Origin of the sequence: Symbiopectobacterium purcellii, assembly GCF_052050035.1 — a bacterium.
In the GTDB taxonomy this organism is placed as follows: Bacteria; Pseudomonadota; Gammaproteobacteria; order Enterobacterales; family Enterobacteriaceae; genus Symbiopectobacterium; species Symbiopectobacterium purcellii_A.
The window spans coordinates 339,126-1,235,694 of sequence record NZ_CP189882.1 but is presented as its reverse complement, the minus strand read 5'-3'; the positions used below and the strand labels follow the sequence as shown (position 1 = coordinate 1,235,694).

Sequence of the window (896,569 nt, the reverse complement as noted above, 5' to 3'; positions counted from 1 at the left end):
AACACCACGCTCAATGCTCAACAAGATGTGGGGGTAGATATGACACTAAAATCACACACCAGACCAGAACACAAGGACACATGGCGAACCCCGCCCGAGGTCTTCCAGGCGCTGGATGCGGAGTTTGGCTTCTACCTCGATGCCGCCGCTGACCACGACAATACCCTGTGCCGTCTGTATCTGACGCAAGAGGATGATGCCCTTTCCTGTGATTGGAGTAGCAACGGAGCCATCTTCTGCAATCCCCCGTACAGCACTATCCTCCCCTGGGTTGATAAAGCTGCTGAGCAGAGCCGCAAGCAGAATAAAACGGTCGTTATGCTGCTGCCTGCTGATACCTCGACGGGATGGTTCGCACAGGCACGGAAAACGGTTGATGAGGTGCGTTTCATCACCGAAGGACGATTGTCGTTTATTAGCGCCGAAACGGGCAAAAAAGGCAAGGCGGGTAACAGCAAGGGCAGCGTGTTGTTCATCTGGCGACCGTGGCGTGCAACCCCAAAAGGGATGACCACGGTAAAGCAAACACGCGCTGATTAACAGGATGTGGGGGTGATATGGCGAATCTTAGAAAAGAGGCGAGAGGTCGAGAGTGTCAGGTGAGGCTCTCGGGTATCTGTAACGGCAACGCGGAAACTGTGGTACTGGCCCATTACCGAATGTCCGGCATTTGCGGCATCGGCATGAAGCCTGACGACCTTTTTGGCGCATGGGCCTGTTCTGCCTGTCACGACGAAATAGACCGCCGCACGCGTATCACCGATGCCGACTATGCGCGGCTGCATCATCTGGAAGGCGTCATCCGCACACAGGGGATTTTACTGGCGCAGGGGAAGATAAAGCGATGACCGAATATCACCTGAAACTGCCGTGGCCGCCGAGCCTCAATACCTACTGGCGACACGCACGACATCGGCACTACATCAGCGAGAAAGGCAAAGAATACCGTCAAAGCATCATCCAGATAATCCAGCAGCAACACCTCGATATCAACACTCCCGCAAGACTGAAAATCGCCATCATCGCTAATTCTCCGGACAAACGACGCCGTGACCTCGACAACCTGCAAAAGGCGGTTTTCGATTCACTCACGCATGCGGGCTTCATGCTGGACGACGAACAGATAGACGATTTCAGGGTAAAACGCGGGCAGCAAGAGCGCGGAGGCAGTCTGGATATCGTCATCAGCGAATTGGGGGAAGCATTAGACAGCGAGGGCGACTTACTGCGAGCGATATCCCGCTTATCCGAGCGCTGCTGGCCTCCGGTATGCCGGTGGCTGAGGTGGCGAGGAAATTCGAGACCAGCAAGCAGCATATCTACAGCATCAGGAATGGCAAAAACTGGGGGGCGGTGAAATGAGAGATATTCGATACCTGTTAACGGCATGGGGAAACTGGAGCGGCTCACGTATTGGCACCGAGTACAAGGCAGCATGGCCCCTCGTTACGGCCAGTAGCGATATCCTGCCCATGCTGTCCGATGAGGACGGTGAGATAGTTGACCGGGCGGTAGGGCGGCTCAAGCACTTCGACCCGCTGGGCTACGATATCGTGGTGGCGTATTACAAAGGGAAGGTATCGTGCAGGGCGATAGCCAGAAAGCTTGAAAATCGTCCAGATTACGTTACAGCATGCCTTGCTCGCGCTGAGGCCTACGTAGCAGGTCGTGTGGCTGAACTTTTGGAGGCGGCTTGACAACGCGCTCGGCTATCGAGATACTGAATGCACTAGAATTTCTGTGCGGCAGCCCGCACCCGATAGCTTTGCGGCTTTTTTATGCCTGCGATTTGGCATAACTACATCCAGACAAAGATCGGGTGGAGAGGCGTAATACAACACCCGCGAGGGGAATATGCCCGGAGCCTCACAGAAGCTCTAGTTGACACCCGATCACCAGCAACTAACTGGCGATTTTAACTTAAATTCTGTGGAGGCCATATGGCTACTCAAATTTGTGTAGAAACAATTTCACCGATCACATACAAAAATATTGCTGTTGTTACAACAGAACTCCTTGCTGATTTATACGGTACGATCGCACACTCTATCACTAAAAATCATCGAGCAAACGCGAGCAGATTTGCCGAAGGGAAGCATTACTTCAAAATCCAAGATGATGAATTAAGAGCATTTAAGTGGCTTTGTTGAATAATTTAACCGTTTGATTTACATCTTCTTTAGTTAGAATGCATTTACAGAGAATGTATTTTGTTAGAACGACAAATCAAATAGTTAGCACAATAAAAAGCATTCCGAGAGGAAAAATTAGTCGTTGAAATTTTATAATGCTTATATAAATCAGTATCTTAAATTATTCAACAAAGCCCATTTAAGTGCAAGGTCACTGATAGTGACTTTGTGAAAATAGCACCGAATGTTCGTCATCTCATCCTCTGGACAGAACGCGGAGCCGCAAGACATGCCAAGATGCTCGAAACTGATCAGGCATGGGAAGTATTCGAGCAACTGGAAGATTGTTACTTCAATCTGAAAGAATCGAAACATCTAACGTGCAAAACAAAATCATTACCGGGCAAATTAACCATCGAACGGCTTTGTTGAATAATTTAACCGTTTGATTTACATCTTCTTTAGGTAGAATGCATGTACAGAGACTGTATTTTGTTAGAACGACAAATCAAGTAGTTAGCACAATAAAAAGCATTACGGCTGGAAAACTTAGTTGTTGAAGTGTTATAATAATTATGTAAATCAGTATGTTAAATTATTCAACAAAGCCCCATCGAACAGCAAGAAGCCATCAAACAGTTAGTGATTACTCGTGGTCGAAGCGTTCCGCAAGAGCATCAGGCAAAAGCAACCATCACGCTGTGGTCAGCACTAAAAAGCCACTTTGGTTGCAGCTATAAAGAAATTCGCGAAGATAATTTTACCGAGGCGTTATCTCTCGCCGCTCGTGTACCGATTGAGGGTGAATTTATCGACAGAGCATCTTCACAAAACAGCTTGCCCGCTATCTCTGGCAGAATTGTTCTTGACTATGAAGATGGCACTTTGACACGGACAGAAGTGGTCGCCTCTAATTGTTTTATAGGGAATGTTGAAACACTATTCCAATACTTGGAAAAGCGTGGTGTCGTTGTGCTTACCAACGAAGATGGACGCCGAAAATTCGTCAAAGAGAATTTGATGAGGCTGATTAACTGATCAAAAGATCAGCTAAAATCCTTGACTGTCCGGACGTCCGGACACATAATACTCCTATGGTGCGGCAAACAGCGCGCAGGAAATGAAGCCTCAACTCCCTCAGGTGATTGGGGCTTTTTACGTATTACTATCGATGGATATTTCATAATAATAAACACGAATATTAACTATATTGGTATATTGATATGAATGTTAATTTAAATGGTAATTTAAATGGTAATTTAAATGGTAATTTAAATGGTAATTTAAATGGTAATTTAAATGGTAATCTCTCCTCTGTGTCATCGATGCAGTTACCATTAAGAAGCGAGAGAAGTACTTCATGTGTGGGCGGAAATATTACAAATTACAAACATCAGTAATAAATCTGTAAGATTCGATGAGAAAGTAACCTATTATATGGTTGGAAAAGGTCTTCGTAGTGCAGAGAAAATGTCTATTTATAAAAAAGAATATAGACGTGCTGTAGATAAGCAGGCGAAAGAATATGGATTAAGATGTCCATTTGGACATGACGAACCAAATAAAGATCCATATCCCTATAATCATAGGGTTGCATTAGATAATATGATCAAGTATTCAAATAATCCTTGATTCAGTTTGTAGCGTACTCTATTTGAATATACTGATGGTACACTGACAAATCTCTTTTCAAGGCTGCGATGATAAAAGCGACTACTGCGTCATGATACTTATCGAATTCAAGCCCTAGCCTAACCGCTGGGGCTTTTTGCTATCTGGTACCCCCATGGGACTTGTAAGACCTGTACAGCAGGCCACGCTCAGGATGGGCGTGTTGTCGAATACTCTCAAGGCTACGCTCCGGCGTGGCTTTTTTTATTCCCTAAAATCACACACAGCGCCCACTTAGCGTGTGAGGCTATGACACGAATGAGCACTCTCTACAGCAGGCTTTCATATGGAACCGGGACGGGCTTAATGGGCCTTGGTGCATCAGCTAGAGCCTACGCCGCATCGACTAAAGAGAGCGTCCTGCTGCTTGCAGATAAGGTTGCCGGGTTAAGCCTTGGCGACTGGGCGATTATTGTCGGTATGGTCTGCACAATCGGCACTTTTGCTATCAACTGGTATAGCCAAGCGACTTAATTTTGATTACACCATATGGACTGAGAACAAACTCTCTGTATCGCAACCCATCTCTCTTTTTTTGCTTTTTGCTTGTGCCCATTTATGCTCAATTGGGTTAAGATCTGGCGAATATGTAGGCAAATACTCCACCATATACCCTGCATCGATGATGACTTGTTGAATATTATGTTTTTTGTGAAAAGTGGCATTGTCCATCATGATTACACTGTTTTTAGGGAGTACTGGGATAAGGACTTGTGTGACCCAGGCATAGAAAACATCGCTGTTAATATTGATATCAAATAATCCGATAGCAAACAGCGTTGTGCCTAATAAAGCGCCGATAACATTTGTTCTTCCCCTAGCTCCCCAGTTCTTCAGGCCAAAACACCGTTGACCTTTTGGGGAATAGCCGTGAGTCCGTGGGGCATCGTGTGAAAAACCACTTTCATCAATAAAAACAATAGGTTTACCTTCTTTTTCATACTGTTGTTTTTTTTGTTGAAATCCCTGCCGGGCGTTTTCGTCGGCTTTCGGATGACGTAGAGTTTTTTTTATAGGTCAATCCCAGCTTTTTAAGCGCTTGCCAAATGGCCTTCTGACAAACGCCAAAACGCTCTGCACGTTCTTTTTGGTAAGCATCTGGATATTGTTCAACATCTTTTATCAACTCGGATTTATCGATCTTTCGCTGACGCGTGGTCGATGCTTTTGACTCTATTTGATTAATCCAACGCGATACAGAGGCAGGGCCAATCCGAAATTGCTTCGCTGTTTCTCGGATACTCAACCCTTCGTTTTTCCGTGTAGATATCACTTTACGTCTAAAATCAATTGAATAGCTCATTTAAATAATGTAATCAAAATTAAGTCGTTTAGCTATATCGAGCAAAGCTCAGCCTCCATGCGGTTAAACTCCGCGATGTAAGCTTCCTTGAATGCTGCTGCTTTTTTGCCGGTGAAACCCATGACGAGGAAGACGAAGCCGTCTTTGGTCATCTCGAACATCGGGCGTTTTTCGCCTTTTGCATCGGTATAACCAACCTCCGCAAAATTGCGGGCGTTGAATTCCGCAGAACAGTCGAGAGTGCGTAACTTCTTCAACACATCGTCGTGGCGCTTATTGAAGTATTCGGCGACAGCCTGCGACGTAGTCACGGCTTTACCATCGTGGATGAATACACTTGGAGTAGTGGCGTTGATCGCCAATGCTGGGATGGTCATTTTTACGTCCTCTGAGATTTATAGAACCCTAGTTTCAGTAGGGCGGTCGGGTACTTGAAACCCGCTCAGAGACGGCCAGCAGTTTTCCCCATCAGGCGTGGGTGTTGTATGTTCTGCTCGCTACCCGACCATAATCTATGGACGTAAAAAAACCGCAAGACTGTCGGGTGCGGATATCCGCTCTGAGAAGGTGGTTTCAAGCACCTGCGAGCGACTATAGCGCATGGGTTCTCCTTGCGTCAATACGTTGGTTTATGCCGCTACACCGTTCATCATGACGCCTAAGAGCAGCGGAAATAGGCTGTCGTAGAAATGTGGCTGCGTCTGGCGAGGATTAGCTGGGTCAGTGAGATTCTTGCCAAACTGCAAGCCTTTTTCTGTTAGCGACCAGAACAGTTTCTCTTTGTCGGGATGCTTGCTGCTGGGACGTGACTTGCGCTCAGCGAGTCCGAGCAATTGCAGGCGCTTGAAACCTGACTGTGCGGTGTAGGGCTTTCCGTGCAGCATTAGCAGTTCAGTCAAGGAATGCGTTACTTCACTTGAGCCGGTGGTGCTGCCCTCTGGGGCATCTACGGCGTAGGCTGGTAGGATATCCGGCATACCGAGAGAAGATTGCAGCTTTTTCATTGCGCCCAGCATTGCGGAAGGCGCTATGCGCAGCTCTTGCTTGTAGAAAGCGAGCAAGGCTAATCCCGCTTGGACTTTTTCTACCAGTACGCCATTGCTCTGCTTCACTGAGTCACGGAATTGCTCATACACTTGCACCTCAAAATCTGGCTCAATCCATGCAGCATAGCGGATAGCAATAATTTCAACTGCCCAGCTTCCCGATTCAAGCCCACCTTTGATGATATTGACCGAAGCTATTTTTGTAGCTTCGCTTGTTTTTTGTACAAAGCCACTTACTCCCTCTGATTTAAGAAAGTTAGAAGGTCTCTGTGATTCTGTCGCTTTACCTTGTGCAACGGCAGCGCGGTGCAGGTCATTCAGGCAGTAACGCCCGAAAGCGTCTTGACGAACAATGGTATTTTCAATGACAACTAATTTAGACATAACAATTTCTCCATAGTTAAACGGCTGTGGTTAGAAGGGGCTAACGGGTAAAATTTTGCAGATTGGCGGTCAGATCGCTTACACTTGGCTTAACACAGGAGGATTTCCCATGGGCCAAGTCGCATTTGATACATTGCAGGCATCAGAAGAGCTTGAGACTGCTGGTATTTCCAGAGAACAGGCCAAGGCGATTTCGCTCGTCGTACGCAAGTCTCATGAGGTGGCTGATGTCGCTACCAAGCGTGACCTTGAGGACGTGCGTAAAGAGATGCAAGCCCGCTTCGAGAAGACCGACGCGCAGATAGCCAATGTCCGCAAGGACCTGTCCGCAGAGATAGCCGATGTCCGCAAGGACTTATCCGCAGAGATAGCCGATGTCCGTAAGGATATGACTGCCGGTTTTGATAAACTTGGCATGCAGATGACCATCCGGCTTGGTCTAATGGTCGCCGCTGCCGTGAGCATCATTGCTGCCATTCTCAAAATGTGATGCCACTACGGATTGTTAGCTCAGTTGGTACAGCTCTGGACTCTTAATCCATAGGTCGCAGGTTCGAATCCTGCACAACCCACCATGCTACCCCTTGCGTCAGGCTGAACCTGATTGCACGGCCGCCCGACGACGTGCATGCACTCATGCGGCTACCCTGGATAATTTCCTGATATAGCCAACCGACTTAAAAATGATTACATCCTATGCCCTGATATGCGGCAAAGAAGCATAGCTGGCTGTTATCAAAATAATGTCGCTTGGCTATATTGCGGTACCAGATATCAAAGACATGGTGGGCTTCATAGTCGTTTGTGCCAATCAGGTAGCCGTTGATCGGGATGTGGTTACACAGCAGCGTGTAGGCGACCATGCCTTTACCGCTGCCGAAGTATTTACGCGAATGTCGGGCCTTTACTGTTGATCGCTCGACGCCAAACTTCTGTCCGTCAACGGCACCATAAAGCGTTTCCGGATCAAACGAATAGTGCGGAAAAATCGGCAGTGCCTCTATGGCATCGGTGATGCCGTCGTTGGCCGTGACCAGTGACGCCAGGCGGAGGTACTCTTCGTATGTGGTTTCCAGCACATGGAACGGTATAGCCAACCGACTTAAAAATGATTACATCCTATGCCCTGATATGCGGCAAAGAAGCATAGCTGGCTGTTATCAAAATAATGTCGCTTGGCTATAGCCTCAAGTTCATTTTCAAGCTCAGCCAGAAACTGCCTTAACGCCTCCTGTATTTCAGTAACCCGTTTATCGTCCTGATGAATTCTCAACTGGTAATAGGCAAGGTCTGGCGGTAGCCTGTCGTCATAGCTGACAAAATCACACCATTTTCGGCCCGTACACATCATTTGGGCGTGCATCTGTAGGAGGTATTGGTTTTTCGGCTTACCGGTCTTAATGGTCTCTAAATGCGTCCATGTATTGGGGCACTTGATTTCAATCAGACCATCATCCCCCACAAGACCATCAGGCGATGCGCCAAATCCTGCGATATCGGGGTGAAGAATAAACCCGACTTCCGTCACTTCCGCATCGAACTGGTTAAGCAGGTACATTTCCCGCGCCACCGGTTCAAGTTCAGTACCCCGCTGCATGGCGGCGCTGGCATAACCTCCTTCGAGTTTTCCGGTCAGGCGCTGGCAGATAAGCTCTGCCATGTAGTTCTGGCGGCAGGCGGAATAGCCCGATTTGGTTTTTGCCATTACGTCAGACAGGCGACTGGCGGTGACGTTTCCGCACCGGGCGGCAAACCATTCATCACTGCGCTGTTGCATGATTTACCTCGCTGTATTCTGCGTCGACGGGAATGCTTTCCTTGATGCGCTCCTTCTCTGCATTGCCGATAATCTGGCGCTCTTCCTGAGAGAGGCGCTTCCACGTTTCAGCGAAGACTTCCATGCTCAGTTGCGCCGCCTCTTCGCATCTGGCGATCAGGGCGGGGCGACGTTCGTCGGTTTCCTTTCCGACGAGAACACTTGCTGGCGTGCTTTCAATAATCCGCTCTGCCTCGTCGCTGTCGTAAATTCCAGCAAACCCAAATGCCATTCGAGCGCACTGAATAAGTGACTTGTGGCGTAGCATACGGGTGGGGTGTGACTGCCACGGCTGGGTATTACGCTTACACTCGCCCATGTATTCGGTAACGACAGTGGGGTGTTTGCGATCTTTGCGGTAAATCTTGCAGGTGCAGGCGCCTTCCTCTTTGTCGTAGCTGAATTCCATGCCATCGAATTGCGGATGTTCGTTAATGATCCGCGCCCATCCATCGACACCCACAACCGGAACAATACCGCCCTTGTCAGGAAAGGCATAAATCTCTTTCGTCCACGGGTTGAGTCCGTACTGGTTGGCAACAATGAGCAGGGCGGTAAATTGCTCGTCCGTTACGCTCCCCCCCTTGAAGGCCGTATTCTTCAGCGTGCTCATTAATTCGGTGCCTGGTGCCATGCCAAGGCGTTCAGCCAGTTTTCCAGCCATGGTTGCTAATGCCGTGCTCATGCTGCATCCTCCGCGCTGTTCTGCCTGTTATAAATCCAAAACGCCCGCTCAACTTTCACCCGGTGGAATATGGCGTCAAATATAGCCAAGCGACTTAATTTTGATTACACCATATGGACTGAGAACAAACTCTCTGTATCGCAACCCATCTCTCTTTTTTTGCTTTTTGCTTGTGCCCATTTATGCTCAATTGGGTTAAGATCTGGCGAATATGTAGGCAAATACTCCACCATATACCCTGCATCGATGATGACTTGTTGAATATTATGTTTTTTGTGAAAAGTGGCATTGTCCATCATGATTACACTGTTTTTAGGGAGTACTGGGATAAGGACTTGTGTGACCCAGGCATAGAAAACATCGCTGTTAATATTGATATCAAATAATCCGATAGCAAACAGCGTTGTGCCTAATAAAGCGCCGATAACATTTGTTCTTCCCCTAGCTCCCCAGTTCTTCAGGCCAAAACACCGTTGACCTTTTGGGGAATAGCCGTGAGTCCGTGGGGCATCGTGTGAAAAACCACTTTCATCAATAAAAACAATAGGTTTACCTTCTTTTTCATACTGTTGTTTTTTTTGTTGAAATCCCTGCCGGGCGTTTTCGTCGGCTTTCGGATGACGTAGAGTTTTTTTTATAGGTCAATCCCAGCTTTTTAAGCGCTTGCCAAATGGCCTTCTGACAAACGCCAAAACGCTCTGCACGTTCTTTTTGGTAAGCATCTGGATATTGTTCAACATCTTTTATCAACTCGGATTTATCGATCTTTCGCTGACGCGTGGTCGATGCTTTTGACTCTATTTGATTAATCCAACGCGATACAGAGGCAGGGCCAATCCGAAATTGCTTCGCTGTTTCTCGGATACTCAACCCTTCGTTTTTCCGTGTAGATATCACTTTACGTCTAAAATCAATTGAATAGCTCATTTAAATAATGTAATCAAAATTAAGTCGTTTAGCTATATCTGTGATGACAGAACTGAAAAATCGTGGGCTAAAGGACATCTTCGTCGCCTGCTGCGATGGCCTGAAAGGCTTTCCTGGTGCCATTGAAGCTGTTTACCCGCATACGCGGGTACAGCTCTGCATTGTGCATCAGGTGCGGAACTCGCTGCGCTACGTCGGCTGGAAAGAGCGTAAGGCCGTTGCTGCTGACCTGCGCACCATCTATAGTTCCGCAACGCTAGAGGGCGCTGAAGAGGCCCTGGATGCCTTCGCGGCCAAATGGGATGAGCAGTTCCCGACGATCAGCCCGTCGTGGAGAAATAATTGGGGAACGTCTCATCGTCATTTTTGACTTTCCGCCGGAGATCCGCAAGGTTATCTACACCACCAACGCGATAGAGTCGTTAAATGCTTCATTGCGCAAGATAACGAAAACGCGACGAATATTTCCAACGGATGACTCGGTGATAAAATTACTCTATCTAGCCTTGCATAATATCTCTGCTAAATGGACCTTGCCAATCAGAGACTGTAAACCTGCTATGAGCCAATTCATGTTGATGTATGGAGAACGAATCTCCGGTTAAGCAATGGAGCCATTTACACAAAATTCTTTACAGACTCACGAGATTATTTTATTTTCTTGTTTTTGTTCAGGCGATAAAGGTCTTTTTCGAGTTCCTTTTTTTGGGATTTGTGTATTAGGATGCTGTTTATCTATACCTTGAAAACCGGTATCTGCCCAGATGGTTACCTCAGGAGGAATATGGCGAATTATATCGACTTTATCGAGTAAGCGTTTATCGTGACGGCGCCCATTTTTGCTCATGGGGATAAATCCAATTTGCCTTGTTTCGTCAGTCATAATAAGCCCTTTTCGAGTGGTCTGTCTTTTCTTTCCCGAATACATTTTTTTTCGCCGACGCAGATTCTTAGGCTTTTGGACAGGTCGCTCTGTCCCATCAATAAAGACGTCTTTAACTCCAGGAAAGGCGCGAAAAAATTCCTCAGCAGAGCGAATTTGACGAGCGGGCAAAACACATTCTCGCCCCAAGGTCATCTCTAAAACCGGCAATAATATTTTTACCCAGCGACATACCCGTGTTCTATCTAAACCAAAAAGGAGTCCTTGCAAATCATAGGTCGGATAACATTTTAAAGGCTTTGTTGAATAATTTAACCGTTTGATTTACATCTTCTTTAGTTAGAATGCATTTACAGAGAATGTATTTTGTTAGAACGACAAATCAAATAGTTAGCACAATAAAAAGCATTCCGAGAGGAAAAATTAGTCGTTGAAATTTTATAATGCTTATATAAATCAGTATCTTAAATTATTCAACAAAGCCCATTTTAAATACAATAAAATAAAAAGCAGTTTATCTAATGGGGTTGGGATAAATCCTTTCTGCCCTGCACCCATCTGCCGCTCGTGATCTTTTCGATTCTTTTTCCGATAAATCAAATAACAAGCTGAAAATTCAGCGGCTAAATTTTTCAATTCTTCGACTGATAATCCAATGATTGCTTTACATAAACGATTATCTCGTAACAACCGCTCTTTGTTGATCATTTCAAACCTTTATTCTCTAAGTTAAACCGGCTTTGTTGAATAATTTAAGATACTGATTTATATAAGCATTATAAAATTTCAACGACTAATTTTTCCTCTCGGAATGCTTTTTATTGTGCTAACTATTTGATTTGTCGTTCTAACAAAATACATTCTCTGTAAATGCATTCTAACTAAAGAAGATGTAAATCAAACGGTTAAATTATTCAACAAAGCCAGTTAAACCTCTTTTTATTCTCAATAGCCTGACAAAAAATGCAAGTCTCTATTCAGCAACTAGTTTACGTGCGATGGTGCCATTGATACCACCACCGCATCGGGTGAACTGGTGCTTAACATTTTTTCGTCCCTGGCCCAGTTTGAGAGACGCCTCCTCCAGGAGCGAACCAGGGCAGGCCTCGCGGCTGCACGCGCCCGGGGGCGAAAAGGGGGACGCAGGGCGGTCAGCAAAAGCGCACCAAAAGTGATGATGAGCTGGCGTATGTATCAGGATAAATCTTTAAGTATCAATGAGATTTGTGAAACGTTAAAAATTTCCCGGGCGACATTCTTCAGGTACGTATCTTTAGCAAAAGATGCAGTCTAATGGTTATATAAAATATTTAGATATAACTTTTAGGCTTATTGCCAGAAATTAACGAATCCTTACGGTCACCCTACCGTGAACGCGCCAGGCTGCTTAAGGCCGACCCTAATGAAATCATATCCTCCGGGGATGTGCGGTTAATCGCAATCAGGGTTGAAAACTGGACGCGCAAGGCCGCAGCCGGATTAGCCAGGATGAAAGCGAGGCGTGACGCAGCTCGCCAGCGCAAACAGGAATACTACTCACCAACCTTTGCCTGACCTCCACAAACTACCGCCTTAGCTGGCGGGGATTCTGCTCGTCTGCAATAAACCTCAGTACAAAAAACAGCCTAAACGTACAATAATTTTCGAGATCCAACCCATCCTCCCTGTCTGAATGACGGATTTTTCGGCGGTTCCGGCGTAGACCTTCTACAACTGCTGTATAGCTTGTGGGTAAGTCACAATGAAGTGCAAACCATATGCCGCAATTACTCTTTTGGTTTATCTTTTAATTACTTACGTATTAAAAGATAAACCAAAAAAAAGAAAAACATTACGGTTATCCCCTTTGAAAAGTGGATAACCGAACAGCATCGGCGCAAGCGCCCCAAAAGTAGCTCCCCACGCTAAAGCGCGGGGCATTCAGATCGGAATCGTGAGAGGGCTAACAGCTTGCCTGTTAGCGGGGTCTGAAGCCCAACCGTACGAAAACGTACGCTAAGTTCATTTCTTGAACACACAGGGTGGTTTACACCCCCATTGGTTGTTGTGAAAATCACTCATCAGCGATTTTTTTCTGTAAGCAGAGTTATAGGAGAGTATGTAGCGGCCCGCAATCCATTTCACCGGGCTCACAATAACTGCCACTCAGCATCATCCTGGTTGTAGGTAACCCTTGTTATCGTTCAGTAAGCATTTGCCACAAGAACTCTTCGGTCATCGCATGGTAAAATGCGACCTGGCTATTCTCTGGCGCGCTACCGTGGCCTGCCTCGGTTTCTTCATACAGCCAGACATTGTTATGGCCCTGCTGCTGCATCAGGGCCACCATTTTCCGCGCATGTGCAGGACTGACACGGTCGTCCTGCGTACCTGTGGTAAACAACACTGGCGGGTAGCATTCACCGGAAGATACTTTGTCGAATGGTGAATAGCTTTGCAGCCATTGTCTTTCTTCAACAACATCCGGATCTCCATATTCAGCAATCCATGAGGGGCCCGCCAGCCAGCGATGATAGTTGGTCATATCCAGAAGCGGAACTTCACATACCAGAGCGCCAAACTGTGTGGGGTAGTCTGTCAGCATGTTGCCAATCAGCAATCCACCGTTGCTCCCCCCCTGTGCTGCCAATCTGGCTGCACAGGTCACCCCGCGTCTAATCAAATCATTAGCCACTGCCGCAAAATCTTCATAGGCGCGATATCGATACTGTTTAAGTGCCGCCTGGTGCCACTCCGGACCATATTCACCGCCACCGCGAATATTGGCCATCACGTAGATCCCCCCTTTTTGCAACCAGGTGATCCCTTTAGTGCCCAGATATTCGGGGGTTAAAGAGACTTCGAAACCTCCGTAGCCATACAGCAGAGTAGGATGCAGCCCAGTGGGCGCAATCTCTTTAGTGGCTATCTGAAAATAGGGGATACGGGTGCCATCCAGTGATTGGGTAAAATGCTGGGTAACCTGAAAATCCGTCTTATCAAAACATTCCGGGCCCTGCTTTACCACACGGAGCGTTTTGTCATCCAGATCGCCATAACTCAGACTACAGGATTGCAAAAATCCATAACTCACCAGCTGATAACGGTTGCTCTCCATATCAATACCTGAAGCCGAAATCGTCGTGAAGTCAGGTAATGCCAGTGTCTGAACGCAGCTCCACTGCTCGTTCTCTGTTTTTAAAACGTCAACTCTTCCGACCACATCCCGGGTCAGGTTGAGGAGAAGATAATCACGGGTCGAACTGTAACCCTGTAATGTAGTCTGCATATCCGGCGTGAACAGGGCGGTGAAGTTGCGCTGGCCCTGTTGAAAAGCAATGAAATCTGTCGCCAGCAAAGCCCCGGCCGGATAAGTTTTATCCGCTATTTGCCATGGGGTGGTGAGTGTGACAAGCAACCAGTCATTAAAAAAACCGGAGGATGCATCCTCCGGGATATCGATGGGTTCCAGCCTGCCCTGTACAGTGAGCTGGTATGTGCAGCTGCGATAAAAATCCCGGCTGCAATGTACCAGGGTTTTTTCGAAACCCGGAGTATGATCATGCCAGGCCGAAACCATCATATCGGTAGTTTCGCCAACGTAAATCAGAGCGGCATCCAAGGGGGAAGTGCCACGCAGCCATCGACGAACACAACGCGGATAACCTGATGTGGTGAGGGTATCTCCCCCTGCATCCAGTGCCAGTAACAAGGTACTTTCGTCGAGCCAGGCAACCGAACTTTTGCTCTCCGGGAGAAAAAAACCGTCGCTGATAAAGCTCTTGCTGAGCAGATCGAACTCGCGGATTTCGCAGGCATCGCCACCGCTCGATAAAAAAACCAGCGCCCGCGAGAAATCAGGATAAAGCAGATCGGCCCCACTGAAACTCCAGTTTGCGTCTTCATCTTCATTCAGGCGATCAATATCCAGCACAATTTCCCATTCTGGCTCCGCGGTCAAATACAATGCTTCATGAGTGCGCCGCCAGATGCCGCGAGGATGATGGTCATCCTGCCAGAAGTTATAAACGATATTGTGATAATGGTCACCCCAGGGAATGTTCGCCTGATCATTTAACGACGTCAGGATGACCTGCTGCATCTGTTGAAAACGCCCGCTCCGGGCAAATTGCGCCATAGTTCTGTGGTTTTGTTCGGTAACCCAGCGTAGTGCTGCATCGTCCTGTGGTAGCTCAAGTTTACTGAGCAAATCCTGAAAATGTCTTTGCGCCATCACGAGTCCTTTTGTTGATAATTCAGGCCTGTTAGTTATTAAAAGGCTTCTCACTTAAACATATCTCTGTTGAGTGCCTTCTGTCATCGAATATTCCATAGTGTGTTTCTTAGGTATACCCGCCCCATTCCCACTCGAAACGCAACAAAACGGTAGAGGCTTATGCTACCAGTAAGTGCGTTAAAAATACCTCATTGGGGGAACGATAGCCCAGCGATTTTCTGCCCCTTGTATTGAGTATGTGTTCGAGTTCGGCAATCTTACGATGACTGACCTGACTGAAGTCTGTTCCCTTTGGGTAAAAACGTCGTATCAGCCCGTTGGTGTGCTCATTCAAGCCCCTCTCCCAGGAATGATAAGGATGGGCAAAGTAGACCTGCGCCCCTGTGATTTGAGTAATTTGCTCGTGCAGAGCGAATTCAGGGCCGTTATCAGCTGTTAGGGTCTTAAACTTGCAAAAGGTATTAGCTTCAATGTCCCTGAAAGCAGCAACCACAGTCTCCGCACGCTTATTAGGCAGTTTGCGAATAATGACGGTTTTCAATGCTTTATCTACGATAGTTAACAAGAATGACTTCTGGTCTTTGCCAAAAATAGTGTCAATTTCGAAGTGGCCAGGCTCCTGTTTAAGCTCGGCTTGAGCTGGGCGATACTCAATACCAACACGGTTGGGAATAGGGCCTGATTTGAGGTTTTCGGCATTGTACCGGCTTTGTTGAATAAATCGAACTTTCAGGGGATCGCCGGATCAAAGCACTATCATCGCTCCCGATAGCAGCTCCCCATGGCAAAGCAAAAGTTTAAAATCACCAACTGGCCCACCTACAACAAAGCACTCAGACAACGCGGCTCCCTGACGGTCTGGCTTGATGAGTCCGCCATCGCTGCATGGACTGACAGTTCTTCGCCTGAAGGTCGTGGTCGGCCGCTTTACTACACCGATATGGCTGTTACCACGGTTTTGATGATAAAGCGCGTGTTTAACCTGTCGCTCCGGGCATTACAGGGCTTTGTCGACTCGGTTTTTACACTGATGAGCCTGCCACTGCGCTGCCCGGACTACTCTCTGGTCAGTCGGCGGGCAAAAACCGTCAGTATCAGCATAAAAACGCCAACGCGTGGTGAAATCTCGCATCTGGTCATCGACAGTACCGGTCTGAAGGTCTTTGGCGAAGGTGAATGGAAAGTCAGGCAGCATGGGGCTGACAGACGAAGAGTGTGGCGCAAGCTTCATCTGGCAGCAGACAGTGCGACGCATGAGATTATCTGTGCCGACTTATCGCTCAGCGGAACGACAGATGCGCAGGCACTGCCGGGCCTGATTAACCAAACCCACCGAAAAATCAGGGAAGTGTCAGCAGACGGTGCTTATGACGCCCGTTACTGCCACGATGCGTTGCTAAGAAAGAAAATCAGGCCCCTTATCCCGCCGCGAAGCGGAGCCAAATACTGGCCGGACAAGTACCATGAACGTAACCATGCGGTGGCGAATCAGCGTCTGAGCGGGAGTAATGATATGTGGAAAAAGAAAGTGGGTTATCACCGGCGTTCAGTGGCAGAAACAGCGATGTTCCGCATAAAAACTTTGCTGGGTGGCCATCTGAGCCTGCGTGACTATGAGGCTCAAGTAGGTGAAGCCATAGCGATGGTCAAAGCGCTGAACCGTATGACGTTGTTGGGTATGCCACACAGCGTCAGGATAGGATAACAGGTGTAGCAGAGGGAGTCATCCTGTCGGCTAATTCTGATTTATTCAACAAAGCCCACATCCGTTTAATTATGGAGAAATTGTTATGTCTAAATTAGTTGTCATTGAAAATACCGTCGTCCGTCAAGATGCTTTCGGGCGTTACTGCCTGAATGATTTACATCGCGCAGCCGTTGCACAAGGTAGAGCGACTAAATCACAGAGACCTTCGGCTTTTTTCAAAAGCAAGGGGACTCGTAAGATAGCAAAATCGTTAGGTAATATAGCCAACCGACTTAAAAATGATTACATCCTATGCCCTGATATGCGGCAAAGAAGCATAGCTGGCTGTTATCAAAATAATGTCGCTTGGCTATAACGCATTAAAGACAATGCATGGCGGCGTTGAATCAGGCATTTGGGTTGTACCTGCATTAGCTATTCGCTATGTCTATTGGCTTAAAAAAGAAACAATGATAGATAAAAATAGAGCCACAACAGCCTGCAGCTTTGCCGTCATGCTGAACGAAGCACCACTGACTCAACTCTCCGGGGAGATGATTTATGCATGAGTTCACCCCTCAGCCGCCTTTCGAGGGGGAATTGGGCATCAAGCCAGACTGTCAATGAACCGCGCTGCCTGAGAGCATTGTTGTAGACGGACCAGTTGGTGATTTTAAACGTTTGCTTTGCCATGGGAACCCTATGCTGAAATGACTGTAGTGATCAGATCCGCCAGTCACCTAAAAGTTCGATTTATTCAGCAAAGCCTATATTCAGTTGATTACCGGATTGTCTGTTGATTCGTTACACCAATATACTCAACGTACTTCTGAGATGCTCGGCAAGGCCACCAGGTAAGCTTACTTCACCTGCCTTCTGCTGAATATGCAGATGCATATTGAATTATGACCGGTATATATTGTAATGCCTGAAGTTCATAATAATGTGGTCTTCAGCAGAAAAATATTCAACAACTGCCAGTACAGTGAAATGCTCAGTTCCATGCTGGCGGTAGTAGAGAATTTATGACACTAGGAAATTTAGCTTGTGCATGTTCTATCATCATATTTGATAAGATTGAGGTGCAAGAGAACACATCCCCTCTGGCAATAAGTCTATTATTCCAGTCTACGAATTGGTCTACGTTGTCTCTACCCCCAATAAAAACTACTGAACTGAGTTCATGAGCCTTACGCATAATTGCTGAGCTATAATACCGTAGTGCCAATGGGGAATCGAGTTCTGTACCAAATACCTCGCTAGATGAATAACGACTAAAAATAGCGCTAAGGGATAAAAGCTTTTTTGCTTTTTCTTGTTCGCTATCACTGGTCAAATGATACACTCCCAATATTTGATTATAATACTCCTCTTTTAAAAAAGGACTGCCGTTTTCATCAAAATCAAGTTTTTCATTAAAAATCTCGCTTAATTGATTTTGTTTTACAATACTAACCATTTTATCATTAACATTAGTGATGATACGCTGATTTAGTGCTAATAAAAACTTTTGATTAAGCGCTTCGCCGAGCTCCAGTGAGTCCAGTAAGTTTCTAAAATTTACACTCCGCAAAGAATAAGAGTAAGGCCCCGAAAAAAGCGGAAATTGTAATTTAAACACATTTTCAAAATTCAAGTCATCTATTGGAAAACTATTGCCATTATCAAATAGATAGAAATTACTCCAACTTATGATTTCCTTTGGGTTACGCATTTTAGCGAGATTACTAGATGACAACATCATTGACCTTTGATTATTTACTGGAGATAGCAAAACATAATTATTACTATCAATGTCTGACCAGTTAGGTTGACCTGAATAATTTCCAAAGAATAATTTTAAATCTGTTTCTCTTGTTAATAACTGCCTTATCGGGGTTTGGGAAAGATATCCATCATACAATTCAGTCGCTTTTTCTTTCATTTCAGGAATATCGATTGCTTCTTGAATGCACTGTATAAAAGAAGCATTAAATTCACTAGAGGTCGACAAAGATAAATCGCGATTGAAAAAGTTAATTGCAGCATTAAGAATAGATTCTTTTGGCTCGAGTAAGATATTCATATTATACCTAGAAAAATATCCATGACATACTTCTTGAATGAAATTGGAAATGTTTTCATCCGTCTGGTATACTTCTCTAGATAAAACATCAATAAGTGGCTCGGCAACTGATGTAATATTGGCATTTGCTTTTCGGAGTGAATCAATTAAATCATTCGCTAAGTTTATCTTTAGATTAAAATACTCATTTCCAATGCTATCTAATGTAGTTAGAATGCTACCAGTATCATCATTGGTTATATGATTTATATATATATCAAGGGTCTCATCATTCCATTCATCGGGTAATTCAAAAGATATAGAAGTATCATCCAGTGTTGCGCCAGAAAATGAAGCCCCAACTAAATACGCATCATTTATCTTAGCATTGCTCAATGCAGTACCATCGAAGCTTGCATTCTTTAGCCTGCAAAAACTTAAATCAGCCCCTTCCAAATTCGCTTCAGTGAAATTGGCATAATCTAAATCGGAGCTTGATAAAATAGCATCCTCTAGATTAGCATACTCTAAATTTGCATTAGACATAGACGCATCTTGAATATTAGCTTTTTCTAAGTTTGCATCTTCAAAATCAGCAAATTCCAGAACAGCTTCGTATAAATCAGCCTTTTCTAAATTAGCGCGCTTTAAATTAGCGTAGCTTAATACAGCTTTTTTAAGATTAGCACTTTTTAAAATGGATTCAGTCAAATCTGCATCCTCAAGAATAGCCTCCTTAAAATTAACGCCTATCAAGTTAGCTTTTTGAAATTTTACATTCCTTAATATGGAATGTTTGAATTCAGAATGACTAAAATTAGCGTTTTGGAAATCAGAGTTAATTGCATTAATATTATTCAAATAGGAATGAATAATTTCAGTTTGAGGTAGCTGCATGTCCTTCATGTTAACACCTTCAAGGTTAATCAATGCAGCTGAAAACTCTTTTAAATCCCCATGCTTCAATGCAATCAATCGGTTAAGAAGAACTTGGCGTTCTTCTATAGAAAGTTCGGAACGTAATTTCTCTACAATGTCATTTTCTTCAAATGCATCTATTGGGGCCAGTGCGCCTCTTCCGCTCAAATCTTCTATTCTCATTTTATACAAACGCTCTCTCAACTTAAAAGGTACGGTAATGCCTTAAAATAGTTGGCTTTTGTGATATTCTGCCGCCATTTGAGGTTTCCAAGTGGTTACAGTTTCTGTTCATTGTCCTCGCTGCCATTCAGATGAAATTTATCGACATGGCCTTAGTCCAACTAAGCGTGAACGCTTCCGGTGTCAGTGCTGTCGCCGTGTATTCGGCTTTGTTGAATAATTTAACCGTTTGATTTACATCTTCTTTAGTTAGAATGCATTTACAGAGAATGTATTTTGTTAGAACGACAAATCAAATAGTTAGCACAATAAAAAGCATTCCGAGAGGAAAAATTAGTCGCTGAAATTTTATAATGCTTATATAAATCAGTATCTTAAATTATTCAACAAAGCCCGTGTATTCCAGCTTACCTGCCGCTATGAAGCGCGAAAGCCGGGAGTTAAAGAGCAGATCGCTGATATGACCTTCAACGGTGCCGGTGTTCGCAATACTGCCAGAACGTTGAAAATCAGCATCAATACGATCATCAGGGCTTTAAAAAGCTCTCGCCCCGCCGGATAACGTCTTCTCCCGTTGCTCACGCCGACGTCGCCCTTATCTGTGAACTTGATGAGTAATGGAGCTTCGTTATGTGTTAATTAGCATTGGAGCAACCTACAGTCACATTAATTAATATTGGCTTTGTTGAATAATAGGGAGTCATGCTGTTTTGATATGCCTGTTTTGGTCAAACATGCTTGTCACCTTTGCGTGCTCCTTCCAATTCTGACTTTAACCTACTGATTTTAGATTAGGTGAGTTCAACGTCTGTGTAGGTTCGCAGCATAATCTCTATTTATTCAACAGCACCATTAATATATTAAACTTTTTTTACATTTACATCAAAAATCGGATTTTAACCTGATAAATTTGGGGTCTGTTTGGCTTTGTTGAATAAATCGAAGTTTTATAGCCAAGCGACTTAATTTTGATTACACCATATGGACTGAGAACAAACTCTCTGTATCGCAACCCATCTCTCTTTTTTTGCTTTTTGCTTTTTGCTTTTTGCTTTTTGCTTGTGCCCATTTATGCTCAATTGGGTTAAGATCTGGCGAATATGTAGGCAAATACTCCACCATATACCCTGCATCGATGATGACTTGTTGAATATTATGTTTTTTGTGAAAAGTGGCATTGTCCATCATGATTACACTGTTTTTAGGGAGTACTGGGATAAGGACTTGTGTGACCCAGGCATAGAAAACATCGCTGTTAATATTGATATCAAATAATCCGATAGCAAACAGCGTTGTGCCTAATAAAGCGCCGATAACATTTGTTCTTCCCCTAGCTCCCCAGTTCTTCAGGCCAAAACACCGTTGACCTTTTGGGGAATAGCCGTGAGTCCGTGGGGCATCGTGTGAAAAACCACTTTCATCAATAAAAACAATAGGTTTACCTTCTTTTTCATACTGTTGTTTTTTTTGTTGAAATCCCTGCCGGGCGTTTTCGTCGGCTTTCGGATGACGTAGAGTTTTTTTTATAGGTCAATCCCAGCTTTTTAAGCGCTTGCCAAATGGCCTTCTGACAAACGCCAAAACGCTCTGCACGTTCTTTTTGGTAAGCATCTGGATATTGTTCAACATCTTTTATCAACTCGGATTTATCGATCTTTCGCTGACGCGTGGTCGATGCTTTTGACTCTATTTGATTAATCCAACGCGATACAGAGGCAGGGCCAATCCGAAATTGCTTCGCTGTTTCTCGGATACTCAACCCTTCGTTTTTCCGTGTAGATATCACTTTACGTCTAAAATCAATTGAATAGCTCATTTAAATAATGTAATCAAAATTAAGTCGTTTAGCTATATCTTGCTGCTCGATGAACCCCTCTCCAATCTGGATACCCGCATTCGTTTGCAACTGCGCGACGAGATTCGTGCCTTGCAGCAACGTCTGGGCCTTACGGCCATTCACGTAACCCACGATCGCGAAGAAGCCATGGTGATGGCGGATCGCATCGTCATCCTGCATCAAGGGCGCGTGATGCAGGCGGGCAGCCCGCAACAGGTTTACCACCACCCAGCCAGTGCCTTTGTCGCGGCGTTTATGGGGGCTGAAAACCAACTGATGCTGGAGGCCTATTATGACGGCGATAGGTTGACGCTGCGTGGCGACGAGCAGGGGGCGGCGCTGGTGCCTCGGAATGCGACATTGCAACCCGGCACGGTAGAGGCGCGCTTTCGTGCCGACGCAGCCCAGCTCTAGCCCCATTCCCAGTCGAAACGCAACAAAACGGTAGGGCATTATGCCGCCTGTAAGTGCGTTAAAAATACCTCATTTGGAGAACGATAACCCAGCGATTTTCTGCCTCGCGTATTGAGCAGGTGTTCGAGTGCTGCAACCTTGCGATGGGTGACATAATTGAAGTCCGTTCCCTTCGGGTAAAAACGCCGTATCAGCCCGTTGGTATGCTCATTCAACCCGCGTTCCCAGGAATGATATGGCCGGGCAAAGTAGACCGGTGCCCCCGTGACTTTTGTAATTTCCCCGTGCTGGGAAAATTCAGAACCGTTGTCAGCAGTCAGGGTTTTAAACTCGCAGAAGGTATTGGCAACGATGTCCCTGAAGGCCGCTACCACTGTCTCTGCTCGCTTGTTGGGCAGTTTGCGAATGATGACCAGCTTGACGGCTTTATCGACCACCGTCAGCAGGAATGATTTCTGATCTTTGCCAAAGATGGTGTCAATCTCGAAATGCCCGGGTTCCTGCTTGAGGTCAGCAACGGCCGGCCGCTGCTCAATGCCAACACGGTTGGGAATAGGACCGCGTTTGTTCTCATCGGTCTGATAGTTATACCGTTTACCCCGATGAGGGAGCTGCTGATACAGCTCACCGCCGGCCCGGCGCTCCTGCTGGATATAGCGATAGAGCGAGTTCTTGCTGACGGACAGGCCAAATTCCAGGACCAGGCGCCCACTGATGACCTCAGGTGAGGTGTGGGTAGACAGCGCCGTTCTGATAAAGTCCTGAATGTGCGGTTCAAGCTGGTTAATCACGCTGTCCGGCCGTGTTTTCTGCCGCCGCCCTCTGGCCAACGTTTCGGCCCTTCTGCAGGAATAGACCCCGTTGAAAGCGGCGTCGGTATTGCGTCTGAGTTCCCTGCTGATGGTAGAACGAGGAAGCTCCAGTTCCCGGGCGATGGTGGCCTGGTTAACCCCATCACCACGCCGCTTTTCGATGTAGAACCGTTCTTTGTGAGTCAGATGTTTTCCCTGCATGCAACGGGATCTCCAGTAGGGCCAGAACGGTGATTTTATCCGACTCTGGCCAGTGGGTCACTTTGTTGCATTTCGACTGGGAATGGGGCGCAGAGCGTTTTGGCGTTTGTCAGAAGGCCATTTGGCAAGCGCTTAAAAAGCTGGGATTGACCTATAAAAAAAACTCTACGTCATCCGAAAGCCGACGAAAACGCCCGGCAGGGATTTCAACAAAAAAAACAACAGTATGAAAAAGAAGGTAAACCTATTGTTTTTATTGATGAAAGTGGTTTTTCACACGATGCCCCACGGACTCACGGCTATTCCCCAAAAGGTCAACGGTGTTTTGGCCTGAAGAACTGGGGAGCTAGGGGAAGAACAAATGTTATCGGCGCTTTATTAGGCACAACGCTGTTTGCTATCGGATTATTTGATATCAATATTAACAGCGATGTTTTCTATGCCTGGGTCACACAAGTCCTTATCCCAGTACTCCCTAAAAACAGTGTAATCATGATGGACAATGCCACTTTTCACAAAAAACATAATATTCAACAAGTCATCATCGATGCAGGGTATATGGTGGAGTATTTGCCTACATATTCGCCAGATCTTAACCCAATTGAGCATAAATGGGCACAAGCAAAAAGCAAAAAAAGAGAGATGGGTTGCGATACAGAGAGTTTGTTCTCAGTCCATATGGTGTAATCATTTTTAAGTCGCTTGGCTATATAGCCAACCGACTTAAAAATGATTACATCCTATGCCCTGATATGCGGCAAAGAATCATAGCTGGCTGTTATCAAAATAATGTCGTTTGGCTATAATGTGCGGCGTTAACGCAGCGGAAGACGACGTTCTATTTTGCACACCTGTGCACCCAAACAAACCTTTCGATGAAGCCGATTGTCCGGGGTAATGATGTCAACGACGTGTTAACGCCATGACATTTCAGTGACAGGGTGAAGTGGAATAGCGGTGGTCAAAAACCACCGCTAGCAAGAGAAGAGGCCTTACAGCAGCTGAGCCAATCGGTTGAGATCCGACTGAATCGCCCCAGCCGTTACATCGCGTCCGGCGCCCGGTCCGCGAATCACCAACGGGTTGTCGCGATACCAGCGGCTTTCGATCGCGAACACATTGTCACACGGCAGCAGAGAAGCCAGCGGATGGTCCGGTCGCACCGCTTCCACGCCCACGCGCGCTTTGCCGCTGACATCGAAACGGGCTACGTGACGCAGCACCAATCCCATCTCCTGTGCCGCTTCCAGACGCTGTACCATCTGCTCGTTCAGCGAATCGCCATTTTCGAAAAACTGATCGATAGAACCCGCTTCACAGCCCGAAGGCACCAGTGATTCCACCCGCACCTGATTGGGTTCGATGTCATAACCCGCTTCGCGCGCCAAAATCACCAATTTGCGCATCACATCCTGCCCGGAAAGATCGACGCGCGGATCCGGCTCCGTCAGCCCCTGCTGCCAGGCCTGATCCACCAGTTCGGTGAACGGTACGCTACCATCAAATTGCAGGAACAGCCACGACAAGGTGCCGGAGAAGATACCGCTGATGGCCAAAATACTGTCACCGCTGTCACGCAGATCGTGCACCGCATAGTTCACCGGTAGCCCTGCCCCCACCGTGGCGTTATACAGCCAGTGGCGGCCCGTTTTGGCAAAGGCATCGCGGATCTGGCGATAGCGATCGCCGCTGGATGCGCCCGCAATATTGTTGGCGCTGATCACGTGAAAACCGTAGCTGGCGAAATCAAGATAGAGATCCCACACCGCTTCACTGGCTGTCACATCCAACACCACCAGGTCATCGTAGGGGTGAGCACGCATCCACAGGAACAGGTCTTCACCATCGCGCTCCTGCGCTTCATCATCAAAGAAGGCCAGCACGCGACTGGCTTCCAGACCGTCGTAGTTCAGCAGGCTACGCGTGCTGTCTACCACGCCCGCCAGCACAAACTCAAAGCCGGTACGTGCCGAAATCAGCGCCTGCTCGCGGGCAAACAGCTCCAACCAGCGGGAACCAATATTGCCCTTGCCAAACAGCACCAACCCGATCCGCTTTTCCGCGCGGAACAATGAGTGGTGCAAACCGCGAATCAAATGCTCCGTCGGTCCCACGCGCAGCACCGCCACCAGGCTGATGCCATCGTCGGACTGCCAGACAAACTCGATGGGCTGATCTTTTAACTGCTGATAAAAACGGTGGCTGTGCAGCGGGTTACGGCACACGCCAGCCCCGACCATGGCCACCAGTGCTAATCCTTCACGCAACGCGAACGTCACGGGCAATCCGGCCTGTTCCAATGCATGCCAGGCGCTATCCACCACTTCCGAGGTGTAACACAGCTGCACCAGATTGCGATCGGCATGCACGCCAATCGCCAGCGGACGCACTTGCGCACGGCTGACGTATTGTTCGATCTCTTTGTGTACGCGCGCAAAATCATGCTGTGTAGGAATCTGTACGTCGATCAGGCACACGTCATCGTGGCTGGTGACAATCTTTGCCCCCGTGCCCGACGCTAACACACGCTCGATACGCGTAGAGCCTTGCTCCGGGCTGTAACTGCAACGCAGTTGCAGATCGATATCGCTCGCAGACACCGGCTGCAAGGTGCGCGCATGCAGCACCGGTGCCGCCAGACGCGCCAGCTCGCTGGCCTCATCAAGGCGCAGCAGAGGCAGCAGACAGGCATCTTTCACCTTACGCGGGTCGGCACTGTAAACCCCAGCCACATCGCTCCAAATGGTCACGCGTTCCACACCCGCCAGCGCACCGATCTGCGTAGCCGAATAGTCACTGCCGTTGCGCCCCAACAATACCGTTTCACCGGCCTCGTTACGGCTGATAAAACCGGTCACCACCAGCCGTTGCCCCGCATGCTGCGTTAACAGCTGTTGCAGCAGTGGCCAGGAACGCCCTTCTTCCACCTGCGGTTGTGCAGCTCGTTCAGAGAGTAAGAAATCGCGCGCATCCAACCAGCTGGCATCGATGTTGCTCAAGTTCAACACCGCCGCCATCAGGCGTGCGGACCAAATTTCGCCGTGCCCCACCACTTCGGCATAAACTGCATCGGTCACGCCGCCATCCAGCAGCGCCGCCAGACGCTCTAGATCGCGGATAAAAAGGGTGGTCAGCCGCTCTGCGGCATCCGCAGGCAGCAAACCGGCAATCAAATCGCTTTGGTAACGCCGCAGCGCCTGCTGCACCTGATGGGCAGAAAGGCGATCGCTCTGGCTCAGCTTCAGCCAGCTAATCAGCTGATTGGTGGTACCGCCCGCAGCTGACACCACCATCAAATCGCCGGGGCGGCTGTATTCTGCCATAATCCCCGCGACGCGTTGATAACACTTCACATCTGCCAGACTGCTACCGCCAAATTTATGCAGTTGGCGGCCAGACACTGCCGCTGATACGCCTAACGCACTCATGCTGCTCCCTCAGTTGCCACCCGGAATGCCCGATCCAGATCGGCCACCAGATCGTCACCGTCTTCAATGCCGACCGAAATACGCAGCAGGGTTTCGGAGATGCCTGCTGCCGCACGCGCTTCCGGTGCCATGCCTGCGTGGGTCATGGTGGCCGCATGAGAAATCAGGCTTTCCACGCCGCCCAGCGATTCTGCCAGCGTAAACAGTTCCAGCTCTCCCAGGAAACGGCGCAGTGTGTCTTCATCGCCGTCCAGTTCAAAACTCAACATGGCACCGAAGCCGGACTGCTGACGACGCGCAATCTCATGGCCGGGGTTGTTCGGCAGCGAAGGATGATAAAGTTTTTTTACCAGCGGCTGTGTTTGCAGGTAATCAATCAGTTGCAGCGCATTTTTTTGCGCAGCGGCCATACGAGGGCCAAGGGTACGCAACCCACGCAGCAGCAGATAGCTGTCAAACGCCGCCCCCGTCACACCGATATTGTTCGCCCACCAGGCCAGCTCCGTCACCAGCGCCGGATCTTTGGCAATCACCGTGCCTGCCACCACATCGGAGTGTCCATTGAGATACTTGGTGCAGGAGTGCACCACCAAATCGGCCCCCAATGCCAGCGGACGCTGCAACGCCGGGCTCAGGAAGGTGTTATCCACCACGCTGACCGCACCAGCTTCACGCGCAGCCTGACAAATGGCGGCGATATCCACCACGCGCAGCAGCGGATTGCTGGGGCTTTCCACCAGCACCAGTTTCGGTTTCTCTTCCAGTGCCGCCGCCAACGCAGCCGCATCGCCCTGATCGACAAATTTTACGCGAAATGCGCCGCGCTTGTTCAAGCTGTCAAACAAACGGTAACTGCCGCCATAGCAATCATGAGGCGCAACCAGCAAATCACCCGGACGCAGAAAAACGGTGCACACCAACAAAATGGCTGACATGCCACTGCTGGTCATCACCGACCCAGCACCGCCTTCCAACTCCGCCAACGCACGCTGTACCACATCACGCGTCGGGTTACCGCGACGCGAGTAGTCATGGGCTCTGGGCTGGTTGAAACCGGTGAAGTTGTAGGTGCTGGAGAGATGAATCGGCGGAACCACACAGCCGTATTGTTCATCATCATTAAGTCCGCTACGAACGGCAATCGTTGCTTGTTTACGCGTCATGTTCATTTTCCTAACTGGCGGCAGGGTATAGGCTGTCAAGAGTAATCCCAAGCTCAACGGACGTCAATACATCTAGACTTCTAAACTTCTTTGCGTATAGATTGAGCATTGACGGAAATCCCGTTAGAATTACCCTCATATCATGACGGTTTTATCTTCCTGACGACTATATTTTTAAGGTATCCCATGGCTGAGTGGAACGGCGAGTATGTCAGCCCTTACGCTGAACACGGTAAAAAGAGCGAGCAAGTTAAAAAGATCACTGTCTCGATTCCGCTTAAAGTGCTGAAAATCCTGACTGATGAGCGCACCCGACGTCAGGTCAATAACCTGCGCCATGCAACCAACAGTGAATTATTGTGCGAAGCGTTTCTGCACGCATTTACCGGCCAGCCACTACCGGATGACCACGATTTGCGTAAAGAGCGCAGCGATGAAATCCCTGAGGTGGCCAAGGCGATCATGCGTGAGATGGGGATTGACCCGGATACGTGGGAATATTGATCTGTTGATCGGACGATCTACGGCTCTGGCGATAGAAACAATAAAGGCACCCTTGGGTGCCTTTATTGTTTATGCTCGGACGCTTATTTTTTGCTGCCCGGCACGCTGAAACGCTTGTTGAAGCGCTCAACACGACCACCGGTGTCAACAACACGTTGTTTACCGGTATAGAACGGGTGGCATTCGCCACAAACGTCCAGGTTCAGATCGTGACCCACGGTAGAATGGGTTTTGATAACGTTACCGCAAGAACATGTTGCAGTAATCGCTACATAATTCGGGTGAATACCTTTTTTCATGGCAAACCTCTGTTAAGGCCGTGTCGCTATCCAACCCTGTTTCGCCAGACACCACACGAAGTTAAGCACTGTAAGCACAGCACTGTACATTGACGCTCTACGGATCAGTATACGCTTCACCACCGCGCCGGCCATTACACCACGCATAGCAAAGTCGTATAAAGGCGGCGAATCATACAGAAATTAGCCAGCCGATGCAATCAGGTAACACATTTTAGCCTGCAACCTGTACACTGGCGGCGCAAGCCCCCCATGACGTGCACTGAGCGGTAACATATCGTACCGTCGGACTGCGCTGTGCAGGGAAAACCATCTAGCGCCAGAGTTATCAGCCGGAGAAAGCATGTCCATCGTTCAGGTCGCATTGCCCGTGCCGCTGGCACGCACATTCGATTACCTGCTGCCCGCAGGCATGACGCCATCGCCGGGCGTACGCGTCAGCGTGCCTTTTGGCAACCGCAAGGCGATTGGTATTGTCGTTGCGTGCAGCGATCGCAGCGAACTTCCGGTAGAACAGCTCAAATCCATTCACGATGTGCTTGATGCGCAGCCTCTTTTCCCTGACAGCCTGTGGCGTATTCTGCTCTGGGCCGTGGGCTACTATCACTACCCGATTGGCGAGGTGTTGTTCCACGCCTTGCCGATTTTGCTGCGACAGGGTAAACCAGCCCATCGCGCGCCGCTCTGGCAGTGGTTCGCCACCGAACAGGGCAAATCCACACCGCTCGCCACGTTGGCGCGTGCGCGCAAACAGCAACAGGCACTGGCGGCCCTGATACAAGGTGCGCTGTACCGCCATCAGGTGAATGAATCCGGTCTGACAGAGACCGCATTGCAGGCACTGCGCACCAAAGGGTTGTGCGATCTCAAGGCCATCGATGCGGAAGTGCAGGACTGGCGTCACCAGCCCATCACTCATGATGAACGACTGCGCCTCAATACCGAGCAGGCGACCGCCGTGGGTGCCATCCGCAGCGAAGACAACCATTTTGCCACCTGGTTGCTGGCAGGGATCACCGGCTCCGGCAAAACCGAGGTGTACCTGAGTGCGCTGGAAAACGTGTTATCACAAGGCAAGCAGGCGCTGGTGCTGGTGCCCGAGATCGGCCTGACGCCGCAAACCATTGCCCGTTTTCGCGCACGTTTCATCGCGCCAGTGGATGTGCTGCACTCGGGACTGAACGACAGCGAACGTTTGGCCGTGTGGCTACGCGCACGCAGCGGAGAATCCGCGATTGTCATTGGCACCCGGTCCGCGCTGTTTACCCCGTTTGCCCGTCTGGGGATGATCATCATCGATGAAGAGCACGACGGCTCATACAAACAACACGAAGGATGGCGCTATCACGCACGTGATTTGGCCGTGTTCCGCGCCAGAGAGGAAAATATTCCCATCGTGCTGGGCTCCGCCACACCCGCGCTGGAAACGCTCTACAACGTACAAAACGGTAAATACCGGCAACTCACGCTGCGCAAACGCGCGGGTAACGCGCAACCTGCACGCCAGCATATCCTTGATGTCAAAGGATTACCGCTCACCAGCGGGTTGTCACAACCGCTGATTACCCGCATTCGCCACCATTTGGAACACAATAACCAGGTCATCCTGTTCCTTAATCGTCGGGGTTTTTCACCGGTGGTGATATGTCACGAATGCGGTTGGATCGCGGAATGCCAGCGCTGCGAGCACTATTACACCTATCACCAGCAGCAGCGTCAGCTCCGCTGCCACCATTGTGACAGCCAACGCCCGGTGCCACAGCAGTGCCCCCACTGCGGTTCAACACATTTGGTGCCGGTTGGCCTGGGCACCGAGCAGTTGGAGGAATCGCTGACCTCGCTGTTCACTGATGTACCCATTACCCGTATCGATCGCGATACCACCAGCCGCAAAGGCATGCTGGAACAGCAACTGGCGCAAGTGCGTCAAGGAGACGCACGCATTCTTATCGGCACGCAGATGCTGGCAAAAGGGCACCATTTCCCTGATGTCACGCTGGTAGCACTGCTGGATGTCGACAGCTCGCTGTTTTCTGCCGATTTTCGTGCCACGGAACGTTTTGCCCAGTTGTATACGCAAGTTTCCGGACGCGCCGGACGCGCCGGGAAGAGCGGCGAAGTGGTGCTGCAAACTCACCACCCCGACCACCCGTTACTGCAATTGCTGCTACAAAAGGGCTACGACGCCTTCGCCAGTCAGACGCTGAAAGAGCGCCAGAGCGTATTCCTACCGCCCTACACCAGCCACATTCTGTTCCGCGCCGACGATCACGATAACCAGCATGCGCCGCTTTTCCTCCAGCAACTGCGCAACCTGCTGGAAAGCAGCCCACTCAAGGATGATGCGCTCTGGCTGCTCGGCCCGGTTCCTGCATTGCAACCCAAACGCGCCGGGCGCTTCCGCTGGCAATTGCTGTTGCAGCACCCTTCCCGCGCCACGCTTCAGCGTGTCGTTAAGGCCTCACTGCCGCTCATCCCGCTACTGCCCGAAGCGCGAAAAATGAAATGGGTGTTGGATGTCGACCCTACCGATAACTGATCGCCGTCGTTAACACACCACGAAAAAATGCGAACGGTGCCGAAATAACGACATTCGTCACATCTTTTATGCAATCTGAGCAGCAAAACTTGCGCGCCATCTGTTAAGCGTAGGCAGAGAAACAGTATCCTTAGCAAAATGGGTGGTATAAGCCTGTCGGGCAAAAAAATCGGGCGGTGTGCGTGCCGCCGTCCTGTTCGACAATCGCATACGATGCAAGGAGAACCGCGTTGGACTATAAAAATGACACCACGCCGGCGACGATGAAATACGTTGCAGAGGTCGCAGGTGTGTCGACGGCCACGGTCTCCAGAACGCTGATGAATCCGGAGAAGGTCTCGAGCCAAACGCGTAAGCGGGTTGAACAAGCCGTGCTCACCGTGGGTTACGCGCCGCATGCGCTTGCCCGTCACGTAAAACGCAGCGAGTCACGCACGCTGCTCGCGATTGTGCCGGATATTTGCGATCCCTTCTTTACCGATGTCCTGCGCGGTATCGAAGAAACCGCTGCAAAACAAGGCTATCTGGTACTGATTGGTGATTGCGCCCACCAGCATCACAAAGAAAAATCTTTCGTCGATTTAATTATCACCAAGCAGATTGATGGCATGTTGCTGCTCGGGGCCAATCTGCCGTTTAGCGCCAGCAAAGAGGAGCGGCGCAACCTGCCGCCGATGGTGATGGTCAACGAATTCTCGCCCGACCTGGAATTGCCGACGGTGCACATCGATAACCTCACCGCCGCCTTTGATGCCGTTTATTATCTGCACCGACTCGGACACCGCCGGATTGCCTGTATCGCGGGTCCCGAAAACATTCATCTGAGCGAATACCGCTTGCAAGGGTATATTCAGGCGCTGCGCCGCAGCGGCATTCAAGTGTATAATCAGTATATCTATCGCGGCAATTTCAGTTATGAAACCGGCGTGAACGGACTGATAATGCTGATGAAGCACCCGGCACCGCCCAGCGCCATATTTTGCCACAGCGACATAATGGCAATGGGCGTGCTCTCTCAAGAGAAAAAAATGAAGTTGGATGTTCCAAAAGACCTGTCGCTGGTGGGTTTTGATGATATCGAGCAGGCGCAATACTGTTTTCCACCGCTCACTACCGTCGCGCAACCCCGCTATGAATTAGGGTGTGAATCCATGCACTTGCTATTAGAACAGTTGCAGGGTCATACGGTGCCCAGCGGGTCACGGCTACTCAACAGCAAGCTGGTTATTCGTGACAGCACGGCCACGCCAAATTACGCTCGTTATCGGGTTTAAGAATTCCGGTGCTGGTCAAAGTTTTTAGGGTTCAGTAACATGCTCCCTAAATCTTTCATTTCATTTGTAGCGAAACGACAGTGGCACAACGAGATTACGTCAGCCGTGGGCGCTCAGGCGCGCGACGAAAAAAGACAACCAGTCGAAGAGGAGGTTCTTCGTCGGGCGTCTCTAAGTTCATGATAATGCTGGCCGTTGCCGTGCTGGTGACCTTTGCGAGTGGGCTCTATTTTATTGCCAACAACAAGCCTGCCGAGTCGCCCGTGCTACCGCGCAGCGCCACCAACAACGGCAATGGTCTGCCACCGAAGCCGGAAGAGCGCTGGCGTTATATTAAAGAGCTGGAGAACCGTCAGTTGGGTGTTCCTGAGCCGACGGCCCCCAATTCCGGTGGAGAAATCAAATCACCGGTCCAACTCACGCAAGAACAGCGCCAACTGCTCGAGCAGATGCAGGCAGATATGCGCCGTGCGCCGACGCAGTTGTCAGAAGTGCCTTATAACGATCAAACGCCGGTGCCACGCTCTCAGGTTACCATCACTACGCCCAAAATCGTGGTGATACCGCCGGTAGCAACCACGCCGACCGTGACACCGCCGCCCGTGAGTACGCGTGCGCCCGTCGCCGCTCCCGTGACACAGCCCGCCACGCCGAGGCAGGAAACGCCAAAACCGGTGGAAACCGCGAAACAGCCAGAAACGCCCAAACCAGAAAAAGCACAGCGCTGGATGGTGCAGTGTGGTTCGTTTAAAACGCTGGAGCCGGCAGAATCGGTGCGCGCGCAGCTGGCTTTTGCCGGTATTGAAAGCCGCATCGCCAGCAGTGGCGGTTGGAATCGCATCACCTTAGGGCCGTATAAAGATCGCGCTACCGCCGACAAAATGCTATCGCGCCTGAAAGACGCTGGCGTAGCAAACTGCATTCCTCTCGCTGCCGGGGGTTGAAAACTCCTAAGCGGTCCCCCATCTACAACATCAATATGCCCCACAGCACTGTGGGGTTCTTTTTCCTTATCTAGCGGGGATGGACACGTGACAACTATAGTAAGTGTACGTCGCAACGGCCACGTGGTGATTGGCGGCGACGGCCAAGCCACATTGGGAAACACGGTCATGAAGGGCAACGTGCGTAAAGTACGTCGTCTGTACAACGACAATGTTATCGCAGGCTTTGCGGGCGGCACCGCTGACGCCTTTACGCTGTTCGAGCTGTTTGAACGCAAGCTGGAATTGCATCAAGGCCATCTGGTCAAGGCCGCTGTGGAATTGGCAAAAGACTGGCGCACCGACCGCATGCTGCGCCGTCTGGAAGCGCTGCTGGCCGTCGCAGACGAAAACGCGTCGCTTATCATCACCGGTAACGGCGATGTAATTCAACCGGAAAACGATTTGATTGCTATCGGTTCTGGCGGCCCGTATGCGCAAGCCGCAGCCAGAGCGCTGCTGGAGAACACCGAGCTCAGCGCGCGCGAGATTGTTGAAAAGTCGCTGGGTATCGCAGGCGATATCTGCATCTACACCAATCAGTTCCACACGATTGAAGAATTAGCCTCCAAGGCGTAAGGAATGACATCATGTCTGAAATGACCCCGCGCGAAATCGTTAGCGAGCTCGACAGCTACATCATCGGTCAGCACAAGGCCAAACGTGCGGTGGCAATCGCATTGCGTAACCGCTGGCGCCGTATGCAACTTTCCGACGCGTTACGCCATGAAGTGACACCCAAGAATATCCTGATGATCGGCCCGACGGGCGTCGGTAAAACAGAAATTGCCCGTCGTCTGGCCAAACTGGCCAATGCTCCATTTATCAAAGTGGAAGCCACTAAATTCACCGAAGTCGGCTATGTTGGTAAAGAAGTGGACTCCATCATCCGCGATCTGACGGATGCGGCCATCAAGATGATGCGCCAGCAATCGCTGGAAAAAAACCGCTTCCGCGCTGAAGAAATGGCCGAAGAACGCATTTTGGATGCGCTGATTCCCCCGGCAAAAAATAACTGGGGCCAGCCGGAAGAGCCGCAAGAACCTTCCGCTGCACGTCAGGCCTTCCGCAAAAAACTGCGTGAAGGGCAGCTCGATGACAAAGCAATTGAAATCAATCTGGCGGCTACCCCGATGGGCGTTGAAATCATTGCCCCTCCCGGTATGGAAGAAATGACCAATCAGTTGCAGTCCATGTTCCAGAATCTGGCAGGTCAAAAGCAGAAAGCGCATAAGATGAAAATCAAAGACGCCTTCAAGCTGCTTATCGAAGAAGAGGCTGCCAAACTGGTGAACCCGGAAGAGCTGAAACAGCAGGCTATCGAGTCCGTAGAGCAACACGGTATCGTGTTTATCGATGAGATCGATAAAATCTGCAAACGCGGGGAAACCTCCGGCCCGGACGTCTCTCGTGAAGGGGTACAACGCGATCTGCTGCCGCTGGTGGAAGGCTGTACAGTCACGACCAAACACGGGATGGTGAAAACCGATCACATCCTGTTTATCGCCTCCGGTGCATTCCAGGTCTCCAGCCCGTCGGATCTGATCCCCGAGCTGCAAGGGCGTTTACCTATCCGCGTTGAGCTGCAAGCGCTGACCACGGAAGACTTCGAACGCATCCTGACGGAGCCGAGCGCATCACTGACGGAGCAGTACAAAGCGTTGCTGGCAACCGAAGGTGTGGATATCGTCTTCACCACGGACGGCATTCGCCGTATTGCCGAAGCGGCCTGGCAGGTCAACGAGCGTACCGAGAACATCGGCGCACGTCGTCTGCATACTGTTTTGGAGCGTTTAATCGAAGAGGTCTCTTACGATGCGAGCGAAATGGGCTGCCAAACTGTTACCGTGGACGCAGAATACGTGCGTAGTCATCTTGACGAGCTCGTAGCAGATGAAGATCTGAGCCGTTTTATCTTATAATCCCTACAATTCGGATTGTCCTGTTGCGAAAACGCTCTGTTTGGCAAATGATGGGAGGCTGATGCCTCCCATCAACCACCAATAATACATTGATTTTAAAGTATTTATCTTATTTATTTACCACAAAATGACCACGCATCAACGCGGAATTTCACTTTCATGCAATCCTTTTATTTACGCGTCAAAAGCCACCTCGTTATATAGCCAAGCGACATTATTTTGATAACAGCCAGCTATGCTTCTTTGCCGCATATCAGGGCATAGGATGTAATCATTTTTAAGTCGGTTGGCTATACCAGAGTTGAATGATGAATTAACAAGATAGCGCATCAGGTTGTCGCTAAAACAATAACCCCCGCAAATACGCTGTTGCGGGGGTTAAATGTCAAAGCGCTAAATTTAACTGATCGCGCCCATAGTGCGACGCCGGAAAAGCATCCTGCGGGATGAAGTCAGGCGGTAACGGCGCTGTACCTGCACGCTTGGTTACCTCCCTTTCCACGCTGTTTAGTGTGGTGAATGACCGGCTACATTCCAGATTTTGGCACTGGTGATATTGCCGGATTGTCATATCTGTGATTTTACGACTGGTACGGGTGCGGGCCATAGCGCCGCAAAATGGACATCTGAACATAATATGCTCCCCTGCGGGAGTTGAACTCACGGTTATTCTATTCACTTTCTGCAATCCAGTCAGATATTTTCGCTTCCAGCTCCAGACGCGTGGTAAAACCGCTGCCGTCAATCACATGCTCCGCGCGTGAAATAATCCATTCCTGATTATCAATCTCTGCTTTAAAGCCGGTGACGGTGCCGTGCATTTCCGGGTACAGGTCAGCGCGGCCACGCGCCAGGGTAATAGAGAACTCGGCGGCTCCCCGTTGAAGCTGTTGCCATTTTGCCGCCGCTGCGCGTTTGGCGGCGGTTTCATTTTGATAGGTTTTACGCAGCACATACACGTTGCCGTCGGCCCCTTCCATGTATTCGCCCTCACGGCTGCTGCTTTTCTCCTTTTTCGGTTTGGCCTGGGTTGTGCGCCGTTTTACACTGACTTTCTTTTTTTTGCCAAAGTTAAGATCCAGCCAGTAGGCGCGCACGCCGGTGTAAGCATCACGATCCGCAATGCGAAAGCGGTGCCCGTCACCGCTGCTGCGGGTAATACTGAATGATGGCAGCGCTTTACCGGATGCCGTTACCCCGCCGCCAGGCAGAATAAATAACAGCGCCCCATTTTTAACCGTGGCAATCGCGCCTAACATTTCGGCCATGCGGGTTAAAAACGACATATCGCTTTCTTGTGTCTGATCGGCGTGGTCAATCTCAATGCTCATCAGCATGTCGCTGATTTGCGCTTTCAGCCCGTAACGGTGCGCGATAGCAGACACCACACGCTCAACGGTCACATCGTGCCAGGACACCTCACGCTTAACGTTAAATTCATCACGAAAATCGGCGCTGCGTGCCGTGATGTTAAGTACATCCGGTGGGCCTTCATGGGCTATCTCATCAACGGTATACAGCCCCTTGTAAATCAACGGTTCACCCATCCAGCCAATGGACAGCGCAATCTCTGCCCCACGTGAGGGCAGACCAAGCAGACCGTCGGTGTCATCGAGTGAGATCGTCACCTGGTCAGCATCAAACCCGCGATTATCGGTAAGAGAGAGCGACATTAGACGGTCGCTTAATGCTGTAAGCGATTTTCCGCCCAGCATCACGTTAAACGCCGGGACTTTTACCGCATCGGTAAGGGTGTTGTTGAAATCCGTGACCTTGCTGGTCAACGTGTCTGCCAATCCTGAAAGTGCCATATCGCCCCCGTGTTTTGTCGCATGATTTCACGCGCGCGAGCGGGGAAAAATGGCTTTTTGTTGTCGCCCGCTTGTCAGACCGCAAACGGCGTGAGTCGCCGCCAAACATGGGGGATTATCACCGCGAACTCAACAACGTAATGGTGGTTAACATGTCCGAGACACGTTTCCACGGTGCCCGCGTTCGCGAAAATACCGACCTCGTTACCGCAATCAATGACATTGATTCCAGTGTGGTTGGCGTGGTGTGTGTGGCGGATGATGCAGACCCGGATACCTTTCCCCTGAATACCCCCGTGCTACTGACACGGGTTAATGCGGTACTTGGTAAGGCGGGTAAAACCGGCTCCCTGTACAAAACGCTGAAAGCCATTTCTGACCAGACCAGCCCCAAAGTCATTGTGGTGCGTGTCGCGGCAGCAACGGAAGACGGCGAAAAGACGCAATCGCAATTGATTATCGGCGGCACGCTGGCTGACGGCAGCTACACCGGTATGTATGCCTTGCTGACAGCTGAGGCAAAAGTGGACTACCGCCCGCGCGTGCTGGCCGTTCCCGACTATGACGCTGAGGAAGTGACCGCAGCACTGTGCGGCATTGCGCAGAACCTGCGGGCCTTTGTTTATGCCGGGTGCCATGGCTGCACCACAATGGCGGAGGCTATCGCCTATCGTGCGAAATTTGCCTATCGCGAGTTAATGCTGATTTGGCCGGACTTTATCGCCTATAACCCGCTGACCGGTGAGAATGAAACCTTTCCGGCCCCGGCGTATGCCTGCGGTTTGCGTTCGGCCATCGACAACGATCAGGGCTGGCATAAGTCACTGTCCAACGTGCCGGTGAATAACGTGCTGGGCATTTCCCGTGATGTGTTCTGGTCATTGCAGGCAGAAGATAGCGACGCCAACGCGCTGAACAGCAAAGAGGTCACTACGCTTATCAAGCGCAACGGTTTTCGGTTTTGGGGCAACCGCACCACGGACACCAGTAAATACCGCTTTGAAGTGTATACCCGCACGGCGCAAATTCTCGCGGACAGTGTTGCGGAAGCGCAGTTTGAAAGCGTGGATGAACCCCTTACCCCGGCTAACGTAAAAGACGTGGTCAGCGGTATTTCAGGCAAACTCCGTTCATTGGTGACAAAAGGGCAACTGATCGGCGCGGCTTGCTGGTTTGACATTGAGGACAACCCCACAACGGGGTTGCGTCAGGGTCAAGTCCGCGTGCGCTATAAATACACGCCCGTGCCGCCGCTGGAAGATTTGACGCTGTACCAGACCTTCACGGATGACTACTTTGCCCGCGCGTTTTCATCGCTGGGAGGTGAATAATGGCAATCCCGCATAAATTGCGCCTGTTCACCGTCTTTGTGAACGGCAATAACCAAATCGGTAAAGTGACGTCTGTCACGCTGCCCAAACTGACCCGCAAGACGGAAGATTTTCAGGGCGGCGGCATGATTGGATCGGCGGCCGTCGATCTCGGTCTGGAGGGTGGCGCGCTGGATGCATCAATGGTGGTTGGCGGTATGGTCAAGACGCTGTTGCAGGAATACGGCGGCGGTATTGATGAAACCCGTTTGCGCTTTGCCGGTGAATATTACACCGACGGGGAAAGCCTGTTAGTGGAAGTGGAAATGCGCGGGCGTGTGACTGAAATTGACAGCGGAGAAGCCAAACAAGGTGATGACACCGCTGTCACCTACGCGCTGAAGAACACCTACTACAAACTGTCGATTGACGATCAACCGATTATCGAAATTGATTTGCTGAACTTTATCTACAAGAAAGACGGCAAAAACATTTACCCGGATCGCATTACCTCTGCGCTGGGCCTCGGTAGCTGATTAACCGCACTGATGGCGGTCACTCTGGCCGCCTGGAGAACAGAACGATGAGTAAGAAAAACGATAACGCCGTAACACTGCTCACCCCGATTGTACGGGATGCCGATAAAATCACCCGCGTCGCCATTACCGACGAGATCAAACAGGCCGGTTCACTGCGTGGCCTGCGTCTGGTCAATGTGCTGAATATGGATGCGGATTCAGTCACCACGCTGTTAACCCGTGTCACGTCTCCCAGGCTGAAGCTGGCAGAAATCAACGCCATGGATACCCGCGATTTTTTCCAACTGGCGGAGACGTTGACGCCTTTTTTGGTACCGCCGGTGCCTGGCGAAGCGAGCGAGGCGGAGACGGAGACAGCATAACCCTGCTGCTGTTTGACCAGATTGACGATCTGGTCGCCGATATTGCCGTTGTTTTTAACTGGCCGCCCTCTGAACTCTTCAGCATGGATCTGGGCGAGGTGATAGCCTGGCGCGAACGGGCGGCTATCCGCAGTGGAGCCAGTGACGATGAAAAGCCTTGATATCCGCGTTGCGTTCAGCGCGATAGACCGTTTAACCCGCCCGGTCAATGCCGCCCGCCAGAGTGCGGGCGGTCTGACTGAATCCCTCAAGAAAACCCAGTCCGCCATTAACGATCTGGACAAGCAGTCAAAAACCTTTAACCGCCTGCGCGACAGCGTGCAAAAAACCTCGCGTCAGATTGATGAGGCGGGCCGTTCTCTGGACGGACTCAACAAGGCCCAACGCAACGGCACCGTACTGACAGACAAACAGCGCGAACAGATGGCCGCCCTGGCGGCGAAAATGGAACGCCTTAATGCGACGCGCGATCAGGAAATGGTTAAATTGCGTGCCAGCGCGCAGGCGTTGCGCGGTCATGGCGTATCGCTGACAGGAAGCACGGCCACCATTCAAAGCGCCATCCGGCGCACTGAACAATACAATAAAACGTTAGAGCGAGAGCGGCGGCAACTGGCCGCGGTAACGCAGGCGCGCGCACGCTATGACCGCATGCAGCAGACCGCGCAAAAGAGGCGTAATGGCGGCACCATGGCGGTAGCGGGTGCAACGGCGGGCGGTTATATGGGCGGGCAGTTCCTAGCGCCTGCGGTGGGCTTTGATGAGGAAATGTCACGCGTCCAGGCGCTCACGCGGCTGGATAAGAACGATCGGCAACTGTCAGCCTTGCGGGCCCAGGCGAAAAAACTCGGTGCAGAAACGGCCTTTACCACCCGCGACGCGGCCAGCGGCCAGGCGTTCCTTGCCATGTCCGGTTTTACCCCACAGGCTATCCAGGCGGCCTTGCCTGGCGTGCTCAATATGGCGCTGGCCGGCGGTATGGGTTTAGGCGAGTCCGCCGATATTAGCTCAAATATTCTTTCTCAGTTCCGCCTTGATCCTAAAGAAATGGATCGCGTCAGTGACGTGCTAACCGGCGCTTTCACTCGTACCAATACCGACTTACGGAATATCGGTGAGGCGATGAAATACGCCGGTACGGGTCTTTCTAATCTTGGCGTCAGCGTAGAACAGACCACAGCCATGATCGGCGTTATGGCTAATGTGGGCCTGCGCGGAAGTCTTGCCGGTACGGGCTTACAGACTACTTTTTCACGTCTTGCTGCACCCACTGGCAAGGCAAAAAATGCACTTAAAGAGTTGGGAGTAGAAGTCGCTGACACAGCAGGAAAAATGCGACCTGCCGAAGTGGTTCTTACTGACCTATACAAAAAAATCAGTCAGTACGGCGATACCGATAAACTCTCCTTCTTTAAAGATATTGCCGGTGAAGAAGCCGCAAAATCATTTCAGGCGTTGGTGATGTCAGCCGGAAAGGGTGAATTACAGAAATTGCTGGAAGAACTGAAAAACGCCAGCGGTGAAGCAAAAAAAGCCGCCAAGGTGATGGCTGATAACCTGGGTGGCGATCTAAAAGAACTGGATAGCGCCTGGGAAGGGTTTCGCATTCAAATAGCAGAGACGATTGATGGGCCATTGCGCCAACTCTCCCAAGGCCTGAGTGAAGTTATTAACCGCATGATGCTATGGGCCAAAGAAAACCCCAAGCTGACACAGACACTGCTGATTGTTGGCGGCAGTGCTTTAGCCTTGACGGCGGCTATTGGGGCCACCTCGCTCGCTACGGGTTTATTGCTGGGGCCGCTGGCAAAGCTGCAATTAGGTTTTACGTTATTGACCGGTGGGCGCGGCATTGGCGGCGCGATCACGATGTTTCAAACGCTGGGCGGCGTGGCGGGCGGTTCAATGGCGCGCGTTGGCGACTGGTCGCAGATAATGAAAACGCTATCGGGCGGCTTTTCCCGGTTGCCTGCGCTGTTGGCACCGGTGCGCGGCATGCTGTTTTCTGTATTCACCTCACCGCTTTCGGCGTTGGCGTCGCTGGGTAAAGGCATTGGCGGTCTGTTGTTGCGGCTCACCGGTTTGCCTGCGATAGGGGGCATTATCACCGGTGCGGTGTCCCTGCTGGGTGGTGCGCTGTCGGCGCTGTTAAGCCCGATAGGGCTGATTGGTGCCGCGTTCGTCGGTGTCGGTGTGCTTATCTGGCGTAACTGGGAGCCTATCAAAGCCTTTTTCAGCGGTATGTTCAGCGGCATCATGCAGCAGCTTGCGCCGTTCCGCGATGCGTTTTTTACCCTGACGCTGGTTTTCGGTGCCATTGGTGATGCGGTTAGCCGAGTGTGGGACGGGTTTATGAAACTGTTCACACCGGTGGATAGCAGCCGTCAGGCATTGGAAAAATGCACGTCAGCCGGTGAAACCTTTGGCCGGGTGTTAGGTGCCGCACTCACTGTGTTGTTGTGGCCGTTGCAAAAACTGATGGAGGGGATCGGCTGGGTACTGGAAAAACTCGACCTTATCCCGTCCGGTTTGGAAGCGGCGCGCATCAAGGCGGAAAGCCTGAAGAAGGATCCCGTTATGTGGGAATGGGATCCGCAGCAGAAAAAAATGGTGCAAAAGGGCTGGAACGGGTCACCCAAACCAGACGGAAATAGTCCGTTTGTTGGGCCCCCTCTCCCCCCCGGATACAAACCGCCGCTAACCGGTGATAACGGCACAATGCGGCGGTTGCAGAATATTGACAGCAACACCAAAGCGACAGCTGACAACACGAAGAAGATCGGCCCCGGCGATATCATCTTTAAAAACCTGCCGCGCGCACTGGCGGTGCGGGGTGAGTGGCAGGGATCCCGGCTTGCCAGCCTGCCAACGGTTAAAACCGGTGCCAGCCCCGCCACATTGGCAATGCAACCTAATGCTGATATTGCGGCGATCGCCTCGCGCCCCGTGGTGGTTGCCGCATCGCAACCCGTGCTTCAGGCAGCGCTTCCCCCGGTGGCCCCCGTCAACCGCGCACCGGCGTTACCTTCCGCAGTGGGCGCGCTCCCGCCTGAAATCCATGTCCATCTGCACGGCGCAGAGCGGCAGGACGCGCGCGAAATCGGGCGCATTGTCAGTGAAAAACTTAACGCTGAATTGGCGCGCTTTGAGCGGATGAAGCGCGGCAGTTTCAGAGACGCGGATTAACTGGAGAAAGTCACCATGATGATGGTTTACGGGCTGTTTGTGTTTGAACTGAAAACCTTGCCACACCAGCAGCTACGCCAGTCAAAGCAATGGCGGCACGTTAAAAATGAGCGTATTAACCGCTCGGCAAAGTGGCAGTACATCGGCGCGGGGGAAGATCAGATCACGCTGGACGGCGTTCTGTACCCGGAAATCACCGGCGGCGAGCTGTCATTAACCGCTCTGAATACCCAGGCGTACAGCGGCCGCCCCTGGCCGTTGATTGAGGGCACCGGGCAGATTTATGGCATGTATGTGCTCACCGGCATGCAGACAACGCGCACCGAACTTGACCGCTATGGCAAGGCGAAAAAGATAGCGTTTTCGCTGAGCTTTCAGCGCTGTGATGAAGATTTGCGCGAGCGGCTGCAATCCTCGTCATTCAGCGATCTGATGGACAATGCACGCAGTAGCGCTAACGATGCGGTGAACGCGGTGAAAGGGTTATTTTGATGGCCAGCACAGTCGGTATTGACCGTGCTGAAGCATAGATAAAAATAACTGTACTCGATAAACAGAGCCCGCCGAGTGTGGCGGGCTTTTACGTGCGGAATATTACTTCTGTGGCACAGGCGGCCAGTCAATATCAGGCGCAGTACTGACATCAATACGGTTCAACATCACCCGGTAGGTTTTCCATTTCGTTAACGCTGCTTTCTCTTCGTCAGTTGCCATATCCAGATCCAGCGCATCACTCAATGTCAGAATACGCGCATTCGCCACGGCAAGGCGTGAGGTTAACGCTTGTTGCGCTGCCTGCTGCGCAGCGTGTGATTCTGCCGCTTGCTGGGCTTGCGTGTCTGTCACCCACTTTTTACCGTCCCACGTATCAAACTCACTTTCTGGCTTCAGCGGCGTGACATTATCCGGCAGTTCGCCGAATTGAGTAACCGTCTGCTCCTGTCGCATTTCCGTGCTGTAAACCGTTTGTCCGCGATAATCTGGCAAGAACTCCCACGACTTGCCATCCACCGTGCGACGTAGAGCTTGCCCAGCAGGCGGTAACTCTGGCTTATCGGGGTAACTGTGTGCGGGAAGGCCTACACCGAGCATGAGGTATTCCATGCTCGCGCTTTGGTATTCACCAGTGTATTGATTGACATGATAGACAGTGATCCAGCCAGCTTTTTTGCTGAGTCCGTTTTCGCCTAATTCGGCAGTCTCAATATCAGTGGAATAGTTGCTCATTATGCTGCTCTCACAATGTAGTTAAAGGCAATATTGCGTGGGCGATTTTCTGCTGCCGTAGGGACAACCTTTGATGCGTCAAAAGTCAGGCTACCCCATTGGCAAAAACCGGATCCCTTAGCGAGTTGGGTTTCATGTTTAAATACTGTTGAGAATGCCCCCATGTCTTCGCCGTCGGACCATTCCGCAACGCCGTTCCTGGTGGCTGTGATGTTTCTAATCGCATCGCCCTGAGATGACAGCAACGCTCGTCCGGTATCAACCTTGCGCCCATCATCCCAGCCACGAATAAATTCGCCGCGCAGGTCAGGTAAATGACCGGATGGGTAGAGCTCCGCGAGAATCGGATAGGTTGTTTTATCAAACGCCTGTCCGTTGCATTTCAGAAAACCCGATGGAGCAACAGCCCCAGGGAACGGGAGCGGAATACCTGCAAACTCCGATGCTGATATAGGGTTTGGTAGGTTTTGGTTTGTCCACAATTCTTGGCTGATGGTTGCAGTACCAAGAACGTTCCCGGAGGTAACAACAATTCCGCCTGAGTCCCCAGAGACGGCATACCCAATAGACATTGCAGCCCATGTGTCACCGGATCTAATTATGAATGAAGGAGAATACCTTTTGCTGTACGGGTTCGCGCCTGATTCATTTCTAAAAACACGGCTTCCTGTGCTGGCGCTTCTAAACCAAGCTAACAATGTGGCTTCATTATAATTAACGGCTTGACCATTACCGCCCCAGCCCCACGCGCCGTTAAGCATCACAGAACCCGTTGTTCCGTCAAATGCGCTTGATTGCTTAACAAGATTTGCGCTTGTCCACAGCGTAGACCATGCACTTGCAACGCCGTTATTTATCTGGCGCAGCCTGAAATCCATGCCACCACCATCACGCCCGAGCAAATCCCAACCGTAGGTTGTGGACTCCTGCACATGAATCCCCGATGCTCCCGTGCCACCAAAGGGATTATCGGCGTTGTTAGCTTGATAGCTAAAGAACCCGCAACCCGCAGCGCCGCCAGTTGCACCAGCAGCACGAGGGCGAGCATTTGCACCAAGTCCATGCCCACCATTGATAACCAATGCGCCCGCTGTTGTGTCATCTTGCGACTTCTGCAACTGAGTGGTATCTACCTTCTTCTCTAATTCGGTGTTGGTTTCCGCCTTGGAGTATGCCCCGACATCGCCAGCAGCCAGCGTGATATCTGCGTTCAGCGCCTTGCCGTTCACCTTGCGCCGTGCGGGTACACGGCTATCAGCGTTATCGTTGGCACTGGCAGCAGCCGTCGCGGCATTATTGGCCGCATCAGTAGCCGCATTGACTTTCGTGTCGGTTTCCGCCTTGGTATACGCCCCAACATCAGCAGCGCCCAGCGCAATATCTGCCGACAGCGCTTTACCATTTACCGTGCGTCCAGACGGTACGCGCCCATTGGCATTATCGTTCGCCGCTTTCACGGCTTTGGGCGTGGCGGCCAGCGTTTCGCTGGCGCTATCGGTGGCACTGCTCAGTTGCACCAGACCTTTTTCTTTCAACGTGGCATCCGGGTGTTTACGGCTTTTTTCATGGGTAGCGATGGCCTCATCCACATAGCCACGCGTTGCCAGCACTACCGCCGGATCAATCTTGAGTGATACCGTTTCTGTGCTGGAGACAATCAAAATCATGCGCACGGTCTGAATGCGTCCGCTGCCTTCCTGCAACTGCGGCTTATAGGTTTCGGCACAGTTGGCAACCGCAATCAGATTTCCCTCGGCATCAAACAGACCGAGTTCACGGATCCAGAAACCCCCTTCGTTTTCCGGGATCACCTGCTCGGCAATAATCTGATTGGCGTTGTCGGGATCGACGCGCAGGCTATTGATGGCCGCACGGCGTTTCTCGTTAATCAGCGTGGTCTGTGCCGGGTTTGGCGTCGGTAATACGCCGCCGCCGTCACCGACGGCCATATGGGTGATATCCAGACGTGATCCGATCGCTGTCGCGTTTGCCAGCCTGGCCGCGCCAATGTTGGTTAACAGGGCAAAAAATTTTGTACTCATACGGTTACGCTCATCGTATCAATCACGTGAATGCCTGCACCGATGCAGTCCGGTGAAAACACGGTGATGGTTTCAGGGAAATAGGGGTATACGGTCAAATCATTGCCGTCGTAAACGCTGGCCGCGACATAGGCCGCACCTTGCGTATCCAACGTGATATTGAGTCCCAGCAAGTGACGGCTAAGCGGCTTGGCGTCAGCAATCAGCCGCTCAATCTCTAAAAAGGTTTCTTCAGTAATACCGCTGTCTTGCACACCGATATCAAGGTGAAAGGTTCCCGGCACGCCGCCGGTTTGCCACCATTCGATCACGCGCAGCAAGTAACCAAACGGCTCGACCACCCGGCGCAGCGCGGCAATGGTGCCTTTCTGGCGGTGTATCAACCAGGCAGACTTAATCACTTGTCGCTTGGTTTGCTCTGACCAGCGTTTATCCCAGCGGTCAACAGACAACGCCCAGGCCAGAAAGGGCAGCAGATCTAGCGGGCATTTCTCCGCATCCCACAAGGTATTCAGATCGACCGCCATTTCCGTCAGGATGTGGCTGGCCGCTGCGGCATGGCGCATAAAGGCACTGGCAGAGGGGGGCAACAGATCGTTATTCATCCGTGCCCCCTTCCAGCAGGGTGAAACCCGTGCAATACGCCGCCTGAGTGTCACCGATCACCATGTCCTGTGCAGGCGTGATGATTTCAACGCGCTGAACACCTTGCACATGCAAGGCGGCCATTATCGCGGAGCGGGCCACATCACGCCCAATCTTGCCCTGGTTACTCACCCAGTCACGCAGTGAATCCTGTGCGGCATGGGTGATGGGCTCCGAGCCCGAGCCGGGGTAGAGGTAGAGCCGCGCGTTTATCGCGTAGCTGATGATCTCTGCGCTCTGTACCGTCAGCCGATCAGCCACCGGGCGTTTATCTTCCGCAGAGAGCGCCGCGTTAACCTGTGTCAGCAACCCGTCTGACGCACTGCCATCCCCTTGCGTCGAGAGAACGGATACCACTACCGTGGCCGGTGACGGGCTGATTGCTTTAGCGTCGGCCACCTGGCCGCTCACACTCTTGGCAAAAAATTCATAGGCACCGGTCGGGCCCGCCACGCTTAACCCTTCAAAGGCAGATTGCGCGCGCAGACGGAATGCGCTGTCGCTTTCCATCACCGCATCAGCAGTATCAGTGGCTTCGGTGATGGTCAGGCGTTGGGTGTCAAGATTCACCGCCAGATTATCCAGATCCGAGGACACCGCGTGGCTGAGCATGCACGCCGCCGCCCCTTCGTTAATCCGCTGGCGCAACATCATTTCACGGTAGGCGATGACCTGCGCGATCACGTTTAACGGCTCGGATTCCCGTTCAAGCGCGGCCGCCACTGAGGCGCGTTGCTCCACCGGAAACGCCGCAATCATCACCGCGTTAACCTCCTGAAGGATCACTTCAAAATCTAGCGTTTCAATGATCTGCGGTTGGGGCAGTTGCGACAGGTCAACGGTTGCCATTGGATGCCCCCTTGAGCGGCACTGTGGTGCGCACGGTTTGCATGCTTTCGGTGATCAGGCCGGACAGTTCCACCTCTGTTGCGCCCGTGGGTGAAAACCGGATATCGACTGCATTCAGCGCGATCCGCGACTCCCAGCGCGCCAGGGCAATCACGCACGCGCTCATCAATTGCAGTCGTGTTGTGGCGTTCTGCGGCGCATCCAGCAAATCAGGCACCAGACTGCCGTATTCACGGCGCATGATGCGAGACGCCAGCGGCGTGGTGAGAATGTCGCGCACGGAATGCCATAGCTGATCGGTATCCGTCAGCACGCCAACGCCGTCGGGGTTCATGCCGGTATAACGCGCGCTCATTGGGTGCCCTCCGTCCAACTGCCACCGCGCTGCACTGCGCCATGCCCGTGATTGTCAATCTGCACGCCGTTGGAGGTAAACGCACCGCCGCTGTGTGCAATGCTGCCGCGCATTTCTCCGCCTTTTTGTACTTCCAGCGTGCCGGTCGTCAGCTTGTTGGTGCAAATCACTTCCGGCGTATCCAGGGTAATACGGGTTGCTGCGCTCACCCGTGCGGTTTTCATGCCGACGGCTTCCAGTGCACCGGCGGCAGCGTCATAGCGAAAGCGGGCACCGTCCGGCGCGGTAATGACAATCTCTTGCAGACTGCTACCCGGCGCGGGGTTCTCGTCGCTGTACAGGCTGCCGATAATGACGGCGGTTTCCGGGTTACCGCCGAGACACCCTAACCAGACCTGCTCGCCAATCGACGGCGGGATCCAGACCTTGAACGCACCGGCGCGTTGGGTATTCCAGCGTAACCAGTCGGTGAGCAACTCGCCGCTTTTGACACGCACGCGCCAGGTTTCCGGGTTCACTTCCGCTACCACGCCAACACGTAAGATATTCGCCAGCAGGCGCATTAATTCGGCACTCATCGGGCGGCATTCCCTAGGCTGTTGATCGCGGCGTGTTCAATCACCTGTCGGTCGGCGGGTGACAGGCCCAGCAATTCACGCACCGGGTATTTGGCAAAGGTGCCGGGGCCAATCTGATCGTGCTGGCCGAACTGGTGTACCCGTGCGATACGGGCGGCAACGCCGTCAAAGCCGACGCGCACCCCGTTGCTATCCGCGCGCATCTTCAGAAAGCGATAACCGCGCAGGCGCTGAAACATAGGGGCTTTTTGGGTGGTTGTGCGCCGTACCGCCTGGGTGTTGATGTCGATATAACGCTCAATGTCACTGCGGTAGAAGGTGCGAATATCGTTGCGCTCAGTATCAAAACCGGTCAGGGTGCGGCCATACTTGCCGCGCGCGCCGTGCCAGTTTTTCAGGTGGCGCACCTGGCCTTGCCAGACAAACGAGATCCCTTGCTGGGCACGCAATACCTTGCGGCGGCGAGTCGGATAGGCGGATCCGTCGGGGTTTTGCTGTGCTTTGATGCGTTGTTGCTGGCTACGGCGCAGCGCCTGGCCTATCTGGCGCGCTGTTTTCTGGCGGCCAGCGGCAGATACCCCGGAAAGCATGTCATCAAAGACGGCATCCAGTGCGTGAAAGCGGTTATCTGTCATACCGGATCGCTCCGTTTCACATCCTGAAGTACCGCATCCCATTCGCTACTACCTCGTCTCGGACGGGGTTCCGGTAAGTGCTCAGCGTTCAAGGTGCCATCATCGGCACGCACGACTTTTACCCGTTCCCGTACCGGGATTTCAAAGAGCACATCGGCGCTGTCGTCGTTGTTGATAAGCGTAGTGAATTTCACATCACGGTTTTTTTCCGGGTTAAGCAGCAAATCAGGCTGGTTTTGCCATAGCCAGGCCATCAGCGGCAAAACAACATCGTCAATGTCGCCGGTGAAATTCATCACAAACAGCACCAGTGAATAGCGATAGACAAAGGACGGTGTTTCACCCGTGGTTTCAATGCCGCCCTCTTCAACAAAGACGGTAAACCCTTCAGGATTGGCACGGCACCAGGTGTTAGCCGTGGTCAGCGCATCGCGCAATGAATCAATTTTCAGCATGGTGTTCTCCTAGTGGGCGCTTTGCGCTGCGGCATTGATACGCTGTAACCGGCGCAGATACAGATCGCCGATAGCGGCTTTGTCGTCGTTGCAGGTGTCCAGCGCGTCACGCAACTGATCACTCCACAGTGCGATCCCGCCCCAGGTCACCGGCGTGCGCAGTGCGGGTGTCGGCGTCGGGTTGGTCAGGCTTTCCAGTATCGGCTCCGCCACGATGCTTCCCGCGGTGGAGTGCGGCACGTTGTTGCAGGCTGTCGCTGACAGCAGCAGGCACAACAGTGTTAGCGCACGTATCGGCTTGCATAGCAGAGCCCATCTGTTCACGGCGTTCTTCCCCTTGTGCATTGCGTTGTTGGTCACGGGCGCGTATCTCGGCCAGCCTCTTTTGCGTGTCGGTACTCAGCGCCCGCACTTCTGCCAGGACTGCCCTCTGCCGGTTAGCGCGGGTCATCAACGCCTCACGGGTGGCGCTATCAATGCCGCGCTGGTAGGTCTGCCACAGCAAACCGGCAACGGCCAATGCCAGCAACACGCCAAGCTCGGCAACCCGCTTCATGGCGTGGTACTCACATCGCGCAGGCACCAGGCTTTGAAGTCGGTACGGCGATCCACCAGACCCGTGGAGCGCTGGCCGCCGCTGTTAACAAAGTCGGTTAACCGGCCGCACATCGCGACCCACTCATGCGCCTGCGCATGTTTCCACATCGTGGTGCGCTGCTTGCTGCCCTGCGCGTTGGTAAACCACATCAGGCCGGTACACCCGACGTTGAACGCCGCATCGGTCATTGCATCAAAGGGCGATTGCGGCATGGCTTGCCCCTCAAAACTGCTGTTGATGCAGTTTTCTGCCCGCTGCATATCGTTCACCCAGCGTCGTGCAATCTCTTCGTTGCTGTACTCGCGTTTTTGCACCTTGCCGGTAGCGCCAATCCCCACCGTCAGCACACCCGCCGGGCAGTAATAGGCCGACTGGCGGCAATCTTCCCAACGGGCGGTTTTTTGCTGCGCTTCCGGCGAGGTGCGCAAAGCGCCAGGGGTGAGCGTGACGCCGAGTGCAACAATCAGGGCGATAGAGCAACGTTTAACAATGGCTTTCATCGTCAACGTCTCCCTGATGCAAAATGGCAACGGCACGGCGTTCTGACTCTGTCATGCTGCGGTGTTCAGCCTGGCGTAATATCTGCTCAATCAAATCATTACGGCGGCGTTGTGCCTGCTCGATACGACGCCGGAACAGCCAGGCGCGCCAGGCGGTGATCACACCGACAATCAGGCCAGCGAGCGCCACTTTTTCACTGACGGTCATCACGCCTATACCGGTGACCATGGCTGACATGGCGAAGGTCACCCAGTCATTCAGGCGTTGCAAATCACTTAATCCCATAACTGCACCGTTTCCTGTTCTGCTTTGCGGGTAATGTCCGGCAACTCCACCGCCTGACCGGCGTTAAGGAAAATCTGACGGCTCAGGCCCGGATTGGCGGCAATCACCTGCTCGGTAACCCCTTGCGACGTGCCGTAATGGCGGTAACACAGCAGATCCACCGTGTCACCCTGAAGCGCGTTAACCCTCATCAGCACAACTCGGCAAACAGTCGTTGCGCATCGCGAATATCGGCAATGCTCCAGCGCGCATCACGCCACAGATCGTCAACCTGCTTTTCGAAGGTGTCCGTTTCCTTGTCACCTTTTGGCGTGGTATCCACATCGCGATGACGCTCTAACAATGCCGCACGACTGAGGGCGTAAACCGCATTCTTGTAGCGGTATACCTTCACGTTTTCGCTATTGACCTCACGCGCTGGTACGGCCTGCAACGTGGGATAACCGGCGGATACCTGCACGTGCTGCCAGTCAGCCAGTTGATCGGTAACGTGGATCACCGCTTCTGTAGCAACATGCATCAGGCGCGTGGTGGTAATACCGCCCGTGATACGCACCGCAAGACGCAATTCACGCAGCAGGATAGGCGGCCAGAAATCACCGGCGCTCACGCTGGCCTCGCCATCGTCAATGTCTGGCACGTCACTGTCCGCAGGGGTAACGCGTTTTTGTGCTACCAGGCTCATGATCACATCTCCCAAAAGTCAGGCGGTGGGCGCGCGGTCAAAAGACCGTAACGGGCAGGAAACCGCGCGCGCCGCCTGTCGGACGGGGCCGAAGTCGTTAATGCTGTTTGGTGGTTTTACCTGGCCGGGGTGTTTTCCCCGTTGCCGTTTTGCGCGTACCTTTACGCACCGTGGTGCGTTTGGCCGCCGCCGTGTTTTCACTGGCTGCCGTTGGCGCGATGCGGGAGGCATCAACGGTATCGGTTACCGTGGCGTCCTCCTGGCCTGCGTCATCCGTAGCCGTTTGATCACCGGCGGGCATCAGCGTCTTAAGCTCACGTGCCAGCCCGGCGATCTCTTTTTTCACCCCGGCGTTAGGGTTGAGGCTGATAGCCTCACGGAACAACTTCAGCACTTCGCCCTTGGTTTCGGCATCGCGGGTTGCGCGACGCGAGAACGCACGGGCTTTGCACAGCTTGGCGCGCACTTCATCGGGCATATCTTTGCCGGTGACAATTTCCGCGACCTCATCCAGCGGCGCGGTATAGCCGCTCAGGTCGGCCTCTGCGTCGGTGGTTGCCAGTGCCAGCACCGGGTTACTCATTTCCTCAACCAATACGGTGACCGCATCGCGGCGGAACCGGTCGGCAGGCAAAGACAGGCCATGCCTCACCACATAGCGCCCCAGCTTCAGCGCCAGTGCGTTGTCCTGACAGTCAACCGCCCATACCATCAAGGTGGCGATCACTTCATCCTGACGCCCACTGTCACCCTCGATCGTGCCGTCAATCCAGCCCGCATAGGCGGGCAGCATGGCTTTCTTCATGTCGGCTTTGGTGACGTCCGACTGCACCCGGCTCAGTGACGCCATATCAAGGCGCAGGCGGTGCAATATCTCTTCATGGGCCGTGCGTGCGATGTCCGATTGCTCATCAACCTGCCCGCGCCGTTCGGCCATTACTCGCTGAAAATGTCGCTGCGCTGGTGTCAGCATCGCGTTATCTCCCGTTAGGGCCGGGTTTCCCCCGCCTGGCTGTTACTCACCGCCGTTTTGTGACTGCGCCTGCGCAAACTTAATGCCGTCGATAAAGGCTACGTTGCCGTAATCTTCGATCACAAAGTCATCATTGGATGATTGGTACGTTGCGATGCGGTTGTATTCCGGCTCTTCCTTAATCGTTCGGCGCAGGCCACCACGCTGGTAGTAAACTGACAGGTTCTTGAATGGTGTGATCAGCACACCATTTACCGGGAAGTAAGGCGCGATGAAGGTCGGCATATTGCCTACACGCTCCTGTGCAACAATCAGCTGACCGGCCAACATTTCGGTATTTGGGTTTGTCTGACTCATGGCATTGACTGCCGGGAAGTTGTTGGTAGTCAGCAAATCGCCCGCAAGGATCACGACGTTATCCGGGTTACGCTTATGCCATTCATCCATCAGGCTGTTTTTGGCGTCATACACAGCAGCCGTCAGGTTGCCGTAGGTGCCTTTGGCGATAATTTTGTTATCTTCATCACGTGCGGTGACCGTCACACCGGAAATGACGCGGTGCGGGGCTTCGGCGCGAATTTTTTGCAGCCAACCGATACCGCAGTCCTGCAAAAGAGGGTTAGCTACACGGTCAGAAGGATCGCTGTATTTAGTACCGTTAAAACCAATCATGATGCGGTCAAGTGACATCTGTCGGGCCATTGCCTGACTAATCAGCGGCTGGAAGTTCGGCATATGCGCCCACGCATCCAATTGCTCATAGCCAATCCCGTAGTCGTAGTTAACCTTTCGACATGTATAGTCGAATGGCTCCATTGAATGATTTGAGCCAGGGTTACGACGATGGGTAGTGCTGTTGTTAACGCCAGCCATCGGGCCTTTACTACCAATAAGTATTTTCTGTCCGATCTGCTGATTAACGGGGAAAACGTTAATTTTGCTCAGGAAAGAATCACTCTCCTGCGCTTTCGTTTCCAGGCGCTGTTGGCTGGCTGGATCTACTGCAAATTTTGCGGCAATGGCAGCAGTGGATACGCCGTTCAGTTGTGCCTGCCGTGCGATGTACTGATCAAACAGTTGGCGGGTATTATTTTCCATGTTCTCTGTTCTCGTTGTGAGTATCAGTAATCAGCCAGTTGCGCGCTTTCGCCGCCGCTAGCCGGTTGCCGTTGACTGAAATTGGCATCGGTGTTGCCCAGCGTTTTCCGCAAATCGGCGAGGTCACTGGTCAGTTTTTGGATTGTCTGGCCGTCCTGCTGGCGCTGCGTCGTCAGATCGTTGAATTTATCCAGCAGGTCAGCATGGGATTGCGCGACGTTCTCCACCACTTCACGTACCTGGGTGAAGTGTTCGCTGTCAGATTTACGGCCCTTGCCAATGATCTGCATCATGCGGGAAAACCACTGCTTCCCCTCATCGCTGTGCTGGCTGGCAAGTTCAACGATGTCCGCCTCGAGGGCGTCAGAAAACAGCGGCGCTTCACCTTGCTGCTGGTTGAATGCCTGGATTTGGGCGCGTTGCTGGGTGGCAAATTTGAGGCGCTCAGTGCCAAGGCTGGCCGGGGTGTCGGTCATGGCAAGCCCCACAACATACGCCTTGCCGTTGAGCGCAAACTGAGGATGTAACTCAATACTGGAGTAAACCTTTTTGCCTTCATCGGTCAGTTGCTTCATGCGCGCTGAAGGTTCGATTTCCGCATAGAGTGCGGTGCGTCCGGCAAGCGGCCCCTCACTAATATCTTCCGTGCTTAACGCGGTCACATCCCCCATCGCGCCAAAGTCACTATTAGGTAGCATCGAAAGGTAGTGCTCTACGTTGACGCGTGCGCCATACACATCAGTGCGGTAACTGGCGGCGGCGTCGCGCAAGTGTTCGGGGCTGATTTCGCGGCCGTCAACGGTCGAGCCGGAGACAGCGACCCGGAATTTTTTACGGGCGGGTTTGGTTGTTGCGCTCATGCCTGTTTGTCCTGTCATGTGGTGTCAGTGGCATCATGATGGCAGAGCGTAACTTGCTGTCTCAACGCGGTTTTGTTGTCGCAGACGCGCCAGACCCGAAAGGCAGCGCAGACAGGATCGCGCGCGCGGTAATCTTTCCCGGCAAAGGGGGAAAGCGCATGATCCAGGACGCTTTTGTAAGGCTAAGAGCAAAACAACTTTACTGGCAGGGTTACCCACCGGCGGAAATCTCGCGCCTGATGGGTATCAATCAAAACACGGTGTATGCCTGGAAGAAACGCGACGAATGGGACGAAACGCCGACCATCCAGCGTGTTAGCCAATCCATCGATACACGCCTGTGCCAGCTTGCGCAAAAGCCGAATAAGACCGGCGGCGACCTGAAAGAAATGGACGCCCTAACGCGGCAGTTGAAAACGCTGAGCGACGGCCAGCCAGCAGAAGCCGCAGGCGGCAAGAAACCGCGCCAGCGCAAGGCCAAGAACCATTTTTCAGAAGCGCAGATCGCCGCATTGCGTGAAAAGATATTGGGTTCGCTGGCCTGGCATCAAACGGGGTGGTACGCAGAACGCGCACGCCGTAACCGGATGATCCTGAAGTCGCGCCAGATTGGCGCAACCTGGTATTTTGCCCGTGAAGCCCTGTTGCAAGCGCTGCGTGATGATGTGAAATACGGCTATCAGCGCAACCAAATCTTTTTGTCGGCGTCTCGCCGCCAGGCGCTTCAGTTCCGGGGCTTTATTCAACAGGCGGCGCAAGAGGTCGATGTTGAATTAAAAGGCGGCGATAAAATTGTATTGAGTAACGGTGCGGAGTTGCATTTTCTCGGCACCGCTGCTGCTAGCGCACAGTCTTATACCGGCAACCTGTTCTTTGATGAATTCTTCTGGACAAGCAACTTTGCCAACCTGAGCAGTGTCGCCGGGGCCATGGCAACCCTGAAAGGACTCACCCGCACCTATTTTTCTACCCCCTCCAGTGAAACCCATGAGGCCTACCCGCTCTGGACCGGCGCACGCTGGAATGAAAAACGCAGCAAAGCACAAAAAGCTGAATTTGATGTGTCCTGGAAAGCACTTAACAGCGGCTTGCTGTGCCCCGATAAAACCTGGCGGCAGATTGTTACCTTGCAAGACGTTATCGATCACGGCTGGGAATACACCGATATTGAAGAAATCAAGGATGAGAAGAGCCCGGACGAATATCAGAATCTGTATTGCTGTGACTTCGTGCGTGATGGGGAGAGCGCCTTTAACCTTAACCTGCTGTTCAGTTGCGGCGCAGACGGTTACGACGAGTGGCCGGACTGGAAGTCGTTTGCTTCCCGCCCCATGGCCGATCGCGGGGTGTGGATTGGTTATGACGCCAACGGCGGCAGCGGTAACGGTGACAGCGGTGGCATTACTGTGACCGTGCCGCCACTGGTAGCCGGGGGAAAATTCCGCACCATCGAAACCCAGCAGATACGCGGGCTTGAGTTTGAAGAACAAGCCAAAGTGATCGAGGCGCTGACCTTCAAATACAACGTACAGCACATTGCCATTGACGGCACCGGCATCGGGGAAGCGGTCTGGCAGTTGGTGAAAAAGTTCTTTCCGGCGGCTGTCTGTTATCTGATGTCGGTGTCGTCAAAACGCGCGTTGGTGTTGAAGATGTTGCAGGTGATCCGCGCGGGGCGCTGGGAGTATGACCGCAGCGAACAAGCCCTTATCAAAGCCTTTAACACTGTGCGCCGCATCACCACCCCCGGCGGCATTATTACCTATGACTCTGACCGCACGCGCGGTTCAAATCACGGCGATCTGGCCTGGTCAACCATGCTATCAATCATCAATGAACCGCTCGGCCAGGAATTCGGCGGCGGTTTTGCTATGGAGTTCTGATGGGCAAGAAACAGCACTACACACGGACGGCCAGCACAGCCATTTCCGACACGGCCACGCAACCGGACGTTGCTACCGCACTGAAAAGCGAACCCGGTTTAAGCGCGTTCACGTTCGACGGCCCTTATCCGGTGCGTGACAGCTATGACCTGCTGGACAACATGTATTGCGCGGATAACGGGCGTTATTACGAAACCCCGATTGACTGGTACGGGCTGGCGCGTTCATTCGGTAGCGCGTCCTGGCATCAGTCAGCGCTTTATTTCAAACGCAATGCGCTGACCGGGTGTTTTATTCCGCACCCGTTGTTATCGCGGCAGGCGTTCTCCGCCTTTGTGCTGGACTGGTTCGTGTTTGGCAATGGCTACCTTGAGCGCAGGATCAACCGCCTCGGCGGTGTGCTGTCATTGCGCCATGTCCCGGCCAAGTACACCCGGCGTGGCAGTGACCTGGAAACCTATTGGTTTATCCGTCAGTGGAAAGACGAACATCAGTTTGATACCGGCAGCGTGTGCCATGTGATCAACCCGGATATTCATCAGGAAATCTACGGCATGCCGGAGTACATCGGGGCCATGCTGTCGGCCAGCTTGTCACACTCCGCCGACATGTTCCGCAAACTCTACTACGACAATGGATCGCACGCCGGGTGCATCATCTACATCGGTGCATCGCAGGTTGATGACAAGAGCATGGATAACGTGAAAAAGACGCTGACCGACGCGCGCGGCAAAGGGGCTTTTAAAAACCTGCTATTGCACGCGCCTGGCGGGGGAGAGAAGGGGGTACAAATCATCCCGTTCAGTCAGATATCGGCCAAGGATGAATTCCTGAATATCAAATCGGTTACCCGCGATGACATCCTTGCCGCGCACCGTGTGCCGCCGCAACTGATGGGGGCCATGCCGGAGGGCAACGGCTCATTCGGTGACGTTGAAAAAGCGGCGCGGGTGTTTGCCATCAACGAACTGATGCCGGTCATGGAAGCGTTGAAGCATGTGAATGACTGGCTGGGTATGGAAGTGATCCGCTTCAACCCTTACGCCTTGCTGAAGGCTGAATAATCACCCACTTCACCGCCGCGCCCTGTGGCGGTTTTTCCTTCAAAAGTATTGACGCCAGCGATATAGCCAAGCGACTTAATTTTGATTACACCATATGGACTGAGAACAAACTCTCTGTATCGCAACCCATCTCTCTTTTTTTGCTTTTTGCTTGTGCCCATTTATGCTCAATTGGGTTAAGATCTGGCGAATATGTAGGCAAATACTCCACCATATACCCTGCATCGATGATGACTTGTTGAATATTATGTTTTTTGTGAAAAGTGGCATTGTCCATCATGATTACACTGTTTTTAGGGAGTACTGGGATAAGGACTTGTGTGACCCAGGCATAGAAAACATCGCTGTTAATATTGATATCAAATAATCCGATAGCAAACAGCGTTGTGCCTAATAAAGCGCCGATAACATTTGTTCTTCCCCTAGCTCCCCAGTTCTTCAGGCCAAAACACCGTTGACCTTTTGGGGAATAGCCGTGAGTCCGTGGGGCATCGTGTGAAAAACCACTTTCATCAATAAAAACAATAGGTTTACCTTCTTTTTCATACTGTTGTTTTTTTTGTTGAAATCCCTGCCGGGCGTTTTCGTCGGCTTTCGGATGACGTAGAGTTTTTTTTATAGGTCAATCCCAGCTTTTTAAGCGCTTGCCAAATGGCCTTCTGACAAACGCCAAAACGCTCTGCACGTTCTTTTTGGTAAGCATCTGGATATTGTTCAACATCTTTTATCAACTCGGATTTATCGATCTTTCGCTGACGCGTGGTCGATGCTTTTGACTCTATTTGATTAATCCAACGCGATACAGAGGCAGGGCCAATCCGAAATTGCTTCGCTGTTTCTCGGATACTCAACCCTTCGTTTTTCCGTGTAGATATCACTTTACGTCTAAAATCAATTGAATAGCTCATTTAAATAATGTAATCAAAATTAAGTCGTTTAGCTATAGCGCAAGCCCGCTGAAGTACCCGCATTTCCCCTATAAAACACCCACGCACAAATGCGCCTCAACGCCACGCTGTGAGGCGATGGTGTGAGTCTGCGCGCGGTCTCTCCAAACGCGAAACAATCACGCAGCATGGCGGAAATCCATCAGCATATTGAGGGATCAAGCCGACCCTACCCACCCCCTTTCGCGGGGGCTCTTCCCCCGTCACCTGCGCGCAGCAAACCTGCGTGTTTTTGTGCACGTGCAGATCTCAGCCCAAACCGCGCCGACACAGGGCGAAAAGGGTCAAAATAGCATCAAAAAATTTGTGCGAAATTGTGCGGCATTGTGCAGTGAGAATTGTCATATCGAGAAGCAAAAAAAAAACGCCAGTAACATTATCCATCTACTTCATTGAGCGCAGTCATGATCGCCAGCCGTTCCACCGTATGTCATCAGGCTAATCGTGCTGCAAGTTAAGCAAGCCCGCTTTCAGTTTTTCCGGTGATTTTCGCCCGGTATAGGTTGCCGGCGTTCTCCCCGAACCTCCTGCTTTTGTCATTATTCCGGCGTTGACCAGGGACTCAAGGGCAACCTGAGCGGTGCTTCTGGCAACGCCGTATTTTTCGGTCACGCTTTTTATTGTGTGTTCACGTTCAGGGAAGTAGATCACCGAGGTGACGATACTCATCTGTAAATCGCTCAGGTGCGTCAACAGCCCCGTGTCTGCCATCCACGTGCGCAGCTCCTGAAGCCGGAACGCTGAAGTTTCAACATGAGCGACAAGGTCGTTAACGGCCCGCGCGATAATCCTGGTCTGATATTCAATGAAGTAGGTCAGATCCATATCATCGGTTTCAGTTCTCAGGTATGCCCGCGCGTATTCTTTTGGGGCCTCTTTCAACAGTTTTGAGATGGATATATAGCGGAAAGCGGAATAACCCGTTCTGAACAGCATCCAGTAACACAGCGCGCGTGCAACCCTGCCGTTACCGTAGTAGAACGGGTGTATGTATCCAATATAAAAATGAAGGATGATCGCCTTGGTCATGGGGTGCATGTAGCTTTTCCATGCCGTCTCTTTTTCGTGTGGCATATTCGCCCACAATAGCAACGAACGGAGAGCTTCCATGACTTCAGCGGCTTCCGGTGGGCGATGGATAACATTTCCCATATCATCCCCGACCCATACATCATCAGTCGTGCGGAGTTCTCCCGGGTGATAGTTTTTATCATCAACGCCCGTGGTTGCTTCCCGGTGAAAATCAAGTAGCAGATCGAGTGACATGTCTTCATGTCTGTGTGACCAGGCCATATTCATCAGGCGACGATTGCATATAATCATCTGTTCGCCTTCTGTGCGTGGCTTTCTGCCATCCCTCAGCATTTTTTTTGCGATCACGCGGGTTGTTGCCGCCCCTTCCAACTGACTGGAGGCAATACTTTCCTCATCAGCAAAATCCAGAATGCTGTCATCGGTTACCCTGTAGGTGGCAATAAGCGCATTCAGCCCTGGGGTTGTGCAGCGTTGATCCACCAGTGAGGCGATGCGGGTGAGGTTGGGCGTTGCAATGTAACTGACACCATAGCCGAAAGCTGGCGCAAAAAAGGGTTTACGGGCTATTTTGATAATTGACCATTTTGCCAGGGCTATGTCGTATTCCTGGTGCCTGTTTTTTATGTCATCCCAGTGAAGGTAACGCCCTTTGTGGTCGAGTATGGCATCGTCTGTCAGTCCGCGAATATTATAAGCCGCGAGACCATCCCTGAACTCGGGATCAAGAATGTTCAGGCACTGATTCAGGTCATGTATCAGTTCACTGCGCTTTGGCGGGATGTGTATCAGGCTTTTCATGTGAGTACCCTTTTTTGTATTTTGTTGCTCATTTTCATCGTAAATCATACAACAAAATCACCTAGCTGCCGATTTTATAGTGATTTCGACAGCAAAATAGATAAAACACCCGTTTATTATCCATCTACTTCATTGAGCGCAGTCATGATCGCCAGCCGTTCCGCCGGGGGCAACGCGGCATATTTGGATTTCCACCGTTCCGCCTTGCGCTTGATGCGTTGCCGATCGATATAGTCTTTTCCCGCAAAAGCCGCACTGTACGCCGCACCGTCAGGGTAGTTCATCCATAATTGTTCCGTGCGCGGCCCGCCGCGCGTCATGACCTGAAATTCCATACTGCGCCAGCCTGTTAACGTCTCGTCGTAAAACGGTGATGGATAACCAGACAGAATTACGCTGACGTTTTCCGGCAGACCCATAAGGCAGGCCAACAAGCGCCCATGATCGGCAACGGTATATTCATAACGGTAGCGGGCGCGACTGGTGCGAGTCTCAGGCATATAAGGCGGATCGCAATAGACCAGCACCCTCCCCAGTTTGGTAAAAGCTGGCACACCAGTTATCGACCCGTTCTGTTTCAGGCTTTCCAGAAAATAGGCTGCATCACCGTGAAAAAAATCAAGGCTAGGCGGCTTAATTCCACGGTCTTTCCAACGCTGCAACGTCTGTGTACGCGCGGTTTCATCCAAATCTGCGCCATAGTTCCGCAATGCTTGCGGTTTATGGAACATCACTGCGCCACTGCCCAGATGAGTTTCAATGTAAGTATCATGCGGCGGCATATTGGCAATGATTTTCTGATACGCGCCAGATGCTGCCTTGCTTCCCAGATAGCTCATTTATCCCCCTGTGGTACCACATAGATGTTTTTAACTGTGCTTCAGCGACGTCATTTCTGACTGTGCTCGATGCGTTGGCCAGAACAGACATTTCTGTCTGTGCATTCCGGCTGGTTTGAGGCTGACGAACACGGTATTTAGCGGGCATAAGGGCCGCTCCAAACAATCGGATCATCAGGTGTTTCTTCTTCCGGCAGGCAATGACGGTCAATTAGGCGCTTGAGTACCTTTTGCCGTCCGAACTGTTCCTTCAGGCGCTGGAAGAGCGCGCCCTCTTGTTTGTTCGGTTTTTCAGGCGTGCCGACGATATAAAGCACACCATCTTTTCTGGCCCGATAGCGCGTGCCCTCAACCAGCAGAACCGCCCCCGCCGTCAACGCTTTTAGTTGTGTTTCGGTAACAGACAGGCCGATTGATGAGGCAAACGTATCTAGCTGGTATTCCAGCGGTGTCAGACCGCGTGACAACATGGCCTCTCCCGGTGTTTCTTTACGGGTAATTGATCGCTGCTCTCGCTCCCACTGCGTAGCGACTTCACGGTAGATGCGGGCGGTAGCCTCTCGCGCTGCTGCCACTTTGCCAGCCCAGGCTTTTTCAAGTTCTCCCGGCGATCTGTTATCCCCTTGCGATCTCAAAAACATCATCCGCTCCGCTGAGGTGTTCGCTCGCACTTTCGGCCAGGCGTCATCCTTCAGCGGGGTAGTAAGCGCCAACGCAGCTTGTAACAGGGGATTTTTCACTTTTTCACGAGGTGCAGTGCGCAATCGCAGGCGTAGGTGGTGCCGTTCTTTATGATCAAGACGGTCAAAATCATCGATCACGGCGTTATTGTCGGGTGGCACTGATTTGTTAATTTTTTGTTGCACCGTACAGTTATTGACAGTACTCCGAGAGGGCGCAGAGACGCCCCCAACGTCAAGAGCCACGTCAACGGCTAAACCCGATGGCGTAACACCATCGTCGCCGGTGCGCTTTTTGGGGACGATTTTGTATTCATTTATGTGAGTGACGATGGGGCAAGCCTCGCCTATCTCGGGCATGTAAATGCCACGTATGCGCTTGACGATCTCGCCGTAGTCGTTGGGCTTTTCTCGCGCTTCATACCAGGGGCGCACGGTAAGATCGGCGCGTCTAACGAAAGGGCCACCCTGAGCCATAACATAAGCAGCCCAGTCGGGTGCATTGGCGGCATCGTGCACGACGGCACACTCGGCACTCAGCCCCATCGCCGTATCATGATCATTGAGTTTGCGAAATTCCCGCCAGGGGCTGACCGGGACGCTTCCCAAAAACTGGAACTGTTTTATGCCCCACAGGGAAGCCCATGCCCCGATTGCGCGGGCGCTTTCTGTCATAGGTTGGTGCGTTTCGTCATCCAGCAGGCCGTCCAGGGCATAACCATCAATATTCTTTGCGATGTATTTGGCGATATAGCCAGTGGCAGAGCCTTTTTTCTTGTCGATAACTTCGCAGTAAAAACGCGCTTTACGCGCTTTGGCATTGATCAGCTCGTGATCATCTTCCTCGCAGGCGTAGTCATCAAAAATGCTAACTATCAGGCCTCGGTGTTCCGGCTGGATAAAAAGCAGCATATGCCAGTGGGGCGTGCCGTCATGATGGGCTTCCGCGACACGGACACCAAAATAAGGCAGTTTTTTGCGCCCCAGTTTGGCGCGGATTTTCCCCCACAGCAGGGAAAAATAGCGCTGTGTCTCATTGGGCAGTGCGCCACGCCATTTGGGGTTAAAGTGCCCGTGCCGGGTAGTGGCGTGATACTTAGACGGTGCAGTCAGTGTCAGGAATACCCCTTCGTAACCCAACTGATCAGCCACATCGTTATAGCCGCGAACGCGCACCATCAGTTCATGACGGCGGATTGTTGGATTGGCAACACTGGCGTACACCTTGTCAATCAGTGAAGCGCGTTCGCCGTTTTCATCCTCCAGTTCCATTTCTTTAAGGAATTCATGATTACGGCGTTTTTGTTCGCGGTGGTTACATCTGGCGTCATGACTGGCGTATGCGGCTTTACCTTTTTTCTTACTGACTTCACCCAGGGCGATAAACAACGCCTCGCGCCAGCGTTTGGCGTGAATAGTCAGTTGGCTAAGCCACCATTTTTCACTGCACATGCGAAAGATATCGCCAATCAATTTATCCAGAATGTCGCCAATGCTTTCATCATGGATATCGGCTTTATCAAAAACAGCCTGGCCCGGTGGCGTACGGCGAAAACGCTGGGTGATGACCGCTGCGCGGCGGTAGGCATCAAGTAGCTGTTGCGCATAAAGGCTGTCGGGTATTGCATCGTTGCTGGTAAGGTTGAAATCGTCGTCACCGATAATCAGCCTGACCTCGGCTTGAATAAAATCAACAATCGCGCGGGCCAGTGTATTTATGCTTCTGCGCCCACTGCCCGGCAGGCAGTTAAAGTCTATTGCCAGCGGAGCGGTATCACTGACGTGCACGGATACCGCCATGCGGCCATTTATCTGATCCAGGCGTGGCATTACCCTCTTGATGAAGGTATTCATCAAAAAGTTATTAGCTCGCCGAATCCCTTCGGGTTTGGTCTTCGCTCCGCGCTCGATCCAGTCCATCTTTTCGCGTATCCGGCGCTGTACAAAACCGGGCTGACGATTAAGTGTTTCCTGAGCGCGGGCTAATTGCTCTGCTAACTGGAGCCTGAGACGTTGATTGTCGCGGATAAGTCCTGGTGGCGGTTCAATGGCGGCGCGGGGGGCATTCCATGAATAAACCCCGGTGAACGCCTCAGCGTTTCCGGGGTAAGGCAGTGGGGGGGATGGAGCGTGACGGCCACGGGTTGCCGTGGTCATTCTGTGCCTTCCAGATATTCAGTGCTGTTAAACGCCTCGCTATGGGTATCACTGGTTTGGGGCTTGTCGATCTGCATGCTGATAATCCCTTTCCCGGTAAATATGATTCGTTGTTTGTTTTCAAGAAATAAGCGAAGGCGGCGTGAGCCGCCTTTCACTACCGTGCTTTGGCAAGGTATTTTTTCACGTAATTTTCCGCGCCTTTCTGCCGTAGCAATTTCATAAGCAGCCTGTCGTTTTTGAATTGATACTTCTCTGTATATAAAGTCATTTCATTGATTCCTTTTGGTTTTACATCACTGTGATAATCATCTAGCTGTATGTCGTATCGCCCATGACCAAGCCGCAGTCAGGCCGTGTTAGCCCTTCAGGCATTTTTGTAGGGGCTTTACGCATAGCGAAACCTCCGCACATTCAGCACACCGATCACTTCCCCGGCCTTTTTCCTCGATGCAACGGCAGCGCCCAGCGAACGGCTTACGCTGACTTCATGGAATTGGTAATGCTGGTAAATTTCACGCGTTGCGGGGGTGTCGCTATTTGAGATAACCACTGCTGCGTCAGTTTCATAACGCACACACTTTAAGTATTTAGCCAGTTGGCGGTGATGTTCACGCGTAAAGGCAGAATGATGATATTGCGTGAAATTGGCGGTATCACTGGCAGGCAGGTATGGCGGATCGCAATAGATAGCGCTGTTTTTGTTTATCGCTGTGCTTGTCAGAGTTTTGCGGAAATCTGCCACGACAAAAGCAGCTTTAGTGTCGTTGGCTTTTTCCGCAAACTGTCTGATTTCCTGTTCAGGAAAATAGGGATTTTTGTATTTCCCGTATGGGATATTAAAATCCCCATTATTGTTATAGCGGCACATACCGTTATAGCCGTGCCTGTTCAGATACAAAAACAATGCGGCAAGCTCTATGTTTGTACCGTATCCCGCATTGCGCTGATAGTTAAAACTGCGACGGCGTGCCGTATATTCATCTTTGCTGTTGCTATGCTGAAATAAAGTTTTTGCCACTGAAATTAACGCTTCCGTTTCAGTAGTCGCAACACGATAACAATTAATCAAATCAGCATTGATATCAGCCAGTACATAGCGGGGATAATCCGTATTCAGGAATGCAGACGCACCGCCAACGAATGGCTCTATAAGGCAATCACCTTTCGGCAAATGCTGGAGTAACTCAGGCAGGACGCGGGTTTTACCCCCCGCCCATTTGAGGAACGGGCGGATCATAATTCACCGCCTTGATTCTGAGCCAACCGAAACACGATAGCAGAAACCAATACAGCCTGATTGATAGCATCATATATGGCGTTATGCGGTATGCCGAAATATGATCGAACATCCACCCCCAACGCGAAGCCAACTTCTTTAATTGTCCTTACGTCCCGCTCATTCCGATAATTCCATGGAATATCTGTATCTGTACGCTCAAATGCTGATTTCAAAATGATGCAATCAAATGAAGGGCTATTTGCCCATACCTGCAATGTGTCAAGACTTTCAGCGTTCTCTGTCAGCCAGTCGCTAAACTTACTGACCGCGGCCCAAATCGGGCACATATCGTCTCTGATTAATTCTGCGCGTGCCTCAGCGGATTGACGCAGCCACCATTTTATAGTGTCGCCATCTGGCGCTGCGCCGTTCTTCATGTCGCTTTCAAAATCGACGTGGCAATAGAATTGTTCGCCCAATCCACCGGTGTTCGGATCGAAGAACACAGCGCCAATGGAAGCAATTGGCGCGTTAGGATTTGTCCCCAACGTTTCAAGGTCAATCATTACGTGGTTCATGCGATGATCTCCCGTGCCGAGTTTTCGAAGCGTTCAGACTCTTTGCGCAGCAGTTCAATGATTTCTACGGAGGAATACTCTTTTTTCTGTGCATGAATAGACAGGGTGGCAAGGCGAACTGAAAAGGCTAAATGCTGGTCTTTTTTTTCTTCCAGACGCGCTTTGGTTAGCAGGCCAACGAGCGCATTGTTATCTGCTACTCGCATTGGTTTAACTTCTGCATTTCTCATGGTGATTTCCTTTTTTCAGGTAATAGAAGTCCTGGCGGGTTTACGCCTTAAAACGCCGGATTTATTACAGTGGTAAAATTAGATTCTTGGGGAATAAACTCACAACTGCCTTGAGCTTATTCATTGCTTTAATCAGCCTTTCTTTCTCGTCAGTTGTCAGTTCATTAAATTTCAAACGCTGCCGTTCCTTATCAATATCAGCCAAATCAAACAGAGCTGACAGAACGCGAATGTTATCTTGATAACCCGGCTCGTATTTATCGCGCATATCATCGATAAAGCGACACATATCCCTTTCACCACTTGCCGGGAAGAACTTACCCCGTAACGCTGCAATATGGTTTAGCCCCTCAACCCTGGCGCTTATGCCAATCTCAATGGCGCGGGCGGATTCTGTGTTAGCCATGGCGCTACGCCTTAATACCTATCAGATGCGCAAACCAACTGCGGCGCTTGCGTTCCGGTATGTAAGGTTTGTTGCTTTGTGGATGAAAATAAACTTGCTGTGGTTTAGGTGAGCAACGACGCCCGTTAGAATGTTCAAACCACCCAGCATTACGGCATGTTGCGTAAACGCCATGCTTAGGTGCGGGTGACTGATATTTGAGAAAAGGCGCAACGCTAATTACGGGTTCATTTTGCATGATTAAGAATCTCATCAATTATTCTACGAGCTTCGAGTGAAGAAAAAGCCAACCCTAAATAATCGCTTCCGCGTGTTATTTGATAACGTCTAACCTTATAAGGTTTTTTTCGCGGTAATTTCCAAATCGTGAATCCGCGATGGAATGAAATATGCTCATTTAGCTGTATTAATTCCATTTCTACCCTCGCGATATTTTATTGATTTATTACTTCTTGCCCTTCTTATGAGTCCCCTTGATTCAGATTTTCTTTACCACATCAATATTCGCTTTGGTTCTGGCCCTCTGTCATGCCCTGACCGGTGTAAAACAGCCGGATAACACTATCAATCTGCTTGGCACTGGCTATATCTCCGGTGGTATAGGCATCGTCTAATGCATCTTCCAGATCAATACTCAGACGGTAGGCGTAGTCGTTAATTAACCACTGGCGTAGCTCAAGGGCTATAGCCGTCGCAGCACGGAGATTTGCCAACTTGGCTTGATAGCCCTGCATTAGTTCGTTTATCAATGTGGCGTAGATCGGCTGCATTGTCTTTCCTCTACAAACGTCGGCGAGCCTGGCGCTCTACGTCTGCTTTGCGCGCCCGATAAGCTTTGCGCATGGCTTCGGCACGTTTCTGCCGGATCCTGTCTATCTCTCTGTCGAAGAATGCATAGAGTATGAAGCCAACAGGGATCATGCTGAGTAGCACGAGGGTGAAATCACTCATTGGCGGCAAGCTCCCCTCCTTCTTTCTCCAAAGGTTGAGCTTTTATCAAGATGGTTAAACCCATCCAGATACATAAGAGCGTAATAAGCCACCATGTTTACTTGAAGTAATTCTCTTCTGTTGGGAATCATTCGTGGTGCCATTGGCAGATACCCTCCCTCAACATCGTCTTGAACCCGCTTCAAGGTCGTTTCGTAAAAGTCAGCAAACTCTTTAAGCTTCATTTTAGGCTTGATTTTTTTTTCAATCAGATGGGTAAGAGCAAGCTCCATAGCCTCACGCTCGCGAGCGCCGCAGACCGGCAATCTCACCACATTTCTGGCATTTGATGTCGCTGCCCTAACGGGGGTGCTTTTATGTGTTGCCGTCATACGCTATCCTCTTAGATCGGTTTAGATTGGCTTAAACAACCTCCGATATAGGAGGTTAAATAATCCTAACTCCTATATAGGCGGACTGTCAATGACTCTAAGTGAAAAAATGAAGGCGATTAGAAAAGCTGAAGGTTTAACCATGGCAGAGTTTTGCCAACTTATTGAAATATCAACAAGTACCATGGAAAAATATGAAATGGGGAAATTTGAACCCGGCGGAACAGCCTTAACGAAGATAACCCACCACTCACGATTCATGAAATACACGCTGTGGTTAATGTCTGATCAAATAGCTCCAGAATCCGGACAAATATCTCCATCTCTCTCCCCTGATGGGTACAGCAAAACATCCAACAACCAAAGAATCAAAAAGGCTGGCTGATCGCCTTGAAGATCATGAAGAAATGGTCTATCGGCGGCATATGCAGCGAAAAAACACATTGGTTAGATAATGACTAATGATCAATAACAAGATGAAAAGAAACTTTTTTTAAAAGCAGGAAGCATGAGCATTAAATCACTAGGAACCGACGGCTGGCTGGTTGATGTTCGCCCCCAAGGACGTACTGGGAAGCGTATTCGCAAAAAATTTTCTACGAAGTCAGAGGCTCAACAATATGAACGTTGGGCCATTGCAACACTGAATAACAAGGATTGGCTAGATAAACCCACAGATCGTCGGCCATTGTCAGTGTTAATTGAATTATGGTGGAAGCACAAAGGGCAGTTACTCAGAGATGGCCCTCGACTGCATCGAAAACTTATTGCGCTGGATCAAAGAATGAAGCACACCACGGCAGATAAGATTAGCCCTGCTACTTTCTCTGACTATAGAGCACTGAGGCTAGAGCAAGGGATAAAGCCAAAAACGATTAACATAGAGCAAGAGTTTCTTGGCAATGTTTTCTCAACCCTCATTACCCTGGGGCATTACCACTGTGAGAATCCACTGGCTGGAATGAAAAAAATCAAGCTAGTTAAAAAAAGAAATGGGATTTTTGCACCTAAGTGAAAGAGACTGTAAAATAATCTGTGTAAATGGCATTTTGAGGAAAACCTTCAAAGGATAACAAAATGCCTATCAGCAACGAACTTATTGACCAACTGCTTCAAGATTGTCACTCCCCTCAGGATCTGCTGGGTGAATCAGGCCTACTCAAGGTGCTGACTAAAAGACTGGCGGAACGGGTTCTTGAAGCTGAGATGGAGATGCACCTTGGGTATGCTAAGCATGACCCGGCTGGTAATCATTCAGGCAACTCACGCAATGGCAAGATATCCAAGAGCGTACGTAGCCAAAATGGGGAGATCGAGCTCGATATTCCGCGCGACCGCAACAGTACCTTCGAGCCGACACTGATCGGTAAGCACGAAAAACAGCTTAACGGCTTCGATGACCGCATTATTTCTCTCTATTCCAGAGGGTTATCAACCCGTGATATTCAGGCACACTTTAAAGAAGTCTACGGGGTCGATGTTTCCGCTGGCTTCATTTCTCAAGTGACCAATGCTGTGATGGATGAAGTTAAGCGCTGGCAGCAACGGCCGCTGGATGCGCTTTATCCCATTGTTTACCTTGACTGTATTGTTGTCAAAAGCCAGGACGGCGGAGCCGTGGCCAACAAGTCTGTTTATCTGGCCCTCGGCGTCAACGGCCAGGGCGAAAAAGAGCTGCTGGGGCTATGGATAGCCAAAACTGAGGGGGCCAAGTTCTGGTTATCTGTGATGACAGAACTGAAAAATCGTGGGCTAAAGGACATCTTCGTCGCCTGCTGCGATGGCCTGAAAGGCTTTCCTGATGCCATTGAAGCTGTTTACCCGCATACGCGGGTACAGCTCTGCATTGTGCATCAGGTGCGGAACTCGCTGCGCTACGTCGGCTGGAAAGAGCGTAAGGCCGTTGCTGCTGACCTGCGCACCATCTATAGTTCCGCAACGCTAGAGGGCGCTGAAGAGGCCCTGGATGCCTTCGCGGCCAAATGGGATGAACAGTTCCCGACGATCAGCCCGTCGTGGAGAAATAATTGGGAACGTCTCATCGTCATTTTTGACTTTCCGCCGGAGATCCGCAAGGTTATCTACACCACCAACGCGATAGAGTCGTTAAATGCTTCATTGCGCAAGATAACGAAAACGCGACGAATATTTCCAACGGATGACTCGGTGATAAAATTACTCTATCTAGCCTTGCATAATATCTCTGCTAAATGGACCTTGCCAATCAGAGACTGGAAACCTGCTATGAGCCAATTCATGTTGATGTATGGAGAACGAATCTCCGGTTAAGCAATGGAGCCATTTACACAAAATTCTTTACAGACTCAAGTGAAATTGCAGATCTGTTATCTCGTCTTGAAGGAGATAATCAACGGGTCACAAAGCTATGCCTAGCTACGGGGGCACGCTGGAGCGAGTCCGCGTCAATGACCGCAGATCGTGTAATTCACGAAAAAGTTACATTCATCCGCACTAAGAATGGAACTAATCGCACCGTACCAATATCTCCAGAAATGGCAAAAGAAATTACAAAAGACCGCAGACATGTCCTGTTCCCAAACGCAAACTACCAAGAAGTACGCAGAACTATAAAAAATGTTGCCCCGCATCTGCCTGATGGCCAAGGGACTCACGTACTTCGACATACATTCGCCAGTCACTTTATGATGAACGGAGGTAATATCCTAGCGCTACAGAAAATCCTAGGTCACAGCCAAATAGAACAAACCATGGTATATGCTCATTTTGCCCCTGATTATCTAAACGACGCAGTAAAATTTAACCCACTGATGAAAATAACGTGATAACAAACTACAATAAAAATAGCCGTGGTGAGCGTAAAAAAAACGTCCACAAAATGGCCCAAACACATCGGTTTTGTTGGATTTAGATTGCCTTCAATTACAGAGCAATGTATTGTAATAAAATCAATTTACTGATTTTAAACATAATCATCGAGAGGCTGATGCCTCCCATCTGCGTTTCTGGCCAGCGCTCATGGACTGGAATTTTCATTCACACATTCATGCGACAGACATTGCATTGAAAAAACGACACGTATCATGACCTTATCAACCCAAAGCAGCAAAACCAAAGCCTGGCTGGACAGCTTGCGTCCGAAAACGCTTCCATTATAGCCAAGCGACTTAATTTTGATTACACCATATGGACTGAGAACAAACTCTCTGTATCGCAACCCATCTCTCTTTTTTTGCTTTTTGCTTGTGCCCATTTATGCTCAATTGGGTTAAGATCTGGCGAATATGTAGGCAAATACTCCACCATATACCCTGCATCGATGATGACTTGTTGAATATTATGTTTTTTGTGAAAAGTGGCATTGTCCATCATGATTACACTGTTTTTAGGGAGTACTGGGATAAGGACTTGTGTGACCCAGGCATAGAAAACATCGCTGTTAATATTGATATCAAATAATCCGATAGCAAACAGCGTTGTGCCTAATAAAGCGCCGATAACATTTGTTCTTCCCCTAGCTCCCCAGTTCTTCAGGCCAAAACACCGTTGACCTTTTGGGGAATAGCCGTGAGTCCGTGGGGCATCGTGTGAAAAACCACTTTCATCAATAAAAACAATAGGTTTACCTTCTTTTTCATACTGTTGTTTTTTTTGTTGAAATCCCTGCCGGGCGTTTTCGTCGGCTTTCGGATGACGTAGAGTTTTTTTTATAGGTCAATCCCAGCTTTTTAAGCGCTTGCCAAATGGCCTTCTGACAAACGCCAAAACGCTCTGCACGTTCTTTTTGGTAAGCATCTGGATATTGTTCAACATCTTTTATCAACTCGGATTTATCGATCTTTCGCTGACGCGTGGTCGATGCTTTTGACTCTATAGCTAAACGACTTAATTTTGATTACATTATTTAAATGAGCTATTCAATTGATTTTAGACGTAAAGTGATATCTACACGGAAAAACGAAGGGTTGAGTATCCGAGAAACAGCGAAGCAATTTCGGATTGGCCCTGCCTCTGTATCGCGTTGGATTAATCAAATAGAGTCAAAAGCATCGACCACGCGTCAGCGAAAGATCGATAAATCCGAGTTGATAAAAGATGTTGAACAATATCCAGATGCTTACCAAAAAGAACGTGCAGAGCGTTTTGGCGTTTGTCAGAAGGCCATTTGGCAAGCGCTTAAAAAGCTGGGATTGACCTATAAAAAAAACTCTACGTCATCCGAAAGCCGACGAAAACGCCCGGCAGGGATTTCAACAAAAAAAACAACAGTATGAAAAAGAAGGTAAACCTATTGTTTTTATTGATGAAAGTGGTTTTTCACACGATGCCCCACGGACTCACGGCTATTCCCCAAAAGGTCAACGGTGTTTTGGCCTGAAGAACTGGGGAGCTAGGGGAAGAACAAATGTTATCGGCGCTTTATTAGGCACAACGCTGTTTGCTATCGGATTATTTGATATCAATATTAACAGCGATGTTTTCTATGCCTGGGTCACACAAGTCCTTATCCCAGTACTCCCTAAAAACAGTGTAATCATGATGGACAATGCCACTTTTCACAAAAAACATAATATTCAACAAGTCATCATCGATGCAGGGTATATGGTGGAGTATTTGCCTACATATTCGCCAGATCTTAACCCAATTGAGCATAAATGGGCACAAGCAAAAAGCAAAAAAAGAGAGATGGGTTGCGATACAGAGAGTTTGTTCTCAGTCCATATGGTGTAATCAAAATTAAGTCGCTTGGCTATATTTGATTAATCCAACGCGATACAGAGGCAGGGCCAATCCGAAATTGCTTCGCTGTTTCTCGGATACTCAACCCTTCGTTTTTCCGTGTAGATATCACTTTACGTCTAAAATCAATTGAATAGCTCATTTAAATAATGTAATCAAAATTAAGTCGTTTAGCTATACTGATACGCATCAAGTTAACATTTGATGATTTTGCCAACACTTGCCTTTAAGGGATATACTCAGGATCCCGGCGGCAAACTGACGTTAATCCGATGAAATACGATACTTCCGAGCTGTGCGATATCTATCACGAAGAGGTGAACGTTGTTGAACCTCTGTTTTCCAACTTTGGAGGACGCACTTCCTTTGGTGGCAAAATCACCACGGTGAAATGCTTTGAGGATAACGGCATCCTCTACGATGTGCTGGAAGAGAGCGGCGTAGGCCGTGTACTTCTGGTGGATGGCGGCGGTTCTTTGCGTCGTGCCTTGATCGATGCCGAATTGGCCCGTCTGGCAACACAAAGCGCCTGGGAAGGCATTGTCGTCTACGGTGCGGTGCGCCAGGTGGACGATCTGGAAGAGTTGGATATCGGCATTCAGGCCATGGCCGCCATTCCAGTGGGTGCCGCCAGTGAAGGGGTTGGCGAAAGCGATATTCGCGTCAATTTCGGCGGCGTGACCTTCTTCTCCGGCGATCATCTGTATGCCGATAATACCGGCATTATCCTGTCGGAAGATCCGCTGGATATCGAATAGTTCGGCAAGCGCGTATTAATAAAAAAGGGCGCAATGCGCCCTTTTTTGACTTTTGCGTTTCTCGCTTAGACTTCTTCCATCTTGCCCAGCAGCGCGCGCAGGCGTTCCTGCCAGACAACCTGTTCTTCTTTCAAGTGTTCGTTTTCACGCACCAGGGTTTCACGGGATTCAGCGGCCTGCTGTACTTCCTGGCTCAACTGACCGTTCTTTTCTTTCAGCTCTTCGATTTCCATTTGCAATAATGTAATGGTATCAATCGCCTGCTGAACTTTGGCTTCCAGTTTCTCAAACACTTCAAATGACATTCTTTAACCCCTTTTAATCGCAAGGCACCAATGAGGCGTACTATCTCCCCTTCCCATGCCAATCCCGTTTCACATACGCTCGCTATCACGCTTGCGTTAAGGATGGCACTCCACCAGCACGTCTCTTTCGTTCAGTGTATCGGTAAATTGTATGGGGCTGTCAGGGCGCTGTCTAGCAGGCATCCACTCTGATGGGAGTCTTGATCGTTTTTTTGCCACCACAATCAGTGCAAACTGAAATTACGTGCTTGCTTGTATCATAATTTGCACGCTACCTTTCTGCCCACCCGCGCTCATGTTAACAACGTTAACGCCGTCATTAACATGAAACGGGCGTAAGTAACCGTACAGTGGCGCTTTGATAGGCGAATACGCTCATTTTTATGACGAACAACACACATTTTGATTTCGATATTTCTCGTTTTCTAACATTAACGATAAATTCACATCGTCCACACATTTATACAGGGTCGCTCTATGTCAGCGGCCTGAACATTACTCTGTAGCCCCGTAAACAGGAAACCATTATGAGTCAATCAAGAGTGCCAACCTTAAAAGGCCAATGTATCGCCGAGTTTCTCGGCACCGGTCTGCTAATCTTCTTTGGAGTGGGTTGCGTGGCAGCGTTAAAACTTGCCGGTGCCAGCTTTGGTCAATGGGAAATCAGCGCCGTCTGGGGTTTAGGCGTCGCCATGGCGGTCTACCTGACCGCGGCTATTTCCGGTGCCCACCTCAACCCGGCGGTCACTATCGCCCTGTGGCTGTTCGCCTGCTTTGACGGACGCAAAGTGGTTCCTTACATCATTGCACAGGTGGCGGGTGCCTTCTGCTCTGCCGCGTTGGTGTATGGCCTTTATCACAATTTGTTCGCAGATTTTGAACAGACTCACAACATCGTGCGCGGTAGTGTGGAAAGTTTAAATCTGGCGGGCACGTTCTCAACCTATCCGCATCCGCAGATTTCCGTATTCCAGGCCTTCGTGGTGGAAATGGTTATCACCGCCGTACTGATGTGTTTGATCCTGGCGCTCACCGACGATGGCAACGGCGTGCCACGCGGTCCGTTAGCGCCGCTGCTGATCGGTATCCTGATCGCAGTAATCGGTGCCTCTATGGGGCCGTTGACCGGGTTTGCGTTAAACCCAGCACGCGACTTCGGTCCAAAACTGTTCGCCTATCTGGCAGGCTGGGGACAAGTGGCCTTCACCGGCGCGCGTGATATTCCTTATTTCCTCGTGCCGATTTTCGGACCGATCGTTGGGGCATGTTTGGGTGCCTTCGGCTACCGCGCTCTGATCGGCCGTAACTTGCCTTGCGATGTCTGCGAAGTAGAAGACAAAGAAACGCAGCGCACTGAAGCACGCTAAGCGACGCCCACGGCATACGCTTTTTTACCCGCTACACAACAGGATTAGAACCTATGACACCGGAAAAAAAATACATTGTCGCGCTGGATCAGGGTACTACCAGCTCCCGCGCCGTCATACTCGATCATGATGCCAACATCATCGCCATCTCCCAGCGCGAATTCACCCAGATTTACCCCAAAGCGGGCTGGGTTGAACACGACCCGATGGAAATCTGGGCAACGCAAAGCGCTACCCTGGTTGAAGTGCTGGCCAAAGCCGATATCAGCTCCGATGAAGTCGCCGGTATTGGTATCACCAACCAGCGTGAAACCACGGTGGTGTGGGAAAAAGAGACAGGCAAACCGATTTACAACGCTATCGTATGGCAATGCCGTCGTACCGCTGATATTTGTGAAACCCTGAAAAAACAAGGCCTGGAAGATTATATCCGTACCAACACGGGCCTGGTGGTTGACCCTTACTTCTCCGGCACCAAGGTGAAGTGGATTCTTGACAACGTGGAAGGGGCACGCGAGCGCGCCAAACGTGGCGAACTGCTGTTCGGCACCATTGATACCTGGCTGATTTGGAAAATGACCCAGGGTCGCGTACACGTGACCGATTACACCAACGCCTCACGTACCATGCTGTTCAACATCAAGACGTTGGACTGGGACGACCGCATGCTGGAAGCGCTGGATATCCCGCGTATTATGCTGCCGCAAGTGCGTCCTTCTTCCGAAGTCTATGGTCAAACCAACATTGGCGGTAAAGGCGGCACGCGTATTCCTATCGCAGGTATCGCCGGTGACCAGCAAGCTGCACTGTACGGCCAGCTTTGCGTTCAGCCGGGCATGGCGAAAAATACCTACGGTACAGGCTGCTTCCTGCTGATGAACACGGGCAAAGAGCCGGTGAAATCCCAGCATGGCCTGCTGACCACCATCGCTTGCGGCCCGCGTGGCGAAGTGAACTACGCGCTGGAAGGTTCTGTATTCGTGGGCGGTGCCTCTATCCAATGGCTGCGTGATGAGCTGAAACTGATCGGTGAATCCATGGACTCCGAATATTTCGCCACCAAGGTGAAAGATTCTAACGGTGTCTACGTTGTCCCGGCCTTTACCGGACTGGGCGCACCTTATTGGGACCCTTATGCCCGTGGTGCCATCTTCGGTCTGACGCGCGGCGTGAATTCCAACCACATCATCCGTGCTACGTTGGAATCCATTGCTTATCAAACGCGTGACGTGCTGGATGCGATGCAGGCGGATTCAGGCACACGTCTGCAATCACTGCGCGTTGATGGCGGTGCCGTTGCTAACAACTTCCTGATGCAGTTCCAGTCCGATATCCTCGGCACCCGCGTAGAACGCCCTGAAATGCGCGAATCTACCGCACTGGGTGCCGCGTTCCTGGCAGGTCTGGCTACTGGCTTCTGGAATGATTTGGATGAAGTGAAGAGCAAGGCAACGATTGAACGTGAATTCCGCCCCAGCATTGAAACCGTGGAGCGTAACTATCGTTACAGCGGCTGGAAGAAAGCCGTGGCGCGTGCTCAAGCGTGGGAACATCACGAATAATTCCCGTAGGGAAAACAAAAAGGGCGCAGCGGTAGCTGCGCCCTTTTTTATTAACCGGCAACGGGTAATCGCTCAGGCGTCAGCGCATTGATGCAGCGCTGTACCACGCCGTCGACGGGTGGGGCAATATCGACCGCTACCACATCCGTTTCGTCCGCCAGTGGCGTTTCCAGCGCCATAAACTGGCTTTTGAGCAAACTTTCCTGCATGAAATGGACTTCGCGCTGCTGCATACGTGCTAGCACCAGCGCGTAATCGCCTGTCAGCCAAAGAAAGGTGATGCCGTGATTATCCTTTCTAAGCCGATCGCGGTAGCGCTTTTTCAGCGATGAGCAGACCAAAATACCTGTCTCATTCTTTTGTTGCAGGCTAAAGATCACATCGTTTAACCGCTCGAGCCAAGGCTCACGGTCATCATCATTCAGCGCCTGCCCTTGCGACATCTTGAGTATATTGTGACGCGGATGCAAATCGTCACCATCGATGAACTTGGCCCCTAACCGCTGTGCCAAACGCGCACCCACGCTCGATTTTCCCGTGCTGGATACGCCCATGATCACCACGCATTGTCCTGCCATAACGGCTCCTTGTTACATTGCGTGTTTAAACGGCAACCAGCATGCCGCCATCCACAAACAACAAATGTCCGTTAACAAAATCAGAGGCGCGTGAAGAGAGATAAACCGCCGCGCCGATCAGCTCTTCCGGATTACCCCAGCGCGCCGCGGGGGTACGTTTACACAGCCATTGGGTAAAGGCTTCATCCTCGACCAGCGCTTTGGTCATGTCGGTTTTGAAATAACCCGGCGCAATGCCATTGACCTGAATGTTATAACGCGCAAGCTCAACGCACATCCCGCGCGTCAGCATTTTTACCGCCCCTTTTGAGGCAGCGTAAGGCGTAATAGTGTCTCGCCCAAGCTCACTCTGCATTGAACAGATATTAATAATTTTGCCGCGTTGCCGTTTCACCATAAAGCGAGATACAGCCTGAGACACCAGAAACACGGATTTCTGATTGACGTCGATCACCGCATCCCACTCATTTTCAGGAAACTCAGTGAAAGGGTGACGGCGTTGGATACCCGCATTATTAATCAGCACGTCGATTGCGCCAATATTTTCTTCAATATCAGCAATGGCGTTATTAACTGCCTGACCGTTGGTCACATCAAAAGCACAGGCATAGGCCACAAATCCGGCATCACGTAATTGGCTGGCAGCATGTTCAGCACGATCGTCGGTAATATAGCCAAGCGACTTAATTTTGATTACACCATATGGATTGAGAACAAACTCTCTGTATCGCAACCCATCTCTCTTTTTTTGCTTTTTGCTTGTGCCCATTTATGCTCAATTGGGTTAAGATCTGGCGAATATGTAGGCAAATACTCCACCATATACCCTGCATCGATGATGACTTGTTGAATATTATGTTTTTTGTGAAAAGTGGCATTGTCCATCATGATTACACTGTTTTTAGGGAGTACTGGGATAAGGACTTGTGTGACCCAGGCATAGAAAACATCGCTGTTAATATTGATATCAAATAATCCGATAGCAAACAGCGTTGTGCCTAATAAAGCGCCGATAACATTTGTTCTTCCCCTAGCTCCCCAGTTCTTCAGGCCAAAACACCGTTGACCTTTTGGGGAATAGCCGTGAGTCCGTGGGGCATCGTGTGAAAAACCACTTTCATCAATAAAAACAATAGGTTTACCTTCTTTTTCATACTGTTGTTTTTTTTGTTGAAATCCCTGCCGGGCGTTTTCGTCGGCTTTCGGATGACGTAGAGTTTTTTTTATAGGTCAATCCCAGCTTTTTAAGCGCTTGCCAAATGGCCTTCTGACAAACGCCAAAACGCTCTGCACGTTCTTTTTGGTAAGCATCTGGATATTGTTCAACATCTTTTATCAACTCGGATTTATCGATCTTTCGCTGACGCGTGGTCGATGCTTTTGACTCTATTTGATTAATCCAACGCGATACAGAGGCAGGGCCAATCCGAAATTGCTTCGCTGTTTCTCGGATACTCAACCCTTCGTTTTTCCGTGTAGATATCACTTTACGTCTAAAATCAATTGAATAGCTCATTTAAATAATGTAATCAAAATTAAGTCGTTTAGCTATATCATTGATAATAATATCGGTACCTTGCTCGGCTAACCCTTTGGCCAACAGAAAACCAATACCTTGTGCTGAGCCGGTAATAAGGACTTTTTTATTCGTTAACGAAAAAAGATCTTTCATTATGCTTTCCCGATAAATAATAGAACGGCATGTCCTATTGATAGCGATAAGGAACTCAAAACCCACTGAGAAGAGGGCTCAATAAGTGATAATGTGGAGCACCGCTGTCATGAAAAATAACAGCGGCACAAATAACATCGCCAATGCCAGACGCCTTATTATCAAACCGGTTTATTGCCAGCAAAACTGTGAGGAAGATCACTCAACATCATGTTACGAAAGGAGGTTACTCTTTACGTGATCCGCTGCGCGTATTTCCACTGGAATATCGGCTACCGTTTGTTTCCCACAGGCTAACACACGAAAAACACTTATTATTTTCGCTCTCATCGCCATGTTACGAGAGGTATTCCAGTAACACGCTTTCCTTTTTCCAGAGCGGCAGTGCATAATCCTCGTTTTGAATCAGGCGACATTCGGGCTTTCCTGCATGAAGAACCAACGCGTTACGTTACAGGACATCGCACAATTATCAGGCGTCACCAAGATGACCGTCAGTCGTTATCTGCGTACGCCGGATAAAGTCTCGCCTGAAACCGCCCAGCGCATCGCCCAGGTGATGGCAGAAGTGAATTACACCCACGATGAGCGCAAAGAGGCAACACAAGCGCCCGCACCGCGCATCGGCATTCTGGTGCCCTCTTTTAATAACCAGATTTTCTCCGATCTGTTGGCCGGGATTGAATCGGTTACCGCGCTAAGCAGCTACCAAACGTTGGTGGTCAATTACAACTACGACAAGACACGGGAAGAACAGCAGATCGTTAACCTGCTGTCTTGTAACATCGCCGGCTTAATTCTCACCGACTCCGAGCACACGCTGTGCGCCAACAAATACCTCGATTCCACCAATATCCCCGTCGCTCAGGTGATGGATCTGGAGCCGCTGCCAGGCCGCATTGTGGTCGGGTTCAACAATACGCAGGCCGCCTATGATATGACGGTAGCAATTCTGGCTAGCGGTAAACGCCACGTGCTCTACTTTGGTTCCATGTCCGATGTGCGCGACCGTAAGCGCTATCAGGGCTATAGCCGCGCCATGCAGGAAGCGGGATTAGAACCGATGCAAATTTCGCCCAACAAGGTCTCATCGGTATCCATTGGCGCTGATATGCTGGCACTGATACGTCAGATGTATCCACAGGTTGATGCCATCTTCTGTACCAACGACGATATCGCCGTTGGGGTACTGCAAGAGTGCCTGCGCCTGTCGCTTAACATACCGGGTCACATCGCGATTTCCGGTTTCCACGGTTTAGATATTGGGCAAGCCACCACACCGTCTATTGCCAGCGTTGTCACGCCCCGTTTTGAAATGGGTAAAGTGGCAACAGAAATATTAATCAAAAAAATCAATAAGCTGCCAACGATAGAATACGTTGATTTGCATTATCGCCTGTCTCTGGGCGGCACGCTATAGCCGCCCGCCAACAACTTAATAGCCACCAACATGCGGCGTGACTCGCCGCCAAATATCAGGCCGATCACGTTGCCGGTAACATCTTTTTTTAACATGATTTACAGTTATAGCCAACCGACTTAAAAATGATTACATCCTATGCCCTGATATGCGGCAAAGAAGCATAGCTGGCTGTTATCAAAATAATGTCGCTTGGCTATATGTATGTCACAAAAATAAAATCGGAAAAAGGTTCTCATATTTACAACGTCAACAAGGCCTGATGACAGTAACGTTTATAATAAGAACCTATCCCAATAGGATTTTATTCCAGACAATGATGCTGCAGGTAAAATGCAGCATCGCCTCATAATTTTCGACTTTCTTCTCCCAGCGAGTCAGAACCCGACGAAAGCGATTCATCCAGCTGTGCGTTCTCCCCCCATGTCAGGGTAGTTGTCGCCTCTGAGTGAAAAAAATCTAGGGGGCTGGAGAAGCTGTTCATGGGAAGGGCTTTGTTGAATAAATCAGAATTAGCCGACAGGATGACTCCCTCTGCTACACCTGTTATCCTATCCTATCCTATCCTATCCTATCCTATCCTATCCTATCCTATCCTATCCTATCCTATCCTATCCTATCCTGACGCTGTGTGGCATAGGCTTTGTTGAATAATTTAACGTTTTGATTTACAACTTCTTTAGGTGGGATGCATGTACAGAAAATGTATTTTGTTAGAGCGATAAATCAAATAGTTAGCACAATAAAAAGCATTACGGTAGTAAAATTTAGTCGTTAAAATTTTATAATACCCATTTAAATCAGTATTTTAAATTATTCAACAAAGCCTGTGGCATACCCAACAACGTCATACGGTTCAGCGCTTTGACCATCGCTATGGCTTCACCTACTTGAGCCTCATAGTCACGCAGGCTCAGATGGCCACCCAGCAAAGTTTTTATGCGGAACATCGCTGTTTCTGCCACTGAACGCCGGTGATAACCCACTTTCTTTTTCCACATATCATTACTCCCGCTCAGACGCTGATTCGCCACCGCATGGTTACGTTCATGGTACTTGTCCGGCCAGTATTTGGCTCCGCTTCGCGGCGGGATAAGGGGCCTGATTTTCTTTCTTAGCAACGCATCGTGGCAGTAACGGGCGTCATAAGCACCGTCTGCTGACACTTCCCTGATTTTTCGGTGGGTTTGGCTAATCAGGCCCGGCAGTGCCTGCGCATCTGTCGTTCCGCTGAGCGATAAGTCGGCACAGATAATCTCATGCGTCGCACTGTCTGCTGCCAGATGAAGCTTGCGCCACACTCTTCGTCTGTCAGACCCATGCTGCCTGACTTTCCATTCACCTTCGCCAAAGACCTTCAGACCGGTACTGTCGATGACCAGATGCGAGATTTCACCACGCGTTGGCGTTTTTATGCTGATACTGACGGTTTTTGCCCGCCGACTGACCAGAGAGTAGTCCGGGCAGCGCAGTGGCAGGCTCATCAGTGTAAAAACCGAGTCGACAAAGCCCTGTAATGCCCGGAGCGACAGGTTAAACACGCGCTTTATCATCAAAACCGTGTTAACAGCCATATCGGTGTAGTAAAGCGGCCGACCACGACCTTCAGGCGAAGCACTGTCAGTCCATGCAGCGATGGCCGACTCATCAAGCCAGACCGTCAGGGAGCCGCGTTGTCTGAGTGCTTTGTTGTAGGTGGGCCAGTTGGTGATTTTAAACTTTTGCTTTGCCATGGGGAGCTGCTATCGGGAGCGATGATAGTGCTTTGATCCGGCGATCCCCTGAAAGTTCGATTTATTCAACAAATCCCATGGGAAGCTATTCGCCAGAACGTAAAGCGGCTGTGATCGCCAGAATGTTGCCGCCGCATAGTCAGTCTATTTACCAGATATCCCGCCTGGAAGGCATTCCCGCCAATACGCTTTATGGCTGGCGGTCTCAGGCTGGAATTCCGACTCAGTCGGCAGCCAGTGAGAGTAAACTCCACCTGGAGTGGTCTCAGGATGCGCGCTTCGCCGTTATCGTTGAAACCGCGCCGCTTTCTGCTCATGCTGTGGCTGAATACTGTCGCCGTAAAGGCCTCTATCCTGAACAGATTCAGCAGGGCTTTGTTGAATAAATCGAACTTTCAGGGGATCGCCGGATCAAAGCACTATCATCGCTCCCGATAGCAGCTCCCCATGGCAAAGCAAAAGTTTAAAATCACCAACTGGCCCACCTACAACAAAGCACTCAGACAACGCGGCTCCCTGACGGTCTGGCTTGATGAGTCGGCCATCGCTGCATGGACTGACAGTGCTTCGCCTGAAGGTCGTGGTCGGCCGCTTTACTACACCGATATGGCTGTTACCACGGTTTTGATGATAAAGCGCGTGTTTAACCTGTCGCTCCGGGCATTACAGGGCTTTGCCGACTCGGTTTTTACACTGATGAGCCTGCCACTGCGCTGCCCGGACTACTCTCTGGTCAGTCGGCGGGCAAAAACCGTCAGTATCAGCATAAAAACGCCAACGCGTGGTGAAATCTCGCATCTGGTCATCGACAGTACCGGTCTGAAGGTCTTTGGCGAAGGTGAATGGAAAGTCAGGCAGCATGGGGCTGACAGACGAAGAGTGTGGCGCAAGCTTCATCTGGCAGCAGACAGTGCGACGCATGAGATTATCTGTGCCGACTTATCGCTCAGCGGAACGACAGATGCGCAGGCACTGCCGGGCCTGATTAACCAAACCCACCGAAAAATCAGGGAAGTGTCAGCAGACGGTGCTTATGACGCCCGTTACTGCCACGATGCGTTGCTAAGAAAGAAAATCAGGCCCCTTATCCCGCCGCGAAGCGGAGCCAAATACTGGCCGGACAAGTACCATGAACGTAACCATGCGGTGGCGAATCAGCGTCTGAGCGGGAGTAATGATATGTGGAAAAAGAAAGTGGGTTATCACCGGCGTTCAGTGGCAGAAACAGCGATGTTCCGCATAAAAACTTTGCTGGGTGGCCATCTGAGCCTGCGTGACTATGAGGCTCAAGTAGGTGAAGCCATAGCGATGGTCAAAGCGCTGAACCGTATGACGTTGTTGGGTATGCCACACAGCGTCAGGATAGGATAACAGGTGTAGCAGAGGGAGTCATCCTGTCGGCTAATTCTGATTTATTCAACAAAGCCCAGGTAACCATGATGACGACTAAAAAATTAGCTGTTCAGCGTTGGTGGTATTTAATGCCCATCATTTTTATTACCTACAGCCTCGCCTATCTCGATCGCGCCAATTATGGTTTCGCGGCCGCGTCAGGTATCGAGGTGGATTTGGGCATCAGCAAGGGAACGTCTTCACTGATTGGCGCGCTGTTCTTTCTCGGTTATTTCTTCTTTCAGGTACCGGGCTCCATTTACGCGGTTAAACGCAGCGTGCGCAAACTGATTTTTGTCAGCCTGATCTTGTGGGGGTTGTGTGCCGCCACCACCGGATTGGTCAATAATATCCCGATGCTGATGGTGATCCGTTTCATCCTCGGCGTGGTAGAAGCCGCGGTGATGCCCTCCATGCTGATCTACATCAGCACCTGGTTCACCAAAGAGGAACGCTCACGCGCCAACACCTTCCTGGTATTGGGCAATCCGGTCACCGTGCTGTGGATGTCCATCGTTTCCGGCTACCTGATCAATGCGTTCGGCTGGCTTGAAATGTTCATTATCGAAGGTGCGCCGGCGATTATCTGGGCGTTTATCTGGTGGTTCCTGGTGCGCGATAAGCCGTCCGAAGTCACCTGGATGAGTGCGCAGGAAAAAGCGGACTTCCAGGCGGTGATGGATGCGGAACAAAAGAACATCAAACCGGTACGCAACTACGGTGAGGCCTTGCGTTCACGCAACGTGATTATTCTGTGTGCTGTACATGCCTTCTGGAGCATCGGGGTTTACGGCGTTATGATGTGGATGCCGTCGATCCTCAAATCTGCGGCCTCACTGGATATCGTCTCCGTCGGCTGGCTCTCGGCACTGCCTTACTTCGCCGCCATTGTGCTGATGCTGACGGTCTCCTGGCTGTCGTACAAAATGCAAAACCGTAAGCTCTATATCTGGCCTCTGCTGTTGATCGCGTCGTTAGCCTTCTTCACTTCTTACGCCATCGGTGCGCAACATTTCTGGGTGTCTTATGCGCTGTTAGTGGTTGCGGCCGCCTGCATGTATGCTCCCTATGGCCCGTTCTTCGCGCTGATTCCTGAACTGCTGCCTAAAAACGTTTCTGGGGTATCGATTGGTTTGATCAACAGCTTTGGCGCGCTGTGCGCATTCCTCGGCGCCTGGCTGGTTGGTTACCTCAAAGGCATTACCGGCAACCCGAGCATGTCCTATAGCTTTATGGCCGTTGCCTTGCTGCTCTCGGTACTATAGCTAAACGACTTAATTTTGATTACATTATTTAAATGAGCTATTCAATTGATTTTAGACGTAAAGTGATATCTACACGGAAAAACGAAGGGTTGAGTGGCTTTGTTGAATAATTTAACGTTTTGATTTACAACTTCTTTAGGTGGGATGCATGTACAGAAAATGTATTTTGTTAGAGCGATAAATCAAATAGTTAGCACAATAAAAAGCATTACGGTAGTAAAATTTAGTCGTTAAAATGGCTTTGTTGAATAATTTAAGATACTGATTTATATAAGCATTATAAAATTTCAACGACTAATTTTTCCTCTCGGAATGCTTTTTATTGTGCTAACTATTTGATTTGTCGTTCTAACAAAATACATTCTCTGTAAATGCATTCTAACTAAAGAAGATGTAAATCAAACGGTTAAATTATTCAACAAAGCCCGTTAAAATTTTATAATACCCATTTAAATCAGTATTTTAAATTATTCAACAAAGCCGGGTTGAGTATCCGAGAAACAGCGAAGCAATTTCGGATTGGCCCTGCCTCTGTATCGCGTTGGATTAATCAAATAGAGTCAAAAGCATCGACCACGCGTCAGCGAAAGATCGATAAATCCGAGTTGATAAAAGATGTTGAACAATATCCAGATGCTTACCAAAAAGAACGTGCAGAGCGTTTTGGCGTTTGTCAGAAGGCCATTTGGCAAGCGCTTAAAAAGCTGGGATTGACCTATAAAAAAAACTCTACGTCATCCGAAAGCCGACGAAAACGCCCGGCAGGGATTTCAACAAAAAAAACAACAGTATGAAAAAGAAGGTAAACCTATTGTTTTTATTGATGAAAGTGGTTTTTCACACGATGCCCCACGGACTCACGGCTATTCCCCAAAAGGTCAACGGTGTTTTGGCCTGAAGAACTGGGGAGCTAGGGGAAGAACAAATGTTATCGGCGCTTTATTAGGCACAACGCTGTTTGCTATCGGATTATTTGATATCAATATTAACAGCGATGTTTTCTATGCCTGGGTCACACAAGTCCTTATCCCAGTACTCCCTAAAAACAGTGTAATCATGATGGACAATGCCACTTTTCACAAAAAACATAATATTCAACAAGTCATCATCGATGCAGGGTATATGGTGGAGTATTTGCCTACATATTCGCCAGATCTTAACCCAATTGAGCATAAATGGGCACAAGCAAAAAGCAAAAAAAGAGAGATGGGTTGCGATACAGAGAGTTTGTTCTCAGTCCATATGGTGTAATCAAAATTAAGTCGCTTGGCTATATTAACCATTACGGTGAAAGCACCGGGCAGTGAGAAAAAAGCGCAATTCGCCACGTCACACCGTTAATACGAATGACGCCGCTCAGCAGAGCGGTGTCAACGGTCACGGCCCACCCCCCTTTTATGCATGTCCGTGTGTCCCCGGCGAATCACAACGAGGGGCACGTCGGCGGCTCACGCTGCGACGACCTCATCGCCGCGCATTCGCTGCTCCCTTGATATCATCCTACTGCCGCCCGCAGCGAGTGTGGTAAAATCGCGCTCAATTCCCCCTTTTCCTATTACACAACAGACAGGTATCCATGAAACGTGAATTGGCGATTGAGTTTTCCCGCGTGACAGAAGCTGCTGCGCTGGCAGGCTACAAATGGCTTGGCCGTGGCGATAAAAATGCCGCCGATGGCGTGGCGGTGCAGGCCATGCGCATCATGCTCAATCAGGTTGATATCAACGGGCAAATCGTGATCGGTGAAGGCGAGATCGACGAAGCTCCCATGCTTTACATCGGTGAGCAGGTAGGCACCGGCGTTGGCGATGCCGTGGATATCGCCGTCGATCCAATTGAATGCACACGAATGACTGCGATGGGACAAGCCAATGCGCTCGCCGTACTGGCCGTCGGCGAGAAAGATACCTTTCTGCACGCGCCCGACATGTACATGGAAAAGCTGATCCTCGGTCCTCAGGCAAAAGGGGCTATCAACCTGGCGCTGCCACTGGCGGATAACCTGCGCAATATTGCTATTAAAATTGGCAAGCCGTTACAGCAGCTTACAGTGATCACATTGGCAAAACCGCGTCACGATGGCGTGATTGCCGAAATGCAGCAACTGGGCGTGAAAGTGTTTGCCATTCCCGACGGTGATGTCGCCGCCTCGATTCTGACCTGTATGCCTGACAGCGAAGTCGATGTGCTGTATGGCATCGGCGGTGCCCCAGAAGGGGTGATTTCCGCTGCGGTGATCCGCGCACTGGATGGCGATATGCAAGGTCGACTGCTGGCACGCCATCAGGTTAAAGGGGACAACGAGGAAAACCGTCGTTTAGGCGAGCGTGAGCTGGAACGCTGTGCAGAAATGGGGATTGAAGCCGGACGCGTACTCACGTTGAGCGATATGGCGCGTAATGACAACGTGATCTTCTCGGCGACCGGTATCACCAAAGGCGACCTGTTGGAAGGGATTGCCCGTCGGGGTAACATCGCCACCACCGAAACGCTGCTGATTCGCGGCAAATCACGCACTATCCGGCGTATTCGTTCAACACACTATCTCGATCGCAAAGATCCCGCGTTGCATGACTTCCTGCTCTAATCGCATGACGTCACAACGTCTATTGCATTGATTGTTTCACTGTTGTTAAAAAATCGCGTATCGTAAAGGCCCTCTCCCCTAGCGCACTGTTTCGTAAGGGGGATGGCCTGAATGGCCGAAAAACATCAGGAGCAGAGCACTATGGCAGAGTGGGTAACCGGTAACGTTATTCAGGTAACAAATTGGACGGACAGCCTTTTCAGCATTCAGGTTCAGGCGCCGATTGCCGCGTTTACGGCGGGTCAGTACGCCAAGCTGGGGTTGGAAATTGACGGCGAGCGCATTCAGCGCGGCTATTCTTACGTGAATGCCCCCAGTAATCCCACTCTTGAGTTTTATCTGGTCACGGTGCAGGATGGCAAGCTCAGCCCTCATTTGCACGCTCTGCAACCCGGAATGCCACTGGAAATCACCAAAGATGCAGCGGGTTTCTTTGTGCTGGAAGAAGTTCCTGACTGCGACACGCTGTGGATGCTCGCGACCGGCACCGCCATCGGCCCTTATTTGTCGATTTTAGAGGAAGGGAAGGATCTGGAGCGTTTCCAGCACATCGTATTAGTGCACGCAGCGCGCTTTGCCAATGACCTTAGCTACTTACCCAAGATGCAGCAGCTACAGCAGCGCTACGGCGACAAACTGCGGATACAAACGGTCATCAGCCGGGAAACGCAGGTCGGCTCCCTGACAGGGCGCGTTCCGGCGCTTATCAGCAGCGGGGCGTTGGAGAATGCGGTCGGATTGCCCCTCAATGCGCAAACCAGCCATGTGATGCTGTGCGGTAACCCACAAATGGTACGTGATACCCAGCAATGCCTGAAAGAGCAACGGGAAATGACCAAGCACCTGCGTCGCCGTCCGGGGCATATTACCAGTGAGCATTATTGGTAAGAGGATTTGGTGTGGCTGGCTTACCACTGCCTGGCCGGTTAGGCCACGCGGTGCTTTTTACGCGCTACTGAAACGTTATTTTTCAGAAAAATAGCTAAGCCAGTCATACACATCATCAAACAGCTGATGATGGACAATAATCGTTTTATTTTCCCGACATATCAGCCCTTCACTTTGCCACAGTGCCAGTATTCTGGAGATGGTGACGCGAGTCACGTTGATGATTTGACCGTACTCCTCATGGGTCAACGTCAGCGGCACAGTATACCAGCCTGCTTTAGGCTCAATCCCACCGTCTAATAACATGCTTTTCAGGGCTTTGTTGAATAATTTAAGATACTGATTTATAGCTAAACGACTTAATTTTGATTACATTATTTAAATGAGCTATTCAATTGATTTTAGACGTAAAGTGATATCTACACGGGGCTTTGTTGAATAATTTAAGATACTGATTTATATAAGCATTATAAAATTTCAACGACTAATTTTTCCTCTCGGAATGCTTTTTATTGTGCTAACTATTTGATTTGTCGTTCTAACAAAATACATTCTCTGTAAATGCATTCTAACTAAAGAAGATGTAAATCAAACGGTTAAATTATTCAACAAAGCCTCTACACGGAAAAACGAAGGGTTGAGTATCCGAGAAACAGCGAAGCAATTTCGGATTGGCCCTGCCTCTGTATCGCGTTGGATTAATCAAATAGAGTCAAAAGCATCGACCACGCGTCAGCGAAAGATCGATAAATCCGAGTTGATAAAAGATGTTGAACAATATCCAGATGCTTACCAAAAAGAACGTGCAGAGCGTTTTGGCGTTTGTCAGAAGGCCATTTGGCAAGCGCTTAAAAAGCTGGGATTGACCTATAAAAAAAACTCTACGTCATCCGAAAGCCGACGAAAACGCCCGGCAGGGATTTCAACAAAAAAAACAACAGTATGAAAAAGAAGGTAAACCTATTGTTTTTATTGATGAAAGTGGTTTTTCACACGATGCCCCACGGACTCACGGCTATTCCCCAAAAGGTCAACGGTGTTTTGGCCTGAAGAACTGGGGAGCTAGGGGAAGAACAAATGTTATCGGCGCTTTATTAGGCACAACGCTGTTTGCTATCGGATTATTTGATATCAATATTAACAGCGATGTTTTCTATGCCTGGGTCACACAAGTCCTTATCCCAGTACTCCCTAAAAACAGTGTAATCATGATGGACAATGCCACTTTTCACAAAAAACATAATATTCAACAAGTCATCATCGATGCAGGGTATATGGTGGAGTATTTGCCTACATATTCGCCAGATCTTAACCCAATTGAGCATAAATGGGCACAAGCAAAAAGCAAAAAGCAAAAAAAGAGAGATGGGTTGCGATACAGAGAGTTTGTTCTCAGTCTATATGGTGTAATCAAAATTAAGTCGCTTGGCTATACTGTTGCGGTCGCGCGGAATATCGAGCTCGAGCGCCCCATTTTGGCTACGTACGCTCTTGGATGTCTTGCCATTGCGGGAGTTGCCTGAATTATTACCAGCCGGGTCATGCTTAGCATACCCAAGGTGTATCTCCATCTCAGCTTGAAGAACCCGTTCCGCCAGTCTTTTAGTCAGCACCTTGAGTAGGCCTGATTCACCCAGAAGCTCCTGAGGGGAGTGGCAATCCTGAAGCAGTTGGTCAATAAGTTCGTTGCTGATAGGCATTTTTTGTCCTCTGAAGGTTTTCCTCAAAATGCCATTTACACAGATCTTTTTACACTCTCGCTGAATCAACCTGTAGTGGCATACTGAATTTGGCCACCTAAGTAGAGGTGATATGCTTACCTCATAATTTTTATAGGTGCCAAAATGAGTAAAATAATTACTGCTGAATTTAAATGTGAAACCGCCAAATTAGTCCTTGACCAAAATTATACCTACCAGGAAGCCGCGAAAGCCATTAACGTCAGTCTTTCAGCGATTAGCCGGTGGGTAAGAGCCCTTCGTTTAGAACGTCAAGGGAAAACATCGCCTGGTCTGCCATTAACACCTGAACAAATTGAGTTCAGAGAAATGAAGAAAAAAATCCACCGACTGGAAATGGAGAATGCCATCTTAAAAAAGGCTACTGCGCTCTTAATGTCCGACTCACTGAAAAATTCTCGGTAGTTGAAAAGCTAAGAGCGCTTTATCCAGTGAAAGCGTTGTGTCGTATTTTTAATGTTCACCGAAGCAGTTATCGCTATTGGTGTCGACCTAAGGAGCCAGATATTGAGCGGACGATAAAACGTAGCCTGGTCAGCGAAGCGTGGAACGTTAGTGGCGGGTCTGCGGGCGCAAGGACTATCGCCACGATGGTTACCAATACACACGACGTGAAACTTGGGCGGTGGTTAGCGGGTAAGTTGATGAAAGAATTAACCCTCGTTAGTTGCCAAACAAGAAAACATCAATACAACCGCGGTGGAAATGAACGTATTGATATTCCAAATCTGCTCAATAGGCAGTTCGCTGTTACCAAGCCTGACCAGGTTTGGTGCGGCGATGTAACCTATATTTGGACAGGCGACCGATGGGCGTATCTGGCGGTGGTATTAGATTTATTTGCGGCTTTGTTGAATAATTTAACCGTTTGATTTACATCTTCTTTAGTTAGAATGCATTTACAGAGAATGTATTTTGTTAGAACGACAAATCAAATAGTTAGCACAATAAAAAGCATTCCGAGAGGAAAAATTAGTCGTTGAAATTTTATAATGCTTATATAAATCAGTATCTTAAATTATTCAACAAAGCCTTTATTTGCCCGAAAACCCGTGGGTTGGGCAATGTCGTTTTCGCCAGATTCAGAATTAACAGCCAAAGCACTACAAATGGCTTGGGAACTGCGTGGGCATCCCAAACAAGTCATGTTTCATAGTGACCAAGGAAGCCATTACACCAGTCGTCAGTATAGGCAGGCATTGTGGCGTTATCAGATGACCCAAAGTATGAGTCGCAGAGGAAATTGTTGGGATAATAGTCCGATGGAGCGATTCTTCCGTAGTCTGAAGACTGAATGGGTGCCAACGACTGGCTACCAAAGCTTTAGTACTGCTCAATCATCCATTATTCGCTACATAACCCATTATTATAGCGATGTCAGACCTCACTGGTATAACGGTGGGTTAACACCAAATGAATCAGAACGGCTGTTCCATCAACAGTCAGGTAGGGTGGCCAAATTTAGTTGACCACTACACGGGCTATTTCACGATTAAGCTGCTGAATTTCTTTTTGCTGTTTCTTTATTAAGGCTCTTTCTGCACGCTGACCTGGCTGCATAAACTCGTCCTTCCACTGCTGAATCTGTTCAGGATAGAGGCCTTTACGGCGACAGTATTCAGCCACAGCATGAGCAGAAAGCGGCGCGGTTTCAACGATAACGGCGAAGCGCGCATCCTGAGACCACTCCAGGTGGAGTTTACTCTCACTGGCTGCCGACTGAGTCGGAATTCCAGCCTGAGACCGCCAGCCATAAAGCGTATTGGCGGGATATCTGGTAAATAGACTGACTATGCGGCGGCAACATTCTGGCGATCACAGCCGCTTTACGTTCTGGCGAATAGCTTCCCATGAACAGCTTCTCCAGCCCCCTAGATTTTTTTCACTCAGAGGCGACAACTACCCTGACATGGGGGGGAAGGTTATTTTCGTTGGAGGCATCGATTGCGCCTCAGATATTTCGCTTAACATCAGCATTCACCAGACAGATGCTGAAGGGCACAAACCGCTACAAGAGCTGCTCACCCTGCCGGGAACCTAAATGATGATATAGCCAACCGACTTAAAAATGATTACATCCTATGCCCTGATATGCGGCAAAGAAGCATAGCTGGCTGTTATCAAAATAATGTCGCTTGGCTATAGCGGGGGCTCTGGGCTTAAAGGTTCATCCCAGTGGCGAGGTGGTGTTCGATGTGGCGGGTAGTCGAGGTGAACTCAACCAACAGGAATGCGATTCAATATTACGCGGTGAGCTATAGCACCGTGCTAGGGATGTTCCCTGCCACGCCATGTGACAGGGATACCATGCAACTAATAAAGCCCGACGGCTTTCCACCACAGTAAGCCCGCGGTCATAAATACCGCCTGATTCACCAGACTGATAATGAACCCGGAGCTCCACCACACGGCGGTAGGCACATAACCTGCGCCGAACAGTATCGGACCACGCGCGTGGGTATATTGTGTCAGAGAGCAGTACAGGCTGCTGGTGAATGCCAGCATCAACGCCATCGGCACGGGCGGAATACCGAGATTAATCCCCACGCTGAGAAATACGGCATAGAGCGCGGCAATCTGCGCATCGCCGCTGGCAAAGAAATAGTGGGTATAAAAGTAGGCAGCGTTTAGCAACAGTAATACCAGAACCCAACTGGTTCCGGCCATCAAATGACCGACGCTGCCGCCAATCAGATCGCCAAACCAGGTGGTGAAGCCCAACTTTTTAAGCTGGTTGGCCATCATCAGCAGTGCTGCGAACCAGATCAACGTATCCCAGGCCCCTTTTTCGCTTTTGATGTCTTCCCAGCGCAGCACACCGCTCAACAGCAGGAAAGAGAGGCCCACAAAGGACGCCGTGGTCGCGTCTACGCCCAGTGTATCGCCAAAAATCCACAGTACCAACAGCAGCAGCACGGTAAAGGCCATCAGCCACTCACCACGCGCCATCGGTCCCATTTTTTCCAGTTCGCTTATCGCAAGTTTAGGCGCATCAGGCATGTGGCGGATTTCCGGTTTGGTCAGCCACAGCACCAGAGGTGGAACAATCATCAGGGAGATCATGCACGGCACCACGGCGGCCAGAAACCAACTGCCCCAGGTAATAAACTAGTTGCTGAATAGAGACTTGCATTTTTTGTCAGGCTATTGAGAATAAAAAGAGGTTTAACTTAGAGAATAAAGGTTTGAAATGATCAACAAAGAGCGGTTGTTACGAGATAATCGTTTATGTAAAGCAATCATTGGATTATCAGTCGAAGAATTGAAAAATTTAGCCGCTGAATTTTCAGCTTGTTATTTGATTTATCGGAAAAAGAATCGAAAAGATCACGAGCGGCAGATGGGTGCAGGGCAGAAAGGATTTATCCCAACCCCATTAGATAAACTGCTTTTTATTTTATTGTATTTAAAATGTTATCCGACCTATGATTTGCAAGGACTTCTTTTTGGTTTAGATGGCTTTGTTGAATAATTTAAGATACTGATTTATATAAGCATTATAAAATTTCAACGACTAATTTTTCCTCTCGGAATGCTTTTTATTGTGCTAACTATTTGATTTGTCGTTCTAACAAAATACATTCTCTGTAAATGCATTCGGCTTTGTTGAATAATTTAACCGTTTGATTTACATCTTCTTTAGGTAGAATGCATGTACAGAGACTGTATTTTGTTAGAACGACAAATCAAGTAGTTAGCACAATAAAAAGCATTACGGCTGGAAAACTTAGTTGTTGAAGTGTTATAATAATTATGTAAATCAGCATGTTAAATTATTCAACAAAGCCAATGCATTCTAACTAAAGAAGATGTAAATCAAACGGTTAAATTATTCAACAAAGCCGGTTTAGATAGAACACGGGTATGTCGCTGGGTAAAAATATTATTGCCGGTTTTAGAGATGACCTTGGGGCGAGAATGTGTTTTGCCCGCTCGTCAAATTCGCTCTGCTGAGGAATTTTTTCGCGCCTTTCCTGGAGTTAAAGACGTCTTTATTGATGGGACAGAGCGACCTGTCCAAAAGCCTAAGAATCTGCGTCGGCGAAAAAAAATGTATTCGGGAAAGAAAAGACAGACCACTCGAAAAGGGCTTATTATGACTGACGAAACAAGGCAAATTGGATTTATCCCCATGAGCAAAAATGGGCGCCGTCACGATAAACGCTTACTCGATAAAGTCGATATAATTCGCCATATTCCTCCTGAGGTAACCATCTGGGCAGATACCGGTTTTCAAGGTATAGATAAACAGCATCCTAATACACAAATCCCAAAAAAAGGAACTCGAAAAAGACCTTTATCGCCTGAACAAAAACAAGAAAATAAAATAATCTCGGGCATCCGTATTACAGTTGAACACGCCATCGCGGGTATCAAGCGCCTCGGTTGCATGACCCAAATTTTACGGAATCGTAGACCCTTTATTGATGATACCTTCTTACTCCTTAGCGCCGGTCTTTGGAATTTCCATCTCAGAACAGCGTAAAATTTACTTCAATCACCGAAACACCCTTATTTCACTATTAAGCAAAACGCTTAATGTGCACGCCGGCATTGGCAGCCAGTTTTACGGCCAGCAGGTTGCCGGTATAGGCGGTCATAAACAGCGCGGCGGTAATATCGTTGACGTTGCCGATGCAGACCACCAGAAATGTCCCGATCTTACTGCGCGAGGCATCTTCCGGCTTGGAATCGAAACTGCGCGCCAGTGAGTCAGCAATCGGGTAGATCACACCGCCGCAGCGTGCCGTATTGCTTGGCATTGAGGGGGATAACACCAGATCGGCAAAGGCCAGGCCGTAGGCCAGCCCCAGCGTTCTCTTTCCCAGCAGGCGAATCATCTGCAATGCGATGCGTCGGCACAGCCCGGTTTTGATAAAGCCGCGCGCGATCATAAATGCCACGACGATCAGCCAAATCAGGGAGCTGTTCAGATCGCTCAATGCCGTTTGGATAGCACCGCTGGCGCTGGTATCGCCTGCGGCGGCCGTCAGTGCAAACAGCGTCATGCTGATGATGCCGATGGCACCAATGGGCAGCACGTTAGCCACAATGGAGACGATGGTGGCGACAAAAATCACGGCGGAGTGCCAGGCGGGGGCGCTGGCCCCATTCCCAGTCGAAACGCAACAAAACGGTAGGGCATTATGCTCCCCATTCCCACTCGAAACGCAACAAAACGGTAGAGGCTTATGCCACCAGTAAGTGCGTTAAAAATACCTCATTGGGGGAACGATAGCCCAGCGATTGTCTGCCCCTTGTATTGAGTATGTGTTCGAGTTCGGCAATCTTACGATGACTGACCTGACTGAAGTCTGTTCCCTTTGGGTAAAAACGTCGTATCAGCCCGTTGGTGTGCTCATTCAAGCCCCTCTCCCAGGAATGATAAGGATGGGCAAAGTAGACCTGCACCCCTGTGATTTGAGTAATTTGCTCGTGCAGAGCGAATTCAGGGCCGTTATCAGCTGTTAGGGTCTTAAACTTGCAAAAGGTATTAGCTTCAATGTCCCTGAAAGCAGCAACCACAGTCTCCGCACGCTTATTAGGCAGTTTGCGAATAATGGCGGTTTTCAATGCTTTATCTACGATAGTTAACAAGAATGACTTCTGGTCTTTGCCAAAAATAGTGTCAATTTCGAAGTGGCCAGGCTCCTGTTTAAGCTCGGCTTGAGCTGGGCGATACTCAATACCAACACGGTTGGGAATAGGGCCTGATTTGAGGTTTGCGGCATTGTACCTGTAACGTTTTCCCCGATGAGGAAGTTGCTGATATAGCTCCCCGCCAGCCTGTCTCTCCTGCAGGATATAGCGATATAGCGATATAGCGATATAGCGTATTCTTGCTGACAGATATACCGAATTCCAGGTGCAAACGGCCACTGATGATTTCAGGTGAAGAGTGAGTGGAAAGCGCCTGCCTGATGAAGTTCTGAATGTGTGGCTCCAACGGGTAAAAAGCATTGTTTGGCAGAGGCTTATGACGGCGTTCCCGGGCCAGAGTGTCCGCCCTTCTACAGCAGTAGACACCATTGAAAGTAGGGTCGGTATTGCGTCTGAGTTCCCTGCTGATGGTCGAGCGAGGCAGAGCAAGCTCTCTGGCGATGGTAGCTTGGTTGACACCTTCACCACGCCGCTTTTCGATGTAGAACCGTTCTTTCTGAGTCAGATGTTTTCCCTGCATGCAACAGGCTCTCCAGTAGGGCCAGAACGGTGATTTTATCCGACTCTGGCAAGTGGGTCACTTTGTTGCGTTTCGAGTGGGAATGGGGCTTTTGACTCAATGGTGATGTGAGGGAACGCTTCATCATATAATGCCACACAATCCAGTTGCAAAATGAAACCGATTGAATGCTAGGTTATCTGGTTTTAAAATGCAACTTGATTGCAGTTCCACACCAAACGGCCAGGAAATGCCATGCCAAACCGTGAAACCATAAACAACGAACCTTGTCCCGTTGCACGTTGCGTCGATGTGGTTGGCGATCGCTGGTCGCTGCTCATTGTGCGTGATGCCTTTGATGGCGTGCGCCGTTTCGGTGATTTTCAACGCAGCCTGGGCGTGGCGCGCAACATCCTGTCCGATCGTCTGCGCAAGCTGGTTAATGCAAGCATTCTAGAGATGCGGGACGCCTCAGACGGTACGGCTTATCAGGAGTACGTACTGACGTCTGAGGGAGAAACGCTGTTTCCGGTGATAGTGGCGCTACGACAGTGGGGTGAACAGCATCGGTTCAAGCCCGGTGAGCGGCACTCAGATCTGATTGATACGCGCACGGGCAACCCGATTCCCTACATGGTGCCGCATGCAGAGGATGGTTCTGTGTTAATGCCAGCAACGGCGGTAGTGAGGAAATTAACCTAAGGTCAGTCATGGCTGGTTACACCAGCCAGCCATAGCGATAGGGTAAATGCAGCAACAATTATCCCAGAATTTTATCTTTGAACATGAAAAACACCGCGCCCAACAAGCAGAGACCGGCCCAGATGAAATCGGTACGGAACGGCTCTTTCAGAATGATCATTGAAAACGGAATAAACACCGTCAGGCTGATCACTTCCTGCAAAATCTTCAGTTGCCCCGCAGAGGCTACCTGATAGCCGATGCGGTTGGCCGGCACCTGCAACAGGTATTCAAACAACGCGATTCCCCAACTGACCAGCGCTGCAATCAGCCAGGTACGTCCACTGAAATAACGCAAATGACCATACCAGGCGAACGTCATAAACACATTGCTCAGGGTCAGCATGCCTACAGTAATAAACAACGGCGACATCGTACTTCTCCATCCATTCCGCTACGCAAAATACCCGCTTTCTGCCGCCCACCAGAGTGGCGTGCAGAAAGATCACGGATATATCACTGCGGCGGGCAGGTGTCTATAGGATGACGCCGATCAGCGTCCTTTCATCACCCTGTAGTGCAATGTTCGGACCCTTTACTACTGCGCACTGCGTTGAATGGCTTTCCCACCCGCTTCGACATCCTGACCAATACCACGGGTGGTATTGCACGCGGTCAACGCGGAGAGCATCAACAATGAGGCAAGAATAAGCACGCTTTTCTTGAACATGGTTATTTTCCTTCTCAAGGGAGAGGTAAAAGGGAAAGTAATACTATCAAGGCGATCGCCATCGCCTTCAGTAAGCGTAGTCAATCCTGCCGCGATAAGCGTTTTTTGTTCCGGTGTCACCGAAAATAGGCGGCACACTGGCACTTACGCTTATCAGGAGAATGAGATGAACGCATCCCACACATTTGAGAGCAGCGAAGGGTTCGGCAGGTAAGGTGTGGATCCTCGCAGACTTACGGCATCATTGTGCCCAACACGGGATGCATAAAGCTCCCTGATAACTGGAGGATCCACGACATGAAATATACCCCTGTTGGCGTCGATATCGCAAAACATCTGATGCAGGTTCATTTCATTAATGAACATATAGCCAAGCGACATTATTTTGATAACAGCCAGCTATGCTTCTTTGCCGCATATCAGGGCATAGGATGTAATCATTTTTAAGTCGGTTGGCTATACCGGTGAAGTCATCGATAAACAGATAAAGCGCGACGCGCTGCTGGAATATAGCTAAAAGACTTAATTTTGATTACATTATTTAAATGAGCTATTCAATTGATTTTAGACGTAAAGTGATATCTACACGGAAAAACGAAGGGTTGAGTATCCGAGAAACAGCGAAGCAATTTCGGATTGGCCCTGCCTCTGTATCGCGTTGGATTAATCAAATAGAGTCAAAAGCATCGACCACGCGTCAGCGAAAGATCGATAAATCCGAGTTGATAAAAGATGTTGAACAATATCCAGATGCTTACCAAAAAGAACGTGCAGAGCGTTTTGGCGTTTGTCAGAAGGCCATTTGGCAAGCGCTTAAAAAGCTGGGATTGACCTATAAAAAAAACTCTACGTCATCCGAAAGCCGACGAAAACGCCCGGCAGGGATTTCAACAAAAAAAACAACAGTATGAAAAAGAAGGTAAACCTATTGTTTTTATTGATGAAAGTGGTTTTTCACACGATGCCCCACGGACTCACGGCTATTCCCCAAAAGGTCAACGGTGTTTTGGCCTGAAGAACTGGGGAGCTAGGGGAAGAACAAATGTTATCGGCGCTTTATTAGGCACAACGCTGTTTGCTATCGGATTATTTGATATCAATATTAACAGCGATGTTTTCTATGCCTGGGTCACACAAGTCCTTATCCCAGTACTCCCTAAAAACAGTGTAATCATGATGGACAATGCCACTTTTCACAAAAAACATAATATTCAACAAGTCATCATCGATGCAGGGTATATGGTGGAGTATTTGCCTACATATTCGCCAGATCTTAACCCAATTGAGCATAAATGGGCACAAGCAAAAAGCAAAAAAAGAGAGATGGGTTGCGATACAGAGAGTTTGTTCTCAGGCCCCATTCCCAGTCGAAACGCAACAAAACGGTAGGGCATTATGCCGCCTGTAAGTGCGTTAAAAATACCTCATTTGGAGAACGATAACCCAGCGATTTTCTGCCTCGCGTATTGAGCAGGTGTTCGAGTGCTGCAACCTTGCGATGGGTGACATAATTGAAGTCCGTTCCCTTCGCGTAAAAACGCCGTATCAGCCCGTTGGTATGCTCATTCAACCCGCGTTCCCAGGAATGATATGGCCGGGCAAAGTAGACCGGTGCCCCCGTGACTTTTGTAATTTCCCCGTGCTGGGAAAATTCAGAACCGTTGTCAGCAGTCAGGGTTTTAAACTCGCAGAAGGTATTGGCAACGATGTCCCTGAAGGCCGCTACCACTGTCTCTGCTCGCTTGTTGGGCAGTTTGCGAATGATGACCAGCTTGACGGCTTTATCGACCACCGTCAGCAGGAATGATTTCTGATCTTTGCCAAAGATGGTGTCAATCTCGAAATGCCCGGGTTCCTGCTTGAGGTCAGCAACGGCCGGCCGCTGCTCAATGCCAACACGGTTGGGAATAGGACCGCGTTTGTTCTCATCGGTCTGATAGTTATACCGTTTACCCCGATGAGGGAGCTGCTGATACAGCTCACCGCCGGCCCGGCGCTCCTGCTGGATATAGCGATAGAGCGAGTTCTTGCTGACGGACAGGCCAAATTCCAGGACCAGGCGCCCACTGATGACCTCAGGTGAGGTGTGGGTAGACAGCGCCGTTCTGATAACGTCCTGAATGTGCGGTTCAAGCTGGTTAATCACGCTGTCCGGCCGTGTTTTCTGCCGCCGCCCTCTGGCCAACGTTTCGGCCCTTCTGCAGGAATAGACCCCGTTGAAAGCGGCGTCGGTATTGCGTCTGAGTTCCCTGCTGATGGTAGAACGAGGAAGCTCCAGTTCCCGGGCGATGGTGGCCTGGTTAACCCCATCACCACGCCGCTTTTCGATGTAGAACCGTTCTTTGTGAGTCAGATGTTTTCCCTGCATGCAACGGGATCTCCAGTAGGGCCAGAACGGTGATTTTATCCGACTCTGGCCAGTGTGTCACTTTGTTGCGTTTCGAGTGGGAATGGGGCCTCTTCCTGCATGAGTTTCCTCACCCGCCAGCGGCTGATTATGATGCCTTCTCCACGAAGCCTTTTGACCAGCGTCCGGCTTCCTGCTCCCTGCCTGCTGGCGGCGAACAGCGCCTTTAACCTGACCCGGACCTCCACGTCTTTTTGCAGCGGTTCGGCGGGCTTTTTTCGCCATGCATACCAGGCAGAGGCCGCCACACGCATGACCCGACAGAGTGTACAAGCGTGTTGCTTAATAGTGAAATAAGGGTGTTTCGGTGATTGAAGTAAATTTTACGCTGTTCTGAGATGGAAATTCCAAAGACCGGCGCTAAGGAGTAAGAAGGTATCATCAATAAAGGGTCTACGATTCCGTAAAATTTGGGTCATGCAACCGAGGCGCTTGATACCCGCGATGGCGTGTTCAACTGTAATACGGATGCCCGAGATTATTTTATTTTCTTGTTTTTGTTCAGGCGATAAAGGTCTTTTTCGAGTTCCTTTTTTTGGGATTTGTGTATTAGGATGCTGTTTATCTATACCTTGAAAACCGGTATCTGCCCAGATGGTTACCTCAGGAGGAATATGGCGAATTATATCGACTTTATCGAGTAAGCGTTTATCGTGACGGCGCCCATTTTTGCTCATGGGGATAAATCCAATTTGCCTTGTTTCGTCAGTCATAATAAGCGCTTTTCGAGTGGTCTGTCTTTTCTTTCCCGAATACATTTTTTTTCGCCGACGCAGATTCTTAGGCTTTTGGACAGGTCGCTCTGTCCCATCAATAAAGACGTCTTTAACTCCAGGAAAGGCGCGAAAAAATTCCTCAGTAGAGCGAATTTGACGAGCGGGCAAAACACATTCTCGCCCCAAGGTCATCTCTAAAACCGGCAATAATATTTTTACCCAGCGACATACCCGTGTTCTATCTAAACCAAAAAGAAGTCCTTGCAAATCATAGGTCGGATAACATTTTAAATACAATAAAATAAAAAGCAGTTTATCTAATGGGGTTGGGATAAATCCTTTCTGCCCTGCACCCATCTGCCGCTCGTGATCTTTTCGATTCTTTTTCCGATAAATCAAATAACAAGCTGAAAATTCAGCGGCTAAATTTTTCAATTCTTCGACTGATAATCCAATGATTGCTTTACATAAACGATTATCTCGTAACAACCGCTCTTTGTTGATCATTTCAAACCTTTATTCTCTAAGTTAAACCTCTTTTTATTCTCAATAGCCTGACAAAAAATGCAAGTCTCTATTCAGCAACTAGTTTTACGAACGCTGAAGTCAGTGGCATTGTCGAGAATGAACCGGTATCTCACGACATATGTTTCGCGAAGAAGGCACTCGCCTTTTTTAGTATCTCCTTCTCTGTACGTAACTCTTTGTTTTCCTTTTGTAACCGTTTTAACTCTGCACGTTCATCATCGCTGAGTACGCCGTTGCTCTGCTCGCGTGCCAGCGAGACCCATGTATGCAGGGTTTTGTTGCTTATGCCCAGCGATGCTGCTGCCCTGGCTATCGTATAGCCCTGCTCTGTTACCAGGGCAACGGCTTCCTTTTTAAACTCAGGGGTAAATTGTCGTTTATGGTTCACTAAACACCTCCGTTTTGGATGTAAGTTTAGTGTCCTGATTATTCAACCAGTACAGTGGCAAAGGGTTGACCACCGTGGATATGATCCCTCACGGTCCCGCCCGTTTGCCGGTAAAGCTGGGGCAGGAGAAGCGTTTTACGCTGCGTGACGACGAGTTCTATCCCAGCCATCAGGCGATCGATTTTTATCATCGCGGCTTTGTTGAATAATTTAACCGTTTGATTTACATCTTCTTTAGTTAGAATGCATTTACAGAGAATGTATTTTGTTAGAACGACAAATCAAATAGTTAGCACAATAAAAAGCATTCCGAGAGGAAAAATTAGTCGTTGAAATTTTATAATGCTTATATAAATCAGTATCTTAAATTATTCAACAAAGCCTATCATCGCTACAAAGAAGACATCGCGTTGATGGCAGAGATGGGATTTATAGCCAAGCGACTTAATTTTGATTACACCATATGGACTGAGAACAAACTCTCTGTATCGCAACCCATCTCTCTTTTTTTGCTTTTTGCTTGTGCCCATTTATGCTCAATTGGGTTAAGATCTGGCGAATATGTAGGCAAATACTCCACCATATACCCTGCATCGATGATGACTTGTTGAATATTATGTTTTTTGTGAAAAGTGGCATTGTCCATCATGATTACACTGTTTTTAGGGAGTACTGGGATAAGGACTTGTGTGACCCAGGCATAGAAAACATCGCTGTTAATATTGATATCAAATAATCCGATAGCAAACAGCGTTGTGCCTAATAAAGCGCCGATAACATTTGTTCTTCCCCTAGCTCCCCAGTTCTTCAGGCCAAAACACCGTTGACCTTTTGGGGAATAGCCGTGAGTCCGTGGGGCATCGTGTGAAAAACCACTTTCATCAATAAAAACAATAGGTTTACCTTCTTTTTCATACTGTTGTTTTTTTTGTTGAAATCCCTGCCGGGCGTTTTCGTCGGCTTTCGGATGACGTAGAGTTTTTTTTATAGGTCAATCCCAGCTTTTTAAGCGCTTGCCAAATGGCCTTCTGACAAACGCCAAAACGCTCTGCACGTTCTTTTTGGTAAGCATCTGGATATTGTTCAACATCTTTTATCAACTCGGATTTATCGATCTTTCGCTGACGCGTGGTCGATGCTTTTGACTCTATTTGATTAATCCAACGCGATACAGAGGCAGGGCCAATCCGAAATTGCTTCGCTGTTTCTCGGATACTCAACCCTTCGTTTTTCCGTGTAGATATCACTTTACGTCTAAAATCAATTGAATAGCTCATTTAAATAATGTAATCAAAATTAAGTCGTTTAGCTATACCGTGTTCCGCACCTCTATCGCTTGGAGCCGTCTCTATCCGAAGGGCGATGAGATGACGCCGAATCCGGAAGGTATCGCCTTTTACCATGCGGTGTTCAGCGAATGCCGCAAATACGGTATTGAACCGCTGGTGACGCTGTGCCATTTCGATGTACCGATGCATCTGGTTACCGAGTATGGCTCATGGCGCAACCGCAAGATGGTGGAGTTTTTCACCCGCTATGCGCGCACCTGCTTTGAAGCGTTCGACGGGCTGGTGAAATACTGGCTGACGTTCAACGAGATCAATATCCTGCTGCACAGCCCGTTCTCAGGTGCCGGTCTGGTGTTCGAACCGGGTGAAAATCAGGATCAGGTGAAGTATCAGGCTACGCACCATGAGTTGATTGCCAGTGCGTTGGCGACCCAAATTGCGCACGAGGTCAATCCTGAAAATCAGGTGGGCTGCATGCTAGCGGGAGGCAACTTTTATCCATGGTCCTGTAAGCCAGAAGATGTGTGGGCGGCACTGGAAAAAGATCGGGAAAACCTGTTCTTTATCGATGTGCAGGCGCGCGGTGCTTACCCGTCCTATTCCGCGCGGGTGTTCCGTGAGAAAGGTGTCCATATTGAGATGCAGGATGGCGATGCGGAAATTCTGAAAAACACCGTCGATTTTGTCTCTTTCAGTTACTACGCCTCACGCTGTGCCTCGGCGGAGATGAATGAGCACAACAGCAGTGCAGCCAATATCGTTAAATCCCTTACCAATCCGCACATTACCCTAAGTGAATGGGGCTGGGGCATCGATCCGCTCGGCCTGCGCATCACCATGAATATGATGTACGACCGTTACCAGAAGCCACTGTTTCTGGTGGAAAACGGTCTGGGTGCGCGCGATGAAATAAATGCCAACGGTGAGATCGAAGACGATTACCGTATCAGCTATTTACGTGAACACATCTGCGCCATGGGCGATGCGATCGATGACGGTATCCCAGTCATCGGCTACACCACGTGGGGTTGCATCGATCTGGTCGCGGCGTCGACCGGGGAAATGAGCAAACGCTACGGTTTTGTGTATGTCGATCGTGACGATCTTGGCAACGGCACGTTGGAACGGCGCAAGAAAAAATCTTTTGTCTGGTACCAGAAAGTGATCGCCAGCAACGGCCAGGATCTGGATTAACCGAGAAACGCTATCATTGGTGTATCGCATCAGATTCTGTAAAAAGGCCGATCCCGACGTTAACCGTTTCGGGATTGGCTTTTTAATAAACCAATCATAAAAAAAGCTGGGATTGTGTTACTTCCTGAAAGATGATTGCATAACGGTTTAGTCAACAGCTGATAGAGATAGGGGTCTGTTTCCGAATCAACATTGTTATCTCTTATGGCACTTGCAACCTTTGATGAAATATCATCCCCGATGAGCCGCTGGCAGTTACTGAGCCATCTGCTGCGCGGGGATATTCACCCTGATGAGAAGAGCGTTTGGCTAAAGCCCGCCTACCGTCTTAAATTTCTGGCGCGCTCGCTCCTTCACCCTGTTTTGACGCTGAACTGGCTGCACTACATTGCCAGTCACCCGCAGCGGGCGCAGATGTTGTATGCCCAAATGGCGCTGCCCGATAAACTTCAACGGCCGTACCTCTCCAGCCACTTTTCTGCGCGCGACGCCTTGGCTGCACTTTGTTATCACTATGATGCCGTGGCTTGCGCCAACCCAAGGTTACGTCGCCTGATGTTGACACCTGGCGGTATACCGATCGTCAATTTTCAGGGCAAAAGTGGTGCGGCTTATGCGTTGCTATTGGGGTCCCACTCCTCACTGGGTAAAGAGGGCGAGATAACGCTTCAGTTCTGTTCTGAGGGGATGCCGCTGGCGCGAATGACCATGACCGTAGTGCAGTTCGAAGGACAAAGAGCGTTATTTATCGGCGGATTACAAGGGCCGACGCGGCACTTGCAACAGCAGAAGGCGCGCATCTCGCAGGTGACGCGTGATTGCCATGGATTGTTTCCTAAACGGCTGGTGCTGGAAACGGCCTGTGTACTGGGCGAATTGTTAGGGATTGAGCGCATGATAGCAGTGGGAAATCATACCCATGTTTATCAGAATTGGCGCTACTGGCGTAAAAAGAAAACCAGTTTTCATGCCGATTATGAAAGCTTTTGGCTCTCCGTCGGGGGGCAATTGCGACCCGATGGCGTGTGTCAGTTGCCGCTGCGTATTGTACGCAAAAGTCTCGACGACGTTTCTAGTAAAAAACGGGCAGAGTATCAACGTGCCAACGGCGTGTTGGCGGAGATCCATCAACAGCTGCACGCCTTGAAGTGAGATCTTGATGCCTGCCCGGCATGAGAATAGCGCGGTTGAGTACGGTGATCATTGCGGCCGGTGACCTGTTTGTATTACTTGAATTTCAATATATGAATAGGTATTGATATATTGAAATTATCTAAAGGCAGGAGAGGTACGATGTCCCATTCTCACCACGATCATGCTCACGACCATGCGCCGACGGTAACGCGATCGAATGAGCGTAAGGTTCTGATCGCTTTTGTGATTACTTTTACCTTTATGTTGGTAGAAGTCGTGGGCGGTGTGCTCTCCGGTTCGCTGGCGCTGCTGGCGGATGCGGGACATATGCTGACGGATGCCGCTGCGCTGGCGTTGTCCTATGCCGCCTTTCGTTTTGGCCGTCGTCATGCTGATACCAAGCGCACTTTTGGCTATTTGCGTTTCGAAGTCATTGCCGGGTTTATCAATGCGCTGACGCTGTTTGCTATTGTCATTTGGATAGCCTACGAAGCGTGGTTGCGTTTTCGCCAGCCGCACGAGGTGTTGGCGGGGCCGATGCTGGTTGTGGCAGCGATCGGGCTGCTGGTGAATATTGTGGTGTTCTGGATATTGACGCGCGGCGACAGCGAGCATGTCAATATCAAAGGCGCTGCACTGCATGTGATGGGCGATCTGCTCGGTTCCATCGGTGCTATCGCGGCGGCTATTGTGGTCTATTTTACCGGCTGGACCCCCATCGATCCTATCCTGTCGCTGGTGGTGTCCGTGCTGATTTTGCGCAGCGCGTGGGCGTTATTGAAAAAATCGCTGCACATACTCTTGGAAGGGGCACCCGCCAATGCCATGCCGCAAGAGATTGAACGCTATCTTAAAGGCAGCGTAGCGGGAGTGGCAGACATCCACCATGTGCACGTGTGGATGATCACGTCGGGGCGCACCCTGGCCACATTGCATGTACGCGCCAACGAGTGGGCGGACGTGCGTCAGGTGGTTCGGCAGGTAGAGCGTGAGCTTTATGACCGTTTTCACGTAGAACACGCAACGGTTGCCATTGACTGGGGTGATGAAGATGAGGCGGCCTGTAGGTGCAGCCTGTCACCTTTGAAGGAAATACATCAACATCATGACGATCATTCTCATCATGATACGGACATATCTGTTACGCGAGGGCACGCACATTGAGTCGTCATGCCATGCTTTCTCTGCATGAAACTACCATCCTGTCAGAAACGTTTCGTCTGATGGGCGATCCTACCCGTTTGCGCATTTTGCATTTCTGCCTGACGGGGCCACATGCTGTCGGTGACATTGCGCAAAACCTGGCGCTTTCACCGTCACTGGTGAGCCATCATTTACGTCTGCTACGCGGTGCGCGTTTGGTGAAGCGGGAGCGCCGATCACGGCAGGTTTTTTATACCGTGGCGGATCACCACGTCACCACCATGTTGCTGGACATGGTTAACCACATTGGCGAATCACAAGAAGAAGAAGAGTGGCCTCTGTTAGAAAACGGTCCTGCATGCTGAAAGGGTTGCCACAGGCTTCTCGCTACGAGTAGGGTAGTTGTGGTTTTTTTACGGCTACCGTTGATAACGCGAGGGGGAGACATGGGGGCGATTCTTTTATTGGAATCTCGGGCAGAGGAACTGCGTGCGCTGTTAAGCACGAAAGCATCGGGGTTGGCCTATTGCCTTCCTGATGACGGATATGACGCCGTCGCGCGCTGTGATATTTGGCTTGGTGAGCCGGACCGGGCGGTTTCGTTGCTGGCTGCTGGGCATCGCCCGGCATGGCTGCAATCTACCTGGGCTGGTTTCAAGCCGCTGCTTGCAGCGGGTCTCCCGCAAGATTACCGTTTGAGTCGCGCCGTAGGGGGGGTGGCCAGCCGATTGCACAATATATCCTGGCGCATCTGTTGGCGCACGAGCAGCGTTTATTCGCATTGCAGGCACAGCAGCAACGTCAGGAATGGGATCGCCAGCTGTCCGGGCTGTTGACGGGCAAAACTTTATTGATCGTTGGTGCGGGCGATATTGGCGCCGAGGTGGCCGCCATGTTGCGGTCCTTTGGCGTAACGCTACAGGGGATCGTCAATACACCGCGGGCGTTGCCCGGTTTTGCACGCGTGTCGGGAATTGACGCGCTGGCGCACGACGCGGCGCAGGCCGACTATGTAGTGAACCTGCTGCCGGATACTCCGAAAACGCAGAATCTGTATAACGCAGATTTGTTTGCATGCATGAAGCCCTCCACGGTATTTATCAACGTGGGGCGCGGCACGTCTGTGGTGGATGACGATCTGGCGGCGTTGCGTGAAGGAAAACTGGCGAGAGCGGTGCTGGATGTTTTTCGTCAGGAGCCGCTGCCGCCGGAACACCCTTTTTGGCTAACGCCTCAACTGACCTTGACGCCGCATATCGCCGGTCCAATGGTGCCCGCGCTGATCGGCTGATCTGTTCTTGGATAACTTGCAACGTTACTCTCAGGGTGCGGCGTTGCGCGGCGAGGTTGATTTTTCGCGCGAGTACTGAGTTCGCAAGGTATTGAGCACCAGCGCGCAGGGAATGACCACTTGCGCGCATTTTCACTGAAAAGGGCTTGCCAGCCTGAAATGATTGGTACATAATGCTCACCGCTAACACAAAGTATTAAATAATTTTAATATATTCAATATGTTACCGTTGGTTGAAATACACTTCCTAAGCGGGAATAGCTCAGTTGGTAGAGCACGACCTTGCCAAGGTCGGGGTCGCGAGTTCGAGTCTCGTTTCCCGCTCCAAAATGCGATGTGTGGAATGCTCAATGATTCTGCAACGCATTAAAAAATAGACCGAAAGGTCTTTTTTTTTGCCTGTAATCCTGACATGAGCCCTCCACTGGCATAATGTGATTATTGCTGCTGCTCACTCTCCACAGCTTCACACCCTAAACTTTTACGCATGTGTGCTTTGAGCGGTTCTGCCACTTCTGGGCGTAAGCGTGCGTGTATTTTTTCCACGTTTTCACAGCCTTTAGGCTGATGTGGGGGCAGCGGTTCCGTTCTCGTTAATACCCCCCACAGGACATAAAGAAGGACCCGACGAGTACCGGAAATCCACACCAAAAACCGATGAGGGCGAGGCGTATTTCGAACGGTACGGGACGTGGTGATGCATTAAGGAGGAGCGTCGGGGCGGGGGGCTCACTGTCTGGCGCAGCGCACTGGCTGGCATACGGGACGAAGTATTTCGATACTGATTCAATACCGAACTGCTGCTCAACGTATTGCCATGCACTGACGGGAATCAACAAAAAAGACAGCGTGTCGCTCATCAGGCTTTCGGTATGCACGCGCAAGTCATATCCGCAGGTAAGTAGTAGATGTTCAATGCGCGCCTGCTCCGCATCATACTCCTCTGATCCCAGCGAATAATGGTGAAATACATGCTGAACGCCAGCAACGTTGGCCGTAGCGGTTTCAACGTCGCTGTCGTAGTCAAATTCAGTAGAAAACGCCGCGTCTCCCAGTCCGTGCGAGATCCCTTCCAGCAGGCTGAAAATCCCCTCCCGCCAGTCGATATGGATGCCGTAGACGCTCATAAAGGTTGACTGATAGTCATCTCGTGAGGACGCTGCTTGCGCGGTATCTTCATGGTTGTTGAAAAATGCATGACGTCTGGCGCAGGCCCCTTCATCATCCTCAGCAGCAAAAAAATCAGAAAACGCATCCCTGTCAGGTAATTGCACTGTGGTTCCTTCCCCTGTTTAGCGCATTTTTTTTACGCAGTCCTATGCATTCTTTGCGTGCTGTATGCGGTCACTTTCATACAACTGCAAAATGCGTTCTGCGAAGTCATCATCGACGGTATAAAAATAGCTTTCCGGTACGCCGAGTACACGAGCAAAGGCGCACATCATCTCAAATGTGGGGCGATAGGTGCCGCTTTCATACTGTGAGACACGCGATCGCGCGGTCGCTTCTTCGATGCCCGCGAGCACTCCCAGTTTTTCCTGAGTCAACTTGGCATGCAGGCGGGCGGATTTAAGGCGAGCAGGTAGCATCATGGCACCATCGATAATCGATATTGACTTAGTGTTTAGCATTACTTAACATCGCCGTTGTTTAGATATGCTGAACATTTGCACATATAGCCAAGCGACATTATTTTGATAACAGCCAGCTATGCTTCTTTGCCGCATATCAGGGCATAGGATGTAATCATTTTTAAGTCGGTTGGCTATAATAACAGCGGGGTATGGTAATGGACGGTAAGGACTGGCACCCGGCAGATATCGTAGCGGGTTTGAAAAAGCGTGGCACGACGCTGTCAGCGCTTTCCCGAGAAGCGGGATTGGCGTCATCAACACTGGCAAATGCGTTGGTGCGACGCTGGCCCAAAGGCGAGCGGCTGATTGCCAAGGCGTTGAGCAAACGGCCAGAAGAGATTTGGCCTTCGCGCTATTAGCCCACAAAGAGTGGCATATACCCTGACTCTCTATAAACTAGTTGCTGAATAGAGACTTGCATTTTTTGTCAGGCTATTGAGAATAAAAAGAGGTTTAACTTAGAGAATAAAGGTTTGAAATGATCAACAAAGAGCGGTTGTTACGAGATAATCGTTTATGCAAAGCAATCATTGGATTATCAGTCGAAGAATTGAAAAATTTAGCCGCTGAATTTTCAGCTTGTTATTTGATTTATCGGAAAAAGAATCGAAAAGATCACGAGCGGCAGATGGGTGCAGGGCAGAAAGGATTTATCCCAACCCCATTAGATAAACTGCTTTTTATTTTATTGTATTTAAAATGTTATCCGACCTATGATTTGCAAGGACTTCTTTTTGGTTTAGATAGAACACGGGTATGTCGCTGGGTAAAAATATTATTGCCGGTTTTAGAGATGACCTTGGGGCGAGAATGTGTTTTGCCCGCTCGTCAAATTCGCTCTGCTGAGGAATTTTTTCGCGCCTTTCCTGGAGTTAAAGACGTCTTTATTGATGGGACAGAGCGACCTGTCCAAAAGCCTAAGAATCTGCGTCGGCGAAAAAAAATGTATTCGGGAAAGAAAAGACAGACCACTCGAAAAGGGCTTATTATGACTGACGAAACAAGGCAAATTGGATTTATCCCCATGAGCAAAAATGGGCGCCGTCACGATAAACGCTTACTCGATAAAGTCGATATAATTCGCCATATTCCTCCTGAGGTAACCATCTGGGCAGATACCGGTTTTCAAGGTATAGATAAACAGCATCCTAATACACAAATCCCAAAAAAAGGGCTTTGTTGAATAATTTAAAATACTGATTTAAATGGGTATTATAAAATTTTAACGACTAAATTTTACTACCGTAATGCTTTTTATGGCTTTGTTGAATAATTTAAGATACTGATTTATATAAGCATTATAAAATTTCAACGACTAATTTTTCCTCTCGGAATGCTTTTTATTGTGCTAACTATTTGATTTGTCGTTCTAACAAAATACATTCTCTGTAAATGCATTCTAACTAAAGAAGATGTAAATCAAACGGTTAAATTATTCAACAAAGCCGCTTTTTATTGTGCTAACTATTTGATTTATCGCTCTAACAAAATACATTTTCTGTACATGCATCCCACCTAAAGAAGTTGTAAATCAAAACGTTAAATTATTCAACAAAGCCCAAAAAAAGGAACTCGAAAAAGACCTTTATCGCCTGAACAAAAACAAGAAAATAAAATAATCTCGGGCATCCGTATTACAGTTGAACACGCCATCGCGGGTATCAAGCGCCTCGGTTGCATGACCCAAATTTTACGGAATCGTAGACCCTTTATTGATGATACCTTCTTACTCCTTAGCGCCGGTCTTTGGAATTTCCATCTCAGAACAGCGTAAAATTTACTTCAATCACCGAAACACCCTTATTTTACTATTAAGCAACACGCTTTATCAAAAAATCGCTTCATCCCTCTCCTGTCGAGGAGTAGCCTTGCGTTATCCCTTACGTAATATAGCCAAGCGACATTATTTTGATAACAGCCAGCTATGCTTCTTTGCCGCATATCAGGGCATAGGATGTAATCATTTTTAAGTCGGTTGGCTATACATGGAATTTACAATGAGAGTGGTTTATGTGGTGGTACTGACCTATGTGCAGCCGCTTGAAGCGATTGATCAACAGATTCCTGCCCATGTTGAATGGTTAAAACAGGGCTATGCCGACGGTATTTTTCTCGCTTCAGGCCGCCGTATTCCGCGCACTGGCGGCATCATTTTGGAGAAAAGTGACAGCCTCGAACAGTTGCAGGCGCGCCTTAGTCAGGATCCGTTTCAGAAACTGGGGCTGGCCAACGCAGACATCATTCCGTTTGATGCCAGTATGACGGCCCCTGCGCTGCAAGGCCTGCTGTGACCCCTTCGTGTTAACCAGGCCTGCTCATCGATGCTGATTGAGCTGGTTATGCCCTCGGCATTTTTATACCTTTTTTACACCCCCGCCTGCGATATTAACGACATTTTTACGCCCTGATTCTTACACTCGAACCACATTCAATAAACGCGGGGAGATAAACCGTGAATGTGGGACTGATGACCGGCATCGTGCTGGTATTTCTATTATTGGGCTACCTGTTTTACGCCCTGTTTCGGGCGGAGGAATTCTGATGGCGGCCAATGCGTTTTTACTTCTGGCCAGCTTTCTGGCCGTATTATTGGTGCTGGCCCAGCCGTTAGGTCGGTTGATGACGTGCATGGTGCTCGATCGTGCTTTACCCGGCGTGGCGGCGTTCGAACATGGGGTTTGGCGCGTGTGCGGCGTGTCAGACAGCGAGATGAACTGGCGTCAGTATCTGTGCGCCATTCTGCTGTTTAACACCCTTGGGCTGTTTTTTCTGGTGGTACTGTTGATGGCGCAGGGGAGCTTGCCCTATAACCCCCAGCAGTTGCCCGGCTTGTCCTGACATTTGGCGCTGAACACCGCCATCAGCTTTGTCAGTAACACTAACTGGCAATCCTACGCCGGAGAATCCACGCTGAGCTATTTCAGCCAGATGGTGGGGCTTGCGGTACAGAATTTCTTATCGGCTGCCACAGGGATCGCGGTGCTGTTTGCCCTGATGCGTGGCTTTTCCCGTCAGAGCACTGACGCACTTGGCAACGTCTGGCAAGATCTGACGCGCATCACACTGTTTGTGTTGTTGCCGCTGTCGCTGCTGATGGCGCTGTTTCTGGTCAGTCAGGGGGTGATTCAGTGTAGTGGTCAACTAAATTTGGCCACCCTACCTGACTGTTGATGGAACAGCCGTTCTGATTCATTTGGTGTTAACCCACCGTTATACCAGTGAGGTCTGACATCGCTATAATAATGGGTTATGTAGCGAATAATGGATGATTGAGCAGTACTAAAGCTTTGGTAGCCAGTCGTTGGCACCCATTCAGTCTTCAGACTACGGAAGAATCGCTCCATCGGACTATTATCCCAACAATTTCCTCTGCGACTCATACTTTGGGTCATCTGATAACGCCACAATGCCTGCCTATACTGACGACTGGTGTAATGGCTTCCTTGGTCACTATGAAACATGACTTGTTTGGGATGCCCACGCAGTTCCCAAGCCATTTGTAGTGCTTTAAGCGTGTTGCTTAATAGTGAAATAAGGGTGTTTCGGTGATTGAAGTAAATTTTACGCTGTTCTGAGATGGAAATTCCAGGCTTTGTTGAATAATTTAACCGTTTGATTTACATCTTCTTTAGTTAGAATGCATTTACAGAGAATGTATTTTGTTAGAACGACAAATCAAATAGTTAGCACAATAAAAAGCATTCCGAGAGGAAAAATTAGTCGTTGAAATTTTATAATGCTTATATAAATCAGTATCTTAAGTTATTCAACAAAGCCGAAATTCCAAAGACCGGCGCTAAGGAGTAAGAAGGTATCATCAATAAAGGGTCTACGATTCCGTAAAATTTGGGTCATGCAACCGAGGCGCTTGATACCCGCGATGGCGTGTTCAACTGTAATACGGATGCCCGAGATTATTTTATTTTCTTGTTTTTGTTCAGGCGATAAAGGTCTTTTTCGAGTTCCTTTTTTTGGGATTTGTGTATTAGGATGCTGTTTATCTATACCTTGAAAACCGGTATCTGCCCAGATGGTTACCTCAGGAGGAATATGGCGAATTATATCGACTTTATCGAGTAAGCGTTTATCGTGACGGCGCCCATTTTTGCTCATGGGGATAAATCCAATTTGCCTTGTTTCGTCAGTCATAATAAGCCCTTTTCGAGTGGTCTGTCTTTTCTTTCCCGAATACATTTTTTTTCGCCGACGCAGATTCTTAGGCTTTTGGACAGGTCGCTCTGTCCCATCAATAAAGACGTCTTTAACTCCAGGAAAGGCGCGAAAAAATTCCTCAGCAGAGCGAATTTGACGAGCGGGCAAAACACATTCTCGCCCCAAGGTCATCTCTAAAACCGGCAATAATATTTTTACCCAGCGACATACCCGTGTTCTATCTAAACCAAAAAGAAGTCCTTGCAAATCATAGGTCGGATAACATTTTAAATACAACAAAATAAAAAGCAGTTTATCTAATGGGGTTGGGATAAATCCTTTCTGCCCTGCACCCATCTGCCGCTCGTGATCTTTTCGATTCTTTTTCCGATAAATCAAATAACAAGCTGAAAATTCAGCGGCTAAATTTTTCAATTCTTCGACTGATAATCCAATGATTGCTTTACATAAACGATTATCTCGTAACAACCGCTCTTTGGTGATCATTTCAAACCTTTATTCTCTAAGTTAAACCTCTTTTTATTCTCAATAGCCTGACAAAAAATGCAAGTCTCTATTCAGCAACTAGTTTGATGGTGAAATCAACCTGCATCTGTACGCCGGGTTCGGTCTCAAAGCGCGTGACCGCCTCAGTAACGGGCTGCTTCATGGGGTGTAGAAATGCGGTAAGCATGCTATAGCCGCCATCATATCCCCGTTGGCCTATCTCGCGCAGCAGCACACTGGCCGGTATCCACTGTGGTCTTGCAGCAGCAACGCGCTCGAGAACATACGGCTTGAACGGGTCAAGCTTGCATGTTCTAGGCATACGCGGCTTGTAACGCATGTCAGCCACCGGTAGTGGACTACGGATATATCGTCGAACGGTCTCGCGGGAGCATGAAAGCTGCCGCGCGATGGCGCGGATGGACATGCCTTGACGGTGTAAAACGTGAATCTCCACTCTGGTCTCCAATGTCATCATTGGCAGTGCCTTAAAACTGCCATTTTTACCCTAGGTGGGTCAGATTTACATCGGCAGGTGGGCCAGTTTTACATCGGTAGCGACACTTAGTCTTGGCTTTGCCGATCAGGCGCACTTCACCAAAACCTTCAACCGCTTTAATGCCACATCGCATAATCGCTTTCATACTGGCGCAGCACCAGACAGTTATGCCCGGCGCCCCATTCCCAGTCGATGAGCAACAAAAATACGGGTTATTGGCAGACGACTAATAGAGCGCGTGATTTTTTGTTCGTTATCGATATCGAGATCGCTTGTTGCCTCATCAAGCAGCAAAATCCCGGGTTGTCTATACAGCGCCCTGGCGATAGAAATACGTTGACGCTGTCCTCCTGAAAGGGTGCTACCAATATCGCCAATCATAGAGTCATATCCCAGCGGGAATGACCTCGGTTACTCTGGCCGGGTTCAGCAATTGTTGTGGCATAGAGCCTTTACGGTGTGACTTTTTGACGTTCAGACAGAATAATTTTGGAGAGTAATTCAAGAAAACATCGAATTACCCTACAGGTAATCCTTGGTTAAAGCTGAGCAAAAATCAATCATTCGTCTCTACGAGATGTGTAAATAACGTTAAGGATGGAGCAATAAAAAAAGCCGTTCTCACGGCTTTTTTTAATTTACGATGGCTATCAGTACATAGCGCCCGGCTGAACATCTTTGTGGGCAAGAACATAAGCAGCCAGGATTCTTTTCAGGAATTTACGCACGATTTTTGGCCTTTTTAACGTTACCGATAATGAAGTTGCAGGTGATGTTGTCTTCTGTTGACAGAGTGTACGCTCGTCATAATCCACACGCAAGTTTTTGTGACGCACATCACAAAATTTTTTTGTATACGCAACACGGCGTTCAGAAACTGGCTATATTCACACGTGCAAATAGCTCATCTCGGCGTTCGTTATGTTATCGTATTAAAATATGATGAACTTTTAATCACCTAGTGTGATAGTTTCCCGGCTGTCGCCGTGAAGGCAAGTTCGCTCAACGGCCGATATCGCCGTTTTACCCGTAACGCTGCCGCGCTGCGACGGCATGCAGGACGCCATGGAAACCTGGAAACTCAACTTATACGCCGCCTGGGTAGGATGCTTTTTTACTGGCCTTGCCATGAGCCAGATACTGCCGTTCCTGCCGCTCTATATTGAACAGCTCGGCGTCACCGACCACGCATCACTGAGTTTGTGGTCCGGGCTGATTTTCAGCTCTTCGTTTCTGGTCTCGGCCATCGTCGCGCCGCTGTGGGGTAGTCTGGCGGATCGCAAAGGGCGCAAGCTGATGCTGCTGCGCGCTGCGCTCGGCATGGCGATCGTCATGGCGCTACAGGGCATGGCCAGCAACGTCTGGCACCTGTTTATTCTGCGAACCCTGATGGGGCTGACCTCTGGCTATATTCCCAATGCCATGGCTTTGATCGCCTCGCAAGTCCCGCGTGAAAAAAGCGGCTGGGCGTTGGGTACGCTTTCCACCGGTCAGGTGGCTGGCGTGATTATCGGCCCGCTGATCGGCGGCTTTCTCGCCGACCACGTCGGGCTGCGCGTGGTGTTCTTTATCACAGCCACCTTGCTGTTCATGTGCTTTTTGATCACCTTGTTCTCCATCAAAGAAGGCGTTACCAAGGTCACCAAAGCGAATCGTCTTAGTGGCAAAGCCGTGTTTTCTTCCCTACCCTACCCGGCGTTGATTGTCAGCCTGTTCATCACCACCATGATGATTCAGCTCGCTAACGGCTCCATCAGCCCAATACTGACGCTGTTTATTCGCGAACTTACGCCAGACACCAATAATCTCGCGTTTCTCAGCGGCGTGATCGCTGCCGTTCCCGGCGTTTCAGCGCTGCTGTCAGCACCGCGGTTGGGCCGTCTGGGCGACAAAATCGGCGCACATCGCATCCTGATCGCCGCACTGGGAGCCTGCGTGCTGCTGTTTTGTTTGATGTCCACCATCAGTGATTCGCTACAGTTGGGGATATTGCGTTTCCTGCTAGGCTTCGCCGATGGCGCACTGATGCCAGCCACACAGGCGCTGCTGCTGAAATACAGCAGCCAGCAGGTGACCGGGCGGATTTTTGGTTACAACCAATCCTTTATGTATCTGGGTAATGTCGCAGGTCCGTTACTCGGCTCCGGCGTGTCCGCCATAATAGGATTTCGCTGGGTGTTCATCATCACCGCGTTGCTGGTGTTGGTGAACACGCTGCATATCGCCTGGCGCTTTCGACAAATCCCCGCCAAACCCTGATCGCTCCGCCGTTATCTCCTGGCGTTATTTACCTCAGGAAATAACGCCAGGATTTATATACGGATTATGCATAAACCCCCCTTTACCTTGGCGATGGCCGCCGTTCGGCAGTAGGATCGATAGCGGTTTTTTGTGGTCAACGAAGGAGGTTATTATGTACACAGCGTATGACAGATACAGAAACCCACTTGAAACGGGCTGTCGTGTAATGCAAAACGGTTCTCGTCTGGTGGGTACCATTGCCGCCATTCATGCAGATAAGCTGAAACGAGAAGACGTTCGTAAAGCCAAATGCGTGCAACTCAACGGGGTCAGCGAATACTTTTCCCCTGATGAGCTGATGCGTTTGGGCCGCGCCTAACAAGGCTTTCGTCTCCCTTCGGGCGTGTTAGCACGCCCGATGCACGAATACGCTCTTTATCTCCCCGTTAAGGGTGATCGAACCAATCGCGGTTTTGCTCGGCTATCGGCGTGATCGAATAGATCATCTCTTGCAGATGCTCGCCGATTGCTGCTTCTGCCGCATCAGGATCGTGTGCTTTCAGGCTATTAAAAATCAGGTAGTGTTGCTTGATCAGATTCAGCGGTGGAGAAACCTGACTCAAACTGAGAAAGCGTAACCGGTCCATGGTTGCTTTGATTGATTCGATGGTTTCCCACGCCAATGGACAGCGCGCCACCTGCGTCAGCAGTTGGTGAAAATCGTCATCCAGGCTGAGAAACTCACGAATCTGCTCATTCTGCGCGGCCAATTCCTGCCGGTGTAGATTATGCTCCAGCACCAGCAATTGCTCATCGGTCACAAACTCTGCGGCCCGACGCGCAATGGCGCACTCTAACGCCTGGCGAATAAAACGCGCGTCTGCCACCCGTTGTTCCGAAATTTTCATCACGAAAGTACCGCGCTGCGGCAATATAGCCAAGCGACATTATTTTGATAACAGCCAGCTATGATTCTTTGCCGCATATCAGGGCATAGGATGTAATCATTTTTAAGTCGGTTGGCTATACCTGCACCAGTCCCGCTTCCGCCAGTTTGATAAACGCCTCACGCACCGGCTGGCGCGAAACGGAAAAACGGGTTGATATCTCTTTTTCTGACAGTAACTTACCCGGCGGAATCGCGCACTCCACGATATCCTTACGCAAGATACGATAGATTTGCTAATTGACCGGCTCATTGCTGTTGATCTGAAAGGAAGTTTCCATACATCGCTTTTAACTATTCGAAAGTATTACCCGTCATGATATAGCCAACCGACTTAAAAATGATTACATCCTATGCCCTGATATGCGGCAAAGAAGCATAGCTGGCTGTTATCAAAATAATGTCGCTTGGCTATACATGCTAATGCTTTGCCTACCCCCCTTTTCCATCATATTTTTCTCGGCGCTAAACGTAAAAACGTTATCCGCCGTGCGGATAACGTTGGAGGTTGCTAACAAATTGCCCTAATCCCACGGTCATTCCCGTGAAGGCGTGAAGTGACTTTGTCATCAGTCCGAAAGCAGGGATCACCAAACCAGCGTGCGCAGCGTCTGTTTCACCCCATGCTGAAGCAGTGACTGATAGTAGCGGGTCACTGTCGCGACAAACTCGCGCTGCTGCGGCAAGTCTTGTCCAAAGATATAGCCAACCGACTTAAAAATGATTACATCCTATGCCCTGATATGCGGCAAAGAAGCATAGCTGGCTGTTATCAAAATAATGTCGCTTGGCTATAGCCTCCATCCCCAGCAAGGCCGGTACGCGGGCTTCTCCTTGAGCACTGTTACGCACCACATCAGCCAGCAGATCACGTAACGGATCGCTGATATCAATCGCGTTCCCTTGCTCGTCCACGCCGCCAACATAGCGCATCCACCCAGCCACACCGAGCGCCAGCATGTCAAAACGGCTGCCGTGTGCCAGATGCCAGCGAATCGAATCCAGCATGCGCTGTGGCAATTTCTGAGAGCCGTCCATGGCAATTTGCCAGGTACGGTGTTTCAGCGCACGGTTACGGTAACGCTGCAACAGTGCGTCGGCATAAGCCGCCAGATAACCGAGGTACGCCAGGAAAGAGTGACTGCCATTCAACATGCGCAATTTCATCTCTTCATACGGCAGTACGTCCTGTACCAGTTCTGCTCCCGCCTTTTCCCATGAGGGACGCCCGTTGACGAAGTTGTCTTCAATCACCCACTGAAAGAACGGCTCGCAAGCAATGCCCGCCGGGTCGTTCACGCCCAGCAGTTCGGTGACCTGCTCCAGCGTTTCCGGCGTCATCGCCGGTACGATCCACCATGGTGGAAGGGAACGTCACATGTTGTGCGACCCACAGCGCCAGTTGGGTTATCACGTTGCGTGTCACATGGCCATTTTCCGGCATGTTGTCGCACGACATCACGCTAAATGGCGACACACCACGCGCTATACGGCGTTTGATCGCAGCCAGAATGACACCCGGCAAAGAGCGCGGTTGATCCGGATGCTGGAGATCGTGCGCAATCAGCGGATGCTCTGCGTTAAGCTACCCGGTCGCCGGATGGTGGCAGTAGCCTTTTTCTGTCACCGTGATGGATACGATAGCAATATCCGGTGCGCTTAATGCCTCCAGCACCACCTCGATGCCGTCCAACTCCGCGTGCAAAGCGGTTTTGGCAACACCGACAATGCGGCTGGTCCAGCCGTCGTCCGCCATTTGGCTTTGTTGAATAATTTAACATGCTGATTTACATAATTATTATAACACTTCAACAACTAAGTTTTCCAGCCGTAATGCTTTTTATTGTGCTAACTACTTGATTTGTCGTTCTAACAAAATACAGTCTCTGTACATGCATTCTACCTAAAGAAGATGTAAATCAAACGGTTAAATTATTCAACAAAGCCCCGCCATTTCAGATACCGACCACAGCAGATCCTGCTGGCGAATATCCTGAATCTGTTGTTCACCGCCAATCAGATTGATTTCGCAATAGCCCCAATCGCTGCCGAACTGTGCGGCCAGTTTGTCGGCACACACCGCCTGGTGGGCGCGGTGAAATGCGCCGAAACCAATATGGGCAATACGTGCAACCAGTTTGCTGCGGTCATATTCAGGCACCGCGGCTTTTGCCTGTAAAAGAGAGCTTGTCATAACAGTTTTTCCCAACGTAGACGCTTGCGCATCCGATTACATTTACTCACCCACCGGCGAAGCTGTCCGTGAGCCTTTCACCGATGACGCATCCTTTTGATGCCACAGCGTGTCATATAGCCAACCGACTTAAAAATGATTACATCCTATGCCCTGATATGCGGCAAAGAAGCATAGCTGGCTGTTATCAAAATAATGTCGCTTGGCTATAAGGATGGCCGGTTAAATCCTCGACGATACGGCGTGTTTCTGGTGTCACATCCTCTTTTCTGCCATCGGCTTTCAAGCGTTCCACTTCGTCCACAAACACCTTGTGCGTGGGTTTATTCAGATGGAAGGTCAGTGCCTGCCACAGCGCTATCAGCAATAGACTGGTGGTGCCAATAAACATCAACGCGGCAATGGTTTGAATCGCTTCCTGCGGTTGTTCTTGGCTGCCTTTCATAAAACCGCCCCACTGCAACAGCAGGCCGACAATAAAGGTGGCAATCGCGACCGTGGTTTTACGTGAGAAGGTCATTACCGCAGCAAACAGCCCTTCACGAAGCTGATGGGTGATCATTTCATCAATAAACTAGTTGCTGAATAGAGACTTGCATTTTTTGTCAGGCTATTGAGAATAAAAAGAGGTTTAACTTAGAGAATAAAGGTTTGAAATGATCAACAAAGAGCGGTTGTTACGAGATAATCGTTTATGTAAAGCAATCATTGGATTATGAGTCGAAGAATTGAAAAATTTAGCCGCTGAATTTTCAGCTTGTTATTTGATTTATCGGAAAAAGAATCGAAAAGATCACGAGCGGCAGATGGGTGCAGGGCAGAAAGGATTTATCCCAACCCCATTAGATAAACTGCTTTTTATTTTATTGTATTTAAAATGTTATCCGACCTATGATTTGCAAGGACTTCTTTTTGGTTTAGATAGAACACGGGTATGTCGCTGGGTAAAAATATTATTGCCGGTTTTAGAGATGACCTTGGGGCGAGAATGTGTTTTGCCCGCTCGTCAAATTCGCTCTGCTGAGGAATTTTTTCGCGCCTTTCCTGGAGTTAAAGACGTCTTTATTGATGGGACAGAGCGACCTGTCCAAAAGCCTAAGAATCTGCGTCGGCGAAAAAAAATGTATTCGGGAAAGAAAAGACAGACCACTCGAAAAGCGCTTATTATGACTGACGAAACAAGGCAAATTGGATTTATCCCCATGAGCAAAAATGGGCGCCGTCACGATAAACGCTTACTCGATAAAGTCGATATAATTCGCCATATTCCTCCTGAGGTAACCATCTGGGCAGATACCGGTTTTCAAGGTATAGATAAACAGCATCCTAATACACAAATCCCAAAAAAAGGAACTCGAAAAAGACCTTTATCGCCTGAACAAAAACAAGAAAATAAAATAATCTCGGGCATCCGTATTACAGTTGAACACGCCATCGCGGGTATCAAGCGCCTCGGTTGCATGACCCAAATTTTACGGAATCGTAGACCCTTTATTGATGATACCGGCTTTGTTGAATAAATCGAACTTTCAGGGGATCGCCGGATCAAAGCACTATCATCGCTCCCGATAGCAGCTCCCCATGGCAAAGCAAAAGTTTAAAATCACCAACTGGCCCACCTACAACAAAGCACTCAGACAACGCGGCTCCCTGACGGTCTGGCTTGATGAGTCGGCCATCGCTGCATGGACTGACAGTTCTTCGCCTGAAGGTCGTGGTCGGCCGCTTTACTACACCGATATGGCTGTTACCACGGTTTTGATGATAAAGCGCGTGTTTAACCTTTCGCTCCGGGCATTACAGGGCTTTGTCGACTCGGTTTTTACACTGATGAGCCTGCCACTGCGCTGCCCGGACTACTCTCTGGTCAGTCGGCGGGCAAAAACCGTCAGTATCAGCATAAAAACGCCAACGCGTGGTGAAATCTCGCATCTGGTCATCGACAGTACCGGTCTGAAGGTCTTTGGCGAAGGTGAATGGAAAGTCAGGCAGCATGGGGCTGACAGACGAAGAGTGTGGCGCAAGCTTCATCTGGCAGCAGACAGTGCGACGCATGAGATTATCTGTGCCGACTTATCGCTCAGCGGAACGACAGATGCGCAGGCACTGCCGGGCCTGATTAACCAAACCCACCGAAAAATCAGGGAAGTGTCAGCAGACGGTGCTTATGACGCCCGTTACTGCCACGATGCGTTGCTAAGAAAGAAAATCAGGCCCCTTATCCCGCCGCGAAGCGGAGCCAAATACTGGCCGGACAAGTACCATGAACGTAACCATGCGGTGGCGAATCAGCGTCTGAGCGGGAGTAATGATATGTGGAAAAAGAAAGTGGGTTATCACCGGCGTTCAGTGGCAGAAACAGCGATGTTCCGCATAAAAACTTTGCTGGGTGGCCATCTGAGCCTGCGTGACTATGAGGCTCAAGTAGGTGAAGCCATAGCGATGGTCAAAGCGCTGAACCGTATGACGTTGTTGGGTATGCCACACAGCGTCAGGATAGGATAACAGGTGTAGCAGAGGGAGTCATCCTGTCGGCTAATTCTGATTTATTCAACAAAGCCGATGATACCTTCTTACTCCTTAGCGCCGGTCTTTGGAATTTCCATCTCAGAACAGCGTAAAATTTACTTCAATCACCGAAACACCCTTATTTCACTATTAAGCAACACGCTTAATATCAGGAATGAACGGGAACACGTTCCACTGAGTGAACTCCAGCACGCAGCGACCTACCTGATAGAAACCGGCCAGCGCAACCAGCATCACCATCTTGTTTTCTACCGGGAAACGGTAGACATAGAAGAACCCGGCCAGACACAGCATCATCAGCGTGTAGGCAAAGATATACAGGCGCGATGGGCCATATTTAATGATCGCCAACCCGGACAGCAACGTCACTGGCAGCCCGACAATACTCATCGAGAGCGGGCTTCCGGCAAACGCCGAGGAGACGATCAGGCAGTTGACACAGAAGAACACAAACACGGTGTTGTAGGCTTTGTTGAATAATTTAAGATACTGATTTATATAAGCATTATAAAATTTCAACGACTAATTTTTCCTCTCGGAATGCTTTTTATTGTGCTAACTATTTGATTTGTCGTTCTAACAAAATACATTCTCTGTAAATGCATTCTAACTAAAGAAGATGTAAATCAAACGGTTAAATTATTCAACAAAGCCGGTGTTGTAGACATATTTAGCCGTGAAGGAGAACAAATAAATAACCAGGTGTTTTCTAAAGGCACGCACACGCAGTGTTGAAGCATAATCCTTAAACAACCCGCCCAGCATACGCAGTTTTTCACTCAGGATGAGTCTGTAAAGAATTTCGTGTAAATGGCTCCATCGCTTAACCGGAAATTCGATCTCCATACATCAACATGAATTGGCTCATAGCCGGTTTCCAGTCTCTGATTGGTAGGGTCCATTTAGCCGAGATATTATGCAAGGCTAGATAGAATAATTTTAGCACCGAGTGGCTTTGTTGAATAAATCAGAATTAGCCGACAGGATGACTCCCTCTGCTACACCTGTTATCCTATCCTGACGCTGTGTGGCATACCCAACAACGTCATACGGTTCAGCGCTTTGACCATCGCTATGGCTTCACCTACTTGAGCCTCATAGTCACGCAGGCTCAGATGGCCACCCAGCAAAGTTTTTATGCGGAACATCGCTGTTTCTGCCACTGAACGCCGGTGATAACCCACTTTCTTTTTCCACATATCATTACTCCCGCTCAGACGCTGATTCGCCACCGCATGGTTACGTTCATGGTACTTGTCCGGCCAGTATTTGGCTCCGCTTCGCGGCGGGATAAGGGGCCTGATTTTCTTTCTTAGCAACGCATCGTGGCAGTAACGGGCGTCATAAGCACCGTCTGCTGACACTTCCCTGATTTTTCGGTGGGTTTGGTTAATCAGGCACGGCAGTGCCTGCGCATCTGTCGTTCCGCTGAGCGATAAGTCGGCACAGATAATCTCATGCGTCGCACTGTCTGCTGCCAGATGAAGCTTGCGCCACACTCTTCGTCTGTCAGCCCCATGCTGCCTGACTTTCCATTCACCTTCGCCAAAGACCTTCAGACCGGTACTGTCGATGACCAGATGCGAGATTTCACCACGCGTTGGCGTTTTTATGCTGATACTGACGGTTTTTGCCCGCCGACTGACCAGAGAGTAGTCCGGGCAGCGCAGTGGCAGGCTCATCAGTGTAAAAACCGAGTCGACAAAGCCCTGTAATGCCCGGAGCGAAAGGTTAAACACGCGCTTTATCATCAAAACCGTGGTAACAGCCATATCGGTGTAGTAAAGCGGCCGACCACGACCTTCAGGCGAAGAACTGTCAGTCCATGCAGCGATGGCCGACTCATCAAGCCAGACCGTCAGGGAGCCGCGTTGTCTGAGTGCTTTGTTGTAGGTGGGCCAGTTGGTGATTTTAAACTTTTGCTTTGCCATGGGGAGCTGCTATCGGGAGCGATGATAGTGCTTTGATCCGGCGATCCCCTGAAAGTTCGATTTATTCAACAAAGCCGCACCGAGTCATCCGTTGGAAATATTCGTCGCGTTTTCGTTATAGCCAACCGACTTAAAAATGATTACATCCTATGCCCTGATATGCGGCAAAGAAGCATAGCTGGCTGTTATCAAAATAATGTCGCTTGGCTATATAGCTAAACGACTTAATTTTGATTACATTATTTAAATGAGCTATTCAATTGATTTTAGACGTAAAGTGATATCTACACGGAAAAACGAAGGGTTGAGTATCCGAGAAACAGCGAAGCAATTTCGGATTGGCCCTGCCTCTGTATCGCGTTGGATTAATCAAATAGAGTCAAAAGCATCGACCACGCGTCAGCGAAAGATCGATAAATCCGAGTTGATAAAAGATGTTGAACAATATCCAGATGCTTACCAAAAAGAACGTGCAGAGCGTTTTGGCGTTTGTCAGAAGGCCATTTGGCAAGCGCTTAAAAAGCTGGGATTGACCTATAAAAAAAACTCTACGTCATCCGAAAGCCGACGAAAACGCCCGGCAGGGATTTCAACAAAAAAAACAACAGTATGAAAAAGAAGGTAAACCTATTGTTTTTATTGATGAAAGTGGTTTTTCACACGATGCCCCACGGACTCACGGCTATTCCCCAAAAGGTCAACGGTGTTTTGGCCTGAAGAACTGGGGAGCTAGGGGAAGAACAAATGTTATCGGCGCTTTATTAGGCACAACGCTGTTTGCTATCGGATTATTTGATATCAATATTAACAGCGATGTTTTCTATGCCTGGGTCACACAAGTCCTTATCCCAGTACTCCCTAAAAACAGTGTAATCATGATGGACAATGCCACTTTTCACAAAAAACATAATATTCAACAAGTCATCATCGATGCAGGGTATATGGTGGAGTATTTGCCTACATATTCGCCAGATCTTAACCCAATTGAGCATAAATGGGCACAAGCAAAAAGCAAAAAAAGAGAGATGGGTTGCGATACAGAGAGTTTGTTCTCAGTCCATATGGTGTAATCAAAATTAAGTCGCTTGGCTATAACCTTGCGGATCTCCGGCGGAAAATCAAAAATGACGATGAGACGTTCCCAATTATTTCTCCACGATGGGCTGATCGTCGGGAACTGCTCATCCCATTTGGCCGCGAAGGCATCCAGGGCCTCTTCAGCGCCCTCTAGCGTTGCGGAACTATAGATAGTGCGGAGGTCAGCAGCAACGGCTTTACGCTCTTTCCAGCCGACGTAGCGCAGCGAGTTCCGCACCTGATGCACGATGCAGAGCTGTACCCGCGTATGCGGGTAAACAGCTTCAATGGCATCAGGAAAGCCCTTCAGGCCATCGCAGCAGGCGATGAAGATGTCCTGTAGCCCACGATTTTTCAGTTCTGTCATTACAGATAACCAGAACTTGGCCCCCTCGGTTTTGGCTATCCATAGCCCCAGCAGCTCTTTTTCGCCCTGGCCGTTGATGCCTAGAGCCAAGTAAACAGACTTGTTGGTCACGGCTCCGCCGTCCTTGCTTTTGACCACAATACAGTCAAGGTAAACAATGGGATAAAACGCATCCAGCGGCCGTTGCTGCCAGCGCTTAACGTCATCCATCACGGCATTGGTCACTTGAGAAATGAAGCCAGCGGAAACATCGACCCCGTAGACTTCTTTAAAGTGAGCCTGAATATCACGGGTTGATAGCCCTCTGGAATAGAGAGAAATAATGCGGTCATCGAAGCCGTTAAGCTGCTTTTCGTGCTTACCGATCAGTGTCGGCTCGAAGGTACTGTTGCGGTCGCGCGGAATATCGAGCTCGAGCGCCCCATTTTGGCTACGTACGCTCTTGGATGTCTTGCCATTGCGGGAGTTGCCTGAATTATTACCAGCCGGGTCATGCTTAGCATACCCAAGGTGTATCTCCATCTCAGCTTGAAGAACCCGTTCCGCCAGTCTTTTAGTCAGCACCTTGAGTAGGCCTGATTCACCCAGAAGCTCCTGAGGGGAGTGGCAATCCTGAAGCAGTTGGTCAATAAGTTCGTTGCTGATAGGCATTTTTTGTCCTCTGAAGGTTTTCCTCAAAATGCCATTTACACAGATCTTTTTACACTCTCGCCCATCTTCATCAAGATATAGCCAAGCGACATTATTTTGATAACAGCCAGCTATGCTTCTTTGCCGCATATCAGGGCATAGGATGGCTTTGTTGAATAATTTAACCGTTTGATTTACATCTTCTTTAGTTAGAATGCATTTACAGAGAATGTATTTTGTTAGAACGACAAATCAAATAGTTAGCACAATAAAAAGCATTCCGAGAGGAAAAATTAGTCGTTGAAATTTTATAATGCTTATATAAATCAGTATCTTAAATTATTCAACAAAGCCGCATAGGATGTAATCATTTTTAAGTCGGTTGGCTATAACTGAGCAGGCCGGTATCTTTATCCAACGCCGGCTTGTTTTTTTGTCAGCAACATCTGCCCCTCTTTGGTCGCAATCACATAGTTGCTGCTAAACCCACTCGCCAACAAGGCAAAAAAGCATAACGCGATGGCTTTGTGTCGAATCGTCATCAGGTAATCCACTCAAATAGTAAAAAAATGGGCGATGGTTCTTTTTAGGACCTAATCTCTATCAAAAAACATGAATATACAAGATGAACTCTAGCAAAGCGGGAAAAAGAAGAATGTAGGAATAATGGAAATAATCAGTGATTCACCCGAGAAGGGGGGAGCGGGCAGCCAAGGCTACCCGCTGGGGAATTACTCTGCGTTTGTCGCTTTTTTGCTGCGCATCAGATTCAGCGCTTCAACCGACATTGAGAAGAACATCGCGAAATAGATATAGCCTTTGGGAACGTGAACATCGACGCTTTCCAGAATCAGCGTAAATCCCACCAGAATCAGGAAAGAGAGTGCCAGCATTTTCACCGATGGATGACGATCGACAAACTCACCGATGGCGCGGGCTGAAAACATCATCACCCCTACGGCAATCACCACGGCGGCCATCATGATAAACAGATGGTCGGAAAGGCCGACGGCGGTAATGACGGAGTCGAGGCTGAAGATGATGTCTAACAGCATGATCTGCACAATAGCCCCGAAAAAGGAATGCACCTGGCTGGCATGTGCCTCTGAACCGCCTTCGATCGTCTCATGAACTTCGCGGCTGGATTTCCAGATCAGGAACAAGCCGCCGAAAAACAGGATCAGATCGCGCACGGAAATTTCATTATCCATCAGCGTAAACAGCGGGTTGGTCAGACGAATCACCCAGGCGATCGAGGCGAACAGGCCAAGGCGCATCAACATGGCACCCAGAAGGCCGATACGGCGCGCTTTATTTTGTTGGGCTTTGGGTAACTTGGCGACAACGAGAGAAAGGAAGATGATGTTGTCGATACCTAGTACGATCTCCAAAATGGTCAGCGTGCCGAGCGCCAGCCATGCATTCGGATCAACAATCCAATCAAACATTATATCAATCAAACCTAAACGAAATGCAAACGTAGATTATACGCTTCACATTCGGTTTTCTGGCAAGAAAAAACGATACGCATTATCTCTGGCATTTAAAGATGAAAATGGCGCGCTAACAGCGGGCCGGTAAAGGTCTTCTTCAAATAGAAACCGCGCGGCAAGGTCATGATGGGCCGACCAAACTCGCCGATGGCTTGCGTCAGCGCCTTGCTGTTGGCCCCTTTGGGGCGTAATTGTAGTACCTCGCCGTGACGCGCGGTGATGCTCTCCACTTTGCCGAGCACAATCAGGTCCATCAGTTCTTCCCAATCCCGCCGCAGCAGTTCCTCCTCCTCGGGAGAGGGGCTCCAGATAAGCGGCGTGCCGATATGGCGTTCGCCGAGAGGAATTTCACGTAATCCTTCCACCGGGATCCACAGTACCCGTGCCAACTTATGCCGCACATGGCTGCTCTCCCATGTCACACCGCTGTTGCCGGTTAGCGGTGCCACTGACACGAAGGTGGTTTCGAGCGGCCTGCCCCGATCATCAATCGGAATGGTTTTTAGCTCTACGCCAATATCTGGAAAATCCTGTTCCGGTTTGCTGCCTGCGCTGGCACCGAGAAAGCGCTCAAGCAACACGCCTATCCACCCCTTGTCGCGTTTGAGGTTGGCTGGCAGCGGCAGGTTTGCCCGTGCGACAAGTTCCGCCAGCGTATAACCGGCAAGCGCTTGCGCGCGTTCAAGTAGGGTATGCTCATCGGCAGGTGGCGTTGCAATCGGGTTGGGCATATTCACCTATGAAAACAGGTTGTCAGATTGACTAAAAAAAAGTACAGCATTCATCAGGTTTTTCAACAGGGCGGTGCCGTGCTAAAAAGAAAACAATAATAGCATGATTCATAGCGTGTTTTTTTATTTATTCCACCAAGGTATCACGTCGGTTTTATCGTTGTTCAAGGATAGACAGGCTTTGTTGAATAATTTAAGATACTGATTTATATAAGCATTATAAAATTTCAACGACTAATTTTTCCTCTCGGAATGCTTTTTATTGTGCTAACTATTTGATTTGTCGTTCTAACAAAATACATTCTCTGTAAATGCATTCTAACTAAAGAAGATGTAAATCAAACTGTTAAATTATTCAACAAAGCCGGATAGACACCGACAATAAACAGGATCTTACACCAGGTTATCCACAGATTTTTGGGATAACCGGGGTAAGTCCTCACTACTGGTTTGATTTACAGCCTTGACGTCACGATTTTTTGCGATTTTTGTTATTTTATTATCCGATTTTTGCGTCGTGGTTGTGGATAAAACCGTCGTGGAGCAATCTTTCACCACTCTGCCGTGCACCGGTTTTCTGCGCCGTGTAATGGCGGTGAATATGTCGTGGGTTAAATCGGTATTTTTTTGAAAATAAAGGAAGATTTTTTTTGTGGTGCGATGTGGTTTCAAAAATGGAGAAAATATTTTCCGCATGCTTTCATTTGGTTCTGCACAGTGATATCCACAAAAATAGTGAATAAAAGCGCGATGCTTGACGCATGCTGTTTATAACTCTTCCCCTTTCTGTGGGTTAGCGGCAGGTTATTCGTAGAATCAATGCTGTTAAGCAGGAGTTTACCGGGTGGCGGGAGTGTGAAACAATCAGGTCATCTTTGCATTGAAAGTTTTCGAGGTAGTCCGGTGATCGATGATGATGGCTACCGCCCTAACGTTGGTATTGTAATTTGCAATCTGCTTGGTGAAGTGCTCTGGGCGCGTCGTTATGGTCAGCACTCCTGGCAGTTCCCGCAAGGGGGCATCAACCCGGGGGAAAGCCCTGAACAGGCCATGTATCGCGAACTGTTTGAAGAAGTGGGACTCAGGAAAAAGGATGTCCGTATTCTGGCTTCAACCCGTAGCTGGTTACGTTACAAATTACCAAAACGTTTGGTGCGTTGGGATACAAAACCGGTTTGTATCGGTCAAAAGCAGAAGTGGTTTCTGCTACAGTTAATGTGCAACGAATCTGATATCAATATGCAAAGCAGCGGCACGCCGGAGTTTGACGGCTGGCGCTGGGTGAGTTACTGGTATCCTGTGCGTCAGGTGGTGTCGTTTAAACGCGACGTTTACCGTCGTGTGATGAAGGAATTTATCAGCCCGGTTATACAACTGCAAGAGAACGCCGCGGCGAGGGCGCCTTCGGTGCCTCGGCGCAAAAGAGGATAAGTCGCGCTCATCATGCTCACGCGTTTGCTAGAAATAGTTGAGAAAGTGGCGGAGGCATCGCGCTTAAATGATGCGCTGGATCTGTTTGTCAATGAGACCTGCCAGGCGATGGATACGGAAGTCTGTTCTATCTATCTGGCCGATCACGATCGCCAATGTTACTACCTGATGGCGACACGCGGTTTGAAAAAGCCGCGTGGACGTCTTATCACGCTGGCTTTTGGTCAAGGAATTGTCGGATTGGTGGGGCAGCGTGCTGAACCCATCAACCTGGCCGATGCGCAAGCCCACCCCAGTTTTAAATTTATCCCTTCCGTTAAAGAGCAGCACTTTCGTTCTTTCCTTGGTGTGCCCATTATTCATCGTCGACAACTGCTGGGTGTGTTGGTGGTGCAACAGCGCGAACATCGCCAGTTTGATAAGAATGAAGAGTCTTTCATGGTCACGCTGGCGACGCAAATGGCCGCAATTCTCTCTCTGACGCAAATCAAGGCGCTGTTTGGTCAATATCGGCAAACACGGCTCAAAGCGCTGGTGGCATCGAGCGGCGTGGCGATTGCGCCAGGCTGGATGGACAGCAGCCAGCCTTCACTGGAATTGGTTTTCCCTGCTTCAAGCCTGGACAGCGAACGCGAGCGCTCGCGTTTGACGCAGGCGCTGGAAGAGGCCAATGCCGAATTCCGCCGTTTCAGTAAACGCTTCAGTGCCAGCGCGCAAAAAGAGAGTGCAGCGATTTTCGATCTTTATTCCCATTTGCTGAGCGATGCACGCCTCAAGCGCGAACTGTTTCAGGAAGTGGATGACGGGAATGTCGCCGAGTGGGCGGTAAAACTGGTAATCGAGCGTTTTGCTGCGCAGTTTGCTGTGCTTCAGGATGCCTATTTGCGTGAACGCGCCGGGGATTTCCGCGCGTTGGGCCAGCGTCTGTTGTTTCATCTTGATGATAGTGTGACCAGCAGCGATCGCTGGCCGCCCCATTTTATTCTGGTGGCTGATGAACTGACGGCAACGCTGCTGGCGGATGTGCCGCAAGACCGACTGGCTGGTGTGGTCGTACACGACGGTGCCGCCAACTCACATGCGGCGATCATGGTGCGGGCGATGGGGATCCCCACCCTGATGGGCGCGGATATTCAGCCGGAGTTATTGCACCAGCGCACCTTGATCCTTGATGGTTATCGGGGTGAACTGCTGGTGGATCCCGAGCCGACGCTGTTGCAAGAATATCAACGCCTGTTGAGTGAAGATAATGCGCTGACGCGCCTGGCCGAAGACGATATGCAACGGCCTGCGGTGCTGAAAAGCGGAGAGAGCATGCAAGTGATGCTCAATGCCGGGCTCAGCGCCGAACATGAGCAGCGTTTTATCAACCTGGTTGATGGCGTGGGGCTGTACCGTACCGAAGTGCCTTTCATGCTACAGAGCGGCTTTCCGTCTGAAGATGAACAGATGGAGCAGTACCGGGGCATGTTGCAGCTTTATCCTTCCCGCCCGGTGGTGTTGCGCACGTTGGATATCGGTGCCGATAAACAGCTTCCCTATTTGCCGATCAGAGAAGAAAACCCCTGCTTGGGGTGGCGCGGTCTTCGCGTTACGCTCGATCAACCGGAGATCTTCTTGATCCAGGTGCGCGCGATGCTGCGCGCGAATGCTGAAACCGGCAACCTGCGCATTTTGTTACCGATGGTCAGCAGCCTGGAAGAAGTGGACGAAGCGTGTCGGCTTATCGCTCAGGCCGCCGCTGAGGTACGGGAACTGGTGGGACATGCCTTGCCGGAACCGCGCATCGGGGTGATGATCGAAGTCCCGTCTATGCTGTTTTTGCTGCCGCATCTGGCCTCTCGTATCGATTTTGTCTCGGTAGGCACTAACGATCTGACCCAATATTTGCTGGCAGTGGATCGCAACAACCCGCACGTCGCATCACTTTATGACAGCCTGCACCCGTCCATGTTGCAGGCGTTGGCCGGTATTGCACGTGAATGCCAACGTCTTGATCTTGAAGTCTCTGTCTGTGGTGAAATGGCCGGCGAGGCGATGGGATCGCTGGTATTAACCGGGCTGGGCTATCGCACGTTCAGTATGAATGGTCGTAGCGTAGCGCGGGTAAAATACCTGCTGCGCCAATTGGTACTGACAGAGGTGCAAACGCTGACTCAACGCCTTTTGGCGGCGCGCAGCGCCAGCGAAGTGCGTCAGTGGATTGCGCTTTTCCTCGAAGAACGCGGCTTGGGCGGATTAGTCCGCGGTGGTCGCTGACAAAGTGTGTCAACGGTAACATCCTGTTTACATAACTTTTCCTGAGCTTGCACGCTGCGTAGCGGCTGCTGTGTGCTATCATGCGCAACCGCCGCCAGTGCGTAAGGCGTTAATGCCGAGAGTGCGCTGGCAAACAAGGTTTCCCCTTTTCCGACTTCCCATACCGTGGGATAAACAACGTCGTGAGATAAAACAAACAAGCATGTGGTGATCGATGACAACGAGTTACTTGGCGTTTCCTCAATTTGATCCGGTGATTTTCTCCCTTGGTCCCGTCTCTCTCCATTGGTATGGATTGATGTACTTGGTGGGATTTGTGTTTGCCATGTGGTTGGCTGTGCGCCGGGCGAATAAACCGGGCAGCGGCTTGACCAAAGAAGAAGTGGAAAACCTGCTCTACCTCGGATTCCTCGGGGTGTTCGTGGGCGGCCGTCTGGGGTATGTCCTGTTCTATGCCTTTCGCTCGTTCATCAGTAACCCGCTTTACCTGTTCAAAGTGTGGGATGGCGGTATGTCATTCCACGGCGGTCTGGTTGGGGTGATTTGCGTCATGCTGTGGTTTGCCCATCGCACCAAGCGCCACTTCTTTCAGGTTGCCGATTTTATCGCACCGCTGATTCCTTTCGGGCTGGGTGCAGGGCGCTTGGGTAACTTTATCAACGGGGAACTGTGGGGTCGCGTCACTACCGATACGCCATGGGCAATGCTGTTCCCCGGCGCACGCAACGAAGATTTGATGCTGGCGGTCACCAACCCACAATGGCAGACAATTTTTAATCAGTACGGCATGTTGCCGCGCCACCCGTCGCAGCTTTATCAGATGACGCTGGAAGGCATTGCGCTGTTTATCTTGTTAAACCTGTTTATTCGTAAACCGCGCCCGATGGGCAGCGTTTCCGGCTTGTTTTTGATTGGCTACGGTGTGTTCCGCATTATCACCGAATTTTTCCGCCAACCGGACGCTCAGCTTGGCCTGTTCGGTAATTTCATCAGTATGGGGCAGATTCTGTCGCTGCCGATGGTGTTTGCCGGTATTCTGATGATGGTCTGGGCCTATCGCCGCAAGGCGTAAAAACAGCAATTGCTTGCCGTGAGCGGTCTCCTAGCTGACATCAGCGGGAGGCCACGCGGTAAATTTTTTAATCGTGTAGTGAGGGTGAAATGAAACAGTATCTGGAATTGATGCAGAAAGTGCTTGATGAGGGAACGCCGAAGGGAGACAGAACCGGCACCGGAACCTTATCGATTTTTGGCCATCAGATGCGTTTCAACCTGCAAGACGGCTTTCCGCTGGTGACCACCAAGCGCTGTCATCTGCGGTTCATCATCCATGAGCTGCTATGGTTCCTCAACGGTGACACCAACGTTAGCTATCTGCATGACAATAAAGTTAGCATTTGGGATGAATGGGCTGATGAAAACGGCGATCTTGGGCCAGTATACGGCAAGCAGTGGCGCGCCTGGGGTGCGGCAGATGGTCGCGAGATTGACCAACTGCAAACCGTGCTGCAACAGTTAAAACAGGACCCGAATTCACGCCGTATCATCGTTTCTGCCTGGAACGTGGGTGAGTTAGAACAAATGGCGTTGGCACCCTGCCACGCATTTTTCCAGTTCTACGTGGCGGATGGCAAACTTTCCTGCCAGCTTTACCAACGCTCGTGTGATGTGTTCCTCGGCCTGCCGTTCAATATTGCCAGCTATGCACTGCTGGTGCATATGATGGCGCAGCAGTGCGACCTTGAAGTCGGTGACTTTGTCTGGACCGGTGGTGATACCCATCTGTACAACAACCATATGGAGCAGACGCATCTGCAACTGAGCCGTGAGCCAAAAGTGCTGCCGAAGTTGATCATTAAGCGTCGTCCTGCTTCGCTGTTTGACTACCAGTTCGACGATTTTGAAATTGAAGGCTACGATCCGCATCCTGCCATTAAGGCACCGGTGGCTATTTAATCGGCGATTCTGCCTTTCTGCTATCAAGGCTGCTTCTGCGGCCTTTTTTACCGGTTATGTTCACCTATAGTTGTTCAACCCGCATTTCTTCAACCCGCATTGTATCTGCCTTGTAACGCCGTCCTACCAAGCCCGTTTTGTTGCGAACAGGCAGGCATTCCCACTTTTTTTTGCCAGGTCGCTGCCCGATTCTGGCTACACTGCCGTCATGGATAAAAGCACCTTTAAACTAGTTGCTGAATAGAGACTTGCATTTTTTGTCAGGCTATTGAGAATAAAAAGAGGTTTAACTTAGAGAATAAAGGTTTGAAATGATCAACACAGAGCGGTTGTTACGAGATAATCGTTTATGTATAGCCAAGCGACATTATTTTGATAACAGCCAGCTATGCTTCTTTGCCGCATATCAGGGCATAGGATGTAATCATTTTTAAGTCGGTTGGCTATAAAGCAATCATTGGATTATCAGTCGAAGAATTGAAAAATTTAGCCGCTGAATTTTCAGCTTGTTATTTGATTTATCGGAAAAAGAATCGAAAAGATCTCGAGCGGCAGATGGGTGCAGGGCAGAAAGGATTTATCCCAACCCCATTAGATAAACTGCTTTTTATTTTATTGTATTTAAAATGTTATCCGATCTATGATTTGCAAGGACTTCTTTTTGGTTTATATAGAACACGGGTATGTTGCTGGGTAAAAATATTATTGCCGGTTTTAGAGATGACCTTGGGGCGAGAATGTGTTTTGCCCGCTCGTCAAATTCGCTCTGCTGAGGAATTTTTTCGCGCCTTTCCTGGAGTTAAAGACGTCTTTATTGATGGGACAGAGCGACCTGTCCAAAAGCCTAAGAATCTGCGTCGGCGAAAAAAAATGTATTCGGGAAAGAAAAGACAGACCACTCGAAAAGGGCTTATTATTACTGACGAAACAAGGCAAATTGGATTTATCCCCATGAGCAAAAATGGGCGCCGTCACGATAAACGCTTACTCGATAAAGTCGATATAATTCGCCATATTCCTCCTGAGGTAACCATCTGGGCAGATACCGGTTTTCAAGGTATAGATAAACAGCATCCTAATACACAAATCCCAAAAAAAGGAACTCGAAAAAGACCTTTATCGCCTGAACAAAAACAAGAAAATAAAATAATCTCGGGCATCCGTATTACAGTTGAACACGCCATCGCGGGTATCAAGCGCCTCGGTTGCATGACCCAAATTTTACGGAATCGTAGACCCTTTATTGATGATACCTTCTTACTCCTTAGCGCCGGTCTTTGGAATTTCCATCTCAGAACAGCGTAAAATTTACTTCAATCACCGAAACACCCTTATTTCACTATTAAGCAACACGCTTTTTGTTGATGCGGGTTTTACCCTGCCGGAATTGCTGATTGCACTGACGCTTATCGCCTTGTTATCCTCAGGCGGAATTCAGGGCTGGACCGCCTATCAACAGGCTGTGCGTCTCGAGCAACAGACGCAGTTGGTGATGTTGTTTCTGCAACGCGTGCAGGCCAATGTCTACCGGTATAACGACGCACGCACGGTGAGTGTAATACAAGCCGATGGGACGTGGTGTTTGCGCGAAGGTACAGGCGAGGCGTTGAGCTGTCATGAGGGCACTGGCGGGCGTTTATTGCCCTCTGCTCGCGATGTACGCATTGCCGCAATGGCGCGGCGGACGGTCATCTTTTATGGTCTGCGCAATACGGCGCAGGCAGGACACCTGGTGTTGGAGAATGATGCCGGTCGTCTGCGTATCGTGATATCGATCTGGGGGAGGATACGGTTATGCAGCGATACGCCGCCAGTTTTAGGAATTCCGCGTTGTTAAGCCGCAGAATCGGCGGGTTTAGCCTGATGGAGGTGCTGCTGGCAATGCTGGTTGGCTGCGTGATGGTCATCGGCTCTATGCAGATTTACCCTACGCTGCGCAGGCATAGTCAGAATACGCTACGCCATTTCTGGTTAGAACAGCGTATTCATCAGGCACTGTTTGCGTTGGAAAAAGATCTGCGCAGCGCGGGTTTTTGCACCAGTCACTGTCACGATAATGTCGTAACCTTAGGGCAATTTCCCGGTGAGGTGGCGAACAGTTGCGCAATTGTTGCCTATGATTTTAATCGACGTGGCGGTGCGCCGCAGCGTCGGTAAACGTTTGGATACCGGTTGCGTGCAGGAGCATGGGAAACACAAGTCAGCATTGCCGATTGTGGAGGCGGCGGATGGGAGCGACGGCTTGATCCGCAGGAAGTGACGGTAACGCGTTTTGAAGTGATTGCATGGCGTAATGTGACAGGACTGACGCTTTATGAAGTGCATCTGGCGGGACACTGGTTTCGCCGCCCTGATATCGCACGCCATACGGTGCGCTGGATTGCAGGGCATAACGCATGAAACGCTGGTGCCAGCAGGGCAATGGTGCACTCTTAATGGTGATGTTGTTGGCAGTCTCGGGGTTGCTGTTAATGACGGGGATGCAACGGCAGTTGGACAGTGTGCTCTCTCTTGCCCATGATGAGCGCCGCTATTGGCGAACGCGGGTGTTGGCCGAATCGTCGTTACAATGGGGTCTTGGGCAAGTGTGGCTCATGGGCAATCGTTCCGACGAGCAATGTCTCGGCTATGCCGCAGAAGGACTGCAAGTCTGTTTACGCCAGGTACCCGGTGAGCACTATATGTTGCTGCGCGGTGAGGGACATCTTCCTCGTTCTTCATCAGTGATGGTGCTCTATCAGCGTGTGGTAGCCGTTGAGCCAGACGGCGAAACCAGCCCGTTGAAGCCAATCTCAGGAGGTTGGCTGGATTTTTGCCCCGAAAGGCACGAGGCCATTTGTGGCGGATAGCCGGAGAATGCCGTGTGGAAGGTGCCGACAAAGGCAGCATCAACAAGGGTTTGGGTTGGTGGAAACCGCCATTGCCGCGCTGTTTTTTGCTGTATCGGTGTTAGGATTACTGCAATATCATCAGAGGTTGCAACAGGCCTTTGTACATCAATGTCAGCAAAGGCAGGCATGGCATCTGGCATATCAACAGTTTGCCATTTATGCTGCCGGTCGGGGAGGGGAGGCATTAACGTTGCTTTAACGCGATCTTCCTCCTGGATGGCAGTTAGCGTTGACAGAGCAGTACCAGACGGCAGCGTGCCTGCGCGTCTCCTCGACGGTGACAACGCCGCAGCACTATCAGGCGTGCTTGTACCGTTGGTTTTGTTTTACTGATACAAATCGGCGAACCGTGCCTGAGGGCAATTGACGGTGAGCGGGGTTTGCGGGCACCGAAACGGGAATCATCATGTTCAGGGTTTATCACTCAAATCAGTTAGATATTTTGAAAACGCTGATGGTGACGCTGATAGCGCGCCAACCGTTACAGGACCCGTTTCAGCCTGAAACGATCCTGGTTCAAAGCCCTGGTATGGCGCAATGGTTGCAGATCGAACTTGCCACTCACTTTGGTATTGCTGCCAATTTGCATTTTCCTTTGCCCGGTGTTTTTTTGTGGGACATGTGTCGGCGCGTGTTACCGGATATTCCGGCGGAAAACACCTTTAGCAAAGAAGCGATGACTTGGAAGTTAATGCATATTCTGCCTCAGCAGCAGGATAATCCGTCATTCTTGCCGTTGAGTCACTATTTGCAAGATGACGCCGATAAACGCAAGCGGCATCAACTCGCTGGGCGAGTTGCGGATCTGTTCGATCAATACCTGATTTATCGGCCTGAGTGGATCAAACAGTGGCAAGCCGGTGCGCTGGTGGACGGTTTGGGGGAGGCGCAGGTGTGGCAAGCCGAGCTGTGGCGTGCACTTTTGCAATACAGCGCGCAACTTGAACAGAAAGAGTGGCACCACGCTCGCCTCTATCAGCGCTTTACCGAGGTACTGGAGCAGGCCACTACCTGCCCACAAGGGTTACCGCCACGCGTGTTTATCTGCGGTATTTCAGCGCTACCGCCGGTTTATTTGCACGCGCTGCGTGCATTGGCAAAGCATATTGATGTGCATCTGCTGTTTACTAACCCATGCCGGGATTACTGGAGTGATATTCAGGATCGCCATTTTTTAGCAAAGCTGAAAAGTCGTCAGCGTCGCTTGCACAGCAACAGCCACAGCGCCGAGGAACACTATCGTCCGCTGTTTCGCGATCCTGCCAATGTTGATGGGTTATTCAACGATGAGGGCGAACAGCGCATTGTGAATCCGCTGCTGGCAAGCTGGGGAGAACTGGGGCGTGACCATCTCTATCAGTTGGCGCAGATCGACGAGGTCGATGATATTGAAGCCTTTGTCGAGCTTGATGGTACAACGCTATTGCAACAAGTGCAGCGCGATATTCTGGAGCTTGATGACGGCAGCGTGATTGCCGATAGCGCACAAGCGCAGGCCAGCAGTGAACGTAAGCGCCTGCTTGCGCCGCAGGATGCTTCTCTCACCTTTCACTCCTGCCACAGTCCGCAGCGTGAGGTCGAAGTATTGCACGACCAACTGCTGGCGATGATGGCGGAGGATGAAACACTCACGCCGCGTGATGTTATCGTTATGATGGCGGACATTGATAGTTATACGCCTTTCATTCAGGCGGTGTTTGGTAATGCGCCGACAGCGCGCTATTTGCCTTTCGCCATCTCCGACCAGCGAGCCCGCCACGCGCACCCGGTTTTGCCTGCATTTCTCAGCCTGCTGGAGTTGCCACACAGTCGTTTTACCGCCGAGCAGGTGCTGTCGCTGCTTGAAGTCCCTACGCTTTCTGCCCGTTTTGGTATCGACGAAGAAGGGCTGCGTCGTTTGCAGCTGTGGGTGATGGAATCTGGTGTGCGCTGGGGGCTTGATGATGACAACGTGCGCGATCTTGATTTGCCAGTCACCGGTCAGCATACCTGGCGTTTTGGTTTGACACGCATGCTGTTGGGCTATGCGATGAACAGCAGTTCGGGGGCCTGGCAGGGCGTGTTGCCCTACGATGAATCGAGTGGGCTGATTGCCCAACTGGTGGGGCAATTGGCTGAGTTATTGGCGCAACTCACCCAATGGCGTCAGCGTTTACGGGTAGCGCGCACGCCAGCGCAATGGTTGCCGCTGTGTCGGCAACTGTTGGACGATCTTTTCATTGCGGATAGCGACAGCGATGCCGCGCTGTCGTTGATTGAGCAGCAATGGCAAGCGATGCTGGGGGCGGCAGTCGCCAATGCGTTTGAGGAAGCGATCCCGGTGGCATTGTTGCGTGACGACTTGTCCCAACGCTTGGATCGGGAAAAACTGAGTCAACGCTTTCTCGCCGGTGCCATTAACTTCTGTACGCTGATGCCGATGTGTTCGATACCCTTCAAAGTGGTCTGTCTGCTGGGGATGAACGATGGGGTGTATCCGCGCACGCTGCCCCGGTTGGGGTTTGATCTGATGGCGCAGAAGGGGCAGCGCGGTGACCGCAGCCGTCGTGATGATGACCGCTATTTGTTTCTGGAAGCGCTAATCTCGGCGCAACAGCGCCTCTATATCAGTTACATCGGTCGCGCCATTCAGGATAACACGCAGCGCTATCCATCCGTGTTGGTGAGCGAACTGATGGAGTATTTGGCGCAAAGTTACCATTTGCCAGGGGATGAGGCGCAGGATCTGGATACCAGCGCGGCACACGTATGTGCGCATCTGTGCTGCGAACATACCCGTATGCCGTTTGACAAGGATAACTTCCTTGAACACGCTCAACCGTGCAGCTTCGCCAGTGAATGGCTGGCCGCGGCTGGGCGAGCTGGATTGCCGCAGCCGCAGTTTGATACGCCACTGGAGCCTATCACTTACCCTGATATTACGCTGGATGCGTTGAAACGTTTTTATCGTCACACTGTCAAAACCTTTTTCCAAGCGCGTTTGGGCGTGAACTTTGTCGTGCAGAACGATGAACTGCTCGATAAGGAGCCATTCGCTTTGGATAACCTCAGTCGCTATCAGTTGAATGCGCAATTACTGAATGTGCTGATTGCGCAAGAGGATGCGGATGAACTGCTACACCGCGCCCGCGCGGCGGGCGAGCTTCCCTATGGCGCTTTCGGTGAGTTGTATTGGCAAAAACAGCGCCAGGAGATGCAAGCACTGGCTTACAGCGTCAGCGCGGAGCGTGATGCGGCGGGAATGACCAGCCTGGAAGTGGACATGACGCTAGACGGTGTACGTCTGAGTGGCTGGGTGATGCAGGTTCAGCGCGATGGTCTGTTGCGCTGGCGCCCAGCGCGTTTAGGCATGAAAGATGGCGTGGCCTTGTGGTTAGATCATCTGGCTTACTGCCTGGCGGGAGGTTCGGGAGAGAGCCGCATGTATGGCCGTGAAGAGACGGTCTGGCGCTTTGCTGCGATTTCTGTGGAGGAAGCACAACGCCAGATGGCGCATATGATTGAAGGATATCAACAAGGCATGAATGCCCCACTATTATTACTGCACCAGAGCGGAGGGGCTTGGCTGCAAGCATGCTACGATGCATCAAGTGGCACGTTGAACGATGCCCCCGATGTGGTGCAGAAAGCGTTGAACAAGCTGCAACAAAGCTGGGCTGGCAACATGATGTTGCCCGGTGAGGGCGACGACTTCTATTTGCAGCGTATCGTGCCGGAACTGGATGAAGTCCGCATTGAAGCGATTGTTACAGCGGCAAAAACCTGGCTGTTGCCGATCCTGCGCGCCAATCAGGCATAAGCGAACGGATGTGATGGCAGTGAATCAAGAACGGCGAGATTGACGTGAGAGAAAGGACGGTAATGAAGAGAGAATGGCGTAAACAGTTTGCCTGTTGTATCGGCATGATGATGTTGCTGCTGAGCGGTGTGTCCTCAGCGTGGGCGCAAACCGCAGGGTGGCGTCCTTTGGAGCAGGTTATTCGCAAGGGAGAAAACGATCCGCGTAATTATCAGGCGATAACGTTGGATAACGGCATGACGGTATTGCTGGTGTCCGATCCTCAGGCAACCCGTTCGTTGGCATCGCTGGCGCTGCCTATCGGTTCACTCGACGATCCCAACAGTCAATTGGGATTGGCCCACTATCTGGAACACATGGTCCTGATGGGGTCCAAACGCTATCCGCAGGCGGATGCGTTGGCTGAATTCCTGAAAAAACACGGTGGCAGCCATAATGCGAGTACTGCACCGTACCGCACTGCGTATTATCTTGAAGTAGAAAATGCGGCATTACAGCCCGCACTCGATCGCCTGGCAGATGCCATTGCCGAGCCGCTGCTTGATCCGGTTAATGCGGATCGCGAACGCAATGCAGTCAATGCGGAATTGACCATGGCGCGCTCGCGCGACGGGCATCGCATGGTGCAGGTGGGCGCGGAAATCTTAAATCCAGCGCACCCGGCGTCACGTTTTTCTGGCGGGAATCTGGAAACCCTGAAGGACAAGCCCGGCAGCAAGTTGCATGACGAACTGTTGGCGTTCTATCAGCGTTACTACTCGGCTAACCTGATGAAAGGGGTGATTTACAGCAATCAACCCTTGACGGAATTGGCGAAAATGGCGGTAGAGACCTTCGGGCGTATTGCTAACTGTCAGGCCAAGGTGCCCGCTATCACTGCGCCGTCAGTGACGGACGATCAGCGCGGTATCATGATTCATTACGTGCCAGCGCAGCCGCGCAAGCAATTGCGTATTGAGTTTCGCGGTGATGTCATGGAACAGACCGACCCTACCAGTCAGGCATTCCGCAGCCAAACCAACACCTATATCAGCTATTTGATTGGCAATCGCAGCCAAAATACGCTGTCGGACTGGCTGCAAAAGCAAGGGTTGATAGAGTCTTTGGGCGCAGGTGCTGATCCCATTGTGGATCGTAACGGTGGCCTGTTTGCTATCTATGTTACCCTGACAGATAAAGGCCTTGAGCGGTATGACGTGGTAGTGGCTGCCATTTTCCACTATCTGCAACTGTTGCAGCAAGAAGGCATCCAGCAGCGCTATTTTGATGAAATCTCTCGCGTGATGGCGCTCGATTTCCGCTATCAGTCCGTTAAGCGTGACATGGGCTATATCGAATGGCTGGTGGATACCATGATGCGCGTGCCGGTGGAACATACGCTGGATGCCGCCTATCTGGCCGATCGCTTTGATCCCGATGCGATTAAGCAACGTTTGGCCAGCATGACGCCGGAGCGTGCGCGTATCTGGCTGATAAGCCCTGATGCACCGCACAACAAAGAAGCTTATTTTGTTAATGCGCCGTATCAGGTCGACAAAATAGCCCCGGCTCAGTTTACCCGCTGGCAAACGCTGGGCGAAAAAATGGCGCTCACGCTGCCGACGCCTAACCCGTATATCCCGACTGATTTCTCGCTGATCAAGCGCGGTGAAGCGCAGAACTACCCGAAAATGGTGTTACAGCAACCAGGGTTGCGTGTGCTCTATATGCCGAGTCGCTATTTTGCCGATGAACCGAAGGCGAATGTCACAGTGTTGCTGCGTAACCCGATGGCGCAGGATACGGCTCGTCATCAGGTGATGTTCCTGCTGAATGACTATCTGGCGGGGTTAGCGCTGGATGAGTTGAGCTATCAAGCTTCGGTAGGTGGGATCAGCTTCTCCACCCGTGGGAATGATGGGCTAACCATCAATGCCAATGGCTATACGCAGCATTTGCCTAAACTCATGCTGGCGCTCGTTGAAGGGTACGCAAGCTATACGGCAACCCCTGCACAGTTTGAGCAAGCCAAATCCTGGTATATCCAGCAGTTGGATGCCGCTGAAAATGCCAAAGCGTATGAGCAGGCACTGGAGCCTGTTCAGGCGATCTCTTCGCTGCCTTATACCGAGCGAGAAGAGCGACGCGCCCTGCTTAAAGATATTTCGCTGGACGATGTGATGGCCTTCCGTGATGCTCTGTTGCGTGATGCTGCACCGGAAATGCTGGCAGTCGGTAACCTCACCGAAAGTCAGGTAACGAAACTGGCACAGGATATCAAAGCGCGTCTGGCGTGTTCAGGGCAAGTCTGGTGGCGTTCCCCGAGCGTGGACGTGGCGCGTACTCAGCTTGCCAACCTGCAACGTGCAGGAAGCAGCACCGATTCGGCGTTGGCTGCGGTGTATATCCCGACCGGTTACGGTGAAGTGCAGGGCATGGCGTACAGTTCGCTGCTCAATCAGATTATTCAGCCTTGGTTCTATAACAAGCTGAGAACGGAAGAGCAACTCGGCTATGCGGTGTTCTCCTTCCCGACCATTGTTGGCCGTCAGTTCGGTATTGGGTTCTTGCTGCAAAGTAACAGCCAGCAGCCTGCTTACCTGTACCAACGTTATCTGGATTTCTTCCAGAAAGCCAAGCCGCGCCTGCGTGCCATCAAAGCCGATGAGTTTGAGCAGTACAAACAGGCGTTGATTACCGAATTGAGTGAGCGTCCACAAACGATGAACGAAGAAGTTGGGCGGTTGCGTAACGATCTCGATCGTGAAAACTTTGCCTTCAACACCCGTGAGAAACTGATTGAAGCGCTAAAACCGCTGACGGTCGAGCAACTTGCGCGCTTCTTCGAACAGGCTCTGGCACCGCAAGGGCTGGCGGTGTTGTCGCAAATTTCGGGCAGCCATCACGGTAAGGCTGATTACGCTGCACCGAAAGGTTGGACGCTTTATCCCAATGCGTCAACGCTGCAACAGACGCTGCCAGTGAAACAGCGCGTGATTGAAAAACCACGCAGCGGCGTGTTGTCTGCTGAAAAAGTCTCGGCGGTTGAGAAAAAAAACGTGGTTGAGAAGGTTGTTCCATGAGTCAGGATACGCCGCGTACGCTTGATGTGCTTACGCTTCCCCTGTTTGGGGAGCGGTTGATTGAAGCGTCTGCCGGTACGGGTAAAACCTATACGCTGGCCGGGCTCTATCTGCGCCTGTTACTAGGGCTGGGCGGCGAGGCGGCGTATCCTAAACCTCTGTTGGTGGAAGAAATCCTGGTGGTGACCTTTACCGAGGCGGCGACTGAGGAACTGCGCGAACGTATTCGTTCCAATATTCATGCGTTGCGCCTGGCTTGCCTGTGTGGCGAAAGTGAAAATCCGCTTTTCTCGGCACTGCTGGCGCAGCTTCCCGATAAGCCGTCTGCAGCACAACTGTTGCTCGATGCTGAGCGACAAATGGATGAAGCCGCCATCTACACCATCCATGGTTTTTGTCAACGCATGCTAGGAAGCCATGCCTTTGAGTCCGGTTCGTTGTTCGATCAGGAATTGATCGAAGATGAACAGCTTCTTACTCGGCAGGCCTGTGCCGATTTCTGGCGGCGTTACTGTTACCCCTTGCCCTTCGATGTGGTTAGCGTCATTGATCAACTTTGGCGGGGGCCGGATGCGTTACAGCGCGAACTTGCCCCCTATTTACACGGCGAAGCGCCACAATTGCATAACCCTCCTGCTCCGGACGAGACGCTGTTACAGCGTCATCAGCAGATTCTGGCACGCATTGATGATATCAAGCAGCAGTGGCGGCAGGTGGCGGCGCAGGTGGAGACGTGCATTCTCGAATCGGATGTAGATAAGCGCAGCTACAGTAACCGTTATCTACCGGGCTGGGTAGAAGGCGTTAGCCTTTGGGCCGAAGCGCAAACCACCGATTATACCTTGCCAAAAGCGCTGGAACGGTTCGCTCAATCGGCGCTAAACGAGAAAACCAAAAAGGGTGCATCCCCTGTGCTTCCGGTGTTTTCGGCGATTGAAATGCTGCTTACCACGCCGTTGTCACTGCGCGATATTGTTATCGACCGGGCGTTACATGATATTCGCGCCACGGTGCGCAGCGAAAAATTGCGTCGCGCAGCCTTGGGGTTTGACGACCTGCTGAGCCGTCTGGATGAGGCACTGCGCCAGCCGCTGGGTGAGCAATTGGCGGCCTCGATACGTCAGCGCCATCCGGTGGCGATGATCGATGAGTTTCAGGATACCGATCCGCAGCAGTATCGTATTTTCCGCGCTATCTATGGTGAACAGCCCGACAGCGGTATGCTATTAATCGGCGATCCGAAACAAGCTATCTATGCCTTTCGCGGCGCGGATATTTTCACTTATATGCGGGCGCGTGCCGATGTTAAGGCGCACTACACGCTAGAAACCAACTGGCGCTCTTCCCATGACATGGTTAGCGGTGTCAATCGCCTGTTTCAATGCATCGATAATCCATTTATTTTTTCGGCGATCCCTTTTTTGCCGGTTAAGCCTGCACCGAGTAAACAGGGACTGCGTTTTGAGCTGGACGGCGTGTCGCAGCCTGCACTGCAATTTTGTCTATCGGGCTCGTCGGCATTGGGGACAGGCGAGTATCAACAACTGATGGCGCAGCAGTGTGCCATGCAAATTCGCGACTGGTTGCAAGCGGGTCAACGGCGTACTGCCTGGCTGGATAATGGTTGCCAGCGCTCTCCCGTGCAGGCATCCGATATTTGTGTTTTGGTACGCAGCCGCCATGAAGCGGCGTTGGTGCGTGATGCGCTGCGCCGCCTTGCTATTCCCTCCGTTTATCTCTCCAACCGTGACAGCGTTTTTACTACACCGGAAGCGCGTGAGGTGCTGTGGTTGTTGCAGGCGGTGCTGGCACCAGAACAAGAACGCACGTTGCGCAGCGCGCTGGCGACCTCCTTACTGGGATTCAGCGCGCAGCAGATTGATGCGCTAAACCAGAGTGAGGCGGATTGGGATGCACAGGTCGATACCTTCGCCGAATTTCGTGATCTTTGGCAGCGGCGTGGCGTGCTCCCGATGCTGCGCTCGCTCATGTCGCATTATCATTTGGCGGAAAACCTACTGGCTAGCCGTGAAGGTGAACGCCGGTTAACCGATTTTTTTCACCTGGGCGAGCTGTTGCAACACGCCGGGGCTACGCTCGACAGTGAGCATGCATTGGTGCGTTGGTTGTCGCAGCAGATTTTGCAGCCCAATCCTCAAGCAGAAAACCAGCAACTGCGGTTAGAGAGCGATCGCCATCTGGTGCAAATTGTCACTATCCACAAATCTAAAGGGCTGGAGTATCCGCTGGTCTGGTTGCCCTTTATTTGTCACTTTCGACCTCAGCCTGATGGCGTCTACCATGACAGACGCACCTTTCAGGCGCTGCTCGACGTCAATAGTGGGGAAGAAAGCCAGCAGTTGGCTGAGGAAGAGCGGCTGGCGGAAGATCTACGGCTGCTGTACGTGGCGCTGACGCGGTCGATTTACCACTGTAGCGTGGGGGTGGCACCGCTACAGCGCACCAGACGCAAGAGTGAAACGACTGACATGCACCTTAATGCGCTCGGCTATTTGCTGCAACGCTGCAAGGAGGCGGATGCGGAGACTTTGGTCGCTGCACTGCATGCGTTGGAAGGCGATGGCGTTGCGGTAAGCGCTGTGCGTGAATGGGATGGCATTCCCTGGCAAGACAGCGTAGAGAAGCCAGCGGTACTGCGCGCCAGTGAATGTAAGCGCCTGCTTACCAATAATTGGCGAGTGACCAGCTATTCCGGTTTACAACAGCATGGTGCTCAACAACATCCTCTACAGCTGGGAGGGGCGATGGCGCAAGAGCTGTTTCCCCGCCTGGATGTTGATGCCGCGTTGGACCCCCGCAACCTTGCCCCTGAAGAGAGTGAGCAAGCGCTCACCCCGCATACTTTCCCCAAAGGTGCAGTGCTGGGAACCTTCTTGCATAGTCTGTTTGAGACATTGGATTTTACCCAACCCGTCAGCGTTGAATGGCTGGAAGATCAGTTGACCGCTCATGGCATGGCAAGCGGTTGGGCACCCACCTTGCAGGTGTGGTTTTCGGCTTTGCTGCATGCGCCGCTGAATGCGGATATGGCCGCTTCTGATGCCCCATTGACGTTGGCAAGCGTACCCGCACAGCATCGGATTGCTGAGCTCGCCTTTTATCTGCCAATCGATGCCCCGCTACAGGCAACCGCGCTGGATGCTCTGGCAAAACGTTATGATCCGCTGTCAGCGAATTGCCCACCACTCTCCTTTCAGCAGGTGCAGGGGATGTTGAAAGGCTTTATCGACCTGGTGTTTTGCTGGCAGGGACGTTATTACCTGCTGGATTATAAGTCGAACTGGTTGGGCGAAAGCGCCAGTGCCTACACGCAGCCTGCTATGCAAGCGGCAATGATGGCGCACCGCTATGATTTGCAGTATCAGCTTTATACGTTGGCTCTGCATCGCTATCTGCGCCATCGGATGCCGGATTATGATTATGACCGCCACATTGGTGGCGCTATCTACCTGTTTTTACGCGGTGTCGAACCAGTTCTTCCCACGAATGGTATTTTCACCCAGCGCCTCCCGCGAGCCTTTGTTGAACACCTCGATCGCTTGTTCAGCGGTGAAGTGGCACTGTCAGGAGAACGCCTATGATGGACTTGCTGGCGACGGCGATGGAGCGCCAACTGCTGCGCCCGCTGGATGTACAGTTCGCGGGTATGCTGACCGATGGACAACCCGCACCGGTGCAACTGGCTGCGGCGTTGGTAAGCGCGGCGGCGGGCGCGGGCAACGTCTGTTTACCGTTAACGGAATTGCACCCTGATTTCCTGTTTGATGGTCGCGATCCTGCATTGGCGCATGCGCTGTGGGAGCTCGCTGGGCTGTCGGATAGTGCGGCGTGGCAGCAACACCTGCTGGCTTCGCCCGTCGTGAGCGATGGTCGTGAGACCACGCCGCTGGTGTTGCAGCACCAACGGCTTTATTTGCAACGCAATTGGCTGAGTGAAGTACAGGTGGCGGCCTTTTTTACCGAGAATCATGTCGTTGATATTTATACCGATCCCCGTGCCATACGCCGCGTGTTAGACCGCTTGTTTTCACCGCTTGATGCCGAGGTTGACTGGCAAAAGGTGGCTGCTGCCGTAGCGCTGACGCGCCGGGTCTCGGTGATTTCCGGCGGGCCAGGCACGGGAAAAACCACGACGGTGGCTAAACTGCTGGCCGCCATGCTGTTGCTGCATGAAGGGGATAGGCCGTTGCGCATACAACTGGCGGCCCCGACAGGAAAAGCTGCCGCGCGGTTGACGGAATCGCTGCGCAGTGCGTTAAGCAAACTTCCGCTTGAAGAGGCACAGCAGCGTCATTTGCCGCGGGAAGCGACTACGCTGCACCGTCTGTTGGGCGCGGTGCCGGACAGCCAACGCTTGCGCTATCATCAGGGCAATCCGCTCCATCTTGATGTGCTGGTGGTGGATGAAGCCTCGATGGTGGATCTGCCGATGATGGCAAACCTGGTATTGGCACTGCCTGCGACAGCACGGGTGATTTTCCTTGGCGATCGCGATCAGTTGGCCTCCGTTGAGGCTGGGGCGGTATTGGGCGATATCTGCCGTTTTGCCGCGCGTGGCTATAGTGCGCAACGCGTTGAGGCGCTCGAAAAGCTGACGGGCTACCGGTTGGTAGCGTCATCCGATGTGAGTCCTGTGGTGGCAGACAGTTTGTGCCTGCTGAAAAAGAGCTACCGATTCGATCAACACTCCGGCATTGGCATCATCGCGCGCGCGGTAAACGGTGGCGATGAACGTCAGGTTCGGCAGGTGTTGCAGAATAAACATGACGATTTGCACTGCATGCCGCTGGCGCAGGAAGAGGATTACCAGCAGATGGTGGCGCAGTGTGTAGCGGGGTATAGCGACTATTTGCAGGCGGTAGCACAGGAGCACGACGCCGCACAGGTGCTGGCGGCATTTAACCGTTTTCGTTTGTTATGCGCGCTGCGTGACGGCCCGTTTGGCGTCGCCGGTTTAAATGCGCGTATTGAGCAGGCGCTGCAACAGGCCGGGTTGATTCATCGCGGTCGTAATCCGACGAATCCCTGGTATTCTGGCCGACCGGTCATGATTGCACGTAATGATGCGCTGCTTGGCGTGTTTAACGGCGATATTGGGATCGCCATGCCGAATGAGGCGGGGGAGCTGCGCGTTTATTTCCAACTGCCGGATGGTCAAATGAAACCGGTCAGCCCGAGCCGCTTGCCACCGCATGAAACCGCCTACGCCATGACCGTGCACAAATCTCAAGGTTCGGAATTCGATCATACCGCACTGGTATTGCCGAACGGCTTTTTAACGGTGTTGACGCGCGAATTGGTGTACACCGCGGTTACACGCGCGCGCGCGCAACTGTCGCTCTACGCAGAGATAAGCATCTTATGTCGCGCGGTGAGAACACCGACGCGTCGCTTTAGCGGGCTGGAAACACGCATACTTTCCGGTACTTGAAACGTTAGAAATCCAGCTCTACCGGAATCGGGGGGCTGTGAAGCATCAGCTTGCTCTGTTTTGTTATGCGAAACGTAGCGGAATAGCGCATTTTGGCGCTGCCAGCGATCAGGTTATCCATTTCGCTAAACGCAAAACGCAGCGAGGCATTGCTGGCCCAAGGTGCTAGTTGGGTTAAGCGGTAGGTGAAATAGACCGCATTCATCCCCTGTGCCACTGGCTCAATCGTGAGGATGTGGTCAAGTTCCATGCGCCCAAAGCAGAGATCGCCTGCGGTACGCCACGCTTGCTCGGCTTGCGGCGTTAACTGATAGACAATGTTCTCTCCCTGACGTGTCTCCCGCGCCAATCCGGCATCTACCAGTGCCTGCATGCGCCCGGTGATCCAGGGCGCATCCTGGGCGTGGCTATATACCGGCCATTGTTTTACGCCGAGGCAATGCGCAGGCTCTCCGGCAAAATAGTCACGTAATGCCCGCTGATAGTCAGCGTTTGTAGGCTGTGCCCAAAGGCTGCCTGGGAACAATGCAGCCCAGGATAATAAAAGGAGCAGCGCGTATTTAAGGTTCATACCGTGTCCTTACTAAGCGAAAACCGATATCTGACATCATAAAACCCGGCGTGTGTGCATCACACCCGCTGCGCAGGTTGCCTTGTGCCATATAGCTCACGCCACAAAACAGGTAGAGCGTTTTACCGCCTTCAACCGCAACGGTATCGTTAAGCCACTGAGACACATTGCCGCTCATGTCATACAGACCAAGAGCATTAGGCTGTTTTGATGCAACGAGGCGAGTACCGAACGTGGTGGCCTCTTCAGAGGCGAAATGGGCAACGTTCTCTGGCGTGTTACTGCCAGCATAATAGAAGCCATAGCTTCTGTTCGCCAAACCGGGCGCGCCGCCTCTGGCCGCCACCTCCCATTCATTGCGTGATGGCAAACGATAGCCTGAGGCATGAGGAGCAGTGCGAAGGGTTTGCTCTGCGTCTGGCTCAGGCTGCTGTTTAAGCGGTTGCCCATCGCCGGCCAGATAGTAGGGCGTTAATCCCTGTCGAGCACTCAACGCATTGGCAAAAATAATGGCATCCCACCAGGAGACATTGGTGACAGGATGTTGGCCATCGTCTTGTTCTGGCGCAAGGCAGTCTTCGAAGTGTGCGCCGTTGCATCCACCTTCAATCGTGTAGCCTTGCTCTGTCGCCCATGCCAGCAGATCGTGATAAAAGCGATAGGTGACTGCGGTGGTCATGATGTTATAAGCAGTAAGTGAGGTGTTGGCGTGCTCGGCGTAGGCCTGCTGGCCAAAAACCGGACCAACGTAATAGTGGCCTGTTTTGACCGTGATTTCGTCAATGTGCAGCGGCGTGGCGCAAGCGGCCTGAAACATCAGCCCCATGCCGAGCAGCATAAAGAGTGCTTTGATCATGGTATTCCTGTACCGGTGTTGCTGTCCTGTATGGCCGCTGTGAGGGCTGGGCCGTGACGTGACGTGCATAACGTGAACATTCTACGCGCTGAGGCGCGATAAGTCTCTGCGCGATTGATCGGGGGGAGATAATGGCAATGCCGGTATACGGGGTTGCATACCGGCGTGATACGCGAGGACTACAGGTCAATCACCAGGATCTTGGAACGACGCTGGTAGTTATACAGCGGCGGAGAAATATCAGCATTTTTATTCAATGGGTTACAAGCAATCGATCGAATTACTCGAGTCTGTAAAGAATTTTGTGTAAATGGCTCCATTGCTTAACCGGAGATTCGTTCTCCATACATCAACATGAATTGGCTCATAGCAGGTTTCCAGTCTCTGATTGGCAAGGTCCATTTAGCAGAGATATTATGCAAGGCTAGATAGAGTAATTTTATCACCGAGTCATCCGTTGGAAATATTCGTCGCGTTTTCGTTATCTTGCGCAATGAAGCATTTAACGACTCTATCGCGTTGGTGGTGTAGATAACCTTGCGGATCTCCGGCGGAAAGTCAAAAATGACGATGAGACGTTCCCAATTATTTCTCCACGACGGGCTGAACGTCGGGAACTGCTCATCCCATTTGGCCGCGAAGGCATCCAGGGCCTCTTCAGAGCCCTCTAGCGTTGCGGAACTATAGATGGTGCGCAGGTCAGCAGCAACGGCCTTACGCTCTTTCCAGCCGACGTAGCGCAGCGAGTTCCGCACCTGATGCACAATGCAGAGCTGTACCCGCGTATGCGGGTAAACAGCTTCAATGGCATCAGGAAAGCCTTTCAGGCCATCGCAGCAGGCGACGAAGATGTCCTTTAGCCCACGACTTTTCAGTTCTGTCATCACAGATAACCAGAACTTGGCCCCCTCAGTTTTGGCTATCCATAGCCCCAGCAGCTCTTTTTCGCCCTGGCCGTTGACGCCGAGGGCCAGATAAACAGACTTGTTGGCCACGGCTCCGCCGTCCTGGCTTTTGACAACAATACAGTCAAGGTAAACAATGGGATAAAGCGCATCCAGCGGCCGTTGCTGCCAGCGCTTAACTTCATCCATCACAGCATTGGTCACTTGAGAAATGAAGCCAGCGGAAACATCGACCCCGTAGACTTCTTTAAAGTGTGCCTGAATATCACGGGTTGATAACCCTCTGGAATAGAGAGAAATAATGCGGTCATCGCCCCATTCCCACTCGAAACGCAACAAAACGGTAGAGGCTTATGCCACCAGTAAGTGCGTTAAAAATACCTCATTGGGAGAACGATAGCCCAGCGATTTTCTGCCCCTTGTATTGAGTATGTGTTCGAGTTCGGCAATCTTACGATGACTGACCTGACTGAAGTCTGTTCCCTTTGGGTAAAAACGTCGTATCAGCCCGTTGGTGTGCTCATTCAAGCCCCTCTCCCAGGAATGATAAGGATGGGCAAAGTAGACCTGCGCCCCTGTGATTTGAGTAATTTGCTCGTGCAGAGCGAATTCAGGGCCGTTATCAGCTGTTAGGGTCTTAAACTTGCAAAAGGTATTAGCTTCAATGTCCCTGAAAGCAGCAACCACAGTCTCCGCACGCTTATTAGGTAGTTTGCGAATAATGACGGTTTTCAATGCGTTATCTACGATGGTTAACAAGAATGACTTCTGGTCTTTGCCAAAAATAGTGTCAATTTCGAAGTGGCCAGGCTCCTGTTTAAGCTCGGCTTGAGCTGGGCGATACTCAATACCAACACGGTTGGGAATAGGGCCTGATTTGAGGTTTTCGGCATTGTACCTGTAACGTTTTCCCCGATGAGGAAGTTGCTGATATAGCTCCCCGCCAGCCTGTCTCTCCTGCAGGATATAGCGATAGAGCGTATTCTTGCTGACAGATATACCGAATTCCAGGTGCAAACGGCCACTGATGATTTCAGGTGAAGAGTGAGTGGAAAGCGCCTGCCTGATGAAGTTCTGAATGTGTGGCTCCAACGGGTAAAAAGCATTGTTTGGCAGAGGCTTATGACGGCGTTCCCGGGCCAGAGTGTCCGCCCTTCTACAGCAGTAGACACCATTGAAAGTAGGGTCGGTATTGCGTCTGAGTTCCCTGCTGATGGTCGAGCGAGGCAGAGCACGCTCTCTGGCGATGGTAGCTTGGTTGACACCTTCACCACGCCGCTTTTCGATGTAGAACCGTTCTTTCTGAGTCAGATGTTTTCCCTGCATGCAACAGGCTCTCCAGTATGGCCAGAACGGTGATTTTATCCGACTCTGGCAAGTGGGTCACTTTGTTGCGTTTCGAGTGGGAATGGGGCATCGAAGCCGTTAAGCTGTTTTTCGTTCTTACCGATCAGTGTCGGCTCGAAGGTATAGCTAAGCGACATTATTTTGATAACAGCCAGCTATGCTTCTTTGCCACATATCAGGGCATCGGCTGTAATCATTTTTAAGTCGGTTGGCTATACTGTTGCGGTCGCGCGGAATATCGAGCTCGATCTCCCCATTTTGGCTACGTACGCTTTTGGATGTCTTGCCATTGCGGGAGTTGCCTGAATGATTACCTGCCGGGTCATGCTTAGCATACCCAAGGTGCATCTCCATCTCAGCTTCCAGAACCCGTTCCGCCAGTCTTTTAGTCAGCACCTTGAGTAGGCCTGATTCACCCAGCAGATCCTGAGGGGAGTGACAATCTTGAAGCAGTTGGTCAATAAGTTCGTTGCTGATAGGCATTTTGTTATCCTTTGAAGGTTTTCCTCAAAATGCCATTTACACAGATCTTTTTACACTCTCCTCCTTGAACAGACTTTTGAGGTCGTGAATTTCTGCTTCTTGTTCTTTGTTGACCAGTACCAGTGCAGCTTCACTCTTTTTCGATTCCAGCAGTGCTTCCAGCGCAGAGATGTAGTTTTCCGGCAAGGCAGGTGTAGCCGCCAGTTTTTCGAGGTCATGCCAGCGTTTGATAACGCGCATACGGTGAACAGCGCTATAGCCGGTAAGCAGGCATTCGGTGTGGTCGCGGTCGAGTAGGTACTCAGTCTGCTGGCGATTCATGGAGTCCAGATAGATGTGCGCAAATTTGCTCACATCTCCCTGTAGGTCAAAAATCATTCGTTCAATGTCTCGTTTTACATCTGGATGGCGCTTTTCTGTCAGTTCAGCAATCTCACGGCTGGACATGGTTAATGTTTGTGCAATGGTCAAATTTTGCATACAGGTATACCTCGTTGGTTAAAACGATAATGGAACCCGGCACGATACCGGGGCGGGATGATTAGCTACCGAGTTTTTTAATTAGATCGTCTTTGTGTATGACGAGATAGTCAGCTCGACGCGCAATCTCGAACAATGTATCGAGACTGGCAACGTATTCGTCATTAGCGATTGGCCGGGAGCTGATGACTTTATTATCTTGAAGGGTAAGTAGTATTTCGTTGGTTACGCCACTGACGGCAACTGCTCCATGAAGCCGCTCTTCCATGCGGTTAAACTCCGCGATGTAAGCTTCCTTAAACGCTGCTGCCTTTTTGCCGGTAAAGCCCATGACGAGGAAGACGAAGCCGTCCTTGGTCATGGTATACATCGGTAGTTTGCGGCCTCTGCTGTCGGTGTATTCACTCGACACAAAATTGTGTTCAGTAAACTAGTTGCTGAATAGAGACTTGCATTTTTTGTCAGGCTATTGAGAATAAAAAGAGGTTTAACTTAGAGAATAAAGGTTTGAAATGATCAACAAAGAGCGGTTGTTACGAGATAATCGTTTATGTAAAGCAATCATTGGATTATCAGTCGAAGAATTGAAAAATTTAGCCGCTGAATTTTCAGCTTGTTATTTGATTTATCGGAAAAAGAATCGAAAAGATCACGAGCGGCAGATGGGTGCAGGGCAGAAAGGATTTATCCCAACCCCATTAGATAAACTGCTTTTTATTTTATTGTATTTAAAATGTTATCCGACCTGGCTTTGTTGAATAATTTAACCGTTTGATTTACATCTTCTTTAGTTAGAATGCATTTACAGAGAATGTATTTTGTTAGAACGACAAATCAAATAGTTAGCACAATAAAAAGCATTCCGAGAGGAAAAATTAGTCGTTGAAATTTTATAATGCTTATATAAATCAGTATCTTAAATTATTCAACAAAGGGCTTTGTTGAATAATTTAACGTTTTGATTTACAACTTCTTTAGGTGGGATGCATGTACAGAAAATGTATTTTGTTAGAGCGATAAATCAAATAGTTAGCACAATAAAAAGCATTACGGTAGTAAAATTTAGTCGTTAAAATTTTATAATACCCATTTAAATCAGTATTTTAAATTATTCAACAAAGCCTCAACAAAGCCATCCGACCTATGATTTGCAAGGACTTCTTTTTGGTTTAGATAGAACACGGGTATGTCGCTGGGTAAAAATATTATTGCCGGTTTTAGAGATGACCTTGGGGCGAGAATGTGTTTTGCCCGCTCGTCAAATTCGCTCTGCTGAGGAATTTTTTCGCGCCTTTCCTGGAGTTAAAGACGTCTTTATTGATGGGACAGAGCGACCTGTCCAAAAGCCTAAGAATCTGCGTCGGCGAAAAAAAATGTATTCGGGAAAGAAAAGACAGACCACTCGAAAAGGGCTTATTATGACTGACGAAACAAGGCAAATTGGATTTATCCCCATGAGCAAAAATGGGCGCGGTCACGATAAACGCTTACTCGATAAAGTCGATATAATTCGCCATATTCCTCCTGAGGTAACCATCTGGGCAGATACCGGTTTTCAAGGTATAGATAAACAGCATCCTAATACACAAATCCCAAAAAAAGGAACTCGAAAAAGACCTTTATCGCCTGAACAAAAACAAGAAAATAAAATAATCTCGGGCATCCGTATTACAGTTGAACACGCCATCGCGGGTATCAAGCGCCTCGGTTGCATGACCCAAATTTTACGGAATCGTAGACCCTTTATTGATGATACCTTCTTACTCCTTAGCGCCGGTCTTTGGAATTTCCATCTCAGAACAGCGTAAAATTTACTTCAATCACCGAAACACCCTTATTTCACTATTAAGCAACACGCTTAGTGAATTTTGGCGAACAATCTAAGTTACGAATTTTATCCAGAACACGCTCATGGCGCTTGCCAAAGTAATCAGCAACGTTTTTAGATGTGGTTAGGGCTTTACCATTGTTGATAAATACGCGAGGTTCTTCAGTGTGCAGGTTTTCTGCTAATGCTGGAAGGGCCATAGTAGCCTCCGATGGTTGTATTTAAACTATCCACCACCGAAGCTGCGAAACTTACTGGTGGTGAACTGAACAGGGTTCGCAGTACCGGATACAACCAACCGGCGAGCCTTTCAGCTCCCCTATCCAGTCCACCATTGAGATGCGGCTAAATTGCGACATAAAAAAACACGCTCGCGGCGTGCCATTCTGTCGCGGTTGTATCTGGCGGGCTGCGAAACCCGGCACCTGAATTTGCAGATGCAGAGCGACTATAGCGCATGGGTTCTCCTTGCGTCAACTAAATAACTGTTAACTGTTCCGAATAGTGCTACACTTTGGGCTTGCCCTTAGTAAGGCAACGAATTACAGCACTTTACACCGTAAAGCTGTATTACATCTGGCTTGCGATGTATATTGACTTAACCTCGGCTGTCACCTGCGGCTTTGTTGAATAATTTAATCGTTTGATTTACATCTTCTTTAGTTAGAATGCATTTACAGAGAATGTATTTTGTTAGAACGACAAATCAAATAGTTAGCACAATAAAAAGCATTCCGAGAGGAAAAATTAGTCGTTGAAATTTTATAATGCTTATATAAATCAGTATCTTAAATTATTCAACAAAGCCGTCACCTGCCATAAAACCTCAGGTGTAGTGGTATTAAAAACAGTTAATTAGCAGTATGAAACGGGCTTTGTTGAATCAACAGATTTTATGCTGCCTCTTCAGTGAAACTGCTGATCCTAGTAACGTAAAATCATGTAGTTAGCTCGTGTAAGAAAGCGAGTACACATAAGGTAACAAGCATTTTTTGCCGAAAAATAATGTAAAACAGCACAATTACCTGTGATTCAACAAAGCCTATGAAACGGTACATGTTACAATTTTTTATATGGAGATTATTTTTAATTTTTGAGGAGATAATCATGAGCCACTTAACACCCTTATCTTTCCCTTTTACAGCTTTTTGTAGTGAGATGCCAATGAATGATTATTCAGCTCCAGATATGAAATGTGGTGATCTTACAGAAATTCAATTGAAAAATGATTTTAAATTATCATTTGTTTCTTTTAGAGTAGACCCTTACAAGAATGAAAGGAAATGTATTTTTGCTAAAAGTAAGAGTATTTCCGACGAACAGCTTATTACAGAGTTATTTGATGAATTCCGATTTTATGCTAGAGTATTATCGTTTGGTCCTTATTCAGGCATAATACAAAAGATGATACTAAATTTTAGAAACAATAAGGGTGATTCATTTTCTTCTCCACTTCTTGATAAGGCATTGAATGAATTAATACTCAATGACAAAAGAAATGATAGTATTTTTAATAAAATTAAATCTACAATTAATGAACATATCGATTGGGATCAGGGTTTTTTTCCGGATAATAAAAAAGAATATATAACTAAAAGTATTGCGGCAGCTAAATCACTAGAATTTACTAGACTAAAAGATACTTTCAATGGGCTTGGCCTTGCGGTCCACGGAATAAGTTCACTTATTATTACAGTTCAATCAATTTTTGTTAAAGAGGATAAATATTATGCTACAATTAATTTTCAGGCACAAGATCATTTTGGGTTAGATGATAGTGATATCCTAGATGTCAGGTTTCATAATTTTATGATATTTCGTATTTGGTTCATACTTCAGCGTTGGAATAAGTTTAGCTTTAAACCTTTCATGACTAATATGCAAGCAACTGTTGTTATTTCAGAGGGAAAAAGCAATTATATTTAATAAATTTCAATAGGTGGATTCCTTAAGTTCAATTTCATGTGCCATAAGGTGCGAGCAGTATAACATACTGATTTCTTTGGTACTGTTATCCATCGAAAACTCTTCCTTCCGTTGATGCGGTGGATACGCTACACTTGCCCTAAACAGGAGGATCCCCCATGGGCCAGGTTGCATTTGATACGTTGCAGGCGTCAGAAGAGCTTCAAACCGCCGGGCTTACCAGTGAGCAAGCCAAGGCGATTTCGCTCGTCGTTCGTAAATCTCATGAGGTGGCGGATGTGACTACCAAGCTTGACCTTGAGGACGTGCGTAAAGAGATGCAAGCCCGCTTCGAGAAGACCGACGCGCAGATAGCCGATGTCCGTAAGGACTTATCCGCAGAGATAGCCGATGTCCGTAAGGATATGACTGCCGGTTTCGATAAAATTAACGATAAATTTGAGACGCTTGGCATGCAGATGACCATCCGGCTTGGGCTAATGGTTGCCGCTGCCGTGAGCATCATTGCTGCCATTCTCAAAATGTGACGGTACACTATATCCCTTGGGTCAGGCGGAACGTGATTGTGTAGCCGCCCAACGACGTGCAGGTACTCATGCCGCCACCTTGGCTAAATTTCTAATAACCTCAAGCTCTCTTTCAAGTTCAGCCAGGAACTGCGTTAACGCCTCCTCTATTTCGGCAACCCGTTTATCGTCCTGATGAATTCTCAACTGGTAATAGGCAAGGTCTGGCGGTAGCCTGTCGTCATAGCTGACAAAATCACACCATTTCCTGCCCGTACACATCATTTGGGCGTGCATCTGTAGGATGTACTGCTGTTTTGGTTTGCCTGTCTTAATGGTCTCTAAATGCGTCCATGTGTTTGGGCATTTTATTTCGATCAGTCCATCATTACCTACAAGGCCGTCAGGTGATGCGCCAAAACCAACTATTTCAGGGTGTAGAATAAATCCAACCTCTGTGACTTCTGCGTCGAACTGGTTAAGCAGGTACATCTCCCGCGCTACCGGTTCAAGTTCAGTGCCGCGCTGCATGGCAGCGTTTGAGTAACTTTCTTCCACCTTTCCGGTTAGGCGCTGGCATATAAGCTCTGCCATGTAGTTCTGGCGGCAGGCGGAATAGCCCGATTTGGTTTTTGCCATCACGTCAGACAGGCGACTGGCGGTCACGTTGCCGCACCGGGCGGCAAACCATTCATCACTGCGCTGTTGCATGATCCACCTCGCTGTATTCTGCGTCGACGGGAATGCTTTCCTTGATGCGCTCCTTCTCTGCATTGCCGATAATCTGGCGCTCTTCCTGAGAGAGGCGCTTCCACGTTTCAGCGAAGACTTCCATGCTCAGTTGCGCCGCCTCTTCGCATCTGGCGATCAGGGCGGGGCGACGTTCGTCGGTTTCCTTTCCGACGAGAACACTTGCTGGCGTGCTTTCAATAATCCGCTCTGCCTCGTCGCTGTCGTAAATTCCAGCAAACCCAAATGCCATTCGAGCGCACTAAGCGTGTTGCTTAATAGTGAAATAAGGGTGTTTCGGTGATTGAAGTAAATTTTATGCTGTTCTGAGATGGAAATTCCAAAGACCGGCGCTAAGGAGTAAGAAGGTATCATCAATAAAGGGTCTACGATTCCGTAAAATTTGGGTCATGCAACCGAGGCGCTTGATACCCGCGATGGCGTGTTCAACTGTAATACGGATGCCCGAGATTATTTTATTTTCTTGTTTTTGTTCAGGCGATAAAGGTCTTTTTCGAGTTCCTTTTTTTGGGATTTGTGTATTAGGATGCTGTTTATCTATACCTTGAAAACCGGTATCTGCCCAGATGGTTACCTCAGGAGGAATATGGCGAATTATATCGACTTTATCGAGTAAGCGTTTATCGTGACGGCGCACATTTTTGCTCATGGGGATAAATCCAATTTGCCTTGTTTCGTCAGTCATAATAAGCCCTTTTCGAGTGGTCTGTCTTTTCTTTCCCGAATACATTTTTTTTCGCCGACGCAGATTCTTAGGCTTTTGGACAGGTCGCTCTGTCCCATCAATAAAGACGTCTTTAACTCCAGGAAAGGCGCGAAAAAATTCCTCAGCAGAGCGAATTTGACGAGCGGGCAAAACACATTCTCGCCCCAAGGTCATCTCTAAAACCGGCAATAATATTTTTACCCAGCGACATACCCGTGTTCTATCTAAACCAAAAAGAAGTCCTTGCAAATCATAGGTCGGATAACATTTTAAATACAATAAAATAAAAAGCAGTTTATCTAATGGGGTTGGGATAAATCCTTTCTGCCCTGCACCCATCTGCCGCTCGTGATCTTTTCGATTCTTTTTCCGATAAATCAAATAACAAGCTGAAAATTCAGCGGCTAAATTTTTCAATTCTTCGACTGATAATCCAATGATTGCTTTACATAAACGATTATCTCGTAACAACCGCTCTTTGTTGATCATTTCAAACCTTTATTCTCTAAGTTAAACCTCTTTTTATTCTCAATAGCCTGACAAAAAATGCAAGTCTCTATTCAGCAACTAGTTTACTGAATAAGTGACTTGTGGCGTAGCATAAGGGTCGGGTGTGACTGCCACGGCTGGGTATTACGCTTACACTCGCCCATGTATTCGGTAACGACAGTGGGGTGTGTGCGATCTTTGCGGTAAATCTTGCAGGTGCAAGCGCCTTCCTCTTTGTCGTAGCTGAATTCCATGCCATCGAATTGCGGATGTTCGTTAATGATCCGCGCCCATCCATCGACACCCACAACCGGAACAATACCTCCCTTGTCAGGAAAGGCATAAATCTCTTTCGTCCACGGGTTGAGTCCGTACTGGTTGGCAACAATGAGCAGGGCGGTAAATTGCTCGTCCGTTACGCTCCCCCCCTTGAAGGCCGTATTCTTCAGCGTGCTCATTACTTCGGTGCCTGGTGCCATGCCAAGGCGTTCAGCCAGTTTTCCAGCCATTGTTGCTAATGCTGTGCTCATGCTGCATCCTCCCCATCGCTCATTCTCAGCCACAACTCGGTGGCGTATTCGTATTTTGCAAGCAGCTGAATAAATTTATCCGTGAATGTCTCAAGGGCTATTTGCTGGTCAGGGTCATTCGCAGAATGTCAACCACGCTTTCGTCAATGCCGGTCATTCGGCGAATAGCAGTAAAAATTTCATCTTGCTTTACCCGTTTATCCGCAAACGCGTAATACGTATTAACGGCTTTGTTGAATAATTTAACATGCTGATTTACATAATTATTATAACACTTCAACAACTAAGTTTTCCAGCCGTAATGCTTTTTATTGTGCTAACTACTTGATTTGTCGTTCTAACAAAATACAGTCTCTGTACATGCATTCTACCTAAAGAAGATCTAAATCAAACGGTTAAATTATTCAACAAAGCCCGTATTAACCACATCTAAATCGGCATCTGAGAGGCTTTGTTGAATAAATCAGAATTAGCCGACAGGATGACTCCCTCTGCTACACCTGTTATCCTATCCTGACGCTGTGTGGCATACCCAACAACGTCATACGGTTCAGCGCTTTGACCATCGCTATGGCTTCACCTACTTGAGCCTCATAGTCACGCAGGCTCAGATGGCCACCCAGCAAAGTTTTTATGCGGAACATCGCTGTTTCTGCCACTGAACGCCGGTGATAACCCACTTTCTTTTTCCACATATCATTACTCCCGCTCAGACGCTGATTCGCCACCGCATGGTTACGTTCATGGTACTTGTCCGGCCAGTATTTGGCTCCGCTTCGCGGCGGGATAAGGGGCCTGATTTTCTTTCTTAGCAACGCATCGTGGCAGTAACGGGCGTCATAAGCACCGTCTGCTGACACTTCCCTGATTTTTCGGTGGGTTTGGTTAATCAGGCCCGGCAGTGCCTGCGCATCTGTCGTTCCGCTGAGCGATAAGTCGGCACAGATAATCTCATGCGTCGCACTGTCTGCTGCCAGATGAAGCTTGCGCCACACTCTTCGTCTGTCAGCCCCATGCTGCCTGACTTTCCATTCACCTTCGCCAAAGACCTTCAGACCGGTACTGTCGATGACCAGATGCGAGATTTCACCACGCGTTGGCGTTTTTATGCTGATACTGACGGTTTTTGCCCGCCGACTGACCAGAGAGTAGTCCGGGCAGCGCAGTGGCAGGCTCATCAGTGTAAAAACCGAGTCGACAAAGCCCTGTAATGCCCGGAGCGACAGGTTAAACACGCGCTTTATCATCAAAACCGTGGTAACAGCCATATCGGTGTAGTAAAGCGGCCGACCACGACCTTCATGCGAAGAACTGTCAGTCCATGCAGCGATGGCCGACTCATCAAGCCAGACCGTCAGGGAGCCGCGTTGTCTGAGTGCTTTGTTGTAGGTGGGCCAGTTGGTGATTTTAAACTTTTGCTTTGCCATGGGGAGCTGCTATCGGGAGCGATGATAGTGCTTTGATCCGGCGATCCCCTGAAAGTTCGATTTATTCAACAAAGCCTCGGTGAACATTAAAAATACGACACAACGCTTTCACTGGATAAAGCGCTCTTAGCTTTTCAACTACCGAGAATTTTTCAGTGAGTCGGACATTAAGAGCGCAGTAGCCTTTTTTAAGATGGCATTCTCCATTTCCAGTCGGTGGATTTTTTTCTTCATTTCTCTGAACTCAATTTGTTCAGGTGTTAATGGCAGACCAGGCGATGTTTTCCCTTGACGTTCTAAACGAAGGGCTCTTACCCACCGGCTAATCGCTGAAAGACTGACGTTAATGGCTTTCGCGGCTTCCTGGTAGGTATAATTTTGGTCAAGGACTAATTTGGCGGTTTCACATTTAAATTCAGCAGTAATTATTTTACTCATTTTGGCACCTATAAAAATTATGAGGTAAGCATATCACCTCTACTTAGGTGGCCAAATTCAGTATGCCACTACAGACAAGTAAACAGTCTTCATAGTCCAATTCCTTAATTGTTTTTGGATACCACTTTGTTTTGAGAAAAATGTTGTGATGCAAGGCAGTCGCACCGGGAAGATTTTCAAAGGGAGTGGCATATTTATTCCGATGATGCTGAAGAATTAATTCCAGCATCAGAATTAGATAAGCATGCGTTCTTGCAGTGGCTACATCTGCAATATCGTACTGACTTTCATCGAAAAGGATGATTCAGAAATATTGTATCGTTCACAAATATCGCTGCTAATTTCGTTCCATAAACAACTGATATCGCTCATTTGGATCCCTTTCTTGGTTGCGTGAGAGCTCCCAAGATACCACTGCCGCCTGAGGTGGAGAAGTAAACCAGGCATTAAACCAAAGCAGATTAATGAGTCTACTGGCTTTGTTGAATAATTTAAGATACTGATTTATATAAGCATTATAAAATTTCAACGACTAATTTTTCCTCTCGGAATGCTTTTTATTGTGCTAACTATTTGATTTGTCGTTCTAACAAAATACATTCTCTGTAAATGCATTCTAACTAAAGAAGATGTAAATCAAACGGTTAAATTATTCAACAAAGCCGAGTCTGCTCTGTTTTAACCGCTCTTTTTACAACGAGCCTCGCGCTCTACGGAAGGCACCGACAACGTGCCGAACCTTTGCCCAGATGTTTTTGGGGTGTGGTGGGCTGAATAAAAATTATAGCCAACACAAGGGCAACTACTGGCTCACCACACCACCAAAACCATCTATTGGAGGGGAGCATGGCTACTATCATTTACCGTAAATCCGTTAATCCTGTTAGCAAAACAAACGCCGCTATTCGCCGTCATACCAGACGCAAGGCAGAGGCCATCCGGCGTGAACTGGTGTCATCCCGTATCGATAAAGCTTTAGGTCAGAAGCCAGAAAGACGCAAAGCGCTTAACCGAATTGAATTGGCCTTCAAGCGCAAACGTGCGCCAAGGATTAATTTCAATTTACTAGCTAAGTTCAGAGAGAAAATTAATCGTTTCGCCGAAATGTACGACATGGTTAAGCGTCTTAACCATCGCATCTGGTACAGCAAGCCGAAAACGGAATATGGCATTACCGCCAGAGCAAAGCAGACGTATACATCACACTGATAATATATACTCAATAAACTTCAAGATGCTCGGCAAGGCCTCAAGATAGGCTTACTGCACCTGCCTTCTGCTGAATGTGCGGATGCATCTTGAAGTACGTTGAATATAGATAACACTGAACTGCCTCTTTATACCTTCGCCGATATCCCTCGGCATCATTAATACATCAATACAAATAGTTAAACGGAGAACGCCATGCAATATGCCTTTGCAGGGTGGCCTATTGCTGGCCGCTCGGAAACACAATTTGACCCTATTCGGTCAATCGAACATCACCGCTCAAATATCGTCACGAGCCAGAGCTTCAAAAACAAAAGCTGGCTGCAACGGTTATTCGAGCAGCTTATTGCAACGGTTAACCAAAAGGGGAACCCGATATGAAAATCAGCGAATCAGGACAACGAGAGATAGAAAAAATCATCTCGACATTCTCAGATGGGCTGGCTTTGTTGAATAATTTAAGATACTGATTTATATAAGCATTATAAAATTTCAACGACTAATTTTTCCTCTCGGAATGCTTTTTATTGTGCTAACTATTTGATTTGTCGTTCTAACAAAATACATTCTCTGTAAATGCATTCTAACTAAAGAAGATGTAAATCAAACGGTTAAATTATTCAACAAAGCCAGATGGGCTTTGTTGAATAAATCGAACTTTCAGGGGATCGCCGGATCAAAGCACTATCATCGCTCCCGATAGCAGCTCCCCATGGCAAAGCAAAAGTTTAAAATCACCAACTGGCCCACCTACAACAAAGCACTCAGACAACGCGGCTCCCTGACGGTCTGGCTTGATGAGTCGGCCATCGCTGCATGGACTGACAGTTCTTCGCATGAAGGTCGTGGTCGGCCGCTTTACTACACCGATATGGCTGTTACCACGGTTTTGATGATAAAGCGCGTGTTTAACCTGTCGCTCCGGGCATTACAGGGCTTTGTCGACTCGGTTTTTACACTGATGAGCCTGCCACTGCGCTGCCCGGACTACTCTCTGGTCAGTCGGCGGGCAAAAACCGTCAGTATCAGCATAAAAACGCCAACGCGTGGTGAAATCTCGCATCTGGTCATCGACAGTACCGGTCTGAAGGTCTTTGGCGAAGGTGAATGGAAAGTCAGGCAGCATGGGGCTGACAGACGAAGAGTGTGGCGCAAGCTTCATCTGGCAGCAGACAGTGCGACGCATGAGATTATCTGTGCCGACTTATCGCTCAGCGGAACGACAGATGCGCAGGCACTGCCGGGCCTGATTAACCAAACCCACCGAAAAATCAGGGAAGTGTCAGCAGACGGTGCTTATGACGCCCGTTACTGCCACGATGCGTTGCTAAGAAAGAAAATCAGGCCCCTTATCCCGCCGCGAAGCGGAGCCAAATACTGGCCGGACAAGTACCATGAACGTAACCATGCGGTGGCGAATCAGCGTCTGAGCGGGAGTAATGATATGTGGAAAAAGAAAGTGGGTTATCACCGGCGTTCAGTGGCAGAAACAGCGATGTTCCGCATAAAAACTTTGCTGGGTGGCCATCTGAGCCTGCGTGACTATGAGGCTCAAGTAGGTGAAGCCATAGCGATGGTCAAAGCGCTGAACCGTATGACGTTGTTGGGTATGCCACACAGCGTCAGGATAGGATAACAGGTGTAGCAGAGGGAGTCATCCTGTCGGCTAATTCTGATTTATTCAACAAAGCCGTTCACCGAAGCAGTTATCGCTATTGGTGTCGACCTAAGGAGCCAGATATTGAGCGGACGATAAAACGTAGCCTGGTCAGCGAAGCGTGGAACGTTAGTGGCGGGTCTGCGGGCGCAAGGACTATCGCCACGGTGGTTACCAATACACACGACGTGAAACTTGGGCGGTGGTTAGCGGGTAAGTTTATGAAAGAATTAACCCTCGTTAGTTGCCAAACAAGAAAACATCAATACAACCGCGGTGGAAATGAACGTATTGATATTCCAAATCTGCTCAATAAGCAGTTCGCTGTTACCAAGCCTGACCAGGTTTGGTGCGGCGATGTAACCTATATTTGGACAGGCGACCGATGGGCGTATCTGGCGGTGGTATTAGATTTATTTGCCCGAAAACCCGTGGGTTGGGCAATGTCGTTTTCGCCAGATTCAGAATTAACAGCCAAAGCACTACAAATGGCTTGGGAACTGCGTGGGCATCCCAAACAAGTCATGTTTCATAGTGACCAAGGAAGCCATTACACCAGTCTTCAGTATAGGCAGGCATTGTGGCGTTATCAGATGACCCAAAGTATGGGTCGCAGAGGAAATTGTTGGGATAATAGTCCGATGGAGCGATTCTTCCGTAGTCTGAAGACTGAATGGGTGCCAACGACTGGCTACCAAAGCTTTAGTACTGCTCAATCATCCATTATTCGCTACATAACCCATTATTATAGCGATGTCAGACCTCACTGGTATAACGGTGGGTTAACACCAAATGAATCAGAACGGCTGTTCCATCAACAGTCAGGTAGGGTGGCCAAATTTAGTTGACCACTACAATGCAGCGATGGCCGACTCATCAAGCCAGACCGTCAGGGAGCCGCGTTGTCTGAGTGCTTTGTTGTATGTGGGCCAGTTGGTGATTTTAAACTTTTGCTTTGCCATGGGGAGCTGCTATCGGGAGCGATGATAGTGCTCTGATCCGGCGATCCCCTGAAAGTTCGATTTATTCAACAAAGCCACTTAGAGAATAAAGGTTTGAAATGATCAACAAAGAGCGGTTGTTACGAGATAATCGTTTATGTAAAGCAATCATTGGATTATCAGTCGAAGAATTGAAAAATTTAGCCGCTGAATTTTCAGCTTGTTATTTGATTTATCGGAAAAAGAATCGAAAAGATCACGAGCGGCAGATGGGTGCAGGGCAGAAAGGATTTATCCCAACCCCATTAGATAAACTGCTTTTTATTTTATTGTATTTAAAATGTTATCCGACCTATGATTTGCAAGGACTTCTTTTTGGTTTAGATAGAACACGGGTATGTCGCTGGGGCTTTGTTGAATAATTTAAGATACTGATTTATATAAGCATTATAAAGTTTCAACGACTAATTTTTCCTCTCGGAATGCTTTTTATTGTGCTAACTATTTGATTTGTCGTTCTAACAAAATATAGCCAAGCGACTTAATTTTGATTACACCATATGGACTGAGAACAAACTCTCTGTATCGCAACCCATCTCTCTTTTTTTGCTTTTTGCTTGTGCCCATTTATGCTCAATTGGGTTAAGATCTGGCGAATATGTAGGCAAATACTCCACCATATACCCTGCATCGATGATGACTTGTTGAATATTATGTTTTTTGTGAAAAGTGGCATTGTCCATCATGATTACACTGTTTTTAGGGAGTACTGGGATAAGGACTTGTGTGACCCAGGCATAGAAAACATCGCTGTTAATATTGATATCAAATAATCCGATAGCAAACAGCGTTGTGCCTAATAAAGCGCCGATAACATTTGTTCTTCCCCTAGCTCCCCAGTTCTTCAGGCCAAAACACCGTTGACCTTTTGGGGAATAGCCGTGAGTCCGTGGGGCATCGTGTGAAAAACCACTTTCATCAATAAAAACAATAGGTTTACCTTCTTTTTCATACTGTTGTTTTTTTTGTTGAAATCCCTGCCGGGCGTTTTCGTCGGCTTTCGGATGACGTAGAGTTTTTTTTATAGGTCAATCCCAGCTTTTTAAGCGCTTGCCAAATGGCCTTCTGACAAACGCCAAAACGCTCTGCACGTTCTTTTTGGTAAGCATCTGGATATTGTTCAACATCTTTTATCAACTCGGATTTATCGATCTTTCGCTGACGCGTGGTCGATGCTTTTGACTCTATTTGATTAATCCAACGCGATACAGAGGCAGGGCCAATCCGAAATTGCTTCGCTGTTTCTCGGATACTCAACCCTTCGTTTTTCCGTGTAGATATCACTTTACGTCTAAAATCAATTGAATAGCTCATTTAAATAATGTAATCAAAATTAAGTCGTTTAGCTATACATTCTCTGTAAATGCATTCTAACTAAAGAAGATGTAAATCAAACGGTTAAATTATTCAACAAAGCCTGTCGCTGGGTAAAAATATTATTGCCGGTTTTAGAGATGACCTTGGGGCGAGAATGTGTTTTGCCCGCTCGTCAAATTCGCTCTGCTGAGGAATTTTTTCGCGCCTTTCCTGGAGTTAAAGACGTCTTTATTGATGGGACAGAGCGACCTGTCCAAAAGCCTAAGAATCTGCGTCGGCGAAAAAAAATGTATTCGGGAAAGAAAAGACAGACCACTCGAAAAGGGCTTATTATGACTGACGAAACAAGGCAAATTGGATTTATCCCCATGAGCAAAAATGGGCGCGGTCACGATAAACGCTTACTCGATAAAGTCGATATAATTCGCCATATTCCTCCTGAGGTAACCATCTGGGCAGATACCGGTTTTCAAGGTATAGATAAACAGCATCCTAATACACAAATCCCAAAAAAAGGAACTCGAAAAAGACCTTTATCGCCTGAACAAAAACAAGAAAATAAAATAATCTCGGGCATCCGTATTACAGTTGAACACGCCATCGCGGGTATCAAGCGCCTCGGTTGCATGACCCAAATTTTACGGAATCGTAGACCCTTTATTGATGATACCTTCTTACTCCTTAGCGCCGGTCTTTGGAATTTCCATCTCAGAACAGCGTAAAATTTACTTCAATCACCGAAACACCCTTATAGCTAAACGACTTAATTTTGATTACATTATTTAAATGAGCTATTCAATTGATTTTAGACGTAAAGTGATATCTACACGGAAAAACGAAGGGTTGAGTATCCGAGAAACAGCGAAGCAATTTCGGATTGGCCCTGCCTCTGTATCGCGTTGGATTAATCAAATAGAGTCAAAAGCATCGACCACGCGTCAGCGAAAGATCGATAAATCCGAGTTGATAAAAGATGTTGAACAATATCCAGATGCTTACCAAAAAGAACGTGCAGAGCGTTTTGGCGTTTGTCAGAAGGCCATTTGGCAAGCGCTTAAAAAGCTGGGATTGACCTATAAAAAAAACTCTACGTCATCCGAAAGCCGACGAAAACGCCCGGCAGGGATTTCAACAAAAAAAACAACAGTATGAAAAAGAAGGTAAACCTATTGTTTTTATTGATGAAAGTGGTTTTTCACACGATACCCCACGGACTCACGGCTATTCCCCAAAAGGTCAACGGTGTTTTGGCCTGAAGAACTGGGGAGCTAGGGGAAGAACAAATGTTATCGGCGCTTTATTAGGCACAACGCTGTTTGCTATCGGATTATTTGATATCAATATTAACAGCGATGGCTTTGTTGAATAATTTAACCGTTTGATTTACATCTTCTTTAGTTAGAATGCATTTACAGAGAATGTATTTTGTTAGAACGACAAATCAAATAGTTAGCACAATAAAAAGCATTCCGAGAGGAAAAATTAGTCGTTGAAATTTTATAATGCTTATATAAATCAGTATCTTAAATTATTCAACAAAGCCAACAGCGATGTTTTCTATGCCTGGGTCACACAAGTCCTTATCCCAGTACTCCCTAAAAACAGTGTAATCATGATGGACAATGCCACTTTTCACAAAAAACATAATATTCAACAAGTCATCATCGATGCAGGGTATATGGTGGAGTATTTGCCTACATATTCGCCAGATCTTAACCCAATTGAGCATAAATGGGCACAAGCAAAAAGCAAAAAAAGAGAGATGGGTTGCGATACAGAGAGTTTGTTCTCAGTCCATATGGTGTAATCAAAATTAAGTCGCTTGGCTATATCATCAATAAAGGGTCTACGATTCCGTAAAATTTGGGTCATGCAACCGAGGCGCTTGATACCCGCGATGGCGTGTTCAACTGTAATACGGATGCCCGAGATTATTTTATTTTCTTGTTTTTGTTCAGGCGATAAAGGTCTTTTTCGAGTTCCTTTTTTTGGGATTTGTGTATTAGGATGCTGTTTATCTATACCTTGAAAACCGGTATCTGCCCAGATGGTTACCTCAGGAGGAATATGGCGAATTATATCGACTTTATCGAGTAAGCGTTTATCGTGACCGCGCCCATTTTTGCTCATGGGGATAAATCCAATTTGCCTTGTTTCGTCAGTCATAATAAGCCCTTTTCGAGTGGTCTGTCTTTTCTTTCCCGAATACATTTTTTTTCGCCGACGCAGATTCTTAGGCTTTTGGACAGGTCGCTCTGTCCCATCAATAAAGACGTCTTTAACTCCAGGAAAGGCGCGAAAAAATTCCTCAGCAGAGCGAATTTGACGAGCGGGCAAAACACATTCTCGCCCCAAGGTCATCTCTAAAACCGGCAATAATATTTTTACCCAGCGACATACCCGTGTTCTATCTAAACCAAAAAGAAGTCCTTGCAAATCATAGGTCGGATAACATTTTAAATACAATAAAATAAAAAGCAGTTTATCTAATGGGGTTGGGATAAATCCTTTCTGCCCTGCACCCATCTGCCGCTCGTGATCTTTTCGATTCTTTTTCCGATAAATCAAATAACAAGCTGAAAATTCAGCGGCTAAATTTTTCAATTCTTCGACTGATAATCCAATGATTGCTTTACATAAACGATTATCTCGTAACAACCGCTCTTTGTTGATCATTTCAAACCTTTATTCTCTAAGTTAAACCTCTTTTTATTCTCAATAGCCTGACAAAAAATGCAAGTCTCTATTCAGCAACTAGTTTACTGCATGCGCTGCAGCTTCGCGACCAGCGCCTTCAGCCGGTTGATTTCGCTGGCGTACGCCGCCACCCGCTGCGAGAGCAGGCGGTTATACTCCGCCATTTTGCGGATGGTGGTCTGCTGCTCCAGCAGCTGCGCGCTGAGACGGGCATTTTCATCGGTGTATGAGGTGTCCATAACCCCACTTTACAGCAGGTTATATTCTCAGACCAGGGCGTTCCGTCCGCTGCGGATGTTTCCAGTTAATGCCTTCCAGCAGCATGGACAGCTGTGCCGGCGTCAGATGAACCTTACCGTCACGCGTCACCGGCCACACGAAGCGCCCCCGCTCCAGGCGTTTGATGAACAGGCACAGACCGTCCCGGTCCGCCCACAGCACTTTTATCATGTCACCGCGCCGGCCGCGGAAGATAAACAGGTGGCCGCTGAACGGGTCATCCCGTAACGTGTTCTGCACCCTGGAAGCAAGGCCATTGAAGCCGTTCCGCATGTCCGTGACGCCGGCAACCAGCCAGATGCGGGCTCCCGCAGGGAGTGATATCACCGGCATCCTCCCTGCATTTCCCGGATGAGCGTCTGCAGCATCTCCGGCGTCAGCTTTCCACTGATACGAAGCGTCCCTGCGGGCAGAACCAGCTCGCAACAGGATCTCCGGTCTGAACGGCAGGGCGCAAAGGGTGACAGCCACCTTCTGCAGTGAGCGTGACCGGCAGCATCGCCGGAGCGCCTGATGGTGCAGCGAGCAGCCCCTGCTGATAAAGACGCCGCCAGTTGAACAGCAGGTTGTCATTGATGTTATTTTCGCGGGCCAGCTGTGCCACGCTGACGCCGGGCTGCATCGACTGCTACGCCCCATTCCCACTCGAAACGCAACAAAACGGTAGAGGCTTATGCCACCAGTAAGTGCGTTAAAAATACCTCATTGGGGGAACGATAGCCCAGCGATTTTCTGCCCCTTGTATTGAGTATGTGTTCGAGTTCGGCAATCTTACGATGACTGACCTGACTGAAGTCTGTTCCCTTTGGGTAAAAACGTCGTATCAGCCCGTTGGTGTGCTCATTCAAGCCCCTCTCCCAGGAATGATAAGGATGGGCAAAGTAGACCTGCGCCCCTGTGATTTGAGTAATTTGCTCGTGCAGAGCGAATTCAGGGCCGTTATCAGCTGTTAGGGTCTTAAACTTGCAAAAGGTATTAGCTTCAATGTCCCTGAAAGCAGCAACCACAGTCTCCGCACGCTTATTAGGCAGTTTGCGAATGATGACGGTTTTCAATGCTTTATCTACGATGGTTAACAAGAATGACTTCTGGTCTTTGCCAAAAATAGTGTCAATTTCGAAGTGGCCAGGCTCCTGTTTAAGCTCGGCTTGAGCTGGGCGATACTCAATACCAACACGGTTGGGAATAGGGCCTGATTTGAGGTTTTCGGCATTGTACCTGTAACGTTTTCCCCGATGAGGAAGTTGCTGATATAGCTCCCCGCCAGCCTGTCTCTCCTGCAGGATATAGCGATATAGCGTATTCTTGCTGACAGATATACCGAATTCCAGGTGCAAACGGCCACTGATGATTTCAGGTGAAGAGTGAGTGGAAAGCGCCTGCCTGATGAAGTTCTGAATGTGTGGCTCCAACGGGTAAAAAGCATTGTTTGGCAGAGGCTTATGACGGCGTTCCCGGGCCAGAGTGTCCGCCCTTCTACAGCAGTAGACACCATTGAAAGTAGGGTCGGTATTGCGTCTGAGTTCCCTGGTGATGGTCGAGCGAGGCAGAGCAAGCTCTCTGGCAATGGTAGCTTGGTTGACACCTTCACCACGCCGCTTTTCGATGTAGAACCGTTCTTTCTGAGTCAGAGGTTTTCCCTGCATGCAACAGGCTCTCCAGTATGGCCAGAACGGTGATTTTATCCGACTCTGGCAAGTGGGTCACTTTGTTGCGTTTCGAGTGGGAATGGTGCTCCACCAGGGAGATTTTGAAGTCACGGGGGAAGTTGGGGCGACGTGGCCGCCTGCGGGGTGCGGGTGTCTCAGCCGGCTCCGGTGCTGCGGGCAGAACGGCGGCTTTACGTGATGCCGGCCGGTAAAGACGCTTCTCCAGACTCCGGGCGCTGATCCTGGCCGGCAGGGGCCAGGGCAGCCCGGCCTTACTGAAGCGAGCGAACAGCTCACATACTGTGGTTTTGGGAATGCCGAGCCGTCTGCCTGCCTCAATACGCGGCAGCTTTTCATCAAAATGGAGTCGGAGTGCTTCAAGGATCCATGTCCGGTGTTTCATGGGATAGTGTCCATTAAAAAATGATGGACACTATTTTCCCGGAACGGACGGTCACAGGACAGACGGTTCAGATGAGACGCTTACTTATTAGATTGCTTTAACAATAAAAATATTTCTTTTTAAATGCATAACCCTGCGATTCAACGCATGGGAAGATGAATGAACATTACTTTATATATTTGTTTATAAATAACAGAAACTACTCTAGACGGGTACATTAAATAATGCCACGCACAATAAAGCAGCTCTTGCACGGGCAAGGATGGCAGATAAAAGAGAGGAATAATGCAGCCGAGCGGATAAACCCGCCCGGCTTACAGATTACGGATGAGCCACGAAGCCTACCGCGTCGTACACTTTTTTCAGCGTCGCAGTGGCTTTGAGACGCGCTTTTTCAGCACCGTCAAGCATCACCTGCTGCAAGAAAGCTTCATCGTTGCGGAAATGATGATAGCGCGCCTGCAACTCGGTCAGCATGCCGGAAACGGCGTCAGCGACCACGCCCTTAAGGTGACCATACATCTGGCCTTCAAAGGCTTTTTCCAGTTCAGGAATCGGTTTTCCCGTCACCCCGGACAGAATATCCAGCAGGTTGGATACCCCCGCTTTATTGGCAATGTCATAACGCACCACTGGCGGCTCATCAGAATCCGTCACCGCACGTTTGATCTTTTTCACTACTGCTTTCGGATCTTCCAGCAATCCAATCACGTTGTTGCGGTTGTCATCTGACTTGGACATTTTTTTTGTAGGGTCCAACAGTGACATCACGCGCGCGCCGGATTTAGGAATAAACGGTTCTGGTACTTTGAAAACGTCACCGTAGAGCGCATTGAAGCGCTGAGCAATATCGCGGCTCAATTCCAGGTGCTGTTTCTGATCTTCACCCACCGGCACCTGATGGGTTTGATACAGCAGGATATCGGCTGCCATCAGCACCGGATAGTCAAACAAACCGGCAGTGATGTTGTCCGAATAGCGCGCTGATTTATCTTTGAACTGCGTCATGCGGCTCAGTTCGCCGAAGTAGGAGTAGCAGTTTAGCACCCAGCTCAGCTGCGTGTGCTCTGGCACATGAGACTGAACGAAGATGGTGCTTTTCTGCGGATCAATACCGCAGGCCAGATAAAGTGCCAGCGTATCCAGCGTTGCTTTACGCAACTGCTGGGGATCCTGACGCACGGTGATGGCATGCAGGTCAACGATGCAATATATGCAATCGTAATCATCCTGCATGTTCACCCACTGACGTAATGCACCCATGTAGTTACCAATGGTAAGTTCACCAGACGGCTGTGCGCCGCTAAAAACGATGGGCTTATTCATGCTGACGCTTCCTGATTTTTTGACATAAGTGGCCCCACCAGGGGCAAAAGTTGTGAGAAACGCTCAAGCACCACGTCAGGTTGACTCAGCGCAATGGCTTCTCCGTAGTTATAGCCGTAAGTCATGCCCACGTTCGGACACCCTGCGGCCTGTGCCGCCTGAATATCGTTGCGCGAATCGCCGACAAACAGCAATTCTGATGCCAGCAGTCCCTGTTGAGCCAATACCAGATAGAGCGGCGCAAGATGCGGCTTTTTCATTTTTACATCATCACCGCCGACAATCTGGCTAAACAACCCGGCAATACCCAGCGTCTCGAGCAGCGGCGCGACAAAAGGCGTCGGCTTATTGGTGACCAGCGCCAATGGGTAGCCCCAGCCAGCCAGTTGGGTCAGTGTGGCATGCACCTCAGGAAACAACGTGCTGCCGCTGTCCACCGTTTGCGCATAGTAGTGATCAAACAGCTCGCGCGCCGTGCGGGTATCTTGCGCCGTGGGCGTCATTCCCGCCCAGCGCAACGCCCGCTCTACCAGCACATCAGCACCGTTGCCGATCCAGGTAGCAACGCGCGCTTTACCCGCCGCAGGCAGATTCAGCGCTTGCAGCGCCATATCAACGGCGTCCGCCAACCCCGGCGCGCTGTCGACCAGCGTACCATCCAGATCGAACGCCAACCCGCGAACCGTACTGATGTTAGCCATGAGATACCTTACTCAATTCACTGCGCATGTTATCAATGACAGCGCGGTAATCGGGGTGACCGAAAATGGCAGAACCCGCCACGAACATATCTGCGCCGGCTTGCGCAATCTGGGCAATGTTGTCGACTTTCACACCGCCATCCACTTCCAGCCGAATGTCATAGCCGCTCTCATCGATGCGTTGACGCACCTGACGCAGCTTATCTAAGGTGCCGGGAATAAAAGATTGCCCACCAAAGCCAGGGTTGACCGACATCAGCAGAATGATATCCAGCTTATCCATCACGTAATCAAGGCAACTGAGCGGCGTTGCCGGGTTCAGCACCAGCCCGGCTTTACAGCCGTGATCATTGATCAGTTGAAGCGAACGATCGACATGCTCGGAAGCTTCCGGATGGAAGGTGATAAAGCTGGCACCGGCTTCGGCAAAATCAGGAATAAGACGGTCTACCGGTTTCACCATCAGGTGAACATCGATAGGGGCCGTAATGCCGTAGTTGCGCAGTGCTTTAAGCACCAGCGGCCCGATGGTCAGGTTGGGAACATAGTGGTTATCCATGACATCGAAGTGAACCACATCGGCTCCGGCTGCCAGCACACTGGCGGTGTCTTCCCCCAACCGGGCAAAGTCGGCCGATAAGATGGACGGAGCGATCAAGAAAGGCTTCATTCGTATCTCCAAACAGTTTGTAGGATAACCAGCGCGATACGCGCGCATCAGGTATTAACGCAACGGCGCACCGTAGAGCGCCAACAGCTCATTAACCTTGCTCCGCCCCATGATATTGCGGCTGATGGTGCGTCTCGCCCTCACCACATACAGCGCCGCATCCTGATACCAGGCTCGAGTCAGCTCGGTATCATGGTTGGATATCAGCACGGGAATGGCACTCTCCATCGACAACCGATACGCCAGCGTCGCCAGGCTCTGTTGATCGATGTTGTTGAAATTATTCGTGTGATACGCCGTAAAATTCGCCGTTGCGGAAAGCGGAGCGTAAGGAGGATCGCAATAGACCACTGCACCTTGCGTCGCTTTGAGTAACGTCTGCTGATAATGCTCACAAACAAAAGTGGCATTGCGCGCTTTGAGCGCGAACCAGCGTAACTCTTCTTCGGGAAAATACGGCTTTTTGTAACGGCCAAAGGGCACGTTGAATTCGCCCCGCATGTTATAGCGGCATAATCCGTTATAACAGTGGCGATTCAGATACAAAAACAGTACCGCACGACGATAGGGCACCGCACAAAGATTAAATTCATCACGCAGCTGATAAAACACTTCAGCCACGTTGTATTCGCCAGTGAACAGTTCACGCGCGTCACGAATGAAATCGTCGGTTTGCGTCTTAACGATATCGTAGAGATTGATGAGGTCACTGTTAATGTCGGCCAGGATGTAACGGTCGTATTCCGTATTCAAAAACACCGAACCGGCCCCGACAAACGGCTCAATCAAACAGTCTCCTTCTGGTAGATAGCGGCGAATCTCTTCTACCAGCGGGTACTTCCCACCAGCCCATTTTAAAAAAGCGCGGTTCTTCTTCATGCCGTCGTTAGTTACTCATTACATTTCAGAGCCGCGGATTGTACTCTGTGTCAGACAGCACATCAGTGCTAAAATTGGTGTTACTTATTCAAGTCCTGCTTCACCTGACGGATCGGCTTAACCCATGGTTTTTGTGCCTGCACGGCCGCAGGAAGCGATGACGCCGCCTGCTTCGCTTCTGCGGAAGAAGCGTAAACACCGTTCACCAATACATACCAGGGCTTACCGTCTCGCTTAGTTTCATAAACCCAAGCGTTGGGTAGGTTGTGCTGTGTGGCGTAAGCTTTCAGCGTATCTGAACGTGATGCACTGCTTAATTGCAGTGTGAAATGGCTGGCGGGCGCATTCTGAATCGATCCCCTCTGCCCTGAAACCGTCGCCTTGTCCCCAGAGGATGTCGGCTTGCCTGATGTCATCGGCACTTTTTGCGCTGGCGTTAGGGTTGATTTGCTCTGTGCGGCCTTATCTTGAACGTTTTTAGCATGTGCAGCTTTCTCCTGCGCCGTCTTCTCTGAGACGTGCTGTGGATTTTTCGCTGAAGGAGCCACCGTAGCAGGCGCAATCGGCAATGTGGTTACCGGCGCGGAGCCCGATGTCGCCCCTTGCGAGAAGGCGTTAACCTTTTCTTGCTGCGTCGAAAGCGCATCTGTCATGTTACCCGGCAGTTCAACACGCTGCTGCCCAGCAGGCTGAGGCGTGACTTGCGCTTGTGTCGGTGAACTTGCAACCGGCGGCGCATTCAAGGTTTGAGGTTGCACTGGCGCGGTAGCATTTACTGATGCGGCGTCTCCCTGAGCGGAAGTCCCCTGCGTCATCGAGGAAGAAGAGGATAAATCGATACTCTTCTCACCATTACCCGATGCAGCCGTTGGCACAGCTTCCGTCGATTTAGACGGTGATTGCAAGGCGGAACCCACACCAATGATCAACAACACCAGCACCACGATCCCGATGCCAATCATCAAATGTTGACGAGAGAGCGCTAACTGCGGCGCAGAAAGACGGGGACTGCGTTGCTGACGTTGTGTCCGCCGATCGCTGGTATCCGGTTTTAACGCATCTTCTGGTTTAAATTCGTCCATTTAAACCCCTCCAACTATAAAAAACACATACCCGCTGCGCAGTAAGCGAAGCGAATTGTTGAATTATAAGACATTATTTTCTATTAACCATAAACCATCAGCGTGAATATGTCTGCAAATACCCGAAAAACTGCTCTCACGCCCTGCAATCGGCGATCGACGCCAACACAATATCGTGTGATACGCCGCCACGTACTTCCGAGCGCCCAATCGCAGTGGGTAAAACCAGTCGCAGCTGGCCTGCATGTACCTTTTTATCACGCATCATATGAGGAAGATAAGATTCTGGTGACATCGCATCCGGGCCCTGAACCGGCAACCCTGCACGCGCCAGTAATGCGCGAATACGATCGATGTCCGACACGCTGAACTGACCGAGCCTTCTCGCCGCATGTGCGGCCATCATCATACCTGCCGCCACCGCTTCACCGTGTAACCAGTTGCCATACCCCATTTCAGCTTCGATAGCATGACCATAAGTATGACCTAGGTTAAGCAGCGCACGCACCCCGCTTTCGCGTTCATCCGCAGCCACTAACTCGGCTTTCAGTTCACAACAGCGGCGAATGCAGTAAGAGAGCGCCGCAGGCTCCAGCGCACGGACAGCGTCAAGATTATTCTCCAACCAAACGAAGAACTCGCCATCAAGAATAATCCCATATTTGATCACCTCGGCCAGGCCGGAGGAGAACTCCCGGGCCGGTAAGGTGCGAAGACAATCCAAATCGATAATCACACAAGCGGGTTGATAGAACGCGCCAATCATGTTTTTACCGAACGGATGATTGACCGCCGTCTTACCGCCGACAGAAGAGTCAACCTGCGATAGCAGCGTTGTGGGTACCTGAATAAAGCGCACGCCACGCTGATAGCTGGCGGCAGCAAAGCCCGCCAGATCGCCAATTACACCACCACCCAGAGCAACGATCGTCGTGTCTCGGCCATGGGGTTTTTGCAGCAATGCGGTAAAGACGTCGTCCAATACCGTTAGCGATTTATACTGCTCGCCGTCTGGCAATATGACATGGTCGACTTTTACGCCAGCCTGCTCCAGCACACGGCTCACCGCTTCAAGATAGAGCGGGGCCAACGTCTGGTTGGTCACTAACATCACCTGTTCGCCCGCGGTCAGCGGCATAAAAGAAGCCGGGTCAGCAAACAACCCAGCGGCTATCGTAATGGGATAGCTACGTTCCCCTAATGTTACGGTAATACTTTCCATGCGCGTGGTTCATCCGCTTGGCCCCGGAGCTCAGGGCGATGTTGTTACTCAGTTGCCATCCAACATACTGATAATCTGGTTGGCAAGCACCTTGGCGCTCTGCTCATCCGTACGAATGGTGACATCAGCAATTTCTTCGTACAGCGGGTTACGCTCTCTTGCTAACGCCTCCAACACTTCGCGCGGCGGATCCTCTACCTGAAGCAAAGGACGCTTTTTATCACGCTGCGTGCGCGCCAACTGTTTTTCAATGGTGGTTTCCAAATAGACCACAACGCCGCGCGCAGACAGGCGATTGCGCGTCTCGCGTGATTTTACTGAGCCACCTCCGGTAGCCAGTACGATACCCTGTTTTTCGGTCAATTCGTTGATGACTTTTTCTTCGCGTTCGCGAAAACCTTCTTCGCCTTCGAGATCAAAAACCCAGCCCACATCAGCCCCGGTGCGTCGCTCAATTTCTTGATCGGAGTCGAAAAACTCCATATTGAGTTGCTGAGCTAACTGACGGCCAATAGTGCTTTTGCCGGCACCCATAGGCCCAACCAGAAAGATATTGCGTTTCTCTGCCATGTTTTTTTGGTGTTACTAAGACTATTCGTTAATGATAACCCGCCCCGCCAATCAACCCAGCGGCGGGACCTAAACTGAAACCTCATGAGCGATAGTTCGAGAATCAGACAGAAAATTATCTCAATACTCAGGGGCATTTGGCAACCGAATAAAATGTCTCGCCCCGCGTCAAACAGCAAAAAGCGTATAAATTAGGCATCTTCCGGTAAGATAATTCCGCTTCGACAGACCGCAGCGCTCAATGGGCTAACCTTGTATGCTAAATCCAGCGCAGCGTCAAACTGAGAAAGCGGAAACGGTTAAAACTTGGATCGCCGAGCACACCGTTATAGGCCTCTTACGACGAGGCGGAGACTAAGGTTGGCGTGATAAAAATCACCAGTTCACGCCGCTTACGCTCCGTTCTTTGGTGTTGAAACAGTGAACCCAATAGCGGCACATCCCCCAGCAGCGGCACTTTTCGTTCCCCTCGATTTTTTTGTTGTTGAAAAATCCCGCCCAACACAATTGTCTCACCATCAGACACCGTAACCTGGGTTTGAATTTCTTGTTTATCGATCGCGAGTGTTTCGCCATTGTCGCGCTGTTTAATCACCAGCCCTGGCATGTTTTGGCTGATTTTTAAATTAAGCGTAATTTTGCCCTCACGCAGCACCGTAGGCGTCACCTCCATCCCCAATACGGCTTCTTTGAACTGAATGGCGGTCGCACCGCGGGTACCGCTGGATACCTGATAGGGAATTTCTGTGCCCTGCTTGATGCTGGCCATCTGCTTGTGTGCGGTGAAAAGACGTGGACTGGCGATGATCTCAACTTGGTTCTCATGCTCAAGCGCTGACAATTCTAAATCGAGCAGTCGGCCATTTAAGCGGGCCAGATTGAACCCAACGTTGCCCGCAGGCGACTCCACCGGCAGGTTAACGTTGAAGTCATTGAGGTGCAGCGTTCGACACGGTTGCGTCGGTTCGCCCATGCCCCAACTCACCCCTAATTCCCGTAAACTGTCGCTGCTGATGGTGACAATGTGTGCGGCTAATTGCACTTGAGCAACAGGCCTATCTCCATGTCTGTAGCGGCTGCACTATCGCCGGGACGTCGCGTACCAAGAGGGTATTGGTACGCGTATCCGCACTCACGCTCCCCTGTTCCGATAACAACGTACTGCGCTGCGCCAGCACGCTGGTGGCAACCTCTTGCGCATCGGCGTATTGCAGGGTAAAAAAGCGATTTTCCAACGCCGTTTGGCGAGTGTCGGTCACCGGTGACGACACCAGTAACACATCGCCTTTACGCTCAATCTACAGCGCGCCCTGACGCGCAACAATGTCTAACGCCTGTTGCCAAGGAACCTGGTGCAAACGCAGGCTCATTACACCGCTAACCTCCGGCGCAATCACCACATTCAACCGTTGGTGCTCAGCGAGCGCCTGCACGATTTTCTGCACGGGCGCATCGTCAAACGCTAATGATATAGCTAAACGACTTAATTTTGATTACATTATTTAAATGAGCTATTCAATTGATTTTAGACGTAAAGTGATATCTACACGGAAAAACGAAGGGTTGAGTATCCGAGAAACAGCGAAGCAATTTCGGATTGGCCCTGCCTCTGTATCGCGTTGGATTAATCAAATAGAGTCAAAAGCATCGACCACGCGTCAGCGAAAGATCGATAAATCCGAGTTGATAAAAGATGTTGAACAATATCCAGATGCTTACCAAAAAGAACGTGCAGAGCGTTTTGGCGTTTGTCAGAAGGCCATTTGGCAAGCGCTTAAAAAGCTGGGATTGACCTATAAAAAAAACTCTACGTCATCCGAAAGCCGACGAAAACGCCCGGCAGGGATTTCAACAAAAAAAACAACAGTATGAAAAAGAAGGTAAACCTATTGTTTTTATTGATGAAAGTGGTTTTTCACACGATGCCCCACGGACTCACGGCTATTCCCCAAAAGGTCAACGGTGTTTTGGCCTGAAGAACTGGGGAGCTAGGGGAAGAACAAATGTTATCGGCGCTTTATTAGGCACAACGCTGTTTGCTATCGGATTATTTGATATCAATATTAACAGCGATGTTTTCTATGCCTGGGTCACACAAGTCCTTATCCCAGTACTCCCTAAAAACAGTGTAATCATGATGGACAATGCCACTTTTCACAAAAAACATAATATTCAACAAGTCATCATCGATGCAGGGTATATGGTGGAGTATTTGCCTACATATTCGCCAGATCTTAACCCAATTGAGCATAAATGGGCACAAGCAAAAAGCAAAAAAAGAGAGATGGGTTGCGATACAGAGAGTTTGTTCTCAGTCCATATGGTGTAATCAAAATTAAGTCGCTTGGCTATATGGTCGACATCGGCACCTTGGCAAATACAGTATGCCCACCCAGCAAGGCACACAGTAACACCCCGGCCCCGTTCAGCTTCCCTGGCCTTATCATCTTGCTTTCCTCCGTGTGTAGCGCGGCAAAACTCAGCGTATCGCGCCACTGTGCGATGCCCGCGTCGCAGGCAGCATCCTCACACAGCGGCGCGCTTGTCCCGTTGCATCCACTACCGATTTTTCCACCTGAACACCGTGCTCGTCGATGGCGCTAACCGTCCACCCCGAAGAGACCAGTGCATCGCCCACTCTCACCATGAGCCAACGTTCCCCCGGCACAGAAAGCCAGCCAGACCACCCTGCGCTATCCCCAATCACACCTTCTAGTCGCCATCGCGTAATGTCATCCCCACCGGCTGCGTGCCTGGCGGCTGGCTGAAAGGGATCGCGCCCTGCGCATGCACTATCGCTGAGTGCTACCGGTGAGTACAGCGCCAGCACCAGCATCCAGCCATGAGTCGTTTTCACCGCTGCGCCTCCTTACCCGAGTCAGGAACGGCAAGCTGCATTTCCAAATGCAATACCTCGTGGTGCACATCAATCGAGAGTGCGTGAATATGCAGTGGCTGCATAGACGCAGTGAGGTGTTGAATGAGCGTCAACGCACCAGAAAAGTCAGTGCTCACTATCATTTTCCACGTTTGTAGGTGGGAAGGAATCGGTGGTTGCAATGCCATTAACGCGGCATTCGACGCAGAGAGCGGCAACAGCAGGCGCTCTGTCAGTGCCACCGCCGTGTGATGAACCGGTTTATCCGGCATGGTGTTCCACTCTTGTTGCAACGTTGCCAGCGCCGGGAAATCCTCTAAACGCTGTACTAGCGCCGCGTGTGCCTCGCTCGAGTACACAAGGTGTTGTCGCAAGCGCTCCACGGCGGCCCGTTCCGGTTGCAGCACGGTGGTATATCCCAACGCGGCGAGCATCCCCATCACCAGACCTTGCACTAACCACTGCACCCAGCGCGAGGTCGCCATAAACGTCAGCCACAGGGAACGCACACTACTCATCATTGGGAACGTCCTGCAAAGAGAACCGCTCAACGCGCCAATCCGCCTGAAGGAGAAACGTCAACACCGGCACGTCCCCCTCCGGTGACGCCATGATTTCCTGCCGTGTTTGCATCAGGCGTACTGATGTCAGCGCCGTTTCAGTTTCGAGCCGGGAACTGAAGTGCACGATGTCGGCGTAATCATGGCTTCTGCCCGTGAGATGGACCTTGCCATCCTGCACCTTGATAGCGGTAAGCCACAGCCCATCAGGCACCCACTGCGCCAGTTGCTTTAACAACTGTTCATAACCCCGGTTGTGCGTTCGCGTGTTATTGTCTGCCTGCTGCTGGGCTTGCCATTGTTGCAGGGCGTCCATCAACCGTTGAACCTCGCGCAATTGTGTGCTGTCAGCGAGGTGCCTTTGTTGCAATGTGTGCAGCGTCTCCTCCATCTCACCACGTTGTTGGTCAAGCCTCCCACGGCACACTCCCAGCGCGATCAACAAACCCACCGAGAAAAACAACAGCCACAGCCACCAACGGCGAGTATCTCGAACCCATCGCCGTTGACGCCATGGCAATAGATTGACGTGAAAGGTGTGCATTAATCGTCCGCCCGCAGGGCCAAACCGCCCGCCACCACAAACTGGGACGGATTAAGCGGCAGCGGCGGATAGGCTTGATGCAAAATGTCAAACGGCGACCACGATGCCAACGGATGCACAGAGCGCGGGATGTCCTCGCCGCATTCACCACTGTAATACGTTATTTCACCGCGTTGACCCGGGTAGTGATTGCTCACACAGGTAACGATATCGCCACACTATGTCACCACCTCTTGCGACATAACACCAAACGACAGCGGCTGGGATAACGGTGAAACCCACAGCCAGTGATCGGTATCAAGGCGATGCAGCAGCAGAGAACCGAAAGCTACCCCCGCCAGTTGGCCCATGGTACGCAACGCGCAAGGCACGATATCCAGCACATCAGGCGTTAGCCCAGCACGATGCAGGCAGCGCTGCCACTGCGCCACCTCTTCACGTTTGGCCGCGGTGATCAGCAAGGACGCCGGAGACTGAGGCTCACTGCGATAGTCGAGCACCAACGATTCGCGGCCAATGGGAAACTGGCGCGCCGCTTGATGGTCAATATACCAGTTGCGATCCGGCTCCCGCAGACGGCTGTCAGGGGCCGCCATAATCTGCTGCAACACCCGCTGGGCCGGAAAGCCAACGCGCAGCGATATTCGGCGCGGTAGCACCCGTCGCCATTGCGTCAGGACATCGCACAATGCGTCGGAATGCTGTAAACTCCCCTCCCTTAATGTGTACGCAGGCAGTGGGATTTGCCACCACTGACGCAGTTGCCAGCCACGGCGGCGGCGCTGTACGGCCAGGGCACGCAGACATCCGTTTTGTATATCTAATCCTACCTGCCAATGGTGATAAGCCATGTTCAATGCGACCTCTCCCTCGTCGTTAAGAAGAGCACGCGTTGCTGAAAACGTGTGCTGAATAAAAGAACGTATCCACAGTGCAGGCTTACCTTTATACTAGCGGGCAATTGTTTAGAAACTGTCCACACGCTACTGAATGGAAAATTCCCGGTGAAGTTCGTAAAGTATTTATTCATCCTTGCAGTGACTTGCATTCTGCTTGGAGCCGCATCGATATATGGGCTATATCGTTATATCGAGCCTCAGTTGCCCGATGTCGCAACGTTGAAAGATGTCCGTTTACAAACGCCGATTCAGGTGCTCAGCGCCGACGGTGAGCTGATTGCCCAGTTCGGTGAGAAACACCGCATTCCGCTAAAGTTGGGCCAGATTTCGCCTGAAATGGTCCACGCGTTTATCGCGACTGAAGACAGCCGCTTCTACGAGCACCACGGCGTCGATCCGATAGGGATTGTGCGTGCCGCAACTATCGCGTTGACCTCTGGACATGCATCGCAAGGGGCGAGCACCATCACGCAGCAGTTGGCGCGTAACTTCTTTTTAAGCCCGGAACGCACGCTGATCCGTAAGATCAAAGAAGTGTTTCTGGCGATCCGTATCGAGCAGTTGCTGACCAAAGACGAGATCCTTGAGCTTTATCTCAACAAGATTTATCTCGGGTATCGCGCCTATGGCGTGGGGGCTGCCGCGCACGTCTACTTTGGCCGCTCAGTTGAACAACTGACGCTAAGCCAAATGGCCACCATCGCCGGTTTACCTAAAGCACCGTCCACCTTTAACCCGCTCTACTCCTACGATCGCGCCGTGGCGCGCCGCAATGCGGTGCTGGCTCGTATGCGCGATGAAAATTACATCACGCAGGCCCAGTACGATCAGGCGCGTAACGAGAAGCTGGTGGCCGACTACCACGCACCGGAGATTGCCTTCTCCGCGTCATATCTGGCCGAAATGGTGCGTCAGGAGATGGTGAAACGCTACGGTGAAGACGCTTATAACGATGGCTACAAGGTCTACACCACAATCACCAAGAAACGTCAGCTCGCCGCGGAAGAGGCGCTGCGCAATAACGTCATGGCCTATGATATGCGCCATGGCTACCGCGGCCCGGAAAAAGTGCTGTGGAAAGTGGGTGAAAGCGCCTGGGACCAAACGCGCATCACCAATGAACTGAAAAACACGCCCAATTACGGCCCGCTAAACCCTGCCGTTATCACCCAAAGCGATGCCGACAAGGCCACCGCGTTGATGGCCGATGGCAGCAGCGTTGTGCTGCCGCTGGCGGGTATGAAATGGGCGCGTCCGTTTAAATCCGACGTACTGCAAGGGGCGATGCCGCGCCGCGTCACCGATGTGGTGAAAACCGGCCAGCAGGTATGGGTGCGTAAGGTAGGTAACGACTGGTGGCTGGGACAAGCGCCGGACGTCAACTCCGCGCTGGTGTCCATGAACCCAACCAACGGTGCCATTGAAGCGCTGGTGGGCGGCTTTGATTTCAATCAGAGCAAGTTCAACCGTGCCACGCAGGCGCTGCGCCAGATTGGTTCCAATATCAAACCTTTCCTGTATACCGCCGCCATGGATAAGGGACTGACGCTGGCCACTATCCTTAACGACGTGCCGATCACACGCTGGGATGCCGGTGCAGGCTCAGACTGGAGTCCGAAGAACTCTCCGGCAACCTACGACGGTCCGATTCGCTTACGTCAAGGGCTGGGTCAGTCTAAAAACGTGGTGATGGTGCGTGCGATGCGCGCGATGGGCGTTGATTATGCGGCTGATTACCTACAGCGTTTCGGTTTCCCTCAGCAAAACATTGTGCGCACCGAATCGCTGGCGCTGGGCGCAGCGTCCTTCACGCCGCTCCAAGTGGTCAGAGGCTATGCGGTGATGGCCAACGGGGGCTACCTGGTTGACCCTTACTTCATTTCCCGTATCGAGAATGACACGGGCAACACGCTTTTTAACGCAACGCCGAAAACAGTGTGCGACACCTGCAATCTGCCGCTGGTTTATGGTGAAACACCGCGTTCTGCCTTGCTCTCAACGGACAACATGGAAAACGTCGCCACTCCGCTAGAGCAGCAAGGTACGGTGCCTCAGCCACAGATTGATGCCGTCACGCCGACTGAAGCGCAGGTGAGTACGCTACCGTATGCACCGCATGTCATCAGTACGCCGTTGTCATTTCTGATGAAAAGTGCGCTTAACAGTAACGTCTTTGGCGAACCTGGCTGGATGGGAACAGGCTGGCGTGCCGGTAAAGATTTGCAACGCCATGACATCGGCGGTAAAACCGGCACCACCAACAGTTACAAAGATGCCTGGTTCTCCGGCTACGGGCCCAACCTTGTCACCTCGGTGTGGATTGGCTTTGATGACCATCGTCGCGATCTGGGGCGCAGCACGGTTTCTGGTGCGATTAAGGATCAGATCTCGGGTTATGAGGGAGGGGCAAAAAGCGCCCAACCCGCGTGGGATGACTATATGAAAGTCGCCCTGCAAGGCGTAGCAGAACAGCCGCTGACGCCGCCGCCGGGCGTTGTGACCGTCACCATCGATCGCTACACCGGTAAACTCTCCAGCGGCGGCAGCAACAGCCGTTCGGAATATTTTATCGATGGCACGCAGCCTACGGAATTCGAAGTCCATGAGGCAGGCACCACCTTGATGGAAAACGGTCAGAGCGAAGAACTGTTCTAACGCGTCGCCACGAACGAGCACCTTCCCGTCATTCCCGCGCAGGCGGGAATCGCTTACAGACGAAACGTGTTATTTCTGCAAGACATCCCCGGCCTACGCCGGGGACGCCGGAGGTGTCTGTCCGGCCAGCCACTCGCGCGTTAAAAACAGTGCACTAACGTTACGCGCTTCGCGAAAATCCGGTTCCTGCAACAGGCCCAGCAGATTATCCAACGGCCAGCGCACCGGAATCAGCGGCTCAGGTTCATCCCCTTCTCGCGTCTGCGGATAAAGGTCACGCGCGACAACAATATTCATGCGGCTGGAGAAATAGGACGGCGCCAACGTCAGCGTCGCCAGCAGCGACATCTGGTGTGCGCCGAATCCCGCTTCTTCCATCAATTCGCGATTCGCTGCTTCAAAAACGCTTTCCCCCGGATCGATGAGCCCTTTGGGGAATCCCAATTCATACTGCTCGATACCGACGGCGTATTCACGCACCAACACCAGCTGATTGTCGATAATCGGCACAATCATCACCGCTTCTCGCCCTGAGGGGCGCATCCGTTCGTACACCCGGCGCACGCCGTTGCTGAACTCAAGATCAACCGATTCCACGTTAAACAGGCGCGAGCGGGCCACCGTCTCCACGTTCAAAATTTTCGGTTTTTTCAGATTATTATTCATAACTCTATTCGCCCTACGAGGCATTCCTGTAGCAACAAAAAAAATCTGAGACCCGTCAAAGAAAAGCGATGAGGAACGCAAAGAGCTGACACCACTTTTCCGTAACGGGAACGCCGCAGAATGCAAAAAAAACGTTAATTTTCTTTTTTGATATTGCTCACATTGTGCGTTAACAGGCTATCTTACCGCAACTCCGATACGACTCAATTTACGCAATCGCAACAAATAACAAACATTACGGTTTTTCCCCGATAAAAATAAAAGTCAACACATCACAATAAATTCAGATTTTCCCCATGTTTTCTTATGATTTTTTCTTGGTAAGATTGACAAAATATTGGAAAAATTTATTGCGTTAATAAGTGATTCAAGCTGATTAACAATGACATACGGATTATCACTCTCGGGATAAGTTTGCTAGTATCCGAATTATCAGCGTTGGAATGAGGATGGCATGAGCACAATAGTTATTCTTTTATCCCTATTGTTTGCCTGTCTTATCTTCATCGGAAGTTACACTGGATACCGTATGCGTCGCCATTTGCCCTTTACAAAATCGTCCTTCGCCGTCATGCACGCGCGAGAACGTACATTAACGCACGATGAGCGTGCCGCCCTTGAGCGCTATTTGACACTCGCCAATCTGCAACTGTCAGCATTCAGCGCATTGCCCGTGTTACAACGGGCACGACAGGATCCGCGCGTCTATGTGCTCACCCACAGCATTACGCGTTATGGCCTCAATACCAGCGCCGCGAATAAATGGCGTTATTTCATTGATACACAAGAGATACACCTGCCTGCTGACTGGGAACAGTACATCACCGAAAACAACCATATTGAGCTGATTAGCACCCGCTCAATTCCGCTGGTCGTTGCGCTCAACGGACATTCCCTGAGTGAATGCGTTGAGCACAGCGATCAGAGTATTTTACCGCCGCCGTTAATACCTGAGCGTAATGCCTCGATTCGCGAAGAGGGGAATGAACGCGCCGAGCTGGTTGCCGTTCGTAAGGAGACGCGAGAAGAGTACGCGGTGCATCACGCTTCGGGCATTCGGGAAGCGCTGTTGATTTCACTGGCTTTTCTGCTGCTGTTTATCAGCCTGATGACGTCGTTGACGGTGATGCCCTGGCTTGCCGCCGCCGCTTTGCTGCTGGCGGCCTGGAGCGGCTGGCAGCTGTTTCGCGCGCCCTCTGAGCGTGAACTGCAAGAAGTACATTGTCTTAATGGTACGCCACAGTGCCTCGGACTGTTCGGTGAATCGAACCAGGAGCAGATTGGCAATATTTCGCTGGGCAATATCGATCTTATCTATCCGCCCCATTGGCAACCTTATATCGCCTACGATCTGGCGCAGAAGACTCAGGTCGATATCTATCTGAATCGTCAGGTGGTTCGTCAGGGCGAATTTCTCTCGCTCCACGAGGAAGTTAGTCGCTTCCCGCTCCAGAGCTTTGGAAAAAACCTGATTCTCTCTGCGGGTGCGCTACTTCCGCTTATCCTGCTGCTCAGTTTCTTACCGTTGGAATTACCGCTCAACCTGAGCATGAGCTGGCTGCAAGGCGCGCAGAATATCAAAGTGGTGCAGGTTGACGAATTGCAAAACGCTCACCTGAAAATCGGCGATAAATTGGATATTCAGAGCACCGGCATGTGCGATGTGCCTGCGGGCAACCGCTATCCGGGCAACGTAAAGCCTTATGCCTTTACCCCGTTTGATTGCTCTGCCATCTACTGGAACAAGGCCGGGTCGTTACCGCTACCTGAATCGGACGTAATCGAAAAAGCCTCAGCGCTACTGTCCGTGGTGAACGCACAGTTGCATCCCGTGACCAACGATGAAGGCAAAGTCAGCACGCAGCTCGCGTCCGCCATTCAGAAATCAGGCATGGTACTGCTCAACAATTTCTCTGATATTGTGCTGAAAACCCAGGAGCTGTGCACCCGTGAAGAGGATTGTACTCGGCTGAAAAATGCGCTGGTCAATCTGGGCAATGTGAAAACCTGGGATGCCTTGGTCAGACGCGCAAAATCAGGATCGCTTAAGGGGATGAACGTACTGCTGCGCTCGGTTAATGCTGAATCCCTGGAAACGCTGGTGGTCAGCGCCACGGAGTCTTTTTTCTATCAAAAGATTAACGCCGCCACCGATTTGCTAAATAGCCCGCCACCCAGCGGCTTTCTTATCCGCAGTGACGAAGGCCGCCAGCTCGTAAACTACCCGCTGCCGCCCAAACCGTTTAATGAATATCATGCAACAGAGCAATGGCAAGAGTTGCAGCGGCTTTCCGCCATGCTGCTGCACACCCCATTTAGCGCTAAAGGGGTCATCACGCAACTATCCACCGATGCCAACGGAACGCAGCACATCAATTTACGCAGCGATCCTGACGCCATCACGCTGTGGCGCTACTTCGGCACCTGTTTATTGATGCTGGTGCTCTCGGTAGTACTGGTTGCCAATTTGGCGCTGATGCTGATAAAAATGCGCAAAAGCCAGCAGCGCGAACGCGATATCAAGCAGTACTACGATACGTGCTTTTCAACCCGACTCGCTACGCCTATCTTGATTGAAGGCCGCGCCTACCGGATGAATGACTAGGCGCGTCTAAACACGACCCGTTGCTGACGACCGCAGAGAACATGCCACCGACTCCATGCGATGCGTTGTTTTCTTGCACCATGCCCACCGCCCTACCGATGCCGCAAAATCTCAATTGGAATGATATCGATACCGTTATACTGGACATGGATGGCACCCTGCTGGACCTGGCTTTTGACAGCTACTTCTGGCTGCAACGGGTGCCAGAACAACTCAGCGTTGAGAGAAATATTTCCCTGAGTGAAGCAAAAAAAGTGATAGAGAAAGTGTATCACGCCGTCCAACACACATTGAACTGGTACTGCTTTGATTACTGGAGTGAACGCCTCGGTCTTGATATCTATCAAATGACCAGTGAGATAGGCGCACGCGCCCGTTTGCGAGCCGATACCGAGCCGTTTCTCACCGCATTGGCCGCCAGTGGCAAACAGCGCGTATTGCTCACCAACGCCCATCCGCACGGCCTGGCGGTAAAAATGGCGCATACCGGGCTCGACAGACACCTTGATTTATTACTTTCCACCCATACGTATGGGTATCCGAAGGAGCATCAGCAACTGTGGCAACAGGTGCACGCGCAGGTGGGGTTTGATCCAGAACGCACGTTATTTATCGATGACAGCGAACCGATTCTGTATGCGGCCAAAGCGTTTGGCCTGCGTTACTGTCTTGGGGTCACCAACCCGGACTCAGGCCAGCAGGAGAAATCTTTTGATCGCCATCCGGCCATGAATGATTATCTGGCGTTCCTGCCCGCCTTACACATGGCGCAACGCGCGTCCTGATAATGTGTCTATGTTCAAGGCGTTTATGAGCAAGAGGTTAATATGAAAGAGAAGACCGAGTCAGATGACAGTATTCGCCTGGACAAATGGCTCTGGGCCGCTCGATTCTACAAAACCCGTGCTGTCGCGCGCGAAGCCATCGATGGCGGCAAGGTGCATTACAATGGGCAACGAGCCAAGCCGAGCAAGCTGGTAGAACTGGATGCTGAAATCAAACTGCGTCAGGGCAACGACGAACGAACCGTGCTGGTCTGTGCCCTCAGTTCACAACGTCGTTCGGCACCTGAAGCGCAATTGCTGTATCGAGAGACCGAGCAAAGCGTCGAAAAACGCGAAAAGGTCGCCTTGGCACGCAAGATGAACGCCCTGACGATGCCGCACCCGGATCGTCGTCCTGATAAAAAAGAACGGCGCGATCTGATAAAATTTAAATACACGCCCTAAATAATTAGAGTTGCAGGAAGGCGGCAAGCGCTGACCCGAAGGGTGAATCTCAGGGATGAGAGTCACTAATCCCGATGAGCGTCCTCGGGTAAATGATTTGGGTGAACGCATGCAGCCACGTGAAATATGACGGTCGCAGCAATTCAGAGTAGTTCCTGACCATAAAGAGAGAAACCATGTCTAACCATGACCAACTGCACCGTTATCTGTTTGAAAATCATGCCGTTCGCGGCGAGTTGGTGACGGTCAGTAATACCTACCAACAAATTTTGGACAACCACGACTACCCGGCGCCTGTGCGCCTGATTCTGGGTGATATGCTTGCCGCCACCAGCCTGTTGACGGCGACGTTGAAGTTCAATGGCGATATCACCGTACAGCTTCAGGGCGACGGTCCGCTGAAACTCGCCGTCATTAACGGTAATAACCAGCAGCAAATGCGAGGTGTTGCCCGCTTGCAGGGTGAGATTACACCCGACGCAACGCTGCGTGACATGGTCGGCAATGGTTATCTGGTGATCACCATTACCCCCGAGGAAGGTGAGCGTTACCAAGGGGTGGTCGGTCTGGAGGGGGATTCGGTTGCCATTTGTCTGGAGAACTATTTCCTACAATCCGAGCAGTTGCCTACCCGACTGTTTATTCGCAGCGGGGAGCATGAAGGCCGCCCGGTTGCCGCAGGCATCCTGCTGCAAGTGCTGCCGGCGCAGCACGTCGGCCACGACGATTTTGATCATCTGGTGCAATTGACAATCACCATCAAAAACGAAGAGCTGTTTACCCTGCCTGCGAACGAGGTGTTGTACCGCCTTTACCATCAGGAATCGGTGACGCTTTACGAGCCGCAGGCCGTATCGTTTCACTGTCACTGCTCGCGTGAACGTTGCGCAGATGCATTAATGACGCTGTCGGATGCCGATCTGCATGAGATGCTGGAACAGGAACAAGAAATCGATATGCATTGCGATTACTGCGGTACTCACTACCTGTTTAGCGCCAGCGAAATCAGTGATATTCGTCACGGCAGCCCAGATGCTACAAGGCATTGATCGCATAAGACATTGACAGCATGTTACTGACTAAACGGGCACTTCGGTGCCCGTTTTCATTTTTCGCCCTCACAGGAGAAGAATCGTTTCACTTAACGAAAATTAAACAAACCCATGTCTTAAATTATTTAATTTTATGATTGTTATCCCAGCTAAAATAGGCTTACTCCGTACAATGATTATTAGTATGACTATAACTATTGAGGAGTAGCGATATGCAGATCAAAGGTATTGCACCACAAGCCCTCGCCGCTTATGGAATCCGCGATGTCAGCGAGATTGTCTACAATCCGAGTTATGAAGTACTTTTCCAGGAGGAGGTTGCTCCCGACCTGAAGGGATATGAACGCGGTCGAGAAACTAAACTGGGCGCTATCGCCGTCGACACCGGGGTTTTTACCGGTCGTTCGCCCAAAGATAAATATATCGTTCGTGATGACACCTCACGTGAACACGTGTGGTGGTCGGATCAAGGCAAAGGCAAGAACGATAACCACCCCATGACGCAAGAAGTCTGGAGTCACCTGAAACAGTTGGTGACCGAGCAACTGTCTGGCAAACGTCTGTTTGTCATCGATGCCTTCTGCGGTGCCAACCCCGATACCCGCCTGAAAGTGCGTTTTATCACTGAGGTTGCCTGGCAGGCCCACTTCGTCAAAAGCATGTTTATTCGCCCACAAGAGGATGAACTCACGCAGTTTGAGCCCGATTTCATCGTGATGAATGGGGCGAAATGTACCAATCCGCAATGGCAGGAGCAGGGGCTAAACTCAGAGAACTTTGTCGCTTTCAACCTGACGGAGCGGATCAAACTGATCGGCGGCACCTGGTACGGCGGCGAAATGAAAAAAGGGATGTTCTCTATCATGAACTACCTGCTGCCGCTCAAGGGCATCGCCTCCATGCACTGCTCCGCCAACGTCGGTAAAAAAGGGGATGTGGCCATCTTCTTCGGCCTGTCCGGCACCGGAAAAACCACGCTGTCCACCGATCCGAAACGTCAGTTGATTGGCGACGACGAGCACGGCTGGGATGATGACGGCGTGTTCAACTTTGAAGGTGGCTGCTACGCAAAAACCATCAAGCTGTCGAAAGAAGCGGAACCGGATATTTACGGTGCCATCAAACGCGATGCACTGCTGGAGAATGTCACGGTACGGGAAGATGGCAGCGTGGATTTCAACGATGGCAGTAAAACGGAGAACACCCGCGTCTCCTACCCCATTTACCACATTCATAACATCGTCAAACCGGTTTCCAAAGCGGGACACGCCCGTAAGGTGATTTTCCTGACGGCCGATGCCTTCGGCGTGCTGCCGCCGGTATCACGCCTTACGCCCGACCAGACACAGTATCATTTCCTGTCCGGCTTCACCGCCAAACTGGCAGGCACAGAGCGCGGGATCACCGAGCCTACCCCGACATTTTCCGCCTGCTTTGGTGCGGCGTTTCTGTCGCTCCATCCCACACGTTATGCCGAAGTGCTGGTAAAACGTATGAAAGCCGCGGGTGCACAGGCCTATCTGGTCAACACTGGCTGGAACGGTTCGGGAAAACGCATCTCGATTAAAGACACCCGTGCCATCATTGATGCCATTCTGAATGGCAGCATTGATGATGCCGAAATGCATACGTTGCCGATCTTCAATCTGGATATCCCGCGCTCGCTGCCTGGCGTCGATGTTCAGATTTTGGATCCACGCAACACTTACGCCAGCCGGGCGAAGTGGCAAGAAAAAGCCGAAGATTTGGCGCAGCGTTTCTGCACCAACTTCGACAAATATACCGATACCCCTGCCGGTCAGGCGCTGGTGAGCGCCGGGCCAGAAATTGGGGCGGAAATCACGCCATAAAACGCAAAAGCGCGGGCTTGTCCGCGCTTTTTTCTTCTGCGTTAACCGCCCTGCTTCACCCTTCTGACGTCTCTTTTTCAACCGTTGACGGCCCTTCTTTGGCCTGCTCGTAGGGTAAAGGCAAATAAGCGCGCACGCACAGCCCACCACGCTCGCTGGTGCCCACGTCTAACGCCCCGTCATGCGCATCAATGATACGCTGCACGATTGCCAGCCCTAATCCTGTACCGCTGGTAGTACGCGCGCTGTCGCCGCGCACAAACGGTTGGAATATATGCGCCAACTGAGCAGGATCGATACCCGGACCATCATCCTCCACCTGGAACCAGACGCGTTGCAGTTCTCGTCCGCTGCTCACCTTGATCCAACCATTACCATAGAGCGTCGAATTGACCACCAGATTCAGCGCCGCGCGTTTGATGGAGAGCGGGCTGATACGCACCATCAGTTCACCGTCGGAGAAATCGCTGTCAATCTGGCGCTCATAGCCGCTCTCAGCCGCCACGACTTCGCCCAGAATACTGTTGAGATCCGCCGCTTCCATCTGCATCTCCTGGCCCGTACGCAGATAGTCGATAAACTGTTCGATGATGGCATTACACTCTTCAATATCCTTGTTGATGGACTCAGCCAGATAGTCATCATCCTTGCTCATCATCTCGGTCGCCAGCCGGATACGTGTTAACGGCGTCCGTAAATCGTGGCTGACGCCCGCCATCAAGAGCGTACGATCGTCGGCCAGCAGTTTGACTCCCGACGCCATCTGGTTAAAAGCGCGCGTTACCGAGCGCACCTCGGAAGCACCATATTCACGCAACGCGGGCGGAATAATGCCTTTCCCCACTTGCAGCGCAGCATACTCCAGCTCCACCAGCGGCCGGTTTTGCAAACGTATAAACAGCCACGCCCCGCCGATAACGAGCAGCATAATCGCCAGCGTGTACCTGAATAGCGGAGAAAAATCGCCCTGATGAATTTCCGTCAGGGGCACCCTTACCCAGATATCGGGTGAAAGCCAGGTCTTCAACCACACCACGGGGGTATTTTTGCTGACTTCAACGCGTACATCCGTCGGGCCGCCAAGCTGTTGTGCCATTTGCTGGCTCAAAAACTTGTAGTGCTGCGCCCAACGCAGGCCACTTTCCTCCGCCGCGGCATTGGTATACAGGGAAATCCCCAGCTCGCGATAGATTTCACGCCGGAACGCCGGTGGCACTTCCAGCGAAGAGCCATCCTCCAGTTGCAGCCTGTCGGTCATCAGCATACGCACTTCGTAGGCCAAGACTTTGTTGAACTGCTGCAAGCTTGGCAAAATGGCGAAGTTGAGCACCACCAGATAGGTGGTGACCAGGCTGACAAACAACAGGGTAACAATCAGCAACAGCGTCCGGGCAAACGAACTGCGCGGAGAAAAGCGCCATCGTCTCATGCTTTACTGCCGTCCGGCACAAAGACGTATCCCAGGCCCCAGACGGTTTGGATATAGCGCGGATGCGCCGGATCTTCCTCTACCATGCGACGCAGCCGCGAGATTTGCACGTCGATGGAACGTTCCATGGCGCTGTATTCACGACCACGCGCCAGGTTCATCAGTTTATCGCGAGATAAGGGTTCACGCGGGTGGCTGACCAACGCTTTCAACACCGCAAACTCCCCGCTGGTTAACGGCATCGGCTCGTCATCGCGAAACATTTCGCGCGTGCCAAGGTTAAGCTTGAACTTGCCAAAGGCGATCAACGCCTCTTCCTGTGACGGCGCCCCCGGCAACTCGTTCGCCTGACGGCGCAGAACAGCACGGATGCGCGCCAGCAGCTCACGCGGGTTAAACGGTTTAGGAATGTAGTCATCGGCGCCAATTTCCAGGCCAACGATACGATCCACCTCTTCCCCTTTCGCCGTCACCATAATGATGGGCATCGGGTTGCTTTGGCTGCGCAGGCGGCGGCAAATCGAGAGGCCATCTTCGCCCGGCAACATCAGGTCCAGCACCATCAGGTGAAAGGACTCACGCGTCAGTAAACGATCCATCTGTTCAGCATTGGCTATGCTACGTACTTGAAAACCTTGCTCCATCAGGTAACGCTCCAGCAGTGCGCGCAGGCGCATATCATCATCTACTACCAGAATTTTATAATTCTCTTGCATTTTCATTCTCCAAAAGCGTAATCGCTGCCGATGCCCGTATTGTTCAAAAACCCATGAATTACTGACAGTCGTTTCTGGTATATATTGCAGGCAAAATTGTTACAAAGCATAATAAAATAGTGATTAATCAATCATTTCCTTCATTTTACAAGCGCAATCGCCTTAGGATGTAGCAACGCCTATACTGCTCACGTTGTATCAACGCCGCGCTATGCGTACTCGTAATAACCGATGATGGCAGCAAACGATGACAACCGATCTTATCACCCGTGAAGGTTACTACATGCTCTACAAAGAGCTTAACTATCTTTGGAAAGAACGTCGTCCAGAAATTACAGAAAAAGTGGCTTGGGCGGCAAGTTTAGGCGATCGCAGTGAAAATGCCGACTACCAATATAACAAGCGGCTGTTGCGGGAAATAGACCGCCGGGTATGCTACTTACGCAAACGTCTGGAAATCGTTCGTGTCGTCGATTACTCCCCTCAGCAAGAAGGCAAAGTGTTCTTCGGTGCCTGGGTTGAAGTAGAAAACGAGCAAGGCGACCAGATGCGCTTTCGCATCGTTGGCCCTGATGAGATCTATGGGCGTAAAGACTATATTTCAATCGACGCCCCCATGGCGCGGGCATTGCTGAAAAAAGAACGCGACGAAGAGGTGAAAGTAACAACACCTTCGGGCGAAAAAACGTGGTACGTAAACCAGATAACCTATAATGCGCCCGCCGAGTGATCGCCTGGCCGCGTATTTACCCACACCGTCACCACGGTGTTGCGGGCTGCAGGGGTGACATCAACGGATATTGCAGGCCAATTTTGACCACGCGGTGCTGATAAGGTAGACATCACGCGTCAGCATTTCGAACTCCAGAATATCATTTTCTCCGATCATCGAGAAAGCATCATCGGGTGCATTGTCCTCCGGATTTTTATCCAGTGCGACATTCTTGACCAACAGGCGATTTTCATTCCAGACAGAGTCAAAACTGAACGTGCGCTGTATGGTCCGGGGAATATCATCTTCACCAATAAACACACCATCAATAAAAATTAATGCACGATTTTTATCGCTTAAATAAACATTGACATCATATTCTTTCCTTATTTTATATTTTTCATTCCCCTCACTGACCCTCACCTCGCCACAACAAATCACCGGTTTGTGAAAAGACTGACGTTTAAAATAATAGGGCCCCACTAATAGAACCACCACCAATAATAACAGGCTAAACCATACCATTTTATTGCCAAGATTATTTTTCAACATAGGTCGTACATCCTTTTCCGCGTTTGCTACATGCAATGATGATGCGATTTTTTTTCATTCCTAAACTGTGCAACGGTATCGTTTTTGATGAAATAAACAAAACATGATCCTCACAGAGTTCCTGATAATCCGCGATCGAGTCGCGGTTGACCTCATCCTGTAATGCAAAAACATCACATTTATTAATCATATTGACTCTGACAAAAGGGCGATAAGGGAAATGACCAGAAAATGACACCATAATCAAAATAAATAACAGAATCATACCGATGATAAAAATAATCTTGGTCGTATAGCCTATCTGGAACCGATGAGACGTATTTTCTGGCGCAGCCAATCGGGGATTTACACCACGGGCCGGCTCGTTCATCGATGTCTCCACCGTCTTCTCTGTCGTGCGAACATCTGTTTGTTGTTTGACATAGGCTTCAATGCTGTCGACATGAAAAACAATACCTGATTTCGGGACAGTGACAATAGATTCCGCTAAGCCAAAATTACGTAATACCTTTCTAAGCAATGAGATATAATTATTGAGATTACTAATAGAAGGAGAAAGTGAATACTTTTCTAGTGCCTCTCGCAGCAACAACTCACGGCTTAATGTAACCCCCGGATTATCAATCAGAGTAGCGAGTATGCGTGCAATAGGCGCGCTCAATGAAATAGCTTCACCTTCACGATCGCGCCAAGATAAAGTTCCCTGTCCATCATTGAAAATGATGGTTTGATTAATCAAGTAGGCCATAAAAACCTCTGGGATAAGCAAGTATTATTTTAAAGATAACCTAACCCTATTGATGATATGTTTATTTACACGAAGCATAGGAAATGGAAATCCTGCGATATATATCTTAGATCGCTCATTAACACCCATGAGAATATTGGTTTAAACAATACCTTTACGCCATACCTTTACACGACGACATAAAAAGAGTTGAGCCGTAGCATAAAAATTTGCTCGTTTATTGTCAAAGATTATTTAAAGCTGTTTTAGATTGTTATTTCCCATAAAAAACACAAGCACGTTTTTTGAAAGAAAATACGATTAACCCTATGCCAATCGAAGATAAACAAAAAAAATAAAAAAACACTAACCTCTTGAACATAGTGAACATCGAAAATGAATAGGGCCACGCTCTTCGCTGTAAGGCGATACATTAAACCTATTAAAACGATATCAATTCAAGCTTTAGCCTATAAACAATAAAAAACAAATTTTACGATTTGAAAAAAGAGGTTACCTGTAAATACCGCGATGAACAATAACACAGGTAAACTATAACCCAGAAACTTAGAGCCTATCCCAATAGGATTTTATTCCAGACAATGATGCCGCAGGTAAAATGCAGCATCGCCTAATAATTTTCGACTTTCTTCTCCCAGCGAGTCAGAACCCGACGAAAGCGATTCATCCAGCTGTGCGTTCTCTCCACTACCGGCTTTGTTGAATAATTTAACCGTTTGATTTACATCTTCTTTAGTTAGAATGCATTTACAGAGAATGTATTTTGTTAGAACGACAAATCAAATAGTTAGCACAATAAAAAGCATTCCGAGAGGAAAAATTAGTCGTTGAAATTTTATAATGCTTATATAAATCAGTATCTTAAATTATTCAACAAAGCCTCCACTACCCAGCGGTGAGCTTTAAAATCCGTGTTTTTGATGGCTTCCGACTCCTCTTTCCTTGACTGGATATGAGGTTCGTAACGACGACTTTTCAGACAGGCCTCCAGCCATCCGGCTTCATAGCCTTTGTCCAGACAGAGGCGGAGCTTTCTGCCGGGTCTGCCCGTCTGAAGGGCGTCGAGAGTATCAGCAACCAGCTTTATGTCGTGGGTATTTGCCCCTGAGACAACCAGAGAGAGGGGAAGCCCTGTAGTGGTTGAATAATCAGGACACTAAACTTACATCCAAAACGGAGGTGTTTAGTGAACCATAAACGACAATTTACCCCTGAGTTTAAAAAGGAAGCCGTTGCCCTGGTAACAGAGCAGGGCTATACGATAGCCAGGGCAGCAGCATCGCTGGGCATAAGCAACAAAACCCTGCATACATGGGTCTCGCTGGCACGCGAGCAGAGCAACGGCGTACTCAGCGATGATGAACGTGCAGAGTTAAAACGGTTACAAAAGGAAAACAAAGAGTTACGTACAGAGAAGGAGATACTAAAAAAGGCGAGTGCCTTCTTCGCGAAACATATGTCGTGAGATATAGCCAAGCGACATTATTTTGATAACAGCCAGCTATGCTTCTTTGCCGCATATCAGGGCATAGGATGTAATCATTTTTAAGTCGGTTGGCTATACCGGTTCATTCTCGACAATGCCACTGACTTCAGCGTTCGTACACTCTGTCGGGTCATGCGTGTGACGGCCTCTGCCTGGTATGCATGGCGAAAAAAGCCCGCCGAACCGCTGCAAAAAGACGTGGAGGTCCGGGTCAGGTTAAAGGCGCTGTTCGCCGCCAGCAGGCAGGGAGCAGGAAGCCGGACCCTGGTCAAAAGGCTTCGTGGAGAAGGCATCATAATCAGCCGCTGGCGGGTGAGGAAACTCATGCAGGAAGAGGGGCTGGTCTGCCGACAGCGCCGGACTTATAAGGTCACGACAAAACCCCGCCCGGGTGCAGAGGTGGCACCAAACCTGCTGAACCAGAATTTTAACCCGCCGGGGCCAAATCAGGTATGGGCGAGTGACATCACGTATCTGAAGACCGGTGAAGGCTGGCTGTATCTGGCGGCTATTTGTAGTGGTCAACTAAATTTGGCCACCCTACCTGACTGTTGATGGAACAGCCGTTCTGATTCATTTGGTGTTAACCCACCGTTATACCAGTGAGGTCTGACATCGCTATAATAATGGGTTATGTAGCGAATAATGGATGATTGAGCAGTACTAAAGCTTTGGTAGCCAGTCGTTGGCACCCATTCAGTCTTCAGACTACGGAAGAATCGCTCCATCGGACTATTATCCCAACAATTTCCTCTGCGACTCATACTTTGGGTCATCTGATATAGCCAACCGACTTAAAAATGATTACATCCTATGCCCTGATATGCGGCAAAGAAGCATAGCTGGCTGTTATCAAAATAATGTCGCTTGGCTATAACGCCACAATGCCTGCCTATACTGACGACTGGTGTAATGGCCTCCTTGGTCACTATGAAACATGACTTGTTTGGGATGCCCACGCAGTTCCCAAGCCATTTGTAGTGCTTTGGCTGTTAATTCTGAATCTGGCGAAAACGACATTGCCCAACCCACGGGTTTTCGGGCAAATAAATCTAATACCACCGCCAGATACGCCCATCGGTCGCCTGTCCAAATATAGGTTACATCGCCGCACCAAACCTGGTCAGGCTTGGTAACAGGAAACTGCCTATTGAGCAGATTTGGAATATCAATACGTTCATTTCCACCGCGGTTGTATTGATGTTTTCTTGTTTGGCAACTAACGAGGGTTAATTCTTTCATCAACTTACCCGCTAACCACCGCCCAAGTTTCACGTCGTGTGTATTGGTAACCATCGTGGCGATAGTCCTTGCGCCCGCAGACCGGCTTTGTTGAATAATTTAAGATACTGATTTATATAAGCATTATAAAATTCCAACGACTAATTTTTCCTCTCGGAATGCTTTTTATTGTGCTAACTATTTGATTTGTCGTTCTAACAAAATACATTCTCTGTAAATGCATTCTAACTAAAGAAGATGTAAATCAAACGGTTAAATTATTCAACAAAGCCTCTATTTGATTAATCCAACGCGATACAGAGGCAGGGCCAATCCGAAATTGCTTCGCTGTTTCTCGGATACTCAACCCTTCGTTTTTCCGTGTAGATATCACTTTACGTCTAAAATCAATTGAATAGCTCATTTAAATAATGTAATCAAAATTAAGTCGTTTAGCTATATAATTTTGGTCAAGGACTAATTTGGCGGTTTCACATTTAAATTCAGCAGTAATTATTTTACTCATTTTGGCACCTATAAAAATTATGAGGTAAGCATATCACCTCTACTTAGGTGGCCAAATTCAGTATGCCACTACATTGTTTTCTGGCGCACGATTCTTGCTCAGTACGCCTGCCTTACGTTTCTCTCTTAGCCGGTAGCTCTCCCCCTTGATATTCAGCGTCGTTGAGTGATGCAGCAACCTGTCCAGGATCGCCGTTGCCAGCACGTTAAGCGTGTTGCTTAATAGTGAAATAAGGGTGTTTCGGTGATTGAAGTAAATTTTACGCTGTTCTGAGATGGAAATTCCAAAGACCGGCGCTAAGGAGTAAGAAGGTATCATCAATAAAGGGTCTACGATTCCGTAAAATTTGGGTCATGCAACCGAGGCGCTTGATACCCGCGATGGCGTGTTCAACTGTAATACGGATGCCCGAGATTATTTTATTTTCTTGTTTTTGTTCAGGCGATAAAGGTCTTTTTCGAGTTCCTTTTTTTGGGATTTGTGTATTAGGATGCTGTTTATCTATACCTTGAAAACCGGTATCTGCCCAGATGGTTACCTCAGGAGGAATATGGCGAATTATATCGACTTTATCGAGTAAGCGTTTATCGTGACCGCGCCCATTTTTGCTCATGGGGATAAATCCAATTTGCCTTGTTTCGTCAGTCATAATAAGCCCTTTTCGAGTGGTCTGTCTTTTCTTTCCCGAATACATTTTTTTTCGCCGACGCAGATTCTTAGGCTTTTGGACAGGTCGCTCTGTCCCATCAATAAAGACGTCTTTAACTCCAGGAAAGGCGCGAAAAAATTCCTCAGCAGAGCGAATTTGACGAGCGGGCAAAACACATTCTCGCCCCAAGGTCATCTCTAAAACCGGCAATAATATTTTTACCCAGCGACATACCCGTGTTCTATCTAAACCAAAAAGAAGTCCTTGCAAATCATAGGTCGGATAACATTTTAAATACAATAAAATAAAAAGCAGTTTATCTAATGGGGTTGGGATAAATCCTTTCTGCCCTGCACCCATCTGCCGCTCGTGATCTTTTCGATTCTTTTTCCGATAAATCAAATAACAAGCTGAAAATTCAGCGGCTAAATTTTTCAATTCTTCGACTGATAATCCAATGATTGCTTTACATAAACGATTATCTCGTAACAACCGCTCTTTGTTGATCATTTCAAACCTTTATTCTCTAAGTTAAACCTCTTTTTATTCTCAATAGCCTGACAAAAAATGCAAGTCTCTATTCAGCAACTAGTTTAATTTCAACTGTGAAATGGTGGAGGGGGATTTAGAAAACATCCCTAGCCAGGGGCCGGTGGTGCTGGTCGCCAACCACCCGATCGGCTCACTGGATGGTCTGGCACTGCTGCGCGCGGTGGCGAGCGTTCGCCCTGACGTGCGTATTCTAGCCAGCCAAGTGCTCTCCTAAATTACCCCATTAAAAGGGGTGCTGCTCGCCGTCGATAACGTTAACAACCGCACCAAGCGTTCACAAATCAATGCGATACAGCAGCACCTTAGTCAGGAGGGTGCCATCATTCTGTTTCCGGCAGGCGAAGTGTCACGCATTAGCCTACAAGGGATTCGCGATGGGCATTGGCACAGCGGTTTTATAGCTAAACGACTTAATTTTGATTACATTATTTAAATGAGCTATTCAATTGATTTTAGACGTAAAGTGATATCTACACGGAAAAACGAAGGGTTGAGTATCCGAGAAACAGCGAAGCAATTTCGGATTGGCCCTGCCTCTGTATCGCGTTGGATTAATCAAATAGAGTCAAAAGCATCGACCACGCGTCAGCGAAAGATCGATAAATCCGAGTTGATAAAAGATGTTGAACAATATCCAGATGCTTACCAAAAAGAACGTGCAGAGCGTTTTGGCGTTTGTCAGAAGGCCATTTGGCAAGCGCTTAAAAAGCTGGGATTGACCTATAAAAAAAACTCTACGTCATCCGAAAGCCGACGAAAACGCCCGGCAGGGATTTCAACAAAAAAAACAACAGTATGAAAAAGAAGGTAAACCTATTGTTTTTATTGATGAAAGTGGTTTTTCACACGATACCCCACGGACTCACGGCTATTCCCCAAAAGGTCAACGGTGTTTTGGCCTGAAGAACTGGGGAGCTAGGGGAAGAACAAATGTTATCGGCGCTTTATTAGGCACAACGCTGTTTGCTATCGGATTATTTGATATCAATATTAACAGCGATGTTTTCTATGCCTGGGTCACACAAGTCCTTATCCCAGTACTCCCTAAAAACAGTGTAATCATGATGGACAATGCCACTTTTCACAAAAAACATAATATTCAACAAGTCATCATCGATGCAGGGTATATGGTGGAGTATTTGCCTACATATTCGCCAGATCTTAACCCAATTGAGCATAAATGGGCACAAGCAAAAAGCAAAAAAAGAGAGATGGGTTGCGATACAGAGAGTTTGTTCTCAGTCCATATGGTGTAATCAAAATTAAGTCGCTTGGCTATATTCGCATGGCAAGCAAAGCCCGTGCGCCCGTCGTTCCGATTCACATCAGCGGGCGCAACAGCAGCTTGTTCTACCTCTCTTCTTTACTCTACCGGCCGCTCTCAACGCTGCTGTTGGTCCGAGAAATGTTTCAACAACGCAGCCAGAAGCTCAAAATCCGTATTGGCGCCCGCATTCCCTATGCTATAGCCAAGCGACATTATTTTGATAACAGCCAGCTATGCTTCTTTGCCGCATATCAGGGCATAGGATGTAATCATTTTTAAGTCGGTTGGCTATACCTGGAGCCACGGAGAGTGGAATGCCAACGATGTTGCAGCCCGTTTCCGCCGCCATGTCTATCGACTGGGCTTGGGTAAACCCGGCACTTTTCTGGGAGAAAAACCGATTGCTCTGGCGGAAGATCGCGCCGCGCTGAAGCACGCGCTAGCCGTGTGTGAAACCTTAGGCACCACCCCTGACGGTAAGGTCGTTTACCTCTATCGACGCGGTGAAGAGGGATATGTGCCGATTCTGCGCGAGCTGGGACGGTTGCGCGAAATCGCGTTCCGCGCCGTCGGAGAAGGCTCAGGCAAGCGGCGCGATCTGGACAGCTATGACGACGACTACCTGCATCTGATTTTATGGGATGAAAAGGAGTTGGAAATTGTCGGAGCCTACCGCGCAGCAAATTGCCCACAAAGGCCTTAACGGTCTGTATAGCCACAGCCTGTTTCAGTATGGGGCAGAGATGGATCCGATTCTGGCGCAGGGCATTGAATTAGGGCGCAGCTTTATTCAGCACAAATATTGGGGAAAACGTGGGCTCGACTATCTGTGGCTGGGGATCGGCGCGTATCTGGCCCGTTACCCGCAATATCGCTATTTGTTCGGTCCGGTGTCGCTTTCCGGCACCCTGCCACCGCACGCGCGGGATCTGCTGGTTGCCTTTTATCGCCTGTACTTCTCACCGAGTCAGCCAATGGCTACCTCACGTCGGCCTTATCCGGCCTCGTTGCCCGATGTGTTAAAACAGTTTGAAGGCACCGACTATCAACAAGATCTGACGCGGCTAAAAAGCATGCTCAACAACATGGGATGCGCGATTCCCACACTGTACAAGCAATATTCTGAGGTTTGTGAAACCGGCGGTGTACAGTTTATCGATTTCGGTATCGACCCTGATTTTAACAATTGCATCGATGGCCTGGTGCTGGTGGATATGACACAGCTCAAACCGTCTCGCTACCAGCGCTATGTGGCTCCCCTCCTACCGGAGCCACAGCCGACTCCGCAAGAGCACGCGTAGCCATCGCCCTTCTTTGTTATTGCCATCCTCCGTTTTCACGGAGGATGGCGGACGCATTATTTCAACTGTGATGCGTAGTCCCGACGTGGTTGCCCGATATAAATCTGGCAGGGACGATAGATTTTGGGTTCCTGAGTATGCAGTTCCTTCCAGTGGGCAATCCAGCCGATAGTGAGGCCTACCGCAGAAATAACCGGGAACATGGAGGGCGGCAGGCCCATGGCTTTCAGGATCACCGCCGTGTAGAAATCCACGCTCGGATAGAGCCGGTGCTCAAGGAAATAGGGATCGGTCATGGCGATATGTTCCAGTTCCATCGCCACCTGCATCAGATTATCTTTCGGCCCCATATCATTGAGCACTTCATGGCAGGTTTTTCGCAGCACGGCCGCACGCGGGTCAAAATGGTGATACACCGAGTTACCAAAGCCCAGCAAACGGAACGAATCGCGGCGATCTTTGGCCCGGCGTACAAAATCGGGAACACGCTCAACGGTATTGATCTCTTCCAGCATGCGCATACAGGCTTCATTAGCACCGCCATGGTTGGTTCCCCACATGGTTGCCAGCCCGGCGGCAATGCACGCAAAGGGGTTGGCGCCGGAGGAACCGGATGCTTGCACTGGTCAAGTAAATCAGGACACTTTTTTCTCAGCCATTTGTTCATAACGCACCGGAGACAGATCCCCGTTAGCGGCATGATGCCTGTGTAGGTTGTAGTAGCGGATATACGTCGCCACATCCTGCTCCATGTAAGCCCGTGTTGGCTGGGGTACCAGCAGCAACCATTCATGTTTCAGACTGCCCCAGAAGCGCTCCATCACCGCATTATCCCAGCAGGCACCCACGTCTCCCATACTGCTCCTCAGCCTGTAGCTGCTCAGCAGCGCCTGAAAGCGTTGTCCCGTGTACTGCGCCCCCCTGTCCGTATGCACCACCAGGCCCGGCGGGGGAGTTCGCAGGTTATATGCCTTCATCAGGGCCCCGCAGACCAGCGATGAGGTCATCCGTCTGTCCACCTGCCAGCCCACTATCTGCCGGGAGTACAAATCCATAATAGCCGCCAGATACAGCCAGCCTTCACCGGTCTTCAGATACGTGATGTCACGCGCCCACACCTGATTTGGCCCCGGCGGGTTAAAATTCTGGTTCAGCAGGTTTGGGGCCACCTCTGCACCCGGGCGGTGTTTTGTCGTGACCTTATAAGTCCGGCGCTGTCGGCAGACCAGCCCCTCTTCCTGCATGAGTTTCCTCACCCGCCAGCGGCTGATTATGATGCCTTCTCCACGAAGCCTTTTGACCAGCGTCCGGCTTCCTGCTCCCTGTATGCTGGCGGCGAACAGCGCCTTTAACCTGATCCGGACCTTCACGTCTTTTTGGGCTTTGTTGAATAAATCAGAATTAGCCGACAGGATGACTCCCTCTGCTACACCTGTTATCCTATCCTGACGCTGTGTGGCATACCCAACAACGTCATACGGTTCAGTGACCATCGCCATGGCTTCACCTACTTGAGCCTCATAGTCACGCAGGCTCAGATGGCCACCCAGCAAAGTTTTTATGCGGAACATCGCTGTTTCTGCCACTGAACGCCGGTGATAACCCACTTTCTTTTTCCACATATCATTACTCCCGCTCAGACGCTGATTCGCCACCGCATGGTTACGTTCATGGTACTTGTCCGGCCAGTATTTGGCTCCGCTTCGCGGCGGGATAAGGGGCCTGATTTTCTTTCTTAGCAACGCATCGTGGCAGTAACGGGCGTCATAAGCACCGTCTGCTGACACTTCCCTGATTTTTCGGTGGGTTTGGTTAATCAGGCCCGGCAGTGCCTGCGCATCTGTCGTTCCGCTGAGCGATAAGTCGGCACAGATAATCTCATGCGTCGCACTGTCTGCTGCCAGATGAAGCTTGCGCCACACTCTTCGTCTGTCAGCCCCATGCTGCCTGACTTTCCATTCACCTTCGCCAAAGACCTTCAGACCGGTACTGTCGATGACCAGATGCGAGATTTCACCACGCGTTGGCGTTTTTATGCTGATACTGACGGTTTTTGCCCGCCGACTGACCAGAGAGTAGTCCGGGCAGCGCAGTGGCAGGCTCATCAGTGTAAAAACCGAGTCGACAAAGCCCTGTAATGCCCGGAGCGACAGATTAAACACGCGCTTTATCATCAAAACCGTGGTAACAGCCATATCGGTGTAGTAAAGCGGCCGACCACGACCTTCATGCGAAGAACTGTCAGTCCATGCAGCGATGGCCGACTCATCAAGCCAGACCGTCAGGGAGCCGCGTTGTCTGAGTGCTTTGTTGTAGGTGGGCCAGTTGGTGATTTTAAACTTTTGCTTTGCCATGGGGAGCTGCTATCGTGAGCGATGATAGTGCTTTGATCCGGCGATCCCCTGAAAGTTCGATTTATTCAACAAAGCCGTCTTTTTGCAGCGGTTCGGCGGGCTTTTTTCGCCATGCATACCAGGCAGAGGCCGTCACACGCATGACCCGACAGAGTGTACGAACGCTGAAGTCAGTGGCATTGTCGAGAATGAACCGGTATCTCACCACATATGTTTCGCGAAGAAGGCACTCGCCTTTTTTAGTATCTCCTTCTCTGTACGTAACTCTTTGTTTTCCTTTTGTAACCGTTTTAACTCTGCACGTTCATCATCGCTGAGTACGCCGTTGCTCTGCTCGCGTGCCAGCGAGACCCATGTATGCAGGGTTTTGTTGCTTATGCCCAGCGATGCTGCTGCCCTGGCTATCGTATAGCCCTGCTCTGTTACCAGGGCAACGGCTTCCTTTTTAAACTCAGGGGTAAATTGTCGTTTATGGTTCACTAAACACCTCCGTTTTGGATGTAAGTTTAGTGTCCTGATTATTCAACCACTACAGCTCTCACTGCGGTGGTAGAGGGACATTGGCCGTGATCGGCGTGCAGAATCAGCACCCGGTTCATTGCACGTTCCAGCACCGGGTTGACTTCATACTTTTCCGCCGGAACGGAAAACAGCATATGCAGGAAACTGCCAGTATATGAGAGGCTGTTGCGCGGATAAGCCGCCGGTTGCTCAATGGAAAATTTGTAGCTCATGGCGGCCAGCGTCGGCATCTTCGACAACAGGCGCAGCGCCGCCAGCTCGCGGTGCTCTTCGTTGTGAATATCCAGCACGTCGTGATAAAACGCCGCCAGCGCCCCGACCACTGCGCACATCAGCGCCATCGGGTGCGAGTCGCGACGAAACCCGCTGACCATACGCGAGATTTGCTCATGAATCATGGTATTCCGTGTGATGCTGTTGACAAACTGATCGTACTCTTCACGATTCGGCGCATCACCGTGCAGCATGATGTAAAACACTTCGGTAAAATCACACTTCTCAGCCAGTTGCTCCACCGGAAACCCGCGATGCAGCAGCACGCTATTGGCAGCGTCAATGTAGGTGATGGCGGATTCACACCCGGCTGTGTTATTGAACCCCGGATCGTAGCTGCACAGCCCCTGCGCACATAACGGACGAATGTCTACGGCCTCTTTGCCTAACACGCCCGCGCGCACGTTGAGCGCAATGTTCTTTTTTTCTTCCATCGTCAGGATGGATTTCTTGACTGTCATTATTCTTTCTCCCGTCCGAATGCGCCTTTCACCAACATGACACCCCATAACGCGAATCTGCGCCGCATTACCGTAACACAGCCAGAGCACACTCCGTACCGCACCTTTCCTTAATACGCGAAAAAAGGCTTTAAATTCGAACAATTCGCTGAAAAATTGACATAGGTAAATTTTCTGAGAGGCCATAATGCCGACTGGCATTTTTGCTACGCAATCCGTATAACTGTCCCCGATTAGTTAACTCACCCCTTGATGATGATTGAATTCCGATTATGAATGATGCATTGAGCCAGATTATCGCCAGCGAATTGCAGGCGCGAAAGGAGCAGGTTGACGCCGCCGTCCGACTGCTGGACGAAGGGAACACCGTACCGTTCATCGCTCGTTACCGTAAGGAAGTGACTGGCGGGTTGGATGATACCCAACTGCGCCAGTTGGAAACCCGCCTCGGTTACTTGCGCGAACTGGAAGAACGGCGTCAGACCATTCTGAAATCGATCGAAGAGCAGGGAAAATTAACACCACCGCTGGCTTTGGCGATTAATGGCACCCTGAGTAAGACTGAACTGGAAGATCTCTATCTGCCGTACAAACCTAAACGCCGTACTCGTGGACAAATTGCCATCGAAGCGGGGTTCGAGCCGCTCGCAGACAGCCTGTGGCAAGAGCCGAGCCAGGTGCCCGAAGAGGCGGCGTTGGCCTATGTCGCCGAAGACAAAGGCGTTGCCGATGTCAAAGCCGCGCTGGACGGTGCACGCTACATTCTGATGGAGCGTTTCGCCGAAGATGCCGTCTTGCTGGCCAAGGTGCGTGACTACTTGTGGAAAAATGCTCATTTGGTGGCACGCGTGGTCGAAGGTAAAGAAGATGAAGGCGCGAAGTTCCGCGACTACTTTGCCCACCAAGAACCGATCGCCAGCGTGCCCTCGCACCGTGCATTGGCGATGTTTCGCGGCCGCAACGAAGGGGTGCTGCAACTCGCCCTGAACGCCGACCCACAGTTTGACGAGCCACCGCGCGAAAGCCACGGTGAACAGATCATCCTTTCACACCTGAATTTGCGGCTAAACAACGCCCCTGCCGACAACTGGCGCCGTGCGGTGATCAACTGGACCTGGCGTATCAAGGTGCTGTTGCATTTGGAAACCGAGCTGATGGGTACCGTGCGTGAAAAGTCCGAAGAAGAAGCCATCAATGTGTTTGCGCGCAACCTGCACGATCTGCTGATGGCAGCACCGGCCGGAATGCGAGCCACCATGGGGCTCGATCCAGGCCTGCGCACCGGCGTGAAAGTTGCGGTGGTGGATGCAACCGGAAAACTGGTTGCCACGGATACGATTTATCCGCATACCGGGCAGGCCGCTAAGGCTGCGCCGACCATTGCGGCGCTGTGCGTCAAACATCAGGTAGAACTCGTGGCGATCGGCAATGGCACCGCATCACGTGAAACCGAACGTTTCTTCCTTGATACGCAAAAACGGTTCCCGGCAATTAAGGCTCAGAAAGTGATTGTCAGTGAAGCGGGTGCTTCAGTGTATTCAGCCTCCGAGCTGGCGGCGCTGGAATTCCCCAGTCTGGATGTTTCCCTGCGCGGTGCGGTTTCTATTGCCCGTCGCTTGCAAGATCCACTGGCAGAGCTGGTGAAGATCGATCCCAAATCCATTGGTGTCGGCCAATACCAACACGATGTGAGCCAGATGCAACTGGCGAAAAAGCTCGATGCGGTGGTAGAAGACTGCGTTAACGCCGTGGGTGTCGATCTGAATACTGCCTCGGTGGCGCTGCTAACGCGTGTTGCCGGCCTCAGTAAAATGATGGCCCAGAATATCGTCAACTGGCGTGATGAGAACGGGCGCTTTGACAACCGTCAGCAGTTGCTCAAGGTCAGTCGCCTGGGGCCAAAAGCGTTCGAACAGTGCGCCGGATTCCTGCGTATCAACCAGGGTGATAACCCACTGGATGCCTCAACGGTTCACCCTGAGGCCTACCCGGTGGTCGAACGCATTCTGGAAGCCACACGCCAGACGCTGCGCGATCTGATGGGTGATACGACCGAGCTGCGCAAACTCAAGGCCGTGGATTTCACCGACGCACGCTTCGGTTTACCCACGGTGACGGACATCGTGAAAGAGCTGGAAAAACCTGGGCGCGATCCGCGACCGGAGTTTAAAACCGCTGCGTTCGCCGAAGGGGTGGAAACGCTCAACGATCTGTTACCGGGCATGGTGTTAGAAGGTGCAGTCACCAACGTCACCAACTTTGGCGCTTTCGTGGATATCGGCGTACACCAGGATGGTTTGGTACACATCTCGTCGCTGTCCGATCGCTATGTCGACGATCCGCACAAGGTGGTGAAAGCCGGGGATATCGTGAAGGTCAAAGTGTTGGAGGTCGATCTGCAACGTAAGCGCATCGCGCTGACCCTACGTCTCGATGAACAGCCGGGTGACACCACGTCACGCCGTAGCGCCAGCGGTGCTCAACGCAACACCGGATCTCGCCCTGCTAATCATACACCGCGTGCAAAACAGCCGCAGAGCTCAACAGGCAATAGCGCCATGAGCGATGCACTGGCCGCCGCATTTAAAAAACGTTAGTTTTTTGGATACCCTAAATACTTCGAGTTACAGGAAGGCGGTAAGCGAGGGACAAATTTGTCTGGAGCGAATTTGAACAGCGCTTGCGTTGGCCCGAAGGGTGAATCTCAGGGATGAGATTCATTCACCCCGATGCGCTGACTCAAGTCAGTAAACTAGTTGCTGAATAGAGACTTGCATTTTTTGTCAGGCTATTGAGAATAAAAAGAGGTTTAACTTAGAGAATAAAGGTTTGAAATGATCAACAAAGAGCGGTTGTTACGAGATAATCGTTTATGTAAAGCAATCATTGGATTATCAGTCGAAGAATTGAAAGATTTAGCCGCTGAATTTTCAGCTTGTTATTTGATTTATCGGAAAAAGAATCGAAAAGATCACGAGCGGCAGATGGGTGCAGAGCAGAAAGAGTCTGTAAAGAATTTTGTGTAAATGGCTCCATTGCTTAACCGGAGATTCGTTCTCCATACATCAACATGAATTGGCTCATAGCAGGTTTCCAGTCTCTGATTGGCAAGGTCCATTTAGCAGAGATATTATGCAAGGCTAGATAGAGTAATTTTATCACCGAGTCATCCGTTGGAAATATTCGTCGCGTTTTCGTTATCTTGCGCAATGAAGCATTTAACGACTCTATCGCGTTGGTGGTGTAGATAACCTTGCGGATCTCCGGCGGAAAGTCAAAAATGACGATGAGACGTTCCCAATTATTTCTCCACGACGGGCTGATCGTCGTGAACTGCTCATCCCATTTGGCCGCGAAGGCATCCAGGGCCTCTTCAGCGCCCTCTAGCGTTGCGGAACTATAGATGGTGCGCAGGTCAGCAGCAACGGCCTTACGCTCTTTCCAGCCGACGTAGCGCAGCGAGTTCCGTACCTGATGCACAATGCAGAGCTGTACCCGCGTATGCGGGTAAACAGCTTCAATGGCATCAGGAAAGCCTTTCAGGCCATCGCAGCAGGCGACGAAGATGTCCTTTAGCCCACGATTTTTCAGTTCTGTCATCACAGATAACCAGAACTTGGCCCCCTCAGTTTTGGCTATCCATAGCCCCAGCAGCTCTTTTTCGCCCTGGCCGTTGACGCCGAGGGCCAGATAAACAGACTTGTTGGCCACGGCTCCGCCGTCCTGGCTTTTGACCACAATACAGTCAAGGTATAGCCAAGCGACTTAATTTTGATTACACCATATGGACTGAGAACAAACTCTCTGTATCGCAACCCATCTCTCTTTTTTTGCTTTTTGCTTGTGCCCATTTATGCTCAATTGGGTTAAGATCTGGCGAATATGTAGGCAAATACTCCACCATATACCCTGCATCGATGATGACTTGTTGAATATTATGTTTTTTGTGAAAAGTGGCATTGTCCATCATGATTACACTGTTTTTAGGGAGTACTGGGATAAGGACTTGTGTGACCCAGGCATAGAAAACATCGCTGTTAATATTGATATCAAATAATCCGATAGCAAACAGCGTTGTGCCTAATAAAGCGCCGATAACATTTGTTCTTCCCCTAGTTCCCCAGTTCTTCAGGCCAAAACACCGTTGACCTTTTGGGGAATAGCCGTGAGTCCGTGGGGCATCGTGTGAAAAACCACTTTCATCAATAAAAACAATAGGTTTACCTTCTTTTTCATACTGTTGTTTTTTTTGTTGAAATCCCTGCCGGGCGTTTTCGTCGGCTTTCGGATGACGTAGAGTTTTTTTTATAGGTCAATCCCAGCTTTTTAAGCGCTTGCCAAATGGCCTTCTGACAAACGCCAAAACGCTCTGCACGTTCTTTTTGGTAAGCATCTGGATATTGTTCAACATCTTTTATCAACTCGGATTTATCGATCTTTCGCTGACGCGTGGTCGATGCTTTTGACTCTATTTGATTAATCCAACGCGATATAGCCAACCGACTTAAAAATGATTACATCCTATGCCCTGATATGCGGCAAAGAAGCATAGCTGGCTGTTATCAAAATAATGTCGCTTGGCTATACAGAGGCAGGGCCAATCCGAAATTGCTTCGCTGTTTCTCGGATACTCAACCCTTCGTTTTTCCGTGTAGATATCACTTTACGTCTAAAATCAATTGAATAGCTCATTTAAATAATGTAATCAAAATTAAGTCGTTTAGCTATAAACAATGGGATAAAGCGCATCCAGCGGGGCTTTGTTGAATAATTTAACGTTTTGATTTACAACTTCTTTAGGTGGGATGCATGTACAGAAAATGTATTTTGTTAGAGCGATAAATCAAATAGTTAGCACAATAAAAAGCATTACGGTAGTAAAATTTAGTCGTTAAAATTTTATAATACTCATTTAAATCAGTATTTTAAATTATTCAACAAAGCCAATTTCCATCTCAGAACAGCGTAAAATTTACTTCAATCACCGAAACACCCTTATTTCACTATTAAGCAACACGCTTAGTGATAAAGCGCGCGCCTTCCCCTCTCAGTTATCCGGTGGGCAGCAACAGCGTGTCGGTATTGCGCGTGCGTTGGCGGCAAAGCCGAAGTATTTGCTGTGCGACGAGGCGACCAGCGCGCTCGATCCTGAAACCACGGAATCGGTGCTGGCGCTGCTGGCAGACACTAACCGTCAGTTAGGTGTGACGATCGTGTTGATCACGCACGAACTGGCGGTGGTAAAAGCCATTTGCGATCACGCGGCGCTGATGGAGCAAGGCAAGATTGTGGAAAGCGGGGCGCTGTCGACGCTGCTTGCGACGCCTGATTCCCAACTGCGTAGAGCGTTGCTGCCCGATTATGCGGCAGAACAGGCGTTTCTTCGCCGTCACGGCATCATTGAGGGGAGTGCCTTATGCAAGGTCGCCTGAGCTGGGATGAGTTTATTGCGTTGATGTGGAATGCCACATTATAGACGGGCTACATGGTGGGGCTGGCAGCGCTGTTTACCGTGCTGATTGGCCTGCCGTTGGGCGTGGTGTTGTTTATCACGCGATCTGACGGGGTTGCGCCCTTGCCTTGGTTAAATCGGGGGCTGGGCGCGGTGATCAACGTTGGTCGCTCGTTACCGTTTGTGGCGTTGTTGATTGCGCTGATCCCGTTAACCCGTCTGATCGTGGGCACCACGTTGGGAAGTACGGCGGCGATCGTACCGATCACCATCGGGGCTTTTCCCTTTTTTGCCCGCGTAGTGGAAAATGCGTTGGATGAGGTGGAGCGCGGGCGTATTGAGGCGATCCAGTCAATGGGGGGATCGCTCTGGCACGTGATCGGCAAAGTGTTGCTGCCAGAAGCGCTGCCAACCATTCTGGCTGGTGTGACCCTAACGGTAGTGTTGTTGATCGGGTTCTCTTACATGGCGGGCGTGATCGGCGGCGGTGGGTTGGGTGATTTGGCGATCCGCTATGGCTATCAGCGTTTTAACGATCAGGTGATGGCGGGTACGGTGGTGGTTCTGGTGATTTTAGTTCAGGGTGTGCAATCGATCGGCGATCGTTTGGTGCGCGCGTTATCCCATCGACGATGATCGATCGTTGCTGTGGCGCAAGATCGGTTCTGTGATTATATTTTAAGCGTTCAATCGCAGATGAAAGATAAATTACTTGTGCTCCGAGACTAACCAGTCCACAATTGCGTCCCGCTCGCGTAATAGGCTATTTTTTGTTCAGCGAGTTTGCAGGTGTCGAAGTGTTTACTCCTCTCTTTTGCGTTTCATGTAATATAAAATCTCATAATTTTCTTAACAGACTTATCTACAGGCTTCTCTTGGCCTGCATAAAATGAACTGTGGCAGGATTGTCAAAACTATATTTGTATCTTGCTGATATTTATTGATAAAAATAACTTATCAAAATGTTAAGACGATCACTTGCACTTTCTTCACGGATTGATTGGCAAGGAGTTTTATATTTATGCACAGGGCGGGCCAGGATGATATGGCAGGCTGGAAACACTTCAGGCATCGCGCGGTAATCCTTTTTCAATAGCACGAATAAGCCGTTTTTTCTGTGGCAACTGCACGTCGATAGCGTGAGCGGCGCGGCGTGCCAATTGCTGTTCAATCGCCCAGTGAATATGCTCATCGATCAGCGCGCTCTGCCCGAGTCGCGCTTGTAAAGCTGGAACAACATTTTCCTCATAGGGGGCATTCCCCAGCGCCACGGCGATATTACGCAGCCAGCGCTGGTGACCGATGCGGCGAATGGCTGAACCTTCCGTGATGCGCAGGAATTTCGCTTCATCCCACTGAAACAGGTCCAGCAGCGAAGGCGTATGCAGCGCGGCGCGCGGGCTAAAATCATCTTCATCGGTCAACTGTGAAAAGCGGTTCCAAGGGCAAATCAGTTGGCAATCATCACAGCCGTAAATACGGTTACCCATCAGTGGACGTAACGCTTCGGGAATGGCACCTTCCAGCTCAATGGTCAGGTAGGAGATGCAGCGCCGGGCATCCACGGTGTACGGTGCCACGATAGCCCCCGTTGGGCAGGTTGTCATGCAGGCGACACAGCGTCCGCACTGTTCTTCCAGCGGTTGATCGACCGGTAACGGCAGGTCGATAAGCAGTTCCCCGAGGAAAAACCAGGAGCCCGCTTCCCGATTGAGGATCAGCGAGTGTTTACCCACCCAACCTAACCCAGCCTTGGCCGCCAGTGGGCGCTCCATAATCGGTGCGGAATCGACGAAAGGGCGGAATTGCAGGCTGTCGCAATGTTCCTGTATCCGGTCACCCAACTTTTTCAGCCGCTGACGCAACAGTTTGTGGTAATCACGCCCCAGCGCGTAGCGGCTGACATAACCGAGCGTCGGGTTATTCAGGGTCTTGGCAAAGGCCTCTTTGGCGGGCAGATAGTTCATGCGCACGCTGATAACGCGTAGCGTGCCGGGCAACAGTTCATGTGGGCGCGCGCGTAGCATACCGTGGCGCGCCATCCACGCCATTTCACCGTGATACTGCTTATCCAGCCATGCCTGAAGCAGCGGTTCTTCATGGGAAAGATCGGTATCGCAGATCCCTACCTGCTGAAAGCCCAATTCACGTCCCCACTGTTTGATGAGGTGGGCGAGTTGGTTAAGGTCGTAGGGATAAGTCATGAGAAACCATTTGGTAAAGATAAACACGGCTATTTTATCACATCGACTGACGGACGTCTGTGCGCTGAAGATCACCGATGCCATGCGACATTTACCCTACAGGTTTCTGGCGACCGGTATCAGACCTTGCTAAGTTGAGACATATAGCCAAGCGACATTATTTTGATAACAGCCAGCTATGCTTCTTTGCCGCATATCAGGGCATAGGATGTAATCATTTTTAAGTCGGTTGGCTATAAAGATAACCATGCGTTATCCGTTTTTGCTACAAGCGCTTATGTTGCCCGGGAGGAACTCATGCCCCATACCGTACCTGCTCATCAGCGAAGGCTACCAGACCGCGTTTATCCACCCGACTGGCTGCGCCGTGAAGAGCCTGATGCCGCGCAGCAAGCGGGGATCACGCTCTATGCGTTGATGCAACGTGCCGGCGAAGTCGCTTACCAGCATGCCCGTCGCTGCTACCCGAATGCGCGCCGTTGGCTAGTGCTGTGCGGACAGGGTAACAACGGCGGCGATGGCTATGTGGTGGCTACGCTGGCTCGCGCCGCAGGGATTGACACCACCGTGGTCGCGTGCCGGTCTGCACGGCCTCTGCCAGAGGAAGCGCAGTGTGCCTACGCGGCATGGCAGAAGGCGGGGGATGTGGCATTAACGCCCGACGCCCCCTGGCCTGACGGAATCGATTTGATTATCGACGGCCTGCTGGGGACTGGGTTATCCTCCGCGCCGCGTGCCCCGTATGAGGCGTTGATCGCACTCGCTAATGCTCACGCTGCGCCGGTACTGGCGCTGGATATTCCCTCCGGCTTGAATGCGCAAACTGGCGCCTGTGCCGGAGAGGCGATCGTCGCTGCCTGCACCGTTACCTTTATTGCGCTAAAACCCGGGCTGTTAACGGGCAGGGCGCGTGCTTGTGTCGGTGCGTTACACTGTACGGATTTGGGCCTGTCCACCTGGTTGCAGCAGCACCCCGCGCCGATGCGACGTTTATCCCGTGAACACTTACCGGGCTGGCTAACGCCGCGTTCGCCGCTCGCGCACAAAGGCGAACACGGTCGATTGCTGCTGGTGGGGGCAATGCCGGGATGGGCGGGGCTATTGCGATAGCGGGAGAAGCGGCATTGCGCAGCGGTGCGGGATTGGTGCGAGTACTCACTCACACACAATACGCCGCGGCGCTGTTAATGGCGCGCCCGGAACTGATGGTGCAAGCGCTGAGTGATACCACCCTGCGTGAAGGGCTTGACTGGGCCGACGTGGTGGTGATTGGGCCGGGACTGGGGCAAGATAGCTGGGCGAAAAGCGCCCTGCGCGCCGTGGAAAATTGTAACAAACCCATGCTGTGGGACGCGGATGCGCTAAACCTGCTGGCAATGAGCCCTTTTAAACGTCAAAATCGTATTTTAACCCCACATCCGGGGGAAGCGGCCCGCCTGCTGAATTGTCGAGTGGCGGAGATTGAAAGTGATCGCTTACTTGCTGCCCAGAAACTGGTACAACGCTATGGCGGTACGGTCGTGCTAAAAGGGGCGGGTACCGTGATTGCCGATGAATCTGATGCGCTGGCGCTGGCTGACGTCGGCAATCCTGGCATGGCGAGCGGCGGTATGGGCGACGTATTGTCTGGTATTATTGGCGCATTGCTTGGACAAAAATTGTCACGCTATGCGGCAGCTTGCGCTGGCTGTGTGGTGCACTGTGCAGCGGCCGATGCGCTGGCTGAGCAGCACGGCACGCGAGGGATGTTGGCAACCGATTTGATGCCAGTATTTTCCCGCTATGTTAATCCTGAGTGGATACCCTTAGAAAAGACAGAATGAAAAAAGTAGATTTTCCGCTGCCGGATGAGGCAGCTACCATCGCATTAGGGGCATCGTTGGCGCAGGCCTGTGACAGCGCATGCAGTATTTATCTTTTTGGCGATCTGGGTGCCGGTAAAACCACGTTCAGTCGTGGTTTCCTTCAGGCACGCGGTCACCAGGGCAATGTGAAAAGCCCCACGTATACGCTGGTAGAGCCGTACGCGCTGTCACCGTTGGCGGTGTATCATTTTGACCTTTACCGCCTGGCAGATCCTGAAGAGCTAGAGTTTATGGGGATCCGCGACTACGTGACGCAGGATGCCATCTGCCTGATTGAGTGGCCGCAGCAGGGAGACGGTATTCTCCCCAGTGCCGATCTTGAAGTGCATCTGAACTATGAAGCGCAAGGGCGGCATGCGCAGCTGATCGCCATATCGGCGCTGGGTGAGCGTATTCTGGCGCAGATTCCTTCTCTGCCGGAGAGTGAAACGCCATGATGAAACGCGTGCTCGCTCTGGTGATGTGGCCTGGGCTGCTGCTGGCCAGTACGGGTTGGGCCGCCAACCTTTCTGATATCAAGGTTGAAAACGGTGATAATCAGGCAACGGTCAGCCTGAATTTCAGCGGACAGCCGATCTATGCCTTTTTCCCGCTAAATAACCCGGATCGGGTGGTGATCGACATCCGGCAGACGGGTGTGGTTCAAGGGTTGCCGCTGGAGTTCAGTGGGCAAAACATTATCAAACGCATTCGTACCAGTCAGGCGAAGGATGCACAGAGCCTGCGACTGGTGCTGGATTTGACCCAACCGGCCAAAACGCGCGCTTCGACACAGAAAGCTGGCGCGGGCTTTAACGTGGTGTTTACCGTTGCCGGGCAGCAGAAAGCGAAGGTGGCTAAAGCGCCGACAGCGGCTCCCGTGACGCGTGAAACCCGCAACACGGCACCGGTTGAATCGGGTGGCAATCCGTTTAACAACAAACCTACCGTGGTGGTGAACAGCAATGCCTCAGCGCGTGCAGCAGCGCCGCGTTCTGGCAGTGCCAGCGAACCGGTGATCGTCGCCATTGATGCCGGACACGGTGGACAGGACCCCGGTGCCATTGGGCCTTCTGGCTTGCGCGAGAAAAACGTGACGCTGGCGATTGGGCGCAAATTGCACACCCTGCTGAATAGCGATCCTAATTTTAAAGGCGTAATGACGCGTGACGGCGATTACTTTATCTCTGTCATGGGACGCTCCGATGTGGCGCGCAAGCAAGGTGCCAACCTGCTGGTCTCCATTCACGCGGATGCCGCGCCAAACAGTGGGGCTTCCGGTGCTTCCGTATGGGTGCTCTCCAACCGGCGTGCTAACAGTGAGATGGCCAACTGGCTGGAACAACACGAGAAGCAGTCTGAACTGCTGGGTGGCGCAGGGGATCTGCTGGCAAACAACAGTGCCGATCCTTACCTGAGTCAGGCAGTACTGGATTTGCAGTTCGGTAACTCTCAGCGCGTCGGTTATGATGTGGCGGTCAAAGTGTTGCAGGAAATGCAGCGCGTCGGGTCGTTGCACAAACGCCGCCCGGAACACGCCAGCCTGGGTGTACTGCGCTCGCCGGATATTCCCTCATTGCTGGTGGAAACGGGCTTTATCAGCAACCTGACCGAGGAGCGTCTGCTGGGAAGCAGCGATTATCAGGATAAAATCGCCACGGCGATCTACCGGGGGTTGCGCAGCTATTTCCAGGCGCATCCAGTACAATCCGTCCCAAAGCAGGAAAACCGACCGGTCGTACAGCCGGTCAACCGTAAGGCAGCGACGCCCATAACCTCGGCATCGAGTAGTACCGCGGTTACGAACCATTCTGTGGCGCGCGGTGAGTCTCTTTCGGGTATTGCAGCGCGTTACGGCGTCAGTATGGCGGCATTGCGTAGTGAGAATAATCTGAAAAAAGACGGCATCTGGGTGGGGCAGAAATTGCGTATCCCTGCGGGGGCTCGCACATCGACGGCCCCGGCGCCGCGTACCGCCGTTCCTGTCAAACATAAAGTGGTAAAAGGAGATAGCCTGAGTGCCATCGCCATGCGATATGGTGTAAGTATGAAGGAGATCCAACGTGCCAATTACATGACGTCCGGCACGGTACAACTTGGGCAGACGCTGATTATCCCGTCAGCCTGATGCCGTTCGCGACGCGCGTGCGTCAATAACAGAGGAACTTGCATGCCGATTCAGGTTTTGCCTCCCCAACTGGCTAACCAGATTGCCGCCGGAGAAGTGGTGGAACGCCCTGCTTCTGTGGTGAAGGAACTGGTGGAGAACAGTCTCGATGCCGGGGCGACCCGAATTGATATCGATATTGATCGCGGCGGGGTAAAACGTATTCGGATTCGTGATAACGGCACAGGAATTGGCAAAGACGACCTGGCCTTAGCGCTGGCACGTCATGCGACCAGCAAAATTGCCACGCTGGACGATCTCGAAGCGATTATCAGCTTGGGTTTTCGCGGCGAGGCGCTGGCGAGTATCAGTTCGGTTTCACGCTTAACGCTGACGTCCCGCACGGCGGATCAGAATGAAGCGTGGCAGGCCTATGCGGAAGGCCGTGATATGGCGGTGACGGTAAAACCGGCGGCACACCCGGTGGGTACTACGCTGGAAGTGCTCGATCTGTTCTACAACACCCCCGCGCGGCGCAAATTCATGCGCACAGAAAAGACAGAATTCGCACATATCGATGAAGTGGTGCGCCGCATCGCGCTGGCGCGCTTCGATGTGGCGATCACCCTCAACCATAATGGTAAAACGATCCGCCAATACCGTGCCGCGACGGACGCCTCACAGCATGAGCGCCGCGTCGGCAGCGTTTGTGGGCCGCTGTTTTTGCAACACGCGCTGCGTATTTCCTGGCATCACGGCGATTTATCCATTCACGGGTGGGTGGTCGATCCCGAGGGCGCAAAGCAACTGACCGACATGCAGTATTGCTATGTCAATCAACGCATGATGCGCGATCGGCTAATCAATCACGCTATCCGTCAGGCTTACCAGGACAGTTTGCACGGTGAACAGCAGCCCGCCTACCTGCTGTTTCTTGAAGTGGATCCGCATCAGGTTGACGTCAATGTGCATCCGGCTAAGCACGAAGTGCGTTTCCATGAGTCGCGTCTGGTGCACGATTTTATCTATCAGGCGGTGGTGAGTGTATTACAGCAGGCGTCTGAGCTGCCGTTGGCGACGGTGACCTCTGACGCGGCAACCGAAGCCATCGCGTGGCAGCCGGAAACTCGCATCGCCGCAGGAGAAAACCAGTTTGCGCAGCTCGCACGACCGGTGGAGCATGCACCGCCGCAAGCAGTAAGCGTTCCTGCACGCCAGATGAAGGAGAGTGCCCCGGCCTATCAGTCACGCGGTGCTCAAACACAAGGGCGGGGACCAGTGCCCACTGCTGGCGCGCCCTATCAGAAAAAGCAGGGTGAGCTTTACCAGACACTCTTGAAACCCGCGTCGGTTGCGGAGGCGGTTCAAGAACCCAGCAACCCCGCCGTGGCAGCATCTGTGCCGGATTTTGAACTGGCCAGCGTGACTCAAGGCTTTGGTCGTCTGTTAACTGTGTTTCCGCCCAGCTTCGCGCTGGTGGAATATCAGCACGGGTTGGCGATGGTGTCACTGACGCACGCCGAGCGTTACCTCAAGCGCGCGCAGCTGTTACCGCCGGAACAAGGGTTGCGTCCCCAGCCATTATTGATTCCACAGCGTTTGACCGTGGAAAAAAATGAACGCGAAGCGCTGCGGCATCATCAGGCGTTATTGGCTCAGTTTGGTATCGATATCACGCTGGAGTCTCAGAGAGCGCTACTGCGCGCTGTACCTTTACCATTGCGCCAACAAAATTTACAAAACTTGATCTCTGAACTGTTAGGCTATCTTGCGCTGCAACCTGCGTGCACGCCTGAGCAACTGGCGACCTGGTTGTCGGAACAACTGCACAGCGACCACGAGCGTTGGAGCCAGGCGCAGGCGATACAACTGTTGACGGAAATAGAGCGGCTTTGTCCGGGGCTGGCGAAACAGTCGCCCGCATCGCTGTTGCAGCCGGTTAGCGTGGAAGATGCCATTAAGGCTTTGAAAGTATGACTGAATTATCGAGCGCGCCCCTTCCCCCGGCGATTTTTATCATGGGGCCTACGGCGTCAGGAAAAACCGCGCTGGCGATGGCGTTGCGACAATCGTTGCCCGTTGAGTTGATTAGTGTGGACTCCGCCCTTATCTATAAAGGAATGGATATCGGCAGTGCCAAACCCAGCGCTGATGAGCTGGCGCAGGCGCCGCACCGTTTGATCAATATTCTTGATCCGACGCAGGCTTATTCCGCCGCGTATTTTCGCCGCGATGCGTTGTGGGAGATGTCGGAAATTACCGCTGCCGGGCGCATTCCCCTGTTGGTGGGGGGAACCATGCTGTACTTCAAGGCGCTGCTGGAGGGGTTTTCACCGCTGCCGTCAGCCGACATGGCCGTGCGCCAGCGCATCGAAGCGCTGGCGCGTGAGCAAGGGTGGGAAGCACTTCACCGCCAATTGTGTGAGATTGATCCCGTTGCAGCGGCTCGGATTCATCCAAATGATCCGCAGAGACTGTGCCGGGCACTGGAAGTTTTTTTCGTTTCAGGTAACACTTTAACAGAGCTGACAAAAACAGCGGGTGAGGCGTTGCCTTACCGTGTGCATCAGTTTGCCATTGCACCGGTGACGCGCGAGCTGTTGCACGAACGCATTGCGCTGCGCTTTCAGCAGATGCTGGCGGCAGGATTTGAGACGGAAGTCCGTTCGCTCTTTGCCCGGGGCGATTTACATCAGGATTTGCCGTCTGTTCGTTGCGTTGGTTATCGCCAGATGTGGTCATATTTATCCGGCGAGTGTGATTACGATGACATGGTGTTCCGTGGTATCTGTGCAACACGTCAGTTGGCGAAACGTCAAATGACCTGGCTGCGCGGTTGGGACGGAGTTCATTGGTTGGATAGTGAAAAACCGCAGGATGCGTTTGAACGTGTGATGGCGGTGGTACAGGCACCTTGATGTGCGGGTTTATTATACGCGCATAGTTAGTGCATAGGGTGGCCGATTGTGTACAATTGGCGAGTCTCAGCGCACAATTTTTTTACATCATTATTTTAGAGCCTTGGGGTTCTTTGTTACAAACAACAAGCAAATAAGGAAAATATAGAATGGCTAAGGGGCAATCTTTGCAAGACCCGTTCCTGAACGCGCTGCGTCGCGAACGTGTTCCGGTTTCTATTTATTTGGTGAATGGTATCAAGTTGCAGGGCCAGATCGAGTCTTTCGATCAGTTCGTTATCTTGTTGAAAAACACGGTTAGCCAGATGGTGTATAAGCACGCTATCTCCACCGTGGTGCCGTCTCGTCCGGTTTCTCATCACAGCAATAACCCTGGCACCAGCAACTACCATGGTGGTTCGTCTGCAAATCAGCAGTCGTCGGCGCAGGATAGTGATGACGCGGAATAACGCGTATTGCGCTTTCACCCCGGTTGGGAGTTTGTACACATCGCTAGCGCTTGCCACCAGGGTGTTTTTCGTTTGTTTGAGAGGTCGCACGTTTGTTTGACCGTTATGAAGCCGGTGAACGGGCCGTATTGGTTCATATTTATTTTTCGCAAGACAGAGATACGGACGATTTGCTGGAGTTTGAATCTCTGGTTTCCTCCGCCGGTATCGAGTCATTGCAGGTGATCACCGGTAGCCGCAAGGCACCGCACTCCAAATATTTTGTGGGTGAAGGCAAGGCGGAAGAAATTGCACAGGCGGTGAAAGCCACCGATGCCTTTGTCGTGCTGTTCAATCATGCGCTGACGCCTGCTCAGGAGCGTAACCTTGAGCGTTTGTGCGAATGCCGTGTTATCAACAGAACCGGATTGATTCTGGATATTTTTGCCCAGCGTGCGCGTACGCACGAGGGGAAATTGCAGGTTGAACTGGCGCAGTTGCGTCACCTTGCCACGCGTTTGGTGAGGGGATGGACGCACCTTGAGCGTCAGAAAGGGGGGATTGGCCTGCGTGGGCCGGGTGAAACCCAGCTCGAAACTGACCGTCGCTTGTTGCGTAACCGTATCAGCCAGATCCTCTCTCGCCTTGAGCGCGTGCAGAAGCAGCGTGAACAAGGGCGTCGTGCCAGAACGCGTGCGGATGTGCCTACGGTTGCGCTGGTTGGCTATACCAACGCCGGAAAATCCACCCTGTTTAACGAAATGACAGCAGCAGGCGTTTATGCTGCCGATCAGCTGTTTGCCACCCTGGATCCTACGCTGCGACGGATTAATGTTGTGGATGTCGGGGACACGGTGTTTGCCGATACCGTAGGGTTTATTCGTCACTTGCCGCACGATTTGGTGGCGGCGTTTAAAGCGACATTGCAGGAGACGCGTCAGGCGTCGTTGTTGCTGCACTTAGTGGATGCTGCCGATCCTCGTATCGACGAGAATATTGCAGCGGTAAACGAGGTGTTGGCAGAAATCGAGGCTGATGAGATTCCTGTGCTGCTCGTGATGAACAAAATCGACATGCTGGACGGTTTCGTTCCGCGTATCGATCGCAACGAAGAGAATGTGCCGGTCAGGGTGTGGCTTTCTGCTCAGACAGGTGACGGAATTTCGTTGTTATTTCAGGCATTGACGGAGTGGCTATCAGGGGACATCGCACATTATTCTCTGAGCCTTCCTCCGCAGGCAGGACGCCTTCGTAGTCGTTTTTACCAGCTTCAGGCAATAGAAAAAGAATGGATTGAGGAAGACGGCCGCATGCGGCTTATCGTGCGTATGCCGATGGTGGACTGGCGTCGTCTTTGCAAACAAGAGCAAGAACTCGCGGATTATGTGGTTTGAGACTGACCTCTTGGTCAATCTCGGCACTGTTCTGCGGACTCTGGGATATTGAACCTGAAGAACACCAATCATAAAAGAATGGAGCTAAAACATGGCGTGGAATCAGCCCGGTAATAACGGACAGGACCGCGACCCGTGGGGGAGCAGCAATAATCAAGGCGGCAACTCTGGCGGAAACAATAATAAAGGCGGCCGTGATCAAGGTCCTCCCGATCTGTATGATATCTTCCGCAAGCTGAGCAAGAAGCTGGGCGAACTGGGCGGAAGCAGGAATTCAGGTAACGGCGGCGTCACCTCTGGCAGCGGCCTGGGTGGTCGGGTCGTGGGTATTGTCGCGGTAGCGGCCGTGGTGATTTGGGCTGCGAGCGGCTTTTACACCATCCGAGAAGCCGAGCGCGGCGTAGTGACACGCTTTGGCAAGTTCAGCCACCTGGTAGGGCCGGGTCTGAACTGGAAACCGACATTTATCGATTCGGTTCGTGCGGTAAACGTGGAATCGGTGCGTGAATTGGCCACCTCTGGCGTGATGTTGACGTCGGATGAAAACGTGGTGCGCGTGGAGATGAACGTTCAGTATCGTGTCACGGAGCCTGAGCGCTATCTGTTTAGCGTTACCAATGCCGACTACAGTCTGAGTCAGGCCACTGACAGCGCCCTGCGCGGCGTTATCGGTAAATACACCATGGACAAAATCCTCACTGAGGGGCGTTCCATCGTGCGTACTGACACGCAACGCGTATTGGAAGAAACCATTCGTCCGTACAACATGGGGTTAACCCTGTTGGACGTTAACTTCCAGGCGGCGCGTCCGCCGGAGGAAGTGAAAGCCGCGTTTGATGACGCTATCGCGGCACGCGAGAACGAACAGCAATACATTCGTGAAGCAGAAGCCTACGCCAACGAAGTGCAGCCGCGTGCGAACGGTCAGGCACAGCGTGTGCTGGAAGAGGCCCGTGCTTATCGCGCGCGCATCACGCTTGAAGCTCAGGGTGAAGTGGCTCGTTTTGCCAAGATTCTGCCGGAATACAAAGCCGCGCCAGAAATTACCCGCGAACGTCTCTATATCGAAAGCATGGAGCGCGTACTGGGGCATACCCGGAAAGTGTTGGTTAATGACAAAGGCAACAGCCTGATGGTGCTGCCGTTGGATCAACTGATGCGCGGTCAGACAGGCAATGCCAGCGGTAACGCGACCAGTAACACTACGGCTGCGCCGATGCGTCTGCCCTCTGCACCGAACAACAACGGAGCAACCACCGGACAAACCCGTACCAGCACGCGTGGAACCGTCATGGACCAGCGTCGCGCAAATGCGCAGCGTGATTTTGGGAGAGAATAATAATGCGTAAGTCTATCGTTTTTATCCTCGTCCTGGTGCTGATGGCGCTGTATGCCTCAGTGTTTGTGGTGCAGGAAGGCCAGCGCGGCATTGTGATGCGCTTTGGCAAAGTATTGCGCGATGATGAGAACAAGCCTGTTATCTATGCGCCAGGTTTGCAGTTTAAAGTACCGTTTATTGATACCGTGAAGATGCTGGATGCGCGCATTCAGACCATGGAAAACCAGGCCGATCGCTTCATCACTTCGGAGCAGAAAGACCTGATCGTGGATTCTTACATCAAATGGCGTATCAGTGATTTCAGCCGCTACTACCTGACAACGGGCGGTGGTGATATTTCTCAGGCAGAAGTGCTGCTCAAACGTAAGTTCAGTGACCGCTTGCGTTCTGAAATCGGTCGTTTGGACGTGCGTGGTATTGTGACCGATTCCCGCGGTCGACTGATGTTGGACGTGCGTGATGCGCTGAATACCGGTACCGGTGAAACCACCGAAGCGGATAGCGCCATTGCCTCTGCTGCCGCACGCGTGGAGCAAGAGACCAAGGGTGCTCAGCCTCATATCAACCCGAACAGTATGGCGGCTCTCGGTATCGAAGTGATGGATGTGCGTATCAAGCAGATCAACCTGCCGACGGAAGTGTCGAATGCGATCTTCGCCCGTATGCGTGCAGAACGTGAAGCGGTTGCCCGTCGTCACCGTTCTCAAGGTCAGGAACAGGCTGAGAAACTCAAAGCGGCGGCAGATTATTTGGTGACGCGTACCTTGGCCGAAGCGGAACGTGAAGCGCTGATCATGCGCGGTGAAGGGGATGCGGAAGCGGCCCGGTTGTTTGCCAACGCGTTTGGCGAAGATCCGAACTTCTATGCCTTTATCCGTAGTCTGCGTGCCTATGAAGCCAGCTTCAACGACAATCAGGACGTAATGGTGCTGAGCCCGGATAGCGATTTCTTCCGCTATATGCGTTCACCCGCGACCTCGCTTGCACGCTGATTAGTCTTACCGTTTTTCATCAAAAGCCCGTATGGTTATACGGGCTTTTTTAATGGCAAATTTTTCCATTGGAGTGGGTATGAGTATCACCATTTGGCTGGCACTGGGCCTGGTCTTGATTGTTGAAGGGCTGGGTCCGCTGCTGTTTCCCCGTATTTGGCGGCGCATGATTCTGGCAATGGCTCAGCAGCCAGACACGATTTTACGTCGTTTTGGCGGTGGATTAGTGGTTGCCGGCATTGTGATCTACTACATGTTGCGTCATCGCGCGGGAAGCTAAATGGTCTCAAAAAATGTGCGCAAACGTATGCTAAAAGTACTGAAAGCAACCAAGTGAGATGATAGAATCCATTTTTAAGCAACCTGGTGATTCTTGAAATGGGTAAGAACGTCGTCGTACTGGGCACCCAATGGGGTGACGAAGGTAAAGGCAAGGTCGTTGACCTGCTGACTGAACGGGCTAAGTATGTTGTGCGCTACCAGGGGGGTCACAATGCTGGTCACACTCTGGTTATCAACGGTGAGAAAACCGTCCTCCACTTAATCCCCTCTGGCATCCTGCGTGAAAACGTGGTTAGCATCATCGGTAACGGTGTTGTGCTGGCCCCTGATGCATTGATGAAAGAGATGACCGCATTGGAAGCGCGCGGTGTTCCGGTACGCGAACGTCTGCTGCTTTCTGAAGCTTGTCCGCTGATTCTTCCTTATCACGTTGCGTTGGATAACGCGCGCGAAAAAGCACGTGGCGAGAAAGCTATCGGTACTACTGGTCGTGGTATCGGCCCGGCGTATGAAGATAAAGTGGCACGCCGTGGTTTGCGTGTGGGCGATCTGTTCGACAAGCAGACGTTTGCTGTCAAACTGAAAGAGATCGTCGAGTATCACAACTTCCAGTTGGTTAACTATTACAAAGTGGAAGCCGTGGACTACCAGAAAGTGCTGGATGACGTGCTGGCGATTGCCGATATTCTCACTGCAATGGTGGTAGATGTCTCCGATCTGCTGTTCAAAGCGCATCAACGTGGCGATCTGGTGATGTTCGAAGGCGCGCAAGGCACGCTGCTGGACATTGACCACGGTACCTATCCGTACGTCACCTCCTCTAACACCACGGCGGGCGGCGTTGCTACCGGTTCTGGCCTGGGTCCGCGTTACGTGTATTACGTGCTGGGTATCGTCAAAGCTTACTCTACCCGCGTGGGCGCTGGCCCATTCCCTACTGAACTGTTTGATGATGTTGGTGAACATCTATCGCAGAAAGGCAACGAGTTTGGTGCAACCACTGGACGTCGTCGCCGTACCGGTTGGCTGGATGCGGTTGCTGTGCGCCGTGCGGTACAGATCAACTCCCTGTCCGGTTTCTGCATGACCAAACTGGATGTGCTGGATGGTCTGAAAGAAGTGAAGATCTGCGTTGGCTATCGTATGCCGAACGGCGACGAAGTGGATGTGACGCCGCTGGCGGCTGAAGGTTGGGAAGGCATCGAGCCTATCTATGAAACCCTGCCGGGCTGGACGGAAAGCACCTTTGGTGTGCAAGATCACAGCAAACTGCCGCAGGCTGCGCTGGACTACATCAAGCGCGTGGAAGAAGTCACCGGTGTGCCGGTTGATATTATCTCCACCGGTCCTGACCGTAGAGAAACCATGATCCTGCGCGATCCGTTTGATGCGTAAGTAACACTACGCGCATAAACGAAAAAAGGACGGGGAGCCCCATTCCCACTCGAAACGCAACAAAGTGACCCACCTGCCAGAGTCGGATAAAATCACCGTTCTGGCCATACTGGAGAGCCTGTTGCATGCAGGGAAAACATCTGACTCAGAAAGAACGGTTCTACATCGAAAAGCGGCGTGGTGAAGGTGTCAACCAAGCTACCATCGCCAGAGAGCTTGCTCTGCCTCGCTCGACCATCAGCAGGGAACTCAGACGCAATACCGACCCTACTTTCAATGGTGTCTACTGCTGTAGAAGGGCGGACACTCTGGTCCGGGAACGCCGTCATAAGCCTCTGCCAAACAATGCTTTTTACCCGTTGGAGCCACACATTCAGAACTTCATCAGTCAGGCGCTTTCCACTCACTCTTCACCTGAAATCATCAGTGGCCGTTTGCACCTGGAATTCGGTATATCTGTCAGCAAGAATACGCTATATCGCTATATCCTGCAGGAGAGACAGGCTGGCGGGGAGCTATATCAGCAACTTCCTCATCGGGGAAAACGTTACAGGTACAATGCCGCAAACCTCAAATCAGGCCCTATTCCCAACCGTGTTGGTATTGAGTATCGCCCAGCTCAAGCCGAGCTTAAACAGGAGCCTGGCCACTTCGAAATTGACACTATTTTTGGCAAAGACCAGAAGTCATTCTTGTTAACTATCGTAGATAAAGCATTGAAAACCGCCATTATTCGCAAACTGCCTAATAAGCGTGCGGAGACTGTGGTTGCTGCTTTCAGGGACATTGAAGCTAATACCTTTTGCAAGTTTAAGACCCTAACAGCTGATAACGGCCCTGAATTCGCTCTGCACGAGCAAATTACTCAAATCACAGGGGCGCAGGTCTACTTTGCCCATCCTTATCATTCCTGGGAGAGGGGCTTGAATGAGCACACCAACGGGCTGATACGACGTTTTTACCCAAAGGGAACAGACTTCAGTCAGGTCAGTCATCGTAAGATTGCCGAACTCGAACACATACTCAATACAAGGGGCAGAAAATCGCTGGGCTATCGTTCCCCCAATGAGGTATTTTTAACGCACTTACTGGTGGCATAAGCCTCTACCGTTTTGTTGCGTTTCGAGTGGGAATGGGGCGGAAACCGTCCTTTTTTGTTATATTTTACAGCGCGTCGCTTTCTCCCTGAGCAGATGCTGCTTTCTTCTCCAACGCTGCCAACAGTGTGTTGTGAATATTCCCGAACCCACCGTTACTCATCACCAGAATATGGTCGCCCGGTTGAGCGGTTTTGGCGATCATCTCTACCAGCGTGTCGATATCCGCGCTCCAGTGTGCCGGCTGCACACAGGCATCAGCCACTTCAACCACTTGCCACGGAATATGCTGCGGCTGGAACAGGAATACCGCATCAGCACGGCCTAATGACGGCGCCAGCTCATTCTTGATAACCCCCATTTTCATGGTGTTTGAGCGCGGCTCCAGCACGGCCAGAATGCGTGCCGTTCCACCCACTTTACTGCGTAATGCCGCCAGCGTGGCGAGGATCGCCGTCGGGTGGTGCGCAAAATCGTCATAGACGCTGATATTGTTGACGGTACCGCGCAGTTCCAGGCGGCGGCGGGCGTTAATAAATCCACCCAGAGCACGGCAGGCTTCGGACGCGGGTACGCCGACATGGCGCGCCGCCGCGATGGCCATCAGCGCGTTGTGCATGTTGTGCTCGCCCACCAGCTTCCAGCGCACTTCGCCGACCCACTCATCATTCAGATAAACCTGAAATTCACTGGCATCGGTCGTGACCTTCTTCGCGTTCCACACACCGTCGTCGCCCACCAGTTCCTGCTCGCTCCAACAGCCCATGCCCATCACCTGCTTAAGCTGTAAGTCATTGTCAGGTAATATTATTTTTCCGGTTCCCGGCACCAGGCGAACCAGATGGTGGAACTGTTTCTGAATGGCTTTCAGATCGTCAAAGATATCGGCATGATCGAATTCCAGGTTGTTCAGAATCAGCGTGCGCGGCGCGTAGTGCACGAATTTTGAACGTTTGTCGAAGAACGCACAGTCATATTCGTCGGCTTCCACTACCATAAAGGTGCCGCAGCCCAGACGGGCAGACACGGTGAAGTTGCCGGGTACCCCACCGATGACGAATCCGGGCTGGTAGCCGCAGGCTTCCAGAATCCAGGTTACCATTCCGGCAGTGGTGGTTTTACCGTGTGTGCCCGCAACGGCAATCACCCAGCGTTCACGCAGCACGGCGTCATGCAGCCACTGCGGCCCGGAAACGTAGGGAATGTTTTTTTCCAGCACCGCTTCAACGCAGGGGTTGCCGCGGCTCATGGCGTTGCCGATGATCACCAAATCTGGCGCAGGGTCTAGCTGTGCGGGATCATATCCCTGAATGAGGCTGATGCCTTGTTCTTCCAGCAACGTGCTCATCGGAGGATAGACGTTGGCATCCGAACCGGTAACCTCATGTCCCAGTGAACGTGCGAGCAGTGCCAAACCGCCCATAAAGGTGCCGCAGATGCCCAAAATATGAATACGCATACATTTTCCATCAGTTCCTGAAAGTCTTCGCGTATTCTAGCGCCTGGATTACGCATAAGAAATGGATTTGACTAGGTGCGGCTTTCTGTTTGGGCTACACTGCATGCGCAAACATGAGCGGTGAAAATTGAAACCGCTTTTCATTCGTAGATTCTGGAATAGTGTTATGAAAACGTTAGGCGAATTTATCGTCGAAAAACAGCACGATTTCTCTCACGCAACCGGTGAACTGACCGCGCTGTTGTCCGCACTCAAACTTGGCGCCAAAATTATTCACCGTGATATCAACAAAGCTGGATTGGTTGATATCCTGGGAACCAGCGGCGTGTCGAACGTTCAGGGCGAAGTGCAGATGAAGCTGGATCTGTATGCCAATGAAAAACTGAAAGCGGCACTGAAAGCGCGTGGTGAAGTAGCGGGGATTGCCTCCGAAGAAGAAGATGAGATCGTCGTTTTTGAAGGCGACCGTGGTCTAAACGCCAAATATGTGGTGTTAATGGATCCGCTGGATGGTTCTTCCAACATTGATGTTAACGTATCTGTTGGCACCATCTTCTCCATTTATCGTCGTATTACCCCATTGGGTACGCCGGTTACGGAAGCTGATTTCCTGCAACCGGGTAACAAACAAGTGGCAGCAGGGTATATCGTGTACGGTTCCTCGACCATGCTGGTGTATACCACCGGTCACGGCGTGCATGCCTTTACCTATGATCCTTCCCTGGGCGTTTTCTGCCTGTCGCACGAGCGTGTGCATTTCCCGGAAAAAGGGAACATGTACTCGATTAACGAAGGGAACTACATCAAATTCCCGCAGGGCGTGAAGAAATACATCAAGTATTGCCAGGAGCAGGATGAAGCAACGCAGCGTCCTTACACCTCGCGCTATATCGGCTCACTGGTGGCGGATTTTCACCGTAACCTGCTGAAAGGCGGCATCTACTTGTATCCGAGCACCGCAAGCTATCCGAAAGGAAAACTACGCTTACTGTACGAATGCAACCCGATGGCATTCCTGGCAGAACAGGCGGGCGGTAAAGCCAGCGATGGCGCACGCCGTATTCTTGATATTGTGCCGGAGAAATTGCACCAGCGCTGCCCGTTCTTTGTCGGCACCGAATCCATGGTGAACGACGTGGAACATTTTATCGCTGAGTTCCCGGACGAATAGCTACGGTTTGCACGAACGCCGCTGAGAGGTATTGCCATACCCTAGCGGCTTCGCGTGGCCAATATCCTTGCTGCGTGAAACTGACTGGGTATCGCTTTACTGCCCCGGCGTTTGACGACTGAACCAGCTTTCCAGAATAATGACGGCCGAGGTGGCATCCACCTGGCCTTTATTCAATGCGCGAAACCCGCCGCGTTCAAACAGGTCTGCCCGTGCTTCTACGGTGCTCAGACGTTCATCCTGTAGTTCGACCGGTTTGCCGAAACGACCGTGTAAGCGGTTGGCGAACTTGCGCGCTCTTGCTGTCAGCTCCTGCTCGCTGCCATCCATGTTCAGCGGTAATCCCACCACCAGCAAATCAGGCTGCCACTCGTTGATCACTTTTTCTACATGGTTCCAGTCAGGCACGCCATCCTGCGCCTTGAACGCGGTAAGCGGTCGCGCGGTGCCGGTGACCTCTTGGCCGATGGCTACGCCGATGCTTTTGGTGCCAAAATCGAAGGCCATCAGGGTTCGGTTGGTCATCAGGCATGCCCCGCATCGGCGACGATATTGTGGATATCGATACCGATCCTTTTGGCCGCCATGCGCCAACGCTCGGCTATCGGGGTATGGAACAGGATATCGGCTTCTGCCGGGGCGGTGAGCCACACGTTCTCCAGCACATCTTTTGACGTGGTAACCATCACATCGCTCGAAATACTGATGCTGGAGCCAAAACCCGACTGCGGCGTGTGCAGAATAAAACCACGATCGTCCGCCAGTGGACCACCGGAGAACACCGGTTTATCCAGACGAATATCGGGATCGCGCGGTGTTGGTTCGATATGCAGCTTGCTCAGGATATCTTCAACCGAAAATTGGTCCATCGGTTTGTTGACGATAAGCCCCATTGCGCCGTCTTCGTTGTGCTCGAAAATATAGATCAGGGCGCATTTGAACACCGGGTCCTGAACGGCTGGCATGGTGATAAGAAAATGATGCTGTAAATTCATTGTGCGTGGTTATTCGCTCTTGTCAGGGAGAAGGGGAAGCCCGTGTTTCCACGGGCTGGTATCGGTGGGTATCCCTCATGCTGGGCACCGCAATTCAAGATACCTTAACGCGAAGTGCCTTAACGTAGAGCACATTACTGCCAAGAACCTTAACGTTCAGAACATTAACGCTGGCGATCGGCCAGTCGGTGCTCAATGGCATCCATCAGCATACCGGTGATGGAAACATCAGGAAATGCCGCTTCGATTTCCCGCACGCAGGTAGGGCTGGTCACGTTGATTTCGGTCAGTCGATCGCCAATGACATCAAGACCGACAAAAATCAGCCCTTTCTGTTTCAACGTAGGAACTACCGCGCGAGCGATTTGCCAATCGCTTTCCGTCAGCGGACGTGCTTCACCGCGTCCGCCTGCGGCCAGATTACCGCGCGTTTCACCGCTTTTCGGGATACGCGCCAGGCAATAGGGCACAGGTTCGCCGTCCACCACCAGAATGCGTTTGTCACCGTCTTTGATGGCCGGCAGGTAGTTTTGCGCCATGCAATAGCGCTGGCCGTGTTCTGTCAGGGTTTCGATGATAACCGAAACGTTAGCGTCATCCTGTTTCAACCGGAAAATTGACGCGCCGCCCATACCATCCAGCGGTTTGAGGATCACATCATCATGCTGCTGGTGGAACTGACGCAGTTTGTCGGCGCGGCGCGTGACCAGCGTATCCGGCGTCAGGTGTGGGAACCAGGCGGTAAACAGCTTCTCGTTACAGTCACGCAGGCTTTGCGGTTTGTTGACGATCAGCGTGCCTTTTTCTTCTGCCCGTTCCAGAATATAGGTGGCATAGATGAATTCGGTATCGAACGGCGGATCCTTACGCATCAGGACCGCATCCAGTTCGTGCAGGGCAATATCCTGCTCACCGTGAAAATCGTACCAGCCGTCATAGTCGTACTGTACGCTGAGGCGACGCGTGGTGGCACGGGCTTCACCGGCATGAAGATAGAGGTCGTTCATCTCCATGTAATGCAGCTCATAACCGCGGCGTTGCGCTTCTAACAGCATGGCAAAGCTAGTGTCTTTCTTGATGTTGATGGAATCGATAGGATCCATCACGATGCCGAGCTTGATCATGGTTTTTCTCCTTTACCCCACATCGCCGAAACGCACCTGTAAGGCGGTAATGGCGGTAAGTGCAGTCGTTTCAGTACGTAAAACGCGCGGCCCCAACAGAATGTCAGTGAAGTGGTGCTGGGCCGTCATAGCGATCTCATCGGCAGACAGGCCCCCTTCGGGACCAATGAGTTACCGAACGCGCGAGAGCGGTGCAGGCAGCGTATTAATTCTGTGCGTCGCGCGCGGGTGTAAATTCAATTTCAGCGCTTCATCGTGCTCGGTACACCACGCTTCGAGGGACATGGCGGGCCGGATTTCAGGGATCTGGTTTCGGCCACACTGTTCACAGGCGGCGATGGCGATTTTTTGCCACTGCGCGATTTTTTTCTCCAGTCGCTCACCGTCCAGCTTCACGCCGCAACGTTCAGAAAACAGCGGTGTGATGACATTAACCCCGAGCTCAATGGATTTTTGCACGGTGAACTCCATCTTCTCGCCGCGCGACATCACCTGATCCAGATGCAGATGGAGCGGTGACTCTTTGTCCTGCCAAACGCCAGGCTGCGTGCGGACGATAACCTGTTTTTTACTGACCGATAGGATCTCGGCGGCAAAAACATGGTTGCTGCCGTCAAAAAGTTGCACTGCTTCGCCCGGATTCATGCGCAGCACGCGGCCCACATGATTGGCGGCATCGTCGCTTAATTCGATGTCATCCCCCGTGAGCGGCACGGTCGCGGGGTGAAAAATACGCGGTATTCGCATAGGTCTATCTTGGCCTTCGGTGAGGCTTTGTTGAATAATTTAAAATACTGATTTAAATGGGTATTATAAAATTTTAACGACTAAATTTTACTACCGTAATGCTTTTTATTGTGCTAACTATTTGATTTATCGCTCTAACAAAATACATTTTCTGTACATGCATCCCACCTAAAGAATTTGTAAATCAAAACGTTAAATTATTCAACAAAGCCCTTCGGTGATTCACAAGCGCGTGTCTGGCGGCGATGTTGCTACGTTATCGCCGCCGCAAATGTCATGGTCAGCGGCGTTGGTTGAACGCTCTATAGTAGGTAGTGGAACTAGCGCTGGCAAGCCTGCTGAACGTAAGGATTATGATTCCCCTGCTGCTCGGCAATACGCTGGTCACGGGTGCATTCCCAGGGGGTGACCGGATAGCGCTTGTCCCACGCGGTAAACAACTGAGTTTGCTGACTGGAAAGCAGCAGTTGGTAGCGATCGCGCATATAAAAATAGGTCCGGGCGATGGCTCCGCGTGCCCGCTCGGGCGGTTCTGCCAGCTTGTTTTTGAAATCAATCTTCATCGCGCATTGGCCGTATTGGCCTTCGCCACCGTTCCATTGGCCATACATAAAGTTACCGCGATCGCCATTCATCTCACCAACACTGGGTTGTAGGTTGCGCAGGTCGGTTTCCATGTCGCGATACACCTCATCGCGGGTACAGTTCTTTCTACCACCTTCTTGCCAGCATTGACGTTGATGGCCGAACTGCCAGGCAGGCACCACGTGTTCCCACTCGATACGCTGGGCACGATCGGCATTTTTGCGCACGGCATAACCGCAGGAGGCGAGGTCAGGGGTACCTTTTTTGCCGTCCCAAGCGATGCGACAACCGCAATAGAAGGAGCCGGGGGCGTCCTGATGAATTTGCGCGGCAACGGCTTTGGCCTGAGTGAAGTTGTTGATGGTTTGAGCTGCGGCAAACGCCGAAAACAGTGCACCACTCAGTGTGGAAATAACAAGAATGTTGCGAAGCATGTTCCAAATCTACTCATTGGCGTAAAACGCGCAGAGTAGCGAACGTCGACCTCTCGCGCAAATGGATACTGTAAGCGTGTTGCTTAATAGTGAAATAAGGGTGTTTCGGTGATTGAAGTAAATTTTACGCTGTTCTGAGATGGAAATTCCAAAGACCGGCGCTAAGGAGTAAGAAGGTATCATCAATAAAGGGTCTACGATTCCGTAAAATTTGGGTCATGCAACCGAGGCGCTTGATACCCGCGATGGCGTGTTCAACTGTAATACGGATGCCCGAGATTATTTTATTTTCTTGTTTTTGTTCAGGCGATAAAGGTCTTTTTCGAGTTCCTTTTTTTGGGATTTGTGTATTAGGATGCTGTTTATCTATACCTTGAAAACCGGTATCTGCCGAGACTGTAAAATAATCTGTGTAAATGGCATTTTGAGGAAAACCTTCAAAGGATAACAAAATGCCTATCAGCAACGAACTTATTGACCAACTGCTTCAAGATTGTCACTCCCCTCAGGATCTGCTGGGTGAATCAGGCCTACTCAAGGTGCTGACTAAAAGACTGGCGGAACGGGTTCTTGAAGCTGAGATGGAGATGCACCTTGGGTATGCTAAGCATGACCCGGCTGGTAATCATTCAGGCAACTCACGCAATGGCAAGACATCCAAGAGCGTACGTAGCCAAAATGGGGAGATCGAGCTCGATATTCCGCGCGACCGCAACAGTACCTTCGAGCCGACACTGATCGGTAAGCACGAAAAACAGCTTAACGGCTTCGATGACCGCATTATTTCTCTCTATTCCAGAGGGTTATCAACCCGTGATATTCAGGCACACTTTAAAGAAGTCTACGGGGTCGATGTTTCCGCTGGCTTCATTTCTCAAGTGACCAATGCTGTGATGGATGAAGTTAAGCGCTGGCAGCAACGGCCGCTGGATGCGCTTTATCCCATTGTTTACCTTGACTGTATTGTTGTCAAAAGCCAGGACGGCGGAGCCGTGGCCAACAAGTCTGTTTATCTGGCCCTCGGCGTCAACGGCCAGGGCGAAAAAGAGCTGCTGGGGCTATGGATAGCCAAAACTGAGGGGGCCAAGTTCTGGTTATCTGTGATGACAGAACTGAAAAATCGTGGGCTAAAGGACATCTTCGTCGCCTGCTGCGATGGCCTGAAAGGCTTTCCTGATGCCATTGAAGCTGTTTACCCGCATACGCGGGTACAGCTCTGCATTGTGCATCAGGTGCGGAACTCGCTGCGCTACGTCGGCTGGAAAGAGCGTAAGGCCGTTGCTGCTGACCTGCGCACCATCTATAGTTCCGCAACGCTAGAGGGCGCTGAAGAGGCCCTGGATGCCTTCGCGGCCAAATGGGATGAACAGTTCCCGACGATCAGCCCGTCGTGGAGAAATAATTGGGAACGTCTCATCGTCATTTTTGACTTTCCGCCGGAGATCCGCAAGGTTATCTACACCACCAACGCGATAGAGTCGTTAAATGCTTCATTGCGCAAGATAACGAAAACGCGACGAATATTTCCAACGGATGACTCGGTGATAAAATTACTCTATCTAGCCTTGCATAATATCTCTGCTAAATGGACCTTGCCAATCAGAGACTGGAAACCTGCTATGAGCCAATTCATGTTGATGTATGGAGAACGAATCTCCGGTTAAGCAATGGAGCCATTTACACAAAATTCTTTACAGACTCTATCTGCCCAGATGGTTACCTCAGGAGGAATATGGCGAATTATATCGACTTTATCGAGTAAGCGTTTATCGTGACGGCGCCCATTTTTGCTCATGGGGATAAATCCAATTTGCCTTGTTTCGTCAGTCATAATAAGCCCTTTTCGAGTGGTCTGTCTTTTCTTTCCCGAATACATTTTTTTCGCCGACGCAGATTCTTAGGCTTTTGGACAGGTCGCTCTGTCCCATCAATAAAGACGTCTTTAACTCCAGGAAAGGCGCGAAAAAATTCCTCAGCAGAGCGAATTTGACGAGCGGGCAAAACACATTCTCGCCCCAAGGTCATCTCTAAAACCGGCAATAATATTTTTACCCAGCGACATACCCGTGTTCTATCTAAACCAAAAAGAAGTCCTTGCAAATCATAGGTCGGATAACATTTTAAATACAATAAAATAAAAAGCAGTTTATCTAATGGGGTTGGGATAAATCCTTTCTGCCCTGCACCCATCTGCCGCTCGTGATCTTTTCGATTCTTTTTCCGATAAATCAAATAACAAGCTGAAAATTCAGCGGCTAAATTTTTCAATTCTTCGACTGATAATCCAATGATTGCTTTACATAAACGATTATCTCGTAACAACCGCTCTTTGTTGATCATTTCAAACCTTTATTCTCTAAGTTAAACCTCTTTTTATTCTCAATAGCCTGACAAAAAATGCAAGTCTCTATTCAGCAACTAGTTTTGTGCGTTTTGTTGCGCCGTGAGGGGCTTTGTTGAATAATTTAACGTTTTGATTTACAACTTCTTTAGGTGGGATGCATGTACAGAAAATGTATTTTGTTAGAGCGATAAATCAAATAGTTAGCACAGGCTTTGTTGAATAAATCGAACTTTCAGGGGATCGCCGGATCAAAGCACTATCATCGCTCCCGATAGCAGCTCCCCATGGCAAAGCAAAAGTTTAAAATCACCAACTGGCCCACCTACAACAACGCACTCAGACAACGCGGCTCCCTGACGGTCTGGCTTGATGAGTCCGCCATCGCTGCATGGACTGACAGTGCTTCGCCTGAAGGTCGTGGTCGGCCGCTTTACTACACCGATATGGCTGTTACCACGGTTTTGATGATAAAGCGCGTGTTTAACCTGTCGCTCCGGGCATTACAGGGCTTTGTCGACTCGGTTTTTACACTGATGAGCCTGCCACTGCGCTGCCCGGACTACTCTCTGGTCAGTCGGCGGGCAAAAACCGTCAGTATCAGCATAAAAACGCCAACGCGTGGTGAAATATCGCATCTGGTCATCGACAGTACCGGTCTGAAGGTCTTTGGCGAAGGTGAATGGAAAGTCAGGCAGCATGGGGCTGACAGACGAAGAGTGTGGCGCAAGCTTCATCTGGCAGCAGACAGTGCGACGCATGAGATTATCTGTGCCGACTTATCGCTCAGCGGAACGACAGATGCGCAGGCACTGCCGGGCCTGATTAACCAAACCCACCGAAAAATCAGGGAAGTGTCAGCAGACGGTGCTTATGACGCCCGTTACTGCCACGATGCGTTGCTAAGAAAGAAAATCAGGCCCCTTATCCCGCCGCGAAGCGGAGCCAAATACTGGCCGGACAAGTACCATGAACGTAACCATGCGGTAGCGAATCAGCGTCTGAGCGGGAGTAATGATATGTGGAAAAAGAAAGTGGGTTATCACCGGCGTTCAGTGGCAGAAACAGCGATGTTCCGCATAAAAACTTTGCTGGGTGGCCATCTGAGCCTGCGTGACTATGAGGCTCAAGTAGGTGAAGCCATAGCGATGGTCAAAGCGCTGAACCGTATGACGTTGTTGGGTATGCCACACATCGTCAGGATAGGATAACAGGTGTAGCAGAGGGAGTCATCCTGTCGGCTAATTCTGATTTATTCAACAAAGCCGTTAGCACAATAAAAAGCATTACGGTAGTAAAATTTAGTCGTTAAAATTTTATAATACTCATTTAAATCAGTATTTTAAATTATTCAACAAAGCCGCCGTGAGGGCGAAAAGCTCAGGTCTGTGGCACGGCATCAAACTGGAGTGGTTTACCGCACTTCAGGCAGCGATAGGTGGCATCGCCACGTTGGGCACGGTAATGACGACGTACGCTTAGCTGATGCTGCTGACAGGCGCAACGATAAGGGTAGGTTTTGCCCTGTACTGAGGCCGTGGCGAATCGGTGTGTGCGTTTCGCCGGGGTTTGCAGAATCTGTTCCATCATCCAGCGCCATTCTTTGCCATAAGGCGCTACGCGACCGAATCGGGCATACACCAGCAGATGAGCCAGTTCGTGGGGGACGACCTCATCGATGAAAGCCTGCTGGTTTTCCAGCAACAGCACCGGGTTCAGACGGATTTCCCATTGTTGTAGCCAGGCGGTTCCGGCGGTTGCGCCGCGCTGCTGATAGCTGACGCTGGGCTCCGAATACTGGCTGCCTAAGGCTTGATTGGCGAATTACAGGCGTTCACGCAGACAGTGCATGACAGCGTGGTGGAGCGCGATAGGAATGCCTTGCGGTGGTTACAGACCGGCAGAAGCGCGCAGTTGTGCAGCCTTGTCGGTTTTCTCCCACGGGAAGTGTTCGCGGCCGAAGTGACCGTAAGCGGCAGTTTCCTGATAAATCGGGTGCAGCAGATCGAGCATCTGGATCAACCCGTAAGGACGCAGATCGAATAATTCGCGTACTAACTGAGTGAGGCGCTCTGCCGGGATTTTTTCTGTGCCAAAGGTTTCGATCATGATCGAGGTCGGTTCGGCAACACCGATGGCGTAGGAAACCTGAATCTCACAGCGATCGGCCAAACCTGCAGCAACGATGTTCTTCGCCACGTAACGCGCGGCATAGGCCGCAGAGCGGTCCACCTTAGATGGATCCTTACCGGAAAACGCACCGCCGCCGTGACGCGCGGCACCGCCGTAGGTATCCACGATAATTTTGCGACCGGTCAAACCGCAGTCACCCATCGGGCCACCAATAACAAAACGGCCTGTTGGGTTGATAAAGAATTTGGTGCTGGCAGAGAGCCATTCAGACGGCAGAACCGGCTTGATGATCTCTTCCATCACCGCTTCATGCAAATCGCTTTGCGCAATGTCTTCTGCGTGCTGTGTTGACAGGACTACCGCGTCAATACCGACAATTTTTCCGTCATCATATTGGAAGGTAACCTGGCTTTTTGCATCCGGGCGCAGCCACGGCAGCGTGCCGTTCTTGCGTACTTCAGCCTGACGCTGTACTAAACGGTGAGCGTAGGTGATAGGCGCTGGCATCAGTACATCGGTTTCATTGGTTGCATAACCGAACATCAGACCCTGATCGCCCGCACCTTGTTCCAGCGGATTGCTGCGATCGACGCCCTGATTGATATCCGGCGATTGTTTGCCGATGGCGCTTAACACGGCGCAGGAGTTGGCATCAAACCCCATCTCTGAGTTGACGTAACCAATCTCACGTACCGTACGACGCGTGATCTCTTCAATATCCACCCAGGCGCTGGTGGTGATCTCACCGCCCACTAACACCATACCGGTTTTCACGTAAGTCTCACAGGCGACGCGCGCCTTGGGGTCTTGTTCCAAAATGGCGTCAAGAACCGCATCAGAGATCTGGTCTGCAATCTTGTCCGGATGCCCTTCAGAAACGGATTCCGACGTAAAAAGGTGTTTAGCCATGCGTTTTTATACCTTCAAAGCAAATGCTGTAGTAGTCGCGATGTGTCAGTAAAACAGTATAGATGGATTAACATCTGGATGGCTATTCTAGGTCACTTGGCGGACGGATTACCAGCGGTTTTTTGTTTCAGGGCAGCTATAGCCAAGCGACTTAATTTTGATTACACCATATGGACTGAGAACAAACTCTCTGTATCGCAACCCATCTCTCTTTTTTTGCTTTTTGCTTGTGCCCATTTATGCTCAATTGGGTTAAGATCTGGCGAATATGTAGGCAAATACTCCACCATATACCGGCTTTGTTGAATAATTTAACATGCTGATTTACATAATTATTATAACACTTCAACAACTAAGTTTTCCAGCCGTAATGCTTTTTATTGTGCTAACTACTTGATTTGTCGTTCTAACAAAATACAGTCTCTGTACATGCATTCTACCTAAAGAAGATTTAAATCAAACGGTTAAATTATTCAACAAAGCCCCATATACCCTGCATCGATGATGACTTGTTGAATATTATGTTTTTTGTGAAAAGTGGCATTGTCCATCATGATTACACTGTTTTTAGGGAGTACTGGGATAAGGACTTGTGTGACCCAGGCATAGAAAACATCGCTGTTAATATTGATATCAAATAATCCGATAGCAAACAGCGTTGTGCCTAATAAAGCGCCGATAACATTTGTTCTTCCCCTAGCTCCCCTAGCTCCCCAGTTCTTCAGGCCAAAACACCGTTGACCTTTTGGGGAATAGCCGTGAGTCCGTGGGGCATCGTGTGAAAAACCACTTTCATCAATAAAAACAATAGGTTTACCTTCTTTTTCATACTGTTGTTTTTTTTGTTGAAATCCCTGCCGGGCGTTTTCGTCGGCTTTCGGATGACGTAGAGTTTTTTTTATAGGTCAATCCCAGCTTTTTAAGCGCTTGCCAAATGGCCTTCTGACAAACGCCAAAACGCTCTGCACGTTCTTTTTGGTAAGCATCTGGATATTGTTCAACATCTTTTATCAACTCGGATTTATCGATCTTTCGCTGACGCGTGGTCGATGCTTTTGACTCTATTTGATTAATCCAACGCGATACAGAGGCAGGGCCAATCCGAAATTGCTTCGCTGTTTCTCGGATACTCAACCCTTCGTTTTTCCGTGTAGATATCACTTTACGTCTAAAATCAATTGAATAGCTCATTTAAATAATGTAATCAAAATTAAGTCGTTTAGCTATAGCTCATTTAAATAATGTAATCAAAATTAAGTCGTTTAGCTATATCATCGAAATTGCACTGGTCAAGTAAATCAGGACACTTTTTTCTCAGCCATTTGTTCATAACGCACCGGAGACAGATCCCCGTTAGCGGCATGATGCCTGTCTAGGTTGTAGTAGCGGACATACGTCGCCACATCCTGCTCCATGTAAGCCCGTGTTGGCTGGGGTACCAGCAGCAACCATTCATGTTTCAGACTGCCCCAGAAGCGCTCCATCACCGCATTATCCCAGCAGGCACCCACGTCTTCCATACTGCTCCTCAGCCTGTAGCTGCTCAGCAGCGCCTGAAAGCGTTGTCCCGTGTACTGCGCCCCCCTGTCCGTATGCACCACCAGGCCCGGCGGGGGAGTTCGCAGGTTATATGCGGCTTTGTTGAATAATTTAACCGTTTGATTTACATCTTCTTTAGGTAGAATGCATGTACAGAGACTGTATTTTGTTAGAACGACAAATCAAGTAGTTAGCACAATAAAAAGCATTACGGCTGGAAAACTTAGTTGTTGAAGTGTTATAATAATTATGTAAATCAGCATGTTAAATTATTCAACAAAGCCGTTATATGCCTTCATCAGGGCCCCGCAGACCAGCGATGAGTGTAGTGGCATACTGAATTTGGCCACCTAAGTAGAGGTGATATGCTTACCTCATAATTTTTATAGGTGCCAAAATGAGTAAAATAATTACTGCTGAATTTAAATGTGAAACCGTCAAATTAGTCCTTGACCAAAATTATACCTACCAGGAAGCCGCGAAAGCCATGAACGTCAGTCTTTCAGCGATTAGCCGGTGGGTAAGAGCCCTTCGTTTAGAACGTCAAGGGAAAACATCGCCTGGTCTGCCATTAACACCTGAACAAATTGAGTTCAGAGAAATGAAGAAAAAAATCCACCGACTGGAAATGGAGAATGCCATCTTAAAAAAGGCTACTGCGCTCTTAATGTCCGACTCACTGAAAAATTCTCGGTAGTTGAAAAGCTAAGAGCGCTTTATCCAGTGAAAGCGTTGTGTCGTATTTTTAATGTTCACCGAAGCAGTTATCGCTATTGGTGTCGACCTAAGGAGCCAGATATTGAGCGGACGATAAAACGTAGCCTGGTCAGCGAAGCGTGGAACGTTAGTGGCGGGTCTGCGGGCGCAAGGACTATCGCCACGATGGTTACCTGTCAATACCGATTGAATTCTGACCCACCCTGCCAAAGTACAACTGACCCACCCCCTTTGAATTACTCGAGCGTAGCTGCTTTAGTTTTCTTCTGGATCTGACCGCTTTTCAGCTTATCTTTCAGTCGATAGCTTTGACCGCTGATTTGCGCGATATGCGCATGGTGAAGCAGCCGATCCAGCATCGCCGCCGTCAGCGTTTCATCATCTCCGAATGTCCCCGACCACTGGGTAAACGGCAGGTTGCTGGTCAGGACCACGCTGCCTGACTCATACCGTTTAGCGATAACCTGGAAGAACAGATTGGCTTCCATTTTACCGAAGGGAAGGTAGCCAACCTCATCTATGATCAACAACTTAGGCTTACCCACAACGCGATTAAGATAGCTTTTTAACTCACCCTGACGATGTGATGCGAGCAGCTGTAGCATCAGATCTGCGGCTGTGACGAACCGAATACTCATTCCGGCCATCGCGGCTCTGTAGCCGAGTGCTGTCGCCAGGTGCGTTTTACCTACCCCGGACGTACCCAGCAAGACCAGGTTCTCCTGACGCTCGATAAACGCCAGCCCGGCCAACTCCTAGATCTGACTGCGAGGTACGCCACTCGCAAAGGCGAAATCAAACTGCTCCAGCGTCTTGATCACCGGTAGGCCTGATAAACGCAAAATAGTCTGCCGGCGCCGTTCGTTCAGCCCATCATGCTGAAGCTGTAAAGCAGCTTCAAGGAAGTCGGCATGAGTGCCGTTGCTGTCGATCGTCGTCTGAGCAACGGCGGGCCACTCAGCCGGTAATCTATCGAGCTTAAGCTGCTCGCAGAGCGCTGCGATACGATCATGCTGGAGGTTCATGCTTCTACCTCCAGTAGCGCCTGATACGTAGCCAACGGGTGCTGGAGACTCTCTGTGGGTATGGGGCGCGAGCAACTCGCCGGTATGTAGTGGTCAACTAAATTTGGCCACCCTACCTGACTGTTGATGGAACAGCCGTTCTGATTCATTTGGTGTTAACCCACCGTTATACCAGTGAGGTCTGACATCGCTATAATAATGGGTTATGTAGCGAATAATGGATGATTGAGCAGTACTAAAGCTTTGGTAGCCAGTCGTTGGCACCCATTCAGTCTTCAGACTACGGAAGAATCGCTCCATCGGACTATTATCCCAACAATTTCCTCTGCGACTCATACTTTGGGTCATCTGATAACGCCACAATGCCTGCCTATACTGAAGACTGGTGTAATGGCTTCCTTGGTCACTATGAAACATGACTTGTTTGGGATGCCCACGCAGTTCCCAATCCATTTGTAGTGCTTTGGCTGTTAATTCTGAATCTGGCGAAAACGACATTGCCCAACCCACGGGTTTTCGGGCAAATAAATCTAATACCACCGCCAGATACGCCCATCGGTCGCCTGTCCAAATATAGGTTACATCGCCGCACCAAACCTGGTCAGGCTTGGTAACAGCGAACTGCCTATTGAGCAGATTTGGAATATCAATACGTTCATTTCCACCGCTGTTGTATTGATGTTTTCTTGTTTGGCAACTAACGAGGGTTAATTCTTTCATCAACTTACCCGCTAACCACCGCCCAAGTTTCACGTCGTGTGTATTGGTAACCATCGTAGCGATAGTCCTTGCGCCCGCAGACCCGCCACTAACGTTCCACGCTTCGCTGACCAGGCTACGTTTTATCGTCCGCTCAATATCTGGCTCCTTAGGTCGACACCAATAGCGATAACTGCTTCGGTGAACATTAAAAATACGACACAACGCTTTCACTGGATAAAGCGCTCTTAGCTTTTCAACTACCGAGAATTTTTCAGTGAGTCGGACATTAAGAGCGCAGTAGCCTTTTTTAAGATGGCATTCTCCATTTCCAGTCGGTGGATTTTTTTCTTCATTTCTCTGAACTCAATTTGTTCAGGTGTTAATGGCAGACCAGGCGATGTTTTCCCTTGACGTTCTAAACGAAGGGCTCTTACCCACCGGCTAATCGCTGAAAGACTGACGTTCATGGCTTTCGCGGCTTCCTGGTAGGTATAATTTTGGTCAAGGACTAATTTGGCGGTTTCACATTTAAATTCAGCAGTAATTATTTTACTCATTTTGGCACCTATAAAAATTATGAGGTAAGCATATCACCTCTACTTAGGTGGCCAAATTCAGTATGCCACTACAGTACCGGTGGAGGCAATGCCAGTGTTATCTTCGGCAATGGCAACAACGCAGCCCGCTCACGCGGCATGCGTTGTTCAGGCGGAATACCGGTGGTGCCATGTTTACGGGTGTTGGCAACGGTGATCAACCACTCACCAATGCGTGCATTAGCCGCGGGGACGTCCAGTATCAGCCCAGCCTGGCGAAACGTGGCGGCAAGCGGCACAACAAAGCTGTTCTTGAGGTAATGGTTGAAGCGTTCGACCTTGCCCTTAGTCTTGGCGCGGTAGGGACGGCAAACTTTAGGCGTAAAGGCATACTTCTCAGCCAGTTGCATCAACTGTGGGTTCCAGCGATGCTTGCCGGGCCGGCTTTGTTGAATAATTTAACCGTTTGATTTACATCTTCTTTAGTTAGAATGCATTTACAGAGAATGTATTTTGTTAGAACGACAAATCAAATAGTTAGCACAATAAAAAGCATTCCGAGAGGAAAAATTAGTCGTTGAAATTTTATAATGCTTATATAAATCAGTATCTTAAATTATTCAACAAAGCCTGCCGGGCCCGTAGACATCACGCTCAATCCGTAGACATCACGCTCAATAATGATGGCCTTGGCGTTGTCGAACAGCAACTGATGCGGAGTTCCGCCAAAGAACTTAAGTGCAGACTCAATAAACTAGTTGCTGAATAGAGACTTGCATTTTTTGTCAGGCTATTGAGAATAAAAAGAGGTTTAACTTAGAGAATAAAGGTTTGAAATGATCAACAAAGAGCGGTTGTTACGAGATAATCGTTTATGTAAAGCAATCATTGGATTATCAGTCGAAGAATTGAAAAATTTAGCCGCTGAATTTTCAGCTTGTTATTTGATTTATCGGAAAAAGAATCGAAAAGATCACGAGCGGCAGATGGGTGCAGGGCAGAAAGGATTTATCCCAACCCCATTAGATAAACTGCTTTTTATTTTATTGTATTTAAAATGTTATCCGACCTATGATTTGCAAGGACTTCTTTTTGGTTTAGATAGAACACGGGTATGTCGCTGGGTAAAAATATTATTGCCGGTTTTAGAGATGACCTTGGGGCGAGAATGTGTTTTGCCCGCTCGTCAAATTCGCTCTGCTGAGGAATTTTTTCGCGCCTTTCCTGGAGTTAAAGACGTCTTTATTGATGGGACAGAGCGACCTGTCCAAAAGCCTAAGAATCTGCGTCGGCGAAAAAAAATGTATTCGGGAAAGAAAAGACAGACCACTCGAAAAGGGCTTATTATGACTGACGAAACAAGGCAAATTGGATTTATCCCCATGAGCAAAAATGGGCGCCGTCACGGGCTTTGTTGAATAATTTAAGATACTGATTTATATAAGCATTATAAAATTTCAACGACTAATTTTTCCTCTCGGAATGGGCTTTGTTGAATAATTTAAAATACTGATTTAAATGGGTATTATAAAATTTTAACGGGCTTTGTTGAATAATTTAACCGTTTGATTTACATCTTCTTTAGTTAGAATGCATTTACAGAGAATGTATTTTGTTAGAACGACAAATCAAATAGTTAGCACAATAAAAAGGGCTTTGTTGAATAATTTAACGTTTTGATTTACAACTTCTTTAGGTGGGATGCATGTACAGAAAATGTATTTTGTTAGAGCGATAAATCAAATAGTGAGCACAATAAAAAGGGCTTTGTTGAATAATTTAACGTTTTGATTTACAACTTCTTTAGGTGGGATGCATGTACAGAAAATGTATTTTGTTAGAGCGATATAGCCAACCGACTTAAAAATGATTACATCCTATGCGGCTTTGTTGAATAATTTAAAATACTGATTTAAATGGGTATTATAAAATTTTAACGACTAAATTTGAGTCTGTAAAGAATTTTGTGTAAATGGCTCCATTGCTTAACCGGAGATTCGTTCTCCATACATCAACATGAATTGGCTCATAGCAGGTTTCCAGTCTCTGATTGGCAAGGTCCATTTAGCAGAGATATTATGCAAGGCTAGATAGAGTAATTTTATCACCGAGTCATCCGTTGGAAATATTCGTCGCGTTTTCGTTATCTTGCGCAATGAAGCATTTAACGACTCTATCGCGTTGGTGGTGTAGATAACCTTGCGGATCTCCGGCGGAAAGTCAAAAATGACGATGAGACGTTCCCAATTATTTCTCCACGACGGGCTGATCGTCGGGAACTGTTCATCCCATTTGGCCGCGAAGGCATCCAGGGCCTCTTCAGCGCCCTCTAGCGTTGCGGAACTATAGATGGTGCGCAGGTCAGCAGCAACGGCCTTACGCTCTTTCCAGCCGACGTAGCGCAGCGAGTTCCGCACCTGATGCACAATGCAGAGCTGTACCCGGGTATGCGGGTAAACAGCTTCAATGGCATCAGGAAAGCCTTTCAGGCCATCGCAGCAGGCGACGAAGATGTCCTTTAGCCCACGATTTTTCAGTTCTGTCATCACAGATAACCAGAACTTGGCCCCCTCAGTTTTGGCTATCCATAGCCCCAGCAGCTCTTTTTCGCCCTGGCCGTTGACGCCGAGGGCCAGATAAACAGACTTGTTGGCCACGGCTCCGCCGTCCTGGCTTTTGACAACAATACAGTCAAGGTAAACAATGGGATAAAGCGCATCCAGCGGCCGTTGCTGCCAGCGCTTAACTTCATCCATCACAGCATTGGTCACTTGAGAAATGAAGCCAGCGGAAACATCGACCCCGTAGACTTCTTTAAAGTGTGCCTGAATATCACGGGTTGATAACCCTCTGGAATAGAGAGAAATAATGCGGTCATCGAAGCCGTTAAGCTGTTTTTCGTGCTTACCGATCAGTGTCGGCTCGAAGGTACTGTTGCGGTCGCGCGGAATATCGAGCTCGATCTCCCCATTTTGGCTACGTACGCTCTTGGATGTCTTGCCATTGCGTGAGTTGCCTGAATGATTACCAGCCGGGTCATGCTTAGCATACCCAAGGTGCATCTCCATCTCAGCTTCAAGAACCCGTTCCGCCAGTCTTTTAGTCAGCACCTTGAGTAGGCCTGATTCACCCAGCAGATCCTGAGGGGAGTGACAATCTTGAAGCAGTTGGTCAATAAGTTCGTTGCTGATAGGCATTTTGTTATCCTTTGAAGGTTTTCCTCAAAATGCCATTTACACAGATTATTTTACAGTCTCCTAAATTTTACTACCGTAATGCTTTTTATTGTGCTAACTATTTGATTTATCGCTCTAACAAAATACATTTTCTGTACATGCATCCCACCTAAAGAAGTTGTAAATCAAAACGTTAAATTATTCAACAAAGCCGGGTTGGGATAAATCCTTTCTGCCCTGCACCCATCTGCCGCTCGTGATCTTTTCGATTCTTTTTCCGATAAATCAAATAACAAGCTGAAAATTCAGCGGCTAAATTTTTCAATTCTTCGACTGATAATCCAATGATTGCTTTACATAAACGATTATCTCGTAACAACCGCTCTTTGTTGATCATTTCAAACCTTTATTGGCTTTGTTGAATAATTTAAGATACTGATTTATATAAGCATTATAAAATTTCAACGACTAGTTTTTCCTCTCGGAATGCTTTTTATTGTGCTAACTATTTGATTTGTCGTTCTAACAAAATACATTCTCTGTAAATGCATTCTAACTAAAGAAGATGTAAATCAAACGGTTAAATTATTCAACAAAGCCACCTTTATTCTCTAAGTTAAAGGCTTTGTTGAATAATTTAAAATACTGATTTAAATGGGTATTATAAAATTTTAACGACTAAATTTTACTACCGTAATGCTTTTTATTGTGCTAACTATTTGATTTATCGCTCTAACAAAATACATTTTCTGTACATGCATCCCACCTAAAGAAGGTGTAAATCAAAACGTTAAATTATTCAACAAAGCCTAAGTTAAACCTCTTTTTATTCTCAATAGCCTGACAAAAAATGCAAGTCTCTATTCAGCAACTAGTTTACTGAGTCCCACCCATTCCAGCAACGCACTGACTCGCGCGTTACGCTCGTGACGCGCAACCCCGGCTATCTCAAGCGGAACAGGCCCCATTCCCACTCGAAACGCAACAAAGTGACCCACTTGCCAGAGTCGGATAAAATCACCGTTCTGGCCATACTGGAGAGCCTGTTGCATGCAGGGAAAACCTCTGACTCAGAAAGAACGGTTCTACATCGAAAAGCGGCGTGGTGAAGGTGTCAACCAAGCTACCATTGCCAGAGAGCTTGCTCTGCCTCGCTCGACCATCACCAGGGAACTCAGACGCAATACCGACCCTACTTTCAATGGTGTCTACTGCTGTAGAAGGGCGGACACTCTGGCCCGGGAACGCCGTCATAAGCCTCTGCCAAACAATGCTTTTTACCCGTTGGAGCCACACATTCAGAACTTCATCAGGCAGGCGCTTTCCACTCACTCTTCACCTGAAATCATCAGTGGCCGTTTGCACCTGGAATTCGGTATATCTGTCAGCAAGAATACGCTATATCGCTATATCCTGCAGGAGAGACAGGCTGGCGGGGAGCTATATCAGCAACTTCCTCATCGGGGAAAACGTTACAGGTACAATGCCGAAAACCTCAAATCAGGCCCTATTCCCAACCGTGTTGGTATTGAGTATCGCCCAGCTCAAGCCGAGCTTAAACAGGAACCTGGCCACTTCGAAATTGACACTATTTTTGGCAAAGACCAGAAGTCATTCTTGTTAACTATCGTAGATAAAGCATTGAAAACCGCCATTATTCGCAAACTGCCTAATAAGCGTGCGGAGACTGTGGTTGCTGCTTTCAGGGACATTGAAGCTAATACCTTTTGCAAGTTTAAGACCCTAACAGCTGATAACGGCCCTGAATTCGCTCTGCACGAGCAAATTACTCAAATCACAGGGGTGCAGGTCTACTTTGCCCATCCTTATCATTCCTGGGAGAGGGGCTTGAATGAGCACACCAACGGGCTGATACGACGTTTTTACCCAAAGGGAACAGACTTCAGTCAGGTCAGTCATCGTAAGATTGCCGAACTCGAACACATACTCAATACAAGGGGCAGAAAATCGCTGGGCTATCGTTCCCCCAATGAGGTATTTTTAACGCACTTACTGGTGGCATAAGCCTCTACCGTTTTGTTGCGTTTCGAGTGGGAATGGGGCCCTCCGCCTCCGTGGCATCGGTGTAGAGCACGGGGGCCGTTTTCTTGATAGCCCCTTGCAGCAGCAAGGCGGCAAAACGTTGTGCGCGCGGTGAGCGTTCCCCAATGACAATGCGTGATGGGTAGAGATTGTCATGCAGTGCTTTTCCCTCGCGCAGAAACTCGGGGGAGAAAATAATGTTATCCGTGGCAAAGGTGCGCCGCAGTTGCTGGGTGTATCCCACGGGAACCGTTGATTTTATGACGATTAAGCGCATCGGGATTGATGGACAACACATCCTGCACCACGGATTCAATCGACTGGGTATCGAACGCATTGGTGATTGGATCGTAGTTGTTCGGCGTGGCGATAATCACGATATCCGCATCCTGATAGGCCACCTGTTTATCCGTTGTTGCCACCAGATTGAGCGGTTTTTCTTTGAGATAATGGTCAATATCTTTATCAACGATCGGCGGCAGGTTCTGGTTCAAAAGTGCCACCCTGTGTTCGACAACGTCGATAGCCACCACCTGATTATGCTGGGCCAATAGCACAGCGTTCGACAACCCGACGTAACCGGTGCCCGCGATAGTACATTTCATCATGTTAAATTCGCCTGAAAAAATCCGGGGACAGTATAGAGAGCGTGCGTGCGTGAATTTTAAACATTGCCCAAACGATGCGGTGCTCGTTGCTTTATTTCAGATTCGCCGTAAGGGGGTTTGCTAGCAATAGGGTAAATAGCTGATGTTTGCTATCAGAAAACGCCACGCGGGGTTGTTGGTGGCGTTACAGAAGAAGGTCGTTATTGGTGAGTGCGATGGTTCGGTGTGGGCTAATATAGCCAAGCGACTTAATTTTGATTACACCATATGGACTGAGAACAAACTCTCTGTATCGCAACCCATCTCTCTTTTTTTGCTTTTTGCTTGTGCCCATTTATGCTCAATTGGGTTAAGATCTGGCGAATATGTAGGCAAATACTCCACCATATACCCTGCATCGATGATGACTTGTTGAATATTATGTTTTTTGTGAAAAGTGGCATTGTCCATCATGATTACACTGTTTTTAGGGAGTACTGGGATAAGGACTTGTGTGACCCAGGCATAGAAAACATCGCTGTTAATATTGATATCAAATAATCCGATAGCAAACAGCGTTGTGCCTAATAAAGCGGCGATAACACTTGTTCTTCCCCTAGCTCCCCAGTTCTTCAGGCCAAAACACCGTTGACCTTTTGGGGAATAGCCGTGAGTCCGTGGGGCATCGTGTGAAAAACCACTTTCATCAATAAAAACAATAGGTTTACCTTCTTTTTCATACTGTTGTTTTTTTTGTTGAAATCCCTGCCGGGCGTTTTCGTCGGCTTTCGGATGACGTAGAGTTTTTTTTATAGGTCAATCCCAGCTTTTTAAGCGCTTGCCAAATGGCCTTCTGACAAACGCCAAAACGCTCTGCACGTTCTTTTTGGTAAGCATCTGGATATTGTTCAACATCTTTTATCAACTCGGATTTATCGATCTTTCGCTGACGCGTGGTCGATGCTTTTGACTCTATTTGATTAATCCAACGCGATACAGAGGCAGGGCCAATCCGAAATTGCTTCGCTGTTTCTCGGATACTCAACCCTTCGTTTTTCCGTGTAGATATAGCCAAGCGACATTATTTTGATAACAGCCAGCTATGCTTCTTTGCCGCATATCAGGGCATAGGATGTAATCATTTTTAAGTCGGTTGGCTATAGAAGGTTTTCTGACCGGTGAAATGCCACACCCATCCTGTCGGATTGGTGAAAATACGGATGGCGGTGAAGTCCGGCTGTGCACCGCAGTCAAACCAGTGTCGGGTGTTGGCCGGAACACGCAGCAGGTCAGCCGCTTCGCAGGTTAAACGGAACACCTTATCGCCCAGCGGAACGAAGAACGTGCCCCTACCCGTGACAAAAAAACGTACCTCATCTTCGCTGTGAGTATGTTCTTGTAAAAACTTTTCACGCAGCGCCTGTTTGTCGGGGTGATCGGGCGTAATGCGAATCACATCGGCGGCGGTGTAACCCTCTTGCTGTTTAAGGCGTTCAATATCCTGCTGAAAATGACTGAGCAGGCTGTCGCTGTCCGCCGTTGCGGGCAGCGAGCCAATCTCCCAGCGTTCGAGCTGGATTCCGGCCCCCGCCAGCAGCTCGGCGATATCGCCAAAGGCGGCGAGTTGCTCTGCGGGCTGTGTCGTGTGCGGCAGTTGGAATATGGATAATGTGGTCATGGATATTCTCCGCAAAAGAGGTAGACCATAACCATTTGCTTTACAGGGATAAATCGCAAGACGAATTCTTTATATCTTATGCTGTCAGGTTGTTTAGTATTATGATTTTGTTAATTTTATTTCACTTTGGTTAACCGTGGGATAAACGTTAGCACGATGGCTAACGTCGCCAGCGTAAGGATCACGCTACCGTATACATAGGTGGTGTCGATCAGCCCTAAATGCTGCGTCAGATAGCCTGCGATGATCACGGGCACGCTGTTGGCCAAATAGCTTTCGATGTAGAACACGGCGGTGAGGCCCGCGCGTTCGTGCGGTTTTGCCAGCGGAAGTACGCTGCGTAGCGCGCCGAGGAATGCCATGCCAAACCCCAGCCCGGTAATACATGCCCCCGCCAGCAGCCAACCGGTGCTGGCGAGATGGACCGCGAACAGCATCAGCGTCATGCCTACGATCAGGCAGAGTGCGCCCGCGCGCAGTGTCGGTGTCGCGGCAGTGCGCCGTGCCAGCAGAATCGCCACGGCACCGCTTAGCGTCAGGGCTGCGACGGATATGCCACTTAGCCAGCGGGAAACCGTCGGCGTATTTTGCGCCAGCAACGAGGGCATCAGCGATAGATAGAAACCGCCCACCATCCACACTGCAACGTTACCCGGCATCACACGCCAAAAAGCCGTTCTGGCCTGTGGCGGTACGGCAACGCTGGGTTGCAGGCTGGCCCAGGCTCCGATGCGGCGCAGGCCGGTTTCCGGCGTACATGCCAGACCTGCCAACAGCAGCACAAAGACGCAGATCAGCAACAGATAGCCGCTGTGGAGCGGTGCCAGTTGATACGCTAGCAGGGCGCAGCTCAACATCGCACCGGCGGCCATACCGGTCAGTGGCGCAATGCTGTTGACCAACGATCCGCGTTCGGGATGCACATCCAGCAGAGCGGCACCCACCGCAGCGGTTGCAAGCCCGGTCGCAAAGCCTTGCACGATGCGCGCCGCGACAAGCCCATAAGGATGCGATGCAAAGAGAAAACAGAGCATGGCGGCGATGTTAAGTAGTAACGCCACCGCAATCACCGGACGTCGCCCCACGTGGTCAGAAAGTCGGCCAGCGATCAGCAGGGCGCACAGTAGGGCAAAAGCATAGGCGGCGAAGATGACAGTGAGCAGCGTCGCGGAAAATCCCCACTCGTGCTGGTATAGCCGATAGAGCGGCGTCGGCACGCTGGAGGCTGCCATAAAGGCTATCAGCGTGAGGCTATGTAATGCGAGTGTGAGTGCATCGCGCCGGGGTGTGGTGCGTATCACGGTATTGCTGATAACCGTCATGGTGTGTCCTGTGGTATAAAAGCTAAGATTATGCGTTAACAACGCTACAGCGATTTTTTCACTAAAGCAAATATTTTGCTTTAGTTGTATAAATAAACGTTTTTGGTTCGAGCAGGGAGTATCAGATGGCGATCACACAAGGTGTGCGACCGGGGGGGCGCAGCGCGTGCGTGCAGGCGGCGATTCACCGGGCGGTCCGCGAATTGGAACAGGAGATGGGGCGTCAGGCGCTCACCATTCCCGCCATTGCGACACGCGCGGGCGTGACGCCGTCTACGCTTTACCGGCGTTGGGGGGATTTGCCCCAACTGCTGGCCGATGTGGCTGTAGAAAAGCTGCGTCCGGATGCGGAGCCACAGGATACCGGTTCTTTCACCGGCGATCTTGAGATCTGGCTGAATACCTACATCGAAGAGATGGCCTCGGCGCCGGGCCGTGCGATGCTGCGCGATGTGTTGGGCACGCCGGGGCATGAAAGCTCGGGCAAGTGTGCCGGTTTCATCGCGCAGCAGTTGGAGGTTATCCGCGAGCGTGCACTGGCGCGGCAGGAAACGCCTGCCAGTGCGCAACAGATCATTGAGCGCATTATTGCCCCGCTGATGTACCGCATTTTATTCACCTGTGAGACGCCTACGCCGCAGGATATCCAGAGATTGTTGAAGGCGCTAGCTAAGCCGTAGGAACAGGTGTAGCCCTATACGAGACCGGGCGTTGTCTCCCGACAATGCCTGGTGACATGTGGTTATCACACTCTCCACCATGGCAAAGTTGGTCGCATAGCTAAAGCGCAGCTTAACTTTGCCACTCTTTGTATTTTACCCGTCGCTGTAATTCAGGGTTAATAGCATCAGATGTCGAAAAACATCGGTTACTTTACCTTGTGATGATTGGGGCGTTGCGCTGGTACAGATGAACGCTTTCAAATCACTCCGCTTCCTGATGAGGTGAACCATGACGGGCTATCGTTGTTGTTGCGGCTCCTGCATTTATTTTCCGGTTGAGCATGGAATAATTGATGGAGTACGCAATGAGTACCATAAACAGATTACCTCTCCTTGATTTATCACACCTGCACGGCAACCCCGAGCAGCGGCGGGCGTTTTTAACGGCTTTGTTGAATAAATCAGAATTAGCCGACAGGATGACTCCCTCTGCTACACCTGTTATCCTATCCTGACGCTGTGTGGCATACCCAACAACGTCATACGGTTCAGCGCTTTGACCATCGCTATGGCTTCACCTACTTGAGCCTCATAGTCACGCAGGCTCAGATGGCCACCCAGCAAAGTTTTTATGCGGAACATCGCTGTTTCTGCCACTGAACGCCGGTGATAACCCACTTTCTTTTTCCACATATCATTACTCCCGCTCAGACGCTGATTCGCCACCGCATGGTTACGTTCATGGTACTTGTCCGGCCAGTATTTGGCTCCGCTTCGCGGCGGGATAAGGGGCCTGATTTTCTTTCTTAGCAACGCATCGTGGCAGTAACGGGCGTCATAAGCACCGTCTGCTGACACTTCCCTGATTTTTCGGTGGGTTTGGTTAATCAGGCCCGGCAGTGCCTGCGCATCTGTCGTTCCGCTGAGCGATAAGTCGGCACAGATAATCTCATGCGTCGCACTGTCTGCTGCCAGATGAAGCTTGCGCCACACTCTTCGTCTGTCAGCCCCATGCTGCCTGACTTTCCATTCACCTTCGCCAAAGACCTTCAGACCGGTACTGTCGATGACCAGATGCGAGATTTCACCACGCGTTGGCGTTTTTATGCTGATACTGACGGTTTTTGCCCGCCGACTGACCAGAGAGTAGTCCGGGCAGCGCAGTGGCAGGCTCATCAGTGTAAAAACCGAGTCGACAAAGCCCTGTAATGCCCGGAGCGACAGGTTAAACACGCGCTTTATCATCAAAACCGTGGTAACAGCCATATCGGTGTAGTAAAGCGGCCGACCACGACCTTCAGGCGAAGCACTGTCAGTCCATGCAGCGATGGCGGACTCATCAAGCCAGACCGTCAGGGAGCCGCGTTGTCTGAGTGCTTTGTTGTAGGTGGGCCAGTTGGTGATTTTAAACTTTTGCTTTGCCATGGGGAGCTGCTATCGGGAGCGATGATAGTGCTTTGATCCGGCGATCCCCTGAAAGTTCGATTTATTCAACAAAGCCGTTTTTAACCTCACTCAATGAGGCCGCGCGCGATGTCGGTTTCTTTTATCTCACTCACCACGGTATTCCCGAAACGCTACAGCAGCAGTTGCAGCAGCAGGCTCTCGCTTTCTTTGCCTTGCCTGATGAGGAAAAACAGCGCGTAGCCATGATCCATTCTCCCCATTTTCGCGGCTACAACCGTGCCGGGGCCGAATTGACGCGCAACCAGCCCGGCTGGCGCGAGCAGTTTGACATTGGCGCTGAACGCGCCGCCCTGCAATTGACACCACAGGATCCGCGTTGGTGGCAGTTACAAGGCCCCAATTTGTGGCCGGACGCGCAGCCTACACTGAAAACCACGCTGCTGACCTGGCAACAAGCGATGACTGCCATGTCCCAGCAACTGCTGCGTGCTTTTGCTGAAGCGCTGGCGTTAGCGCCACATACCTTTGATGCGTTGTACGGTAAACTAGTTGCTGAATAGAGACTTGCATTTTTTGTCAGGCTATTGAGAATAAAAAGAGGTTTAACTTAGAGAATAAAGGTTTGAAATGATCAACAAAGAGCGGTTGTTACGAGATAATCGTTTATGTAAAGCAATCATTGGATTATCAGTCGAAGAATTGAAAAATTTAGCCGCTGAATTTTCAGCTTGTTATTTGATTTATCGGAAAAAGAATCGAAAAGATCACGAGCGGCAGATGGGTGCAGGGCAGAAAGGATTTATCCCAACCCCATTAGAGAGAGTGTAAAAAGATCTGTGTAAATGGCATTTTGAGGAAAACCTTCAGAGGACAAAAAATGCCTATCAGCAACGAACTTATTGACCAACTGCTTCAGGATTGCCACTCCCCTCAGGAGCTTCTGGGTGAATCAGGCCTACTCAAGGAACTGACTAAAAGACTGGCGGAACGGGTTCTTGAAGCTGAGATGGAGATACACCTTGGGTATGCTAAGCATGACCCGGCTGGTAATAATTCAGGCAACTCCCGCAATGGCAAGACATCCAAGAGCGTACGTAGCCAAAATGGGGCGCTCGAGCTCGATATTCCGCGCGACCGCAACAGTACCTTCGAGCCGACACTGATCGGTAAGCACGAAAAGCAGCTTAACGGCTTCGATGACCGCATTATTTTTCTCTATTCCAGAGGGCTATCAACCCGTGATATTCAGGCTCACTTTAAAGAAGTCTACGGGGTCGATGTTTCCGCTGGCTTCATTTCTCAAGTGACCAATGCCGTGATGGATGACGTTAAGCGCTGGCAGCAACGGCCGCTGGATGCGTTTTATCTCATTGTTTACCTTGACTGTATTGTGGTCAAAAGCCAGGACGGCGGAGCCGTGACCAACAAGTCTGTTTACTTGGCTCTAGGCATCAACGGCCAGGGCGAAAAAGAGCTGCTGGGGCTATGGATAGCCAAAACTGAGGAGGCCAAGTTCTGGTTATCTGTAATGACAGAACTGAAAAATCGTGGGCTACAGGACATCTTCATCGCCTGCTGCGATGGCCTGAAGGGCTTTCCTGATGCCATTGAAGTTGTTTACCCGCATACGCGGGTACAGCTCTGCATCGTGCATCAGGTGCGGAACTCGCTGCGCTACGTCGGCTGGAAAGAGCGTAAAGCCGTTGCTGCTGACCTCCGCACTATCTATAGTTCCGCAACGCTAGAGGGCGCTGAAGAGGCCCTGGATGCCTTCGCGGACAAATGGGATGAGCAGTTCCCGACGATCAGCCCATCGTGGAGAAATAATTGGGAACGTCTCATCGTCATTTTTGATTTTCCGCCGGAGATTCGCAAGGTTATCTACACCACCAACGCGATAGAGTCGTTAAATGCTTCATTGCGCAAGATAACGAAAACGCGACGAATATTTCCAACGGATGACTCGGTGCTAAAATTATTCTATCTAGCCTTGCATAATATCTCGGCTAAATGGACCCTACCAATCAGAGACTGGAAACCGGCTATGAGCCAATTCATGTTGATGTATGGAGATCGGATTTCCGGTTAAGCGATGGAGCCATTTACACGAAATTCTTTACAGACTCCCATTAGATAAACTGCTTTTTATTTTATTGTATTTAAAATGTTATCCGACCTATGATTTGCAAGGACTTCTTTTTGGTTTAGATAGAACACGGGTATGTCGCTGGGTAAAAATATTATTGCCGGTTTTAGAGATGACCTTGGGGCGAGAATGTGTTTTGCCCGCTCGTCAAATTCGCTCTGCTGAGGAATTTTTTCGCGCCTTTCCTGGAGTTAAAGACGTCTTTATTGATGGGACAGAGCGACCTGTCCAAAAGCCTAAGAATCTGCGTCGGCGAAAAAAAATGTATTCGGGAAAGAAAAGACAGACCACTCGAAAAGGGCTTATTATGACTGACGAAACAAGGCAAATTGGATTTATCCCCATGAGCAAAAATGGGCGCCGTCACGATAAACGCTTACTCGATAAAGTCGATATAATTCGCCATATTCCTCCTGAGGTAACCATCTGGGCAGATACCGGTTTTCAAGGTATAGATAAACAGCATCCTAATACACAAATCCCAAAAAAAGGAACTCGAAAAAGACCTTTATCGCCTGAACAAAAACAAGAAAATAAAATAATCTCGGGCATCCGTATTACAGTTGAACACGCCATCGCGGGTATCAAGCGCCTCGGTTGCATGACCCAAATTTTACGGAATCGTAGACCCTTTATTGATGATACCTCCTTACTCCTTAGCGCAGGTCTTTGGAATTTCCATCTCAGAACAGCGTAAAATTTACTTCAATCACCGAAACACCCTTATTTCACTATTAAGCAACACGCTTGGTGAAAAGCCTAACGAACATATCAAGCTGATTCGCTATCCGGGGCAATCGGCGCAGGGTAGCCAGCAAGGCGTGGGCGGGCACAAGGACTCTGGCTTTCTGAGTTTCCTGTTGCAGGATGAGCAGGCCGGTTTACAGGTCGAGGTGGCCCCCGATCGCTGGATTGATGCGCCGCCGCTGCCGGGATCCTTTGTTGTGAATATCGGTGAATTGCTGGAACTGGCGACCAATGGCTATTTGCGTGCCACGGTACACCGTGTGGTTTCACCGCCTGCCGGGCAAGAGCGTCTCTCTATCGCCTTTTTCCTCGGTGCACAGCTGGATGCGGTGGTACCGGTTTATCAATTGCCTCCGCAGGTGGCGCGTCTGGCGCAGGGGCCTACCAGCGATCCGCACAATCCGTTGTTGCGTGATGTGGGTTGGAACTACCTGAAAGGGCGACTGCGTTCGCATCCTGATGTTGCACAGCGTTATTACGCCGATGTGGTAGCGAAAGCGGAACACGCCGCTCACTGACGCTTTTCCGTCTCTGCCTTTGCGGCAGGCATAAACCCCAATACCTAAAACGAAGCGATAAAAGGAAGCCCGTATGAATAAGCGTGTCGCATTTTTTGTTAGCAGTGTTGCATTGGCCGTTAGCGTGACCTTCTCTGCCTCCGCGTCGCAGGCGCTGCGCGTGGCTGCTGATCCCGTACCCCACAGTGAGATCCTGGCGCAGGTGCAGAAAATTGATCCACAGAACACCATGAAAGTGATCGAACTGACCAGTTGCGTAAACGCCAATGAACTGCTGGCGCATGGCGATGTGGATGCCAACTATTTCCAACACGTTCCCTATCTGCGCGATCAGGAAAAAGCGTTGGGGAAACAGTTTGTGGTCGCTGCTACCGTGCATGTGGAACCGTTGGGTATTTACTCACGTAAGCACAAAAGCTTTAGCGAGGTGCCGGAAGGCGGCACGGTGGCCGTGCCAAACAATGTCACCAACCTCAGTCGCGCGCTGTATTTATTACAAAGTCAGGGTCTGGTGAAACTGAAACCGGGCTACAGCGATCCAGCCAAGGATCAGGCAACGCCGAAAGATATCGCGGAAAACCCGAAGAAACTGAAGATCAAGGCCCCATTCCCACTCGAAACGCAACAAAACGGTAGAGGCTTATGCCACCAGTAAGTGCGTTAAAAATACCTCATTGGGGGAACGATAGCCCAGCGATTTTCTGCCCCTTGTATTGAGTATGTGTTCGAGTTCGGCAATCTTACGATGACTGACCTGACTGAAGTCTGTTCCCTTTGGGTAAAAACGTCGTATCAGCCCGTTGGTGTGCTCATTCAAGCCCCTCTCCCAGGAATGATAAGGATGGGCAAAGTAGACCTGCGCCCCTGTGATTTGAGTAATTTGCTCGTGCAGAGCGAATTCAGGGCCGTTATCAGCTGTTAGGGTCTTAAACTTGCAAAAGGTATTAGCTTCAATGGGCTTTGTTGAATAATTTAAAATACTGATTTAAATGGGTATTATAAAGAGTCTGTAAAGAATTTTGTGTAAATGGCTCCATTGCTTAACCGGAGATTCGTTCTCCATACATCAACATGAATTGGCTCATAGCAGGTTTCCAGTCTCTGATTGGCAAGGTCCATTTAGCAGAGATATTATGCAAGGCTAGATAGAGTAATTTTATCACCGAGTCATCCGTTGGAAATATTCGTCGCGTTTTCGTTATCTTGCGCAATGAAGCATTTAACGACTCTATTGCGTTGGTGGTGTAGATAACCTTGCGGATCTCCGGCGGAAAGTCAAAAATGACGATGAGACGTTCCCAATTATTTCTCCACGACGGGCTGATCGTCGGGAACTGCTCATCCCATTTGGCCGCGAAGGCATCCAGGGCCTCTTCAGCGCCCTCTATCGTTGCGGAACTATAGATGGTGCGCAGGTCAGCAGCAACGGCCTTACGCTCTTTCCAGCCGACGTAGCGCAGCGAGTTCCGCACCTGATGCACAATGCAGAGCTGTACCCGCGTATGCGGGTAAACAGCTTCAATGGCATCAGGAAAGCCTTTCAGGCCATCGCAGCAGGCGACGAAGATGTCCTTTAGCCCACGATTTTTCAGTTCTGTCATCACAGATAACCAGAACTTGGCCCCCTCAGTTTTGGCTATCCATAGCCCCAGCAGCTCTTTTTCGCCCTGGCCGTTGACGCCGAGGGCCAGATAAACAGACTTGTTGGCCACGGCTCCGCCGTCCTGGCTTTTGACAACAATACAGTCAAGGTAAACAATGGGATAAAGCGCATCCAGCGGCCGTTGCTGCCAGCGCTTAACTTCATCCATCACAGCATTGGTCACTTGAGAAATGAAGCCAGCGGAAACATCGACCCCGTAGACTTCTTTAAAGTGTGCCTGAATATCACGGGTTGATAACCCTCTGGAATAGAGAGAAATAATGCGGTCATCGAAGCCGTTAAGCTGTTTTTCGTGCTTACCGATCAGTGTCGGCTCGAAGGTACTGTTGCGGTCGCGCGGAATATCGAGCTCGATCTCCCCATTTTGGCTACGTACGCTCTTGGATGTCTTGCCATTGCGTGAGTTGCCTGAATGATTACCAGCCGGGTCATGCTTAGCATACCCAAGGTGCATCTCCATCTCAGCTTCAAGAACCCGTTCCGCCAGTCTTTTAGTCAGCACCTTGAGTAGGCCTGATTCACCCAGCAGATCCTGAGGGGAGTGACAATCTTGAAGCAGTTGGTCAATAAGTTCGTTGCTGATAGGCATTTTGTTATCCTTTGAAGGTTTTCCTCAAAATGCCATTTACACAGATTATTTTACAGTCTCATTATAAAATTTTAACGACTAAATTTTACTACCGTAATGCTTTTTATTGTGCTAACTATTTGATTTGTCGTTCTAACAAAATACATTCTCTGTAAATGCATTCTAACTAAAGAAGATGTAAATCAAACGGTTAAATTATTCAACAAAGCCCATTGTACCTGTAACGTTTTCCCAGATGAGGAAGTTGCTGATATAGCTCCCCGCCAGCCTGTCTCTCCTGCAGGATATAGCGATATAGCTAAGCGACATTATTTTGATAACAGCCAGCTATGCTTCTTTGCCACATATCAGGGCATCGGCTGTAATCATTTTTAAGTCGGTTGGCTATATAGCGTATTCTTGCTGACAGATATACCGAATTCCAGGTGCAAACGGCCACTGATGATTTCAGGTGAAGAGTGAGTGGAAAGCGCCTGCCTGATGAAGTTCTGAATGTGTGGCTCCAACGGGTAAAAAGCATTGTTTGGCAGAGGCTTATGACGGCGTTCCCGGGCCAGAGTGTCCGCCCTTCTACAGCAGTAGACACCATTGAAAGTAGGGTCGGTATTGCGTCTGAGTTCCCTGCTGATGGTCGAGCGAGGCAGAGCACGCTCTCTGGCGATGGTAGCTTGGTTGACACCTTCACCACGCCGCTTTTCGATGTAGAACCGTTCTTTCTAAGTCAGATGTTTTCCCTGCATGCAACAGGCTCTCCAGTATGGCCAGAACGGTGATTTTATCCGACTCTGGCAAGTGGGTCACTTTGTTGCGTTTCGAGTGGGAATGGGGCACCACATCGCCGTTCCTCCGCACGCGAAGGAACGGTGTGTTTGGTAATTACGAACGCCCGACGGTAAAGGCCATCACCTCACCAATGGTTTCTGCTTTTAACGCCAACATAATCAAACGATCCACCCCTAACGCGACGCCAGAACAGGCAGGCATTCCCTGTTTCAACGCCGCGAGCAGATATTCATCAATCGGCTGCTGAGAAAGCCCGTTTGCGGCACGTTTGCGGTTATCCTGCTCAAAACGCTGACGCTGCTCATCGCTGTCCGTCAATTCGCGAAAACCGTTTGCCAGCTCGATACCTTTGAAATAAGCCTCAAAGCGCTCTGCCACCCGGTGATCCTCAGAGCTGATTTCCGCAAGCGAAGCCTGTGACGCTGGGAAGTGATACACAAAGGCCGGTTTATCATGCCCGATGTGCGGTTCCACCCCAAAGGTGAACAGCATTTGCAGCAACGTGTCGCGATCCTCTTCACGGCTGGCAAGATCGCCCATGCCGAGCTTATCCGCCGCGTCTCGCAGTTGCGCCTTATCCGCAGAAAGCGGGTCCACGTCCAGATGACGCTGAAAAGCCTGCTGGTACGAGAGACGCTCTGCGCTTTCACACTCCAGTACTTGCTGTAATAAATCGTCCACTTCGTCCATCAAACGATACATATCGTAGTGGGGGCGATACCACTCGAGCATGGTGAATTCAGGATTGTGGTATCGTCCAGACTCTTCATTACGGAAACTACGGCACAGTTGAAAGACAGGTCCGCTGCCTGCGGCAAGCAAGCGCTTCATATGGTATTCAGGGCTGGTCATCAGGTAGAGTGTCATCCCTTCCGATACGCCAGGTCCGACAAAACGCGTTTGGAACGGTACCATATGTACATCGGTCACCGTTGCCTGACTCATGGCCGGTGTTTCCACTTCCAATACGCCGCGATCGGAGAAGAATCGCCGAATTTCAGAGACGATGGCTGCACGCTTCAATAAGTTTTCAATGGTGGCGGTGGGCTGCCAGAGTGCGCCTTCGCACATGTTTCTTTACTCCTAACGCAAACAGGGGATGCAGTCTACCCGCATATTCGCCTGCAAACAATTCAACGCCGCTACAATCACGCACGGTCTCTCCCGCCGCTTCTCATTCCCAGGGTTGCCCCTGCACGGACCCTTTGATACCGAGATTCAGAACATTATGTGCAATTACCGTGAGCCAGTTCCTTATTAAAGAAATAAAAGTGTTATTTATCCGGCAATAGCGTTAACCATCATGCTGTTATTGCCAAAACCAAAACACAATAAAAAAAACAAAATTCTGGATCACATCAAATTTCACCTACTCATAATTCGGTATAATCATTTCCACACAAAAAATATAGGTTTAGCTATTCTTAATATGTGTCCGCGAATTGCTTTAAATATCGATGAATTACAGAAAGCGTTCGGTGGGAAATAGAGATTAACGAATCGAATATATTATTTTTAATTTAACTTAATTAACTTTAGTAACTGGAGGAGTGCAGTGGCTTTGTTGAATAAATCGAACTTTCAGGGGATCGCCGGATCAAAGCACTATCATCGCTCCCGATAGCAGCTCCCCATGGCAAAGCAAAAGTTTAAAATCACCAACTGGCCCACCTACAACAAAGCACTCAGACAACGCGGCTCCCTGACGGTCTGGCTTGATGAGTCGGCCATCGCTGCATGGACTGACAGTGCTTCGCCTGAAGGTCGTGGTCGGCTGCTTTACTACACCGATATGGCTGTTACCACGGTTTTGATGATAAAGCGCGTGTTTAACGGCTTTGTTGAATAATTTAAGATACTGATTTATATAAGTATTATAAAATTTCAACGACTAATTTTTCCTCTCGGAATGCTTTTTATTGTGCTATAGCTAAACGACTTAATTTTGATTACATTATTTAAATGAGCTATTCAATTGATTTTAGACGTAAAGTGATATCTACACGGAAAAACGAAGGGTTGAGTATCCGAGAAACAGCGAAGCAATTTCGGATTGGCCCTGCCTCTGTATCGCGTTGGATTAATCAAATAGAGTCAAAAGCATCGACCACGCGTCAGCGAAAGATCGATAAATCCGAGTTGATAAAAGATGTTGAACAATATCCAGATGCTTACCAAAAAGAACGTGCAGAGCGTTTTGGCGTTTGTCAGAAGGCCATTTGGCAAGCGCTTAAAAAGCTGGGATTGACCTATAAAAAAAACTCTACGTCATCCGAAAGCCGACGAAAACGCCCGGCAGGGATTTCAACAAAAAAAACAACAGTATGAAAAAGAAGGTAAACCTATTGTTTTTATTGATGAAAGTGGTTTTTCACACGATGCCCCACGGACTCACGGCTATTCCCCAAAAGGTCAACGGTGTTTTGGCCTGAAGAACTGGGGAGCTAGGGGAAGAACAAATGTTATCGGCGCTTTATTAGGCACAACGCTGTTTGCTATCGGATTATTTGATATCAATATTAACAGCGATGTTTTCTATGCCTGGGTCACACAAGTCCTTATCCCAGTACTCCCTAAAAACAGTAAACTAGTTGCTGAATAGAGACTTGCATTTTTTGTCAGGCTATTGAGAATAAAAAGAGGTTTAACTTAGAGAATAAAGGTTTGAAATGATCAACAAAGAGCGGTTGTTACGAGATAATCGTTTATGTAAAGCAATCATTGGATTATCAGTCGAAGAATTGAAAAATTTAGCCGCTGAATTTTCAGCTTGTTATTTGATTTATCGGAAAAAGAATCGAAAAGATCACGAGCGGCAGATGGGTGCAGGGCAGAAAGGATTTATCCCAACCCCATTAGATAAACTGCTTTTTATTTTATTGTATTTAAAATGTTATCCGACCTATGATTTGCAAGGACTTCTTTTTGGTTTAGATAGAACACGGGTATGTCGCTGGGTAAAAATATTATTGCCGGTTTTAGAGATGACCTTGGGGCGAGAATGTGTTTTGCCCGCTCGTCAAATTCGCTCTGCTGAGGAATTTTTTCGCGCCTTTCCTGGAGTTAAAGACGTCTTTATTGATGGGACAGAGCGACCTGTCCAAAAGCCTAAGAATCTGCGTCGGCGAAAAAAAATGTATTCGGGAAAGAAAAGACAGACCACTCGAAAAGGGCTTATTATGACTGACGAAACAAGGCAAATTGGATTTATCCCCATGAGCAAAAATGGGCGCGGTCACGATAAACGCTTACTCGATAAAGTCGATATAATTCGCCATATTCCTCCTGAGGTAACCATCTGGGCAGATACCGGTTTTCAAGGTATAGATAAACAGCATCCTAATACACAAATTCCAAAAAAAGGAACTCGAAAAAGACCTTTATCGCCTGAACAAAAACAAGAAAATAAAATAATCTCGGGCATCCGTATTACAGTTGAACACGCCATCGCGGGTATCAAGCGCCTCGGTTGCATGACCCAAATTTTACGGAATCGTAGACCCTTTATTGATGATACCTTCTTACTCCTTAGCGCCGGTCTTTGGAATTTCCATCTCAGAACAGCGTAAAATTTACTTCAATCACCGAAACACCCTTATTTCACTATTAAGCAACACGCTTAGTGTAATCATGATGGACAATGCCACTTTTCACAAAAAACATAATATTCAACAAGTCATCATCGATGCAGGGTATATGGTGGAGTATTTGCCTACATATTCGCCAGATCTTAACCCAATTGAGCATAAATGGGCACAAGCAAAAAGCAAAAAAAGAGAGATGGGTTGCGATACAGAGAGTTTGTTCTCAGTCCATATGGTGTAATCAAAATTAAGTCGCTTGGCTATAACTATTTGATTTGTCGTTCTAACAAAATACATTCTCTGTAAATGCATTCTAACTAAAGAAGATGTAAATCAAACGGTTAAATTAGAGACTGTAAAATAATCTGTGTAAATGGCATTTTGAGGAAAACCTTCAAAGGATAACAAAATGCCTATCAGCAACGAACTTATTGACCAACTGCTTCAAGATTGTCACTCCCCTCAGGATCTGCTGGGTGAATCAGGCCTACTCAAGGTGCTGACTAAAAGACTGGCGGAACGGGTTCTTGAAGCTGAGATGGAGATGCACCTTGGGTATGCTAAGCATGACCCGGCTGGTAATCATTCAGGCAACTCACGCAATGGCAAGACATCCAAGAGCGTACGTAGCCAAAATGGGGAGATCGAGCTCGATATTCCGCGCGACCGCAACAGTACCTTCGAGCCGACACTGATCGGTAAGCACGAAAAACAGCTTAACGGCTTCGATGACCGCATTATTTCTCTCTATTCCAGAGGGTTATCAACCCGTGATATTCAGGCACACTTTAAAGAAGTCTACGGGGTCGATGTTTCCGCTGGCTTCATTTCTCAAGTGACCAATGCTGTGATGGATGAAGTTAAGCGCTGGCAGCAACGGCCGCTGGATGCGCTTTATCCCATTGTTTACCTTGACTGTATTGTTGTCAAAAGCCAGGACGGCGGAGCCGTGGCCAACAAGTCTGTTTATCTGGCCCTCGGCGTCAACGGCCAGGGCGAAAAAGAGCTGCTGGGGCTATGGATAGCCAAAACTGAGGGGGCCAAGTTCTGGTTATCTGTGATGACAGAACTGAAAAATCGTGGGCTAAAGGACATCTTCGTCGCCTGCTGCGATGGCCTGAAAGGCTTTCCTGATGCCATTGAAGCTGTTTACCCGCATACGCGGGTACAGCTCTGCATTGTGCATCAGGTGCGGAACTCGCTGCGCTACGTCGGCTGGAAAGAGCGTAAGGCCGTTGCTGCTGACCTGCGCACCATCTATAGTTCCGCAACGCTAGAGGGCGCTGAAGAGGCCCTGGATGCCTTCGCGGCCAAATGGGATGAACAGTTCCCGACGATCAGCCCGTCGTGGAGAAATAATTGGGAACGTCTCATCGTCATTTTTGACTTTCCGCCGGAGATCCGCAAGGTTATCTACACCACCAACGCGATAGAGTCGTTAAATGCTTCATTGCGCAAGATAACGAAAACGCGACGAATATTTCCAACGGATGACTCGGTGATAAAATTACTCTATCTAGCCTTGCATAATATCTCTGCTAAATGGACCTTGCCAATCAGAGACTGGAAACCTGCTATGAGCCAATTCATGTTGATGTATGGAGAACGAATCTCCGGTTAAGCAATGGAGCCATTTACACAAAATTCTTTACAGACTCTTAAATTATTCAACAAAGCCGTGTTTAACCTGTCGCTCCGGGCATTACAGGGCTTTGTCGACTCGGTTTTTACACTGATGAGCCTGCCACTGCGCTGCCCGGACTACTCTCTGGTCAGTCGGCGGGCAAAAACCGTCAGTATAGCCAAGCGACTTAATTTTGATTACACCATATGGACTGAGAACAAACTCTCTGTATCGCAACCCATCTCTCTTTTTTTGCTTTTTGCTTGTGCCCATTTATGCTCAATTGGGTTAAGATCTGGCGAATATGTAGGCAAATACTCCACCATATACCCTGCATCGATGATGACTTGTTGAATATTATGTTTTTTGTGAAAAGTGGCATTGTCCATCATGATTACACTGTTTTTAGGGAGTACTGGGATAAGGACTTGTGTGACCCAGGCATAGAAAACATCGCTGTTAATATTGATATCAAATAATCCGATAGCAAACAGCGTTGTGCCTAATAAAGCGCCGATAACATTTGTTCTTCCCCTAGCTCCCCAGTTCTTCAGGCCAAAACACCGTTGACCTTTTGGGGAATAGCCGTGAGTCCGTGGGGTATCGTGTGAAAAACCACTTTCATCAATAAAAACAATAGGTTTACCTTCTTTTTCATACTGTTGTTTTTTTTGTTGAAATCCCTGCCGGGCGTTTTCGTCGGCTTTCGGATGACGTAGAGTTTTTTTTATAGGTCAATCCCAGCTTTTTAAGCGCTTGCCAAATGGCCTTCTGACAAACGCCAAAACGCTCTGCACGTTCTTTTTGGTAAGCATCTGGATATTGTTCAACATCTTTTATCAACTCGGATTTATCGATCTTTCGCTGACGCGTGGTCGATGCTTTTGACTCTATTTGATTAATCCAACGCGATACAGAGGCAGGGCCAATCCGAAATTGCTTCGCTGTTTCTCGGATACTCAACCCTTCGTTTTTCCGTGTAGATATCACTTTACGTCTAAAATCAATTGAATAGCTCATTTAAATAATGTAATCAAAATTAAGTCGTTTAGCTATAGCGTATTCTTGCTGACAGATATACCGAATTCCAGGTGCAAACGGCCACTGATAATTTCAGGTGAAGAGTGGCTTTGTTGAATAATTTAACCGTTTGATTTACATCTTCTTTAGTTAGAATGCATTTACAGAGAATGTATTTTGTTAGAACGACAAATCAAATAGTTAGCACAATAAAAAGCATTCCGAGAGGAAAAATTAGTCGTTGAAATTTTATAATGCTTATATAAATCAGTATCTTAAATTATTCAACAAAGCCGTGAAGAGTGAGTGGAAAGCGCCTGCCTGATGAAGTTCTGAATGTGTGGCTCCAACTGGTAAAAAGCATTAAGCGTGTTGCTTAATAGTGAAATAAGGGTGTTTCGGTGATTGAAGTAAATTTTACGCTGTTCTGAGATGGAAATTCCAAAGACCGGCGCTAAGGAGTAAGAAGGTATCATCAATAAAGGGTCTACGATTCCGTAAAATTTGGGTCATGCAACCGAGGCGCTTGATACCCGCGATGGCGTGTTCAACTGTAATACGGATGCCCGAGATTATTTTATTTTCTTGTTTTTGTTCAGGCGATAAAGGTCTTTTTCGAGTTCCTTTTTTTGGGATTTGTGTATTAGGATGCTGTTTATCTATATAGCTAAGCGACATTATTTTGATAACAGCCAGCTATGCTTCTTTGCCATATATCAGGGCATCGGCTGTAATCATTTTTAAGTCGGTTGGCTATACCTTCTTACTCCTTAGCGCCGGTCTTTGGAATTTCCATCTCAGAACAGCGTAAAATTTACTTCAATCACCGAAACACCCTTATTTCACTATTAAGCAACACGCTTATTTTCTGGTCTGCGGTCATTTTCATGCTGATCACCGCCGCTATCACGCTGGTGCAGGAAATGCGGGCCAGCAAGCGTCGCGCCGCCGCCGCCGTCTGACCACTAAAAAAAACCGCCGCGTAGCTCAGGCTGCGCGGCGGTTGTTTGTTTCACTACACCCTATTCGATATCCATCATCAGATATCAATGTTAGCTGCTTTCAACGCGTTCTCTTCGATAAAGGCACGGCGCGGCTCAACCGCATCACCCATCAGCGTAGTAAACAGCTCATCCGCCGCCATGGCGTCTTTAACTGTCACGCGCAGCATGCGACGACTTTCCGGATCCATGGTGGTTTCCCACAACTGTTCCGGGTTCATTTCGCCCAGACCTTTGTAACGCTGGATGTTCAAACCACGGCGTGACTCTTTCACCAGCCACTCCAGCGCTTGTTCAAAGCTGCTAATCGGCTGTTTGCGCTCACCGCGTTCGATGTACGCCCCCTCTTCGAACAGGCCACGCAGCTTCTCACCCAGCAGTACGATTTTGCGGTATTCGCTGCCACGCACAAAGTTGGCATCCAGCACATAATCGGTATCTACCCCATGAGTACGCACGCGCAGTACCGGTTCGGCAAACTCTGGGTTATCGCTCAACGTTCCGCTGTAGCTGCTGCCGTGCACATCATCTTCATTGAGGGTTTTTACCAACGTCGCCAGCCAGCTTTCTACTTTGGCACGGTCTTGTAGGTGGTCTTCTGTCAGCGTGTCCTGGTAAATCAAGGCATTCAACAACGCACGCGGATAACGACGTTCCATACGATCGATCAACCGCTGTACGCCGTGGTGATCTTTCACCAGCAGTTCCACTTGCTCGCTTTGCAACGCAGGTGCCTGAGCATTGATGTGCAGCGCCGATCCATCCAGTGCCAGTGCAATCTGATACTGGTCCATCGCTTCATCATCTTTAATATACTGTTCTTGCTTGCCTTTCTTCACTTTGTACAACGGTGGTTGAGCAATAAAAACATGGCCACGTTCGATGATTTCCGGCATCTGACGGTAGAAGAAGGTCAGCAGCAACGTACGGATGTGCGCACCATCGACGTCGGCATCGGTCATGATGATGATATTGTGGTAACGCAGCTTGTCCGGATTATATTCATCGCGGCCAATGCCACAGCCCAGCGCGGTGATCAGCGTGCCCACTTCCTGAGAAGAGAGCATCTTGTCAAAGCGCGCTTTCTCCACGTTAAGGATTTTACCTTTCAGAGGCAGAATGGCCTGATTCTTACGGTTACGCCCCTGCTTGGCAGAGCCGCCCGCCGAGTCCCCTTCCACCAGGTAGAGTTCAGACAGCGCCGGATCGCGTTCCTGACAATCCGCCAACTTGCCCGGCAAGCCAGCCAGATCGAGCGCCCCTTTGCGTCGTGTCATTTCACGAGCCTTGCGTGCCGCTTCGCGCGCGCGCGCTGCATCAATAATTTTGCCGACCACGATTTTGGCATCACCCGGATTTTCCATCAGGTAATCGACCAGACGCTCGTTCATCAGCGATTCCACCGCGGTTTTCACCTCGGAAGAGACCAGTTTATCTTTGGTCTGAGAAGAGAATTTCGGGTCCGGTACTTTCACCGACACCACGGCAATCAGCCCCTCACGCGCATCGTCACCGGTAGCGCTGACTTTGGCCTTTTTGCTGTAGCCTTCTTTTTCCATGTAGCTGTTCAGCGTACGCGTCATCGCGCCACGGAAACCGGCCAGGTGTGTTCCACCATCGCGCTGCGGAATGTTGTTGGTAAAGCAGTAGATATTTTCCTGGAACCCGTCGTTCCACTGCATGGCAATTTCGACGCCGATATCGTCTTTTTCTGCGCTGAAATAGAACACCTGCGAATGAATCGGCGTCTTGTTGCGGTTCAGGTAGTCAACAAACGCCTTGATGCCGCCTTCATAGTGGAAGTGATCGGCCTTACCCTGCTCACGCTCGTCACTGAGACGGATGGAAACGCCCGAGTTCAGGAACGACAGTTCACGCAGGCGCTTGGCCAGAATTTCGTATTCGAAATCGGTCACGTTGCTGAAGGTTTCCATGCTCGGCCAGAAACGCACGGTGGTACCGGTGCGTTCAGTGTCACCGACGACGGCCAGCGGCGCCTGTGGCTCACCGTGGCGATAAATTTGGTGGTGAGTCTTACCCTCACGATAAATGGTCAGTTCCAGCTTTTCAGACAGGGCGTTGACCACGGAAACCCCTACGCCGTGCAGACCGCCGGACACTTTATAGGAGTTATCGTCAAACTTACCGCCTGCATGCAGCACGGTCATGATCACTTCGGCCGCAGAGACACCCTCTTCTTCATGAATACCGGTAGGAATGCCACGGCCATCATCCTGCACCGAAACCGAGTTATCTTTATGAATGGTAATAACAATGTCTTTGCAGAAGCCTGCGAGCGCCTCGTCGATAGCGTTGTCCACAACCTCGAATACCATGTGATGCAGGCCTGTGCCGTCATCCGTATCACCGATGTACATACCCGGGCGTTTACGTACCGCATCCAGCCCTTTCAATACTTTGATACTTGAGGAGTCATAAGAATTCGACATCAACGTTTCTCGCTCATTTTAGTCCTGTAATTGAACCGTTATTTTACCCTGTTCCACGCGGAACATCTTGCCCTTTTCACCAATCATGTCATCTATCTGTTCAGCGCTGATCGCGCTGACAAATACCTGAGCCTCGGTAGCTTTTAACCGTTCAGCCAACAAACGGCGGCGTGTACTGTCCAGTTCGGAAGCAAAATCATCTATCAGATAAATACACTTGGCACCGCTATGGCGAGTGAGGAACTCCCCCTGCGCCAATCGCAACGCACACATCAATAACTTCAACTGTCCACGCGACAGCATATCCTCCACCGCCACGCCGCCTGCACGGATACGAAAATCCGCTTTGTGCGGCCCCAGCGCGGTATAGCCTAACTGCCGGTCGCGCTCAAACTGCCTTTCCAGCAATTCGGCATAGTCGCTCTCTTTGTCCCAGCCGCGCTGGAAAGAGAATCTCAACGAAAACTCCGGCAAAAACTGTGCGCAGGTCGCGGTAATGTCTGCGGTAATCGCAGCGGTGTACTCCGCCCGCCAGGCGCTGATGCGCTCGGCCAGCGGAATAAGTTCCTGATCCCAGGCACGCAGTTGACGATACTGCCCCATCTGACGCAGCGCGGCATTACGCTGGCGCAATAACCGTTTCAGGTTGCTCCAGGCCGCGAAAAAGCCGGGCTCATGATGAAAACAGCCCCAATCGAGAAAGGCACGGCGGTATTTTGGCCCACCGTTGAGCAGCGTGAAACCCTCCGGCGTGATGAGCTGAATCGGCAGTAACTGCGCCAGATCCGCCACCTTGTGACCATCACTGCCATCAATACGCACGGTACTGTCGCCCAGCCGGTTTTTACTCAGACCTATCGAGCGTTCGCGCTCCATACCCTCCAACCGACCGTGCAGAATAAATTCGGGCTGTTCATGCCGAATCACGCGCGCCGCCTGGATAGAGCGAAACGCGCGACCGTGCCCCAACGTGTAGATGGCCTCCAGCACGCTGGTTTTTCCGCTGCCATTATCCCCCACCAAAAAATTGAATCCGGGGATGAGCGCCAAATCGGCAGAGGCGATATTACGGAAATCTTTAATCAGAAGGCGGGTGAGTGCCATGGACAACCAGATCCTGTACGCGACAACCTGCACAAATGCCGACGGCAAGCGTCGGCATTCACGCAAAAAAGAGGGCAGACCACGCGCGTCCTACTACAGACGCATCGGCATGACAACGTATGCCGCCGCCTTGCTGGCACCGTCTTCAATCTGCACGCTAGAGACAGAATCGGTCAGCAGCAAACGAACATCTTCGCACTTCAGCGCATTCAACACATCCAGCACGTAGCTGACGTTAAAGCCGATTTCCATTTCCGTGCCGTTGTACTGCACGTCCAGAATCTCTTCCGCTTCTTCCTGCTCCGGGTTATTCGCGGTAATTTTCAACTGATTTTCAATCAGGTGCAGGCGCACGCCGCGAAACTTCTCGTTTGACAGGATCGCCGCACGCGCAAATGCCTGTTTCAACAAATCGCAGCTTGCTTCCAGCGCCTTGTCCGGGTTTTTCGGCAATACGCGGCGGTAGTCAGGAAAACGCCCATCGACCAGCTTGGACGTAAAGATGAAATCCCCGACGTGGGCGCGAATGTTGTTGGTGCCGATCTGTAACTGCAATGGCGTATCACCACCGTCCAGCAGTCGCAGCAGCTCAATCACCCCTTTACGCGGCACGATCACCGAGTGGGACGGCAGCGACTGACCAATCGGCATGGCGCATACCGCAAGACGGTGGCCATCGGTCGCGACGGTGCGCAGCTCTTCCCCTTCGGTTTCAAACAACATGCCGTTGAGGTAATAGCGCACATCTTGATGCGCCATGGAAAACTGCGTGGCTTCAATCAGACGTTTCAGCGTCGCCTGCGGCAACGAGAATGCTACTTCGCTCTGCCAGTCATCCAGGTTCGGGAAATCAGACGCCGGGAGCGTGGAAAGCGAGAAACGGCTACGGCCGGAACGCACCAGCATCCGGTCGCCTTCCAGCGTGATGGTAATTTCTGCACCGTCCGGCAAGCCACGGCATATATCAAACAGTTTACGCGCTGGCACCGTGGTCGCACCGGGTTCATGGGCCTGAGACAGGGGGATCTTCGCCACCATCTCCATTTCCAGATCGGTGCCGGTCAGCGACAATGCGCCGTCCGTCACTTGCAACAACAGATTGCCCAGAATAGGCAATGTGGGACGGCCACCTAACGGGCCACTCACTTGTTGTAACGGTTTTAGCAGATGCTCGCGTTCAATAATGAATTTCATAATATTATGAAGATAATGTTCTGATTAAATTAGAGAAATCTTCCTTGATGTCGTGGCTTTCCTCACGCAGCTGCTCAATCTTGCGGCACGCATGCAGCACGGTGGTATGGTCACGACCGCCAAACGCATCACCAATTTCCGGTAAGCTGTGGTTTGTCAGCTCTTTTGCCAGCGCCATCGCCATCTGGCGCGGGCGTGCCACCGATCGGGATCGCCGTTTGGACAGCAGATCGGCGACTTTGATCTTGTAGTACTCCGCGACCGTCTTTTGAATATTGTCGATGGTCACCAACTTTTCCTGCAACGCCAACAGATCGCGCAACGCTTCGCGCACGAAATCAATGGTAATGGCGCGGCCGGTAAAATTGGCGTTAGCGATCACACGGTTCAGCGCACCTTCCAGCTCACGCACGTTAGAGCGCAGCCGCTTGGCAATAAAAAAGGCCACTTCACCCGGCAGACGAATATCATTTTCATCCGCTTTTTTCATCAGGATCGCCACGCGCGTTTCCAGTTCCGGCGGTTCGATCGCGACCGTCAATCCCCAGCCAAAGCGTGATTTCAGACGATCCTCTACCCCATTGATCTCTTTTGGATAACGATCGGAGGTCAGGATGATTTGCTGATTGCCTTCCAGCAACGCATTGAAGGTGTGGAAAAACTCCTCCTGGGAGCGCTCTTTGTTGGCAAAAAACTGAATATCATCGATCAACAAGGCATCGACGGAGCGGTAATAGCGCTTAAATTCTTCAATCGCATTGTTCTGTAAGGCTTTGACCATATCCTGTACAAAGCGTTCAGAATGCATATAGACCACTTTGGCATTATTGCGCGCAATAATGCCATTACCCACCGCGTGCAGCAGGTGGGTTTTCCCCAAACCGGTGCCACCGTAAAGAAACAGGGGATTATAGGCTCCGCCAGGGTTGTCAGCGACCTGACGCGCCGCCGCGCGCGCCAGTTGGTTAGACTTACCTTCAACGAAGTTGTCGAACGAATGCTTCGGATTGACGTTGGAACGGTAGGTATGCTCCGTTTGCGTCGCCGGTGTGTCCCAGCTGGGGCGCACGGGTGCCTGCCTGACCGGCTGCACCGCCGCCTGCGGGCTGGCAGGCTGGCTGACCGCCACCGCCGCCTGCGGGCTGGCAGGCTGGCTGACCGCCACCGCAGCCAGCGGCTTGCTGCCCACTTCAAAACGCAGCAAAGGCGCATCCATACCGCAGAAATCGTTCAGCAGGCCATTAATGTTATTGAGGTACTTGTCTCTTACCCAATCCAGCACAAAACGGTTCGGCGCGTAGAGCGCCAACGTGTTGTCGTTCAGTTCCGCCTGCAACGGACGTATCCACATGCTGAATTCTGTGGCAGGTAACTCATCCTGCAAACGGGCAAGACACTGCTGCCAAAGCGAAAGTGACACGGCGGACTCCACTCGAACAAGATTAAAATAGAAAAGAATAAGATACGTTATTTAGTGTAATTCATGATTATGACCCGGAAGCTGCAATGGCAGTCCCCTGGGTGCACCGCGCATCTGATGATGTCCATGCGGTTGCCGAGACGATCCCGAAGAAGGATCGTTCACGGGACGGCGAATCATAACCTAATCCTCGGCAGAGATCTTCCCTTTCTGCACAGTTTCGATCCTTTTTATCCACAGGCTATTCTTATCATTCATGGCCGCCACGTGCCGCACAACGATGTCGCAGGCTTGTATCATGCGGACACCTAGCATAACTGAATCAACATTCACGCTGGAGTGACAGCGATCATGATCCTGCATTAAGAATCGTGTCAGGATCCTTGCGATTTAATGCAGAGTACGTATAATCATCAGCCCGACGCGTTGATGCTCTTCTGTGCTATTTCAGACAGAAAATTCCCCAAATTTATTGCGGAAAGGGCTCCATAGGCGTGTGATGTCAATTGACTCGGGACTGTACAATTATTACAATCCCGCCTCTTTATCTTTGATGTATGCGATTGAGGCGTCGGTCAGTGTTCACGCCGGAGCGCCAAACGCGTTTACTGTGAAGTCAATTATCCAAGTTTAGGTAGAAATCGCCATGAAACGCACTTTCCAACCGTCCGTATTGAAGCGTAACCGTAGCCACGGTTTCCGTGCTCGTATGGCCACTAAAAATGGTCGTCAGGTTCTGGCCCGCCGTCGTGCAAAAGGCCGTACTCGTCTGACTGTTTGTAAGTAATAAAAGCTAACCCTCCTAGTGGTTAATCTCGCTTTTCCCAGGGAGTTACGTTTGTTAACTCCCAGCCATTTCACTTTCGTCTTCCAGCAGCCGCATCGGGCTGGCACGCCGCAAATCACCATCCTCGGCCGCCTGAATTCGCTGGGGCATCCTCGCATCGGTCTTACTGTCGCTAAAAAGCATGTCAAACGGGCGCATGAACGCAATCGGATTAAACGTCTGACGCGGGAAAGCTTTCGTTTACATCAACATACCCTACCTGCGATGGATTTTGTGGTGATCGCCAAAAAAGGGGTAGCCGACCTGGATAATCGCGCGTTGACGGAAGCATTGGAAAATTTATGGCAACGGCACTGTCGCTTGGCTCGCGCCTCCTGATCGGGCTGATACGCGGTTATCAGCTCGTTATAAGTCCGTTGTTAGGGCCTCATTGCCGTTTTCGCCCAACCTGTTCACAATACGGCATTGAGGCGATACGCAGGTTCGGCATGATAAAAGGCAGTTTGTTGACGCTTAAACGCGTATTAAAATGCCACCCTTTGAACCCTGGTGGTGATCATCCCGTACCGCCAAAACCCGACAATAACAGAGAACATTAACGATGGATTCGCAACGCAATCTTCTTCTCATCGCTCTGCTATTCGTAAGCTTTCTGATCTGGCAGACGTGGGAGACGGACAAAAATCCGCCTGCCGCTTCAACGCAAGCCATCCAGCAAGCGACGAACGCAGTCAACGGTGATAACGCCAGCCAGGGCGTGCCTAACAGCGGTCAGGGTAAACTGATCAAGGTGAAAACCGACGTACTGTCGTTGACTATCAATACGCGCGGCGGCGATATCGAACAAGCCAATCTGCTGGCGTTCCCTGACAAACTGCACTCTGCTACGCCATTCCTGCTGCTGGAAACCACGCCGGAATTTGTGTATCAGGCACAGAGTGGATTGAAGGGTAAACACGGTCCGGATAACCCGTCGAACGGCGCACGTCCGCTGTTTACTGCTGCACAGGATCACTTTGAACTGGCTGACGGACAGGACGCACTGACCATTCCGTTGACCTACACCAACGCTGACGGCGTGACCTTCACCAAAACGTTCGTGCTTAAACGTGGCAACTATGCGCTGAACGTAAACTACAACGTGAACAACACCAGCGAGAAGCCGTTGGAGTTGACGCTGTTTGGTCAGTTGAAACAGTCTATTGACCTGCCGAAACACCGCGACACTGGCAGCAATAACTTTGCACTTCATACCTATCGTGGCGCCGCGTTCTCCTCCAGCGACGATAAGTACAAGAAATACAGCTTCAGCGACATGAAAGAAAACCTGAACGTCACCACTGAGGGTGGCTGGGTTGCCATGTTGCAGCAGTATTTTGCTACCGCATGGATTCCGACCACCGCGGGTGCCAACACCTTCTATACCTCACAGTTGGGTAACGGTTTGGCCGCCATTGCCTTTAAAGCCACGCCGGTAACGGTTGACGCTGGCGCCCAGAAAGACATCAGCGCAGTACTGTGGGTTGGTCCGGAAATTCAGGACAAGATGGCGGCGATTGCACCGCATCTGGACCTGTCAGTGGATTACGGTTGGTTATGGTTTATCTCCCAGCCGCTGTTCAAACTGCTGAAATTCCTGCACGGCTTCATCGGTAACTGGGGCTTCTCCATCATTGCCATCACCTTTATCGTGCGCGGTATCATGTACCCGCTGACTAAGGCACAGTACACCTCGATGGCGAAAATGCGTATGCTGCAACCGAAAATGCAAGCCATGCGCGAGCGTATCGGTGATGACAAGCAGCGCATGAGCCAAGAGATGATGGAGCTGTACAAAGCGGAGAAAGTGAACCCGCTGGGCGGCTGCTTCCCGCTGCTGATCCAGATGCCTATCTTCCTGGCGTTGTACTACATGCTGATGAGCTCGGTTGAGCTGCGCCATGCGCCGTTCATCCTGTGGATCACTGACCTCTCTGCACAAGACCCGTTCTACATTCTGCCGATCCTGATGGGTATCACGATGTTCTTCATTCAGAAGATGTCGCCAACCACCGTGACCGACCCGATGCAGCAGAAGATCATGACCTACATGCCGGTTATCTTTACCGTGTTCTTCCTGTGGTTCCCGTCAGGTCTGGTGCTGTACTATATCGTCAGCAACCTGGTCACCATTATCCAGCAGCAGTTGATTTACCGTGGGCTGGAGAAGAAAGGCCTGCACAGCCGCGACAAGAAAGAGAAGAAATAAGCGGACTGCACTAGGCTGTGTCCCTTAATTGCACGATAGATGAAAAATCGTACAAAGCAGGCTGTTTTTGACAGTAAAAAAAACCAAAATCAGTCCAAAAAACGAACAGATTCGATGTGTTTTTCTCATTTCCAATCAGTGAAAATTAATTAAGGGACACAGCCTAGTCTGAGAATAAGGCGGCTATGGGCCGCCTTATTTTTTTGTTTAATTGCCACAGAGAAGCCATCATGAGCCATACCGATACCATCGTAGCCCAAGCCACACCCCCCGGACGCGGCGGCGTAGGTATTTTGCGCGTGTCCGGCAAGCAGGCTGCCGAAGTGGCGCGCGCCGTGCTGGGTAAATTACCCAAACCGCGCCATGCGGATTATCTGCCGTTTCGCGATGCCGACGGTAGCGCGCTGGATCAGGGTATTGCCATCTGGTTTCCTGGCCCCAACTCATTCACCGGCGAGGACGTGCTGGAACTGCAAGGGCACGGTGGCCCGGTTATCCTTGATTTGCTGATGCAGCGCATTCTGGCACTGCCCGGCCTGCGCATTGCACGCCCCGGCGAGTTCTCCGAGCGCGCGTTTCTCAATGACAAGCTCGATCTGGCGCAGGCCGAAGCTATCGCAGACCTGATCGATGCCAGCTCCGAGCAAGCGGCACGATCTGCGCTGAACTCCTTGCAAGGCGCCTTCTCTACCCGCATTCACCGTCTGGTGGAAGCGCTGATTCACCTGCGCATCTATGTTGAGGCGGCCATTGATTTTCCTGATGAAGAGATCGATTTCCTTTCTGACGGCAAGATTGAAGCGGAACTCAACGGCGTGATGGCCGATCTGGCGGATGTTCAGGCCGAAGCGCATCAAGGCAGTCTGCTGCGTGAAGGCATGAAGGTAGTGATTGCAGGTCGCCCCAATGCGGGAAAATCAAGCCTGCTCAACGCACTGGCCGGGCGTGAGGCGGCAATCGTGACCGCTATCGCGGGCACCACACGCGACGTACTGCGCGAGCATATTCATATCGACGGCATGCCGCTGCATATCATCGACACCGCCGGGCTGCGCGATGCCAGCGACGAAGTGGAGCGCATCGGCATTGAACGCGCCTGGCAAGAGATTGAACAGGCGGATCGCGTACTGTTTATGGTCGATAGCACCACCACCGATGCCACATCGCCTGCCGAAATCTGGCCAGAGTTTATGGCGCGCTTGCCCACCACACTGCCGATTACCGTCGTGCGCAATAAAGCCGATATTACGGGCGAGCAACAAGGCATTGAAGAGGTAAACACTTACTCACTGATTCGCCTGTCCGCCAAAACCGGTGATGGTGTCGATATCCTGCGTAACCATCTAAAACAGAGCATGGGCTTTACCAGCAACACCGAAGGGGGCTTCCTGGCACGCCGCCGCCACCTGCAAGCGCTGGAAACCGCCGCACAGCATCTGGAACAGGGCAAAGAACAGTTAGTGAGCGCTTACGCAGGTGAACTGCTGGCAGAAGAGCTGCGGCTGGCGCAGCAGGCACTGAGTGAGATCACCGGGGAATTTACTTCCGATGACTTGTTGGGACGGATTTTCTCGAGTTTTTGTATTGGGAAGTAGTCGGCCTAGACGCGCAAAAGGCCCCCAATCGGGTGCCTATTCCCACCCGGTCATTAATCGCCTTGCTCTCGCCTGCATGCTTTCGAGAATCGCATCACGAATTAATGCAGGAAAATCAGCAGACAGTTGGTTTCTGGCTTTCGCCACAACCGCATCCATCGATTGTGCAAATTCCGTCAGAATGTTTTCCATCGATTCTCTGGCAAAGCCTACGGCCTGCGCCGTTTGGAAAAAGTGCCGTGGAAAGATGTGCTCAATGGCGTATTTTTTGCCTTTTGAGCCAGCCAACCCCATCGCCAGTGTAGCCTCGCTGCGATCAATTCCCCGCTCCCCCATCGCCGGGTACATAAAACTAGTTGCTGAATAGAGACTTGCATTTTTTGTCAGGCTATTGAGAATAAAAAGAGGTTTAACTTAGAGAATAAAGGTTTGAAATGATCAACAAAGAGCGGTTGTTACGAGATAATCGTTTATGTAAAGCAATCATTGGATTATCAGTCGAAGAATTGAAAAATTTAGCCGCTGAATTTTCAGCTTGTTATTTGATTTATCGGAAAAAGAATCGAAAAGATCACGAGCGGCAGATGGGTGCAGGGCAGAAAGGATTTATCCCAACCCCATTAGATAAACTGCTTTTTATTTTATTGTATTTAAAATGTTATCCGACCTATGATTTGCAAGGACTTCTTTTTGGTTTAGATAGAACACGGGTATGTCGCTGGGTAAAAATATTATTGCCGGTTTTAGAGATGACCTTGGGGCGAGAATGTGTTTTGCCCGCTCGTCAAATTCGCTCTGCTGAGGAATTTTTTCGCGCCTTTCCTGGAGTTAAAGACGTCTTTATTGATGGGACAGAGCGACCTGTCCAAAAGCCTAAGAATCTGCGTCGGCGAAAAAAAATGTATTCGGGAAAGAAAAGACAGACCACTCGAAAAGGGCTTATTATGACTGACGAAACAAGGCAAATTGGATTTATCCCCATGAGCAAAAATGGGCGCCGTCACGATAAACGCTTACTCGATAAAGTCGATATAATTCGCCATATTCCTCCTGAGGTAACCATCTGGGCAGATACCGGTTTTCAAGGTATAGATAAACAGCATCCTAATACACAAATTCCAAAAAAAGGAACTCGAAAAAGACCTTTATCGCCTGAACAAAAACAAGAAAATAAAATAATCTCGGGCATCCGTATTACAGTTGAACACGCCATCGCGGGTATCAAGCGCCTCGGTTGCATGACCCAAATTTTACGGAATCGTAGACCCTTTATTGATGATACCTTCTTACTCCTTAGCGCCGGTCTTTGGAATTTCCATCTCAGAACAGCGTAAAATTTACTTCAATCACCGAAACACCCTTATTTCACTATTAAGCAACACGCTTATAGAAAGAATGTCATAGAAAGGCGTGAGGCGATAGCGCCCCTCAGATTCAATAAACAGGGAAAAGTTTTTCGCATGCCCATCCGTGGCCGCCAATAGCCAAAACAGCACCTGGGTCTTCATAAAGCGATAGCGATCCTGTGCTGGATCGACCGAACCCAACAGATACGCCATAATGGCGGAAATGCCCGGCCCACCATGATTTTCGTATTTCCGTGCGGAAGGCACGTTTAATACCTGGCAAAAATCCTCCTGAGGCAACCGCATAATCCAACGGCCATCCGAGGCATATTTACGATCAAAACGTTCTACCGCCAGCGCTTTTATCTTGCCAGTTTTTATCATAAAACAGTGCGGTACCGGCAGCCCAAACGCCTTGGCAATGAGCATGCACAGATATTCATTCTCAACGCTGTCAGACATATCGATTGAGTAAGAGTGACTCTCGATTTTACCAATCGGTAACTTGATGATGTGGGTAGTGGGTGTGGTATTAAAGGGCAGGCACCAGCTATCACCCCGATAGAGCAGTGCCGTCTTTTCCTGTGCGCCTGCGATAGAGATGCGAAAATCATCTTCTGCGTCAATCATTCCTAGCGGGGCATCAGACAGATATCGCTCCAGTATGTTTTCAAGCTGTTGCTCGGATAAGGTTTTGTATTCTATCTGTTTTATTTTGCCAGCCGCAGTACCCTGCGGCATCAATTGCAATGCCCCGACGCTGTCCTTCCCTACTTTAGCCAGCAGATCAAACGGCTGGGTGGAATCCGCCCGGTGCCTGGCAATAATGCGTCTTCTGATATCCTGGTTGTCTGGCAACAAATTGTCGAAGAAGTTATAAACTTCATCACCTTGGTAAGGCTGATGGCGTAGCGGCATCGAGAGCGAGATGGGGCGACTGCCCGGCAACCCAAGCCAGTCCGCATCATAGGAAAAATGATGGGCGCCGCTACAGGTTTTGGTCAGTATCCCCACTCGATAGCTGTTCATGTAAACATCGAGCGCCGCCATTACCATTCTTCCTTCCACGATGGTGTTACAACAGGGTCTTCGTTATTGGCAGCCGTTGCGTTTCTAGGCGTCACAGTCAGTTCTAAATTCAATGCCGACAGGATTTTAAAGAAGGTTTCCAGCTTGGTAGAATCAGGGTGTTGTTCAAAGCTGGATACCGTGTCCTGACGAATCCCCACTTTGTTGGCTACTTTCCCTTGTGATAGCTTCTGCATAATACGAACATCTTTTAGATAGCTGCTAAGCTGCTTGCTGTTGGTGACCTTCATTATCTTATCCTACCGGTTGTAGACGGTAAGATAATTATTACACGCTTTGGCAGGTAAAACAAGAATTACACGCTATAGGCGTTAAATACAAATTTATCGGTCATAGCGTGTAAAGAAGAGATAAGTAACATAAGGTCAGTGCCACAATGAACGATCCCCACCGCAGCCCCAAAACCGAGAACCTACATGCTAAAAGATTTTATCAAGCCAGAGGCGATTGAAACCGTCCTCCCGCTGTATCGTGAGCTGGTTGAGGCCACCAAGAAAGAGCAGCTGGGCATTGCCTACGATTTGTATGTCGACGAGAAAGACATCGGGCACTTCATCTTCATCGAGGAGTGGCCAGATCGTTTGGCACTCGATGCACATTGTGCTAGGCTGTGTCCCTTAATTACGTAACCGGGCGTAAAACAAGCGGATGCAGCCCAGTTTCACCATTGCTAGATAGTTTCTTGCCGTTTTTTCATAACGTGTGGCAATCCGTCTATATTCCTTTAAACGGCCAAAACATCTTTCTACAACGTTGCGACGGCGATAAGCATCACGATAAAGTTGTGAGCGTCCATCTGAAGCCAGTTTTTCATTTGATTTTCGGGGAATAACCGCTCTTATCCCTTTTCTTTTCAACTCGTTACGGAGTGCATTGCCAGAGTAGGCTTTGTCAGCCAGTACCGCATGACCACGACGCTTCATGCTACCGTTCTGCCGTTGCACGCAAATGCCGTCCAGGAGTCGTAACGCGAACAGGCTTTCGTGAGCCTGCACAGCACTCAGTACGATATTTAGCGGGATGCCGCTTGCGTCAGTCGCCATGTGGATTTTGGTGCCATAACCACCTCGTGAGCGACCCAGGCTGTTATCGTTGGTAATATCGGGGGCTTTGTTGAATAAATCAGAATTAGCCGACAGGATGACTCCCTCTGCTACACCTGTTATCCGATCCTGACGCTGTGTGGCATACCCAACAACGTCATACGGTTCAGCGCTTTGACCATCGCTATGGCTTCACCTACTTGAGCCTCATAGTCACGCAGGCTCAGATGGCCACCCAGCAAAGTTTTTATGCGGAACATCGCTGTTTCTGCCACTGAACGCCGGTGATAACCCACTTTCTTTTTCCACATATCATTACTCCCGCTCAGACGCTGATTCGCCACCGCATGGTTACGTTCATGGTACTTGTCCGGCCAGTATTTGGCTCCGCTTCGCGGCGGGATAAGGGGCCTGATTTTCTTTCTCAGCAACGCATCGTGGCAGTATAGCCAACCGACTTAAAAATGATTACAGCCGATGCCCTGATATGTGGCAAAGAAGCATAGCTGGCTGTTATCAAAATAATGTCGCTTAGCTATAACGGGCGTCATAAGCACCGTCTGCTGACACTTCCCTGATTTTCCGGTGGGTTTGGTTAATCAGGCCCGGCAGTGCCTGCGCATCTGTCGTTCCGCTGAGCGATAAGTCGGCACAGATAATCTCATGCGTCGCACTGTCTGCTGCCAGATGAAGCTTGCGCCACACTCTTCGTCTGTCAGCCCCATGCTGCCTGACTTTCCATTCACCTTCGCCAAAGACCTTCAGACCGGTACTGTCGATGACCAGATGCGAGATTTCACCACGCGTTGGCGTTTTTATGCTGATACTGACGGTTTTTGCCCGCCGACTGACCAGAGAGTAGTCCGGGCAGCGCAGTGGCAGGCTCATCAGGGCTTTGTTGAATAATTTAACCGTTTGATTTACATCTTCTTTAGTTAGAATGCATTTACAGAGAATGTATTTTGTTAGAACGACAAATCAAATAGTTAGCACAATAAAAAGCATTCCGAGAGGAAAAATTAGTCGTTGAAATTTTATAATGCTTATATAAATCAGTATCTTAAATTATTCAACAAAGCCGCTCATCAGTGTAAAAACCGAGTCGACAAAGCCCTGTAATGCCCGGAGCGACAGGTTAAACACGCGCTTTATCATCAAAACCGTGGTAACAGCCATATCGGTGTAGTAAAGCGGCCGACCGCGACCTTCAGGCGAAGCACTAAGCGTGTTGCTTAATAGTGAAATAAGGGTGTTTCGGTGATTGAAGTAAATTTTACGCTGTTCTGAGATGGAAATTCCAAAGACCGGCGCTAAGGAGTAAGAAGGTATAGCCAAGCGACATTATTTTGATAACAGCCAGCTATGCTTCTTTGCCGCATATCAGGGCATAGGATGTAATCATTTTTAAGTCGGTTGGCTATATCATCAATAAAGGGTCTACGATTCCGTAAAATTTGGGTCATGCAACCGAGGCGCTTGATACCCGCGATGGCGTGTTCAACTGTAATACGGATGCCCGAGATTATTTTATTTTCTTGTTTTTGTTCAGGCGATAAAGGTCTTTTTCGAGTTCCTTTTTTTGGGATTTGTGTATTAGGATGCTGTTTATCTATACCTTGAAAACCGGTATCTGCCCAGATGGTTACCTCAGGAGGAATATGGCGAATTATATCGACTTTATCGAGTAAGCGTTTATCGTGACGGCGCCCATTTTTGCTCATGGGGATAAATCCAATTTGCCTTGTTTCGTCAGTCATAATAAGCCCTTTTCGAGTGGTCTGTCTTTTCTTTCCCGAATACATTTTTTTTCGCCGACGCAGATTCTTAGGCTTTTGGACAGGTCGCTCTGTCCCATCAATAAAGACGTCTTTAACTCCAGGAAAGGCGCGAAAAAATTCCTCAGTAGAGCGAATTTGACGAGCGGGCAAAACACATTCTCGCCCCAAGGTCATCTCTAAAACCGGCAATAATATTTTTACCCAGCGACATACCCGTGTTCTATCTAAACCAAAAAGAAGTCCTTGCAAATCATAGGTCGGATAACATTTTAAATACAATAAAATAAAAAGCAGTTTATCTAATGGGGTTGGGATAAATCCTTTCTGCCCTGCACCCATCTGCCGCTCGTGATCTTTTCGATTCTTTTTCCGATAAATCAAATAACAAGCTGAAAATTCAGCGGCTAAATTTTTCAATTCTTCGACTGATAATCCAATGATTGCTTTACATAAACGATGGCTTTGTTGAATAATTTAACCGTTTGATTTACATCTTCTTTAGTTAGAATGCATTTACAGAGAATGTATTTTGTTAGAACGACAAATCAAATAGTTAGCACAATAAAAAGCATTCCGAGAGGAAAAATTAGTCGTTGAAATTTTATAATGCTTATATAAATCAGTATCTTAAATTATTCAACAAAGCCATAAACGATTATCTCGTAACAACCGCTCTTTGTTGATCATTTCAAACCTTTATTCTCTAAGTTAAACCTCTTTTTATTCTCAATAGCCTGACAAAAAATGCAAGTCTCTATTCAGCAACTAGTTTACTGTCAGTCCATGCAGCGATGGCGGACTCATCAAGCCAGACCGTCAGGGAGCCGCGTTGTCTGAGTGCTTTGTTGTAGGTGGGCCAGTTGGTGATTTTAAACTTTTGCTTTGCCATGGGGAGCTTGCTATCGGGAGCGATGATAGTGCTCTGATCCGGCGATCCCCTGAAAGTTCGATTTATTCAACAAAGCCAATATCGGGATGTTTTTTTGAGCGCCAGCCGCACATTTGAGCGCAAGGATATTGCTGCCATCCAGCGCAGTGGCTGACCAGTCAACAGGCCCATTCCCACTCGAAACTCAACAAAGTGACCCACTTGCCAGAGTCGGATAAAATCACCGTTCTGGCCATACTGGAGAGCCTGTTGCATGCAGGGAAAACATCTGACTCAGAAAGAACGGTTCTACATCGAAAAGCGGCGTGGTGAAGGTGTCAACCAAGCTACCATCGCCAGAGAGCTTGCTCTGCCTCGCTCGACCATCAGCAGGGAACTCAGACGCAATACCGACCCTACTTTCAATGGTGTCTACTGCTGTAGAAGGGCGGACACTCTGGCCCGGGAACGCCGTCATAAGCCTCTGCCAAACAATGCTTTTTACCCGTTGGAGCCACACATTCAGAACTTCATCAGTCAGGCGCTTTCCACTCACTCTTCACCTGAAATCATCAGTGGCCGTTTGCACCTGGAATTCGGTATATCTGTCAGCAAGAATACGCTATATAGCCAAGCGACATTATTTTGATAACAGCCAGCTATGCTTCTTTGCCGCATATCAGGGCATAGGATGTAATCATTTTTAAGTCGGTTGGCTATATCGCTATATCCTGCAGGAGAGACAGGCTGGCGGGGAGCTATATCAGCAACTTCCTCATCGGGGAAAACGTTACAGGTACAATGCCGAAAACCTCAAATCAGGCCCTATTCCCAACCGTGTTGGTATTGAGTATCGCCCAGCTCAAGCCGAGCTTAAACAGGAGCCTGGCCACTTCGAAATTGACACTATTTTTGGCAAAGACCAGAAGTCATTCTTGTTAACCATCGTAGATAACGCATTGAAAACCGTCATCATTCGCAAACTGCCTAATAAGCGCGCGGAGACTGTGGTTGCTGCTTTCAGGGACATTGAAGCTAATACCTTTTGCAAGTTTAAGACCCTAACAGCTGATAACGGCCCTGAATTCGCTCTGCACGAGCAAATTACTCAAATCACAGGGGCGCAGGTCTACTTTGCCCATCCTTATCATTCCTGGGAGAGGGGCTTGAATGAGCACACCAACGGGCTGATACGACGTTTTTACCCAAAGGGAACAGACTTCAGTCAGGTCAGTCATCGTAAGATTGCCGAACTCGAACACATACTCAATACAAGGGGCAGAAAATCGCTGGGCTATCGTTCCCCCAATGAGGTATTTTTAACGCACTTACTGGTGGCATAAGCCTCTACCGTTTTGTTGCGTTTCGAGTGGGAATGGGGCCTCCACTCGCGCCATCGATGATAAAAATGCATTTTTTTCTTCCCTGGGGTATCAATGTAAATCGGTTTGCGGACTTTACATGCAGCGTAGAAACACGTGAAAAAATTTCACGTAAGCCGACAAGCGTAAAGTTGCATTTGCTAAAAATTCTCACATCCATGGTGTTTTGACTTTATGAGTTTATTTAAAAAAAACATATCTCAAATATTGTTGTCAATATTGCGCTCGTCGGGTTAGTCATCCAAAAATCACTGTGAAATAATCTGAAATATTTATCTGTTTTACGGATCCACTATCTCAAAAATAGGACTAAAGAAAATAATCATCCTATCTCAATGATAAAATTGACAAATTTCTACAACTCTCGCGAGGCTATCATATCAAATTTAGGGAATTTTCCTATTAAAAAATATAATGCATTGAAAATACAGCGTGTTACGCTATTGAATTAATAGGTATTGGCGAAAATATTAATTGGTATAATTGATTGAATTTTGGTGATTAATTACTTTTATTTATTTGAATAATGGTGGGATATTGATGAAGGTGAACATCTTTTATTTCTTATACCGTCAGAAGGGGCAGCATCGTTATTATGAATTATCCCTATCAGTTAAATGGTCTCTCTGTTAAGGATAAAACAATCACGTAGGCGCAATCCCTTCAGCATATAATTGCAGCGACGTACTGAGGTGATACCTCGCTGCGGTGAGTGTATCGATTAGGTTACTTGCCTGCGGCGATACGATCGCGAATATGTTGCGCGCGTTCTTCGGCGGCAGGGTGTGAATCAAACATACTGCTTTGTCGGCCCGCATCCAGTTTGGCCAATTTCTCAAAGCTACTGGCTAACCCTTGTTGGTCGATGTTACGCCGTTTTAGTAAGTCGAAAGAGTAGTCGTCGGCCTGACGCTCTTGCGTTTGAGAAAACTGAGCATTCACCAACTGTTCTCCCATATCAGCCAACTGGGATTGTGATAACGATGTTGCCACGCCGCCTGCCGAGGCGACAGCAGTGCGGGCCGCGCAGGTGGCATAGGCCACCTGCATCGCCTTACGGCTATGACCCAAGGCCACATGCCCCATTTCATGCCCCAGCACACCTTCGACTTCATTGTCCGTCATGATATCCATCAATCCGCTGTAGACGCGAATGCAGCCATTGGCCATTGCCCAGGCATTCACGTCTTTGGTCAGGTACACCTTATAGTTGGCGGGAGTGCCATTGATGTCGTGCCCGAGCGCATCGGCGATGTTGTTCAGTCGTTTCGTATAGCTGCTATCGGCGGGGGCGATGTTGGCCTCTTTATCCATTTGTGCACAAGACTGTTCGCTGAGCGTTTTGACTTGCGCATCGTTCAGCGTTGCCGCCTGAAACGCTTGCAACCCAGATTGCATCAGCGTGTTGTTATCCAGATTTTGACAGCCGCTCAGCAGGCTGGTGATAGTCAGAGCTAACAGCGGTGTTCTGATCCTCATACCCTTATTTTCCTCACTGGTTTCTAGACACATGCAGGTTCTGCTGACGGTAGGGCAGAAACGATGTTCTTTTTAATCGGCCACTATGATGAAACTCGGTTTCAAAATAGAGGAAAGCGAATGGTCTTAATATCAGAAAACGGCGAATTCACTCGTACTTTCAGCAGGCTTTGTTGCATGTATGATAGTTAAAATCCTGTTTGGCGCAAAATAGCCATGAAATCCTGTTATTTCGCCAATGGTTCCATGTGCAATCGCCTGCATTTTCATGTACATTTATAGCTATCTCTCTTAGGTCTTTCTGGCTAACGTATTGATTATTAAACGTATGTTTGGTGAGACATCTGTTCAATTCGATCCGGAGTAAAGCATGTCCTCTCGTAAAGAACTTGCCAACGCAATCCGTGCACTCAGCATGGATTGCGTGCAAAAAGCCAAATCCGGTCACCCGGGCGCACCCATGGGTATGGCAGATATCGCCGAAGTCGTGTGGCGCGATTACCTTAATCACAACCCGGCTAACCCGCACTGGGCCAACCGCGACCGTTTCGTTCTCTCCAACGGTCACGCTTCCATGCTCATCTACAGCCTGCTGCACCTCACCGGCTACAACCTGCCGATTGAAGAGCTCAAGAATTTCCGCCAACTGCATTCCAAAACCCCGGGGCACCCGGAGTACGGTTACACCGACGGCGTGGAAACCACCACCGGCCCACTCGGGCAGGGTATCGCCAACGCGGTCGGCATGGCCCTGGCGGAACGCACGCTGGCGGCGCAGTTCAACCGCCCGGGTCACGATATCGTTGACCACTTCACCTACGTGTTCATGGGTGATGGCTGCATGATGGAAGGCATCTCCCACGAGGTGTGCTCGCTGGCCGGAACCCTGAAGCTGGGCAAGCTGGTGGCGTTCTATGATGACAACGGCATCTCCATTGACGGTCATGTGGAAGGCTGGTTTACCGATGACACCGCAGCACGCTTTGAAGCGTACGGCTGGCACGTGGTGCGCGGCGTCGACGGCCATGACGCCGATGCCATCACCCGCGCTGTCGAACAAGCACGCGCTGTAACGGACAAACCGTCCCTGCTGATGTGCAAAACCGTGATTGGTTTTGGTTCACCGAACAAGGCCGGTACTCACGATTCCCACGGTGCGCCGCTGGGTGACGCTGAAGTGGCCGCTTCACGCGAACAACTGGGCTGGAAATACCCGCCGTTTGAAATCCCTGCTGAAATCTATGCCGCCTGGGATGCCAAGGCCGCTGGCGCGCAGAAAGAAAGCGCCTGGAGCGAGACGTTTGCCGCCTATGCCAAGGCCTATCCGGAACTGGCTGCCGAATTCAAACGCCGCACCGTTGGCGACCTGCCGACCAACTGGCAGGCTGATGCTCAGAAATTCATTGAAGAACTGCAAGCCAACCCGGCAAAAATTGCCAGCCGCAAAGCCTCGCAGAACGCGCTGGAAGCCTACGGCAAGCTGCTGCCGGAATTCCTCGGTGGCTCTGCCGACCTGGCACCGAGCAACCTGACCATCTGGTCCGGCTCGGTCTCGCTGGATAAAGACCCGGCAGGCAACTACATCCACTACGGGGTGCGCGAGTTCGGCATGACCGCCATCGCCAACGGTCTGGCGCTGTACGGCGGCTTCCTGCCGTATACCGCGACCTTCCTGATGTTTGTGGAATATGCCCGTAACGCGCTGCGCATGGCCGCGCTGATGAAAATCCGCAGCATCTACGTCTATACCCATGACTCCATCGGTCTGGGTGAAGACGGCCCGACGCACCAGCCGGTAGAGCAAATGGCAAGCTTGCGTGTGACGCCAAACATGAGCACCTGGCGTCCGGCGGATCAGGTAGAAACCGCGGTGGCATGGAAATACGCCATCGAGCGTAAGGATGGCCCGACGGCGCTGATCCTGTCGCGTCAAAACCTGGCCCAACAGGCACGCACCGCGCAGCAACTGGCGGACGTGGCGAAAGGAGCTTACGTACTGAAAGACAGCGACGGCCAACCGGACCTGATCCTGATTGCTACCGGTTCAGAAGTGGAGCTTGCAGTGGCGGCCTACGACGTGCTGAGCGCGCAGGGCCACAAGGTACGCGTGGTCTCCATGCCGTCTACCGATGCATTCGACAAGCAGGATGCGGCCTACCGTGAAGCAGTGCTGCCGAAAGCGGTGAGCGCTCGCGTGGCGATCGAAGCAGGCATTGCAGACTACTGGTACAAATATGTCGGCCTGAACGGCGCGATTGTGGGCATGACCAGCTTCGGCGAATCGGCTCCGGCGGAAAAACTGTTCGAGGTGTTTGGCTTTACGGTGGATAACGTGGTGGCAAAAGCCAGCGCGTTGCTGAAGTAAGCCTTATACCCTAAGTTGCGGGAAGGCGGCAAGGAAGAGACAAATCTGTCTGGAACCGATTTGAACAGCGTATACACTGGCCCGAAGGGCGAATCTCAGGGATGAGATGCATTAATCCCGAAGAGCTTACCCAGGTATAGCCAAGCGACATTATTTTGATAACAGCCAGCTATGCTTCTTTGCCGCATATCAGGGCATAGGATGTAATCATTTTTAAGTCGGTTGGCTATACTGCCACGATGCGTTGCTAAGAAAGAAAATCAGGCCCCTTATCCCGCCGCGAAGCGGAGCCAAATACTGGCCGGACAAGTACCATGAACGTAACCATGCGGTGGCGAATCAGCGTCTGAGCGGGAGTAATGATATGTGGAAAAAGAAAGTGGGTTATCACCGGCGTTCAGTGGCAGAAACAGCGATGTTCCGCATAAAAACTTTGCTGGGTGGCCATCTGAGCCTGCGTGACTATGAGGCTCAAGTAGGTGAAGCCATAGCGATGGTCAAAGCGCTGAACCGTATGACGTTGTTGGGTATGCCACACAGCGTCAGGATCGGATAACAGGTGTAGCAGAGGGAGTCATCCTGTCGGCTAATTCTGATTTATTCAACAAAGCCGTCGGGTTCTGACTGGCTGGGAGAAGAAAGTCGAAAATTATGAGGCGATGCTGCATTTTACCTGCGGCATCATTGTCTGGAATAAAATCCTATTGGGATAGGTTCTTAGTCCCAGATCCAATAAAGGACGCTCAACCTGATTAGGCTGTGTCCCTTAATTGCTTGAGCTATAGTATCCATCTGTTTCTAAGACACTTTGGATTATGGCTCGCTACGATCTTTCTGATGAAGCATGGGCAATCATTGAGCACTTGTTACCAACCGTTTTGACATCTCCGCAGGCAGGCCGGCCATGGGCAGAACATCGCAAAATCGTCAACGGCATGTTCTGGATACTGTGTTCAGGTGCCCCATGGCGTGATTTACCTGAACGTTACGGCCCATGGAAAACCGTTTATAACCGTTTCAATAGATGGTCAAAGTCTGGAGTTATTAACATTATTTTTAATAAGTTACTTTCATTTCTTGATGCTCATGGACTTGTTCTGGTCAGCCACTGCGCTGGATGGCAGCAATATCCGTGCGCTCAAATGTGCGGCTGGCGCTCAAAAAAACATCCCGATATTACCAACGATAACAGCCTAGGTCGCTCAGAACGAAGCAGCCTGGCGGCTGCAAATCGAAGTGTGGCAGAATAGCGATATTCTGAAACCCGCCAGCCGAAGATTATCCCGTGTCACATTCCCCTGAGCATCAGCGCGTTCATACAAAAATGGTTAAGCAGATTTTCAAAACGGTGGCCCGACAGGGCAACCTCCCTTACCAGCAATTCCGCCTTTTCGTTGACAACGATCCTGACTGCACAGAGTGGTTCTGGACCACCTTCTACAGTGAATTCCCTGATTCTCCGTACCACTACGTTGCCTTCTGCCATACCTGTCGCCGGTTTGACCTGTACGAAACCGAAGCGGAGATGCTCTCCGATGACCCGCACGGATGATTCCGGCATACAGCCCCGCCCCATGAAGACGCTGTTTCAGCGCAACAGGGCATGGGCTGACATCATGGAGGCATACCCGCTCCGGCCTGTAGAGATTGAGGTTGTCACAAAGATGCTGGCCTGCGGCACCCCACTGACGGGCAGCCGGGAATTTCGCTGCAGCAACCCCGACTGCACTCACCACCGTTACATCCATCAGAGCTGCCACGGACGCGGATGTCCGACCTGCGGCAAAAAGGCCACCGACCTGTGGATTGCCACCATGATGGCCCGCCTGCCGGATACGCCGTGCCAGCACGGCACATTCACGATGCCGGATACCCTGTGGCCATTGTTTGAAGCCAACCGCTGGCTGCTGAATGGCCTCTTTGCGCTGGCGGCGGACAACCTGCTGTACGCTGCGGAGCAGCGGGGCCTGACCACCGGTATTTTCGGCGCTCTTCACACGTATGGTCGCCAGCTTAACTGGAACTGCCATATTCACCTGTCGTGGACCTCCGGCGGCATAAATGAGCACGGTGCCTGGAAAAAACTGTCGTTTGCCCTGCCGAAGGTCAGGGCGCGCTGGGTATGGAATAAACTAGTTGCTGAATAGAGACTTGCATTTTTTGTCAGGCTATTGAGAATAAAAAGAGGTTTAACTTAGAGAATAAAGGTTTGAAATGATCAACAAAGAGCGGTTGTTACGAGATAATCGTTTATGTAAAGCAATCATTGGATTATCAGTCGAAGAATTGAAAAATTTAGCCGCTGAATTTTCAGCTTGTTATAGCCAACCGACTTAAAAATGATTACAGCCGATGCCCTGATATGTGGCAAAGAAGCATAGCTGGCTGTTATCAAAATAATGTCGCTTAGCTATATAGCTAAACGACTTAATTTTGATTACATTATTTAAATGAGCTATTCAATTGATTTTAGACGTAAAGTGATATCTACACGGAAAAACGAAGGGTTGAGTATCCGAGAAACAGCGAAGCAATTTCGGATTGGCCCTGCCTCTGTATCGCGTTGGATTAATCAAATAGAGTCAAAAGCATCGACCACGCGTCAGCGAAAGATCGATAAATCCGAGTTGATAAAAGATGTTGAACAATATCCAGATGCTTACCAAAAAGAACGTGCAGAGCGTTTTGGCGTTTGTCAGAAGGCCATTTGGCAAGCGCTTAAAAAGCTGGGATTGACCTATAAAAAAAACTCTACGTCATCCGAAAGCCGACGAAAACGCCCGGCAGGGATTTCAACAAAAAAAACAACAGTATGAAAAAGAAGGTAAACCTATTGTTTTTATTGATGAAAGTGGTTTTTCACACGATGCCCACGGACTCACGGCTATTCCCCAAAAGGTCAACGGTGTTTTGGCCTGAAGAACTGGGGAGCTAGGGGAAGAACAAATGTTATCGGCGCTTTATTAGGCACAACGCTGTTTGCTATCGGATTATTTGATATCAATATTAACAGCGATGTTTTCTATGCCTGGGTCACACAAGTCCTTATCCCAGTACTCCCTAAAAACAGTGTAATCATGATGGACAATGCCACTTTTCACAAAAAACATAATATTCAACAAGTCATCATCGATGCAGGGTATATGGTGGAGTATTTGCCTACATATTCGCCAGATCTTAACCCAATTGAGCATAAATGGGCACAAGCAAAAAGCAAAAAAAGAGAGATGGGTTGCGATACAGAGAGTTTGTTCTCAGTCCATATGGTGTAATCAAAAGAGTCTGTAAAGAATTTTGTGTAAATGGCTCCATTGCTTAACCGGAGATTCGTTCTCCATACATCAACATGAATTGGCTCATAGCAGGTTTCCAGTCTCTGATTGGCAAGGTCCATTTAGCAGAGATATTATGCAAGGCTAGATAGAGTAATTTTATCACCGAGTCATCCGTTGGAAATATTCGTCGCGTTTTCGTTATCTTGCGCAATGAAGCATTTAACGACTCTATTGCGTTGGTGGTGTAGATAACCTTGCGGATCTCCGGCGGAAAGTCAAAAATGACGATGAGACGTTCCCAATTATTTCTCCACGACGGGCTGATCGTCGGGAACTGCTCATCCCATTTGGCCGCGAAGGCATCCAGGGCCTCTTCAGCGCCCTCTATCGTTGCGGAACTATAGATGGTGCGCAGGTCAGCAGCAACGGCCTTACGCTCTTTCCAGCCGACGTAGCGCAGCGAGTTCCGCACCTGATGCACAATGCAGAGCTGTACCCGCGTATGCGGGTAAACAGCTTCAATGGCATCAGGAAAGCCTTTCAGGCCATCGCAGCAGGCGACGAAGATGTCCTTTAGCCCACGATTTTTCAGTTCTGTCATCACAGATAACCAGAACTTGGCCCCCTCAGTTTTGGCTATCCATAGCCCCAGCAGCTCTTTTTCGCCCTGGCCGTTGACGCCGAGGGCCAGATAAACAGACTTGTTGGCCACGGCTCCGCCGTCCTGGCTTTTGACAACAATACAGTCAAGGTAAACAATGGGATAAAGCGCATCCAGCGGCCGTTGCTGCCAGCGCTTAACTTCATCCATCACAGCATTGGTCACTTGAGAAATGAAGCCAGCGGAAACATCGACCCCGTAGACTTCTTTAAAGTGTGCCTGAATATCACGGGTTGATAACCCTCTGGAATAGAGAGAAATAATGCGGTCATCGAAGCCGTTAAGCTGTTTTTCGTTCTTACCGATCAGTGTCGGCTCGAAGGTACTGTTGCGGTCGCGCGGAATATCGAGCTCGATCTCCCCATTTTGGCTACGTACGCTCTTGGATGTCTTGCCATTGCGGGAGTTGCCTGAATGATTACCAGCCGGGTCATGCTTAGCATACCCAAGGTGCATCTCCATCTCAGCTTCAAGAACCCGTTCCGCCAGTCTTTTAGTCAGCACCTTGAGTAGGCCTGATTCACCCAGCAGATCCTGAGGGGAGTGACAATCTTGAAGCAGTTGGTCAATAAGTTCGTTGCTGATAGGCATTTTGTTATCCTTTGAAGGTTTTCCTCAAAATGCCATTTACACAGATTATTTTACAGTCTCAATCAAAATTAAGTCGCTTGGCTATAACACTCGGTGTATCCAATTTGGTAACGTTTTTTATTCCCGATTTGGTAACAATGTTATCTATTTGGGAACACTCCGGGATCTCCCATTCTGATATGTTTTTGTTTGGGCCAATTTTGCTTCCGTCTTTCACCAGAACTTTCATGGCGATAAGCTCATTTTTGGCAATGCTGGCCTTTGGTCTGCTGATTCTGCAAAGCTCGGCTAATTGACTGTCAGCAATGCGATCCATTTTCTTCTTGAAGCCGTATGTCTTTCGGCATACAGCGTGTGCCACCTTGGCTTGATTGCGTGTCAAATTAGCGCCGATAAGTTCTTCGTAAAGCTCCATCGCCAGCATGATGAAGCCATCATCAGTGTCAGCCACGCGATGCTCCTGTTGCCCCTGCTCGGGGTCGGGGAATTGATATATCTCAGCAGTGTTCATGCGGCGCTCCCCACTGCTTTCAGAAGACCCGCATCAAGCATCTTCCGCGTCAGCCATTGCTGGCCCTTGCCGGTGATCTTCGTCGTGAATGAGATTTGAATGCCGTGATTGGTGTCTACAGGCGTCTCACGGACAGTGAAATAACCTCTATCCATGTACTCGGCTTTGTTGAATAATTTAACCGTTTGATTTACATCTTCTTTAGTTAGAATGCATTTACAGAGAATGTATTTTGTTAGAACGACAAATCAAATAGTTAGCACAATAAAAAGCATTCCGAGAGGAAAAATTAGTCGTTGAAATTTTATAATGCTTATATAAATCAGTATCTTAAATTATTCAACAAAGCCCATGTACTCCTGCATCGGGACGTTGCGGCGAGCGCCAGAGGCGATCAGCACCCGGTTATCGCGCAGCCACGCAAAGAGCTTGTTGGGGCCGAGTCCTACGGTTTTCGCGTAGTTGCCGATGAGCACGCCAGCAGCCTCACCAACACGATCAGCAAACTCGACCTTTGGCGCGGCGATAGCTATAGCTAAACGACTTAATTTTGATTACATTATTTAAATGAGCTATTCAATTGATTTTAGACGTAAAGTGATATCTACACGGAAAAACGAAGGGTTGAGTATCCGAGAAACAGCGAAGCAATTTCGGATTTGCCCTGCCTCTGTATCGCGTTGGATTAATCAAATAGAGTCAAAAGCATCGACCACGCGTCAGCGAAAGATCGATAAATCCGAGTTGATAAAAGATGTTGAACAATATCCAGATGCTTACCAAAAAGAACGTGCAGAGCGTTTTGGCGTTTGTCAGAAGGCCATTTGGCAAGCGCTTAAAAAGCTGGGATTGACCTATAAAAAAAACTCTACGTCATCCGAAAGGGCTTTGTTGAATAATTTAAGATACTGATTTATATAAGCATTATAAAATTTCAACGACTAATTTTTCCTCTCGGAATGCTTTTTATTGTGCTAACTATTTGATTTGTCGTTCTAACAAAATACATTCTCTGTAAATGCATTCTAACTAAAGAAGATGTAAATCAAACGGTTAAATTATTCCACAAAGCCATCCGAAAGCCGACGAAAACGCCCGGCAGGGATTTCAACAAAAAAAACAACAGTATGAAAAAGAAGGTAAATCTATTGTTTTTATTGATGAAAGTGGTTTTTCACACGATGCCCCACGGACTCACGGCTATTCCCCAAAAGGTCAACGGTGTTTTGGCCTGAAGAACTGGGGAGCTAGGGGAAGAACAAATGTTATCGGCGCTTTATTAGGCACAACGCTGTTTGCTATAGGATTATTTGATATCAATATTAACAGCGATGTTTTCTATGCCTGGGTCACACAAGTCCTTATCCCAGTACTCCCTAAAAACAGTGTAATCATGATGGACAATGCCACTTTTCACAAAAAACATAATATTCAACAAGTCATCATCGATGCAGGGTATATGGTGGAGTATTTGCCTACATATTCGCCAGATCTTAACCCAATTGAGCATAAATGGGCACAAGCAAAAAGCAAAAAAAGAGAGATGGGTTGCGATACAGAGAGTTTGTTCTCAGTCCATATGGTGTAATCAAAATTAAGTCGCTTGGCTATATTTGATTTATCGGAAAAAGAATCGAAAAGATCACGAGCGGCAGATGGGTGCAGGGCAGAAAGGATTTATCCCAACCCCATTAGATAAACTGCTTTTTATTTTATTGTATTTAAAATGTTATCCGACCTATGATTTGCAAGGACTTCTTTTTGGTTTAGATAGAACACGGGTATGTCGCTGGGTAAAAATATTATTGCCGGTTTTAGAGATGACCTTGGGGCGAGAATGTGTTTTGCCCGCTCGTCAAATTCGCTCTGCTGAGGAATTTTTTCGCGCCTTTCCTGGAGTTAAAGACGTCTTTATTGATGGGACAGAGCGACCTGTCCAAAAGCCTAAGAATCTGCGTCGGCGAAAAAAATGTATTCGGGAAAGAAAAGACAGACCACTCGAAAAGGGCTTATTATGACTGACGAAACAAGGCAAATTGGATTTATCCCCATGAGCAAAAATGGGCGCCGTCACGATAAACGCTTACTCGATAAAGTCGATATAATTCGCCATATTCCTCCTGAGGTAACCATCTGGGCAGATACCGGTTTTCAAGGTATAGATAAACAGCATCCTAATACACAAATCCCAAAAAAAGGAACTCGAAAAAGACCTTTATCGCCTGAACAAAAACAAGAAAATAAAATAATCTCGGGCATCCGTATTACAGTTGAACACGCCATCGCGGGTATCAAGCGCCTCGGTTGCATGACCCAAATTTTACGGAATCGTAGACCCTTTATTGATGATACCTTCTTACTCCTTAGCGCCGGTCTTTGGAATTTCCATCTCAGAACAGCGTAAAATTTACTTCAATCACCGAAACACCCTTATTTCACTATTAAGCAACACGCTTATTGAAAGTAGGGTCGGTATTGCGTCTGAGTTCCCTGCTGATGGTCGAGCGAGGCAGAGCAAGCTCTCTGGCGATGGTAGCTTGGTTGACACCTTCACCACGCCGCTTTTCGATGTAGAACCGTTCTTTCTGAGTCAGATGTTTTCCCTGCATGCAACAGGCTCTCCAGTATGGCCAGAACGGTGATTTTATCCGACTCTGGCAAGTGGGTCACTTTGTTGCGTTTCGAGTGGGAATGGGGCGAATACATGAGCACGGAAATCAACGCAGAACAAAACACGCAACAAGACGATAAGAAATAACGTGACAGTAAACACTAACCATTGTATAAAATACTTAATAACGATATCTCATCACAACGGCTTATTACCCGCGTCTGTTTTGCGAACTGACATTACGATGCAATGTTGAATAGGACGGAGGTCATGATTGGCTATCAGTACTAATAATAGAGTACTTGAGATGCAATTTATTACTCCGTTAATCATTAATAAGAATGGGTATTTTATTGTATTTATTCTGTGAGCTATCTCTTAGAAAAACAAATAACCATTTATTTTTATGGGTATTGATTATTATTCTTATTTACATTATATCAGACATATATTTTATCCATCGCTTTCCTTCTTGTGGTAAATATATTCCCTGATTTTAAATTCCATTAACATAATAAATAACATTGTGCGCAATGTTTATTATCATTCGTTTATTATTTACTGTTACTGGCCCGGTTTATTTTCTTGGGATGACGCTGCTTTGACTTGCGTCTGTGAGAGCAGATTAGCGTGAAGAGGGAAAAAATGATTAACCACACTTTTTTAGTGGGTAATGGGCGTTGTATTCCGCGAAATGTTAACGTTTCTTTCGTGTAAAAAACGAACAGGTTACCTTTAGGCAACCTGTTGTGGTGGGAGCGGTCTGGCAGGAAAATTACTGTGCGGTAACCTTGGATTGGCGATAGGCACTTAACCAGTCAGCGACGCGTTGTTTTTGATCATCATTCAGCCACATGCCCAGCTTGGTACGACGCCAGATGGCATCCTCCACGCTGACAACCCACTCTTTGTCGGCCAGATAGCGCAATTCCGCTTCGTAGAGGTCGTGTCCGAAGTTTTCGCCGATATCGTGAATGCCTGTGGCGTTCGTCAGGATCAGTTCGCTGTGGGAACCGTAGGTGCGGGCATAGCGACGCGCCAGCGATTCCGGCAGGTTAAAACGGCGGCGCAGCGCAGCGGCGTATTCGTCGCGCGTACCGGCCAAATCGCCGCCGGGCAGCACCGCGTTTTGCGTCCAGGCCTGACCGCTGTGCGGATAGTATTTTGCCAGTTTCTCCATCGCATGCTCTGCCAGCTTGCGGTAGGTGGTCAGCTTGCCGCCAAACACCGACAGCAGAGGCGCTTTACCGTGCTCGTCCGCCACCGATAGCGTGTAATCACGGGTAATGGCCTGCGGAGAATCCGACTCATCATCGCACAGCGGGCGCACGCCGGAATAGGTCCATACGATATCGTCGCGTGTCAGCGTCTTTTTGAAGTGATCGTTGTAGACGTCCAGCAAGTAGGCCGTTTCTTTGTCGTCGATCTTCACGTCATGCGGGTCGCCGTGGTATTCCACATCGGTGGTGCCGATGATCGAGAACTCATCCTGCCACGGGATCACAAACACAATGCGATTATCTTTGTTTTGCAGAATGTAGGACTGTGGTTCGTCGTGTACGCGAGGCACAACGATGTGGCTGCCTTTGATCAGACGAATGCCATAAGGGGATTTTAGCTCCAGCCCGTGATCGAAGAACTCTTTCACCCAAGGGCCCGTGGCGTTGACCAGTCCTTTCGCCTGCCAGGTATGGGTTTCTCCGGTAACGCTGTCAACGGCATCGATGATCCACAGATCGCCTTCGCGACGCGCCCGCGTCACTTTGGTGCGGGTGCGCACTTCGCCGCCGCGTTTCACCACTTCCTGCGCGTTCAATACCACCAGACGCGCATCGTCTACCCAGCAGTCGGAATATTCGAAACCGCGCGTTAATTCGGGTTTCAGCACCGAGTCCTTGCCGAATTTCAGGCCGTGGCTGGCGGGCAGGCTGACGCGTTTGCCCAGATTGTCATACATAAATAGCCCGATACGAATCATCCAGGCCGGGCGCAGGTGCGGCTTATGGGGCAAACGGAAGCGCATTGGGAAGATGATGTGCGGTGCCATCTTCAGCAATTTTTCACGCTCGGAGAGCGCTTCGCTCACCAAACGAAACTCGTAATGTTCCAGGTAGCGTAGGCCGCCGTGGATCAATTTTGAACTGGCAGAGGAGGTAGCGCTGGCAAGATCCTGTGCTTCTAACAGTAGCACCGACAATCCACGGCCCGCTGCATCGGCTGCAATCCCAGCGCCGTTGATGCCCCCACCGATCACGATAAGGTCTTTGGTTTCCACGCGTTCTCCTCCGTGTCCAAAAAAAGGTCAAAATGTTCGTTTTCGAGCATTATCATAATCGAAAACAAACACCACAGCCAAGGATTAACCAAATAAAAATATTTAGGCGTGATGCAGGTAACATATTGTTGAAGGTTGTCACATAAAGTATAGGGGATTTGTGCGAAGAAGGGCGCGTAATTGGCAGAGAATACGGTCATTTCTCGCGTTGGCGAGGAATGACCGTCGGGGCGTTATTTTTGCCCGTAGTAGGCGTTCGGGCCGTGTTTGCGATTAAAATGCTTGTGCTGCAATGCGCTGTCGAGCGCGCGCAGATGAGGGTTCAGTGTGCAGGCGAGCCAGGCCATGCGCGCCACTTCTTCCAGCACCACCGCATTGTGTACCGCTTCTTCCGCATCTTTGCCCCAGCAGAACGGCCCATGCTGGTAGGCAATCATGCCGGGGGTGTGCAGTGGATTGCGATCTCCCAGCGTCTGGGCAATGACCACACCGGTATTTTTTTCGTACTCATGCTCCACTTCGTGCGCCGTCAGCGGACGGGTGCAGGGAATGTCGCCAAAAAAATAGTCGGCGTGCGTTGTGCCGAGCGCAGGAATATCTAACCCGGCCTGTGCCCAGGCGGTGGCGTGGGTGGAGTGAGTGTGCACAATCCCGCCCATTTGCGGATAGCGGCGATACAGCTCCAGATGCGTGGGGGTATCCGAGGAAGGGCGATAATGTCCTTCAACCAGATTGCCCTGTACATCGACCACCACCATATCCTCGGCCCGCATCACTTCATAGGCGACGCCGCTGGGTTTGATAACCACCAGACCGCGTTCGCGTTCGACAGCACTCACATTCCCCCAGGTGTACGTCACCAGACCGTGCTGAGGCAGGGCCATATTGGCTTCAAAGACGCGTTGTTTCAGTTGCGCTATCATGCGGCTTCCTCCACGTGCAAACCGGCGCGTTCCATGCGCTGTTTCACCCAGTCGCGCGCTGCGAGCACTTCTTTGATGGGATCGGGGGCATTCTCGCTCCACATCTCAATCAGATAAGGACCACGGTAGCCGCTCTCTTTCAGCGTGGTAAAACAGCGTTCGAAATCCACGACGCCCGTGCCGAAGGGCACGTTTTTGAAGACGCCGGGGCGGGTATCTTTCACGTGCACCGCGACAATGTGGCCTTGGCCTGCGCGCAACTCCATCTGCACATCATTATCCCAGGCCGAGAGGTTACCGATATCGGGATAGAGCTGGAACCACGGGTTGTTGAGGTAGTTGGCATAGCCTAGCGCTTTGCTGATGGAGTTCATCAGGGGGTAATCCATGATCTCCATCGCCAGTGTGACCTGTGCGCGGCTCGCCATTTCTACCGCGTGTTGCAGGCCGTCGCGAAAACGCTCACGTGTTATCTCATTGGCCTCCTGATAATAGACATCGTAACCGGCCAACTGAATCACACGAATCCCCACATCCTGCGCCAGCGCAATAGCTTTATGCATGATGGTGAGCCCCTGATCGCGAATAGCGTCATCCTGTGAGCCCAGTGGGAAGCGGCGGTGCGCGCTCAGGCACATGGAAGGCACCCGAATACCGGTAGCCGCGATGGCATTGACTAACGCCAGACGCTGTTCCCGATCCCAATCCAGCCGGGCTAAGCGCTCATCGGTTTCATCCACCGACATTTCGACGAAATCAAAGCCCAACTCATGGACCAGTTGTAAGCGTGCCAGCCAATCCTCGCCGGGAGGTAACGCTTTTTCGTAGATGCCCAGCGGCACCGCTTTTGTCAGCATGTTACTTCCCTTAGCCCCACAGTTGGGCAATACGGCGTTTAAACTCACGGGCAGCATCGACCGGGCTTGCCGCATCGCGGATACTGCGTCCGGCGATAAAGACGTGAATCGGGATGCCCTGAAACAGCTGCAGATCGTCCAGCGCCAGACCGCCGGTGACAGTGACTTTAAAGCCCATTTCAGCCAGGCGCTTGATGGCGCTGATGTCGGTTTCGCTCCAGGCGACGCCAGCGGCCTGTGCATCCCGGCTGCGGTGATACACCACTTGCTGAATCCCTGCCGCACGCCAGGCTTCCGCCTGTTCCCAGGTCCAGAAGCCGGTAAGTTCGATCTGCACATCGCCGTCGAATTCGCGCGCTACCGCCAGGGCGCCCGCTGCGGTGTTGATGTCCGCGCAGCAGATCACCGTGACCCAGTCGGCATTGGCTTCAAAACACATGCGTGACAGGATTTTCCCCGCGTCGGCGATCTTGGCATCGGCCAGCACGATCTTGTGCGGATAGAGTGCTTTCAGATCGCGCACGGCACGCACCCCTTCGCCCACGCATAAAATGGTGCCGACTTCGATAATGTCCACCTCTTCTGCGATCAGTCGGGTGGTGTTGTAGGCATCGGACAGCGTCTGGTTATCCAGCGCAACTTGTAACATCGGTAACTGTGGCATCGGGGACTCCTTATTCCGTCGCGGCCAGCGTGGCGCGATCAATCAGATCTAAAACATCCTGCTCCGTGCGGCAGGCGCGCAGGCGATCGAAATTCGCCTCATCCTCAAACAGATTAACGATCTGCATAATGCCCACCTCTTGGTGTGCAGTAGCATCTTCGGCGGCCAGCGTGATCAGCAGATCCACCGGATCGTTATCTTCATGGTTGAACGGCAGTGGGGTTTTTAGTGTTACCAGCGCGAAGCCGGTTTTTTTCACCCCTTCCTCCGGGCGGCCATGGGGCATGGCAAGCCCGGGAGCTATCACAAAGTAGGGGCCAAAACGTTCTACGCCATCGAGAATCGCCTGGTAGTAGCGCGGCTCGACCACATCAGCGGCTACCAACAGATCGACACCGATTTTGACCGCTTCTTGCCAGGTGCTGGCCTCCGCTTGCAGGCGGATTGACCGGTTTTCCAGCAGAGAATCGCGCAGCTTCATGGACACTCCTTACGCTTTAGCATTCTTAGGAAAGTGGGCATTGATCACCTCCATCAGCTTGGGACCAAACTCAGCGGCAGAGAGCATATTGCGCACGCCGACGACATATTTGTTGCCGCTTACGGTTATCTCATCCGCCACGTGGGTCGAGGCGATAATGATGTCCGCGCCGCTCAGCTCTGCTTTATATTCTCCGACGGCACAACTGTTGACGGTGTGTACCACCCCTTGTTGGGTCAGGAACTGATCCACCTTCATCTTCATGATCATGGAACTGCCTTGCCCACAGCCGCATACGGCCAGAATCCGAACTGTCATGGTGCTTTCTCCAGCGTCATTGCGCGGTGGTTTGCGCGAGTTGTTTTTCTGCATCTTCTTCAGCCCGCAAGGTGCGGCTGGCAAAGTACATGTAGGCCACCGCGATAAGGATCACCACGCCCATAAACCACAGGCCCAGCGTCATGCCTTGCATCAGCGGCGGTGCCAGAATTGACCAGTCCGCCATGCCCATCCAAGCCGACAGTCCGGTGAGTTTTACCGCCCATACGCAGCCAAAAATCTCAATCATCCCCATCACCAGACAGATTTTCAGCGCCGCGCGCCAGCCGCCAAAGTGGTTGGCAAACACGCCGATGGTGGCGTTGGAGAAGAACATCGGGATAAAGCCGGGGATGATCATGATGGGCGAGCCGATCCCAATCAAAATGCCAACGGCGATCAGTTGGCCGATAGTGCCCCACATAAAGCCCCATACCACTGCATTCGGGGCGAAGCTGTAGATGGCAGCGCAGTCGATAGCCAGCACGGCACCAGGGATCAGACGTTGAGAGATGCCGTTGAAGGCTTCGGACAGTTCGGCAACGAACATGCGCACGCCCTGCACGATGATGAAAATGGCAACGGCGAACTGGAAACCGGTTTGCAGGATATAGACAGTCCAGTGGGTTTTGCCTGCCATCTTCTGCACCGTATCGATACCGAATGACAGAAGGATTGCGCCAAAGAACACGGTCATCACGATGGCGGTAGAGACGATGTTGTCATGGAAGATATTCAGCCAGTCGGGCAGCTTCAGATCTTCGACGCTCTCTTCTTTTTTACCCAGATAGGGGGCGAGTTTGTAGGCCAACCATGAGGCGAACTGCTGCTGGTGGCCGATGGAGAAACCACAGCCGTCGGTCACTTCCTGCGTCGGCTTGTACATCATGTTGGAGGTGATCCCCCAATAGAGCGACACCAGCACGGCGCTGCACAGGATGGTGGTCCACATCGGGTAACCGAGAATATAGAAGAACATCGCCAGCAAACCCGCCTGCTGAAACATGATATGGCCGGTGAGCATAATGGTGCGAATGCCGGTAATACGGCGCAGCAGGACATACACAATGTTCAGTGCCAGCGCCAGCAGCACCGCATAGCCGACCCAACTGTAGGCGTCTCCCATGCGTTCGATAGTGGCCATCATCGAGGCGTAGGTGTCAGAGATAGCACCATTAATCTGATACACCTCGGACATCTTGGCGACCACGGGTTTGAAGGTGCCGGTCAGGATGCCGGAGCCCGCCTGCAATAGCATAAAGCCGATGATCGTCTTGATGGTGCCTTTGATGATCACCGTGGCGCTTTTGCGCAACAGCAGGTAGCCGAGAAAGGTCACAATGCCCAGCAGCAAGGGGGCATTAGTCATGACCTGATCAAAGAAAATGGTGAAGATGTTGTAGAGAGTTTCCATGGAACACTCCAATCGATTTTTTATTGTTACCGTTTTACTGATCTTTCCTGCCATCACGGCTGCTTACGGGGAGCAACGTTGTGGCTGACATAACCGGGCGTAGGGACTTCAGTAATCATTAGTAATTGTATTGAGATTTTTGTTGATTGTTTGTGATTAAACTCGCAATTCTCATGGCACTTAAGATGAGTCTGTAAAGAATTTCGTGTAAATGGCTCCATCGCTTAACCGGAAATCCGATCTCCATACATCAACATGAATTGGCTCATAGCCGGTTTCCGGTCTCTGATTGGTAGGGTCCATTGCCCCATTCCCACTCGAAACGCAACAAAACGGTAGAGGCTTATGCCACCAGTAAGTGCGTTAAAAATACCTCATTGGGGGAACGATAGCCCAGCGATTTTCTGCCCCTTGTATTGAGTATGTGTTCGAGTTCGGCAATCTTACGATGACTGACCTGACTGAAGTCTGTTCCCTTTGGGTAAAAACGTCGTATCAGCCCGTTGGTGTGCTCATTCAAGCCCCTCTCCCAGGAATGATAAGGATGGGCAAAGTAGACCTGCGCCCCTGTGATTTGAGTAATTTGCTCGTGCAGAGCGAATTCAGGGCCGTTATCAGCTGTTAGGGTCTTAAACTTGCAAAAGGTATTAGCTTCAATGTCCCTGAAAGCAGCAACCACAGTCTCCGCACGCTTATTAGGCAGTTTGCGAATGATGACGGTTTTCAATGCTTTATCTACGATGGTTAACAAGAATGACTTCTGGTCTTTGCCAAAAATAGTGTCAATTTCGAAGTGGCCAGGCTCCTGTTTAAGCTCGGCTTGAGCTGGGCGATACTCAATACCAACACGGTTGGGAATAGGGCCTGATTTGAGGTTTTCGGCATTGTATAGCTAAACGACTTAATTTTGATTACATTATTTAAATGAGCTATTCAATTGATTTTAGACGTAAAGTGATATAGCCAAGCGACATTATTTTGATAACAGCCAGCTATGCTTCTTTGCCGCATATCAGGGCATAGGATGTAATCATTTTTAAGTCGGTTGGCTATACAACCTCAATCTCTACAGGCCGGAGCGGGTATGCCTCCATGATGTCAGCCCATGCCCTGTTGCGCTGAAACAGCGTCTTCATGGGGCGGGGCTGTATGCCGGTATCATCCGTGCGGGTCATCGGAGAGCATCTCCGCTTCGGTTTCGTACAGGTTGTAGTGGCATACTGAATTTGGCCACCTAAGTAGAGGTGATATGCTTACCTCATAATTTTTATAGGTGCCAAAATGAGTAAAATAATTACTGCTGAATTTAAATGTGAAACCGCCAAATTAGTCCTTGACCAAAATTATACCTACCAGGAAGCCGCGAAAGCCATGAACGTCAGTCTTTCAGCGATTAGCCGGTGGGTAAGAGCCCTTCGTTTAGAACGTCAAGGGAAAACATCGCCTGGTCTGCCATTAACACCTGAACAAATTGAGTTCAGAGAAATGAAGAAAAAAATCCACCGACTGGAAATGGAGAATGCCATCTTAAAAAAGGCTACTGCGCTCTTAATGTCCGACTCACTGAAAAATTCTCGGTATAGCCAAGCGACATTATTTTGATAACAGCCAGCTATGCTTCTTTGCCGCATATCAGGGCATAGGATGTAATCATTTTTAAGTCGGTTGGCTATAGTTGAAAAGCTAAGAGCGCTTTATCCAGTGAAATCGTTGTGTCGTATTTTTAATGTTCACCGAAGCAGTTATCGCTATTGGGGGTTCTAAGCCGGAAACGCCGAAATTTCCGTTATAGCCAAGCGACTTAATTTTGATTACACCATATGGACTGAGAACAAACTCTCTGTATCGCAACCCATCTCTCTTTTTTTGCTTTTTGCTTGTGCCCATTTATGCTCAATTGGGTTAAGATCTGGCGAATATGTAGGCAAATACTCCACCATATACCCTGCATCGATGATGACTTGTTGAATATTATGTTTTTTGTGAAAAGTGGCATTGTCCATCATGATTACACTGTTTTTAGGGAGTACTGGGATAAGGACTTGTGTGACCCAGGCATAGAAAACATCGCTGTTAATATTGATATCAAATAATCCGATAGCAAACAGCGTTGTGCCTAATAAAGCGCCGATAACATTTGTTCTTCCCCTAGCTCCCCAGTTCTTCAGGCCAAAACACCGTTGACCTTTTGGGGAATAGCCGTGAGTCCGTGGGGCATCGTGTGAAAAACCACTTTCATCAATAAAAACAATAGGTTTACCTTCTTTTTCATACTGTTGTTTTTTTTGTTGAAATCCCTGCCGGGAGTTTTCGTCGGCTTTCGGATGACGTAGAGTTTTTTTTATAGGTCAATCCCAGCTTTTTAAGCGCTTGCCAAATGGCCTTCTGACAAACGCCAAAACGCTCTGCACGTTCTTTTTGGTAAGCATCTGGATATTGTTCAACATCTTTTATCAACTCGGATTTATCGATCTTTCGCTGACGCGTGGTCGATGCTTTTGACTCTATTTGATTAATCCAACGCGATACAGAGGCAGGGCCAATCCGAAATTGCTTCGCTGTTTCTCGGATACTCAACCCTTCGTTTTTCCGTGTAGATATCACTTTACGTCTAAAATCAATTGAATAGCTCATTTAAATAATGTAATCAAAATTAAGTCGTTTAGCTATACCCCAGCTTCAGCCCGGCAACCAGCGTATCCAGGTCAATAATCTCATCGCTTCTCTGGAAGGTATAATGTCCGTTCAGCAAAATGTGTTGCCAGGCCACCGGTGATACCCGGGTCAGAGCCTCAATGCTCCTGGCATTATAGCTAAGCGACATTATTTTGATAACAGCCAGCTATGCTTCTTTGCCACATATCAGGGCATCGGCTGTAATCATTTTTAAGTCGGTTGGCTATACCTTCCGCTTCCAGCCGCTCCAGCAATCGCGACAGGATCGCCGAGTTGTAATACACGATCGCGTTGGAAATCAGCCGCCCGCACTGGTTACTGATATCTGTTTCAATAAACTAGTTGCTGAATAGAGACTTGCATTTTTTGTCAGGCTATTGAGAATAAAAAGAGGTTTAACTTAGAGAATAAAGGTTTGAAATGATCAACAAAGAGCGGTTGTTACGAGATAATCGTTTATGTAAAGCAATCATTGGATTATCAGTCGAAGAATTGAAAAATTTAGCCGCTGAATTTTCAGCTTGTTATTTGATTTATCGGAAAAAGAATCGAAAAGATCACGAGCGGCAGATGGGTGCATGGCAGAAAGGATTTATCCCAACCCCATTAGATAAACTGCTTTTTATTTTATTGTATTTAAAATGTTATCCGACCTATGATTTGCAAGGACTTCTTTTTGGTTTAGATAGAACACGGGTATGTCGCTGGGTAAAAATATTATTGCCGGTTTTAGAGATGACCTTGGGGCGAGAATGTGTTTTGCCCGCTCGTCAAATTCGCTCTGCTGAGGAATTTTTTCGCGCCTTTCCTGGAGTTAAAGACGTCTTTATTGATGGGACAGAGCGACCTGTCCAAAAGCCTAAGAATCTGCGTCGGCGAAAAAAAATGTATTCGGGAAAGAAAAGACAGACCACTCGAAAAGGGCTTATTATGACTGACGAAACAAGGCAAATTGGATTTATCCCCATGAGCAAAAATGGGCGCCGTCACGATAAACGCTTACTCGATAAAGTCGATATAATTCGCCATATTCCTCCTGGGGTAACCATCTGGGCAGATACCGGTTTTCAAGGTATAGATAAACAGCAGAGACTGTAAAATAATCTGTGTAAATGGCATTTTGAGGAAAACCTTCAAAGGATAACAAAATGCCTATCAGCAACGAACTTATTGACCAACTGCTTCAAGATTGTCACTCCCCTCAGGATCTGCTGGGTGAATCAGGCCTACTCAAGGTGCTGACTAAAAGACTGGCGGAACGGGTTCTTGAAGCTGAGATGGAGATGCACCTTGGGTATGCTAAGCATGACCCGGCTGGTAATCATTCAGGCAACTCACGCAATGGCAAGACATCCAAGAGCGTACGTAGCCAAAATGGGGAGATCGAGCTCGATATTCCGCGCGACCGCAACAGTACCTTCGAGCCGACACTGATCGGTAAGCACGAAAAACAGCTTAACGGCTTCGATGACCGCATTATTTCTCTCTATTCCAGAGGGTTATCAACCCGTGATATTCAGGCACACTTTAAAGAAGTCTACGGGGTCGATGTTTCCGCTGGCTTCATTTCTCAAGTGACCAATGCTGTGATGGATGAAGTTAAGCGCTGGCAGCAACGGCCGCTGGATGCGCTTTATCCCATTGTTTACCTTGACTGTATTGTTGTCAAAAGCCAGGACGGCGGAGCCGTGGCCAACAAGTCTGTTTATCTGGCCCTCGGCGTCAACGGCCAGGGCGAAAAAGAGCTGCTGGGGCTATGGATAGCCAAAACTGAGGGGGCCAAGTTCTGGTTATCTGTGATGACAGAACTGAAAAATCGTGGGCTAAAGGACATCTTCGTCGCCTGCTGCGATGGCCTGAAAGGCTTTCCTGATGCCATTGAAGCTGTTTACCCGCATACGCGGGTACAGCTCTGCATTGTGCATCAGGTGCGGAACTCGCTGCGCTACGTCGGCTGGAAAGAGCGTAAGGCCGTTGCTGCTGACCTGCGCACCATCTATAGTTCCGCAACGCTAGAGGGCGCTGAAGAGGCCCTGGATGCCTTCGCGGCCAAATGGGATGAACAGTTCCCGACGATCAGCCCATCGTGGAGAAATAATTGGGAACGTCTCATCGTCATTTTTGACTTTCCGCCGGAGATCCGCAAGGTTATCTACACCACCAACGCGATAGAGTCGTTAAATGCTTCATTGCGCAAGATAACGAAAACGCGACGAATATTTCCAACGGATGACTCGGTGATAAAATTACTCTATCTAGCCTTGCATAATATCTCTGCTAAATGGACCTTGCCAATCAGAGACTGGAAACCTGCTATGAGCCAATTCATGTTGATGTATGGAGAACGAATCTCCGGTTAAGCAATGGAGCCATTTACACAAAATTCTTTACAGACTCGTATCTCACGACATATGTTTCGCGAAGAAGGCACTCGCCTTTTTTAGTATCTCCTTCTCTGTACGTAACTCTTTGTTTTCCTTTTGTAACCGTTTTAACTCTGCACGTTCATCATCGCTGAGTACGCCGTTGCTCTGCTCGCGTGCCAGCGAGACCCATGTATGCAGGGTTTTGTTGCTTATGCCCAGCGATGCTGCTGCCCTGGCTATCGTATAGCCCTGCTCTGTTACCAGGGCAACGGCTTCCTTTTTAAACTCAGGGGTAAATTGTCGTTTATGGTTCACTAAACACCTCCGTTTTGGATGTAAGTTTAGTGTCCTGATTATTCAACCACTACACTCATCGGGATGAATGAACCTCATCCGGCTTTGTTGAATAATTTAAGATACTGATTTATATAAGCATTATAAAATTTCAACGACTAATTTTTCCTCTCGGAATGCTTTTTATTGTGCTAACTATTTGATTTGTCGTTCTAACAAAATACATTCTCTGTAAATGCATTCTAACTAAAGAAGATGTAAATCAAACGGTTAAATTATTCAACAAAGCCACCTCATCCCTGAGGTTCACACTACGGGCCAGCGCAGGCGCTGTTCAAATTTGTTCCTTACTTGCTGCCTTCCGGCAACTCGAATTATTTAGGGTACAAAAGGTTGAAAAGTGATTTTCATTTTGCTTTTCCCCCCACATATCGGTATAAACGGCGAGCGGTCGCAGTGCGCCGTAATGCGTAGCGGAAAGGGTGTACGCTCCCTGTTTTTACCCATAGCCTGACCGCAATCGTTGCGGCGGCACGGAGGTGATAGGTTTAATGATCCACGGTTTGCCGAGTCCGTTGCAATCGCAACAGGTTTCTTTTGACGTATCGGCGTCAAATACTCAGCCTTTCTTTTTTTCTTCTCACTCTGCTGTTTCCCGAAGTCGCGTGTCCATGAGATTAACGCAGGACTCCCGGGCAGGCTGATACGCCTATGTTCAGGGTTTTTGCCGCGTTTTCGTGCGTTGTCTTTCTCGTTTTTTAGGTGTGTAACCCAACGCGTGTGCTGCTGCCTTAGTCGCGCAGGCACGGATTGTTACGTTTTCTCTCGCGGGTGCGACGGAGTCTGCAAGCGTGTTTTACTACACTAATAAAGGTCACATAACGGCGGCATACTGCATGCAGCCAGTTTTTTCACTGCTGTTGCCATCAACGTGGATGGACGTAAGACAGCGTTTTGGGACAGGTCGTAATGTGATTAGTGGAATGAATAAAGAGGTTCGTTATGTCTGACGATATGCTTCAAAATGGCTCGTCAGCGACGGGTAAACGTGAATATTTGCGCTCTATGCAAGAGGTGGCCATGAATGACCGCAATGCCAGCGAGATGCTACGGACGTACAACATTGCCTGGTGGGGCAACAACTATTACGACGTGAACGAGTTGGGACATATCAGCGTTTGCCCGGATCCTGACGTGCCGGAAGCCCGCGTCGATTTGGCGCGGCTGGTGAAAGAGATGCAGCAGGACAATCAGCGTTTGCCTGCGCTGTTCTGTTTTCCGCAAATTCTGCAACACCGTTTGCGTTCGATTAACGCCGCGTTTCGTCGTGCGCGTGAGTCCTTCGGCTATGAAGGCGGCTATTTCCTGGTGTATCCCATCAAGGTTAACCAGCATCGGCGTGTGATTGAATCGCTGGTGAATTCAGGTGAACCGCTGGGGCTGGAAGCGGGCTCAAAAGCTGAATTGATGGCAGTGTTGGGACATGCGGGTATGACGCGCACGGTGATCGTGTGTAACGGTTATAAAGATCGCGAATACATCCGTCTGGCGCTGATCGGCGAGAAATTGGGGCACAAAGTGTATCTGGTCATCGAGAAGATGTCCGAGATTAAACTGGTGCTGGAAGAGGCCGAGCAACTCAACGTAGTGCCACGCCTTGGCGTGCGTGCGCGTCTGGCCTCGCAAGGTTCGGGCAAGTGGCAATCCAGCGGCGGCGAGAAATCCAAATTTGGTCTGGCCGCCGTGCAGGTTCTGCAACTGGTCGAGATGCTGCGCGAAGCAGGGCGTTTGGACAGCCTGCAACTGTTGCACTTCCATCTCGGCTCTCAGTTGGCCAATATTCGCGATATCGCCACGGGCGTGCGTGAATCCGCCCGTTTCTATGTGGAGCTGCACAAGCTGGGCGTCAACATTCAGTGTTTCGACGTCGGTGGTGGATTGGGTGTGGATTATGAGGGCACCCGTTCTCAGTCCGACTGCTCGGTAAACTATGGCCTGAACGAATACGCCAATAACGTGATTTGGGGCATTGGCGATGCCTGTAACGAGCACGGCCTGCCGCACCCGATGGTGATCACTGAATCCGGGCGTGCGGTGACTGCACACCACACGGTGCTGGTGTCCAATATCATTGGGGTAGAGCGCAACGAATTCAGCGAGCCGACGCCGCCGGAAGAGGACGATCCTCGTGCGTTGGAAAGCCTGTGGTCAACCTGGCAGGAGATCAAAATGCCGGGAACGCGGCGTTCCTTGCGTGAATGGTTGCACGATAGCCAGATGGATTTGCATGATGTGCATACTCAATATACGCACGGAATGTTAACTCTGACGCAGCGGGCAAAAGCGGAGCAACTTTATCTCAGCATCTGCCAGCAGATTCAGCAACAGCTTGATCCCAGCAACCGTGCGCACCGTCCGATCATTGACGAATTGCAGGAGCGCATGGCGGATAAATTGTATGTGAATTTTTCGCTGTTCCAGTCGATGCCGGATGCGTGGGGGATCGATCAACTGTTCCCGGTGCTGCCGCTAGAAGGTCTGGACAAACTGCCTGAGCGCCGCGCTGTACTGCTGGATATTACCTGTGACTCGGATGGGACGATCGATCATTACATCGATGGTGATGGTATCGCGACCACCATGCCGATGCCGCCTTATGATCCGGAAAACCCGCCGCTGCTGGGCTTCTTTATTATTGGTGCCTATCAGGAAATCCTGGGCAACATGCATAATCTGTTTGGCGATACGGCGACGGTGGATGTTTACGTGTTCCAAGACGGCTCCATTGAACTGGAAGAGTCTGATGAAGGGAATACGGTGGCAGACATGCTGGAATACGTCCAGTTGGATCCCGAAGTCCTGATGGCCCGTTTCCGCGATCAGGTGAAGGAAACCAATCTGCCTGCCGACATTCAGTCGCAGTTCCTGGATGAGTTCGAAAGCGGGCTGTATGGCTACACTTACCTTGAAGATGCCTAATCTGAAGGCATAAGAAAGAAAAGGAGGCGTTTGCCTCCTTTTTTATTGCGGTTTACGGCATCCGACGAGTCTGTAAAGAATTTCGTGTAAATGGCTCCATCGCTTAACCGGAAATCCGATCTCCATACATCAACATGAATTGGCTCATAGCCGGTTTCCAGTCTCTAAACTAGTTGCTGAATAGAGACTTGCATTTTTTGTCAGGCTATTGAGAATAAAAAGAGGTTTAACTTAGAGAATAAAGGTTTGAAATGAAAGAGCGGTTGTTACGAGATAATCGTTTATGTAAAGCAATCATTGGATTATCAGTCGAAGAATTGAAAAATTTAGCCGCTGAATTTTCAGCTTGTTATTTGATTTATCGGAAAAAGAATCGAAAAGATCACGAGCGGCAGATGGGTGCAGGGCAGAAAGGATTTATCCCAACTCCATTAGGGCTTTGTTGAATAAATCGAACTTTCAGGGGATCGCCGGATCAAAGCACTATCATCGCTCCCGATAGCAGCTCCCCATGGCAAAGCAAAAGTTTAAAATCACCAACTGGCCCACCTACAACAACGCACTCAGACAACGCGGCTCCCTGACGGTCTGGCTTGATGAGTCCGCCATCGCTGCATGGACTGACAGTGCTTCGCCTGAAGGTCGTGGTCGGCCGCTTTACTACACCGATATGGCTGTTATAGCCAACCGACTTAAAAATGATTACATCCTATGCCCTGATATGCGGCAAAGAAGCATAGCTGGCTGTTATCAAAATAATGTCGCTTGGCTATACCACGGTTTTGATGATAAAGCGCGTGTTTAACCTGTCGCTCCGGGCATTACAGGGCTTTGTCGACTCGGTTTTTACACTGATGAGCCTGCCACTGCGCTGCCCGGACTACTCTCTGGTCAGTCGGCGGGCAAAAACCGTCAGTATCAGCATAAAAACGCCAACGCGTGGTGAAATATCGCATCTGGTCATCGACAGTACCGGTCTGAAGGTCTTTGGCGAAGGTGAATGGAAAGTCAGGCAGCATGGGGCTGACAGACGAAGAGTGTGGCGCAAGCTTCATCTGGCAGCAGACAGTGCGACGCATGAGATTATCTGTGCCGACTTATCGCTCAGCGGAACGACAGATGCGCAGGCACTGCCGGGCCTGATTAACCAAACCCACCGAAAAATCAGGGAAGTGTCAGCAGACGGTGCTTATGACGCCCGTTACTGCCACGATGCGTTGCTAAGAAAGAAAATCAGGCCCCTTATCCCGCCGCGAAGCGGAGCCAAATACTGGCCGGACAAGTACCATGAACGTAACCATGCGGTGGCGAATCAGCGTCTGAGCGGGAGTAATGATATGTGGAAAAAGAAAGTGGGTTATCACCGGCGTTCAGTGGCAGAAACAGCGATGTTCCGCATAAAAACTTTGCTGGGTGGCCATCTGAGCCTGCGTGACTATGAGGCTCAAGTAGGTGAAGCCATAGCGATGGTCAAAGCGCTGAACCGTATGACGTTGTTGGGTATGCCACACAGCGTCAGGATAGGATAACAGGTGTAGCAGAGGGAGTCATCCTGTCGGCTAATTCTGATTTATTCAACAAAGCCCCTCAAAATGCCATTTACACGAGTCTGTAAAGAATTTTGTGTAAATGGCTCCATTGCTTAACCGGAGATTCGTTCTCCATACATCAACATGAATTGGCTCATAGCAGGTTTCCAGTCTCTGATTGGCAAGGTCCATTTAGCAGAGATATTATGCAAGGCTAGATAGAGTAATTTTATCACCGAGTCATCCGTTGGAAATATTCGTCGCGTTTTCGTTATCTTGCGCAATGAAGCATTTAACGAGGCTTTGTTGAATAATTTAAGATACTGATTTATATAAGCATTATAAAATTTCAACGACTAATTTTTCCTCTCGGAATGCTTTTTATTGTGCTAACTATTTGATTTGTCGTTCTAACAAAATACATTCTCTGTAAATGCATTCTAACTAAAGAAGATGTAAATCAAACGGTTAAATTATTCAACAAAGCCATTTAACGACTCTATCGCGTTGGTGGTGTAGATAACCTTGCGGATCTCCGGCGGAAAGTCAAAAATGACGATGAGACGTTCCCAATTATTTCTCCACGACGGGCTGATCGTCGGGAACTGTTCATCCCATTTGGCCGCGAAGGCATCCAGGGCCTCTTCAGCGCCCTCTAGCGTTGCGGAACTATAGATGGTGCGCAGGTCAGCAGCAACGGCCTTACGCTCTTTCCAGCCGACGTAGCGCAGCGAGTTCCGCACCTGATGCACAATGCAGAGCTGTACCCGCGTATGCGGGTAAACAGCTTCAATGGCATCAGGAAAGCCTTTCAGGCCATCGCAGCAGGCGACGAAGATGTCCTTTAGCCCACGATTTTTCAGTTCTGTCATCACAGATAACCAGAACTTGGCCCCCTCAGTTTTGGCTATCCATAGCCCCAGCAGCTCTTTTTCGCCCTGGCCGTTGACGCCGAGGGCCAGATAAACAGACTTGTTGGCCACGGCTCCGCCGTCCTGGCTTTTGACAACAATACAGTCAAGGTAAACAATGGGATAAAGCGCATCCAGCGGCCGTTGCTGCCAGCGCTTAACTTCATCCATCACAGCATTGGTCACTTGAGAAATGAAGCCAGCGGAAACATCGACCCCGTAGACTTCTTTAAAGTGTGCCTGAATATCACGGGTTGATAACCCTCTGGAATAGAGAGAAATAATGCGGTCATCGAAGCCGTTAAGCTGTTTTTCGTTCTTACCGATCAGTGTCGGCTCGAAGGTACTGTTGCGGTCGCGCGGAATATCGAGCTCGATCTCCCCATTTTGGCTACGTACGCTCTTGGATGTCTTGCCATTGCGGGAGTTGCCTGAATGATTACCTGCCGGGTCATGCTTAGCATACCCAAGGTGCATCTCCATCTCAGCTTGAAGAACCCGTTCCGCCAGTCTTTTAGTCAGCACCTTGAGTAGGCCTGATTCACCCAGCAGATCCTGAGGGGAGTGACAATCTTGAAGCAGTTGGTCAATAAGTTCGTTGCTGATAGGCATTTTGTTATCCTTTGAAGGTTTTCCTCAAAATGCCATTTACACAGATTATTTTACAGTCTCATTTACACAGATTATTTTACAGTCTCGGGATAAATCCTTTCTGCCCTGCACCCATCTGCCGCTCGTGATCTTTTCGATTCTTTTTCCGATAAATCAAATAACAAGCTGAAAATTCAGCGGCTAAATTTTTCAATTCTTCGACTGATAATCCAATGATTGCTTTACATAAACGATTATCTCGTAACAACCGCTCTTTGTTGATCATTTCAAACCTTTATTCTCTAAGTTAAACCTCTTTTTATTCTCAATAGCCTGACAAAAAATGCAAGTCTCTATTCAGCAACTAGTTTATTGTTTGGCAGAGGCTTATGACGGCGTTCCCGGGCCAGAGTGTCCGCCCTTCTACAGCAGTAGACACCATTGAAAGTAGGGTCGGTATTGCGTCTGAGTTCCCTGCTGATGGTCGAGCGAGGCAGAGCAAGCTCTCTGGCGATGGTAGCTTGGTTGACACCTTCACCACGCCGCTTTTCGATGTAGAACCGTTCTTTCTGAGTCAGATGTTTTCCCTGCATGCAACAGGCTCTCCAGTATGGCCAGAACGGTGATTTTATCCGACTCTGGCAAGTGGGTCACTTTGTTGCGTTTCGAGTGGGAATGGGGCTCCAGTCTCTGATTGGTAGGGTCCATTTAGCCGAGATATTATGCAAGGCTAGATAGAATAATTTTAGCACCGAGTCATCCGTTGGAAATATTCGTCGCGTTTTCGTTATCTTGCGCAATGAAGCATTTAACGACTCTATCGCGTTGGTGGTGTAGATAACCTTGCGGATCTCCGGCGGAAAATCAAAAATGACGATGAGACGTTCCCAATTATTTCTCCACGATGGGCTGATCGTCGGGAACTGCTCATCCCATTTGGCCGCGAAGGCATCCAGGGCCTCTTCAGCGCCCTCTAGCGTTGCGGAACTATAGATAGTGCGGAGGTCAGCAGCAACGGCTTTACGCTCTTTCCAGCCGACGTATAGCCAAGCGACTTAATTTTGATTACACCATATGGACTGAGAACAAACTCTCTGTATCGCAACCCATCTCTCTTTTTTTGCTTTTTGCTTGTGCCCATTTATGCTCAATTGGGTTAAGATCTGGCGAATATGTAGGCAAATACTCCACCATATACCCTGCATCGATGATGACTTGTTGAATATTATGTTTTTTGTGAAAAGTGGCATTGTCCATCATGATTACACTGTTTTTAGGGAGTACTGGGATAAGGACTTGTGTGACCCAGGCATAGAAAACATCGCTGTTAATATTGATATCAAATAATCCGATAGCAAACAGCGTTGTGCCTAATAAAGCGCCGATAACATTTGTTCTTCCCCTAGCTCCCCAGTTCTTCAGGCCAAAACACCGTTGACCTTTTGGGGAATAGCCGTGAGTCCGTGGGGAATAGCCGTGAGTCCGTGGGGTATCGTGTGAAAAACCACTTTCATCAATAAAAACAATAGGTTTACCTTCTTTTTTCATACTGTTGTTTTTTTTGTTGAAATCCCTGCCGGGCGTTTTCGTCGGCTTTCGGATGACGTAGAGTTTTTTTTATAGGTCAATCCCAGCTTTTTAAGCGCTTGCCAAATGGCCTTCTGACAAACGCCAAAACGCTCTGCACGTTCTTTTTGGTAAGCATCTGGATATTGTTCAACATCTTTTATCAACTCGGATTTATCGATCTTTCGCTGACGCGTGGTCGATGCTTTTGACTCTATTTGATTAATCCAACGCGATACAGAGGCAGGGCCAATCCGAAATTGCTTCGCTGTTTCTCGGATACTCAACCCTTCGTTTTTCCGTGTAGATATCACTTTACGTCTAAAATCAATTGAATAGCTCATTTAAATAATGTAATCAAAATTAAGTCGTTTAGCTATAGCGCAGCGAGTTCCGCACCTGATGCACGATGCAAAGCTGTACCCGCGTATGCGGGTAAACAGCTTCAATGGCATCAGGAAAGCCCTTCAGGCCATCGCAGCAGGCGATGAAGATGTCCTGTAGCCCACGATTTTTCAGTTCTGTCATTACAGATAACCAGAACTTGGCCCCCTCGGTTTTGGCTATCCATAGCCCCAGCAGCTCTTTTTCGCCCTGGCCGTTGATGCCTAGAGCCAAGTAAACAGACTTGTTGGTCACGGCTCCGCCGTCCTGGCTTTTGACCACAATACAGTCAAGGTAAACAATGGGATAAAACGCATCCAGCGGCCGTTGCTGCCAGCGCTTAACGTCATCCATCACGGCATTGGTCACTTGAGAAATGAAGCCAGCGGAAACATCGACCCCGTAGACTTCTTTAAAGTGAGCCTGAATATCACGGGTTGATAGCCCTCTGGAATAGAGAGAAATAATGCGGTCATCGAAGCCGTTAAGCTGCTTTTCGTGCTTACCGATCAGTGTCGGCTCGAAGGTACTGTTGCGGTCGCGCGGAATATCGAGCTCGAGCGCCCCATTTTGGCTACGTACGCTCTTGGATGTCTTGCCATTGCGGGAGTTGCCTGAATTATTACCAGCCGGGTCATGCTTAGCATATCCAAGGTGTATCTCCATCTCAGCTTGAAGAACCCGTTCCGCCAGTCTTTTAGTCAGCTCCTTGAGTAGGCCTGATTCACCCAAAAGCTCCTGAGGGGAGTGGCAATCCTGAAGCAGTTGGTCAATAAGTTCGTTGCTGATAGGCATTTTTTGTCCTCTGAAGGTTTTCCTCAAAATGCCATTTACACAGATCTTTTTACACTCTCCATCATGGCTCTTTTTTTCGCATAACGAAAAATATTTTATTACAGAAATGTGACGATTGACTTACCTTACTGAAACAGTAGCATCTCTCTCACATTGGCGTGCGCTGTGCCGTAATGCCTTTTTCCTTTGTCCCGAGGTGGTATTTGTATGGAACAGTTTGAGTGTCTCAGCATTGAGCAAGCCCATGAGCGCTGGCAGAAACACGGCGTGATGGTGGATATCCGCGATGCGCAAAGTTACGCCACCGGGCATGTGCCGCAGGCGCTGCACCTGACGAATGAAACGCTGTCTGATTTTGTGCGTGACGCCGAATTCGATCAGCCGGTGATGGTGATGTGTTATCACGGCATTAGCAGCCGCAATGCGGCACAGTATCTGTTGAGCCTGGGATTTGAGGCGGTATACAGCGTGGATGGCGGCTATGACGCCTGGCAGCGCGATTTTCCGCAAGATGTGGCATCAGCGTCGGACAACGCGTGAAGCGGGACATCCCGACGCCATGACGCGTCGGGATAGGGCAAGGTTATTCCACAGCCTGAATCGGCTTTTTCACAAAGAAGCCGTAGCTGATAGCCCCCAGCATGAGCAGGAAGGCACCAAACAGGAAGGCGTTGGTGAAGGTGCCCGTTGTATCAAGAATAATCCCCGTGACGATCGGGGCGCTGGCCGCGCCGAGGAATCCGCCGAAGTTCTGGATAGCACCCAGTGAAGCCACCTGCGATTTCGGTGCAATATCCGTCGCCAGCGTCCAGATAACACCTGACGGCATCTGAGAACAGAAATAGCCCAGCGACAGCAGCGCGGCGATACACAAGGTGGTGTCGTGTACGAAGGGGATCGGTGCCACAAAGCAGGCGGCCAGTGCAGCACCGCACACAATCGGGATGTTACGTGCGGTAATGGTGTTGGTACCGCGACGAATCAACCGGTCGGAAATCACGCCCCCCACCAACACCCCCATAATCCCGGCAAAGAACGGAATGGACGCCACCCAGCCGGTTTTCATCAGGCTGAAGCCGAGCGATCTCTCCAGATAACTTGGCAACCAGGTCAGGTACACCGAAATGGTGAACATGATGGAGAAGTTCCCCAGAATCATGAACCAGGTGGTTTTGTGTTTAAACAGAAAACTAGTTGCTGAATAGAGACTTGCATTTTTTGTCAGGCTATTGAGAATAAAAAGAGGTTTAACTTAGAGAATAAAGGTTTGAAATGATCAACAAAGAGCGGTTGTTACGAGATAATCGTTTATGTAAAGCAATCATTGGATTATCAGTCGAAGAATTGAAAAATTTAGCCGCTGAATTTTCAGCTTGTTATTTGATTTATCGGAAAAAGAATCGAAAAGATCACGAGCGGCAGATGGGTGCAGGGCAGAAAGGATTTATCCCAACCCCATTAGATAAACTGCTTTTTATTTTATTGTATTTAAAATGTTATCCGACCTATGATTTGCAAGGACTTCTTTTTGGTTTAGATAGAACACGGGTATGTCGCTGGGTAAAAATATTATTGCCGGTTTTAGAGATGACCTTGGGGCGAGAATGTGTTTTGCCCGCTCGTCAAATTCGCTCTGCTGAGGAATTTTTTCGCGCCTTTCCTGGAGTTAAAGACGTCTTTATTGATGGGACAGAGCGACCTGTCCAAAAGCCTAAGAATCTGCGTCGGCGAAAAAAAATGTATTCGGGAAAGAAAAGACAGACCACTCGAAAAGGGCTTATTATGACTGACGAAACAAGGCAAATTGGATTTATCCCCATGAGCAAAAATGGGCGCGGTCACGATAAACGCTTACTCGATAAAGTCGATATAATTCGCCATATTCCTCCTGAGGTAACCATCTGGGCAGATACCGGTTTTCAAGGTATAGCCAACCGACTTAAAAATGATTACATCCTATGCCCTGATATGCGGCAAAGAAGCATAGCTGGCTGTTATCAAAATAATGTCGCTTGGCTATATGACCGGAGGGCGTAATCATGACGATTAAAACGCTCGATGGTGGACGATACAAAGTAGATGTAAGACCCCGTGGTCGGGATGGCCGCCGGATCCAGAAGATATTCAAGAAAAAAGCGGATGCAGTTGCCTACGAGCGCTATGTTGTTAGCAACATGCACGATAAAGAATGGCTTGAAAAGCCAGCCGATCAACGGCGGTTATCTGAGTTAATGGAGTTGTGGTGGCAGATTGAAGGTCGCAGTCTTAAGTATGCAGAAAAGCGCAAAGTCGCTTTACTAGGAATCATAAGAAGCATGCATAACCCAAGGGCAAGCAGCTTGAACCAACGCTTCATAAAAGAATGGCGTACTCAGCGGCTTCAAGATGGTGTCAAAGCATCTACCGTCAATCGTGACGAAACGATCTTGAGCGGTATGTTTCGCGTACTTATCGATGCGGGTGAATATCATGCCGATAACCCGATACGAGCACTTTCAGCGCTCAAAGAAAAAACGCCTGAAATGTCTTATCTTACGAGCGAGGAAATAGCACGCTTGCTAGAACTAACAGAGGGCGATGCAAAGCGGCTAACAATCTTATGCCTCAGCACTGGCTCAAGATGGGGTGAGGCTACGAGCCTAAAAGCTGAGCACATCCAGCATAATAGGGTTACTTTTACTGAAACCAAAAACGGCAAGGTGCGCGCTGTTCCCATCTCTGATGAAGTGGTTCACGCCGTAAAAATCAAGGCATCGGGGATATTGTTTAATGTGAATTATAACGAGTACAGACAAACGCTACGTCAGGCCAAACCCGACTTGCCTAAAGGCCAGGCCGTACATGTACTACGTCATACATTTGCTGCGCACTTTATGATTAACGGGGGCAATATTCTGACGTTGCAGAAGATAATGGGACACGCAAATATTCAGCAGACCATGACCTATGCACATCTTGCACCGGACTATCTGCAAGACGCCATAGCACTCAATCCACTGAGGGGGAACATCCACATTTCATCCACATCCTTGGGTGATTAGCGTTAATCAGGAGGCCCCAATCAGTGATTAACTCATTGTAATTAATCCAAGTAAAGCCAGTGATTAAAAACCCCGCTTCTGCGGGGTTTTGCATGTTAACCATACTCCGTGTCACAGCAGCTTGGCTGAGCGCTTTTCTTTGTATTTGCTGTACAATATTCACGCTAAAATAGGCTCGTTCACCGACGGCAGGTTGCGATCGGTCAATAACCCCTATCTTCGCGTGGAGGTGTAATGAGCGTAACCTTAGGCAGCATTACTCTTGGTATGCTAAATACTCAGGCTTCGTCAAACGGAAGTACGGTAGAGCAAAGTATTCAACATTTACAAAAACAGATCGTTAAGCTAACCAAATCGCTGAAAGCGTTGAACGGGAAAGCGGCTAATGCGGGATCGGTTAAAGAATCTGATATGTTGAAAAAACAAAGAGCGCTTATTCAACAGCAAATCCAGGCGCTTTACGCGGAGATTGCTCGATTACATGTCAATACCGATTGAATTCTGACCCACCCTGCCAAAGTAAAACTGACCCACCCCCTTTGAATTACTCGAGCGTAGCTGCTTTAGTTTTCTTCTGGATCTGACCGCTTTTCAGCTTATCTTTCAGTCGATAGCTTTGACCGCTGATTTGCGCGATATGCGCATGGTGAAGCAGCCGATCCAGCATCGCCGCCGTCAGCGTTTCATCATCTCCGAATGTCCCCGACCACTGGGTAAACGGCAGGTTGCTGGTCAGGACCACGCTGCCTGATTCATACCGTTTAGCGATAACCTGGAAGAACAGATTGGCTTCCATTTTACCGAAGGGAAGGTAGCCAACCTCATCTATGATCAACAACTTAGGCTTACCCACAACGCGATTAAGATAGCTTTTTAACTCCCCCTGACGATGTGATGCGAGCAGCTGTAGCATCAGATCTGCGGCTGTGACGAACCGAATACTCATTCCGGCCATCGCGGCTCTGTAGCCGAGTGCTGTCGCCAGGTGCGTTTTACCTACCCCGGACGGACCCAGCAAGACCAGGTTCTCCTGACGCTCGATAAACGCCAGCCCGGCCAACTCCTGGATCTGACTGCGAGGTACGCCACTCGCAAAGGCGAAATCAAACTGCTCCAGCGTCTTGATCACCGGTAGGCCTGATAAACGCAAAATATAGCTAAACGACTTAATTTTGATTACATTATTTAAATGAGCTATTCAATTGATTTTAGACGTAAAGTGATATCTACACGGAAAAACGAAGGGTTGAGTATCCGAGAAACAGCGAAGCAATTTCGGATTGGCCCTGCCTCTGTATCGCGTTGGATTAATCAAATAGAGTCAAAAGCATCGACCACGCGTCAGCGAAAGATCGATAAATCCGAGTTGATAAAAGATGTTGAACAATATCCAGATGCTTACCAAAAAGAACGTGCAGAGCGTTTTGGCGTTTGTCAGAAGGCCATTTGGCAAGCGCTTAAAAAGCTGGGATTGACCTATAAAAAAAACTCTACGTCATCCGAAAGCCGACGAAAACGCCCGGCAGGGATTTCAACAAAAAAAACAACAGTATGAAAAAGAAGGTAAACCTATTGTTTTTATTGATGAAAGTGGTTTTTCACACGATGCCCCACGGACTCACGGCTATTCCCCAAAAGGTCAACGGTGTTTTGGCCTGAAGAACTGGGGAGCTAGGGGAAGAACAAATGTTATCGGCGCTTTATTAGGCACAACGCTGTTTGCTATCGGATTATTTGATATCAATATTAACAGCGATGTTTTCTATGCCTGGGTCACACAAGTCCTTATCCCAGTACTCCCTAAAAACAGTGTAATCATGATGGACAATGCCACTTTTCACAAAAAACATAATATTCAACAAGTCATCATCGATGCAGGGTATATGGTGGAGTATTTGCCTACATATTCGCCAGATCTTAACCCAATTGAGCATAAATGGGCACAAGCAAAAAGCAAAAAAAGAGAGATGGGTTGCGATACAGAGAGTTTGTTCTCAGTCCATATGGTGTAATCAAAATTAAGTCGCTTGGCTATAGTTTGCCGGCGCCGTTCGTTCAGCCCATCATGCTGAAGCTGTAAAGCAGCTTCAAGGAAGTCGGCATGAGTGCCGTTGCTGTCTCGTCGTCTGAGCAACGGCGGGCCACTCAGCCGGTAATCTATCGAGCTTAAGCTGCTCGCAGAGCGCTGCGATACGATCATGCTGGAGGTTCATGCTTCTACCTCCAGTAGCGCCTGATACGTAGTCAACGGGTGCTGGAGACTCTCTGTGGGTATGGGGCGCGAGCAACTCGCCGGTACCGGTCCGGTGGAGGCAATGCCAGTGTTATCTTCGGCAATGGCAACAACGCAGCCCGCTCACGCGGCATGCGTTGTTCAGGCGGAATACCGGTGGTGCCATGTTTACGGGTGTTGGCAACGGTGATCAACCACTCACCAATGCGTGCATTAGCCGCGGGGACGTCCAGTATCAGCCCAGCCTGGCGAAACGTGGCGGCAAGCGGCACAACAAAGCTGTTCTTGAGGTAATGGTTGAAGCGTTCGACCTTGCCCTTAGTCTTGGCGCGGTAGGGACGGCAAACTTTAGGCGTAAAGTCATACTTCTCAGCCAGTTGCATAAGCTGTGGGTTCCAGCGATGCTTGCCGGGCCCGTAGACATCACGCTCAATAATGATGGCCTTGGCGTTGTCGAACAGCAACTGATGCGGAGTTCCGCCAAAGAACTTAAGTGCAGACTCAATGCCGTCACACCAGGCTGCGGACTCCTGGTTGCTGTAGAACTTGACGAAAGTCGCCCGGCTCCAGCCCAGCGTAGCGACGAAGGCCAGCAACGGGTTATGGCCCTGCCTGACGATGGTGAAATCAACCTGCATCTGTACGCCGGGTTCGGTCTCAAAGCGCGTGACCGCCTCAGTAACGGGCTGCTTCATGGGGTGTAGAAATGCGGTAAGCATGCTATAGCCGCCATCATATCCCCGTTGGCCTATCTCGCGCAGCAGCACACTGGCCGGTATCCACTGTGGTCTGGCAGCAGCAACGCGCTCGAGAACATACGGCTTGAACGGGTCAAGCTTGCATGTTGTAGGCATACGCGGCTTGTAACGCATGTCAGCCACCGGTAGTGGACTACGGATATATCGTCGAACGGTCTCGCGGGAGCATGAAAGCTGCCGCGCGATGGCGCGGATGGACATGCCTTGACGGTGTAAAACGTGAATCTCCACTCTGGTCTCCAATGTCATCATTGGCAGTGCCTTAAAACTGCCATTTTTACCCTAGGTGGGTCAGATTTACATCGGCAGGTGGGCCAGTTTTACATCGGTAGCGACAATTACAAAGGCAGAAGGCTGAAAAGAACAGCATGGTCTCTCCCGCTACCACGACGCGTCAGGATGGTTCATCGCAAAAACGGATGAGCAACAGCGGTCACAAGATTAATGTTTATGCTTAGTTTTTCTTAAAGCGTGTTGCTTAATAGTGAAATAAGGGTGTTTCGGTGATTGAAGTAAATTTTATGCTGTTCTGAGATGGAAATTCCAAAGACCGGCGCTAAGGAGTAAGAAGGTATCATCAATAAAGGGTCTACGATTCCGTAAAATTTGGGTCATGCAACCGAGGCGCTGAGTCTGTAAAGAATTTTGTGTAAATGGCTCCATTGCTTAACCGGAGATTCGTTCTCCATACATCAACATGAATTGGCTCATAGCAGGTTTCCAGTCTCTGATTGGCAAGGTCCATTTAGCAGAGATATTATGCAAGGCTAGATAGAGTAATTTTATCACCGAGTCATCCGTTGGAAATATTCGTCGCGTTTTCGTTATCTTGCGCAATGAAGCATTTAACGACTCTATCGCGTTGGTGGTGTAGATAACCTTGCGGATCTCCGGCGGAAAGTCAAAAATGACGATGAGACGTTCCCAATTATTTCTCCACGACGGGCTGATCGTCGGGAACTGTTCATCCCATTTGGCCGCGAAGGCATCCAGGGCCTCTTCAGCGCCCTCTAGCGTTGCGGAACTATAGATGGTGCGCAGGTCAGCAGCAACGGCCTTACGCTCTTTCCAGCCGACGTAGCGCAGCGAGTTCCGCACCTGATGCACAATGCAGAGCTGTACCCGCGTATGCGGGTAAACAGCTTCAATGGCATCAGGAAAGCCTTTCAGGCCATCGCAGCAGGCGACGAAGATGTCCTTTAGCCCACGATTTTTCAGTTCTGTCATCACAGATAACCAGAACTTGGCCCCCTCAGTTTTGGCTATCCATAGCCCCAGCAGCTCTTTTTCGCCCTGGCCGTTGACGCCGAGGGCCAGATAAACAGACTTGTTGGCCACGGCTCCGCCGTCCTGGCTTTTGACAACAATACAGTCAAGGTAAACAATGGGATAAAGCGCATCCAGCGGCCGTTGCTGCCAGCGCTTAACTTCATCCATCACAGCATTGGTCACTTGAGAAATGAAGCCAGCGGAAACATCGACCCCGTAGACTTCTTTAAAGTGTGCCTGAATATCACGGGTTGATAACCCTCTGGAATAGAGAGAAATAATGCGGTCATCGAAGCCGTTAAGCTGTTTTTCGTGCTTACCGATCAGTGTCGGCTCGAAGGTACTGTTGCGGTCGCGCGGAATATCGAGCTCGATCTCCCCATTTTGGCTACGTACGCTCTTGGATGTCTTGCCATTGCGTGAGTTGCCTGAATGATTACCAGCCGGGTCATGCTTAGCATACCCAAGGTGCATCTCCATCTCAGCTTCAAGAACCCGTTCCGCCAGTCTTTTAGTCAGCACCTTGAGTAGGCCTGATTCACCCAGCAGATCCTGAGGGGAGTTACAATCTTGAAGCAGTTGGTCAATAAGTTCGTTGCTGATAGGCATTTTGTTATCCTTTGAAGGTTTTCCTCAAAATGCCATTTACACAGATTATTTTACAGTCTCGAGGCGCTTGATACCCGCGATGGCGTGTTCAACTGTAATACGGATGCCCGAGATTATTTTATTTTCTTGTTTTTGTTCAGGCGATAAAGGTCTTTTTCGAGTTCCTTTTTTTGGGATTTGTGTATTAGGATGCTGTTTATCTATACCTTGAAAACCGGTATCTGCCCAGATGGTTACCTCAGGAGGAATATGGCGAATTATATCGACTTTATCGAGTAAGCGTTTATCGTGACGGCGCCCATTTTTGCTCATGGGGATAAATCCAATTTGCCTTGTTTCGTCAGTCATAATAAGCCCTTTTCGAGTGGTCTGTCTTTTCTTTCCCGAATACATTTTTTTTCGCCGACGCAGATTCTTAGGCTTTTGGACAGGTCGCTCTGTCCCATCAATAAAGACGTCTTTAACTCCAGGAAAGGCGCGAAAAAATTCCTCAGCAGAGCGAATTTGACGAGCGGGCAAAACACATTCTCGCCCCAAGGTCATCTCTAAAACCGGCAATAATATTTTTACCCAGCGACATACCCGTGTTCTATCTAAACCAAAAAGAAGTCCTTGCAAATCATAGGTCGGATAACATTTTAAATACAATAAAATAAAAAGCAGTTTATCTAATGGGGTTGGGATAAATCCTTTCTGCCCTGCACCCATCTGCCGCTCGTGATCTTTTCGATTCTTTTTCCGATAAATCAAATAACAAGCTGAAAATTCAGCGGCTAAATTTTTCAATTCTTCGACTGATAATCCAATGATTGCTTTACATAAACGATTATCTCGTAACAACCGCTCTTTGTTGATCATTTCAAACCTTTATTCTCTAAGTTAAACCTCTTTTTATTCTCAATAGCCTGACAAAAAATGCAAGTCTCTATTCAGCAACTAGTTTTTAGTGTCAGCAGCTCTGCTGGCCTGAATTACACCATCCCTGCTCACACCAATACACGGCATTTTTATATCAGGTTCTTAAACGGGATAAAAATTAACCTTGAGTCAGGGCTTGGGGTCCCGTTAACCTTTACTGCGACGAACTTCTCGTCCCAACGGAGCACACACGGAAAATGAACAAACACGACTGATGAATTCGGATCCTTGCTAACGCGAATGCGTTATCGGGGATGGTTATTGATTTCATTCAGGAGTGCTTATGGCTAATTGTGCGCAATCCCCTGCTTTTCTTTTGCATCAGGTCACCTGTCAATTTGCGACCGGCTTGACGCTTTTCGGTCCACTTAATCTTTCGCTTGATCCCTCATTGTCTGGCTTGGTCGGGCGTAACGGCTGCGGAAAAACGTCGCTGCTGCGTTTGCTGGCAGGGCTCGAGGTTCCCGCTTTCGGTCATATTGAGCGTGCGGGCTCTCTGGCTTATGTTGCTCAGCTGCATAAAATTTTATCAACGACAACGCTGGCTGATTTGCTGGGTTACCAGGCCATTTTTGCCGCGCGTCAGCGCGTCGAATCAGGTGACTATCAGTTGGAAGATCTCGAACTTCTGGAGGGGGCCTGGGATTTACAAGAACGCTTGGCGGCGGCGTTTGCCGAAGCCCGCTTGCCGGCATTTGTTCCTGATAAACGTGCTGCTGAACTGAGCGGTGGTGAACGCGTGCGGGCACTGCTGTGCGCGGCATTTATGGCTGATGCTGACTATTTACTGCTTGATGAGCCGACGAACCACCTCGATCGACAGGCGAGAGCGTGGTTTTACGACAAGCTTTCCCAGCGACGTGGCGGCGCATTGGTGGCAACGCACGATCGTGAACTCTTGGTGATGATGCCGCGCATTTTGGAACTGACCCCGACGGGGTTGCGCAACTATGGCGGCAATTATGATGACTATCAGCGGCAGCGTCAGGCCGAGCAGCAGGCTGCTCAGGCGGCATTGGAACATGCTACAACCGAGCGTCGGCGCACCCGAATGCGTTTGCAAAAAGCGCATGATGCCAGCCAGCGACGCTCGGCACAGACCTTACGTACCGTTGATTCACTGAATATCGCGTCGTTTGAGCGGGTGCAATACAAAGCGGCGGCAAAAGCGCGTTTAGGCACGCTGCGTAAACAGCACCGTGAGCAAAACGATGTGCTTAATGCTGCTGTCTGTGAGATGCGGGGAAAAGTCGATGAAGATAGCCCGATATTATTTACGCTGCCAGGTAGCCATGTCGCCCCCAATAAACCGGTGTTGGTGATGGATAATCTGGTTTTGCCCCACATCGTGAAGGTTCCTTTCAACTGGAGGATAGATGGCCCGATGCGGGTAGCGCTGCGTGGGCCAAATGGCTGTGGCAAATCGACCCTGCTCAAAGTGATGATGGGAGACGAAACGCCGGTGTCGGGTGACTGTCGTGTTTCAGTCACCACCGCTTATCTCGACCAGCATTTGTCGCGGTTGGATCTCTCCTTGTCGGTACTGGCGCATCTTAATGCCGACGATACGCCGCTGGAAGAAGGCGTATTGCGTACCCGGCTGGCGCAACTGCAACTGGATGCGAATAAAATTACTCTACCTCTGGCGGCATTGAGCGGCGGGGAGCGTCTGAAGGCGGCTCTGGCTTGCGTGCTTTGGCGTCGCGATGCCGCACAATTGCTGTTGCTGGATGAACCCACCAACCATCTCGATCTGACATCAACACAGGCGATTGAGGCTGCGTTATCTACGTTTCCGGGGGCAATGATTGTTGTATCACACGATGAAGCTTTTCTTTCTGGTTTGAGGCTTACGCACAGCCTCGAATGGCGGGAAACGGGGTGGCATTATGAATGAGGGGAGCGAAGTGCTGGCTTTAAGGTGGCGGGCATGCAACGTGATGATTCAAATTTATTGATGTTCTTCATCACGCGCCGGTGACTTTCTCCCGATGAAAAAGGGCGTAGAGTAATCCTATCGAGTGCACTGGCACATCAATATGGCTCACTAAGGATACTTCTATGAACACTTCCCGGATGCCCGCACTGTTTCTCGGCCATGGTAGCCCGATGAACGTGTTGGAAGAAAATGAATATACGCGTGCATTGCGTCAGTTAGGTGAAACCCTGGCGCGTCCGAAAGGCATTATCGCGGTCTCGGCACACTGGTATACCCGTGGTACGGCGGTGACAGCGATGGAGAAACCGCGCACCATCCACGATTTCGGCGGTTTCCCGCAGGCGCTGTTTGATACGCAGTATCCGGCACCGGGATCGCCTGAATTGGCGGAGCGCATTCAACAGGCTCTGGCACCGCTGCCGGTGATTGCTGACCACGAGCAATGGGGGTTTGACCATGGTTCTTGGGGCGTGTTGATTAAAATGTACCCGGATGCGGATATTTCTGTGGTGCAACTGAGCGTGGACGGTACGCAATCGGCAGAGTATCACTACCAGTTAGGGACCAAACTGGCAGCGCTGCGTGATGAAGGCTACATGATTGTCGCCAGCGGCAACGTGGTGCATAACCTGCGCATGGTGAAATGGGATGGCGATGCCACGCCTTATGACTGGGCGGTTTCCTTCAATCAGTTTGTCAAAGACAACATGAACTATCAGGGAGATAACCACCCGCTGGTGGACTTTATGCAACATAAAGGAGCGGCGTTGTCGAACCCGACGCCCGACCACTTTTTACCGCTGCTCTATGTGCTGGGCAGTTGGGATGGCAAAGAGTCCATCACGGTGCCATCGGCGAGCAGGCTGGCCAGCGCCATTTGCGCGACGGGTAAATTAGCATCAGCCGCTTTGGTCAGGTACGTCTGCCCCTGCTGTGGATCGTGTGGAATTCTTTTCGGTTTTGCCTACCGCAAACTGCGATGGCACATGTCCATCATCTGCTGCGCGTTTTAGCCACACAAACCCTTCTTTCCAGGCGCTGTCTGAACCGCTGGTGGTCAGGTTGTACGCCAGGCGGTTCTGTGCTTCCAGAGCCCCATTCCCACTCGAAACGCAACAAAACGGTAGAGGCTTATGCCACCAGTAAGTGCGTTAAAAATACCTCATTGGGGGAACGATAGCCCAGCGATTTTCTGCCCCTTGTATTGAGTATGTGTTCGAGTTCGGCAATCTTACGATGACTGACCTGACTGAAGTCTGTTCCCTTTGGGTAAAAACGTCGTATCAGCCCGTTGGTGTGCTCATTCAAGCCCCTCTCCCAGGAATGATAAGGATGGGCAAAGTAGACCTGCGCCCCTGTGATTTGAGTAATTTGCTCGTGCAGAGCGAATTCAGGGCCGTTATCAGCTGTTAGGGTCTTAAACTTGCAAAAGGTATTAGCTTCAATGTCCCTGAAAGCAGCAACCACAGTCTCCGCACGCTTATTAGGCAGCTTGCGAATGATGACGGTTTTCAATGCGTTATCTACGATGGTTAACAAGAATGACTTCTGGTCTTTGCCAAAAATAGTGTCAATTTCGAAGTGGCCAGGCTCCTGTTTAAGCTCGGCTTGAGCTGGGCGATACTCAATACCAACACGGTTGGGAATAGGGCCTGATTTGAGGTTTTCGGCATTGTACCTGTAACGTTTTCCCCGATGAGGAAGTTGCTGATATAGCTCCCCGCCAGCCTGTCTCTCCTGCAGGATATAGCGATATAGCGTATTCTTGCTGACAGATATACCGAATTCCAGGTGCAAACGGCCACTGATGATTTCAGGTGAAGAGTGAGTGGAAAGCGCCTGCCTGATGAAGTTCTGAATGTGTGGCTCCAACGGGTAAAAAGCATTGTTTGGCAGAGTGTTATGACGGCGTTCCCGGGCCAGAGTGTCCGCCCTGCTACAGCAGTAGACACCATTGAAAGTAGGGTCGATATTGCGTCTGAGTTCCCTGCTGATGGTCGAGCGAGGCAGAGCAAGCTCTCTGGCGATGGTAGCTTGGTTGACACCTTCACCACGCCGCTTTTCGATGTAGAACCGTTCTTTCTGAGTCAGATGTTTTCCCTGCATGCAACAGGCTCTCCAGTATGGCCAGAACGGTGATTTTATCCGACTCTGGCAAGTGGGTCACTTTGTTGCGTTTCGAGTGGGAATGGGGCGATCGCCTTGTTCTGCTCGTTTTACCAGATCGGTATCTTCATCGTAGATGGCTTTAACATCGGGAGGCAGAGAGGCGGTGTCGGCGGCATGGACGGTAAACAGGGTGCTGACGGCGCAAAGCAGCAACGCAGACAGAAGTCGCTTTTTCATAAAAGTCCTTTTTCCATGAGGTAAATAACGTTGTTAAATATCGGCGAACAGAGTCTGTTCTTTAATATTTTCAGGAATTAACTCAATTACATCATGGTATTAGTGCAGTAATGCTAATAAAAAAGCCACTGGGTTTAGTGGCTTTTCCTGGCAACGAGAATCAGTCCAGAATGATTTGCGGGTAAAAGCGTGACAGATCCTGAGTGATCAGTTCGCGATCTTCGCGCAGACCAATCCCGCACGGCTGATCGTTGACCAACCAACTGCCGATCACTGTATGACTGTCGCCAAAGGTTGGCAGCGGGTGATATTGCTGAACGATCTTGCCTTCTTCGCCGTAAGGGCCGTCAACAGCAGCGATCTGCTGGCCATTTTTCACGATCTGAATATTGGCACCTTCACGTGAGAACAGCGGTTTGACCATGTAGCTGTCAAGTGGTGGATGGTCGTCATCGGCAAAATAGGCCGGTAGCAGGTTGGGGTGGTTGGGGAACATTTCCCACAGCATTGGCAGCAGCGCTTTGTTGGAGATAATGCTTTTCCAGGCCGGCTCTAACCAACGTACTCCCGCATCTTCCAACTTGGTGGAAAATATTTCGCGCAGCATGAATTCCCACGGGTAGAGCTTGAACAGGTTGCCGATCACCTGATTTTGCATATCGGTGAACTGGCCTTTTTCACCCAGCCCAATCTCTTCCATAAAGAGAAATTCTGTGGGCAGGCCCGCTTCCAACGCGCAATCCTGAAGGTATTGCACCGTGCCGCGATCTTCTTCGGTGTCCTGACAGCACGCCATATGCAGCAGACCGAAGCCATGATTGAGGCGCAGTTCTTCAAACCGGGCGATCAGTGCTTCCTGAATGCTGTTGTACTGATCGGCATTCTGCGGCAGCTTACCAGCCTCTTTCTGATCTTCCAGCCACAACCATTGAAAAAAGGCCGCTTCATACAGCGATGTCGGCGTATCGGCATTGTTTTCCAACAGCTTGGCCGGGCCTTTTCCGTCATAGGCCAGATCGAGGCGTGAGTAGAGCGAGGGCTGCTGGCTGCGCCAGGAGCTTCTGACAAATTCCCAGGTATGCTTGGGAATGCAGAATTTGGTCAGCAACGCATCGCTGCTGACTACCTTTTCGACCACTTGCAGACACATCTGGTGCAGTTCGGCGGTTGCTGCTTCCAACTCCTCGATCTGCGCCAACGTGAACTGATAGTAAGCATTTTCACACCAGTAGGGCTCGCCGTACATGGTGTGAAAGTTGAAACCAAACTCTGTCGCCTTTTCACGCCAATCCGGGCGTTCGGCAATATCAACGCGCTTCATGCTTATGTCCCTTAGCCGCCCATACTGCGAGCAGAGGAGCTGGAACCGGTGCTGGCGCTGCTACGTTGCATCGTGGTCTGCTTGGCGACACTTTCGCCAAAACCACCGCGGGTGATGGTGTTAGTGGTGGCGGGTTTAGGAGCCAGCGCTGTTTTGGGAACCGTGACGCTACGACCGGAGGTGGCAGCCCCGTAGCTTTTACCGCTGGCGTCAACGAACTGGCCGTTAGCCGGGCTTGCCGGAGAGCGGGAGGAGAACAGCGGCTGCTGGGCAAAGCCTGCGCCACCGCTCATCATACGGCCCATCATGTAACCGGCCATCAGCGGCATCCAGGAACTGCTGGTTTGTGTTGGCTGAGCGGCGGTGCCTGCCTGCGCAGGGACTGGCGTACATTGCGCTTCGCCAAATTCTGCGACGCAGTCTTCTTTGCTGGCATATTTCGGTGCAGTTTTTTCGGCTTCTTTTAGCGCGTTATTGTACGCCGTAGTGCACTGCGCGCTCATGGATGGGTTCGCTGCTGAGCAGTCATCCGCATTTTGATACATCGACACGGTTTCGTCAGTCTGCTCGCAACCGGCCAGAATAAACGCGGCGCTGATCGCCAGTGCGACCGGTGCCAGACTATAAGTGCGCCACCCTTTTCGGAAAGCGTCCTTCTGTATGTTTTCTGTACGTTTCATGTGATTATCCCAGAGGGTAATGCGTCAATGCCAAAGGTATGCCAAGTGTGCATTAGCATAGGGGATGGCTGGCTGAATTTAAAGCATTACGCCTGTCAGAACGCCTGCTCTTTACGTTGCTATACATTTTATTGCGTGCCTGGACGGCTTGGAATAAATCAGAGCCAAACAAAAAGGAGATACGCTGGGTATCTCCTTAAGGTCATTAACTGCCTGACGGGGACGACGTCATTAGCTGCGCGGTGCTTTCGGCTCCGGCGCGCTGTTGTCAGTAAAGACCGGTGACGTGGAAACGTCCTGGCCTAACGTGCCGTTCAGCGCCTGCAAGTCGTTTTCATTCAAGGTGCCCAACGCTGACTTGATGTTCAACTGGTTGATCAGGTAGTCGTAACGCGCGTTAGACAGCTGCTGCTTGGCGTTAAACAACGTGGTGGTGGCATCCAACACGTCGACAATGGTACGTGTACCGACCTGATAGCCCGCTTCCATCGCATCCAGAGAGCTTTGCGCTGATACTTCGGCCTGCTTATAAGCGTTGATGCTGCTGATCGAGGCAGAAATATTGTTAAACGAGGAACGCACGGTCTGCACCACGGAACGGTGTGCGCTTTCCAGTAGCTCGCTGGAACTGACGAAGCTGTGTTGCGCCTGTTTCACGCGTGAACTGGTGTCACCACCACTGTAGAGCGGCACGGTTAATGACAGGCCGATTTTGTTTTGGCCTGCATCGACCTCTGCCGCTGTCTTATTTGCACCAGAATTGCGCGTATTGCTGACACCGGAGGAAGCCGTCAGATCCAACGTTGGCATATGGCCGGTTTCCGCTGAGCGGATCTGCTCACGCGCCAGATCCTGGCTGAGTCGCGCGGACAACAGGCTCAGGTTATGGCTTTCCGCATCTTTCAGTAAGGTGGCGATCGCTCCCGGTTTCTCAGTAGAGAAACGGGTGATGTTCAACTCTGCCAGTTGCGGGTAGAAGTTGCCGCTGACCTGACGCAGATTTTCCAGCGCGTTATCCAACGTGTTGCGCGCAGACACTTCGTTGGCCAATACGCTGTCGTATTGGGCACGGGCGTTTTGTACGTCAGTGATAGCCACCAAGCCGACATTAAAGCGCTGGGTGGTTTGATCGAGCTGGCGGTAAATGGCCTGTTTCTGGGCGTTAACGTAGGAGAGCGCATCAATGGCGCGCAGCACGTTAAAATAAGCGGTAGCCGTATCCAGAATCAACGACTGTTGGGCCGTCTGGTAGGTCACATCTTGAATGCCCGCCTGCTTTTCTTGCAGCGTTAGGGCGCGCCATTTCGACATATCAAACAAGGTCTGGGTCAACTGCAAGGAACCGCTGGTAGCATTGCTGTTGACGCCGTCTTGAGAGCCGCGAAAGTTGTTGGTGTAACCGTAGTCAGCACCGAGTCCGAGTTGTGGCAACAGGGGGCTGCGCGCCTCGTTGATTTTCTCGAAAGCCGCATCACGGGTGGCTGCCGAGCTGCGCAAATCCGGGTTGGTGGTTTTTGCTTGTTGATAGACCTGTAACAGATTTTCCGCGTGACCCACGGCGCTAAAGCCGCTCAGGCTTAGACCAATAAGAAGAGGGAGCAATTTCTTCATGTGCATTCCTTGTTGTGCAGCTAAGGCAACGATGTAGCGGAGATAGCGTTGTCAAAAAACGAATCCGGCAGATTCTATCAGAATGTGCCAATAGGATAAGTTGGCTGAACGTGCCATCTTCCCCCTGACAGACCCCATTAGAGGGTTTAATTTGCTCTCAGACCCTAACGTTTGGTCAAATAGGTGTTCTATACCCGTCATACTTCAAGTTGCCTGTGTGTTGGCTGCGCGCGTTCACCCGAATCACTTACCTGAGTAAGCGCATCGGGATTAATGAATCTCATCCCTGAGATTCACCCTACGGGCCAGCGCAAGCGCTGTTCAAATTTGTTCCAGACAAATTTGTCACTCCCTTGCCGCCTTCATGCAACTCGAATTATTTAGGGTATATTAATCCAATTTATCACAAAGCATCGCAAGTATGATGTCCATCTTGATACATGAGACACGTCCAGGTACCTGCTGTTGCTCGCAAGGAGTTAAGGTATGGCTGTGTCTGTGTCCCATCCGGCGACTTTCCATAAAGACGATGTAGAAATTATTGCACGAGAGTCGCTGTACGAGGGTTTTTTTTCGCTGGAGCGCTACCGTTTTCGTCATCGGTTGTTTAACGGTGAGATGAGCGGCGAAGTCAGCAGGGAAATTTTGGAGCGTGGTCATGCAGTTGTGTTGCTGCCCTACGATCCGGTACGGGACGAGGTGGTGCTGATTGAACAGATCCGCATTGCCGCTTATGACACCAGCCCGAGTCCGTGGCTGTTTGAACTGGTGGCGGGCATGATTGAGCCGGGTGAGTCTCTGGAAGCGGTGGCGCGACGGGAAGCGCAGGAGGAAGCCGGTCTTAACGTCGGGCGCTGTAAACCGATTATCAACTATCTGGCGAGCCCGGGAGGCACCAGTGAGCGTCTGGCGGTAATGGTGGGCGAAGTGGATGCCCGTGCCGCACAGGGCATTCACGGTCTAGCCGAAGAGAATGAAGACATTCGGGTGCATGTTGTCAGCCGCGAACAGAGCTATGCCTGGGTGGAAAGTGGAATTATTGATAACGCGGCATCTGTCATTGCGCTGCAATGGTTGGCGTTGCACCATACGCAATTGAGACAGGCGTGGACGGAGTAAGCTGATGAAACGCTACACCCCGGATTTTCCGGCCATGATGCGGCTGTGCGAAATGAATTTCGCACAATTACGCCGTTTATTGCCGCGAAAGGATGAAGTCGGAGAAAGTGCGGTTTATCATGTAAATAATGCAAGCTATCGCTTAACGATAGTGGAATCCACGCGTTATACCTCATTGGTTGAAATCCAGCAGATTGCGCCTGCCGTCAGCTATTGGAGCCTGCCAACGTTGAGCGTGCGGCTTTACCACGACGCGCTGGTTGCGGAAGTGTGTGCCAGTCAGCAGATCTACCGTTTTAAAGCACGTTATGATTACCCGAATAAAAAATTACATCAACGTGATGAAAAGCATCAAATTAATCAGTTTCTTGCTGATTGGCTAAGGTACTGCCTGGCGTATGGTTTTACATCGGCACCGTTAAATTCCTATTCCAGTTTGTTAGACAGATTTCAGTAACCAAGGATACTATTTTTTGGAAAGTCTGCTGAAAGTTCCTGTGGCGAGTGGGGCCAGAATCAGGATTTTACAAATAACCGATACCCACTTGTTTGCTGGCGAGCACGAGACACTGCTCGGCGTGAACACATACCGTAGTTACCATGCCGTGCTGTCTGCTATTCAGGCGCAGGGGCAGGATGTTGACCTTATTGTGGCAACGGGAGATCTTGCTCAGGACCATTCGCAGGAGGCCTACCATCACTTCACGCGCGGCATTGCGCAGTTACCCGCGCCTTGCGTGTGGCTGCCGGGAAACCATGATTTCCAGCCTGCGATGGTGGATGTGCTGGCACAGGCTGGCATTGCGCCTTCCAAGCACGTGCTGTTGGGCGATGCCTGGCAGATTATTTTGTTAGACAGCCAGGTATTTGGCGTGCCCCACGGTGAGTTGAGTGAATATCAGCTCGAATGGCTGGAGCGCAGCCTGCTACGTTTTCCAGAGCGTCATACGCTGTTGCTGTTACATCACCATCCGCTGGCTTCAGGTTGTACCTGGCTCGATCAGCACAGCCTGAGTAACGCGCACCATCTGGACGCGGTGCTGGCGCGTTATTCGCAGGTGAAAAATGTGCTGTGTGGACATATTCATCAGGAGCTGGATCTTGACTGGAACGGACGCAGACTGATGGCGACGCCTTCCACCTGTGTGCAGTTCAAACCGCACTGCACCAATTTTACCATTGACGATGTCGGGCCCGGCTGGCGTTATTTGGATCTGTTATCGGACGGTTCGCTGGAGACGCGCGTTTACCGCCTGAACGGCAGTGAATTTTTGCCTGATATGGATTCGGACGGCTATTAATGCCTACGCTACTCTACCTTCACGGATTCAACAGCACGCCGAAATCGGCCAAAGCGACGGCGCTGGCCGCATGGTTGGCGCAGCATCACCCCCAGATAGAGATGCTGGTGCCGCAACTGCCGCCTTATCCGGCGGAGGCGGCCGAACTGTTGGAGTCGCTGGTGATGGAGCGCGCGGGGCATCCGATCGGCTTGGTGGGCTCATCGCTGGGCGGCTATTATGCCACATGGCTGTCGCAATGCTTTACCTTGCCCGCCGTCGTCGTCAATCCGGCGGTGAAACCCTTCGAACTGTTGCTGGGACATCTCGGCGAATATCGTAACCCCTATACAGGTGAAGAATATGTGCTAGAGTCTCGGCATATTTACGACCTGAAAGTGATGCAGATTGAATCACTCGAGGCGCCGGATTTACTGTGGTGTCTGCTCCAGACAGGGGATGAAGTGCTGGATTATCGGCAGGCTGTGGCGTATTACACGGCGTGTCGCCAGACGGTGGAATCGGGCGGGAACCACAGTTTTGTTGGGTTTGAACACCATTTTGACCCTATTGTGCGTTTCCTGGGATTGAGCGACGATTGATCCGTTCTGTACTGCACTGTCCTTACTGACACGGGCAACGACAACGCGCCGTCCGCGGACAGTGTATCCTCTCAGCGCCATTCCGTTTTACACATTTAAACAACGACTAACGCGAATATGAGTCAATCAAGTTATAACGCTGACGCCATTGAGGTGCTCAGCGGCTTAGAACCGGTGCGCCGCCGTCCGGGGATGTACACCGATACCACTCGCCCTAACCATTTGGGGCAGGAAGTGATTGATAACAGCGTCGATGAAGCGCTGGCGGGCCATGCGCGCCGTGTCGACGTGATCCTGCATGAAGATCAGTCACTTGAAGTGATTGACGATGGCCGTGGCATGCCCGTGGATATCCACCCGGAAGAAGGGGTGCCTGCTGTTGAGCTGATTCTGTGTCGCCTGCACGCTGGCGGGAAATTCTCCAACAAGAACTACCAGTTCTCCGGCGGTTTGCACGGCGTGGGCATCTCGGTGGTGAACGCGTTATCTTCACGCGTGGAAGTGACCGTGCGCCGCGATGGGCAGGTTTATGATATTGCCTTTGAAAACGGCGAAAAGGTGCAGGCGCTAACGGTGAGCGGAACCTGCGGACGACGCAACACCGGCACCCGTGTGCATTTCTGGCCGGATGCCAGCTTTTTTGACAGCCCGCGTTTTTCTGTCTCTCGCCTGACGCATTTATTGAAAGCTAAAGCGGTGCTGTGCCCCGGCGTGGAAATCACGTTTAAAGACAAGGTCAACAATACCGAACAGCGTTGGTGCTATCAGGATGGTCTGAACGACTACCTGTGCGAAGCGGTTAACGGTCTGCAGACGCTGCCGGAAAAACCGTTTATCGGCGCTATTGCTGGCGATACCGAGGCGGTGGACTGGGCGCTGCTGTGGCTGCCGGAAGGGGGCGAACTGCTGACGGAAAGTTACGTCAACCTGATCCCGACGGTGCAAGGCGGGACGCACGTTAACGGCCTGCGTCAGGGTTTACTCGATGCCATGCGTGAGTTTTGCGAATTCCGCAATATTCTGCCGCGCGGCGTGAAGCTCAGCGCGGAAGATATCTGGGAACGCTGTGCCTATGTGCTGTCGGTGAAGATGCAAGACCCGCAGTTTGCCGGGCAGACCAAAGAGCGCCTTTCTTCACGTCAGTGCGCCGCGTTTGTGTCTAGCGTGGTGAAGGATGCGTTTAGCCTGTGGCTGAACCAGAACGTGCAAGCGGCTGAAATGCTGGCCGAATTGGCAATTTCCAGCGCCCAACGCCGCATGCGCGCGGCTAAAAAAGTGGTGCGCAAAAAATTGACCAGCGGCCCGGCGTTACCGGGGAAACTGGCAGACTGCACCTCACAGGATTTGAATAAAACCGAACTGTTTCTGGTGGAAGGGGATTCTGCGGGCGGCTCGGCCAAGCAGGCGCGTGAGCGTGAGTTTCAGGCCATCATGCCGCTCAAGGGCAAGATCCTCAATACGTGGGAAGTCTCGTCTGATGAAGTGTTGGCGTCGCAGGAAGTGCATGACATCTCTGTCGCGATCGGAATGGATCCAGACAGCGACGATCTCAGCCAGTTGCGCTACGGTAAGATCTGTATTCTGGCGGATGCCGACTCGGACGGTTTGCACATCGCCACGCTGTTGTGTGCGCTATTTGTGCGCCATTTCCGCCCGTTGGTCGCGGGCGGCCATGTGTATGTCGCCATGCCGCCGCTCTACCGCATCGATCTGGGTAAAGAGGTGTTCTACGCGCTGGATGAAGAAGAAAAAGCCGGCGTACTGGAGCAACTGAAGCGCAAGAAGGGCATGCCTAACGTTCAGCGCTTTAAAGGGCTGGGAGAGATGAACCCGCTACAACTGCGCGAAACCACGCTTGATCCCAATACGCGCCGTCTGGTGCAGCTCACCATCAGTGAAGATAATGTGACCGAAACGCTGGCGATGATGGATATGCTGCTGGCGAAGAAACGCTCGGAAGATCGCCGCAACTGGCTGCAAGAGAAGGGCGATCGGGCGGATATTGAGGTGTGATGCGGCTATCGCGCGATCTTGTATAAACAGAACCGCTCCAGCGCATGACCCGCCGGTATTTTGGGATAAGTAAAGTCTTCACCGGTATTGGTCATGCCTGCCTTTATCATCACGCGCTGTGAAGCCATATGTTGCAGTGGGGTATAGGCGTAGACCTCTGGGGCGTCGAGATCTTCAAAGGCATAGCGAATGGCGCGTTTTGCCCCTTCCGTGGCATAGCCGTTTCCCCAATGCTGGGCCTGCAAGCGCCAGCCCGCTTCGATAAGCGGCGCATGAGGAATTCCGCTCTCCTCTGGCTGTTTATGCAAACCAATAAAGCCGATAAATTCGCCGCTTGATTTCAGTTCCGCGGCCCAGAAGCCCCAGCCCTTGTTGGCAATATGTCTGCTGATACGGCCGGCCTGCGCATCGCTTTGTTCTTGTGTCATCAGTTCAGGGAAATAACGCATCACCGTCGGGTCGGCATTCAATTGTGCAAAAATGGGGTAATATTGATCGCGCCATTGGCGCAGGATCAATCTTTCCGTCTCGATCATAGCGATTTTTCTCCTTATTCACGCTAAAGACTAACAAATCAATCTGAAAGACGCTGACAGGCTTCATGGCTTCACAGTAGAGTAAGTGTGCATCTTAATCCTTGACGACTGTGTAAGATTATGAAAAACAATCACGAAAAAGACTCGGCTGGCACAGAAAAACTTGACGGCGGTGCGCGCCGTGTACGGCTGGAAGATATCGCCGCGCGCTGTGGTACGTCGTTAAGCACTGTGTCTCGTGCGCTGAGCGGTGAAAAAGGGGTGAGTCAGGCTCTGCGCGCGCAGATACTGGAAGTGGCGCGGGCGGTGCGCTACAGCCCCGCCGTGGAAATGGGGGGCTCCCGTATCGTGCTGGCCGTCTCGCAGGTCGCGATGCTGGATTATCACCGTTATCAATTCAGTTGGTATGTGCTGCAAGGGCTGAAAGAGCGCGCCAAAGTGCTGGGACTGGATTTGGTGACCCACCCGCTGTCCGACAAGGGCACACAGGCGCTGACCGATCTGCTTAACCAGGAGGATATCGGCGGCATGCTGGCACTCACCGTCGACGATCCGGCGATTTTAGACGTTGTGGTAAACCTGAAAAAACCTGCGGTGCTGGTAAACAGCGAAGATCCACTGATGCGACTCTCCAGCGTGATGCCGTGTAACCGCTCGGCAACCCGGATGGCGGCTGACTATCTGGTGTCGCATGGGCATCGCGATATCCTGTTTTTGACCCATCCCGGCCGACGCACCATTGAACAACGGCATGAGGGCTGGCAGGAGTCGATGCGTTATTTTCAGCTGCCCTGCTCCGAACAGCAGGTGATCAGCGTGGCCGATTGGCTTCCCGAACTGGCTGAGCAGGCGGTGGTATCGTGGTTTCGCGAAAAAAAACGTACCTGTACCGCGATCCTGTGTGCCAATGACTCTTTGGAATTAGGGGCCATTAACGGGTTACAGCGCTTAGGTCTGGAGGTGCCAGGGGATATCTCGGTGGTGGGGATGAACGATTTGCCACAGGCCGAATTTGCATCGCCGCCGCTGACTACCGTGCATTTGCCAGTGCAGGAAATCGGTGTTATTGCGCTGGAACTGTTGCAGGACATTATTGCTGGCAACGTGACGATCCCCCGGCGTATCGAGTTGGCGTGTGCCATGGTCGAGCGTCAGTCAGTGGGCGTGTTAAACGCATCATGAGGGCATTTGCCCTCATGATGCGGTATCGCACTTGTTACGCGGTTATTTGAATTTCGCCCGTTCCATTGTAGGGATCAGCAGCAGGTAGATCACGCCCCAGGCGACCAGATAGGCCACAGAACTGATGGCGAACAGCGCCCAATAATTGCCTGATGCTTCGAGTACAGCACCGATCACCGTGGAGAAGATCACGCTGCCGATCATGCAAAAGGTGCTGCCGATGCCGACGACCGAACCCACCGCCGCGTTGGGGAACAGATCGGACACTGATGTCAGCAGGTTTGCAGACCAGCCCTGGTGTGCAGCAGCAGCCAACCCGACGAGGGCAACGGCCACCCACAGGCTTTCCACCTGCGTTGCGGCAAAAATCGGGATGACCGCACAGGCGCAAATCAACATGGTGGTTTTTCGCGCTTTCGCCGCGCTGAATCCCATATTCATCAGCTTGCCGGGCAACCAGCCTGCGCCCAGACTGCCGCCGATGGCAAACAGATAGATCATGATCAATGGCACACCCAATCCGGCCATATTGATATCACGGGTTTCGTTCAGCCATTTTGGCAGCCAGAACAGGAAGAACCACCAGATGGTGGTCGGTCAGCATCTTGCCCAGTGCAAAGGCCCAGAGTTGACGGTAGCGCAGCAGGTGCGTCCATTTGATGGATTCCACGCTGACGTGCTCTTCTTTGTCCTGACGGATCCAGGCCAGCTCTTCGGCAGAGGCTTTATCTTGCGGTTTGCCAAACAGGAAAAACCACGGGATAAGCCAGACAAAGCCCACCGCGCCAAGAATCAGAAACGCCCCGTGCCAGCCGTAATGAATGGCGATAAACGGAATCAAGGCGGGAGAGACCACCACGCCAAGGTTAACGGCGACGCCAAGAATCCCCGTAGCCAGCGTGCGCTCTTTCTTGGGGTGCCAGTCGGCGATGACTTTCATCGCTGCCGGGAAGTTGGCCGATTCCCCCAGTCCAAGGATGACGCGCACAATAGCAAAACCGACCACGGTGCCGACCGCAGCGTGCAACATGGCAGCGGCGCTCCAGATGTAGTGGTCAACTAAATTTGGCCACCCTACCTGACTGTTGATGGAACAGCCGTTCTGATTCATTTGGTGTTAACCCACCGTTATACCAGTGAGGTCTGACATCGCTATAATAATGGGTTATGTAGCGAATAATGGATGATTGAGCAGTACTAAAGCTTTGGTAGCCAGTCGTTGGCACCCATTCAGTCTTCAGACTACGGAAGAATCGCTCCATCGGACTATTATCCCAACAATTTCCTCTGCGACTCATACTTTGGGTCATCTGATAACGCCACAATGGCTGCCTATACTGACGACTGGTGTAATGGCTTCCTTGGTCACTATAAGCGTGTTGCTTAATAGTGAAATAAGGGTGTTTCGGTGATTGAAGTAAATTTTACGCTGTTCTGAGATGGAAATTCCAAAGACCGGCGCTAAGGAGTAAGAAGGTATCATCAATAAAGGGTCTACGATTCCGTAAAATTTGGGTCATGCAACCGAGGCGCTTGATACCCGCGATGGCGTGTTCAACTGTAATACGGATGCCCGAGATTATTTTATTTTCTTGTTTTTGTTCAGGCGATAAAGGGCTTTGTTGAATAAATCGAACTTTCAGGGGATCGCCGGATCAAAGCACTATCATCGCTCCCGATAGCAGCTCCCCATGGCAAAGCAAAAGTTTAAAATCACCAACTGGCCCACCTACAACAAAGCACTCAGACAACGCGGCTCCCTGACGGTCTGGCTTGATGAGTCGGCCATCGCTGCATGGACTGACAGTGCTTCGCCTGAAGGTCGTGGTCGGCCGCTTTACTACACCGATATGGCTGTTACCACGGTTTTGATGATAAAGCGCGTGTTTAACCTGTCGCTCCGGGCATTACAGGGCTTTGTCGACTCGGTTTTTACACTGATGAGCCTGCCACTGCGCTGCCCGGACTACTCTCTGGTCAGTCGGCGGGCAAAAACCGTCAGTATAGCCAAGCGACTTAATTTTGATTACACCATATGGACTGAGAACAAACTCTCTGTATCGCAACCCATCTCTCTTTTTTTGCTTTTTGCTTGTGCCCATTTATGCTCAATTGGGTTAAGATCTGGCGAATATGTAGGCAAATACTCCACCATATACCCTGCATCGATGATGACTTGTTGAATATTATGTTTTTTGTGAAAAGTGGCATTGTCCATCATGATTACACTGTTTTTAGGGAGTACTGGGATAAGGACTTGTGTGACCCAGGCATAGAAAACATCGCTGTTAATATTGATATCAAATAATCCGATAGCAAACAGCGTTGTGCCTAATAAAGCGCCGATAACATTTGTTCTTCCCCTAGCTCCCCAGTTCTTCAGGCCAAAACACCGTTGACCTTTTGGGGAATAGCCGTGAGTCCGTGGGGCATCGTGTGAAAAACCACTTTCATCAATAAAAACAATAGGTTTACCTTCTTTTTCATACTGTTGTTTTTTTTGTTGAAATCCCTGCCGGGCGTTTTCGTCGGCTTTCGGATGACGTAGAGTTTTTTTTATAGGTCAATCCCAGCTTTTTAAGCGCTTGCCAAATGGCCTTCTGACAAACGCCAAAACGCTCTGCACGTTCTTTTTGGTAAGCATCTGGATATTGTTCAACATCTTTTATCAACTCGGATTTATCGATCTTTCGCTGACGCGTGGTCGATGCTTTTGACTCTATTTGATTAATCCAACGCGATACAGAGGCAGGGCCAATCCGAAATTGCTTCGCTGTTTCTCGGATACTCAACCCTTCGTTTTTCCGTGTAGATATCACTTTACGTCTAAAATCAATTGAATAGCTCATTTAAATAATGTAATCAAAATTAAGTCGTTTAGCTATATCAGCATAAAAACGCCAACGCGTGGTGAAATCTCGCATCTGGTCATCGACAGTACCGGTCTGAAGGTCTTTGGCGAAGGTGAATGGAAAGTCAGGCAGCATGGGGCTGACAGACGAAGAGTGTGGCGCAAGCTTCATCTGGCAGCAGACAGTGCGACGCATGAGATTATCTGTGCCGACTTATCGCTCAGCGGAACGACAGATGCGCAGGCACTGCCGGGCCTGATTAGCCAAACCCACCGAAAAATCAGGGAAGTGTCAGCAGACGGTGCTTATGACGCCCGTTACTGCCACGATGCGTTGCTAAGAAAGAAAATCAGGCCCCTTATCCCGCCGCGAAGCGGAGCCAAATACTGGCCGGACAAGTACCATGAACGTAACCATGCGGTGGCGAATCAGCGTCTGAGCGGGAGTAATGATATGTGGAAAAAGAAAGTGGGTTATCACCGGCGTTCAGTGGCAGAAACAGCGATGTTCCGCATAAAAACTTTGCTGGGTGGCCATCTGAGCCTGCGTGACTATGAGGCTCAAGTAGGTGAAGCCATAGCGATGGTCAAAGCGCTGAACCGTATGACGTTGTTGGGTATGCCACACAGCGTCAGGATAGGATAACAGGTGTAGCAGAGGGAGTCATCCTGTCGGCTAATTCTGATTTATTCAACAAAGCCGCGATAAAGGTCTTTTTCGAGTTCCTTTTTTTGGGATTTGTGTATTAGGATGCTGTTTATCTATACCTTGAAAACCGGTATCTGCCCAGATGGTTACCTCAGGAGGAATATGGCGAATTATATCGACTTTATCGAGTAAGCGTTTATCGTGACGGCGCCCATTTTTGCTCATGGGGATAAATCCAATTTGCCTTGTTTCGTCAGTCATAATAAGCCCTTTTCGAGTGGTCTGTCTTTTCTTTCCCGAATACATTTTTTTTCGCCGACGCAGATTCTTAGGCTTTTGGACAGGTCGCTCTGTCCCATCAATAAAGACGTCTTTAACTCCAGGAAAGGCGCGAAAAAATTCCTCAGCAGAGCGAATTTGACGAGCGGGCAAAACACATTCTCGCCCCAAGGTCATCTCTAAAACCGGCAATAATATTTTTACCCAGCGACATACCCGTGTTCTATCTAAACCAAAAAGAAGTCCTTGCAAATCATAGGTCGGATAACATTTTAAATACAATAAAATGGCTTTGTTGAATAAATCGAACTTTCAGGGGATCGCCGGATCAAAGCACTATCATCGCTCCCGATAGCAGCTCCCCATGGCAAAGCAAAAGTTTAAAATCACCAACTGGCCCACCTACAACAAAGCACTCAGACAACGCGGCTCCCTGACGGTCTGGCTTGATGAGTCGGCCATCGCTGCATGGACTGACAGTTCTTCGCCTCAAGGTCGTGGTCGGCCGCTTTACTACACCGATATGGCTGTTACCACGGTTTTGATGATAAAGCGCGTGTTTAACCTGTCGCTCCGGGCATTACAGGGCTTTGTCGACTCGGTTTTTACACTGATGAGCCTGCCACTGCGCTGCCCGGACTACTCTCTGGTCAGTAGGCGGGCAAAAACCGTCAGTATCAGCATAAAAACGCCAACGCGTGGTGAAATCTCGCATCTGGTCATCGACAGTACCGGTCTGAAGGTCTTTGGCGAAGGTGAATGGAAAGTCAGGCAGCATGGGGCTGACAGACGAAGAGTGTGGCGCAAGCTTCATCTGGCAGCAGACAGTGCGACGCATGAGATTATCTGTGCCGACTTATCGCTCAGCGGAACGACAGATGCGCAGGCACTGCCGGGCCTGATTAACCAAACCCACCGAAAAATCAGGCAAGTGTCAGCAGACGGTGCTTATGACGCCCGTTACTGCCACGATGCGTTGCTAAGAAAGAAAATCAGGCCCCTTATCCCGCCGCGAAGCGGAGCCAAATACTGGCCGGACAAGTACCATGAACGTAACCATGCGGTGGCGAATCAGCGTCTGAGCGGGAGTAATGATATGTGGAAAAAGAAAGTGGGTTATCACCGGCGTTCAGTGGCAGAAACAGCGATGTTCCGCATAAAAACTTTGCTGGGTGGCCATCTGAGCCTGCGTGACTATGAGGCTCAAGTAGGTGAAGCCATAGCGATGGTCAAAGCGCTGAACCGTATGACGTTGTTGGGTATGCCACACAGCGTCAGGATAGGATAACAGGTGTAGCAGAGGGAGTCATCCTGTCGGCTAATTCTGATTTATTCAACAAAGCCCAATAAAATAAAAAGCAGTGTATCTAATGGGGTTGGGATAAAGAGACTGTAAAATAATCTGTGTAAATGGCATTTTGAGGAAAACCTTCAAAGGATAACAAAATGCCTATCAGCAACGAACTTATTGACCAACTGCTTCAAGATTGTCACTCCCCTCAGGATCTGCTGGGTGAATCAGGCCTACTCAAGGTGCTGACTAAAAGACTGGCGGAACGGGTTCTTGAAGCTGAGATGGAGATGCACCTTGGGTATGCTAAGCATGACCCGGCTGGTAATCATTCAGGCAACTCACGCAATGGCAAGACATCCAAGAGCGTACGTAGCCAAAATGGGGAGATCGAGCTCGATATTCCGCGCGACCGCAACAGTACCTTCGAGCCGACACTGATCGGTAAGCACGAAAAACAGCTTAACGGCTTCGATGACCGCATTATTTCTCTCTATTCCAGAGGGTTATCAACCCGTGATATTCAGGCACACTTTAAAGAAGTCTACGGGGTCGATGTTTCCGCTGGCTTCATTTCTCAAGTGACCAATGCTGTGATGGATGAAGTTAAGCGCTGGCAGCAACGGCCGCTGGATGCGCTTTATCCCATTGTTTACCTTGACTGTATTGTTGTCAAAAGCCAGGACGGCGGAGCCGTGGCCAACAAGTCTGTTTATCTGGCCCTCGGCGTCAACGGCCAGGGCGAAAAAGAGCTGCTGGGGCTATGGATAGCCAAAACTGAGGGGGCCAAGTTCTGGTTATCTGTGATGACAGAACTGAAAAATCGTGGGCTAAAGGACATCTTCGTCGCCTGCTGCGATGGCCTGAAAGGCTTTCCTGATGCCATTGAAGCTGTTTACCCGCATACGCGGGTACAGCTCTGCATTGTGCATCAGGTGCGGAACTCGCTGCGCTACGTCGGCTGGAAAGAGCGTAAGGCCGTTGCTGCTGACCTGCGCACCATCTATAGTTCCGCAACGCTAGAGGGCGCTGAAGAGGCCCTGGATGCCTTCGCGGCCAAATGGGATGAACAGTTCCCGACGATCAGCCCGTCGTGGAGAAATAATTGGGAACGTCTCATCGTCATTTTTGACTTTCCGCCGGAGATCCGCAAGGTTATCTACACCACCAACGCGATAGAGTCGTTAAATGCTTCATTAAACTAGTTGCTGAATAGAGACTTGCATTTTTTGTCAGGCTATTGAGAATAAAAAGAGGTTTAACTTAGAGAATAAAGGTTTGAAATGATCAACAAAGAGCGGTTGTTACGAGATAATCGTTTATGTAAAGCAATCATTGGATTATCAGTCGAAGAATTGAAAAATTTAGCCGCTGAATTTTCAGCTTGTTATTTGATTTATCGGAAAAAGAATCGAAAAGATCACGAGCGGCAGATGGGTGCAGGGCAGAAAGGATTTATCCCAACCCCATTAGATAAACTGCTTTTTATTTTATTGTATTTAAAATGTTATCCGACCTATGATTTGCAAGGACTTCTTTTTGGTTTAGATAGAACACGGGTATGTCGCTGGGTAAAAATATTATTGCCGGTTTTAGAGATGACCTTGGGGCGAGAATGTGTTTTGCCCGCTCGTCAAATTCGCTCTGCTGAGGAATTTTTTCGCGCCTTTCCTGGAGTTAAAGACGTCTTTATTGATGGGACAGAGCGACCTGTCCAAAAGCCTAAGAATCTGCGTCGGCGAAAAAAAATGTATTCGGGAAAGAAAAGACAGACCACTCGAAAAGGGCTTATTATGACTGACGAAACAAGGCAAATTGGATTTATCCCCATGAGCAAAAATGGGCGCCGTCACGATAAACGCTTACTCGATAAAGTCGATATAATTCGCCATATTCCTCCTGAGGTAACCATCTGGGCAGATACCGGTTTTCAAGGTATAGATAAACAGCATCCTAATACACAAATCCCAAAAAAAGGAACTCGAAAAAGACCTTTATCGCCTGAACAAAAACAAGAAAATAAAATAATCTCGGGCATCCGTATTACAGTTGAACACGCCATCGCGGGTATCAAGCGCCTCGGTTGCATGACCCAAATTTTACGGAATCGTAGACCCTTTATTGATGATACCTTCTTACTCCTTAGCGCCGGTCTTTGGAATTTCCATCTCAGAACAGCATAAAATTTACTTCAATCACCGAAACACCCTTATTTCACTATTAAGCAACACGCTTATTGCGCAAGATAAGAGTCTGTAAAGAATTTTGTGTAAATGGCTCCATTGCTTAACCGGAGATTCGTTCTCCATACATCAACATGAATTGGCTCATAGCAGGTTTCCAGTCTCTGATTGGCAAGGTCCATTTAGCAGAGATATTATGCAAGGCTAGATAGAGTAATTTTATCACCGAGTCATCCGTTGGAAATATTCGTCGCGTTTTCGTTATCTTGCGCAATGAAGCATTTAACGACTCTATCGCGTTGGTGGTGTAGATAACCTTGCGGATCTCCGGCGGAAAGTCAAAAATGACGATGAGACGTTCCCAATTATTTCTCCACGACGGGCTGATCGTCGGGAACTGTTCATCCCATTTGGCCGCGAAGGCATCCAGGGCCTCTTCAGCGCCCTCTAGCGTTGCGGAACTATAGATGGTGCGCAGGTCAGCAGCAACGGCCTTACGCTCTTTCCAGCCGACGTAGCGCAGCGAGTTCCGCACCTGATGCACAATGCAGAGCTGTACCCGCGTATGCGGGTAAACAGCTTCAATGGCATCAGGAAAGCCTTTCAGGCCATCGCAGCAGGCGACGAAGATGTCCTTTAGCCCACGATTTTTCAGTTCTGTCATCACAGATAACCAGAACTTGGCCCCCTCAGTTTTGGCTATCCATAGCCCCAGCAGCTCTTTTTCGCCCTGGCCGTTGACGCCGAGGGCCAGATAAACAGACTTGTTGGCCACGGCTCCGCCGTCCTGGCTTTTGACAACAATACAGTCAAGGTAAACAATGGGATAAAGCGCATCCAGCGGCCGTTGCTGCCAGCGCTTAACTTCATCCATCACAGCATTGGTCACTTGAGAAATGAAGCCAGCGGAAACATCGACCCCGTAGACTTCTTTAAAGTGTGCCTGAATATCACGGGTTGATAACCCTCTGGAATAGAGAGAAATAATGCGGTCATCGAAGCCGTTAAGCTGTTTTTCGTGCTTACCGATCAGTGTCGGCTCGAAGGTACTGTTGCGGTCGCGCGGAATATCGAGCTCGATCTCCCCATTTTGGCTACGTACGCTCTTGGATGTCTTGCCATTGCGTGAGTTGCCTGAATGATTACCAGCCGGGTCATGCTTAGCATACCCAAGGTGCATCTCCATCTCAGCTTCAAGAACCCGTTCCGCCAGTCTTTTAGTCAGCACCTTGAGTAGGCCTGATTCACCCAGCAGATCCTGAGGGGAGTGACAATCTTGAAGCAGTTGGTCAATAAGTTCGTTGCTGATAGGCATTTTGTTATCCTTTGAAGGTTTTCCTCAAAATGCCATTTACACAGATTATTTTACAGTCTCTATTTTATTGTATTTAAAATGTTATCCGACCTATGATTTGCAAGGACTTCTTTTTGGTTTAGATAGAACACGGGTATGTCGCTGGGGGCTTTGTTGAATAATTTAACCGTTTGATTTACATCTTCTTTAGTTAGAATGCATTTACAGAGAATGTATTTTGTTAGAACGACAAATCAAATAGTTAGCACAATAAAAAGCATTCCGAGAGGAAAAATTAGTCGTTGAAATTTTATAATGCTTATATAAATCAGTATCTTAAATTATTCAACAAAGCCGTCGCTGGGTAAAAATATTATTGCCGGTTTTAGAGATGACCTTGGGGCGAGAATGTGTTTTGCCCGCTCGTCAAATTCGCTCTGCTGAGGAATTTTTTCGCGCCTTTCCTGGAGTTAAAGACGTCTTTATTGATGGGACAGAGCGACCTGTCCAAAAGCCTAAGAATCTGCGTCGGCGAAAAAAAATGTATTCGGGAAAGAAAAGACAGACCACTCGAAAAGGGCTTATTATGACTGACGAAACAAGGCAAATTGGATTTATCCCCATGAGCAAAAATGGGCGCCGTCACGATAAACGCTTACTCGATAAAGTCGATATAATTCGCCATATTCCTCCTGAGGTAACCATCTGGGCAGATACCGGTTTTCAAGGTATAGATAAACAGCATCCTAATACACAAATCCCAAAAAAAGGAACTCGAAAAAGACCTTTATCGCCTGAACAAAAACAAGAAAATAAAATAATCTCGGGCATCCGTATTACAGTTGAACACGCCATCGCGGGTATCAAGCGCCTCGGTTGCATGACCCAAATTTTACGGAATCGTAGACCCTTTATTGATGATACCTTCTTACTCCTTAGCGCCGGTCTTTGGAATTTCCATCTCAGAACAGCGTAAAATTTACTTCAATCACCGAAACACCCTTATTTCACTATTAAGCAACACGCTTTACGTATCAGGCGCTACTGGAGGTAGAAGCATGAACCTCCAGCATGATCGTATCGCAGCGCTCTGCGAGCAGCTTAAGCTCGATAGATTACCGGCTGAGTGGCCCGCCGTTGCTCAGACGACGATCGACAGCAACGGCACTCATGCCGACTTCCTTGAAGCTGCTTTACAGCTTCAGCATGATGGGCTGAACGAACGGCGCCGGCAGACTATTTTGCGTTTATCAGGCCTACCGGTGATCAAGACGCTGGAGCAGTTTGATTTCGCCTTTGCGAGTGGCGTACCTCGCAGTCATATCCAGGAGTTGGCCGGGCTGGCGTTTATCGAGCGTCAGGAGAACCTGGTCTTGCTGGGTCCGTCCGGGGTAGGTAAAACGCACCTGGCGACAGCACTCGGCTACAGAGCCGCGATGGCCGGAATGAGTATTCGGTTCGTCACAGCCGCAGATCTGATGCTACAGCTGCTCGCATCACATCGTCAGGGGGAGTTAAAAAGCTATCTTAATCGCGTTGTGGGTAAGCCTAAGTTGTTGATCATAGATGAGGTTGGCTACCTTCCCTTCGGTAAAATGGAAGCCAATCTGTTCTTCCAGGTTATCGCTAAACGGTATGAGTCAGGCAGCGTGGTCCTGACCAGCAACCTGCCGTTTACCCAGTGGTCGGGGACATTCGGAGATGATGAAACGCTGACGGCGGCGATGCTGGATCGGCTGCTTCACCATGCGCATATCGCGCAAATCAGCGGTCAAAGCTATCGACTGAAAGATAAGCTGAAAAGCGGTCAGATCCAGAAGAAAACTAAAGCAGCTACGCTCGAGTAATTCAAAGGGGGTGGGTCAGTTTTACTTTGGCAGGGTGGTTCAGAATTCAATCGGTATTGACAACCCAGCCTGGTAGGCTTCTGGTCGAGATATCGTTTGTCAACCGAGTAGCACTCGCGAGAAAGTGCTGTCTCAATCTCCGGAATAACGCTTTCATCATATTTCGACGAGCTTGCGATCAGGAATACCGTTCCCTTTTGAACGGAACAACCTTTTCGTTTATGTGTTTCAGTCGGAGGAGATGTTTTCTTCATAATGGTCTGTGGGATGGGCGCACATCCGGACAGAAAAAGCACGGGGATTGTGATTTCTTTCGATACCCTGTTTTTCATCCGAATCATTTTTTTCCTTTTTAACAATAGGGTTAATCCTGTTTAAATTACGTTGACATCTGCTGAGCGGTGGACGGTCATATAAGGGGCTCTGCTTTAATTATCTGACAAAGGAGCGACCATTATGCTTACGCTCTTTTCAACACCGGGTAACAAGCGATCTATTTACCGTCACTGCCAGCGTTTTTTGGAACAGGGATATTTTTCAGTTTGAAGGATAGCTTATGGAGCCATGAATATTTTTATCAAACTGATAAGTAATGGCTTTTTGTGGGTCAGGTTAAATGGAAAGGTCTGTAGGAAAGGATTTTCTTTTCAGTGAATGAGAGAGAAAGCTATTTAGGCAGATGGTTTAATACAGACAAAGTGCTGAAATTCTCGGCTGGCTGCAAGTGGGCTTTTTGGGGAGACAAAAAGGAGACACTAGCCACAAGCAACAAAAAAGCCACCTCGCAAGAAGTGGCTTAATCATCTGATTTATCAGCTAAATTTTGGTGGCCCCTGTTGGGTTTGAACCAACGACCAAGCGATTATGAGTCGCCTGCTCTAACCACTGAGCTAAGGGGCCATGTGGGCGTGAATTATACGGTAACATGGCGGGGCAGGTCTAGAGCAACGTTGCCCATGTGCTGGTTTTGTATGCAGTCTAGTCCATTGTTATCGTTATAATTACCATAAAAAAACCCTCAATGTTGAGGGCTTTTTCCTATTTCCATTTAGATGCTGTTAATCATCCAGGAAGCTGCGCAACACTTCGGAGCGGCTTGGGTGACGCAGCTTGCGTAGCGCCTTGGCTTCAATCTGACGAATACGTTCACGTGTAACGTCAAACTGTTTGCCCACCTCTTCCAGCGTGTGGTCGGTGTTCATGTCGATACCAAAACGCATACGCAGTACTTTGGCTTCGCGCGCGGTCAGGCCAGCCAGCACATCGTGGGTGGCTGAACGCAGGCTCTCTGACGTTGCAGAGTCCAGCGGCAGCTCCAGCGTGGTATCTTCGATGAAGTCGCCCAGATGTGAATCTTCATCATCACCGATCGGCGTTTCCATGGAGATCGGCTCTTTAGCGATCTTCAGCACCTTGCGGATCTTGTCTTCCGGCATCAGCATGCGTTCGGCAAGTTCCTCTGGCGTCGGCTCACGGCCCATTTCCTGCAACATCTGACGCGAAATGCGGTTCAGCTTGTTAATCGTTTCGATCATGTGGACGGGAATACGGATAGTCCGCGCCTGATCGGCGATAGAGCGGGTGATCGCCTGACGGATCCACCAGGTGGCATAAGTAGAAAACTTATAGCCACGACGGTATTCAAACTTGTCTACCGCTTTCATCAGACCGATGTTACCTTCCTGAATCAGATCCAGGAATTGCAGACCGCGGTTGGTGTACTTCTTGGCGATAGAAATGACCAGACGCAGGTTCGCCTCGACCATCTCTTTCTTGGCGCGGCGTGCCTTGGCTTCACCGATCGACATGCGACGGTTGATGTCTTTCACCTGCTCGATAGTCAAGCCGGTTTCTTCTTCGATCTGATGCAGTTTCTGCAAGCTGCGCTGCAAGTCTTCTTCCACTTCAACCAGCTTCTCGCTCCAGGGCTTGTTCATGGCCTTGGCGGCGGAGAACCAGGTGTCATTGGTTTCGTTACCGGTGAACAGCGTGACGAAGTTTTTCTTCGGCATTTTGCACTGTTCAACGCACAGTTTCATGATCAAACGCTCTTGCGTGCGAACGCGATCCATCATGGTGCGCATGCTGTTGACCAGGAAATCGAACTGTTTCGGCACCAAACGGAACTGCTTGAAAATGTCAGAGAGCTTCAGGATCTCTTCCGCGGCCTTAGCGTGGTTACGGCCATGGGCTTTGATCGTTTGACGCGTGACTTCGTACTGTTCACGCAGCTCGGTAAATTTCTGACGTGCCAGCTCTGCATCGATGCTGTTGTCTTCTTCCGCATCGTCGTCGTCTTCGCTCTCTTCGTCATCATCATCGTCCATCTCTTCGCTGGACAATTCAGAGCCGACGTGGGTTGCGGTAGGCGCAAGATCTTCTTCGGCGTTGGGATCGACAAACCCGGTGATCAGATCGGAGAGGCGGCTTTCTTCGGCCTCGACGCGATCGTATTGTTCCAACAGATAAGTGATCGCTTCAGGATATTCGGCAACAGAGCACTGAACCTGGTTGATACCGTCTTCGATCCGCTTGGCGATGTCGATTTCACCTTCGCGGGTGAGCAGCTCAACGGTGCCCATTTCACGCATGTACATGCGCACCGGGTCGGTAGTACGCCCAATTTCGGACTCTACGCTTGAGAGCACCTGAGCAGCGGCTTCTGCGGCATCTTCATCGGTGTCAGATGTTGTTTCTGCCAACAGCAGGTCATCCGCATCCGGTGCTTCTTCCATCACCTGGATGCCCATGTCATTAATCATCTGGATGATGTCTTCGATCTGATCGGAATCGATGATATCTTCCGGCAGATGGTCATTGACCTCAGCATAGGTCAGGTAGCCTTGCTCCTTACCACGGGTGACAAGTAGCTTCAGCTGTGACTGCGGGTTTTGCTCCATAAGACGGTATCCACACTTCAGAGTATTAGGTTGGTGTCGGTCGGCATAATTATACCGGTCATCTTTCACGATGCAGGTGCCTTTCGCTCGCCTGGTCGTTGAAAGCTATTGGGTATAGCCAACAATAACATTCGGGGTATTTCTTCTTCTCGCCGCAGCCCCTTCTAGCGGCTTTGGCAGGGCTTCACCCTGCTGGTTATCGGCAATTAAGCCTCTGTAATCAGTTCTTTCTTGTAAGCGCCTGGTTCAGCATGTGCACTTCGTTACGTTCTTCTGCGGTCAATCCCCGCAAACGTGACTGCGCTATCAATGCTTCCAGTCGCTCCTCTAACATATGGTTATATAGGGTAGTCAAGGTATCGATAAACGTCTCTTCTACCTTGTCCTCAACGATCATGTGGTTCCAGGTTGCCATGGTTTCAAGCTGTGGGCCTGATTTATTCTCCCGGTAAAACTCCAGAAGCTGCCCTGCGGTCAGACCGGGTTGCGCCTGACAGGTTTTCACCAGCTCAATAAACAGCTGCACGCCAGCCATCTTTGATGATGCCAGCCCATCAGGTGCCGTCACCAATGCTGCCAACTGCGGATTTTGTACCAACAACCCTATTAGTATACGTATGGTTGTGCGTTTTAGTTGGGGCGGCTGGTAGGGCTGCGCCTGTTCTGCCGTTTTTGGCAGCAGTTTATCCAGTTGGCGATCGTCAAGAATCCCCAGTTTGTTGCCGAGCTGTTGACGTAGATACAGACGCAGGGTTTCTCCCGGCACCTGACCAATCAACGGCAATGCATCTCTTCCGAGCTTGGTTCTGCCCTCTGGAGAGCTCATATCCACTTGCTGTTGCAGGGTATCAAACAAGAACGTGGAGAGCGGCAGCGCCTGCTCCATTCTCTGTTCAAACGCTTGTTTACCCTCTTTACGCACCAGAGTATCCGGATCCTCCCCGTAAGGGAGAAACATAAAGCGCAACTGACGACCATCATTCAAATAGGGTAGCGCCGTTTCCAAGGCGCGCCAGGCGGCATCTCGGCCTGCGCGGTCACCGTCATAGCAGCAAATCACCTGATCGGTAACGCGGAACATCATTTGAATATGGTCTGCCGTCGTGGCAGTGCCCAGTGACGCGACGGCATAATCAATACCGAATTGCGCCAGCGCCACCACGTCCATATAACCTTCAACCACAAGAAGGCGTTTTAGTTCCGTGTTATTTTGTTGCGCTTCGTAAAGGCCATACAATTGGCGGCCTTTATGAAAAATTTCAGTTTCCGGCGAGTTCAGGTATTTGGGCAATCCGTCTCCCAGCACGCGTCCGCCAAAGGCGATAACACGGCCGCGTTTATCGCGGATCGGGAACATGACGCGCTCACGGAAGCGGTCATAGGTACGCCCTTGCTCATTTTTAACCAGCATTCCCGCATCGCTCAGGGTTTCACGATCTTCATCGTGACGACCAAAGCGCTTTAACACGTTGTCCCAGCCCGCCGGGGCGAAGCCAATAGCAAAATGGCTAATCACTTCCGCACTCAGGCCGCGTTGTGTCAGATAACCTTGGGCGGCGGCGGCCGTTGGCTGGTTTAACGCCTGCTGATAAAACTCGCTCAGTTGTCCCATCAGTTCATACAGGCTTTGACGCTGATGGCGCTCAAGCGCTGTGGTGCCAGTGCCGGATTCATAAGGCACTTCCAGACTGTGCATGGATGCCAATTCTTCGATACTTTCAACGAACTCCAGGCGATCGTAGTTCATTAAAAAATCGATGGCATTGCCGTGCGCGCCACAACCGAAACAATGGTAAAACTGCTTATCACCGTTTACGGTGAAAGACGGGGTTTTCTCATGGTGAAACGGACAGCACGCGTGGAAGTTCTTGCCCTGCTTCTTGAGCTTCACGCGCGCGTCGATCAAATCGACGATATCAGTGCGTGCCAGCAGGTCATTGATAAAGACGCGTGGGATTCGTCCAGCCATAAGCCCCTATTTTTAATACAAATAAACGATAGCTTATAAACGACAGCAGGCCGCGCTTCCTTTCGGAAAGCACGGCCTTCGTATGCAACTGCTAAGTCTGCGGATTAATCACGCGGTGGAGGCCAGGCCTCCAGAAATTAATAAAGACGAGTGCGGCGTGCGTTTTCTCGAGCCAGTTTCTTCGCGTGACGTTTCACCGCAGAAGCTTTAGCGCGTTTACGTTCGGTTGTCGGTTTTTCATAGAACTCACGACGACGAACTTCAGCCAGAACACCCGCTTTTTCACAGGAACGTTTGAAGCGACGCAGCGCTACATCGAACGGCTCGTTTTCACGTACTTTAATTACCGGCATGTGCCTCTCACCTTAATAATTCGGTATGTGCTGGCCTTGTGCCAGCCTTTTCAAAATGGTGCCAAATTCTACTGCAAACGTGATGCGCTTGTAAAGCATTGCGGCGATCATAAAACACCCAACGCGCACGCAGAGCAGAAAATCCAAACAGTTAATGGTAGACTATCTGTTGTATGAAGCAAGTGGCAAGTGGATGTCGGCTTGCGTGGCAACGAACGTTAGGTAGAACGATGCGCATATTGGGTATTGAAACCTCCTGTGATGAAACCGGGGTGGCGATTTATGACACGGATGCCGGGTTATTGGCTAACCAACTGTATAGCCAAGTAAAATTACATGCTGATTATGGTGGTGTCGTGCCGGAACTGGCCTCGCGCGATCACGTGCGTAAAACTGTTCCCCTGATTCAGGCTGCACTAAAAGAGGCAACGCTGTCCGCATCGGACATCGATGGTGTGGCCTACACCGCCGGCCCTGGGCTGGTGGGCGCACTGCTGGTCGGTGCGACGGTTGGGCGCGCGTTGGCGTTTGCCTGGGGCGTGCCGGCGATTCCGGTTCACCACATGGAAGGGCATTTGCTGGCCCCAATGCTGGAGGATAATCCGCCGGAATTTCCCTTTGTGGCGCTCTTGGTCTCTGGCGGTCACACGCAGTTAATCAGCGTCACTGGTATCGGTGAGTACCGCTTGCTGGGAGAGTCTGTTGACGATGCAGCCGGTGAAGCCTTTGATAAAACGGCAAAGCTGCTGGGACTGGACTACCCAGGAGGCCCGATGTTGTCCAAACTGGCACAGGGTGGAGATGCCTCACGTTTTACCTTTCCTCGCCCAATGACCGACAGACAAGGGTTGGATTTTAGCTTTTCCGGTTTGAAAACCTTTGCCGCCAATACCATTCGTGCCAATGGCAACGATGATCAAACCCGTGCTGATATTGCGCGCGCGTTCGAAGATGCGGTGGTTGATACGTTAGCGATAAAATGTCGCCGAGCGTTGGATGATACTGGCTTTAAACGTCTGGTGATGGCCGGTGGAGTCAGTGCTAACCGCACACTGCGCGCTCGCCTGACAGAGATTATGGCCAAACGGGGTGGGGCGGTGTTTTATGCGCGGCCTGAGTTTTGTACCGATAATGGCGCGATGATTGCGTATGCGGGCAGTGTGAGGCTGTTGCACAACGAAACTCAGGAGCTAGGCGTGAGCGTGCGTCCACGTTGGCCATTGGCGGAGTTGCCTGCCGTTTGATCCAGTCCCACGCCAGATACCCTTATCTGGCGTGCGTCACTGCATCTGCACCCTTCGCGGGTCACTACAGTTCTTGTTCGAACAGCGCTAAAATAGCGTCGAACAGCTGTTTAACGCTAAAGCCGCGCGCTGGCGTGGTGAAAATGGTGTCATCCCCGGCAATAGTGCCCAGAATCCCCTCCGATTTCCCCAGTGAATCCAGCAAACGGGCAATCAACTGCGCAGCGCCCGGGCTGGTGTGAATAACCACAACCGCATCGTTATAATCGACATCCAGCACCAGATTTTTCAGCGGACTGGTGGTGGTGGGCACCCCCAGTTCTGCTGGCAGGCAATAGACCATCTCCATTTTGGCATTGCGCGTGCGCACCGCACCAAACTTGGTCAGCATACGTGATACTTTCGATTGGTTTATATTTTCAAAACCGTCGTCTTGTAACGCCAATACGATCTCGCTTTGAGAACTAAACTTCTCTTCCTTTAACAGCGCCTTGAACGCCTTGACCAAATCTTCCTGTTTCGTGGAGTTACGCATTCTGCACCGTTTGTTGTGATCGTTGATGCGTGCATTATGCAGTTGGGTGAATTTTTATGCAATATGGGCGCTTAAAGAAGTGGCTAGACATGTTTCAGTACGATAACCGCACTAAAATGTTTAAATGGCGTGGTTGATGAAAAAAAAACGTGTGTTTAGTCACATAAAAGTAAATCAAATGTTATCAGAATGAGGTTGTTTACTGGCTGCGGTTCGGTGTAATGTAGCCGCCATCGTACTCAACGTGATGAGCGCTGCATTATTTACTCACTTACTTATAACTTTACTTACCTTACAAATCACCCGACAGATTTTGATTTATTATTAATTACATAGTTTTTTCTTTTTCATGACCTGATATCGAGGTCTCGGCATGGCCGGCATCCGCGCCGTAAGCCGTTTAAACCTCCTGATTTTACGCATGTCTGGTGGTTTATTGCACAAATTCACGGCATTTTTACTTTTACGATAATAAGGAGTTTAGGATGAAAGTTGCAGTTCTCGGAGCAGCAGGCGGTATCGGTCAGGCTCTCGCGCTCCTGCTCAAAACCCAGCTTCCTTCAGGTTCAGAATTATCTCTTTATGACATTGCTCCGGTGACGCCGGGCGTCGCCGTTGATCTGAGCCATATCCCTACAGCAGTATCTATCAAAGGCTTTTGCGGCGAAGACGCCACCCCAGCGCTGGTCGGCGCGGACATCGTCCTGATCTCGGCCGGTGTCGCTCGCAAGCCGGGCATGGACCGTTCTGACCTGTTCAACGTGAATGCGGGGATTGTGCGCAATCTGGTAGAACAGATTGCCCGCACCAGCCCGAAAGCCTGCATTGGTATTATTACTAACCCGGTTAACACGACGGTAGCGATCGCCGCGGACGTACTGAAAAAAGCCGGTGTGTACGACAAGAACAAGCTGTTTGGCGTAACCACGCTGGATATTATCCGCTCCAACACCTTTGTGGCGGAACTGAAGGGTAAGCTGCCGCAACAGGTTGAAGTCCCTGTGATTGGCGGTCACTCTGGTGTCACGATCCTACCCCTGCTGTCGCAAATTCCTGGCGTAACGTTCAGCGAGCAGGAAGTGGCGGATCTTACCAAGCGTATCCAGAATGCGGGTACGGAAGTGGTGGAAGCCAAGGCCGGTGGCGGATCGGCAACCCTCTCCATGGGGCAGGCGGCGGCGCGTTTTGGGCTCTCTCTGGTACGCGCTCTGCAAGGCGACGAAGGGGTCGTGGAATGCGCCTATGTGGAAGGTGACGGCGAGCATGCCCGCTTCTTCGCACAGCCGCTGTTGTTGGGCAAATCCGGCATCGTTGAACGTAAAGCGATTGGCGCACTGAGCCCGTTTGAAAAACAGGCCCTGGAGAACATGCTGGGCACCCTGAGACAGGATATCGAATTGGGCGAATCCTTTGTGAGTGGCTCAGTACGCGGTTAATCGGTGTTTAAACGCCAGATCGTAATAAGCCGGAGAGAAGGTGCTCCGGCTTTTTTATATCAGGATTTTGGGTGAGGATCGTCAGGTCTGATCAATTTTCTCCTGTCAATCAGCATGTTATAGCCAAGCGACTTAATTTTGATTACACCATATGGACTGAGAACAAACTCTCTGTATCGCAACCCATCTCTCTTTTTTTGCTTTTTGCTTGTGCCCATTTATGCTCAATTGGGTTAAGATCTGGCGAATATGTAGGCAAATACTCCACCATATACCCTGCATCGATGATGACTTGTTGAATATTATGTTTTTTGTGAAAAGTGGCATTGTCCATCATGATTACACTGTTTTTAGGGAGTACTGGGATAAGGACTTGTGTGACCCAGGCATAGAAAACATCGCTGTTAATATTGATATCAAATAATCCGATAGCAAACAGCGTTGTGCCTAATAAAGCGCCGATAACATTTGTTCTTCCCCTAGCTCCCCAGTTCTTCAGGCCAAAACACCGTTGACCTTTTGGGGAATAGCCGTGAGTCCGTGGGGCATCGTGTGAAAAACCACTTTCATCAATAAAAACAATAGGTTTACCTTCTTTTTCATACTGTTGTTTTTTTTGTTGAAATCCCTGCCGGGCGTTTTCGTCGGCTTTCGGATGACGTAGAGTTTTTTTTATAGGTCAATCCCAGCTTTTTAAGCGCTTGCCAAATGGCCTTCTGACAAACGCCAAAACGCTCTGCACGTTCTTTTTGGTAAGCATCTGGATATTGTTCAACATCTTTTATCAACTCGGATTTATCGATCTTTCGCTGACGCGTGGTCGATGCTTTTGACTCTATTTGATTAATCCAACGCGATACAGAGGCAGGGCCAATCCGAAATTGCTTCGCTGTTTCTCGGATACTCAACCCTTCGTTTTTCCGTGTAGATATAGCCAAGCGACATTATTTTGATAACAGCCAGCTATGCTTCTTTGCCGCATATCAGGGCATAGGATGTAATCATTTTTAAGTCGGTTGGCTATATCACTTTACGTCTAAAATCAATTGAATAGCTCATTTAAATAATGTAATCAAAATTAAGTCGTTTAGCTATACTTTTCGGATCGTAGTAACGGCTGGGCCAGATTTCAGCGGGATGAATGCTGATTGCCTTGGCGATAAGCCATTCACCCTTGGGCCAGGGGCGTGATATCGCATTGGCCAGGGTGGAGGAGCCAATCCCGCTTCTCGTGAGACTGCCGCCAGTGTGGTGCCTTTTTTACGGAGTGCGGCAATGATATCCGCAGGGTGCCAGTCGTGTTTCCTTGCGCTCATAATCTTTCCTTCTTGCTACAAGATAATGGTCCATTGGTGGTATAAATAACGCTTGTCAGTTAAACGCATGGAATGCGTTAACGGAATTAGGAAAAAATATACCATGATATTTCCAATAATTTTCCTAACGACGCTCCTAATAAATTAAATTTTGTAATGCATCGCACTATCAGGATGAAAGGCTATGAAAAAAGAGTGGTTCACCACTGCTGAATTGCTGGGGATGGCGGGATTGCCTAAAACACGGCAAGGCGTAAATAAACGTGCTCGGGAAGACGGGTGGGAAAAGCGCCGTCATAAAGGGGTTCAAGGGCGCTGCGTTGAATACTCCCTCTATAGTCTGCCAGCGCAGGTGCAGCATTCGCTTTCACTGCAAGAAACCCCTTCATCCTACGCGGTACGTCAGGCCGATATGCTGGCCGTCTGGATTCAGATCTATCAACAGTGTTCTGAGCATGAAAGAGAGGCGCTGGTCGCGCATATCTTGCGTTATGGTATGGCCTCTGTGTTGTCTCAGTTGCGGATTTCATCGTCAGATGACGCCGTACCTGATGACCCATCCGCTGCCTGAATCTGTGCTGATGTCCTCTTTTGCGGATGGTGTACACTCCGCTTGCCTGTCATTTTTTTTCCCTTCTTTGTTCAGTTCCCGTTTCAACGTCAGCGTGCGTTTTAGTCCAATATATAACACCTAATCGCTAATTTAATCGGTAACCGTTATGTGTTATTAGGAAGTTTATTGTTGTTTTTTTATTTTCATTATTGGAAACCGAGGCGGCGGTGTGGAACATCGATCGTCACCTTGGCGTGCGTTAATGCCGTTTATGGAGGATGTTGCGAATGGAAAAAGCATGGTTGACGCCCCAGGAGCTACTGGGCATAGCAGGTTTGCCAAAATCGAGACAAGGCCTTAACAAACGCGCCAGAGAAGAAGGCTGGGAAAAACGTAAACGAAAAGGGGTGCAGGGGCGAGCCGTTGAATATGCGCGAGAGAGTTTACCTCAGGAGGTGCGCAAGCGGCTCCAGATTCGGGAGATGACTGAAATATCACCACCGGCCTATACGACGCTTGTCAAGCCGCTGTTGGCTTCCTGGATTCAGATATTTGAAAAACTCTCTATCAGTGAGCAGGAAGCGTTGATCGATTTTGTGCTACGCGAAGGCGCGATTGCCATGTTGTCACGCCTTGAGATCGCAAGCGTTCCCAACGCATCGACAACATAGCGCACGGACGCCTTAATAATCGCGTTGCACGGCAATATGAGCCAGGCCTTCCAGTGCCTCACGGAACGGGGTCGGTGGCAGCGCTTGAAGCGCGGAAATGGCTTTATCCGCCTCTTGCTCTGCACGCTGCCGGGTGTATTCCAGCGAGCCGCACTGCTGCATGGCAGCAAGCACCGGTTCCAAAAGATGGCGACCATTGCCCTCTTCGATAGCCTTGCGGATCATTGCACATTGCTCACTATTGCCGTTACGCATGGCGTGTAGCAGCGGCAGCGTGGGTTTGCCTTCGTTCAGGTCGTCACCGGTATTTTTGCCTAAGGTTTTACCGTCGGCGCTGTAATCCAGCAAATCGTCAATCAGTTGGAATGCCGTGCCGAGATAACGCCCATATTCCTGTAACGCTTTTTCTTGCTCATCGGTAGCACCCGCCAGGATCCCAGAGGCTTGTGCTGCCGCTTCGAACAGGCGCGCCGTCTTACTGTAGATGACGCGCATATAACTTTCTTCGGTGATATCCGGATCGTTACAGTTCATCAGTTGCAGTACTTCGCCTTCAGCGATGACGTTGACCGCTTCAGACATCAGCGCCAGTACGCGCAGCGAGCCCAGGCTGGTCATCATCTGGAACGCGCGCGTATAGATGAAATCGCCAACCAGTACACTGGCTGCATTGCCGAAAGCGGCATTGGCCGTTTCCTTGCCACGACGCATATCGGATTCATCCACTACATCGTCATGCAGCAGCGTGGCGGTGTGGATAAACTCAATCAATGCGGCGACTGTCACATGTTTATCACCTTCATATGCCAGCGCGCGGGCGGCCAGTACGGCTATCATGGGCCGAATACGCTTACCGCCACCACCGATAATGTAATTGCCAATCTGGTTGATAAGTACAACATCTGAATTAAGTTTTGCCAGAATAACGCCATTGACGTCATTCATATCATGGGCCGCTAATGCTGTGATCTGTTCTAGATTCATATCTGTGCCAGTGCTTTTTCTGTACGCCGTGGTTAGGGTCGGTTCCATACCGGCTTCAATGGTTATTGTGGACTGATTGTACTTGAAAAATGGCACAGATAAATGGTCGTGTAGAACCTGTACTCTTTTTCTTCAATTCTCTCGAATCTGCACTTGTCATCGGTAGGTTTTTTGCGTAGAATTCGCGCCCTATTGTGAATATTTATAGCGTGCTCGAATACTCAATATGAGTACGCGGAAAGCGGAGTTTTATATGTACGCAGTTTTCCAAAGTGGTGGCAAACAACACCGAGTAAGCGAAGGTCAAACCGTTCGCTTGGAAAAGCTGGACATCGCAACTGGTGAAGTTGTTGAATTTGACCAGGTTCTGATGGTTGCAGATGGTGAAGAAATCAAAATCGGCGTTCCTTTCGTCGATGGTGGCAAGATCAAGGCAGAAGTTGTTGCCCATGGTCGCGGTGAGAAAGTAACGATTGTTAAATTCCGTCGCCGTAAACAATACCGTAAGCAAGCGGGCCACCGTCAGTGGTTCACTGACGTGAAAATTACTGGCATCAGCGCTTAAGACTTAGGAGAGCGGATTAAATGGCACACAAAAAAGCTGGCGGCTCGACTCGTAACGGCCGCGACTCCAACGCACAACGTCTGGGCGTAAAACGTTTCGGCGGTGAAAGCGTTCTGGCTGGCAACATCATCGTTCGTCAACGTGGTACTAAATTCCAAGCGGGCACCAACGTAGGTTGCGGTAAAGACCACACTCTGTTTGCTTTGGCTGACGGTAAAGTCCAGTTCGAAGTTAAAGGCCCGAAAAACCGTAAATACATCAGCATCGTAGCTGAGTAATTTTCGAGCTAGGTCTTACAGATATAAAGCCCCGCAATTCGTTGCGGGGCTTTTTACATTTCCATATCCCTTCACCACCCGCAATAAACTGAGAGAACCATGCAGACGAAACAGCAGGCTGGCATCGGGCTGAGCCTGGCCTTGACGGCGGCAGTATGCTGGGGCGCGCTGCCCATCGCCATGAAGCAGGTGCTTGTTGTCATGGAGCCCTATACCGTGGTGTGGTATCGGTTTTTTATGGCCTCGATTGGGCTTGGGATCATTCTTTTCTCTCGTCGTCAGTTGCCGCCGCTGCGTCTTTTTCGCCATCGGCGCTGGTGGGTGCTGTTGTTGATTGCCACGGGTGGGCTGCTGGGTAACTTTGTGCTGTTCAGTTCCTCACTCAAGTTTTTAAGCCCCACCACATCGCAAGTGATTGGACAACTTTCCCTGGTGGGAATGATGTTCGCCAGCGTGCTTATTCTGAAAGAGAAAATGCGTGGCACGCAGATTATCGGAGCCATGATGTTGCTGTGCGGTATGCTGTTGTTTTTCAACGCCAGTCTGATTGAAATTTTTACCCGACTGACGGATTACACCCTGGGTGTGTTGTTGGGAATGGGCGCCGCTACGGTGTGGGTGAGTTACGGCGTGGCGCAAAAAGTATTACTGCGCCGCCTGTCGTCACAACAGACTTTGCTGCTGCTGTACGTCCTGTGTGTATTGTGTATTACGCCGTGGGCGCACCCCGAGACCATTTTTCAACTGACCCGCTGGCAGTTGATTTGTTTGCTTTTCTGCGGTGTGAATACATTGGTTGGCTATGGCGCATTGGCTGAGGCGATGGCGCGCTGGCAGGCGGCCCAGGTGAGTGCCATTATTACCTTGACGCCGCTGTTTACGTTGTTGTTCTCTGACCTGTTGGCAATCCTGTGGCCGCTCTATTTTGCCACCCCGGCGTTAAATCTTGTTGGTTATATAGGGGCGTTTGTCGTGGTCTCCGGGGCGATGTTTTCCTCGATTGGGCACCGTTTTTTTCCGGGAAGAAAACGCGATAATGTCATACCTGTGCCAAAGTAATGCACGCTAGCCTGAGGCTATCGATGGTGGTGTGTACTGTTTATTTTTAATACAGATGAAATCAGTGCGGGAAGCGGGTACAATGCCGCTCCCTTGCGAGGCTGGTTCTGTTACGTTCCGTTTTTTGCATGATGCGCGGCGGTTATTTACGCGTCATGCCATGAAAGCATCACGCCAAAGAGAACCGACAATGTCCTGATGCATGGCGTCTGATGATAGGTAATCTCTAAAGGTTGTTGCGGAGAGAGTGAATGAAGTTTGTAGATGAAGCGACCATTCTGGTGGTGGCTGGTGATGGCGGTAATGGCTGTGTTAGCTTCCGCCGTGAAAAATATATCCCCAATGGTGGTCCGGACGGCGGTGATGGTGGCGACGGCGGTGACGTTTATCTGTTGGCGGATGAAAGCCTGAATACGTTGATCGATTTTCGCTTTGAAAAATCGTATCGCGCCGAGCGCGGCCAGAACGGGCAAAGCCGTGATTGTACCGGCAAGCGCGGTAAAGATATTACCATCAAGGTGCCGATTGGTACGCGCGTGCTGGACGAAAGCACCGGAGAGGTGCTGGGTGATATGACGCGCCACGAGCAGCGTTTGATGGTGGCGAAAGGCGGCTGGCACGGACTGGGTAATACCCGTTTCAAATCGTCGGTTAACCGTGCACCGCGTCAGAAAACCAGTGGTACAGCAGGCGAAGAACGTTCTCTGATGCTGGAATTGTTGCTGCTGGCAGATGTCGGGATGCTGGGGTTGCCGAATGCCGGTAAATCGACGTTTATTCGCGCGGTGTCTGCCGCTAAGCCCAAGGTGGCGGATTATCCTTTCACCACACTGGTGCCTAGCCTGGGCGTGGTGCGCATGGACAGCGAGAAAAGCTTCGTCGTGGCCGATATTCCTGGGCTGATCGAAGGCGCTTCCGAAGGTGCAGGTCTGGGGATTCGTTTTCTCAAACACCTGGAACGCTGTCGCGTACTGCTGCACCTGATCGACCTTGCGCCGATCGACGAATCAGATCCGGTAGAAAATGCCAAAGTGATCGTCAATGAGTTGCAGCAATACCGTGCTTCTCTGGCAGAAAAACCGCGTTGGTTGGTGTTCAACAAGGTCGATCTGATCGAGAAAGAGGAAGCAGAGCAGCGCGCTAAAGCGATTGCCGACGCATTAGGTTGGGAAGGTAAATACTACCTGATCTCTGCGGCTAACCGTTCTGGCGTCAACGCACTGTGCTGGGATGTGATTAACTTCTTGGAAACACAGCCGAAAGCCATGGCTATCGAAGAGAAAGGGCCTGAAAAAGTCGAGTTCATGTGGGATGACTACCACCGTGAGCAGCTGGCCGCCGTCGAAAATGAAGCCGAAGAAGAGTGGGATGACGACTGGGACGAGGATGACGACGAAGGCGTCGAGATCATTTACCAGAAGTAATGCTCAGGCGAAGATCCTCCGCTGACGGAGGATCTTGATTACGCGACCCTTGGCACGATCCCTTTTTTGGGATCGTACTTTTTTATGTTAGTTGCTCTGATAAAGATCTTTGTAAAGACGACTTTCAAAGCGCGCCAGCGGCACACGTCGTGCGCGCTGATCTTCAGGGGGGACCGCATAGCCCGACAGGAATTGCACGAAAGCCATGCGCTGGCCGCTGGCCGTAGTGATAAAGCCTGCAAGGTTATACACCCCTTGCAGCGCACCGGTTTTGGCGGAAACCTTGCCGTCAACGCCGGCTTCATGCAGTCCGGCACGGTACTGTAAGGTACCGTTGTAACCAGCCAGCGGCAGCATATCAATGAATTTCAATTCGTTATCGTGCTGAGCGATGTATTGCAGCGCCTGCATCATGGTGGCGGGCGAAATCAGGTTGTGGCGCGACAGGCCAGAGCCGTCAACAACAATGCTGTTATCCAGATTGACGCCCGCTTTGTGTCGTAGTACCTGACGCACCGCATCGGCTCCAGCACGCCAGGTGCCTGGCACGCTGAAGCGTTCATGTCCGATGGTACGAAAAACCGTATCTGCAATCATGTTATCTGATTTTTTCAGCATGATGGTGAGCAGGTCATGCAGCGGTGCGGATTGCGTCTGAACCAGCACGGTGCCCGCAGGGCTTGACAGCGTTTGGCGACGTAAGCTGCCCGTGATACGGATATCCGCCTGTAACATCTCATCTTTAACGATGGCGCCGGCGTAGCTGGCACCATCCTGAATAGCGAAAGCCAACGGTAACGGTTCGGCGCGTTGCATCAGACAGCCGGTCAGTGTGAAACGGTTCAATTCGCCCGGTACCACGTCCAGTTCGCAATATTGCGCGTCAGACGAGCCTTTGGCTAGCGTGCGCACTTCGCTGAACATCTGGACCGGGTAGTAGGAGGCAACGCGAATAAACGCGTTGTCACCCGCTTTAGGCGCACTGTAGAGGGAGACGGAAAAGCAGTTGCGATCGACAATGGCAGCGCCCGGCGGTGCGCTAAAGCACTGTGTCATATCGTTCCATGGCCAGCCCGGTGCTTTGTCATGGCTGGCGAACACCGAGGTATCGATGATCACATCACCAGCGATACTTTGTACGCCGCGTTTTTTCAATTCGGCGACCATATTACGGATCTGCTGGCGCTTCAGTGTCGGGTCGCCGCTGAAGCGTACCACCAAATTACCGTTCAATTTTCCAGCATTCACTGCACCATGGCTTTCCAGCGTGGTGACGAAACGGTAATCTGGACCTAGCTGTAGCAAAGCGGCTAAAGCCGTCAACACTTTCTGGGTACTGGCGGGTAATGCCATTTGTTCACTGTTGTAAGCCACTGCGGGACTACTGGCGCCTATTTTTTGTGCCAAAAACGCCAAATTAGCGCCATCCGGCAGGTATTGAATGTGATCGTTAATGCTTGCTGCGTGAGCCGGTAACACAGAGCTCTGTAGCACAACCGCGCAGGCAAGTCCGGAAAAAGTCGATAAAAAACGCATAATCTCAGCTTACAACAGGGTAACGTGGGGTCATACTACGGCGCAATGCGGTCTAAAGTAAACGGTGACCCTTATGGAACTCTGGGTTAAAATACGTATCAAAATGCAAAATCGCTCCTGACCTGAAACCTTGTTCCGGGTCAGGTTACTTTTGTTTATTGCCAGGGAGCGCTGGCATACCGACCGTCTGTCGCATTGTTCGTTGAAGCGTCAGGATGACGATAATGAACGTCTTACAAGTTTCTTAGAGGTTTGAAGATATGAAACAATTTCCGATGACATTGCGTGGTGCAGAAAAACTACGTGAAGAGCTAGAATTCTTGAAAGGCACTCGCCGTCCGGAAATCATTGCGGCGATTGCTGATGCTCGTGAACACGGTGATTTAAAAGAGAATGCTGAATACCATGCGGCGCGCGAGCAGCAGGGCTTTTGCGAAGGCCGCATTCAGGAAATCGAAGCCAAGTTGTCCAATGCACAAGTGATTGATGTGACAAAAATGCCAGCCAATGGGCGCGTTATTTTTGGTGCAACCGTGTCCGTGATGAACCTGGACACGGAAGAAGAACAAACCTATCGCATCGTGGGCGATGATGAAGCGGATTTCAAACAAAACCTGATTTCTGTGAATTCGCCTATTGCCCGTGGGTTGATTGGCAAAGAGCAGGATGATGTCGTGACCATCAGGACGCCCGGTGGTCTGGTCGAATATGAGATCCTGAAAGTCGCCTATCTGTAATTTCGCCGATTAAATCGGCAAATTGTGTAAAGAAAAGCAAAAGGCCGCATGCGGCCTTTTCTCTAACGAACAGGCGTGGCACCGTTTCGTTAAATGTGAAACACGGTGATATAATTGGTTACTTGGTTAACACAATTTTACGTTCTTTCGACGGGCGATACAGAACCAGCGTATGGCCGATAACCTGAACGTTGCAGGTACCGGTTTCGCGGATAATGGCTTCAACAATCAATGACTTAGCATCCCGATCTTCAGTTGCAATTTTAACTTTGATCAGCTCATGATGTTCTAGCGATTGTTCAATTTCAGCCAGAACACCTTCGGTAAGGCCATTATTACCCAGCATAACCACCGGTTTTAGCGGGTGAGCCAAGCCTTTGAGGTGCTGTTTTTGTTTGTTGCTTAGATTCATGTGTCTTTTTTACTTAGGTTGGGATTGAAAACGGGTCATTCTACCGCCATCTCACCATTATAACCAATTTGGTGACGTTGATGGGCCGATCTTTAGCGGCGTCGGTGTTAAGCAATACCCGTTGTAAATGACAAGTTGATGGTTAATGGCAAGTTGGTTGTTGTACATAACAAAGAGTTGGAAAGCCGATGGCAAATAAAAAGCGTTCTGCAAGCTCCAGTCGCTGGTTGCAGGAACACTTTAGCGATAAATATGTACAGCAGGCGCAGAAAAAGGGGCTACGCTCTCGCGCTTGGTTTAAACTGGATGAAATACAGCGCACTGACAAACTGTTTAAACCGGGCATGACTGTAGTAGATCTGGGCGCTGCGCCTGGTGGATGGTCTCAATACGTGGTGACGCAGATCGGCAATGCGGGCAGGATCATCGCGTGCGATATTTTACCAATGGATCCCATCGTTGGTGTCGATTTCCTTCAAGGCGATTTTCGTGATGAATTAGTGCTTGGCGCCTTGATGGAGCGGGTAGGGGATAATAAAGTTCAGGTTGTGATGTCAGACATGGCACCCAACATGAGCGGGACCCCAGCCGTGGATATTCCAAGAGCCATGTATCTGGTTGAGTTGGCGTTTGAAATGTGTCGGAATGTTCTGACACCGGGCGGAAGTTTTCTGGTGAAGGTCTTTCAGGGAGATGGCTTTGATGAATATCTGCGACAAATTCGCTCCCTGTTCACAACAGTGAAGATTCGTAAGCCTGATGCTTCGCGTGCTCGTTCTCGTGAAGTGTACATTGTAGCGACAGGGAGTAAACTGTAGTACCCTAACGCTGTTTTTTAACACAGTTGTAATATGAGGTTAATCCATTGAGTGACATGGCTAAAAACCTGATTCTCTGGCTCGTCATCGCAGTGGTGCTGATGTCCGTATTCCAGAGCTTTGGGCCCAGCGAGTCAAATGGCAGCCGGGTGGACTATTCTACCTTCTTGACTGAGGTGAATCAGGAGCAGGTCCGTGAAACACGTATTAACGGGCGTGAGATTAACGTTACAAGAAAAGATGGCAACCGCTACACCACCTTTATTCCTGTTAACGATCCCAAGCTGCTGGATAACCTGCTGACCAAGAATGTGAAAGTGGTTGGTGAACCGCCGGAAGAGCCGAGCTTGCTGGCATCGATCTTCATCTCCTGGTTCCCGATGCTGTTGCTGATTGGCGTCTGGATTTTCTTCATGCGTCAGATGCAAGGCGGTGGCGGTAAAGGCGCCATGTCCTTTGGCAAAAGCAAAGCGCGCATGCTGACCGAAGATCAAATTAAAACCACGTTTGCTGACGTCGCTGGCTGTGATGAAGCCAAAGAAGAAGTGAGCGAACTGGTGGAATACCTGCGCGAGCCCAGCCGCTTCCAGAAACTGGGCGGTAAAATTCCGAAAGGCATCCTGATGGTAGGGCCGCCGGGAACGGGTAAGACCCTGCTTGCCAAGGCAATTGCCGGCGAAGCGAAGGTACCATTCTTCACCATTTCCGGTTCTGACTTTGTTGAAATGTTCGTGGGTGTCGGTGCATCTCGTGTGCGTGACATGTTCGAGCAGGCGAAAAAAGCAGCGCCTTGTATCATCTTCATCGATGAGATCGATGCCGTAGGCCGCCAACGTGGTGCGGGTCTGGGCGGTGGTCATGATGAACGCGAACAAACCCTGAACCAGATGCTGGTTGAGATGGATGGTTTTGAAGGCACCGAAGGTATTATCGTGATTGCCGCAACCAACCGTCCTGACGTACTTGACCCTGCATTGCTGCGTCCGGGCCGTTTTGACCGTCAGGTGGTGGTTGGCCTGCCGGACGTTCGTGGTCGTGAGCAGATCCTGAAAGTGCACATGCGTCGCGTTCCCTTGGTGACGGATATGGATGCCTCGGTGATTGCGCGCGGTACGCCGGGCTTCTCCGGTGCCGATTTGGCAAACCTGGTGAACGAGGCGGCGCTGTTCGCTGCACGCGGTAACAAACGCGTGGTCTCCATGGTGGAGTTTGAGAAAGCCAAAGACAAGATCATGATGGGGGCTGAACGCCGCTCTATGGTCATGACGGAAGCGCAGAAAGAATCTACCGCTTATCATGAAGCGGGCCATGCGATTATTGGCCGTCTGGTGCCGGAGCACGATCCGGTGCACAAAGTCACCATTATTCCGCGCGGTCGTGCACTGGGTGTGACCTTCTTCTTGCCGGAAGGCGACGCGATCAGCGCCAGCCGTCAGAAGCTGGAGAGCCAAATTTCCACGCTGTACGGCGGTCGTCTGGCGGAAGAGATTATCTATGGCGCAGAAAAAGTATCCACCGGCGCGTCGAACGACATCAAAGTGGCAACGTCTATTGCGCGTAACATGGTAACGCAGTGGGGCTTCTCAGAAAAACTGGGGCCGTTGCTGTACGCAGAAGAAGATGGCGAAGTGTTCCTAGGCCGTTCAGTTGCCAAGGCAAAACACATGTCTGACGAAACGGCGCGCATTATCGATCAGGAAGTTAAATCACTGGTTGAGCGTAACTACGTGCGGGCGCGTGAGCTGTTGATGGCGAATATGGATGTGCTGCATTCGATGAAGGATGCGCTGATGAAGTACGAAACTATCGATGCGCCGCAAATTGATGATTTGATGTCACGCAGTGACGTGCGTCCGCCTGCGGGATGGGAAAGTGCACCGGCCAGCAACAATGAACCGGGCAACGGTGGCGGTACGCCGACCGCAGCACAGCCAAGCTGATAAGCGAGAAGTGCAGACTACCGCGTGCACGGTTATAGCAGCGTTATGTGATAGTGTTATCCGGTCATAGCGCTGCTGACCTCCTCTTTTAAAACCCCGGCGTACCGGGGTTTTTCTTTATTCATAACCCGGTTGTTAAAGGAAGAAGGTGATGAAACTAGTTGCCCATGATGCCATTTTGGATCTCACTCATCCTCAGGTGATGGGGATTCTCAACGTTACGCCCGATTCATTTTCCGACGGTGGCAAATACACCGCTCTCGATGAAGCTATCCGCCATGCGCAAGAGATAGTCAACGCAGGGGCTACGCTGATTGATATCGGCGGCGAGTCCACGCGCCCCGGCGCGGCGGATGTCAGCGTGCAGGAAGAGCTGGATCGTGTTATCCCGGTGGTTGAAGCGTTGGCGGCGCGCTTTGATGCCTGGCTCTCGGTTGACACGTCCAAACCCGAGGTGATTAGCGCAGCGGCGCAGGCCGGTGCCCATCTGATTAACGATATTCGTTCATTGCAAGAACCGGGCGCACTGGAAGCCGCAGCGGCAACCGTGCTACCGATTTGCCTGATGCATATGCAAGGCCAGCCGAAAACCATGCAGCATAACCCGCATTATGACGATGTGGTGGCCGAGGTAAACGCCTACTTCCAACAGCAGATCGTACGGTGTATCGAGGCTGGCATTGAAAAAGAGCGCCTGCTGCTGGATCCCGGGTTCGGTTTCGGTAAGAATTTGTCGCATAATTACCGCCTCCTGGCGCATTTGCCGGAGTTGCATCATTTTGGTTTACCGCTGCTGGTCGGGATGTCGAGAAAATCCATGGTGGGACAACTGCTCAATGTTCCTCCGCTCCAGCGCGTACATGGTAGCGTCGCCTGTGCAGTCATTGCTGCCATGCAGGGCGCGCATATTATTCGCGTACACGATGTAAAAGCGACGGTTGACGCGATGCGAGTTGTTGAAGCCACGTTGGCAGAGAAGGAATAATAACTAATGAGTAACCGCAAATATTTTGGTACGGATGGTGTGCGAGGCAAAGTGGGCGAGACGCCCATCACCCCGGATTTTGTGTTAAAACTCGGTTGGGCTGCCGGTAAAGTGCTGGCGAGCCACGGATCGCGCAAAATCATTATCGGTAAAGACACGCGTATTTCTGGCTATATGCTGGAGTCTGCGTTGGAAGCTGGGCTTGCCGCCGCCGGGCTATCGGCGTCATTTACTGGCCCGATGCCGACACCTGCCGTGGCGTATCTCACGCGTACTTTCCGTGCTGAAGCGGGCATTGTTATCTCTGCATCACACAACCCCTACTACGACAATGGCATCAAGTTTTTCTCTATCGATGGCACAAAACTGCCGGATGAGGTCGAAGAAGCCATCGAAGCTGAGCTGGATAAACCGCTGACCTGCGTGGAATCGGCTGAATTAGGCAAAGCGAATCGCATTGTGGATGCTGCCGGGCGCTACATTGAGTTTTGTAAAAGCACGTTCCCGAACGAACTGAGCTTGAGTGGGTTAAAAATCGTGGTGGATTGTGCCAATGGTGCGACCTACCACATTGCTCCAAGCGTGTTGCGCGAGCTGGGCGCAAAAGTGATTGCCATTGGCTGTGAACCAGACGGCATGAATATCAACGAATCCTGCGGTGCAACAGATGTGCGTCAGCTTCAATCCCGCGTGTTGGCGGAAAAGGCGGACGTTGGTCTGGCGTTTGATGGCGACGGCGATCGGTTGATCATGGTGGATCACGAAGGTAATAAGGTTGATGGCGATCAGATCCTCTATATCATTGCTCGGGAAGGGTTGCGTCAAGGGCAACTGCGCGGCGGCGCTGTGGGTACATTGATGAGCAACATGGGCCTGGAACTGGCATTGAAACAACTGGGGATTCCGTTTGCTCGTGCCAAAGTGGGCGATCGCTATGTGCTGGAAAAAATGCAGGAGAAAGGCTGGCGTATTGGCGCAGAGAACTCTGGGCATGTCATTTTGCTGGATAAAACCACTACAGGCGACGGCATTATTGCCGGTCTTCAAGTGCTGACGGCGATGGTACGCAACCATATGTCGCTGCACGATCTCTGTAGCGGCATGAAGTTATTTCCGCAGGTGTTGGTTAACGTGCGCTTCACCGGCAGTAGCGATCCGCTGGAAAGCGACGCCGTGAAAAACGTGGTGTCAGAGGTGGAGAAAACGCTGGTGGGACGTGGTCGCGTACTGCTGCGTAAGTCAGGTACAGAGCCTTTGATTCGCGTGATGGTGGAAGGGGAAGATGAAGCACTGGTTATCAGCCTTGCTAATCAGATTGCGGATGTCGTGAAGGCTGCGCATTAATTTCTTGGGTGACGGGTTGCCTTTGCAGAGCCTTGTGAAGACAACCTCAGCACCCGTTGATGGCTTTAGCCGTTTTTTTCCGCAATCGCATTGATCTTTCTAAAATACACTTGCGTCGCACAGTGGGTTTGGTTAGTATTCAGACCCGCCCTACAAGGGACAAACGCTGTCCGTTGAGCGAGATGTGTGCGGTTTTCCGCGAGAATTTAGCCTCCTAATCTGATGATGGGAAAACAGTTACGGGTACTATGATGTACGAAGCTCTTTTAGTCATTTTCCTGTTGATCGCATTAGGCCTGGTAGGTCTTATCATGCTGCAACAAGGTAAAGGTGCTGATATGGGTGCCTCGTTCGGAGCTGGAGCATCGGCAACGTTGTTCGGTTCGAGCGGTTCCGGTAACTTTATGACACGCATGACCGTAGTACTGGCGACGTTGTTTTTTGTCCTCAGTCTGGTTTTAGGGAACATTAGTTCACATCAGAGCAAGAGCGGCAGTAAGTGGTATAATCTGGGTCAACCTGCTCAGGTTGAACAGCCTGCTACGCCAGCAGCACCGGCTGCACCTGCGAGTGACATTCCCAAGTAATTGAAAGATTTCGGATGCCGAGGTGGTGGAATTGGTAGACACGCTACCTTGAGGTGGTAGTGCCCGATTGGGCTTACGGGTTCAAGTCCCGTCCTCGGTACCAACATTTAAAAAAAGACGTCAATCGACGTCTTTTTTTATTTTAACCTTTTTATCGCTGTAACTGCTATCAAGCCGATTTTTCTGCTCTCCACAACCCCTCCTGATCCTGCATTCCGATACAGACTGCTGCATGCATTAACGGGCTTTGTTTACTCTCTGTTGCTCAAAGGCGTTCCCTTAAAATTTCATTGTGCTGGTTATGAAATAATCATCGTCACACAGGTTGTCGCTGTCTGGGCAACCTGCATAGCTGTAAGTCGTGAAATGATGAGTAATTAACGAAGGGTATAAGCGTAATGATGATAAAAAATGTTGGAGTCCCTCTATCACCGCAAGTGAATGGAACAAGTACCACCCGCATCGGGGACGGTGATATGAATACCGCTACTGAGCCAAAAAAATCGGTACCAAAAGGCAAACTGCAACGGCTCTTATCGGGCATAAGCAACTGTTCTTGCACCTTGTCTACTACGGTAAAAAAGGTATTTGTCGGTTTCGGTGATGTATTCAAGGCCATCACGGCGAAATGGGGAAGGGATGCGTCCACCCCCTCGCGTATGCCGACGCAAAAGGCTTCCGCTGCTGAGGTGAAGGCCCTGTACAATAAGTTTCTGTTAGCGTTGGTCTCTGACGAGAGTGAGAACACGGTGACGCCAAAAAACATCTTGAGTCCGCTGCTTAACGATGGAAAGCCAGTTCCTAGTGATAAGAATAGCGATAGTGACAGCGATAAAGATAAAAAGATGATTTTTGATTATCTCCTTAAAAACCCAACAAGCCATTTGTTTAGCAGCGATAATATCCGTTGCCAGGGTGATTATATTTTTTTCAACAAACCTATTTCGTTGGTTCGGCAGGGTAACGATCTCTTATTTATCACCAATCCTATGGAAGGACGGGCGATCTCCAAGGTGAAGATTGATACGCGTGGTGGAAGCAATGGGGAGTTCCGTGGTGAAACCGCCATGAAGGTTTTGCGAGACGAAACGCTGACATTCACAAGCCTGTCCGATCTGTGCCAAAAAATGACCGCGAACCCGCAACGCAATATCAGCGCGATGCGCACCGGCAACACGCTCGCCAAGGCGTTTAATGCGAATAAACAAGAGGCCGCATTTTTACTGTATGGACAACATAGTGATCGTTTTAACGCATTCGTTACGGTGACGGGGGCAGGGGATTTCGTTTCTCAGTTCGACTATGCCACGTTGGCGCAGCCGACTCAATGGTATAGCGCTGAGGCGAGCAGCGAAAATGTGCTTTCTCGAGCGAATGTTGTGCCAGACAATGTGTCACCCAGAGTGTCTGACAAGACTTTGTTGGCTATGCGCCGCACTATCAGCACTGGGCCGGGACATGTATTGGCAATGGCTAAGCGTTTTGATGCGCAGCCGTCGACGACTGACAATGCTTCGGTTCAGCACGATGCACCAAACCGCAAGCAGGTGATATCTCCTGCGATTAAGGCTCTGCAAGATAAATTGGCTGCGAATGTTAACCAGAATAAACCGCTAGGTGGCACTATTCGCCAACGCTAGCGGTAAGTGGTAAGCGAAAACGCCGTATCAGATGGAGGATAGGGTTATTGCGTCGATCAGAAGAAGGTTAATACGCGCAGATTGACACTGTCGTCATCGGGTTCGCCGCTTTGTTTACCTCGGGCATATTCAACGGAGACCATGGCGCTGTTAGGGCTGGCTATCTGGCTGGTGCTCAGACGTAAGCCCACCCCGTAAGCGCTGCCGTGCACTTCTTTTTGTTCTAACGCTGTCGGTTTCGAGAGCCCAACGGTGCCCAGTGAACCAAAAGCGTAAGGCATCAGCGCATTACCAAAGGCCGGTGCCCAGGAAAAGGCACCTAATGGCTATGGAATCCCCACTTCCGCACGCCCTATTAGGGAACTGTCACCGCTCATTGTGCCGGAGTCAAAAGCGGAGACCCAACTTGAACCGCCCATAGACACCTGCTCGGAAGAGGGCAATACGTTATTGAATGCCGTCTGTGCCAATCCCGCCAGTGAGAGCTGTACCTTGCCGTCAGCCAACCCCTGGCTGTAGTTCATGGTCAACTCTACCTTTTGAAAATCGGGTGTGGCGCCGTCTTTACTCATGGGGAGGTTAACGCTTCCCTTTCTGGCTCCGAGCCCATTGTAGTGGCATACTGAATTTGGCCACCTAAGTAGAGGTGATATGCTTACCTCATAATTTTTATAGGTGCCAAAATGAGTAAAATAATTACTTCTGAATTTAAATGTGAAACCGCCAAATTAGTCCTTGACCAAAATTATACCTACCAGGAAGCCGCGAAAGCCATGAACGTCAGTCTTTCAGCGATTAGCCGGTGGGTAAGAGCCCTTCGTTTAGAACGTCAAGGGAAAACATCGCCTGGTCTGCCATTAACACCTGAACAAATTGAGTTCAGAGAAATGAAGAAAAAAATCCACCGACTGGAAATGGAGAATGCCATCTTAAAAAAGGCTACTGCGCTCTTAATGTCCGACTCACTGAAAAATTCTCGGTAGTTGAAAAGCTAAGAGCGCTTTATCCAGTGAAAGCGTTGTGTCGTATTTTTAATGTTCACCGAAGCAGTTATCGCTATTGGTGTCGACCTAAGGAGCCAGATATTGAGCGGACGATAAAACGTAGCCTGGTCAGCGAAGCGTGGAACGTTAGTGGCGGGTCTGCGGGCGCAAGGACTATCGCCACGATGGTTACCAATACACACGACGTGAAACTTGGGCGGTGGTTAGCGGGTAAGTTGATGAAAGAATTAACCCTCGTTAGTTGCCAAACAAGAAAACATCAATACAACCGCGGTGGAAATGAACGTATTGATATTCCAAATCTGCTCAATAGGCAGTTCGCTGTTACCAAGCCTGACCAGGTTTGGTGCGGCGATGTAACCTATATTTGGACAGGCGACCGATGGGCGTATCTGGCGGTGGTATTAGATTTATTTGCCCGAAAACCCGTGGGTTGGGCAATGTCGTTTTCGCCAGATTCAGAATTAACAGCCAAAGCACTACAAATGCCTTGGGAACTGCGTGGGCATCCCAAACAAGTCATGTTTCATAGTGACCAAGGAAGCCATTACACCAGTCTTCAGTATAGGCAGGCATTGTGGCGTCATCAGATGACCCAAAGTATGAGTCGCAGAGGAAATTGTTGGGATAATAGTCCGATGGAGCGATTCTTCCGTAGTCTGAATACTGAATGGGTGCCAACGACTGGCTACCAAAGCTTTAGTACTGCTCAATCATCCATTATTCGCTACATAACCTATTATTATAGCGATGTCAGACCTCACTGGTATAACGGTGGGTTAACACCAAATGAATCAGAACGGCTGTTCCATCAACAGTCAGGTAGGGTGGCCAAATTTAGTTGACCACTACACTCCAGCAGATAAAGACGTACGCCGTTATCGATAGGAGCAATCTCCAGCAGATCGAGAATTCCAACGGTGATCCACGCGTTGCCACGCGCCCAGCGGGCTTGCGCAAAATTGTTTTTTTTGCGCAAAGCTCCAACCGTGGTACCACAGCCCGGTTTTCGGGTCATTGAGGTAGCGTGCGTGCAGCAAGAACGCCCCATTCCCAGTCGAAACGCAACAAAACGGTAGGGCATTATGCCGCCTGTAAGTGCGTTAAAAATACCTCATTTGGAGAACGATAACCCAGCGATTTTCGGCCTCGCGTAGGCTTTGTTGAATAATTTAAGATACTGATTTATATAAGCATTATAAAATTCCAACGACTAATTTTTCCTCTCGGAATGCTTTTTATTGTGCTAACTATTTGATTTGTCGTTCTAACAAAATACATTCTCTGTAAATGCATTCTAACTATAGCCAAGCGACATTATTTTGATAACAGCCAGCTATGCTTCTTTGCCGCATATCAGGGCATAGGATGTAATCATTTTTAAGTCGGTTGGCTATAAAGAAGATGTAAATCAAACGGTTAAATTATTCAACAAAGCCCCTCGCGTATTGAGCAGGTGTTCGAGTGCTGCAACCTTGCGATGGGTGACATAATTGAAGTCCGTTCCCTTCGGGTAAAAACGCCGTATCAGCCCGTTGGTATGCTCATTCAACCCGCGTTCCCAGGAATGATATGGCCGGGCAAAGTAGACCGGTGCCCCCGTGACTTTTGTAATTTCCCCGTGCTGGGAAAATTCAGAACCGTTGTCAGCAGTCAGGGTTTTAAACTCGCAGAAGGTATTGGCAACGATGTCCCTGAAGGCCGCTATAGCCAACCGACTTAAAAATGATTACATCCTATGCCCTGATATGCGGCAAAGAAGCATAGCTGGCTGTTATCAAAATAATGTCGCTTGGCTATACCACTGTCTCTGCTCGCTTGTTGGGCAGTTTGCGAATGATGACCAGCTTGACGGCTTTATCGACCACCGTCAGCAGGAATGATTTCTGATCTTTGCCAAAGATGGTGTCAATCTCGAAATGCCCGGGTTCCTGCTTGAGGTCAGCAACGGCCGGCCGCTGCTCAATGCCAACACGGTTGGGAATAGGACCGCGTTTGTTCTCATCGGTCTGATAGTTATACCGTTTACCCCGATGAGGGAGCTGCTGATACAGCTCACCGCCGGCCCGGCGCTCCTGCTGGATATAGCGATAGAGCGAGTTCTTGCTGACGGACAGGCCAAATTCCAGGACCAGGCGCCCACTGATGACCTCAGGTGAGGTGTGGGTAGACAGCGCCGTTCTGATAAAGTCCTGAATGTGCGGTTCAAGCTGGTTAATCACGCTGTCCGGCCGAGTTTTCTGCCGCCGCCCTCTTGCCAACGTTTCGGCCCTTCTGCAGGAATAGACTCCGTTGAAAGCGGCGTCGGTATTGCGTCTGAGTTCCCTGCTGATGGTAGAACGAGGAAGCTCCAGTTCCCGGGCGATGGTGGCCTGGTTAACCCCATCACCACGCCGTTTTTCGATGTAGAACCGCTCTTTGTGAGTCAGATGTTTTCCCTGCATGCAACGGGATCTCCAGTAGGGCCAGAACGGTGATTTTATCCGGGTCTGGCCAGTGGGTCACTTTGTTGCATTTCGACTGGGAATGGGGCGAACTGACGTACCGCTTCGTCGACCAGTTCCTGACGGCCTGAAACCGTACCGTAATGCGCAAGGAACAACACCACCATAAACAGTGTGTCGTCCCATATCTCCATCTGGTTCACACCGTCAGACACCACATGCTGGAAGCCCTGTTCCGGCGTGCGTGGCAGTTTGGTCATCACATCGTTCGCCCAACTGTCCAACACGCGCGCGTAATCATCATTACGGGTGTGTTGCCACAGCAGCGACAGCGGTAGCATCGGGGCGGTAGTGTTCACGTTGAGCGGCGGTAAACCCTGTGCTATCTGCCGGTCAAACCAGGTGGTGAGAGTGGCAAGCAGATCTTCTCGACGGGTGAATTCCCACAGGCGGAACAGCCCGTACAGGACCACGCCCTGCGGCCATTCCCAACTGTTGAAAGAGATATAATCTCCCGGCGTACCATCCAGGTTGGGCTCGTGAAAACGGCCTTCGTCTTTCAGGCCGATAGTGCCTGTTATCAGGGCATCTAACTGTGCGTTCAGTGTGGTGTTGCTGCTCATTGCGTCGGTTTTCCCTTGGTAAAAGAGTGCGTCTGCAAATGGTGTAGCATTTGCGCAAAAAAATGCGCAATACGAAAATTTTTTTGCGTTAATGTTTTGTGATTTTGATTAACTTTTTGCCGAGGTGCGTACCGATCAGGTTTTTTTTATTTATTAAAATAACCGGTTATGATGACGTTATCTGAGGCAGAGAAACGGCAGCGAGAAGCGATGAAAGTCACGCTGGAAGAGTTGCAAGCGTTTGTCGTGGTCATCGACAGCGGATCGATTACAGCAGCGGCAGAGCAGTTGGGGCAGACCGCCTCCGGTATCAGTCGTGCGCTGCGCCGACTGGAAACCAAGTTGGATACCACGCTGTTGCACCGTACTACACGCCGTCTGGCGTTATCACAGGAGGGCGAGCTGTTTTTGACGCAGGCGCGTGAAGTGATCGCGTCGGTCGAACAGGCAGAAGAGTCGATGGCCGTCGGGCGTGAGCAGCCCTGTGGCACGTTGCGCGTCAATGCCGCATTTTCGTTTATGCAACATGCTATTGTGCCCATTATCCCTGAATTTCGGCGCATTTATCCGCATATTCAGCTACAACTGAACACCGATGACGTCTTTATTGATTTACTGGAGCAGCATACTGACATTGCGATCCGCATTGGCACTCTGCGGGATTCCAGCATCCATGCCCGCCTGCTTGGCAGCACGCGTACGCGGATCTTAGCCAGTCCTGATTATTTGCAACGCCACGGCGTGCCGCAGACCGTAGAAGCGCTGGATAATCACGTATTATTCGGTTTCACCCATGTGGATGTGCTCAATATCTGGCCAGTACGTAAAGCTAACGGTGAGTTGTATCGCATCAAACCGGCGCTGGTGGCCTCGAGCGGTGAAACGCTGCGTCAATTGGCGCTACGGGGAGAGGGGATCGTCCGCTTGTCTGATTTTATGACGCAGGACGATCAGAAAAGCGGTCGATTAGTGCCCGTGTTGGCGCAACAGACGGTCGAAACGCGCATGCCAGCAAACGCGGTTTACTACCGCAACACCAAGCTGACAGCGCGTATCAGCTGTTTTCTCGATTTTCTCAGCGAGAAGATGGCGCAACAGCTGCTGTAGGCCGTATTCAGGCGAATACGCGGGTCAAATGTTCACGGTATTCAGCCAGATAGCGATCCACCTCTGGCTGCTTGATCACGTCATTGCAGATAAAAGTCGGCAGCGGCGACAGGCCGATAAACTGGTTAGCTTTGTGGAACGGCAGGTAAACGCCATCAACACCGACACCGTGAAAGAACTGGTCGGGATCTGTAAAGGCTTCCAACGGCGCGTTCCAGGTGAGGGACAGCATATAATTCCGTCCTTGCAGCAGACCGCCGGAGCCGTATTTTTTGCTGGCATCTGAGCGGGTGCGGCCATCGCTGGCATACAGCGAGCCGTGACCGTGAGTAAACACTTCATCGACGTATTTCTTCAGGGTCCACGGCATATCCATCCACCATCCCGGCATTTGATAAATGACGGTGTCTGCCCACAAAAAGCGCTGTACCTCTTCGTCCAGGTTGTAGCCCTGATCGACGTTAGTCACCTGTACGTTATGGCCCTGTTCGCTGAGCAAGGTGGCGGCAAAATCCACGAGCGTGTTGTTCAATTGGCCCTTGGAGTGACCAAAGGATTTGCTGGCGTTGATCAGCAGAATGTTTTGCATGGTGACGATGATCCTGATTGCTTAATGAAAGTAAGGCAGTGTAGTGCGCAGGCTTAGGATGAAAAACGGGTGTAATCGCACAACACTTTTGACTGTCAGTCAATAAATTAGGGGTTTTGTGTCCCGAGAGTCAGGCAATCGTTAAATAAAAAGGGCAGGAAAACCAACGTATTGGTTTTCCTGCCCTGTTGAGGACACGTTTTGCGTTTATTTCACTTCACGCAATAAACGCGCTGATTAGAAATCGACGCTCATACCCAGTTGGAAGGTGCGTCCCGGTGCAATTGACAACTGTTGATCGTAATAGCGTGAGTTATTGGGGTCGGTATTGGTCGGTGCCTCAATGTTGCGGCTGTTCTGGTAATCCCAATATTTACGGTCAGTCAGGTTGTAGATACCGCCGTTGACGCGCACGTTTTTGGTAATGCGGTAGTACGCGGTCAAATCCACCAAACCATAGCCCGGTACGCGCATAAAGGTGACATTGTCTGTGCCAAGCACGTTACGGTCGCCCACGCGTTTACGGCCTGCGGCGTAATCAGCGGTCTTCCCTTTGGTAAAGGTGGTGATCAGCGCAGCGCCATAGGTGTTGCTCGGATCGTCATAGGCCAGCCCAACCACGGCTTTTTGTGGCGTGACGGTATCGAGATTGACGTAGCGGTCACCGGAGGCGCTGGATTTTGCTGCACCCTGGGTATAGCCGTAAGCTAGACGGGCGCTAAACCCTTTGGCCTGTTCAAACCAGGTACCCAGTTCGAAACGCGCACTCAACTCGCCACCGTAGATATAGGCTTTATCGCGGTTTTCGGTGAGATACAGGATGCTGATATTGGCGGGTAGGGTGGCAAACAGGTCGGGGTTTGACCCGCGACGATAGTAACCGTTGGCGATAAAGTTTTTGTAATCGTTATAGAACGCGGCAGCGCTGATCGTTACCCCGTCTACAATACGGCCTTTCAGCCCCAGCTCATAGTTATCGCTGGTTTCGGTTTTCAGATTAGGATCGCCGATGGTGGCATAAGGGCTGGAGCCACCGAAGTAACCCAGCGCCCATGAACCATAAAGCTGTCCGGCATTGGGGAACTGCGCACCGCGTTTGTACTGTACATAGGCCAGCAGTTCGGGTTTCAGATTGTACTGGAAGGTCAGTGCAGGCAGGATCTGGCCATCGGCGTTGGTGCCGTACATTTTGGCGGTGTCACTGGCCGTTACGTTACCGTTGGTGTTGGTAAACAGGTTGTCGGTATTTTCCGGTTTGGCATGCTGCCAAGCGAAACGCACCGCAGGGATAATGGAGAAATCACGACCCGCTACGTCCCAGGTCATCTTATCCTGCACAAAAGCCCCGGCATTGATGATTTTGCTGTCAGCCTGAGGGCGACCCAGGTTTACGGTGCCAGCCAGTATATTTTTGGCAACCAGTGGGCGCTCAGACTCTGATTGGCGCAGGTTAACCCCGTAACTGAAGCGGTGGTTGCGCCACTCTTTGGTCGCTTTGCTTTCGAGCCCAACGGTGTTGGCATCGTAGCCGCTCCATACCTGAGACGGCAGTGCGGCATTGCTGATGGTGTAATCGTGGGCTTCGGTTTTGCTAAAGAACAGTTTGCTGTTCAGGCTGTCAAACAGCAGCCCGTCAGTTGGCGTATACAGATCGGCAACGCTCACGCCCCAACGGCGCGTTTTGCTGTCCTGAAATGAGGTGCTGCCATCACGGGTGGAGCTGCCGGAGGCACCCACGTTCCAGGTGGGGAAATTGCTGTGGTTAAACTTCTCGTAATAGTCCACGGTGCCGGTCAGCTGGTGCAGGTCGGTTGCCTGCCATATTCCGGAGGCCAGCACGGCGTTGGAGTGCCAGTTGGCCGGGTTGCTGTCGATGGTGGCATCGCGGTGGTTTTCGGTTTCATTACCGTCACGGCGGCTGTAGACCACCACGCCGCGCAGGATGTCGTCACCGCCAGCGGCAGTAATTCCGTTGTGGAAACTGCGATCGGCGGAGTCATACCCAGCCTGATAACCAAAATAGCTGTGTTTATCGCTGCTGAGGAAGTTATCTGGCGATTTGGGCACAAAAGAGACGGAACCGCCCAGCGCGTTATTGCTGTTAGACACGTCGGTAGCACCGGAGGCGATGTCTACTGAGCCGTACAGGTAGGGATCGAGGTAATCGCCGCGGCCGATGCCGGTGCTGCCTGCCTGAACGCGACCGCTTGGCGTGGAAGTGCCGCGATCGGTCCCTGCGGGAAGTTCAACTCCATCGATATCGATAGAGACGCGATTGTTTTCCAGTCCGCGAATGTTGTAGCCGCTATAGCCACCGCGATCGTAGCTGCTTTTGCCTGCGGTAGCCCCGGCGCTGACGCCCGGTGCGCTTACCAGCGGCTGATAGCGCATGATATTGCCGAAGGTGTTACCGCCTTCTTTCAAGAGGTCGTTGGCCGTCAGGGTGGTTTTCGTGCCCGCTTCTCGCTCCACGCGGGGAGAAAGTACCGTCATGGTGTCCTGGGACTCTTTCTGGGCAGTATCCGATTTGCCCTGCGCGCTTTGCGCCGCATTGGCACCAAATGCCAAGCCGGACAGGACGCCGGTCAGCAAAATGTTATTCATATTCTTATGATTTAACATGATAGAGCTCTTGGGTTCGCGATGGTTTGTGTTCGTAAAAGTGGAGGTGCCGATATTGTCATCGGTGCGGTATGGCGCTGCGTATAGTTAAATGATAATCATTAGTATATAGCAAATATAATCATTATCACCACGATTGCGGCGTTAAGATTTCTTAATGAAGGAACTCAACGGCGATTGATGAAGTGTTAAGGGAGGAAGACACCGGAGGTTTGTGACAGTGGCTGGCAAGATGCGGTACTATCTGCGCAGACATTACCGCGTGCGTTGCGGGAAGGCGGCAAGCGAACGAATCCCGATGAGATTACTCAGGTAAGTGATTCGGGTGAGTGAACGCAGCCAACGCGCCTGCAACGTGAAGTATGACGGGTATAGATGACCTGTTTTGGCATGATCATTGAGTCACCGCGTAAGGATTATCGATGAGTGAGATAACTCATGACGGCGCAGAACGTCTTGCGCTGCATACGTTTACAGAAAATGCGTACCTGAACTACTCCATGTACGTCATCATGGACAGGGCGCTGCCTTTTATTGGTGACGGACTTAAGCCGGTGCAACGCCGCATCGTGTATGCGATGTCGGAACTGGGATTGAGCACCAGCGCCAAGTTTAAGAAATCCGCTCGTACCGTGGGTGACGTGCTGGGGAAATACCATCCGCACGGTGACAGCGCCTGCTATGAAGCCATGGTGCTGATGGCGCAGCCTTTCTCTTACCGTTATCCGCTGGTGGACGGTCAAGGCAACTGGGGGGCACCGGACGATCCGAAATCCTTTGCGGCGATGCGTTACACCGAATCGCGCCTCTCCAAATACGCCGAAGTGCTGCTGGGCGAGTTGGGGCAAGGCACCGTTGAGTATCAGCCCAACTTTGACGGCACCTTGCAGGAGCCGAAAATGTTGCCGGCGCGTCTGCCCAACATTTTACTCAATGGTACCACCGGCATTGCCGTCGGGATGGCGACGGATATCCCACCGCATAACGTGCGCGAAGTGGCGGCCGCAGCCGTTGCACTGCTGGAAAAACCAGAATCCTCGCTCGACGATCTGTTGCAGTTCGTTCAGGGGCCGGATTTCCCCACCGAAGCTGAAATCATCACGCCGCGTGATGAGCTGCGCCGTGTCTATGAGCAGGGGCGTGGTTCCGTGCGGATGCGTGCCCTGTGGAAGAAAGAAGACGGAGAAGTGGTGATCACCGCGCTGCCGCATCAGGTCTCGGGGGCGAAAGTATTGGAGCAGATCGCCAGCCAAATGCGGGCGAAAAAGCTGCCGATGATCGACGATTTACGCGATGAATCGGATCATGAAAATTCGACGCGTTTGGTGCTGGTGCCGCGATCTAACCGGATCGATCTCGATCAGGTCATGAATCATCTGTTTGCCACCACAGATTTGGAAAAAAGCTACCGCATCAACATGAACATGATCGGTCTGGATAACCGTCCCGCCGTGAAAGGGCTGGTGGAGATCCTGAGCGAATGGCTGGTGTTCCGCCGTGATACGGTGCGCCGCCGCCTTAACTACCGTCTGGAAAAAGTGCTCAAGCGTTTGCACATTCTTGAAGGTTTGTTGATTGCGTTCCTGAACATTGATGACGTTATTCATATCATCCGCACCGAGGATGAGCCCAAAGCGGAACTGATGCGCCGCTATGGCCTGAGTGATACCCAGGCTGAAGCCATTCTTGAATTAAAATTGCGGCATTTGGCGCGCCTGGAAGAGATGAAAATCCGTGGCGAGCAACATGATTTGGAAAAAGAGCGCGATCAGCTTCAGGCGCTGCTGGCATCAGAACGCAAGCTCAACAATCTGCTGAAAAAAGAGATTCAGTCGGATGCGGAGATGTATGGCGATCATCGCCGTTCGCCGTTGCATGAGCGTGCGGAAGCCAAAGCCATGAGCGAGCACGATTTTGTGCCGTCTGAGCCCGTCACGATTGTGCTGTCAGAAATGGGCTGGGTGCGTAGCGCGAAAGGGCACGATATCGATCCTTCCGGGCTGAGCTTTAAAGCGGGCGATAGCTACCGAGCGGCCGCGCGCGGCAAGAGCAACCAGCCGGTGGTGTTTATCGACTCCACCGGGCGTAGCTATGCGCTCGATCCTATCACGCTGCCGTCGGCGCGCGGCCAGGGTGAACCACTGACGGGCAAACTGACGCCGCCGCCGGGTGCCACCATTGAGCATGTGCTGATGGCGGCGGATGAACAGCGTCTGTTGATGGCGTCCGATGCCGGCTACGGGTTTGTTTGCACGTTCAACGATCTGGTGGCGCGCAACCGTGCCGGTAAAGCGATGATCACGCTGCCGGACAATGCCAAAGCGCTGGCACCGATCGTGATAGAACGTGACGACGATCTGCTGATGGCGGTCACTGCTGCGGGTCGCGTACTGGTGTTCCCGGTGTCCGATCTGCCTCAGTTGTCGAAAGGCAAAGGCAACAAGATCATCTCCATCTCTTCGGCGGACTTTACTGAAGGCAAGGATCGTCTGGCTCTCCTGCTGGTGCTGTGGCCGCAGGCGACGGTGAAACTGTATTCCGGCAAGCGCAAAATTGTGGTGCGTGCGAGCGAACATCACGGTGAACGGGGTCGCAAAGGCACCCTGCTACGCGGGCTGCAACACATTGACCGCATTGAGGTTGATGCGCCGCCAGCGTCGAAGGATGACAGCGAGGAGTAATTCGTTGCCTGATACCACCGATGGCGGTATCAGGCATCCCCCTCTTTGTTACCGGGCCGATGGCGCGGGTGCCACGGCAAAGGATTACCCGTGTGTTTTATGCCGAAGTCGCTATACTAGCGGCGGCGGTTGGCTTATGAGGTTGTTATGTTATTCATTATCCGTTTTGTGGTAGTTGTGATTTTTTCCATTCTGATTTGCCTGTTCGGTACGATTTACTGCCTGTTTAGCCCGAAGAATCCGCGCCACGTGGCGACCTTTGGTCATGCGTTTGGGCGGCTTTCGACCCTGTTTGGCCTAAAAGTAGAAGTCAGAGTGCCTGCGGATGCGGGAAACTATGGCAACTGCATTTACATCGGCAACCATCAGAACAACTACGATATGGTGACGGCGGCAAATGCGGTACAGCCGGGTACGGTAACGGTCGGTAAAAAAAGTCTGGTGTGGATCCCTTTCTTTGGGCCGCTCTATTGGCTGGCAGGTAACTTGCTGATTGACAGAGAAAACCGCGCCAAGGCGCACGGCACCATTGCGCAAGTTGTTCATCACATTAAAGAGCGCAATATTTCTGTCTGGATGTTTCCAGAAGGCACGCGTAGCTGTGGTCGTGGATTGATGCCGTTCAAAACCGGCGCTTTCCATGCGGCGATCAGCGCCGGCGTGCCAATTGTGCCGATTTGTGTGACCGACACGCACAATAAAGTCAAACTGAACCGGTGGAATAATGGCCATGTGATCGTTGAAATACTGCCACCGATTGATACTTCTGCATACTGTAAAGAGCAGGTGCGTGAGCTGGCCGCACACTGTCATGATGTGATGGCGGCGCGTTTGGTTGAACTGAATGCTGAAGTCGTTGATCGGGAGAAAGCAGCGAAGCGTTAACGTTTTTTTACGCCCTCTACGTTGGTGGTGGATATATACCCTAAATAATTCGCGTTGCAGGACAACACGTTTACGTTTTGGACAGCGCTTGCGCTGGCTCTTTAGGGCGAGGCTCATTGATGAGTCTCGTAATGCGGCAAGTGAGGGAGTCCCGATGCGCTTACTCAGGTAAGTGATTCGGGTGAACGAACGTAGCCAACGCCCCTGTAATGCGAAATATGACGGGCATATACGGTTAGCAAGATTACGGAGTTTTTATGTCACTTAGCCGCCGTCAGTTTATTCAGGCATCGGGGCTTATGGTGTGTGCGAGCGGGTTACCTGCGACGGCGCAGGCAAAGGGCAAGCAAAATGCGCTACCCATCCCGCCGCTGTTGGAGTCTCGTCGCGGGCAACCGCTTTTTTTGACTATGCAGCGCGCACACTGGGCGTTCTCCGGTGACCGTAAGACGTCGGTGTGGGGCGTTAACGGACGTTATCTCGGTCCTACGGTAAAAGTGTTCAGCGGCGATGATGTCAAACTGATCTACGGCAACCGTCTGAATGAGCCGGTCTCGATGACCGTCAGTGGCTTGCAGGTGCCAGGCCCGTTGATGGGCGGAGCCGGACGTATGATCTCTCCGGGGACTGACTGGGCCCCAGTGTTGCCCATTCGACAGGCGGCGGCTACCTGCTGGTATCATGCCAATACGCCGAACCGCATGGCGCCGCATGTGTATCAGGGACTGGCTGGACTTTGGCTGGTAGAAGACAGCGTCAGCAAGAGTTTGCCTATTCCGAATCACTACGGCGTGGATGATTTTCCGCTGATTATTCAGGATAAGCGCTTGGATAACTTTGGCGTTCCGGTCTACAACCCGCCCAGTAGAGGAGGCTTTGTCGGTGATACGCTGTTGGTGAACGGCGTACAAGAACCGTTTGTCGAAGTCTCACGCGGTTGGGTGCGCCTGCGCTTGCTGAATGCATCAAATGCGCGTCGTTATGTGATGCGTCTGAGCGACGGTCGCCCGATGTACCTTATCGCCAGCGATTTGGGTTTTTTACCGCTGCCGCTGGCGCTGAATCAGATTTCCCTGGCGCCGGGTGAACGCCGTGAGATTCTGATTGATATGTCTCAGGGCGGTGAAGTGACCTTGGCGGCGGGGGATGCGGCAACGTTGATGGAGCGACTGCGTGGCTTGTTTGAGCCCTCCAGCATCCTGGTGTCAACGCAGATACTGAAGTTAAAACCCACCGGTTTGCTGCCACTGGTGACGAACAATCTTCCCGCCCTCTTGCTGACGGATATTGTGCTGCCCGCCAATATCAGCCGGACGCGGGAGTTCCGTCTGGGCGATAGCCTGCCGGGAATTAACGGTGCGATGTGGGATATGACGCGCACGGATGTGCAGACGCAGGAAGGACGCTGTGGACGCTGGATCATTCACGCCGATTCACCGCAACCGTTCCACATTCAGGGGGCGATGTTTCTGGTGCGCAGCATCAACGGCGCGGCTCCTGCTGCCGATCAGAGTGGCTGGAAAGACACAGTGTGGGTGGATGGCGACGCCGAACTGTTGGTCTATTTCACCCAATCGTCATCGGCCTCATTCCCGTTCCTCTACTACAGCCACACGCTGGAGATGGCGGATCGTGGTTCCACCGGACAGTTGGTGGTGCAGTAAAACGGCACGATAAGGGGGCGTATTGCCCCCTTTGTTTTGCATTACCGTTTTGTATTACCGCTGTGTATTACAAATTGGCGTTTGGATTCTGTGGCGCCGCCGCTACGGGTTGCGTTGCAGAAACTTTCAGCGTTAGTGTAAACCACGCCACCACGCGATGAATCAGCGGCTCTTGATACCACGGTAAATCGCCGTGATTCGCCCCTTCCAGCAACACATACTCTGCCGGATTTTCGCCCTGTTTTAAGGCCTTAAACAACTGAGCACTTTGTACCGGGGAAACCAGCGTATCCGCGCTGCCGTGCATGATCAGGAACGGCGGTTTTTTACCGTTGATGTGCCCCATAGGGCTGGCATTAAGGGCTTTCTTCTCATCTTTGCCGATATAGCTAAACGACTTAATTTTGATTACATTATTTAAATGAGCTATTCAATTGATTTTAGACGTAAAGTGATATCTACACGGAAAAACGAAGGGTTGAGTATCCGAGAAACAGCGAAGCAATTTCGGATTGGCCCTGCCTCTGTATCGCGTTGGATTAATCAAATAGAGTCAAAAGCATCGACCACGCGTCAGCGAAAGATCGATAAATCCGAGTTGATAAAAGATGTTGAACAATATCCAGATGCTTACCAAAAAGAACGTGCAGAGCGTTTTGGCGTTTGTCAGAAGGCCATTTGGCAAGCGCTTAAAAAGCTGGGATTGACCTATAAAAAAAACTCTACGTCATCCGAAAGCCGACGAAAACGCCCGGCAGGGATTTCAACAAAAAAAACAACAGTATGAAAAAGAAGGCAAACCTATTGTTTTTATTGATGAAAGTGGTTTTTCACACGATGCCCCACGGACTCACGGCTATTCCCCAAAAGGTCAACGGTGTTTTGGCCTGAAGAACTGGGGAGCTAGGGGAAGAACAAATGTTATCGGCGCTTTATTAGGCACAACGCTGTTTGCTATCGGATTATTTGATATCAATATTAACAGCGATGTTTTCTATGCCTGGGTCACACAAGTCCTTATCCCAGTACTCCCTAAAAACAGTGTAATCATGATGGACAATGCCACTTTTCACAAAAAACATAATATTCAACAAGTCATCATCGATGCAGGGTATATGGTGGAGTATTTGCCTACATATTCGCCAGATCTTAACCCAATTGAGCATAAATGGGCACAAGCAAAAAGCAAAAAAAGAGAGATGGGTTGCGATACAGAGAGTTTGTTCTCAGTCCATATGGTGTAATCAAAATTAAGTCGCTTGGCTATACCTTCGAGCCGACACTGATCGGTAAGCACGAAAAGCAGCTTAAGGGCTTCGATGACCGCATTATTTCTCTCTATTCCAGAGGGCTATCAACCCGTGATATTCAGGCTCACTTTAAAGAAGTCTACGGGGTCGATGTTTCCGCTGGCTTCATTTCTCAAGTGACCAATGCCGTGATGGATGACGTTAAGCGCTGGCAGCAACGGCCGCTGGATGCGTTTTATCCCATTGTTTACCTTGACTGTATTGTGGTCAAAAGCCAGGACGGCGGAGCCGTGGCCAACAAGTCTGTTTACTTGGCTCTAGGCATCAACGGCCAGGGCGAAAAAGAGCTGCTGGGGCTATGGATAGCCAAAACCGAGGGGGCCAAGTTCTGGTTATAGCCAACCGACTTAAAAATGATTACATCCTATGCCCTGATATGCGGCAAAGAAGCATAGCTGGCTGTTATCAAAATAATGTCGCTTGGCTATATCTGTAATGACAGAACTGAAAAATCGTGGGCTACAGGACATCTTCATCGCCTGCTGCGATGGCCTGAAGGGCTTTCCTGATGCCATTGAAGCTGTTTACCCGCATACGCGGGTACAGCTCTGCATCGTGCATCAGGTGCGGAACTCGCTGCGCTACGTCGGCTGGAAAGAGCGTAAAGCCGTTGCTGCTGACCTCCGCACTATCTATAGTTCCGCAACGCTAGAGGGCGCTGAAGAGGCCCTGGATGCCTTCGCGGCCAAATGGGATGAGCAGTTCCCGACGATCAGCCCATCGTGGAGAAATAATTGGGAACGTCTCATCGTCATTTTTGATTTTCCGCCGGAGATTCGCAAGGTTATCTACACCACCAACGCGATAGAGTCGTTAAATGCTTCATTGCGCAAGATAACGAAAACGCGACGAATATTTCCAACGGATGACTCGGTGCTAAAATTATTCTATCTAGCCTTGCATAATATCTCGGCTAAATGGACCCTACCAATCAGAGACTGGAAACCGGCTATGAGCCAATTCATGTTGATGTATGGAGATCGGATTTCCGGTTAAGCGATGGAGCCATTTACACGAAATTCTTTACAGACTCGTTGAACACGCCATCGCGGGTATCAAGCGCCTCGGTTGCATGACCCAAATTTTACGGAATCGTAGACCCTTTATTGATGATATCTTCTTACTCCTTAGCGCCGGTCTTTGGAATTTCCATCTCAGAACAGCGTAAAATTTACTTCAATCACCGAAACACCCTTATTTCACTATTAAGCAACACGCTTATTGCCTCCTCCGGTACCGGCGAGTTGCTCGCGCCCCATACCCACAGAGAGTCTCCAGCACCCGTTGGCTACGTATCAGGCGCTACTGGAGGTAGAAGCATGAACCTCCAGCATGATCGTATCGCAGCGCTCTGCGAGCAGCTTAAGCTCGATAGATTACCGGCTGAGTGGCCCGCCGTTGCTCAGACGACGATCGACAGCAACGGCACTCATGCCGACTTCCTTGAAGCTGCTTTACAGCTTCAGCATGATGGGCTGAACGAACGGCGCCGGCAGACTATTTTGCGTTTATCAGGCCTACCGGTGATCAAGACGCTGGAGCAGTTTGATTTCGCCTTTGCGAGTGGCGTACCTCGCAGTCAGATCCAGGAGTTGGCCGGGCTGGCGTTTATCGAGCGTCAGGAGAACCTGGTCTTGCTGGGTCCGTCCGGGGTAGGTAAAACGCACCTGGCGACAGCACTCGGCTACAGAGCCGCGATGGCCGGAATGAGTATTCGGTTCGTCACAGCCGCAGATCTGATGCTACAGCTGCTCGCATCACATCGTCAGGGGGAGTTAAAAAGCTATCTTAATCGCGTTGTGGGTAAGCCTAAGTTGTTGATCATAGATGAGGTTGGCTACCTTCCCTTCGGTAAAATGGAAGCCAATCTGTTCTTCCAGGTTATCGCTAAACGGTATGAGTCAGGCAGCGTGGTCCTGACCAGCAACCTGCCGTTTACCCAGTGGTCGGGGACATTCGGAGATGATGAAACGCTGACGGCGGCGATGCTGGATCGGCTGCTTCACCATGCGCATATCGCGCAAATCAGCGGTCAAAGCTATCGACTGAAAGATAAGCTGAAAAGCGGTCAGATCCAGAAGAAAACTAAAGCAGCTACGCTCGAGTAATTCAAAGGGGGTGGGTCAGTTTTACTTTGGCAGGGTGGGTCAGAATTCAATCGGTATTGACAAATTACTGCGCTTCAAACGGAGTATTCTCTCTGGACGCGCGATGTGGAAGCGGAGATCCTCCCGGCGTGCCGCCGGTTGGGGATTGGTTTTGTCCCCTATAGCCCGCTCGGGCGTGGCTTTTTAAGCGGTACGTTACGCAGCCCGGAGGATTTGGCTCCGGATGATTTCCGCCGTACCAATCCGCGCTTTATGGGGAATAACTTTGCCAAAAACCTGGCGCTGGTTGAGCAAGTAGAAAAACTGGCGCAGGCAAAAGGCGTCACCCCTTCGCAGTTGTCGCTGGCATGGGTATTGGCGCAGGGTGACGATATCGTGCCAATTCCGGGCACCAAACGCCGTCGCTACCTGGAAGAGAATATCGCCGCACTGGATGTTCAACTGGCACCAGAGGAACTGGCCGCGATTGAAGCCATCTTCCCCTTCGCCGCAGCCGCGGGCGATCGTTACGGCACGGAGAGCATGGCCACCATTAATAGTCTCCGCTAACAGCGCGTGACACTCAATACGAGCCTTAACATTGCGGGCCTCGGTGTATCACCAAGGCCCGTACACGGTTAGCGAGCAGCCGGTTTGGCATGCTTGCTGGCACGCGTTAATGTGGCCTGATACACCTTAAAGCGCCCGGTTTGCGCCAGCACTTCGTGGTTACCAAAAGTGGCATCCAGCAATGCCGGATAAGGCAGGAAGGCGTTAGCGACGATGCGTAACTGCCCGCCGATATTCAGGTGCTTGGGCGCTTCACGAATCAGACGATCGGCCGCACTCAGGCTGGTTTGCAAGCCATCGTGAAACGGTGGATTGGAGACGATCAGGTCAAAACGCCCGGCGATATCAGAATAGACGTCGCTGGCAATCACATCGCCTTCCACTTCGTTTAATGTCAGCGTTGCACTGCTGGTCAGCAACGCTGCCGCGCTGACATCGCTCAACGTCAAACGCAGCTTAGGCGACTGTTTTGCCAACACCGCTGCCACTACGCCACTGCCGCTGGCAATATCCAGCACCTTACCTTTCATGTGCGGCGCAAAGGTGGATAACAGCAGCGCGCTGCCGACATCAAGACCATCGCGGCTAAAGACGCCCGGCAACGTCGCGACCGGCACATCCTCGAGGTAATAACTGTCTTTCCAGTCATCAAGGTTAAATTCAGCACAAGCCTCTAATTGACCATGGTAAAGTCCACAGCGCCGCGCGCTGTCAATCTTGGTCAAGGTAGCAAAGCCTTCGAGAATACCTTCCGCGCTGCGCACACCGCTGCGGTTCTCACCCACGACAAAAATCTCGCTGCCAACGGCAAGATGCGATAACAGGTCGGCGAGCTGGAACTGTGCTTCCTGTTTGCTCTTCGGCCAGTAGTAAATCAGGGTATCGCAAGCGGCAACCTGCTCAGCATTCACCAGCAAGCCGAACTGCGCGTTATCGCCCATGGCTTTGTTCAGCGGTAACCAATGGTGATATTGCGTGAGATGCGCGTGCACCTCCGCCGCGTCAAACTGCGCTGGTAACGTGTCTTGAATGTCGCCGGCAAACAGCACACGGCGTGAAATAAATTCGTCACTGTGGCGCAGTATCACTTCACTGGCGGGGGTTAATGCTGACATCAGGTGTTCGCTCCTCAAAAATAGAACGGCGATTATACCCTAAATTTTCCCGGTTGCAGGGGCGCATAACAGCAAGAACGCAAACACAACGCAGTTGCCAGCCTTGGCGATGACGCGCAGGTACACGAGATGGCTATCTATTAAGCCTGCGTTTATCAACGCGTTTGGCTGACACGATGCCCCATTCCCAGTCGAAACGCAACAAAACGGTAGGGCATTATGCCGCCTGTAAGTGCGTTAAAAATACCTCATTTGGAGAACGATAACCCAGCGATTTTCGGCCTCGCGTATTGAGCAGGTGTTCGAGTGCTGCAACCTTGCGATGGGTGACATAATTGAAGTCCGTTCCCTTCGGGTAAAAACGCCGTATCAGCCCGTTGGTATGCTCATTCAACCCGCGTTCCCAGGAATGATATGGCCGGGCAAAGTAGACCGGTGCCCCCGTGACTTTTGTAATTTCCCCGTGCTGGGAAAATTCAGAACCGTTGTCAGCAGTCAGGGTTTTAAACTCGCAGAAGGTATTGGCAACGATGTCCCTGAAGGCCGCTACCACTGTCTCTGCTCGCTTGTTGGGCAGTTTGCGAATGATGACCAGCTTGGCGGCTTTATCGACCACCGTCAGCAGGAATGATTTCTGATCTTTGCCAAAGATGGTGTCAATCTCGAAATGCCCGGGTTCCTGCTTGAGGTCAGCAACGGCCGGCCGCTGCTCAATGCCAACACGGTTGGGAATAGGACCGCGTTTGTTCTCATCGGTCTGATAGTTATACCGTTTACCCCGATGAGGGAGCTGCTGATACAGCTCACCGCCGGCCCGGCGCTCCTGCTGGATATAGCGATAGAGCGAGTTCTTGCTGACGGACAGGCCAAATTCCAGGACCAGGCGCCCACTGATGACCTCAGGTGAGGTGTGGGTAGACAGCGCCGTTATGATAAAGTCCTGAATGTGCGGTTCAAGCTGGTTAATCACGCTGTCCGGCCGTGTTTTCTGCCGCCGCCCTCTGGCCAACGTTTCGGCCCTTCTGCAGGAATAGACCCCGTTGAAAGCGGCGTCGGTATTGCGTCTGAGTTCCCTGCTGATGGTAGAACGAGGAAGCTCCAGTTCCCGGGCGATGGTGGCCTGGTTAACCCCATCACCACGCCGCTTTTCGATGTAGAACCGTTCTTTGTGAGTCAGATGTTTTCCCTGCATGCAACGGGATCTCCAGTAGGGCCAGAACGGTGATTTTATCCGACTCTGGCCAGTGGGTCACTTTGTTGCGTTTCGAGTGGGAATGGGGCTATTATTCCCCATCGATGGAATTTACATCGAAGGCATATATCCCCCTAACAGCAAAAGGTGACGTTAAATGTTTAGTAAAGTGTCAGCAAGGTCGCTACTTTTAGCCGGACTGTTTTTTTCCGAAACGGCATTAGCCTCCCCGGCTGATTGCGGCGATCTGGCCTCATTGATTAACCAGCGGTTGTCTTACATGAAGGATGTGGCAGGGTATAAAGCGGAAAAACACCTTGCTATTGAAGACGTCCCTCAGGAAGGCAATGTGCTGACCAACTCAGTCGCGGTGGCAGAAAAGCTCGGGTTGCGCGGCGAGTCGGTAAAACCGTTTATCCAGGCACAGATGGATGCCGCTAAAGCCATCCAATATCGTTACCGCGCTGACTGGCTGTCTGTTGCAGAAAGTGGCTGGCGGCCAGACCCACTGCCTCAGGTAAGATCAAAAATAAGCGTGTTGAACACCGACATTCTCTCTTGCATTACTGCAACCTTGACTCAAGGCGAGCAGTTCACCGACAAGGTCACCTTTCTCCATATTCTTGACCAGGCTAACTTAAAAGACAGCGACAAAGAGCGCATATGGTACTCATTGCAGCAAATCACATTGAAGCGTCATTAACGTGAATATTTTACTTTCCGCTGAGAACGGTGTGAAAAAATACGGCACTGGTCATTATCAGGCGTAAAGGGGAACGCGCTGCTGCGATTCACTTTATTGGCGCATCCGTATCAGGTTTGTTAGCATAGCGCAGCTATCATGGCGAACCGAGCACGGGATATCATGGCACCAAGACGCGATTGGCTTTTACAACAGATGGGGATCACGCAGTGGACGTTACGTCGCCCCACGGTGTTGCAGGGCGAGATTGCCGTTACTCTGCACTCTCAAACGCGTCTGGTGATCGTTGCCACTCCGCTCCCCGCCGCCCATGACCCTCTGATTGGCGATGTGCTGCACAGTTTGTCGCTGCGCCCTGAACAGGTGTATCCCCTTACACCGGAACAGATTGCCATGCTACCCGCCTCGACGCATTGCCATAGCTGGTGCATGGGGGTTGCTGTGCCGCCCACCTGGACGGGTATGCAATTGAGCAGTCCGACGCTGGACGCGCTTTACGCCAATCCCAGTGCCAAACGCGCTCTGTGGCAACAAATCAGTAAACATCTTCCCTTGCTGGCAGCCTCAGAGGCCCATTAATTCAGGTTGTTTATCATGCACGTTATTTCGCCCCTCACGTCCCACGATTTGCACGCTGCCTTTGCCATCGAAAAGGCAAGCCACGCTTTTCCGTGGACTGAAAGCACCTTTAACAGTAATCAGGGCGAACGCTATCTGAACCTGAAATTAACGCTCGACGATGCGCTAGTGGCGTTTGCCATTACCCAGGTGGTGCTGGATGAAGCGACGTTGTTTAATATTGCTGTGCATCCCACCCACCAACGGCAAGGCTTCGGTCGGCATCTGCTGGAACAACTGATTGAAACGCTGGAGGCGCGCGGCATTACCACGCTGTGGCTGGAAGTTCGCGCATCCAACGCTAATGCCATCGCCTTGTATGAGCAATTGGGGTTTAACGAAGTGTCGCTGCGGCGTAACTATTACCCGGCGGCCAATGGGCGCGAAGATGCGGTGATCATGGCGTTGCCGCTGTAAATCATAACGCGCCTGCGCCACTAGATCATGGCAACAGGCGCGGGCAGTATTAGAAATCCACGGATACCGAGAGTTTCAGAGAGCGTGGATCGCCCTGTGTCACGTACGTTCCGCTATCATCCACCGATGCCCAATATTTTTCGTTGGTTACGTTCTCGACATTAGCATGCCACACCAGCGTATGATCGTTCATTGGCGTACTGTAGCGCACGCCCAGATCCGAGAGTGTAAAAAGATCTGTGTAAATGGCATTTTGAGGAAAACCTTCAGAGGACAAAAAATGCCTATCAGCAACGAACTTATTGACCAACTGCTTCAGGATTGCCACTCCCCTCAAGAGCTTCTGGGTGAATCAGGCCTACTCAAGGAGCTGACTAAAAGACTGGCGGAACGGGTTCTTCAAGCTGAGATGGAGATACACCTTGGCCCCATTCCCACTCGAAACGCAACAAAACGGTAGAGGCTTATGCCACCAGTAAGTGCGTTAAAAATACCTCATTGGGGGAACGATAGCCCAGCGATTTTCTGCCCCTTGTATTGAGTATAGCCAACCGACTTAAAAATGATTACATCCTATGCCCTGATATGCGGCAAAGAAGCATAGCTGGCTGTTATCAAAATAATGTCGCTTGGCTATATCTACACGGAAAAACGAAGGGTTGAGTATCCGAGAAACAGCGAAGCAATTTCGGATTGGCCCTGCCTCTGTATCGCGTTGGATTAATCAAATAGAGTCAAAAGCATCGACCACGCGTCAGCGAAAGATCGATAAATCCGAGTTGATAAAAGATGTTGAACAATATCCAGATGCTTACCAAAAAGAACGTGCAGAGCGTTTTGGCGTTTGTCAGAAGGCCATTTGGCAAGCGCTTAAAAAGCTGGGATTGACCTATAAAAAAAACTCTACGTCATCCGAAAGCCGACGAAAACGCCCGGCAGGGATTTCAACAAAAAAAACAACAGTATGAAAAAGAAGGTAAACCTATTGTTTTTATTGATGAAAGTGGTTTTTCACACGATGCCCCACGGACTCACGGCTATTCCCCAAAAGGTCAACGGTGTTTTGGCCTGAAGAACTGGGGAGCTAGGGGAAGAACAAATGTTATCGGCGCTTTATTAGGCACAACGCTGTTTGCTATCGGATTATTTGATATCAATATTAACAGCGATGTTTTCTATGCCTGGGTCACACAAGTCCTTATCCCAGTACTCCCTAAAAACAGTGTAATCATGATGGACAATGCCACTTTTCACAAAAAACATAATATTCAACAAGTCATCATCGATGCAGGGTATATGGTGGAGTATTTGCCTACATATTCGCCAGATCTTAACCCAATTGAGCATAAATGGGCACAAGCAAAAAGCAAAAAAAGAGAGATGGGTTGTGATACAGAGAGTTTGTTCTCAGTCCATATGGTGTAATCAAAATTAAGTCGCTTGGCTATATGTGTTCGAGTTCGGCAATCTTACGATGACTGACCTGACTGAAGTCTGTTCCCTTTGGGTAAAAACGTCGTATCAGCCCGTTGGTGTGCTCATTCAAGCCCCTCTCCCAGGAATGATAAGGATGGGCAAAGTAGACCTGCGCCCCTGTGATTTGAGTAATTTGCTCGTGCAGAGCGAATTCAGGGCCGTTATCAGCTGTTAGGGTCTTAAACTTGCAAAAGGTATTAGCTTCAATGTCCCTGAAAGCAGCAACCACAGTCTCCGCACGCTTATTAGGCAGTTTGCGAATGATGACGGTTTTCAATGCTTTATCTACGATGGTTAACAAGAATGACTTCTGGTCTTTGCCAAAAATAGTGTCAATTTCGAAGTGGCCAGGCTCCTGTTTAAGCTCGGCTTGAGCTGGGCGATACTCAATACCAACACGGTTGGGAATAGGGCCTGATTTGAGGTTTTCGGCATTGTACCTGTAACGTTTTCCCCGATGAGGAAGTTGCTGATATAGCTCCCCGCCAGCCTGTCTCTCCTGCCGGATATAGCGATATAGCGTATTCTTGCTGACAGATATAGCCAACCGACTTAAAAATGATTACATCCTATGCCCTGATATGCGGCAAAGAATCATAGCTGGCTGTTATCAAAATAATGTCGTTTGGCTATATACCGAATTCCAGGTGCAAACGGCCACTGATGATTTCAGGTGAAGAGTGAGTGGAAAGCGCCTGCCTGATGAAGTTCTGAATGTGTGGCTCCAACGGGTAAAAAGCATTGTTTGGCAGAGGCTTATGACGGCGTTCCCGGGCCAGAGTGTCCGCCCTTCTACAGCAGTAGACACCATTGAAAGTAGGGTCGGTATTGCGTCTGAGTTCCCTGCTGATGGTCGAGCGAGGCAGAGCACGCTCTCTGGCGATGGTAGCTTGGTTGACACCTTCACCACGCCGCTTTTCGATGTAGAACCGTTCTTTCTGAGTCAGATGTTTTCCCTGCATGCAACAGGCTCTCCAGTATGGCCAGAACGGTGATTTTATCCGACTCTGGCAAGTGGGTCACTTTGTTGCGTTTCGAGTGGGAATGGGGCTTGGGTATGCTAAGCATGACCCGGCTGGTAATAATTCAGGCAACTCCCGCAATGGCAAGACATCCAAGAGCGTACGTAGCCAAAATGGGGAGATCGAGCTCGATATTCCGCGCGACCGCAACAGTACCTTCGAGCCGACACTGATCGGTAAGCACGAAAAGCAGCTTAACGGCTTCGATGACCGCATTATTTCTCTCTATTCCAGAGGGCTATCAACCCGTGATATTCAGGCTCACTTTAAAGAAGTCTACGGGGTCGATGTTTCCGCTGGCTTCATTTCTCAAGTGACCAATGCCGTGATGGATGACGTTAAGCGCTGGCAGCAACGGCCGCTGGATGCGTTTTATCCCATTGTTTACCTTGACTGTATTGTGGTCAAAAGCCAGGACGGCGGAGCCGTGACCAACAAGTCTGTTTACTTGGCTCTAGGCATCAACGGCCAGGGCGAAAAAGAGCTGCTGGGGCTATGGATAGCCAAAACCGAGGGGGCCAAGTTCTGGTTATCTGTAATGACAGAACTGAAAAATCGTGGGCTACAGGACATCTTCATCGCCTGCTGCGATGGCCTGAAGGGCTTTCATGATGCCATTGAAGCTGTTTACCCGCATACGCGGGTACAGCTCTGCATCGTGCATCAGGTGCGGAACTCGCTGCGCTACGTCGGCTGGAAAGAGCGTAAAGCCGTTGCTGCTGACCTCCGCACTATAGCCAAGCGACTTAATTTTGATTACACCATATGGACTGAGAACAAACTCTCTGTATCGCAACCCATCTCTCTTTTTTTGCTTTTTGCTTGTGCCCATTTATGCTCAATTGGGTTAAGATCTGGCGAATATGTAGGCAAATACTCCACCATATACCCTGCATCGATGATGACTTGTTGAATATTATGTTTTTTGTGAAAAGTGGCATTGTCCATCATGATTACACTGTTTTTAGGGAGTACTGGGATAAGGACTTGTGTGACCCAGGCATAGAAAACATCGCTGTTAATATTGATATCAAATAATCCGATAGCAAACAGCGTTGTGCCTAATAAAGCGCCGATAACATTTGTTCTTCCCCTAGCTCCCCAGTTCTTCAGGCCAAAACACCGTTGACCTTTTGGGGAATAGCCGTGAGTCCGTGGGGCATCGTGTGAAAAACCACTTTCATCAATAAAAACAATAGGTTTACCTTCTTTTTCATACTGTTGTTTTTTTTGTTGAAATCCCTGCCGGGCGTTTTCGTCGGCTTTCGGATGACGTAGAGTTTTTTTTATAGGTCAATCCCAGCTTTTTAAGCGCTTGCCAAATGGCCTTCTGACAAACGCCAAAACGCTCTGCACGTTCTTTTTGGTAAGCATCTGGATATTGTTCAACATCTTTTATCAACTCGGATTTATCGATCTTTCGCTGACGCGTGGTCGATGCTTTTGACTCTATTTGATTAATCCAACGCGATACAGAGGCAGGGCCAATCCGAAATTGCTTCGCTGTTTCTCGGATACTCAACCCTTCGTTTTTCCGTGTAGATATCACTTTACGTCTAAAATCAATTGAATAGCTCATTTAAATAATGTAATCAAAATTAAGTCTTTTAGCTATACAGTTGAACACGCCATCGCGGGTATCAAGCGCCTCGGTTGCATGACCCAAATTTTACGGAATCGTAGACCCTTTATTGATGATACCTTCTTACTCCTTAGCGCCGGTCTTTGGAATTTCCATCTCAGAACAGCGTAAAATTTACTTCAATCACCGAAACACCCTTATTTCACTATTAAGCAACACGCTTCTAGACAGGCATCATGCCGCTAACGGGGATCTGTCTCCGGTGCGTTATGAACAAATGGGGCTTTGTTGAATAAATCGAACTTTCAGGGGATCGCCGGATCAAAGCACTATCATCGCTCCCGATAGCAGCTCCCCATGGCAAAGCAAAAGTTTAAAATCACCAACTGGCCCACCTACAACAAAGCACTCAGACAACGCGGCTCCCTGACGGTCTGGCTTGATGAGTCGGCCATCGCTGCATGGACTGACAGTTCTTCGCATGAAGGTCGTGGTCGGCCGCTTTACTACACCGATATGGCTGTTACCACGGTTTTGATGATAAAGCGCGTGTTTAACCTGTCGCTCCGGGCATTACAGGGCTTTGTCGACTCGGTTTTTACACTGATGAGCCTGCCACTGCGCTGCCCGGACTACTCTCTGGTCAGTCGGCGGGCAAAAACCGTCAGTATCAGCATAAAAACGCCAACGCGTGGTGAAGTCTCGCATCTGGTCATCGACAGTACCGGTCTGAAGGTCTTTGGCGAAGGTGAATGGAAAGTCAGGCAGCATGGGGCTGAAAGACGAAGAGTGTGGCGCAAGCTTCATCTGGCAGCAGACAGTGCGACGCATGAGATTATCTGTGCCGACTTATCGCTCAGCGGAACGACAGATGCGCAGGCACTGCCGGGCCTGATTAACCAAACCCACCGAAAAATCAGGGAAGTGTCAGCAGACGGTGCTTATGACGCCCGTTACTGCCACGATGCGTTGCTAAGAAAGAAAATCAGGCCCCTTATCCCGCCGCGAAGCGGAGCCAAATACTGGCCGGACAAGTACCATGAACGTAACCATGCGGTGGCGAATCAGCGTCTGAGCGGGAGTAATGATATGTGGAAAAAGAAAGTGGGTTATCACCGGCGTTCAGTGGCAGAAACAGCGATGTTCCGCATAAAAACTTTGCTGGGTGGCCATCTGAGCCTGCGTGACTATGAGGCTCAAGTAGGTGAAGCCATAGCGATGGTAAAAGCGCTGAACCGTATGACGTTGTTGGGTATGCCACACAGCGTCAGGATAGGATAACAGGTGTAGCAGAGGGAGTCATCCTGTCGGCTAATTCTGATTTATTCAACAAAGCCAACAAATGGCTGAGAAAAAAGTGTCCTGATTTACTTGACCAGTGCAATTTTGTCGTGACCTTATAAGTCCGGCGCTGAGACTGTAAAATAATCTGTGTAAATGGCATTTTGAGGAAAACCTTCAAAGGATAACAAAATGCCTATCAGCAACGAACTTATTGACCAACTGCTTCAAGATTGTCACTCCCCTCAGGATCTGCTGGGTGAATCAGGCCTACTCAAGGTGCTGACTAAAAGACTGGCGGAACGGGTTCTTGAAGCTGAGATGGAGATGCACCTTGGGTATGCTAAGCATGACCCGGCTGGTAATCATTCAGGCAACTCACGCAATGGCAAGACATCCAAGAGCGTACGTAGCCAAAATGGGGAGATCGAGCTCGATATTCCGCGCGACCGCAACAGTACCTTCGAGCCGACACTGATCGGTAAGCACGAAAAACAGCTTAACGGCTTCGATGACCGCATTATTTCTCTCTATTCCAGAGGGTTATCAACCCGTGATATTCAGGCACACTTTAAAGAAGTCTACGGGGTCGATGTTTCCGCTGGCTTCATTTCTCAAGTGACCAATGCTGTGATGGATGAAGTTAAGCGCTGGCAGCAACGGCCGCTGGATGCGCTTTATCCCATTGTTTACCTTGACTGTATTGTTGTCAAAAGCCAGGACGGCGGAGCCGTGGCCAACAAGTCTGTTTATCTGGCCCTCGGCGTCAACGGCCAGGGCGAAAAAGAGCTGCTGGGGCTATGGATAGCCAAAACTGAGGGGGCCAAGTTCTGGTTATCTGTGATGACAGAACTGAAAAATCGTGGGCTAAAGGACATCTTCGTCGCCTGCTGCGATGGCCTGAAAGGCTTTCCTGATGCCATTGAAGCTGTTTACCCGCATACGCGGGTACAGCTCTGCATTGTGCATCAGGTGCGGAACTCGCTGCGCTACGTCGGCTGGAAAGAGCGTAAGGCCGTTGCTGCTGACCTGCGCACCATCTATAGTTCCGCAACGCTAGAGGGCGCTGAAGAGGCCCTGGATGCCTTCGCGGCCAAATGGGATGAACAGTTCCCGACGATCAGCCCGTCGTGGAGAAATAATTGGGAACGTCTCATCGTCATTTTTGACTTTCCGCCGGAGATCCGCAAGGTTATCTACACCACCAACGCGATAGAGTCGTTAAATGCTTCATTGCGCAAGATAACGAAAACGCGACGAATATTTCCAACGGATGACTCGGTGATAAAATTACTCTATCTAGCCTTGCATAATATCTCTGCTAAATGGACCTTGCCAATCAGAGACTGGAAACCTGCTATGAGCCAATTCATGTTGATGTATGGAGAACGAATCTCCGGTTAAGCAATGGAGCCATTTACACAAAATTCTTTACAGACTCCCGGCGCTGTCGGCAGACCAGCCCCTCTTCCTGCATGAGTTTCCTCACCCGCCAGCGGCTGATTATGATGCCTTCTCCACGAAGCCTTTTGACCAGCGTCCGGCTTCCTGCTCCCTGCCTGCTGGCGGCGAACAGCGCCTTTAACCTGACCCGGACCTCCACGTCTTTTTGCAGCGGTTCGGCGGGCTTTTTTCGCCATGCATACCAGGCAGAGGCCGTCACACGCATGACCCGACAGAGTGTACGAACGCTGAAGTCAGTGGTATTGTCGAGAATGAACCGGTATCTCACGACATATGTTTCGCGAAGAAGGCACTCGCCTTTTTTAGTATCTCCTTCTCTGTACGTAACTCTTTGTTTTCCTTTTGTAACCGTTTTAACTCTGCACGTTCATCATCGCTGAGTACGCCGTTGCTCTGCTCGCGTGCCAGCGAGACCCATGTATGCAGGGTTTTGTTGCTTATGCCCAGCGATGCTGCTGCCCTGGCTATCGTATAGCCCTGCTCTGTTACCAGGGCAACGGCTTCCTTTTTAAACTCAGGGGTAAATTGTCGTTTATGGTTCACTAAACACCTCCGTTTTGGATGTAAGTTTAGTGTCCTGATTATTCAACCACTACATCGATACGGCAGAAACGGTCACACAGGTTTTCGCTCGGCGTACTGTAAAGGCTGAAACCGTAGCCGGTTTCTTCTTTCCACTGGTCGGTCGCGGCTTTCAGGCGTGCGACGATGGCGACCGCTTTTTCACGCAGTTGCTCATTGTCGAACACGTGTGTCTGGTTGCCGAATAGCGCGTTAATGGTTTCATGAACCCCGATATAGCCCAATGAGATCGATGCCCGGCCGTTTTTGAAGATCTCAGCGACGTTGTCGTCCGCTTTCAGGCGTACACCACAGGCACCTTCCATGTACAGGATCGGCGCAACGCGGGCTTTGACGTTTTCCAAGGCTTTGTTGAATAATTTAAGATACTAATTTATATAAGCATTATAAAATTTCAACGACTAATTTTTCCTCTCGGAATGCTTTTTATTGTGCTAACTATTTGATTTGTCGTTCTAACAAAATACATTCTCTGTAAATGCATTCTAACTAAAGAAGATGTAAATCAAACGGTTAAATTATTCAACAAAGCCGTTTTCCAAACGCGCGATGCGCGTCATCAGCGCCTTTTTCGCCAGTTGCAGACGATTATCCAGCAGGTTCCAGAAACGCTCTTCGTTGTGTTCCGCTTCCAGCGCAATGCGTGGCAGGTTGAGGCTGATTACCCCGAGATTGTTGCGGCCATAGTGGATCTGCTTGCCCTCTTCCTCATACACGCCAAGGAAGCTGCGGCAGCCCATGGGGGTTTTAAACGAACCGGTAACCTTAACCACCTGATCGTAGTTGAGGATATCCGGGTACATCCGCTTGCTAGCGCAATCCAGTGCCAGTTGCTTGATGTCATAGTTCGGATCGGCAGCCTTGTGATTGACACCGTCGCGGATAGCGAACACCAGTTTGGGGAACACTGCGGTTTTTACCCAGACCGGCAATGCGGTTGCGCAGGATGGATTGCTGAATCAGGCGCGATTCCCAGCGGGTGCCAATGCCGAAACCAAAGGTGACAAACGGCGTCTGACCATTGGCGGTGTGCAGCGAATTGACTTCATATTCCAGCGACTGGAAGGCGTCGTAGCACTCTTTTTCGGTACGGGACAGCGCATAGGCGTCCGCATCGGGAATGTGCCACTCATCAGCGGTTTCCCGGTGCTTTTTATGGCTGGCGGTGACGAACGGTGCCAGAATTTCATCGATACGGTTAATGGTGGTGCCGCCGTAGATGTTGCTTGCCACCTGCGCGATGATTTGGGCCGTCACCGCTGTCGCGGTTGAGATGGATTTCGGCGGCTCAATCTCCGCATTGCCCATCTTGAACCCTTTGGTCAACATGCCTTCAAGATCGATCAGCATACAGTTGAACATCGGGAAGAACGGGGAGTAATCCAGATCGTGGTAGTGAATTTCACCACGTTCATGGGCAAGCACCACGTCGCGCGGCAGGATATGTTGCTTGGGATAGTGCTTGGCAACGATACCGGCCAGCAGGTCGCGCTGGGTGGGGATCACTTTACTGGCTTTGTTGGCGTTCTCGTTAAGCAGAGCCATGTTGCTCTGTTCAACCAGACCACGAATTTCCTGATTCAAGCGGCCGCGCTGTTCGCGGGCGACATCACGATCGTGACGGTACTCAATGTATGTACGTGCAAGCTGCTTATACTGGCCAGACATCAGCAGGTTTTCAACGGCGTTCTGGATATCGCGGATATCCACACGTGCTTTCCCTTGTATTTGTTGAGCGACCGCACAGGCCACAGTTGCACAGTAATCTGTATCATCAACTCCTGCTGCATGCGCAGCACGTTCGACCGCCTGCTTGATGAGCATCTCATCAAAAGGCACCTGGCAACCGTCCCGTTTAATCACTACTGGTTTCAACGTTCGTTCCTCAAAGTTGTCCACAAGCGGAATCCGCAGCGGACAAGGGCTGCGGGGGGTTGTGGATGACATTGTGGATAAGCACTACATGTAGTTTCTGTATTTATGATAGACACTATAGCCAACCGACTTAAAAATGATTACATCCTATGCCCTGATATGCGGCAAAGAAGCATAGCTGGCTGTTATCAAAATAATGTCGCTTGGCTATATATGTAGTTTTGGGTGAAAAGAAATTCGCGATTTATTGACCTGGAACAAAGAATTTCGAGCAGCGTAGAAAGGGTGTGCAATGGCGTTGAGCGAAATAAAAATAATATATTGATTTGATTAGTAGTTTTTTATCTCTTCGCCATAAGGAAAATCACGAACAAAAAAGCATAATAAACGTAGGGAAATAACAATAAGCAGGGCAATAATATCGCGGGGTATGTCCGTGTTTCCCGGTGAATCACGACGAGGGGCGCGCCGACGGCTCGCCGCACTTTACCTGACAACGCGCGTTGTCATCAGTCTGACGGGGCGACGGTCTCGCCCCGAGCTGCACCAATCGATGCTTAGCGGCGTACGGCGATGGCTTCGATTTCGATCTTCACATCTTTCGGCAGACGCGCCACTTCCACACAGGAGCGCGCCGGAAACGGTGCCTGATGTTGAGTGAAGAAGGCTTCGTAAGTGGCGTTAACGGTGGCGAAGTCTTGCAGGTCTTTCACAAATACCGTGGTTTTCACGATATCGGCGACTTTCAGGCCTGCCGCTTCCACAATGGCCTGCACGTTTTCAAGAGACTGACGCGTTTGGGCAACGATGTCCTCGGCAATCAGGCCGCTTTTCGGGTTTACCGGGATCTGACCGGAAGTGATGATCATGCTGCCCAGATCGACACCTTGTACATAAGGGCCGATAGCGGCTGGGGCGTGTTCCGTGCTGATGCTACGTGACATGGCTTCTCCTGAATTTCGACGTGACGGTTTTCGAAGGGACAATTCCCGCCGGGCCTGCGCCGTGCGGGATACAGCTTACCATTATTCAGAAAAGCGCGACGCAGGCAATGGCGTTGATTAACCTGCGTGCACCGCACGGTGGCTTAGCGGTCATCCAGCACGGCCTGACGTTCAAACTCTTTCTCGCAGTATTTGCACTTGAGGTGCGCATCGCCATCGCGTTGTTTGACGCTGAACGATGAGGTGACTGGCTCACTGCGGCTGATACAGTTGCTGTTCGGGCAGGTCAGCACGCCAGCAATACGTTCTGGCAGGCTGGGAACCAGCTTACGTACCACTGCGTAGTCGTCAATCTGGTTTACGGTCGCCTGCGGTGCGTAGATCGCCAACTGGTTAGCCTGCTGCTCTGTCAGGAAGATATTTTCTATCTTGATCAGATCCTTACGCCCCAGATGATTGGAAGGCAGGTTCAGCCCGATGGTGATGCGCTGGTCGGTGGCGGTCAGCTTGAACAGCGTCAGCAGCTTGAAGCCAACCTGCGCTGGGATATGGTCGATAACGGTGCCGCGTTTGATGGCTTCAACCTGTAATTTTTTATCCTGAGTCATGATGCTTTCCCCTCTCACAGAACCAGTTCGCGATTTAATACCAGCGCCAGCAGCGCCTGACGTGCAAAGATGCCGTTGCCTGCCTGTTGGAAGTAATAGGCATAAGGCGTGCTGTCGACATCCGTCGTTATCTCATCCACGCGCGGCAGTGGATGCAGCACTTTCAGGTTGTCGCGGGCACTCTCCAGATCGGCGGCGCGCAGTACAAACTGCGATTTGATATTGATGTATTCGGACGGGTCCAGCCGCTCTTTCTGTACGCGCGTCATGTACAGAATATCCAGTTCTGACACCACCTCTTCAATGCTGGTGTGCAGGCTATAGGTGATGTTCTTCTCTTCCAGCATCGCCAGAATGTAATCCGGCATCGCCAGTGCGTCGGGGGCGATAAAGTAGAAGCGATTACCGTCGAATTTCGCCAATGCCTGCGTCAGAGAGTGCACCGTCCGACCATATTTCAGGTCACCGACCATGGCGATATTGATGTGATTCAAACGGCCCTGGGTTTCCTGAATGGTGAACAGGTCGAGCAGAGTTTGCGTCGGGTGCTGGTTAGCACCGTCTCCGGCGTTGAGCACCGGAATACCGTTGGAGAACTCAGTGGCAAGACGCGCCGCGCCTTCCTGCGGGTGGCGCATCACAATGGCATCTACATAGTGGCCGATAACTGAGATGGTATCCGCCAGCGTCTCGCCCTTCTTGCCGAGCGATGTGTTGTTACTGTCAGCAAAACCGACCACAGAAGCGCCCAGACGGTGCATCGCAGTTTCAAAAGAGAGCCGGGTACGCGTCGAGGCCTCAAAGAAACAGCTGGCGATCACTTTATGTTTTAGCAACTCCGGCTGCGGCTTAGCTTTCAGGCTGGCGGCCACCTGCAACGCCAGTTCCAAATCTTCACGGGTGAGGTCGTTAATCGAGATGATGTGTTTTTGATAAAGCGGATTGACCATGTTTGCTTTTCTCCTAACGGTTAGCCCTGAAACATTTTTTTTCGTCCAGCCGCTGTCGGTCGACGAGGTTCGCCCGGTATAACAGGCAAAAAAAAGCCCCTTCAACGAGGGGCTTTTTTTAAACGATCGGTGATTGCCGGAAAAGAGGCGGCGCGCTGACGAAAAAAGGGGTCAGCAGCGTGATAAATACAGCATGTGGTGATGCAAGCGCACATGGTTCCTCCTGGCAAATTGTGGCGCATTATACGCGCGAGATTCGCTATTTCAAGCGCTAATTTATGCGCAATAATCGCATTTTTAGGTATTGGCAATCGGTTGCTTATGGAAAACCTTACGCGTTCGACCCATGAAAATAAAGGGGATAGGTAGCACTTTTGCCACTGTAGACTAGCGGGAATGCCTATGGCGGAGTATAAAGTTCGCTAAAACGACGCTTTACTTTTCACGAGAGGACTTACTATGATCACCGGGAATATCCACCAGCTTGAATTGGTTCCTTATCTGCCTGCCAAACTGCGCGGAGCGATCGAGTACGTAAAAGCCAACATTACGGCCGATACCCCGCTGGGCAAGCACGATGTCGATGGCAACAACGTGTTTGTGCTGATCTCCAATGACAGCACTGAAGCGTTTGAACAGCGTCGCGCTGAATACCATGCCAAATACCTGGATATTCAGATTGTGCTCAACGGCGTTGAAGGCATGACCTTCAGCAACCTGCCTGCGGGTACGCCTGACACGGATTGGTTGGCGGATAAAGACATCGCGTTTTTGTCTGCCGGTGAGCAGGAAAAAACCTTTGTCATGCAACCGGGTGATTTTGTTGTCTTCTTCCCAGGCGAAGTGCACAAGCCGTTGTGTGCTGTCGGTGAACCTGCACGCGTGCGCAAAGCCGTCGTGAAGATCGACGCGTCATTGGGATAATTGATCCCCCTTCATGTATTCATCCATAATCATCTGCGTATACCCTATATAATTCGAGTTGCAGGAAGGCGGCAAGCGAATGAACCCCGACGAGCTTACTCAAGTAAGTGATTCAGGTGAATGAGTGCTGTCAACGCACATGCCGCTTGAAGGATGACAGGTATAAATATTGTCCCGTTTAGTGATGCAGCGGTTTATGCTCATCGCATAATGATGGGAAGTGGGGCTGTGCCGTCTACTCGCTGACCGTTTATGATGGCCTCGCCGTGGCTGCGCGCGCCCTAAGGAAGAAGTTATAGCCAACCGACTTAAAAATGATTACATCCTATGCCCTGATATGCGGCAAAGAAGCATAGCTGGCTGTTATCAAAATAATGTCGCTTGGCTATAACATGGTTACGATACAGGATGTGGCGAAAAAGGCGGGCGTATCCAAAGCGACGGTGTCCCGCGTGCTCAACGGTAAAAACGTGGTGCGTGAAGATATGCGGCAGCGCGTGTTTCGCGCCATTGAGGAAACCGGATTCAATCCAAACCTGCTGGCCCGTCAGCTAGCCACCCGCAAAACCAACTCGATGGGTTTGGTGATCACCAACTCTCTGTATCAGGTGCCATTTTTTTCAGAAATGACGTATCAGGCGACGTCATGCACTGAAAAGCATCAGCGCCAACTGATTCTGGCGGATGGCAAAAACAGCGCGCAGGATGAGCGCAATGCCATCGTTATGCTGCTGGCGCTGCGCTGTGAAGCCATTATTGTCTATCCTAAATTCCTATCGGCAGAGGCATTGGAAACGCTGATCGAGCAGCATGAGACGCCGATCATCGTGATTAACCGTAAGCTGCCCCATCATCAGAATCACGCGGTCTATATCGAGCATTACCACAACAGCCAACTGATGACGCACTATAGCCAACCGACTTAAAAATGATTACATCCTATGCCCTGATATGCGGCAAAGAAGCATAGCTGGCTGTTATCAAAATAATGTCGCTTGGCTATATCTGCTTGAACAAGGACATAGGCGCATCGCCTTTATTGCCGGGCTGCCCGGTTCTCCGTCTGGCGAACAGCGGCTTGCCGGATTCCTTGATACGCTGAAAGCGGCGGGTATCGAACATGATGAGGCGTTACGTTTGGAAGGGGACTGGACGCCAGAGAGCGGCTATCGCGCCGCTCAAACGCTGCTGGCGCGTAATCTGGACGTCACCTGTGTGCTGGCAGCCAATGATGATATTGGCGATTGGCGCGGCGAAGGTGTTTCTTGATGCCGGAATGCGGGTGCCGCAAGATATGTCGTTGGCGGGATTCGATGACATGCTGATTGGGCGCTACTTTTCTCCCGCCTTAACGACGGTGCATGTGCCGATTGCTGCCATGATTCAGGATGCCATTGGCCGTCTGGTGGTGGCGTCACAAGGCGATGCCATGCCGACAGCGCCTTGTCACCATCAAGGACGTTTGGTCATCCGAGAGTCCGTCGCCAGGCGTTAAGCATGGCGCGCCGCGCGACCTTTACTCTTGGCCGAGCGTGGCGACCATCACCGCTTTGATGGTGTGCATGCGGTTTTCTGCCTGATCGAACACAATGCTGTGCGCTGATTCAAACACCTCGTCGGTCACTTCCATGCCGCCGTGCAAACCATACTGCTCGGCCATCTGCTTGCAGATGGTGGTCTGATCGTCATGGAACGCGGGCAGGCAGTGCAAGAATTTCACCTGCGGGTTACCGGTGGCGGCGAGCATCGCCATATTGACCTGATAGGGTTTTAGCAGCGCAATCCGCTCCTGCCACAGCTCTTTGGCCTCTCCCATGGAAACCCACACGTCGGTGTAGATGAAATCAGCACCGGCCACGCCTGCGGCGATATCTTCTGTCAGTGTGATTTTTCCGCCAGTCAGCTCGGCAGCCGCACGGCACTCGGCCACCAGATTGGCATCGGGCCAGCAGGCTTTGGGCGCGACCAAACGCAGATCCAAACCGGTCAACGCAGCGGCTTCCAGCATGGTATTACCCATGTTGTTACGCGCATCGCCTGCGTAGACCAGCGTCATGTCGCTGAAAGCGCGCTCAGGCAGATGCTCTTGCATGGTCAGTAAATCCGCCAGCAGCTGCGTGGGGTGAAACTCGTTGGTCAGCCCGTTCCATACCGGTACACCGGCGTACTCCGCCAGCGTTTCCACCAGTGCCTGACCGTAACCACGGTATTGAATACCATCATAAATTCTACCCAGTACGCGGGCGGTATCCTTCATCGACTCTTTATGGCCGATCTGGCTGCCGCTGGGGCCGAGATACGTGACGCGCGCGCCCTGATCGTATGCAGCAACTTCGAAAGAGCAACGAGTACGGGTCGAATCTTTTTCGAAGATGAGTGCGATGTTTTTATTTTGCAGGTAGAGTTTTTCTGTGCCGTTCTTTTTGCCGGCTTTCAGTTGGGCAGATAAGGTTAACAGTGCGCCGATCTCAGCGGGGGAAAAATCCATTAATCTTAAGAAGTGACGCTGGTGAAACGAGTTCATTGTAGTTATCTCCATGAGGCTCAACGCTGTTGGTTGAATTAAAATTCACTTTATATGTCTAATTATTCAATTTCAAGGGGCGGCGTCAAACTTTATGGTGGAGAGGGCGTCGGGGGTGTGGGAGAATACGGTAATAACGTAGAGATTAACGGGGGACAGACTCATGGCAAACCGCGATTTACTGGACGAACAACGGGAAGAAACACGCCTGATCATCGAAGAACTGCTGGATGATGGTAGCGATCCGGACGCACTGTACACTATCGAACACCACTTTTCGGCAGAAAACTTCGACGCGTTGGAAAAGGTTGCTGTTGATGCCTTTAAAATGGGCTACGAAGTGACGGACGCGGAAGAGTTGGAAGTGGAAGAGGGCAAACTGCTGATGTGCTGTGATGCCATTAGCGAAGTGGCACTCAATGCTGAGCTTATCGATGAGCAGGTAGAACAGTTAATCGAACTTGCTGCACGTCACAACGTCAATTACGACGGGTGGGGTACCTACTTCGAAGATCCGGATGGTGAAGACGGCGAAGAGGGTGAAGAAGGCGAAGACGACGATTTTTATGATGAGGACGATGACGGCAAGCGTCATTAATGTCTCGCGGGCATGCCGAAGTGACCTTCGGCATGCTGTTTTAGAGTTGCTTGAGCATGGTGACTTCGCAGTCACCGTGACCGGTGTTGCCCATCGCGTGCGGAATGTGTTCAAACCCCAATTTTCGATACAGCGCAATAGCCTGTGTCAATGTGCTGGTGGTTTCCAGATAGCAGCGTCGGAATCCCTTCTGACGAGCGAAATCGAGTGCTTGCAGCGCCAATTGGCGCGCCAACCCTTTACCACGCAAGACCGGCAAAAAGTACATCTTTTGCAGTTCACACACGTCTGCTTCCCCCTCCTGTAAAGGGGCGACACCGCCGCCGCCGACCACTTCACCGTCGTATTCAATGACCCAATAAGCGCTATTTGGCTGATTGTACAACTGAAACAGGTTATCCAGGTTGGGGTCAGAAACGGTATATCCCTTATCTGCCGTTAGGCCAAATTCCGCAGAAACACGGCGGATCACTGCCGCAATGGCGGCATTGTCCTGTACGGTAATGGGGCGCATACGCAAAGAAAGGGAAAGGGCGATTGTCATGGTGCTTACTCTTACTGATAGGGGCTAATTACATTTTCTTACGCTGTAATAGCATTGAACGGGGTTTTTGTGCAATATTGGATTAATAAGCGTTGGCCATGAGCCGTCTCACTACGATCTAATTCCTTATGTTGATTTTTTGTCCGCTCATTTTTTCTTGTCTAATGGATTAGGCGCACTTATTGTACGGATATGGCCGTTTTGCACGTTGTTTAATCATAACATAATGATTATTAGTCAATTGTGTAGGATGCGCCAGAAATTTACCTTATGGCAATATATTATTGTTATTTAATGGTTAGCCTGCAATCCATATTGAGATGTGACCTAGGACACATTATTATTGAAATCCATTTACCCCTATGGATGACGAGTAGTATGGCCCATCGCATGTTGTCAGGCTGGATTAGCCTGTTTTTACTGTTTTTATCCCCCCTCCCTTACGCACAACCCTTATAGCCTCAGGAAGGCGACTGGCGGCCTGCCGAGTTCCGTTTTCATACCGGTGAAACGCGTAACGACCTCCGCCTGCACTATTACACGTTGGGTGACCGCAGTAAGAACCTATCCCAAAAGGATTTTATTCCAGACAATGATGCCGCAGGTAAAATGCAGCATCGCCTCATAATTTTCGACTTTCTTCTCCCAGCGAGTCAGAACCCGACTCCCCATTCCCACTCGAAACGCAACAAAGTGACCCACTTGCCAGAGTCGGATAAAATCACCGTTCTGGCCATACTGGAGAGCCTGTTGCATGCAGGGAAAACATCTGACTCAGAAAGAACGGTTCTACATCGAAAAGCGGCGTGGTGAAGGTGTCAACCAAGCTACCATCGCCAGAGAGCTTGCTCTGCCTCGCTCGACCATCAGCAGGGAACTCAGACGCAATATCGACCCTACTTTCAATGGTGTCTACTGCTGTAGAAGGGCGGACACTCTGGCCCGGGAACGCCGTCATAACACTCTGCCAAACAATGCTTTTTACCCGTTGGAGCCACACATTCAGAACTTCATCAGGCAGGCGCTTTCCACTCACTCTTCACCTGAAATCATCAGTGGCCGTTTGCACCTGGAATTCGGTATATCTGTCAGCAAGAATACGCTCTATCGCTATATCCTGCAGGAGAGACAGGCTGGCGGGGAGCTATATCAGCAACTTCCTCATCGGGGAAAACGTTACAGGTACAATGCCGAAAACCTCAAATCAGGCCCTATTCCCAACCGTGTTGGTATTGAGTATCGCCCAGCTCAAGCCGAGCTTAAACAGGAGCCTGGCCACTTCGAAATTGACACTATTTTTGGCAAAGACCAGAAGTCATTCTTGTTAACCATCGTAGATAAAGCATTGAAAACCTTCATCATTCGCAAGCTGCCTAATAAGCGTGCGGAGACTGTGGTTGCTGCTTTCAGGGACATTGAAGCTAATACCTTTTGCAAGTTTAAGACCCTAACAGCTGATAACGGCCCTGAATTCGCTCTGTACGAGCAAATTACTCAAATCACAGGGGCGCAGGTCTACTTTGCCCATCCTTATCATTCCTGGGAGAGGGGCTTGAATGAGCACACCAACGGGCTGATACGACGTTTTTACCCAAAGGGAACAGACTTCAGTCAGGTCAGTCATCGTAAGATTGCCGAACTCGAACACATACTCAATACAAGGGGCAGAAAATCGCTGGGCTATCGTTCCCCCAATGAGGTATTTTTAACGCACTTACTGGTGGCATAAGCCTCTACCGTTTTGTTGCGTTTCGAGTGGGAATGGGGCAATCACGCCATGGGGCACCTGAACACAGTATCCAGAACATGCCGTTGACGATTTTGTGATGTTCTGCCCATGGCCGGCCTGCCTGCGGAGATGTCAAAACGATTGGTAACAAGGGCTCAATGATTGCCCATGCTTCATCAGAAAGATCGTAGCGAGCCATAATCCAAAGTGTCTTAGAAACAGATGGATACTATAGCTCAAGCAATTAAGGGACACAGCCTAGTAATAATAGAATCTATCGAGATTAAAATTAATTCTACTGATACTTTTTGGATTCTATCGAAATAAATACGCACTTAAAAACTACGTTAAAATTATCTGAATGTGACATGGGATAATGCATATAAAATTAATTTTTATATAAATCAAACAATTAAATATTAACTACATGAGTTTAATATTGAAATTTGAGACTGTAAAATAATCTGTGTAAATGGCATTTTGAGGAAAACCTTCAAAGGATAACAAAATGCCTATCAGCAACGAACTTATTGACCAACTGCTTCAAGATTGTCACTCCCCTCAGGATCTGCTGGGTGAATCAGGCCTACTCAAGGTGCTGACTAAAAGACTGGCGGAACGGGTTTTTGAAGCTGAGATGGAGATGCACCTTGGGTATGCTAAGCATGACCCGGCAGGTAATCATTCAGGCAACTCCCGCAATGGCAAGACATCCAAGAGCGTACGTAGCCAAAATGGGGAGATCGAGCTCGATATTCCGCGCGACCGCAACAGTACCTTCGAGCCGACACTGATCGGTAAGAACGAAAAACAGCTTAACGGCTTCGATGACCGCATTATTTCTCTCTATTCCAGAGGGTTATCAACCCGTGATATTCAGGCACACTTTAAAGAAGTCTACGGGGTCGATGTTTCCGCTGGCTTCATTTCTCAAGTGACCAATGCTGTGATGGATGAAGTTAAGCGCTGGCAGCAACGGCCGCTGGATGCGCTTTATCCCATTGTTTACCTTGACTGTATTGTTGTCAAAAGCCAGGACGGCGGAGCCGTGGCCAACAAGTCTGTTTATCTGGCCCTCGGCGTCAACGGCCAGGGCGAAAAAGAGCTGCTGGGGCTATGGATAGCCAAAACTGAGGGGGCCAAGTTCTGGTTATCTGTGATGACAGAACTGAAAAATCGTGGGCTAAAGGACATCTTCGTCGCCTGCTGCGATGGCCTGAAAGGCTTTCCTGATGCCATTGAAGCTGTTTACCCGCATACGCGGGTACAGCTCTGCATTGTGCATCAGGTGCGGAACTCGCTGCGCTACGTCGGCTGGAAAGAGCGTAAGGCCGTTGCTGCTGACCTGCGCACCATCTATAGTTCCGCAACGCTAGAGGGCGCTGAAGAGGCCCTGGATGCCTTCGCGGCCAAATGGGATGAGCAGTTCCCGACGATCAGCCCGTCGTGGAGAAATAATTGGGAACGTCTCATCGTCATTTTTGACTTTCCGCCGGAGATCCGCAAGGTTATCTAGGCTTTGTTGAATAAATCGAACTTTCAGGGGATCGCCGGATCAAAGCACTATCATCGCTCCCGATAGCAGCTCCCCATGGCAAAGCAAAAGTTTAAAATCACCAACTGGCCCACCTACAACAAAGCACTCAGACAACGCGGCTCCCTGACGGTCTGGCTTGATGAGTCGGCCATCGCTGCATGGACTGACAGTTCTTCGCCTGAAGGTCGTGGTCGGCCGCTTTACTACACCGATATGGCTGTTACCACGGTTTTGATGATAAAGCGCGTGTTTAACCTGTCGCTCCGGGCATTACAGGGCTTTGTCGACTCGGTTTTTACACTGATGAGCCTGCCACTGCGCTGCCCGGACTACTCTCTGGTCAGTAGGCGGGCAAAAACCGTCAGTATCAGCATAAAAACGCCAACGCGTGGTGAAATCTCGCATCTGGTCATCGACAGTACCGGTCTGAAGGTCTTTGGCGAAGGTGAATGGAAAGTCAGGCAGCATGGGGCTGACAGACGAAGAGTGTGGCGCAAGCTTCATCTGGCAGCAGACAGTGCGACGCATGAGATTATCTGTGCCGACTTATCGCTCAGCGGAACGACAGATGCGCAGGCACTGCCGGGCCTGATTAACCAAACCCACCGAAAAATCAGGGAAGTGTCAGCAGACGGTGCTTATGACGCCCGTTACTGCCACGATGCGTTGCTAAGAAAGAAAATCAGGCCCCTTATCCCGCCGCGAAGCGGAGCCAAATACTGGCCGGACAAGTACCATGAACGTAACCATGCGGTGGCGAATCAGCGTCTGAGCGGGAGTAATGATATGTGGAAAAAGAAAGTGGGTTATCACCGGCGTTCAGTGGCAGAAACAGCGATGTTCCGCATAAAAACTTTGCTGGGTGGCCATCTGAGCCTGCGTGACTATGAGGCTCAAGTAGGTGAAGCCATGGCGATGGTCACTGAACCGTATGACGTTGTTGGGTATGCCACACAGCGTCAGGATAGGATAACAGGTGTAGCAGAGGGAGTCATCCTGTCGGCTAATTCTGATTTATTCAGCAAAGCCGGTTATCTACACCACCAACGCGATAGAGTCGTTAAATGCTTCATTGCGCAAGATAACGAAAACGCGACGAATATTTCCAACGGATGACTCGGTGATAAAATTACTCTATCTAGCCTTGCATAATATCTCTGCTAAATGGACCTTGCCAATCAGAGACTGGAAACCTGCTATGAGCCAATTCATGTTGATGTATGGAGAACGAATCTCCGGTTAAGCAATGGAGCCATTTACACAAAATTCTTTACAGACTCCGCAATAATCACCCTTGACGACTATCACGATTTATTTACTTTATTAATTACCTATCTTCATTGAGTGATCGAAACTATGCTTTTGGGATTCTATACAATATATCATCACTCCAGCGGAGGCAGATATGGTCAATCGTTCTGCAACTGTTGCCTGTGGTGATACATTTTGTGGTAACACCATCGTGATAATAACTCGCATTTATTGGCACGATTATTTGTTAACACGCTTTTTTGTTAACGCCAAGATGGTTAGCAAAACGCGTTCTCATCAAGTTGCAGGATTCAAGAGAAGGCTCTCATGTCAGACAACATCCGTATTGAAGAAGACCTGTTAGGTACCCGTGAAGTTCCCGCTGATGCCTACTATGGCATTCATACCCTGCGGGCAATTGAAAATTTCTACATCAGCAACCACAAAATCAGCGATATCCCCGAATTCGTGCGTGGCATGGTGATGGTCAAAAAGGCTGCTGCCCTGGCAAACCGCGAGTTGAAAACCATTCCACGCCCGATTGCCGATAACATTATCCGTGCCTGCGATGAAGTGTTGAACAACGGCAAATGCATGGACCAGTTCCCGGTTGATGTGTATCAGGGTGGCGCGGGTACTTCGGTAAACATGAACACCAACGAAGTGCTGGCTAATATTGGCCTGGAGTTGATGGGCCATAACAAAGGCGAATACCAGTACCTCAACCCTAACGATCATCTGAACAAGTGCCAGTCTACCAACGATGCCTACCCTACGGGCTTTCGTATTGCGGTCTACAGCGCTATCCTGACGCTGATAGAGGCCATCACCCAGTTGGCTGACGGCTTCGAGCGCAAAGCCAAAGCATTTGAAACCATCCTGAAGATGGGCCGTACCCAGTTGCAGGATGCCGTGCCGATGACGCTGGGCCAGGAATTCCACGCGTTCTATGTGTTGCTGAAAGAAGAGAACAAAAACCTGCTGCGCACCGGTGAATTGCTGCTGGAAGTGAATCTGGGCGCAACGGCCATTGGCACACGCTTAAACACACCGGACGGTTACCAACAGTTAGCCGTGCAGCGTCTGGCAGAAGTGAGTGGACTGCCGTGCGTGCCGGCCGAGGATTTGATTGAAGCGACCTCTGACTGCGGCGCTTACGTGATGGTGCACGGTGCGCTGAAACGTCTGGCAGTGAAGATGTCGAAAATCTGTAATGACCTTAGGCTGCTCTCTTCCGGTCCGCGCGCTGGCCTCAATGAAATCAACCTGCCGGAATTGCAGGCGGGTTCTTCCATTATGCCCGCCAAAGTCAATCCGGTGGTGCCGGAAGTGGTCAACCAGGTGTGCTTCAAGGTGATCGGCAACGACACTTGCGTCACCATGGCCTCTGAAGCGGGTCAGTTGCAGCTTAACGTGATGGAGCCGGTCATCGGTCAGGCGATGTTCGAGTCTATCCACATCCTCACCAACGCCTGCCACAACCTGCTGGAAAAATGCGTTAACGGCATCACCGCCAACAAAGCGGTATGCGAAGCCTATGTTTTCAACTCCATCGGCATTGTGACTTACCTCAACCCGTTTATTGGCCACCACAATGGCGATATTGTTGGCAAGATTTGTGCTGAAACCGGTAAGAGCGTGCGTGAAGTGTTGCTGGAGCGCGGTCTTTTGACCGAAAGTGAGCTGGATGACATTTTCTCGGTACAAAACCTGATGCACCCAGCCTACAAGGCCAAACGTTACACGGATGATAACGACGCGTCTTAAGCGTCCGATCGACTAACTCAGCGCGCCTCGCCATCGGGCGCGCTCGCGTTACTCCTGACAGGCACGTCGGCATTTTGCGGGCGTGCCTTTTTTATGGCCTCAGGTTTGCTGTAGTGGTCAACTAAATTTGGCCACCCTACCTGACTGTTGATGGAACAGCCGTTCTGATTCATTTGGTGTTAACCCACAGTTATACCAGTGAGGTCTGACATCGCTATAATAATGGGTTATGTAGCGAATAATGGATGATTGAGCAGTACTAGGCTGTGTCCCTTAATTAATTTTCACTGATTGGAAATGAGAAAAACACATCGAACCTGTTCGTTTTTTGGACTGATTTTGGTTTTTTTTACTGTCAAAAACAGCCTGCTTTGTACGATTTTTCATCTATCGTGCAATTAAGGGACACAGCCTAAAGCTTTGGTAGCCAGTCGTTGGCACCCATTCAGTCTTCAGACTACGGAAGAATCGCTCCATCGGACTATTATCCCAACAATTTCCTCTGCGACTCATACTTTGGGTCATCTGATAACGCCACAATGCCTGCCTATACTGACGACTGGTGTAATGGCTTCCTTGGTCACTATGAAACATGGAGTCTGTAAAGAATTTCGTGTAAATGGCTCCATCGCTTAACCGGAAATCCGATCTCCATACATCAACATGAATTGGCTCATAGCCGGTTTCCAGTCTCTGATTGGTAGGGTCCATTTAGCCGAGATATTATGCAAGGCTAGATAGAATAATTTTAGCACCGAGTCATCCGTTGGAAATATTCGTCGCGTTTTCGTTATCTTGCGCAATGAAGCATTTAACGACTCTATCGCGTTGGTGGTGCAGATAACCTTGCGGATCTCCGGCGGAAAATCAAAAATGACGATGAGACGTTCCCAATTATTTCTCCACGACGGGCTGATCGTCGGGAACTGTTCATCCCATTTGGCCGCGAAGGCATCCAGGGCCTCTTCAGCGCCCTCTAGCGTTGCGGAACTATAGATAGTGCGCAGGTCAGCAGCAACGGCTTTACGCTCTTTCCAGCCGACGTAGCGCAGCGAGTTCCGCACCTGATGCACGATGCAGAGCTGTACCCGCGTATGCGGGTAAACAGCTTCAATGGCATCAGGAAAGCCCTTCAGGCCATCGCAGCAGGCGATGAAGATGTCCTGTAGCCCACGATTTTTCAGTTCTGTCATTACAGATAACCAGAACTTGGCCCCCTCGGTTTTGGCTATCCATAGCCCCAGCAGCTCTTTTTCGCCCTGGCCGTTGATGCCTAGAGCCAAGTAAACAGACTTGTTGGTCACGGCTCCGCCGTCCTGGCTTTTGACCACAATACAGTCAAGGTAAACAATGGGATAAAACGCATCCAGCGGCCGTTGCTGCCAGCGCTTAACGTCATCCATCACGGCATTGGTCACTTGAGAAATGAAGCCAGCGGAAACATCGACCCCGTAGACTTCTTTAAAGTGAGCCTGAATATCACGGGTTGATAACCCTCTGGAATAGAGAGAAATAATGCGGTCATCGAAGCCGTTAAGCTGCTTTTCGTGCTCACCGATCAGTAAGCGTGTTGCTTAATGTCGTTTTCGCCAGATTCAGAATTAACAGCCAAAGCACTACAAATGGCTTGGGAACTGCGTGGGCATCCCAAACAAGTCATGTTTCATAGTGACCAAGGAAGCCATTACACCAGTCGTCAGTATAGGCATGCATTGTGGCGTTATCAGATGACCCAAAGTATGAGTCGCAGAGGAAATTGTTGGGATAATAGTCCGATGGAGCGATTCTTCCGTAGTCTGAAGACTGAATGGGTGCCAACGACTGGCTACAAAAGCTTTAGTACTGCTCAATCATCCATTATTCGCTACATAACCCATTATAGCTAAACGACTTAATTTTGATTACATTATTTAAATGAGCTATTCAATTGATTTTAGACGTAAAGTGATATCTACACGGAAAAACGAAGGGTTGAGTATCCGAGAAACAGCGAAGCAATTTCGGATTGGCCCTGCCTCTGTATCGCGTTGGATTAATCAAATAGAGTCAAAAGCATCGACCACGCGTCAGCGAAAGATCGATAAATCCGAGTTGATAAAAGATGTTGAACAATATCCAGATGCTTACCAAAAAGAACGTGCAGAGCGTTTTGGCGTTTGTCAGAAGGCCATTTGGCAAGCGCTTAAAAAGCTGGGATTGACCTATAAAAAAAACTCTACGTCATCCGAAAGCCGACGAAAACGCCCGGCAGGGATTTCAACAAAAAAAACAACAGTATGAAAAAGAAGGTAAACCTATTGTTTTTATTGATGAAAGTGGTTTTTCACACGATGCCCCACGGACTCACGGCTATTCCCCAAAAGGTCAACGGTGTTTTGGCCTGAAGAACTGGGGAGCTAGGGGAAGAACAAATGTTATCGGCGCTTTATTAGGCACAACGCTGTTTGCTATCGGATTATTTGATATCAATATTAACAGCGATGTTTTCTATGCCTGGGTCACACAAGTCCTTATCCCAGTACTCCCTAAAAACAGTGTAATCATGATGGACAATGCCACTTTTCACAAAAAACATAATATTCAACAAGTCATCATCGATGCAGGGTATATGGTGGAGTATTTGCCTACATATTCGCCAGATCTTAACCCAATTGAGCATAAATGGGCACAAGCAAAAAGCAAAAAAAGAGAGATGGGTTGCGATACAGAGAGTTTGTTCTCAGTCCATATGGTGTAATCAAAATTAAGTCGCTTGGCTATAGCTGCACCAGGGAAATCGCGGAAGGCTGCACCGTTATAGCCAAGCGACATTATTTTGATAACAGCCAGCTATGCTTCTTTGCCGCATATCAGGGCATAGGATGTAATCATTTTTAAGTCGGTTGGCTATAACCAACAGCGCTTCGGTTGACGCCGGTGAGCGGTGTACATCCTGAATATTCTCTGGGAAGCCAGCACCGATGTTGAGCAGATTGGAGAGCCCATAGAGGGTCACCACGGCCTGAACATCCGAGGATTGATTGAGATAATCCCCTTTATCGAAGGTTTTTTCACCGTTGGTGACACCCAGCATTTGTGCCAGATATCCACCCGCAGAATCACCCAATACGCCGATACGCTGCGGATCAATGCCATATTCTGCGGCGTGTTCGCGCAGGTATAGACAACCGACTTAAAAATGATTACATCCTATGCCCTGATATGCGGCAAAGAAGCATAGCTGGCTGTTATCAAAATAATGTCGCTTGGCTATATCGCTAAACGGTATGAGTCAGGCAGCGTGGTCCTGACCAGCAACCTGCCGTTTACCCAGTGGTCGGGGACATTCGGAGATGATGAAACGCTGACGGCGGCGATGCTGGATCGGCTGCTTCACCATGCGCATATCGCGCAAATCAGCGGTCAAAGCTATCGACTGAAAGATAAGCTGAAAAGCGGTCAGATCCAGAAGAAAACTAAAGCAGCTACGCTCGAGTAATTCAAAGGGGGTGGGTCAGTTTTACTTTGGCAGGGTGGGTCAGAATTCAATCGGTATTGACAGATTACAAGCCTTACAGAGGTTGAGAAAAGGTTAAAAATGGCAAAAATTGGCTATATGAGGGTGTCAAAAAATGACCAAAACACCGATTTACAGCAAAAATTCTTGATTTGCGCAAATTGTGACCATATTTTTGAGGATAAAATCAGTGGAAAAACAGACCAGAGACCTGGATTAAAACGCGCGTTAAACTGCCTGAAATCGGGGGATACTCTGGTGGTCTGAGTCTGTAAAGAATTTCGTGTAAATGGCTCCATCGCTTAACCGGAAATCCGATCTCCATACATCAACATGAATTGGCTCATAGCCGGTTTCCAGTCTCTGATTGGTAGGGTCCATTTAGCCGAGATATTATGCAAGGCTAGATAGAATAATTTTAGCACCGAGTCATCCGTTGGAAATATTCGTCGCGTTTTCGTTATCTTGCGCAATGAAGCATTTAACGACTCTATCGCGTTGGTGGTGTAGATAACCTTGCGGATCTCCGGCGGAAAGTCAAAAATGACGATGAGACGTTCCCAATTATTTCTCCACGACGGGCTGATCGTCGGGAACTGCTCATCCCATTTGGCCGCGAAGGCATCCAGGGCCTCTTCAGCGCCCTCTAGCGTTGCGGAACTATAGATGGTGCGCAGGTCAGCAGCAACGGCCTTACGCTCTTTCCAGCCGACGTAGCGCAGCGAGTTCCGCACCTGATGCACAATGCAGAGCTGTACCCGCGTATGCGGGTAAACAGCTTCAATGGCATCAGGAAAGCCTTTCAGGCCATCGCAGCAGGCGACGAAGATGTCCTTTAGCCCACGATTTTTCAGTTCTGTCATCACAGATAACCAGAACTTGGCCCCCTCAGTTTTGGCTATCCATAGCCCCAGCAGCTCTTTTTCGCCCTGGCCGTTGACGCCGAGGGCCAGATAAACAGACTTGATGGCCACGGCTCCGCCGTCCTGGCTTTTGACAACAATACAGTCAAGGTAAACAATGGGATAAAGCGCATCCAGCGGCCGTTGCTGCCAGCGCTTAACGTCATCCATCACAGCATTGGTCACTTGAGAAATGAAGCCAGCGGAAACATCGACCCCGTAGACTTCTTTAAAGTGTGCCTGAATATCACGGGTTGATAACCCTCTGGAATAGAGAGAAATAATGCGGTCATCGAAGCCGTTAAGCTGTTTTTCGTTCTTACCGATCAGTGTCGGCTCGAAGGTACTGTTGCGGTCGCGCGGAATATCGAGCTCGATCTCCCGATTTTGGCTACGTACGCTCTTGGATGTCTTGCCATTGCGGGAGTTGCCTGAATGATTACCTGCCGGGTCATGCTTAGCATACCCAATGTGCATCTCCATCTCAGCTTCAAGAACCCGTTCCGCCAGTCTTTTAGTCAGCACCTTGAGTAGGCCTGATTCACCCAGCAGATCCTGAGGGGAGTGACAATCTTGAAGCAGTTGGTCAATAAGTTCGTTGCTGATAGGCATTTTGTTATCCTTTGAAGGTTTTCCTCAAAATGCCATTTACACAGATTATTTTACAGTCTCCATTTGGTGTTAACCCACCGTTATACCAGTGAGGTCTGACATCGCTATAATATAGCCAAGCGACTTAATTTTGATTACACCATATGGACTGAGAACAAACTCTCTGTATCGCAACCCATCTCTCTTTTTTTGCTTTTTGCTTGTGCCCATTTATGCTCAATTGGGTTAAGATCTGGCGAATATGTAGGCAAATACTCCACCATATACCCTGCATCGATGATGACTTGTTGAATATTATGTTTTTTGTGAAAAGTGGCATTGTCCATCATGATTACACTGTTTTTAGGGAGTACTGGGATAAGGACTTGTGTGACCCAGGCATAGAAAACATCGCTGTTAATATTGATATCAAATAATCCGATAGCAAACAGCGTTGTGCCTAATAAAGCGCCGATAACATTTGTTCTTCCCCTAGCTCCCCAGTTCTTCAGGCCAAAACACCGTTGACCTTTTGGGGAATAGCCGTGAGTCCGTGGGGCATCGTGTGAAAAACCACTTTCATCAATAAAAACAATAGGTTTACCTTCTTTTTCATACTGTTGTTTTTTTTGTTGAAATCCCTGCCGGGCGTTTTCGTCGGCTTTCGGATGACGTAGAGTTTTTTTTATAGGTCAATCCCAGCTTTTTAAGCGCTTGCCAAATGGCCTTCTGACAAACGCCAAAACGCTCTGCACGTTCTTTTTGGTAAGCATCTGGATATTGTTCAACATCTTTTATCAACTCGGATTTATCGATCTTTCGCTGACGCGTGGTCGATGCTTTTGACTCTATTTGATTAATCCAACGCGATACAGAGGCAGGGCCAATCCGAAATTGCTTCGCTGTTTCTCGGATACTCAACCCTTCGTTTTTCCGTGTAGATATCACTTTACGTCTAAAATCAATTGAATAGCTCATTTAAATAATGTAATCAAAATTAAGTCGTTTAGCTATACTGTTGCGGTCGCGCGGAATATCGAGCTCGAGCGCCCCATTTTGGCTACGTACGCTCTTGGATGTCTTGCCATTGCGGGAGTTGCCTGAATGATTACCAGCCGGGTCATGCTTAGCATACCCAAGGTGTATCTCCATCTCAGCTTGAAGAACCCGTTCCGCCAGTCTTTTAGTCAGCTCCTTGAGTAGGCCTGATTCACCCAGAAGCTCCTGAGGGGAGTGGCAATCCTGAAGCAGTTGGTCAATAAGTTCGTTGCTGATAGGCATTTTTTGTCCTCTGAAGGTTTTCCTCAAAATGCCATTTACACAGATCTTTTTACACTCTCTGTTCAACTGTAATACGGATGCCCGAGATTATTTTATTTTCTTGTTTTTGTTCAGGCGATAAAGGTCTTTTTCGAGTTCCTTTTTTTGGGATTTGTGTATTAGGATGCTGTTTATCTATACCTTGAAAACCGGTATCTGCCCAGATGGTTACCTCAGGAGGAATATGGCGAATTATATCGACTTTATCGAGTAAGCGTTTATCGTGACGGCGCCCATTTTTGCTCATGGGGATAAATCCAATTTGCCTTGTTTCGTCAGTCATAATAAGCCCTTTTCGAGTGGTCTGTCTTTTCTTTCCCGAATACATTTTTTTTCGCCGACGCAGATTCTTAGGCTTTTGGACAGGTCGCTCTGTCCCATCAATAAAGACGTCTTTAACTCCAGGAAAGGCGCGAAAAAATTCCTCAGCAGAGCGAATTTGACGAGCGGGCAAAACACATTCTCGCCCCAAGGTCATCTCTAAAACCGGCAATAATATTTTTACCCAGCGACATACCCGTGTTCTATCTAAACCAAAAAGAAGTCCTTGCAAATCATAGGTCGGATAACATTTTAAATACAATAAAATAAAAAGCAGTTTATCTAATGGGGTTGGGATAAATCCTTTCTGCCCTGCACCCATCTGTCGCTCGTGATCTTTTCGATTCTTTTTCCGATAAATCAAATAACAAGCTGAAAATTCAGCGGCTAAATTTTTCAATTCTTCGACTGATAATCCAATGATTGCTTTACATAAACGATTATCTCGTGGCTTTGTTGAATAATTTAACATACTGATTTAAATGAGTATTATAAAATTTTAACGACTAAATTTTACTACCGTAATGCTTTTTATTGTGCTAACTATTTGATTTATCGCTCTAACAAAATACATTTTCTGTACATGCATCCCACCTAAAGAAGTTGTAAATCAAAACGTTAAATTATTCAACAAAGCCTTATAGCCAACCGACTTAAAAATGATTACATCCTATGCCCTGATATGCGGCAAAGAAGCATAGCTGGCTGTTATCAAAATAATGTCGCTTGGCTATATCTCGTAACAACCGCTCTTTGTTGATCATTTCAAACCTTTATTCTCTAAGTTAAACCTCTTTTTATTCTCAATAGCCTGACAAAAAATGCAAGTCTCTATTCAGCAACTAGTTTGATGGTGAAATCAACCTGCATCTGTACGCCGGGTTCGGTCTCAAAGCGCGTGACCGCCTCAGTAACGGGCTGCTTCATGGGGTGTAGAAATGCGGTAAGCATGCTATAGCCGCCATCATATCCCCGTTGGCCTATCTCGCGCAGCAGCACACTGGCCGGTATCCACTGTGGTCTGGCAGCAGCAACGCGCTCGAGAACATACGGCTTGAACGGGTCAAGCTTGCATGTTGTAGGCATACGCGGCTTGTAACGCATGTCAGCCACCGGTAGTGGACTACGGATATATCGTCGAACGGTCTCGCGGGAGCATGAAAGCTGCCGCGCGATGGCGCGGATGGACATGCCTTGACGGTGTAAAACGTGAATCTCCACTCTGGTCTCCAATGTCATCATTGGCAGTGCCTTATAGCTAAGCGACATTATTTTGATAACAGCCAGCTATGCTTCTTTGCCACATATCAGGGCATCGGCTGTAATCATTTTTAAGTCGGTTGGCTATACAGTTGAACACGCCATCGCGGGTATCAAGCGCCTCGGTTGCATGACCCAAATTTTACGGAATCGTAAACCCTTTATTGATGATACCTTCTTACTCCTTAGCGCCGGTCTTTGGAATTTCCATCTCAGAACAGCGTAAAATTTACTTCAATCACCGAAACACCCTTATTTCACTATTAAGCAACACGCTTATAGAGCAGCAAACGATCGTCAAAGTTTCCCAAATCCAGCCCAGTCAGTTCGGAAATCCGGTTCAGGCGATATTCAAGCGTATTACGATGGATGAACAGCGCCTTAGCCGTAGCACCCGGCTGAACGTTATAGCCAAGCGACATTATTTTGATAACAGCCAGCTATGCTTCTTTGCCGCATATCAGGGCATAGGATGTAATCATTTTTAAGTCGGTTGGCTATAAAACTGCCATTTTTACCCTAGGTGGGTCAGATGTACATCGGCAGGTGGGCCAGTTTTACATCGGTAGCGACAGTAATTGGGTGTTCGCGGTGTGCGCGTTCCAGCAATGAAACCGGCGCTTCACTTAATCCGATATAGCGGATCTTGCCGGCGGTCACCAAATCGCTCAATGCGCCGACGGTCTCTTCAATCGGTACGCTCGGATCGACGCGGTGCTGGTAGTAAAGATCAATCTCATCGACACCGAGGCGTTTCAGGCTGCCTTCGACTGCCTGGCGTACATAATCCGGACGACCACAGACACCACGTGCATTCGGGTTGCTCGGATCGCGCATGATCCCAAACTTGGTGGCTAGCACCACCTGTTGGCGTTTGCCTTTGATGGCGCGTCCGACCAAGGCTTCATTGGCGTGTGGGCCATACATATCGGCGGTATCCAGTAGCGTAACGCCCAGTTCCAGTGCGCGGTGCAGTGTGGCGATCGCCTCTTTTTCATCCTGCGCGGTCGAATAAAAGTCGCTCATGCCCATGCAGCCAAGCCCGATGCTGGAAACCAGCGGTCCCGTTTTGCCAAGTTGACGTTGTTGCATTGTGTATTCTCCCTCGCTCGTAAGATGGAAACAGTGTGATTGTTCAGGGAATAAAGATAAATGGCGGATAACGTGCAACACTGTTCAAAAATCACCAACAATTGGGGTGTCGATGGAGCATATTCAGGCGATGCGCACCTTTGTGCGGATTATCGAACTGGGTAATTTCAGTCGGGCAGCCGAAAAGCTGAATTTACCGCGTGCCACCGTCAGCCATACGATCAAGCGGCTCGAAGCGCGTCTTGGCGTCCGGTTGTTGTTGCGCACTACGCGTCAGGTACAGGTGACGGCTGAATGACAGATTTACTACCAGCGCTGCCTGCAATTGCTGGCGGAGATAGACGAAACGGATACGCTGTTCTCACGCCAGAAATTGCGCCCCTCCGGGCGCATTCGCGTCGATATGCCACACTCGCTGGCGCGTGAGATTGTGATTCCAGCGCTGCCGCAGTTTTATCAGCGCTACCCAGAGATTACGCTGTGCCTGAGCGCCAATGATGCATCGATTGATGTGCTGCGCGAGGGGGTAGACTGTGTACTGCGCGCCTGGCAGGTGGAAGATGAGTCGTTAATTGCGCGCCATCTTCCCGCGTTGGAGCAGGTAACCTGCGCGTCGGCAGAGTACATTGAGCTTTATGGTATACCTAACACGCTGGATGATTTAGCCACACATCAGGCGGTGGGCTATTTCTCTCAGCGCACGACCCGCCACTATCCGCTGGATTTTATGTCGCAGGGGGGGGGCGAGCAGCGTATCCTAACCAGCCAGATCGATGTCAGCGGGGCGGATGTCTACGTGGCGGCGTGTCGTGCCGGATTGGGGCTGATCCAGTCTCCGCGTTATGGTGTGCGGCACTGGCTGGAAAGCGGTGAACTGGTGGAGGTTCTGCCTGAGATGCCGCCACCGGATATGCCGTTATATATAGCCAAGCGACTTAATTTTGATTACACCATATGGACTGAGAACAAACTCTCTGTATCGCAACCCATCTCTCTTTTTTTGCTTTTTGCTTGTGCCCATTTATGCTCAATTGGGTTAAGATCTGGCGAATATGTAGGCAAATACTCCACCATATACCCTGCATCGATGATGACTTGTTGAATATTATAGCCAAGCGACATTATTTTGATAACAGCCAGCTATGCTTCTTTGCCGCATATCAGGGCATAGGATGTAATCATTTTTAAGTCGGTTGGCTATATCATGTACCCTGCCGGGCATTTCCTGGCGCCGCGCGTCAACGTGTTTATCGATTGGTTGCGGGAGTGCTTCGCGCGTCCGTTATAAGGTCAATATGACGATTTTTGCAGCAAACCCAGCGCCCAAGCGGAAATAATCATTGACGTTGTTGAGAAAATCTCTAGAATTAGCCCCCGTGGTGGCACGATGCGATGCAGATCGTGTGACGGCGTTGCGAAGGTGGCGGAATTGGTAGACGCGCTAGCTTCAGGTGTTAGTGTCCTTCGGACGTGAGGGTTCAAGTCCCTCTCTTCGCACCATTTCTTAATGTTTTTCCCTTCTTTTTTATTTCTTTGTATCGATCAAACATTTTTTCTGGTACTGCGGGACATATTGCCCGTTACGGCCACGTCGTTCGAAATGCGACCACTAACGCGCTCAATCCGCCCGCCAGTGCAATGCAGGAAGGTAGCAGCAGATAATGGCGCAAGCGGGGATGGAACAGCATGACAGCGGTCGCCAGCAGCGCAATTGCCACGATCAGCTTCCAACTGTTTAGTTGAAGATCGAGCAGCGCAAGCAACGGCATCAGTGCGGCGGGTAGCAGAATACCCCAGGCACTGCTAAGGCGTTTACCCAGACACCAACTGGCGCCCCATAATCCGCATGCGGTAATCATTGCCGTTAGCATGGCTACGTTCCTCTATGGATGATGAAACTCATGAATGATAATGATAACCAATATCATATGTGAATTTATATCATTTACAGACAAGCGTAAACCCCGGCAAGCGATGCCTGGGGAGTAGAAATAGTGAAGGGAAAGCTGTGAGGGGGGTATCAGTAGATTGACTGATATAGCGCCTTGATGTGTTCGAGTGTCACATCACGCGGGTTGCCGCCAGTGCAAACATCGTCAAAGGCGGCCTGCGCCAACGCCGGAATATCCTCTTCCTTCATGCCCACTTGGCGAAGACGTGCTGGGATATCCACATCCTGAGAAAGTTGCTTCACGGCGGCAATGGCCGCTTCCCGCGCTTGTGCGATCGGCATCTGTTGTGCGTCCGTGACGCCCATTGCTACCGCGATTTGCCGGAACTTGTCGCCGGTATAATCCGCATTGAACGCCATGATATGAGGCAGCAGGATGGCGTTTGCCACGCCGTGCGGGGTGTCATAGAACGCACCGCCCCATTCCCAGTCGAAACGCAACAAAACGGTAGGGCATTATGCCGCCTGTAAGTGCGTTAAAAATACCTCATTTGGAGAACGATAACCCAGCGATTTTCGGCCTCGCGTATTGAGCAGGTGTTCGAGTGCTGCAACCTTGCGATGGGTGACATAATTGAAGTCCGTTCCCTTCGGGTAAAAACGCCGTATCAGCCCGTTGGTATGCTCATTCAACCCGCGTTCCCAGGAATGATATGGCCGGGCAAAGTAGACCGGTGCCCCCGTGACTTTTGTAATTTCCCCGTGCTGGGAAAATTCAGAACCGTTGTCAGCAGTCAGGGTTTTAAACTCGCAGAAGGTATTGGCAACGATGTCCCTGAAGGCCGCTATAGCTAAACGACTTAATTTTGATTACATTATTTAAATGAGCTATTCAATTGATTTTAGACGTAAAGTGATATCTACACGGAAAAACGAAGGGTTGAGTATCCGAGAAACAGCGAAGCAATTTCGGATTGGCCCTGCCTCTGTATCGCGTTGGATTAATCAAATAGAGTCAAAAGCATCGACCACGCGTCAGCGAAAGATCGATAAATCCGAGTTGATAAAAGATGTTGAACAATATCCAGATGCTTACCAAAAAGAACGTGCAGAGCGTTTTGGCGTTTGTCAGAAGGCCATTTGGCAAGCGCTTAAAAAGCTGGGATTGACCTATAAAAAAAACTCTACGTCATCCGAAAGCCGACGAAAACGCCCGGCAGGGATTTCAACAAAAAAAACAACAGTATGAAAAAGAAGGTAAACCTATTGTTTTTATTGATGAAAGTGGTTTTTCACACGATGCCCCACGGACTCACGGCTATTCCCCAAAAGGTCAACGGTGTTTTGGCCTGAAGAACTGGGGAGCTAGGGGAAGAACAAATGTTATCGGCGCTTTATTAGGCACAACGCTGTTTGCTATCGGATTATTTGATATCAATATTAACAGAGATGTTTTCTATGCCTGGGTCACACAAGTCCTTATCCCAGTACTCCCTAAAAACAGTGTAATCATGATGGACAATGCCACTTTTCACAAAAAACATAATATTCAACAAGTCATCATCGATGCAGGGTATATGGTGGAGTATTTGCCTACATATTCGCCAGATCTTAACCCAATTGAGCATAAATGGGCACAAGCAAAAAGCAAAAAAAGAGAGATGGGTTGCGATACAGAGAGTTTGTTCTCAGTCCATATGGTGTAATCAAAATTAAGTCGCTTGGCTATACCACTGTCTCTGCTCGCTTGTTGGGCAGTTTGCGAATGATGACCAGCTTGACGGCTTTATCGACCACCGTCAGCAGGAATGATTTCTGATCTTTGCCAAAGATGGTGTCAATCTCGAAATGCCCGGGTTCCTGCTTGAGGTCAGCAACGGCCGGCCGCTGCTCAATGCCAACACGGTTGGGAATAGGACCGCGTTTGTTCTCATCGGTCTGATAGTTATACCGTTTACCCCGATGAGGGAGCTGCTGATACAGCTCACCGCCGGCCCGGCGCTCCTGCTGGATATAGCGATAGAGCGAGTTCTTGCTGACGGACAGGCCAAATTCCAGGACCAGGCGCCCACTGATGACCTCAGGTGAGGTGTGGGTAGACAGCGCCGTTCTGATAAAGTCCTGAATGTGCGGTTCAAGCTGGTTAATCACGCTGTCCGGCCGTGTTTTCTGCCGCCGCCCTCTGGCCAACGTTTCGGCCCTTCTGCAGGAATAGACCCCGTTGAAAGCGGCGTCGGTATTGCGTCTGAGTTCCCTGCTGATGGTAGAACGAGGAAGCTCCAGTTCCCGGGCGATGGTGGCCTGGTTAACACCATCACCACGCCGTTTTTCGATGTAGAACCGCTCTTTGTGAGTCAGATGTTTTCCCTGCATGCAACGGGATCTCCAGTAGGGCCAGAACGGTGATTTTATCCGGGTCTGGCCAGTGGGTCACTTTGTTGCATTTAGACTGGGAATGGGGCACCCAGCGGGTGTGCCATACCGTGAACCAGTCCCAGGCCCACGTTGGAGAAGCCCATGCCAGCGACGTACTGTCCCAACGCCATGGCTTCCACGCCGGCGGCATGGCCCGCCACGGAATCGCGCAGCGAACGGCTGATGATTTCGATGGCCTTCAGATGCAGCATGTCGGTCAGTTCCCACGCGCCTTTGGTCGTAAAGCCTTCAATCGCGTGCGTCAAGGCATCCAGACCGGTTGCCGCCTTGAGTGAAGCGGGCATGCTGGCCATCATGTTGGCGTCGATAAATGAGACGATAGGAATGTCATGCAGATCGACGCAGACAAACTTGCGCCGTTTTTCTTCATCAGTGATCACGTAGGGCTTTGTTGAATAATTTAACCGTTTGATTTACATCTTCTTTAGTTAGAATGCATTTACAGAGAATGTATTTTGTTAGAACGACAAATCAAATAGTTAGCACAATAAAAAGCATTCCGAGAGGAAAAATTAGTCGTTGAAATGGCTTTGTTGAATAATTTAAGATACTGATTTATATAAGCATTATAAAATTTCAACGACTAATTTTTCCTCTCGGAATGCTTTTTATTGTGCTAACTATTTGATTTGTCGTTCTAACAAAATACATTCTCTGTAAATGCATTCTAACTAAAGAAGATGTAAATCAAACGGTTAAATTATTCAACAAAGCCCATCCGTATTACAGTTGAACACGCCATCGCGGGTATCAAGCGCCTCGGTTGCATGACCCAAATTTTACGGAATCGTAGACCCTTTATTGATGATATAGCCAACCGACTTAAAAATGATTACATCCTATGCCCTGATATGCGGCAAAGAAGCATAGCTGGCTGTTATCAAAATAATGTCGCTTGGCTATACCTTCTTACTCCTTAGCGCCGGTCTTTGGAATTTCCATCTCAGAACAGCGTAAAATTTACTTCAATCACCGAAACCCCCTTATTTCACTATTAAGCAACACGCTTATCGTAAACCTCGTAGGGCAGGCCCGCCTGCTCGAGCAGTGAGATGACTTTACTCACCACACCGTATTTCACCAGGTCTTTGTCGGTAACCACCAGTGCCTTGTGGAAACCACGCCGTGTTATCTCTTCCACGATATGGTTAACCGACCCCGCACCAAAATACGAGGTTTCGTTAAGGATCATTCTTTGGGTCATCGTGGCTTTGTTGAATAATTTAAGATACTGATTTATATAAGCATTATAAAATTTCAACGACTAATTTTTTCTCTCGGAATGCTTTTTATTGTGCTAACTATTTGATTTGTCGTTCTAACAAAATACATTCTCTGTAAATGCATTCTAACTAAAGAAGATGTAAATCAAACGGTTAAATTATTCAACAAAGCCGGTCATCGTCGTAATCTCCATAACATTTATGATGTTAAAGGGGTGCTGGAAAGGGTCGGGTTGCGCTAGCGATCGGGGCGGGAAACGCCCTCAAGGCGCGAAATGTTAATCCTCATAGCGTTAGCTTCTATGCTATCAATAACGGAAAGACCGTGATGGATCGCTGATAAATGGATATTACCCTTAAGTCAGTATGTATATGCGGCTGAGAAATTGCCTTCCTCTCGTTGCCATCGGTGGTGGCGTGGTGGCAGTGAGCGCAAGGTGGGTGTGATCGTCGTCATCTTTAGCGTTTTTGGTATCACGACGTAATCGCGGCCTTTGGTTGAAATAATCTAATTTCAGCCATTTTTTTGCATTATAAAAACTAATCCATTGTAAATGTCGTTGTGGCGATCATTCTCTAGTGATGTGAATATTTGTGTCACTATTTTTGTTTTAATCCTAAGTTATTGGTGTTTTATCCTAATTAATGACTTTAATTTGGCGCGTTTCGTTGCCTTGTGCTCTGGCACTCTTTTTGTCTTCTACGGCTGATATATAGTTTAACTTATAACACAGGGTGTGGTAGCCCTGTGGAAGAGGTGGTAAGTTCAACGCAAAGAAAGCGTTTGCGTGGCGTGATTCGCGCCGTTCGCAAGGAGAGGTTCGGGAAAAAATGACACAGCAAACTCCGTTGTATCAGCAGCATGTCGCCGATGGCGCGAAGATGGTCGACTTTCACGGTTGGATGATGCCGCTGCACTGCGGCTCACAGTTGGATGAACATCACAGCGTGAGGCGTCATGCGGGCATGTTCGATGTGTCGCACATGACCATTGTGGATTTACAGGGCGCACGCGTGCGCGAATTCCTGCGTTATCTGCTGGCGAATGACGTTGCCAAACTTACGCAACCGGGTAAGGCGCTTTATACCGGGATGCTAAACGCCTCGGGGGGCGTCATTGACGATCTCATCGTCTACTTTTTGACTGAAACGCATTTCCGGCTGGTGGTGAACTCCGCCACGCGGGAGAAAGATCTGGCCTGGATCGCCGAACATGCCAACGCGTTCAACGTGGCGTGGCAGGAACGCGACGAACTGGGGCTGATTGCTGTGCAAGGGCCGTTGGCGCAGGAGAAAGTGCAGGCGTTACTCAGTGCGGAACAACGCGCGGCAACGGCGGGCATGAAACCCTTTTTCGGCGTGCAAACCGGCGGCTATTTCATTGCTACCACCGGATATACCGGTGAGCCGGGCTATGAAATCGCCCTGCCCGCAGAGCAGGCAGTGACGTTCTGGCAACAACTGCTGGCGGCCGGTGTACAACCCTGTGGCCTCGGTGCGCGCGATACGTTGCGCCTTGAAGCGGGCATGAATCTGTACGGACAGGACATGGACGAAGGCGTTTCACCGCTTGCTGCCAATATGGGCTGGACCATCGCCTGGCAGCCGGAGGACAGGGATTTTATTGGTCGGGACGCGCTAACCCACCAACGCCGCGAAGGCACTGAGCAGTTGGTCGGGCTGGTGCTGCGTGAAAAAGGGGTGCTGCGCCATGAAATGCCTGTGCGCTTTACCGATGCGAGTGGCACGGTACAAGAAGGCATGATAACCAGCGGTACCTTTTCTCCTACGCTGGGTTTCAGTATTGCACTGGCTCGCGTACCGCAAGGTATTGGTGACACGGCGGTGGTGCAAATTCGCCAGCGCGAAGTGCCCGTAGAGGTGACCAAACCGGTATTTATTCGTGGCGGAAAGGCACTGGTTTGACGCCGTCCCCGATCTGACCATGATTATTGATTAACGTTAGCGCGATATATGCCGCAACACCTTGGTGTTGCACGAAGGCGGGTATCGCGCGATTCGATACGACGAAGCGATTTTTAAGGAGAGCAGGCAATGAGCAGCACAATCCCAACCGCGTTGAAATACACCTCATCCCATGAGTGGGTCCAGGCCGAAGGCGAGGGTGTCTATCGTGTCGGTATCACCGAACATGCCCAGGAACTGTTGGGGGACATGGTTTTTGTCGATTTGCCTGACGTTGGCACGCAGGTTGCGATGGGCGACGACTGCGCTGTCGCGGAGTCGGTCAAGGCCGCCTCAGATATCTATGCGCCTTTGAGCGGTGAGATCCTGGCAGTAAACGATGCGCTGGAAGGGCAACCGGAGCTGGTCAACAGCGCGCCCTATGTCGACGGTTGGCTGTTTAGTATCAAAGCGTCTGATGAAAACGAACTTAACGATCTGTTGGATGCCACAGCTTATCAGGCGCTGTTAGAAGAAGACGAATAACCTTGTCACCCTGTGACGGTTTTATCGCGCATCACGGGGTAAATCGATTTGTCAGAATGTAAGACAGCGAGCGCCCTCAACCGCGTTCGCACTTGTTGTTTGCCATGAACGTTCTAACAATTGCTTGAAGCAGGAAATACCCCTAATGACTCAGACTCTCAGCCAACTCGAACATGACGCCGCTTTCGTGGAACGTCACATCGGCCTTACGCCCGCGCAGCAGGCTCACATGCTGGAAACGCTCGGCGCGGATTCCTTGTCGGCGTTGATTCGACAGATTGTGCCGGCAGATATCCAGTTGCCCAATCCGCCAGCGGTGGGCAATGCGCTGCCCGAGCATCAGGCGTTGGCGGAGCTTAAGTCGATTGCCGGGCGCAATCAGCGCTACAAAAGCTATATCGGCATGGGGTACACCGCTGTGCATATGCCACCGGTTATCTTGCGTAATCTGCTGGAAAATCCCGGCTGGTACACTGCCTATACGCCTTATCAGCCTGAAGTCTCTCAAGGGCGGTTAGAAGCCTTGCTGAATTTTCAACAGATGACGCAAGACTTGACCGGGCTGGAGCTGGCCTCTGCCTCTCTGCTGGATGAAGCGACGGCAGCAGCGGAAGCGATGGCAATGGCCAAACGCGTCAGCAAGCTGAAACAGGCTAACCGCTTCTTTGTGGCGGAGCATGTGCATCCGCAAACGCTGGATGTGGTGCGCACCCGTGCCGAGACCTTTGGTTTTGAAGTGGTGGTCGGCGATGCCGCCGCCGCATTGGAAACGGAAGGTGTGTTTGGCGTGTTGTTGCAGCAGGTGAATACCTATGGTGAAGTGCATGATTACCGCGAGTTGCTCGCGCAGCTGAATGCGCGCAAGATCATCGTCAGCGTCGCCGCTGATATCATGGCTCTGGTACTGCTGGCAGCACCGGGCAAACAGGGCGCTGATATTGTGTTTGGCTCCGCCCAGCGTTTTGGGGTGCCGATGGGCTACGGTGGTCCGCATGCGGCTTTCTTCGCCTGTAAGGATGAATATAAACGTGCCATTCCGGGGCGTATTATCGGCGTTTCGCGTGATGCAGCGGGTAACACGGCGCTGCGTATGGCGATGCAGACGCGTGAGCAACATATCCGCCGCGAAAAAGCCAACTCAAACATCTGCACCTCTCAGGTGCTGCTGGCGAATATCGCCGGTTTCTATGCGGTGTATCATGGGCCGCAGGGGCTCAAGCGTATCGCTGAACGCATTCATCGCTTAACGGATATTCTGGCCGCCGGGTTGCAGCAGGGTGGCTTGAAACTGTGGCACACCACCTGGTTTGATACGCTGGCGGTTGAGGTTAGCGACAAGAACGCCGTCATCGCACGCGCGTTGCATGCCGGGATCAACCTGCGTACCGATCTCTATCACGGAGTCGGTATCACGCTGGATGAAACCACCACTCGAGAGGATGTCGCTACGCTGTTTGACGTGCTACTGGGCGAGGGACAAGGTCTGTCGATTGCTGCGCTGGATGCCGCATTCAGCGGTGGCTCGTCGTCCATTCCCGCTGCGTTATTGCGCACGGATGCCATTCTGACCCACCCGGTGTTCAACCGTTATCACAGTGAAACCGAGATGATGCGTTATCTGCATCGCTTGGCCCATAAAGATCTGGCGCTGAACCGTGCCATGATCCCGCTGGGGTCTTGCACCATGAAGCTGAACGCGGCGGCGGAAATGCTGCCAATCACCTGGCCGGAGTTTGCTGAACTGCATCCGTTCTGTCCGCCGGAACAGGCGCAAGGTTATCGTTTGATGATCGAACAGCTTTCCGGTTGGTTGGTGCAACTCACTGGCTATGATGCCATGTGTATGCAGCCCAACTCGGGAGCGCAGGGCGAGTATGCCGGTTTGCTGGCTATTCGCCGCTACCATAAGAGCAGAGGCGATGCTCAGCGCACGCTGTGTCTGATCCCAAGCTCTGCGCACGGCACTAACCCGGCATCAGCACAGATGGCCGGGATGGCGGTAGACGTGGTGGCGTGTGACAAACAGGGGAATATTGATCTGCACGATCTGCGGGAGAAAGCCGCGCAGGCGGGCGATCGCCTCTCCTGCATCATGGTGACCTATCCCTCCACGCACGGTGTTTATGAAGAGACCATTCGTGAAGTGTGTCAGATTGTGCATCAACACGGCGGACAAGTGTATCTGGACGGCGCAAACATGAACGCGCAGGTCGGTATTACCACGCCGGGATACATTGGCGCGGATGTGTCGCACCTGAATCTGCATAAAACGTTCTGCATTCCGCACGGCGGTGGTGGACCGGGTATGGGACCGATTGGGGTGAAAGCCCATCTTGCACCGTTCGTACCGGGGCATCAGGTGGTGCAGATTGATGGCTTGCTGACTACGCAGGGCGCGGTATCTGCTGCACCTTTTGGCAGCGCGTCCATCCTGCCTATCAGTTGGATGTATATCCGTATGATGGGGGCTGAAGGACTGAAGAACGCCAGTCAGGTGGCGATCCTCAATGCCAACTATATTGCAACGCGTTTGAAGGACGCTTATCCGGTGCTTTACACCGGTCGTGATGGCCGTGTGGCGCACGAGTGCATTCTGGATATTCGTCCGCTGAAAGAGAGCACTGGCATCAGCGAAATGGATATTGCCAAGCGTTTGATCGACTATGGTTTCCACGCGCCGACCATGTCGTTCCCGGTGGCGGGAACGCTGATGGTAGAGCCGACGGAATCAGAAAGTCAGGTCGAGCTGGATCGCTTTATTGATGCAATGCTGGCGATCCGTGCAGAAATTCAGCGTGTGGCGCAAGGTGAATGGCCGCTGGAGGACAACCCGTTGGTGAATGCGCCGCATACCCAGCAGGAGATCGTCAGTGAGTGGTCGCATCCCTACAGTCGCGAACTGGCCGTATTCCCGGCGGGGGTTGAGCATAAATACTGGCCGAGCGTGAAACGCCTCGATGACGTGTACGGCGATCGCAACCTGTTCTGCTCTTGCGTACCGATTGGCGATTACGTGTAATTCAGGTCATAAAAAATGAAAACCCGCCGTATGGCGGGTTTTTTTCGGGCTGTTTGTATCGGACAGGCCGCGATTACCCGCCCCATTCCCACTCGAAACGCAACAAAACGGTAGAGGCTTATGCCACCAGTAAGTGCGTTAAAAAATATAGCTAAACGACTTAATTTTGATTACATTATTTAAATGAGCTATTCAATTGATTTTAGACGTAAAGTGATATCTACACGGAAAAACGAAGGGTTGAGTATCCGAGAAACAGCGAAGCAATTTCGGATTGGCCCTGCCTCTGTATCGCGTTGGATTAATCAAATAGAGTCAAAAGCATCGACCACGCGTCAGCGAAAGATCGATAAATCCGAGTTGATAAAAGATGTTGAACAATATCCAGATGCTTACCAAAAAGAACGTGCAGAGCGTTTTGGCGTTTGTCAGAAGGCCATTTGGCAAGCGCTTAAAAAGCTGGGATTGACCTATAAAAAAAACTCTACGTCATCCGAAAGCCGACGAAAACGCCCGGCAGGGATTTCAACAAAAAAAACAACAGTATGAAAAAGAAGGTAAACCTATTGTTTTTATTGATGAAAGTGGTTTTTCACACGATGCCCCACGGACTCACGGCTATTCCCCAAAAGGTCAACGGTGTTTTGGCCTGAAGAACTGGGGAGCTAGGGGAAGAACAAATGTTATCGGCGCTTTATTAGGCACAACGCTGTTTGCTATCGGATTATTTGATATCAATATTAACAGCGATGTTTTCTATGCCTGGGTCACACAAGTCCTTATCCCAGTACTCCCTAAAAACAGTGTAATCATGATGGACAATGCCACTTTTCACAAAAAACATAATATTCAACAAGTCATCATCGATGCAGGGTATATGGTGGAGTATTTGCCTACATATTCGCCAGATCTTAACCCAATTGAGCATAAATGGGCACAAGCAAAAAGCAAAAAAAGAGAGATGGGTTGCGATACAGAGAGTTTGTTCTCAGTCCATATGGTGTAATCAAAATTAAGTCGCTTGGCTATAGCCTGACAAAAAATGCAAGTCTCTATTCAGCAACTAGTTTTTTGTCGCTATCGGTCTGCGTATTCCGGCACACGGCACCGTGCTCGGTGCATTGACCAAAGTCCGTTGGGAAGATTGGCTGGCGGCCACGCGTTTAGCGGTGCGCGAAGCCGCGCATTTTGTGACGCCCACGAACGGGGGAGAACGCTTACCGCTGCATATCGTTGGTTTTTCTAACGGCGGGGCGCTAACGTTGAAATATGCGCTTGATACGATTAGCGATCCCTCGTTGCCCAAGCTCGACCAGTTGGTCTTGATCTCTCCGATGATTGGCATTACGGCTTACGCGCGTTTCGCCGGTTTGGCCGGGTTACCCGCGATTTTCCCGCCGTTTGCCAAAGCGGCCTGGCTCGGTATTGTGCCGGAATTTAATCCGTTCAAATACAACTCCTTCCCAGTGAACGGGGCGCGTCAGTCTTATCTGCTCACCAGCGTGTTGCAGTCACAGCTTGAGCAGGAAGCACGGCAGCGCAGGCTGTCAGAACTACCGCCGATTTTAACCTTCCAGTCAGTGATGGATTTTACCGTCAGCACGAGAGCCGTGATCAGCGCGTTCTATAACCTGTTGCCGCAAAACGACAATGATTTGGTGCTGTTTGATGTCAATCGCACCATCAATTTCGGTCTGTTACTGCGGGATGCGTCAGCGGCGGCGATTGGGCAATGGTTGCCGCCTACCCCCCGTTTGTACGGCACCACCGTCATCACCAATGCATCGGTACACAGTGCAAACGCGGTCGCCTTTGACACCAAATCGGGCAGTATGGAAGTCACGCGCCGCGATCTTGGGATGGATTACCCCGAAGATGTCTATTCGCTATCGCACGTAGCGCTGCCGTTTTCTGACAGCGATTCGCTTTATGGCCGTTTCTCCACGCCGCCGTATGAGTTTGGTATTCCACTCGGACGCATTGCCGCGCGCGGTGAACGTGGGGTACTGATTCTCGATTTGGATACGTTGCTGCGCCTTTCCTCCAACCCCTTCTATGACTACATGATGCAGCGCATCGATGAGGTTATTCCTGGCCAAAGGGAGCCGGGGCCAATGCCGGGTTCGGTTCAAGCTCAGTAGGGTGCCGGGTTGATAAATAGCTTCAGCGTACGCTTGTACTCTGAAACTATTCTCGATTACACTCTGCTCGATGAGATTGCGCGAAGTTTGTACTGCCAATCGTACCGGGAGCAAAAACGGAATATGGTGAAATCAGAGAGTAATGCGGGTTATACCTTGGCGGAGGAGATAGCCAACAGTATCAGCCATGGCGCTGGCGTGGTGTTGGGGATTGTCGGGTTGGTGCTGCTGCTGGTACAAGCGGTGGACAATGGCGCGACGAGCATGGCTATCGCCAGCTACAGTTTGTATGGCGGTACCATTATCCTGCTGTTCCTGGCCTCCACGATCTACCATGCGATTCCCAGTCCGCGAGCTAAACCCTGGCTCAAACGGTTCGATCACTGCGCCATCTATCTGCTGATAGCGGGTACTTACACGCCGTTTCTGTTGGTGGGGCTGGATTCGCCATTGGCCAGTGGCTTGATGATTGTGATTTGGAGCATGGCGCTGGTCGGGGTGTTATTTAAACTGGCCTTCGCGCATCGTTTTGAAGTGCTGTCGCTGGTGACCTATCTGGTGATGGGATGGCTGTCACTGATTGTGATTTATCAGTTGGTGCAGGTGTTGGCACCGGCTGGTGTCACCTTATTGGCGGTGGGTGGCGCGGTGTATACGTTAGGCGTGATTTTTTACGTCTGTAAACGTATCCCCTATAACCACGCCATCTGGCATGGCTTTGTGCTGGGTGGCAGCCTGTGCCATTTTCTGGCGATCTACCTTTACGTTTAGCCGCAAAATTTCCCTTTGACGCTGTTTCCGGTAGAAACAGAAACGGCGCTCAGTGACGACATTATTCAGACAATGAGTAAGGCAGCGGTTGCAGGCTCAGTTGGCTCTCTGCTGCATCGCGCACGCGCAATACGCTATCCACTTCCAGATCGTTATTCAGTACCGCTTGCACCCACAGTGTGCCATCGCTTAACGAGCAGGCGGCGAGTATCGTACCGGTGCGACGCCAGTTTTCACCCATTTTCAGTTCCAGATCTTCGCCCGCTTCTGGTACGCGCGGTGAGGTGCCCGCCAGCCAATAAAGCGCCCGCTTATTGGCTCCGCGAAATTTTGCCCGCGCCACCATCTCCTGCCCGGTGTAGCAGCCTTTATTAAAACTGATGCCGTTAAGTGCCTGTATATTCGTTGCTTGCGGGATGAACTGCGCGCTGTTTACGTTGTCAATAATCGGCAGTGCGGATTCAATATCCAGTGCCAGCCACTGTTGGCTGTTGGCCCATTGCACGCTGTCTGCCAGTGCGGCGCTTAACGCGGCGGTGCCTTCTTGGTTCAGTACCAGAAGGAAGCGCTCAGCAGGAAGGGAAAAATAGAGCAGCGTACCGAAGGGGTGACTGACGACGGGGTGTTCACTGTCCGGCAGCGCAGAGAAGACCTCGGCTAAACGTTCGCGTATAGTGCTTCCCGCAGCACCGATAAGCTGTAGATTGTCCTCAGCGGCGATAGTGGTTTTGGCGAATACGGCGTATTTTTTTAACTCATTTAACTGCGTATCACGCAGATTGCGACGTACCAGATAAGCGAAGCCATCGTTGTGGGCAAACAGACGCAGTGCGCTCCACATTTTGCCCTTGGCATCACAGTGGCCGCAAAGTACATGTTGATCGGGGGCTAACGCGTTAACATCGGCCGTCACCTGGCCTTGCAGGTAAGTGCGCGTGTCCGGGCCGGTCAGCGTCACCAGCACCCAGTCATCAAGTGCTATCAGCGTAGCGGGAAGCTGCGCCGAGGCCATGATGGTGTTTGATTTAACGGTTTGTGCAGCAAAGGGAAATGGGGTTGCCATGGAACCATCCTCGCGAAGGTTTGCGTTTGGCCTAATGGTAAAAGAGCTTGCAGGGTTTGCAAGCAGTTATTCGTGCCATTGCCCCCATGATTTTCAGTTAGCATATTTGAAAGCGTTACTGAGTGCGCGCGATTGATGTCCTTCTGCGCGATACGCTGATATGCGCTAAAATATGTCAAAATGTTACATTTGGTTGAGTGTTTATCTAGACATCCGAGTTACACTACACGTTGGCGTCGATAAAAAGTAGGAAAAGCAATGGATATCGATAATAAGGCGCGAATTCACTGGGCGTGCCGCCGAGGAATGCGAGAATTGGATATCGCCATCCTGCCCTTTTTTGAACATGAGTATGATGTGCTAAACGATGATGACAAAAGCGCTTTTGTGCGTTTATTGCAGTGCGATGACCCTGACCTGTTCAACTGGTTGATGAACCACGGAGAACCGGAAGATGGGGAATTGAAACGCATGATCTCTCTTATTCAGACGCGAAATAAAGATCGTGGCCCTGTGGCGCTGTGATTTACGCGTCTCCTGGCGCATGCAGGTATTTTCTTTGCTGGTGCACGGGCTGTTGCTGCTGTTGATTCTGCTGGCACCGTGGCCGGACGGTTATGCGGTGCTCTGGCTCTCGCTGATGACGCTGGTGGTGTTCGGGTTTATCCGCAGCCAGCGTAATATCAAATCGCGCCACGGAGAAATCGTGTTGCAGGCTGAAGCAAACCTTGAGTGGCAGCATCATCGCTGGCGCATTATCCGCCGTCCATGGATGCTGAAAAACGGTATCTTACTGTCGCTGCGGCGCAGTGACGGCAAGCGGCGGCAGCGGCTCTGGCTGGCATCAGATAACATGGATAAGCAGGAGTGGCGGCACTTTCGCCAGCTGTTGCTGGAGAATAAGGCGTGGGCGGGAGAAAACCCGGACGCACAGTAGTTTCAGGTTCAGCCGGCAGCACGCTGTCGGCTGATGCCTTTCCGGCGATTACATCTGCTCAGCCATTTCCTGTAAAATCTGCTCACACCACTGCTGTAAGCGCTCATCGCTCAGGTCATACTGATTCACTTCATCAAGTGCCAGCCCGACAAAGCGTTTCCCATCCGGCGTGAGCGGTTTGGTGGTGGTGAACTCATAGCCTTCGGTGGGCCAATAGCCAATAAAGATTGCACCGCTCGCGGCCAACTGCTGATGCAACATGCCGAGCGCATCAAGGAACCATTCACCGTAGCCTAGCTGGTCACCCATGCCATACAGCGCAACTATTCTCCCTTGCAGATTCAACGAGGATAGCTGTCCCAAAATGGCTTCCCAATCTTCCTGAATCTCACCGAAATCCCACGTTGGGATACCCAGAATCAGGAATTCGTACTCTTCCATCTTCTGCGGATCGACATCTTTCACGTTGTGCAGGTCGACCAGCGATTCGCCCAAAATATCGCGAATTTTTTCCGCTGCCATCTCGGTGTAGCAGGTGCTGGAGCCGTAGAATAAACCAATTTTCATATGCAATTGCAGCGTATTAAACAAACTTGCCATTAGCCTAACCGAATCTTACAGCGAGGTATATATCCGTCATACTTCAAGTTGCATGTGCGTTGGCTGCGTTCGTTATTCGGCCCATCCCCGGGCCTCACCTCTTACGAGGCCGCCGCACGCGGCGTTCAAATCTGCTCCCGGCAGATTTGTCACCCGAATCACTTACCCGAGTAAGCTCATCGGGATTCCTTCACTTGCCGCGTTACAAGGCTCATAAATGCGCCTCGCCCTAAAGGACCAGCGCAAGCGCTGTTCAAAACGTAAACGTGTTGTCCTGCAACGCGAATTATTTAGGATATAGTGGGCTTTGTTGAATAATTTAACCGTTTGATTTACATCTTCTTTAGTTAGAATGCATTTACAGAGAATGTATTTTGTTAGAACGACAAATCAAATAGTTAGCACAATAAAAAGCATTCCGAGAGGAAAAATTAGTCGTTGAAATTTTATAATGCTTATATAAATCAGTATCTTAAATTATTCAACAAAGCCGATATAGTGTGGCTGTGGGGTGCGCGTACTGTGAGAAAACACGGTGGGAAAAAAAGGGTGAAGATTATCTTCACCCCGCTTCACGTTTGCCTGTAAGGCTTATTCGAGTGCCTGATGACGCGTTTCTTTGGTCAGCAATAAGGCGATAAGCGTTAAGGACGCCATAGCGAACAGGTAAACACCCACGTAGAACAGACCGTAGTTGGCGGTCAGCCAGGCGGCAATATACGGTGCAACCGATGCGCCCAGAATCGACGAAACGTTATAGGAGAACGACGCGCCGGTATAACGCACTTCGGTGGGGAACAGTTCAGGCAGCAATGCGCCCATTGGACCGAAGGTTAAGCCCATCAGACCCAGGCACAGCACCAGAAATAGCATTACCAGCGGTTGGCTGCCAGATCCTAACAGGGACGGGTACAGCATCGAGAACACTAGCATGCCGCAGGTAACGACAATCATGGTCTTACGGCGGCCATAGGCATCTGCCAGCAGTCCGGCAACAGGGATCAGCAGACCAAAGGCGATAACCGCTACCATCAGCATCCACAGGAAGCTGTTACGCGAGAAGCCCAGCCCTTTGGGGATTGGCGAGGTGCCAAAGGTCATGGAATAGACCGTCATGATGTAGAACAGCGTATAGGTAGCAAGCATTATGAACGTTCCAAGAATGGTTGCTTTCAGATGCTTGTTCAGCAGCGTTCCAAGCGGAATACGGACTTTCTTGCCAGCTTCGATTGCTTTGGTAAACACGGGCGCTTCGTGCAGAGAGACACGCACATAAAGGCCGATCAATACCAATACCGCCGAGGCAACGAAAGGCACGCGCCATCCCCAGGTCATGAACTGCTCTTCGCTTAATAACCAAGAGAGCAGCAGGAACGTGCCGTTGGCGAAGAAGAAGCCGATCGGTGCGCCCAACTGCGGGAATGAGCCATACAGTGCGCGCTTGTGGGCTGGTGCGTTTTCGGTAGCCAGCAATGCTGCTCCGCACCATTCACCGCCCAGACCCAGCCCTTGACCAAAACGCGCCAATGCCAGCAGCAACGGTGCGAAAATGCCAATGCTCGCGTAGGTTGGTAGCAAGCCGATCAGTACGGTAGAGATCCCCATGGTCAGCAGGGAAGCAACCAGCGTCACCTTACGACCGACGCGGTCACCGAAGTGGCCAAACAGCGCAGAACCAATCGGGCGAGCCACAAAGGCAATGGCAAAGGTTGCGAGCGACTGTAGCGTTGCAGCGGTCGGATCGCCCTGCGGGAAGAAGATATGCGAAAAAATCAGCACAGCGGCAGTGGCATAGATATAAAAATCGAAAAATTCGATCGCGGTTCCGATCAATGAAGCGACAACAACCTTACTGCGGGAGTTAACCGGGGCTGCGTCCGCCTCTGCATCGAGAGTGGGCGTGATGGTGGCTTGCATAGGACTCTATTATCTTTTTTTATCGACAGAACTGTCATTCTAGTCACAGAAAAAAAAGCATTTCAATGCTAGACTGTGTCCCTTAATTGCTTGAGCTATAGTATCCATCTGTTTCTAAGACACTTTGGATTATGGCTCGCTACGATCTTTCTGATGAAGCATGGGCAATCATTGAGCCCTTGTTACCAACCGTTTTGACATCTCCGCAGGCAGGCCGGCCATGGGCAGAACATCGCAAAATCGTCAACAGCATGTTCTGGATACTGTGTTCAGGTGCACCATGGCGTGATTTACCTGAACGTTACGGCCCATGGAAAACCGTTTATAACCGTTTCAATAGATGGTCAAAGTCTGGAGTTATTAACATTATTTTTAATAAGTTACTTTCATTTCTTGATGCTCATGGACTTGTTGACTGGTCAGCCACTGCGCTGGATGGCAGCAATATCCGTGCGCTCAAATGTGCGGCTGGCGCTCAAAAAAACATCTCGATATTATCAACGATATAGCCAACCGACTTAAAAATGATTACAGCCGATGCCCTGATATATGGCAAAGAAGCATAGCTGGCTGTTATCAAAATAATGTCGCTTAGCTATAACAGCCTGGGTCGCTCACGAGGTGGTTATGGCAGCAAAATCCACATGGCGACTGACGGAAGCGGCATCCCGCTAAATATCGTACTGAGTGCTGGGCAGGCTCACGAAAGCCTGTTCGCGTTACGACTCCTGGACGGCATTGGCGTGCAACGGCAGAACGGTAGCATGAAGCGTCGTGGTCATGCGGTACTGGCTGACAAAGCCTACTCTGGCAATGCACTCCGTAACGAGTTGAAAAGAAAAGGGATAAGAGCGGTTATTCCCCGAAAATCAAATGAAAAACTGGCTTCAGATGGACGCTCACAACTTTATCGTGATGCTTATCGCCGTCGCAACGTTGTAGAAAGATGTTTTGGCCGTTTAAAGGAATATAGACGGACTGCCACACGTTATGAAAAAACGGCAAGAAACTATCTAGCAATGGTGAAACTGGGCTGCATCCGCTTGTTTTACGCCCGGTTACGTAATTAAGGGACACAGCCTAGCCCAAAAAGTGAAAAAGCGGCTACAGAGCCTGCTTTGGCGAGTTGCGCGATTGTAAATACTTCCTGTGATATAAGTTATGCTTTACCCTATTTTGTAGCGTCTGGCGCCGAATAATGCAGCATAAAATAAATTTGCATGAAAAATCAGCGGCGCGAATTCAGGTGATGTTCCTGCCCCTTTTACCGTCACTTCGGGCATAATAACCACAGGGTTTTACCCTGCACGCCGTACAGCGAGGAGAAGCGTATGCAAGCACAGGATCGGGCACATATCGAACAGTTTCTTGAAGCTATGTGGCTGGAGCGAAACCTGGCAGACAACACGCTGACCTCCTACCGGCGAGATTTAACTGCACTGGCCGATTGGCTGGAGCATGCTGACAATGATTTATTGCAGGTGCAGGCGCTGGATCTGCAAGCTTATCTCGCCGAACGCGTGGAAGGGGGATACAAAGCGACCAGTTCGGCGCGTTTGTTGAGTGCCATGCGTCGCTTTTTTCAGTATTTATACCGGGAAAAACGTCGTAGTGACGATCCCAGCGCGGTATTGTCTTCTCCTAAGTTGCCCCAGCGTTTGCCCAAAGATCTCAGTGAGGCGCAGGTGAATGCGTTGCTGCAAGCGCCCTGTGTCGATGAGCCACTCGAACTGCGCGATAAAGCCATGCTTGAGGTGCTTTATGCCACCGGGCTGCGCGTCTCGGAGCTGGTGGGACTGACCATCGCAGATGTCAGTTTACGCCAGGGGGTCGTGCGGGTGATTGGTAAAGGCAATAAAGAACGGCTGGTGCCGCTCGGGGAAGAGGCCATTTATTGGCTGGAGCGCTACCTTGAGCACGTTAGGCCTTGGTTGCTGAACGGACAAACGCTGGATGTGCTGTTTCCAAGCTCCAGGGCGCAGCAGATGACGCGCCAAACCTTTTGGCACCGTATCAAACACTATGCCGTGCTGGCATCCATTGACAGTGAGAAGCTTTCACCGCATGTTTTACGCCATGCTTTCGCTACGCACTTGCTGAACCACGGGGCTGATTTGCGTGTCGTACAAATGTTGTTGGGGCATAGCGATCTTTCAACAACGCAAATTTACACGCACGTTGCCACTGAACGGCTGAAGCAATTGCATCAACAGCATCATCCGCGCGCCTGATATTGCAGGCGAAACAAGGGGTAGACGGCTGAACGCGCCCTTTACCGGCGGAATACACCATGAACGGGACTGAATACGATGAAAAAAGGGCTAATGGCGCTTTCCTTACTGCTCGCGGCGACGAGCAGCGCAGTACATGCCGACGACGCGGTGATTAAGCAGACGCTGACCAAACTGGGCATTGAAAAAATGGAGATCCAGCCTGCGCCGGTCGCTGGCCTTAAAACGGTGCTGACGGAAAGCGGGGTGCTCTATGTAACGGAAGATGGCAAACACCTGCTACAAGGGCCGCTCTACGCATTGGATGGCGGCACGCCGGTGAACGTGACCAACCAGATTCTGAAGGGCAAACTGGATGCCTTGCAGGATCAAATGATCGTCTACAAAGCGGCGCAGGAAAAACATGTGATTACCGTTTTCACCGATATCACCTGTGGTTACTGTCATAAACTGCATGAGCAGATGAAAGACTACAACGATCTGGGCATTACCATTCGCTACCTGGCTTTCCCGCGTCAGGGGCTGAATTCGCCGACGGAAAAAGACATGCAGTCGATTTGGTGCACCGCTAACCGTAACAAGGCGTATGACGCCGCGTCGCGCGGTGAGGCTATCTCCCCGGCAACCTGCAAGACTAATATCGGTGCGCATTATGAACTGGGCATTCAGTTCGGTGTACAAGGCACGCCAGCGATCGTGCTGGAAGACGGCACCGTGGTTCCGGGTTATCAGGCACCGAAAGAGATGTTAGCCATGCTCAATGCGCATCGAGCTGCGGCCAAACCGGGCGCGTAAATTGTCGTCAGGTTGCTCCATTAAAAACGATAACGTGTAATGCACGCCGTCACGCAGTGGAATTGAAAATACAGTGGAATTAAAAACCATACTCCGCCGGCGTCCGCTGGCGGAAGGCAGTGGGCTTCCCGCAACGCTTCCTCCGTTACTACGTCGTCTGTACGCGCAGCGCGGTGTCACCGAAGGCCAGGAATTGGATCGCAGCCTGCGCGGTCTGCTTGATTATCGCCTGCTTGATGGCATTGATGACGCGGTGGCGTTGCTGCAACAGGCGCTGGCAGAACAACGGCGCATCGTCGTGGTCGGTGATTTTGATGCCGACGGCGCGACCAGCACCGCGCTGGCCGTGTTGGCGCTGCGCAGCATGGGCGGTAGCCAGGTGACCTATCTGGTGCCGAACCGCTTTGAAGATGGCTATGGCCTGAGTCCGGAAGTGGTGGTGCAGGCAGAGAAGCTAGGCGCAGAGCTGATCCTGACGGTGGATAACGGCATTTCATCCCATGCCGGCGTGGATGATGCCCATCAGCGCGGCATTCAGGTGCTGGTGACTGACCATCACTTGCCGGGGGAAACGTTACCTGCCGCCGATGCGATGATTAACCCCAATTTGCGCGACTGTGCTTTTCCCTCCAAATCGCTGGCCGGTGTCGGCGTAGCATTTTATCTGATGATGGCGCTGTTTGTGCGTCTGCGCGACAGCGGCTGGTTTAGCCAGCAACGGTTGGCGGAACCGAAGCTGGCCGAACTGCTCGATTTGGTGGCGCTTGGCACCGTGGCCGATGTGGTGCCACTCGATGTCAATAACCGTATTCTGGTATCGCAAGGGCTGAATCGCATTCGTGCCGGTAAGTGTCGCCCTGGTATTCGCGCCTTGCTGGAAATCGCTAATCGCGATGCCAGCCAACTGGTGGCCAGCGATCTGGGTTTTGCGATTGGGCCACGTCTCAATGCGGCAGGACGTTTGGATGATATGTCGATTGGCGTGGCACTGCTGCTGTGCGATGACATCGTCGAAGCGCGGATGCAGGCCAGCGATCTGGATGCGCTCAATCTGGCGCGGCGTGAAATTGAACAAGAGATGCATGCGGAAGCCATGCAACTGTGCGAAAAGCTGGAGCACGGCCTCGATCAACTGCCCATGGGTATCGCCATGTACCACCCCGAATGGCATCAGGGAGTGGTCGGTATTCTGGCATCGCGGCTTAAAGAGCGTTTCCATCGCCCGGTGATTGCGTTTGCACCGGCGGGTGAGGGGGTGCTCAAGGGATCGGGGCGTTCGATTCCCGGTCTGCACTTGCGCGATGCGCTGGAACGCCTGGATACCTGCTATCCGGGGCTGATGGTTAAATTTGGCGGTCACGCGATGGCGGCGGGGCTATCGCTGGAAGAACATCAGTTTGATGCCTTCCGTGCGCGCTTTGGTGAACTGGTCGGCGAGTGGCTGGATGAATCGCATTTGGAAGGTGTTATCTGGTCGGACGGTGAACTGATACAAACCGAACTGAATCTGGTGACGGCAGAGATTCTGCGCGATGCCGGGCCGTGGGGACAAGCGTTTCCTGAGCCCACGTTTGACGGGCGTTTTCGTATCTTGCAGCAGAAGCTGTTGAAAGAGCGTCACCTGAAGCTGATGTTAGAGCCGGTTAACGGTGGTCCGCTGCTGGACGGTATCGCGTTTAACGTGGATACCCGTTGCTGGCCCGACAGCAGCATTCGTGAAGCTGAGCTGGCTTACCGCCTTGAGGTTAACGAATTTCGCGGTAAACGCAGCGTGCAATTGTTGATACAGCATTTATGGCCGCTGTAGTGAGTCATCGCACGCATGGGTAAAATTGCGCAAGACGGCTGTAAACCTGGCGTGTATTCCGCTAGAATAGCCGGTTTATATCCATTTTTCTCCGTCGTTTGACGGCTAACGTAAGACGCTAATCATGTTTGAAATTAATCCGGTAAAAAACCGCATTCAGGACCTGTCTGACCGGACAGCTGTTCTGAGGGGGTATCTTTGACTACGATGCCAAGAAAGAACGCCTGGAAGAAGTAAACGCCGAGCTGGAACAGCACGACGTCTGGAATGAACCTGAGCGCGCACAAGCGCTGGGTAAAGAGCGCTCCTCGCTGGAAGCGATCGTCGACACCATCGATCAGATGACACAGGGACTGGAAGACGTTTCCGGCCTGCTTGAACTGGCAGTGGAAGAGGACGACGAAGAGACGTTCAACGATACCATCACCGAAGTGGATGGGCTGGAAGCCAAGCTGGCACAGCTTGAATTCCGCCGCATGTTCTCCGGCGAATACGACAGCGCCGACTGCTACCTCGATATTCAATCTGGCTCCGGCGGCACGGAAGCGCAGGATTGGGCCAGCATGCTGCTGCGCATGTACCTGCGTTGGGCCGAGAGCAAAGGCTTCAAGACCGAAGTGATTGAAGAGTCTGAAGGGGAAGTCGCGGGTCTCAAATCGGCTACCATCAAGATTATCGGTGACTATGCGTTTGGCTGGCTGCGCACCGAGACGGGCGTGCACCGTTTAGTGCGTAAGAGCCCGTTTGACTCCGGTGGTCGCCGCCATACCTCATTCAGTTCCGCGTTTGTCTACCCGGAAGTGGATGATGATATTGATATCGAAATCAATCCAGCAGATCTGCGTATTGACGTATATCGCGCCTCCGGTGCCGGTGGACAGCACGTTAACCGTACCGAATCTGCGGTGCGTATTACCCACTTGCCCACCAACATTGTTACCCAGTGTCAGAATGACCGTTCCCAGCACAAGAACAAAGATCAAGCGATGAAGCAGCTGAAAGCGAAGCTGTATGAGTTTGAGATGCAAAAGAAAAACGCTGAGAAGCAGGTGCTGGAAGACAACAAGTCCGATATCGGTTGGGGCAGCCAGATTCGTTCCTACGTACTGGATGATTCCCGAATCAAAGACCTGCGCACCGGGGTGGAAACGCGTAATACCCAGGCTGTGTTGGATGGCGATCTGGACCGATTTATTGAAGCAAGTTTAAAAGCGGGGTTATAACAAGTCACATGGCTGAGTCACAATCACAGAGTGCCGATCAGGCGCTGGATCTGAACAACGAATTGAAAGCGCGCCGCGAAAAGCTGTCGGCGCTGCGTGAACACGGTATCGCTTTTCCTAATGATTTCCGCCGTGATTCCACTTCTGATGCGCTGCATGCGGCTTACGACGATAAAGAAAACGAAGAGCTTGAAGCGCTGGGCATCGAAGTGGTCGTGGCGGGTCGTATGATGACGCGCCGCATCATGGGTAAAGCCTCGTTCGTGACGTTACAAGATGTGGGTGGCCGCATTCAGCTGTACGTGGCGCGTGACGACCTGGCTGAAGGCATCTATAACGAACAGTTCAAAAAGTGGGATCTGGGCGATATCCTGGGCGCGCGCGGCAAGGTGTTCAAAACCAAGACCGGTGAGCTTTCCATCCATTGTACTGAACTGCGTTTGCTGACCAAGGCGCTGCGTCCGCTGCCGGACAAATTCCACGGTCTGGCGGATCAGGAAACCCGCTATCGCCAGCGCTATCTGGATCTGATTGCCAACGACGAATCGCGCAACACCTTCCGCGTGCGTTCGCAGATCATGTCCGGTATCCGCCGTTTCATGGTGGAGCGTGGGTTTATGGAAGTTGAAACCCCGATGATGCAGGTGATCCCCGGCGGTGCTTCCGCGCGTCCTTTTGTGACTCACCATAATGCGCTGGATATTGACATGTATCTGCGTATTGCGCCGGAACTGTACCTGAAGCGTCTGGTGGTTGGTGGTTTTGAACGCGTGTTCGAAATCAACCGTAACTTCCGTAACGAAGGGGTTTCGCCGCGTCACAACCCGGAATTCACCATGATGGAACTTTATATGGCCTATGCCGATTATAACGATCTCATCGAGTTGACCGAGAGCCTGTTCCGCACCCTGACGCAAGACGTGCTGGGCAGCACCAAGGTGCCTTACTGCGATCAGACGTTTGATTTTGGTAAACCGTTTGAGAAGCTGACCATGCGCGAGGCGATCTGCAAATATCGTCCGGAAACCAACGTGACGGATCTGGACGATTTCGATAAAGCATCGGCGATTGCAACGTCTCTCGGGATCAAGATCGAAAAAGGCTGGGGTCTGGGCCATATCGTGACCGAGATCTTCGAAGAAACCGCAGAAGCGAATCTGATCCAACCGACCTTTATCACCGAATATCCGGCGGCAGTTTCCCCGTTGGCGCGTCGTAATGATGACAACCCGGAAATCACCGATCGTTTCGAATTCTTCATCGGTGGGCGTGAAATCGGTAACGGCTTCTCCGAGTTGAACGACGCAGAAGATCAGGCGGAGCGTTTTGCCGATCAGGTACGCGCAAAGGATGCCGGTGACGACGAAGCCATGTTCTACGATGAAGACTACGTTACCGCGTTGGAACACGGTCTGCCGCCAACCGCGGGACTGGGCATCGGTATCGACCGTATGGTGATGCTGTTTACCAACAGCCACACCATTCGCGACGTGATCCTGTTCCCGGCGATGCGTCCGCAGAAGTAAGTTTCTTCGAACGACGGATGCGTAATAAACCCCATGCTTGCATGGAGTTTTTTTATCCCTAGTCATCCCGCGAGCCATGCTGGTAAACCCACAGAGAAAAATGCTACCGTCACTCTTCTGTTTCGGGGGGAAGTGGATCCATGATCACCTATCGTGATGGCTGGTTTGAACTGGCGTTGTTAGAAAATACCGGCGGATTTCCACGCCATACTCATGATGAATATGTGATTAGCGCCAATCTTAACGGCGTGGAGCATGTCTGGCTGGATGGCAACACCTTTGATGTCGATCCCCTGATGGTGACCACCTACAATCCGCATCAGCTACAAAGCGGTGATAACAGCGATGGGCGCTGGCAATGTGGCTCGCTCTACGTTCAACCCGGTGCGTTTCAGCATTTCTTTGGTCGTGCCTTTCAGTTTGCACAAGGCGTGCAACAGACTCCCGTTCTGGCGCAACAGTTGAAACTATTGGCAAGCCCCAGCGATGAGCCGGGCGATGGCGCGATGTATCAGGAGCGGCTGGTGCTGCTACTGGCCGCATTGATGGACAACGACATGGGCAGCTCTGCGCCGTTAAAGATGGTCAGCGAGGGTGGCAGAGTCAAACGCATCAAGGCGCGTTTACTCGATTGCCTGGCAGAACCGCCCAATCTGGATGCGTTGGCGCGTGATGAACACATTACCGTGGCGCATCTGGTGCACAGTTTTCATCAGGAAGCCGGTATGCCGCCGCTGGCATGGCTGATGCAGCGCCGTATCGGCAAAGCGCGTGAGCTGCTGCGTCAGGGCATGAGTATCAGTGAGGTTGCTCTTAGTTGTCAATACCGATTGAATTCTGACCCACCCCCTTTGAATTACTCGAGCGTAGCTGCTTTAGTTTTCTTCTGGATCTGACCGCTTTTCAGCTTATCTTTCAGTCGATAGCTTTGACCGCTGATTTGCGCGATATGCGCATGGTGAAGCAGCCGATCCAGCATCGCCGCCGTCAGCGTTTCATCATCTCCGAATGTCCCCGACCACTGGGTAAACGGCAGGTTGCTGGTCAGGACTACGCTGCCTGACTCATACCGTTTAGCGATAACCTGGAAGAACAGATTGGCTTCCATTTTACCGAAGGGAAGGTAGCCAACCTCATCTATGATCAACAACTTAGGCTTACCCACAACGCGATTAAGATAGCTTTTTAACTCCCCCTGACGATGTGATGCGAGCAGCTGTAGCATCAGATCTGCGGCTGTGACGAACCGAATACTCATTCCGGCCATCGCGGCTCTGTAGCCGAGTGCTGTCGCCAGGTGCGTTTTACCTACCCCGGACGGACCCAGCAAGACCAGGTTCTCCTGACGCTCGATAAACGCCAGCCCGGCCAACTCCTGGATATGACTGCGAGGTACGCCACTCGCAAAGGCGAAATCAAACTGCTCCAGCGTCTTGATCACCGGTAGGCCTGATAAACGCAAAATAGTCTGCCGGCGCCGTTCGTTCAGCCCATCATGCTGAAGCTGTAAAGCAGCTTCAAGGAAGTCGGCATGAGTGCCGTTGCTGTCGATCGTCGTCTGAGCAACGGCGGGCCACTCAGCCGGTAATCTATCGAGCTTAAGCTGCTCGCAGAGCGCTGCGATACGATCATGCTGGAGGTTCATGCTTCTACCTCCAGTAGCGCTTGATACGTAGCCAACGGGTGCTGGAGACTCTCTGTGGGTATGGGGCGCGAGCAACTCGCCGGTACCGGTGGAGGCAATGCCAGTGTTATCTTCGGCAATGGCAACAACGCAGCCCGCTCACGCGGCATGCGTTGTTCAGGCGGAATAGCGGTGGTGCCATGTTTACGGGTCTTGGCAACGGTGATCAACCACTCACCAATGCGTGCATTAGCCGCGGGGACGTCCAGTATCAGCCCAGCCTGGCGAAACGTGGCGGCAAGCGGCACAACAAAGCTGTTCTTGAGGTAATGGTTGAAGCGTTCGACCGGCTTTGTTGAATAATTTAACCGTTTGATTTACATCTTCTTTAGTTAGAATGCATTTACAGAGAATGTATTTTGTTAGAACGACAAATCAAATAGTTAGCACAATAAAAAGCATTCCGAGAGGAAAAATTAGTCGTTGAAATTTTATAATGCTTATATAAATCAGTATCTTAAATTATTCAACAAAGCCCGTTCGACCTTACCCTTAGTCTTGGCGCGGTAGGGACGGCAAACTTTAGGCGTAAAGTCATACTTCTCAGCCAGTTGCATAAGCTGTGGGTTCCAGCGATGCTTGCCGGGCCCGTAGACATCACGCTCAATAATGATGGCCTTGGCGTTGTCGAACAGCAACTGATGCGGAGTTCCGCCAAAGAACTTAAGTGCAGACTCAATGCCGTCACACCAGGCTGCGGACTCCTGGTTGCTGTAGAACTTGACGAAAGTCGCCCGGCTCCAGCCCAGCGTAGCGACGAAGGCCAGCAACGGGTTATGGCCCTGCCTGACGATGGTGAAATCAACCTGCATCTGTACGCCGGGTTCGGTCTCAAAGCGCGTGACCGCCTCAGTAACGGGCTGCTTCATGGGGTGTAGAAATGCGGTAAGCATGCTATAGCCGCCATCATATCCCCGTTGGCCTATCTCGCGCAGCAGCACACTGGCCGGTATCCACTGTGGTCTGGCAGCAGCAACGCGCTCGAGAACATACGGCTTGAACGGGTCAAGCTTGCATGTTGTAGGCATACGCGGCTTGTAACGCATGTCAGCCACCGGTAGTGGACTACGGATATATCGTTGAACGGTCTCGCGGGAGCATGAAAGCTGCCGCGCGATGGCGCGGATGGACATGCCTTGACGGTGTAAAACGTGAATCTCCACTCTGGTCTCCAATGTCATCATTGGCAGTGCCTTAAAACTGCCATTTTTACCCTAGGTGGGTCAGATTTACATCGGCAGGTGGGCCAGTTTTACATCGGTAGCGACAACTGTTCAGATTTATGAAATTGAGTCTGTGCAATCCGATTCACAATTAACGCTGGTATCGGCGTTCAATGGTACAACGGGAACGGGTAAAGCCTATGCCATTCCCACTTCACCAGCTGTTTCGGTTGAGCAATTTGCCCATGAGTTTGCATCAACGCTGGCTTATTATAGCTAAGCGACATTATTTTGATAACAGCCAGCTATGCTTCTTTGCCACATATCAGGGCATCGGCTGTAATCATTTTTAAGTCGGTTGGCTATACCAGCAGCAGCTATCAGGTTGGCAGCATATATTAACCGGAACAGGGAACGTTACTCTCACCACGCCAGATGGGCAGACCGTCACCGTTCGCTCGCAAAAGGCATGGGATGAAGCGCTGACCGGAAGGGCTGATTTAACGTCAACCTACCGAAAACGTGGCGGTTTAGGCACGGTTGATTTAAATACAATTACTGGGGAGCAGGACGGGGTTTGGTATCAAAACTCTACTGGGAATGCAAAAGCCGCTAGAAATTATCCAGTTTTAGTAGCTGGCTCACTTCTGGTTGTTGCGAATAATGCAAATGGGTTAACTGCTGCTCATCAAATGTATTTCCCGTATAATTCGCCCCGTGTTTATATCAGATATTTTCTTGCCGGTGGCGCTTGGGGTGTATGCTCTGAAATTTGGAATAGCGCCAGTCTTGTGCCGACACGAGACGACCAAGCAACTTTATCTATGACCACCGCTGCTTCTGTACACGCGTGGGCGCTAGCAAATTCATCCCGTTCATTTAGAAATGATGGGATAAACACTGACGCTTCAACTATTCGATTTGGTTCGGGCGCGTTTACAAAAGTTAACGGGACTTACTCACTATTGACCGCAGGCCCGTCAGTTTCGACAAGTGGGGTGAAAATTCAAGCTGGTGATGCAAACGGCTATGTGAGTTATAACATTTGGACAGATCGAAACCTAACGCCAGCAGACATGTACGGCGCTCGCGGAACATTGGGGACCGCTGACCTCGATACGATATTCGGGCAAGCCTACCGTGGCGTATGGGATCAAGGGGCAACTGCTAACGCTACCTTAGCCCGACACTACCCAATAGTGAGCGCGGGCAGCCTTGAGGTTATTTACAATGCGGCTAATGGTGTTGGTGTTGGTGTTGGTGTTGGTGTTGGTGTTGGTGTTATTCAACGTTATACAACCCACGCCAGCAATAGAGTATTTATCCGATATAAAGCCTCAAATACCGATGCATGGTCGGCATGGGGTGAATATTGGACAAGCGGTAATCTTGTAAAACAAACGCAAAATTCAGCTGCAAATGGCGATGTCTTAGTAGCTGGCTTAGCTGGCGGTATTGGGCGCGATTACTCACAAGTGTTGCCCGACGCAACCCTTGCTTCTGATTTTCGCGTGAATGGCGTTTGGTACGCCCGAACGGCTCAGCAATCGGACGTGCCAAACAGCGGTTATCTGCAAAACTTGTTTGGTAATCCAGCCAGCACCTACGGTGCTCAAATTTGGGTTGATGTAAGAAACAGCGCGCCGTCGTTTCGCTACAGGACAATAGAGAATAACGCCGTTGGTACATGGTGCGAATTCGCAACTTTAAATACCGCACAAACCTTTACCGGAACAAAAAACTTTACAGGTGCCCTTAATACTACAAATCTAACCATACGCCCAACATCTGGAAATACCGGCGTAGAAATTGGTCGTACAGATGCCGCTAGTTCATCGTTTATCGATTTCCAAACCAGCGGCAACGATTCCGATTATGACGTGCGCATGATTACCTCTGGCGGCTCAGCGACAATCGGCCAAGGGACTATGAATATCGTTGCCGCTTCGCTCCAATGGGGCGGCTACACGGTAATGACTACAGGCATGGACCAAACGATCGGCGGTAAGAAAATCTTTAATAGAAGTTCTGAGGCTTTACAAATAAAGGCGCTTGATGACAGTGTAAGCTGTTTTATTCGCGGTTAAAAAGCCAATGACACGGCGCATTGGTACATTGTCAAGGGAGATTCAACATATGACGTCACTTTCGCAAATCAGCATTCAACATCAGGAAGCGGCCTGGTTTTAGCGGAAGATGGCTTTGTTGAATAAATCGAACTTTCAGGGGATCGCCGGATCAGAGCACTATCATCGCTCCCGATAGCAGCTCCCCATGGCAAAGCAAAAGTTTAAAATCACCAACTGGCCCACCTACAACAAAGCACTCAGACAACGCGGCTCCCTGACGGTCTGGCTTGATGAGTCCGCCATCGCTGCATGGACTGACAGTGCTTCGCCTGAAGGTCGTGGTCGGCCGCTTTACTACACCGATATGGCTGTTACCACGGTTTTGATGATAAAGCGCGTGTTTAACCTGTCGCTCCGGGCATTACAGGGCTTTGTCGACTCGGTTTTTACACTGATGAGCCTGCCACTGCGCTGCCCGGACTACTCTCTGGTCAGTCGGCGGGCAAAAACCGTCAGTATCAGCATAAAAACGCCAACGCGTGGTGAAATCTCGCATCTGGTCATCGACAGTACCGGTCTGAAGGTCTTTGGCGAAGGTGAATGGAAAGTCAGGCAGCATGGGGCTGACAGACGAAGAGTGTGGCGCAAGCTTCATCTGGCAGCAGACAGTGCGACGCATGAGATTATCTGTGCCGACTTATCGCTCAGCGGAACGACAGATGCGCAGGCACTGCCGGGCCTGATTAACCAAACCCACCGAAAAATCAGGGAAGTGTCAGCAGACGGTGCTTATGACGCCCGTTACTGCCACGATGCGTTGCTGAGAAAGAAAATCAGGCCCCTTATCCCGCCGCGAAGCGGAGCGAAATACTGGCCGGACAAGTACTATGAACGTAACCATGCGGTGGCGAATCAGCGTCTGAGCGGGAGTAATGATATGTGGAAAAAGAAAGTGGGTTATCACCGGCGTTCAGTGGCAGAAACAGCGATGTTCCGCATAAAAACTTTGCTGGGTGGCCACCTGAGCCTGCGTAACTATAGCTAAACGACTTAATTTTGATTACATTATTTAAATGAGCTATTCAATTGATTTTAGACGTAAAGTGATATCTACACGGAAAAACGAAGGGTTGAGTATCCGAGAAACAGCGAAGCAATTTCGGATTGGCCCTGCCTCTGTATCGCGTTGGATTAATCAAATAGAGTCAAAAGCATCGACCACGCGTCAGCGAAAGATCGATAAATCCGAGTTGATAAAAGATGTTGAACAATATCCAGATGCTTACCAAAAAGAACGTGCAGAGCGTTTTGGCGTTTGTCAGAAGGCCATTTGGCAAGCGCTTAAAAAGCTGGGATTGACCTATAAAAAAAACTCTACGTCATCCGAAAGCCGACGAAAACGCCCGGCAGGGATTTCAACAAAAAAAACAACAGTATGAAAAAGAAGGTAAACCTATTGTTTTTATTGATGAAAGTGGTTTTTCACACGATGCCCCACGGACTCACGGCTATTCCCCAAAAGGTCAACGGTGTTTTGGCCTGAAGAACTGGGGAGCTAGGGGAAGAACAAATGTTATCGGCGCTTTATTAGGCACAACGCTGTTTGCTATCGGATTATTTGATATCAATATTAACAGCGATGTTTTCTATGCCTGGGTCACACAAGTCCTTATCCCAGTACTCCCTAAAAACAGTGTAATCATGATGGACAATGCCACTTTTCACAAAAAACATAATATTCAACAAGTCATCATCGATGCAGGGTATATGGTGGAGTATTTGCCTACATATTCGCCAGATCTTAACCCAATTGAGCATAAATGGGCACAAGCAAAAAGCAAAAAAAGAGAGATGGGTTGCGATACAGAGAGTTTGTTCTCAGTCCATATGGTGTAATCAAAATTAAGTCGCTTGGCTATACGATGCTCAGGTGGGTGAAGCCATGGCGATGGTCAAAGCGCTGAATCGTATGACGTTGTTGGGTATGCCACACAGCGTCAGGATCGGATAACAGGTGTAGCAGAGGGAGTCATCCTGTCGGCTAATTCTGATTTATTCAACAAAGCCGCGGAAGATGGTAGCGCAAGGATAACTATCGCCGCTGGCAGACTTGCATATGTTAGGCGAGATGGCGTCAACCGACCTATTTTGGCAAGAGGCCTTAACGCCGTAGCCGACGCCAACGGCTTCTGGAAAACAGCAAGCCCGGTAGTGAAGCTATTTGCCGATGGCACCAGCGAACTCACCAGCGAAGCCGAAGGCATCACCACCGAACGCCTGAGCGAAGGCGTGTACCGCATTTTCGGCTGTTTGGGCCTGAATGCCGATCGCGCCTGGGGCGGTGATGAGGGCGGTATCGATGTGCCGATGTGCCGCAACAAGTTACCGCGCCTGTGGGTGGACTATGGCGGCGATGAGGGCAGGTCGCAGATAAACCCGGATGGCTCTATCGTCATTCGAACCTATCATCGGCCACACCCGGATGCGCCGGTGGTCGCACGTAACGAGATTGAAGGCTACGCCAACGGCGACCCGATCGATATTCCGCACGACACCTTTATCTCGGTACGGGTACAAATGCCGGAGGTTGAAGTACAGAAGGCGGTAGTTGAAACGGTGCCCAATGAGGTTGAAAGCGACGTTATTTTGGAAACCTCAGCGCCAGTGTGAATGACCCCCAGGTCGGTCAGAGATGGCCGACCTGACTGGGTTTGGCGCATAATCCCTCAACCTGAAATTTTTTCTCGCAGCGGTGATATCCTCGCTGTGTGAGCCTAAATATATTTTTATAATCCCATCAAAATCAATCGATAAGCATTAAGTTGCGCGTCCTGCCCCGCTGTTATTCCATTACGGAACTTATCATTCCAATTCGGCATTTCATAACCCTTCCTACAGCACCGTATAGTCTACTTATCCAATTTTTAACTTTGTTAAGGCGATTGTGAACTATCTCCCTTTGTTCGCTGACGTGAAGCAGCGCGTAGTGTTGGTGGTCGGCGGTGGTGAGGTAGCAACGCGCAAGATTGATTTGCTGTTGCGTGCGGGTGCCGACGTGCATGTGGTGGCCAAATCCCTGGCAGAGCCGCTATTGGCAAAGCACAACGCCGGTCAGTTGCACTGGCTGGCTCAGGCGTTTTCCCCAGAACAGGTAGATAAGGCCTTCCTGGTGATCGCCGCCACCGATGACGTGGCGTTGAACGCGGCGGTGTCTCAAGCGGCGCAGCAGCGCTATCGCCTGGTTAACGTGGTGGATGACCAGCCCAAATGCTCGTTTATTTTTCCGTCTATTGTCGATCGTTCGCCGTTAGTGGTGGCGATTTCGTCGGGCGGACAAGCGCCGGTTTTGGCGCGTTTACTGCGCGAGAAGCTGGAAGCATTGCTGCCTGCCAGTTTGGGCGATATGGCCCGAGTGGCAGGGGAATGGCGCGATCGCGTCAAAGAGCGGTTTCATTCGATGCGTGCGCGCCGTCAGTTTTGGGAGCGGCTGTTTAATAGCCCTTTTGCTGACCAGATAGCCGCCGGGCAACAGGCGGTGGCTGAGGAAACCCTGCGCCAGCAGTTGGATCAACCGCAGCAGGTGCCGGGGGATGTAGCGCTTGTGGGCGCCGGGCCGGGAGACGCCGGTTTGTTGACCTTGCGTGGTTTACAACTTATCCAATTGGCGGATGTGGTGCTCTATGACCATCTGGTGAGCCCGGAAGTTCTGGAGTTGGTGCGCCGTGATGCGGAGAAAATCTGCGTCGGCAAGCGCGCCTCCGCACACTCATTGCCGCAGGGGGAGATCAACCGTCTGCTGTTTACGTTGGCATCGAGCGGTAAACGCGTGGTGCGACTGAAAGGCGGCGATCCGTTTATCTTTGGACGCGGCGGTGAGGAAGTGCAATACCTGGCAAAAGCCGGGATTCCCTTCCAAATCGTACCGGGAATCACGGCGGCGGCTGGCGTTACCGCTTATGCCGGTATCCCGCTCACCCACCGTGATTACGCACAAAGCGTACTGTTTATTACCGGGCACTGTCGTCCCGACGGGGAAGCGCTCGATTGGTCCACGCTGGCGCGGGGGCGTCAGACGCTCGCTATCTATATGGGCACGGTGAAAGCGGCGGAAATCAGCCAGCAATTGATCGCCCATGGGCGTGCACCGGATACGCCAGTGGCGGTGATTAGCCGTGGTACGCGAGCGGATCAGTCCGTGAACATCGGCACGCTGGCACAGTTGGAGGCCTTGGCGCATCAGGCGCCGACGCCGGCATTATTGGTGATTGGCGAGGTGGTTGCACTGCACCATCAGCTCGACTGGTTTGGTCTACAGGCGCAGGAGACCGGGCAAACCGGACGTTCTGCGCTCGTGAATTTGGCTTGAGGAAGGGTTATGGACGAGAAACGACTGACGCATCTGCGACAGCTTGAAGCGGAAAGCATACATATCATCCGCGAAGTGGCGGCAGAATTCAGTAATCCGGTGATGATGTACTCCATTGGTAAAGATTCTTCCGTCATGCTGCATCTGGCGCGCAAGGCATTCTACCCCGGCACGTTGCCGTTTCCGCTGCTGCATGTGGATACCGGGTGGAAGTTTCGTGAGATGTATAACTTCCGCGATCGCACCGCGAAAGCCTATGGTTGCGAACTGCTGGTGCACCGTAACCCCCAAGGCGAAGCGTTAGGGATTAACCCGTTTGTACACGGCAGTGCCAAACACACCGATATCATGAAAACCGAAGCGTTGAAGCAGGCGCTGGATAAATACGGCTTTGATGCCGCGTTCGGTGGGGCACGACGTGATGAAGAGAAATCTCGCGCCAAAGAGCGTATTTACTCCTTCCGTGACCGGTTTCATCGCTGGGACCCGAAAAATCAGCGCCCAGAGCTGTGGCATAACTACAACGGCCAGATTAACAAAGGGGAAAGCATTCGCGTGTTTCCGCTCTCCAACTGGACGGAACTGGATATCTGGCAATACATTTATCTGGAAAATATTGACATTGTGCCGCTCTATCTGGCCGCCCCGCGTCCGGTGCTGGAGCGTGATGGCATGTTGCTGATGGTGGATGACGATCGTATCGATCTGCAACCGGGCGAGGTTATCGAACAGCGTATGGTGCGCTTCCGTACCCTCGGCTGCTGGCCGCTGACCGGCGCGGTGGAATCACACGCGCAGACGCTGCCGGAAATTATTGAAGAGATGCTGATCTCGACCACCAGCGAACGGCAAGGGCGCGTCATTGACCGGGATCAGGCCGGATCGATGGAACTGAAAAAGCGTCAAGGGTATTTCTAAGGAATCGTCAAATGAACCAAAGCATTGCACAACAGATTGCCGATCAGGGTGGCGTCGAAGCCTATTTGCACGCGCAGCAGCACAAAAGTTTACTGCGTTTTCTGACCTGCGGCAGCGTGGATGACGGCAAAAGTACCTTGATTGGCCGTTTGCTGCATGACACGCGTCAGATATACGAAGATCAGCTTTCCACGTTACACAACGACAGCAAGCGGTTAGGCACACAAGGGGAGAAGCTGGATCTGGCGTTGCTGGTGGACGGTTTGCAGGCCGAGCGTGAGCAAGGCATTACCATCGATGTCGCTTACCGCTATTTCTCCACGGAAAGACGCAAATTCATTATTGCCGATACCCCCGGTCATGAGCAGTACACCCGTAATATGGCGACCGGGGCCTCGACCTGCGATCTGGCGATCCTGTTGATCGACGCGCGCAAAGGTGTACTGGATCAAACCTGCCGCCATAGCTTTATTGCCACGTTGCTTGGCATCCGCCATCTGGTGGTCGCAGTGAACAAAATGGATCTGGTGGACTACCAGCAAACGGTATTTGAGCAGTTCAAGCAGGATTATCTCGATTTTGCCCAGCAGCTTCCGTCATCGTTGCAGGTGACCTTTGTGCCTATTTCTGCGCTGGATGGCGATAACGTTGCGACGCCGAGCACCACCATGCCGTGGTACAGCGGCCCGACGCTGCTGGACGTACTGGAAACGGTGGATATCACGCGCCAGAGCGATACGCAGCCGATGCGTTTCCCGGTGCAGTATGTGAATCGGCCTAACCTGGATTTTCGCGGTTATGCCGGAACGCTGGCCTCCGGCGTGGTGCAGGTCGGGCAGCGCGTGAGGGCGCTGCCGTCGGGTGTGACCTCCTCTGTGGCACGCATCGTGACCTTTGATGGCGACTTGCAACAGGCGCATTCGGGGGAGGCGATCACGCTGGTGCTGGCCGATGAAGTGGACATCAGCCGTGGCGATCTGTTGGTGCCGGAAACGGATAATCTGCGTGCGGTGCAGCATGCGCAGGTCGATGTGGTGTGGATGGCGGAGCAACCCTTGGTGCCGGGACACAGCTATGACATCAAGGTTGCAGGCAAAAAAAACCGCGCGCGAGTGGACAATATTCAGTATCAGGTTGAGATCAATTCGCTGACGCAGCGTGTGACAGAGAGTTTGCCGTTGAACGGCATTGGTCTGGTGGATTTGACCTTTGATGAGCCGCTGCTGCTGGAGCCCTATCAGCAAAATGCCACCATGGGAGGTATGATTTTTATCGACAGACTGAGCAACGTGACTGTTGGTGCCGGCCTGGTGCGCGAGGCGATTGCTCAGGTGGCGCAGGATGCGTCTGCCTACAGTGCATTTGAGCTAGAGCTGAATGCGTTGGTGCGCCGCCACTTCCCGCATTGGGGTGCGAGCGACCTGCTGGGAGGGAAGTAGCATGGCGTTGCCTCCCGAAGAGAAGTATCACGCCGTTGATGGTAATCGTGATGACAACACTCAAGATGACAACATTGTCTGGCACGATCACCCGGTGGCACGCCGCGATCGGGAGCGGTTGCACCGCCACCAAGGGGCGGTTATCTGGTTTACAGGTCTGTCAGGGTCGGGAAAGTCCACGCTGGCAGGGCAACTGGAACAGCGCTTACACCAACTCGGCGTCAGCACCTATTTGCTTGATGGCGACAATGTGCGCCACGGGTTGTGCCGCGATCTGGGCTTCTCCGATGCCGATCGGCGCGAGAATATCCGACGTGTGGGCGAAGTGGCCAGCCTGATGGTGGATGCCGGACTGGTGGTGCTGACGGCGTTTATTTCGCCTCATCGCGCGGAGCGCCAGATGGTGCGCGAATCGTTGCCGGAAGGAAAGTTTATCGAAGTGTTTGTCGATACCCCGTTGGCCGTGTGCGAAGCGCGCGATCCTAAAGGATTGTATAAGAAAGCACGCGCCGGCACGCTGACCAATTTTACCGGTATCGATGCCGTCTATGAGCCGCCACACGCGCCCGAACTGCGCTTGGAGGGCGAACAATTGGTAACAAATTTGACCGATCAGTTATTAGATCTGCTGCACAGTCGAGCTATTATCAAAGTCTGATTTGCTCTGTCAGGTGTCACTGCCTTTCGCAGTGGGGCGGAGTGTTACAGGGTAGACTATGCAGAACGTAACGCAGTTATCGGTGTGTAAAAAGCGTGTGGTGCGTGAAGATGAACGTATCTACCCGTCAATGGGTGCTATCGCCGGTTTTTCTTTCTACTGGCTGGCCTTTGTGGTGCCGATTTGGGTCTATGGCTCGAATACTACGCTGTTTTTTATGCTCTACACCTGGCCGTTTTTTTTGGCACTGATGCCGCCCTCCGTGCTGATCGGCGTGTTTTTCAGTGTGATTTTCAAAGGCAATATGACGCTGATGGTGTTGTGCAGCGGCGCAGTGATTGTCTGTCTGTTCTGGTTGGTGTTTTCACTGATCACCGGGTGGTGAGGTGCGGCGTAAATCGCCGCTATTTGTTACAGACGTTTAACAAATGTGACTGGTATCTCCTCGCGCGCACCGTTCCTCGTGTTTCTTCTCTCGCTCTGCAACAACGCTTTTATGGCTCGGGTTACCCGCTTTACACCAAATGAACCGTACTCAGGTGCGTTAATCCGCCCTGATAATATGGAGTCGAAGGCAAAGTTATGGGATGATTAGGCGGTTTTTCAGGGGGCGGGATGGGAAAGCTAACGCTGTTATTATTGATTTTGCTCGGTTGGCTGCAATATTCGCTGTGGCTGGGTAAAAATGGCATTCATGACTATGTTCGGGTTAAAGACGACGTGGCTGTCCAACAGGGCAACAACGGCAAGCTCAAAGCCCGGAACGAACAGCTGTTTGCGGAAATCGACGATCTTAACGGTGGGCAAGAGGCCATTGAAGAGCGTGCGCGCAATGAACTGGGCATGATCAAACCGGGTGAGAGCTTCTATCGTCTGGTGCCGGATCAATCCGGTCGTCGTGCGGCGACGGCGCCTTCCTCTGCGAATTCTGGCGCATCTAACGCCCTGTAATCTTCTAACCCTATGACGTCACGTTAACCCATGTCTGAACCGCTGGTCTCCTTACCTGAGGTTGTCGCCGTTCTGCCCGCCGCCGGAAACGGCAGCAGAATGGAGTGCGACTGTCCAAAGCAATATCTCACCCTCCATGGAAAAACGCTGCTGGAACACACGTTGGCTGCGTTGTTTCAGCATCCACACATTCAGCGTGCCGTGGTGGTTATCAGCCCTGACGACTGGCGCTTTAGCGCCTTGCCGTTGGCACAAGACCCGCGCATCAGCGTGGTGTTCGGCGGCAAACAGCGGGCTGATTCGGTGCTGGCCGGCTTGCGCGCGGTCAGCGATGCGCCCTGGGTGTTGGTGCATGACGCCGCCCGCCCGTGTTTACATCTTCAGGATCTGGATCGCTTGTTACAGCTTATCCGGCACTGCGACGTGGGCGGTATTCTTGCTGCACCGGTGCGAGATACCATGAAACGTAGCCAGGGTGAGGCGATTGAGCACACGGTTGATCGCCGCGATTTATGGCATGCTTTGACGCCGCAACTGTTTCCACGGTTATTATTACAAGATTGCCTGGAGTGCGCGTTACAACAAGGTGCTGTCGTGACCGATGAAGCGTCTGCGCTGGAGTTTTGCGGCTATCATCCACAGATTGTTGCAGGGCGCGCTAATAATATTAAAGTAACGGGTCCAGAGGATTTGGCGCTGGCCGAGTTCTACCTGGCGCGATTGGCACCGCCAAGCGTGTGAATCCCGATAGGCTTACAGAGGTAAGTGATTCGCGGGAATGAGCGTAGCCAACACACTGGCAACTTGAAGTATCACGGGTATAGATCTCATGTTTCATAACCATTCGATAATCAAGGAGAATAACCCCATGCGTATTGGTCACGGTTTTGATGTCCACAAACTGGGCGGCGAAGGCCCATTGGTGATCGGCGGGGTTCGTATTCCTTACCCTCAGGGATTGTTGGCGCATTCTGATGGGGATGTGTTGCTGCATGCGGTAACTGATGCGCTGCTCGGTGCGGCGGCGCTCGGCGATATCGGTAAACTGTTTCCCGACACCGATCCCGCCTACAAAGGCGCGGATAGCCGCGAACTGCTGCGCCAGGCGTGGCAGCGGATACAAGAAAAAGGCTATCGACTGGGCAATCTGGATGTCACTATCATTGCGCAAGCGCCGAAAATGGCCCCGCACATTCCGCAAATGCGGGTGAATCTGGCTGAAGATCTTCACTGCCATATGGATGATGTCAACGTAAAAGCCACCACCACTGAGCAGCTCGGATTTACCGGGCGTGGCGAAGGAATTGCCTGTGAAGCGGTTGCGCTGTTGGTGAAAGATGAACGGAGCGCAGTGGTCGCATGGTAATGCAGCAAGAACCCGCTACGCTCAACATGGAAAGCCTGTTCTGGCTGCATGGTGAACCGCAGGCGACAGGGATGCTCAAAGCAACCGCCGATGATTTCCGCGTAGTGGAAGAGCTGGGTTTTGCGCCGGACGGCGATGGCGAACATGTGCTGGTTCAGGTACGTAAACGTGGCTGCAACACCTAGTTTGTGGCGGAAGCGTTGGCGAAATTCGCCCGTATTCCCGCGCGTGCCGTGAGTTATGCTGGCTTGAAAGACCGGCATGCGGTGACGGAGCAGTGGTTTTGCGTGCATGTGCCGGGCAAAGCGTTACTAGATTTCTCCGCGTTTGCGCTTGAAGGGTGTGAAATCCTTAACAGTGCCCGTCATCGGCGCAAACTGCGTATCGGTGCGTTGCGCGGAAATCAGTTTACGCTGACGCTGCGCAATATTAGCGACCGTGCTGCCGTCGAGGCACGGCTAGCCGCGATTGTCGAACAGGGCGTGCCGAACTATTTTGGCAGTCAGCGCTTCGGTCGCGGTGGCAACAACCTGATTCAGGCGGCACGTTGGGCCAGAGAAGAGATTCGCGTCAGTGAGCGCAGCAAGCGTAGCTTCTATCTGTCGGCCAGTCGTAGCGCGCTGTTCAATCTCATTGTGAGCCAACGTTTGAGTCAGGGGTTGGCAACGCAGGTGCTGGAAGGTGATGCGCTGCAACTCGCCGGGCGTGGCAGTTGGTTTGTGGCAAATGGAGATGAAGTGACGATACTGCAAACGCGCGTTGATCAGCGTGAGCTGTGCGTGACGGCTCCGCTGCCCGGCGATGGCGATCCTGGCACTCAGGGTGACGCGTTGGCGTTTGAACAGCGTTGCTTGGCGGGGCACGAGACGCTGCTTGGATTGCTGCGTCGCGAACGGGTCGAGGTTGCGCGTCGTGCCGCGCTGCTGTATCCGCAGCAGATGTGCTGGTCTTGGCTGGATGAAACGTCGGTCACGCTGGATTTCTGGCTACCGGCGGGCAGCTTTGCCACCAGCGTTGTGCGCGAACTCATCACGCCGCTGGAGCAGATGGATATCGCTGATTGAGATGCTGTAATTTGATGTAGTACTGATGTAGTACCTATGCAACAAGGATGCGAGCTCACGGCAAGGCATTGCTGTTATTGAGTAAAGTGATGAAGACGTTAATCACGACTGAGGCTGACGGGATAGGGTGAACAAGCGCATGCAAACGATGCTGACATTGTTGCGTCAGCAGGGCATTCATGACGAGCGATTGCTTAAGGCTATCGAGGCTGTGCCGCGTGAGCGTTTTGTCGACGAAGCCTTTGAGCATAAGGCTTATGAAAATACCGCGCTGCCGATAGGCTCCGGTCAAACCATCTCTCAGCCTTATATGGTTGCTCGCATGACGGACCTGTTGCAATTGACGCCCGCGTCTCGCGTGCTTGAAATTGGCACCGGGTCCGGCTACCAAACGGCGGTTTTGGCGCATTTGGTAAAGCAGGTTTTTTCCGTTGAGCGTATCAAAGGGTTGCAGTGGCAGGCTAAACGACGGTTGAAGCAGCTGGATCTGCATAATGTTTCCACCCGGCACGGTGATGGCTGGCAAGGCTGGCCGTCACGCGGCCCGTTTGATGCCATTATTGTGACGGCGGCGGCGCCTGAAATTCCGAATGCGCTGATAGCGCAATTGGATGAAGGGGGCATTATGGTGCTCCCGGTGGGAGAACAGTCGCAAACGTTACAACGCATACAACGCCACGGAGGCGAATTTGTGGTTAATACCATTGAAACGGTTAAATTTGTTCCACTGGTCAAAGGCGAACTAGCCTGATACCTTTGCAAGCACGTTTTGGGTATCAGTCATTTACGATTTATTTCAATAGAACGTAGTTCAATAAAACCCTGTCATAGTGAGAACATGTTGATATTGTTAGCATTGAGTGGGTGCTAATGCGGTGATGACAGGGTGGACCCTGAGTGGTCTCATTAAGGTATTGAATTAGTGTTACGGTTATAGGGGAGCAAGGCGCATGGGAAGCCAAACGAGAACACTGCGTCAGATGGCGGCATGCACGGCAATTATTCTGGGGTTGGCGGGATGTTCCAATAACGACAGCAAACCCGCTCCAATCAGCAGCGTGGGCGGTCAGGGCAATAGCAGCAGCCGCGGTGGAATGCTCGCGACTGCGCCTTCTAATATATCATCTTCCGGCGATGCGCCGATCACCACGCGCGATGGCCGTATTGTCTACAACCGTAGCTATAACGCCATTCCCAAAGGCAGCTACGGCGGCAGCACTTATACGGTAAAACGCGGTGATACGTTGTTCTACATCGCCTGGATAACCGGCAGTGATTATCGCGAGCTGGCCCAGCGCAATAATGTCGCTGAGCCCTATAGCTTGAATGTCGGACAGGTACTTCAGGTGAGTGACGGTTCTTCCGCGCCTGTGAGCAGCGGAACGACCGGAGGCGGAGGCATGCTGGCAGGCAGCGCGGGCAGCAGCAGCGGTGGTATGCTGGCACCTTCCGATGCCACGCGTGGCGGCGTACCTCAGCCGCCATCAATGACGCAAATTCAAACAACGCAGGTTGATTCTCAGTCAACTAATGCGTATTCTGGAAATTCGGGTAAACAGAATGTAGGTAAGATGTTGCCTTCCACTGTAGCTGCCGTGACGGCTCCTGTGAGCGCCCCAGCGGCTGTTGAAAGCAGTGCTCCTGCTGTCGGCAGCTGGCGTTGGCCTACTGAGGGGAAAGTCATAGATAGTTTCTCCGCGTCGGAGGGGGGAAACAAAGGGATTGATATCGCTGGCACTCGTGGGCAACCGATCATGGCGACCGTTTCAGGGCGCGTCGTGTATGCGGGCAACGCTTTGCGCGGGTACGGTAATCTGATCATCATCAAACACGACGATGATTACCTGAGCGCCTATGCCCATAATGACACTATGCTGGTCCGGGAACAACAAGAGGTCAAGGCGGGTCAACAGATCGCTACCATGGGTAGCACCGGAACCAGTTCAGTACGCTTGCATTTTGAAATTCGTTACAAGGGGAAATCCGTAAACCCGCTGCGTTACCTTCCGCAGCGATAAATCGGGCAGAGTATTTCGGTATTCTGCCAAGGGATCACGGGTAGGAGCCACTTATGAGCCAAAGCACGCTGAAAGTTAACGAGTTACATGATGATCCCGAGTTCGAGGAAAATGGACTTGATGTTTTTGACGAAAAGGCGTTAGCGGAGGATGAAGCGGGGGATAATGAGGCATCCGACGATGAGTTGTTATCCCAAAGTGCAGCCCAGCGCGTGCTGGATGCTACCCAACTCTATTTAGGAGAGATCGGTTACTCTCCGCTTCTGACCGCTGAAGAAGAAGTCTTTTTTGCCCGTAGAGCGCTGCGCGGTGATGTTTCATCGCGACGCAGTATGATTGAAAGCAACCTGCGGCTGGTGGTTAAAATCGCCCGTCGCTACAACAATCGCGGTCTGGCGCTGTTGGATCTCATCGAAGAAGGTAATCTTGGTTTGATCCGTGCGGTTGAGAAGTTCGATCCTGAAAGGGGTTTCCGCTTTTCAACCTATGCCACATGGTGGATTCGCCAGACGATTGAACGGGCTATCATGAACCAAACCCGTACCATACGTCTGCCTATCCATATCGTAAAAGAATTGAACGTTTATCTGCGTACCGCGCGTGAACTTTCGCATAAGCTGGATCACGAGCCCAGTGCGGAAGAGATTGCCGAGCAGCTCGACAAACCCGTTGATGACGTAAATCGCATGTTACGCTTGAATGAGCGTATCACATCGGTCGATACGCCATTGGGCGGGGACTCTGATAAAGTGCTGCTGGATATTCTGGCGGATGAAAAAAACAACGGACCAGAAGACACCACGCAAGACAACGATATGAAACAGAATATCGTTAAATGGTTGTTTGAACTGAACGCTAAACAGCGTGAAGTGCTGGCCCGTCGTTTTGGGCTGCTGGGATATGAAGCAGCAACGCTTGAAGACGTTGGTCGTGAAATTGGCTTAACCCGTGAACGCGTGCGCCAAATCCAAGTGGAAGCTCTGCGCCGTCTGCGTGAAATTTTGCAAGTACAGGGCTGGATATTGGAGAGCTGTTCCGTGAATAACGAAGCAGAAACGATTGCCGTATTTGCACGTTGAGGTCAAATAAAAGAGGTGGGGAAAACCCCACCTCTTTTCTATGCGTTATTACTGCGTATTAACGAACGGTATTGGCCGACAAGAAATCAACGATCTCGCCTACCTTGATCATCTTTTTCTCACCGTCACGACGATATTTATATTCAATCTCGTCGTTATCCAGATTGCGATCGCCAATGACGATAGTGTGCGGCACGCCGATCAATTCCATATCCGCAAACATCACACCCGGGCGCTCTTTACGATCGTCGAGTAGCACATCGATGCCCTTGGCGCGCAGCTGCTGATAAATGTCTTCAGCCAGCTCTTTTACGCGGAACGATTTGTGCATGTTCATCGGCAGGATCGCCACCTGGAAAGGCGCGATGGCGTCATGCCAGATAATGCCGCGATCGTCGTGATTCTGTTCGATGGCGGCCGCGACCACGCGCGTCACTCCGATACCGTAGCAGCCCATGGTCAGAATCTGGTTACGACCATCTTCACCTTGTACGCTGGCTTGCAGTGCCTGAGAGTATTTGGTGCCCAGTTGGAAGATATGACCCACTTCAATGCCGCGTTTGATTAACAGCGTGCCTTTCCCGTCCGGGCTGGCATCGCCTTCAACCACGTTGCGGATATCAGCCACTTGCGGCAGTGCAACGTCACGCTCCCAGTTAACACCGAAGAAGTGTTTGCCGTCCTGGTTTGCCCCAGCGCCAAAATCGCTCATTGCCGCGACGGTGCGATCGATAATCACCGGTATCGGCATATTAACCGGGCCTAGTGAGCCCGGACCCGCACCAACGATGTTGCGAATCTCAGCCTCGGTTGCGAAGGTCAGCGGGCTGTCGACCTGCTCCAGTTTTTCCGCTTTCACTTCATTCAGCTCGTGATCGCCACGCACCAGCAGAGCAATCAGCGTGTGGCCGCTCTCTTGTGTCGCTTTCACCAGCAGCGTTTTGACCGTTTTTTCGATCGGCAGGTTAAATTGCTCAACCAGCTCGGCGATGGTTTTGGCGTTAAGGGTATCAACCAGACGCATCTCTTCTTTCGCTTCGGCACGTCCCAGTGTGGGGGCAACGGCTTCAGCAAATTCGATATTGGCAGCGTACTCGGAGTCGGTAGAGAACACGATGTCATCTTCGCCGCTCTGCGCCAGCACCTGGAATTCGTGTGATGCGCTGCCACCGATGGAGCCGGTGTCCGCCTGAACCGCGCGGAAGTTCAACCCCATGCGGCTAAATGCACGGCTATAGGCGTCGTACATCGCGTCATAGGTGACCTGCAACGATTCCTGCGAGGTGTGGAACGAGTAAGCATCTTTCATGATGAATTCGCGAGAACGCATCACCCCGAAACGTGGGCGCACTTCATCGCGGAATTTGGTCTGGATCTGGAACAGATTCAGCGGCAGCTGCTTATAAGAGCTCAGTTCGTTGCGCACCAGCTCGGTAATCACTTCTTCATGCGTTGGGCCGAGAACAAACGGGCGGTCACCGCGATCGACAAAGCGCAGCAATTCCGGGCCATACTGTTCCCAGCGGCCACTCTCCTGCCACAGATCGGCGGGTTGTACCACGGGCATGGAAATCTCGATAGCACCGGCGTTGTTCATCTCTTCACGCACGATGTTTTCGACTTTCTTCAAAACCCGGTAGCCGGTCGGCAACCAGGTGTATAACCCGGAGGCCAGCTTGCGGATCATCCCGGCGCGCAGCATAAACTGATGGCTGATGACTTCCGCGTCGGCAGGCGTCTCCTTCAGGGTGGAGAGCAGATATTGGCTAGTACGCATGGTGTTTTAGTTCCGTCAGAACGCAAAGTAATGGGCACCGATGTGCCCCAAAACGAGATGCAAAGGGCGGTATGGGCCCTTAAACACGGTAAAGTGGCTTAGTGTAACAGTGACTTTCCTTCGTCAAAAGTGTGCGGCGTGAATTTTATGGCGCGCAGGTCATGGATAACGATTCAATGTGCGCTTAGCGCGGTGCTGGCTCAAGGCTAAGCACTTCTGTCTGCATGGCTGTTACGCGCCAGCGCACGTTGAATTCGAGCAGCAGGGCGGCGTAATCGCGCGAGACTTCCCCTTTGCGGTACGCCGGGCGCGGATCCTGATTCAATACCTGGGTGATAAAACGGCGCAGGTGCGGGTAAGTGGATTGATGTTGCGCCAGTTGTTGCTCTGCCAGTGCAGAAAAATGCACGGGCATCGCGGTGTCTGGTGCCTGTTGCGCGAAGCCGCCAATGGCATCAGGCACGCTCTCCGCAAAGGGCAAATAGGGTTTGATATCAACCACTGGCGTACCATCGACCAGATCGAGGCTGCCCAGCTGTAAGATAACGCTGTCGCCTGTGGTTTTTATCCCTTTCAGTCTGACCAGCGACATACCGATGGGATTCGGGCGAAACGTGGAACGTGTGGCGAAAACCCCCATACGCACATTCCCGCCCAAACGGGGAGGGCGCACCGTTGGGCGCCAGCCCTGTTCCATGGTGTGGTGAAAAACAAACAGCACCCAAATATGGCTGAACGCGTCCAGCCCACGCACCGCGTCTGGCTGGTGGTAGGGCGGCAGAAGATGCAGTTCTCCGTCGCCATCTTCAATCAGGCCGGGTTGCCGTGGCACGGCGAATTTTTCTTTATAAGGCGAACGGATAACGCCAATCTGATCGAAATGATAGGTGGTCATTGCCCGGCTTTATTGAGAAGAAATTTTCAGTGCAGTGCCTTCACAAATGGCCTGTCGATAGCAGCCTGCAACACCTCTGACTACCTGGCAGTTGTGCACCAGAACCGCATTGGCGCGCATCGCTGTTGCACGCGTTTGCATACGGCGGAGGGCATTTGCAACCGTCGCCATCGTATCTTGCATGCTTGCCTGACATACAGAGCCGGACACTTCGCCCATATCGTGGAACGGTTTACCCACCAGCTCTTCCGCACTGTTATACAGCACGGCGGTTGCCGGACGCGGAGCCGGTTTTGCTTTCGCCGGGGCTTCGACAGCCGGCTCGACAGCCGGCTCGATAACCGGTTGCGGTGCGGGTGCCGTTTTGGGTTGCAGCAGGGAACATCCTGTTAGTGACAGCGCTAAAAACACGAGCGGTATAGCACGCATAGCATTTCCTCTTTACTCTTCATCTTTTGAAGTGCGCTTATTGAAGCAAGCTACGACACAAATAACAAGACGGGCACCGAGGCCCGCCTTGAAATAATTGTCACTCGCGTATTGGATGATATTACCAGCCTTTCACCGCGCCGCCGTTGAAAATTTTGTTGGCCGCTTCATAAACTTCGTCTGACTGGTAGGCCTGAACGAATTTCTTCACGTTAGCCGCGTCTTTGTTGTCTTCACGCGACACAATCAGGTTGACGTACGGAGAGTCTTTCTCTTCCACGAACAGACCGTCTTTGGTCGGTGTCAGGTTAATCTGGCTGGCATAGGTGGTGTTGATGATAGCCAGTGCGATTTGATCGTCATCCAGAGAGCGCGGCAGTTGCGGTGCTTCCAGCTCGACCAGTTTCAGGTTTTTCGGGTTTTCAACCACGTCCAGCACGGTCGGCAGCAGGCCAACGTTATCTTTCAGTTTGATCAAACCCTGTTTTTGCAGCAGCAGCAGAGAGCGACCCAGGTTGGTCGGATCGTTAGGCAGTGCGATTTGCGCCCCGTTTTGCAGCTCGTCTAATGATTTGATTTTTTTGGAATAGCCAGCGATCGGGTAGACAAAGCTATTGCCAACAGCAACCAGTTTGTAACCACGGTCTTTGATCTGTTGATCCAGATAAGGCTTGTGCTGGAAGGCATTCAGGTCAATATCCCCTTTGCTCAGCGCTTCGTTCGGCAGCACGTAATCGTTAAAGGATACCAGTTCCACGGTCAGGCCATATTTGTCTTTAGCCACTTTTTGTGCAACTTCAGCAACTTGCTGCTCAGCACCCACGATAACACCGACTTTGATGTGGTTCGGGTCTTTTTCTTCTTGTCCGCAGCCTGTCAGCGCCAGCGCACCCAGTAACGCACCCAGTGCGGCGACGGTTTTAAATTTGATTGTCATTTCCTTAACCTCTGCATATTTAACGTTTTGCGGCCTGCCGTCAGCGGCATAGTCCGACGTGTAGTAAAACTTATTTATGAGTAACTGCCCGTACCGTGCGATCGCCTACGAATTGGATCAGGTAGACCAGAACAACCAGTAATATTAATACCGTATTCATGACTGCCGCGTTATAACCAATGTATCCATACTGATAACCAATTTGACCTAACCCACCGGCACCGACTGCACCCCCCATAGCAGAATAGCCTACCAAGGTGATAAGTGTGATGGTGGCGGCATTGATAAGACCGGGAAGTGCTTCTGGCAGCAGAATCTTACGAATGATCTGTAACGGTGTTGCGCCCATAGCGCGCGCCGCTTCGATCAATCCGCTGGAGATTTCCAGCAGGGCGTTTTCTACCATACGCGCGATAAACGGCGCCGCACCAACGGTCAATGGCACAATGGCGGCCTTCAGCCCGATAGAGGTACCGACGATGGCGCGGGTGAACGGAATCATCCACACCAGCAAAATAATGAACGGAATAGAACGGAAAATATTCACCAACGCTGACAGCGTGCGATACAGCGGCGGATTGGCAACGATCTGACCCGGGCGGGTAATATAAAGCATCACGCCAACCGGCAATCCCAGCACAAAGCCAAAGAAGCCGGATACAAATGTCATCACGACGGTTTCCCAAACGCCTTTCGCCATCAACCACATCATTGCTTCAGACATAGCCCAGCACCTCAACTTTCACATGGTGTTCCTGTAAAAACGCGATGGCGGCCACCGTGTCCTGTTCTTCGCCGTGCATTTCGGCCAACATGATGCCGAATTTAACGCCGCCTGCGTAATCCATCTGCGCACTGATGATATTGTTATTGATGTTAAAGCGGCGCGCGATAGTCGAGAGTAACGGCGCATCGACGGATTGACCGGTAAACTCCAGCAGTAGCAGCGGGGTGTTCTGGTCGTTGTGCGGTGCGGCTATAAGCCGGGACTGGTAATCCTCGGGGATGTCCAGATGCAACGTAGACTGAATAAAGGTTTGTGCCAAGGGCGTTTTAGGGTGAGAGAACACTTCGCTGACCGTGTCCTGCTCAATCAATTGACCGCCACTGATAACGGCTACCTGATCGCAGATGCGTTTTACTACATTCATTTCATGAGTGATCAACAGGATGGTTATCCCTAAACGGCGATTAATGTCTTTGAGCAGTTCGAGAATGGAACGAGTTGTGGCCGGATCGAGCGCACTGGTGGCCTCGTCACACAGCAGCACCTTGGGGTTGCTGGCCAGCGCGCGAGCAATCGCAACACGCTGCTTTTGTCCGCCGGACAGATTTGCTGGGTAAGCATCGTGCTTGTCCGATAAACCCACCAGTTCGAGCAACTCGTTGACGCGGCGGGTAATTTCGCTTTTCGGCGTGGTGTCCAACTCAAGAGGCAGTGCCACGTTACCAAACACGGTGCGTGACGCCAAAAGGTTAAAGTGCTGGAAGATCATGCCAATCTGGCGGCGTGCCTTAGTCAACTGCGCTTCGGACAGTGCCATCAAATCCTGGTCACCGACCAATACCTCGCCGTGTGTCGGGCGCTCCAGCAGATTGACGCAGCGGATCAACGTACTTTTACCTGCACCGGATGCACCGATAACCCCATAGATTTGCCCCGCAGGGACATTCAGACTGACATTGTCCAGTGCTGTGATGGTCCGGCCTTTCTGCTGGAAAATTTTTGTAATGTTAGAAAGTTTAATCATCTTTATTTATCGTAAGTACCTATCGTGGGATAGATCAACGTCTGCCGTATGCAGAATATTGTACGTATGTTAGGGCGTCTAGACGTCTAAGTCAATTTACTTTGTCGTTATGACGCATTCTCGCCAAGGACAAAAAAATGCGATACTAACCTGCAAATAACGCCATCAGGAGCACATAGCAGTGGCACAACCCATTCCAGCCGTTTTTCTCGATCGCGACGGCACGATTAATGTCGATCACGGTTACGTTCATGAGATCGATCAGTTTGAGTTTATTGATGGCGTTATCGACGCGATGAGTGAACTAAAGAAGAAAGGATTTGCACTGGTGCTGGTGACTAACCAGTCCGGTATTGCGCGTGGCATGTTCAGTGAAGATGATTTCATGCACCTCACCGAGTGGATGGATTGGTCGCTGGCCGATCGCGGGGTCGATTTGGATGGCATCTATTTCTGTCCTCATCACGCAGAACAGGGGCAAGGGGAATATCGTCAGGAGTGTGACTGCCGTAAACCCAAGCAAGGCATGTTCCTCTCAGCGCAGAGCTTCCTCAACATCGATATGGCCGCTTCTTATATGGTAGGTGATAAGGAAGAAGATATGCAGGCTGCCATTGCGGCGGGTGTCGGAACAAAAGTGCTGGTGCGTACCGGCAAGCCGATTACCGAGCAAGGCGAAGCGCTGGCTGATGTTGTGATTGATAGTCTGGCCGATTTGCCGCGCATTATCGAACAGCGTAAATGAGTAAAATCGGGCTTATCGGGCGGAATTTGAACAAACGGAAAAAAAGATGAAAAAAGGGGTTGTGTAAATTATTGGGATCCCTATAATGCGCCTCCGTTGACACGACACGAAGCGATTCAAAGCGAGGTCAGCAAGAGAAAAACGATTCACTTTCAAATGAAAATAATCGTTGACTCTGAAAGAGGAAAACGTAGTATACGCCACCTCGCGACAGCAGGCTGTAAGCCGCGTCGCAACGCTCTTTAACAATTAATCAGACAATCTGTGTGGGCACTCACAGGACTTTATCGTAAAACCTACGGGCTTAAAAAATAAAAGTCTTGAAGAGTGAACAACAGTTAATTCATTACGAACTAACAGTAATAATTCTTTGAGCATCGCTTCTCTTGCAGAAGCAAATCAAACTTTAAATTGAAGAGTTTGATCATGGCTCAGATTGAACGCTGGCGGCAGGCCTAACACATGCAAGTCGAGCGGTAGCACAGGAGAGCTTGCTCTTTGGGTGACGAGCGGCGGACGGGTGAGTAATGTCTGGGAAACTGCCTGATGGAGGGGGATAACTACTGGAAACGGTAGCTAATACCGCATAACGTCGCAAGACCAAAGTGGGGGACCTTCGGGCCTCACGCCATCAGATGTACCCAGATGGGATTAGCTAGTAGGTGGGGTAATGGCTCACCTAGGCGACGATCCCTAGCTGGTCTGAGAGGATGACCAGCCACACTGGAACTGAGACACGGTCCAGACTCCTACGGGAGGCAGCAGTGGGGAATATTGCACAATGGGCGCAAGCCTGATGCAGCCATGCCGCGTGTGTGAAGAAGGCCTTCGGGTTGTAAAGCACTTTCAGCGAGGAGGAAGGCAGTAAGGTTAATAACCTTGCTGATTGACGTTACTCGCAGAAGAAGCACCGGCTAACTCCGTGCCAGCAGCCGCGGTAATACGGAGGGTGCAAGCGTTAATCGGAATGACTGGGCGTAAAGCGCACGCAGGCGGTTTGTTAAGTTGGATGTGAAATCCCCGGGCTTAACCTGGGAACTGCATTCAAAACTGGCAAGCTAGAGTCTCGTAGAGGGGGGTAGAATTCCAGGTGTAGCGGTGAAATGCGTAGAGATCTGGAGGAATACCGGTGGCGAAGGCGGCCCCCTGGACGAAGACTGACGCTCAGGTGCGAAAGCGTGGGGAGCAAACAGGATTAGATACCCTGGTAGTCCACGCTGTAAACGATGTCGATTTGGAGGTTGTGCCCTTGAGGCGTGGCTTCCGGAGCTAACGCGTTAAATCGACCGCCTGGGGAGTACGGCCGCAAGGTTAAAACTCAAATGAATTGACGGGGGCCCGCACAAGCGGTGGAGCATGTGGTTTAATTCGATGCAACGCGAAGAACCTTACCTACTCTTGACATCCAGAGAACTTGGCAGAGATGCCTTGGTGCCTTCGGGAACTCTGAGACAGGTGCTGCATGGCTGTCGTCAGCTCGTGTTGTGAAATGTTGGGTTAAGTCCCGCAACGAGCGCAACCCTTATCCTTTGTTGCCAGCGGTTCGGCCGGGAACTCAAAGGAGACTGCCAGTGATAAACTGGAGGAAGGTGGGGATGACGTCAAGTCATCATGGCCCTTACGAGTAGGGCTACACACGTGCTACAATGGCGTATACAAAGAGAAGCGACCTCGCGAGAGCAAGCGAACCTCATAAAGTACGTCGTAGTCCGGATTGGAGTCTGCAACTCGACTCCATGAAGTCGGAATCGCTAGTAATCGTAGATCAGAATGCTACGGTGAATACGTTCCCGGGCCTTGTACACACCGCCCGTCACACCATGGGAGTGGGTTGCAAAAGAAGTAGGTAGCTTAACCTTCGGGAGGGCGCTTACCACTTTGTGATTCATGACTGGGGTGAAGTCGTAACAAGGTAACCGTAGGGGAACCTGCGGTTGGATCACCTCCTTACCTAATGATACTGATTCTGTGAAGTGTTCACACAGATTGTCTGATGAAAGAAATCGAGCGGTTAGAAGACCTTATAGGCTTGTAGCTCAGGTGGTTAGAGCGCACCCCTGATAAGGGTGAGGTCGGTGGTTCAAGTCCACTCAGGCCTACCAAAATCGTTCTTGTGCTGCGTTGTGAAACAACTCGCATACTGGTGTATGCGTCGTCATTCCACGCCTTGCTCAAAAACGACTTGGCAAAGGTCTAACATTCGATGGGGCTATAGCTCAGCTGGGAGAGCGCCTGCTTTGCACGCAGGAGGTCTGCGGTTCGATCCCGCATAGCTCCACCATTTACCGTCTCGATACCCAATACTTCAGAGTGTACTGTTTGACAGTATGCTGACAAGTATCTTGCTCTTTAACAATCTGGAACAAGCTGAAAATTAAAACGAGCAATATTGGCTCACTACCAATATTGTGATTCTCTCAAGCTTTCACACCCGAAACATTTTCGGGTTGTGAGGTTAAGTGAATAAGCGTACACGGTGGATGCCTAGGCAGTCAGAGGCGATGAAGGGCGTGCTAATCTGCGAAAAGCGTCGGTAAGCTGATATGAAGCGTTACAACCGACGATACCCGAATGGGGAAACCCAGTGCAATTCGTTGCACTATCATGTCATGAATACATAGTGGCATGAGGCGAACCGGGGGAACTGAAACATCTCAGTACCCCGAGGAAAAGAAATCAACCGAGATTCCCCCAGTAGCGGCGAGCGAACGGGGAAAAGCCCAGAGTCTGAATCAGCTTGTGTGTCAGTGGAAGCGTCTGGAAAGTCGCACAGTAAAGGGTGATAGTCCCGTACACGAAGATGCACAGGTTGTGAGCTCGATAAGTAGGGCGGGACACGTGACATCCTGTCTGAATATGGGGGGCCCATCCTCCAAGGCTAAATACTCCTGACTGACCGATAGTGAACCAGTACCGTGAGGGAAAGGCGAAAAGAACCCCGGCGAGGGGAGTGAAATAGAACCTGAAACCGTGTACGTACAAGCAGTGGGAGCACTCTTTATGGGTGTGACTGCGTACCTTTTGTATAATGGGTCAGCGACTTATATTCTGTAGCAAGGTTAACCGTATAGGGGAGCCGTAGGGAAACCGAGTCTTAACTGGGCGTTAAGTTGCAGGGTATAGACCCGAAACCCGGTGATCTAGCCATGGGCAGGTTGAAGGTTGGGTAACACTAACTGGAGGACCGAACCGACTAATGTTGAAAAATTAGCGGATGACTTGTGGCTGGGGGTGAAAGGCCAATCAAACCGGGAGATAGCTGGTTCTCCCCGAAAGCTATTTAGGTAGCGCCTCGTGAATTCATCTTCGGGGGTAGAGCACTGTTTCGGCTAGGGGGTCATCCCGACTTACCAACCCGATGCAAACTACAAATACCGAAGAATGTTATCACGGGAGACACACGGCGGGTGCTAACGTTCGTCGTGAAGAGGGAAACAACCCAGACCGCCAGCTAAGGTCCCAAAGTCATGGTTAAGTGGGAAACGATGTGGGAAGGCATAGACAGCCAGGATGTTGGCTTAGAAGCAGCCATCATTTAAAGAAAGCGTAATAGCTCACTGGTCGAGTCGGCCTGCGCGGAAGATGTAACGGGGCTAAACCATGCACCGAAGCTGCGGCAGCGACGCTTAGGCGTTGTTGGGTAGGGGAGCGTTCTGTAAGCCGTTGAAGGTGAACTGTGAGGTTTGCTGGAGGTATCAGAAGTGCGAATGCTGACATAAGTAACGATAAAGCGGGTGAAAAGCCCGCTCGCCGGAAGACCAAGGGTTCCTGTCCAACGTTAATCGGGGCAGGGTGAGTCGACCCCTAAGGCGAGGCCGAAAGGCGTAGTCGATGGGAAACAGGTTAATATTCCTGTACTTGGTGTTACTGCGAAGGGGGGACGGAGAAGGCTATGTCATCCGGGCGACGGTTGTCCCGGTTTAAGCGTGTAGGTGGGTGACTTTGGTAAATCCGGGTCGCTATTAACACTGAGGCGTGATGACGAGGTACTACGGTACTGAAGTGACAGATGCCCAGCTTCCAGGAAAAGCCTCTAAGCATCAGGTAACATTGAATCGTACCCCAAACCGACACAGGTGGTCAGGTAGAGAATACCAAGGCGCTTGAGAGAACTCGGGTGAAGGAACTAGGCAAAATGGTGCCGTAACTTCGGGAGAAGGCACGCTGTGCGAGGTGAAGAGACTTGCTCTCCGAGCTTTGCGCAGTCGCAGATACCAGCTGGCTGCAACTGTTTAATAAAAACACAGCACTGTGCAAACACGAAAGTGGACGTATACGGTGTGACGCCTGCCCGGTGCTGGAAGGTTAATTGATGGGGTTATCCGTAAGGAGAAGCTCTTGATCGAAGCCCCAGTAAACGGCGGCCGTAACTATAACGGTCCTAAGGTAGCGAAATTCCTTGTCGGGTAAGTTCCGACCTGCACGAATGGCGTAATGATGGCCAGGCTGTCTCCACCCGAGACTCAGTGAAATTGAACTCGCTGTGAAGATGCAGTGTACCCGCGGCAAGACGGAAAGACCCCGTGAACCTTTACTATAGCTTGACACTGAACCTTGAGCCTTGATGTGTAGGATAGGTGGGAGGCTTTGAAGTGTGGACGCCAGTCTGCATGGAGCCAACCTTGAAATACCACCCTTTAATGTTTGATGTTCTAACCTGGGCCCATAATCTGGGCTGGGGACAGTGTCTGGTGGGTAGTTTGACTGGGGCGGTCTCCTCCCAAAGAGTAACGGAGGAGCACGAAGGTTAGCTAATCCTGGTCGGACATCAGGAGGTTAGTGCAAAGGCATAAGCTAGCTTGACTGCGAGAGTGACGGCTCGAGCAGGTACGAAAGTAGGTCTTAGTGATCCGGTGGTTCTGAATGGAAGGGCCATCGCTCAACGGATAAAAGGTACTCCGGGGATAACAGGCTGATACCGCCCAAGAGTTCATATCGACGGCGGTGTTTGGCACCTCGATGTCGGCTCATCACATCCTGGGGCTGAAGTAGGTCCCAAGGGTATGGCTGTTCGCCATTTAAAGTGGTACGCGAGCTGGGTTTAGAACGTCGTGAGACAGTTCGGTCCCTATCTGCCGTGGGCGTTGGAGAATTGAGGGGGGTTGCTCCTAGTACGAGAGGACCGGAGTGAACGCACCACTGGTGTTCGGGTTGTCATGCCAATGGCATTGCCCGGTAGCTACGTGCGGAAGAGATAAGTGCTGAAAGCATCTAAGCACGAAACTTGCCCCGAGATGAGTTCTCCCTTGTCCCTAGAGGACGCTGAAAGGCCGTTGAAGACGACGACGTAGATAGGCTGGGTGTGTAAGTGCAGCGATGCATTGAGCTAACCAGTACTAATGACCTGTGAGGCTTAACCTTACAACGCCGAAGATGTTTTGGTGTTGGTGTAGAGAATCAGAACTCGTGAAGTTCAGCTTGTTGACAGATTGGTCTTGCTGGCTCGAAAGGGCGGGTGAGATGAAACAGAATATGCCTGGCGGCGATAGCGCGGTGGTCCCACCTGACCCCATGCCGAACTCAGAAGTGAAACGCCGTAGCGCCGATGGTAGTGTGGGGCTTCCCCATGTGAGAGTAGGGAACTGCCAGGCTTTTAATTTTTACCGGTGCGCTGATATGGCTCAGTTGGTAGAGCGCACCCTTGGTAAGGGTGAGGTCCCCAGTTCGACTCTGGGTATCAGCACCACGTATTTGGGTTAAAGTTCGGCTTAAAAAAAGATTTACCTGGCGGCGATAGCGCGGTGGTCCCACCTGCCCCCATGCCGAACTCAGAAGTGAAACGCCGTAGCGCCGATGGTAGTGTGGGGCTTCCCCATGTGAGAGTAGGGAACTGCAAGGTTTTTATATCAGTTATCAGACGACGTCTGATGATGAGAAGTAGTGAAGGGTCTGTCCGAAAGGACAACCATTTTTGCTATGCGTGGAATATAGACTGTTATTCCAAGCCCTTCATTTCGTCATCCCCAGCGAAAGCCAGAGACCTCAGACAGGGAGACGGCATTTTGTCTGCGAGAGTTCTTCGCATGCGCACCGCCCCATGCCCCATTCCCACTCGAAACGCAACAAAACGGTAGAGGCTTATGCCACCAGTAAGTGCGTTAAAAATACCTCATTGGGGGAACGATAGCCCAGCGATTTTCTGCCCCTTGTATTGAGTATGTGTTCGAGTTCGGCAATCTTACGATGACTGACCTGACTGAAGTCTGTTCCCTTTGGGTAAAAACGTCGTATCAGCCCGTTGGTGTGCTCATTCAAGCCCCTCTCCCAGGAATGATAAGGATGGGCAAAGTAGACCTGCGCCCCTGTGATTTGAGTAATTTGCTCGTGCAGAGCGAATTCAGGGCCGTTATAGCCAAGCGACATTATTTTGATAACAGCCAGCTATGCTTCTTTGCCGCATATCAGGGCATAGGATGTAATCATTTTTAAGTCGGTTGGCTATATCAGCTGTTAGGGTCTTAAACTTGCAAAAGGTATTAGCTTCAATGTCCCTGAAAGCAGCAACCACAGTCTCCGCACGCTTATTAGGCAGTTTGCGAATGATGACGGTTTTCAATGCGTTATCTACGATGGTTAACAAGAATGACTTCTGGTCTTTGCCAAAAATAGTGTCAATTTCGAAGTGGCCAGGCTCCTGTTTAAGCTCGGCTTGAGCTGGGCGATACTCAATACCAACACGGTTGGGAATAGGGCCTGATTTGAGGTTTTCGGCATTGTACCTGTAACGTTTTCCCCGATGAGGAAGTTGCTGATATAGCTCCCCGCCAGCCTGTCTCTCCTGCCGGATATAGCGATATAGCGTATTCTTGCTGACAGATATAGCCAACCGACTTAAAAATGATTACATCCTATGCCCTGATATGCGGCAAAGAATCATAGCTGGCTGTTATCAAAATAATGTCGTTTGGCTATATACCGAATTCCAGGTGCAAACGGCCACTGATGATTTCAGGTGAAGAGTGAGTGGAAAGCGCCTGCCTGATGAAGTTCTGAATGTGTGGCTCCAACGGGTAAAAAGCATTGTTTGGCAGAGGCTTATGACGGCGTTCCCGGGCCAGAGTGTCCGCCCTTCTACAGCAGTAGACACCATTGAAAGTAGGGTCGGTATTGCGTCTGAGTTCCCTGCTGATGGTCGAGCGAGGCAGAGCAAGCTCTCTGGCGATGGTAGCTTGGTTGACACCTTCACCACGCCGCTTTTCGATGTAGAACCGTTCTTTCTGAGTCAGATGTTTTCCCTGCATGCAACAGGCTCTCCAGTATGGCCAGAACGGTGATTTTATCCGACTCTGGCAAGTGGGTCACTTTGTTGCGTTTCGAGTGGGAATGGGGCCCCTCATCGGGGTAAACGGTATAACTATCAGACCGATGAGAACAAACGCGGTCCTATTCCCAACCGTGTTGGCATTGAGCAGCGGCCGGCCGTTGCGGACCTCAAGCAGGAACCCGGGCATTTCGAGATTGACACCATCTTTGGCAAAGATCAGAAATCATTCCTGCTGACGGTGGTCGATAAAGCCGTCAAGCTGGTCATCATTCGCAAACTGCCCAACAAGCGAGCAGAGACAGTGGTAGCGGCCTTCAGGGACATCGTTGCCAATACCTTCTGCGAGTTTAAAACCCTGACTGCTGACAACGGTTCTGAATTTTCCCAGCACGGGGAAATGGCTTTGTTGAATAATTTAACCGTTTGATTTACATCTTCTTTAGTTAGAATGCATTTACAGAGAATGTATTTTGTTAGAACGACAAATCAAATAGTTAGCACAATAAAAAGCATTCCGAGAGGAAAAATTAGTCGTTGAAATTTTATAATGCTTATATAAATCAGTATCTTAAATTATTCAACAAAGCCCGGGGAAATTACAAAAGTCACGGGGGTACCGGTCTACTTTGCCCGGCCATATCATTCCTGGGAACGCGGGTTGAATGAGCATACCAACGGGCTGATACGGCGTTTTTACCCGAAGGGAACGGACTTCAATTATGTCACCCATCGCAAGGTTGCAGCACTCGAACACCTGCTCAATACGCGAGGCCGAAAATCGCTGGGTTATCGTTCTCCAAATGAGGTATTTTTAACGCACTTACAGGCGGCATAATGCCCTACCGTTTTGTTGCGTTTCGACTGGGAATGGGGCATGCACTCCGTAACAAGTTGAAAAGAAAAGGGATAAAAACGGTTATTCCCCGAAAATCAAATGAAAAGCTGGCTTCAGATGGACGCTCACACTTTATCGTGATGCTTATCGCCGTCGCAACGTTGTAGAAAGATGTTTTGGCCGTTTAAAGGAATATAGACGGATTGCCACACGTTATAGCTAAACGACTTAATTTTGATTACATTATTTAAATGAGCTATTCAATTGATTTTAGACGTAAAGTGATATCTACACGGAAAAACGAAGGGTTGAGTATCCGAGAAACAGCGAAGCAATTTCGGATTGGCCCTGCCTCTGTATCGCGTTGGATTAATCAAATAGAGTCAAAAGCATCGACCACGCGTCAGCGAAAGATCGATAAATCCGAGTTGATAAAAGATGTTGAACAATATCCAGATGCTTACCAAAAAGAACGTGCAGAGCGTTTTGGCGTTTGTCAGAAGGCCATTTGGCAAGCGCTTAAAAAGCTGGGATTGACCTATAAAAAAAACTCTACGTCATCCGAAAGCCGACGAAAACGCCCGGCAGGGATTTCAACAAAAAAAACAACAGTATGAAAAAGAAGGTAAACCTATTGTTTTTATTGATGAAAGTGGTTTTTCACACGATGCCCCACGGACTCACGGCTATTCCCCAAAAGGTCAACGGTGTTTTGGCCTGAAGAACTGGGGAGCTAGGGGAAGAACAAATGTTATCGGCGCTTTATTAGGCACAACGCTGTTTGCTATCGGATTATTTGATATCAATATTAACAGCGATGTTTTCTATGCCTGGGTCACACAAGTCCTTATCCCAGTACTCCCTAAAAACAGTGTAATCATGATGGACAATGCCACTTTTCACAAAAAACATAATATTCAACAAGTCATCATCGATGCAGGGTATATGGTGGAGTAATTGCCTACATATTCGCCAGATCTTAACCCAATTGAGCATAAATGGGCACAAGCAAAAAGCAAAAAGCAAAAAAAGAGAGATGGGTTGCGATACAGAGAGTTTGTTCTCAGTCCATATGGTGTAATCAAAATTAAGTCGCTTGGCTATATGAAAAAACGGCAAGAAACTATCTAGCAATGGTGAAACTGGGCTGCATCCGCTTGTTTTACGCCCGGTTACGTAATTAAGGGACACAGCCTAGATGCAGATCACAAAACGAGCGCTGTAGTGTTGATTATTTCAATATAAATGGAACGTGGTTTCATTAGGAAAACGGAAAAGGCAGTTTTATGACAGTTTTACGCCGAGAAGGGGGATAAACAGGGAGAACGTGTGTGCAGATAATAAAAAACCCCTCGAATGGGGCTTTACGGTGTGGAATTACAGAATCCGGCTAATCAACCTGTCGATCCTGATACGGCGCAAGCGGCGTATTAATTTGCGCACTTTTACCGGGTACTGTGCGATACCTTGCAAGTCGGTATAACTCTGAAGCGGCGTGGTGTATGCGCGAATCTGCTCCAACTCGTGCAATCGCTGTTCCAGCAGTACTTTTTCGGGATCGTGGATCAGGATGGCGTTTTCCAAATCCAAACGCCACGCGCGAGGATTCAGGTTATTGCCAGTCAGCAACTGCCAGGTATCGTCGGACCACAGTCCTTTGAGGTGGAAGCTGTTATCCCCATCCTTCCACAACCGCACGGTTAACTGCTGATTGTCGATATAACGCTGCAAGCGGCTGACGAAACGGCGCAGGTTTATCTCATACAGGTAGGGCAACGCGCCGATGATCTTGAACGGCTGATCTTCAGGAATAAAGAAGTCGTTCGCTGTCTTGTCACCGATGATGATCTCCACCTGCTTGCCCTCTTTGAGCAGGCGCACCACGTTTTTGATCAGCAATGCGGGCAGGTTGAAATAGGGGGTGCACATGACCAGTCGACGTTCGGTACAAAACATCAGGTGATGGATGGTGTTATTCAGCGGGCTTTGTTTGCCCAACCCGACCAACGGTGTGACCGTCAGTTCCCCATTTACGCCCTCGCTGCCGGGCGTCTTATAGCCCAGGGTGCGAAGCGTTTGGCGAAATTGACGAATATCCGCTTTAATTTCCAGATTTTTGGGCCGTGAACGGCTGTCCAGACGTTGTACCGCCGGATCGTTTAGCAGTGTAGTGATGTAGCCCCACATCGTGTCGGCCAGCGCCGCATTACGGATAAGCTGATAGCGATCGTAGCGATACTTATCATGCTGATGCAGATAGACATCGTTCAGGCTGGCACCGCTATACAGTACGCAGTCATCAGCGATGAAGCCCTTCAGGTGCAAGACGCCGAGCGCTTCGCGCGTATTGACGGGAATACCATAGATGGGAAACTTCACGTCAGCGTGTTTTTCAGCCATATCGCAATACCAATCCGCATTGGTACTCGCTGATTTGTCACCAATACGCCCGCGCTGAGCACGGTGCCAATCAACCAACACACGCACGTCGAGATCGGGGTTGCTGCGCTTGGCGTTGTAAAGCGCAGAGAGTATGCCCTGTCCGCCGTCATCCTGCTCCAGATAGAGTGCGACCAGATAGACTCGCGTCTTGGCCTGTTGGATCAGGTTAATAAGCGCAGCGCGGAACTGTTCAGGGGAGTGTAACGTCTGAATGCCGTCCGCTGCTTGAGGAAGTTTGGGCAGTTGTGCAAGGTGTTGTTGGTATTTATTGCGTTTAAATGTAGACAACATTACAGTGCGTTTCTTCTCTTATTAGTCGGCTCAAGGCCGTCATGAATGATGTCAGGGGAATGCCGAATCGGGCGATGATACCACTACTTTTCGGACGTAGTGAGTAAGTTTTACCGTTCATTACCAGATTGACCGCCAAAATAAACGCTCTGTCACACAACATCTTGTACGTTCAACGGCAGCACCAGCGTGACAATCCCGTCCTCCAATTGCACGTCTACCGTGAAACCGAGTTTCTTCGCCAACGCTATCATGCCCTGGTTATGTAGCATGGTGATGCCGTTCAATTGCTTTAATCCGTGGCGGCGGGTGTAATCAATCAACTTGTTGAGCAGGCGCTTGCCAAGCCCCATTCCTTTACAGTCCGAGCGCACCAACACCGCAAATTCAGCGGCAATATTATCGGGATCGGAAATGGCGCGCGTCACGCCAATGATCTCATCACCGACCGCCGTTGAGCGCACCGCCACAAAAGCCATCTCCCGATCGTAGTCGATCTGCGTCATGTACGCCAAATTTCCATGGTTGAATTCGTTGATTTCACTGAAATAACGGTAGTAGAGATCTTCTTTGGTGACGTTAGCGATAAAGCGTTCGAGCAGCGGTTCGTCCTCGGGCAGGATGGGGCGAAACAGGCAATGTTCCTGATTATTGAGCAGTACCTGTTCTTCCAGCTCTTGCGGATAAGGACGGATGGCCAACCGGGATTGGGGATCGCCAGAGAAAGGCGCGAGATGGAGCGTGACATCCAGCAGGGTGAATTCACTGCCCGATGCCAGCAGCGGATGAATATCGAGGCGATGTACTTCCGGGCAGTCAAGGATCAGGTTGGAAACCTGGACCAGCAACCGACTGAGCCCGGCGATATCCAATGGATGCAGGGCGCTGCGCCCGCGTATTTTTCCGCTTTTCAGCGCTTGCATTATCAGGTAGCGCGCCAGCGTCATATTGAGCGGCGGCAAGGCTACCGCCGCCTGTGAATCCTTGTTCCACTCCACGCTGCCATCGCCCAATAAAATCAGCGGACCGAAGATAGGGTCCTGTTCCACCGCGATACGCAGCTCTTGTGCACCAGCGCGATTCGCCATGCCTTGTACTAACAGCCCGTGAATACGCGCCTGCGGATAGGCGCGTTTGACACGATCGATAATCGCATCGGCGGCTTGCTGGACTTCATGGGCGGTGCGCAGATAGAGCATCACCCCTTGCACTTCGGATTTATGCGGGATATCCGGCGAACGTAGCTTGATGGCGACCGGGTAACCAATCTGTTCGGCAATATGTACCGCTTCTGCGCTGTCACTGGCAATCCATGTCGGCAAGGTGTGCAGCCCGTAGGCGTGTAAAATGGGCTGAACTTCATGGGTATCCAACTGTGTTACCCCATCCGTCAACGCCTGATGAATCAGTTGGTGCGCCTGAGCTGCGTTGATACCGAGATCGTGCGGCAGGGCTGGCGTTTCCATCAGTTGCTTCTGGTTACGCCGGTATTCCACGATATGCATAAAGGCAGTGACCGCGCCTTCGGGCGTGCGGTAGGTGGGAATACCCGCCTCATTGAACAGACGGCGTGCCTCCTGAGAGGAATATTCGCCACACCAGTTGGTCAGTAAGGTGATACGTTTGCCGCGTGGATGTGCCTTACAGCAGGCAATCAGTTTCTGTGCGCTTTCGGTGCCGGGCGCGGCGGCACTCGGCGCGTGGATGATCAGCAGGGCATCGTAGTCATCGCTGTCCAGCAGCACTGAAAGCGTGCTGAGATAGCGCGCAGCGGTAGCGTCGTCGCGCAGATCGAGCGGGTTTCCGATGTGGACTTCCTCGGGCAATATGTCGCGCAATGTCTGCCGGGTCTGTTCCGTTAAGGTAGCCAGTTTGCCTTGTCGGCTAAGCAGTTGATCGAGCGCTTGTGCGGCGGGCGATGCGCCGTTACTGACGATCAGTAAGCGCTCACCGCGCAGCGGACGCAGGTGGCTCAGCGTTTCCACTGCGGAGAACAGTTCGTGGGTGTGGCGTACACGCAGCAGACCAGCACGTTGAATGGCTGCATCGTAGGCAGCATCCAGCCCGAGTTGGTGTCCGTGCAGTAACTGCTGAGCAAGCTGCGTTCTGCCGCTCTTGATAACCAGAATGGGCTTGTTTCTGGCAGCGCTACGCGCGGCAGAGAGAAAACGCCGCGCATCTTTAAGCTGTTCCAAATGCAATAGAATGGCGCTGGTTTTACCATCACGCGCCAGAAAATCGAGGACATCATCCACATCGATATCCAGGCTGTCACCCAGTGCGATGAAGTAGGAAAAACCGATGCCGCGCTGCTGCGCCCAATCGAGAATAGTATTGGACACCGCAGCGGACTGAGAAATAAACGCCAGCTTGCCTTTGACGATCTGCACGGGAGAGAAGCTGGCGTTGAAACCTTGCCACGGTGCCAGTATCCCCAGACTGTTTGGACCCAGCAGACGCATAGCATAGCGGTTGGCGCAGGCTTTAAGCGCTTCCGCCTGTGCGGGCGGGGACGAAAGAATAATCGCGGTTTTACACCCGCGCTGACCCAACGCGTCTAGCAGCAGTAAATTGGGACTGGCATGGGTACAGAGAACCGCCAGGTCGGGGGTGATGGGCAAATGTGCCACATCGGGATAAGCCAGTACGCCACAGACGGCACGGTATTTGGGCGTGACGGGCAGGATCGGACAGGTGAAGTGACCGCCAAGCAGGTTTTGCATCATGAGAAAACCGGCGCGCCCCGGTTTCTCCGATGCACCCAGCACGGCGATCGATTTTGGTCTTAATATAGCTAAACGACTTAATTTTGATTACATTATTTAAATGAGCTATTCAATTGATTTTAGACGTAAAGTGATATCTACACGGAAAAACGAAGGGTTGAGTATCCGAGAAACAGCGAAGCAATTTCGGATTGGCCCTGCCTCTGTATCGCGTTGGATTAATCAAATAGAGTCAAAAGCATCGACCACGCGTCAGCGAAAGATCGATAAATCCGAGTTGATAAAAGATGTTGAACAATATCCAGATGCTTACCAAAAAGAACGTGCAGAGCGTTTTGGCGTTTGTCAGAAGGCCATTTGGCAAGCGCTTAAAAAGCTGGGATTGACCTATAAAAAAAACGCTACGTCATCCGAAAGCCGACGAAAACGCCCGGCAGGGATTTCAACAAAAAAAACAACAGTATGAAAAAGAAGGTAAACCTATTGTTTTTATTGATGAAAGTGGTTTTTCACACGATGCCCCACGGACTCACGGCTATTCCCCAAAAGGTCAACGGTGTTTTGGCCTGAAGAACTGGGGAGCTAGGGGAAGAACAAATGTTATCGGCGCTTTATTAGGCACAACGCTGTTTGCTATCGGATTATTTGATATCAATATTAACAGCGATGTTTTCTATGCCTGGGTCACACAAGTCCTTATCCCAGTACTCCCTAAAAACAGTGTAATCATGATGGACAATGCCACTTTTCACAAAAAACATAATATTCAACAAGTCATCATCGATGCAGGGTATATGGTGGAGTATTTGCCTACATATTCGCCAGATCTTAACCCAATTGAGCATAAATGGGCACAAGCAAAAAGCAAAAAAAGAGAGATGGGTTGCGATACAGAGAGTTTGTTCTCAGTCCATATGGTGTAATCAAAATTAAGTCGCTTGGCTATAACGCTTCTAACCCGCGCTGACTCATGGCTCGCTCCCGACAGGACAGAGAGCTGAATCATAGCGGTTTTTATGCCTTTATGCTGTGACAGTCGATGAAATTTCCTGCACAGGGCGATGTGCTTTACCGGCCAGATAACGCTGACGGAAGCTGTCGAAGTGATTGAGCAGGCCCTGACTGGCATCCTTATCACCTGCTTGTTGCAACAGTGCGGCAGCAATTTCCGCCGTGCAATGTTGCTCCGCGCCACTGGCTTCGCGCAGTTGGTAGCGTGAGAGTGATTCAACCGCAAGCGACAAAATGGGCAGTGCATCCAGATAAGGACTTTTGCGAAACATTTTGCGTGCTTCCGGCCAAGTACCGTCTAGCAGCACAAACAGCGGCGGCTTGGCATTATCCGGCAAACGGTGCAATACCTGACGCGACGGCTCGGCTTCATCCGCAAGAAAAACCAGATAGGGCTGATAGTCCGGGGTTTGCAGTGCTGCCAGCAACGCTGGGTCAGGCTCTGTGCGTGATCAGAGAAAGGCTTGGGTGTCGGGCAGGATATCGGCAATCAGGCGGCCGGTGTTGCTGGGATTTAATGGCTCGGTATCGAACATGATCAAACAGAAACGGCTGCGTGCCGAATGCGGGGTGATGGTGTCGCACACGTAGTTGGTCACCGGCAGCAGGCAGTGTTGACAACGTACCACACGGCAACCTCGGGCCCGAAAAGGGCGGGTGGAGCGTTCCAGCCGGTGCTGGCGCAAACGAAGAACAGCGTTATCGCGCATAGGGAGTCGCTAAAAAGTGCTATTCTACTTGACGCACTGGAGGACAGAAAGCCCCAGTGCGGTTTTTATTCGATGGCGCAACCGCTCAAATCGTTTCATCTAACCAGTTTTCAAACGGCGTTTTCGGCAGCGCACCGCTCATGATATCTACCGGTTTACCCTGCTTAAACACCATCAGCGTCGGAATGCTGCGAATGCGAAAACGGGCACTTAATTCCGGCTCAGCTTCGGTATTCACCTTGATAAAGCGAACGTTACCCGCGCGCTCTTGCGCCACCGCCGTAAAGATCGGGGCAAAGGCGACGCAGGGGCCACACCAGGGCGCCCAAAAGTCGACGATCACTGGCAAATCGTCTTGCAACAGTTTGTCGAATGTGGCGCTGGTGGCATTGATCACCTCACCGGAAAACAGCTCATTGCCGCAGCGGCCACAGGTCGGGTTGTCGTGAAGGCGTTCTTCTGGCAAACGGTTCGTGCTGTGGCAGGATTCGCATACCGTGTTCATAGGCGACCTCAAATCATAAAACGGCTAAAATAGATCTGCTGTGGTCAACGCTGTGCCATAACCAAGGGGCAGGGTTAAAAACCACAGCATGTTACATAAGTGTAAACGTATTATGGTGATCGCTTACAGGGGAAACAACGTGGTTTCCTCAATGATTACAATAGCCATCACAGTTGTGATTCAGGTTTCGGTGTCATCGTTTGCCGAGGTGTCACGGAAACTCCGCTTTTATGCCCGAAGTCGGTAGCGTCGCGGGTGTACATCAGGTAATCTTCGCGCCAGCGCGTTGGTGGAGAAAATAATGAGCGATTCAGAGCGTAGTAAGAGCGGAAAGGTCCGCGTGATGTACGTCCGTAATGAGGACGAAAAGAAAAATTCGCGTACCGGAGACGGCGCGCGCGATCGCCGTAATGATAACGAAAAAACCGGGCGGCGCGACAACCGGGACAAAGATGGGCGCAGCAAAGGGCCCTATGAATCCCGTGACAACCGGGACAAAGATGGGCGCAGCAAAGGGCCCTATGAATCCCGTGACAACCGGGATAAAGAGGGGCGCAGCAAAGGGCCCTACGAGTCTCGTGACAACCGGGATAAAGAGGGGCGCAGTAAAGGACCCTATGAGTCTCGCGACAACCGGGATAAAGACGGGCGCAGTAAAGGGCCGTATGCGTCTCGCGATAGCCGTGACAAAGACGGGCGTGGCAAGCCACGTGATAATCGCGATAACCGCGATAAAGATGGCCGCATCAAGCCGCGCGATCCGCGCGACATGAACCCGCGTTATGTGCGTGAAAATCCGCACCGCAACAATGACAACGCTGGGCGAGATGATCGTGCTGATTACGGTCGCGGCAGTGATTCGCCGTGGAAAACCGTGTCGCGCGCACCGGATGCCGCCGAGACACCCGATCACGGCGTAATTGTGGGTAAGAGTCACCTCGATCCCGAGCAGATTCGCCGTCAGCGTCAGGAAGAGACGCGTGTTTATGGTGACAATGCCTGTCAGGCGTTGTTTAACAACCGTCCTGACGCCATTGTGCGTGCCTGGTTCCTGCAAGAGGTGACACCGCGGTTCCGTGAAGCGTTACGCTGGATGGCGGCAAACCGTAAAGCCTACCATGTGGTGGATGATGAAGAACTCACCAAGGCGTCTGGCACCGATCATCACGGCGGCGTGTGCTTCCTGATCAAAAAACGCCAACGCTCTGATGTGAATGACTATCTGGCACAGGCGAAGGAAACAGACTGCGTGCTGGCGCTGGAGGATGTGGGTAACCCGCATAATCTGGGCGGTATCGTGCGTTCCTGCGCGCACTTTGGTGTTGAAGGGGTGCTGATTCACGATCCTTCGTTGCTGGAATCCGGCGCAGCAGTGCGCACGGCAGAAGGTGGCGCAGAGCATGTGAATGCCATTCAAACCGACAGTTTTCCTTCGGCATTGGATGCGTTCCGCGCCGCGGGCTATACCATCGCGACGACTTCCAGCCACAAAGGGCAGCCGCTGGCACAAACCGCATTGCCGAAGAAAGTGGTATTGGTGGTAGGGCATGAGGGTGATGGCCTGACGGACAGTACCTGGCAGCAGGGTGATTTGCCGCTGTCTATCGGTGGTACGGGTAAAGTGGAAAGCCTGAATATCTCCGTTGCGACGGGTATTTTGCTGGCGGAATGGTGGCGGCAGCATCACTGAGAATAGCTACGCTACCTCCCATTCATAAGGCTGCGACGTTAATCTCTCGCAGCCTTATTTATATGAGCCAGGGCGTTAGAGTTCGTGCGTGAAACGCTTTGTGCCTATTTGCCACTCGCCTAGGCTGTGTCCCTTAATTACGTAACCGGGCGTAAAACAAGCGGATGCAGCCCAGTTTCACCATTGCTAGGGCTTTGTTGAATAATTTAAGATACTGATTTATATAAGCATTATAAAATTTCAACGACTAATTTTTCCTCTCGGAATGCTTTTTATTGTGCTAACTATTTGATTTGTCGTTCTAACAAAATACATTCTCTGTAAATGCATTCTAACTAAAGAAGATGTAAATCAAACGGTTAAATTATTCAACAAAGCCCATTGCGAGATAGTTTCTTGCCGTTTTTTCATAACGTGTAGCAATCCGTCTATATTCCTTTAAACGGCCAAAACATCTTTCTACAACGTTGCGACGGCGATAAGCATCACGATAAAGTTGTGAGCGTCCATCTGAAGCGAGTCTGTAAAGAATTTCGTGTAAATGGCTCCATCGCTTAACCGGAAATCCGATCTCCATACATCAACATGAATTGGCTCATAGCCGGTTTCCAGTCTCTGATTGGTAGGGTCCATTTAGCCGAGATATTATGCAAGGCTAGATAGAATAATTTTAGCACCGAGTCATCCGTTGGAAATATTCGTCGCGTTTTCGTTATCTTGCGCAATGAAGCATTTAACGACTCTATCGCGTTGGTGGTGTAGATAACCTTGTAGTGGCATACTGAATTTGGCCACCTAAGTAGAGGTGATATGCTTACCTCATAATTTTTATAGGTGCCAAAATGAGTAAAATAATTACTGCTGAATTTAAATGTGAAACCGCCAAATTAGTCCTTGACCAAAATTATACCTACCAGGAAGCCGCGAAAGCCATGAACGTCAGTCTTTCAGCGATTAGCCGGTGGGTAAGAGCCCTTCGTTTAGAACGTCAAGGGAAAACATCGCCTGGTCTGCCATTAACACCTGAACAAATTGAGTTCAGAGAAATGAAGAAAAAAATCCACCGACTGGAAATGGAGAATGCCATCTTAAAAAAGGCTACTGCGCTCTTAATGTCCGACTCACTGAAAAATTCTCGGTAGTTGAAAAGCTAAGAGCGCTTTATCCAGTGAAAGCGTTGTGTCGTATTTTTAATGTTCACCGAGGCTTTGTTGAATAAATCAGAATTAGCCGACAGGATGACTCCCTCTGCTACACCTGTTATCCTATCCTGACGCTGTGTGGCATACCCAACAACGTCATACGGTTCAGCGCTTTGACCATCGCTATGGCTTCACCTACTTGAGCCTCATAGTCACGCAGGCTCAGATGGCCACCCAGCAAAGTTTTTATGCGGAACATCGCTGTTTCTGCCACTGAACGCCGGTGATAACCCACTTTCTTTTTCCACATATCATTACTCCCGCTCAGACGCTGATTCGCCACCGCATGGTTACGTTCATGGTACTTGTCCGGCCAGTATTTGGCTCCGCTTCGCGGCGGGATAAGGGGCCTGATTTTCTTTCTTAGCAACGCATCGTGGCAGTAACGGGCGTCATAAGCACCGTCTGCTGACACTTCCCTGATTTTTCGGTGGGTTTGGTTAATCAGGCCCGGCAGTGCCTGCGCATCTGTCGTTCCGCTGAGCGATAAGTCGGCACAGATAATCTCATGCGTCGCACTGTCTGCTGCCAGATGAAGCTTGCGCCACACTCTTCGTCTGTCAGCCCCATGCTGCCTGACTTTCCATTCACCTTCGCCAAAGACCTTCAGACCGGTACTGTCGATGACCAGATGCGAGATTTCACCACGCGTTGGCGTTTTTATGCTGATACTGACGGTTTTTGCCCGCCGACTGACCAGAGAGTAGTCCGGGCAGCGCAGTGGCAGGCTCATCAGTGTAAAAACCGAGTCGACAAAGCCCTGTAATGCCCGGAGCGACAGGTTAAACACGCGCTTTATCATCAAAACCGTGGTAACAGCCATATCGGTGTAGTAAAGCGGCCGACCACGACCTTGAGGCGAAGCACTGTCAGTCCATGCAGCGATGGCCGACTCATCAAGCCAGACCGTCAGGGAGCCGCGTTGTCTGAGTGCTTTGTTGTAGGTGGGCCAGTTGGTGATTTTAAACTTTTGCTTTGCCATGGGGAGCTGCTATCGGGAGCGATGATATAGCCAAGCGACTTAATTTTGATTACACCATATGGACTGAGAACAAACTCTCTGTATAGCCAAGCGACATTATTTTGATAACAGCCAGCTATGCTTCTTTGCCGCATATCAGGGCATAGGATGTAATCATTTTTAAGTCGGTTGGCTATATCGCAACCCATCTCTCTTTTTTTGCTTTTTGCTTTTTGCTTTTTGCTTGTGCCCATTTATGCTCAATTGGGTTAAGATCTGGCGAATATGTAGGCAAATACTCCACCATATACCCTGCATCGATGATGACTTGTTGAATATTATGTTTTTTGTGAAAAGTGGCATTGTCCATCATGATTACACTGTTTTTAGGGAGTACTGGGATAAGGACTTGTGTGACCCAGGCATAGAAAACATCGCTGTTAATATTGATATCAAATAATCCGATAGCAAACAGCGTTGTGCCTAATAAAGCGCCGATAACATTTGTTCTTCCCCTAGCTCCCCAGTTCTTCAGGCCAAAACACCGTTGACCTTTTGGGGAATAGCCGTGAGTCCGTGGTGCATCGTGTGAAAAACCACTTTCATCAATAAAAACAATAGGTTTACCTTCTTTTTCATACTGTTGTTTTTTTTGTTGAAATCCCTGCCGGGCGTTTTCGTCGGCTTTCGGATGACGTAGAGTTTTTTTTATAGGTCAATCCCAGCTTTTTAAGCGCTTGCCAAATGGCCTTCTGACAAACGCCAAAACGCTCTGCACGTTCTTTTTGGTAAGCATCTGGATATTGTTCAACATCTTTTATCAACTCGGATTTATCGATCTTTCGCTGACGCGTGGTCGATGCTTTTGACTCTATTTGATTAATCCAACGCGATACAGAGGCAGGGCCAATCCGAAATTGCTTCGCTGTTTCTCGGATACTCAACCCTTCGTTTTTCCGTGTAGATATCACTTTACGTCTAAAATCAATTGAATAGCTCATTTAAATAATGTAATCAAAATTAAGTCGTTTAGCTATAGTGCTTTGATCCGGCGATCCCCTGAAAGTTCGATTTATTCAACAAAGCCAATTTCCATCTCAGAACAGCGTAAAATTTACTTCAATCACCGAAACACCCTTATTTCACTATTAAGCAACACGCTTAATGCCGAAAACCTCAAATCAGGCCCTATTCCCAACCGTGTTGGTATTGAGTATCGCCCAGCTCAAGCCGAGCTTAAACAGGAGCCTGGCCACTTCGAAATTGACACTATTTTTGGCAAAGACCAGAAGTCATTCTTGTTAACCATCGTAGATAACGCATTGAAAACCGTCATCATTCGCAAACTGCCTAATAAGCGTGCGGAGACTGTGGTTGCTGCTTTCAGGGACATTGAAGCTAATACCTTTTGCAAGTTTAAGACCCTAACAGCTGATAACGGCCCTGAATTCGCTCTGCACGAGCAAATTACTCAAATCACAGGGGCGCAGGTCTACTTTGCCCATCCTTATCATTCCTGGGAGAGGGGCTTGAATGAGCACACCAACGGGCTGATACGACGTTTTTACCCAAAGGGAACAGACTTCAGTCAGGTCAGTCATCGTAAGATTGCCGAACTCGAACACATACTCAATACAAGGGGCAGAAAATCGCTGGGCTATCGTTCCCCCAATGAGGTATTTTTAACGCACTTACTGGTGGCATAAGCCTCTACCGTTTTGTTGCGTTTCGAGTGGGAATGGGGCCGATGGCTTCACGAAAAAGCAGATAAGCACGCTCTCTTTTTCTAAGCTGAATGTTGATAACCGTTTGTTTTCTATGATGATTTTGAATCAAGAGATCAACGAACCTGCTCCTGCCATTAACCTCGTCTCTTAGGTAAATAAAGCAAGGACGCTCGAAACCAATAATATTACGAAATTATTGCGCCTCTGTGGGGCTTTGTTGAATAAATCAGAATTAGCCGACAGGATGACTCCCTCTGCTACACCTGTTATCCTATCCTGACGCTGTGTGGCATACCCAACAACGTCATACGGTTCAGCGCTTTGACCATCGCCATGGCTTCACCTACTTGAGCCTCATAGTCACGCAGGCTCAGATGGCCACCCAGCAAAGTTTTTATGCGGAACATCGCTGTTTCTGCCACTGAACGCCGGTGATAACCCACTTTCTTTTTCCACATATCATTACTCCCGCTCAGACGCTGATTCGCCACCGCATGGGCTTTGTTGAATAATTTAACCGTTTGATTTACATCTTCTTTAGTTAGAATGCATTTACAGAGAATGTATTTTGTTAGAACGACAAATCAAATAGTTAGCACAATAAAAAGCATTCCGAGAGGAAAAATTAGTCGTTGAAATTTTATAATGCTTATATAAATCAGTATCTTAAATTATTCAACAAAGCCCACCGCATGGTTACGTTCATGGTACTTGTCCGGCCAGTATTTGGCTCCGCTTCGCGGCGGGATAAGGGGCCTGATTTTCTTTCTTAGCAACGCATCGTGGCAGTAACGGGCGTCATAAGCACCGTCTGCTGACACTTCCCTGATTTTTCGGTGGGTTTGGTTAATCAGGCCCGGCAGTGCCTGCGCATCTGTCGTTCCGCTGAGCGATAAGTCGGCACAGATAATCTCATGCGTCGCACTGTCTGCTGCCAGATGAAGCTTGCGCCACACTCTTCGTCTGTCAGCCCCATGCTGCCTGACTTTCCATTCACCTTCGCCAAAGACCTTCAGACCGGTACTGTCGATGACCAGATGCGAGATTTCACCACGCGTTGGCGTTTTTATGCTGATACTGACGGTTTTTGCCCGCCGACTGACCAGAGAGTAGTCCGGGCAGCGCAGTGGCAGGCTCATCAGTGTAAAAACCGAGTCGACAAAGCCCTGTAATGCCCGGAGCGACAGGTTAAACACGCGCTTTATCATCAAAACCGTGGTAACAGCCATATCGGTGTAGTAAAGCGGCCGACCACGACCTTCAGGCGAAGCACTGTCAGTCCATGCAGCGATGGCGGACTCATCAAGCCAGACCGTCAGGGAGCCGCGTTGTCTGAGTGCTTTGTTGTAGGTGGGCCAGTTGGTGATTTTAAACTTTTGCTTTGCCATGGGGAGCTGCTATCGGGAGCGATGATAGTGCTTTGATCCGGCGATCCCCTGAAAGTTCGATTTATTCAACAAAGCCCATGGGAAGCTATTCGCCAGAACGTAAAGCGGCTGTGATCGCCAGAATGTTGCCGCCGCATAGTCAGTCTATTTACCAGATATCCCGCCTGGAAGGCATTCCCGCCAATACGCTTTATGGCTGGCGGTCTCAGGCTGGAATTCCGACTCAGTCGGCAGCCAGTGAGAGTAAACTCCACCTGGAGTGGTCTCAGGATGCGCGCTTCGCCGTTATCGTTGAAACCGCGCCGCTTTCTGCTCATGCTCTGGCTGAATACTGTCGCCGTAAAGGCCTCTATCCTGAACAGATTCAGCAGGGCTTTGTTGAATAAATCGAACTTTCAGGGGATCGCCGGATCAAAGCACTATCATCGCTCCCGATAGCAGCTCCCCATGGCAAAGCAAAAGTTTAAAATCACCAACTGGCCCACCTACAAGGCTTTGTTGAATAATTTAAGATACTGATTTATATAAGCATTATAAAATTTCAACGACTAATTTTTCCTCTCGGAATGCTTTTTATTGTGCTAACTATTTGATTTGTCGTTCTAACAAAATACATTCTCTGTAAATGCATTCTAACTAAAGAAGATGTAAATCAAACGGTTAAATTATTCAACAAAGCCCACCTACAACAAAGCACTCAGACAACGCGGCTCCCTGACGGTCTGGCTTGATGAGTCCGCCATCGCTGCATGGACTGACAGTGCTTCGCCTGAAGGTCGTGGTCGGCCGCTTTACTACACCGATATGGCTGTTACCACGGTTTTGATGATAAAGCGCGTGTTTAACCTGTCGCTCCGGGCATTACAGGGCTTTGCCGACTCGGTTTTTACACTGATGAGCCTGCCACTGCGCTGCCCTGACTACTCTCTGGTCAGTCGGCGGGCAAAAACCGTCAGTATCAGCATAAAAACGCCAACGCGTGGTGAAATCTCGCATCTGGTCATCGACAGTACCGGTCTGAAGGTCTTTGGCGAAGGTGAATGGAAAGTCAGGCAGCATGGGGCTGACAGACGAAGAGTGTGGCGCAAGCTTCATCTGGCAGCAGACAGTGCGACGCATGAGATTATCTGTGCCGACTTATCGCTCAGCGGAACGACAGATGCGCAGGCACTGCCGGGCCTGATTAACCAAACCCACCGAAAAATCAGGCAAGTGTCAGCAGACGGTGCTTATGACGCCCGTTACTGCCACGATGCGTTGCTAAGAAAGAAAATCAGGCCCCTTATCCCGCCGCGAAGCGGAGCCAAATACTGGCCGGACAAGTACCATGAACGTAACCATGCGGTGGCGAATCAGCGTCTGAGCGGGAGTAATGATATGTGGAAAAAGAAAGTGGGTTATCACCGGCGTTCAGTGGCAGAAACAGCGATGTTCCGCATAAAAACTTTGCTGGGTGGCCATCTGAGCCTGCGTGACTATGAGGCTCAAGTAGGTGAAGCCATAGCGATGGTCAAAGCGCTGAACCGTATGACGTTGTTGGGTATGCCACACAGCGTCAGGATAGGATAACAGGTGTAGCAGAGGGAGTCATCCTGTCGGCTAATTCTGATTTATTCAACAAAGCCTTTATCCCCATGAGCAAAAATGGGCGCCGTCACGATAAACGCTTACTCGATAAAGTCGATATAATTCGCCATATTCCTCCTGAGGTAACCATCTGGGCAGATACCGGTTTTCAAGGTATAGCCAAGCGACATTATTTTGATAACAGCCAGCTATGCTTCTTTGCCGCATATCAGGGCATAGGATGTAATCATTTTTAAGTCGGTTGGCTATATAGATAAACAGCATCCTAATACACAAATCCCAAAAAAAGGAACTCGAAAAAGACCTTTATCGCCTGAACAAAAACAAGAAAATAAAATAATCTCGGGCATCCGTATTACAGTTGAACACGCCATCGCGGGTATCAAGCGCCTCGGTTGCATGACCCAAATTTTACGGAATCGTAGACCCTTTATTGATGATACCTTCTTACTCCTTAGCGCCGGTCTTTGGAATTTCCATCTCAGAACAGCGTAAAATTTACTTCAATCACCGAAACACCCTTATTTCACTATTAAGCAACACGCTTATTGCCCAACCCACGGGTTTTCGTGCAAATAAATCTAATACCACCGCCAGATACGCCCATCGGTCGCCTGTCCAAATATAGGTTACATCGCCGCACCAAACCTGGTCAGGCTTGGTAACAGCAAACTGCCTATTGAGCAGATTTGGAATATCAATACGTTCATTTCCACCGCGGTTGTATTGATGTTTTCTTGTTTGGCAAGGCTTTGTTGAATAATTTAACCGTTTGATTTACATCTTCTTTAGTTAGAATGCATTTACAGAGAATGTATTTTGTTAGAACGACAAATCAAATAGTTAGCACAATAAAAAGGGCTTTGTTGAATAATTTAACCGTTTGATTTACATCTTCTTTAGGTAGAATGCATGTACAGAGACTGTATTTTGTTAGAACGACAAATCAAGTAGTTAGCACAATAAAAAGCATTACGGCTGGAAAACTTAGTTGTTGAAGTGTTATAATAATTATGTAAATCAGCATGTTAAATTATTCAACAAAGCCAATAAAAAGCATTCCGAGAGGAAAAATTAGTCGTTGAAATTTTATAATGCTTATATAAATCAGTATCTTAAATTATTCAACAAGAGACTGTAAAATAATCTGTGTAAATGGCATTTTGAGGAAAACCTTCAAAGGATAACAAAATGCCTATCAGCAACGAACTTATTGACCAACTGCTTCAAGATTGTCACTCCCCTCAGGATCTGCTGGGTGAATCAGGCCTACTCAAGGTGCTGACTAAAAGACTGGCGGAACGGGTTCTTGAAGCTGAGATGGAGATGCACCTTGGGTATGCTAAGCATGACCCGGCTGGTAATCATTCAGGCAACTCACGCAATGGCAAGACATCCAAGAGCGTACGTAGCCAAAATGGGGAGATCGAGCTCGATATTCCGCGCGACCGCAACAGTACCTTCGAGCCGACACTGATCGGTAAGCACGAAAAACAGCTTAACGGCTTCGATGACCGCATTATTTCTCTCTATTCCAGAGGGTTATCAACCCGTGATATTCAGGCACACTTTAAAGAAGTCTACGGGGTCGATGTTTCCGCTGGCTTCATTTCTCAAGTGACCAATGCTGTGATGGATGAAGTTAAGCGCTGGCAGCAACGGCCGCTGGATGCGCTTTATCCCATTGTTTACCTTGACTGTATTGTTGTCAAAAGCCAGGACGGCGGAGCCGTGGCCAACAAGTCTGTTTATCTGGCCCTCGGCGTCAACGGCCAGGGCGAAAAAGAGCTGCTGGGGCTATGGATAGCCAAAACTGAGGGGGCCAAGTTCTGGTTATCTGTGATGACAGAACTGAAAAATCGTGGGCTAAAGGACATCTTCGTCGCCTGCTGCGATGGCCTGAAAGGCTTTCCTGATGCCATTGAAGCTGTTTACCCGCATACGCGGGTACAGCTCTGCATTGTGCATCAGGTGCGGAACTCGCTGCGCTACGTCGGCTGGAAAGAGCGTAAGGCCGTTGCTGCTGACCTGCGCACCATCTATAGTTCCGCAACGCTAGAGGGCGCTGAAGAGGCCCTGGATGCCTTCGCGGCCAAATGGGATGAACAGTTCCCGACGATCAGCCCGTCGTGGAGAAATAATTGGGAACGTCTCATCGTCATTTTTGACTTTCCGCCGGAGATCCGCAAGGTTATCTACACCACCAACGCGATAGAGTCGTTAAATGCTTCATTGCGCAAGATAACGAAAACGCGACGAATATTTCCAACGGATGACTCGGTGATAAAATTACTCTATCTAGCCTTGCATAATATCTCTGCTAAATGGACCTTGCCAATCAGAGACTGGAAACCTGCTATGAGCCAATTCATGTTGATGTATGGAGAACGAATCTCCGGTTAAGCAATGGAGCCATTTACACAAAATTCTTTACAGACTCTTCAACAAAGCCCCGAGGCGCTTGATACCCGCGATGGCGTGTTCAACTGTAATACGGATGCCCGAGATTATTTTATTTTCTTGTTTTTGTTCAGGCGATAAAGGTCTTTTTCGAGTTCCTTTTTTTGGGGTTTGTGTATTAGGATGCTGTTTATCTATACCTTGAAAACCGGTATCTGCCCAGATGGTTACCTCAGGAGGAATATGGCGAATTATATCGACTTTATCGAGGCTTTGTTGAATAATTTAACCGTTTGATTTACATCTTCTTTAGTTAGAATGCATTTACAGAGAATGTATTTTGTTAGAACGACAAATCAAATAGTTAGCACAATAAAAAGCATTCCGAGAGGAAAAATTAGTCGCTGAAATTTTATAATGCTTATATAAATCAGTATCTTAAATTATTCAACAAAGCCCTTTATCGAGTAAGCGTTTATCGTGACGGCGCCCATTTTTGCTCATGGGGATAAATCCAATTTGCCTTGTTTCGTCAGTCATAATAAGCCCTTTTCGAGTGGTCTGTCTTTTCTTTCCCGAATACATTTTTTTTCGCCGACGCAGATTCTTAGGCTTTTGGACAGGTCGCTCTGTCCCATCAATAAAGACGTCTTTAACTCCAGGAAAGGCGCGAAAAAATTCCTCAGCAGAGCGAATTTGACGAGCGGGCAAAACACATTCTCGCCCCAAGGTCATCTCTAAAACCGGCAATAATATTTTTACCCAGCGACATACCCGTGTTCTATCTAAACCAAAAAGAAGTCCTTGCAAATCATAGGTCGGATAACATTTTAAATACAATAAAATAAAAAGCAGTTTATCTAATGGGAGTCTGTAAAGAATTTTGTGTAAATGGCTCCATTGCTTAACCGGAGATTCGTTCTCCATACATCAACATGAATTGGCTCATAGCAGGTTTCCAGTCTCTGATTGGCAAGGTCCATTTAGCAGAGATATTATGCAAGGCTAGATAGAGTAATTTTATCACCGAGTCATCCGTTGGAAATATTCGTCGCGTTTTCGTTATCTTGCGCAATGAAGCATTTAACGACTCTATCGCGTTGGTGGTGTAGATAACCTTGCGGATCTCCGGCGGAAAGTCAAAAATGACGATGAGACGTTCCCAATTATTTCTCCACGACGGGCTGATCGTCGGGAACTGTTCATCCCATTTGGCCGCGAAGGCATCCAGGGCCTCTTCAGCGCCCTCTAGCGTTGCGGAACTATAGATGGTGCGCAGGTCAGCAGCAACGGCCTTACGCTCTTTCCAGCCGACGTAGCGCAGCGAGTTCCGCACCTGATGCACAATGCAGAGCTGTACCCGCGTATGCGGGTAAACAGCTTCAATGGCATCAGGAAAGCCTTTCAGGCCATCGCAGCAGGCGACGAAGATGTCCTTTAGCCCACGATTTTTCAGTTCTGTCATCACAGATAACCAGAACTTGGCCCCCTCAGTTTTGGCTATCCATAGCCCCAGCAGCTCTTTTTCGCCCTGGCCGTTGACGCCGAGGGCCAGATAAACAGACTTGTTGGCCACGGCTCCGCCGTCCTGGCTTTTGACAACAATACAGTCAAGGTAAACAATGGGATAAAGCGCATCCAGCGGCCGTTGCTGCCAGCGCTTAACTTCATCCATCACAGCATTGGTCACTTGAGAAATGAAGCCAGCGGAAACATCGACCCCGTAGACTTCTTTAAAGTGTGCCTGAATATCACGGGTTGATAACCCTCTGGAATAGAGAGAAATAATGCGGTCATCGAAGCCGTTAAGCTGTTTTTCGTGCTTACCGATCAGTGTCGGCTCGAAGGTACTGTTGCGGTCGCGCGGAATATCGAGCTCGATCTCCCCATTTTGGCTACGTACGCTCTTGGATGTCTTGCCATTGCGTGAGTTGCCTGAATGATTACCAGCCGGGTCATGCTTAGCATACCCAAGGTGCATCTCCATCTCAGCTTCAAGAACCCGTTCCGCCAGTCTTTTAGTCAGCACCTTGAGTAGGCCTGATTCACCCAGCAGATCCTGAGGGGAGTGACAATCTTGAAGCAGTTGGTCAATAAGTTCGTTGCTGATAGGCATTTTGTTATCCTTTGAAGGTTTTCCTCAAAATGCCATTTACACAGATTATTTTACAGTCTCTCTAATGGGTTGGGATAAATCCTTTCTGCCCTGCACCCATCTGCCGCTCGTGATCTTTTCGATTCTTTTTCCGATAAATCAAATAACAAGCTGAAAATTCAGCGGCTAAATTTTTCAATTCTTCGACTGATAATCCAATGATTGCTTTACATAAACGATTATCTCGTAACAACCGCTCTTTGTTGATCATTTCAAACCTTTATTCTCTAAGTTAAACCTCTTTTTATTCTCAATAGCCTGACAAAAAATGCAAGTCTCTATTCAGCAACTAGTTTATTATTGCAGAACGACGTTTTTCCTGGTGGATAACTCTGCGCGCTCGCTAATCCCTTCTGGTTTTTCATGCTAAAAACGCTAAGAATAGGACGGAGAAAAAGCAGATTCATTACCGGGATTGTTTCGTGTGGCCTTTCTCATGCGTCTTTTCTTGTGCGCAGAGAATAGTGCGATAAACCGAGTGCTATTCTTGGTGTCGTAAGTACGTGTACAGGCCCGATCATTACGCATACAGGATGTCGTCATGCAGTTATTGAATTTAAAACAGGCCAGATGGCTGAGCCTGGGTTTCATGTTTGGGGGATTGCTGCTGCTGTTGTCACTACGGCTGTTAACGTGTTTCGTTGCCGGATTTTTGGTGTATGAAATCGTCAATTTGCTGACGCCCCATTTCCAAAAAATTATCAGTGGGAAACGCGCGCGCTGGGCGGTGGTGGCAATCATCAGTACGCTGGTGGTGAGTCTGCTCAGTCTGCTGTTTGGCAGCCTGACGGGGATTGTCATGCAAGAAATGCGTGACACCTCGGCCTTCAATGCTCGTATCGGCTTGATTCTCAATGACGTCCAACGGCACATCATGGTCTATTTACCGGGTTACTTGCCGGTGAGTGTCGAAGAGCTGCAACACGAATTTATGCGCTGGGTGCAGGAACATATCGTGATGTTGCAAACCATGGGCAAAGATTTTCTGCACGGTTTTGTCACCATGTTGATTGGTATGGTGCTGGGGGCGATCGTTTCGCTGTACAACGTGCAAGAGGATACGGAAAAACCGTTGCTTAAATCGGAACTGATGCGGCGCGTTTCGCTATTGTCGATGTCCTTTCGCAATATCGTGTTCGCCCAGGTGAAAATCTCCTCGGTTAACACCATCCTCTCTGCGGTGTTTATTCTCGGCGTACTGCCCTGTTTTGGCGTGCACCTGCCGTTTGCCAAAACGCTGGTGGTGCTGACCTTCATCTTTGGTCTGATACCGGTCATTGGCAACCTGATATCCAATTCCATCGTGTTTATTTCTGGTTTGTCGATCTCCCTGCCGGTGGCACTGGCGGCGCTGGTCTATCTGATGTTGATTCACAAACTGGAATACTTCCTCAATGCGCAGATTGTCGGCACCCGCATCAAGGCGCACGCGTGGGAAATTTTGCTGGCGATGTTGGTGTTTGAAGCGGCGTTTGGTATTCCGGGCGTGATTGCTGCGCCGATTTATTATGCTTATCTGAAAAGTGAATTGAAGGAAGCGGCACTCATTTGAGGTGGGGAAATAAGTCAGCCCGCGTAGGCGGGCTGACAGTAAGCTAAGGATTAGGCTGTGTCCCTTAATTACGTAACCGGGCGTAAAACAAGCGGATGCAGCCCAGTTTCACCATTGCTAGATAGTTTCTTGCCGTTTTTTCATAACGTGTGGCAATCCGTCTATATTCCTTTAAACGGCCAAAACATCTTTCTACAACGTTGCGACGGCGATAAGCATCACGATAAAGGAGACTGTAAAATAATCTGTGTAAATGGCATTTTGAGGAAAACCTTCAAAGGATAACAAAATGCCTATCAGCAACGAACTTATTGACCAACTGCTTCAAGATTGTCACTCCCCTCAGGATCTGCTGGGTGAATCAGGCCTACTCAAGGTGCTGACTAAAAGACTGGCGGAACGGGTTCTTGAAGCTGAGATGGAGATGCACCTTGGGTATGCTAAGCATGACCCGGCTGGTAATCATTCAGGCAACTCACGCAATGGCAAGACATCCAAGAGCGTACGTAGCCAAAATGGGGAGATCGAGCTCGATATTCCGCGCGACCGCAACAGTACCTTCGAGCCGACACTGATCGGTAAGCACGAAAAACAGCTTAACGGCTTCGATGACCGCATTATTTCTCTCTATTCCAGAGGGTTATCAACCCGTGATATTCAGGCACACTTTAAAGAAGTCTACGGGGTCGATGTTTCCGCTGGCTTCATTTCTCAAGTGACCAATGCTGTGATGGATGAAGTTAAGCGCTGGCAGCAACGGCCGCTGGATGCGCTTTATCCCATTGTTTACCTTGACTGTATTGTTGTCAAAAGCCAGGACGGCGGAGCCGTGGCCAACAAGTCTGTTTATCTGGCCCTCGGCGTCAACGGCCAGGGCGAAAAAGAGCTGCTGGGGCTATGGATAGCCAAAACTGAGGGGGCCAAGTTCTGGTTATCTGTGATGACAGAACTGAAAAATCGTGGGCTAAAGGACATCTTCGTCGCCTGCTGCGATGGCCTGAAAGGCTTTCCTGATGCCATTGAAGCTGTTTACCCGCATACGCGGGTACAGCTCTGCATTGTGCATCAGGTGCGGAACTCGCTGCGCTACGTCGGCTGGAAAGAGCGTAAGGCCGTTGCTGCTGACCTGCGCACCATCTATAGTTCCGCAACGCTAGAGGGCGCTGAAGAGGCCCTGGATGCCTTCGCGGCCAAATGGGATGAACAGTTCCCGACGATCAGCCCGTCGTGGAGAAATAATTGGGAACGTCTCATCGTCATTTTTGACTTTCCGCCGGAGATCCGCAAGGTTATCTACACCACCAACGCGATAGAGTCGTTAAATGCTTCATTGCGCAAGATAACGAAAACGCGACGAATATTTCCAACGGATGACTCGGTGATAAAATTACTCTATCTAGCCTTGCATAATATCTCTGCTAAATGGACCTTGCCAATCAGAGACTGGAAACCTGCTATGAGCCAATTCATGTTGATGTATGGAGAACGAATCTCCGGTTAAGCAATGGAGCCATTTACACAAAATTCTTTACAGACTCCGATAAGTTGTGAGCGTCCATCTGAAGCCAGTTTTTCATTTGATTTTCGGGGAATAACCGTTTTATCCCTTTTCTTTTCAACTTGTTACGGAGTGTATTGCCAGAGTAGGCTTTGTCAGCCAGTACCGCATGACCACGACGCTTCATGCTACCGTTCTGCCGTTGCACGCCAATGCCGTCCAGGAGTCGTAACGCGAACAGGCTTTCGTGAGCCTGCCCAGCACTCAGTACGATATTTAGCGGGATGCCGCTTCCGTCAGTCGCCATGTGGATTTTGGTGTCATAACCACCTCGTGAGCGACCCAGGCTGTTATCGTTGGTAATATTGGGATGTTTTTTTGAGCGCCAGCCGCACATTTGAGCGCACGGATATTGCTGCCATCCAGCGCAATGGCTGACCAGTCAACAAGTCCATGAGCATCAAGAAATGAAAGTAACTTATTAAAAATAATGTTAATAACTCCAGACTTTGACCATCTATTGAAACGGTTATAAACGGTTTTCCATGGGCCGTAACGTTCAGGTAAATCACGCCATGGGGCACCTGAACACAGTATCCAGAACATGCCGTTGACGATTTTGCGATGTTCTGCCCATGGCCGGCCGGCCTGCGGAGATGTCAAAACGGTTGGTAACAAGTGCTCAATGATTGCCCATGCTTCATCAGAAAGATCGTAGCGAGCCATAATCCAAAGTGTCTTAGAAACAGATGGATACTATAGCTCAAGCAATTAAGGGACACAGCCTAGCGTTCGGAAGTGGCAACCTGAGGTTCAGTGGCCTGCGGCTGCACGCCCAGTGGGTTATAGCTAAACGACTTAATTTTGATTACATTATTTAAATGAGCTATTCAATTGATTTTAGACGTAAAGTGATATCTACACGGAAAAACGAAGGGTTGAGTATCCGAGAAACAGCGAAGCAATTTCGGATTGGCCCTGCCTCTGTATCGCGTTGGATTAATCAAATAGAGTCAAAAGCATCGACCACGCGTCAGCGAAAGATCGATAAATCCGAGTTGATAAAAGATGTTGAACAATATCCAGATGCTTACCAAAAAGAACGTGCAGAGCGTTTTGGCGTTTGTCAGAAGGCCATTTGGCAAGCGCTTAAAAAGCTGGGATTGACCTATAAAAAAAACTCTACGTCATCCGAAAGCCGACGAAAACGCCCGGCAGGGATTTCAACAAAAAAAACAACAGTATGAAAAAGAAGGTAAACCTATTGTTTTTATTGATGAAAGTGGTTTTTCACACGATGCCCCACGGACTCACGGCTATTCCCCAAAAGGTCAACGGTGTTTTGGCCTGAAGAACTGGGGAGCTAGGGGAAGAACAAATGTTATCGGCGCTTTATTAGGCACAACGCTGTTTGCTATCGGATTATTTGATATCAATATTAACAGCGATGTTTTCTATGCCTGGGTCACACAAGTCCTTATCCCAGTACTCCCTAAAAACAGTGTAATCATGATGGACAATGCCACTTTTCACAAAAAACATAATATTCAACAAGTCATCATCGATGCAGGGTATATGGTGGAGTATTTGCCTACATATAGCCAACCGACTTAAAAATGATTACAGCCGATGCCCTGATATGTGGCAAAGAAGCATAGCTGGCTGTTATCAAAATAATGTCGCTTAGCTATATTCGCCAGATCTTAACCCAATTGAGCATAAATGGGCACAAGCAAAAAGCAAAAAAAGAGAGATGGGTTGCGATACAGAGAGTTTGTTCTCAGTCCATATGGTGTAATCAAAATTAAGTCGCTTGGCTATATTACCCCAGCACTGCTCGTACTTCCAGCCGGTCAACTCTTCTGCGACCGCTCTGGCGTGTGCCGGCACATCGCCGATAGCGCCACCGGCTTTGATACGCTCAATCTCTTCCAGCAGGATGGCGTGATTTTCACGATCTAGCTTCATTTGCGTGGTGTAGTAGATGGCGACCAGTGCCAGCCCGATAACCCCCAGTGAGAACACGCCAACAATTGCCAGCACGGCGCTTTCAGGCTGTGCGGCATGGCCTGAAATAAACCCGAACTGTGTCAGCGTCCATCCCATGGCGAACACGATAACCGAGCGCACCATTTTGCCTGCGAAAGGGCTTTGTTGAATAATTTAACCGTTTGATTTACATCTTCTTTAGTTAGAATGCATTTACAGAGAATGTATTTTGTTAGAACGACAAATCAAATATAGCCAAGCGACATTATTTTGATAACAGCCAGCTATGCTTCTTTGCCGCATATCAGGGCATAGGATGTAATCATTTTTAAGTCGGTTGGCTATAGTTAGCACAATAAAAAGCATTCCGAGAGGAAAAATTAGTCGTTGAAATTTTATAATGCTTATATAAATCAGTATCTTAAATTATTCAACAAAGCCGCTTTAACCCGAAGACGATGAAATAGGTGAAAGCAGATGCGAATAACCATTCAGCGCCAAAACCGAACAGGTACATTCCCAAGTGCTTGCGGAAAATACGCAAACGGAAGGTGGAAAGCATGTCCACGCTCAGTTTTTTCAGCGTTTGCCACAGATTGGCCGTTTTTTCATGCACCAGTTCATTCAGTGGGCGTTCCCAAGAGGTGGTGTACAGTGCAATCATTGCCGCGCACATGATGAACCCGTAGGTCAGGCCGGTGTAAAAGAACGGCGTGGCGGAGTCTTTACCGTAGATGGCGATAAACTGGCCGGGGATAAAGGCGGCCAGAAAGTTAGCCAACTTACCGAAAATGGCTTTAGAACCGGTCAGCTTGGAGCGGATCTTGAAGTCGTGCGTCATTTCGGTCGCCAACGTTTAGTATGGCACCATAATGAAGGTGTAAATCAGCTCAAACAGCACGTAGGTCGCCATGTAGTACCAGAAGCCAAAGCCACTGACCCACAGCAACGGGTAGACCAACACCAGCGGTACACCCAGCAGAATAAAGAAGCGTCGACGCCCAAACAGGCGGCCTAGCCGGGTATTGTGAAAGTTATCACTGACATACCCCATCACCGGATTACTGATGGCATCGATGATACTGGCAACGGAGAAAATGGACGCCGCTTCAACCAGCGTAAGTCCACAAAAGGTGGTATAGAAATACATCAGCCATGCGCCGCTGATCGCCAATGCGCCGCTGCCGAGCAGGTTTGCGCTGCCGTAGCAGAACGTGTGCTTAAAGGTGATAGGTTTAATCATAATCAATTTTACTGAATTTTTAAAACAATATTTTATTTTATATGAGCCGATATTCCTATCATTTGCTCTATTCCTGTGAAAGTAAACTGACGATCACGCTTTTAGGGCGATTTAATGGCAATTTGTCAACTTGATCATGAAATTACATTTTCTAACTTGACCGATTGTTTTTTATATAAAGGCTTATTTATAATCACGCAATGCGATAATTTATTATCGCAACACAATAAAATTTACTTTTATCTCATCCTGAATGAAGAACCTATGGCGCTATTAACTGCTGAAAAAAGGTGATCTTAATCATAAAAACAGATGAATGCGAATAAGTGACATTTCATGCGCGAGAGCCGCCTTCAGCCTGTGCGGTCATGCGAAGGGGGTGGGTTGGGCGCGGCAGGAGGAGGCGGTGGGAAAAATGCATTTGTCGCAAATGCTACCGGTGTCGCAGTTGCTACCAGGATCGCAATCGTTTTTACTTACAAACTGATACCATCAGAGGGCAGAATTCGTTGCTGTCTGGGAGCAGCGGAAATAACACAGCCAATTAATTCAATTAAAAACCTCTATGCCAATAATAATAAATCTGGATGTGGTGCTGGCTCAAAAGAAGATGCGATAGCGTGAGCTGGCCCAACGTATCGGCATTACCGAACAAAATTTGTCGCTATTAAAATCAGGTAAGGGCCCCATTCCCACTCGAAACGCAACAAAGTGACCCACTTGCCAGAGTCGGATAAAATCACCGTTCTGGCCATACTGGAGAGCCTGTTGCATGCAGGGAAAACATCTGACTCAGAAAGAACGGTTCTACATCGAAAAGCGGCGTGGTGAAGGTGTCAACCAAGCTACCATCGCCAGAGAGCTTGCTCTGCCTCGCTCGACCATCAGCAGGGAACTCAGACGCAATACCGACCCTACTTTCAATGGTGTCTACTGCTGTAGAAGGGCGGACACTCTGGCCCGGGAACGCCGTCATAAGCCTCTGCCAAACAATGCTTTTTACCCGTTGGAGCCACACATTCAGAACTTCATCAGGCAGGCGCTTTCCACTCACTCTTCACCTGAAATCATCAGTGGCCGTTTGCACCTGGAATTCGGTATATCTGTCAGCAAGAATACGCTCTATCGCTATATCCTGCAGGAGAGACAGGCTGGCGGGGAGCTATATCAGCAACTTCCTCATCGGGGAAAACGTTACAGGTACAATGCCGAAAACCTCAAATCAGGCCCTATTCCCAACCGTGTTGGTATTGAGTATCGCCCAGCTCAAGCCGAGCTTAAACAGGAGCCTGGCCACTTCGAAATTGACACTATTTTTGGCAAAGACCAGAAGTCATTCTTGTTAACCATCGTAGATAAAGCATTGAAAACCTTCATCATTCGCAAGCTGCCTAATAAGCGTGCGGAGACTGTGGTTGCTGCTTTCAGGGACATTGAAGCTAATACCTTTTGCAAGTTTAAGACCCTAACAGCTAATAACGGCCCTGAATTCGCTCTGTACGAGCAAATTACTCAAATCACAGGGGCGCAGGTCTACTTTGCCCATCCTTATCATTCCTGGGAGAGGGGCTTGAATGAGCACACCAACGGGCTGATACGACGTTTTTACCCAAAGGGAACAGACTTCAGTCAGGTCAGTCATCGTAAGATTGCCGAACTCGAACACATACTCAATACAAGGGGCAGAAAATCGCTGGGCTATCGTTCCCCCAATGAGGTATTTTTAACGCACTTACTGGTGGCATAAGCCTCTACCGTTTTGTTGCGTTTCGAATGGGAATGGGGCAGGTGAAAAGCATTCGCTTTGCTACGTTGGAAAAAATCTGTGAGGTACTGGAGTGCCAGCCCGGCGACATTCTTGCCTGTCGCCGGGAAGGGTAGCGATGCGGTGTGGCGATTGCCTGTGGTAATCGCGTGTGGAATTAGTCGGGCAGGCTTTGGGCCAGCGCGGTGACAGCGGCCAAGGCACCTTGGTCACGTAGGCGCAAGTAGGCGTCGGTCAACGCCTGCACCAACGGCGGGTCGGTGCGCAGGTCATCACCAAATACTGCCGGCAGCGCCAGCAAGCCCTGTACGCGAGCCTCATCGTCCGGGGTGGATGCCACTATGCTCTGTAAGGTGCTCTTCAGCGGATCGCGAATATCGATCGCCTCGCCAATATAGCGCATCCAGCCGGCCACGCCGAGGATCAGCGCTTCGCAACGACTGCCATTGCGTCGATGCCAGCGCAATCCGTCGAGCAGGCGCTGCGGTAACTTTTGCGAACCGTCCATGGCTATCTGCCAGGTGCGGTGGTGCAGTGCGGGGTTGGCAAAGCGCGTGAGCAGGCGTTCGGCATAGTCTGTCAGGTCAACGCCGGTGATGGTTAACGTCGGCGCTTGCTCTACCAGCATCAGGTGGCGCACGGCGCTGCGAAAGTGCGCGTCGCCATGCAGTCACTGATATGGGCGTAACCCGCAAGGTAGCCAAGATAGGCCAGAAACGAGTGGCTGCCGTTCAGCATCCTGAGCTTCATGGTTTCATAAGGTGCAACATCTTCGACCAGTTGCACCCCAGCCGCCTCCCAATGCGGCCTGCCCTGCGTAAAATGATCCTCCACAACCCACTGAATATAGGGCTCGCAGGCGATAGCGCAGGGATCGTCAACGCCGATAGCCTCCGCCACGTCGTGCAGCGTTTGCGCCGTCGCGGCAGGTACGATGCGATCCACCATGATGGAAGGGAAAGCCACTTCACGTTCGATCCATGCTGCCAGCGTGGGTGCAATCAGGCGGGCAAAATCAAGTACCGCGCGTTGGGCGGCTTTGCCGTTTTCTGGCATGTTATCGCAGGAGAGCACGGGCTTTGTTGAATAATTTAACCGTTTGATTTACATCTTCTTTAGTTAGAATGCATTTACAGAGAATGTATTTTGTTAGAACGACAAATCAAATAGTTAGCACAATAAAAAGCATTCCGAGAGGAAAAATTAGTCGTTGAAATTTTATAATGCTTATATAAATCAGTATCTTAAATTATTCAACAAAGCCGAGAGCACGCTAAAAGGGGGAATGCCCTGCGCGTGGCGGCGACGCAACGCTTCGGTAATGATGCCCGGCACCGACAGCGGCTCGCGCGGATAACGTAAATCATGCTGAATATGGGCATTATTGGTGTCCAGATTGCCGTGTGCCCCCGCCAGACAATACCCTTTTTCCGTAATGGTCAGGGAGACAATCTCCGTTTGAGCATCGGCAAGCTGCGCCAAAATGGCCTCTTTGCCTTCAACGGCGGCGTGCAGCGAGGCGCACACCGCGCCCACTACGATGGCCTGATTGCCACTTTCCCCCTTTTCCAGCACGGTAAACAGATGCTGCTGTTCACGCAGCGCTGAAATCAGGCTGTCATCGCTGAACAACACCACTTCGCACAGCCCCCAATCGCCGCCTTCCTGATTAAGAACGCGGTGCGTCAGCAATGCGGCTTTGTTGAATAATTTAAGATACTGATTTATATAAGCATTATAAAATTTCAACGACTAATTTTTCCTCTCGGAATGCTTTTTATTGTGCTAACTATTTGATTTGTCGTTCTAACAAAATACATTCTCTGTAAATACATTCTCTGTAAATGCATTCTAACTAAAGAAGATGTAAATCAAACGGTTAAATTATTCAACAAAGCCCAGCAATGCCTGATGCGCACGGTGAAAAGCACCAAACCCGATATGCACCATACGCGGGCGTAAGGCACGGCGATCGTAGCGCGGTACATCGACATTACCCGGCAGGGTTACAGTGGCGATATTTTGCTTTTTATCAGTCATTTATTTGTTTTTTTGCAGGTAATCATGAGCTAAAGGTAGCTGTGATTTTGCACTGGCGCAACTGGCACACTCAGGAGGAGAAAACTTATGCTCCTTTCTCCTAACTTATCGCGTTTTCTTCTAGCTGTGGCTCAGTCGCGGCGATTTTTGTCTGCTATTTTAGGAAGATACCCACCATCCACACGCATAGAAAGGTCTGCGCGATGAAACTGGAATCCCTCGTGTTACACCATGGCTACACCTCGGAAGCAACCACCAAATCTGCTGCCGTGCCGATTTACCAGACAACCTCTTACACGTTTGATGATACGCAGCATGGTGCTGACCTGTTCGACCTCAAGGTGGCTTGCAATATCTACAGTCGCATCATGAACCCCACTAACGCGGTGCTGGAAGCGCGTTTGGCAGAGATTGAAGGCGGGATTGGCGCATTGGCACTCGCTTCGGGCATGGCGGCGATTACTTATGCGCTGCAAGCGCTGACGCAGGTCGGTGACAATATAGCCAAGCGACTTAATTTTGATTACACCATATGGACTGAGAACAAACTCTCTGTATCGCAACCCATCTCTCTTTTTTTGCTTTTTGCTTGTGCCCATTTATGCTCAATTGGGTTAAGATCTGGCGAATATGTAGGCAAATACTCCACCATATACCCTGCATCGATGATGACTTGTTGAATATTATGTTTTTTGTGAAAAGTGGCATTGTCCATCATGATTACACTGTTTTTAGGGAGTACTGGGATAAGGACTTGTGTGACCCAGGCATAGAAAACATCGCTGTTAATATTGATATCAAATAATCCGATAGCAAACAGCGTTGTGCCTAATAAAGCGCCGATAACATTTGTTCTTCCCCTAGCTCCCCAGTTCTTCAGGCCAAAACACCGTTGACCTTTTGGGGAATAGCCGTGAGTCCGTGGGGCATCGTGTGAAAAACCACTTTCATCAATAAAAACAATAGGTTTACCTTCTTTTTCATACTGTTGTTTTTTTTGTTGAAATCCCTGCCGGGCGTTTTCGTCGGCTTTCGGATGACGTAGAGTTTTTTTTATAGGTCAATCCCAGCTTTTTAAGCGCTTGCCAAATGGCCTTCTGACAAACGCCAAAACGCTCTGCACGTTCTTTTTGGTAAGCATCTGGATATTGTTCAACATCTTTTATCAACTCGGATTTATCGATCTTTCGCTGACGCGTGGTCGATGCTTTTGACTCTATTTGATTAATCCAACGCGATACAGAGGCAGGGCCAATCCGAAATTGCTTCGCTGTTTCTCGGATACTCAACCCTTCGTTTTTCCGTGTAGATATCACTTTACGTCTAAAATCAATTGAATAGCTCATTTAAATAATGTAATCAAAATTAAGTCGTTTAGCTATATTGTTAGCACCAGTAAATTGTACGGTGGCACCTATAACCTGTTTGCGCATACGTCGCCGCGTCAGGGGATTGATGTGCGTATGTTTTCTGCCGATGATTTCGCCTCGCTTGACGCGTTGATTGACGAGCGCACTAAGGCGGTCTTCTGTGAATCCATCGGCAATCCGGCGGGCAACGTGGTGGATATCGCTCAGATTGCCGCTATTGCCCATCGCCACGGCGTGCCGGTGATTAAACTAGTTGCTGAATAGAGACTTGCATTTTTTGTCAGGCTATTGAGAATAAAAAGAGGTTTAACTTAGAGAATAAAGGTTTGAAATGATCAACAAAGAGCGGTTGTTACGAGATAATCGTTTATGTAAAGCAATCATTGGATTATCAGTCGAAGAATTGAAAAATTTAGCCGCTGAATTTTCAGCTTGTTATTTGATTTATCGGAAAAAGAATCGAAAAGATCACGAGCGGCAGATGGGTGCAGGGCAGAAAGGATTTATCCCAACCCCATTAGATAAACTGCTTTTTATTTTATTGTATTTAAAATGTTATCCGACCTATGATTTGCAAGGACTTCTTTTTGGTTTAGATAGAACACGGGTATGTCGCTGGGTAAAAATATTATTGCCGGTTTTAGAGATGACCTTGGGGCGAGAATGTGTTTTGCCCGCTCGTCAAATTCGCTCTGCTGAGGAATTTTTTCGCGCCTTTCCTGGAGTTAAAGACGTCTTTATTGATGGGACAGAGCGACCTGTCCAAAAGCCTAAGAATCTGCGTCGGCGAAAAAAAATGTATTCGGGAAAGAAAAGACAGACCACTCGAAAAGGGCTTATTATGACTGACGAAACAAGGCAAATTGGATTTATCCCCATGAGCAAAAATGGGCGCGGTCACGATAAACGCTTACTCGATAAAGTCGATATAATTCGCCATATTCCTCCTGAGGTAACCATCTGGGCAGATACCGGTTTTCAAGGTATAGATAAACAGCATCCTAATACACAAATCCCAAAAAAAGGAACTCGAAAAAGACCTTTATCGCCTGAACAAAAACAAGAAAATAAAATAATCTCGGGCATCCGTATTACAGTTGAACACGCCATCGCGGGTATCAAGCGCCTCGGTTGCATGACCCAAATTTTACGGAATCGTAGACCCTTTATTGATGATACCTTCTTACTCCTTAGCGCCGGTCTTTGGAATTTCCATCTCAGAACAGCGTAAAATTTACTTCAATCACCGAAACACCCTTATTTCACTATTAAGCAACACGCTTATTGTCGATAACACGGTGGCAACGCCGGTGCTGTGCCGCCCGTTCGAACACGGGGCTGATATCGTGGTACATTCCCTGACCAAATATATCGGTGGGCACGGCTCCACGATTGGTGGTGCCATTATCGATAGCGGAAAATTTGACTGGGTTGCCAACAAGGCGCGCTTCCCACTGCTCAGCGAGCCAGATCCCTCCTACCACGGCGTGGTGTACACCGAGGCCTTCGGCACGGCGGCGTATATTGGCCGCTGCCGCGTCGTCCCGTTGCGCAATACTGGCGCGGCTTTGTCGCCTCACAGCGCCTTTTGGTTATTGCAAGGCCTGGAAACGCTCAGTCTGCGCATTGAGCGGCATTGCAGCAATGCCGAAGCATTGGCGGGTTATCTCTCGTCTCATCCGCTGGTCACTTGGGTGAACTACGCGGCCTTACCGGACAGCCCGTATAAACCGACGTGCGACAAAATTTCTGGCGGCAAAGCCTCTGGGATTATCAGTTTTGGTATCACGGGCGGCAAAGCGGCTGGCGGACATTTTATCGATGCGTTGCAGATGATCCTGCGATTGGTGAACATTGGCGATGCCAAATCACTGGCGTGCCATCCAGCCACGACCACGCACCGTCAGCTTAATGCGCAAGAGCTGGCACGCGCCGGTGTGAGTGAATATTTGGTGCGCATCTCCGTCGGGATTGAGCACATTGACGATATTGTTGCGGATGTGTCGCAGGCGCTTGAAGCGTAACAGGGCGTTGCAGACAGCGTAGGGCGAAAAGGGATGCTCGATAAATTCCCCGGCGGATGCCGGGGAATGCAGGAAGGCAACAGCGCCAATCAGGAGTGGTTGGCATCCGTTTGCGGTGCAGCCGTCTCAACTGGCTGCTGAACTTCATCCGGTACGGCAACCGGTGCATCTTGCGGCGCCAGCGTTTCCAACTGTTGTGCCGGTTCCAGCGCGCCGTTGATCTTGGTCGGCATGCCGGAACGCGTTCTGATGGCGCTATCGACATCGCTGGTGTTCACGCTCACGTCAGCAATCACTTTGCTGACTTTGGCAGTGATGCTGATCGGGGCCGGAGAGTCGGAGTGGAACTCTTCTACGGTACGAGACAGCGGATCGTGTACTTCAACGTAGCGTGAACCATCTGGCTCCACGGTAGCTTTCACCGGCTCATTGATAAACTGAACGCGGGTGCCAACCGGCACATTGTTGAACAGGAATTTGATGTCGTCAGCGCGCAGACGCACGCAACCGTGGCTCACACGCAGACCGATACCGAAGTTGGCGTTGGTGCCGTGAATTGCATACAGATTGCCGATGTAGAGCGCATACAGTCCCATCGGGTTATCCGGACCTGCCGGATAGACTTTTGGCAGATACTCACCGCGTGCTGCATATTCCGCGTGCATTTTGGCGGTTGGCGTCCAGGTTGGACCCGCTTTTTTACGCTGTACGCTGGTGGTCCAGTTGACCGGCGTATCTTTACCCAGTTCACCGATGCCGATAGGCAATACGATGACGGTTTTGCTGCCTTTCGGATAGTAGTACAGGCGCATTTCGGCGCTATTGATAACGATGCCTTCGCGCGGCCCATCTGGCAGGATCAACTGCTGCGGAATAATCATCTTGCTGCCCGGCTGCGGCAGGTAGACATCCGCATTGTGGTTCGCTTCCATCAGGTTGCTCAGGCCCATTTGGTACTGGGCAGCAAAGGCTTCCAACGGCAGCGTGCTGTCCGCCGGTACGGTAATTTCCAGGTTTTCCCCGATAAGACTGCTGTTGGCCGACGGCAGCGGATAAACAACGGCGAATGCTGATTGGCTGAAAGCAGCAGCAGCCAGAAGGGTGGTTACGATCGCGCGAATACTCATCTTCATATCTTTATTGAGTGTGTGATGCCCGAAGGGCTGTGATGTCGTTTGTTGTTAGCGGTTGAACCGCCCGGATGCGCATTATATGGTCAGAACGGCCTCGGAGGGAAATAGCATGTGCAATGAATCACATTTTTTGCCTCCGGCATGAAGAAAAGAGGGGGCTCGCGGTCATTTTGGCCTTCATTATGTGATTCCCGCGCAGGCGAAACGCGTTTCTTCTGTCAGGGAGCCCCGGCTTGCGCCGAGGATGACAGGCATTAGATAAAACGACTCAGGAAGGCTTGGGTACGCGGGTGCTGTGGGGTGACCAACACATCGTCCGGGCGGCCTTGCTCTACCACCGCGCCTTCATCCATAAAGATCACTCGGTCAGCGGCTTCGCGAGCAAAACTGATTTCATGGGTGACGACGATCATGGTCAAGCCTTGCTCGGCCAGAGAACGCATGGTGGCCAGCACTTCACCGACCAACTCGGGATCGAGTGCTGAAGTGGGTTCGTCAAACAGCATCACCGTCGGGCGAATAGCCAGTGCACGCGCAATGGCGACGCGCTGCTGCTGCCCGCCGGACAGGTGGCGCGGGTAGGCATCCGCTTTATGCTCCAGCCCAACGCGCTTTAACAGCGCCATGGCATACGCCTGTGCTTCCTGGCGGTCCTGTTTATGTACACCGACCGGCGCTTCAATGATGTTTTGCAACACAGTCATCCAAATTTTACGGAATCGTAGACCCTTTATTGATGATACCTTCTTACTCCTTAGCGCCGGTCTTTGGAATTTCCATCTCAGAACAGCGTAAAATTTACTTCAATCACCGAAACACCCTTATTTCACTATTAAGCAACACGCTTAGTGTAAAAACCGAGTCGACAAAGCCCTGTAATGCCCGGAGCGACAGGTTAAACACGCGCTTTATCATCAAAACCGTGGTAACAGCCATATCGGTGTAGTAAAGCGGCCGACCACGACCTTCAGGCGAAGAACTGTCAGTCCATGCAGCGATGGCGGACTCATCAAGCCAGACCGTCAGGGAGCCGCGTTGTCTGAGTGCTTTGTTGTAGGTGGGCCAGTTGGTGATTTTAAACTTTTGCTTTGCCATGGGGAGCTGCTATCGGGAGCGATGATATAGCCAAGCGACTTAATTTTGATTACACCATATGGACTGAGAACAAACTCTCTGTATCGCAACCCATCTCTCTTTTTTTGCTTTTTGCTTGTGCCCATTTATGCTCAATTGGGTTAAGATCTGGCGAATATGTAGGCAAATACTCCACCATATACCCTGCATCGATGATGACTTGTTGAATATTATGTTTTTTGTGAAAAGTGGCATTGTCCATCATGATTACACTGTTTTTAGGGAGTACTGGGATAAGGACTTGTGTGACCCAGGCATAGAAAACATCGCTGTTAATATTGATATCAAATAATCCGATAGCAAACAGCGTTGTGCCTAATAAAGCGCCGATAACATTTGTTCTTCCCCTAGCTCCCCAGTTCTTCAGGCCAAAACACCGTTGACCTTTTGGGGAATAGCCGTGAGTCCGTGGGGCATCGTGTGAAAAACCACTTTCATCAATAAAAACAATAGGTTTACCTTCTTTTTCATACTGTTGTTTTTTTTGTTGAAATCCCTGCCGGGCGTTTTCGTCGGCTTTCGGATGACGTAGAGTTTTTTTTATAGGTCAATCCCAGCTTTTTAAGCGCTTGCCAAATGGCCTTCTGACAAACGCCAAAACGCTCTGCACGTTCTTTTTGGTAAGCATCTGGATATTGTTCAACATCTTTTATCAACTCGGATTTATCGATCTTTCGCTGACGCGTGGTCGATGCTTTTGACTCTATTTGATTAATCCAACGCGATACAGAGGCAGGGCCAATCCGAAATTGCTTCGCTGTTTCTCGGATACTCAACCCTTCGTTTTTCCGTGTAGATATCACTTTACGTCTAAAATCAATTGAATAGCTCATTTAAATAATGTAATCAAAATTAAGTCGTTTAGCTATACTTTGGGTCATCTGATAACGCCACAATGCCTGCCTATACTGACGACTGGTGTAATGGTTTCCTTGACGCCTAGGAATTTCAAACTTTTTGGGGCCACTGATTTCGGGGGCTGGCAACGATGAAAACCGGCTTTTTTATCGTGAATGCCTCTGTGTTTGGGTGATTTTTGAAAACATTGCGCGTTTTTTGATTACATCGCCGAATTCCAGGCAGAGTTTCCCCGCATTATCCAACGTAACGCATTCGCGCTATCTCCCCGGCGTTCGCGATTAGCTTCTCCAGGGCCGTTGCCGGCAGCGCCCGGCTGAACGCCATTTTTGCCCCGCACAGCAGGCAGGCAAACGGGTCTGTATTCAGTAATCCCTGACTCAGCGTTGTGTATGTCACTGGCGCTGCTTTTTTCACATTATCCTGCCCCAGGGCTTTTCTCACCAGAGGCAACAGTTTTCCCACTACGCGGTTAGCCAGAAAACCAAAGTAACGCACCATCCGGAAATGCTTCTCCGGTATATGCTTTATCAGCCGCAGTATCAGCTCACGCTGACTGAGCGCCAGGTCTTCATGCCTCCCCGTCCGGTGATCCAGAAAACGCAGGGTGATGCGGCTTCCCCCGTCGTAGTGTGCCAGTCGCGCACCCGACACAGGCAGTTTTTTCAGGTACCGGCCCAGGTACTTTGCTGTCTGCCGGGGATGTTTCGTCGGCTTCGCAAAATACACGTGCCAGTAAATCTCTCCCTGCTCATTTTTCCCCTGGCTGAGGATAAAGCGCTTCCATTCATCATAATCCCGGATGTGAGCCAGCTGCGGCGGCAGAACAAGAGACTCCCATGCAGACAGCAGATACTGGCGTACATTCCATACCCAGCGCGCCCTGACCTTCGGCAGGGCAAACGACCGTTTTTTCCAGGCACCGTGCTCATTTATGCCGCCGGTGGTCCACGACAGGTGAATATGGCAGTTCCAGTTAAGCTGGCGACCATACGTGTGAAGAGCGCCGAAAATACCGGTGGTCAGGCCCCGCTGCTCCGCAGCGTACAGCAGGTTGTCCGCCGCCAGCGCAAAGAGGCCATTCAGCAGCCAGCGGTTGGCTTCAAACAATGGCCACAGGGTATCCGGCATCGTGAATGTGCCGTGCTGGCACGGCGTATCCGGCAGGCGGGCCATCATGATGGCAATCCACAGGTCGGTGGCCTTTTTGCCGCAGGTCGGACATCCGCGTCCGTGGCAGCTCTGATGGATGTAACGGTGGTGAGTGCAGTCGGGGTTGCTGCAGCGAAATTCCCGGCTGCACGTCAGTGGGGTGCCGCAGGCCAGCATCTTTGTGACAACCTTAATCTCTACAGGCCGGAGCGGGTATGCCTCCATGATGTCAGCCCATGCCCTGTTGCGCTGAAACAGCGTCTTCATGGGGCGGGGCTGTATGCCGGTATCATCCGTGCGGGTCATCGGAGAGCATCTCCGCTTCGGTTTCGTACAGGTCAAACCGGCGACAGGTATGGCAGAAGGCAACGTAGTGGTACGGAGAATCAGGGAATTCACTGTAGAAGGTGGTCCAGAACCACTCTGTGCAGTCAGGATCGTTGTCAACGAAAAGGCGGAATTGCTGGTAAGGGAGGTTGCCCTGTCGGACCACCGTTTTGAAAATCTGCTTAACCATTTTTGTATGAACGCGCTGATGCTCAGGGGAATGTGACACGGGATAACCTTCGGCTGGCGGGTTTCAGAATATCGCTATTCTGCCACACTTCGATTTGCAGCCGCCAGGCTGCTTCGTTCGTCACTATGAAACATGACTTGTTTGGGATGCCCACGCAGTTCCCAAGCCATTTGTAGTGCTTTGGCTGTTAATTCTGAATCTGGCGAAAACGACATTGCCCAACCCACGGGTTTTCGGGCAAATAAATCTAATACCACCGCCAGATACGCCCATCGGTCGCCTGTCCAAAGGCTTTGTTGAATAATTTAACCGTTTGATTTACATCTTCTTTAGGTAGAATGCATGTACAGAGACTGTATTTTGTTAGAACGACAAATCAAGTAGTTAGCACAATAAAAAGCATTACGGCTGGAAAACTTAGTTGTTGAAGTGTTATAATAATTATGTAAATCAGCATGTTAAATTATTCAACAAAGCCCTGTCCAAATATAGGTTACATCGCCGCACCAAACCTGGTCAGGCTTGGTATAGCCAAGCGACTTAATTTTGATTACACCATATGGACTGAGAACAAACTCTCTGTATCGCAACCCATCTCTCTTTTTTTGCTTTTTGCTTTTTGCTTTTTGCTTGTGCCCATTTATGCTCAATTGGGTTAAGATCTGGCGAATATGTAGGCAAATACTCCACCATATACCCTGCATCGATGATGACTTGTTGAATATTATGTTTTTTGTGAAAAGTGGCATTGTCCATCATGATTACACTGTTTTTAGGGAGTACTGGGATAAGGACTTGTGTGACCCAGGCATAGAAAACATCGCTGTTAATATTGATATCAAATAATCCGATAGCAAACAGCGTTGTGCCTAATAAAGCGCCGATAACATTTGTTCTTCCCCTAGCTCCCCAGTTCTTCAGGCCAAAACACCGTTGACCTTTTGGGGAATAGCCGTGAGTCCGTGGGGTATCGTGTGAAAAACCACTTTCATCAATAAAAACAATAGGTTTACCTTCTTTTTCATACTGTTGTTTTTTTTGTTGAAATCCCTGCCGGGCGTTTTCGTCGGCTTTCGGATGACGTAGAGTTTTTTTTATAGGTCAATCCCAGCTTTTTAAGCGCTTGCCAAATGGCCTTCTGACAAACGCCAAAACGCTCTGCACGTTCTTTTTGGTAAGCATCTGGATATTGTTCAACATCTTTTATCAACTCGGATTTATCGATCTTTCGCTGACGCGTGGTCGATGCTTTTGACTCTATTTGATTAATCCAACGCGATGCAGAGGCAGGGCCAATCCGAAATTGCTTCGCTGTTTCTCGGATACTCAACCCTTCGTTTTTCCGTGTAGATATCACTTTACGTCTAAAATCAATTGAATAGCTCATTTAAATAATGTAATCAAAATTAAGTCGTTTAGCTATACGTTCTGGCGAATAGCTTCCCATGAACAGCTTCTCCAGCCCCCTAGATTTTTTTCACTCAGAGGCGACAACTACCCTGACATGGGGGCGCGTGCCGGGTACTCGCCGATGAGCAACGAAATCGTGCTTTCGTCGCTGTTTGGCGCGTTCGGAGGTCTAGGGGCGCTGGGCTTGCTGCTTAATCGCGGCGCACAACGCCTGTTCCGCGCGCTGACCTGGATTGCTGCGGTGGTGGGGGTGCTGTTCTTGTTGGCTATCCCGCGCATTTATCAGTTGCCGACCGTGGCGACCTGGAACACCAGCTACACGCTGTTGATGATGCTGCTAACGCCGATGATTGGGGGCGGTGCGCTGGCGGCGGTATTGGGGGCGCGCCGCATTGGGCTGGCCGTTAGCGTATTGGCGAAGCTGGCGAGCTTCTGCCTGCGTCCGGGCTACATGGCAACCTTGATGAGCGCAGACAGTGCGTTGACCAGTGCTCAGCTTGCCTGGTTCAGTGCGCAGGCCATCCTGCTCGCAGTGGGCGTTGTGGGGGCGATAGTGCATGTCCGTTATAACACCGGACGCTCACTGTTGGCGGCCAGTGCACTGGTTGTGATTGTTGCTGAGCTGGCGGGCCGTGTCGCGTTCTATAACCTGTGGACGTTGCCGATGTAATGCCGTGCCGCCCTGCGAGCGATTGCTCGGGGCGGCATCCTAAGGGGAGAGCCCGATGTCATCTATAGCCGTGTTGCCACGTTTTCTGGGCACACTCTTTTACTACCCGCCGACACACCCCGATGTGCAGGCTATTGTTGCGAACTTATCTGCGCTGCCCACGCTGTGCCCTTGGGCAGAGCGCACCGAAATGGAAACATTGTGCCAGCATTGGCCGGTGCCTTATGCAGACGCGTTTATCTGGCAGTACTCGGTGCTATTTGAAGGGCAGGGGGATATGTTTGCGCCGCCCTGGGCGTCGGTCTATCTGGAAAACGACAACCTGCTCATGGGGGAAAGTACGGCTCGCTATCGCGCTTTTCTGCATCAGCACGGGCTGTCGTTTACTGGCGCGCAGCAGGAGCCGGAGGATCAGTTTGGGTTGGTGCTGCTGGCGCTCGCTGCACTGTTGGAACGAGAGGAAGCGCAGGCCGCACACACGCTGCTGGAAACGTATTTGCTGCCCTGGAGCGATCGCTATCTGGAACTCTTACAGCAAAACCCCCACAGCCCGTTCTATGCTCAACTTGCCGTCGTGACCCGCTTGCTGCTACAGGGAATGCAGCGTCATTATGGGTTGCAGCCCGAAACGCCCCGGATGTTTTTCTGATGGAAAAGGATGAGCGCTACTATCGTGGATATTTGTCTCATCGCTACGTCAGTCGGCGCGGGTTATTCCGCGCCTTTCTAAATGCCTCGCACCAGCCTGAGCCACTGCCCGATAGCGCTCAACTGCGTGCGCCACGTCCTCCTGGTGCGTTGCCTGCACCGCAGTTTTATCAACAGTGTAACCGTTGCCAGCGGTGCGTTAATGCTTGCCCAATGGGCGTGTTGATCGTCAATGAAGAAGGTTATCCGCAGTTGGCCATTGAATACGCCAGTTGCGATGGCTGTCAGACATGCATCGCGCATTGCCCCTCGGGGGCGCTATTGCCGCAGGCACACTTTGATACCGGATTACGTCCGGCGATCGGCGCTACCTGCTTCAGTCAGCAACGCCACTGCCGCAGTTACATCGATACCTGCCCGAGTCAGGCACTTTCCCTCAGTGAGCGCGGATTGCCTGATGTCGACAACGCGCGGTGTTATGGCTGTGGAGAATGCTTGATTCAGTGTGAAATCCAGGCAATTTCATTGACCCCGTTCGCTTAAATAACGCTTCAATATCTCCCCCGTCATGCCGTCATTTTCGCAGTGACACTGTGATTTTTATTTTTAAACACCATGTTATTGTGACGGCAATGACTATTATTGATTTTAAATAAAACCTCAATGAATATATATAGCCAAGCGACATTATTTTGATAACAGCCAGCTATGCTTCTTTGCCGCATATCAGGGCATAGGATGTAATCATTTTTAAGTCGGTTGGCTATAAAGTAAGAGGGGTTGGTTGAACTTTTTAATTGAGTGATTTAATTAAATGTATTTTAAACACAATTCGGATGGGGCGTGTTTAGGGTGTTCATCTGAGTTATTTTAGTAATGCAGACTTGTATCGTTATTTGTAATGGTTAAAAAACGGGACTCGACTATATTTATCAGCCAGCTTTTTTCTTATTCCCTTTGGCGAGGGAATATAAATTAAGGTTGTGAAACTATGACGTCTTTTACGTTTGTTATTTTATCACCAGGATAATGTCATGCTTGATTTTTTACCTTTTTCCCGCCCTTCTTTGGGAGAGGAAGAGATTGCTGCCGTGAATACGGTCATGTTATCCGGGTGGATCACCTCAGGGCCAAAAAATCAGCAACTGGAAGCTGCTTTTTGTACATTGACCGGCAACAAACACGCCATTGCGGTCAGTTCTGCGACGGGCGGGATGCACGTCACCTTGATGGCGCTGGATACCTCCCCTGGCGATGAAGTTATTACCCCCTCGCTGACCTGGGTCTCAACCCTCAACATGATTGTCCTGCTTGGCGCTGTGCCGGTGATGGTGGACGTCGATCGCGATACGTTGATGGTCACTCCTGAGGCTATTGCTGCGGCTATCACGCCGCGCACGCGCGCCATTATTCCCGTGCATTACGCTGGTGCACCCGCCGATATGGACGCGATTCGCGCCATCGGGCATCGTCACGGTATCCCCGTTATTGAAGATGCTGCTCATGCCGTCGGGGCTGAGTATCGCGGCGCCCCTGTCGGGGCGACAGGCACTGCGATTTTCTCCTTTCATGCCATCAAAAATATGACCTGCGCCGAGGGCGGACTGGTGGTCACCGATAATGACCAGCTTGCCGAACGTATCCGCAGCCTTAAATTTCACGGCCTGGGTGTGAATGCCTATGACAGACTCGCACAGGGACGAGCACCACAGGCAGAAGTAATAACACCGGGGTACAAATACAATCTCAGTGATATCCATGCCGCGATTGCGTTAGTGCAATTTGGCAAGCTGGCGCATGTTAACCAGCGGCGTCAGGAGATTGCGCAACGCTATTTATCAACGCTTGCCGATACGCCACTGCTGCCGCTACGTCAGCCTGAATGGCCTCATCACCACGCCTGGCACCTGTTTATTTTGCGTGTTGATGCAGAACGCTGCGGTATTTCACGCGATGCGTTAATGGCTGCACTGCAAGCGCAAGGGATTGGCACTGGTCTGCATTTTCGCGCCGTCCATACCCAGAAATTTTACCGTGAACGTTTTCCCGCACTTGAACTTCCTCATACGGAATGGAACAGCGAACGCCTGTTATCCATTCCCTTGTTTCCGGATATGACTTATGACGACACATCACGCGTTATCGATGCGCTGCGCAAACTTGCCTGCGGTTGATATGTTTACCTTTCCTCCGATAAAAAAAGTCTCCGTTGTCATCCCGGTATTCAACGAGCAAGAGAGCCTGCCTGCTCTGATTCAGCGCACGGTGGCGACCTGTGAAACGTTGGATAGGGCCTATGAGATTGTACTGGTTGATGATGGCAGCAATGACAATTCGGCGCGACTTATGGTGCAATCCAGTGAAATGCCAGATAGCCACGTGATAGCCGTATTGCTTAACCGGAATTACGGTCAGCATGCCGCGATCATGGCGGGATTTAGCCATACCTCGGGCGATTTGATCATTACGCTGGATGCCGATCTCCAGAATCCACCGGAAGAGATCCCGCGTTTGGTGGCAAAGGCCGATGAAGGCTATGACGTGGTCGGCACGGTGCGTCAAAACCGTCAGGATAGCCTGTTTCGCAAAATATCATCGCGCCTGATAAACCGTTTTATTCAGCGTACTACCGGCAAGTTCATGGGCGATTATGGCTGTATGCTGCGCGCTTATCGACGCCATATCGTCGATGCCATGTTGACCTGCCACGAACGCAGCACCTTTATCCCCGTCCTTGCCAATATCTTTGCGCGTAAGGCGACGGAGATTCCTGTCAAGCACGCTGAGCGCCAGCACGGCGATTCCAAATACAGCATGATCGGGTTGATCAGCCTGATGTATAACCTGGTGACTTGCCTGACCACGACCCCTTTGCGTCTGCTTAGCGTGATAGGTAGTGCCATCGCGCTGTCAGGGTTCTTGCTGACCTTTGTGCTGGTGGCGTTGCGTTTGGTACTTGGGCCCGAGTGGGCGGCCGAGGGAGTTTTCATGCTGTTCGCCTTTCTGTTCAGCTTTATCGGCGCCCAGTTCGTGGGGATGGGGATACTCGGTGAATATATTGGCCGGATTTACAACGATGTGCGTGCTCGCCCTCGTTATTTTGTGCAACGCGTCGTCAAGGGTGAGACCCGCAAAGACGAGACTCGCCAAGAGAGTAATGTGAAATGAATACCGTTGTTTTTGCTTACCATGATATGGGATGCGTTGGCATCAATGCCTTGTTAGCCTCTGGCTATCGCATCAGTGCTATTTTCACCCATGCGGATACACCCGGTGAAAATCCTTTTTTTGGCTCAGTGGCACGTATTGCCGCCAGAACGGGTATTCCTGTCTATACACCGGAAGACGTGAATCATCCGCTGTGGCGTGAACGCATTCGCGCGCTCGCGCCGCAGGTCATTTTTTCTTTCTATTACCGCCGCGTGCTGAGTGACGCGATTTTGCAGTGCGCCCCCTTAGGGGCGTTTAACCTACATGGCTCGCTATTGCCGCAATACCGTGGTCGCGCACCGTTGAACTGGGTATTGGTCAACGGAGAGACGCAAACGGGCGTCACGCTGCACCGCATGACGTCAGAACCCGATGCAGGCCCGATTGTCGCACAACAGCGGGTCGATATCGCACCGGATGACGATGCGCCTGGTTTGCACCATAAACTGTGCGAATCCGCAGACCGTCTGTTACGCGATATCCTGCCAGCGATCAAATCCGGTAACTATCCGCAACAGGAACAGGATCACGCACAGGCCAGCTATGTCACCCGGCGAACCCCGGAGGCGGGGCGGATGGACTGGTCGCGGCCCGCGCATGAATTGCACAACCTGGTGCGGGCGGTCACGGACCCGTGGCCGGGCGCCTTTTGTTATGCCGGTGCAACTCGCTTGACGGTGTGGTCTTCCCGTCTGCGGCAGGATTTCCCTAGCGCACCGAGTGGAACGGTATTGTCGGTGTCACCGCTGGTGGTTGCCTGCGGCAGCGATGCGCTGGAGATAGTGACCGGGCAGAGTGACAACAGCGTGTTTATGGCGGGTGAGCAACTGGCACAAACCGTGGGCATGGTGGAAGGGGCCAGGCTGAATGCCTGCTTGCCGTGTCAGCCAAAGCGCGTGCGGGTATTGATCCTCGGGGTGAACGGTTTTATCGGCAACCACCTGACGGAACGGTTGCTGCAAGATGAAAAATACGAAGTCTACGGTTTGGATATCGGTTCCGATGCCATTGCCCGTTTCCTGCTTAACCCGCGTTTTCACTTTGTTGAAGGCGACATCACCATTCACTCGGAGTGGATCGAGTATCACATCAAAAAATGCGATGTGATTTTGCCGCTGGTTGCTATTGCCACGCCGATTGAATACACGCGCAATCCGCTGCGGGTGTTCGAACTGGATTTCGAAGAGAACCTGAAAATCGTGCGTAGCTGTGTCAAACATCACAAGCGCATCATCTTCCCTTCTACGTCTGAAGTGTACGGGATGTGCAGCGATAAGGTGTTCGATGAAGATTGCTCATCGCTGGTTGTTGGGCCGATTAACAAACAGCGTTGGATCTATTCGGTATCGAAGCAACTGCTGGATCGGGTGATCTGGGCATACGGCGAGAAGCAGGGGCTGCGTTTCACGCTGTTCCGCCCCTTCAACTGGATGGGGCCACGGCTTGATAGTCTGGATGCCGCCCGAATCGGCAGTTCGCGTGCCATTACGCAGTTGATCCTGAATCTGGTGGAAGGATCGCCCATCAAGCTGATTGATGGCGGTGAACAGAAGCGCTGTTTTACCGATATCAATGATGGCATTGAGGCGTTATTCCGCATCATTGAAAATCGTGATAACGCCTGTGACGGGCGAATCATCAATATCGGTAACCCGAAAAATGAGGCCAGTATCCGCGAACTAGCGCAGATGTTGCTCGAAAGCTTTGAACGTCATCCGCTTCGGCATATCTATCCGCCCTTTGCTGGCATGTGCGTGGTGGAGAGCGGCAGTTACTACGGCAAGGGCTATCAGGATGTGGAACACCGTAAACCGAGCATCGCCAATGCCCGCCGCCTGTTGGGATGGGAACCACAGGTCGAGATCCGTCAGACGATTGACGAAACGCTGGACTTTTTCCTGCGCGCTAACGCTTCACCGGATTCTACCCCATGAAGCGTGTCGGGCTGCGTATTGATGTCGACACCTGGCGTGGTACGCGAGAGGGTATGCCGCGCCTGCTGGAGACGTTAGAGCAACATGGGGTTCAGGCAAGCGTCTTTTTCAGCGTTGGGCCAGATAATATGGGACGACACCTTTGGCGTCTGGCCAAACCGGCCTTTTTACGCAAGATGCTGCGTTCCAAGGCCGTGTCGTTGTATGGCTGGGATATCCTGTTGGCGGGCACGGCCTGGCCGGGCCGCTTGATTGGGCGTGGTAATGCGGACGTCATGCGACAAACGGCGCTTACCCACGAGGTGGGGCTCCATGCCTGGGATCACTTTGCCTGGCAAACCTGGGCGGGCATTTGGAATCCGGCACAGTTAAATCACCATATTGCGCTGGGTAAGACCGCGCTGGAAGATCTACTGGGTCAGGCCGTCACCTGTTCCGCCGTGGCTGGATGGCGGGCGGATCAGCGCGTCATTGAGGCTAAGCAGTGCTTTGGTTTCCGCTACAACAGCGATTGTCGCGGAAGTACGCCATTTCAGCCGCGTCTGGCAGACGGTACGCTAGGTACCGTTCAGATTCCGGTTTCACTGCCTACCTGGGATGAGGTTATCGGCTCCACCGTGCAACCGCAACAGTTCAACCGCTATCTGCTCAACGCCATGCACAGCGCGCGAGGGACGCCGGTGTATACCGTGCACGCTGAGGTAGAGGGCATCGCCTTCCAGCGGGAATTTTCAGCGTTGCTCGCTATGGCGCATCTCGAGGGACTTCAGTTCTGTCCCCTGGGGGCGTTGCTTCCAGAATCTGAGGCCGATTTGCCCGTTGGGCACGTTGTGCGCCACTCGATTGATGGGCGTGAAGGATGGCTAGGCTGTCAACAGTGGCTGAATAATCAACAATATCAGGTCGGTCAGCCATGAAAGCAGTCACCTACACGCTCGCATTGGTCGCCTTGTGGGCGCTCTACTACATTATCCCTATTGAGTACCGCTTGCTCTGGCAGCCGGATGAAACCCGCTATGCCGAAATCAGCCGCAGCTTGCTGGCCTCAGGGGATTGGGCTGTGCCGCGATTTTTAGGTATTCGCTACTTTGAAAAACCGATCGCCGGCTACTGGATCAACAACCTCGGTCAATGGCTTTTTGGTCACTCCAACTTTGCGGTGCGTGCGGGGGCAATATTCTCCTCTTCGCTGACCGCTTGTCTGGTCGCGTGGCTCTCCTGGCAGATCTGGCGGGACAAACGTACTGCACTGCTGGCGGCGGTAATCTACCTTTCCTGCTTGCTGGTCTACGGCGTCGGGACTTATGCCGTGCTCGATCCCATGCTCTCGCTGTGGCTTTCACTCGCCATGTGCAGTTTCTGGTATGCAGCACAATCCGAGTCCGTAGGTAAAAAAACTATCGGGTACCTGGTGTTGGGCATAGCTTGCGGCATGGGGGTGATGACCAAAGGCTTTTTGGCGCTGGCGGTACCTGTTATTAGCGTGCTGCCGTGGGTGGCAGAAAAGAAACAGTGGAAATCGCTGTTGATGTATGGACCGTTGGCCGTGTTAAGTGCGACGGCGGTGACATTGCCTTGGGCGCTAACCATTGCCGCGTGTGAGCCGACGTTCTGGCATTATTTTTTCTGGGTAGAGCATATCCAGCGTTTTGCCCAGGAAGGCGCGCAGCACCGGGCACCGTTTTGGTATTACCTGCCGCTCTTCCTGCTGGGGACGTTACCCTGGTTGGGCTTTCTGCCCGGCGCACTGCGTCAGGGCTGGCGAGACCGGAAAATCAACAGTGGCCTGATCTATTTGCTGGGTTGGACGCTCATGCCGCTGCTGTTTTTCAGCCTTGCGAAAGGAAAGTTGCTGACCTATATACTGCCCTGTTACGCGCCGTTGGCGGCGTTGCTGGCGCATCATGTGCTGGGCGCGGCTCGCGAGGGTGCCAAGGCGCTGCGCGCTAACGCCCTCATCAACATACTGTTTGGTGTTATGGGGCTGCTGGCGGTGGTGCTGGTCTTGGCCCCTCATCGGTTGGCTATCTATCCGCTCTATACACCGCAGGAATATGGCAAGATGCTGGCGGCCGCGGTGATCTTTCTCTCCTGGGCGTTGATTGGGAGTCTGTCGCTTGTGCAACCGCGTAATCGCTGGGCCTGCGCGGCACTGTGTCCGCTGGGATTGGCGCTGTTGGTGGGTGCTGCCATTCCCGACCGCGTGGAGAATGCCAAACAGCCGCAGGCCATGATTGAGCCAGCTCACGCGCAACTGCAAGCGAGCCGCTATGTGCTGTCCAACAGCGTAGGGGTCGCTTCGGCTATTGCCTGGGAGTTGCAGCGTGACGATATTTTTCTCTATAGCCGACGTGGGGAACTGGCTTGGGGGTTGGCGTTTGAGGACAGCGCAGAACGGTTTGTCTCTGAAGAGGCCTTCCCCGCTTGGCTCGCGGCTCACCGTCAACAAGGCAATATTACGCTGATGCTGCTGCTTGACGATGATGACAGAACGACGATTCATGCGTTGCCAACGCCGGACTGTGTCTATCAGCAAGGACGTTTCGCCGTTGTCGAGTATCACGTGCAGTGAGCGCATGGTTATGGGTTTTGCTGGTCAGCATGCTGAGCTGCATGGGGCAGATATCCCAAAAACAGGCGGCTGACGCGGTTCATCCTGCTCATGCAGCGCGATGGCTGTGCGTTGCTCTGCTGCTGCTGGCGCTTGCGCTATTGCTATGGCTGGTCGTGCTGCAACAGCTTCCGGTTGGCATTGCCTATCCGATGTTGAGCTTGAATCTGGTCTGGATCACGCTGGCCGCACGTTGGATTTGGCAGGAGCCTATGGGGTGGCGGCATATCCTCGGCATTCTGTTTATCATCTTGGGCGTCGTTTTGCTCGGTGTTACGGCTTAACGTGGAGGCGATAGCATGGGATATCTAGCGGCGTGCCTCAGCGTCATGTTGGTCAGCATCGCGCAGTTGGCGATTAAATATGCCCTGTCCGGATTGCCGCCGGTATGGTCGATACGCACGCTGTGGGACGGCGCAGCGTGCCCGTGGCTGTTGCTGACCGCTGGTCTGGGGTGTTACCTGCTGTCGCTGATCGTCTGGCAATTTGCGTTACAGCGTCTGGCGCTGGGAAAAGCCTATGCGTTTTTGAGCCTAAGCTATGTGCTGGTGTGGTTTGGCTCGCTTCTCCTACCCGACTATTCAGAGCATTTTTCATGGCTGGCGTGCATCGGCGTGTTCGCCATTATGGTGGGCGTATTGTTGGTTTGCTGGCCGTCACGTGAAGAGGAAACCTCGACCTCGTCATAGCGCAAGAGTCGATCGGGTTCAAACAAAACAAACATTTTCAGGTGTAATTTCTTGCCATTCTTATCGTAATAGCACCGTGTGAGATAGGTCATAGCATCCATACCCCGGATCGTAAATAATACGAAACCGTTATCAATAGGAACTGAAGGGTTATTCCTACGGCGGCGGAGGGGCGAAAACGGATTCTCAGACACGGTGTCTGACTGACAGAAAAGAGCATGATGAACAACAAATACCCATTGCAAGAAATCCTTGACGTTGAACGGCTGCAAACGTTGCAGGATAACTTCAGCAAATCCATGATGATTGCATTGGTGGTTGTTGATGAAAAAGGCGTTCCGGTTACTAAACCCAGCGGATTTTCTGATTTTTGCGCCCGTTCGCGGCGTAACCCTGCATTAGCGCAACACTGCTACGACTGTGATGACGCCGGAGGAAGGGCCGCTATGGCAGCCTGCCGCCCGGTGGTGTATCGCTGCTATTGCGGATTCGTTGAGTTCGCGGTGCCCATCATGATAGATAACCACTATCTCGGTGCGTTTATCTCCGGTCAGGTCAAAGTCGAAACCTCAAAAGAGACTGAGATCCCTTACATTCTGGCGGAAAATGGCGTGTGGGAATGGGGCGACGGCCTATACGCTACTGCATGTCGCGTCTTATCTGGTGGAACAGGCTTATGCCAACAATATCCAGCGCGAGTTGCATCAAAAAGATCTGGCGCTGACCAATGAACTGCGCAAACGCGTAGACATTGAGCGCTCTCTGCATGAGGCGGAGTTTAAAGCGCTTTCCTATCAGATAAACCCCCATTTCCTGTTTAACGTACTCAATACCATCGGCCGTTTAGCCTTTTTGGAGAACGCCCAGCGCACCGAAAACATGGTGCATGATTTTTCCGACATGATGCGCTATCTACTACGTAAAAGTAATAATGGGCTGATCACGCTGCGTAATGAAATCAATTACGTCAACAGCTACATGTCGATTCAGAAAGTCCGCATGAGCGACCGCTTTGATTATATGTCCAGTATTCCGGATAAATATCTGGATGTGATTTGTCCTTTTCTTATTTTGCAGGGCTTTGTTGAATAAATCAGAATTAGCCGACAGGATGACTCCCTCTGCTACACCTGTTATCCTATCCTGACGCTGTGTGGCATACCCAACACCCAACAACGTCATACGGTTCAGCGCTTTGACCATCGCTATGGCTTCACCTACTTGAGCCTCATAGTCACGCAGGCTCAGATGGCCACCCAGCAAAGTTTTTATGCGGAACATCGCTGTTTCTGCCACTGAACGCCGGTGATAACCCACTTTCTTTTTCCACATATCATTACTCCCGCTCAGACGCTGATTCGCCACCGCATGGTTACGTTCATGGTACTTGTCCGGCCAGTATTTGGCTCCGCTTCGCGGCGGGATAAGGGGCCTGATTTTCTTTCTTAGCAACGCATCGTGGCAGTAACGGGCGTCATAAGCACCGTCTGCTGACACTTCCCTGATTTTTCGGTGGGTTTGGTTAATCAGGCCCGGCAGTGCCTGCGCATCTGTCGTTCCGCTGAGCGATAAGTCGGCACAGATAATCTCATGCGTCGCACTGTCTGCTGCCAGATGAAGCTTGCGCCACACTCTTCGTCTGTCAGCCCCATGCTGCCTGACTTTCCATTCACCTTCGCCAAAGACCTTCAGACCGGTACTGTCGATGACCAGATGCGAGATTTCACCACGCGTTGGCGTTTTTATGCTGATACTGACGGTTTTTGCCCGCCGACTGACCAGAGAGTAGTCCGGGCAGCGCAGTGGCAGGCTCATCAGTGTAAAAACCGAGTCGACAAAGCCCTGTAATGCCCGGAGCGACAGGTTAAACACGCGCTTTATCATCAAAACCGTGGTAACAGCCATATCGGTGTAGTAAAGCGGCCGACCACGACCTTCAGGCGAAGCACTGTCAGTCCATGCAGCGATGGCCGACTCATCAAGCCAGACCGTCAGGGAGCCGCGTTGTCTGAGTGCTTTGTTGTAGGTGGGCCAGTTGGTGATTTTAAACTTTTGCTTTGCCATGGGGAGCTGCTATCGGGAGCGATGATAGTGCTTTGATCCGGCGATCCCCTGAAAGTTCGATTTATTCAACAAAGCCATTTTGCAGCCGCTGGTGGAGAACTTCTTTAACTACGTGGTTGAGCCACGAGAAATAAAAAGTCACATTCACATTAAAGCCACCGACTATGGTCGCGATGTGATTATTGAAGTGACGGATAATGCCGATGGTATTTCGCCACAGGATATCGAGCATATTCTCTCCGGTAATGGCTTTGTTGAATAATTTAAGATACTGATTTATATAAGCATTATAAAATTTCAACGACTAATTTTTCCTCTCGGAATGCTTTTTATTGTGCTAACTATTTGATTTGTCGTTCTAACAAAATACATTCTCTGTAAATGCATTCTAACTAAAGAAGATGTAAATCAAACGGTTAAATTATTCAACAAAGCCTCCGGTAATGAGAATCGCCAAAAAGGCGGCATCGGTATAGCTAAACGACTTAATTTTGATTACATTATTTAAATGAGCTATTCAATTGATTTTAGACGTAAAGTGATATCTACACGGAAAAACGAAGGGTTGAGTATCCGAGAAACAGCGAAGCAATTTCGGATTGGCCCTGCCTCTGTATCGCGTTGGATTAATCAAATAGAGTCAAAAGCATCGACCACGCGTCAGCGAAAGATCGATAAATCCGAGTTGATAAAAGATGTTGAACAATATCCAGATGCTTACCAAAAAGAACGTGCAGAGCGTTTTGGCGTTTGTCAGAAGGCCATTTGGCAAGCGCTTAAAAAGCTGGGATTGACCTATAAAAAAAACGCTACGTCATCCGAAAGCCGACGAAAACGCCCGGCAGGGATTTCAACAAAAAAAACAACAGTATGAAAAAGAAGGTAAACCTATTGTTTTTATTGATGAAAGTGGTTTTTCACACGATGCCCCACGGACTCACGGCTATTCCCCAAAAGGTCAACGGTGTTTTGGCCTGAAGAACTGGGGAGCTAGGGGAAGAACAAATGTTATCGGCGCTTTATTAGGCACAACGCTGTTTGCTATCGGATTATTTGATATCAATATTAACAGCGATGTTTTCTATGCCTGGGTCACACAAGTCCTTATCCCAGTACTCCCTAAAAACAGTGTAATCATGATGGACAATGCCACTTTTCACAAAAAACATAATATTCAACAAGTCATCATCGATGCAGGGTATATGGTGGAGTATTTGCCTACATATTCGCCAGATCTTAACCCAATTGAGCATAAATGGGCACAAGCAAAAAGCAAAAAAAGAGAGATGGGTTGCGATACAGAGAGTTTGTTCTCAGTCCATATGGTGTAATCAAAATTAAGTCGCTTGGCTATATCAACAACATTCAAAATCGACTTCAGTTGTTGTTCGGCGAACGTTATGGGTTGGAGATTGCCAGTCCACACAAACCGAAGCTGGGAACCTCTATCAAACTGCGTTTCCCGATGCAGGAAGTCCATTAATCCGGGGAGAAGTACAATGTACAATTTTGTGATTGTGGAAGATGAACACATTGAATCCGAATCTCTGCGCCGCATGATTTCGGAGCACATCGAAAATGCCACCATTCATGAAGCATCGACCGGACGCAAAGCCATTCAACTGATCGATCAACTGAATCATATCGACATGATCCTGGTGGATATCAATAAGCGTGTTGCTTAATAGTGAAATAAGGGTGTTTCGGTGATTGAAGTAAATTTTATGCTGTTCTGAGATGGAAATTCCAAAGACCGGCGCTAAGGAGTAAGAAGGTATCATCAATAAAGGGTCTACGATTCCGTAAAATTTGGGTCATGCAACCGAGGCGCTTGATACCCGCGATGGAGACTGTAAAATAATCTGTGTAAATGGCATTTTGAGGAAAACCTTCAAAGGATAACAAAATGCCTATCAGCAACGAACTTATTGACCAACTGCTTCAAGATTGTCACTCCCCTCAGGATCTGCTGGGTGAATCAGGCCTACTCAAGGTGCTGACTAAAAGACTGGCGGAACGGGTTCTTGAAGCTGAGATGGAGATGCACCTTGGGTATGCTAAGCATGACCCGGCTGGTAATCATTCAGGCAACTCACGCAATGGCAAGACATCCAAGAGCGTACGTAGCCAAAATGGGGAGATCGAGCTCGATATTCCGCGCGACCGCAACAGTACCTTCGAGCCGACACTGATCGGTAAGCACGAAAAACAGCTTAACGGCTTCGATGACCGCATTATTTCTCTCTATTCCAGAGGGTTATCAACCCGTGATATTCAGGCACACTTTAAAGAAGTCTACGGGGTCGATGTTTCCGCTGGCTTCATTTCTCAAGTGACCAATGCTGTGATGGATGAAGTTAAGCGCTGGCAGCAACGGCCGCTGGATGCGCTTTATCCCATTGTTTACCTTGACTGTATTGTTGTCAAAAGCCAGGACGGCGGAGCCGTGGCCAACAAGTCTGTTTATCTGGCCCTCGGCGTCAACGGCCAGGGCGAAAAAGAGCTGCTGGGGCTATGGATAGCCAAAACTGAGGGGGCCAAGTTCTGGTTATCTGTGATGACAGAACTGAAAAATCGTGGGCTAAAGGACATCTTCGTCGCCTGCTGCGATGGCCTGAAAGGCTTTCCTGATGCCATTGAAGCTGTTTACCCGCATACGCGGGTACAGCTCTGCATTGTGCATCAGGTGCGGAACTCGCTGCGCTACGTCGGCTGGAAAGAGCGTAAGGCCGTTGCTGCTGACCTGCGCACCATCTATAGTTCCGCAACGCTAGAGGGCGCTGAAGAGGCCCTGGATGCCTTCGCGGCCAAATGGGATGAACAGTTCCCGACGATCAGCCCGTCGTGGAGAAATAATTGGGAACGTCTCATCGTCATTTTTGACTTTCCGCCGGAGATCCGCAAGGTTATCTACACCACCAACGCGATAGAGTCGTTAAATGCTTCATTGCGCAAGATAACGAAAACGCGACGAATATTTCCAACGGATGACTCGGTGATAAAATTACTCTATCTAGCCTTGCATAATATCTCTGCTAAATGGACCTTGCCAATCAGAGACTGGAAACCTGCTATGAGCCAATTCATGTTGATGTATGGAGAACGAATCTCCGGTTAAGCAATGGAGCCATTTACACAAAATTCTTTACAGACTCCCGCGATGGCGTGTTCAACTGTAATACGGATGCCCGAGATTATTTTATTTTCTTGTTTTTGTTCAGGCGATAAAGGTCTTTTTCGAGTTCCTTTTTTTGGAATTTGTGTATTAGGATGCTGTTTATCTATACCTTGAAAACCGGTATCTGCCCAGATGGTTACCTCAGGAGGAATATGGCGAATTATATCGACTTTATCGAGTAAGCGTTTATCGTGACGGCGCCCATTTTTGCTCATGGGGATAAATCCAATTTGCCTTGTTTCGTCAGTCATAATAAGCCCTTTTCGAGTGGTCTGTCTTTTCTTTCCCGAATACATTTTTTTTCGCCGACGCAGATTCTTAGGCTTTTGGACAGGTCGCTCTGTCCCATCAATAAAGACGTCTTTAACTCCAGGAAAGGCGCGAAAAAATTCCTCAGCAGAGCGAATTTGACGAGCGGGCAAAACACATTCTCGCCCCAAGGTCATCTCTAAAACCGGCAATAATATTTTTACCCAGCGACATACCCGTGTTCTATCTAAACCAAAAAGAAGTCCTTGCAAATCATAGGTCGGATAACATTTTAAATACAATAAAATAAAAAGCAGTTTATCTAATGGGGTTGGGATAAATCCTTTCTGCCCTGCACCCATCTGCCGCTCGTGATCTTTTCGATTCTTTTTCCGATAAATCAAATAACAAGCTGAAAATTCAGCGGCTAAATTTTTCAATTCTTCGACTGATAATCCAATGATTGCTTTACATAAACGATTATCTCGTAACAACCGCTCTTTGTTGATCATTTCAAACCTTTATTCTCTAAGTTAAACCTCTTTTTATTCTCAATAGCCTGACAAAAAATGCAAGTCTCTATTCAGCAACTAGTTTAATATCCCGCTGCCAAATGGGAGAGAGGTGATCGAGTACCTGCGCCGTAAAAACGATCAGACCAAAGTGATCGTCACTACCGCCAATGACGATTTTGATATAGCCAAGCGACATTATTTTGATAACAGCCAGCTATGCTTCTTTGCCGCATATCAGGGCATAGGATGTAATCATTTTTAAGTCGGTTGGCTATATTGTGCGCAGTATGCTCAGCCTGAAAGTGGATGATTACCTGCTCAAACCGGTCAAACAGAGCATCATGACCGATGTGATCAAAAGGGTGCTGCATTACGATGAGCAGGATAATCAGGTATAGCCAAGCGACTTAATTTTGATTACACCATATGGACTGAGAACAAACTCTCTGTATCGCAACCCATCTCTCTTTTTTTGCTTTTTGCTTGTGCCCATTTATGCTCAATTGGGTTAAGATCTGGCGAATATGTAGGCAAATACTCCACCATATACCCTGCATCGATGATGACTTGTTGAATATTATGTTTTTTGTGAAAAGTGGCATTGTCCATCATGATTACACTGTTTTTAGGGAGTACTGGGATAAGGACTTGTGTGACCCAGGCATAGAAAACATCGCTGTTAATATTGATATCAAATAATCCGATAGCAAACAGCGTTGTGCCTAATAAAGCGCCGATAACATTTGTTCTTCCCCTAGCTCCCCAGTTCTTCAGGCCAAAACACCGTTGACCTTTTGGGGAATAGCCGTGAGTCCGTGGGGCATCGTGTGAAAAACCACTTTCATCAATAAAAACAATAGGTTTACCTTCTTTTTCATACTGTTGTTTTTTTTGTTGAAATCCCTGCCGGGAGTTTTCGTCGGCTTTCGGATGACGTAGAGTTTTTTTTATAGGTCAATCCCAGCTTTTTAAGCGCTTGCCAAATGGCCTTCTGACAAACGCCAAAACGCTCTGCACGTTCTTTTTGGTAAGCATCTGGATATTGTTCAACATCTTTTATCAACTCGGATTTATCGATCTTTCGCTGACGCGTGGTCGATGCTTTTGACTCTATTTGATTAATCCAACGCGATACAGAGGCAGGGCCAATCCGAAATTGCTTCGCTGTTTCTCGGATACTCAACCCTTCGTTTTTCCGTGTAGATATCACTTTACGTCTAAAATCAATTGAATAGCTCATTTAAATAATGTAATCAAAATTAAGTCGTTTAGCTATATGCGGCAAAGAAGCATAGCTGGCTGTTATCAAAATAATGTCGCTTGGCTATAACGAAAACGCGACGAATATTTCCAACGGATGACTCGGTGATAAAATTACTCTATCTAGCCTTGCATAATATCTCTGCTAAATGGACCTTGCCAATCAGAGACTGGAAACCTGCTATGAGCCAATTCATGTTGATGTATGGAGAACGAATCTCCGGTTAAGCAATGGAGCCATTTACACAAAATTCTTTACAGACTCTTTATTGATTATAACTTCTTACTCCTTAGCGCCGGTCTTTGGAATTTCCATCTCAGAACAGCGTAAAATTTACTTCAATCACCGAAACACCCTTATTTCACTATTAAGCAACACGCTTAATGCTGGAACTGATTACCGCCGTCAAACCGGCCTGATGCGCTTCACGCACCAATTGCTCGCAACGTGCCAGACTGCCCACCAGCGTCGGTTTGATGATGATCGCGCTTACGCCAGGTTCCGCCTGCACGCGAAAATCGGCCTCACGCACGCTCTCATCCCAGGCGATAGCAATACCGGTGTCACGCGCAAAAGCGCGGGATTCTTCACGGGTTTTGCACGGTTCTTCAAGAAACGCAATGCGTGAACGCAGTTCTGGTGCCACATATAGCCAACCGACTTAAAAATGATTACATCCTATGCCCTGATATGCGGCAAAGAAGCATAGCTGGCTGTTATCAAAATAATGTCGCTTGGCTATAGCGCGCAAAGCCATCGGCTTTGACGCGCGTCCAACTGCGGTTGGCATCCAGACACAGCGTCAAATCCGGCAGCGCTTCCAGCAGCACATTGACTATCATGCCGTCACGCACCGCTTCGTATAGCCCAACCTTGATTTTCGCCACTTTATCGGCCCATTCCCACTCGAAACGCAACAAAGTGACCCACTTGCCAGAGTCGGATAAAATCACCGTTCTGGCCATATAGCCAAGCGACTTAATTTTGATTACACCATATGGACTGAGAACAAACTCTCTGTATCGCAACCCATCTCTCTTTTTTTGCTTTTTGCTTGTGCCCATTTATGCTCAATTGGGTTAAGATCTGGCGAATATGTAGGCAAATACTCCACCATATACCCTGCATCGATGATGACTTGTTGAATATTATGTTTTTTGTGAAAAGTGGCATTGTCCATCATGATTACACTGTTTTTAGGGAGTACTGGGATAAGGACTTGTGTGACCCAGGCATAGAAAACATCGCTGTTAATATTGATATCAAATAATCCGATAGCAAACAGCGTTGTGCCTAATAAAGCGCCGATAACATTTGTTCTTCCCCTAGCTCCCCAGTTCTTCAGGCCAAAACACCGTTGACCTTTTGGGGAATAGCCGTGAGTCCGTGGGGCATCGTGTGAAAAACCACTTTCATCAATAAAAACAATAGGTTTACCTTCTTTTTCATACTGTTGTTTTTTTTGTTGAAATCCCTGCCGGGAGTTTTCGTCGGCTTTCGGATGACGTAGAGTTTTTTTTATAGGTCAATCCCAGCTTTTTAAGCGCTTGCCAAATGGCCTTCTGACAAACGCCAAAACGCTCTGCACGTTCTTTTTGGTAAGCATCTGGATATTGTTCAACATCTTTTATCAACTCGGATTTATCGATCTTTCGCTGACGCGTGGTCGATGCTTTTGACTCTATTTGATTAATCCAACGCGATACAGAGGCAGGGCCAATCCGAAATTGCTTCGCTGTTTCTCGGATACTCAACCCTTCGTTTTTCCGTGTAGATATAGCCAACCGACTTAAAAATGATTACATCCTATGCCCTGATATGCGGCAAAGAAGCATAGCTGGCTGTTATCAAAATAATGTCGCTTGGCTATATCACTTTACGTCTAAAATCAATTGAATAGCTCATTTAAATAATGTAATCAAAATTAAGTCGTTTAGCTATAACACGTGAACTAAAACAAAAAGTGTTTGCCCTGATCGACGACGGCGATTATCCCGCCTGGCATGAGCTGGTGTTTCAGACCATCGACGGTGCCTACTGGGATAAGTCTGGCGATCGCCGTCAGACGGTCGTGGATTTTCTTGCGCTGCTTGACCAATACGTGACGGCGCAAGGCGACAAGTTCGCCGCTTCTCATTCTGCGGCGCTGAAAGGGGTGATGCGCGACGTTGCCAGCCGTGGGCTGACGGAAGGGCTTTACTACCGTATTTTGCGCGGTGTTTTTACGCTAAGCGAAGCCCTGTTTGAGCGGGCGTTTAAAAGCGCTGCACCGCAGGGGGATTTTATCGAACGCGCGCGCTATCACATCGAGAAGAATATTTTCAGTAACATCACCCTGGATGATATCGCCGAACGCGCTTTTGTCAGCGCCTGTTATCTGAGCCGTGCCTTTAAGAAGGCTACCGGCACCGGTTTTTCTACCTATGTGGCAAATAGAAAAATTAAAATTGCCAAATCTCTGCTGCAATTCAGTGAGTTAAAGGTCAATACCATTGCGCTGGAATTGGCGTATCAGGATGCGAATTATTTCTGCCGCATCTTCAAGAGAGAGACCAATATGTCACCTTCCGACTACCGCAAACTGATGGTGTTTAACCCGCAGGTGACCCCACCGGAAGCGGGTAGCAGCGTAGTGCTACCCGCGCGGTGATAACGCAAAATAGTCCAATCTGACAGCAAGAAAGTTCACCAGAGCCGATCGCCCCACCGCGTAAAATAGCGGGATACTCTCAGTGGGGCGAGGCGTGTGTGGACGAGTACCTGTTTACTTCCGAATCGGTGGCGGAAGGCCATCCGGACAAAATCGCCGATCAGATTTCCGACGCGATTTTGGATGCGGTGTTGCTACAAGATCCCTGGGGCCGCGTGGCGTTCGAATGCCTGGTGAAGACCGGCGTCGCCATTGTGGCTGGAGAGATCACCACTACCGCATCGATTGATGTGGAAAGCGTGGTGCGCCACGCCATCAAACAGATCGGTTATAACCACTCTTCGCTCGGCTACGACGGCAATACCTGCGGCGTGCTCAACCTGATCGGGCGGCAGTCGCCGGATATTGCCAGCGGCATTCAGGGGGCGGCGTTAACTGAGCTGGGCGCTGGCGATCATGGCATTACCTTTGGCTACGCCACGGATGAAACGCCGGAATTGATGCCTGCCACCCTGGTCTATGCACATCAATTGATGGCGCGTCAGGCCCAATTGCGTAAATCCGATCGCCTGCCCTTTTTACGTCCAGATGCTAAAAGTCAGGTGACGCTGCGCTACCGCGATCGTCAGGTGATTGCGGCGGACACCATCGTCATTTCCACACAGCACGCACCCGACGTCTCGCTTGAAACACTGCGCGAAGTGGTGATCGAAGAGATCGTCAAACCCGTACTTCCCACACGCTGGCTGACGCCACACACCCGCATTCTGGTCAATCCGGCCGGGGCGTTTGTCACGGGGGCTGGTGGATGACTGCGGACTGACCGGGCGCAAGATTATCGTTGATACCTATGGCGGCGCTGCGTGCCACGGTGGCGGTGCATTTTCGGGGAAAGACCCTTCCAAAGTCGATCGCTCAGCGGCCTATGCGGCACGCTACGTGGCCAAGAACATCGTAGCCGCCGGATTAGCGGCGCGCTGTGAAGTGCAGTTGGCCTGGGCTATCGGCGTCGCGCGTCCGGTAGCGGTGCGCATCAACACGTTTGGTACCGTGCGGGTGAGTAGCGCCCGGTTGCAGCAACTGGTGGACGCGCATTTCGATCTCAGCGTTTACGGCATGATTACGTCGCTTGATTTACTGGCGCCGCGTTATCGCCACACAGCATGTTACGGGCATTTCGGGCGATCCGATTTTCCCTGGGAATTCACCGATAAAGCCGCGTTGTTACAGAGCGCGGCTTCATTGATATAACGATAAACAGGAATCGCTTATGGGTAAGCAAAGTTTGGGTCTGATAGAAACCGTGGGGCTTGCCGCGGCCGTTGAGGCAGCGGATGCGGCGGTGAAATCTGCTAATGTCAATCTGGTTGGCTATGAGCTGACAAAAGGCGACGGCATGGTCACCGTGAAGCTGGAAGGGGAAGTGGGGGCCGTCAATGCCGCGATTGCAGCGGCCAAAGTGGGGCAGGTCTACGCCCATAAGGTGACTGCGCGCACCGCTGAAGGGATTGAAGCCATCACGCATTCAGCAGACACGGTTGGCGTTGCCAAACCGCAGCCACGGGCACCGGAAGTGGTTATCACGCCGCCTGCTGCACCTGAGCCAGAAGCGAAAGAAACCACGATTCCTGTGGTGATACTCGAGCCAAGCGATAATGGCGCGTCATGCGGGGATATAGCCAAGCGACATTATTTTGATAACAGCCAGCTATGCTTCTTTGCCGCATATCAGGGCATAGGATGTAATCATTTTTAAGTCGGTTGGCTATATCACCCTTGCGCGGGGCGTTTTTGCCTGCCGGGCGTGGCGTCGGTTTTTTCGCGGGCTGCTCAGGCTCCGTCTTTGGTGCAGCGTCCGGCACAACAGGCGCTTGTGCAACCGGTTGTGGCACAGGCACTGGCGGCTCGAAGATATAGCCAACCGACTTAAAAATGATTACATCCTATGCCCTGATATGCGGCAAAGAAGCATAGCTGGCTGTTATCAAAATAATGTCGCTTGGCTATAAATAGTCACAACGTGATTTCTCTTCCTACTATCCCTGGCAACCGCCGGGGATTTTTTTGTTCTTATTCTTGGTTTTGCTGTTGGCCTACCCGCGTCACATGGCGCTGAGGAAACGGGGGACGCCAGGATGAGCGGCAGGGATGCCGCGAAAGTGTTCGCCGCGTCTGGAACGCGTAGAGCGCGGTCCGTCCGGCGGCACCCATTTCCTAAGGTATCGCGCAGCGACGCGCTTTTCGCAAAAAGCGCGGGGTCACGGGGTGTGGGCGACTGCACACCCCGTGTCGGGCGCGTGCCACGCGAATGGCAGAGAAACACAGCAGTTTTCGCGCACGAAACCTTACGCAATACCAACAGAAATTCTGGGGCTAATGCCCCAACATCAAAACAGCGGTACCGCCGCAAAAAAACCAATGGTTGCCAGCAGGTTGACCAACGTCGTCATTATCGCAATGGTGAACGCCGGTGGGTCAATATGGGTGTCGCCATGAACCAAAAACAGGCGGGAAATCAGTTCACCCAGCAGTGCACACAGAACGCCAATCACCGCCGCCCAGATCAGGCTACCGGAGGCCGCCGCTGCCAGCGCCGCTGGCAGGGCGATGTGGTGGGAAACCGGCACCTGGGTATTAAAATGCAGGAATACCAACGAGAACGCTGAAATCCCAAAGGCCAGCAACGCGCCGCTGCCTCCGAACGAGTGCCCCAGATAGCCAGCCATCAATCCAATACCGATGCCCAAGACCGATAGCTGAGGAATACGGCTGTGATAGGGCATCCAGCACTGATCCTGCGGTGGGTAGCAGCGACGCACCCCGCTTTGTGGTTTGCCCAGCAGACCGGTAGTCCCGAACATCACCCGCACGATCATGCCAGAGATCACCACGGTTAATGCCACTGTATCAGTCCATGCCAATCCCGAAGAGAAGGCGGGCACTTGATTGAACAGCCAGACGATCACAAAACCGATAGCACCAAACGCACCGCCGACCAGCAGCACATCGGGAGCTCCTAGGCTGTGTCCCTTAATTACGTAACCGGGCGTAAAACAAGCGGATGCAGCCCAGTTTCACCATTGCTAGATAGTTTCTTGCCGTTTTTTCATAACGTGTGGCAATCCGTCTATATTCCTTTAAACGGCCAAAACATCTTTCTACAACGTAGCGACGGCTATAAGCATCACGATAAAGTTGTGAACGTCCATCTGAAGCCAGTTTTTTATTTGATTTTCGGGGAATAACCGCTCTTATCCCTTTTCTTTTCAACTCGTTACGGAGTGCATTGCCAGAGTAAGCTTTGTCAGACAGTACCGCATGACCACGACGCTTCATGCTACCGTTCTGCCGTTGCACGCCAATGCCGTCCAGGAGTCGTAACGCGAACAGGCTTTCGTGAGCCTGCCCAGCACTCAGTACGATATTTAGCGGGATGCCGCTTCCGTCAGTCGCCATGTGGATTTTGTTGCCATAACCACCTCGTGAGCGACCCAGGCTGTTATCGTTGGTAATATCGGGATGTTTTTTTGAGCGCCAGCCGCACATTTGAGCGCACGGATATTGCTGCCATCCAGCGCAGTGTCTGACCAGTCAACAAGTCCATGAGCATCAAGAAATGAAAGTAACTTATTAAAAATAATGTTAATAACTCCAGACTTTGACCATCTATTGAAACGGTTATAAACGGTTTTCCATGGGCCGTAACGTTCAGGTAAATCACGCCATGGGTCACCTGAACACAGTATCCAGAACATGCCGTTGACGATTTTGCGATGTTCTGCCCATGGCCGGCCTGCCTGCGGAGATGTCAAAACGGTTGGTAACAAGGGCTCAATGATTGCCCATGCTTCATCAGAAAGATCGTAGCGAGCCATAATCCAAAGTGTCTTAGAAACAGATGGATACTATAGCTCAAGCAATTAAGGGACACAGCCTAGCTACGACGTGCGCAACCGCATATGTGCTTTAATCGCGAACGATTAACGGAAGATAGCGTAGGGAGCCAGACCGCGATAGGTTTTGCCCAACGCTTTTATTACTTTATTGATATTACGGAAAATACTCATCTTCTTATTGGCTTTGTTGAATAATTTAAGATACTGATTTATATAAGCATTATAAAATTTCAACGACTAATTTTTCCTCTCGGAATGCTTTTTATTGTGCGAACTATTTGATTTGTCGTTCTAACAAAATACATTCTCTGTAAATGCATTCTAACTAAAGAAGATGTAAATCAAACGGTTAAATTATTCAACAAAGCCCTTCTTATTCCTACGCTTTCTTGAATCTTAGTGGTTGGTGAACATGTTGAAGTTAACGCTAACGTTTTCGAACATGGCAACGATTTTTTTGATCAGTTTCATTTGTCTTTCTCCGAGTGATTGTTCATTTTTATGTGATGCTCTTCACGTTTTTAAAGATACGCCGGTTGGCAGCGCTGGTCAACTTTTTGTTAAGCTAATCACAAAAAAATGGTTCCAAGGTTTTCTGTGCATGAAACGCCGTTCTGTTTTGCCGAGTGATAGACAAATTGTCTGGATTATCAGTTGAAATACACGGCCCAGAAGCAGGATAATCCCCCGTTTCTCCTCCGACCTGCCAGATACACCTGTGATGCGCCTCGCAAGCTAATCGTTTGCGTGCCCCAGCGCGGTGTGAAATGTGTTCGGAGGCGTCAGATATTTGCGCTGCGGTGCGGAAGCGCCGCTGTTGTGGGTGCGTGCAGCGATGGGAGATCGTCATGGCAGGCAAGGCCATATGCACCCTCCGGTTTTACTTTTACAAATAATGACATCTCAGGGGATATCACCATGTTAAATAGCTCTCGTCAGGCTGGCAATGCGGCGCGTCCGCAAAGCTCACTTGATGCATTTTTTCACATCACACAGCGCGGCAGTAATGTAAGACAGGAAGTGCTGGCCGGGTTAACCACGTTTTTGGCGATGGTGTATTCGGTCATTGTTGTGCCTGGCATGCTGAGCAAGGCGGGTTTTCCGCATACGCCGGTGTTTGTGGCAACCTGTCTGGTTGCAGGGCTGGGTTCCTTGCTGATGGGACTGTGGGCCAATGTGCCTATGGCAATCGGCTGTGCTATTTCGCTTACCGCATTTACCGCGTTTAGCCTGGTGCTGGGGCAACAAATCAGCGTCCCGGTAGCGTTAGGGGCTATTTTCCTGATGGGTCTGTTGTTTACCGTGATCTCGGTGACCGGCATCCGTTCCTGGATCCTGCGCAACCTGCCGTTGGGCGTGGCGCAGGGCACCGGCATCGGTATTGGCCTGTTCTTGTTGATCATCGCCGCCAATGGCGTGGGTCTGGTGATCAAAAATCCGATCGATGGGCTGCCTGTTGCTCTGGGTAACTTCACGTCGTTCCCGGTGATCACGTCTTTACTGGGGCTGGCGGCTACCATCGGTCTGGAAAAACGTCGCGTGCCGGGCGGCATCTTATTGGTGATTGTGGCGATTTCCATTATCGGCCTGATTTTTGATCCGAACGTGAAATTCCAGGGCTGGTTCAGCTTGCCAAGCCTGACCGATGAAAACGGTCATTCGCTGATGTTTAGCATGGATATCATTGGGGCGCTGCAACTTGCGGTGCTGCCAAGCGTGCTGGCGCTGGTGATGACGGCGGTGTTTGATGCCACCGGTACCATCCGCGCGGTTGCCGGGCAGGCAAACCTACTGGATAAAGACGTGCAAATCGTTAACGGTGGTAAAGCGCTGACAGCGGATTCCGTGAGCAGCATGTTGTCCAGCCTGGTCGGGACGTCTCCGGCGGCGGTCTACATTGAATCTGCGGCCGGTACGGCAGCAGGGGGTAAAACAGGGTTGACGGCGACAGTGGTCGGCGTGTTGTTCCTGTGCCTGCTGTTCCTTTCCCCGCTGTCTTATCTGGTGCCGGGATACGCGACTGCGCCAGCATTGATGTATGTGGGCCTGCTGATGCTGAGCAATGTTGCCAAGCTGAATTTTGATGACATCGTTGATGCCATGTCGGGTCTGGTGTGTGCGGTGTTTATCGTACTGACCTGCAATATTGTTACCGGGATTATGCTGGGCTTTGGCGCACTGGTACTGGGGCGTATTTTCTCCGGTGAATGGCGCAAACTGAATATTGGCACCGTGATTATCGCTATCGCGCTGGTGGTGTTCTACGCCGGTGGCTGGGCGCTCTGATTATTGTGTGAGTGAGTCATTAAGGGGAGCCTGGCTCCCCTTTCTTATGCCTGCGGTTTCGCTTGCGCTTGTGGTCATGAAGTGTGTTCTCCATAACGCACGCATCGTTTTTCCTCTTCCTCCCATGTTTTCCCTGAAGTGTCTCGTCTCAGTGATTTTTTGATGCAATTATTTGCAGGGTAATCATGCAAAAATATGCGTTTTACCCTGAAATTTTGCCCCGCTGAGCGATATTTTCATGTAAAAATAATGGGGCACTATCTCATAACGTACAAAGGGCAGCTCAGCACGCAGTTAGGTCATTATTGGAAATCTCCTAAGGAAAGCATGGAAATCTTTTTTACCATTCTGATTTTAACCCTGGTGGTATCACTATCAGGGGTTGTTACACGTATTTTACCCTTCCAAGTTCCGCTGCCCTTAATGCAAATCGCCCTCGGTGCTATTTTGGCATGGCCCCAGTTTGGTTTGCATGTCGATTTCAATCCTGAACTGTTTATGGTGCTGTTCATCCCGCCGCTGCTGTTTGCCGATGGCTGGAAAACGCCAACGCGCGAATTTATCAAACACAGCCGTGAGGTGATTGGGCTGGCGCTGGTGCTGGTGTTGATCACTGTCGCCGGGGTGGGTTACCTGATTTACTGGATGATCCCAGGGATGCCGCTGGTGGCGGCTTTTGCGCTGGCAGCTGTGCTATCGCCGACGGATGCGGTAGCGCTGTCGGGGATTGTGGGCGAAGATCGTATTCCGAAGAAACTGATGAGTATCTTGCAGGGCGAAGCGTTGATGAATGATGCTTCGGGTCTGGTATCGCTTAAATTTGCCGTCGCGGTGGCGATGGGAACCATGGTGTTTACCGTGTCCGGCGCGACGCTGGAGTTTGTTCAGGTAGCGGTTGGCGGCTTGCTGGCTGGCGTAGGCGTCACCTGGCTTTACAGTAAATCATTGCGCATCATTAACCGTTGGAGCGGTGATGATGCGGCCACACAGATTGTGCTGCTGATGCTGTTGCCGTTCGCCTCCTACATGATTGCGGAACACATTGGTGTGTCGGGCATTTTGGCGTCGGTGGCCGCAGGGATGACCATCAGCCACTCTAACGTGATCAGTAACGCCCCGCTGGCGATGCGATTACGCGCCAACAGCGTTTGGTCGATGCTGGAGTTCGTGTTTAACGGCATGGTGTTTATTATGCTGGGACTGCAATTGCCCGACATTTTGGAAACGTCGGTGACGCAGGCGGAGCTGGATCCCACCGTTGAAACCTGGATGCTGTTTACCGATATCGCCATTATTTACGGCGCGCTGCTGCTGCTGCGTTTCTGCTGGCTGTGGTTTATGAAATATTACAGCCGTCTGTTTCAGAAGAAACGCCCGATGCTGTTCGCTCAGTACACCACGCGTGAAATCTGGATCGCTTCATTTGCCGGGGTGCGCGGAGCGATTACCTTGGCCGGTGTGCTGTCCATTCCGCTGTTATTAAACGATGGCACCGCGTTTCCTTCCCGCTATCAGCTGGTGTTTATTGCCACCGGCGTCATCCTGTTTTCCTTGCTGTGCGGGGTGTTGACGCTGCCGTTACTGCTGCGCGGGGTGACGGTGGTGGACAAATCGCTCTATAAGAAAGAAGAGCGGATGGCGCGCATGGCGATTGCTGAAGTAGCGATCCGCAGTTTGCAGAAAATGGAAGAGCGTCTGGCGGCGGATCGGGAAGAAAATATCGATGAGCAGGTGGTGCGTGAAGTCAGTGCGCGTGTCATTGGTAATCTGCGGCGTCGCGTCGTCGGCGAGAGCGATTTGGAACACAGCCTGGAGATTGAAAATCTGGAGCGCCGTTTCCGCTTGACTGCCGTCACCGCTGAACGCGGTGAACTTTACCACCTGCGCGCCACGCAGCAGATCAGTAATGAAACCCTGAAAAAGATGCTGCACGATCTCGATCTGCTTGAAGCCGTGCTGAGTGAGAAAGTGTAGCCAGGTTTTTGCCTCGCCATGATTTTGTTTAGCCAATGCAGGCTCACTTAGGCTGAGCCTGCATCGGAATCTTGTTAATGCCCTCTATCTCCCGTCATACGTTAAGTTGCAGGTGTGTTGGCTGCGCTCACTACCTGAGTCAGCGCATCGGGATTCCTTCTCTTGCTGCGTTACGAGACTCATCAATCAGCCTCGCCCTAAAGGGCCAGCGCAAGCGCTGTTCAAAACGTAAACATTTTGTCGTGTCACTCGAGTGATTTAGGGGATAGCGTATTCCGAAGCCTGTCAGATACCGTCTCTGAATGAGGAATGCACGAAAACCCCACGATCGCGGAAAAACCCTACAAATTCTGGCTAATTTTCAGCATTGTAAACTACTTGTCATTATATGATAATGATTGTTATTATCATATAACGCGTTGACGCATAAGAAGCTGCCAGACCGGTTATTGCCGATGTCAGAGTGGCTCAGATCCTGTTTTTGTGGATCGGTAGCACGTCAGTACGCGTGTTGTGGTGTAAGCAACCATCACTTTGACAGAGGGAAAACTATAGCCAAGCGACATTATTTTGATAACAGCCAGCTATGCTTCTTTGCCGCATATCAGGGCATAGGATGTAATCATTTTTAAGTCGGTTGGCTATATGCGCGTTTTAGTGGTTGATGACGACTCGGTGTTGTGCCATTGGCTGGGTGCAAAGCTGCACGCCCCATTCCCACTCGAAACGCAACAAAGTGACCCACTTGCCAGAGTCGGATAAAATCACCGTTCTGGCCCTACTGGAGAGCCTGTTGCATGCAGGGAAAACATCTGACTCAGAAAGAACGGTTCTACATCGAAAAGCGGCGTGGTGAAGGTGTCAACCAAGCTACCATCGCCAGAGAGCTTGCTCTGCCTCGCTCGACCATCAGCAGGGAACTCAGACGCAATACCGACCCTACTTTCAATGGTGTCTACTGCTGTAGAAGGGCGGACACTCTGGTCCGGGAACGCCGTCATAAGCCTCTGCCAAACAATGCTTTTTACCCGTTGGAGCCACACATTCAGAACTTCATCAGGCAGGCGCTTTCCACTCACTCTTCACCTGAAATCATCAGTGGCCGTTTGCACCTGGAATTCGGTATATCTGTCAGCAAGAATACGCTATATCGCTATATCCTGCAGGAGAGACAGGCTGGCGGGGAGCTATATCAGCAACTTCCTCATCGGGGAAAACGTTACAGGTACAATGCCGAAAACCTCAAATCAGGCCCTATTCCCAACCGTGTTGGTATTGAGTATCGCCCAGCTCAAGCCGAGCTTAAACAGGAGCCTGGCCACTTCGAAATTGACACTATTTTTGGCAAAGACCAGAAGTCATTCTTGTTAACCATCGTAGATAAAGCATTGAAAACCGTCATCATTCGCAAACTGCCTAATAAGCGTGCGGAGACTGTGGTTGCTGCTTTCAGGGACATTGAAGCTAATACCTTTTGCAAGTTTAAGACCCTAACAGCTGATAACGGCCCTGAATTCGCTCTGCACGAGCAAATTACTCAAATCACAGGGGCGCAGGTCTACTTTGCCCATCCTTATCATTCCTGGGAGAGGGGCTTGAATGAGCACACCAACGGGCTGATACGACGTTTTTACCCAAAGGGAACAGACTTCAGTCATCGTAAGATTGCCGAACTCGAACACATACTCAATACAAGGGGCAGAAAATCGCTGGGCTATCGTTCCCCCAATGAGGTATTTTTAACGCACTTACTGGTGGCATAAGCCTCTACCGTTTTGTTGCGTTTCGAGTGGGAATGGGGCCATCGCGGTTGACCGACACTTCTACGCTGATCGCCCAGCTCAAACGTGATATAGCCAAGCGACATTATTTTGATAACAGCCAGCTATGCTTCTTTGCCGCATATCAGGGCATAGGATGTAATCATTTTTAAGTCTGTTGGCTATAAGTCGGTTGGCTATATGTAGCGAATAATGGATGATTGAGCAGTACTAAAGCTTTGGTAGCCAGTCGTTGGCACCCATTCAGTCTTCAGACTACGGAAGAATCGCTCCATCGGACTATTATCCCAACAATTTCCTCTGCGACTCATACTTTGGGTCATCTGATATAGCCAAGCGACTTAATTTTGATTACACCATATGGACTGAGAACAAACTCTCTGTATCGCAACCCATCTCTCTTTTTTTGCTTTTTGCTTGTGCCCATTTATGCTCAATTGGGTTAAGATCTGGCGAATATGTAGGCAAATACTCCACCATATACCCTGCATCGATGATGACTTGTTGAATATTATGTTTTTTGTGAAAAGTGGCATTGTCCATCATGATTACACTGTTTTTAGGGAGTACTGGGATAAGGACTTGTGTGACCCAGGCATAGAAAACATCGCTGTTAATATTGATATCAAATAATCCGATAGCAAACAGCGTTGTGCCTAATATAGCCAACCGACTTAAAAATGATTACATCCTATGCCCTGATATGCGGCAAAGAAGCATAGCTGGCTGTTATCAAAATAATGTCGCTTGGCTATAAAGCGCCGATAACATTTGTTCTTCCCCTAGCTCCCCAGTTCTTCAGGCCAAAACACCGTTGACCTTTTGGGGAATAGCCGTGAGTCCGTGGGGCATCGTGTGAAAAACCACTTTCATCAATAAAAACAATAGGTTTACCTTCTTTTTCATACTGTTGTTTTTTTTGTTGAAATCCCTGCCGGGCGTTTTCGTCGGCTTTCGGATGACGTAGAGTTTTTTTTATAGGTCAATCCCAGCTTTTTAAGCGCTTGCCAAATGGCCTTCTGACAAACGCCAAAACGCTCTGCACGTTCTTTTTGGTAAGCATCTGGATATTGTTCAACATCTTTTATCAACTCGGATTTATCGATCTTTCGCTGACGCGTGGTCGATGCTTTTGACTCTATTTGATTAATCCAACGCGATACAGAGGCAGGGCCAATCCGAAATTGCTTCGCTGTTTCTCGGATACTCAACCCTTCGTTTTTCCGTGTAGATATCACTTTACGTCTAAAATCAATTGAATAGCTCATTTAAATAATGTAATCAAAATTAAGTCGTTTAGCTATAGCGCCACAATGCCTGCCTATACTGACGACTGGTGTAATGGCTTCCTTGGTCACTATGAAACATGACTTGTTTGGGATGCCCACGCAGTTCCCAAGCCATTTGTAGTGCTTTGGCTGTTAATTCTGAATCTGGCGAAAACGACATTAAGCGTGTTGCTTAATAGTGAAATAAGGGTGTTTCGGTGATTGAAATAAATTTTACGCTGTTCTGAGATGGAAATTCCAAAGACCGGCGCTAAGGAGTAAGAAGGTATCATCAATAAAGGGTCTACGATTCCGTAAAATTTGGGTCATGCAACCGAGGCGCTTGATACCCGCGATGGCGTGTTCAACTGTAATACGGATGCCCGAGATTATTTTATTTTCTTGTTTTTGTTCAGGCGATAAAGGTCTTTTTCGAGTTCCTTTTTTTGGGATTTGTGTATTAGGATGCTGTTTATCTATACCTTGAAAACCGGTATCTGCCCAGATGGTTACCTCAGGAGGAATATGGCGAATTATAGCCAAGCGACATTATTTTGATAACAGCCAGCTATGCTTCTTTGCCGCATATCAGGGCATAGGATGTAATCATTTTTAAGTCGGTTGGCTATATATCGACTTTATCGAGTAAGCGTTTATCGTGACGGCGCCCATTTTTGCTCATGGGGATAAATCCAATTTGCCTTGTTTCGTCAGTCATAATAAGCCCTTTTCGAGTGGTCTGTCTTTTCTTTCCCGAATACATTTTTTTTCGCCGACGCAGATTCTTAGGCTTTTGGACAGGTCGCTCTGCACTGGTCAAGTAAATCAGGACACTTTTTTCTCAGCCATTTGTTCATAACGCACCGGAGACAGATCCCCGTTAGCGACATGATGCCTGTGTAGGTTGTAGTAGCGGATATACGTCGCCACATCCTGCTCCATGTAAGCCCGTGTTGGCTGGGGTACCAGCAGCAACCATTCATGTTTCAGACTGCCCCAGAAGCGCTCCATCACCGCATTATCCCAGCAGGCACCCACGTCTCCCATACTGCTCCTCAGCCTGTAGCTGCTCAGCAGCGCCTGAAAGCGTTGTCCCGTGTACTGCGCCCCCCTGTCCGTATGCACCACCAGGCCCGGCGGGGGAGTTCGCAGGTTATATGCCTTCATCAGGGCCCCGCAGACCAGCGATGAGGTCATCCGTCTGTCCACCTGCCAGCCCACTATCTGCCGGGAGTACAAATCCATAATAGCCGCCAGATATAGCTAAACGACTTAATTTTGATTACATTATTTAAATGAGCTATTCAATTGATTTTAGACGTAAAGTGATATCTACACGGAAAAACGAAGGGTTGAGTATCCGAGAAACAGCGAAGCAATTTCGGATTGGCCCTGCCTCTGTATCGCGTTGGATTAATCAAATAGAGTCAAAAGCATCGACCACGCGTCAGCGAAAGATCGATAAATCCGAGTTGATAAAAGATGTTGAACAATATCCAGATGCTTACCAAAAAGAACGTGCAGAGCGTTTTGGCGTTTGTCAGAAGGCCATTTGGCAAGCGCTTAAAAAGCTGGGATTGACCTATAAAAAAAACTCTACGTCATCCGAAAGCCGACGAAAACGCCCGGCAGGGATTTCAACAAAAAAAACAACAGTATGAAAAAGAAGGTAAACCTATTGTTTTTATTGATGAAAGTGGTTTTTCACACGATGCCCCACGGACTCACGGCTATTCCCCAAAAGGTCAACGGTGTTTTGGCCTGAAGAACTGGGGAGCTAGGGGAAGAACAAATGTTATCGGCGCTTTATTAGGCACAACGCTGTTTGCTATCGGATTATTTGATATCAATATTAACAGCGATGTTTTCTATGCCTGGGTCACACAAGTCCTTATCCCAGTACTCCCTAAAAACAGTGTAATCATGATGGACAATGCCACTTTTCACAAAAAACATAATATTCAACAAGTCATCATCGATGCAGGGTATATGGTGGAGTATTTGCCTACATATTCGCCAGATCTTAACCCAATTGAGCATAAATGGGCACAAGCAAAAAGCAAAAAAAGAGAGATGGGTTGCGATACAGAGAGTTTGTTCTCAGTCCATATGGTGTAATCAAAATTAAGTCGCTTGGCTATAATCAGGCCAAAACCGATGAATTGCCGCTGTTTCTGGTAATGAGCAAACAGGGCGAGATTCTCTACCACAATGCGGGCTGGATGCTGCCTGGGCCAAATCATACCGCGTGCAAAATGGATGTTCCTTGCCTGAAGGCGCTACTGGTTGAAAAGGGGGCGCTGAATGCCAGCGACCAGCGCCGAAGCGCGCCTGAGAGCAACCTGGTCGGCATGTCGGTGGCGTTGGATGACGGTGGGGTGCTGTTCACCGCCTATAATCTGCGTCCGATGCTGGAACGTATTCGCACTATTCCACTGGTGGCTGGGGCTGGGCTGTTTGTCGTGCTGTTGTTTTCGCTGGTTGTCAGCCGACATTTCAGTTTACGTAGCCTGCGCAGCGTAGAGCGGATCCGCACCGCGTTGCACCGCTACAGCGCCGGCGAGCAGTACGTTCGCATGCCGCTCTCAACGCGTGATGACGATTTCCACAGCCTGAGCCACGACATTATAGCCAACCGACTTAAAAATGATTACATCCTATGCCCTGATATGCGGCAAAGAAGCATAGCTGGCTGTTATCAAAATAATGTCGCTTGGCTATAACCAGAATCTGGAACGCATTGAACGCCTGATGGAACAGATGCGAAGCACCTCAAGCCATATCGCCCATGAATTACGCACGCCGCTGACGCACTTGCAAAACCGCTTGTATAACCTGACTGAGCGTCAGGGGCTTGAGCATGAGATGCGCGAGGAGTTGCATCAGGCGGTGGAAGAGGTGCACAAGATTTTGGGGCTGTTTCGCACCGTCATGCGTATCGGCGAGATTGAAAGCGGGCGCTGTGTTCATCAGTTTGCCCGCTTTGAGGTGCGCCCATTATTAGAAGAGGTGTCGGAATATTATCAACCGTTAGCCGATGCACACCATTGCCAATTGCTGATTGATGCACCTGCCGGGACGCCGCTTTTTGGCGATCGGGCGTTGCTGTTTCAGGCACTGGCGAACCTGATCGAAAACGCGCTGCGTGTTTCCGATCGCGGCCCCGGCATTCCCGACAACCTGCACGCCACGGCGTTGGAACGATTTCAACGCCTTGAAGGGTCGCAGCAGCAGCCCGGTTTCGGGCTTGGCCTGTCGCTGGTGAAAGCCATCGCCGAACTGCACGGTGGCCAACTCTGCATGGCATCGGCCAATCCCGGTTTACACGTTTATCTGTGCTTACAACCTACCTGACATCGCACGGCGTGAGACTACTGAGCCTAACGGTAAGGGATCGCGCTGGCACCCTGTTCCGCAGCGGTAATGTTCTCGCGCAACGCGGTAAACAGTTCGCGCCCCATCCCCACATGGGAAGCGGATAAGTCCGGCTGCTCAGGATGACGCAGTGCCAGCGTTGCGTCATCCACCTGCAGGCTGATCTCACCGGTGATGCCGTCAACGCGAATCATGTCGCCATCCTGAATTTTTGCCAGCAGGCCACCGACGTAGGCTTCCGGCGTGACGTGGATAGCGGCAGGTACTTTGCCGGATGCGCCTGACAGACGACCATCAGTCACCAATGCCACGTTGATACCCCGGTCCATCAACACACCGAGTGGCGGCATCAGTTTGTGCAGTTCTGGCATGCCTATCGCTCTGGGTCCCTGATAACGCACGACCACCACGCAATCTTTGTCCAAACGGCCTGATTTAAAGGCGGCATCGACGTCGTTCTGATCGTTGAATACGATGGCTGGTGCAACAATCGTTTGTCGTTCTTGCGGTACGGCGGAGGTCTTCATTACCGCGCGTCCCAGATTGCCCGAAAGCACTTTGGTGCCCCCGTGTTTAGCAAGCGGTGTTTCCAGCGGTGCGATCACCTCGGCATCCAGCGATACCTGCGGACCGTCGCGATAGACCAGTTTACCGTCTTCCAGGAAGGGTTCCTGGGTGTAGCGATGCAGGCCAAAGCCTGCCACGGTGTGGACATCCTCGTGCAGTAAGCCGCCGCGCAACAATTCTCGCACCAGCAGCGACACGCCGCCTGCTGCCTGAAAATAGTTAATATCGCCAGGTCCGTTGGGGTAGATGCGACACAACAACGGCACCACCTCTGACAGTTCAGAGAAATCGTCCCAGGTGACGGTAAAGCCAGCGGCTTTCGCCATGGCCACCAGGTGCATGGTGTGGTTGGTTGAGCCGCCGGTCGCCAGCAGGGCGACAATACCGTTGACGATCACTTTTTCGTCCACCAGTTGCCCGACGGGCAGATAATCGCCCGCATTTTCCGTCATTCGAGTGACCTGACGCGCAGCGGCTTCTGTTAGCGCATCGCGCAGCGGAATGTCGGGGTAGACAAACGAGGAGCCGGGCAAATGCAGCCCCATGATCTCCATTACCATCTGGTTCGAGTTGGCGGTGCCGTAAAAGGTACAGGTGCCCGCGCCGTGGTAAGCACTGGCCTCGGATTCCAGCAGCGCGTCGCGGCCGACTTTGCCTTCAGCATACAGTTGGCGGATGCGCACTTTCTCTTTGTTGGAGATACCGGTGCGCATCGGGCCTGCGGGCACGAAAACGGTAGGCAGGTGACCAAATGAGAGGGCAGCAATAAACAGCCCCGGGACAATTTTGTCACATACACCCAAAAAGAGCGCGCCATCAAACATGTTGTGTGACAAACCGATCGCCGCCGACATTGCAATCAAATCGCGGCTAAGCAGGGAGAGTTCCATGCCGTCTTGCCCTTGCGTCACGCCGTCGCACATAGCAGGGACGCCGCCAGCGACCTGGCCGACAGCGCCGACGTCGTTCAGCGCCTTCTTAATCAGATCAGGGTAGCGTTCATAGGGTTGGTGGGCAGAGAGCATGTCGTTGTAAGAGGTAATGATGCCGATGTTGCTTTTGATCATGTTCTTCAAATCGGCTTTGTCTTCAGGCGAACAGGCGGCGAAGCCGTGTGCCAGATTACCGCAGGCCAGCTCAGATCGGTGTACGGTTTTGCTTTTGGCGGCGGCGATCCGAGCCAGATAACGGCTACGCTCGGTGTGAGAACGAGACAGGATGTTGTGGGTAACGCGTGCAACAATAGGATTCATGCTATGCCCCAAGTGTTTAACATTGATGCTTTGCTTAATTAAAATCAAATGCCAATGACGTCGATCGAAATAATTGGGCTACTGTGGCTAGCGGGTGTTTTAATTATTTTTAAGATGATAAAAATGCTCGTGCAAATAAACGCACGATACCAGATCGTCAATAATTTTCGTGCCCGTTAATACGGTGAGTTACCGTAAAGGGTATGGGCGCATTAAGGGATGCAGATGGGGTTCATCGCAGCCTCATGTGATCCAGACGTTCATCTTTGCCGCTAGCGTATCTCTCCAATAGGCTCTACATCAGGACGCCCTGACGGTGATGAGACCACTATATACTCAAATGATACCGGTAACAATGGGTTTTACGGTCATGCTTTACTCGATTCAGCCAGGGTGAAAATTATTTTGTGATGAAGATCACGTTATTGTCTGTGCGGGGAGGCGTGGTAGAAAAATAGCGATATCGGCGCTGCGGTAACGGGCGAAGATATCTAAAATAATAATGGAAAAAATAAAAATTAGTTTGGGTTAATATTGTTAGCTGTATATAAATATTATTTTTAAACAAATAAGTGAAACAGGGCGGTATTAACCACGGGCCGTGACGTACTTTTTATCAGTGGGCATGCTTGATTATTTTTAGTGGCGTTTTTTTAACGGGAAATAAGGAAAACGTAGCGTTGTTTCATCATTATTTGTTATTGGATTGCTATGTTGGCTCGGGCATTGTACTGGTGACTCTCCTATCACCGCCACACATACAGCGCAGGTTTTCTTTGTTACACTAGAGGACCGGCCGACAATATTTCAATCGATTGAAAATGAAGAAGAAAAGACCAGTTTTGCAAGATGTGGCCAATCGTGTTGGCGTCACTAAAATGACCATTAGCCGCTACCTGCGCGATCCGCAGAAGGTTTCGGCGGCACTGCGCGGCAGCATCGCCGCTGCGCTGGATGAGTTGGGGTACATTCCCAACCGGGCGCCGGAGATTTTATCGAATGCCACCAGTCGGGCGATTGGCGTTCTGCTTCCTTCATTGACCAATCAGGTGTTTGCCGAAGTATTGCGCGGCATTGAACGCGTGACGGATGCGCACGGTTACCAGACGATGCTGGCACACTATGGTTACAACGCCGAGCGTGAAGAGATGCGTCTGATGTCTCTGCTTTCCTACAATATTGACGGTCTGATCCTCTCTGAACGTTCCCACACGGAGCGCACGCGCAAGATGATTGAAGTGGCGGGCATCCCGGTGGTTGAAATCATGGACAGCGAGTCGCCCTGTATCGATCTGGCGGTGGGGTTTAACAACTTTGAAGCAGCCTACCAGATGACCCAGGTGCTGTTGGCCCGTGGGCACCGTTTTCCGGTCTATCTCGGCTCGCGCCTGGATGAACGTACCTTGATCAAGATGCAAGGGTACGAACAAGCGATGCGTGATGCCGGGTTGACGCCGCGAGATGTCAGTACCGATCGTCCCTCGTCGTACAGCCTGGGCGGTGAACTGATGAGAGAAGCGCGTGAGCGCTACCCGGAGACCGACAGCCTGTTTTGCACCAATGATGATATTGCGATCGGTGCGGCCTTTGAGTGTCAGCGGCAAGGATTGCGCATCCCCGATCAAATGGCGATCGCCGGTTTTCACGGGCACGATATTGGCCAGTCGATGGAACCTAAACTGGCCAGTGTGCTGACGCCACGTGAACGCATGGGGCAGGTGGCCGCGGAGCGATTGCTGGCCCGACTGCGCGGAGAGGTTGTTACCCCACCGCGGCTGGATTTGGGCTTCACGATCCTGCATGGCGACAGTATTTAAGCCGTTAGCGACGAGAAACGACACCCGCGTTGCTCAATGCCGCCAGACCTCGAGCGACAACCTCATCAAAGGTGCCATCGATGTCGATACTCAACACGTCAGTTTCATCTGCGGCTGGCTCTTCCAGCGCATCGAACTGGCTTTTGAGCAGATCGGTGGGCATGAAATGCCCGGCGCGCGCTTTCAGGCGTTCCAGAATAACGTCAAAGCTGCCCTTCATATAAAGGAACAACATATCAGGATTGTCCTGACGCAGACGATCGCGATAACGGCGTTTTAAGGATGAGCAGACGATCAACCCCACTTCATTTTTGTGGCGCAGGCTGTAGGCCGCATCGTTAAGACGTTCAAGCCACGGCGCGCGGTCGTTATCGTCTAAAGGCTGACCGCTTGCCATTTTCTGAATGTTGGCGCGCGGGTGCAGGTCGTCGCCATCAATGAATTTAGCGCCCAGTGCATTGGCAATAGCCGCCCCAGAACTGGATTTACCACAACCAGATACGCCCATGATGATGATGCTTTGTCCCGGCATAGTTTGATCTCTATCTCAAAATGAATATTTAAGCCCATATGATAGTTTCGCATTTTACCACGTTACCGGTATCATGATACCGGTAACAAGCAGGGGTGTGACAAAAATCACAGATTACCGATGAGGCTGACGAGGGCGTAAATCGCTACTCCGATGCGTCAGGCTTTGGCCCCCAAAGCTCGGCAGCTTTCGCTTCCAGGTAACAAAAAGAACGCTATCTTGATGTAAAAGTAGCATTTATAGATCTGACTGTATTCGTTGACAGCATCTGTACGATTCCTATATCGGAGAATTATTATGCCATTAATCATTGTAGCAATCGGGGTTGCCCTGCTGCTGCTATTGATGATCCGTTGCAAATTGAACGGGTTCATTTCATTGATTCTGGTGTCGCTGGCCGTGGGTTTGGCATTGGGCTACACCTCCCAGGGTGGGTTTAACGTCAATGGCGTTATCACCTCCATCAAAAATGGGGTAGGTGGCACGCTGGGAAGTCTGGCCCTGATCATGGGCTTTGGTGCCATGTTGGGTAAACTGCTGGCGGACTGCGGCGGTGCGCAGCGCATTGCGACAACGCTTATCGATAAATTCGGTAAGGGACGCATTCAGTGGGCGGTGGTATTAACCGGTTTCACCGTTGGTTTTGCGCTGTTTTATGAAGTGGGCTTTGTGTTGTTACTGCCGTTGGTGTTCACCATCGCTGCCGCTGCGCGCATCCCTTTACTGTTCATCGGCGTGCCGATGGCCGCAGCATTGTCTGTAACCCATGCACTGTTGCCTCCGCATCCGGGCCCGACGGCTATCGCTATTCTGTTCAAAGCCAATATGGGCAAGACCCTGCTGTACGGTACGTTGATTGCGATTCCAACCGTGATTTTGTCGGGACCGGTCTATGCGCGTTTCCTGAAAAGCATCGATAAACCAACTCCTGCTGGATTGCATAACCCGAAAGTGTTTGCCGATCATGAGATGCCGGGCTTTGGTATCAGCGTATTCACTACCCTGATTCCGGTTATCCTGATGACTGGCCGCGCAGTAGCAGAAATGACGCTGCAAAAAGGCCATCCGGTGCTGGGTTATGCTGAGTTCCTGGGCGATCCGGTGATGGCAACGCTGATTTCCGTGGTCGTAGCGATCTTTACCTTCGGGCTTAATCGCAGTCGCAGCATGGATCAGGTGATGGATAACATCAACGATTCCATCAAGATTATCGCGATGATGCTGATGGTGATCGGTGGCGGCGGTGCGTTCAAACAAATCCTGGTGGACGGTGGCGTTGCGAAGTACATCGAAACGCTGATGGCGGGCAGTACGCTGTCTCCGTTACTGATGGGATGGGCGATTGCCGCTGCGCTGCGTCTGGCGCTGGGGTCAGCGACCGTTGCGGCCATGACGGCAGGCGGTATTGTTGCGCCGTTGCTCACCATTACCGGGGTGAGCCCTGAGCTGATGGTGCTTGCCGTCGGTTCCGGTAGCGTGATTTTCTCCCACGTAAACGATCCGGGGTTCTGGCTGTTCAAAGAGTATTTCAACCTGACCATTGGTGAAACCATGAAGTCGTGGTCGGCGTTGGAAACCATTATTGCGGTGTGTGGCCTGATTGGGTGCTTGCTGCTGAGTATGGTTATCTAAACGGTCGGTTGGGTTGCCTCCGTTTCGGAGGCAACCGAATCACTTAATGAGACACACTGCGTGATGCGCCTACGCCAGTTTGTGAGCGAACAAACTGGGCATAGAAGCGATCGCGTTCCTGCTTGCCTTCCTCAGAATTATCGGTAATCGAGAAGAACCAGATCCCGATAAACGCCACCAGCATCGAGAACAACGCCGGGTATTCATAAGGATAAATAGGTGTGGCGTGACCAAGAATTTTCACCCAAATGGTGGGGCCGAGGATCATCAGCACGATGGCCGTCCGCAAACCAGCCCAACCGCCCAACATTGCCCCACGCGTGGTCAGCTTAGACCAGTACATTGAGATGATGATGATGGGGAAGTTACAGCTCGCCGCTATAGAGAAGGCCAGCCCCTGTAGTGGCATACTAAGCGTGTTGCTTAATAGTGAAATAAGGGTGTTTCGGTGATTGAAGTAAATTTTATGCTGTTCTGAGATGGAAATTCCAAAGACCGGCGCTAAGGAGTAAGAAGGTATCATCAATAAAGGGTCTACGATTCCGTAAAATTTGGGTCATGCAACCGAGGCGCTTGATACCCGCGATGGCGTGTTCAACTGTAATACGGATGCCCGAGATTATTTTATTTTCTTGTTTTTGTTCAGGCGATAAAGGTCTTTTTCGAGTTCCTTTTTTTGGGATTTGTGTATTAGGATGCTGTTTATCTATACCTTGAAAACCGGTATCTGCCCAGATGGTTACCTCAGGAGGAATATGGCGAATTATATCGACTTTATCGAGTAAGCGTTTATCGTGACGGCGCCCATTTTTGCTCATGGGGATAAATCCAATTTGCCTTGTTTCGTCAGTCATAATAAGCCCTTTTCGAGTGGTCTGTCTTTTCTTTCCCGAATACATTTTTTTTCGCCGACGCAGATTCTTAGGCTTTTGGACAGGTCGCTCTGTCCCATCAATAAAGACGTCTTTAACTCCAGGAAAGGCGCGAAAAAATTCCTCAGCAGAGCGAATTTGACGAGCGGGCAAAACACATTCTCGCCCCAAGGTCATCTCTAAAACCGGCAATAATATTTTTACCCAGCGACATACCCGTGTTCTATCTAAACCAAAAAGAAGTCCTTGCAAATCATAGGTCGGATAACATTTTAAATACAATAAAATAAAAAGCAGTTTATCTAATGGGGTTGGGATAAATCCTTTCTGCCCTGCACCCATCTGCCGCTCGTGATCTTTTCGATTCTTTTTCCGATAAATCAAATAACAAGCTGAAAATTCAGCGGCTAAATTTTTCAATTCTTCGACTGATAATCCAATGATTGCTTTACATAAACGATTATCTCGTAACAACCGCTCTTTGTTGATCATTTCAAACCTTTATTCTCTAAGTTAAACCTCTTTTTATTCTCAATAGCCTGACAAAAAATGCAAGTCTCTATTCAGCAACTAGTTTACTCTCTCTGAAGCCAGTTTTTCATTTGATTTTCGGGGAATAACCGCTCTTATCCCTTTTCTTTTCAACTCGTTACGGAGTGCATTGCCAGAGTAGGCTTTGTCAGCCAGTACCGCATGACCACGACGCTTCATGCTACCGTTCTGCCGTTGCACGCCAATGCCGTCCAGGAGTCGTAACGCGAACAGGCTTTCGTGAGCGTGCCCAGCACCCAGTACGATATTTAGCGGGATGCCGCTTCCGTCAGTCGCCATGTGGATTTTGGTGCCATAACCACCTCGTGAGCGACCCAGGCTGTTATCGTTGGTAATATAGGGATGTTTTTTTGAGCGCCAGCCGCACATTTGAGCGCACGGATATTGCTGCCATCCAGCGCAGTGGCTGACCAGTCAACAAGTCCATGAGCATCAAGAAATGAAAGTAACTTATTAAAAATAATGTTAATAACTCCAGACTTTGACCATCTATTGAAACGGTTATAAACGGTTTTCCATGGGCCGTAACGTTCAGGTAAATCACGCCATGGGGCACCTGAACACAGTATCCAGAACATGCCGTTGACGATTTTGCGATGTTCTGCCCATGGCCGGCCTGCCTGCGGAGATGTCAAAACGGTTGGTAACAAGGGCTCAATGATTGCCCATGCTTCATCAGAAAGATCGTAGCGAGCCATAATCCAAAGTGTCTTAGAAACAGATGGATACTATAGCTCAAGCAATTAAGGGACACAGCCTAGCACGCGATCGACGAGGGGGGTAATCGCTCACCCCCCTCGACCCTGCGCTTTTGGCGTAAAGCGGATACTTATGGTATGAGTGAGCGCCGCCCCCGCCCCCGGTAGTAAACGGTGGACGCGCAAACCATACCAATATCATCAGCACCAGAAAGACTGCCGCCGCTGCCCAAAAGATCTCATTGGCTGAAATGATCAACCCTTGATTGGTGATCTGTTGGGCGATATAGGCGGAAGCCTGCTTCTCACTCATCCCCATCTCCATCAACTGCTGATAGGCTCCCTGCGCTATGGGGTTATAAGGCGTCACCGATTCGGTGAGATGCGCGTGGTGCAGTGATTCGCGCTGTGTCCACAGTGTCGTAGTGATCGAGGTACCGATGGAGCCAGCCAGCGTACGCGCAAAGTTCGAAAGACTCGATGCCGCCGCCAGTCGCTCTGGGGGTAACCCGGAGAGGGTAATGGTCGTGAGCGGCATAAAGAAGCAGGCGACGGCGAACCCTTGCACAAATTGCGGCCAGGCCGACGCGCCGAAACCCATCCCCGGTTCAAAAGTATACGCACGCCAATAAAAGCACACAGCATACATGATGAAGCTTAATGTCACCAGCTTGCGCATATCCAAACGTGGTGCAAAGCGCCCAATGATCGGGGAGAGCAGCACGGGCATCAAACCGACTGGCGCTGAGGCAAACCCTGCCCAGGTTGCGGTGTAGCCATAGACTGTTTGCAAGAGCTGCGGTAACAGCACGATGGAGCCGAAATAGAACATGTAGGCCAGACTGATATAGCCAAGCGACATTATTTTGATAACAGCCAGCTATGCTTCTTTGCCGCATATCAGGGCATAGGATGTAATCATTTTTAAGTCGGTTGGCTATACATAAGCAGCCAATGGTGAAGTTGCGTGATTTAAACAGCGATAAATCCACCACCGGATGGTCGTCGGTCAGCTCCCAGACAATCAGGAAGGCAATGGCGACCACCGCCACCACGGTAAAGATGATAATCTCGTTGGAACTGAACCAGTCCAGCTCTTTACCTCGGTCCAGCATCATTTGTAGGCTACCGATCCCAACAATCAACAGCGCCAGACCGATGGTATAGCCAACCGACTTAAAAATGATTACATCCTATGCCCTGATATGCGGCAAAGAATCATAGCTGGCTGTTATCAAAATAATGTCGTTTGGCTATAGCGCTGCTGGCAGAAAATGGCATGCCAGTAACCGCTCTCGAGCAAGCATTGGAAACAATGCGTGCCGCGCGCCCAACCGCCGTGAATCTGATGAACAATCTGGATCGTATGAAACGGACACTGGCGCAGCCTCAACATGTTCCCGCTCTGGTGCAGGAAGCATTACTTCTGATCGAGGAGGGTCGTGCCCTGTGTGAACAGATTGCTCAGCATGGAGCGACATTGGTCAAACCCGGCAGCCGCCTGCTGACCCACTGCAATACCGGAGGATTAGCCACCGCGGGCGTCGGCACCGCTATCGGGGTGATTCACCATGCGCACCGCCAAGGGCATGTGGAGCGGGTCTGGGTGGATGAAACGCGCCCCTTATTACAAGGGGGGGCCTGGGAGTTGGGGGAATTAAACATTCCCTATCGTTTGATTTGTGATTCGATGGCCGCCACCCTGATGGCACAGGGTCAAGTCGATGCCGTCGCCCCATTCCCAGTCGAAATGCAACAAAGTGACCCACTGGCCAGACCCGGATAAAATCACCGTTCTGGCCCTACTGGAGATCCCGTTGCATGCAGGGAAAACATCTGACTCACAAAGAGCGGTTCTACATCGAAAAACGGCGTGGTGATGGGGTTAACCAGGCCACCATCGCCCGGGAACTGGAGCTTCCTCGTTCTACCATCAGCAGGGAACTCAGACGCAATACCGACGCCGCTTTCAACGGGGTCTATTCCTGCAGAAGGGCCGAAACGTTGGCCAGAGGGCGGCGGCAGAAAACTCGGCCGGACAGCGTGATTAACCAGCTTGAACCGCACATTCAGGACTTTATCAGAACGGCGCTGTCTACCCACACCTCACCTGAGGTCATTAGTGGGCGCCTGGTCCTGGAATTTGGCCTGTCCGTCAGCAAGAACTCGCTCTATCGCTATATCCAGCAGGAGCGCCGGGCCGGCGGTGAGCTGTATCAGCAGCTCCCTCATCGGGGTAAACGGTATAACTATCAGACCGATGAGAACAAACGCGGTCCTATTCCCAACCGTGTTGGCATTGAGCAGCGGCCGGCCGTTGCTGACCTCAAGCAGGAACCCGGTCATTTCGAGATTGACACCATCTTTGGCAAAGATCAGAAATCATTCCTGCTGACGGTGGTCGATAAAGCCGTCAAGCTGGTCATCATTCGCAAACTGCCCAACAAGCGAGCAGAGACAGTGGTAGCGGCCTTCAGGGACATCGTTGCCAATACCTTCTGCGAGTTTAAAACCCTGACTGCTGACAACGGTTCTGAATTTTCCCAGCACGGGGAAATTACAAAAGTCACGGGGGCACCGGTCTACTTTGCCCGGCCATATCATTCCTGGGAACGCGGGTTGAATGAGCATACCAACGGGCTGATACGGCGTTTTTACCCGAAGGGAACGGACTTCAATTATGTCACCCATCGCAAGGTTGCAGCACTCGAACACCTGCTCAATACGCGAGGCAGAAAATCGCTGGGTTATCGTTCTCCAAATGAGGTATTTTTAACGCACTTACAGGCGGCATAATGCCCTACCGTTTTGTTGCGTTTCGACTGGGAATGGGGCTCTTTTATTAGTGCAATCCGTGCTGGAAAATGACCCATGATGTTGTCAACCGCCGTACAGCCAAGCGCCAGCAGTTAACGCCAGTAACGGCAGAGTAAGTAAATAATTCATCTGATTTGTGTAACTTTACATTGCAGCCTTTGTTATAAATCATTGCGAATTTGTATTTAAAAAAATTTATTTTTGGTGATAGGGTGTTAGGTAACCCGAGTTTATGCTTAACGATGTGCGGAAAGAAAAAAGAGAGAGAACCCACATGGTAGAAATTTCGCCAGATACCCTCAACGGGATTGATGTCCTGCATGCAACGCCGAGCGGTAAGCAGGCGTTTCCGTTACCGACGATATTCTTTTTTCATGGCTATACCTCGTCCAAGGAAGTATACGCCTATTTTGGCTATGCGTTAGCACAAGTGGGGTTTCGTGTTATTTTGCCTGATGCCGCGATGCACGGTGCGCGTTATGACGGTGATGAGGCCCGCCGATTACGCCATTTCTGGGATATTCTGCAATTTAACGTGCAGGAATTGCCGGGTCTGGTGGATGCCACGCGTCAGCTCGGGTGGATTGCGGATGAGAAAATTGGCGTTGCGGGGGCGTCGCTCGGAGGCATGACCGCGTTGGCCAGCATGGCGCGCTACCCGTGGATCTCAGCCGTCGCGGCGTTTATGGGGTCCGGGTATTTTTCAGCGCTATCGCGCTCGCTTTTCCCTCCGGTTCCCGTAGGCAGTCCGGGATCTGACGATCTGCTGCGCCAGTTGGCGCAAACGCTGGTCAACTATGATGTTACCGACCGGCTGTCTGCGTTAGCAAATCGCCCACTATTACTGTGGCATGGTGATGCTGATGACGTGGTGCCCGCCGCCGATAGTGCACGCTTGTATGCAGCACTCAAAGCGGATAATCAACATCATAACGTCACCTACCTGACTGAACGTGATGTGGCGCACCGTATCACCCCGTTGGCACTGACGGCGGGCAGCCGCTTCTTTACCCGACAGTTTGCCGCTGAGCCATTGCCTGAGGCGCCGCTAGCCGGGACTGTCTGACGTACCCCGTTAACGCGCTGTGGTTAAGGCTCAGGATAGATGGATGCCATCTGCCAGTGGGTAAAGGTCTGGCAGTATGCCTCCCCATTCTCGGCATAAAGCGCGATGCCGCGTCCTTCTGTTGGCGGATAAATACGGCTGGTAAGACAGTGCACTGGTCAAGTAAATCAGGACACTTTTTTCTCAGCCATTTGTTCATAACGCACCGGAGACAGATCCCCGTTAGCGGCATGATGCCTGTCTAGGTTGTAGTAGCGGATATACGTCGCCACATCCTGCTCCATGTAAGCCCGTGTTGGCTGGGGTACCAGCAGCAACCATTCATGTTTCAGACTGCCCCAGAAGCGCTCCATCACCGCATTATCCCAGCAGGCACCCACGTCTCCCATACTGCTTCTCAGCCTGTAGCTGCTCAGCAGCGCCTGAAAGCGTTGTCCCGTGTACTGCGCCCCCCTGTCCGTATGCACCACCAGGCCCGGCGGGGGAGTTCGCAGGTTATAGCCAAGCGACTTAATTTTGATTACACCATATGGACTGAGAACAAACTCTCTGTATCGCAACACATCTCTCTTTTTTTGCTTTTTGCTTGTGCCCATTTATGCTCAATTGGGTTAAGATCTGGCGAATATGTAGGCAAATACTCCACCATATACCCTGCATCGATGATGACTTGTTGAATATTATGTTTTTTGTGAAAAGTGGCATTGTCCATCATGATTACACTGTTTTTAGGGAGTACTGGGATAAGGACTTGTGTGACCCAGGCATAGAAAACATCGCTGTTAATATTGATATCAAATAATCCGATAGCAAACAGCGTTGTGCCTAATAAAGCGCCGATAACATTTGTTCTTCCCCTAGCTCCCCAGTTCTTCAGGCCAAAACACCGTTGACCTTTTGGGGAATAGCCGTGAGTCCGTGGGGCATCGTGTGAAAAACCACTTTCATCAATAAAAACAATAGGTTTACCTTCTTTTTCATACTGTTGTTTTTTTTGTTGAAATCCCTGCCGGGCGTTTTCGTCGGCTTTCGGATGACGTAGAGTTTTTTTTATAGGTCAATCCCAGCTTTTTAAGCGCTTGCCAAATGGCCTTCTGACAAACGCCAAAACGCTCTGCACGTTCTTTTTGGTAAGCATCTGGATATTGTTCAACATCTTTTATCAACTCGGATTTATCGATCTTTCGCTGACGCGTGGTCGATGCTTTTGACTCTATTTGATTAATCCAACGCGATACAGAGGCAGGGCCAATCCGAAATTGCTTCGCTGTTTCTCGGATACTCAACCCTTCGTTTTTCCGTGTAGATATCACTTTACGTCTAAAATCAATTGAATAGCTCATTTAAATAATGTAATCAAAATTAAGTCGTTTAGCTATATATGCCTTCATCAGGGCCCCGCAGACCAGCGATGAGGTCATCCGTCGGTCCACCTGCCAGCCCACTATCTGCCGGGAGTACAAATCCATAATAGCCGCCAGATACAGCCAGCCTTCACCGGTCTTCAGATACGTGATGTCACTCGCCCACACCTGATTTGGCCCCGGCGGGTTAAAATTCTGGTTCAGCAGGTTTGGGGCCACCTCTGCACCCGGGCGGGGTTTTGTCGTGACCTTATAAGTCCGGCGCTGTCGGCAGACCAGCCCCTCTTCCTGCATGAGTTTCCTCACCCGCCAGCGGCTGATTATGATGCCTTCTCCACGAAGCCTTTTGACCAGCGTCCGGCTTCCTGCTCCCTGCCTGCTGGCGGCGAACAGCGCCTTTAACCTGACCCGGACCTCCACGTCTTTTTGCAGCGGTTCGGCGGGCTTTTTTCGCCATGCATACCAGGCAGAGGCCGTCACACGCATGACCCGACAGAGTGTATGAACGCTGAAGTCAGTGGCATTAAACTAGTTGCTGAATAGAGACTTGCATTTTTTGTCAGGCTATTGAGAATAAAAAGAGGTTTAACTTAGAGAATAAAGGTTTGAAATGATCAACAAAGAGCGGTTGTTACGAGATAATCGTTTATGTAAAGCAATCATTGGATTATGAGTCGAAGAATTGAAAAATTTAGCCGCTGAATTTTCAGCTTGTTATTTGATTTATCGGAAAAAGAATCGAAAAGATCACGAGCGGCAGATGGGTGCAGGGCAGAAAGGATTTATCCCAACCCCATTAGATAAACTGCTTTTTATTTTATTGTATTTAAAATGTTATCCGACCTATGATTTGCAAGGACTTCTTTTTGGTTTAGATAGAACACGGGTATGTCGCTGGGTAAAAATATTATTGCCGGTTTTAGAGATGACCTTGGGGCGAGAATGTGTTTTGCCCGCTCGTCAAATTCGCTCTGCTGAGGAATTTTTTCGCGCCTTTCCTGGAGTTAAAGACGTCTTTATTGATGGGACAGAGCGACCTGTCCAAAAGCCTAAGAATCTGCGTCGGCGAAAAAAAATGTATTCGGGAAAGAAAAGACAGACCACTCGAAAAGGGCTTATTATGACTGACGAAACAAGGCAAATTGGATTTATCCCCATGAGCAAAAATGGTCGCCGTCACGATAAACGCTTACTCGATAAAGTCGATATAATTCGCCATATTCCTCCTGAGGTAACCATCTGGGCAGATACCGGTTTTCAAGGTATAGATAAACAGCATCCTAATACACAAATCCCAAAAAAAGGAACTCGAAAAAGACCTTTATCGCCTGAACAAAAACAAGAAAATAAAATAATCTCGGGCATCCGTATTACAGTTGAACACGCCATCGCGGGTATCAAGCGCCTCGGTTGCATGACCCAAATTTTACGGAATCGTAGACCCTTTATTGATGATACCTTCTTACTCCTTAGCGCCGGTCTTTGGAATTTCCATCTCAGAACAGCGTAAAATTTACTTCAATCACCGAAACACCCTTATTTCACTATTAAGCAACACGCTTATTGTCGAGAATGAACCGGTATCTCACGTGTAGTGGTCAACTAAATTTGGCCACCCTACCTGACTGTTGATGGAACAGCCGTTCTGATTCATTTGGTGTTAACCCACCGTTATACCAGTGAGGTCTGACATCGCTATAATAATGGGTTATGTAGCGAATAATGGATGATTGAGCAGTACTAAAGCTTTGGTAGCCAGTCGTTGGCACCCATTCAGTCTTCAGACGGCTTTGTTGAATAATTTAAGATACTGATTTATATAAGCATTATAAAATTTCAACGACTAATTTTTCCTCTCGGAATGCTTTTTATTGTGCTAACTATTTGATTTGTCGTTCTAACAAAATACATTCTCTGTAAATGCATTCTAACTAAAGAAGATGTAAATCAAACGGTTAAATTATTCAACAAAGCCCTGGTGAGAATGAAGCCCTGACGGCATCTGCTGCTGTTTTACCGCATCAATCAGTTGGGTGATATGGCGCGAATCGGTGCTGAACAAGACCTGATGTTGTGCGTTAGTGATGATAATGGCGCGTACAATGTCGGAATGACGCCGATGCAGCATATTGATCAGCGGCTGAATCATCTCCTGCTGGTTCGATACCATCGAAAAGGCGGAAACGGCGCAAAGCGGCTCAATAATACTGGCCCCCGCGCTGGCAAGCTGGTCTTGCAACTGATTGCTGCGGTGAATAACGAAGAACGTACTGAGCAGCAATACGATAATCAATGTCGGAGCCAGAATCAGTATCATCATGCGAGCACGCAGACTGCATTTGGTCATGAGGTTCCAATGTGGGAGAATTAGGCCCAGACGTTCAGCTTAAAGGCACAATAGCAAACTATGGCGCAATTCTACTCTCCAAACCGGCGTGTGACGACCCGGCAAACCATTAACGTGAGCGTGACCGATCTCGATCCCTTCGGACAGGGTGTCGCGCGTCACCAAGGCAAAACCGTTTTCGTGCCCGGTGTGCTGCCGGAGGAGCAGGCGGAAGCCCGACTGACCGAGGATAAACGCCAGTATGCGCGTGCTGAACTCAAACGGCTGCTGACGCGCAGTGCGCAGCGTGTCGAACCGCGCTGTCCGCACTTTGGCGTGTGCGGCGGTTGCCAGCAGCAGCATGCCGATGTTGCATTGCAACAGCGCAGTAAATCGGCCGCGCTGCAAAAGCTGATGACGCGAGAAACAGGACAAACGCTGACGGATATCGGGCTAATTGCGGGACCGGCCTATGGTTACCGTCGGCGTGCGCGTCTTGCGTTATACTTTTTGACGGGAGACAAACCTGCCTCGGTGGGCGGGAAGGCCCCAGCCCTTGCTAAATCAGGGCCTCAACCTGCGCCGGGTTTACGCATGGGATACCGCCAGGGGCAATCGCATGATGTGGTAGATATCGCGACCTGCCCGGTGTTGGTGCCGGAACTGGATGCCCTGTTAGCGCCGTTGCGTCACTGCCTAAGCCAGTTGCAAGGGGAAAAACGGCTTGGTCATGTGGAACTGGTGCTGGCGGATAACGGTCCGCTGTTGGTGTTGCGCCATCTTGATGCCCTGAGTGCTGCGGACACCGATGCTTTGCGTGCGTTTTCCGTCGCGCAGCAGGTAGCTATCTATCTGGCACCGGATGCCGATGTTGTCACCTCCCTGACGGGCGATACGCCGGTTTATCGCGTGAGCGACATGACGCTTGCCTTCAGCCCGCGCGACTTTATTCAGGTCAATGACGCGGTAAATCAGCAGATGGTGGCACAGGCGCTGGCGTGGCTGGATGTGCAGCCGCAAGATCGCATTCTCGATCTGTTTTGCGGCATGGGCAATTTCACGCTGCCGCTGGCAACGCGTGCGGCAGAGGTGGTCGGCGTTGAGGGTGTGCCGGCGTTGGTGGAGAAGGGGCGAGAGAATGCGCGCCGTAACGGCTTGTCTAACGTCACATTTTCTCACCAAAATCTCGACGAGGATGTTGCGCAACAGTCCTGGAGCGCCCAGGGATTTGATAAGATACTGCTAGACCCGGCACGCGCCGGGGCGGCGGAAGTGATGCCGCAAATTGTTAAACTTGCACCACTGCGTGTGGTCTATGTTTCGTGTAACCCCACTACGTTGGCGCGGGACAGTAAAGTGCTATTGGCCGCAGGTTACACGTTGGCGCAGGTCGCCATGTTGGATATGTTTCCTCACACCGGCCACCTTGAATCGATGGCACTGTTTTTGCAGCGTTCTGGTAAGGCGGCACGCTCTGGCAAAGCGGCATTGTAGGGAGAATTTATGGTTGCGGTAAGACGTGCGCATTTGAATACGGACGGCGAGTTTGTGCCAGATGCCTGGATTGCATCGTTGGGCATCAATAATCAGCAGTCGTGTGAACGCTTAGCCGAGACCTGGCGCTATTGTGAACAGCATGCGCAGGGCCATCCCGATGCGATGTTGCTGTTATGGCGCGGTATTGAAATGGTGGAGATCCTCTCCACCCTCAGCATGGATAACGACAGCATGCGCGCGGCGATGCTGTTCCCGCTTGCAGACTCCGGTGTGGTGGATGAAGACACGCTGCGCGAAGCCTTTGGCAAGAATATCGTCGATTTGGTGCACGGCGTGCGCGATATGGATGCGATTCGTCAACTGAAGGCGACGCAACACGATTCTGTCGCCTCCGAGCAGGTGGACAATATTCGCCGTATGCTGTTGGCGATGGTGGAAGATTTCCGCTGCGTGGTGATCAAACTGGCAGAGCGCATTGCGCACCTGCGTGAAGTGAAAGACGCGCCGGAAGAAGAGCGCGTGCTGGCGGCCAAAGAGTGTACCAATATCTACGCGCCGTTGGCGAACCGCCTCGGCATCGGCCAGCTCAAATGGGAGCAGGAAGATTTCTGCTTCCGGTATCTGCACCCGGATGAATACAAAAAAATCGCCAAACTGTTGCACGAGCGCCGTATTGACCGTGAACAGTACATTGACGATTTTGTCAAAACGCTGCGCACCGCGATGGCGGGCGAGGGCGTTAAAGCCGATATCTATGGCCGGCCCAAGCATATCTACAGCATCTGGCGCAAGATGCAGAAAAAATCCCTGTCGTTCGATGAGCTGTTTGATGTGCGCGCCGTGCGCATCGTGGTTGAACGCTTGCAGGATTGCTATGCGGCGCTCGGTATCGTTCACACCCACTATCGTCATCTGCCTGACGAGTTCGACGACTACGTGGCGAACCCCAAACCCAACGGCTATCAGTCCATCCACACGGTGGTGTTGGGGCCGAGGGGCAAAACCCTTGAAATCCAGATTCGCACCAAACAGATGCATGAAGATGCCGAACTGGGTGTGGCAGCGCACTGGAAATACAAGGAAGGTGCTGTCGCAGGGAGGCGTTCCGGTTACGAAGGGCGCATTGCCTGGCTGCGTAAGTTGCTCACCTGGCAAGAGGAAATGGCCGATTCAGACGAAATGCTGGACGAAGTGCGCAGCCAGGTCTTCGACGATCGCGTCTATGTGTTTACGCCAAAAGGCGACGTGGTCGATCTGCCGACCGGCTCCACGCCGCTCGATTTTGCCTACCACATTCACAGTGATATCGGGCATCGTTGCATCGGGGCCAAAATTGGCGGGCGCATTGTGCCCTTTACCTACCAGTTGCAGATGGGCGATCAGATTGAAATCATCACCCAGAAGCAGCCGAACCCGAGTCGTGATTGGCTGAACCCGAACCTGGGCTATATCACCACCAGCCGTGGCCGCTCCAAGATCCATAACTGGTTCCGCAAGCAAGATCGTGACAAGAATATTCTGGCCGGGCGTCAGATTCTGGATAACGAGCTCGAACATTTGGGGATCAGCCTCAAAGCCGCAGAGAAGCTGCTGCTGCCGCGCTATAACATCAACTCGCTTGATGAACTGCTGGCCGGTATTGGCGGCGGGGATATTCGCCTTAACCAGATGGTGAACTTCCTTCAGGCCCAGCTCAATCAGCCTAGTGCTGAAGAGCAGGATCGCGAAGCACTGCGTCAGCTCACCCAGCAGAAAGCGCCGCCGCAGAACAGCCGCAAAGACAGCGGCCGCATTGTGGTAGAAGGGGTTGGCAATCTGATGCATCATATCGCGCGGTGCTGCCAGCCGATCCCGGGCGATGAGATTATCGGTTTCATCACGCGCGGACGCGGTATCTCTATCCATCGCGCCGACTGTGAGCAGTTGGACGATCTGCGCAGCCATGCGCCGGAACGGATTGTCGATGCTGTCTGGGGCGAAAGCTATTCCAGTGGCTACTCGCTGACGGTGCGCGTAACCGCCAACGATCGCAGTGGGTTGCTGCGCGATATCACCACCATTCTGGCGAACGAAAAGGTGAACGTGCTGGGCGTGTCCAGCCGCAGTGATACCAAGCAGCAGATCGCGGTGATCGACATGGAGATCGAGATCTACAACCTTCAGGTATTAGGACGGATGCTGGCGAAGCTTAACCAACTGCCGGATGTCATTGACGCACGTCGCCAGCAAGGGGCGTAATCGTGAAAAAGGCGTCGTTTCCGGCCAACGCCGGGAGCGGCGCTTTTTTATCATCTACTTTAGGAATCAGGCATGCAGGAATCAGGCATGACAGCAGCGGCTATTGAACGTCTTCTTTCCATTATGAACACACTGCGCGATCCGGAAAACGGTTGCCCGTGGGATCGCAAGCAAACCTTTGACACCATCGCGCCCTACACGTTGGAAGAGACCTACGAAGTGCTGGATGTGATTGCACGCCAGGATTTCGACGATCTGCGCAGCGAATTGGGCGATCTGCTGTTTCAGGTGGTGTTTTACGCCCAGATGGCGCAAGAGCAGGGATTGTTTGATTTTTCTGCGGTGTGCGATGCGATAAGCGACAAGCTTGAGCGGCGACATCCGCATATCTTTGGCGATGCAACGCTCACCGACAGTGACGCGGTGCTTGCCAACTGGGAGCAAACCAAAGCCCAGGAGCGCGCTGAAAAAGCCCGTTATTCGGCGTTGGATGATATCCCTGATGCCTTGCCCGCCTTAATTAAAGCGCACAAAATCCAGCAGCGCTGCGCGTCGGTAGGTTTCGACTGGAACAGCCTGGGACCTGTCGTTGATAAAGTGTATGAAGAGATTGATGAAGTGATGCACGAAGCGCGACAGGCGGTGGTGGATGAAGAGAAGCTGGCCGAAGAAGTGGGCGATTTATTGTTCGCTACGGTCAATCTTTCGCGCCACCTTGGTCAGAAAGCCGAAAACGCGCTTCAGGCAGCAAACCGCAAATTCAGCCGCCGTTTCCGTCAGGTAGAACAGATTGTTATCGCCTCGGGAAAAACAGTCGAACAGGCGACGCTTGAGGAAATGGATGCGGCCTGGGAACAAGTAAAACGTCAAGAAAAGAACGGTTAAGCGATTTTAATCATACTGCTGCACTTTTCTGTCTGTTTCGTTATTTATCTTTATGATTTTTAATCCGATGTTTCATGTCGTTTGTGCGTGATACATCGGTTTAGTCGCGACCTTACGATCGCCACAATGATGAAAAGCAACATTTGTAGCCTTCATCAGGTTCAGGTATACTACTTTCCCGTCTTGGTACTCCATCGTTATAAACCTAAACTCTCAGGTTCAGCATGACAACTAATTATATTTTTGTGACCGGCGGGGTCGTATCCTCTCTGGGTAAAGGCATTGCCGCAGCCTCTCTGGCGGCTATTCTCGAAGCCCGTGGCCTCAACGTTACCATCATGAAACTGGACCCGTACATCAACGTGGATCCGGGCACGATGAGCCCGACGCAGCACGGTGAAGTGTTTGTCACCGAAGACGGCGCGGAAACCGATCTCGACTTAGGCCACTACGAGCGCTTTATTCGCACCAAAATGACGCGCCGCAACAACTTCACCACTGGCCGTATCTACTCCGATGTGCTGCGCAAAGAGCGTCGCGGCGACTATCTGGGGGCGACCATTCAGGTGATTCCGCACATCACCAATGCCATCAAAGAACGCATCATTGAAGGCGGCGAAGGCCATGACGTGGTGTTGGTGGAAATCGGCGGCACTGTTGGTGATATCGAATCTCTGCCGTTCCTTGAAGCGATTCGGCAGATGGCGGTGCAAGTCGGCCGTGAACATACCCTGTTTATGCACCTGACGCTGGTGCCATACCTGGCGGCAGCGGGCGAAGTGAAAACCAAGCCGACTCAGCACTCGGTAAAAGAGCTGCTTTCTATCGGTATTCAGCCGGACGTGCTGATTTGCCGTTCTGACCGCACCGTACCTGCCAACGAGCGTGCGAAGATTGCTTTATTCTGTAATGTGCCGGAAAAAGCAGTAATCTCCTTAAAAGATATTGATTCGATTTATAAAATCCCGGCGCTCTTGAAATCGCAGGGACTAGACGATTATATTTGTAAACGATTCAGCTTGAATTGCGCCGAGGCAGACCTGTCCGAATGGGAACAGGTTGTCTATCAGGAAGCCAATCCGGGTGGCGAAGTTACCATCGGCATGGTGGGTAAATATGTCGCACTGCCAGATGCCTACAAATCGGTGATCGAAGCCCTGAAGCACGGCGGGTTGAAAAATCGCCTGACCGTCAACATCAAGCTGATCGATTCGCAGGATGTAGAAACGCGCGGCGTTGAAGTTCTCAAAGATCTTGATGCTATCTTGATCCCAGGGGGGTTCGGCTACCGGGGTGTTGAGGGTAAAATCATGGCGGCGCGTTATGCCCGTGAGAATAACATCCCTTATCTGGGCATTTGCCTGGGAATGCAGGTCGCATTGATGGAATTTGCCCGTAACGTTGTGGGCATGGAAGCGGCAAACTCAACGGAATTTGTGCCAGACTGTAAGTACCCGGTCGTTGCGCTGATCACCGAATGGCGTGATGAAGAGGGTAACCTCGAAGTGCGTAGCGAAGAGAGCGATCTGGGTGGCTCCATGCGCGTGGGCGGGCAACCGTGCCACCTGGCGGAAGGCAGCCTGGTGCGCGGGATGTACGGTGAAGCGACCATTCTTGAACGTCACCGTCACCGCTATGAAGTGAACAACATGCTGTTGAAACAAATTGAAGCGGCGGGATTGCGTGTTGCTGGTCTCTCCGCCGACCGCAAGCTGGTGGAGATTGTTGAACTCCCTGAGCATCCGTGGTTCGTGGCCTGTCAGTTCCATCCGGAATTTACATCGACACCGCGGGATGGGCATCCCCTGTTTGCCGGTTTCGTTAAAGCCGCTGGCGCTTATCAAAAGCGTCAGGTGAAGTAAGGGTTTTTCAGCAACGCGCGGTCCAGTACCGCGCGTTGTTCGTCTAAGGTTTTAGTTTAACTTGTACTGAGGAAAATCTAATGTCCAAAATCGTTAAAGTCATCGGCCGTGAAATCATCGACTCACGCGGAAACCCGACCGTTGAAGCAGAAGTTCACCTGGAAGGGGGCTTTGTAGGTCTGGCCGCTGCACCGTCAGGCGCATCTACTGGTTCTCGCGAAGCGCTGGAACTGCGTGATGGCGACAAATCCCGCTTCCTGGGCAAAGGCGTGACCAAGGCTGTTGGCGCGGTGAACGGCCCGCTGGCGCAGGCTATTCTGGGCAAAGATGCCAAAGATCAGGCTGCCATCGACCAGATCATGATCGACCTGGACGGTACTGACAACAAATCCAACTTTGGTGCTAACGCCATTCTGGCAGTGTCTCTGGCTAACGCCAAAGCAGCAGCTGCATCCAAAGGCCAACCGCTGTACGAACACATTGCTGAACTGAACGGCACCCCGGGCAAATTCTCTATGCCTTTGCCGATGATGAACATCATCAACGGTGGCGAACACGCTGACAACAACGTTGATATTCAAGAGTTCATGATTCAGCCGGTTGGCGCGAAAACTGTGAAAGAAGCGATCCGTATCGGTTCTGAAGTGTTCCATCACCTGGCGAAAGTGCTGAAAGGCAAAGGCCTGAACACTGCCGTTGGCGACGAAGGCGGCTACGCGCCGAACCTGGGTTCCAACGCAGAAGCATTGGCTGTTATCGCTGAATCGGTAAAAAATGCCGGTTATGTGCTGGGCAAAGACGTTACGCTGGCGATGGACTGTGCGGCTTCTGAGTTCTACAACAAAGAAACTGGAAACTACGAACTGAAAGGCGAAGGCAAAACCTTCACTTCTCAAGAGTTCACCCACTATCTGGAAGGCCTGACCAAAGAATACCCGATCGTTTCTATCGAAGACGGTCTGGATGAATCTGATTGGGACGGTTTTGCTTACCAGACCAAAGTGCTGGGCGACAAAATCCAGCTGGTGGGCGACGACCTGTTCGTTACCAACACCAAGATCCTGAAAGAAGGCATTGAGAAAGGCATCGCTAACTCCATCCTGATCAAATTCAACCAGATCGGCTCTCTGTCCGAAACCCTGGCTGCTATCAAGATGGCGAAAGATGCGGGCTACACTGCCGTTATCTCTCACCGTTCTGGCGAAACCGAAGACGCTACTATCGCCGATCTGGCGGTAGGTACTGCTGCTGGTCAGATCAAAACCGGTTCCATGAGCCGTTCTGACCGTGTTGCCAAGTACAACCAACTGATCCGTATCGAAGAAGCACTGGCTGGCCGCGCTGCATTCAACGGTCTGAAAGAAGTGAAAGGCCAGGCGTAATCGCCTGTCTGCTGCCGGGCCTTTTCGCCCTGCTATCGAAGCCCGGAAACGCGTAAGCGTCTCCGGGTTTTTTATTTTTGTTCCCTGATTATCCCTTTCACGTCCGTATCCCCCTCCACTCCTGTGCTTACCACCCTGCGATCGCTATAAACGAACCACCGGTTCCATTGGTTTAAAATGGCTTTTTATAAAAGCCTTGAGGTCGATCGTCGCGTTCTTCCCTGGGATGCCAATCCCGTTCGGGGCGTGGCAACGGTGCAAAGGTTTTCCCAACGTCCCGGCAGTAGTTTAGCTATCACGGCAGTAAAGGGTTTGTACCCTGCCGCATTATAGCTAAACGACTTAATTTTGATTACATTATTTAAATGAGCTATTCAATTGATTTTAGACGTAAAGTGATATCTACACGGAAAAACGAAGGGTTGAGTATCCGAGAAACAGCGAAGCAATTTCGGATTGGCCCTGCCTCTGTATCGCGTTGGATTAATCAAATAGAGTCAAAAGCATCGACCACGCGTCAGCGAAAGATCGATAAATCCGAGTTGATAAAAGATGTTGAACAATATCCAGATGCTTACCAAAAAGAACGTGCAGCCCCATTCCCAGTCGAAATGCAACAAAGTGACCCACTGGCCAGAGTCGGATAAAATCACCGTTCTGGCCCTACTGGAGATCCCGTTGCATGCAGGGAAAACATCTGACTCACAAAGAACGGTTCTACATCGAAAAGCGGCGTGGTGATGGGGTTAACCAGGCCACCATCGCCCGGGAACTGGAGCTTCCTCGTTCTACCATCAGCAGGGAACTCAGACGCAATACCGACGCCGCTTTCAACGGGGTCTATTCCTGCAGAAGGGCCGAAACGTTGGCCAGAGGGCGGCGGCAGAAAACACGGCCGGACAGCGTGATTAACCAGCTTGAACCGCACATTCAGGACTTTATCAGAACGGCGCTGTCTACCCACACCTCACCTGAGGTCATCAGTGGGCGCCTGGTCCTGGAATTTGGCCTGTCCGTCAGCAAGAACTCGCTCTATCGCTATATCCAGCAGGAGCGCCGGGCCGGCGGTGAGCTGTATCAGCAGCTCCCTCATCGGGGTAAACGGTATAACTATCAGACCGATGAGAACAAACGCGGTCCTATTCCCAACCGTGTTGGCATTGAGCAGCGGCCGGCCGTTGCTGACCTCAAGCAGGAACCCGGGCATTTCGAGATTGACACCATCTTTGGCAAAGATCAGAAATCATTCCTGCTGACGGTGGTCGATAAAGCCGTCAAGCTGGTCATCATTCGCAAACTGCCCAACAAGCGAGCAGAGACAGTGGTAGCGGCCTTCAGGGACATCGTTGCCAATACCTTCTGCGAGTTTAAAACCCTGACTGCTGACAACGGTTCTGAATTTTCCCAGCACGGGGAAATTACAAAAGTCACGGGGGCACCGGTCTACTTTGCCCGGCCATATCATTCCTGGGAACGCGGGTTGAATGAGCATACCAACGGGCTGATACGGCGTTTTTACCCGAAGGGAACGGACTTCAATTATGTCACCCATCGCAAGGTTGCAGCACTCGAACACCTGCTCAATACGCGAGGCAGAAAATCGCTGGGTTATCGTTCTCCAAATGAGGTATTTTTAACGCACTTACAGGCGGCATAATGCCCTACCGTTTTGTTGCGTTTCGACTGGGAATGGGGCGCAGAGCGTTTTGGCGTTTGTCAGAAGGCCATTTGGCAAGCGCTTAAAAAGCTGGGATTGACCTATAAAAAAAACTCTACGTCATCCGAAAGCCGACGAAAACGCCCGGCAGGGATTTCAACAAAAAAAACAACAGTATGAAAAAGAAGGTAAACCTATTGTTTTTATTGATGAAAGTGGTTTTTCACACGATGCCCCACGGACTCACGGCTATTCCCCAAAAGGTCAACGGTGTTTTGGCCTGAAGAACTGGGGAGCTAGGGGAAGAACAAATGTTATCGGCGCTTTATTAGGCACAACGCTGTTTGCTATCGGATTATTTGATATCAATATTAACAGAGATGTTTTCTATGCCTGGGTCACACAAGTCCTTATCCCAGTACTCCCTAAAAACAGTGTAATCATGATGGACAATGCCACTTTTCACAAAAAACATAATATTCAACAAGTCATCATCGATGCAGGGTATATGGTGGAGTATTTGCCTACATATTCGCCAGATCTTAACCCAATTGAGCATAAATGGGCACAAGCAAAAAGCAAAAAAAGAGAGATGGGTTGCGATACAGAGAGTTTGTTCTCAGTCCATATGGTGTAATCAAAATTAAGTCGCTTGGCTATATTCAGGCACACTTTAAAGAAGTCTACGGGGTCGATGTTTCCGCTGGCTTCATTTCTCAAGTGACCAATGCTGTGATGGATGAAGTTAAGCGCTGGCAGCAACGGCCGCTGGATGCGCTTTATCCCATTGTTTACCTTGACTGTATTGTTGTCAAAAGCCAGGACGGCGGAGCCGTGGCCAACAAGTCTGTTTATCTGGCCCTCGGCGTCAACGGCCAGGGCGAAAAAGAGCTGCTGGGGCTATGGATAGCCAAAACTGAGGGGGCCAAGTTCTGGTTATCTGTGATGACAGAACTGAAAAATCGTGGGCTAAAGGACATCTTCGTCGCCTGCTGCGATGGCCTGAAAGGCTTTCCTGATGCCATTGAAGCTGTTTACCCGCATACGCGGGTACAGCTCTGCATTGTGCATCAGGTGCGGAACTCGCTGCGCTACGTCGGCTGGAAAGAGAGTAAGGCCGTTGCTGCTGACCTGCGCACCATCTATAGTTCCGCAACGCTAGAGGGCGCTGAAGAGGCCCTGGATGCCTTCGCGGCCAAATGGGATGAGCAGTTCCCGACGATCAGCCCGTCGTGGAGAAATAATTGGGAACGTCTCATCGTCATTTTTGACTTTCCGCCGGAGATCCGCAAGGTTATCTACACCACCAACGCGATAGAGTCGTTAAATGCTTCATTGCGCAAGATAACGAAAACGCGACGAATATTTCCAACGGATGACTCGGTGATAAAATTACTCTATCTAGCCTTGCATAATATCTCTGCTAAATGGACCTTGCCAATCAGAGACTGGAAACCGGCTATGAGCCAATTCATGTTGATGTATGGAGAACGAATCTCCGGTTAAGCAATGGAGCCATTTACACAAAATTCTTTACAGACTCCAATGTGGGGTTTGGCGCACCGCAGGCAATCTGCGATAATGGGGGGTTACCAGCCTGACCGGGCTGGCACCCGATAGTTAAGTGATAGGATGTTATGCTGTACCCGGTAAATGAGATGTTTCAAACCCTGCAAGGCGAAGGTTTTTTTACCGGCGTCCCGGCGATTTTTGTACGCCTGCAAGGGTGTCCGGTAGGTTGCAGTTGGTGCGATACCAAACACACCTGGGATAAATTTGCTGAGCGTGAAACCACTCTGGAGCATATTCTGGTAAAGACGCAGGAGAGCGATGCCTGGGCACCCGCCAGCCCGGAAGCGATTCTGGCGCGCATCCAGCAAGAGGGGTATAGCGCCAAGCATATTGTTATCACGGGGGGAGAGCCTTGTATCCACGATTTGACATCGCTGACCGCCTATCTCGAGCAAAATGGCTATCGCTGCCAGATAGAAACCAGCGGCACCCATGAGGTGCGCTGTTCGCCGCAAACTTGGGTCACGGTCTCACCCAAAGTGAATATGCGTGGTGGCATGGTGGTGCTCGCTCAGGCATTAGTACGCGCTGATGAAATCAAGCATCCGGTGGCGCGAGAGAAAGACATTGAGGCGTTGGATGCCCTGCTGGCACGCTTACACGATGACAAAGCACGGATTATCGCTTTGCAGCCCATCAGCCAGAAAGATGCGGCGACCAAACTCTGCATCGAAACCTGCATCGCACGTAACTGGCGTCTGTCGATGCAGACGCACAAATATCTGAATATCGCCTGATAGCAGGTTGATCCTTTTACTCCCCGCGATAAACGCAGCCCGCCGTGCAGGTTTCTTTCACCATGACGGCGCTCAGCAGAGGCAATGCGGGTTTTAACTGCTGCCAGATCCAGTGTGCCAGCACCTCGCTGGTGGGGTTTTCCAAGCCGGGGATTTCATTGAGGTAGTGGTGATCCAACTGCTGCCAGACCGGATTGAATACCGCTTTCAAGTCTGCGAAATCCATCACCCAGCCGGTATGCGGGTCGACTTCACCGGTGATCTCCAGTCTCACCATAAAGGAATGCCCGTGCAAACGGCCACATTTATGCCCTTCCGGCACGTGCGGCAGGTGGTGGGCGGCTTCAAACTGAAAATCTTTAAATAGGGTAGTGACCATAACAACGTTCCTTAAGGGATAACCGAGCGTAAACAAAAGCCGTCGCATACTACCGGAAAGTCTTCCTTGAAGCACGTTTGGTCGAAGAATAATCTGATTGTTCGGGGGAGGACCCGATCGGGCGACCTATATAGCTAAACGACTTAATTTTGATTACATTATTTAAATGAGCTATTCAATTGATTTTAGACGTAAAGTGATATCTACACGGAAAAACGAAGGGTTGAGTATCCGAGAAACAGCGAAGCAATTTCGGATTGGCCCTGCCTCTGTATCGCGTTGGATTAATCAAATAGAGTCAAAAGCATCGACCACGCGTCAGCGAAAGATCGATAAATCCGAGTTGATAAAAGATGTTGAACAATATCCAGATGCTTACCAAAAAGAACGTGCAGAGCGTTTTGGCGTTTGTCAGAAGGCCATTTGGCAAGCGCTTAAAAAGCTGGGATTGACCTATAAAAAAACTCTACGTCATCCGAAAGCCGACGAAAACGCCCGGCAGGGATTTCAACAAAAAAAACAACAGTATGAAAAAGAAGGTAAACCTATTGTTTTTATTGATGAAAGTGGTTTTTCACACGATGCCCCACGGACTCACGGCTATTCCCCAAAAGGTCAACGGTGTTTTGGCCTGAAGAACTGGGGAGCTAGGGGAAGAACAAATGTTATCGGCGCTTTATTAGGCACAACGCTGTTTGCTATCGGATTATTTGATATCAATATTAACAGCGATGTTTTCTATGCCTGGGTCACACAAGTCCTTATCCCAGTACTCCCTAAAAACAGTGTAATCATGATGGACAATGCCACTTTTCACAAAAAACATAATATTCAACAAGTCATCATCGATGCAGGGTATATGGGGCTTTGTTGAATAATTTAAGATACTGATTTATATAAGCATTATAAAATTTCAACGACTAATTTTTCCTCTCGGAATGCTTTTTATTGTGCTAACTATTTGATTTGTCGTTCTAACAAAATACATTCTCTGTAAATGCATTCTAACTAAAGAAGATGTAAATCAAACGGTTAAATTATTCAACAAAGCCGGTATATGGTGGAGTATTTGCCTACATATTCGCCAGATCTTAACCCAATTGAGCATAAATGGGCACAAGCAAAAAGCAAAAAAAGAGAGATGGGTTGCGATACAGAGAGTTTGTTCTCAGTCCATATGGTGTAATCAAAATTAAGTCGCTTGGCTATAGCGTTTTAAGCGTTAAGGATTATCAGAAAAACCATTTAGGCATTTTGGTTATTAAATATTGCCATCGCGTCTTTAATTGTTGCGCGTTGGATAGGTAACCTTATATTCCATACAACTTTGTATTACAGAAATATCGCTATACCCTAAATAATTCGAGTTGCAGGAAGGCGGCAAGGGAGAAAATCCCGATGAGCTTACATAAGTAAGTGATTCGGGTGAACGAGTGCAGCCAACGCACCAGCAACTTGAAGTATGACGGGTATATATGGCGGGACGACTTACAAGGACACTGAAATCACGATGACCACTCCGGTTTCGTTGCTGCCGCTTAGTGCTGAGCAGCTCGCGCGTTTGCAAAGCGCCACGGGGGATTTCTCTCCAGCGCAGTTGGCCTGGCTGTCAGGCTATTTTTGGGGCGTCGCGCAGGGCAATGAGGCTCAGAGCGGTGCCGTGTCGCTCCCGGCCAGTGTCGCTGCGCCAGCCCAAAGCATTACCCTTATCTCCGCATCGCAAACGGGCAATGCCCGCCGTGTGGCGGAACAATTGCGTGACGATTTGCTGGCTGCCAAGCTCGCAGTGACGTTGTTGAATGCAGGCGATTATAAATTTAAGCAAATCGCGCAGGAAACGCTGCTGCTGGTGGTGACCTCTACGCAAGGGGAGGGGGAACCGCCAGAAGAGGCCGTGGCGCTGCATAAATTCCTGTTCTCTAAAAAGGTCCCCGCGCTAAAAACCACGTCGTTTGCAGTGTTCGGATTGGGTGATACCTCTTACGAATTCTTCTGTAAAGCGGGTAAAGATGTTGATGGCCGATTGGCTGAACTGGGGGCAGAGCGCCTGCTCGACCGCGTGGATGCTGATGTTGACTATCAGGCGGCCGCTGAGCAGTGGCGTCGCCAGATTGTTGATATCCTTCAGGCGCGCGTACCGGCACAAGGCGCGGCGACGGTTCAGGCGAGCGCCAGCGGAACCCGGGATGAGATTTCCAGCAGTCCGTACAGTAAAACCGCCCCTTACACGGCAAGTTTCGCCGTGAATCAGAAAATTACGGGGCGTTCATCCGATAAAGATGTGCGTCACATCGAGATCGACCTCGGGGATTCCGGTCTACGCTATCAGCCGGGTGATGCGCTCGGCGTGTGGTATCAAAACGATCCGGCGCTGGTGCAAGAGTTGCTGGAACTGCTGTGGCTGAAAGGGGATGAGCCTGTGACCGTGGCGGGTGATACACAGCCGTTGTCACAGGCGCTGCAACGCCATTTCGAACTGACGCAAAACACGGCGCCGCTGGTGGAGAAGTACGCCGCGTTATCACGTAACGAGACATTGTTGGGTTTGGTGGCCGAAAAACCTGCGCTGCAACAGTTTGCCCAGCGTACGCCGCTGGTGGATATGGTGCGTCAGGCACCGACGGAACTGACGCCAGAGCAACTGATTGGCTGGTTACGCCCGTTGACGCCGCGCCTCTATTCCATTGCCTCTTCTCAGGCTGACGCCGAAAGCGAAGTGCATATTACCGTTGGTGTGGTGCGCTACGACTATGAGGGGCGTGCGCGAACCGGTGGTGCATCAGGTTATTTGGCGGATCGTTTGAGTGAAGACGATGAGATTCGGGTCTTTATTGAACATAACGATCACTTCCGCCTGCCTGCCGATCCCTCTACGCCCGTCATCATGATTGGGCCTGGCACCGGTATCGCTCCGTTCCGTGCCTTTATGCAACAGCGTGAAGCGGACGGTGCTGCAGGTAAAAATTGGCTGTTTTTCGGCAACCCGCACTTTACCGAAGATTTTCTCTATCAGGTGGAATGGCAGCGCTACGTGAAAGACGGGCTGCTGACGCATATCGATCTGGCCTGGTCGCGCGATCAGGCACACAAAATCTATGTGCAGGACAAACTGCGCGAGAAAGGTGAACACGTGTGGCGCTGGATCCAGGATGGCGCACATCTTTACGTGTGTGGCGATGCCAACCGCATGGCAAAAGATGTGGAGCAGGCGCTGTTGGATATTATCGTTACCCACGGCGGTCTGGATGCAGAACAGGCCGATGAATTTTTAAGCGAACTGCGCCTTGAGCGGCGTTATCAGCGCGATGTGTACTAGCGAGATCACTATCCATGAGCGAAAAATTACCAATCGATGAACGCTATCCCGGCCCGTTAGTGGTAGAAGGGAAACTCGCTGATGCGGAGCGCCTAAAGCGGGAGAGTAACTACCTGCGCGGCACCATTGCTGAAGATTTGCAGGAAGGGCTGACGGGCGGTTTTAACGGCGACAACTTTTTGCTGATCCGTTTTCACGGCATGTATCAGCAGTATGACCGCGATATTAGCGCTGAGCGTGCCGAGCAAAAGCTGGAGCCACGTCATGCCATGATGCTGCGCTGCCGCTTGCCCGGCGGCGTGATGACGCCGGAGCAGTGGTTAGGGATCGATAAATTTGCTGCTGAGAGCACGCTCTATGGCAGCATCCGTATTACCAACCGCCAAACCTTCCAGTTTCACGGTATCCTCAAGCCGAACGTGAAACCGGCGCACCAGTTGCTGAACCATCTGGGGCTGGATGCGCTGGCGACCGCCAACGATGTGAACCGTAACGTGCTTTGTACGTCTAACCCGGTGGAATCCGAGTTACATCAGCAAGCCTATGACTGGGCGAAGAAGATCTCCGAGCACCTGCTGCCGCGTACTCGCGCCTATGCCGAGATCTGGCTGGATCAGGAGAAAGTCGTTACGACCGATGAAGAGCCGATCCTCGGGGCGACCTATCTCCCGCGCAAGTTCAAAACTACGGTGGTGATCCCGCCGCAAAACGATGTGGATCTGCACGCCAACGATCTTAATTTTATTGCCATTGCTGATAATGGCCGTCTGGTCGGCTTCAACGTGCTGGTAGGCGGGGGGCTTTCTATCGCCCACGGCGATAAGGCAACCTATCCGCGCACGGCCAGTGAGCTGGGCTATATTCCGATTGAGCATACGCTGGCTGTGGCCGAAGCGGTGGTGACTACGCAACGTGATTGGGGTAACCGCACCAACCGCAAAAATGCCAAAACCAAATATACGCTGGAACGCGTTGGCGTTGACACTTTCAAACGCGAAGTGGAAAAGCGCGCAGGTGTGACTTTTGAATCGGTGCGCCCGTATGAATTCACTGGCCGTGGCGATCGCATTGGCTGGGTGAAAGGCATCGATAGCAAATGGCACCTGACGCTGTTTATCGAAAATGGTCGTATTCTCGATTACCCAGGACGTCCTCTGAAAACCGGGTTGGCCGAAATCGCCAAAATCCACAAAGGGGATTTCCGCCTGACGGCGAACCAAAACCTGATTGTGGCAGGCGTGAGTACACGCAATAAAGCGAAGATTGACGCGCTGGCACGCGAGCACGGTTTGATTGACGACAGTGTCAGCGAGCAGCGTAAAAACTCAATGGCTTGCGTATCCTTCCCAACCTGTCCGCTGGCGATGGCCGAAGCCGAGCGTTTTCTGCCGGAGTTTGTTACCGAGGTGGAAGGCATTATGCAGCGCCACGGTGTGTGCGACGAGCATATCGTTCTGCGGGTAACCGGCTGTCCGAACGGCTGTGGGCGCGCCATGCTGGCGGAAATTGGTCTGGTCGGCAAAGCCATTGGGCGCTATAACCTGCATCTGGGCGGTAACCGTGAAGGCACGCGCATTCCGCGCATGTACCGCGAAAATATCACGCAGGCGGAGATCCTGAGCGAACTGGATAGTTTGATTGGTCGTTGGGCGCTGGAACGCCAGCAGAGTGAAGGGTTCGGTGACTTCGCCATCCGTAGCGGCATTATCAAGCCGGTACTCGATCCGGCGCGCGATTTTTACGATTAACCGGGAGGCATGATGTCGGTATTCTCTCTTGAAGCGCTCAATGCGCTACCCAAACCGGAGCAGGCGCAAGCACTGGCTGAAACGAACGCCCAGTTGGAAACGCTCTCCGCCGAGGCGCGCGTAGCCTGGGCGCTGGAGCACTTGCCGGGAGAGTATGTGCTCTCTTCAAGTTTTGGCATTCAGGCGGCGGTAAGCCTGCATCTGGTCACGCAACTGCGCCCTGATATTCCGGTGATCCTGACCGATACCGGCTACCTGTTCCCAGAAACCTACCAGTTTATCGATGCGCTGGCCGAGCAGTTGAAACTTAATCTCAAGGTGTATCGCGCCGAGCACTCCCCGGCCTGGCAGGAGGCACGCTATGGCAAGCTGTGGGAACAGGGTGTTGAAGGCATTGAGTATTACAACCAGCTAAATAAAGTGGAACCGATGAACCGTGGGCTGAGTGAGCTTCGGGCGCAGACCTGGTTTGCCGGATTACGGCGCGAGCAGTCGGGCAGCCGTGGACATCTGCCGGTACTGGCTATCCAACGCGGCGTCTTCAAAGTGTTGCCGATCATTGATTGGTATAACAAGCAGGTGTATCAATACCTCAAGCAGCACGGCTTGTCTTATAATCCGCTGTGGGAGCAGGGTTACCTGTCCGTAGGGGATACGCATACCACGCGTAAATGGGAACCGGGAATGAGCGAAGAAGAAACGCGCTTCTTCGGTTTAAAACGGGAATGTGGGTTGCACGAGGGGTGAGTGACATCGTGCTGAAAGGGAAAAGGCCGTTGGTAAACGGCCTTTTTTTGCACCGCGCAGGCTCAGTAATCAGTAGTCCAGCACTGCCCACCAGAACACGCGGCCAATAATATCGCCGTCGCTGAGCGATTTCTCTTCGACAGGGTGTTTTGCACTGTTATATCTGCGGATGCTTACCGTGTTCGGTCCAACCTGATACTGTAGTGGCATACTGAATTTGGCCACCTAAGTAGAGGTGATATGCTTACCTCATAATTTTTATAGGTGCCAAAATGAGTAAAATAATTACTGCTGAATTTAAATGTGAAACCGCCAAATTAGAATCTATCCCAATAGGATTTTATTCCAGACAATGATGCCGCAGGTAAAATGCAGCATCGCCTCATAATTTTCGACTTTCTTCTCCCAGCGAGTCAGAACCCGACGAAAGCGATTCATCCAGCTGTGCGTTCTCTCCACTACCCAGCGGTGAGCTTTAAAATCCGTGTTTTTGATGGCTTCCGACTCCTCTTTCCTTGACTGGATATGAGGTTCGTAACGACGACTTTTCAGACAGGCCTCCAGCCATCCGGCTTCATAGCCTTTGTGCAGACAGAGGCGGAGCTTTCTGCCGGGTCTGCCCGTCTGAAGGGCGTCGAGAGTATCAGCAACCAGCTTTATGTCGTGGGTATTTGCCCCTGAGACAACCAGAGAGAGGGGAAGCCCGTTCGCATCGGTCATCAGGCTACGCTTTACACCCTGTTTCCCCCGGTCTGTGGGATTCCGTCCTGTTTTTTTGAGCCTGCCAGCGGTGACTTCGTCATACAACCATCCATCGACAGCCATGACCAGTCGATAGCATCCAGCTGCTCGCAGGCCAGCAACCCGTTCTGCCAGAACCGTTCAAAAACTCCTGCATCCCGCCACTCCTGGAAGCGGCGGTGAGCGGAGCTTGACGAGCATATCCCGGTGGCATTCAGGGCATTCCACTGGCAACCCGTTCTGAGCACAAAGAGAATGGCGTTCATTGCGGCACGATTATCAACCCGCCTGCGATGCGTACCCAGCGGATGGTGGGTTTTGTGTTCCGGGAGCAACGGAACCATTTTCCCCCAGAGTTCATCGCTGATCTGCCACTTATTGCTTGCCATACTGCCCTCAGAAATTGCCATTACTTATTAACTGACAATTCCTTTTGGGATAGGTTCTTAGTCCTTGACCAAAATTATACCTACCAGGAAGCCGCGAAAGCCATGAACGTCAGTCTTTCAGCGATTAGCCGGTGGGTAAGAGCCCTTCGTTTAGAACGTCAAGGGAAAACATCGCCTGGTCTGCCATTAACACCTGAACAAATTGAGTTCAGAGAAATGAAGAAAAAAAATCCACCGACTGGAAATGGAGAATGCCATCTTAAAAAAGGCTACTGCGCTCTTAATGTCCGACTCACTGAAAAATTCTCGGTAGTTGAAAAGCTAAGAGCGCTTTATCCAGTGAAAGCGTTGTGTCGTATTTTTAATGTTCACCGAAGCAGTTATCGCTATTGGTGTCGACCTAAGGAGCCAGATATTGAGCGGACGATAAAACGTAGCCTGGTCAGCGAAGCGTGGAACGTTAGTGGCGGGTCTGCGGGCGCAAGGACTATCGCCACGATGGTTATAGCCAAGCGACATTATTTTGATAACAGCCAGCTATGCTTCTTTGCCGCATATCAGGGCATAGGATGTAATCATTTTTAAGTCGGTTGGCTATACCAATACACACGACGTGAAACTTGGGCGGTGGTTAGCGGGTAAGTTGATGAAAGAATTAACCCTCGTTAGTTGCCAAACAAGAAAACATCAATACAACCGCTGTGGAAATGAACGTATTGATATTCCAAATCTGCTCAATAGGCAGTTCGCTGTTACCAAGCCTGACCAGGTTTGGTGCGGCGATGTAACCTATATTTGGACAGGCGACCGATGGGCGTATCTGGCGGTGGTATTAGATTTATTTGCCCGAAAACCCGTGGGTTGGGCAATGTCGTTTTCGCCAGATTCAGAATTAACAGCCAAAGCACTACAAATGGCTTGGGAACTGCGTGGGCATCCCAAACAAGTCATGTTTCATAGTGACCAAGGAAGCCATTACACCAGTCGTCAGTATAGGCAGGCATTGTGGCGTTATCAGATGAACCAAAGTATGAGTCGCAGAGGAAATTGTTGGGATAATAGTCCGATGGAGCGATTCTTCCGTAGTCTGAAGACTGAATGGGTGCCAACGACTGGCTACCAAAGCTTTAGTACTGCTCAATCATCCATTATTCGCTACATAACCCATTATTATAGCGATGTCAGACCTCACTGGTATAACGGTGGGTTAACACCAAATGAATCAGAACGGCTGTTCCATCAACAGTCAGGTAGGGTGGCCAAATTTAGTTGACCACTACACCCACACGTCAACCGTTCCCCACTGGGATTCCGGCGGAATGTTGGAGCGAGAATCGTAAGGTGCTACCGCAGGCGCACGCATGGGTTCATCACCATTTACGCCTAGGAATTTCAAACTTTTTGGGGCCCCTGATTTCGGGGGCTGGCAACGATGAAAACCGGCTTTTTTATCGTGAATGCCTCTGTGTTTGGGTGATTTTTGAACACATTGCGCGTTTTTTGATTACATCGCCGAATTCCAGGCAGAGTTTCCCCGCATTATCCAACGTAACGCATTCGCGCTATCTCCCCGGCGTTCGCGATTAGCTTCTCCAGGGCCGTTGCCGGCAGCGCCCGGCTGAACGCCATTTTTGCCCCGCACAGCAGGCAGGCAAACGGGTCTGTATTCAGTAATCCCTGACTCAGCGTTGTGTATGTCACTGGCGCTGCTTTTTTCACATTATCCTGCCCCAGGGCTTTTCTCACCAGAGGCAACAGTTTTCCCACTACGCGGTTAGCCAGAAAACCAAAGTAACGCACCATCCGGAAATGCTTCTCCGGTATATGCTTTATCAGCCGCAGTATCAGCTCACGCTGACCGAGCGCCAGGTCTTCATGCCTCCCCGTCCGGTGATCCAGAAAACGCAGGGTGATGCGGCTTCCCCCGTCGTAGTGTGCCAGTCGCGCACCCGACACAGGCAGTTTTTTCAGGTACCGGCCCAGGTACTTTGCTGTCTGCCGGGGATGTTTCGTCGGCTTCGCAAAATACACGTGCCAGTAAATCTCTCCCTGCTCATTTTTCCCCTTGCTGAGGATAAAGCGCTTCCATTCATCATAATCCCGGATGTGAGCCAGCTGCGGCGGCAGAACAAGAGACTCCCATGCAGACAGCAGATACTGGCGTACATTCCATACCCAGCGCGCCCTGACCTTCGGCAGGGCAAACGACAGTTTTTTCCAGGCACCGTGCTCATTTATGCCGCCGGAGGTCCACGACAGGTGAATATGGCAGTTCCAGTTAAGCTGGCGACCATACGTGTGAAGAGCGCCGAAAATACCGGTGGTCAGGCCCCGCTGCTCCGCAGCGTACAGCAGGTTGTACGCTGCGGAGCAGCGGGGCCATTCAGCAGCCAGCGGTTGGCTTCAAACAATGGCCACAGGGTATCCGGCATCGTGTGCCGTGCTGGCACGGCGTATCCGGCAGGCGGGCCATCATGGTGGCAATCCACAGGTCGGTGGCCTTTTTGCCGCAGGTCGGACATCCGCGTCCGTGGCAGCTCTGATGGATGTAACGGTGGTGAGTGCAGTCGGGGTTGCTGCAGCGAAATTCCCGGCTGCCCGTCAGTGGGGTGCCGCAGGCCAGCATCTTTGTGACAACCTCAATCTCTACAGGCCGGAGCGGGTATGTCTCCATGATGTCAGCCCATGCCCTGTTGCGCTGAAACAGCGTCTTCATGGGGCGGGTCTGTATGCCGGTATCATCCGTGCGGGTCATCGGAGAGCATCTCCGCTTCGGTTTCGTACAGGTCAAACCGGCGACAGGTATGGCAGAAGGCAACGTAGTGGTACGGAGAATCAGGGAATTCACTAAGCGTGTTGCTTAATAGTGAAATAAGGGTGTTTCGGTGATTGAAGTAAATTTTACGCTGTTCTGAGATGGAAATTCCAAAGACCGGCGCTAAGGAGTAAGAAGGTATCATCAATAAAGGGTCTACGATTCCGTAAAATTTGGGTCATGCAACCGAGGCGCTTGATACCCGCGATGGCGTGTTCAACTGTAATACGGATGCCCGAGATTATTTTATTGAGTCTGTAAAGAATTTTGTGTAAATGGCTCCATTGCTTAACCGGAGATTCGTTCTCCATACATCAACATGAATTGGCTCATAGCAGGTTTCCAGTCTCTGATTGGCAAGGTCCATTTAGCAGAGATATTATGCAAGGCTAGATAGAGTAATTTTATCACCGAGTCATCCGTTGGAAATATTCGTCGCGTTTTCGTTATCTTGCGCAATGAAGCATTTAACGACTCTATCGCGTTGGTGGGGCTTTGTTGAATAATTTAACCGTTTGATTTACATCTTCTTTAGTTAGAATGCATTTACAGAGAATGTATTTTGTTAGAACGACAAATCAAATAGTTAGCACAATAAAAAGCATTCCGAGAGGAAAAATTAGTCGTTGAAATTTTATAATGCTTATATAAATCAGTATCTTAAATTATTCAACAAAGCCCGTTGGTGGTGTAGATAACCTTGCGGATCTCCGGCGGAAAGTCAAAAATGACGATGAGACGTTCCCAATTATTTCTCCACGACGGGCTGATCGTCGGGAACTGCTCGTCCCATTTGTCCGCGAAGGCATCCAGGGCCTCTTCAGCGCCCTCTAGCGTTGCGGAACTATAGATGTGCGCAGGTCAGCAGCAACGGCCTTACGCTCTTTCCAGCCGACGTAGCGCAGCGAGTTCCGCACCTGATGCACAATGCAGAGCTGTACCCGCGTATGCGGGTAAACAGCTTCAATGGCATCAGGAAAGCCTTTCAGGCCATCGCAGCAGGCGACGAAGATGTCCTTTAGCCCACGATTTTTCAGTTCTGTCATCACAGATAACCAGAACTTGGCCCCCTCAGTTTTGGCTATCCATAGCCCCAGCAGCTCTTTTTCGCCCTGGCCGTTGACGCCGAGGGCCAGATAAACAGACTTGTTGGCCAAGGCTCCGCCGTCCTGGCTTTTGACAACAATAGAGTCAAGGTAAACAATGGGATAAAGCGCATCCAGCGGCCGTTGCTGCCAGCGCTTAACGTCATCCATCACAGCATTGGTCACTTGAGAAATGAAGCCAGCGGAAACATCGACCCCGTAGACTTCTTTAAAGTGTGCCTGAATATCACGGGTTGATAACCCTCTGGAATATAGAGAAATAATGCGGTCATCGAAGCCGTTAAGCTGTTTTTCGTGCTTACCGATCAGTGTCGGCTCGAAGGTACTGTTGCGGTCGCGCGGAATATCGAGCTCGATCTCCCCATTTTGGCTACGTACGCTCTTGGATGTCTTGCCATTGCGGGAGTTGCCTGAATGATTACCTGCCGGGTCATGCTTAGCATACCCAAGGTGCATCTCCATCTCAGCTTCAAGAACCCGTTCCGCCAGTCTTTTATAGCTAAGCGACATTATTTTGATAACAGCCAGCTATGCTTCTTTGCCACATATCAGGGCATCGGTTGTAATCATTTTTAAGTCGGTTGGCTATAGTCAGCACCTTGAGTAGGCCTGATTCACCCAGCAGATCCTGAGGGGAGTGACAATCTTGAAGCAGTTGGTCAATAAGTTCGTTGTAGTGGTTGAATAATCAGGAAACTAAACTTACATCCAAAACGGAGGTGTTTAGTGAACCATAAACGACAATTTACCCCTGAGTTTAAAAAGGAAGCCGTTGCCCTGGTAACAGAGCAGGGCTATACGATAGCCAGGGCAGCAGCATCGCTGGGCATAAGCAACAAAACCCTGCATACATGGGTCTCGCTGGCACGCGAGCAGAGCAACGGCGTACTCAGCGATGATGAACGTGCAGAGTTAAAACGGTTACAAAAGGAAAACAAAGAGTTACGTACAGAGAAGGAGATACTAAAAAAGGCGAGTGCCTTCTTCGCGAAACATATGTGGTGAGATACCGGTTCATTCTCGACAATGCCACTGACTTCAGCGTTCGTACACTCTGTCGGGTCATGCGTGTGACGGCCTCTGCCTGGTATGCATGGCGAAAAAAGCCCGCCGAACCGCTGCAAAAAGACGTGGAGGTCCGGGTCAGGTTAAAGGCGCTGTTCGCCGCCAGCAGGCAGGGAGCAGGAAGCCGGACGCTGGTCAAAAGGCTTCGTGGAGAAGGCATCATAATCAGCCGCTGGCGGGTGAGGAAACTCATGCAGGAAGAGGGGCTGGTCTGCCGACAGCGCCGGACTTATGATCTGGCCCAGACTTGGTGGACACGCCCTTAAGAGAGGACTTGTCGTTCAAATACCATCGGGCTGACATAGCCCAGCGTGCTATGCCGCCGTTTCTGATTGTAATCCACCTCAATGTAGTTAAACACCTCAGATTTCATGGTTTCCCGGTCAGGAAAGTGTTCGCCGTGGATCAGCTCCACCTTCAAACTGTGAAAAAAACTTTCAGCACACGCGTTATCATAACAGTTGCCTTTTCCACTCATGCTACATGTTAATTTACTGATTTTAATTAACTTCTGATAATCATCAGAACAGTACTGACTGCCACGATCCGAGTGGACGATGACGCCCTCTCGGGAACCCCGTCGGCTCAGGGCCATCTGCAGGGCATCGCAAACCAGGCCCGACTTCATCCTTACCGACATTGACCATCCCACAACGGCTCGTGAAAATAAATCAATTATTACAGCCAGATAAACCCAACCCGCTTCCGTCCATAAGTAAGTGATGTCACCGACCCATTTCTGGTTCGGGGCTGATGCTGTGAAATCCTGCTGTAGCAGATTCGGCGCCACCGGACGATTATGCTTCGAATCTGTTGTCACCCTGAATTTTTTTGCCGCTTTCGCGGCTTTGTTGAATAATTTAAGATACTGATTTATATAAGCATTATAAAATTTCAACGACTAATTTTTCCTCTCGGAATGCTTTTTATTGTGCTAACTATTTGATTTGTCGTTCTAACAAAATACATTCTCTGTAAATGCATTCTAACTAAAGAAGATGTAAATCAAACGGTTAAATTATTCAACAAAGCCCGCTTTCGCCTTCAGCCCCTGCCGGCGCAGGCTGGCAGCGATGGTTTTGCGATTGTAATGATAACCGGCATCCTGCAGGTCCAGGCGCAGCCTGCGGGCAACGTTGCGTCCTTTCTGTTCCGTAAAGGCGCTGGCTACCCGGGTATCGCAAAGCTCCCGTCGCTGCTGTGAAACCGTTTTCTGCCCACATCGTCGGCTCCAGGCATAAAATCCGCTGCGGCTGACGACCAGAACACGCGCCATAGACTTAACCCGAAACTCAGCCTGATATTGTTGCATAAAGACGTACCTCACTTCAGGCGTCTGGCGAAGTACGTCGCGGCCTTTTGGAGGATGGCTAACTCCTCAGCCTGATCAGCCAGTTGACGTTTAAGCCTGACAATTTCAACAGATTGCTGCTGTTCACGTTCGGAGCAGGATAGCGCCATTTGCTGTTTTTTACGCCAGGCATAAAGCTGCGATTCGTGAAGATTCAACTCACTGGCTGCTTTGGCTACGCCAATCCGCTGAGCAAGTATAGCCAAGCGACTTAATTTTGATTACACCATATGGACTGAGAACAAACTCTCTGTATCGCAACCCATCTCTCTTTTTTTGCTTTTTGCTTGTGCCCATTTATGCTCAATTGGGTTAAGATCTGGCGAATATGTAGGCAAATACTCCACCATATACCCTGCATCGATGATGACTTGTTGAATATTATGTTTTTTGTGAAAAGTGGCATTGTCCATCATGATTACACTGTTTTTAGGGAGTACTGGGATAAGGACTTGTGTGACCCAGGCATAGAAAACATCGCTGTTAATATTGATATCAAATAATCCGATAGCAAACAGCGTTGTGCCTAATAAAGCGCCGATAACATTTGTTCTTCCCCTAGCTCCCCAGTTCTTCAGGCCAAAACACCGTTGACCTTTTGGGGAATAGCCGTGAGTCCGTGGGGCATCGTGTGAAAAACCACTTTCATCAATAAAAACAATAGGTTTACCTTCTTTTTCATACTGTTGTTTTTTTTGTTGAAATCCCTGCCGGGCGTTTTCGTCGGCTTTCGGATGACGTAGAGTTTTTTTTATAGGTCAATCCCAGCTTTTTAAGCGCTTGCCAAATGGCCTTCTGACAAACGCCAAAACGCTCTGCACGTTCTTTTTGGTAAGCATCTGGATATTGTTCAACATCTTTTATCAACTCGGATTTATCGATCTTTCGCTGACGCGTGGTCGATGCTTTTGACTCTATTTGATTAATCCAACGCGATACAGAGGCAGGGCCAATCCGAAATTGCTTCGCTGTTTCTCGGATACTCAACCCTTCGTTTTTCCGTGTAGATATCACTTTACGTCTAAAATCAATTGAATAGCTCATTTAAATAATGTAATCAAAATTAAGTCGTTTAGCTATAGTGCTTTGATCCGGCGATCCCCTGAAAGTTCGATTTATTCAACAAAGCCTTGATCATTTCAAACCTTTATTCTCTAAGTTAAACCTCTTTTTATTCTCAATAGCCTGACAAAAAATGCAAGTCTCTATTCAGCAACTAGTTTACTGTAGAAGGTGGTCCAGAACCACTCTGTGCAGTCAGGATCGTTGTCAACGAATAAGGCGGAATTGCTGGTAAGGGAGGTTGCCCTGTCGGGCCACCGTTTTGAAAATCTGCTTAACCATTTTTGTATGAACGCGCTGATGCTCATGGGAATGTGACACGGGATAACCTTCGGCTGGCGGGTTTCAGAATATCGCTATTCTGCCACACTTCGATTTGCAGCCGCCAGGCTGCTTCGTTCGGACAAAATGGGGGACTGATTATGCGTATGTTGTTGATACCGGATTGTCAGAGAATATTGCCGTTGGCTTTTCTTCATATAGAAGTTTCACTGTAGCTTCATATAGCGGCGGGGCAAATGCTAATGGAATATGGGGGTGGATGCTTAGGGAATGTGCGTGGTCAGTGGGTGGCACGGTGTACGTAAGCAATAATATGTCTACTGCTGATTATACGTCTTGGGATGGATATGTACCAACATTAAACCCTTATCAGTATGGTTCTAATTTATATGTTATTGATACGTGAATTCTTCCAATTAACTACAGGTGATAGATCAACGTTATAAACGTGTTGACCTTTTTTGGAGATACTATGTCCTGGTACAAATCTGGAACACTCACTGTCACTAACGGCAGCAAAATCATTACGGGTACAGGAGCACAATTCACTAATCCATTAAACGGTGTATCAGCAGGGCGAATGTTATTACCCACTGCTGGCACTGTGTCAATACCGATTGAATTCTGACCCACCCTGCCAAAGTAAAACTGACCCACCCCCTTTGAATTACTCGAGCGTAGCTGCTTTAGTTTTCTTCTGGATCTGACCGCTTTTCAGCTTATCTTTCAGTCGATAGCTTTGACCGCTGATTTGCGCGATATGCGCATGGTGAAGCAGCCGATCCAGCATCGCCGCCGTCAGAGTTTCATCATCTCCGAATGTCCCCGACCACTGGGTAAACGGCAGGTTGCTGGTCAGGACCACGCTGCCTGACTCATACCGTTTAGCGATATAGCTAAACGACTTAATTTTGATTACATTATTTAAATGAGCTATTCAATTGATTTTAGACGTAAAGTGATATCTACACGGGGCTTTGTTGAATAATTTAAGATACTGATTTATATAAGCATTATAAAATTTCAACGACTAATTTTTCCTCTCGGAATGCTTTTTATTGTGCTAACTATTTGATTTGTCGTTCTAACAAAATACATTCTCTGTAAATGCATTCTAACTAAAGAAGATGTAAATCAAACGGTTAAATTATTCAACAAAGCCTCTACACGGAAAAACGAAGGGTTGAGTATCCGAGAAACAGCGAAGCAATTTCGGATTGGCCCTGCCTCTGTATCGCGTTGGATTAATCAAATAGAGTCAAAAGCATCGACCACGCGTCAGCGAAAGATCGATAAATCCGAGTTGATAAAAGATGTTGAACAATATCCAGATGCTTACCAAAAAGAACGTGCAGAGCGTTTTGGCGTTTGTCAGAAGGCCATTTGGCAAGCGCTTAAAAAGCTGGGATTGACCTATAAAAAAAACTCTACGTCATCCGAAAGCCGACGAAAACGCCCGGCAGGGATTTCAACAAAAAAAACAACAGTATGAAAAAGAAGGTAAACCTATTGTTTTTATTGATGAAAGTGGTTTTTCACACGATGCCCCACGGACTCACGGCTATTCCCCAAAAGGTCAACGGTGTTTTGGCCTGAAGAACTGGGGAGCTAGGGGAAGAACAAATGTTATCGGCGCTTTATTAGGCACAACGCTGTTTGCTATCGGATTATTTGATATCAATATTAACAGCGATGTTTTCTATGCCTGGGTCACACAAGTCCTTATCCCAGTACTCCCTAAAAACAGTGTAATCATGATGGACAATGCCACTTTTCACAAAAAACATAATATTCAACAAGTCATCATCGATGCAGGGTATATGGTGGAGTATTTGCCTACATATTCGCCAGATCTTAACCCAATTGAGCATAAATGGGCACAAGCAAAAAGCAAAAAAAGAGAGATGGGTTGCGATACAGAGAGTTTGTTCTCAGTCCATATGGTGTAATCAAAATTAAGTCGCTTGGCTATAACCTGGAAGAACAGATTGGCTTCCATTTTACCGAAGGGAAGGTAGCCAACCTCATCTATGATCAACAACTTAGGCTTACCCACAACGCGATTAAGATAGCTTTTTAACTCCCCCTGACGATGTGATGCGAGCAGCTGTAGCATCAGATCTGCGGCTGTGACGAACCGAATACTCATTCCGGCCATCGCGGCTCTGTAGCCGAGTGCTGTCGCCAGGTGCGTTTTACCTACCCCGGACGGACCCAGCAAGACCAGGTTCTCCTGACGCTCGATAAACGCCAGCCCGGCCAACTCCTGGATCTGACTGCGAGGTACGCCACTCGCAAAGGCGAAATCAAACTGCTCCAGCGTCTTGATCACCGGTAGGCCTGATAAACGCAAAATAGTCTGCCGGCGCCGTTCGTTCAGCCCATCATGCTGAAGCTGTAAAGCAGCTTCAAGGAAGTCGGCATGAGTGCCGTTGCTGTCGATCGTCGTCTGAGCAACGGCGGGCCACTCAGCCGGTAATCTATCGAGCTTAAGCTGCTCGCAGAGCGCTGCGATACGATCATGCTGGAGGTTCATGCTTCTACCTCCAGTAGCGCCTGATACATAGCCAACGGGTGCTGGAGACTCTCTGTGGGTATGGGGCGCGAGCAACTCGGCGGTACCGGAGGAGGCAATGCCAGTGTTATCTTCGGCAATGGCAACAACAAACTAGTTGCTGAATAGAGACTTGCATTTTTTGTCAGGCTATTGAGAATAAAAAGAGGTTTAACTTAGAGAATAAAGGTTTGAAATGATCAACAAAGAGCGGTTGTTACGAGATAATCGTTTATGTAAAGCAATCATTGGATTATCAGTCGAAGAATTGAAAAATTTAGCCGCTGAATTTTCAGCTTGTTATTTGATTTATCGGAAAAAGAATCGAAAAGATCACGAGCGGCAGATGGGTGCGGGGCAGAAAGGATTTATCCCAACCCCATTAGATAAACTGCTTTTTATTTTATTGTATTTAAAATGTTATCCGACCTATGATTTGCAAGGACTTCTTTTTGGTTTAGATAGAACACGGGTATGTCGCTGGGTAAAAATATTATTGCCGGTTTTAGAGATGACCTTGGGGCGAGAATGTGTTTTGCACGCTCGTCAAATTCGCTCTGCTGAGGAATTTTTTCGCGCCTTTCCTGGAGTTAAAGACGTCTTTATTGATGGGACAGAGCGACCTGTCCAAAAGCCTAAGAATCTGCGTCGGCGAAAAAAAATGTATTCGGGAAAGAAAAGACAGACCACTCGAAAAGGGCTTATTATGACTGACGAAACAAGGCAAATTGGATTTATCCCCATGAGCAAAAATGGGCGCCGTCACGATAAACGCTTACTCGATAAAGTCGATATAATTCGCCATATTCCTCCTGAGGTAACCATCTGGGCAGATACCGGTTTTCAAGGTATAGATAAACAGCATCCTAATACACAAATCCCAAAAAAAGGAACTCGAAAAAGACCTTTATCGCCTGAACAAAAACAAGAAAATAAAATAATCTCGGGCATCCGTATTACAGTTGAACACGCCATCGCGGGTATCAAGCGCCTCGAGACTGTAAAATAATCTGTGTAAATGGCATTTTGAGGAAAACCTTCAAAGGATAACAAAATGCCTATCAGCAACGAACTTATTGACCAACTGCTTCAAGATTGTCACTCCCCTCAGGATCTGCTGGGTGAATCAGGCCTACTCAAGGTGCTGACTAAAAGACTGGCGGAACGGGTTCTTGAAGCTGAGATGGAGATGCACCTTGGGTATGCTAAGCATGACCCGGCTGGTAATCATTCAGGCAACTCACGCAATGGCAAGACATCCAAGAGCGTACGTAGCCAAAATGGGGAGATCGAGCTCGATATTCCGCGCGACCGCAACAGTACCTTCGAGCCGACACTGATCGGTAAGCACGAAAAACAGCTTAACGGCTTCGATGACCGCATTATTTCTCTCTATTCCAGAGGGTTATCAACCCGTGATATTCAGGCACACTTTAAAGAAGTCTACGGGGTCGATGTTTCCGCTGGCTTCATTTCTCAAGTGACCAATGCTGTGATGGATGAAGTTAAGCGCTGGCAGCAACGGCCGCTGGATGCGCTTTATCCCATTGTTTACCTTGACTGTATTGTTGTCAAAAGCCAGGACGGCGGAGCCGTGGCCAACAAGTCTGTTTATCTGGCCCTCGGCGTCAACGGCCAGGGCGAAAAAGAGCTGCTGGGGCTATGGATAGCCAAAACTGAGGGGGCCAAGTTCTGGTTATCTGTGATGACAGAACTGAAAAATCGTGGGCTAAAGGACATCTTCGTCGCCTGCTGCGATGGCCTGAAAGGCTTTCCTGATGCCATTGAAGCTGTTTACCCGCATACGCGGGTACAGCTCTGCATTGTGCATCAGGTGCGGAACTCGCTGCGCTACGTCGGCTGGAAAGAGCGTAAGGCCGTTGCTGCTGACCTGCGCACCATCTATAGTTCCGCAACGCTAGAGGGCGCTGAAGAGGCCCTGGATGCCTTCGCGGCCAAATGGGATGAGCAGTTCCCGACGATCAGCCCGTCGTGGAGAAATAATTGGGAACGTCTCATCGTCATTTTTGACTTTCCGCCGGAGATCCGCAAGGTTATCTACACCACCAACGCAATAGAGTCGTTAAATGCTTCATTGCGCAAGATAACGAAAACGCGACGAATATTTCCAACGGATGACTCGGTGATAAAATTACTCTATCTAGCCTTGCATAATATCTCTGCTAAATGGACCTTGCCAATCAGAGACTGGAAACCTGCTATGAGCCAATTCATGTTGATGTATGGAGAACGAATCTCCGGTTAAGCAATGGAGCCATTTACACAAAATTCTTTACAGACTCAGCGCCTCGGTTGCATGACCCAAATTTTACGGAATCGTAGACCCTTTATTGATGATACCTTCTTACTCCTTAGCGCCGGTCTTTGGAATTTCCATCTCAGAACAGCGTAAAATTTACTTCAATCACCGAAACACCCTTATTTCACTATTAAGCAACACGCTTATCGTTTCCAGCGTCCCTGAGATTCAACAGCATACTAACAAGTTGTTGCCCACACTCATCGGTTGCCTGACTCTCACGCTCTGTTTCTACCGGACACGCAGCATTGTCATCTCCACATTGTTGGGCGCGTTTTGTTACGGTATTGCTTGGCTTTGTTGAATAATTTAACCGTTTGATTTACATCTTCTTTAGTTAGAATGCATTTACAGAGAATGTATTTTGTTAGAACGACAAATCAAATAGTTAGCACAATAAAAAGCATTCCGAGAGGAAAAATTAGTCGTTGAAATTTTATAATGCTTATATAAATCAGTATCTTAAATTATTCAACAAAGCCGTATTGCTTTTAAATACCTTTCATTGGGAATTATTTAATATCATTGTGTTAGCAGTGCGTTATTAGTGGTTCACGTTAGCTAACACAAGGTCACTTACGTTCTGTCACAAAGTCGACGACACAATGCGACTAAATATCGTTTAGCCGATTAGTAACTTTAGATCGTGATTAATGAGGTTCACATAAAAAATGGATAGTCCATCTGTACATAAGCGCGGGCTCACTGAAAGTGGCGCGCGTGACAAAAAACCTGAGTTCGATAAAAACAGTTCCTTCTCCCCCATCGAACAAATGATCAATCTGCGCGCATCGAGCAATCCAGAGTTTCCTCAACAGGAAATCTTGCTGGTGCGTCTGTGCATGCATATGCAGAACAAGATTCTGGAGCACCGCAACAAGATTTTGCGGGAACAGGGCATCAACGAAACGTTGTTTATGGCACTGATTACGCTGGAATCTCAGGAATCACGTAGCATTCAACCATCAGAATTGAGCGCCGCACTGGGCTCTTCGCGGACCAATGCCACCCGCATTGCCGATGAGTTAGAAAAGCGCGGTTGGATTGAACGCCGTGAAAGCGATAGCGATCGTCGCTGCTTACACCTGCATATGACCGATGAAGGCAAAGCGTTTCTCGATCGTCTGTTGCCACCGCAGCACCAGAGTTTGCATTTCCTCTGGTCAGCATTGGAAAAAGATGAGCAGAAGCAGTTGGAAGTACTGATGCGTAAATTGCTGGTGCGACTGGACGAGATGGACAAGATCGATAATCCATGATCTCGTCAGACCGATAATAACAATACTGTCTTACCTTAAATACATCTTCACACGCGCTGGCGTGTTTGCCAGATGCCTGGTGTTTTTAGATCAATACCCGTTATAGCCAAGCGACATTATTTTGATAACAGCCAGCTATGCTTCTTTGCCGCATATCAGGGCATAGGATGTAATCATTTTTAAGTCGGTTGGCTATAGTATCATGACCGTTCATTAAACGGACCACGTTCCGCTGCCTCACGGCAGCCGGAGCGATAAGTTGCATCATGGGTAAAGGCTGCATTGGCCGCTTCTCTGCCTCGCAGTGCATGTGTAAGAATCGGCCATCGTTATCCGCCGTATTCCTATAAAAAATAACGAAAAAATGACATTTGAAGCAGAGGAGAATGAGATGAACGCATCCCACACATTTGAGAACAGCGAAGGGTTCGGCAGGTAAGGTGTGGATCCTCGCAGACTTACGGCATCATTGTGCCCAACACGGGATGCATAAAGCTCCCTGATAACTGGAGGATCCACGACATGAAATATACCCCTGTTGGCGTCGATATCGCAAAACATCTGATGCAGGTTCACTTCATTAATGAACATACCGATGAAGTCATCGATAAACAGATAAAGCGCGACGCGCTGCTGGAATACTTCAGCAATCGGGAGCCTTGCCTGATTGGCATGGAAGCTTGCGGCGGTTCCCAGTACTGGGCGCGGGAGCTGGAAAAACTGGGGCATAAGGTCAGACTACTCCAGGGCAAATTCGTCAAGGCCTTCGTGATGGGCAATAAAAATGACGTGATGGATGCCCGTGCTATCTGGATGGCGGTCCAGCAGCCAGCTAAAGCCGTTGCCGTCAAAACTGAGGAACAGCAGGCAGTACTGTCGCTGCACAAAATGCGCCGCCAGTTAGTGAAGTTCCGCACCGCGCAAATCAACGCGCTGCACGTATTGCTGTTGGAGTTCGGCGAAACTGTGCGTAAAGGCCGGGCGTCACTGGACAAGGCGATGCCAGAGGTGCTTGAGCGACTTAAGGAAAAACTGCCACCGTTCCTGATCTACCAGTTTGAAGACCAGCATCGGCGCCTCAATGACCTGGATATGCAGATAGAGGGTATCGAAAAACAGCTTGCCACTTGGGCGAAACAGAATGAGGTCTGTCGGCGGATTATGGACATTCCAGGTGTTGGCCCACTGGTTGCCACCGCAGCAGTTACCATCATGGGAGATGCGGGAGCCTTCCGATCAGGACGGGAGTTCGCAGCCTACATCGGCTTGGTGCCAAAGCAAACAGGCACCGGCGGCAAAGTGAGGCTTCTGGGCATCAGTAAACGCGGCGATGCTTATCTGCGGACGCTGTTTATCCACGGAGCCAGGGCTGCGACGCTGCTGGCGAAAGAGCCGAACCCGTGGGTTACGGAGCTGCTGAAAAGACGGACAACCAGCGTTGCGGTGGTGGGGATGGCTAACAAGATAGCGCGCACGGTGTGGGCCCTGGTGGCATATAGCCGAACTTACGACAAAAAACACGTCAGTGTCAGGCCGTTCTGAACGACAGATACTGGCAAAACATTAACTCTTTTAATAGAAGGGTGAATGCTGAAAGGTTGCTAGGGCAGCCGTAGTGATGACAACGACAGGTAAGACCGTGACTCACTAAACCTGAATGGTGTGTTGAGCTTAAAGCTCGCCAGGAGAATGAGGTGTGAGTCAGCGAATCTCATCGAGGCCCGCAGCAGCGGCTGCAACAAGGCCGAATATAGAGCTGCAACCTACCGTCAATGTCAACACCACGAATGCTTTGCAAACGGGATGCGTTCATATAAACACCATGAGTTCAAGCGTGGAAAACCCAACGCCGTAGGCTCCTACTAAGAATAAAAAATACCATCGCAAACGGGTACTTACCCTGTTGACCATACTGTTTTTACTGGCTGGCTGCATCTGGTTCGTTTACTGGTATCAGGTGCTCAGGCACCATCAGGAAACTGACGATGATTATGTGGCAGGCAATCAGGTGCAATTGATGTCCCAGGTGAGCGGCAGCGTCACCCGCGTTAACGTGGACAACACCGATTTCGTCAAGCAGGGGGCGGTTCTGGTCGAACTGGATGCGACCGATGCGCAACTGGCTTTCGAACGTGCGCAGACCGCGCTGGCCAACAGCGTGCGCCAGACGCACCAGTTGATGATCAACAGCAAACAATATCAGGCCAACATCGATCTGTATCAAACGGAGCTCAATAAAGCCACGGGCGACCTTGCGCGCCGTGAAGCGTTGGGCAATGTAAATGCCATCGGCCGTGAAGATGTGCAACACTCCCGTGATGCCGTCGCCAGCGCGCGTGCCTCACTGGAAGTCGCCAAGCAGCAATATCTGGCCAATCGCGCCATGATCCTCGACACGCCGCTTGAGCAACAACCCGGCGTGCAACAGGCCGCGACCGATCTGCGTGATGCTTGGTTAGCACTGCAAAGAACCCGTATTGTCAGTCCGGTGGATGGCTATATTTCTCGTCGCAGCGTACAGGTGGGTGCACGTATCACCCCCGCTTCTGCGCTGATGGCCGTGGTACCCGCCCACCATTTGTGGGTGGATGCCAACTTTAAGGAAACGCAGCTTGCCAATATGCGTATCGGCCAACCCGTCACGGTAGTCAGCGATATCTACGGTGACGATGTGGTGTACCAGGGCAAGGTCGTCGGCCTCGACATGGGGACAGGCAGCGCGTTCTCCCTGTTAGCGGCGCAGAATGCTACCGGTAACTGGATCAAGGTCGTGCAGCGTTTACCCGTGCGTGTTGAGCTGGATGCGCAGCAATTGGCGGAACACCCGTTGCGTATTGGCCTTTCCACGCTGGTGAAAGTCGATACGGCCAATGTAGACGGAAAAGTGCTTTCCGATGCACCGCGCAGCGCACCGGCATACCAAAGCGATGCGTTAACGCTGGATCTGGCCCCGGTCAATACCCTGATCGACACCATCATTCGAGCTAATGCGGAATAACCTCGCGGGAGATGAGCGTGCAGAGAAAACCGCTTGAAGGCTCGGCCCTGGCCTGGATGACCGTCGCGCTGTCATTGGCGACCTTTATGCAGGTGCTGGATTCTACCATCGCCAACGTGGCCATCCCCACCATTGCCGGTAACCTGGGAGCCTCAAACTCTCAGGGCACTTGGGTTATCACGTCATTCGGGGTAGCCAATGCGATTTCCATTCCGATTACCGGTTGGCTTGCCAAACGTATTGGTGAGGTGCGCCTGTTTTTATGGTCAACGGGATTGTTTGCTTTCACCTCATGGCTGTGCGGCGTGTCCACCAGCCTGGAAATGCTGATTTTCGCCCGTGTGCTTCAGGGGATCGTGGCAGGTCCGTTGATCCCCCTGTCGCAAAGCTTGTTACTTAGCAACTACACGCCCGACGCAGTATTGCACTCGCGCTATGGTCGATGACAGTGGTAGTGGCACCCATTTGTGGTCCGATTCTCGGCGGCTGGATCAGTGATAATTATCACTGGGGTTGGATCTTCTTTATCAACGTGCCGTTAGGCATTTTGGTGGTGGTCATCGCGATGCAAACCCTGAAGGGGCGAGAAACCAAAACCGAAATCCGACCCATTGATATAGCCAACCGACTTAAAAATGATTACATCCTATGCCCTGATATGCGGCAAAGAAGCATAGCTGGCTGTTATCAAAATAATGTCGCTTGGCTATAACAGCACGCTGGCGGAAAGCCCGATCAGCGGTGCACCGCGCACCCGCAGAGTACGAATATGCTCAATCAGCGCCGCCACATCCGGGCTGGGGTGCCACACCGTTTCCTGGGGTAAAGCCTGTTGGTCGAGGATCCAAAGTTGGTTATTCGTCACCTTAAGACTCAGTGTGTTAAAGCTCTGCATGGGTCGTTAAATTCCTGTTGCGTATTGCGTTGATTTTCTTATTCTGCCAATATGGAAAACAGAAGTATAGACGTCCAAACGCTTTTATGTCTAAAACCGGACGACGGATAGCGAATTAATTGATAGTCGAGTCATAAGAAGAGGTGGTGATGTCCCTGTATCGTACCTTTAGCGCGGCAGATGCCGTTGAATATGCCCGTCAATTTGGTGCGGTGCCGGATCCGCAGACGCTGGTGGCCGCCGATGAAATTGGTGATGGCAACCTCAATCTGGTGTTTAAAATCCGCGATACGCAGGGCGTGAGCCGTGTCATTGTGAAACAGGCGTTGCCTTATGTGCGCTGCGTTGGGTAATCCTGGCCGTTAACCCTCGACAGAGCGCGCATTGAAGCGGAAACCCTGCTGGTGCATGCACAATATTGTCCGCAGCACACGGTCAAGGTGCTGCATCATGATGCGGCGTTGGCGGTGATGGTGCAGGAGGATCTTTCTCATCTGCATATCTGGCGGCGCGAACTGGTTGATGGCCAGACCTATCCGCAGGCGGCAGCGCAGGTAGGGGAGTATCTGGCGCAGGCGCTGTTCCACACTTCTGATTTTTATCAGCATCCCCATGAGAAAAAAGCGGCGGTTTCACGTTTTATCAACCCTGAATTGTGCCAAATCACCGAAGATCTGTTTTTTACCGATCCCTACCGCGACCATGAGCGTAACCGCTTTGATACTGAGTTGCGCCCAACGGTGGAAGCGCTGTGGCGTGACGCTGCACTGAAGTGCGCCGTGGCGGCGCTCAAGCACCGTTTTCTGGCGAACGCAGAGGCACTGTTGCACGGGGACATTCACAGCGGTTCGATTTTTGTCGGGCCAACGACGCTGAAAGTGATTGATGCAGAATTCGGTTTCTATGGGCCCATCGGGTTTGATATCGGAACCGTGCTGGGTAACCTGCTACTGAATTTCTGTGGTCTGCCTGGGCTGCTGGCCCCTCGAGACGCCGCCGCTGCGCGCGATAACCGTTTACAGGATATCACCGCGTTGTGGCACGCCTTTTTCGTACGTTTTAGCGCGTTGATTGAGGTGTACGGCCGCGATCCGGCGCTGGTGGAATCAGGGTACGCGGAGCAGTTCCTCAAACACGTGTGGCAGGACACCCTTGGCTACGCCGGTACGGAGTTGATTCGGCGCGCGATAGGCTTCTCGCACGTTGCCGATTTGGCAAACATCGCGGAGCCGCAGGCGCGCCACGCCTGCCAGCGTCACGCCATTGAGTTGGGTAAAACGTTGATTCTGACCGCGAGTGATATTCCTGATGTCGCTGCGCTGTTGGCGCGGGTGCTGCAGAACGGGGCATAACGCACATGCACAGGCGGTAAACCGACGCAAAGACTGCCGCCGGTTTACCGCTGCGTTATCCCTGATGTGACAACATAAAATCAGTCAAGACGTTCAATGGCCAGAGCCACGCCCTGGCCGCCACCGATGCACAGCGTTGCTAACCCCAGCGTTTTATCACGCGCCCGCAGCGCATGTAGCAGCGTCACCAGAATGCGCGCACCGCTGGCTCCGATCGGGTGGCCGAGCGCCATCGCTCCGCCGTTGACGTTAACTTTTTCCCGATCGAATTTCAGCGTGTTGCCGACCGCCAGGAATTGGGCAGCAAAGGCTTCGTTGGCTTCGATCAGATCAAAATCGTCAATCTGCAATCCTGTCTGTTGCAGGACTTTTTGCGTGGCGGGTACGGGTCCCATGCCCATCAGCGCGGGGGCTACGCCGCCGCTGGCAAACCGCGGATACGCACCAGTGGGGTCAACCCAGCAGCCCGCGCGGCGTCTTCTTCCATTATCACCAGCGCGGCGGCACCGTCGTTGATGCCTGAGGCATTCCCGGCGGTCACAGTGCCCGCTTTGTCAAAGGCCGGACGCAGTGCTGCCAGCCCTTCCAGCGTAGAGTCCGCTTTGGGAAACTCATCGGTTTGGAACACAACCTCTTTTTTGCGCAGCTTGACGGTGAGGGGGATGATTTCGGCATCGAATGCGCCGGACTGAATCGCCGCCGCCCTTTGTTGGGAGATGAGTGCCGCTTCATCCTGCATGGCGCGGCTGATGTCATAGGCTTTAAGCGTGTTGCTTAATAGTGAAATAAGGGTGTTTCGGTGATTGAAGTAAATTTTACGCTGTTCTGAGATGGAAATTCCAAAGACCGGCGCTAAGGAGTAAGAAGGTATCATCAATAAAGGGTCTACGATTCCGTAAAATTTGGGTCATGCAACCGAGGCGCTTGATACCCGCGATGGCGTGTTCAACTGTAATACGGATGCCCGAGATTATTTTATTTTCTTGTTTTTGTTCAGGCGATAAAGGTCTTTTTCGAGTTCCTTTTTTTGGGATTTGTGTATTAGGATGCTGTTTATCTATACCTTGAAAACCGGTATCTGCCCAGATGGTTACCTCAGGAGGAATATGGCGAATTATATCGACTTTATCGAGTAAGCGTTTATCGTGACGGCGCCCATTTTTGCTCATGGGGATAAATCCAATTTGCCTTGTTTCGTCAGTCATAATAAGCCCTTTTCGAGTGGTCTGTCTTTTCTTTCCCGAATACATTTTCTTTCGCCGACGCAGATTCTTAGGCTTTTGGACAGGTCGCTCTGTCCCATCAATAAAGACGTCTTTAACTCCAGGAAAGGCGCGAAAAAATTCCTCAGCAGAGCGAATTTGACGAGCGGGCAAAACACATTCTCGCCCCAAGGTCATCTCTAAAATCGGCAATAATATTTTTACCCAGCGACATACCCGTGTTCTATCTAAACCAAAAAGAAGTCCTTGCAAATCATAGGTCGGATAACATTTTAAATACAATAAAATAAAAAGCAGTTTATCTAATGGGGTTGGGATAAATCCTTTCTGCCCTGCACCCATCTGCCGCTCGTGATCTTTTCGATTCTTTTTCCGATAAATCAAATAACAAGCTGAAAATTCAGCGGCTAAATTTTTCAATTCTTCGACTGATAATCCAATGATTGCTTTACATAAACGATTATCTCGTAACAACCGCTCTTTGTTGATCATTTCAAACCTTTATTCTCTAAGTTAAACCTCTTTTTATTCTCAATAGCCTGACAAAAAATGCAAGTCTCTATTCAGCAACTAGTTTTTTGGCGACGTTTTCTGCGGTAATGCCCATATGATATAGCTAAACGACTTAATTTTGATTACATTATTTAAATGAGCTATTCAATTGATTTTAGACGTAAAGTGATATCTACACGGAAAAACGAAGGGTTGAGTATCCGAGAAACAGCGAAGCAATTTCGGATTGGCCCTGCCTCTGTATCGCGTTGGATTAATCAAATAGAGTCAAAAGCATCGACCACGCGTCAGCGAAAGATCGATAAATCCGAGTTGATAAAAGATGTTGAACAATATCCAGATGCTTACCAAAAAGAACGTGCAGAGCGTTTTGGCGTTTGTCAGAAGGCCATTTGGCAAGCGCTTAAAAAGCTGGGATTGACCTATAAAAAAAACTCTACGTCATCCGAAAGCCGACGAAAACGCCCGGCAGGGATTTCAACAAAAAAAACAACAGTATGAAAAAGAAGGTAAACCTATTGTTTTTATTGATGAAAGTGGTTTTTCACACGATGCCCCACGGACTCACGGCTATTCCCCAAAAGGTCAACGGTGTTTTGGCCTGAAGAACTGGGGAGCTAGGGGAAGAACAAATGTTATCGGCGCTTTATTAGGCACAACGCTGTTTGCTATCGGATTATTTGATATCAATATTAACAGCGATGTTTTCTATGCCTGGGTCACACAAGTCCTTATCCCAGTACTCCCTAAAAACAGTGTAATCATGATGGACAATGCCACTTTTCACAAAAAACATAATATTCAACAAGTCATCATCGATGCAGGGTATATGGTGGAGTATTTGCCTACATATTCGCCAGATCTTAACCCAATTGAGCATAAATGGGCACAAGCAAAAAGCAAAAAAAGAGAGATGGGTTGCGATACAGAGAGTTTGTTCTCAGTCCATATGGTGTAATCAAAATTAAGTCGCTTGGCTATATCGGGAGCGATGATAGTGCTTTGATCCCGCGATCCCCTGAAAGTTCGATTTATTCAACAAAGCCGCGCTGCGTCTTACCTCCATCAACAGCATGAGAGCAATAATGAAAACTACACCGAATCACCATCAGCACGTCGTTGAACAATTTGGCGCACAGGCGCAGCACTATTTAAACAGCGCGGTACACGCACAAGGCAAAGATCTCACCTGGTTGGCAGAGCGCCTTGCCGCGTTTCCCGATGCGCACATCATCGATGTGGGGTGTGGCGCAGGCCATGCCAGCTTTGTTGCCGCGCAGCACGTCGCCCGCGTAACGGCTTACGATCTCTCAACGGAGATGCTCGGCGTCGTGGCGCAGACAGCCCAGCAGAGGGGGCTGAACAAAATCCACACGGCTTTGTTGAATAATTTAACCGTTTGATTTACATCTTCTTTAGTTAGAATGCATTTACAGAGAATGTATTTTATTAGAACGACAAATCAAATAGTTAGCACAATAAAAAGCATTCCGAGAGGAAAAATTAGTCGTTGAAATTTTATAATGCTTATATAAATCAGTATCTTAAATTATTCAACAAAGCCAATCCACACCCAAAATGCTCCTGCGGAGTCTCTGCCCTTTGCCAACGCCAGCGCCGACGTGATCATTAGCCGCTATTCGGCACATCACTGGCACGACGTCGGGCGGGCATTACGTGAAATCCAGCGCGTGTTAAAGCCGGGAGGCACGGTGATTCTGATGGATGTGGTTTCGCCAGGCCATCCGGTGCTGGATATCTACCTGCAAACGGTGGAAATGCTGCGCGACACTTCACATGTGCGTAACTACGCACCGGGTGAGTAGATGACGCTGCTGACCGAGTCCGGTTTTGCCATACGTCAGCTTCAGGCAGACAAGCTACCGCTGGAGTTCAGCAGCTGGATTGCCCGTATGCGTACACCGCCACATTTCTCCACCGCCATTCTGGCGCTGCAAAAAACCTTGTCCGCAGAGGTCATCGACTATTTTGCGATTCAGGCCGATGGCTCATTCAGTACGGATATCATGACCATTGAAGCGCAACTCTCATAAATAGGGCTGACATCAGGTGACAATGTTTTTTCCTGTCAATACGCTTGTAGAAACGCAGAGAAAAAGCAGTGTCACCGTTTTCTTAACGTAAAAATGCCGTTTTGCTGCTTTTCTCGCTTGATAAAAATAAACGCAATGATAATGTGGCTGCGCCTGTCTCATAAAAGATGAGCAGGGCAGCGGCTATCGTTTGTCACACAGCTTTTACCATCAGGATTAATAATGCAAAAAATCGCGCTGTCTATTGCGATGTTGTTTTTTTTGCCATCCGTCGTTGTTACCAGTGTCGCCAGTGAACCGGCTCCCATAGCTAAAGAATTAAAACAACAATTATTAGGTTCACCGATCTATATTCAGATCTTCAAAGAAGAGCGGATACTGGAACTGTACGCCAAGGTAGGAAATGAATATCGCCTGCTGGACCACTACCCCATCTGCAAATATTCCGGCGGATTAGGGCCCAAACGTGTCGAGGGCGATCTGAAAAGTCCGGAAGGCTTTTATCAGGTTGATCTGCGGCAGTTAAAACCCGATAGCCACTACTACAAAGCGATCAACATTGGTTTTCCTAATGAATACGACCGGGCGCAGGGTTATTCTGGTCGCTATTTGATGATTCACGGTGAATGCGTCTCTGTTGGCTGTTATGCCATGACCAACAACTATATCGACGAAATTTACCGTTATGCCGAAGCAGCGTTGCGTAATGGGCAAACCAAAATTGATTTGGCGATATATCCTTTCCGTATGACGGAAACCAACATGCAGCGCCACCGTAATTCCACGTATAACAGTTTCTGGCGTCAACTTCAGCCGGGCTATGCGTATTTCAACCAGAATTATCAACCACCGTTAATCACGGTAAATAACGAACAGTATGTGGTTAACCCATCCGTTATCAGCAGTGAAAAACCATCACGCTATGCGTTCACCCAAACAAAATAACACGAACTCACCTGGCATAATTTGATGCCAGGTTTCATTCCCCGTCAGCGGCTGCGTCGCCAGCACGGTCACCACATCGTTGGGTGTCGTTTGCTGCTGAAAATCGATTTCCACATCCTGATCCAATAACGTTGCCTTGCCAAATGGCGCACGCCGCGTGATCCAGTACAGCTTGGTGGAGCAGTACCCCATCACAAAGCGTCCGTCAGAAAGCAGCATGTTGAACACGCCTTTACTTCTCAGCACGTCAGCTTGCGATGCGATAAAACGGAACACCGCAGGCCAACGGGTGGGCGAGCGTGGATAACGTTGCGCCAGTTGATTGAGCAGCCAACAGAAAGCGTACTCGCTGTCCGTTTGTCCCACGGGGCGAAAATGGCCGGTTTTCAAACCACGATATCCCTTCAACTGACCGTTATGCGCGAACGTCCAGTTACGCCCCCACAGTTCGCGGGTAAACGGGTGGGTGTTTTCCAGCGTGACCGCACCGCGATTCGCCTGACGAATGTGCGACACCACGGCGCAGGATTTAATCGGATACTCCTGCACCAAGTGGGCGATAGGAGAGTTGAAACTCGGCAACGGATCTTTAAACGTGCGACAACCATTGCCTTCATAGAAGGTAATGCCCCAGCCATCTTTGTGTGGCCCGGTGCCGCCGCCGCGCTGTATAAGCCCGGTAAAGCTAAAACAGATATACGTCGGAACGTTTGCGCTCATCCCAAGCAGTTCACACATGCCCCCTCCTACCCCCTACTGCTAGCAACCTGGCGAGGTTACTGCCCTTTTGCCATTTCTTTTTCAACTAACTGGATCAGGATATGAATCGCTTTGATGTGCACTTCCTGAATACGGTCAGCGTAACCGAAGTGCGGTACACGAATTTCAACATCCGCCGTGTCTGCCATTTTGCCGCCGTCTTTGCCGGTCAGGGTGATAACCTTCATCCCTTTGGCACGCGCGGCATCAATAGCCTTGATAATATTACCGGAATTGCCCGAAGTGGAAATCCCGAGCAGCACATCCCCTTCACGACCCAGCGATTCTACGTAGCGAGAAAACACGAAATCGTAGCCAAAGTCATTGCTCACGCAGGAGAGATGGCTGGGATCGGAGATAGCAATCGCCGGGTAACCAGGGCGGTTCTCACGATAACGACCGGTCAATTCTTCGGCAAAATGCATCGCATCGCAGTGTGAACCGCCATTGCCGCAGGAAATCACTTTGCCGCCCGCCTTGAACGCATCAGCCAGCAGCACCGCCGCATTCTGGATCGACTGAATGTTCGCGTCGTCACTCAGAAAAGCGTCCAGCGTAGCCGCAGCCTCTTTCAGTTCACTACGGATTAAGTCCTGATACATAGGATCCTCTCGTTTTGTTCGGTAACAGGCGATAACTCTTCATCGCACCGAAGGTGCGCGCAGAGGGAATGCTGGCAGTGTAACGGATCGTGGAAACCGCGAGAAGTATGCTATGCCCCAATCAAGACAATTGCTGATATTTATCACTGGCGGGGTAAAAACGCACCAGTTTGTGAGTTAAGTTGTAATTGCGTTGTAAATGAATTGATAAAAAATACGCTATGCACTACACACTATACACATACAGGTCAGACCTCTTAGCAGATGTTTGCCGTAATGATAACAGGATTGAGTGGGATGCGCGCAGGCGCACGTGAACGGATCGGATTAACGGCCGATGACAACTCTGGAGACGAACTATGGTCTCAGTCAGTATTCTTGTTTTGCTGATAATGGTGGGAGCCCTGTTTTATCACTGGGTGAATCTGCCGCTCAGCGCCTCGTTGCTCGTGGCCTACTTCGCATTGATGGGTGCTGGTGGACTGTGGTCCTACTGGTTGTTGTTGCCACTGCTGGTGCTGTTGGCACCATTGGTGGTGACCGCGCTGCGCCAAAAGGCACTGTCGGCTCCGGCCCTGCGGGTGTTTAAGAAGGTGATGCCCGCCATGTCAAACACCGAGAAAGAGGCCATCAACGCCGGAACCACCTGGTGGGAAGGCGAACTGTTTCGCGGTGCACCGGACTGGAAGATGCTGCATAACTACCCGCAGCCGACATTGACAGAAGAAAAGCAGGCATTTCTCAATGGCCCAGTGGAAGAAGCATGCCGCATGGCAAATGATTTCCAGATAACCCACGAATTGGCCGATCTGCCGCCGGAGCTGTGGGCGTTCCTCAAGCAGCACCGCTTCTTCGCCATGATCATCAAAAAGCACTATGGCGGGCTGGAGTTCTCTGCCTATGCGCAGTCTCAGGTACTGCAAAAACTGGCGGGCGTCTCCAGCATTCTGGCGATTACCGTCGGTGTACCTAATTCGCTCGGCCCTGGCGAACTGCTGCAACATTACGGTACTGAAGGGCTTTGTTGAATAATTTAAGATACTGATTTATATAAGCATTATAAAATTTCAACGACTAATTTTTCCTCTCGGAATGCTTTTTATTGTGCTAACTATTTGATTTGTCGTTCTAACAAAATACATTCTCTGTAAATGCATTCTAACTAAAGAAGATGTAAATCAAACGGTTAAATTATTCAACAAAGCCGTACTGAAGATCAGAAAGATCACTATCTGCCACGTCTGGCGCGCGGTCAGGAGATTCCCTGCTTCGCACTCACCAGCCCGGAAGCTGGCTCCGATGCGGGATCGATCCCAGATACCGGCATTGTGTGCTACGGCGAATGGCAAGGCGAGCAGGTGCTGGGTATGCGTTTAACCTGGAACAAACGCTACATCACGCTGGCACCGATTGCGACCGTGCTTGGGTTAGCGTTTAAGCTGCACGATCCCGATCACCTGCTGGGTGACGAAGACGATATCGGTATTACCTGTGCATTGATCCCGACCAGCACGCCCGGCGTCCAGATTGGTCGTCGTCACTTCCCGCTTAACGTGCCGTTCCAAAATGGCCCGACGCAAGTGGAAAACATTTTCGTACCGCTCGATTACATTATCGGCGGATCGAAAATGGCCGGTCAGGGCTGGCGCATGCTGATGGAATGTCTGTCGGTGGGGCGCGATATTACGCTGCCGTCCAACTCGACAGGGGGCATGAAGTCCATTGCACTGGCAACTGGGGCTTATGCCCACCTGCGCCGCCAGTTCAAAATCTCCATCGGCAAAATGGAAGAGATTGAGGAGCCGCTGGCGCGTATCGCAGGCAATACCTACGTTATGGATACTGCTGCGACGCTGGTGACCGTCGGCATTATGCAAGGTGCCAAACCGGCGGTGCTCTCCGCTATCGTGAAATATCATTGCACCCATCGAGCCCAACGCGCCGCGCTGGATGCCATGGAAATCACCGGCGGTAAAGGTATCTGTCTTGGCCCTTCCAACTTCGTGGCGCGCAGCTATCAAGGCTCCCCCATCGCGATTACCGTGGAAGGGGCTAACATCCTGACGCGTAGCATGATTATCTTCGGCCAGGGTGCGATTCGCTGCCATCCCTACGTCCTCAAAGAGATGGCGGCAGCACAGGACGATAACCTGAACAGCTTCGATCGTGCACTGTTTGGTCATATCGGGCATGTCGGAAGCAATCTGGCTCGTAGCCTGTGGCTGGGGCTCAGCAATGGGCATTTGAGTCATGCACCGACCAAAGATGCCACCCGTCACTACTATCAGCGGATGAATAGCCTCAGTGCCAACCTGGCTTTGCTGGCGGATGTGTCGATGGCAGTGCTGGGCGGCGACTTGAAACGTCGGGAACGTGTAGTGGTTGAATAATCAGGACACTAAACTTACATCCAAAACGGAGGTGTTTAGTGAACCATAAACGACAATTTACCCCTGAGTTTAAAAAGGAAGCCGTTGCCCTGGTAACAGAGCAGGGCTATACGGGCTTTGTTGAATAATTTAACCGTTTGATTTACATCTTCTTTAGGTAGAATGCATGTACAGAGACTGTATTTTGTTAGAACGACAAATCAAGTAGTTAGCACAATAAAAAGCATTACGGCTGGAAAACTTAGTTGTTGAAGTGTTATAATAATTATGTAAATCAGCATGTTAAATTATTCAACAAAGCCGGCTATACGATAGCCAGGGCAGCAGCATCGCTGGGCATAAGCAACAAAACCCTGCATACATGGGTATCGCTGGCACGCGAGCAAAGCAACGGCGTACTCAGCGATGATGAACGTGCAGAGTTAAAACGGTTACAAAAGGAAAACAAAGAGTTACGTACAGAGAAGGAGATACTAAAAAAGGCGAGTGCCTTCTTCGCGAAACATATGTGGTGAGATACCGGTTCATTCTCGACAATGCCACTGACTTCAGCGTTCGTACACTCTGTCGGGTCATGCGTGTGACGGCCTCTGCCTGGTATGCATGGCGAAAAAAGCCCGCCGAACCGCTGCAAAAAGACGTGGAGGTCCGGGTCAGGTTAAAGGCGCTGTTCGCCGCCAGCAGGCAGGGAGCAGGAAGCCGGACGCTGGTCAAAAGGCTTCGTGGAGAAGGCATCATAATCAGCCGCTGGCGGGTGAGGAAACTCATGCAGGAAGAGGGGCTGGTCTGCCGACAGCGCCGGACTTATAAGGTCACGACAAAACCCCGCCCGGGTGCAGAGGTGGCCCCAAACCTGCTGAACCAGAATTTTAACCCGCCGGGGCCAAATCAGGTGTGGGCGAGTGACATCACGTATCTGAAGACCGGTGAAGGCTGGCTGTATCTGGCGGCTATTATGGATTTGTACTCCCGGCAGATAGTGGGCTGGCAGGTGGACCGACGGATGACCTCATCGCTGGTCTGCGGGGCCCTGATGAAGGCATATAACCTGCGAACTCCCCCGCCGGGCCTGGTGGTGCATACGGACAGGGGGGCGCAGTACACGGGACAACGCTTTCAGGCGCTGCTGAGCAGCTACAGGCTGAGGAGCAATATGGGAGACGTGGGTGCCTGCTGGGATAATGCGGTGATGGAGCGCTTCTGGGGCAGTCTGAAACATGAATGGTTGCTGCTGGTACCCCAGCCAACACGGGCTTACATGGAGCATGATGTGGCGACGTATATCCGCTACTACAACCTACACAGGCATCATGCCGCTAACGGGGATCTGTCTCCAGTGCGTTATGAACAAATGGCTGAGAAAAAAGTGTCCTGATTTACTTGACCAGTGCAACGTATCTCCGCTCGACTGGGCGATGTGTTGAGCCAACTTTATATCGCCTCGGCAACGCTGAAACGCTTTGACGAAGAAGCGCGCCAGCAGGCCGATCTGCCGCTGGTGCACTGTGGCGTGCAAGATAGTCTGCATCAGGCCGAAGTGGCCTTAAACGATCTGCTGCGCAACTTCCCGAACCGTGCGGTGGCGGCAATCATGCGCATCGCGCTATTCCCGCTGGGTCAGGTCAGTCCGGCTCCGATCGATCGTCTGGATCATCAAGTCGCCAAGCTGCTGCAAACGCCAAGCGCCACGCGCAGCCGGTTAGGACGCGGTCAATACCTGACGGCCAGCGAACACAATCCGGTGGGTCTGCTGGAACAGTCGTTGCTGGATGTGATGGCCGCCAAACCAATCCACCAGCGGCTGTCGAAAGCGTTGGGTAAATCCCTGCCGTTCATGCGACTCGAACAGTTGGCAGAGCAAGCCTTGGCAGAAGGCGATATCACAGCGGAAGAGGCGCAGATCTTGATCCGAGCCGAAGCGAGCCGATTGCGAGCCATCAATGTGGATGATTTTGCACCTGAGGCACTGGCAGCTCAGACACCACAGGTTAAACCCACAACCAAAAAATCCGTGGCTGTCGCCTGATAACCCGCCGGGCTGCTCTCGCAGTCGGGCGTTTTCCATTCGTCGCCCTCGACCTGAATTACCTCACTGAACGTATCATTATCCTGCTCAGTATCTGCGCGGAGTTTGAAGCGCTTCCGAGAAACCCAAGGCCATTGCCCGGATAATTCCTCTTTTAGCTGAGAGGAAAGGATCGATGAGCACTCGTTTCAGTGGGCTACGTAAAGGCCTCAGCTGTATGTACCCACGCCGTCTACGCAACCAGCTCATTATGATTGCGGTGTTCATGGTCACGATCCCCACCCTCACCATTGGCTACGTGGTAGAAACCGAGGGCAGGGCGGCACTGCTGCAAGAGAAAGAGAAAAAACTCTCTGCCATTACCCACCTGTTGGATGAAGCATTGGGGGATAGGTTCACGCATTTTGCCACCCTCCCCCATGCCGAGCGTATTCAAGAGCTCAATCAGGAGTTAGCCCCGATCACCGAGAGGATCACCCGCGCCTTTAACGGCGTCGGCGCTGGCTATTATAGCCAAGCGACTTAATTTTGATTACACCATATGGACTGAGAACAAACTCTCTGTATCGCAACCCATCTCTCTTTTTTTGCTTTTTGCTTGTGCCCATTTATGCTCAATTGGGTTAAGATCTGGCGAATATGTAGGCAAATACTCCACCATATACCCTGCATCGATGATGACTTGTTGAATATTATGTTTTTTGTGAAAAGTGGCATTGTCCATCATGATTACACTGTTTTTAGGGAGTACTGGGATAAGGACTTGTGTGACCCAGGCATAGAAAACATCGCTGTTAATATTGATATCAAATAATCCGATAGCAAACAGCGTTGTGCCTAATAAAGCGCCGATAACATTTGTTCTTCCCCTAGCTCCCCAGTTCTTCAGGCCAAAACACCGTTGACCTTTTGGGGAATAGCCGTGAGTCCGTGGGGCATCGTGTGAAAAACCACTTTCATCAATAAAAACAATAGGTTTACCTTCTTTTTCATACTGTTGTTTTTTTTTGTTGAAATCCCTGCCGGGCGTTTTCGTCGGCTTTCGGATGACGTAGAGTTTTTTTTATAGGTCAATCCCAGCTTTTTAAGCGCTTGCCAAATGGCCTTCTGACAAACGCCAAAACGCTCTGCACGTTCTTTTTGGTAAGCATCTGGATATTGTTCAACATCTTTTATCAACTCGGATTTATCGATCTTTCGCTGACGCGTGGTCGATACTTTTGACTCTATTTGATTAATCCAACGCGATACAGAGGCAGGGCCAATCCGAAATTGCTTCGCTGTTTCTCGGATACTCAACCCTTCGTTTTTCCGTGTAGATATCACTTTACGTCTAAAATCAATTGAATAGCTCATTTAAATAATGTAATCAAAATTAAGTCGTTTAGCTATAGAATGCATTTACAGAGAATGTATTCTAACTAAAGAAGATGTAAATCAAACGGTTAAATTATTCAACAAAGCCTCAACAAAGCCGTGCGGAACTCGCTGCGCTACGTCGGCTGGAAAGAGCGTAAAGCCGTTGCTGCTGACCTCCGCACTATCTATAGTTCCGCAACGCTAGAGGGCGCTGAAGAGGCCCTGGATGCCTTCGCGGCCAAATGGGATGAGCAGTTCCCGACGATCAGCCCATCGTGGAGAAATAATTGGGAACGTCTCATCGTCATTTTTGATTTTCCGCCGGAGATCCGCAAGGTTATCTACACCACCAACGCGATAGAGTCGTTAAATGCTTCATTGCGCAAGATATAGCCAAGCGACATTATTTTGATAACAGCCAGCTATGCTTCTTTGCCGCATATCAGGGCATAGGATGTAATCATTTTTAAGTCGGTTGTCTATACCTGCGCGAACACGCCGCAGAATATGGCATTGATCCGCAGCGTATCGGCGTATTGGGTGATTCTGCGGGTGGATATCTGGCACAAATGCTGGGTGTCACCAACGGTGAAAAAACCTTCGATAAAGGGGATTATCTCAATCAATCCTCGGATGTTCAGGCCGTGGTGACCCTCTATGGGCTCTCCAATCTGCTCAACATCGGTGCTGGCTTCCCAGAGAATATTCAGGATGTACACCGCTCACCGGCGTCAACCGAAGCGCTGTTGGTTATAGCCAACCGACTTAAAAATGATTACATCCTATGCCCTGATATGCGGCAAAGAAGCATAGCTGGCTGTTATCAAAATAATGTCGCTTGGCTATAACGAAAACGCGACGAATATTTCCAACGGATGACTCGGTGCTAAAATTATTCTATCTAGCCTTGCATAATATCTCGGCTAAATGGACCCTACCAATCAGAGACTGGAAACCGGCTATGAGCCAATTCATGTTGATGTATGGAGATCGGATTTCCGGTTAAGCGATGGAGCCATTTACACGAAATTCTTTACAGACTCTGTTCAACTGTAATACGGATGCCCGAGATTATTTTATTTTCTTGTTTTTGTTCAGGCGATAAAGGTCTTTTTCGAGTTCCTTTTTTTGGGATTTGTGTATTAGGATGCTGTTTATCTATACCTTGAAAACCGGTATCTGCCCAGATGGTTACCTCAGGAGGAATATGGCGAATTATATCGACTTTATCGAGTAAGCGTTTATCGTGACGGCGCCCATTTTTGCTCATGGGGATAAATCCAATTTGCCTTGTTTCGTCAGTCATAATAAGCCCTTTTCGAGTGGTCTGTCTTTTCTTTCCCGAATACATTTTCTTTCGCCGACGCAGATTCTTAGGCTTTTGGACAGGTCGCTCTGTCCCATCAATAAAGACGTCTTTAACTCCAGGAAAGGCGCGAAAAAATTCCTCAGCAGAGTGAATTTGACGAGCGGGCAAAACACGGCTTTGTTGAATAAATCGAACTTTCAGGGGATCGCCGGATCAGAGCACTATCATCGCTCCCGATAGCAGCTCCCCATGGCAAAGCAAAAGTTTAAAATCACCAACTGGCCCACCTACAACAAAGCACTCAGACAACGCGGCTCCCTTACGGTCTGGCTTGATGAGTCCGCCATCGCTGCATGGACTGACAGTGCTTCGCCTGAAGGTCGTGGTCGGCCGCTTTACTACACCGATATGGCTGTTACCACGGTTTTGATGATAAAGCGCGTGTTTAACCTGTCGCTCCGGGCATTACAGGGCTTTGTCGACTCGGTTTTTACACTGATGAGCCTGCCACTGCGCTGCCCGGACTACTCTCTGGTCAGTCGGCGCGCAAAAACCGTCAGTATCAGCATAAAAACGCCAACGCGTGGTGAAATCTCGCATCTGGTCATCGACAGTACCGGTCTGAAGGTCTTTGGCGAAGGTGAATGGAAAGTCAGGCAGCATGGGGCTGCCAGACGAAGAGTGTGGCGCAAGCTTCATCTGGCAGCAGACAGTGCGACGCATGAGATTATCTGTGCCGACTTATCGCTCAGCGGAACGACAGATGCGCAGGCACTGCCGGGCCTGATTAACCAAACCCACCGGAAAATCAGGGAAGTGTCAGCAGACGGTGCTTATGACGCCCGTTACTGCCACGATGCGTTGCTGAGAAAGAAAATCAGGCCCCTTATCCCGCCGCGAAGCGGAGCGAAATACTGGCCGGACAAGTACTATGAACGTAACCATGCGGTGGCGAATCAGCGTCTGAGCGGGAGTAATGATATGTGGAAAAAGAAAGTGGGTTATCACCGGCGTTCAGTGGCAGAAACAGCGATGTTCCGCATAAAAACTTTGCTGGGTGGCCACCTGAGGCTGCGTGACTACGATGCTCAGGTGGGTGAAGCCATGGCGATGGTCAAAGCGCTGAATCGTATGACGTTGTTGGGTATGCCACACAGCGTCAGGATCGGATAACAGGTGTAGCAGAGGGAGTCATCCTGTCGGCTAATTCTGATTTATTCAACAAAGCCACGCAGCGCTACGTCGACCTGAATGACCCGAGTTATTGTTACTATAGAGAGCTCCTAATACGGGTAAAATATGAATATTTATACTGGTATAGAATAGTGCTGGTTTGATTAACACGATTCGCGTTAACCAACATAGTGCTCACTAACATAGTGCTCACCAACACGGTCAAGAGAACATGAGTAATGGCTCACTGAGTGGTCCAAAGGCATTGGGCGCTTTTTTGCGTGCACAGCGTGAAATGCTTGCTCCGGAGAAAGTCGGGCTACCCGCAGCGGGACGGCGACGTACCAGCGGTTTGCGCCGTGAAGAGTTAGCGCAGCTGAGCAGTATCAGCACCACCTGGTACACCTGGATAGAACAGGGGCGTGAGGTCTCCGTCTCTCCTGCCGCGCTGTCGCGGTTGGCACAAGCGCTACAGCTTGCACCCGCCGCACGCGATTATCTGTTTAACCTGGCGAATGTTAAAGATCCGGACAAACAGTCTGAGCCCTTGCCTTTGGACACACAGGTGACGGCGGCGTTACGGTATAGCTAAACGACTTAATTTTGATTACATTATTTAAATGAGCTATTCAATTGATTTTAGACGTAAAGTGATATCTACACGGAAAAACGAAGGGTTGAGTATCCGAGAAACAGCGAAGCAATTTCGGATTGGCCCTGCCTCTGTATCGCGTTGGATTAATCAAATAGAGTCAAAAGCATCGACCACGCGTCAGCGAAAGATCGATAAATCCGAGTTGATAAAAGATGTTGAACAATATCCAGATGCTTACCAAAAAGAACGTGCAGAGCGTTTTGGCGTTTGTCAGAAGGCCATTTGGCAAGCGCTTAAAAAGCTGGGATTGACCTATAAAAAAAACTCTACGTCATCCGAAAGCCGACGAAAACGCCCGGCAGGGATTTCAACAAAAAAACAACAGTATGAAAAAAGAAGGTAAACCTATTGTTTTTATTGATGAAAGTGGTTTTTCACACGATACCCCACGGACTCACGGCTATTCCCCAAAAGGTCAACGGTGTTTTGGCCTGAAGAACTGGGGAGCTAGGGGAAGAACAAATGTTATCGGCGCTTTATTAGGCACAACGCTGTTTGCTATCGGATTATTTGATATCAATATTAACAGCGATGTTTTCTATGCCTGGGTCACACAAGTCCTTATCCCAGTACTCCCTAAAAACAGTGTAATCATGATGGACAATGCCACTTTTCACAAAAAACATAATATTCAACAAGTCATCATCGATGCAGGGTATATGGTGGAGTATTTGCCTACATATTCGCCAGATCTTAACCCAATTGAGCATAAATGGGCACAAGCAAAAAGCAAAAAAAGAGAGATGGGTTGCGATACAGAGAGTTTGTTCTCAGTCCATATGGTGTAATCAAAATTAAGTCGCTTGGCTATATATGGATTGTCCGGCTTATCTGCTGGACGGCATGTGGAATGTGCTGGATTGGAATGGGCAGGCACAGGCGGGCTGGTTAGGTGAGGATCCTCAACCTAACCTGCTGCGTTTCATGTTTGTTCATCCGCTGGCAAAGCAACTGGTGGTGGACTGGCCCGAGCGTGCTCGCCGTGTGGTGGCGGAATTTCGTGCCGAATCGAGCCATTATTCCCATGAGCTGATGCGTGAATTAATCATGCAATTGTGTCAGGATAGCCGTGAGTTCGAACGCTGCTGGACGCAACAAGCGGTGATGGCGCGTGAAGGTGGCGAGCGGCGTTTTCATCACGCCACCACAGGCCAGGAGATCGCTTATCAGCAGCAAACTTTTCATCCGGCGTTGCATGAGGAATTCAAACTGGTGATGTTGATTCCTGCTGATTCAGGAGATGGGCTCACGCCAGATTAATGTCGCTTGCATACCGTTTTTTGTTACTGTATTTTTGTACAGTAATTGGAGGATGTATGCGTAAAATTATTCATGTCGATATGGATTGCTTCTATGCCGCCATTGAAATGCGTGATAATCCGCGCCTGCGCGACATTCCTCTGGCGATTGGCGGCAGTGCGGATCGACGGGGCGTGATCAGCACCGCCAACTATCCCGCCCGCCGCTATGGCGTACACAGCGCCATGGCGACGGCGACGGCGTTGCGTTTGTGCCCTCAGCTTAAGCTCCTGCCGGGGCGTATGGAGGTGTACAAAGCCACCTCGCGCCTGATTCGCGATATCTTTTCCCGCTATACCACGCTGATCGAACCCTTTTCGCTGGATGAAGCCTACCTGGATGTGACGGACTGCCCGTTATGTAACGGTTCTGCGACACTGATTGCTCAGGACATTCGCCAGACAATTGCGAATGCATTACAGCTCACGGCATCCGCGGGCGTGGCTCCCATCAAGTTCCTCGCCAAGGTGGCATCGGAACAGAATAAACCTAACGGCCAGTTTGTGATTACTCCCAACAACATGGACGCTTTTCTGCTGGCGCTGCCGCTGGAAAAAATCCCCGGCGTGGGTAAGGTGACCGCAAAACGGTTGGAAGAGAAGGGGTTGCACTCGTGCGCAGACGTGAGGCAGTACGATTTGGCCGAATTGCTGCGCCAGTTTGGCAAATTTGGCCGTGTGTTATGGGAGCGTTGCCATGGCATTGACGAACGTGCAGTGTCTCCCGATCGTTTGCGTAAATCTGTAGGCGTGGAAAAGACGCTGGCGGCCGATATCCACCATTGGCATGAGTGCGAGGGGCTGGTTGAACAACTCTATCAGGAACTGGAATTGCGCCTGCGGCGCGTGAAACCGGATCTGCATATCGCTCGTCAGGGCGTAAAACTGAAGTTTGATGATTTTTGTCAGACCACGCAGGAGCACGTGTGGCCTGAACTGAATAAGCAGGATCTGCTGCGGTTGGCACGGCAAACCTGGGAAGAACGGCGTCAGACGCGAGGCGTTAGGCTGGTTGGGTTGCACGTTACTTTGCTTGATCCGCAAATGGAACGGCAACTGCTGCTGAATTTGGAGTAACGGGACGTGAAGTAAAAAACGCGCCGGTGGCAGTAAATGCCCCGACGCGCCTTGATTACGCTTTTTCTGGGATAGCTGCCAGCAGCGCTGTCAGCAGTTGCCAGTAACGGCCTACGCTTGCGATATGCACCTGTTCATCAGGTGAATGCGGTCCGGTGATGGTGGGCCCAATAGAAACCATGTCCATGTTCGGGTAGGGCTTTTTAAATAACCCACACTCAAGCCCGGCGTGGATAACCATGACGTTCGGCGTGGTGTCGAACAGTTTCTGGTAAGTTTCACGCACCAGTTGCATCACCGGTGAATGGGCATCCGGTTTCCAGCCCGGGTAGCCGCCTTTCGGTGCGGTGTGAGCGCCCGCTAACTGACCTAAAGCCGTCAACGTTCCGACCACAGCATCTTTGCCGCTGTCAATCAGCGAACGGATCAAGCAGACGATTTCTGCCTGTTCTGCATTCATGGTGACCACGCCCAGGTTGAGCGACGTTTCCACCACGCCTTTGACTTCATCACTCATTCGAATGACGCCGTTCGGGGTGGAATTCAGTAAGGCTAACAGGCGATCGCGGGATTCGGCGGTGAGCGGCAGGGCATCGCTGCTGGTTTCTTCCAAGGTCAGCGTCAGGTTTTTCTCCACGGCTGCCAGTTCGTGTTGCAGCGTCGCCAGATACTGTTCTGCCAGCGTTTTCAGCGTGGCGACGTTGCCCGCTGGAACGGCCAGCGTGGCGAAGGCCTCACGCGGAATGGCGTTACGCAGGGTGCCGCCGTTTAAATCCAATACACGAATATCTGTTTTCGCAGCATGCTGGAAAAGAAAACGTGCCAGCAGCTTATTGGCGTTACCCAGACCCAAATGAATATCGCAGCCGGAGTGGCCGCCTTTTAGCCCTTTCAACGTCAGTGTGAACGTGGAAAGACCGGCAGGCAGCGCTTCGCGCGTCAGCGGCAGACGGGTGATAAAATCGATCCCGCCGGCACAGCCCATATACACTTCACCTTCTTCTTCTGAATCGGTGTTGATCAGAATGTCGCCCTGTAACCAGTTGGGCTGCAAGCCGAAAGCGCCATCCATACCGGATTCTTCTGTCATGGTCAGCAGCACTTCCAGCGGACCATGTTTCACGCGATCGTCTGCCAGCACCGCCAGCGCAGAGGCCATACCAATACCGTTATCGGCGCCTAGCGTGGTACCGCGCGCTTTGATCCAATCGCCGTCCACATAAGGTTGGATAGGATCAGTGGTAAAATCGTGTACGGTGTCATTGTTTTTCTGCGGCACCATATCCAGGTGCGCCTGCAATACCACCGCTTTGCGGTTTTCCAGCCCCGGCGTTGCGGCTTTGCGCAGCAGGATGTTACCCACGGCATCGCGCTCGGCGTGAATATTACGCCCTTTGGCCCAGGCTAAAATGTGCTGCGCCAACGCCTCTTCATGGTAAGAAGGATGGGGAATGGAACAGATGGTGGCAAAAATATCCCACAAAGGCTGGGGAGCAAGTTGAGACAGTTCAGACACGATTAGCGTCTCCTCGTTAGCAGACCCGTCTGCGCATCAGGTGCGTAAGGACTGCAAGTTAAACGTTTCGGGGTGTGCCGCCGCAATCGGCATGTCAGTGACAGAATATCACTTTCCTTATCTTTTGATGCATCTTCAATTTGTATTACCGATGCTCATGGTGTTTTATGCTTTTAAAAATGAAAAAATCAGCGTATTGCATCGATACTTTGCGCTAAGTAACCAGTATGGTCGTTATTTTCCGCTTTGTGCTAGGGTGTCTTTACGCGGCAATTTGAGGGCGAAAGCAAGAGGTATGCAGCGATTACGTGTATAAATACTGGTTTTTATGCTGGCGGCTATCTATAATCACGCGCAACCTTTTTCCCCCTCAGACTCGAATTAAGCCAATTTAACGTTGGTCAGGATAGATTTTTATGAGCGAAAAGTACGTCGTCACCTGGGATATGTTGCAAATTCATGCCCGTAAACTGGCGCAGCGTTTGCTGCCTGCCGAACAATGGAAAGGCATTATTGCCGTTAGCAGTGGCGGGTTGGTTCCCGGTGCGCTGCTGGCGCGTGAATTAGGCATCCGTCATGTGGATACCGTGTGTATCTCCAGCTATGACCACGACAACCAGCGTGAGCTGACTGTCCTGAAACGTGCCGAGGGAGACGGTGAAGGCTTTATCGTGATCGACGATCTGGTGGATACCGGGGGAACGGCGAAAGCGATTCGCGATATGTATCCGAAAGCGCATTTCATCACCATCTTCGCCAAGCCAGCCGGACGTCCGCTGGTTGATGACTATGTGGTTGATATTCCGAAGGACACTTGGATTGAACAACCGTGGGACATGGGCGTGGTGTTTATACCGCCCTTGGTTGGACGGTAATTGCGTTCCGGCATAGCGTGCAGACGCTTACTAATGTTATGTTAATTGCCCGGCTTCGTGCCGGGCAATTTTTTTAAAGGCTCCAAGAAGCCTGTGCAGCTCTTTTATTCCGATACGTATCTACCGTGCGTATTCGTGTTCTCAATCATGCCGTATCTAGGAGACTGCCGTGGTTAAAGCCAATCTCTCTGAGACACTGTTTAAACCCTCGTTCAAACATCAAGAGACATCTCGCCACCATGAAGACGTTGAGTGCCATTCCGCGCTGGAGGGGCACTATTCCAAGCACTGGTACCGTACGCTGAATCGCCTGATGTGGATCTGGCGCGGTGTCGATCCACGTGAAATTGAAGAAGTGCTGGCACGGATTACGGTCAGCACGGCGCAACGCAGCAATGAACGTTTTCTGGATACCGTGGTGGGCTATCGCAGCGGCAACTGGATTTATGAGTGGGCCAAGCAGGGTGCCGCCTGGCAAACCAAAGCGATGGAAAGCGAAGAGACCCAGCACGATGGCCACTATTGGCTGAATGCGGCCAACCTCTACAGCATTGCGGCTTATCCCTATATCAAAGGGGACGAACTGGCAGAGCAGGCACAAACGCTGGCTAACCGCGCCTATGAAGAAGCGGCTAACTACCTGCCGTATCAACTGAAAGCGCTGGATTTTCCCATCGAGGGTGGCGGCAACCTGCGCGGCTTTTTGCATTTGCCTGAGCAGGGCGCTGCACCGTTCCCGACGGTGCTGATGTGTGGCACGCTGGATATGTTGCAAAGCGACTATTATCGCCTGTTTCGTGACTATCTGGCACCGGCAGGCATGGCCATGCTGACCATTGATGTGCCGTCGGTAGGCTTTTCATCGCGCTGGAAGTTAAGCGAAGACAGCAGTTTCCTGCACCGACAGGTGCTGCGCGCACTGCCTGATATTCCTTGGGTTGATCACTGCCGCGTTGGTGCCTTTGGTTTTCGTTTCGGTGCCAATATCGCAGTGCGACTGGCCTATCTGGATCCGGGCCGTTTGCGCGGTGTCGCTACGCTTGGCCCCATTGTGCACCATTTGCTGTGTGATACGCAGCGCCAGCATCAGGTGCCGGATATGTATATGGACGTGCTGGCCAGCCGACTTGGCATGGCGAATGCCACCGATGCGGCGCTGAAAACGGAGCTGGGCCGCTACTCGCTCAAAACGCAGGGGCTGCTGGGCCACCGTTGCCCGACGCCGATGCTGGCAGGCTATTGGGATAATGACCTGCTGTGCCCGAAAGAAGAAGCGAGCCTGATCGTCAATTCGTCCACCAACGGTAAATTGTTGCCCATCAAGGCGGCGCCGATATACCGTAATTTTCATCAGGCATTGGGTCATATTAGCGATTGGTTAAAGGGCGCGCTGAACGCCTAAGCATCGGACTCACAAAGCAAGAATAACCTGAAGCGTAGCGGTTTAATTTATTGTTGCCATCTGTTAAAAAGAGAAGCTTCAACCTGAGGAGTAAACCGATGACATTACCGAGTGGACACCCGAAAGCCCGGCTCATGAAAAGTTTTGCCTCATTGGGGCCCTATCTACGCGAGAATCAGTGCGACAACGAACGTTTTTTCTTTGATTGCCTGGCGGTATGCGTTAGTGTGAAACCTGTGCCGGAAAAACGGGAATTCTGGGGATGGTGGCTTCAGTTGGAAGCCCAGGAACAGACGCTCGTTTATTCCTACCATACTGGCTTGTACGATAAAACGGGCCGTTGGCAAGAAGAGAAAATTAAGGATACTGAAGTGCTGACCAAAGTGCAGGAGACGCAACAGCAGTTTCATACGCGTCTGGCAAAGTTATTACACTCTTTAGAACCCGCCTTGACGCTCACCGAGCGACCGTGAAGCCTCTCTTTTGAGTCTGCGCAGCGTTACCGTTTGCGGGAGCGTGGCATATTCGCGTAATCTCTGTTGCCATTATGAACGTGCTCTGTGGCAACGTTTTCACTATTTCGTGTTTTGACCAACATTAACGGCAGATTAATCATGAGTGGCAGCCAGACTTTGGTTGTGAAATTGGGTACCAGCGTGTTGACCGGCGGATCGCGCCGCTTGAACCGTGCCCATATTGTTGAATTGGTTCGCCAGTGTGCGCAGCAGCACGCAGCCGGACACCGTATTGTGATTGTGACGTCTGGGGCAATTGCCGCTGGGCGCGAACATTTGGGCTATCCGGAATTGCCTGCCACCATCGCCACCAAACAGCTGTTGGCAGCGGTCGGACAGAGCCGGTTGATTCAGTTGTGGGAACAACTGTTTTCTATTTATGGCATCCATATTGGTCAAATGTTGCTGACGCGCGCTGATCTGGAAGACAGAGAGCGTTTCCTCAACGCCCGAGACACGCTGCGTGCCTTGCTGGATAACCGTATTGTTCCGGTCATTAATGAGAACGATGCGGTAGCCACCGCAGAAATCAAGGTTGGCGATAACGACAACCTGTCGGCGCTCGCGGCGATATTGGCGGATGCGGACAAGCTGCTGTTGCTGACCGATCAGGCTGGCCTGTTTACCGCCGATCCGCGTTCCAACCCGGAGGCCGAATTGATCCGGGAAGTGGAAGGCATTACCGACGAATTGCGCCTGATTGCCGGTGGCAGCGTTTCTGGCCTGGGCACGGGCGGTATGTCGACCAAATTGCAGGCGGCCGACGTGGCCTGCCGTGCTGGGATTTATGTGATCATTGCCGCAGGCAACCGCGCCGATGTGATTGGCGATGTGATTGGCAATGTGTCGGTCGGCACCCGTTTTCACGCCGTGGAAGCACCGTTGGAAAGCCGCAAACACTGGATCTTCGGTGCACCACCGGCGGGTGAAATTACCATTGATGACGGTGCGCTTTCCGCGATCGTTGAGCGTGGTAGTTCACTGTTGCCAAAAGGCATTCGCGAGGTGAAGGGCAACTTTTCTCGCGGTGAGGTCATCCGTGTTTGTACGCTTTCCGGACGTGATTTGGCGCATGCGGTAACCCGTTATAACAGTGATGCGCTACGCATGATCGCTGGGCATCACTCACAGCAGATTGCCGATATTCTGGGGTATGAATATGGCCAGGTGGCCGTTCATCGCGACGACATGATTATCAATTAAGGAGCACGCCATGCTGGAAAAAATGGGCAAAGCGGCTAAACAAGCCTCCTATCACCTGTCGGTGCTGAGTACGGTGCAGAAGAACCAGGCGCTGAACGTGATTGCTGACCTGCTGGAGGCAGAAAGCGCAGAGATTCTGGCCGCTAACGCACTGGATCTGGTCGATGCACGGCAAAATGGCATGAGCGCCGCGTTACAAGACCGATTGCTGCTCACACCGCAGCGGCTGAGCGCTATTGCTGACGATGTGCGCCAGGTCTGCAGCCTGAATGATCCGGTGGGTGAAGTGATAGATGGCCGCCTGCTGGATAATGGATTGAAGCTGGAACGCCGTCGCGTGCCATTGGGCGTAGTGGGCGTTATCTATGAAGCGCGCCCGAATGTGACGGTGGACGTCGCCAGCCTGTGCCTGAAAACCGGTAACGCGGTGATTCTGCGCGGCGGCAAAGAGACTTATCGCACCAATGCAGCCACCGTGAGCGTGATTCAACGCGCATTGGCACAAAGCGGGCTGCCTGCTGCTGCGGTTCAGGCGATTGAAAGCCCAGACAGAGAGCTGGTTAATCAACTGCTTAAACTGGATCGTTACGTGGATATGCTGATCCCGCGCGGCGGTGCCGGACTGCATAAACTGTGCCGTGAGCAATCGACTATTCCGGTGATCACGGGCGGAATTGGCGTGTGCCATATTTTTGCCGATGAGAGCATTGATTTTGCCAAAGCGCTGACCGTGATTGAAAGCGCCAAGGTACAACGCCCGAGCGCATGCAACAGCCTGGAAACGCTGCTGATTCACCGCGCCATTGCCGCGCAGTTCCTGCCTGCACTGAGCGAGAAAATGGCACAAGCAGGGGTGACGCTGCACGCCAGCCCGGAAGCCTTGAGCACGCTGCAAAGCGGGCCTGCCAACGTGGTTGCGGTGGAAGCCAAGGGCTACGATGACGAATGGCTTTCTAACGACCTCAACGTGGCGCTGGTGGACGATATGGATGCGGCCATTGCCCATATCCGTGAACACGGCACGCAGCACTCCGATGCTATTTTGACGCGCTCCATCAGCAATGCGGAACGCTTTGTGCGCGAGGTGGATTCCTCGGCGGTGTACGTCAATGCCAGCACCCGCTTTACCGATGGCGGCCAGTTTGGCTTGGGTGCCGAAGTGGCGGTAAGCACGCAGAAATTGCATGCGCGTGGCCCGATGGGGCTGGAAGCCTTGACCACCTATAAATGGATTGGTTACGGCGAAGACTTAATTCGCGCCTGACACTCGCCTTAAGCCTGAAAGTTATAGGATTCTCCGTTATTAGCAGTGAAAATAATGAGAGAATCCTGTTATTCCTCCGGTCGTTTACAAAACCAGCAAACGGACGGCAAAACTATTGACTTGCTGCGGTGATTTCACTACTTTGTCACCCCGTAGTCCACCGTCAGTGCTCACTGACGTGTCTCAGGGCCGATATAGCTCAGTTGGTAGAGCAGCGCATTCGTAATGCGAAGGTCGTAGGTTCAAATCCTATTATCGGCACCACTAACCACGCGGGTTCACGCGATATTAACCAGTTTAGCAAAAGCGCTTTGTGCCATATTTGTGCCATTACCCGCCAGGAATGAGTCGATTTGCATGGCATGCTGCGTCAGGTGATTCGGTGCCAGATGCGCATAACGCTGCACCATCTCGATACTTTCCCATCCGCCCATTTCCTGTAGCGCACTGAGTGGCACGCCGGACTGTATAGCCAAGCGACATTATTTTGATAACAGCCAGCTATGCTTCTTTGCCGCATATCAGGGCATAGGATGTAATCATTTTTAAGTCGGTTGGCTATAACGCGAACAGGCTTTCGTGAGCCTGTGTCAATACCGATTGAATTCTGACCCACCCTGCCAAAGTAAAACTGACCCACCCCCTTTGAATTACTCGAGCGTAGCTGCTTTAGTTTTCTTCTGGATCTGACCGCTTTTCAGCTTATCTTTCAGTCGATAGCTTTGACCGCTGATTTGCGCGATATGCGCATGGTGAAGCAGCCGATCCAGCATCGCCGCCGTCAGCGTTTCATCATCTCCGAATATCCCCGACCACTGGGTAAACGGCAGGTTGCTGGTCAGGACCACGCTGCCTGACTCATACCGTTTAGCGATAACCTGGAAGAACAGATTGGCTTCCATTTTACCGAAGGGAAGGTAGCCAACCTCATCTATGATCAACAACTTAGGCTTACCCACAACGCGATTAAGATAGCTTTTTAACTCCCCCTGACGATGTGATGCGAGCAGCTGTAGCATCAGATCTGCGGCTGTGACGAACCGAATACTCATTCCGGCCATCGCGGCTCTGTAGCCGAGTGCTGTCGCCAGGTGCGTTTTACCTACCCCGGACGGACCCAGCAAGACCAGGTTCTCCTGACGCTCGATAAACGCCAGCCCGGCCAACTCCTGGATCTGACTGCGAGGTACGCCACTCGCAAAGGCGAAATCAAACTGCTCCAGCGTCTTGATCACCGGTAGGCCTGATAAACGCAAAATAGTCTGCCGGCGCCGTTCGTTCAGCCCATCATGCTGAAGCTGTAAAGCAGCTTCAAGGAAGTCGGCATGAGTGCCGTTGCTGTCGATCGTCGTCTGAGCAACGGCGGGCCACTCAGCCGGTAATCTATCGAGCTTAAGCTGCTCGCAGAGCGCTGCGATACGATCATGCTGGAGGTTCATGCTTCTACCTCCAGTAGCGCCTGATACGTAGCCAACGGGTGCTGGAGACTCTCTGTGGGTATGGGGCGCGAGCAACTCGCCGGTACCGGTAGAGGCAATGCCAGTGTTATCTTCGGCAATGGCAACAACGCAGCCCGCTCACGCGGCATGCGTTGTTCAGGCGGAATACCGGTGGTGCCATGTTTACGGGTGTTGGCAACGGTGATCAACCACTCACCAATGCGTGCATTAGCCGCGGGGACGTCCAGTATCAGCCCAGCCTGGCGAAACGTGGCGGCAAGCGGCACAACAAAGCTGCTCTTGAGGTAATGGTTGAAGCGTTCGACCTTGCCCTTAGTCTTGGCGCGGTAGGGACGGCAAACTTTAGGCGTAAAGGCATACTTCTCAGCCAGTTGCATCAACTGTGGGTTCCAGCGATGCTTGCCGGGCCCGTAGACATCACGCTCAATAATGATGGCCTTGGCGTTGTCGAACAGCAACTGATGCGGAGTTCCGCCAAAGAACTTAAGTGCAGACTCAATGCCGTCACACCAGGCTGCGGACTCCTGGTTGCTGTAGAACTTGACGAAAGTCGCCCGGCTCCAGCCCAGCGTAGCGACGAAGGCCAGCAACGGGTTATGGCCCTGCCTGACGATGGTGAAATCAACCTGCATCTGTACGCCGGGTTCGGTCTCAAAGCGCGTGACCGCCTCAGTAAAGGGCTGCTTCATGGGGTGTAGAAATGCGGTAAGCATGCTATAGCCGCCATCATATCCCCATTGGCCTATCTCGCGCAGCAGCACACTGGCCGGTATCCACTGTGGTCTGGCAGCAGCAACGCGCTCGAGAACATACGGCTTGAACGGGTCAAGCTTGCATGTTCTAGGCATACGCGGCTTGTAACGCATGTCAGCCACCGGTAGTGGACTACGGATATATCGTCGAACGGTCTCGCGGGAGCATGAAAGCTGCCGCGCGATGGCGCGGATGGACATGCCTTGACGGTGTAAAACGTGAATCTCCACTCTGGTCTCCAATGTCATCATTGGCAGTGCCTTAAAACTGCCATTTTTACCCTAGGTGGGTCAGATTTACATCGGTAGCGACACCTGCCCAGCACTCAGTACGATATTTAGCGGGATGCCGCTTCCGTCAGTCGCCATGTGGATTTTGGTGCCATAACCACCTCGTGAGCGACCCAGGCTGTTATCGTTGGTAATATCGGGATGTTTTTTTGAGCGCCAGCCGCACATTTGAGCGCACGGATATTGCTGCCACCCAGCGCAGTGGCTGACCAGTCAACAAGTCCATGAGCATCAAGAGATGAAAGTAACCTATTAAAAATAATGTTAATAACTCCAGACTTTGACCATCTATTGAAACGGTTATAAACGGTTTTCCATGGGCCGTAACGTTCAGGTAAATCACGCCATGGGGCACCTGAACACAGTATCCAGAACATGCCGTTGACGATTTTGCGATGTTCTGCCCATGGCCGGCCTGCCTGCGGAGATGTCAAAACGGTTGGTAACAAGGGCTCAATGATTGCCCATGCTTCATCAGAAAGATCGTAGCGAGCCATAATCCAAAGTGTCTTAGAAACAGATGGATACTATAGCTCAAGCAATTAAGGGACACAGCCTAGCCTCTTTTAAAAAGCGGCAAAGTGGAGTCGTGGTGTGCGCGCTGGGTGGTGCCCTGCTTGGCTTACTGCTGTTCTCCATTCCGGCCGCGATTTTAGTCGGCATCGGCAGCGGCTGCGCCGCCGCACTGTTTCTTGCACCGCCCGTCATGGCTCAACAGGGGGAGAAATCCTCATGAGTACCCAAATTTTACTGATTGGTGTGCTGGTTGGCATGGTGAACTTTTTATTCCGCTACCTGCCACTCCGTCTCGGCGCCAGCCGAGCCTCCGGATCACTCAAGCGCGGCAAAGTAGGCGCGGTACTCGACAGCATTGGCATCGCGTCTATCTGCGCCCCGCTGATCAAACTAGTTGCTGAATAGAGACTTGCATTTTTTGTCAGGCTATTGAGAATAAAAAGAGGTTTAACTTAGAGAATAAAGGTTTGAAATGATCAACAAAGAGCGGTTGTTACGAGATAATCGTTTATGTAAAGCAATCATTGGATTATCAGTCGAAGAATTGAAAAATTTAGCCGCTGAATTTTCAGCTTGTTATTTGATTTATCGGAAAAAGAATCGAAAAGATCACGAGCGGCAGATGGGTGCAGGGCAGAAAGGATTTATCCCAACCCCATTAGATAAACTGCTTTTTATTTTATTGTATTTAAAATGTTATCCGACCTATGATTTGCAAGGACTTCTTTTTGGTTTAGATAGAACACGGGTATGTCGCTGGGTAAAAATATTATTGCCGGTTTTAGAGATGACCTTGGGGCGAGAATGTGTTTTGCCCGCTCGTCAAATTCGCTCTGCTGAGGAATTTTTTCGCGCCTTTCCTGGAGTTAAAGACGTCTTTATTGATGGGACAGAGCGACCTGTCCAAAAGCCTAAGAATCTGCGTCGGCGAAAAAAAATGTATTCGGGAAAGAAAAGACAGACCACTCGAAAAGGGCTTATTATGACTGACGAAACAAGGCAAATTGGATTTATCCCCATGAGCAAAAATGGGCGCCGTCACGATAAACGCTTACTCGATAAAGTCGATATAATTCGCCATATTCCTCCTGAGGTAACCATCTGGGCAGATACCGGTTTTCAAGGTATAGATAAACAGCATCCTAATACACAAATCCCAAAAAAAGGAACTCGAAAAAGACCTTTATCGCCTGAACAAAAACAAGAAAATAAAATAATCTCGGGCATCCGTATTACAGTTGAACACGCCATCGCGGGTATCAAGCGCCTCGGTTGCATGACCCAAATTTTACGGAATCGTAGACCCTTTATTGATGATACCTTCTTACTCCTTAGCGCCGGTCTTTGGAATTTCCATCTCAGAACAGCGTAAAATTTACTTCAATCACCGAAACACCGGCTTTGTTGAATAATTTAAGATACTGATTTATATAAGCATTATAAAATTTCAACGACTAATTTTTCCTCTCGGAATGCTTTTTATTGTGCTAACTATTTGATTTGTCGTTCTAACAAAATACATTCTCTGTAAATGCATTCTAACTAAAGAAGATGTAAATCAAACGGTTAAATTATTCAACAAAGCCCCGGTGGTGCCATGTTTACGGGTGTTGGCAACGGTGATCAATGATCTGGCCCAGACTTGGTGGACACGCCCTTAAGAGAGGACTTGTCGTTCAAATACCATCGGGCTGACATAGCCCAGCGTGCTATGCCGCCGTTTCTGATTGTAATCCACCTCAATGTAGTTAAACACCTCAGATTTCATGGTTTCCCGGTCAGGAAAGTGTTCGCCGTGGATCAGCTCCACCTTCAAACTGTGAAAAAAACTTTCAGCACACGCGTTATCATAACAGTTGCCTTTTCCACTCATGCCACATGTTAATTTACTGATTTTAATTAACTTCTGATAATCATCAGAACAGTACTGACTGCCACGATCCGAGTGGACGATGACGCCCTCTGGGGAACCCCGTCGGCTCAGGGCCATCTGCAGGGCATCGCAGACCAGGCCCGACTTCATCCTTACCGACATTGACCATCCCACAACGGCTCGTGAAAATAAATCAATTATTACAGCCAGATAAACCCAACCCGCTTCCGTCCATAAGTAAGTGATGTCACCGACCCATTTCTGGTTCGGGGCTGATGCTGTGAAATCCTGCTGTAGCAGATTCGGCGCCACCGGACGATTATGCTTCGAATCTGTTGTCACCCTGAATTTTTTTGCCGCTTTCGCCTTCAGCCCCTGCCGGCGCAGGCTGGCAGCGATGGTTTTGCGATTGTAATGATAACCGGCATCCTGCAGGTCCAGGCGCAGCCTGCGGGCACCGTTGCGTCCTTTCTGTTCCGTAAAGGCGCTGGCTACCCGGGTATCGCAAAGCTCCCGTCGCTGCTGTGAAACCGTTTTCTGCCCACATCGTCGGCTCCAGGCATAAAATCCGCTGCGGCTGACGACCAGAACACGCGCCATAGACTTAACCCGAAACTCAGCCTGATATTGTTGCATAAAGACGTACCTCACTTCAGGCGTCTGGCGAAGTACGTCGCGGCCTTTTGGAGGATGGCTAACTCATCAGCCTGATCAGCCAGTTGACGTTTAAGCCTTACAATTTCAACAGATTGCTGCTGTTCACGTTCGGAGCAGGATAGCGCCATTTGCTGTTTTTTACGCCAGGCATAAAGCTGCGATTCGTGAAGATTCAACTCACTGGCTGCTTTGGCTACGCCAATCCGCTGAGCAAGTAGCAGAGCATTCTCCCGAAACTCGTCCGGATAGCGATTGTTGCTCATTTTACGACCGTTCGATTGAGTCATTTTCCACCTCTGTCAGCAATTTTACTCACTTAACAGCGTGTCCACGATCTCTGGGCCGGATCAACTCCTTAGCGCCGGTCTTTGGAATTTCCATCTCAGAACAGCGTAAAATTTACTTCAATCACCGAAACACCCTTATTTCACTATTAAGCAACACGCTTATTGAAAAATGTTGTTCGGTGAAAGGGATGAGATGAAGTTTGTTGCTGGGTAAATTGCTATTGAGAACGGAGGCTGACATTTTCATAAAAAATCTATCAACCAAAGTATTAACACGATACGAAGAAATATATTACCGAAAGGAGATTCAATACAACGTTTTATTTTATCGTTTGACCTAATTGCGCTACCAACGTTTTGGCTCTTTTGATACTCACTAAGACATCGCGGCCAAACCAATAAGAGATCAGCGGCAGCCGCTCACGCATTTCTGAAATGGTTTGTTTCTGTTGGAGCGTGAATCTGACACGGACTCATGTTGAGATGACCCCGGGTATGAACGGCAACACAGGTAAGATAAGTGCTGCTACAACAACTGTGACCATCTTATTAGGATTGCAATTATAGCCAAGCGACTTAATTTTGATTACACCATATGGACTGAGAACAAACTCTCTGTATCGCAACCCATCTCTCTTTTTTTGCTTTTTGCTTGTGCCCATTTATGCTCAATTGGGTTAAGATCTGGCGAATATGTAGGCAAATACTCCACCATATACCCTGCATCGATGATGACTTGTTGAATATTATGTTTTTTGTGAAAAGTGGCATTGTCCATCATGATTACACTGTTTTTAGGGAGTACTGGGATAAGGACTTGTGTGACCCAGGCATAGAAAACATCGCTGTTAATATTGATATCAAATAATCCGATAGCAAACAGCGTTGTGCCTAATAAAGCGCCGATAACATTTGTTCTTCCCCTAGCTCCCCAGTTCTTCAGGCCAAAACAGGCTTTGTTGAATAATTTAAGATACTGATTTATATAAGCATTATAAAATTTCAACGACTAATTTTTCCTCTCGGAATGCTTTTTATTGTGCTAACTATTTGATTTGTCGTTCTAACAAAATACATTCTCTGTAAATGCATTCTAACTAAAGAAGATGTAAATCAAACGGTTAAATTATTCAACAAAGCCGCCAAAACACCGTTGACCTTTTGGGGAATAGCCGTGAGTCCGTGGGGCATCGTGTGAAAAACCACTTTCATCAATAAAAACAATAGGTTTACCTTCTTTTTCATACTGTTGTTTTTTTTGTTGAAATCCCTGCCGGGCGTTTTCGTCGGCTTTCGGATGACGTAGAGTTTTTTTTATAGGTCAATCCCAGCTTTTTAAGCGCTTGCCAAATGGCCTTCTGACAAACGCCAAAACGCTCTGCACGTTCTTTTTGGTAAGCATCTGGATATTGTTCAACATCTTTTATCAACTCGGATTTATCGCTCTTTCGCTGACGCGTGGTCGATGCTTTTGACTCTATTTGATTAATCCAACGCGATACAGAGGCAGGGCCAATCCGAAATTGCTTCGCTGTTTCTCGGATACTCAACCCTTCGTTTTTCCGTGTAGATATCACTTTACGTCTAAAATCAATTGAATAGCTCATTTAAATAATGTAATCAAAATTAAGTCGTTTAGCTATAAAGTCGATAAAATCAATGTGATACAGAATGGTGCCGATAATAGGAGTCGAACCTACGACCTTCGCATTACGAATTAGTAGAGTTACATTTAACTAGTTGTTTTACATGCATATTTCCGCATTCACACTGAACAACTTAACGGCACATAATGTAAGGAAGAGGATGGCGATTTACCGTGTATGACACAAATCTGGCACACTCGATATGCGTAAAATTCATCGGCACTCCGATGAGTCATTGGCGTTGGTTGGGTAGGATAGCCATCCTTGGCATTCACACGTCACAACCTAGCAAAGTACGACACGCCAGCGTCACTCCTTTTCTTTACTTTTGGAAGATGGCGAAGCGGTGCCGGAAGCGACCAGCGTGGAAAACTGGTTGGCCGACCCCGATTATGCGGGGGTAGTGTGGGCACTGGTTGATGTGGACGTAACCCGATTGATGGGTAAAGCGGAAAAAATTAACGTCACGCTGCCTTCGTTGTTGATCCGCCGTATCGATCAGTTTGTCGCAGCCCACCCTGAGTACGGTAGCCGTTCAGGCTTCCTGTCCCGCGTGGCAGCTGATAAAGTGATCGGGCGAGAAAAACGGTAAGCCTTGAGAGGGGAAAGGGATAAGCACGGTTCTTCTTTAACAATGAAGATATTGTGCTTAAAATCCAGCTTTTGATAGGCTTTGTTGAATAATAGTGAGTCATGCTGTTTTGACATGCCTGTTTTGGTAGAAAATGCTTGTCACCTCAGGTTTACAGTGGCTTTGTTGAATAATTTAAGATACTGATTTATATAAGCATTATAAAATTTCAACGACTAATTTTTCCTCTCGGAATGCTTTTTATTGTGCTAACTATTTGATTTGTCGTTCTAACAAAATACATTCTCTGTAAATGCATTCTAACTAAAGAAGATGTAAATCAAACGGTTAAATTATTCAACAAAGCCGTTTACAGTTTTCTCATGAGGCCTAACTCATATTGTTATACACATCTTTTGACTATTTTTTGAGCAGCATGCTCAGGACCCCGTGCATTAGGGCATTCCAGCCATTCCATTGGCTTTTTGAGGTTCAAAATGTCACGCGGAGAACGGCCTGTAACTCATTGATTAAAAAATAAGTAGGAAAGATGTGTATAACGATATGAGCAGAAGGCACGAGTAGTAAGCCCCTCGAGCGCTATTTCCGTGCATTTTGAAGTACGTTGAGTATATGTATACTCAACGTACTTCAAAATGCATCAGCACATTCAGCAAAAGGCAGGTGCAGTAAGCCTATCTGGTGGCCTTTCCGAGCATCTTGAGGTTTATTGAGTATATATCGTAAAAGTATCAATCATAGTGAATAAATATGTTTATAAATGAAAAAACGTCGACAACCTTACTAAATTATTTACCCACTACTGTAACAGGAGCAGATAACGCAATAAAAGAAATCTTACCACCCAAAAACATATCTAAACACTCAATTAATTGTTCTAATTCTGCCGTCAGAATGCAAACCAATGAAAAACTTTACAAACATATTGATAACTCGGATAAAAAAATTTTTAGTGGTTTTATAAAAGGAATAAATAAAAGTGTCTCCGTAGTAAAAATTGCGGAAGATAAAAACGAAAGAGATATCTGGATGAGATACAACCCCGTAACAGAAAAGGTATTCGGTAGACGGTATTATCGGACTGACAATGGTTCAGATCTACTTGAGCTAGTCCCTCTTCGTTTGAGTGAACGCTTGAACAAGATTCGTACCGAAGGTCTGGGTGGTAAAGGTTCAAAAGAAATAAGTAGAAATATGGCGGCAGAGAATCCAGAACCTACAAGGCGTTCGGAGAGTAGTCAAAGCATAGAGAGATCATACCCCCCCACAATTCGCAGTGAAAATCTGGTAAGAGTTGTGGATATGAGTTCATTAGAAAAATATAACCCAGTTAGATTTGGCATATTAAAAACAGTTTTTAATAATGCACTAAAAATGTGTACTGAAGCTAATAACATAGTTAAAAGTTTAAATGATAGTAGCTTAATAGAAGAGCTTAAAAACACATTCGGGGAACTAAACTTTTCCGTTGAAACAATTAATGCATTTCGAGTAAACATTGAAAAATTACAAGGAGAGTTCAATCATTATAATGATTACTTTCACGATTTTTTTCGCGTCATCTCAATTAAAAACTTAGGAGAAGCATTTAGTACAAAAGTAAATCCACCTCTGGCGTCTAATAATCTTGACAATGGAGTTATACTAATAAGTGATACTTTTTTTTATATGGGCGGTGGCATAACCGAACTTTGCATAATTCATGAAATGACTCATAATAAAACGATAATGGCGGGAGATTATTTTTATAATCTTTCAGGTGATGATCTTTTGGTGCCAAACAAGTCAATTAATGATCTAATCCCACTTCATCTATTAAAAACTAAAATTCCTGATAAATTGAGACACATAAATTATCTGCTATTGCAACATTTTGAAAATGAAGAATTGGCTTTAAAAACAATTAAGCCAGGTCCTCATTTAGTATCACTGGTTTTTGGTAAAGAAGATGCATTAAACCATCAGCCTGAAGAGGCTCTTTTGAAAATATTAAAAGATAAAGATTTGTTGACAAAAAACCTTCCATTTAATGCAGATAGCTTGACACAATTAGTGTTACATTTACTCATAAAAAACAGCTCGGTAATAGATAATGAAGTCATAATTAAAAATGTTGATATAGTGGAGACAATTAATTTGCTAGACGACGAGAATTGGCTAGCGCCGCTCCGTTATATCAAAGAAAATGGGGAACTCGCTAGCTCTTCTGAAGAGAGTTTATACTCATCTGAAGAGAGTTTATACTCAATAAACGGCTTTGTTGAATAAATCGAACTTTCAGGGGATCGCCGGATCAGAGCACTATCATCGCTCCCGATATCAGCTCCCCATGGCAAAGCAAAAGTTTAAAATCACCAACTGGCCCACATACAACAAAAAACTCAGACAGCGCGGCTCCCTGACGGTCTGGCTTGATGAGTCGGCCATTGCTGCATGGACTGACAGTTCTTCGCCTGAAGGTCGTGGTCGGCCGCTTTACTACACCGATATGGCTGTTACCACGGTTTTGATGATAAAGCACGTGTTTAACCTGTCGCTCCGGGCATTACAGGGCTTTGTCGACTCGGTTTTTACACTGATGAGCCTGCCACTGCGCTGCCCGGACTACTCTCTGGTCAGTCGGCGGGCAAAAACCGTCAGTATCAGCATAAAAACGCCGACCCGGGGCGAAATATCGCACCTGGTCATAGACAGTAGCGGTCTGAAGGTCTTCGGAGAAGGCGAATGGAAAGTCCGGCAGCATGGTGCCGACAGACGCAGGGTGTGGCGTAAGCTGCACCTGGCAGTAGACAGTGTGACGCATGAGATTATCTGTGCGGATTTGTCGCTCAGTGGTACGACTGATGCCCAAGCGCTACCTGCGCTGATAAACCAGACCCACCGGAAAATCAGAGAGGCATCAGCTGACGGCGCTTACGATACAGTTTACTGCCATGATGCTCTGCTGAGGAAGAAAATAAGGCCGCTTATCCCTCCACGAAGGGGGGCGCAATATTGGCCAGATCGCTACCACGAGCGTAACCACGCTGTTGCAAATCAGCGCATTAGCGGTAGTAACGATATCTGGAAAAAGAAAGTGGGCTATCACCGGCGCTCAGTGGCTGAAACGGCCATGTTCCGTTTCAAAAGGCTTCTGGGTGGTCATCTAAGTCTGCGAGACTACGATGCTCAAGTGGGTGAAGCCATGGCCATGGTCAAAGCGCTTAACCGGATCACGCTATTAGGAATGCCGAACAGTATTCGCATCACGTAACAATCGACCCGTATGGGGCGCAGTCGTTACAAGTTCTGATTTATTCAACAAAGCCGGTGTTTTTCTGCATAGCGAACCAGTATCGAGTTTTTCCCTGTTCCGGCAAATGCATTCACAACAAGTTGCTGGCCCTGCCAGTCAATGACGGCTTGTTGCTTTTGGGTCGGGATTGACATAGTATATCTTTTTATAATTGGTACTAGAAAACTAGCGCATAAACCACAATGGGTAAAATACCATAAACCTCAGTGAGGTGAGTAAATAAAAACAGAATATAAAAAATACATATCCAGGACTTTACAATTCGCCTTAAATATTTTACTAATGATGATGGGTATCATCTTACTCGCCTGCATCGCAAAAGAAATCTACGCGATGATTAATTTTTTGTTGTTAAAATCTCATAAGACGTTATCTTTTGGCGTTATTGCAACCTTAATCGATTACTTTTTATACTTCGAGTTTGTGGCGCTCATCATTAAATATTTTGAATCAGATAACTTCTTTCCCTTGCAGTATTTCATTTGCATTGGCATCACGGCCATGCTTCGTTTGGTTATTGTAAACCATGAGGATGCACTGAGTACGCTATGGTATTCTTCCGCCATACTGGTTCAGGTTATTGCGCTATACATAACGAAAAAAGGAAATATAAAATAACCCACAAGAAAATCACTCAGTGCATACAACCATGAAGTCATGTCAACAATAAAACAAAAAGGGCCGGTCATTTATCACTACTTGCCGCCCTTAATAATATTCAGGTTATTCGATTCAGAATCAGTTAGACCGGTAATCTGCTTGATAAGCGTTTGGCTGGTTCCAGAATCGGTGGTGTAAATAACCTTACGGGTCTCCGGTGGAAAGTCAAAAAATGACGATAAGCCGTTCCCAATTGGGCACCTCGAAAAATCTAGACGCCTTCATTTTTTTAAAACGCTCGTTTATTGCTCGATTTGGGGGGGTGAGCACATCAAGTACAAAAAAACAACCTCTTTTGGTTCCGCTCTAATTTATCGCCGAGATATCCCTAGCATGAGGTTTTTCGAGGAGCCCTTATGTAAAAGTCGATTTCAAATCAATTTTTACGTACCCAATACCATATATTATGTATAAAATCAATAACCAATAATTTATTCATTATTAATATATCGAAGGGATACAGGGAAGCACACGCCAGTACGAATGCACAAAATACCCGCTCCCACAGAGGATATTTACTGGGGCTCAATATTGGAATACAAAAACGCCAACGACATGGCCATAGCAACGGTACTCCTGCTGGTGTTAACATATCGGCTACCACATGGCTAATATATCCGACGACCATTCCATGGACGAAGTCTATCGGTATTGGAATGATAATTCGTGACAAAAAGCCTGAAAAAAGAAATGTGCAGCACCCTGCAATAGCCAAAAAACTGTGGGTAATACCTCTATGACCGAACACCTTGGCAATAGGTATAGAAAGCCATTTTAATCGCTGACCTAACAAAGATTTAGGGTGATCAATGTCTGGCAGCAGGCAGGTCAATATTCCACCAATAATAATATACCCCCAGCTCCCTTGAGCTAAGGCTGGTGATAACTCCAATTTCTTCGCAAAAATAGCGCTTGCTAAAGCAAAGATGAAATGCCCGCCAGCAGTCATAGTAACCACACATAGTTATATTTGAATATAATTATTTATTTGTATGCATTATGCAGATAAAACAATTAAATAATCAATAGGTTACTCAATAAGAAAGTTCCGACCACGCTAGATAGCTGTTGGTGACATCCGTGAAAAGCGATCCGGCTTATTTGAGCTTCAGTAGTTTCAATGGTAGGTCATCCTCTTAACGCAGTATACTACACCCATGACAAAATCCTTTCTCTCAAAACATGATTCGCTGTTCAAAAAGTTCCTCGGCGATATCGCTGTAGCACGGGACTTTCTGGAAATCCATTTGCCGCCTTATCTGCGGGATCGCTGCGATTTCAGCACACTTGCGATGGAGTCAGGTAGCTTTATCGAAGACGACCTGCGCACCCAGTGTTCGGATATGCTCTATTCCGTGCAGACGAATGCGGGGAAAGGCTACATTTACACGCTTATCGAGCACCAGAGCAGGCCAGAAAAGCTCATGGCATTCAGGTTGCTACGGTACAGTGTGGCAGCCATGCAGCGGCACCTTGAGCAAGGTAACGAGACCTTACCCGTGGTCATCCCGCTCCTGTTCTACCACGGCACCACGTCGCCCTACCCCTACAGCACCCAATGGCTCGATTGCTTTGCTGACCCTGAACTGGCAGAATCAGTCTATACGCAGGCATTCCCGCTCGTTGATATCACCGCTATGCCGGATGATGAAATACTGTCCCATCGGCGGGTAGCCCTGCTGGAATTGGTGCAGAAGCACATCCGTACACGGGACATGCTGGAACTGGCAGGAGATATCGCCCGCCTGCTCAATCTATGGTCTATACCTAAAGAGCAGTTCCGTAGCCTGATGTACTATATTGTGGGTCGAGGCGAAACCTCAGACACCAGACAGTTTTTGCATACAATCGCCACACAGACACAGGATTATCAGGAGGATGTCATGACTATTGCAGAACAGCTACGGCATGAAGGCGAGCAAAGGGGCATCCTGAAAGGACGCCAAGAAGGCGAGCATAGCGCCTCGCTCAAAATTGCAAGGCAACTTCTCGCCAATGGCGTTGAACGCACCCTCGTCAAAATATCGACCGGCTTGTCTGACGACGAACTGGCGAGCCTCAACGACCGACGCTAATTCCCCGTTTTTTCACCTTCTGGCGCTTCCGGCCAGATGATATCCGGCGCTTTGCTGATATCCACACGACTCAACAGCACCGCGTATTTTTGCCATTCAGCCAGCGTCGCTTTTTCTTCATCCGTCGCCATATCGAGATTAACTGCATACGTCAGTTCATTGATGCGTGACGCAGCGGTTGCTTTACGTGAGGAAAGCTCTTGCTGCGCAATATCGTGCGCGGCGGCCGCTTTCGCCTCTTTGTCGAGAACCCACTTCTTACCGTTCCACACATCAAATTCGGTTTGTGGTTTCAGTAACGTGAGGTTATCCGGCAGTTCGCCGAATTGGGAAACAATCATTTCCTGTCGTGTTTCCGTGCTGTAAACCGTTTGTCCACGATAATCTGGTGAGAACTCCCATGACTTGCCATCTGCCGAACGATGTAGCGTTTGCCCTGCTGGCGGTAGTTCTGGCTCATCGGGGTAACAATAGGCAGGAAGGCCAACGCCAAGCATGAGGTATTCCATGCTGGCGCTTTGGTATTCACCCGTGGACTGGTTGACGTGATAGACGGTGATCCACCCCGCCTTTTTGGTGAGTCCGTTTTCGCCTAATTCGGCATTTTCAATATCAGTTGAATAGGTGCTCATTATGCTGCTCTCACGATGTAGTTAAAGGCAATGTTGCGTGGGCGGGTTTCGTTCGCGGTTCGCGTTTGGCGTGATGAATCAAAAACAGCACGGGCACCCGTATTCGTGCGACTTGATGTCGCGTCGTATAGCCAAGCGACTTAATTTTGATTACACCATATGGACTGAGAACAAACTCTCTGTATCGCAACCCATCTCTCTTTTTTTGCTTTTTGCTTGTGCCCATTTATGCTCAATTGGGTTAAGATCTGGCGAATATGTAGGCAAATACTCCACCATATACCCTGCATCGATGATGACTTGTTGAATATTATGTTTTTTGTGAAAAGTGGCATTGTCCATCATGATTACACTGTTTTTAGGGAGTACTGGGATAAGGACTTGTGTGACCCAGGCATAGAAAACATCGCTGTTAATATTGATATCAAATAATCCGATAGCAAACAGCGTTGTGCCTAATAAAGCGCCGATAACATTTGTTCTTCCCCTAGCTCCCCAGTTCTTCAGGCCAAAACACCGTTGACCTTTTGGGGAATAGCCGTGAGTCCGTGGGGCATCGTGTGAAAAACCACTTTCATCAATAAAAACAATAGGTTTACCTTCTTTTTCATACTGTTGTTTTTTTTGTTGAAATCCCTGCCGGGCGTTTTCGTCGGCTTTCGGATGACGTAGCGTTTTTTTTATAGGTCAATCCCAGCTTTTTAAGCGCTTGCCAAATGGCCTTCTGACAAACGCCAAAACGCTCTGCACGTTCTTTTTGGTAAGCATCTGGATATTGTTCAACATCTTTTATCAACTCGGATTTATCGATCTTTCGCTGACGCGTGGTCGATGCTTTTGACTCTATTTGATTAATCCAACGCGATACAGAGGCAGGGCCAATCCGAAATTGCTTCGCTGTTTCTCGGATACTCAACCCTTCGTTTTTCCGTGTAGATATCACTTTACGTCTAAAATCAATTGAATAGCTCATTTAAATAATGTAATCAAAATTAAGTCGTTTAGCTATATAGCCAACCGACTTAAAAATGATTACATCCTATGCCCTGATATGCGGCAAAGAAGCATAGCTGGCTGTTATCAAAATAATGTCGCTTGGCTATAAGTGACATATCTGCGGGCACGGGGGCAGGGTCGGGAAGCAAAGCCTGTTCCAGTGGTTGTTGCGCGTGCAGTGCTTTTTTCAGCGAATCGATAGAAACGACGCCGATAAATTTTTTCCCTTTTTCCAGCACGTAGCCATATTCACGGTCATCATCCTGTAGGATCGTGAGCGCCGAGCGCGGCCCAACGCCGGGCGTTTTGCGGATCAACGTGACGGGACGGCGACGCGCAATATCTTTGGCGCTGAACACGTGGCTGATATCCACGCCGCGGAAGAAGGTACGCACATAGTCATTAGCCGGGTTGTTGAGAATTTCATCCGGCGTGCCTACCTGGATCACTTCACCACCGTGCATAATGGCGATGCGATCGCCGATGCGCATGGCTTCGTCCAGATCGTGGGAAATAAATACGATGGTGCGCTGGTGGCGCGATTGCAGTTTCACCAACTCATCTTGCATTTCAGTGCGGATCAGCGGATCGAGCGCTGAAAACGCTTCGTCCATCAGCAGTATAGCCAAGCGACATTATTTTGATAACAGCCAGCTATGCTTCTTTGCCGCATATCAGGGCATAGGATGTAATCATTTTTAAGTCGGTTGGCTATATATCGGGATCGTTTGCCAGTGCACGCGCCAGACCGACGCGTTTACGCATCCCGCCGGAAAGCTCATCCGGGTACTTGTTGGCATAGGCTTCAAGACCCACCTGTTGCAGAGCTTCAAGCGATTTCTGTTCGCGCTGTGCTTTATCGACGCCCGCCAACTCCATGCCAAACGCCGTGTTAGCCAACACGCTCAGGTGCGGCATCAAGGCGAATTACTGTAACACCATGCTGATTTTTTTGCGGCGCAGGGCACGCAGTTCCGTGTCTGATACCTCGGCGATGTTTTCGCCGTCGATCAGCACCTCACCTCGCGTCGGTTCAATCAGACGATTGAGAAGGCGTACCAGTGTGGATTTACCCGAGCCGGATAATCCCATGATGACGAATATCTCGCCTTCTTCAATGGCCAGATTGGCGTCTTTCACGCCGACAGTGAGCCCGGTTTTTTCAAAGATCTGATCTTTGTTTAGCCCTTTGTCTATCAGTTTGAATGCCCTGTCAGGGTGCTCGCCAAATATTTTATAGAGATGCTTTACTTCGAGTTTTATTGCCATGAAATGATAAAATTCCTCTGTGATTTATCGTTCTATATTTTGTCCTGATGAAGGTGAAAACACGCCATACCCTACCATGCTCAGATTCTGAGGCAACCCTTGAAGCCGAGAATGGTGCTATGAGGATATTCATTTTCATGTCGTATGATAGGCCATTATCCTTTATTTTTTACTGTCTGATTTTTATATTATTTGTTGGTGTTTTGCATTAATTTTTCTTTTTATATCAATTAATTGTGTGTTTTAAATGGTTTTTATGTTTTGTTATGTTGTTGGTAATATAGCCAAGCGACATTATTTTGATAACAGCCAGCTATGCTTCTTTGCCGCATATCAGGGCATAGGATGTAATCATTTTTAAGTCGGTTGGCTATAATGGGGTTGAATGAGGTTGTGATTTTTTTTTGAAATTACTTATGCCATTACAGTGATAAAGGTGATTTATATCGCTATTTGGCGGTGGTTATTTTCGGATTGCACTGAAAATGATGGCTTCATCGAAAGGGGGGGGATGCCACTGTCAATACTTTATATTTCCCCGTTACCTGCATTGAAATAGAGGATGCCCACAGGCACCCCCCGATAATACTATTTCACCTTCTTTACTGGCAGGAAATGGCGCTGACCACGCCGTATTGTTCCAGTGCCCAGGCTGCACGCAGGCAGATATCTTCTCGCCAGGGGGCGGCAATAAGTTGCACGCCAATCGGCAGCCCTTTTTTGGTCATCAACGGCACGGTGACGACGGGAAGCCCGACAAACGAAATAGGCTGAGTCAACATGCCCATACTGGCGCGTACGGGCAGATCGGTGTGGTTGATTCGCATCCTTTCCTGCCCGATAAGGGTAGCGCAGCACGGTGTCGCCGGGGCAATAAGCAGGTCCACGTGTTCAAACAGCGGTAATACCTGACGGCGAAAGACGTCACGAAAGCGCTGAGCCTGTAGATACCAGGCAGAAGGCAGCATGGCGCCTGCCGTCAGTCGTTCACGGGAGTGCGGCTCAAATTTTTCAGGCGCGTGGCGCAGGGCGGAGAGATAACGGTTACCTCCTTCGCTGGCCGAGAGAATAAAGGCGGCGGTGCGAGCCAGTTCGGCCTGGGCGATGGTCCTTTCTTCATTGGCCGCAAGCGCGTGTGCAACACGTTGCACGGCATCGCGCGCATCATCATCACTGGCCTCATGAAAATAACCGGAAAGCACGGTACTGCGCAGGCCGTGAGCGCCCTCCTGCAAGCGGGATACGCTAGAAAGGAGCGGCTGTGGACGCTGAAAACGATCTTCACTATCAATGCCTTGTAAGGCATCGAATACCTGGGCCAAATCCTCCGTGCGGCGTGCCATTGGGCCGATATGATCGAGGCTGGCGACAAACGGGTGGCTACCTTCACGAGATAACCGGCCAAACGTCGGCTTCAGACCAAAAATGCCGCACAGCGACGCGGGCACCCGAATCGATCCATTGGTATCGCTGCCCAGTGAAAAGTGCACCAGTCCCGCGCCGACCGCGGCGGCGGAACCACCTGAGGACCCCCCCGCGATGCGGGTTGGATCGAGTGGGTGGCGAGTCGGGCCGTAGTGGCTGTTTTCGGTGGTGAAGCCGTAGGCGTAAGCATCCATATTCAGCATGCCGGAAAGCAGAGCACCGCTCGCGCTTAACTGGCGCAGCGCAAAGGCGTCGCGCTTGGCGGGGGGATGGTCGGCAAACAGCTGTGCACCTGCCAGTGTGGTTTCTCCGGCAACGTCAAACAGGTTCTTTACCGCATAAGGTACACCCGCCAACGCTGGCAAAACGTGGCCGCGCAGGCGCCTTGCATCCAGCGCATCGGCCTCTTGTTGCATACGTTGGCCTGTTACCCGGGTATAGGCATTTAACGTTGGGTGCCGCTGCGCGATGGCATCCAGAGTAATGTCAGCGATCTCACGGGCGGCAAGTTCTCCACGTTGCAGATGTTGTTGCAGTTGGGTGATGGATAACTCGGTGAGTTCCGCCATCGACAACGGGAGGGTCATAATTGATACACCCCCGCGATCTCTTCATGCATCTCCAGCGGATAGTCCATCAGCGGCTGTGCCATCTCTGCGATGCGCTGTAACTGGAGCAGCACCGCGTCATGGCGCTCTGGGGGGAGTGGCAGATTCAGCAGGGTTTCCATCTGTTGCAGATAAACGCTTAGGGTTTCAGGGGTATGAGAGGTCATCGATTCTCCTGTTATTTCACGATGCAGAGGCGTTAGCGTGAAACGTGTGTTGCAAGAGTTGTTCCAGAATGGTTTCGACCCCCGAGCGGGCAGACGTTTTTTCCTATTGTATGTCAGTGATGGGCTTGTGTTAGTGTGATTGCAACGAAAGTTGCAGTAATACAGAGAAAACGGAATCACCATGACACAAATTGATGAGCGGCTACGCAGTCGTTACAGCACTCTCTCTGGACAGGAACAGCGCATTGCCGATTTTATCTTTACCCATTTCGACGACGTGATTGGCTATAACAGCGCCGAACTGGCACGACTGAGCGGCGTGTCAAAAGCGACAGTCAGTCGCTTGTTCAAACGGTTGGGGTATGCCAGCTACCGTGATGTGCGTGAAGAACTAAGAACCCTGCGCCAAAGCGGGATGCCGCTGGCCGAGAGTCGTGATGCTGTTCAGGGCAATACGCTGCTGGCACGCCACTATAAACAGGAAATGGCGAATCTGGCGCAGTGGATCAACCGTATCGACCCCGCGCAGTTTGGTGCCATTATTGATGCATTGCTGCGGGCGAAACAGGTCTCAATCGTCGGTCTGCGCAATAGTTATCCGGTGGCGCTTCATCTGCGGCAGCAATTGATGCAGGTGCGTGCGCAGGTGGCGCTACTGGCCCAACCGGGGCAGACGCTGTCTGAGGAGATTGCCGACCTGGGGCCGCAGGATGTTGCGGTGATCGTGGCGTTTCGTCGCCGTCCGCGCGTTATCCAACCGTTACTGGCGCAGTTGCAGGCGCGTCAGGTGCCCGTTGTATTGATCTTTGAACCGCAGGCCAACAGCTTATTTCCATTTGCTACCTGGTCATTATGTCTGCCATTGGACAGTGTTTCTGCCTTTGATAGCTACAGCGCTGCCATGAGTCTGGCCGGGTTGCTCAGCAATGCGTTACTGCATGAAATGTTGCAACAGGGCCGTCAACGTATTCATCAGATCGCCGATCTTTATACCCACCTGGATGAATTAGAGCAGCGCTAATCGAGCGCCAAAAGAGTGCTTATGCACTTTTTTGGTGCATTTTCTGTGCTGTATTTTTGCGCACCTCAATCTCTGCTCACTCAACTACCCCCTTGCTAAGCCTTATTAACACACTTTTTAAGAGTGGCATGCCCTTTGCGTAGTGAATGAAACTATAGTTTCAATTATCGTTTACCAAGAACTTTTGGTTTCATCTGACTCTCAACCAGGAGATACGCAATGGGCATCAAAAAACACCTGATCGCGCTGGCTGGCGCATTGCTGTTAGTGACACAAGCGGGCAACGCGGTTGCCGATCAGCTTCAGGACATTGAACAGCGTGACGTGTTACGCGTTGCAGTACCGCAAGACTTCCCGCCGTTTGGTTCAGTCGGCACTGATCTGCAACCGCAAGGGTATGACATCGACGTCGCTCGCTATCTGGCGCAAGAGATGAAACTAAAGTTGCAACTGGTACCAGTGACCAGCGCTAACCGCGTGCCTTATCTGCAAACCAATAAAGTGGATCTGGTGATCTCCAGTCTGGGTAAAAACGCAGAACGTGAGAACGTGATCGATTTCAGCCGCGCTTATGCGCCGTTCTTTCTCGGCGTGTTTGGTCCGCAGGGCGGTACGGTGAGCGATGCGCAGCAACTGGCAGACAAAAGCGTCGGCGTAACGCGCGGTGCCGTAGAAGATATGGTGCTGAGTGAAATCGCCCCGAAAGCGGCGCAGATAAAACGCTATGAGGATAACAACACCACGCTGTCGGCGTATCTGTCCGGGCAGGTGGAGTATATCGCTACCGGTAACCTGGTGGTGGCAGCCATTGCGGCGCAAAACCCTGCCAAGGCACCGGTTGCCAAATTTATGCTGAAAGACTCACCGTGCTATATCGGCATCAAGAAAGGGGAAGCGGCGCTGCAAGCTAAAGTGGATACGCTGATTGCTCAGGCGTTGGCGGATAACACCCTGAATTCGCTCTCTGAAAAGTGGTTGAAAGCGCCATTACCCGCCAGCCTGCTGACTGAATAACCGGGTGCTTAAGGGAGAATGAGATGAACGCATCCCACACATTTGAGAGCAGCGAAGGGTTCGGCAGGTAAGGTGTGGATCCTCGCAGACTTACGGCATCATTGTGCCCAACACGGGATGCATAAAGCTCCCTGATAACTGGAGGATCCACGACATGAAATATACCCCTGTTGGCGTCGATATCGCAAAACATCTGATGCAGGTTCATTTCATTAATGAACATACCGGTGAAGTCATCGATAAACAGATAAAGCGCGACGCGCTGCTGGAATACTTCAGCAATCGTGAGCCTTGCCTGATTGGCATGGAAGCTTGCGGCGGTTCCCAGTACTGGGCGCGGGAGCTGGAAAAACTGGGGCATAAGGTCAGACTACTCCAGGGCAAATTCGTCAAGGCCTTCGTGATGGGCAATAAAAATGACGTGATGGATGTCCGTGCTATCTGGATGGCGGTCCAGCAGCCAGCTAAAGCCGTTGCCGTCAAAACTGAGGAACAGCAGGCAGTACTGTCGCTGCACAAAATGCGCCGCCAGTTAGTGAAGTTCCGCACCGCGCAAATCAACTCGCTGCACGGATTGCTGTTGGAGTTCGGCGAAACTGTGCGTAAAGGCCGGGCGTCACTGGACAAGGCGATGCCAGAGGTGCTTGAGCGACTTAAGGAAAAGCTGCCACCGTTCCTGAACTACCAGTTTGAAGACCAGCATCGGCGCCTCAATGACCTGGATATGCAGATAGAGGTTATCGAAAAACAGCTTGCCACTTGGGCGAAACAGAATGAGGCCTGTCGGCGGATTATGGACATTCCAGGTGTTGGCCCACTGGTTGCCACCGCAGCAATTACCATCATGGGAGATGCGGGAGCCTTCCGATCAGGACGGGAGTTCGCAGCCGACATCGGCTTGCTGCCAAAGCAAACAGGCACCGGCGGCAAAGTGCGGCTTCTGGGCATCAGTAAACGCGGCGATGCTTATCTGCGGACGCTGTTTATCCACGGAGCCAGGGCTGCGACGCTGCTGGCGAAAGAGCCGAACCCGTGGGTTACGGAGCTGCTGAAAAGACGGACAACCAGCGTTGCGGTGGTGGGAATTGCTAACAAGATAGCGCGCACGGTGTGGGCCCTGGTGGCACATAGCCGAACTTACGACAAAAAACACGTCAGCGTCAGGCCGTTCTGAACGACAGATGCTGGCAAAACATTAACTCTTTTAATAGAAGGGTGAATGCTGAAAGGTTGCTAGGGCAGCCGTAGTGATGACAACGACAGGTAAGACCGTGACTCACTAAACCTGAATGGTGTGTTGAGCTTAAAGCTCGCCAGGAGAATGAGGTGTGAGTCAGCGAATCTCATCGAGGCCCGCAGCAGCGGCTGCAACAAGGCCGAATATAGAGCTGCAACCTACCGTCAATGTCAACACCACGAATGCTTTGCAAACGGGATGCGTTCATATAGACATGCCATGACCTATCAACTGAATTTTGCCGCGCTGTGGCCTTATTGGCCCGAACTGCTCGCGGGGCTGTGGGTGACGGTCCAGTTGACGGCCATGGCGACCTTTGGCGGTATTGCCATCGGCATCTGTGGCGCGGCATTACGCAGTGGCCGCCCCTCGCTGCCAAGCCGCCTGTGGGGGCTATACGTTGAACTGATCCGCAATACGCCGTTTGTTGTGCAGCTGTTTTTCATTGTTTTTGGCCTGCCAACGCTCGGCTGGAAACTGACGGCCTGTGAAGCCGCGCTGCTGGCGATGCTGATTAACCTCGGGGCCTACAGCACGGAAATTATCCGCGCGGGCATTCAGGTTACACCGAAAGGGCAGTGGGAAGCCGCGCGCGTGCTGGGGCTGACACGCATGCAAACCTTTGTGCGCGTTATCTTGACACCGGCCATGCAGCGCATTTATCCGGCGCTGGTCAGCCAGTGCATTATCGTGATGCTCGGCTCATCCGTGGTGTCGCAGGTCTCTTATGAAGAGCTAACCTTTGCCGCCAACCTGATTCAATCGCGCACCTTTCTCAGCTTTGAGGTGTATCTGGTCACCACGCTGTTTTATCTGGTGCTGTCGTTGTTGATGCGACAACTGCTGATGATGGCGGGCCGTCGTTTACTCGGGAGAACGCACGGGTGATGAACTTTACCGATTGGGATATCGTGCGCAACCTGCTGCTGGCGGCGCGTTGGACACTACTGCTCTCGCTGACGGCCTTTTTCGGCGGTGCGTTAGTGACATTGCCGCTGCTGTTGGTGCGGCTAAGCCAGCGCCGTTGGGCGGTACGTTTTACGCATTTCTATGCCGGTGTCTTTCAGGGAACGCCGCTGTTGATGCAGCTGTTCCTGGCCTTTTTCGGCCTTGGCCTGTTTGGCATTGATGTCAGTCCCTGGACCGCTGCGGCACTGGCGCTGACGCTGTTTACCAGCGCATTTCTGGTGGATATCTGGCACGGCAGCATCGTGGCATTGCCAAAAGGGCAGTGGGAAGCGTCGCGCTGTCTCGGGCTGAGCTTTGGTCAAACGCTGTGTCGGGTGGTTGCGCCGCAGGCCATGCGAATCGCTATCGCACCCACGGTGGGTTTTTCAGTGCAGGTGATTAAAGGGACGGCGCTGGCATCGATCATCGGTTTTATCGAATTGACCAAATCCGGCACCATGCTGAACAACGTCACTTATCAACCTTTCAAGGTCTTTAGCATGGTCGCACTGGGCTACTTCCTGATGTGTTATCCGCTGTCCTACTACAGCCGCTATCTGGAGAAGAAATTCAATGCCGCTCATCACCATTAATCAGGTGCAGAAATACTACGGCCAGAACCACGTTCTGAAAGGCGTCGATCTGGATATCGATATGGGCGAGGTCGTTTCCATTATCGGGCGCAGCGGCTCGGGAAAAAGCACGCTGTTGCGCTGCATTAACGGGCTGGAAGGCTATCAGGAAGGCAGCATTAAACTCGGTGGCGTAACCGTGACCAATCGCGATTCACAAGCGCGTGAAATCAGCCGTTCAGTGGGTATGGTGTTTCAGAACTTTAACCTGTTCCCGCACATGAGCGCGCTGGAAAACGTGATGCTGGCACCCCGTTTAGTGCTGAAAAAAAGCGAAGCGGAGTGCCGCGCTTTGGGGGAGCAGATGCTGGCGAAAGTCGGGTTGAGTGAACGCCTGCACTACTCACCGGCCAACCTGTCTGGCGGTCAGCAGCAGCGCGTGGCAATTGCCCGTGCATTGGCGATGAACCCCAAAGTGCTGCTGTGCGATGAAATCACCTCGGCGCTCGATCCTGAACTGGTGGGGGAAGTGCTGAAAGTGCTGGAGCAACTGGCGGCAGAAGGCATGACGCTGATTTTGGTCACACACGAAATGAATTTTGCCCGGGAAGTGGGCGATCGAGTGGTGTTTATGCATGAAGGAACCGTGTGGGAACAAGGCGACAGCCGCGCGCTGTTTGCTAACCCACAGACCCCCGAGCTCAAACAGTTTATTGCGTCGGTGCGTGGTTTGACGGAGGCCTGAGCCCCGTTGCTTGCAGCGAACGTTTCTGCTTTTTTTGGAGTTGTGCATGATGAATAACGAATTATACGCGCAGATCAATCCGCCTCACCGTTTACTGATGGGCCCCGGTCCGATCAATGCGGATCCCCGTATACTGCGTGCCATGGCATGTCAGTTGATTGGTCAATACGATCCGGCCATGACGGAATACATGAACCAGACCATGGCGCTTTATCGTCAACTGTTCCGTACAGAAAACCGCTGGACCATGCTGGTAGATGGCACATCGCGCGCGGGTATCGAGGCTATTTTGCTCTCAGCGATCCGCCCTGGCGATCGGGTTTTGGTGCCGGTGTTTGGGCGTTTCGGTCACCTGTTGTGTGAAATTGCGCGCCGCTGTCGCGCTGACGTTCACACTATCGAAGTCCCCTGGGGGGAAGTCTTTACCCCGGATAAGATTGAATATGCTATCCAACGGTTACGCCCTCGAGCTCTGCTGACGGTGCAAGGCGATACCTCCACCACCATGTTGCAGCCGCTGGCCGAACTCGGGGATATCTGCCGTCGCCATGATGTGCTGTTTTATACCGATGCGACCGCCTCTTTCGGTGGCCACGCGCTGGAGACGGACGCTTGGGGATTGGATGCCGTTTCTGCCGGTTTGCAGAAGTGTCTGGGCGGCCCTTCAGGCAGCGCGCCGATCACCCTCAGTCCGAAGATGGAAGCGGCCATACGCCGTCGTCGCTGCGTGGAGCAGGGGATTCGTACGGCGGAACATCGCGACGGTGAAGAGGAGATGATCTACTCCAACTATTTCGATCTCGGCATGGTGATGGACTATTGGGGCCCCGAGCGCCTGAACCACCATACCGAAGCCACCAGCATGCTGTTCGCCGCACGGGAGTGTGCCCGAGTGATGCTCGAAGAGGGATTGGATCAAGGCATCGCGCGTCATGCGTTGCACGGTGAGGCGCTGGTCGCCGGTCTGGAAGGCATGGGGTTGCGCATTTACGGTGACAAGCAACACAAAATGAATAACGTGACCGGTGTGGTTATCCCTGAGGGCATACAGGGTGAGCAAATTCGCCAGTGCTTGCTGAATGATTTTGCCATTGAAATCGGCACCTCATTTGGTCCGCTACAGGGGGAAATCTGGCGCATCGGTACCATGGGGTATAACGCCCGCAAAGACTGTGTGATGCAAACCCTGAGCGCGCTGGAAGCGGTGCTCAACCGCCACGGTTTCCGCACGGTGCAGGGCGCGGCATTACAGGCGGCATGGGACCGCTATGATGCCAGCGCTGGAGTTGCGCGATGAGTTCGCCGTGGTTATCGCACTTTACGGCGCAATCGGCTGCCGAGCGGGTCATGTGGCGCTGCGATACCTTGGCAGAGATCAGCGAAGATACCGATCGGCTAACGCGGGTTTATCTGTCGCCGCAGCATTTGCGCGCCAATAGCTGCGTGGGTGAATGGATGCGGGAAGCTGGAATGCAGGTATGGCAGGATGCGGTCGGCAATATCTGTGGCCGCTACGAAGGCAATCTACCCGATGCGCCTGCGGTAGTGTTAGGTTCGCACCTTGATACGGTGCGCAACGCCGGGCGCTACGATGGCATGCTGGGCGTTTTGGCGTCCATTGAAGTGGTGCGCTTTCTGCATCAGCAACAGATTCGCCTGCCAGTGGCGCTGGAAATTGTAGGGTTTGGTGACGAAGAGGGCACGCGGTTTGGTATTACGCTGCTGGGCAGCCGAGGGTTGACCGGCACCTGGCCTGAAAGCTGGTTATCCTGTCAGGATGCGCAAGGTATAAGCGTGTCACAAGCGTTGTCGCAGGCAGGATTATGCCCGGAAGGGATCGGACGTGCGGCGCGTATGACACAAAGTATTGCTGCCTATCTGGAAATGCATATTGAGCAAGGACCCTGTCTGGAACTCGATGACGCCGCATTGGGCGTGGTGACAGCGATCAACGGTGCACGCCGGTTAAACTGCGTTTTTCAGGGAACGGCGGGTCACGCCGGTACGGTGCCTATGACGCAACGTCAGGATGCGTTGGCGGCAGCGGCACATTGGATGGTTGCGGTTGAACAACTGACACGAGAGCAGGGTGCCTGTTTGGTGGCAACCATCGGCACGTTGCAGTGTGCTCCGGGGGCGGCGAATGTGATACCGGGCGAGGTGCGTTTAACGTTGGACGTGCGCGGACCGGAGGAGAAGGCGCTGGCCACGTTGCTGGCGAACTTATTGTCTCATGGTGAGCAGATTGCACAGGCGCGCGGCTGCCGCTTTGAGGCTGAAGAGTATTACCGCATTGCGCCAACCCGCTGTGATGATGGACTACAGCGGGTGCTGCGTGACGCGGTTACTCAGGTGCAAGGTCGTGCTCCCGCTTTGCCGAGCGGTGCCGGACACGATGCGATTGCGATAGCAGAACGTTGGCCGGTCGGTATGCTGTTTGTGCGCTGCAAAGGGGGGATTAGCCACCACCCGGATGAGTCGATCATCACGGCGGATGTGGCGCAGGCGCTTCGCGCATGGTTGGCGGTGGTGCTTAGTTTTGGTGAGGAATAACGTTTTTACTGCTATATCGGCGAGGCACTTTTGTTCAATTTTGTTTGGCGCTGATTTTGGGTGTTCTCCCGCGTCGAATACTGCTGAGGAAAGGGGAGATGCCAGGATGAGCAGCATGGATGCTGCGAAAGCGCTCGCCGCGTCGGGAACGCGTCGAGCGCGGTCCGTCAGGCGGCGACCGTTTCCGAAGGCACCGCGCAGCGGCGGCATTCCGCAAAAAGCCCGGGGTCACGGGGTGGGGGCGACTGCACACCCCGTGTCGGGTGCGTGCCACGCGGGTGGCAGAGATACAGTGACGCTTTCGCGCACGAAACCTAACGCGGACATGGCATACATGTGATGCCTCGTTTCATCTAAACAGCATGACGGCCTGTGCCGTCTCACCTACTACAGTGTAAATCTATCTGCATCACGCCATGCTGGAAATGCTTCACGGTAGCTTTGCAGTGCTTCCAAAGACAACTCTGCGCTGATTTGCGCGGGCTGGTTCTCTGGCGCCCGTGCGACGATCTCGCCCAGCGGGTTGATTATCTGACTGTCACCCTGATAGCTGTGATCGTTGCCATCCGCGCCGACACGGTTGCATCCAGCCACATAGGCCTGATTTTCAATGGCGCGTGCCGCGAGCAGCGTACGCCAATGGTGTGCGCGCGGGGCAGGCCAGTTCGCCACGTACAGCGCCAGATCGTAGTCCTGGCGGTTGCGTGACCACACCGGAAAACGCAGGTCATAGCAAATTTGCGGCAATATCCGCCAGCCACGCCATTCGATATAGCCAAGCGACATTATTTTGATAACAGGCAGCTATGCTTCTTTGCCGCATATCAGGGCATAGGATGTAATCATTTTTAAGTCGGTTGGCTATAATCAGGCGCTCATGTCCGGCTTCAAAATGGTGATGCTCGTTGGCCATGCGAAACAGGTGGCGTTTGTCATAGTGATAAACGTCGCCCAGCGGTGAAACCAGCACAAAGCGGTTTACCGCGCCCTTGGGCGTGGAAACAGCAATAAGCGTGTTGCTTAATAGTGAAATAAGGGTGTTTCGGTGATTGAAGTAAATTTTACGCTGTTCTGAGATGGAAATTCCAAAGACCGGCGCTAAGGAGTAAGAAGGTATCATCAATAAAGGGTCTACGATTCCGTAAAATTTGGGTCATGCAACCGAGGCGCTTGATACCCGCGATGGCGTGTTCAACTGTAATACGGATGCCCGAGATTATTTTATTTTCTTGTTTTTGTTCAGGCGATAAAGGTCTTTTTCGAGTTCCTTTTTTTGGGATTTGTGTATTAGGATGCTGTTTCTCTATACCTTGAAAACCGGTATCTGCCCAGATGGTTACCTCAGGAGGAATATGGCGAATTATATCGACTTTATCGAGTAAGCGTTTATCGTGACGGCGCCCATTTTTGCTCATGGGGATAAATCCAATTTGCCTTGTTTCGTCAGTCATAATAAGCCCTTTTCGAGTGGTCTGTCTTTTCTTTCCCGAATACATTTTTTTTCGCCGACGCAGATTCTTAGGCTTTTGGACAGGTCGCTCTGTCCCATCAATAAAGACGTCTTTAACTCCAGGAAAGGCGCGAAAAAATTCCTCAGCAGAGCGAATTTGACGAGCGGGCAAAACACATTCTCGCCCCAAGGTCATCTCTAAAACCGGCAATAATATTTTTACCCAGCGACATACCCGTGTTCTATCTAAGAGCCTATCCCAATAGGATTTTATTCCAGACAATGATGCCGCAGGTAAAATGCAGCATCGCCTCATAATTTTCGACTTTCTTCTCCCAGCGAGTCAGAACCCGACGAAAGCGATTCATCCAGCTGTGCGTTCTCTCCACTACCCAGCGGTGAGCTTTAAAATCCGTGTTTTTGATGGCTTCCGACTCCTCTTTCCTTGACTGGATATGAGGTTCGTAACGACGACTTTTCAGACAGGCCTCCTGCCATCCGGCTTCATAGCCTTTGTCCAGACAGAGGCGGAGCTTTCTGCCGGGTCTGCCCGTCTGAAGGGCGTCGAGAGTATCAGCAACCAGCTTTATGTCGTGGGTATTTGCCCCTGAGACAACCAGAGAGAGGGGAAGCCCGTTCGCATCGGTCATCAGGCTACGCTTTACACCCTGTTTCCCCCGGTCTGTGGGATTCCGTCCTGTTTTTTTGAGCCTGCCAGCGGTGACTTCGTCATACAACCATCCATCGACAGCCATGACCAGTCGATAGCATCCAGCTGCTCGCAGGCCAGCAACCCGTTCTGCCAGAACCGTTCAAAAACTCCTGCATCCCGCCACTCCTGGAAGCGGCGGTGAGCGGAGCTTGACGAGCATATCCCGGTGGCATTCAGGGCATTCCACTGGCAACCCGTTCTGAGCACAAAGAGAATGGCGTTCATTGCGGCACGATTATCAACCCGCCTGCGATGCGTACCCAGCGGATGGTGGGTTTTGTGTTCCGGGAGCAACGGAACCATTTCCCCCAAGAGTTCATCGCTGATCTGCCACTTATTGATTGCCATACTTCCCTCAGAAATTGCCATTACTTATTAACTGACAATTCCTTTTGGGATAGGTTCTAAACCAAAAAGAAGTCCTTGCAAATCATAGGTCGGATAACATTTTAAATACAATAAAATAAAAAGCAGTTTATCTAATGGGGTTGGGATAAATCCTTTCTGCCCTGCACCCATCTGCCGCTCGTGATCTTTTCGATTCTTTTTCCGATAAATCAAATAACAAGCTGAAAATTCAGCGGCTAAATTTTTCAATTCTTCGACTGATAATCCAATGATTGCTTTACATAAACGATTATCTCGTAACAACCGCTCTTTGTTGATCATTTCAAACCTTTATTCTCTAAGTTAAACCTCTTTTTATTCTCAATAGCCTGACAAAAAATGCAAGTCTCTATTCAGCAACTAGTTTTATGTGCTGGCATGGTATCAACGCCGCCTGGCAGAAGGATTACCGGAGAAAAACATCAATCGCATGGCACCAATGCTGACGCTCACCACCATGGGGATCGCCCAGGAGACACGCGAGCATCAGGCGCTGATCGAAGAATACGCCCACTGGATTGAGCACGAACTGCTACGCACCCAGGAGAATGGGTTCACCCACTGCACCAGCGATCACCTTAATGAAGAGCAGCTCTGGGTCGATACGCTGTTTATGAGCGGCTTGTTCTACGCGCGCGCCAGTGCCTATCTCAATCGCCCAAGCTACCGGGATGAAGTCAGCTATCAGTTCCTGTTGCACATCAAGTACCTGATCGACAGGGATACCGGACTGTGGATGCACGGCTGGAACTTCACCGGTAACGGCAACTACGGCAAAGCACTGTGGGGGCGCGGTAACGGTTGGGCAGCCATCAGCACCGTTGATTTTCTTGAGATGCTGGATCAGCAAGATGCCAGCTACCAGATGATCCTCAACACCCTCCGCCGTCAGGCGGATGCAGACGTGCGCTATCAGGATGTTATAGCCAAGCGACTTAATTTTGATTACACCATATGGACTGAGAACAAACTCTCTGTATCGCAACCCATCTCTCTTTTTTTGCTTTTTGCTTGTGCCCATTTATGCTCAATTGGGTTAAGATCTGGCGAATATGTAGGCAAATACTCCACCATATACCCTGCATCGATGATGACTTGTTGAATATTATGTTTTTTGTGAAAAGTGGCATTGTCCATCATGATTACACTGTTTTTAGGGAGTACTGGGATAAGGACTTGTGTGACCCAGGCATAGAAAACATCGCTGTTAATATTGATATCAAATAATCCGATAGCAAACAGCGTTGTGCCTAATAAAGCGCCGATAACATTTGTTCTTCCCCTAGCTCCCCAGTTCTTCAGGCCAAAACACCGTTGACCTTTTGGGGAATAGCCGTGAGTCCGTGGGGCATCGTGTGAAAAACCACTTTCATCAATAAAAACAATAGGTTTACCTTCTTTTTCATACTGTTGTTTTTTTTGTTGAAATCCCTGCCGGGCGTTTTCGTCGGCTTTCGGATGACGTAGAGTTTTTTTTATAGGTCAATCCCAGCTTTTTAAGCGCTTGCCAAATGGCCTTCTGACAAACGCCAAAACGCTCTGCACGTTCTTTTTGGTAAGCATCTGGATATTGTTCAACATCTTTTATCAACTCGGATTTATCGATCTTTCGCTGACGCGTGGTCGATGCTTTTGACTCTATTTGATTAATCCAACGCGATACAGAGGCAGGGCCAATCCGAAATTGCTTCGCTGTTTCTCGGATACTCAACCCGGCTTTGTTGAATAATTTAACATACTGATTTAAATGGGTATTATAAAATTTTAACGACTAAATTTTACTACCGTAATGCTTTTTATTGTGCTAACTATTTGATTTATCGCTCTAACAAAATACATTTTCTGTACATGCATCCCACCTAAAGAAGTTGTGAATCAAAACGTTAAATTATTCAACAAAGCCACTCAACCCTTCGTTTTTCCGTGTAGATATCACTTTACGTCTAAAATCAATTGAATAGCTCATTTAAATAATGTAATCAAAATTAAGTCGTTTAGCTATACATTCTCTGTAAATGCATTCTAACTAAAGAAGATGTAAATCAAACGGTTAAATTATTCAACAAAGTCGCGCACAGTTGGCAGCAGTGCTGGAAAGCCGGATTGCTACCACCGGATGCGGAACCGGCGTTCGTGCCATAAGCCGCACGCTAAACTTGGATGAAAAAAGCCCCGTGGCGGCCCGATACGCCCCGGGGCTGCCAGAGTTACTTCAGCCCGGCTAATGCCTCTGTCAACGCCAGCATGGTAAGCGACTGACCATACGCGCGCTGTTTGATGGCAATATTGGCTTTGTTGAATAATTTAACCGTTTGATTTACATCTTCTTTAGTTAGAATGCATTTACAGAGAATGTATTTTGTTAGAACGACAAATCAAATAGTTAGCACAATAAAAAGCATTCCGAGAGGAAAAATTAGTCGTTGAAATTTTATAATGCTTATATAAATCAGTATCTTAAATTATTCAACAAAGCCACTGTGCGCAAAAGTTTGCATCCCGCGCTGACCGCCCATCTGCAACAGACCCGGCAGTTGATGGCTTTTGCCCTCACGAATCAGGTTAGCCACCGCCGTATTCGCGAGCAACACTTCATACAGCGCGATGCGACCGCCACCGCGTCGTCGCACCAGCTGCTGCGCCACCACGCCTTGCAGACACATCGCCAGTTGGCTGCGCACGAAATCTTTCTCCTGTGCGGGAAACACATCCTGCAGGCGTTCTACCGCCTGGGCCGCGCCGCGCGTATGCAGCGTCGCCAGCACCAAATGCCCGGTTTCTGCCGCCGTTAACGCCAACCGAATGGTTTCACCGTCGCGTAATTCCCCCCAGCAGGATGACATCCGGATCTTCACGCCGCGCGCCGCGTAAGCCGTGGGCAAACGACGGGCAGTGCACGCCGATTTCACGCTGTTGAATCAGGCCGCGATCTGCCGAAGGCTCGGAGGCGTAGACAAACTCAATAGGATCTTCCAACGTAATCAAATGGCAAGCTTGCTGCTGCCTGAGCGCATTCACCATCGCCACCAATGTGGTGGATTTTCCACTGCCCGTTGCACCTGTCACCAAAATCAACCCAGCAGGGCGCGTGATTAACGAAGACAGAATCGGTGGCGCATGCAGTGTTTCCAACGCGTGCGCCGTCGTAGCAATGGTGCGTAGCGCAACGGCAATCCCGGCATGCTGACGAAACAGATGTGCGCGCAGCCGAATGCCACCGGGTGTGGTCAACGCGCCATCGACCTGCCCCTCGCGGTGTAATTGCTGGTGCTGAAAGTCTGTCAGCCAACTGTCTGCGCAGCGTTGCAACAAGCGTTGATTTGTAACGGCTGTAACTCGCCATCAATACGCCACATCGGCGGATATCCGCTACACAGGTGCAGATCGGAGGCATTCTGTTTTACACTACAGGTTATCCACTCATTGATATCCATAGATCCCATCTTTAGCATGACCATGAACCCGATTGAGCAGAACCTACAGAACGTCAGAGAGAAGATCGCTACCGCCGCCACGGCATGTGGACGCGACCCGCACGCGGTGACCCTGCTTGCCGTCAGTAAAACCAAACCTGTGGCGGCTATCGAAGAAGCAATTGCCGGTGGGCAGCGAGGCTTTGGGGAAAATTATGTACAGGAAGGCGTGGACAAGGTGCTTTATTTCCGTGAGGCCATGCCTCAGGTGGCATTACAATGGCACTTTATCGGACTGCTGCAATCCAACAAGAGCCGCCTGGTTGCCGAACATTTTGACTGGTGTCACACCGTCGATCGCCCTAAAATCGCCCAACGTCTGAGCGAACAACGTCCGGCGGCAATAGCGCCGTTGAACGTGTTGTTGCAGGTGAATATCAGCGGTGAAGCCAGCAAATCGGGGATCGCACCGGCCGATCTTCCCGCCCTGGCAGCCACCGTCGCGGCACTGCCGCACCTGACGCTGCGGGGCCTGATGGCAATTCCAGCACCGGAAAGTGACTACGTACGGCAATTAGCCGTATTTCAATCGATGAATGACCTGTTTGCGCAGTTAAAATTGCATTATCCTCAGGTGGATACCCTCTCCATGGGGATGACGGATGATATGGGCGCCGCCATTGCGGCAGGCAGTACGCTGGTACGCATCGGCACCGCCATTTTCGGGGCGCGTGACTATCCTCAGCATGTATAGGCCTCAGCATGGAAAGCCTATACAGGGATAATTCTCGCCATGGATAATCCCCTTCGGGGCTGAACGCTGCTACTGGCCGGTTGACGAACACGAGAGAACATAACGATGCAACACCGCAAACTCACCTTTATTGGTGCCGGAAACATGGCACAGGCCATAATTGCAGGGCTGGTTAACGGCGGTTATCCTGCCGATCGTATCCGCGTCTGCGCACCAAGCGCCACACGACGGGATGCGCTGGCACAGCGCTATGGCGTAATCAGCAGCGACGACAACCTCGCGGGCGCGCAGGACGCTGATGTCGTGGTGCTGGCGGTGAAACCGCAGTTGATGGCAAGCGTATGCGAGCCGTTACGCAACATGCTGAACGTACCGGGCAAGCTGGTGCTGTCTATTGCCGCTGGCGTCAGCGTAGCGCGTTTTCAAGCACTGTTAGGGGAGCCGCTAACGCTGGTGCGCATTATGCCCAACACCCCGTCGTTGGTGGGCAAAGGCATGAGCGGCCTTTACGCCCCCGCTAACGTATCGGCGGAAGATCGGGCCTTTAGCGCCGAACTGATGCAGAGCGTGGGTAAAGTATGCTGGGTTGAGCAAGAGAGCGGCATCAACGGCGTTATCGCCGCCGCAGGCAGTGCACCGGCCTACTTTTTCCTGTTTATGGAAGCGATGCAGCAAGAAGCCATTCGCCAGGGATTCACACCGGAAAGTGCCCGTCAGTTGGTGCAGCAGGCCGCACTCGGTGCAGCCGCACTGGTAGAAGCCAGTCCCGATACGCCGCTTGCAACGCTGCGTGAGAATGTGACGTCCAAAGGCGGCACCACCGCAGAGGCGCTGCGCGTGTTTAACGAACGCAAACTGACACAAATCGTCGCCGATGCCATGCAGGCTGCCGTGCATCGCGCGCAGGAAATAGAAAAACTGTTTTAACGCACCGTTATTCTCCCTATATCTGATAAGGAATTGATGTTTCTATGCTAACCCTGACGTTTCTGGTCAAGACACTGGTCGACCTGTATGTAATGGTGCTGCTGTTACGCATTTGGATGCAATGGTCACGCAGTGACTTTTATAACCCGCTGTCGCAATTCGTGGTGAAAATCACGCAGCCTATCGTCAGGCCGCTGCGCCGTATTCTGCCCGCACTCGGCCCCATCGATAGCGCATCGCTGCTGTTGGCGTTTCTGCTTACCACGTTGAAATACCCGCTGCTGATGCTGATTCAGGTAGGCGCTTTCGCGATAAGCCCGGTGAACTTGCTGGTGGGTTTGTTGGCACTGTTAAAATCCGCAGGCTATCTGGTGTTCTGGGTGGTGATCATCCGAGCGTTGATGAGTTGGGTGAGCCAGGGTCGCAGCCCAGTGGACTACCTGCTGTTCCAACTCACCGAGCCATTTATGGCGCCGATTCGCCGTATTATTCCAGCCATGGGCGGCATCGATTTCTCCGCCATGGCGGTAATTTTGATCCTGTATCTCTTTAACTACCTCGGCATGGACCTGTTCCCGGAATTTTGGTTCCTGCTGTGAGTGCCATAGCACTGCTGCCCTACGGGTTGGTCATTCGGCTCTATATTCAGCCGAAGGCCAGCCGTGACCAGATAGTCGGCCTGCACGGTGATGAGCTGAAACTCGCTATCACCGCGCCGCCGGTCGATGGTCAGGCCAACGCGCATTTAGTCAAATTCCTTGCCAAGCAGTTCCGGGTGGCAAAAGGCGCGGTGAACATTGAAAAAGGCGAGCTGGGCCGCCATAAACAGATTAGAATTGTTAATCCGCAGCACATTCCTACGGAAATCGCCGCATTGATCTCGCAGTAACCCACCGCAGGGAACTGAGCATCGCAACAGATAACTCCCCGCCATTCCCGACGATGGCATTAACATAATGCAGGACACACGCATGGATACCTCGAGGCAAAACGTCGTTTTAGCCACCGGCAACCCCGGAAAAGTTCGCGAACTCGCCGATCTACTGGCAGATTTTGGCATGAATATCGTCGCACAAACCGAACTGGGCGTTGATTCTGCCGAAGAGACCGGACTGACCTTTATCGAGAATGCACTGCTCAAAGCACGCCACGCGGCGCACATCACCGGGTTACCTGCGGTGGCTGATGACTCGGGTCTGGCGGTGGATGCGTTGGACGGCGCACCGGGCATCTACTCTGCACGCTACGCCGGGGTGGATGCCAGCGATCAAGCCAATCTGGACAAACTGCTTGATGCCATCAAGGATGTGCCTGACGAACAACGCGGAGCCAGCTTCCACTGCGTACTGGTCTACTTGCGCCGCGCCGATGCCCCGACGCCGCTGGTCTGCCACGGCCGCTGGCAGGGCGTGCTGACGCGAGCGGCGGTTGGCGAAGGCGGCTTCGGCTATGATCCTATCTTTTACGTGCCGAGCGCAGGCAAAACCGCCGCAGAAATGACGCGCGATGAGAAAAATGCGCTATCGCACCGTGGTCAGGCACTGCGTTTGCTGCTGGATGCGTTGCGTCATGCATAAACTGCCGCCGCTCAGCCTTTACATTCACATTCCGTGGTGTGTGCAAAAGTGCCCGTACTGCGATTTTAACTCCCACGCCCTCAAAGGCGAGGTGCCGCATCAGGAATATGTGGATCACTTATTGGCCGATCTGGATGCGGATCTGCCGCTGAGCGGCAACCGGGCTCTTAGTTCAATCTTTATCGGCGGCGGCACGCCAAGCATGCTAAGCGCAGAAGGTATGCAGGCGCTGCTCGATGGCGTGCGCGCCCGCTTGCCCCTCAGCGCGAATGCCGAAATCACCATGGAAGCCAACCCCGGCACGGTAGAGGCCGATCGCTTTAGCGGCTACCAGCGCGCAGGAATTAATCGAATCTCCATTGGCGTGCAAAGTTTCAGCCCGGAAAAATTAACGCGTCTCGGACGCATTCATGGCCCAGAAGAAGCTAAGCGTGCCGCGCATCTGGCGGCTGGACTTGGGCTGCGCAGCTTCAATCTGGACCTGATGCACGGCCTGCCGGATCAGACGCTGGAAGAAGCGCTGGACGATTTGCGTCAGGCGATTGCGCTCAATCCGCCGCATCTGTCGTGGTATCAATTGACGATTGAGCCGAATACCCTGTTCGGTTCGCGCCCACCGGTGCTGCCCGATGACGATGCGCTGTGGGATATCTTCGCGCAGGGCCATGCGTTGCTCACTGCCGCAGGCTACCAGCAATATGAAACGTCCGCCTACGCCAAACCGGGCTATCAGTGTCAACACAACCTCAACTATTGGCGTTTTGGCGATTATCTGGGGATTGGGTGTGGTGCACATGGCAAAATTACGCGTGATGACGGATCTATCTTGAACACCGTAAAAACCCGCCATCCGCGCGGTTATATGCGCGGCACTTACCTGGACCAGCGCAATGAGGTGCAAGCAGAAGACCTGCCGTTCGAATTCTTTATGAACCGCTTTCGGCTGCTGGAACCCGCGCCGCGTAGCGAATTCATTGCCTACACCGGCTTGGCCGAAAGCACTGTGCGCCCGCAAATAGACTGGGTGTTGGCGCAAGGCTATCTGACAGAAACCGAGACCCACTGGCAGGTTACCGAACACGGTAAGCTGTTTCTGAACTCCTTGCTGGAAGGGTTTCTGGCGGAATGATTGCAACCAGAAAAAGAAAAAACAGGTGAACGGTTAGATAATGCTGACCGTCACTTGTCCTCTGAATATTAATAACGCCTGTTTTTTGATTGTTGGCAAACCTGCGAGGTTATAATTTCACGCCCCTTGACGAACTCGAAGGACATTATCAATGATAATAAAAATATATTCCCCACCTACAATGCATACCGCTCTCAGCGTTCAAAATACAAACAGCACGGCGCACAAAAAAAATCTCTCTCGGTGTATCAGTTTTACCGAAAATTCAAGCAATGACATCAAAACAAAAGCAAAAGAAATATCATTAAAATATGACCTACTAGTCGATGATATTTTATATGACACACCTGGCGTTCTGAGAAATCAGCGGGAACGCCTGCACACTCTCGGACTTGCCGTCACGGCATTAGAGCTGCGCACAAAAACAGATTCGTCAAATGCGGGGAAAAACCAATACTTGATGTTGCTATTACCGAAAAGATAAAATATATATGCGATGCACTTCCTGTCAATGGAAAAAGAAACTTCACACACGATAATGCTTATCTGTTACGTGGAAATAATTTTATTTCTGAATTTCTTTCATCAAAGGAAACGTCCGTCGATAAGATAAGCTATGCGCAGTTGTTGAGTATCGGGGAAGAAATGAGAAAAAACTGTGCTGATCCCGCCGCCGTTGATCAAGTGGCAATAAAAAAATTCTCAACCGTTTGGGATCTGCGTACTACGTTAGCGGAATAGTAGTATTTAGTATTTTTGTTCGACGCGAGAATAACGTTAATCGCTGAAAACAGAGGATAAGGAGGCGTTGCCAACGCCTCCTCTTTACCTTAATGGGCTGCTTTTGCGCCACCACTGTCCCGCGTGAAATATTGCAACACGGCGGCCAACAATGCCGCCACCGAGCCGACAATAAAACCTGCAAGGTAGCCTTGCGCATTGCCCCAGCCACCAAAGTGGTCAATCATCCACCCGGCAAGCGGCGACGCGGGCAACGTGCCTAAAAATGTCAGCATCAGCAGCAGGCCCATTGCAGAACCGGATGCTTTCGGCGCATGGTCCGCCAGCATGGCGTAGTACACCGGGAATACCGCATTCAACCCCAGCCCCCACATTAACAGCACCACCCATAGCATGCTTATACCTGATACGAAAATCAGCGAGAACACGCATACCGCATACCAGGCTGACAGGAAAATCAATGTCCTGCGACGACCGATATGATCGGAGATATAGCCGAAGAACAGTTGACCGAACCAACCGGTGATGTACGGTACCACGCCGATGATGGCACCCAATGTATCCTGCTGGTTCATGGTAAAGACCACATAGGGTGCCAGGAACCACAGCCCCACCGTTTGTGAAAAGTTAATCAGACCCGCACCGATCACCGTCAGCAAAATATTGCGATTCGCCAGGACTTGTTTGGTTTCTGCAAACTGTTCTTTGAACGTCAGCACCTCGGCTTTGTTGAATAATTTAACCGTTTGATTTACATCTTCTTTAGGTAGAATGCATGTACAGAGACTGTATTTTGTTAGAACGACAAATCAAGTAGTTAGCACAATAAAAAGCATTACGGCTGGAAAACTTAGTTGTTGAAGTGTTATAATAATTATGTAAATCAGCATGTTAAATTATTCAACAAAGCCCAGCACCTCTTCCGGTTCGTCAGACGGCGCGGTCAACCCATGCGCATAGTCATTCACTTCCTGATAGCTTTTCGGCGTGGCAAACATCCATAGCATCACAGCCAGTACGTAACCAATGATCGGCGTCAACAGGAACACCAAACGCCAGTTCTCGCTGCCAAAGGTCGCCAAAATCCAGCTTGCCGCTAAACCGCCCAGTAACGCACCTACCGGGTACCCGGTGTGGTGCAAACCCAATGCAAAGCCACGGTGTTCTTTGGGCCAATATTCAGAACATTGAGCAATATTGGTGACTTCAGCCCCACCGGCAGCTCCCATGCCTAGCACGCGCCACAGTATGAATTGCCATAAGTTCAAACAGGTCGCTTTAATACCAATCAGGATCGAAAATGTGGTGAAAAACACCATATACCAGTAAGCGTCACATATAGACCGTATTGACGCCTATACAGATTTAAGATCGGTTTTCCACGGCAGAAGATCCCGGATCCGGTTCACCGGCCAGTCCTGGATATGCCCCAGCACATAGCGCAACCACGCTTCCGGTTCCACACCGTTCAGCCGGCAGGTGCCGATCAGCGAGTACAGCACGGCAGCACGTTCACCGCCCGCGTCTGAACCGGCGAACAGCCAGTTTTTCCGGCCCAGGGCAACACCGCGCAGTGCGTTCTCCGCGATGTTGTTGTCGATTTCCGCCCAGCCGTTGCTGCAGTACAGGTTCAGCGCATCCCACTGCTTAAGCAGGTACGCGAACGCCTTCGCCGTATCCGAGTGGCGCGACAGCACCTTCATCTGCCCCTGTATCCAGTCGTACAGCGATTGCATCAGCGACACGGTTTTCTCTTTCCGCACCGCCAGCCTTTCGTCTGCCGGACTACCGCGTATCTCCGCCTCGATGGCATACAGCTCACCGATGCGTCTCAGCGCTTCGGTTGTGATGTCAGTCGGAGTACGGACGTGAACGTCGTGGATTTTCCGCCGGGCGTGCGCCATGCAGGCCGCTTCCGCTAAGCGGCCGTCTTCGTACAGGGCATTGTAGCCACCGTAAGCGTCTGCCTGCAGGATGCCGCCGTATCCTGCAAGGTGCCGTTGCGGATGTACGCCCTTCCGGTCCGGCGAGTACGCGAACCAGACCGCCGGTGGAAGCTGTGAGCCCGCGTTGCGGTCGTCCCGCACGTACACCCACAGCCGGGCCGTGCGCGTTTTGCCGCTGCCCGGCTCCTGCACCGGTACAGGGATATCGTCGGTATGCACCTTGCCCGGCATCAGTACGTACCGGCGCAGCAGGTCGTTCAGTGGCTCCAGCAGTTCGCTGACCGCGCCGGACCAGCGACCCAGCGTGGCGCGACTCAGCTCCACGCCCTGACGACGGTATATAGCCAAGCGACTTAATTTTGATTACACCATATGGACTGAGAACAAACTCTCTGTATCGCAACCCATCTCTCTTTTTTTGCTTTTTGCTTGTGCCCATTTATGCTCAATTGGGTTAAGATCTGGCGAATATGTAGGCAAATACTCCACCATATACCCTGCATCGATGATGACTTGTTGAATATTATGTTTTTTGTGAAAAGTGGCATTGTCCATCATGATTACACTGTTTTTAGGGAGTACTGGGATAAGGACTTGTGTGACCCAGGCATAGAAAACATCGCTGTTAATATTGATATCAAATAATCCGATAGCAAACAGCGTTGTGCCTAATAAAGCGCCGATAACATTTGTTCTTCCCCTAGCTCCCCAGTTCTTCAGGCCAAAACACCGTTGACCTTTTGGGGAATAGCCGTGAGTCCGTGGGGCATCGTGTGAAAAACCACTTTCATCAATAAAAACAATAGGTTTACCTTCTTTTTCATACTGTTGTTTTTTTTGTTGAAATCCCTGCCGGGCGTTTTCGTCGGCTTTCGGATGACGTAGAGTTTTTTTTATAGGTCAATCCCAGCTTTTTAAGCGCTTGCCAAATGGCCTTCTGACAAACGCCAAAACGCTCTGCACGTTCTTTTTGGTAAGCATCTGGATATTGTTCAACATCTTTTATCAACTCGGATTTATCGATCTTTCGCTGACGCGTGGTCGATGCTTTTGACTCTATTTGATTAATCCAACGCGATACAGAGGCAGGGCCAATCCGAAATTGCTTCGCTGTTTCTCGGATACTCAACCCTTCGTTTTTCCGTGTAGATATCACTTTACGTCTAAAATCAATTGAATAGCTCATTTAAATAATGTAATCAAAATTAAGTCGTTTAGCTATATGTACGTAACTCTTCGTTTTCCTTTTGCAACCGCTTTAACTCTGCACGTTCATCATCGCTGAGTACGCCGTTGCTCTGCTCGCGTACCAGCGAGACCCATGTATGCAGGGTTTTGTTGCTTATGCCCAGCGACGCTGCTGCCCTGGCTATCGTATAGCCCTGCTCTGTTACCAGGGCAACGGCTTCCTTTTTAAACTCAGGGGTAAATTGTCGTTTATGGTTCACTAAACACCTCCGTTTTGGATGTAAGTTTAGTGTCCTGATTATTCAACCACTACACAGGTCTCCCCTTGATTGACAAAGACTTCCACAGAGGAGCGGTCGATAAAAATCCGCAGATCAAGCGTGTCACCGTCGGGCAGTGTCACACTGCGATAGCCGCCGACGCCCAGTCCGGATTGACTGCGATCCAACACCAACCTACGAGACTGTGTATCGACATAAAACCGGGTGACGTAGCGCCGATCATCGCTGACGGCAATCTCGATGCCGAAGCGTTCTGCTTGGCTTTTTTCAATATCCCACGCCATGTGAATTTCTGCCTGAAGTGCGCTGATCCCCAGCCTGCGCCGTTGGTTTTTCAGCGAAAAAGCGGGCAGGGTATGCGCTTCCCGGCGTAGTGCTTGCAGTTCCCGCGCTGGCATCATTCTGACGCGCCCTTGCGCATCCAGCGACAGTTCGGGCGGAAGCGTGAGGCATCCGGCCCAGCCGTCGGCCTGAGTGGGTCTCTCGGACTCCCACATAGGCTTTGTTGAATAATTTAACCGTTTGATTTACATCTTCTTTAGTTAGAATGCATTTACAGAGAATGTATTTTGTTAGAACCACAAATCAAATAGTTAGCACAATAAAAAGCATTCCGAGAGGAAAAATTAGTCGTTGAAATTTTATAATGCTTATATAAATCAGTATCTTAAATTATTCAACAAAGCCTCCCACATATCCATCCAACCGAACAGCAAACGGCGTCCATCGGCGGTGACGAAAGATTGTGGCGCATAGAAATAGTGACCGGAATCCAACTCCTGAAAATGCTGCTCAAGCGTAAAAGGGTGATCCGGTTGCCAGCGTCCCAAAATATAGTCGCTCTGAAAGCGATTACGATAGCGATAGCCTTCGGGCGTCATACCCTGTGGTGAAAACATCAGCAGGTATTTATCCCCAAGCGGGAAGAAATCCGGGCACTCCCACATGTAGCCCAACCAGCGATCGGCTTTAGCCAGCACCCCTTCCAGACGCCATTGGAACAGAGAGGTGCCGCTGTAGAGCAATACCTGACCCCGATCATTGGCATCACGCGCGCCCACCACCATAAACCAGCGGCCATTCTGCTTCCAGACCTTGGGATCGCGGAAATGCATGATGCCGTCGGGTGGGGTGACTATCACGCCATGCTTGGTGAAATGGAGGCCATCTTCGCTGGTGGCAATGCATTGTACCTGGCGGATTGCGCCGTCATTACCAACACCCTGTAACCACACGTGACCGGTATAGATAAGCGTAAGCACACCATTGTCATTCACGGCGCAACCGGAAAAACAACCGTCCCTGTCGAAAGCGTCCCCGGGTGCCAACGCAATGGGTTGATGCTGCCAGTGCACCAGATCGTGTCTTGTCATGTGTCCCCAATGCATGGGCCCCCAGTGTTCATCATAAGGATGGTGTTGATAAAACACATGATATAGCCAAACGACATTATTTTGATAACAGCCAGCTATGATTCTTTGCCGCATATCAGGGCATAGGATGTAATCATTTTTAAGTCGGTTGGCTATATCGCGTTGGATTAATCAAATAGAGTCAAAAGCATCGACCACGCGTCAGCGAAAGATCGATAAATCCGAGTTGATAAAAGATGTTGAACAATATCCAGATGCTTACCAAAAAGAACGTGCAGAGCGTTTTGGCGTTTGTCAGAAGGCCATTTGGCAAGCGCTTAAAAAGCTGGGATTGACCTATAAAAAAAACTCTACGTCATCCGAAAGCCGACGAAAACGCCCGGCAGGGATTTCAACAAAAAAAACAACAGTATGAAAAAGAAGGCAAACCTATTGTTTTTATTGATGAAAGTGGTTTTTCACACGATGCCCCACGGACTCACGGCTATTCCCCAAAAGGTCAACGGTGTTTTGGCCTGAAGAACTCGGGAGCTAGGGGAAGAACAAATGTTATCGGCGCTTTATTAGGCACAACGCTGTTTGCTATCGGATTATTTGATATCAATATTAACAGCGATGTTTTCTATGCCTGGGTCACACAAGTCCTTATCCCAGTACTCCCTAAAAACAGTGTAATCATGATGGACAATGCCACTTTTCACAAAAAACATAATATTCAACAAGTCATCATCGATGCAGGGTATATGGTGGAGTATAGCTAAACGACTTAATTTTGATTACATTATTTAAATGAGCTATTCAATTGATTTTAGACGTAAAGTGATATCTACACGGAAAAACGAAGGGTTGAGTATCCGAGAAACAGCGAAGCAATTTCGGATTGGCCCTGCCTCTGTATCGCGTTGGATTAATCAAATAGAGTCAAAAGCATCGACCACGCGTCAGCGAAAGATCGATAAATCCGAGTTGATAAAAGATGTTGAACAATATCCAGATGCTTACCAAAAAGAGCGTGCAGAGCGTTTTGGCGTTTGTCAGAAGGCCATTTGGCAAGCGCTTAAAAAGCTGGGATTGACCTATAAAAAAAACTCTACGTCATCCGAAAGCCGACGAAAACGCCCGGCAGGGATTTCAACAAAAAAAACAACAGTATGAAAAAGAAGGTAAACCTATTGTTTTTATTGATGAAAGTGGTTTTTCACACGATGCCCCACGGACTCACGGCTATTCCCCAAAAGGTCAACGGTGTTTTGGCCTGAAGAACTGGGGAGCTAGGGGAAGAACAAATGTTATCGGCGCTTTATTAGGCACAACGCTGTTTGCTATCGGATTATTTGATATCAATATTAACAGCGATGTTTTCTATGCCTGGGTCACACAAGTCCTTATCCCAGTACTCCCTAAAAACAGTGTAATCATGATGGACAATGCCACTTTTCACAAAAAACATAATATTCAACAAGTCATCATCGATGCAGGGTATATGGTGGAGTATTTGCCTACATATTCGCCAGATCTTAACCCAATTGAGCATAAATGGGCACAAGCAAAAAGCAAAAAAAGAGAGATGGGTTGCGATACAGAGAGTTTGTTCTCAGTCCATATGGTGTAATCAAAATTAAGTCGCTTGGCTATAACGGCCATCACAGTACGCCAACCCGTTCGGATCGTTCATCCAGCCCGTGGGGGGCTCGAGATGGAAAGCAGGGTAAAAACGCGCTTTTCGCTGCTTTTCCAGCAGGCGTTGGGCCTGACTCGCATAGTGAAGAGTTTGGTTTTTTATCATGGCATGTCATCGTTGCTGAACAACGGTTCCGCTGGAGAGAGCCGCCCGGATTGGATGATAAAAATTGTCGACGTTGACGCTGATACTGGCAAACAGTCGTGTCGGGTAACTGAGAGATATATCACGATTATTGGCGCTAACTCGTTAATAATACGTTATTTGTATTGTTTTTTGTAAGTTTGGTTTCCCAAAAGCGGCACAGACGCTCATGACAAAACGGTGAGAGAACGCCTTGCGCTTATTAACAGGGGTAAGTATACTGACGCGTCATTTTTTCAGCCGCATACACACACGTTCCTTGCTTCCATGGGCCGCGGCTGACCCTGACAGGAGGCTGAAAAATCCGTAAGGAGCTATTCGATGCGTCATTACGAAATCGTATTTATGGTCCATCCTGACCAAAGCGAACAGGTTCCGGGCATGATCGAGCGCTACACTGGTGCTATCACTGGTGCAGAAGGCAAGATCCACCGTCTGGAAGACTGGGGCCGCCGTCAGCTGGCTTACCCCATCAACAAACTGCACAAGGCTCACTACGTTCTGCTGAACGTTGAAGCACCGCAGGAAGTGATCGATGAGCTGGAAACTAACTTCCGCTTCAACGATGCCGTTATCCGCAGCATGGTTATGCGTACCAAACACGCTGTAACTGAAGCGTCTCCGATGGTGAAAGCGAAAGACGAACGCCGTGAGCGTCGTGATGAATACGCTGAAGCCGGTGATGATGCTGAAGCTGGGGATTCTGAAGAGTAATTGCCGTGGCGACCGCTAATCGTCTGGAACTGTCTGGCATGATATGCAAGGCACCGGTACGAAAGGTCAGCCCGTCGGGCATTCCCCACTGCCAGTTTGTGCTTGAGCACCGCTCGGTACAGGAGGAAGCCGGACTTCGTCGGCAAGCATTGTGCCGTATGCCCGTGATTGTCAGCGGACGTGAGTCGCAAGCAATTACCCACAGTATAACGGTCGGTATGCACATCAGGGTTCAGGGCTTTATTTGCAGCCATCAAGGGCGCAATGGGCTGAACAAACTGGTGTTACATGCCGAGCAGATTGAATTGATAGATTCTGGAGACTAGCCAAATGGCACGTTATTTCCGTCGTCGCAAGTTCTGCCGTTTCACCGCGGAAGGCGTTCAAGAGATCGACTATAAAGATATCGCAACGCTGAAAAACTACATCACTGAAAGTGGTAAAATTGTCCCGAGCCGTATCACCGGTACTCGTGCCAAGTATCAGCGTCAACTGGCCCGTGCTATCAAGCGCGCGCGCTACCTGTCTTTGTTGCCGTACACTGATCGTCATCAGTAATCGGCCACAGTCCACTAACGAGACTTTGAGAGGATAAGGTAATGCAAGTTATTCTGCTTGATAAAGTAGCAAACCTGGGCAGCCTGGGTGATCAGGTAAACGTTAAAGCGGGCTATGCTCGTAACTTCCTGGTTCCGCAGGGCAAAGCTGTGCCGGCAACCAAGAAAAACGTTGAGTTCTTCGAAGCGCGTCGCGCAGAACTGGAAGCCAAACTGGCTGACGTTCTGGCTGCTGCTCAAGCGCGTGCTGCGCAACTGACTGAACTGGGTACCGTTACCCTGGCGTCCAAAGCGGGCGACGAAGGTAAACTGTTCGGTTCTATAGGTACGCGTGACATCGCTGATGCTGTCACTGCTGCTGGCGTTGCTATCGCAAAAAGCGAAGTTCGGCTGCCGAACGGCGTACTGCGTACGCTGGGCGACCACGAAGTTAACTTCCAGGTTCACAGCGATGTGTTCGCTACGCTGAACGTGCTGGTTGTTGCTGAATAAGCAATGCCACGGTGCCTTCGGGCGCTGAGCGTTATGCGTGAAACGCCGACCTTCGGGTCGGTGTTTTGCGTTTTAGGGGCGATCAGTCAGCACTGCAAAGGGAATTGGGCGTATGCTAACCCGGTTTATGACGGGAGGTTCTCGCTATGTCCACAGCCATTGATGTACCGCGTATTCACTTACAGCGGGTTTATGATGTGCACTCACCTTTTGCTCACCCCGCGTTTCTGGTGGATCGGCTTTGGCAACGCGGTGTTCGAAAAGCGCGACCGGAAGGCGCTCAGTGGCTTAAAGAGGTTGCGCCCAGCACGGCACTGCGTCAGGCATTCCACGCAGCGCCAGACGCGTGGGACACTTTTGTTACGCAGTATTGCGCCGAACTGGCACAACAACGCCATTGGCAAGTCATTACGTCGGTGTTAGCGTGCTCGGGTGAAGTCACATTGCTCTATGCCAGCAAAGAGCCGCAGCGCAATCATGCGCAGGTACTGCGCGATTTTCTGCTCGCGCAGTGTAGCGCCTGAAGCAACCTTAACGCGTGCGAAGAAATACGCCATCGGATTGGCGGGTGAAATGCACCTGCTGGCCATCCGCGGTTTCAATCTCCAGTTCAGACACCATTCCCTGTGGATTGAGCCGCAGTTTGACCTGTTGCCCGGCACGCAGGTTGCTCAGCGGCTTGTCCCTTCCTTCCACCTGAGCCATTGCAAAAACATCGTTGACGGGTAGGTTATTATCCCTGAACAACTGCGCCAGCGTTTGTCCTGCGGCAATCGGATAGGTCTGCCAGGCCGGCGCAGTGTGCTCTACCGGCGCGGACGTGTTATCAGCGAGGTTGGCGTGCATCGGGGCTGATTCACTCAGGGTGATGGGGGTCGCTGATGGCGGAGTGCGCGATGTTGACGGCGAATAGGGCCACAGCAGTGCGATCAGCAGCAGTGCGAAGGCAATCAGAATCGCACGGCGGTGGAAGGCAGGCAGCGGATCCATCCAGTGGTAGCTATCAGGGTGATGCCACAGCCCTCTCAAGGCGTCACGCACGCGCTCACGCAGTGCTGACAGGGGGAGAGAGGACGCATTACGCTGTTTTTCAGCCCGAGCCAAAGGCAAACGCGGAAGAACGCGTAGAACGCTGCGAATCAGCGCTTGATAATCCCTTGCGAGGGCTACTCGTTTCCTGGGCGCGATTCTGCCCATGGTGACCTCTCTTGCAACGATAGCAACCTGTAAAGCTGCCCAGTATATAGGTAACGCGCCAACGAAAGTAATACAAGAGTCATAATCGCTAACGTGTTGATGCTTAAGGTAACAAATTTGAAAGAAAGTGGAACCCTTAGTATAGAATAGGGCATGGTATTCGCTCGCCTTTCATACTGACAGCGCCGATTTTTTTGGCTGTGCTCCGATTTTCGCAGTCCTGCGCCCTGCCAACGCCTCTGCAACGTGCAAGTATGACGGGTATAACGATCGCACAGAAGATTTTACCCTGCCGTCCAGCGCTGTTATGCTGCGTTTTCATTTTTTTACACAATGAGGAACATCCATGAGCACCCCTTCTTATGAGAGCGTTGAGGCGCAGGCCAGTTACGGTATTGGTTTGCAGGTTGGCCAACAGTTGCAAGAATCTGGCCTGGAAGGGCTGATCCCTGAAGCCCTGGTGGCAGGTCTGCGTGATGCACTGGCAGGTAATGCGCCCGCCGTTCCTGTGGATGTTGTACATCGCGCGCTGCGTGAAATTCATGAACGTGCTGATGCGGTGCGCCGTGAAAACCAGCAAGCGTTGGCTGTTGAAGGGCAAAATTTCCTGGCAGACAACGCCGGTAAAGACGGCGTTAACCAGACGGAGTCCGGTTTGCAATTCCGCGTGCTGACCCAAGGTGAAGGGGCTATCCCCGCACGTCAAGATCGTGTGCGTGTACACTATACGGGTCGCCTGATCGATGGCAGCGTGTTCGATAGCTCCGTGCAGCGTGGACAGCCGGCAGAGTTTCCGGTGAGCGGCGTTATTCCTGGCTGGATTGAAGCGCTGACGCTTATGCCGGTCGGTTCCAAATGGGAACTTTATATTCCGCATAACCTGGCGTATGGCGAACGTGGTGCAGGTGCATCCATTCCGCCGTTCAGCGCGCTGATTTTTGAAGTTGAACTGCTGGAAATCCTCTAATGCAGGCGCAGGGGGCGTTGAATGATGCTCCCTGCAAATCCTGATAAAGACGGTTCAAACGGGCGGGTTCAACGCCCACTGTGACGCTATATCGCTTACGGCTTCGTCAACGGTGCTTTCATTCATGATATGGATGACAGGGCAGGGGATCTTCTCCAACCATTAAACTAGTTGCTGAATAGAGACTTGCATTTTTTGTCAGGCTATTGAGAATAAAAAGAGGTTTAACTTAGAGAATAAAGGTTTGAAATGATCAACAAAGAGCGGTTGTTACGAGATAATCGTTTATGTAAAGCAATCATTGGATTATCAGTCGAAGAATTGAAAAATTTAGCCGCTGAATTTTCAGCTTGTTATTTGATTTATCGGAAAAAGAATCGAAAAGATCACGAGCGGCAGATGGGTGCAGGGCAGAAAGGATTTATCCCAACCCCATTAGATAAACTGCTTTTTATTTTATTGTATTTAAAATGTTATCCGACCTATGATTTGCAAGGACTTCTTTTTGGTTTAGATAGAACACGGGTATGTCGCTGGGTAAAAATATTATTGCCGGTTTTAGAGATGACCTTGGGGCGAGAATGTGTTTTGCCCGCTCGTCAAATTCGCTCTGCTGAGGAATTTTTTCGCGCCTTTCCTGGAGTTAAAGACGTCTTTATTGATGGGACAGAGCGACCTGTCCAAAAGCCTAAGAATCTGCGTCGGCGAAAAAAAATGTATTCGGGAAAGAAAAGACAGACCACTCGAAAAGGGCTTATTATGACTGGCGAAACAAGGCAAATTGGATTTATCCCCATGAGCAAAAATGGGCGCCGTCACGATAAACGCTTACTCGATAAAGTCGATATAATTCGCCATATTCCTCCTGAGGTAACCATCTGGGCAGATACCGGTTTTCAAGGTATAGATAAACAGCATCCTAATACACAAATCCCAAAAAAAGGAACTCGAAAAAGACCTTTATCGCCTGAACAAAAGAGTCTGTAAAGAATTTTGTGTAAATGGCTCCATTGCTTAACCGGAGATTCGTTCTCCATACATCAACATGAATTGGCTCATAGCAGGTTTCCAGTCTCTGATTGGCAAGGTCCATTTAGCAGAGATATTATGCAAGGCTAGATAGAGTAATTTTATCACCGAGTCATCCGTTGGAAATATTCGTCGCGTTTTCGTTATCTTGCGCAATGAAGCATTTAACGACTCTATCGCGTTGGTGGTGTAGATAACCTTGCGGATCTCCGGCGGAAAGTCAAAAATGACGATGAGACGTTCCCAATTATTTCTCCACGACGGGCTGATCGTCGGGAACTGCTCATCCCATTTGGCCGCGAAGGCATCCAGGGCCTCTTCAGCGCCCTCTAGCGTTGCGGAACTATAGATGGTGCGCAGGTCAGCAGCAACGGCCTTACGCTCTTTCCAGCCGACGTAGCGCAGCGAGTTCCGCACCTGATGCACAATGCAGAGCTGTACCCGCGTATGCGGGTAAACAGCTTCAATGGCATCAGGAAAGCCTTTCAGGCCATCGCAGCAGGCGACGAAGATGTCCTTTAGCCCACGATTTTTCAGTTCTGTCATCACAGATAACCAGAACTTGGCCCCCTCAGTTTTGGCTATCCATAGCCCCAGCAGCTCTTTTTCGCCCTGGCCGTTGACGCCGAGGGCCAGATAAACAGACTTGTTGGCCACGGCTCCGCCGTCCTGGCTTTTGACAACAATACAGTCAAGGTAAACAATGGGATAAAGCGCATCCAGCGGCCGTTGCTGCCAGCGCTTAACTTCATCCATCACAGCATTGGTCACTTGAGAAATGAAGCCAGCGGAAACATCGACCCCGTAGACTTCTTTAAAGTGTGCCTGAATATCACGGGTTGATAACCCTCTGGAATAGAGAGAAATAATGCGGTCATCGAAGCCGTTAAGCTGTTTTTCGTTCTTACCGATCAGTGTCGGCTCGAAGGTACTGTTGCGGTCGCGCGGAATATCGAGCTCGATCTCCCCATTTTGGCTACGTACGCTCTTGGATGTCTTGCCATTGCGGGAGTTGCCTGAATGATTACCTGCCGGGTCATGCTTAGCATACCCAAGGTGCATCTCCATCTCAGCTTGAAGAACCCGTTCCGCCAGTCTTTTAGTCAGCACCTTGAGTAGGCCTGATTCACCCAGCAGATCCTGAGGGGAGTGACAATCTTGAAGCAGTTGGTCAATAAGTTCGTTGCTGATAGGCATTTTGTTATCCTTTGAAGGTTTTCCTCAAAATGCCATTTACACAGATTATTTTACAGTCTCTTGAACACGCCATCGCGGGTATCAAGCGCCTCGGTTGCATGACCCAAATTTTACGGAATCGTAGACCCTTTATTGATGATACCTTCTTACTCCTTAGCGCCGGTCTTTGGAATTTCCATCTCAGAACAGCGTAAAATTTACTTCAATCACCGAAACACCCTTATTTCACTATTAAGCAACACGCTTGTTGTCGTTCTCCGTCTGCGCGGCTTCCAGCAGGCGATCGACTTCGGGGTTAACGTAGTGCGAGGTGTTTGAGAACGGTAAGCCGACGCGGTAGTTCTTCGACCAGTAGAGACGCTGTACGCCTGCGGTTGGATCGTACAAGTTGGCAAACATGTTTAACGCCAGCGCAAAGTCGCGATCGTTGTACACTCGTTTGGTGTGCGATGAAATGTCCGATGAACGCAGCGTTACTGCAACCCCAATTTTTGCCAATGCTGCCCGGCTTTGTTGAATAATTTAAGATACTGATTTATATAAGCATTATAAAATTTCAACGACTAATTTTTCCTCTCGGAATGCTTTTTATTGTGCTAACTATTTGATTTGTCGTTCTAACAAAATACATTCTCTGTAAATGCATTCTAACTAAAGAAGATGTAAATCAAACGGTTAAATTATTCAACAAAGCCATGCTGCCCGTGTGAAATCGGCGATACGACGGAAAGCATCGTCATAGGTGTTGTAGTCCAGCGTGATGCTAAAGCGAGTGCCGTCTGCGCCGCGCGGGTATCCGGCTTCATCCAGCAGGCGGTTGGCGGCCGCCAGATCGAAGGGGTACGGGGTCGGCGACGGATCGTGGAAGGTTTTCAAACCGGGGGCAACGGGAGATGCCGTGGGCGTCGCCAGACCGAAGTAGGCAATGCGCACCAGTGCATCCCTGTCAATGGCGTGAGAAAACGCCTGGCGCACACGCAGGTCTTTGAAAATATTGTCATCCAGATTGAATTGCAGCGATGCGACGCTGTAGGAGTAATTGTTCCCTTTAGTGTCAAAGCCCAGCTTACCCTCTTTCTTCAAACGGGCAATTTCACTCAGTGCAACAGGCGTTCGGTAAGCGATGTCCGCATCACCGGTTTCCAGCGCCAGCGTGCGCACCACGGCATCCGGCGAGAACTTGACGATCAACTGGTCCAGATAGGGTTTTGGGGGATCCCAGTAGTTGGGATTGCGTTTATAGACAATGTGGCTGCCGCGTACCCATTCGCTGAAAATATACGGACCGGTGCCTACTGGCGCATTGTTATTGTCATTCTTCAGCGGATCGCTACCCGGCACGTCATAAATGTGTTTTGGCAGAATCGGCGTTTCGCCGGCGGCAAACGCGCGCAGCAAATAAGGGGCCGGGTGTGATAACTCAAAGACGGCAGTCAGCGCATCGGGGGTTTTAATAAACTAGTTGCTGAATAGAGACTTGCATTTTTTGTCAGGCTATTGAGAATAAAAAGAGGTTTAACTTAGAGAATAAAGGTTTGAAATGATCAACAAAGAGCGGTTGTTACGAGATAATCGTTTATGTAAAGCAATCATTGGATTATCAGTCGAAGAATTGAAAAATTTAGCCGCTGAATTTTCAGCTTGTTATTTGATTTATCGGAAAAAGAATCGAAAAGATCACGAGCGGCAGATGGGTGCAGGGCAGAAAGGATTTATCCCAACCCCATTAGATAAACTGCTTTTTATTTTATTGTATTTAAAATGTTATCCGACCTATGATTTGCAAGCACTTCTTTTTGGTTTAGATAGAACACGGGTATGTCGCTGGGTAAAAATATTATTGCCGGTTTTAGAGATGACCTTGGGGCGAGAATGTGTTTTGCCCGCTCGTCAAATTCGCTCTGCTGAGGAATTTTTTCGCGCCTTTCCTGGAGTTAAAGACGTCTTTATTGATGGGACAGAGCGACCTGTCCAAAAGCCTAAGAATCTGCGTCGGCGAAAAAAAATGTATTCGGGAAAGAAAAGACAGACCACTCGAAAAGGGCTTATTATGACTGACGAAACAAGGCAAATTGGATTTATCCCCATGAGCAAAAATGGTCGCCGTCACGATAAACGCTTACTCGATAAAGTCGATATAATTCGCCATATTCCTCCTGAGGTAACCATCTGGGCAGATACCGGTTTTCAAGGTATAGATAAACAGCATCCTAATGGCTTTGTTGAATAATTTAACGTTTTGATTTACAACTTCTTTAGGTGGGATGCATGTACAGAAAATGTATTTTGTTAGAGCGATAAATCAAATAGTTAGCACAATAAAAAGCATTACGGTAGTAAAATTTAGTCGTTAAAATTTTATAATACCCATTTAAATCAGTATTTTAAATTATTCAACAAAGCCCATCCTAATACACAAATCCCAAAAAAAGGAACTCGAAAAAGACCTTTATCGCCTGAACAAAAACAAGAAAATAAAATAATCTCGGGCATCCGTATTACAGTTGAACACGCCATCGCGGGTATCAAGCGCCTCGGTTGCATGACCCAAATTTTACGGAATCGTAGACCCTTTATTGATGATACCTTCTTACTCCTTAGCGCCGGTCTTTGGAATTTCCATCTCAGAACAGCGTAAAATTTACTTCAATCACCGAAACACCCTTATTTCACTATTAAGCAACACGCTTAATGTCGTTAACGTTAGCAAAGGTGCTTCTGGCTCGTGGGTGGATTTGTTTTAGCAACTGAATGGAATAGGCCACGTCAGCGGAAGTAAAAGGCTGGCCGTCGTGCCATTTCACTCCCTGACGCAAATGAAAAGTATAGGTTTTGCCATCGGGGCTGATATCCCAGGATGTTGCCAGCTGCGGCTGTGGATTAAGGTCGTAATCGTAGGTCAGCAGCCCTTCCGTGACTTTGCCACTGACCGCAATCGCTTGTTGAGCGACGGTCGCGAGTGAAACCAATGTGGATGGCTCACTGGACAGTATAGCCAAGCGACATTATTTTGATAACAGCCAGCTATGCTTCTTTGCCGCATATCAGGGCATAGGATGTAATCATTTTTAAGTCGGTTGGCTATATCAGCGTCAGTGCACCGCCGCGCTGCGGCGTGGTGGCAGCGTGTGCGCTGGCAGCCAGCCACCCTGAAAGCAGCAGGGCGTTGCCTCCCCAGCGAGACAAACGGGTAAACCATGACATAAAACCCCCTGGTTGAAGATCAAAAAAACAAAAATGAGCGAATGAAATTCAACCTAACAAATATATATTTTATATTGTATAAACTTTATGGGATAACCAATTGCGTAAACTGGAAATGCACGCCACACGGCCTGTCAATGCCTACCATTAACCGTCTCACAGCGCTTTTTCTTCCTCCCCGAGCACAATCATTTTCTGAGGAGCATGGAGCCATATGCTTTTTACACGCGTCGGTTTGCGAAAAGCCACCGTACCCGCGGGGGGCATCGGCATACGCTCGCAACGTGTCAATTCAATACCGTCATTATCTATTTGATCAAGTTGGCTCAGGCGGTGAGATTTTTGAAGCGCGTGGGGTATAAATTCCCCTGTACTGACGTGAAACAAGCGGGAAAGACTGTCTAGCTTCATCAACTTCACATCCATAGACGCTCAGGTGGCAACACGCCCCCGAAATAACGGCGCTATTATGCTGATAAATAAAGGTATGTCTGTCAAAAATCGGTCTGTTTAATAGACCGTATGGCAAACAGGCTACGGATGCGCAGTGCTGGATTGCACGGCACTTGCGGGGATGATGGGGAGTGCTTCATCGTGGTGGATGCGTGCGCGTAACGAATCGTCCGGCTTTTCTTTGCCGGAGCGCGAATAGTCATAAGGCAACAGCAAGGTATCCATAAAGGCAGAAAACGGCATATCGAGGATCACCAGTGGCGTCATGGCCCAACTGGCATCTTCACTGTGCAGGGCGTCCATATTCGCACGCGTACCAGAGTAGTACCCCTGATGGGGACCGGTGTGCGTCATCACACTGGAACAGCCGCCGGTAACTGCCAGCCCGCTTCCTGCTATCAATAAAGAGAGTGCAGTACGTCTCAGTACTTTCATATCGCTGTCCATTGAGAAATGGTCGGCTCACGCCAAGCCTTGCCACGGTATAACAGGCTATAAGTAAGATGTCATGTTTTGTGCTGTGGTGGTAGTACTTCATTTTCCGATAAATTTTTCGGAAAAGGAAAAATTGCTTCGATCGCGGCCTTGAAAGTTTGAGCCCGGTCCCCATCTTTATGGTAGCCCCAGACTCTGACGCTATGCCGAGAGGGTAGCCGATGGGGTATAGGGCCTGTCTATCAAAGAAGGCTCATATCAATCCTCGCTGAATGTTTAGGAGGCTGTAATGCGCAATTTCGATTTTTCTCCCCTGTATCGTTCCGCCATCGGTTTCGATCGTCTGTTTAATCTGCTGGAAGCCGGACAAAGTCAGGGTAACGGTGGGTATCCTCCCTACAATGTTGAACTGGTGGATGACAACCATTACCGCATTGCCATCGCTGTCGCGGGTTTTGCCGAGCATGAGTTGGAGATTACCGCTCATGACAATCTGCTGATTGTGAAAGGCGCACACGGCGGTGAGCCGGTAACACGTAACTATCTCTATCAGGGTATTGCTGAGCGCAATTTTGAGCGCAAATTCCAGTTGGCTGAGCACATTCAAATTACCGGTGCCAATCTGGAACATGGCTTGTTGTATATCGACCTGGCGCGCGTGGTGCCGGAAACGATGAAGCCGCGCCGTATTGATATCAAGTAAGACGACGTTAACCTTTAACACCCAGTTTTAACGCCCGCCCGCCGTTAGGGGGCGAATTCGGTGGAGCCTGTCTGCTCCTCTGAAGGCACATTATCGCTTCAAAGAAGGAGTCACATTATGCGTAACTATGATTTATCACCGCTGCTGCGTCAGTGGATCGGTTTTGACAAATTGGCCAGCTCAATGCAGGGCAGTCAGGAGGCCGTTGAGTTTCCTCCCTACAACATTGAGAAAAAAGACGACAACCACTATCGCATCACGCTGGCCCTGGCCGGGTTTCAGCAAAGCGAACTCGCGATCGAAGTGGAAGGGCCACGTCTGACGGTTAGCGGTACGCTGACGCTGCCGGAGAAGAAAGTGGAATATCTGCATCAGGGACTGGCGTTTAAACCGTTCACCCTGAGCTTTACGCTGGCGGAGCACCTGTCTGTCTCCGAGGCGAAATTTGAACTCGGTTTGCTGCATATTGATCTGGTGCGTGAAGTACCGGCAGAACTGCAACCGCAGCGTATCGCCATTGGCGGCAACCGCCCTGAGTTGAGGCACGCTCCTGAATCGGCCAGCGATGCTTAATCCGTAAAATAACGCGCAAAGTTTGTTACCTATCCCCGGTTTTGCCGGGGATTTTTATTTCCCTATCACCCATAAGGATTTGTGCTGGAAGGCACGGATTCTCGCTTCCCCTTCTGCCAGACTGCCTGTCAGTGGCGCTTTTGTCGCGTAGGTCTAGGCTGTGTCCCTTAATTAATTTTCACTGATTGGAAATGAGAAAAACACATCGAATCTGTTCGTTTTTTGGACTGATTTTGGTTTTTTTTACTGTCAAAAACAGCCTGCTTTGTACGATTTTTCATCTATCGTGCAATTAAGGGACACAGCCTAGACTGATTTTCAAGCGAAAGACGGCTGCACAAGGATACGGCTATGAGTGATATAGCCAACCGACTTAAAAATGATTACATCCTATGCCCTGATATGCGGCAAAGAAGCATAGCTGGCTGTTATCAAAATAATGTCGCTTGGCTATATCGCACTGACCGTGAGTATGCTGGCGTTAGTAGCAGTATTGGGGTTGTGGATAGGCAATTGGCGCATCTACGGCGTTGGCTTGGGCATTGGTGGCGTGCTGTTTGGCGGCATTGTGGTCGGGCATTTTGCCCAATATTTCCAGTTCACCCTCAACAACGACATGCTGCACTTCATTCAGGAGTTTGGGCTTATCCTGTTTGTCTACACCATCGGCATTCAGGTGGGCCCCGGCTTCTTCTCTTCTTTACGCGTTTCTGGCCTGCGGCTAAACGGCTTCGCGTTACTGACGGTGCTGTTGGGCTGTATCGTCACCATCATTATAGCTAAACGACTTAATTTTGATTACATTATTTAAATGAGCTATTCAATTGATTTTAGACGTAAAGTGATATCTACACGGAAAAACGAAGGGTTGAGTATCCGAGAAACAGCGAAGCAATTTCGGATTGGCCCTGCCTCTGTATCGCGTTGGATTAATCAAATAGAGTCAAAAGCATCGACCACGCGTCAGCGAAAGATCGATAAATCCGAGTTGATAAAAGATGTTGAACAATATCCAGATGCTTACCAAAAAGAACGTGCAGAGCGTTTTGGCGTTTGTCAGAAGGCCATTTGGCAAGCGCTTAAAAAGCTGGGATTGACCTATAAAAAAACTCTACGTCATCCGAAAGCCGACGAAAACGCCCGGCAGGGATTTCAACAAAAAAAACAACAGTATGAAAAAGAAGGTAAACCTATTGTTTTTATTGATGAAAGTGGTTTTTCACACGATGCCCCACGGACTCACGGCTATTCCCCAAAAGGTCAACGGTGTTTTGGCCTGAAGAACTGGGGAGCTAGGGGAAGAACAAATGTTATCGGCGCTTTATTAGGAACAACGCTGTTTGCTATCGGATTATTTGATATCAATATTAACAGCGATGTTTTCTATGCCTGGGTCACACAAGTCCTTATCCCAGTACTCCCTAAAAACAGTGTAATCATGATGGACAATGCCACTTTTCACAAAAAACATGATATTCAACAAGTCATCATCGATGCAGGGTATATGGTGGAGTATTTGCCTACATATTCGCCAGATCTTAACCCAATTGAGCATAAATGGGCACAAGCAAAAAGCAAAAAAAGAGAGATGGGTTGCGATACAGAGAGTTTGTTCTCAGTCCATATGGTGTAATCAAAATTAAGTCGCTTGGCTATATCCACAAACTGTTCGCCGTGCCGTTGCCGATTATTCTGGGGATTTTCTCCGGTGCGGTGACCAATACGCCGTCTCTCGGTGCTGGGCAGCAGATCCTGACCGACTTAGGCTCTAATCCGGCACAGGTCACCCTGATGGGAACTGGGTATGCAATGGCTTATCCGCTAGGCATCTGCGGCATCTTGCTGGTGATGTGGCTGCTGCGCGTGGGGTTTCGCATCATGGTTGAGGCGGAAGCCAGGCAGTTTGATATAGCCAACCGACTTAAAAATGATTACATCCTATGCCCTGATATGCGGCAAAGAAGCATAGCTGGCTGTTATCAAAATAATGTCGCTTGGCTATAACAGCAACGGTCATCACCATGGGCAGTTGCAAACAATAAGCGTGTTGCTTAATAGTGAAATAAGGGTGTTTCGGTGATTGAAGTAAATTTTACGCTGTTCTGAGATGGAAATTCCAAAGACCGGCGCTAAGGAGTAAGAAGGTATCATCAATAAAGGGTCTACGATTCCGTAAAATTTGGGTCATGCAACCGAGGCGCTTGATACCCGCGATGGCGTGTTCAACTGTAATACGGATGCCCGAGATTATTTTATTTTCTTGTTTTTGTTCAGGCGATAAAGGTCTTTTTCGAGTTCCTTTTTTGGGGATTTGTGTATTAGGATGCTGTTTATCTATACCTTGAAAACCGGTATCTGCCCAGATGGTTACCTCAGGAGGAATATGGCGAATTATATCGACTTTATCGAGTAAGCGTTTATCGTGACGGCGCCCATTTTTGCTCATGGGGATAAATCCAATTTGCCTTGTTTCGTCAGTCATAATAAGCCCTTTTCGAGTGGTCTGTCTTTTCTTTCCCGAATACATTTTTTTTCGCCGACGCAGATTCTTAGGCTTTTGGACAGGTCGCTCTGTCCCATCAATAAAGACGTCTTTAACTCCAGGAAAGGCGCGAAAAAATTCCTCAGCAGAGCGAATTTGACGAGCGGGCAAAACACATTCTCGCCCCAAGGTCATCTCTAAAACCGGCAATAATATTTTTACCCAGCGAGGCTTTGTTGAATAATTTAACGTTTTGATTTACAACTTCTTTAGGTGGGATGCATGGGCTTTGTTGAATAATTTAAGATACTGATTTATATAAGCATTATAAAATTTCAACGACTAATTTTTCCTCTCGGAATGCTTTTTATTGTGCTAACTATTTGATTTATCGCTCTAACAAAATACATTCTCTGTAAATGCATTCTAACTAAAGAAGATGTAAATCAAACGGTTAAATTATTCAACAAAGCCGGATGCATGTACAGAAAATGTATTTTGTTAGAGCGATAAATCAAATAGTTAGCACAATAAAAAGCATTACGGTAGTAAAATTTAGTCGTTAAAATTTTATAATACCCATTTAAATCAGTATTTTAAATTATTCAACAAAGCCACCCAGCGACATACCCGTGTTCTATCTAAACCAAAAAGAAGTCCTTGCAAATCATAGGTCGGATAACATTTTAAATACAATAAAATAAAAAGCAGTTTATCTAATGGGGTTGGGATAAATCCTTTCTGCCCTGCACCCATCTGCCGCTCGTGATCTTTTCGATTCTTTTTCCGATAAATCAAATAACAAGCTGAAAATTCAGCGGCTAAATTTTTCAATTCTTCGACTGATAATCCAATGATTGCTTTACATAAACGATTATCTCGTAACAACCGCTCTTTGTTGATCATTTCAAACCTTTATTCTCTAAGTTAAACCTCTTTTTATTCTCAATAGCCTGACAAAAAATGCAAGTCTCTATTCAGCAACTAGTTTAATACAAGGGGCAGAAAATCGCTGGGCTATCGTTCCCCCAATGAGGTATTTTTAACGCACTTACTGGTGGCATAAGCCTCTACCGTTTTGTTGCGTTTCGAGTGGGAATGGGGCCTGAGAACAAACTCTCTGTATCGCAACCCATCTCTCTTTTTTTGCTTTTTGCTTGTGCCCATTTATGCTCAATTGGGTTAAGATCTGGCGAATATGTAGGCAAATACTCCACCATATACCCTGCATCGATGATGACTTGTTGAATATTATGTTTTTTGTGAAAAGTGGCATTGTCCATCATGATTACACTGTTTTTAGGGAGTACTGGGATAAGGACTTGTGTGACCCAGGCATAGAAAACATCGCTGTTAATATTGATATCAAATAATCCGATAGCAAACAGCGTTGTGCCTAATAAAGCGCCGATAACATTTGTTCTTCCCCTAGCTCCCCAGTTCTTCAGGCCAAAACACCGTTGACCTTTTGGGGAATAGCCGTGAGTCCGTGGGGCATCGTGTGAAAAACCACTTTCATCAATAAAAACAATAGGTTTACCTTCTTTTTCATACTGTTGTTTTTTTTGTTGAAATCCCTGCCGGGCGTTTTCGTCGGCTTTCGGATGACGTAGCGTTTTTTTTATAGGTCAATCCCAGCTTTTTAAGCGCTTGCCAAATGGCCTTCTGACAAACGCCAAAACGCTCTGCACGTTCTTTTTGGTAAGCATCTGGATATTGTTCAACATCTTTTATCAACTCGGATTTATCGATCTTTCGCTGACGCGTGGTCGATGCTTTTGACTCTATTTGATTAATCCAACGCGATACAGAGGCAGGGCCAATCCGAAATTGCTTCGCTGTTTCTCGGATACTCAACCCTTCGTTTTTCCGTGTAGATATCACTTTACGTCTAAAATCAATTGAATAGCTCATTTAAATAATGTAATCAAAATTAAGTCGTTTAGCTATATCAGCATAAAAACGCCAACGCGTGGTGAAATCTCGCATCTGGTCATCGACAGTACCGGTCTGAAGGTCTTTGGCGAAGGTGAATGGAAAGTCAGGCAGCATGGGGCTGACAGACGAAGAGTGTGGCGCAAGCTTCATCTGGCAGCAGACAGTGCGACGCATGAGATTATCTGTGCCGACTTATCGCTCAGCGGAACGACAGATGCGCAGGCACTGCCGGGCCTGATTAACCAAACCCACCGGAAAATCAGGGAAGTGTCAGCAGACGGTGCTTATGACGCCCGTTACTGCCACGATGCGTTGCTGAGAAAGAAAATCAGGCCCCTTATCCCGCCGCGAAGCGGAGCGAAATACTGGCCGGACAAGTACTATGAACGTAACCATGCGGTGGCGAATCAGCGTCTGAGCGGGAGTAATGATATGTGGAAAAAGAAAGTGGGTTATCACCGGCGTTCAGTGGCAGAAACAGCGATGTTCCGCATAAAAACTTTGCTGGGTGGCCACCTGAGCCTGCGTGACTACGATGCTCAGGTGGGTGAAGCCATGGCGATGGTCAAAGCGCTGAATCGTATGACGTTGTTGGGTATGCCACACAGCGTCAGGATCGGATAACAGGTGTAGCAGAGGGAGTCATCCTGTCGGCTAATTCTGATTTATTCAACAAAGCCTAGTGGTCAACTAAATTTGGCCACCCTACCTGACTGTTGATGGAACAGCCGTTCTGATTCATTTGGTGTTAACCCACCGTTATATAGCCAACCGACTTAAAAATGATTACATCCTATGCCCTGATATGCGGCAAAGAAGCATAGCTGGCTGTTATCAAAATAATGTCGCTTGGCTATACCAGTGAGGTCTGACATCGCTATAATAATGGGTTATGTAGCGAATAATGGATGATTGAGCAGTACTAAAGCTTTGGTAGCCAGTCGTTGGCACCCATTCAGTCTTCAGACTACGGAAGAATCGCTCCATCGGACTATTAGAGACTGTAAAATAATCTGTGTAAATGGCATTTTGAGGAAAACCTTCAAAGGATAACAAAATGCCTATCAGCAACGAACTTATTGACCAACTGCTTCAAGATTGTCACTCCCCTCAGGATCTGCTGGGTGAATCAGGCCTACTCAAGGTGCTGACTAAAAGACTGGCGGAACGGGTTCTTGAAGCTGAGATGGAGATGCACCTTGGGTATGCTAAGCATGACCCGGCTGGTAATCATTCAGGCAACTCACGCAATGGCAAGACATCCAAGAGCGTACGTAGCCAAAATGGGGAGATCGAGCTCGATATTCCGCGCGACCGCAACAGTACCTTCGAGCCGACACTGATCGGTAAGCACGAAAAACAGCTTAACGGCTTCGATGACCGCATTATTTCTCTCTATTCCAGAGGGTTATCAACCCGTGATATTCAGGCACACTTTAAAGAAGTCTACGGGGTCGATGTTTCCGCTGGCTTCATTTCTCAAGTGACCAATGCTGTGATGGATGAAGTTAAGCGCTGGCAGCAACGGCCGCTGGATGCGCTTTATCCCATTGTTTACCTTGACTGTATTGTTGTCAAAAGCCAGGACGGCGGAGCCGTGGCCAACAAGTCTGTTTATCTGGCCCTCGGCGTCAACGGCCAGGGCGAAAAAGAGCTGCTGGGGCTATGGATAGCCAAAACTGAGGGGGCCAAGTTCTGGTTATCTGTGATGACAGAACTGAAAAATCGTGGGCTAAAGGACATCTTCGTCGCCTGCTGCGATGGCCTGAAAGGCTTTCCTGATGCCATTGAAGCTGTTTACCCGCATACGCGGGTACAGCTCTGCATTGTGCATCAGGTGCGGAACTCGCTGCGCTACGTCGGCTGGAAAGAGCGTAAGGCCGTTGCTGCTGACCTGCGCACCATCTATAGTTCCGCAACGCTAGAGGGCGCTGAAGAGGCCCTGGATGCCTTCGCGGCCAAATGGGATGAACAGTTCCCGACGATCAGCCCGTCGTGGAGAAATAATTGGGAACGTCTCATCGTCATTTTTGACTTTCCGCCGGAGATCCGCAAGGTTATCTACACCACCAACGCGATAGAGTCGTTAAATGCTTCATTGCGCAAGATAACGAAAACGCGACGAATATTTCCAACGGATGACTCGGTGATAAAATTACTCTATCTAGCCTTGCATAATATCTCTGCTAAATGGACCTTGCCAATCAGAGACTGGAAACCTGCTATGAGCCAATTCATGTTGATGTATGGAGAACGAATCTCCGGTTAAGCAATGGAGCCATTTACACAAAATTCTTTACAGACTCGACTATTATCCCAACAATTTCCTCTGCGACTCATACTTTGGGTCATCTGATAACGCCACAATGCCTGCCTATACTGACGACTGGTGTAATGGCTTCCTTGGTCACTATGAGACATGACTTGTTTGGGATGCCCACGCAGTTCCCAAGCCATTTGTAGTGCTTTGGCTGTTAATTCTGAATCTGGCGAAAACGACATTGCCCAACCCACGGGTTTTCGGGCAAATAAATCTAATACCACCGCCAGATACGCCCATCGGTCGCCTGTCCAAATATAGGTTACATCGCCGCACCAAACCTGGTCAGGCTTGGTAACAGCGAACTGCCTATTGAGCAGATTTGGAATATCAATACGTTCATTTCCACCGCTGTTGTATTGATGTTTTCTTGTTTGGCAACTAACGAGGGTTAATTCTTTCATCAACTTACCCGCTAACCACCGCCCAAGTTTCACGTCGTGTGTATTGGTAACCATCGTGGCGATAGTCCTTGCGCCCGCAGACCCGCCACTAACGTTCCACGCTTCGCTGACCAGGCTACGTTTTATCGTCCGCTCAATATCTGGCTCCTTAGGTCGACACCAATAGCGATAACTGCTTCGGTGAACATTAAAAATACGACACAACGCTTTCACTGGATAAAGCGCTCTTAGCTTTTCAACTACCGAGAATTTTTCAGTGAGTCGGACATTAAGAGCGCAGTAGCCTTTTTTAAGATGGCATTCTCCATTTCCAGTCGGTGGATTTTTTTCTTCATTTCTCTGAACTCAATTTGTTCAGGTGTTAATGGCAGACCAGGCGATGTTTTCCCTTGACGTTCTAAACGAAGGGCTCTTACCCACCGGCTAATCGCTGAAAGACTGACGTTCATGGCTTTCGCGGCTTCCTGGTAGGTATAATTTTGGTCAAGGACTAATTTGGCGGTTTCACATTTAAATTCAGCAGTAATTATTTTACTCATTTTGGCACCTATAAAAATTATGAGGTAAGCATATCACCTCTACTTAGGTGGCCAAATTCAGTATGCCACTACACTTATCGTGCGCTTTTATAGCTAAACGACTTAATTTTGATTACATTATTTAAATGAGCTATTCAATTGATTTTAGACGTAAAGTGATATCCACACGGAAAAACGAAGGGTTGAGTATCCGAGAAACAGCGAAGCAATTTCGGATTGGCCCTGCCTCTGTATCGCGTTGGATTAATCAAATAGAGTCAAAAGCATCGACCACGCGTCAGCGAAAGATCGATAAATCCGAGTTGATAAAAGATGTTGAACAATATCCAGATGCTTACCAAAAAGAACGTGCAGAGCGTTTTGGCGTTTGTCAGAAGGCCATTTGGCAAGCGCTTAAAAAGCTGGGATTGACCTATAAAAAAAACTCTACGTCATCCGAAAGCCGACGAAAACGCCCGGCAGGGATTTCAACAAAAAAAACAACAGTATGAAAAAGAAGGTAAACCTATTGTTTTTATTGATGAAAGTGGTTTTTCACACGATGCCCCACGGACTCACGGCTATTCCCCAAAAGGTCAACGGTGTTTTGGCCTGAAGAACTGGGGAGCTAGGGGAAGAACAAATGTTATCGGCGCTTTATTAGGCACAACGCTGTTTGCTATCGGATTATTTGATATCAATATTAACAGCGATGTTTTCTATGCCTGGGTCACACAAGTCCTTATCCCAGTACTCCCTAAAAACAGTGTAATCATGATGGACAATGCCACTTTTCACAAAAAACATAATATTCAACAAGTCATCATCGATGCAGGGTATATGGTGGAGTATTTGCCTACATATTCGCCAGATCTTAACCCAATTGAGCATAAATGGGCACAAGCAAAAAGCAAAAAAAGAGAGATGGGTTGCGATACAGAGAGTTTGTTCTCAGTCCATATGGTGTAATCAAAATTAAGTCGCTTGGCTATACCACAAGCTGACGCCGCAAAAGATTGGCCGCTATGGCTTTATCATCTGCACCCTTTCGCTGCTGTGGCTCGCCTTTGTCGTGCGTAACAACTGGAGTGAGTTCGCGGTACTGTTTGGTCTGGTGGCGTTCGGTATTGGTCAGAGCTCGTTGGTCACCCTGCTGTTTAACGTGCTGGTGAGTGCTTCACCGAAAGAGTTGGCGGGCGATGTCGGCTCACTGCGCGGCACCACCAACAATCTGGCGAATGCAATTGGTACCGCCGTGGCCGGTGCGCTGTTGGTCGGGCTGCTCAGTTCCAGCGTGATGCGCAACATTGTGCAAACCCCGATGCTAACCCCAGAAATTCAGGCACTGGTGAATCTGGATAATATTAACTTTATCAGCAATGATCGCCTGCTCACCGTGCTGTCACAAACCACGGCAACGCCGGAGCAAGTGGCGGAAGCGGTGCGCGTTATAGCCAAGCGACTTAATTTTGATTACACCATATGGACTGAGAACAAACTCTCTGTATCGCAACCCATCTCTCTTTTTTTGCTTTTTGCTTGTGCCCATTTATGCTCAATTGGGTTAAGATCTGGCGAATATGTAGGCAAATACTCCACCATATACCCTGCATCGATGATGACTTGTTGGATATTATGTTTTTTGTGAAAAGTGGCATTGTCCATCATGATTACACTGTTTTTAGGGAGTACTGGGATAAGGACTTGTGTGACCCAGGCATAGAAAACATCGCTGTTAATATTGATATCAAATAATCCGATAGCAAACAGCGTTGTGCCTAATAAAGCGCCGATAACATTTGTTCTTCCCCTAGCTCCCCAGTTCTTCAGGCCAAAACACCGTTGACCTTTTGGGGAATAGCCGTGAGTCCGTGGGGCATCGTGTGAAAAACCACTTTCATCAATAAAAACAATAGGTTTACCTTCTTTTTCATACTGTTGTTTTTTTTGTTGAAATCCCTGCCGGGCGTTTTCGTCGGCTTTCGGATGACGTAGAGTTTTTTTTATAGGTCAATCCCAGCTTTTTAAGCGCTTGCCAAATGGCCTTCTGACAAACGCCAAAACGCTCTGCACGTTCTTTTTGGTAAGCATCTGGATATTGTTCAACATCTTTTATCAACTCGGATTTATCGATCTTTCGCTGACGCGTGGTCGATGCTTTTGACTCTATTTGATTAATCCAACGCGATACAGAGGCAGGGCCAATCCGAAATTGCTTCGCTGTTTCTCGGATACTCAACCCTTCGTTTTTCCGTGTAGATATCACTTTACGTCTAAAATCAATTGAATAGCTCATTTAAATAATGTAATCAAAATTAAGTCGTTTAGCTATAACGAGGAATCACGCCTGAAAGCGCTGAAGTTCGGTCTGCTGATCATGGCCTTTCTGTCCATGATGGCGATCATCCCGGCAGGTCGACTGCCCGGCTATCTGCCCGTTGAACTGCCTGCGGATAATCTGGATAAAGAGCCGACCAAATAGGTCACTCTCAGATAAGAAAAAGGCTCCGGTAACAACCGGAGCCTTTTTGATGATAGAAAAACCTGCTTAACGAACTGACGGGATCTGCTGAGTAATGCAGTGAATGTTGCCACCGCCTAACAGAATTTCGCGCGCCGGCACGCCCACAATGGCGTAACCCGGGAACATCTGTTGCAGCAGGTCACGCGCCGTATAATCGGTACGCGCATCCAACAACGGGAAGATGATTTGCTGATTGCTGATCAGAAAATTTACGTAAGAACCCGCCAGACGCGAACCGGCTAAACGTTCAATCGCATCACCCGATGCGACACCCGCCGCTTCCTCTTCCGTCGCGTAGAGCGGACCCGGAGCAGGCAGCTTCCAGATCTTCAGCGCACGCCCTTGCGCATCCCGAGCTTGGGATAAGACCTGATACGCTGCGACAGAGCGCGCATACTGCGGATCGTTTTCGTCATCCGTCCAGTGCAGCGCCACTTCACCGGGGCGCACAAAGCAGCACATGTTATCGATATGGCCGTCGGTTTCGTCGTTATACACCCCGTCTTCCAACCAGATAATGGTGGAAATATTGAGGTAGTCACGCATCAACTGCTCAATCTCAGCCTTGCTCAGATGAGGATTGCGATTCGGGTTCAACAAGCATTCTGCCGTGGTCAGCAGCGTGCCTTCTCCATCAACGTGAATAGAGCCGCCTTCCAGAATCAGCGGTGCCGCATAGCGTACGTCGCCGTGGTGCGCCAGCACCTGCTGTGCGACCTGTTCATCCTGTAGCCAGTCGTCATACAACCCGCCCAACTCACCGCCCCAGGCGTTAAACTGCCAGTCGATACCCCGGCGCTCACCGTTACCGTTTAGCACCACCGTCGGTCCGGTATCACGCATCCAGGCGTCATCGCTTTCCAGCGCAACCAGCGTCACCGTTGCAGGCATCAGGCTACGCGCCTGCGCTATCTGCTGCGTTGGCACCCCCATGATCACCGGTGTCTTCTGACCAATCGCCTGTGCTACAGCGGCGAACGTCTGCTGTGCAGGCAAGGCGTTGTTGCGCCAATTATCCAGCCGATAGGGCCAGATCATCCACACCGCATCATGAGGTGCCCATTCGGCAGGCATAAAAAAGCCATCCTGGCGCGGCGTGGAAGTGAGAGTCGAAGGTGACATCGATTATCTCCGGGTCTTGCCATCAGAGGTCGCGAGCGCCGTGTACATCTCCGGGCGACGATCGCGGAACAGCCCCCAACTGGCGCGTTGAGCAGCAATTGCGTCCAGATCGAAGGTGTGCACCAGCACGGTTTCATCCGTTTTGTTTGCCTGTGCCAACAGCGCACCGGTTTGATCGGCAATGAAGGAGGAACCGTAGAAGGTCATTTCCAGCCCATCAATATATTTGCTTGCTTCAGTCCCAATACGGTTAGAGGTAATCACCGGCACCAGATTGGCGGCCGCGTGGCCCTGCTGCACCCGCGTCCAATGCGGCTGGCTGTCGATATCCGGGTAAGCCGGTTCAGAACCGATAGCGGTCGGGTAGAAAATCAGCTCTGCGCCCTGCAACGCCAGGCTGCGCGCGGTTTCCGGGAACCACTGATCCCAGCAGATGCCCACACCCACCTTGGCGTAACGGGTCTGCCACACCTTGAAGCCGGTATCGCCAGGGATAAAGAACTGTTTTTCCTGATACGCTAGGCCATTGGGGATGTGAGTTTTACGATACACATCCAGCACGCTACCGTCGGCGTCAATCATGACCAGCGAGTTGTAGTAGGCGTTATTGGCTCGTTCAAACAAGCTCAGTGGCAATACCACCTCAAGCTCAGCAGCCAGTGCGGAGAAATGTTTGATAAGCGGGCTGGTCTCCAGCGTTTGCGCCAGAGCATAGTGCTCAGGACTCTGATCGATACAGAAGTAAGGCGCGGCGAACAGTTCCTGAATCAGAATTATTTGAGCACCCTTGGCGTGCGCCTGTCGCACCAGTTTTTCGGCATTCTCAATATTCTTGGGCAGATCCCAGGAACACGCCATCTGCGTTGCGGCAACGGTCACTTTTGTCATGCGAAGACCTCTATTATCTCTCTATTACGCTGGCTCAACGCCAGCCCTAACCGTTTAAGTGTACGACCTATTATGGCTTACGCAGCACCCGCTGTACACGCGCCTGCTCCCAGCGCTGCCAACGATCGCGCAACCAAAATACCTTCACCGCCTCCAGCAACAGAAAAATGCCCCAGATCAGCAGTAGCCAAAGGAACCAGTGGGAACCCGGCGATGTCATTCGGTTCACCACAAACAGCACCAGATTGACCACGGTATAAACCACAAGCGAACGCCAGAAACTGCTCTCTTGCCGCACCTGACGTTTTGCTGCCTGCACGCGCCGTTCAAGCGATTGACCGCTCAGGGTTTGCTCGCTCTCTTCCGTCATCAACTCGGTAACATTCACGCCAAACGCTGCGGCGATGGCACCGAGCGTATCCAGACTGGCACGCTCACCGTTCTCGATACGCTGAACGGTTCTGACACTCAAGGAGGAGAGTTACGCCAGTTGCTCCTGGGACCAGGCGCGGGCAAGGCGTAGTGTTTTAATCGGATTGGTATTCATGGTTGTTTTCCTCATGGCTGTTTTTTCAAAGAACGAAACACAGCCCCAACCTACGCCCACGCATCTGCCGCGAACACGACAGCGACCTGACAGCAACCTGACACGCTCCCGACAGGCTACCGCATCAAGAAAAAAACCACCCTGTCGTCCTGCGGCGGGATGGCTTTTAATGCGAAAGAACACAGACACCAGATTTAGAACAGCTTTCTTGCCGTCTCCAGCCAATCGAGTTTAAACGGACGCTTCATATTTTCGATGGCATCAATGATATCGTGGTGCACCATTTTTTCGTTCTGAATACCTACGCAGCGACCGCCATAGCCTTGCAGCAACAACTCAATGGCGTACGCCCCCATACGTGACGCCAGAATACGGTCATAGGCTACCGGGGAGCCGCCGCGCTGAATGTGACCCAATACGGTGGAACGGGTTTCACGCCCGGTTTCTCTTTCAATATAGCGCGCCAGTTCATCGATATCGCAGATGTGCTCAGTAATGGCGACGATGGCGTGTTTTTTCCCTTTAGCGATACCCGCTTTGATTTCACACACCAGATCTTCCGGTTTGAACGCTTCTTCCGGCAAGACAATGAACTCGCAGCCCCCGGCAATCGCCGCAGCCAGCGTCAAGTCACCGCAGTGGCGCCCCATCACTTCCACGATGGAAATACGTTGGTGAGAAGAAGAGGTATCGCGTAAGCGGTCGATGGCTTCCAGTACGGTTTCCAGTGCGGTGAAATACCCAATGGTGTAGTCGGTCCCTGCCACGTCGTTATCAATGGTGCCCGGTAGGCCGATACACGGGAAGCCCATTTCAGTCAGGCGCTTGGCACCCATATAAGAACCGTCACCGCCGATCACCACCAGCGCATCCAGACCACGGTTTTTCATGTTCTGCACCGCGACTTCACGCACATGATCGTCGCGAAACTCGGGGAAACGCGCCGACCCTAAAAAGGTGCCGCCGCGATTGATAACATCAGACACGCTGTAGCGGTCCAACTGCTCCATGCGATCCTGGTACAAGCCCTGATAGCCATCATAGATACCGTAGACTTCCAAACCTTCCGTCAGCGCCGCGCGTACTACGCCGCGAATCGCCGCATTCATGCCTGGCGCATCGCCACCGCTCGTCAATACTCCGATTTTCTTGATCATGACAACCTCTGGACTTGTAGATGTAGTTTTGCAGGATGTTTCTATCTGACGGGCCGCCGTGGCGAACCGTCGCTCACCTTTTTAGGCATATTATAACAAATGCCCTGAGCTGAATTGATTCAGGTCAGGCAAAATAATGCCGCACAATCCATTTTTTATCACATTTCTCAAACAAATACAGGCTGGATCACACCTCGATACGCCCACGCTGTTCTTCCGGTACGGCAGAATAAGGGTCTTGATGGATCAGAATATCGGCACCGGGAAAACGCTCACGTAGCGCCTGTTCCAAACTGTCCGCCACCTCATGTGCCCGAACCAGCGGCAGCGCATCATCCATTTCCAGATGCAGTTGAATAAAACGGGTGGGCCCTGAACGCCGGGTACGCAGTTGATGTGCGCCATGAATGCCCGGCCAGCCACGAATCAGCGCAACAATGGCCTCCTGCTCTTCTTCTGGCAGCGCGCGATCCAGCAGCGATTGCACCGCGTCATAACCGATGCGCAGCGCGCTGTAGAGAATATAAACCCCGATCCCCAACGCAAAAAGGGCGTCGGCGTAAGTGATACCGCGCCAGCTCAACACCAGCGCCACCAGAATGGCTCCGTTCATAAACACATCGGACTGATAGTGCAATGAATCGGTGCGTATCGCCTGGCTCTGGGTTTTGCGTACCACCCAGCGTTGAAACGTCACCAGCAGCAGCGTTGACAACAGAGCAATCACCGTGATGACAATCCCCACCTCTGGCGCATACAGCGGCTGCGGCGCACCGAGCCGTTGGAACCCGGTCAGGATAAGGAACAGCGCGGAACCGGCAATGAACATACCCTGGGCAATGGCAGCCAGTGACTCTGCTTTGCCATGACCGAAAGCATGCTCATCGTCAGCGGGTTGGAGGGCATAACGCACGGCCAGCAGGTTCACCAGCGACGCGCTGATATCCACCAGTGAATCCACCAACGAGGCCAGTAAACTGACCGAACCGGTGTACCACCAGGCGAAGACTTTAATGATAAATAACAGCAGCGCCACGGTTGTCGCAACCACTGCGGCGCGCGTTACCCAATGCGCATACTGCGAATCCATCACGCACCTCGCCTCAACAAAACCGATTATCCCATCATGACATTACTTCATGACAGCATGGCTAAACACCAGCGCATAGCGCCGAAAGATGAACAGGCCCCACAGCAGCGCAATGCCCCCCAGCGCGGCCCCGACAAAACCAATCTCGTTCATGCCGACATGCGTGATGATCTGGTTACCCAACAGCGCACCGCCGCCGATACCCACATTATAGATGCCGGAGAACAATACCATAGCAACATCCGTGGCATCGGAGGCCAGCGTCAGGACTTTCACCTGCATACCAAGGCTCAGCGCCATGATAACGATGCCCCACAGCACGCAGACAATGGACAATCCCAATGGATTTTTTGCCATTGGCAGCAACAGCGCCATGCACAACGGCAACGCCGCGATGCTCGCCATCAGAAAACCCATCGGATAGCGGTTGCTGTAGCGGCTGAAGAGCATGCTGCCGATGATACCGGCACCGCCAAAAATCAGCAGCAATACGGTGGTGAAGTTTTCGCCTAATCCAGCGACCCGCTGCACAAAAGGTTCGATATAGCTGTAAGCGGTAAAATGGGCGGTCACCACCAGCACCGTCAGCGCATAAATGCACAGCAACGCCGGGCGTTTGAGCAGCAATGGCAGACTTTTCAGCGAACCGGAATGGCTGCTGGGTAGCGGAGGCAACAGCTTCATTAACACTAGGCTGTGTCCCTTAATTACGTAACCGGGCGTAAAACAAGCTGATGCAGCCCAGTTTCACCATTGCTAGATAGTTTCTTGCCGTTTTTTCATAACGTGTGGCAATCCGTCTATATTCCTTTAAACGGCCAAAACATCTTTCTACAACGTTGCGACGGCGATAAGCATCACGATAAAGTTGTGAGCGTCCATCTGAAGCCAGTTTTTCATTTGATTTTCGGGGAATAACCGTTTTTATCCCTTTTCTTTTCAAATTTTTACGGAGTACATTGCCAGAGTAGGCTTTGTCAGCCAGTACCGCATGACCACGACGCTTCATGCTACCGTTCTGCCGTTGCACGCCAATGCCGTCCAGGAGTCGTAACGCGAACAGGCTTTCGTGAGCCTGCCCAGCACTCAGTACGATATTTAGCAGGATGCCGCTTCCGTCAGTCGCCATGTGGATTTTGGTGCCATAACCACCTCGTGAGCGACCCAGGCTGTTATCGTTGGTAATATCGGGATGTTTTTTTGAGCGCCAGCCGCACATTTGAGCGCACGGATATTGCTGCCATCCAGCGCAGTGGCTGACCAGTCAACAAGTCCATGAGCATCAAGAAATGAAAGTAACCAATTAAAAATAATGTTAATAACTCCAGACTTTGACCATCTATTGAAACGGTTATAAACGGTTTTCCATGGGCCGTAACGTTCAGGTAAATCACGCCATGGGGCACCTGAACACAGTATCCAGAACGAAGCAGCCTGGCGGCTGCAAATCGAAGTGTGGCAGAATAGCGATATTCTGAAACCCGCCAGCCGAAGGTTATCCCGTGTCACATTCCCCTGAGCATCAGCGCGTTCATACAAAAATGGTTAAGCAGATTTTCAAAACGGTGGTCCGACAGGGCAACCTCCCTTACCAGCAATTCCGCCTTTTCGTTGACAACGATCCTGACTGCACAGAGTGGTTCTGGACCACCTTCTACAGTGAATTCCCTGATTCTCCGTACCACTACGTTGCCTTCTGCCATACCTGTCGCCGGTTTGACCTGTACGAAACCGAAGCGGAGATGCTCTCCGATGACCCGCACGGATGATACCGGCATACAGCCCCGCCCCATGAAGACGCTGTTTCAGCGCAACAGGGCATGGGCTGACATCATGTAGGCATACCCGCTCCTGCCTGTAGAGATTGAGGTTGTCACAAAGATGCTGGCCTGCGGCACCCCACTGACGGGCAGCCGGGAATTTCGCTGCAGCAACCCCGACTGCACTCACCACCGTTACATCCATCAGAGCTGCCACGGACGCGGATGTCCGACCTGCGGCAAAAAGGCCACCGACCTGTGGATTGCCACCATGATGGCCCGCCTGCCGGATACGCCGTGCCAGCACGGCACATTCACGATGCCGGATACCCTGTGGCCATTGTTTGAAGCCAACCGCTGGCTGCTGAATGGCCTCTTTGCGCTGGCGGCGGACAACCTGCTGTACGCTGCGGAGCAGCGGGGCCTGACCACCGGTATTTTCGGCGCTCTTCACACGTATGGTCGCCAGCTTAACTGGAACTGCCATATTCACCTGTCGTGGACCACCGGCGGCATAAATGAGCACGGTGCCTGGAAAAAACGGTCGTTTGCCCTGCCGAAGGTCAGGGCGCGCTGGGTATGGAATGTACGCCAGTATAGCCAAGCGACTTAATTTTGATTACACCATATGGACTGAGAACAAACTCTCTGTATCGCAACCCATCTCTCTTTTTTTGCTTTTTGCTTGTGCCCATTTATGCTCAATTGGGTTAAGATCTGGCGAATATGTAGGCAAATACTCCACCATATACCCTGCATCGATGATGACTTGTTGAATATTATGTTTTTTGTGAAAAGTGGCATTGTCCATCATGATTACACTGTTTTTAGGGAGTACTGGGATAAGGACTTGTGTGACCCAGGCATAGAAAACATCGCTGTTAATATTGATATCAAATAATCCGATAGCAAACAGCGTTGTGCCTAATAAAGCGCCGATAACATTTGTTCTTCCCCTAGCTCCCCAGTTCTTCAGGCCAAAACACCGTTGACCTTTTGGGGAATAGCCGTGAGTCCGTGGGGTATCGTGTGAAAAACCACTTTCATCAATAAAAACAATAGGTTTACCTTCTTTTTCATACTGTTGTTTTTTTTGTTGAAATCCCTGCCGGGCGTTTTCGTCGGCTTTCGGATGACGTAGAGTTTTTTTTATAGGTCAATCCCAGCTTTTTAAGCGCTTGCCAAATGGCCTTCTGACAAACGCCAAAACGCTCTGCACGTTCTTTTTGGTAAGCATCTGGATATTGTTCAACATCTTTTATCAACTCGGATTTATCGATCTTTCGCTGACGCGTGGTCGATGCTTTTGACTCTATTTGATTAATCCAACGCGATACAGAGGCAGGGCCAATCCGAAATTGCTTCGCTGTTTCTCGGATACTCAACCCTTCGTTTTTCCGTGTAGATATCACTTTACGTCTAAAATCAATTGAATAGCTCATTTAAATAATGTAATCAAAATTAAGTCGTTTAGCTATATCTGCTGTCTGCATGGGAGTCTCTTGTTCTGCCGCCGCAGCTGGCTCACATCCGGGATTATGATGAATGGAAGCGCTTTATCCTCAGCCAGGGGAAAAATGAGCAGGGAGAGATTTACTGGCACGTGTATTTTGCGAAGCCGACGAAACATCCCCGGCAGACAGCAAAGTACCTGGGCCGGTACCTGAAAAAACTGCCTGTGTCGGGTGCGCGACTGGCACACTACGACGGGGGAAGCCGCATCACCCTGCGTTTTCTGGATCACCGGACGGGGAGGCATGAAGACCTGGCGCTCAGTCAGCGTGAGCTGATACTGCGGCTGATAAAGCATATACCGGAGAAGCATTTCCGGATGGTGCGTTACTTTGGTTTTCTGGCTAACCGCGTAGTGGGAAAACTGTTGCCTCTGGTGAGAAAAGCCCTGGGGCAGGATAATGTGAAAAAAGCAGCGCCAGTGACATACACAACGCTGAGTCAGGGATTACTGAATACAGACCCGTTTGCCTGCCTGCTGTGCGGGGCAAAAATGGCGTTCAGCCGGGCGCTGCCGGCAACGGCCCTGGAGAAGCTAATCGCGAACGCCGGGGAGATAGCGCGAATGCGTTATAGCCAACCGACTTAAAAATGATTACATCCTATGCCCTGATATGCGGCAAAGAAGCATAGCTGGCTGTTATCAAAATAATGTCGCTTGGCTATACGTTGGATAATGCGGGGAAACTCTGCCTGGAATTCGGCGATGTAATCAAAAAAACGCGCAATGTGTTCAAAAATCACCCAAACACAGAGGCATTCACGATAAAAAAGCCGGTTTTCATCGTTGCCAGCCCCCGAAATCAGGGGCCCCAAAAAGTTTGAAATTCCTAGGCTTGAACATGCCGTTGACGATTTTGCGATGTTCTGCCCATGGCCGGCCTGCCTGCGGAGATGTCAAAACGGTTGGTAACAAGGGCTCAATGATTGCCCATGCTTCATCAGAAAGATCGTAGCGAGCCATAATCCAAAGTGTCTTAGAAACAGATGGATACTATAGCTCAAGCAATTAAGGGACACAGCCTAGTACGCTCAGCAGCACATAGCTGCCTGCCGAAGCAGCAATCCCCACCAGTGGCGCAATCCACGGCGATAAATAAGCCAGAACAGCACCGATGGCATAGGCACTGAGGCCGATGTAGTTGAAGCGCGGCAGCGTGGTGGATTGCAGGGAAGGGTACTGGCCGCGATAGCGGAAAACATAGTCCGCCATGATGACCCCACCAATCGGCGGAATGATCGATCCCAGCAGGATCAGGAACGGAATCAGCATTTCATACATGCCGCCAATGGCGAGCACGATACCAATGGCAGCGCCAATCAGCGTCAGGGTACGACGTCGCTCGCTGCGTAGCAGGTGGCAGGCTGCGGCGGAAACGTTGTAGATAGTCGGTCCTTGAATGGTCCACAGGTTCAGACACAGCATTATTACCGCAGCGATTGAGAGCCCCTGCAACATCATTACGGCTACGATATCGGCCTGCTTGTAGACGATGGCACAGTAAGCCCCGGAAATAATCATCAGCCCGTTACCGCCGAGGAAACTGATAAAGCTGGCACTGACGGCGATACGGCCGCTACGCGCCAGGCGTGTCCAGTTGGTGGCCTGCGTGGGAGAGTGTAAAAAGATCTGTGTAAATGGCATTTTGAGGAAAACCTTCAGAGGACAAAAAATGCCTATCAGCAACGAACTTATTGACCAACTGCTTCAGGATTGCCACTCCCCTCAGGAGCTTCTGGGTGAATCAGGCCTACTCAAGGAGCTGACTAAAAGACTGGCGGAACGGGTTCTTCAAGCTGAGATGGAGATACACCTTGGGTATGCTAAGCATGACCCGGCTGGTGGCTTTGTTGAATAATTTAACCGTTTGATTTACATCTTCTTTAGTTAGAATGCATTTACAGAGAATGTATTTACAGAGAATGTATTTTGTTAGAACGACAAATCAAATAGTTAGCACAATAAAAAGCATTCCGAGAGGAAAAATTAGTCGTTGAAATTTTATAATGCTTATATAAATCAGTATCTTAAATTATTCAACAAAGCCCCGGCTGGTAATAATTCAGGCAACTCCCGCAATGGCAAGACATCCAAGAGCGTACGTAGCCAAAATGGGGCGCTCGAGCTCGATATTCCGCGCGACCGCAACAGTACCTTCGAGCCGACACTGATCGGTAAGCACGAAAAGCAGCTTAACGGCTTCGATGACCGCATTATTTCTCTCTATTCCAGAGGGCTATCAACCCGTGATATTCAGGCTCACTTTAAAGAAGTCTACGGGGTCGATGTTTCCGCTGGCTTCATTTCTCAAGTGACCAATGCCGTGATGGATGACGTTAAGCGCTGGCAGCAACGGCCGCTGGATGCGTTTTATCCCATTGTTTACCTTGACTGTATTGTTGTCAAAAGCCAGGACGGCGGAGCCGTGACCAACAAGTCTGTTTACTTGGCTCTAGGCATCAACGGCCAGGGCGAAAAAGAGCTGCTGGGGCTATGGATAGCCAAAACCGAGGGGGCCAAGTTCTGGTTATCTGTAATGACAGAACTGAAAAATCGTGGGCTACAGGACATCTTCATCGCCTGCTGCGATGGCCTGAAGGGCTTTCCTGATGCCATTGAAGCTGTTTACCCGCGTATGCGGGTAAACAGCTTCAATGGCATCAGGTGCGGAACTCGCTGCGCTACGTCGGCTGGAAAGAGCGTAAAGCCGTTGCTGCTGACCTCCGCACTATAGCCAACCGACTTAAAAATGATTACATCCTATGCCCTGATATGCGGCAAAGAAGCATAGCTGGCTGTTATCAAAATAATGTCGCTTGGCTATATCTATAGTTCCGCAACGCTAGAGGGCGCTGAAGAGGCCCTGGATTCCTTCGCGGCCAAATGGGATGAGCAGTTCCCGACGATCAGCCCATCGTGGAGAAATAATTGGGAACGTCTCATCGTCATTTTTGATTTTCCGCCGGAGATCCGCAAGGTTATCTACACCACCAACGCGATAGAGTCGTTAAATGCTTCATTGCGCAAGATAACGAAAACGCGACGAATATTTCCAACGGATGACTCGGTGCTAAAATTATTCTATCTAGCCTTGCATAATATCTCGGCTAAATGGACCCTACCAATCAGAGACTGGAAACCGGCTATGAGCCAATTCATGTTGATGTATGGAGATCGGATTTCCGGTTAAGCGATGGAGCCATTTACACGAAATTCTTTACAGACTCCTGCGTGGCGCCACTGTCGAAGGTGCCGAACACCATAGTGATGGCGGCGGAAAAACTCATGGTTTGGTCCGGCACCCTTTTTGCCAACCCTTGCCAACCGCCGACATCATGCGTGGCAATCCACATGGAGACAATCAGCATTACAAGCATCAGTGGTACGGAGATGCGTGACAGCGCATCCAGCCCTTTGTAGCCGACGATGGCGGTCAGGCAGAAGCCGAGGCCAAACAGCACCATCAACAGCGACGTGACGCTCTCCGGCAGAGCCAACAGTTTGACCAGTGCAATCGCTACCGTGGCCGTTCGCCAGGCGTACCAGCCCAGTTCGGCAAAGCCGAGCAGAAAATCAGAGAGTTTACTGCCGTGTTCACCAAAGCAAAAACGTCCCATCAGTACTGAGTTCAGGCCGCTGCGTGCGGCGATCAGGGCCAGCGCGGCAGCATACGTGGCCAGCAAAACATTATCGATGATCGCTAGCCACAACATATCAACGATATTGAAAGCGACGCCGATTTTTCCGCCAGCAAACATGGTGCCGGTAAAAAAGGTAAAGCTGAAGAGCACCATGGAGATAGAGAGTAATCCCTTGCGCCCCTCTTTGGGTGCTTCGCTAAGGGGGAATTCGTTTTGAGCCGACATCATTGCGTTCCTCTGGTATGCCCACAGTAGGGCTGATAAAAACGTGGGAAATACAGCAATATCCGTGCCCGTTTTACGGCATAAAAAGATGGATAAACAGAATAAGATTATATGTGCATAATGCACATTTTTGGCTGTTTTATATTATGTATATGCCCTGCGGCTGTGCAAGGTGGTGTGCATTGCACAAAAATGGGGGCGTCTTTTTTCAGAAAAAAAAACAGAACCCATGTTGAAACGCGGGGAATATGCTAAATAATTCGCCGGATCATTTGCGACTGGTTTATTATTGCTAGTAAATCTGGTTCTTATGTTGTTTTTCGTTCATGTTGGTGGTGTATTTTCTTTCTGTGGCCTTGCCAACATGAGTTTTAATGATGTGATGAACGTTGCTGCTATGAACATTGTTGCGCTGAGCATTGTTGCGATGAACATGGATGCGACGTTCCTACCGATACTCAAGGGTATCCGAGGTTTCTGTGCAGTTAACCAGTTTTACGGATTATGGATTACGCGCGCTGATCTACATGGCATCACTGCCTGAAGGGAAGATGACGAATATTACTGAAGTGACGCAAGTGTATGGCGTCTCTCGTAATCATATGGTCAAAATTATCAATCAACTTAGTCGGGCTGGCTTTGTGATGGCCGTGCGCGGTAAAAATGGCGGCATCCGTTTGGGCAAGCCTGCACAAACCATTCGCATTGGCGATGTGGTGCGCGCGCTGGAGCCACTGTCTCTGGTCAACTGTAACCATGATTTTTGCCACATCACGCCAGCATGCCGCTTAAAAGGGGTACTGCAACAGGGCGTTCAGCGCTTTCTCTTCGAACTGGACCAACATACGTTGGCCGACATGGTGAAAGAGAACCCGCCGCTTTATAAATTATTGTTGGTTGAATGAAGTCCGTTCAGCCTTCTGCTGAAGACAACGGAGGAACCGCAATGTCCCAAGATCCATTCCTGGAACGTGAAGCAGAAAAATACGAATCACCCATCCCCAGCCGCGAATACATTCTGGCCCACATCGAAAAACGCAATACGCCTATCAGCCGCGATGACCTGGCAGCCGATTTGGAACTCACTACGGAAGAGCAGCAAGAAGCGCTGCGCCGTCGTTTGCGCGCGATGGAGCGTGACGGTCAACTGGTGTTTACTCGCCGTCAATGCTATGCGCTGCCGGAAAAACTGGATTTGCTGCGCGGCACGGTGATCGGCCACCGCGACGGCTTTGGTTTCCTGCGCGTAGAAGGGCGTAAAGACGACCTGTACCTGTCAGCGGAAGAGATGAAACGCACCATGCACGGCGATGTGGTGCTGGCACAACCGCTGGGTGCCGATCGCAAAGGGCGGCGTGAGGGCCGTATCGTGCGGGTGCTGGAGCCGCGCACCGGGCAGATCGTTGGCCGTTACTTCCTCGATGCCGGTATGGGGTTTGTGGTGCCGGATGACAGTCGTCTGAGCTTCGATATTCTTATCCCGCAAGAAAACATCAACGGCGCTCGCATGGGCTACATGGTGGTGGTGGAGTTAACCCAACGCCCCACGCGTCGCACTAAAGCCATCGGGAAGATTGTTGAGATTCTGGGCGATAAAATGGGTACCGGCATGGCGGTGGATATCGCGCTGCGTACCCACGATATCCCGCATACCTGGTCGAAACAGGTCGAAGAGCAGATTAAAGATTTCAACGAACAGGTGCCGGAAAGCGCGAAAAAAGGGCGTGTTGATTTGCTCTCGTTGCCGCTGGTGACGATTGACGGTGAAGACGCGCGCGATTTTGACGATGCGGTTTACTGCGAGAAAAAACGCGGTGGTGGCTGGCGTCTGTGGGTGGCCATTGCCGATGTCAGCTATTACGTGCGCCCTAACACGCCGCTGGATCATGAAGCGCGGGCGCGCGGCACCTCGGTCTATTTTCCTTCGCAAGTGGTGCCAATGCTGCCGGAAGTGCTGTCGAACGGCCTGTGTTCGTTGAACCCGGACGTGGATCGGCTGTGTATGGTGTGCGAGATGACCATCTCTGCGACGGGTAAACTGTCGACGTACAAATTCTACGAAGCCGTGATGCGCTCCCATGCGCGCCTGACCTACACCAAGGTGTGGCATATGCTGCAAGGTGATGAGGAGCTGCGCGCGCATTACCAGCCGCTGGTAGGCGGATTGGAAGAGCTGCACAGCATGTATCAGGTGCTGGAAACAGCGCGCGAAGAGCGCGGCGGCATCGCTTTTGAAACCGAAGAAGCGAAGTTTATCTTCAACGCGGAACGCCGTATCGAACGCGTGGAATCCATGGTGCGTAACGATGCGCATAAACTGATTGAAGAGTGCATGATCCTGGCCAATATCTCGGCGGCCAGATTCGTTGAGAAAAATCAGGAGCCTGCGCTGTTCCGGGTGCACGATCGCCCGAGTGAAGACCATGTGCTGGCATTGCGCAGCGTACTGGGTGAGCTTGGTTTGACGCTGAAAGGCGGGATGAAGCCGGAACCGAAAGATTATGCGGAATTGATGACGCTGGTGGCTGATCGTCCCGATCATGAAATGCTGCAAACCATGATGCTGCGCTCCATGAAACAGGCGATTTACGATCCGGAAAATCGCGGACACTTTGGCCTGGCGCTGACCTCATACGGTCACTTTACCTCTCCGATTCGCCGCTATCCCGATCTGTCACTGCACCGTGGCATCAAGTATTTGCTCAGCGATCGTCGTGAGCGTTGGACGCCGACCGGCGGCTGGCACAGCGATCTCAATGAGATGCTGCAACTGGGCATGCACTGTTCGTTGACCGAGCGGCGTGCGGACGAAGCAACACGCGATGTTGCTGACTGGCTGAAGTGTGACTTTATGCAGGACCACGTAGGTGAATCTTTTACCGGGATTATTGCCAGCGTCACCGGCTTTGGCTTCTTCGTGCGCCTCAACGATCTGTTTATCGACGGTCTGGTGCATGTCTCCACGCTGGATAACGACTACTATCGTTATGACAATGTGGGCCAACGTTTGATCGGTGAATCGAGCGGACAGGTTTATCGTCTGGGTGATGAGGTCGAAATTCGCGTGGAAGCGGTCAATATGGACGAACGCAATATCGATTTCTCTCTGCTCTCCAGCACGCGCAAAGTGCGTGGTGAAGGTAAAACCGCACGCGACAAGGCGAAAAAACCGATCCGCCGTGAAGCAAGACCTGCACGGCGCGGCGGTAAAAAACCGGCTAATTTTGAACCTGATAGCGCGTTCCGCAAGGACGATAACGCAGGGAAAAAGGCTGCGCCTGATAAGGTGAAAGCAAAGGCAAAAGCGAAGAAAAAGACCGACAAGACGCAGAAAAACGCCGAAAAAACGCGTAAGATCGCCGCCGCCACCAATGCGAAACGCGCCAGTAAAAAGAACGCGGCACAGTAAATGCCCACAGCGAACGGCGGAGTTTGCGCCGTTCGTTAACACATCACGTTTGAAGAGTATCAATGAGCGAAATTATTTACGGTATCCACGCAGTCAATGCCCTGTTAGAACGCGACCCGCAGCGTTTTCTGGAAGTCGTTATCCTTAAAGGGCGTGAAGATCGCCGCTTGCAACCGGTGATCGCGGCCCTAGAAGCTAATGGCATTGTGATTCAGGTAGCGAATCGTCAATGGTTGGATAGCAAGGTCGAAGGGGCAGTGCATCAGGGGATCGTGGCGCGTGTCAAAGAGGGGCGTCAGTATCAGGAAAGCGATCTGCCGGATCTGCTGGCAAGTGTGGCGCAGCCGTTTTTATTGATATTGGATGGCGTCACCGATCCTCACAACCTCGGCGCGTGCTTACGTAACGCCGATGCCGCCGGGGTGCATGCGATCATTGTGCCGCGCGATCGCTCTGCGCAACTCAATGCTACCGCGAAAAAAGTGGCCTGCGGGGCGGCGGAAAATGTTCCTTTGATTCGCGTGACCAATCTGGCGCGCACGCTGCGCCTGTTGCAGGAAAATCAGGTATGGATCGTCGGGACCGCAGGTGAGGCTGACCATACGCTCTATCAAAGTAAGCTGACCGGTCCGCTGGCGCTGGTCATGGGCGCGGAAGGGGAAGGGATGCGCCGCTTGACGCGTGAACACTGCGATGAGTTGATCAGTATCCCAATGGCCGGTAGCGTTTCGTCGCTTAACGTTTCAGTCGCGACTGGCGTTTGTTTGTTTGAAGCGGTCAGACAGCGTCTGGCGTAACCACGCCTGTTTTGTGCATCAACGCGTCGGTTTAGCGGTACAGCACGGCGCGTGATGTCCACGTGTTGGTCAATGCATGCTCTTGCTTCAATGTGATGGTGTAATAGCGTGCGCCGTAAGCGTCCGCGCGTTGTTGAATGGCGCGATCGGCGTCATCGGTACTGCCGCGCACATTGACCGATATCGATCCCATTTTCTCTAAGGTGCCGGTTTGGGCATAGACGATAATCTGCGCCTGCGGTGTTGGCGGTGGCAACGGCATTGGCTTGCCTTGAAAAGTACTACAGGCGTACAGCAGCGTCGTGAGGGAAAAGGTGATGAACCGCGTGAGCGCAGTCATAAGTTCCTTGCAACAGTGGCTTTGTTGAATAATTTAACCGTTTGATTTACATCTTCTTTAGTTAGAATGCATTTACAGAGAATGTATTTTGTTAGAACGACAAATCAAATAGTTAGCACAATAAAAAGCATTCCGAGAGGAAAAATTAGTCGTTGAAATTTTATAATGCTTATATAAATCAGTATCTTAAATTATTCAACAAAGCCTGCAACAGCAAAAAGGGGGCGTGGTGTACCGCAGTGTAGCGCGGCTTACCCTGCGTGAACAGGGGCGTTAAGCCCCTCTGCGGTGACGCGCTATTTCACCAGATGTACTGATTTAACGTCGATCTCTACGCTATTCCAATCTTTATCTACTTCGCCTTCGATACGAATTTTGTCATTGGGGGTGATCGTTTGCCCTGCCCAGCGCTTGTCGTCGATATCAACATTGACGGTGCCTGAACTGTCGCGAAACTCGTACAGTTCATGCCCTAACTGCCGGAAATACCACCCACGCATCGTCCCTGAGCGTTTTAGCCTGTTCTACGGTGGTCAAACCGGGCACCGGGCCTTTAAATCCTCCCGATGTAGTGCCTGCGCTGTTCGGTGCCCCATTCCCACTCGAAACGCAACAAAACGGTAGAGGCTTATGCCACCAGTAAGTGCGTTAAAAATACCTCATTGGGGGAACGATAGCCCAGCGATTTTCTGCCCTGGCCGTTGACGCCGAGGGCCAGATAAACAGACTTGTTGGCCACGGCTCCGCCGTCCTGGCTTTTGACAACAATACAGTCAAGGTAAACAATGGGATAAAGCGCATCCAGCGGCCGTTGCTGCCAGCGCTTAACGTCATCCATCACAGCATTGGTCACTTGAGAAATGAAGCCAGCGGAAACATCGACCCCGTAGACTTCTTTAAAGTGTGCCTGAATATCACGGGTTGATAACCCTCTGGAATAGAGAGAAATAATGCGGTCATCGAAGCCGTTAAGCTGTTTTTCGTTCTTACCGATCAGTGTCGGCTCGAAGGTACTGTTGCGGTCGCGCGGAATATCGAGCTCGATCTCCCCATTTTGGCTACGTACGCTCTTGGATGTCTTGCCATTGCGGGAGTTGCCTGAATGATTACCTGCCGGGTCATGCTTAGCGTACCCAAGGTGCATCTCCATCTCAGCTTCAAGAACCCGTTCCGCCAGTCTTTTAGTCAGCACCTTGAGTAGGCCTGATTCACCCAGCAGATCCTGAGGGGAGTGACAATCTTGAAGCAGTTGGTCAATAAGTTCGTTGCTGATAGGCATTTTGTTATCCTTTGAAGGTTTTCCTCAAAATGCCATTTACACAGATTATTTTACAGTCTCCAGAAAGGATTTATCCCAACCCCATTAGATAAACTGCTTTTTATTTTATTGTATTTAAAATGTTATCCGACCTATGATTTGCAAGGACTTCTTTTTGGTTTAGATAGAACACGGGTATGTCGCTGGGTAAAAATATTATTGCCGGTTTTAGAGATGACCTTGGGGCGAGAATGTGTTTTGCCCGCTCGTCAAATTCGCTCTACTGAGGAATTTTTTCGCGCCTTTCCTGGAGTTAAAGACGTCTTTATTGATGGGACAGAGCGACCTGTCCAAAAGCCTAAGAATCTGCGTCGGCGAAAAAAAATGTATTCGGGAAAGAAAAGACAGACCACTCGAAAAGGGCTTATTATGACTGACGAAACAAGGCAAATTGGATTTATCCCCATGAGCAAAAATGGGCGCCGTCACGATAAACGCTTACTCGATAAAGTCGATATAATTCGCCATATTCCTCCTGAGGTAACCATCTGGGCAGATACCGGTTTTCAAGGTATAGATAAACAGCATCCTAATACACAAATCCCAAAAAAAGGAACTCGAAAAAGACCTTTATCGCCTGAACAAAAACAAGAAAATAAAATAATCTCGGGCATCCGTATTACAGTTGAACACGCCATCGCGGGTATCAAGCGCCTCGGTTGCATGACCCAAATTTTACGGAATAGTAGACCCTTTATTGATGATACCTTCTTACTCCTTAGCGCCGGTCTTTGGAATTTCCATCTCAGAACAGCGTAAAATTTACTTCAATCACCGAAACACCGTTATTTCACTATTAAGCAACACGCTTATTGAAAGTAGGGTCGGTATTGCGTCTGAGTTCCCTGCTGATGGTCGAGCGAGGCAGGGCTTTGTTGAATAATTTAACCGTTTGATTTACATCTTCTTTAGTTAGAATGCATTTACAGAGAATGTATTTTGTTAGAACGACAAATCAAATAGTTAGCACAATAAAAAGCATTCCGAGAGGAAAAATTAGTCGTTGAAATTTTATAATGCTTATATAAATCAGTATCTTAAATTATTCAACAAAGTCGCGAGGCAGAGCAAGCTCTCTGGCGATGGTAGCTTGGTTGACACCTTCACCACGCCGCTTTTCGATGTAGAACCGTTCTTTCTGAGTCAGATGTTTTCCCTGCATGCAACAGGCTCTCCAGTATGGCCAGAACGGTGATTTTATCCGACTCTGGCAAGTGGGTCACTTTGTTGCGTTTCGAGTGGGAATGGGGCGGGGAGATATCTTTATCCCGAGCTTTGAACTCGTTATCTATGTCTATGTTAAGAATGAAAAACGCCTTGAACGGCTCAAGCAAAGAGAACGAATGCGATTTGGGGACGATATTTTGCCCGGAGGCAGTCAGCATGAGCGATATCAGGCGTTTATTAAATGGGCGGCGGGTTACGAAACCACGATGGACGTCAGTCGAAACGCATTCCGGCACAAACAATAAGCGTGTTGCTTAATAGTGAAATAAGGGTGTTTCGGTGATTGAAGTAAATTTTACGCTGTTCTGAGATGGAAATTCCAAAGACCGGCGCTAAGGAGTAAGAAGGTATAGCCAAGCGACTTAATTTTGATTACACCATATGGACTGAGAACAAACTCTCTGTATCGCAACCCATCTCTCTTTTTTTGCTTTTTGCTTGTGCCCATTTATGCTCAATTGGGTTAAGATCTGGCGAATATGTAGGCAAATACTCCACCATATACCCTGCATCGATGATGACTTGTTGAATATTATGTTTTTTGTGAAAAGTGGCATTGCCCATCATGATTACACTGTTTTTAGGGAGTACTGGGATAAGGACTTGTGTGACCCAGGCATAGAAAACATCGCTGTTAATATTGATATCAAATAATCCGATAGCAAACAGCGTTGTGCCTAATAAAGGAGACTGTAAAATAATCTGTGTAAATGGCATTTTGAGGAAAACCTTCAAAGGATAACAAAATGCCTATCAGCAACGAACTTATTGACCAACTGCTTCAAGATTGTCACTCCCCTCAGGATCTGCTGGGTGAATCAGGCCTACTCAAGGTGCTGACTAAAAGACTGGCGGAACGGGTTCTTGAAGCTGAGATGGAGATGCACCTTGGGTATGCTAAGCATGACCCGGCTGGTAATCATTCAGGCAACTCACGCAATGGCAAGACATCCAAGAGCGTACGTAGCCAAAATGGGGAGATCGAGCTCGATATTCCGCGCGACCGCAACAGTACCTTCGAGCCGACACTGATCGGTAAGCACGAAAAACAGCTTAACGGCTTCGATGACCGCATTATTTCTCTCTATTCCAGAGGGTTATCAACCCGTGATATTCAGGCACACTTTAAAGAAGTCTACGGGGTCGATGTTTCCGCTGGCTTCATTTCTCAAGTGACCAATGCTGTGATGGATGAAGTTAAGCGCTGGCAGCAACGGCCGCTGGATGCGCTTTATCCCATTGTTTACCTTGACTGTATTGTTGTCAAAAGCCAGGACGGCGGAGCCGTGGCCAACAAGTCTGTTTATCTGGCCCTCGGCGTCAACGGCCAGGGCGAAAAAGAGCTGCTGGGGCTATGGATAGCCAAAACTGAGGGGGCCAAGTTCTGGTTATCTGTGATGACAGAACTGAAAAATCGTGGGCTAAAGGACATCTTCGTCGCCTGCTGCGATGGCCTGAAAGGCTTTCCTGATGCCATTGAAGCTGTTTACCCGCATACGCGCGTACAGCTCTGCATTGTGCATCAGGTGCGGAACTCGCTGCGCTACGTCGGCTGGAAAGAGCGTAAGGCCGTTGCTGCTGACCTGCGCACCATCTATAGTTCCGCAACGCTAGAGGGCGCTGAAGAGGCCCTGGATGCCTTCGCGGCCAAATGGGATGAACAGTTCCCGACGATCAGCCCGTCGTGGAGAAATAATTGGGAACGTCTCATCGTCATTTTTGACTTTCCGCCGGAGATCCGCAAGGTTATCTACACCACCAACGCGATAGAGTCGTTAAATGCTTCATTGCGCAAGATAACGAAAACGCGACGAATATTTCCAACGGATGACTCGGTGATAAAATTACTCTATCTAGCCTTGCATAATATCTCTGCTAAATGGACCTTGCCAATCAGAGACTGGAAACCTGCTATGAGCCAATTCATGTTGATGTATGGAGAACGAATCTCCGGTTAAGCAATGGAGCCATTTACACAAAATTCTTTACAGACTCGTGTTCAACTGTAATACGGATGCCCGAGATTATTTTATTTTCTTGTTTTTGTTCAGGCGATAAAGGTCTTTTTCGAGTTCCTTTTTTTGGGATTTGTGTATTAGGATGCTGTTTATCTATACCTTGAAAACCGGTATCTGCCCAGATGGTTACCTCAGGAGGAATATGGCGAATTATATCGACTTTATCGAGTAAGCGTTTATCGTGACGGCGCCCATTTTTGCTCATGGGGATAAATCCAATTTGCCTTGTTTCGTCAGTCATATAGCCAACCGACTTAAAAATGATTACATCCTATGCCCTGATATGCGGCAAAGAAGCATAGCTGGCTGTTATCAAAATAATGTCGCTTGGCTATAATAAGCCCTTTTCGAGTGGTCTGTCTTTTCTTTCCCGAATACATTTTTTTTCGCCGACGCAGATTCTTAGGCTTTTGGACAGGTCGCTCTGTCCCATCAATAAAGACGTCTTTAACTCCAGGAAAGGCGCGAAAAAATTCCTCAGCAGAGCGAATTTGACGAGCGGGCAAAACACATTCTCGCCCCAAGGTCATCTCTAAAACCGGCAATAATATTTTTACCCAGCGACATACCCGTGTTCTATCTAAACCAAAAAGAAGTCCTTGCAAATCATAGGTCGGATAACATTTTAAATACAATAAAATAAAAAGCAGTTTATCTAATGGGGTTGGGATAAATCCTTTCTGCCCTGCACCCATCTGCCGCTCGTGATCTTTTCGATTCTTTTGCCGATAAATCAAATAACAAGCTGAAAATTCAGCGGCTAAATTTTTCAATTCTTCGACTGATAATCCAATGATTGCTTTACATAAACGATTATCTCGTAACAACCGCTCTTTGTTGATCATTTCAAACCTTTATTCTCTAAGTTAAACCTCTTTTTATTCTCAATAGCCTGACAAAAAATGCAAGTCTCTATTCAGCAACTAGTTTAACGGCAAACGCATCGCGCAGTTCCGTCAATTCCAGCACATCGTGATGCATGACGCGCCGGACATTAACCTGCTGTCGCCGCAGTTCATCACCATTTACAACCCGCGCGTTCACGACCATTCGCCAACGGCAGATGGTGTTGAAGGGAATCTGGCAGGGTTATGGGTAGAACCTAAACCCTGAGATGCTCCCCGCAGTATCCGCGGGGAGGCTAACCGGATCAGTCCGCGTGCAGGGAGGCACGCGCACCGTTCAGGTGACGAGCCAGCAGTTCCGCGCACAGATCACCGTTGCGCGTCTCGATGGCGCGCAGAATTTTACTGTGCTCTTCAGCCACACGCTGCCAGTCGCCACTGCGCGCATTCCACTGATTTCCTTTGAAACGCGTGCGATAGAGACGGGCATTGAGATTATTGTGCAGCTCAATCAGTGTCGCATTGTGCGAGGCGTGCACCAATGCCTGATGAAAGGCTTGGTTGGCATGAAAATAGCGCAGTGATTCTCCTGCGTGAAACGCCGCCATCAGCGCCTGTTCCTGCTGCTGTAGCGCGTGCAGATCGTCCGGTGTCGCTTGCAATGCCGCCAGTCGACCCGCCAGTTTTTACATTTCGGTATACACCACCAGCATGTCTTCGATTTCATTCGCCGCCAGAGACGCCACCACCACGCGCTTATTGGGGCGCAAATCCACCAACCCCTGGGCCGCCAGCATTTTCAGCGCTTCACACAGCGGGGTTTGCGAGATTTGCAGGGTGCTGCAAATGCTTTGCACATTGATGGGATCGCCGGGTTGCAGGATGTCCTGCACGATCAGATCGCGCACATAGTCCGCCACGCGGTCGGTCAGTGGCCGCCGGTCAACCACCACGACGGGAAGGGGGGCCGGGCTGGCCCGGTTTGCTGCGTCAGTCTGATCCATAGCGCACTCATTGCTGATTTATCGGCCAGGATAACCACTCTGCCATATGCGTTAAATGGCAATGCATAGCTGATAAAGTTTATACAATATAAAATATATATTTGTTAATTTGACCGCAACTTAGCCAACCATGATTGGCTTGTCAACGGCAAATAAAACAGAAGGAATCCTCATGCATCTGCCCATTGATACGTCGGTTTCCTGGGGCTTTGTTGAATAATTTAACCGTTTGATTTACATCTTCTTTAGTTAGAATGCATTTACAGAGAATGTATTTTGTTAGAGCGACAAATCAAATAGTTAGCACAATAAAAAGCATTCCGAGAGGAAAAATTAGTCGTTGGAATTTTATAATGCTTATATAAATCAGTATCTTAAATTATTCAACAAAGCCGTTTCCTGGCTGAAAATGCCCTTGCCGAAACGCATCCCGCAGGTGGTATAACATGAGTACACATTACGATGCCGGTATCGCGCAACAGATTACCGAGCAATACACGCTGCCGCTGGAAACGCTGCGCCGTCGCCAAAGCATGAAGTGGCAGTATCACGCGCTGGAGATTCTCCCCGCCTGGGTGGCGGAGATGGATTTCGCCCCAGCGCCTACCGTTGCTGACGTATTACGTCACTGGTATCTGGCTCAGGATACCGGCTACCCTTACCGGCAACGCGACCGGGCCGAGCATTTGCTGGCGCGCGCCTTCAGTCGCTATACCGCACGCGAGTTTGACTGGGAAACCGACCCTGCCAACGTATTGGCGCTCAACGAATTGGTGCAGGCAGTCTATTTGCTGATTCTGGCATTCAGTGAGCCAGGCGACGGTATTGTGCTACAAACCCCCAGCTATCCGCCCTTTTATGATGCCATCAATGACACCGGCCGTCGCTTACAGGCCAGCCCCCAGGTAGACAACGGTCAGGGCTATGACATCGATTTCGATCATCTTGCCCACCAGATTGACGCCAACACGCGCATCCTGCTGCTGTGCAACCCACACAACCCCACCGGTCGCGCACTGCGGCGTGATGAGCTGGCGGCACTGGCCGAAGCCCATGATTTGATCGTGATTGCCAATGAGATTCATGCCGATCTGGTGTATCCCGGGCAGGAACATATTCCGTTTGCTACAGTGGCACCGGGACTTGCGGCACGCACCATCACCCTGAACTCAGCCAGTAAGAGTTTCAATATCGCCGGGCTGCGCTGTGCACTGATGTACTTCGGTGACGGCGCGCTAAAACAGCTCTTTACCCAACGTCTGCCCGCCCGGATCTTAGGCTACCCCTCCGGTATCGGCATTGATGCTACCGTGGCCGCCTGGGATCGCGGCCACAAGTTGGTTGGAAGGTGCACGCCATTATCTGCTGGAGCGGCGTGAGCAAGTGATCACCACGGTGCGCACCACACTGCCGGAGGTTCGCGTCCACACCCCCGAGGCAACCTAATTCGCCTGGCTGGATTTTAGCGATCTGCACTTACCTAGCGCCGCAGGCGCGTATTATCTGGAGCATGCCAAAGTGGCGCTCAGCGCGGGTGAAACTTTCAACCCCGGCGCAGAAGCCTTCGCGCGCCTCAACTTCGCCACGTCAAAGGTACTGCTGCAACAAATTCTGGACGCAGTGATTGCCGCCTCTCGGCGCTCTTAACGGAACCCTAACCATGTCAGACATTCACGCGGGCTTAGCCACACCACAGGCCACACTCGGTATTTTGATGGTAAAAACCCATTTTCGCCGCTATCTGGGCGATATTGGTAACCCCGGCACCTGGCCGTTTCCGGTACGCTATCGGGTGGTGGAAGAGTCCATCCCACAACGGATGGGGCACCTCGATCAACACGATTTGCTGGAACCGTTCAAACGTGCGGCGCAGGCCCTCATCGACGAGGGCGTTGATGGACTGACCACCAGTTGCGGCTTCCTCTCCTACTATAGCTAAACGACTTAATTTTGATTACATTATTTAAATGAGCTATTCAATTGATTTTAGACGTAAAGTGATATCTACACGGAAAAACGAAGGGTTGAGTATCCGAGAAACAGCGAAGCAATTTCGGATTGGCCCTGCCTCTGTATCGCGTTGGATTAATCAAATAGAGTCAAAAGCATCGACCACGCGTCAGCGAAAGATCGATAAATCCGAGTTGATAAAAGATGTTGAACAATATCCAGATGCTTACCAAAAAGAACGTGCAGAGCGTTTTGGCGTTTGTCAGAAGGCCATTTGGCAAGCGCTTAAAAAGCTGGGATTGACCTATAAAAAAAACTCTACGTCATCCGAAAGCCGACGAAAACGCCCGGCAGGGATTTCAACAAAAAAAACAACAGTATGAAAAAGAAGGTAAACCTATTGTTTTTATTGATGAAAGTGGTTTTTCACACGATGCCCCACGGACTCACGGCTATTCCCCAAAAGGGGCTTTGTTGAATAATTTAAGATACTGATTTATATAAGCATTATAAAATTTCAACGACTAATTTTTCCTCTCGGAATGCTTTTTATTGTGCTAACTATTTGATTTGTCGTTCTAACAAAATACATTCTCTGTAAATGCATTCTAACTAAAGAAGATGTAAATCAAACGGTTAAATTATTCAACAAAGCCCCCAAAAGGTCAACGGTGTTTTGGCCTGAAGAACTGGGGAGCTAGGGGAAGAACAAATGTTATCGGCGCTTTATTAGGCACAACGCTGTTTGCTATCGGATTATTTGATATCAATATTAACAGCGATGTTTTCTATGCCTGGGTCACACAAGTCCTTATCCCAGTACTCCCTAAAAACAGTGTAATCATGATGGACAATGCCACTTTTCACAAAAAACATAATATTCAACAAGTCATCATCGATGCAGGGTATATGGTGGAGTATTTGCCTACATATTCGCCAGATCTTAACCCAATTGAGCATAAATGGGCACAAGCAAAAAGCAAAAAAAGAGAGATGGGTTGCGATACAGAGAGTTTGTTCTCAGTCCATATGGTGTAATCAAAATTAAGTCGCTTGGCTATAACGAAAACGCGACGAATATTTCCAACGGATGACTCGGTGCTAAAATTATTCTATCTAGCCTTGCATAATATCTCGGCTAAATGGACCCTACCAATCAGAGACTGGAAACCGGCTATGAGCCAATTCATGTTGATGTATGGAGATCGGATTTCCGGTTAAGCGATGGAGCCATTTACACGAAATTCTTTACAGACTCTAATCTGGGCATCCGTATTACAGTTGAACACGCCATCGCGGGTATCAAGCGCCTCGGTTGCATGACCCAAATTTTACGGAATCGTAGACCCTTTATTGATGATACCTTCTTACTCCTTAGCGCCGGTCTTTGGAATTTCCATCTCAGAACAGCGTAAAATTTACTTCAATCACCGAAACACCCTTATTTCACTATTAAGCAACACGCTTATTGAGTGTGGCACTGCGTGTCTGACTCTGCATGTTCCCCAACCGCTTAGCGTGTAATTCTAACCGCTTAATACGCTATGCCACCGTCGATACAAATTGGTTCCGCGCGCTCGCTCGCATTCCCGTATCGTCGCGCCATCACCACACCCCACACAGTCAACGATTCCTGCCTTGTCCAACATGGACGCCAACGGCGTAGTGGATGCTCGATATTGTTCGATAAAGATTAAAAAACAGACCATTAAGACTTAATTTGCCTGAAGGATGTCTTATGAAAAGCAGTACCATACTCAAACACATTCCCTGGATGATGCTTGCCGTCATCGGGGCATCTTGCCTTGGCGTGGTTGCACTACGCCGTGGCGAACACGTGAGCGCACTGTGGATTATCGTCGCTTCCGTGTCCGTCTATCTGGTGGCCTATCGCTACTACAGTCTCTATATTGCACAGAAAGTCATGCAGTTGGACCCAACCCGCGCAACGCCTGCGGTGGTGAACAACGATGGCCTGAACTATGTGCCGACCAACCGCAACGTTCTGTTCGGTCACCACTTTGCGGCTATCGCAGGCGCAGGCCCGTTGGTAGGGCCGGTATTGGCGGCGCAAGTGGGCTACCTGCCGGGCACGCTGTGGCTGCTGGCGGGTGTGGTGCTGGCCGGTGCCGTGCAGGATTTCATGGTGCTGTTCCTTTCCGTTCGTCGTAACGGCGCGTCACTGGGTGAAATCGTCAAGAAAGAGCTGGGTCCGGTTCCGGGCACCATCGCGCTGTTTGGCTGCTTCCTGATCATGATCATCATCCTGGCAGTATTGGCGTTGATCGTGGTGAAAGCGCTGGCAGAAAGCCCGTGGGGCGTGTTCACTGTATGTTCTACGGTGCCGATCGCGCTGTTTATGGGCATCTACCTGCGCTACCTGCGCCCAGGCCGCGTAGCGGAAGTGTCCGTTATCGGTATCGTGCTGCTGGTCATGGCTATCTGGTTTGGCGGCGTGGTTGCTCACGACCCGTACTGGGGCCCGGCGTTAACCTTTAAAGACACCACCATTACCTTTACGCTGGTGGGTTATGCCTTTGTTTCTGCTCTGCTGCCGGTCTGGTTGATTCTTGCACCGCGCGACTACCTGGCGACTTTCCTGAAAATCGGCGTTATCGTTGGCCTGGCTATCGGTATCGTGATCCTCAATCCGGATCTGAAAATGCCTGCGGTAACGCAGTTCGTTGACGGCACCGGTCCGGTATGGAAAGGCACCCTGTTCCCGTTCCTGTTTATCACCATCGCATGCGGTGCCGTGTCTGGTTTCCATGCCCTGATTGCTTCCGGTACTACCCCGAAACTGCTGGCGAATGAAAACGACGCGCGCTTTATCGGTTACGGCGCAATGCTGATGGAATCCTTCGTTGCCGTTATGGCGCTGGTGGCCGCGTCCATCATTGAACCGGGCCTCTACTTTGCCATTAATACCCCGCCGGCGGAGTTGGGCATCACCATGCCTAACCTGCACCAGTTGGGTACGGCCGATGCGCCGATGATCATGGCGCAGTTGCAAGATGTCTCTGCGCACGCCGCGGCGACCGTTAGCTCCTGGGGCTTCGTTATCTCACCTGAGCAGATCATGCAAACGGCGAAAGATATCGGTGAGCCTTCTATTCTGAACCGCGCAGGCGGTGCACCGACGCTGGCAGTGGGTATTGCTCACGTGTTCCACCAGATTATTCCTGGTGCCAAAATGGGCTTCTGGTATCACTTCGGTATCCTGTTCGAAGCGCTGTTTATCCTGACGGCACTGGATGCCGGAACCCGCTCTGGCCGCTTCATGCTGCAAGATCTGTTGGGTAACTTCGTACCGTTCCTGAAGAAAACCGATTCACTGGTGGCCGGTATCATCGGTACGGCGGGCTGCGTCGGTCTGTGGGGCTACCTACTGTATCAAGGCGTGGTCGATCCGTTGGGCGGCGTGAAGAGTCTGTGGCCGCTGTTCGGTATATCCAACCAGATGCTGGCCGCTGTGGCGCTGGTGCTGGGTACGGTAGTTCTGATCAAGATGAAACGCGCGCAGTACATTTGGGTCACCGTGGTGCCTGCTGTGTGGCTGCTGATCTGCACCACTTGGGCGCTGGGCCTGAAACTGTTCAGCGACAACCCGCAACTGGAAGGCTTCTTCTACATGGCGCACATGTTTAAACAGAAGATTGCCGAGGGCGGTGCTGACCTGAGTGCACAGCAGATTGCCAACATGAACCACATCGTTATCAATAACTACACCAACGCGGGCCTGAGCATCCTGTTCCTGTTCGTGGTGTACAGCATCATTGCCTACGGTGTGAAAGTGGCGATTGAAGCGCGTCAGGACGATAAACGTACCGATGGCGAAACCGATTATGTACCGGTTCCGGCAGGCGGCGTGAAGATCTCTAACGGTCACTGATACGCGAATACCCACATCGTTACCGCCGCAGCATGCGGCGGTAACGATAACGAGTCGCCATATCCCGTATATACCCGTCATACTTCACATTGCAGATGCGTTGGCTGCACTAATCCACCCGAATCACCTACTTGAGTAAGCTCATCGGGGTTCATTCCTTTGCTGCCTTCCTGCAATTCGAATTATTTAGGGTATGATATATACAGGGTGATTTTTTAGGAGACCAGCTATGTTTGGCAACCTTGGCAAAGCGGGAAAGTATCTGGGACAGGCAGCGCGCATGCTGATTGGAATTCCGGACTATGAAACCTATGTTCAGCACATGCAGACCAACCATCCCGATCAACCACCGATGACTTACGAAGAGTTCTTCCGTGAGCGGCAACAGGCCCGCTACGGTGGCGATGGCAAAGGCGGCATGCGCTGCTGTTAACCTCGTCCCGCACAGGAAGAAAACGCATTATTATCAGGAGCCGCGATGACGCAGCCAATTCATGTCACCATTCTGTCCGGGTTTCTTGGGGCAGGCAAAACCACACTACTCCGGCATATTCTCAATGCCGACCATGGTTATAAAATTGCCGTCATTGAGAATGAGTTCGGCGAAGTGCCGATTGATGATGTGCTGATTGGCGAACGTGCCAGCACCATTACCACGCTCAGTAACGGTTGTATCTGCTGCACCCGCGCCAATGAACTGGCGGATGCGCTGCTCGACCTGGTGGACGGTATCGATAAAGGCGCGCTGGATTTCGATCACGTCGTGATTGAGTGCACCGGCATGGCCGACCCCGGCCCGATCACTCAAACCTTTTTCTCCAACGAGCTGATTTGTGAACGCTTTATGTTGGATGGCATCATCACGCTGGTGGATGCGGTGCATGCGCAGCAACAGCTCGATCAGTTCACCATCGCCCAATCGCAAATTGGTTACGCCGATCGCATCTTGCTGACCAAAACTGACGTGGCAGGTCAGGATGACGCGCTGCTACAGCGTTTACAGCGTATCAATGCGCGCGCGCCGATTTACACCGTGGTCAACGGCGAGATCGATCTTAGCCTGCTGTTCAACGTCGATGGCTTTATGCTTAACGACAAACTGACGGTGAAAGCGCCGCTGTTCCGTTTCGTGGCACCACAGCAGAACAACGTGGAGTCCATCGTGGTGGAACTGGATCACGCGGTGGATTTCGCGGCGCTGTCTGACGTAATGGAAGGCTTCTTGCTCAGCTATGCTGATAACCTGCTACGTTACAAAGGCATACTGGCCATCAACGGTGACGATCGCCGTCTGCTGTTTCAGGGCGTGCAGCGTCTGTACAGCGCGGATTGGGACAGAGAGTGGCTGCCGGAAGAAAAGCGTGGCTGCATCATGGTGTTTATCGGACTGGAACTGCCCGAGCAGGAGATTCGTGACGGCTTTGCCCGTCTGATGTGACTTATCATCAACATCCGCCTCTCCACTGCTCGTGAGAGGCGGGGTGTTGCATACGCTAAGCCGCACTGGCCCCCTGCGTAGGTTCGTTATGCAACCGCTGACGCTGGCGCAGTGACGGGAACCATTTCATCCACAGAGCCACCACCAACAGCGTGCCAATGCCGCCGAGCGCCGCTGCGGGCACCGCACCCAACCACGCGGCCAGCAGGCCGAATTCAAACTCGCCCAACTGATTCGACGTATAGCCAAGCGACATTATTTTGATAACAGCCAGCTATGCTTCTTTGCCGCATATCAGGGCATAGGATGTAATCATTTTTAAGTCGGTTGGCTATATTGATAAAAATGGAATTGACCGCACTTACGCGGCCACGCATGTCGTCTGGAGTATCAAGCTGCACCAGCGAGCCGCGAATCACCATGCTCACCATGTCAAATGCCCCGAGGGCAAACAGCGCCAGCAACGACAGCCACAGTTGAGTAGACAGTGCAAACACCAGCGTCGCGACACCAAAGCCGGCCACGGAGGCGAACATAATCTTGCCTACGTTACGTTCCATTGCATGCCGGGTGAGCCAAAAGCCCATCAGCAGCGCCCCAACGGCAGGCGCGCCGCGCAGCAGCCCCCACGGGCCGGTGTGCAGGATATCCTTGGCAAAGATGGGCAACAGCGCCGTCGCCCCGCCCAGCAATACGGCAAACAGATCGAGAGAAATAACGCCCAACACATCCGGTCGGGCACGGATAAAGCGCAAGCTAGCAAACAGTGTGGCGAAACTGGCCGGTACGCGCCGCACTGGCTCTTGCACATAGCGCAATCGGCTGACCATCAACATGGAGATCAGATACAGCAGCGCGGCGGCGAGATACACGGTGCCTGCACCCGCCACGTACAGCAAGCCGCCCAGCGCCGGGCCGACCATCATGGCGGCTTGTCCCGCCGCCGAGTTTGCTGCCATGGCGCGAGCCAGGATGTTGGGAGGCACCAGCGCAGGCAGCATAGAAAGCATTGCCGGGGCTTCCAGGGTTTTGGCGATGGCGATGAGCAGCACCAGCCCAAGAATGGTTAACTCATCCGGCGGCTGGCTAAAAGCCAGTATCGCCAACAGCGCGATGGCGAACCACTCCACGAACTGGCCGATTAATACGATACGTCGGCGGTCAAATTGGTCGGCGATATGCCCAGCAGGCAGTGCCAGCAGCACGGAAGGTAAAAACTGTGCCAGACCAATCAGGCCCAGATCGAACGCGCGACCGGTGACAGAGTAGATTTGCCAGCTCACCACGATGTTAAGCATCTGAAAACCAAACATAGACGCGGTGCGGGCCAGCCAAAATGCAACAAAAGAGCGTTGACGCAGCAAAGAGTCTGCGCCCGGTGAGGCAAACAAAGCCATGGTGAATCCCGGTGTTAATCGCCCCATTCCCACTCGAAACGCAACAAAACGGTAGAGGCTTATGCCACCAGTAAGTGCGTTAAAAATACCTCATTGGGGGAACGATAGCCCAGCGATTTTCTGCCCCTTGTATTGAGTATGTGTTCGAGTTCGGCAATCTTACGATGACTGACCTGACTGAAGTCTGTTCCCTTTGGGTAAAAAACGTCGTATCAGCCCGTTGGTGTGCTCATTCAAGCCCCTCTCCCAGGAATGATAAGGATGGGCAAAGTAGACCTGCGCCCCTGTGATTTGAGTAATTTGCTCGTGCAGAGCGAATTCAGGGCCGTTATCAGCTGTTAGGGTCTTAAACTTGCAAAAGGTATTAGCTTCAATAAGCGTGTTGCTTAATAGTGAAATAAGGGTGTTTCGGTGATTGAAGTAAATTTTACGCTGTTCTGAGATGGAAATTCCGAGTCTGTAAAGAATTTCGTGTAAATGGCTCCATCGCTTAACCGGAAATCCGATCTCCATACATCAACATGAATTGGCTCATAGCCGGTTTCCAGTCTCTGATTGGTAGGGTCCATTTAGCCGAGATATTATGCAAGGCTAGATAGAATAATTTTAGCACCGAGTCATCCGTTGGAAATATTCGTCGCGTTTTCGTTATCTTGCGCAATGAAGCATTTAACGACTCTATCGCGTTGGTGGTGTAGATAACCTTGCGGATCTCCGGCGGAAAATCAAAAATGACGATGAGACGTTCCCAATTATTTCTCCACGATGGGCTGATCGTCGGGAACTGCTCATCCCATTTGGCCGCGAAGGCATCCAGGGCCTCTTCAGCGCCCTCTAGCGTTGCGGAACTATAGATAGTGCGGAGGTCAGCAGCAACGGCTTTACGCTCTTTCCAGCCGACGTAGCGCAGCGAGTTCCGCACCTGATGCACGATGCAGAGCTGTACCCGCGTATGCGGGTAAACAGCTTCAATGGCATCAGGAAAGCCCTTCAGGCCATCGCAGCAGGCGATGAAGATGTCCTGTAGCCCACGATTTTTCAGTTCTGTCATTACAGATAACCAGAACTTGGCACCCTCGGTTTTGGCTATCCATAGCCCCAGCAGCTCTTTTTCGCCCTGGCCGTTGATGCCTAGAGCCAAGTAAACAGACTTGTTGGCCACGGCTCCGCCGTCCTGGCTTTTGACAACAATACAGTCAAGGTAAACAATGGGATAAAGCGCATCCAGCGGCCGTTGCTGCCAGCGCTTAACTTCATCCATCACAGCATTGGTCACTTGAGAAATGAAGCCAGCGGAAACATCGACCCCGTAGACTTCTTTAAAGTGTGCCTGAATATCACGGGTTGATAACCCTCTGGAATAGAGAGAAATAATGCGGTCATCGAAGCCGTTAAGCTGCTTTTCGTGCTTACCGATCAGTGTCGGCTCGAAGGTATAGCTAAACGACTTAATTTTGATTACATTATTTAAATGAGCTATTCAATTGATTTTAGACGTAAAGTGATATCTACACGGAAAAACGAAGGGTTGAGTATCCGAGAAACAGCGAAGCAATTTCGGATTGGCCCTGCCTCTGTATCGCGTTGGATTAATCAAATAGAGTCAAAAGCATCGACCACGCGTCAGCGAAAGATCGATAAATCCGAGTTGATAAAAGATGTTGAACAATATCCAGATGCTTACCAAAAAGAACGTGCAGAGCGTTTTGGCGTTTGTCAGAAGGCCATTTGGCAAGCGCTTAAAAAGCTGGGATTGACCTATAAAAAAAACTCTACGTCATCCGAAAGCCGACGAAAACGCCCGGCAGGGATTTCAACAAAAAAAACAACAGTATGAAAAAGAAGGTAAACCTATTGTTTTTATTGATGAAAGTGGTTTTTCACACGATGCCCCACGGACTCACGGCTATTCCCCAAAAGGTCAACGGTGTTTTGGCCTGAAGAACTGGGGAGCTAGGGGAAGAACAAATGTTATCGGCGCTTTATTAGGCACAACGCTGTTTGCTATCGGATTATTTGATATCAATATTAACAGCGATGTTTTCTATGCCTGGGTCACACAAGTCCTTATCCCAGTACTCCCTAAAAACAGTGTAATCATGATGGACAATGCCACTTTTCACAAAAAACATGATATTCAACAAGTCATCATCGATGCAGGGTATATGGTGGAGTATTTGCCTACATATTCGCCAGATCTTAACCCAATTGAGCATAAATGGGCACAAGCAAAAAGCAAAAAAAGAGAGATGGGTTGCGATACAGAGAGTTTGTTCTCAGTCCATATGGTGTAATCAAAATTAAGTCGCTTGGCTATACCTCTGATATACAACCGACTGCGAAACAGCGTTTTCACGTACTTCGCGACTTTTAACTGGTTGTAAAGTTCGAAGATCCGCATTGTATCTCTCCTCCCGTTTTCATTTTTCTCTTTGGCCCCACGCTGGGGTATAAAATCATGCGTTATAGCCAAGCGACTTAATTTTGATTACACCATATGGACTGAGAACAAACTCTCTGTATCGCAACCCATCTCTCTTTTTTTGCTTTTTGCTTGTGCCCATTTATGCTCAATTGGGTTAAGATCTGGCGAATATGTAGGCAAATACTCCACCATATACCCTGCATCGATGATGACTTGTTGAATATTATGTTTTTTGTGAAAAGTGGCATTGTCCATCATGATTACACTGTTTTTAGGGAGTACTGGGATAAGGACTTGTGTGACCCAGGCATAGAAAACATCGCTGTTAATATTGATATCAAATAATCCGATAGCAAACAGCGTTGTGCCTAATAAAGCGCCGATAACATTTGTTCTTCCCCTAGCTCCCCAGTTCTTCAGGCCAAAACACCGTTGACCTTTTGGGGAATAGCCGTGAGTCCGTGGGGCATCGTGTGAAAAACCACTTTCATCAATAAAAACAATAGGTTTACCTTCTTTTTCATACTGTTGTTTTTTTTGTTGAAATCCCTGCCGGGCGTTTTCGTCGGCTTTCGGATGACGTAGAGTTTTTTTTATAGGTCAATCCCAGCTTTTTAAGCGCTTGCCAAATGGCCTTCTGACAAACGCCAAAACGCTCTGCACGTTCTTTTTGGTAAGCATCTGGATATTGTTCAACATCTTTTATAGCCAAGCGACATTATTTTGATAACAGCCAGCTATGCTTCTTTGCCGCATATAGCCAAGCGACATTATTTTGATAACAGCCAGCTATGCTTCTTTGCCGCATATCAGGGCATAGGATGTAATCATTTTTAAGTCGGTTGGCTATATCAACTCGGATTTATCGATCTTTCGCTGACGCGTGGTCGATGCTTTTGACTCTATTTGATTAATCCAACGCGATACAGAGGCAGGGCCAATCCGAAATTGCTTCGCTGTTTCTCGGATACTCAACCCTTCGTTTTTCCGTGTAGATATCACTTTAAGTCTAAAATCAATTGAATAGCTCATTTAAATAATGTAATCAAAATTAAGTCGTTTAGCTATAATAGAACGCCTAACTATTAGTGTCGCCAGATGGCATTTAGTTCCACACAAAAAAGCAGCACAATTCACGGGGTTTTCAGACTGTTATAAGATAGTTCCGTTATCGATCAGCATAGTTTTATTTTTACCTTTACGTAACAAAAATTATGAATCTCGATCACATTCCAAACAGGACAGACCAGATATCTTCCTCTACGCTTAAGCAACGGTTTCGCGTTACCTTCGCCGCTTTCTACCTGAGGACACGTTATGACTGCCTGCCACACCTCGACGCTGCGTCTGCGAATAACCCTGTTTAGCCTGTGCACCCTGCTGACGTTACCCTGCATGGCGCACAACCTTACGCTCAACAGCACTCTGCCCCCGACCGGCGTTGCCGATAAAGGGGAGCTGATGTATCAAAACCAACAGTTTAGCTACCAGAACTGGAACAGCGCACAGCTCGTAGGCAAGGTGCGCGTCATCCAGCATATTGCCGGTAGGACATCGGCCAAAGCGATGAACGATCCGCTGATAAGTGCCATCAAGGCCGCTAATCTAGCGCGTGAATATTACCAAACGACGACAATCGTCAATACCGACGACGCCATCATCGGCACAGGCCCGTTTGTTCGCAGCAGTCTTGAAGAGAGTAAAAAAACCTTTCCCTGGTCGCAGTTTATTGTCGACAGCAACGGCAACGTCAGCAACGCCTGGCAGTTAGAACAGAAAAGTTCAGCGATTGTGGTGCTGGATAAGCGCGGTCAGGTGCGCTATGTCAAAGACGGGGCGCTCAGTGCGCAAGACGTGCAGCAAGTGATGAACCTGCTGCCACTGTTGTTGAAAGAGTAATTCTCAGCAGAGAACAAGCGTGGACGATCGTCTCACCACGCCTGTCTCGCTCACACCGCTGCGCACATCAAAACAATGACACGCGAAACCCTGGATTGAGAAAGGATTCACGCGGTACATAATTGAGGGTTTTGCCCTGCCAGTCATGCACCTGTGCACCGGCAGCCGCAGCGACAGCGTGCCCGGCGGCGGTGTCCCACACGTTCGTCGGCCCGAAACGTGGATACAGTTGGGCCTTGCCTTCCGCCACCAGACAAAATTTGAGCGAAGACCCAATCGCTACCGTTTGGTGTTCACCAAGCTGAAGCAAATAGTCTTTTAACTCTGCGTCCAGATGAGAACGGCTCACCACCACCAGCGGCGGATGTGCATGGTTAACATGAATCAAACGACGCACACCGTCCACCTCTTTCCAAGCTTTCCCCCCCGATGCTACGTACATGACACCGGTAACCGGCACATACACTACGCCTAACACCGGCGCGCCATTTTCAATCAACGCGATATTGACGGTGAACTCGCCGTTACGGTTAAGAAACTCTTTGGTGCCATCCAGCGGGTCCACCAGCCAGTAGAGCTGCCAGTGCTGGCGAACCTCCCAGGCAGGCGGATCTTCTTCCGACAACAGGGGAATATCGGCAAACATCTGCGCCAGTCCCTGCTTGATGATGTGATGCGCCGCCAAATCCGCGGCGGTCACAGGAGACGCATCTTTTTTATGCGCGACATCGACAGGGCGTTCACCATCATACACCTGCATGATAGCGGCACCGGCGTCGCGCGCCAACTGGCAAATTTGTTCCAACATAATGAACCTCGTCTTTTTGGTGCCCGCTGTGTATACAATACAACGCAGTAACGGACCTATTCTTTGTCAAAAGAGTGAGATGCGCCACTGACCTGTCATGATTCTATGCCAATTTACTGCCTTTGGTAGGATACTTTACGAGTATCAAATCCAAGTGCAACGCCAACATGAAGGAGTCAGGTGTCGCTACCGATGTAAAACTGGCCCACCTGCCGATGTAAATCTGACCCACCTAGGGTAAAAATGGCAGTTTTAAGACACTGCCAATGATGACATTGGAGACCAGAGTGGAGATTCACGTTTTACACCGTCAAGGCATGTCCATCCGCGCCATCGCGCGGCAGCTTTCATGCTCCCGCGAGACCGTTCGACGATATATCCGTAGTCCACTACCGGTGGCTGACATGCGTTACAAGCCGCGTATGCCTACAACATGCAAGCTTGACCCGTTCAAGCCGTATGTTCTCGAGCGCGTTGCTGCTGCCAGACCACAGTGGATACCGGCCAGTGTGCTGCTGCGCGAGATAGGCCAACGGGGATATGATGGCGGCTATAGCATGCTTACCGCATTTCTACACCCCATGAAGCAGCCCGTTACTGAGGCGGTCACGCGCTTTGAGACCGAACCCGGCGTACAGATGCAGGTTGATTTCACCATCGTCAGGCAGGGCCATAACCCGTTGCTGGCCTTCGTCGCTACGCTGGGCTGGAGCCGGGCGACTTTCGTCAAGTTCTACAGCAACCAGGAGTCCGCCGCCTGGTGTGACGGCATTGAGTCTGCACTTAAGTTCTTTGGCGGAACTCCGCATCAGTTGCTGTTCGACAACGCCAAGGCCATCATTATTGAGCGTGATGTCTACGGGCCCGGCAAGCATCGCTGGAACCCTCAGTTGATGCAACTGGCTGAGAAGTATGCCTTTACGCCTAAAGTTTGCCGTCCCTACCGCGCCAAGACTAAGGGCAAGGTCGAACGCTTCAACCATTACCTCAAGAACAGCTTTGTTGTGCCGCTTGCCGCCACGTTTCGCCAGGCTGGGCTGATACTGGACGTCCCCGCGGCTAATGCACGCATTGGTGAGTGGTTGATCACCGTTGCCAACACCCGTAAACATGGCACCACCGGTATTCCGCCTGAACAACGCATGCCGCGTGAGCGGGCTGCGTTGTTGCCATTGCCGAAGATAACACTGGCATTGCCTCCACCGGTACCGGCGAGTTGCTCGCGCCCCATACCCACAGAGAGTCTCCAGCACCCGTTGGCTACGTATCAGGCGCTACTGGAGGTAGAAGCATGAACCTCCAGCATGATCGTATCGCAGCGCTCTGCGAGCAGCTTAAGCTCGATAGATTACCGGCTGAGTGGCCCGCCGTTGCTCAGACGACGATCGACAGCAACGGCACTCATGCCGACTTCCTTGAAGCTGCTTTACAGCTTCAGCATGATGGGCTGAACGAACGGCGCCGGCAGACTATTTTGCGTTTATCAGGCCTACCGGTGATCAAGACGCTGGAGCAGTTTGATTTCGCCTTTGCGAGTGGCGTACCTCGCAGTCAGATCCAGGAGTTGGCCGGGCTGGCGTTTATCGAGCGTCAGGAGAACCTGGTCTTGCTGGGTCCGTCCGGGGTAGGTAAAACGCACCTGGCGACAGCACTCGGCTACAGAGCCGCGATGGCCGGAATGAGTATTCGGTTCGTCACAGCCGCAGATCTGATGCTACAGCTGCTCGCATCACATCGTCAGGGGGAGTTAAAAAGCTATCTTAATCGCGTTGTGGGTAAGCCTAAGTTGTTGATCATAGATGAGGTTGGCTACCTTCCCTTCGGTAAAATGGAAGCCAATCTGTTCTTCCAGGTTATCGCTAAACGGTATGAGTCAGGCAGCGTGGTCCTGACCAGCAACCTGCCGTTTACCCAGTGGTCGGGGATATTCGGAGATGATGAAACGCTGACGGCGGCGATGCTGGATCGGCTGCTTCACCATGCGCATATCGCGCAAATCAGCGGTCAAAGCTATCGACTGAAAGATAAGGGCTTTGTTGAATAAATCAGAATTAGCCGACAGGATGACTCCCTCTGCTACACCTGTTATCCTATAGCCAACCGACTTAAAAATGATTACATCCTATGCCCTGATATGCGGCAAAGAAGCATAGCTGGCTGTTATCAAAATAATGTCGCTTGGCTATATCGGTGCTTTCGAGTTTGATTACGGCAAGATATTATTGCCGAAAACCCAAGACAAACAGCATTTGCTGGTGATGTCTGAGGTGAACCGTCAGGTGCTGCGGCTGCAAGCCGACATGGGTTAGCGGTTCAAGAGGAACGCTGCTGCCGCCAATGATGGGCAGCAGCAATGGGCCAGCGGTTCAGGCTGGCACAGGTTGAAGACTAGCTTTTGGGTTCTGCCGTGGATTCGGCATCGGCAATGGTCGTTGACGCGGGGTTCTTCTCTTCAAGGCGGGTGACCAGCAACTGGTCAATCTTGTAGCTGTCGATATCCACCACTTCAAATTTATAGCCTGCAAAGCGGACATAATCGGTGCGTTTCGGGATCTTACGCAGCGTATACATCATAAAGCCGCCGATGGTTTCGTAATTGTCCGAATGGGGAAAATCGTCGATATCCAGCGCACGCATCACATCTTCAATCGGCGTGCCGCCATCGATGAGCCACGAGTTTTCATCACGCGCCACAATCTGTTCTTCCATACCCTGACCAACCAGATCGCCCATCAGCGTGGTCATCACGTCGTTCAGAGTGATAATGCCGACCACCAGCGCATATTCGTTCAGGATCACCGCGAAATCTTCGCCCGCCGCTTTAAAGCTTTCCAGCGCTTCCGAGAGTGTCAGCGTATCGGGCACAATCAGTGCAGTACGGATTTGAATGCCGCCATTGAGCGCAAGACTCTGGTTGCCCAAAACGCGGTTGAGCAGATCCTTGGAGTCAACATAACCGACGACCTGGTCGATGTTGCCGTTGCACACCAGAAACTTGGAGTGCGGCTGCTGTGCAATCTTCTCTTTGATTTGCGCTTCGTCTTCGTGCAGATCGAAAAACACTACGCTTTCTCGCGATGTCATCGACGAGGGCACCGTGCGTGATTCCAGCTCAAAGACGTTTTCAATCAATTCATGTTCCTGCTTACGCAGCACGCCCGCCAGCGCCCCGGCTTCCACCACGGCATAAATATCATCGGAGGTGATGTCGTCGTTGCGTACCATAGGCAGTTTGAGTAAACGAAAGATCACATTCGACAGGCCGTTAAAAAACCACACCAACGGACGGAAAAAGAACAAGCAGAAGCGCATGGGATTGATAATCCGGATAGCAACGGCTTCCGGTGTCGTCATGCCAATGCGTTTCGGCGTTAAATCGCCTAACAGAATAAACAGGCTGGTCACCAGCACAAAGGAACAGGCAAAGCTGACGGTATCGGCCATTTCTGGCGTAATGAAACGTTGGAAAAATACGGTGAAATAGGGGGAGAACGCTTGATCGCCGATAATACCGGCCAGAATGGCCACGGCGTTAATGCCGATTTGAATAACGGTAAAAAAGATACCGGGCGTTTCTTGGAGTTTTAGCACCATGGCGGCGTTGAGATTCCCATCATCGGCCATCTGTTTAAGTTTTATTTTGCGTGAAGCGGCCAGCGATATCTCGGACAACGAGAAAAACGCACTGAGCGCGATGAGAAGAACTATCAGTAATAAACTGTTTAACATATGTTTTCCAGCCGTCGTGGCCGTATCCTCAGGAAGGTCATGAATGCATGAATAGTAATAATCGCATTAGATGACAGAATGAATAATGCCGCCGTAACGGATGTCAGGCGGCGCAAGCATTATAACGGTGTTGATGGGCCATTTGGCAAGCATGGCGTAAAATATGAGCAATTTATCAGGTGCTGGGCGGTAAACACAGGCCGATGCCCGCCAATCCGCAATAGCCGCCGGGATTCTTGTGCAGGTATTGCTGGTGTTCATCTTCCGCGTAATAAAAGGGGCCCGCCTGGACGATTTCTGTGCTGATGGTGCGTGCATCACCGCTGGCATGCATGGCTTGCTGGAAACGTACCAGACTGGCTTGTGCCAACGTCATCTCTTCTGCGGTGAGCGTGTACATGGCTGAGCGATACTGCGTGCCGAGATCGTTACCCTGTCGCATGCCTTGTGCCGGATCGTGATTTTCCCAAAACAGTTGTAGCAGGCGTTCGTAGCTGATGACGGCAGGATCGTAGACGATGCGTACCGCTTCGGCGTGACCGGTAAGTCCGCTACAGACTTCACGGTAGGTTGGATTGGGCGTAAAGCCGCCGGTGTAGCCTGCTGCGGTGCTGTATACGCCTGCCTGCTGCCAGAACAAACGCTCCACGCCCCAAAAACAGCCCATGGCGAACAGCGCAACGTCCATATTGTCAGGAACGTGAGTCATGGAATGTTGGCTGACAACGTTCAGGCGTGCCAGCGGCATTGGCGTGCCTCGTCCTGGCAGTGCTTCTGATTGACGGATACGTTGGTTTTTATCACTGTGCTGTACCACGTTGTTACTCCCGCGATAATCCATGTTATTCATAGGTAACAGAATAACTAAGAAAGTTCACGCTGTCTTTATCGTTCAAGGCCATTTAAGGTTAAGGCGTTGCGCAACCTGCATTTTTGAAATTATTGATTACACTTTAGAATGGGTGTAGATGAGGATGTTAAGTGGGATTGTTTTTGACATGATTTTCAACACACGCCTGTGTAGAACAATATAAACGAACGTGGGGAGTTGGCGTGTCACGATACCGTACTTGGCTTTTTGTGTGCCTGCTTGCAACTGCATCGTCCTATGCAGAGAACGTGCGTTTGCAAGTGGTAGGATTGGAAGGGGAATTACAGCGCAACGTCCGTGCGCGCTTGTCTACCATTGGCCCTGATGAAGTCAGCGCCGACGGGCGCTTTCGTGCCCGGGTTGATGATGCGATCCGGCGCGGGTTAAGGGCGCTGGGGTATTACGATCCGCAAATCAATTTTGAGTACCGCCCGGCAAAAAACGGCGGACGTCCGCTGCTGTTGGTGACGGTGACGCCGGGTGAGCCGGTCAAAATCGCGGGTACCGATGTTCTGCTGCGGGGCGATGCCAGCAGCGACAGTGATTTCCTCCAACTGCGGCGCCGCAGTCTGCCTGCGATAGGCAGCGTGCTGAACCACGGGGACTATGATGATTTTAAGCGTTCATTAAATAACCTGGCTCTGCGTAAAGGGTATTTTGATGCGTACTACAACAAAAGCCAGTTGGGCGTGATCCGCGAAACGCGGGAAGCCTTCTGGGATATCGATTATGACGGCGGTACCCGTTACCGTTTCGGTGATGTGCACTTCCAGGGCAGTCAAATTGATGAAGCCTATCTGCGCAATTTGATCCCGTTTGAACGGGGCGATGAGTATACCAGCGAAGATCTGGGCGAATTAAACCGGCGTTTGTCCGCCACCGGATGGTTCACCTCGGCAGTGGTCTCCCCCAATTTCGCGGCGGGAAAAACCGATAAAATTCTGCCGCTGGATGCGGTGGTTACACCGCTTGCGCGCAATTTACTGGAAACCGGGGTGGGATACTCCACTGACGTGGGGCCGCGCTTTCAGACCACGTGGCGCATGCCGTGGATCAACGAGCGTGGGCACAGTCTGGAAAGCAGCCTGAGCGTCTCGGCACCGGAGCAGTCGTTGGATTTCAGTTACAAAATCCCCTTGCTGAGAAGCCCGCTGGAGCAGTTCTACTTGCTACAAGCCGGTTTTAAACGCGAAGACCTGAATGACACCAAATCAGACGGCACCATGCTCAACGTGGCGCGCTTCTGGACGCTTAATCGCGGTTGGCAGCGCTCTATTAACCTGCACTGGAGTCTCGATCACTTTACTCAGGGCAGTGTCACCCATACCACCATGCTGCTCTATCCCGGCCTGACGCTGAATCGCACTCGTCAGCGCGGCGGGACCATGCCCACCTGGGGGGATTCACAGCGCTACTCGCTGGATATCTCAGATACCACCTGGGGCTCGGATATCGATTTTGCAGTGATACAGGCACAGAACGTCTGGATCCGCACGTTGGAGGATAAGCACCGTTTTGTCGCGCGTGGCAACGTCGGTTGGATTGAAACCAACAGCTTCTCTCGCGTGCCGCCGTCATTGCGCTTCTTTGCCGGGGGCGATCGCAGCATTCGCGGCTATAAGTTCCGCTCTATCTCACCGCGCGATGACGAAGGCAAACTGACCGGTGCGTCAAAATTGCTGACTGGCTCTCTGGAATACCAGTACAACTTTACCGGACGCTGGTGGGGGGCGGTGTTTGTCGATACCGGTGATGCGGTAAACGATCTCAAGATCAACGACCTGAAAACCGGTGCCGGTGTCGGGATCCGCTGGGCCTCGCCAGTGGGGCCGGTCAAATTTGATTTTGCCGTCCCGGTTAATGATTCCGAGAGACGTAACGATCTCCAGTTCTATATTGGTTTGGGGCCTGAGCTATGAGCCTGATAAAGAAAATAGCCATTGGGGCCATCGCATTTTTGTTGCTGTTGCTCATCACGCTGGCGGGATTACTGTTTACCACGCCGGGGTTGCATCTGCTGCTGAATGGCGCGGCGCGCTGGGTGCCAGGGTTGGAGATCGCCGAGGTGCAAGGCGGTTGGCGCGATCTGACACTGCGCGGTGTCGGTTATCAAACGCCGGGTATCACGCTCAACGCCGGTGAACTCCACCTCTCGCTGGCGCTGGGCTGCCTGACGCGTAGCCAGATTTGCATCGATGATATTGCGCTACGCGATCTTGATGTCGTCATCGACAGCAGCGCCATGCCGCCGCCTGCGCAGACGCAAGCCCCCAGTGCACCGGTGTGCGAACTGAAGGCGCCGTTCCCGATACGTCTTAGCCAACTGACACTCAACAATATCCGCGTCACGCTGGATGATACCGCTGTCTCGCTGGGTGAACTGCACACCGGCATGCACTGGGAAGGACGCGCGTTGACCTTGCTGCCAACGCAAATCAATGCGCTGCTGGTGGCACTGCCGAAAACCAAACCGACAGCGACTGTCGCGGAAAGTACGCTGGCGGCCACCAAAGATGGCAAGGTCACCGCTTCGGAAGTGGGCGATATCGCCTCCGCGACGGCGCAGGCTGCTGTCGCACCGCAACCTGGAGCAACGCCACCGGTACCGGAAAACGTGGCGCTGCCACCTGCCTTGGGCGAGCAGCTACAGGCGCTGTTTGCCAAGCCGCTGCTGCCGGCGTTGCCCGCGTTCACACTGCCACTTGATATAAACATCAGCGATTTGCGTGGCGAACAACTGCGGCTGACCGGCGATCAAGATATCACGCTCACCACGTTGCAATTGAAAGCCTCTACCCAACAACAACATATTCAGCTGGAAAAACTCGCGATCCAGTCGCCGCAAGGTGCCTTGCATGCGGCGGGTGAGGCTACGTTGAGCGATAACTGGCCGCTGTCTTTTGTTCTGAACGGGGTGGTGAATACCGCGCCGTTGAAAGGCGAGAAGGTCAAACTGACGGTGGAGGGTAGCCTGCATGACTGGCTGAACACCACGTTTAACCTGTCCGGGCCGCAGCGTGCGCTGCTCACCCTGAAAGCGCAGTTGGCCCAGCCTGAACTGCCGTTGGCGCTGACCGTGCAGTCTGAGCGTTTTGCCTGGCCGCTAACGGGAGACGCGGAGTATCAGGTTAATAATCTGGAGTTAAACCTCACCGGGAATGCCACGGATTATACCTTGAAGGTCAATGGTGATATTCGCGGTAGCGCCTTGCCGCCCGCTACGCTGGCGTTGGAAGGCAAAGGCAATCTGCAGCAGTTTGATATAAGCCCGCTAAGGCTCTCTGCGTTGCAAGGCTCCGCTGAGTTGCGTGCACTGGTGGACTGGAGTAAGGCCATCAGTTGGCGCAGCGAACTGGTGCTCGATGGTATTAACACGGCGAAGCAATGGCCGGAATGGCCTGCGCGCATTGATGGCAAAATCAGTACGCGCGGCAGCCTGTACGGTGGGAACTGGCAGGTGGCGGTGACTGAACTGCGCCTGAACGGCAATATCAAGCAAAACAAACTGACGGCGCAAGGCTCGTTGAACGGCAATGCCGCAGGCCAGTGGCACATTCCCGGCATCAACCTGGCATTGGGGCGTAACCAGATTGATGTCAAAGGCGATTTAGGTCAGCAATGGAAACTGGACGGCCTCATTGATGCCCCTGCGTTAAACGGTGCCTTGCCGGGACTGGCAGGGCGCGTCACTGGCACGGTTCGGCTGCGCGGTAACCACACCGCACCACAGCTGTTGGCGGATCTCAATGGCACAGGGCTGCGCTGGCAGGGGTTATCAATCAATCGCCTGACGCTGGAGAGCGATGTGCGCTCGGATGCGCAAGTGAATGGCCGAATGGCGTTGCGCGTTGAGCAACTGCAACAGGAAGGCGTGAAGGTTTCTCTGCTGACACTGAACGCGCAGGGCAATGAGCAGCAGCATCAGCTGCGCCTGAACGTAGAAGGGGAACCGGTCGCCGGACAGCTGACCCTGACCGGGCACTTCGACAGAGCACAGCAGCGTTGGCGCGGTACGCTCGATAAAACCCAGTTCACTACGCCGGTGGGGGAATGGCGTTTGTCGCCCTCCCTGTCACTGGATTATCAGCAAGCGCTGGCGCGCATCACACTCGGTGCGCACTGTTGGCAAAACCCGAATGCGGAGCTGTGCGTGCCGCGTGCCGTCGACATTGGCCCGAGCGGCCAAGCCAGCGTGGTGTTGAACCGCTTTGATTTGAAGATGCTGGAACCGTTTTTGGGCGCAGACACTGCGCTGAGCGGCGTCTTTACCGGGCGTGCTGACGTCGCCTGGCAGCCGGGCGGTGGGTTGCCGCAGGCAAAAATCGCGCTTACCGGGAACAAGGTTGCACTGCGTCAGCAGATGAACGGCAACACGCTGCCTGTCGATTTTGACACTTTTACGCTGAATGCGGGCGTCGATCGCGGTCGCGCGACGCTGGGATGGCTCATCGCTATTCACAATAATGGCCAGTTTCGCGGTGATATTCAGGTGACGGACCCGCAGGGACGACGCAAATTGGGGGGGGATATCGCCATCGACAAAATCTCCCTTGCGCTGCTGAATCCGGCGTTAAGCCGGGGTGAGAAAGCGGCGGGTATGCTGAACGGCGCGTTGCGAGTTGGCGGTAATGTGCGCCAGCCACAGTTGAACGGACAACTGGCGCTGGAAGGGCTGGATATCGACGGTCACTGGATGCCTATCGATCTTACCGATGTCCGGTTGGCGGTGAGCTTCAATGGCATGAGTTCTACGCTACAGGGTTTTCTGAAAACCACGCAAGGCCAGCTTAATCTTAACGGGGATGCGGATTGGCATCAGCCGGAAGCATGGCGGGCGCGTATTGCGGCGAAGGGTGACCGCGTTCGTGTCACGCTGCCGCCGACGGTGCGGCTCGATGTTTCCCCGGATATTGAGTTTGAAGCCACGCCACAACTCTTTACGCTCAATGGGTCGGTCAGGGTGCCATGGGCGCGTATCACCGTACAACAGATGCCGGAAAATGCGGTGGATGTCTCCTCGGATGAAGTGCTGTTGGATGAACAACGCCAGCCGCTAGCGCGTAACAACGCTGCGATACCGATCAACAGTAACCTGACCATTCGCGTGGGTGACGATGTGCGCCTTGATGCCTTTGGCCTGCGCGCCAGTTTGCAAGGCGACCTGAAAATGGTGCAGGACGAGCGCGGTTTGGGGCTGAACGGCCAGATCAACATCCCTACCGGGCGTTTCAAGGCCTACGGGCAGGATTTGATCGTGCAAAAAGGGATTCTGGTGTTCTCCGGGCCACCCGCCGAACCGAATCTTAACATCGAAGCGGTGCGCAATCCTGATAATACGGCGGATGGTGTGACGGCGGGTGTGCGCATCACTGGCGCGGCTAGCGCGCCCCACATCGAGGTGTTTTCCTCACCGACATTATCGCAACAAGAAGCATTATCTTACCTGTTACGGGGTCAAGGACTGGACAGCACCGGTTCAGACAGTAATATGATGACCTCGGCCTTAGTAGGGTTAGGGGTTGTGCAAAGTGGTCAAGTTGTGGGTAGAATCGGCGAGGCCTTTGGCGTAAGTGATTTAGCTCTGGATACACAGGGCGCTGGCGACGACTCTCAGGTTGTGGTCAGCGGTTACGTCCTCCCAGGCCTTCAGGTCAGATACGGCATTGGCATATTTGACTCTTTAGCAACGTTGACGTTGCGTTATCGGTTAATGCCAAGACTCTATTTGGAAGCGGTGTCTGGTCTCGATCAGGCACTGAATGTGCTCTATCAGTTCGAGTTTTAGCGATGCGAATTATTGTTTATGGCAGTTTACGACGCAAACAGGGAAACAGTCACTGGATGACGAACGCACAGTGGCTAGGGGATTGTCAGCTCGGTGGTTACGAGATGTATGACCTTGGCCATTATCCTGCGGTGGTAGTCGGGGAAGGGGAAATTCTTTGCGAAGTTTATCGCATAAGCTCATCTATCCTGACAGAACTCGATGCGCTAAAGCGTGATGGCCACGAATACAAGCGCGAGTTAATCAGCACCCCGCTCGGGAGTGCGTGGATCTATCTGTATCAACACTCGGTAACAGGGTTGCCGCGTATAGACGATGGCGATTGGCTGACGCGCGAGCATTAATGATACTGGGTAGTTTGTAAATAAAAGCGTAACCGGCGCGGTGTCGGTTACGATTCATCTCTCTTTTCCTTGCCCCCACCTTTACCACACCGTTCTGTTATCTTTTTATTAACAATAATGTTTCTCATTATCAATCACGAATGCTAAGGTGAACGCCCCTTTGGGCCCGATGTGGGGCCATTCTGGCTGCCCCTGCGGGATTAGATGAGAAAGGTCATGGCAGAAAAACAGAAATACCGCATTTTTAACGTTGTGCTGGCGCATAAAACTTACCTGACGCCTTCCCTGATGCGCTGTGTGTTCTCCGGTGAGTCGGTACGTCAGATGAAAATGGACGCACAGGATCAACGCATCAAGCTGCTGCTTCCTCCCGCCGATGGCGTTTTCCCCGAATTGCCTGACAGTGATGAGTGGTATCGCCAGTGGCTGGCGCTGCCCAAGGCGCAGCGGCCGGTGATGCGCTCCTACACCCTGCGCGATGTGGATGTGGCTAACGGTGAAATGGCGGTAGAGTTTGTGGTTCATGGCACTGAAGGGCCAGCGTCTGCCTGGGCAATGCAGGCGCAACCGGGGGAAGCATTGCGCATTGTTGCGCCGTGCGTCGGTGATTATGAAGGCGATAGCGGCGGCTATGAGTGGCTGCCGCAAGCGGAAATGACCCATGCGTTGTTAATTGGTGATGAAACTGCGCTGCCTGCTATCAAGGGCATTCTGGAACGGCTGGCGCAGCAGTCGAACCTCGTGCAGGTGCAGGCGTTTATCGAAGTGCCGCTGGAAGCCGACTGCGTGGATATGAGCGCGTTTGCCTTTGCCGAGGTACACTGGCTACCGCGTAAGCCGCAGGGTGCCTCTTACGGTGAACGGCTGTTGCATAGCGTGCGAGCGTATGTGCGTTTGCCGGAGATACGCGCGCAAGCAGAAGCCACCGAATTGCATGAAGTGGCAGAAGGTGAGTTGCTGTGGGAGTCTGCCAGTCAGACGCACGGCCAATTCTTTGGCTGGGTGGCTGCGGAGTCTTCGGTGGTGAAAAACCTGCGGCGTTACTTATCCTGTGAACGTCAGGTGCCACGCGATATCATCACGTTTATGGCTTACTGGAGCCGCGAACGGCAGCGAGATCTTTAACCGCGCGCGGAAAAGAAAACGGCGAGGAAATCCTCGCCGTAACATAGGTTGCGCAGTGCGCTACACGCTTATTTTTTCGCGCGTTCAAAGGAGGCAACGATCTCGGCTTTAGCCGCTTCCACGTTTTCCCAACCTTCAACTTTCACCCATTTGCCTTTTTCCAGCGCTTTGTATTGCTCGAAGAAGTGGGCGATTTGGCCACGCAGCAGTTCCGGCAGATCGTTCACATCCTTGATGTGATCGTATTCTTTGCTCAGTTTGGTGTGCGGCACGGCAACCACTTTGGCATCTTCACCGGATTCGTCAGTCATTTTCAGTACGCCAACCGGACGGCAGCGGATCACTGAACCGGGTTGCAGCGGATACGGCGTCGGTACCAGTACGTCAACCGGGTCACCGTCCAGAGACAACGTGTTGTTGATGTAGCCGTAGTTGCACGGGTAGAACATCGCCGTTGCCATGAAACGGTCTACAAACAGGGCGCCAGTTTCTTTATCGACTTCGTACTTGATGGGGTCAGCGTTGGCCGGGATCTCAATAACTACATAGATATCATCCGGCAGTGATTTGCCCGCCGGGACGTTGATCAAACTCATGTCTGTTTCCTTTTTTCTAACGTCAGAAATGGAGTGGCGGCCATTATAGCCAACCCATTGGTAAAGTGCTGTGGTTTTTCACTCTCAGTGGCGTTTAGTCAGCGTCATCGTTCGGCGGGGTTTCTTCTTTGCTACGGCGCTTCCAAATCTTGCTTTCCTGTCCGCGCCACAGACGTTGAATATTGTCGTGATGCCGCATCAGGATCAGGCAAGAGAGCATGGCCATCGGAAAGGTAAATTGCGGTTTGAACCACCACACATAAAAGGGTGCAATCAGTGCGCTTACAATGGCCCCGAGGGAGGAATAGCCGCTCAGCAGTACGTTAAGCAGCCAGGTGACGGTCATGACACCGGTCAGATCCCAGCCGACAGGCGCGATAGCACCAAACGCGGTTGCCACGCCTTTCCCGCCGCGAAAACGGAAAAATACTGGGTAGATATGGCCCAAACAGGCGGCAATCGCGGTAATACCAAGATAAAGCGTTGTAACGCCGAGCGCGTAAGCGCCCCAGACCGGTAACATGCCTTTTAGCACGTCAAACACCAACACCGTAGCGGCGGCGGCTTTGCCTCCGATACGCAATACGTTAGTCGCGCCGGGGTTTCCTGAGCCATGCTGACGTGTATCGGGCAGATCCGCGATGCGGCACACCAGAATAGCACTGGAGATGGAGCCGCACAGATACGCGAAAATTATCATGCCAAGCGCGGTAGCACTCATAACGCGGTTCCGTTGAATAAAGGTCGTTTTACAGTTGCCATCCGTGGATAATACGCATATTCCGGCGGAAGTGATACCAACCAGCGCCAAAATCAGAGAACGACGTGATGGATATTGTATTTATAGAAGAACTTACCGTGATTGCCACTATCGGCGTTTACGACTGGGAACAAACTATTTCGCAAAAGCTGGTGCTCGATATCGAAATGGGCTGGGATAACCGTAAGGCCGCCGCAAGCGACGATGTCAACGACTGCCTCAGCTATGCCGATGTCAGCGACGCTGTGATTGCCCATGTCTCCAATCAGCCGTTTGCGCTGGTCGAGCGTGTGGCGGAAGAGGTGGCGCAATTGCTGATGCAGCGCTTTGCCATCCCCTGGCTGCGTATCAAAGTGAGCAAGCCGGGTGCGGTAGCGCAGGCGCGTCAGGTGGGCGTTGTGATTGAGCGTGGCACCCGGTAACCGAATTTTTTTATGAATCTTTTTTGTCAGTGAAACTAACACCCCGTTTTTTAGTCTATTGTAGTGGTGTTTAAAGTGGCGCACGCGGACAGCGTAGCCACTTTTTTTATGGGTGCTTCTTTTTTTTCGGTTCGGAAAGGCAGGGCGCGAGCATGGCAGATCTCCACACGTTGGTGGTGGCATTTATTCTTGGGGTTGTTGAAGGGTTGACGGAGTTTTTGCCCGTGTCATCGACGGGGCACATGATTATCGTTGGCAGTTGGTTGGGGTTTGATGATGAGAAGGCGAAAGCCTTTGAAGTCATTATCCAACTGGGCTCTATTTTGGCGGTCGTTGTGATGTTTTGGCGTCGTATGTTTGGGCTGATCGGTATCCACTTTGGCGCTGTTCCTCATGAGGGGCGCGGTAAAGATCGTCTGAAGCTGGGGCATATTCTGCTGGCGATGATCCCGGCGGTGGTGTTGGGGCTGGTGTTTCACAGCACCATCAAATCACTGTTTACACCGCAGAATGTGATGTTTGCTCTGATTGTTGGCGGTTTCCTGCTGCTGGCCGCAGAGTGGCTGAAGCCAAAGACGCCGCGTGCCAACGGGCTGGATGATATCACTTATCGCCAGGCATTTATGATTGGCTGTTTTCAATGTCTGGCGCTGTGGCCGGGGTTCTCCCGTTCGGGCGCGACCATTTCCGGCGGGATGCTGATGGGCGTCAGCCGCTACGCTGCCTCTGAGTTCTCCTTTATCTTGGCGGTGCCGATGATGATGGGCGCGACGGTGCTGGATCTGTATAAAAGCTGGCATTTCCTGTCGCTGGCCGATGTACCGATGTTCGCCGTGGGCTTTATCACCGCGTTTCTGGTCGCGCTGGTCGCTATCAAAACCTTCCTGAAACTGATCAAACGCATTTCGTTTGTCCCGTTCGCGATTTACCGCTTCTTCGTGGCGGGCGTCGTCTATCTGGTGTTCTTCTAACTTAGAAGGGACGCTGTGCCTGCGCGGCTAGCGCGCGCAGGTAGTCCAGATTGCATAACGTGATGTAACTGGCACGGCAGGTGATGTAACCCTGCCGCTGCCACTCCGCCATCAGGCGGCTCAAGGTCTCTGGGCGAATACCCAACTGTGTGGCCAACTGTCCGCGATTGAGCGGTAGACGAACCTGCGCGTTTGGCTGGATGTCTTGCTGGGAGCGGTGTAGGCGCAGCAGGTAATCCGCCAGCCGTTACCCCGCCGAACTGGAGGTGAGCCAGTCGATCTGGTTGATGGTGGCGTACAGCTTTTGACTGAGGTTGCCCAGCAGTTGCAGCGCCAGCGTCGCGCGTTGCAGACAAAACTGGTGCAGAGTCTCCCGTGGTATCAACATCGCTTGTCCTGCGCTGAGTGCCCGAATGTTCATCGGGAAGCGGCCGTGCTCCATGAACACGGCGGCGAGTGCTACCCATTCGCCGCGTTCAAACTGACCGAAGACCTTGTCATCCCCCTGATATAGCCAAGCGACATTATTTTGATAACAGCCAGCTATGCTTCTTTGCCGCATATCAGGGCATAGGATGTAATCATTTTTAAGTCGGTTGGCTATAGGTGTGACGAAACGCCTGGAGTTCACCCTGTTCCACCAGCGGACAGTATAGCCAAGCGACTTAATTTTGATTACACCATATGGACTGAGAACAAACTCTCTGTATCGCAACCCATCTCTCTTTTTTTGCTTTTTGCTTGTGCCCATTTATGCTCAATTGGGTTAAGATCTGGCGAATATGTAGGCAAATACTCCACCATATACCCTGCATCGATGATGACTTGTTGAATATTATGTTTTTTGTGAAAAGTGGCATTGTCCATCATGATTACACTGTTTTTAGGGAGTACTGGGATAAGGACTTGTGTGACCCAGGCATAGAAAACATCGCTGTTAATATTGATATCAAATAATCCGATAGCAAACAGCGTTGTGCCTAATAAAGCGCCGATAACATTTGTTCTTCCCCTAGCTCCCCAGTTCTTCAGGCCAAAACACCGTTGACCTTTTGGGGAATAGCCGTGAGTCCGTGGGGCATCGTGTGAAAAACCACTTTCATCAATAAAAACAACAGTATGAAAAAGAAGGTAAACCTATTGTTTTTATTGATGAAAGTGGTTTTTCACACGATGCCCCACGGACTCACGGCTATTCCCCAAAAGGTCAACGGTGTTTTGGCCTGAAGAACTGGGGAGCTAGGGGAAGAACAAATGTTATCGGCGCTTTATTAGGCACAACGCTGTTTGCTATCGGATTATTTGATATCAATATTATAGCTAAACGACTTAATTTTGATTACATTATTTAAATGAGCTATTCAATTGATTTTAGACGTAAAGTGATATCTACACGGAAAAACGAAGGGTTGAGTATCCGAGAAACAGCGAAGCAATTTCGGATTGGCCCTGCCTCTGTATCGCGTTGGATTAATCAAATAGAGTCAAAAGCATCGACCACGCGTCAGCGAAAGATCGATAAATCCGAGTTGATAAAAGATGTTGAACAATATCCAGATGCTTACCAAAAAGAACGTGCAGAGCGTTTTGGCGTTTGTCAGAAGGCCATTTGGCAAGCGCTTAAAAAGCTGGGATTGACCTATAAAAAAAACTCTACGTCATCCGAAAGCCGACGAAAACGCCCGGCAGGGATTTCAACAAAAAAAACAACAGTATGAAAAAGAAGGTAAACCTATTGTTTTTATTGATGAAAGTGGTTTTTCACACGATACCCCACGGACTCACGGCTATTCCCCAAAAGGTCAACGGTGTTTTGGCCTGAAGAACTGGGGAGCTAGGGGAAGAACAAATGTTATCGGCGCTTTATTAGGCACAACGCTGTTTGCTATCGGATTATTTGATATCAATATTAACAGCGATGTTTTCTATGCCTGGGTCACACAAGTCCTTATCCCAGTACTCCCTAAAAACAGTGTAATCATGATGGACAATGCCACTTTTCACAAAAAACATAATATTCAACAAGTCATCATCGATGCAGGGTATATGGTGGAGTATTTGCCTACATATTCGCCAGATCTTAACCCAATTGAGCATAAATGGGCACAAGCAAAAAGCAAAAAAAGAGAGATGGGTTGCGATACAGAGAGTTTGTTCTCAGTCCATATGGTGTAATCAAAATTAAGTCGCTTGGCTATACCGTGGCGGTGCTCCGGTATGGCGCTGGCAACCATCGCCGGTGGCGGGTCTATGGGTTTCATCAGCTTAATCCAGTCCCGTTCACGCTGAGACAGCTTATCAGCGGCAACGGAGAAGAGGACAGTATCGATACTTTTACGGGTCATCATGACAGGAAGGCTCTGAGCAAAATATGTTGTCAGATCATACATATTAAAATCAGGCTATGGCAACTCAGAGTCAGGCAGGCGGCGGGTTTTCAATTTGCAGCCGTCAGGCTGCCCTGTTCTCGCTCAGTGGAACGACAGATGCGCAGGCACTGCCGGGGCTGATAAACCAGATCCACCGGAAAATCAGGGAAGCCTCTGCGGACGGGGCTTATGACGCCCGTTACTGCCACGATGCGTTGCTGAGAAAAAAAATCAGGCCGCTCATTCCTCCGCGAAGCGGGGCACAATACTGGCCAGACAGGTACCATGAGCGTAACCACGCCGTGGCGAATCAGCATCTGAGCGGGGGTAATGACGCCTGGAAAAAGAAAGTGGGTTATCACCGGCGTTCAGTGGCAGAAACGGCGATGTTCCGCCTCAAAACCCTGTTGGGCGCGCACCTGAAGCTGCGGGACTATGACGCACAGGTCGGAGAAGCCATGGCGATGGTTAAGGCGCTGAAACGCATGACGCTGTTGGGCATGCCGGACAGCATCCGCATCGCATAACGGCAACCCCTGTGGGGCCATCCAGCCAGTAGCTAACTCTGATTTATTCAACAAAGCCTCGCGCTATAGCAACAAGCAGGTTGAGGCTTTACGCTACAACGATAAGGCACTGGAAAAATTCAATGACATCCTGCTTGCGGAGTTGGAGGCTGCAAACAGCGGACTCGTATAGCTAAATAGCTAATATGTCATAAATAGCTGATGTAATACCGCTACAACCTACAAGCCTTGTGGCATAAGGGATAACCAGCTTGCAGCCCCAAAAGCTTTTTATATCAAAGCTCAGGAGTGATAGTGAATAGCAGAAAAATAATAAACTATAGTTATCAAATGATCTACTATTCTGAACAGCTATTTATTATGCATTTATTTATTAACAATATAATATATAAAGGATTATTTATTACCTATAGGATTACCTCCTCCGGGAACTTCATGAGCTGTTGCAACTACAGCTACGGATGATGACATAATAATTGCAAGTGCACACACGGAAGAAAAAAGTAATTTTTTCAAATTCATAATTTGATATCCTTACTATCTTTATATAGATCACTCAAAAAGTGAGTGTGTATTAACAGTTAACGTGCACCGAATGAATGCGAAATATATATTAATGGTGCATCCGATACTGTTAGATTAAACATATATCAAATATAGCTCATTTGAATACAGAATAATCCGAATACTGGATGAATCCATTTAAGATGCTGATAAGATTATATTTTCATGACAATGAGGCTGCATGCAAAATACATGTGCTTTGTTTTGGGAAAGTGTTCGCCGTGGATCAGCTCCACCTTCAGGCTGTGAAAAAAACTTTCAGCACACGCGTTATCATAACAGTTGCTTTTCCCACTCATGCTACATGTTAATTTACTGATTTTAATTAACTTCTGATAATCATCAGAACAGTACTGACTGCCACGATCCGAGTGGACGATGACGCCCTCTGGGGAACCCCGTCGGCTCAGGGCCATCTGCAGGGCATCGCAGACCAGGCCCGACTTCATCCTTACCGACATTGACTGTAGTGGTCAACTAAATTTGGCCACCCTACCTGACTGTTGATGGAACAGCCGTTCTGATTCATTTGGTGTTAACCCACCGTTATACCAGTGAGGTCTGACATCGCTATAATAATGGGTTATGTAGCGAATAATGGATGATTGAGCAGTACTAAAGCTTTGGTAGCCAGTCGTTGGCACCCATTCAGTCTTCAGACTACGGAAGAATCGCTCCATCGGACTATTATCCCAACAATTTCCTCTGCGACTCATACTTTGTGTCATCTGATAACGCCACAATGCCTGCCTATACTCACGACTGGTGTAATGGCTGTAGTGGTTGAATAATCAGGACACTAAACTTACATCCAAAACGGAGGTGTTTAGTGAACCATAAACGACAATTTACCCCTGAGTTTAAAAAGGAAGCCGTTGCCCTGGTAACAGAGCAGGGCTATACGATAGCCAGGGCAGCAGCATCGCTGGGCATAAGCAACAAAACCCTGCATACATGGGTCTCGCTGGCACGCGAGCAGAGCAACGGCGTACTCAGCGATGATGAACGTGCAGAGTTAAAACGGTTACAAAAGGAAAACAAAGAGTTACGTACAGAGAAGGAGATACTAAAAAAGGCGAGTGCCTTCTTCGCGAAACATATGTCGTGAGATACCGGTTCATTCTCGACAATGCCACTGACTTCAGCGTTCGTACACTCTGTCGGGTCATGCGTGTGACGGCCTCTGCCTGGTATGCATGGCGAAAAAAGCCCGCCGAACCGCTGCAAAAAGACGTGGAGGTCCGGGTCAGGTTAAAGGCGCTGTTCGCCGCCAGCAGGCAGGGAGCAGGAAGCCGGACGCTGGTCAAAAGGCTTCGTGGAGAAGGCATCATAATCAGCCGCTGGCGGGTGAGGAAACTCATGCAGGAAGAGGGGCTGGTCTGCCGACAGCGCCGGACTTATAAGGTCACGACAAAACCCCGCCCGGGTGCAGAGGTGGCCCCAAACCTGCTGAACCAGAATTTTAACCCGCCGGGGCCAAATCAGGTGTGGGCGAGTGACATCACGTATCTGAAGACCGGTGAAGGCTGGCTGTATCTGGCGGCTATTATGGATTTGTACTCCCGGCAGATAGTGGGCTGGCAGGTGGACAGACGGATGACCTCATCGCTGGTCTGCGGGGCCCTGATGCAGGCATATAACCTGCGAACTCCCCCGCCGGGCCTGGTGGTGCATACGGACAGGGGGGCGCAGTACACGGGACAACGCTTTCAGGCGCTGCTGAGCAGCTACAGGCTGAGGAGCAGTATGGGAGACGTGGGTGCCTGCTGGGATAATGCGGTGATGGAGCGCTTCTGGGGCAGTCTGAAACATGAATGGTTGCTGCTGGTACCCCAGCCAACACGGGCTTACATGGAGCAGGATGTGGCGACGTATATCCGCTACTACAACCTACACAGGCATCATGCCGCTAACGGGGATCTGTCTCCGGTGCGTTATGAACAAATGGCTGAGAAAAAAGTGTCCTGATTTACTTGACCAGTGCAAACTGCTTCGGTGAACATTAAAAATACGACACAACGCTTTCACTGGATAAAGCGCTCTTAGCTTTTCAACTACCGAGAATTTTTCAGTGAGTCGGACATTAAGAGCGCAGTAGCCTTTTTTAAGATGGCATTCTCCATTTCCAGTCGGTGGATTTTTTTCTTCATTTCTCTGAACTCAATTTGTTCAGGTGTTAATGGCAGACCAGGCGATGTTTTCCCTTGACGTTCTAAACGAAGGGCTCTTACCCACCGGCTAATCGCTGAAAGACTGACGTTCATGGCTTTCGCGGCTTCCTGGTAGGTATAGCTAAACGACTTAATTTTGATTACATTATTTAAATGAGCTATTCAATTGATTTTAGACGTAAAGTGATATCTACACGGAAAAACGAAGGGTTGAGTATCCGAGAAACAGCGAAGCAATTTCGGATTGGCCCTGCCTCTGTATCGCGTTGGATTAATCAAATAGAGTCAAAAGCATCGACCACGCGTCAGCGAAAGATCGATAAATCCGAGTTGATAAAAGATGTTGAACAATATCCAGATGCTTACCAAAAAGAACGTGCAGAGCGTTTTGGCGTTTGTCAGAAGGCCATTTGGCAAGCGCTTAAAAAGCTGGGATTGACCTATAAAAAAAACTCTACGTCATCCGAAAGCCGACGAAAACGCCCGGCAGGGATTTCAACAAAAAAAACAACAGTATGAAAAAGAAGGTAAACCTATTGTTTTTATTGATGAAAGTGGTTTTTCACACGATGCCCCACGGACTCACGGCTATTCCCCAAAAGGTCAACGGTGTTTTGGCCTGAAGAACTGGGGAGCTAGGGGAAGAACAAATGTTATCGGCGCTTTATTAGGCACAACGCTGTTTGCTATCGGATTATTTGATATCAATATTAACAGCGATGTTTTCTATGCCTGGGTCACACAAGTCCTTATCCCAGTACTCCCTAAAAACAGTGTAATCATGATGGACAATGCCACTTTTCACAAAAAACATAATATTCAACAAGTCATCATCGATGCAGGGTATATGGTGGAGTATAGCTAAGCGACATTATTTTGATAACAGCCAGCTATGCTTCTTTGCCATATATCAGGGCATCGGCTGTAATCATTTTTAAGTCGGTTGGCTATATTTGCCTACATATTCGCCAGATCTTAACCCAATTGAGCATAAATGGGCACAAGCAAAAAGCAAAAAAAGAGAGATGGGTTGCGATACAGAGAGTTTGTTCTCAGTCCATATGGTGTAATCAAAATTAAGTCGCTTGGCTATATTGCCGCAGGCATCGGATGACGTCACGGCGCAGATGCGCGCGGCCATCAACGTCAACGTTCAGCCGTTAACGCTGGCGGGATGGCGCAGCCTGTTTCTTGACAGTGGTTTCAGCCAGGTGGAGAACGCCCAGGGGGCAATGACGTTGATGACGCCGTCTGGCATGATTTACGATGAAGGCTGGGGCGGCGCGGCAAAGATTGTGCGCAATGCGTTGAAGGCGGAAAACCGCGCAACCTTCCTTCAGCTGTTTCGCACTTTCCGCCGCTACCGGCACCAGCTTAACTATATTGCGGTTTGTAGTACTAAATAAGCGGTTTACGGGGTTGAAGCGGGAATTTTCTGCGCTTTCCACGCGGTGATCGCAGCAATACGTCGCTGGTGCAGCTCATCGCGCACGCCAATACCCTGAAAACCGTCGGCGACGACGGCGCTACTGGTGACCGCACTGGCAACGGTAAATGCCTCGCGCAGGTAGTCGCCTTGCGGATAGGGCGATTCCTCAAAACCGGTGCGGCCACGGGCATCCGCTTCACTGGTGAGCACCAACTTCTCCAGTCGTTCCGGCTTGCGCCATACGTCCAGCGCATCAAACAGTTTCATCAACGTTTTGGGCTGCAAAACCGTTACGGTATGCGCCAGGTCATGATATTCCGCCACCAGCTTAGCCAGGTCGCGCAGCGCATTAGGCACGCGCAAGCGCTGGCAAAGTTGCTCCACCAGTTTCACCCCTGCCGGGCCGTGTCCGTGGTGGCGAGGCCAGAGCGCCGGCGTCGTCAGCGCTTTTCCCACATCGTGGCACAGCGTTGCAAAACGCACATCAATCTCGGGGGTGAGGCGAGCGGCAATCATCAGTGTCATCAGCGTGTGAACGCCGCTGTCGATTTCTGGGTGCCACTGTGCCGGGGCGGGTACGCCGTACAGATTGTCGATTTCAGGAAACAGCACCGCCAGCGCACCGCAGTCGCGCAGTACCTGAAAATAGACGTGAGGCGAGCGGGTTGCCAGCGCCTTTTCCGTCTCTTTCCACACCCGTTCGGGTGTCAGAAAAGCCAACTCGCCCTCGCGCGTCATAAATTGCATCAGCGCCAGCGTTTCCTCCGCGATGTGAAAACCGAGATGGGCAAAATGCGCGGCAAAGCGCGCCACGCGCAGCACGCGCAGCGGATCTTCCTGAAAGGCCGGAGACACGTGGCGCAGCAAACGCTGTTGCAAATCGTACCGACCGTGGTAGGGATCAACCAGCTCACCCTCTGCGGTTTGGGCGATGGCGTTGATGGTCAGATCGCGCCGCAGCAGATCCGCTTCCAGCGTAACATCGGGTGCCGCATGGCAAATAAAGCCGGTGTAGCCGTTTCCGGATTTGCGTTCAGTACGCGCTAGCGCATACTCTTCTTTGCTTTCCGGGTGCAAAAATACGGGGAAATCCCGCCCGACCTGCTGGTAGCCAAGCGCTAACATCTGTCCCGGCGTGGCCCCCACCACTACCCAGTCACGCTCTGACACCGGGAGATCGAGTAAGGAGTCCCGCACTGCGCCGCCAACCAGATAACTCTTCAATACAAACTCCAGGCCGTCAAAGATGACTGACATTCTTTACTCATCCAGCCATTCCTGCGTCGACGGGGATCGCTTACCGGTCAAATGCATGCCTTTGGCAAGAGATCCTCTGCCTGCGCCGAGGATGGTGGGAATACTACGTTAACATAAGGTTAATAGTTACATACCTATCGGCCTGCCGCAATCTATGCTGCAGGCCAATGTGATGCGTGATGTGGCTTACGCTTCAGCGCATCCAGCGATCGTTTTTCTTTCTGCTGGGGATCAGGTGCGGTAGCAGCAAACCGATCAGCAAGCCGATTCCCGCCACGCCACCGCCGTACAGGAACCATTGCAAAATGATTTCCCGTTGCTTGTCATCCAGTTGCACATTGGCTGCATCGACCTTCTTTTGCGCGACAATCAGCTGATTTTTTAAATCCTGATTTTCGTTACGCAGCGCGGTGATGATATTGTCGCTGGCAGACACTTTTTGCTGCATATCGGCGGTACGCTGGTTCCATTCCTGATCGATATTGCCTAATCGCGCGGTGAGATCGGAAACCTGCTTTTCCAGTTCCGGCACGCGCAGGCGCAGGCTTGGCGTTTGGCTCAGTTGATTGAGCGGCAACCAACTGGTGCGATCTTTGCTATCGCGAATTTGGGCATAGCCGGCATTTTCATTCACGCTGAGTACGGTGACTTCCTCACCCGCATTGAGCGTGCCAATGATTCGATATTGGGTACCAGGGCCGGTATGAATATAGGTCGACAGCTCATCGGAGATGTAGCGTTTATCTTCTGCATGACTCGCCCAACTCAGTGTGAGGCTGACAAAGGTGAAACAAACGAGGCCTAATTTCATCATGTTGCGCGAATGGTTGGGTGATAGTAGAGGCATAAGTCTGACGAGGCAATGGGTAAACCGAAATGAGAACAATCCTATTACCCGCGCCGCGTGACCTGTCATTGTCACCCGGTCGGTGTTTTTCTACCGCAGATGTTAGGGGTAAGGTGGTGTAATATAGCAAACATCCCTATTTTTCGTCGCTGATGAATGGCTGTCAGCATCCGACCCGCCGGGTCATGCTTTTTTAGATTGAAATGATGATGAGTGAAGAGATCGAACTGAAGTTTATTGTGCACCCAGACATGGCCGCTACGCTGCCGCGCAAACTGACTGCCTGGCAAACAGACTACAGCCACAGCGAGCATCTGGAAGGGCGACTGCTTAGCAATACCTACTATGAAACGGCAGATAACACCCTGCGCCAACGTGGCATGGGGCTGCGTGTGCGCGGTGAGAACGGCCAGCACGAAATGACGCTGAAAACCGCAGGTACGGTGATCGGTGGGTTGCATCAGCATCCTGAATACAATGTGCCGCTGGCGAATGCCAACCTGGATATCCGCTTGCTACCCGCAGACGTCTGGCAGCCAGAGTGCGATGTCGACGCGCTTGCGCAGGCGCTACATCCGCTGTTTAGCACTCATTTTCAGCGTGAACAATGGGTTATCGCTTATCACCAAAGCTTGATTGAAATTGCTTTCGATCAGGGAGAGGTTGCTGCCGGTGAATTGAGCGAGCCTATTCTGGAATTGGAAATGGAACTGAAAGCCGGGCAAACCGATGATTTGCTGGCACTGTCGCAAGAACTGGCGGAGTGGGGCGGAATGCGCCAGGGCAGCCTGAGCAAAGCAGCCCGAGGTTATCATCTGGCTCAAGGTGCGGTACCGCGCGAATGTCGGGCGCTGCGTATGCTGATGTTGCCTGCCAAAAGCACCATCGATCAGGCGATAGGTGCGGCGCTGGAGCATGCGCTGGCCCACTGGCAATATCATGAAGAACTGTGCGCGCGCGGTGAACGCAAGGCACGGTTGCAAATGTTGGAAGCCAGTGCATTGATGCGTGAAATGCTGGTGCTGGTGGGCGGTGTGGTGCCGCGCAAAGTGACCACGCTGTTCCGCGCGGCACTCACTCATCTGGAAGAGCAGGTGGAACGTGAAACTGACGCTGAGAAGGTGTGCTATGACGCCAACTATCTTAACAGTAAGTTAGTGCTCACCTCATGGTTGGTTAACAGCACCTGGCGTGAACATATGGATAACAAAAGCCGTATGCGCCTAATGGGTTCTTATAAACGTTTTTGCGGCGTGATGCTGGATCGCGCCATGGCGGAATTGCGCTCCGTGTTCAGTCACCCGCTTGATGCGGATCACTATCAACAACAGTTGGCGCGTTTGAAACGTAACATCAATGCGTTCCTGCTGCTCTCCAGCGCCTATCCAGAAGCCGCCGTCGAGTCCTTTATCGCGCAGTGGCGTGCAGTAGAGCACGCTATCAAACACCTTCCTGCTTCGGGCGTGGACAGCGTGCTGGAAAGTGCGCGCCGCCAGGCAGTGGATCAAACGCCGTACTGGTTAAGCAGCGCCAGCGTGTAACGTATTATTGTTCCCCGGCGCGCCGGGATTCTCAGGGAGTTGCTATGTCGAATTCGCCATTCTCCACTGCGTTGCCGCCGCTGCTGGCGGAGCAGTTGAGTTAAATCACATAAAAGCCAAAAATATCAATGCATTGCCTGGTTTTTTCGCTCAAAAAACAGGCGACAAAATACAACAAAGCACGACATACACGACACTTTTATCAATAAGTTACCGTCCATTTCGACTTGCCGACTCCCTTCCTTAGGCGTGACAAATCACATTCACACCGCATTTTTACGCCACAGCACGGCACATCACGTCACAACCTGGCACAGTACGACACGCCAGCGTCACCCATCAACAAGCGCAATTAGGTGATGCGGACATTGGTTGATGGGATCATATAGTCATCCTTGTCATCAACTCCTAGAGTGGCAACTCATACCATGATCGTGCTTCCCAGCTTACTGGCAATGCCACCGGGGGCGTATTAGCCGAAATATCTGTTATAGCCAAGCGACTTAATTTTGATTACACCATATGGACTGAGAACAAACTCTCTGTATCGCAACCCATCTCTCTTTTTTTGCTTTTTGCTTGTGCCCATTTATGCTCAATTGGGTTAAGATCTGGCGAATATGTAGGCAAATACTCCACCATATACCCTGCATCGATGATGACTTGTTGAATATTATGTTTTTTGTGAAAAGTGGCATTGTCCATCATGATTACACTGTTTTTAGGGAGTACTGGGATAAGGACTTGTGTGGCCCAGGCATAGAAAACATCGCTGTTAATATTGATATCAAATAATCCGATAGCAAACAGCGTTGTGCCTAATAAAGCGCCGATAACATTTGTTCTTCCCCTAGCTCCCCAGTTCTTCAGGCCAAAACACCGTTGACCTTTTGGGGAATAGCCGTGAGTCCGTGGGGTATCGTGTGAAAAACCACTTTCATCAATAAAAACAATAGGTTTACCTTCTTTTTCATACTGTTGTTTTTTTTGTTGAAATCCCTGCCGGGCGTTTTCGTCGGCTTTCGGATGACGTAGAGTTTTTTTATAGGTCAATCCCAGCTTTTTAAGCGCTTGCCAAATGGCCTTCTGACAAACGCCAAAACGCTCTGCACGTTCTTTTTGGTAAGCATCTGGATATTGTTCAACATCTTTTATCAACTCGGATTTATCGATCTTTCGCTGACGCGTGGTCGATGCTTTTGACTCTATTTGGGCTTTGTTGAATAATTTAAGATACTGATTTATATAAGCATTATAAAATTTCAACGACTAATTTTTCCTCTCGGAATGCTTTTTATTGTGCTAACTATTTGATTTGTCGTTCTAACAAAATACATTCTCTGTAAATGCATTCTAACTAAAGAAGATGTAAATCAAACGGTTAAATTATTCAACAAAGCCCTCTATTTGATTAATCCAACGCGATACAGAGGCAGGGCCAATCCGAAATTGCTTCGCTGTTTCTCGGATACTCAACCCTTCGTTTTTCCGTGTAGATATCACTTTACGTCTAAAATCAATTGAATAGCTCATTTAAATAATGTAATCAAAATTAAGTCGTTTAGCTATATCTCCTTCTCTGTACGTAACTCTTTGTTTTCCTTTTGTAACCGTTTTAACTCTGCACGTTCATCATCGCTGAGTACGCCGTTGCTCTGCTCGCGTGCCAGCGAGACCCATGTATGCAGGGTTTTGTTGCTTATGCCCAGCGATGCTGCTGCCCTGGCTATCGTATAGCCCTGCTCTGTTACCAGGGCAACGGCTTCCTTTTTAAACTCAGGGGTAAATTGTCGTTTATGGTTCACTAAACACCTCCGTTTTGGATGTAAGTTTAGTGTCCTGATTATTCAACCACTACACTCTTCGCTGGGGGATATCAGCGGCAAAGTGGTGATTGATATTACTAACCCGCTGTCTGCTGATTACATGAGCCTGACGCTTGGTCACAGCACGTCAGCCGAGGAAGAGATTGCTAACGCTTTTCCGGCTGTACGCATCGTCAAAGCGTTTAACACCACGTTTGCACAGGTGATATAGCCAAGCGACATTATTTTGATAACAGCCAGCTATGCTTCTTTGCCGCATATCAGGGCATAGGATGTAATCATTTTTAAGTCGGTTGGCTATAACGGTGGTGAGTGCAGTCGGGGTTGCTGCAGCGAAATTCCCGGCTGCCCGTCAGTGGGGTGCCGCAGGCCAGCATCTTTGTGACAACCTCAATCTCTACAGGCCGGAGCGGGTATGCCTCCATGATGTCAGCCCATGCCCTGTTGCGCTGAAACATCAAACTAGTTGCTGAATAGAGACTTGCATTTTTTGTCAGGCTATTGAGAATAAAAAGAGGTTTAACTTAGAGAATAAAGGTTTGAAATGATCAACAAAGAGCGGTTGTTACGAGATAATCGTTTATGTAAAGCAATCATTGGATTATGAGTCGAAGAATTGAAAAATTTAGCCGCTGAATTTTCAGCTTGTTATTTGATTTATCGGAAAAAGAATCGAAAAGATCACGAGCGACAGATGGGTGCAGGGCAGAAAGTATTTATCCCAACCCCATTAGATAAACTGCTTTTTATTTTATTGTATTTAAAATGTTATCCGACCTATGATTTGCAAGGACTTCTTTTTGGTTTAGATAGAACACGGGTATGTCGCTGGGTAAAAATATTATTGCCGGTTTTAGAGATGACCTTGGGGCGAGAATGTGTTTTGCCCGCTCGTCAAATTCGCTCTGCTGAGGAATTTTTTCGCGCCTTTCCTGGAGTTAAAGACGTCTTTATTGATGGGACAGAGCGACCTGTCCAAAAGCCTAAGAATCTGCGTCGGCGAAAAAAAATGTATTCGGGAAAGAAAAGACAGACCACTCGAAAAGGGCTTATTATGACTGACGAAACAAGGCAAATTGGATTTATCCCCATGAGCAAAAATGGGCGCCGTCACGATAAACGCTTACTCGATAAAGTCGATATAATTCGCCATATTCCTCCTGAGGTAACCATCTGAGCAGATACCGGTTTTCAAGGTATAGATAAACAGCATCCTAATACACAAATCCCAAAAAAAGGAACTCGAAAAAGACCTTTATCGCCTGAACAAAAACAAGAAAATAAAATAATCTCGGGCATCCGTATTACAGTTGAACACGCCATCGCGGGTATCAAGCGCCTCGGTTGCATGACCCAAATTTTACGGAATCGTAGACCCTTTATTGATGATACCTTCTTACTCCTTAGCGCCGGTCTTTGGAATTTCCATCTCAGAACAGCGTAAAATTTACTTCAATCACCGAAACACCCTTACTTCACTATTAAGCAACACGCTTAGCGTCTTCATGGGGCGGGGCTGTATGCCGGTATCATCCGTGCGGGTCATCGGAGAGCATCTCCGCTTCGGTTTCGTACAGGTCAAACCGGCGACAGGTATGGCAGAAGGCAACGTAGTGGTACGGAGAATCAGGGAATTCACTGTAGAAGGTGGTCCAGAACCACTCTGTGCAGTCAGGATCGTTGTCAACGAAAAGGCGGAATTGCTGGTAAGGGAGGTTGCCCTGTCGGACCACCGTTTTGAAAATCTGCTTAACCATTTTTGTATGAACGCGCTGATGCTCAGGGGAATGTGACACGGGATAACCTTCGGCTGGCGGGTTTCAGAATATCGCTATTCTGCCACACTTCGATTTGCAGCCGCCAGGCTGCTTCGTTCAGGGCAGCGTATTGACGCTGTCCATGTTGTTTTCTTTATGATATAAACCCATCAATTTATCATGCGTCGTCAATAACAACATTTGGATGGCTTTGTTGAATAATTTAAGATACTGATTTATATAAGCATTATAAAATTTCAACGACTAATTTTTCCTCTCGGAATGCTTTTTATTGTGCTAACTATTTGATTTGTCGTTCTAACAAAATACATTCTCTGTAAATGCATTCTAACTAAAGAAGATGTAAATCAAACGGTTAAATTATTCAACAAAGCCATAAGCACCATGATAATACTATGGAAAACACCATAACGGATTATAAGAATGATATCCAAATGGGCTTTGTTGAATAAATCAGAATTAGCCGACAGGATGACTCCCTCTGCTACACCTGTTATCCTATCCTGACGCTGTGTGGCATACCCAACAACGTCATACGGTTCAGCGCTTTGACCATCGCTATGGCTTCACCTACTTGAGCCTCATAGTCACGCAGGCTCAGATGGCCACCCAGCAAAGTTTTTATGCGGAACATCGCTGTTTCTGCCACTGAACGCCGGTGATAACCCACTTTCTTTTTCCACATATCATTACTCCCGCTCAGACGCTGATTCGCCACCGCATGGTTACGTTCATGGTACTTGTCCGGCCAGTATTTGGCTCCGCTTCGCGGCGGGATAAGGGGCCTGATTTTCTTTCTTAGCAACGCATCGTGGCAGTAACGGGCGTCATAAGCACCGTCTGCTGACACTTGCCTGATTTTTCGGTGGGTTTGGTTAATCAGGCCCGGCAGTGCCTGCGCATCTGTCGTTCCGCTGAGCGATAAGTCGGCACAGATAATCTCATGCGTCGCACTGTCTGCTGCCAGATGAAGCTTGCGCCACACTCTTCGTCTGTCAGCCCCATGCTGCCTGACTTTCCATTCACCTTCGCCAAAGACCTTCAGACCGGTACTGTCGATGACCAGATGCGAGATTTCACCACGCGTTGGCGTTTTTATGCTGATACTGACGGTTTTTGCCCGCCGACTGACCAGAGAGTAGTCCGGGCAGCGCAGTGGCAGGCTCATCAGTGTAAAAACCGAGTCGACAAAGCCCTGTAATGCCCGGAGCGACAGGTTAAACACGCGCTTTATCATCAAAACCGTGGTAACAGCCATATCGGTGTAGTAAAGCGGCCGACCACGACCTTGAGGCGAAGAACTGTCAGTCCATGCAGCGATGGCCGACTCATCAAGCCAGACCGTCAGGGAGCCGCGTTGTCTGAGTGCTTTGTTGTAGGTGGGCCAGTTGGTGATTTTAAACTTTTGCTTTGCCATGGGGAGCTGCTATCGGGAGCGATGATAGTGCTTTGATCCGGCGATCCCCTGAAAGTTCGATTTATTCAACAAAGCCGAGTATAGAATGAAGCCCACGCTGTCTTATTCGATATTACTGCAAAGTCGGTTGGGTCTTTTTTGCTCATTATCGCATAAGCAAAATTGATGCGGTTATATTCGCCTAATTCTTTTTCTAAATGGTTTCTGATTGAAACGTTGATTTCAGTATTATTACAGAAAACAGTTGACATGTGTTTCCCCCATTGCCAAATAAAATTCTTGATAATCTATATCATAGGCTAAGAGCATGTTGTTACGGGGATTAAAGGCTTTGTTGAATAAATCGAACTTTCAGGGGATCGCCGGATCAAAGCACTATCATCGCTCCCGATAGCAGCTCCCCATGGCAAAGCAAAAGTTTAAAATCACCAACTGGCCCACCTACAACAAAGCACTCAGACAACGCGGCTCCCTGACGGTCTGGCTTGATGAGTCGGCCATCGCTGCATGGACTGACAGTTCTTCGCCTCAAGGTCGTGGTCGGCCGCTTTACTACACCGATATGGCTGTTACCACGGTTTTGATGATAAAGCGCGTGTTTAACCTGTCGCTCCGGGCATTACAGGGCTTTGTCGACTCGGTTTTTACACTGATGAGCCTGCCACTGCGCTGCCCGGACTACTCTCTGGTCAGTCGGCGGGCAAAAACCGTCAGTATCAGCATAAAAACGCCAACGCGTGGTGAAATCTCGCATCTGGTCATCGACAGTACCGGTCTGAAGGTCTTTGGCGAAGGTGAATGGAAAGTCAGGCAGCATGGGGCTGACAGACGAAGAGTGTGGCGCAAGCTTCATCTGGCAGCAGACAGTGCGACGCATGAGATTATCTGTGCCGACTTATCGCTCAGCGGAACGACAGATGCGCAGGCACTGCCGGGCCTGATTAACCAAACCCACCGAAAAATCAGGCAAGTGTCAGCAGACGGTGCTTATGACGCCCGTTATAGCCAAGCGACTTAATTTTGATTACACCATATGGACTGAGAACAAACTCTCTGTATCGCAACCCATCTCTCTTTTTTTGCTTTTTGCTTTTTGCTTGTGCCCATTTATGCTCAATTGGGTTAAGATCTGGCGAATATAGCCAAGCGACATTATTTTGATAACAGCCAGCTATGCTTCTTTGCCGCATATCAGGGCATAGGATGTAATAATTTTTAAGTCGGTTGGCTATAGTGTCAATTTCGAAGTGGCCAGGCTCTTGTTTAAGCTCGGCTTGAGCTGGGCGATACTCAATACCAACACGGTTGGGAATAGGGCCTGATTTGAGGTTTTCGGCATTGTACCTGTAACGTTTTCCCTGATGAGGAAGTTGCTGATATAGCTAAACGACTTAATTTTGATTACATTATTTAAATGAGCTATTCAATTGATTTTAGACGTAAAGTGATATCTACACGGAAAAACGAAGGGTTGAGTATCCGAGAAACAGCGAAGCAATTTCGGATTGGCCCTGCCTCTGTATCGCGTTGGATTAATCAAATAGAGTCAAAAGCATCGACCACGCGTCAGCGAAAGATCGATAAATCCGAGTTGATAAAAGATGTTGAACAATATCCAGATGCTTACCAAAAAGAACGTGCAGAGCGTTTTGGCGTTTGTCAGAAGGCCATTTGGCAAGCGCTTAAAAAGCTGGGATTGACCTATAAAAAAAACTCTACGTCATCCGAAAGCCGACGAAAACGCCCGGCAGGGATTTCAACAAAAAAAACAACAGTATGAAAAAGAAGGTAAACCTATTGTTTTTATTGATGAAAGTGGTTTTTCACACGATGCCCCACGGACTCACGGCTATTCCCCAAAAGGTCAACGGTGTTTTGGCCTGAAGAACTGGGGAGCTAGGGGAAGAACAAATGTTATCGGCGCTTTATTAGGCACAACGCTGTTTGCTATCGGATTATTTGATATCAATATTAACAGCGATGTTTTCTATGCCTGGGTCACACAAGTCCTTATCCCAGTACTCCCTAAAAACAGTGTAATCATGATGGACAATGCCACTTTTCACAAAAAACATAATATTCAACAAGTCATCATCGATGCAGGGTATATGGTGGAGTATTTGCCTACATATTCGCCAGATCTTAACCCAATTGAGCATAAATGGGCACAAGCAAAAAGCAAAAAGCAAAAAGCAAAAAGCAAAAAGCAAAAAAAGAGAGATGGGTTGCGATACAGAGAGTTTGTTCTCAGTCCATATGGTGCAATCAAAATTAAGTCGCTTGGCTATATGTAGGCAAATACTCCACCATATACCGGCTTTGTTGAATAATTTAAGATACTGATTTATATAAGCATTATAAAATTTCAACGACTAATTTTTCCTCTCGGAATGCTTTTTATTGTGCTAACTATTTGATTTGTCGTTCTAACAAAATACATTCTCTGTAAATGCATTCTAACTAAAGAAGATGTAAATCAAACGGTTAAATTATTCAACAAAGCCCCATATACCCTGCATCGATGATGACTTGTTGAATATTATGTTTTTTGTGAAAAGTGGCATTGTCCATCATGATTACACTGTTTTTAGGGAGTACTGGGATAAGGACTTGTGTGACCCAGGCATAGAAAACATCGCTGTTAATATTGATATCAAATAATCCGATAGCAAACAGCGTTGTGCCTAATAAAGCGCCGATAACATTTGTTCTTCCCCTAGCTCCCCAGTTCTTCAGGCCAAAACACCGTTGACCTTTTGGGGAATAGCCGTGAGTCCGTGGGGCATCGTGTGAAAAACCACTTTCATCAATAAAAACAATAGGTTTACCTTCTTTTTCATACTGTTGTTTTTTTTGTTGAAATCCCTGCCGGGCGTTTTCGTCGGCTTTCGGATGACGTAGAGTTTTTTTTATAGGTCAATCCCAGCTTTTTAAGCGCTTGCCAAATGGCCTTCTGACAAACGCCAAAACGCTCTGCACGTTCTTTTTGGTAAGCATCTGGATATTGTTCAACATCTTTTATCAACTCGGATTTATCGATCTTTCGCTGACGCGTGGTCGATGCTTTTGACTCTATTTGATTAATCCAACGCGATACAGAGGCAGGGCCAATCCGAAATTGCTTCGCTGTTTCTCGGATACTCAACCCTTCGTTTTTCCGTGTAGATATCACTTTACGTCTAAAATCAATTGAATAGCTCATTTAAATAATGTAATCAAAATTAAGTCGTTTAGCTATACTGCCACGATGCGTTGCTAAGAAAGAAAATCAGGCCCCTTATCCCGCCGCGAAGCGGAGCCAAATACTGGCCGGACAAGTACCATGAACGTAACCATGCGGTGGCGAATCAGCGTCTGAGCGGGAGTAATGATATGTGGAAAAAGAAAGTGGGTTATCACCGGCGTTCAGTGGCAGAAACAGCGATGTTCCGCATAAAAACTTTGCTGGGTGGCCATCTGAGCCTGCGTGACTATGAGGCTCAAGTAGGTGAAGCCATAGAGATGGTCAAAGCGCTGAACCGTATGACGTTGTTGGGTATGCCACACAGCGTCAGGATAGGATAACAGGGGCTTTGTTGAATAATTTAACCGTTTGATTTACATCTTCTTTAGTTAGAATGCATTTACAGAGAATGTATTTTGTTAGAACGACAAATCAAATAGTTAGCACAATAAAAAGCATTCCGAGAGGAAAAATTAGTCGTTGAAATTTTATAATGCTTATATAAATCAGTATCTTAAATTATTCAACAAAGCCGATAACAGGTGTAACAGAGGGAGTCATCCTGTCGGCTAATTCTGATTTATTCAACAAAGCCGGGATTAAACGGAATGCTTTTGGCTGAACACGTGGAGATTACCTTGCTGTGAGGTATGTCTATCAAAAGAAGGGATCTCTATGAAATGTGAATATTTAGCTGAGTCTGTAAAGAATTTTGTGTAAATGGCTCCATTGCTTAACCGGAGATTCGTTCTCCATACATCAACATGAATTGGCTCATAGCAGGTTTCCAGTCTCTGATTGGCAAGGTCCATTTAGCAGAGATATTATGCAAGGCTAGATAGAGTAATTTTATCACCGAGTCATCCGTTGGAAATATTCGTCGCGTTTTCGTTATCTTGCGCAATGAAGCATTTAACGACTCTATCACGTTGGTGGTGTAGATAACCTTGCGGATCTCCGGCGGAAAGTCAAAAATGACGATGAGACGTTCCCAATTATTTCTCCACGACGGGCTGATCGTCGGGAACTGTTCATCCCATTTGGCCGCGAAGGCATCCAGGGACTCTTCAGCGCCCTCTAGCGTTGCGGAACTATAGATGGTGCGCAGGTCAGCAGCAACGGCCTTACGCTCTTTCCAGCCGACGTAGCGCAGCGAGTTCCGCACCTGATGCACAATGCAGAGCTGTACCCGCGTATGCGGGTAAACAGCTTCAATGGCATCAGGAAAGCCTTTCAGGCCATCGCAGCAGGCGACGAAGATGTCCTTTAGCCCACGATTTTTCAGTTCTGTCATCACAGATAACCAGAACTTGGCCCCCTCAGTTTTGGCTATCCATAGCCCCAGCAGCTCTTTTTCGCCCTGGCCGTTGACGCCGAGGGCCAGATAAACAGACTTGTTGGCCACGGCTCCGCCGTCCTGGCTTTTGACAACAATACAGTCAAGGTAAACAATGGGATAAAGCGCATCCAGCGGCCGTTGCTGCCAGCGCTTAACTTCATCCATCACAGCATTGGTCACTTGAGAAATGAAGCCAGCGGAAACATCGACCCCGTAGACTTCTTTAAAGTGTGCCTGAATATCACGGGTTGATAACCCTCTGGAATAGAGAGAAATAATGCGGTCATCGAAGCCGTTAAGCTGTTTTTCGTTCTTACCGATCAGTGTCGGCTCGAAGGTACTGTTGCGGTCGCGCGGAATATCGAGCTCGATCTCCCCATTTTGGCTACGTACGCTTTTTGATGTCTTGCCATTGCGGGAGTTGCCTGAATGATTACCTGCCGGGTCATGCTTAGCATACCCAAGGTGCATCTCCATCTCAGCTTCAAGAACCCGTTCCGCCAGTCTTTTAGTCAGCACCTTGAGTAGGCCTGATTCACCCAGCAGATCCTGAGGGGAGTGACAATCTTGAAGCAGTTGGTCAATAAGTTCGTTGCTGATAGGCATTTTGTTATCCTTTGAAGGTTTTCCTCAAAATGCCATTTACACAGATTATTTTACAGTCTCATTTAGCTGGGTATTATTTCAGAATGAAACTGTTGAGTATGAAATTTTTTTGCTACTTTTCAAAGTAAATGGAGTGTATCTAAATTCCTAATTGGTTTCACTGAGCATGGTCAATGATTGACAACATATCTGTTGTTCACAATAATATGAAAAATTTTTCCCTGGTGTTGGCCAATTTGGCGTATGATCCTCTTCTGGAGGATCACTTTTTTTTTCGACTCAGTTCCTCCATTCGTATATGACAACCATAATTCTTTTCATTTATTAATACCAGATGTACTAAAGTACAGTCTTACCCTGTGCTTTTGATTACAGTAATACCTATTCATGTATTGTCACTCATATCCACAGCCCCTTCAATCGGCCCGTTTTTTCGAGGATAAATCGTGCGCTGGCAAACGGTGAGGAATCAAGCCAGGGCCGCTTATGCGTACCGGAGGCTGGGATGGCGCAGTGGCATGCCGCCAGCGTCGCCCTTGATGCACTTATCGGAAATGTATCGTCAGATTAAAACGGCACCCTAAGGTGCCGCTGTCATATCACTTAGCGGGGGTTGCGACCCGTTGTCTTTTCTGTTTCATGGCATAACCGATGCCAAGCACGACCAGCCAGACGGGAATCAGCAGTACGGAAATCTGAATTCCCGGTGTCATGAAAATGATCACTAAAATACCCGTCAGGAACAGCAGGCAAATATAAGTGCCCAGCGGATAGAGCAGCGCCTTGAATTTGGTCTGCACGCCTTCCTGCGCTTTGGCTTTGCGGAATTTCAAGTGCGCCAGGCTGATCATGGCCCAGTTTATCACCAGTGCCGACACCACTAATGCCATCAGGAGCTCGAACGCTTTCCCCGGAATCAGGTCATTGATCAGAACGCACAGCGCAGTGGCGGCGGCAGAAATACCGATGGCAATAACGGGAACGCCGCGTCTATCAACGGTTAGCAGCGCTTTCTGGCCATTACCTTGCTTGGCAAGGCCGTAAAGCATACGGCTGTTACAGTACACGCAGCTGTTATAAACCGATAATGCTGCCGTCAACACCACAATGTTCAGTATGGTTGCTACAACATTACTGTCCAGGTTGTGGAAAATCATGACAAACGGGCTCCCCCCTTCCACGACTTTTCCCCAAGGGTAGAGCGACAGCAGAATGGCCAACGAGCCGATATAAAAGATCAGGATACGGTAGATAACCTGATTGGTAGCGCGCGGGATGCTGGTTTCCGGGTTATCCGCTTCTGCTGCGGTGATCCCCACCAGTTCCAGGCCACCAAACGAGAACATGATGACCGCCATCGCCATCACCAGACCGTTGATGCCATTCGGGAAAAATCCGCCTTGCGCTCACAGGTGTCGCTACCGATGTAAAACTGGCCCACCTGCCGATGTAAATCTGACCCACCTAGGGTAAAAATGGCAGTTTTAAGGCACTGCCAATGATGACATTGGAGACCAGAGTGGAGATTCACGTTTTACACCGTCAAGGCATGTCCATCCGCGCCATCGCGCGGCAGCTTTCATGCTCCCGCGAGACCGTTCGACGATATATCCGTAGTCCACTACCGGTGGCTGACATGCGTTACAAGCCGCGTATGCCTAGAACATGCAAGCTTGACCCGTTCAAGCCGTATGTTCTCGAGCGCGTTGCTGCTGCCAGACCACAGTGGATACCGGCCAGTGTGCTGCTGCGCGAGATAGGCCAACGGGGATATGATGGCGGCTATAGCATGCTTACCGCATTTCTACACCCCATGAAGCAGCCCGTTACTGAGGCGGTCACGCGCTTTGAGACCGAACCCGGCGTACAGATGCAGGTTGATTTCACCATCGTCAGGCAGGGCCATAACTCGTTGCTGGCCTTCGTCGCTACGCTGGGCTGGAGCCGGGCGACTTTCGTCAAGTTCTACAGCAACCAGGAGTCCGCAGCCTGGTGTGACGGCATTGAGTCTGCACTTAAGTTCTTTGGCGGAACTCCGCATCAGTTGCTGTTCGACAACGCCAAGGCCATCATTATTGAGCGTGATGTCTACGGGCCCGGCAAGCATCGCTGGAACCCACAGTTGATGCAACTGGCTGAGAAGTATGCCTTTACGCCTAAAGTTTGCCGTCCCTACCGCGCCAAGACTAAGGGCAAGGTCGAACGCTTCAACCATTACCTCAAGAACAGCTTTGTTGTGCCGCTTGCCGCCACGTTTCGCCAGGCTGGGCTGATACTGGACGTCCCCGCGGCTAATGCACGCATTGGTGAGTGGTTGATCACCGTTGCCAACACCCGTAAACATGGCACCACCGGTATTCCGCCTGAACAACGCATGCCGCGTGAGCGGGCTGCGTTGTTGCCATTGCCGAAGATATAGCCAAGCGACTTAATTTTGATTACACCATATGGACTGAGAACAAACTCTCTGTATCGCAACCCATCTCTCTTTTTTTGCTTTTTGCTTTTTGCTTTTTGCTTTTTGCTTGTGCCCATTTATGCTCAATTGGGTTAAGATCTGGCGAATATGTAGGCAAATACTCCACCATATACCCTGCATCGATGATGACTTGTTGAATATTATGTTTTTTGTGAAAAGTGGCATTGTCCATCATGATTACACTGTTTTTAGGGAGTACTGGGATAAGGACTTGTGTGACCCAGGCATAGAAAACATCGCTGTTAATATTGATATCAAATAATCCGATAGCAAACAGCGTTGTGCCTAATAAAGCGCCGATAACATTTGTTCTTCCCCTAGCTCCCCAGTTCTTCAGGCCAAAACACCGTTGACCTTTTGGGGAATAGCCGTGAGTCCGTGGGGCATCGTGTGAAAAACCACTTTCATCAATAAAAACAATAGGTTTACCTTCTTTTTCATACTGTTGTTTTTTTTGTTGAAATCCCTGCCGGGCGTTTTCGTCGGCTTTCGGATGACGTAGAGTTTTTTTTATAGGTCAATCCCAGCTTTTTAAGCGCTTGCCAAATGGCCTTCTGACAAACGCCAAAACGCTCTGCACGTTCTTTTTGGTAAGCATCTGGATATTGTTCAACATCTTTTATCAACTCGGATTTATCGATCTTTCGCTGACGCGTGGTCGATGCTTTTGACTCTATTTGATTAATCCAACGCGATACAGAGGCAGGGCCAATCCGAAATTGCTTCGCTGTTTCTCGGATACTCAACCCTTCGTTTTTCCGTGTAGATATCACTTTACGTCTAAAATCAATTGAATAGCTCATTTAAATAATGTAATCAAAATTAAGTCGTTTAGCTATATTCCGCGCGACCGCAACAGTACCTTCGAGCCGACACTGATCGGTAAGCACGAAAAGCAGCTTAACGGCTTCGATGACCGCATTATTTCTCTCTATTCCAGAGGGCTATCAACCCGTGATATTCAGGCTCACTTTAAAGAAGTCTACGGGGTCGATGTTTCCGCTGGCTTCATTTCTCAAGTGACCAATGCCGTGATGGATGACGTTAAGCGCTGGCAGCAACGGCCGCTGGATGCGTTTTATCCCATTGTTTACCTTGACTGTATTGTTGTCAAAAGCCAGGACGGCGGAGCCGTGACCAACAAGTCTGTTTACTTGGCTCTAGGCATCAACGGCCAGGGCGAAAAAGAGCTGCTGGGGCTATGGATAGCCAAAACCGAGGGGCCAAGTTCTGGTTATCTGTAATGACAGAACTGAAAAATCGTGGGCTACAGGACATCTTCATCGCCTGCTGCGATGGCCTGAAGGGCTTTCCTGATGCCATTGAAGCTGTTTACCCGCATACGCGGGTACAGCTCTGCATCGTGCATCAGGTGCGGAACTCGCTGCGCTACGTCGGCTGGAAAGAGCGTAAAGCCGTTGCTGCTGACCTCCGCACTATCTATAGTTCCGCAACGCTAGAGGGCGCTGAAGAGGCCCTGGATGCCTTCGCGGCCAAATGGGATGAGCAGTTCCCGACGATCAGCCCATCGTGGAGAAATAATTGGGAACGTCTCATCGTCATTTTTGATTTTCCGCCGGAGATCCGCAAGGTTATCTACACCACCAACGCGATAGAGTCGTTAAATGCTTCATTGCGCAAGATAACGAAAACGCGACGAATATTTCCAACGGATGACTCGGTGCTAAAATTATTCTATCTAGCCTTGCATAATATCTCGGCTAAATGGACCCTACCAATCAGAGACTGGAAACCGGCTATGAGCCAATTCATGTTGATGTATGGAGATCGGATTTCCGGTTAAGCGATGGAGCCATTTACACGAAATTCTTTACAGACTCGCACCCATCTGCCGCTCGTGATCTTTTCGATTCTTTTTCCGATAAATCAAATAACAAGCTGAAAATTCAGCGGCTAAATTTTTCAATTCTTCGACTGATAACCCAATGATTGCTTTATAGCTAAACGACTTAATTTTGATTACATTATTTAAATGAGCTATTCAATTGATTTTAGACGTAAAGTGATATCTACACGGAAAAACGAAGGGTTGAGTATCCGAGAAACAGCGAAGCAATTTCGGATTGGCCCTGCCTCTGTATCGCGTTGGATTAATCAAATAGAGTCAAAAGCATCGACCACGCGTCAGCGAAAGATCGATAAATCCGAGTTGATAAAAGATGTTGAACAATATCCAGATGCTTACCAAAAAGAACGTGCAGAGCGTTTTGGCGTTTGTCAGAAGGCCATTTGGCAAGCGCTTAAAAAGCTGGGATTGACCTATAAAAAAAACTCTACGTCATCCGAAAGCCGACGAAAACGCCCGGCAGGGATTTCAACAAAAAAAACAACAGTATGAAAAAGAAGGTAAACCTATTGTTTTTATTGATGAAAGTGGTTTTTCACACGATGCCCCACGGACTCACGGCTATTCCCCAAAAGGTCAACGGTGTTTTGGCCTGAAGAACTGGGGAGCTAGGGGAAGAACAAATGTTATCGGCGCTTTATTAGGCACAACGCTGTTTGCTATCGGATTATTTGATATCAATATTAACAGCGATGTTTTCTATGCCTGGGTCACACAAGTCCTTATCCCAGTACTCCCTAAAAACAGTGTAATCATGATGGACAATGCCACTTTTCACAAAAAACATAATATTCAACAAGTCATCATCGATGCAGGGTATATGGTGGAGTATTTGCCTACATATTCGCCAGATCTTAACCCAATTGAGCATAAATGGGCACAAGCAAAAAGCAAAAAGCAAAAAAAGAGAGATGGGTTGCGATACAGAGAGTTTGTTCTCAGTCCATATGGTGTAATCAAAATTAAGTCGCTTGGCTATAACACTGGCATTGCCTCCACCGGTACCGGCGAGTTGCTCGCGCCCCATACCCACAGAGAGTCTCCAGCACCCGTTGGCTACGTATCAGGCGCTACTGGAGGTAGAAGCATGAACCTCCAGCATGATCGTATCGCAGCGCTCTGCGAGCAGCTTAAGCTCGATAGATTACCGGCTGAGTGGCCCGCCGTTGCTCAGACGACGATCGACAGCAACGGCACTCATGCCGACTTCCTTGAAGCTGCTTTACAGCTTCAGCATGATGGGCTGAACGAACGGCGCCGGCAGACTATTTTGCGTTTATCAGGCCTACCGGTGATCAAGACGCTGGAGCAGTTTGATTTCGCCTTTGCGAGTGGCGTACCTCGCAGTCAGATCGGCTTTGTTGAATAATTTAACATGCTGATTTACATTATTATTATAACACTTCAACAACTAAGTTTTCCAGCCGTAATGCTTTTTATTGTGCTAACTACTTGATTTGTCGTTCTAACAAAATACAGTCTCTGTACATGCATTCTACCTAAAGAAGATGTAAATCAAACGGTTAAATTATTCAACAAAGCCAGTCAGATCCAGGAGTTGGCCGGGCTGGCGTTTATCGAGCGTCAGGAGAACCTGGTCTTGCTGGGTCCGTCCGGGGTAGGTAAAACGCACCTGGCGACAGCACTCGGCTACAGAGCCGCGATGGCCGGAATGAGTATTCGGTTCGTCACAGCCGCAGATCTGATGCTACAGCTGCTCGCATCACATCGTCAGGGGGAGTTAAAAAGCTATCTTAATCGCGTTGTGGGTAAGCCTAAGTTGTTGATCATAGATGAGGTTGGCTACCTTCCCTTCGGTAAAATGGAAGCCAATAAACTAGTTGCTGAATAGAGACTTGCATTTTTTGTCAGGCTATTGAGAATAAAAAGAGGTTTAACTTAGAGAATAAAGGTTTGAAATGATCAACAAAGAGCGGTTGTTACGAGATAATCGTTTATGTAAAGCAATCATTGGATTATCAGTCGAAGAATTGAAAAATTTAGCCGCTGAATTTTCAGTTTGTTATTTGATTTATCGGAAAAAGAATCGAAAAGATCACGAGCGGCAGATGGGTGCAGGGCAGAAAGGATTTATCCCAACCCCATTAGATAAACTGCTTTTTATTTTATTGTATTTAAAATGTTATCCGACCTATGATTTGCAAGGACTTCTTTTTGGTTTAGATAGAACACGGGTATGTCGCTGGGTAAAAATATTATTGCCGGTTTTAGAGATGACCTTGGGGCGAGAATGTGTTTTGCCCGCTCGTCAAATTCGCTCTGCTGAGGAATTTTTTCGCGCCTTTCCTGGAGTTAAAGACGTCTTTATTGATGGGACAGAGCGACCTGTCCAAAAGCCTAAGAATCTGCGTCGGCGAAAGAAAATGTATTCGGGAAAGAAAAGACAGACCACTCGAAAAGGGCTTATTATGACTGACGAAACAAGGCAAATTGGATTTATCCCCATGAGCAAAAATGGGCGCCGTCACGATAAACGCTTACTCGATAAAGTCGATATAATTCGCCATATTCCTCCTGAGGTAACCATCTGGGCAGATACCGGTTTTCAAGGTATAGATAAACAGCATCCTAATACACAAATCCCAAAAAAAGGAACTCGAAAAAGACCTTTATCGCCTGAACAAAAACAAGAAAATAAAATAATCTCGGGCATCCGTATTACAGTTGAACACGCCATCGCGGGTATCAAGCGCCTCGGTTGCATGACCCAAATTTTACGGAATCGTAGACCCTTTATTGATGATACCTTCTTACTCCTTAGCGCCGGTCTTTGGAATTTCCATCTCAGAACAGCGTAAAATTTACTTCAATCACCGAAACACCCTTATTTCACTATTAAGCAACACGCTTAATCTGTTCTTCCAGGTTATCGCTAAACGGGGCTTTGTTGAATAATTTAACATGCTGATTTACATAATTATTATAACACTTCAACAACTAAGTTTTCCAGCCGTAATGCTTTTTATTGTGCTAACTACTTGATTTGTCGTTCTAACAAAATACAGTCTCTGTACATGCATTCTACCTAAAGAAGATGTAAATCAAACGGTTAAATTATTCAACAAAGCCGCTAAACGGTATGAGTCAGGCAGCGTGGTCCTGACCAGCAACCTGCCGTTTACCCAGTGGTCGGGGACATTCGGAGATGATGAAACGCTGACGGCGGCGATGCTGGATCGGCTGCTTCACCATGCGCATATCGCGCAAATCAGCGGTCAAAGCTATCGACTGAAAGATAAGCTGAAAAGCGGTCAGATCCAGAAGAAAACTAAAGCAGCTACGCTCGAGTAATTCAAAGGGGGTGGGTCAGTTTTACTTTGGCAGGGTGGGTCAGTTTTACTTTGGCAGGGTGGGTCAGTTTTACTTTGGCAGGGTGGGTCAGTTTTACTTTGGCAGGGTGGGTCAGTTTTACTTTGGCAGGGTGGGTCAGTTTTACTTTGGCAGGGTGGGTCAGAATTCAATCGGTATTGACAACAGGTTGGTCACTGTGGCTTCCGGCCCGCCCTGATCGCTTAACAGCAGTCAACCACAAAACACGATCATGCCGATGATGGCCACGACCTTGATGATGGCAAACCAGAACTCCATCTCACCGTACACTTTGACATTGGCGAGGTTAATGGCATTAATCACCAGGAAAAAGATGGCGGCAGAAACCCAGGTGGGAATATCAGGCCACCAGTACTGCACATAGATGACCACAGCCGTCAATTCAGCCATGGCGACCAGCACGTAGAGCACCCAATAGTTCCAGCCGGAAGCAAACCCGGCAAAATCACCCCAATATTTATAGGCAAAATGGCTAAAAGAGCTTGCAACAGGTTCTTCGACGACCATCTCTCCAAATTGACGCATGATGAGATACGCGATTATACCGCCGCTGGCATAGCCCAGCAGTACGGAAGGACCTGCCATTTTGATGGTGGCAGCAATCCCTAAAAACAGCCCGGTGCCGACGGCACCACCCAGGGCAATCAACTGAATATGACGGTTTTTTAAGCCGCGTTTCAGCGTCCCGTCTTGTTGTTGACCATCCATTAATGTAACCCTCTGTCAGAGCGCAGCAGACACGATGCGGATGCTCGCGTCATTTTACGTTTATGTAATGTTATTTTTACGGTATTCATTAGATGAAAATGTGCGGATGACTACCGTTTGTCAGAGAATAGTGGTAAGCGGAACAGATTGCACTGATTTCTTGTCGCGATTTGTCGATCGGCCCCACGAAAATACCGCCTGTGTACATTTTTAGACCAGCAGCAAAACGGATTATGCTGTCTCTGACACTGGGTCGATGTGTCACAACATCTGTCACTGACAACACGTCAAAGGGGGATGTCTGCGGGGTGATAATCTGGTGTCATTCATCGGCGTCATTAATGGGTATATTGCTATAGATAAATGATAAATTTAATGAACGCTTTATGGAATACAATGCAGCGATAACATTACATCATGGCTTTTCAAACACTATTTTCTACAGGAGTGTATCGCCGCTATGCCTATTAAATTTAAACCGGTGGATGTTGATGCATTTATGATTACCTATTGCACCCTTGGCCGCCAGAATAGAATAAGCTATGAGGCATTAAACAAAATGGGGAAAATAGCGAAAGGATTAGAGTTTGCTACTAATGCTGTTCATTTATTTGAAAGAATGAACATCAAAGAACGACACGATGTTGATAGAAAATTTGCACCTTTGTATGAAATGCTCACGAAACAGAATTCTAAACATTACGATAAGAAAAAAGAGAAAATAACTGAAATATCAGAGGCGTTCAAACGGCTAATCAACAAAGACCCCAACGTGAGAGAGCATTATATCAATCGCTATAAGCAGAATCAAAATAAAATAAAATTTGAAAAATCATTAATTGAAAAAGAAATTTTAAAACATACCGGCATCAGAACTATTAATATAGATAACGCTGAATTATATAAGCATAAAAGTGAGGCGTGTCGTTTGCAGTTAAAAATATTGCGCGATGATGATGCTGAAACGGTAATAAATAAAGCTACCAATAATTTTTCGGAAACCAAGAAAAATATCGCTCTCCTTTATAATCAACTTGGTGAAATTAAACGCCATGCGCAGAAAAGGATGTCTGACCTGGATTATGTTCTGAGTTTGGCGGTGGAAAACAAAATTTACAGCACTAAAGATATTGGGTGTGGACCCACCACTTGGAAGAATCATCTTACTGCGGATGCTTACGCAAAAAAATACTTTGGCACTCAACGTGTTTGTGGCCGAAGAAAATACATCGACAGGGAAATACCCAGCCTATATGGAAAGCAATGGCAGACCACCCTCATCGACTATTGTCATGCGCATGATGTATTGAAAGCGTATCAACAGGCCTTGAAAAAAGAGACCCGTGATGGAGTGTCTCTGGCCGAACGGTGCCGAACGGCGTTGATGACCGATACCATCCATTCTATTGACGCGCATCATGCAAGGTACAGAACGTACACCAAGCGGGCAGAAAAGACGGCCGATCACATAACCAATCTCAAGATGAAATCAATGGCCTATGACGTGGCGATTAACGATGTTAATCGTCAAATCGAGAGAGTAAAATTGGTGGCTGATAACTGATTTTTATCGGCAAAAGTGAGGCGGGTGATGATGTTGTGTATAGGTTTTTGTTGCTGAAAATATCACCATTCGGAAATGGAAGAATGTTAACAATACGTATCATCCGTTCTAGCCTCACGACCTTATTTTGATTTTTAATTTAATAAATGTGAATTTTTATTCACTTTATTGCGGGTTGAACGGTTCAGGATCGACTGTTTTTCGTTTCATAAAAGTTAAAACATTTATAGGGTTGAAGCCGCTACTTCCTAGTGAGTATAGGGTTTTGACCTAATCGGATCGTGCAAATGTTAAAATCTGGTGGGGAACATGATTTAGCGCAACGTCCGTATGGACAGAAGGTGAATACTTTGTTACTTTAGCGTCACGTTTTGAAATTGGTATTACCAATTGACTCCGCGCACTTCGCAGAGAAACACTTACCATGGCATATAGCAAGATCCGTCAGCCCAAACTGTCAGATGTGATTGAACAACAGCTGGAGTTTTTGATCCTCGAAGGAACCTTGCGCCCCGGCGAGAAACTCCCCCCGGAGCGCGAACTGGCGAAACAGTTTGATGTCTCCCGTCCTTCTTTGCGAGAAGCCATCCAACGTCTGGAGGCAAAAGGCCTGCTGCTGCGTCGTCAGGGTGGGGGAACCTTTGTCCAGAACAATCTGTGGCAAAGCGTGAGTGATCCGTTGTCGGAACTGCTGAGCACCCATCCTGAATCTCAATTTGATCTGCTGGAAACCCGTCATGCGCTGGAAGGCATTGCTGCCTACTACGCGGCGTTACGTGGGACGGAAGAAGATTTTCAGCGCATCCGTGAGTGCCATACCCAGATTGAGCAGGCGCGCGCCTCGGGCGATCTGGTCGCGGAGTCAGAAGCCGTTATGCATTATCAAGTGGCTGTCACAGAAGCAACGCACAATGTGGTTTTGTTACATTTGCTACGCTGTATGGGACCGTTACTGGAACAGAACGTGCGGCAGAATTTTGAATTGTTATATCTGAGCCGAGAAGTTCTGGCCCAGGTAAGCAGTCATCGCGCCGGGATTTTTGAGGCGATTGTCGCTCGCGAACCTGAAAAGGCACGTGAAGCGTCGCATCGTCATCTGGCGTTTATTGAGGAAGTACTGCTGGATCTTAACCGGGAACATAGCCGAAGAGAGCGTTCGCTACGTCGGCTCCAGCAACGCAAGGATTGAGCGCTCTGATTGGGGCGTTGAACGAGTAAATGACGAGATTGGACCTGTCTTACTGTGCTTTGGCAACGGTGTCAGAGCATAGCAAGACAGGCTCCAGAAAATTAACTGATTAGAAACAGATAAGGAATACACCATGTCAGAACGTTTGAATAATGACGTGGATCCGATCGAAACTCGCGACTGGCTACAGGCGATCGAATCGGTTATCCGTGAAGAGGGTGTTGAACGTGCGCAGTACCTGATCGATCAGGTATTGTCAGAAGCGCGCAAGGGTGGCGTAAACGTAGGGGCAGGCAGCGCCGTTAGCTACTACGTAAACACCATTGCTGTGGAAGACGAACCCGCCTATCCGGGTAACCTGGACCTTGAGCGCCGCATTCGTTCCGCTATTCGTTGGAACGCAATTATGACCGTGCTGCGCGCGTCCAAGAAGGATCTGGATCTGGGGGGCCACATGGCGTCCTACCAGTCTTCCGCGACCTTCTACGAAGTGTGCTTTAACCATTTCTTCCGTGCACGCAGTGCACAAGATGGCGGCGATCTGGTGTATTTCCAGGGCCATATCTCTCCGGGTATCTACGCGCGTGCCTTCCTGGAAGGGCGTCTGACTGAAGAGCATATGAACAACTTCCGTCAGGAAGTACACGGTCAGGGGCTATCCTCTTACCCGCACCCGAAATTGATGCCGACCTTCTGGCAGTTCCCGACCGTCTCCATGGGTCTGGGCCCGATCGGTGCCATTTATCAGGCTAAATTCCTGAAGTATCTCGGCAACCGTGGTCTGAAAGACACCTCCAAACAAACCGTTTATGCCTTCCTGGGCGACGGTGAAATGGATGAGCCGGAATCCAAGGGTGCTATCACCATCGCGACGCGCGAGAAACTGGACAATCTGGTCTTCGTTATCAACTGTAACCTGCAACGTCTGGATGGACCGGTTACCGGTAATGGCAAGATCATCAACGAGCTGGAAGGCATCTTCGGCGGTGCTGGCTGGCAAGTGATCAAAGTGATGTGGGGCGAACGTTGGGACGAACTGCTGCGTAAAGACACCAGCGGTAAACTGGTCCAACTGATGAACGAAACCGTTGACGGTGACTATCAGACGTTCAAATCCAAAAACGGTGCCTACGTGCGTGAGCACTTCTTTGGCAAATACCCGGAAACGGCTGCGTTGGTTGCTGACTGGAGCGACGATCAGATTTGGGCCCTCAACCGCGGTGGTCACGATCCGAAGAAAGTCTTTGCTGCACTGAAAAAAGCGCAAGACACCAAAGGCAAACCGACCGTTATTCTGGCGCACACCATCAAAGGTTATGGTATGGGTGATGCGGCAGAAGGCAAAAACATTGCTCACCAGGTCAAGAAAGTTAACATGGACGGCGTGCGTTACTTCCGCGACCGCTTCAATGTGCCTGTAGCGGATGCAGACATCGAAAAACTGCCGCTCATCACTTTCGACAAAGATTCTGATGAATACAGATACCTGCATGAGCGCCGTCAGGCTCTGGGTGGTTACCTGCCGTCTCGTCAGCCGAACTTCGACGAGAAACTGGAACTGCCGACGCTGGAAGACTTCAGCTCTCTGCTGGAAGAACAAACCAAAGAAATCTCTACCACCATCGCCTTTGTGCGTGCCCTGAACGTGATGCTGAAGAACAAGTCGATCAAAGATCGTCTGGTTCCGATCATCGCTGACGAAGCGCGTACATTCGGTATGGAAGGTCTGTTCCGCCAGATCGGTATCTACAGCCCGAACGGCCAGCAGTACACCCCGCAGGACCGTGAGCAGGTGGCGTACTACAAAGAAGACCTGAAGGGTCAGATCTTGCAGGAAGGCATCAACGAACTGGGTGCAGGCTCATCCTGGCTGGCGGCGGCAACGTCTTACAGCACCAACAACCTTCCGATGATCCCGTTCTACATCTACTACTCCATGTTCGGGTTCCAACGTATTGGCGACCTGTGCTGGGCAGCGGGTGACCAAAAGGCGCGCGGCTTCCTGGTCGGCGGTACTTCTGGCCGCACCACGCTGAACGGCGAAGGTTTGCAGCACGAAGATGGTCACAGCCACATTCAGTCGCTGACTATCCCGAACTGCATTTCCTACGATCCGTCCTTCGCTTACGAAGTGGCTGTGATCATGCATGACGGTCTGGAGCGCATGTACGGTGAAGCGCAGGAAAACGTCTACTATTACATCACCACGCTGAACGAAAACTACCACATGCCAGCCATGCCGCAAGGCGCGGAAGAAGGTATCCGTAAGGGTATCTACAAACTGGAAACGGTAGCGGGCGCGAAAGGCAAGGTCCAGTTGCTGGGCTCGGGTTCTATTCTGCGTCACGTACGTGAAGCGGCACAGATTCTGGCCAACGACTACGGCATCGGTTCCGATGTGTACAGCGTAACCTCTTTCACGGAGCTGGCGCGCGATGGTCAAGACTGTGAACGCTGGAACATGCTGCACCCGACCGACGCACCGCGCGTACCGTACATCGCTCAGGTGATGAACGATGCACCGGCTGTTGCGTCCACTGACTATATGAAACTGTTCGCCGAGCAGGTACGTACTTACGTTCCGGCCAGCGATTACCGCGTACTGGGTACTGATGGCTTCGGTCGTTCCGACAGCCGTGAAAACCTGCGTCACCACTTCGAAGTGGACGCTTCCTACGTAGTAGTTGCCGCACTGGGCGAATTGGCTAAACGCGGTGACGTTGACGCTTCTGTGGTGGCTGAAGCCATCAAGAAATTCAACATCGATCCTGAAAAAGTTAACCCGCGCTTAGCATAAGAGGGAAAGAGTAATGGCTATCGAAATCAACGTACCGGATATCGGTGCAGATGAAGTTGAAGTCACCGAGGTGATGGTGAATGTGGGCGACAAGGTAGAAGCTGAACAGTCGCTGATCACCGTGGAAGGCGACAAAGCCTCCATGGAAGTGCCTTCTCCTCAGGCTGGCGTGGTGAAAGAGCTCAAAGTGGCTGTCGGCGATAAAGTGGCGACGGGCAAACTGATCATGGTCTTCGACGCTGAGGGTGCGGCCGCTGCTGCACCGGCTCCGGCGGAAACCAAAGCTGCTGCGCCTGCCCCTGCGGCAGCCGCGAGCGCGGCGAAAGAAGTGGCCGTGCCGGATATCGGTGGCGACGAAGTTGAAGTTACTGAAATCATGGTGAAAGTGGGTGACAGCGTGAGCGCTGAGCAGTCGCTGATCACGGTGGAAGGTGACAAGGCTTCCATGGAAGTGCCAGCACCGTTCGCGGGCGTGGTGAAAGAGATCAAAATCAACACCGGCGACAAAGTGAAAACTGGCTCGCTGATCATGGTGTTTGAAGTCGCAGGCGCTGCTGGCGCGGCGGCTCCGGCCCAGCAAGCGGCTCCGGCTGCTGCACCTGCCGCTGCGGCGTCTGGTCCGAAAGAAGTCAACGTACCGGATATCGGTGGCGACGAGGTTGAAGTCACTGAAGTGATGGTGAAAGTCGGCGACAAAATTGCCGCTGAACAATCGCTGATCACCGTAGAAGGCGACAAGGCTTCTATGGAAGTTCCGGCACCGTTCGCGGGCGTGGTGAAAGAGATTAAAGTCAGCACTGGCGACAAAGTGAAAACCGGCTCGCTGATCATGGTGTTTGAAGTGGAAGGCGCTGCACCTGCGCCGGCTGCTGCCAAGGCAGACGCTAAAGGCGAATTCGCTGAAAACGATGCTTACGTTCACGCAACGCCTGTCATCCGCCGTCTGGCGCGTGAGTTCGGCGTAAACCTGGCGAAAGTGAAGGGCAGCGGCCGTAAAGGTCGTATCCTGCGCGAAGACATCCAGGCTTATGTGAAAGACGCGGTTAAACGCGCTGAATCCACACCTGCTGCGGGCGCTGCGACCGGTGGTTCTCTGCCGGGTCTGTTGCCGTGGCCGAAAATCGACTTCAGCAAGTTCGGTGAAGTGGAAGAAGTTGAACTGGGTCGCATCCAGAAGATCTCTGGTGCCAACCTGAGCCGTAACTGGGTGATTATCCCGCACGTTACGCACTTCGACAAAACGGATATCACCGATCTGGAAGCGTTCCGTAAACAGCAGAACGTGGAAGCGGAAAAACGCAAACTGGATGTGAAGGTCACCCCTGTGGTGTTCATCATGAAAGCCGTTGCGACTGCGCTTGAGCAGATGCCGCGTTTCAACAGCTCGCTGTCTGAAGATGCTCAACGTCTGACGCTGAAGAAATACATCAACATCGGTGTTGCCGTTGATACGCCGAATGGTCTGGTGGTTCCGGTGTTTAAAGACGTGAACAAGAAAGGCATCATCGAGCTGTCTCGCGAGCTGATGGCTATCTCCAAGAAAGCCCGTGATGGCAAGCTGACTGCGGGCGAAATGCAGGGTGGTTGCTTCACCATCTCCAGCATTGGTGGCCTCGGTACCACGCACTTCGCGCCGATCGTCAACGCGCCGGAAGTGGCTATCCTGGGTGTGTCCAAGTCTGCGATGGAACCGATCTGGAATGGTAAAGAGTTTACGCCGCGTCTGATGATGCCGATCTCTCTGTCCTTCGACCACCGTGTCATTGACGGTGCTGATGGTGCTCGCTTTATCACCATCATCAACAACACCTTGTCTGACATCCGCCGCCTGGTGATGTAATCGAAAAAACCGGCCTTGCGGTCGGCTTTTTTCTGATAAGCTGTTATTTGGTACAGCTGTCAGTGATTAAGGACACATCGTGAGTCGCTTGTTGTTTCAAAATTGTTAACGATTTTGTAAACTACAGCGGCAAAAGACACGTCCCGGTGGAAGAGGGCGTTAAGACTCAATAATAATGACGTCACAGACCCGCCGGAAATCAATTAAGAGGTCATGATGAGTACAGAAATTAAAGCTCAGGTAGTGGTACTGGGTGCTGGCCCTGCGGGTTACTCTGCGGCGTTTCGCTGCGCGGACCTGGGGCTGGAAACCGTACTGGTAGAGCGCTACTCCACGCTGGGTGGTGTGTGTCTGAACGTGGGCTGTATCCCTTCTAAAGCGCTGCTGCACGTAGCAAAAGTTATCGAAGAAGCGAAAGCGCTGGCGGAGCACGGTATCGTGTTTGGCGAACCGCAAACCGACATCGACAAGATCCGTCTGTGGAAAGAGAAAGTTATCACCCAGTTGACGGGCGGTCTGGCCGGTATGGCGAAAGGCCGTAAAGTGAAAGTGGTCAACGGTCTGGGTAAATTTACCGGTGCGAATACGCTGGAAGTTGACGGTGCCGAAGGTAAAACCGTGATCAACTTTGATAACGCGATCATTGCCGCTGGTTCACGTCCGATCCAATTGCCGTTTATTCCTCATGATGACCCGCGAGTGTGGGATTCTACCGATGCGCTGGAACTGAAAAACGTACCGGGGCGTCTGCTGGTCATGGGCGGCGGTATTATCGGCCTGGAAATGGGCACCGTGTACCATGCGCTGGGTTCTCAGATCGATGTGGTTGAAATGTTCGATCAGGTGATCCCGGCTGCGGACAAAGACATCGTTAAAGTCTTCACCAAACGCATCAGCAAGAAATTCAACCTGATGCTCGAAACCAAAGTCACGGCGGTAGAAGCCAAAGAAGACGGTATCTACGTCTCGATGGAAGGCAAGAAAGCCCCTGCGGAACCGCAGCGTTATGACGCGGTGCTGGTGGCTATCGGCCGTGTGCCGAACGGTAAAAACCTCGATGCCGGTAAAGCGGGCGTGGAAGTTGACGAGCGCGGCTTTATCCACGTTGACAAACAATTGCGCACCAACGTGCCGCACATTTACGCTATCGGCGATATCGTCGGTCAGCCGATGCTGGCGCACAAAGGCGTGCATGAAGGTCACGTGGCCGCTGAAGTTATCGCGGGCAAAAAGCACTACTTCGATCCGAAAGTGATCCCGTCCATCGCCTACACCGAACCGGAAGTGGCATGGGTTGGTCTGACAGAGAAAGAAGCGAAAGAGAAAGGTATCAGCTTCGAAACGGCGACCTTCCCGTGGGCGGCGTCTGGCCGTGCCATCGCTTCTGACTGCGCGGACGGCATGACCAAGCTGATTTTCGACAAAGAAACGCACCGTGTTATCGGTGGCGCGATTGTCGGTACCAACGGCGGCGAACTGCTGGGTGAAATCGGTCTGGCGATCGAAATGGGCTGTGATGCGGAAGACATCGCGCTGACCATTCACGCTCACCCGACGCTGCACGAATCTGTTGGCCTGGCGGCTGAAGTGTTTGAATGCAGCATCACCGACCTGCCGAACCCGAAAGCGAAGAAAAAATAAGTTTTCAGGTTTGCAGTCATAAAAATCCGGCGCTTAGGCGCCGGATTTTTTTTATCGGTCTTTCTCTCCTCGCCCCTAACCACGTAATCGATTGTTATAGCCAAGCGACTTAATTTTGATTACACCATATGGACTGAGAACAAACTCTCTGTATCGCAACCCATCTCTCTTTTTTTGCTTTTTGCTTTTTGCTTGTGCCCATTTATGCTCAATTGGGTTAAGATCTGGCGAATATGTAGGCAAATACTCCACCATATACCCTGCATCGATGATGACTTGTTGAATATTATGTTTTTTGTGAAAAGTGGCATTGTCCATCATGATTACACTGTTTTTAGGGAGTACTGGGATAAGAACTTGTGTGACCCAGGCATAGAAAACATCGCTGTTAATATTGATATCAAATAATCCGATAGCAAACAGCGTTGTGCCTAATAAAGCGCCGATAACATTTGTTCTTCCCCTAGCTCCCCAGTTCTTCAGGCCAAAACACCGTTGACCTTTTGGGGAATAGCCGTGAGTCCGTGGGGCATCGTGTGAAAAACCACTTTCATCAATAAAAACAATAGGTTTACCTTCTTTTTCATACTGTTGTTTTTTTTGTTGAAATCCCTGCCGGGCGTTTTCGTCGGCTTTCGGATGACGTAGAGTTTTTTTTATAGGTCAATCCCAGCTTTTTAAGCGCTTGCCAAATGGCCTTCTGACAAACGCCAAAACGCTCTGCACGTTCTTTTTGGTAAGCATCTGGATATTGTTCAACATCTTTTATCAACTCGGATTTATCGATCTTTCGCTGACGCGTGGTCGATGCTTTTGACTCTATTTGATTAATCCAACGCGATACAGAGGCAGGGCCAATCCGAAATTGCTTCGCTGTTTCTCGGATACTCAACCCTTCGTTTTTCCGTGTAGATATCACTTTACGTCTAAAATCAATTGAATAGCTCATTTAAATAATGTAATCAAAATTAAGTCGTTTAGCTATATAGCCAAACGACATTATTTTGATAACAGCCAGCTATGATTCTTTGCCGCATATCAGGGCATAGGATGTAATCATTTTTAAGTCGGTTGGCTATATAAAAGCTTCTATTCTCTCCAGACATCTACGCCTAGGAATTTCAAACTTTTTGGGGCCCCTGATTTCGGGGGCTGGCAACGATGAAAACCGGCTTTTTTATCGTGAATGCCTCTGTGTTTGGGTGATTTTTGAACACATTGCGCGTTTTTTGATTACATCGCCGAATTCCAGGCAGAGCTTCCCCGCATTATCCAACGTAACGCATTCGCGCTATCTCCCCGGCGTTCGCGATTAGCTTCTCCAGGGCCGTTGCCGGCAGCGCCCGGCTGAACGCCATTTTTGCCCCGCACAGCAGGCAGGCAAACGGGTCTGTATTCAGTAATCCCTGACTCAGCGTTGTGTATGCCACTGGCGCTGCTTTTTTCACATTATCCTGCCCCAGGGCTTTTCTCACCAGAGGCAACAGTTTTCCCACTACGCGGTTAGCCAGAAAACCAAAGTAACGCACCATCCGGAAATGCTTCTCCGGTATATGCTTTATCAGCCGCAGTATCAGCTCACGCTGACTGAGCGCCAGGTCTTCATGCCTCCCCGTCCGGTGATCCAGAAAACGCAGGGTGATGCGGCTTCCCCCCGTCGTAGTGTGCCAGTCGCGCACCCGACACAGGCAGTTTTTTCAGGTACCGGCCCAGGTACTTTGCTGTCTGCCGGGGATGTTTCGTCGGCTTCGCAAAATACACGTGCCAGTAAATCTCTCCCTGCTCATTTTTCCCCTGGCTGAGGATAAAGCGCTTCCATTCATCATAATCCCGGATGTGAGCCAGCTGCGGCGGCAGAACAAGAGACTCCCATGCAGACAGCAGATACTGGCGTACATTCCATACCCAGCGCGCCCTGACCTTCGGCAGGGCAAACGACAGTTTTTTCCAGGCACCGTGCTCATTTATGCCGCCGGTGGTCCACGACAGGTGAATATGGCAGTTCCAGTTAAGCTGGCGACCATACGTGTGAAGAGCGCCGAAAATACCGGTGGTCAGGCCCCGCTGCTCCGCAGCGTACAGCAGGTTGTCCGCCGCCAGCGCAAAGAGGCCATTCAGCAGCCAGCGGTTGGCTTCAAACAATAAACTAGTTGCTGAATAGAGACTTGCATTTTTTGTCAGGCTATTGAGAATAAAAAGAGGTTTAACTTAGAGAATAAAGGTTTGAAATGATCAACAAAGAGCGGTTGTTACGAGATAATCGTTTATGTAAAGCAATCATTGGATTATCAGTCGAAGAATTGAAAAATTTAGCCGCTGAATTTTCAGCTTGTTATTTGATTTATCGGAAAAATAATCGAAAAGATCACGAGCGGCAGATGGGTGCAGGGCAGAAAGGATTTACCCCAACCCCATTAGGGCTTTGTTGAATAATTTAACCGTTTGATTTACATCTTCTTTAGTTAGAATGCATTTACAGAGAATGTATTTTGTTAGAACGACAAATCAAATAGTTAGCACAATAAAAAGCATTCCGAGAGGAAAAACTAGTCGTTGAAATTTTATAATGCTTATATAAATCAGTATCTTAAATTATTCAACAAAGCCCCCCATTAGATAAACTGCTTTTTATTTTATTGTATTTAAAATGTTATCCGACCTATGATTTGCAAGGACTTCTTTTTGGTTTAGATAGAACACGGGTATGTCGCTGGGTAAAAATATTATTGCCGGTTTTAGAGATGACCTTGGGGCGAGAATGTGTTTTGCCCGCTCGTCAAATTCGCTCTGCTGAGGAATTTTTTCGCGCCTTTCCTGGAGTTAAAGACGTCTTTATTGATGGGACAGAGCGACCTGTCCAAAAGCCTAAGAATCTGCGTCGGCGAAAAAAAATGTATTCGGGAAAGAAAAGACAGACCACTCGAAAAGGGCTTATTATGACTGACGAAACAAGGCAAATTGGATTTATCCCCATGAGCAAAAATGGGCGCCGTCACGATAAACGCTTACTCGATAAAGTCGATATAATTCGCCATATTCCTCCTGAGGTAACCATCTGGGCAGATACCGGTTTTCAAGGTATAGAGAAACAGCATCCTAATACACAAATCCCAAAAAAAGGAACTCGAAAAAGACCTTTATCGCCTGAACAAAAACAAGAAAATAAAATAATCTCGGGCATCCGTATTACAGTTGAACACGCCATCGCGGGTATCAAGCGCCTCGGTTGCATGACCCAAATTTTACGGAATCGTAGACCCTTTATTGATGATACCTTCTTACTCCTTAGCGCCGGTCTTTGGAATTTCCATCTCAGAACAGCGTAAAATTTACTTCAATCACCGAAACACCCTTATTTCACTATTAAGCAACACGCTTAATGGCCACAGGGTATCCGGCATCGTGTGCCGTGCTGGCACGGCGTATCCGGCAGGCGGGCCATCATGGTGGCACTCCACAGGTCGGTGGCCTTTTTGCCGCAGGTCGGACATCCGCGTCCGTGGCAGCTCTGAGGCTTTGTTGAATAATTTAACCGTTTGATTTACATCTTCTTTAGTTAGAATGCATTTACAGAGAATGTATTTTGTTAGAACGACAAATCAAATAGTTAGCACAATAAAAAGCATTCCGAGAGGAAAAATTAGTCGTTGAAATTTTATAATGCTTATATAAATCAGTATCTTAAATTATTCAACAAAGCCCAGCTCTGATGGATGTAACGGTGGTGAGTGCAGTCGGGGTTGCTGCAGCGAAATTCCCGGCTGCCCGTCAGTGGGGTGCCGCAGGCCAGCATCTTTGTGACAACCTCAATCTCTACAGGCAGGAGCGGGTAACATGATGTCAGCCCATGCCCTGTTGCGCTGAAACAGCGTCTTCATGGGGCGGGGCTTTATGCCGGTATCATCCGTGCGGGTCATCGGAGAGCATCTCCGCTTCGGTTTCGTACAGGTCAAACCGGCGACAGGTATGGCAGAAGGCAACGTAGTGGTACGGAGAATCAGGGAATTCACTGTAGAAGGTTGTAGTGGTCAACTAAATTTGGCCACCCTACCTGACTGTTGATGGAACAGCAGTTCTGATTCATTTGGTGTTAACCCACCGTTATATAGCCAACCGACTTAAAAATGATTACAGCCGATGCCCTGATATGTGGCAAAGAAGCATAGCTGGCTGTTATCAAAATAATGTCGCTTAGCTATACCAGTGAGGTCTGACATCGCTATAATAATGGGTTATGTAGCGAATAATGGATGATTGAGCAGTACTAAAGCTTTGGTAGCCAGTCGTTGGCACCCATTCAGTCTTCAGACTACGGAAGAATCGCTCCATCGGACTATTATCCCAACAATTTCCTCTGCGACTCATACTTTGGGTCATCTGATAACGCCACAATGCCTGCCTATACTGACGACTGGTGTAATGGCTTCCTTGGTCACTATGAAACATGACTTGTTTGGGATGCCCACGCAGTTCCCAAGCCATTTGTAGTGCTTTGGCTGTTAATTCTGAATCTGGCGAAAACGACATTGCCCAACCCACGGGTTTTCGGGCAAATAAAGGCTTTGTTGAATAAATCAGAATTAGCCGACAGGATGACTCCCTCTGCTACACCTGTTATCCTATCCTGACGCTGTGTGGCATACCCAACAACGTCATACGGTTCAGCGCTTTGACCATCGCCATGGTTTCACCTACTTGAGCCTCATAGTCACGCAGGCTCAGATGGCCACCCAGCAAAGTTTTTATGCGGAACATCGCTGTTTCTGCCACTGAACGCCGGTGATAACCCACTTTCTTTTTCCACATATCATTACTCCCGCTCAGACGCTGATTCGCCACCGCATGGTTACGTTCATGGTACTTGTCCGGCCAGTATTTGGCTCCGCTTCGCGGCGGGATAAGGGGCCTGATTTTCTTTCTTAGCAACGCATCGTGGCAGTAACGGGCGTCATAAGCACCGTCTGCTGACACTTCCCTGATTTTTCGGTGGGTTTGGTTAATCAGGCCCGGCAGTGCCTGCGCATCTGTCGTTCCGCTGAGCGATATAGCCAAGCGACTTAATTTTGATTACACCATATGGACTGAGAACAAACTCTCTGTATCGCAACCCATCTCTCTTTTTTTGCTTTTTGCTTGTGCCCATTTATGCTCAATTGGGTTAAGATCTGGCGAATATGTAGGCAAATACTCCACCATATACCCTGCATCGATGATGACTTGTTGAATATTATGTTTTTTGTGAAAAGTGGCATTGTCCATCATGATTACACTGTTTTTAGGGAGTACTGGGATAAGGACTTGTGTGACCCAGGCATAGAAAACATCGCTGTTAATATTGATATCAAATAATCCGATAGCAAACAGCGTTGTGCCTAATAAAGCGCCGATAACATTTGTTCTTCCCCTAGCTCCCCAGTTCTTCAGGCCAAAACACCGTTGACCTTTTGGGGAATAGCCGTGAGTCCGTGGGGCATCGTGTGAAAAACCACTTTCATCAATAAAAACAATAGGTTTACCTTCTTTTTCATACTGTTGTTTTTTTTGTTGAAATCCCTGCCGGGCGTTTTCGTCGGCTTTCGGATGACGTAGAGTTTTTTTTATAGGTCAATCCCAGCTTTTTAAGCGCTTGCCAAATGGCCTTCTGACAAACGCCAAAACGCTCTGCACGTTCTTTTTGGTAAGCATCTGGATATTGTTCAACATCTTTTATCAACTCGGATTTATCGATCTTTCGCTGACGCGTGGTCGATGCTTTTGACTCTATTTGATTAATCCAACGCGATACAGAGGCAGGGCCAATCCGAAATTGCTTCGCTGTTTCTCGGATACTCAACCCTTCGTTTTTCCGTGTAGATATCACTTTACGTCTAAAATCAATTGAATAGCTCATTTAAATAATGTAATCAAAATTAAGTCGTTTAGCTATAAGTCGGCACAGATAATCTCATGCGTTGCGCTGTCTGCTGCCAGATGAAGCTTGCGCCACACTCTTCGTCTGTCAGCCCCATGCTGCCTGACTTTCCATTCACCTTCGCCAAAGACCTTCAGACCGGTACTGTCGATGACCAGATGCGAGATTTCACCACGCGTTGGCGTTTTTATGCTGATACTGACGGTTTTTGCCCGCCGACTGACCAGAGAGTAGTCCGGGCAGCGCAGTGGCAGGCTCATCAGTGTAAAAACCGAGTCGACAAAGCCCTGTAATGCCCGGAGCGACAGGTTAAACACGCGCTTTATCATCAAAACCGTGGTAACAGCCATATCGGTGTAGTAAAGCGGCCGACCACGACCTTAAGGCGAAGCACTGTCAGTCCATGCAGCGATGGCCGACTCATCAAGCCAGACCGTCAGGGAGCCACGTTGTCTGAGTGCTTTGTTGTATGTGGGCCAGTTGGTGATTTTAAACTTTTGCTTTGCCATGGGGAGCTGCTATCGGGAGCGATGATAGTGCTCTGATCCGGCGATCCCCTGAACGTTCGATTTATTCAATAAAGCCGCAAATAAATCTAATACCACCGCCAGATACGCCCATCGGTCGCCTGTCCAAATATAGGTTACATCGCCGCACCAAACCTGGTCAGGCTTGGTAACAGCGAACTGCCTATTGAGCAGATTTGGAATATCAATACGTTCATTTCCACCGCTGTTGTATTGATGTTTTCTTGTTTGGCAACTAACGAGGGTTAATTCTTTCATCAACTTACCCGCTAACCACCGCCCAAGTTTCACGTCGTGTGTATTGGTAACCATCGTGGCGATAGTCCTTGCGCCCGCAGACCCGCCACTAACGTTCCACGCTTCGCTGACCAGGCTACGTTTTATCGTCCGCTCAATATCTGGCTCCTTAGGTCGACACCAATAGCGATAACTGCTTCGGTGAACATTAAAAATACGACACAACGCTTTCACTGGATAAAGCGCTCTTAGCTTTTCAACTACCGAGAATTTTTCAGTGAGTCGGACATTAAGAGCGCAGTAGCCTTTTTTAAGATGGCATTCTCCATTTCCAGTCGGTGGATTTTTTTCTTCATTTCTCTGAACTCAATTTGTTCAGGTGTTATAGCCAAGCGACTTAATTTTGATTACACCATATGGACTGAGAACAAACTCTCTGTATCGCAACCCATCTCTCTTTTTTTGCTTTTTGCTTGTGCCCATTTATGCTCAATTGGGTTAAGATCTGGCGAATATGTAGGCAAATACTCCACCATATACCCTGCATCGATGATGACTTGTTGAATATTATGTTTTTTGTGAAAAGTGGCATTGTCCATCATGATTACACTGTTTTTAGGGAGTACTGGGATAAGGACTTGTGTGACCCAGGCATAGAAAACATCGCTGTTAATATTGATATCAAATAATCCGATAGCAAACAGCGTTGTGCCTAATAAAGCGCCGATAACATTTGTTCTTCCCCTAGCTCCCCAGTTCTTCAGGCCAAAACACCGTTGACCTTTTGGGGAATAGCCGTGAGTCCGTGGGGCATCGTGTGAAAAACCACTTTCATCAATAAAAACAATAGGTTTACCTTCTTTTTCATACTGTTGTTTTTTTTGTTGAAATCCCTGCCGGGCGTTTTCGTCGGCTTTCGGATGACGTAGAGTTTTTTTTATAGGTCAATCCCAGCTTTTTAAGCGCTTGCCAAATGGCCTTCTGACAAACGCCAAAACGCTCTGCACGTTCTTTTTGGTAAGCATCTGGATATTGTTCAACATCTTTTATCAACTCGGATTTATCGATCTTTCGCTGACGCGTGGTCGATGCTTTTGACTCTATTTGATTAATCCAACGCGATACAGAGGCAGGGCCAATCCGAAATTGCTTCGCTGTTTCTCGGATACTCAACCCTTCGTTTTTCCGTGTAGATATCACTTTACGTCTAAAATCAATTGAATAGCTCATTTAAATAATGTAATCAAAATTAAGTCGTTTAGCTATAATGGCAGACCAGGCGATGTTTTCCCTTGACGTTCTAAACGAAGGGCTCTTACCCACCGGCTAATCGCTGAAAGACTGACGTTCATGGCTTTCGCGGCTTCCTGGTAGGTATAATTTTGGACAAGGACTAATTTGGCGGTTTCACATTTAAATTCAGCAGTAATTATTTTACTCATTTTGGCACCTATAAAAATTATGAGGTAAGCATATCACCTCTACTTAGGTGGCCAAATTCAGTATGCCACTACAAGCCGTTGAAACGCAGAATGAATCAATGAGCGAAAAGATGAATTGGGCACACTTTTTTAGCGTCGTAAAAAGGGTATTTGCTGTTACTTTTCTTTTCCTGCTACCGTTCCGCGAAGCGATGAGTCACGATCAGAGTGCCGTGAAAACACTGGTTATTGTTTCCCATCCTTATCCGGAACGCTCTGTTCTGACGAAGGGATTGCAGGAGGCGGCGGAGCGCGTTGAAGGCGTAACGGTTCGTAATCTTGAGACGGTCTATGGTTTTGACACCCGTAATATCGATGGCGAAGAAGAACGCCGGATTATGCGCGAGTATCCACGCGTTGTTTTCATCTTTCCTACCCACTGGTTTAACATTACGCCCATGATTAAAGCCTGGTTGAACGACACCTGGGGCAGCGTGGGGCCCGGAGTGTGGCAGGGTAAAGAGATGCTCATTGTCAGCACCGCTGCTGGAGGATCGTCTACTTACGGAGAGGCGGGGCGAATTGGTGTTACGCTTGCGGATGTCTTTTTACCCATGAAAGCAAGCGTTCTGCATGCAGGTATGACGTATCTTACGCCGCTTGTGTTTCAGAACGCCAGCAGCAGCAAGCTACCTGATTATCAGCGCCAATTGATTGAGCGTCTGAAAAGGTAGCGGAGGCGATTCTCTCTCGCTCAACGCTCACCCCAGGTGACGCCATCTGAGGTGAGCGCGGTGAGCAAGAATTTCTTCGCTGTTGGGCGATTAGCCGCGATTTTCTTCAATGTAACGCGCTAAATCTGCTGGGGTTTTCAGTACGGTCGCGACTTCTGTCGGGGGAATCATGCACCCGTAAACGTCCTGCACTTCCAGCACCAGATCTACCGCCAGAATAGAGTCGAGAATATCGGACTCAATCAGCTCATCATTAAAGCCCACTTTGCGGGATAAAACCTTTTCAAACAGAGCGAGAATTTCTTGTTCCATCATTTTTTCCTGGTGTAATTAGTTGGTGCGGGCGTGATAGTCCAGCAACTTACGATCAATTTTGCCGTTAGGGTTAAGCGGCAATGCGTCTTTAATGATAATTTGAGAAGGCACCATGTAATGCGGGATCACCTTCGACAGCAAGGTTCTAATCGCCTCCGGGGCTAAGTGCGTCACGCAGAATGCGGCAATACGCAAAACGCCACCCCCCGATTTCATCAACGGCAGAACCACCGCTTCGCTGATATCTGACATGGCCAGCAGTCGATTTTCGATTTCGTTGATTTCAATGCGATAGCCATTGAATTTAATCTGGCTGTCATTGCGGCCCTGGCAGTAAAGCAGCCCATCCACATTTTCGTAGCCCAGATCGCCGGTTCTGTAGCCGCGGAACATTTCGCTTTCCCGATGCAGCAATTTCTCGGCATTCTCTTTCGCCAATCCGAGGTAGCCACGCATCACGTTTTTGCCCCAAATAATCAACTCACCATCAGAGGTAATTTCCATTCTGGAATCCGGCATCATTACGCCAATCGGCAGCAGATCGTTTTCGCTGTGCAGGATGTCATCGGTAATGTCGATAACCGTGGTCGCGATGGTGGCTTCCGTTGGGCCGTAAGAGTTAAGGATTTTGGCGTGCGGGAAGCGGCGGCGCAGTTGTTTTACTAGCGCTTTGTTTAACACTTCGCCGATGAACACAAAGACGCTCAGGTCGGGCAAGTAGTCACTGCTAAACTGGGGTGAAAGCAGACGTTGATAGGCAAAAGAGGGCGTGGAAACCCACACGGAAACGCCGTTGCTTTTCAGGCCGTCAAGCCAGTTTTCTGCGGCAATATCCTCTTTCGCATTCAGCACGATATGCCCACCGGTGGCCAGGTTTGCCAGTAGTGGAATCAGCGAGAGATCGAAGCTGAACACCGCATGGTTCATCAGCACCGGCACTTCCGGCAGCGCAAAATCCTGACGCACCCACTTCATAAAATGCCACAGGCTTTCACGCCCGATTTGCACACCCTTTGGCTTTCCTGTGCTGCCAGAGGTGAACATGATATAGGCGAGATCCTGCTCAACGAGTGCCTGCTCGGTCACGCCCGTGGCAACAAATTGCCGGGTTGCCACGTCATAATAGTAAGGGGCGCTTGCCAGTTGGCAAATCTCTTTGAGCCGCTCCTGTGGGTAAATGCAGTCCGCCGGGATATACGGAATGTTGTGCAGCAGGCAACTGTAGATTGCAACGGCAAACTCTGCCTGCTGATGTCCGTAGATCACTATCGGTGGGCCAGCTGACCGCTGGCAGTGGTGGTAGCGTTTTGCCCAGTCGGTGACAGCAACAGAGAGTTGTTGCCAGGTCAGGGCTTCATCACTACCGCTAATCGCCGGTTGCTGTGGGTTGGCCGGGTCGAGTAAGGCCGCACGCAGAAAATTTTGCAGTTCTAGACGCTCGCTGTGTTGGTTCATAGAGGTGACATTCCGCTAAAAATATAGAGGGAGGCCGCGGCGCTTGCTAGCGTCAACATTCGACCCGTAAACTCACTAACCGGATGGTCTAACCAATTGCTCAGCACCGGGCTGCGTTTCGCCGACCATTGCAGCATATTGTGAGCAACAGAGATGGCGCCAAACAATGCGCCGCTGATGACATAGTGTCGTTCCAGCCCGTTCCACGCCCCCATACAAAACAGGGTGCAGAAAATACCAATATTCTGCGCCAGCGTTTTGTTCTGACGGAAAAAGTCGAGCTTCATCAGATTCATATAAATCGGCATAAAGACCACATCCCTCAGCCATTCAGACAGGCTGATGTGGAAGCGTCGCCAAAAATCCTGCGGGTTCTTTGCCAAAAAAGGCATATTGAAGTTTGCCGGGATATTCAGGCCAAATAAGCGTCCGGCCCCGATAGCCATATTGCTGTAGCCTGCAAAGTCAAAATAGAGGTAAGCGCTGTAGGCCAGAGACATAACCACACCCACGCTTAACGTAAACGGCTGATGGCTCCACGGTTGAACCACCAGAGTATCAATGAGCGTGGCTAATAGGTATTTCTGGATAATGCCAGTAAAAATTTGTTCCATGGACAGTAAAAACTGTTCACGGGTAAGTGTAAACACCGGTTTATTAATGTCATTAATCCATGTACGCCAGCGATACATTGGGCCTGCCAGGATAATAAATGGCATAAACAGGTAGCAGAAATAATGCAGAAAACGGTGGCCGTCTTTTTTGCTGCGGTAAAGCAGTACGTCAACGGCACGGAAGGTCATGAATGACAAGCCAATCATGTTCCAGTGGTTGTTGAGATCTAATTTCACCAGGAACATAGGAAGCAATGTCAAACTGACGGCCTGCCAGGTTTTTAACCAGCCTTTTTCTTTTAATGTGACCAGCAGATAAAACCCAAGAAAAACTGCTACGGGAATGAGATAATCACCCTGTAAAATATACGCCCAGCCAAATGCTGCCAGCACAGAAAAAGCAGACAAATAGGTCAACCGATAATGTAATACGCGGTTGACCAGCGCAAACAGTAGCGCTGATGAAAACAGAAGGAAAAAAAACGTTCCGGAGCTATACATCATTTCCCCTTCAGAATTTTTGGTATTCGAAATGCACTTTCAAATCCATGCTGTCATCAACAGAGGTCCACGCAACCACAGTGACCGCCAGAAAGAAATAAAGGAAAAAAAGGCGAAGGGCAGTTTTCATCGTTTAAAACTCTCAGCAATAAAGCGGTCTATGGCAACCCATGCCAATTCAGTGGGATGCAAACGATCCCAGTTCCAGCCGTTCTGATAGTGCTGGGCATACATATCAAAATAGGGAACCCGATGCTGCTCCAGCATCGTTCGGATCTGTTGATCGACTACCTGGAATTTCTCTGAGTTTTTAATCGCCCACGGATTAATCGGGTCGACAACCACCACAAACTGGGCGTTGCGCGCTTTCAGCAGCTTGACCGTCGCTCGCAACGCTTCCAGTTGCGAGGGGATTGCTGGCGCGTTGTCCCACTCATCCGGCGTGTTATCGTCAGCAAAAATCGACTTATCCATCCACATCGTGTCAGCGCTTTGCTGGCGCGATTTGTTGAGCTCGCGCGCGTGGGCCAACGCCATATCCCAATCCGGATTTACGAGGTTGACGGGCTGTTCCGGCCAGGGTTTTTCCGGTTGTGGGGTAATGTTCAGCATTGCCAGCCACTCGTTTTTTACCATCTTGCAGAAATTAGCAAAGAGGTAACTCACTTCCTGCCATATAATTTCCGGATACCAGCCATAGATTTCCATCTGGCTGAAGGTTAAGTGGCTGATATCGTCTTTATCAATATTGCGTAAATATTTGACCAGCAACGGGCGCGCCAACATATCTTTCATCAAGGTATTAAACACGGATGAGGGAAAATTGTTGGCAAAAATGGCCGGAGGAATGCCTTCAGAATAAAAAGTATCAGGTGCTAACATCAGAACAATTTTACTATTGGCGTTAATGTCATTTTTAAAACGCGAGAGCAGTAAAAAATGCGTGATGCTATCGACGTAACTATCACCGTAAGCCACTAAAGGACGATGCAACTGGTTATTGAAGTAATTATAAACAGCGTAATGTTCATCTTCGGAAGTAGAAACTTCAGATGCACCGATAAAGAAAATCGCATTGCCCTGTAAAGCATGGGAAATAGTCGCCATGTTTTGCTTGCGTTCCTTTGGCGTTCCTTCCATTGATTTAATCAGCGGTTGGAAAGTCAGCGCTGGATCAGCGGTTCTCACCAGCGGGGGAACGCTGAGGAACAGGATAGCCAGGATCGCCATCAGGATATGTAGGCAGAAAGTATTTTTGATTTTCATTATACAATTTATAATTACATGATATTCATTTGTTTAAAGTTTGTTGCTTTATATCTTTACAGGGTGTCGGTTCCTGCCTTTTTTCATTATATACCAGGCTTATCGGCGATGATGAGCGTTGCTGTGTAACGGTATGTACAGTGTTTGTCCTGCTCAAATAATTTGATTAAATGGCACGAATAAAGTGCCTTTATCGCTGTTGTTTGTTGGACAACATGCCGGGCGTCGTTGTGATGTTTGAAAACCATTCTCAGGTATTCCCCCTCTGAAGAGGGGGGGATTGTGTTATTTACGGGTAACGCCCGTCATTTTAGTGAAGTTAAACCAGTGCCCCGCTTCGGCGGCCATCGGCTTTGTTGAATAATTTAAGATACTGATTTATATAAGCATTATAAAATCTCAACGACTAATTTTTCCTCTCGGAATGCTTTTTATTGTGCTAACTATTTGATTTGTCGTTCTAACAAAATACATTCTCTGTAAATGCATTCTAACTAAAGAAGATGTAAATCAAACGGTTAAATTATTCAACAAAGCCGCGGCCATCATGTCGCGATCGCGTATGGCATAGGGGTGTGAGCAAGCTAGCCATGCTTGCCAGGCATGTTCGCAACGAGTGCTCTCGGTGCATTCCGCTATCTGCAAATAGGCGCTTTGCTGCCAGAGTTGCCGCCACCAGTCGACGGTAAAGAAATTCATACCGGACTGCCAAAAGGGGGCCAGTTCAGGAGGAACACCGCGATCGAAAGGCCTTTTTAAACCTGGAATAACGATCGCGACGCGGCCTCCGGGTTTGATCCACGGCGCAAGGTGGCTATCGAAAAAGGCTGAGCTGGCGCCAAAGTAGTGGTAGGCATCAATATTGAGCAGCGCATCGAAGTGGTTTTCAGGAAATGGCTTTACCGGTGCGTGTCAAGGTAGTTGTCGCCCAAGTTGGAGACTGTAAAATAATCTGTGTAAATGGCATTTTGAGGAAAACCTTCAAAGGATAACAAAATGCCTATCAGCAACGAACTTATTGACCAACTGCTTCAAGATTGTCACTCCCCTCAGGATCTGCTGGGTGAATCAGGCCTACTCAAGGTGCTGACTAAAAGACTGGCGGAACGGGTGTAGTGGTTGAATAATCAGGACACTAAACTTACATCCAAAACGGAGGTGTTTAGTGAACCATAAACGACAATTTACCCCTGAGTTTAAAAAGGAAGCCGTTGCCCTGGTAACAGAGCAGGGCTATACGATAGCCAGGGCAGCAGCATCGCTGGGCATAAGCAACAAAACCCTGCATACATGGGTCTCGCTGGCACGCGAGCAGAGCAACGGCGTACTCAGCGATGATGAACGTGCAGAGTTAAAACGGTTACAAAAGGAAAACAAAGAGTTACGTACAGAGAAGGAGATACTAAAAAAGGCGAGTGCCTTCTTCGCGAAACATATGTGGTGAGATACCGGTTCATTCTCGACAATGCCACTGACTTCAGCGTTCGTACACTCTGTCGGGTCATGCGTGTGACGGCCTCTGCCTGGTATGCATGGCGAAAAAAGCCCGCCGAACCGCTGCAAAAAGACGTGGAGGTCCGGGTCAGGTTAAAGGCGCTGTTCGCCGCCAGCAGGCAGGGAGCAGGAAGCCGGACGCTGGTCAAAAGGCTTCGTGGAGAAGGCATCATAATCAGCCGCTGGCGGGTGAGGAAACTCATGCAGGAAGAGGGGCTGGTCTGCCGACAGCGCCGGACTTATAAGGTCACGACAAAACCCCGCCCGGGTGCAGAGGTGGCCCCAAACCTGCTGAACCAGAATTTTAACCCGCCGGGGCCAAATCAGGTGTGGGCGAGTGACATCACGTATCTGAAGACCGGTGAAGGCTGGCTGTATCTGGCGGCTATTATGGATTTGTACTCCCGGCAGATAGTGGGCTGGCAGGTGGACAGACGGATGACCTCATCGCTGGTCTGCGGGGCCCTGATGAAGGCATATAACCTGCGAACTCCCCCGCCGGGCCTGGTGGTGCATACGGACAGGGGGGCGCAGTACACGGGACAACGCTTTCAGGCGCTGCTGAGCAGCTACAGGCTGAGGAGCAGTATGGGAGACGTGGGTGCCTGCTGGGATAATGCGGTGATGGAGCGCTTCTGGGGCAGTCTGAAACATGAATGGTTGCTGCTGGTACCCCAGCCAACACGGGCTTACATGGAGCAGGATGTGGCGACGTATAGCCAAGCGACATTATTTTGATAACAGCCAGCTATGCTTCTTTGCCGCATATCAGGGCATAGGATGTAATCATTTTTAAGTCGGTTGGCTATATATCCGCTACTACAACCTAGACAGGCATCATGCCGCTAACGGGGATCTGTCTCCGGTGCGTTATGAACAAATGGCTGAGAAAAAAGTGTCCTGATTTACTTGACCAGTGCAGGGTTCTTGAAGCTGAGATGGAGATGCACCTTGGGTATGCTAAGCATGACCCGGCAGGTAATCATTCAGGCAACTCCCGCAATGGCAAGACATCAAAAAGCGTACGTAGCCAAAATGGGGAGATCGAGCTCGATATTCCGCGCGACCGCAACAGTACCTTCGAGCCGACACTGATCGGTAAGAACGAAAAACAGCTTAACGGCTTCGATGACCGCATTATTTCTCTCTATTCCAGAGGGTTATCAACCCGTGATATTCAGGCACACTTTAAAGAAGTCTACGGGGTCGATGTTTCCGCTGGCTTCATTTCTCAAGTGACCAATGCTGTGATGGATGACGTTAAGCGCTGGCAGCAACGGCCGCTGGATGCGCTTTATCCCATTGTTTACCTTGACTGTATTGTTGTCAAAAGCCAGGACGGCGGAGCCGTGGCCAACAAGTCTGTTTATCTGGCCCTCGGCGTCAACGGCCAGGGCGAAAAAGAGCTGCTGGGGCTATGGATAGCCAAAACTGAGGGGGCCAAGTTCTGGTTATCTGTGATGACAGAACTGAAAAATCGTGGGCTACAGGACATCTTCGTCGCCTGCTGCGATGGCCTGAAAGGCTTTCCTGATGCCATTGAAGCTGTTTACCCGCATACGCGGGTACAGCTCTGCATTGTGCATCAGTTGCGGAACTCGCTGCGCTACGTCGGCTGGAAAGAGCGTAAGGCCGTTGCTGCTGACCTGCGCACCATCTATAGTTCCGCAACGCTAGAGGGCGCTGAAGAGGCCCTGGATGCCTTCGCGGCCAAATGGGATGAGCAGTTCCCGACGATCAGCCCGTCGTGGAGAAATAATTGGGAACGTCTCATCGTCATTTTTGACTTTCCGCCGGAGATCCGCAAGGTTATCTACACCACCAACGCGATAGAGTCGTTAAATGCTTCATTGCGCAAGATAACGAAAACGCGACGAATATTTCCAACGGATGACTCGGTGATAAAATTACTCTATCTAGCCTTGCATAATATCTCTGCTAAATGGACCTTGCCAATCAGAGACTGGAAACCTGCTATGAGCCATTTCATGTTGATGTATGGAGAACGAATCTCCGGTTAAGCAATGGAGCCATTTACACAAAATTCTTTACAGACTCAGCTCGGGGCCCCTGTCACGCGCTTTAATCCTGTCAATGTTGATTCGGATTAAGAGCCTATCCCAATAGGATTTTATTCCAGACAATGATGCCGCAGGTAAAATGCAGCATCGCCTCATAATTTTCGACTTTCTTCTCCCAGCGAGTCAGAACCCGACGAAAGCGATTCATCCAGCTGTGCGTTCTCTCCACTACCCAGCGGTGAGCTTTAAAATCCGTGTTTTTGATGGCTTCCGACTCCTCTTTCCTTGACTGGATATGAGGTTCGTAACGACGACTTTTCAGACAGGCCTCCAGCCATCCGGCTTCATAGCCTTTGTCCAGACAGAGGCGGAGCTTTCTGCCGCGTCTGCCCGTCTGAAGGGCGTCGAGAGTATCAGCAACCAGCTTTATAGCTAAACGACTTAATTTTGATTACATTATTTAAATGAGCTATTCAATTGATTTTAGACGTAAAGTGATATCTACACGGAAAAACGAAGGGTTGAGTATCCGAGAAACAGCGAAGCAATTTCGGATTGGCCCTGCCTCTGTATCGCGTTGGATTAATCAAATAGAGTCAAAAGCATCGACCACGCGTCAGCGAAAGATCGATAAATCCGAGTTGATAAAAGATGTTGAACAATATCCAGATGCTTACCAAAAAGAACGTGCAGAGCGTTTTGGCGTTTGTCAGAAGGCCATTTGGCAAGCGCTTAAAAAGCTGGGATTGACCTATAAAAAAAACTCTACGTCATCCGAAAGCCGACGAAAACGCCCGGCAGGGATTTCAACAAAAAAAGCAACAGTATGAAAAAGAAGGTAAACCTATTGTTTTTATTGATGAAAGTGGTTTTTCACACGATGCCCCACGGACTCACGGCTATTCCCCAAAAGGTCAACGGTGTTTTGGCCTGAAGAACTGGGGAGCTAGGGGAAGAACAAATGTTATCGGCGCTTTATTAGGCACAACGCTGTTTGCTATCGGATTATTTGATATCAATATTAACAGCGATGTTTTCTATGCCTGGGTCACACAAGTCCTTATCCCAGTACTCCCTAAAAACAGTGTAATCATGATGGACAATGCCACTTTTCACAAAAAACATAATATTCAACAAGTCATCATCGATGCAGGGTATATGGTGGAGTATTTGCCTACATATTCGCCAGATCTTAACCCAATTGAGCATAAATGGGCACAAGCAAAAAGCAAAAAAAGAGAGATGGGTTGCGATACAGAGAGTTTGTTCTCAGTCCATATGGTGTAATCAAAATTAAGTCGCTTGGCTATATGTCGTGGGTATTTGCCCCTGAGACAACCAGAGAGAGGGGAAGCCCGTTCGCATCGGTCATCAGGCTACGCTTTACACCCTGTTTCCCCCGGTCTGTGGGATTCCGTCCTGTTTTTTTGAGCCTGCCAGCGGTGACTTCGTCATACAACCATCCATCGACAGCCATGACCAGTCGATAGCATCCAGCTGCTCGCAGGCCAGCAACCCGTTCTGCCAGAACCGTTCTGCCAGAACCGTTCAAAAACTCCTGCATCCCGCCACTCCTGGAAGCGGCGGTGAGCGGAGCTTGACGAGCATATCCCGGTGGCATTCAGGGCATTCCACTGGCAACCCGTTCTGAGCACAAAGAGAATGGCGTTCATTGCGGCACGATTATCAACCCGCCTGCGATGCGTACCCAGCGGATGGTGGGTTTTGTGTTCCGGGAGCAACGGAACCATTTTCCCCCAGAGTTCATCGCTGATCGGCCACTTATTGCTTGCCATACTTCCCTCAGAAATTGCTATTACTTATTAATTTACAATTCATTTTGGGATAGGTTCTAAGTTCATTTAACTTTAATTATCTTTATGAAATAAAATATAAAAAAAGCTATTACCTCTTATAATTTGATGGCGGTGCCGGAAGCAAGAAGGCCAACCATTATTATCTCATCAGGAATGCCATTGGCGAGACTTTATACTGCATCGAACGTTTGGATGCAAAAGAGCTAATCAATGGAAGATATGGGGCAATACCGTCAGCTTAATGTTGGCGAGGAATATCAGTTCTCTCAGTATGCTTTATTACTGGCACAGAACAGCGGTCAAGAATGTTACCTTCGCTTTCGCGACAAAGCAAATACGGTGGAATGCATAATTCCTGCTGACCAGCGCCGTTTGCTTGCCATCGCACCGGCTTCAGTGACCGTTGAGCACGGTGAATTACATTGTTTATTTCTTGATTTTACGTTGCTGGCAAAGCTGCAAGTGTTTATCGATAAATCAATGAATAAAGAAAATACTCACTGTACAAGAACGCTGATGGCCAGTATGCCAACGACACTCGGCAATGAACCTGAGCAAAAGGAGATGGAATATTGGCTTTTGCATCAGACGTTGTTGGGGGCTGAAGATCTGGCGTGTTTTTCCAATGTATTGAGACAATCTGAATGGTATGCCCTGGTTGAGTTTCTTTTTGATTCATATCGAAGTAATTCCACCCAACGTGTGCAGACGCTCTGTGCGCGTTATGGACTCTCAGTTTCTCATTTTCGACGTTTATCGCGGCGCGCATTAGGCAATACGGCAAAATCTGCGCTACGTGATTGGCGTTTGGGGCAGGCACTTTTTGAATTGATTAATGGCGATAATAATTTAACGACTATCGCAATGAATCATGGATATGCATCACTTTCTCATTTCTCCAATGAGGTGAAAGAGGTGATTGGTGTTTCGCCAAGGAATTTGAAGAAATTATTGCAAGCGAGTTAAAGTCAGATGAGTACAGATTTTTCGACAAAAATACGGGCATCAATAGCCATAGTACTGTTTGCATTAATGCCAATACAGGCATTCGCAGAAACAGTAAATGAGAATAATCAATCCTCTCGCCAGGGAAGCGGATATATGGCCCGGCAAGAGAGTGTGAATGGCATTTTTGATGCTATCTCTGCTGCTATGAGAAAACCCTTCATTTTAAGTAAGCTGGCGGTACGCAAAAAGGTCACCGGTGAGTTTGATCTGAGCCGTCCGAAGGATGTACTGGTATCTTTATCCGAGCAGCTTGGGCTGATTTGGTACAGTGATGGTCAGGCCATCTATGTCTATGACGCAACGGAAATGCGTAATGCAGTTATCGTGTTGCGTAATACGTCATTCAGCACGGTTGAAAGCTTTTTGAAGAATTCAGGTCTGCACGATCCTCGTTTTCCTCTGCGTTCGGATAATCGTAATGCCACGTTTTATGTGTCTGGACCGCCAATCTATGTCGATCTGATCACGAGTACGGCGAAATATCTCGATCAAAAAAACGATACCTTCGACGGGCGAGAGATCATCGCCGTGATTCAGCTACACAACACCTTTGTCGAGGACCGCTCCTTTAAGTACCGCGATGAGAAAATCGTCATTCCAGGCATTTCGACGGTAATAAATAAAATTATCAGCACCGCGCCGACAGCGGGAAGGAGCATGCAGGTGGTGCCACGTAAACCGGTTAAAAGCGAGCTGGATACCTCCGATCTGCCACAGGATTTGCTTGACAGCTATGCCCATGAAGATGCGATGGCTGCGGTGAATATTGCACATACTGACAGTGAAGTGAGTGTTATTGCTGAACCGGGAACCAACAGTATTCTGGTGCGAGGAAGCCCTCAGCAGGTTGAATATATTCGTAGTCTGGCGAAAACCCTGGATGTTGCCAAGCGGCATATTGAACTTTCCGTTTGGATTGTGGATTTACAAAAAGAAGCATTCGACAACCTTGGTGTTCAGTGGAACGGAAATCTGAATGTCGGAGGCAATCTGGGTATTTCGCTTAACGGTGGCACTAGCACCATTGATGGCGCCAGCTTTATGGTTACGGCATTGGCGTTGAGCGAGAAGAAAAAGGCCAACATTGTTTCCCGCCCCATGTTGCTAACCCAGGAAAATATTCCGGCCATTTTTGACAATAGTCGAACCTTCTATGCCAGCCTGGTGGGTGAACGCACCGCCCAGTTAGAAAACGTTACCTACGGTACCTCGGTCAGTGTTCTTCCTCGTTTTACCGCGAACGGCGAAATAGAAATGATGCTGAACGTTGAAGACGGTAGCCAGTTTGATACCACCAAAACCAACGATTCCACGTTACCTGAAGTTGGCAGAACCAATATCAGCACCATCGCCCGCGTGCCGAAAGGAAAGAGCTTGCTGATTGGTGGGTATACCCATGATGAAAGAAGCACGGTGGAAGGAAAGATTCCGTTGTTAGGTGACATTCCCCTGCTTGGTAAACTGTTCCAATATTCTCGCGACCAAGAATCAAGCATGGTTCGGGTATTCCTGATTCAGCCAAGAGAGATTGATGCGCCGTTATCACCGGATGCACATACGATGATTAACGATATACGCAAAGATCTGGGTAACGATCAATTGCAAAACTGGATGACCAATTATTTGGACAGCCAAAAATGGCGATAAGCGTAGGTCCCGGCAGTTCTCCTCTCCAGCTTCAGATGGCTCGACGAGAGAAGCAGAATGCAGAAAAAAATATTTCTGCTGAACAGAATAATGTTTCTTCTGGCGATGAAATGCAGGATATGGAAGATCTTTCTCCCGCAGCCAGAGCGCAGAAGTTATATAACGCTGCTGATGATATGTCTGCGGTTGCGGGAAGTTTTCGCCAGCGCAGAAAATATGAAAAGAAATCAAGCGCAATGGAAGAAAGCAGCTTTGATCGTGTGTTGGATGATGATGCTCAGCCGAAGGTGAGCAAGCTGATTCAAGCCCTGAATGGGAAAGAAGGGGCGGCTATTATGCGTTTTTTACAACAGGCGCGCGCATTATTTCCAGATGAGAGCGATCTGGTGATGGTTCTACGCGAGCTGTTGTATCGACGCAATCTGGATGAAATACGCCGGAAACGCCTTAAAGCGCTGTTGTCCCAGGTTGAAAAAGAAGCGGACCCCAAGCGCTTAAAAGCCGGAATTAATGTTGCGTTAAAGGCTCGGTTATTAGGTTCGACGCTCAAGATGACTCCCACATTACTGCGTGAGAGCTATCGCAGCTTTTTGGCCAATGATGATACCGATCTGATGCAGTACCAAACGTGGATATCGACCTACGGCGTTGAAAATCGCGGTATACTGACTACGTTTATGGAAGATGCGCTGTTGGCAGATATTGACGCGGCCGATCCCAGTTGTAGTCATTCGGAGTTTTTCTTTCTTCAGGAAAGAATAAAGCAAATTAAGCGTATCCGATCGAGTGATATTTTGTTTGTGCAAGGGTTACTCAAAAATCCTCTCATTCGCGATATTGATGAGAAAGAAGCGACCTGGCTGCTATTGCTCTTTGGCATGATCGAACACACTGATGATGTGGATATGTTGCTTTCGCAAACGGTAGGTCACTATTTACGTTTTGCTGAACATAAGAATCGAGCGATAGTTTTACAAATGATCTACTACTATTGCAAAAAATTACCTCATGAAGTTTTTTTTTCAGAAGAAGGAAGAATAAAATTATTGATGTGTTTTGAAGGCAGACTCAATGCTGCGTTATACCACGAACGAATTGAACAGCGGAAAACCGCACCGTGATTTCTTTACATAAGTTGAATAAAATAGGTTGATAGGATGATTGACTTTTTAAATCGGCTAAGGAACCATCCGGAACTCTTTATTCTTATATTGATTGTTGTGATCATTTCTATGTTGGTTATTCCTCTGCCAACCTATTTGGTCGATTTCTTGATTGGGTTGAACATTGTTTTATCCATTCTGGTTTTTTTAGCATCATTTTATATTGATAAAATACTGAGCTTTTCAACATTTCCCGCGGTGTTGTTGATTACGACGCTGTTTCGATTAGCGCTATCCGTGAGTACTAGCCGTTTGATATTAAACGATGCGGATGCGGGGGACATAATTTCCACATTCGGTGAGTTTGTTATTGGGGAAAACCTGGTTGTTGGTTTTGTGATTTTTGCGATAGTCACCGTCGTGCAGTTTATGGTGATAACCAAAGGTGCAGAACGCGTCGCCGAAGTGGCAGCACGCTTCTCTCTGGATGGCATGCCAGGCAAGCAAATGAGTATTGATGCAGATTTGCGCGCGGGTTCCATCGACGCGGAAGATGCCATGTCACGGCGCAGTGTGGTCGAGCGTGAAAGCCAGCTCTACGGCTCTTTTGATGGCGCGATGAAGTTTATCAAGGGCGATGCGATTGCTGGAATTATCGTCATCTTCATCAACTTCATTGGTGGCATCAGTGTCGGTGTGTTCATTAATGGCATGGACATGTCAACCGCGCTTTCTACCTATACGATGTTGACGATCGGTGACGGTCTGGTTGCTCAAATCCCAGCACTATTGATCGCCATCGGTGCGGGTTTCATTGTGACGCGTGTTAATGGCGATGGCGACAACATGGGGCGCACCATTGTTGATCAGCTGTTCACCAACTCATCGGTACTGGTGATTGCGGCGATTATTGCCTTGGGTATCGGCTGTCTGCCGGGATTCCCTTTTTCTGTCTTTATGATTTTGGCATTGCTGCTCGCCGGACTTTATGGCTATCAACGTTGGAAACACAACAAGGCACAGGTCGAACTTGAGGGGGCAACGTCACACCAACCTTATGAAGGGGATGTGTTAGCCGAAGGGGAAAGCTCACTGGGTATCATTAATAATCTGAATAATGTTTCAGCAGAAACGGTGCCCTTGATTCTTGTCGTTAACAAAAGTGATGAACAAATACTGGGAAAGGCGAATATTACAGAACGCTTTCGCAGTCAATTCTTCATTGATTATGGGATAAACCTGCCGGAAATAACGGTGAGAGCGTCCGAGCACATAGAGCCTGAAACCGTGTCTGTGTTAATCAATGAAATTAGCGCAGAGCGTTTTCAAATAAAATTCAATCAGTACCGCGTTGTGAACGGTTCTGACGAGCTGCTACAGCTTGGGATACCGGTGTCTACCATTGATAACATGCAATGGATTGCCGAAGAACAGCGGGAATCTGTTGCGGCATTAGGGTATCAACTGCGTAGTGGTATTGATGAAATGTATTACACCTTGGCGGCCGTGTTGATTCGTCATGTTAACGAGTATTTCGGTGTTCAGGAAACAAAACATATTCTCGATAAAATGGAAGAGAAATACCCTGATCTGATGAAAGAAGTGATACGACATGCCACTATTCAGCGCATTTCTGAAGTATTGCAGCGCCTTTTGAGTGAACGTATTTCAGTGCGTAATATGCGGTTAATTATGGAGGCCCTTGCCCAATGGGCGCCGCGTGAAAAAGAGGTTATTTCGCTGGTGGAGCATGTTCGCGGTGCTCTCTCACGTTATATTTGCCATAAATTCTCTGTGGGAAATTCGCTTCGCGTGATTATGTTATCCGCGGAATTTGAAGACCAGATTCGCCAGAGTATTAGAAATACCTCAACGGGTGTGTTCCTTCATCTTGAACCTGCCGTGGCGGATGAGCTGATTGATCGTTTTGCACTGGCCATGGAGAGTGTCGCGATGTCTTGTAAAGATTTAGTCGTGCTCTCCTCGGTCGATATACGCCGTTTCTTAAAGCGTTTTCTCGAGTCACGCTTTAAAGATCTTGAAGTTATGTCGTTCGGTGAAATAACCGATACGGTGTCAATCAATGTGGTGAAAACCATTTAATTAAGGAAAAGCTGAAATGTATATTGATATTGTAAAATTGGTTCGTGATGCGCTACTGCACAGTGGGGTGGATGAATCCATTCTGAGTGATTTTGATGGTCATTCAACCATTGCGCTCGATTTTGAAAATTATCCCAGTTTGTTAATCAGCAATGTGGATGGGCAGATATGGATTTGGTCACAGCTCAGCGAAAACACACCTGGGTTATTGCAGCATAAATCAGCCCAAATCCAAGAAAAAATTATGGAAGGGTGCCACTTTGCGCTGACCGGGCAATTACAGATTGCCATTAACAATGATGCCATTGAATTAAAAGGGCTGGTACATCCTGACTATCTGACTGACGGTGCTCGCTTTTCGGATGCCATGGACGAATTCTTCCAATTGCAAGAAGCCTTTTTGGGAGTGATTCGTTAATGGCGACCCGACAGCTCTTACGTCAACAAGCACATCCTTTGCGCCTGTCTGGCTCCATCATTGAAGCGCGGCTGCCCGGTGTGACTGTCGGGGAAGTCTGCGAAGTTCGCCAAGGCTGGAATCAGCCAGATATACTGGCTCGCGCTCAGGTATTGGGGTTTCATGGCGATACGACACTGCTGAGTTTGATAGGCAATGCGCAAGGTTTGTCGCGAGAGGCGGTAATTTGTCCTACAGGGACAGGGCTGTCGGTTGTACTGAGTCATGACCTGCTGGGTTGTGTACTGAACCCGTTTGGTGAAGTTGTCGAGCGATTGGCAGGAGAGGAGCGAGGGTTTGCCTGGCAGCGTCGCACCATTGATGCGCCACCTCCGATTTATCAGGACCGGGTGGGCATCCAGCAGCCGTTTTGGACCGGAATCCGTGCCATTGACGGGCTGATTACCTGCGGCGTGGGTCAGCGCATGGGCATTTTTGCATCGGCGGGGTGTGGGAAAACGACCTTGATGCACATGCTTATCGAGCAATCACAAGCGGATGTTTTTGTGATTGCGCTTGTCGGTGAGCGTGGGCGTGAAGTGACGGAATTCATTGAAGCATTGCGCGAATCCGATCGTCAGAGCCAGTGTGTTTTGGTTTATGCGACTTCAGATTATTCATCGTTGAATCGTTGCAATGCCGCGCAGGTTGCAACCACGGTTGCTGAATATTTTCGCGACGCAGGCATGAATGTCGTGCTCTTCCTGGATTCGATTACGCGTTATGCCAGGGCACTACGCGATGTGGCTCTGGCTACGGGGGAATCACCCGCACGGCGTGGTTACCCTGCCTCGGTCTTTGATGCCCTGCCCAAGCTATTGGAACGCCCGGGCGTCACCCAAACAGGAAGTATCACGGCCTATTACACCATTCTTTTGGAAAGCGATGACGAGCCCGATCCTATTGCAGAAGAAATTCGCTCAATTCTTGACGGGCATATCTACCTGAGCCGCAAGTTGGCGGCCAAAAATCACTATCCAGCGATTGATGTTCTGAATAGTGTCAGTCGCGTCGCTAATCGGGTTTGTGACAGTGAACATCTTCACTACGCGGGCGAACTGCGTCGCGTTTTGGCAAAAATTGATGAGCTGCAACTCTTTGTCGATCTGGGCGAATATCAACCGGGCGAAAATGAAGAGAACGATCGCGCCATGAATAAACGAGATCGCTTGTTTGCCTGGTTGAAACAGCGTGTCGATGAGCGTGCTGATTTCAATACGATAACCGATGAGATGAAACGTCATGCTTCGTGAGATGAAAACGTTGGTGGGGCATGTTGCCCTAAAAATTCAACGTAATGATGTTCTGCTCAATAGAAAAAAAAGTGAGCACAACACATTAATCACCCAGATAGACAGCTTCGAAAAAGAGATTTCGGCCATTGAGATGCTCAGCCGAAGTTTGTATCCCGGAGGCGAAACCAATAAAGCGAAAATCTTCGCGATACAACGACGACAGGGCGCACTCAAGAGGAAATTGGCGGACATTAAAGTCCAAAAATCTCAAAAAATGCTTGAACAGGAAAAGTGTGAGCAAGAGCGCCTGGCGATATTCGAAAAAAGGAAACTGCTTGATAGAAAGATAAATAAGTATGAATCGCTGCAACAGCAGGCGCGAAAAAATAAGCGTATTAGCGATGCCAAAATTGAAGATAACGAGATAGAGGAAAGAATATCATGGCGACGTTAAATGGAGTGAAAGCCATTTTTTCTGGCAGTAACCCCGGCAGGGAAGAAAATGCGACGCAAAGTTTAGAACACATTGTTTTAAATGCCATAAAGCAAAAAGCAAAGCAGGTGAAGAAAGGGCATGAGGAAACTGCCTTCCCTCCTGTTGCGCTTTCTCACGCCTCGCTATCCGCAACACGACCGGAACTGCATGCGAGTCTGGGCAAATGGAGGGAAAGCGGACGAGGGAAAATCAATCTGCCGGTGCAGTCAGAGACGCGTGCCGAGGTGAGCAAGACAGTAAATACCCGCGCGACTGAGGCCCCACTCGATAAGGGTGTACCCATGCGCAAAACAACCCTACACCATGATTTATCCGCCCTTTCTGCCAGCGTGGGGGAAAAGACAGCCGTAGCCAGTGGGGTGCACGGTCTGTCTGCTGCCGTTGCACTTCAGGAACGTCGTGATACGCCACTTTCCCACGCGATAGCGAGTCAGGTAACTGATACGGCGGTTTTTCCCTCTACGAGCATACCTTCAGAAGCGCCAGGCCACAGGACGGAAAGAGAGCATACGCCCTCTGGTATTCCGCTAACCAGCGATGCACAACACCGTATGTTCACGGGTGATACCGCCGCTCGTAGTGCTGATAACGCGTTCGCCGGGGCGGGCCGACAGCCACTTCCCTCTGAGGCAATACTGAGAAACATCGGCAATACTGCGCTAAATGAGGCCGCGTCAGAGGGTCAATTATTGTACCGCTTTTCGGATTGGGGAGATGGTCATCAGGTCAATGTACTGCTCGGCGGTCATGCCAAAGCACCGCATGTGTTGCAGGTTTCTGATCCGTTAGTGCACCAGCGATTAGCGGATTACGAGGGCCAGGGACAAAGCGACCCGGAATGGGTGTTTTCTGAGGACGATGAGCAGCCAAAGAAAGAGCACAGCACCTTTGCCGATGAGGGAAATGCGTGATTGGTCAACACCTACGCAGTTATTCAAAGCGCGAACTGTCCGAGCGTCGCAGAGTGAAAACGTGGCAAGACCAAGGCTTTGACGTTTGTCAGCATCTGGTACCCGGCAATCACCTGCTGCATTTTATCGCTGATACGGGGTGGGAGGGCATTATCGATCTGGAGAGATGGTTTTGCCACCGAGTGCCTCAGAGTGCGGCATTGTCGAGCGCATCGTGGTCGCCTGCGCAGTTAGAGACCTTGTTCCTTACTTGCATACAGCCTATTGATGGGTTGCCACAAGACCTCGCATACCAACGTTTGGAAAGCAAAGGTCGGGTGGCGGCATCATCTGTTCCAGCACAGGCTTACGCCTGTATGGCATCGCAAGGACGCGTATGGCTGCATACCTTTCCTTCCCAAGCCCCGTTGGACGAGGGGCGTCGCCATTTGAAGGCGGACGATCTGCCTTTATCTATCCAGTTTCAAATTGGCTACAGCCATATCTCCATGGCGTTGCTGAAACGCATTCAGCGTGGTGATGTGATATTGGTTAATCATGAAGAATGCACAGTTGCCTCATCAAACCATGTATTGGGGCGATTTATCAAAATTGAAGAGGGATTTATGTTTGATGAAACGGACGTTACTACAATGCCAGAAAATGAAAGCGAATTATCGTTGCCAGAACACATAAATGAGGTCGCTGTTGCCCCGGTACGATCGCGTGACGAGATTAAGATAAATCTCGATGTGGTATTGCAACAAAGCACGCTCAGCGTTGCAGAATTAGAATCCTTTTATCACGGTCAGGTTATTCCATGTCATCCTGATGCAGAACAGAATATATACATTATGGCTAATGGTGTACCTGTTGCCAAAGGTGAGTTGGTGTGGATTGAGGATCGTTTGGGGATCGAAATAAAAGATGTTTATCAAGAGGCTGGTGATGTCTCACGGCAATGATATTTCTCTGATTGCGATACTGGCATTTTCAACGCTGCTTCCTTTTTTGATTGCATGTGGAACCTGTTATATAAAGTTTTCCATTGTTTTTGTCATGGTACGTAATGCATTGGGACTTCAGCAAGTTCCTTCCAATATGACATTGAATGGCGTAGCGTTGATTTTATCTTTTTTTGTCATGTTACCCGTGGTGAAAAGTGGCTATGAGCAATTTCAGCAAGCCAATGTCGATACCAGAGACAGTCAATCAGTTTTATATTTTATTGAGAATGGACTGGATAGTTATCGGGATTATCTTGAGAAGTATTCTGATGCTGAATTGGCTCAGTTTTTTGAGCGGGCCCAACTTCAACGCGGAGATAACCCCGATAGTGAAGTGCATGAAGAGGAACGTACTTCTATCCTGGCATTATTACCCGCTTATGCTTTAAGCGAGATAAAGAGTGCATTTAAGATAGGTTTTTATCTTTATCTGCCATTCGTTGTTATCGATTTACTGGTCTCCAGTATTTTGCTGGCGCTCGGCATGATGATGATGAGTCCCGTAACCATTTCAGTACCCATTAAATTGGTACTCTTTGTTGTGTTAGATGGATGGACGCTATTATCCAAAGGATTGGTAACACAATACCTGGACCTGGCGTTATAGCCGTGGAGAATCATCATGGATGAAATAGCGTTCGCAGGCAATAAAGCTCTTTACCTGATTTTGACAATGTCGGCATTACCCATTGCTGTGGCCACCATAGTGGGGCTGTTGGTGGGTTTATTCCAGACAGTAACTCAGCTTCAAGAACAGACATTGCCTTTTGGCGTCAAGTTATTGAGCGTGGCGTTGTGTCTGTTTCTTATTTTCGGGTGGTATGGCGATATTATGCTTAATTATGCTCGTGAAGTAATAAGAATAGCACTTGCGTGATAAGCAATATGTTTACTGGAATGTTTTTTGACCTTCACACCTGGCTTTATGAAATGGCTATGGTATCAGCTCGTCTGATGCCTGCGTTTATATTGCTGCCCTTTTTCAACAATAATACGTTGACTGGTGCTATCAGGTTACCCGTTGCCATGCTCACGGGCAGTGTGTTGTGGCCGCATACGGGAGAAGCGATGGCTGGGTACGATAACATCTGGTTTTTAATTTTAATCGGTAAGGAGTTGGCTGTTGGTCTGATCATCGCTGGTTTTCTGTGTTTACCGTGTTGGGTTATGCACGCGACGGGCAGTTTTATCGACAATCAGCGTGGTGCAACCCTGAGTAGCAGCATTGATCCACTTTCAGGGGTGGATACTTCCGAACTGGCTAACTTTTTCAACCTCTTTGCTGCGGTTATTGTGCTGCAAAGCGGTGGTCTGTTGTTAATGCTGGAGGTTTTCGAGAAAAGTTATCAATTATGGCAACCTTATCAGTTGGATATGCCTGCATATCGTACCGTTATCGGGTTCCTAACTTTGGTCGTGAAGAATGGCGTTATCCTTGCCAGCCCTTTGATTATTATTTTTTTGTTGTCTGAACTTTTTTTGGGGTTACTGGCACGGTTTGCCCCACAGTTGAATGCCTTTGCGCTGGCATTGACGGTTAAGAGCCTTATTGGATTCTTGTTATTACTGCTCTATTTCACCCCCATATTGCCCGACCGCATTATGGATTTACGCCTATATCCCGTTGATCTACTTGGCTGGTGATGCAGTGGTTAGCAAGCAAGCGGGAACCTGGAGTATAAAGGGAATTTATGTCTGGAAGTAAAACGGAAAAACCGACTGACAAAAAGAAAAAAGACGCGGCGAAAAAAGGTCAGTCATTTAAGAGTAAAGATTTGGTCATTGCTTGTCTGATATTGCTGGGCGTGCAATACCTGGTTAATTTTTCTGGTGTCTTCGAGTTGATGTCCATGTGGCGACTCGTCATCGAAAATGGTTTTACTCATGATATGCTTGGCTATGCTGAAGCGGTGTTTTGGACGGGGCTAAAGCTATTCTTACCGTTCTTATTACTTTGTATCGCTGCTTCGGTGTTTCCAACGCTATTACAAACCGGTTTTATGCTTACCAGTAAAGCACTAAAACTAAATTTTAATGCGTTAAACCCGGTTAACGGTTTCAAGAAATTATTTAGTTTACGCACAATAAAAGATGTCGTGAAAACCTTACTTTTCCTGACGAGTTTTATCGTCGCTGCTATGGTATTTTGGAATAAACATAAACATATGGTTTTCTCTCAGCTTAATGCTGAGCCTGTACATATATTCCTGCTGTGGGGGAAGCTTTTTGGCGCATTAATCTATCTGTGTTTATCCTGCGCGCTATTGGTGTTTGTATTGGATGCGCTTGCTGAGTATTTTCTTCATATAAGAGATCTCAAAATGGATAAGCAGGAGGTTAAACGAGAATTTAAAGAGCAAGAAGGTGATCCAGAAATCAAATCTAAACGTAAAGAGTTACATGCTGAACTGTTGTCGGAGCAAATAAAAACTGATATTGAAAAATCATCGGTGATTATTGCTAACCCAACGCATGTTGCGGTTGGGATCTATCTCAATATGGAGGTGGTGGGTATTCCCTTTGTCTCTGTGCTGGAGAGAAATCAGAGAGCGCTTGCCGTTAGAGCTTATGCCGAGAAAGTGGGGGTTCCTGTTGTTGAAGATATTAAGTTGGCACGACGAATCTTTAAAACACACCAGCGATACTCTTTTGTCAGCATTGAAGAGTTGGATAACGTCATTGGTATCCTTGTGTGGTTGCAACAAGTTGAAAGTGCTTGGAAAAACGAGAATGACTCGCCCGCGTAAACCCACGGTGAATGAGCGTTCTTTATGTGAATATCAAATAAACGCATGGTTTAATAATGATCATCAGCAGTAAGCGGTGACCCTACTGAGGAGAGTAAAAATGGAACAAAATACTGGTGCTATCACCGAGCAGGAAGCAACATTATTAATGACGGCAACATTGGAACATGGGGCTACATTAAAAGAGATTCATGGCATTACTGATGACATGATGGAAAATGTCTATGCGTATGCTTATCAGGCATACAAAAATGGCCAGTTAGATGAAGCGGAAAATTTGTTCCATTTTCTTTGTCTCTACGATCTTAAAAACCCAGATTACTTTATTGGTTTGGGTGCCGTTAATCAGGTAAAGAAAAATTACAGCAAGGCGTGTGATTTTTACTCATTAGCCTATGTCATGGCGGAGAGTGATTTCAACCCGGTCTTTTATTCAGGGCAGTGTCAACTGCTTATGGGGAATGTTGTTAAGGCATTACAGTGCTTTGATATTATTTGCTCACGGTGTGAGGATTCGTCTTTAGTGGCTAAAGCTAAAGCGTACATGAGTACTATTCGTCAAAATATGGGAGAGAGTGAGGAGTTAAATGACGCTGAGCCCTCTGAGGAAACCGTTTCATTTCATAGGTCTTAAATAAATGGATGTATCCAAAACAGGTAAAGCGATAAATCTTGCAAATTTTCCATCCAATACTGGAAAAGTAAGTGAAGCAATTTCAACGAAGACACATATTTCTCAGGTAAAGGGAAAGGCTATTGACCAATTAGCCCAACAGCGTGCCAGGGAAATGATTGCTGACGATGTCTCGGCACAAACAGCATCTGCAACCTCGGAGAACGTTGAGTTACCCGCAATCCGCCAATCGACACCGTTAACTAGCAAAGCGCAAATGTTGTTTTTAATGGCGCAGTATCAGGATATTACCAATGGGATGGACGCGACGCAGCGTGCCAATGCCTTGGCCGTATTTTTGACCCAGTCAGAAGCGCGCCTGGATAAAGCACGTGAGCTGTCCGCGGATCTGGATGCGTTGCACCAAACCTTCGATGGTCTTGAGGCGGAGTTTAACGAGGCGCAAAAAGGTGTTGATGGTGCAACAGATGATGTGACGCAAGCGCAGCGTAAGCTTGATGAGGCGCAGAAGTCCCTGGATGAATTGTTAGAACAATTAGGGGTTACAGACCCTGATGATCCGTCACTGGCAGATAACCCTGACGTAACGCAAGCGAAGAAGGATATTACTGATGCGCAAAAAGCGCTAGGCCACGCTCAATCAACGTTGTCCGATGCGCGCGCGGTTGCGGAGCAAAAGCTTGCTGCGATGCAGAGAGTCCTGAATGACATTAATACCAATACGGCAGAAATGAATAAAAAGTACAACGATGTGGACCTGACATCAAAAGGTAGCGTTGTATCCAGCAATTCATTGGCGCAATCAGAGAAAGCGCTGACTAAAACGGCGGTCATGATCATGCTGATCACCGAATTTATTATGAAAATGGAAGAGGCATCTGCCGAAAAATTAAAAAATGATCTTGAACTGAACCGCATTCAAACCAAAGCGCGTCAGGCTGAAATGCAGCGTAAATCTGATAAATACGAAGAGCAGGTTCGTAAAGCAGAAGAAGCGCAAAAAATGTCCAGCTGTGTTGGTAAAATTTTAGGTGGTCTGGCGATTGCGCTGGGGGCAATTACTACAGTATTTGGCGGTGGTGGTCTGGCACTAATGGCTGTCGGTATTGCCTTGATGGTCGCTGACCCCATTGTTGCGGCTATTACCGGAAAATCATTAACTGAAATGGTAATGAATCCTCTCATGGAGCATGTCTTTATGCCTCTTATGAATATTCTGGGCGATATTATCACGCAGATTTTTGATAAAACACCACTCGGCTTGCTGCTAAATGACATCGATAAAGCGACCGGGGCCAACATGATGGATACTATCCATATGGTGGTCACTGCCGCTGTGTCTATTGCTGCCATGGTGGTTATTTCTTTAGTGGCGAAAACAGCAGCCAAATTCATGATAGAAAAAATGTCCCAAGCAATGACCTCTGCCATTATGCAGTCAATCAAGCAGGCAATAACGCGGGTCATTAATAAAATTATGCCGCAAATGGTTAATAACTCTATGAGACAAGGGAGTGCGGCATTAAGTCGAAGCATGCAATCTGTCATAAAACAGGTTGGGAAAGTTACACAAGAGATCAATAAAAAGCTGGATAAAATTTCAGATAAAGTAAATGCCAATGTCATGAAGATTTTGAGATCAAACGATCCAGAAGATGCAAAACGCTTGGGTAACATTGCATTGAAACGATTGGAAATGTTGGAAAATGGCGTTCAGACAGCGATGCCTGTTGTACAAAGTGGAATGAGTATTAATATTTCAAATATCAGGCTCCAGGCGACAAAAGCAATTGCCGATTTTAATTTGGCCGCAATGGATGTCAGCATTTTGCGCGATCTTATTAGTAAAATTCTTACTAATTATGAAGAGGACTCCAAAGCTTCTCAATCGGTAAATATGACGTTGTCTGACATGTTAAGCAGTAAAGCCAACACTGGGAAGAGTGTTGTAAGAAATATCAGAGCCTAATAGGAGGCATTATGGCAGTATCTATTGCAAATCCCAATAATACCGTGTTCCAACCGCGAGCGACTGCTCTTCCTGATGAGATGCATCGCAAGGGTATGGGTAACACCAGTTTCATCGAGAAATCAAGTTCCAAACCTTTGGATACCGCTGACTTAAATCAGAACAGAACGGTGTTAGTACAGCATGCATCCAGTCACCTTGTTGGCATTGATATTCTAATTCCTGATATCACTAAGCCAGTTTCTGACACGGATGTGAATTTGTTGAGCAAACAAATTTCTCTGTATTCTCAAAGTGGTTCTCTGATACCTGCTCAGAATGAAAAAGTGTCTGCGCTACCGGAGAAAGGAATCGCTAGCCGGTCAGAGAAAATCATGTCTACGACAAATTTTCTCGGTGGTTATAACAGCATGCGTTGTGCCCCGCTAATTGAGTTGGCGAAAACCGCGTTATTGAGCAAACATGCTGAATATGGCATGAAAACCAAGATGCTGGAAACAAGCCAGAAAAGCCTTGAAAGCTCTGTCGAGCACAGTATGCAGGCTGCTCAGGAGCAGTTCAAAAAGGATCTTACCAGTTGCATTGTGACAAGTGGTATGTCGCTGGCTGGTGGAATCAAGTCCCATCGAGGGCATAGCCAGGCTATTAAAGGCTATGAGACTCATGGAGCCAAAATTACTGACCATAAAAATCATGGTAACGATCTCAATGCGCACGCAATGCCTTCACGCGGGAAGGATATGAACGATCCGATGTGGGCGCATGATATGACTCGCTTGAAGCAATCTCCCAATAGTCAACACGTAAAGGCGGAGAGCGAGAATTTTCAACTCCAAACCACCCTAATCGCCTCAAATCAACAAATTGATGTGGGGAAAGCGTTACAGAGTGGCGCTTTAGCAATGGGAACCATCTCTTCGGCTCAGATGATAGTGAGTCAGGCTGAGCAGAATGGCCTACAGCAATTGCGGCAATTTGATAAAGAAGTCTTTATGCAGGAGAGCCAACAAAACGATGCAAGAGCTCAGGATGCTGAAAAACTCAAGTCTGCATTGTTGGCAACGCTCGAAAATATTGCGAAAGGTATCAGCGATACTGCCAGTGTGGTTGCCAATAATACCAAAATGTAATTGCTAAACATTGATAATGATATAAAACCGCCTGTTGATACAGGCGGTTTCTTCAGAGGAAAATATGGAAATATTATCTACAACCAGGCCCTCATTTCGGGTTGATAGTTATTCACAGGATCAATCTGCTAATCATTGTTTTTTGCAAGAGCCCGTCGCTGATGAGATGAATATATCCCCCCGCAGTGATGGTACGCATCGCATTCTTCTCGGTCCTTTCTCGTTTATCATGGCTGAGGGGGTAAAGCTGGAAGATTTTTCAAAAAATTTAAATTTCAGTGGCTTTCTTGATGAAATGAAGACTATCCAGGCACGGAGAGAGCTTCTCGGTCATGATGTACAAAAAAGAATGCGTGTTCTCGATGATCTGTATTTGAAGAATCCTGAATTGAAGAATAAGGCGCTGTCGTCTGATACAAAAGAACTGGTCTATTCGACGCTGACAAAACAGGGGAGTGCTTCCTACGCAGCACTGATGTCCAGCTCCTCGAATTCTGACACGTTTAGTACCTTATCAAGTAAAGAGATTAATGACCTGATCGCTAGTGCACTTGAGGAAATGTCTGAAAGCTATTTGGATGTTTTTCAACAAGCCGTTGAGAAAAATGTGAAGTTTTATAAGGACTTTTCTGATTTTATGTCCAAGCTGCCACAATTCATTTCCGCCGATGGTGATAAAACCATTCTGAATGGCAAAGAATTCAGAGTAAGTCTCGAAAAATTGATGTGCGATTATCTTGTTCCAGGTATGTCAACGACATTATTTCCTGTTCAAACGGGGTCTGCAGTTCAAGGCGCTAGCCGTGAGGAGTGTGAAGCTTGGGCAAGAGAGTTTGGGCTCAGCACTGTTGACTGTATTTATGAGTTAACCGATGGCACTTATATTGTTCATATTGATATTAGTCCCTTGGAGAATATTTATAACTCAGTGGAAGATAAAGATATGTCGTTCAACGCAGCACAGTGGTCTGCATGGCAGACTGGCGTTGATATGCAAAAAGATAATATCCAAAACAGCATGCAAACATTAACCCAGAAATTTTCAAACGCGCATTCGACGTTTGATAATTTAGTTAAAGTGTTGAGTAGCACAATTGCAAGCCTTTTGGATTGTGATAAGCAATTCTTTGTTTAGGGTGGCAGTATGATGAATAATAAAGTTATACATACACACACAGTACGTAATTCTTATCCCGCAGTTAGAGTACTAAAGAGGAATGTTAAATGTAAAACGCTAAAAAACGTGCGTCAATCCAATAAAATATACCGAGCCTCTGGCGGGAAGTTCAAAGGTAAAATAGGCTTGATAAAGCAAATGACTCAAGACCCCGCTCTGTGTATTAAGAAAGATTTTATGGGGGTGAGGAACAACGCAAATCGCAATGAAGTGTTAAATCAGAATGTGGAGGCTCCGAAGTCTTGTCCTGAAGATGCGGTAGGAATCAATAATTTCCTTGACTCACTTCCTAACAGCATGGTTTTTTCAGAAAAAATGGAACAGGATGCGATTGAGTTTTGGAAAAGTAAAAATGACATCAAGGGATTTGGTGATTTTTTATCAGTACTCTCTGCGTCTGGTAGTAATAATCAAGCTATACAAAAAGTTAAGCTAGCATTGGTATTGACTCAAAAGTTACATGATTCATATGCCGAAAACGATACGTCGAATATTGATGCTATAAAGAAGGATGTTAAGTTTCTTGTCGATAATGTAAATGAATATAAGTTGGGTTTTAATTCACCAATTGCGGGTTCATCGAGAAAAGGCTTTAAGGCACTCAAGTCATTCGATCAATTTATGGATAGAATTTCCAATCAGGCAGAATTAAAAGGCTTAGATTATAATAAAGAAATTCATATCATGGTTATGAATGAAATCAAGTCCTTGCCGGATAGTCATTTGCGTGATGTGCTCCATAAAGAGTGGGAGAATGGCCCTTTCCGTGAATCAATCCGCGTTTTTGAAAAGATGGAAAATGTTATTAATTCAAGGAGTGGGTTCCTGCGTGCGGATGCTCTTTTTTCTCATCAACCCATCAAGTTAGATCTCTTTAAGGACTACTTGAAGCGAGAAGGAGGGCCCAAAAAAAATGATGACACGAAAGAGGTTCCTGTAAAAAAAGAGGCTGATGCTGGTACGGGGATTAAAAGTGATGGTGTTCATTCACGTGATAAGAATGTCAGTAATCCGAATTCTCACCTTACGGCAGGCGAAAATCCTGTTAGCGATCGGGGAGCGAATCAAGCGCTTCATGCAGCGCCATTCGCTCGGCAACGGGCGCAGTTTGCTACAACGTTAAGCAAAGCCAAAAGTAACGCAGCGCTTGTGCAATCTTCTGAACCTCGGTCGCAAGAGGGGGGTCGTCCTTCGATTGAACCTTATATCGGTCCAAACCGAACAGGACGCACCGGCGCCGCAGAGTTTAAACGTTATTGGCACAAAACGATTGCTGAAACCGATACCCTGGCAGGACGGCGAGAGCCGCTTCCAGGACGCGATGAAAAGGAGCTGCTGGTAAGATTAAACCCCGCAGGGGGAGAAAACCCTGGTGAGCGTGATGGCAGCAAAGGCAACGTGAAAGCGAACAATGTGTTTGAGACACAGCCCCATTCTCACCTTACGGCAGGCGAAAATCCTGTTAGCGATCGGGGAGCGAATCAAGCGCTTCATGCAGCGCCATTCGCTCGGCAACGGGCGCAGTTTGCTACAACGTTAAGCAAAGCCAAAAGTAACGCAGCGCTTGTGCAATCTTCTGAACCTCGGTCGCAAGAGGGGGGTCGTCCTTCGATTGAACCTTATATCGGTCCAAACCGAACAGGACGCACCGGCGCCGCAGAGTTTAAACGTTATTGGCACAAAACGATTGCTGAAACCGATACCCTGGCAGGACGGCGAGAGCCGCTTCCAGGACGCGATGAAAAGGAGCTGCTGGTAAGATTAAACCCCGCAGGGGGAGAAAACCCTGGTGAGCGTGATGGCAGCAAAGGCAACGTGAAAGCGAACAATGTGTTTGAGACACAGCCCCATTCTCACCTTACGGCAGGCGAAAATCCTGTTAGCGATCGGGGAGCGAATCAAGCGCTTCATGCAGCGCCATTCGCTCGGCAACGGGCGCAGTTTGCTACAACGTTAAGCAAAGCCAAAAGTAACGCAGCGCTTGTGCAATCTTCTGAACCTCGGTCGCAAGAGGGGGGTCGTCCTTCGATTGAACCTTATATCGGTCCAAACCGAACAGGACGCACCGGCGCCGCAGAGTTTAAACGTTATTGGCACAAAACGATTGCTGAAACCGATACCCTGACAGGACGGCGAGAGCCGCTTCCAGGACGCGATGAAAAGGAGCTGCTGGCAAGATTAAACCCCGCAGGGGGAGAAAACCCTGGTGAGCGTGATGGCAGCAAAGGCAACGTGAAAGCGAACAATGTGTTTGAGACACAGCCCCATTCTCACCTTACGGCAGGCGAAAATCCTGTTAGCGATCGGGGAGCGAATCAAGCGCTTCATGCAGCGCCATTCGCTCGGCAACGGGCGCAGTTTGCTACAACGTTAAGCAAAGCCAAAAGTAACGCAGCGCTTGTGCAATCTTCTGAACCTCGGTCGCAAGAGGGGGGTCGTCCTTCGATTGAACCTTATATCGGTCCAAACCGAACAGGACGCACCGGCGCCGCAGAGTTTAAACGTTATTGGCACAAAACGATTGCTGAAACCGATACCCTGGCAGGACGGCGAGAGCCGCTTCCAGGACGCGATGAAAAGGAGCTGCTGGCAAGATTAAACCCCGCAGGGGGAGAAAACCCTGGTGAGCGTGATGGCAGCAAAGGCAACGTGAAAGCGAACAATGTGTTTGAGACACAGCCCCAAAAAGCCACTACAACACCTGCACAGGCAATGCGTCAACAACCGTTGTCGATGGATGCGGCTGGTATCAGCGCGCAAAAGTCTAATATCTATATGGGACCACACAGAACGGGTAGGACCGGCGCAGTAGATTTCAAAAAATATGCTTCGAATTCAGATGTATCTACAGTAGGCAATGTGCTAAACGGGTCAGGCAGTATCGGGCGTGATGTTGAACCTTTAGCCAAAGCGGTTTCAAGCAGCACCATTGAAAGGCGCGCTGTAGACAAAAAGGATGCAGTTACCCCGGTAACCCGTGGCGTTGAGCACTCTGCGCGTGTTTCTCAACACAAAGCACGCGTTGAACCTGAAACCTCGAAGGTTGAAACCACAGATGATGTGTTACGGGCGGATTCTGCGTCGACAGCCAGAGAGCCCTCTTTGGCCAATCGTCACCAGGTGGCATCTTCGGGAGAAAATAAGACGGTTACTGCTACGGGCTATGCCCCCTACAAAGGTCCATTTTGGACCGGAAGGCAAGGTGCTACGGCAAAGCAATCTTATATCAATACTGACGGGGTTACTAAAAAGTAAACCGTTAACATCCTTTAGGGATGAGAAGTGGTCGTCCTGTTTGGTACAAGCGACCTGACGTCATTTTAATTGGCTTATTCTGTGAGATTTAGAAGGAATAGTAATGAATCAAAACGTTGAGGAACGCATCAATAATGTGGTTTCTTCTGTTATAAATTGTTCTTCTGCGGATGTATTACCAGAGAAACACCTATATTACGATCTATTGGCTGATTCAATGATGATGATAGATCTGATGTTAGTGCTCGAGCAGGAGTTTGCGCTTAACATTAAAGATGATGGGCTGGACGATGTGAACTATGTTAAGGATCTCTATCGACTGATTCATGAACAATGCAATTAATCTAAATGTGGGTCGGGGTGTTACTCGGCCCATTATTCATTCCTTCTCACCTCTCTTTACTTTCTCAGTCGCTTGTCCTTTCTAAAAATAACCAATTATATTGACGATAAGTACTCTTTTCTATGTGGGAGTATACACTCTCATTATTTTTCTTGACAATTATTAGGTTACTGGCTGGCAAATCTGATGTGAAATCAATTTTCCATTATTATTGAATCAAGATGTTGGTAGCTAGCTGGGATATCTTGTCAAAAGTGAATGTAATGGTATCGATTTCCTTGAGAATTTAGCAATGTTATTGGATGAAGATAGAAATATCGATAAAGAAAAAAGGATAGTCGTTAGGCTGCTTAACGGCGTTTTACGTGGATGTGAGTTTGCTTTACTTGAAGGCAACACACTTTTTCTTTCAACTGATGAAAAAACGATTAGCAAGCAATATAATGGCACGCAGATGCCTGATAATACTATTTATATTCCGGCTGAACAGACGGATGTAAGTTTCGAAATAATCGTTAAACTGAGTGATTCATGCCATGTTTATGTGCGTGAGATCTCAGACGATTGCTCACCACTGATTGCATTGTCAGAAAATGAAGTTATCACCGTCGGGATGCAAAAATTTGCCTGGCGAAATCAGTATTCTGAATTCTCGGACGACATCCTATCCGGGGAATATCCGGACAGCGCCAAGGCACAAGCCTCAGCGACGGCTGAGGTTGTTAAGAATACTAAAAGTGTATGGTATAAGTCGTTGGCAGCGGTTGCCTTATTGAGTGCTGTATTCGCTGCGGGTTATGGCTACCTGACGGGAACACAGCGCCAGATTGACAATGTCTCAACATTATTGAATTTTGCGTCCGATGATTATCAGATAGTTTATGCTCGTAATAATTGGATTTATGTTTTTGCTGGTAGTGAGAAAGCGAGTGATTGGGCTATTCAAACCATGGTCAGAAATCCGCTGCGTCAACAGGTTACTGTTGTCAATATTGCCAGTGAAGAGGAGCGAATTTCGCGTTGGGTGGAAACCTATTGGCCTGCATTGAAGTTTCATCAGGTACGGTTGAGTGATCCTCAACACCCAATGCTTATAATGAGCACAGAAAGAAATGAATTAAGTGAAAAGGTACGCGGGGATTTTATTGCTGCCCTGAAAGAAAAATTCCCCTATATGGATTCAGTAAGCTTCGACAATCTGGAGGATAAAACAGTCAGGAGTATTGCCAATCAAGGATTGAAAAAGATGGCGCTCTCTTTTCGTGAAATAGACAATGGCGATACTGTCACCTTTGTTATATTGGGCGTCATAGAAGATGGCATGCTCGAAAGTATCAAAAACTTTGTCAATCAATACTATCAACAGTGGGGTGTGAGATATGTTCACTTTTCTGTTGAGCTGGAAACTGATTGGTTCAAAGATAAATCATTTAAATTTGGCGAGCAGAGCTACATAAAGCTTGGCGCTGGGCATTGGTATTTTCCAAAAACATAAGTAAGGATTTTATATGAGCGACATAAGTACAGACCCAACATGGAGTGGTTTTTTGTCAAAAAAATCGTCAGACTTTGACGATGGTGTAAAAGATCTTAATACAGAATTGGATGCGGCGCTAACAAAACTGCAAGCAGACCCTTCTAACCCAGAGCTGTTGGCGATTTATCAGTCTCGTTTGTCAGAGTATACACTGTACCGTAACGCGCAATCTAACGTTGTGAAGGTATACAAAGATGTGGGCTCTGCGATTATTGCCAACTTCCGTTAATGCTGTTACCAGGATTAGGCTATGAATCATAACACCAGTATGGTGACACAGTTATCTGGCAATTGGCATGATATTACCATGCCAGAATCTGCCCATGTGTCGCTGGAAGATCGTTTGCTTCGCGCTTATGCGCGGGAATCGGTAAATATGTCTGCGGAGCAACGTAACGTGATTTCGTTGTTGAAAAACACCAATGCTTCCACAGATCCTGAAATGTTGGCAGAACTTCAACAGCGAACTTCTGACTATAACTTACATGTATCACTCATCAGTACATTGACGCGTAAAGGGGTCAGTGCTGTTGAAACATTATTACGTTCATAATCATGAATAAATACCTGTTATTTCCCATACTGGCAGCTTTTCTTGTAGGTTGTAAGCAAGATGTTTTGCTGAAAGGGTTAGATCAACAACAGGCTAATGAAGTTATTGCGCTTTTACAGCGCAATAACATCAAGGTTGATAAAAATGAGATCAAAAAAGAGGGATATAGTCTCTCTGTAAGCGCTCAAGATTTTTCGGCTTCTGTTGATTTAATGAATACTTATGGGCTGCCGCGTCCACCCGCGATCGATATTGCACAGCTGTTTCCTGCTGATGCGCTTGTTTCTTCTCCGCGCGCTGAGAAGGCTCGTCTCTATTCCGGCATCGAGCAACGACTTGAGCATTCGTTGCTGTCAATTTCAGGGGTCGTTTCCGCTCGCGTGCATGTGAGCTACGATATGAGCTCCAGCGATGGCGATAGGAGAAGATCGGCCGTTCATCTTTCAACGTTGCTCAATTATGATAACAGCATTACAGATACCACCTTGTTAATCAGTGACGTAAAGCGCTTTCTTAAAAATAGTTTTGAGGATGTTAATTACGACAATATTTCTGTTGTGTTATCTAAAATTAATGACGTTCAGCGGCATGCTCCGGTATCCATTCAGGCGGCAAAGTCTAACACACCGACATGGTTAATAAGCCTTGGTGTGGTAACCGTTGCCTTGTTAGCCGCGATGCTGTTGTTCATTAGTCAACGTCAGCATGCCTTTTTAGATAAGTTAAAGAAGCGTGTCCTGACACAGACGAATAATAAAACTGCATCGGATGATCCTGAACTCCACGTAAATGTCACTGAAGATAGAAAATAGTTAATATCTGAATGTCATGGAAAGAGTAATGGATAAAGAGCAAAGGGAATGCGGTAATAGCCTGAATATCATATATAATCCGTTATCCTGGATTCACCCAAAACGTTTTTCACTGCCCCCAGGGTTTTCGACGCCAGGGTGTCATCGAATCATAAATGATATTTTAATCGAAAACTTTTCCCTTTCGGTTGAACCGCTCGATCTGAATAATGAAAGAGAGCGATATTTAGCTGCGCATTGGCATTTGCTAACCAAGGCGGCCTTTATGGTGGCTTGTCAGCGCTATAAGAGCAATCTGTTTCAGTGTGGAATCTGGTGGAAGCTTGAAAAATCTGTCAGGCAATTTTCATTGTTGAATCTGCTTGAAAGTAATCCAGTGAGTACATTTTCTTATTCCTTGGAGCAATATGCATTGTGCGCTAAACAAGAAATTGACTTATTCTCCGCTTCTGTCTCGACGGCAATGAGAGAACGACTGCCATTATTGTTTTCTGCGGACAACGATGTGGAGAATGTGCTGCCGATACCCATCGGTGATAATGAATTAGCAATGAGGATGGCTATTCAATATGCTCAAAGATGTTGAGACATCATATGCCAATATGCTGCAAGAAAATGTGCTGCTAACAAACAAGAATCGTGTAGCACATAATCTGAGAATCAGCGTCGTGGCGCAGGCCAGGGAACATGCCAAAAAGATCATCAGCGATGCCAGTCGTGACGCCGAGGCAATACGCCAGCAGGCCTATCGCAATGGTTATGAACACGGCGTGGTGACTTCAATCGAAACAGTAACCGGTTTTATTCAGGATAAACAAGGCATTGTGAATGAACTCTATGGACAGGTACGCCAACGGGCAAAGCGCTTGTTGAGTGACACTGTCAATAAGGAAAGCGTGATCTGTGCCTTGTTTGAGAGTTGGGCCGATGAGATTGATGGCCGAGATGACAAAACGCCTTTTTATATTCTGCTGCCCAGCGACAGACGCCGCTATAAACGCAGATTAATGGCCTATATTGATAGTATGCACCGGGGGGGCGTTATTTTTGAGTATCATCAAGATTTGCGATATGTATTCAAGTATCGTGAGCAATTGGTTGAATTTTTACCAGAGACGTTTGTTGATAATCAAATAGATACATTTTTTGACACGCAATCAATGCATGAAAGTTGTGAACAGCTTTCTCAGCAAACACTGGAAAAGCTTTACGCGCAACTTGGGACGTATTCACCGTTGCGTGAGAGGTTGATATCAGATGATGATGATAATTAAGGAAAATAAGTGATGGCAACGATTAATTCTTTATTAACTCCCACCACTGTGCTTTATGAAAAAGATGGAAATATCACAGAAATCAGTGAGGTGGTCAAAGAGCTAAGCGATGAGGAGCGCAATAATTATGCCATGCGGTTTATGTACAACGACTGGATGCAAAAAGTCATGTTATCAGATGGGCTCGATCCTGATGAAAATTATGACTGGTAAACCCATTTTTTTCGCAGCCAGCACTTTATTATTGTCGCTGTTGTTAGTGGGATGTCAGTCTGCGACACGCTCAGTTCCAGATAGAGCTGGGAGTAATAGCAGAAACAGTACCAGCCTTGAGGTTGCAGGAAAAGCATGTCGTACCGATCCCCTTTATAGCGCTTCAGGCGGGCCCGATGAGCTCTACGCTGAAATGACGGAATGTGTCCGTGCTCAGAAGTTCGACCGAGCCGTATTCCTTTATGCCTTGGCGGGAAGCTACACATGGTTCGATGCAAACCTTATTGGTACACAATATGCAAAGATGGCACATGGAAAACGCTTAGGTGAAGCATTGGCGCAATTGTCTGAAAAGCAGGTGAGCCAATTTTGGGAGCGGATTCGTGCGACGATGCAAGACCCCGCTAAGAAATCCATGATATGTGACAGGGTGAAGCAGACTGGTATGCCTTCGCATAGCATAGATTACATGCGTGTTGATAAGTCTTCGGGCGTGCCTGCCAAACCGAAAGAGCAGTACCAGTGGGATATGGCCGTCGATAATTACCTATTATGTAAGTGATATTTCTGTTTGGCGATACTAAATTTTAATTTTTACTATCTTTGCAGTATTTTATATTGATGAAGGTGTTGTTTTTTTTACTCGGGATTTTTAGTGCATTGGCCTGGACTTACCAATGAATTCGGTGATTAAAATTATCGATTCTCGTATATTATCTGTGACGTTGGCTCTGCCACTTTTGTTCTGCTGATATGCCTGAAAACGTTTTAAGCAGTATTTCATTTGTTTGCTCTAAAAAACCGAAGTAAAGTCATTACCGCTTGTTGGGAATAGCACCTGTTAGGTGACTGTATGTGTTATTCCTTTATTGCGCAAAGTTATGCCTCTATTTCGTAAGGAATAGTAAAAATGAAATTTCATCAATTTATATTTAAAGGTTTTTCTTTTCATAATGGTCAATTACTGACAAAAGATAAAGGCGCTATCTATTTAGCGCCTAAAGAGAGTGCTGTATTGTCCTTTATGCTACAAAACGCACATACCGTTATTTTAAAAGATGCAATAATTGAACATGTGTGGAAAGGGGGATTGGTCTCCGATGAGTCTTTGACGCGGTGTATTTATGTCTTGCGCCGCACGTTGGGTCACTCAAGAAAAAACAGATTCATCGATAACATCTACGGCAAGGGCTATCGTTTTGTCCCTGAGGTTCAGATCGCCAATCTCCCTGCTATAACGGCTCAGCCTGCCTTACCCGTGAGCCACAATGACATGACCGTCTCTGATGCTCCCGTTTATAAGAGAGCATGCAATATTGCATTGTTTATCTTTGAAATGCAGCATCGGTACCAAGCTATTTCACTTCACGATCAATTGATTGATTGGTTGCATTGTCTGGATTTGCCCATTAACGTTGTTTCGTCTTGTCTGACGCGTAGCGTCCAGGATTACAGTAGCTATCTGTCTGCAATCGAAAAATCACAGGCAGACTATTATATTTCTGGTATGGAAATTCGGCATGGTGAAAAATCTATCATCCGTATTGAACTGACGCGTGCAAAGGACCACTCGGTGTTATATCGAGAAGGTGTCCATTTCACGAGCGATCATCACATCAATTACCGGCTGTTATGCAGGGCTATTCTTACGCTTTTGTCTGCGATTGATCCATCGATGGGGACGGATCCGGCAACGATCAATGTGCATCCTTTGAGCGCTAAAGTGGCACAGCATGATGCATTGCAATTCTCACTTTCAGCGCTTGAGAAATTTATGCCTTAAGCAGTGAAATTAAGACGACATGGTGAAACCAGTATCAGTGAACTGTGTCGCATTGCCGGTTCTTAGAACCTATCCCAAAAGGAATTGTCAGTTAATAAGTAATGGCAATTTCTGAGGGAAGTATGGCAAGCAATAAGTGGCAGATCAGCGATGAACTCTGGGGGAAAATGGTTCCGTTGCTCCCGGAACACAAAACCCACCATCCGCTGGGTACGCATCGCAGGCGGGTTGATAATCGTGCCGCAATGAACGCCATTCTCTTTGTGCTCAGAACGGGTTGCCAGTGGAATGCCCTGAATGCCACCGGGATATGCTCGTCAAGCTCCGCTCACCGCCGCTTCCAGGAGTGGCGGGATGCAGGAGTTTTTGAACGGTTCTGGCAGAACGGGTTGCTGGCCTGCGAGCAGCTGGATGCTATCGACTGGTCATGGCTGTCGATGGATGGTTGTATGACGAAGTCACCGCTGGCAGGCTCAAAAAAACAGGACGGAATCCCACAGACCGGGGGAAACAGGGTGTAAAGCGTAGCCTGATGACCGATGCGAACGGGCTTCCCCTCTCTCTGGTTGTCTCAGGGGCAAATACCCACGACATAAAGCTGGTTGCTGATACTCTCGACGCCCTTCAGACGGGCAGACGCGGCAGAAAGCTCCGCCTCTGTCTGGACAAAGGCTATGAAGCCGGATGGCTGGAGCCCCATTCCCACTCGAAACGCAACAAAACGGTAGAGGCTTATGCCACCAGTAAGTGCGTTAAAAATACCTCATTGGGGGAACGATAGCCCAGCGATTTTCTGCCCCTTGTATTGAGTATAGCTAAACGACTTAATTTTGATTACATTATTTAAATGAGCTATTCAATTGATTTTAGACGTAAAGTGATATCTACACGGAAAAACGAAGGGTTGAGTATCCGAGAAACAGCGAAGCAATTTCGGATTGGCCCTGCCTCTGTATCGCGTTGGATTAATCAAATAGAGTCAAAAGCATCGACCACGCGTCAGCGAAAGATCGATAAATCCGAGTTGATAAAAGATGTTGAACAATATCCAGATGCTTACCAAAAAGAACGTGCAGAGCGTTTTGGCGTTTGTCAGAAGGCCATTTGGCAAGCGCTTAAAAAGCTGGGATTGACCTATAAAAAAAACTCTACGTCATCCGAAAGCCGACGAAAACGCCCGGCAGGGATTTCAACAAAAAAAACAACAGTATGAAAAAGAAGGTAAACCTATTGTTTTTATTGATGAAAGTGGTTTTTCACACGATGCCCCACGGACTCACGGCTATTCCCCAAAAGGTCAACGGTGTTTTGGCCTGAAGAACTGGGGAGCTAGGGGAAGAACAAATGTTATCGGCGCTTTATTAGGCACAACGCTGTTTGCTATCGGATTATTTGATATCAATATTAACAGCGATGTTTTCTATGCCTGGGTCACACAAGTCCTTATCCCAGTACTCCCTAAAAACAGTGTAATCATGATGGACAATGCCACTTTTCACAAAAAACATAATATTCAACAAGTCATCATCGATGCAGGGTATATGGTGGAGTATTTGCCTACATATTCGCCAGATCTTAACCCAATTGAGCATAAATGGGCACAAGCAAAAAGCAAAAAAAGAGAGATGGGTTGCGATACAGAGAGTTTGTTCTCAGTCCATATGGTGTAATCAAAATTAAGTCGCTTGGCTATATGTGTTCGAGTTCGGCAATCTTACGATGACTGACCTGACTGAAGTCTGTTCCCTTTGGGTAAAAACGTCGTATCAGCCCGTTGGTGTGCTCATTCAAGCCCCTCTCCCAGGAATGATAAGGATGGGCAAAGTAGACCTGCGCCCCTGTGATTTGAGTAATTTGCTCGTGCAGAGCGAATTCAGGGCCGTTATCAGCTGTTAGGGTCTTAAACTTGCAAAAGGTATTAGCTTCAATGTCCCTGAAAGCAGCAACCACAGTCTCCGCACGCTTATTAGGCAGTTTGCGAATGATGACGGTTTTCAATGCGTTATCTACGATGGTTAACAAGAATGACTTCTGGTCTTTGCCAAAAATAGTGTCAATTTCGAAGTGGCCAGGCTCCTGTTTAAGCTCGGCTTGAGCTGGGCGATACTCAATACCAACACGGTTGGGAATAGGGCCTGATTTGAGGTTTTCGGCATTGTACCTGTAACGTTTTCCCCGATGAGGAAGTTGCTGATATAGCTCCCCGCCAGCCTGTCTCTCCTGCAGGATATATAGCCAAGCGACTTAATTTTGATTACACCATATGGACTGAGAACAAACTCTCTGTATCGCAACCCATCTCTCTTTTTTTGCTTTTTGCTTGTGCCCATTTATGCTCAATTGGGTTAAGATCTGGCGAATATGTAGGCAAATACTCCACCATATACCCTGCATCGATGATGACTTGTTGAATATTATGTTTTTTGTGAAAAGTGGCATTGTCCATCATGATTACACTGTTTTTAGGGAGTACTGGGATAAGGACTTGTGTGACCCAGGCATAGAAAACATCGCTGTTAATATTGATATCAAATAATCCGATAGCAAACAGCGTTGTGCCTAATAAAGCGCCGATAACATTTGTTCTTCCCCTAGCTCCCCAGTTCTTCAGGCCAAAACACCGTTGACCTTTTGGGGAATAGCCGTGAGTCCGTGGGGCATCGTGTGAAAAACCACTTTCATCAATAAAAACAATAGGTTTACCTTCTTTTTCATACTGTTGTTTTTTTTGTTGAAATCCCTGCCGGGCGTTTTCGTCGGCTTTCGGATGACGTAGAGTTTTTTTTATAGGTCAATCCCAGCTTTTTAAGCGCTTGCCAAATGGCCTTCTGACAAACGCCAAAACGCTCTGCACGTTCTTTTTGGTAAGCATCTGGATATTGTTCAACATCTTTTATCAACTCGGATTTATCGATCTTTCGCTGACGCGTGGTCGATGCTTTTGACTCTATTTGATTAATCCAACGCGATACAGAGGCAGGGCCAATCCGAAATTGCTTCGCTGTTTCTCGGATACTCAACCCTTCGTTTTTCCGTGTAGATATCACTTTACGTCTAAAATCAATTGAATAGCTCATTTAAATAATGTAATCAAAATTAAGTCGTTTAGCTATAGCGATATAGCGTATTCTTGCTGACAGGTATACCGAATTCCAGGTGCAAACGGCCACTGATGATTTCAGGTGAAGAGTGAGTGGAAAGCGCCTGCCTGATGAAGTTCTGAATGTGTGGCTCCAACTGGTAAAAAGCATTGTTTGGCAGAGGCTTATGACGGCGTTCCCGGGCCAGAGTGTCCGCCCTTCTACAGCAGTAGACACCATTGAAAGTAGGGTCGGTATTGCGTCTGAGTTCCCTGCTGATGGTCGAGCGAGGCAGAGCAAGCTCTCTGGCAATGGTAGCTTGGTTGACACCTTCACCACGCCGCTTTTCGATGTAGAACCGTTCTTTCTGAGTCAGATGTTTTCCCTGCATGCAACAGGCTCTCCAGTATGGCCAGAACGGTGATTTTATCCGACTCTGGCAAGTGGGTCACTTTGTTGCGTTTCGAGTGGGAATGGGGCATTGAAGCTGTTTACCCGCATACGCAGGTACAGCTCTGCATCGTGCATCAGGTGCGGAACTCGCTGCGCTACGTCGGCTGGAAAGAGCGTAAAGCCGTTGCTGCTGACCTCCGCACTATCTATAGTTCCGCAACGCTAGAGGGCGCTGAAGAGGCCCTGGATGCCTTCGCGGCCAAATGGGATGAACAGTTCCCGACGATCAGCCCATCGTGGAGAAATAATTGGGAACGTCTCATCGTCATTTTTGATTTTCCGCCGGAGATTCGCAAGGTTATCTACACCACCAACGCGATAGAGTCGTTAAATGCTTCATTGCGCAAGATAACTGTCGCTACCGATGTAAAACTGGCCCACCTGCCGATGTAAATCTGACCCACCTAGGGTAAAAATGGCAGTTTTAAGGCACTGCCAATGATGACATTGGAGACCAGAGTGGAGATTCACGTTTTACACCATCAAGGCATGTCCATCCGCGCCATCGCGCGGCAGCTTTCATGCTCCCGCGAGACCGTTCGACGATATATCCGTAGTCCACTACCGGTGGCTGACATGCGTTACAAGCCGCGTATGCCTAGAACATGCAAGCTTGACCCGTTCAAGCCGTATGTTCTCGAGCGCGTTGCTGCTGCCAGACCACAGTGGATACCGGCCAGTGTGCTGCTGCGCGAGATAGGCCAACGGGGATATGATGGCGGCTATAGCATGCTTACCGCATTTCTACACCCCATGGGCTTTGTTGAATAATTTAAGATACTGATTTATATAAGCATTATAAAATTTCAACGACTAATTTTTCCTCTCGGAATGCTTTTTATTGTGCTAACTATTTGATTTGTCGTTCTAACAAAATACATTCTCTGTAAATGCATTCTAACTAAAGAAGATGTAAATCAAACGGTTAAATTATTCAACAAAGCCCACCCCATGAAGCAGCCCGTTACTGAGGCGGTCACGCGCTTTGAGACCGAACCCGGCGTACAGATGCAGGTTGATTTCACCATCGTCAGGCAGGGCCATAACACGTTGCTGGCCTTCGTCGCTACGCTGGGCTGGAGCCGGGCGACTTTCGTCAAGTTCTACAGCAACCAGGAGTCCGCAGCCTGGTGTGACGGCATTGAGTCTGCACTTAAGTTCTTTGGCGGAACTCCGCATTAGTTGCTGTTCGACAACGCCAAGGCCATCATTATTGAGCGTGATGTCTACGGGCCCGGCAAGCATCGCTGGAACTCACAGTTGATGCAACTGGCTGAGAAGTATGCCTTTACGCCTAAAGTTTGCCGTCCCTACCGCGCCAAGACTAAGGGCAGGTCGAACGCTTCAACCATTACCTCAAGAACAGCTTTGTTGTGCCGCTTGCCGCCACGTTTCGCCAGGCTGGGCTGATACTGGACGTCCCCGCGGCTAATGCACGCATTGGTGAGTGGTTGATCACCGTTGCCAACACCCGTAAACATGGCACCACCGGTATTCCGCCTGAACAACGCATGCCGCGTGAGCGGGCTGCGTTGTTGCCATTGCCGAAGATAACACTGGCATTGCCTCCACCGGTACCGGCGAGTTGCTCGCTCCCCATACCCACAGAGAGTCTCCAGCACCCGTTGGCTACGTATCAGGCGCTACTGGAGGTAGAAGCATGAACCTCCAGCATGATCGTATCGCAGCGCTCTGCGAGCAGCTTAAGCTCGATAGATTACCGGCTGAGTGGCCCGCCGTTGCTCAGACGACGATCGACAGCAACGGCACTCATGCCGACTTCCTTGAAGCTGCTTTACAGCTTCAGCATGATGGGCTGAACGAACGGCGCCGGCAGACTATAGCCAAGCGACATTATTTTGATAACAGCCAGCTATGCTTCTTTGCCGCATATCAGGGCATAGGATGTAATCATTTTTAAGTCGGTTGGCTATATTTTGCGTTTATCAGGCCTACCGGTGATCAAGACGCTGGAGCAGTTTGATTTCGCCTTTGCGAGTGGCGTACCTCGCAGTCAGATCCAGGAGTTGGCCGGGCTGGCGTTTATCGAGGGTCAGGAGAACCTGGTCTTGCTGGGTCCGTCCGGGGTAGGTAAAACGCACCTGGCGACAGCACTCGGCTACAGAGCCGCGATGGCCGGAATGAGTATTCGGTTCGTCACAGCCGCAGATCTGATGCTACAGCTGCTCGCATCACATCGTCAGGGGGAGTTAAAAAGCTATCTTAATCGCGTTGTGGGTAAGCCTAAGTTGTTGATCATAGATGAGGTTGGCTACCTTCCCTTCGGTAAAATGGAAGCCAATCTGTTCTTCCAGGTTATCGCTAAACGGTATGAGTCAGGCAGCGTGGTCCTGACCAGCAACCTGCCGTTTACCCAGTGGTCGGGGACATTCGGAGATGATGAAACGCTGACGGCGGTGATGCTGGATCGGCTGCTTCACCATGCGCATATCGCGCAAATCAGCGGTCAAAGCTATCGACTGAAAGATATAGCCAAGCGACTTAATTTTGATTACACCATATGGAGTCTGTAAAGAATTTTGTGTAAATGGCTCCATTGCTTAACCGGAGATTCGTTCTCCATACATCAACATGAATTGGCTCATAGCAGGTTTCCAGTCTCTGATTGGCAAGGTCCATTTAGCAGAGATATTATGCAAGGCTAGATAGAGTAATTTTATCACCGAGTCATCCGTTGGAAATATTCGTCGCGTTTTCGTTATCTTGCGCAATGAAGCATTTAACGACTCTATCGCGTTGGTGGTGTAGATAACCTTGCGGATCTCCGGCGGAAAGTCAAAAATGACGATGAGACGTTCCCAATTATTTCTCCACGATGGGCTGATCGTCGGGAACTGTTCATCCCATTTGGCCGCGAAGGCATCCAGGGCCTCTTCAGCGCCCTCTAGCGTTGCGGAACTATAGATGGTGCGCAGGTCAGCAGCAACGGCCTTACGCTCTTTCCAGCCGACGTAGCGCAGCGAGTTCCGCACCTGATGCACAATGCAGAGCTGTACCCGCGTATGCGGGTAAACAGCTTCAATGGCATCAGGAAAGCCTTTCAGGCCATCGCAGCAGGCGACGAAGATGTCCTTTAGCCCACGATTTTTCAGTTCTGTCATCACAGATAACCAGAACTTGGCCCCCTCAGTTTTGGCTATCCATAGCCCCAGCAGCTCTTTTTCGCCCTGGCCGTTGACGCCGAGGGCCAGATAAACAGACTTGTTGGCCACGGCTCCGCCGTCCTGGCTTTTGACAACAATACAGTCAAGGTAAACAATGGGATAAAGCGCATCCAGCGGCCGTTGCTGCCAGCGCTTAACTTCATCCATCACAGCATTGGTCACTTGAGAAATGAAGCCAGCGGAAACATCGACCCCGTAGACTTCTTTAAAGTGTGCCTGAATATCACGGGTTGATAACCCTCTGGAATAGAGAGAAATAATGCGGTCATCGAAGCCGTTAAGCTGTTTTTCGTGCTTACCGATCAGTGTCGGCTCGAAGGTACTGTTGCGGTCGCGCGGAATATCGAGCTCGATCTCCCCATTTTGGCTACGTACGCTCTTGGATGTCTTGCCATTGCGTGAGTTGCCTGAATGATTACCAGCCGGGTCATGCTTAGCATACCCAAGGTGCATCTCCATCTCAGCTTCAAGAACCCGTTCCGCCAGTCTTTTAGTCAGCACCTTGAGTAGGCCTGATTCACCCAGCAGATCCTGAGGGGAGTGACAATCTTGAAGCAGTTGGTCAATAAGTTCGTTGCTGATAGGCATTTTGTTATCCTTTGAAGGTTTTCCTCAAAATGCCATTTACACAGATTATTTTACAGTCTCCAGAAAGGATTTATCCCAACCCCATTAGATAAACTGCTTTTTATTTTATTGTATTTAAAATGTTATCCGACCTATGATTTGCAAGCACTTCTTTTTGGTTTAGATAGAACACGGGTATGTCGCTGGGTAAAAATATTATTGCCGGTTTTAGAGATGACCTTGGGGCGAGAATGTGTTTTGCCCGCTCGTCAAATTCGCTCTGCTGAGGAATTTTTTCGCGCCTTTCCTGGAGTTAAAGACGTCTTTATTGATGGGACAGAGCGACCTGTCCAAAAGCCTAAGAATCTGCGTCGGCGAAAAAAATGTATTCGGGAAAGAAAAGACAGACCACTCGAAAAGGGCTTATTATGACTGACGAAACAAGGCAAATTGGATTTATCCCCATGAGCAAAAATGGGCGCCGTCACGATAAACGCTTACTCGATAAAGTCGATATAATTCGCCATATTCCTCCTGAGGTAACCATCTGGGCAGATACCGGTTTTCAAGGTATAGATAAACAGCATCCTAATACACAAATCCCAAAAAAAGGAACTCGAAAAAGACCTTTATCGCCTGAACAAAAACAAGAAAATAAAATAATCTCGGGCATCCGTATTACAGTTGAACACGCCATCGCGGGTATCAAGCGCCTCGGTTGCATGACCCAAATTTTACGGAATCGTAGACCCTTTATTGATGATACCTTCTTACTCCTTAGCGCCGGTCTTTGGAATTTCCATCTCAGAACAGCGTAAAATTTACTTCAATCACCGAAACACCCTTATTTCACTATTAAGCAACACGCTTTAAGTTTGATGACAAGCTGATGTACGCTTCGCCCTATGCTTTCAATGGCGGTAGCTTACCAGATCAAGACACCGGATTGGGATTGGCGGGTGGTGCAGGCTGGTTTACTGGCACACGCAAACTGGACGCACTGGAAACCTACGTGCGCGGTCCGTTCGAACTGCTGGGACGCCAGCATGAGCTGGTTACCGGGGTAGGGTTCAGTCGCCAACGCAACTACTACTACGCCTCGAGCGATGCAGTGACGGTTGCGGATATGGGCAATTACTACAACTGGAACGGCAGTGCGCCGGAACCGAACTGGCAGGCGCAGACCAAAAGTTCGGATGATACTGTGCACCAGAGATCGGTCTACAGTGCGGCCCGTTTCTCGCTGGCCGATCCCTTGGCGCTGGTGGCCGGTGCGCGCTATACCGAATGGAGTACGGGCGGTATAACCTCCAGCTTCAGCAAAGACAAGGTGTCGCCTTATGCCGGGTTGATTTACGACATCAACGACACCCTCTCTGCCTATGTCAGCTACACCTCCATCTTCCAGCCGCAGGATAACCGGAGCGTTAACGGCAGCTACCTGGCTCCGATTGAAGGCAAAAATTACGATGCCGGCCTGAAATCCGACTGGTTTGATGGCCGCCTGACGGCATCCATGGCGTTGTTCCGCATTGAGCAGGACAATCTGGCGCAGACCGATGGCAGCAACAAGGTCAATGGGTCGAGCGATCAGGCTTACTACGGTGCGCAAGGCGTAACCAGTCGAGGTGTGGAACTGGAACTGAACGGTGCCCTGACGGATAACTGGCAGATGACGTTCGGTGCTGCACGCTATGTTGCCAAAGACGCGGCGGATAACCGGGTGAACAGCCAGCTACCGCAAACTTCGTTGAAGTGGTTTACGCGCTACCAGTTGCCGATGCTGCCGGAGCTGGCGCTGGGCGGCGGTGTAAACTGGCAGAACGGCACCTTTGCGGATACCTCGGGGCCGACGGGTGCAGCGCGTGTGCATCAGGGAAGCTACCCCTTGGTTAACCTGTTTGGTCGTTACCAGATCAACAAACAGCTGGCGGTGCAGGCTAACGTCAACAATCTGCTGGATAAGCGCTATTACAGCGCCCTCAGTGATAGCTATGCCTATGGCGCGCCGCGCAGTGTGTCCATGAGTGTGAATTACAACTTCTGATGCGCAAACGCCCCGATTGCACGATCGGGGCGTTTCTCTTGGCGGCGATTACAGCTGGGCAAAACAGCGACTTGCTGCTGCGATGGTGTTCTCAATATCCTGCTGGCTGTGAGCCAACGACATAAAGCCCGTCTCAAACGCTGACGGAGCCAGATAAACGCCTTCGGCCAGCATCAAGTGGAAGAAACGCTTAAAGCGCTCCACGTCGCACTGCGTCACATCCTGATAGCAGGTGACGCTCGGTGCGTCGGTGAAAAACAGACCGAACATGCCGCGCACATGATTCACTACCAGAGGAATATGCTGTGCTTTAGCTGCGGCTTCCAGCCCCTGTGCCAACTGCGTGGTCAATGCGGTGAGGGTATCGTGCACCCCAGGTTTAGCCACTTCGCTCAGGCAGGCAAAACCCGCTGCCATAGCAATAGGGTTACCGGACAGAGTTCCCGCCTGATACACCGGACCGGTTGGGGCCAGCGCTTGCATCACATCGCGCCGTCCGCCAAAAGCGCCCACGGGCATGCCGCCACCAATGATTTTACCCAGACAGGTCAGGTCGGGCAACACGCCGTAGTGTGCCTGTGCGCCGCCTAATGCCACGCGAAAGCCCGTCATCACCTCATCAATGATCAGCAGTGCGCCAAATTCATCGCACAGTGCACGCAATCCGGGCAGAAACTCAGGCAGTGGCGGAATGCAGTTCATATTGCCTGCCACCGGCTCAACGATAATCGCTGCAATGTCATCATGGTATTGCTCGAAAGCCTGACGGACTGAATCCACATCGTTATAGATGCAGGTCAATGTGTGGCGGGCAAAATCAGCGGGTACGCCGGGGGAATTAGGCTGGCCTAATGTCAATGCGCCAGACCCTGCTTTGACCAGCAGGCAGTCCGCGTGGCCGTGGTAGCAGCCCTCAAACTTGATGATTTTGTCACGACCCGTGAAGCCGCGCGCCAGACGGATGGCGCTCATGGTGGCTTCGGTACCGGAATTCACCATGCGCACCATATCCATCGACGGCACCAACGAGGTCACTAACCGCGCCATATGTACTTCCATTTCGGTTGGCGCACCAAAGCTCAATCCGCGCTCTGCGGCGGCGATCACCGCCTGACGAATGGCGGGATGGTTATGTCCCAGCACCATTGGGCCCCAGGAACCGACATAATCGATATAGGCGTTACCGTCTGCATCGTAGAGGTGTGAGCCTTCCGCACGCTCGATAAACAACGGCACGCCGCCGACGCCGTTGAACGCGCGCACCGGCGAGTTGACGCCGCCGGGAATAAGCTGCTGTGCCGCAGCGTAGAGACTTTCTGATTTATTCATGGAAAGGGTCCTGAAAAGAGAGCGGAGTTTTGCCTATTGTAAACAACGCTGCCGCGTTATCAAATTCGCGTCGTTGATGTTATAGCCAACCGACTTAAAAATGATTACATCCTATGCCCTGATATGCGGCAAAGAAGCATAGCTGGCTGTTATCAAAATAATGTCGCTTGGCTATAGAGGGTGAGAGAGGCGCTATGGGATGGATGGGCGTATACTTTACCTCTTTGGTATTCGCTGCTTTGGTTTATCCTGTGACGACTTCCCGCGATATTTCCCTGATTGACGTACGCCGTGCCGCGATTCGGCAATTCCTGCGCCGTGATAAAACGCCGGTGATGATTCTGGTGCTGGCTGCCCTGGTGGGCACATTAGTCGGTCTGATTGGCGTGGCTTTTGAGAAAGGGGTGAGTGCGCTGCAAGCACTTCGTTTGGAAACGGTGACGCAGTGGGCGCACGCGGAGTGGCGCTGGCCGCTGGCGTTTCTCCTCTCTGGACTGATGGCGGCCGGGGGGTATTATCTGGTGCGCCGTTTTGCGCCAGAAGCGGGTGACTCGGGGATCTCGGAGATTGAAGGCGCGCTGGAGGATCTTCGCCCGGTACGCTGGTGGCGCGTATTGCCAGCGAAGTTCTTCGGTGGCTTGGGAACGCTTGGCGCTGGCATGGTGTTGGGCAGGGAAGGGCCAACGGTTCAACTCGGCGGCAACGTGGGGGGAATGATCGCGGATTTGTTGTCGGCCAAACGCGCAGACGTGCGTCATTCACTGCTGGCAACCGGTGCTGCAGCTGGGCTGTCAGCGGCGTTTAACGGGCTTTGTTGAATAATTTAACCGTTTGATTTACATCTTCTTTAGTTAGAATGCATTTACAGAGAATGTATTTTGTTAGAACGACAAATCAAATAGTTAGCACAATAAAAAGCATTCCGAGAGGAAAAATTAGTCGTTGAAATTTTATAATGCTTATATAAATCAGTATCTTAAATTATTCAACAAAGCCCGTTTAACGCCCCGTTGGCAGGGATCTTGTTCATTATTGAAGAGATGCGGCCCCAGTTTCGCTACAACTTGATCTACATTAAAGCTGTGTTTATTGGCGTCATCATGTCCAGCGTGGTGTTTCGGGTGTTTAACGGTGAGGCGGCGGTTATCCACGTTGGCAAACTGCCCGATGACCCGGTCAACACGCTATGGTGTTATCTGCTGTTAGGCATAGTGTTTGGTGCGGTTGGCGTAGTGTTTAACCGGCTGGTGTTGGGGACGCAGGCGCTGTTTTTGCGTTTTCATGGGCAGAGCCTGACACGCTTTATTCTGGTCGGGATGTTAGCCGGTGGGCTATGTGGTGTGCTTTCGCTGGCATTCAGCGACGTTTCCGGCGGGGGTTTTGCCATCATTGCCGACGTAACGGCGGCGCACTACAGCGTGGGCATGCTGCTGCTGATATTTATGTTGCGTATGGTGCTGACGCTGTTGTGCTTTGGTTCTGGCGCGCCCGGCGGGATCTTTGCGCCGATGCTGGCGTTGGGCACCGTGCTAGGCGGTGCCTACGGGCTGATCTTACACAGCGCATTCCCTGACTATGCATTAGGGGCTGGCACCTTTGCCATTGCAGGAATGGGCGCGTTGTTTGCGGCATAAGTACGTGCCCCGCTGACCGGGATTGTGCTGGTGCTGGAAATGACGGACAACTATCAGCTGATTCTGCCCATGATCATTACCTGCCTGGGCGCGACGTTAATGGCGCAGTTTTTAGGCGGACAACCGCTATACTCTGCGATTTTGGCACGAACGCTGCAACGGCAAAATGCGTTAGAGCAGCGTGCGGAAAATGAACACAAGGCCAAACCTTGAACCTTGTTTCCCGCTGTTAGATAATGAGCGTATGATTGGGATAAGGCAAACGGCGTGCGCCGCCCAATAAAAGACAAGCTGGGAGTACGACAATGAGCGATGAAGTAATGGCTGTGCCGCTGCAATTCACTGATGCGGCGGCAAAAAAGGTGAAAGTCCTGATTGCTGATGAAGAGAACCCGGAGCTGAAGCTTCGCGTCTACATCACCGGGGGCGGTTGTAGCGGCTTCCAATATGGTTTCACGTTCGACGATAAAATTAACGACGGTGACATGACCATTGAGAAACAGGGCGTGGCGCTGGTGGTAGACCCGATGAGTCTGCAATATCTGGTCGGTGGTTCGGTGGATTACACGGAAGGTCTGGAAGGTTCGCGCTTCGTGGTCACTAACCCGAATGCGAAAAGCACCTGCGGCTGCGGTTCTTCTTTCAGTATCTGATTATCCTACAGCTGATGCCGAAAAAAACCGCGTTCTTCAACGCGGTTTTTTGTTTTAACAGGCTGAATAAACCAACCTGCGTCATCGCCACTCAATCGTGATCAGCCGCGGTTCCTGATGGGTTACTGTACGAGCCCCTGCGCGTATCGAGGTTTGCGTAATCTTAGGCATCAGCGCTTTTGCGTTCGGGCACTCAACGTGTGCGGTGGCTGCGGTTTCTCTGATCTCACAGACAGCAACCACGTTAAGTCCTACATTAATTTGCCCGCTGGTGCTTGCTGCATACGCAGTATTGCAGGCCAGCATCAGCAGGCCCCGTTAAGCAGACTAATTTTTATCACTTTTCTACCTGGTGTTAAAAAGAACCGTTGCCGGTTCAGTGCACAAGTGTGCGTTATCAAATCGTTATGTTTTAGTTTATGCGCGGTTATATTTTAACCGTTGGCGGCATAATAACGGGTTTTTATCTGGATGAAAAGCCTGCAATCATGCCTGCATGATTGCAGGCATGATCCTGTGATTCACTGGGCGGGGAGGGCGGCGAGTTGCTGACAAATGTACTGGGCTGCCAGCAACATGCGTGGGCTGCTGCGATTAAACCAATCTTCGTCTACCGTAATGATTGGCACAGACAATTGTGGCGACCAGAAATCACGAGTGGCGGCCGCATCGGCTGCGGTGCCAGTGGTAATGATCACCTGTGGGTTGCGCCGTAATACCTGTTCACGACTGACCTGCGGCCAGGGCACCTTACTGTCATCGAAAACATTGACGCCGCCACACAGAGCAAGTGCCTGGTTCTGCAACGACTGCTTACCTGAGGTGAACAGCGGGTGTGTACCAAATTGCAGAAACACCTGATGTTTTGGCGCATGGGGATAGCGTGCTTTCAAATCAGCCAGTTGCTGACGCAAATCCTGCGCATTTTGCCGTGCAACCTCTGGGTGGGCGCTGTATTGCCCAAGCTGTTCCAGCATGGTCGGTATGGCTTCCAACGACGTGGTGTCCAGATACACCACAGGGATGCCAAAAGCCGAGAGTTGCTCAAGCGGTCGCTGCGGGTTCCCTTCACGCCAGGCCAGAACCAAATCCGGCTTTAAGGCCAGCACCCGCTCCAGATTGATGCCTTGCCAGGAGGCAACCTGTTCCCGCTGTTGCGCTTCGGGCGGGTAGTTTGACCAGGCACTCACGCCAATCACCTGATCGCCCATGCCGGCTGCGAAGGCTAACTCCGTAGCGTGGGGAGCCAGACTGATAATGCGCTGTGCGATGGCGTCTGCGCTGGCCCGTCCGGCCATGAGCAGACACAGTATTGCCAGAAAAGTGAGCCCGCGAACGCGCATCAGGCTTTTCCGGCGAGCTCTTGCAACATGGTGCTCACCATGCGTGACGATTGCTGGGCGGCCACGGCCAGAAACTCGTCAAAACTCAGGTGCGAGGCTTTGTCAGCCACATCGGAGATGGCGCGTACAACCACGAAAGGCACAGCAAACTGATGGCACACGTGAGCAATTGCGGTGGCCTCCATTTCGACCGCGACAGCCTGTGGGAAGGTACGGCGGATGCGAGCCAGCAGTTCTGCACCGTTGATAAACGCATCACCACTGACAATAAGCCCTTGCACAGCATTCAATTGCAAAGACACAATGGCACGCTCGGCCAACGCAATAAGGGATCCATCGGCAGGAAACGCCGCCGGGCAGCCTGCCATCTGGCCTGCTTCATAGCCGAAAACGGTGACATCAGCATCGTGATAGCGCGCTTCACTGGATACCACGATATCGCCGACGTTCAGAGTCGGTGCCAGACCGCCCGCCGAGCCGGTGTTGATGATAATGTCAGGACGGGCATGTTCCAGCAGCAGCGTGGTGCCCATCGCGGCGGAAACCTTACCAATGCCGGATTTTAACAGTGCTACTTCGACGCCGTTCAGCCACCCGCTATAGATTTCGCATCCGGCGCGTGTGAAGGTACTGAGGTTTTCGATGCGATCGCGCAGGATCATCACTTCTTGTTCCATGGCTCCGATGATGCCGACTTTCATAAGATTCCCCACAAAATTTCGAATAGTATTTCGAATAGTTAGGCGTAGTCTGTGTTGTGTAGTCTATCATGGCTAACGGTGGGAAATGGAACCCAGGCGTGATTTTGGCGGCGGTAAAGGGGGAAGGGGATGTCCGATATCGATTTTTCAAAGAAATTCAGCGTTCAGCGGCCTCTGAGCAAACCGATCACCGCGGAGAGTGAATATGACATCGTTCGCCTGTTCGAAAGCGACAGGGGGCGTATCATCAACTCTGCCGCGATCCGCCGTTTACAGCAGAAGACGCAGGTATTTCCTCTGGAGCGTAACGCCGCTGTGCGTTCACGGCTGACACACTCTATGGAAGTGCAGCAGATCGGTCGCTACATCGCCAAAGATATTCTGGTGCGGATAAAAGGCGAAAATCGACTGGATGCCCTTGGTCTGTCTCTGTGGCAGACGCCTTTTGAAAGCATGGTAGAAATGGCCTGCCTGATGCACGACATCGGCAACCCACCCTTTGGTCATTTTGGTGAATCGGCCATCAACAACTGGTTTAGAAAACGGTTGGATGCCGCTTATATTCAGGATGGCGCATTGTCGCGTGAGGATGCTTGTCAGGTTGAAGCCCTACGGCTGAAAGGCGATACGCATGACGCATTGCGGCGTCAGGTACGACAGGATCTCAGCCATTTTGAAGGCAATGCACAGGCGATTCGTTTGGTGCATACGCTGCTTAAATTGAATCTTACCTACAGTCAGGTGGGCTGCATTCTCAAATATACCCGGCCAGCGTATTGGGTCGGCGAGGTGCCCGACAACTATCGCTATTTGATGAAAAAACCGGGGTATTACCTTTCTGAACAGGATTTTGTTGCCGACTTGCGCCAGGAATTGTCGCTGGATGAATACCATCGCTTTCCGCTCACCTACATCATGGAAGCTGCGGACGACATCTCCTACTGCGTTGCCGATCTGGAGGATGCGGTAGAAAAAGAGATCCTTACCACCGAGCAACTTTATCTGTACCTGCGCCAAACCTGGGGGACGCTCGATCCCTCCGATCTGTTTGCCAAAACCGTGGAGCAGGCTTATGAAAGTCGAAAACGGCACCGCTGGCGCAGCACCGACGATCAATTTTTTATGCAGTTGCGCGTCAATACGGTGGCGAGGCTGGTGCCTTACGCGGCGCATCGTTTTATCAAAAATTTGCCTGCGATTTACGCTGGTGCTTTTGATGAGGCGCTGCTGGAAGATAAAGGCGCGCAGGCAAAACTGTTGCGGGTGTTCAAAGAAGTGGCTCGTAAGTATGTCTTTAATAACGCAGAAGTCGAAAAACTGGAACTGCAAGGCTATCGCGTGATCGGGGGGCTATTGGACATCTACCACCCGCTGCTGGAAATGTCTTATGACGCGTTCAGCCAGATGGTAAATGACGATACGCATCCGCACTATCCCATCGAAACCCGACTCTACCACAAGCTTTCCAGCAAACATTGCCTGGCCTATGGTGAAGCCCTGCTCCAACTTTCTGTGCTGTCTCGCGAGGAACAGGAGATTTTGGAATACTATTATCGGGCCCGATTGATTCAAGATTATATCAGTGGAATGACAGATCTTTACGCTTACGACGAATACCGGCGGTTGATGGCGGCGGAATAACAATTTATGTAAAGCGGCTCCATACTTGCTTACGTTTGGGCCAGCGAGCGGCGATGAACTTTGTGCTTTCTTGTTTATCTGATATAGCGCGAACGCCAATTGAGCCTGTTTACGACCCCGCCAGCGCGATAGAGAGAGGGCGGGATGGTAAACAGGTTCGGCGACGTGGGATTCACCTGTTGATACGACGAGATAAGAGATCATGAAAAGAAAATCATTGGTTCTGAGTGCATTGGCGCTGAGCCTGGCAATGAGCATGGGGCAGGTCTTTGCGGCGACTGAGGCGGTAGTATCGACATCCAGCCAGATGCCAAGTCTGGCTCCGATGCTCGATAAAGTGATGCCTTCCGTCGTCAGCATCTCCATTGAAGGGCATACCGACGTCAAGCGCAGCAATATTCCGCAGCAGATGCAGCCTTTCTTCGGTGAGAATTCGCCGTTCTGTCAGGAGGGATCGCCCTTCCAAAACTCCCCGATTTGTCAGGGGGCTGAAGACGAAGGAGAAGAGGGCGCACCCGCAAAACGTGAGAACTTCCAGGCATTGGGTTCTGGCGTAGTGATCAACGCAGAGAAAGGCTATGTGGTAACCAATAACCACGTGGTCGACAACGCCGACAAGATTCAGGTGCGGCTTTACGACGGGCGTAAGTATGATTCCAAAGTGATTGGCAAAGACCCGCGTACCGACGTCGCATTGATTCAACTGATTGATTTTAAAAATCTGACTGCCATCAAGATCGCCGATTCCGATCAGCTACGCGTGGGTGACTATACCGTGGCAATCGGTAACCCCTATGGTTTAGGCCAAACGGCGACGTCCGGTATTGTATCGGCATTAGGACGCAGCGGTTTAAACATCGAGAATTATGAAAACTTCATCCAGACCGATGCGGCGATCAACCGAGGCAACTCCGGTGGGGCGCTGGTTAATCTCAACGGTGAGCTTATCGGCTTGAACACCGCGATTCTGGCACCGGATGGCGGAAACATTGGTATCGGCTTTGCCATTCCAAGCAACATGGTGAAAAACCTGACCGCGCAATTGGTTGAGTTTGGCGACGTGAAACGCGGTGAGCTGGGCATTACCGGCACCGAGCTCAATTCCGATCTGGCGCAAGCGATGAAAGTGGACGCGCAGCGCGGGGCATTTGTCAGCCAGGTCAGGCCGAAGTCCGCCGCAGACGAAGCAGGCATCAAAGCCGGTGACGTCATTTTGACGCTGAACGATAAACCGATCAGCAGCTTTGCGGCCCTGCGTGCACAGGTTGGTTCCTTGCCCGTCGGTAGCAAGGTCAAGCTGGGGCTGCTGCGTGAAGGCAAACCGCTAACGGTAGAAGTGACCTTGCAGCAGACCAACCAGACACAGGTCGCCTCCGGTAATCTCTACACGGGGATCAGTGGCGCATCGCTTAGCAACACCGAAATCGACGGTCAGAAAGGCGTCAAGGTAGACGAGGTGAAAGCCGGTTCGGCGGCCGCGAAAATCGGCTTGAAGAAGGATGACGTGATCCTTGGTGTGAACCAGCAGCCGGTGCAGAATTTGGGTGAACTGCGTAAAATTCTGGACAGCAAGCCTCCGGTGTTGGCGCTGAATGTGCTGCGTGGTAATACAACGCTTTATCTGTTGGCACAATAAACAGTAGCAATTTCAGACTGAAAGGAGCGTATTTGATACGCTCCTTTTTTACTTCCTCGTTAGAACCTATCCCAATAGGATTTTATTCCAGGCAATGATGCCGCAGGTAAAATGCAGCATCGCCTCATAATTTTCGACTTTCTTCTCCCAGCGAGTCAGAACCCGACGAAAGCGATTCATCCAGCTGTGCGTTCTCTCCACTACCCAGCGGTGAGCTTTAAAATCCGTGTTTTTGATGGCTTCCGACTCCTCTTTCCTTGACTGGATATGAGGTTCGTAACGACGACTTTTCAGACAGGCCTCCAGCCATCCGGCTTCATAGCCTTTGTCCAGACAGAGGCGGAGCTTTCTGCCGGGTCTGCCCGTCTGAAGGGCGTCGAGAGTATCAGCAACCAGCTTTATGTCGTGGGTATTTGCCCCTGAGACAACCAGAGAGAGGGGAAGCCCGTTCGCATCGGTCATCAGGCTACGCTTTACACCCTGTTTCCCCCGGTCTGTGGGATTCCGTCCTGTTTTTTTGAGCCTGCCAGCGGTGACTTCGTCATACAACCATCCATCGACAGCCATGACCAGTCGATATAGCCAACCGACTTAAAAATGATTACATCCTATGCCCTGATATGCGGCAAAGAAGCATAGCTGGCTGTTATCAAAATAATGTCGCTTGGCTATACCAGCCGGGTCATGCTTAGCATACCCAAGGTGCATCTCCATCTCAGCTTCAAGAACCCGTTCCGCCAGTCTTTTAGTCAGCACCTTGAGTAGGCCTGATTCACCCAGCAGATCCTGAGGGGAGTGACAATCTTGAAGCAGTTGGTCAATAAGTTCGTTGCTGATAGGCATTTTGTTATCCTTTGAAGGTTTTCCTCAAAATGCCATTTACACAGATTATTTGGCTTTGTTGAATAAATCGAACTTTCAGGGGATCGCCGGATCAGAGCACTATAGCCAAGCGACATTATTTTTATAACAGCCAGCTATGCTTCTTTGCCGCATATCAGGGCATAGGATGTAATCATTTTTAAGTCGGTTGGCTATAGCATCCAGCTGCTCGCAGGCCAGCAACCCGTTCTGCCTGTAGTGGCATACTGAATTTGGCCACCTAAGTAGAGGTGATATGCTTACCTCATAATTTTTATAGGTGCCAAAATGAGTAAAATAATTACTGCTGAATTTAAATGTGAAACCGCCAAATTAGTCCTTGACCAAAATTATACCTACCAGGAAGCCGCGAAAGCCATGAACGTCAGTCTTTCAGCGATTAGCCGGTGGGTAAGAGCCCTTCGTTTAGAACATCAATGGAAAACTGTAGTGGTTGAATAATCAGGACACTAAACTTACATCCAAAACGGAGGTGTTTAGTGAACCATAAACGACAATTTACCCCTGAGTTTAAAAAGGAAGCCGTTGCCCTGGTAACAGAGCAGGGCTATACGATAGCCAGGGCAGCAGCATCGCTGGGCATAAGCAACAAAACCCTGCATACATGGGTCTCGCTGGCACGCGAGCAGAGCAACGGCGTACTCAGCGATGATGAACGTGCAGAGTTAAAACGGTTACAAAAGGAAAACAAAGAGTTACGTGCAGAGAAGGAGATACTAAAAAAGGCGAGTGCCTTCTTCGCGAAACATATGTGGTGAGATACCGGTTCATTCTCGACAATGCCACTGACTTCAGCGTTCGTACACTCTGTCGGGTCATGCGTGTGACGGCCTCTGCCTGGTATGCATGGCGAAAAAAGCCCGCCGAACCGCTGCAAAAAGACGTGGAGGTCCGGGTCAGGTTAAAGGCGCTGTTCGCCGCCAGCAGGCAGGGAGCAGGAAGCCGGACGCTGGTCAAAAGGCTTCGTGGAGAAGGCATCATAATCAGCCGCTGGCGGGTGAGGAAACTCATGCAGGAAGAGGGGCTGGTCTGCCGACAGCGCCGGACTTATAAGGTCACGACAAAACCCCGCCCGGGTGCAGAGGTGGCCCCAAACCTGCTGAACCAGAATTTTAACCCGCCGGGGCCAAATCAGGTGTGGGCGAGTGACATCACGTATCTGAAGACCGGTGAAGGCTGGCTGTATCTGGCGGCTATTATGGATTTGTATAGCCAAGCGACATTATTTTGATAACAGCCAGCTATGCTTCTTTGCCGCATATCAGGGCATAGGATGTAATCATTTTTAAGTCGGTTGGCTATATACCGAATTCCAGGTGCAAACGGCCACTGATGATTTCAGGTGAAGAGTGAGTGGAAAGCGCCTGCCTGATGAAGTTCTGAATGTGTGGCTCCAACGGGTAAAAAGCATTGTTTGGCAGAGGCTTATGACGGCGTTCCCGGGCCAGAGTGTCCGCCCTTCTACAGCAGTAGACACCATTGAAAGTAGGGTCGGTATTGCGTCTGAGTTCCCTGCTGATGGTCGAGCGAGGCAGAGCAAGCTCTCTGGCGATGGTATAGCCAACCGACTTAAAAATGATTACATCCTATGCCCTGATATGCGGCAAAGAAGCATAGCTGGCTGTTATCAAAATAATGTCGCTTGGCTATACTCCCGGCAGATAGTGGGCTGGCAGGTGGACAGACGGATGACCTCATCGCTGGTCTGCGGGGCACTGATGAAGGCATATATAGCCAAGCGACTGGGTATGTCGCTGGGTAAAAATATTATTGCCGGTTTTAGAGATGACCTTGGGGCGAGAATGTGTTTTGCCCGCTCGTCAAATTCGCTCTGCTGAGGAATTTTTTCGCGCCTTTCCTGGAGTTAAAGACGTCTTTATTGATGGGACAGAGCGACCTGTCCAAAAGCCTAAGAATCTGCGTCGGCGAAAAAAAATGTATTCGGGAAAGGCTTTGTTGAATAATTTAACCGTTTGATTTACATCTTCTTTAGTTAGAATGCATTTACAGAGAATGTATTTTGTTAGAACGACAAATCAAATAGTTAGCACAATAAAAAGCATTCCGAGAGGAAAAATTAGTCGTTGAAATTTTATAATGCTTATATAAATCAGTATCTTAAATTATTCAACAAAGCCTTCGGGAAAGAAAAGACAGACCACTCGAAAAGGGCTTATTATGACTGACGAAACAAGGCAAATTGGATTTATCCCCATGAGCAAAAATGGGCGCCGTCACGATAAACGCTTACTCGATAAAGTCGATATAATTCGCCATATTCCTCCTGAGGTAACCATCTGGGCAGATACCGGTTTTCAAGGTATAGATAAACAGCATCCTAATACACAAATCCCAAAAAAAGGAACTCGAAAAAGACCTTTATCGCCTGAACAAAAACAAGAAAATAAAATAATCTCGGGCATCCGTATTACAGTTGAACACGCCATCGCGGGTATCAAGCGCCTCGGTTGCATGACCCAAATTTTACGGACTCGTAGACCCTTTATTGATGATACCTTCTTACTCCTTAGCGCCGGTCTTTGGAATTTCCATCTCAGAACAGCGTAAAATTTACTTCAATCACCGAAACACCCTTATTTCACTATTAAGCAACACGCTTGCTGTGATGCGATACCCTCAATCAGCGTGGAAACGTGGAGTGAACATGGAAACCGAGATTTTGCAGTTAAGCGCTCAGATTGGCGCGCGCCTGACGGCGTTGGGTGCAAAGGTGACCTGTGCAGAATCCTGTACGGGAGGCTGGATAGCGAAATCGATTACTGATGTCGCTGGCAGTTCCGGCTGGTTTGACTATGGATTTGTCACTTACAGCAATCAGGCAAAACAGCGCCTCATCGGTGTTAGTGAACAAACGCTTACCCAATACGGCGCGGTGAGTGAGCAAACTGTGCGGGAAATGGCGCAGGGTGCCTTGCGCGCAGCGGGGGCTGATTATTCACTTTCTGTTAGCGGCATTGCAGGCCCTGAAGGCGGTTCTGATGAAAAGCCCGTTGGTACCGTCTGGTTTGGCTGGTGCGACAAGCACGGTAACCTACTGGCGCGTGAAATGCTGTTTCTTGGCGACAGGCATGCTGTGCGACTTCAGGCCGTGCGTTTCGCACTTCAGATGCTTTTGGATGGATTTCTGCAAAAATAATCTTGATGCTGTATGCGCATACAGTATAATGCTGTTAATGATTCGGTGACACGCCTGTTTGATTACATACCAGTGTCAGTCACATAAAGCGCGCGGCCTTGTAGCGAGAGCGTTACGCCGCATGACAGGAGTAGAAATGGCTATTGACGAGAACAAACAAAAGGCATTGGCGGCTGCGCTGGGCCAGATCGAAAAGCAATTTGGTAAAGGTTCTATCATGCGTCTGGGCGAAGATCGCTCAATGGACGTTGAAACGATCTCTACCGGCTCTCTGTCACTCGATATTGCCTTGGGGGCCGGTGGGCTGCCAATGGGGCGCATCGTTGAAATCTACGGACCAGAATCGTCAGGTAAAACCACATTAACGCTGCAAGTTATCGCCGCCGCACAGCGTGAAGGTAAAACCTGCGCATTTATCGATGCTGAGCATGCGCTCGATCCGATTTATGCCAAAAAGCTGGGTGTAGACATCGATAACCTGCTGTGTTCTCAGCCTGACACCGGCGAGCAGGCGTTAGAAATTTGTGATGCGTTGACGCGCTCAGGCGCGGTTGACGTGATCATCGTCGACTCCGTGGCGGCACTGACGCCGAAAGCGGAAATCGAAGGTGAAATCGGTGATTCGCACATGGGGCTGGCGGCTCGCATGATGAGTCAGGCGATGCGTAAACTGGCCGGTAACTTGAAGCAGGCGAATACGCTGCTGATTTTTATCAACCAGATCCGTATGAAAATTGGCGTTATGTTTGGTAACCCGGAAACCACCACCGGGGGTAACGCACTGAAGTTTTATGCTTCTGTACGTCTCGATATCCGCCGCATTGGCTCCATTAAAGATGGAGAAGAAGTGGTGGGCAGCGAAACCCGCGTGAAAGTGGTGAAAAACAAAGTGGCGGCACCCTTTAAACAGGCTGAATTCCAGATTATGTACGGCGAAGGGATCAACATCCACGGTGAGTTGGTCGATCTTGGCGTGAAACATAAGCTGATTGAGAAGGCGGGTGCCTGGTATAGCTACAACGGTGACAAGATCGGGCAAGGCAAAGCGAATGCTTGCAATTACCTGAAAGAAAACCCGGCAGTGGCGGCCGAATTGGATAAAAAGCTGCGTGAAATGCTGCTGCACAATAAAGATCATGTGCCTGCGCCAGCAAGCGAAGCGGGTTTCTACGATGATGCAGAAACCGCAGGCAATGAAAATAACGGCGAATTTTAAAACGCGTTAAGTCACTTGAAAGGAGCACGACAAACGGTATCCACCGTTTGTCGTGCTCCCTCACCAACATGTACCTTCAATGACACCATCAACTCCTTCGAGTCTGTAAAGAATTTCGTGTAAATGGCTCCATCGCTTAACCGGAAATCCGATCTCCATACATCAACATGAATTGGCTCATAGCCGGTTTCCAGTCTCTGATTGGTAGGGTCCATTTAGCCGAGATATTATGCAAGGCTAGATAGAATAATTTTAGCACCGAGTCATCCGTTGGAAATATTCGTCGCGTTTTCGTTATCTTGCGCAATGAAGCATTTAACGACTCTATCGCGTTGGTGGTGTAGATAACCTTGCGGATCTCCGGCGGAAAATCAAAAATGACGATGAGACGTTCCCAATTATTTCTCCACGATGGGCTGATCGTCGGGAACTGCTCATCCCATTTGGCCGCGAAGGCATCCAGGGCCTCTGCAGCGCCCTCTAGCGTTGCGGAACTATAGATAGTGCGGAGGTCAGCAGCAACGGCTTTACGCTCTTTCCAGCCGACGTAGCGCAGCGAGTTCCGCACCTGATGCACGATGCAGAGCTGTACCCGCGTATGCGGGTAAACAGCTTCAATGGCATCAGGAAAGCCCTTCAGGCCATCGCAGCAGGCGATGAAGATGTCCTGTAGCCCACGATTTTTCAGTTCTGTCATTATAGATAACCAGAACTTGGCCCCCTCGGTTTTGGCTATCCATAGCCCCAGCAGCTCTTTTTCGCCCTGGCCGTTGATGCCTTGAGCCAAGTAAACAGACTTGTTGGTCACGGCTCCGCCGTCCTGGCTTTTGACCACAATACAGTCAAGGTAAACAATGGGATAAAACGCATCCAGCGGCCGTTGCTGCCAGCGCTTAACGTCATCCATCACGGCATTGGTCACTTGAGAAATGAAGCCAGCGGAAACATCGACCCCGTAGACTTCTTTAAAGTGAGCCTGAATATCACGGGTTGATAGCCCTCTGGGATAGAGAGAAATAATGCGGTCATCGAAGCCGTTAAGCTGCTTTTCGTGCTTACCGATCAGTGTCGGCTCGAAGGTACTGTTGCGGTCGCGCGGAATATCGAGCTCGAGCGCCCCATTTTGGCTACGTACGCTCTTGGATGTCTTGCTATTGCGGGAGTTGCCTGAATTATTACCAGCCGGGTCATGCTTAGCATATCCAAGGTGTATCTCCATCTCAGCTTGAAGAGCCCGTTCCGCCAGTCTTTTAGTCAGCTCCTTGAGTAGGCCTGATTCACCCAGAAGCTCCTGAGGGGAGTGGTAATCCTGAAGCAGGTTGGCCTATTCCCAGTCGAAATGCAACAAAGTGACCCACTGGCCAGACCCGGATAAAATCACCGTTCTGCCACATTCCCACTCGAAACGCAACAAAGTGACCCACTTGCCAGAGTCGGATAAAATCACCGTTCTGGCCATACTGGAGAGCCTGTTGCATGCAGGGAAAACATCTGACTCAGAAAGAACGGTTCTACATCGAAAAGCGGCGTGGTGAAGGTGTCAACCAAGCTACCATTGCCAGAGAGCTTGCTCTGCCTCGCTCGACCATCAGCAGGGAACTCAGACGCAATACCGACCCTACTTTCAATGGTGTCTACTGCTGTAGAAGGGCGGACACTCTGGCCCGGGGACGCCGTCATAAGCCTCTGCCAAACAATGCTTTTTACCAGTTGGAGCCACACATTCAGAACTTCATCAGGCAGGCGCTTTCCACTCACTCTTCACCTGAAATCATCAGTGGCCGTTTGCACCTGGAATTCGGTATATAGCCAACCGACTTAAAAATGATTACAGCCGATGCCCTGATATGCGGCAAAGAAGCATAGCTGGCTGTTATCAAAATAATGTCGCTTGGCTATATCAGGGCATCGGCTGTAATCATTTTTAAGTCGGTTGGCTATATCTGTCAGCAAGAATACGCTATATCGCTATATCCTGCAGGAGAGACAGGCTGGCGGGGAGCTATATCAGCAACTTCCTCATCGGGGAAAACGTTACAGGTACAATGGGCTTTGTTGAATAATTTAACCGTTTGATTTACATCTTCTTTAGTTAGAATGCATTTACAGAGAATGTATTTTGTTAGAACGACAAATCAAATAGTTAGCACAATAAAAAGCATTCCGAGAGGAAAAATTAGTCGTTGAAATTTTATAATGCTTATATAAATCAGTATCTTAAATTATTCAACAAAGCCGGTACAATGCCGAAAACCTCAAATCAGGCCCTATTCCCAACCGTGTTGGTATAGAGTATCGCCCAGCTCAAGCCGAGCTTAAACAGGAGCCTGGCCACTTCGAAATTGACACTATTTTTGGCAAAGACCAGAAGTCATTCTTGTTAACCATCGTAGATAACGCATTGAAAACCGTCATCATTCGCAAACTGCCTAATAAGCGTGCGGAGACTGTGGTTGCTGCTTTCAGGGACATTGAAGCTAATACCTTTTGCAAGTTTATAGCCAAGCGACATTATTTTGATAACAGCCAGCTATGCTTCTTTGCCGCATATCAGGGCATAGGATGTAATCATTTTTAAGTCGGTTGGCTATAAGACCCTAACAGCTGATAACGGCCCTGAATTCGCTCTGCACGAGCAAATTACTCAAATCACAGGGGCGCAGGTCTACTTTGCCCATCCTTATCATTCCTGGGAGAGGGGCTTGAATGAGCACACCAACGGGCTGATACGACGTTTTTACCCAAAGGGAACAGACTTCAGTCAGGTCAGTCATCGTAAGATTGCCGAACTCGAACACATACTCAATACAAGGGGCAGAAAATCGCTGGGCTATCGTTCCCCCAATGAGGTATTTTTAACGCACTTACTGGTGGCATAAGCCCCCCATGTCAGGGTAGTTGTCGCCTCTGAGTGAAAAAAATCTAGGGGGCTGTAGAAGCTGTTCATGGGAAGCTATTCGCCAGAACGTAAAGCGGCTGTGATCGCCAGAATGTTGCCGCCGCATAGTCAGTCTATTTACCAGATATCCCGCCTGGAAGGCATTCCCGCCAATACGCTTTATGGCTGGCGGTCTCAGGCTGGAATTCCGACTCAGTCGGCAGCCAGTGAGAGTAAACTCCACCTGGAGTGGTCTCAGGATGCGCGCTTCGCCGTTATCGTTGAAACCGCGCCGCTTTCTGCTCATGCTGTGGCTGAATACTGTCGCCGTAAAGGCCTCTATCCTGAACAGATTCAGCAGTGGAAGGACGAGTTTATGCAGCCAGGTCAGCGTGCAGAAAGAGCCTTAATAAAGAAACAGCAAAAAGAAATTCAGCAGCTTAATCGTGAAATAGCCCGCAAGGACAAAGCCCTCGCCGAAGCGGCGGCACTGCTCATCCTGGAAAAAAAGCTCAAGGCGTTCTTCGACGAAGAACGCGAGGTCGAATGACGCGCACAGCCGACAGGTTACGGCTGATGAAGATGCTGGAGGAGGCTGCCACTGCCGGCGTCCGGCAAAGCGATGCCTGCAGGTCTGTAGGTATTAGCGAGCGGACGTTCCAGCGCTGGCGGCTAAGTCCTGACGACCGGCGACCGACGGCATCACGGCCGATGCCGAAAAACAGGCTCAGTGCTGAAGAGGAACAGCAGGTGCTGGCCATCTGCCATGAGCCACGATTCGCCAGTCTGTCGCCGGCGCAAATCGTACCGGCACTAGCCGATGAGGGGCGTTACGTTGCCAGTGAATCGACGTTTTACCGGGTGTTGCGCCGTGCCGGAGAGGTCAGCCATCGCGGGCGTCAGCAGGCCCCGCAAAGTAAGCCGCTGTCGACATGGAAGGCGATCGCGCCGAACCAGGTGTGGTCGTGGGACATCACCTGGCTGAAGTCGCTGACGGCGGGTCACTGGTTCTACCTGTATCTCATAGAAGATGTGTTCAGTCGCAAAATAGTGGGTTATGAGGTGTACCCGGTCGAAAGCGGCGAGTATGCAGCAGAACTGCTGAAGCGAGCGCTGCTGGCAGGAGCCGCTGGTACTGCATGCGGATAACGGTGCACCGATGAAGTCACAGGTGCTGCAGGTGAAGCTTGCGGAGCTGAAGATAACCCCGTCACACAGTCGGCCGCGGGTAAGCAACGACAACGCCCACGTGGAATCGCTGTTCAGGATGCTGAAATACGTGCCTGCATGGTCTGAAAAAGGCTTTGCAACGCTGGAAGATGCGCGAGCCTGGGTGGAAACCTTCGTCGGCTGGTACAACGAGTAACATCGCCATAGCGGTATCCGGTATGTCACGCCGGGCCAGCGGCACAGAGGCGAAGACAGCCAGTTGCTGGTAAAGCGAAAATCGGTGTATGAGGCAGCAAAAATGCAGAACCCGCATCGTTGGTCAGGGCCAACAAGAAACTGGGAGCGGCAGGACGAAGTGTGGCTAAATCCGGAACGGGAAAAACAGGCCGTATGAATTAACTGGGGCGACAACTACCTTGACACGCACCGTAAGCCTCTACCGTTTTGTTGCGTTTCGAGTGGGAATGGGGCGTTGGTCAATAAGTTCGTTGCTGATAGGCATTTTTTGTCCTCTGAAGGTTTTCCTCAAAATGCCATTTACACAGATCTTTTTACACTCTCACTCCTTCTGCCAACGCACTTACTATCGCCATGCGGCTTTGTTGAATAATTTAACCGTTTGATTTACATCTTCTTTAGTTAGAATGCATTTACAGAGAATGTATTTTGTTAGAACGACAAATCAAATAGTTAGCACAATAAAAAGCATTCCGAGAGGAAAAATTAGTCGTTGAAATTTTATAATGCTTATATAAATCAGTATCTTAAATTATTCAACAAAGCCTCGCCATGCGCCTGTTAGCGGTTCGCGATCACAGCGAAGGGGAGCTACGTCGCAAGTTGACGGCTCGCGTTGATCCGGCATTTGACGCTGTGGATATTGATGCTGCCTTGGCATATTGTCATGAGCACGGCTGGTTGGATGATGCGCGATTTGCTCTGCGCTACCTGCAAGGGCGAAGCCGAAAGGGCTATGGCGCTCAGCGTATTGTGGCGGAATTACGTCAGAAAGGTCTTTCGCGTTCTGTCATTCCATCCGTATTGCTGGAATGTGAAATTGACTGGTTTGCCTTAGCGCAGCAGGTCGCAACGCGTAAATTTGGTGATGTGCCGCCAATTGACTGGAAAGAAAAAGCAAAACAGCAGCGATACTTGTTAACTCGTGGCTTTTCGCATGATGAAATTCAGGACATTTATACGAATTTTTCGCATTGAATGCATCCGGTGTTTTACTTCCCTCCGAAGAAAATTTATCTTATTCCCACTTTTTGTTCGTGAGTTGCACGGGTAGCGTCACTCTGCTGCACTAGCCTTGCCCACGATCTGTTTTTTAGTTTCATTCCAGGACAATTATGAGCAAGAGCACCGCTGAGATCCGTCAAGCGTTTCTCGATTTTTTCCAGAGTAAAGGACACCAGATCGTTTCCAGTAGTTCGCTGGTGCCGAATAACGATCCGACATTGCTGTTTACCAACGCGGGAATGAACCAGTTCAAGGATGTTTTCCTGGGGCTGGACAAGCGCAACTATGTGCGTGCTACCACGTCACAGCGCTGCGTGCGTGCAGGCGGTAAGCATAACGATTTAGACAACGTCGGGTACACCGCGCGTCACCACACGTTCTTTGAAATGCTGGGTAATTTCAGCTTCGGTGACTACTTCAAGCGTGATACCATTCAATATGCATGGGAACTGCTGACCGGTGCGCAATGGTTTAACCTGCCCAAAGAGAAATTATGGGTAACGGTATATGCCACCGACGATGAAGCCTATGACATCTGGGCAAACGAAGTCGGCGTACCCGCCGAGCGCATTATCCGTATTGGCGACAATAAGGGCGGTCAATACGCGTCTGATAACTTCTGGCAGATGGGCGATACTGGCCCGTGTGGTCCGTGTTCGGAAATTTTTTACGATCATGGCGACCACATTCAGGGCGGCCCTCCGGGAAGCCCGGATGAAGATGGCGATCGCTATATCGAGATCTGGAACCTGGTATTTATGCAGTTCAACCGTCAGGCTGATGGCACCATGGTGCCGTTGCCTAAACCGTCTGTTGATACTGGGATGGGGTTGGAGCGTGTTACTGCGGTATTGCAACACGTCAATTCCAACTACGAGATCGATGTCTTTACCACATTGATCCAAGAAGCGGCGCGCATTATTGGTACGCAGGATTTGAGCAACAAATCCTTGCGCGTTATCGCTGACCATATCCGCTCCTGCGCATTCCTGATCGCAGATGGTGTGATGCCATCTAACGAAAACCGTGGGTATGTGCTGCGTCGTATTATTCGTCGCGCGGTGCGTCATGGTAATTTTCTCGGTGCCAAAGACGCCTTCTTCTATAAATTGGTTGCGCCATTGATTCAGGTCATGGGCGCGGCTGATGAATTGAAACAGCAGCAAGCAGCCGTTGAACAGGCGCTGAAAGCGGAAGAAGAGCAGTTCGCTCGTACGCTGGAACGCGGCCTTAGCCTGCTAGACGACGAGATCAAAAACCTGAAAGGGAACGTGCTGGACGGTGAGACGGCGTTTCGTCTGTATGACACCTACGGTTTCCCGTTCGATTTAACGGAAGACGTGTGCCGTGAGCATGAGCTGACGGTGGATAAGGCCGGTTTTGAGCGTGCGATGGAAGCACAACGCCAGCGCGCGCGTGAAACCAGCGGGTTCGGTGTCGATTATAACACCCTGATTCGTGTAGATGTCGCCACGCCGTTTACGGGATACGACAAGACGCAGCAGCAGGCTACGGTTATCGCGCTCTATCAAAACGGGCAAGCCGTGGATGCTATCAATGCCGGTGAAGAGGGCGTGGTTATCCTCAACGAAACACCGTTCTATGGTGAATCGGGCGGTCAGGTTGGTGATACCGGGACACTACATAATGCCAACGTGCTCTTTACCGTTGGGAACACCCAAAAGTTTGGCCAGGCAATCGGTCATCTAGGTTCTCTGACGCAGGGTACGCTGCGCGTCAATGATACGGTAAATGCTGACGTCGATAGTGAACGTCGCGATCGTATTCGTCTTAACCACTCCGCCACTCACTTACTGCATGCCGCACTGCGTCAGGTACTGGGCGATCACGTTGCGCAGAAAGGCTCGTTGGTTAACGATAACTACCTGCGCTTTGACTTCTCGCAACCGGAAGCCATGACGGCAGAGCAAATTCGTCAGGTCGAAGATATTGTCAACGCGCAGATTCGTAGTAACCACGACGTTGACACTAACGTGATGGCGTTGTCGGAAGCAAAAGCGAAAGGTGCAATGGCACTGTTCGGCGAGAAATATGAAGACCATGTGCGTGTATTAACCATGGGTGATTTCTCCACTGAGCTGTGTGGTGGTACGCACGCCAAACGTACCGGGGATATCGGTTTGTTCCAGATTATCTCTGAATCAGGTACTGCGGCGGGCATTCGACGCATTGAAGCCGTAACGGGCAATGGGGCATTGGCAGCGCTGCATCGTCAAAGTGACGTATTGCAGGATGTGACCCAACTGGTCAAAGGCGACAGTCATAACGTGGCGGAAAAAGTGCGTTCCTTGCTGGATCGTACGCGTCAGTTGGAAAAAGAGCTGCAACTGTTGAAAGAACAGCAGGCAGCCCAGGAAAGTGCCTCGCTCTCCTCGAAGGCGAAAGCGATCAAAGGTGCGAAACTGTTGGTAACACAGTTAGATAACACCGACCCGAAATTATTGCGTACTATGGTGGACGATCTGAAGAACCAGCTCGGTTCAGCCATCATTGTGCTGGCAACTGTTTCAGAGGATAAAGTCAGTTTGATTTCCGGTATCACGAAGGATTTGACCGATCGTGTTAAAGCCGGTGAGTTGATTGGCTTTATTGCTCAGCAGGTCGGTGGTAAAGGGGGGGGGCGTCCTGATATGGCACAAGCCGGTGGGAAAAACCCTGCAGCTTTACCTTCAGCGCTATCTAGCGTTGAAACATGGGTGACGGATAGACTATAACTATAACTATAACTATAACTATAAATAGTGTGTTATCTCAACGAAACGCCAAAATATTTATTTTGGCATTTTCCCCTTAGAGCAGGGACGTGTACTGGCGGGGGAATATCGGTCTGCCGAGCTTGTGTTGGTAAGCGGAGCATGCGTAGCCCTTTGTTGTGATAACAAATGTCGTGATAAACAGCGAAAACGGCTGACATCGACTAAACTAAAAGTAACGATACACTGGAGTAAGATGGCGGAGTGCGTTTCCCCATTTAGGTTTATGTTTTCACGGCGCATTATGGAGAATGGCGGGGAGACAAAGAGACCTGACTCTTTATAATCTTTCAAGGAGCAAAGAATGCTTATTTTGACTCGTCGAGTTGGCGAAACCCTCATGATTGGCGATGAGGTGACGGTTAGCGTGCTAGGGGTAAAGGGCAACCAGGTTCGTATTGGTGTTAATGCGCCTAAAGAAGTTTCTGTTCACCGCGAAGAGATTTACCAGCGGATCCAAGCGGAAAAGTCGCAACCGACGTCCTACTGATTTACCAAGCGTCTCGCCATTTCGGCGGGACGCGTTCGTTTTAGCTTCCCTGTACATCCTCCCATGCCGTTTTAGTTGCCGATGAGTGCGTTTTGTCAGACGCATCAATAGCCGTTGACGCTGTTGATAAAATAGACTTTTCGCTGTGAATCTGCGCGTGTTGGGTGTGATTTGTTCAAACAACCACGAGTTAGGAAAAATTGTTTGACTTATAAGTCCGGGAAAGTAATATGTGCGCCACGCAGTACCGGTGAGCACGATGAAGGAAACATCATCATCGCAGTTTGAAGGTAAGCGTATTGGTGAGGTGGCCGAGAGGCTGAAGGCGCTCCCCTGCTAAGGGAGTATGCGGTCAAAAGCTGCATCGAGGGTTCGAATCCCTCCCTCACCGCCATTTACTGCGCATCCATAGCTCAGCTGGATAGAGTACTCGGCTACGAACCGAGCGGTCGGAGGTTCGAATCCTCCTGGATGCACCATAACGCTGATGATAAATGAAGAAAATCGTTCTATCGGTCAAGGGTTGTGTAAGCAGTGAGTGTTGAGGTTCTTGCACGTCATAAGCAGACGTCGCTTGATACAAAAAATTTTTATGCATCCATAGCTCAGCTGGATAGAGTACTCGGCTACGAACCGAGCGGTCGGAGGTTCGAATCCTCCTGGATGCACCATTACTCTTGTTGTGACTTTGATTATCTTCCGCTTGTTCTCTGATTTCACCTTCGCATTACCTACACTCGCTTCACCTATTTCAGCCAACGGTTGATACTCAAATAACCTTAATTTTTGTAGTTTTATTGAACCAGCGACATCATTTTGACTTTGCGCTAAAGTAACGGCTCTTTTGCGCTATTCACGGAGTCACGATGTACGATCGTTATCAAGGTCTGATTTTTGATATGGATGGCACCATCCTCGATACCGAGCCCACACACCGCGCTGCCTGGCACCAGATTCTGGGCAAATACGGCATGACCTATAATGCTCAGGAGATGGTGGCGTACAATGGTGCACCCATTGAGAAAATCGCAGCAGTGATCCTGGCTCGGCATAACGTGGATATGGATCCAAAGGCGCTGGCGACTGAAAAGCTGGCGCTTGTGGAAGAGATGCTGTTTGATACCGTTAAGCCGCTGCCCTTGATTGAGGTAGTGAAAACGTATCAGGGACGTCGACCGATGACGGTTGGCACCGGTAGCCCACGCCATCTGGCTGACAGGCTGCTACGTCATCTTGGCTTGCGCGACCACTTTGTTGGTATTGTCGGCGCCGAGGATGTGCTGCATCATAAACCGTTTCCTGACACCTTCCTGCGCTGCGCCCAGCTCATGCAGGTAGCGCCTGAAACCTGTGTCGTTTTTGAAGATGCGGATTTTGGCATTGAGGCTGCGCAGCGAGCAAACATGGCTGTTGTCGATGTGCGCACGCGGTGAGTGCCTTTTGGGGGCTGGTTTCTCTCTTCTGGAGTAGTTTTCTCAGTGCAACATTATTGCCTGGCAGCTCTGAAGTGCTGCTGGTCTCTTTATTGGTGGCGAAGGTTACCGGCGCGGTGCCGCTGATTGTCGTGGCGACGATAGGCAACACGCTGGGCGGTATGACCAATTTGGTATTGGGGCGTATTCTGCCACAGCCAAAACCGCGTACCGGCACCTTGACGGCACTACGCTGGTTGCAGCGTTATGGTCCGGCCGCGCTTTTGCTGAGTTGGGTGCCGGTTATTGGTGATGTGCTGTGCGTGGCTGCGGGATGGCTGCGCATGCCCTGGTTGTATTCCACGCTTTTTATCTGTATCGGCAAAGCGCTGCGTTATATCGTGGTGGCCATAGTGGCATTACAAGGAATGACTTTGTGGTCATAACGTGTAGCACTGTATTTTAGTAGAGATGATACGATTTCATTATGCGAACAATCATTACATCTAACAGCGGGAGGTCGATTTGATCCCGGATATATCACAAGCGTTGACCTGGCTTGAACATCACCCTGATGCGGTGAAGGGGATTCAACGCGGTATTGAACGCGAAACGTTACGCGTACAGCCCAATGGACATTTGGCACAGACAGGACACCCAGAAAATTTAGGGGCGGCATTAACCCATCCCTGGATCACAACGGATTTCGCAGAAGCCTTATTAGAATTTATTACGCCTGTTGATCAGGATGTCGATCACCTGTTGGCATTCTTACAGGACATTCACCGCTATGTCGCGTGTAACATGGGGTCTGAGCGGTTGTGGCCGTTCAGCATGCCGTGTTTCATTCCCGATGAGACGAATATCGAGCTGGCTCAGTACGGCACATCGAACGTTGGCCGGTTTAAAACGCTCTACCGCGAGGGGTTGAAAAACCGCTATGGGGCGTTGATGCAGACTATTTCCGGTGTGCACTACAACTTTTCGCTGCCGCTGGCATTCTGGCAAGCGCGTGCGGGCGTGGCTGACGCTGAAAGTGGCAAACAGGAGATATCTGCCGGCTATTTTCGTTTGATCCGTAACTACTACCGTTTCGGATGGGTGATTCCTTACCTGTTTGGCGCATCGCCTGCCATCTGCTCTTCTTTTTTACAGGGGCGAGAAATGGCACTGCCGTTCGAACGTGGTGAAAATGGGCTCTATTATCTTCCCTACGCTACCTCGTTGCGTTTGAGCGATCTGGGCTACACCAATAAATCGCAGAGCAACCTGGGCATCACGTTTAACACATTGGATGAATATGTAGCAGCACTGAAGCGCGCGATCAAAACGCCGTCAGCGGAATATGCCGCGATGGGTGTTAAACAAGGCGACCGCTACTTGCAGCTCAATACTAACGTGTTGCAGATTGAAAATGAGCTGTATGCGCCGATCCGTCCTAAACGTGTAACGCGCAGTGGCGAAACGCCCTCTGATGCGTTGATGCGTGGCGGCATTGAGTATATTGAAGTGCGCTCATTGGATATCAATCCCTTTACGCCGTCAGGCGTTAGCGCCGAACAGGTGCGTTTCCTCGATCTGTTCCTGATCTGGTGCGCATTGGCTGATGCGCCGGAAATGGATAGCGCTGAACTGCAATGTACCCGTAAAAACTGGAACCGCATTATTCTGGAAGGGCGTAAACCGGGTTTGACCGTCGGTATGGGATGTGAAACGCGACAGCAGCCCTTGGTTGAGGTTGGGCATGCGTTGTTCCGCGATCTGCGCCGTGTGGCAGAAGTGCTGGATAGAGAACACGAACAGCCCTATTATCAGCAGGTTTGCGACGCGCTGAGCGTAGGGTTCCATAAACCGGAAAACACGTTCTCTGGGCGTCTGTTGCCGTTATTGAAAGCGCAGGGCTGCGGTAATCTTGGCTTGACGCTGGCAGACCGCTATCGCGAGCAGCTTAGTCAGGAGCCTTTGGCCGTGTTGACGGAGGCGCAGTTTATTGCCGAGAGCGAACGTGCCTGGCAAAAACAGCGCGCGCTGGAAGCGCAGGATACGCTGTCGTTCGAGGAATATCTGGCAGCGACTCAGGCTTGAGCGGACAGTAGATAAAGAAAAGGCCACGGTATAAGCCGTGGCCGAAAAACATCTCTGAGAAATAGGGATGATGATAGTAAATGCGCGTCTTTCATAGAGTCATACTCGTTGGGAACCAAAAAGTTTTTTGGAAAGATGAAAAAAGTCATTTTTTTTATGAGGAGGTGGCAAAATGCCGTTATTAGATAGCTTCACTGTAGACCATACCCGCATGGCAGCACCGGCGGTTCGAGTGGCTAAAACCATGACAACCCCTCATGGCGACACCATTACAGTGTTCGATCTGCGTTTCTGTCGCCCGAATAAAGAGGTGATGCCGGAGCGTGGTATTCATACGTTGGAGCACCTGTTTACCGGTTTCATGCGCAATCATCTCAACGGTGATGGCGTCGAAATCATCGATATTTCTCCGATGGGCTGCCGTACGGGATTCTACATGAGCCTGATTGGCACACCGGCAGAGCAACGCGTGGCTAATGCCTGGAGCGCGGCGATGGAGGATGTGCTCAAAGTGACCGATCAGCGCAAAATCCCTGAGCTGAACGAGTTTCAGTGCGGCACCTATGAGATGCACTCTCTGGAAGAATCTCAGGACATTGCACGCCATATTCTGGCGCATCCGATTGGCGTCAACCAGAACGACGATCTGGCGTTGCCAAAAGATAAACTGGCCGAGTTGCATATCTAGAAAAATAAAAAAGGCACCTTTCATCAGGTGCCTTTTTTTGCATGCTGTTACGGATGACGCGTGTTACTGAGCAACAAAGTGCTGGATAACCCGGCTGCCGAAGTAGGCCAGCGTCAGTAACAGTGTGCCCACCATGCTGAACCATACCACGCGGCGCCCGCGCCACCCTTCATGGTAATGTCCCCACAGCAGCAGAATATAGTTGAACCAGGCAAACAGGGAGAACAGCGCCTTGTGCAGATTCTCTTTGTTATCGATGATGTTATCCATGTAAAACAAGCCGCTACACAACGTCATCGTCAGTAGGATCACGCCAATTTGCGTGACATGAAACATCTTGCGCTCAATGCTCAACAGTGGCGGCATTTCAGAAACGATGCTCAGCTTTTTGTTTTTGAGCAGGTAATCGATCAGTGCTAATTGCAGCGCATACAGCGCGGCAATAATCAGGGTGGCATAAGAGAACAATGCCAGCCCGATATGGAACAGCAACCCCGGTGTTTTTTCCAGATGCGTTATAAACTCACCGGGCATGAAGCTGGCAAAGGCCAGATTAATAAGCGCAAACGCGTAAACGATAGGCAACAAAAACCAGCCACGATTGCGCGACGCAACAACCGTCATCACGGTGCATATCATCAGGCTGATTGTAGAGCCGATATTCAACAGGCTAAGATTTTGCCCGGTTTGCACATCAAAAATGCGGTGATAGAGCGTAATAGCGTGGCAGATCAGGGCCACTGTCGCAGAGAACATCGCCAACCGACGGTAGGCACTCTGTTTGCGCAATAGGCCAGGAATAATCAGTCCCAGGCTGATTGAATAGGCGACTAACGCTGTAATGGCAAAGAGTGGCATAGTGATCAACACATTGAGCGGCTGTTGAAGTGATAGGGAGTGCCAGTATAGCGGTTGTCTCGTCACGCACCAACCGGTTATCGTCGTGCTTCACAGCAATCGTTTCGTCTTTCATGGTATAATCAGCCATATTTGTCCAAAGTGTCGCGTATGCGGCCCGCCTTTCGTTGAGCACAAGATAATGTTTGATAACTTAACTGACAGACTCTCGCGCACATTGCGCAACATCAGTGGCCGCGGACGGTTGACTGAAGACAACATCAAAGACACCCTGCGCGAAGTGCGTATGGCCTTACTTGAAGCCGATGTGGCGCTCCCCGTGGTGCGTGATTTTATCAACCGGGTCAAGGAGAGTGCTGTCGGGCATGAGGTCAATAAAAGCCTGTCGCCGGGTCAGGAATTCATCAAGATCGTCAAAAACGAACTTGTTGCCGCGATGGGAGAAACCAACGAAGCCCTGAATCTGGCGGCACAACCGCCCGCCGTGGTGCTGATGGCGGGTTTACAAGGTGCGGGTAAAACCACCAGCGTGGGTAAGCTGGGCAAGTTCCTGCGTGAAAAGCACAAGAAGAAGGTGCTGGTGGTTTCCGCAGACGTATACCGCCCTGCGGCGATCAAACAGTTGGAAACGCTGGCACAAACGGTTGAGGTGGATTTCTTCCCCTCCGACGCGCACGAAAAACCGCTTGATATCGTCAACCGCGCGCTGCAACACGCCAAGCTGAAGTTTTACGATGTGCTGCTGGTGGATACGGCCGGTCGTCTGCACGTAGACGAAGCGATGATGGACGAAATCAAGCAGGTGCATGCGGCCATCAAGCCTGTTGAAACGCTGTTTGTGGTTGATGCCATGACCGGTCAGGATGCAGCCAATATCGCAAAAGCCTTTAATGAGGCACTGCCGCTCACCGGTGTGATTTTGACTAAAATTGATGGTGATGCGCGCGGTGGTGCGGCGCTGTCAATTCGTCATATTACGGGCAAACCGATTAAATTCCTCGGCGTCGGCGAAAAGACTGAAGCGCTGGAGCCATTCCATCCGGAACGCATTGCGTCGCGTATTCTCGGTATGGGCGATGTGCTTTCCCTGATCGAAGATATTGAAAGCAAAGTTGATCGCTCTCAGGCGGAAAAACTGGCGAAAAAGCTGAAAAAGGGTGACGGTTTTGATTTAACCGACTTCCTCGATCAACTGAAGCAGATGCGCAACATGGGTGGCATGGCCAGCATGATGAGCAAGTTGCCGGGCGTGGGACAATTGCCGGACAACGTAAAATCCCAAATGGATGACAAAGTGCTGGTGCGTATGGAAGCCATCATCAACTCGATGACGCAACAGGAGCGCGCCAAACCGGAAATCATCAAAGGGTCACGTAAACGTCGTATCGCCACCGGGTCAGGCATGCAGATGCAAGACGTCAATCGCTTGTTAAAACAGTTTGACGACATGCAGCGCATGATGAAAAAGATGAAAAATGGCGGTATGGCAAAAATGATGCGAAGCATGAAAGGCATGATGCCACCGGGTTTTCCGGGGCGTTAAGAGCGATTTTTTTGCTCTTGGCGGCGCAACTTGACGCTTTAGATTGCTTTTTGCGCCAAAATGAGTAGAATTTTCGGGCTTTTTATATGACACCCGGGCCCGGTTCCTCGATGGGGGCCCGGCTGTTTTATTAACTAAAGAGGATGTTATGGTAACAATTCGTTTGGCACGTGGCGGCGCGAAAAAACGCCCGTTCTATCAAGTCGTCGTGACTGACAGCCGCAATGCACGCGACGGTCGTTTCATTGAGCGCGTCGGTTTCTTCAACCCGATCGCAGCCGGTAAAGCCGAAGCTCTGCGTCTGGATCTGGACCGTATTGCACATTGGGTTGGCCAAGGTGCAACTATCTCTGATCGCGTTTCTGCGCTGATCAAAGATGCTAAAAAAGCTGCGTAATCTGCTGCGGTGGTGACAATGAGCAAGCAACTTAACCCGTCATCCCCTGTTAATCCCATCGTGATGGGAAAAATGGGGTCAACGTATGGTATTCGGGGTTGGCTCAGAGTGTTTTCCTCCACCGAAGAAACCGAAAGCATTTTTGGTTATCAGCCTTGGTATATCCAGTCTCAGGGATCCTGGCAAATTGTCGAGATCGAAAGCTGGAAACACCACAATCAGGACCTGATCATCAAAGTAAAAGGTGTTGATGATCGCGATGCGGCAAATTTATTAACGAACGCTGAGATCGTTGTAGATTCTGCCCAGCTTCCTGATTTGGAGGAAGGTGATTATTACTGGAAGGATCTTTTTGGCTGCGAAGTCATCACATCCGCGGGATATCAGCTGGGAAAAGTCATTGATATGATGGAAACCGGTTCTAACGATGTGTTGGTGGTCAAAGCTAACCTGAAAGATGCCTTCGGCGCGAAGGAACGGTTGATTCCGTTTCTGACCGGACAGGTTATCAAGCACGTAGACCTTTCTACGAAAACGATTGAAGTAGATTGGGACCCGAGTTTTTGAGCTCTGAATCAAACGAACGAACTGAGTGGAACGAGAAAATGTGGATTGGGGTGATTAGCATGTTTCCCGAGATGTTTCGCTCAGTGGTTGATTATGGAGTCACTGGTCGGGCAGTAAAAAATGGCCTGCTGAACGTAACGTGTTGGAATCCTCGTGATTTCACCTACGATCGGCATCGTACCGTGGACGATCGCCCTTATGGTGGCGGCCCCGGTATGCTGATGATGGTGCAACCCTTGCGGGATGCCATTCATGAAGCAAAGGCCGCGGCAGGCGACGGTGCAAGGGTGATTTATTTATCACCTCAGGGCCGTAAGCTGGACCAAGAGGGCGTACGGCAGCTCGCAACGCATCAGAAGTTGATTTTGGTGTGTGGCCGGTATGAAGGGATTGACGAGCGCGTAATCAGAACCGAAATTGATGAAGAATGGTCAATCGGGGATTACGTTCTCAGTGGCGGTGAGTTGCCAGCAATGGTGCTTATCGACTCGGTATCCCGTTTTATTCCCGGCGTGCTGGGGCATGAATCTTCTGCGGAAGAGGACTCCTTTGCGGATGGGCTGTTGGATTGTCCGCACTTCACTCGTCCTGAAGTGCTGGAAGGTGTGGAGGTTCCCCCGGTGTTACTGTCGGGAAACCATGCTGAAATACGTCGCTGGCGATTAAAGCAGTCGCTTGGCCGAACCTGGCTTAGAAGACCTGAACTTCTGAAAAGCCTAGCTCTGACTGACGAGCAAACGGCGTTGCTGACTGAGTTCCAGCGTGAACACCAGTCCGAGCAACGAGAGGATTAGGGCGTTGCACTTCGGTGCGCGTACCCATGTATCAGTTTACCTAGGGTAAGAGACATATTATGAGCAACATTATTAAGCAGCTTGAACAAGAGCAGATGAAACAGGACGTACCTGCATTTCGTCCGAGTGATTCCGTTGAAGTGAAGGTATGGGTCGTTGAAGGTAGCAAAAAACGTCTGCAGGCATTCGAGGGCGTGGTTATCGCTATTCGTAACCGCGGTCTGCACTCTGCATTCACTGTTCGCAAAATTTCTAACGGCGAAGGCGTAGAGCGTGTATTCCAGACTCACTCTCCGGTTGTTGACAGCATCACTGTGAAACGCCGTGGTGCAGTACGCCAGGCCAAACTGTATTACCTGCGTGAGCGCACTGGTAAGTCTGCTCGTATCAAAGAGCGTCTTAACTAAGAGTTCGCTAACGCGACATCCAAAAGCTTTTAGTTATAAAGGGTTTAGCCAATGGCTAAGCCCTTTTTTTATTTGTTGATATACGTTATTTATCCGTATCACTCCGGTGACCGATTTTTCACCCCTCATTTTATAGCCAACCGACTTAAAAATGATTACATCCTATGCCCTGATATAGCTAAACGACTTAATTTTGATTACATTATTTAAATGAGCTATTCAATTGATTTTAGACGTAAAGTGATATCTACACGGAAAAACGAAGGGTTGAGTATCCGAGAAACAGCGAAGCAATTTCGGATTGGCCCTGCCTCTGTATCGCGTTGGATTAATCAAATAGAGTCAAAAGCATCGACCACGCGTCAGCGAAAGATCGATAAATCCGAGTTGATAAAAGATGTTGAACAATATCCAGATGCTTACCAAAAAGAACGTACAGAGCGTTTTGGCGTTTGTCAGAAGGCCATTTGGCAAGCGCTTAAAAAGCTGGGATTGACCTATAAAAAAAACTCTACGTCATCCGAAAGCCGACGAAAACGCCCGGCAGGGATTTCAACAAAAAAAACAACAGTATGAAAAAGAAGGTAAACCTATTGTTTTTATTGATGAAAGTGGTTTTTCACACGATGCCCCACGGACTCACGGCTATTCCCCAAAAGGTCAACGGTGTTTTGGCCTGAAGAACTGGGGAGCTAGGGGAAGAACAAATGTTATCGGCGCTTTATTAGGCACAACGCTGTTTGCTATCGGATTATTTGATATAGCCAAGCGACATTATTTTGATAACAGCCAGCTATGCTTCTTTGCCGCATATCAGGGCATAGGATGTAATCATTTTTAAGTCGGTTGGCTATATCAATATTAACAGCGATGTTTTCTATGCCTGGGTCACACAAGTCCTTATCCCAGTACTCCCTAAAAACAGTGTAATCATGATGGACAATGCCACTTTTCACAAAAAACATAATATTCAACAAGTCATCATCGATGCAGGGTATATGGTGGAGTATTTGCCTACATATTCGCCAGATCTTAACCCAATTGAGCATAAATGGGCACAAGCAAAAAGCAAAAAAAGAGAGATGGGTTGCGATACAGAGAGTTTGTTCTCAGTCCATATGGTGTAATCAAAATTAAGTCGCTTGGCTATACCTACCAGGAAGCCGCGAAAGCCATTAACGTCAGTCTTTCAGCGATTAGCCGGTGGGTAAGAGCCCTTCGTTTAGAACGTCAAGGGGCTTTGTTGAATAATTTAAGATACTGATTTATATAAGCATTATAAAATTTCAACGACTAATTTTTCCTCTCGGAATGGCTTTGTTGAATAATTTAACCGTTTGATTTACATCTTCTTTAGTTAGAATGCATTTACAGAGAATGTATTTTGTTAGAACGACAAATCAAATAGTTAGCACAATAAAAAGCATTCCGAGAGGCTTTGTTGAATAAATCAGAATTAGCCGACAGGATGACTCCCTCTGCTACACCTGTTATCCTATCCTGACGCTGTGTGGCATACCCAACAACGTCATACGGTTCAGCGCTTTGACCATCGCTATGGCTTCACCTACTTGAGCCTCATAGTCACGCAGGCTCAGATGGCCACCCAGCAAAGTTTTTATGCGGAACATCGCTGTTTCTGCCACTGAACGCCGGTGATAACCCACTTTCTTTTTCCACATATCATTACTCCCGCTCAGACGCTGATTCGCCACCGCATGGTTACGTTCATGGTACTTGTCCGGCCAGTATTTGGCTCCGCTTCGCGGCGGGATAAGGGGCCTGATTTTCTTTCTTAGCAACGCATCGTGGCAGTAACGGGCGTCATAAGCACCGTCTGCTGACACTTCCCTGATTTTTCGGTGGGTTTGGTTAATCAGGCCCGGCAGTGCCTGCGCATCTGTCGTTCCGCTGAGCGATAAGTCGGCACAGATAATCTCATGCGTCGCAGTGTCTGCTGCCAGATGAAGCTTGCGCCACACTCTTCGTCTGTCAGCCCCATGCTGCCTGACTTTCCATTCACCTTCGCCAAAGACCTTCAGACCGGTACTGTCGATGACCAGATGCGAGATTTCACCACGCGTTGGCGTTTTTATGCTGATACTGACGGTTTTTGCCCGCCGACTGACCAGAGAGTAGTCCGGGCAGCGCAGTGGCAGGCTCATCAGTGTAAAAACCGAGTCGACAAAGCCCTGTAATGCCCGGAGCGACAGGTTAAACACGCGCTTTATCATCAAAACCGTGGTAACAGCCATATCGGTGTAGTAAAGCGGCCGACCACGACCTTCAGGCGAAGCACTGTCAGTCCATGCAGCGATGGCCGACTCATCAAGCCAGACCGTCAGGGAGCCGCGTTGTCTGAGTGCTTTGTTGTAGGTGGGCCAGTTGGTGATTTTAAACTTTTGCTTTGCCATGGGGAGCTGCTATCGGAAGCGATGATAGTGCTTTGATCCGGCGATCCCCTGAAAGTTCGATTTATTCAACAAAGCCTATTTTATTGTATTTAACATGTTATCCGACCTATGATTTGCAAGGACTTCTTTTTGGTTTAGATAGAACACGGGTATGTCGCTGGGTAAAAATATTATTGCCGGTTTTAGAGATGACCTTGGGGCGAGAATGTGTTTTGCCCGCTCGTCAAATTCGCTCTGCTGAGGAATTTTTTCGCGCCTTTCCTGGAGTTAAAGACGTCTTTATTGATGGGACAGAGCGACCTGTCCAAAAGCCTAAGAATCTGCGTCGGCGAAAAAAAATGTATTCGGGAAAGAAAAGACAGACCACTCGAAAAGGGCTTATTATGACTGACGAAACAAGGCAAATTGGATTTATCCCCATGAGCAAAAATGGGCGCCGTCACGATAAACGCTTACTCGATAAAGTCGATATAATTCGCCATATTCCTCCTGAGGTAACCATCTGGGCAGATACCGGTTTTCAAGGTATAGATAAACAGCATCCTAATACACAAATCCCAAAAAAAGGAACTCGAAAAAGACCTTTATCGCCTGAACAAAAACAAGAAAATAAAATAATCTCGGGCATCCGTATTATAGCTAAACGACTTAATTTTGATTACATTATTTAAATGAGCTATTCAATTGATTTTAGACGTAAAGTGATATCTACACGGAAAAACGAAGGGTTGAGTATCCGAGAAACAGCGAAGCAATTTCGGATTGGCCCTGCCTCTGTATCGCGTTGGATTAATCAAATAGAGTCAAAAGCATCGACCACGCGTCAGCGAAAGATCGATAAATCCGAGTTGATAAAAGATGTTGAACAATATCCAGATGCTTACCAAAAAGAACGTGCAGAGCGTTTTGGCGTTTGTCAGAAGGCCATTTGGCAAGCGCTTAAAAAGCTGGGATTGACCTATAAAAAAAACTCTACGTCATCCGAAAGCCGACGAAAACGCCCGGCAGGGATTTCAACAAAAAAAACAACAGTATGAAAAAGAAGGTAAGCCTATTGTTTTTATTGATGAAAGTGGTTTTTCACACGATGCCCCACGGACTCACGGCTATTCCCCAAAAGGTCAACGGTGTTTTGGCCTGAAGAACTGGGGAGCTAGGGGAAGAACAAATGTTATCGGCGCTTTATTAGGCACAACGCTGTTTGCTATCGGATTATTTGATATCAATATTAACAGCGATGTTTTCTATGCCTGGGTCACACAAGTCCTTATCCCAGTACTCCCTAAAAACAGTGTAATCATGATGGACAATGCCACTTTTCACAAAAAACATAATATTCAACAAGTCATCATCGATGCAGGGTATATGGTGGAGTATTTGCCTACATATTCGCCAGATCTTAACCCAATTGAGCATAAATGGGCACAAGCAAAAAGCAAAAAAAGAGAGATGGGTTGCGATACAGAGAGTTTGTTCTCAGTCCATATGGTGTAATCAAAATTAAGTCGCTTGGCTATACCAACCGTTTTGACATCTCCGCACGCAGGCCGGCCATGGGCAGAACATCGCAAAATCGTCAACGGCATGTTCTGGATACTGTGTTCAGGTGCCCCATGGCGTGATTTACCTGAACGTTACGGCCCATGGAAAACCGTTTATAACCGTTTCAATAGATGGTCAAAGTCTGGAGTTATTAACATTATTTTTAATTGGTTACTTTCATTTCTTGATGCTCATGGACTTGTTGACTGGTCAGCCACTGCGCTGGGTGGCAGCAATATCCGTGCGCTCAAATGTGCGGCTGGCGCTCAAAAAAACATCCCGATATTACCAACGATAACAGCCTGGGTCGCTCACGAGGTGGTTATGGCACCAAAATCCACATGGCGACTGACGGAAGCGGCATCCCGCTAAATATCGTACTGAGTGCTGGGCAGGCTCACGAAAGCCTGTTCGCGTTACGACTCCTGGACGGCATTGGCGTGCAACGGCAGAACGGTAGCGGCTTTGTTGAATAATTTAAGATACTGATTTATATAAGCATTATAAAATTTCAACGACTAATTTTTCCTCTCGGAATGCTTTTTATTGTGCTAACTATTTGATTTGTCGTTCTAACAAAATACATTCTCTGTAAATGCATTCTAACTAAAGAAGATGTAAATCAAACGGTTAAATTATTCAACAAAGCCAACGGTAGCATGAAGCGTCGTGGTCATGCGGTACTGGCTGACAAAGCCTACTCTGGCAATGCACTCCGTAACAAGTTGAAAAGAAAAGGGATAAAAACGGTTATTCCCCGAAAATCAAATGAAAAACTGGCTTCAGATGAGTCTGTAAAGAATTTCGTGTAAATGGCTCCATCGCTTAACCGGAAATCCGATCTCCATACATCAACATGAATTGGCTCATAGCCGGTTTCCAGTCTCTGATTGGTAGGGTCCATTTAGCCGAGATATTATGCAAGGCTAGATAGAATAATTTTAGCACCGAGTAATCCGTTGGAAATATTCGTCGCGTTTTCGTTATCTTGCGCAATGAAGCATTTAACGACTCTATCGCGTTGTTGGTGTAGATAACCTTGCGGATCTCCGGCGGAAAATCAAAAATGACGATGAGACGTTCCCAATTATTTCTCCACGATGGGCTGATCGTCGGGAACTGCTCATCCCATTTGTCCGCGAAGGCATCCAGGGCCTCTTCAGCGCCCTCTATCGTTGCGGAACTATATAGCCAACCGACTTAAAAATGATTACATCCTATGCCCTGATATGCGGCAAAGAAGCATAGCTGGCTGTTATCAAAATAATGTCGCTTGGCTATAGATAGTGCGGAGGTCAGCAGCAACGGCTTTACGCTCTTTCCAGCCGACGTAGCGCAGCGAGTTCCGCACCTGATGCACGATGCAGAGCTGTACCCGCGTATGCGGGTAAACAGCTTCAATGGCATCAGGAAAGCCCTTCAGGCCATCGCAGCAGGCGATGAAGATGTCCTGTAGCCCACGATTTTTCAGTTCTGTCATTACAGATAACCAGAACTTGGCCCCCTCGGTTTTGGCTATCCATAGCCCCAGCAGCTCTTTTTCGCCCTGGCAGTTGATGCCTAGAGCCAAGTAAACAGACTTGTTGGTCACGGCTCCGCCGTCCTGGCTTTTGACCACAATACAGTCAAGGTAAACAATGGGATAAAACGCATCCAGCGGTCGTTGCTGCCAGCGCTTAACGTCATCCATCACGGCATTGGTCACTTGAGAAATGAAGCCAGCGGAAACATCGACCCCGTAGACTTCTTTAAAGTGAGCCTGAATATCACGGGTTGATAGCCCTCTGGAATAGAGAGAAATAATGCGGTCATCGAAGCCGTTAAGCTGCTTTTCGTGCTTACCGATCAGTGTCGGCTCGAAGGTATAGCCAAGCGACATTATTTTGATAACAGCCAGCTATGCTTCTTTGCCGCATATCAGGGCATAGGATGTAATCATTTTTAAGTCGGTTGGCTATACTGTTGCGGTCGCGCGGAATATCGAGCTCGAGCGCCCCATTTTGGCTACGTACGCTCTTGGATGTCTTGCCATTGCGTGAGTTGCCTGAATGATTACCAGCCGGGTCATGCTTAGCATACCCAAGGTGTATCTCCATCTCAGCGGCTTTGTTGAATAAATCGAACTTTCAGGGGATCGCCGGATCAAAGCACTATCATCGCTCCCGATAGCAGCTCCCCATGGCAAAGCAAAAGTTTAAAATCACCAACTGGCCCACCTACAACAAAGCACTCAGACAACGCGGCTCCCTGACGGTCTGGCTTGATGAGTCCGCCATCGCTGCATGGACTGACAGGCTTTGTTGAATAATTTAACCGTTTGATTTACATCTTCTTTAGTTAGAATGCATTTACAGAGAATGTATTTTGTTAGAACGACAAATCAAATAGTTAGCACAATAAAAAGCATTCCGAGAGGAAAAATTAGTCGTTGAAATTTTATAATGCTTATATAAATCAGTATCTTAAATTATTCAACAAAGCCGGACTGACAGTGCTTCGCCTGAAGGTCGTGGTCGGCCGCTTTACTACACCGATATGGCTGTTACCACGGTTTTGATGATAAAGCGCGTGTTTAACCTGTCGCTCCGGGCATTACAGGGCTTTGTCGACTCGGTTTTTACACTAAGCGTGTTGCTTAATAGTGAAATAAGGGTGTTTCGGTGATTGAAGTAAATTTTACGCTGTTCTGAGATGGAAATTCCAAAGACCGGCGCTAAGGAGTAAGAAGGTATCATCAATAAAGGGTCTACTATTCCGTAAAATTTGGGTCATGCAACCGAGGCGCTTGATACCCGCGATGGCGTGTTCAACTGTAATACGGATGCCCGAGATTATTTTATTTTCTTGTTTTTGTTCAGGCGATAAAGGTCTTTTTCGAGTTCCTTTTTTTGGGATTTGTGTATTAGGATGCTGTTTATCTATACCTTGAAAACCGGTATCTGCCCAGATGGTTACCTCAGGAGGAATATGGCGAATTATATCGACTTTATCGAGTAAGCGTTTATCGTGACGGCGCCCATTTTTGCTCATGGGGATAAATCCAATTTGCCTTGTTTCGTCAGTCATAATAAGCGCTTTTCGAGTGGTCTGTCTTTTCTTTCCCGAATACATTTTTTTTCGCCGACGCAGATTCTTAGGCTTTTGGACAGGTCGCTCTGTCCCATCAATAAAGACGTCTTTAACTCCAGGAAAGGCGCGAAAAAATTCCTCAGCAGAGCGAATTTGACGAGCGGGCAAAACACATTCTCGCCCCAAGGTCATCTCTAAAACCGGCAATAATATTTTTACCCAGCGACATACCCGTGTTCTATCTAAACCAAAAAGAAGTCCTTGCAAATCATAGGTCGGATAACATTTTAAATACAATAAAATAAAAAGCAGTTTATCTAATGGGGTTGGGATAAATCCTTTCTGCCCTGCACCCATCTGCCGCTCGTGATCTTTTCGATTCTTTTTCCGATAAATCAAATAACAAGCTGAAAATTCAGCGGCTAAATTTTTCAATTCTTCGACTGATAATCCAATGATTGCTTTACATAAACGATTATCTCGTAACAACCGCTCTTTGTTGATCATTTCAAACCTTTATTCTCTAAGTTAAA

The 896,569-nt window shown here is 49.8% G+C and carries 921 protein-coding genes, 12 tRNA genes, 4 rRNA genes and 268 pseudogenes (2 of these 1205 only partly in view); 641 read left to right on the top strand and 564 right to left on the bottom strand.

What is annotated here, in order from left to right:
- The 10 genes and pseudogenes from ACQGXV_RS09400 to ACQGXV_RS09355 form a co-directional block, all read left to right on the top strand.
- Positions 1–37, top strand: partial view of a hypothetical protein gene (locus tag ACQGXV_RS09400; protein WP_440866234.1) — the 3' end only. Its footprint begins 164 nt before the window's first position; 37 of the gene's 201 nt are visible here — the last part of the coding sequence; its start codon lies beyond the left edge, outside the window; it ends in the stop codon at positions 35–37.
- A 2-nt stretch (positions 38–39) separates the two neighbouring features.
- Complete coding sequence (locus ACQGXV_RS09395; RefSeq protein WP_440866233.1) at positions 40–540, top strand: phage N-6-adenine-methyltransferase; 501 nt, start codon at positions 40–42, stop codon at positions 538–540.
- A gap of 17 nt (positions 541–557) precedes the next feature.
- Entirely contained in the window at positions 558–848 is a 291-nt protein-coding gene (locus tag ACQGXV_RS09390; RefSeq protein WP_440866232.1) for a DUF1364 domain-containing protein, read from the top strand.
- Positions 845–1,234 (top strand): annotated as a pseudogene (locus tag ACQGXV_RS09385) (RusA family crossover junction endodeoxyribonuclease); the annotation flags it as partial. The gene ACQGXV_RS09390 and the pseudogene ACQGXV_RS09385, both read left to right, overlap by 4 nt.
- 124 nt (positions 1,235–1,358) lie before the next feature.
- Positions 1,359–1,697 (top strand): antiterminator Q family protein, encoded by a 339-nt coding sequence (locus ACQGXV_RS09380; protein ID WP_440866231.1) that lies wholly within the window; start codon positions 1,359–1,361, stop codon positions 1,695–1,697.
- A 243-nt stretch (positions 1,698–1,940) separates the two neighbouring features.
- Positions 1,941–2,150, top strand: coding sequence for an ORF6N domain-containing protein (locus ACQGXV_RS09375; protein WP_440866230.1), 210 nt, complete (start codon positions 1,941–1,943; stop codon positions 2,148–2,150).
- 198 nt (positions 2,151–2,348) lie between these two features.
- Positions 2,349–2,498 (top strand): annotated as a pseudogene (locus tag ACQGXV_RS09370) (ORF6N domain-containing protein); the annotation flags it as partial.
- A 246-nt stretch (positions 2,499–2,744) separates the two neighbouring features.
- Positions 2,745–2,975 (top strand): annotated as a pseudogene (locus ACQGXV_RS09365) (hypothetical protein); the annotation flags it as partial.
- A gap of 594 nt (positions 2,976–3,569) precedes the next feature.
- A complete protein-coding gene (locus ACQGXV_RS09360) occupies positions 3,570–3,764 on the top strand; it encodes a hypothetical protein (RefSeq protein WP_440866229.1) in 195 nt (64 codons plus the stop codon).
- A gap of 297 nt (positions 3,765–4,061) precedes the next feature.
- The gene (locus ACQGXV_RS09355; RefSeq protein WP_440866228.1) at positions 4,062–4,277 is read left to right on the top strand and encodes an HP1 family phage holin; all 216 of its coding nucleotides are present in this window, start codon (positions 4,062–4,064) and stop codon (positions 4,275–4,277) included.
- Between the two features lie 6 nt (positions 4,278–4,283).
- On the opposite strand, the gene ACQGXV_RS09350 is transcribed toward ACQGXV_RS09355, so the two are convergent.
- The 4 genes and pseudogenes from ACQGXV_RS09350 to ACQGXV_RS09335 all read right to left on the bottom strand — a co-directional run bounded on the left by ACQGXV_RS09350 (position 4,284) and on the right by ACQGXV_RS09335 (position 6,536).
- The gene (locus tag ACQGXV_RS09350; RefSeq protein ID WP_440862665.1) at positions 4,284–4,817 is read right to left on the bottom strand and encodes an IS630 family transposase; all 534 of its coding nucleotides are present in this window, start codon (positions 4,815–4,817) and stop codon (positions 4,284–4,286) included.
- Complete coding sequence (locus ACQGXV_RS09345) at positions 4,741–5,106, bottom strand: IS630 transposase-related protein (RefSeq protein WP_440862584.1); 366 nt, start codon at positions 5,104–5,106, stop codon at positions 4,741–4,743. Before ACQGXV_RS09345 ends, ACQGXV_RS09350 begins: the two co-directional genes overlap by 77 nt.
- Before the next feature lie 44 nt (positions 5,107–5,150).
- Positions 5,151–5,489, bottom strand: a pseudogene (locus ACQGXV_RS09340) (Rha family transcriptional regulator); the annotation flags it as partial.
- 246 nt (positions 5,490–5,735) lie between these two features.
- On the bottom strand, positions 5,736–6,536 hold the full coding sequence (locus tag ACQGXV_RS09335; RefSeq protein WP_440866227.1) for a KilA-N domain-containing protein: 801 nt from the start codon (positions 6,534–6,536) through the stop codon (positions 5,736–5,738).
- A gap of 109 nt (positions 6,537–6,645) precedes the next feature.
- Between ACQGXV_RS09335 and ACQGXV_RS09330 the strand changes: the two genes are divergently transcribed.
- Together ACQGXV_RS09330 and ACQGXV_RS09325 are read left to right on the top strand one after the other, a co-directional pair.
- A complete protein-coding gene (locus ACQGXV_RS09330; protein WP_440866226.1) occupies positions 6,646–7,026 on the top strand; it encodes a DUF1640 domain-containing protein in 381 nt (126 codons plus the stop codon).
- A gap of 9 nt (positions 7,027–7,035) precedes the next feature.
- Positions 7,036–7,111 (top strand) — tRNA-Lys (locus ACQGXV_RS09325).
- A 183-nt stretch (positions 7,112–7,294) separates the two neighbouring features.
- Here the strand turns inward: ACQGXV_RS09325 and ACQGXV_RS09320 are convergent.
- From ACQGXV_RS09320 to ACQGXV_RS09300, 5 genes and pseudogenes are all read right to left on the bottom strand, one after another.
- A pseudogene (locus ACQGXV_RS09320) lies at positions 7,295–7,627 on the bottom strand (Tn3 family transposase); the annotation flags it as partial.
- Between the two features lie 11 nt (positions 7,628–7,638).
- Positions 7,639–8,313 carry a lambda exonuclease family protein gene (locus ACQGXV_RS09315; RefSeq protein ID WP_440866225.1) on the bottom strand — a complete coding sequence of 225 codons (675 nt, stop codon included), beginning with the start codon at positions 8,311–8,313 and terminating at the stop codon, positions 7,639–7,641.
- The gene (gene bet, locus ACQGXV_RS09310) at positions 8,297–9,037 is read right to left on the bottom strand and encodes a phage recombination protein Bet (protein WP_440866224.1); all 741 of its coding nucleotides are present in this window, start codon (positions 9,035–9,037) and stop codon (positions 8,297–8,299) included. The genes ACQGXV_RS09315 and bet (ACQGXV_RS09310) overlap by 17 nt, the downstream gene beginning before the upstream one ends.
- A gap of 104 nt (positions 9,038–9,141) precedes the next feature.
- A complete protein-coding gene (locus ACQGXV_RS09305; protein ID WP_440862665.1) occupies positions 9,142–9,675 on the bottom strand; it encodes an IS630 family transposase in 534 nt (177 codons plus the stop codon).
- Complete coding sequence (locus ACQGXV_RS09300; protein WP_440862584.1) at positions 9,599–9,964, bottom strand: IS630 transposase-related protein; 366 nt, start codon at positions 9,962–9,964, stop codon at positions 9,599–9,601. The genes ACQGXV_RS09305 and ACQGXV_RS09300 overlap by 77 nt, the downstream gene beginning before the upstream one ends.
- A gap of 34 nt (positions 9,965–9,998) precedes the next feature.
- On the opposite strand from ACQGXV_RS09300, the pseudogene ACQGXV_RS09295 reads away from it, so the two are divergent.
- Positions 9,999–10,569: pseudogene (locus ACQGXV_RS09295) on the top strand (IS256 family transposase); the annotation flags it as partial.
- A gap of 35 nt (positions 10,570–10,604) precedes the next feature.
- Here the strand turns inward: ACQGXV_RS09295 and ACQGXV_RS09290 are convergent.
- Positions 10,605–11,117: a transposase family protein gene (locus tag ACQGXV_RS09290; RefSeq protein WP_440866223.1), complete on the bottom strand. Its 513-nt coding sequence runs from the start codon at positions 11,115–11,117 to the stop codon at positions 10,605–10,607.
- Positions 11,118–11,303: 186 nt separating this feature from the next.
- Positions 11,304–11,555, bottom strand: a complete 252-nt coding sequence (locus tag ACQGXV_RS09285; RefSeq protein ID WP_440863665.1) for a hypothetical protein — start codon at positions 11,553–11,555, stop codon at positions 11,304–11,306.
- A gap of 328 nt (positions 11,556–11,883) precedes the next feature.
- Between ACQGXV_RS09285 and ACQGXV_RS09280 the strand changes: the two genes are divergently transcribed.
- The gene (locus tag ACQGXV_RS09280) at positions 11,884–12,141 is read left to right on the top strand and encodes a recombinase family protein (protein ID WP_440866222.1); all 258 of its coding nucleotides are present in this window, start codon (positions 11,884–11,886) and stop codon (positions 12,139–12,141) included.
- A gap of 882 nt (positions 12,142–13,023) precedes the next feature.
- On the opposite strand, the gene ACQGXV_RS09275 is transcribed toward ACQGXV_RS09280, so the two are convergent.
- A complete protein-coding gene (locus ACQGXV_RS09275; RefSeq protein ID WP_440866221.1) occupies positions 13,024–15,060 on the bottom strand; it encodes a prolyl oligopeptidase family serine peptidase in 2,037 nt (678 codons plus the stop codon).
- Between the two features lie 160 nt (positions 15,061–15,220).
- Positions 15,221–15,781: an IS30 family transposase gene (locus tag ACQGXV_RS09270; protein WP_440867353.1), complete on the bottom strand. Its 561-nt coding sequence runs from the start codon at positions 15,779–15,781 to the stop codon at positions 15,221–15,223.
- Positions 15,782–15,844: 63 nt separating this feature from the next.
- On the opposite strand from ACQGXV_RS09270, the gene ACQGXV_RS09265 reads away from it, so the two are divergent.
- From ACQGXV_RS09265 to ACQGXV_RS09255, 3 genes are all read left to right on the top strand, one after another.
- A complete protein-coding gene (locus tag ACQGXV_RS09265; RefSeq protein WP_440862815.1) occupies positions 15,845–16,768 on the top strand; it encodes an IS5 family transposase in 924 nt (307 codons plus the stop codon).
- A gap of 85 nt (positions 16,769–16,853) precedes the next feature.
- Complete coding sequence (locus ACQGXV_RS09260) at positions 16,854–17,126, top strand: KilA-N domain-containing protein (RefSeq protein WP_440866220.1); 273 nt, start codon at positions 16,854–16,856, stop codon at positions 17,124–17,126.
- The gene (locus tag ACQGXV_RS09255) at positions 17,110–17,319 is read left to right on the top strand and encodes a hypothetical protein (protein WP_440867859.1); all 210 of its coding nucleotides are present in this window, start codon (positions 17,110–17,112) and stop codon (positions 17,317–17,319) included. Before ACQGXV_RS09260 ends, ACQGXV_RS09255 begins: the two co-directional genes overlap by 17 nt.
- A 425-nt stretch (positions 17,320–17,744) precedes the next feature.
- On the opposite strand, the gene ACQGXV_RS09250 is transcribed toward ACQGXV_RS09255, so the two are convergent.
- Positions 17,745–19,895, bottom strand: coding sequence for a pentapeptide repeat-containing protein (locus ACQGXV_RS09250; RefSeq protein WP_440866219.1), 2,151 nt, complete (start codon positions 19,893–19,895; stop codon positions 17,745–17,747).
- A gap of 91 nt (positions 19,896–19,986) precedes the next feature.
- On the opposite strand from ACQGXV_RS09250, the gene ACQGXV_RS09245 reads away from it, so the two are divergent.
- Positions 19,987–20,115, top strand: coding sequence for an IS1 family transposase (locus tag ACQGXV_RS09245; protein WP_440866218.1), 129 nt, complete (start codon positions 19,987–19,989; stop codon positions 20,113–20,115).
- A 174-nt stretch (positions 20,116–20,289) separates the two neighbouring features.
- A pseudogene (locus ACQGXV_RS09240) lies at positions 20,290–20,510 on the top strand (IS1-like element transposase); the annotation flags it as partial.
- A 357-nt stretch (positions 20,511–20,867) separates the two neighbouring features.
- Here the strand turns inward: ACQGXV_RS09240 and ACQGXV_RS09235 are convergent.
- Both ACQGXV_RS09235 and ACQGXV_RS09230 read right to left on the bottom strand, forming a co-directional pair.
- Positions 20,868–21,422, bottom strand: a complete 555-nt coding sequence (locus tag ACQGXV_RS09235; RefSeq protein ID WP_440867224.1) for an IS630 family transposase — start codon at positions 21,420–21,422, stop codon at positions 20,868–20,870.
- Positions 21,346–21,711: an IS630 transposase-related protein gene (locus ACQGXV_RS09230; protein ID WP_440862584.1), complete on the bottom strand. Its 366-nt coding sequence runs from the start codon at positions 21,709–21,711 to the stop codon at positions 21,346–21,348. The genes ACQGXV_RS09235 and ACQGXV_RS09230 overlap by 77 nt, the downstream gene beginning before the upstream one ends.
- 39 nt (positions 21,712–21,750) lie before the next feature.
- Here ACQGXV_RS09230 and ACQGXV_RS09225 point away from each other — a divergent pair, with 39 nt between their 5' ends.
- Positions 21,751–22,146: a hypothetical protein gene (locus tag ACQGXV_RS09225; protein WP_440866217.1), complete on the top strand. Its 396-nt coding sequence runs from the start codon at positions 21,751–21,753 to the stop codon at positions 22,144–22,146.
- 38 nt (positions 22,147–22,184) lie between these two features.
- Here ACQGXV_RS09225 and ACQGXV_RS09220 read toward each other — a convergent pair whose 3' ends face one another.
- Positions 22,185–23,159, bottom strand: coding sequence for an IS30 family transposase (locus ACQGXV_RS09220; protein WP_440862690.1), 975 nt, complete (start codon positions 23,157–23,159; stop codon positions 22,185–22,187).
- A 62-nt stretch (positions 23,160–23,221) separates the two neighbouring features.
- Here ACQGXV_RS09220 and ACQGXV_RS09215 point away from each other — a divergent pair, with 62 nt between their 5' ends.
- From ACQGXV_RS09215 to ACQGXV_RS09205, 3 genes are read left to right on the top strand one after another with little or no spacing between them, the layout of a single operon-like run.
- On the top strand, positions 23,222–23,389 hold the full coding sequence (locus ACQGXV_RS09215; RefSeq protein WP_440866216.1) for a hypothetical protein: 168 nt from the start codon (positions 23,222–23,224) through the stop codon (positions 23,387–23,389).
- Positions 23,313–23,846, top strand: a complete 534-nt coding sequence (locus ACQGXV_RS09210) for an IS630 family transposase (protein WP_440862665.1) — start codon at positions 23,313–23,315, stop codon at positions 23,844–23,846. Before ACQGXV_RS09215 ends, ACQGXV_RS09210 begins: the two co-directional genes overlap by 77 nt.
- Complete coding sequence (locus tag ACQGXV_RS09205; RefSeq protein WP_440866215.1) at positions 23,807–23,965, top strand: hypothetical protein; 159 nt, start codon at positions 23,807–23,809, stop codon at positions 23,963–23,965. The genes ACQGXV_RS09210 and ACQGXV_RS09205 overlap by 40 nt, the downstream gene beginning before the upstream one ends.
- 186 nt (positions 23,966–24,151) lie before the next feature.
- Here ACQGXV_RS09205 and ACQGXV_RS09200 read toward each other — a convergent pair whose 3' ends face one another.
- Positions 24,152–26,587 (bottom strand): bifunctional aspartate kinase/homoserine dehydrogenase II, encoded by a 2,436-nt coding sequence (locus ACQGXV_RS09200; RefSeq protein ID WP_440866214.1) that lies wholly within the window; start codon positions 26,585–26,587, stop codon positions 24,152–24,154.
- Positions 26,584–27,750 (bottom strand): cystathionine gamma-synthase, encoded by a 1,167-nt coding sequence (gene metB, locus ACQGXV_RS09195; RefSeq protein WP_222159143.1) that lies wholly within the window; start codon positions 27,748–27,750, stop codon positions 26,584–26,586. Before metB ends, ACQGXV_RS09200 begins: the two co-directional genes overlap by 4 nt.
- Positions 27,751–27,936: 186 nt before the next feature.
- On the opposite strand from metB, the gene metJ reads away from it, so the two are divergent.
- Entirely contained in the window at positions 27,937–28,254 is a 318-nt protein-coding gene (metJ, locus tag ACQGXV_RS09190) for a met regulon transcriptional regulator MetJ (RefSeq protein ID WP_196907435.1), read from the top strand.
- 83 nt (positions 28,255–28,337) lie between these two features.
- On the opposite strand, the gene rpmE is transcribed toward metJ, so the two are convergent.
- Positions 28,338–28,553 (bottom strand): 50S ribosomal protein L31, encoded by a 216-nt coding sequence (rpmE, locus tag ACQGXV_RS09185; protein ID WP_195313079.1) that lies wholly within the window; start codon positions 28,551–28,553, stop codon positions 28,338–28,340.
- Between the two features lie 343 nt (positions 28,554–28,896).
- Between rpmE and priA the strand changes: the two genes are divergently transcribed.
- The 5 genes from priA (at position 28,897) to hslU (ending at position 35,271) form a co-directional block, all read left to right on the top strand.
- Positions 28,897–31,092, top strand: a complete 2,196-nt coding sequence (gene priA, locus ACQGXV_RS09180; RefSeq protein ID WP_440866213.1) for a primosomal protein N' — start codon at positions 28,897–28,899, stop codon at positions 31,090–31,092.
- Positions 31,093–31,355: 263 nt separating this feature from the next.
- Positions 31,356–32,366 (top strand): DNA-binding transcriptional regulator CytR, encoded by a 1,011-nt coding sequence (gene cytR, locus ACQGXV_RS09175; RefSeq protein WP_440867352.1) that lies wholly within the window; start codon positions 31,356–31,358, stop codon positions 32,364–32,366.
- Positions 32,367–32,446: 80 nt separating this feature from the next.
- Positions 32,447–33,310: a cell division protein FtsN gene (gene ftsN / locus ACQGXV_RS09170; RefSeq protein WP_440866212.1), complete on the top strand. Its 864-nt coding sequence runs from the start codon at positions 32,447–32,449 to the stop codon at positions 33,308–33,310.
- Positions 33,311–33,397: 87 nt separating this feature from the next.
- On the top strand, positions 33,398–33,928 hold the full coding sequence (hslV, locus tag ACQGXV_RS09165; RefSeq protein WP_195313083.1) for an ATP-dependent protease subunit HslV: 531 nt from the start codon (positions 33,398–33,400) through the stop codon (positions 33,926–33,928).
- An 11-nt stretch (positions 33,929–33,939) separates the two neighbouring features.
- Positions 33,940–35,271, top strand: coding sequence for an HslU--HslV peptidase ATPase subunit (gene hslU, locus ACQGXV_RS09160; protein ID WP_440866211.1), 1,332 nt, complete (start codon positions 33,940–33,942; stop codon positions 35,269–35,271).
- Between the two features lie 174 nt (positions 35,272–35,445).
- Here the strand turns inward: hslU and ACQGXV_RS09155 are convergent, their stop codons facing one another.
- The 3 genes from ACQGXV_RS09155 to ACQGXV_RS09145 are packed head-to-tail and all read right to left on the bottom strand — an operon-like array spanning position 35,446 to position 36,986.
- Entirely contained in the window at positions 35,446–35,601 is a 156-nt protein-coding gene (locus ACQGXV_RS09155) for a hypothetical protein (RefSeq protein WP_440866210.1), read from the bottom strand.
- Positions 35,602–35,656: 55 nt separating this feature from the next.
- The gene (locus tag ACQGXV_RS09150) at positions 35,657–35,905 is read right to left on the bottom strand and encodes an ogr/Delta-like zinc finger family protein (protein ID WP_440867351.1); all 249 of its coding nucleotides are present in this window, start codon (positions 35,903–35,905) and stop codon (positions 35,657–35,659) included.
- A gap of 37 nt (positions 35,906–35,942) precedes the next feature.
- Complete coding sequence (locus ACQGXV_RS09145) at positions 35,943–36,986, bottom strand: phage late control D family protein (RefSeq protein WP_440867350.1); 1,044 nt, start codon at positions 36,984–36,986, stop codon at positions 35,943–35,945.
- 248 nt (positions 36,987–37,234) lie between these two features.
- Between ACQGXV_RS09145 and ACQGXV_RS09140 the strand changes: the two genes are divergently transcribed.
- From ACQGXV_RS09140 to ACQGXV_RS09115, 6 genes are read left to right on the top strand one after another with little or no spacing between them, the layout of a single operon-like run.
- Complete coding sequence (locus ACQGXV_RS09140) at positions 37,235–38,413, top strand: phage tail sheath subtilisin-like domain-containing protein (protein WP_440867349.1); 1,179 nt, start codon at positions 37,235–37,237, stop codon at positions 38,411–38,413.
- Entirely contained in the window at positions 38,413–38,928 is a 516-nt protein-coding gene (locus ACQGXV_RS09135) for a phage major tail tube protein (RefSeq protein ID WP_440863352.1), read from the top strand. The genes ACQGXV_RS09140 and ACQGXV_RS09135 overlap by 1 nt, the downstream gene beginning before the upstream one ends.
- Positions 38,929–38,975: 47 nt before the next feature.
- The gene (locus ACQGXV_RS09130) at positions 38,976–39,293 is read left to right on the top strand and encodes a phage tail assembly protein (RefSeq protein WP_440863353.1); all 318 of its coding nucleotides are present in this window, start codon (positions 38,976–38,978) and stop codon (positions 39,291–39,293) included.
- A 5-nt stretch (positions 39,294–39,298) separates the two neighbouring features.
- Complete coding sequence (locus tag ACQGXV_RS09125; RefSeq protein WP_195315513.1) at positions 39,299–39,454, top strand: GpE family phage tail protein; 156 nt, start codon at positions 39,299–39,301, stop codon at positions 39,452–39,454.
- Positions 39,441–42,479 carry a phage tail tape measure protein gene (locus tag ACQGXV_RS09120; protein WP_440863354.1) on the top strand — a complete coding sequence of 1,013 codons (3,039 nt, stop codon included), beginning with the start codon at positions 39,441–39,443 and terminating at the stop codon, positions 42,477–42,479. The genes ACQGXV_RS09125 and ACQGXV_RS09120 overlap by 14 nt, the downstream gene beginning before the upstream one ends.
- Positions 42,480–42,494: 15 nt before the next feature.
- Positions 42,495–42,971, top strand: a complete 477-nt coding sequence (locus ACQGXV_RS09115; protein WP_440863355.1) for a phage tail protein — start codon at positions 42,495–42,497, stop codon at positions 42,969–42,971.
- A gap of 102 nt (positions 42,972–43,073) precedes the next feature.
- Here ACQGXV_RS09115 and ACQGXV_RS09110 read toward each other — a convergent pair whose 3' ends face one another.
- The 16 genes from ACQGXV_RS09110 to ACQGXV_RS09035 form a co-directional block, all read right to left on the bottom strand.
- Positions 43,074–43,706, bottom strand: coding sequence for a tail fiber assembly protein (locus ACQGXV_RS09110; protein WP_440866209.1), 633 nt, complete (start codon positions 43,704–43,706; stop codon positions 43,074–43,076).
- Positions 43,706–45,748: a phage tail-collar fiber domain-containing protein gene (locus ACQGXV_RS09105; protein WP_440863357.1), complete on the bottom strand. Its 2,043-nt coding sequence runs from the start codon at positions 45,746–45,748 to the stop codon at positions 43,706–43,708. Before ACQGXV_RS09105 ends, ACQGXV_RS09110 begins: the two co-directional genes overlap by 1 nt.
- Positions 45,745–46,353, bottom strand: a complete 609-nt coding sequence (locus ACQGXV_RS09100; RefSeq protein WP_440863358.1) for a phage tail protein I — start codon at positions 46,351–46,353, stop codon at positions 45,745–45,747. The genes ACQGXV_RS09105 and ACQGXV_RS09100 overlap by 4 nt, the downstream gene beginning before the upstream one ends.
- Positions 46,346–47,242 carry a baseplate assembly protein gene (locus ACQGXV_RS09095; RefSeq protein ID WP_440863359.1) on the bottom strand — a complete coding sequence of 299 codons (897 nt, stop codon included), beginning with the start codon at positions 47,240–47,242 and terminating at the stop codon, positions 46,346–46,348. Before ACQGXV_RS09095 ends, ACQGXV_RS09100 begins: the two co-directional genes overlap by 8 nt.
- Positions 47,229–47,597 carry a GPW/gp25 family protein gene (locus ACQGXV_RS09090; RefSeq protein WP_440863360.1) on the bottom strand — a complete coding sequence of 123 codons (369 nt, stop codon included), beginning with the start codon at positions 47,595–47,597 and terminating at the stop codon, positions 47,229–47,231. Before ACQGXV_RS09090 ends, ACQGXV_RS09095 begins: the two co-directional genes overlap by 14 nt.
- A complete protein-coding gene (locus tag ACQGXV_RS09085) occupies positions 47,594–48,175 on the bottom strand; it encodes a phage baseplate assembly protein V (RefSeq protein ID WP_440863361.1) in 582 nt (193 codons plus the stop codon). Before ACQGXV_RS09085 ends, ACQGXV_RS09090 begins: the two co-directional genes overlap by 4 nt.
- Entirely contained in the window at positions 48,172–48,810 is a 639-nt protein-coding gene (locus tag ACQGXV_RS09080) for a phage virion morphogenesis protein (RefSeq protein WP_440863362.1), read from the bottom strand. The genes ACQGXV_RS09085 and ACQGXV_RS09080 overlap by 4 nt, the downstream gene beginning before the upstream one ends.
- Positions 48,807–49,265, bottom strand: coding sequence for a phage tail protein (locus ACQGXV_RS09075; protein WP_440863363.1), 459 nt, complete (start codon positions 49,263–49,265; stop codon positions 48,807–48,809). The genes ACQGXV_RS09080 and ACQGXV_RS09075 overlap by 4 nt, the downstream gene beginning before the upstream one ends.
- A 9-nt stretch (positions 49,266–49,274) precedes the next feature.
- Positions 49,275–49,625 (bottom strand): Rz1-like lysis system protein LysC, encoded by a 351-nt coding sequence (gene lysC / locus ACQGXV_RS09070; RefSeq protein WP_440863364.1) that lies wholly within the window; start codon positions 49,623–49,625, stop codon positions 49,275–49,277.
- 192 nt (positions 49,626–49,817) lie between these two features.
- Complete coding sequence (locus tag ACQGXV_RS09065; protein ID WP_440867348.1) at positions 49,818–50,363, bottom strand: lysozyme; 546 nt, start codon at positions 50,361–50,363, stop codon at positions 49,818–49,820.
- Entirely contained in the window at positions 50,347–50,649 is a 303-nt protein-coding gene (locus ACQGXV_RS09060; RefSeq protein WP_440863365.1) for a phage tail protein, read from the bottom strand. Before ACQGXV_RS09060 ends, ACQGXV_RS09065 begins: the two co-directional genes overlap by 17 nt.
- Complete coding sequence (locus ACQGXV_RS09055; protein WP_195315501.1) at positions 50,640–50,840, bottom strand: tail protein X; 201 nt, start codon at positions 50,838–50,840, stop codon at positions 50,640–50,642. The genes ACQGXV_RS09060 and ACQGXV_RS09055 overlap by 10 nt, the downstream gene beginning before the upstream one ends.
- Positions 50,840–51,334 (bottom strand): head completion/stabilization protein, encoded by a 495-nt coding sequence (locus ACQGXV_RS09050; RefSeq protein WP_440863366.1) that lies wholly within the window; start codon positions 51,332–51,334, stop codon positions 50,840–50,842. The genes ACQGXV_RS09055 and ACQGXV_RS09050 overlap by 1 nt, the downstream gene beginning before the upstream one ends.
- A gap of 97 nt (positions 51,335–51,431) precedes the next feature.
- A complete protein-coding gene (gene gpM / locus ACQGXV_RS09045) occupies positions 51,432–52,307 on the bottom strand; it encodes a phage terminase small subunit (RefSeq protein WP_440863367.1) in 876 nt (291 codons plus the stop codon).
- A 42-nt stretch (positions 52,308–52,349) separates the two neighbouring features.
- The gene (locus ACQGXV_RS09040; RefSeq protein ID WP_440866208.1) at positions 52,350–53,405 is read right to left on the bottom strand and encodes a phage major capsid protein, P2 family; all 1,056 of its coding nucleotides are present in this window, start codon (positions 53,403–53,405) and stop codon (positions 52,350–52,352) included.
- A gap of 23 nt (positions 53,406–53,428) precedes the next feature.
- Positions 53,429–54,265 (bottom strand): GPO family capsid scaffolding protein, encoded by an 837-nt coding sequence (locus ACQGXV_RS09035; protein ID WP_440866207.1) that lies wholly within the window; start codon positions 54,263–54,265, stop codon positions 53,429–53,431.
- 158 nt (positions 54,266–54,423) lie between these two features.
- Between ACQGXV_RS09035 and ACQGXV_RS09030 the strand changes: the two genes are divergently transcribed.
- On the top strand, positions 54,424–56,148 hold the full coding sequence (locus ACQGXV_RS09030; RefSeq protein WP_440867347.1) for a terminase large subunit domain-containing protein: 1,725 nt from the start codon (positions 54,424–54,426) through the stop codon (positions 56,146–56,148).
- Positions 56,148–57,212: a phage portal protein gene (locus tag ACQGXV_RS09025; RefSeq protein ID WP_440866206.1), complete on the top strand. Its 1,065-nt coding sequence runs from the start codon at positions 56,148–56,150 to the stop codon at positions 57,210–57,212. Before ACQGXV_RS09030 ends, ACQGXV_RS09025 begins: the two co-directional genes overlap by 1 nt.
- An 85-nt stretch (positions 57,213–57,297) precedes the next feature.
- On the opposite strand, the gene ACQGXV_RS09020 is transcribed toward ACQGXV_RS09025, so the two are convergent.
- From ACQGXV_RS09020 to ACQGXV_RS08965, 12 genes are all read right to left on the bottom strand, one after another.
- Positions 57,298–57,831, bottom strand: a complete 534-nt coding sequence (locus tag ACQGXV_RS09020; protein WP_440862665.1) for an IS630 family transposase — start codon at positions 57,829–57,831, stop codon at positions 57,298–57,300.
- A complete protein-coding gene (locus tag ACQGXV_RS09015; RefSeq protein WP_440862584.1) occupies positions 57,755–58,120 on the bottom strand; it encodes an IS630 transposase-related protein in 366 nt (121 codons plus the stop codon). The genes ACQGXV_RS09020 and ACQGXV_RS09015 overlap by 77 nt, the downstream gene beginning before the upstream one ends.
- A 477-nt stretch (positions 58,121–58,597) precedes the next feature.
- Entirely contained in the window at positions 58,598–59,992 is a 1,395-nt protein-coding gene (locus ACQGXV_RS09010; RefSeq protein WP_440866205.1) for a Fic family protein, read from the bottom strand.
- A 116-nt stretch (positions 59,993–60,108) separates the two neighbouring features.
- Positions 60,109–60,831, bottom strand: coding sequence for a DNA adenine methylase (locus ACQGXV_RS09005; RefSeq protein WP_440866204.1), 723 nt, complete (start codon positions 60,829–60,831; stop codon positions 60,109–60,111).
- Positions 60,832–60,968: 137 nt separating this feature from the next.
- Positions 60,969–63,668, bottom strand: coding sequence for a replication endonuclease (locus tag ACQGXV_RS09000; protein WP_440866203.1), 2,700 nt, complete (start codon positions 63,666–63,668; stop codon positions 60,969–60,971).
- 388 nt (positions 63,669–64,056) lie between these two features.
- The gene (locus tag ACQGXV_RS08995; protein WP_440866202.1) at positions 64,057–64,908 is read right to left on the bottom strand and encodes a DNA adenine methylase; all 852 of its coding nucleotides are present in this window, start codon (positions 64,906–64,908) and stop codon (positions 64,057–64,059) included.
- Entirely contained in the window at positions 64,905–65,468 is a 564-nt protein-coding gene (locus ACQGXV_RS08990) for a 3'-5' exonuclease (protein WP_440866201.1), read from the bottom strand. Before ACQGXV_RS08990 ends, ACQGXV_RS08995 begins: the two co-directional genes overlap by 4 nt.
- The gene (locus ACQGXV_RS08985; protein WP_440866200.1) at positions 65,465–65,698 is read right to left on the bottom strand and encodes a DUF2732 family protein; all 234 of its coding nucleotides are present in this window, start codon (positions 65,696–65,698) and stop codon (positions 65,465–65,467) included. Before ACQGXV_RS08985 ends, ACQGXV_RS08990 begins: the two co-directional genes overlap by 4 nt.
- A 64-nt stretch (positions 65,699–65,762) precedes the next feature.
- Entirely contained in the window at positions 65,763–66,104 is a 342-nt protein-coding gene (locus ACQGXV_RS08980; protein WP_440866199.1) for a DUF5347 family protein, read from the bottom strand.
- A gap of 227 nt (positions 66,105–66,331) precedes the next feature.
- A complete protein-coding gene (locus tag ACQGXV_RS08975) occupies positions 66,332–66,520 on the bottom strand; it encodes a DUF4761 domain-containing protein (RefSeq protein WP_440863380.1) in 189 nt (62 codons plus the stop codon).
- An 81-nt stretch (positions 66,521–66,601) separates the two neighbouring features.
- Complete coding sequence (locus tag ACQGXV_RS08970) at positions 66,602–66,874, bottom strand: hypothetical protein (protein ID WP_440866198.1); 273 nt, start codon at positions 66,872–66,874, stop codon at positions 66,602–66,604.
- Between the two features lie 177 nt (positions 66,875–67,051).
- A complete protein-coding gene (locus tag ACQGXV_RS08965; protein WP_440866197.1) occupies positions 67,052–67,426 on the bottom strand; it encodes a hypothetical protein in 375 nt (124 codons plus the stop codon).
- 109 nt (positions 67,427–67,535) lie between these two features.
- Here ACQGXV_RS08965 and ACQGXV_RS08960 point away from each other — a divergent pair, with 109 nt between their 5' ends.
- The 4 genes from ACQGXV_RS08960 (at position 67,536) to ACQGXV_RS08945 (ending at position 70,230) form a co-directional block, all read left to right on the top strand.
- On the top strand, positions 67,536–67,811 hold the full coding sequence (locus ACQGXV_RS08960) for a helix-turn-helix domain-containing protein (RefSeq protein ID WP_440866196.1): 276 nt from the start codon (positions 67,536–67,538) through the stop codon (positions 67,809–67,811).
- Between the two features lie 123 nt (positions 67,812–67,934).
- Positions 67,935–68,441, top strand: a complete 507-nt coding sequence (locus tag ACQGXV_RS08955; protein ID WP_440866195.1) for a phage integrase — start codon at positions 67,935–67,937, stop codon at positions 68,439–68,441.
- A gap of 62 nt (positions 68,442–68,503) precedes the next feature.
- Positions 68,504–69,715: an IS256 family transposase gene (locus ACQGXV_RS08950; RefSeq protein WP_440866194.1), complete on the top strand. Its 1,212-nt coding sequence runs from the start codon at positions 68,504–68,506 to the stop codon at positions 69,713–69,715.
- Positions 69,637–70,230, top strand: a complete 594-nt coding sequence (locus tag ACQGXV_RS08945; protein ID WP_440866193.1) for a tyrosine-type recombinase/integrase — start codon at positions 69,637–69,639, stop codon at positions 70,228–70,230. Before ACQGXV_RS08950 ends, ACQGXV_RS08945 begins: the two co-directional genes overlap by 79 nt.
- Positions 70,231–70,582: 352 nt before the next feature.
- On the opposite strand, the gene ACQGXV_RS08940 is transcribed toward ACQGXV_RS08945, so the two are convergent.
- Together ACQGXV_RS08940 and ACQGXV_RS08935 are read right to left on the bottom strand one after the other, a co-directional pair.
- Positions 70,583–71,116 carry an IS630 family transposase gene (locus ACQGXV_RS08940; RefSeq protein WP_440862665.1) on the bottom strand — a complete coding sequence of 178 codons (534 nt, stop codon included), beginning with the start codon at positions 71,114–71,116 and terminating at the stop codon, positions 70,583–70,585.
- Positions 71,040–71,279 carry an IS630 transposase-related protein gene (locus ACQGXV_RS08935; RefSeq protein WP_440867346.1) on the bottom strand — a complete coding sequence of 80 codons (240 nt, stop codon included), beginning with the start codon at positions 71,277–71,279 and terminating at the stop codon, positions 71,040–71,042. Before ACQGXV_RS08935 ends, ACQGXV_RS08940 begins: the two co-directional genes overlap by 77 nt.
- Before the next feature lie 34 nt (positions 71,280–71,313).
- On the opposite strand from ACQGXV_RS08935, the gene ACQGXV_RS08930 reads away from it, so the two are divergent.
- Positions 71,314–71,679 carry an IS630 transposase-related protein gene (locus tag ACQGXV_RS08930; RefSeq protein ID WP_440862584.1) on the top strand — a complete coding sequence of 122 codons (366 nt, stop codon included), beginning with the start codon at positions 71,314–71,316 and terminating at the stop codon, positions 71,677–71,679.
- A complete protein-coding gene (locus ACQGXV_RS08925; RefSeq protein WP_440862665.1) occupies positions 71,603–72,136 on the top strand; it encodes an IS630 family transposase in 534 nt (177 codons plus the stop codon). Before ACQGXV_RS08930 ends, ACQGXV_RS08925 begins: the two co-directional genes overlap by 77 nt.
- Positions 72,137–72,155: 19 nt before the next feature.
- Here the strand turns inward: ACQGXV_RS08925 and ACQGXV_RS08920 are convergent, their stop codons facing one another.
- Positions 72,156–72,287, bottom strand: coding sequence for a helix-turn-helix domain-containing protein (locus ACQGXV_RS08920; protein WP_440863424.1), 132 nt, complete (start codon positions 72,285–72,287; stop codon positions 72,156–72,158).
- 130 nt (positions 72,288–72,417) lie between these two features.
- Here ACQGXV_RS08920 and rraA point away from each other — a divergent pair, with 130 nt between their 5' ends.
- Complete coding sequence (gene rraA / locus ACQGXV_RS08915; protein ID WP_440866192.1) at positions 72,418–72,903, top strand: ribonuclease E activity regulator RraA; 486 nt, start codon at positions 72,418–72,420, stop codon at positions 72,901–72,903.
- A 65-nt stretch (positions 72,904–72,968) separates the two neighbouring features.
- Here rraA and zapB read toward each other — a convergent pair whose 3' ends face one another.
- A complete protein-coding gene (zapB, locus tag ACQGXV_RS08910) occupies positions 72,969–73,208 on the bottom strand; it encodes a septal ring assembly protein ZapB (RefSeq protein ID WP_222159137.1) in 240 nt (79 codons plus the stop codon).
- Between the two features lie 527 nt (positions 73,209–73,735).
- Between zapB and ACQGXV_RS08905 the strand changes: the two genes are divergently transcribed.
- Both ACQGXV_RS08905 and glpK read left to right on the top strand, forming a co-directional pair.
- A complete protein-coding gene (locus ACQGXV_RS08905; RefSeq protein WP_222159136.1) occupies positions 73,736–74,575 on the top strand; it encodes an MIP/aquaporin family protein in 840 nt (279 codons plus the stop codon).
- A gap of 53 nt (positions 74,576–74,628) precedes the next feature.
- On the top strand, positions 74,629–76,137 hold the full coding sequence (glpK, locus tag ACQGXV_RS08900) for a glycerol kinase GlpK (RefSeq protein ID WP_440866191.1): 1,509 nt from the start codon (positions 74,629–74,631) through the stop codon (positions 76,135–76,137).
- Positions 76,138–76,187: 50 nt separating this feature from the next.
- On the opposite strand, the gene ACQGXV_RS08895 is transcribed toward glpK, so the two are convergent.
- From ACQGXV_RS08895 to ACQGXV_RS08875, 5 genes and pseudogenes are all read right to left on the bottom strand, one after another.
- Entirely contained in the window at positions 76,188–76,715 is a 528-nt protein-coding gene (locus ACQGXV_RS08895; RefSeq protein ID WP_440866190.1) for a gluconokinase, read from the bottom strand.
- A 25-nt stretch (positions 76,716–76,740) separates the two neighbouring features.
- Entirely contained in the window at positions 76,741–77,484 is a 744-nt protein-coding gene (gene idnO / locus ACQGXV_RS08890) for a gluconate 5-dehydrogenase (RefSeq protein WP_440866189.1), read from the bottom strand.
- A complete protein-coding gene (locus tag ACQGXV_RS08885; protein ID WP_440867345.1) occupies positions 77,409–77,942 on the bottom strand; it encodes an IS630 family transposase in 534 nt (177 codons plus the stop codon). The genes idnO and ACQGXV_RS08885 overlap by 76 nt, the downstream gene beginning before the upstream one ends.
- Complete coding sequence (locus tag ACQGXV_RS08880) at positions 77,866–78,231, bottom strand: IS630 transposase-related protein (protein ID WP_440862584.1); 366 nt, start codon at positions 78,229–78,231, stop codon at positions 77,866–77,868. Before ACQGXV_RS08880 ends, ACQGXV_RS08885 begins: the two co-directional genes overlap by 77 nt.
- 33 nt (positions 78,232–78,264) lie before the next feature.
- A pseudogene (locus tag ACQGXV_RS08875) lies at positions 78,265–78,387 on the bottom strand (gluconate 5-dehydrogenase); the annotation flags it as partial.
- Positions 78,388–78,817: 430 nt separating this feature from the next.
- Here ACQGXV_RS08875 and ACQGXV_RS08870 point away from each other — a divergent pair.
- Positions 78,818–79,807, top strand: coding sequence for a substrate-binding domain-containing protein (locus tag ACQGXV_RS08870; RefSeq protein WP_440866188.1), 990 nt, complete (start codon positions 78,818–78,820; stop codon positions 79,805–79,807).
- Here ACQGXV_RS08870 and ACQGXV_RS08865 read toward each other — a convergent pair.
- The 3 genes and pseudogenes from ACQGXV_RS08865 to ACQGXV_RS08855 form a co-directional block, all read right to left on the bottom strand.
- Positions 79,777–79,902, bottom strand: a complete 126-nt coding sequence (locus tag ACQGXV_RS08865; RefSeq protein ID WP_440866187.1) for a hypothetical protein — start codon at positions 79,900–79,902, stop codon at positions 79,777–79,779. The genes ACQGXV_RS08870 and ACQGXV_RS08865 overlap by 31 nt on opposite strands.
- Before the next feature lie 193 nt (positions 79,903–80,095).
- Positions 80,096–80,224, bottom strand: a pseudogene (locus tag ACQGXV_RS08860) (IS5/IS1182 family transposase); the annotation flags it as partial.
- A 383-nt stretch (positions 80,225–80,607) separates the two neighbouring features.
- A complete protein-coding gene (locus tag ACQGXV_RS08855; RefSeq protein WP_440866186.1) occupies positions 80,608–81,540 on the bottom strand; it encodes an IS5 family transposase in 933 nt (310 codons plus the stop codon).
- Between the two features lie 77 nt (positions 81,541–81,617).
- On the opposite strand from ACQGXV_RS08855, the gene ACQGXV_RS08850 reads away from it, so the two are divergent.
- The 7 genes and pseudogenes from ACQGXV_RS08850 to fpr all read left to right on the top strand — a co-directional run bounded on the left by ACQGXV_RS08850 (position 81,618) and on the right by fpr (position 87,672).
- On the top strand, positions 81,618–81,926 hold the full coding sequence (locus ACQGXV_RS08850; protein ID WP_440866185.1) for a hypothetical protein: 309 nt from the start codon (positions 81,618–81,620) through the stop codon (positions 81,924–81,926).
- Positions 81,927–81,987: 61 nt separating this feature from the next.
- The gene (locus ACQGXV_RS08845) at positions 81,988–82,911 is read left to right on the top strand and encodes an IS5 family transposase (protein WP_440866184.1); all 924 of its coding nucleotides are present in this window, start codon (positions 81,988–81,990) and stop codon (positions 82,909–82,911) included.
- Positions 82,912–82,976: 65 nt separating this feature from the next.
- Positions 82,977–84,194, top strand: a pseudogene (locus tag ACQGXV_RS08840) (MFS transporter); the annotation flags it as partial.
- A gap of 413 nt (positions 84,195–84,607) precedes the next feature.
- Positions 84,608–84,991 carry an IS630 transposase-related protein gene (locus ACQGXV_RS08835; RefSeq protein WP_440867344.1) on the top strand — a complete coding sequence of 128 codons (384 nt, stop codon included), beginning with the start codon at positions 84,608–84,610 and terminating at the stop codon, positions 84,989–84,991.
- Positions 84,915–85,448 (top strand): IS630 family transposase, encoded by a 534-nt coding sequence (locus ACQGXV_RS08830; protein ID WP_440862665.1) that lies wholly within the window; start codon positions 84,915–84,917, stop codon positions 85,446–85,448. Before ACQGXV_RS08835 ends, ACQGXV_RS08830 begins: the two co-directional genes overlap by 77 nt.
- Before the next feature lie 325 nt (positions 85,449–85,773).
- Complete coding sequence (gene glpX, locus ACQGXV_RS08825; protein WP_440866183.1) at positions 85,774–86,784, top strand: class II fructose-bisphosphatase; 1,011 nt, start codon at positions 85,774–85,776, stop codon at positions 86,782–86,784.
- 141 nt (positions 86,785–86,925) lie between these two features.
- Complete coding sequence (fpr, locus tag ACQGXV_RS08820) at positions 86,926–87,672, top strand: ferredoxin--NADP(+) reductase (RefSeq protein WP_440867343.1); 747 nt, start codon at positions 86,926–86,928, stop codon at positions 87,670–87,672.
- Between the two features lie 75 nt (positions 87,673–87,747).
- On the opposite strand, the gene ACQGXV_RS08815 is transcribed toward fpr, so the two are convergent.
- Positions 87,748–87,978, bottom strand: a complete 231-nt coding sequence (locus ACQGXV_RS08815) for a helix-turn-helix domain-containing protein (protein ID WP_440866182.1) — start codon at positions 87,976–87,978, stop codon at positions 87,748–87,750.
- 331 nt (positions 87,979–88,309) lie between these two features.
- On the opposite strand from ACQGXV_RS08815, the gene ACQGXV_RS08810 reads away from it, so the two are divergent.
- Entirely contained in the window at positions 88,310–88,618 is a 309-nt protein-coding gene (locus ACQGXV_RS08810; RefSeq protein WP_440865549.1) for an IS630 transposase-related protein, read from the top strand.
- Positions 88,542–88,976, top strand: a pseudogene (locus tag ACQGXV_RS08805) (transposase); the annotation flags it as partial. The gene ACQGXV_RS08810 and the pseudogene ACQGXV_RS08805, both read left to right, overlap by 77 nt.
- Before the next feature lie 132 nt (positions 88,977–89,108).
- Here ACQGXV_RS08805 and ACQGXV_RS08800 read toward each other — a convergent pair.
- Positions 89,109–89,372: pseudogene (locus ACQGXV_RS08800) on the bottom strand (transposase); the annotation flags it as partial.
- A gap of 144 nt (positions 89,373–89,516) precedes the next feature.
- On the opposite strand from ACQGXV_RS08800, the pseudogene ACQGXV_RS08795 reads away from it, so the two are divergent.
- Both ACQGXV_RS08795 and ACQGXV_RS08790 read left to right on the top strand, forming a co-directional pair.
- Positions 89,517–90,247, top strand: a pseudogene (locus ACQGXV_RS08795) (IS3 family transposase); the annotation flags it as partial.
- Positions 90,248–90,445: 198 nt separating this feature from the next.
- Positions 90,446–90,880, top strand: a pseudogene (locus tag ACQGXV_RS08790) (IS3 family transposase); the annotation flags it as partial.
- Here the strand turns inward: ACQGXV_RS08790 and ACQGXV_RS08785 are convergent.
- Positions 90,873–91,037: a transposase gene (locus ACQGXV_RS08785; RefSeq protein ID WP_440866181.1), complete on the bottom strand. Its 165-nt coding sequence runs from the start codon at positions 91,035–91,037 to the stop codon at positions 90,873–90,875. The pseudogene ACQGXV_RS08790 and the gene ACQGXV_RS08785 overlap by 8 nt on opposite strands.
- 166 nt (positions 91,038–91,203) lie before the next feature.
- Between ACQGXV_RS08785 and ACQGXV_RS08780 the strand changes: the two genes are divergently transcribed.
- On the top strand, positions 91,204–91,452 hold the full coding sequence (locus ACQGXV_RS08780; RefSeq protein ID WP_440866180.1) for a hypothetical protein: 249 nt from the start codon (positions 91,204–91,206) through the stop codon (positions 91,450–91,452).
- Positions 91,453–91,724: 272 nt separating this feature from the next.
- Here the strand turns inward: ACQGXV_RS08780 and ACQGXV_RS08775 are convergent.
- A pseudogene (locus ACQGXV_RS08775) lies at positions 91,725–92,516 on the bottom strand (DASS family sodium-coupled anion symporter); the annotation flags it as partial.
- A gap of 85 nt (positions 92,517–92,601) precedes the next feature.
- Between ACQGXV_RS08775 and ACQGXV_RS08770 the strand changes: the two are divergent.
- Complete coding sequence (locus ACQGXV_RS08770; protein WP_440866179.1) at positions 92,602–92,883, top strand: hypothetical protein; 282 nt, start codon at positions 92,602–92,604, stop codon at positions 92,881–92,883.
- A gap of 414 nt (positions 92,884–93,297) precedes the next feature.
- The gene (locus tag ACQGXV_RS08765; protein WP_440863763.1) at positions 93,298–93,897 is read left to right on the top strand and encodes a transposase family protein; all 600 of its coding nucleotides are present in this window, start codon (positions 93,298–93,300) and stop codon (positions 93,895–93,897) included.
- A gap of 58 nt (positions 93,898–93,955) precedes the next feature.
- Here the strand turns inward: ACQGXV_RS08765 and ACQGXV_RS08760 are convergent.
- The 3 genes and pseudogenes from ACQGXV_RS08760 to ACQGXV_RS08750 all read right to left on the bottom strand — a co-directional run.
- Positions 93,956–94,525 (bottom strand): annotated as a pseudogene (locus ACQGXV_RS08760) (anion permease); the annotation flags it as partial.
- A gap of 76 nt (positions 94,526–94,601) precedes the next feature.
- On the bottom strand, positions 94,602–95,213 hold the full coding sequence (locus ACQGXV_RS08755) for an IS30 family transposase (protein WP_440867342.1): 612 nt from the start codon (positions 95,211–95,213) through the stop codon (positions 94,602–94,604).
- Positions 95,095–95,592 (bottom strand): transposase, encoded by a 498-nt coding sequence (locus tag ACQGXV_RS08750; protein WP_440866178.1) that lies wholly within the window; start codon positions 95,590–95,592, stop codon positions 95,095–95,097. The genes ACQGXV_RS08755 and ACQGXV_RS08750 overlap by 119 nt, the downstream gene beginning before the upstream one ends.
- 234 nt (positions 95,593–95,826) lie before the next feature.
- Here ACQGXV_RS08750 and ACQGXV_RS08745 point away from each other — a divergent pair, with 234 nt between their 5' ends.
- Positions 95,827–96,273 carry a winged helix-turn-helix transcriptional regulator gene (locus ACQGXV_RS08745; RefSeq protein WP_440866177.1) on the top strand — a complete coding sequence of 149 codons (447 nt, stop codon included), beginning with the start codon at positions 95,827–95,829 and terminating at the stop codon, positions 96,271–96,273.
- Between the two features lie 58 nt (positions 96,274–96,331).
- On the opposite strand, the gene ACQGXV_RS08740 is transcribed toward ACQGXV_RS08745, so the two are convergent.
- Positions 96,332–96,685 (bottom strand): DMT family protein, encoded by a 354-nt coding sequence (locus ACQGXV_RS08740; protein WP_222159796.1) that lies wholly within the window; start codon positions 96,683–96,685, stop codon positions 96,332–96,334.
- A 165-nt stretch (positions 96,686–96,850) separates the two neighbouring features.
- The gene (locus ACQGXV_RS08735; protein ID WP_195316105.1) at positions 96,851–96,982 is read right to left on the bottom strand and encodes an entericidin A/B family lipoprotein; all 132 of its coding nucleotides are present in this window, start codon (positions 96,980–96,982) and stop codon (positions 96,851–96,853) included.
- A gap of 297 nt (positions 96,983–97,279) precedes the next feature.
- Here ACQGXV_RS08735 and ACQGXV_RS08730 point away from each other — a divergent pair, with 297 nt between their 5' ends.
- The 3 genes from ACQGXV_RS08730 to ACQGXV_RS08720 all read left to right on the top strand — a co-directional run bounded on the left by ACQGXV_RS08730 (position 97,280) and on the right by ACQGXV_RS08720 (position 98,371).
- Positions 97,280–97,429: a hypothetical protein gene (locus ACQGXV_RS08730; protein ID WP_440867858.1), complete on the top strand. Its 150-nt coding sequence runs from the start codon at positions 97,280–97,282 to the stop codon at positions 97,427–97,429.
- 98 nt (positions 97,430–97,527) lie between these two features.
- Positions 97,528–97,893, top strand: coding sequence for an IS630 transposase-related protein (locus ACQGXV_RS08725; protein ID WP_440862584.1), 366 nt, complete (start codon positions 97,528–97,530; stop codon positions 97,891–97,893).
- Entirely contained in the window at positions 97,817–98,371 is a 555-nt protein-coding gene (locus ACQGXV_RS08720; protein WP_440867341.1) for an IS630 family transposase, read from the top strand. Before ACQGXV_RS08725 ends, ACQGXV_RS08720 begins: the two co-directional genes overlap by 77 nt.
- A gap of 4 nt (positions 98,372–98,375) precedes the next feature.
- Here ACQGXV_RS08720 and ACQGXV_RS08715 read toward each other — a convergent pair whose 3' ends face one another.
- The 4 genes from ACQGXV_RS08715 to ACQGXV_RS08700 form a co-directional block, all read right to left on the bottom strand.
- Positions 98,376–99,350: an IS30 family transposase gene (locus tag ACQGXV_RS08715; protein WP_440866176.1), complete on the bottom strand. Its 975-nt coding sequence runs from the start codon at positions 99,348–99,350 to the stop codon at positions 98,376–98,378.
- A gap of 35 nt (positions 99,351–99,385) precedes the next feature.
- Positions 99,386–99,643 (bottom strand): IS3 family transposase, encoded by a 258-nt coding sequence (locus ACQGXV_RS08710; protein ID WP_440866175.1) that lies wholly within the window; start codon positions 99,641–99,643, stop codon positions 99,386–99,388.
- Between the two features lie 69 nt (positions 99,644–99,712).
- Positions 99,713–100,612 carry a transposase family protein gene (locus ACQGXV_RS08705; protein WP_440864721.1) on the bottom strand — a complete coding sequence of 300 codons (900 nt, stop codon included), beginning with the start codon at positions 100,610–100,612 and terminating at the stop codon, positions 99,713–99,715.
- Positions 100,613–100,742: 130 nt separating this feature from the next.
- A complete protein-coding gene (locus tag ACQGXV_RS08700) occupies positions 100,743–101,021 on the bottom strand; it encodes a transposase (RefSeq protein WP_440862591.1) in 279 nt (92 codons plus the stop codon).
- Positions 101,022–101,086: 65 nt separating this feature from the next.
- Here ACQGXV_RS08700 and ACQGXV_RS08695 point away from each other — a divergent pair, with 65 nt between their 5' ends.
- Positions 101,087–101,230: a hypothetical protein gene (locus tag ACQGXV_RS08695; protein WP_440866174.1), complete on the top strand. Its 144-nt coding sequence runs from the start codon at positions 101,087–101,089 to the stop codon at positions 101,228–101,230.
- Between the two features lie 245 nt (positions 101,231–101,475).
- Here the strand turns inward: ACQGXV_RS08695 and ACQGXV_RS08690 are convergent, their stop codons facing one another.
- Together ACQGXV_RS08690 and ACQGXV_RS08685 are read right to left on the bottom strand one after the other, a co-directional pair.
- The gene (locus ACQGXV_RS08690) at positions 101,476–102,009 is read right to left on the bottom strand and encodes an IS630 family transposase (protein WP_440862665.1); all 534 of its coding nucleotides are present in this window, start codon (positions 102,007–102,009) and stop codon (positions 101,476–101,478) included.
- On the bottom strand, positions 101,933–102,298 hold the full coding sequence (locus ACQGXV_RS08685; protein ID WP_440862584.1) for an IS630 transposase-related protein: 366 nt from the start codon (positions 102,296–102,298) through the stop codon (positions 101,933–101,935). The genes ACQGXV_RS08690 and ACQGXV_RS08685 overlap by 77 nt, the downstream gene beginning before the upstream one ends.
- Between ACQGXV_RS08685 and ascB the strand changes: the two genes are divergently transcribed.
- The 6 genes and pseudogenes from ascB to ACQGXV_RS08655 all read left to right on the top strand — a co-directional run bounded on the left by ascB (position 102,290) and on the right by ACQGXV_RS08655 (position 107,399).
- On the top strand, positions 102,290–103,504 hold the full coding sequence (gene ascB / locus ACQGXV_RS08680; RefSeq protein WP_440867340.1) for a 6-phospho-beta-glucosidase: 1,215 nt from the start codon (positions 102,290–102,292) through the stop codon (positions 103,502–103,504). The two genes, ACQGXV_RS08685 and ascB, sit on opposite strands and share 9 nt — an antisense overlap.
- Before the next feature lie 204 nt (positions 103,505–103,708).
- On the top strand, positions 103,709–104,656 hold the full coding sequence (locus tag ACQGXV_RS08675; RefSeq protein ID WP_440866173.1) for a VirK/YbjX family protein: 948 nt from the start codon (positions 103,709–103,711) through the stop codon (positions 104,654–104,656).
- Between the two features lie 141 nt (positions 104,657–104,797).
- Positions 104,798–105,802 (top strand): cation diffusion facilitator family transporter, encoded by a 1,005-nt coding sequence (locus tag ACQGXV_RS08670; protein WP_440866172.1) that lies wholly within the window; start codon positions 104,798–104,800, stop codon positions 105,800–105,802.
- The gene (locus ACQGXV_RS08665; RefSeq protein ID WP_440866171.1) at positions 105,799–106,146 is read left to right on the top strand and encodes an ArsR/SmtB family transcription factor; all 348 of its coding nucleotides are present in this window, start codon (positions 105,799–105,801) and stop codon (positions 106,144–106,146) included. The genes ACQGXV_RS08670 and ACQGXV_RS08665 overlap by 4 nt, the downstream gene beginning before the upstream one ends.
- 81 nt (positions 106,147–106,227) lie before the next feature.
- A pseudogene (locus tag ACQGXV_RS08660) lies at positions 106,228–107,151 on the top strand (D-2-hydroxyacid dehydrogenase).
- A 172-nt stretch (positions 107,152–107,323) separates the two neighbouring features.
- Positions 107,324–107,399: transfer RNA gene (locus ACQGXV_RS08655), tRNA-Gly, on the top strand.
- 266 nt (positions 107,400–107,665) lie between these two features.
- Here the strand turns inward: ACQGXV_RS08655 and ACQGXV_RS08650 are convergent.
- From ACQGXV_RS08650 to ACQGXV_RS08640, 3 genes are read right to left on the bottom strand one after another with little or no spacing between them, the layout of a single operon-like run.
- Positions 107,666–108,346: a hypothetical protein gene (locus tag ACQGXV_RS08650; protein WP_440866170.1), complete on the bottom strand. Its 681-nt coding sequence runs from the start codon at positions 108,344–108,346 to the stop codon at positions 107,666–107,668.
- A gap of 42 nt (positions 108,347–108,388) precedes the next feature.
- A complete protein-coding gene (locus ACQGXV_RS08645; protein WP_440867339.1) occupies positions 108,389–108,661 on the bottom strand; it encodes a helix-turn-helix domain-containing protein in 273 nt (90 codons plus the stop codon).
- 45 nt (positions 108,662–108,706) lie between these two features.
- On the bottom strand, positions 108,707–108,961 hold the full coding sequence (locus ACQGXV_RS08640) for a hypothetical protein (protein WP_440867857.1): 255 nt from the start codon (positions 108,959–108,961) through the stop codon (positions 108,707–108,709).
- On the opposite strand from ACQGXV_RS08640, the gene ACQGXV_RS08635 reads away from it, so the two are divergent.
- The 6 genes and pseudogenes from ACQGXV_RS08635 to ACQGXV_RS08610 form a co-directional block, all read left to right on the top strand.
- Entirely contained in the window at positions 108,862–109,065 is a 204-nt protein-coding gene (locus tag ACQGXV_RS08635) for a helix-turn-helix domain-containing protein (protein ID WP_222159828.1), read from the top strand. The genes ACQGXV_RS08640 and ACQGXV_RS08635 overlap by 100 nt on opposite strands.
- A 119-nt stretch (positions 109,066–109,184) precedes the next feature.
- Complete coding sequence (locus ACQGXV_RS08630; RefSeq protein ID WP_440866169.1) at positions 109,185–109,889, top strand: transposase family protein; 705 nt, start codon at positions 109,185–109,187, stop codon at positions 109,887–109,889.
- A 360-nt stretch (positions 109,890–110,249) separates the two neighbouring features.
- A complete protein-coding gene (locus ACQGXV_RS08625) occupies positions 110,250–110,480 on the top strand; it encodes a transposase family protein (RefSeq protein WP_440867338.1) in 231 nt (76 codons plus the stop codon).
- Positions 110,481–110,703: 223 nt separating this feature from the next.
- Positions 110,704–110,997, top strand: coding sequence for a YciI family protein (locus ACQGXV_RS08620; protein ID WP_440867337.1), 294 nt, complete (start codon positions 110,704–110,706; stop codon positions 110,995–110,997).
- Between the two features lie 161 nt (positions 110,998–111,158).
- Complete coding sequence (gene kdpF / locus ACQGXV_RS08615; protein ID WP_196907966.1) at positions 111,159–111,248, top strand: K(+)-transporting ATPase subunit F; 90 nt, start codon at positions 111,159–111,161, stop codon at positions 111,246–111,248.
- Positions 111,248–111,835, top strand: a pseudogene (locus tag ACQGXV_RS08610) (potassium-transporting ATPase subunit KdpA); the annotation flags it as partial. The gene kdpF and the pseudogene ACQGXV_RS08610, both read left to right, overlap by 1 nt.
- Positions 111,836–111,843: 8 nt before the next feature.
- On the opposite strand, the pseudogene ACQGXV_RS08605 reads toward ACQGXV_RS08610, so the two are convergent.
- From ACQGXV_RS08605 to azuC, 5 genes and pseudogenes are all read right to left on the bottom strand, one after another.
- Positions 111,844–112,221 (bottom strand): annotated as a pseudogene (locus ACQGXV_RS08605) (DDE-type integrase/transposase/recombinase); the annotation flags it as partial.
- Between the two features lie 247 nt (positions 112,222–112,468).
- Entirely contained in the window at positions 112,469–113,365 is an 897-nt protein-coding gene (locus ACQGXV_RS08600; RefSeq protein WP_440866168.1) for a transposase family protein, read from the bottom strand.
- 85 nt (positions 113,366–113,450) lie between these two features.
- A pseudogene (locus ACQGXV_RS08595) lies at positions 113,451–113,843 on the bottom strand (helix-turn-helix domain-containing protein); the annotation flags it as partial.
- A gap of 186 nt (positions 113,844–114,029) precedes the next feature.
- Positions 114,030–114,248 (bottom strand): annotated as a pseudogene (locus ACQGXV_RS08590) (ATP-binding cassette domain-containing protein); the annotation flags it as partial.
- A gap of 266 nt (positions 114,249–114,514) precedes the next feature.
- A complete protein-coding gene (gene azuC / locus ACQGXV_RS08585; RefSeq protein WP_440867336.1) occupies positions 114,515–114,592 on the bottom strand; it encodes a stress response protein AzuC in 78 nt (25 codons plus the stop codon).
- Between the two features lie 337 nt (positions 114,593–114,929).
- On the opposite strand from azuC, the gene ACQGXV_RS08580 reads away from it, so the two are divergent.
- Positions 114,930–116,123, top strand: coding sequence for a multidrug efflux MFS transporter (locus tag ACQGXV_RS08580; protein ID WP_440867335.1), 1,194 nt, complete (start codon positions 114,930–114,932; stop codon positions 116,121–116,123).
- Positions 116,124–116,277: 154 nt separating this feature from the next.
- On the top strand, positions 116,278–116,484 hold the full coding sequence (gene ydfZ, locus ACQGXV_RS08575; RefSeq protein WP_222158499.1) for a putative selenium delivery protein YdfZ: 207 nt from the start codon (positions 116,278–116,280) through the stop codon (positions 116,482–116,484).
- Between the two features lie 67 nt (positions 116,485–116,551).
- On the opposite strand, the pseudogene ACQGXV_RS08570 reads toward ydfZ, so the two are convergent.
- From ACQGXV_RS08570 to ACQGXV_RS08560, 3 genes and pseudogenes are all read right to left on the bottom strand, one after another.
- Positions 116,552–117,284, bottom strand: a pseudogene (locus tag ACQGXV_RS08570) (GntR family transcriptional regulator).
- A gap of 354 nt (positions 117,285–117,638) precedes the next feature.
- Positions 117,639–118,813, bottom strand: a pseudogene (locus ACQGXV_RS08565) (mannitol dehydrogenase family protein); the annotation flags it as partial.
- Between the two features lie 174 nt (positions 118,814–118,987).
- Positions 118,988–119,245, bottom strand: a complete 258-nt coding sequence (locus ACQGXV_RS08560) for a hypothetical protein (protein WP_440866167.1) — start codon at positions 119,243–119,245, stop codon at positions 118,988–118,990.
- An 83-nt stretch (positions 119,246–119,328) separates the two neighbouring features.
- Here ACQGXV_RS08560 and ACQGXV_RS08555 point away from each other — a divergent pair, with 83 nt between their 5' ends.
- On the top strand, positions 119,329–119,457 hold the full coding sequence (locus ACQGXV_RS08555) for a hypothetical protein (RefSeq protein ID WP_440866166.1): 129 nt from the start codon (positions 119,329–119,331) through the stop codon (positions 119,455–119,457).
- Here the strand turns inward: ACQGXV_RS08555 and ACQGXV_RS08550 are convergent.
- Positions 119,433–119,816, bottom strand: a pseudogene (locus ACQGXV_RS08550) (MFS transporter); the annotation flags it as partial. The gene ACQGXV_RS08555 and the pseudogene ACQGXV_RS08550 sit on opposite strands and share 25 nt — an antisense overlap.
- Before the next feature lie 157 nt (positions 119,817–119,973).
- On the opposite strand from ACQGXV_RS08550, the gene ACQGXV_RS08545 reads away from it, so the two are divergent.
- A complete protein-coding gene (locus ACQGXV_RS08545; protein WP_440866165.1) occupies positions 119,974–120,765 on the top strand; it encodes a transposase family protein in 792 nt (263 codons plus the stop codon).
- A gap of 61 nt (positions 120,766–120,826) precedes the next feature.
- Entirely contained in the window at positions 120,827–121,750 is a 924-nt protein-coding gene (locus ACQGXV_RS08540) for an IS5 family transposase (protein WP_440862815.1), read from the top strand.
- Between the two features lie 168 nt (positions 121,751–121,918).
- On the opposite strand, the pseudogene ACQGXV_RS08535 reads toward ACQGXV_RS08540, so the two are convergent.
- The 4 genes and pseudogenes from ACQGXV_RS08535 to ACQGXV_RS08520 all read right to left on the bottom strand — a co-directional run.
- Positions 121,919–122,239, bottom strand: a pseudogene (locus ACQGXV_RS08535) (MFS transporter); the annotation flags it as partial.
- Between the two features lie 174 nt (positions 122,240–122,413).
- A complete protein-coding gene (locus ACQGXV_RS08530) occupies positions 122,414–122,620 on the bottom strand; it encodes a hypothetical protein (protein WP_440866164.1) in 207 nt (68 codons plus the stop codon).
- Positions 122,598–122,723: pseudogene (locus tag ACQGXV_RS08525) on the bottom strand (IS256 family transposase); the annotation flags it as partial. The gene ACQGXV_RS08530 and the pseudogene ACQGXV_RS08525, both read right to left, overlap by 23 nt.
- A 58-nt stretch (positions 122,724–122,781) precedes the next feature.
- Positions 122,782–123,705, bottom strand: a complete 924-nt coding sequence (locus tag ACQGXV_RS08520; protein ID WP_440862725.1) for an IS5 family transposase — start codon at positions 123,703–123,705, stop codon at positions 122,782–122,784.
- Between the two features lie 247 nt (positions 123,706–123,952).
- On the opposite strand from ACQGXV_RS08520, the gene ACQGXV_RS08515 reads away from it, so the two are divergent.
- A complete protein-coding gene (locus ACQGXV_RS08515) occupies positions 123,953–124,318 on the top strand; it encodes an IS630 transposase-related protein (RefSeq protein WP_440862584.1) in 366 nt (121 codons plus the stop codon).
- Positions 124,242–124,775 (top strand): IS630 family transposase, encoded by a 534-nt coding sequence (locus tag ACQGXV_RS08510; protein ID WP_440862665.1) that lies wholly within the window; start codon positions 124,242–124,244, stop codon positions 124,773–124,775. The genes ACQGXV_RS08515 and ACQGXV_RS08510 overlap by 77 nt, the downstream gene beginning before the upstream one ends.
- 20 nt (positions 124,776–124,795) lie before the next feature.
- On the opposite strand, the pseudogene ACQGXV_RS08505 reads toward ACQGXV_RS08510, so the two are convergent.
- The 5 genes and pseudogenes from ACQGXV_RS08505 to ACQGXV_RS08485 all read right to left on the bottom strand — a co-directional run.
- Positions 124,796–125,800: pseudogene (locus ACQGXV_RS08505) on the bottom strand (IS256 family transposase); the annotation flags it as partial.
- 364 nt (positions 125,801–126,164) lie between these two features.
- A pseudogene (locus tag ACQGXV_RS08500) lies at positions 126,165–126,321 on the bottom strand (YgdI/YgdR family lipoprotein); the annotation flags it as partial.
- A 189-nt stretch (positions 126,322–126,510) separates the two neighbouring features.
- The gene (locus tag ACQGXV_RS08495; protein WP_440866163.1) at positions 126,511–127,227 is read right to left on the bottom strand and encodes a TerC family protein; all 717 of its coding nucleotides are present in this window, start codon (positions 127,225–127,227) and stop codon (positions 126,511–126,513) included.
- A 95-nt stretch (positions 127,228–127,322) separates the two neighbouring features.
- Positions 127,323–128,003: a DNA mismatch repair endonuclease MutH gene (mutH, locus tag ACQGXV_RS08490; RefSeq protein ID WP_440866162.1), complete on the bottom strand. Its 681-nt coding sequence runs from the start codon at positions 128,001–128,003 to the stop codon at positions 127,323–127,325.
- Between the two features lie 393 nt (positions 128,004–128,396).
- Positions 128,397–128,699, bottom strand: coding sequence for a hypothetical protein (locus ACQGXV_RS08485; RefSeq protein WP_440866161.1), 303 nt, complete (start codon positions 128,697–128,699; stop codon positions 128,397–128,399).
- Between the two features lie 207 nt (positions 128,700–128,906).
- Here ACQGXV_RS08485 and rppH point away from each other — a divergent pair, with 207 nt between their 5' ends.
- The 15 genes and pseudogenes from rppH (at position 128,907) to recD (ending at position 148,853) form a co-directional block, all read left to right on the top strand.
- On the top strand, positions 128,907–129,434 hold the full coding sequence (gene rppH, locus ACQGXV_RS08480; RefSeq protein ID WP_440867334.1) for an RNA pyrophosphohydrolase: 528 nt from the start codon (positions 128,907–128,909) through the stop codon (positions 129,432–129,434).
- A gap of 12 nt (positions 129,435–129,446) precedes the next feature.
- Positions 129,447–131,693 (top strand): phosphoenolpyruvate--protein phosphotransferase, encoded by a 2,247-nt coding sequence (gene ptsP, locus ACQGXV_RS08475; protein WP_440866160.1) that lies wholly within the window; start codon positions 129,447–129,449, stop codon positions 131,691–131,693.
- A gap of 214 nt (positions 131,694–131,907) precedes the next feature.
- Positions 131,908–132,765, top strand: a complete 858-nt coding sequence (lgt, locus tag ACQGXV_RS08470; protein ID WP_440866159.1) for a prolipoprotein diacylglyceryl transferase — start codon at positions 131,908–131,910, stop codon at positions 132,763–132,765.
- Positions 132,766–132,854: 89 nt separating this feature from the next.
- The gene (thyA, locus tag ACQGXV_RS08465) at positions 132,855–133,649 is read left to right on the top strand and encodes a thymidylate synthase (RefSeq protein WP_440866158.1); all 795 of its coding nucleotides are present in this window, start codon (positions 132,855–132,857) and stop codon (positions 133,647–133,649) included.
- A gap of 311 nt (positions 133,650–133,960) precedes the next feature.
- Positions 133,961–134,083: a hypothetical protein gene (locus ACQGXV_RS08460; RefSeq protein ID WP_440866157.1), complete on the top strand. Its 123-nt coding sequence runs from the start codon at positions 133,961–133,963 to the stop codon at positions 134,081–134,083.
- A gap of 43 nt (positions 134,084–134,126) precedes the next feature.
- The gene (locus tag ACQGXV_RS08455) at positions 134,127–134,954 is read left to right on the top strand and encodes a transposase family protein (protein ID WP_440866156.1); all 828 of its coding nucleotides are present in this window, start codon (positions 134,127–134,129) and stop codon (positions 134,952–134,954) included.
- Positions 134,896–135,486, top strand: a complete 591-nt coding sequence (locus ACQGXV_RS08450) for a prepilin peptidase-dependent protein (protein WP_440867333.1) — start codon at positions 134,896–134,898, stop codon at positions 135,484–135,486. Before ACQGXV_RS08455 ends, ACQGXV_RS08450 begins: the two co-directional genes overlap by 59 nt.
- Before the next feature lie 26 nt (positions 135,487–135,512).
- Positions 135,513–135,806, top strand: a complete 294-nt coding sequence (locus ACQGXV_RS08445) for a hypothetical protein (RefSeq protein ID WP_440866155.1) — start codon at positions 135,513–135,515, stop codon at positions 135,804–135,806.
- A gap of 15 nt (positions 135,807–135,821) precedes the next feature.
- Positions 135,822–136,049, top strand: a complete 228-nt coding sequence (locus ACQGXV_RS08440; RefSeq protein ID WP_440866154.1) for a hypothetical protein — start codon at positions 135,822–135,824, stop codon at positions 136,047–136,049.
- Positions 136,046–136,498: a YgdB family protein gene (locus ACQGXV_RS08435; RefSeq protein WP_440866153.1), complete on the top strand. Its 453-nt coding sequence runs from the start codon at positions 136,046–136,048 to the stop codon at positions 136,496–136,498. Before ACQGXV_RS08440 ends, ACQGXV_RS08435 begins: the two co-directional genes overlap by 4 nt.
- A gap of 7 nt (positions 136,499–136,505) precedes the next feature.
- Positions 136,506–136,907, top strand: a pseudogene (locus ACQGXV_RS08430) (prepilin-type N-terminal cleavage/methylation domain-containing protein).
- 39 nt (positions 136,908–136,946) lie between these two features.
- Positions 136,947–140,339, top strand: a complete 3,393-nt coding sequence (gene recC, locus ACQGXV_RS08425) for an exodeoxyribonuclease V subunit gamma (RefSeq protein WP_440866152.1) — start codon at positions 136,947–136,949, stop codon at positions 140,337–140,339.
- Between the two features lie 62 nt (positions 140,340–140,401).
- Entirely contained in the window at positions 140,402–143,401 is a 3,000-nt protein-coding gene (gene ptrA / locus ACQGXV_RS08420; protein WP_440866151.1) for a pitrilysin, read from the top strand.
- Positions 143,398–147,003, top strand: coding sequence for an exodeoxyribonuclease V subunit beta (gene recB, locus ACQGXV_RS08415; RefSeq protein WP_440866150.1), 3,606 nt, complete (start codon positions 143,398–143,400; stop codon positions 147,001–147,003). Before ptrA ends, recB begins: the two co-directional genes overlap by 4 nt.
- The gene (recD, locus tag ACQGXV_RS08410) at positions 147,000–148,853 is read left to right on the top strand and encodes an exodeoxyribonuclease V subunit alpha (RefSeq protein ID WP_440866149.1); all 1,854 of its coding nucleotides are present in this window, start codon (positions 147,000–147,002) and stop codon (positions 148,851–148,853) included. The genes recB and recD overlap by 4 nt, the downstream gene beginning before the upstream one ends.
- Positions 148,854–148,857: 4 nt before the next feature.
- Here the strand turns inward: recD and ACQGXV_RS08405 are convergent, their stop codons facing one another.
- From ACQGXV_RS08405 to ACQGXV_RS08370, 8 genes and pseudogenes are all read right to left on the bottom strand, one after another.
- Positions 148,858–149,424: a carbapenem biosynthesis protein CpmH gene (locus ACQGXV_RS08405; RefSeq protein WP_440866148.1), complete on the bottom strand. Its 567-nt coding sequence runs from the start codon at positions 149,422–149,424 to the stop codon at positions 148,858–148,860.
- On the bottom strand, positions 149,414–150,280 hold the full coding sequence (locus tag ACQGXV_RS08400) for an SUMF1/EgtB/PvdO family nonheme iron enzyme (protein ID WP_440866147.1): 867 nt from the start codon (positions 150,278–150,280) through the stop codon (positions 149,414–149,416). Before ACQGXV_RS08400 ends, ACQGXV_RS08405 begins: the two co-directional genes overlap by 11 nt.
- A 323-nt stretch (positions 150,281–150,603) precedes the next feature.
- Positions 150,604–151,497 (bottom strand): annotated as a pseudogene (locus ACQGXV_RS08395) (IS256 family transposase); the annotation flags it as partial.
- Between the two features lie 39 nt (positions 151,498–151,536).
- Positions 151,537–152,511 (bottom strand): IS30 family transposase, encoded by a 975-nt coding sequence (locus ACQGXV_RS08390; RefSeq protein ID WP_440866146.1) that lies wholly within the window; start codon positions 152,509–152,511, stop codon positions 151,537–151,539.
- Positions 152,512–152,546: 35 nt separating this feature from the next.
- Positions 152,547–152,669: a hypothetical protein gene (locus tag ACQGXV_RS08385; protein WP_440866145.1), complete on the bottom strand. Its 123-nt coding sequence runs from the start codon at positions 152,667–152,669 to the stop codon at positions 152,547–152,549.
- The gene (locus ACQGXV_RS08380; RefSeq protein WP_440866144.1) at positions 152,659–153,015 is read right to left on the bottom strand and encodes a transposase; all 357 of its coding nucleotides are present in this window, start codon (positions 153,013–153,015) and stop codon (positions 152,659–152,661) included. Before ACQGXV_RS08380 ends, ACQGXV_RS08385 begins: the two co-directional genes overlap by 11 nt.
- A 36-nt stretch (positions 153,016–153,051) precedes the next feature.
- On the bottom strand, positions 153,052–153,495 hold the full coding sequence (locus tag ACQGXV_RS08375) for a Rha family transcriptional regulator (protein WP_440866143.1): 444 nt from the start codon (positions 153,493–153,495) through the stop codon (positions 153,052–153,054).
- A gap of 253 nt (positions 153,496–153,748) precedes the next feature.
- Positions 153,749–153,925, bottom strand: a pseudogene (locus ACQGXV_RS08370) (Rha family transcriptional regulator); the annotation flags it as partial.
- Between the two features lie 82 nt (positions 153,926–154,007).
- Between ACQGXV_RS08370 and ACQGXV_RS08365 the strand changes: the two are divergent.
- Both ACQGXV_RS08365 and ACQGXV_RS08360 read left to right on the top strand, forming a co-directional pair.
- Positions 154,008–154,253, top strand: a complete 246-nt coding sequence (locus tag ACQGXV_RS08365) for a hypothetical protein (protein WP_440866142.1) — start codon at positions 154,008–154,010, stop codon at positions 154,251–154,253.
- Between the two features lie 390 nt (positions 154,254–154,643).
- Entirely contained in the window at positions 154,644–155,303 is a 660-nt protein-coding gene (locus tag ACQGXV_RS08360) for a transposase family protein (RefSeq protein WP_440866141.1), read from the top strand.
- Positions 155,304–155,340: 37 nt separating this feature from the next.
- Here the strand turns inward: ACQGXV_RS08360 and ACQGXV_RS08355 are convergent, their stop codons facing one another.
- Positions 155,341–155,523: a hypothetical protein gene (locus tag ACQGXV_RS08355; protein ID WP_440866140.1), complete on the bottom strand. Its 183-nt coding sequence runs from the start codon at positions 155,521–155,523 to the stop codon at positions 155,341–155,343.
- A 907-nt stretch (positions 155,524–156,430) separates the two neighbouring features.
- Here ACQGXV_RS08355 and ACQGXV_RS08350 point away from each other — a divergent pair.
- On the top strand, positions 156,431–157,249 hold the full coding sequence (locus tag ACQGXV_RS08350; RefSeq protein WP_440866139.1) for a YPO3983 family protein: 819 nt from the start codon (positions 156,431–156,433) through the stop codon (positions 157,247–157,249).
- A gap of 158 nt (positions 157,250–157,407) precedes the next feature.
- The gene (locus tag ACQGXV_RS08345; RefSeq protein WP_440866138.1) at positions 157,408–157,776 is read left to right on the top strand and encodes a DUF1640 domain-containing protein; all 369 of its coding nucleotides are present in this window, start codon (positions 157,408–157,410) and stop codon (positions 157,774–157,776) included.
- 66 nt (positions 157,777–157,842) lie between these two features.
- Here ACQGXV_RS08345 and ACQGXV_RS08340 read toward each other — a convergent pair whose 3' ends face one another.
- From ACQGXV_RS08340 to ACQGXV_RS08310, 7 genes and pseudogenes are all read right to left on the bottom strand, one after another.
- Positions 157,843–158,466: a lambda exonuclease family protein gene (locus ACQGXV_RS08340; protein WP_440866137.1), complete on the bottom strand. Its 624-nt coding sequence runs from the start codon at positions 158,464–158,466 to the stop codon at positions 157,843–157,845.
- Between the two features lie 208 nt (positions 158,467–158,674).
- Positions 158,675–158,746: pseudogene (locus ACQGXV_RS08335) on the bottom strand (hypothetical protein); the annotation flags it as partial.
- A gap of 54 nt (positions 158,747–158,800) precedes the next feature.
- The gene (locus ACQGXV_RS08330; RefSeq protein WP_440866136.1) at positions 158,801–159,700 is read right to left on the bottom strand and encodes a transposase family protein; all 900 of its coding nucleotides are present in this window, start codon (positions 159,698–159,700) and stop codon (positions 158,801–158,803) included.
- Between the two features lie 86 nt (positions 159,701–159,786).
- Positions 159,787–160,230, bottom strand: a pseudogene (gene bet, locus ACQGXV_RS08325) (phage recombination protein Bet); the annotation flags it as partial.
- Positions 160,231–160,733: 503 nt separating this feature from the next.
- Positions 160,734–161,657, bottom strand: a complete 924-nt coding sequence (locus ACQGXV_RS08320) for an IS5 family transposase (protein ID WP_440866133.1) — start codon at positions 161,655–161,657, stop codon at positions 160,734–160,736.
- Positions 161,658–161,733: 76 nt separating this feature from the next.
- A pseudogene (locus tag ACQGXV_RS08315) lies at positions 161,734–162,095 on the bottom strand (transposase); the annotation flags it as partial.
- A 43-nt stretch (positions 162,096–162,138) separates the two neighbouring features.
- Positions 162,139–162,369: an ECs1072 family phage-associated protein gene (locus ACQGXV_RS08310; RefSeq protein ID WP_440867332.1), complete on the bottom strand. Its 231-nt coding sequence runs from the start codon at positions 162,367–162,369 to the stop codon at positions 162,139–162,141.
- 572 nt (positions 162,370–162,941) lie between these two features.
- On the opposite strand from ACQGXV_RS08310, the gene ACQGXV_RS08305 reads away from it, so the two are divergent.
- The 4 genes and pseudogenes from ACQGXV_RS08305 to ACQGXV_RS08290 all read left to right on the top strand — a co-directional run.
- Entirely contained in the window at positions 162,942–163,304 is a 363-nt protein-coding gene (locus ACQGXV_RS08305; protein WP_440866135.1) for an antitermination protein, read from the top strand.
- Positions 163,305–163,499: 195 nt separating this feature from the next.
- Positions 163,500–163,685, top strand: coding sequence for a hypothetical protein (locus ACQGXV_RS08300; RefSeq protein ID WP_440866134.1), 186 nt, complete (start codon positions 163,500–163,502; stop codon positions 163,683–163,685).
- A gap of 331 nt (positions 163,686–164,016) precedes the next feature.
- A complete protein-coding gene (locus tag ACQGXV_RS08295; RefSeq protein ID WP_440866133.1) occupies positions 164,017–164,940 on the top strand; it encodes an IS5 family transposase in 924 nt (307 codons plus the stop codon).
- 56 nt (positions 164,941–164,996) lie between these two features.
- A pseudogene (locus tag ACQGXV_RS08290) lies at positions 164,997–165,809 on the top strand (IS3 family transposase); the annotation flags it as partial.
- A 9-nt stretch (positions 165,810–165,818) separates the two neighbouring features.
- Here ACQGXV_RS08290 and ACQGXV_RS08285 read toward each other — a convergent pair.
- Positions 165,819–165,923, bottom strand: a pseudogene (locus ACQGXV_RS08285) (IS5/IS1182 family transposase); the annotation flags it as partial.
- A gap of 98 nt (positions 165,924–166,021) precedes the next feature.
- Between ACQGXV_RS08285 and ACQGXV_RS08280 the strand changes: the two are divergent.
- The gene (locus ACQGXV_RS08280) at positions 166,022–166,324 is read left to right on the top strand and encodes a helix-turn-helix domain-containing protein (RefSeq protein ID WP_440866132.1); all 303 of its coding nucleotides are present in this window, start codon (positions 166,022–166,024) and stop codon (positions 166,322–166,324) included.
- A 129-nt stretch (positions 166,325–166,453) separates the two neighbouring features.
- Here the strand turns inward: ACQGXV_RS08280 and ACQGXV_RS08275 are convergent, their stop codons facing one another.
- Positions 166,454–166,987: an IS630 family transposase gene (locus tag ACQGXV_RS08275; RefSeq protein ID WP_440862665.1), complete on the bottom strand. Its 534-nt coding sequence runs from the start codon at positions 166,985–166,987 to the stop codon at positions 166,454–166,456.
- Positions 166,911–167,276, bottom strand: coding sequence for an IS630 transposase-related protein (locus ACQGXV_RS08270; protein WP_440862584.1), 366 nt, complete (start codon positions 167,274–167,276; stop codon positions 166,911–166,913). The genes ACQGXV_RS08275 and ACQGXV_RS08270 overlap by 77 nt, the downstream gene beginning before the upstream one ends.
- Positions 167,277–167,401: 125 nt before the next feature.
- Here ACQGXV_RS08270 and ACQGXV_RS08265 point away from each other — a divergent pair, with 125 nt between their 5' ends.
- From ACQGXV_RS08265 to ACQGXV_RS08250, 4 genes are all read left to right on the top strand, one after another.
- Positions 167,402–168,001, top strand: a complete 600-nt coding sequence (locus ACQGXV_RS08265) for a transposase family protein (protein ID WP_440866131.1) — start codon at positions 167,402–167,404, stop codon at positions 167,999–168,001.
- A 64-nt stretch (positions 168,002–168,065) separates the two neighbouring features.
- Positions 168,066–168,431, top strand: a complete 366-nt coding sequence (locus tag ACQGXV_RS08260; protein WP_440862584.1) for an IS630 transposase-related protein — start codon at positions 168,066–168,068, stop codon at positions 168,429–168,431.
- Positions 168,355–168,648 carry a transposase gene (locus ACQGXV_RS08255; protein ID WP_440867331.1) on the top strand — a complete coding sequence of 98 codons (294 nt, stop codon included), beginning with the start codon at positions 168,355–168,357 and terminating at the stop codon, positions 168,646–168,648. Before ACQGXV_RS08260 ends, ACQGXV_RS08255 begins: the two co-directional genes overlap by 77 nt.
- Before the next feature lie 120 nt (positions 168,649–168,768).
- Positions 168,769–169,086, top strand: coding sequence for a transposase (locus ACQGXV_RS08250; protein ID WP_440866130.1), 318 nt, complete (start codon positions 168,769–168,771; stop codon positions 169,084–169,086).
- Positions 169,087–169,115: 29 nt separating this feature from the next.
- On the opposite strand, the pseudogene ACQGXV_RS08245 reads toward ACQGXV_RS08250, so the two are convergent.
- The 14 genes and pseudogenes from ACQGXV_RS08245 to hofQ all read right to left on the bottom strand — a co-directional run.
- Positions 169,116–169,805, bottom strand: a pseudogene (locus ACQGXV_RS08245) (transposase family protein); the annotation flags it as partial.
- A 236-nt stretch (positions 169,806–170,041) separates the two neighbouring features.
- A pseudogene (locus ACQGXV_RS08240) lies at positions 170,042–170,215 on the bottom strand (IS66 family transposase); the annotation flags it as partial.
- A 19-nt stretch (positions 170,216–170,234) separates the two neighbouring features.
- A complete protein-coding gene (tnpB, locus tag ACQGXV_RS08235) occupies positions 170,235–170,582 on the bottom strand; it encodes an IS66 family insertion sequence element accessory protein TnpB (protein ID WP_440867330.1) in 348 nt (115 codons plus the stop codon).
- Positions 170,579–170,883: pseudogene (locus ACQGXV_RS08230) on the bottom strand (transposase); the annotation flags it as partial. The gene tnpB and the pseudogene ACQGXV_RS08230, both read right to left, overlap by 4 nt.
- Positions 170,884–170,926: 43 nt before the next feature.
- Complete coding sequence (locus ACQGXV_RS08225; protein ID WP_440866129.1) at positions 170,927–171,901, bottom strand: IS30 family transposase; 975 nt, start codon at positions 171,899–171,901, stop codon at positions 170,927–170,929.
- Between the two features lie 237 nt (positions 171,902–172,138).
- A pseudogene (locus ACQGXV_RS08220) lies at positions 172,139–172,307 on the bottom strand (IS66-like element accessory protein TnpA); the annotation flags it as partial.
- A gap of 321 nt (positions 172,308–172,628) precedes the next feature.
- Positions 172,629–173,633: a tryptophan--tRNA ligase gene (trpS, locus tag ACQGXV_RS08215; RefSeq protein WP_440866128.1), complete on the bottom strand. Its 1,005-nt coding sequence runs from the start codon at positions 173,631–173,633 to the stop codon at positions 172,629–172,631.
- A complete protein-coding gene (locus ACQGXV_RS08210) occupies positions 173,630–174,334 on the bottom strand; it encodes a phosphoglycolate phosphatase (RefSeq protein WP_440866127.1) in 705 nt (234 codons plus the stop codon). Before ACQGXV_RS08210 ends, trpS begins: the two co-directional genes overlap by 4 nt.
- Entirely contained in the window at positions 174,327–175,004 is a 678-nt protein-coding gene (gene rpe, locus ACQGXV_RS08205) for a ribulose-phosphate 3-epimerase (RefSeq protein WP_440866126.1), read from the bottom strand. Before rpe ends, ACQGXV_RS08210 begins: the two co-directional genes overlap by 8 nt.
- Before the next feature lie 54 nt (positions 175,005–175,058).
- Positions 175,059–175,883, bottom strand: coding sequence for an adenine-specific DNA-methyltransferase (dam, locus tag ACQGXV_RS08200; RefSeq protein WP_222158782.1), 825 nt, complete (start codon positions 175,881–175,883; stop codon positions 175,059–175,061).
- Between the two features lie 80 nt (positions 175,884–175,963).
- The gene (locus tag ACQGXV_RS08195; RefSeq protein ID WP_440866125.1) at positions 175,964–176,965 is read right to left on the bottom strand and encodes an SPOR domain-containing protein; all 1,002 of its coding nucleotides are present in this window, start codon (positions 176,963–176,965) and stop codon (positions 175,964–175,966) included.
- 136 nt (positions 176,966–177,101) lie between these two features.
- Positions 177,102–178,187 (bottom strand): 3-dehydroquinate synthase, encoded by a 1,086-nt coding sequence (gene aroB, locus ACQGXV_RS08190; protein WP_440866124.1) that lies wholly within the window; start codon positions 178,185–178,187, stop codon positions 177,102–177,104.
- Between the two features lie 48 nt (positions 178,188–178,235).
- Positions 178,236–178,757 carry a shikimate kinase AroK gene (aroK, locus tag ACQGXV_RS08185; protein WP_440866123.1) on the bottom strand — a complete coding sequence of 174 codons (522 nt, stop codon included), beginning with the start codon at positions 178,755–178,757 and terminating at the stop codon, positions 178,236–178,238.
- A gap of 337 nt (positions 178,758–179,094) precedes the next feature.
- Positions 179,095–180,229: pseudogene (hofQ, locus tag ACQGXV_RS08180) on the bottom strand (DNA uptake porin HofQ).
- A gap of 34 nt (positions 180,230–180,263) precedes the next feature.
- Here hofQ and ACQGXV_RS08175 point away from each other — a divergent pair.
- The gene (locus ACQGXV_RS08175) at positions 180,264–180,629 is read left to right on the top strand and encodes an IS630 transposase-related protein (RefSeq protein WP_440862584.1); all 366 of its coding nucleotides are present in this window, start codon (positions 180,264–180,266) and stop codon (positions 180,627–180,629) included.
- Positions 180,553–181,086, top strand: coding sequence for an IS630 family transposase (locus ACQGXV_RS08170; RefSeq protein ID WP_440862665.1), 534 nt, complete (start codon positions 180,553–180,555; stop codon positions 181,084–181,086). The genes ACQGXV_RS08175 and ACQGXV_RS08170 overlap by 77 nt, the downstream gene beginning before the upstream one ends.
- A 150-nt stretch (positions 181,087–181,236) precedes the next feature.
- On the opposite strand, the gene ACQGXV_RS08165 is transcribed toward ACQGXV_RS08170, so the two are convergent.
- The 5 genes from ACQGXV_RS08165 to pilM form a co-directional block, all read right to left on the bottom strand.
- A complete protein-coding gene (locus ACQGXV_RS08165) occupies positions 181,237–181,464 on the bottom strand; it encodes a hypothetical protein (protein WP_440866122.1) in 228 nt (75 codons plus the stop codon).
- 146 nt (positions 181,465–181,610) lie between these two features.
- Complete coding sequence (locus ACQGXV_RS08160; protein ID WP_440866121.1) at positions 181,611–182,156, bottom strand: hypothetical protein; 546 nt, start codon at positions 182,154–182,156, stop codon at positions 181,611–181,613.
- Positions 182,146–182,586 (bottom strand): PilN domain-containing protein, encoded by a 441-nt coding sequence (locus tag ACQGXV_RS08155; protein WP_440866120.1) that lies wholly within the window; start codon positions 182,584–182,586, stop codon positions 182,146–182,148. The genes ACQGXV_RS08160 and ACQGXV_RS08155 overlap by 11 nt, the downstream gene beginning before the upstream one ends.
- 152 nt (positions 182,587–182,738) lie before the next feature.
- Positions 182,739–182,936, bottom strand: a complete 198-nt coding sequence (locus ACQGXV_RS08150) for a hypothetical protein (protein ID WP_440866119.1) — start codon at positions 182,934–182,936, stop codon at positions 182,739–182,741.
- Between the two features lie 21 nt (positions 182,937–182,957).
- Positions 182,958–183,590, bottom strand: a complete 633-nt coding sequence (gene pilM / locus ACQGXV_RS08145; protein ID WP_440866118.1) for a type IV pilus biogenesis protein PilM — start codon at positions 183,588–183,590, stop codon at positions 182,958–182,960.
- 153 nt (positions 183,591–183,743) lie between these two features.
- Between pilM and mrcA the strand changes: the two genes are divergently transcribed.
- A complete protein-coding gene (gene mrcA, locus ACQGXV_RS08140; RefSeq protein WP_440866117.1) occupies positions 183,744–186,293 on the top strand; it encodes a peptidoglycan glycosyltransferase/peptidoglycan DD-transpeptidase MrcA in 2,550 nt (849 codons plus the stop codon).
- Between the two features lie 93 nt (positions 186,294–186,386).
- On the opposite strand, the gene nudE is transcribed toward mrcA, so the two are convergent.
- Positions 186,387–186,959 (bottom strand): ADP compounds hydrolase NudE, encoded by a 573-nt coding sequence (nudE, locus tag ACQGXV_RS08135; protein WP_222158791.1) that lies wholly within the window; start codon positions 186,957–186,959, stop codon positions 186,387–186,389.
- 454 nt (positions 186,960–187,413) lie between these two features.
- On the opposite strand from nudE, the gene ACQGXV_RS08130 reads away from it, so the two are divergent.
- The 5 genes from ACQGXV_RS08130 (at position 187,414) to pckA (ending at position 193,695) form a co-directional block, all read left to right on the top strand.
- A complete protein-coding gene (locus ACQGXV_RS08130; protein WP_440866116.1) occupies positions 187,414–189,564 on the top strand; it encodes an IgaA/UmoB family intracellular growth attenuator in 2,151 nt (716 codons plus the stop codon).
- Positions 189,565–189,662: 98 nt separating this feature from the next.
- Entirely contained in the window at positions 189,663–190,349 is a 687-nt protein-coding gene (gene yrfG, locus ACQGXV_RS08125; RefSeq protein ID WP_440867329.1) for a GMP/IMP nucleotidase, read from the top strand.
- Between the two features lie 42 nt (positions 190,350–190,391).
- Positions 190,392–190,793 carry a ribosome-associated heat shock protein Hsp15 gene (gene hslR, locus ACQGXV_RS08120; protein ID WP_440866115.1) on the top strand — a complete coding sequence of 134 codons (402 nt, stop codon included), beginning with the start codon at positions 190,392–190,394 and terminating at the stop codon, positions 190,791–190,793.
- Positions 190,794–190,969: 176 nt separating this feature from the next.
- Positions 190,970–191,842, top strand: coding sequence for an Hsp33 family molecular chaperone HslO (gene hslO, locus ACQGXV_RS08115; RefSeq protein ID WP_440866114.1), 873 nt, complete (start codon positions 190,970–190,972; stop codon positions 191,840–191,842).
- 215 nt (positions 191,843–192,057) lie between these two features.
- Complete coding sequence (pckA, locus tag ACQGXV_RS08110) at positions 192,058–193,695, top strand: phosphoenolpyruvate carboxykinase (ATP) (RefSeq protein ID WP_440866113.1); 1,638 nt, start codon at positions 192,058–192,060, stop codon at positions 193,693–193,695.
- A gap of 55 nt (positions 193,696–193,750) precedes the next feature.
- Here the strand turns inward: pckA and envZ are convergent, their stop codons facing one another.
- Both envZ and ompR read right to left on the bottom strand, forming a co-directional pair.
- Positions 193,751–195,124, bottom strand: a complete 1,374-nt coding sequence (gene envZ / locus ACQGXV_RS08105; protein ID WP_440866112.1) for a two-component system sensor histidine kinase EnvZ — start codon at positions 195,122–195,124, stop codon at positions 193,751–193,753.
- Positions 195,121–195,840, bottom strand: coding sequence for an osmolarity response regulator transcription factor OmpR (ompR, locus tag ACQGXV_RS08100; protein WP_440866111.1), 720 nt, complete (start codon positions 195,838–195,840; stop codon positions 195,121–195,123). The genes envZ and ompR overlap by 4 nt, the downstream gene beginning before the upstream one ends.
- A 247-nt stretch (positions 195,841–196,087) precedes the next feature.
- Here ompR and greB point away from each other — a divergent pair, with 247 nt between their 5' ends.
- Positions 196,088–196,570 (top strand): transcription elongation factor GreB, encoded by a 483-nt coding sequence (greB, locus tag ACQGXV_RS08095; protein WP_440866110.1) that lies wholly within the window; start codon positions 196,088–196,090, stop codon positions 196,568–196,570.
- Between the two features lie 60 nt (positions 196,571–196,630).
- Here greB and ACQGXV_RS08090 read toward each other — a convergent pair whose 3' ends face one another.
- From ACQGXV_RS08090 to ACQGXV_RS08080, 3 genes and pseudogenes are all read right to left on the bottom strand, one after another.
- The gene (locus tag ACQGXV_RS08090) at positions 196,631–197,104 is read right to left on the bottom strand and encodes a FidL (RefSeq protein WP_252120375.1); all 474 of its coding nucleotides are present in this window, start codon (positions 197,102–197,104) and stop codon (positions 196,631–196,633) included.
- Positions 197,091–197,852: a winged helix-turn-helix domain-containing protein gene (locus ACQGXV_RS08085; protein ID WP_440866109.1), complete on the bottom strand. Its 762-nt coding sequence runs from the start codon at positions 197,850–197,852 to the stop codon at positions 197,091–197,093. The genes ACQGXV_RS08090 and ACQGXV_RS08085 overlap by 14 nt, the downstream gene beginning before the upstream one ends.
- 880 nt (positions 197,853–198,732) lie before the next feature.
- Positions 198,733–198,987 (bottom strand): annotated as a pseudogene (locus tag ACQGXV_RS08080) (transposase); the annotation flags it as partial.
- Positions 198,988–199,038: 51 nt separating this feature from the next.
- Between ACQGXV_RS08080 and ACQGXV_RS08075 the strand changes: the two are divergent.
- On the top strand, positions 199,039–199,317 hold the full coding sequence (locus ACQGXV_RS08075) for a transposase (protein ID WP_440862591.1): 279 nt from the start codon (positions 199,039–199,041) through the stop codon (positions 199,315–199,317).
- 153 nt (positions 199,318–199,470) lie between these two features.
- A complete protein-coding gene (locus ACQGXV_RS08070; RefSeq protein WP_440866108.1) occupies positions 199,471–199,893 on the top strand; it encodes an IS3 family transposase in 423 nt (140 codons plus the stop codon).
- Here the strand turns inward: ACQGXV_RS08070 and ACQGXV_RS08065 are convergent.
- From ACQGXV_RS08065 to ACQGXV_RS08050, 4 genes and pseudogenes are all read right to left on the bottom strand, one after another.
- A pseudogene (locus ACQGXV_RS08065) lies at positions 199,860–200,661 on the bottom strand (IS3 family transposase); the annotation flags it as partial. The gene ACQGXV_RS08070 and the pseudogene ACQGXV_RS08065 overlap by 34 nt on opposite strands.
- A gap of 163 nt (positions 200,662–200,824) precedes the next feature.
- Positions 200,825–200,983 (bottom strand): helix-turn-helix domain-containing protein, encoded by a 159-nt coding sequence (locus tag ACQGXV_RS08060; protein ID WP_440866107.1) that lies wholly within the window; start codon positions 200,981–200,983, stop codon positions 200,825–200,827.
- A 159-nt stretch (positions 200,984–201,142) separates the two neighbouring features.
- Positions 201,143–201,292: pseudogene (locus tag ACQGXV_RS08055) on the bottom strand (ATP-binding protein); the annotation flags it as partial.
- 52 nt (positions 201,293–201,344) lie between these two features.
- Entirely contained in the window at positions 201,345–202,244 is a 900-nt protein-coding gene (locus ACQGXV_RS08050; protein ID WP_440862705.1) for a transposase family protein, read from the bottom strand.
- 82 nt (positions 202,245–202,326) lie between these two features.
- Here ACQGXV_RS08050 and ACQGXV_RS08045 point away from each other — a divergent pair.
- From ACQGXV_RS08045 to ACQGXV_RS08030, 4 genes and pseudogenes are all read left to right on the top strand, one after another.
- A pseudogene (locus ACQGXV_RS08045) lies at positions 202,327–202,686 on the top strand (1-acyl-sn-glycerol-3-phosphate acyltransferase); the annotation flags it as partial.
- A 33-nt stretch (positions 202,687–202,719) separates the two neighbouring features.
- A complete protein-coding gene (locus ACQGXV_RS08040) occupies positions 202,720–203,085 on the top strand; it encodes an IS630 transposase-related protein (protein ID WP_440862584.1) in 366 nt (121 codons plus the stop codon).
- Positions 203,009–203,542, top strand: coding sequence for an IS630 family transposase (locus ACQGXV_RS08035; RefSeq protein ID WP_440867179.1), 534 nt, complete (start codon positions 203,009–203,011; stop codon positions 203,540–203,542). The genes ACQGXV_RS08040 and ACQGXV_RS08035 overlap by 77 nt, the downstream gene beginning before the upstream one ends.
- 17 nt (positions 203,543–203,559) lie before the next feature.
- A pseudogene (locus ACQGXV_RS08030) lies at positions 203,560–204,854 on the top strand (lysophospholipid acyltransferase family protein); the annotation flags it as partial.
- A gap of 56 nt (positions 204,855–204,910) precedes the next feature.
- On the opposite strand, the pseudogene ACQGXV_RS08025 reads toward ACQGXV_RS08030, so the two are convergent.
- The 6 genes and pseudogenes from ACQGXV_RS08025 to ACQGXV_RS08000 all read right to left on the bottom strand — a co-directional run.
- Positions 204,911–205,477: pseudogene (locus tag ACQGXV_RS08025) on the bottom strand (citrate/2-methylcitrate synthase); the annotation flags it as partial.
- A gap of 12 nt (positions 205,478–205,489) precedes the next feature.
- Positions 205,490–206,266, bottom strand: coding sequence for an IS3 family transposase (locus ACQGXV_RS08020; protein WP_440867328.1), 777 nt, complete (start codon positions 206,264–206,266; stop codon positions 205,490–205,492).
- 23 nt (positions 206,267–206,289) lie between these two features.
- Positions 206,290–207,208 (bottom strand): annotated as a pseudogene (locus ACQGXV_RS08015) (IS5 family transposase).
- Between the two features lie 61 nt (positions 207,209–207,269).
- Positions 207,270–207,413, bottom strand: a complete 144-nt coding sequence (locus ACQGXV_RS08010) for a hypothetical protein (RefSeq protein WP_440866106.1) — start codon at positions 207,411–207,413, stop codon at positions 207,270–207,272.
- A complete protein-coding gene (locus tag ACQGXV_RS08005) occupies positions 207,410–207,688 on the bottom strand; it encodes a transposase (RefSeq protein ID WP_440863524.1) in 279 nt (92 codons plus the stop codon). The genes ACQGXV_RS08010 and ACQGXV_RS08005 overlap by 4 nt, the downstream gene beginning before the upstream one ends.
- Before the next feature lie 53 nt (positions 207,689–207,741).
- A pseudogene (locus ACQGXV_RS08000) lies at positions 207,742–208,464 on the bottom strand (citrate/2-methylcitrate synthase); the annotation flags it as partial.
- A gap of 272 nt (positions 208,465–208,736) precedes the next feature.
- Between ACQGXV_RS08000 and ACQGXV_RS07995 the strand changes: the two are divergent.
- Together ACQGXV_RS07995 and ACQGXV_RS07990 are read left to right on the top strand one after the other, a co-directional pair.
- Positions 208,737–211,061, top strand: coding sequence for a Tex family protein (locus ACQGXV_RS07995; RefSeq protein ID WP_440866105.1), 2,325 nt, complete (start codon positions 208,737–208,739; stop codon positions 211,059–211,061).
- Between the two features lie 237 nt (positions 211,062–211,298).
- Positions 211,299–211,490 carry a hypothetical protein gene (locus ACQGXV_RS07990; RefSeq protein ID WP_440866104.1) on the top strand — a complete coding sequence of 64 codons (192 nt, stop codon included), beginning with the start codon at positions 211,299–211,301 and terminating at the stop codon, positions 211,488–211,490.
- A 13-nt stretch (positions 211,491–211,503) separates the two neighbouring features.
- Here the strand turns inward: ACQGXV_RS07990 and ACQGXV_RS07985 are convergent.
- From ACQGXV_RS07985 to ACQGXV_RS07975, 3 genes and pseudogenes are all read right to left on the bottom strand, one after another.
- Positions 211,504–212,220 (bottom strand): annotated as a pseudogene (locus tag ACQGXV_RS07985) (IS256 family transposase); the annotation flags it as partial.
- Between the two features lie 19 nt (positions 212,221–212,239).
- Positions 212,240–212,773, bottom strand: a complete 534-nt coding sequence (locus ACQGXV_RS07980; RefSeq protein WP_440867327.1) for an IS630 family transposase — start codon at positions 212,771–212,773, stop codon at positions 212,240–212,242.
- The gene (locus ACQGXV_RS07975) at positions 212,697–212,963 is read right to left on the bottom strand and encodes an IS630 transposase-related protein (protein WP_440864154.1); all 267 of its coding nucleotides are present in this window, start codon (positions 212,961–212,963) and stop codon (positions 212,697–212,699) included. The genes ACQGXV_RS07980 and ACQGXV_RS07975 overlap by 77 nt, the downstream gene beginning before the upstream one ends.
- Before the next feature lie 519 nt (positions 212,964–213,482).
- Between ACQGXV_RS07975 and ACQGXV_RS07970 the strand changes: the two are divergent.
- Together ACQGXV_RS07970 and ACQGXV_RS07965 are read left to right on the top strand one after the other, a co-directional pair.
- Positions 213,483–213,896, top strand: a pseudogene (locus ACQGXV_RS07970) (ATP-binding cassette domain-containing protein); the annotation flags it as partial.
- Positions 213,897–213,949: 53 nt separating this feature from the next.
- Positions 213,950–214,552 (top strand): methionine ABC transporter permease, encoded by a 603-nt coding sequence (locus ACQGXV_RS07965; RefSeq protein WP_440866103.1) that lies wholly within the window; start codon positions 213,950–213,952, stop codon positions 214,550–214,552.
- Between the two features lie 428 nt (positions 214,553–214,980).
- Here ACQGXV_RS07965 and queG read toward each other — a convergent pair whose 3' ends face one another.
- Positions 214,981–216,120 (bottom strand): tRNA epoxyqueuosine(34) reductase QueG, encoded by a 1,140-nt coding sequence (queG, locus tag ACQGXV_RS07960; RefSeq protein ID WP_440867326.1) that lies wholly within the window; start codon positions 216,118–216,120, stop codon positions 214,981–214,983.
- Between the two features lie 297 nt (positions 216,121–216,417).
- On the opposite strand from queG, the pseudogene nnr reads away from it, so the two are divergent.
- The 12 genes and pseudogenes from nnr to ACQGXV_RS07900 all read left to right on the top strand — a co-directional run bounded on the left by nnr (position 216,418) and on the right by ACQGXV_RS07900 (position 229,919).
- A pseudogene (nnr, locus tag ACQGXV_RS07955) lies at positions 216,418–217,943 on the top strand (bifunctional ADP-dependent NAD(P)H-hydrate dehydratase/NAD(P)H-hydrate epimerase).
- Positions 217,940–218,422, top strand: coding sequence for a tRNA (adenosine(37)-N6)-threonylcarbamoyltransferase complex ATPase subunit type 1 TsaE (gene tsaE / locus ACQGXV_RS07950; protein WP_440866102.1), 483 nt, complete (start codon positions 217,940–217,942; stop codon positions 218,420–218,422). Before nnr ends, tsaE begins: the two are co-directional and overlap by 4 nt.
- A complete protein-coding gene (gene amiB, locus ACQGXV_RS07945) occupies positions 218,419–220,092 on the top strand; it encodes an N-acetylmuramoyl-L-alanine amidase AmiB (protein ID WP_440866101.1) in 1,674 nt (557 codons plus the stop codon). The genes tsaE and amiB overlap by 4 nt, the downstream gene beginning before the upstream one ends.
- Positions 220,093–220,134: 42 nt before the next feature.
- Complete coding sequence (gene mutL / locus ACQGXV_RS07940) at positions 220,135–222,048, top strand: DNA mismatch repair endonuclease MutL (protein ID WP_440866100.1); 1,914 nt, start codon at positions 220,135–220,137, stop codon at positions 222,046–222,048.
- A complete protein-coding gene (gene miaA, locus ACQGXV_RS07935; RefSeq protein WP_440866099.1) occupies positions 222,045–222,989 on the top strand; it encodes a tRNA (adenosine(37)-N6)-dimethylallyltransferase MiaA in 945 nt (314 codons plus the stop codon). Before mutL ends, miaA begins: the two co-directional genes overlap by 4 nt.
- 149 nt (positions 222,990–223,138) lie before the next feature.
- The gene (gene hfq, locus ACQGXV_RS07930; RefSeq protein WP_222159845.1) at positions 223,139–223,438 is read left to right on the top strand and encodes an RNA chaperone Hfq; all 300 of its coding nucleotides are present in this window, start codon (positions 223,139–223,141) and stop codon (positions 223,436–223,438) included.
- A gap of 92 nt (positions 223,439–223,530) precedes the next feature.
- The gene (gene hflX, locus ACQGXV_RS07925) at positions 223,531–224,811 is read left to right on the top strand and encodes a ribosome rescue GTPase HflX (RefSeq protein WP_440866098.1); all 1,281 of its coding nucleotides are present in this window, start codon (positions 223,531–223,533) and stop codon (positions 224,809–224,811) included.
- Positions 224,812–224,902: 91 nt separating this feature from the next.
- Complete coding sequence (gene hflK, locus ACQGXV_RS07920) at positions 224,903–226,150, top strand: FtsH protease activity modulator HflK (RefSeq protein WP_440866097.1); 1,248 nt, start codon at positions 224,903–224,905, stop codon at positions 226,148–226,150.
- A 2-nt stretch (positions 226,151–226,152) separates the two neighbouring features.
- On the top strand, positions 226,153–227,142 hold the full coding sequence (gene hflC, locus ACQGXV_RS07915; protein WP_440866096.1) for a protease modulator HflC: 990 nt from the start codon (positions 226,153–226,155) through the stop codon (positions 227,140–227,142).
- 79 nt (positions 227,143–227,221) lie between these two features.
- Positions 227,222–227,422 (top strand): DUF2065 domain-containing protein, encoded by a 201-nt coding sequence (locus ACQGXV_RS07910; RefSeq protein WP_264623813.1) that lies wholly within the window; start codon positions 227,222–227,224, stop codon positions 227,420–227,422.
- 98 nt (positions 227,423–227,520) lie between these two features.
- Positions 227,521–228,819 carry an adenylosuccinate synthase gene (locus ACQGXV_RS07905; protein ID WP_440867325.1) on the top strand — a complete coding sequence of 433 codons (1,299 nt, stop codon included), beginning with the start codon at positions 227,521–227,523 and terminating at the stop codon, positions 228,817–228,819.
- A 125-nt stretch (positions 228,820–228,944) separates the two neighbouring features.
- Entirely contained in the window at positions 228,945–229,919 is a 975-nt protein-coding gene (locus ACQGXV_RS07900; RefSeq protein WP_440866095.1) for an IS30 family transposase, read from the top strand.
- A 64-nt stretch (positions 229,920–229,983) separates the two neighbouring features.
- On the opposite strand, the gene mpl is transcribed toward ACQGXV_RS07900, so the two are convergent.
- A complete protein-coding gene (gene mpl, locus ACQGXV_RS07895; protein ID WP_440866094.1) occupies positions 229,984–231,375 on the bottom strand; it encodes a UDP-N-acetylmuramate:L-alanyl-gamma-D-glutamyl-meso-diaminopimelate ligase in 1,392 nt (463 codons plus the stop codon).
- 166 nt (positions 231,376–231,541) lie between these two features.
- Here mpl and fbp point away from each other — a divergent pair, with 166 nt between their 5' ends.
- Positions 231,542–232,546: a class 1 fructose-bisphosphatase gene (fbp, locus tag ACQGXV_RS07890; protein ID WP_222159852.1), complete on the top strand. Its 1,005-nt coding sequence runs from the start codon at positions 231,542–231,544 to the stop codon at positions 232,544–232,546.
- A gap of 96 nt (positions 232,547–232,642) precedes the next feature.
- Here fbp and ruvX read toward each other — a convergent pair whose 3' ends face one another.
- The 6 genes and pseudogenes from ruvX to ACQGXV_RS07860 form a co-directional block, all read right to left on the bottom strand.
- A complete protein-coding gene (ruvX, locus tag ACQGXV_RS07885) occupies positions 232,643–233,071 on the bottom strand; it encodes a Holliday junction resolvase RuvX (protein ID WP_440866093.1) in 429 nt (142 codons plus the stop codon).
- Positions 233,071–233,541, bottom strand: coding sequence for a YqgE/AlgH family protein (locus tag ACQGXV_RS07880; RefSeq protein WP_440866092.1), 471 nt, complete (start codon positions 233,539–233,541; stop codon positions 233,071–233,073). Before ACQGXV_RS07880 ends, ruvX begins: the two co-directional genes overlap by 1 nt.
- 164 nt (positions 233,542–233,705) lie before the next feature.
- The gene (gene gshB / locus ACQGXV_RS07875) at positions 233,706–234,665 is read right to left on the bottom strand and encodes a glutathione synthase (RefSeq protein ID WP_440866091.1); all 960 of its coding nucleotides are present in this window, start codon (positions 234,663–234,665) and stop codon (positions 233,706–233,708) included.
- Positions 234,666–234,677: 12 nt separating this feature from the next.
- A pseudogene (rsmE, locus tag ACQGXV_RS07870) lies at positions 234,678–235,412 on the bottom strand (16S rRNA (uracil(1498)-N(3))-methyltransferase).
- Positions 235,413–235,732: 320 nt separating this feature from the next.
- Positions 235,733–236,431, bottom strand: a complete 699-nt coding sequence (gene endA, locus ACQGXV_RS07865; protein WP_440866090.1) for a deoxyribonuclease I — start codon at positions 236,429–236,431, stop codon at positions 235,733–235,735.
- A 124-nt stretch (positions 236,432–236,555) separates the two neighbouring features.
- Complete coding sequence (locus ACQGXV_RS07860) at positions 236,556–236,897, bottom strand: transposase family protein (RefSeq protein WP_440866089.1); 342 nt, start codon at positions 236,895–236,897, stop codon at positions 236,556–236,558.
- Between ACQGXV_RS07860 and ACQGXV_RS07855 the strand changes: the two genes are divergently transcribed.
- Positions 236,884–238,095: an IS256 family transposase gene (locus ACQGXV_RS07855; RefSeq protein ID WP_440862551.1), complete on the top strand. Its 1,212-nt coding sequence runs from the start codon at positions 236,884–236,886 to the stop codon at positions 238,093–238,095. The two genes, ACQGXV_RS07860 and ACQGXV_RS07855, sit on opposite strands and share 14 nt — an antisense overlap.
- Here ACQGXV_RS07855 and ACQGXV_RS07850 read toward each other — a convergent pair.
- Positions 238,092–238,307, bottom strand: a complete 216-nt coding sequence (locus ACQGXV_RS07850; RefSeq protein WP_440866088.1) for a transposase family protein — start codon at positions 238,305–238,307, stop codon at positions 238,092–238,094. The genes ACQGXV_RS07855 and ACQGXV_RS07850 overlap by 4 nt on opposite strands.
- The gene (locus tag ACQGXV_RS07845; RefSeq protein ID WP_063653633.1) at positions 238,259–238,771 is read right to left on the bottom strand and encodes a helix-turn-helix domain-containing protein; all 513 of its coding nucleotides are present in this window, start codon (positions 238,769–238,771) and stop codon (positions 238,259–238,261) included. The genes ACQGXV_RS07850 and ACQGXV_RS07845 overlap by 49 nt, the downstream gene beginning before the upstream one ends.
- Positions 238,772–239,059: 288 nt before the next feature.
- Here ACQGXV_RS07845 and ACQGXV_RS07840 point away from each other — a divergent pair, with 288 nt between their 5' ends.
- Positions 239,060–239,983 (top strand): IS5 family transposase, encoded by a 924-nt coding sequence (locus ACQGXV_RS07840; RefSeq protein ID WP_440866087.1) that lies wholly within the window; start codon positions 239,060–239,062, stop codon positions 239,981–239,983.
- A gap of 169 nt (positions 239,984–240,152) precedes the next feature.
- On the opposite strand, the pseudogene ACQGXV_RS07835 reads toward ACQGXV_RS07840, so the two are convergent.
- From ACQGXV_RS07835 to ACQGXV_RS07810, 6 genes and pseudogenes are all read right to left on the bottom strand, one after another.
- Positions 240,153–240,623 (bottom strand): annotated as a pseudogene (locus tag ACQGXV_RS07835) (SprT family zinc-dependent metalloprotease).
- A gap of 39 nt (positions 240,624–240,662) precedes the next feature.
- Complete coding sequence (gene metK / locus ACQGXV_RS07830) at positions 240,663–241,814, bottom strand: methionine adenosyltransferase (protein WP_440866086.1); 1,152 nt, start codon at positions 241,812–241,814, stop codon at positions 240,663–240,665.
- Positions 241,815–241,975: 161 nt separating this feature from the next.
- On the bottom strand, positions 241,976–242,104 hold the full coding sequence (locus tag ACQGXV_RS07825; RefSeq protein WP_440862618.1) for a transposase: 129 nt from the start codon (positions 242,102–242,104) through the stop codon (positions 241,976–241,978).
- A gap of 183 nt (positions 242,105–242,287) precedes the next feature.
- Positions 242,288–242,614, bottom strand: a complete 327-nt coding sequence (locus ACQGXV_RS07820; protein ID WP_440867324.1) for a transposase — start codon at positions 242,612–242,614, stop codon at positions 242,288–242,290.
- A 25-nt stretch (positions 242,615–242,639) separates the two neighbouring features.
- The gene (locus ACQGXV_RS07815) at positions 242,640–243,005 is read right to left on the bottom strand and encodes an IS630 transposase-related protein (protein WP_440862584.1); all 366 of its coding nucleotides are present in this window, start codon (positions 243,003–243,005) and stop codon (positions 242,640–242,642) included.
- Positions 243,006–243,112: 107 nt separating this feature from the next.
- Positions 243,113–243,484: pseudogene (locus tag ACQGXV_RS07810) on the bottom strand (integrase core domain-containing protein); the annotation flags it as partial.
- Between the two features lie 266 nt (positions 243,485–243,750).
- Here ACQGXV_RS07810 and ACQGXV_RS07805 point away from each other — a divergent pair.
- Positions 243,751–244,244, top strand: a pseudogene (locus tag ACQGXV_RS07805) (transposase); the annotation flags it as partial.
- A gap of 62 nt (positions 244,245–244,306) precedes the next feature.
- Here ACQGXV_RS07805 and istB (ACQGXV_RS07800) read toward each other — a convergent pair.
- The 3 genes and pseudogenes from istB (ACQGXV_RS07800) to ACQGXV_RS07790 all read right to left on the bottom strand — a co-directional run.
- Positions 244,307–245,095: pseudogene (istB, locus tag ACQGXV_RS07800) on the bottom strand (IS21-like element helper ATPase IstB).
- Between the two features lie 93 nt (positions 245,096–245,188).
- A protein-coding gene (locus tag ACQGXV_RS07795; RefSeq protein ID WP_440866085.1) for an IS3 family transposase occupies positions 245,189–246,354 on the bottom strand; the annotation gives its coding sequence in 2 pieces (ribosomal slippage) (positions 245,189–246,111 and positions 246,111–246,354; 1,167 coding nt in all).
- Positions 246,355–246,434: 80 nt separating this feature from the next.
- Positions 246,435–246,770 (bottom strand): annotated as a pseudogene (locus ACQGXV_RS07790) (IS21 family transposase); the annotation flags it as partial.
- 140 nt (positions 246,771–246,910) lie between these two features.
- Here ACQGXV_RS07790 and ACQGXV_RS07785 point away from each other — a divergent pair.
- A complete protein-coding gene (locus tag ACQGXV_RS07785) occupies positions 246,911–247,102 on the top strand; it encodes a hypothetical protein (RefSeq protein WP_440866084.1) in 192 nt (63 codons plus the stop codon).
- Positions 247,103–247,169: 67 nt separating this feature from the next.
- Positions 247,170–247,751, top strand: a complete 582-nt coding sequence (locus ACQGXV_RS07780) for a transposase family protein (RefSeq protein ID WP_440866083.1) — start codon at positions 247,170–247,172, stop codon at positions 247,749–247,751.
- Between the two features lie 567 nt (positions 247,752–248,318).
- On the opposite strand, the gene ACQGXV_RS07775 is transcribed toward ACQGXV_RS07780, so the two are convergent.
- From ACQGXV_RS07775 to ACQGXV_RS07765, 3 genes are all read right to left on the bottom strand, one after another.
- Positions 248,319–249,530: an IS256 family transposase gene (locus ACQGXV_RS07775; protein ID WP_440862551.1), complete on the bottom strand. Its 1,212-nt coding sequence runs from the start codon at positions 249,528–249,530 to the stop codon at positions 248,319–248,321.
- Between the two features lie 181 nt (positions 249,531–249,711).
- Positions 249,712–249,906 carry a hypothetical protein gene (locus ACQGXV_RS07770; protein ID WP_440866082.1) on the bottom strand — a complete coding sequence of 65 codons (195 nt, stop codon included), beginning with the start codon at positions 249,904–249,906 and terminating at the stop codon, positions 249,712–249,714.
- Between the two features lie 463 nt (positions 249,907–250,369).
- Positions 250,370–250,561 (bottom strand): hypothetical protein, encoded by a 192-nt coding sequence (locus ACQGXV_RS07765; RefSeq protein WP_440866081.1) that lies wholly within the window; start codon positions 250,559–250,561, stop codon positions 250,370–250,372.
- Between ACQGXV_RS07765 and ACQGXV_RS07760 the strand changes: the two genes are divergently transcribed.
- Entirely contained in the window at positions 250,560–251,534 is a 975-nt protein-coding gene (locus tag ACQGXV_RS07760; RefSeq protein WP_440866080.1) for an IS30 family transposase, read from the top strand. The two genes, ACQGXV_RS07765 and ACQGXV_RS07760, sit on opposite strands and share 2 nt — an antisense overlap.
- A 40-nt stretch (positions 251,535–251,574) precedes the next feature.
- On the opposite strand, the pseudogene ACQGXV_RS07755 reads toward ACQGXV_RS07760, so the two are convergent.
- From ACQGXV_RS07755 to ACQGXV_RS07735, 5 genes and pseudogenes are all read right to left on the bottom strand, one after another.
- Positions 251,575–252,157 (bottom strand): annotated as a pseudogene (locus ACQGXV_RS07755) (UDP-glucose 6-dehydrogenase); the annotation flags it as partial.
- 261 nt (positions 252,158–252,418) lie between these two features.
- Positions 252,419–252,952: an IS630 family transposase gene (locus ACQGXV_RS07750; RefSeq protein WP_440867323.1), complete on the bottom strand. Its 534-nt coding sequence runs from the start codon at positions 252,950–252,952 to the stop codon at positions 252,419–252,421.
- The gene (locus ACQGXV_RS07745; RefSeq protein WP_440862928.1) at positions 252,876–253,214 is read right to left on the bottom strand and encodes an IS630 transposase-related protein; all 339 of its coding nucleotides are present in this window, start codon (positions 253,212–253,214) and stop codon (positions 252,876–252,878) included. Before ACQGXV_RS07745 ends, ACQGXV_RS07750 begins: the two co-directional genes overlap by 77 nt.
- 69 nt (positions 253,215–253,283) lie before the next feature.
- Positions 253,284–253,817, bottom strand: coding sequence for a 1,2-dihydroxy-3-keto-5-methylthiopentene dioxygenase (locus tag ACQGXV_RS07740; protein ID WP_440866079.1), 534 nt, complete (start codon positions 253,815–253,817; stop codon positions 253,284–253,286).
- Positions 253,818–253,933: 116 nt separating this feature from the next.
- The gene (locus ACQGXV_RS07735) at positions 253,934–255,139 is read right to left on the bottom strand and encodes an MFS transporter (RefSeq protein WP_440866078.1); all 1,206 of its coding nucleotides are present in this window, start codon (positions 255,137–255,139) and stop codon (positions 253,934–253,936) included.
- 170 nt (positions 255,140–255,309) lie between these two features.
- Here ACQGXV_RS07735 and ACQGXV_RS07730 point away from each other — a divergent pair, with 170 nt between their 5' ends.
- Entirely contained in the window at positions 255,310–255,819 is a 510-nt protein-coding gene (locus ACQGXV_RS07730) for a TetR/AcrR family transcriptional regulator (RefSeq protein WP_440866077.1), read from the top strand.
- Positions 255,820–256,302: 483 nt separating this feature from the next.
- On the opposite strand, the gene ACQGXV_RS07725 is transcribed toward ACQGXV_RS07730, so the two are convergent.
- Positions 256,303–257,226, bottom strand: coding sequence for an IS5 family transposase (locus ACQGXV_RS07725; protein ID WP_440863224.1), 924 nt, complete (start codon positions 257,224–257,226; stop codon positions 256,303–256,305).
- A 77-nt stretch (positions 257,227–257,303) separates the two neighbouring features.
- On the opposite strand from ACQGXV_RS07725, the pseudogene ACQGXV_RS07720 reads away from it, so the two are divergent.
- The 6 genes and pseudogenes from ACQGXV_RS07720 to ACQGXV_RS07695 all read left to right on the top strand — a co-directional run.
- Positions 257,304–257,750 (top strand): annotated as a pseudogene (locus ACQGXV_RS07720) (2-oxoglutarate and iron-dependent oxygenase domain-containing protein); the annotation flags it as partial.
- Positions 257,751–257,835: 85 nt separating this feature from the next.
- On the top strand, positions 257,836–258,036 hold the full coding sequence (locus ACQGXV_RS07715; RefSeq protein ID WP_440863451.1) for a hypothetical protein: 201 nt from the start codon (positions 257,836–257,838) through the stop codon (positions 258,034–258,036).
- 49 nt (positions 258,037–258,085) lie between these two features.
- Positions 258,086–259,297, top strand: a complete 1,212-nt coding sequence (locus ACQGXV_RS07710; protein ID WP_440864785.1) for an IS256 family transposase — start codon at positions 258,086–258,088, stop codon at positions 259,295–259,297.
- On the top strand, positions 259,275–260,051 hold the full coding sequence (locus ACQGXV_RS07705; RefSeq protein WP_440866076.1) for a transposase family protein: 777 nt from the start codon (positions 259,275–259,277) through the stop codon (positions 260,049–260,051). Before ACQGXV_RS07710 ends, ACQGXV_RS07705 begins: the two co-directional genes overlap by 23 nt.
- A gap of 52 nt (positions 260,052–260,103) precedes the next feature.
- Positions 260,104–260,619: pseudogene (locus ACQGXV_RS07700) on the top strand (2OG-Fe(II) oxygenase family protein); the annotation flags it as partial.
- 73 nt (positions 260,620–260,692) lie between these two features.
- Positions 260,693–261,262: pseudogene (locus tag ACQGXV_RS07695) on the top strand (MetQ/NlpA family ABC transporter substrate-binding protein); the annotation flags it as partial.
- On the opposite strand, the gene ACQGXV_RS07690 reads toward ACQGXV_RS07695, so the two are convergent.
- From ACQGXV_RS07690 to epmA, 4 genes are all read right to left on the bottom strand, one after another.
- Positions 261,260–261,574 carry an IS30 family transposase gene (locus tag ACQGXV_RS07690; protein ID WP_440867322.1) on the bottom strand — a complete coding sequence of 105 codons (315 nt, stop codon included), beginning with the start codon at positions 261,572–261,574 and terminating at the stop codon, positions 261,260–261,262. The pseudogene ACQGXV_RS07695 and the gene ACQGXV_RS07690 sit on opposite strands and share 3 nt — an antisense overlap.
- A gap of 85 nt (positions 261,575–261,659) precedes the next feature.
- Positions 261,660–262,871 (bottom strand): IS256 family transposase, encoded by a 1,212-nt coding sequence (locus ACQGXV_RS07685; protein ID WP_440866075.1) that lies wholly within the window; start codon positions 262,869–262,871, stop codon positions 261,660–261,662.
- A gap of 298 nt (positions 262,872–263,169) precedes the next feature.
- Positions 263,170–263,310 (bottom strand): hypothetical protein, encoded by a 141-nt coding sequence (locus tag ACQGXV_RS07680; RefSeq protein ID WP_440866074.1) that lies wholly within the window; start codon positions 263,308–263,310, stop codon positions 263,170–263,172.
- A gap of 437 nt (positions 263,311–263,747) precedes the next feature.
- Positions 263,748–264,725: an elongation factor P--(R)-beta-lysine ligase gene (gene epmA, locus ACQGXV_RS07675; protein WP_222159802.1), complete on the bottom strand. Its 978-nt coding sequence runs from the start codon at positions 264,723–264,725 to the stop codon at positions 263,748–263,750.
- 562 nt (positions 264,726–265,287) lie between these two features.
- On the opposite strand from epmA, the pseudogene ACQGXV_RS07670 reads away from it, so the two are divergent.
- From ACQGXV_RS07670 to ACQGXV_RS07640, 7 genes and pseudogenes are all read left to right on the top strand, one after another.
- A pseudogene (locus ACQGXV_RS07670) lies at positions 265,288–265,488 on the top strand (transposase); the annotation flags it as partial.
- Between the two features lie 128 nt (positions 265,489–265,616).
- Complete coding sequence (locus tag ACQGXV_RS07665) at positions 265,617–265,982, top strand: IS630 transposase-related protein (RefSeq protein ID WP_440862584.1); 366 nt, start codon at positions 265,617–265,619, stop codon at positions 265,980–265,982.
- On the top strand, positions 265,906–266,256 hold the full coding sequence (locus tag ACQGXV_RS07660) for a transposase (RefSeq protein ID WP_440867321.1): 351 nt from the start codon (positions 265,906–265,908) through the stop codon (positions 266,254–266,256). Before ACQGXV_RS07665 ends, ACQGXV_RS07660 begins: the two co-directional genes overlap by 77 nt.
- A 67-nt stretch (positions 266,257–266,323) precedes the next feature.
- Entirely contained in the window at positions 266,324–267,223 is a 900-nt protein-coding gene (locus ACQGXV_RS07655) for a transposase family protein (RefSeq protein WP_440862705.1), read from the top strand.
- A gap of 61 nt (positions 267,224–267,284) precedes the next feature.
- Positions 267,285–267,479 carry a transposase gene (locus tag ACQGXV_RS07650; protein WP_440862580.1) on the top strand — a complete coding sequence of 65 codons (195 nt, stop codon included), beginning with the start codon at positions 267,285–267,287 and terminating at the stop codon, positions 267,477–267,479.
- Between the two features lie 168 nt (positions 267,480–267,647).
- Positions 267,648–268,859 (top strand): IS256 family transposase, encoded by a 1,212-nt coding sequence (locus ACQGXV_RS07645; protein WP_440862551.1) that lies wholly within the window; start codon positions 267,648–267,650, stop codon positions 268,857–268,859.
- Positions 268,860–268,862: 3 nt separating this feature from the next.
- Positions 268,863–269,042: pseudogene (locus ACQGXV_RS07640) on the top strand (transposase); the annotation flags it as partial.
- A 17-nt stretch (positions 269,043–269,059) separates the two neighbouring features.
- Here ACQGXV_RS07640 and ACQGXV_RS07635 read toward each other — a convergent pair.
- The 3 genes from ACQGXV_RS07635 to ACQGXV_RS07625 all read right to left on the bottom strand — a co-directional run bounded on the left by ACQGXV_RS07635 (position 269,060) and on the right by ACQGXV_RS07625 (position 270,560).
- Positions 269,060–269,593, bottom strand: a complete 534-nt coding sequence (locus tag ACQGXV_RS07635; protein ID WP_440867179.1) for an IS630 family transposase — start codon at positions 269,591–269,593, stop codon at positions 269,060–269,062.
- On the bottom strand, positions 269,517–269,882 hold the full coding sequence (locus ACQGXV_RS07630) for an IS630 transposase-related protein (RefSeq protein ID WP_440862584.1): 366 nt from the start codon (positions 269,880–269,882) through the stop codon (positions 269,517–269,519). The genes ACQGXV_RS07635 and ACQGXV_RS07630 overlap by 77 nt, the downstream gene beginning before the upstream one ends.
- A 417-nt stretch (positions 269,883–270,299) precedes the next feature.
- Positions 270,300–270,560, bottom strand: coding sequence for a transposase family protein (locus ACQGXV_RS07625; protein WP_440866073.1), 261 nt, complete (start codon positions 270,558–270,560; stop codon positions 270,300–270,302).
- 4 nt (positions 270,561–270,564) lie between these two features.
- Here ACQGXV_RS07625 and ACQGXV_RS07620 point away from each other — a divergent pair, with 4 nt between their 5' ends.
- Both ACQGXV_RS07620 and ACQGXV_RS07615 read left to right on the top strand, forming a co-directional pair.
- Positions 270,565–270,693: a hypothetical protein gene (locus ACQGXV_RS07620; protein ID WP_440866072.1), complete on the top strand. Its 129-nt coding sequence runs from the start codon at positions 270,565–270,567 to the stop codon at positions 270,691–270,693.
- Positions 270,632–270,844 (top strand): hypothetical protein, encoded by a 213-nt coding sequence (locus ACQGXV_RS07615; RefSeq protein WP_440867856.1) that lies wholly within the window; start codon positions 270,632–270,634, stop codon positions 270,842–270,844. The genes ACQGXV_RS07620 and ACQGXV_RS07615 overlap by 62 nt, the downstream gene beginning before the upstream one ends.
- A 77-nt stretch (positions 270,845–270,921) precedes the next feature.
- Here ACQGXV_RS07615 and gyrB read toward each other — a convergent pair whose 3' ends face one another.
- From gyrB to dnaA, 4 genes are all read right to left on the bottom strand, one after another.
- Complete coding sequence (gyrB, locus tag ACQGXV_RS07610; protein ID WP_440866071.1) at positions 270,922–273,333, bottom strand: DNA topoisomerase (ATP-hydrolyzing) subunit B; 2,412 nt, start codon at positions 273,331–273,333, stop codon at positions 270,922–270,924.
- Positions 273,334–273,351: 18 nt separating this feature from the next.
- On the bottom strand, positions 273,352–274,437 hold the full coding sequence (gene recF / locus ACQGXV_RS07605) for a DNA replication/repair protein RecF (protein WP_440866070.1): 1,086 nt from the start codon (positions 274,435–274,437) through the stop codon (positions 273,352–273,354).
- Positions 274,438–274,530: 93 nt separating this feature from the next.
- Positions 274,531–275,631: a DNA polymerase III subunit beta gene (dnaN, locus tag ACQGXV_RS07600; RefSeq protein WP_222159004.1), complete on the bottom strand. Its 1,101-nt coding sequence runs from the start codon at positions 275,629–275,631 to the stop codon at positions 274,531–274,533.
- 4 nt (positions 275,632–275,635) lie between these two features.
- Positions 275,636–277,051, bottom strand: a complete 1,416-nt coding sequence (gene dnaA / locus ACQGXV_RS07595; RefSeq protein ID WP_440866069.1) for a chromosomal replication initiator protein DnaA — start codon at positions 277,049–277,051, stop codon at positions 275,636–275,638.
- A gap of 646 nt (positions 277,052–277,697) precedes the next feature.
- On the opposite strand from dnaA, the gene rpmH reads away from it, so the two are divergent.
- The 5 genes from rpmH (at position 277,698) to mnmE (ending at position 281,681) form a co-directional block, all read left to right on the top strand.
- Positions 277,698–277,838, top strand: a complete 141-nt coding sequence (gene rpmH, locus ACQGXV_RS07590) for a 50S ribosomal protein L34 (protein WP_440866068.1) — start codon at positions 277,698–277,700, stop codon at positions 277,836–277,838.
- An 18-nt stretch (positions 277,839–277,856) separates the two neighbouring features.
- Complete coding sequence (gene rnpA, locus ACQGXV_RS07585; RefSeq protein WP_440866067.1) at positions 277,857–278,216, top strand: ribonuclease P protein component; 360 nt, start codon at positions 277,857–277,859, stop codon at positions 278,214–278,216.
- Positions 278,180–278,437, top strand: a complete 258-nt coding sequence (gene yidD / locus ACQGXV_RS07580) for a membrane protein insertion efficiency factor YidD (RefSeq protein ID WP_440866066.1) — start codon at positions 278,180–278,182, stop codon at positions 278,435–278,437. Before rnpA ends, yidD begins: the two co-directional genes overlap by 37 nt.
- 2 nt (positions 278,438–278,439) lie before the next feature.
- On the top strand, positions 278,440–280,086 hold the full coding sequence (gene yidC, locus ACQGXV_RS07575) for a membrane protein insertase YidC (RefSeq protein ID WP_440866065.1): 1,647 nt from the start codon (positions 278,440–278,442) through the stop codon (positions 280,084–280,086).
- A gap of 230 nt (positions 280,087–280,316) precedes the next feature.
- Complete coding sequence (gene mnmE, locus ACQGXV_RS07570; protein ID WP_440866064.1) at positions 280,317–281,681, top strand: tRNA uridine-5-carboxymethylaminomethyl(34) synthesis GTPase MnmE; 1,365 nt, start codon at positions 280,317–280,319, stop codon at positions 281,679–281,681.
- A gap of 36 nt (positions 281,682–281,717) precedes the next feature.
- On the opposite strand, the gene ACQGXV_RS07565 is transcribed toward mnmE, so the two are convergent.
- Positions 281,718–282,029 (bottom strand): hypothetical protein, encoded by a 312-nt coding sequence (locus tag ACQGXV_RS07565; protein WP_440866063.1) that lies wholly within the window; start codon positions 282,027–282,029, stop codon positions 281,718–281,720.
- A gap of 86 nt (positions 282,030–282,115) precedes the next feature.
- On the opposite strand from ACQGXV_RS07565, the gene ACQGXV_RS07560 reads away from it, so the two are divergent.
- Entirely contained in the window at positions 282,116–283,015 is a 900-nt protein-coding gene (locus ACQGXV_RS07560) for a transposase family protein (RefSeq protein WP_440862939.1), read from the top strand.
- A gap of 12 nt (positions 283,016–283,027) precedes the next feature.
- On the opposite strand, the gene ACQGXV_RS07555 is transcribed toward ACQGXV_RS07560, so the two are convergent.
- On the bottom strand, positions 283,028–284,095 hold the full coding sequence (locus tag ACQGXV_RS07555) for a HipA domain-containing protein (protein ID WP_440866062.1): 1,068 nt from the start codon (positions 284,093–284,095) through the stop codon (positions 283,028–283,030).
- Complete coding sequence (locus tag ACQGXV_RS07550) at positions 284,077–284,346, bottom strand: helix-turn-helix domain-containing protein (RefSeq protein ID WP_440866061.1); 270 nt, start codon at positions 284,344–284,346, stop codon at positions 284,077–284,079. The genes ACQGXV_RS07555 and ACQGXV_RS07550 overlap by 19 nt, the downstream gene beginning before the upstream one ends.
- 186 nt (positions 284,347–284,532) lie before the next feature.
- On the opposite strand from ACQGXV_RS07550, the gene ACQGXV_RS07545 reads away from it, so the two are divergent.
- A complete protein-coding gene (locus ACQGXV_RS07545) occupies positions 284,533–284,745 on the top strand; it encodes a putative quinol monooxygenase (protein ID WP_440866060.1) in 213 nt (70 codons plus the stop codon).
- Here the strand turns inward: ACQGXV_RS07545 and ACQGXV_RS07540 are convergent.
- The 6 genes and pseudogenes from ACQGXV_RS07540 to ACQGXV_RS07515 all read right to left on the bottom strand — a co-directional run.
- Positions 284,734–285,228: pseudogene (locus ACQGXV_RS07540) on the bottom strand (IS5 family transposase); the annotation flags it as partial. The gene ACQGXV_RS07545 and the pseudogene ACQGXV_RS07540 overlap by 12 nt on opposite strands.
- 50 nt (positions 285,229–285,278) lie before the next feature.
- Positions 285,279–286,050 (bottom strand): annotated as a pseudogene (locus tag ACQGXV_RS07535) (transposase); the annotation flags it as partial.
- Positions 286,051–286,251: 201 nt separating this feature from the next.
- Positions 286,252–286,386, bottom strand: a pseudogene (locus ACQGXV_RS07530) (transposase); the annotation flags it as partial.
- A gap of 83 nt (positions 286,387–286,469) precedes the next feature.
- Entirely contained in the window at positions 286,470–287,354 is an 885-nt protein-coding gene (locus tag ACQGXV_RS07525; RefSeq protein WP_440866059.1) for a transposase family protein, read from the bottom strand.
- Positions 287,355–287,709: 355 nt separating this feature from the next.
- Positions 287,710–287,826 (bottom strand): annotated as a pseudogene (locus tag ACQGXV_RS07520) (IS5/IS1182 family transposase); the annotation flags it as partial.
- Positions 287,827–287,899: 73 nt separating this feature from the next.
- Positions 287,900–287,998: pseudogene (locus ACQGXV_RS07515) on the bottom strand (IS5 family transposase); the annotation flags it as partial.
- An 81-nt stretch (positions 287,999–288,079) separates the two neighbouring features.
- Between ACQGXV_RS07515 and ACQGXV_RS07510 the strand changes: the two are divergent.
- On the top strand, positions 288,080–288,454 hold the full coding sequence (locus tag ACQGXV_RS07510; protein WP_440866058.1) for a transposase: 375 nt from the start codon (positions 288,080–288,082) through the stop codon (positions 288,452–288,454).
- Positions 288,455–288,533: 79 nt separating this feature from the next.
- Positions 288,534–289,148 (top strand): IS30 family transposase, encoded by a 615-nt coding sequence (locus ACQGXV_RS07505; protein WP_440867320.1) that lies wholly within the window; start codon positions 288,534–288,536, stop codon positions 289,146–289,148.
- 765 nt (positions 289,149–289,913) lie between these two features.
- On the opposite strand, the gene ACQGXV_RS07500 is transcribed toward ACQGXV_RS07505, so the two are convergent.
- Together ACQGXV_RS07500 and ACQGXV_RS07495 are read right to left on the bottom strand one after the other, a co-directional pair.
- A complete protein-coding gene (locus ACQGXV_RS07500) occupies positions 289,914–290,666 on the bottom strand; it encodes a M48 family metallopeptidase (protein ID WP_440866057.1) in 753 nt (250 codons plus the stop codon).
- 132 nt (positions 290,667–290,798) lie between these two features.
- Positions 290,799–290,930 (bottom strand): hypothetical protein, encoded by a 132-nt coding sequence (locus ACQGXV_RS07495; RefSeq protein ID WP_440866056.1) that lies wholly within the window; start codon positions 290,928–290,930, stop codon positions 290,799–290,801.
- Positions 290,931–291,036: 106 nt separating this feature from the next.
- Here ACQGXV_RS07495 and tkt point away from each other — a divergent pair, with 106 nt between their 5' ends.
- From tkt to ACQGXV_RS07450, 9 genes and pseudogenes are all read left to right on the top strand, one after another.
- Positions 291,037–293,031: a transketolase gene (gene tkt / locus ACQGXV_RS07490; protein ID WP_440866055.1), complete on the top strand. Its 1,995-nt coding sequence runs from the start codon at positions 291,037–291,039 to the stop codon at positions 293,029–293,031.
- 229 nt (positions 293,032–293,260) lie between these two features.
- Positions 293,261–293,587, top strand: a pseudogene (locus tag ACQGXV_RS07485) (transposase); the annotation flags it as partial.
- Positions 293,588–293,639: 52 nt separating this feature from the next.
- Positions 293,640–293,744: pseudogene (locus tag ACQGXV_RS07480) on the top strand (IS5/IS1182 family transposase); the annotation flags it as partial.
- Positions 293,745–293,846: 102 nt separating this feature from the next.
- Positions 293,847–294,236: pseudogene (locus ACQGXV_RS07475) on the top strand (IS5 family transposase); the annotation flags it as partial.
- Between the two features lie 80 nt (positions 294,237–294,316).
- On the top strand, positions 294,317–294,583 hold the full coding sequence (locus tag ACQGXV_RS07470; RefSeq protein WP_440862962.1) for a hypothetical protein: 267 nt from the start codon (positions 294,317–294,319) through the stop codon (positions 294,581–294,583).
- A complete protein-coding gene (locus ACQGXV_RS07465) occupies positions 294,567–295,178 on the top strand; it encodes an IS91 family transposase (protein WP_440866054.1) in 612 nt (203 codons plus the stop codon). Before ACQGXV_RS07470 ends, ACQGXV_RS07465 begins: the two co-directional genes overlap by 17 nt.
- A 67-nt stretch (positions 295,179–295,245) precedes the next feature.
- Positions 295,246–295,368, top strand: a complete 123-nt coding sequence (locus tag ACQGXV_RS07460; protein WP_440866053.1) for a hypothetical protein — start codon at positions 295,246–295,248, stop codon at positions 295,366–295,368.
- A 113-nt stretch (positions 295,369–295,481) separates the two neighbouring features.
- Positions 295,482–295,847: an IS630 transposase-related protein gene (locus tag ACQGXV_RS07455; protein WP_440862584.1), complete on the top strand. Its 366-nt coding sequence runs from the start codon at positions 295,482–295,484 to the stop codon at positions 295,845–295,847.
- A 66-nt stretch (positions 295,848–295,913) separates the two neighbouring features.
- A pseudogene (locus tag ACQGXV_RS07450) lies at positions 295,914–296,303 on the top strand (transposase); the annotation flags it as partial.
- A gap of 43 nt (positions 296,304–296,346) precedes the next feature.
- Here ACQGXV_RS07450 and ACQGXV_RS07445 read toward each other — a convergent pair.
- The 4 genes and pseudogenes from ACQGXV_RS07445 to ACQGXV_RS07430 form a co-directional block, all read right to left on the bottom strand.
- Positions 296,347–297,558, bottom strand: a complete 1,212-nt coding sequence (locus tag ACQGXV_RS07445; RefSeq protein ID WP_440866052.1) for an IS256 family transposase — start codon at positions 297,556–297,558, stop codon at positions 296,347–296,349.
- A gap of 58 nt (positions 297,559–297,616) precedes the next feature.
- Complete coding sequence (locus tag ACQGXV_RS07440; RefSeq protein ID WP_440866051.1) at positions 297,617–298,069, bottom strand: replication protein; 453 nt, start codon at positions 298,067–298,069, stop codon at positions 297,617–297,619.
- The gene (locus tag ACQGXV_RS07435) at positions 298,066–298,281 is read right to left on the bottom strand and encodes a phage antirepressor KilAC domain-containing protein (protein ID WP_440867319.1); all 216 of its coding nucleotides are present in this window, start codon (positions 298,279–298,281) and stop codon (positions 298,066–298,068) included. Before ACQGXV_RS07435 ends, ACQGXV_RS07440 begins: the two co-directional genes overlap by 4 nt.
- 138 nt (positions 298,282–298,419) lie before the next feature.
- Positions 298,420–298,602 (bottom strand): annotated as a pseudogene (locus ACQGXV_RS07430) (phage antirepressor KilAC domain-containing protein); the annotation flags it as partial.
- Between the two features lie 34 nt (positions 298,603–298,636).
- On the opposite strand from ACQGXV_RS07430, the gene ACQGXV_RS07425 reads away from it, so the two are divergent.
- The 4 genes from ACQGXV_RS07425 to ACQGXV_RS07410 all read left to right on the top strand — a co-directional run bounded on the left by ACQGXV_RS07425 (position 298,637) and on the right by ACQGXV_RS07410 (position 300,473).
- Positions 298,637–298,981 (top strand): IS630 transposase-related protein, encoded by a 345-nt coding sequence (locus ACQGXV_RS07425; RefSeq protein ID WP_440866050.1) that lies wholly within the window; start codon positions 298,637–298,639, stop codon positions 298,979–298,981.
- A gap of 145 nt (positions 298,982–299,126) precedes the next feature.
- Positions 299,127–299,657 (top strand): IS630 family transposase, encoded by a 531-nt coding sequence (locus ACQGXV_RS07420; RefSeq protein WP_440867318.1) that lies wholly within the window; start codon positions 299,127–299,129, stop codon positions 299,655–299,657.
- A 25-nt stretch (positions 299,658–299,682) separates the two neighbouring features.
- On the top strand, positions 299,683–300,087 hold the full coding sequence (locus ACQGXV_RS07415) for a helix-turn-helix domain-containing protein (protein WP_440864244.1): 405 nt from the start codon (positions 299,683–299,685) through the stop codon (positions 300,085–300,087).
- Positions 300,039–300,473 carry a transposase family protein gene (locus tag ACQGXV_RS07410; RefSeq protein ID WP_440862780.1) on the top strand — a complete coding sequence of 145 codons (435 nt, stop codon included), beginning with the start codon at positions 300,039–300,041 and terminating at the stop codon, positions 300,471–300,473. The genes ACQGXV_RS07415 and ACQGXV_RS07410 overlap by 49 nt, the downstream gene beginning before the upstream one ends.
- A gap of 37 nt (positions 300,474–300,510) precedes the next feature.
- Here ACQGXV_RS07410 and ACQGXV_RS07405 read toward each other — a convergent pair whose 3' ends face one another.
- The gene (locus ACQGXV_RS07405) at positions 300,511–300,678 is read right to left on the bottom strand and encodes a helix-turn-helix domain-containing protein (protein WP_440866049.1); all 168 of its coding nucleotides are present in this window, start codon (positions 300,676–300,678) and stop codon (positions 300,511–300,513) included.
- A 17-nt stretch (positions 300,679–300,695) separates the two neighbouring features.
- On the opposite strand from ACQGXV_RS07405, the gene ACQGXV_RS07400 reads away from it, so the two are divergent.
- Entirely contained in the window at positions 300,696–300,827 is a 132-nt protein-coding gene (locus ACQGXV_RS07400) for a hypothetical protein (RefSeq protein WP_440866048.1), read from the top strand.
- 628 nt (positions 300,828–301,455) lie between these two features.
- Here the strand turns inward: ACQGXV_RS07400 and glpD are convergent.
- The 8 genes and pseudogenes from glpD to ACQGXV_RS07360 all read right to left on the bottom strand — a co-directional run.
- Positions 301,456–302,955, bottom strand: a complete 1,500-nt coding sequence (gene glpD / locus ACQGXV_RS07395; protein ID WP_440866047.1) for a glycerol-3-phosphate dehydrogenase — start codon at positions 302,953–302,955, stop codon at positions 301,456–301,458.
- A gap of 233 nt (positions 302,956–303,188) precedes the next feature.
- Positions 303,189–303,875 (bottom strand): L-ribulose-5-phosphate 4-epimerase, encoded by a 687-nt coding sequence (locus tag ACQGXV_RS07390; RefSeq protein ID WP_440867317.1) that lies wholly within the window; start codon positions 303,873–303,875, stop codon positions 303,189–303,191.
- Positions 303,875–304,735, bottom strand: a complete 861-nt coding sequence (locus tag ACQGXV_RS07385; protein ID WP_440866046.1) for an L-ribulose-5-phosphate 3-epimerase — start codon at positions 304,733–304,735, stop codon at positions 303,875–303,877. The genes ACQGXV_RS07390 and ACQGXV_RS07385 overlap by 1 nt, the downstream gene beginning before the upstream one ends.
- Positions 304,736–304,745: 10 nt before the next feature.
- The gene (locus tag ACQGXV_RS07380; protein ID WP_440866045.1) at positions 304,746–305,399 is read right to left on the bottom strand and encodes a 3-keto-L-gulonate-6-phosphate decarboxylase UlaD; all 654 of its coding nucleotides are present in this window, start codon (positions 305,397–305,399) and stop codon (positions 304,746–304,748) included.
- 10 nt (positions 305,400–305,409) lie between these two features.
- Entirely contained in the window at positions 305,410–305,880 is a 471-nt protein-coding gene (gene ulaC, locus ACQGXV_RS07375) for a PTS ascorbate transporter subunit IIA (protein WP_440866044.1), read from the bottom strand.
- A 9-nt stretch (positions 305,881–305,889) separates the two neighbouring features.
- Positions 305,890–306,198: a PTS ascorbate transporter subunit IIB gene (gene ulaB / locus ACQGXV_RS07370; protein ID WP_440867316.1), complete on the bottom strand. Its 309-nt coding sequence runs from the start codon at positions 306,196–306,198 to the stop codon at positions 305,890–305,892.
- 16 nt (positions 306,199–306,214) lie between these two features.
- Positions 306,215–307,612, bottom strand: a complete 1,398-nt coding sequence (gene ulaA, locus ACQGXV_RS07365) for a PTS ascorbate transporter subunit IIC (protein ID WP_440866043.1) — start codon at positions 307,610–307,612, stop codon at positions 306,215–306,217.
- Positions 307,613–307,955: 343 nt separating this feature from the next.
- Positions 307,956–308,474 (bottom strand): annotated as a pseudogene (locus ACQGXV_RS07360) (IS30 family transposase); the annotation flags it as partial.
- A 419-nt stretch (positions 308,475–308,893) separates the two neighbouring features.
- Here ACQGXV_RS07360 and ACQGXV_RS07355 point away from each other — a divergent pair.
- Positions 308,894–309,367, top strand: a pseudogene (locus ACQGXV_RS07355) (transposase); the annotation flags it as partial.
- A gap of 56 nt (positions 309,368–309,423) precedes the next feature.
- Here the strand turns inward: ACQGXV_RS07355 and ACQGXV_RS07350 are convergent.
- From ACQGXV_RS07350 to ACQGXV_RS07340, 3 genes and pseudogenes are all read right to left on the bottom strand, one after another.
- Positions 309,424–309,957, bottom strand: a complete 534-nt coding sequence (locus ACQGXV_RS07350) for an IS630 family transposase (RefSeq protein ID WP_440867276.1) — start codon at positions 309,955–309,957, stop codon at positions 309,424–309,426.
- The gene (locus ACQGXV_RS07345; RefSeq protein WP_440863997.1) at positions 309,881–310,246 is read right to left on the bottom strand and encodes an IS630 transposase-related protein; all 366 of its coding nucleotides are present in this window, start codon (positions 310,244–310,246) and stop codon (positions 309,881–309,883) included. Before ACQGXV_RS07345 ends, ACQGXV_RS07350 begins: the two co-directional genes overlap by 77 nt.
- A 28-nt stretch (positions 310,247–310,274) precedes the next feature.
- Positions 310,275–310,623, bottom strand: a pseudogene (locus ACQGXV_RS07340) (hypothetical protein); the annotation flags it as partial.
- A gap of 85 nt (positions 310,624–310,708) precedes the next feature.
- Between ACQGXV_RS07340 and ACQGXV_RS07335 the strand changes: the two are divergent.
- Entirely contained in the window at positions 310,709–311,386 is a 678-nt protein-coding gene (locus ACQGXV_RS07335) for a transposase family protein (RefSeq protein ID WP_440866042.1), read from the top strand.
- 50 nt (positions 311,387–311,436) lie between these two features.
- A complete protein-coding gene (locus tag ACQGXV_RS07330; protein WP_440862551.1) occupies positions 311,437–312,648 on the top strand; it encodes an IS256 family transposase in 1,212 nt (403 codons plus the stop codon).
- A 42-nt stretch (positions 312,649–312,690) separates the two neighbouring features.
- Here ACQGXV_RS07330 and ACQGXV_RS07325 read toward each other — a convergent pair whose 3' ends face one another.
- Complete coding sequence (locus tag ACQGXV_RS07325) at positions 312,691–312,969, bottom strand: transposase (protein WP_440862591.1); 279 nt, start codon at positions 312,967–312,969, stop codon at positions 312,691–312,693.
- A gap of 981 nt (positions 312,970–313,950) precedes the next feature.
- Here ACQGXV_RS07325 and speA point away from each other — a divergent pair.
- The 3 genes and pseudogenes from speA (at position 313,951) to ACQGXV_RS07310 (ending at position 317,456) form a co-directional block, all read left to right on the top strand.
- Positions 313,951–315,927 carry a biosynthetic arginine decarboxylase gene (speA, locus tag ACQGXV_RS07320; RefSeq protein ID WP_440866041.1) on the top strand — a complete coding sequence of 659 codons (1,977 nt, stop codon included), beginning with the start codon at positions 313,951–313,953 and terminating at the stop codon, positions 315,925–315,927.
- 251 nt (positions 315,928–316,178) lie between these two features.
- Positions 316,179–316,373, top strand: coding sequence for a hypothetical protein (locus ACQGXV_RS07315; RefSeq protein WP_440866040.1), 195 nt, complete (start codon positions 316,179–316,181; stop codon positions 316,371–316,373).
- A gap of 65 nt (positions 316,374–316,438) precedes the next feature.
- Positions 316,439–317,456: pseudogene (locus ACQGXV_RS07310) on the top strand (IS5 family transposase).
- Between the two features lie 113 nt (positions 317,457–317,569).
- On the opposite strand, the gene ACQGXV_RS07305 reads toward ACQGXV_RS07310, so the two are convergent.
- From ACQGXV_RS07305 to ACQGXV_RS07270, 8 genes and pseudogenes are all read right to left on the bottom strand, one after another.
- Positions 317,570–317,809: a transposase gene (locus ACQGXV_RS07305; RefSeq protein WP_440866039.1), complete on the bottom strand. Its 240-nt coding sequence runs from the start codon at positions 317,807–317,809 to the stop codon at positions 317,570–317,572.
- 135 nt (positions 317,810–317,944) lie between these two features.
- A pseudogene (locus ACQGXV_RS07300) lies at positions 317,945–318,979 on the bottom strand (IS256 family transposase); the annotation flags it as partial.
- A 76-nt stretch (positions 318,980–319,055) separates the two neighbouring features.
- Positions 319,056–319,244 (bottom strand): hypothetical protein, encoded by a 189-nt coding sequence (locus ACQGXV_RS07295; protein WP_440863655.1) that lies wholly within the window; start codon positions 319,242–319,244, stop codon positions 319,056–319,058.
- 67 nt (positions 319,245–319,311) lie between these two features.
- On the bottom strand, positions 319,312–319,551 hold the full coding sequence (locus tag ACQGXV_RS07290; RefSeq protein ID WP_440863000.1) for a helix-turn-helix domain-containing protein: 240 nt from the start codon (positions 319,549–319,551) through the stop codon (positions 319,312–319,314).
- Between the two features lie 57 nt (positions 319,552–319,608).
- Positions 319,609–320,001, bottom strand: a pseudogene (locus ACQGXV_RS07285) (transposase); the annotation flags it as partial.
- Positions 320,002–320,023: 22 nt separating this feature from the next.
- Positions 320,024–320,506 carry an IS630 family transposase gene (locus tag ACQGXV_RS07280; RefSeq protein ID WP_440866038.1) on the bottom strand — a complete coding sequence of 161 codons (483 nt, stop codon included), beginning with the start codon at positions 320,504–320,506 and terminating at the stop codon, positions 320,024–320,026.
- Positions 320,503–320,868, bottom strand: coding sequence for an IS630 transposase-related protein (locus ACQGXV_RS07275; RefSeq protein WP_440862584.1), 366 nt, complete (start codon positions 320,866–320,868; stop codon positions 320,503–320,505). The genes ACQGXV_RS07280 and ACQGXV_RS07275 overlap by 4 nt, the downstream gene beginning before the upstream one ends.
- Before the next feature lie 34 nt (positions 320,869–320,902).
- Positions 320,903–321,703, bottom strand: a pseudogene (locus ACQGXV_RS07270) (IS256 family transposase); the annotation flags it as partial.
- A 207-nt stretch (positions 321,704–321,910) separates the two neighbouring features.
- Between ACQGXV_RS07270 and glpE the strand changes: the two are divergent.
- The gene (glpE, locus tag ACQGXV_RS07265) at positions 321,911–322,243 is read left to right on the top strand and encodes a thiosulfate sulfurtransferase GlpE (protein ID WP_440866037.1); all 333 of its coding nucleotides are present in this window, start codon (positions 321,911–321,913) and stop codon (positions 322,241–322,243) included.
- 43 nt (positions 322,244–322,286) lie between these two features.
- Here glpE and ACQGXV_RS07260 read toward each other — a convergent pair whose 3' ends face one another.
- The gene (locus ACQGXV_RS07260) at positions 322,287–322,940 is read right to left on the bottom strand and encodes an MFS transporter (protein WP_440867314.1); all 654 of its coding nucleotides are present in this window, start codon (positions 322,938–322,940) and stop codon (positions 322,287–322,289) included.
- A 35-nt stretch (positions 322,941–322,975) separates the two neighbouring features.
- Here ACQGXV_RS07260 and ACQGXV_RS07255 point away from each other — a divergent pair, with 35 nt between their 5' ends.
- The 3 genes from ACQGXV_RS07255 (at position 322,976) to ACQGXV_RS07245 (ending at position 325,242) form a co-directional block, all read left to right on the top strand.
- Positions 322,976–323,740 carry a transposase family protein gene (locus tag ACQGXV_RS07255; protein WP_440866036.1) on the top strand — a complete coding sequence of 255 codons (765 nt, stop codon included), beginning with the start codon at positions 322,976–322,978 and terminating at the stop codon, positions 323,738–323,740.
- Positions 323,741–323,742: 2 nt separating this feature from the next.
- Positions 323,743–324,744 (top strand): phage integrase, encoded by a 1,002-nt coding sequence (locus ACQGXV_RS07250; RefSeq protein ID WP_440866035.1) that lies wholly within the window; start codon positions 323,743–323,745, stop codon positions 324,742–324,744.
- A 234-nt stretch (positions 324,745–324,978) separates the two neighbouring features.
- Positions 324,979–325,242, top strand: a complete 264-nt coding sequence (locus tag ACQGXV_RS07245; RefSeq protein ID WP_440866034.1) for a FlxA-like family protein — start codon at positions 324,979–324,981, stop codon at positions 325,240–325,242.
- 46 nt (positions 325,243–325,288) lie between these two features.
- Here the strand turns inward: ACQGXV_RS07245 and istB (ACQGXV_RS07240) are convergent.
- A pseudogene (gene istB, locus ACQGXV_RS07240) lies at positions 325,289–325,912 on the bottom strand (IS21-like element helper ATPase IstB); the annotation flags it as partial.
- Positions 325,913–325,933: 21 nt separating this feature from the next.
- Between istB (ACQGXV_RS07240) and ACQGXV_RS07235 the strand changes: the two are divergent.
- Positions 325,934–326,299: an IS630 transposase-related protein gene (locus tag ACQGXV_RS07235; protein ID WP_440862584.1), complete on the top strand. Its 366-nt coding sequence runs from the start codon at positions 325,934–325,936 to the stop codon at positions 326,297–326,299.
- Positions 326,223–326,756 carry an IS630 family transposase gene (locus ACQGXV_RS07230; RefSeq protein ID WP_440862665.1) on the top strand — a complete coding sequence of 178 codons (534 nt, stop codon included), beginning with the start codon at positions 326,223–326,225 and terminating at the stop codon, positions 326,754–326,756. Before ACQGXV_RS07235 ends, ACQGXV_RS07230 begins: the two co-directional genes overlap by 77 nt.
- A gap of 75 nt (positions 326,757–326,831) precedes the next feature.
- On the opposite strand, the gene ACQGXV_RS07225 is transcribed toward ACQGXV_RS07230, so the two are convergent.
- From ACQGXV_RS07225 to ACQGXV_RS07205, 5 genes and pseudogenes are all read right to left on the bottom strand, one after another.
- A complete protein-coding gene (locus ACQGXV_RS07225; RefSeq protein ID WP_440866033.1) occupies positions 326,832–326,957 on the bottom strand; it encodes a hypothetical protein in 126 nt (41 codons plus the stop codon).
- Positions 326,954–327,987 (bottom strand): annotated as a pseudogene (gene istA / locus ACQGXV_RS07220) (IS21 family transposase). The gene ACQGXV_RS07225 and the pseudogene istA (ACQGXV_RS07220) overlap by 4 nt, the downstream one beginning before the upstream one ends.
- Positions 327,988–328,254: 267 nt before the next feature.
- Complete coding sequence (locus ACQGXV_RS07215; protein WP_440865544.1) at positions 328,255–328,398, bottom strand: hypothetical protein; 144 nt, start codon at positions 328,396–328,398, stop codon at positions 328,255–328,257.
- A 3-nt stretch (positions 328,399–328,401) separates the two neighbouring features.
- Positions 328,402–329,613 carry an IS256 family transposase gene (locus ACQGXV_RS07210; RefSeq protein ID WP_440864159.1) on the bottom strand — a complete coding sequence of 404 codons (1,212 nt, stop codon included), beginning with the start codon at positions 329,611–329,613 and terminating at the stop codon, positions 328,402–328,404.
- A 45-nt stretch (positions 329,614–329,658) separates the two neighbouring features.
- Positions 329,659–330,471, bottom strand: a complete 813-nt coding sequence (locus ACQGXV_RS07205; RefSeq protein WP_440866032.1) for a transposase family protein — start codon at positions 330,469–330,471, stop codon at positions 329,659–329,661.
- A 343-nt stretch (positions 330,472–330,814) separates the two neighbouring features.
- On the opposite strand from ACQGXV_RS07205, the gene ACQGXV_RS07200 reads away from it, so the two are divergent.
- A complete protein-coding gene (locus ACQGXV_RS07200; protein WP_440866031.1) occupies positions 330,815–332,428 on the top strand; it encodes an ABC-F family ATP-binding cassette domain-containing protein in 1,614 nt (537 codons plus the stop codon).
- A 164-nt stretch (positions 332,429–332,592) separates the two neighbouring features.
- Positions 332,593–333,324, top strand: a pseudogene (ygiD, locus tag ACQGXV_RS07195) (4,5-DOPA dioxygenase extradiol); the annotation flags it as partial.
- 277 nt (positions 333,325–333,601) lie between these two features.
- On the opposite strand, the gene ACQGXV_RS07190 reads toward ygiD, so the two are convergent.
- From ACQGXV_RS07190 to tolC, 5 genes are all read right to left on the bottom strand, one after another.
- On the bottom strand, positions 333,602–334,576 hold the full coding sequence (locus ACQGXV_RS07190) for an IS30 family transposase (protein WP_440866030.1): 975 nt from the start codon (positions 334,574–334,576) through the stop codon (positions 333,602–333,604).
- Positions 334,577–334,633: 57 nt separating this feature from the next.
- On the bottom strand, positions 334,634–334,816 hold the full coding sequence (locus tag ACQGXV_RS07185) for a hypothetical protein (protein ID WP_440866029.1): 183 nt from the start codon (positions 334,814–334,816) through the stop codon (positions 334,634–334,636).
- A gap of 160 nt (positions 334,817–334,976) precedes the next feature.
- Entirely contained in the window at positions 334,977–336,137 is a 1,161-nt protein-coding gene (locus ACQGXV_RS07180; RefSeq protein ID WP_440866028.1) for a glutathionylspermidine synthase family protein, read from the bottom strand.
- 11 nt (positions 336,138–336,148) lie between these two features.
- Positions 336,149–336,817, bottom strand: coding sequence for a DUF1190 family protein (locus ACQGXV_RS07175; RefSeq protein WP_440866027.1), 669 nt, complete (start codon positions 336,815–336,817; stop codon positions 336,149–336,151).
- Positions 336,818–337,048: 231 nt separating this feature from the next.
- On the bottom strand, positions 337,049–338,428 hold the full coding sequence (gene tolC / locus ACQGXV_RS07170) for an outer membrane channel protein TolC (RefSeq protein ID WP_440866026.1): 1,380 nt from the start codon (positions 338,426–338,428) through the stop codon (positions 337,049–337,051).
- A gap of 486 nt (positions 338,429–338,914) precedes the next feature.
- On the opposite strand from tolC, the gene nudF reads away from it, so the two are divergent.
- The 5 genes from nudF (at position 338,915) to parE (ending at position 343,442) form a co-directional block, all read left to right on the top strand.
- Complete coding sequence (nudF, locus tag ACQGXV_RS07165) at positions 338,915–339,547, top strand: ADP-ribose diphosphatase (protein WP_440866025.1); 633 nt, start codon at positions 338,915–338,917, stop codon at positions 339,545–339,547.
- Between the two features lie 4 nt (positions 339,548–339,551).
- The gene (locus tag ACQGXV_RS07160; protein WP_440866024.1) at positions 339,552–340,004 is read left to right on the top strand and encodes a DUF1249 family protein; all 453 of its coding nucleotides are present in this window, start codon (positions 339,552–339,554) and stop codon (positions 340,002–340,004) included.
- 16 nt (positions 340,005–340,020) lie between these two features.
- A complete protein-coding gene (gene cpdA / locus ACQGXV_RS07155) occupies positions 340,021–340,848 on the top strand; it encodes a 3',5'-cyclic-AMP phosphodiesterase (protein WP_440866023.1) in 828 nt (275 codons plus the stop codon).
- Entirely contained in the window at positions 340,848–341,429 is a 582-nt protein-coding gene (gene yqiA / locus ACQGXV_RS07150) for an esterase YqiA (RefSeq protein ID WP_440866022.1), read from the top strand. The genes cpdA and yqiA overlap by 1 nt, the downstream gene beginning before the upstream one ends.
- A 117-nt stretch (positions 341,430–341,546) precedes the next feature.
- On the top strand, positions 341,547–343,442 hold the full coding sequence (gene parE, locus ACQGXV_RS07145; RefSeq protein WP_440866021.1) for a DNA topoisomerase IV subunit B: 1,896 nt from the start codon (positions 341,547–341,549) through the stop codon (positions 343,440–343,442).
- A 5-nt stretch (positions 343,443–343,447) separates the two neighbouring features.
- Here the strand turns inward: parE and ACQGXV_RS07140 are convergent, their stop codons facing one another.
- A complete protein-coding gene (locus ACQGXV_RS07140) occupies positions 343,448–343,978 on the bottom strand; it encodes a GNAT family N-acetyltransferase (RefSeq protein WP_440866020.1) in 531 nt (176 codons plus the stop codon).
- Between the two features lie 120 nt (positions 343,979–344,098).
- Here ACQGXV_RS07140 and ACQGXV_RS07135 point away from each other — a divergent pair, with 120 nt between their 5' ends.
- Entirely contained in the window at positions 344,099–345,160 is a 1,062-nt protein-coding gene (locus ACQGXV_RS07135) for a LacI family DNA-binding transcriptional regulator (RefSeq protein WP_440866019.1), read from the top strand.
- A gap of 42 nt (positions 345,161–345,202) precedes the next feature.
- Here ACQGXV_RS07135 and ACQGXV_RS07130 read toward each other — a convergent pair whose 3' ends face one another.
- From ACQGXV_RS07130 to ACQGXV_RS07115, 4 genes and pseudogenes are all read right to left on the bottom strand, one after another.
- On the bottom strand, positions 345,203–345,688 hold the full coding sequence (locus ACQGXV_RS07130) for a hypothetical protein (RefSeq protein ID WP_440866018.1): 486 nt from the start codon (positions 345,686–345,688) through the stop codon (positions 345,203–345,205).
- Positions 345,689–345,695: 7 nt separating this feature from the next.
- Positions 345,696–346,271, bottom strand: coding sequence for an MFS transporter (locus tag ACQGXV_RS07125; RefSeq protein ID WP_440866017.1), 576 nt, complete (start codon positions 346,269–346,271; stop codon positions 345,696–345,698).
- Positions 346,216–346,533 (bottom strand): annotated as a pseudogene (locus ACQGXV_RS07120) (integrase core domain-containing protein); the annotation flags it as partial. The pseudogene ACQGXV_RS07120 and the gene ACQGXV_RS07125, both read right to left, overlap by 56 nt.
- Before the next feature lie 51 nt (positions 346,534–346,584).
- A complete protein-coding gene (locus tag ACQGXV_RS07115) occupies positions 346,585–346,788 on the bottom strand; it encodes a transposase family protein (RefSeq protein WP_440867312.1) in 204 nt (67 codons plus the stop codon).
- A gap of 63 nt (positions 346,789–346,851) precedes the next feature.
- Here ACQGXV_RS07115 and ACQGXV_RS07110 point away from each other — a divergent pair.
- Positions 346,852–347,169: pseudogene (locus ACQGXV_RS07110) on the top strand (transposase); the annotation flags it as partial.
- Between the two features lie 17 nt (positions 347,170–347,186).
- Here ACQGXV_RS07110 and ACQGXV_RS07105 read toward each other — a convergent pair.
- On the bottom strand, positions 347,187–347,720 hold the full coding sequence (locus ACQGXV_RS07105; RefSeq protein WP_440862665.1) for an IS630 family transposase: 534 nt from the start codon (positions 347,718–347,720) through the stop codon (positions 347,187–347,189).
- Positions 347,644–348,009 (bottom strand): IS630 transposase-related protein, encoded by a 366-nt coding sequence (locus ACQGXV_RS07100; RefSeq protein WP_440862584.1) that lies wholly within the window; start codon positions 348,007–348,009, stop codon positions 347,644–347,646. The genes ACQGXV_RS07105 and ACQGXV_RS07100 overlap by 77 nt, the downstream gene beginning before the upstream one ends.
- Positions 348,010–348,045: 36 nt before the next feature.
- Between ACQGXV_RS07100 and ACQGXV_RS07095 the strand changes: the two are divergent.
- Positions 348,046–348,657: pseudogene (locus ACQGXV_RS07095) on the top strand (IS5 family transposase); the annotation flags it as partial.
- A 45-nt stretch (positions 348,658–348,702) separates the two neighbouring features.
- On the opposite strand, the gene ACQGXV_RS07090 reads toward ACQGXV_RS07095, so the two are convergent.
- Positions 348,703–349,221, bottom strand: coding sequence for a transposase family protein (locus tag ACQGXV_RS07090; protein WP_440866016.1), 519 nt, complete (start codon positions 349,219–349,221; stop codon positions 348,703–348,705).
- A gap of 82 nt (positions 349,222–349,303) precedes the next feature.
- Between ACQGXV_RS07090 and ACQGXV_RS07085 the strand changes: the two genes are divergently transcribed.
- The 3 genes and pseudogenes from ACQGXV_RS07085 to ACQGXV_RS07075 all read left to right on the top strand — a co-directional run bounded on the left by ACQGXV_RS07085 (position 349,304) and on the right by ACQGXV_RS07075 (position 352,413).
- The gene (locus tag ACQGXV_RS07085) at positions 349,304–350,227 is read left to right on the top strand and encodes an IS5 family transposase (RefSeq protein WP_440864956.1); all 924 of its coding nucleotides are present in this window, start codon (positions 349,304–349,306) and stop codon (positions 350,225–350,227) included.
- A 158-nt stretch (positions 350,228–350,385) separates the two neighbouring features.
- Positions 350,386–351,429 (top strand): annotated as a pseudogene (locus ACQGXV_RS07080) (IS256 family transposase); the annotation flags it as partial.
- A gap of 84 nt (positions 351,430–351,513) precedes the next feature.
- Positions 351,514–352,413, top strand: coding sequence for a transposase family protein (locus ACQGXV_RS07075; RefSeq protein ID WP_440862939.1), 900 nt, complete (start codon positions 351,514–351,516; stop codon positions 352,411–352,413).
- A 103-nt stretch (positions 352,414–352,516) separates the two neighbouring features.
- Here the strand turns inward: ACQGXV_RS07075 and ACQGXV_RS07070 are convergent, their stop codons facing one another.
- On the bottom strand, positions 352,517–353,728 hold the full coding sequence (locus tag ACQGXV_RS07070) for an IS256 family transposase (protein ID WP_440862551.1): 1,212 nt from the start codon (positions 353,726–353,728) through the stop codon (positions 352,517–352,519).
- A gap of 355 nt (positions 353,729–354,083) precedes the next feature.
- Here ACQGXV_RS07070 and ACQGXV_RS07065 point away from each other — a divergent pair, with 355 nt between their 5' ends.
- Entirely contained in the window at positions 354,084–354,683 is a 600-nt protein-coding gene (locus tag ACQGXV_RS07065; protein ID WP_440863763.1) for a transposase family protein, read from the top strand.
- An 82-nt stretch (positions 354,684–354,765) separates the two neighbouring features.
- Complete coding sequence (gene istB, locus ACQGXV_RS07060; protein ID WP_440865675.1) at positions 354,766–355,554, top strand: IS21-like element helper ATPase IstB; 789 nt, start codon at positions 354,766–354,768, stop codon at positions 355,552–355,554.
- A gap of 824 nt (positions 355,555–356,378) precedes the next feature.
- On the opposite strand, the gene ACQGXV_RS07055 is transcribed toward istB (ACQGXV_RS07060), so the two are convergent.
- The 4 genes from ACQGXV_RS07055 to rpsU all read right to left on the bottom strand — a co-directional run bounded on the left by ACQGXV_RS07055 (position 356,379) and on the right by rpsU (position 360,776).
- A tRNA-Ile gene (locus ACQGXV_RS07055) sits at positions 356,379–356,454 on the bottom strand.
- A gap of 158 nt (positions 356,455–356,612) precedes the next feature.
- Positions 356,613–358,454 (bottom strand): RNA polymerase sigma factor RpoD, encoded by a 1,842-nt coding sequence (gene rpoD / locus ACQGXV_RS07050; RefSeq protein ID WP_440866015.1) that lies wholly within the window; start codon positions 358,452–358,454, stop codon positions 356,613–356,615.
- A gap of 220 nt (positions 358,455–358,674) precedes the next feature.
- Positions 358,675–360,423 (bottom strand): DNA primase, encoded by a 1,749-nt coding sequence (dnaG, locus tag ACQGXV_RS07045; RefSeq protein ID WP_440866014.1) that lies wholly within the window; start codon positions 360,421–360,423, stop codon positions 358,675–358,677.
- A gap of 137 nt (positions 360,424–360,560) precedes the next feature.
- Entirely contained in the window at positions 360,561–360,776 is a 216-nt protein-coding gene (gene rpsU, locus ACQGXV_RS07040) for a 30S ribosomal protein S21 (protein ID WP_001144069.1), read from the bottom strand.
- A 230-nt stretch (positions 360,777–361,006) separates the two neighbouring features.
- Here rpsU and tsaD point away from each other — a divergent pair, with 230 nt between their 5' ends.
- Positions 361,007–362,020, top strand: a complete 1,014-nt coding sequence (gene tsaD / locus ACQGXV_RS07035) for a tRNA (adenosine(37)-N6)-threonylcarbamoyltransferase complex transferase subunit TsaD (RefSeq protein WP_440865759.1) — start codon at positions 361,007–361,009, stop codon at positions 362,018–362,020.
- A 64-nt stretch (positions 362,021–362,084) separates the two neighbouring features.
- Here the strand turns inward: tsaD and argR are convergent, their stop codons facing one another.
- Positions 362,085–362,555, bottom strand: coding sequence for a transcriptional regulator ArgR (argR, locus tag ACQGXV_RS07030; RefSeq protein ID WP_222159505.1), 471 nt, complete (start codon positions 362,553–362,555; stop codon positions 362,085–362,087).
- Positions 362,556–363,040: 485 nt separating this feature from the next.
- Between argR and mdh the strand changes: the two genes are divergently transcribed.
- The gene (gene mdh, locus ACQGXV_RS07025; protein WP_440865758.1) at positions 363,041–363,991 is read left to right on the top strand and encodes a malate dehydrogenase; all 951 of its coding nucleotides are present in this window, start codon (positions 363,041–363,043) and stop codon (positions 363,989–363,991) included.
- A gap of 142 nt (positions 363,992–364,133) precedes the next feature.
- On the opposite strand, the gene ACQGXV_RS07020 is transcribed toward mdh, so the two are convergent.
- The 3 genes and pseudogenes from ACQGXV_RS07020 to ACQGXV_RS07010 form a co-directional block, all read right to left on the bottom strand.
- Positions 364,134–364,667: an IS630 family transposase gene (locus ACQGXV_RS07020; RefSeq protein WP_440862665.1), complete on the bottom strand. Its 534-nt coding sequence runs from the start codon at positions 364,665–364,667 to the stop codon at positions 364,134–364,136.
- Positions 364,591–364,929: an IS630 transposase-related protein gene (locus ACQGXV_RS07015; RefSeq protein WP_440862928.1), complete on the bottom strand. Its 339-nt coding sequence runs from the start codon at positions 364,927–364,929 to the stop codon at positions 364,591–364,593. The genes ACQGXV_RS07020 and ACQGXV_RS07015 overlap by 77 nt, the downstream gene beginning before the upstream one ends.
- A 121-nt stretch (positions 364,930–365,050) precedes the next feature.
- Positions 365,051–365,307, bottom strand: a pseudogene (locus tag ACQGXV_RS07010) (helix-turn-helix domain-containing protein).
- A gap of 184 nt (positions 365,308–365,491) precedes the next feature.
- On the opposite strand from ACQGXV_RS07010, the gene ACQGXV_RS07005 reads away from it, so the two are divergent.
- Positions 365,492–365,878, top strand: coding sequence for a DNA-binding protein (locus ACQGXV_RS07005; RefSeq protein WP_440865757.1), 387 nt, complete (start codon positions 365,492–365,494; stop codon positions 365,876–365,878).
- 269 nt (positions 365,879–366,147) lie between these two features.
- Positions 366,148–366,531 (top strand): DNA-binding protein, encoded by a 384-nt coding sequence (locus ACQGXV_RS07000; protein ID WP_440865756.1) that lies wholly within the window; start codon positions 366,148–366,150, stop codon positions 366,529–366,531.
- A gap of 12 nt (positions 366,532–366,543) precedes the next feature.
- Here the strand turns inward: ACQGXV_RS07000 and ispB are convergent, their stop codons facing one another.
- Positions 366,544–367,515 (bottom strand): octaprenyl diphosphate synthase, encoded by a 972-nt coding sequence (gene ispB / locus ACQGXV_RS06995; protein WP_440865754.1) that lies wholly within the window; start codon positions 367,513–367,515, stop codon positions 366,544–366,546.
- A 253-nt stretch (positions 367,516–367,768) separates the two neighbouring features.
- Here ispB and rplU point away from each other — a divergent pair, with 253 nt between their 5' ends.
- The 4 genes from rplU to cgtA all read left to right on the top strand — a co-directional run bounded on the left by rplU (position 367,769) and on the right by cgtA (position 370,841).
- Positions 367,769–368,080 carry a 50S ribosomal protein L21 gene (gene rplU / locus ACQGXV_RS06990; RefSeq protein WP_440865752.1) on the top strand — a complete coding sequence of 104 codons (312 nt, stop codon included), beginning with the start codon at positions 367,769–367,771 and terminating at the stop codon, positions 368,078–368,080.
- A gap of 20 nt (positions 368,081–368,100) precedes the next feature.
- Positions 368,101–368,358, top strand: coding sequence for a 50S ribosomal protein L27 (gene rpmA / locus ACQGXV_RS06985; RefSeq protein ID WP_440865751.1), 258 nt, complete (start codon positions 368,101–368,103; stop codon positions 368,356–368,358).
- A 99-nt stretch (positions 368,359–368,457) separates the two neighbouring features.
- Positions 368,458–369,417 carry a DMT family transporter gene (locus ACQGXV_RS06980; RefSeq protein WP_440865749.1) on the top strand — a complete coding sequence of 320 codons (960 nt, stop codon included), beginning with the start codon at positions 368,458–368,460 and terminating at the stop codon, positions 369,415–369,417.
- Between the two features lie 251 nt (positions 369,418–369,668).
- The gene (gene cgtA / locus ACQGXV_RS06975; protein ID WP_440865748.1) at positions 369,669–370,841 is read left to right on the top strand and encodes an Obg family GTPase CgtA; all 1,173 of its coding nucleotides are present in this window, start codon (positions 369,669–369,671) and stop codon (positions 370,839–370,841) included.
- Positions 370,842–370,928: 87 nt separating this feature from the next.
- On the opposite strand, the gene dacB is transcribed toward cgtA, so the two are convergent.
- A complete protein-coding gene (gene dacB / locus ACQGXV_RS06970; RefSeq protein ID WP_440865746.1) occupies positions 370,929–372,377 on the bottom strand; it encodes a serine-type D-Ala-D-Ala carboxypeptidase in 1,449 nt (482 codons plus the stop codon).
- Between the two features lie 260 nt (positions 372,378–372,637).
- Between dacB and greA the strand changes: the two genes are divergently transcribed.
- Positions 372,638–373,114, top strand: a complete 477-nt coding sequence (gene greA / locus ACQGXV_RS06965) for a transcription elongation factor GreA (protein ID WP_222159515.1) — start codon at positions 372,638–372,640, stop codon at positions 373,112–373,114.
- A gap of 118 nt (positions 373,115–373,232) precedes the next feature.
- Here greA and yhbY read toward each other — a convergent pair whose 3' ends face one another.
- Positions 373,233–373,526: a ribosome assembly RNA-binding protein YhbY gene (yhbY, locus tag ACQGXV_RS06960; protein WP_440865745.1), complete on the bottom strand. Its 294-nt coding sequence runs from the start codon at positions 373,524–373,526 to the stop codon at positions 373,233–373,235.
- Positions 373,527–373,714: 188 nt separating this feature from the next.
- Between yhbY and rlmE the strand changes: the two genes are divergently transcribed.
- The 7 genes from rlmE to ACQGXV_RS06925 all read left to right on the top strand — a co-directional run bounded on the left by rlmE (position 373,715) and on the right by ACQGXV_RS06925 (position 380,840).
- The gene (rlmE, locus tag ACQGXV_RS06955; RefSeq protein ID WP_440865744.1) at positions 373,715–374,344 is read left to right on the top strand and encodes a 23S rRNA (uridine(2552)-2'-O)-methyltransferase RlmE; all 630 of its coding nucleotides are present in this window, start codon (positions 373,715–373,717) and stop codon (positions 374,342–374,344) included.
- 56 nt (positions 374,345–374,400) lie between these two features.
- Positions 374,401–376,284 (top strand): ATP-dependent zinc metalloprotease FtsH, encoded by a 1,884-nt coding sequence (gene ftsH, locus ACQGXV_RS06950; RefSeq protein WP_440867310.1) that lies wholly within the window; start codon positions 374,401–374,403, stop codon positions 376,282–376,284.
- A gap of 151 nt (positions 376,285–376,435) precedes the next feature.
- Positions 376,436–377,269: a dihydropteroate synthase gene (gene folP, locus ACQGXV_RS06945; protein WP_440865743.1), complete on the top strand. Its 834-nt coding sequence runs from the start codon at positions 376,436–376,438 to the stop codon at positions 377,267–377,269.
- Positions 377,270–377,275: 6 nt separating this feature from the next.
- On the top strand, positions 377,276–378,613 hold the full coding sequence (gene glmM, locus ACQGXV_RS06940) for a phosphoglucosamine mutase (protein WP_440865742.1): 1,338 nt from the start codon (positions 377,276–377,278) through the stop codon (positions 378,611–378,613).
- Between the two features lie 251 nt (positions 378,614–378,864).
- Positions 378,865–379,200 (top strand): preprotein translocase subunit SecG, encoded by a 336-nt coding sequence (gene secG / locus ACQGXV_RS06935; protein WP_440867308.1) that lies wholly within the window; start codon positions 378,865–378,867, stop codon positions 379,198–379,200.
- Positions 379,201–379,216: 16 nt separating this feature from the next.
- Positions 379,217–379,303: transfer RNA gene (locus ACQGXV_RS06930), tRNA-Leu, on the top strand.
- A 295-nt stretch (positions 379,304–379,598) separates the two neighbouring features.
- A complete protein-coding gene (locus ACQGXV_RS06925) occupies positions 379,599–380,840 on the top strand; it encodes a hypothetical protein (RefSeq protein ID WP_440865740.1) in 1,242 nt (413 codons plus the stop codon).
- Positions 380,841–380,896: 56 nt separating this feature from the next.
- Here the strand turns inward: ACQGXV_RS06925 and ACQGXV_RS06920 are convergent, their stop codons facing one another.
- The gene (locus ACQGXV_RS06920; protein WP_440865739.1) at positions 380,897–381,121 is read right to left on the bottom strand and encodes a hypothetical protein; all 225 of its coding nucleotides are present in this window, start codon (positions 381,119–381,121) and stop codon (positions 380,897–380,899) included.
- A gap of 45 nt (positions 381,122–381,166) precedes the next feature.
- Complete coding sequence (locus ACQGXV_RS06915) at positions 381,167–381,493, bottom strand: ShlB/FhaC/HecB family hemolysin secretion/activation protein (RefSeq protein ID WP_440867306.1); 327 nt, start codon at positions 381,491–381,493, stop codon at positions 381,167–381,169.
- 30 nt (positions 381,494–381,523) lie between these two features.
- Between ACQGXV_RS06915 and ACQGXV_RS06910 the strand changes: the two genes are divergently transcribed.
- A protein-coding gene (locus ACQGXV_RS06910; protein WP_440865737.1) for an IS3 family transposase occupies positions 381,524–382,689 on the top strand; the annotation gives its coding sequence in 2 pieces (ribosomal slippage) (positions 381,524–381,767 and positions 381,767–382,689; 1,167 coding nt in all).
- Positions 382,690–382,694: 5 nt separating this feature from the next.
- Here ACQGXV_RS06910 and ACQGXV_RS06905 read toward each other — a convergent pair.
- Together ACQGXV_RS06905 and ACQGXV_RS06900 are read right to left on the bottom strand one after the other, a co-directional pair.
- A pseudogene (locus ACQGXV_RS06905) lies at positions 382,695–382,887 on the bottom strand (glycoside hydrolase family 88 protein); the annotation flags it as partial.
- 368 nt (positions 382,888–383,255) lie between these two features.
- On the bottom strand, positions 383,256–383,558 hold the full coding sequence (locus ACQGXV_RS06900; protein WP_440863630.1) for an IS30 family transposase: 303 nt from the start codon (positions 383,556–383,558) through the stop codon (positions 383,256–383,258).
- On the opposite strand from ACQGXV_RS06900, the gene ACQGXV_RS06895 reads away from it, so the two are divergent.
- On the top strand, positions 383,533–383,727 hold the full coding sequence (locus ACQGXV_RS06895; protein ID WP_440865735.1) for a hypothetical protein: 195 nt from the start codon (positions 383,533–383,535) through the stop codon (positions 383,725–383,727). The two genes, ACQGXV_RS06900 and ACQGXV_RS06895, sit on opposite strands and share 26 nt — an antisense overlap.
- On the opposite strand, the gene ACQGXV_RS06890 is transcribed toward ACQGXV_RS06895, so the two are convergent.
- Together ACQGXV_RS06890 and ACQGXV_RS06885 are read right to left on the bottom strand one after the other, a co-directional pair.
- Entirely contained in the window at positions 383,641–384,288 is a 648-nt protein-coding gene (locus ACQGXV_RS06890; RefSeq protein WP_440865698.1) for an IS30 family transposase, read from the bottom strand. The genes ACQGXV_RS06895 and ACQGXV_RS06890 overlap by 87 nt on opposite strands.
- Before the next feature lie 35 nt (positions 384,289–384,323).
- A complete protein-coding gene (locus ACQGXV_RS06885; protein ID WP_440865734.1) occupies positions 384,324–384,911 on the bottom strand; it encodes a glycoside hydrolase family 88 protein in 588 nt (195 codons plus the stop codon).
- Between the two features lie 210 nt (positions 384,912–385,121).
- On the opposite strand from ACQGXV_RS06885, the gene ACQGXV_RS06880 reads away from it, so the two are divergent.
- The gene (locus ACQGXV_RS06880) at positions 385,122–386,018 is read left to right on the top strand and encodes a LysR substrate-binding domain-containing protein (RefSeq protein WP_440867304.1); all 897 of its coding nucleotides are present in this window, start codon (positions 385,122–385,124) and stop codon (positions 386,016–386,018) included.
- Positions 386,019–386,025: 7 nt separating this feature from the next.
- On the opposite strand, the gene ACQGXV_RS06875 is transcribed toward ACQGXV_RS06880, so the two are convergent.
- The gene (locus tag ACQGXV_RS06875) at positions 386,026–386,607 is read right to left on the bottom strand and encodes an NAD(P)H-dependent oxidoreductase (protein WP_440865732.1); all 582 of its coding nucleotides are present in this window, start codon (positions 386,605–386,607) and stop codon (positions 386,026–386,028) included.
- A 237-nt stretch (positions 386,608–386,844) separates the two neighbouring features.
- Positions 386,845–389,229: a TonB-dependent receptor domain-containing protein gene (locus ACQGXV_RS06870; RefSeq protein ID WP_440865731.1), complete on the bottom strand. Its 2,385-nt coding sequence runs from the start codon at positions 389,227–389,229 to the stop codon at positions 386,845–386,847.
- Positions 389,230–389,651: 422 nt separating this feature from the next.
- On the opposite strand from ACQGXV_RS06870, the gene parC reads away from it, so the two are divergent.
- From parC to ftsP, 3 genes are all read left to right on the top strand, one after another.
- Positions 389,652–391,910, top strand: a complete 2,259-nt coding sequence (gene parC, locus ACQGXV_RS06865; protein WP_440865729.1) for a DNA topoisomerase IV subunit A — start codon at positions 389,652–389,654, stop codon at positions 391,908–391,910.
- Positions 391,911–392,057: 147 nt separating this feature from the next.
- A complete protein-coding gene (locus tag ACQGXV_RS06860) occupies positions 392,058–392,795 on the top strand; it encodes a 1-acylglycerol-3-phosphate O-acyltransferase (RefSeq protein WP_440867302.1) in 738 nt (245 codons plus the stop codon).
- A gap of 257 nt (positions 392,796–393,052) precedes the next feature.
- The gene (gene ftsP, locus ACQGXV_RS06855) at positions 393,053–394,459 is read left to right on the top strand and encodes a cell division protein FtsP (RefSeq protein WP_440865728.1); all 1,407 of its coding nucleotides are present in this window, start codon (positions 393,053–393,055) and stop codon (positions 394,457–394,459) included.
- Positions 394,460–394,526: 67 nt separating this feature from the next.
- Here ftsP and ACQGXV_RS06850 read toward each other — a convergent pair.
- Positions 394,527–394,844: pseudogene (locus ACQGXV_RS06850) on the bottom strand (alpha/beta hydrolase family protein); the annotation flags it as partial.
- A gap of 36 nt (positions 394,845–394,880) precedes the next feature.
- Here ACQGXV_RS06850 and ACQGXV_RS06845 point away from each other — a divergent pair.
- The 6 genes and pseudogenes from ACQGXV_RS06845 to ACQGXV_RS06820 form a co-directional block, all read left to right on the top strand.
- On the top strand, positions 394,881–395,246 hold the full coding sequence (locus tag ACQGXV_RS06845; protein ID WP_440862584.1) for an IS630 transposase-related protein: 366 nt from the start codon (positions 394,881–394,883) through the stop codon (positions 395,244–395,246).
- Positions 395,170–395,703 (top strand): IS630 family transposase, encoded by a 534-nt coding sequence (locus ACQGXV_RS06840; RefSeq protein ID WP_440862665.1) that lies wholly within the window; start codon positions 395,170–395,172, stop codon positions 395,701–395,703. The genes ACQGXV_RS06845 and ACQGXV_RS06840 overlap by 77 nt, the downstream gene beginning before the upstream one ends.
- Positions 395,631–396,765 (top strand): annotated as a pseudogene (locus ACQGXV_RS06835) (IS256 family transposase); the annotation flags it as partial. The gene ACQGXV_RS06840 and the pseudogene ACQGXV_RS06835, both read left to right, overlap by 73 nt.
- The gene (locus ACQGXV_RS06830; RefSeq protein ID WP_440865727.1) at positions 396,743–396,937 is read left to right on the top strand and encodes a hypothetical protein; all 195 of its coding nucleotides are present in this window, start codon (positions 396,743–396,745) and stop codon (positions 396,935–396,937) included. The pseudogene ACQGXV_RS06835 and the gene ACQGXV_RS06830, both read left to right, overlap by 23 nt.
- Positions 396,938–397,088: 151 nt before the next feature.
- Positions 397,089–397,877 carry an IS21-like element helper ATPase IstB gene (gene istB, locus ACQGXV_RS06825; RefSeq protein ID WP_440865726.1) on the top strand — a complete coding sequence of 263 codons (789 nt, stop codon included), beginning with the start codon at positions 397,089–397,091 and terminating at the stop codon, positions 397,875–397,877.
- 63 nt (positions 397,878–397,940) lie between these two features.
- Positions 397,941–398,426: pseudogene (locus ACQGXV_RS06820) on the top strand (aldo/keto reductase); the annotation flags it as partial.
- Between the two features lie 68 nt (positions 398,427–398,494).
- Here ACQGXV_RS06820 and rsmC read toward each other — a convergent pair.
- Complete coding sequence (gene rsmC, locus ACQGXV_RS06815) at positions 398,495–399,541, bottom strand: 16S rRNA (guanine(1207)-N(2))-methyltransferase RsmC (RefSeq protein ID WP_440865724.1); 1,047 nt, start codon at positions 399,539–399,541, stop codon at positions 398,495–398,497.
- Positions 399,542–399,758: 217 nt separating this feature from the next.
- Positions 399,759–400,733 (bottom strand): IS30 family transposase, encoded by a 975-nt coding sequence (locus ACQGXV_RS06810; RefSeq protein WP_440863349.1) that lies wholly within the window; start codon positions 400,731–400,733, stop codon positions 399,759–399,761.
- A gap of 157 nt (positions 400,734–400,890) precedes the next feature.
- Here ACQGXV_RS06810 and ACQGXV_RS06805 point away from each other — a divergent pair, with 157 nt between their 5' ends.
- The 3 genes from ACQGXV_RS06805 (at position 400,891) to rimI (ending at position 402,471) form a co-directional block, all read left to right on the top strand.
- Entirely contained in the window at positions 400,891–401,436 is a 546-nt protein-coding gene (locus ACQGXV_RS06805; RefSeq protein WP_440865723.1) for a chorismate mutase, read from the top strand.
- 162 nt (positions 401,437–401,598) lie between these two features.
- Positions 401,599–402,015, top strand: coding sequence for a DNA polymerase III subunit psi (locus tag ACQGXV_RS06800; protein ID WP_440867300.1), 417 nt, complete (start codon positions 401,599–401,601; stop codon positions 402,013–402,015).
- 15 nt (positions 402,016–402,030) lie between these two features.
- Positions 402,031–402,471, top strand: coding sequence for a ribosomal protein S18-alanine N-acetyltransferase (gene rimI, locus ACQGXV_RS06795; RefSeq protein ID WP_440865721.1), 441 nt, complete (start codon positions 402,031–402,033; stop codon positions 402,469–402,471).
- Between the two features lie 49 nt (positions 402,472–402,520).
- Here the strand turns inward: rimI and ACQGXV_RS06790 are convergent.
- Positions 402,521–402,700 (bottom strand): annotated as a pseudogene (locus ACQGXV_RS06790) (hypothetical protein); the annotation flags it as partial.
- A 51-nt stretch (positions 402,701–402,751) separates the two neighbouring features.
- On the opposite strand from ACQGXV_RS06790, the pseudogene ACQGXV_RS06785 reads away from it, so the two are divergent.
- The 4 genes and pseudogenes from ACQGXV_RS06785 to ACQGXV_RS06770 all read left to right on the top strand — a co-directional run.
- Positions 402,752–402,898: pseudogene (locus ACQGXV_RS06785) on the top strand (IS256 family transposase); the annotation flags it as partial.
- Positions 402,899–403,008: 110 nt separating this feature from the next.
- Complete coding sequence (locus tag ACQGXV_RS06780) at positions 403,009–403,134, top strand: hypothetical protein (RefSeq protein WP_440865720.1); 126 nt, start codon at positions 403,009–403,011, stop codon at positions 403,132–403,134.
- Positions 403,101–403,439 carry an IS630 transposase-related protein gene (locus ACQGXV_RS06775; RefSeq protein ID WP_440862928.1) on the top strand — a complete coding sequence of 113 codons (339 nt, stop codon included), beginning with the start codon at positions 403,101–403,103 and terminating at the stop codon, positions 403,437–403,439. The genes ACQGXV_RS06780 and ACQGXV_RS06775 overlap by 34 nt, the downstream gene beginning before the upstream one ends.
- A complete protein-coding gene (locus ACQGXV_RS06770; RefSeq protein ID WP_440862665.1) occupies positions 403,363–403,896 on the top strand; it encodes an IS630 family transposase in 534 nt (177 codons plus the stop codon). Before ACQGXV_RS06775 ends, ACQGXV_RS06770 begins: the two co-directional genes overlap by 77 nt.
- Positions 403,897–403,915: 19 nt before the next feature.
- Here the strand turns inward: ACQGXV_RS06770 and ACQGXV_RS06765 are convergent, their stop codons facing one another.
- The gene (locus ACQGXV_RS06765; RefSeq protein WP_440865719.1) at positions 403,916–404,494 is read right to left on the bottom strand and encodes an IS30 family transposase; all 579 of its coding nucleotides are present in this window, start codon (positions 404,492–404,494) and stop codon (positions 403,916–403,918) included.
- On the opposite strand from ACQGXV_RS06765, the gene ACQGXV_RS06760 reads away from it, so the two are divergent.
- A complete protein-coding gene (locus ACQGXV_RS06760; RefSeq protein WP_440865644.1) occupies positions 404,475–404,624 on the top strand; it encodes a hypothetical protein in 150 nt (49 codons plus the stop codon). The genes ACQGXV_RS06765 and ACQGXV_RS06760 overlap by 20 nt on opposite strands.
- On the opposite strand, the gene ACQGXV_RS06755 is transcribed toward ACQGXV_RS06760, so the two are convergent.
- Positions 404,577–404,909 carry a helix-turn-helix domain-containing protein gene (locus ACQGXV_RS06755; RefSeq protein WP_440865717.1) on the bottom strand — a complete coding sequence of 111 codons (333 nt, stop codon included), beginning with the start codon at positions 404,907–404,909 and terminating at the stop codon, positions 404,577–404,579. The two genes, ACQGXV_RS06760 and ACQGXV_RS06755, sit on opposite strands and share 48 nt — an antisense overlap.
- Here ACQGXV_RS06755 and ACQGXV_RS06750 point away from each other — a divergent pair.
- Positions 404,908–405,714 (top strand): annotated as a pseudogene (locus ACQGXV_RS06750) (IS256 family transposase); the annotation flags it as partial. The gene ACQGXV_RS06755 and the pseudogene ACQGXV_RS06750 overlap by 2 nt on opposite strands.
- A gap of 11 nt (positions 405,715–405,725) precedes the next feature.
- On the opposite strand, the gene ACQGXV_RS06745 reads toward ACQGXV_RS06750, so the two are convergent.
- Positions 405,726–406,259 carry an IS630 family transposase gene (locus ACQGXV_RS06745; protein WP_440862665.1) on the bottom strand — a complete coding sequence of 178 codons (534 nt, stop codon included), beginning with the start codon at positions 406,257–406,259 and terminating at the stop codon, positions 405,726–405,728.
- Complete coding sequence (locus ACQGXV_RS06740) at positions 406,183–406,548, bottom strand: IS630 transposase-related protein (RefSeq protein WP_440862584.1); 366 nt, start codon at positions 406,546–406,548, stop codon at positions 406,183–406,185. Before ACQGXV_RS06740 ends, ACQGXV_RS06745 begins: the two co-directional genes overlap by 77 nt.
- Before the next feature lie 360 nt (positions 406,549–406,908).
- Between ACQGXV_RS06740 and ACQGXV_RS06735 the strand changes: the two genes are divergently transcribed.
- Positions 406,909–407,832: an IS5 family transposase gene (locus ACQGXV_RS06735; protein ID WP_440865715.1), complete on the top strand. Its 924-nt coding sequence runs from the start codon at positions 406,909–406,911 to the stop codon at positions 407,830–407,832.
- Positions 407,833–408,024: 192 nt separating this feature from the next.
- Positions 408,025–409,236, top strand: coding sequence for an IS256 family transposase (locus tag ACQGXV_RS06730; RefSeq protein ID WP_440862551.1), 1,212 nt, complete (start codon positions 408,025–408,027; stop codon positions 409,234–409,236).
- Positions 409,237–409,249: 13 nt separating this feature from the next.
- On the opposite strand, the gene ACQGXV_RS06725 is transcribed toward ACQGXV_RS06730, so the two are convergent.
- The 7 genes and pseudogenes from ACQGXV_RS06725 to pyrB form a co-directional block, all read right to left on the bottom strand.
- The gene (locus ACQGXV_RS06725) at positions 409,250–409,501 is read right to left on the bottom strand and encodes an IS3 family transposase (RefSeq protein WP_440865714.1); all 252 of its coding nucleotides are present in this window, start codon (positions 409,499–409,501) and stop codon (positions 409,250–409,252) included.
- Positions 409,502–409,560: 59 nt separating this feature from the next.
- The gene (locus tag ACQGXV_RS06720; protein WP_440862591.1) at positions 409,561–409,839 is read right to left on the bottom strand and encodes a transposase; all 279 of its coding nucleotides are present in this window, start codon (positions 409,837–409,839) and stop codon (positions 409,561–409,563) included.
- Between the two features lie 53 nt (positions 409,840–409,892).
- Positions 409,893–410,222: pseudogene (gene nrdD / locus ACQGXV_RS06715) on the bottom strand (anaerobic ribonucleoside-triphosphate reductase); the annotation flags it as partial.
- Between the two features lie 201 nt (positions 410,223–410,423).
- Positions 410,424–411,753: pseudogene (gene nrdD / locus ACQGXV_RS06710) on the bottom strand (anaerobic ribonucleoside-triphosphate reductase); the annotation flags it as partial.
- A 557-nt stretch (positions 411,754–412,310) separates the two neighbouring features.
- Positions 412,311–412,697, bottom strand: coding sequence for a 2-iminobutanoate/2-iminopropanoate deaminase (ridA, locus tag ACQGXV_RS06705; protein ID WP_222159267.1), 387 nt, complete (start codon positions 412,695–412,697; stop codon positions 412,311–412,313).
- Between the two features lie 143 nt (positions 412,698–412,840).
- A complete protein-coding gene (gene pyrI / locus ACQGXV_RS06700) occupies positions 412,841–413,305 on the bottom strand; it encodes an aspartate carbamoyltransferase regulatory subunit (RefSeq protein WP_440865711.1) in 465 nt (154 codons plus the stop codon).
- Between the two features lie 14 nt (positions 413,306–413,319).
- Positions 413,320–414,255: an aspartate carbamoyltransferase gene (gene pyrB / locus ACQGXV_RS06695; RefSeq protein WP_440867298.1), complete on the bottom strand. Its 936-nt coding sequence runs from the start codon at positions 414,253–414,255 to the stop codon at positions 413,320–413,322.
- A 459-nt stretch (positions 414,256–414,714) separates the two neighbouring features.
- On the opposite strand from pyrB, the gene ACQGXV_RS06690 reads away from it, so the two are divergent.
- Together ACQGXV_RS06690 and ACQGXV_RS06685 are read left to right on the top strand one after the other, a co-directional pair.
- Complete coding sequence (locus tag ACQGXV_RS06690; protein WP_440865710.1) at positions 414,715–415,179, top strand: YhcH/YjgK/YiaL family protein; 465 nt, start codon at positions 414,715–414,717, stop codon at positions 415,177–415,179.
- A 392-nt stretch (positions 415,180–415,571) separates the two neighbouring features.
- Positions 415,572–416,674: pseudogene (locus tag ACQGXV_RS06685) on the top strand (LacI family DNA-binding transcriptional regulator).
- A gap of 21 nt (positions 416,675–416,695) precedes the next feature.
- Here the strand turns inward: ACQGXV_RS06685 and argF are convergent.
- On the bottom strand, positions 416,696–417,703 hold the full coding sequence (gene argF / locus ACQGXV_RS06680; RefSeq protein WP_440867296.1) for an ornithine carbamoyltransferase: 1,008 nt from the start codon (positions 417,701–417,703) through the stop codon (positions 416,696–416,698).
- A gap of 163 nt (positions 417,704–417,866) precedes the next feature.
- Here argF and rraB point away from each other — a divergent pair, with 163 nt between their 5' ends.
- A complete protein-coding gene (rraB, locus tag ACQGXV_RS06675) occupies positions 417,867–418,301 on the top strand; it encodes a ribonuclease E inhibitor RraB (protein WP_222159272.1) in 435 nt (144 codons plus the stop codon).
- 40 nt (positions 418,302–418,341) lie between these two features.
- Here rraB and ACQGXV_RS06670 read toward each other — a convergent pair whose 3' ends face one another.
- The gene (locus ACQGXV_RS06670) at positions 418,342–418,845 is read right to left on the bottom strand and encodes a GNAT family N-acetyltransferase (RefSeq protein WP_440865708.1); all 504 of its coding nucleotides are present in this window, start codon (positions 418,843–418,845) and stop codon (positions 418,342–418,344) included.
- Between the two features lie 564 nt (positions 418,846–419,409).
- A pseudogene (locus ACQGXV_RS06665) lies at positions 419,410–419,508 on the bottom strand (IS5/IS1182 family transposase); the annotation flags it as partial.
- A gap of 91 nt (positions 419,509–419,599) precedes the next feature.
- Between ACQGXV_RS06665 and ACQGXV_RS06660 the strand changes: the two are divergent.
- Positions 419,600–420,574, top strand: coding sequence for an IS30 family transposase (locus ACQGXV_RS06660; RefSeq protein WP_440865707.1), 975 nt, complete (start codon positions 419,600–419,602; stop codon positions 420,572–420,574).
- 34 nt (positions 420,575–420,608) lie between these two features.
- On the opposite strand, the pseudogene ACQGXV_RS06655 reads toward ACQGXV_RS06660, so the two are convergent.
- Positions 420,609–420,773: pseudogene (locus tag ACQGXV_RS06655) on the bottom strand (transposase); the annotation flags it as partial.
- Positions 420,774–421,082: 309 nt separating this feature from the next.
- On the opposite strand from ACQGXV_RS06655, the pseudogene ACQGXV_RS06650 reads away from it, so the two are divergent.
- The 4 genes and pseudogenes from ACQGXV_RS06650 to aspA form a co-directional block, all read left to right on the top strand.
- Positions 421,083–422,087: pseudogene (locus ACQGXV_RS06650) on the top strand (IS256 family transposase); the annotation flags it as partial.
- Between the two features lie 78 nt (positions 422,088–422,165).
- A pseudogene (locus ACQGXV_RS06645) lies at positions 422,166–423,084 on the top strand (IS5 family transposase).
- Between the two features lie 12 nt (positions 423,085–423,096).
- Positions 423,097–423,354 (top strand): annotated as a pseudogene (locus ACQGXV_RS06640) (transposase); the annotation flags it as partial.
- A 335-nt stretch (positions 423,355–423,689) separates the two neighbouring features.
- Positions 423,690–425,129, top strand: coding sequence for an aspartate ammonia-lyase (aspA, locus tag ACQGXV_RS06635; RefSeq protein ID WP_440865706.1), 1,440 nt, complete (start codon positions 423,690–423,692; stop codon positions 425,127–425,129).
- A 117-nt stretch (positions 425,130–425,246) separates the two neighbouring features.
- Here aspA and ACQGXV_RS06630 read toward each other — a convergent pair.
- The 3 pseudogenes from ACQGXV_RS06630 to ACQGXV_RS06620 all read right to left on the bottom strand — a co-directional run.
- Positions 425,247–425,384, bottom strand: a pseudogene (locus ACQGXV_RS06630) (IS3 family transposase); the annotation flags it as partial.
- 159 nt (positions 425,385–425,543) lie between these two features.
- Positions 425,544–425,729 (bottom strand): annotated as a pseudogene (locus tag ACQGXV_RS06625) (DDE-type integrase/transposase/recombinase); the annotation flags it as partial.
- 32 nt (positions 425,730–425,761) lie between these two features.
- Positions 425,762–426,691, bottom strand: a pseudogene (locus ACQGXV_RS06620) (IS256 family transposase); the annotation flags it as partial.
- A gap of 15 nt (positions 426,692–426,706) precedes the next feature.
- Between ACQGXV_RS06620 and ACQGXV_RS06615 the strand changes: the two are divergent.
- The 3 genes and pseudogenes from ACQGXV_RS06615 to ACQGXV_RS06605 form a co-directional block, all read left to right on the top strand.
- Positions 426,707–427,009 (top strand): annotated as a pseudogene (locus ACQGXV_RS06615) (DDE-type integrase/transposase/recombinase); the annotation flags it as partial.
- A gap of 34 nt (positions 427,010–427,043) precedes the next feature.
- Positions 427,044–427,409: an IS630 transposase-related protein gene (locus ACQGXV_RS06610; RefSeq protein ID WP_440862584.1), complete on the top strand. Its 366-nt coding sequence runs from the start codon at positions 427,044–427,046 to the stop codon at positions 427,407–427,409.
- Positions 427,333–427,866, top strand: a complete 534-nt coding sequence (locus ACQGXV_RS06605; RefSeq protein ID WP_440862665.1) for an IS630 family transposase — start codon at positions 427,333–427,335, stop codon at positions 427,864–427,866. The genes ACQGXV_RS06610 and ACQGXV_RS06605 overlap by 77 nt, the downstream gene beginning before the upstream one ends.
- 153 nt (positions 427,867–428,019) lie before the next feature.
- Here the strand turns inward: ACQGXV_RS06605 and ACQGXV_RS06600 are convergent.
- Positions 428,020–428,289: pseudogene (locus ACQGXV_RS06600) on the bottom strand (alpha/beta hydrolase fold domain-containing protein); the annotation flags it as partial.
- Here ACQGXV_RS06600 and ACQGXV_RS06595 point away from each other — a divergent pair.
- The 3 genes and pseudogenes from ACQGXV_RS06595 to ACQGXV_RS06585 form a co-directional block, all read left to right on the top strand.
- Entirely contained in the window at positions 428,205–428,390 is a 186-nt protein-coding gene (locus ACQGXV_RS06595; protein ID WP_440865705.1) for a hypothetical protein, read from the top strand. The pseudogene ACQGXV_RS06600 and the gene ACQGXV_RS06595 overlap by 85 nt on opposite strands.
- A pseudogene (locus ACQGXV_RS06590) lies at positions 428,383–428,607 on the top strand (ATP-binding protein); the annotation flags it as partial. The gene ACQGXV_RS06595 and the pseudogene ACQGXV_RS06590, both read left to right, overlap by 8 nt.
- A 99-nt stretch (positions 428,608–428,706) precedes the next feature.
- Positions 428,707–428,889: pseudogene (locus ACQGXV_RS06585) on the top strand (recombinase family protein); the annotation flags it as partial.
- A 38-nt stretch (positions 428,890–428,927) separates the two neighbouring features.
- Here the strand turns inward: ACQGXV_RS06585 and ACQGXV_RS06580 are convergent.
- The 8 genes and pseudogenes from ACQGXV_RS06580 to ACQGXV_RS06545 all read right to left on the bottom strand — a co-directional run.
- Positions 428,928–430,139: an IS256 family transposase gene (locus ACQGXV_RS06580; RefSeq protein WP_440865703.1), complete on the bottom strand. Its 1,212-nt coding sequence runs from the start codon at positions 430,137–430,139 to the stop codon at positions 428,928–428,930.
- A gap of 134 nt (positions 430,140–430,273) precedes the next feature.
- Complete coding sequence (locus tag ACQGXV_RS06575) at positions 430,274–430,807, bottom strand: IS630 family transposase (RefSeq protein ID WP_440862665.1); 534 nt, start codon at positions 430,805–430,807, stop codon at positions 430,274–430,276.
- On the bottom strand, positions 430,731–431,096 hold the full coding sequence (locus ACQGXV_RS06570; RefSeq protein ID WP_440862584.1) for an IS630 transposase-related protein: 366 nt from the start codon (positions 431,094–431,096) through the stop codon (positions 430,731–430,733). The genes ACQGXV_RS06575 and ACQGXV_RS06570 overlap by 77 nt, the downstream gene beginning before the upstream one ends.
- A gap of 39 nt (positions 431,097–431,135) precedes the next feature.
- Positions 431,136–431,399 (bottom strand): annotated as a pseudogene (locus ACQGXV_RS06565) (transposase); the annotation flags it as partial.
- A gap of 49 nt (positions 431,400–431,448) precedes the next feature.
- Positions 431,449–432,231 carry a transposase family protein gene (locus ACQGXV_RS06560; protein WP_440865701.1) on the bottom strand — a complete coding sequence of 261 codons (783 nt, stop codon included), beginning with the start codon at positions 432,229–432,231 and terminating at the stop codon, positions 431,449–431,451.
- A 377-nt stretch (positions 432,232–432,608) separates the two neighbouring features.
- A pseudogene (locus ACQGXV_RS06555) lies at positions 432,609–433,001 on the bottom strand (helix-turn-helix domain-containing protein); the annotation flags it as partial.
- A gap of 16 nt (positions 433,002–433,017) precedes the next feature.
- Positions 433,018–433,158 carry a hypothetical protein gene (locus tag ACQGXV_RS06550; protein WP_440865700.1) on the bottom strand — a complete coding sequence of 47 codons (141 nt, stop codon included), beginning with the start codon at positions 433,156–433,158 and terminating at the stop codon, positions 433,018–433,020.
- Positions 433,159–433,282: 124 nt separating this feature from the next.
- Positions 433,283–433,429, bottom strand: a pseudogene (locus ACQGXV_RS06545) (helix-turn-helix domain-containing protein); the annotation flags it as partial.
- On the opposite strand from ACQGXV_RS06545, the gene ACQGXV_RS06540 reads away from it, so the two are divergent.
- Complete coding sequence (locus tag ACQGXV_RS06540) at positions 433,385–433,507, top strand: hypothetical protein (RefSeq protein ID WP_440867855.1); 123 nt, start codon at positions 433,385–433,387, stop codon at positions 433,505–433,507. The pseudogene ACQGXV_RS06545 and the gene ACQGXV_RS06540 sit on opposite strands and share 45 nt — an antisense overlap.
- An 85-nt stretch (positions 433,508–433,592) precedes the next feature.
- On the opposite strand, the pseudogene ACQGXV_RS06535 reads toward ACQGXV_RS06540, so the two are convergent.
- Positions 433,593–434,111 (bottom strand): annotated as a pseudogene (locus tag ACQGXV_RS06535) (aldo/keto reductase); the annotation flags it as partial.
- Positions 434,112–434,223: 112 nt separating this feature from the next.
- Here ACQGXV_RS06535 and ACQGXV_RS06530 point away from each other — a divergent pair.
- A pseudogene (locus tag ACQGXV_RS06530) lies at positions 434,224–435,036 on the top strand (LysR family transcriptional regulator); the annotation flags it as partial.
- Positions 435,037–435,056: 20 nt separating this feature from the next.
- On the opposite strand, the gene ACQGXV_RS06525 reads toward ACQGXV_RS06530, so the two are convergent.
- Complete coding sequence (locus ACQGXV_RS06525) at positions 435,057–435,233, bottom strand: transposase (RefSeq protein WP_440863545.1); 177 nt, start codon at positions 435,231–435,233, stop codon at positions 435,057–435,059.
- 292 nt (positions 435,234–435,525) lie between these two features.
- On the opposite strand from ACQGXV_RS06525, the gene ACQGXV_RS06520 reads away from it, so the two are divergent.
- Positions 435,526–435,611, top strand: a tRNA-Leu gene (locus tag ACQGXV_RS06520).
- Between the two features lie 80 nt (positions 435,612–435,691).
- Here the strand turns inward: ACQGXV_RS06520 and ACQGXV_RS06515 are convergent.
- The 3 genes and pseudogenes from ACQGXV_RS06515 to ACQGXV_RS06505 form a co-directional block, all read right to left on the bottom strand.
- Complete coding sequence (locus ACQGXV_RS06515) at positions 435,692–435,982, bottom strand: DUF1435 family protein (RefSeq protein WP_222159554.1); 291 nt, start codon at positions 435,980–435,982, stop codon at positions 435,692–435,694.
- 149 nt (positions 435,983–436,131) lie between these two features.
- Positions 436,132–436,479, bottom strand: a pseudogene (locus ACQGXV_RS06510) (lactaldehyde reductase); the annotation flags it as partial.
- A 39-nt stretch (positions 436,480–436,518) separates the two neighbouring features.
- Entirely contained in the window at positions 436,519–436,800 is a 282-nt protein-coding gene (locus ACQGXV_RS06505; protein WP_440867295.1) for an IS30 family transposase, read from the bottom strand.
- Positions 436,801–436,885: 85 nt separating this feature from the next.
- On the opposite strand from ACQGXV_RS06505, the gene ACQGXV_RS06500 reads away from it, so the two are divergent.
- On the top strand, positions 436,886–437,251 hold the full coding sequence (locus tag ACQGXV_RS06500; protein WP_440862584.1) for an IS630 transposase-related protein: 366 nt from the start codon (positions 436,886–436,888) through the stop codon (positions 437,249–437,251).
- Positions 437,175–437,708: an IS630 family transposase gene (locus ACQGXV_RS06495; protein ID WP_440867269.1), complete on the top strand. Its 534-nt coding sequence runs from the start codon at positions 437,175–437,177 to the stop codon at positions 437,706–437,708. Before ACQGXV_RS06500 ends, ACQGXV_RS06495 begins: the two co-directional genes overlap by 77 nt.
- Before the next feature lie 19 nt (positions 437,709–437,727).
- On the opposite strand, the gene ACQGXV_RS06490 is transcribed toward ACQGXV_RS06495, so the two are convergent.
- Together ACQGXV_RS06490 and ACQGXV_RS06485 are read right to left on the bottom strand one after the other, a co-directional pair.
- The gene (locus ACQGXV_RS06490; RefSeq protein ID WP_440865698.1) at positions 437,728–438,375 is read right to left on the bottom strand and encodes an IS30 family transposase; all 648 of its coding nucleotides are present in this window, start codon (positions 438,373–438,375) and stop codon (positions 437,728–437,730) included.
- A gap of 86 nt (positions 438,376–438,461) precedes the next feature.
- Positions 438,462–438,821 (bottom strand): annotated as a pseudogene (locus ACQGXV_RS06485) (lactaldehyde reductase); the annotation flags it as partial.
- Positions 438,822–439,205: 384 nt separating this feature from the next.
- On the opposite strand from ACQGXV_RS06485, the gene ACQGXV_RS06480 reads away from it, so the two are divergent.
- On the top strand, positions 439,206–439,358 hold the full coding sequence (locus ACQGXV_RS06480; protein WP_440865696.1) for a hypothetical protein: 153 nt from the start codon (positions 439,206–439,208) through the stop codon (positions 439,356–439,358).
- Between the two features lie 86 nt (positions 439,359–439,444).
- On the opposite strand, the pseudogene ACQGXV_RS06475 reads toward ACQGXV_RS06480, so the two are convergent.
- Positions 439,445–439,642 (bottom strand): annotated as a pseudogene (locus ACQGXV_RS06475) (iron-containing alcohol dehydrogenase); the annotation flags it as partial.
- An 850-nt stretch (positions 439,643–440,492) separates the two neighbouring features.
- Here ACQGXV_RS06475 and gcvT point away from each other — a divergent pair.
- The 7 genes and pseudogenes from gcvT to trhA all read left to right on the top strand — a co-directional run bounded on the left by gcvT (position 440,493) and on the right by trhA (position 448,043).
- Positions 440,493–441,587 (top strand): glycine cleavage system aminomethyltransferase GcvT, encoded by a 1,095-nt coding sequence (gcvT, locus tag ACQGXV_RS06470; protein WP_440865694.1) that lies wholly within the window; start codon positions 440,493–440,495, stop codon positions 441,585–441,587.
- A gap of 129 nt (positions 441,588–441,716) precedes the next feature.
- The gene (gene gcvH, locus ACQGXV_RS06465) at positions 441,717–442,112 is read left to right on the top strand and encodes a glycine cleavage system protein GcvH (protein WP_440865693.1); all 396 of its coding nucleotides are present in this window, start codon (positions 441,717–441,719) and stop codon (positions 442,110–442,112) included.
- Between the two features lie 145 nt (positions 442,113–442,257).
- Positions 442,258–445,131 carry an aminomethyl-transferring glycine dehydrogenase gene (gene gcvP / locus ACQGXV_RS06460; RefSeq protein ID WP_440865691.1) on the top strand — a complete coding sequence of 958 codons (2,874 nt, stop codon included), beginning with the start codon at positions 442,258–442,260 and terminating at the stop codon, positions 445,129–445,131.
- A 183-nt stretch (positions 445,132–445,314) separates the two neighbouring features.
- Complete coding sequence (locus ACQGXV_RS06455; RefSeq protein WP_440862584.1) at positions 445,315–445,680, top strand: IS630 transposase-related protein; 366 nt, start codon at positions 445,315–445,317, stop codon at positions 445,678–445,680.
- Entirely contained in the window at positions 445,604–446,137 is a 534-nt protein-coding gene (locus ACQGXV_RS06450) for an IS630 family transposase (protein WP_440862665.1), read from the top strand. Before ACQGXV_RS06455 ends, ACQGXV_RS06450 begins: the two co-directional genes overlap by 77 nt.
- A gap of 64 nt (positions 446,138–446,201) precedes the next feature.
- Positions 446,202–447,272, top strand: a pseudogene (locus tag ACQGXV_RS06445) (alpha/beta hydrolase); the annotation flags it as partial.
- A 123-nt stretch (positions 447,273–447,395) separates the two neighbouring features.
- Positions 447,396–448,043, top strand: a complete 648-nt coding sequence (gene trhA, locus ACQGXV_RS06440; RefSeq protein WP_440865689.1) for a PAQR family membrane homeostasis protein TrhA — start codon at positions 447,396–447,398, stop codon at positions 448,041–448,043.
- A 61-nt stretch (positions 448,044–448,104) separates the two neighbouring features.
- On the opposite strand, the gene ygfZ is transcribed toward trhA, so the two are convergent.
- Entirely contained in the window at positions 448,105–449,106 is a 1,002-nt protein-coding gene (gene ygfZ, locus ACQGXV_RS06435; protein ID WP_440865688.1) for a tRNA-modifying protein YgfZ, read from the bottom strand.
- A 258-nt stretch (positions 449,107–449,364) separates the two neighbouring features.
- On the opposite strand from ygfZ, the gene sdhE reads away from it, so the two are divergent.
- A complete protein-coding gene (sdhE, locus tag ACQGXV_RS06430) occupies positions 449,365–449,631 on the top strand; it encodes an FAD assembly factor SdhE (protein WP_440865687.1) in 267 nt (88 codons plus the stop codon).
- Positions 449,612–450,043 carry a protein YgfX gene (locus tag ACQGXV_RS06425; RefSeq protein ID WP_440865685.1) on the top strand — a complete coding sequence of 144 codons (432 nt, stop codon included), beginning with the start codon at positions 449,612–449,614 and terminating at the stop codon, positions 450,041–450,043. The genes sdhE and ACQGXV_RS06425 overlap by 20 nt, the downstream gene beginning before the upstream one ends.
- Positions 450,044–450,091: 48 nt before the next feature.
- On the opposite strand, the gene fldB is transcribed toward ACQGXV_RS06425, so the two are convergent.
- Both fldB and ACQGXV_RS06415 read right to left on the bottom strand, forming a co-directional pair.
- The gene (gene fldB, locus ACQGXV_RS06420) at positions 450,092–450,610 is read right to left on the bottom strand and encodes a flavodoxin FldB (protein WP_440867293.1); all 519 of its coding nucleotides are present in this window, start codon (positions 450,608–450,610) and stop codon (positions 450,092–450,094) included.
- Between the two features lie 624 nt (positions 450,611–451,234).
- On the bottom strand, positions 451,235–452,560 hold the full coding sequence (locus ACQGXV_RS06415) for an MFS transporter (protein ID WP_440865684.1): 1,326 nt from the start codon (positions 452,558–452,560) through the stop codon (positions 451,235–451,237).
- Positions 452,561–452,691: 131 nt separating this feature from the next.
- Here ACQGXV_RS06415 and ACQGXV_RS06410 point away from each other — a divergent pair.
- From ACQGXV_RS06410 to ACQGXV_RS06380, 7 genes and pseudogenes are all read left to right on the top strand, one after another.
- A pseudogene (locus tag ACQGXV_RS06410) lies at positions 452,692–453,627 on the top strand (IS5 family transposase); the annotation flags it as partial.
- 264 nt (positions 453,628–453,891) lie between these two features.
- Positions 453,892–454,791, top strand: coding sequence for a site-specific tyrosine recombinase XerD (gene xerD, locus ACQGXV_RS06405; protein WP_440865683.1), 900 nt, complete (start codon positions 453,892–453,894; stop codon positions 454,789–454,791).
- Positions 454,792–454,869: 78 nt separating this feature from the next.
- Positions 454,870–455,586: a bifunctional protein-disulfide isomerase/oxidoreductase DsbC gene (dsbC, locus tag ACQGXV_RS06400; protein ID WP_440865681.1), complete on the top strand. Its 717-nt coding sequence runs from the start codon at positions 454,870–454,872 to the stop codon at positions 455,584–455,586.
- A 73-nt stretch (positions 455,587–455,659) separates the two neighbouring features.
- Positions 455,660–457,393: a single-stranded-DNA-specific exonuclease RecJ gene (gene recJ, locus ACQGXV_RS06395; protein WP_440865680.1), complete on the top strand. Its 1,734-nt coding sequence runs from the start codon at positions 455,660–455,662 to the stop codon at positions 457,391–457,393.
- A 124-nt stretch (positions 457,394–457,517) separates the two neighbouring features.
- Positions 457,518–458,616, top strand: a protein-coding gene (prfB, locus tag ACQGXV_RS06390; protein WP_440865679.1) for a peptide chain release factor 2 whose coding sequence is annotated in 2 segments (ribosomal slippage) — positions 457,518–457,592 and positions 457,594–458,616 — 1,098 coding nt in all. Because the reading frame shifts where the segments join, the coding sequence is not laid out codon by codon here.
- Between the two features lie 8 nt (positions 458,617–458,624).
- A complete protein-coding gene (lysS, locus tag ACQGXV_RS06385; RefSeq protein ID WP_440865678.1) occupies positions 458,625–460,142 on the top strand; it encodes a lysine--tRNA ligase in 1,518 nt (505 codons plus the stop codon).
- Between the two features lie 140 nt (positions 460,143–460,282).
- The gene (locus tag ACQGXV_RS06380) at positions 460,283–461,038 is read left to right on the top strand and encodes an AraC family transcriptional regulator (protein ID WP_440865676.1); all 756 of its coding nucleotides are present in this window, start codon (positions 460,283–460,285) and stop codon (positions 461,036–461,038) included.
- Here ACQGXV_RS06380 and istB (ACQGXV_RS06375) read toward each other — a convergent pair.
- The 3 genes and pseudogenes from istB (ACQGXV_RS06375) to istA (ACQGXV_RS06365) all read right to left on the bottom strand — a co-directional run.
- Positions 460,999–461,787, bottom strand: a complete 789-nt coding sequence (istB, locus tag ACQGXV_RS06375; protein ID WP_440865675.1) for an IS21-like element helper ATPase IstB — start codon at positions 461,785–461,787, stop codon at positions 460,999–461,001. The genes ACQGXV_RS06380 and istB (ACQGXV_RS06375) overlap by 40 nt on opposite strands.
- Positions 461,784–462,113: pseudogene (locus ACQGXV_RS06370) on the bottom strand (IS21 family transposase); the annotation flags it as partial. The pseudogene ACQGXV_RS06370 and the gene istB (ACQGXV_RS06375), both read right to left, overlap by 4 nt.
- A 189-nt stretch (positions 462,114–462,302) precedes the next feature.
- Positions 462,303–463,010 (bottom strand): annotated as a pseudogene (istA, locus tag ACQGXV_RS06365) (IS21 family transposase); the annotation flags it as partial.
- Between the two features lie 770 nt (positions 463,011–463,780).
- Between istA (ACQGXV_RS06365) and ACQGXV_RS06360 the strand changes: the two are divergent.
- From ACQGXV_RS06360 to rpoS, 17 genes and pseudogenes are all read left to right on the top strand, one after another.
- Positions 463,781–465,076: a pyocin knob domain-containing protein gene (locus ACQGXV_RS06360; protein ID WP_440865674.1), complete on the top strand. Its 1,296-nt coding sequence runs from the start codon at positions 463,781–463,783 to the stop codon at positions 465,074–465,076.
- Positions 465,077–465,263: 187 nt separating this feature from the next.
- Positions 465,264–466,097, top strand: a pseudogene (locus tag ACQGXV_RS06355) (IS5 family transposase); the annotation flags it as partial.
- A 34-nt stretch (positions 466,098–466,131) separates the two neighbouring features.
- Positions 466,132–466,497 carry an IS630 transposase-related protein gene (locus ACQGXV_RS06350; RefSeq protein ID WP_440862584.1) on the top strand — a complete coding sequence of 122 codons (366 nt, stop codon included), beginning with the start codon at positions 466,132–466,134 and terminating at the stop codon, positions 466,495–466,497.
- Complete coding sequence (locus ACQGXV_RS06345; RefSeq protein WP_440862665.1) at positions 466,421–466,954, top strand: IS630 family transposase; 534 nt, start codon at positions 466,421–466,423, stop codon at positions 466,952–466,954. The genes ACQGXV_RS06350 and ACQGXV_RS06345 overlap by 77 nt, the downstream gene beginning before the upstream one ends.
- Before the next feature lie 315 nt (positions 466,955–467,269).
- Positions 467,270–467,728 (top strand): hypothetical protein, encoded by a 459-nt coding sequence (locus tag ACQGXV_RS06340; RefSeq protein WP_440865673.1) that lies wholly within the window; start codon positions 467,270–467,272, stop codon positions 467,726–467,728.
- 274 nt (positions 467,729–468,002) lie between these two features.
- Positions 468,003–469,424: a siroheme synthase CysG gene (cysG, locus tag ACQGXV_RS06335; protein ID WP_440865672.1), complete on the top strand. Its 1,422-nt coding sequence runs from the start codon at positions 468,003–468,005 to the stop codon at positions 469,422–469,424.
- Positions 469,425–469,433: 9 nt separating this feature from the next.
- On the top strand, positions 469,434–470,342 hold the full coding sequence (gene cysD, locus ACQGXV_RS06330; RefSeq protein ID WP_440865671.1) for a sulfate adenylyltransferase subunit CysD: 909 nt from the start codon (positions 469,434–469,436) through the stop codon (positions 470,340–470,342).
- Between the two features lie 11 nt (positions 470,343–470,353).
- Entirely contained in the window at positions 470,354–471,781 is a 1,428-nt protein-coding gene (gene cysN, locus ACQGXV_RS06325) for a sulfate adenylyltransferase subunit CysN (protein WP_440865670.1), read from the top strand.
- Positions 471,720–472,439, top strand: coding sequence for an adenylyl-sulfate kinase (cysC, locus tag ACQGXV_RS06320; protein ID WP_440865668.1), 720 nt, complete (start codon positions 471,720–471,722; stop codon positions 472,437–472,439). The genes cysN and cysC overlap by 62 nt, the downstream gene beginning before the upstream one ends.
- A 58-nt stretch (positions 472,440–472,497) precedes the next feature.
- On the top strand, positions 472,498–472,824 hold the full coding sequence (locus ACQGXV_RS06315; RefSeq protein ID WP_440865667.1) for a DUF3561 family protein: 327 nt from the start codon (positions 472,498–472,500) through the stop codon (positions 472,822–472,824).
- Positions 472,825–473,054: 230 nt separating this feature from the next.
- The gene (ftsB, locus tag ACQGXV_RS06310; protein ID WP_440865665.1) at positions 473,055–473,390 is read left to right on the top strand and encodes a cell division protein FtsB; all 336 of its coding nucleotides are present in this window, start codon (positions 473,055–473,057) and stop codon (positions 473,388–473,390) included.
- 30 nt (positions 473,391–473,420) lie between these two features.
- Positions 473,421–474,131 (top strand): 2-C-methyl-D-erythritol 4-phosphate cytidylyltransferase, encoded by a 711-nt coding sequence (gene ispD, locus ACQGXV_RS06305; RefSeq protein WP_440865664.1) that lies wholly within the window; start codon positions 473,421–473,423, stop codon positions 474,129–474,131.
- A gap of 127 nt (positions 474,132–474,258) precedes the next feature.
- Positions 474,259–474,756 carry a 2-C-methyl-D-erythritol 2,4-cyclodiphosphate synthase gene (ispF, locus tag ACQGXV_RS06300; protein ID WP_440865662.1) on the top strand — a complete coding sequence of 166 codons (498 nt, stop codon included), beginning with the start codon at positions 474,259–474,261 and terminating at the stop codon, positions 474,754–474,756.
- Positions 474,756–475,820, top strand: a pseudogene (truD, locus tag ACQGXV_RS06295) (tRNA pseudouridine(13) synthase TruD). The gene ispF and the pseudogene truD overlap by 1 nt, the downstream one beginning before the upstream one ends.
- A gap of 139 nt (positions 475,821–475,959) precedes the next feature.
- A complete protein-coding gene (locus ACQGXV_RS06290; RefSeq protein WP_264626104.1) occupies positions 475,960–476,571 on the top strand; it encodes a protein-L-isoaspartate(D-aspartate) O-methyltransferase in 612 nt (203 codons plus the stop codon).
- A 199-nt stretch (positions 476,572–476,770) separates the two neighbouring features.
- Positions 476,771–477,838 (top strand): murein hydrolase activator NlpD, encoded by a 1,068-nt coding sequence (nlpD, locus tag ACQGXV_RS06285; protein WP_440865661.1) that lies wholly within the window; start codon positions 476,771–476,773, stop codon positions 477,836–477,838.
- 53 nt (positions 477,839–477,891) lie between these two features.
- Positions 477,892–478,883: pseudogene (rpoS, locus tag ACQGXV_RS06280) on the top strand (RNA polymerase sigma factor RpoS).
- Between the two features lie 92 nt (positions 478,884–478,975).
- On the opposite strand, the gene proS reads toward rpoS, so the two are convergent.
- The 6 genes from proS to metN all read right to left on the bottom strand — a co-directional run bounded on the left by proS (position 478,976) and on the right by metN (position 484,706).
- On the bottom strand, positions 478,976–480,694 hold the full coding sequence (gene proS, locus ACQGXV_RS06275) for a proline--tRNA ligase (RefSeq protein WP_440865659.1): 1,719 nt from the start codon (positions 480,692–480,694) through the stop codon (positions 478,976–478,978).
- A gap of 184 nt (positions 480,695–480,878) precedes the next feature.
- Positions 480,879–481,589: a tRNA (N6-threonylcarbamoyladenosine(37)-N6)-methyltransferase TrmO gene (gene tsaA / locus ACQGXV_RS06270; RefSeq protein ID WP_440865658.1), complete on the bottom strand. Its 711-nt coding sequence runs from the start codon at positions 481,587–481,589 to the stop codon at positions 480,879–480,881.
- Between the two features lie 9 nt (positions 481,590–481,598).
- Positions 481,599–482,018 (bottom strand): Rcs stress response system protein RcsF, encoded by a 420-nt coding sequence (gene rcsF, locus ACQGXV_RS06265; RefSeq protein ID WP_440865656.1) that lies wholly within the window; start codon positions 482,016–482,018, stop codon positions 481,599–481,601.
- A gap of 121 nt (positions 482,019–482,139) precedes the next feature.
- The gene (locus ACQGXV_RS06260; RefSeq protein ID WP_440865654.1) at positions 482,140–482,955 is read right to left on the bottom strand and encodes a MetQ/NlpA family lipoprotein; all 816 of its coding nucleotides are present in this window, start codon (positions 482,953–482,955) and stop codon (positions 482,140–482,142) included.
- Positions 482,956–483,025: 70 nt separating this feature from the next.
- Positions 483,026–483,679 (bottom strand): methionine ABC transporter permease MetI, encoded by a 654-nt coding sequence (locus tag ACQGXV_RS06255; protein WP_440865652.1) that lies wholly within the window; start codon positions 483,677–483,679, stop codon positions 483,026–483,028.
- On the bottom strand, positions 483,672–484,706 hold the full coding sequence (metN, locus tag ACQGXV_RS06250) for a methionine ABC transporter ATP-binding protein MetN (protein WP_440865651.1): 1,035 nt from the start codon (positions 484,704–484,706) through the stop codon (positions 483,672–483,674). The genes ACQGXV_RS06255 and metN overlap by 8 nt, the downstream gene beginning before the upstream one ends.
- A 181-nt stretch (positions 484,707–484,887) precedes the next feature.
- On the opposite strand from metN, the gene gmhB reads away from it, so the two are divergent.
- The 8 genes from gmhB (at position 484,888) to rrf (ACQGXV_RS06210) (ending at position 491,290) form a co-directional block, all read left to right on the top strand.
- The gene (gmhB, locus tag ACQGXV_RS06245) at positions 484,888–485,451 is read left to right on the top strand and encodes a D-glycero-beta-D-manno-heptose 1,7-bisphosphate 7-phosphatase (RefSeq protein WP_440865650.1); all 564 of its coding nucleotides are present in this window, start codon (positions 484,888–484,890) and stop codon (positions 485,449–485,451) included.
- 408 nt (positions 485,452–485,859) lie between these two features.
- Positions 485,860–487,401, top strand: a 16S ribosomal RNA gene (locus ACQGXV_RS06240).
- A gap of 75 nt (positions 487,402–487,476) precedes the next feature.
- Positions 487,477–487,553 (top strand) — tRNA-Ile (locus ACQGXV_RS06235).
- Positions 487,554–487,656: 103 nt separating this feature from the next.
- Positions 487,657–487,732 (top strand) — tRNA-Ala (locus tag ACQGXV_RS06230).
- 172 nt (positions 487,733–487,904) lie between these two features.
- Positions 487,905–490,812 (top strand): 23S ribosomal RNA (locus ACQGXV_RS06225).
- Between the two features lie 114 nt (positions 490,813–490,926).
- A 5S ribosomal RNA gene (rrf, locus tag ACQGXV_RS06220) occupies positions 490,927–491,042 on the top strand.
- A gap of 19 nt (positions 491,043–491,061) precedes the next feature.
- Positions 491,062–491,137: transfer RNA gene (locus ACQGXV_RS06215), tRNA-Thr, on the top strand.
- A 37-nt stretch (positions 491,138–491,174) separates the two neighbouring features.
- A 5S ribosomal RNA gene (gene rrf / locus ACQGXV_RS06210) occupies positions 491,175–491,290 on the top strand.
- The 16S, 23S and 5S rRNA genes sit together here with 3 tRNA genes alongside, the layout of an rRNA operon.
- Positions 491,291–491,529: 239 nt before the next feature.
- Here rrf (ACQGXV_RS06210) and ACQGXV_RS06205 read toward each other — a convergent pair.
- Together ACQGXV_RS06205 and ACQGXV_RS06200 are read right to left on the bottom strand one after the other, a co-directional pair.
- Positions 491,530–491,814: an IS30 family transposase gene (locus ACQGXV_RS06205; RefSeq protein WP_440865648.1), complete on the bottom strand. Its 285-nt coding sequence runs from the start codon at positions 491,812–491,814 to the stop codon at positions 491,530–491,532.
- The gene (locus ACQGXV_RS06200; RefSeq protein ID WP_440865646.1) at positions 491,798–492,277 is read right to left on the bottom strand and encodes an IS30 family transposase; all 480 of its coding nucleotides are present in this window, start codon (positions 492,275–492,277) and stop codon (positions 491,798–491,800) included. The genes ACQGXV_RS06205 and ACQGXV_RS06200 overlap by 17 nt, the downstream gene beginning before the upstream one ends.
- On the opposite strand from ACQGXV_RS06200, the gene ACQGXV_RS06195 reads away from it, so the two are divergent.
- The gene (locus ACQGXV_RS06195) at positions 492,258–492,407 is read left to right on the top strand and encodes a hypothetical protein (RefSeq protein WP_440865644.1); all 150 of its coding nucleotides are present in this window, start codon (positions 492,258–492,260) and stop codon (positions 492,405–492,407) included. The genes ACQGXV_RS06200 and ACQGXV_RS06195 overlap by 20 nt on opposite strands.
- On the opposite strand, the gene ACQGXV_RS06190 is transcribed toward ACQGXV_RS06195, so the two are convergent.
- Positions 492,360–492,692, bottom strand: a complete 333-nt coding sequence (locus ACQGXV_RS06190; RefSeq protein ID WP_440865643.1) for a helix-turn-helix domain-containing protein — start codon at positions 492,690–492,692, stop codon at positions 492,360–492,362. The genes ACQGXV_RS06195 and ACQGXV_RS06190 overlap by 48 nt on opposite strands.
- Positions 492,693–492,737: 45 nt before the next feature.
- Here ACQGXV_RS06190 and ACQGXV_RS06185 point away from each other — a divergent pair, with 45 nt between their 5' ends.
- The 6 genes and pseudogenes from ACQGXV_RS06185 to ACQGXV_RS06160 all read left to right on the top strand — a co-directional run.
- Positions 492,738–493,142 carry an IS30 family transposase gene (locus ACQGXV_RS06185; RefSeq protein WP_440867291.1) on the top strand — a complete coding sequence of 135 codons (405 nt, stop codon included), beginning with the start codon at positions 492,738–492,740 and terminating at the stop codon, positions 493,140–493,142.
- 231 nt (positions 493,143–493,373) lie between these two features.
- On the top strand, positions 493,374–493,550 hold the full coding sequence (locus tag ACQGXV_RS06180; protein WP_440865642.1) for a hypothetical protein: 177 nt from the start codon (positions 493,374–493,376) through the stop codon (positions 493,548–493,550).
- A 35-nt stretch (positions 493,551–493,585) separates the two neighbouring features.
- Positions 493,586–493,767 (top strand): annotated as a pseudogene (locus ACQGXV_RS06175) (IS5/IS1182 family transposase); the annotation flags it as partial.
- A gap of 34 nt (positions 493,768–493,801) precedes the next feature.
- On the top strand, positions 493,802–494,167 hold the full coding sequence (locus ACQGXV_RS06170) for an IS630 transposase-related protein (protein ID WP_440862584.1): 366 nt from the start codon (positions 493,802–493,804) through the stop codon (positions 494,165–494,167).
- Positions 494,091–494,507 carry a transposase gene (locus tag ACQGXV_RS06165; protein ID WP_440867290.1) on the top strand — a complete coding sequence of 139 codons (417 nt, stop codon included), beginning with the start codon at positions 494,091–494,093 and terminating at the stop codon, positions 494,505–494,507. The genes ACQGXV_RS06170 and ACQGXV_RS06165 overlap by 77 nt, the downstream gene beginning before the upstream one ends.
- A 134-nt stretch (positions 494,508–494,641) precedes the next feature.
- Positions 494,642–494,734 (top strand): annotated as a pseudogene (locus ACQGXV_RS06160) (IS5 family transposase); the annotation flags it as partial.
- A gap of 193 nt (positions 494,735–494,927) precedes the next feature.
- Here ACQGXV_RS06160 and pssA read toward each other — a convergent pair.
- On the bottom strand, positions 494,928–496,283 hold the full coding sequence (gene pssA / locus ACQGXV_RS06155; RefSeq protein ID WP_440865640.1) for a CDP-diacylglycerol--serine O-phosphatidyltransferase: 1,356 nt from the start codon (positions 496,281–496,283) through the stop codon (positions 494,928–494,930).
- A gap of 152 nt (positions 496,284–496,435) precedes the next feature.
- On the bottom strand, positions 496,436–499,075 hold the full coding sequence (locus tag ACQGXV_RS06150) for a bifunctional acetate--CoA ligase family protein/GNAT family N-acetyltransferase (RefSeq protein WP_440867289.1): 2,640 nt from the start codon (positions 499,073–499,075) through the stop codon (positions 496,436–496,438).
- A gap of 34 nt (positions 499,076–499,109) precedes the next feature.
- Here ACQGXV_RS06150 and ACQGXV_RS06145 point away from each other — a divergent pair, with 34 nt between their 5' ends.
- Together ACQGXV_RS06145 and ACQGXV_RS06140 are read left to right on the top strand one after the other, a co-directional pair.
- Positions 499,110–499,475: an IS630 transposase-related protein gene (locus ACQGXV_RS06145; protein ID WP_440863104.1), complete on the top strand. Its 366-nt coding sequence runs from the start codon at positions 499,110–499,112 to the stop codon at positions 499,473–499,475.
- A complete protein-coding gene (locus ACQGXV_RS06140) occupies positions 499,399–499,932 on the top strand; it encodes an IS630 family transposase (RefSeq protein ID WP_440862665.1) in 534 nt (177 codons plus the stop codon). Before ACQGXV_RS06145 ends, ACQGXV_RS06140 begins: the two co-directional genes overlap by 77 nt.
- A 99-nt stretch (positions 499,933–500,031) precedes the next feature.
- Here ACQGXV_RS06140 and ACQGXV_RS06135 read toward each other — a convergent pair.
- Both ACQGXV_RS06135 and trxC read right to left on the bottom strand, forming a co-directional pair.
- Positions 500,032–500,730, bottom strand: a pseudogene (locus ACQGXV_RS06135) (tRNA-uridine aminocarboxypropyltransferase).
- 85 nt (positions 500,731–500,815) lie between these two features.
- Entirely contained in the window at positions 500,816–501,235 is a 420-nt protein-coding gene (gene trxC, locus ACQGXV_RS06130) for a thioredoxin TrxC (protein WP_440865639.1), read from the bottom strand.
- Between the two features lie 301 nt (positions 501,236–501,536).
- On the opposite strand from trxC, the gene ACQGXV_RS06125 reads away from it, so the two are divergent.
- On the top strand, positions 501,537–502,925 hold the full coding sequence (locus ACQGXV_RS06125) for a tRNA/rRNA methyltransferase (protein WP_440865637.1): 1,389 nt from the start codon (positions 501,537–501,539) through the stop codon (positions 502,923–502,925).
- A 364-nt stretch (positions 502,926–503,289) separates the two neighbouring features.
- On the opposite strand, the pseudogene ACQGXV_RS06120 reads toward ACQGXV_RS06125, so the two are convergent.
- Positions 503,290–503,448: pseudogene (locus tag ACQGXV_RS06120) on the bottom strand (transposase); the annotation flags it as partial.
- Between the two features lie 31 nt (positions 503,449–503,479).
- A pseudogene (locus ACQGXV_RS06115) lies at positions 503,480–503,695 on the bottom strand (transposase); the annotation flags it as partial.
- 72 nt (positions 503,696–503,767) lie between these two features.
- Here ACQGXV_RS06115 and ACQGXV_RS06110 point away from each other — a divergent pair.
- Positions 503,768–504,129: pseudogene (locus ACQGXV_RS06110) on the top strand (transposase); the annotation flags it as partial.
- A gap of 56 nt (positions 504,130–504,185) precedes the next feature.
- Here ACQGXV_RS06110 and ACQGXV_RS06105 read toward each other — a convergent pair.
- From ACQGXV_RS06105 to ACQGXV_RS06090, 4 genes are read right to left on the bottom strand one after another with little or no spacing between them, the layout of a single operon-like run.
- Entirely contained in the window at positions 504,186–505,109 is a 924-nt protein-coding gene (locus tag ACQGXV_RS06105; RefSeq protein ID WP_440865636.1) for an IS5 family transposase, read from the bottom strand.
- Positions 505,037–505,342, bottom strand: coding sequence for a hypothetical protein (locus ACQGXV_RS06100; protein ID WP_440865635.1), 306 nt, complete (start codon positions 505,340–505,342; stop codon positions 505,037–505,039). The genes ACQGXV_RS06105 and ACQGXV_RS06100 overlap by 73 nt, the downstream gene beginning before the upstream one ends.
- The gene (locus ACQGXV_RS06095) at positions 505,282–505,800 is read right to left on the bottom strand and encodes an IS630 family transposase (RefSeq protein ID WP_440867287.1); all 519 of its coding nucleotides are present in this window, start codon (positions 505,798–505,800) and stop codon (positions 505,282–505,284) included. The genes ACQGXV_RS06100 and ACQGXV_RS06095 overlap by 61 nt, the downstream gene beginning before the upstream one ends.
- Complete coding sequence (locus ACQGXV_RS06090; RefSeq protein ID WP_440862584.1) at positions 505,724–506,089, bottom strand: IS630 transposase-related protein; 366 nt, start codon at positions 506,087–506,089, stop codon at positions 505,724–505,726. The genes ACQGXV_RS06095 and ACQGXV_RS06090 overlap by 77 nt, the downstream gene beginning before the upstream one ends.
- 42 nt (positions 506,090–506,131) lie before the next feature.
- On the opposite strand from ACQGXV_RS06090, the gene ACQGXV_RS06085 reads away from it, so the two are divergent.
- Positions 506,132–506,794, top strand: coding sequence for an IS30 family transposase (locus ACQGXV_RS06085; RefSeq protein ID WP_440865634.1), 663 nt, complete (start codon positions 506,132–506,134; stop codon positions 506,792–506,794).
- Positions 506,795–507,081: 287 nt separating this feature from the next.
- Here the strand turns inward: ACQGXV_RS06085 and ACQGXV_RS06080 are convergent.
- Positions 507,082–507,312, bottom strand: a pseudogene (locus ACQGXV_RS06080) (IS5/IS1182 family transposase); the annotation flags it as partial.
- Positions 507,313–507,501: 189 nt separating this feature from the next.
- A pseudogene (locus ACQGXV_RS06075) lies at positions 507,502–508,203 on the bottom strand (IS5 family transposase); the annotation flags it as partial.
- A gap of 77 nt (positions 508,204–508,280) precedes the next feature.
- On the opposite strand from ACQGXV_RS06075, the gene ACQGXV_RS06070 reads away from it, so the two are divergent.
- The 4 genes from ACQGXV_RS06070 to ACQGXV_RS06055 all read left to right on the top strand — a co-directional run bounded on the left by ACQGXV_RS06070 (position 508,281) and on the right by ACQGXV_RS06055 (position 510,285).
- Positions 508,281–508,589, top strand: coding sequence for a hypothetical protein (locus ACQGXV_RS06070; protein ID WP_440865633.1), 309 nt, complete (start codon positions 508,281–508,283; stop codon positions 508,587–508,589).
- A 265-nt stretch (positions 508,590–508,854) separates the two neighbouring features.
- Positions 508,855–509,772 carry an IS5 family transposase gene (locus ACQGXV_RS06065; protein WP_440867285.1) on the top strand — a complete coding sequence of 306 codons (918 nt, stop codon included), beginning with the start codon at positions 508,855–508,857 and terminating at the stop codon, positions 509,770–509,772.
- A gap of 65 nt (positions 509,773–509,837) precedes the next feature.
- The gene (locus tag ACQGXV_RS06060) at positions 509,838–510,026 is read left to right on the top strand and encodes a hypothetical protein (RefSeq protein WP_440865631.1); all 189 of its coding nucleotides are present in this window, start codon (positions 509,838–509,840) and stop codon (positions 510,024–510,026) included.
- Entirely contained in the window at positions 510,016–510,285 is a 270-nt protein-coding gene (locus ACQGXV_RS06055) for a transposase family protein (RefSeq protein WP_440867283.1), read from the top strand. The genes ACQGXV_RS06060 and ACQGXV_RS06055 overlap by 11 nt, the downstream gene beginning before the upstream one ends.
- Positions 510,286–510,312: 27 nt before the next feature.
- On the opposite strand, the pseudogene ACQGXV_RS06050 reads toward ACQGXV_RS06055, so the two are convergent.
- Positions 510,313–510,537, bottom strand: a pseudogene (locus ACQGXV_RS06050) (DDE-type integrase/transposase/recombinase); the annotation flags it as partial.
- 444 nt (positions 510,538–510,981) lie between these two features.
- Between ACQGXV_RS06050 and ACQGXV_RS06045 the strand changes: the two are divergent.
- Positions 510,982–512,193 (top strand): IS256 family transposase, encoded by a 1,212-nt coding sequence (locus ACQGXV_RS06045; RefSeq protein WP_440862551.1) that lies wholly within the window; start codon positions 510,982–510,984, stop codon positions 512,191–512,193.
- A gap of 27 nt (positions 512,194–512,220) precedes the next feature.
- On the opposite strand, the gene ACQGXV_RS06040 is transcribed toward ACQGXV_RS06045, so the two are convergent.
- The 4 genes from ACQGXV_RS06040 to ACQGXV_RS06025 all read right to left on the bottom strand — a co-directional run bounded on the left by ACQGXV_RS06040 (position 512,221) and on the right by ACQGXV_RS06025 (position 514,556).
- On the bottom strand, positions 512,221–512,433 hold the full coding sequence (locus ACQGXV_RS06040) for a transposase family protein (protein WP_440867282.1): 213 nt from the start codon (positions 512,431–512,433) through the stop codon (positions 512,221–512,223).
- Between the two features lie 204 nt (positions 512,434–512,637).
- Entirely contained in the window at positions 512,638–513,117 is a 480-nt protein-coding gene (locus tag ACQGXV_RS06035) for a transposase family protein (RefSeq protein WP_440865630.1), read from the bottom strand.
- A complete protein-coding gene (locus tag ACQGXV_RS06030) occupies positions 513,095–514,306 on the bottom strand; it encodes an IS256 family transposase (RefSeq protein WP_440862551.1) in 1,212 nt (403 codons plus the stop codon). Before ACQGXV_RS06030 ends, ACQGXV_RS06035 begins: the two co-directional genes overlap by 23 nt.
- Before the next feature lie 61 nt (positions 514,307–514,367).
- On the bottom strand, positions 514,368–514,556 hold the full coding sequence (locus tag ACQGXV_RS06025; RefSeq protein WP_440865629.1) for a hypothetical protein: 189 nt from the start codon (positions 514,554–514,556) through the stop codon (positions 514,368–514,370).
- Between the two features lie 330 nt (positions 514,557–514,886).
- On the opposite strand from ACQGXV_RS06025, the gene ACQGXV_RS06020 reads away from it, so the two are divergent.
- Entirely contained in the window at positions 514,887–515,897 is a 1,011-nt protein-coding gene (locus ACQGXV_RS06020) for an AI-2E family transporter (protein ID WP_440865627.1), read from the top strand.
- Positions 515,898–515,961: 64 nt separating this feature from the next.
- Here the strand turns inward: ACQGXV_RS06020 and ACQGXV_RS06015 are convergent.
- Positions 515,962–516,126: pseudogene (locus tag ACQGXV_RS06015) on the bottom strand (transposase); the annotation flags it as partial.
- A gap of 60 nt (positions 516,127–516,186) precedes the next feature.
- Here ACQGXV_RS06015 and ACQGXV_RS06010 point away from each other — a divergent pair.
- Entirely contained in the window at positions 516,187–517,398 is a 1,212-nt protein-coding gene (locus ACQGXV_RS06010) for an IS256 family transposase (protein WP_440862551.1), read from the top strand.
- Between the two features lie 41 nt (positions 517,399–517,439).
- On the opposite strand, the pseudogene ACQGXV_RS06005 reads toward ACQGXV_RS06010, so the two are convergent.
- A pseudogene (locus ACQGXV_RS06005) lies at positions 517,440–518,121 on the bottom strand (IS5 family transposase); the annotation flags it as partial.
- Positions 518,122–518,276: 155 nt separating this feature from the next.
- Here ACQGXV_RS06005 and ACQGXV_RS06000 point away from each other — a divergent pair.
- Genes ACQGXV_RS06000 through ACQGXV_RS05990 form a run of 3 tightly spaced genes read left to right on the top strand, consistent with a single transcriptional unit; the run spans position 518,277 to position 519,082 of the window.
- Positions 518,277–518,642 (top strand): IS630 transposase-related protein, encoded by a 366-nt coding sequence (locus ACQGXV_RS06000; protein ID WP_440862584.1) that lies wholly within the window; start codon positions 518,277–518,279, stop codon positions 518,640–518,642.
- A complete protein-coding gene (locus tag ACQGXV_RS05995; RefSeq protein ID WP_440867176.1) occupies positions 518,566–519,009 on the top strand; it encodes a transposase in 444 nt (147 codons plus the stop codon). The genes ACQGXV_RS06000 and ACQGXV_RS05995 overlap by 77 nt, the downstream gene beginning before the upstream one ends.
- Positions 518,960–519,082: a hypothetical protein gene (locus ACQGXV_RS05990; protein WP_440864784.1), complete on the top strand. Its 123-nt coding sequence runs from the start codon at positions 518,960–518,962 to the stop codon at positions 519,080–519,082. The genes ACQGXV_RS05995 and ACQGXV_RS05990 overlap by 50 nt, the downstream gene beginning before the upstream one ends.
- Positions 519,083–519,216: 134 nt before the next feature.
- On the opposite strand, the pseudogene ACQGXV_RS05985 reads toward ACQGXV_RS05990, so the two are convergent.
- From ACQGXV_RS05985 to ACQGXV_RS05975, 3 genes and pseudogenes are all read right to left on the bottom strand, one after another.
- Positions 519,217–519,543: pseudogene (locus tag ACQGXV_RS05985) on the bottom strand (MFS transporter); the annotation flags it as partial.
- A 54-nt stretch (positions 519,544–519,597) separates the two neighbouring features.
- Entirely contained in the window at positions 519,598–519,738 is a 141-nt protein-coding gene (locus ACQGXV_RS05980) for a hypothetical protein (RefSeq protein ID WP_440865626.1), read from the bottom strand.
- Between the two features lie 75 nt (positions 519,739–519,813).
- Positions 519,814–520,627: pseudogene (locus ACQGXV_RS05975) on the bottom strand (MFS transporter); the annotation flags it as partial.
- Positions 520,628–521,192: 565 nt separating this feature from the next.
- On the opposite strand from ACQGXV_RS05975, the pseudogene ACQGXV_RS05970 reads away from it, so the two are divergent.
- The 3 genes and pseudogenes from ACQGXV_RS05970 to ACQGXV_RS05960 form a co-directional block, all read left to right on the top strand.
- A pseudogene (locus tag ACQGXV_RS05970) lies at positions 521,193–521,309 on the top strand (helix-turn-helix domain-containing protein); the annotation flags it as partial.
- Between the two features lie 90 nt (positions 521,310–521,399).
- Positions 521,400–522,374, top strand: coding sequence for an IS30 family transposase (locus ACQGXV_RS05965; protein WP_440865625.1), 975 nt, complete (start codon positions 521,400–521,402; stop codon positions 522,372–522,374).
- A 26-nt stretch (positions 522,375–522,400) separates the two neighbouring features.
- Entirely contained in the window at positions 522,401–522,508 is a 108-nt protein-coding gene (locus ACQGXV_RS05960) for a helix-turn-helix domain-containing protein (protein WP_440865623.1), read from the top strand.
- A 41-nt stretch (positions 522,509–522,549) separates the two neighbouring features.
- On the opposite strand, the pseudogene ACQGXV_RS05955 reads toward ACQGXV_RS05960, so the two are convergent.
- The 3 genes and pseudogenes from ACQGXV_RS05955 to ACQGXV_RS05945 form a co-directional block, all read right to left on the bottom strand.
- Positions 522,550–523,466, bottom strand: a pseudogene (locus tag ACQGXV_RS05955) (mannitol dehydrogenase family protein); the annotation flags it as partial.
- 189 nt (positions 523,467–523,655) lie between these two features.
- Positions 523,656–524,087, bottom strand: a pseudogene (locus ACQGXV_RS05950) (fructuronate reductase); the annotation flags it as partial.
- A gap of 189 nt (positions 524,088–524,276) precedes the next feature.
- Positions 524,277–524,432: a hypothetical protein gene (locus ACQGXV_RS05945; protein ID WP_440865621.1), complete on the bottom strand. Its 156-nt coding sequence runs from the start codon at positions 524,430–524,432 to the stop codon at positions 524,277–524,279.
- A gap of 203 nt (positions 524,433–524,635) precedes the next feature.
- Here ACQGXV_RS05945 and ACQGXV_RS05940 point away from each other — a divergent pair.
- A pseudogene (locus ACQGXV_RS05940) lies at positions 524,636–524,935 on the top strand (PLP-dependent transferase); the annotation flags it as partial.
- Between the two features lie 20 nt (positions 524,936–524,955).
- Here the strand turns inward: ACQGXV_RS05940 and ACQGXV_RS05935 are convergent.
- Both ACQGXV_RS05935 and ACQGXV_RS05930 read right to left on the bottom strand, forming a co-directional pair.
- Positions 524,956–525,489, bottom strand: coding sequence for an IS630 family transposase (locus tag ACQGXV_RS05935; protein WP_440862665.1), 534 nt, complete (start codon positions 525,487–525,489; stop codon positions 524,956–524,958).
- Positions 525,413–525,778, bottom strand: coding sequence for an IS630 transposase-related protein (locus tag ACQGXV_RS05930; protein ID WP_440862584.1), 366 nt, complete (start codon positions 525,776–525,778; stop codon positions 525,413–525,415). Before ACQGXV_RS05930 ends, ACQGXV_RS05935 begins: the two co-directional genes overlap by 77 nt.
- Positions 525,779–525,814: 36 nt before the next feature.
- On the opposite strand from ACQGXV_RS05930, the pseudogene ACQGXV_RS05925 reads away from it, so the two are divergent.
- From ACQGXV_RS05925 to ACQGXV_RS05915, 3 genes and pseudogenes are all read left to right on the top strand, one after another.
- Positions 525,815–526,048: pseudogene (locus ACQGXV_RS05925) on the top strand (aminotransferase class I/II-fold pyridoxal phosphate-dependent enzyme); the annotation flags it as partial.
- Positions 526,049–526,133: 85 nt separating this feature from the next.
- On the top strand, positions 526,134–527,033 hold the full coding sequence (locus tag ACQGXV_RS05920; protein ID WP_440862705.1) for a transposase family protein: 900 nt from the start codon (positions 526,134–526,136) through the stop codon (positions 527,031–527,033).
- 49 nt (positions 527,034–527,082) lie between these two features.
- Positions 527,083–527,826 (top strand): annotated as a pseudogene (locus tag ACQGXV_RS05915) (PLP-dependent transferase); the annotation flags it as partial.
- Between the two features lie 89 nt (positions 527,827–527,915).
- On the opposite strand, the gene ACQGXV_RS05910 reads toward ACQGXV_RS05915, so the two are convergent.
- The 10 genes and pseudogenes from ACQGXV_RS05910 to ACQGXV_RS05865 all read right to left on the bottom strand — a co-directional run bounded on the left by ACQGXV_RS05910 (position 527,916) and on the right by ACQGXV_RS05865 (position 534,007).
- Complete coding sequence (locus ACQGXV_RS05910; protein ID WP_440865620.1) at positions 527,916–528,959, bottom strand: L,D-transpeptidase family protein; 1,044 nt, start codon at positions 528,957–528,959, stop codon at positions 527,916–527,918.
- Between the two features lie 254 nt (positions 528,960–529,213).
- Positions 529,214–529,663: pseudogene (locus tag ACQGXV_RS05905) on the bottom strand (amino acid ABC transporter ATP-binding protein); the annotation flags it as partial.
- 142 nt (positions 529,664–529,805) lie between these two features.
- Positions 529,806–530,054: pseudogene (locus ACQGXV_RS05900) on the bottom strand (transposase); the annotation flags it as partial.
- A gap of 49 nt (positions 530,055–530,103) precedes the next feature.
- Positions 530,104–530,637, bottom strand: a complete 534-nt coding sequence (locus tag ACQGXV_RS05895) for an IS630 family transposase (RefSeq protein ID WP_440862665.1) — start codon at positions 530,635–530,637, stop codon at positions 530,104–530,106.
- Positions 530,561–530,926, bottom strand: coding sequence for an IS630 transposase-related protein (locus tag ACQGXV_RS05890; RefSeq protein WP_440862584.1), 366 nt, complete (start codon positions 530,924–530,926; stop codon positions 530,561–530,563). The genes ACQGXV_RS05895 and ACQGXV_RS05890 overlap by 77 nt, the downstream gene beginning before the upstream one ends.
- Before the next feature lie 262 nt (positions 530,927–531,188).
- Positions 531,189–532,409 carry an IS91 family transposase gene (locus ACQGXV_RS05885; protein ID WP_440865618.1) on the bottom strand — a complete coding sequence of 407 codons (1,221 nt, stop codon included), beginning with the start codon at positions 532,407–532,409 and terminating at the stop codon, positions 531,189–531,191.
- Positions 532,393–532,659 (bottom strand): hypothetical protein, encoded by a 267-nt coding sequence (locus tag ACQGXV_RS05880; RefSeq protein WP_440864957.1) that lies wholly within the window; start codon positions 532,657–532,659, stop codon positions 532,393–532,395. Before ACQGXV_RS05880 ends, ACQGXV_RS05885 begins: the two co-directional genes overlap by 17 nt.
- A gap of 71 nt (positions 532,660–532,730) precedes the next feature.
- Positions 532,731–532,910, bottom strand: a pseudogene (locus tag ACQGXV_RS05875) (DDE-type integrase/transposase/recombinase); the annotation flags it as partial.
- A 250-nt stretch (positions 532,911–533,160) separates the two neighbouring features.
- The gene (locus ACQGXV_RS05870; RefSeq protein WP_440867280.1) at positions 533,161–533,718 is read right to left on the bottom strand and encodes an IS630 family transposase; all 558 of its coding nucleotides are present in this window, start codon (positions 533,716–533,718) and stop codon (positions 533,161–533,163) included.
- The gene (locus ACQGXV_RS05865) at positions 533,642–534,007 is read right to left on the bottom strand and encodes an IS630 transposase-related protein (protein ID WP_440865616.1); all 366 of its coding nucleotides are present in this window, start codon (positions 534,005–534,007) and stop codon (positions 533,642–533,644) included. The genes ACQGXV_RS05870 and ACQGXV_RS05865 overlap by 77 nt, the downstream gene beginning before the upstream one ends.
- 114 nt (positions 534,008–534,121) lie before the next feature.
- Between ACQGXV_RS05865 and ACQGXV_RS05860 the strand changes: the two are divergent.
- The 11 genes and pseudogenes from ACQGXV_RS05860 to ACQGXV_RS05810 all read left to right on the top strand — a co-directional run.
- Positions 534,122–534,700 (top strand): annotated as a pseudogene (locus tag ACQGXV_RS05860) (DmsC/YnfH family molybdoenzyme membrane anchor subunit); the annotation flags it as partial.
- A gap of 55 nt (positions 534,701–534,755) precedes the next feature.
- A complete protein-coding gene (locus ACQGXV_RS05855; protein ID WP_440865614.1) occupies positions 534,756–535,349 on the top strand; it encodes a TorD/DmsD family molecular chaperone in 594 nt (197 codons plus the stop codon).
- Positions 535,349–535,891, top strand: a complete 543-nt coding sequence (gene napF / locus ACQGXV_RS05850) for a ferredoxin-type protein NapF (RefSeq protein ID WP_440865613.1) — start codon at positions 535,349–535,351, stop codon at positions 535,889–535,891. Before ACQGXV_RS05855 ends, napF begins: the two co-directional genes overlap by 1 nt.
- 491 nt (positions 535,892–536,382) lie before the next feature.
- Complete coding sequence (gene arnB, locus ACQGXV_RS05845) at positions 536,383–537,522, top strand: UDP-4-amino-4-deoxy-L-arabinose aminotransferase (RefSeq protein ID WP_440865612.1); 1,140 nt, start codon at positions 536,383–536,385, stop codon at positions 537,520–537,522.
- A 1-nt stretch (position 537,523) separates the two neighbouring features.
- Positions 537,524–538,516 (top strand): undecaprenyl-phosphate 4-deoxy-4-formamido-L-arabinose transferase, encoded by a 993-nt coding sequence (gene arnC, locus ACQGXV_RS05840; RefSeq protein ID WP_440867278.1) that lies wholly within the window; start codon positions 537,524–537,526, stop codon positions 538,514–538,516.
- Positions 538,513–540,492 (top strand): bifunctional UDP-4-amino-4-deoxy-L-arabinose formyltransferase/UDP-glucuronic acid oxidase ArnA, encoded by a 1,980-nt coding sequence (arnA, locus tag ACQGXV_RS05835; RefSeq protein ID WP_440865611.1) that lies wholly within the window; start codon positions 538,513–538,515, stop codon positions 540,490–540,492. Before arnC ends, arnA begins: the two co-directional genes overlap by 4 nt.
- The gene (gene arnD, locus ACQGXV_RS05830; RefSeq protein ID WP_440865609.1) at positions 540,489–541,409 is read left to right on the top strand and encodes a 4-deoxy-4-formamido-L-arabinose-phosphoundecaprenol deformylase; all 921 of its coding nucleotides are present in this window, start codon (positions 540,489–540,491) and stop codon (positions 541,407–541,409) included. The genes arnA and arnD overlap by 4 nt, the downstream gene beginning before the upstream one ends.
- Positions 541,406–543,064: a lipid IV(A) 4-amino-4-deoxy-L-arabinosyltransferase gene (gene arnT, locus ACQGXV_RS05825; RefSeq protein WP_440865607.1), complete on the top strand. Its 1,659-nt coding sequence runs from the start codon at positions 541,406–541,408 to the stop codon at positions 543,062–543,064. The genes arnD and arnT overlap by 4 nt, the downstream gene beginning before the upstream one ends.
- Positions 543,061–543,387 carry a 4-amino-4-deoxy-L-arabinose-phosphoundecaprenol flippase subunit ArnE gene (gene arnE / locus ACQGXV_RS05820; protein WP_440865606.1) on the top strand — a complete coding sequence of 109 codons (327 nt, stop codon included), beginning with the start codon at positions 543,061–543,063 and terminating at the stop codon, positions 543,385–543,387. Before arnT ends, arnE begins: the two co-directional genes overlap by 4 nt.
- 15 nt (positions 543,388–543,402) lie before the next feature.
- Positions 543,403–543,792: a 4-amino-4-deoxy-L-arabinose-phosphoundecaprenol flippase subunit ArnF gene (gene arnF / locus ACQGXV_RS05815; RefSeq protein WP_440865605.1), complete on the top strand. Its 390-nt coding sequence runs from the start codon at positions 543,403–543,405 to the stop codon at positions 543,790–543,792.
- A gap of 221 nt (positions 543,793–544,013) precedes the next feature.
- Positions 544,014–544,881, top strand: a pseudogene (locus ACQGXV_RS05810) (PocR ligand-binding domain-containing protein); the annotation flags it as partial.
- A 75-nt stretch (positions 544,882–544,956) separates the two neighbouring features.
- Here ACQGXV_RS05810 and ACQGXV_RS05805 read toward each other — a convergent pair.
- Positions 544,957–545,856, bottom strand: a pseudogene (locus ACQGXV_RS05805) (IS5 family transposase); the annotation flags it as partial.
- 79 nt (positions 545,857–545,935) lie between these two features.
- Here ACQGXV_RS05805 and ACQGXV_RS05800 point away from each other — a divergent pair.
- The 5 genes from ACQGXV_RS05800 (at position 545,936) to ACQGXV_RS05780 (ending at position 547,541) form a co-directional block, all read left to right on the top strand.
- Positions 545,936–546,118: a sensor histidine kinase gene (locus ACQGXV_RS05800; protein WP_440865603.1), complete on the top strand. Its 183-nt coding sequence runs from the start codon at positions 545,936–545,938 to the stop codon at positions 546,116–546,118.
- Positions 546,119–546,364: 246 nt separating this feature from the next.
- Entirely contained in the window at positions 546,365–546,730 is a 366-nt protein-coding gene (locus tag ACQGXV_RS05795; RefSeq protein WP_440863104.1) for an IS630 transposase-related protein, read from the top strand.
- Positions 546,654–547,187: an IS630 family transposase gene (locus ACQGXV_RS05790; RefSeq protein WP_440862665.1), complete on the top strand. Its 534-nt coding sequence runs from the start codon at positions 546,654–546,656 to the stop codon at positions 547,185–547,187. The genes ACQGXV_RS05795 and ACQGXV_RS05790 overlap by 77 nt, the downstream gene beginning before the upstream one ends.
- Positions 547,148–547,339, top strand: a complete 192-nt coding sequence (locus ACQGXV_RS05785) for a hypothetical protein (protein WP_440867854.1) — start codon at positions 547,148–547,150, stop codon at positions 547,337–547,339. The genes ACQGXV_RS05790 and ACQGXV_RS05785 overlap by 40 nt, the downstream gene beginning before the upstream one ends.
- A 16-nt stretch (positions 547,340–547,355) precedes the next feature.
- The gene (locus tag ACQGXV_RS05780) at positions 547,356–547,541 is read left to right on the top strand and encodes a response regulator transcription factor (protein ID WP_440865602.1); all 186 of its coding nucleotides are present in this window, start codon (positions 547,356–547,358) and stop codon (positions 547,539–547,541) included.
- Positions 547,542–547,578: 37 nt separating this feature from the next.
- Here ACQGXV_RS05780 and ACQGXV_RS05775 read toward each other — a convergent pair whose 3' ends face one another.
- Complete coding sequence (locus tag ACQGXV_RS05775; protein WP_440863399.1) at positions 547,579–547,776, bottom strand: hypothetical protein; 198 nt, start codon at positions 547,774–547,776, stop codon at positions 547,579–547,581.
- Between ACQGXV_RS05775 and ACQGXV_RS05770 the strand changes: the two genes are divergently transcribed.
- Positions 547,763–548,974, top strand: coding sequence for an IS256 family transposase (locus ACQGXV_RS05770; RefSeq protein WP_440862551.1), 1,212 nt, complete (start codon positions 547,763–547,765; stop codon positions 548,972–548,974). The genes ACQGXV_RS05775 and ACQGXV_RS05770 overlap by 14 nt on opposite strands.
- Here the strand turns inward: ACQGXV_RS05770 and ACQGXV_RS05765 are convergent.
- Positions 548,971–549,795 (bottom strand): transposase family protein, encoded by an 825-nt coding sequence (locus ACQGXV_RS05765; protein WP_440863400.1) that lies wholly within the window; start codon positions 549,793–549,795, stop codon positions 548,971–548,973. The two genes, ACQGXV_RS05770 and ACQGXV_RS05765, sit on opposite strands and share 4 nt — an antisense overlap.
- Before the next feature lie 112 nt (positions 549,796–549,907).
- Here ACQGXV_RS05765 and ACQGXV_RS05760 point away from each other — a divergent pair, with 112 nt between their 5' ends.
- On the top strand, positions 549,908–550,060 hold the full coding sequence (locus tag ACQGXV_RS05760) for a hypothetical protein (protein ID WP_440865601.1): 153 nt from the start codon (positions 549,908–549,910) through the stop codon (positions 550,058–550,060).
- Between the two features lie 155 nt (positions 550,061–550,215).
- On the opposite strand, the gene ACQGXV_RS05755 is transcribed toward ACQGXV_RS05760, so the two are convergent.
- Both ACQGXV_RS05755 and ACQGXV_RS05750 read right to left on the bottom strand, forming a co-directional pair.
- On the bottom strand, positions 550,216–550,749 hold the full coding sequence (locus ACQGXV_RS05755; protein WP_440867276.1) for an IS630 family transposase: 534 nt from the start codon (positions 550,747–550,749) through the stop codon (positions 550,216–550,218).
- Positions 550,673–551,038: an IS630 transposase-related protein gene (locus ACQGXV_RS05750; RefSeq protein WP_440863997.1), complete on the bottom strand. Its 366-nt coding sequence runs from the start codon at positions 551,036–551,038 to the stop codon at positions 550,673–550,675. The genes ACQGXV_RS05755 and ACQGXV_RS05750 overlap by 77 nt, the downstream gene beginning before the upstream one ends.
- A gap of 86 nt (positions 551,039–551,124) precedes the next feature.
- Here ACQGXV_RS05750 and ACQGXV_RS05745 point away from each other — a divergent pair.
- Positions 551,125–551,286: pseudogene (locus ACQGXV_RS05745) on the top strand (IS256 family transposase); the annotation flags it as partial.
- On the top strand, positions 551,264–551,389 hold the full coding sequence (locus ACQGXV_RS05740; RefSeq protein ID WP_440865600.1) for a hypothetical protein: 126 nt from the start codon (positions 551,264–551,266) through the stop codon (positions 551,387–551,389). The pseudogene ACQGXV_RS05745 and the gene ACQGXV_RS05740, both read left to right, overlap by 23 nt.
- Positions 551,390–551,438: 49 nt before the next feature.
- Here ACQGXV_RS05740 and ACQGXV_RS05735 read toward each other — a convergent pair.
- The 3 genes and pseudogenes from ACQGXV_RS05735 to ACQGXV_RS05725 form a co-directional block, all read right to left on the bottom strand.
- A pseudogene (locus tag ACQGXV_RS05735) lies at positions 551,439–551,952 on the bottom strand (hypothetical protein); the annotation flags it as partial.
- Between the two features lie 95 nt (positions 551,953–552,047).
- Entirely contained in the window at positions 552,048–552,581 is a 534-nt protein-coding gene (locus ACQGXV_RS05730; protein WP_440867276.1) for an IS630 family transposase, read from the bottom strand.
- A complete protein-coding gene (locus tag ACQGXV_RS05725; protein ID WP_440865598.1) occupies positions 552,505–552,843 on the bottom strand; it encodes an IS630 transposase-related protein in 339 nt (112 codons plus the stop codon). The genes ACQGXV_RS05730 and ACQGXV_RS05725 overlap by 77 nt, the downstream gene beginning before the upstream one ends.
- A gap of 179 nt (positions 552,844–553,022) precedes the next feature.
- Between ACQGXV_RS05725 and ACQGXV_RS05720 the strand changes: the two genes are divergently transcribed.
- The 4 genes and pseudogenes from ACQGXV_RS05720 to ACQGXV_RS05705 all read left to right on the top strand — a co-directional run bounded on the left by ACQGXV_RS05720 (position 553,023) and on the right by ACQGXV_RS05705 (position 555,718).
- Positions 553,023–553,709 carry a helix-turn-helix transcriptional regulator gene (locus ACQGXV_RS05720; protein ID WP_440865597.1) on the top strand — a complete coding sequence of 229 codons (687 nt, stop codon included), beginning with the start codon at positions 553,023–553,025 and terminating at the stop codon, positions 553,707–553,709.
- A 98-nt stretch (positions 553,710–553,807) separates the two neighbouring features.
- Positions 553,808–554,960 (top strand): annotated as a pseudogene (metK, locus tag ACQGXV_RS05715) (methionine adenosyltransferase).
- Between the two features lie 19 nt (positions 554,961–554,979).
- Complete coding sequence (locus ACQGXV_RS05710) at positions 554,980–555,465, top strand: BMC domain-containing protein (protein WP_440865595.1); 486 nt, start codon at positions 554,980–554,982, stop codon at positions 555,463–555,465.
- A gap of 115 nt (positions 555,466–555,580) precedes the next feature.
- Positions 555,581–555,718 (top strand): hypothetical protein, encoded by a 138-nt coding sequence (locus ACQGXV_RS05705; protein ID WP_440865594.1) that lies wholly within the window; start codon positions 555,581–555,583, stop codon positions 555,716–555,718.
- Between the two features lie 378 nt (positions 555,719–556,096).
- Here ACQGXV_RS05705 and ACQGXV_RS05700 read toward each other — a convergent pair whose 3' ends face one another.
- From ACQGXV_RS05700 to ACQGXV_RS05690, 3 genes are all read right to left on the bottom strand, one after another.
- Complete coding sequence (locus tag ACQGXV_RS05700) at positions 556,097–556,714, bottom strand: hypothetical protein (protein WP_440865593.1); 618 nt, start codon at positions 556,712–556,714, stop codon at positions 556,097–556,099.
- 25 nt (positions 556,715–556,739) lie between these two features.
- Positions 556,740–557,584, bottom strand: a protein-coding gene (locus ACQGXV_RS05695; protein ID WP_440865591.1) for an IS5 family transposase whose coding sequence is annotated in 2 segments (ribosomal slippage) — positions 556,740–557,242 and positions 557,242–557,584 — 846 coding nt in all. Because the reading frame shifts where the segments join, the coding sequence is not laid out codon by codon here.
- 105 nt (positions 557,585–557,689) lie between these two features.
- Positions 557,690–557,839, bottom strand: coding sequence for a hypothetical protein (locus ACQGXV_RS05690; protein ID WP_440865590.1), 150 nt, complete (start codon positions 557,837–557,839; stop codon positions 557,690–557,692).
- A 684-nt stretch (positions 557,840–558,523) separates the two neighbouring features.
- On the opposite strand from ACQGXV_RS05690, the gene ACQGXV_RS05685 reads away from it, so the two are divergent.
- The 5 genes from ACQGXV_RS05685 (at position 558,524) to ACQGXV_RS05665 (ending at position 563,798) form a co-directional block, all read left to right on the top strand.
- Entirely contained in the window at positions 558,524–559,891 is a 1,368-nt protein-coding gene (locus tag ACQGXV_RS05685) for an NCS2 family permease (RefSeq protein WP_440865589.1), read from the top strand.
- A 327-nt stretch (positions 559,892–560,218) separates the two neighbouring features.
- Positions 560,219–561,865, top strand: coding sequence for a Na+/H+ antiporter (locus tag ACQGXV_RS05680; RefSeq protein ID WP_440867274.1), 1,647 nt, complete (start codon positions 560,219–560,221; stop codon positions 561,863–561,865).
- A gap of 419 nt (positions 561,866–562,284) precedes the next feature.
- Positions 562,285–562,497 (top strand): hypothetical protein, encoded by a 213-nt coding sequence (locus ACQGXV_RS05675; protein ID WP_440865587.1) that lies wholly within the window; start codon positions 562,285–562,287, stop codon positions 562,495–562,497.
- A gap of 165 nt (positions 562,498–562,662) precedes the next feature.
- Entirely contained in the window at positions 562,663–563,628 is a 966-nt protein-coding gene (locus ACQGXV_RS05670) for an IS30 family transposase (protein WP_440865585.1), read from the top strand.
- 47 nt (positions 563,629–563,675) lie between these two features.
- A complete protein-coding gene (locus tag ACQGXV_RS05665; protein WP_440865584.1) occupies positions 563,676–563,798 on the top strand; it encodes a hypothetical protein in 123 nt (40 codons plus the stop codon).
- A 27-nt stretch (positions 563,799–563,825) separates the two neighbouring features.
- Here ACQGXV_RS05665 and ACQGXV_RS05660 read toward each other — a convergent pair.
- The 8 genes and pseudogenes from ACQGXV_RS05660 to ACQGXV_RS05625 all read right to left on the bottom strand — a co-directional run.
- Positions 563,826–563,981 (bottom strand): annotated as a pseudogene (locus ACQGXV_RS05660) (integrase core domain-containing protein); the annotation flags it as partial.
- A gap of 16 nt (positions 563,982–563,997) precedes the next feature.
- Positions 563,998–564,315: a transposase gene (locus ACQGXV_RS05655; protein WP_440865583.1), complete on the bottom strand. Its 318-nt coding sequence runs from the start codon at positions 564,313–564,315 to the stop codon at positions 563,998–564,000.
- Positions 564,316–564,397: 82 nt separating this feature from the next.
- Positions 564,398–564,523 (bottom strand): transposase, encoded by a 126-nt coding sequence (locus tag ACQGXV_RS05650; RefSeq protein ID WP_440867273.1) that lies wholly within the window; start codon positions 564,521–564,523, stop codon positions 564,398–564,400.
- A gap of 25 nt (positions 564,524–564,548) precedes the next feature.
- Complete coding sequence (locus tag ACQGXV_RS05645; protein ID WP_440862584.1) at positions 564,549–564,914, bottom strand: IS630 transposase-related protein; 366 nt, start codon at positions 564,912–564,914, stop codon at positions 564,549–564,551.
- A gap of 34 nt (positions 564,915–564,948) precedes the next feature.
- Positions 564,949–565,095, bottom strand: a pseudogene (locus ACQGXV_RS05640) (DDE-type integrase/transposase/recombinase); the annotation flags it as partial.
- Positions 565,096–565,148: 53 nt separating this feature from the next.
- A complete protein-coding gene (locus tag ACQGXV_RS05635; protein WP_440865582.1) occupies positions 565,149–565,457 on the bottom strand; it encodes a transposase family protein in 309 nt (102 codons plus the stop codon).
- An 82-nt stretch (positions 565,458–565,539) separates the two neighbouring features.
- Positions 565,540–565,734: a transposase family protein gene (locus tag ACQGXV_RS05630; RefSeq protein WP_440865580.1), complete on the bottom strand. Its 195-nt coding sequence runs from the start codon at positions 565,732–565,734 to the stop codon at positions 565,540–565,542.
- Positions 565,735–565,739: 5 nt separating this feature from the next.
- A pseudogene (locus tag ACQGXV_RS05625) lies at positions 565,740–566,177 on the bottom strand (IS3 family transposase); the annotation flags it as partial.
- 32 nt (positions 566,178–566,209) lie between these two features.
- Here ACQGXV_RS05625 and ACQGXV_RS05620 point away from each other — a divergent pair.
- The 4 genes from ACQGXV_RS05620 to ACQGXV_RS05605 are packed head-to-tail and all read left to right on the top strand — an operon-like array spanning position 566,210 to position 568,268.
- Positions 566,210–566,575 (top strand): IS630 transposase-related protein, encoded by a 366-nt coding sequence (locus tag ACQGXV_RS05620; protein ID WP_440862584.1) that lies wholly within the window; start codon positions 566,210–566,212, stop codon positions 566,573–566,575.
- A complete protein-coding gene (locus ACQGXV_RS05615; RefSeq protein WP_440862665.1) occupies positions 566,499–567,032 on the top strand; it encodes an IS630 family transposase in 534 nt (177 codons plus the stop codon). Before ACQGXV_RS05620 ends, ACQGXV_RS05615 begins: the two co-directional genes overlap by 77 nt.
- Positions 566,993–567,637 (top strand): hypothetical protein, encoded by a 645-nt coding sequence (locus tag ACQGXV_RS05610; RefSeq protein WP_440865579.1) that lies wholly within the window; start codon positions 566,993–566,995, stop codon positions 567,635–567,637. The genes ACQGXV_RS05615 and ACQGXV_RS05610 overlap by 40 nt, the downstream gene beginning before the upstream one ends.
- Entirely contained in the window at positions 567,621–568,268 is a 648-nt protein-coding gene (locus tag ACQGXV_RS05605; protein WP_440865578.1) for a sensor histidine kinase, read from the top strand. The genes ACQGXV_RS05610 and ACQGXV_RS05605 overlap by 17 nt, the downstream gene beginning before the upstream one ends.
- A gap of 26 nt (positions 568,269–568,294) precedes the next feature.
- On the opposite strand, the gene edd is transcribed toward ACQGXV_RS05605, so the two are convergent.
- Complete coding sequence (gene edd / locus ACQGXV_RS05600) at positions 568,295–570,109, bottom strand: phosphogluconate dehydratase (RefSeq protein ID WP_440865576.1); 1,815 nt, start codon at positions 570,107–570,109, stop codon at positions 568,295–568,297.
- Positions 570,110–570,930: 821 nt separating this feature from the next.
- Here edd and gntR point away from each other — a divergent pair.
- Entirely contained in the window at positions 570,931–571,926 is a 996-nt protein-coding gene (gene gntR, locus ACQGXV_RS05595) for a gluconate operon transcriptional repressor GntR (RefSeq protein ID WP_440865575.1), read from the top strand.
- Positions 571,927–571,930: 4 nt separating this feature from the next.
- Here gntR and ACQGXV_RS05590 read toward each other — a convergent pair whose 3' ends face one another.
- Positions 571,931–572,458 carry a gluconokinase gene (locus tag ACQGXV_RS05590; RefSeq protein WP_440865573.1) on the bottom strand — a complete coding sequence of 176 codons (528 nt, stop codon included), beginning with the start codon at positions 572,456–572,458 and terminating at the stop codon, positions 571,931–571,933.
- 297 nt (positions 572,459–572,755) lie between these two features.
- Here ACQGXV_RS05590 and gntT point away from each other — a divergent pair, with 297 nt between their 5' ends.
- Positions 572,756–574,090 (top strand): gluconate transporter, encoded by a 1,335-nt coding sequence (gene gntT, locus ACQGXV_RS05585; protein ID WP_440865571.1) that lies wholly within the window; start codon positions 572,756–572,758, stop codon positions 574,088–574,090.
- Between the two features lie 43 nt (positions 574,091–574,133).
- Here gntT and ACQGXV_RS05580 read toward each other — a convergent pair.
- From ACQGXV_RS05580 to ACQGXV_RS05565, 4 genes and pseudogenes are all read right to left on the bottom strand, one after another.
- Positions 574,134–574,487, bottom strand: a pseudogene (locus ACQGXV_RS05580) (sodium:solute symporter family transporter); the annotation flags it as partial.
- 67 nt (positions 574,488–574,554) lie between these two features.
- On the bottom strand, positions 574,555–575,454 hold the full coding sequence (locus ACQGXV_RS05575) for a transposase family protein (RefSeq protein ID WP_440862939.1): 900 nt from the start codon (positions 575,452–575,454) through the stop codon (positions 574,555–574,557).
- Positions 575,455–575,544: 90 nt separating this feature from the next.
- Positions 575,545–576,212 (bottom strand): annotated as a pseudogene (locus ACQGXV_RS05570) (IS5 family transposase); the annotation flags it as partial.
- 142 nt (positions 576,213–576,354) lie between these two features.
- Positions 576,355–577,372 (bottom strand): annotated as a pseudogene (locus tag ACQGXV_RS05565) (DHA2 family efflux MFS transporter permease subunit); the annotation flags it as partial.
- A gap of 89 nt (positions 577,373–577,461) precedes the next feature.
- On the opposite strand from ACQGXV_RS05565, the pseudogene ACQGXV_RS05560 reads away from it, so the two are divergent.
- The 3 genes and pseudogenes from ACQGXV_RS05560 to yjfP all read left to right on the top strand — a co-directional run.
- Positions 577,462–577,944: pseudogene (locus ACQGXV_RS05560) on the top strand (S-methyl-5-thioribose-1-phosphate isomerase); the annotation flags it as partial.
- An 89-nt stretch (positions 577,945–578,033) separates the two neighbouring features.
- On the top strand, positions 578,034–579,008 hold the full coding sequence (locus ACQGXV_RS05555; protein ID WP_440862690.1) for an IS30 family transposase: 975 nt from the start codon (positions 578,034–578,036) through the stop codon (positions 579,006–579,008).
- A gap of 295 nt (positions 579,009–579,303) precedes the next feature.
- Positions 579,304–580,095, top strand: coding sequence for an esterase (yjfP, locus tag ACQGXV_RS05550; RefSeq protein WP_440867272.1), 792 nt, complete (start codon positions 579,304–579,306; stop codon positions 580,093–580,095).
- Between the two features lie 167 nt (positions 580,096–580,262).
- On the opposite strand, the pseudogene ACQGXV_RS05545 reads toward yjfP, so the two are convergent.
- From ACQGXV_RS05545 to ACQGXV_RS05530, 4 genes and pseudogenes are all read right to left on the bottom strand, one after another.
- A pseudogene (locus ACQGXV_RS05545) lies at positions 580,263–580,595 on the bottom strand (integrase core domain-containing protein); the annotation flags it as partial.
- A gap of 20 nt (positions 580,596–580,615) precedes the next feature.
- Entirely contained in the window at positions 580,616–581,149 is a 534-nt protein-coding gene (locus ACQGXV_RS05540; protein ID WP_440867271.1) for an IS630 family transposase, read from the bottom strand.
- On the bottom strand, positions 581,073–581,438 hold the full coding sequence (locus ACQGXV_RS05535; protein ID WP_440862584.1) for an IS630 transposase-related protein: 366 nt from the start codon (positions 581,436–581,438) through the stop codon (positions 581,073–581,075). The genes ACQGXV_RS05540 and ACQGXV_RS05535 overlap by 77 nt, the downstream gene beginning before the upstream one ends.
- Positions 581,439–581,963, bottom strand: a pseudogene (locus ACQGXV_RS05530) (IS3 family transposase); the annotation flags it as partial.
- Between the two features lie 178 nt (positions 581,964–582,141).
- Here ACQGXV_RS05530 and ACQGXV_RS05525 point away from each other — a divergent pair.
- On the top strand, positions 582,142–582,969 hold the full coding sequence (locus ACQGXV_RS05525) for a transposase family protein (protein ID WP_440863815.1): 828 nt from the start codon (positions 582,142–582,144) through the stop codon (positions 582,967–582,969).
- 88 nt (positions 582,970–583,057) lie between these two features.
- On the opposite strand, the pseudogene ACQGXV_RS05520 reads toward ACQGXV_RS05525, so the two are convergent.
- Together ACQGXV_RS05520 and ACQGXV_RS05515 are read right to left on the bottom strand one after the other, a co-directional pair.
- Positions 583,058–583,243: pseudogene (locus tag ACQGXV_RS05520) on the bottom strand (IS3 family transposase); the annotation flags it as partial.
- Positions 583,244–583,419: 176 nt separating this feature from the next.
- Positions 583,420–583,779, bottom strand: a complete 360-nt coding sequence (locus ACQGXV_RS05515; protein WP_440865569.1) for a hypothetical protein — start codon at positions 583,777–583,779, stop codon at positions 583,420–583,422.
- A gap of 87 nt (positions 583,780–583,866) precedes the next feature.
- Between ACQGXV_RS05515 and rlmD the strand changes: the two genes are divergently transcribed.
- From rlmD to queE, 11 genes and pseudogenes are all read left to right on the top strand, one after another.
- Positions 583,867–585,279: a 23S rRNA (uracil(1939)-C(5))-methyltransferase RlmD gene (rlmD, locus tag ACQGXV_RS05510; protein WP_440865568.1), complete on the top strand. Its 1,413-nt coding sequence runs from the start codon at positions 583,867–583,869 to the stop codon at positions 585,277–585,279.
- A 9-nt stretch (positions 585,280–585,288) separates the two neighbouring features.
- Positions 585,289–587,520, top strand: a complete 2,232-nt coding sequence (relA, locus tag ACQGXV_RS05505) for a GTP diphosphokinase (protein WP_440865566.1) — start codon at positions 585,289–585,291, stop codon at positions 587,518–587,520.
- A gap of 87 nt (positions 587,521–587,607) precedes the next feature.
- Positions 587,608–588,405, top strand: coding sequence for a nucleoside triphosphate pyrophosphohydrolase (mazG, locus tag ACQGXV_RS05500; RefSeq protein ID WP_440867270.1), 798 nt, complete (start codon positions 587,608–587,610; stop codon positions 588,403–588,405).
- Between the two features lie 224 nt (positions 588,406–588,629).
- On the top strand, positions 588,630–590,267 hold the full coding sequence (pyrG, locus tag ACQGXV_RS05495; RefSeq protein ID WP_440865564.1) for a glutamine hydrolyzing CTP synthase: 1,638 nt from the start codon (positions 588,630–588,632) through the stop codon (positions 590,265–590,267).
- An 80-nt stretch (positions 590,268–590,347) separates the two neighbouring features.
- Entirely contained in the window at positions 590,348–591,649 is a 1,302-nt protein-coding gene (eno, locus tag ACQGXV_RS05490; protein ID WP_440865563.1) for a phosphopyruvate hydratase, read from the top strand.
- A gap of 365 nt (positions 591,650–592,014) precedes the next feature.
- Entirely contained in the window at positions 592,015–592,296 is a 282-nt protein-coding gene (locus ACQGXV_RS05485; RefSeq protein WP_440865561.1) for an IS630 transposase-related protein, read from the top strand.
- Between the two features lie 35 nt (positions 592,297–592,331).
- A complete protein-coding gene (locus tag ACQGXV_RS05480; RefSeq protein ID WP_440862690.1) occupies positions 592,332–593,306 on the top strand; it encodes an IS30 family transposase in 975 nt (324 codons plus the stop codon).
- Positions 593,307–593,318: 12 nt separating this feature from the next.
- Complete coding sequence (locus tag ACQGXV_RS05475; RefSeq protein ID WP_440865560.1) at positions 593,319–593,486, top strand: hypothetical protein; 168 nt, start codon at positions 593,319–593,321, stop codon at positions 593,484–593,486.
- The gene (locus ACQGXV_RS05470) at positions 593,410–593,943 is read left to right on the top strand and encodes an IS630 family transposase (protein ID WP_440867269.1); all 534 of its coding nucleotides are present in this window, start codon (positions 593,410–593,412) and stop codon (positions 593,941–593,943) included. The genes ACQGXV_RS05475 and ACQGXV_RS05470 overlap by 77 nt, the downstream gene beginning before the upstream one ends.
- Positions 593,944–593,966: 23 nt before the next feature.
- Positions 593,967–594,812: pseudogene (locus tag ACQGXV_RS05465) on the top strand (IS256 family transposase); the annotation flags it as partial.
- Between the two features lie 131 nt (positions 594,813–594,943).
- A complete protein-coding gene (gene queE, locus ACQGXV_RS05460; RefSeq protein WP_440865559.1) occupies positions 594,944–595,615 on the top strand; it encodes a 7-carboxy-7-deazaguanine synthase QueE in 672 nt (223 codons plus the stop codon).
- Between the two features lie 16 nt (positions 595,616–595,631).
- Here queE and queD read toward each other — a convergent pair whose 3' ends face one another.
- Positions 595,632–595,994 carry a 6-carboxytetrahydropterin synthase QueD gene (queD, locus tag ACQGXV_RS05455; protein ID WP_440865558.1) on the bottom strand — a complete coding sequence of 121 codons (363 nt, stop codon included), beginning with the start codon at positions 595,992–595,994 and terminating at the stop codon, positions 595,632–595,634.
- A gap of 166 nt (positions 595,995–596,160) precedes the next feature.
- Between queD and ACQGXV_RS05450 the strand changes: the two genes are divergently transcribed.
- The 5 genes from ACQGXV_RS05450 (at position 596,161) to cysH (ending at position 601,805) form a co-directional block, all read left to right on the top strand.
- Positions 596,161–596,868 carry an IS630 family transposase gene (locus ACQGXV_RS05450; protein ID WP_440865557.1) on the top strand — a complete coding sequence of 236 codons (708 nt, stop codon included), beginning with the start codon at positions 596,161–596,163 and terminating at the stop codon, positions 596,866–596,868.
- Positions 596,869–597,051: 183 nt separating this feature from the next.
- Positions 597,052–597,180 (top strand): transposase, encoded by a 129-nt coding sequence (locus tag ACQGXV_RS05445; protein WP_440862618.1) that lies wholly within the window; start codon positions 597,052–597,054, stop codon positions 597,178–597,180.
- Between the two features lie 324 nt (positions 597,181–597,504).
- Positions 597,505–599,310, top strand: a complete 1,806-nt coding sequence (gene cysJ, locus ACQGXV_RS05440) for an NADPH-dependent assimilatory sulfite reductase flavoprotein subunit (protein ID WP_440865556.1) — start codon at positions 597,505–597,507, stop codon at positions 599,308–599,310.
- Positions 599,311–599,342: 32 nt separating this feature from the next.
- Positions 599,343–601,058, top strand: coding sequence for an assimilatory sulfite reductase (NADPH) hemoprotein subunit (gene cysI, locus ACQGXV_RS05435; RefSeq protein WP_440867268.1), 1,716 nt, complete (start codon positions 599,343–599,345; stop codon positions 601,056–601,058).
- A 12-nt stretch (positions 601,059–601,070) separates the two neighbouring features.
- The gene (gene cysH, locus ACQGXV_RS05430; protein ID WP_440867267.1) at positions 601,071–601,805 is read left to right on the top strand and encodes a phosphoadenosine phosphosulfate reductase; all 735 of its coding nucleotides are present in this window, start codon (positions 601,071–601,073) and stop codon (positions 601,803–601,805) included.
- A 324-nt stretch (positions 601,806–602,129) separates the two neighbouring features.
- Here the strand turns inward: cysH and ACQGXV_RS05425 are convergent.
- Positions 602,130–602,935, bottom strand: a protein-coding gene (locus ACQGXV_RS05425; RefSeq protein ID WP_440865554.1) for an IS5 family transposase whose coding sequence is annotated in 2 segments (ribosomal slippage) — positions 602,130–602,582 and positions 602,585–602,935 — 804 coding nt in all. Because the reading frame shifts where the segments join, the coding sequence is not laid out codon by codon here.
- 57 nt (positions 602,936–602,992) lie between these two features.
- Between ACQGXV_RS05425 and ACQGXV_RS05420 the strand changes: the two are divergent.
- Positions 602,993–604,208 (top strand): annotated as a pseudogene (locus tag ACQGXV_RS05420) (IS3 family transposase); the annotation flags it as partial.
- A gap of 266 nt (positions 604,209–604,474) precedes the next feature.
- Here ACQGXV_RS05420 and ACQGXV_RS05415 read toward each other — a convergent pair.
- The 5 genes and pseudogenes from ACQGXV_RS05415 to ACQGXV_RS05395 all read right to left on the bottom strand — a co-directional run.
- Positions 604,475–605,690 (bottom strand): annotated as a pseudogene (locus ACQGXV_RS05415) (IS91 family transposase).
- Positions 605,674–605,778, bottom strand: a pseudogene (locus ACQGXV_RS05410) (hypothetical protein); the annotation flags it as partial. The pseudogenes ACQGXV_RS05410 and ACQGXV_RS05415, both read right to left, overlap by 17 nt.
- Before the next feature lie 58 nt (positions 605,779–605,836).
- Positions 605,837–606,061 carry a hypothetical protein gene (locus ACQGXV_RS05405; protein ID WP_440865552.1) on the bottom strand — a complete coding sequence of 75 codons (225 nt, stop codon included), beginning with the start codon at positions 606,059–606,061 and terminating at the stop codon, positions 605,837–605,839.
- Positions 606,039–606,239: pseudogene (locus ACQGXV_RS05400) on the bottom strand (transposase); the annotation flags it as partial. The gene ACQGXV_RS05405 and the pseudogene ACQGXV_RS05400, both read right to left, overlap by 23 nt.
- A 186-nt stretch (positions 606,240–606,425) precedes the next feature.
- A pseudogene (locus tag ACQGXV_RS05395) lies at positions 606,426–607,520 on the bottom strand (IS256 family transposase); the annotation flags it as partial.
- Between the two features lie 62 nt (positions 607,521–607,582).
- On the opposite strand from ACQGXV_RS05395, the gene ACQGXV_RS05390 reads away from it, so the two are divergent.
- Both ACQGXV_RS05390 and ACQGXV_RS05385 read left to right on the top strand, forming a co-directional pair.
- Positions 607,583–607,861 carry a transposase gene (locus ACQGXV_RS05390; RefSeq protein ID WP_440863524.1) on the top strand — a complete coding sequence of 93 codons (279 nt, stop codon included), beginning with the start codon at positions 607,583–607,585 and terminating at the stop codon, positions 607,859–607,861.
- A gap of 59 nt (positions 607,862–607,920) precedes the next feature.
- A complete protein-coding gene (locus ACQGXV_RS05385) occupies positions 607,921–608,187 on the top strand; it encodes an IS3 family transposase (protein ID WP_440865550.1) in 267 nt (88 codons plus the stop codon).
- Here ACQGXV_RS05385 and ACQGXV_RS05380 read toward each other — a convergent pair.
- From ACQGXV_RS05380 to ACQGXV_RS05360, 5 genes and pseudogenes are all read right to left on the bottom strand, one after another.
- Positions 608,184–608,765, bottom strand: a pseudogene (locus tag ACQGXV_RS05380) (IS3 family transposase); the annotation flags it as partial. The gene ACQGXV_RS05385 and the pseudogene ACQGXV_RS05380 overlap by 4 nt on opposite strands.
- Before the next feature lie 189 nt (positions 608,766–608,954).
- A pseudogene (locus ACQGXV_RS05375) lies at positions 608,955–609,469 on the bottom strand (IS3 family transposase); the annotation flags it as partial.
- Between the two features lie 24 nt (positions 609,470–609,493).
- Positions 609,494–610,027, bottom strand: coding sequence for an IS630 family transposase (locus ACQGXV_RS05370; protein WP_440862665.1), 534 nt, complete (start codon positions 610,025–610,027; stop codon positions 609,494–609,496).
- Complete coding sequence (locus ACQGXV_RS05365; RefSeq protein WP_440862584.1) at positions 609,951–610,316, bottom strand: IS630 transposase-related protein; 366 nt, start codon at positions 610,314–610,316, stop codon at positions 609,951–609,953. Before ACQGXV_RS05365 ends, ACQGXV_RS05370 begins: the two co-directional genes overlap by 77 nt.
- Before the next feature lie 967 nt (positions 610,317–611,283).
- Positions 611,284–611,517: pseudogene (locus ACQGXV_RS05360) on the bottom strand (ATP-binding protein); the annotation flags it as partial.
- 282 nt (positions 611,518–611,799) lie between these two features.
- Here ACQGXV_RS05360 and ACQGXV_RS05355 point away from each other — a divergent pair.
- Together ACQGXV_RS05355 and ACQGXV_RS05350 are read left to right on the top strand one after the other, a co-directional pair.
- Positions 611,800–612,108 carry an IS630 transposase-related protein gene (locus tag ACQGXV_RS05355; protein ID WP_440865549.1) on the top strand — a complete coding sequence of 103 codons (309 nt, stop codon included), beginning with the start codon at positions 611,800–611,802 and terminating at the stop codon, positions 612,106–612,108.
- A pseudogene (locus ACQGXV_RS05350) lies at positions 612,032–612,457 on the top strand (transposase); the annotation flags it as partial. The gene ACQGXV_RS05355 and the pseudogene ACQGXV_RS05350, both read left to right, overlap by 77 nt.
- On the opposite strand, the gene ACQGXV_RS05345 reads toward ACQGXV_RS05350, so the two are convergent.
- A complete protein-coding gene (locus ACQGXV_RS05345; protein WP_440865547.1) occupies positions 612,409–613,152 on the bottom strand; it encodes an ATP-binding protein in 744 nt (247 codons plus the stop codon). The pseudogene ACQGXV_RS05350 and the gene ACQGXV_RS05345 overlap by 49 nt on opposite strands.
- A gap of 214 nt (positions 613,153–613,366) precedes the next feature.
- Between ACQGXV_RS05345 and ACQGXV_RS05340 the strand changes: the two genes are divergently transcribed.
- From ACQGXV_RS05340 to ACQGXV_RS05305, 8 genes and pseudogenes are all read left to right on the top strand, one after another.
- Positions 613,367–614,179 (top strand): transposase family protein, encoded by an 813-nt coding sequence (locus ACQGXV_RS05340; RefSeq protein ID WP_440865546.1) that lies wholly within the window; start codon positions 613,367–613,369, stop codon positions 614,177–614,179.
- Between the two features lie 45 nt (positions 614,180–614,224).
- Positions 614,225–615,436 (top strand): IS256 family transposase, encoded by a 1,212-nt coding sequence (locus tag ACQGXV_RS05335; RefSeq protein ID WP_440862551.1) that lies wholly within the window; start codon positions 614,225–614,227, stop codon positions 615,434–615,436.
- Between the two features lie 3 nt (positions 615,437–615,439).
- Positions 615,440–615,583 (top strand): hypothetical protein, encoded by a 144-nt coding sequence (locus ACQGXV_RS05330; RefSeq protein WP_440865544.1) that lies wholly within the window; start codon positions 615,440–615,442, stop codon positions 615,581–615,583.
- A gap of 46 nt (positions 615,584–615,629) precedes the next feature.
- Positions 615,630–615,794: pseudogene (locus ACQGXV_RS05325) on the top strand (AzlD domain-containing protein); the annotation flags it as partial.
- 367 nt (positions 615,795–616,161) lie between these two features.
- Positions 616,162–616,749: a transcriptional repressor MprA gene (mprA, locus tag ACQGXV_RS05320; protein ID WP_440865542.1), complete on the top strand. Its 588-nt coding sequence runs from the start codon at positions 616,162–616,164 to the stop codon at positions 616,747–616,749.
- A gap of 522 nt (positions 616,750–617,271) precedes the next feature.
- Positions 617,272–618,291 carry an IS110 family transposase gene (locus ACQGXV_RS05315; RefSeq protein ID WP_440865540.1) on the top strand — a complete coding sequence of 340 codons (1,020 nt, stop codon included), beginning with the start codon at positions 617,272–617,274 and terminating at the stop codon, positions 618,289–618,291.
- Between the two features lie 280 nt (positions 618,292–618,571).
- Positions 618,572–619,747, top strand: a pseudogene (gene emrA / locus ACQGXV_RS05310) (multidrug efflux MFS transporter periplasmic adaptor subunit EmrA).
- Between the two features lie 11 nt (positions 619,748–619,758).
- Positions 619,759–620,363: pseudogene (locus ACQGXV_RS05305) on the top strand (DHA2 family efflux MFS transporter permease subunit); the annotation flags it as partial.
- Between the two features lie 93 nt (positions 620,364–620,456).
- On the opposite strand, the pseudogene ACQGXV_RS05300 reads toward ACQGXV_RS05305, so the two are convergent.
- Positions 620,457–620,642, bottom strand: a pseudogene (locus ACQGXV_RS05300) (S-methyl-5-thioribose-1-phosphate isomerase); the annotation flags it as partial.
- Between the two features lie 149 nt (positions 620,643–620,791).
- Here ACQGXV_RS05300 and mtnK point away from each other — a divergent pair.
- Positions 620,792–621,994: pseudogene (gene mtnK / locus ACQGXV_RS05295) on the top strand (S-methyl-5-thioribose kinase).
- Positions 621,995–622,074: 80 nt separating this feature from the next.
- Here the strand turns inward: mtnK and ACQGXV_RS05290 are convergent.
- Positions 622,075–622,766 (bottom strand): annotated as a pseudogene (locus ACQGXV_RS05290) (thiolase family protein); the annotation flags it as partial.
- A gap of 43 nt (positions 622,767–622,809) precedes the next feature.
- On the bottom strand, positions 622,810–623,709 hold the full coding sequence (locus ACQGXV_RS05285; protein WP_440865539.1) for a transposase family protein: 900 nt from the start codon (positions 623,707–623,709) through the stop codon (positions 622,810–622,812).
- Between the two features lie 156 nt (positions 623,710–623,865).
- Here ACQGXV_RS05285 and ACQGXV_RS05280 point away from each other — a divergent pair, with 156 nt between their 5' ends.
- The 5 genes and pseudogenes from ACQGXV_RS05280 to dpaA all read left to right on the top strand — a co-directional run bounded on the left by ACQGXV_RS05280 (position 623,866) and on the right by dpaA (position 626,729).
- Complete coding sequence (locus ACQGXV_RS05280) at positions 623,866–624,231, top strand: IS630 transposase-related protein (RefSeq protein ID WP_440862584.1); 366 nt, start codon at positions 623,866–623,868, stop codon at positions 624,229–624,231.
- Entirely contained in the window at positions 624,155–624,688 is a 534-nt protein-coding gene (locus tag ACQGXV_RS05275; RefSeq protein ID WP_440862665.1) for an IS630 family transposase, read from the top strand. Before ACQGXV_RS05280 ends, ACQGXV_RS05275 begins: the two co-directional genes overlap by 77 nt.
- Positions 624,689–624,815: 127 nt before the next feature.
- Positions 624,816–625,133, top strand: coding sequence for a class I SAM-dependent methyltransferase (locus ACQGXV_RS05270; RefSeq protein WP_440865537.1), 318 nt, complete (start codon positions 624,816–624,818; stop codon positions 625,131–625,133).
- A 168-nt stretch (positions 625,134–625,301) separates the two neighbouring features.
- Positions 625,302–625,784, top strand: a pseudogene (locus ACQGXV_RS05265) (class I SAM-dependent methyltransferase); the annotation flags it as partial.
- Positions 625,785–626,006: 222 nt separating this feature from the next.
- Entirely contained in the window at positions 626,007–626,729 is a 723-nt protein-coding gene (gene dpaA / locus ACQGXV_RS05260; RefSeq protein WP_440865536.1) for a peptidoglycan meso-diaminopimelic acid protein amidase, read from the top strand.
- Here dpaA and ACQGXV_RS05255 read toward each other — a convergent pair.
- Together ACQGXV_RS05255 and lpcA are read right to left on the bottom strand one after the other, a co-directional pair.
- A complete protein-coding gene (locus tag ACQGXV_RS05255) occupies positions 626,700–627,467 on the bottom strand; it encodes a class II glutamine amidotransferase (RefSeq protein WP_440865534.1) in 768 nt (255 codons plus the stop codon). The two genes, dpaA and ACQGXV_RS05255, sit on opposite strands and share 30 nt — an antisense overlap.
- A gap of 38 nt (positions 627,468–627,505) precedes the next feature.
- Complete coding sequence (lpcA, locus tag ACQGXV_RS05250; protein WP_440865533.1) at positions 627,506–628,090, bottom strand: D-sedoheptulose 7-phosphate isomerase; 585 nt, start codon at positions 628,088–628,090, stop codon at positions 627,506–627,508.
- A gap of 359 nt (positions 628,091–628,449) precedes the next feature.
- Between lpcA and ACQGXV_RS05245 the strand changes: the two are divergent.
- The 5 genes and pseudogenes from ACQGXV_RS05245 to ACQGXV_RS05225 all read left to right on the top strand — a co-directional run.
- Positions 628,450–629,100 (top strand): annotated as a pseudogene (locus ACQGXV_RS05245) (acyl-CoA dehydrogenase family protein); the annotation flags it as partial.
- Between the two features lie 198 nt (positions 629,101–629,298).
- Positions 629,299–630,468: pseudogene (locus ACQGXV_RS05240) on the top strand (acyl-CoA dehydrogenase); the annotation flags it as partial.
- A 257-nt stretch (positions 630,469–630,725) separates the two neighbouring features.
- A protein-coding gene (locus ACQGXV_RS05235) for an IS3 family transposase (RefSeq protein ID WP_440865532.1) occupies positions 630,726–631,855 on the top strand; the annotation gives its coding sequence in 2 pieces (ribosomal slippage) (positions 630,726–630,954 and positions 630,954–631,855; 1,131 coding nt in all).
- A 15-nt stretch (positions 631,856–631,870) separates the two neighbouring features.
- Positions 631,871–632,506, top strand: a pseudogene (locus tag ACQGXV_RS05230) (acyl-CoA dehydrogenase domain-containing protein); the annotation flags it as partial.
- Between the two features lie 217 nt (positions 632,507–632,723).
- Positions 632,724–633,023, top strand: a pseudogene (locus tag ACQGXV_RS05225) (two-component system sensor histidine kinase AtoS); the annotation flags it as partial.
- A 15-nt stretch (positions 633,024–633,038) separates the two neighbouring features.
- Here the strand turns inward: ACQGXV_RS05225 and ACQGXV_RS05220 are convergent.
- Together ACQGXV_RS05220 and ACQGXV_RS05215 are read right to left on the bottom strand one after the other, a co-directional pair.
- A complete protein-coding gene (locus tag ACQGXV_RS05220) occupies positions 633,039–633,470 on the bottom strand; it encodes an IS630 family transposase (RefSeq protein WP_440867233.1) in 432 nt (143 codons plus the stop codon).
- Positions 633,392–633,862, bottom strand: coding sequence for an IS630 transposase-related protein (locus tag ACQGXV_RS05215; protein WP_440865531.1), 471 nt, complete (start codon positions 633,860–633,862; stop codon positions 633,392–633,394). Before ACQGXV_RS05215 ends, ACQGXV_RS05220 begins: the two co-directional genes overlap by 79 nt.
- A 120-nt stretch (positions 633,863–633,982) precedes the next feature.
- Between ACQGXV_RS05215 and ACQGXV_RS05210 the strand changes: the two are divergent.
- Positions 633,983–634,255, top strand: a pseudogene (locus ACQGXV_RS05210) (transposase); the annotation flags it as partial.
- Here ACQGXV_RS05210 and ACQGXV_RS05205 read toward each other — a convergent pair.
- On the bottom strand, positions 634,241–634,432 hold the full coding sequence (locus ACQGXV_RS05205; protein ID WP_440865529.1) for a hypothetical protein: 192 nt from the start codon (positions 634,430–634,432) through the stop codon (positions 634,241–634,243). The pseudogene ACQGXV_RS05210 and the gene ACQGXV_RS05205 overlap by 15 nt on opposite strands.
- On the opposite strand from ACQGXV_RS05205, the pseudogene ACQGXV_RS05200 reads away from it, so the two are divergent.
- Both ACQGXV_RS05200 and ACQGXV_RS05195 read left to right on the top strand, forming a co-directional pair.
- Positions 634,348–634,617: pseudogene (locus tag ACQGXV_RS05200) on the top strand (alpha/beta hydrolase fold domain-containing protein); the annotation flags it as partial. The gene ACQGXV_RS05205 and the pseudogene ACQGXV_RS05200 overlap by 85 nt on opposite strands.
- A 92-nt stretch (positions 634,618–634,709) precedes the next feature.
- Positions 634,710–634,871 (top strand): annotated as a pseudogene (locus tag ACQGXV_RS05195) (IS256 family transposase); the annotation flags it as partial.
- A gap of 27 nt (positions 634,872–634,898) precedes the next feature.
- On the opposite strand, the gene ACQGXV_RS05190 reads toward ACQGXV_RS05195, so the two are convergent.
- On the bottom strand, positions 634,899–635,342 hold the full coding sequence (locus ACQGXV_RS05190) for a transposase family protein (RefSeq protein WP_440865527.1): 444 nt from the start codon (positions 635,340–635,342) through the stop codon (positions 634,899–634,901).
- Between the two features lie 81 nt (positions 635,343–635,423).
- On the opposite strand from ACQGXV_RS05190, the gene ACQGXV_RS05185 reads away from it, so the two are divergent.
- The 6 genes and pseudogenes from ACQGXV_RS05185 to dinB all read left to right on the top strand — a co-directional run bounded on the left by ACQGXV_RS05185 (position 635,424) and on the right by dinB (position 639,377).
- A complete protein-coding gene (locus tag ACQGXV_RS05185; protein ID WP_440865525.1) occupies positions 635,424–636,347 on the top strand; it encodes an IS5 family transposase in 924 nt (307 codons plus the stop codon).
- Positions 636,348–636,579: 232 nt separating this feature from the next.
- Positions 636,580–636,888 (top strand): annotated as a pseudogene (locus tag ACQGXV_RS05180) (helix-turn-helix domain-containing protein); the annotation flags it as partial.
- 79 nt (positions 636,889–636,967) lie between these two features.
- A complete protein-coding gene (locus ACQGXV_RS05175; protein ID WP_440865524.1) occupies positions 636,968–637,345 on the top strand; it encodes an IS630 transposase-related protein in 378 nt (125 codons plus the stop codon).
- Positions 637,257–637,790, top strand: coding sequence for an IS630 family transposase (locus ACQGXV_RS05170; protein ID WP_440867266.1), 534 nt, complete (start codon positions 637,257–637,259; stop codon positions 637,788–637,790). The genes ACQGXV_RS05175 and ACQGXV_RS05170 overlap by 89 nt, the downstream gene beginning before the upstream one ends.
- A gap of 25 nt (positions 637,791–637,815) precedes the next feature.
- Positions 637,816–638,262 carry an MmyB family transcriptional regulator gene (locus tag ACQGXV_RS05165; protein ID WP_440865523.1) on the top strand — a complete coding sequence of 149 codons (447 nt, stop codon included), beginning with the start codon at positions 637,816–637,818 and terminating at the stop codon, positions 638,260–638,262.
- A gap of 56 nt (positions 638,263–638,318) precedes the next feature.
- Positions 638,319–639,377, top strand: coding sequence for a DNA polymerase IV (dinB, locus tag ACQGXV_RS05160; RefSeq protein ID WP_440865522.1), 1,059 nt, complete (start codon positions 638,319–638,321; stop codon positions 639,375–639,377).
- A gap of 55 nt (positions 639,378–639,432) precedes the next feature.
- Here dinB and pepD read toward each other — a convergent pair whose 3' ends face one another.
- Positions 639,433–640,893, bottom strand: a complete 1,461-nt coding sequence (gene pepD / locus ACQGXV_RS05155; protein WP_440865521.1) for a beta-Ala-His dipeptidase — start codon at positions 640,891–640,893, stop codon at positions 639,433–639,435.
- A gap of 416 nt (positions 640,894–641,309) precedes the next feature.
- Between pepD and gpt the strand changes: the two genes are divergently transcribed.
- The 6 genes from gpt to ACQGXV_RS05125 all read left to right on the top strand — a co-directional run bounded on the left by gpt (position 641,310) and on the right by ACQGXV_RS05125 (position 646,416).
- Positions 641,310–641,768 (top strand): xanthine phosphoribosyltransferase, encoded by a 459-nt coding sequence (gene gpt / locus ACQGXV_RS05150; protein ID WP_440865519.1) that lies wholly within the window; start codon positions 641,310–641,312, stop codon positions 641,766–641,768.
- Positions 641,769–641,937: 169 nt separating this feature from the next.
- Positions 641,938–643,170, top strand: a complete 1,233-nt coding sequence (frsA, locus tag ACQGXV_RS05145) for an esterase FrsA (protein ID WP_440865517.1) — start codon at positions 641,938–641,940, stop codon at positions 643,168–643,170.
- A 98-nt stretch (positions 643,171–643,268) separates the two neighbouring features.
- Positions 643,269–643,643: a sigma factor-binding protein Crl gene (gene crl, locus ACQGXV_RS05140; protein WP_440865515.1), complete on the top strand. Its 375-nt coding sequence runs from the start codon at positions 643,269–643,271 to the stop codon at positions 643,641–643,643.
- A gap of 141 nt (positions 643,644–643,784) precedes the next feature.
- On the top strand, positions 643,785–644,888 hold the full coding sequence (gene proB / locus ACQGXV_RS05135; RefSeq protein WP_440865514.1) for a glutamate 5-kinase: 1,104 nt from the start codon (positions 643,785–643,787) through the stop codon (positions 644,886–644,888).
- Positions 644,889–644,898: 10 nt separating this feature from the next.
- The gene (gene proA, locus ACQGXV_RS05130) at positions 644,899–646,152 is read left to right on the top strand and encodes a glutamate-5-semialdehyde dehydrogenase (RefSeq protein ID WP_440865512.1); all 1,254 of its coding nucleotides are present in this window, start codon (positions 644,899–644,901) and stop codon (positions 646,150–646,152) included.
- A gap of 188 nt (positions 646,153–646,340) precedes the next feature.
- Positions 646,341–646,416, top strand: a tRNA-Thr gene (locus ACQGXV_RS05125).
- 14 nt (positions 646,417–646,430) lie between these two features.
- Here the strand turns inward: ACQGXV_RS05125 and ACQGXV_RS05120 are convergent.
- The 4 genes and pseudogenes from ACQGXV_RS05120 to ACQGXV_RS05105 all read right to left on the bottom strand — a co-directional run.
- A pseudogene (locus tag ACQGXV_RS05120) lies at positions 646,431–646,622 on the bottom strand (tyrosine-type recombinase/integrase); the annotation flags it as partial.
- Between the two features lie 180 nt (positions 646,623–646,802).
- Complete coding sequence (gene istB, locus ACQGXV_RS05115) at positions 646,803–647,591, bottom strand: IS21-like element helper ATPase IstB (RefSeq protein WP_440865510.1); 789 nt, start codon at positions 647,589–647,591, stop codon at positions 646,803–646,805.
- A complete protein-coding gene (istA, locus tag ACQGXV_RS05110; RefSeq protein ID WP_440865508.1) occupies positions 647,588–648,616 on the bottom strand; it encodes an IS21 family transposase in 1,029 nt (342 codons plus the stop codon). The genes istB (ACQGXV_RS05115) and istA (ACQGXV_RS05110) overlap by 4 nt, the downstream gene beginning before the upstream one ends.
- A gap of 63 nt (positions 648,617–648,679) precedes the next feature.
- Positions 648,680–649,152, bottom strand: a pseudogene (locus ACQGXV_RS05105) (IS5 family transposase); the annotation flags it as partial.
- Positions 649,153–649,211: 59 nt separating this feature from the next.
- On the opposite strand from ACQGXV_RS05105, the pseudogene ACQGXV_RS05100 reads away from it, so the two are divergent.
- The 3 genes and pseudogenes from ACQGXV_RS05100 to ACQGXV_RS05090 form a co-directional block, all read left to right on the top strand.
- Positions 649,212–649,391: pseudogene (locus ACQGXV_RS05100) on the top strand (branched-chain amino acid ABC transporter permease); the annotation flags it as partial.
- Positions 649,388–649,558: pseudogene (locus ACQGXV_RS05095) on the top strand (L-valine transporter subunit YgaH); the annotation flags it as partial. The pseudogenes ACQGXV_RS05100 and ACQGXV_RS05095, both read left to right, overlap by 4 nt.
- 85 nt (positions 649,559–649,643) lie before the next feature.
- Entirely contained in the window at positions 649,644–650,543 is a 900-nt protein-coding gene (locus tag ACQGXV_RS05090; RefSeq protein WP_440862939.1) for a transposase family protein, read from the top strand.
- A 285-nt stretch (positions 650,544–650,828) separates the two neighbouring features.
- Here the strand turns inward: ACQGXV_RS05090 and ACQGXV_RS05085 are convergent.
- The 4 genes from ACQGXV_RS05085 to ACQGXV_RS05070 form a co-directional block, all read right to left on the bottom strand.
- A protein-coding gene (locus ACQGXV_RS05085; protein ID WP_440865506.1) for an IS3 family transposase occupies positions 650,829–651,988 on the bottom strand; the annotation gives its coding sequence in 2 pieces (ribosomal slippage) (positions 650,829–651,733 and positions 651,733–651,988; 1,161 coding nt in all).
- Between the two features lie 586 nt (positions 651,989–652,574).
- Entirely contained in the window at positions 652,575–652,994 is a 420-nt protein-coding gene (locus tag ACQGXV_RS05080; RefSeq protein WP_440865504.1) for a transposase, read from the bottom strand.
- Between the two features lie 107 nt (positions 652,995–653,101).
- Complete coding sequence (locus tag ACQGXV_RS05075) at positions 653,102–653,233, bottom strand: hypothetical protein (protein WP_440865502.1); 132 nt, start codon at positions 653,231–653,233, stop codon at positions 653,102–653,104.
- Entirely contained in the window at positions 653,230–653,595 is a 366-nt protein-coding gene (locus ACQGXV_RS05070) for an IS630 transposase-related protein (RefSeq protein WP_440863338.1), read from the bottom strand. The genes ACQGXV_RS05075 and ACQGXV_RS05070 overlap by 4 nt, the downstream gene beginning before the upstream one ends.
- 367 nt (positions 653,596–653,962) lie before the next feature.
- Here ACQGXV_RS05070 and ACQGXV_RS05065 point away from each other — a divergent pair, with 367 nt between their 5' ends.
- The 3 genes from ACQGXV_RS05065 (at position 653,963) to ACQGXV_RS05055 (ending at position 657,479) form a co-directional block, all read left to right on the top strand.
- Positions 653,963–654,226 carry a type II toxin-antitoxin system HicB family antitoxin gene (locus ACQGXV_RS05065; RefSeq protein WP_440865500.1) on the top strand — a complete coding sequence of 88 codons (264 nt, stop codon included), beginning with the start codon at positions 653,963–653,965 and terminating at the stop codon, positions 654,224–654,226.
- Positions 654,227–654,976: 750 nt separating this feature from the next.
- Positions 654,977–656,494 carry a hypothetical protein gene (locus ACQGXV_RS05060; RefSeq protein ID WP_440865498.1) on the top strand — a complete coding sequence of 506 codons (1,518 nt, stop codon included), beginning with the start codon at positions 654,977–654,979 and terminating at the stop codon, positions 656,492–656,494.
- Between the two features lie 61 nt (positions 656,495–656,555).
- Positions 656,556–657,479: an IS5 family transposase gene (locus ACQGXV_RS05055; protein ID WP_440865497.1), complete on the top strand. Its 924-nt coding sequence runs from the start codon at positions 656,556–656,558 to the stop codon at positions 657,477–657,479.
- Positions 657,480–657,523: 44 nt separating this feature from the next.
- On the opposite strand, the gene ACQGXV_RS05050 is transcribed toward ACQGXV_RS05055, so the two are convergent.
- Complete coding sequence (locus ACQGXV_RS05050) at positions 657,524–657,655, bottom strand: hypothetical protein (protein ID WP_440867853.1); 132 nt, start codon at positions 657,653–657,655, stop codon at positions 657,524–657,526.
- 85 nt (positions 657,656–657,740) lie between these two features.
- Between ACQGXV_RS05050 and ACQGXV_RS05045 the strand changes: the two genes are divergently transcribed.
- A complete protein-coding gene (locus ACQGXV_RS05045; protein WP_440867265.1) occupies positions 657,741–658,139 on the top strand; it encodes a phosphate-starvation-inducible protein PsiE in 399 nt (132 codons plus the stop codon).
- A gap of 418 nt (positions 658,140–658,557) precedes the next feature.
- Here ACQGXV_RS05045 and ACQGXV_RS05040 read toward each other — a convergent pair whose 3' ends face one another.
- Positions 658,558–659,130, bottom strand: a complete 573-nt coding sequence (locus tag ACQGXV_RS05040) for a metal-dependent hydrolase (RefSeq protein WP_440867264.1) — start codon at positions 659,128–659,130, stop codon at positions 658,558–658,560.
- Positions 659,131–659,338: 208 nt separating this feature from the next.
- Here ACQGXV_RS05040 and ACQGXV_RS05035 point away from each other — a divergent pair, with 208 nt between their 5' ends.
- Positions 659,339–660,256 carry an Rpn family recombination-promoting nuclease/putative transposase gene (locus ACQGXV_RS05035; RefSeq protein WP_440865495.1) on the top strand — a complete coding sequence of 306 codons (918 nt, stop codon included), beginning with the start codon at positions 659,339–659,341 and terminating at the stop codon, positions 660,254–660,256.
- Here the strand turns inward: ACQGXV_RS05035 and ACQGXV_RS05030 are convergent.
- The 7 genes and pseudogenes from ACQGXV_RS05030 to hpxX all read right to left on the bottom strand — a co-directional run bounded on the left by ACQGXV_RS05030 (position 660,253) and on the right by hpxX (position 665,353).
- Positions 660,253–660,888 carry a tail fiber assembly protein gene (locus tag ACQGXV_RS05030; RefSeq protein WP_440865493.1) on the bottom strand — a complete coding sequence of 212 codons (636 nt, stop codon included), beginning with the start codon at positions 660,886–660,888 and terminating at the stop codon, positions 660,253–660,255. The genes ACQGXV_RS05035 and ACQGXV_RS05030 overlap by 4 nt on opposite strands.
- Positions 660,888–660,971: pseudogene (locus ACQGXV_RS05025) on the bottom strand (phage tail protein); the annotation flags it as partial. The pseudogene ACQGXV_RS05025 and the gene ACQGXV_RS05030, both read right to left, overlap by 1 nt.
- Before the next feature lie 67 nt (positions 660,972–661,038).
- Complete coding sequence (locus ACQGXV_RS05020; protein WP_440862665.1) at positions 661,039–661,572, bottom strand: IS630 family transposase; 534 nt, start codon at positions 661,570–661,572, stop codon at positions 661,039–661,041.
- The gene (locus tag ACQGXV_RS05015) at positions 661,496–661,861 is read right to left on the bottom strand and encodes an IS630 transposase-related protein (RefSeq protein WP_440863104.1); all 366 of its coding nucleotides are present in this window, start codon (positions 661,859–661,861) and stop codon (positions 661,496–661,498) included. The genes ACQGXV_RS05020 and ACQGXV_RS05015 overlap by 77 nt, the downstream gene beginning before the upstream one ends.
- A 130-nt stretch (positions 661,862–661,991) precedes the next feature.
- Positions 661,992–663,153: pseudogene (locus ACQGXV_RS05010) on the bottom strand (quaternary amine ABC transporter ATP-binding protein); the annotation flags it as partial.
- Positions 663,154–663,755: 602 nt separating this feature from the next.
- Positions 663,756–665,147 carry an AtzE family amidohydrolase gene (locus ACQGXV_RS05005; protein ID WP_440867263.1) on the bottom strand — a complete coding sequence of 464 codons (1,392 nt, stop codon included), beginning with the start codon at positions 665,145–665,147 and terminating at the stop codon, positions 663,756–663,758.
- A gap of 14 nt (positions 665,148–665,161) precedes the next feature.
- Positions 665,162–665,353 carry an oxalurate catabolism protein HpxX gene (gene hpxX / locus ACQGXV_RS05000; protein WP_440865492.1) on the bottom strand — a complete coding sequence of 64 codons (192 nt, stop codon included), beginning with the start codon at positions 665,351–665,353 and terminating at the stop codon, positions 665,162–665,164.
- Between the two features lie 181 nt (positions 665,354–665,534).
- On the opposite strand from hpxX, the gene ACQGXV_RS04995 reads away from it, so the two are divergent.
- The 8 genes from ACQGXV_RS04995 (at position 665,535) to hpxK (ending at position 673,443) form a co-directional block, all read left to right on the top strand.
- A complete protein-coding gene (locus tag ACQGXV_RS04995) occupies positions 665,535–666,374 on the top strand; it encodes a MurR/RpiR family transcriptional regulator (protein WP_440865490.1) in 840 nt (279 codons plus the stop codon).
- A gap of 225 nt (positions 666,375–666,599) precedes the next feature.
- The gene (locus tag ACQGXV_RS04990; RefSeq protein WP_440867261.1) at positions 666,600–667,388 is read left to right on the top strand and encodes a transporter substrate-binding domain-containing protein; all 789 of its coding nucleotides are present in this window, start codon (positions 666,600–666,602) and stop codon (positions 667,386–667,388) included.
- 154 nt (positions 667,389–667,542) lie between these two features.
- Positions 667,543–668,562 (top strand): IS110 family transposase, encoded by a 1,020-nt coding sequence (locus ACQGXV_RS04985; RefSeq protein WP_440865489.1) that lies wholly within the window; start codon positions 667,543–667,545, stop codon positions 668,560–668,562.
- A gap of 282 nt (positions 668,563–668,844) precedes the next feature.
- Entirely contained in the window at positions 668,845–669,513 is a 669-nt protein-coding gene (locus ACQGXV_RS04980; protein WP_440865488.1) for an amino acid ABC transporter permease, read from the top strand.
- On the top strand, positions 669,513–670,166 hold the full coding sequence (locus tag ACQGXV_RS04975) for an amino acid ABC transporter permease (protein WP_440867260.1): 654 nt from the start codon (positions 669,513–669,515) through the stop codon (positions 670,164–670,166). Before ACQGXV_RS04980 ends, ACQGXV_RS04975 begins: the two co-directional genes overlap by 1 nt.
- The gene (locus tag ACQGXV_RS04970; protein ID WP_195314010.1) at positions 670,147–670,890 is read left to right on the top strand and encodes an amino acid ABC transporter ATP-binding protein; all 744 of its coding nucleotides are present in this window, start codon (positions 670,147–670,149) and stop codon (positions 670,888–670,890) included. Before ACQGXV_RS04975 ends, ACQGXV_RS04970 begins: the two co-directional genes overlap by 20 nt.
- Before the next feature lie 49 nt (positions 670,891–670,939).
- Positions 670,940–672,187 carry a pyridoxal-phosphate-dependent aminotransferase family protein gene (locus ACQGXV_RS04965; RefSeq protein WP_440867258.1) on the top strand — a complete coding sequence of 416 codons (1,248 nt, stop codon included), beginning with the start codon at positions 670,940–670,942 and terminating at the stop codon, positions 672,185–672,187.
- Positions 672,184–673,443, top strand: a complete 1,260-nt coding sequence (hpxK, locus tag ACQGXV_RS04960; RefSeq protein ID WP_440865487.1) for an allantoate amidohydrolase — start codon at positions 672,184–672,186, stop codon at positions 673,441–673,443. The genes ACQGXV_RS04965 and hpxK overlap by 4 nt, the downstream gene beginning before the upstream one ends.
- Before the next feature lie 387 nt (positions 673,444–673,830).
- On the opposite strand, the pseudogene ACQGXV_RS04955 reads toward hpxK, so the two are convergent.
- From ACQGXV_RS04955 to ACQGXV_RS04935, 5 genes and pseudogenes are all read right to left on the bottom strand, one after another.
- Positions 673,831–674,214: pseudogene (locus tag ACQGXV_RS04955) on the bottom strand (amidohydrolase); the annotation flags it as partial.
- A gap of 99 nt (positions 674,215–674,313) precedes the next feature.
- Positions 674,314–674,452: pseudogene (locus tag ACQGXV_RS04950) on the bottom strand (amidohydrolase); the annotation flags it as partial.
- Positions 674,453–674,504: 52 nt separating this feature from the next.
- Complete coding sequence (locus ACQGXV_RS04945; protein ID WP_440865486.1) at positions 674,505–675,176, bottom strand: transposase family protein; 672 nt, start codon at positions 675,174–675,176, stop codon at positions 674,505–674,507.
- A protein-coding gene (locus ACQGXV_RS04940) for an IS5 family transposase (protein WP_440865485.1) occupies positions 675,148–675,953 on the bottom strand; the annotation gives its coding sequence in 2 pieces (ribosomal slippage) (positions 675,148–675,600 and positions 675,603–675,953; 804 coding nt in all). The genes ACQGXV_RS04945 and ACQGXV_RS04940 overlap by 29 nt, the downstream gene beginning before the upstream one ends.
- A gap of 27 nt (positions 675,954–675,980) precedes the next feature.
- Positions 675,981–676,274 carry a hypothetical protein gene (locus tag ACQGXV_RS04935; RefSeq protein WP_440865484.1) on the bottom strand — a complete coding sequence of 98 codons (294 nt, stop codon included), beginning with the start codon at positions 676,272–676,274 and terminating at the stop codon, positions 675,981–675,983.
- Positions 676,275–676,362: 88 nt separating this feature from the next.
- On the opposite strand from ACQGXV_RS04935, the pseudogene ACQGXV_RS04930 reads away from it, so the two are divergent.
- Positions 676,363–676,851 (top strand): annotated as a pseudogene (locus tag ACQGXV_RS04930) (glycoside hydrolase family 88 protein); the annotation flags it as partial.
- 86 nt (positions 676,852–676,937) lie between these two features.
- Here the strand turns inward: ACQGXV_RS04930 and ACQGXV_RS04925 are convergent.
- The 3 genes and pseudogenes from ACQGXV_RS04925 to ACQGXV_RS04915 form a co-directional block, all read right to left on the bottom strand.
- On the bottom strand, positions 676,938–677,471 hold the full coding sequence (locus tag ACQGXV_RS04925; RefSeq protein WP_440862665.1) for an IS630 family transposase: 534 nt from the start codon (positions 677,469–677,471) through the stop codon (positions 676,938–676,940).
- A pseudogene (locus tag ACQGXV_RS04920) lies at positions 677,395–677,739 on the bottom strand (IS630 transposase-related protein); the annotation flags it as partial. The pseudogene ACQGXV_RS04920 and the gene ACQGXV_RS04925, both read right to left, overlap by 77 nt.
- Before the next feature lie 715 nt (positions 677,740–678,454).
- A pseudogene (locus tag ACQGXV_RS04915) lies at positions 678,455–679,426 on the bottom strand (type IV pilus twitching motility protein PilT).
- Between the two features lie 22 nt (positions 679,427–679,448).
- Here ACQGXV_RS04915 and ACQGXV_RS04910 point away from each other — a divergent pair.
- From ACQGXV_RS04910 to ACQGXV_RS04880, 7 genes are all read left to right on the top strand, one after another.
- Complete coding sequence (locus ACQGXV_RS04910; protein ID WP_440867256.1) at positions 679,449–680,159, top strand: YggS family pyridoxal phosphate-dependent enzyme; 711 nt, start codon at positions 679,449–679,451, stop codon at positions 680,157–680,159.
- A gap of 105 nt (positions 680,160–680,264) precedes the next feature.
- On the top strand, positions 680,265–681,086 hold the full coding sequence (gene proC, locus ACQGXV_RS04905; protein ID WP_440865482.1) for a pyrroline-5-carboxylate reductase: 822 nt from the start codon (positions 680,265–680,267) through the stop codon (positions 681,084–681,086).
- 44 nt (positions 681,087–681,130) lie between these two features.
- Positions 681,131–681,685 (top strand): YggT family protein, encoded by a 555-nt coding sequence (locus ACQGXV_RS04900; protein WP_440865481.1) that lies wholly within the window; start codon positions 681,131–681,133, stop codon positions 681,683–681,685.
- Complete coding sequence (gene yggU, locus ACQGXV_RS04895) at positions 681,682–681,975, top strand: DUF167 family protein YggU (RefSeq protein WP_440865479.1); 294 nt, start codon at positions 681,682–681,684, stop codon at positions 681,973–681,975. The genes ACQGXV_RS04900 and yggU overlap by 4 nt, the downstream gene beginning before the upstream one ends.
- An 82-nt stretch (positions 681,976–682,057) precedes the next feature.
- Positions 682,058–682,663 carry an RdgB/HAM1 family non-canonical purine NTP pyrophosphatase gene (rdgB, locus tag ACQGXV_RS04890; RefSeq protein WP_440867255.1) on the top strand — a complete coding sequence of 202 codons (606 nt, stop codon included), beginning with the start codon at positions 682,058–682,060 and terminating at the stop codon, positions 682,661–682,663.
- Complete coding sequence (gene hemW / locus ACQGXV_RS04885) at positions 682,656–683,792, top strand: radical SAM family heme chaperone HemW (protein WP_440867253.1); 1,137 nt, start codon at positions 682,656–682,658, stop codon at positions 683,790–683,792. Before rdgB ends, hemW begins: the two co-directional genes overlap by 8 nt.
- Positions 683,793–683,943: 151 nt before the next feature.
- On the top strand, positions 683,944–684,276 hold the full coding sequence (locus tag ACQGXV_RS04880) for a hypothetical protein (RefSeq protein ID WP_440865478.1): 333 nt from the start codon (positions 683,944–683,946) through the stop codon (positions 684,274–684,276).
- Positions 684,277–684,622: 346 nt separating this feature from the next.
- Here the strand turns inward: ACQGXV_RS04880 and ACQGXV_RS04875 are convergent, their stop codons facing one another.
- From ACQGXV_RS04875 to ACQGXV_RS04840, 8 genes and pseudogenes are all read right to left on the bottom strand, one after another.
- On the bottom strand, positions 684,623–685,252 hold the full coding sequence (locus ACQGXV_RS04875; protein ID WP_440865477.1) for an MFS transporter: 630 nt from the start codon (positions 685,250–685,252) through the stop codon (positions 684,623–684,625).
- 177 nt (positions 685,253–685,429) lie between these two features.
- Positions 685,430–685,852: an MFS transporter gene (locus ACQGXV_RS04870; RefSeq protein ID WP_440865475.1), complete on the bottom strand. Its 423-nt coding sequence runs from the start codon at positions 685,850–685,852 to the stop codon at positions 685,430–685,432.
- A gap of 36 nt (positions 685,853–685,888) precedes the next feature.
- A pseudogene (gene tnpC / locus ACQGXV_RS04865) lies at positions 685,889–686,821 on the bottom strand (IS66 family transposase); the annotation flags it as partial.
- A 21-nt stretch (positions 686,822–686,842) separates the two neighbouring features.
- Entirely contained in the window at positions 686,843–687,376 is a 534-nt protein-coding gene (locus tag ACQGXV_RS04860; RefSeq protein ID WP_440862665.1) for an IS630 family transposase, read from the bottom strand.
- Complete coding sequence (locus ACQGXV_RS04855; protein ID WP_440862584.1) at positions 687,300–687,665, bottom strand: IS630 transposase-related protein; 366 nt, start codon at positions 687,663–687,665, stop codon at positions 687,300–687,302. Before ACQGXV_RS04855 ends, ACQGXV_RS04860 begins: the two co-directional genes overlap by 77 nt.
- Before the next feature lie 28 nt (positions 687,666–687,693).
- Positions 687,694–687,927, bottom strand: coding sequence for a transposase (locus tag ACQGXV_RS04850; RefSeq protein ID WP_440865474.1), 234 nt, complete (start codon positions 687,925–687,927; stop codon positions 687,694–687,696).
- A gap of 38 nt (positions 687,928–687,965) precedes the next feature.
- On the bottom strand, positions 687,966–688,349 hold the full coding sequence (locus ACQGXV_RS04845; protein WP_440865472.1) for a GH32 C-terminal domain-containing protein: 384 nt from the start codon (positions 688,347–688,349) through the stop codon (positions 687,966–687,968).
- A 264-nt stretch (positions 688,350–688,613) separates the two neighbouring features.
- Positions 688,614–689,402 (bottom strand): annotated as a pseudogene (locus ACQGXV_RS04840) (glycoside hydrolase family 32 protein); the annotation flags it as partial.
- Positions 689,403–689,469: 67 nt separating this feature from the next.
- On the opposite strand from ACQGXV_RS04840, the gene ACQGXV_RS04835 reads away from it, so the two are divergent.
- The 10 genes from ACQGXV_RS04835 (at position 689,470) to ACQGXV_RS04790 (ending at position 693,433) form a co-directional block, all read left to right on the top strand.
- A complete protein-coding gene (locus ACQGXV_RS04835; RefSeq protein WP_440864154.1) occupies positions 689,470–689,736 on the top strand; it encodes an IS630 transposase-related protein in 267 nt (88 codons plus the stop codon).
- Complete coding sequence (locus tag ACQGXV_RS04830; RefSeq protein ID WP_440867251.1) at positions 689,660–690,082, top strand: transposase; 423 nt, start codon at positions 689,660–689,662, stop codon at positions 690,080–690,082. Before ACQGXV_RS04835 ends, ACQGXV_RS04830 begins: the two co-directional genes overlap by 77 nt.
- 28 nt (positions 690,083–690,110) lie before the next feature.
- Positions 690,111–690,476, top strand: a complete 366-nt coding sequence (locus tag ACQGXV_RS04825; protein WP_440862584.1) for an IS630 transposase-related protein — start codon at positions 690,111–690,113, stop codon at positions 690,474–690,476.
- Entirely contained in the window at positions 690,400–690,933 is a 534-nt protein-coding gene (locus ACQGXV_RS04820) for an IS630 family transposase (protein ID WP_440862665.1), read from the top strand. The genes ACQGXV_RS04825 and ACQGXV_RS04820 overlap by 77 nt, the downstream gene beginning before the upstream one ends.
- Positions 690,894–691,184 carry a hypothetical protein gene (locus ACQGXV_RS04815; protein ID WP_440865471.1) on the top strand — a complete coding sequence of 97 codons (291 nt, stop codon included), beginning with the start codon at positions 690,894–690,896 and terminating at the stop codon, positions 691,182–691,184. Before ACQGXV_RS04820 ends, ACQGXV_RS04815 begins: the two co-directional genes overlap by 40 nt.
- Before the next feature lie 283 nt (positions 691,185–691,467).
- The gene (rpsF, locus tag ACQGXV_RS04810; RefSeq protein ID WP_195312177.1) at positions 691,468–691,860 is read left to right on the top strand and encodes a 30S ribosomal protein S6; all 393 of its coding nucleotides are present in this window, start codon (positions 691,468–691,470) and stop codon (positions 691,858–691,860) included.
- Positions 691,861–691,865: 5 nt separating this feature from the next.
- Positions 691,866–692,186 carry a primosomal replication protein N gene (priB, locus tag ACQGXV_RS04805; RefSeq protein WP_440865469.1) on the top strand — a complete coding sequence of 107 codons (321 nt, stop codon included), beginning with the start codon at positions 691,866–691,868 and terminating at the stop codon, positions 692,184–692,186.
- Between the two features lie 4 nt (positions 692,187–692,190).
- On the top strand, positions 692,191–692,418 hold the full coding sequence (rpsR, locus tag ACQGXV_RS04800; RefSeq protein ID WP_000135199.1) for a 30S ribosomal protein S18: 228 nt from the start codon (positions 692,191–692,193) through the stop codon (positions 692,416–692,418).
- A 41-nt stretch (positions 692,419–692,459) separates the two neighbouring features.
- Positions 692,460–692,909: a 50S ribosomal protein L9 gene (gene rplI / locus ACQGXV_RS04795; protein ID WP_440865012.1), complete on the top strand. Its 450-nt coding sequence runs from the start codon at positions 692,460–692,462 to the stop codon at positions 692,907–692,909.
- 146 nt (positions 692,910–693,055) lie between these two features.
- On the top strand, positions 693,056–693,433 hold the full coding sequence (locus ACQGXV_RS04790; RefSeq protein WP_440865011.1) for a DUF488 domain-containing protein: 378 nt from the start codon (positions 693,056–693,058) through the stop codon (positions 693,431–693,433).
- Positions 693,434–693,440: 7 nt separating this feature from the next.
- Here the strand turns inward: ACQGXV_RS04790 and ACQGXV_RS04785 are convergent, their stop codons facing one another.
- Positions 693,441–694,106 carry a LysM-like peptidoglycan-binding domain-containing protein gene (locus ACQGXV_RS04785; protein ID WP_440865010.1) on the bottom strand — a complete coding sequence of 222 codons (666 nt, stop codon included), beginning with the start codon at positions 694,104–694,106 and terminating at the stop codon, positions 693,441–693,443.
- 346 nt (positions 694,107–694,452) lie between these two features.
- On the opposite strand from ACQGXV_RS04785, the gene fklB reads away from it, so the two are divergent.
- Positions 694,453–695,073 (top strand): FKBP-type peptidyl-prolyl cis-trans isomerase, encoded by a 621-nt coding sequence (gene fklB / locus ACQGXV_RS04780; protein WP_440865009.1) that lies wholly within the window; start codon positions 694,453–694,455, stop codon positions 695,071–695,073.
- Positions 695,074–695,322: 249 nt separating this feature from the next.
- Positions 695,323–696,060, top strand: coding sequence for a transposase family protein (locus tag ACQGXV_RS04775; RefSeq protein WP_440865008.1), 738 nt, complete (start codon positions 695,323–695,325; stop codon positions 696,058–696,060).
- Between the two features lie 27 nt (positions 696,061–696,087).
- On the opposite strand, the gene ACQGXV_RS04770 is transcribed toward ACQGXV_RS04775, so the two are convergent.
- Positions 696,088–697,299, bottom strand: a complete 1,212-nt coding sequence (locus ACQGXV_RS04770) for an IS256 family transposase (RefSeq protein WP_440865007.1) — start codon at positions 697,297–697,299, stop codon at positions 696,088–696,090.
- 29 nt (positions 697,300–697,328) lie between these two features.
- Between ACQGXV_RS04770 and ACQGXV_RS04765 the strand changes: the two genes are divergently transcribed.
- Positions 697,329–697,493: a hypothetical protein gene (locus ACQGXV_RS04765; protein WP_440865006.1), complete on the top strand. Its 165-nt coding sequence runs from the start codon at positions 697,329–697,331 to the stop codon at positions 697,491–697,493.
- Between the two features lie 37 nt (positions 697,494–697,530).
- Here ACQGXV_RS04765 and ACQGXV_RS04760 read toward each other — a convergent pair whose 3' ends face one another.
- Together ACQGXV_RS04760 and ACQGXV_RS04755 are read right to left on the bottom strand one after the other, a co-directional pair.
- The gene (locus tag ACQGXV_RS04760) at positions 697,531–697,797 is read right to left on the bottom strand and encodes a hypothetical protein (protein WP_440865005.1); all 267 of its coding nucleotides are present in this window, start codon (positions 697,795–697,797) and stop codon (positions 697,531–697,533) included.
- Between the two features lie 186 nt (positions 697,798–697,983).
- On the bottom strand, positions 697,984–698,754 hold the full coding sequence (locus ACQGXV_RS04755; protein WP_440867249.1) for an ABC transporter substrate-binding protein: 771 nt from the start codon (positions 698,752–698,754) through the stop codon (positions 697,984–697,986).
- Positions 698,755–698,839: 85 nt separating this feature from the next.
- On the opposite strand from ACQGXV_RS04755, the gene ACQGXV_RS04750 reads away from it, so the two are divergent.
- Complete coding sequence (locus ACQGXV_RS04750) at positions 698,840–699,529, top strand: transposase family protein (protein ID WP_440865004.1); 690 nt, start codon at positions 698,840–698,842, stop codon at positions 699,527–699,529.
- 189 nt (positions 699,530–699,718) lie between these two features.
- Positions 699,719–699,937 (top strand): transposase family protein, encoded by a 219-nt coding sequence (locus ACQGXV_RS04745; RefSeq protein ID WP_162505268.1) that lies wholly within the window; start codon positions 699,719–699,721, stop codon positions 699,935–699,937.
- A gap of 37 nt (positions 699,938–699,974) precedes the next feature.
- Here ACQGXV_RS04745 and ACQGXV_RS04740 read toward each other — a convergent pair whose 3' ends face one another.
- From ACQGXV_RS04740 to ACQGXV_RS04725, 4 genes are all read right to left on the bottom strand, one after another.
- Positions 699,975–700,268, bottom strand: a complete 294-nt coding sequence (locus ACQGXV_RS04740; protein WP_440865003.1) for an ABC transporter substrate-binding protein — start codon at positions 700,266–700,268, stop codon at positions 699,975–699,977.
- Between the two features lie 112 nt (positions 700,269–700,380).
- Positions 700,381–700,503 (bottom strand): hypothetical protein, encoded by a 123-nt coding sequence (locus ACQGXV_RS04735; protein WP_440865002.1) that lies wholly within the window; start codon positions 700,501–700,503, stop codon positions 700,381–700,383.
- A 156-nt stretch (positions 700,504–700,659) separates the two neighbouring features.
- Positions 700,660–700,917, bottom strand: a complete 258-nt coding sequence (locus ACQGXV_RS04730) for a hypothetical protein (protein WP_440865001.1) — start codon at positions 700,915–700,917, stop codon at positions 700,660–700,662.
- A gap of 120 nt (positions 700,918–701,037) precedes the next feature.
- Positions 701,038–701,391: a YceK/YidQ family lipoprotein gene (locus ACQGXV_RS04725; protein ID WP_440865000.1), complete on the bottom strand. Its 354-nt coding sequence runs from the start codon at positions 701,389–701,391 to the stop codon at positions 701,038–701,040.
- 289 nt (positions 701,392–701,680) lie between these two features.
- Between ACQGXV_RS04725 and ibpA the strand changes: the two genes are divergently transcribed.
- The 5 genes and pseudogenes from ibpA to ACQGXV_RS04700 all read left to right on the top strand — a co-directional run.
- Entirely contained in the window at positions 701,681–702,094 is a 414-nt protein-coding gene (ibpA, locus tag ACQGXV_RS04720) for a small heat shock chaperone IbpA (protein ID WP_222159026.1), read from the top strand.
- Between the two features lie 117 nt (positions 702,095–702,211).
- Entirely contained in the window at positions 702,212–702,667 is a 456-nt protein-coding gene (ibpB, locus tag ACQGXV_RS04715) for a small heat shock chaperone IbpB (RefSeq protein WP_440864999.1), read from the top strand.
- A 439-nt stretch (positions 702,668–703,106) separates the two neighbouring features.
- Positions 703,107–703,460 (top strand): annotated as a pseudogene (locus tag ACQGXV_RS04710) (putative transporter); the annotation flags it as partial.
- A gap of 18 nt (positions 703,461–703,478) precedes the next feature.
- Positions 703,479–704,300 carry an IS630 family transposase gene (locus ACQGXV_RS04705; protein WP_440864258.1) on the top strand — a complete coding sequence of 274 codons (822 nt, stop codon included), beginning with the start codon at positions 703,479–703,481 and terminating at the stop codon, positions 704,298–704,300.
- Positions 704,258–704,575, top strand: a pseudogene (locus tag ACQGXV_RS04700) (putative transporter); the annotation flags it as partial. The gene ACQGXV_RS04705 and the pseudogene ACQGXV_RS04700, both read left to right, overlap by 43 nt.
- Before the next feature lie 184 nt (positions 704,576–704,759).
- On the opposite strand, the gene ACQGXV_RS04695 reads toward ACQGXV_RS04700, so the two are convergent.
- From ACQGXV_RS04695 to ACQGXV_RS04680, 4 genes are all read right to left on the bottom strand, one after another.
- Positions 704,760–705,359, bottom strand: a complete 600-nt coding sequence (locus tag ACQGXV_RS04695; protein WP_440863763.1) for a transposase family protein — start codon at positions 705,357–705,359, stop codon at positions 704,760–704,762.
- Positions 705,360–705,737: 378 nt separating this feature from the next.
- Positions 705,738–706,055 carry a helix-turn-helix domain-containing protein gene (locus tag ACQGXV_RS04690; RefSeq protein WP_440864998.1) on the bottom strand — a complete coding sequence of 106 codons (318 nt, stop codon included), beginning with the start codon at positions 706,053–706,055 and terminating at the stop codon, positions 705,738–705,740.
- 164 nt (positions 706,056–706,219) lie between these two features.
- Positions 706,220–706,774, bottom strand: a complete 555-nt coding sequence (locus tag ACQGXV_RS04685; RefSeq protein ID WP_440867247.1) for an IS630 family transposase — start codon at positions 706,772–706,774, stop codon at positions 706,220–706,222.
- Positions 706,698–707,063: an IS630 transposase-related protein gene (locus ACQGXV_RS04680; RefSeq protein WP_440863104.1), complete on the bottom strand. Its 366-nt coding sequence runs from the start codon at positions 707,061–707,063 to the stop codon at positions 706,698–706,700. The genes ACQGXV_RS04685 and ACQGXV_RS04680 overlap by 77 nt, the downstream gene beginning before the upstream one ends.
- 36 nt (positions 707,064–707,099) lie before the next feature.
- Here ACQGXV_RS04680 and ACQGXV_RS04675 point away from each other — a divergent pair.
- A pseudogene (locus ACQGXV_RS04675) lies at positions 707,100–707,711 on the top strand (IS5 family transposase); the annotation flags it as partial.
- Between the two features lie 210 nt (positions 707,712–707,921).
- Here the strand turns inward: ACQGXV_RS04675 and ACQGXV_RS04670 are convergent.
- Positions 707,922–708,083, bottom strand: a pseudogene (locus tag ACQGXV_RS04670) (integrase core domain-containing protein); the annotation flags it as partial.
- Between the two features lie 61 nt (positions 708,084–708,144).
- Between ACQGXV_RS04670 and ACQGXV_RS04665 the strand changes: the two are divergent.
- Entirely contained in the window at positions 708,145–709,356 is a 1,212-nt protein-coding gene (locus ACQGXV_RS04665; protein WP_440862551.1) for an IS256 family transposase, read from the top strand.
- Between the two features lie 38 nt (positions 709,357–709,394).
- Here ACQGXV_RS04665 and ACQGXV_RS04660 read toward each other — a convergent pair.
- Positions 709,395–710,350, bottom strand: a pseudogene (locus ACQGXV_RS04660) (IS3 family transposase); the annotation flags it as partial.
- A gap of 125 nt (positions 710,351–710,475) precedes the next feature.
- Between ACQGXV_RS04660 and ACQGXV_RS04655 the strand changes: the two are divergent.
- The 3 genes and pseudogenes from ACQGXV_RS04655 to ACQGXV_RS04645 form a co-directional block, all read left to right on the top strand.
- Positions 710,476–710,841, top strand: a complete 366-nt coding sequence (locus ACQGXV_RS04655; RefSeq protein WP_440862584.1) for an IS630 transposase-related protein — start codon at positions 710,476–710,478, stop codon at positions 710,839–710,841.
- Positions 710,765–711,298 carry an IS630 family transposase gene (locus ACQGXV_RS04650; protein ID WP_440862665.1) on the top strand — a complete coding sequence of 178 codons (534 nt, stop codon included), beginning with the start codon at positions 710,765–710,767 and terminating at the stop codon, positions 711,296–711,298. The genes ACQGXV_RS04655 and ACQGXV_RS04650 overlap by 77 nt, the downstream gene beginning before the upstream one ends.
- Before the next feature lie 22 nt (positions 711,299–711,320).
- Positions 711,321–711,779 (top strand): annotated as a pseudogene (locus tag ACQGXV_RS04645) (MFS transporter); the annotation flags it as partial.
- Between the two features lie 23 nt (positions 711,780–711,802).
- Here ACQGXV_RS04645 and ACQGXV_RS04640 read toward each other — a convergent pair.
- From ACQGXV_RS04640 to ACQGXV_RS04600, 9 genes and pseudogenes are all read right to left on the bottom strand, one after another.
- Positions 711,803–712,336, bottom strand: a complete 534-nt coding sequence (locus ACQGXV_RS04640; RefSeq protein WP_440862665.1) for an IS630 family transposase — start codon at positions 712,334–712,336, stop codon at positions 711,803–711,805.
- Positions 712,260–712,625 (bottom strand): IS630 transposase-related protein, encoded by a 366-nt coding sequence (locus ACQGXV_RS04635; RefSeq protein WP_440862584.1) that lies wholly within the window; start codon positions 712,623–712,625, stop codon positions 712,260–712,262. Before ACQGXV_RS04635 ends, ACQGXV_RS04640 begins: the two co-directional genes overlap by 77 nt.
- Before the next feature lie 252 nt (positions 712,626–712,877).
- Positions 712,878–713,975, bottom strand: a complete 1,098-nt coding sequence (gene aguA, locus ACQGXV_RS04630; RefSeq protein ID WP_440864997.1) for an agmatine deiminase — start codon at positions 713,973–713,975, stop codon at positions 712,878–712,880.
- A gap of 3 nt (positions 713,976–713,978) precedes the next feature.
- Positions 713,979–714,863 carry an N-carbamoylputrescine amidase gene (gene aguB, locus ACQGXV_RS04625; RefSeq protein ID WP_440864996.1) on the bottom strand — a complete coding sequence of 295 codons (885 nt, stop codon included), beginning with the start codon at positions 714,861–714,863 and terminating at the stop codon, positions 713,979–713,981.
- Between the two features lie 70 nt (positions 714,864–714,933).
- Positions 714,934–715,410, bottom strand: a pseudogene (locus tag ACQGXV_RS04620) (2TM domain-containing protein).
- 194 nt (positions 715,411–715,604) lie between these two features.
- A complete protein-coding gene (gene pfkA / locus ACQGXV_RS04615; protein ID WP_440864995.1) occupies positions 715,605–716,567 on the bottom strand; it encodes a 6-phosphofructokinase in 963 nt (320 codons plus the stop codon).
- Between the two features lie 187 nt (positions 716,568–716,754).
- Positions 716,755–717,657, bottom strand: coding sequence for a CDF family cation-efflux transporter FieF (fieF, locus tag ACQGXV_RS04610; protein ID WP_440867246.1), 903 nt, complete (start codon positions 717,655–717,657; stop codon positions 716,755–716,757).
- Positions 717,658–717,699: 42 nt separating this feature from the next.
- Positions 717,700–718,350 (bottom strand): annotated as a pseudogene (locus tag ACQGXV_RS04605) (MFS transporter); the annotation flags it as partial.
- Between the two features lie 10 nt (positions 718,351–718,360).
- Positions 718,361–719,082 (bottom strand): annotated as a pseudogene (locus ACQGXV_RS04600) (IS5 family transposase); the annotation flags it as partial.
- Between the two features lie 77 nt (positions 719,083–719,159).
- Here ACQGXV_RS04600 and ACQGXV_RS04595 point away from each other — a divergent pair.
- Positions 719,160–719,426, top strand: a complete 267-nt coding sequence (locus tag ACQGXV_RS04595; protein ID WP_440864957.1) for a hypothetical protein — start codon at positions 719,160–719,162, stop codon at positions 719,424–719,426.
- 82 nt (positions 719,427–719,508) lie between these two features.
- Positions 719,509–720,012: pseudogene (locus ACQGXV_RS04590) on the top strand (IS91 family transposase); the annotation flags it as partial.
- A 24-nt stretch (positions 720,013–720,036) separates the two neighbouring features.
- Here the strand turns inward: ACQGXV_RS04590 and ACQGXV_RS04585 are convergent.
- Positions 720,037–720,570, bottom strand: coding sequence for an IS630 family transposase (locus tag ACQGXV_RS04585; protein WP_440867179.1), 534 nt, complete (start codon positions 720,568–720,570; stop codon positions 720,037–720,039).
- Complete coding sequence (locus ACQGXV_RS04580; RefSeq protein ID WP_440862584.1) at positions 720,494–720,859, bottom strand: IS630 transposase-related protein; 366 nt, start codon at positions 720,857–720,859, stop codon at positions 720,494–720,496. The genes ACQGXV_RS04585 and ACQGXV_RS04580 overlap by 77 nt, the downstream gene beginning before the upstream one ends.
- 38 nt (positions 720,860–720,897) lie before the next feature.
- Between ACQGXV_RS04580 and ACQGXV_RS04575 the strand changes: the two genes are divergently transcribed.
- Complete coding sequence (locus ACQGXV_RS04575; protein ID WP_440867245.1) at positions 720,898–721,518, top strand: transposase; 621 nt, start codon at positions 720,898–720,900, stop codon at positions 721,516–721,518.
- Here ACQGXV_RS04575 and ACQGXV_RS04570 read toward each other — a convergent pair.
- The 3 genes and pseudogenes from ACQGXV_RS04570 to ACQGXV_RS04560 form a co-directional block, all read right to left on the bottom strand.
- Entirely contained in the window at positions 721,515–721,673 is a 159-nt protein-coding gene (locus tag ACQGXV_RS04570; protein WP_440864994.1) for a hypothetical protein, read from the bottom strand. The genes ACQGXV_RS04575 and ACQGXV_RS04570 overlap by 4 nt on opposite strands.
- 94 nt (positions 721,674–721,767) lie before the next feature.
- Positions 721,768–721,893 (bottom strand): annotated as a pseudogene (locus tag ACQGXV_RS04565) (transposase); the annotation flags it as partial.
- A gap of 45 nt (positions 721,894–721,938) precedes the next feature.
- Positions 721,939–722,556 (bottom strand): annotated as a pseudogene (locus tag ACQGXV_RS04560) (cytosine permease); the annotation flags it as partial.
- Between the two features lie 46 nt (positions 722,557–722,602).
- On the opposite strand from ACQGXV_RS04560, the gene ACQGXV_RS04555 reads away from it, so the two are divergent.
- Both ACQGXV_RS04555 and ACQGXV_RS04550 read left to right on the top strand, forming a co-directional pair.
- A complete protein-coding gene (locus ACQGXV_RS04555) occupies positions 722,603–722,788 on the top strand; it encodes a hypothetical protein (protein ID WP_440864993.1) in 186 nt (61 codons plus the stop codon).
- A gap of 135 nt (positions 722,789–722,923) precedes the next feature.
- Positions 722,924–724,120 (top strand): annotated as a pseudogene (locus tag ACQGXV_RS04550) (IS256 family transposase).
- 37 nt (positions 724,121–724,157) lie between these two features.
- Here ACQGXV_RS04550 and ACQGXV_RS04545 read toward each other — a convergent pair.
- Positions 724,158–724,796: pseudogene (locus ACQGXV_RS04545) on the bottom strand (cytosine permease); the annotation flags it as partial.
- 479 nt (positions 724,797–725,275) lie between these two features.
- Here ACQGXV_RS04545 and nsrR point away from each other — a divergent pair.
- From nsrR to rlmB, 3 genes are all read left to right on the top strand, one after another.
- On the top strand, positions 725,276–725,701 hold the full coding sequence (nsrR, locus tag ACQGXV_RS04540) for a nitric oxide-sensing transcriptional repressor NsrR (RefSeq protein WP_222158083.1): 426 nt from the start codon (positions 725,276–725,278) through the stop codon (positions 725,699–725,701).
- 41 nt (positions 725,702–725,742) lie between these two features.
- Positions 725,743–728,205, top strand: coding sequence for a ribonuclease R (gene rnr / locus ACQGXV_RS04535; protein ID WP_440864992.1), 2,463 nt, complete (start codon positions 725,743–725,745; stop codon positions 728,203–728,205).
- 62 nt (positions 728,206–728,267) lie between these two features.
- On the top strand, positions 728,268–729,002 hold the full coding sequence (gene rlmB / locus ACQGXV_RS04530; protein WP_440864991.1) for a 23S rRNA (guanosine(2251)-2'-O)-methyltransferase RlmB: 735 nt from the start codon (positions 728,268–728,270) through the stop codon (positions 729,000–729,002).
- 31 nt (positions 729,003–729,033) lie between these two features.
- On the opposite strand, the gene bsmA is transcribed toward rlmB, so the two are convergent.
- The 3 genes and pseudogenes from bsmA to ACQGXV_RS04515 all read right to left on the bottom strand — a co-directional run.
- Positions 729,034–729,342 (bottom strand): biofilm peroxide resistance protein BsmA, encoded by a 309-nt coding sequence (gene bsmA / locus ACQGXV_RS04525; protein ID WP_440864990.1) that lies wholly within the window; start codon positions 729,340–729,342, stop codon positions 729,034–729,036.
- Between the two features lie 296 nt (positions 729,343–729,638).
- Positions 729,639–729,888 (bottom strand): annotated as a pseudogene (locus ACQGXV_RS04520) (YgiW/YdeI family stress tolerance OB fold protein).
- Between the two features lie 133 nt (positions 729,889–730,021).
- Positions 730,022–730,621: pseudogene (locus tag ACQGXV_RS04515) on the bottom strand (IS256 family transposase); the annotation flags it as partial.
- Between the two features lie 72 nt (positions 730,622–730,693).
- On the opposite strand from ACQGXV_RS04515, the gene ACQGXV_RS04510 reads away from it, so the two are divergent.
- Positions 730,694–731,419 carry a transposase family protein gene (locus tag ACQGXV_RS04510; RefSeq protein WP_440867243.1) on the top strand — a complete coding sequence of 242 codons (726 nt, stop codon included), beginning with the start codon at positions 730,694–730,696 and terminating at the stop codon, positions 731,417–731,419.
- A gap of 401 nt (positions 731,420–731,820) precedes the next feature.
- Complete coding sequence (locus ACQGXV_RS04505) at positions 731,821–732,132, top strand: hypothetical protein (RefSeq protein ID WP_440864989.1); 312 nt, start codon at positions 731,821–731,823, stop codon at positions 732,130–732,132.
- Between the two features lie 127 nt (positions 732,133–732,259).
- On the opposite strand, the gene ACQGXV_RS04500 is transcribed toward ACQGXV_RS04505, so the two are convergent.
- The gene (locus ACQGXV_RS04500) at positions 732,260–732,604 is read right to left on the bottom strand and encodes a transposase (protein ID WP_440864988.1); all 345 of its coding nucleotides are present in this window, start codon (positions 732,602–732,604) and stop codon (positions 732,260–732,262) included.
- 29 nt (positions 732,605–732,633) lie between these two features.
- On the opposite strand from ACQGXV_RS04500, the gene ACQGXV_RS04495 reads away from it, so the two are divergent.
- Entirely contained in the window at positions 732,634–733,845 is a 1,212-nt protein-coding gene (locus ACQGXV_RS04495; protein WP_440862551.1) for an IS256 family transposase, read from the top strand.
- Positions 733,846–733,858: 13 nt separating this feature from the next.
- On the opposite strand, the gene ACQGXV_RS04490 is transcribed toward ACQGXV_RS04495, so the two are convergent.
- The 5 genes from ACQGXV_RS04490 to ACQGXV_RS04470 form a co-directional block, all read right to left on the bottom strand.
- Positions 733,859–734,146 (bottom strand): transposase family protein, encoded by a 288-nt coding sequence (locus ACQGXV_RS04490; RefSeq protein ID WP_440864987.1) that lies wholly within the window; start codon positions 734,144–734,146, stop codon positions 733,859–733,861.
- A 13-nt stretch (positions 734,147–734,159) separates the two neighbouring features.
- Entirely contained in the window at positions 734,160–734,750 is a 591-nt protein-coding gene (locus ACQGXV_RS04485) for a transposase family protein (RefSeq protein ID WP_440864986.1), read from the bottom strand.
- A 67-nt stretch (positions 734,751–734,817) separates the two neighbouring features.
- Positions 734,818–734,949: a hypothetical protein gene (locus ACQGXV_RS04480; protein ID WP_440864985.1), complete on the bottom strand. Its 132-nt coding sequence runs from the start codon at positions 734,947–734,949 to the stop codon at positions 734,818–734,820.
- 106 nt (positions 734,950–735,055) lie between these two features.
- Complete coding sequence (locus ACQGXV_RS04475; RefSeq protein WP_440867242.1) at positions 735,056–735,421, bottom strand: GntR family transcriptional regulator; 366 nt, start codon at positions 735,419–735,421, stop codon at positions 735,056–735,058.
- Positions 735,422–735,436: 15 nt separating this feature from the next.
- Positions 735,437–735,754, bottom strand: a complete 318-nt coding sequence (locus tag ACQGXV_RS04470; protein WP_440864984.1) for a GntR family transcriptional regulator — start codon at positions 735,752–735,754, stop codon at positions 735,437–735,439.
- A gap of 446 nt (positions 735,755–736,200) precedes the next feature.
- On the opposite strand from ACQGXV_RS04470, the gene ACQGXV_RS04465 reads away from it, so the two are divergent.
- From ACQGXV_RS04465 to yjiA, 10 genes and pseudogenes are all read left to right on the top strand, one after another.
- Complete coding sequence (locus ACQGXV_RS04465; protein WP_440864983.1) at positions 736,201–737,133, top strand: MalY/PatB family protein; 933 nt, start codon at positions 736,201–736,203, stop codon at positions 737,131–737,133.
- Positions 737,134–737,272: 139 nt separating this feature from the next.
- Positions 737,273–737,401 (top strand): hypothetical protein, encoded by a 129-nt coding sequence (locus ACQGXV_RS04460; protein ID WP_440864982.1) that lies wholly within the window; start codon positions 737,273–737,275, stop codon positions 737,399–737,401.
- 13 nt (positions 737,402–737,414) lie between these two features.
- Positions 737,415–737,693, top strand: coding sequence for a hypothetical protein (locus ACQGXV_RS04455; protein WP_440864981.1), 279 nt, complete (start codon positions 737,415–737,417; stop codon positions 737,691–737,693).
- Positions 737,694–737,721: 28 nt separating this feature from the next.
- A complete protein-coding gene (locus ACQGXV_RS04450; RefSeq protein WP_440862584.1) occupies positions 737,722–738,087 on the top strand; it encodes an IS630 transposase-related protein in 366 nt (121 codons plus the stop codon).
- 244 nt (positions 738,088–738,331) lie between these two features.
- The gene (locus ACQGXV_RS04445) at positions 738,332–738,742 is read left to right on the top strand and encodes a transposase (protein ID WP_440867240.1); all 411 of its coding nucleotides are present in this window, start codon (positions 738,332–738,334) and stop codon (positions 738,740–738,742) included.
- Positions 738,743–738,763: 21 nt separating this feature from the next.
- Positions 738,764–738,925, top strand: a pseudogene (locus ACQGXV_RS04440) (IS256 family transposase); the annotation flags it as partial.
- Entirely contained in the window at positions 738,847–739,119 is a 273-nt protein-coding gene (locus ACQGXV_RS04435) for a hypothetical protein (RefSeq protein WP_440864980.1), read from the top strand. The pseudogene ACQGXV_RS04440 and the gene ACQGXV_RS04435, both read left to right, overlap by 79 nt.
- A gap of 323 nt (positions 739,120–739,442) precedes the next feature.
- Complete coding sequence (locus ACQGXV_RS04430) at positions 739,443–741,596, top strand: carbon starvation CstA family protein (RefSeq protein ID WP_440864979.1); 2,154 nt, start codon at positions 739,443–739,445, stop codon at positions 741,594–741,596.
- 229 nt (positions 741,597–741,825) lie between these two features.
- Positions 741,826–742,029 (top strand): YbdD/YjiX family protein, encoded by a 204-nt coding sequence (locus ACQGXV_RS04425; RefSeq protein ID WP_195313178.1) that lies wholly within the window; start codon positions 741,826–741,828, stop codon positions 742,027–742,029.
- Positions 742,030–742,074: 45 nt separating this feature from the next.
- Complete coding sequence (gene yjiA / locus ACQGXV_RS04420; RefSeq protein WP_440864978.1) at positions 742,075–743,034, top strand: GTPase; 960 nt, start codon at positions 742,075–742,077, stop codon at positions 743,032–743,034.
- A gap of 55 nt (positions 743,035–743,089) precedes the next feature.
- On the opposite strand, the pseudogene ACQGXV_RS04415 reads toward yjiA, so the two are convergent.
- From ACQGXV_RS04415 to ACQGXV_RS04405, 3 genes and pseudogenes are all read right to left on the bottom strand, one after another.
- Positions 743,090–744,431 (bottom strand): annotated as a pseudogene (locus tag ACQGXV_RS04415) (MFS transporter).
- Positions 744,432–744,590: 159 nt separating this feature from the next.
- Positions 744,591–744,944, bottom strand: coding sequence for an IS30 family transposase (locus ACQGXV_RS04410; RefSeq protein ID WP_440864977.1), 354 nt, complete (start codon positions 744,942–744,944; stop codon positions 744,591–744,593).
- Positions 744,922–745,866 (bottom strand): annotated as a pseudogene (locus ACQGXV_RS04405) (IS256 family transposase); the annotation flags it as partial. The gene ACQGXV_RS04410 and the pseudogene ACQGXV_RS04405, both read right to left, overlap by 23 nt.
- 36 nt (positions 745,867–745,902) lie before the next feature.
- Here ACQGXV_RS04405 and ACQGXV_RS04400 point away from each other — a divergent pair.
- Positions 745,903–746,268 (top strand): IS630 transposase-related protein, encoded by a 366-nt coding sequence (locus ACQGXV_RS04400; RefSeq protein WP_440862584.1) that lies wholly within the window; start codon positions 745,903–745,905, stop codon positions 746,266–746,268.
- A complete protein-coding gene (locus tag ACQGXV_RS04395; RefSeq protein ID WP_440867239.1) occupies positions 746,192–746,725 on the top strand; it encodes an IS630 family transposase in 534 nt (177 codons plus the stop codon). The genes ACQGXV_RS04400 and ACQGXV_RS04395 overlap by 77 nt, the downstream gene beginning before the upstream one ends.
- A gap of 20 nt (positions 746,726–746,745) precedes the next feature.
- On the opposite strand, the pseudogene ACQGXV_RS04390 reads toward ACQGXV_RS04395, so the two are convergent.
- The 4 genes and pseudogenes from ACQGXV_RS04390 to ACQGXV_RS04375 all read right to left on the bottom strand — a co-directional run.
- Positions 746,746–746,832 (bottom strand): annotated as a pseudogene (locus tag ACQGXV_RS04390) (DUF1107 family protein); the annotation flags it as partial.
- 87 nt (positions 746,833–746,919) lie between these two features.
- Entirely contained in the window at positions 746,920–747,453 is a 534-nt protein-coding gene (locus ACQGXV_RS04385; protein ID WP_440862665.1) for an IS630 family transposase, read from the bottom strand.
- Complete coding sequence (locus ACQGXV_RS04380; protein WP_440864976.1) at positions 747,377–747,568, bottom strand: IS630 transposase-related protein; 192 nt, start codon at positions 747,566–747,568, stop codon at positions 747,377–747,379. The genes ACQGXV_RS04385 and ACQGXV_RS04380 overlap by 77 nt, the downstream gene beginning before the upstream one ends.
- Before the next feature lie 134 nt (positions 747,569–747,702).
- Positions 747,703–747,888, bottom strand: a complete 186-nt coding sequence (locus ACQGXV_RS04375; RefSeq protein ID WP_440864975.1) for an IS630 transposase-related protein — start codon at positions 747,886–747,888, stop codon at positions 747,703–747,705.
- A 285-nt stretch (positions 747,889–748,173) separates the two neighbouring features.
- Here ACQGXV_RS04375 and ACQGXV_RS04370 point away from each other — a divergent pair, with 285 nt between their 5' ends.
- Entirely contained in the window at positions 748,174–748,755 is a 582-nt protein-coding gene (locus ACQGXV_RS04370) for a YtfJ family protein (RefSeq protein ID WP_440864974.1), read from the top strand.
- Between the two features lie 67 nt (positions 748,756–748,822).
- On the opposite strand, the gene cysQ is transcribed toward ACQGXV_RS04370, so the two are convergent.
- Positions 748,823–749,563: a 3'(2'),5'-bisphosphate nucleotidase CysQ gene (gene cysQ, locus ACQGXV_RS04365; protein WP_440864973.1), complete on the bottom strand. Its 741-nt coding sequence runs from the start codon at positions 749,561–749,563 to the stop codon at positions 748,823–748,825.
- Between the two features lie 266 nt (positions 749,564–749,829).
- Between cysQ and istA (ACQGXV_RS04360) the strand changes: the two genes are divergently transcribed.
- The 3 genes and pseudogenes from istA (ACQGXV_RS04360) to ACQGXV_RS04350 form a co-directional block, all read left to right on the top strand.
- Positions 749,830–750,858 carry an IS21 family transposase gene (istA, locus tag ACQGXV_RS04360; protein ID WP_440864972.1) on the top strand — a complete coding sequence of 343 codons (1,029 nt, stop codon included), beginning with the start codon at positions 749,830–749,832 and terminating at the stop codon, positions 750,856–750,858.
- Complete coding sequence (istB, locus tag ACQGXV_RS04355) at positions 750,855–751,607, top strand: IS21-like element helper ATPase IstB (protein ID WP_440864971.1); 753 nt, start codon at positions 750,855–750,857, stop codon at positions 751,605–751,607. Before istA (ACQGXV_RS04360) ends, istB (ACQGXV_RS04355) begins: the two co-directional genes overlap by 4 nt.
- Before the next feature lie 142 nt (positions 751,608–751,749).
- A pseudogene (locus ACQGXV_RS04350) lies at positions 751,750–751,872 on the top strand (DUF1107 family protein); the annotation flags it as partial.
- Positions 751,873–751,951: 79 nt separating this feature from the next.
- Here ACQGXV_RS04350 and ACQGXV_RS04345 read toward each other — a convergent pair.
- Both ACQGXV_RS04345 and msrA read right to left on the bottom strand, forming a co-directional pair.
- Positions 751,952–753,292: a hemolysin family protein gene (locus tag ACQGXV_RS04345; RefSeq protein ID WP_440864970.1), complete on the bottom strand. Its 1,341-nt coding sequence runs from the start codon at positions 753,290–753,292 to the stop codon at positions 751,952–751,954.
- A gap of 175 nt (positions 753,293–753,467) precedes the next feature.
- Complete coding sequence (msrA, locus tag ACQGXV_RS04340; protein WP_440864969.1) at positions 753,468–754,133, bottom strand: peptide-methionine (S)-S-oxide reductase MsrA; 666 nt, start codon at positions 754,131–754,133, stop codon at positions 753,468–753,470.
- 212 nt (positions 754,134–754,345) lie between these two features.
- On the opposite strand from msrA, the gene tamA reads away from it, so the two are divergent.
- The 4 genes from tamA (at position 754,346) to ACQGXV_RS04320 (ending at position 761,417) form a co-directional block, all read left to right on the top strand.
- The gene (tamA, locus tag ACQGXV_RS04335; RefSeq protein ID WP_440864968.1) at positions 754,346–756,082 is read left to right on the top strand and encodes an autotransporter assembly complex protein TamA; all 1,737 of its coding nucleotides are present in this window, start codon (positions 754,346–754,348) and stop codon (positions 756,080–756,082) included.
- A complete protein-coding gene (gene tamB / locus ACQGXV_RS04330; protein WP_440864967.1) occupies positions 756,079–759,948 on the top strand; it encodes an autotransporter assembly complex protein TamB in 3,870 nt (1,289 codons plus the stop codon). Before tamA ends, tamB begins: the two co-directional genes overlap by 4 nt.
- Positions 759,949–759,950: 2 nt before the next feature.
- Complete coding sequence (locus tag ACQGXV_RS04325) at positions 759,951–760,292, top strand: gamma-glutamylcyclotransferase family protein (RefSeq protein ID WP_440864966.1); 342 nt, start codon at positions 759,951–759,953, stop codon at positions 760,290–760,292.
- 216 nt (positions 760,293–760,508) lie between these two features.
- Entirely contained in the window at positions 760,509–761,417 is a 909-nt protein-coding gene (locus tag ACQGXV_RS04320; RefSeq protein ID WP_440864965.1) for a siderophore-interacting protein, read from the top strand.
- A gap of 68 nt (positions 761,418–761,485) precedes the next feature.
- Here the strand turns inward: ACQGXV_RS04320 and ppa are convergent, their stop codons facing one another.
- Together ppa and plsY are read right to left on the bottom strand one after the other, a co-directional pair.
- Positions 761,486–762,013 (bottom strand): inorganic diphosphatase, encoded by a 528-nt coding sequence (gene ppa / locus ACQGXV_RS04315; protein ID WP_440864964.1) that lies wholly within the window; start codon positions 762,011–762,013, stop codon positions 761,486–761,488.
- Between the two features lie 94 nt (positions 762,014–762,107).
- On the bottom strand, positions 762,108–762,734 hold the full coding sequence (gene plsY / locus ACQGXV_RS04310; RefSeq protein WP_440864963.1) for a glycerol-3-phosphate 1-O-acyltransferase PlsY: 627 nt from the start codon (positions 762,732–762,734) through the stop codon (positions 762,108–762,110).
- A 107-nt stretch (positions 762,735–762,841) separates the two neighbouring features.
- Here plsY and folB point away from each other — a divergent pair, with 107 nt between their 5' ends.
- Positions 762,842–763,195, top strand: coding sequence for a bifunctional dihydroneopterin aldolase/7,8-dihydroneopterin epimerase (gene folB / locus ACQGXV_RS04305; protein ID WP_440867237.1), 354 nt, complete (start codon positions 762,842–762,844; stop codon positions 763,193–763,195).
- 152 nt (positions 763,196–763,347) lie between these two features.
- Positions 763,348–764,166, top strand: a complete 819-nt coding sequence (bacA, locus tag ACQGXV_RS04300; protein ID WP_440864962.1) for an undecaprenyl-diphosphate phosphatase — start codon at positions 763,348–763,350, stop codon at positions 764,164–764,166.
- Between the two features lies 1 nt (position 764,167).
- Here the strand turns inward: bacA and ACQGXV_RS04295 are convergent, their stop codons facing one another.
- Genes ACQGXV_RS04295 through ACQGXV_RS04285 form a run of 3 tightly spaced genes read right to left on the bottom strand, consistent with a single transcriptional unit; the run spans position 764,168 to position 765,273 of the window.
- Positions 764,168–764,368, bottom strand: a complete 201-nt coding sequence (locus ACQGXV_RS04295; RefSeq protein WP_440867235.1) for a Crp/Fnr family transcriptional regulator — start codon at positions 764,366–764,368, stop codon at positions 764,168–764,170.
- Positions 764,369–764,413: 45 nt separating this feature from the next.
- Positions 764,414–764,881, bottom strand: coding sequence for a Crp/Fnr family transcriptional regulator (locus ACQGXV_RS04290; RefSeq protein WP_440864961.1), 468 nt, complete (start codon positions 764,879–764,881; stop codon positions 764,414–764,416).
- On the bottom strand, positions 764,842–765,273 hold the full coding sequence (locus tag ACQGXV_RS04285; protein WP_440867233.1) for an IS630 family transposase: 432 nt from the start codon (positions 765,271–765,273) through the stop codon (positions 764,842–764,844). Before ACQGXV_RS04285 ends, ACQGXV_RS04290 begins: the two co-directional genes overlap by 40 nt.
- A gap of 32 nt (positions 765,274–765,305) precedes the next feature.
- Between ACQGXV_RS04285 and ACQGXV_RS04280 the strand changes: the two genes are divergently transcribed.
- The 3 genes from ACQGXV_RS04280 to ACQGXV_RS04270 are packed head-to-tail and all read left to right on the top strand — an operon-like array spanning position 765,306 to position 766,341.
- On the top strand, positions 765,306–765,518 hold the full coding sequence (locus ACQGXV_RS04280) for a transposase (protein ID WP_440867232.1): 213 nt from the start codon (positions 765,306–765,308) through the stop codon (positions 765,516–765,518).
- Entirely contained in the window at positions 765,519–765,884 is a 366-nt protein-coding gene (locus ACQGXV_RS04275) for an IS630 transposase-related protein (protein WP_440862584.1), read from the top strand. It abuts the gene before it with no gap.
- Positions 765,808–766,341 (top strand): IS630 family transposase, encoded by a 534-nt coding sequence (locus tag ACQGXV_RS04270; protein ID WP_440867179.1) that lies wholly within the window; start codon positions 765,808–765,810, stop codon positions 766,339–766,341. The genes ACQGXV_RS04275 and ACQGXV_RS04270 overlap by 77 nt, the downstream gene beginning before the upstream one ends.
- Before the next feature lie 29 nt (positions 766,342–766,370).
- Here the strand turns inward: ACQGXV_RS04270 and ACQGXV_RS04265 are convergent.
- Positions 766,371–766,514 (bottom strand): annotated as a pseudogene (locus tag ACQGXV_RS04265) (hypothetical protein); the annotation flags it as partial.
- Positions 766,515–766,633: 119 nt separating this feature from the next.
- On the opposite strand from ACQGXV_RS04265, the pseudogene ACQGXV_RS04260 reads away from it, so the two are divergent.
- Positions 766,634–767,062, top strand: a pseudogene (locus ACQGXV_RS04260) (transposase); the annotation flags it as partial.
- Between the two features lie 773 nt (positions 767,063–767,835).
- Here ACQGXV_RS04260 and ACQGXV_RS04255 read toward each other — a convergent pair.
- Both ACQGXV_RS04255 and ACQGXV_RS04250 read right to left on the bottom strand, forming a co-directional pair.
- Positions 767,836–768,090: pseudogene (locus ACQGXV_RS04255) on the bottom strand (DDE-type integrase/transposase/recombinase); the annotation flags it as partial.
- Positions 768,091–768,099: 9 nt separating this feature from the next.
- Positions 768,100–768,402: pseudogene (locus ACQGXV_RS04250) on the bottom strand (integrase core domain-containing protein); the annotation flags it as partial.
- A 53-nt stretch (positions 768,403–768,455) separates the two neighbouring features.
- Here ACQGXV_RS04250 and ACQGXV_RS04245 point away from each other — a divergent pair.
- A protein-coding gene (locus tag ACQGXV_RS04245) for an IS3 family transposase (protein ID WP_440862953.1) occupies positions 768,456–769,594 on the top strand; the annotation gives its coding sequence in 2 pieces (ribosomal slippage) (positions 768,456–768,693 and positions 768,693–769,594; 1,140 coding nt in all).
- Here ACQGXV_RS04245 and ACQGXV_RS04240 read toward each other — a convergent pair.
- Positions 769,595–769,920, bottom strand: a pseudogene (locus tag ACQGXV_RS04240) (IS3 family transposase); the annotation flags it as partial.
- A 30-nt stretch (positions 769,921–769,950) separates the two neighbouring features.
- Here ACQGXV_RS04240 and ACQGXV_RS04235 point away from each other — a divergent pair.
- The 4 genes from ACQGXV_RS04235 (at position 769,951) to ACQGXV_RS04220 (ending at position 771,203) form a co-directional block, all read left to right on the top strand.
- Positions 769,951–770,316, top strand: coding sequence for an IS630 transposase-related protein (locus ACQGXV_RS04235; RefSeq protein WP_440862584.1), 366 nt, complete (start codon positions 769,951–769,953; stop codon positions 770,314–770,316).
- The gene (locus tag ACQGXV_RS04230) at positions 770,240–770,662 is read left to right on the top strand and encodes a transposase (RefSeq protein WP_440867231.1); all 423 of its coding nucleotides are present in this window, start codon (positions 770,240–770,242) and stop codon (positions 770,660–770,662) included. The genes ACQGXV_RS04235 and ACQGXV_RS04230 overlap by 77 nt, the downstream gene beginning before the upstream one ends.
- 88 nt (positions 770,663–770,750) lie before the next feature.
- Complete coding sequence (locus ACQGXV_RS04225; protein WP_440863482.1) at positions 770,751–770,867, top strand: hypothetical protein; 117 nt, start codon at positions 770,751–770,753, stop codon at positions 770,865–770,867.
- A gap of 15 nt (positions 770,868–770,882) precedes the next feature.
- Positions 770,883–771,203, top strand: coding sequence for a hypothetical protein (locus ACQGXV_RS04220; protein ID WP_440864960.1), 321 nt, complete (start codon positions 770,883–770,885; stop codon positions 771,201–771,203).
- Positions 771,204–771,208: 5 nt separating this feature from the next.
- Here ACQGXV_RS04220 and ACQGXV_RS04215 read toward each other — a convergent pair whose 3' ends face one another.
- Both ACQGXV_RS04215 and ACQGXV_RS04210 read right to left on the bottom strand, forming a co-directional pair.
- Entirely contained in the window at positions 771,209–772,450 is a 1,242-nt protein-coding gene (locus ACQGXV_RS04215) for a multifunctional CCA addition/repair protein (protein WP_440867230.1), read from the bottom strand.
- A gap of 226 nt (positions 772,451–772,676) precedes the next feature.
- Positions 772,677–773,297: a TIGR04211 family SH3 domain-containing protein gene (locus ACQGXV_RS04210; protein WP_440864959.1), complete on the bottom strand. Its 621-nt coding sequence runs from the start codon at positions 773,295–773,297 to the stop codon at positions 772,677–772,679.
- A gap of 242 nt (positions 773,298–773,539) precedes the next feature.
- Here ACQGXV_RS04210 and ACQGXV_RS04205 point away from each other — a divergent pair, with 242 nt between their 5' ends.
- Positions 773,540–774,871, top strand: a complete 1,332-nt coding sequence (locus tag ACQGXV_RS04205) for a CYTH domain-containing protein (RefSeq protein ID WP_440867228.1) — start codon at positions 773,540–773,542, stop codon at positions 774,869–774,871.
- Positions 774,872–775,384: 513 nt separating this feature from the next.
- On the opposite strand, the gene ACQGXV_RS04200 is transcribed toward ACQGXV_RS04205, so the two are convergent.
- The 4 genes from ACQGXV_RS04200 to ACQGXV_RS04185 all read right to left on the bottom strand — a co-directional run bounded on the left by ACQGXV_RS04200 (position 775,385) and on the right by ACQGXV_RS04185 (position 776,956).
- Complete coding sequence (locus ACQGXV_RS04200; RefSeq protein WP_440864958.1) at positions 775,385–776,137, bottom strand: IS630 family transposase; 753 nt, start codon at positions 776,135–776,137, stop codon at positions 775,385–775,387.
- A 120-nt stretch (positions 776,138–776,257) separates the two neighbouring features.
- Positions 776,258–776,404 (bottom strand): helix-turn-helix domain-containing protein, encoded by a 147-nt coding sequence (locus ACQGXV_RS04195; protein ID WP_440864191.1) that lies wholly within the window; start codon positions 776,402–776,404, stop codon positions 776,258–776,260.
- Between the two features lie 32 nt (positions 776,405–776,436).
- On the bottom strand, positions 776,437–776,676 hold the full coding sequence (locus ACQGXV_RS04190) for a transposase (protein ID WP_440864735.1): 240 nt from the start codon (positions 776,674–776,676) through the stop codon (positions 776,437–776,439).
- A 148-nt stretch (positions 776,677–776,824) separates the two neighbouring features.
- Positions 776,825–776,956: a hypothetical protein gene (locus ACQGXV_RS04185; protein ID WP_440864734.1), complete on the bottom strand. Its 132-nt coding sequence runs from the start codon at positions 776,954–776,956 to the stop codon at positions 776,825–776,827.
- Between the two features lie 435 nt (positions 776,957–777,391).
- Here ACQGXV_RS04185 and ACQGXV_RS04180 point away from each other — a divergent pair.
- A pseudogene (locus tag ACQGXV_RS04180) lies at positions 777,392–778,141 on the top strand (transposase family protein).
- Between the two features lie 85 nt (positions 778,142–778,226).
- On the opposite strand, the gene ACQGXV_RS04175 reads toward ACQGXV_RS04180, so the two are convergent.
- Both ACQGXV_RS04175 and ACQGXV_RS04170 read right to left on the bottom strand, forming a co-directional pair.
- Entirely contained in the window at positions 778,227–778,493 is a 267-nt protein-coding gene (locus ACQGXV_RS04175; protein WP_440864957.1) for a hypothetical protein, read from the bottom strand.
- A 475-nt stretch (positions 778,494–778,968) separates the two neighbouring features.
- Complete coding sequence (locus tag ACQGXV_RS04170; RefSeq protein ID WP_440864956.1) at positions 778,969–779,892, bottom strand: IS5 family transposase; 924 nt, start codon at positions 779,890–779,892, stop codon at positions 778,969–778,971.
- Positions 779,893–780,295: 403 nt separating this feature from the next.
- Here ACQGXV_RS04170 and ACQGXV_RS04165 point away from each other — a divergent pair.
- Positions 780,296–780,895: pseudogene (locus ACQGXV_RS04165) on the top strand (IS5 family transposase); the annotation flags it as partial.
- Here the strand turns inward: ACQGXV_RS04165 and ACQGXV_RS04160 are convergent.
- The gene (locus tag ACQGXV_RS04160; RefSeq protein WP_440864955.1) at positions 780,855–781,082 is read right to left on the bottom strand and encodes a hypothetical protein; all 228 of its coding nucleotides are present in this window, start codon (positions 781,080–781,082) and stop codon (positions 780,855–780,857) included. The pseudogene ACQGXV_RS04165 and the gene ACQGXV_RS04160 overlap by 41 nt on opposite strands.
- A 224-nt stretch (positions 781,083–781,306) precedes the next feature.
- Between ACQGXV_RS04160 and ACQGXV_RS04155 the strand changes: the two genes are divergently transcribed.
- Both ACQGXV_RS04155 and ACQGXV_RS04150 read left to right on the top strand, forming a co-directional pair.
- Positions 781,307–781,672: an IS630 transposase-related protein gene (locus ACQGXV_RS04155; RefSeq protein WP_440862584.1), complete on the top strand. Its 366-nt coding sequence runs from the start codon at positions 781,307–781,309 to the stop codon at positions 781,670–781,672.
- Positions 781,596–782,186, top strand: a complete 591-nt coding sequence (locus ACQGXV_RS04150) for an IS630 family transposase (protein WP_440867226.1) — start codon at positions 781,596–781,598, stop codon at positions 782,184–782,186. Before ACQGXV_RS04155 ends, ACQGXV_RS04150 begins: the two co-directional genes overlap by 77 nt.
- Before the next feature lie 199 nt (positions 782,187–782,385).
- Here ACQGXV_RS04150 and ACQGXV_RS04145 read toward each other — a convergent pair whose 3' ends face one another.
- Positions 782,386–782,703 carry a transposase gene (locus ACQGXV_RS04145; protein WP_440867225.1) on the bottom strand — a complete coding sequence of 106 codons (318 nt, stop codon included), beginning with the start codon at positions 782,701–782,703 and terminating at the stop codon, positions 782,386–782,388.
- Positions 782,704–782,728: 25 nt separating this feature from the next.
- Entirely contained in the window at positions 782,729–783,094 is a 366-nt protein-coding gene (locus tag ACQGXV_RS04140) for an IS630 transposase-related protein (protein WP_440862584.1), read from the bottom strand.
- 35 nt (positions 783,095–783,129) lie between these two features.
- Here ACQGXV_RS04140 and ACQGXV_RS04135 point away from each other — a divergent pair.
- A pseudogene (locus tag ACQGXV_RS04135) lies at positions 783,130–783,456 on the top strand (transposase); the annotation flags it as partial.
- 392 nt (positions 783,457–783,848) lie between these two features.
- Here the strand turns inward: ACQGXV_RS04135 and ACQGXV_RS04130 are convergent.
- Complete coding sequence (locus ACQGXV_RS04130) at positions 783,849–785,060, bottom strand: IS256 family transposase (protein ID WP_440864954.1); 1,212 nt, start codon at positions 785,058–785,060, stop codon at positions 783,849–783,851.
- Positions 785,061–785,659: 599 nt separating this feature from the next.
- Positions 785,660–786,466: pseudogene (locus ACQGXV_RS04125) on the bottom strand (amino acid permease); the annotation flags it as partial.
- Positions 786,467–786,558: 92 nt separating this feature from the next.
- Here ACQGXV_RS04125 and istA (ACQGXV_RS04120) point away from each other — a divergent pair.
- A pseudogene (istA, locus tag ACQGXV_RS04120) lies at positions 786,559–787,470 on the top strand (IS21 family transposase); the annotation flags it as partial.
- Positions 787,471–787,498: 28 nt separating this feature from the next.
- Here istA (ACQGXV_RS04120) and ACQGXV_RS04115 read toward each other — a convergent pair.
- The gene (locus ACQGXV_RS04115) at positions 787,499–788,053 is read right to left on the bottom strand and encodes an IS630 family transposase (RefSeq protein WP_440867224.1); all 555 of its coding nucleotides are present in this window, start codon (positions 788,051–788,053) and stop codon (positions 787,499–787,501) included.
- Positions 787,977–788,342, bottom strand: a complete 366-nt coding sequence (locus ACQGXV_RS04110) for an IS630 transposase-related protein (protein WP_440862584.1) — start codon at positions 788,340–788,342, stop codon at positions 787,977–787,979. The genes ACQGXV_RS04115 and ACQGXV_RS04110 overlap by 77 nt, the downstream gene beginning before the upstream one ends.
- Before the next feature lie 39 nt (positions 788,343–788,381).
- Between ACQGXV_RS04110 and ACQGXV_RS04105 the strand changes: the two are divergent.
- From ACQGXV_RS04105 to ACQGXV_RS04080, 6 genes and pseudogenes are all read left to right on the top strand, one after another.
- Positions 788,382–789,343 (top strand): annotated as a pseudogene (locus ACQGXV_RS04105) (IS256 family transposase); the annotation flags it as partial.
- Between the two features lie 189 nt (positions 789,344–789,532).
- Entirely contained in the window at positions 789,533–789,898 is a 366-nt protein-coding gene (locus ACQGXV_RS04100; RefSeq protein WP_440862584.1) for an IS630 transposase-related protein, read from the top strand.
- Positions 789,822–790,775: an IS630 family transposase gene (locus ACQGXV_RS04095; RefSeq protein ID WP_440867222.1), complete on the top strand. Its 954-nt coding sequence runs from the start codon at positions 789,822–789,824 to the stop codon at positions 790,773–790,775. Before ACQGXV_RS04100 ends, ACQGXV_RS04095 begins: the two co-directional genes overlap by 77 nt.
- Positions 790,776–790,952: 177 nt before the next feature.
- Positions 790,953–791,240 (top strand): annotated as a pseudogene (locus ACQGXV_RS04090) (ATP-binding protein); the annotation flags it as partial.
- Between the two features lie 85 nt (positions 791,241–791,325).
- On the top strand, positions 791,326–792,225 hold the full coding sequence (locus ACQGXV_RS04085) for a transposase family protein (RefSeq protein WP_440864953.1): 900 nt from the start codon (positions 791,326–791,328) through the stop codon (positions 792,223–792,225).
- Between the two features lie 229 nt (positions 792,226–792,454).
- Positions 792,455–792,718 (top strand): annotated as a pseudogene (locus tag ACQGXV_RS04080) (ATP-binding protein); the annotation flags it as partial.
- 234 nt (positions 792,719–792,952) lie between these two features.
- Here ACQGXV_RS04080 and ACQGXV_RS04075 read toward each other — a convergent pair.
- Positions 792,953–793,465 (bottom strand): annotated as a pseudogene (locus tag ACQGXV_RS04075) (amino acid permease); the annotation flags it as partial.
- Between the two features lie 460 nt (positions 793,466–793,925).
- Between ACQGXV_RS04075 and ACQGXV_RS04070 the strand changes: the two are divergent.
- The 5 genes from ACQGXV_RS04070 (at position 793,926) to lpdA (ending at position 802,496) form a co-directional block, all read left to right on the top strand.
- Entirely contained in the window at positions 793,926–795,029 is a 1,104-nt protein-coding gene (locus ACQGXV_RS04070) for a hypothetical protein (protein ID WP_440864952.1), read from the top strand.
- Between the two features lie 424 nt (positions 795,030–795,453).
- Positions 795,454–796,218 carry a pyruvate dehydrogenase complex transcriptional repressor PdhR gene (gene pdhR / locus ACQGXV_RS04065; protein WP_196907846.1) on the top strand — a complete coding sequence of 255 codons (765 nt, stop codon included), beginning with the start codon at positions 795,454–795,456 and terminating at the stop codon, positions 796,216–796,218.
- A 133-nt stretch (positions 796,219–796,351) separates the two neighbouring features.
- The gene (aceE, locus tag ACQGXV_RS04060; protein ID WP_440864951.1) at positions 796,352–799,015 is read left to right on the top strand and encodes a pyruvate dehydrogenase (acetyl-transferring), homodimeric type; all 2,664 of its coding nucleotides are present in this window, start codon (positions 796,352–796,354) and stop codon (positions 799,013–799,015) included.
- 13 nt (positions 799,016–799,028) lie between these two features.
- Complete coding sequence (gene aceF, locus ACQGXV_RS04055; RefSeq protein WP_440864950.1) at positions 799,029–800,855, top strand: dihydrolipoyllysine-residue acetyltransferase; 1,827 nt, start codon at positions 799,029–799,031, stop codon at positions 800,853–800,855.
- 216 nt (positions 800,856–801,071) lie between these two features.
- Positions 801,072–802,496 carry a dihydrolipoyl dehydrogenase gene (lpdA, locus tag ACQGXV_RS04050; RefSeq protein WP_440867220.1) on the top strand — a complete coding sequence of 475 codons (1,425 nt, stop codon included), beginning with the start codon at positions 801,072–801,074 and terminating at the stop codon, positions 802,494–802,496.
- A 75-nt stretch (positions 802,497–802,571) separates the two neighbouring features.
- Here lpdA and ACQGXV_RS04045 read toward each other — a convergent pair whose 3' ends face one another.
- The 5 genes from ACQGXV_RS04045 to ACQGXV_RS04025 all read right to left on the bottom strand — a co-directional run bounded on the left by ACQGXV_RS04045 (position 802,572) and on the right by ACQGXV_RS04025 (position 804,638).
- Positions 802,572–803,156 carry an IS630 family transposase gene (locus ACQGXV_RS04045; protein ID WP_440867219.1) on the bottom strand — a complete coding sequence of 195 codons (585 nt, stop codon included), beginning with the start codon at positions 803,154–803,156 and terminating at the stop codon, positions 802,572–802,574.
- Positions 803,080–803,445: an IS630 transposase-related protein gene (locus tag ACQGXV_RS04040; protein WP_440862584.1), complete on the bottom strand. Its 366-nt coding sequence runs from the start codon at positions 803,443–803,445 to the stop codon at positions 803,080–803,082. Before ACQGXV_RS04040 ends, ACQGXV_RS04045 begins: the two co-directional genes overlap by 77 nt.
- Positions 803,446–803,473: 28 nt before the next feature.
- A complete protein-coding gene (locus ACQGXV_RS04035) occupies positions 803,474–803,602 on the bottom strand; it encodes a hypothetical protein (RefSeq protein WP_440864949.1) in 129 nt (42 codons plus the stop codon).
- Between the two features lie 162 nt (positions 803,603–803,764).
- The gene (locus tag ACQGXV_RS04030; protein ID WP_440867852.1) at positions 803,765–804,028 is read right to left on the bottom strand and encodes a hypothetical protein; all 264 of its coding nucleotides are present in this window, start codon (positions 804,026–804,028) and stop codon (positions 803,765–803,767) included.
- A 70-nt stretch (positions 804,029–804,098) separates the two neighbouring features.
- Positions 804,099–804,638 carry a transposase gene (locus ACQGXV_RS04025; protein ID WP_440864948.1) on the bottom strand — a complete coding sequence of 180 codons (540 nt, stop codon included), beginning with the start codon at positions 804,636–804,638 and terminating at the stop codon, positions 804,099–804,101.
- Positions 804,639–804,724: 86 nt separating this feature from the next.
- Between ACQGXV_RS04025 and ACQGXV_RS04020 the strand changes: the two genes are divergently transcribed.
- On the top strand, positions 804,725–804,925 hold the full coding sequence (locus ACQGXV_RS04020) for a hypothetical protein (RefSeq protein WP_440864947.1): 201 nt from the start codon (positions 804,725–804,727) through the stop codon (positions 804,923–804,925).
- Positions 804,926–805,087: 162 nt separating this feature from the next.
- Positions 805,088–805,822 (top strand): transposase family protein, encoded by a 735-nt coding sequence (locus ACQGXV_RS04015; protein ID WP_440867217.1) that lies wholly within the window; start codon positions 805,088–805,090, stop codon positions 805,820–805,822.
- A gap of 51 nt (positions 805,823–805,873) precedes the next feature.
- Here the strand turns inward: ACQGXV_RS04015 and ACQGXV_RS04010 are convergent.
- The 12 genes and pseudogenes from ACQGXV_RS04010 to ACQGXV_RS03955 form a co-directional block, all read right to left on the bottom strand.
- Positions 805,874–806,004, bottom strand: a pseudogene (locus ACQGXV_RS04010) (IS91 family transposase); the annotation flags it as partial.
- A gap of 195 nt (positions 806,005–806,199) precedes the next feature.
- Positions 806,200–806,322: pseudogene (locus ACQGXV_RS04005) on the bottom strand (IS91 family transposase); the annotation flags it as partial.
- Between the two features lie 74 nt (positions 806,323–806,396).
- Positions 806,397–806,516: pseudogene (locus ACQGXV_RS04000) on the bottom strand (hypothetical protein); the annotation flags it as partial.
- A 171-nt stretch (positions 806,517–806,687) separates the two neighbouring features.
- Positions 806,688–807,053 (bottom strand): annotated as a pseudogene (locus ACQGXV_RS03995) (DDE-type integrase/transposase/recombinase); the annotation flags it as partial.
- Positions 807,054–807,110: 57 nt separating this feature from the next.
- A pseudogene (locus ACQGXV_RS03990) lies at positions 807,111–807,542 on the bottom strand (IS5 family transposase); the annotation flags it as partial.
- 21 nt (positions 807,543–807,563) lie between these two features.
- Complete coding sequence (locus ACQGXV_RS03985; RefSeq protein ID WP_440862665.1) at positions 807,564–808,097, bottom strand: IS630 family transposase; 534 nt, start codon at positions 808,095–808,097, stop codon at positions 807,564–807,566.
- Complete coding sequence (locus ACQGXV_RS03980; protein ID WP_440862584.1) at positions 808,021–808,386, bottom strand: IS630 transposase-related protein; 366 nt, start codon at positions 808,384–808,386, stop codon at positions 808,021–808,023. The genes ACQGXV_RS03985 and ACQGXV_RS03980 overlap by 77 nt, the downstream gene beginning before the upstream one ends.
- A gap of 35 nt (positions 808,387–808,421) precedes the next feature.
- A pseudogene (locus tag ACQGXV_RS03975) lies at positions 808,422–808,916 on the bottom strand (IS5 family transposase); the annotation flags it as partial.
- A gap of 75 nt (positions 808,917–808,991) precedes the next feature.
- Positions 808,992–809,557, bottom strand: a pseudogene (locus ACQGXV_RS03970) (IS3 family transposase); the annotation flags it as partial.
- Positions 809,558–809,578: 21 nt separating this feature from the next.
- Positions 809,579–810,112, bottom strand: coding sequence for an IS630 family transposase (locus ACQGXV_RS03965; RefSeq protein WP_440862665.1), 534 nt, complete (start codon positions 810,110–810,112; stop codon positions 809,579–809,581).
- A complete protein-coding gene (locus ACQGXV_RS03960) occupies positions 810,036–810,401 on the bottom strand; it encodes an IS630 transposase-related protein (protein ID WP_440862584.1) in 366 nt (121 codons plus the stop codon). The genes ACQGXV_RS03965 and ACQGXV_RS03960 overlap by 77 nt, the downstream gene beginning before the upstream one ends.
- A 35-nt stretch (positions 810,402–810,436) precedes the next feature.
- A pseudogene (locus ACQGXV_RS03955) lies at positions 810,437–810,613 on the bottom strand (transposase); the annotation flags it as partial.
- A 110-nt stretch (positions 810,614–810,723) separates the two neighbouring features.
- On the opposite strand from ACQGXV_RS03955, the gene ACQGXV_RS03950 reads away from it, so the two are divergent.
- On the top strand, positions 810,724–811,326 hold the full coding sequence (locus tag ACQGXV_RS03950; protein ID WP_440867216.1) for an NAD(P)H-dependent oxidoreductase: 603 nt from the start codon (positions 810,724–810,726) through the stop codon (positions 811,324–811,326).
- Between the two features lie 90 nt (positions 811,327–811,416).
- Here ACQGXV_RS03950 and ACQGXV_RS03945 read toward each other — a convergent pair whose 3' ends face one another.
- The 4 genes from ACQGXV_RS03945 to ACQGXV_RS03930 form a co-directional block, all read right to left on the bottom strand.
- Positions 811,417–811,638 (bottom strand): acyl carrier protein, encoded by a 222-nt coding sequence (locus ACQGXV_RS03945; protein WP_440867214.1) that lies wholly within the window; start codon positions 811,636–811,638, stop codon positions 811,417–811,419.
- Between the two features lie 18 nt (positions 811,639–811,656).
- Positions 811,657–813,096: an AMP-binding protein gene (locus ACQGXV_RS03940; protein ID WP_440864946.1), complete on the bottom strand. Its 1,440-nt coding sequence runs from the start codon at positions 813,094–813,096 to the stop codon at positions 811,657–811,659.
- Positions 813,093–814,211, bottom strand: coding sequence for an MBOAT family O-acyltransferase (locus ACQGXV_RS03935; RefSeq protein ID WP_440867213.1), 1,119 nt, complete (start codon positions 814,209–814,211; stop codon positions 813,093–813,095). Before ACQGXV_RS03935 ends, ACQGXV_RS03940 begins: the two co-directional genes overlap by 4 nt.
- Positions 814,212–814,337: 126 nt before the next feature.
- Positions 814,338–815,477 carry a D-alanyl-lipoteichoic acid biosynthesis protein DltD gene (locus ACQGXV_RS03930; protein WP_440864945.1) on the bottom strand — a complete coding sequence of 380 codons (1,140 nt, stop codon included), beginning with the start codon at positions 815,475–815,477 and terminating at the stop codon, positions 814,338–814,340.
- Positions 815,478–816,642: 1,165 nt separating this feature from the next.
- Here ACQGXV_RS03930 and ACQGXV_RS03925 point away from each other — a divergent pair.
- Positions 816,643–817,875 (top strand): annotated as a pseudogene (locus ACQGXV_RS03925) (IS3 family transposase).
- Between the two features lie 16 nt (positions 817,876–817,891).
- Positions 817,892–818,992 (top strand): annotated as a pseudogene (locus ACQGXV_RS03920) (IS256 family transposase); the annotation flags it as partial.
- Between the two features lie 94 nt (positions 818,993–819,086).
- Here the strand turns inward: ACQGXV_RS03920 and ACQGXV_RS03915 are convergent.
- Positions 819,087–819,422 (bottom strand): annotated as a pseudogene (locus ACQGXV_RS03915) (transposase); the annotation flags it as partial.
- 34 nt (positions 819,423–819,456) lie between these two features.
- On the opposite strand from ACQGXV_RS03915, the gene ACQGXV_RS03910 reads away from it, so the two are divergent.
- Entirely contained in the window at positions 819,457–819,822 is a 366-nt protein-coding gene (locus tag ACQGXV_RS03910) for an IS630 transposase-related protein (protein ID WP_440864944.1), read from the top strand.
- Positions 819,746–820,279, top strand: a complete 534-nt coding sequence (locus ACQGXV_RS03905; RefSeq protein WP_440862665.1) for an IS630 family transposase — start codon at positions 819,746–819,748, stop codon at positions 820,277–820,279. Before ACQGXV_RS03910 ends, ACQGXV_RS03905 begins: the two co-directional genes overlap by 77 nt.
- Positions 820,280–820,301: 22 nt before the next feature.
- Here the strand turns inward: ACQGXV_RS03905 and ACQGXV_RS03900 are convergent.
- Positions 820,302–820,788 (bottom strand): annotated as a pseudogene (locus ACQGXV_RS03900) (IS5 family transposase); the annotation flags it as partial.
- A gap of 231 nt (positions 820,789–821,019) precedes the next feature.
- Between ACQGXV_RS03900 and ACQGXV_RS03895 the strand changes: the two are divergent.
- Genes ACQGXV_RS03895 through ACQGXV_RS03860 form a run of 8 tightly spaced genes read left to right on the top strand, consistent with a single transcriptional unit; the run spans position 821,020 to position 829,769 of the window.
- Positions 821,020–821,775, top strand: a complete 756-nt coding sequence (locus ACQGXV_RS03895) for a helix-turn-helix domain-containing protein (RefSeq protein ID WP_440864943.1) — start codon at positions 821,020–821,022, stop codon at positions 821,773–821,775.
- 6 nt (positions 821,776–821,781) lie between these two features.
- Complete coding sequence (gene sctC, locus ACQGXV_RS03890) at positions 821,782–823,464, top strand: type III secretion system outer membrane ring subunit SctC (protein ID WP_440864942.1); 1,683 nt, start codon at positions 821,782–821,784, stop codon at positions 823,462–823,464.
- Positions 823,455–824,585 carry a type III secretion system gatekeeper subunit SctW gene (sctW, locus tag ACQGXV_RS03885; RefSeq protein WP_440864941.1) on the top strand — a complete coding sequence of 377 codons (1,131 nt, stop codon included), beginning with the start codon at positions 823,455–823,457 and terminating at the stop codon, positions 824,583–824,585. Before sctC ends, sctW begins: the two co-directional genes overlap by 10 nt.
- A 36-nt stretch (positions 824,586–824,621) precedes the next feature.
- Positions 824,622–826,670, top strand: coding sequence for an EscV/YscV/HrcV family type III secretion system export apparatus protein (locus tag ACQGXV_RS03880; protein WP_440864940.1), 2,049 nt, complete (start codon positions 824,622–824,624; stop codon positions 826,668–826,670).
- Positions 826,671–826,686: 16 nt separating this feature from the next.
- Positions 826,687–827,088, top strand: coding sequence for an SPI-1 type III secretion system chaperone SpaK (gene spaK / locus ACQGXV_RS03875; protein ID WP_440864939.1), 402 nt, complete (start codon positions 826,687–826,689; stop codon positions 827,086–827,088).
- On the top strand, positions 827,088–828,380 hold the full coding sequence (gene sctN / locus ACQGXV_RS03870; RefSeq protein WP_440864938.1) for a type III secretion system ATPase SctN: 1,293 nt from the start codon (positions 827,088–827,090) through the stop codon (positions 828,378–828,380). The genes spaK and sctN overlap by 1 nt, the downstream gene beginning before the upstream one ends.
- On the top strand, positions 828,370–828,816 hold the full coding sequence (locus tag ACQGXV_RS03865) for a hypothetical protein (protein ID WP_440864937.1): 447 nt from the start codon (positions 828,370–828,372) through the stop codon (positions 828,814–828,816). The genes sctN and ACQGXV_RS03865 overlap by 11 nt, the downstream gene beginning before the upstream one ends.
- Entirely contained in the window at positions 828,804–829,769 is a 966-nt protein-coding gene (locus ACQGXV_RS03860) for a SpaN/EivJ family type III secretion system needle length determinant (protein WP_440864936.1), read from the top strand. The genes ACQGXV_RS03865 and ACQGXV_RS03860 overlap by 13 nt, the downstream gene beginning before the upstream one ends.
- Before the next feature lie 23 nt (positions 829,770–829,792).
- Here the strand turns inward: ACQGXV_RS03860 and ACQGXV_RS03855 are convergent, their stop codons facing one another.
- Positions 829,793–829,948: a hypothetical protein gene (locus tag ACQGXV_RS03855; RefSeq protein WP_440864935.1), complete on the bottom strand. Its 156-nt coding sequence runs from the start codon at positions 829,946–829,948 to the stop codon at positions 829,793–829,795.
- A 138-nt stretch (positions 829,949–830,086) separates the two neighbouring features.
- Here ACQGXV_RS03855 and ACQGXV_RS03850 point away from each other — a divergent pair, with 138 nt between their 5' ends.
- The 23 genes and pseudogenes from ACQGXV_RS03850 to ACQGXV_RS03740 all read left to right on the top strand — a co-directional run bounded on the left by ACQGXV_RS03850 (position 830,087) and on the right by ACQGXV_RS03740 (position 849,852).
- Entirely contained in the window at positions 830,087–830,713 is a 627-nt protein-coding gene (locus tag ACQGXV_RS03850) for a FliM/FliN family flagellar motor switch protein (RefSeq protein ID WP_440864934.1), read from the top strand.
- Entirely contained in the window at positions 830,697–831,362 is a 666-nt protein-coding gene (locus ACQGXV_RS03845) for an EscR/YscR/HrcR family type III secretion system export apparatus protein (protein ID WP_440864933.1), read from the top strand. The genes ACQGXV_RS03850 and ACQGXV_RS03845 overlap by 17 nt, the downstream gene beginning before the upstream one ends.
- Before the next feature lie 15 nt (positions 831,363–831,377).
- Entirely contained in the window at positions 831,378–831,632 is a 255-nt protein-coding gene (locus ACQGXV_RS03840; protein ID WP_440864932.1) for an EscS/YscS/HrcS family type III secretion system export apparatus protein, read from the top strand.
- The gene (gene sctT, locus ACQGXV_RS03835) at positions 831,629–832,399 is read left to right on the top strand and encodes a type III secretion system export apparatus subunit SctT (RefSeq protein ID WP_440864931.1); all 771 of its coding nucleotides are present in this window, start codon (positions 831,629–831,631) and stop codon (positions 832,397–832,399) included. Before ACQGXV_RS03840 ends, sctT begins: the two co-directional genes overlap by 4 nt.
- A gap of 47 nt (positions 832,400–832,446) precedes the next feature.
- Entirely contained in the window at positions 832,447–833,502 is a 1,056-nt protein-coding gene (locus tag ACQGXV_RS03830; protein WP_440864930.1) for an EscU/YscU/HrcU family type III secretion system export apparatus switch protein, read from the top strand.
- Between the two features lie 100 nt (positions 833,503–833,602).
- Positions 833,603–834,136 (top strand): SycD/LcrH family type III secretion system chaperone, encoded by a 534-nt coding sequence (locus tag ACQGXV_RS03825; RefSeq protein WP_440864929.1) that lies wholly within the window; start codon positions 833,603–833,605, stop codon positions 834,134–834,136.
- Between the two features lie 4 nt (positions 834,137–834,140).
- Positions 834,141–836,105, top strand: a complete 1,965-nt coding sequence (gene sctE, locus ACQGXV_RS03820; protein ID WP_440864928.1) for a type III secretion system translocon subunit SctE — start codon at positions 834,141–834,143, stop codon at positions 836,103–836,105.
- An 11-nt stretch (positions 836,106–836,116) separates the two neighbouring features.
- The gene (locus tag ACQGXV_RS03815) at positions 836,117–837,235 is read left to right on the top strand and encodes a hypothetical protein (RefSeq protein WP_440864927.1); all 1,119 of its coding nucleotides are present in this window, start codon (positions 836,117–836,119) and stop codon (positions 837,233–837,235) included.
- A 34-nt stretch (positions 837,236–837,269) separates the two neighbouring features.
- Positions 837,270–838,370: an IpaD/SipD/SspD family type III secretion system needle tip protein gene (locus tag ACQGXV_RS03810; RefSeq protein WP_440864926.1), complete on the top strand. Its 1,101-nt coding sequence runs from the start codon at positions 837,270–837,272 to the stop codon at positions 838,368–838,370.
- Positions 838,371–838,379: 9 nt separating this feature from the next.
- A complete protein-coding gene (locus ACQGXV_RS03805; RefSeq protein WP_440864925.1) occupies positions 838,380–841,667 on the top strand; it encodes a hypothetical protein in 3,288 nt (1,095 codons plus the stop codon).
- Between the two features lie 103 nt (positions 841,668–841,770).
- Positions 841,771–842,010, top strand: coding sequence for an acyl carrier protein (locus tag ACQGXV_RS03800; RefSeq protein WP_440864924.1), 240 nt, complete (start codon positions 841,771–841,773; stop codon positions 842,008–842,010).
- A 292-nt stretch (positions 842,011–842,302) separates the two neighbouring features.
- On the top strand, positions 842,303–843,505 hold the full coding sequence (locus ACQGXV_RS03795; RefSeq protein ID WP_440864923.1) for a PrgH/EprH family type III secretion apparatus protein: 1,203 nt from the start codon (positions 842,303–842,305) through the stop codon (positions 843,503–843,505).
- A 13-nt stretch (positions 843,506–843,518) separates the two neighbouring features.
- A complete protein-coding gene (locus ACQGXV_RS03790) occupies positions 843,519–843,776 on the top strand; it encodes a type III secretion system needle complex protein (RefSeq protein ID WP_440864922.1) in 258 nt (85 codons plus the stop codon).
- Between the two features lie 39 nt (positions 843,777–843,815).
- Positions 843,816–844,100 carry a type III secretion system inner rod subunit SctI gene (sctI, locus tag ACQGXV_RS03785; RefSeq protein ID WP_440864921.1) on the top strand — a complete coding sequence of 95 codons (285 nt, stop codon included), beginning with the start codon at positions 843,816–843,818 and terminating at the stop codon, positions 844,098–844,100.
- A gap of 2 nt (positions 844,101–844,102) precedes the next feature.
- On the top strand, positions 844,103–844,912 hold the full coding sequence (locus ACQGXV_RS03780; RefSeq protein ID WP_440864920.1) for an EscJ/YscJ/HrcJ family type III secretion inner membrane ring protein: 810 nt from the start codon (positions 844,103–844,105) through the stop codon (positions 844,910–844,912).
- Positions 844,913–844,928: 16 nt separating this feature from the next.
- Positions 844,929–845,498: a hypothetical protein gene (locus ACQGXV_RS03775; protein ID WP_440864919.1), complete on the top strand. Its 570-nt coding sequence runs from the start codon at positions 844,929–844,931 to the stop codon at positions 845,496–845,498.
- Positions 845,482–846,186 carry a hypothetical protein gene (locus ACQGXV_RS03770; protein WP_440864918.1) on the top strand — a complete coding sequence of 235 codons (705 nt, stop codon included), beginning with the start codon at positions 845,482–845,484 and terminating at the stop codon, positions 846,184–846,186. Before ACQGXV_RS03775 ends, ACQGXV_RS03770 begins: the two co-directional genes overlap by 17 nt.
- A 9-nt stretch (positions 846,187–846,195) precedes the next feature.
- Positions 846,196–846,399, top strand: a complete 204-nt coding sequence (locus ACQGXV_RS03765) for a hypothetical protein (RefSeq protein ID WP_440864917.1) — start codon at positions 846,196–846,198, stop codon at positions 846,397–846,399.
- Positions 846,365–846,961 carry a hypothetical protein gene (locus ACQGXV_RS03760; RefSeq protein WP_440864916.1) on the top strand — a complete coding sequence of 199 codons (597 nt, stop codon included), beginning with the start codon at positions 846,365–846,367 and terminating at the stop codon, positions 846,959–846,961. Before ACQGXV_RS03765 ends, ACQGXV_RS03760 begins: the two co-directional genes overlap by 35 nt.
- A 348-nt stretch (positions 846,962–847,309) precedes the next feature.
- Positions 847,310–848,182, top strand: a complete 873-nt coding sequence (locus ACQGXV_RS03755) for a winged helix-turn-helix domain-containing protein (RefSeq protein ID WP_440864915.1) — start codon at positions 847,310–847,312, stop codon at positions 848,180–848,182.
- A gap of 122 nt (positions 848,183–848,304) precedes the next feature.
- Positions 848,305–848,873 (top strand): annotated as a pseudogene (locus ACQGXV_RS03750) (IS5 family transposase); the annotation flags it as partial.
- Between the two features lie 156 nt (positions 848,874–849,029).
- Positions 849,030–849,395: an IS630 transposase-related protein gene (locus ACQGXV_RS03745; RefSeq protein WP_440862584.1), complete on the top strand. Its 366-nt coding sequence runs from the start codon at positions 849,030–849,032 to the stop codon at positions 849,393–849,395.
- Complete coding sequence (locus ACQGXV_RS03740) at positions 849,319–849,852, top strand: IS630 family transposase (RefSeq protein WP_440862665.1); 534 nt, start codon at positions 849,319–849,321, stop codon at positions 849,850–849,852. The genes ACQGXV_RS03745 and ACQGXV_RS03740 overlap by 77 nt, the downstream gene beginning before the upstream one ends.
- A 19-nt stretch (positions 849,853–849,871) precedes the next feature.
- Here ACQGXV_RS03740 and ACQGXV_RS03735 read toward each other — a convergent pair whose 3' ends face one another.
- Genes ACQGXV_RS03735 through ACQGXV_RS03720 form a run of 4 tightly spaced genes read right to left on the bottom strand, consistent with a single transcriptional unit; the run spans position 849,872 to position 851,653 of the window.
- Positions 849,872–850,408 (bottom strand): IS30 family transposase, encoded by a 537-nt coding sequence (locus ACQGXV_RS03735; protein WP_440867211.1) that lies wholly within the window; start codon positions 850,406–850,408, stop codon positions 849,872–849,874.
- Between the two features lie 28 nt (positions 850,409–850,436).
- Entirely contained in the window at positions 850,437–850,970 is a 534-nt protein-coding gene (locus tag ACQGXV_RS03730) for an IS630 family transposase (RefSeq protein ID WP_440862665.1), read from the bottom strand.
- Positions 850,894–851,259 (bottom strand): IS630 transposase-related protein, encoded by a 366-nt coding sequence (locus ACQGXV_RS03725; RefSeq protein WP_440862584.1) that lies wholly within the window; start codon positions 851,257–851,259, stop codon positions 850,894–850,896. Before ACQGXV_RS03725 ends, ACQGXV_RS03730 begins: the two co-directional genes overlap by 77 nt.
- 28 nt (positions 851,260–851,287) lie before the next feature.
- A complete protein-coding gene (locus tag ACQGXV_RS03720) occupies positions 851,288–851,653 on the bottom strand; it encodes a transposase (protein ID WP_440864914.1) in 366 nt (121 codons plus the stop codon).
- An 89-nt stretch (positions 851,654–851,742) separates the two neighbouring features.
- Between ACQGXV_RS03720 and ACQGXV_RS03715 the strand changes: the two are divergent.
- The 5 pseudogenes from ACQGXV_RS03715 to istB (ACQGXV_RS03695) form a co-directional block, all read left to right on the top strand.
- Positions 851,743–852,069, top strand: a pseudogene (locus tag ACQGXV_RS03715) (transposase); the annotation flags it as partial.
- An 84-nt stretch (positions 852,070–852,153) separates the two neighbouring features.
- Positions 852,154–852,264, top strand: a pseudogene (locus ACQGXV_RS03710) (helix-turn-helix domain-containing protein); the annotation flags it as partial.
- Positions 852,241–852,462 (top strand): annotated as a pseudogene (locus ACQGXV_RS03705) (IS21 family transposase); the annotation flags it as partial. The pseudogenes ACQGXV_RS03710 and ACQGXV_RS03705, both read left to right, overlap by 24 nt.
- A gap of 201 nt (positions 852,463–852,663) precedes the next feature.
- Positions 852,664–853,379: pseudogene (gene istA / locus ACQGXV_RS03700) on the top strand (IS21 family transposase); the annotation flags it as partial.
- A pseudogene (istB, locus tag ACQGXV_RS03695) lies at positions 853,376–854,249 on the top strand (IS21-like element helper ATPase IstB). The pseudogenes istA (ACQGXV_RS03700) and istB (ACQGXV_RS03695), both read left to right, overlap by 4 nt.
- Before the next feature lie 27 nt (positions 854,250–854,276).
- On the opposite strand, the gene ACQGXV_RS03690 reads toward istB (ACQGXV_RS03695), so the two are convergent.
- Positions 854,277–855,488 carry an IS256 family transposase gene (locus ACQGXV_RS03690; RefSeq protein ID WP_440862551.1) on the bottom strand — a complete coding sequence of 404 codons (1,212 nt, stop codon included), beginning with the start codon at positions 855,486–855,488 and terminating at the stop codon, positions 854,277–854,279.
- Positions 855,489–855,560: 72 nt separating this feature from the next.
- On the opposite strand from ACQGXV_RS03690, the gene ACQGXV_RS03685 reads away from it, so the two are divergent.
- The 3 genes from ACQGXV_RS03685 to ACQGXV_RS03675 all read left to right on the top strand — a co-directional run bounded on the left by ACQGXV_RS03685 (position 855,561) and on the right by ACQGXV_RS03675 (position 857,514).
- Complete coding sequence (locus ACQGXV_RS03685) at positions 855,561–855,899, top strand: helix-turn-helix domain-containing protein (protein WP_440867209.1); 339 nt, start codon at positions 855,561–855,563, stop codon at positions 855,897–855,899.
- Complete coding sequence (locus ACQGXV_RS03680; protein WP_440862780.1) at positions 855,851–856,285, top strand: transposase family protein; 435 nt, start codon at positions 855,851–855,853, stop codon at positions 856,283–856,285. The genes ACQGXV_RS03685 and ACQGXV_RS03680 overlap by 49 nt, the downstream gene beginning before the upstream one ends.
- Positions 856,286–856,356: 71 nt before the next feature.
- Positions 856,357–857,514 (top strand): TonB-dependent receptor domain-containing protein, encoded by a 1,158-nt coding sequence (locus ACQGXV_RS03675; RefSeq protein ID WP_440864913.1) that lies wholly within the window; start codon positions 856,357–856,359, stop codon positions 857,512–857,514.
- Positions 857,515–857,562: 48 nt separating this feature from the next.
- Here the strand turns inward: ACQGXV_RS03675 and hemL are convergent, their stop codons facing one another.
- A complete protein-coding gene (gene hemL / locus ACQGXV_RS03670; RefSeq protein WP_440864912.1) occupies positions 857,563–858,843 on the bottom strand; it encodes a glutamate-1-semialdehyde 2,1-aminomutase in 1,281 nt (426 codons plus the stop codon).
- Positions 858,844–859,178: 335 nt separating this feature from the next.
- Between hemL and ACQGXV_RS03665 the strand changes: the two are divergent.
- The 3 genes and pseudogenes from ACQGXV_RS03665 to erpA form a co-directional block, all read left to right on the top strand.
- Positions 859,179–859,646, top strand: a pseudogene (locus ACQGXV_RS03665) (chloride channel protein); the annotation flags it as partial.
- Positions 859,647–859,844: 198 nt separating this feature from the next.
- A pseudogene (gene clcA, locus ACQGXV_RS03660) lies at positions 859,845–860,690 on the top strand (H(+)/Cl(-) exchange transporter ClcA); the annotation flags it as partial.
- 92 nt (positions 860,691–860,782) lie between these two features.
- The gene (gene erpA, locus ACQGXV_RS03655; protein ID WP_222157826.1) at positions 860,783–861,130 is read left to right on the top strand and encodes an iron-sulfur cluster insertion protein ErpA; all 348 of its coding nucleotides are present in this window, start codon (positions 860,783–860,785) and stop codon (positions 861,128–861,130) included.
- A 521-nt stretch (positions 861,131–861,651) separates the two neighbouring features.
- Here erpA and btuF read toward each other — a convergent pair.
- Both btuF and mtnN read right to left on the bottom strand, forming a co-directional pair.
- Positions 861,652–862,473 carry a vitamin B12 ABC transporter substrate-binding protein BtuF gene (gene btuF / locus ACQGXV_RS03650; RefSeq protein ID WP_440864911.1) on the bottom strand — a complete coding sequence of 274 codons (822 nt, stop codon included), beginning with the start codon at positions 862,471–862,473 and terminating at the stop codon, positions 861,652–861,654.
- The gene (gene mtnN, locus ACQGXV_RS03645; RefSeq protein WP_440864910.1) at positions 862,473–863,174 is read right to left on the bottom strand and encodes a 5'-methylthioadenosine/S-adenosylhomocysteine nucleosidase; all 702 of its coding nucleotides are present in this window, start codon (positions 863,172–863,174) and stop codon (positions 862,473–862,475) included. The genes btuF and mtnN overlap by 1 nt, the downstream gene beginning before the upstream one ends.
- A 129-nt stretch (positions 863,175–863,303) precedes the next feature.
- On the opposite strand from mtnN, the gene dgt reads away from it, so the two are divergent.
- Together dgt and degP are read left to right on the top strand one after the other, a co-directional pair.
- Complete coding sequence (gene dgt, locus ACQGXV_RS03640) at positions 863,304–864,815, top strand: dGTPase (RefSeq protein WP_440864909.1); 1,512 nt, start codon at positions 863,304–863,306, stop codon at positions 864,813–864,815.
- Positions 864,816–865,017: 202 nt separating this feature from the next.
- Entirely contained in the window at positions 865,018–866,451 is a 1,434-nt protein-coding gene (gene degP, locus ACQGXV_RS03635) for a serine endoprotease DegP (RefSeq protein WP_440864908.1), read from the top strand.
- A gap of 66 nt (positions 866,452–866,517) precedes the next feature.
- On the opposite strand, the pseudogene ACQGXV_RS03630 reads toward degP, so the two are convergent.
- The 3 genes and pseudogenes from ACQGXV_RS03630 to ACQGXV_RS03620 all read right to left on the bottom strand — a co-directional run.
- Positions 866,518–867,029: pseudogene (locus ACQGXV_RS03630) on the bottom strand (IS5 family transposase); the annotation flags it as partial.
- Positions 867,030–867,123: 94 nt separating this feature from the next.
- Positions 867,124–867,294: pseudogene (locus ACQGXV_RS03625) on the bottom strand (IS256 family transposase); the annotation flags it as partial.
- 99 nt (positions 867,295–867,393) lie between these two features.
- On the bottom strand, positions 867,394–867,516 hold the full coding sequence (locus tag ACQGXV_RS03620) for a hypothetical protein (RefSeq protein WP_440864907.1): 123 nt from the start codon (positions 867,514–867,516) through the stop codon (positions 867,394–867,396).
- Positions 867,517–867,600: 84 nt separating this feature from the next.
- Here ACQGXV_RS03620 and ACQGXV_RS03615 point away from each other — a divergent pair.
- The 8 genes and pseudogenes from ACQGXV_RS03615 to recA form a co-directional block, all read left to right on the top strand.
- A pseudogene (locus tag ACQGXV_RS03615) lies at positions 867,601–867,759 on the top strand (transposase); the annotation flags it as partial.
- A 53-nt stretch (positions 867,760–867,812) separates the two neighbouring features.
- A complete protein-coding gene (locus ACQGXV_RS03610) occupies positions 867,813–868,091 on the top strand; it encodes a transposase (protein WP_440863532.1) in 279 nt (92 codons plus the stop codon).
- Positions 868,085–868,549 (top strand): annotated as a pseudogene (locus tag ACQGXV_RS03605) (IS3 family transposase); the annotation flags it as partial. The gene ACQGXV_RS03610 and the pseudogene ACQGXV_RS03605, both read left to right, overlap by 7 nt.
- A 211-nt stretch (positions 868,550–868,760) precedes the next feature.
- The gene (locus tag ACQGXV_RS03600; protein ID WP_440864906.1) at positions 868,761–869,171 is read left to right on the top strand and encodes a hypothetical protein; all 411 of its coding nucleotides are present in this window, start codon (positions 868,761–868,763) and stop codon (positions 869,169–869,171) included.
- The gene (locus ACQGXV_RS03595; RefSeq protein WP_440864905.1) at positions 869,104–869,310 is read left to right on the top strand and encodes a hypothetical protein; all 207 of its coding nucleotides are present in this window, start codon (positions 869,104–869,106) and stop codon (positions 869,308–869,310) included. The genes ACQGXV_RS03600 and ACQGXV_RS03595 overlap by 68 nt, the downstream gene beginning before the upstream one ends.
- Positions 869,311–869,442: 132 nt before the next feature.
- Positions 869,443–869,901: a transposase family protein gene (locus tag ACQGXV_RS03590; protein ID WP_440867207.1), complete on the top strand. Its 459-nt coding sequence runs from the start codon at positions 869,443–869,445 to the stop codon at positions 869,899–869,901.
- A 97-nt stretch (positions 869,902–869,998) separates the two neighbouring features.
- Positions 869,999–870,490, top strand: a complete 492-nt coding sequence (gene pncC / locus ACQGXV_RS03585; protein WP_440867205.1) for a nicotinamide-nucleotide amidase — start codon at positions 869,999–870,001, stop codon at positions 870,488–870,490.
- Positions 870,491–870,626: 136 nt separating this feature from the next.
- On the top strand, positions 870,627–871,706 hold the full coding sequence (recA, locus tag ACQGXV_RS03580; protein WP_222157889.1) for a recombinase RecA: 1,080 nt from the start codon (positions 870,627–870,629) through the stop codon (positions 871,704–871,706).
- Between the two features lie 136 nt (positions 871,707–871,842).
- Here recA and ACQGXV_RS03575 read toward each other — a convergent pair whose 3' ends face one another.
- Positions 871,843–873,024 carry an IS256 family transposase gene (locus ACQGXV_RS03575; RefSeq protein ID WP_440867203.1) on the bottom strand — a complete coding sequence of 394 codons (1,182 nt, stop codon included), beginning with the start codon at positions 873,022–873,024 and terminating at the stop codon, positions 871,843–871,845.
- A 158-nt stretch (positions 873,025–873,182) separates the two neighbouring features.
- Here ACQGXV_RS03575 and ACQGXV_RS03570 point away from each other — a divergent pair, with 158 nt between their 5' ends.
- Positions 873,183–873,515 (top strand): helix-turn-helix domain-containing protein, encoded by a 333-nt coding sequence (locus ACQGXV_RS03570; RefSeq protein ID WP_440864904.1) that lies wholly within the window; start codon positions 873,183–873,185, stop codon positions 873,513–873,515.
- A 9-nt stretch (positions 873,516–873,524) separates the two neighbouring features.
- Here ACQGXV_RS03570 and ACQGXV_RS03565 read toward each other — a convergent pair whose 3' ends face one another.
- Positions 873,525–873,659: a hypothetical protein gene (locus tag ACQGXV_RS03565; RefSeq protein WP_440864903.1), complete on the bottom strand. Its 135-nt coding sequence runs from the start codon at positions 873,657–873,659 to the stop codon at positions 873,525–873,527.
- On the opposite strand from ACQGXV_RS03565, the gene ACQGXV_RS03560 reads away from it, so the two are divergent.
- The 14 genes and pseudogenes from ACQGXV_RS03560 (at position 873,640) to luxS (ending at position 884,445) form a co-directional block, all read left to right on the top strand.
- Entirely contained in the window at positions 873,640–873,765 is a 126-nt protein-coding gene (locus ACQGXV_RS03560; RefSeq protein ID WP_440864902.1) for a hypothetical protein, read from the top strand. The two genes, ACQGXV_RS03565 and ACQGXV_RS03560, sit on opposite strands and share 20 nt — an antisense overlap.
- A 318-nt stretch (positions 873,766–874,083) precedes the next feature.
- Positions 874,084–874,284, top strand: coding sequence for a hypothetical protein (locus tag ACQGXV_RS03555; RefSeq protein WP_440864901.1), 201 nt, complete (start codon positions 874,084–874,086; stop codon positions 874,282–874,284).
- Positions 874,274–874,585, top strand: a complete 312-nt coding sequence (locus ACQGXV_RS03550; RefSeq protein WP_440867201.1) for an IS30 family transposase — start codon at positions 874,274–874,276, stop codon at positions 874,583–874,585. Before ACQGXV_RS03555 ends, ACQGXV_RS03550 begins: the two co-directional genes overlap by 11 nt.
- Positions 874,586–874,651: 66 nt before the next feature.
- Positions 874,652–876,148: pseudogene (locus tag ACQGXV_RS03545) on the top strand (IS3 family transposase).
- 395 nt (positions 876,149–876,543) lie between these two features.
- Positions 876,544–876,969, top strand: a complete 426-nt coding sequence (locus ACQGXV_RS03540) for a regulatory protein RecX (protein WP_440864900.1) — start codon at positions 876,544–876,546, stop codon at positions 876,967–876,969.
- A gap of 137 nt (positions 876,970–877,106) precedes the next feature.
- A complete protein-coding gene (gene alaS, locus ACQGXV_RS03535) occupies positions 877,107–879,731 on the top strand; it encodes an alanine--tRNA ligase (RefSeq protein WP_440864899.1) in 2,625 nt (874 codons plus the stop codon).
- 343 nt (positions 879,732–880,074) lie between these two features.
- On the top strand, positions 880,075–880,260 hold the full coding sequence (gene csrA / locus ACQGXV_RS03530) for a carbon storage regulator CsrA (RefSeq protein WP_440864898.1): 186 nt from the start codon (positions 880,075–880,077) through the stop codon (positions 880,258–880,260).
- A gap of 301 nt (positions 880,261–880,561) precedes the next feature.
- A tRNA-Ser gene (locus ACQGXV_RS03525) sits at positions 880,562–880,654 on the top strand.
- 8 nt (positions 880,655–880,662) lie between these two features.
- Positions 880,663–880,739 (top strand) — tRNA-Arg (locus ACQGXV_RS03520).
- A 115-nt stretch (positions 880,740–880,854) separates the two neighbouring features.
- Positions 880,855–880,931 (top strand) — tRNA-Arg (locus ACQGXV_RS03515).
- A 195-nt stretch (positions 880,932–881,126) separates the two neighbouring features.
- Entirely contained in the window at positions 881,127–881,693 is a 567-nt protein-coding gene (gene yqaB, locus ACQGXV_RS03510; protein WP_440864897.1) for a fructose-1-phosphate/6-phosphogluconate phosphatase, read from the top strand.
- The gene (locus ACQGXV_RS03505) at positions 881,690–882,118 is read left to right on the top strand and encodes a YqaA family protein (protein ID WP_440864896.1); all 429 of its coding nucleotides are present in this window, start codon (positions 881,690–881,692) and stop codon (positions 882,116–882,118) included. Before yqaB ends, ACQGXV_RS03505 begins: the two co-directional genes overlap by 4 nt.
- A gap of 79 nt (positions 882,119–882,197) precedes the next feature.
- Complete coding sequence (gene gshA / locus ACQGXV_RS03500; protein ID WP_440864895.1) at positions 882,198–883,757, top strand: glutamate--cysteine ligase; 1,560 nt, start codon at positions 882,198–882,200, stop codon at positions 883,755–883,757.
- A gap of 172 nt (positions 883,758–883,929) precedes the next feature.
- Positions 883,930–884,445 carry an S-ribosylhomocysteine lyase gene (luxS, locus tag ACQGXV_RS03495; RefSeq protein ID WP_440864894.1) on the top strand — a complete coding sequence of 172 codons (516 nt, stop codon included), beginning with the start codon at positions 883,930–883,932 and terminating at the stop codon, positions 884,443–884,445.
- A gap of 63 nt (positions 884,446–884,508) precedes the next feature.
- Here luxS and ACQGXV_RS03490 read toward each other — a convergent pair whose 3' ends face one another.
- On the bottom strand, positions 884,509–885,303 hold the full coding sequence (locus ACQGXV_RS03490) for a cytochrome C assembly family protein (protein ID WP_440864893.1): 795 nt from the start codon (positions 885,301–885,303) through the stop codon (positions 884,509–884,511).
- Between the two features lie 181 nt (positions 885,304–885,484).
- On the opposite strand from ACQGXV_RS03490, the gene ffh reads away from it, so the two are divergent.
- The 8 genes and pseudogenes from ffh to ACQGXV_RS03450 form a co-directional block, all read left to right on the top strand.
- Positions 885,485–886,846, top strand: coding sequence for a signal recognition particle protein (gene ffh, locus ACQGXV_RS03485; protein WP_440864892.1), 1,362 nt, complete (start codon positions 885,485–885,487; stop codon positions 886,844–886,846).
- A gap of 148 nt (positions 886,847–886,994) precedes the next feature.
- Positions 886,995–887,243, top strand: coding sequence for a 30S ribosomal protein S16 (gene rpsP, locus ACQGXV_RS03480; protein ID WP_196907624.1), 249 nt, complete (start codon positions 886,995–886,997; stop codon positions 887,241–887,243).
- Between the two features lie 18 nt (positions 887,244–887,261).
- Entirely contained in the window at positions 887,262–887,810 is a 549-nt protein-coding gene (gene rimM / locus ACQGXV_RS03475; RefSeq protein ID WP_440864891.1) for a ribosome maturation factor RimM, read from the top strand.
- Positions 887,811–887,848: 38 nt separating this feature from the next.
- Positions 887,849–888,604 (top strand): tRNA (guanosine(37)-N1)-methyltransferase TrmD, encoded by a 756-nt coding sequence (gene trmD, locus ACQGXV_RS03470; RefSeq protein WP_440864890.1) that lies wholly within the window; start codon positions 887,849–887,851, stop codon positions 888,602–888,604.
- Between the two features lie 59 nt (positions 888,605–888,663).
- Positions 888,664–889,011, top strand: coding sequence for a 50S ribosomal protein L19 (gene rplS, locus ACQGXV_RS03465; RefSeq protein WP_440864889.1), 348 nt, complete (start codon positions 888,664–888,666; stop codon positions 889,009–889,011).
- Between the two features lie 51 nt (positions 889,012–889,062).
- Entirely contained in the window at positions 889,063–889,221 is a 159-nt protein-coding gene (locus tag ACQGXV_RS03460) for a hypothetical protein (RefSeq protein WP_440864888.1), read from the top strand.
- Positions 889,222–889,587, top strand: a complete 366-nt coding sequence (locus tag ACQGXV_RS03455; RefSeq protein WP_440864887.1) for an IS630 transposase-related protein — start codon at positions 889,222–889,224, stop codon at positions 889,585–889,587.
- A pseudogene (locus ACQGXV_RS03450) lies at positions 889,511–889,723 on the top strand (IS630-like element ISOt3 family transposase); the annotation flags it as partial. The gene ACQGXV_RS03455 and the pseudogene ACQGXV_RS03450, both read left to right, overlap by 77 nt.
- Before the next feature lie 31 nt (positions 889,724–889,754).
- On the opposite strand, the gene ACQGXV_RS03445 reads toward ACQGXV_RS03450, so the two are convergent.
- Positions 889,755–889,907: a hypothetical protein gene (locus ACQGXV_RS03445; RefSeq protein ID WP_440864886.1), complete on the bottom strand. Its 153-nt coding sequence runs from the start codon at positions 889,905–889,907 to the stop codon at positions 889,755–889,757.
- On the opposite strand from ACQGXV_RS03445, the gene ACQGXV_RS03440 reads away from it, so the two are divergent.
- Together ACQGXV_RS03440 and ACQGXV_RS03435 are read left to right on the top strand one after the other, a co-directional pair.
- Positions 889,842–890,138, top strand: a complete 297-nt coding sequence (locus ACQGXV_RS03440; RefSeq protein WP_440867199.1) for a transposase — start codon at positions 889,842–889,844, stop codon at positions 890,136–890,138. The genes ACQGXV_RS03445 and ACQGXV_RS03440 overlap by 66 nt on opposite strands.
- Entirely contained in the window at positions 890,063–890,275 is a 213-nt protein-coding gene (locus ACQGXV_RS03435; RefSeq protein WP_440863821.1) for a helix-turn-helix domain-containing protein, read from the top strand. The genes ACQGXV_RS03440 and ACQGXV_RS03435 overlap by 76 nt, the downstream gene beginning before the upstream one ends.
- 226 nt (positions 890,276–890,501) lie before the next feature.
- On the opposite strand, the gene ACQGXV_RS03430 is transcribed toward ACQGXV_RS03435, so the two are convergent.
- Positions 890,502–891,425 carry an IS5 family transposase gene (locus ACQGXV_RS03430; RefSeq protein WP_440864885.1) on the bottom strand — a complete coding sequence of 308 codons (924 nt, stop codon included), beginning with the start codon at positions 891,423–891,425 and terminating at the stop codon, positions 890,502–890,504.
- A gap of 83 nt (positions 891,426–891,508) precedes the next feature.
- On the opposite strand from ACQGXV_RS03430, the gene ACQGXV_RS03425 reads away from it, so the two are divergent.
- The 5 genes and pseudogenes from ACQGXV_RS03425 to ACQGXV_RS03405 all read left to right on the top strand — a co-directional run bounded on the left by ACQGXV_RS03425 (position 891,509) and on the right by ACQGXV_RS03405 (position 893,779).
- On the top strand, positions 891,509–892,096 hold the full coding sequence (locus ACQGXV_RS03425; RefSeq protein ID WP_440864884.1) for a transposase family protein: 588 nt from the start codon (positions 891,509–891,511) through the stop codon (positions 892,094–892,096).
- Positions 892,097–892,462: an IS630 transposase-related protein gene (locus tag ACQGXV_RS03420; protein WP_440862584.1), complete on the top strand. Its 366-nt coding sequence runs from the start codon at positions 892,097–892,099 to the stop codon at positions 892,460–892,462.
- The gene (locus ACQGXV_RS03415; RefSeq protein WP_440862665.1) at positions 892,386–892,919 is read left to right on the top strand and encodes an IS630 family transposase; all 534 of its coding nucleotides are present in this window, start codon (positions 892,386–892,388) and stop codon (positions 892,917–892,919) included. The genes ACQGXV_RS03420 and ACQGXV_RS03415 overlap by 77 nt, the downstream gene beginning before the upstream one ends.
- Before the next feature lie 15 nt (positions 892,920–892,934).
- Positions 892,935–893,428 (top strand): annotated as a pseudogene (locus ACQGXV_RS03410) (IS5 family transposase); the annotation flags it as partial.
- A gap of 123 nt (positions 893,429–893,551) precedes the next feature.
- Entirely contained in the window at positions 893,552–893,779 is a 228-nt protein-coding gene (locus tag ACQGXV_RS03405) for a transposase (RefSeq protein ID WP_440867197.1), read from the top strand.
- 13 nt (positions 893,780–893,792) lie between these two features.
- On the opposite strand, the pseudogene ACQGXV_RS03400 reads toward ACQGXV_RS03405, so the two are convergent.
- Positions 893,793–895,069: pseudogene (locus ACQGXV_RS03400) on the bottom strand (IS256 family transposase); the annotation flags it as partial.
- Between the two features lie 76 nt (positions 895,070–895,145).
- On the opposite strand from ACQGXV_RS03400, the pseudogene ACQGXV_RS03395 reads away from it, so the two are divergent.
- Together ACQGXV_RS03395 and ACQGXV_RS03390 are read left to right on the top strand one after the other, a co-directional pair.
- A pseudogene (locus ACQGXV_RS03395) lies at positions 895,146–895,262 on the top strand (IS5/IS1182 family transposase); the annotation flags it as partial.
- 189 nt (positions 895,263–895,451) lie between these two features.
- Positions 895,452–895,595: pseudogene (locus ACQGXV_RS03390) on the top strand (transposase); the annotation flags it as partial.
- A gap of 48 nt (positions 895,596–895,643) precedes the next feature.
- Here ACQGXV_RS03390 and ACQGXV_RS03385 read toward each other — a convergent pair.
- Positions 895,644–896,543, bottom strand: a complete 900-nt coding sequence (locus ACQGXV_RS03385; RefSeq protein ID WP_440864883.1) for a transposase family protein — start codon at positions 896,541–896,543, stop codon at positions 895,644–895,646.
- A 20-nt stretch (positions 896,544–896,563) separates the two neighbouring features.
- On the opposite strand from ACQGXV_RS03385, the pseudogene ACQGXV_RS03380 reads away from it, so the two are divergent.
- Positions 896,564–896,569, top strand: a pseudogene (locus ACQGXV_RS03380) (IS5 family transposase) (its annotated part continues 738 nt past the right edge of the window); the annotation flags it as partial.

Coding starts and splice junctions, on each gene's coding strand:
- ACQGXV_RS09395 (WP_440866233.1), top strand. CDS start 40: ATGACACTAAAATCACACACCAGACCAGAACACAAGGACACATGGCGA.
- ACQGXV_RS09390 (WP_440866232.1), top strand. CDS start 558: ATGGCGAATCTTAGAAAAGAGGCGAGAGGTCGAGAGTGTCAGGTGAGG.
- ACQGXV_RS09380 (WP_440866231.1), top strand. CDS start 1,359: ATGAGAGATATTCGATACCTGTTAACGGCATGGGGAAACTGGAGCGGC.
- ACQGXV_RS09375 (WP_440866230.1), top strand. CDS start 1,941: ATGGCTACTCAAATTTGTGTAGAAACAATTTCACCGATCACATACAAA.
- ACQGXV_RS09360 (WP_440866229.1), top strand. CDS start 3,570: ATGGTTGGAAAAGGTCTTCGTAGTGCAGAGAAAATGTCTATTTATAAA.
- ACQGXV_RS09355 (WP_440866228.1), top strand. CDS start 4,062: ATGAGCACTCTCTACAGCAGGCTTTCATATGGAACCGGGACGGGCTTA.
- ACQGXV_RS09345 (WP_440862584.1), bottom strand. CDS start 5,106: ATGAGCTATTCAATTGATTTTAGACGTAAAGTGATATCTACACGGAAA.
- ACQGXV_RS09335 (WP_440866227.1), bottom strand. CDS start 6,536: ATGTCTAAATTAGTTGTCATTGAAAATACCATTGTTCGTCAAGACGCT.
- ACQGXV_RS09330 (WP_440866226.1), top strand. CDS start 6,646: ATGGGCCAAGTCGCATTTGATACATTGCAGGCATCAGAAGAGCTTGAG.
- ACQGXV_RS09315 (WP_440866225.1), bottom strand. CDS start 8,313: ATGCAACAGCGCAGTGATGAATGGTTTGCCGCCCGGTGCGGAAACGTC.
- bet (WP_440866224.1), bottom strand. CDS start 9,037: ATGAGCACGGCATTAGCAACCATGGCTGGAAAACTGGCTGAACGCCTT.
- ACQGXV_RS09300 (WP_440862584.1), bottom strand. CDS start 9,964: ATGAGCTATTCAATTGATTTTAGACGTAAAGTGATATCTACACGGAAA.
- ACQGXV_RS09285 (WP_440863665.1), bottom strand. CDS start 11,555: ATGATCAACAAAGAGCGGTTGTTACGAGATAATCGTTTATGTAAAGCA.
- ACQGXV_RS09275 (WP_440866221.1), bottom strand. CDS start 15,060: ATGGCGCAAAGACATTTTCAGGATTTGCTCAGTAAACTTGAGCTACCA.
- ACQGXV_RS09265 (WP_440862815.1), top strand. CDS start 15,845: ATGGCAAAGCAAAAGTTTAAAATCACCAACTGGCCCACCTACAACAAA.
- ACQGXV_RS09260 (WP_440866220.1), top strand. CDS start 16,854: ATGTCTAAATTAGTTGTCATTGAAAATACCGTCGTCCGTCAAGATGCT.
- ACQGXV_RS09255 (WP_440867859.1), top strand. CDS start 17,110: ATGTCGCTTGGCTATAACGCATTAAAGACAATGCATGGCGGCGTTGAA.
- ACQGXV_RS09250 (WP_440866219.1), bottom strand. CDS start 19,895: ATGAGAATAGAAGATTTGAGCGGAAGAGGCGCACTGGCCCCAATAGAT.
- ACQGXV_RS09230 (WP_440862584.1), bottom strand. CDS start 21,711: ATGAGCTATTCAATTGATTTTAGACGTAAAGTGATATCTACACGGAAA.
- ACQGXV_RS09220 (WP_440862690.1), bottom strand. CDS start 23,159: ATGCAGGGAAAACATCTGACTCACAAAGAACGGTTCTACATCGAAAAG.
- ACQGXV_RS09200 (WP_440866214.1), bottom strand. CDS start 26,587: ATGAGTGCGTTAGGCGTATCAGCGGCAGTGTCTGGCCGCCAACTGCAT.
- metB (WP_222159143.1), bottom strand. CDS start 27,750: ATGACGCGTAAACAAGCAACGATTGCCGTTCGTAGCGGACTTAATGAT.
- metJ (WP_196907435.1), top strand. CDS start 27,937: ATGGCTGAGTGGAACGGCGAGTATGTCAGCCCTTACGCTGAACACGGT.
- rpmE (WP_195313079.1), bottom strand. CDS start 28,553: ATGAAAAAAGGTATTCACCCGAATTATGTAGCGATTACTGCAACATGT.
- priA (WP_440866213.1), top strand. CDS start 28,897: ATGTCCATCGTTCAGGTCGCATTGCCCGTGCCGCTGGCACGCACATTC.
- cytR (WP_440867352.1), top strand. CDS start 31,356: ATGAAATACGTTGCAGAGGTCGCAGGTGTGTCGACGGCCACGGTCTCC.
- hslU (WP_440866211.1), top strand. CDS start 33,940: ATGTCTGAAATGACCCCGCGCGAAATCGTTAGCGAGCTCGACAGCTAC.
- ACQGXV_RS09155 (WP_440866210.1), bottom strand. CDS start 35,601: ATGCGCTATCTTGTTAATTCATCATTCAACTCTGGTATAGCCAACCGA.
- ACQGXV_RS09150 (WP_440867351.1), bottom strand. CDS start 35,905: ATGTTCAGATGTCCATTTTGCGGCGCTATGGCCCGCACCCGTACCAGT.
- ACQGXV_RS09145 (WP_440867350.1), bottom strand. CDS start 36,986: ATGCTGGGCGGAAAATCGCTTACAGCATTAAGCGACCGTCTAATGTCG.
- ACQGXV_RS09140 (WP_440867349.1), top strand. CDS start 37,235: ATGTCCGAGACACGTTTCCACGGTGCCCGCGTTCGCGAAAATACCGAC.
- ACQGXV_RS09135 (WP_440863352.1), top strand. CDS start 38,413: ATGGCAATCCCGCATAAATTGCGCCTGTTCACCGTCTTTGTGAACGGC.
- ACQGXV_RS09130 (WP_440863353.1), top strand. CDS start 38,976: ATGAGTAAGAAAAACGATAACGCCGTAACACTGCTCACCCCGATTGTA.
- ACQGXV_RS09120 (WP_440863354.1), top strand. CDS start 39,441: ATGAAAAGCCTTGATATCCGCGTTGCGTTCAGCGCGATAGACCGTTTA.
- ACQGXV_RS09115 (WP_440863355.1), top strand. CDS start 42,495: ATGATGATGGTTTACGGGCTGTTTGTGTTTGAACTGAAAACCTTGCCA.
- ACQGXV_RS09110 (WP_440866209.1), bottom strand. CDS start 43,706: ATGAGCAACTATTCCACTGATATTGAGACTGCCGAATTAGGCGAAAAC.
- ACQGXV_RS09105 (WP_440863357.1), bottom strand. CDS start 45,748: ATGAGTACAAAATTTTTTGCCCTGTTAACCAACATTGGCGCGGCCAGG.
- ACQGXV_RS09100 (WP_440863358.1), bottom strand. CDS start 46,353: ATGAATAACGATCTGTTGCCCCCCTCTGCCAGTGCCTTTATGCGCCAT.
- ACQGXV_RS09095 (WP_440863359.1), bottom strand. CDS start 47,242: ATGGCAACCGTTGACCTGTCGCAACTGCCCCAACCGCAGATCATTGAA.
- ACQGXV_RS09090 (WP_440863360.1), bottom strand. CDS start 47,597: ATGAGCGCGCGTTATACCGGCATGAACCCCGACGGCGTTGGCGTGCTG.
- ACQGXV_RS09085 (WP_440863361.1), bottom strand. CDS start 48,175: ATGAGTGCCGAATTAATGCGCCTGCTGGCGAATATCTTACGTGTTGGC.
- ACQGXV_RS09080 (WP_440863362.1), bottom strand. CDS start 48,810: ATGACAGATAACCGCTTTCACGCACTGGATGCCGTCTTTGATGACATG.
- ACQGXV_RS09075 (WP_440863363.1), bottom strand. CDS start 49,265: ATGCTGAAAATTGATTCATTGCGCGATGCGCTGACCACGGCTAACACC.
- ACQGXV_RS09065 (WP_440867348.1), bottom strand. CDS start 50,363: ATGAAAGCCATTGTTAAACGTTGCTCTATCGCCCTGATTGTTGCACTC.
- ACQGXV_RS09060 (WP_440863365.1), bottom strand. CDS start 50,649: ATGGGATTAAGTGATTTGCAACGCCTGAATGACTGGGTGACCTTCGCC.
- ACQGXV_RS09055 (WP_195315501.1), bottom strand. CDS start 50,840: ATGAGGGTTAACGCGCTTCAGGGTGACACGGTGGATCTGCTGTGTTAC.
- ACQGXV_RS09050 (WP_440863366.1), bottom strand. CDS start 51,334: ATGAGCCTGGTAGCACAAAAACGCGTTACCCCTGCGGACAGTGACGTG.
- gpM (WP_440863367.1), bottom strand. CDS start 52,307: ATGCTGACACCAGCGCAGCGACATTTTCAGCGAGTAATGGCCGAACGG.
- ACQGXV_RS09040 (WP_440866208.1), bottom strand. CDS start 53,405: ATGGAAAATAATACCCGCCAACTGTTTGATCAGTACATCGCACGGCAG.
- ACQGXV_RS09035 (WP_440866207.1), bottom strand. CDS start 54,265: ATGAGCGCAACAACCAAACCCGCCCGTAAAAAATTCCGGGTCGCTGTC.
- ACQGXV_RS09030 (WP_440867347.1), top strand. CDS start 54,424: ATGATCCAGGACGCTTTTGTAAGGCTAAGAGCAAAACAACTTTACTGG.
- ACQGXV_RS09025 (WP_440866206.1), top strand. CDS start 56,148: ATGGGCAAGAAACAGCACTACACACGGACGGCCAGCACAGCCATTTCC.
- ACQGXV_RS09015 (WP_440862584.1), bottom strand. CDS start 58,120: ATGAGCTATTCAATTGATTTTAGACGTAAAGTGATATCTACACGGAAA.
- ACQGXV_RS09010 (WP_440866205.1), bottom strand. CDS start 59,992: ATGAAAAGCCTGATACACATCCCGCCAAAGCGCAGTGAACTGATACAT.
- ACQGXV_RS09005 (WP_440866204.1), bottom strand. CDS start 60,831: ATGAGCTATCTGGGAAGCAAGGCAGCATCTGGCGCGTATCAGAAAATC.
- ACQGXV_RS09000 (WP_440866203.1), bottom strand. CDS start 63,668: ATGACCACGGCAACCCGTGGCCGTCACGCTCCATCCCCCCCACTGCCT.
- ACQGXV_RS08995 (WP_440866202.1), bottom strand. CDS start 64,908: ATGATCCGCCCGTTCCTCAAATGGGCGGGGGGTAAAACCCGCGTCCTG.
- ACQGXV_RS08990 (WP_440866201.1), bottom strand. CDS start 65,468: ATGAACCACGTAATGATTGACCTTGAAACGTTGGGGACAAATCCTAAC.
- ACQGXV_RS08985 (WP_440866200.1), bottom strand. CDS start 65,698: ATGAGAAATGCAGAAGTTAAACCAATGCGAGTAGCAGATAACAATGCG.
- ACQGXV_RS08980 (WP_440866199.1), bottom strand. CDS start 66,104: ATGGCTAACACAGAATCCGCCCGCGCCATTGAGATTGGCATAAGCGCC.
- ACQGXV_RS08975 (WP_440863380.1), bottom strand. CDS start 66,520: ATGGAATTAATACAGCTAAATGAGCATATTTCATTCCATCGCGGATTC.
- ACQGXV_RS08970 (WP_440866198.1), bottom strand. CDS start 66,874: ATGCAGCCGATCTACGCCACATTGATAAACGAACTAATGCAGGGCTAT.
- ACQGXV_RS08965 (WP_440866197.1), bottom strand. CDS start 67,426: ATGACGGCAACACATAAAAGCACCCCCGTTAGGGCAGCGACATCAAAT.
- ACQGXV_RS08960 (WP_440866196.1), top strand. CDS start 67,536: ATGAAGGCGATTAGAAAAGCTGAAGGTTTAACCATGGCAGAGTTTTGC.
- ACQGXV_RS08955 (WP_440866195.1), top strand. CDS start 67,935: ATGAGCATTAAATCACTAGGAACCGACGGCTGGCTGGTTGATGTTCGC.
- ACQGXV_RS08950 (WP_440866194.1), top strand. CDS start 68,504: ATGCCTATCAGCAACGAACTTATTGACCAACTGCTTCAAGATTGTCAC.
- ACQGXV_RS08945 (WP_440866193.1), top strand. CDS start 69,637: ATGGACCTTGCCAATCAGAGACTGGAAACCTGCTATGAGCCAATTCAT.
- ACQGXV_RS08930 (WP_440862584.1), top strand. CDS start 71,314: ATGAGCTATTCAATTGATTTTAGACGTAAAGTGATATCTACACGGAAA.
- ACQGXV_RS08920 (WP_440863424.1), bottom strand. CDS start 72,287: ATGAGCTATTCAATTGATTTTAGACGTAAAGTGATATCTACACGGAAA.
- rraA (WP_440866192.1), top strand. CDS start 72,418: ATGAAATACGATACTTCCGAGCTGTGCGATATCTATCACGAAGAGGTG.
- zapB (WP_222159137.1), bottom strand. CDS start 73,208: ATGTCATTTGAAGTGTTTGAGAAACTGGAAGCCAAAGTTCAGCAGGCG.
- ACQGXV_RS08905 (WP_222159136.1), top strand. CDS start 73,736: ATGAGTCAATCAAGAGTGCCAACCTTAAAAGGCCAATGTATCGCCGAG.
- glpK (WP_440866191.1), top strand. CDS start 74,629: ATGACACCGGAAAAAAAATACATTGTCGCGCTGGATCAGGGTACTACC.
- ACQGXV_RS08895 (WP_440866190.1), bottom strand. CDS start 76,715: ATGGCAGGACAATGCGTGGTGATCATGGGCGTATCCAGCACGGGAAAA.
- idnO (WP_440866189.1), bottom strand. CDS start 77,484: ATGGGCACAAGCAAAAAGCAAAAAAAGAGAGATGGGTTGCGATACAGA.
- ACQGXV_RS08880 (WP_440862584.1), bottom strand. CDS start 78,231: ATGAGCTATTCAATTGATTTTAGACGTAAAGTGATATCTACACGGAAA.
- ACQGXV_RS08870 (WP_440866188.1), top strand. CDS start 78,818: ATGAAGAACCAACGCGTTACGTTACAGGACATCGCACAATTATCAGGC.
- ACQGXV_RS08865 (WP_440866187.1), bottom strand. CDS start 79,902: ATGTTAAAAAAAGATGTTACCGGCAACGTGATCGGCCTGATATTTGGC.
- ACQGXV_RS08855 (WP_440866186.1), bottom strand. CDS start 81,540: ATGGCAAAGCAAAAGTTTAAAATCACCAACTGGCCCACCTACAACAAA.
- ACQGXV_RS08850 (WP_440866185.1), top strand. CDS start 81,618: ATGGGAAGCTATTCGCCAGAACGTAAAGCGGCTGTGATCGCCAGAATG.
- ACQGXV_RS08845 (WP_440866184.1), top strand. CDS start 81,988: ATGGCAAAGCAAAAGTTTAAAATCACCAACTGGCCCACCTACAACAAA.
- glpX (WP_440866183.1), top strand. CDS start 85,774: ATGAAACGTGAATTGGCGATTGAGTTTTCCCGCGTGACAGAAGCTGCT.
- fpr (WP_440867343.1), top strand. CDS start 86,926: ATGGCAGAGTGGGTAACCGGTAACGTTATTCAGGTAACAAATTGGACG.
- ACQGXV_RS08815 (WP_440866182.1), bottom strand. CDS start 87,978: ATGTTATTAGACGGTGGGATTGAGCCTAAAGCAGGCTGGTATACTGTG.
- ACQGXV_RS08780 (WP_440866180.1), top strand. CDS start 91,204: ATGCGGCGGCAACATTCTGGCGATCACAGCCGCTTTACGTTCTGGCGA.
- ACQGXV_RS08770 (WP_440866179.1), top strand. CDS start 92,602: ATGATCAACAAAGAGCGGTTGTTACGAGATAATCGTTTATGTAAAGCA.
- ACQGXV_RS08750 (WP_440866178.1), bottom strand. CDS start 95,592: ATGCAGGGAAAACATCTGACTCAGAAAGAACGGTTCTACATCGAAAAG.
- ACQGXV_RS08745 (WP_440866177.1), top strand. CDS start 95,827: ATGCCAAACCGTGAAACCATAAACAACGAACCTTGTCCCGTTGCACGT.
- ACQGXV_RS08740 (WP_222159796.1), bottom strand. CDS start 96,685: ATGTCGCCGTTGTTTATTACTGTAGGCATGCTGACCCTGAGCAATGTG.
- ACQGXV_RS08735 (WP_195316105.1), bottom strand. CDS start 96,982: ATGTTCAAGAAAAGCGTGCTTATTCTTGCCTCATTGTTGATGCTCTCC.
- ACQGXV_RS08730 (WP_440867858.1), top strand. CDS start 97,280: ATGAAATATACCCCTGTTGGCGTCGATATCGCAAAACATCTGATGCAG.
- ACQGXV_RS08725 (WP_440862584.1), top strand. CDS start 97,528: ATGAGCTATTCAATTGATTTTAGACGTAAAGTGATATCTACACGGAAA.
- ACQGXV_RS08715 (WP_440866176.1), bottom strand. CDS start 99,350: ATGCAGGGAAAACATCTGACTCACAAAGAACGGTTCTACATCGAAAAG.
- ACQGXV_RS08710 (WP_440866175.1), bottom strand. CDS start 99,643: ATGCGTGTGGCGGCCTCTGCCTGGTATGCATGGCGAAAAAAGCCCGCC.
- ACQGXV_RS08705 (WP_440864721.1), bottom strand. CDS start 100,612: ATGATCAACAAAGAGCGGTTGTTACGAGATAATCGTTTATGTAAAGCA.
- ACQGXV_RS08685 (WP_440862584.1), bottom strand. CDS start 102,298: ATGAGCTATTCAATTGATTTTAGACGTAAAGTGATATCTACACGGAAA.
- ACQGXV_RS08675 (WP_440866173.1), top strand. CDS start 103,709: ATGGCACTTGCAACCTTTGATGAAATATCATCCCCGATGAGCCGCTGG.
- ACQGXV_RS08670 (WP_440866172.1), top strand. CDS start 104,798: ATGTCCCATTCTCACCACGATCATGCTCACGACCATGCGCCGACGGTA.
- ACQGXV_RS08645 (WP_440867339.1), bottom strand. CDS start 108,661: ATGCTACCTGCTCGCCTTAAATCCGCCCGCCTGCATGCCAAGTTGACT.
- ACQGXV_RS08635 (WP_222159828.1), top strand. CDS start 108,862: ATGGACGGTAAGGACTGGCACCCGGCAGATATCGTAGCGGGTTTGAAA.
- ACQGXV_RS08640 (WP_440867857.1), bottom strand. CDS start 108,961: ATGACGCCAATCCCGCTTCTCGGGAAAGCGCTGACAGCGTCGTGCCAC.
- ACQGXV_RS08630 (WP_440866169.1), top strand. CDS start 109,185: ATGATCAACAAAGAGCGGTTGTTACGAGATAATCGTTTATGCAAAGCA.
- ACQGXV_RS08620 (WP_440867337.1), top strand. CDS start 110,704: ATGAGAGTGGTTTATGTGGTGGTACTGACCTATGTGCAGCCGCTTGAA.
- ACQGXV_RS08600 (WP_440866168.1), bottom strand. CDS start 113,365: ATGATCACCAAAGAGCGGTTGTTACGAGATAATCGTTTATGTAAAGCA.
- ACQGXV_RS08580 (WP_440867335.1), top strand. CDS start 114,930: ATGGAAACCTGGAAACTCAACTTATACGCCGCCTGGGTAGGATGCTTT.
- ydfZ (WP_222158499.1), top strand. CDS start 116,278: ATGTACACAGCGTATGACAGATACAGAAACCCACTTGAAACGGGCTGT.
- ACQGXV_RS08560 (WP_440866167.1), bottom strand. CDS start 119,245: ATGACAAGCTCTCTTTTACAGGCAAAAGCCGCGGTGCCTGAATATGAC.
- ACQGXV_RS08555 (WP_440866166.1), top strand. CDS start 119,329: ATGACGCATCCTTTTGATGCCACAGCGTGTCATATAGCCAACCGACTT.
- ACQGXV_RS08540 (WP_440862815.1), top strand. CDS start 120,827: ATGGCAAAGCAAAAGTTTAAAATCACCAACTGGCCCACCTACAACAAA.
- ACQGXV_RS08530 (WP_440866164.1), bottom strand. CDS start 122,620: ATGGAGATCGAATTTCCGGTTAAGCGATGGAGCCATTTACACGAAATT.
- ACQGXV_RS08520 (WP_440862725.1), bottom strand. CDS start 123,705: ATGGCAAAGCAAAAGTTTAAAATCACCAACTGGCCCACCTACAACAAA.
- ACQGXV_RS08515 (WP_440862584.1), top strand. CDS start 123,953: ATGAGCTATTCAATTGATTTTAGACGTAAAGTGATATCTACACGGAAA.
- ACQGXV_RS08495 (WP_440866163.1), bottom strand. CDS start 127,227: ATGTTTGATTGGATTGTTGATCCGAATGCATGGCTGGCGCTCGGCACG.
- mutH (WP_440866162.1), bottom strand. CDS start 128,003: ATGCCCAACCCGATTGCAACGCCACCTGCCGATGAGCATACCCTACTT.
- ACQGXV_RS08485 (WP_440866161.1), bottom strand. CDS start 128,699: ATGCGGAAAATATTTTCTCCATTTTTGAAACCACATCGCACCACAAAA.
- ptsP (WP_440866160.1), top strand. CDS start 129,447: ATGCTCACGCGTTTGCTAGAAATAGTTGAGAAAGTGGCGGAGGCATCG.
- lgt (WP_440866159.1), top strand. CDS start 131,908: ATGACAACGAGTTACTTGGCGTTTCCTCAATTTGATCCGGTGATTTTC.
- thyA (WP_440866158.1), top strand. CDS start 132,855: ATGAAACAGTATCTGGAATTGATGCAGAAAGTGCTTGATGAGGGAACG.
- ACQGXV_RS08460 (WP_440866157.1), top strand. CDS start 133,961: ATGATCAACACAGAGCGGTTGTTACGAGATAATCGTTTATGTATAGCC.
- ACQGXV_RS08450 (WP_440867333.1), top strand. CDS start 134,896: ATGATACCTTCTTACTCCTTAGCGCCGGTCTTTGGAATTTCCATCTCA.
- ACQGXV_RS08445 (WP_440866155.1), top strand. CDS start 135,513: ATGGAGGTGCTGCTGGCAATGCTGGTTGGCTGCGTGATGGTCATCGGC.
- ACQGXV_RS08435 (WP_440866153.1), top strand. CDS start 136,046: ATGAAACGCTGGTGCCAGCAGGGCAATGGTGCACTCTTAATGGTGATG.
- recC (WP_440866152.1), top strand. CDS start 136,947: ATGTTCAGGGTTTATCACTCAAATCAGTTAGATATTTTGAAAACGCTG.
- ptrA (WP_440866151.1), top strand. CDS start 140,402: ATGAAGAGAGAATGGCGTAAACAGTTTGCCTGTTGTATCGGCATGATG.
- recB (WP_440866150.1), top strand. CDS start 143,398: ATGAGTCAGGATACGCCGCGTACGCTTGATGTGCTTACGCTTCCCCTG.
- recD (WP_440866149.1), top strand. CDS start 147,000: ATGATGGACTTGCTGGCGACGGCGATGGAGCGCCAACTGCTGCGCCCG.
- ACQGXV_RS08405 (WP_440866148.1), bottom strand. CDS start 149,424: ATGAACCTTAAATACGCGCTGCTCCTTTTATTATCCTGGGCTGCATTG.
- ACQGXV_RS08400 (WP_440866147.1), bottom strand. CDS start 150,280: ATGATCAAAGCACTCTTTATGCTGCTCGGCATGGGGCTGATGTTTCAG.
- ACQGXV_RS08390 (WP_440866146.1), bottom strand. CDS start 152,511: ATGCAGGGAAAACATCTGACTCAGAAAGAACGGTTCTACATCGAAAAG.
- ACQGXV_RS08385 (WP_440866145.1), bottom strand. CDS start 152,669: ATGTCGCTTAGCTATACCTTCGAGCCGACACTGATCGGTAAGAACGAA.
- ACQGXV_RS08380 (WP_440866144.1), bottom strand. CDS start 153,015: ATGCCTATCAGCAACGAACTTATTGACCAACTGCTTCAAGATTGTCAC.
- ACQGXV_RS08375 (WP_440866143.1), bottom strand. CDS start 153,495: ATGCAAAATTTGACCATTGCACAAACATTAACCATGTCCAGCCGTGAG.
- ACQGXV_RS08365 (WP_440866142.1), top strand. CDS start 154,008: ATGATCAACAAAGAGCGGTTGTTACGAGATAATCGTTTATGTAAAGCA.
- ACQGXV_RS08355 (WP_440866140.1), bottom strand. CDS start 155,523: ATGGCCCTTCCAGCATTAGCAGAAAACCTGCACACTGAAGAACCTCGC.
- ACQGXV_RS08350 (WP_440866139.1), top strand. CDS start 156,431: ATGAGCCACTTAACACCCTTATCTTTCCCTTTTACAGCTTTTTGTAGT.
- ACQGXV_RS08345 (WP_440866138.1), top strand. CDS start 157,408: ATGGGCCAGGTTGCATTTGATACGTTGCAGGCGTCAGAAGAGCTTCAA.
- ACQGXV_RS08340 (WP_440866137.1), bottom strand. CDS start 158,466: ATGCAACAGCGCAGTGATGAATGGTTTGCCGCCCGGTGCGGCAACGTG.
- ACQGXV_RS08330 (WP_440866136.1), bottom strand. CDS start 159,700: ATGATCAACAAAGAGCGGTTGTTACGAGATAATCGTTTATGTAAAGCA.
- ACQGXV_RS08320 (WP_440866133.1), bottom strand. CDS start 161,657: ATGGCAAAGCAAAAGTTTAAAATCACCAACTGGCCCACCTACAACAAA.
- ACQGXV_RS08305 (WP_440866135.1), top strand. CDS start 162,942: ATGGCTACTATCATTTACCGTAAATCCGTTAATCCTGTTAGCAAAACA.
- ACQGXV_RS08300 (WP_440866134.1), top strand. CDS start 163,500: ATGCAATATGCCTTTGCAGGGTGGCCTATTGCTGGCCGCTCGGAAACA.
- ACQGXV_RS08295 (WP_440866133.1), top strand. CDS start 164,017: ATGGCAAAGCAAAAGTTTAAAATCACCAACTGGCCCACCTACAACAAA.
- ACQGXV_RS08280 (WP_440866132.1), top strand. CDS start 166,022: ATGATCAACAAAGAGCGGTTGTTACGAGATAATCGTTTATGTAAAGCA.
- ACQGXV_RS08270 (WP_440862584.1), bottom strand. CDS start 167,276: ATGAGCTATTCAATTGATTTTAGACGTAAAGTGATATCTACACGGAAA.
- ACQGXV_RS08260 (WP_440862584.1), top strand. CDS start 168,066: ATGAGCTATTCAATTGATTTTAGACGTAAAGTGATATCTACACGGAAA.
- ACQGXV_RS08225 (WP_440866129.1), bottom strand. CDS start 171,901: ATGCAGGGAAAACCTCTGACTCAGAAAGAACGGTTCTACATCGAAAAG.
- trpS (WP_440866128.1), bottom strand. CDS start 173,633: ATGAATAAGCCCATCGTTTTTAGCGGCGCACAGCCGTCTGGTGAACTT.
- ACQGXV_RS08210 (WP_440866127.1), bottom strand. CDS start 174,334: ATGGCTAACATCAGTACGGTTCGCGGGTTGGCGTTCGATCTGGATGGT.
- rpe (WP_440866126.1), bottom strand. CDS start 175,004: ATGAAGCCTTTCTTGATCGCTCCGTCCATCTTATCGGCCGACTTTGCC.
- dam (WP_222158782.1), bottom strand. CDS start 175,883: ATGAAGAAGAACCGCGCTTTTTTAAAATGGGCTGGTGGGAAGTACCCG.
- ACQGXV_RS08195 (WP_440866125.1), bottom strand. CDS start 176,965: ATGGACGAATTTAAACCAGAAGATGCGTTAAAACCGGATACCAGCGAT.
- aroB (WP_440866124.1), bottom strand. CDS start 178,187: ATGGAAAGTATTACCGTAACATTAGGGGAACGTAGCTATCCCATTACG.
- aroK (WP_440866123.1), bottom strand. CDS start 178,757: ATGGCAGAGAAACGCAATATCTTTCTGGTTGGGCCTATGGGTGCCGGC.
- ACQGXV_RS08175 (WP_440862584.1), top strand. CDS start 180,264: ATGAGCTATTCAATTGATTTTAGACGTAAAGTGATATCTACACGGAAA.
- ACQGXV_RS08160 (WP_440866121.1), bottom strand. CDS start 182,156: ATGATGAGTAGTGTGCGTTCCCTGTGGCTGACGTTTATGGCGACCTCG.
- ACQGXV_RS08155 (WP_440866120.1), bottom strand. CDS start 182,586: ATGGAGGAGACGCTGCACACATTGCAACAAAGGCACCTCGCTGACAGC.
- pilM (WP_440866118.1), bottom strand. CDS start 183,590: ATGGCTTATCACCATTGGCAGGTAGGATTAGATATACAAAACGGATGT.
- nudE (WP_222158791.1), bottom strand. CDS start 186,959: ATGAATAATAATCTGAAAAAACCGAAAATTTTGAACGTGGAGACGGTG.
- ACQGXV_RS08130 (WP_440866116.1), top strand. CDS start 187,414: ATGAGCACAATAGTTATTCTTTTATCCCTATTGTTTGCCTGTCTTATC.
- yrfG (WP_440867329.1), top strand. CDS start 189,663: ATGCCGCAAAATCTCAATTGGAATGATATCGATACCGTTATACTGGAC.
- hslR (WP_440866115.1), top strand. CDS start 190,392: ATGAAAGAGAAGACCGAGTCAGATGACAGTATTCGCCTGGACAAATGG.
- hslO (WP_440866114.1), top strand. CDS start 190,970: ATGTCTAACCATGACCAACTGCACCGTTATCTGTTTGAAAATCATGCC.
- pckA (WP_440866113.1), top strand. CDS start 192,058: ATGCAGATCAAAGGTATTGCACCACAAGCCCTCGCCGCTTATGGAATC.
- envZ (WP_440866112.1), bottom strand. CDS start 195,124: ATGAGACGATGGCGCTTTTCTCCGCGCAGTTCGTTTGCCCGGACGCTG.
- ompR (WP_440866111.1), bottom strand. CDS start 195,840: ATGCAAGAGAATTATAAAATTCTGGTAGTAGATGATGATATGCGCCTG.
- greB (WP_440866110.1), top strand. CDS start 196,088: ATGACAACCGATCTTATCACCCGTGAAGGTTACTACATGCTCTACAAA.
- ACQGXV_RS08090 (WP_252120375.1), bottom strand. CDS start 197,104: ATGTTGAAAAATAATCTTGGCAATAAAATGGTATGGTTTAGCCTGTTA.
- ACQGXV_RS08085 (WP_440866109.1), bottom strand. CDS start 197,852: ATGGCCTACTTGATTAATCAAACCATCATTTTCAATGATGGACAGGGA.
- ACQGXV_RS08070 (WP_440866108.1), top strand. CDS start 199,471: ATGCGTGTGACGGCCTCTGCCTGGTATGCATGGCGAAAAAAGCCCGCC.
- ACQGXV_RS08060 (WP_440866107.1), bottom strand. CDS start 200,983: ATGAGCTATTCAATTGATTTTAGACGTAAAGTGATATCTACACGGAAA.
- ACQGXV_RS08050 (WP_440862705.1), bottom strand. CDS start 202,244: ATGATCAACAAAGAGCGGTTGTTACGAGATAATCGTTTATGTAAAGCA.
- ACQGXV_RS08040 (WP_440862584.1), top strand. CDS start 202,720: ATGAGCTATTCAATTGATTTTAGACGTAAAGTGATATCTACACGGAAA.
- ACQGXV_RS07995 (WP_440866105.1), top strand. CDS start 208,737: ATGAATGATGCATTGAGCCAGATTATCGCCAGCGAATTGCAGGCGCGA.
- ACQGXV_RS07990 (WP_440866104.1), top strand. CDS start 211,299: ATGATCAACAAAGAGCGGTTGTTACGAGATAATCGTTTATGTAAAGCA.
- ACQGXV_RS07965 (WP_440866103.1), top strand. CDS start 213,950: ATGGTGGGGCTGGCAGCGCTGTTTACCGTGCTGATTGGCCTGCCGTTG.
- queG (WP_440867326.1), bottom strand. CDS start 216,120: ATGACTTATCCCTACGACCTTAACCAACTCGCCCACCTCATCAAACAG.
- tsaE (WP_440866102.1), top strand. CDS start 217,940: ATGAAAAAAGTAGATTTTCCGCTGCCGGATGAGGCAGCTACCATCGCA.
- amiB (WP_440866101.1), top strand. CDS start 218,419: ATGATGAAACGCGTGCTCGCTCTGGTGATGTGGCCTGGGCTGCTGCTG.
- mutL (WP_440866100.1), top strand. CDS start 220,135: ATGCCGATTCAGGTTTTGCCTCCCCAACTGGCTAACCAGATTGCCGCC.
- miaA (WP_440866099.1), top strand. CDS start 222,045: ATGACTGAATTATCGAGCGCGCCCCTTCCCCCGGCGATTTTTATCATG.
- hfq (WP_222159845.1), top strand. CDS start 223,139: ATGGCTAAGGGGCAATCTTTGCAAGACCCGTTCCTGAACGCGCTGCGT.
- hflK (WP_440866097.1), top strand. CDS start 224,903: ATGGCGTGGAATCAGCCCGGTAATAACGGACAGGACCGCGACCCGTGG.
- hflC (WP_440866096.1), top strand. CDS start 226,153: ATGCGTAAGTCTATCGTTTTTATCCTCGTCCTGGTGCTGATGGCGCTG.
- ACQGXV_RS07910 (WP_264623813.1), top strand. CDS start 227,222: ATGAGTATCACCATTTGGCTGGCACTGGGCCTGGTCTTGATTGTTGAA.
- ACQGXV_RS07905 (WP_440867325.1), top strand. CDS start 227,521: ATGGGTAAGAACGTCGTCGTACTGGGCACCCAATGGGGTGACGAAGGT.
- ACQGXV_RS07900 (WP_440866095.1), top strand. CDS start 228,945: ATGCAGGGAAAACATCTGACTCAGAAAGAACGGTTCTACATCGAAAAG.
- mpl (WP_440866094.1), bottom strand. CDS start 231,375: ATGCGTATTCATATTTTGGGCATCTGCGGCACCTTTATGGGCGGTTTG.
- fbp (WP_222159852.1), top strand. CDS start 231,542: ATGAAAACGTTAGGCGAATTTATCGTCGAAAAACAGCACGATTTCTCT.
- ruvX (WP_440866093.1), bottom strand. CDS start 233,071: ATGACCAACCGAACCCTGATGGCCTTCGATTTTGGCACCAAAAGCATC.
- ACQGXV_RS07880 (WP_440866092.1), bottom strand. CDS start 233,541: ATGAATTTACAGCATCATTTTCTTATCACCATGCCAGCCGTTCAGGAC.
- gshB (WP_440866091.1), bottom strand. CDS start 234,665: ATGATCAAGCTCGGCATCGTGATGGATCCTATCGATTCCATCAACATC.
- endA (WP_440866090.1), bottom strand. CDS start 236,431: ATGCTTCGCAACATTCTTGTTATTTCCACACTGAGTGGTGCACTGTTT.
- ACQGXV_RS07855 (WP_440862551.1), top strand. CDS start 236,884: ATGCCTATCAGCAACGAACTTATTGACCAACTGCTTCAAGATTGTCAC.
- ACQGXV_RS07850 (WP_440866088.1), bottom strand. CDS start 238,307: ATGTATTCGGGAAAGAAAAGACAGACCACTCGAAAAGGGCTTATTATG.
- ACQGXV_RS07845 (WP_063653633.1), bottom strand. CDS start 238,771: ATGATCAACAAAGAGCGGTTGTTACGAGATAATCGTTTATGTAAAGCA.
- ACQGXV_RS07840 (WP_440866087.1), top strand. CDS start 239,060: ATGGCAAAGCAAAAGTTTAAAATCACCAACTGGCCCACCTACAACAAC.
- metK (WP_440866086.1), bottom strand. CDS start 241,814: ATGGCTAAACACCTTTTTACGTCGGAATCCGTTTCTGAAGGGCATCCG.
- ACQGXV_RS07825 (WP_440862618.1), bottom strand. CDS start 242,104: ATGGTGGAGTATTTGCCTACATATTCGCCAGATCTTAACCCAATTGAG.
- ACQGXV_RS07815 (WP_440862584.1), bottom strand. CDS start 243,005: ATGAGCTATTCAATTGATTTTAGACGTAAAGTGATATCTACACGGAAA.
- ACQGXV_RS07780 (WP_440866083.1), top strand. CDS start 247,170: ATGATCAACAAAGAGCGGTTGTTACGAGATAATCGTTTATGTAAAGCA.
- ACQGXV_RS07775 (WP_440862551.1), bottom strand. CDS start 249,530: ATGCCTATCAGCAACGAACTTATTGACCAACTGCTTCAAGATTGTCAC.
- ACQGXV_RS07770 (WP_440866082.1), bottom strand. CDS start 249,906: ATGATCAACAAAGAGCGGTTGTTACGAGATAATCGTTTATGTAAAGCA.
- ACQGXV_RS07760 (WP_440866080.1), top strand. CDS start 250,560: ATGCAGGGAAAACCTCTGACTCAGAAAGAACGGTTCTACATCGAAAAG.
- ACQGXV_RS07765 (WP_440866081.1), bottom strand. CDS start 250,561: ATGCAACAGGCTCTCCAGTATGGCCAGAACGGTGATTTTATCCGACTC.
- ACQGXV_RS07740 (WP_440866079.1), bottom strand. CDS start 253,817: ATGACCACATTATCCATATTCCAACTGCCGCACACGACACAGCCCGCA.
- ACQGXV_RS07735 (WP_440866078.1), bottom strand. CDS start 255,139: ATGACGGTTATCAGCAATACCGTGATACGCACCACACCCCGGCGCGAT.
- ACQGXV_RS07725 (WP_440863224.1), bottom strand. CDS start 257,226: ATGGCAAAGCAAAAGTTTAAAATCACCAACTGGCCCACCTACAACAAA.
- ACQGXV_RS07715 (WP_440863451.1), top strand. CDS start 257,836: ATGATCAACAAAGAGCGGTTGTTACGAGATAATCGTTTATGTAAAGCA.
- ACQGXV_RS07710 (WP_440864785.1), top strand. CDS start 258,086: ATGCCTATCAGCAACGAACTTATTGACCAACTGCTTCAGGATTGCCAC.
- ACQGXV_RS07705 (WP_440866076.1), top strand. CDS start 259,275: ATGGAGATCGGATTTCCGGTTAAGCGATGGAGCCATTTACACGAAATT.
- ACQGXV_RS07685 (WP_440866075.1), bottom strand. CDS start 262,871: ATGCCTATCAGCAACGAACTTATTGACCAACTGCTTCAAGATTGTCAC.
- epmA (WP_222159802.1), bottom strand. CDS start 264,725: ATGTGCGAAGGCGCACTCTGGCAGCCCACCGCCACCATTGAAAACTTA.
- ACQGXV_RS07665 (WP_440862584.1), top strand. CDS start 265,617: ATGAGCTATTCAATTGATTTTAGACGTAAAGTGATATCTACACGGAAA.
- ACQGXV_RS07655 (WP_440862705.1), top strand. CDS start 266,324: ATGATCAACAAAGAGCGGTTGTTACGAGATAATCGTTTATGTAAAGCA.
- ACQGXV_RS07650 (WP_440862580.1), top strand. CDS start 267,285: ATGATGGACAATGCCACTTTTCACAAAAAACATAATATTCAACAAGTC.
- ACQGXV_RS07645 (WP_440862551.1), top strand. CDS start 267,648: ATGCCTATCAGCAACGAACTTATTGACCAACTGCTTCAAGATTGTCAC.
- ACQGXV_RS07630 (WP_440862584.1), bottom strand. CDS start 269,882: ATGAGCTATTCAATTGATTTTAGACGTAAAGTGATATCTACACGGAAA.
- ACQGXV_RS07625 (WP_440866073.1), bottom strand. CDS start 270,560: ATGTCGCTTAGCTATATAGATAAACAGCATCCTAATACACAAATCCCA.
- gyrB (WP_440866071.1), bottom strand. CDS start 273,333: ATGTCGAATTCTTATGACTCCTCAAGTATCAAAGTATTGAAAGGGCTG.
- recF (WP_440866070.1), bottom strand. CDS start 274,437: ATGGCACTCACCCGCCTTCTGATTAAAGATTTCCGTAATATCGCCTCT.
- dnaN (WP_222159004.1), bottom strand. CDS start 275,631: ATGAAATTCATTATTGAACGCGAGCATCTGCTAAAACCGTTACAACAA.
- rpmH (WP_440866068.1), top strand. CDS start 277,698: ATGAAACGCACTTTCCAACCGTCCGTATTGAAGCGTAACCGTAGCCAC.
- yidD (WP_440866066.1), top strand. CDS start 278,180: ATGGCAACGGCACTGTCGCTTGGCTCGCGCCTCCTGATCGGGCTGATA.
- yidC (WP_440866065.1), top strand. CDS start 278,440: ATGGATTCGCAACGCAATCTTCTTCTCATCGCTCTGCTATTCGTAAGC.
- mnmE (WP_440866064.1), top strand. CDS start 280,317: ATGAGCCATACCGATACCATCGTAGCCCAAGCCACACCCCCCGGACGC.
- ACQGXV_RS07565 (WP_440866063.1), bottom strand. CDS start 282,029: ATGTACCCGGCGATGGGGGAGCGGGGAATTGATCGCAGCGAGGCTACA.
- ACQGXV_RS07560 (WP_440862939.1), top strand. CDS start 282,116: ATGATCAACAAAGAGCGGTTGTTACGAGATAATCGTTTATGTAAAGCA.
- ACQGXV_RS07550 (WP_440866061.1), bottom strand. CDS start 284,346: ATGAAGGTCACCAACAGCAAGCAGCTTAGCAGCTATCTAAAAGATGTT.
- ACQGXV_RS07545 (WP_440866060.1), top strand. CDS start 284,533: ATGCTAAAAGATTTTATCAAGCCAGAGGCGATTGAAACCGTCCTCCCG.
- ACQGXV_RS07510 (WP_440866058.1), top strand. CDS start 288,080: ATGCAGGGAAAACATCTGACTCAGAAAGAACGGTTCTACATCGAAAAG.
- ACQGXV_RS07500 (WP_440866057.1), bottom strand. CDS start 290,666: ATGAGGATCAGAACACCGCTGTTAGCTCTGACTATCACCAGCCTGCTG.
- ACQGXV_RS07495 (WP_440866056.1), bottom strand. CDS start 290,930: ATGCAGGCGATTGCACATGGAACCATTGGCGAAATAACAGGATTTCAT.
- tkt (WP_440866055.1), top strand. CDS start 291,037: ATGTCCTCTCGTAAAGAACTTGCCAACGCAATCCGTGCACTCAGCATG.
- ACQGXV_RS07465 (WP_440866054.1), top strand. CDS start 294,567: ATGACCCGCACGGATGATTCCGGCATACAGCCCCGCCCCATGAAGACG.
- ACQGXV_RS07460 (WP_440866053.1), top strand. CDS start 295,246: ATGATCAACAAAGAGCGGTTGTTACGAGATAATCGTTTATGTAAAGCA.
- ACQGXV_RS07455 (WP_440862584.1), top strand. CDS start 295,482: ATGAGCTATTCAATTGATTTTAGACGTAAAGTGATATCTACACGGAAA.
- ACQGXV_RS07445 (WP_440866052.1), bottom strand. CDS start 297,558: ATGCCTATCAGCAACGAACTTATTGACCAACTGCTTCAAGATTGTCAC.
- ACQGXV_RS07440 (WP_440866051.1), bottom strand. CDS start 298,069: ATGAACACTGCTGAGATATATCAATTCCCCGACCCCGAGCAGGGGCAA.
- ACQGXV_RS07425 (WP_440866050.1), top strand. CDS start 298,637: ATGAGCTATTCAATTGATTTTAGACGTAAAGTGATATCTACACGGAAA.
- ACQGXV_RS07410 (WP_440862780.1), top strand. CDS start 300,039: ATGTATTCGGGAAAGAAAAGACAGACCACTCGAAAAGGGCTTATTATG.
- ACQGXV_RS07405 (WP_440866049.1), bottom strand. CDS start 300,678: ATGCAGGGAAAACATCTGACTCAGAAAGAACGGTTCTACATCGAAAAG.
- ACQGXV_RS07400 (WP_440866048.1), top strand. CDS start 300,696: ATGGCCAGAACGGTGATTTTATCCGACTCTGGCAAGTGGGTCACTTTG.
- ACQGXV_RS07385 (WP_440866046.1), bottom strand. CDS start 304,735: ATGCTGACAAAAGCGGTGCCGCTGGGCATCTACGAAAAAGCGTTACCT.
- ACQGXV_RS07380 (WP_440866045.1), bottom strand. CDS start 305,399: ATGCCACAGTTACCGATGTTACAAGTTGCGCTGGATAACCAGACGCTG.
- ulaC (WP_440866044.1), bottom strand. CDS start 305,880: ATGAAGCTGCGCGATTCTCTGCTGGAAAACCGGTCAATCCGCCTGCAA.
- ulaB (WP_440867316.1), bottom strand. CDS start 306,198: ATGACAGTTCGGATTCTGGCCGTATGCGGCTGTGGGCAAGGCAGTTCC.
- ulaA (WP_440866043.1), bottom strand. CDS start 307,612: ATGGAAACTCTCTACAACATCTTCACCATTTTCTTTGATCAGGTCATG.
- ACQGXV_RS07345 (WP_440863997.1), bottom strand. CDS start 310,246: ATGAGCTATTCAATTGATTTTAGACGTAAAGTGATATCTACACGGAAA.
- ACQGXV_RS07335 (WP_440866042.1), top strand. CDS start 310,709: ATGATCAACAAAGAGCGGTTGTTACGAGATAATCGTTTATGTAAAGCA.
- ACQGXV_RS07330 (WP_440862551.1), top strand. CDS start 311,437: ATGCCTATCAGCAACGAACTTATTGACCAACTGCTTCAAGATTGTCAC.
- speA (WP_440866041.1), top strand. CDS start 313,951: ATGTCTGACGATATGCTTCAAAATGGCTCGTCAGCGACGGGTAAACGT.
- ACQGXV_RS07315 (WP_440866040.1), top strand. CDS start 316,179: ATGAAAGAGCGGTTGTTACGAGATAATCGTTTATGTAAAGCAATCATT.
- ACQGXV_RS07295 (WP_440863655.1), bottom strand. CDS start 319,244: ATGATCAACAAAGAGCGGTTGTTACGAGATAATCGTTTATGTAAAGCA.
- ACQGXV_RS07290 (WP_440863000.1), bottom strand. CDS start 319,551: ATGCAGGGAAAACATCTGACTCAGAAAGAACGGTTCTACATCGAAAAG.
- ACQGXV_RS07280 (WP_440866038.1), bottom strand. CDS start 320,506: ATGAAAAAAGAAGGTAAACCTATTGTTTTTATTGATGAAAGTGGTTTT.
- ACQGXV_RS07275 (WP_440862584.1), bottom strand. CDS start 320,868: ATGAGCTATTCAATTGATTTTAGACGTAAAGTGATATCTACACGGAAA.
- glpE (WP_440866037.1), top strand. CDS start 321,911: ATGGAACAGTTTGAGTGTCTCAGCATTGAGCAAGCCCATGAGCGCTGG.
- ACQGXV_RS07255 (WP_440866036.1), top strand. CDS start 322,976: ATGATCAACAAAGAGCGGTTGTTACGAGATAATCGTTTATGTAAAGCA.
- ACQGXV_RS07250 (WP_440866035.1), top strand. CDS start 323,743: ATGACGATTAAAACGCTCGATGGTGGACGATACAAAGTAGATGTAAGA.
- ACQGXV_RS07245 (WP_440866034.1), top strand. CDS start 324,979: ATGAGCGTAACCTTAGGCAGCATTACTCTTGGTATGCTAAATACTCAG.
- ACQGXV_RS07235 (WP_440862584.1), top strand. CDS start 325,934: ATGAGCTATTCAATTGATTTTAGACGTAAAGTGATATCTACACGGAAA.
- ACQGXV_RS07225 (WP_440866033.1), bottom strand. CDS start 326,957: ATGAACCTCCAGCATGATCGTATCGCAGCGCTCTGCGAGCAGCTTAAG.
- ACQGXV_RS07215 (WP_440865544.1), bottom strand. CDS start 328,398: ATGGAGCCATTTACACAAAATTCTTTACAGACTCAGCGCCTCGGTTGC.
- ACQGXV_RS07210 (WP_440864159.1), bottom strand. CDS start 329,613: ATGCCTATCAGCAACGAACTTATTGACCAACTGCTTCAAGATTGTAAC.
- ACQGXV_RS07205 (WP_440866032.1), bottom strand. CDS start 330,471: ATGATCAACAAAGAGCGGTTGTTACGAGATAATCGTTTATGTAAAGCA.
- ACQGXV_RS07200 (WP_440866031.1), top strand. CDS start 330,815: ATGGCTAATTGTGCGCAATCCCCTGCTTTTCTTTTGCATCAGGTCACC.
- ACQGXV_RS07190 (WP_440866030.1), bottom strand. CDS start 334,576: ATGCAGGGAAAACATCTGACTCAGAAAGAACGGTTCTACATCGAAAAG.
- ACQGXV_RS07185 (WP_440866029.1), bottom strand. CDS start 334,816: ATGAAAAAGCGACTTCTGTCTGCGTTGCTGCTTTGCGCCGTCAGCACC.
- ACQGXV_RS07180 (WP_440866028.1), bottom strand. CDS start 336,137: ATGAAGCGCGTTGATATTGCCGAACGCCCGGATTGGCGTGAAAAGGCG.
- ACQGXV_RS07175 (WP_440866027.1), bottom strand. CDS start 336,817: ATGAAACGTACAGAAAACATACAGAAGGACGCTTTCCGAAAAGGGTGG.
- tolC (WP_440866026.1), bottom strand. CDS start 338,428: ATGAAGAAATTGCTCCCTCTTCTTATTGGTCTAAGCCTGAGCGGCTTT.
- nudF (WP_440866025.1), top strand. CDS start 338,915: ATGGCTGTGTCTGTGTCCCATCCGGCGACTTTCCATAAAGACGATGTA.
- ACQGXV_RS07160 (WP_440866024.1), top strand. CDS start 339,552: ATGAAACGCTACACCCCGGATTTTCCGGCCATGATGCGGCTGTGCGAA.
- yqiA (WP_440866022.1), top strand. CDS start 340,848: ATGCCTACGCTACTCTACCTTCACGGATTCAACAGCACGCCGAAATCG.
- parE (WP_440866021.1), top strand. CDS start 341,547: ATGAGTCAATCAAGTTATAACGCTGACGCCATTGAGGTGCTCAGCGGC.
- ACQGXV_RS07140 (WP_440866020.1), bottom strand. CDS start 343,978: ATGATCGAGACGGAAAGATTGATCCTGCGCCAATGGCGCGATCAATAT.
- ACQGXV_RS07135 (WP_440866019.1), top strand. CDS start 344,099: ATGAAAAACAATCACGAAAAAGACTCGGCTGGCACAGAAAAACTTGAC.
- ACQGXV_RS07130 (WP_440866018.1), bottom strand. CDS start 345,688: ATGGCCGGATTGGGTGTGCCATTGATCATGATCTATCTGTTTGCCATC.
- ACQGXV_RS07125 (WP_440866017.1), bottom strand. CDS start 346,271: ATGAATCAGAACGGCTGTTCCATCAACAGTCAGGTAGGGTGGCCAAAT.
- ACQGXV_RS07100 (WP_440862584.1), bottom strand. CDS start 348,009: ATGAGCTATTCAATTGATTTTAGACGTAAAGTGATATCTACACGGAAA.
- ACQGXV_RS07085 (WP_440864956.1), top strand. CDS start 349,304: ATGGCAAAGCAAAAGTTTAAAATCACCAACTGGCCCACCTACAACAAA.
- ACQGXV_RS07075 (WP_440862939.1), top strand. CDS start 351,514: ATGATCAACAAAGAGCGGTTGTTACGAGATAATCGTTTATGTAAAGCA.
- ACQGXV_RS07070 (WP_440862551.1), bottom strand. CDS start 353,728: ATGCCTATCAGCAACGAACTTATTGACCAACTGCTTCAAGATTGTCAC.
- istB (WP_440865675.1), top strand. CDS start 354,766: ATGAACCTCCAGCATGATCGTATCGCAGCGCTCTGCGAGCAGCTTAAG.
- rpoD (WP_440866015.1), bottom strand. CDS start 358,454: ATGGAGCAAAACCCGCAGTCACAGCTGAAGCTACTTGTCACCCGTGGT.
- dnaG (WP_440866014.1), bottom strand. CDS start 360,423: ATGGCTGGACGAATCCCACGCGTCTTTATCAATGACCTGCTGGCACGC.
- rpsU (WP_001144069.1), bottom strand. CDS start 360,776: ATGCCGGTAATTAAAGTACGTGAAAACGAGCCGTTCGATGTAGCGCTG.
- tsaD (WP_440865759.1), top strand. CDS start 361,007: ATGCGCATATTGGGTATTGAAACCTCCTGTGATGAAACCGGGGTGGCG.
- argR (WP_222159505.1), bottom strand. CDS start 362,555: ATGCGTAACTCCACGAAACAGGAAGATTTGGTCAAGGCGTTCAAGGCG.
- mdh (WP_440865758.1), top strand. CDS start 363,041: ATGAAAGTTGCAGTTCTCGGAGCAGCAGGCGGTATCGGTCAGGCTCTC.
- ACQGXV_RS07005 (WP_440865757.1), top strand. CDS start 365,492: ATGAAAAAAGAGTGGTTCACCACTGCTGAATTGCTGGGGATGGCGGGA.
- ACQGXV_RS07000 (WP_440865756.1), top strand. CDS start 366,148: ATGGAAAAAGCATGGTTGACGCCCCAGGAGCTACTGGGCATAGCAGGT.
- ispB (WP_440865754.1), bottom strand. CDS start 367,515: ATGAATCTAGAACAGATCACAGCATTAGCGGCCCATGATATGAATGAC.
- rplU (WP_440865752.1), top strand. CDS start 367,769: ATGTACGCAGTTTTCCAAAGTGGTGGCAAACAACACCGAGTAAGCGAA.
- rpmA (WP_440865751.1), top strand. CDS start 368,101: ATGGCACACAAAAAAGCTGGCGGCTCGACTCGTAACGGCCGCGACTCC.
- ACQGXV_RS06980 (WP_440865749.1), top strand. CDS start 368,458: ATGCAGACGAAACAGCAGGCTGGCATCGGGCTGAGCCTGGCCTTGACG.
- cgtA (WP_440865748.1), top strand. CDS start 369,669: ATGAAGTTTGTAGATGAAGCGACCATTCTGGTGGTGGCTGGTGATGGC.
- dacB (WP_440865746.1), bottom strand. CDS start 372,377: ATGCGTTTTTTATCGACTTTTTCCGGACTTGCCTGCGCGGTTGTGCTA.
- greA (WP_222159515.1), top strand. CDS start 372,638: ATGAAACAATTTCCGATGACATTGCGTGGTGCAGAAAAACTACGTGAA.
- yhbY (WP_440865745.1), bottom strand. CDS start 373,526: ATGAATCTAAGCAACAAACAAAAACAGCACCTCAAAGGCTTGGCTCAC.
- rlmE (WP_440865744.1), top strand. CDS start 373,715: ATGGCAAATAAAAAGCGTTCTGCAAGCTCCAGTCGCTGGTTGCAGGAA.
- ftsH (WP_440867310.1), top strand. CDS start 374,401: ATGGCTAAAAACCTGATTCTCTGGCTCGTCATCGCAGTGGTGCTGATG.
- folP (WP_440865743.1), top strand. CDS start 376,436: ATGAAACTAGTTGCCCATGATGCCATTTTGGATCTCACTCATCCTCAG.
- glmM (WP_440865742.1), top strand. CDS start 377,276: ATGAGTAACCGCAAATATTTTGGTACGGATGGTGTGCGAGGCAAAGTG.
- secG (WP_440867308.1), top strand. CDS start 378,865: ATGTACGAAGCTCTTTTAGTCATTTTCCTGTTGATCGCATTAGGCCTG.
- ACQGXV_RS06925 (WP_440865740.1), top strand. CDS start 379,599: ATGATGATAAAAAATGTTGGAGTCCCTCTATCACCGCAAGTGAATGGA.
- ACQGXV_RS06920 (WP_440865739.1), bottom strand. CDS start 381,121: ATGCCTTACGCTTTTGGTTCACTGGGCACCGTTGGGCTCTCGAAACCG.
- ACQGXV_RS06895 (WP_440865735.1), top strand. CDS start 383,533: ATGTCCCTGAAGGCCGCTATAGCCAACCGACTTAAAAATGATTACATC.
- ACQGXV_RS06890 (WP_440865698.1), bottom strand. CDS start 384,288: ATGCAGGGAAAACATCTGACTCACAAAGAGCGGTTCTACATCGAAAAA.
- ACQGXV_RS06885 (WP_440865734.1), bottom strand. CDS start 384,911: ATGAGCAGCAACACCACACTGAACGCACAGTTAGATGCCCTGATAACA.
- ACQGXV_RS06880 (WP_440867304.1), top strand. CDS start 385,122: ATGAAAGTCACGCTGGAAGAGTTGCAAGCGTTTGTCGTGGTCATCGAC.
- ACQGXV_RS06875 (WP_440865732.1), bottom strand. CDS start 386,607: ATGCAAAACATTCTGCTGATCAACGCCAGCAAATCCTTTGGTCACTCC.
- ACQGXV_RS06870 (WP_440865731.1), bottom strand. CDS start 389,229: ATGTTAAATCATAAGAATATGAATAACATTTTGCTGACCGGCGTCCTG.
- parC (WP_440865729.1), top strand. CDS start 389,652: ATGAGTGAGATAACTCATGACGGCGCAGAACGTCTTGCGCTGCATACG.
- ACQGXV_RS06860 (WP_440867302.1), top strand. CDS start 392,058: ATGTTATTCATTATCCGTTTTGTGGTAGTTGTGATTTTTTCCATTCTG.
- ftsP (WP_440865728.1), top strand. CDS start 393,053: ATGTCACTTAGCCGCCGTCAGTTTATTCAGGCATCGGGGCTTATGGTG.
- ACQGXV_RS06845 (WP_440862584.1), top strand. CDS start 394,881: ATGAGCTATTCAATTGATTTTAGACGTAAAGTGATATCTACACGGAAA.
- ACQGXV_RS06830 (WP_440865727.1), top strand. CDS start 396,743: ATGGAGATCGGATTTCCGGTTAAGCGATGGAGCCATTTACACGAAATT.
- istB (WP_440865726.1), top strand. CDS start 397,089: ATGAACCTCCAGCATGATCGTATCGCAGCGCTCTGCGAGCAGCTTAAG.
- rsmC (WP_440865724.1), bottom strand. CDS start 399,541: ATGTCAGCATTAACCCCCGCCAGTGAAGTGATACTGCGCCACAGTGAC.
- ACQGXV_RS06810 (WP_440863349.1), bottom strand. CDS start 400,733: ATGCAGGGAAAACATCTGACTCACAAAGAACGGTTCTACATCGAAAAG.
- ACQGXV_RS06805 (WP_440865723.1), top strand. CDS start 400,891: ATGTTTAGTAAAGTGTCAGCAAGGTCGCTACTTTTAGCCGGACTGTTT.
- ACQGXV_RS06800 (WP_440867300.1), top strand. CDS start 401,599: ATGGCACCAAGACGCGATTGGCTTTTACAACAGATGGGGATCACGCAG.
- rimI (WP_440865721.1), top strand. CDS start 402,031: ATGCACGTTATTTCGCCCCTCACGTCCCACGATTTGCACGCTGCCTTT.
- ACQGXV_RS06755 (WP_440865717.1), bottom strand. CDS start 404,909: ATGCAGGGAAAACATCTGACTCAGAAAGAACGGTTCTACATCGAAAAG.
- ACQGXV_RS06740 (WP_440862584.1), bottom strand. CDS start 406,548: ATGAGCTATTCAATTGATTTTAGACGTAAAGTGATATCTACACGGAAA.
- ACQGXV_RS06735 (WP_440865715.1), top strand. CDS start 406,909: ATGGCAAAGCAAAAGTTTAAAATCACCAACTGGCCCACCTACAACAAA.
- ACQGXV_RS06730 (WP_440862551.1), top strand. CDS start 408,025: ATGCCTATCAGCAACGAACTTATTGACCAACTGCTTCAAGATTGTCAC.
- ACQGXV_RS06725 (WP_440865714.1), bottom strand. CDS start 409,501: ATGCGTGTGACGGCCTCTGCCTGGTATGCATGGCGAAAAAAGCCCGCC.
- ridA (WP_222159267.1), bottom strand. CDS start 412,697: ATGTCACGTAGCATCAGCACGGAACACGCCCCAGCCGCTATCGGCCCT.
- pyrI (WP_440865711.1), bottom strand. CDS start 413,305: ATGACTCAGGATAAAAAATTACAGGTTGAAGCCATCAAACGCGGCACC.
- pyrB (WP_440867298.1), bottom strand. CDS start 414,255: ATGGTCAATCCGCTTTATCAAAAACACATCATCTCGATTAACGACCTC.
- ACQGXV_RS06690 (WP_440865710.1), top strand. CDS start 414,715: ATGATCACCGGGAATATCCACCAGCTTGAATTGGTTCCTTATCTGCCT.
- argF (WP_440867296.1), bottom strand. CDS start 417,703: ATGAACTCGTTTCACCAGCGTCACTTCTTAAGATTAATGGATTTTTCC.
- rraB (WP_222159272.1), top strand. CDS start 417,867: ATGGCAAACCGCGATTTACTGGACGAACAACGGGAAGAAACACGCCTG.
- ACQGXV_RS06670 (WP_440865708.1), bottom strand. CDS start 418,845: ATGACAATCGCCCTTTCCCTTTCTTTGCGTATGCGCCCCATTACCGTA.
- ACQGXV_RS06660 (WP_440865707.1), top strand. CDS start 419,600: ATGCAGGGAAAACATCTGACTCAGAAAGAACGGTTCTACATCGAAAAG.
- aspA (WP_440865706.1), top strand. CDS start 423,690: ATGTCAGACAACATCCGTATTGAAGAAGACCTGTTAGGTACCCGTGAA.
- ACQGXV_RS06610 (WP_440862584.1), top strand. CDS start 427,044: ATGAGCTATTCAATTGATTTTAGACGTAAAGTGATATCTACACGGAAA.
- ACQGXV_RS06580 (WP_440865703.1), bottom strand. CDS start 430,139: ATGCCTATCAGCAACGAACTTATTGACCAACTGCTTCAAGATTGTCAC.
- ACQGXV_RS06570 (WP_440862584.1), bottom strand. CDS start 431,096: ATGAGCTATTCAATTGATTTTAGACGTAAAGTGATATCTACACGGAAA.
- ACQGXV_RS06560 (WP_440865701.1), bottom strand. CDS start 432,231: ATGTTAAATTATTCAACAAAGCCACGAGATAATCGTTTATGTAAAGCA.
- ACQGXV_RS06540 (WP_440867855.1), top strand. CDS start 433,385: ATGGATGAACAGCGCCTTAGCCGTAGCACCCGGCTGAACGTTATAGCC.
- ACQGXV_RS06525 (WP_440863545.1), bottom strand. CDS start 435,233: ATGTCGCTTGGCTATAATATTCAACAAGTCATCATCGATGCAGGGTAT.
- ACQGXV_RS06515 (WP_222159554.1), bottom strand. CDS start 435,982: ATGCTAACGGCAATGATTACCGCATGCGGATTATGGGGCGCCAGTTGG.
- ACQGXV_RS06500 (WP_440862584.1), top strand. CDS start 436,886: ATGAGCTATTCAATTGATTTTAGACGTAAAGTGATATCTACACGGAAA.
- ACQGXV_RS06490 (WP_440865698.1), bottom strand. CDS start 438,375: ATGCAGGGAAAACATCTGACTCACAAAGAGCGGTTCTACATCGAAAAA.
- ACQGXV_RS06480 (WP_440865696.1), top strand. CDS start 439,206: ATGACCCAAATTTTACGGAATCGTAGACCCTTTATTGATGATATAGCC.
- gcvT (WP_440865694.1), top strand. CDS start 440,493: ATGACACAGCAAACTCCGTTGTATCAGCAGCATGTCGCCGATGGCGCG.
- gcvH (WP_440865693.1), top strand. CDS start 441,717: ATGAGCAGCACAATCCCAACCGCGTTGAAATACACCTCATCCCATGAG.
- gcvP (WP_440865691.1), top strand. CDS start 442,258: ATGACTCAGACTCTCAGCCAACTCGAACATGACGCCGCTTTCGTGGAA.
- ACQGXV_RS06455 (WP_440862584.1), top strand. CDS start 445,315: ATGAGCTATTCAATTGATTTTAGACGTAAAGTGATATCTACACGGAAA.
- trhA (WP_440865689.1), top strand. CDS start 447,396: ATGGTGAAATCAGAGAGTAATGCGGGTTATACCTTGGCGGAGGAGATA.
- ygfZ (WP_440865688.1), bottom strand. CDS start 449,106: ATGGCAACCCCATTTCCCTTTGCTGCACAAACCGTTAAATCAAACACC.
- sdhE (WP_440865687.1), top strand. CDS start 449,365: ATGGATATCGATAATAAGGCGCGAATTCACTGGGCGTGCCGCCGAGGA.
- fldB (WP_440867293.1), bottom strand. CDS start 450,610: ATGAAAATTGGTTTATTCTACGGCTCCAGCACCTGCTACACCGAGATG.
- ACQGXV_RS06415 (WP_440865684.1), bottom strand. CDS start 452,560: ATGCAAGCCACCATCACGCCCACTCTCGATGCAGAGGCGGACGCAGCC.
- xerD (WP_440865683.1), top strand. CDS start 453,892: ATGCAAGCACAGGATCGGGCACATATCGAACAGTTTCTTGAAGCTATG.
- dsbC (WP_440865681.1), top strand. CDS start 454,870: ATGAAAAAAGGGCTAATGGCGCTTTCCTTACTGCTCGCGGCGACGAGC.
- lysS (WP_440865678.1), top strand. CDS start 458,625: ATGGCTGAGTCACAATCACAGAGTGCCGATCAGGCGCTGGATCTGAAC.
- ACQGXV_RS06380 (WP_440865676.1), top strand. CDS start 460,283: ATGATCACCTATCGTGATGGCTGGTTTGAACTGGCGTTGTTAGAAAAT.
- istB (WP_440865675.1), bottom strand. CDS start 461,787: ATGAACCTCCAGCATGATCGTATCGCAGCGCTCTGCGAGCAGCTTAAG.
- ACQGXV_RS06350 (WP_440862584.1), top strand. CDS start 466,132: ATGAGCTATTCAATTGATTTTAGACGTAAAGTGATATCTACACGGAAA.
- cysD (WP_440865671.1), top strand. CDS start 469,434: ATGGACGAGAAACGACTGACGCATCTGCGACAGCTTGAAGCGGAAAGC.
- cysN (WP_440865670.1), top strand. CDS start 470,354: ATGAACCAAAGCATTGCACAACAGATTGCCGATCAGGGTGGCGTCGAA.
- cysC (WP_440865668.1), top strand. CDS start 471,720: ATGCGTTGGTGCGCCGCCACTTCCCGCATTGGGGTGCGAGCGACCTGC.
- ACQGXV_RS06315 (WP_440865667.1), top strand. CDS start 472,498: ATGCAGAACGTAACGCAGTTATCGGTGTGTAAAAAGCGTGTGGTGCGT.
- ftsB (WP_440865665.1), top strand. CDS start 473,055: ATGGGAAAGCTAACGCTGTTATTATTGATTTTGCTCGGTTGGCTGCAA.
- ispD (WP_440865664.1), top strand. CDS start 473,421: ATGTCTGAACCGCTGGTCTCCTTACCTGAGGTTGTCGCCGTTCTGCCC.
- ispF (WP_440865662.1), top strand. CDS start 474,259: ATGCGTATTGGTCACGGTTTTGATGTCCACAAACTGGGCGGCGAAGGC.
- ACQGXV_RS06290 (WP_264626104.1), top strand. CDS start 475,960: ATGCAAACGATGCTGACATTGTTGCGTCAGCAGGGCATTCATGACGAG.
- nlpD (WP_440865661.1), top strand. CDS start 476,771: ATGGGAAGCCAAACGAGAACACTGCGTCAGATGGCGGCATGCACGGCA.
- proS (WP_440865659.1), bottom strand. CDS start 480,694: ATGCGTACTAGCCAATATCTGCTCTCCACCCTGAAGGAGACGCCTGCC.
- tsaA (WP_440865658.1), bottom strand. CDS start 481,589: ATGACCACCTATCATTTCGATCAGATTGGCGTTATCCGTTCGCCTTAT.
- rcsF (WP_440865656.1), bottom strand. CDS start 482,018: ATGCGTGCTATACCGCTCGTGTTTTTAGCGCTGTCACTAACAGGATGT.
- ACQGXV_RS06260 (WP_440865654.1), bottom strand. CDS start 482,955: ATGACAATCAAATTTAAAACCGTCGCCGCACTGGGTGCGTTACTGGGT.
- ACQGXV_RS06255 (WP_440865652.1), bottom strand. CDS start 483,679: ATGTCTGAAGCAATGATGTGGTTGATGGCGAAAGGCGTTTGGGAAACC.
- metN (WP_440865651.1), bottom strand. CDS start 484,706: ATGATTAAACTTTCTAACATTACAAAAATTTTCCAGCAGAAAGGCCGG.
- ACQGXV_RS06205 (WP_440865648.1), bottom strand. CDS start 491,814: ATGTCGCTTGGCTATAACGGCCCTGAATTCGCTCTGCACGAGCAAATT.
- ACQGXV_RS06190 (WP_440865643.1), bottom strand. CDS start 492,692: ATGCAGGGAAAACATCTGACTCAGAAAGAACGGTTCTACATCGAAAAG.
- ACQGXV_RS06170 (WP_440862584.1), top strand. CDS start 493,802: ATGAGCTATTCAATTGATTTTAGACGTAAAGTGATATCTACACGGAAA.
- pssA (WP_440865640.1), bottom strand. CDS start 496,283: ATGTTGTCTACATTTAAACGCAATAAATACCAACAACACCTTGCACAA.
- ACQGXV_RS06145 (WP_440863104.1), top strand. CDS start 499,110: ATGAGCTATTCAATTGATTTTAGACGTAAAGTGATATCTACACGGAAA.
- trxC (WP_440865639.1), bottom strand. CDS start 501,235: ATGAACACGGTATGCGAATCCTGCCACAGCACGAACCGTTTGCCAGAA.
- ACQGXV_RS06125 (WP_440865637.1), top strand. CDS start 501,537: ATGAGCGATTCAGAGCGTAGTAAGAGCGGAAAGGTCCGCGTGATGTAC.
- ACQGXV_RS06105 (WP_440865636.1), bottom strand. CDS start 505,109: ATGGCAAAGCAAAAGTTTAAAATCACCAACTGGCCCACCTACAACAAA.
- ACQGXV_RS06100 (WP_440865635.1), bottom strand. CDS start 505,342: ATGGGCACAAGCAAAAAGCAAAAAGCAAAAAGCAAAAAAAGAGAGATG.
- ACQGXV_RS06090 (WP_440862584.1), bottom strand. CDS start 506,089: ATGAGCTATTCAATTGATTTTAGACGTAAAGTGATATCTACACGGAAA.
- ACQGXV_RS06070 (WP_440865633.1), top strand. CDS start 508,281: ATGGGAAGCTATTCGCCAGAACGTAAAGCGGCTGTGATCGCCAGAATG.
- ACQGXV_RS06060 (WP_440865631.1), top strand. CDS start 509,838: ATGAGCAAAAATGGGCGCCGTCACGATAAACGCTTACTCGATAAAGTC.
- ACQGXV_RS06045 (WP_440862551.1), top strand. CDS start 510,982: ATGCCTATCAGCAACGAACTTATTGACCAACTGCTTCAAGATTGTCAC.
- ACQGXV_RS06035 (WP_440865630.1), bottom strand. CDS start 513,117: ATGGAGAACGAATCTCCGGTTAAGCAATGGAGCCATTTACACAAAATT.
- ACQGXV_RS06030 (WP_440862551.1), bottom strand. CDS start 514,306: ATGCCTATCAGCAACGAACTTATTGACCAACTGCTTCAAGATTGTCAC.
- ACQGXV_RS06025 (WP_440865629.1), bottom strand. CDS start 514,556: ATGATCAACAAAGAGCGGTTGTTACGAGATAATCGTTTATGTAAAGCA.
- ACQGXV_RS06020 (WP_440865627.1), top strand. CDS start 514,887: ATGCAGTTATTGAATTTAAAACAGGCCAGATGGCTGAGCCTGGGTTTC.
- ACQGXV_RS06010 (WP_440862551.1), top strand. CDS start 516,187: ATGCCTATCAGCAACGAACTTATTGACCAACTGCTTCAAGATTGTCAC.
- ACQGXV_RS06000 (WP_440862584.1), top strand. CDS start 518,277: ATGAGCTATTCAATTGATTTTAGACGTAAAGTGATATCTACACGGAAA.
- ACQGXV_RS05990 (WP_440864784.1), top strand. CDS start 518,960: ATGCAGGGTATATGGTGGAGTATTTGCCTACATATAGCCAACCGACTT.
- ACQGXV_RS05965 (WP_440865625.1), top strand. CDS start 521,400: ATGCAGGGAAAACATCTGACTCAGAAAGAACGGTTCTACATCGAAAAG.
- ACQGXV_RS05960 (WP_440865623.1), top strand. CDS start 522,401: ATGGGAATGGGGCAGGTGAAAAGCATTCGCTTTGCTACGTTGGAAAAA.
- ACQGXV_RS05945 (WP_440865621.1), bottom strand. CDS start 524,432: ATGACTGATAAAAAGCAAAATATCGCCACTGTAACCCTGCCGGGTAAT.
- ACQGXV_RS05930 (WP_440862584.1), bottom strand. CDS start 525,778: ATGAGCTATTCAATTGATTTTAGACGTAAAGTGATATCTACACGGAAA.
- ACQGXV_RS05920 (WP_440862705.1), top strand. CDS start 526,134: ATGATCAACAAAGAGCGGTTGTTACGAGATAATCGTTTATGTAAAGCA.
- ACQGXV_RS05910 (WP_440865620.1), bottom strand. CDS start 528,959: ATGAAGATGAGTATTCGCGCGATCGTAACCACCCTTCTGGCTGCTGCT.
- ACQGXV_RS05890 (WP_440862584.1), bottom strand. CDS start 530,926: ATGAGCTATTCAATTGATTTTAGACGTAAAGTGATATCTACACGGAAA.
- ACQGXV_RS05885 (WP_440865618.1), bottom strand. CDS start 532,409: ATGACCCGCACGGATGATACCGGCATACAGCCCCGCCCCATGAAGACG.
- ACQGXV_RS05865 (WP_440865616.1), bottom strand. CDS start 534,007: ATGAGCTATTCAATTGATTTTAGACGTAAAGTGATATCTACACGGAAA.
- ACQGXV_RS05855 (WP_440865614.1), top strand. CDS start 534,756: ATGTCATCTATAGCCGTGTTGCCACGTTTTCTGGGCACACTCTTTTAC.
- napF (WP_440865613.1), top strand. CDS start 535,349: ATGGAAAAGGATGAGCGCTACTATCGTGGATATTTGTCTCATCGCTAC.
- arnB (WP_440865612.1), top strand. CDS start 536,383: ATGCTTGATTTTTTACCTTTTTCCCGCCCTTCTTTGGGAGAGGAAGAG.
- arnC (WP_440867278.1), top strand. CDS start 537,524: ATGTTTACCTTTCCTCCGATAAAAAAAGTCTCCGTTGTCATCCCGGTA.
- arnA (WP_440865611.1), top strand. CDS start 538,513: ATGAATACCGTTGTTTTTGCTTACCATGATATGGGATGCGTTGGCATC.
- arnD (WP_440865609.1), top strand. CDS start 540,489: ATGAAGCGTGTCGGGCTGCGTATTGATGTCGACACCTGGCGTGGTACG.
- arnT (WP_440865607.1), top strand. CDS start 541,406: ATGAAAGCAGTCACCTACACGCTCGCATTGGTCGCCTTGTGGGCGCTC.
- arnF (WP_440865605.1), top strand. CDS start 543,403: ATGGGATATCTAGCGGCGTGCCTCAGCGTCATGTTGGTCAGCATCGCG.
- ACQGXV_RS05795 (WP_440863104.1), top strand. CDS start 546,365: ATGAGCTATTCAATTGATTTTAGACGTAAAGTGATATCTACACGGAAA.
- ACQGXV_RS05780 (WP_440865602.1), top strand. CDS start 547,356: ATGTACAATTTTGTGATTGTGGAAGATGAACACATTGAATCCGAATCT.
- ACQGXV_RS05770 (WP_440862551.1), top strand. CDS start 547,763: ATGCCTATCAGCAACGAACTTATTGACCAACTGCTTCAAGATTGTCAC.
- ACQGXV_RS05765 (WP_440863400.1), bottom strand. CDS start 549,795: ATGATCAACAAAGAGCGGTTGTTACGAGATAATCGTTTATGTAAAGCA.
- ACQGXV_RS05750 (WP_440863997.1), bottom strand. CDS start 551,038: ATGAGCTATTCAATTGATTTTAGACGTAAAGTGATATCTACACGGAAA.
- ACQGXV_RS05740 (WP_440865600.1), top strand. CDS start 551,264: ATGGAGAACGAATCTCCGGTTAAGCAATGGAGCCATTTACACAAAATT.
- ACQGXV_RS05710 (WP_440865595.1), top strand. CDS start 554,980: ATGGGTAAGCAAAGTTTGGGTCTGATAGAAACCGTGGGGCTTGCCGCG.
- ACQGXV_RS05685 (WP_440865589.1), top strand. CDS start 558,524: ATGTTAAATAGCTCTCGTCAGGCTGGCAATGCGGCGCGTCCGCAAAGC.
- ACQGXV_RS05680 (WP_440867274.1), top strand. CDS start 560,219: ATGGAAATCTTTTTTACCATTCTGATTTTAACCCTGGTGGTATCACTA.
- ACQGXV_RS05670 (WP_440865585.1), top strand. CDS start 562,663: ATGCAGGGAAAACATCTGACTCAGAAAGAACGGTTCTACATCGAAAAG.
- ACQGXV_RS05645 (WP_440862584.1), bottom strand. CDS start 564,914: ATGAGCTATTCAATTGATTTTAGACGTAAAGTGATATCTACACGGAAA.
- ACQGXV_RS05620 (WP_440862584.1), top strand. CDS start 566,210: ATGAGCTATTCAATTGATTTTAGACGTAAAGTGATATCTACACGGAAA.
- ACQGXV_RS05605 (WP_440865578.1), top strand. CDS start 567,621: ATGTCGCTTGGCTATAACCAGAATCTGGAACGCATTGAACGCCTGATG.
- edd (WP_440865576.1), bottom strand. CDS start 570,109: ATGAATCCTATTGTTGCACGCGTTACCCACAACATCCTGTCTCGTTCT.
- gntR (WP_440865575.1), top strand. CDS start 570,931: ATGAAGAAGAAAAGACCAGTTTTGCAAGATGTGGCCAATCGTGTTGGC.
- ACQGXV_RS05590 (WP_440865573.1), bottom strand. CDS start 572,458: ATGCCGGGACAAAGCATCATCATCATGGGCGTATCTGGTTGTGGTAAA.
- gntT (WP_440865571.1), top strand. CDS start 572,756: ATGCCATTAATCATTGTAGCAATCGGGGTTGCCCTGCTGCTGCTATTG.
- ACQGXV_RS05575 (WP_440862939.1), bottom strand. CDS start 575,454: ATGATCAACAAAGAGCGGTTGTTACGAGATAATCGTTTATGTAAAGCA.
- ACQGXV_RS05555 (WP_440862690.1), top strand. CDS start 578,034: ATGCAGGGAAAACATCTGACTCACAAAGAGCGGTTCTACATCGAAAAA.
- yjfP (WP_440867272.1), top strand. CDS start 579,304: ATGGTAGAAATTTCGCCAGATACCCTCAACGGGATTGATGTCCTGCAT.
- ACQGXV_RS05535 (WP_440862584.1), bottom strand. CDS start 581,438: ATGAGCTATTCAATTGATTTTAGACGTAAAGTGATATCTACACGGAAA.
- ACQGXV_RS05515 (WP_440865569.1), bottom strand. CDS start 583,779: ATGATGATACTGATTCTGGCTCCGACATTGATTATCGTATTGCTGCTC.
- rlmD (WP_440865568.1), top strand. CDS start 583,867: ATGGCGCAATTCTACTCTCCAAACCGGCGTGTGACGACCCGGCAAACC.
- relA (WP_440865566.1), top strand. CDS start 585,289: ATGGTTGCGGTAAGACGTGCGCATTTGAATACGGACGGCGAGTTTGTG.
- mazG (WP_440867270.1), top strand. CDS start 587,608: ATGACAGCAGCGGCTATTGAACGTCTTCTTTCCATTATGAACACACTG.
- pyrG (WP_440865564.1), top strand. CDS start 588,630: ATGACAACTAATTATATTTTTGTGACCGGCGGGGTCGTATCCTCTCTG.
- eno (WP_440865563.1), top strand. CDS start 590,348: ATGTCCAAAATCGTTAAAGTCATCGGCCGTGAAATCATCGACTCACGC.
- ACQGXV_RS05485 (WP_440865561.1), top strand. CDS start 592,015: ATGAGCTATTCAATTGATTTTAGACGTAAAGTGATATCTACACGGAAA.
- ACQGXV_RS05480 (WP_440862690.1), top strand. CDS start 592,332: ATGCAGGGAAAACATCTGACTCACAAAGAACGGTTCTACATCGAAAAG.
- queE (WP_440865559.1), top strand. CDS start 594,944: ATGCTGTACCCGGTAAATGAGATGTTTCAAACCCTGCAAGGCGAAGGT.
- queD (WP_440865558.1), bottom strand. CDS start 595,994: ATGGTCACTACCCTATTTAAAGATTTTCAGTTTGAAGCCGCCCACCAC.
- ACQGXV_RS05450 (WP_440865557.1), top strand. CDS start 596,161: ATGAGCTATTCAATTGATTTTAGACGTAAAGTGATATCTACACGGAAA.
- ACQGXV_RS05445 (WP_440862618.1), top strand. CDS start 597,052: ATGGTGGAGTATTTGCCTACATATTCGCCAGATCTTAACCCAATTGAG.
- cysJ (WP_440865556.1), top strand. CDS start 597,505: ATGACCACTCCGGTTTCGTTGCTGCCGCTTAGTGCTGAGCAGCTCGCG.
- cysH (WP_440867267.1), top strand. CDS start 601,071: ATGTCGGTATTCTCTCTTGAAGCGCTCAATGCGCTACCCAAACCGGAG.
- ACQGXV_RS05405 (WP_440865552.1), bottom strand. CDS start 606,061: ATGGAGAACGAATCTCCGGTTAAGCAATGGAGCCATTTACACAAAATT.
- ACQGXV_RS05385 (WP_440865550.1), top strand. CDS start 607,921: ATGCGTGTGACGGCCTCTGCCTGGTATGCATGGCGAAAAAAGCCCGCC.
- ACQGXV_RS05365 (WP_440862584.1), bottom strand. CDS start 610,316: ATGAGCTATTCAATTGATTTTAGACGTAAAGTGATATCTACACGGAAA.
- ACQGXV_RS05345 (WP_440865547.1), bottom strand. CDS start 613,152: ATGAACCTCCAGCATGATCGTATCGCAGCGCTCTGCGAGCAGCTTAAG.
- ACQGXV_RS05340 (WP_440865546.1), top strand. CDS start 613,367: ATGATCAACAAAGAGCGGTTGTTACGAGATAATCGTTTATGTAAAGCA.
- ACQGXV_RS05335 (WP_440862551.1), top strand. CDS start 614,225: ATGCCTATCAGCAACGAACTTATTGACCAACTGCTTCAAGATTGTCAC.
- ACQGXV_RS05330 (WP_440865544.1), top strand. CDS start 615,440: ATGGAGCCATTTACACAAAATTCTTTACAGACTCAGCGCCTCGGTTGC.
- mprA (WP_440865542.1), top strand. CDS start 616,162: ATGGATAGTCCATCTGTACATAAGCGCGGGCTCACTGAAAGTGGCGCG.
- ACQGXV_RS05315 (WP_440865540.1), top strand. CDS start 617,272: ATGAAATATACCCCTGTTGGCGTCGATATCGCAAAACATCTGATGCAG.
- ACQGXV_RS05285 (WP_440865539.1), bottom strand. CDS start 623,709: ATGATCAACAAAGAGCGGTTGTTACGAGATAATCGTTTATGTAAAGCA.
- ACQGXV_RS05280 (WP_440862584.1), top strand. CDS start 623,866: ATGAGCTATTCAATTGATTTTAGACGTAAAGTGATATCTACACGGAAA.
- ACQGXV_RS05270 (WP_440865537.1), top strand. CDS start 624,816: ATGAAAACTACACCGAATCACCATCAGCACGTCGTTGAACAATTTGGC.
- dpaA (WP_440865536.1), top strand. CDS start 626,007: ATGCAAAAAATCGCGCTGTCTATTGCGATGTTGTTTTTTTTGCCATCC.
- ACQGXV_RS05255 (WP_440865534.1), bottom strand. CDS start 627,467: ATGTGTGAACTGCTTGGGATGAGCGCAAACGTTCCGACGTATATCTGT.
- lpcA (WP_440865533.1), bottom strand. CDS start 628,090: ATGTATCAGGACTTAATCCGTAGTGAACTGAAAGAGGCTGCGGCTACG.
- ACQGXV_RS05215 (WP_440865531.1), bottom strand. CDS start 633,862: ATGAGCTATTCAATTGATTTTAGACGTAAAGTGATATCTACACGGAAA.
- ACQGXV_RS05185 (WP_440865525.1), top strand. CDS start 635,424: ATGGCAAAGCAAAAGTTTAAAATCACCAACTGGCCCACCTACAACAAA.
- ACQGXV_RS05175 (WP_440865524.1), top strand. CDS start 636,968: ATGAGCTATTCAATTGATTTTAGACGTAAAGTGATATCTACACGGAAA.
- ACQGXV_RS05165 (WP_440865523.1), top strand. CDS start 637,816: ATGGATTGTCCGGCTTATCTGCTGGACGGCATGTGGAATGTGCTGGAT.
- dinB (WP_440865522.1), top strand. CDS start 638,319: ATGCGTAAAATTATTCATGTCGATATGGATTGCTTCTATGCCGCCATT.
- gpt (WP_440865519.1), top strand. CDS start 641,310: ATGAGCGAAAAGTACGTCGTCACCTGGGATATGTTGCAAATTCATGCC.
- crl (WP_440865515.1), top strand. CDS start 643,269: ATGACATTACCGAGTGGACACCCGAAAGCCCGGCTCATGAAAAGTTTT.
- proB (WP_440865514.1), top strand. CDS start 643,785: ATGAGTGGCAGCCAGACTTTGGTTGTGAAATTGGGTACCAGCGTGTTG.
- proA (WP_440865512.1), top strand. CDS start 644,899: ATGCTGGAAAAAATGGGCAAAGCGGCTAAACAAGCCTCCTATCACCTG.
- istB (WP_440865510.1), bottom strand. CDS start 647,591: ATGAACCTCCAGCATGATCGTATCGCAGCGCTCTGCGAGCAGCTTAAG.
- istA (WP_440865508.1), bottom strand. CDS start 648,616: ATGATGACATTGGAGACCAGAGTGGAGATTCACGTTTTACACCGTCAA.
- ACQGXV_RS05090 (WP_440862939.1), top strand. CDS start 649,644: ATGATCAACAAAGAGCGGTTGTTACGAGATAATCGTTTATGTAAAGCA.
- ACQGXV_RS05075 (WP_440865502.1), bottom strand. CDS start 653,233: ATGAAAAAGAAGGTAAACCTATTGTTTTTATTGATGAAAGTGGTTTTT.
- ACQGXV_RS05070 (WP_440863338.1), bottom strand. CDS start 653,595: ATGAGCTATTCAATTGATTTTAGACGTAAAGTGATATCTACACGGAAA.
- ACQGXV_RS05060 (WP_440865498.1), top strand. CDS start 654,977: ATGTTTATAAATGAAAAAACGTCGACAACCTTACTAAATTATTTACCC.
- ACQGXV_RS05055 (WP_440865497.1), top strand. CDS start 656,556: ATGGCAAAGCAAAAGTTTAAAATCACCAACTGGCCCACATACAACAAA.
- ACQGXV_RS05050 (WP_440867853.1), bottom strand. CDS start 657,655: ATGTCAATCCCGACCCAAAAGCAACAAGCCGTCATTGACTGGCAGGGC.
- ACQGXV_RS05040 (WP_440867264.1), bottom strand. CDS start 659,130: ATGACTGCTGGCGGGCATTTCATCTTTGCTTTAGCAAGCGCTATTTTT.
- ACQGXV_RS05035 (WP_440865495.1), top strand. CDS start 659,339: ATGACAAAATCCTTTCTCTCAAAACATGATTCGCTGTTCAAAAAGTTC.
- ACQGXV_RS05030 (WP_440865493.1), bottom strand. CDS start 660,888: ATGAGCACCTATTCAACTGATATTGAAAATGCCGAATTAGGCGAAAAC.
- ACQGXV_RS05015 (WP_440863104.1), bottom strand. CDS start 661,861: ATGAGCTATTCAATTGATTTTAGACGTAAAGTGATATCTACACGGAAA.
- ACQGXV_RS05005 (WP_440867263.1), bottom strand. CDS start 665,147: ATGGCGGAACTCACCGAGTTATCCATCACCCAACTGCAACAACATCTG.
- hpxX (WP_440865492.1), bottom strand. CDS start 665,353: ATGACCTCTCATACCCCTGAAACCCTAAGCGTTTATCTGCAACAGATG.
- ACQGXV_RS04995 (WP_440865490.1), top strand. CDS start 665,535: ATGACACAAATTGATGAGCGGCTACGCAGTCGTTACAGCACTCTCTCT.
- ACQGXV_RS04985 (WP_440865489.1), top strand. CDS start 667,543: ATGAAATATACCCCTGTTGGCGTCGATATCGCAAAACATCTGATGCAG.
- ACQGXV_RS04980 (WP_440865488.1), top strand. CDS start 668,845: ATGACCTATCAACTGAATTTTGCCGCGCTGTGGCCTTATTGGCCCGAA.
- ACQGXV_RS04975 (WP_440867260.1), top strand. CDS start 669,513: ATGAACTTTACCGATTGGGATATCGTGCGCAACCTGCTGCTGGCGGCG.
- ACQGXV_RS04970 (WP_195314010.1), top strand. CDS start 670,147: ATGCCGCTCATCACCATTAATCAGGTGCAGAAATACTACGGCCAGAAC.
- ACQGXV_RS04965 (WP_440867258.1), top strand. CDS start 670,940: ATGAATAACGAATTATACGCGCAGATCAATCCGCCTCACCGTTTACTG.
- hpxK (WP_440865487.1), top strand. CDS start 672,184: ATGAGTTCGCCGTGGTTATCGCACTTTACGGCGCAATCGGCTGCCGAG.
- ACQGXV_RS04935 (WP_440865484.1), bottom strand. CDS start 676,274: ATGATCAACAAAGAGCGGTTGTTACGAGATAATCGTTTATGTAAAGCA.
- ACQGXV_RS04910 (WP_440867256.1), top strand. CDS start 679,449: ATGAACCCGATTGAGCAGAACCTACAGAACGTCAGAGAGAAGATCGCT.
- proC (WP_440865482.1), top strand. CDS start 680,265: ATGCAACACCGCAAACTCACCTTTATTGGTGCCGGAAACATGGCACAG.
- ACQGXV_RS04900 (WP_440865481.1), top strand. CDS start 681,131: ATGCTAACCCTGACGTTTCTGGTCAAGACACTGGTCGACCTGTATGTA.
- rdgB (WP_440867255.1), top strand. CDS start 682,058: ATGGATACCTCGAGGCAAAACGTCGTTTTAGCCACCGGCAACCCCGGA.
- hemW (WP_440867253.1), top strand. CDS start 682,656: ATGCATAAACTGCCGCCGCTCAGCCTTTACATTCACATTCCGTGGTGT.
- ACQGXV_RS04880 (WP_440865478.1), top strand. CDS start 683,944: ATGATAATAAAAATATATTCCCCACCTACAATGCATACCGCTCTCAGC.
- ACQGXV_RS04870 (WP_440865475.1), bottom strand. CDS start 685,852: ATGGTGTTTTTCACCACATTTTCGATCCTGATTGGTATTAAAGCGACC.
- ACQGXV_RS04855 (WP_440862584.1), bottom strand. CDS start 687,665: ATGAGCTATTCAATTGATTTTAGACGTAAAGTGATATCTACACGGAAA.
- ACQGXV_RS04845 (WP_440865472.1), bottom strand. CDS start 688,349: ATGATGCCAGCGCGGGAACTGCAAGCACTACGCCGGGAAGCGCATACC.
- ACQGXV_RS04825 (WP_440862584.1), top strand. CDS start 690,111: ATGAGCTATTCAATTGATTTTAGACGTAAAGTGATATCTACACGGAAA.
- rpsF (WP_195312177.1), top strand. CDS start 691,468: ATGCGTCATTACGAAATCGTATTTATGGTCCATCCTGACCAAAGCGAA.
- rpsR (WP_000135199.1), top strand. CDS start 692,191: ATGGCACGTTATTTCCGTCGTCGCAAGTTCTGCCGTTTCACCGCGGAA.
- rplI (WP_440865012.1), top strand. CDS start 692,460: ATGCAAGTTATTCTGCTTGATAAAGTAGCAAACCTGGGCAGCCTGGGT.
- ACQGXV_RS04790 (WP_440865011.1), top strand. CDS start 693,056: ATGTCCACAGCCATTGATGTACCGCGTATTCACTTACAGCGGGTTTAT.
- ACQGXV_RS04785 (WP_440865010.1), bottom strand. CDS start 694,106: ATGGGCAGAATCGCGCCCAGGAAACGAGTAGCCCTCGCAAGGGATTAT.
- fklB (WP_440865009.1), top strand. CDS start 694,453: ATGAGCACCCCTTCTTATGAGAGCGTTGAGGCGCAGGCCAGTTACGGT.
- ACQGXV_RS04775 (WP_440865008.1), top strand. CDS start 695,323: ATGATCAACAAAGAGCGGTTGTTACGAGATAATCGTTTATGTAAAGCA.
- ACQGXV_RS04770 (WP_440865007.1), bottom strand. CDS start 697,299: ATGCCTATCAGCAACGAACTTATTGACCAACTGCTTCAAGATTGTCAC.
- ACQGXV_RS04765 (WP_440865006.1), top strand. CDS start 697,329: ATGCCATTTACACAGATTATTTTACAGTCTCTTGAACACGCCATCGCG.
- ACQGXV_RS04750 (WP_440865004.1), top strand. CDS start 698,840: ATGATCAACAAAGAGCGGTTGTTACGAGATAATCGTTTATGTAAAGCA.
- ACQGXV_RS04735 (WP_440865002.1), bottom strand. CDS start 700,503: ATGTCATGGTTTACCCGTTTGTCTCGCTGGGGAGGCAACGCCCTGCTG.
- ACQGXV_RS04725 (WP_440865000.1), bottom strand. CDS start 701,391: ATGAAAGTACTGAGACGTACTGCACTCTCTTTATTGATAGCAGGAAGC.
- ibpA (WP_222159026.1), top strand. CDS start 701,681: ATGCGCAATTTCGATTTTTCTCCCCTGTATCGTTCCGCCATCGGTTTC.
- ibpB (WP_440864999.1), top strand. CDS start 702,212: ATGCGTAACTATGATTTATCACCGCTGCTGCGTCAGTGGATCGGTTTT.
- ACQGXV_RS04705 (WP_440864258.1), top strand. CDS start 703,479: ATGAGCTATTCAATTGATTTTAGACGTAAAGTGATATCTACACGGAAA.
- ACQGXV_RS04690 (WP_440864998.1), bottom strand. CDS start 706,055: ATGATCAACAAAGAGCGGTTGTTACGAGATAATCGTTTATGTAAAGCA.
- ACQGXV_RS04680 (WP_440863104.1), bottom strand. CDS start 707,063: ATGAGCTATTCAATTGATTTTAGACGTAAAGTGATATCTACACGGAAA.
- ACQGXV_RS04665 (WP_440862551.1), top strand. CDS start 708,145: ATGCCTATCAGCAACGAACTTATTGACCAACTGCTTCAAGATTGTCAC.
- ACQGXV_RS04655 (WP_440862584.1), top strand. CDS start 710,476: ATGAGCTATTCAATTGATTTTAGACGTAAAGTGATATCCACACGGAAA.
- ACQGXV_RS04635 (WP_440862584.1), bottom strand. CDS start 712,625: ATGAGCTATTCAATTGATTTTAGACGTAAAGTGATATCTACACGGAAA.
- aguA (WP_440864997.1), bottom strand. CDS start 713,975: ATGTCACCTTCGACTCTCACTTCCACGCCGCGCCAGGATGGCTTTTTT.
- aguB (WP_440864996.1), bottom strand. CDS start 714,863: ATGACAAAAGTGACCGTTGCCGCAACGCAGATGGCGTGTTCCTGGGAT.
- pfkA (WP_440864995.1), bottom strand. CDS start 716,567: ATGATCAAGAAAATCGGAGTATTGACGAGCGGTGGCGATGCGCCAGGC.
- fieF (WP_440867246.1), bottom strand. CDS start 717,657: ATGGATTCGCAGTATGCGCATTGGGTAACGCGCGCCGCAGTGGTTGCG.
- ACQGXV_RS04580 (WP_440862584.1), bottom strand. CDS start 720,859: ATGAGCTATTCAATTGATTTTAGACGTAAAGTGATATCTACACGGAAA.
- ACQGXV_RS04555 (WP_440864993.1), top strand. CDS start 722,603: ATGCCTATCAGCAACGAACTTATTGACCAACTGCTTCAGGATTGCCAC.
- rnr (WP_440864992.1), top strand. CDS start 725,743: ATGTCCCAAGATCCATTCCTGGAACGTGAAGCAGAAAAATACGAATCA.
- rlmB (WP_440864991.1), top strand. CDS start 728,268: ATGAGCGAAATTATTTACGGTATCCACGCAGTCAATGCCCTGTTAGAA.
- bsmA (WP_440864990.1), bottom strand. CDS start 729,342: ATGACTGCGCTCACGCGGTTCATCACCTTTTCCCTCACGACGCTGCTG.
- ACQGXV_RS04505 (WP_440864989.1), top strand. CDS start 731,821: ATGCAACAGGCTCTCCAGTATGGCCAGAACGGTGATTTTATCCGACTC.
- ACQGXV_RS04500 (WP_440864988.1), bottom strand. CDS start 732,604: ATGCCATTTACACAGATTATTTTACAGTCTCCTTTATTAGGCACAACG.
- ACQGXV_RS04495 (WP_440862551.1), top strand. CDS start 732,634: ATGCCTATCAGCAACGAACTTATTGACCAACTGCTTCAAGATTGTCAC.
- ACQGXV_RS04490 (WP_440864987.1), bottom strand. CDS start 734,146: ATGACTGACGAAACAAGGCAAATTGGATTTATCCCCATGAGCAAAAAT.
- ACQGXV_RS04485 (WP_440864986.1), bottom strand. CDS start 734,750: ATGATCAACAAAGAGCGGTTGTTACGAGATAATCGTTTATGTAAAGCA.
- ACQGXV_RS04470 (WP_440864984.1), bottom strand. CDS start 735,754: ATGGATCAGACTGACGCAGCAAACCGGGCCAGCCCGGCCCCCCTTCCC.
- ACQGXV_RS04465 (WP_440864983.1), top strand. CDS start 736,201: ATGAGTACACATTACGATGCCGGTATCGCGCAACAGATTACCGAGCAA.
- ACQGXV_RS04455 (WP_440864981.1), top strand. CDS start 737,415: ATGTCAGACATTCACGCGGGCTTAGCCACACCACAGGCCACACTCGGT.
- ACQGXV_RS04450 (WP_440862584.1), top strand. CDS start 737,722: ATGAGCTATTCAATTGATTTTAGACGTAAAGTGATATCTACACGGAAA.
- ACQGXV_RS04435 (WP_440864980.1), top strand. CDS start 738,847: ATGGACCCTACCAATCAGAGACTGGAAACCGGCTATGAGCCAATTCAT.
- ACQGXV_RS04430 (WP_440864979.1), top strand. CDS start 739,443: ATGAAAAGCAGTACCATACTCAAACACATTCCCTGGATGATGCTTGCC.
- ACQGXV_RS04425 (WP_195313178.1), top strand. CDS start 741,826: ATGTTTGGCAACCTTGGCAAAGCGGGAAAGTATCTGGGACAGGCAGCG.
- yjiA (WP_440864978.1), top strand. CDS start 742,075: ATGACGCAGCCAATTCATGTCACCATTCTGTCCGGGTTTCTTGGGGCA.
- ACQGXV_RS04410 (WP_440864977.1), bottom strand. CDS start 744,944: ATGGAGATCGGATTTCCGGTTAAGCGATGGAGCCATTTACACGAAATT.
- ACQGXV_RS04400 (WP_440862584.1), top strand. CDS start 745,903: ATGAGCTATTCAATTGATTTTAGACGTAAAGTGATATCTACACGGAAA.
- ACQGXV_RS04375 (WP_440864975.1), bottom strand. CDS start 747,888: ATGAGCTATTCAATTGATTTTAGACTTAAAGTGATATCTACACGGAAA.
- ACQGXV_RS04370 (WP_440864974.1), top strand. CDS start 748,174: ATGACTGCCTGCCACACCTCGACGCTGCGTCTGCGAATAACCCTGTTT.
- cysQ (WP_440864973.1), bottom strand. CDS start 749,563: ATGTTGGAACAAATTTGCCAGTTGGCGCGCGACGCCGGTGCCGCTATC.
- istA (WP_440864972.1), top strand. CDS start 749,830: ATGATGACATTGGAGACCAGAGTGGAGATTCACGTTTTACACCGTCAA.
- istB (WP_440864971.1), top strand. CDS start 750,855: ATGAACCTCCAGCATGATCGTATCGCAGCGCTCTGCGAGCAGCTTAAG.
- ACQGXV_RS04345 (WP_440864970.1), bottom strand. CDS start 753,292: ATGTTAAACAGTTTATTACTGATAGTTCTTCTCATCGCGCTCAGTGCG.
- msrA (WP_440864969.1), bottom strand. CDS start 754,133: ATGGATTATCGCGGGAGTAACAACGTGGTACAGCACAGTGATAAAAAC.
- tamB (WP_440864967.1), top strand. CDS start 756,079: ATGAGCCTGATAAAGAAAATAGCCATTGGGGCCATCGCATTTTTGTTG.
- ACQGXV_RS04325 (WP_440864966.1), top strand. CDS start 759,951: ATGCGAATTATTGTTTATGGCAGTTTACGACGCAAACAGGGAAACAGT.
- ACQGXV_RS04320 (WP_440864965.1), top strand. CDS start 760,509: ATGGCAGAAAAACAGAAATACCGCATTTTTAACGTTGTGCTGGCGCAT.
- ppa (WP_440864964.1), bottom strand. CDS start 762,013: ATGAGTTTGATCAACGTCCCGGCGGGCAAATCACTGCCGGATGATATC.
- plsY (WP_440864963.1), bottom strand. CDS start 762,734: ATGAGTGCTACCGCGCTTGGCATGATAATTTTCGCGTATCTGTGCGGC.
- folB (WP_440867237.1), top strand. CDS start 762,842: ATGGATATTGTATTTATAGAAGAACTTACCGTGATTGCCACTATCGGC.
- bacA (WP_440864962.1), top strand. CDS start 763,348: ATGGCAGATCTCCACACGTTGGTGGTGGCATTTATTCTTGGGGTTGTT.
- ACQGXV_RS04275 (WP_440862584.1), top strand. CDS start 765,519: ATGAGCTATTCAATTGATTTTAGACGTAAAGTGATATCTACACGGAAA.
- ACQGXV_RS04235 (WP_440862584.1), top strand. CDS start 769,951: ATGAGCTATTCAATTGATTTTAGACGTAAAGTGATATCTACACGGAAA.
- ACQGXV_RS04210 (WP_440864959.1), bottom strand. CDS start 773,297: ATGATGAAATTAGGCCTCGTTTGTTTCACCTTTGTCAGCCTCACACTG.
- ACQGXV_RS04205 (WP_440867228.1), top strand. CDS start 773,540: ATGAGTGAAGAGATCGAACTGAAGTTTATTGTGCACCCAGACATGGCC.
- ACQGXV_RS04195 (WP_440864191.1), bottom strand. CDS start 776,404: ATGAGCTATTCAATTGATTTTAGACGTAAAGTGATATCTACACGGAAA.
- ACQGXV_RS04185 (WP_440864734.1), bottom strand. CDS start 776,956: ATGCGGCAAAGAAGCATAGCTGGCTGTTATCAAAATAATGTCGCTTGG.
- ACQGXV_RS04170 (WP_440864956.1), bottom strand. CDS start 779,892: ATGGCAAAGCAAAAGTTTAAAATCACCAACTGGCCCACCTACAACAAA.
- ACQGXV_RS04160 (WP_440864955.1), bottom strand. CDS start 781,082: ATGCGGCAAAGAAGCATAGCTGGCTGTTATCAAAATAATGTCGCTTGG.
- ACQGXV_RS04155 (WP_440862584.1), top strand. CDS start 781,307: ATGAGCTATTCAATTGATTTTAGACGTAAAGTGATATCTACACGGAAA.
- ACQGXV_RS04140 (WP_440862584.1), bottom strand. CDS start 783,094: ATGAGCTATTCAATTGATTTTAGACGTAAAGTGATATCTACACGGAAA.
- ACQGXV_RS04130 (WP_440864954.1), bottom strand. CDS start 785,060: ATGCCTATCAGCAACGAACTTATTGACCAACTGCTTCAAGATTGTCAC.
- ACQGXV_RS04110 (WP_440862584.1), bottom strand. CDS start 788,342: ATGAGCTATTCAATTGATTTTAGACGTAAAGTGATATCTACACGGAAA.
- ACQGXV_RS04100 (WP_440862584.1), top strand. CDS start 789,533: ATGAGCTATTCAATTGATTTTAGACGTAAAGTGATATCTACACGGAAA.
- ACQGXV_RS04085 (WP_440864953.1), top strand. CDS start 791,326: ATGATCAACAAAGAGCGGTTGTTACGAGATAATCGTTTATGTAAAGCA.
- ACQGXV_RS04070 (WP_440864952.1), top strand. CDS start 793,926: ATGCCTATTAAATTTAAACCGGTGGATGTTGATGCATTTATGATTACC.
- pdhR (WP_196907846.1), top strand. CDS start 795,454: ATGGCATATAGCAAGATCCGTCAGCCCAAACTGTCAGATGTGATTGAA.
- aceE (WP_440864951.1), top strand. CDS start 796,352: ATGTCAGAACGTTTGAATAATGACGTGGATCCGATCGAAACTCGCGAC.
- aceF (WP_440864950.1), top strand. CDS start 799,029: ATGGCTATCGAAATCAACGTACCGGATATCGGTGCAGATGAAGTTGAA.
- lpdA (WP_440867220.1), top strand. CDS start 801,072: ATGAGTACAGAAATTAAAGCTCAGGTAGTGGTACTGGGTGCTGGCCCT.
- ACQGXV_RS04040 (WP_440862584.1), bottom strand. CDS start 803,445: ATGAGCTATTCAATTGATTTTAGACGTAAAGTGATATCTACACGGAAA.
- ACQGXV_RS04035 (WP_440864949.1), bottom strand. CDS start 803,602: ATGTCTGGAGAGAATAGAAGCTTTTATATAGCCAACCGACTTAAAAAT.
- ACQGXV_RS04030 (WP_440867852.1), bottom strand. CDS start 804,028: ATGGTGCGTTACTTTGGTTTTCTGGCTAACCGCGTAGTGGGAAAACTG.
- ACQGXV_RS04020 (WP_440864947.1), top strand. CDS start 804,725: ATGATCAACAAAGAGCGGTTGTTACGAGATAATCGTTTATGTAAAGCA.
- ACQGXV_RS03980 (WP_440862584.1), bottom strand. CDS start 808,386: ATGAGCTATTCAATTGATTTTAGACGTAAAGTGATATCTACACGGAAA.
- ACQGXV_RS03960 (WP_440862584.1), bottom strand. CDS start 810,401: ATGAGCTATTCAATTGATTTTAGACGTAAAGTGATATCTACACGGAAA.
- ACQGXV_RS03950 (WP_440867216.1), top strand. CDS start 810,724: ATGAATTGGGCACACTTTTTTAGCGTCGTAAAAAGGGTATTTGCTGTT.
- ACQGXV_RS03945 (WP_440867214.1), bottom strand. CDS start 811,638: ATGGAACAAGAAATTCTCGCTCTGTTTGAAAAGGTTTTATCCCGCAAA.
- ACQGXV_RS03940 (WP_440864946.1), bottom strand. CDS start 813,096: ATGAACCAACACAGCGAGCGTCTAGAACTGCAAAATTTTCTGCGTGCG.
- ACQGXV_RS03935 (WP_440867213.1), bottom strand. CDS start 814,211: ATGTATAGCTCCGGAACGTTTTTTTTCCTTCTGTTTTCATCAGCGCTA.
- ACQGXV_RS03930 (WP_440864945.1), bottom strand. CDS start 815,477: ATGAAAATCAAAAATACTTTCTGCCTACATATCCTGATGGCGATCCTG.
- ACQGXV_RS03910 (WP_440864944.1), top strand. CDS start 819,457: ATGAGCTATTCAATTGATTTTAGACGTAAAGTGATATCTACACGGAAA.
- ACQGXV_RS03895 (WP_440864943.1), top strand. CDS start 821,020: ATGGAAGATATGGGGCAATACCGTCAGCTTAATGTTGGCGAGGAATAT.
- sctC (WP_440864942.1), top strand. CDS start 821,782: ATGAGTACAGATTTTTCGACAAAAATACGGGCATCAATAGCCATAGTA.
- sctW (WP_440864941.1), top strand. CDS start 823,455: ATGGCGATAAGCGTAGGTCCCGGCAGTTCTCCTCTCCAGCTTCAGATG.
- ACQGXV_RS03880 (WP_440864940.1), top strand. CDS start 824,622: ATGATTGACTTTTTAAATCGGCTAAGGAACCATCCGGAACTCTTTATT.
- spaK (WP_440864939.1), top strand. CDS start 826,687: ATGTATATTGATATTGTAAAATTGGTTCGTGATGCGCTACTGCACAGT.
- sctN (WP_440864938.1), top strand. CDS start 827,088: ATGGCGACCCGACAGCTCTTACGTCAACAAGCACATCCTTTGCGCCTG.
- ACQGXV_RS03865 (WP_440864937.1), top strand. CDS start 828,370: ATGCTTCGTGAGATGAAAACGTTGGTGGGGCATGTTGCCCTAAAAATT.
- ACQGXV_RS03860 (WP_440864936.1), top strand. CDS start 828,804: ATGGCGACGTTAAATGGAGTGAAAGCCATTTTTTCTGGCAGTAACCCC.
- ACQGXV_RS03845 (WP_440864933.1), top strand. CDS start 830,697: ATGTCTCACGGCAATGATATTTCTCTGATTGCGATACTGGCATTTTCA.
- ACQGXV_RS03840 (WP_440864932.1), top strand. CDS start 831,378: ATGGATGAAATAGCGTTCGCAGGCAATAAAGCTCTTTACCTGATTTTG.
- ACQGXV_RS03830 (WP_440864930.1), top strand. CDS start 832,447: ATGTCTGGAAGTAAAACGGAAAAACCGACTGACAAAAAGAAAAAAGAC.
- ACQGXV_RS03825 (WP_440864929.1), top strand. CDS start 833,603: ATGGAACAAAATACTGGTGCTATCACCGAGCAGGAAGCAACATTATTA.
- sctE (WP_440864928.1), top strand. CDS start 834,141: ATGGATGTATCCAAAACAGGTAAAGCGATAAATCTTGCAAATTTTCCA.
- ACQGXV_RS03815 (WP_440864927.1), top strand. CDS start 836,117: ATGGCAGTATCTATTGCAAATCCCAATAATACCGTGTTCCAACCGCGA.
- ACQGXV_RS03805 (WP_440864925.1), top strand. CDS start 838,380: ATGATGAATAATAAAGTTATACATACACACACAGTACGTAATTCTTAT.
- ACQGXV_RS03800 (WP_440864924.1), top strand. CDS start 841,771: ATGAATCAAAACGTTGAGGAACGCATCAATAATGTGGTTTCTTCTGTT.
- ACQGXV_RS03795 (WP_440864923.1), top strand. CDS start 842,303: ATGTTATTGGATGAAGATAGAAATATCGATAAAGAAAAAAGGATAGTC.
- ACQGXV_RS03790 (WP_440864922.1), top strand. CDS start 843,519: ATGAGCGACATAAGTACAGACCCAACATGGAGTGGTTTTTTGTCAAAA.
- sctI (WP_440864921.1), top strand. CDS start 843,816: ATGGTGACACAGTTATCTGGCAATTGGCATGATATTACCATGCCAGAA.
- ACQGXV_RS03780 (WP_440864920.1), top strand. CDS start 844,103: ATGAATAAATACCTGTTATTTCCCATACTGGCAGCTTTTCTTGTAGGT.
- ACQGXV_RS03775 (WP_440864919.1), top strand. CDS start 844,929: ATGGAAAGAGTAATGGATAAAGAGCAAAGGGAATGCGGTAATAGCCTG.
- ACQGXV_RS03770 (WP_440864918.1), top strand. CDS start 845,482: ATGCTCAAAGATGTTGAGACATCATATGCCAATATGCTGCAAGAAAAT.
- ACQGXV_RS03760 (WP_440864916.1), top strand. CDS start 846,365: ATGGGCTCGATCCTGATGAAAATTATGACTGGTAAACCCATTTTTTTC.
- ACQGXV_RS03755 (WP_440864915.1), top strand. CDS start 847,310: ATGAAATTTCATCAATTTATATTTAAAGGTTTTTCTTTTCATAATGGT.
- ACQGXV_RS03745 (WP_440862584.1), top strand. CDS start 849,030: ATGAGCTATTCAATTGATTTTAGACGTAAAGTGATATCTACACGGAAA.
- ACQGXV_RS03725 (WP_440862584.1), bottom strand. CDS start 851,259: ATGAGCTATTCAATTGATTTTAGACGTAAAGTGATATCTACACGGAAA.
- ACQGXV_RS03720 (WP_440864914.1), bottom strand. CDS start 851,653: ATGCAGGGAAAACATCTGACTCAGAAAGAACGGTTCTACATCGAAAAG.
- ACQGXV_RS03690 (WP_440862551.1), bottom strand. CDS start 855,488: ATGCCTATCAGCAACGAACTTATTGACCAACTGCTTCAAGATTGTCAC.
- ACQGXV_RS03680 (WP_440862780.1), top strand. CDS start 855,851: ATGTATTCGGGAAAGAAAAGACAGACCACTCGAAAAGGGCTTATTATG.
- ACQGXV_RS03675 (WP_440864913.1), top strand. CDS start 856,357: ATGTACGCTTCGCCCTATGCTTTCAATGGCGGTAGCTTACCAGATCAA.
- hemL (WP_440864912.1), bottom strand. CDS start 858,843: ATGAATAAATCAGAAAGTCTCTACGCTGCGGCACAGCAGCTTATTCCC.
- erpA (WP_222157826.1), top strand. CDS start 860,783: ATGAGCGATGAAGTAATGGCTGTGCCGCTGCAATTCACTGATGCGGCG.
- btuF (WP_440864911.1), bottom strand. CDS start 862,473: ATGCGCGTTCGCGGGCTCACTTTTCTGGCAATACTGTGTCTGCTCATG.
- mtnN (WP_440864910.1), bottom strand. CDS start 863,174: ATGAAAGTCGGCATCATCGGAGCCATGGAACAAGAAGTGATGATCCTG.
- dgt (WP_440864909.1), top strand. CDS start 863,304: ATGTCCGATATCGATTTTTCAAAGAAATTCAGCGTTCAGCGGCCTCTG.
- degP (WP_440864908.1), top strand. CDS start 865,018: ATGAAAAGAAAATCATTGGTTCTGAGTGCATTGGCGCTGAGCCTGGCA.
- ACQGXV_RS03600 (WP_440864906.1), top strand. CDS start 868,761: ATGACGGCGTTCCCGGGCCAGAGTGTCCGCCCTTCTACAGCAGTAGAC.
- pncC (WP_440867205.1), top strand. CDS start 869,999: ATGGAAACCGAGATTTTGCAGTTAAGCGCTCAGATTGGCGCGCGCCTG.
- recA (WP_222157889.1), top strand. CDS start 870,627: ATGGCTATTGACGAGAACAAACAAAAGGCATTGGCGGCTGCGCTGGGC.
- ACQGXV_RS03570 (WP_440864904.1), top strand. CDS start 873,183: ATGCAGGGAAAACATCTGACTCAGAAAGAACGGTTCTACATCGAAAAG.
- ACQGXV_RS03540 (WP_440864900.1), top strand. CDS start 876,544: ATGCGCCTGTTAGCGGTTCGCGATCACAGCGAAGGGGAGCTACGTCGC.
- alaS (WP_440864899.1), top strand. CDS start 877,107: ATGAGCAAGAGCACCGCTGAGATCCGTCAAGCGTTTCTCGATTTTTTC.
- csrA (WP_440864898.1), top strand. CDS start 880,075: ATGCTTATTTTGACTCGTCGAGTTGGCGAAACCCTCATGATTGGCGAT.
- yqaB (WP_440864897.1), top strand. CDS start 881,127: ATGTACGATCGTTATCAAGGTCTGATTTTTGATATGGATGGCACCATC.
- luxS (WP_440864894.1), top strand. CDS start 883,930: ATGCCGTTATTAGATAGCTTCACTGTAGACCATACCCGCATGGCAGCA.
- ACQGXV_RS03490 (WP_440864893.1), bottom strand. CDS start 885,303: ATGCCACTCTTTGCCATTACAGCGTTAGTCGCCTATTCAATCAGCCTG.
- ffh (WP_440864892.1), top strand. CDS start 885,485: ATGTTTGATAACTTAACTGACAGACTCTCGCGCACATTGCGCAACATC.
- rpsP (WP_196907624.1), top strand. CDS start 886,995: ATGGTAACAATTCGTTTGGCACGTGGCGGCGCGAAAAAACGCCCGTTC.
- rimM (WP_440864891.1), top strand. CDS start 887,262: ATGAGCAAGCAACTTAACCCGTCATCCCCTGTTAATCCCATCGTGATG.
- trmD (WP_440864890.1), top strand. CDS start 887,849: ATGTGGATTGGGGTGATTAGCATGTTTCCCGAGATGTTTCGCTCAGTG.
- rplS (WP_440864889.1), top strand. CDS start 888,664: ATGAGCAACATTATTAAGCAGCTTGAACAAGAGCAGATGAAACAGGAC.
- ACQGXV_RS03460 (WP_440864888.1), top strand. CDS start 889,063: ATGGCTAAGCCCTTTTTTTATTTGTTGATATACGTTATTTATCCGTAT.
- ACQGXV_RS03455 (WP_440864887.1), top strand. CDS start 889,222: ATGAGCTATTCAATTGATTTTAGACGTAAAGTGATATCTACACGGAAA.
- ACQGXV_RS03435 (WP_440863821.1), top strand. CDS start 890,063: ATGGGCACAAGCAAAAAGCAAAAAAAGAGAGATGGGTTGCGATACAGA.
- ACQGXV_RS03430 (WP_440864885.1), bottom strand. CDS start 891,425: ATGGCAAAGCAAAAGTTTAAAATCACCAACTGGCCCACCTACAACAAA.
- ACQGXV_RS03420 (WP_440862584.1), top strand. CDS start 892,097: ATGAGCTATTCAATTGATTTTAGACGTAAAGTGATATCTACACGGAAA.
- ACQGXV_RS03385 (WP_440864883.1), bottom strand. CDS start 896,543: ATGATCAACAAAGAGCGGTTGTTACGAGATAATCGTTTATGTAAAGCA.